The sequence below is a fragment of the Paenibacillus sp. RC334 genome, from assembly GCF_030034735.1.
In the GTDB taxonomy this organism is placed as follows: Bacteria; Bacillota; Bacilli; order Paenibacillales; family Paenibacillaceae; genus Paenibacillus; species Paenibacillus terrae_A.
Map to the genome: position 1 here is coordinate 2,362,335 of NZ_CP125370.1, position 922,746 is coordinate 3,285,080.

709 protein-coding genes, 69 pseudogenes and 3 riboswitches (2 of these 781 running past the window's edge) are annotated in these 922,746 nt (G+C 46.7%); of the genes and pseudogenes, 387 read left to right on the plus strand and 391 right to left on the minus strand.

All coding sequences use genetic code 11. The features are described 5' to 3' along the window. On the plus strand, positions 1-156 hold the 3' portion of the coding sequence (locus QMK20_RS11130; protein ID WP_283655744.1) for a LacI family DNA-binding transcriptional regulator. The gene continues 849 nt to the left of window position 1, outside the view; 156 of the gene's 1,005 nt are visible here — the last part of the coding sequence; its start codon lies beyond the left edge, outside the window; it ends in the stop codon at positions 154-156. A 102-nt stretch (positions 157-258) separates the two neighbouring features. Here the strand turns inward: QMK20_RS11130 and poxB are convergent, their stop codons facing one another. Then, complete coding sequence (gene poxB / locus QMK20_RS11135) at positions 259-1,983, minus strand: ubiquinone-dependent pyruvate dehydrogenase (RefSeq protein WP_283655745.1); 1,725 nt, start codon at positions 1,981-1,983, stop codon at positions 259-261. Between the two features lie 273 nt (positions 1,984-2,256). On the opposite strand from poxB, the gene QMK20_RS11140 reads away from it, so the two are divergent. From QMK20_RS11140 to QMK20_RS11155, 4 genes are all read left to right on the plus strand, one after another. After that, positions 2,257-3,750 carry a tagaturonate reductase gene (locus QMK20_RS11140; protein WP_283655746.1) on the plus strand — a complete coding sequence of 498 codons (1,494 nt, stop codon included), beginning with the start codon at positions 2,257-2,259 and terminating at the stop codon, positions 3,748-3,750. A 17-nt stretch (positions 3,751-3,767) separates the two neighbouring features. Further along, on the plus strand, positions 3,768-5,267 hold the full coding sequence (locus QMK20_RS11145) for a UxaA family hydrolase (RefSeq protein WP_283655747.1): 1,500 nt from the start codon (positions 3,768-3,770) through the stop codon (positions 5,265-5,267). A 130-nt stretch (positions 5,268-5,397) separates the two neighbouring features. Beyond that, on the plus strand, positions 5,398-5,844 hold the full coding sequence (locus QMK20_RS11150) for a GNAT family N-acetyltransferase (protein ID WP_283655748.1): 447 nt from the start codon (positions 5,398-5,400) through the stop codon (positions 5,842-5,844). A 216-nt stretch (positions 5,845-6,060) separates the two neighbouring features. Beyond that, positions 6,061-6,879 (plus strand): DNA-binding protein, encoded by an 819-nt coding sequence (locus tag QMK20_RS11155; protein ID WP_283655749.1) that lies wholly within the window; start codon positions 6,061-6,063, stop codon positions 6,877-6,879. Positions 6,880-7,108: 229 nt separating this feature from the next. On the opposite strand, the gene QMK20_RS11160 is transcribed toward QMK20_RS11155, so the two are convergent. Then, entirely contained in the window at positions 7,109-7,999 is an 891-nt protein-coding gene (locus tag QMK20_RS11160) for a hypothetical protein (protein ID WP_283655750.1), read from the minus strand. A 359-nt stretch (positions 8,000-8,358) separates the two neighbouring features. Here QMK20_RS11160 and QMK20_RS11165 point away from each other — a divergent pair, with 359 nt between their 5' ends. Beyond that, a complete protein-coding gene (locus QMK20_RS11165; protein ID WP_283655751.1) occupies positions 8,359-9,171 on the plus strand; it encodes a DUF3891 family protein in 813 nt (270 codons plus the stop codon). A 114-nt stretch (positions 9,172-9,285) separates the two neighbouring features. Here QMK20_RS11165 and QMK20_RS11170 read toward each other — a convergent pair whose 3' ends face one another. After that, positions 9,286-9,423 (minus strand): hypothetical protein, encoded by a 138-nt coding sequence (locus QMK20_RS11170; RefSeq protein ID WP_200893397.1) that lies wholly within the window; start codon positions 9,421-9,423, stop codon positions 9,286-9,288. A 255-nt stretch (positions 9,424-9,678) separates the two neighbouring features. Here QMK20_RS11170 and QMK20_RS11175 point away from each other — a divergent pair, with 255 nt between their 5' ends. From QMK20_RS11175 to QMK20_RS11200, 6 genes are all read left to right on the plus strand, one after another. Next, entirely contained in the window at positions 9,679-10,824 is a 1,146-nt protein-coding gene (locus QMK20_RS11175) for a glucose-1-phosphate adenylyltransferase (RefSeq protein WP_283655752.1), read from the plus strand. 23 nt (positions 10,825-10,847) lie between these two features. Then, complete coding sequence (gene glgD, locus QMK20_RS11180; RefSeq protein WP_283655753.1) at positions 10,848-11,951, plus strand: glucose-1-phosphate adenylyltransferase subunit GlgD; 1,104 nt, start codon at positions 10,848-10,850, stop codon at positions 11,949-11,951. Positions 11,952-11,997: 46 nt separating this feature from the next. After that, positions 11,998-14,451, plus strand: a complete 2,454-nt coding sequence (locus QMK20_RS11185) for a glycogen/starch/alpha-glucan phosphorylase (protein ID WP_283655754.1) — start codon at positions 11,998-12,000, stop codon at positions 14,449-14,451. 134 nt (positions 14,452-14,585) lie between these two features. Further along, positions 14,586-15,194 (plus strand): DUF2062 domain-containing protein, encoded by a 609-nt coding sequence (locus QMK20_RS11190; RefSeq protein ID WP_283655755.1) that lies wholly within the window; start codon positions 14,586-14,588, stop codon positions 15,192-15,194. A 262-nt stretch (positions 15,195-15,456) separates the two neighbouring features. Continuing rightward, on the plus strand, positions 15,457-18,132 hold the full coding sequence (locus QMK20_RS11195) for a YhgE/Pip domain-containing protein (protein WP_283655756.1): 2,676 nt from the start codon (positions 15,457-15,459) through the stop codon (positions 18,130-18,132). 334 nt (positions 18,133-18,466) lie between these two features. Next, positions 18,467-19,441 (plus strand): aldo/keto reductase, encoded by a 975-nt coding sequence (locus tag QMK20_RS11200; protein WP_283655757.1) that lies wholly within the window; start codon positions 18,467-18,469, stop codon positions 19,439-19,441. Positions 19,442-19,667: 226 nt separating this feature from the next. Here QMK20_RS11200 and QMK20_RS11205 read toward each other — a convergent pair. Next, a pseudogene (locus QMK20_RS11205) lies at positions 19,668-20,171 on the minus strand (multidrug resistance efflux transporter family protein); the annotation flags it as partial. A gap of 194 nt (positions 20,172-20,365) precedes the next feature. On the opposite strand from QMK20_RS11205, the gene QMK20_RS11210 reads away from it, so the two are divergent. Next, entirely contained in the window at positions 20,366-21,559 is a 1,194-nt protein-coding gene (locus tag QMK20_RS11210; RefSeq protein ID WP_044645557.1) for a GTP-binding protein, read from the plus strand. A gap of 50 nt (positions 21,560-21,609) precedes the next feature. Here the strand turns inward: QMK20_RS11210 and QMK20_RS11215 are convergent, their stop codons facing one another. After that, the gene (locus QMK20_RS11215; protein WP_283655758.1) at positions 21,610-22,476 is read right to left on the minus strand and encodes a LysR family transcriptional regulator; all 867 of its coding nucleotides are present in this window, start codon (positions 22,474-22,476) and stop codon (positions 21,610-21,612) included. 155 nt (positions 22,477-22,631) lie between these two features. Here QMK20_RS11215 and QMK20_RS11220 point away from each other — a divergent pair, with 155 nt between their 5' ends. Beyond that, on the plus strand, positions 22,632-22,961 hold the full coding sequence (locus QMK20_RS11220) for an antibiotic biosynthesis monooxygenase family protein (protein ID WP_283655759.1): 330 nt from the start codon (positions 22,632-22,634) through the stop codon (positions 22,959-22,961). Between the two features lie 111 nt (positions 22,962-23,072). On the opposite strand, the gene QMK20_RS11225 is transcribed toward QMK20_RS11220, so the two are convergent. Continuing rightward, complete coding sequence (locus QMK20_RS11225) at positions 23,073-23,942, minus strand: DUF421 domain-containing protein (protein WP_283655760.1); 870 nt, start codon at positions 23,940-23,942, stop codon at positions 23,073-23,075. A 417-nt stretch (positions 23,943-24,359) separates the two neighbouring features. Here QMK20_RS11225 and QMK20_RS11230 point away from each other — a divergent pair, with 417 nt between their 5' ends. The 31 genes and pseudogenes from QMK20_RS11230 (at position 24,360) to QMK20_RS11385 (ending at position 57,229) form a co-directional block, all read left to right on the plus strand. Then, entirely contained in the window at positions 24,360-24,629 is a 270-nt protein-coding gene (locus QMK20_RS11230) for a glutaredoxin family protein (RefSeq protein WP_044645553.1), read from the plus strand. A 132-nt stretch (positions 24,630-24,761) separates the two neighbouring features. After that, positions 24,762-26,102, plus strand: coding sequence for an LLM class flavin-dependent oxidoreductase (locus QMK20_RS11235; RefSeq protein WP_283655761.1), 1,341 nt, complete (start codon positions 24,762-24,764; stop codon positions 26,100-26,102). A gap of 17 nt (positions 26,103-26,119) precedes the next feature. Further along, positions 26,120-26,647, plus strand: a complete 528-nt coding sequence (gene ssuE, locus QMK20_RS11240; protein WP_283655762.1) for an NADPH-dependent FMN reductase — start codon at positions 26,120-26,122, stop codon at positions 26,645-26,647. A gap of 112 nt (positions 26,648-26,759) precedes the next feature. Beyond that, positions 26,760-27,647 (plus strand): LysR family transcriptional regulator, encoded by an 888-nt coding sequence (locus QMK20_RS11245; protein ID WP_283655763.1) that lies wholly within the window; start codon positions 26,760-26,762, stop codon positions 27,645-27,647. Between the two features lie 249 nt (positions 27,648-27,896). After that, positions 27,897-28,757: a transporter substrate-binding domain-containing protein gene (locus QMK20_RS11250; RefSeq protein WP_044645549.1), complete on the plus strand. Its 861-nt coding sequence runs from the start codon at positions 27,897-27,899 to the stop codon at positions 28,755-28,757. A gap of 76 nt (positions 28,758-28,833) precedes the next feature. Beyond that, positions 28,834-29,610, plus strand: a complete 777-nt coding sequence (locus tag QMK20_RS11255; RefSeq protein WP_283655764.1) for an amino acid ABC transporter permease — start codon at positions 28,834-28,836, stop codon at positions 29,608-29,610. After that, positions 29,607-30,317 carry an amino acid ABC transporter permease gene (locus QMK20_RS11260; protein ID WP_283655765.1) on the plus strand — a complete coding sequence of 237 codons (711 nt, stop codon included), beginning with the start codon at positions 29,607-29,609 and terminating at the stop codon, positions 30,315-30,317. Before QMK20_RS11255 ends, QMK20_RS11260 begins: the two co-directional genes overlap by 4 nt. Then, entirely contained in the window at positions 30,314-31,066 is a 753-nt protein-coding gene (locus QMK20_RS11265) for an amino acid ABC transporter ATP-binding protein (RefSeq protein ID WP_283655766.1), read from the plus strand. Before QMK20_RS11260 ends, QMK20_RS11265 begins: the two co-directional genes overlap by 4 nt. 15 nt (positions 31,067-31,081) lie before the next feature. Further along, on the plus strand, positions 31,082-32,098 hold the full coding sequence (locus tag QMK20_RS11270) for an LLM class flavin-dependent oxidoreductase (protein WP_283655767.1): 1,017 nt from the start codon (positions 31,082-31,084) through the stop codon (positions 32,096-32,098). Positions 32,099-32,154: 56 nt separating this feature from the next. After that, positions 32,155-33,312 (plus strand): amidohydrolase, encoded by a 1,158-nt coding sequence (locus QMK20_RS11275; protein ID WP_283655768.1) that lies wholly within the window; start codon positions 32,155-32,157, stop codon positions 33,310-33,312. 245 nt (positions 33,313-33,557) lie between these two features. Beyond that, positions 33,558-34,268 carry a hypothetical protein gene (locus tag QMK20_RS11280; protein WP_283655769.1) on the plus strand — a complete coding sequence of 237 codons (711 nt, stop codon included), beginning with the start codon at positions 33,558-33,560 and terminating at the stop codon, positions 34,266-34,268. Continuing rightward, the gene (locus QMK20_RS11285) at positions 34,247-34,492 is read left to right on the plus strand and encodes a hypothetical protein (protein ID WP_283655770.1); all 246 of its coding nucleotides are present in this window, start codon (positions 34,247-34,249) and stop codon (positions 34,490-34,492) included. Before QMK20_RS11280 ends, QMK20_RS11285 begins: the two co-directional genes overlap by 22 nt. 372 nt (positions 34,493-34,864) lie before the next feature. Next, a pseudogene (locus QMK20_RS27365) lies at positions 34,865-36,271 on the plus strand (discoidin domain-containing protein). Positions 36,272-36,305: 34 nt separating this feature from the next. Beyond that, a pseudogene (locus tag QMK20_RS27370) lies at positions 36,306-37,716 on the plus strand (discoidin domain-containing protein). A 235-nt stretch (positions 37,717-37,951) separates the two neighbouring features. Next, the gene (locus tag QMK20_RS11310; protein ID WP_283655775.1) at positions 37,952-38,887 is read left to right on the plus strand and encodes a winged helix-turn-helix domain-containing protein; all 936 of its coding nucleotides are present in this window, start codon (positions 37,952-37,954) and stop codon (positions 38,885-38,887) included. Positions 38,888-39,123: 236 nt separating this feature from the next. Further along, on the plus strand, positions 39,124-39,570 hold the full coding sequence (locus QMK20_RS11315; RefSeq protein WP_283655776.1) for a carbohydrate ABC transporter permease: 447 nt from the start codon (positions 39,124-39,126) through the stop codon (positions 39,568-39,570). Positions 39,571-39,601: 31 nt separating this feature from the next. After that, positions 39,602-40,909 (plus strand): annotated as a pseudogene (locus tag QMK20_RS11320) (aminotransferase class I/II-fold pyridoxal phosphate-dependent enzyme). Between the two features lie 223 nt (positions 40,910-41,132). After that, positions 41,133-42,855: pseudogene (locus tag QMK20_RS11325) on the plus strand (ABC transporter substrate-binding protein). 84 nt (positions 42,856-42,939) lie between these two features. Further along, on the plus strand, positions 42,940-43,893 hold the full coding sequence (locus tag QMK20_RS11330) for an ABC transporter permease (RefSeq protein ID WP_044645538.1): 954 nt from the start codon (positions 42,940-42,942) through the stop codon (positions 43,891-43,893). A 15-nt stretch (positions 43,894-43,908) separates the two neighbouring features. Continuing rightward, positions 43,909-44,835 (plus strand): oligopeptide ABC transporter permease, encoded by a 927-nt coding sequence (opp4C, locus tag QMK20_RS11335; RefSeq protein WP_283655777.1) that lies wholly within the window; start codon positions 43,909-43,911, stop codon positions 44,833-44,835. 13 nt (positions 44,836-44,848) lie between these two features. Then, entirely contained in the window at positions 44,849-45,832 is a 984-nt protein-coding gene (locus tag QMK20_RS11340; protein ID WP_283655778.1) for an ABC transporter ATP-binding protein, read from the plus strand. Continuing rightward, positions 45,825-46,793 carry an ABC transporter ATP-binding protein gene (locus QMK20_RS11345; RefSeq protein ID WP_283655779.1) on the plus strand — a complete coding sequence of 323 codons (969 nt, stop codon included), beginning with the start codon at positions 45,825-45,827 and terminating at the stop codon, positions 46,791-46,793. The genes QMK20_RS11340 and QMK20_RS11345 overlap by 8 nt, the downstream gene beginning before the upstream one ends. 262 nt (positions 46,794-47,055) lie before the next feature. After that, positions 47,056-47,325 carry a 30S ribosomal protein S14 gene (gene rpsN / locus QMK20_RS11350; protein ID WP_044645534.1) on the plus strand — a complete coding sequence of 90 codons (270 nt, stop codon included), beginning with the start codon at positions 47,056-47,058 and terminating at the stop codon, positions 47,323-47,325. Between the two features lie 235 nt (positions 47,326-47,560). Continuing rightward, positions 47,561-48,553, plus strand: a complete 993-nt coding sequence (locus QMK20_RS11355) for a cation diffusion facilitator family transporter (protein ID WP_283655780.1) — start codon at positions 47,561-47,563, stop codon at positions 48,551-48,553. Between the two features lie 207 nt (positions 48,554-48,760). Then, positions 48,761-50,278, plus strand: a complete 1,518-nt coding sequence (locus QMK20_RS27620) for a hypothetical protein (RefSeq protein ID WP_481857794.1) — start codon at positions 48,761-48,763, stop codon at positions 50,276-50,278. Next, a complete protein-coding gene (locus tag QMK20_RS11360; protein ID WP_481857795.1) occupies positions 50,251-50,682 on the plus strand; it encodes a hypothetical protein in 432 nt (143 codons plus the stop codon). Before QMK20_RS27620 ends, QMK20_RS11360 begins: the two co-directional genes overlap by 28 nt. Before the next feature lie 16 nt (positions 50,683-50,698). Then, positions 50,699-52,621, plus strand: a complete 1,923-nt coding sequence (locus tag QMK20_RS11365; RefSeq protein ID WP_283655781.1) for a glycosyl hydrolase — start codon at positions 50,699-50,701, stop codon at positions 52,619-52,621. Between the two features lie 55 nt (positions 52,622-52,676). Continuing rightward, a complete protein-coding gene (locus QMK20_RS11370; RefSeq protein ID WP_283655782.1) occupies positions 52,677-53,798 on the plus strand; it encodes a glycoside hydrolase family 88 protein in 1,122 nt (373 codons plus the stop codon). A gap of 365 nt (positions 53,799-54,163) precedes the next feature. Further along, a pseudogene (locus QMK20_RS11375) lies at positions 54,164-54,562 on the plus strand (RDD family protein); the annotation flags it as partial. Positions 54,563-54,968: 406 nt separating this feature from the next. Continuing rightward, a complete protein-coding gene (locus QMK20_RS11380) occupies positions 54,969-56,936 on the plus strand; it encodes an ATP-dependent DNA helicase (protein WP_283655783.1) in 1,968 nt (655 codons plus the stop codon). Further along, complete coding sequence (locus QMK20_RS11385) at positions 56,930-57,229, plus strand: DUF6509 family protein (RefSeq protein ID WP_283655784.1); 300 nt, start codon at positions 56,930-56,932, stop codon at positions 57,227-57,229. Before QMK20_RS11380 ends, QMK20_RS11385 begins: the two co-directional genes overlap by 7 nt. Before the next feature lie 113 nt (positions 57,230-57,342). On the opposite strand, the gene QMK20_RS11390 is transcribed toward QMK20_RS11385, so the two are convergent. Then, entirely contained in the window at positions 57,343-57,705 is a 363-nt protein-coding gene (locus QMK20_RS11390) for a hypothetical protein (protein ID WP_283655785.1), read from the minus strand. A 252-nt stretch (positions 57,706-57,957) separates the two neighbouring features. Between QMK20_RS11390 and QMK20_RS11395 the strand changes: the two genes are divergently transcribed. The 3 genes from QMK20_RS11395 (at position 57,958) to QMK20_RS11405 (ending at position 60,488) form a co-directional block, all read left to right on the plus strand. Then, positions 57,958-58,881 (plus strand): PLP-dependent cysteine synthase family protein, encoded by a 924-nt coding sequence (locus QMK20_RS11395; protein WP_283655786.1) that lies wholly within the window; start codon positions 57,958-57,960, stop codon positions 58,879-58,881. Between the two features lies 1 nt (position 58,882). Beyond that, positions 58,883-60,019, plus strand: coding sequence for a bifunctional cystathionine gamma-lyase/homocysteine desulfhydrase (locus QMK20_RS11400; protein ID WP_283655787.1), 1,137 nt, complete (start codon positions 58,883-58,885; stop codon positions 60,017-60,019). A gap of 130 nt (positions 60,020-60,149) precedes the next feature. Then, the gene (locus QMK20_RS11405) at positions 60,150-60,488 is read left to right on the plus strand and encodes a hypothetical protein (RefSeq protein ID WP_283655788.1); all 339 of its coding nucleotides are present in this window, start codon (positions 60,150-60,152) and stop codon (positions 60,486-60,488) included. A gap of 115 nt (positions 60,489-60,603) precedes the next feature. Here the strand turns inward: QMK20_RS11405 and QMK20_RS11410 are convergent, their stop codons facing one another. Beyond that, positions 60,604-60,816: a hypothetical protein gene (locus tag QMK20_RS11410; protein WP_283655789.1), complete on the minus strand. Its 213-nt coding sequence runs from the start codon at positions 60,814-60,816 to the stop codon at positions 60,604-60,606. A 298-nt stretch (positions 60,817-61,114) separates the two neighbouring features. On the opposite strand from QMK20_RS11410, the gene QMK20_RS11415 reads away from it, so the two are divergent. Next, a complete protein-coding gene (locus QMK20_RS11415; RefSeq protein ID WP_283655790.1) occupies positions 61,115-63,865 on the plus strand; it encodes a PHB depolymerase family esterase in 2,751 nt (916 codons plus the stop codon). Between the two features lie 196 nt (positions 63,866-64,061). On the opposite strand, the gene QMK20_RS11420 is transcribed toward QMK20_RS11415, so the two are convergent. Together QMK20_RS11420 and QMK20_RS11425 are read right to left on the minus strand one after the other, a co-directional pair. Next, positions 64,062-64,223 carry a hypothetical protein gene (locus QMK20_RS11420; protein WP_283655791.1) on the minus strand — a complete coding sequence of 54 codons (162 nt, stop codon included), beginning with the start codon at positions 64,221-64,223 and terminating at the stop codon, positions 64,062-64,064. A 172-nt stretch (positions 64,224-64,395) separates the two neighbouring features. Beyond that, positions 64,396-65,313, minus strand: coding sequence for a hypothetical protein (locus QMK20_RS11425; protein WP_283655792.1), 918 nt, complete (start codon positions 65,311-65,313; stop codon positions 64,396-64,398). 445 nt (positions 65,314-65,758) lie between these two features. Between QMK20_RS11425 and QMK20_RS11430 the strand changes: the two genes are divergently transcribed. The 13 genes from QMK20_RS11430 (at position 65,759) to QMK20_RS11490 (ending at position 83,492) form a co-directional block, all read left to right on the plus strand. After that, positions 65,759-67,564 carry a vWA domain-containing protein gene (locus QMK20_RS11430; RefSeq protein WP_283655793.1) on the plus strand — a complete coding sequence of 602 codons (1,806 nt, stop codon included), beginning with the start codon at positions 65,759-65,761 and terminating at the stop codon, positions 67,562-67,564. 24 nt (positions 67,565-67,588) lie between these two features. Continuing rightward, complete coding sequence (locus QMK20_RS11435) at positions 67,589-70,978, plus strand: tubulin-like doman-containing protein (RefSeq protein WP_283655794.1); 3,390 nt, start codon at positions 67,589-67,591, stop codon at positions 70,976-70,978. 3 nt (positions 70,979-70,981) lie between these two features. After that, entirely contained in the window at positions 70,982-73,348 is a 2,367-nt protein-coding gene (locus tag QMK20_RS11440; protein ID WP_283655795.1) for a transcription initiation factor TFIID, read from the plus strand. Between the two features lie 70 nt (positions 73,349-73,418). Further along, positions 73,419-74,708, plus strand: a complete 1,290-nt coding sequence (locus QMK20_RS11445; protein ID WP_283655796.1) for a vWA domain-containing protein — start codon at positions 73,419-73,421, stop codon at positions 74,706-74,708. 18 nt (positions 74,709-74,726) lie between these two features. Continuing rightward, on the plus strand, positions 74,727-75,380 hold the full coding sequence (locus QMK20_RS11450) for a beta-mannanase (protein WP_283655797.1): 654 nt from the start codon (positions 74,727-74,729) through the stop codon (positions 75,378-75,380). Positions 75,381-75,396: 16 nt separating this feature from the next. Then, positions 75,397-76,662, plus strand: a complete 1,266-nt coding sequence (locus QMK20_RS11455; RefSeq protein ID WP_283655798.1) for a TRAFAC clade GTPase domain-containing protein — start codon at positions 75,397-75,399, stop codon at positions 76,660-76,662. Then, positions 76,659-79,670, plus strand: a complete 3,012-nt coding sequence (locus QMK20_RS11460; protein WP_283655799.1) for a GAP1-N2 domain-containing protein — start codon at positions 76,659-76,661, stop codon at positions 79,668-79,670. The genes QMK20_RS11455 and QMK20_RS11460 overlap by 4 nt, the downstream gene beginning before the upstream one ends. Before the next feature lie 185 nt (positions 79,671-79,855). Beyond that, a complete protein-coding gene (locus tag QMK20_RS11465; RefSeq protein ID WP_283655800.1) occupies positions 79,856-80,323 on the plus strand; it encodes a MarR family winged helix-turn-helix transcriptional regulator in 468 nt (155 codons plus the stop codon). A gap of 92 nt (positions 80,324-80,415) precedes the next feature. After that, entirely contained in the window at positions 80,416-81,798 is a 1,383-nt protein-coding gene (locus QMK20_RS11470; RefSeq protein ID WP_283655801.1) for an MFS transporter, read from the plus strand. 80 nt (positions 81,799-81,878) lie between these two features. Next, on the plus strand, positions 81,879-82,448 hold the full coding sequence (locus QMK20_RS11475; protein ID WP_283655802.1) for a hypothetical protein: 570 nt from the start codon (positions 81,879-81,881) through the stop codon (positions 82,446-82,448). Between the two features lie 68 nt (positions 82,449-82,516). Then, the gene (gene rpmG / locus QMK20_RS11480) at positions 82,517-82,666 is read left to right on the plus strand and encodes a 50S ribosomal protein L33 (RefSeq protein ID WP_007430271.1); all 150 of its coding nucleotides are present in this window, start codon (positions 82,517-82,519) and stop codon (positions 82,664-82,666) included. Between the two features lie 93 nt (positions 82,667-82,759). Next, positions 82,760-83,227, plus strand: coding sequence for a hypothetical protein (locus tag QMK20_RS11485; protein ID WP_283655803.1), 468 nt, complete (start codon positions 82,760-82,762; stop codon positions 83,225-83,227). Between the two features lie 22 nt (positions 83,228-83,249). Then, positions 83,250-83,492, plus strand: coding sequence for a type B 50S ribosomal protein L31 (locus tag QMK20_RS11490; protein WP_014281334.1), 243 nt, complete (start codon positions 83,250-83,252; stop codon positions 83,490-83,492). A gap of 112 nt (positions 83,493-83,604) precedes the next feature. Here QMK20_RS11490 and QMK20_RS11495 read toward each other — a convergent pair whose 3' ends face one another. The 3 genes from QMK20_RS11495 to QMK20_RS11505 are packed head-to-tail and all read right to left on the minus strand — an operon-like array spanning position 83,605 to position 86,720. Next, positions 83,605-84,714 (minus strand): CobW family GTP-binding protein, encoded by a 1,110-nt coding sequence (locus QMK20_RS11495; protein WP_283655804.1) that lies wholly within the window; start codon positions 84,712-84,714, stop codon positions 83,605-83,607. 18 nt (positions 84,715-84,732) lie between these two features. Next, complete coding sequence (locus QMK20_RS11500; protein ID WP_283655805.1) at positions 84,733-85,710, minus strand: TIGR03943 family putative permease subunit; 978 nt, start codon at positions 85,708-85,710, stop codon at positions 84,733-84,735. Between the two features lie 8 nt (positions 85,711-85,718). Beyond that, positions 85,719-86,720: a permease gene (locus QMK20_RS11505; protein ID WP_283655806.1), complete on the minus strand. Its 1,002-nt coding sequence runs from the start codon at positions 86,718-86,720 to the stop codon at positions 85,719-85,721. A 257-nt stretch (positions 86,721-86,977) separates the two neighbouring features. On the opposite strand from QMK20_RS11505, the gene QMK20_RS11510 reads away from it, so the two are divergent. The 7 genes from QMK20_RS11510 to QMK20_RS11540 all read left to right on the plus strand — a co-directional run bounded on the left by QMK20_RS11510 (position 86,978) and on the right by QMK20_RS11540 (position 93,780). Continuing rightward, positions 86,978-88,042, plus strand: coding sequence for a CobW family GTP-binding protein (locus tag QMK20_RS11510; protein ID WP_283655807.1), 1,065 nt, complete (start codon positions 86,978-86,980; stop codon positions 88,040-88,042). Then, positions 88,039-89,151, plus strand: a complete 1,113-nt coding sequence (locus tag QMK20_RS11515; protein WP_283655808.1) for a FecCD family ABC transporter permease — start codon at positions 88,039-88,041, stop codon at positions 89,149-89,151. The genes QMK20_RS11510 and QMK20_RS11515 overlap by 4 nt, the downstream gene beginning before the upstream one ends. Further along, positions 89,148-89,936: an ABC transporter ATP-binding protein gene (locus tag QMK20_RS11520; protein ID WP_283655809.1), complete on the plus strand. Its 789-nt coding sequence runs from the start codon at positions 89,148-89,150 to the stop codon at positions 89,934-89,936. Before QMK20_RS11515 ends, QMK20_RS11520 begins: the two co-directional genes overlap by 4 nt. Positions 89,937-89,996: 60 nt before the next feature. Next, entirely contained in the window at positions 89,997-91,016 is a 1,020-nt protein-coding gene (locus QMK20_RS11525; protein ID WP_283655810.1) for an ABC transporter substrate-binding protein, read from the plus strand. A 216-nt stretch (positions 91,017-91,232) separates the two neighbouring features. Further along, positions 91,233-91,940 carry a metal ABC transporter ATP-binding protein gene (locus tag QMK20_RS11530; protein WP_025685519.1) on the plus strand — a complete coding sequence of 236 codons (708 nt, stop codon included), beginning with the start codon at positions 91,233-91,235 and terminating at the stop codon, positions 91,938-91,940. Next, positions 91,886-92,734 carry a metal ABC transporter permease gene (locus QMK20_RS11535; RefSeq protein WP_014281343.1) on the plus strand — a complete coding sequence of 283 codons (849 nt, stop codon included), beginning with the start codon at positions 91,886-91,888 and terminating at the stop codon, positions 92,732-92,734. Before QMK20_RS11530 ends, QMK20_RS11535 begins: the two co-directional genes overlap by 55 nt. Positions 92,735-92,784: 50 nt before the next feature. Continuing rightward, positions 92,785-93,780: a metal ABC transporter substrate-binding protein gene (locus QMK20_RS11540; RefSeq protein WP_283655811.1), complete on the plus strand. Its 996-nt coding sequence runs from the start codon at positions 92,785-92,787 to the stop codon at positions 93,778-93,780. A gap of 421 nt (positions 93,781-94,201) precedes the next feature. Here the strand turns inward: QMK20_RS11540 and QMK20_RS11545 are convergent, their stop codons facing one another. Further along, positions 94,202-94,453, minus strand: coding sequence for a helix-turn-helix domain-containing protein (locus QMK20_RS11545; protein ID WP_283655812.1), 252 nt, complete (start codon positions 94,451-94,453; stop codon positions 94,202-94,204). Positions 94,454-94,691: 238 nt separating this feature from the next. On the opposite strand from QMK20_RS11545, the gene QMK20_RS11550 reads away from it, so the two are divergent. The 3 genes from QMK20_RS11550 to QMK20_RS11560 all read left to right on the plus strand — a co-directional run bounded on the left by QMK20_RS11550 (position 94,692) and on the right by QMK20_RS11560 (position 96,427). Continuing rightward, positions 94,692-94,976 carry a hypothetical protein gene (locus tag QMK20_RS11550; protein ID WP_283655813.1) on the plus strand — a complete coding sequence of 95 codons (285 nt, stop codon included), beginning with the start codon at positions 94,692-94,694 and terminating at the stop codon, positions 94,974-94,976. A gap of 442 nt (positions 94,977-95,418) precedes the next feature. Continuing rightward, positions 95,419-95,781: a response regulator gene (locus QMK20_RS11555; protein ID WP_283655814.1), complete on the plus strand. Its 363-nt coding sequence runs from the start codon at positions 95,419-95,421 to the stop codon at positions 95,779-95,781. Between the two features lie 157 nt (positions 95,782-95,938). After that, a complete protein-coding gene (locus QMK20_RS11560; protein WP_404519304.1) occupies positions 95,939-96,427 on the plus strand; it encodes a hypothetical protein in 489 nt (162 codons plus the stop codon). Positions 96,428-96,702: 275 nt separating this feature from the next. On the opposite strand, the gene QMK20_RS27625 is transcribed toward QMK20_RS11560, so the two are convergent. After that, positions 96,703-97,470 carry a hypothetical protein gene (locus tag QMK20_RS27625; RefSeq protein ID WP_481857802.1) on the minus strand — a complete coding sequence of 256 codons (768 nt, stop codon included), beginning with the start codon at positions 97,468-97,470 and terminating at the stop codon, positions 96,703-96,705. Between the two features lie 412 nt (positions 97,471-97,882). Between QMK20_RS27625 and QMK20_RS11570 the strand changes: the two genes are divergently transcribed. From QMK20_RS11570 to QMK20_RS11660, 19 genes and pseudogenes are all read left to right on the plus strand, one after another. Then, positions 97,883-98,077: a hypothetical protein gene (locus QMK20_RS11570; protein WP_014281351.1), complete on the plus strand. Its 195-nt coding sequence runs from the start codon at positions 97,883-97,885 to the stop codon at positions 98,075-98,077. A gap of 12 nt (positions 98,078-98,089) precedes the next feature. Continuing rightward, a complete protein-coding gene (locus QMK20_RS11575) occupies positions 98,090-98,425 on the plus strand; it encodes a YolD-like family protein (protein WP_283655816.1) in 336 nt (111 codons plus the stop codon). A 37-nt stretch (positions 98,426-98,462) separates the two neighbouring features. Then, the gene (locus QMK20_RS11580) at positions 98,463-98,807 is read left to right on the plus strand and encodes a cupin domain-containing protein (protein ID WP_283655817.1); all 345 of its coding nucleotides are present in this window, start codon (positions 98,463-98,465) and stop codon (positions 98,805-98,807) included. A 138-nt stretch (positions 98,808-98,945) separates the two neighbouring features. Then, positions 98,946-99,215, plus strand: a complete 270-nt coding sequence (locus QMK20_RS11585; RefSeq protein ID WP_283655818.1) for a hypothetical protein — start codon at positions 98,946-98,948, stop codon at positions 99,213-99,215. Further along, positions 99,175-99,276: pseudogene (locus QMK20_RS11590) on the plus strand (GTP cyclohydrolase FolE2); the annotation flags it as partial. The gene QMK20_RS11585 and the pseudogene QMK20_RS11590, both read left to right, overlap by 41 nt. Before the next feature lie 176 nt (positions 99,277-99,452). Beyond that, positions 99,453-100,856, plus strand: coding sequence for a diaminobutyrate--2-oxoglutarate transaminase (locus QMK20_RS11595; RefSeq protein WP_283656252.1), 1,404 nt, complete (start codon positions 99,453-99,455; stop codon positions 100,854-100,856). Between the two features lie 12 nt (positions 100,857-100,868). Next, complete coding sequence (locus QMK20_RS11600; RefSeq protein ID WP_283655819.1) at positions 100,869-102,338, plus strand: MDR family MFS transporter; 1,470 nt, start codon at positions 100,869-100,871, stop codon at positions 102,336-102,338. A 25-nt stretch (positions 102,339-102,363) separates the two neighbouring features. Beyond that, the gene (locus QMK20_RS11605; RefSeq protein WP_283655820.1) at positions 102,364-104,325 is read left to right on the plus strand and encodes an IucA/IucC family protein; all 1,962 of its coding nucleotides are present in this window, start codon (positions 102,364-102,366) and stop codon (positions 104,323-104,325) included. Then, positions 104,316-106,205: an IucA/IucC family protein gene (locus tag QMK20_RS11610; protein ID WP_283655821.1), complete on the plus strand. Its 1,890-nt coding sequence runs from the start codon at positions 104,316-104,318 to the stop codon at positions 106,203-106,205. Before QMK20_RS11605 ends, QMK20_RS11610 begins: the two co-directional genes overlap by 10 nt. Continuing rightward, positions 106,199-106,960, plus strand: coding sequence for an HpcH/HpaI aldolase family protein (locus QMK20_RS11615; protein WP_283655822.1), 762 nt, complete (start codon positions 106,199-106,201; stop codon positions 106,958-106,960). The genes QMK20_RS11610 and QMK20_RS11615 overlap by 7 nt, the downstream gene beginning before the upstream one ends. A 24-nt stretch (positions 106,961-106,984) precedes the next feature. Next, the gene (locus QMK20_RS11620; protein WP_283655823.1) at positions 106,985-108,211 is read left to right on the plus strand and encodes a type III PLP-dependent enzyme; all 1,227 of its coding nucleotides are present in this window, start codon (positions 106,985-106,987) and stop codon (positions 108,209-108,211) included. A gap of 140 nt (positions 108,212-108,351) precedes the next feature. Beyond that, the gene (locus QMK20_RS11625; RefSeq protein WP_283655824.1) at positions 108,352-110,391 is read left to right on the plus strand and encodes an IucA/IucC family protein; all 2,040 of its coding nucleotides are present in this window, start codon (positions 108,352-108,354) and stop codon (positions 110,389-110,391) included. 106 nt (positions 110,392-110,497) lie between these two features. Beyond that, entirely contained in the window at positions 110,498-112,114 is a 1,617-nt protein-coding gene (locus tag QMK20_RS11630) for an AraC family transcriptional regulator (RefSeq protein ID WP_283655825.1), read from the plus strand. A gap of 98 nt (positions 112,115-112,212) precedes the next feature. Next, entirely contained in the window at positions 112,213-113,217 is a 1,005-nt protein-coding gene (locus QMK20_RS11635; RefSeq protein ID WP_283655826.1) for an ABC transporter substrate-binding protein, read from the plus strand. Between the two features lie 110 nt (positions 113,218-113,327). Continuing rightward, on the plus strand, positions 113,328-114,332 hold the full coding sequence (locus QMK20_RS11640) for a FecCD family ABC transporter permease (RefSeq protein WP_283655827.1): 1,005 nt from the start codon (positions 113,328-113,330) through the stop codon (positions 114,330-114,332). Then, complete coding sequence (locus QMK20_RS11645) at positions 114,329-115,420, plus strand: FecCD family ABC transporter permease (protein WP_283655828.1); 1,092 nt, start codon at positions 114,329-114,331, stop codon at positions 115,418-115,420. Before QMK20_RS11640 ends, QMK20_RS11645 begins: the two co-directional genes overlap by 4 nt. Positions 115,421-115,522: 102 nt before the next feature. Next, positions 115,523-116,338: an ABC transporter ATP-binding protein gene (locus QMK20_RS11650; protein ID WP_283655829.1), complete on the plus strand. Its 816-nt coding sequence runs from the start codon at positions 115,523-115,525 to the stop codon at positions 116,336-116,338. After that, entirely contained in the window at positions 116,310-116,747 is a 438-nt protein-coding gene (locus tag QMK20_RS11655) for a (2Fe-2S)-binding protein (RefSeq protein WP_283655830.1), read from the plus strand. The genes QMK20_RS11650 and QMK20_RS11655 overlap by 29 nt, the downstream gene beginning before the upstream one ends. A gap of 122 nt (positions 116,748-116,869) precedes the next feature. Continuing rightward, positions 116,870-117,502: an RraA family protein gene (locus QMK20_RS11660; RefSeq protein ID WP_283655831.1), complete on the plus strand. Its 633-nt coding sequence runs from the start codon at positions 116,870-116,872 to the stop codon at positions 117,500-117,502. Positions 117,503-117,556: 54 nt separating this feature from the next. On the opposite strand, the pseudogene QMK20_RS11665 reads toward QMK20_RS11660, so the two are convergent. Next, a pseudogene (locus QMK20_RS11665) lies at positions 117,557-117,808 on the minus strand (YlxR family protein); the annotation flags it as partial. Between the two features lie 105 nt (positions 117,809-117,913). On the opposite strand from QMK20_RS11665, the gene QMK20_RS11670 reads away from it, so the two are divergent. Next, the gene (locus QMK20_RS11670) at positions 117,914-118,348 is read left to right on the plus strand and encodes an AraC family ligand binding domain-containing protein (RefSeq protein ID WP_283655833.1); all 435 of its coding nucleotides are present in this window, start codon (positions 117,914-117,916) and stop codon (positions 118,346-118,348) included. Between the two features lie 10 nt (positions 118,349-118,358). Then, positions 118,359-118,853, plus strand: coding sequence for a helix-turn-helix transcriptional regulator (locus tag QMK20_RS11675; RefSeq protein ID WP_283655834.1), 495 nt, complete (start codon positions 118,359-118,361; stop codon positions 118,851-118,853). Between the two features lie 168 nt (positions 118,854-119,021). Here the strand turns inward: QMK20_RS11675 and hslO are convergent, their stop codons facing one another. Both hslO and QMK20_RS11685 read right to left on the minus strand, forming a co-directional pair. Continuing rightward, the gene (gene hslO, locus QMK20_RS11680; protein WP_283655835.1) at positions 119,022-119,903 is read right to left on the minus strand and encodes an Hsp33 family molecular chaperone HslO; all 882 of its coding nucleotides are present in this window, start codon (positions 119,901-119,903) and stop codon (positions 119,022-119,024) included. A 31-nt stretch (positions 119,904-119,934) separates the two neighbouring features. Next, positions 119,935-120,417, minus strand: coding sequence for an Rrf2 family transcriptional regulator (locus tag QMK20_RS11685; protein ID WP_283655836.1), 483 nt, complete (start codon positions 120,415-120,417; stop codon positions 119,935-119,937). A gap of 342 nt (positions 120,418-120,759) precedes the next feature. Here QMK20_RS11685 and QMK20_RS11690 point away from each other — a divergent pair, with 342 nt between their 5' ends. Next, complete coding sequence (locus QMK20_RS11690; RefSeq protein ID WP_283655837.1) at positions 120,760-121,773, plus strand: LLM class flavin-dependent oxidoreductase; 1,014 nt, start codon at positions 120,760-120,762, stop codon at positions 121,771-121,773. A gap of 69 nt (positions 121,774-121,842) precedes the next feature. Here QMK20_RS11690 and QMK20_RS11695 read toward each other — a convergent pair whose 3' ends face one another. Continuing rightward, entirely contained in the window at positions 121,843-122,181 is a 339-nt protein-coding gene (locus QMK20_RS11695) for a hypothetical protein (protein WP_283655838.1), read from the minus strand. Between the two features lie 110 nt (positions 122,182-122,291). Between QMK20_RS11695 and QMK20_RS27630 the strand changes: the two are divergent. The 4 genes and pseudogenes from QMK20_RS27630 to QMK20_RS11715 form a co-directional block, all read left to right on the plus strand. Further along, a pseudogene (locus tag QMK20_RS27630) lies at positions 122,292-122,405 on the plus strand (class II aldolase/adducin family protein); the annotation flags it as partial. A gap of 210 nt (positions 122,406-122,615) precedes the next feature. Then, entirely contained in the window at positions 122,616-123,344 is a 729-nt protein-coding gene (locus QMK20_RS11705; protein WP_283655840.1) for a glycosyltransferase family 2 protein, read from the plus strand. A gap of 529 nt (positions 123,345-123,873) precedes the next feature. Next, entirely contained in the window at positions 123,874-124,227 is a 354-nt protein-coding gene (locus QMK20_RS11710) for a hypothetical protein (protein WP_283655841.1), read from the plus strand. A gap of 538 nt (positions 124,228-124,765) precedes the next feature. Continuing rightward, a complete protein-coding gene (locus tag QMK20_RS11715) occupies positions 124,766-128,017 on the plus strand; it encodes a BspA family leucine-rich repeat surface protein (RefSeq protein ID WP_283655842.1) in 3,252 nt (1,083 codons plus the stop codon). A 165-nt stretch (positions 128,018-128,182) separates the two neighbouring features. Here QMK20_RS11715 and QMK20_RS11720 read toward each other — a convergent pair whose 3' ends face one another. Beyond that, the gene (locus QMK20_RS11720; protein ID WP_283655843.1) at positions 128,183-129,712 is read right to left on the minus strand and encodes a glycosyltransferase; all 1,530 of its coding nucleotides are present in this window, start codon (positions 129,710-129,712) and stop codon (positions 128,183-128,185) included. 220 nt (positions 129,713-129,932) lie between these two features. On the opposite strand from QMK20_RS11720, the gene QMK20_RS11725 reads away from it, so the two are divergent. From QMK20_RS11725 to QMK20_RS11735, 3 genes are read left to right on the plus strand one after another with little or no spacing between them, the layout of a single operon-like run. Further along, positions 129,933-130,799, plus strand: a complete 867-nt coding sequence (locus tag QMK20_RS11725; protein ID WP_283655844.1) for a glycosyltransferase family 2 protein — start codon at positions 129,933-129,935, stop codon at positions 130,797-130,799. A gap of 33 nt (positions 130,800-130,832) precedes the next feature. After that, entirely contained in the window at positions 130,833-131,972 is a 1,140-nt protein-coding gene (locus QMK20_RS11730) for a DegT/DnrJ/EryC1/StrS family aminotransferase (protein ID WP_283655845.1), read from the plus strand. Beyond that, on the plus strand, positions 131,969-132,610 hold the full coding sequence (locus QMK20_RS11735) for an acetyltransferase (protein ID WP_283655846.1): 642 nt from the start codon (positions 131,969-131,971) through the stop codon (positions 132,608-132,610). Before QMK20_RS11730 ends, QMK20_RS11735 begins: the two co-directional genes overlap by 4 nt. A 95-nt stretch (positions 132,611-132,705) precedes the next feature. On the opposite strand, the gene QMK20_RS11740 is transcribed toward QMK20_RS11735, so the two are convergent. From QMK20_RS11740 to QMK20_RS27640, 5 genes and pseudogenes are all read right to left on the minus strand, one after another. Beyond that, positions 132,706-133,320 (minus strand): hypothetical protein, encoded by a 615-nt coding sequence (locus QMK20_RS11740; protein WP_283655847.1) that lies wholly within the window; start codon positions 133,318-133,320, stop codon positions 132,706-132,708. Then, a complete protein-coding gene (locus QMK20_RS11745) occupies positions 133,304-133,687 on the minus strand; it encodes a hypothetical protein (protein ID WP_283655848.1) in 384 nt (127 codons plus the stop codon). Before QMK20_RS11745 ends, QMK20_RS11740 begins: the two co-directional genes overlap by 17 nt. A 22-nt stretch (positions 133,688-133,709) precedes the next feature. After that, positions 133,710-134,063, minus strand: a complete 354-nt coding sequence (locus QMK20_RS27635; RefSeq protein ID WP_283655849.1) for an MFS transporter — start codon at positions 134,061-134,063, stop codon at positions 133,710-133,712. Then, the gene (locus tag QMK20_RS11755) at positions 134,021-134,920 is read right to left on the minus strand and encodes a glycoside-pentoside-hexuronide (GPH):cation symporter (protein ID WP_283655850.1); all 900 of its coding nucleotides are present in this window, start codon (positions 134,918-134,920) and stop codon (positions 134,021-134,023) included. The genes QMK20_RS27635 and QMK20_RS11755 overlap by 43 nt, the downstream gene beginning before the upstream one ends. Positions 134,921-135,011: 91 nt before the next feature. Further along, a pseudogene (locus QMK20_RS27640) lies at positions 135,012-135,119 on the minus strand (hypothetical protein); the annotation flags it as partial. 344 nt (positions 135,120-135,463) lie between these two features. Between QMK20_RS27640 and QMK20_RS11760 the strand changes: the two are divergent. The 7 genes from QMK20_RS11760 (at position 135,464) to QMK20_RS11790 (ending at position 144,823) form a co-directional block, all read left to right on the plus strand. Continuing rightward, entirely contained in the window at positions 135,464-137,533 is a 2,070-nt protein-coding gene (locus QMK20_RS11760; protein ID WP_283655851.1) for a bifunctional aldolase/short-chain dehydrogenase, read from the plus strand. A 303-nt stretch (positions 137,534-137,836) separates the two neighbouring features. After that, entirely contained in the window at positions 137,837-139,057 is a 1,221-nt protein-coding gene (gene rhaI, locus QMK20_RS11765; protein ID WP_283655852.1) for an L-rhamnose isomerase, read from the plus strand. Further along, on the plus strand, positions 139,054-140,529 hold the full coding sequence (gene rhaB / locus QMK20_RS11770; RefSeq protein WP_283655853.1) for a rhamnulokinase: 1,476 nt from the start codon (positions 139,054-139,056) through the stop codon (positions 140,527-140,529). The genes rhaI and rhaB overlap by 4 nt, the downstream gene beginning before the upstream one ends. A gap of 20 nt (positions 140,530-140,549) precedes the next feature. Further along, positions 140,550-141,308 (plus strand): DeoR/GlpR family DNA-binding transcription regulator, encoded by a 759-nt coding sequence (locus QMK20_RS11775; protein ID WP_283655854.1) that lies wholly within the window; start codon positions 140,550-140,552, stop codon positions 141,306-141,308. A 521-nt stretch (positions 141,309-141,829) separates the two neighbouring features. Then, the gene (locus QMK20_RS11780; RefSeq protein ID WP_014281384.1) at positions 141,830-142,558 is read left to right on the plus strand and encodes a (Fe-S)-binding protein; all 729 of its coding nucleotides are present in this window, start codon (positions 141,830-141,832) and stop codon (positions 142,556-142,558) included. After that, positions 142,555-144,066, plus strand: a complete 1,512-nt coding sequence (locus QMK20_RS11785) for a LutB/LldF family L-lactate oxidation iron-sulfur protein (protein ID WP_283655855.1) — start codon at positions 142,555-142,557, stop codon at positions 144,064-144,066. The genes QMK20_RS11780 and QMK20_RS11785 overlap by 4 nt, the downstream gene beginning before the upstream one ends. 1 nt (position 144,067) lies before the next feature. After that, positions 144,068-144,823, plus strand: coding sequence for a LutC/YkgG family protein (locus tag QMK20_RS11790; RefSeq protein ID WP_283655856.1), 756 nt, complete (start codon positions 144,068-144,070; stop codon positions 144,821-144,823). 13 nt (positions 144,824-144,836) lie between these two features. Here the strand turns inward: QMK20_RS11790 and QMK20_RS11795 are convergent, their stop codons facing one another. Then, positions 144,837-145,814 (minus strand): LacI family DNA-binding transcriptional regulator, encoded by a 978-nt coding sequence (locus QMK20_RS11795; protein ID WP_283655857.1) that lies wholly within the window; start codon positions 145,812-145,814, stop codon positions 144,837-144,839. Positions 145,815-145,968: 154 nt separating this feature from the next. On the opposite strand from QMK20_RS11795, the gene QMK20_RS11800 reads away from it, so the two are divergent. The 5 genes from QMK20_RS11800 to QMK20_RS11820 all read left to right on the plus strand — a co-directional run bounded on the left by QMK20_RS11800 (position 145,969) and on the right by QMK20_RS11820 (position 152,862). Further along, the gene (locus tag QMK20_RS11800; RefSeq protein WP_283655858.1) at positions 145,969-147,432 is read left to right on the plus strand and encodes a glycoside hydrolase family 1 protein; all 1,464 of its coding nucleotides are present in this window, start codon (positions 145,969-145,971) and stop codon (positions 147,430-147,432) included. A 17-nt stretch (positions 147,433-147,449) separates the two neighbouring features. Continuing rightward, positions 147,450-148,304 carry a DMT family transporter gene (locus QMK20_RS11805; protein WP_283655859.1) on the plus strand — a complete coding sequence of 285 codons (855 nt, stop codon included), beginning with the start codon at positions 147,450-147,452 and terminating at the stop codon, positions 148,302-148,304. Between the two features lie 258 nt (positions 148,305-148,562). Then, positions 148,563-149,405 (plus strand): BglG family transcription antiterminator LicT, encoded by an 843-nt coding sequence (gene licT, locus QMK20_RS11810; RefSeq protein ID WP_283655860.1) that lies wholly within the window; start codon positions 148,563-148,565, stop codon positions 149,403-149,405. Between the two features lie 117 nt (positions 149,406-149,522). Further along, a complete protein-coding gene (locus tag QMK20_RS11815) occupies positions 149,523-151,412 on the plus strand; it encodes a beta-glucoside-specific PTS transporter subunit IIABC (protein ID WP_283655861.1) in 1,890 nt (629 codons plus the stop codon). A gap of 19 nt (positions 151,413-151,431) precedes the next feature. Further along, positions 151,432-152,862: a glycoside hydrolase family 1 protein gene (locus QMK20_RS11820; protein ID WP_283655862.1), complete on the plus strand. Its 1,431-nt coding sequence runs from the start codon at positions 151,432-151,434 to the stop codon at positions 152,860-152,862. 82 nt (positions 152,863-152,944) lie between these two features. Here QMK20_RS11820 and QMK20_RS27645 read toward each other — a convergent pair whose 3' ends face one another. Together QMK20_RS27645 and QMK20_RS11830 are read right to left on the minus strand one after the other, a co-directional pair. After that, entirely contained in the window at positions 152,945-153,142 is a 198-nt protein-coding gene (locus tag QMK20_RS27645) for a hypothetical protein (protein WP_283655863.1), read from the minus strand. A 224-nt stretch (positions 153,143-153,366) separates the two neighbouring features. Continuing rightward, positions 153,367-153,774 carry a CHRD domain-containing protein gene (locus tag QMK20_RS11830; protein ID WP_283655864.1) on the minus strand — a complete coding sequence of 136 codons (408 nt, stop codon included), beginning with the start codon at positions 153,772-153,774 and terminating at the stop codon, positions 153,367-153,369. 169 nt (positions 153,775-153,943) lie between these two features. Here QMK20_RS11830 and QMK20_RS11835 point away from each other — a divergent pair, with 169 nt between their 5' ends. The 3 genes and pseudogenes from QMK20_RS11835 (at position 153,944) to QMK20_RS11845 (ending at position 156,302) form a co-directional block, all read left to right on the plus strand. Beyond that, positions 153,944-154,366 (plus strand): hypothetical protein, encoded by a 423-nt coding sequence (locus QMK20_RS11835; RefSeq protein ID WP_192512965.1) that lies wholly within the window; start codon positions 153,944-153,946, stop codon positions 154,364-154,366. 304 nt (positions 154,367-154,670) lie between these two features. Beyond that, positions 154,671-155,831, plus strand: coding sequence for a rhamnogalacturonan acetylesterase (locus QMK20_RS11840; RefSeq protein ID WP_283655865.1), 1,161 nt, complete (start codon positions 154,671-154,673; stop codon positions 155,829-155,831). A 143-nt stretch (positions 155,832-155,974) separates the two neighbouring features. Then, positions 155,975-156,302: pseudogene (locus tag QMK20_RS11845) on the plus strand (MGMT family protein). 97 nt (positions 156,303-156,399) lie between these two features. Here QMK20_RS11845 and QMK20_RS11850 read toward each other — a convergent pair. Then, positions 156,400-156,588: a hypothetical protein gene (locus QMK20_RS11850; RefSeq protein ID WP_283655866.1), complete on the minus strand. Its 189-nt coding sequence runs from the start codon at positions 156,586-156,588 to the stop codon at positions 156,400-156,402. A 319-nt stretch (positions 156,589-156,907) separates the two neighbouring features. Here QMK20_RS11850 and QMK20_RS11855 point away from each other — a divergent pair, with 319 nt between their 5' ends. The 17 genes and pseudogenes from QMK20_RS11855 to QMK20_RS11930 all read left to right on the plus strand — a co-directional run bounded on the left by QMK20_RS11855 (position 156,908) and on the right by QMK20_RS11930 (position 228,829). Then, positions 156,908-157,987, plus strand: a complete 1,080-nt coding sequence (locus QMK20_RS11855) for a TolC family protein (protein ID WP_283655867.1) — start codon at positions 156,908-156,910, stop codon at positions 157,985-157,987. Positions 157,988-158,097: 110 nt separating this feature from the next. After that, complete coding sequence (locus tag QMK20_RS11860; protein ID WP_283655868.1) at positions 158,098-159,555, plus strand: efflux RND transporter periplasmic adaptor subunit; 1,458 nt, start codon at positions 158,098-158,100, stop codon at positions 159,553-159,555. A gap of 6 nt (positions 159,556-159,561) precedes the next feature. Continuing rightward, a complete protein-coding gene (locus QMK20_RS11865; RefSeq protein WP_283655869.1) occupies positions 159,562-160,281 on the plus strand; it encodes an ABC transporter ATP-binding protein in 720 nt (239 codons plus the stop codon). Beyond that, a complete protein-coding gene (locus QMK20_RS11870; protein WP_283655870.1) occupies positions 160,278-161,489 on the plus strand; it encodes an ABC transporter permease in 1,212 nt (403 codons plus the stop codon). The genes QMK20_RS11865 and QMK20_RS11870 overlap by 4 nt, the downstream gene beginning before the upstream one ends. 236 nt (positions 161,490-161,725) lie before the next feature. Continuing rightward, positions 161,726-162,346 (plus strand): helix-turn-helix transcriptional regulator, encoded by a 621-nt coding sequence (locus QMK20_RS11875; protein WP_014281403.1) that lies wholly within the window; start codon positions 161,726-161,728, stop codon positions 162,344-162,346. 13 nt (positions 162,347-162,359) lie between these two features. After that, a complete protein-coding gene (locus QMK20_RS11880) occupies positions 162,360-163,163 on the plus strand; it encodes a pyruvate, water dikinase regulatory protein (protein WP_283655871.1) in 804 nt (267 codons plus the stop codon). Between the two features lie 143 nt (positions 163,164-163,306). Continuing rightward, positions 163,307-164,283: pseudogene (gene glpX, locus QMK20_RS11885) on the plus strand (class II fructose-bisphosphatase). 808 nt (positions 164,284-165,091) lie between these two features. After that, a complete protein-coding gene (locus QMK20_RS11890) occupies positions 165,092-165,916 on the plus strand; it encodes a thioesterase II family protein (protein ID WP_283655872.1) in 825 nt (274 codons plus the stop codon). Positions 165,917-166,166: 250 nt separating this feature from the next. Then, positions 166,167-168,071 (plus strand): ABC transporter ATP-binding protein, encoded by a 1,905-nt coding sequence (locus QMK20_RS11895; protein ID WP_283655873.1) that lies wholly within the window; start codon positions 166,167-166,169, stop codon positions 168,069-168,071. After that, the gene (locus QMK20_RS11900) at positions 168,046-169,911 is read left to right on the plus strand and encodes an ABC transporter ATP-binding protein (RefSeq protein WP_283655874.1); all 1,866 of its coding nucleotides are present in this window, start codon (positions 168,046-168,048) and stop codon (positions 169,909-169,911) included. The genes QMK20_RS11895 and QMK20_RS11900 overlap by 26 nt, the downstream gene beginning before the upstream one ends. A gap of 50 nt (positions 169,912-169,961) precedes the next feature. Then, positions 169,962-203,936 carry a non-ribosomal peptide synthase/polyketide synthase gene (locus QMK20_RS11905; RefSeq protein WP_283655875.1) on the plus strand — a complete coding sequence of 11,325 codons (33,975 nt, stop codon included), beginning with the start codon at positions 169,962-169,964 and terminating at the stop codon, positions 203,934-203,936. Beyond that, positions 203,821-207,102: pseudogene (locus tag QMK20_RS27650) on the plus strand (amino acid adenylation domain-containing protein); the annotation flags it as partial. The gene QMK20_RS11905 and the pseudogene QMK20_RS27650, both read left to right, overlap by 116 nt. A 186-nt stretch (positions 207,103-207,288) precedes the next feature. After that, a pseudogene (locus QMK20_RS27655) lies at positions 207,289-210,372 on the plus strand (non-ribosomal peptide synthetase); the annotation flags it as partial. 186 nt (positions 210,373-210,558) lie between these two features. Further along, positions 210,559-212,067: pseudogene (locus QMK20_RS27660) on the plus strand (condensation domain-containing protein); the annotation flags it as partial. A 164-nt stretch (positions 212,068-212,231) separates the two neighbouring features. Next, a complete protein-coding gene (locus tag QMK20_RS11920; protein WP_283655876.1) occupies positions 212,232-223,469 on the plus strand; it encodes a non-ribosomal peptide synthetase in 11,238 nt (3,745 codons plus the stop codon). A gap of 263 nt (positions 223,470-223,732) precedes the next feature. Continuing rightward, positions 223,733-225,634, plus strand: a complete 1,902-nt coding sequence (locus QMK20_RS11925) for a serine hydrolase domain-containing protein (protein ID WP_283655877.1) — start codon at positions 223,733-223,735, stop codon at positions 225,632-225,634. A gap of 159 nt (positions 225,635-225,793) precedes the next feature. Next, positions 225,794-228,829, plus strand: a complete 3,036-nt coding sequence (locus QMK20_RS11930; protein WP_283655878.1) for a chitinase N-terminal domain-containing protein — start codon at positions 225,794-225,796, stop codon at positions 228,827-228,829. Between the two features lie 134 nt (positions 228,830-228,963). Here QMK20_RS11930 and QMK20_RS11935 read toward each other — a convergent pair whose 3' ends face one another. Both QMK20_RS11935 and QMK20_RS11940 read right to left on the minus strand, forming a co-directional pair. Continuing rightward, positions 228,964-229,098, minus strand: a complete 135-nt coding sequence (locus tag QMK20_RS11935; RefSeq protein ID WP_283655879.1) for a hypothetical protein — start codon at positions 229,096-229,098, stop codon at positions 228,964-228,966. Between the two features lie 29 nt (positions 229,099-229,127). Then, entirely contained in the window at positions 229,128-229,481 is a 354-nt protein-coding gene (locus tag QMK20_RS11940; RefSeq protein WP_283655880.1) for a hypothetical protein, read from the minus strand. Between the two features lie 275 nt (positions 229,482-229,756). Here QMK20_RS11940 and greA point away from each other — a divergent pair, with 275 nt between their 5' ends. Further along, the gene (gene greA, locus QMK20_RS11945; RefSeq protein WP_283655881.1) at positions 229,757-230,236 is read left to right on the plus strand and encodes a transcription elongation factor GreA; all 480 of its coding nucleotides are present in this window, start codon (positions 229,757-229,759) and stop codon (positions 230,234-230,236) included. A 146-nt stretch (positions 230,237-230,382) separates the two neighbouring features. On the opposite strand, the gene QMK20_RS11950 is transcribed toward greA, so the two are convergent. Both QMK20_RS11950 and QMK20_RS11955 read right to left on the minus strand, forming a co-directional pair. Continuing rightward, on the minus strand, positions 230,383-230,922 hold the full coding sequence (locus QMK20_RS11950; protein ID WP_283655882.1) for a transcription repressor NadR: 540 nt from the start codon (positions 230,920-230,922) through the stop codon (positions 230,383-230,385). Further along, positions 230,919-232,074 (minus strand): annotated as a pseudogene (locus QMK20_RS11955) (IscS subfamily cysteine desulfurase). The gene QMK20_RS11950 and the pseudogene QMK20_RS11955 overlap by 4 nt, the downstream one beginning before the upstream one ends. A 167-nt stretch (positions 232,075-232,241) precedes the next feature. On the opposite strand from QMK20_RS11955, the gene nadA reads away from it, so the two are divergent. Then, positions 232,242-233,348: a quinolinate synthase NadA gene (gene nadA / locus QMK20_RS11960; RefSeq protein ID WP_283655883.1), complete on the plus strand. Its 1,107-nt coding sequence runs from the start codon at positions 232,242-232,244 to the stop codon at positions 233,346-233,348. Between the two features lie 9 nt (positions 233,349-233,357). On the opposite strand, the gene QMK20_RS11965 is transcribed toward nadA, so the two are convergent. Then, positions 233,358-234,716: a PQQ-binding-like beta-propeller repeat protein gene (locus QMK20_RS11965; protein WP_283655884.1), complete on the minus strand. Its 1,359-nt coding sequence runs from the start codon at positions 234,714-234,716 to the stop codon at positions 233,358-233,360. Positions 234,717-234,941: 225 nt separating this feature from the next. On the opposite strand from QMK20_RS11965, the gene QMK20_RS11970 reads away from it, so the two are divergent. The 6 genes from QMK20_RS11970 to QMK20_RS11995 all read left to right on the plus strand — a co-directional run bounded on the left by QMK20_RS11970 (position 234,942) and on the right by QMK20_RS11995 (position 239,685). Further along, positions 234,942-235,271 (plus strand): hypothetical protein, encoded by a 330-nt coding sequence (locus tag QMK20_RS11970; protein ID WP_252361770.1) that lies wholly within the window; start codon positions 234,942-234,944, stop codon positions 235,269-235,271. Next, positions 235,237-236,070 carry a membrane protein insertase YidC gene (gene yidC / locus QMK20_RS11975; RefSeq protein ID WP_283655885.1) on the plus strand — a complete coding sequence of 278 codons (834 nt, stop codon included), beginning with the start codon at positions 235,237-235,239 and terminating at the stop codon, positions 236,068-236,070. The genes QMK20_RS11970 and yidC overlap by 35 nt, the downstream gene beginning before the upstream one ends. Before the next feature lie 104 nt (positions 236,071-236,174). Then, positions 236,175-236,639 carry a GNAT family N-acetyltransferase gene (locus QMK20_RS11980; protein WP_283655886.1) on the plus strand — a complete coding sequence of 155 codons (465 nt, stop codon included), beginning with the start codon at positions 236,175-236,177 and terminating at the stop codon, positions 236,637-236,639. 155 nt (positions 236,640-236,794) lie between these two features. Beyond that, positions 236,795-237,448, plus strand: a complete 654-nt coding sequence (locus QMK20_RS11985; RefSeq protein ID WP_283655887.1) for a phosphatase PAP2 family protein — start codon at positions 236,795-236,797, stop codon at positions 237,446-237,448. A 177-nt stretch (positions 237,449-237,625) separates the two neighbouring features. Continuing rightward, on the plus strand, positions 237,626-238,336 hold the full coding sequence (locus QMK20_RS11990) for a response regulator transcription factor (protein ID WP_283655888.1): 711 nt from the start codon (positions 237,626-237,628) through the stop codon (positions 238,334-238,336). Beyond that, positions 238,333-239,685, plus strand: a complete 1,353-nt coding sequence (locus QMK20_RS11995) for a sensor histidine kinase (RefSeq protein ID WP_283655889.1) — start codon at positions 238,333-238,335, stop codon at positions 239,683-239,685. The genes QMK20_RS11990 and QMK20_RS11995 overlap by 4 nt, the downstream gene beginning before the upstream one ends. 106 nt (positions 239,686-239,791) lie before the next feature. Here the strand turns inward: QMK20_RS11995 and QMK20_RS12000 are convergent. Then, positions 239,792-240,266, minus strand: a pseudogene (locus tag QMK20_RS12000) (C40 family peptidase). Between the two features lie 362 nt (positions 240,267-240,628). On the opposite strand from QMK20_RS12000, the gene QMK20_RS12005 reads away from it, so the two are divergent. After that, positions 240,629-241,654 (plus strand): glycosyltransferase, encoded by a 1,026-nt coding sequence (locus QMK20_RS12005; protein ID WP_283655890.1) that lies wholly within the window; start codon positions 240,629-240,631, stop codon positions 241,652-241,654. A 21-nt stretch (positions 241,655-241,675) separates the two neighbouring features. Further along, positions 241,676-242,398: a succinylglutamate desuccinylase/aspartoacylase family protein gene (locus QMK20_RS12010; protein WP_283655891.1), complete on the plus strand. Its 723-nt coding sequence runs from the start codon at positions 241,676-241,678 to the stop codon at positions 242,396-242,398. Between the two features lie 117 nt (positions 242,399-242,515). Here QMK20_RS12010 and QMK20_RS12015 read toward each other — a convergent pair whose 3' ends face one another. Both QMK20_RS12015 and QMK20_RS12020 read right to left on the minus strand, forming a co-directional pair. Next, positions 242,516-243,859: a sugar phosphate nucleotidyltransferase gene (locus QMK20_RS12015; RefSeq protein ID WP_283655892.1), complete on the minus strand. Its 1,344-nt coding sequence runs from the start codon at positions 243,857-243,859 to the stop codon at positions 242,516-242,518. Between the two features lie 40 nt (positions 243,860-243,899). Then, positions 243,900-244,731 (minus strand): annotated as a pseudogene (locus tag QMK20_RS12020) (DUF6492 family protein). Between the two features lie 211 nt (positions 244,732-244,942). Between QMK20_RS12020 and QMK20_RS12025 the strand changes: the two are divergent. From QMK20_RS12025 to ytfJ, 5 genes and pseudogenes are all read left to right on the plus strand, one after another. Continuing rightward, positions 244,943-245,797, plus strand: coding sequence for a YheC/YheD family protein (locus QMK20_RS12025; RefSeq protein WP_283655893.1), 855 nt, complete (start codon positions 244,943-244,945; stop codon positions 245,795-245,797). A 180-nt stretch (positions 245,798-245,977) separates the two neighbouring features. Beyond that, positions 245,978-246,686, plus strand: a pseudogene (locus QMK20_RS12030) (DUF421 domain-containing protein). 94 nt (positions 246,687-246,780) lie between these two features. Further along, positions 246,781-247,812, plus strand: a complete 1,032-nt coding sequence (locus QMK20_RS12035) for a cupin domain-containing protein (protein ID WP_283655894.1) — start codon at positions 246,781-246,783, stop codon at positions 247,810-247,812. A gap of 228 nt (positions 247,813-248,040) precedes the next feature. After that, complete coding sequence (locus QMK20_RS12040; RefSeq protein ID WP_283655895.1) at positions 248,041-248,820, plus strand: ABC transporter ATP-binding protein; 780 nt, start codon at positions 248,041-248,043, stop codon at positions 248,818-248,820. A gap of 74 nt (positions 248,821-248,894) precedes the next feature. Further along, positions 248,895-249,299 (plus strand): GerW family sporulation protein, encoded by a 405-nt coding sequence (gene ytfJ / locus QMK20_RS12045; RefSeq protein WP_283655896.1) that lies wholly within the window; start codon positions 248,895-248,897, stop codon positions 249,297-249,299. On the opposite strand, the gene ppk1 is transcribed toward ytfJ, so the two are convergent. From ppk1 to QMK20_RS12060, 3 genes are all read right to left on the minus strand, one after another. Further along, on the minus strand, positions 249,293-251,431 hold the full coding sequence (ppk1, locus tag QMK20_RS12050) for a polyphosphate kinase 1 (RefSeq protein ID WP_283655897.1): 2,139 nt from the start codon (positions 251,429-251,431) through the stop codon (positions 249,293-249,295). The genes ytfJ and ppk1 overlap by 7 nt on opposite strands. 194 nt (positions 251,432-251,625) lie before the next feature. Then, the gene (locus QMK20_RS12055; RefSeq protein WP_283655898.1) at positions 251,626-252,018 is read right to left on the minus strand and encodes a hypothetical protein; all 393 of its coding nucleotides are present in this window, start codon (positions 252,016-252,018) and stop codon (positions 251,626-251,628) included. 64 nt (positions 252,019-252,082) lie between these two features. Beyond that, positions 252,083-252,292, minus strand: a complete 210-nt coding sequence (locus QMK20_RS12060) for a hypothetical protein (protein WP_044649175.1) — start codon at positions 252,290-252,292, stop codon at positions 252,083-252,085. A gap of 155 nt (positions 252,293-252,447) precedes the next feature. On the opposite strand from QMK20_RS12060, the gene QMK20_RS12065 reads away from it, so the two are divergent. The 3 genes from QMK20_RS12065 to QMK20_RS12075 are packed head-to-tail and all read left to right on the plus strand — an operon-like array spanning position 252,448 to position 257,661. Next, positions 252,448-257,124: a cation-translocating P-type ATPase gene (locus QMK20_RS12065; protein ID WP_404580088.1), complete on the plus strand. Its 4,677-nt coding sequence runs from the start codon at positions 252,448-252,450 to the stop codon at positions 257,122-257,124. 35 nt (positions 257,125-257,159) lie between these two features. Next, positions 257,160-257,423 (plus strand): DUF5132 domain-containing protein, encoded by a 264-nt coding sequence (locus QMK20_RS12070; RefSeq protein WP_283655900.1) that lies wholly within the window; start codon positions 257,160-257,162, stop codon positions 257,421-257,423. Between the two features lie 13 nt (positions 257,424-257,436). Next, positions 257,437-257,661 carry a hypothetical protein gene (locus tag QMK20_RS12075; protein WP_044646003.1) on the plus strand — a complete coding sequence of 75 codons (225 nt, stop codon included), beginning with the start codon at positions 257,437-257,439 and terminating at the stop codon, positions 257,659-257,661. Between the two features lie 78 nt (positions 257,662-257,739). Here the strand turns inward: QMK20_RS12075 and QMK20_RS12080 are convergent, their stop codons facing one another. Then, on the minus strand, positions 257,740-258,663 hold the full coding sequence (locus QMK20_RS12080) for an AEC family transporter (protein ID WP_283655901.1): 924 nt from the start codon (positions 258,661-258,663) through the stop codon (positions 257,740-257,742). 226 nt (positions 258,664-258,889) lie between these two features. After that, positions 258,890-259,783: an oxygen-dependent tRNA uridine(34) hydroxylase TrhO gene (gene trhO, locus QMK20_RS12085; RefSeq protein ID WP_283655902.1), complete on the minus strand. Its 894-nt coding sequence runs from the start codon at positions 259,781-259,783 to the stop codon at positions 258,890-258,892. 222 nt (positions 259,784-260,005) lie between these two features. Here trhO and QMK20_RS12090 point away from each other — a divergent pair, with 222 nt between their 5' ends. From QMK20_RS12090 to QMK20_RS12110, 5 genes and pseudogenes are all read left to right on the plus strand, one after another. After that, positions 260,006-261,295, plus strand: a complete 1,290-nt coding sequence (locus QMK20_RS12090) for a glycoside hydrolase family 27 protein (protein ID WP_283655903.1) — start codon at positions 260,006-260,008, stop codon at positions 261,293-261,295. Between the two features lie 208 nt (positions 261,296-261,503). After that, positions 261,504-262,548 (plus strand): annotated as a pseudogene (locus QMK20_RS12095) (carbohydrate kinase family protein). Positions 262,549-262,609: 61 nt separating this feature from the next. Beyond that, positions 262,610-263,290, plus strand: coding sequence for a P-loop NTPase family protein (locus QMK20_RS12100; protein WP_283655905.1), 681 nt, complete (start codon positions 262,610-262,612; stop codon positions 263,288-263,290). Between the two features lie 339 nt (positions 263,291-263,629). Continuing rightward, positions 263,630-264,690, plus strand: a pseudogene (gene proS / locus QMK20_RS12105) (proline--tRNA ligase); the annotation flags it as partial. Between the two features lie 26 nt (positions 264,691-264,716). Then, positions 264,717-264,845: a hypothetical protein gene (locus tag QMK20_RS12110; RefSeq protein ID WP_283655906.1), complete on the plus strand. Its 129-nt coding sequence runs from the start codon at positions 264,717-264,719 to the stop codon at positions 264,843-264,845. A 109-nt stretch (positions 264,846-264,954) separates the two neighbouring features. Here the strand turns inward: QMK20_RS12110 and QMK20_RS12115 are convergent, their stop codons facing one another. Both QMK20_RS12115 and QMK20_RS12120 read right to left on the minus strand, forming a co-directional pair. Continuing rightward, on the minus strand, positions 264,955-265,719 hold the full coding sequence (locus QMK20_RS12115) for a spermidine synthase (RefSeq protein ID WP_283656254.1): 765 nt from the start codon (positions 265,717-265,719) through the stop codon (positions 264,955-264,957). 27 nt (positions 265,720-265,746) lie between these two features. Continuing rightward, positions 265,747-266,115 carry an alkaline phosphatase family protein gene (locus QMK20_RS12120; protein ID WP_283655907.1) on the minus strand — a complete coding sequence of 123 codons (369 nt, stop codon included), beginning with the start codon at positions 266,113-266,115 and terminating at the stop codon, positions 265,747-265,749. Between the two features lie 163 nt (positions 266,116-266,278). Between QMK20_RS12120 and QMK20_RS12125 the strand changes: the two genes are divergently transcribed. Continuing rightward, a complete protein-coding gene (locus tag QMK20_RS12125; protein ID WP_283655908.1) occupies positions 266,279-266,950 on the plus strand; it encodes a response regulator transcription factor in 672 nt (223 codons plus the stop codon). Then, a complete protein-coding gene (locus tag QMK20_RS12130; RefSeq protein ID WP_283655909.1) occupies positions 266,947-268,353 on the plus strand; it encodes a HAMP domain-containing sensor histidine kinase in 1,407 nt (468 codons plus the stop codon). The genes QMK20_RS12125 and QMK20_RS12130 overlap by 4 nt, the downstream gene beginning before the upstream one ends. A gap of 62 nt (positions 268,354-268,415) precedes the next feature. On the opposite strand, the gene QMK20_RS12135 is transcribed toward QMK20_RS12130, so the two are convergent. After that, positions 268,416-269,027, minus strand: a complete 612-nt coding sequence (locus tag QMK20_RS12135; RefSeq protein ID WP_283655910.1) for an undecaprenyl-diphosphatase — start codon at positions 269,025-269,027, stop codon at positions 268,416-268,418. A 226-nt stretch (positions 269,028-269,253) separates the two neighbouring features. Here QMK20_RS12135 and QMK20_RS12140 point away from each other — a divergent pair, with 226 nt between their 5' ends. The 4 genes from QMK20_RS12140 to QMK20_RS12155 all read left to right on the plus strand — a co-directional run bounded on the left by QMK20_RS12140 (position 269,254) and on the right by QMK20_RS12155 (position 271,359). Then, positions 269,254-269,973 carry a YebC/PmpR family DNA-binding transcriptional regulator gene (locus tag QMK20_RS12140; protein WP_137063841.1) on the plus strand — a complete coding sequence of 240 codons (720 nt, stop codon included), beginning with the start codon at positions 269,254-269,256 and terminating at the stop codon, positions 269,971-269,973. A gap of 290 nt (positions 269,974-270,263) precedes the next feature. Next, entirely contained in the window at positions 270,264-270,593 is a 330-nt protein-coding gene (locus QMK20_RS12145; RefSeq protein WP_283655911.1) for a hypothetical protein, read from the plus strand. A 146-nt stretch (positions 270,594-270,739) separates the two neighbouring features. Next, complete coding sequence (locus tag QMK20_RS12150; protein WP_283655912.1) at positions 270,740-270,880, plus strand: hypothetical protein; 141 nt, start codon at positions 270,740-270,742, stop codon at positions 270,878-270,880. A gap of 35 nt (positions 270,881-270,915) precedes the next feature. After that, on the plus strand, positions 270,916-271,359 hold the full coding sequence (locus QMK20_RS12155; RefSeq protein WP_481857730.1) for a Rossmann-fold NAD(P)-binding domain-containing protein: 444 nt from the start codon (positions 270,916-270,918) through the stop codon (positions 271,357-271,359). A 74-nt stretch (positions 271,360-271,433) separates the two neighbouring features. On the opposite strand, the gene QMK20_RS12160 is transcribed toward QMK20_RS12155, so the two are convergent. Then, positions 271,434-273,155 (minus strand): hypothetical protein, encoded by a 1,722-nt coding sequence (locus QMK20_RS12160; protein ID WP_283655914.1) that lies wholly within the window; start codon positions 273,153-273,155, stop codon positions 271,434-271,436. 278 nt (positions 273,156-273,433) lie between these two features. Then, a complete protein-coding gene (locus QMK20_RS12165; RefSeq protein WP_283655915.1) occupies positions 273,434-274,270 on the minus strand; it encodes a COG4705 family protein in 837 nt (278 codons plus the stop codon). A gap of 182 nt (positions 274,271-274,452) precedes the next feature. Here QMK20_RS12165 and QMK20_RS12170 point away from each other — a divergent pair. After that, a pseudogene (locus QMK20_RS12170) lies at positions 274,453-274,845 on the plus strand (response regulator transcription factor); the annotation flags it as partial. Between the two features lie 246 nt (positions 274,846-275,091). Here the strand turns inward: QMK20_RS12170 and QMK20_RS12175 are convergent. From QMK20_RS12175 to QMK20_RS12185, 3 genes and pseudogenes are all read right to left on the minus strand, one after another. Continuing rightward, entirely contained in the window at positions 275,092-276,285 is a 1,194-nt protein-coding gene (locus QMK20_RS12175; RefSeq protein ID WP_283656255.1) for an oxalate decarboxylase family bicupin, read from the minus strand. Between the two features lie 169 nt (positions 276,286-276,454). Further along, positions 276,455-276,550, minus strand: a pseudogene (locus QMK20_RS27665) (Cys-tRNA(Pro) deacylase); the annotation flags it as partial. A gap of 45 nt (positions 276,551-276,595) precedes the next feature. Beyond that, entirely contained in the window at positions 276,596-276,952 is a 357-nt protein-coding gene (locus tag QMK20_RS12185; RefSeq protein WP_283655916.1) for a ribosomal protein L7/L12, read from the minus strand. 382 nt (positions 276,953-277,334) lie between these two features. On the opposite strand from QMK20_RS12185, the gene QMK20_RS12190 reads away from it, so the two are divergent. The 3 genes from QMK20_RS12190 to QMK20_RS12200 are packed head-to-tail and all read left to right on the plus strand — an operon-like array spanning position 277,335 to position 279,505. Continuing rightward, positions 277,335-278,243, plus strand: a complete 909-nt coding sequence (locus tag QMK20_RS12190) for an ROK family protein (RefSeq protein WP_283656256.1) — start codon at positions 277,335-277,337, stop codon at positions 278,241-278,243. Between the two features lie 44 nt (positions 278,244-278,287). Next, complete coding sequence (locus tag QMK20_RS12195; protein WP_283655917.1) at positions 278,288-278,887, plus strand: DUF1349 domain-containing protein; 600 nt, start codon at positions 278,288-278,290, stop codon at positions 278,885-278,887. Positions 278,888-278,902: 15 nt separating this feature from the next. Further along, the gene (locus QMK20_RS12200) at positions 278,903-279,505 is read left to right on the plus strand and encodes a sugar O-acetyltransferase (protein WP_283656257.1); all 603 of its coding nucleotides are present in this window, start codon (positions 278,903-278,905) and stop codon (positions 279,503-279,505) included. A 98-nt stretch (positions 279,506-279,603) separates the two neighbouring features. Here QMK20_RS12200 and QMK20_RS12205 read toward each other — a convergent pair whose 3' ends face one another. Continuing rightward, positions 279,604-280,311: a helix-turn-helix domain-containing protein gene (locus QMK20_RS12205; protein ID WP_283655918.1), complete on the minus strand. Its 708-nt coding sequence runs from the start codon at positions 280,309-280,311 to the stop codon at positions 279,604-279,606. A 237-nt stretch (positions 280,312-280,548) separates the two neighbouring features. Between QMK20_RS12205 and QMK20_RS12210 the strand changes: the two genes are divergently transcribed. Next, complete coding sequence (locus QMK20_RS12210; protein WP_283655919.1) at positions 280,549-281,766, plus strand: MalY/PatB family protein; 1,218 nt, start codon at positions 280,549-280,551, stop codon at positions 281,764-281,766. A 155-nt stretch (positions 281,767-281,921) separates the two neighbouring features. On the opposite strand, the gene QMK20_RS12215 is transcribed toward QMK20_RS12210, so the two are convergent. Then, positions 281,922-283,697 (minus strand): sensor histidine kinase, encoded by a 1,776-nt coding sequence (locus QMK20_RS12215; protein WP_283655920.1) that lies wholly within the window; start codon positions 283,695-283,697, stop codon positions 281,922-281,924. After that, the gene (locus tag QMK20_RS12220; RefSeq protein ID WP_283655921.1) at positions 283,694-284,446 is read right to left on the minus strand and encodes a response regulator transcription factor; all 753 of its coding nucleotides are present in this window, start codon (positions 284,444-284,446) and stop codon (positions 283,694-283,696) included. The genes QMK20_RS12215 and QMK20_RS12220 overlap by 4 nt, the downstream gene beginning before the upstream one ends. A 214-nt stretch (positions 284,447-284,660) precedes the next feature. Between QMK20_RS12220 and QMK20_RS12225 the strand changes: the two genes are divergently transcribed. The 12 genes and pseudogenes from QMK20_RS12225 to QMK20_RS12280 all read left to right on the plus strand — a co-directional run bounded on the left by QMK20_RS12225 (position 284,661) and on the right by QMK20_RS12280 (position 302,045). Next, complete coding sequence (locus QMK20_RS12225; protein ID WP_283655922.1) at positions 284,661-285,680, plus strand: peptidoglycan DD-metalloendopeptidase family protein; 1,020 nt, start codon at positions 284,661-284,663, stop codon at positions 285,678-285,680. Positions 285,681-285,909: 229 nt separating this feature from the next. After that, positions 285,910-287,637, plus strand: coding sequence for an alpha,alpha-phosphotrehalase (treC, locus tag QMK20_RS12230; protein WP_283656258.1), 1,728 nt, complete (start codon positions 285,910-285,912; stop codon positions 287,635-287,637). A 97-nt stretch (positions 287,638-287,734) separates the two neighbouring features. Next, positions 287,735-289,774, plus strand: a complete 2,040-nt coding sequence (treP, locus tag QMK20_RS12235; protein ID WP_283655923.1) for a PTS system trehalose-specific EIIBC component — start codon at positions 287,735-287,737, stop codon at positions 289,772-289,774. Between the two features lie 60 nt (positions 289,775-289,834). After that, positions 289,835-290,593, plus strand: coding sequence for a trehalose operon repressor (gene treR, locus QMK20_RS12240; protein WP_283655924.1), 759 nt, complete (start codon positions 289,835-289,837; stop codon positions 290,591-290,593). A gap of 130 nt (positions 290,594-290,723) precedes the next feature. Then, entirely contained in the window at positions 290,724-292,142 is a 1,419-nt protein-coding gene (locus tag QMK20_RS12245) for a glycoside hydrolase family 1 protein (RefSeq protein ID WP_283655925.1), read from the plus strand. 203 nt (positions 292,143-292,345) lie between these two features. Beyond that, positions 292,346-292,897, plus strand: a complete 552-nt coding sequence (gene yfcE, locus QMK20_RS12250; RefSeq protein ID WP_283655926.1) for a phosphodiesterase — start codon at positions 292,346-292,348, stop codon at positions 292,895-292,897. 167 nt (positions 292,898-293,064) lie between these two features. Beyond that, positions 293,065-294,096, plus strand: a complete 1,032-nt coding sequence (locus QMK20_RS12255) for an agmatine deiminase family protein (protein WP_283655927.1) — start codon at positions 293,065-293,067, stop codon at positions 294,094-294,096. A gap of 28 nt (positions 294,097-294,124) precedes the next feature. Continuing rightward, entirely contained in the window at positions 294,125-295,000 is an 876-nt protein-coding gene (gene aguB / locus QMK20_RS12260; RefSeq protein ID WP_283655928.1) for an N-carbamoylputrescine amidase, read from the plus strand. A 471-nt stretch (positions 295,001-295,471) separates the two neighbouring features. Beyond that, complete coding sequence (locus QMK20_RS12265; RefSeq protein ID WP_283655929.1) at positions 295,472-296,686, plus strand: sensor histidine kinase; 1,215 nt, start codon at positions 295,472-295,474, stop codon at positions 296,684-296,686. 12 nt (positions 296,687-296,698) lie between these two features. Continuing rightward, on the plus strand, positions 296,699-297,349 hold the full coding sequence (locus QMK20_RS12270; protein ID WP_283655930.1) for a response regulator: 651 nt from the start codon (positions 296,699-296,701) through the stop codon (positions 297,347-297,349). A 165-nt stretch (positions 297,350-297,514) separates the two neighbouring features. Beyond that, entirely contained in the window at positions 297,515-298,939 is a 1,425-nt protein-coding gene (locus QMK20_RS12275) for an efflux RND transporter periplasmic adaptor subunit (RefSeq protein ID WP_283655931.1), read from the plus strand. Continuing rightward, positions 298,936-302,045: pseudogene (locus QMK20_RS12280) on the plus strand (efflux RND transporter permease subunit). Before QMK20_RS12275 ends, QMK20_RS12280 begins: the two are co-directional and overlap by 4 nt. Positions 302,046-302,712: 667 nt before the next feature. On the opposite strand, the gene QMK20_RS12285 reads toward QMK20_RS12280, so the two are convergent. Beyond that, on the minus strand, positions 302,713-304,992 hold the full coding sequence (locus QMK20_RS12285) for an alpha-galactosidase (protein ID WP_283655932.1): 2,280 nt from the start codon (positions 304,990-304,992) through the stop codon (positions 302,713-302,715). Between the two features lie 86 nt (positions 304,993-305,078). Then, positions 305,079-306,065, minus strand: a complete 987-nt coding sequence (locus QMK20_RS12290; protein ID WP_283655933.1) for a LacI family DNA-binding transcriptional regulator — start codon at positions 306,063-306,065, stop codon at positions 305,079-305,081. 166 nt (positions 306,066-306,231) lie between these two features. Between QMK20_RS12290 and QMK20_RS12295 the strand changes: the two genes are divergently transcribed. The 6 genes and pseudogenes from QMK20_RS12295 (at position 306,232) to QMK20_RS12320 (ending at position 312,477) form a co-directional block, all read left to right on the plus strand. Beyond that, a complete protein-coding gene (locus QMK20_RS12295) occupies positions 306,232-308,025 on the plus strand; it encodes a sensor histidine kinase (RefSeq protein WP_283655934.1) in 1,794 nt (597 codons plus the stop codon). Positions 308,026-308,033: 8 nt separating this feature from the next. Next, positions 308,034-308,738, plus strand: a complete 705-nt coding sequence (locus QMK20_RS12300; protein WP_283655935.1) for a response regulator — start codon at positions 308,034-308,036, stop codon at positions 308,736-308,738. A gap of 18 nt (positions 308,739-308,756) precedes the next feature. Then, the gene (locus QMK20_RS12305; protein WP_283655936.1) at positions 308,757-309,287 is read left to right on the plus strand and encodes a helix-turn-helix transcriptional regulator; all 531 of its coding nucleotides are present in this window, start codon (positions 308,757-308,759) and stop codon (positions 309,285-309,287) included. Positions 309,288-309,332: 45 nt separating this feature from the next. Then, entirely contained in the window at positions 309,333-310,634 is a 1,302-nt protein-coding gene (locus tag QMK20_RS12310) for an ABC transporter substrate-binding protein (RefSeq protein WP_283655937.1), read from the plus strand. A gap of 92 nt (positions 310,635-310,726) precedes the next feature. Beyond that, positions 310,727-311,605: a carbohydrate ABC transporter permease gene (locus QMK20_RS12315; RefSeq protein ID WP_283655938.1), complete on the plus strand. Its 879-nt coding sequence runs from the start codon at positions 310,727-310,729 to the stop codon at positions 311,603-311,605. 28 nt (positions 311,606-311,633) lie between these two features. Further along, positions 311,634-312,477, plus strand: a pseudogene (locus QMK20_RS12320) (carbohydrate ABC transporter permease). 400 nt (positions 312,478-312,877) lie between these two features. Here the strand turns inward: QMK20_RS12320 and QMK20_RS12325 are convergent. Beyond that, on the minus strand, positions 312,878-313,483 hold the full coding sequence (locus QMK20_RS12325) for a biotin transporter BioY (RefSeq protein WP_283655940.1): 606 nt from the start codon (positions 313,481-313,483) through the stop codon (positions 312,878-312,880). A gap of 83 nt (positions 313,484-313,566) precedes the next feature. Between QMK20_RS12325 and QMK20_RS12330 the strand changes: the two genes are divergently transcribed. The 18 genes and pseudogenes from QMK20_RS12330 (at position 313,567) to QMK20_RS12415 (ending at position 329,074) form a co-directional block, all read left to right on the plus strand. Further along, positions 313,567-314,412 (plus strand): ATP-binding cassette domain-containing protein, encoded by an 846-nt coding sequence (locus tag QMK20_RS12330; protein ID WP_283655941.1) that lies wholly within the window; start codon positions 313,567-313,569, stop codon positions 314,410-314,412. 24 nt (positions 314,413-314,436) lie between these two features. Continuing rightward, the gene (locus tag QMK20_RS12335) at positions 314,437-314,814 is read left to right on the plus strand and encodes an ATP-binding cassette domain-containing protein (protein WP_283655942.1); all 378 of its coding nucleotides are present in this window, start codon (positions 314,437-314,439) and stop codon (positions 314,812-314,814) included. Beyond that, entirely contained in the window at positions 314,720-316,222 is a 1,503-nt protein-coding gene (locus QMK20_RS12340; protein ID WP_283655943.1) for a CbiQ family ECF transporter T component, read from the plus strand. The genes QMK20_RS12335 and QMK20_RS12340 overlap by 95 nt, the downstream gene beginning before the upstream one ends. A gap of 140 nt (positions 316,223-316,362) precedes the next feature. Then, positions 316,363-316,656 (plus strand): hypothetical protein, encoded by a 294-nt coding sequence (locus tag QMK20_RS12345; protein WP_283655944.1) that lies wholly within the window; start codon positions 316,363-316,365, stop codon positions 316,654-316,656. A gap of 165 nt (positions 316,657-316,821) precedes the next feature. Then, positions 316,822-317,172: a VOC family protein gene (locus QMK20_RS12350; RefSeq protein WP_283655945.1), complete on the plus strand. Its 351-nt coding sequence runs from the start codon at positions 316,822-316,824 to the stop codon at positions 317,170-317,172. Positions 317,173-317,540: 368 nt separating this feature from the next. Next, on the plus strand, positions 317,541-318,296 hold the full coding sequence (locus tag QMK20_RS12355; RefSeq protein ID WP_283655946.1) for a family 43 glycosylhydrolase: 756 nt from the start codon (positions 317,541-317,543) through the stop codon (positions 318,294-318,296). Between the two features lie 82 nt (positions 318,297-318,378). Continuing rightward, complete coding sequence (locus tag QMK20_RS12360) at positions 318,379-318,843, plus strand: AbfB domain-containing protein (protein WP_283655947.1); 465 nt, start codon at positions 318,379-318,381, stop codon at positions 318,841-318,843. Between the two features lie 97 nt (positions 318,844-318,940). After that, entirely contained in the window at positions 318,941-320,581 is a 1,641-nt protein-coding gene (locus QMK20_RS12365; RefSeq protein ID WP_283655948.1) for a glycoside hydrolase, read from the plus strand. After that, a complete protein-coding gene (locus QMK20_RS12370) occupies positions 320,476-320,778 on the plus strand; it encodes an RICIN domain-containing protein (protein WP_283655949.1) in 303 nt (100 codons plus the stop codon). Before QMK20_RS12365 ends, QMK20_RS12370 begins: the two co-directional genes overlap by 106 nt. A 226-nt stretch (positions 320,779-321,004) precedes the next feature. Continuing rightward, positions 321,005-321,601: a DUF1349 domain-containing protein gene (locus QMK20_RS12375; RefSeq protein ID WP_283655950.1), complete on the plus strand. Its 597-nt coding sequence runs from the start codon at positions 321,005-321,007 to the stop codon at positions 321,599-321,601. 263 nt (positions 321,602-321,864) lie between these two features. After that, on the plus strand, positions 321,865-322,722 hold the full coding sequence (locus QMK20_RS12380; RefSeq protein ID WP_283655951.1) for a Cof-type HAD-IIB family hydrolase: 858 nt from the start codon (positions 321,865-321,867) through the stop codon (positions 322,720-322,722). Positions 322,723-322,990: 268 nt separating this feature from the next. Continuing rightward, positions 322,991-323,162 (plus strand): annotated as a pseudogene (locus QMK20_RS12385) (spore germination protein); the annotation flags it as partial. 313 nt (positions 323,163-323,475) lie between these two features. Continuing rightward, positions 323,476-324,489, plus strand: coding sequence for a cation diffusion facilitator family transporter (locus QMK20_RS12390; RefSeq protein ID WP_283655952.1), 1,014 nt, complete (start codon positions 323,476-323,478; stop codon positions 324,487-324,489). A gap of 23 nt (positions 324,490-324,512) precedes the next feature. Continuing rightward, on the plus strand, positions 324,513-324,767 hold the full coding sequence (locus tag QMK20_RS12395; RefSeq protein WP_283655953.1) for a hypothetical protein: 255 nt from the start codon (positions 324,513-324,515) through the stop codon (positions 324,765-324,767). Between the two features lie 51 nt (positions 324,768-324,818). Next, entirely contained in the window at positions 324,819-325,142 is a 324-nt protein-coding gene (locus QMK20_RS12400; protein ID WP_349361942.1) for a hypothetical protein, read from the plus strand. Positions 325,143-325,486: 344 nt separating this feature from the next. Beyond that, complete coding sequence (locus QMK20_RS12405; RefSeq protein WP_283655954.1) at positions 325,487-327,088, plus strand: alpha-amylase family glycosyl hydrolase; 1,602 nt, start codon at positions 325,487-325,489, stop codon at positions 327,086-327,088. A 317-nt stretch (positions 327,089-327,405) separates the two neighbouring features. Beyond that, the gene (locus QMK20_RS12410) at positions 327,406-328,392 is read left to right on the plus strand and encodes an aldo/keto reductase (protein ID WP_283655955.1); all 987 of its coding nucleotides are present in this window, start codon (positions 327,406-327,408) and stop codon (positions 328,390-328,392) included. A gap of 25 nt (positions 328,393-328,417) precedes the next feature. Next, positions 328,418-329,074 (plus strand): aldo/keto reductase, encoded by a 657-nt coding sequence (locus QMK20_RS12415; RefSeq protein WP_283655956.1) that lies wholly within the window; start codon positions 328,418-328,420, stop codon positions 329,072-329,074. Between the two features lie 150 nt (positions 329,075-329,224). On the opposite strand, the gene QMK20_RS12420 is transcribed toward QMK20_RS12415, so the two are convergent. After that, positions 329,225-330,133 carry an AraC family transcriptional regulator gene (locus QMK20_RS12420; RefSeq protein WP_283655957.1) on the minus strand — a complete coding sequence of 303 codons (909 nt, stop codon included), beginning with the start codon at positions 330,131-330,133 and terminating at the stop codon, positions 329,225-329,227. Positions 330,134-330,343: 210 nt separating this feature from the next. Here QMK20_RS12420 and QMK20_RS12425 point away from each other — a divergent pair, with 210 nt between their 5' ends. After that, positions 330,344-330,472 carry a hypothetical protein gene (locus tag QMK20_RS12425; protein WP_283655958.1) on the plus strand — a complete coding sequence of 43 codons (129 nt, stop codon included), beginning with the start codon at positions 330,344-330,346 and terminating at the stop codon, positions 330,470-330,472. A gap of 283 nt (positions 330,473-330,755) precedes the next feature. On the opposite strand, the gene QMK20_RS12430 is transcribed toward QMK20_RS12425, so the two are convergent. After that, the gene (locus QMK20_RS12430; RefSeq protein ID WP_283655959.1) at positions 330,756-331,943 is read right to left on the minus strand and encodes a helix-turn-helix domain-containing protein; all 1,188 of its coding nucleotides are present in this window, start codon (positions 331,941-331,943) and stop codon (positions 330,756-330,758) included. A gap of 176 nt (positions 331,944-332,119) precedes the next feature. Between QMK20_RS12430 and QMK20_RS12435 the strand changes: the two genes are divergently transcribed. From QMK20_RS12435 to QMK20_RS12485, 11 genes and pseudogenes are all read left to right on the plus strand, one after another. After that, the gene (locus QMK20_RS12435) at positions 332,120-333,511 is read left to right on the plus strand and encodes a glycoside-pentoside-hexuronide (GPH):cation symporter (protein WP_283655960.1); all 1,392 of its coding nucleotides are present in this window, start codon (positions 332,120-332,122) and stop codon (positions 333,509-333,511) included. An 82-nt stretch (positions 333,512-333,593) separates the two neighbouring features. Continuing rightward, positions 333,594-334,496, plus strand: coding sequence for an ROK family protein (locus QMK20_RS12440; protein ID WP_283655961.1), 903 nt, complete (start codon positions 333,594-333,596; stop codon positions 334,494-334,496). 83 nt (positions 334,497-334,579) lie between these two features. Then, positions 334,580-334,746 (plus strand): annotated as a pseudogene (locus tag QMK20_RS12445) (sugar phosphate isomerase/epimerase); the annotation flags it as partial. A gap of 18 nt (positions 334,747-334,764) precedes the next feature. Continuing rightward, positions 334,765-335,829, plus strand: coding sequence for a Gfo/Idh/MocA family protein (locus QMK20_RS12450; protein WP_283655962.1), 1,065 nt, complete (start codon positions 334,765-334,767; stop codon positions 335,827-335,829). A gap of 414 nt (positions 335,830-336,243) precedes the next feature. Further along, a complete protein-coding gene (locus tag QMK20_RS12455) occupies positions 336,244-336,918 on the plus strand; it encodes a response regulator transcription factor (RefSeq protein ID WP_283655963.1) in 675 nt (224 codons plus the stop codon). Beyond that, entirely contained in the window at positions 336,915-338,282 is a 1,368-nt protein-coding gene (locus QMK20_RS12460) for a sensor histidine kinase (RefSeq protein WP_283655964.1), read from the plus strand. The genes QMK20_RS12455 and QMK20_RS12460 overlap by 4 nt, the downstream gene beginning before the upstream one ends. 307 nt (positions 338,283-338,589) lie before the next feature. Continuing rightward, the gene (locus tag QMK20_RS12465; RefSeq protein ID WP_283655965.1) at positions 338,590-339,531 is read left to right on the plus strand and encodes an alpha/beta hydrolase; all 942 of its coding nucleotides are present in this window, start codon (positions 338,590-338,592) and stop codon (positions 339,529-339,531) included. Positions 339,532-339,943: 412 nt separating this feature from the next. Further along, positions 339,944-341,421 (plus strand): annotated as a pseudogene (locus tag QMK20_RS12470) (Lsa family ABC-F type ribosomal protection protein). 208 nt (positions 341,422-341,629) lie between these two features. Then, positions 341,630-341,844: pseudogene (locus tag QMK20_RS12475) on the plus strand (hypothetical protein). Then, the gene (locus tag QMK20_RS12480; RefSeq protein WP_283655966.1) at positions 341,841-342,236 is read left to right on the plus strand and encodes an SRPBCC family protein; all 396 of its coding nucleotides are present in this window, start codon (positions 341,841-341,843) and stop codon (positions 342,234-342,236) included. Before QMK20_RS12475 ends, QMK20_RS12480 begins: the two are co-directional and overlap by 4 nt. A 241-nt stretch (positions 342,237-342,477) precedes the next feature. Then, complete coding sequence (locus QMK20_RS12485; RefSeq protein WP_283655967.1) at positions 342,478-343,107, plus strand: type 1 glutamine amidotransferase family protein; 630 nt, start codon at positions 342,478-342,480, stop codon at positions 343,105-343,107. Positions 343,108-343,182: 75 nt separating this feature from the next. On the opposite strand, the gene QMK20_RS12490 is transcribed toward QMK20_RS12485, so the two are convergent. Both QMK20_RS12490 and QMK20_RS12495 read right to left on the minus strand, forming a co-directional pair. After that, a complete protein-coding gene (locus QMK20_RS12490) occupies positions 343,183-344,226 on the minus strand; it encodes an NAD(P)/FAD-dependent oxidoreductase (protein WP_283655968.1) in 1,044 nt (347 codons plus the stop codon). Positions 344,227-344,261: 35 nt separating this feature from the next. Beyond that, positions 344,262-345,236 (minus strand): ABC transporter substrate-binding protein, encoded by a 975-nt coding sequence (locus QMK20_RS12495; protein WP_283655969.1) that lies wholly within the window; start codon positions 345,234-345,236, stop codon positions 344,262-344,264. A 209-nt stretch (positions 345,237-345,445) separates the two neighbouring features. On the opposite strand from QMK20_RS12495, the gene QMK20_RS12500 reads away from it, so the two are divergent. The 6 genes from QMK20_RS12500 (at position 345,446) to QMK20_RS12525 (ending at position 351,519) form a co-directional block, all read left to right on the plus strand. Beyond that, positions 345,446-347,059, plus strand: a complete 1,614-nt coding sequence (locus QMK20_RS12500) for a helix-turn-helix domain-containing protein (protein ID WP_283655970.1) — start codon at positions 345,446-345,448, stop codon at positions 347,057-347,059. Positions 347,060-347,239: 180 nt separating this feature from the next. Continuing rightward, the gene (locus QMK20_RS12505) at positions 347,240-347,692 is read left to right on the plus strand and encodes a MarR family winged helix-turn-helix transcriptional regulator (RefSeq protein ID WP_283655971.1); all 453 of its coding nucleotides are present in this window, start codon (positions 347,240-347,242) and stop codon (positions 347,690-347,692) included. Between the two features lie 23 nt (positions 347,693-347,715). Further along, complete coding sequence (locus tag QMK20_RS12510) at positions 347,716-348,837, plus strand: alpha/beta hydrolase (protein WP_283655972.1); 1,122 nt, start codon at positions 347,716-347,718, stop codon at positions 348,835-348,837. Between the two features lie 405 nt (positions 348,838-349,242). Next, positions 349,243-349,521 carry a DUF6809 family protein gene (locus QMK20_RS12515; protein ID WP_137063106.1) on the plus strand — a complete coding sequence of 93 codons (279 nt, stop codon included), beginning with the start codon at positions 349,243-349,245 and terminating at the stop codon, positions 349,519-349,521. A gap of 362 nt (positions 349,522-349,883) precedes the next feature. Continuing rightward, positions 349,884-351,062 (plus strand): EndoU domain-containing protein, encoded by a 1,179-nt coding sequence (locus QMK20_RS12520; protein ID WP_283655973.1) that lies wholly within the window; start codon positions 349,884-349,886, stop codon positions 351,060-351,062. Positions 351,063-351,102: 40 nt separating this feature from the next. Next, complete coding sequence (locus QMK20_RS12525; RefSeq protein WP_283655974.1) at positions 351,103-351,519, plus strand: hypothetical protein; 417 nt, start codon at positions 351,103-351,105, stop codon at positions 351,517-351,519. 170 nt (positions 351,520-351,689) lie between these two features. On the opposite strand, the gene QMK20_RS12530 is transcribed toward QMK20_RS12525, so the two are convergent. Together QMK20_RS12530 and QMK20_RS12535 are read right to left on the minus strand one after the other, a co-directional pair. Next, complete coding sequence (locus tag QMK20_RS12530) at positions 351,690-352,355, minus strand: MBL fold metallo-hydrolase (RefSeq protein WP_283655975.1); 666 nt, start codon at positions 352,353-352,355, stop codon at positions 351,690-351,692. Between the two features lie 453 nt (positions 352,356-352,808). Further along, positions 352,809-353,480, minus strand: coding sequence for a DUF1232 domain-containing protein (locus tag QMK20_RS12535; RefSeq protein ID WP_283655976.1), 672 nt, complete (start codon positions 353,478-353,480; stop codon positions 352,809-352,811). 134 nt (positions 353,481-353,614) lie between these two features. Between QMK20_RS12535 and ytaF the strand changes: the two genes are divergently transcribed. After that, entirely contained in the window at positions 353,615-354,262 is a 648-nt protein-coding gene (ytaF, locus tag QMK20_RS12540) for a sporulation membrane protein YtaF (RefSeq protein ID WP_283655977.1), read from the plus strand. Between the two features lie 533 nt (positions 354,263-354,795). Here ytaF and QMK20_RS12545 read toward each other — a convergent pair. Then, positions 354,796-355,966, minus strand: a pseudogene (locus tag QMK20_RS12545) (alpha/beta fold hydrolase). 146 nt (positions 355,967-356,112) lie between these two features. On the opposite strand from QMK20_RS12545, the gene QMK20_RS12550 reads away from it, so the two are divergent. The 3 genes from QMK20_RS12550 (at position 356,113) to QMK20_RS12560 (ending at position 359,589) form a co-directional block, all read left to right on the plus strand. After that, positions 356,113-356,673, plus strand: a complete 561-nt coding sequence (locus QMK20_RS12550; RefSeq protein WP_283655978.1) for a TetR/AcrR family transcriptional regulator — start codon at positions 356,113-356,115, stop codon at positions 356,671-356,673. Between the two features lie 819 nt (positions 356,674-357,492). After that, positions 357,493-358,968, plus strand: coding sequence for a protein adenylyltransferase SelO (locus QMK20_RS12555; protein WP_283655979.1), 1,476 nt, complete (start codon positions 357,493-357,495; stop codon positions 358,966-358,968). Positions 358,969-359,427: 459 nt separating this feature from the next. Continuing rightward, positions 359,428-359,589 (plus strand): DUF255 domain-containing protein, encoded by a 162-nt coding sequence (locus QMK20_RS12560; protein ID WP_082067336.1) that lies wholly within the window; start codon positions 359,428-359,430, stop codon positions 359,587-359,589. Between the two features lie 240 nt (positions 359,590-359,829). Here the strand turns inward: QMK20_RS12560 and QMK20_RS12565 are convergent, their stop codons facing one another. The 4 genes and pseudogenes from QMK20_RS12565 to QMK20_RS12580 form a co-directional block, all read right to left on the minus strand. After that, entirely contained in the window at positions 359,830-360,261 is a 432-nt protein-coding gene (locus QMK20_RS12565; RefSeq protein ID WP_283655980.1) for a universal stress protein, read from the minus strand. A gap of 2 nt (positions 360,262-360,263) precedes the next feature. Then, positions 360,264-361,498 (minus strand): annotated as a pseudogene (locus QMK20_RS12570) (CynX/NimT family MFS transporter). 220 nt (positions 361,499-361,718) lie between these two features. After that, positions 361,719-362,285: a helix-turn-helix domain-containing protein gene (locus tag QMK20_RS12575; protein WP_283655981.1), complete on the minus strand. Its 567-nt coding sequence runs from the start codon at positions 362,283-362,285 to the stop codon at positions 361,719-361,721. A gap of 133 nt (positions 362,286-362,418) precedes the next feature. Continuing rightward, entirely contained in the window at positions 362,419-362,709 is a 291-nt protein-coding gene (locus QMK20_RS12580; RefSeq protein ID WP_283655982.1) for a hypothetical protein, read from the minus strand. Positions 362,710-362,724: 15 nt separating this feature from the next. Between QMK20_RS12580 and QMK20_RS12585 the strand changes: the two are divergent. After that, positions 362,725-363,240 (plus strand): annotated as a pseudogene (locus QMK20_RS12585) (alpha/beta fold hydrolase); the annotation flags it as partial. Positions 363,241-363,566: 326 nt separating this feature from the next. Here the strand turns inward: QMK20_RS12585 and QMK20_RS12590 are convergent. Next, a complete protein-coding gene (locus QMK20_RS12590; protein WP_283655983.1) occupies positions 363,567-364,679 on the minus strand; it encodes an alpha/beta fold hydrolase in 1,113 nt (370 codons plus the stop codon). Between the two features lie 146 nt (positions 364,680-364,825). Between QMK20_RS12590 and QMK20_RS12595 the strand changes: the two genes are divergently transcribed. The 4 genes from QMK20_RS12595 (at position 364,826) to QMK20_RS12610 (ending at position 372,393) form a co-directional block, all read left to right on the plus strand. Continuing rightward, on the plus strand, positions 364,826-365,014 hold the full coding sequence (locus QMK20_RS12595; RefSeq protein WP_283655984.1) for a hypothetical protein: 189 nt from the start codon (positions 364,826-364,828) through the stop codon (positions 365,012-365,014). Between the two features lie 162 nt (positions 365,015-365,176). Beyond that, positions 365,177-367,243, plus strand: a complete 2,067-nt coding sequence (locus QMK20_RS12600) for a thioredoxin domain-containing protein (RefSeq protein ID WP_283655985.1) — start codon at positions 365,177-365,179, stop codon at positions 367,241-367,243. 407 nt (positions 367,244-367,650) lie between these two features. Continuing rightward, positions 367,651-369,651, plus strand: a complete 2,001-nt coding sequence (locus tag QMK20_RS12605; RefSeq protein WP_283655986.1) for a methyl-accepting chemotaxis protein — start codon at positions 367,651-367,653, stop codon at positions 369,649-369,651. Between the two features lie 144 nt (positions 369,652-369,795). Continuing rightward, positions 369,796-372,393 carry a hybrid sensor histidine kinase/response regulator gene (locus QMK20_RS12610; protein ID WP_283655987.1) on the plus strand — a complete coding sequence of 866 codons (2,598 nt, stop codon included), beginning with the start codon at positions 369,796-369,798 and terminating at the stop codon, positions 372,391-372,393. 5 nt (positions 372,394-372,398) lie between these two features. Here the strand turns inward: QMK20_RS12610 and QMK20_RS12615 are convergent, their stop codons facing one another. Then, positions 372,399-373,091: a response regulator transcription factor gene (locus QMK20_RS12615; RefSeq protein WP_283655988.1), complete on the minus strand. Its 693-nt coding sequence runs from the start codon at positions 373,089-373,091 to the stop codon at positions 372,399-372,401. A gap of 595 nt (positions 373,092-373,686) precedes the next feature. On the opposite strand from QMK20_RS12615, the gene ectB reads away from it, so the two are divergent. Both ectB and QMK20_RS12625 read left to right on the plus strand, forming a co-directional pair. Beyond that, complete coding sequence (gene ectB, locus QMK20_RS12620) at positions 373,687-374,949, plus strand: diaminobutyrate--2-oxoglutarate transaminase (RefSeq protein ID WP_283655989.1); 1,263 nt, start codon at positions 373,687-373,689, stop codon at positions 374,947-374,949. 134 nt (positions 374,950-375,083) lie between these two features. Beyond that, the gene (locus tag QMK20_RS12625; RefSeq protein WP_283655990.1) at positions 375,084-376,061 is read left to right on the plus strand and encodes a helix-turn-helix transcriptional regulator; all 978 of its coding nucleotides are present in this window, start codon (positions 375,084-375,086) and stop codon (positions 376,059-376,061) included. 152 nt (positions 376,062-376,213) lie between these two features. Here QMK20_RS12625 and QMK20_RS12630 read toward each other — a convergent pair whose 3' ends face one another. The 3 genes from QMK20_RS12630 to QMK20_RS12640 all read right to left on the minus strand — a co-directional run bounded on the left by QMK20_RS12630 (position 376,214) and on the right by QMK20_RS12640 (position 380,559). After that, a complete protein-coding gene (locus tag QMK20_RS12630; RefSeq protein WP_283655991.1) occupies positions 376,214-376,732 on the minus strand; it encodes an NAD(P)H-dependent oxidoreductase in 519 nt (172 codons plus the stop codon). Between the two features lie 165 nt (positions 376,733-376,897). Next, entirely contained in the window at positions 376,898-378,016 is a 1,119-nt protein-coding gene (locus QMK20_RS12635) for a GGDEF domain-containing protein (protein ID WP_283655992.1), read from the minus strand. A gap of 107 nt (positions 378,017-378,123) precedes the next feature. After that, positions 378,124-380,559: a glycoside hydrolase family 94 protein gene (locus tag QMK20_RS12640; RefSeq protein ID WP_283655993.1), complete on the minus strand. Its 2,436-nt coding sequence runs from the start codon at positions 380,557-380,559 to the stop codon at positions 378,124-378,126. A gap of 223 nt (positions 380,560-380,782) precedes the next feature. On the opposite strand from QMK20_RS12640, the gene QMK20_RS12645 reads away from it, so the two are divergent. Next, complete coding sequence (locus tag QMK20_RS12645; RefSeq protein WP_283655994.1) at positions 380,783-381,517, plus strand: thioesterase II family protein; 735 nt, start codon at positions 380,783-380,785, stop codon at positions 381,515-381,517. Between the two features lie 18 nt (positions 381,518-381,535). After that, positions 381,536-382,390 carry a sugar phosphate isomerase/epimerase family protein gene (locus tag QMK20_RS12650; RefSeq protein WP_283655995.1) on the plus strand — a complete coding sequence of 285 codons (855 nt, stop codon included), beginning with the start codon at positions 381,536-381,538 and terminating at the stop codon, positions 382,388-382,390. Between the two features lie 79 nt (positions 382,391-382,469). Here the strand turns inward: QMK20_RS12650 and QMK20_RS12655 are convergent, their stop codons facing one another. Continuing rightward, positions 382,470-382,838 carry a DUF423 domain-containing protein gene (locus QMK20_RS12655; protein WP_283655996.1) on the minus strand — a complete coding sequence of 123 codons (369 nt, stop codon included), beginning with the start codon at positions 382,836-382,838 and terminating at the stop codon, positions 382,470-382,472. Positions 382,839-383,155: 317 nt separating this feature from the next. Between QMK20_RS12655 and QMK20_RS12660 the strand changes: the two genes are divergently transcribed. The 21 genes and pseudogenes from QMK20_RS12660 to QMK20_RS12760 all read left to right on the plus strand — a co-directional run bounded on the left by QMK20_RS12660 (position 383,156) and on the right by QMK20_RS12760 (position 411,584). Continuing rightward, positions 383,156-386,104, plus strand: a complete 2,949-nt coding sequence (locus QMK20_RS12660) for a glycoside hydrolase family 48 protein (RefSeq protein ID WP_283656259.1) — start codon at positions 383,156-383,158, stop codon at positions 386,102-386,104. 135 nt (positions 386,105-386,239) lie between these two features. Continuing rightward, a complete protein-coding gene (locus QMK20_RS12665; protein WP_283655997.1) occupies positions 386,240-386,743 on the plus strand; it encodes a ferritin in 504 nt (167 codons plus the stop codon). A 188-nt stretch (positions 386,744-386,931) separates the two neighbouring features. Beyond that, positions 386,932-387,853: pseudogene (locus QMK20_RS12670) on the plus strand (NAD(P)/FAD-dependent oxidoreductase). A 136-nt stretch (positions 387,854-387,989) separates the two neighbouring features. Next, the gene (locus QMK20_RS12675) at positions 387,990-388,538 is read left to right on the plus strand and encodes a GNAT family N-acetyltransferase (RefSeq protein ID WP_283655998.1); all 549 of its coding nucleotides are present in this window, start codon (positions 387,990-387,992) and stop codon (positions 388,536-388,538) included. Between the two features lie 57 nt (positions 388,539-388,595). Next, positions 388,596-389,714, plus strand: coding sequence for an LLM class flavin-dependent oxidoreductase (locus QMK20_RS12680; RefSeq protein ID WP_283655999.1), 1,119 nt, complete (start codon positions 388,596-388,598; stop codon positions 389,712-389,714). 210 nt (positions 389,715-389,924) lie between these two features. After that, positions 389,925-391,955, plus strand: a complete 2,031-nt coding sequence (locus tag QMK20_RS12685) for a S9 family peptidase (RefSeq protein WP_481857797.1) — start codon at positions 389,925-389,927, stop codon at positions 391,953-391,955. A 636-nt stretch (positions 391,956-392,591) separates the two neighbouring features. Further along, positions 392,592-393,815, plus strand: a complete 1,224-nt coding sequence (gene fabD / locus QMK20_RS12690; protein WP_283656260.1) for an ACP S-malonyltransferase — start codon at positions 392,592-392,594, stop codon at positions 393,813-393,815. Then, positions 393,790-399,924: an aminotransferase class III-fold pyridoxal phosphate-dependent enzyme gene (locus tag QMK20_RS12695; RefSeq protein WP_283656001.1), complete on the plus strand. Its 6,135-nt coding sequence runs from the start codon at positions 393,790-393,792 to the stop codon at positions 399,922-399,924. Before fabD ends, QMK20_RS12695 begins: the two co-directional genes overlap by 26 nt. 238 nt (positions 399,925-400,162) lie before the next feature. After that, positions 400,163-401,266, plus strand: a complete 1,104-nt coding sequence (locus tag QMK20_RS12700; RefSeq protein ID WP_283656002.1) for a DNA alkylation repair protein — start codon at positions 400,163-400,165, stop codon at positions 401,264-401,266. A gap of 178 nt (positions 401,267-401,444) precedes the next feature. Next, complete coding sequence (locus tag QMK20_RS12705) at positions 401,445-403,034, plus strand: acetate--CoA ligase (protein ID WP_283656003.1); 1,590 nt, start codon at positions 401,445-401,447, stop codon at positions 403,032-403,034. 46 nt (positions 403,035-403,080) lie between these two features. Next, positions 403,081-404,313, plus strand: a complete 1,233-nt coding sequence (locus QMK20_RS12710; protein ID WP_283656004.1) for an aminopeptidase — start codon at positions 403,081-403,083, stop codon at positions 404,311-404,313. 217 nt (positions 404,314-404,530) lie between these two features. Further along, positions 404,531-405,118, plus strand: coding sequence for a TetR/AcrR family transcriptional regulator (locus tag QMK20_RS12715; protein ID WP_283656005.1), 588 nt, complete (start codon positions 404,531-404,533; stop codon positions 405,116-405,118). Between the two features lie 143 nt (positions 405,119-405,261). Then, positions 405,262-405,888, plus strand: coding sequence for an HXXEE domain-containing protein (locus QMK20_RS12720; protein ID WP_283656006.1), 627 nt, complete (start codon positions 405,262-405,264; stop codon positions 405,886-405,888). Positions 405,889-406,008: 120 nt separating this feature from the next. Further along, positions 406,009-406,791: a DUF4309 domain-containing protein gene (locus QMK20_RS12725; RefSeq protein ID WP_283656007.1), complete on the plus strand. Its 783-nt coding sequence runs from the start codon at positions 406,009-406,011 to the stop codon at positions 406,789-406,791. Positions 406,792-406,952: 161 nt separating this feature from the next. Beyond that, complete coding sequence (locus QMK20_RS12730; RefSeq protein WP_044645890.1) at positions 406,953-407,480, plus strand: TetR/AcrR family transcriptional regulator; 528 nt, start codon at positions 406,953-406,955, stop codon at positions 407,478-407,480. Between the two features lie 69 nt (positions 407,481-407,549). Then, positions 407,550-408,506, plus strand: a complete 957-nt coding sequence (locus QMK20_RS12735) for an SDR family NAD(P)-dependent oxidoreductase (RefSeq protein ID WP_283656008.1) — start codon at positions 407,550-407,552, stop codon at positions 408,504-408,506. 170 nt (positions 408,507-408,676) lie between these two features. After that, positions 408,677-409,264: a sulfurtransferase TusA family protein gene (locus tag QMK20_RS12740; protein ID WP_283656009.1), complete on the plus strand. Its 588-nt coding sequence runs from the start codon at positions 408,677-408,679 to the stop codon at positions 409,262-409,264. After that, a pseudogene (locus QMK20_RS12745) lies at positions 409,261-410,164 on the plus strand (rhodanese-like domain-containing protein). Before QMK20_RS12740 ends, QMK20_RS12745 begins: the two are co-directional and overlap by 4 nt. A gap of 63 nt (positions 410,165-410,227) precedes the next feature. Further along, positions 410,228-410,718, plus strand: a pseudogene (locus QMK20_RS12750) (sulfite exporter TauE/SafE family protein). 34 nt (positions 410,719-410,752) lie between these two features. Beyond that, positions 410,753-411,241, plus strand: coding sequence for a DsrE/DsrF/DrsH-like family protein (locus tag QMK20_RS12755; protein WP_283656010.1), 489 nt, complete (start codon positions 410,753-410,755; stop codon positions 411,239-411,241). Between the two features lie 76 nt (positions 411,242-411,317). After that, the gene (locus tag QMK20_RS12760) at positions 411,318-411,584 is read left to right on the plus strand and encodes a metal-sensitive transcriptional regulator (RefSeq protein ID WP_044645886.1); all 267 of its coding nucleotides are present in this window, start codon (positions 411,318-411,320) and stop codon (positions 411,582-411,584) included. Between the two features lie 206 nt (positions 411,585-411,790). Here the strand turns inward: QMK20_RS12760 and QMK20_RS12770 are convergent, their stop codons facing one another. After that, positions 411,791-412,963, minus strand: a complete 1,173-nt coding sequence (locus QMK20_RS12770) for a right-handed parallel beta-helix repeat-containing protein (protein ID WP_283656011.1) — start codon at positions 412,961-412,963, stop codon at positions 411,791-411,793. A gap of 93 nt (positions 412,964-413,056) precedes the next feature. Next, a riboswitch (TPP riboswitch) is annotated at positions 413,057-413,166 on the plus strand. A 63-nt stretch (positions 413,167-413,229) separates the two neighbouring features. Between QMK20_RS12770 and thiM the strand changes: the two genes are divergently transcribed. Then, positions 413,230-414,036 (plus strand): hydroxyethylthiazole kinase, encoded by an 807-nt coding sequence (gene thiM / locus QMK20_RS12775; protein ID WP_152643786.1) that lies wholly within the window; start codon positions 413,230-413,232, stop codon positions 414,034-414,036. A gap of 294 nt (positions 414,037-414,330) precedes the next feature. Beyond that, on the plus strand, positions 414,331-416,199 hold the full coding sequence (locus tag QMK20_RS12780; RefSeq protein WP_283656012.1) for a fibronectin type III domain-containing protein: 1,869 nt from the start codon (positions 414,331-414,333) through the stop codon (positions 416,197-416,199). A gap of 110 nt (positions 416,200-416,309) precedes the next feature. Here the strand turns inward: QMK20_RS12780 and QMK20_RS12785 are convergent, their stop codons facing one another. Beyond that, entirely contained in the window at positions 416,310-417,497 is a 1,188-nt protein-coding gene (locus QMK20_RS12785) for a macrolide family glycosyltransferase (RefSeq protein ID WP_283656013.1), read from the minus strand. Between the two features lie 157 nt (positions 417,498-417,654). Between QMK20_RS12785 and QMK20_RS27670 the strand changes: the two are divergent. From QMK20_RS27670 to QMK20_RS12795, 3 genes and pseudogenes are all read left to right on the plus strand, one after another. Then, positions 417,655-417,883, plus strand: a pseudogene (locus tag QMK20_RS27670) (efflux RND transporter permease subunit); the annotation flags it as partial. Between the two features lie 185 nt (positions 417,884-418,068). Continuing rightward, positions 418,069-418,782, plus strand: a complete 714-nt coding sequence (locus QMK20_RS12790; RefSeq protein WP_283656014.1) for a glycosyltransferase family 2 protein — start codon at positions 418,069-418,071, stop codon at positions 418,780-418,782. Positions 418,783-419,201: 419 nt separating this feature from the next. Then, positions 419,202-419,395: pseudogene (locus tag QMK20_RS12795) on the plus strand (transposase); the annotation flags it as partial. A 395-nt stretch (positions 419,396-419,790) separates the two neighbouring features. On the opposite strand, the gene QMK20_RS12800 reads toward QMK20_RS12795, so the two are convergent. Further along, positions 419,791-420,657, minus strand: coding sequence for a MurR/RpiR family transcriptional regulator (locus QMK20_RS12800; RefSeq protein ID WP_283656015.1), 867 nt, complete (start codon positions 420,655-420,657; stop codon positions 419,791-419,793). A 180-nt stretch (positions 420,658-420,837) separates the two neighbouring features. Between QMK20_RS12800 and QMK20_RS12805 the strand changes: the two genes are divergently transcribed. After that, the gene (locus tag QMK20_RS12805) at positions 420,838-421,857 is read left to right on the plus strand and encodes a Gfo/Idh/MocA family oxidoreductase (protein ID WP_283656016.1); all 1,020 of its coding nucleotides are present in this window, start codon (positions 420,838-420,840) and stop codon (positions 421,855-421,857) included. Position 421,858: 1 nt separating this feature from the next. Continuing rightward, positions 421,859-422,845 carry a Gfo/Idh/MocA family protein gene (locus QMK20_RS12810; protein ID WP_283656017.1) on the plus strand — a complete coding sequence of 329 codons (987 nt, stop codon included), beginning with the start codon at positions 421,859-421,861 and terminating at the stop codon, positions 422,843-422,845. A gap of 503 nt (positions 422,846-423,348) precedes the next feature. Here QMK20_RS12810 and QMK20_RS12815 read toward each other — a convergent pair. After that, entirely contained in the window at positions 423,349-424,320 is a 972-nt protein-coding gene (locus QMK20_RS12815) for a hypothetical protein (protein WP_283656018.1), read from the minus strand. 546 nt (positions 424,321-424,866) lie between these two features. Between QMK20_RS12815 and QMK20_RS12825 the strand changes: the two genes are divergently transcribed. Both QMK20_RS12825 and QMK20_RS12830 read left to right on the plus strand, forming a co-directional pair. Beyond that, positions 424,867-425,232, plus strand: coding sequence for a hypothetical protein (locus QMK20_RS12825; RefSeq protein WP_283656019.1), 366 nt, complete (start codon positions 424,867-424,869; stop codon positions 425,230-425,232). A 45-nt stretch (positions 425,233-425,277) separates the two neighbouring features. Further along, positions 425,278-426,495 (plus strand): sialidase family protein, encoded by a 1,218-nt coding sequence (locus QMK20_RS12830; RefSeq protein WP_283656020.1) that lies wholly within the window; start codon positions 425,278-425,280, stop codon positions 426,493-426,495. Between the two features lie 772 nt (positions 426,496-427,267). On the opposite strand, the pseudogene QMK20_RS12835 reads toward QMK20_RS12830, so the two are convergent. Further along, a pseudogene (locus tag QMK20_RS12835) lies at positions 427,268-428,192 on the minus strand (S66 peptidase family protein). A 540-nt stretch (positions 428,193-428,732) separates the two neighbouring features. Between QMK20_RS12835 and QMK20_RS12840 the strand changes: the two are divergent. The 9 genes and pseudogenes from QMK20_RS12840 to ppsA form a co-directional block, all read left to right on the plus strand. Next, positions 428,733-428,960 (plus strand): annotated as a pseudogene (locus QMK20_RS12840) (MBL fold metallo-hydrolase); the annotation flags it as partial. Positions 428,961-428,997: 37 nt separating this feature from the next. After that, positions 428,998-429,159, plus strand: a complete 162-nt coding sequence (locus QMK20_RS27675) for an ArsR/SmtB family transcription factor (protein WP_283656261.1) — start codon at positions 428,998-429,000, stop codon at positions 429,157-429,159. Positions 429,160-429,491: 332 nt separating this feature from the next. Continuing rightward, positions 429,492-429,968, plus strand: coding sequence for an IucA/IucC family C-terminal-domain containing protein (locus tag QMK20_RS12850; protein ID WP_283656022.1), 477 nt, complete (start codon positions 429,492-429,494; stop codon positions 429,966-429,968). Next, positions 429,904-430,164, plus strand: coding sequence for a ferric iron reductase (locus tag QMK20_RS12855; RefSeq protein WP_283656262.1), 261 nt, complete (start codon positions 429,904-429,906; stop codon positions 430,162-430,164). Before QMK20_RS12850 ends, QMK20_RS12855 begins: the two co-directional genes overlap by 65 nt. Before the next feature lie 115 nt (positions 430,165-430,279). Beyond that, on the plus strand, positions 430,280-431,266 hold the full coding sequence (locus QMK20_RS12860) for an ABC transporter substrate-binding protein (RefSeq protein WP_283656023.1): 987 nt from the start codon (positions 430,280-430,282) through the stop codon (positions 431,264-431,266). A 246-nt stretch (positions 431,267-431,512) separates the two neighbouring features. After that, positions 431,513-432,514, plus strand: a complete 1,002-nt coding sequence (locus QMK20_RS12865) for a FecCD family ABC transporter permease (RefSeq protein ID WP_283656024.1) — start codon at positions 431,513-431,515, stop codon at positions 432,512-432,514. Further along, positions 432,511-433,518 carry a FecCD family ABC transporter permease gene (locus QMK20_RS12870; RefSeq protein WP_283656025.1) on the plus strand — a complete coding sequence of 336 codons (1,008 nt, stop codon included), beginning with the start codon at positions 432,511-432,513 and terminating at the stop codon, positions 433,516-433,518. Before QMK20_RS12865 ends, QMK20_RS12870 begins: the two co-directional genes overlap by 4 nt. Positions 433,519-433,632: 114 nt before the next feature. Beyond that, the gene (locus tag QMK20_RS12875; RefSeq protein ID WP_283656026.1) at positions 433,633-435,147 is read left to right on the plus strand and encodes a helix-turn-helix domain-containing protein; all 1,515 of its coding nucleotides are present in this window, start codon (positions 433,633-433,635) and stop codon (positions 435,145-435,147) included. A 1,161-nt stretch (positions 435,148-436,308) separates the two neighbouring features. Further along, the gene (gene ppsA / locus QMK20_RS12880) at positions 436,309-438,924 is read left to right on the plus strand and encodes a phosphoenolpyruvate synthase (RefSeq protein ID WP_283656027.1); all 2,616 of its coding nucleotides are present in this window, start codon (positions 436,309-436,311) and stop codon (positions 438,922-438,924) included. Positions 438,925-439,488: 564 nt separating this feature from the next. On the opposite strand, the gene QMK20_RS12885 is transcribed toward ppsA, so the two are convergent. The 3 genes from QMK20_RS12885 to QMK20_RS12895 all read right to left on the minus strand — a co-directional run bounded on the left by QMK20_RS12885 (position 439,489) and on the right by QMK20_RS12895 (position 443,975). Further along, positions 439,489-439,887, minus strand: a complete 399-nt coding sequence (locus tag QMK20_RS12885) for a hypothetical protein (RefSeq protein ID WP_404580080.1) — start codon at positions 439,885-439,887, stop codon at positions 439,489-439,491. A 1,145-nt stretch (positions 439,888-441,032) separates the two neighbouring features. Beyond that, complete coding sequence (locus tag QMK20_RS12890) at positions 441,033-443,195, minus strand: amidase (protein ID WP_283656028.1); 2,163 nt, start codon at positions 443,193-443,195, stop codon at positions 441,033-441,035. Between the two features lie 168 nt (positions 443,196-443,363). After that, on the minus strand, positions 443,364-443,975 hold the full coding sequence (locus tag QMK20_RS12895) for a TetR family transcriptional regulator (RefSeq protein ID WP_283656029.1): 612 nt from the start codon (positions 443,973-443,975) through the stop codon (positions 443,364-443,366). A 321-nt stretch (positions 443,976-444,296) separates the two neighbouring features. Between QMK20_RS12895 and QMK20_RS12900 the strand changes: the two genes are divergently transcribed. Then, a complete protein-coding gene (locus QMK20_RS12900) occupies positions 444,297-445,271 on the plus strand; it encodes a nitronate monooxygenase (RefSeq protein WP_283656030.1) in 975 nt (324 codons plus the stop codon). A gap of 513 nt (positions 445,272-445,784) precedes the next feature. Next, complete coding sequence (locus QMK20_RS12905) at positions 445,785-447,479, plus strand: CocE/NonD family hydrolase (RefSeq protein WP_283656031.1); 1,695 nt, start codon at positions 445,785-445,787, stop codon at positions 447,477-447,479. 78 nt (positions 447,480-447,557) lie between these two features. Here QMK20_RS12905 and QMK20_RS12910 read toward each other — a convergent pair whose 3' ends face one another. Further along, complete coding sequence (locus tag QMK20_RS12910) at positions 447,558-448,550, minus strand: carbohydrate kinase family protein (RefSeq protein WP_283656032.1); 993 nt, start codon at positions 448,548-448,550, stop codon at positions 447,558-447,560. A gap of 22 nt (positions 448,551-448,572) precedes the next feature. After that, complete coding sequence (locus tag QMK20_RS12915) at positions 448,573-449,607, minus strand: LacI family DNA-binding transcriptional regulator (protein ID WP_283656033.1); 1,035 nt, start codon at positions 449,605-449,607, stop codon at positions 448,573-448,575. A gap of 506 nt (positions 449,608-450,113) precedes the next feature. On the opposite strand from QMK20_RS12915, the gene QMK20_RS12920 reads away from it, so the two are divergent. From QMK20_RS12920 to QMK20_RS12970, 11 genes and pseudogenes are all read left to right on the plus strand, one after another. After that, a complete protein-coding gene (locus QMK20_RS12920) occupies positions 450,114-450,998 on the plus strand; it encodes an ABC transporter permease (protein ID WP_283656034.1) in 885 nt (294 codons plus the stop codon). A gap of 14 nt (positions 450,999-451,012) precedes the next feature. Next, a complete protein-coding gene (locus tag QMK20_RS12925) occupies positions 451,013-451,894 on the plus strand; it encodes a carbohydrate ABC transporter permease (protein WP_283656035.1) in 882 nt (293 codons plus the stop codon). Positions 451,895-451,912: 18 nt separating this feature from the next. After that, the gene (locus tag QMK20_RS12930; RefSeq protein WP_283656036.1) at positions 451,913-453,532 is read left to right on the plus strand and encodes an ABC transporter substrate-binding protein; all 1,620 of its coding nucleotides are present in this window, start codon (positions 451,913-451,915) and stop codon (positions 453,530-453,532) included. 72 nt (positions 453,533-453,604) lie between these two features. Continuing rightward, on the plus strand, positions 453,605-455,173 hold the full coding sequence (locus tag QMK20_RS12935) for a glycoside hydrolase family 32 protein (protein ID WP_283656263.1): 1,569 nt from the start codon (positions 453,605-453,607) through the stop codon (positions 455,171-455,173). A 544-nt stretch (positions 455,174-455,717) separates the two neighbouring features. Next, a pseudogene (locus QMK20_RS12940) lies at positions 455,718-455,930 on the plus strand (SDR family NAD(P)-dependent oxidoreductase); the annotation flags it as partial. A 568-nt stretch (positions 455,931-456,498) separates the two neighbouring features. Further along, the gene (locus QMK20_RS12945) at positions 456,499-457,083 is read left to right on the plus strand and encodes a TetR/AcrR family transcriptional regulator (RefSeq protein WP_283656037.1); all 585 of its coding nucleotides are present in this window, start codon (positions 456,499-456,501) and stop codon (positions 457,081-457,083) included. A gap of 209 nt (positions 457,084-457,292) precedes the next feature. Beyond that, positions 457,293-457,643, plus strand: coding sequence for an oxidoreductase (locus QMK20_RS12950; protein ID WP_283656038.1), 351 nt, complete (start codon positions 457,293-457,295; stop codon positions 457,641-457,643). Beyond that, complete coding sequence (locus tag QMK20_RS12955; protein WP_283656264.1) at positions 457,613-458,131, plus strand: oxidoreductase; 519 nt, start codon at positions 457,613-457,615, stop codon at positions 458,129-458,131. Before QMK20_RS12950 ends, QMK20_RS12955 begins: the two co-directional genes overlap by 31 nt. After that, the gene (locus QMK20_RS12960) at positions 458,043-459,233 is read left to right on the plus strand and encodes an FAD-dependent oxidoreductase (RefSeq protein WP_283656039.1); all 1,191 of its coding nucleotides are present in this window, start codon (positions 458,043-458,045) and stop codon (positions 459,231-459,233) included. Before QMK20_RS12955 ends, QMK20_RS12960 begins: the two co-directional genes overlap by 89 nt. A 603-nt stretch (positions 459,234-459,836) precedes the next feature. Then, positions 459,837-460,201: pseudogene (locus tag QMK20_RS27680) on the plus strand (SDR family NAD(P)-dependent oxidoreductase). Further along, positions 460,188-460,391: an SDR family oxidoreductase gene (locus QMK20_RS12970; protein ID WP_283656041.1), complete on the plus strand. Its 204-nt coding sequence runs from the start codon at positions 460,188-460,190 to the stop codon at positions 460,389-460,391. Before QMK20_RS27680 ends, QMK20_RS12970 begins: the two are co-directional and overlap by 14 nt. A 260-nt stretch (positions 460,392-460,651) precedes the next feature. Here QMK20_RS12970 and QMK20_RS12975 read toward each other — a convergent pair whose 3' ends face one another. Beyond that, positions 460,652-461,350 (minus strand): TetR/AcrR family transcriptional regulator, encoded by a 699-nt coding sequence (locus QMK20_RS12975; protein ID WP_349362259.1) that lies wholly within the window; start codon positions 461,348-461,350, stop codon positions 460,652-460,654. 546 nt (positions 461,351-461,896) lie between these two features. Here QMK20_RS12975 and QMK20_RS12980 point away from each other — a divergent pair. The 10 genes and pseudogenes from QMK20_RS12980 to QMK20_RS13025 form a co-directional block, all read left to right on the plus strand. Further along, positions 461,897-462,640 (plus strand): annotated as a pseudogene (locus tag QMK20_RS12980) (SDR family NAD(P)-dependent oxidoreductase); the annotation flags it as partial. A gap of 294 nt (positions 462,641-462,934) precedes the next feature. Next, positions 462,935-464,674: a sensor histidine kinase gene (locus QMK20_RS12985; RefSeq protein WP_283656042.1), complete on the plus strand. Its 1,740-nt coding sequence runs from the start codon at positions 462,935-462,937 to the stop codon at positions 464,672-464,674. 19 nt (positions 464,675-464,693) lie between these two features. After that, positions 464,694-466,052, plus strand: a complete 1,359-nt coding sequence (locus tag QMK20_RS12990; protein WP_283656043.1) for a response regulator — start codon at positions 464,694-464,696, stop codon at positions 466,050-466,052. Positions 466,053-466,063: 11 nt separating this feature from the next. Beyond that, complete coding sequence (locus tag QMK20_RS12995) at positions 466,064-466,291, plus strand: helix-turn-helix transcriptional regulator (protein WP_283656044.1); 228 nt, start codon at positions 466,064-466,066, stop codon at positions 466,289-466,291. Between the two features lie 445 nt (positions 466,292-466,736). Beyond that, complete coding sequence (locus QMK20_RS13000; RefSeq protein ID WP_283656045.1) at positions 466,737-469,253, plus strand: glycoside hydrolase family 3 N-terminal domain-containing protein; 2,517 nt, start codon at positions 466,737-466,739, stop codon at positions 469,251-469,253. 53 nt (positions 469,254-469,306) lie between these two features. After that, entirely contained in the window at positions 469,307-470,665 is a 1,359-nt protein-coding gene (locus QMK20_RS13005; RefSeq protein ID WP_283656046.1) for an MFS transporter, read from the plus strand. Between the two features lie 66 nt (positions 470,666-470,731). After that, positions 470,732-473,212: a glycoside hydrolase family 3 N-terminal domain-containing protein gene (locus QMK20_RS13010; protein ID WP_283656047.1), complete on the plus strand. Its 2,481-nt coding sequence runs from the start codon at positions 470,732-470,734 to the stop codon at positions 473,210-473,212. Between the two features lie 192 nt (positions 473,213-473,404). Beyond that, positions 473,405-474,928, plus strand: a complete 1,524-nt coding sequence (locus QMK20_RS13015) for an ABC transporter substrate-binding protein (protein WP_283656048.1) — start codon at positions 473,405-473,407, stop codon at positions 474,926-474,928. A 308-nt stretch (positions 474,929-475,236) separates the two neighbouring features. After that, positions 475,237-477,681, plus strand: a complete 2,445-nt coding sequence (locus QMK20_RS13020) for a glycoside hydrolase family 2 protein (protein ID WP_283656049.1) — start codon at positions 475,237-475,239, stop codon at positions 477,679-477,681. 45 nt (positions 477,682-477,726) lie between these two features. Beyond that, a complete protein-coding gene (locus tag QMK20_RS13025) occupies positions 477,727-480,033 on the plus strand; it encodes a glycoside hydrolase family 3 C-terminal domain-containing protein (protein WP_283656050.1) in 2,307 nt (768 codons plus the stop codon). Between the two features lie 585 nt (positions 480,034-480,618). Here QMK20_RS13025 and QMK20_RS13030 read toward each other — a convergent pair. Beyond that, the gene (locus QMK20_RS13030; protein WP_283656051.1) at positions 480,619-481,923 is read right to left on the minus strand and encodes a pectate lyase family protein; all 1,305 of its coding nucleotides are present in this window, start codon (positions 481,921-481,923) and stop codon (positions 480,619-480,621) included. 555 nt (positions 481,924-482,478) lie between these two features. Here QMK20_RS13030 and QMK20_RS13035 point away from each other — a divergent pair. The 6 genes and pseudogenes from QMK20_RS13035 to QMK20_RS13060 form a co-directional block, all read left to right on the plus strand. After that, positions 482,479-484,344, plus strand: a complete 1,866-nt coding sequence (locus QMK20_RS13035) for a BglG family transcription antiterminator (RefSeq protein WP_404520121.1) — start codon at positions 482,479-482,481, stop codon at positions 484,342-484,344. 15 nt (positions 484,345-484,359) lie between these two features. Beyond that, on the plus strand, positions 484,360-484,698 hold the full coding sequence (locus QMK20_RS13040; protein WP_283656053.1) for a PTS lactose/cellobiose transporter subunit IIA: 339 nt from the start codon (positions 484,360-484,362) through the stop codon (positions 484,696-484,698). 2 nt (positions 484,699-484,700) lie between these two features. Next, positions 484,701-484,991 (plus strand): PTS sugar transporter subunit IIB, encoded by a 291-nt coding sequence (locus QMK20_RS13045; RefSeq protein WP_283656267.1) that lies wholly within the window; start codon positions 484,701-484,703, stop codon positions 484,989-484,991. Positions 484,992-485,008: 17 nt separating this feature from the next. Next, positions 485,009-486,310, plus strand: a complete 1,302-nt coding sequence (locus tag QMK20_RS13050; protein ID WP_283656054.1) for a PTS sugar transporter subunit IIC — start codon at positions 485,009-485,011, stop codon at positions 486,308-486,310. After that, a complete protein-coding gene (locus tag QMK20_RS13055; protein ID WP_283656055.1) occupies positions 486,297-487,790 on the plus strand; it encodes a glycoside hydrolase family 1 protein in 1,494 nt (497 codons plus the stop codon). Before QMK20_RS13050 ends, QMK20_RS13055 begins: the two co-directional genes overlap by 14 nt. 647 nt (positions 487,791-488,437) lie before the next feature. Next, a pseudogene (locus QMK20_RS13060) lies at positions 488,438-488,710 on the plus strand (transposase); the annotation flags it as partial. A 24-nt stretch (positions 488,711-488,734) separates the two neighbouring features. Here the strand turns inward: QMK20_RS13060 and QMK20_RS13065 are convergent. Beyond that, a pseudogene (locus QMK20_RS13065) lies at positions 488,735-489,284 on the minus strand (TetR/AcrR family transcriptional regulator). 332 nt (positions 489,285-489,616) lie between these two features. Here QMK20_RS13065 and QMK20_RS13075 point away from each other — a divergent pair. The 17 genes and pseudogenes from QMK20_RS13075 (at position 489,617) to QMK20_RS27690 (ending at position 503,262) form a co-directional block, all read left to right on the plus strand. After that, positions 489,617-490,856: pseudogene (locus tag QMK20_RS13075) on the plus strand (ISL3 family transposase). 217 nt (positions 490,857-491,073) lie between these two features. Next, positions 491,074-492,132: an NAD(P)-dependent alcohol dehydrogenase gene (locus QMK20_RS13080; RefSeq protein WP_283656059.1), complete on the plus strand. Its 1,059-nt coding sequence runs from the start codon at positions 491,074-491,076 to the stop codon at positions 492,130-492,132. Between the two features lie 85 nt (positions 492,133-492,217). Further along, positions 492,218-492,682, plus strand: coding sequence for an NAD(P)H-binding protein (locus QMK20_RS13085; RefSeq protein WP_283656060.1), 465 nt, complete (start codon positions 492,218-492,220; stop codon positions 492,680-492,682). A gap of 21 nt (positions 492,683-492,703) precedes the next feature. After that, the gene (locus tag QMK20_RS13090; RefSeq protein ID WP_283656061.1) at positions 492,704-493,462 is read left to right on the plus strand and encodes a carboxymuconolactone decarboxylase family protein; all 759 of its coding nucleotides are present in this window, start codon (positions 492,704-492,706) and stop codon (positions 493,460-493,462) included. 87 nt (positions 493,463-493,549) lie between these two features. Then, positions 493,550-494,359, plus strand: a pseudogene (locus QMK20_RS27390) (SDR family oxidoreductase). Between the two features lie 39 nt (positions 494,360-494,398). Further along, entirely contained in the window at positions 494,399-494,806 is a 408-nt protein-coding gene (locus QMK20_RS13105) for a cupin domain-containing protein (protein ID WP_283656268.1), read from the plus strand. A gap of 327 nt (positions 494,807-495,133) precedes the next feature. Next, positions 495,134-495,991 carry an aldo/keto reductase gene (locus QMK20_RS13110; protein ID WP_283656064.1) on the plus strand — a complete coding sequence of 286 codons (858 nt, stop codon included), beginning with the start codon at positions 495,134-495,136 and terminating at the stop codon, positions 495,989-495,991. A gap of 56 nt (positions 495,992-496,047) precedes the next feature. Next, on the plus strand, positions 496,048-497,037 hold the full coding sequence (locus QMK20_RS13115; protein WP_283656065.1) for an aldo/keto reductase: 990 nt from the start codon (positions 496,048-496,050) through the stop codon (positions 497,035-497,037). Between the two features lie 66 nt (positions 497,038-497,103). Beyond that, entirely contained in the window at positions 497,104-498,138 is a 1,035-nt protein-coding gene (locus QMK20_RS13120; RefSeq protein WP_283656066.1) for a zinc-binding dehydrogenase, read from the plus strand. 732 nt (positions 498,139-498,870) lie between these two features. After that, positions 498,871-499,008: pseudogene (locus tag QMK20_RS13125) on the plus strand (aldo/keto reductase); the annotation flags it as partial. Beyond that, positions 499,008-500,084 (plus strand): MFS transporter, encoded by a 1,077-nt coding sequence (locus QMK20_RS13130; RefSeq protein WP_404580072.1) that lies wholly within the window; start codon positions 499,008-499,010, stop codon positions 500,082-500,084. The pseudogene QMK20_RS13125 and the gene QMK20_RS13130, both read left to right, overlap by 1 nt. A gap of 36 nt (positions 500,085-500,120) precedes the next feature. Then, a complete protein-coding gene (locus QMK20_RS13135; RefSeq protein ID WP_283656067.1) occupies positions 500,121-500,309 on the plus strand; it encodes a hypothetical protein in 189 nt (62 codons plus the stop codon). 244 nt (positions 500,310-500,553) lie between these two features. Beyond that, positions 500,554-500,832, plus strand: coding sequence for a flavodoxin (locus QMK20_RS13140; RefSeq protein ID WP_283656068.1), 279 nt, complete (start codon positions 500,554-500,556; stop codon positions 500,830-500,832). A gap of 46 nt (positions 500,833-500,878) precedes the next feature. Beyond that, a complete protein-coding gene (locus tag QMK20_RS13145) occupies positions 500,879-501,139 on the plus strand; it encodes a hypothetical protein (RefSeq protein WP_283656069.1) in 261 nt (86 codons plus the stop codon). Then, a complete protein-coding gene (locus tag QMK20_RS27685; RefSeq protein ID WP_404580062.1) occupies positions 501,097-501,192 on the plus strand; it encodes a stalk domain-containing protein in 96 nt (31 codons plus the stop codon). The genes QMK20_RS13145 and QMK20_RS27685 overlap by 43 nt, the downstream gene beginning before the upstream one ends. Positions 501,193-501,669: 477 nt before the next feature. After that, positions 501,670-502,740: a tyrosine recombinase XerS gene (gene xerS / locus QMK20_RS13150; RefSeq protein ID WP_283656070.1), complete on the plus strand. Its 1,071-nt coding sequence runs from the start codon at positions 501,670-501,672 to the stop codon at positions 502,738-502,740. Positions 502,741-502,815: 75 nt separating this feature from the next. Then, positions 502,816-503,262, plus strand: a complete 447-nt coding sequence (locus tag QMK20_RS27690) for an MFS transporter (protein WP_404520136.1) — start codon at positions 502,816-502,818, stop codon at positions 503,260-503,262. A gap of 394 nt (positions 503,263-503,656) precedes the next feature. On the opposite strand, the gene QMK20_RS13155 is transcribed toward QMK20_RS27690, so the two are convergent. From QMK20_RS13155 to QMK20_RS13180, 6 genes and pseudogenes are all read right to left on the minus strand, one after another. After that, complete coding sequence (locus QMK20_RS13155; RefSeq protein ID WP_283656071.1) at positions 503,657-504,349, minus strand: pseudouridine synthase; 693 nt, start codon at positions 504,347-504,349, stop codon at positions 503,657-503,659. A 90-nt stretch (positions 504,350-504,439) separates the two neighbouring features. Further along, a complete protein-coding gene (locus tag QMK20_RS13160) occupies positions 504,440-504,634 on the minus strand; it encodes a DUF3934 family protein (protein WP_044647596.1) in 195 nt (64 codons plus the stop codon). 383 nt (positions 504,635-505,017) lie between these two features. Then, positions 505,018-506,031, minus strand: coding sequence for a FecCD family ABC transporter permease (locus tag QMK20_RS13165; protein ID WP_283656072.1), 1,014 nt, complete (start codon positions 506,029-506,031; stop codon positions 505,018-505,020). Continuing rightward, entirely contained in the window at positions 506,028-507,053 is a 1,026-nt protein-coding gene (locus tag QMK20_RS13170; RefSeq protein ID WP_283656073.1) for a FecCD family ABC transporter permease, read from the minus strand. Before QMK20_RS13170 ends, QMK20_RS13165 begins: the two co-directional genes overlap by 4 nt. A gap of 34 nt (positions 507,054-507,087) precedes the next feature. Then, on the minus strand, positions 507,088-508,074 hold the full coding sequence (locus tag QMK20_RS13175; protein ID WP_283656074.1) for an ABC transporter substrate-binding protein: 987 nt from the start codon (positions 508,072-508,074) through the stop codon (positions 507,088-507,090). A gap of 271 nt (positions 508,075-508,345) precedes the next feature. Continuing rightward, positions 508,346-508,477 (minus strand): annotated as a pseudogene (locus tag QMK20_RS13180) (FusB/FusC family EF-G-binding protein); the annotation flags it as partial. A gap of 183 nt (positions 508,478-508,660) precedes the next feature. Here QMK20_RS13180 and QMK20_RS13185 point away from each other — a divergent pair. The 3 genes from QMK20_RS13185 to QMK20_RS13195 are packed head-to-tail and all read left to right on the plus strand — an operon-like array spanning position 508,661 to position 509,548. Next, the gene (locus tag QMK20_RS13185; RefSeq protein ID WP_283656075.1) at positions 508,661-509,104 is read left to right on the plus strand and encodes a VOC family protein; all 444 of its coding nucleotides are present in this window, start codon (positions 508,661-508,663) and stop codon (positions 509,102-509,104) included. 14 nt (positions 509,105-509,118) lie between these two features. After that, a complete protein-coding gene (locus tag QMK20_RS13190) occupies positions 509,119-509,310 on the plus strand; it encodes a hypothetical protein (RefSeq protein WP_283656076.1) in 192 nt (63 codons plus the stop codon). A gap of 13 nt (positions 509,311-509,323) precedes the next feature. Beyond that, entirely contained in the window at positions 509,324-509,548 is a 225-nt protein-coding gene (locus QMK20_RS13195) for a hypothetical protein (RefSeq protein WP_283656077.1), read from the plus strand. A gap of 253 nt (positions 509,549-509,801) precedes the next feature. Here the strand turns inward: QMK20_RS13195 and QMK20_RS13200 are convergent, their stop codons facing one another. Together QMK20_RS13200 and QMK20_RS13205 are read right to left on the minus strand one after the other, a co-directional pair. After that, positions 509,802-510,200, minus strand: a complete 399-nt coding sequence (locus QMK20_RS13200; protein WP_283656078.1) for a phosphotransferase — start codon at positions 510,198-510,200, stop codon at positions 509,802-509,804. Positions 510,201-510,378: 178 nt separating this feature from the next. Next, positions 510,379-512,400, minus strand: coding sequence for an NAD(P)/FAD-dependent oxidoreductase (locus tag QMK20_RS13205; RefSeq protein WP_283656079.1), 2,022 nt, complete (start codon positions 512,398-512,400; stop codon positions 510,379-510,381). A 438-nt stretch (positions 512,401-512,838) separates the two neighbouring features. Between QMK20_RS13205 and QMK20_RS13210 the strand changes: the two genes are divergently transcribed. Then, the gene (locus QMK20_RS13210) at positions 512,839-513,168 is read left to right on the plus strand and encodes a DUF3817 domain-containing protein (protein ID WP_283656080.1); all 330 of its coding nucleotides are present in this window, start codon (positions 512,839-512,841) and stop codon (positions 513,166-513,168) included. Positions 513,169-513,358: 190 nt separating this feature from the next. Here the strand turns inward: QMK20_RS13210 and QMK20_RS13215 are convergent, their stop codons facing one another. Together QMK20_RS13215 and QMK20_RS13220 are read right to left on the minus strand one after the other, a co-directional pair. Further along, positions 513,359-513,610 carry a YolD-like family protein gene (locus QMK20_RS13215; protein ID WP_283656081.1) on the minus strand — a complete coding sequence of 84 codons (252 nt, stop codon included), beginning with the start codon at positions 513,608-513,610 and terminating at the stop codon, positions 513,359-513,361. Between the two features lie 182 nt (positions 513,611-513,792). After that, positions 513,793-514,362: a TetR/AcrR family transcriptional regulator gene (locus tag QMK20_RS13220; protein WP_283656082.1), complete on the minus strand. Its 570-nt coding sequence runs from the start codon at positions 514,360-514,362 to the stop codon at positions 513,793-513,795. A gap of 129 nt (positions 514,363-514,491) precedes the next feature. Here QMK20_RS13220 and QMK20_RS13225 point away from each other — a divergent pair, with 129 nt between their 5' ends. From QMK20_RS13225 to QMK20_RS13255, 7 genes and pseudogenes are all read left to right on the plus strand, one after another. After that, positions 514,492-515,955 (plus strand): DHA2 family efflux MFS transporter permease subunit, encoded by a 1,464-nt coding sequence (locus tag QMK20_RS13225; RefSeq protein WP_283656270.1) that lies wholly within the window; start codon positions 514,492-514,494, stop codon positions 515,953-515,955. 206 nt (positions 515,956-516,161) lie between these two features. Then, the gene (gene nikA, locus QMK20_RS13230) at positions 516,162-517,703 is read left to right on the plus strand and encodes a nickel ABC transporter substrate-binding protein (RefSeq protein ID WP_283656083.1); all 1,542 of its coding nucleotides are present in this window, start codon (positions 516,162-516,164) and stop codon (positions 517,701-517,703) included. 1 nt (position 517,704) lies between these two features. After that, a complete protein-coding gene (gene nikB, locus QMK20_RS13235; protein ID WP_283656084.1) occupies positions 517,705-518,649 on the plus strand; it encodes a nickel ABC transporter permease in 945 nt (314 codons plus the stop codon). Continuing rightward, positions 518,646-519,500, plus strand: a complete 855-nt coding sequence (nikC, locus tag QMK20_RS13240; RefSeq protein ID WP_283656085.1) for a nickel transporter permease — start codon at positions 518,646-518,648, stop codon at positions 519,498-519,500. Before nikB ends, nikC begins: the two co-directional genes overlap by 4 nt. A 7-nt stretch (positions 519,501-519,507) precedes the next feature. After that, positions 519,508-520,341: an ABC transporter ATP-binding protein gene (locus tag QMK20_RS13245; protein ID WP_283656086.1), complete on the plus strand. Its 834-nt coding sequence runs from the start codon at positions 519,508-519,510 to the stop codon at positions 520,339-520,341. Next, positions 520,334-521,177, plus strand: a pseudogene (locus QMK20_RS13250) (ABC transporter ATP-binding protein). Before QMK20_RS13245 ends, QMK20_RS13250 begins: the two are co-directional and overlap by 8 nt. Further along, positions 521,144-522,454 (plus strand): MATE family efflux transporter, encoded by a 1,311-nt coding sequence (locus QMK20_RS13255; protein WP_283656087.1) that lies wholly within the window; start codon positions 521,144-521,146, stop codon positions 522,452-522,454. The pseudogene QMK20_RS13250 and the gene QMK20_RS13255 overlap by 34 nt, the downstream one beginning before the upstream one ends. Before the next feature lie 511 nt (positions 522,455-522,965). Here the strand turns inward: QMK20_RS13255 and katA are convergent. From katA to QMK20_RS13310, 11 genes are all read right to left on the minus strand, one after another. Further along, complete coding sequence (gene katA, locus QMK20_RS13260) at positions 522,966-524,423, minus strand: catalase KatA (RefSeq protein WP_283656271.1); 1,458 nt, start codon at positions 524,421-524,423, stop codon at positions 522,966-522,968. A 198-nt stretch (positions 524,424-524,621) separates the two neighbouring features. Continuing rightward, positions 524,622-525,224 (minus strand): adenylyl-sulfate kinase, encoded by a 603-nt coding sequence (gene cysC / locus QMK20_RS13265; RefSeq protein ID WP_283656088.1) that lies wholly within the window; start codon positions 525,222-525,224, stop codon positions 524,622-524,624. Between the two features lie 62 nt (positions 525,225-525,286). Then, on the minus strand, positions 525,287-526,192 hold the full coding sequence (locus tag QMK20_RS13270; protein WP_283656272.1) for a TIGR02452 family protein: 906 nt from the start codon (positions 526,190-526,192) through the stop codon (positions 525,287-525,289). 5 nt (positions 526,193-526,197) lie between these two features. Next, on the minus strand, positions 526,198-526,680 hold the full coding sequence (locus QMK20_RS13275) for a riboflavin biosynthesis intermediates N-glycosidase (RefSeq protein WP_283656089.1): 483 nt from the start codon (positions 526,678-526,680) through the stop codon (positions 526,198-526,200). Between the two features lie 29 nt (positions 526,681-526,709). Next, positions 526,710-527,615 carry an NUDIX hydrolase gene (locus QMK20_RS13280; protein ID WP_283656090.1) on the minus strand — a complete coding sequence of 302 codons (906 nt, stop codon included), beginning with the start codon at positions 527,613-527,615 and terminating at the stop codon, positions 526,710-526,712. Positions 527,616-527,849: 234 nt separating this feature from the next. After that, positions 527,850-528,731: a glycosyltransferase family 17 protein gene (locus QMK20_RS13285; protein WP_283656091.1), complete on the minus strand. Its 882-nt coding sequence runs from the start codon at positions 528,729-528,731 to the stop codon at positions 527,850-527,852. Continuing rightward, positions 528,728-533,053, minus strand: coding sequence for an amino acid adenylation domain-containing protein (locus QMK20_RS13290; protein WP_283656092.1), 4,326 nt, complete (start codon positions 533,051-533,053; stop codon positions 528,728-528,730). Before QMK20_RS13290 ends, QMK20_RS13285 begins: the two co-directional genes overlap by 4 nt. After that, positions 532,945-537,249, minus strand: a complete 4,305-nt coding sequence (locus QMK20_RS13295; RefSeq protein WP_283656093.1) for an amino acid adenylation domain-containing protein — start codon at positions 537,247-537,249, stop codon at positions 532,945-532,947. Before QMK20_RS13295 ends, QMK20_RS13290 begins: the two co-directional genes overlap by 109 nt. Next, positions 537,250-539,433 (minus strand): phosphopantetheine-binding protein, encoded by a 2,184-nt coding sequence (locus tag QMK20_RS13300; RefSeq protein ID WP_283656094.1) that lies wholly within the window; start codon positions 539,431-539,433, stop codon positions 537,250-537,252. Continuing rightward, the gene (locus QMK20_RS13305) at positions 539,414-540,682 is read right to left on the minus strand and encodes a non-ribosomal peptide synthetase (protein WP_283656095.1); all 1,269 of its coding nucleotides are present in this window, start codon (positions 540,680-540,682) and stop codon (positions 539,414-539,416) included. The genes QMK20_RS13300 and QMK20_RS13305 overlap by 20 nt, the downstream gene beginning before the upstream one ends. A 261-nt stretch (positions 540,683-540,943) precedes the next feature. After that, positions 540,944-541,807: a DUF1835 domain-containing protein gene (locus tag QMK20_RS13310; protein WP_283656096.1), complete on the minus strand. Its 864-nt coding sequence runs from the start codon at positions 541,805-541,807 to the stop codon at positions 540,944-540,946. Between the two features lie 137 nt (positions 541,808-541,944). Between QMK20_RS13310 and glsA the strand changes: the two genes are divergently transcribed. Further along, positions 541,945-542,883: a glutaminase A gene (gene glsA, locus QMK20_RS13315; RefSeq protein ID WP_283656097.1), complete on the plus strand. Its 939-nt coding sequence runs from the start codon at positions 541,945-541,947 to the stop codon at positions 542,881-542,883. A gap of 72 nt (positions 542,884-542,955) precedes the next feature. Here the strand turns inward: glsA and QMK20_RS13320 are convergent, their stop codons facing one another. Both QMK20_RS13320 and QMK20_RS13325 read right to left on the minus strand, forming a co-directional pair. Further along, complete coding sequence (locus tag QMK20_RS13320) at positions 542,956-543,825, minus strand: VOC family protein (RefSeq protein ID WP_283656098.1); 870 nt, start codon at positions 543,823-543,825, stop codon at positions 542,956-542,958. Positions 543,826-543,873: 48 nt separating this feature from the next. Further along, positions 543,874-544,287, minus strand: coding sequence for a DoxX family protein (locus QMK20_RS13325; protein ID WP_283656099.1), 414 nt, complete (start codon positions 544,285-544,287; stop codon positions 543,874-543,876). A 272-nt stretch (positions 544,288-544,559) separates the two neighbouring features. Between QMK20_RS13325 and QMK20_RS13330 the strand changes: the two genes are divergently transcribed. Beyond that, positions 544,560-545,099 carry a helix-turn-helix domain-containing protein gene (locus QMK20_RS13330; protein ID WP_134914680.1) on the plus strand — a complete coding sequence of 180 codons (540 nt, stop codon included), beginning with the start codon at positions 544,560-544,562 and terminating at the stop codon, positions 545,097-545,099. A 71-nt stretch (positions 545,100-545,170) separates the two neighbouring features. Here QMK20_RS13330 and QMK20_RS13335 read toward each other — a convergent pair. From QMK20_RS13335 to QMK20_RS13370, 8 genes and pseudogenes are all read right to left on the minus strand, one after another. Then, positions 545,171-546,291: pseudogene (locus QMK20_RS13335) on the minus strand (phosphodiester glycosidase family protein). A gap of 312 nt (positions 546,292-546,603) precedes the next feature. Further along, positions 546,604-548,070 (minus strand): potassium/proton antiporter, encoded by a 1,467-nt coding sequence (locus QMK20_RS13340; RefSeq protein WP_283656100.1) that lies wholly within the window; start codon positions 548,068-548,070, stop codon positions 546,604-546,606. Positions 548,071-548,266: 196 nt separating this feature from the next. After that, a complete protein-coding gene (gene fumC, locus QMK20_RS13345) occupies positions 548,267-549,655 on the minus strand; it encodes a class II fumarate hydratase (RefSeq protein WP_283656101.1) in 1,389 nt (462 codons plus the stop codon). A gap of 160 nt (positions 549,656-549,815) precedes the next feature. Continuing rightward, positions 549,816-551,360: a 2-isopropylmalate synthase gene (locus tag QMK20_RS13350; RefSeq protein ID WP_283656102.1), complete on the minus strand. Its 1,545-nt coding sequence runs from the start codon at positions 551,358-551,360 to the stop codon at positions 549,816-549,818. Positions 551,361-551,460: 100 nt separating this feature from the next. Continuing rightward, complete coding sequence (locus QMK20_RS13355; protein WP_283656103.1) at positions 551,461-552,171, minus strand: FadR/GntR family transcriptional regulator; 711 nt, start codon at positions 552,169-552,171, stop codon at positions 551,461-551,463. Positions 552,172-552,361: 190 nt separating this feature from the next. Next, the gene (locus tag QMK20_RS13360; RefSeq protein ID WP_283656104.1) at positions 552,362-553,381 is read right to left on the minus strand and encodes an aldose 1-epimerase; all 1,020 of its coding nucleotides are present in this window, start codon (positions 553,379-553,381) and stop codon (positions 552,362-552,364) included. Between the two features lie 136 nt (positions 553,382-553,517). Beyond that, the gene (locus QMK20_RS13365) at positions 553,518-554,318 is read right to left on the minus strand and encodes an MBL fold metallo-hydrolase (RefSeq protein ID WP_283656105.1); all 801 of its coding nucleotides are present in this window, start codon (positions 554,316-554,318) and stop codon (positions 553,518-553,520) included. Between the two features lie 134 nt (positions 554,319-554,452). Next, on the minus strand, positions 554,453-554,749 hold the full coding sequence (locus QMK20_RS13370; RefSeq protein ID WP_283656106.1) for a hypothetical protein: 297 nt from the start codon (positions 554,747-554,749) through the stop codon (positions 554,453-554,455). 164 nt (positions 554,750-554,913) lie between these two features. Here QMK20_RS13370 and QMK20_RS13375 point away from each other — a divergent pair, with 164 nt between their 5' ends. Beyond that, positions 554,914-556,146 carry an aminopeptidase gene (locus QMK20_RS13375; protein ID WP_283656107.1) on the plus strand — a complete coding sequence of 411 codons (1,233 nt, stop codon included), beginning with the start codon at positions 554,914-554,916 and terminating at the stop codon, positions 556,144-556,146. A gap of 75 nt (positions 556,147-556,221) precedes the next feature. Here QMK20_RS13375 and QMK20_RS13380 read toward each other — a convergent pair whose 3' ends face one another. From QMK20_RS13380 to bcaP, 11 genes are all read right to left on the minus strand, one after another. Further along, complete coding sequence (locus QMK20_RS13380) at positions 556,222-556,713, minus strand: hypothetical protein (protein ID WP_283656108.1); 492 nt, start codon at positions 556,711-556,713, stop codon at positions 556,222-556,224. A gap of 271 nt (positions 556,714-556,984) precedes the next feature. After that, the gene (locus tag QMK20_RS13385) at positions 556,985-558,103 is read right to left on the minus strand and encodes a glycerol dehydrogenase (protein ID WP_283656109.1); all 1,119 of its coding nucleotides are present in this window, start codon (positions 558,101-558,103) and stop codon (positions 556,985-556,987) included. A 36-nt stretch (positions 558,104-558,139) separates the two neighbouring features. Then, on the minus strand, positions 558,140-559,147 hold the full coding sequence (bioB, locus tag QMK20_RS13390; RefSeq protein WP_283656110.1) for a biotin synthase BioB: 1,008 nt from the start codon (positions 559,145-559,147) through the stop codon (positions 558,140-558,142). Between the two features lie 241 nt (positions 559,148-559,388). Beyond that, a complete protein-coding gene (locus QMK20_RS13395) occupies positions 559,389-560,690 on the minus strand; it encodes a hemolysin family protein (RefSeq protein WP_283656273.1) in 1,302 nt (433 codons plus the stop codon). A 396-nt stretch (positions 560,691-561,086) separates the two neighbouring features. Then, the gene (gene gerQ, locus QMK20_RS13400; RefSeq protein ID WP_283656111.1) at positions 561,087-561,539 is read right to left on the minus strand and encodes a spore coat protein GerQ; all 453 of its coding nucleotides are present in this window, start codon (positions 561,537-561,539) and stop codon (positions 561,087-561,089) included. A 52-nt stretch (positions 561,540-561,591) separates the two neighbouring features. Then, entirely contained in the window at positions 561,592-562,014 is a 423-nt protein-coding gene (locus QMK20_RS13405) for a cell wall hydrolase (protein WP_044647384.1), read from the minus strand. Positions 562,015-562,173: 159 nt separating this feature from the next. Further along, positions 562,174-562,923, minus strand: coding sequence for an SDR family NAD(P)-dependent oxidoreductase (locus tag QMK20_RS13410; RefSeq protein ID WP_283656112.1), 750 nt, complete (start codon positions 562,921-562,923; stop codon positions 562,174-562,176). Positions 562,924-563,055: 132 nt separating this feature from the next. Continuing rightward, positions 563,056-563,451, minus strand: coding sequence for a DUF2500 domain-containing protein (locus QMK20_RS13415; RefSeq protein WP_014281575.1), 396 nt, complete (start codon positions 563,449-563,451; stop codon positions 563,056-563,058). A gap of 188 nt (positions 563,452-563,639) precedes the next feature. Then, complete coding sequence (locus QMK20_RS13420; RefSeq protein ID WP_014281573.1) at positions 563,640-563,822, minus strand: hypothetical protein; 183 nt, start codon at positions 563,820-563,822, stop codon at positions 563,640-563,642. A gap of 201 nt (positions 563,823-564,023) precedes the next feature. Further along, positions 564,024-565,274, minus strand: a complete 1,251-nt coding sequence (locus QMK20_RS13425) for a WD40/YVTN/BNR-like repeat-containing protein (protein ID WP_283656113.1) — start codon at positions 565,272-565,274, stop codon at positions 564,024-564,026. 165 nt (positions 565,275-565,439) lie between these two features. After that, positions 565,440-566,831: a branched-chain amino acid transporter BcaP gene (gene bcaP / locus QMK20_RS13430; protein WP_283656114.1), complete on the minus strand. Its 1,392-nt coding sequence runs from the start codon at positions 566,829-566,831 to the stop codon at positions 565,440-565,442. A gap of 230 nt (positions 566,832-567,061) precedes the next feature. Between bcaP and QMK20_RS13435 the strand changes: the two genes are divergently transcribed. Next, entirely contained in the window at positions 567,062-567,991 is a 930-nt protein-coding gene (locus QMK20_RS13435) for an L-lactate dehydrogenase (RefSeq protein ID WP_283656115.1), read from the plus strand. A 116-nt stretch (positions 567,992-568,107) separates the two neighbouring features. Here QMK20_RS13435 and QMK20_RS13440 read toward each other — a convergent pair whose 3' ends face one another. The 4 genes from QMK20_RS13440 to QMK20_RS13455 all read right to left on the minus strand — a co-directional run bounded on the left by QMK20_RS13440 (position 568,108) and on the right by QMK20_RS13455 (position 574,171). Continuing rightward, positions 568,108-569,211: a DUF3900 domain-containing protein gene (locus tag QMK20_RS13440; protein ID WP_283656116.1), complete on the minus strand. Its 1,104-nt coding sequence runs from the start codon at positions 569,209-569,211 to the stop codon at positions 568,108-568,110. A gap of 266 nt (positions 569,212-569,477) precedes the next feature. After that, positions 569,478-571,202, minus strand: a complete 1,725-nt coding sequence (locus QMK20_RS13445) for an ABC transporter ATP-binding protein (protein ID WP_283656117.1) — start codon at positions 571,200-571,202, stop codon at positions 569,478-569,480. Beyond that, entirely contained in the window at positions 571,199-573,040 is a 1,842-nt protein-coding gene (locus QMK20_RS13450; protein ID WP_283656118.1) for an ABC transporter ATP-binding protein, read from the minus strand. Before QMK20_RS13450 ends, QMK20_RS13445 begins: the two co-directional genes overlap by 4 nt. Before the next feature lie 141 nt (positions 573,041-573,181). Then, positions 573,182-574,171 (minus strand): helix-turn-helix transcriptional regulator, encoded by a 990-nt coding sequence (locus QMK20_RS13455; RefSeq protein ID WP_283656119.1) that lies wholly within the window; start codon positions 574,169-574,171, stop codon positions 573,182-573,184. Positions 574,172-575,101: 930 nt separating this feature from the next. On the opposite strand from QMK20_RS13455, the gene QMK20_RS13460 reads away from it, so the two are divergent. Further along, on the plus strand, positions 575,102-577,027 hold the full coding sequence (locus QMK20_RS13460) for an endonuclease MutS2 (RefSeq protein ID WP_283656120.1): 1,926 nt from the start codon (positions 575,102-575,104) through the stop codon (positions 577,025-577,027). A gap of 361 nt (positions 577,028-577,388) precedes the next feature. Here the strand turns inward: QMK20_RS13460 and QMK20_RS13465 are convergent, their stop codons facing one another. The 5 genes from QMK20_RS13465 to QMK20_RS13485 form a co-directional block, all read right to left on the minus strand. Beyond that, positions 577,389-578,291, minus strand: coding sequence for an ROK family protein (locus tag QMK20_RS13465; protein WP_283656121.1), 903 nt, complete (start codon positions 578,289-578,291; stop codon positions 577,389-577,391). 60 nt (positions 578,292-578,351) lie between these two features. Further along, positions 578,352-579,158: an HAD-IIB family hydrolase gene (locus QMK20_RS13470; RefSeq protein ID WP_283656122.1), complete on the minus strand. Its 807-nt coding sequence runs from the start codon at positions 579,156-579,158 to the stop codon at positions 578,352-578,354. A 403-nt stretch (positions 579,159-579,561) separates the two neighbouring features. Next, on the minus strand, positions 579,562-580,563 hold the full coding sequence (locus QMK20_RS13475) for an ROK family protein (protein ID WP_283656123.1): 1,002 nt from the start codon (positions 580,561-580,563) through the stop codon (positions 579,562-579,564). 810 nt (positions 580,564-581,373) lie between these two features. Continuing rightward, entirely contained in the window at positions 581,374-582,330 is a 957-nt protein-coding gene (locus QMK20_RS13480) for a tyrosine-type recombinase/integrase (RefSeq protein ID WP_283656124.1), read from the minus strand. A gap of 431 nt (positions 582,331-582,761) precedes the next feature. Beyond that, on the minus strand, positions 582,762-583,052 hold the full coding sequence (locus tag QMK20_RS13485) for a hypothetical protein (protein ID WP_283656125.1): 291 nt from the start codon (positions 583,050-583,052) through the stop codon (positions 582,762-582,764). 336 nt (positions 583,053-583,388) lie between these two features. Here QMK20_RS13485 and QMK20_RS13490 point away from each other — a divergent pair, with 336 nt between their 5' ends. Continuing rightward, positions 583,389-583,556: a hypothetical protein gene (locus QMK20_RS13490; RefSeq protein WP_007432475.1), complete on the plus strand. Its 168-nt coding sequence runs from the start codon at positions 583,389-583,391 to the stop codon at positions 583,554-583,556. A 127-nt stretch (positions 583,557-583,683) separates the two neighbouring features. Here the strand turns inward: QMK20_RS13490 and QMK20_RS13495 are convergent, their stop codons facing one another. From QMK20_RS13495 to QMK20_RS13570, 16 genes are all read right to left on the minus strand, one after another. Continuing rightward, on the minus strand, positions 583,684-584,730 hold the full coding sequence (locus QMK20_RS13495) for a FecCD family ABC transporter permease (RefSeq protein ID WP_283656126.1): 1,047 nt from the start codon (positions 584,728-584,730) through the stop codon (positions 583,684-583,686). Position 584,731: 1 nt separating this feature from the next. Then, a complete protein-coding gene (locus tag QMK20_RS13500; protein WP_283656127.1) occupies positions 584,732-585,796 on the minus strand; it encodes a FecCD family ABC transporter permease in 1,065 nt (354 codons plus the stop codon). Between the two features lie 233 nt (positions 585,797-586,029). Beyond that, complete coding sequence (locus QMK20_RS13505; protein WP_404520237.1) at positions 586,030-586,989, minus strand: ABC transporter substrate-binding protein; 960 nt, start codon at positions 586,987-586,989, stop codon at positions 586,030-586,032. Positions 586,990-587,045: 56 nt separating this feature from the next. Further along, positions 587,046-588,761: an ABC transporter ATP-binding protein gene (locus QMK20_RS13510; RefSeq protein ID WP_283656129.1), complete on the minus strand. Its 1,716-nt coding sequence runs from the start codon at positions 588,759-588,761 to the stop codon at positions 587,046-587,048. A gap of 32 nt (positions 588,762-588,793) precedes the next feature. Further along, positions 588,794-589,801 (minus strand): ABC transporter substrate-binding protein, encoded by a 1,008-nt coding sequence (locus tag QMK20_RS13515; protein ID WP_283656130.1) that lies wholly within the window; start codon positions 589,799-589,801, stop codon positions 588,794-588,796. 589 nt (positions 589,802-590,390) lie between these two features. Then, entirely contained in the window at positions 590,391-591,617 is a 1,227-nt protein-coding gene (locus QMK20_RS13520; RefSeq protein WP_283656131.1) for an MFS transporter, read from the minus strand. A gap of 12 nt (positions 591,618-591,629) precedes the next feature. Beyond that, the gene (locus QMK20_RS13525; protein WP_283656132.1) at positions 591,630-592,829 is read right to left on the minus strand and encodes a M24 family metallopeptidase; all 1,200 of its coding nucleotides are present in this window, start codon (positions 592,827-592,829) and stop codon (positions 591,630-591,632) included. A gap of 51 nt (positions 592,830-592,880) precedes the next feature. Next, on the minus strand, positions 592,881-593,711 hold the full coding sequence (locus tag QMK20_RS13530) for an ABC transporter permease (RefSeq protein WP_283656133.1): 831 nt from the start codon (positions 593,709-593,711) through the stop codon (positions 592,881-592,883). Beyond that, a complete protein-coding gene (locus QMK20_RS13535; RefSeq protein ID WP_283656134.1) occupies positions 593,701-594,621 on the minus strand; it encodes an ABC transporter permease in 921 nt (306 codons plus the stop codon). The genes QMK20_RS13530 and QMK20_RS13535 overlap by 11 nt, the downstream gene beginning before the upstream one ends. After that, positions 594,618-595,742 carry an ABC transporter ATP-binding protein gene (locus tag QMK20_RS13540; protein ID WP_283656135.1) on the minus strand — a complete coding sequence of 375 codons (1,125 nt, stop codon included), beginning with the start codon at positions 595,740-595,742 and terminating at the stop codon, positions 594,618-594,620. The genes QMK20_RS13535 and QMK20_RS13540 overlap by 4 nt, the downstream gene beginning before the upstream one ends. A 60-nt stretch (positions 595,743-595,802) precedes the next feature. Beyond that, the gene (locus QMK20_RS13545) at positions 595,803-596,279 is read right to left on the minus strand and encodes an extracellular solute-binding protein (protein WP_283656136.1); all 477 of its coding nucleotides are present in this window, start codon (positions 596,277-596,279) and stop codon (positions 595,803-595,805) included. Further along, entirely contained in the window at positions 596,224-596,931 is a 708-nt protein-coding gene (locus QMK20_RS13550; RefSeq protein WP_283656137.1) for an extracellular solute-binding protein, read from the minus strand. Before QMK20_RS13550 ends, QMK20_RS13545 begins: the two co-directional genes overlap by 56 nt. 58 nt (positions 596,932-596,989) lie before the next feature. Then, entirely contained in the window at positions 596,990-598,984 is a 1,995-nt protein-coding gene (locus QMK20_RS13555) for a hydantoinase B/oxoprolinase family protein (RefSeq protein WP_283656138.1), read from the minus strand. Then, a complete protein-coding gene (locus QMK20_RS13560) occupies positions 598,981-599,874 on the minus strand; it encodes a hydantoinase/oxoprolinase family protein (RefSeq protein ID WP_283656139.1) in 894 nt (297 codons plus the stop codon). The genes QMK20_RS13555 and QMK20_RS13560 overlap by 4 nt, the downstream gene beginning before the upstream one ends. After that, positions 599,774-601,087: a hydantoinase/oxoprolinase family protein gene (locus QMK20_RS13565; RefSeq protein WP_283656140.1), complete on the minus strand. Its 1,314-nt coding sequence runs from the start codon at positions 601,085-601,087 to the stop codon at positions 599,774-599,776. Before QMK20_RS13565 ends, QMK20_RS13560 begins: the two co-directional genes overlap by 101 nt. Positions 601,088-601,215: 128 nt before the next feature. After that, positions 601,216-601,947, minus strand: coding sequence for a FadR/GntR family transcriptional regulator (locus QMK20_RS13570; RefSeq protein WP_283656141.1), 732 nt, complete (start codon positions 601,945-601,947; stop codon positions 601,216-601,218). 425 nt (positions 601,948-602,372) lie between these two features. On the opposite strand from QMK20_RS13570, the pseudogene QMK20_RS13575 reads away from it, so the two are divergent. Then, a pseudogene (locus tag QMK20_RS13575) lies at positions 602,373-602,489 on the plus strand (SRPBCC family protein); the annotation flags it as partial. A gap of 308 nt (positions 602,490-602,797) precedes the next feature. Here QMK20_RS13575 and rbsB read toward each other — a convergent pair. From rbsB to QMK20_RS13605, 6 genes are read right to left on the minus strand one after another with little or no spacing between them, the layout of a single operon-like run. Continuing rightward, entirely contained in the window at positions 602,798-603,718 is a 921-nt protein-coding gene (gene rbsB, locus QMK20_RS13580) for a ribose ABC transporter substrate-binding protein RbsB (protein WP_283656142.1), read from the minus strand. 33 nt (positions 603,719-603,751) lie between these two features. Beyond that, positions 603,752-604,720, minus strand: coding sequence for a ribose ABC transporter permease RbsC (gene rbsC, locus QMK20_RS13585; RefSeq protein ID WP_014281544.1), 969 nt, complete (start codon positions 604,718-604,720; stop codon positions 603,752-603,754). A gap of 1 nt (position 604,721) precedes the next feature. Beyond that, positions 604,722-606,203 carry a sugar ABC transporter ATP-binding protein gene (locus tag QMK20_RS13590; RefSeq protein ID WP_283656143.1) on the minus strand — a complete coding sequence of 494 codons (1,482 nt, stop codon included), beginning with the start codon at positions 606,201-606,203 and terminating at the stop codon, positions 604,722-604,724. A gap of 46 nt (positions 606,204-606,249) precedes the next feature. Next, positions 606,250-606,684, minus strand: a complete 435-nt coding sequence (rbsD, locus tag QMK20_RS13595) for a D-ribose pyranase (protein WP_283656144.1) — start codon at positions 606,682-606,684, stop codon at positions 606,250-606,252. 1 nt (position 606,685) lies between these two features. Further along, complete coding sequence (rbsK, locus tag QMK20_RS13600) at positions 606,686-607,564, minus strand: ribokinase (RefSeq protein ID WP_283656145.1); 879 nt, start codon at positions 607,562-607,564, stop codon at positions 606,686-606,688. Then, positions 607,557-608,603: a LacI family DNA-binding transcriptional regulator gene (locus QMK20_RS13605; RefSeq protein ID WP_283656146.1), complete on the minus strand. Its 1,047-nt coding sequence runs from the start codon at positions 608,601-608,603 to the stop codon at positions 607,557-607,559. The genes rbsK and QMK20_RS13605 overlap by 8 nt, the downstream gene beginning before the upstream one ends. A gap of 212 nt (positions 608,604-608,815) precedes the next feature. Between QMK20_RS13605 and QMK20_RS13610 the strand changes: the two genes are divergently transcribed. Next, positions 608,816-609,544, plus strand: coding sequence for a DsbA family oxidoreductase (locus QMK20_RS13610; protein WP_283656147.1), 729 nt, complete (start codon positions 608,816-608,818; stop codon positions 609,542-609,544). 102 nt (positions 609,545-609,646) lie between these two features. Here QMK20_RS13610 and QMK20_RS13615 read toward each other — a convergent pair whose 3' ends face one another. Beyond that, positions 609,647-610,435: an SDR family oxidoreductase gene (locus QMK20_RS13615; protein WP_283656148.1), complete on the minus strand. Its 789-nt coding sequence runs from the start codon at positions 610,433-610,435 to the stop codon at positions 609,647-609,649. A gap of 181 nt (positions 610,436-610,616) precedes the next feature. Between QMK20_RS13615 and QMK20_RS13620 the strand changes: the two genes are divergently transcribed. Beyond that, positions 610,617-611,534 (plus strand): AEC family transporter, encoded by a 918-nt coding sequence (locus QMK20_RS13620; protein ID WP_283656149.1) that lies wholly within the window; start codon positions 610,617-610,619, stop codon positions 611,532-611,534. Between the two features lie 443 nt (positions 611,535-611,977). On the opposite strand, the gene QMK20_RS13625 is transcribed toward QMK20_RS13620, so the two are convergent. The 7 genes from QMK20_RS13625 to QMK20_RS13655 form a co-directional block, all read right to left on the minus strand. Further along, the gene (locus QMK20_RS13625; RefSeq protein ID WP_283656150.1) at positions 611,978-615,052 is read right to left on the minus strand and encodes a cellulose binding domain-containing protein; all 3,075 of its coding nucleotides are present in this window, start codon (positions 615,050-615,052) and stop codon (positions 611,978-611,980) included. 486 nt (positions 615,053-615,538) lie between these two features. Continuing rightward, entirely contained in the window at positions 615,539-616,711 is a 1,173-nt protein-coding gene (locus QMK20_RS13630) for a M20 metallopeptidase family protein (RefSeq protein WP_283656151.1), read from the minus strand. Positions 616,712-616,822: 111 nt separating this feature from the next. Then, positions 616,823-618,955 carry an ABC transporter ATP-binding protein gene (locus QMK20_RS13635; RefSeq protein WP_283656152.1) on the minus strand — a complete coding sequence of 711 codons (2,133 nt, stop codon included), beginning with the start codon at positions 618,953-618,955 and terminating at the stop codon, positions 616,823-616,825. Positions 618,956-619,000: 45 nt separating this feature from the next. Beyond that, complete coding sequence (locus tag QMK20_RS13640; RefSeq protein WP_283656153.1) at positions 619,001-619,897, minus strand: ABC transporter permease; 897 nt, start codon at positions 619,895-619,897, stop codon at positions 619,001-619,003. Positions 619,898-619,927: 30 nt separating this feature from the next. Then, on the minus strand, positions 619,928-620,854 hold the full coding sequence (locus tag QMK20_RS13645) for an ABC transporter permease (RefSeq protein ID WP_283656154.1): 927 nt from the start codon (positions 620,852-620,854) through the stop codon (positions 619,928-619,930). A 52-nt stretch (positions 620,855-620,906) separates the two neighbouring features. After that, on the minus strand, positions 620,907-622,523 hold the full coding sequence (locus QMK20_RS13650; protein WP_404520239.1) for an ABC transporter substrate-binding protein: 1,617 nt from the start codon (positions 622,521-622,523) through the stop codon (positions 620,907-620,909). A 287-nt stretch (positions 622,524-622,810) separates the two neighbouring features. After that, a complete protein-coding gene (locus QMK20_RS13655) occupies positions 622,811-623,320 on the minus strand; it encodes a GNAT family N-acetyltransferase (protein WP_283656156.1) in 510 nt (169 codons plus the stop codon). Between the two features lie 126 nt (positions 623,321-623,446). On the opposite strand from QMK20_RS13655, the gene xerS (QMK20_RS13660) reads away from it, so the two are divergent. Beyond that, on the plus strand, positions 623,447-624,547 hold the full coding sequence (gene xerS / locus QMK20_RS13660) for a tyrosine recombinase XerS (RefSeq protein ID WP_283656157.1): 1,101 nt from the start codon (positions 623,447-623,449) through the stop codon (positions 624,545-624,547). A gap of 10 nt (positions 624,548-624,557) precedes the next feature. Here the strand turns inward: xerS (QMK20_RS13660) and mobB are convergent, their stop codons facing one another. The 7 genes from mobB to QMK20_RS13695 form a co-directional block, all read right to left on the minus strand. Further along, complete coding sequence (gene mobB, locus QMK20_RS13665) at positions 624,558-625,100, minus strand: molybdopterin-guanine dinucleotide biosynthesis protein B (protein WP_283656158.1); 543 nt, start codon at positions 625,098-625,100, stop codon at positions 624,558-624,560. Next, positions 625,097-626,374 carry a molybdopterin molybdotransferase MoeA gene (locus tag QMK20_RS13670; RefSeq protein ID WP_283656159.1) on the minus strand — a complete coding sequence of 426 codons (1,278 nt, stop codon included), beginning with the start codon at positions 626,372-626,374 and terminating at the stop codon, positions 625,097-625,099. Before QMK20_RS13670 ends, mobB begins: the two co-directional genes overlap by 4 nt. A gap of 193 nt (positions 626,375-626,567) precedes the next feature. After that, positions 626,568-627,326, minus strand: coding sequence for a DUF4247 domain-containing protein (locus tag QMK20_RS13675; protein WP_283656160.1), 759 nt, complete (start codon positions 627,324-627,326; stop codon positions 626,568-626,570). Positions 627,327-627,339: 13 nt separating this feature from the next. Further along, a complete protein-coding gene (locus QMK20_RS13680) occupies positions 627,340-627,846 on the minus strand; it encodes a DUF4178 domain-containing protein (protein ID WP_283656161.1) in 507 nt (168 codons plus the stop codon). Between the two features lie 27 nt (positions 627,847-627,873). Next, positions 627,874-628,281: a DUF350 domain-containing protein gene (locus QMK20_RS13685; protein WP_137063271.1), complete on the minus strand. Its 408-nt coding sequence runs from the start codon at positions 628,279-628,281 to the stop codon at positions 627,874-627,876. Positions 628,282-628,411: 130 nt separating this feature from the next. Beyond that, the gene (locus QMK20_RS13690) at positions 628,412-629,080 is read right to left on the minus strand and encodes a PspA/IM30 family protein (RefSeq protein WP_014281523.1); all 669 of its coding nucleotides are present in this window, start codon (positions 629,078-629,080) and stop codon (positions 628,412-628,414) included. 124 nt (positions 629,081-629,204) lie between these two features. Beyond that, on the minus strand, positions 629,205-630,227 hold the full coding sequence (locus QMK20_RS13695) for an NADH:flavin oxidoreductase/NADH oxidase (protein WP_283652063.1): 1,023 nt from the start codon (positions 630,225-630,227) through the stop codon (positions 629,205-629,207). Between the two features lie 302 nt (positions 630,228-630,529). Here QMK20_RS13695 and QMK20_RS13700 point away from each other — a divergent pair, with 302 nt between their 5' ends. Beyond that, positions 630,530-631,336 (plus strand): polysaccharide deacetylase family protein, encoded by an 807-nt coding sequence (locus tag QMK20_RS13700; RefSeq protein ID WP_349361856.1) that lies wholly within the window; start codon positions 630,530-630,532, stop codon positions 631,334-631,336. A gap of 176 nt (positions 631,337-631,512) precedes the next feature. Here QMK20_RS13700 and QMK20_RS13705 read toward each other — a convergent pair whose 3' ends face one another. The 3 genes from QMK20_RS13705 to QMK20_RS13715 form a co-directional block, all read right to left on the minus strand. Further along, positions 631,513-632,181 (minus strand): 3D domain-containing protein, encoded by a 669-nt coding sequence (locus tag QMK20_RS13705; RefSeq protein WP_283652065.1) that lies wholly within the window; start codon positions 632,179-632,181, stop codon positions 631,513-631,515. 7 nt (positions 632,182-632,188) lie between these two features. Next, positions 632,189-632,364, minus strand: a riboswitch (cyclic di-AMP (ydaO/yuaA leader). Positions 632,365-632,610: 246 nt separating this feature from the next. Then, positions 632,611-633,333: an amino acid ABC transporter ATP-binding protein gene (locus QMK20_RS13710; RefSeq protein ID WP_044648469.1), complete on the minus strand. Its 723-nt coding sequence runs from the start codon at positions 633,331-633,333 to the stop codon at positions 632,611-632,613. Beyond that, positions 633,320-634,783: an ABC transporter substrate-binding protein/permease gene (locus tag QMK20_RS13715; protein ID WP_283652066.1), complete on the minus strand. Its 1,464-nt coding sequence runs from the start codon at positions 634,781-634,783 to the stop codon at positions 633,320-633,322. Before QMK20_RS13715 ends, QMK20_RS13710 begins: the two co-directional genes overlap by 14 nt. Positions 634,784-634,929: 146 nt before the next feature. Here QMK20_RS13715 and QMK20_RS13720 point away from each other — a divergent pair, with 146 nt between their 5' ends. From QMK20_RS13720 to QMK20_RS13730, 3 genes are read left to right on the plus strand one after another with little or no spacing between them, the layout of a single operon-like run. Further along, on the plus strand, positions 634,930-636,108 hold the full coding sequence (locus QMK20_RS13720; RefSeq protein ID WP_283652067.1) for a M20 family metallopeptidase: 1,179 nt from the start codon (positions 634,930-634,932) through the stop codon (positions 636,106-636,108). 57 nt (positions 636,109-636,165) lie between these two features. Further along, on the plus strand, positions 636,166-636,774 hold the full coding sequence (locus QMK20_RS13725) for a glycine-rich domain-containing protein (protein WP_283652068.1): 609 nt from the start codon (positions 636,166-636,168) through the stop codon (positions 636,772-636,774). A gap of 35 nt (positions 636,775-636,809) precedes the next feature. Continuing rightward, positions 636,810-637,238, plus strand: a complete 429-nt coding sequence (locus QMK20_RS13730) for a hypothetical protein (RefSeq protein ID WP_283652069.1) — start codon at positions 636,810-636,812, stop codon at positions 637,236-637,238. A gap of 112 nt (positions 637,239-637,350) precedes the next feature. On the opposite strand, the gene glgA is transcribed toward QMK20_RS13730, so the two are convergent. Then, a complete protein-coding gene (gene glgA / locus QMK20_RS13735) occupies positions 637,351-638,793 on the minus strand; it encodes a glycogen synthase GlgA (RefSeq protein WP_283652070.1) in 1,443 nt (480 codons plus the stop codon). A gap of 53 nt (positions 638,794-638,846) precedes the next feature. Next, on the minus strand, positions 638,847-640,769 hold the full coding sequence (gene glgB, locus QMK20_RS13740; protein ID WP_283652071.1) for a 1,4-alpha-glucan branching protein GlgB: 1,923 nt from the start codon (positions 640,767-640,769) through the stop codon (positions 638,847-638,849). A 238-nt stretch (positions 640,770-641,007) separates the two neighbouring features. On the opposite strand from glgB, the gene QMK20_RS13745 reads away from it, so the two are divergent. Further along, complete coding sequence (locus QMK20_RS13745; protein ID WP_283652072.1) at positions 641,008-642,234, plus strand: glucose-1-phosphate adenylyltransferase; 1,227 nt, start codon at positions 641,008-641,010, stop codon at positions 642,232-642,234. Positions 642,235-642,331: 97 nt separating this feature from the next. Here the strand turns inward: QMK20_RS13745 and QMK20_RS13750 are convergent, their stop codons facing one another. From QMK20_RS13750 to QMK20_RS13770, 5 genes are all read right to left on the minus strand, one after another. Continuing rightward, complete coding sequence (locus tag QMK20_RS13750; RefSeq protein WP_283656274.1) at positions 642,332-643,756, minus strand: HAMP domain-containing sensor histidine kinase; 1,425 nt, start codon at positions 643,754-643,756, stop codon at positions 642,332-642,334. Beyond that, positions 643,753-644,451 (minus strand): response regulator transcription factor, encoded by a 699-nt coding sequence (locus QMK20_RS13755; protein ID WP_014281511.1) that lies wholly within the window; start codon positions 644,449-644,451, stop codon positions 643,753-643,755. Before QMK20_RS13755 ends, QMK20_RS13750 begins: the two co-directional genes overlap by 4 nt. Position 644,452: 1 nt before the next feature. Further along, on the minus strand, positions 644,453-645,787 hold the full coding sequence (locus QMK20_RS13760) for a hypothetical protein (RefSeq protein WP_349362241.1): 1,335 nt from the start codon (positions 645,785-645,787) through the stop codon (positions 644,453-644,455). Continuing rightward, positions 645,784-646,509 carry a phosphonate ABC transporter ATP-binding protein gene (locus tag QMK20_RS13765; RefSeq protein WP_283652073.1) on the minus strand — a complete coding sequence of 242 codons (726 nt, stop codon included), beginning with the start codon at positions 646,507-646,509 and terminating at the stop codon, positions 645,784-645,786. The genes QMK20_RS13760 and QMK20_RS13765 overlap by 4 nt, the downstream gene beginning before the upstream one ends. 82 nt (positions 646,510-646,591) lie before the next feature. Then, entirely contained in the window at positions 646,592-647,749 is a 1,158-nt protein-coding gene (locus tag QMK20_RS13770; protein ID WP_283656276.1) for an MFS transporter, read from the minus strand. Between the two features lie 441 nt (positions 647,750-648,190). On the opposite strand from QMK20_RS13770, the gene QMK20_RS13775 reads away from it, so the two are divergent. Together QMK20_RS13775 and QMK20_RS13780 are read left to right on the plus strand one after the other, a co-directional pair. Next, positions 648,191-649,108 (plus strand): hypothetical protein, encoded by a 918-nt coding sequence (locus QMK20_RS13775; protein WP_044648480.1) that lies wholly within the window; start codon positions 648,191-648,193, stop codon positions 649,106-649,108. A 65-nt stretch (positions 649,109-649,173) separates the two neighbouring features. Beyond that, positions 649,174-649,938: an HAD family hydrolase gene (locus QMK20_RS13780; protein ID WP_283652074.1), complete on the plus strand. Its 765-nt coding sequence runs from the start codon at positions 649,174-649,176 to the stop codon at positions 649,936-649,938. 177 nt (positions 649,939-650,115) lie between these two features. On the opposite strand, the gene QMK20_RS13785 is transcribed toward QMK20_RS13780, so the two are convergent. The 11 genes from QMK20_RS13785 to pdhA all read right to left on the minus strand — a co-directional run bounded on the left by QMK20_RS13785 (position 650,116) and on the right by pdhA (position 674,118). Next, positions 650,116-651,408, minus strand: a complete 1,293-nt coding sequence (locus QMK20_RS13785) for a hypothetical protein (protein ID WP_283652075.1) — start codon at positions 651,406-651,408, stop codon at positions 650,116-650,118. A gap of 28 nt (positions 651,409-651,436) precedes the next feature. Then, positions 651,437-660,358 (minus strand): non-ribosomal peptide synthetase, encoded by an 8,922-nt coding sequence (locus tag QMK20_RS13790; protein ID WP_283652076.1) that lies wholly within the window; start codon positions 660,356-660,358, stop codon positions 651,437-651,439. Between the two features lie 754 nt (positions 660,359-661,112). After that, complete coding sequence (locus QMK20_RS13795) at positions 661,113-662,123, minus strand: aldo/keto reductase (RefSeq protein WP_283652077.1); 1,011 nt, start codon at positions 662,121-662,123, stop codon at positions 661,113-661,115. A 360-nt stretch (positions 662,124-662,483) separates the two neighbouring features. Then, positions 662,484-664,871: a type IA DNA topoisomerase gene (locus tag QMK20_RS13800; protein WP_283652078.1), complete on the minus strand. Its 2,388-nt coding sequence runs from the start codon at positions 664,869-664,871 to the stop codon at positions 662,484-662,486. A 658-nt stretch (positions 664,872-665,529) separates the two neighbouring features. Beyond that, positions 665,530-667,017 carry a glutamate synthase subunit beta gene (locus QMK20_RS13805; protein WP_283652079.1) on the minus strand — a complete coding sequence of 496 codons (1,488 nt, stop codon included), beginning with the start codon at positions 667,015-667,017 and terminating at the stop codon, positions 665,530-665,532. Positions 667,018-667,255: 238 nt separating this feature from the next. After that, positions 667,256-667,744 (minus strand): dihydrofolate reductase, encoded by a 489-nt coding sequence (locus QMK20_RS13810; RefSeq protein ID WP_283652080.1) that lies wholly within the window; start codon positions 667,742-667,744, stop codon positions 667,256-667,258. 19 nt (positions 667,745-667,763) lie between these two features. Beyond that, complete coding sequence (gene thyA, locus QMK20_RS13815; RefSeq protein WP_283652081.1) at positions 667,764-668,558, minus strand: thymidylate synthase; 795 nt, start codon at positions 668,556-668,558, stop codon at positions 667,764-667,766. A 328-nt stretch (positions 668,559-668,886) separates the two neighbouring features. Next, positions 668,887-670,308, minus strand: coding sequence for a dihydrolipoyl dehydrogenase (gene lpdA / locus QMK20_RS13820; protein ID WP_283652082.1), 1,422 nt, complete (start codon positions 670,306-670,308; stop codon positions 668,887-668,889). A gap of 3 nt (positions 670,309-670,311) precedes the next feature. Further along, a complete protein-coding gene (locus QMK20_RS13825; protein WP_283652083.1) occupies positions 670,312-671,925 on the minus strand; it encodes a 2-oxo acid dehydrogenase subunit E2 in 1,614 nt (537 codons plus the stop codon). Between the two features lie 34 nt (positions 671,926-671,959). Then, positions 671,960-672,940, minus strand: a complete 981-nt coding sequence (locus tag QMK20_RS13830; RefSeq protein WP_014281492.1) for an alpha-ketoacid dehydrogenase subunit beta — start codon at positions 672,938-672,940, stop codon at positions 671,960-671,962. Between the two features lie 110 nt (positions 672,941-673,050). Beyond that, complete coding sequence (gene pdhA / locus QMK20_RS13835) at positions 673,051-674,118, minus strand: pyruvate dehydrogenase (acetyl-transferring) E1 component subunit alpha (RefSeq protein ID WP_283652084.1); 1,068 nt, start codon at positions 674,116-674,118, stop codon at positions 673,051-673,053. A gap of 255 nt (positions 674,119-674,373) precedes the next feature. On the opposite strand from pdhA, the gene QMK20_RS13840 reads away from it, so the two are divergent. Next, a complete protein-coding gene (locus tag QMK20_RS13840; protein WP_283652085.1) occupies positions 674,374-675,108 on the plus strand; it encodes an alpha/beta hydrolase in 735 nt (244 codons plus the stop codon). A gap of 156 nt (positions 675,109-675,264) precedes the next feature. Here the strand turns inward: QMK20_RS13840 and QMK20_RS13845 are convergent, their stop codons facing one another. Then, a complete protein-coding gene (locus tag QMK20_RS13845) occupies positions 675,265-675,729 on the minus strand; it encodes a low molecular weight protein-tyrosine-phosphatase (RefSeq protein WP_283652086.1) in 465 nt (154 codons plus the stop codon). A gap of 149 nt (positions 675,730-675,878) precedes the next feature. On the opposite strand from QMK20_RS13845, the gene QMK20_RS13850 reads away from it, so the two are divergent. Further along, positions 675,879-676,520: a thiamine diphosphokinase gene (locus QMK20_RS13850; RefSeq protein ID WP_283652087.1), complete on the plus strand. Its 642-nt coding sequence runs from the start codon at positions 675,879-675,881 to the stop codon at positions 676,518-676,520. 281 nt (positions 676,521-676,801) lie between these two features. Then, positions 676,802-677,302: a C40 family peptidase gene (locus QMK20_RS13855; protein WP_283652088.1), complete on the plus strand. Its 501-nt coding sequence runs from the start codon at positions 676,802-676,804 to the stop codon at positions 677,300-677,302. A 69-nt stretch (positions 677,303-677,371) separates the two neighbouring features. Here the strand turns inward: QMK20_RS13855 and QMK20_RS13860 are convergent, their stop codons facing one another. From QMK20_RS13860 to metH, 26 genes and pseudogenes are all read right to left on the minus strand, one after another. Continuing rightward, complete coding sequence (locus QMK20_RS13860; RefSeq protein ID WP_283652089.1) at positions 677,372-678,067, minus strand: response regulator transcription factor; 696 nt, start codon at positions 678,065-678,067, stop codon at positions 677,372-677,374. 143 nt (positions 678,068-678,210) lie between these two features. After that, positions 678,211-679,269, minus strand: coding sequence for a ThiF family adenylyltransferase (locus QMK20_RS13865; protein ID WP_283652090.1), 1,059 nt, complete (start codon positions 679,267-679,269; stop codon positions 678,211-678,213). Continuing rightward, positions 679,266-680,033, minus strand: coding sequence for a thiazole synthase (locus QMK20_RS13870; protein WP_283652091.1), 768 nt, complete (start codon positions 680,031-680,033; stop codon positions 679,266-679,268). Before QMK20_RS13870 ends, QMK20_RS13865 begins: the two co-directional genes overlap by 4 nt. Positions 680,034-680,035: 2 nt before the next feature. Continuing rightward, positions 680,036-680,239, minus strand: coding sequence for a sulfur carrier protein ThiS (gene thiS, locus QMK20_RS13875; protein ID WP_283652092.1), 204 nt, complete (start codon positions 680,237-680,239; stop codon positions 680,036-680,038). After that, positions 680,236-681,384 (minus strand): glycine oxidase ThiO, encoded by a 1,149-nt coding sequence (gene thiO / locus QMK20_RS13880; RefSeq protein WP_283652093.1) that lies wholly within the window; start codon positions 681,382-681,384, stop codon positions 680,236-680,238. Before thiO ends, thiS begins: the two co-directional genes overlap by 4 nt. A gap of 64 nt (positions 681,385-681,448) precedes the next feature. Continuing rightward, positions 681,449-682,063 carry a thiamine phosphate synthase gene (locus QMK20_RS13885; RefSeq protein ID WP_283652094.1) on the minus strand — a complete coding sequence of 205 codons (615 nt, stop codon included), beginning with the start codon at positions 682,061-682,063 and terminating at the stop codon, positions 681,449-681,451. Between the two features lie 281 nt (positions 682,064-682,344). Beyond that, positions 682,345-682,453: riboswitch (TPP riboswitch) on the minus strand. An 88-nt stretch (positions 682,454-682,541) separates the two neighbouring features. Next, positions 682,542-684,095, minus strand: a complete 1,554-nt coding sequence (locus QMK20_RS13890) for an ABC-F family ATP-binding cassette domain-containing protein (RefSeq protein WP_283652095.1) — start codon at positions 684,093-684,095, stop codon at positions 682,542-682,544. 204 nt (positions 684,096-684,299) lie between these two features. After that, positions 684,300-685,290 (minus strand): annotated as a pseudogene (locus QMK20_RS13895) (hypothetical protein). Beyond that, on the minus strand, positions 685,277-685,831 hold the full coding sequence (locus QMK20_RS13900) for a hypothetical protein (RefSeq protein ID WP_283652096.1): 555 nt from the start codon (positions 685,829-685,831) through the stop codon (positions 685,277-685,279). The pseudogene QMK20_RS13895 and the gene QMK20_RS13900 overlap by 14 nt, the downstream one beginning before the upstream one ends. A 1-nt stretch (position 685,832) precedes the next feature. Beyond that, positions 685,833-686,228, minus strand: coding sequence for a hypothetical protein (locus tag QMK20_RS13905; RefSeq protein WP_283652097.1), 396 nt, complete (start codon positions 686,226-686,228; stop codon positions 685,833-685,835). Positions 686,229-686,269: 41 nt separating this feature from the next. Further along, positions 686,270-686,749 carry a hypothetical protein gene (locus tag QMK20_RS13910; protein ID WP_014281476.1) on the minus strand — a complete coding sequence of 160 codons (480 nt, stop codon included), beginning with the start codon at positions 686,747-686,749 and terminating at the stop codon, positions 686,270-686,272. A gap of 49 nt (positions 686,750-686,798) precedes the next feature. Continuing rightward, positions 686,799-688,884 (minus strand): annotated as a pseudogene (locus tag QMK20_RS13915) (hypothetical protein). Further along, positions 688,874-690,709, minus strand: a complete 1,836-nt coding sequence (locus QMK20_RS13920; RefSeq protein ID WP_283652099.1) for an ATPase, T2SS/T4P/T4SS family — start codon at positions 690,707-690,709, stop codon at positions 688,874-688,876. The pseudogene QMK20_RS13915 and the gene QMK20_RS13920 overlap by 11 nt, the downstream one beginning before the upstream one ends. Further along, entirely contained in the window at positions 690,710-691,567 is an 858-nt protein-coding gene (locus QMK20_RS13925; protein ID WP_283652100.1) for a hypothetical protein, read from the minus strand. Then, entirely contained in the window at positions 691,564-692,277 is a 714-nt protein-coding gene (locus tag QMK20_RS13930; protein WP_283652101.1) for a hypothetical protein, read from the minus strand. Before QMK20_RS13930 ends, QMK20_RS13925 begins: the two co-directional genes overlap by 4 nt. A 22-nt stretch (positions 692,278-692,299) precedes the next feature. Continuing rightward, positions 692,300-693,286 carry an SAF domain-containing protein gene (locus QMK20_RS13935; protein WP_283652102.1) on the minus strand — a complete coding sequence of 329 codons (987 nt, stop codon included), beginning with the start codon at positions 693,284-693,286 and terminating at the stop codon, positions 692,300-692,302. A gap of 38 nt (positions 693,287-693,324) precedes the next feature. Then, positions 693,325-694,818: a serine/threonine protein kinase gene (locus tag QMK20_RS13940; RefSeq protein ID WP_283652103.1), complete on the minus strand. Its 1,494-nt coding sequence runs from the start codon at positions 694,816-694,818 to the stop codon at positions 693,325-693,327. A 187-nt stretch (positions 694,819-695,005) separates the two neighbouring features. Further along, positions 695,006-696,063, minus strand: a pseudogene (locus QMK20_RS13945) (23S rRNA (cytidine(2498)-2'-O)-methyltransferase RlmM). A 22-nt stretch (positions 696,064-696,085) separates the two neighbouring features. After that, positions 696,086-696,859, minus strand: coding sequence for an ABC transporter ATP-binding protein (locus tag QMK20_RS13950; protein WP_283652104.1), 774 nt, complete (start codon positions 696,857-696,859; stop codon positions 696,086-696,088). After that, positions 696,856-697,170, minus strand: a complete 315-nt coding sequence (locus QMK20_RS13955) for a thioredoxin family protein (protein WP_283652105.1) — start codon at positions 697,168-697,170, stop codon at positions 696,856-696,858. The genes QMK20_RS13950 and QMK20_RS13955 overlap by 4 nt, the downstream gene beginning before the upstream one ends. Continuing rightward, the gene (locus tag QMK20_RS13960; protein ID WP_283652106.1) at positions 697,167-697,505 is read right to left on the minus strand and encodes a cyclic-phosphate processing receiver domain-containing protein; all 339 of its coding nucleotides are present in this window, start codon (positions 697,503-697,505) and stop codon (positions 697,167-697,169) included. Before QMK20_RS13960 ends, QMK20_RS13955 begins: the two co-directional genes overlap by 4 nt. Positions 697,506-697,578: 73 nt before the next feature. Then, on the minus strand, positions 697,579-698,427 hold the full coding sequence (locus QMK20_RS13965; RefSeq protein ID WP_283656277.1) for a deoxyribonuclease IV: 849 nt from the start codon (positions 698,425-698,427) through the stop codon (positions 697,579-697,581). Further along, a complete protein-coding gene (locus QMK20_RS13970; RefSeq protein WP_283652107.1) occupies positions 698,417-699,235 on the minus strand; it encodes an Fpg/Nei family DNA glycosylase in 819 nt (272 codons plus the stop codon). The genes QMK20_RS13965 and QMK20_RS13970 overlap by 11 nt, the downstream gene beginning before the upstream one ends. Before the next feature lie 73 nt (positions 699,236-699,308). After that, the gene (locus tag QMK20_RS13975) at positions 699,309-700,097 is read right to left on the minus strand and encodes a TIGR01457 family HAD-type hydrolase (protein WP_283656278.1); all 789 of its coding nucleotides are present in this window, start codon (positions 700,095-700,097) and stop codon (positions 699,309-699,311) included. Between the two features lie 526 nt (positions 700,098-700,623). Beyond that, a pseudogene (rnz, locus tag QMK20_RS13980) lies at positions 700,624-701,557 on the minus strand (ribonuclease Z). A gap of 79 nt (positions 701,558-701,636) precedes the next feature. Further along, positions 701,637-705,078 (minus strand): annotated as a pseudogene (gene metH, locus QMK20_RS13985) (methionine synthase). Positions 705,079-705,373: 295 nt separating this feature from the next. On the opposite strand from metH, the gene QMK20_RS13990 reads away from it, so the two are divergent. Then, on the plus strand, positions 705,374-705,916 hold the full coding sequence (locus QMK20_RS13990; protein WP_044648279.1) for a cupin domain-containing protein: 543 nt from the start codon (positions 705,374-705,376) through the stop codon (positions 705,914-705,916). 111 nt (positions 705,917-706,027) lie between these two features. Here the strand turns inward: QMK20_RS13990 and QMK20_RS13995 are convergent, their stop codons facing one another. The 4 genes from QMK20_RS13995 to QMK20_RS14010 all read right to left on the minus strand — a co-directional run bounded on the left by QMK20_RS13995 (position 706,028) and on the right by QMK20_RS14010 (position 708,333). Further along, entirely contained in the window at positions 706,028-706,822 is a 795-nt protein-coding gene (locus QMK20_RS13995) for an HAD family hydrolase (RefSeq protein WP_283652108.1), read from the minus strand. A gap of 193 nt (positions 706,823-707,015) precedes the next feature. Beyond that, positions 707,016-707,525, minus strand: coding sequence for a hypothetical protein (locus QMK20_RS14000; RefSeq protein ID WP_283652109.1), 510 nt, complete (start codon positions 707,523-707,525; stop codon positions 707,016-707,018). A 127-nt stretch (positions 707,526-707,652) separates the two neighbouring features. Beyond that, positions 707,653-707,859, minus strand: coding sequence for a DUF896 domain-containing protein (locus QMK20_RS14005; RefSeq protein WP_044648282.1), 207 nt, complete (start codon positions 707,857-707,859; stop codon positions 707,653-707,655). A gap of 105 nt (positions 707,860-707,964) precedes the next feature. Further along, the gene (locus tag QMK20_RS14010) at positions 707,965-708,333 is read right to left on the minus strand and encodes a LysM peptidoglycan-binding domain-containing protein (protein ID WP_283656279.1); all 369 of its coding nucleotides are present in this window, start codon (positions 708,331-708,333) and stop codon (positions 707,965-707,967) included. 190 nt (positions 708,334-708,523) lie between these two features. Between QMK20_RS14010 and lexA the strand changes: the two genes are divergently transcribed. The 3 genes from lexA (at position 708,524) to QMK20_RS14025 (ending at position 710,067) form a co-directional block, all read left to right on the plus strand. Further along, positions 708,524-709,150 carry a transcriptional repressor LexA gene (gene lexA / locus QMK20_RS14015; protein ID WP_013310545.1) on the plus strand — a complete coding sequence of 209 codons (627 nt, stop codon included), beginning with the start codon at positions 708,524-708,526 and terminating at the stop codon, positions 709,148-709,150. Positions 709,151-709,713: 563 nt separating this feature from the next. Further along, positions 709,714-709,884 (plus strand): hypothetical protein, encoded by a 171-nt coding sequence (locus QMK20_RS14020; protein ID WP_283652110.1) that lies wholly within the window; start codon positions 709,714-709,716, stop codon positions 709,882-709,884. A 42-nt stretch (positions 709,885-709,926) separates the two neighbouring features. Beyond that, entirely contained in the window at positions 709,927-710,067 is a 141-nt protein-coding gene (locus tag QMK20_RS14025) for a hypothetical protein (protein WP_283652111.1), read from the plus strand. A gap of 515 nt (positions 710,068-710,582) precedes the next feature. Here the strand turns inward: QMK20_RS14025 and QMK20_RS14030 are convergent. From QMK20_RS14030 to QMK20_RS14090, 12 genes and pseudogenes are all read right to left on the minus strand, one after another. Beyond that, complete coding sequence (locus tag QMK20_RS14030) at positions 710,583-710,981, minus strand: LytTR family transcriptional regulator DNA-binding domain-containing protein (protein ID WP_044648284.1); 399 nt, start codon at positions 710,979-710,981, stop codon at positions 710,583-710,585. A 17-nt stretch (positions 710,982-710,998) separates the two neighbouring features. Beyond that, positions 710,999-711,145 (minus strand): cyclic lactone autoinducer peptide, encoded by a 147-nt coding sequence (locus QMK20_RS14035; RefSeq protein WP_014281452.1) that lies wholly within the window; start codon positions 711,143-711,145, stop codon positions 710,999-711,001. Then, positions 711,142-711,678 carry an accessory gene regulator ArgB-like protein gene (locus QMK20_RS14040; RefSeq protein WP_283652112.1) on the minus strand — a complete coding sequence of 179 codons (537 nt, stop codon included), beginning with the start codon at positions 711,676-711,678 and terminating at the stop codon, positions 711,142-711,144. The genes QMK20_RS14035 and QMK20_RS14040 overlap by 4 nt, the downstream gene beginning before the upstream one ends. Continuing rightward, on the minus strand, positions 711,656-712,288 hold the full coding sequence (locus tag QMK20_RS14045) for a hypothetical protein (RefSeq protein WP_283652113.1): 633 nt from the start codon (positions 712,286-712,288) through the stop codon (positions 711,656-711,658). The genes QMK20_RS14040 and QMK20_RS14045 overlap by 23 nt, the downstream gene beginning before the upstream one ends. Before the next feature lie 835 nt (positions 712,289-713,123). Then, a complete protein-coding gene (locus QMK20_RS14055; RefSeq protein WP_283652114.1) occupies positions 713,124-713,810 on the minus strand; it encodes a hypothetical protein in 687 nt (228 codons plus the stop codon). A 3-nt stretch (positions 713,811-713,813) separates the two neighbouring features. Continuing rightward, a complete protein-coding gene (locus tag QMK20_RS14060) occupies positions 713,814-713,960 on the minus strand; it encodes a hypothetical protein (protein WP_200893479.1) in 147 nt (48 codons plus the stop codon). Then, positions 713,933-714,481 carry an accessory gene regulator ArgB-like protein gene (locus QMK20_RS14065; protein WP_283652115.1) on the minus strand — a complete coding sequence of 183 codons (549 nt, stop codon included), beginning with the start codon at positions 714,479-714,481 and terminating at the stop codon, positions 713,933-713,935. Before QMK20_RS14065 ends, QMK20_RS14060 begins: the two co-directional genes overlap by 28 nt. Then, the gene (locus QMK20_RS14070; protein WP_283652116.1) at positions 714,432-715,145 is read right to left on the minus strand and encodes a hypothetical protein; all 714 of its coding nucleotides are present in this window, start codon (positions 715,143-715,145) and stop codon (positions 714,432-714,434) included. The genes QMK20_RS14065 and QMK20_RS14070 overlap by 50 nt, the downstream gene beginning before the upstream one ends. 150 nt (positions 715,146-715,295) lie before the next feature. Further along, a complete protein-coding gene (locus tag QMK20_RS14075) occupies positions 715,296-715,556 on the minus strand; it encodes a group-specific protein (RefSeq protein ID WP_283652117.1) in 261 nt (86 codons plus the stop codon). Positions 715,557-716,247: 691 nt separating this feature from the next. After that, complete coding sequence (locus QMK20_RS14080) at positions 716,248-717,018, minus strand: hypothetical protein (protein ID WP_283652118.1); 771 nt, start codon at positions 717,016-717,018, stop codon at positions 716,248-716,250. A gap of 445 nt (positions 717,019-717,463) precedes the next feature. Next, positions 717,464-717,800 (minus strand): annotated as a pseudogene (locus QMK20_RS14085) (YolD-like family protein). Positions 717,801-717,910: 110 nt separating this feature from the next. After that, entirely contained in the window at positions 717,911-718,183 is a 273-nt protein-coding gene (locus tag QMK20_RS14090) for a hypothetical protein (protein WP_283652119.1), read from the minus strand. 135 nt (positions 718,184-718,318) lie between these two features. On the opposite strand from QMK20_RS14090, the gene QMK20_RS14095 reads away from it, so the two are divergent. Both QMK20_RS14095 and QMK20_RS14100 read left to right on the plus strand, forming a co-directional pair. Further along, complete coding sequence (locus QMK20_RS14095; protein WP_283652120.1) at positions 718,319-718,546, plus strand: type II toxin-antitoxin system HicA family toxin; 228 nt, start codon at positions 718,319-718,321, stop codon at positions 718,544-718,546. A gap of 44 nt (positions 718,547-718,590) precedes the next feature. Further along, positions 718,591-718,953 carry a type II toxin-antitoxin system HicB family antitoxin gene (locus QMK20_RS14100; RefSeq protein WP_283652121.1) on the plus strand — a complete coding sequence of 121 codons (363 nt, stop codon included), beginning with the start codon at positions 718,591-718,593 and terminating at the stop codon, positions 718,951-718,953. A 90-nt stretch (positions 718,954-719,043) separates the two neighbouring features. Here QMK20_RS14100 and QMK20_RS14105 read toward each other — a convergent pair whose 3' ends face one another. After that, on the minus strand, positions 719,044-719,520 hold the full coding sequence (locus tag QMK20_RS14105; RefSeq protein ID WP_283652122.1) for a hypothetical protein: 477 nt from the start codon (positions 719,518-719,520) through the stop codon (positions 719,044-719,046). 120 nt (positions 719,521-719,640) lie between these two features. Between QMK20_RS14105 and QMK20_RS14110 the strand changes: the two genes are divergently transcribed. Further along, positions 719,641-719,862, plus strand: coding sequence for a hypothetical protein (locus QMK20_RS14110; protein ID WP_283652123.1), 222 nt, complete (start codon positions 719,641-719,643; stop codon positions 719,860-719,862). Between the two features lie 20 nt (positions 719,863-719,882). Here the strand turns inward: QMK20_RS14110 and QMK20_RS14115 are convergent, their stop codons facing one another. From QMK20_RS14115 to QMK20_RS14130, 5 genes and pseudogenes are all read right to left on the minus strand, one after another. Next, a complete protein-coding gene (locus QMK20_RS14115) occupies positions 719,883-720,083 on the minus strand; it encodes a hypothetical protein (RefSeq protein WP_283656280.1) in 201 nt (66 codons plus the stop codon). A gap of 119 nt (positions 720,084-720,202) precedes the next feature. Further along, positions 720,203-720,319 carry a sporulation protein YjcZ gene (locus tag QMK20_RS14120; RefSeq protein WP_160789428.1) on the minus strand — a complete coding sequence of 39 codons (117 nt, stop codon included), beginning with the start codon at positions 720,317-720,319 and terminating at the stop codon, positions 720,203-720,205. Between the two features lie 160 nt (positions 720,320-720,479). Further along, the gene (locus QMK20_RS27695; RefSeq protein WP_404520228.1) at positions 720,480-720,614 is read right to left on the minus strand and encodes a YjcZ family sporulation protein; all 135 of its coding nucleotides are present in this window, start codon (positions 720,612-720,614) and stop codon (positions 720,480-720,482) included. A 127-nt stretch (positions 720,615-720,741) separates the two neighbouring features. Beyond that, a complete protein-coding gene (locus tag QMK20_RS14125; protein ID WP_283652124.1) occupies positions 720,742-721,191 on the minus strand; it encodes a NucA/NucB deoxyribonuclease domain-containing protein in 450 nt (149 codons plus the stop codon). Between the two features lie 427 nt (positions 721,192-721,618). Continuing rightward, positions 721,619-722,840, minus strand: a pseudogene (locus QMK20_RS14130) (IS256 family transposase). A gap of 74 nt (positions 722,841-722,914) precedes the next feature. On the opposite strand from QMK20_RS14130, the pseudogene QMK20_RS14135 reads away from it, so the two are divergent. Then, positions 722,915-723,182: pseudogene (locus QMK20_RS14135) on the plus strand (tyrosine-type recombinase/integrase); the annotation flags it as partial. A 111-nt stretch (positions 723,183-723,293) separates the two neighbouring features. Here QMK20_RS14135 and glnA read toward each other — a convergent pair. The 16 genes and pseudogenes from glnA to QMK20_RS14215 all read right to left on the minus strand — a co-directional run bounded on the left by glnA (position 723,294) and on the right by QMK20_RS14215 (position 743,635). Next, positions 723,294-724,622 (minus strand): type I glutamate--ammonia ligase, encoded by a 1,329-nt coding sequence (glnA, locus tag QMK20_RS14140; protein ID WP_044647796.1) that lies wholly within the window; start codon positions 724,620-724,622, stop codon positions 723,294-723,296. A 116-nt stretch (positions 724,623-724,738) separates the two neighbouring features. Next, a complete protein-coding gene (locus QMK20_RS14145; RefSeq protein ID WP_007430683.1) occupies positions 724,739-725,152 on the minus strand; it encodes a MerR family transcriptional regulator in 414 nt (137 codons plus the stop codon). Positions 725,153-725,235: 83 nt separating this feature from the next. Further along, positions 725,236-726,489, minus strand: coding sequence for a methionine gamma-lyase family protein (locus tag QMK20_RS14150; RefSeq protein ID WP_283652125.1), 1,254 nt, complete (start codon positions 726,487-726,489; stop codon positions 725,236-725,238). A 112-nt stretch (positions 726,490-726,601) separates the two neighbouring features. Beyond that, positions 726,602-727,888, minus strand: coding sequence for a GTPase HflX (gene hflX, locus QMK20_RS14155; RefSeq protein WP_283652126.1), 1,287 nt, complete (start codon positions 727,886-727,888; stop codon positions 726,602-726,604). Positions 727,889-728,002: 114 nt separating this feature from the next. After that, positions 728,003-728,986 carry an AAA family ATPase gene (locus tag QMK20_RS14160; protein ID WP_137063337.1) on the minus strand — a complete coding sequence of 328 codons (984 nt, stop codon included), beginning with the start codon at positions 728,984-728,986 and terminating at the stop codon, positions 728,003-728,005. 149 nt (positions 728,987-729,135) lie between these two features. Then, positions 729,136-729,831: a YdcF family protein gene (locus tag QMK20_RS14165; protein WP_283652127.1), complete on the minus strand. Its 696-nt coding sequence runs from the start codon at positions 729,829-729,831 to the stop codon at positions 729,136-729,138. Beyond that, positions 729,828-730,385, minus strand: a complete 558-nt coding sequence (locus QMK20_RS14170; RefSeq protein ID WP_283652128.1) for a ribonuclease FAU-1 family protein — start codon at positions 730,383-730,385, stop codon at positions 729,828-729,830. Before QMK20_RS14170 ends, QMK20_RS14165 begins: the two co-directional genes overlap by 4 nt. A 167-nt stretch (positions 730,386-730,552) precedes the next feature. Continuing rightward, a pseudogene (locus QMK20_RS14175) lies at positions 730,553-733,214 on the minus strand (PBP1A family penicillin-binding protein). A 188-nt stretch (positions 733,215-733,402) separates the two neighbouring features. Beyond that, positions 733,403-733,648 (minus strand): RNA chaperone Hfq, encoded by a 246-nt coding sequence (hfq, locus tag QMK20_RS14180; protein ID WP_283652129.1) that lies wholly within the window; start codon positions 733,646-733,648, stop codon positions 733,403-733,405. Positions 733,649-733,668: 20 nt separating this feature from the next. After that, positions 733,669-734,649, minus strand: a complete 981-nt coding sequence (miaA, locus tag QMK20_RS14185; RefSeq protein WP_283652130.1) for a tRNA (adenosine(37)-N6)-dimethylallyltransferase MiaA — start codon at positions 734,647-734,649, stop codon at positions 733,669-733,671. Then, positions 734,633-735,484 carry a class I SAM-dependent methyltransferase gene (locus tag QMK20_RS14190; RefSeq protein WP_283652131.1) on the minus strand — a complete coding sequence of 284 codons (852 nt, stop codon included), beginning with the start codon at positions 735,482-735,484 and terminating at the stop codon, positions 734,633-734,635. Before QMK20_RS14190 ends, miaA begins: the two co-directional genes overlap by 17 nt. 12 nt (positions 735,485-735,496) lie before the next feature. Next, positions 735,497-737,686, minus strand: coding sequence for a DNA mismatch repair endonuclease MutL (gene mutL, locus QMK20_RS14195; RefSeq protein ID WP_283652132.1), 2,190 nt, complete (start codon positions 737,684-737,686; stop codon positions 735,497-735,499). A gap of 73 nt (positions 737,687-737,759) precedes the next feature. Beyond that, positions 737,760-740,576 (minus strand): DNA mismatch repair protein MutS, encoded by a 2,817-nt coding sequence (gene mutS, locus QMK20_RS14200; protein ID WP_283652133.1) that lies wholly within the window; start codon positions 740,574-740,576, stop codon positions 737,760-737,762. Between the two features lie 108 nt (positions 740,577-740,684). Beyond that, positions 740,685-741,920 (minus strand): putative amidoligase domain-containing protein, encoded by a 1,236-nt coding sequence (locus QMK20_RS14205; protein ID WP_283652134.1) that lies wholly within the window; start codon positions 741,918-741,920, stop codon positions 740,685-740,687. A gap of 134 nt (positions 741,921-742,054) precedes the next feature. After that, entirely contained in the window at positions 742,055-742,612 is a 558-nt protein-coding gene (locus tag QMK20_RS14210; RefSeq protein ID WP_014281435.1) for an outer spore coat protein CotE, read from the minus strand. 126 nt (positions 742,613-742,738) lie between these two features. Then, positions 742,739-743,635 (minus strand): LysR family transcriptional regulator, encoded by an 897-nt coding sequence (locus tag QMK20_RS14215; RefSeq protein WP_044647805.1) that lies wholly within the window; start codon positions 743,633-743,635, stop codon positions 742,739-742,741. A gap of 115 nt (positions 743,636-743,750) precedes the next feature. On the opposite strand from QMK20_RS14215, the gene QMK20_RS14220 reads away from it, so the two are divergent. Next, positions 743,751-745,061: an amino acid permease gene (locus QMK20_RS14220; RefSeq protein WP_283652135.1), complete on the plus strand. Its 1,311-nt coding sequence runs from the start codon at positions 743,751-743,753 to the stop codon at positions 745,059-745,061. Between the two features lie 30 nt (positions 745,062-745,091). On the opposite strand, the gene QMK20_RS14225 is transcribed toward QMK20_RS14220, so the two are convergent. The 5 genes from QMK20_RS14225 to QMK20_RS14245 all read right to left on the minus strand — a co-directional run bounded on the left by QMK20_RS14225 (position 745,092) and on the right by QMK20_RS14245 (position 750,589). Further along, positions 745,092-746,048, minus strand: a complete 957-nt coding sequence (locus QMK20_RS14225) for an aromatic acid exporter family protein (protein ID WP_283652136.1) — start codon at positions 746,046-746,048, stop codon at positions 745,092-745,094. A 136-nt stretch (positions 746,049-746,184) separates the two neighbouring features. Next, positions 746,185-747,018 carry an ABC transporter permease gene (locus QMK20_RS14230; RefSeq protein WP_283656282.1) on the minus strand — a complete coding sequence of 278 codons (834 nt, stop codon included), beginning with the start codon at positions 747,016-747,018 and terminating at the stop codon, positions 746,185-746,187. 8 nt (positions 747,019-747,026) lie between these two features. After that, on the minus strand, positions 747,027-747,839 hold the full coding sequence (locus QMK20_RS14235) for an ABC transporter ATP-binding protein (RefSeq protein WP_283652137.1): 813 nt from the start codon (positions 747,837-747,839) through the stop codon (positions 747,027-747,029). Continuing rightward, positions 747,836-748,924, minus strand: coding sequence for an ABC transporter substrate-binding protein (locus tag QMK20_RS14240; RefSeq protein ID WP_283652138.1), 1,089 nt, complete (start codon positions 748,922-748,924; stop codon positions 747,836-747,838). The genes QMK20_RS14235 and QMK20_RS14240 overlap by 4 nt, the downstream gene beginning before the upstream one ends. Before the next feature lie 147 nt (positions 748,925-749,071). After that, positions 749,072-750,589, minus strand: coding sequence for a carboxypeptidase M32 (locus QMK20_RS14245; RefSeq protein ID WP_283652139.1), 1,518 nt, complete (start codon positions 750,587-750,589; stop codon positions 749,072-749,074). Positions 750,590-750,845: 256 nt separating this feature from the next. Here QMK20_RS14245 and QMK20_RS14250 point away from each other — a divergent pair, with 256 nt between their 5' ends. The 4 genes from QMK20_RS14250 (at position 750,846) to QMK20_RS14265 (ending at position 753,116) form a co-directional block, all read left to right on the plus strand. Next, the gene (locus QMK20_RS14250; protein ID WP_283652140.1) at positions 750,846-751,409 is read left to right on the plus strand and encodes a beta-class carbonic anhydrase; all 564 of its coding nucleotides are present in this window, start codon (positions 750,846-750,848) and stop codon (positions 751,407-751,409) included. Between the two features lie 246 nt (positions 751,410-751,655). After that, a complete protein-coding gene (locus QMK20_RS14255; protein WP_044647777.1) occupies positions 751,656-752,222 on the plus strand; it encodes a PadR family transcriptional regulator in 567 nt (188 codons plus the stop codon). Positions 752,223-752,378: 156 nt separating this feature from the next. Next, entirely contained in the window at positions 752,379-752,834 is a 456-nt protein-coding gene (locus QMK20_RS14260) for a hypothetical protein (protein ID WP_283652141.1), read from the plus strand. Positions 752,835-752,837: 3 nt separating this feature from the next. Next, entirely contained in the window at positions 752,838-753,116 is a 279-nt protein-coding gene (locus QMK20_RS14265) for a YxcD family protein (RefSeq protein WP_134914723.1), read from the plus strand. A gap of 105 nt (positions 753,117-753,221) precedes the next feature. Here the strand turns inward: QMK20_RS14265 and QMK20_RS14270 are convergent, their stop codons facing one another. The 16 genes from QMK20_RS14270 to QMK20_RS14345 form a co-directional block, all read right to left on the minus strand. Beyond that, the gene (locus tag QMK20_RS14270) at positions 753,222-754,100 is read right to left on the minus strand and encodes an STM4011 family radical SAM protein (RefSeq protein WP_283652142.1); all 879 of its coding nucleotides are present in this window, start codon (positions 754,098-754,100) and stop codon (positions 753,222-753,224) included. Next, on the minus strand, positions 754,097-755,521 hold the full coding sequence (locus QMK20_RS14275) for an STM4012 family radical SAM protein (RefSeq protein ID WP_283652143.1): 1,425 nt from the start codon (positions 755,519-755,521) through the stop codon (positions 754,097-754,099). Before QMK20_RS14275 ends, QMK20_RS14270 begins: the two co-directional genes overlap by 4 nt. Before the next feature lie 68 nt (positions 755,522-755,589). After that, positions 755,590-756,372, minus strand: coding sequence for an STM4013/SEN3800 family hydrolase (locus QMK20_RS14280; RefSeq protein WP_283652144.1), 783 nt, complete (start codon positions 756,370-756,372; stop codon positions 755,590-755,592). Further along, on the minus strand, positions 756,369-757,706 hold the full coding sequence (locus QMK20_RS14285; RefSeq protein ID WP_283652145.1) for an STM4014 family protein: 1,338 nt from the start codon (positions 757,704-757,706) through the stop codon (positions 756,369-756,371). Before QMK20_RS14285 ends, QMK20_RS14280 begins: the two co-directional genes overlap by 4 nt. Positions 757,707-757,764: 58 nt before the next feature. After that, positions 757,765-758,607 carry an STM4015 family protein gene (locus QMK20_RS14290; RefSeq protein ID WP_283652146.1) on the minus strand — a complete coding sequence of 281 codons (843 nt, stop codon included), beginning with the start codon at positions 758,605-758,607 and terminating at the stop codon, positions 757,765-757,767. 247 nt (positions 758,608-758,854) lie between these two features. Further along, on the minus strand, positions 758,855-760,321 hold the full coding sequence (locus QMK20_RS14295; RefSeq protein ID WP_283652147.1) for an efflux RND transporter periplasmic adaptor subunit: 1,467 nt from the start codon (positions 760,319-760,321) through the stop codon (positions 758,855-758,857). A gap of 65 nt (positions 760,322-760,386) precedes the next feature. After that, the gene (locus QMK20_RS14300) at positions 760,387-761,907 is read right to left on the minus strand and encodes a DHA2 family efflux MFS transporter permease subunit (protein WP_283652148.1); all 1,521 of its coding nucleotides are present in this window, start codon (positions 761,905-761,907) and stop codon (positions 760,387-760,389) included. Positions 761,908-761,922: 15 nt separating this feature from the next. Then, a complete protein-coding gene (locus QMK20_RS14305; protein WP_283652149.1) occupies positions 761,923-762,576 on the minus strand; it encodes an HlyD family secretion protein in 654 nt (217 codons plus the stop codon). A 362-nt stretch (positions 762,577-762,938) separates the two neighbouring features. Then, positions 762,939-763,757, minus strand: coding sequence for a hypothetical protein (locus QMK20_RS14310; protein ID WP_283652150.1), 819 nt, complete (start codon positions 763,755-763,757; stop codon positions 762,939-762,941). A gap of 20 nt (positions 763,758-763,777) precedes the next feature. Next, on the minus strand, positions 763,778-764,236 hold the full coding sequence (locus tag QMK20_RS14315) for a flavodoxin (RefSeq protein WP_044647765.1): 459 nt from the start codon (positions 764,234-764,236) through the stop codon (positions 763,778-763,780). A gap of 210 nt (positions 764,237-764,446) precedes the next feature. Then, a complete protein-coding gene (araA, locus tag QMK20_RS14320) occupies positions 764,447-765,928 on the minus strand; it encodes an L-arabinose isomerase (RefSeq protein WP_283652151.1) in 1,482 nt (493 codons plus the stop codon). A 381-nt stretch (positions 765,929-766,309) separates the two neighbouring features. Further along, entirely contained in the window at positions 766,310-767,575 is a 1,266-nt protein-coding gene (locus tag QMK20_RS14325; RefSeq protein ID WP_283652152.1) for an MFS transporter, read from the minus strand. A gap of 12 nt (positions 767,576-767,587) precedes the next feature. After that, complete coding sequence (locus QMK20_RS14330) at positions 767,588-776,686, minus strand: non-ribosomal peptide synthetase (RefSeq protein WP_283652153.1); 9,099 nt, start codon at positions 776,684-776,686, stop codon at positions 767,588-767,590. Then, positions 776,686-780,867 carry an amino acid adenylation domain-containing protein gene (locus tag QMK20_RS14335; protein ID WP_283652154.1) on the minus strand — a complete coding sequence of 1,394 codons (4,182 nt, stop codon included), beginning with the start codon at positions 780,865-780,867 and terminating at the stop codon, positions 776,686-776,688. The genes QMK20_RS14330 and QMK20_RS14335 overlap by 1 nt, the downstream gene beginning before the upstream one ends. Continuing rightward, positions 780,833-781,183, minus strand: coding sequence for a condensation domain-containing protein (locus QMK20_RS14340; RefSeq protein ID WP_283652155.1), 351 nt, complete (start codon positions 781,181-781,183; stop codon positions 780,833-780,835). The genes QMK20_RS14335 and QMK20_RS14340 overlap by 35 nt, the downstream gene beginning before the upstream one ends. Before the next feature lie 35 nt (positions 781,184-781,218). Continuing rightward, positions 781,219-783,858: a condensation domain-containing protein gene (locus tag QMK20_RS14345; protein WP_283652156.1), complete on the minus strand. Its 2,640-nt coding sequence runs from the start codon at positions 783,856-783,858 to the stop codon at positions 781,219-781,221. A 1,090-nt stretch (positions 783,859-784,948) separates the two neighbouring features. Here QMK20_RS14345 and QMK20_RS14350 point away from each other — a divergent pair. Further along, positions 784,949-785,812, plus strand: a complete 864-nt coding sequence (locus QMK20_RS14350; RefSeq protein ID WP_014281993.1) for a class I SAM-dependent methyltransferase — start codon at positions 784,949-784,951, stop codon at positions 785,810-785,812. Positions 785,813-785,820: 8 nt separating this feature from the next. After that, entirely contained in the window at positions 785,821-786,567 is a 747-nt protein-coding gene (locus QMK20_RS14355; RefSeq protein ID WP_283652157.1) for an RluA family pseudouridine synthase, read from the plus strand. Positions 786,568-786,662: 95 nt separating this feature from the next. Here QMK20_RS14355 and QMK20_RS14360 read toward each other — a convergent pair whose 3' ends face one another. The 23 genes and pseudogenes from QMK20_RS14360 to leuC all read right to left on the minus strand — a co-directional run bounded on the left by QMK20_RS14360 (position 786,663) and on the right by leuC (position 817,331). Further along, positions 786,663-788,165 carry a DHA2 family efflux MFS transporter permease subunit gene (locus QMK20_RS14360; RefSeq protein WP_283652158.1) on the minus strand — a complete coding sequence of 501 codons (1,503 nt, stop codon included), beginning with the start codon at positions 788,163-788,165 and terminating at the stop codon, positions 786,663-786,665. Then, positions 788,149-788,634, minus strand: a complete 486-nt coding sequence (locus QMK20_RS14365) for a MarR family winged helix-turn-helix transcriptional regulator (protein ID WP_283652159.1) — start codon at positions 788,632-788,634, stop codon at positions 788,149-788,151. The genes QMK20_RS14360 and QMK20_RS14365 overlap by 17 nt, the downstream gene beginning before the upstream one ends. Before the next feature lie 307 nt (positions 788,635-788,941). Beyond that, entirely contained in the window at positions 788,942-789,412 is a 471-nt protein-coding gene (locus QMK20_RS14370; protein WP_283652160.1) for a MarR family winged helix-turn-helix transcriptional regulator, read from the minus strand. A 275-nt stretch (positions 789,413-789,687) separates the two neighbouring features. Next, a pseudogene (gene gyrA, locus QMK20_RS14375) lies at positions 789,688-792,149 on the minus strand (DNA gyrase subunit A). 22 nt (positions 792,150-792,171) lie between these two features. Beyond that, complete coding sequence (parE, locus tag QMK20_RS14380; RefSeq protein ID WP_283652161.1) at positions 792,172-794,151, minus strand: DNA topoisomerase IV subunit B; 1,980 nt, start codon at positions 794,149-794,151, stop codon at positions 792,172-792,174. 98 nt (positions 794,152-794,249) lie between these two features. Continuing rightward, positions 794,250-795,239 (minus strand): ABC transporter permease, encoded by a 990-nt coding sequence (locus QMK20_RS14385; protein WP_283652162.1) that lies wholly within the window; start codon positions 795,237-795,239, stop codon positions 794,250-794,252. Further along, positions 795,232-796,308: an ABC transporter ATP-binding protein gene (locus tag QMK20_RS14390; RefSeq protein ID WP_283652163.1), complete on the minus strand. Its 1,077-nt coding sequence runs from the start codon at positions 796,306-796,308 to the stop codon at positions 795,232-795,234. Before QMK20_RS14390 ends, QMK20_RS14385 begins: the two co-directional genes overlap by 8 nt. Continuing rightward, positions 796,308-797,255 (minus strand): GDSL-type esterase/lipase family protein, encoded by a 948-nt coding sequence (locus QMK20_RS14395; RefSeq protein WP_283652164.1) that lies wholly within the window; start codon positions 797,253-797,255, stop codon positions 796,308-796,310. The genes QMK20_RS14390 and QMK20_RS14395 overlap by 1 nt, the downstream gene beginning before the upstream one ends. A 266-nt stretch (positions 797,256-797,521) precedes the next feature. Then, the gene (locus tag QMK20_RS14400; protein WP_283652165.1) at positions 797,522-798,202 is read right to left on the minus strand and encodes a TIGR00266 family protein; all 681 of its coding nucleotides are present in this window, start codon (positions 798,200-798,202) and stop codon (positions 797,522-797,524) included. A 242-nt stretch (positions 798,203-798,444) separates the two neighbouring features. Next, on the minus strand, positions 798,445-799,182 hold the full coding sequence (locus tag QMK20_RS14405) for a CAP domain-containing protein (RefSeq protein WP_283652166.1): 738 nt from the start codon (positions 799,180-799,182) through the stop codon (positions 798,445-798,447). Between the two features lie 204 nt (positions 799,183-799,386). Further along, positions 799,387-799,848, minus strand: coding sequence for a GNAT family N-acetyltransferase (locus QMK20_RS14410; RefSeq protein WP_283652167.1), 462 nt, complete (start codon positions 799,846-799,848; stop codon positions 799,387-799,389). Then, positions 799,841-801,025, minus strand: a complete 1,185-nt coding sequence (gene purT, locus QMK20_RS14415; RefSeq protein ID WP_283652168.1) for a formate-dependent phosphoribosylglycinamide formyltransferase — start codon at positions 801,023-801,025, stop codon at positions 799,841-799,843. Before purT ends, QMK20_RS14410 begins: the two co-directional genes overlap by 8 nt. Positions 801,026-801,153: 128 nt before the next feature. Next, positions 801,154-802,992: an ABC transporter ATP-binding protein gene (locus tag QMK20_RS14420; protein ID WP_283652169.1), complete on the minus strand. Its 1,839-nt coding sequence runs from the start codon at positions 802,990-802,992 to the stop codon at positions 801,154-801,156. Further along, positions 802,989-804,764, minus strand: a complete 1,776-nt coding sequence (locus tag QMK20_RS14425) for an ABC transporter ATP-binding protein (protein ID WP_283652170.1) — start codon at positions 804,762-804,764, stop codon at positions 802,989-802,991. The genes QMK20_RS14420 and QMK20_RS14425 overlap by 4 nt, the downstream gene beginning before the upstream one ends. A 349-nt stretch (positions 804,765-805,113) precedes the next feature. After that, complete coding sequence (locus tag QMK20_RS14430; RefSeq protein ID WP_283652171.1) at positions 805,114-808,788, minus strand: dynamin family protein; 3,675 nt, start codon at positions 808,786-808,788, stop codon at positions 805,114-805,116. 317 nt (positions 808,789-809,105) lie between these two features. Then, positions 809,106-809,652 (minus strand): annotated as a pseudogene (locus tag QMK20_RS14435) (glutathione peroxidase). 103 nt (positions 809,653-809,755) lie between these two features. Then, a complete protein-coding gene (locus tag QMK20_RS14440) occupies positions 809,756-810,028 on the minus strand; it encodes an NAD/NADP transhydrogenase alpha subunit (RefSeq protein WP_283652172.1) in 273 nt (90 codons plus the stop codon). A gap of 57 nt (positions 810,029-810,085) precedes the next feature. Next, positions 810,086-810,760, minus strand: coding sequence for an endonuclease III (gene nth / locus QMK20_RS14445; protein ID WP_283652173.1), 675 nt, complete (start codon positions 810,758-810,760; stop codon positions 810,086-810,088). A gap of 211 nt (positions 810,761-810,971) precedes the next feature. Beyond that, complete coding sequence (locus tag QMK20_RS14450) at positions 810,972-811,622, minus strand: GerMN domain-containing protein (protein ID WP_283652174.1); 651 nt, start codon at positions 811,620-811,622, stop codon at positions 810,972-810,974. 45 nt (positions 811,623-811,667) lie between these two features. Then, positions 811,668-813,167 (minus strand): N-acetylmuramoyl-L-alanine amidase family protein, encoded by a 1,500-nt coding sequence (locus QMK20_RS14455; RefSeq protein ID WP_283652175.1) that lies wholly within the window; start codon positions 813,165-813,167, stop codon positions 811,668-811,670. A gap of 314 nt (positions 813,168-813,481) precedes the next feature. Further along, positions 813,482-815,056 (minus strand): N-acetylmuramoyl-L-alanine amidase family protein, encoded by a 1,575-nt coding sequence (locus QMK20_RS14460; RefSeq protein WP_283652176.1) that lies wholly within the window; start codon positions 815,054-815,056, stop codon positions 813,482-813,484. A gap of 226 nt (positions 815,057-815,282) precedes the next feature. Beyond that, complete coding sequence (gene leuD, locus QMK20_RS14465) at positions 815,283-815,885, minus strand: 3-isopropylmalate dehydratase small subunit (protein ID WP_283652177.1); 603 nt, start codon at positions 815,883-815,885, stop codon at positions 815,283-815,285. Positions 815,886-815,906: 21 nt separating this feature from the next. Beyond that, positions 815,907-817,331 carry a 3-isopropylmalate dehydratase large subunit gene (leuC, locus tag QMK20_RS14470; protein WP_283656283.1) on the minus strand — a complete coding sequence of 475 codons (1,425 nt, stop codon included), beginning with the start codon at positions 817,329-817,331 and terminating at the stop codon, positions 815,907-815,909. Between the two features lie 343 nt (positions 817,332-817,674). Between leuC and QMK20_RS14475 the strand changes: the two genes are divergently transcribed. From QMK20_RS14475 to hydF, 11 genes are all read left to right on the plus strand, one after another. Next, positions 817,675-818,667, plus strand: a complete 993-nt coding sequence (locus QMK20_RS14475; RefSeq protein WP_283652178.1) for a copper amine oxidase N-terminal domain-containing protein — start codon at positions 817,675-817,677, stop codon at positions 818,665-818,667. Positions 818,668-819,059: 392 nt separating this feature from the next. Further along, positions 819,060-820,040 (plus strand): aldo/keto reductase, encoded by a 981-nt coding sequence (locus tag QMK20_RS14480; protein WP_044647564.1) that lies wholly within the window; start codon positions 819,060-819,062, stop codon positions 820,038-820,040. 98 nt (positions 820,041-820,138) lie between these two features. Beyond that, the gene (locus QMK20_RS14485) at positions 820,139-820,525 is read left to right on the plus strand and encodes a MerR family transcriptional regulator (protein WP_283652179.1); all 387 of its coding nucleotides are present in this window, start codon (positions 820,139-820,141) and stop codon (positions 820,523-820,525) included. 151 nt (positions 820,526-820,676) lie between these two features. Beyond that, entirely contained in the window at positions 820,677-821,057 is a 381-nt protein-coding gene (locus tag QMK20_RS14490) for a VOC family protein (protein ID WP_283652180.1), read from the plus strand. Between the two features lie 223 nt (positions 821,058-821,280). Further along, entirely contained in the window at positions 821,281-821,772 is a 492-nt protein-coding gene (locus QMK20_RS14495; protein ID WP_283652181.1) for a DUF2294 domain-containing protein, read from the plus strand. A 129-nt stretch (positions 821,773-821,901) separates the two neighbouring features. Next, positions 821,902-824,064, plus strand: a complete 2,163-nt coding sequence (fdhF, locus tag QMK20_RS14500) for a formate dehydrogenase subunit alpha (RefSeq protein WP_283652182.1) — start codon at positions 821,902-821,904, stop codon at positions 824,062-824,064. After that, the gene (locus tag QMK20_RS14505; protein ID WP_283652183.1) at positions 824,061-824,690 is read left to right on the plus strand and encodes a 4Fe-4S dicluster domain-containing protein; all 630 of its coding nucleotides are present in this window, start codon (positions 824,061-824,063) and stop codon (positions 824,688-824,690) included. Before fdhF ends, QMK20_RS14505 begins: the two co-directional genes overlap by 4 nt. A gap of 33 nt (positions 824,691-824,723) precedes the next feature. Next, positions 824,724-826,226 carry a [FeFe] hydrogenase, group A gene (locus QMK20_RS14510; RefSeq protein ID WP_283652184.1) on the plus strand — a complete coding sequence of 501 codons (1,503 nt, stop codon included), beginning with the start codon at positions 824,724-824,726 and terminating at the stop codon, positions 826,224-826,226. Positions 826,227-826,409: 183 nt separating this feature from the next. Continuing rightward, positions 826,410-827,000, plus strand: a complete 591-nt coding sequence (locus QMK20_RS14515; protein ID WP_283652185.1) for a 4Fe-4S dicluster domain-containing protein — start codon at positions 826,410-826,412, stop codon at positions 826,998-827,000. A 1-nt stretch (position 827,001) separates the two neighbouring features. Next, positions 827,002-828,450, plus strand: a complete 1,449-nt coding sequence (locus QMK20_RS14520; protein WP_283652186.1) for an aspartate ammonia-lyase — start codon at positions 827,002-827,004, stop codon at positions 828,448-828,450. Next, complete coding sequence (gene hydF, locus QMK20_RS14525) at positions 828,437-829,690, plus strand: [FeFe] hydrogenase H-cluster maturation GTPase HydF (RefSeq protein ID WP_283652187.1); 1,254 nt, start codon at positions 828,437-828,439, stop codon at positions 829,688-829,690. Before QMK20_RS14520 ends, hydF begins: the two co-directional genes overlap by 14 nt. A 112-nt stretch (positions 829,691-829,802) precedes the next feature. Here hydF and hydG read toward each other — a convergent pair whose 3' ends face one another. The 10 genes from hydG to QMK20_RS14575 all read right to left on the minus strand — a co-directional run bounded on the left by hydG (position 829,803) and on the right by QMK20_RS14575 (position 840,446). Continuing rightward, positions 829,803-831,215 (minus strand): [FeFe] hydrogenase H-cluster radical SAM maturase HydG, encoded by a 1,413-nt coding sequence (gene hydG, locus QMK20_RS14530; protein WP_283652188.1) that lies wholly within the window; start codon positions 831,213-831,215, stop codon positions 829,803-829,805. Positions 831,216-831,291: 76 nt separating this feature from the next. Next, positions 831,292-832,335: a [FeFe] hydrogenase H-cluster radical SAM maturase HydE gene (gene hydE, locus QMK20_RS14535; protein WP_283656284.1), complete on the minus strand. Its 1,044-nt coding sequence runs from the start codon at positions 832,333-832,335 to the stop codon at positions 831,292-831,294. A gap of 247 nt (positions 832,336-832,582) precedes the next feature. Continuing rightward, positions 832,583-833,041 carry an alkaline phosphatase gene (locus QMK20_RS14540; protein WP_283652189.1) on the minus strand — a complete coding sequence of 153 codons (459 nt, stop codon included), beginning with the start codon at positions 833,039-833,041 and terminating at the stop codon, positions 832,583-832,585. Positions 833,042-833,255: 214 nt separating this feature from the next. Further along, complete coding sequence (locus QMK20_RS14545; protein ID WP_283652190.1) at positions 833,256-834,395, minus strand: amidohydrolase family protein; 1,140 nt, start codon at positions 834,393-834,395, stop codon at positions 833,256-833,258. After that, positions 834,385-835,455 carry a pyridoxal-phosphate-dependent aminotransferase family protein gene (locus QMK20_RS14550; protein ID WP_283652191.1) on the minus strand — a complete coding sequence of 357 codons (1,071 nt, stop codon included), beginning with the start codon at positions 835,453-835,455 and terminating at the stop codon, positions 834,385-834,387. Before QMK20_RS14550 ends, QMK20_RS14545 begins: the two co-directional genes overlap by 11 nt. After that, the gene (locus tag QMK20_RS14555; RefSeq protein WP_283652192.1) at positions 835,442-836,224 is read right to left on the minus strand and encodes an ABC transporter ATP-binding protein; all 783 of its coding nucleotides are present in this window, start codon (positions 836,222-836,224) and stop codon (positions 835,442-835,444) included. The genes QMK20_RS14550 and QMK20_RS14555 overlap by 14 nt, the downstream gene beginning before the upstream one ends. Continuing rightward, positions 836,224-836,994, minus strand: a complete 771-nt coding sequence (locus tag QMK20_RS14560) for an ABC transporter ATP-binding protein (protein ID WP_283652193.1) — start codon at positions 836,992-836,994, stop codon at positions 836,224-836,226. Before QMK20_RS14560 ends, QMK20_RS14555 begins: the two co-directional genes overlap by 1 nt. Next, positions 836,979-837,845, minus strand: a complete 867-nt coding sequence (locus QMK20_RS14565; RefSeq protein ID WP_283652194.1) for an ABC transporter permease — start codon at positions 837,843-837,845, stop codon at positions 836,979-836,981. The genes QMK20_RS14560 and QMK20_RS14565 overlap by 16 nt, the downstream gene beginning before the upstream one ends. Next, positions 837,842-838,840, minus strand: a complete 999-nt coding sequence (locus tag QMK20_RS14570; protein WP_283652195.1) for an ABC transporter permease — start codon at positions 838,838-838,840, stop codon at positions 837,842-837,844. Before QMK20_RS14570 ends, QMK20_RS14565 begins: the two co-directional genes overlap by 4 nt. A gap of 4 nt (positions 838,841-838,844) precedes the next feature. After that, complete coding sequence (locus QMK20_RS14575) at positions 838,845-840,446, minus strand: ABC transporter substrate-binding protein (protein WP_283652196.1); 1,602 nt, start codon at positions 840,444-840,446, stop codon at positions 838,845-838,847. A gap of 272 nt (positions 840,447-840,718) precedes the next feature. Between QMK20_RS14575 and QMK20_RS14580 the strand changes: the two genes are divergently transcribed. Beyond that, positions 840,719-841,636: a LysR family transcriptional regulator gene (locus QMK20_RS14580; RefSeq protein ID WP_014282033.1), complete on the plus strand. Its 918-nt coding sequence runs from the start codon at positions 840,719-840,721 to the stop codon at positions 841,634-841,636. Between the two features lie 339 nt (positions 841,637-841,975). On the opposite strand, the gene QMK20_RS14585 is transcribed toward QMK20_RS14580, so the two are convergent. From QMK20_RS14585 to QMK20_RS14610, 5 genes and pseudogenes are all read right to left on the minus strand, one after another. Then, a complete protein-coding gene (locus tag QMK20_RS14585) occupies positions 841,976-842,116 on the minus strand; it encodes a hypothetical protein (protein WP_162833909.1) in 141 nt (46 codons plus the stop codon). Positions 842,117-842,230: 114 nt separating this feature from the next. Further along, the gene (locus QMK20_RS14590) at positions 842,231-842,404 is read right to left on the minus strand and encodes a hypothetical protein (protein WP_283652197.1); all 174 of its coding nucleotides are present in this window, start codon (positions 842,402-842,404) and stop codon (positions 842,231-842,233) included. Between the two features lie 38 nt (positions 842,405-842,442). Next, positions 842,443-842,862, minus strand: coding sequence for a hypothetical protein (locus tag QMK20_RS14595; protein ID WP_283652198.1), 420 nt, complete (start codon positions 842,860-842,862; stop codon positions 842,443-842,445). Positions 842,863-843,096: 234 nt separating this feature from the next. Next, a pseudogene (locus QMK20_RS14600) lies at positions 843,097-844,379 on the minus strand (helix-turn-helix domain-containing protein). Between the two features lie 32 nt (positions 844,380-844,411). Beyond that, positions 844,412-845,230 (minus strand): carbon-nitrogen family hydrolase, encoded by an 819-nt coding sequence (locus QMK20_RS14610; protein ID WP_283652201.1) that lies wholly within the window; start codon positions 845,228-845,230, stop codon positions 844,412-844,414. 176 nt (positions 845,231-845,406) lie between these two features. Between QMK20_RS14610 and QMK20_RS14615 the strand changes: the two genes are divergently transcribed. The 7 genes and pseudogenes from QMK20_RS14615 to QMK20_RS14645 all read left to right on the plus strand — a co-directional run bounded on the left by QMK20_RS14615 (position 845,407) and on the right by QMK20_RS14645 (position 852,769). Beyond that, a complete protein-coding gene (locus tag QMK20_RS14615) occupies positions 845,407-846,588 on the plus strand; it encodes a pyridoxal phosphate-dependent aminotransferase (RefSeq protein WP_283656285.1) in 1,182 nt (393 codons plus the stop codon). 331 nt (positions 846,589-846,919) lie between these two features. Beyond that, positions 846,920-848,020 carry a glutamate 5-kinase gene (proB, locus tag QMK20_RS14620; RefSeq protein ID WP_283652202.1) on the plus strand — a complete coding sequence of 367 codons (1,101 nt, stop codon included), beginning with the start codon at positions 846,920-846,922 and terminating at the stop codon, positions 848,018-848,020. An 18-nt stretch (positions 848,021-848,038) separates the two neighbouring features. Next, positions 848,039-849,330 (plus strand): annotated as a pseudogene (locus QMK20_RS14625) (glutamate-5-semialdehyde dehydrogenase). 39 nt (positions 849,331-849,369) lie between these two features. Beyond that, a complete protein-coding gene (gene proC, locus QMK20_RS14630; protein ID WP_283652203.1) occupies positions 849,370-850,236 on the plus strand; it encodes a pyrroline-5-carboxylate reductase in 867 nt (288 codons plus the stop codon). Beyond that, entirely contained in the window at positions 850,233-851,444 is a 1,212-nt protein-coding gene (locus QMK20_RS14635; protein ID WP_283652204.1) for a 2,3-diketo-5-methylthiopentyl-1-phosphate enolase, read from the plus strand. The genes proC and QMK20_RS14635 overlap by 4 nt, the downstream gene beginning before the upstream one ends. Further along, on the plus strand, positions 851,441-852,118 hold the full coding sequence (locus QMK20_RS14640) for a 2-hydroxy-3-keto-5-methylthiopentenyl-1-phosphate phosphatase (RefSeq protein ID WP_283652205.1): 678 nt from the start codon (positions 851,441-851,443) through the stop codon (positions 852,116-852,118). The genes QMK20_RS14635 and QMK20_RS14640 overlap by 4 nt, the downstream gene beginning before the upstream one ends. Next, positions 852,119-852,769: a methylthioribulose 1-phosphate dehydratase gene (locus QMK20_RS14645; protein ID WP_283652206.1), complete on the plus strand. Its 651-nt coding sequence runs from the start codon at positions 852,119-852,121 to the stop codon at positions 852,767-852,769. A 176-nt stretch (positions 852,770-852,945) separates the two neighbouring features. On the opposite strand, the gene thiE is transcribed toward QMK20_RS14645, so the two are convergent. The 30 genes and pseudogenes from thiE to QMK20_RS14795 all read right to left on the minus strand — a co-directional run bounded on the left by thiE (position 852,946) and on the right by QMK20_RS14795 (position 882,840). Further along, positions 852,946-853,596, minus strand: a complete 651-nt coding sequence (thiE, locus tag QMK20_RS14650; RefSeq protein ID WP_283652207.1) for a thiamine phosphate synthase — start codon at positions 853,594-853,596, stop codon at positions 852,946-852,948. After that, entirely contained in the window at positions 853,583-854,452 is an 870-nt protein-coding gene (thiD, locus tag QMK20_RS14655) for a bifunctional hydroxymethylpyrimidine kinase/phosphomethylpyrimidine kinase (RefSeq protein ID WP_283652208.1), read from the minus strand. The genes thiE and thiD overlap by 14 nt, the downstream gene beginning before the upstream one ends. Positions 854,453-854,815: 363 nt before the next feature. Continuing rightward, positions 854,816-855,427: a flavin reductase family protein gene (locus tag QMK20_RS14660; protein WP_283652209.1), complete on the minus strand. Its 612-nt coding sequence runs from the start codon at positions 855,425-855,427 to the stop codon at positions 854,816-854,818. A gap of 12 nt (positions 855,428-855,439) precedes the next feature. After that, a complete protein-coding gene (locus QMK20_RS14665; RefSeq protein WP_283652210.1) occupies positions 855,440-856,222 on the minus strand; it encodes a hypothetical protein in 783 nt (260 codons plus the stop codon). Position 856,223: 1 nt separating this feature from the next. After that, positions 856,224-857,491, minus strand: a pseudogene (locus QMK20_RS14670) (multi-tm2 domain protein). 90 nt (positions 857,492-857,581) lie between these two features. Next, positions 857,582-858,052, minus strand: a complete 471-nt coding sequence (locus QMK20_RS14675) for a hypothetical protein (protein WP_283652211.1) — start codon at positions 858,050-858,052, stop codon at positions 857,582-857,584. Further along, positions 858,049-858,537: an RNA polymerase sigma factor gene (locus tag QMK20_RS14680; protein WP_283652212.1), complete on the minus strand. Its 489-nt coding sequence runs from the start codon at positions 858,535-858,537 to the stop codon at positions 858,049-858,051. Before QMK20_RS14680 ends, QMK20_RS14675 begins: the two co-directional genes overlap by 4 nt. Before the next feature lie 290 nt (positions 858,538-858,827). Beyond that, a pseudogene (locus tag QMK20_RS14685) lies at positions 858,828-859,557 on the minus strand (DnaD domain protein). A gap of 3 nt (positions 859,558-859,560) precedes the next feature. Next, a complete protein-coding gene (gene asnS, locus QMK20_RS14690; protein ID WP_283652213.1) occupies positions 859,561-860,856 on the minus strand; it encodes an asparagine--tRNA ligase in 1,296 nt (431 codons plus the stop codon). 135 nt (positions 860,857-860,991) lie between these two features. Continuing rightward, positions 860,992-862,188, minus strand: a complete 1,197-nt coding sequence (locus QMK20_RS14695; RefSeq protein WP_044648435.1) for an acetate/propionate family kinase — start codon at positions 862,186-862,188, stop codon at positions 860,992-860,994. Next, entirely contained in the window at positions 862,185-863,057 is an 873-nt protein-coding gene (locus QMK20_RS14700) for a 3-hydroxyacyl-CoA dehydrogenase family protein (protein ID WP_044648436.1), read from the minus strand. The genes QMK20_RS14695 and QMK20_RS14700 overlap by 4 nt, the downstream gene beginning before the upstream one ends. Positions 863,058-863,192: 135 nt before the next feature. Further along, positions 863,193-864,695 carry an AAA family ATPase gene (locus tag QMK20_RS14705; protein WP_283652214.1) on the minus strand — a complete coding sequence of 501 codons (1,503 nt, stop codon included), beginning with the start codon at positions 864,693-864,695 and terminating at the stop codon, positions 863,193-863,195. Then, complete coding sequence (locus tag QMK20_RS14710) at positions 864,688-865,221, minus strand: hypothetical protein (protein ID WP_044648438.1); 534 nt, start codon at positions 865,219-865,221, stop codon at positions 864,688-864,690. The genes QMK20_RS14705 and QMK20_RS14710 overlap by 8 nt, the downstream gene beginning before the upstream one ends. Positions 865,222-865,839: 618 nt before the next feature. Next, positions 865,840-866,622 carry a (S)-acetoin forming diacetyl reductase gene (locus QMK20_RS14715; protein WP_283652215.1) on the minus strand — a complete coding sequence of 261 codons (783 nt, stop codon included), beginning with the start codon at positions 866,620-866,622 and terminating at the stop codon, positions 865,840-865,842. 648 nt (positions 866,623-867,270) lie between these two features. Beyond that, a complete protein-coding gene (locus QMK20_RS14720) occupies positions 867,271-867,795 on the minus strand; it encodes a cell wall elongation regulator TseB-like domain-containing protein (RefSeq protein ID WP_283652216.1) in 525 nt (174 codons plus the stop codon). A 37-nt stretch (positions 867,796-867,832) separates the two neighbouring features. Then, a pseudogene (locus tag QMK20_RS14725) lies at positions 867,833-869,135 on the minus strand (amidohydrolase). Then, positions 869,122-869,775 carry a redox-sensing transcriptional repressor Rex gene (locus QMK20_RS14730; RefSeq protein WP_283652217.1) on the minus strand — a complete coding sequence of 218 codons (654 nt, stop codon included), beginning with the start codon at positions 869,773-869,775 and terminating at the stop codon, positions 869,122-869,124. Before QMK20_RS14730 ends, QMK20_RS14725 begins: the two are co-directional and overlap by 14 nt. A 45-nt stretch (positions 869,776-869,820) precedes the next feature. Beyond that, positions 869,821-872,689: pseudogene (dinG, locus tag QMK20_RS14735) on the minus strand (ATP-dependent DNA helicase DinG). A gap of 156 nt (positions 872,690-872,845) precedes the next feature. Continuing rightward, complete coding sequence (locus tag QMK20_RS14740) at positions 872,846-873,493, minus strand: tetratricopeptide repeat protein (RefSeq protein WP_283652218.1); 648 nt, start codon at positions 873,491-873,493, stop codon at positions 872,846-872,848. A gap of 82 nt (positions 873,494-873,575) precedes the next feature. Further along, the gene (gene panD, locus QMK20_RS14745) at positions 873,576-873,959 is read right to left on the minus strand and encodes an aspartate 1-decarboxylase (RefSeq protein WP_007430795.1); all 384 of its coding nucleotides are present in this window, start codon (positions 873,957-873,959) and stop codon (positions 873,576-873,578) included. Then, entirely contained in the window at positions 873,952-874,890 is a 939-nt protein-coding gene (gene panC, locus QMK20_RS14750; RefSeq protein ID WP_283652219.1) for a pantoate--beta-alanine ligase, read from the minus strand. The genes panD and panC overlap by 8 nt, the downstream gene beginning before the upstream one ends. Next, the gene (panB, locus tag QMK20_RS14755; protein ID WP_283652220.1) at positions 874,887-875,801 is read right to left on the minus strand and encodes a 3-methyl-2-oxobutanoate hydroxymethyltransferase; all 915 of its coding nucleotides are present in this window, start codon (positions 875,799-875,801) and stop codon (positions 874,887-874,889) included. Before panB ends, panC begins: the two co-directional genes overlap by 4 nt. A gap of 463 nt (positions 875,802-876,264) precedes the next feature. Next, complete coding sequence (locus QMK20_RS14760) at positions 876,265-877,245, minus strand: biotin--[acetyl-CoA-carboxylase] ligase (RefSeq protein WP_283652221.1); 981 nt, start codon at positions 877,243-877,245, stop codon at positions 876,265-876,267. After that, entirely contained in the window at positions 877,238-878,560 is a 1,323-nt protein-coding gene (locus QMK20_RS14765) for a CCA tRNA nucleotidyltransferase (RefSeq protein WP_283652222.1), read from the minus strand. Before QMK20_RS14765 ends, QMK20_RS14760 begins: the two co-directional genes overlap by 8 nt. 70 nt (positions 878,561-878,630) lie before the next feature. After that, on the minus strand, positions 878,631-879,794 hold the full coding sequence (gene bshA, locus QMK20_RS14770) for an N-acetyl-alpha-D-glucosaminyl L-malate synthase BshA (protein ID WP_283652223.1): 1,164 nt from the start codon (positions 879,792-879,794) through the stop codon (positions 878,631-878,633). 130 nt (positions 879,795-879,924) lie between these two features. After that, entirely contained in the window at positions 879,925-880,617 is a 693-nt protein-coding gene (gene bshB1 / locus QMK20_RS14775) for a bacillithiol biosynthesis deacetylase BshB1 (protein WP_283652224.1), read from the minus strand. Then, positions 880,614-881,051 (minus strand): methylglyoxal synthase, encoded by a 438-nt coding sequence (mgsA, locus tag QMK20_RS14780; RefSeq protein ID WP_137063440.1) that lies wholly within the window; start codon positions 881,049-881,051, stop codon positions 880,614-880,616. The genes bshB1 and mgsA overlap by 4 nt, the downstream gene beginning before the upstream one ends. Before the next feature lie 58 nt (positions 881,052-881,109). Then, a complete protein-coding gene (gene dapB, locus QMK20_RS14785) occupies positions 881,110-881,913 on the minus strand; it encodes a 4-hydroxy-tetrahydrodipicolinate reductase (protein WP_283652225.1) in 804 nt (267 codons plus the stop codon). A gap of 28 nt (positions 881,914-881,941) precedes the next feature. Continuing rightward, entirely contained in the window at positions 881,942-882,460 is a 519-nt protein-coding gene (locus QMK20_RS14790) for a tetratricopeptide repeat protein (RefSeq protein WP_283652226.1), read from the minus strand. A 50-nt stretch (positions 882,461-882,510) separates the two neighbouring features. Then, positions 882,511-882,840, minus strand: coding sequence for a nucleotide pyrophosphohydrolase (locus QMK20_RS14795; RefSeq protein ID WP_044648452.1), 330 nt, complete (start codon positions 882,838-882,840; stop codon positions 882,511-882,513). A gap of 205 nt (positions 882,841-883,045) precedes the next feature. Between QMK20_RS14795 and QMK20_RS14800 the strand changes: the two genes are divergently transcribed. Next, positions 883,046-883,915 (plus strand): YitT family protein, encoded by an 870-nt coding sequence (locus QMK20_RS14800; protein ID WP_283652227.1) that lies wholly within the window; start codon positions 883,046-883,048, stop codon positions 883,913-883,915. 76 nt (positions 883,916-883,991) lie between these two features. Here QMK20_RS14800 and QMK20_RS14805 read toward each other — a convergent pair whose 3' ends face one another. Both QMK20_RS14805 and QMK20_RS14810 read right to left on the minus strand, forming a co-directional pair. Next, complete coding sequence (locus tag QMK20_RS14805; RefSeq protein WP_283652228.1) at positions 883,992-884,837, minus strand: sporulation protein YpjB; 846 nt, start codon at positions 884,835-884,837, stop codon at positions 883,992-883,994. 84 nt (positions 884,838-884,921) lie between these two features. Further along, the gene (locus QMK20_RS14810; RefSeq protein ID WP_283652229.1) at positions 884,922-885,818 is read right to left on the minus strand and encodes a GNAT family N-acetyltransferase; all 897 of its coding nucleotides are present in this window, start codon (positions 885,816-885,818) and stop codon (positions 884,922-884,924) included. A 159-nt stretch (positions 885,819-885,977) separates the two neighbouring features. On the opposite strand from QMK20_RS14810, the gene QMK20_RS14815 reads away from it, so the two are divergent. After that, positions 885,978-887,216 (plus strand): ISL3 family transposase, encoded by a 1,239-nt coding sequence (locus QMK20_RS14815; RefSeq protein ID WP_283652230.1) that lies wholly within the window; start codon positions 885,978-885,980, stop codon positions 887,214-887,216. A 46-nt stretch (positions 887,217-887,262) separates the two neighbouring features. Here QMK20_RS14815 and QMK20_RS14820 read toward each other — a convergent pair whose 3' ends face one another. From QMK20_RS14820 to mtrB, 30 genes and pseudogenes are all read right to left on the minus strand, one after another. Next, positions 887,263-887,922, minus strand: a complete 660-nt coding sequence (locus QMK20_RS14820; protein ID WP_283652231.1) for a DUF1405 domain-containing protein — start codon at positions 887,920-887,922, stop codon at positions 887,263-887,265. A gap of 172 nt (positions 887,923-888,094) precedes the next feature. Then, positions 888,095-888,274, minus strand: a complete 180-nt coding sequence (locus tag QMK20_RS14825) for an IDEAL domain-containing protein (RefSeq protein ID WP_025682222.1) — start codon at positions 888,272-888,274, stop codon at positions 888,095-888,097. 22 nt (positions 888,275-888,296) lie between these two features. Then, a complete protein-coding gene (locus QMK20_RS14830; protein ID WP_014282075.1) occupies positions 888,297-888,803 on the minus strand; it encodes a gamma carbonic anhydrase family protein in 507 nt (168 codons plus the stop codon). A 51-nt stretch (positions 888,804-888,854) separates the two neighbouring features. Continuing rightward, positions 888,855-889,964 carry a hypothetical protein gene (locus QMK20_RS14835; RefSeq protein ID WP_283652232.1) on the minus strand — a complete coding sequence of 370 codons (1,110 nt, stop codon included), beginning with the start codon at positions 889,962-889,964 and terminating at the stop codon, positions 888,855-888,857. A gap of 165 nt (positions 889,965-890,129) precedes the next feature. Beyond that, positions 890,130-890,732 carry a histidine phosphatase family protein gene (locus QMK20_RS14840; RefSeq protein ID WP_283652233.1) on the minus strand — a complete coding sequence of 201 codons (603 nt, stop codon included), beginning with the start codon at positions 890,730-890,732 and terminating at the stop codon, positions 890,130-890,132. Between the two features lie 69 nt (positions 890,733-890,801). Continuing rightward, complete coding sequence (locus QMK20_RS14845) at positions 890,802-891,428, minus strand: hypothetical protein (protein WP_044648459.1); 627 nt, start codon at positions 891,426-891,428, stop codon at positions 890,802-890,804. Beyond that, positions 891,425-892,021 carry an RNA polymerase sigma factor gene (locus QMK20_RS14850; RefSeq protein WP_014282079.1) on the minus strand — a complete coding sequence of 199 codons (597 nt, stop codon included), beginning with the start codon at positions 892,019-892,021 and terminating at the stop codon, positions 891,425-891,427. The genes QMK20_RS14845 and QMK20_RS14850 overlap by 4 nt, the downstream gene beginning before the upstream one ends. Before the next feature lie 660 nt (positions 892,022-892,681). After that, on the minus strand, positions 892,682-893,002 hold the full coding sequence (locus tag QMK20_RS14855; protein WP_283652234.1) for a DUF4183 domain-containing protein: 321 nt from the start codon (positions 893,000-893,002) through the stop codon (positions 892,682-892,684). A 79-nt stretch (positions 893,003-893,081) separates the two neighbouring features. Further along, the gene (locus QMK20_RS14860) at positions 893,082-893,690 is read right to left on the minus strand and encodes a DUF4183 domain-containing protein (RefSeq protein ID WP_283652235.1); all 609 of its coding nucleotides are present in this window, start codon (positions 893,688-893,690) and stop codon (positions 893,082-893,084) included. 256 nt (positions 893,691-893,946) lie between these two features. Further along, positions 893,947-895,035 carry a prephenate dehydrogenase gene (locus QMK20_RS14865; protein WP_283652236.1) on the minus strand — a complete coding sequence of 363 codons (1,089 nt, stop codon included), beginning with the start codon at positions 895,033-895,035 and terminating at the stop codon, positions 893,947-893,949. A 26-nt stretch (positions 895,036-895,061) separates the two neighbouring features. After that, positions 895,062-896,165 carry a histidinol-phosphate transaminase gene (gene hisC / locus QMK20_RS14870; protein WP_283652237.1) on the minus strand — a complete coding sequence of 368 codons (1,104 nt, stop codon included), beginning with the start codon at positions 896,163-896,165 and terminating at the stop codon, positions 895,062-895,064. A 59-nt stretch (positions 896,166-896,224) separates the two neighbouring features. After that, a complete protein-coding gene (gene trpA / locus QMK20_RS14875; protein ID WP_283652238.1) occupies positions 896,225-897,031 on the minus strand; it encodes a tryptophan synthase subunit alpha in 807 nt (268 codons plus the stop codon). Further along, on the minus strand, positions 897,028-898,224 hold the full coding sequence (gene trpB, locus QMK20_RS14880) for a tryptophan synthase subunit beta (RefSeq protein WP_014282083.1): 1,197 nt from the start codon (positions 898,222-898,224) through the stop codon (positions 897,028-897,030). The genes trpA and trpB overlap by 4 nt, the downstream gene beginning before the upstream one ends. Next, the gene (locus QMK20_RS14885; protein ID WP_283652239.1) at positions 898,221-898,907 is read right to left on the minus strand and encodes a phosphoribosylanthranilate isomerase; all 687 of its coding nucleotides are present in this window, start codon (positions 898,905-898,907) and stop codon (positions 898,221-898,223) included. The genes trpB and QMK20_RS14885 overlap by 4 nt, the downstream gene beginning before the upstream one ends. Continuing rightward, positions 898,904-899,698, minus strand: coding sequence for an indole-3-glycerol phosphate synthase TrpC (trpC, locus tag QMK20_RS14890; protein ID WP_283652240.1), 795 nt, complete (start codon positions 899,696-899,698; stop codon positions 898,904-898,906). Before trpC ends, QMK20_RS14885 begins: the two co-directional genes overlap by 4 nt. Further along, entirely contained in the window at positions 899,688-900,734 is a 1,047-nt protein-coding gene (gene trpD, locus QMK20_RS14895) for an anthranilate phosphoribosyltransferase (RefSeq protein ID WP_283652241.1), read from the minus strand. The genes trpC and trpD overlap by 11 nt, the downstream gene beginning before the upstream one ends. Before the next feature lie 34 nt (positions 900,735-900,768). After that, a complete protein-coding gene (trpE, locus tag QMK20_RS14900) occupies positions 900,769-902,319 on the minus strand; it encodes an anthranilate synthase component I (RefSeq protein ID WP_283652242.1) in 1,551 nt (516 codons plus the stop codon). Positions 902,320-902,695: 376 nt separating this feature from the next. Beyond that, positions 902,696-903,070, minus strand: a complete 375-nt coding sequence (gene aroH / locus QMK20_RS14905) for a chorismate mutase (protein WP_283652243.1) — start codon at positions 903,068-903,070, stop codon at positions 902,696-902,698. 2 nt (positions 903,071-903,072) lie between these two features. Next, entirely contained in the window at positions 903,073-904,167 is a 1,095-nt protein-coding gene (gene aroB, locus QMK20_RS14910; protein WP_283652244.1) for a 3-dehydroquinate synthase, read from the minus strand. 1 nt (position 904,168) lies between these two features. Next, the gene (aroC, locus tag QMK20_RS14915) at positions 904,169-905,338 is read right to left on the minus strand and encodes a chorismate synthase (protein ID WP_283652245.1); all 1,170 of its coding nucleotides are present in this window, start codon (positions 905,336-905,338) and stop codon (positions 904,169-904,171) included. 229 nt (positions 905,339-905,567) lie between these two features. Continuing rightward, complete coding sequence (locus QMK20_RS14920) at positions 905,568-906,368, minus strand: CheR family methyltransferase (RefSeq protein ID WP_014282091.1); 801 nt, start codon at positions 906,366-906,368, stop codon at positions 905,568-905,570. Between the two features lie 30 nt (positions 906,369-906,398). Continuing rightward, positions 906,399-906,842 carry a nucleoside-diphosphate kinase gene (gene ndk, locus QMK20_RS14925; protein ID WP_044646773.1) on the minus strand — a complete coding sequence of 148 codons (444 nt, stop codon included), beginning with the start codon at positions 906,840-906,842 and terminating at the stop codon, positions 906,399-906,401. Between the two features lie 110 nt (positions 906,843-906,952). After that, positions 906,953-907,927, minus strand: a complete 975-nt coding sequence (locus QMK20_RS14930; RefSeq protein ID WP_283652246.1) for a polyprenyl synthetase family protein — start codon at positions 907,925-907,927, stop codon at positions 906,953-906,955. Then, positions 907,924-908,790, minus strand: a complete 867-nt coding sequence (locus tag QMK20_RS14935; RefSeq protein WP_283652247.1) for a menaquinone biosynthetic enzyme MqnA/MqnD family protein — start codon at positions 908,788-908,790, stop codon at positions 907,924-907,926. The genes QMK20_RS14930 and QMK20_RS14935 overlap by 4 nt, the downstream gene beginning before the upstream one ends. Next, complete coding sequence (locus QMK20_RS14940; RefSeq protein WP_283652248.1) at positions 908,747-909,409, minus strand: UbiX family flavin prenyltransferase; 663 nt, start codon at positions 909,407-909,409, stop codon at positions 908,747-908,749. The genes QMK20_RS14935 and QMK20_RS14940 overlap by 44 nt, the downstream gene beginning before the upstream one ends. After that, complete coding sequence (locus QMK20_RS14945) at positions 909,406-910,281, minus strand: UbiA-like polyprenyltransferase (protein WP_283652249.1); 876 nt, start codon at positions 910,279-910,281, stop codon at positions 909,406-909,408. Before QMK20_RS14945 ends, QMK20_RS14940 begins: the two co-directional genes overlap by 4 nt. Beyond that, complete coding sequence (locus QMK20_RS14950; RefSeq protein ID WP_283652250.1) at positions 910,274-911,002, minus strand: demethylmenaquinone methyltransferase; 729 nt, start codon at positions 911,000-911,002, stop codon at positions 910,274-910,276. Before QMK20_RS14950 ends, QMK20_RS14945 begins: the two co-directional genes overlap by 8 nt. 9 nt (positions 911,003-911,011) lie before the next feature. Continuing rightward, on the minus strand, positions 911,012-911,881 hold the full coding sequence (locus QMK20_RS14955) for a heptaprenyl diphosphate synthase component 1 (protein WP_283652251.1): 870 nt from the start codon (positions 911,879-911,881) through the stop codon (positions 911,012-911,014). Positions 911,882-911,997: 116 nt separating this feature from the next. After that, positions 911,998-912,549: a hypothetical protein gene (locus QMK20_RS14960; RefSeq protein ID WP_283652252.1), complete on the minus strand. Its 552-nt coding sequence runs from the start codon at positions 912,547-912,549 to the stop codon at positions 911,998-912,000. 96 nt (positions 912,550-912,645) lie between these two features. Continuing rightward, a pseudogene (mtrB, locus tag QMK20_RS14965) lies at positions 912,646-912,877 on the minus strand (trp RNA-binding attenuation protein MtrB). A gap of 156 nt (positions 912,878-913,033) precedes the next feature. Between mtrB and QMK20_RS14970 the strand changes: the two are divergent. After that, positions 913,034-913,207 (plus strand): hypothetical protein, encoded by a 174-nt coding sequence (locus QMK20_RS14970; protein ID WP_283652253.1) that lies wholly within the window; start codon positions 913,034-913,036, stop codon positions 913,205-913,207. Positions 913,208-913,277: 70 nt separating this feature from the next. Here the strand turns inward: QMK20_RS14970 and QMK20_RS14975 are convergent, their stop codons facing one another. The 10 genes from QMK20_RS14975 to plsY form a co-directional block, all read right to left on the minus strand. Further along, positions 913,278-913,550 carry an HU family DNA-binding protein gene (locus tag QMK20_RS14975; protein WP_014282101.1) on the minus strand — a complete coding sequence of 91 codons (273 nt, stop codon included), beginning with the start codon at positions 913,548-913,550 and terminating at the stop codon, positions 913,278-913,280. Between the two features lie 257 nt (positions 913,551-913,807). After that, positions 913,808-914,794, minus strand: a complete 987-nt coding sequence (locus QMK20_RS14980) for an ABC transporter permease (RefSeq protein ID WP_044646782.1) — start codon at positions 914,792-914,794, stop codon at positions 913,808-913,810. Next, entirely contained in the window at positions 914,791-916,308 is a 1,518-nt protein-coding gene (locus QMK20_RS14985; protein WP_283652254.1) for a sugar ABC transporter ATP-binding protein, read from the minus strand. Before QMK20_RS14985 ends, QMK20_RS14980 begins: the two co-directional genes overlap by 4 nt. Before the next feature lie 20 nt (positions 916,309-916,328). Then, on the minus strand, positions 916,329-917,480 hold the full coding sequence (locus QMK20_RS14990) for a sugar ABC transporter substrate-binding protein (RefSeq protein WP_283652255.1): 1,152 nt from the start codon (positions 917,478-917,480) through the stop codon (positions 916,329-916,331). Between the two features lie 211 nt (positions 917,481-917,691). Beyond that, on the minus strand, positions 917,692-919,170 hold the full coding sequence (spoIVA, locus tag QMK20_RS14995) for a stage IV sporulation protein A (RefSeq protein WP_044646785.1): 1,479 nt from the start codon (positions 919,168-919,170) through the stop codon (positions 917,692-917,694). A 486-nt stretch (positions 919,171-919,656) separates the two neighbouring features. Then, positions 919,657-920,007: a 2Fe-2S iron-sulfur cluster-binding protein gene (locus tag QMK20_RS15000; RefSeq protein WP_283652256.1), complete on the minus strand. Its 351-nt coding sequence runs from the start codon at positions 920,005-920,007 to the stop codon at positions 919,657-919,659. A 48-nt stretch (positions 920,008-920,055) separates the two neighbouring features. Then, positions 920,056-920,682 carry a hypothetical protein gene (locus QMK20_RS15005; protein WP_283656286.1) on the minus strand — a complete coding sequence of 209 codons (627 nt, stop codon included), beginning with the start codon at positions 920,680-920,682 and terminating at the stop codon, positions 920,056-920,058. Between the two features lie 186 nt (positions 920,683-920,868). Next, entirely contained in the window at positions 920,869-921,144 is a 276-nt protein-coding gene (locus tag QMK20_RS15010; protein WP_044646789.1) for a stage VI sporulation protein F, read from the minus strand. 171 nt (positions 921,145-921,315) lie between these two features. Beyond that, on the minus strand, positions 921,316-922,356 hold the full coding sequence (locus QMK20_RS15015) for an NAD(P)H-dependent glycerol-3-phosphate dehydrogenase (RefSeq protein ID WP_283652257.1): 1,041 nt from the start codon (positions 922,354-922,356) through the stop codon (positions 921,316-921,318). Then, positions 922,349-922,746, minus strand: partial view of a glycerol-3-phosphate 1-O-acyltransferase PlsY gene (gene plsY / locus QMK20_RS15020; RefSeq protein WP_283652258.1) — the 3' portion only. Its footprint extends 211 nt past the window's final position; only the last 398 of its 609 coding nucleotides appear in the window; its start codon lies off the right edge, out of view; the stop codon is at positions 922,349-922,351. Before plsY ends, QMK20_RS15015 begins: the two co-directional genes overlap by 8 nt.

Sequence of the window (922,746 nt, forward strand, 5' to 3'; positions counted from 1 at the left end):
CCATTAACGACGGTCAAAAGACCGATTGAGCAGATTAGCGCGCGTGGAGCCGCATGTATTTTGGAACGGATCCAGTCACCGTCGAACGAGGGCGAGATTATATTTATGGAAACCGCGCTCATGAAGCGGAAATCAACGGCAAACAGACAGCGTTAAGCTTTTTTTGTTGGAAAAGGGCAAACCATAAAGGGCAGGTTCAGTGCATGACGCGCTGTTCCTGCCCCTTTTTTATTCAAATATGTGCGAGTGTGGCGGCTTTTATCGTAAAAGATTCGTTTTCGCCAGTTCAACAATTTCGTCACCGCGCCCGTTCAGCACAGCTTTCATCATCCACAACGTAAAACCTTCAGCCTGTTTGAGATTAATCTTGGGTGGCATGGATAGCTCCTGACGATTGACCACTACATCCACTACTACAGGGCCATCGTGAGCCAATGCCTGTTGAATCGCGTCCTCCAGCATTGCCGGATCTTCGACTCGAATTCCCTTGAGACCCATGGCTTCCGCCACAGCTCCAAAATCAGGATTCACCAGCGCGGTGCCGTTTTCCAGAAAACCGGCTGCTTTCATTTCCAGCTCAACAAAACCGAGGGCGCCGTTATTGAAAACAATGACTTTTACAGGTAACTGATGCTGTTTCAGGGTAAGCAGATCGCCCATCAGCATCGTCAGACCACCATCGCCAGAGAGGGCAATAACCTGTCGGTCAGGCTCAGTGGTTTGTGCCCCAATCGCTTGCGGCAATGCACTTGCCATCGTTCCATGATTGAAAGAGCCGATAAGTCGGCGTTGGCCGTTCATTTGCAAATAACGTGCTGCCCATACAGTGGGAGTACCGACATCACAGGTGAAAATGGCATTTTCATGCGCGGCGTCACTGACGACCTTGGTGAGATATTGCGGATGAATCGGTATATGGCCCGGTTTACCAACCGCCAGTTCATCCAACTCCTGACGCACCTTGGTATAGTGGGAGACGGTTTTTTCCAAATGCTTGGAATCATGCTCTGTCGTTAAATGAGGAAGCAGCATTTCCAACGTTGCTTTTACATCCCCGCACAGCCCATATGTTAAAGGGGTGCGTCTGCCGAGGTGGGCAGGCTCAATATCCACTTGCAGCACAACTGCATTTTCGGGATAAAACTGTCTGTAAGGAAAGTCTGTTCCGAGCATAAGCAGGACGTCACAATCCATCATCGCATGGTATCCGGAAGAATACCCGATCAGCCCCGTTAAGCCTGCATAATAAGGATTGTTATACTCCAGATATTCCTTGCCCCGAAGGGCAGCAACCATAGGGGATTTCAGCTTGTCGCACAGTTGCATGAGCAATTCGTGGGATTTCGCACAGCCGGAGCCGCATAACAAAGTGATTCGTTTGCCTTTATTCAGGTACTCGGCCAGCCGGGAAATTTCCGAAGCTGACGGATGTACCACAGGTGCAGTGGGATGGTAGACATGTTCAGGAATAGGCGCCTTTTCAGCTGCTAAAGCTGCCACATCCCCGGGAAGAACAATGACGGAGACACCTGAACGTGAAACGGCCTGTTGTATAGCCATCGTAACGGTTCTTGGAATTTGTCGTGGAGTCGTAATGACCTCACAGAAGTGGCTGCATTCCCCGAAAAGATGCTCGGGATGCGTAGCCTGGAAATATTCGCTTCCAATTTCGTCGCTTGGAATGTGGGCCGCAATAGCGAGTACAGGTACCCGATTGCGGTGACAATCATATAATCCGTTAATAAGATGCAGATTTCCGGGACCACTGCTGCCAGCGCACACTGCAATGCTGCCGCTAAGATCAGCATCTGCCCCGGCTGCAAAGGCAGCCACTTCTTCGTGCCGCACATGAATCCATTCAATTTGACCGTCGCTGCGAATGGAATCAACCATATTATTTAAGGAATCTCCAACGATACCATAAATTCGCTTGACCCCTGCATTGACTAAAACTTCTACAATAGTATCTGCAATTGTCTTCATAGATGTTCCTCCTGCCTAGTAAGTAACGTTATCCTGCCCGTGCTATCTTGCATCTATTCTAATTAGCCTTAACCGCCTTGGTTCAGGTGCGAAACAACAGGAAGATAGTCATAGATCCGCGAATGGTTGCATAAGTTTATATGTTAACGTGTTCATATTATTGTCATTAATATTTTAAAAAACCAAAAATGTTGAGAAAACTATTTTGTTAACGTGTGCATTGTGATAAAATGTTGTTGAAATCATTAAGGTAATAATGGGAGGTTACTCCGGATGAAACAAGTAGATGAACTAGACCAACTAAACAGAAAAAACTTTATCGTGACAGAGCCGCATCCTGAGAGGGTGCTGCAATTTGGAGAAGGGAATTTCCTGCGTGCTTTTGTAGATTGGCAATTTGACAAAATGAATAAGCTAGCCGATTGGAATACGGGTGTTGTCATTGTACAGCCGCAGGCAGGAGGTCTCGTAGAGAAGCTTAATGAGCAGGATGGCCTGTACACGGTTATTCTCGAAGGGATGAAAGACGGGCAGGCCGTGAAGGAGCATACCTTGGTGGAGTGCGTCACCCGCGGGCTTAACCCGTATAGCTCAGACTGGTCAGAATATGAGGCGTTGTCCCAAAAACCGGAGCTGCGCTTTGTCGTATCGAACACGACGGAGGCAGGAATTGCTTACGGACCGGAGGATCGGCTGGAAGATCGCCCGCAAAAGAGCTTTCCAGGTAAGCTGGCTGCTTTGCTGTATAAGCGCTTTCAATTTTTCAATGGAGATCCAGGCAAGGGCCTGGTAATCATCCCATGCGAGCTGATCGACCGCAATGGAGATGCGCTCAAGGAAATTGTATTGAAATATGCAGATCAGTGGAAGCTTGGGGCTGAGTTTACATCCTGGCTGGAGGAAGCGAATACGTTCTGCAACAGCCTCGTGGATCGGATTGTGCCGGGTTATCCCAAGGACCGGATCACAGAGATTCAAGCAGAGTTGGGTTATAGGGACAGCCTGGTCGTTGTCGGTGAACAGTATCACCTGTGGGTCATCGAAGGACCACAATGGCTCAAGGAAGAATTACCTGCTCATCTGGCTGGGCTGAACGTACTGATCGTCGACGATATGGCGCCATACCGTACACGCAAGGTGCGTATTTTGAACGGGGCACATACGGCGCTTACGCCTGTCGCTTATTTATATGGCTTGGATACGGTAGGGCAGGCGGTCGAGCATGATGTCGTGGGTGCTTTTATCCAGTCACTCATTCGAGAAGAAGTGATTCCAACGCTGGATTCGCCAGCAGCGGAATTGAATGTATACGCCGATGATGTCATTGAACGGTTTCATAATCCGTATGTGAGTCATTATGTCATGAGCATTGCACTGAATTCGATATCCAAGTTCAAAACACGTAATTTGCCTTCCCTGCTTCAATATGTGGAGCAACATAAGGCATTACCTGTAAAAACGGTATTTTCGCTGGCGTCTTTATTCGTATTTTACCGGGGAAAGAGAGACGGCGAACCGATTGCTTTGGCAGACGAAGCGGAAGTGTTGACCGCGTTTGGCGAGCTGTGGAGCGGGTATGACGGAACACTTGCCGGAGCGAAGCAATTAACGGCACAGATACTGGGCAAGCAGACCTGGTGGGGGCAAGACCTGAACCAGATTGCAGGATTGGCTGAACAGACGGCACAGCATGTCTATGAGATTACAAGCAGGGGAATGAAGGAGACGCTGGATTCTCTAACCGGGAACAGCGTGCCCAGAGCATAAGCAAGGAGGAGACTGGAATGCTGGAATTCATTCAAATTCATGATCAAGATAACGTGGCTGTCGCTTTGCGTGATTACAAGCAGGGTGAGACGTTGGCGTGGGGAGCACATGGAGAACAGCGCGTAGTGCTGGCTGAGGATGTGGCACGTGGGCATAAAATTGCATTGCAGGACATTCCTGAAGGTGGAAATGTGCTGAAATACGGATATCCGATCGGTCATGCCATTCAGCCCATTCAGGCAGGGCAGCATGTGCATACGCATAATACGAAGACGAATCTGACGGGCGTGGAGGAGTACACTTACAAGCCTAAGCCAGCGCCTCATTTATATGAACAGGAGAGTCGTACCTTTCAGGGTTATCGACGAAAGGACGGTCGCGTGGGGATTCGCAATGAGTTGTGGATTGTGCCAACGGTCGGTTGTGTGAACGGGATTGCCGAACTTATTTTAAATCGCTTCAAGCAGGAAGCGGGCGATATTTCGCCTTTTGAAAATGCACTTGTGCTCAAGCATAATTATGGTTGTTCCCAGTTGGGAGACGACCATGCATATACGCGCACGATTTTGATTGATGCGGTTAAGCATTCCAATGCAGGTGGCGTGCTGGTTCTTGGCTTAGGCTGCGAGAACAATGAAATGAAGGAGTTCAAGGAAGCTATTGGGGAATATGACCCGGAACGGGTAAAGTTTTTGCTTTCCCAGGAAGTATCGGATGAAGTGGAGGAAGGGGTACGGCTGCTTCATGAAATTTATGCGGCTGTGCAGGAAGATCGGCGGGAGCCTGTACCTTTAGCTGAGCTGAATATCGGGCTAAAATGCGGCGGCTCTGACGGCCTGTCCGGTATTACCGCCAATCCGCTGCTCGGTCGGCTGTCGGATTATATGGCTGCGCAGGGTGGTACGACGGTACTCACTGAGGTGCCGGAAATGTTCGGTGCGGAGACGATTCTCATGGAACGTGCGGCAGACGAGGAAGTATTCGACAAAATCGTGCATCTGATTAACGATTTCAAGCAATATTTTCTGGATTACAAGCAGCCGGTATACGAAAATCCATCACCGGGTAACAAAGCAGGGGGCATCACGACACTGGAGGATAAATCGTTGGGCTGTACGCAAAAGTCCGGCTCTTCCACGGTCACCGATGTCATTCAGTACGGGGAGCGTCTCAAAACCAAGGGACTCAACCTGCTCAGCGCACCGGGGAACGATCTGGTTGCTTCTTCGGCGCTTGCAGCAGCGGGCTGCCAGCTCGTTATTTTCACAACTGGACGTGGTACGCCTTTCGGTTCCTTCGTTCCGACGATGAAGGTTTCGACCAACTCGCCGCTGTATAAGGCCAAGCCCCATTGGATCGACTATAACGCCGGTTCACTGGTGGAGGAAGTTAGTATGGAGGATGCGCTCCGCAGCTTTGTGGATTACATTGTCGATGTAGCCAGCGGAACCTGGGTGAACAACGAGAAGAACAATTTCAGAGAGCTGGCAATTTTTAAAAACGGTGTTACGTTGTAAAGGATTACAACGAATGGGGAGGCGGAAGAATTCCGTCTCCCTTTTGGTGTTTGTTTGCCTCTTAATAAGTATGCTAGACTTACTGGAAAAGTTAACTTAATGAAATTTTACGAGTACGGGGGGATATGCAGTGCAGAATGAAATTGTTGCTTATCGGGAAGAAAATCATGATCAGCTCGTAGATATTTGGCATCGGGCTGTACGTCAGACTCACACATTTTTGACGGAAGAAGACATTCAATTTTACCATCATATCGTGCGAAATGGTGCACTAAGAGAAGTTGAGATTTGGATGGAATGGAACGAAACCCAAGATCCAATAGGATTTATCGGACTGGACGGGATTAAAATAGAGATGTTATTCGTTGACCCTAAGCGGCACGGACAGGGCACAGGCAGCCGTTTAATCCAGCACGCTGAAAAAATAAAAGGCAAATGCCTCAAAGTGGACGTTAATGAGCAAAACGAACATGCACACGCTTTTTACAAACATTATGGCTTTGTACAAACAGGTCGATCCGCACTGGACGGATCAGGGCGAGCACTCCCTTTACTTCATTTGGAGAAAAACAACTGAACGATTGAAGTTCACCAAATCCGTAAATCCCGTTTACCTCTGCGTAAATGGGATTTTTTCTCATAAAAAGCTTGCGGCATAGTTAGTTTTATGTTATAACTTAATTAAGTTATAATTACGTAATTAAGTTATTTAATAATCGTTATTCAGAAATTCTTTGGTTTGGCGAACTTTCTATTTCGTGAATATGAAAAGTCGGACAAGGAGGTGGGGAGGGTGGATGATCTTGTTCACTCCGACATAACAGATTTAGATGTACTTGTTAATATGATTAAGCTGTCATTTTCGTTTAACGACGGAGCCAATATGATTGCATTATGTGATCATCTGTACGAGCGTGCCAGCCAGAAGTATCAGGAGTTACAGTTCTACAAAGCGCACAAGAAACCCGTACAACCCATACATACCAAACGTCCACTAGTATATTACTATGGATACAGTCATCTGATGAAAGGAATGGCCTTCCAGAAACAGGGCAAATATGATGAAGCCCGAGATTGCATCGAAAAGTATGCGGAATTGGGCTGGTTTAATGGTCTTGATCCTCAAGGGGAAGCGGAAATCGAATATTATCGCCATGCTGCCAAAGCCAATCTGTATGCCCTTGATATTTTGTCAGGATGTTCCGAAGTGTTGCAAGAATACGTTCAATTCCTTCGGGACAATCCGGAAGAACTGTTACCGGGGCTTCTTTCCATTGTGGAGGGGGCATCCAGGCACGACTATTCTTTAGAGGTTGTGCTTGAGCCCTTTGCTGAACAAATTGACGATTTCAAATATCTCGAAGAGCCTGTGAATGTGTCTTATTATTTTCGCTTTTGCTATCAACTGTCTCTCTATTACATCAAGCAGCAGCAGTTCACGGTTGCGCTGGATTATATTCTGCAATCCCTCATGCTGTCAGATACCCTGGGTATGGAACATGAGCATGAGTTCAGGAAGTGTACCGCCATTTTTGAGATTTTCAGATCCCAAGCTACGGCAACACAGCAAGACCAATATATAACTATTTTAAAAAGGAGTGTTAAAGGATGAAAAAATTGATTTCACAGCCTCTGTCGCTCAGTCTGTTTAGCTTGCTGGTGTTTGTTACAAGTCATGACCTCATTTCAGTGTTCTATCATGGAGCAAATCATTAATTGGACAGAAGTAAGCAGAAAAGAAGTTCTCCAGCAAGTAGATATTTGATGTAAAAGTATACCAGATAGCAAGTAAGCTCATTAGGAATCGGGCTTGCTTGCTATTTGGCGTCGTTATATGAAGACTAAGCAGTTGTAGGCTTATGCAGAACACCCTGCTCTGATGGATGCAATGAAATTTTCAACTGCTGGTAGGCTGGGAATGTTTCTTCCAAATGGTACGGAGCACTTTTGAATGCCGCATCCAATGCCCGTAGAAAAGAACCGACGAACTGCTCTGGAGAAAAGTAAATGCTTTGCCCGATCATATGTATGTGAAACTCATTATGATCCCGGTTGCTCACCGAAAGCAATAATCCCTTACCCTGAAAACCCGTTTCGATTGCACGTACTTTATTTATGCTTGAGAGCAGCATTTCTGTTTTCAACGCACGACCCTGTTCCTCTATAAACACGGAAATCAGGCGTTTATCCGTCACGATCATAATTTGGTTCCCCCGAAACGTATGGGTAAGATGCACAAAATCTTTATACACGCCAATCGTCTGCTCATGGGGAGAGATGATCCCCAAACGTACAAACTCAGCCAAGTCGGCGGCATCAGGCTCCTGATGATTTTTAATCCGTTTCTTGATACTGAACTGAAGGGTCAGAATACCAAAGATGGCTACGACAAAAAGGACCATCCCGCCGCTAAGCACGGTGAAATTCAGGGCAATAAAAGCTCCTAGCAAGCATTGCACCCAGGTGATATAACCCAACTTTTGCTGAACGGTACGACGATAGTAGCGGAAGCGTTTTCCCGGTTGATATTCCACAGAAAATTTCGTCATCCCGCGCATAAGCATTAAGCTATAGATACATAAAATAGTAGCTCCAACTGTAATGAGGGCCATGAGCCACTCTTGAGCAGCTATGCCAATTAAGGCGCACAGCCCGCACAGGATGATCCCCGCCCAGCAGGCAACTCTTTTAATGCGAATCTGTTTTTGAATCGAACGAACTAATTCATCCATTTTTCTTAATCCTCCTGATCTAGATGTATAGGTAATGTTTGGAATAACATGTGGTCTTATCGTACCATTGGATAGTCTTTTTCGTAAATCAATAGATTGTAAAAAAATGCTGCACCTGTACTTTAGACACCAAAATCAAAAAAAATCGGTACTACTCATGAACAGCAGGATTAGACGGAAGGGATGACGCCACAGCAGTTTCGAGTGAGGAAGCACATGGGTAATTAGAAGTAAGGAGGCGGAAAACTTCACTGCCTTTTTACCCTTATCCTGATATAATGAAAATAAGTATAACCATGGCCTTCAAACAGAGGTTTTTACACGAATCAGATGAATCGCCGGACGGAAGGGGAGAGCATGTGGTTATTTATGAAACGGACCAAGCTTATATGATGACGACGCAGCATGACCATGCCCATATTTCAGGTGAGTTGGCTTTACAGTGGGAAGAAAGTGCTTTTAAGAATAGACGGCATAAACAGGATTTTGTATATGCAGCACGGGAACATGACCGGGGGTGGATTGAGTTGGACGCCGCTCCTTTCTGGAATGATCAGGTGTCTGCCCCCTATACGTTTATTGATTTTCCACTCAATCCACGTTTTGTGTTTTATCGTCTCGGAATTGATGAAGTCGAGCAAGTGAATTCCTACGCGGCACTGCTGTGCAGCCTGATGTACAAGGAGCTCGTCGGACGGACCGAGCATAAGGATGCTCAGGACAAGCAAGTGACGCGTGCTTATCAGGTGGCGGAGGAACAGCGTCGGCACAGGCTCAAACAGGAGATGTCATTTGGTGTAACCTTTGACCATCAGGTGCGGACGGATGTACGCAGAATGTTGTTCTGCGACGAATTGAGTCTGTTTCTGTGCAGCCGTGAGCCGGGTACACCTGCTGCAGATTATGAATGGTTTGCTAACGGATTGAGCTTTCCGGCGGTTCGCCATGAATGTGGGCGAGTCCGTGCCGAGTGGCTGTCGGATCAGACTGTGGGCCTTTCCTTTTTCCCTTTTACTGGAAAGGTGGAAATAACTCATACCTTCAAAAAGGTAGATAAAGAGCAAATTCGTATAGCAGGTCTTTTACACGCCTACCGATCCTCTGAATGGATGCATCGAACCTTTACCGTCGAACATATTATGGAAGTAGAAGAACATCAGGAGAATGCCTGACCATCTTCAAATACTCCTTCGAACGGGCATTGTGTTCGTGGACGTAGAGGAAGTCAGAGCAAAGCCTCCCTGAATGCCTATTCAGAGAGGCTTTCTTTTTCTTGGATTAAAGCTTTACGATTTTGTAGATGTTCTCGCGCGGTTGATCAGGGTCTGCGCCTTGTTCAATACCTTATTGCGCGCCCCTTTATTTTTCATCAGATACGCAACACCCATTCCCAATGCCGCTATGACCCATTTTTTATTCTTCATGATTCATGCCTCCTTATGCTCATATTGTCATACGCTAACGATTTAAAATCATCCAAAATGTGAAATGATGAACGGGATTTCACGATTTAGTGCTTCATTGCGCCCGTTCCGCATAACTATGATTTTACCCTTTCCATCAAATCTTACCCGTCCTTCGTCCATGAAACGATTACGACTGCCTATTCACGTTTAATGGATATTATCAAGTATCCTGCCGCAATGGCTTCAGATGCACATGACAGGGAGGTCTTTGTTATGAGAAAGAAGGAAGTAGTTGCCATGCTGCTCGCTGGCGGACAAGGCAAAAGACTCAAAGGACTGACCCGTACACTTGCCAAACCGGCTGTATTTTTTGGAGGAACCTACCGCATCATTGATTTTCCCCTCAGCAATTGCACTCATTCCGGTATTGATACTGTAGGCGTGCTGACCCAATATGAACCGCTGGTGCTTCATTCCTATATCGGTGTAGGCAGTGACTGGGATTTGGATCGCCTGGATGGAGGAGTTTTCGTGTTACCTCCCCACGAAAAGGAGAATGGGAACAATTGGTATCGAGGTACGGCGGATGCCATTTATCGGAATTTGCATTTTTTGGATCAGTACGACCCGGAGCATGTACTCATTCTGTCAGGAGATCACATTTATAAAATGGATTACAGTCGCATGCTCGACTATCACAAGGAAAAGGGAGCAGATTGCACCATTTCCGTCATCGACGTCACGATTCAGGAAGCCAAAAGATTCGGGATTCTGAACGCCGATGATGATTTGAAAATATACGACTTTGAGGAGAAGCCGGAGCAGCCGAAAAGCACGCTGGCCTCCATGGGCATTTATTTGTTCAAATGGGAGGTGTTGCGCCGATATCTGCTGGAGAGCGCGAGCGATGCTGAATCCTCGCATGATTTTGGCAAGGATATCATTCCATTGCTGCTCCAGCATGGACGGTCGCTGTATGCGTACCCGTTTGCCGGGTACTGGAAGGATGTAGGCACCATTCAGAGCTTGTGGGAGTCCAACATGGATCTGTTGGCTCAGGACCCGCCGCTGGATCTGAATGACTCTTTCTGGCGCATCTATACCCGTAGTCCTAATCAACCGGCCCAGTATATAACCCAACGGGCTATTCTGAAAAACAGCATTGTGAATGAAGGCTGCGTGGTGGACGGAGAGGTCAGGCATTCTGTGCTTTTTTACGGAGTTGAGGTAGGAGAAGGGAGTGTTATTACCGATTCTGTCATTATGCCAAACGTCAAAATTGGTCGCAATGTTCGCATTCACCGGGCCATCGTGAGCGAAAACATCATTATTGAAGACAACGCGGTCATCGGATCTGAGGGCAGCTCGAATGAAATTGTTTTGTTCGATCAGGAAAGCCAGCTTCATGCACGAATATAACCCGGATAAGGACGGTGTCCGCTATGAGCCGACTCATTGGAGTCATCAACCTGGATCACGAACTGGATCAGTTGAAGGAATTGACCTATTTCCGGTGCGGGGCCGCAGTACCCTTTGCCAGTCGATATCGGCTCATTGATTTTACCTTATCTAATATGATGCATGCAGGGGTGCATGATATTGCACTGTTCATCCGCCGCAAATACCGATCGCTGCTGGATCATCTGGGTGAAGGTCGGCCTTGGGATTTGGACCGCAGACGGGGCGGACTGTTTATTTTGCCACCAGACTGGAATGATCCTACGGATGCATCCCTTGGAGATTTGCAGCATGTACACAACAATCTGGACTTTTTTCATCGCTCATCAGGTCAGACGATTGTTCACGCCGGAACCCAGCATGTCAACAAGGTTGATATTGAGGATGTATACCGTTACCATCGGGAGAAGAACGCGGACGTCACCCTTGTGTACAAACAAATAGATCAGCTCGAATCTGAGCACGCTCCCTGTGTTCGGCTGGAGATTGATGAGGACGGACGGGTGACGGGCATTCATCAGGAGCAGGATCATCATAATATTTATCTGGAAATTTTCGTAATGGACAAAAATCTTTATCTTGATCAGGTGAAGCATTGCATTGCTCATCAGGATAACCATTTTTTTCGGGATGCCATTCAGAAAAATCCAAGCGGTCTGCGCATTTATGCATATCCCTATAAAGGCTATCATGCCGTGATTAATTCCATTGAGAGTTACTATAAAAACAGCATGAAGCTGCTGGATCAGCAGCAGTATCAAGCACTGTTCCAGAACCAGCCGGTGCATACGAAAATCAAATATGAAGCTCCGACCCGATACACAGACAGCGCAGAGGTGGATCATTCGCTTATTGCCAATGGCTGCACGATTGGGGGTAAGGTTGAGAACAGCATCCTTTTTCGCGGGGTACGGGTGGAGGAAGGTGCACGCGTAAGCAACTCGATCATTATGCAAAAATGTGTCATCCGTAAAGGCGCAGTGGTGGAAAATGTGATTTTGGATAAGGATGTGCAGCTTTCACCGGATCGTACCCTGATTGGAAACGCCAGAGTACCCTATGTCATTGCCAAAAATAGCGTGATTTAAAAATATAATTGAGCATTCAAAACGGAAATAACAGGAGGGCACACCTTTGTTCAGCAATAAGGAAGCATTTAAGCAGGCTTTTCAAGAGCAACTGGTCGGAAGGCTGGGCAAGCCGATGCAGGAAGCTCAGGCGGAAGACATATACAAGGTTTTGGGCGGTATGATCCGCGAACAAGTCGGCAAAAATTGGGCGGAAACGAACCAAGCCTATAAAGAAGGACAAGAGAAGCAGGTCTATTACTTTTCACTGGAATTTTTGATAGGCCGTCTGCTGGGCAGCAATTTGCTGAATTTGGGCGTGCTGGATATGGTCCGGCAGGCACTGGGAGAGCTGGGCTGGGATCTGGAAAAGATTGAAGAACAGGAGGCAGACGCGGGGCTGGGCAATGGCGGTCTCGGCCGTCTGGCGGCTTGCTTCATGGATTCGCTGGCATCCCTTGGCTATGCAGGACATGGCTGCGGCATCCGTTACAAGTATGGCCTGTTCGAGCAGCGTATTGTGGATGGAAACCAGGTGGAGCTGCCTGATTACTGGCTGCAAAAAGGGAACGTCTGGGAGGAGCGCCGCCCCGACAAGAAGGTCGAGGTTCAGTTCTGGGGACGTGTGGAAACTCGGGAGGAGAACGGTCGTCTTGTATTCGAGACGCAGGATGCCGAAACGGTCTGGGCAGTTCCGTACGATATTCCGCTTGTGGGCTACGGACATGCGCAGGTGAATACGCTGCGGATCTGGAGTGCGGAATCGGCACTTGATCCTGTCCGAGGGCCGATTCGAGGCGAAGGCGGTTACTACCGCTTTCTTGACTACAATCGTTCGGTAGAATCCATTTCGGCGTTTCTGTACCCGGACGATTCGAATTATGAGGGCAAGCTGCTTCGCTTGAAGCAGCAGTATTTCCTCTGCTCGGCCGGCTTGCAAAGTATTTTGCGGACGTTTGAGAAGCTTCGGTTGCCCTACAGCCAGTTGCCTGACAAAATAGCGCTGCATATTAATGATACACATCCGACGCTCGTAATACCGGAGCTTATGCGTATTTTGATGGACGTCAAGGGCTTGGGCTGGGACGAAGCGTGGGATATTACAACGCGGACGGTTTCATATACGAATCACACGATATTGAGCGAGGCGCTGGAGCAATGGCCTGTCAATATGGTGCGGGAGCTGCTTCCACGTGTTTCCTTGATCATTGAAGAAATTAACAAGCGCTATTGTGCCATGCTGCTGGAGCGTTATCCGGGTCAGGACATTAAAATTGGCGAAATGGCAATTATTCATGGTGAACAAATTCGCATGGCCCATCTGGCGATTGTCGGCAGCTACAGCGTCAACGGGGTGGCTGCGCTGCACACGCAAATTTTGAAGCAGCGGGAAATGAAGCCGTTCCACGAGCTGTACCCCGGCCGTTTTAACAATAAAACGAATGGGATTGCCCATCGCCGCTGGCTCATGCACGCGAATCCCGAGCTGGCAAGCTTGTATGATGAAACGATAGGTACACGCTGGAGAACTCGTCCACGCGAGTTGATCGACCTGCTTCGTTACAGCGGGGACGAGTCGTTCAAGGAACGGATACAGGCGATTAAGCGAAATAATAAAGTCAGGCTCGCCGAGCAGGTTTTTGCTAAACAGAGCGTGCGACTGGATACGTCCTCGATTTTTGATGTACAGGTTAAACGGCTGCATGGATATAAGCGGCAACTGCTTAATATTTTGCATGTGATGCACGTATACAATCAGCTCAAACATAATCCTTCCCTGGATGTGGTGCCGCGTACGTTTATTTTTGGAGCTAAAGCTGCTCCCGGCTATTATCTTGCCAAGCAGACGATTAAGCTCATTAACAACGTAGCGGACACGATCAATCGGGATGTGGATGTCAGGGACAAGCTGAAAGTCGTTTTTCTGGAAAATTACTCGGTTTCACTGGCCGAGCTGATTATTCCTGCGGCTGATGTCAGCGAGCAAATTTCCACGGCAGGCAAGGAAGCTTCAGGCACTGGAAACATGAAATTTATGATGAATGGTGCACTCACCCTGGGTACGCTGGACGGAGCCAATGTAGAAATGCATGAAATGGTAGGCGATGCCAATATGTTCATTTTCGGAATGAAGGTGGATCAGATCGAGGCGTATTACCGGGACGGGCAGTATTCAGCGCGCAAAACAGCCAACAGCGACGAACGGCTGCGTGAAGTGCTGGATCAACTGGTGAATGATGCTCCTTTTACGCGGCATGAACGGGAATTTGAGGCTATTTATCAATCCTTGATTGATCACAATGACGAATACTTTGTGCTCAAGGATTTTGCGGCGTATGTAGATACTCAGGTGCATATCGAGCAGGTGTACCGGAATCCGTCTGAGTGGACGCGGCGTGCTATTGTAAACATGGCACATGCCGGCAAGTTTTCCAGTGATTGCACAATTCAGCAGTACGCGGCCGATATTTGGAACATTGTACCTCTCCAAAACGATGTCAACAAGCGAATCTTGTCCTAATACGGCGAAACAGGCGGAATGGCATTGCTTTTCGAACGCTGAGGGTTATAATGACAGTATAGACATAAGTAAGGATGGGTAGCTGTATAACCTCATTCCTGAACTTGAATTGTACTGTTGAAGGAGTCCTCCTATTGATAAAGCTCAATCCGAACAGGCTCAAATCTAAACAATCGAAGAAGAAATATAATGTGTTTCAAAATATATGGCGGGCGATTCGTCTGAATTTCATCAAGCTGTTGCGTGCGCCGGGTGGAGTGAAGAAAATATCTCTGGGCTTTGCCATCGGCTTCGCTCTGGAGATGATTGTCATCTCCACGGCTTCACTGGTGTATCTCGTGTTTTACCCGGTTGTTCGGTTGTCCGGCGGTTCGCTGCCTGCGGCAATTGTGGGCAACGTTGTAGGTAAGCTGACCTTTTTGCCGATTGTGCTGATGCCGTTCGCCAAGCAATTGGGAGCTTGGATTTATCCGTCCCATTACCCGGTACATGTACGGGGAGGCAGGCTCCATGAACATTCCTTTATGGAGCTGTTTCATGGCAATTGGTCTGTATTTAGAGACTTGCTGCATGGAGGACTGCACATTCTGATTGGCATGTCGATTTTCGGTGTGGTGCTAGGGGTTATCTCGTATTTTGTCATTCAAGTTCTGTATAACCGTTCGCTGCACAAACGGCTGGAAAAGCGGAAATTGCGTCATGGCGCAGCCTTTTCAGCGGCCAGACTGTTGAAAAACGGATAATGTAGCGAGGAAGAAGCTCCTTAAGCCTATGAACTAGGCCTGAGGGGCTTCTTGTTGTTTCTTCGTGGGAGGGGAACTCAAAAAGCGCCTTGCTCTTTAGGGAGAACAAGGCGCTTTTTGAAGTTATCGGCTTATTTTGTTGGAAATTATTGGATCGGTTGAGTTTGTATACAATAATTGGCTTCATTCGCTCGAATCGTTTACAATACGTGTGCATACAACACTGGACGACAGGTTAATGTACATACAAGGAGTGGTGAAGTTGCAGAAGATATGGCAAATCTACTTAACAGACTGGAAAAATGTATTCAAAGTATCAACCGGGACTTTATTAGTCATTGGTATTATTCTTTTGCCTTCCGTCTATGCATGGGTAAATTTGAAAGCAATGTGGGATCCTTATGCGAATACATCTGGTATTAAAATTGCAGTAACGAGTCAGGATCAGGGTGCTGAGGTGAACGGGAAGAAGATTAATATCGGTGACGAGGTTTTGCATAACCTTCAAAATAACAAGAAACTGGGCTGGACCTTTGTCAACGAAGCAGAAGCGAGAAAAGGTGTGCTGAATGGAGATTATTACGCGAGTCTGCTCATTCCAAAGGATTTTTCCGAAAAAATTACGAGCGTGCTCACGGAAAATCCGCAAAAGCCAGAGATTGATTACGCCGTCAATGAAAAAATTAATGCGGTCGCACCGAAAATTACATCTTCGGGAGCAACCGCTCTGACGAATCAGATTAGCCAAAACTTTATTGAAACCGCCAGTCAGGCCGTACTAACCAAGTTAAAGGAAGCTGGGGTGAAGCTGGAGGAGGAGCTGCCAACCATTCGCAACATTGAGAACCGGGTGTTGGAGCTGAACAACCGACTGCCGGATATCGACAGGTTAGGCAAGCAGGCAATCGAGTTGGAGCAGAATTTGCCGAAAATTAAGGCACAGGGACAAAAGATCATCGCATTGAAGGAGAAAATCCCTGAAATTAACCGTGCTGGCGATCTGGTGCTCAAAATTGAAAAAAACTTGCCCGAGCTGGACAAGGTGGCGGCGGTTATTTTAGATATACAAAAAAGGCTGCCGGATATTCAAAAGGCCGGAGATCGGATCGTGGAGCTGGACCAAAATTTCGGTAAGGTAGAAGGCGCATTGGCTACGGCCCTAGAGGATACACAAACGGCGCTCAAGGTCATTAATGCCGCACAAAAAGCATTGCCGGAAGTACAAAAAATTGCGGATACGGGCAAGGATTTTACAAACGGATTGCTTGACTTTCTGGATAAAAATGATGGTGCGCTTGATTCAATCGGAACGGTGGTCAAAGAGGATTTACAGTTGGTACAGCAAATGGCAAATGAAGTTTCGGAGATCACAGGGATCATCCGCGGTGTTGATTTTGATCCTAAAGCAGCACAGGCTGCAGTGAATCGGGTTAGCGGAAGACTGACCACTGCCGTGGGAGTGCTGGATCGTATTTCTCAGTTGCTGTCCCGTGTTAACGGGTATTTGCCGAGTCAGCCGCTGGATTCGCTCATTTCCCGTGTGAGCGGTGTAGAAGGCCGTTTCCGTCGCTTGAATAGCACGGTTACAAGCATCGGGGATGCCATTCAGCGCGGCGAGAAGCCTGCACAAAATCTGCTGGATAACGCTGACCGCCTTGCTGGAGAAATCAGCAAGGGGATTGACAGCATTTTGGGCAACTATGATACGGAATACGCACCAGCCATTCAAAAAGCGTTGGATCAAATAAAGACCGTTGCCCGTAATTCTGCGAATGTGCTGAATACGGCCCAAGAGCAGCTGCCGAATATTGAAAAAATATTAAACGACGCTCAGGCTGCCGCACAATTCGGTCAGGAAGAACTGACCCGTCTCCAACAGGATCTGCCGCAATACCGGCAAAAGCTGCATGAAGCGGCTACGACGATTCAGGGACGCATGGGCGAATTTACGAATGCTGTAAACAAAGCAGCGGACTTCGTGAATAACGATTTGCCAGCAGTTAAAAGTAAGATTCATCAGGCGGCGGATTTTGTGCGCAACGATTTGCCGAAGGCGGAGCAGCAGTTTATCAAAATGGCTGACCTGATTGAGAACAAGTTTCCTGAGGCAGAACATGCGGTGCACCAGGTCGCCAATTTTGTGAGAACGGATCTTCCTGCTGCTGAGGATTCCATACGTCAGGCCGCAGACACGATTCGCAAGCTCAAAGGCGAAAATGCCCTTGGACGGGCCATTGCATTGCTCAAGGGGGATGTGAAAAAGGAGAGCGATTTTCTCGGCAGTCCGGTTTCATTGAAACAGGAGCGTATTTATCCGATTCCGAACTATGGTTCTGCGATGTCGCCTTTTTATACCACATTGTCGATTTGGGTAGGTGCAATGCTGCTGGTGTCGATGTTCAGGGTAGATGTGGAAGACCCGGAAGGTAAATACAAAAGCTACCAAGTGTACTTCGGACGGCTTATGACGTTCTCCACTATCGGTATATTTCAGGCGCTTAGCGTGTCGGTCGGTGACTTGTTCCTGCTCGGGGCATATGTGGATGCCAAAGTTTCATTTGTACTTTCCTCCATACTGATCAGTCTCGTATTCACAGCTATGACCTATACACTGGTTTCGGTGTTTGGCAATATCGGTAAGGGGCTGGCGGTTATCTTGCTGGTGCTTCAGTTCTCCAGCTCAGGGGGCACATTCCCGATTGCGACGAGCACGCCGTTTTTTCAAGCATTGAATCCGTTCGTTCCTTTCACCTATGCGGTTAGTCTGTTACGAGAAACGGTAGGGGGGATGCTGCCTTCGACGGTGACACGTGATGTGGTGATGCTGTTTGTATTTATCGGGGTTTGCTTCCTGTTTGGATTGGTATTTAAGAAGCCGCTCAGCAAGTATACGAAAAAGATGGCTGAGCGAGCGAAAGAGACTAAATTGATTCCTTGATTGTTAAAAAGAGAGAGAGTTACGGTGTGTGGGCGGCTCCGCGAAGGATTTGATCTTACGATCGCTGGCGCTTCTACAGATTCAAATCCTCCGCTTCGCTGGGGCTACCACTGTAAAGTCACTTTCCCTTTAACGGTGGGTGGTAGTATGAGGGGGGATGGCCTCGCGCTTGCTGCTTCGGTAGTGCGTGGGGGTTTTTTGTATGCGCTAAAAAATATATTACCATTTCGGGGTGTTTCAAAGTGGTGTTTTCTGGTTAATGAAATGAGTATGGTTTTTTTTGGCATGGGATTTTTACGGTATTTAAAATTCTTAGGCAAAGGCGGGAGGCAATATGGAGTATTCATACTTGGGAAAGTCAGGCTTAAAGGTTAGTCGGTTGTGTCTGGGCACGATGAATTTTGGGCCGGAAACCGAAGAAAAGGAAGCGTTTAAAATTATGGATGCTGCGCTGGATGCGGGCATTAATTTCTTTGATACAGCCAATGTATATGGTCATGACCGCAAAGGGTGGACGGAGGAAATTATCGGACGCTGGTTTCAGCAGGGTGGCGGAAGACGCGAGAAGGTCGTGCTTGCGACGAAGGTATACGGGGATATGAAAAATGAGAACGACGGGCCGAACGCAGGATCAGGCTTGTCAGCTTACAAAATTCGCCGTCATTTGGATGCTTCTCTGAAACGTTTGCAGACCGATCATATCGAGCTGTATCAGATGCATCATATTGACCGAAACGTGTCATGGGATGAGCTGTGGGGTGTATTCGAGTCGGTTGTGGATCGGGGACAAGTTGATTATATCGGTTCCAGTAACTTTGCGGGCTGGCATATTGCTGTGGCGCAGGCCGAAGCGAAGGCACGCCGTTTTTTGGGGCTTGTATCCGAGCAGCATTTGTATAACCTGAATGAGCGTTCCGCCGAGCTAGAGGTATTACCTGCGGCCCAGGAGCTGGGACTCGGCGTTATTCCATGGAGCCCGCTGGCTGGCGGATTGCTGGGACGTAATGCATTGGCAGGTACAGGCTCGCGTAGCGCACGTTCCAAGGAAAAGATTGAACAAAATCGTGGGAAGCTGGAGCAATTTGCAGCGTTGTCCCGCGAGCTGGGCGAAAAGGAAGACGTGATTGCGCTGGCTTGGGTATTGTCTCATCCGGCCGTAACGGCTCCGATTATCGGCCCACGGACATTGGATCAGCTGGAGGATGCTCTGCGTGTGCCTGAGGTCAAATTGAGCGAGGATGTGCTTAGCAAGCTGAATGAGATTTTCCCTGGCCCCGGCAAACCTGCGCCGGAAGCCTACGCATGGTAATTTAGCATCCTTCCTATTAAAGACAAGAAGTGAATCGCAAAGAAGCAGCAGATCAGGAATATATCCTGGATCTGCTGCTTTTTTTACTAAATGCCCTGTCAAAACCTGAACGATAAGCGATCATGATCAGAATAGCCCTGCGCTAAACGTGATCTGTCTTTTTAGGCCTCATCCGAGGGAGGATTTTTATATCATGTGTACTATAACTATGCAGAATCATGCCGAGCATGATACCGAATAAAAAATCTTGAGCAGAAATGGATTGCGATTGTTCGATTTGCATGAGAATAATGCCGAGTAAAATAACCAAAGACATCATAAGTCCCTGAATGGGGATTTTCCCTCGTACTTTTAAAGGACCGTTCTCCGTTTGCACAATTTCAGAAAATAACGGGACAAGCAAAGAACCGGAAATAATGGTAATTTGCCACGTTCCAGCGATCAGCCAGCCTGGTGAATAAGCTGATGCGAAGCACAATGGAGCATAAAACAATCCAAACCCGACGAAGCTCCATAGAACCCAGGTCCACGCTTGTTCTCTCATGACGTTCCAAAGAGGTTTAAGCTTGTGTTGGGTCAAAACGATGACGAATAAAATGGGGAGCATAAACAGATATCGCAAAGAAGCACTCCATATCCAGCTCCCCCCTGATAGCTCCATTGACCGATTGAGAACAAAAGTAAAAGCAAAAAAGAAAGCAGCCAATACACCTAGCCAGATTGATCGCAAAACATTCACCTTATTCTTTAAGTATCGTTATTATCATATATTAATAACTTTTTATGATTCATTTCAAGGGCTTCTTCGCAGTTGACAAGGCGAAAGAGATCATGTATATTACTGAATGCCTATATTAATAGTAATTATTACGATTTAAAAAAGTATGATGAAGATGAGCATATATTAAAGGGAGCGTACCACCAATGAATAAGAAAGTAATACCGGTAACGGTGCTGAGTGGATATTTGGGGGCAGGGAAAACAACGATTTTGAATCATGTGTTAAACAATCGGGATGGAATGAAAGTGGCCGTGATCGTCAATGACATGAGCGAAGTAAACATTGACGCCGAACTGGTAAAAAAAGAAGGTGGCTTGTCCAGAACAGAAGAGAAACTGGTTGAACTGTCCAACGGCTGTATTTGCTGCACATTGCGTGAAGACCTGCTGCTGGAAGTCAAGAAGCTGGCGGAACAAGGCGAGTTTGATTATATTTTAATCGAATCTACAGGGATCAGCGAACCTGTGCCTATCGCTCAAACCTTTACGTACGCCGATGAAGGGACAGGCATTGATTTGGCTTCCCTGGCAAAGCTCGATTGTATGGTGACTGTGGTCGATGCGAACCGTTTCTGGCATGATTTTGAATCAGGAGAAACGCTGCTGGATCGCAGGCAGGCTACGGGAGAAGACGACACGCGTGATATTTCGGACTTACTGATTGACCAGATTGAAACCTGTGATGTACTGATTCTGAATAAATGCGATTTGGTTCAGCCCGCGGAGCTGGACAAACTTGAGGGCGTGCTGCGCAGATTGCAGCCTGAAGCCAGAATCATTCGTACTTCCAAGGGACAGGTCGCTCCTTCGGACATTTTGAACACGGGATTGTTTAACTTTGACAAGGCCAGCCAATCCGCCGGATGGATTCGTGAGCTGGAGCTAGAGAGCCATACACCGGAAACGGACGAATATGGAATCAATTCCTTTGTATATCGACGCAGAAGACCGTTCCATCCTGCCAGATTGGCTGAATTTATGAGCTACTGGCCGGAGGAGGTCGTTCGCGCCAAAGGTTTGGCCTGGATTGCGACCCCTCAGGACTGGGCAGCCAGTATCAGCCAGGCAGGGCCCTCTATTCAGTTCGGACCGGCAGGAAGCTGGCTTGCGGCGTTGTCCGAGGAAGAACGGCAGGAGATCGTCGCAGCCAACCCTGAAGCTCTGGACAATTGGGACGAGCAATGGGGTGACCGCATGAACGAAATTGTCATGATTGGTATCGGAATGAAGCAATCGGACCTGGAAATAGAACTGGATCAATGTCTACTGAACGATACGGAGATGAACATGGATTGGTCTGACTTTGAAAATCCCTTGCCGTGGTCAGACGGGCAATAATTATTTGTCTTTGAATTAAACAGGATGTATAGCTATTAATGTATTGATTACTAGCGAATCCATTCAGCAATGAAGTTCATACACTTTTTGGCGGCTGGAGCCATGTTCTTCAAAGAAGCAGCAGCAATACCAATGGAACGTGAATATGGCCCATCCAAAGGTCGAATACAAAGTTCATAAGGATTTTGAACTAAAATCATTTCCGGAAGAATACTTACGCCCAGTCCGTTTTGCACCATAGCCATAATGGCATGATCATCTTCTAATTCATATTTGATTTTCGGAGCAAGCTTGTGCTGTGAAAAAATTCTCCGTACATCGGTGTCGCAGCCAGAAGCAGGCATAATGAAGGACTCATCGAGGAGTTGATCCACACGTATGGTTGTTTGCTCCCGAAGCATGTGATTAGATGGCAGTACGCACAGCATTCTTTCTTTTTTTAGCGGCAGTACTTCCAGTACGTCTAAAGCAGGCAGATTAACGAAGCCAAAATCAGCTTCTCCGCTGGCTATCCAATTCTCAATGTTATGGTAGTTACCGTCGAGCAGTTTCAGTTCAATAAGTGGAAAATGCTCATTAAACTTTTGGATAATACCGGGCAACCACTGGATGGATACACTTGAGAACGTACCTATTTTGACGGTTCCGGTCTCCAGTCCTTTGATTAGATCGACCTCTTGATAAAGCCTTTCGTTCATTTGTACGATCTCTCTGAAATGCTTCATCAGACGTTCTCCATTGCTGGTCAATTTGATGCCTGAACGTCCTCTAATCAGAAGAGTCAAGCCCAATTCATGTTCCAAACCGGAAACAGCATGGCTAATGGCGGATTGTGTAAGCTTGAGAAGTTCTCCTGCTTTGGTGAAGCTTCTTGTTTCTACTACGCTAAGAAAGACCTTATATTTAAACAAATTCATGTGTCCTCCTACATTAAATGAAATATATTCATACATAGTATCATATATATTCATTTTTTTTATCTTAGTTTTGTGGTTATAATCGAACTTGAGGATTTTGCAAAATCCAGACTTAAGAAAAAAGCTGATAACCATTTCATTTCTGGGAGGTACCTATGAATTCAATTGCAAAAACGCCACAGCCCCCTTATTATGCTGCTATCTTTACTTCTGAACGTACTGAAGGAGATGGCGGATATGGAAAGATGGGAGACAAAATGGAGGAACTGGCTGCTGAACAACCTGGTTTTCTGGGCATGGAAAGTGTTCGTGACCAAAACGGAGTAGGCATCACGGTTTCTTATTGGGAATCCTTAGACGCTATAAAAAATTGGAAACAGAACGAGCTGCACAAGGTAGCACAGGAGAAAGGGAAAGCTGAATGGTATAAAACGTTTGGTTTAAGAGTGAGCAAGGTAGAACGAGATTATTTTTTTACAATATAAAATAGATGAAATGATTAAAGCCAAAGGGAGCGCCTTTTCAGCCATTTATGGCCTTGAAGACGCTCCCTTTGGGTTAACATGCTCGTATGCATATGTCATAGACTTGTATACTCAGGGTTCAGTTGGATTTATCGGCTTCATTTCCTGAATCGCTTGCTTTAAGCTTTGTGAGCATTGCTCAAAAAGCTGCTTGCTTTGCTGCTCACTGGAGCCCGTTGCCAGCTTTTGCAGTTCAGTCGTGCATTGTTCCAGCAGCGTCAGCACGGCTTGATTAGAGTCCTGTACCTTGGTCATCTGTACGTTATCGCTGTATTGGTCAATGTATAATTCCCCTTGCGGGTCCACCTGCGCGAAAAATACGTCTTTGACCGTCAGGCTCTTTTCTTTCAGCTTTGCATCCATCCATTGCTGAGTAATTCCCATGTATGCCATTTGCTGCTCCATGAGTTGTCCATCCATAATAATGGCTGTTGGTTCCTTCTCCGGTAGTTGCCGCATATTCAGATCCTTAGGCGTTAAGGGCTGCTTTTCTTTGGTTAACAGCACATTGACTTCACCGCTGGTCTCCATAAGGGCAAATTCTACGTCAGATACCTTGAATACATTCTTGCTCCGCAGCTGCTCCATGAGTTCATCCAGGGTGAGCCGTTCTTTTTTCAGATTGTCTTCTAAAATTTTGCCGTCCTTGATCAGGATTGTGGTTTTCCCATCGGCAAAATCTCTGGCCTTCTTGCTTTTAATTTGCAAAAATTCAATGCCCAGTGTCGTCAGAACCCATACCGCTAACGATATAGTGCCCAAGTACCAGGAGGACTCCCGTTCCAAAGGAATAGAAGCAGCCAGGTTACCGATCGTAATTCCCGTTATATATTCAAACAAGGAAAGCTGCGATACCTGACGTTTTCCGAGAATTTTGGTAATTAAAAATAATATAGCGATAGCCATTAATGTGCGCAAAGAAACCTCGGCCCAATCCTGCATATATTCAACCTCATTTCATTTCATTCTGCCGCAAGTGCGCTGATATTCCAAGCATGTCCGCACCAAGGTCCGTTTAAACTCCAATCCCTCTTATTTTAATTAACTCATCTGCCGTTAAACGATTTAAATAAGCATTTTGCAACAATCCCAAGAGCGATTTCAAATCAGCAATAGATAGATCGAAACGGTTTAGTTCGTCTATCTATTGTACTTTCGAGCGTTGGGAATCGAATGATGCAAAATGCTGAAATACTTGCCAGTATACAAAGAAACTACCGCATTAAAATTTTCTATCGTTGCATTATCAATGTCTATTACACAGGCGATTGACGGAAAAGGGTGGGCAGGATACATTATAACTATAATTCTCATTTAATTCATCGGGATTATAAACATTAAGTTCACGGAGGTATGTATATGTCATCCAAACCTAAAGTTGTATTGTGGAGTAAAACAGGCTGTCATTTTTGTGGAGAGATCAAATCGTATCTGGAATCCCAAAATCAGCCTTATGAAAATATTCAGGTGGACGGAAATGATGCCCTGCGTGACGTACTGGAGACTAAATATGGTGTTCGCTTTGTCCCTGTTGTTGAGGTAGGCGGGGATAACAAATATGAGGCGCTGCTCAACCCGGATCTGGAAGAGCTTGGGAAAGTGCTGGAAAGTTACAGTCAAGCGGTATAAGTAACGAAAAAAGGTCTGTAGCTACGCTGCTTTGTACAAAAATAACTTATAAAAGAATGCAGGCATAGCTGCCTTGAAACAAATGATTAGCCGTTGGGTAACAATAATTTTCAAGAGAGGTGTGAACAGTTCATGGCTAAAGACAGACAAATCAAATTTGGTGCCATTATTCACGGTGTTGGAGGTAGCATGACAACTTGGCGTCACCCTGAAGTGCCTGCGGACGCGAGTGTTAATTTTGAATTTTATAAAACACAGGCGCAAAAGGCAGAGGAAGGCAAGTTTGACCTTGTTTTTATCGCAGACGGTTTGTTCATTAACGAGAAATCCATTCCTCACTTTCTGAACCGTTTTGAGCCGATTACGATTTTGTCCGCTTTGGCCGGGGTGACGAAGCATATCGGGCTGGTTGGCACGCTATCGACTTCCTACAGCGAACCGTTTACAGTAGCACGCCAGTTTTCTTCCATTGACCATATCAGCGGAGGGCGTGCAGGCTGGAATGTGGTGACTTCCCCGCTGGAAGGCTCCGCTCTTAACTTTAATAAAGGCGAGCATCCATCGCATCCACAGCGTTACAAAATTGCGGAGGAATATTTGCAGGTAACCAAAGGACTGTGGGATTCGTGGGAAGAGGATGCGTTCGTTCGTGATAAGGAATCCGGCGTGTTCTTTGACCCTGAAAAGCTGCATACTCTGAACCATAAAGGCGAGTTTTTTTCTGTGCAGGGTCCGTTGAACATTGGACGATCCAAGCAGGGGCAGCCGGTTATTTTCCAGGCAGGCTCCTCGGAGGATGGCAAAAATCTGGCCGCCAAGGAAGCAGATGCTGTATTTACGGGACATGAAACGCTGGAGGAAGCGCAGCAGTTTTACCGTGATGTGAAGGAACGGGCGGTACGCTATGGCAGATCCGAAGAGGATATTGTCATCTTGCCGGGCATTTCACCGATTATCGGTAGCACGACGGAAGAAGCAGAGCGTAAGTATGAGGAGATTACCAATTTAGTGACGATTGAGGCTGCGTTAAAATTTTTGGGCCGCTTCTTCGATCATCATGATTTCTCACAGTATCCGTTGGATGAGCCATTCCCAGAGCTTGATGGTATCGGCAGCAATTCCTTCCGTAGCGGCACCGATAAAATCAAACGGACGGCCAAAGAACAAAATCTGACGCTGCGCGAGGTGGCATTACGTTCGGCAACACCTAGAACTGCGTTTATCGGTACAGCTGAACAGGTAGCGGATCGGGTGCAGGAGTGGTTTGAAAGAAAAGGAGCAGATGGATTCATTATCGGTTCTGATGTACCGTCGGGTCTGCATGATTTCGTAAATCTGGTGGTGCCTATCTTGCAGGAGCGCGGCATTTACCGTCAGGATTATGAATTTAGCACATTGCGTGAAAACCTGGGTGTGCCGATTCCTGAGAACCGCTACACAGCAGCTAAATCTAAAGTGAAGATAGACGCATAACAGAAGGAGGGAAAAGCATGTCTAAGGTTGTCATCCTGTCAGGCAGTCCGTCTACACAATCCCGTCTATACGGCTTGATTAACTATACGACCGAGCAATTGCAGCAGGCTGGAGCGGAGGTCATATTGCTGAATGTGGTCGACTTGCCAGCCGAGGATCTGGTGAGGGCTAACTTTAACAGTCCCGATATTACAGCAGCTCTTGCGTTGATTGCAGCAGCAGACGCCATTATCGTGGCTTCTCCCGTGTACAAAGCCGCCTATTCCGGCTTGTTGAAGATATTTTTGGATTTGGTGCCGCAGGAGGGGCTGCGAGGTAAGCCCGTACTTCCTTTATTTATCGGAGGCACGCTGGCTCACCTGCTGGTCATTGATTACGCTTTGAAGCCAGTGCTTAACGCGTTGGGAGGAAGACATATTCTCGGCGGTGTGTATGCGGTAGATCAGTGGGTTGAACGCTTGCCAGATGGAGCATACGGGCTGTCGGAGGAACTGGTTTCACGGCTGGATCGCTCTGTAAAAGAGCTGACGGAGCTATTAAAGTAATAAATATTTTCAATTTTTACATTGACAGGGCGTTCAGTGAGTTTTATGATACAAAAAAACCAAGTTAGCGCATTGGATAAAATGTATTTGAAACTCACTGGGGGACTTGTGTATGAATATCGAGAATATGGAAGCCTTTGTATACGTGAATCATTATGGCAGTTTTAACAAGGCGGCAGATGCGTTGTTCTTATCACAGCCCTCTGTCACAGCCCGGATCCAGACGCTGGAGCGCGAGCTGGAATGCAAGCTGTTCGACCGCCAAAGCAAGCAAACCATTTTGACGGAGGATGGACGAAAGTTTCTTCCTTATGCGGAGCAAATGCTTCAAGTGCTGCAAAAAGGGAAGCAAAAGCTTCAACAGCGCAAAAAAACTCCTCAGCAAATTCGAATCGGCTGCACGATATCGGTGTCGAACTATATCATTCCTGAGATATTAAAGCAGCTCCGCGCTCGTTATCCGGAGATTAACTACAAAATTGTGACGGCTACGACGGATCAACTGGTACATAAGCTGTTGAACCGTGAGGTAGACATTAGTTTTGTCCGTAAAGTGATGCATCCGGCCATTCGTACGCTTGCTTTTTATGAAGATCCCATTTCCCTGTATGTATACGACGGTCATCCGTTTATGAAGACTGGAAAGGCCAGCATACAGGATATTCAGCATGAAACGCTGGTGTTTTTTGAATGCGGATCATTGGACTGGATGAGGATTCATCGGTCTTTTGAATCACTGGAGCAACCGCCGGATATTGCCTTTCAGGTAGATAATGTGGTTACAGCCAAGAAGCTGGTGCTGGAAGAAGCGGGGATTGCCTTTTTGCCGGACGTTTGTGTGAACCGTGAGGTGAAGGATAAAAAACTGTTCCGCATTCATGTACCAGAGGTAGCCGGGGTGTCCATGCAGATTAGCATTGTGGCGACCAAAGAAGACTGTGCGGTGAGCTCGGATTTTGCAGATGCATTGACAGAAGGCTTTCGGGGGGCTGTTTTGTAAACCGTTTTTTGCAAATGTGAGGAGCTTGCAAAAATCCAGAATGTATGAAATGTTCTTTTCAAATATGCTTTTGATTTTTCAATGGTGTTATAGAAATGTTCTATTGCCTGGTGGATTGACGTAAATGAGCGCAGGTGTTAAATTAGTCACATCCTAAAACCGATTAAACTCATAGGAATTATTAATTAATGTGGCAGCTGCCATGTATGTCGCAAACTGCTGATATACAAAGAGACGAGGGGGATTCATATGAAAAAGTGGTTTGCAATGTTATCCGTTATGGCGATTATTCTGGTGTTGGCAGGCTGCGGCTCCTCTGATAATGCGTCTAACGCGTCTGGCGCGTCCGGTTCGAACGGAGACGTGAAAAAAATTATTGTAGGTACAGGCACTCAATTTAAAAATGTATGCTTTATTGACGAAAATGGAAATTTAACAGGCTTTGACGTTGAGCTGATCAAGGAGCTGGACAAGCGCCTGCCTCAATACGAATTTGAATTCAAAACGATGGACTTCGGCAATCTGCTGCTGAGTCTGGATGCCGGTAAAATTGATCTGGTATCGCATCAAATGGAAAAAAACCCGGAGCGTGAAGAGAAGTATCTGTTCAACAAAAATCCGTACAGTATTTTCCTGAACAGAGTCGCTGTAGCGAAGGATAACAATACCATTCAATCGATTGATGATCTGAAAGGCAAAAAGATACTTACCAGTCCGACCAGTAATGCGGCATATGTATTGAAGGAATACAACAAAACACACGGGGATGCCCTGAACATTGTTTATACAAGCGGTGCAGCCAATGATACGGTGCAACAGATTACGAGCGGCCGTATAGATGCTACCATTACGACAGACTTTGCGAACCGCTTTAACACCGATGAAAAAGGAGAAGTAGCCCTGAAAACCGTCGGTGATCCTTTGACTCAATCGGATGTATTGTATGTACTGAACAAAAATGAGCAAGGATTGGCAGATGATCTGGATAAAGCTATTCAGGAAGTGAAGGACGACGGTACATTGTCGAAGCTGAGCATCAAATGGCTTGGAGAAGATTTCACGAAGTCTCTGGATGATGTGAAAAAAGAAGGCACAAGCAGCAAGAAATAGGATAAGCTTGAATATTTCAGCGGTCAGGGTACCCCGTGTATTCTGACCGCTGATGTATAGGAAAGGAGGCAGGCATATGAGCAGAGAGTTTAATATCGATTATGTTTTTAGCTTTATCCCGAAAATGCTGTCTTATTTACACATCACATTGTTTATTGTGGCTAGCTCGCTTTTGTTAGGACTAATCATCGGCCTGCTGGTTGCGCTGCCTCGTATGTATAATATTCCTTTTCTCAAACGTGTCTCTCAGGTGTATGTTTCATTTTTTCGTGGAACACCTATTCTGATCCAGCTCTTTCTGGTGTATTACGGCTTGCCTGAGCTGCTGAAGCTGGTGAATATCAATTCCTCCAGATGGGATGTGTTGTGGTTTGCCGTAGCGACCTATGCGCTAAACAGCGGGGCCTTTATTTCCGAGATTATCCGATCGGGTGTAGAGGCGGTAGATCGGGGACAAATCGAGGCAGCACAGTCCGTCGGCATGTCAGGCTATCAGACTTTTACACGTATCATATTGCCGCAAGCGCTGGCTGTTGTGGTTCCGGTATTTTCCAATCTGGTGATCGCCAATTTGAAGGATACTTCGCTGGCGTTTACCATCGGAGCTATGGAGATGACGGGGAAATCGCAGACACTGGGTGCGGCTACCCAGCATTTTGTTGAAACCTATATCGCGTTGTCTCTTATTTATCTGGTGGTCAGCCTGATTTTGCAAAAACTGTTCAAGGTACTGGAAAATACGCTTCTCAAGCATGAGCATCGGGACACAGTCCAAAGCGAGCCCAAGAAACGAAAAAGTTTTGTGGTGCGTTATCTGAACCCCCGTCTTAGTAAAGGAGGCAAGAGCATATGAGTCTGGATTTTGGATTTATATATACGGCCTTTCTGGGGTTGTTCTCGGCGTTGCCCAACACGTTAATCATTACGGTGGTCTCCGTACTGGCGGGACTGGTCATCGGAATTATAACGGCTCTGGCCCGAATTTATAAGGTGCCTGTGTTGTCCCAGATTTCCCATGGCTACGTTACCTTTATCCGTGGTACGCCGATGCTGATGCATTTGCTGCTTATTTATTTCAGTTTACCTTTGTTCATTGATGCGGGAGCCAGGCATTTTGGCTGGTCGTTTCATTCTAAAGATGTTCCCTATATGGTATTTGCACTCATTTCGTTCTCGATTACAAGTGGCGCGTATATGTCCGAGGTGGTCCGTTCCGGGATTCAATCCGTAAACCGGGGGCAAATCGAAGCAGCCTATGCAGTCGGGATGACGACGTGGCAGGTGCTGCGGCGTATCGTGTTTCCACAGGCGTTCGTGGTCAGTCTGCCGAACCTGACGAATTCTGTTATTGGGATGCTTCATGGCTCTACGCTGGCCTTTACAGTTTCCGTCACGGAAATCCAGGCTCAGGCTGAAATTTTAGCATCTACAAACTGGAAGTACCTGGAGGTTTATATCGCGGCAGCACTGATTTTCTGGGGTTTGACGGTGCTGATTGAACGAATTTCCGGCTTGGTGGAGAAAAAAATCAATGTGTTTAATGGGGGTAGAGCATCATGATCCGTCTGCAAAATATAACGAAATCGTTCGGCAAGCACGAGGTGCTCAAAGGCATTGATTTAACTGTGAATAAGGGAGAGGTCGTTGTCATTCTCGGACCGAGCGGCTCGGGGAAAACGACGTTGCTGCGCTGCATCAATTATCTGGAAAAGCCGAATGACGGGGAGGTCAGCATTGGAGATTTTACGGTAAACTGCAAGCGACCTGCGAAGAAAGATGTTTTGGCTCTACGCCAAAAAACGGCCATGGTCTTCCAGCAATACAATCTGTTCAAGCATAAAACGGCGTTGGAAAACGTGATGGAAGGGCTTGTCGTCGTCCGCAAGGTGAAGCAGGAGGAAGCGAAGAAGATCAGTATCGAAGTGCTCGAAAAGGTCGGTCTGAGCGAAAAACTGAATCATTATCCGAGTCAGCTATCCGGCGGGCAGCAGCAGCGTGTCGGTATTGCGCGTGCATTGGCGCTGAACCCGGAAGTGATTTTGTTCGATGAGCCGACCTCGGCGCTAGATCCTGAACTGGTGGGAGAGGTGCTGTCAGTTATTCGCAAGATCGCGAAGGAAGGCATTACGATGATTGTCGTCACGCATGAGATGGGCTTTGCGCGGGATGTTTCCAATCACGTGGTATTTATGGATGATGGCCACATTATCGAAGAAGGCAGCCCGGACGACATTTTCAATCGTCCCCAAGAGGAACGCACGAAGCAATTTCTGAAACGGATTACACCGGAATATAACTATTCAATTTAGACGGGAGAGGGAGACATGAGTATTAAAATCGGAGTATTGGATCAAAGCCCTATACACGAGGGGGAAACGGCGGCACAGGCGCTTCGAAACACGATTAAGCTGGCGCAGCGTATAGATGAGCTGGGATTTTCACGCTTTTGGGTATCGGAGCATCATGATTCCGAGCAGGTTGCAGGCTCTTCGCCGGAGGTACTCATTTCTCATCTGCTGGCACGCACCGAGCGTATTAAAATCGGTTCTGGCGGAGTTATGCTTCAGCATTATAGTTCTTATAAAGTGGCCGAAAATTTCAATGTACTGGCGTCTCTTGCACCGGGTCGCGTAGATTTGGGCATTGGACGTGCGCCGGGCGGTCTACCGAAATCCACACAGGCGTTACAACGCAACGTGCATGATGCGCCTTCTCTTGAAGAAAAGATTGATGAAGTGAGCAGCTATATTCATAATATTCTGTCCGAAGAGGGACCGCTAGCAGGGCTACAGGCTAATCCGATTCCGGAAACACCAGCGGATATTTACGTTTTGGGTACAAGTACAGACAGTGCTGGAATTGCTGCACGTTCCGGGTTGCCCTACGTCTTCTCGCAATTTATCAACAGTAACGAACAGGTTGCACTGGATGCATTCCGCACGTATCGGGAGTCCTTTGACTATAGTCATGGACGTGAGCCGAAGGCACTTTTTGCGCTGGCGGTCATCGTAGCGGATACTTCCGAGGAAGCTGCGGAGTTGGCAGGTGAGCACAAGCTGTACAAAATTCATCTGGCCAGTGGCAAAACGGCTACGGTGGGCACGCTGGAAAGTGCAGAGGAGTTCGGTAAGCAATCGGGTGAAGAATATACGATTGAAGTTACACAAGCGCAAATTAACAAGGGAAATAAAGAGGAAATCTATGCTACTTTGACGGAAATTCAAGCTAAATATCAGGCTGATGAGCTGATCGTAACGACAGGAATACGGGATATCGGAAAGCGCGTCCGCTCATTTGAGCTGCTGCATGAAGCTTTTGCTGGTCTGCCTGTACAGTCCTAGGTGTTGTTGGCTTGAGAAAGTTGTAACCATTTTGGATTTACGAAGGAGGAATAGGGATGAGTGGATCAACCGGGACGAAGGAGCAGGTTTTGGAGCAGAAGCTGGTAGACATTCGTCGCCATCTTCACCAGAATCCCGAGCTGTCTAACGAGGAGGTTGAAACTACCGCCTATATCCGTCGTCTGTTGGAAGAACAGAACATAACCATTCTTGATGTGCCGCTGCGCACCGGACTGGTGGCGGAAATCGGCGGGCAGCAGGAGGGGCCGATTGTGGCACTTCGCGCGGACATTGATGCGTTGCCGATTCAGGAGGAGACAGGCTTGCCCTATGCTTCACTGCATCCGGGCAAGATGCATGCCTGTGGGCATGATTTTCATACGGCATCCCTCTTCGGAGCTGCCGTATTGTTAAAAGAGCGGGAGCAGGAGTTGAAAGGCACGGTTCGCCTTGTGTTTCAGCCAGCGGAGGAAAAGGCCAAGGGCGCAGCCCAAGTGCTGGACAGCGGTGTGCTGGCAGATGTGCAAGCTATATTCGGCCTGCATAACAAGCCGGACCTGCCTGTAGGGACGGTCGGCATTAAGGAAGGCCCGCTGATGGCGGCGGCAGACGGCTTTTACATCGAGGTAGAGGGCCTGAGCACGCATGCGGCGGTGCCGCAAGCAGGGATTGACCCGATCGTCGTGTCGTCGCACATTATCACGGCGCTGCAATCCATCGTAAGCCGGAGCGTCAACCCGCTGGACAGCGCGGTGATTAGCGTGACGAAGCTGCACAGCGGCAACGCCTGGAACATCATTCCGGACCGTGCCCATCTGGACGGCACGATCCGGACGTTCGACGAGAACGTGCGCGCACAGGTGGCTGAACGCTTCGAGCAGGTCGTAAAGGGCGTGGCCGATGCTTTTGGCACAAAAGCGAATATCCGCTGGATCGAAGGACCGCCACCTGTACTGAATGACGGCAAGCTGGCCGTCATCGCGGAGCAAGCGGCCCAAGCGGCCGGTCTGGAGGTCGTTCGCCCCGTGCCTTCCTCGGCGAGCGAGGATTTCGGGCTTTATCAGAAGAGCATCCCCGGTGTGTTCGTCTTTGTCGGCACTTCGGGGAGTCAGGAATGGCATCATCCAGCCTTCGATCTGGACGAACGCGCGTTGCCGGGAACGGCGAAGCTGCTGGCTTCACTGGCAGAATCGGCATTAGTATCCATAGAGTAGAGGTGTGAGTCTACTCTTTCAATGCTAGACCCCTTCTTATGTAGAGAAGGGGTTTTTAATTTGTCAAACGATCAAAAGAATTACCTTTTTCTAAATTATAAAGGAAAATATTGACGGCATATCATCCTAATGATAATATAAAATTGTAATTTTTTTCAAAACAAAAGAAAGGGGGAGAGATAAGAGATTTCGATTGCTATTTTATGAATACAACAATCAAATAAAATGATATGGAGGTTAAAGAAATGCCGAAGAAAAAAGGAATGATCATGGCTTCTTTTTCATTGGTAGTGGCTGCTTCTTTACTGGTTGGCGGGGCTAATGTTGGTGCAGTAGCCTCTAATTTGGAAAGCACTTCTGAAATAGAGTCCACGAGTGTTAGCTTGGCTGCTACGGATATACCTGCAAAATTTAAGCCATCCGTAGAATGGGTTTGGAAGAATAGAATCGTCAAAGAAGGCTCGACCAACCGTAAAAATTTGATTTTTGATCAAATATATGCAGGAAAAGGGACGCTAAATTATGTGGTGCGCTGGCAATCTACCAAAAATCTCACGCTTCAGCAACGTAAGGATATGGCTTCCATGCTGAGCCGCCAAGTCAATAATTGGAATAAGCAGTTGAAAGGGTATGATGGCTGGCCTTATGACAATATTACAGTAAAAATAGTAGGCTGGGCCGTTGCAAATCCGTCTCAGATTCTTAACAAACAATCAAGTGAAATCGTTTACACTGACACGATTACAGATGATTTAAGCAAAACGAACCCGAATATCCCTGCTAAACTTCCAGTTGCTCCTGATGCGCTTTCCAGATTTGAGCATTTTACAGATCCAAACTATGCTTATCCGGGGGGTTGGACAAGCGGTTTGATATGTATTTATGGGGGACAGCCAATTTTCAAGGTGGAGCCGGTGGTGACTGGGGACAACGCATGCCCGATGATTATATCCTGAGCACCCTGAACTCTGATGAAGTTCATATTACGGAGCATGAGATGGGGCATGGATTCGGCTTGCCTGATTTCTATGAAGAAAATGATCGTCCGCCTGGTGGATTCCCTACACCAACTATTATGTGGGCCGGAAATTCTTCCAAGATAACAGAGTGGGATACCTGGATGTTGCGTTATACCTGGAGCCAGGTCAAGAAGGATACCTCTCGTTTTCCTACCCGATAAAAGATACGTAGAATAGTGCAAAAAAAGCTGATGAATAGGACCGTTTCTTCCAAAATCAAATTCTGTGATGGAATTGATTTTAGTGGAGAAGCGGTTTTTTCATTTCACAAAATACCAGTTTTTTGCACATGAAGGGGCGAATTCGTTCCAATATGATCTCAAAATACCTAATTTAATTCATTAAGGAAAATATTGACGATGCAATAATCCAGTGATAATATGATTTGTGATTATTTACAAAAAACGACAAGGAGGATTGATAGATTATCGTTGATCTCATAGATCAATACATAAACACGAAAAAGAGGTGATTGAATTAATCGTTTCAGGAGAACTACCGTAATTATATTAAAGAGTTATGGAGGTATATGTATGTTGAATAGAAAAGGCATGATGATGGCTTCTTTTTCAGCGGTGATCGCCAGTTCATTGCTGATGGGAAATGCTACGATCATGTCTGCGGCTTCTTCAGAAAATGGGAGTGTAGCGGTTGCAGCAACGGGTGATTCGACATTGGCTGATATGCCTGCTTATCTCAAATCATCTGTGGAATGGGTTTGGAAGAATAGAATGTTGACCGAAGGCTCGACGGCTCGTAACAACACGATTTTTGATCAAATCCATGCGGGAAAGGGTACATTGAATTACGTCGTACGCTGGCAATCTTCTAAACCCGTTACGCTACAACAACGTCAAGATATTGCCAGAATGCTAGGTCGTCAGATGAATCATTGGACGGAGCACCTCAAAGGATATGATGGCTAGCCCTATCAGGATATTAAAGTAAAAGTAGTAGGCTGGGCCGTTGCTGATCCTTCACTATTACTGGACAAGCAACCTGACGAGGTCGTTTATACGGATACGACTACAGACGAGTTAGCTTCCGAAAAACCGGAAATTCCTGCTGTACTCCCGGTTGCGCCTGAAGCTTTGTCCAGATATGAGCATTATTGGGATCCACGCTATTCTTATCCTGGTGGATATGATAAACACTTTGATATGTATTTGTGGGTTACCGAAAATTTTGTAGGAGGAACCGGTCAGGATTGGGGTCAACGTGTGAATGATGATTACCTTTTTAGCACATTGAATTTGGACGAGATCGAAATCACGGAACATGAAATTGGACATGGTTTTGGCTTAACTGATTTTTATGAAGAACACGAGCGTCCACCGGGCGGCTTCCCAACGAACACCATTATGTGGGCTGGTGATTCCGATCATATCACCGACTGGGATATTTGGATGCTGCGGTATACCTGGAGTCAGCTCAAAAAAGATACGTCTCGTTTCCCAAACACGACTAAAGGTGACGAGGGTCCTATCGAAACATCACCCGATGAAATCGTGAACATTGGGCCTGCTGCAACGGACAGCACTTCTTATACTTCACCTTGGGAAAATGTGAGCGCACTCAATGACGGCTTTGATCCAACCAGCTCCAATGACCGAAGTCATGCTGTGTACGGAAACTGGCCTGAGGTGGGAACACAATGGGTTCAATATGATTTTGATCAAGAACATACGGTATCTCAAATGGATATATATTGGTTCAAGGATGGCTCCGGCATCGATGTTCCCAAGTCTTACAAGATTAAGTATTGGAACGGTCAAGGCTGGTCTAATGTCAAGCAGGCCAAAGGATTGGGTACTGCGGCAGATCAATATAATACCACCACTTTTACGCCTGTAAAAACAACGAAATTAAGAATTGAAATGGTATCCAAAGGTTCTGCATCCACGGGAATTTTAGAGTGGAAAGTAGCAGCTAATCAATAAGTAATATTTTGAATTAATTATGGAGGGGAAACGAATGTTGAAGAAAAAAGGAATGATGGCGGCTTCTTTTTCTGTGGTGATTGCTAGTTCATTACTGATGGGAAATGCTAGTTTTGTATCAGCGGATGCGCATATGAATGGGAGTGCCGTGGTTGCGGCAACAAGTAATACGACATTGGCGGACATGCCAGCTTATCTCAAATCATCGGTGGAGTGGGTTTGGAAGAATAGAATGCTGACTGAAGGCTCGACTAACCGCAAAAATTTGATTTTTGATCAAATTTTTGCGGGAAAAGGAACTCTAAATTATGTAGTGCGTTGGCAATCTTCTAAGCCAGTTACGCTTCAACAGCGTCAAGATATTGCTAGAATGCTAGATCGTCAGATGAATCATTGGACGGAGCATCTCCAGGGATATGATGGATGGCCCTATAAGGATATTAAAGTTAAAGTGGTAGGCTGGGCTGTTGCTAATCCTTCACTGCTGCTGGACAAGCAGCCTGATGAGGTTGTTTATACGGATACTATTGCAGATGGATTAGCTTCTGAACAACCAGGAATTCCTGCTGCACTTCCCGTTGCGCCTAATGAAATATCCAGATTTGAGCATTTTTCAGACCCCAACTATTCGTATCCGGGTGGATTGGATAAACGCTTTGATATGTATCTTTGGGCTACAGAAAATTTCGGTGGGGGGAGCCGGCGGCGACTGGGGACAGCGTATGAATGATGAATACGTTCTGAGTACGGTGAACGCTGATGAGATTGAGATTACTGAACATGAGATTGGACATGGCTTTGGATTAAACGATTTCTATGAAGAACACGAGCGTCCACCGGGTGGCTTCCCAACAAACACGATTATGTGGGCTGGAAATTCCGATCATATCACCGACTGGGATGTTTGGATGCTGCGTTATACCTGGAGTCAAATCAAAAAGGATACGTCTCGTTTCCCAACCACGACTAAAGACGACGAGGGTCCAATTGAAACAGATCCTAATGAAATCGTGAACATTGCGCCTGCGGCAACAGCTAGCAGCTCTTATACTTCATCCTGGGAAAATATAAGCGCGCTAAATGATGGATTTGAACCTGCCAATTCCAACGATAGAAGTCATGCCGTGTATGGCAACTGGCCTGAAACGGGAACGCAATGGGTTCAATACGATTTTGATCAAGAACATACGGTATCTCAAACGGATGTCTATTGGTTCAAAGATGGCGCTGGCATTGATGTTCCCAAGTCTTACAAGATTAAGTATTGGAACGGTCAAGGCTGGTCTAATATCAAGCAGGCCAAAGGATTGGGAACTGTGGTAGATCAATATAATACGACCACTTTTACGCCTGTAAAAACAACGAAATTAAGAATTGAAATGGTATCCAAAGGTTCCGCATCTACCGGAATTCTGGAGTGGAAAGTAGCAGCTATCAATAAATAACTCAATAAAGTTCGGCTTATGCTAAATAAGGTTGTCTCTTGCGATATTGCGGGAGACAGCCTTTTTATAATTCATAGCTGGAACAACTGGAGTCTGATCCTATCAGGCTTTTTTTGTATCTTGATTATGGCGCTTGTTTCGTTCATATTTGTATGCAAGGATCACTGGGAATGAACGGATGTACAATAATATGTATAATGAACGTCAGACATGAATGAAAAGAGGACGGAAAGCGATGACCTACGACGTGAAAGCCCCTTACGATGTACATATGGGATTTGGACCGGTGTTTGAACTGCTGAGCAGTTTGCATACCTTTATTTGCCGCAAGGCATACAAGAAGACGGATTTGTCATCCGCGTGGGCCGAGCAGGTGCGTGACAAGCTGTCTCCAGATCTGTCCGGGCTGCTGGGATCTATGGAAATCAATGCAGATTGGAAGGTCATATACGGGATCGTCTGTATGCTTTCCGATGAAGGGGGCATTGACGAGGTTGTAGATCGTCTGGAGAGCCGGACAGCGCTGGAGCTAAATGAACAGGCATTAGCCTACGGTATTCCGTTGCTTGACGATATGGAGAAGCTTCGCAGTCTTGCTTTACGGTTGCTATCTGGTTGGTATGAGGAATACTTTCGCTATGCGGACGCTAACATTCTGATTGGGCTGGGACAGGAAGCCGAGCAGAGAAATAAGGAGAAGGGTACCTATAGCACTATGGAATGGGTGGATCGTATAACCAATGGCTTCCGGTTTGAGCCTTCCGATGGGCTGACGCGGGTACTGCTGGTACCGCAATACCATTTTCAGCCGCTTAATATCATTTATCGGTTTGGATCGCTTCTGTTGTGTCATTATTCGGCGGGAATTTATTTTCAGGAAGACGACTTTTTATCCCCACAGGAATACCGGATGATCCGGAGCTTGGGGGAGAAAAGCAGGCTTAAGATTTTAAAATATTTGTACCAAAGCCAGACACCGCGCACCTTTATTGAAATTGTCCGTCACCTTCAGCTATCGAAGGGCATCACGCACGATCATATTTTCAAGCTTCGTGCCTCTGGTTTCATCCATGCTCATTTTGATGGCGAAACATTGCTCGGTTACAGCGCACGGCTTTCGGCTGTGAATGAAATGCATAGCAGCATCCTTGGCTATATGGAGCGTAATTAAGCTGCGCCAACTGGCAGGACTTTAATACTTTAAACGAATAGACGCCGGTCGCCTGGAGATGGAATCCAGATGATCCGGCGTTTTTTTGATTCAATCCGAAATTCTCCACGCTCGTATTGCTGCCCCTTGCATTTGCATTCGTGTCCTCGTTCCGGCCGCTGGACGATATATTCAAGTTCATCTCTCCAATTACCTGGAGGACGTTTATTCCTACTCATGTTACAGGTGAAGCTTATGTGAGCCTGTTTACCGAAAGAGGGTTTGGGCGAACGCTGTTTAACAGCTTCTTTACCGCAATGGCCGAGATGCTATTCGGGTTACTAGTAGGCTCGATGGCAGCCTTTGCCTTTGCTTTCTTCCAGTTTAGAGGGGAAAATGCAATGTTTGTGCTGGTGCTCATCACGTTTATGATTCCGTTCGAAATGATTGCCATTCCCCTATACAGTCTGGTGGATCAACTGGGCTGGATGGACTCCTATACCGCCATCATCGTACCGGGGATTGAGAACGGATTGGTTATTTTTCTGTACAGGCAGTTTTTTATGGAGCTGTCTCCTTCGCTAACGGAAGCGGCCCGTCTGGATGGAGCCTCCTGGTTCCGCATTTATACGAAGATCATTATGCCGCTCTGCAAGCCTGTCACGCTCAGTGCAGGGCTGTCAGGCAGCGGCTTGAAGGAATGAAGTTGAATATGAATGAGAGAGGATGAACCCGATGAATACAATCGCCCAACAGCTAAATGAAGTGCTGCTTGCTGAAAACAAGCATGTATATGATATGTTGTCCCGTTTGGGAAGACAGATTTACTATGTTAAGGAGGGGATTCTGAGTCAGTCCGGCGAAGCCAAAGCCAAAGCGCATAAATATAACGCCACATTAGGGACAGCCGTCGAAAATGGGCAGCCCATGCATCTCAAAGTCATTCAGGATACACTCAGCCATTATGCGCCCAAGGATATTTATGAATATGCCCCTACGGCGGGCAAACCGGAGCTGCGCAGGCTTTGGCGGGAAAAAATGTTTCGTGAAAACCCGTCGCTGGGGGGCAAAAAGGTCGGGACACCGATTGTGACAACGGGGTTGACGCACGGTCTGAGTATCGTGGCAGATTTGTTCGCCGGAACGGATGATCCTGTCATCGTACCAGATCAAATCTGGGAAAACTACGAGATTACGTTTGGTGTCAGACGAGAAAGCCGCATGGTGGAATATGCCGCTTTCAATGAGCAGCACCAATATAATGTGGAAGGGCTGCGTCAAGCCATTTTACAACAGAAGGATGCGGGGAAGGCCATTGTTGTGCTGAATTTCCCTAACAATCCGACAGGCTACACTTCCGGCATAGAGGAAGGGGAGCAGATTATCGGCGCTCTTCTTGAGGGGGCAGAGGCTGGAATCCATATCGTAGTTCTGGTGGATGATGCTTATTTTGGCTTGTTTTATGGGTCCTCGCTGCGGGAATCGTTATTTGCCCGTCTGGTTGGTGTCCACAGCCGTATTTTGCCCATTCGCATCGATGGAGCCACTAAGGAAGAATACGTTACGGGTCTGCGCGTCGGATTTCTGACCTTTGGTGCGGATAATGAACAGGTGCTGGAGGCACTGGAGCAAAAGGCACTGGGAATGATCCGTTCTACCATTTCGAGCAGTCCGCATCCATCACAGAGCTTTGTTCTGCATGCGCTGCAATCCCCGGATTATGAGGTGCAGAAAAGCGAAAAGACTCAGATCATCAAAGAACGTGCGCATAAGGCTATGGCGGTGCTGGAGAGTGGGAAATATCCATGATGTCTGGGAGCCATACCCGTTTAATTCAGGTTACTTTGTATGTCTCAAGCTCAAAACCGTACATCCGGAATTGCTGCGTGTCCACCTGCTAGATGCCTACGGGGTAGGGACTATTGCGCTAATGATACGGATCTCAGATTAGCTATTCCCTGTATAGAAGCCGACCAATGGGAGGACTTGCTCGCTATGATATACTCAGGTATTCAGGAGCTTCAGCAGCAACATGCACGATAATTCATACTTGGTGGCTTTTGACATCTCTTTAGTCAAGTAAAAGTTAAGGTTTGCGTCGGGTCGATTTTCTTTATGAAAACGATTCGACGCTTTTTTTTGTCTAAAACCAAAAAAAAGCGAGTTCTCCCTTTACAGAACCGTATTAGATTCCTATAATGAGATTTATCTTACTAATTACAACTTGTTTGATCGGAATTTAACTAATTAACGCGGGGGGATTATTTTGAAAAAAGGAATCATTCTACTAAGCAGTTTACTACTATTAAGTTCAACCTTATTAGCGGCTTGCTCTAGCGGTGGATCGGACAGCGCTAACAGCGCCACTCCGCAGGGTAATGATGCTGCACAGACGGCTGCTACTGCGCAGCCTTTGACAAGTCTGGTAGAAGCATCGGATTTGACCAAGCTGCCGGATGTGTCCAAAAAGAGAAACGACACGATAATTGTCGGTCTGACCGACCCGGCAGGGGTGTTCACTCCCTATTTCAACCAAAGTGGCTATGATGGCAACGTGATTTCGCAGTTGTGGACTCCACTGGTTACGGTAGATGAGAGGGGGGCTTCCGCTGCCGAATCTTGCTAAGAGCTGGGATATCTCCAAGGATAATCTGACGTACACGTTTCATTTGGTTCCCGATACGAAATTCAGCGACGGTTCCCCTCTGACGGCAGAGGATGTCGGTTTTACATGGACGCTGATTTATGACAAAGCCTATGCTGGAGATAGTCCAATCCGCAAATTGAATATTAAAGGCGGCAAGGCCTATACCGAGGGCAAATCGAAACAAATTGACGGGATCAAGGTCATTGATCCGCAAACGATCTCGGTAACGCTGGAGAAGCCAAACGCGCTGGCGTTGACAACTCTGGGCTCCGATGTCTTGTCCAAAGCCTACTACGGCAAGGATTATAAGTTTGGACAACTGGATTACTTTAAAAATCTGCATGGTAGTCCTTTGGGTAACGGCGCTTACAAGTTGGAAAAGTTCATTCCGGGGCAAGAGGTCCGTCTGGAAGCCAATGATAACTTCTTCAAAGGCAAACCGAAAACACAGCATTTTATCTACAAAACCGCGGAAGGCGATGCTTGGCAGTTTATTGAGACAGGCGATACCGACTTTGCCCAATTCACCGCGACTCAGGAGAACATTGATAAACTGAAAGGGCTTGGCTTTTTAAACATTTTGCCTTATACCCCAAGCACTTACGGATATATTCAATTAAATCTGGAGAATGAAAAGCTTAAGGATAAGAAGGTTCGTCAGGCGTTGACTTATGGTCTGGATCGCAAAACCATTTATGTAGATGCAGCGCAGGGAGCAGGAGCGGTGGCTAACATTCCGTCTTCTCCAATTTTCTGGTCCTATACGACAGACGGGGTAAACCCGTACAATTATGACCCGGAAAAAGCGAAAAAGCTGCTGGATGAGGCGGGCTGGGTAGCAGGCAGTGACGGTATCCGTGAGAAAAATGGTCAGAAGCTGACCATTCACATGCTGACCTCCAAACGCCCGGAAACAGACACATTTATTGCGCTTGCGGCTGAAAATTACAAGGAGATTGGCGTTGATTTCCAACCAGAAATTTTCGCAGACTTTAATGCGATGGTCGCCAAGGTAGATGGTAAGGATTACGATATGGCTTCCTTCTCCACTCCGATGCTGACTGACCCATCTGATGGAATCGAGCAATTCGTCGATGGGGAAATCAAGGGGTATAACAATCCGAAGGTAAAAGAGCTGTATGAAAAAGGCTTATCCACGACGAATATTGAGGAACGCAAAAAAATATATAAAGAACTGTACTTACTGCTTAACGATGAGCTGCCCGTCATTTTCACGAACTATAAGAAAACAGTATATGCCTACAATGGCCGCATGGAACATGTAAAGGTCAGTCCGTTCATTGGCTTGTCCGGCAATCTGTTTGAATGGTCCCTTAAATAAAGCCATGCTTGCGGGCCCCTTGTGAAGAATCGTCAGTTCCGATCAAGGGGCCTCCCAAATGGGGTGAAATGAAAGGAGTCTGTCATGAGTTCGTTTTTAACGAAAAGACTGACGTATATGATCATTATTTTATTGGCCGCTTCGATGATGATTTTTTTTCTGTACGCCATGACACCGGGGGATTTCATCAGCGGCGATCTCAAGCTGTCGCCAGAGAGGAAGGCGGAGCTGAGGGAAATATACGGACTGAACAAGCCCATTCTGGAACGCTACGGAAGCTGGCTGTGGAATGCGCTGCATGGCAATTTTGGTTATTCACTTGCCCAGCAAAAGCCAGTGCTGACCTTGTTTAATGAATATATCTGGAACTCGTTTTTACTAGCGATTGTATCGACCTTCCTGACGTGGGTGATTGCTGTCATTATTGGTGTGGTTGCTGCTTATAAGCAGTATTCGTGGTTCGATACCCTCGTCATGGTGGTGATTTTTGCCGCGATGTCTGTTCCATCTTTTTTTATCGGGCTGTATCTGATCAAAGTTGCAGCAGTCGATCTCAAATGGCTGCCACCGGGCGGCATGCTCAATACGGGCAGTAACGCTACGGGTATGGAGTATGTGAAGGAGGTCCTTCAGCATATGATCCTGCCAGTGACCGTCATGACGCTGCTGGGACTGGGTTCACTGACCCGTTACTTCCGCAGCAATATGATCGACGTGATCCAGCAGGACTATATCCGTACGGCCCGCGCGAAGGGCTTAAAGGAAAGAAAGGTACTCTTTACGCACGCTTTGAGAAATGCGTTGCTGCCTGCAATTACGTTGATTGGCTTCGAATTGCCTGCATTGTTTGGCGGATCGCTTATTATTGAAAAGATTTTCAACTGGCCGGGAATTGGTCAGCTGTACATGCTATCCTTTTCGCTTCGGGATTACCCTCTGCTCATGGGCTTTACGATGCTGATTGCCATCTTGAGCGTCATTGGGACGCTGCTGTCCGATATTCTGTATCGTATCGCGGACCCGCGTGTGAAGGTGTAAGGAGGGGGCTATGGAATGTCATCCGTTAGCAGTAATTTGAGCAAAAGCAGCGGCAAGCTGCGAATAGCTGCAAAATCTTCAATGTGGCGGCAGGCGCTGCGGCAGCTGTTCAGAAACAAGCTGGCTATGGCCGGGCTGCTCGTCGTTGTATTTATGTTTTTGATCTGTTTTATTGGTCCGTTATTTTCTCCCTATGCTGATAACAAAACGAATATATTGATGATGAACAAGGCACCGAACATCCATCACTGGCTGGGAACAGACAAACTGGGACGGGATGTGCTGACCCGTGTGATGCAGGCAGGCCAAATTTCCCTCACTGTGGGATTGGCATCTATGGTGTTGTCTGTCTTTTTGGGAGCTACGCTGGGCGTTATATCGGCGTATTTTCGCGGGATTGCGGATCAGATCATTATGCGTATCGCTGATTTGTTGCTGACCGTTCCGAGTTTGCCGCTGCTGTTCATTATGGGCGCGCTACTGTCCGACTGGAAGGTTCCCCCGGATCAACGTATGTATATCGTTATGCTGATGCTTAGTCTGGTCAATTGGCTAGGGATCGCGCGGATGGTGAGAGGTCAGATGCTTAGTTTGCGGGAGCGTGAATTTATGCAGGCTGCAACAGTGCTGGGACTGTCGAATCGACGCAAGCTGTTCAAGCATCTATTTCCTAATATTATGCCGTTGCTGATTGTTATCGCCACTTTGAACATTGGCGGAGCTATCCTGAGTGAATCTGTACTTAGTTTCTTCGGCCTTGGCGTGCTACCTACAACACCGACTTGGGGCAACATGATTGATGCGGCCAACAATGTGCTGGATTTTCAGCAGCGTCCGTGGATGTGGATACCGCCTGGCCTTTCCATTTTTGCTACGGTCATCGCCATTAATATTTTTGGTGACGGACTGCGGGACGTACTTGACCCGAAACATAAGAGGTAGGTGATCATACACCATGAACAATGTACTTTCGATTGAGCATTTAAGCACTCATTTTTATACAGAAGAAGGCACGGTCAAGGCGGTGGATGATGTCAGCTTCCGTGTGAAGTTGGGGGAGACGGTATGTATTGTCGGCGAATCAGGCTGTGGCAAAAGCATCACTGCGATGTCAATCATGGGCCTGATCCAGAGCCCCGGCGGTAAAGTGGCAGGCGGAAGCATCCGTTTTGAGGATACCGATCTGCTGGGGCTTAGCAGAAATGAGATGCGCACGATTCGCGGTCATGAGATATCTATGATTTTTCAGGAGCCGATGTCATCGCTGAATCCGGTCATGACCATTGGGGAACAGTTATCCGAGCCGCTAGTCGAGCATTTGAAAATGGGCCGCAAGGAAGCGCACAAGCGGGCGCTGGAGCTAATCGCACAGGTAGGCATTTCCCGACCTGAGCAGATTATGAAAAGCTATCCGCATGAGCTGAGCGGTGGAATGCTACAGCGCATCATGATTGCCATTGCCGTTTCCTGCGGACCCAAGCTACTCATTGCTGATGAGCCGACGACGGCGCTGGACGTAACGATACAGGCGCAAATTCTCGACATGCTGCGTGAATTCAAGGCGCAATCCAATATGTCGCTGATGCTGATCACCCATGATCTGGGCGTTGTTGCGGAAATGGCAGATTACGTCATTGTGATGTACGCAGGCAAGATTGTCGAGGAAGGCGAAGTGGTACAGCTATTTAATCATCCCAAGCATCCTTACACGCAAGGATTGCTAAAATCCAAGCCGGTGCTAAATCAGCGTCAAAAGGAACTGTACTCCATCCCTGGACAAGTGCCTAATCCACTGGAGCTGACAACATCCTGCTATTTTCATGACCGCTGCGGGCATTGCATGGATATCTGCCAAGTGAAGGAGCCTGTATTAAAAGAAGTTTCAGCACAACAAAAGGCATCCTGCTGGTTATATGAGGAGGCGGTTGTTCATGGCTGAGCCATTGCTGGAAATCGACCGCTTAAAAACGTATTTTCCGGTCAAGTCCGGGTTTATGAACCGTACAACGGGGTATGTGCGGGCGGTGGACGATATCAGCTTTACGATCCGTCAGGGGGAAACCTTCGGTCTGGTGGGCGAATCGGGAAGCGGCAAAAGCACGGTAGGCCGCACGATTGTCAGATTGACGGACAAGACGGACGGCACCATTAAATACAAAGGAGTGGACCTGCACAGCCTGTCCGCCAAAGGGATGCAGGAGCTCCGCCCTAAAATCCAGCTGATCTTTCAGGACCCGTACAGTTCACTGAACCCACGTGTGCGCATCGGAGATGCCATTGGGGAGGCGCTGCTGGATCACGGGATAGCGACGAAAGAGCAGGTCCGGCAGATTGTACTGGACGTGCTCAAGCTGTGCGGATTGTCGGAGTATCATATCGACCGTTTTCCGCATGAATTTTCGGGTGGTCAGCGCCAACGGATAGGCATTGCCCGGGCGCTGGCGCTCCAGCCGGATCTGATCATTGCAGATGAGCCGGTGTCGGCGCTGGACGTGTCCATTCAGGCGCAGATTATTAACCTGTTCTCCAAATTGCAGGCCGAGCGGGGGCTGACGTATTTGTTCATCTCGCATGATTTAAGCGTGGTGGAGCATCTGTGTTCCCGCATAGGAGTGATGTATTTAGGCTCCATGGTCGAAACCGCTTCGCGTGACGAGCTGTTCGGGAATCCGCTTCATCCATATACGAAGGCGTTGCTGTCGGCGGTACCGATCCCGGTGCCGAAGCTGAAAAGAGAGCGGATTTTGCTCAAAGGGGATATTCCAAGCCCGGTTAATCCACCTTCCGGCTGCAAATTCCATACTCGCTGTCCCTTTGCTATTGACCGCTGCTCCAAAGAAATTCCACTCTATCGTGAGGCTCGTCCAGATCACTGGGTGGCTTGCCATTTGGCTGAATGAACAGAACTAAGCCAGTAAATTTTGAAGCCGTTGAAACGGCAGACCGTACATCACAATGAATCGGTTCTGTTGTTTCAGCGGCTTTTTAATGTTGTGATCCAAGCCGCTTGGGTTGACAACCCATCTAAAATAGCGCTATATTAAATATTAATCGTAATTATTACTATTTAAATGAAAATCATGTCCATTTCCGTGTTCGTCCATCCAGTGGTAAGGGTGGAGAGCCTTCATGATTGGCATATATAACAAGGAGGAGCTTTACATGGCTAAGAAGTCGAAAGTGGTTAAAGAGAAGAAACGTCAGGAAATCGTAGCTAAATATGCAGATCTGAGACGTGAATTGAAAGCAAAAGGGGACTACGAAGCATTGCAAAAGCTTCCGCGTGATTCTTCCCCGACTCGCCTGAAAAGTCGTTGCGAGCTGACAGGCAGACCGAGAGGATACCTGCGCAAATTCAAGCTGTCCCGTATCGCGTTCCGCGAGCTGGCTCATAAAGGCCAAATCCCAGGCGTTACGAAAGCCAGCTGGTAATCAGGTTATCCGTGTTCTTAACCTGATGCAATGTATCACAGAGGGGTGAACAGGGAATGCTTCGCGTCACAGGATGACGTGGAGCATTCTTTTTTTATGGCATTTAAATCGCTGTTTGTATTGCTTCTCCCCGAATGGTTAGGTAAAATATGGACGGGTTAAAAATAATACATAACAAAAGATTACATAATGTGGCGATATCAGATTATGTATACCTCAGGAGGAAAGCTACAGGATGGATGAGCAGCAGAAAAAAGATTCATTTTGGAGTCTGGTGAAAAAGGGGAACAAGTCCTCAGGCTCGGCAGCACTGGGTAATACCGGTATTGCGATAATTAAGGGGATTGCTTTTGCCTTGACAGGCAGCGGTTCCATGTTTGCCACCATGATGCATTCGATTGCAGATGCGGTGAACCAGGTGTTTGTATTCGCGGGCAGTGTGCTGGCAGAGAAAAAGCCGACAAAACGCTTTCCTACCGGCTTTGGACGGGTAATTAACCTGTTTTGTATGGTCGCGGTTATTGTCGTGACGATCATGGCCTATGAAACTGCATTGGAAGGCATCCATTTGTTGCAGCATCCGGCTGAATCCACACATGGATTTTGGATTAATGTGGTGGTCCTGATTTTGTCTCTGGTGGTTGACGGGTTTGTATGGAGCAAAGCGATGAAGGAAGTGCTGCATGAATCCAGAGTGGAGGCGAAGGGTTTTGGCATTTTCACCTCTGCGTTTCGCCATGTGGGACGTGCTGCACCGCCAACTCGTCTGGTGTTTTATGAGGATTTGGTAGCAACAACGGGTGGTGTGCTTGCTTTGCTGGCGGTTGTGGTTACCTCGTTGACAGATTTTAAGCTGCTGGACGGGATATCGAGTATTCTCATCGGTTGTCTTATGGTAGGCGTTGCGTTTCGGGTTGGCTACGACAATATGGTGGGCTTGATTGGAGTATCTGCTCCCCCTGATATCGAAGAACGCGTGGCATCCATTATTCTTGCAGATACGCATGTGACGGATATTTACCAAATGCGTATTTTGCAGGAGGGACGCTACTATCACGTAGAAGGACTGATTGAGCTCACACCGGGAATGACACTGGCAGATGCGGACGATATCAAATTCAGAGTTGAGGATGCTTTGTTACGTGATCCTAATATCTCAGATGCAGCACTTGGTATTCTGGAGGATGACGGGATTAAAAACTGGAAACCAGAAAAGCCCAAAGCCTAGAAACGATAAATCCAGGCGAATCTGGACAGAACTTGGCAATAGCGTAACAAGAACTTTCGCGACCACAACAACGTGGTGTGGAGGTTCTTTTGCGTTTGACGATATTGTTTTCTACCCCTTTGAATTTAGGCGGATTGTTAGATACAATGAAAGCGTTAACAAAAAAAGAAAGCGAAAACGAATGTGTCTCATGGGGAGGAAATACAAATGAGTCTTCTGAAGGAGGCTTGGCCTGCTTCGCGGCTCGTCACGGTGCTGGCTGGCGGCTCGCAGGATGTAGCAAGGCAACAGTTAAGGCGTGAGTGGACGAAAAGGCTGCGGGTAACTGTCTCTGAGCCGATATATGCCGGGCTTTGGAAGGATATTGAGCGTGTCTGTGAGAATAACCGGGAAACGCCATGGCCGACGCTTTCGTTGTCTCTGTTCCGGCAGTTTGCGAATACTGGGGAGCGCAAGCCGTATGAGGATGTGTATTTTGAACGGCGTGGACGTCTGGTTGCCTTAGTGCTGGCAGCCGTTGCCGAGCCGGAGTCTTGGCGGATCAAAGAGGTGGAAAGAGGTCTCTTGGACATCTGCGGGGAGTATACATGGGCACTTCCTGCACATGTCAGGGAAGAAGATACGGTGACACCGCCCCGGCAGCAGGTGGATTTGTTCGCTTCTGAAACCGCGCAAACGCTGGCTGAAATCATATTGCTGCTTGGTGAGCAACTGAATAGCCATGTGGTCGCTCAGGTGCGTGGTGAGGTAGAACGACGTGTTTTAGAACCTGTATTCTGGGAGCCGCGTCATTTTCAGTGGGAAACAGCGGATCACAACTGGGCGGCTGTATGCGCTTCCGGCTGCGGAATCGCCGTGTTGCTGCTGGCAGAAGACGATCCACGCAAAGCTGCGGCTATCGAGAAAATGCTCGGTTCACTGGACTGCTTCCTGGCAGGCTACAGGGAGGACGGTGGTTGTCCCGAAGGAGTCGGTTATTGGGTGTATGGCTTTGGTTATTTTATCTATTTTGCCGATATGCTACGTGAGTTTACCGAGGGGACTGTGGATATCCTCACCTCGGAAAAGGTTAGGCAAATAGCGGCCTTTGCGGAGCGGGTTCATCTGTCGGAAGGCATTTTCGCCAATTATTCGGACAGCAGTGAAACCGAACGTCTTCCATCCGGACTCATCTCTCGTTTGAATGCTTTGCAGGGGCGACCGTCTACACTGCCTTTCCGCATACCGGGTCTACTGGAGGACCCTTGCCGTCGTTGGGCGCATGTATTGCGCAATCTGGTTTGGACGAATCCTTTGGCCTTTGGGAACAGTGAGGCTGTAGTCGATTATTTGCCACAGCTCGGGTGGCTGATGTGCCGCAGCCACAGCCACAACCACAACCACGGTATATCTGGAACTCCAACAGTTGAACAGGCCGCTATATTTGCCTTTTCAGCTAAGGGGGGCATAACGACGAACCGCACAATCATAATGATCTGGGACATTTTATCCTTCATGGCGGTGGTGAAAATCTGCTGTGTGATCTGGGAGCCGGCTTATATACGAAAGCCTATTTCTCACCGGGGCGAGAGTCGATCACCAACATTTCCTCTGGTGGTCATTCTGTGCCTGTTATTAACGGGATCATGCAGCAATCAGGCGTGGAGGCACAGGCAGTTGTGCTGGATATTGCCTTGGGAGAGCAAGGGGCCGCACAGATGGACACAAGGTTTAAGCTGGATCTGACATCTGCGTATCCCGTAGAAGAATTGGCGCTGTTCACCCGCTCATTTGCATGGAATGTGTTGGAGAGGAACGAGGGGGCGAAGCTTACCGTCACAGATCATTTTGAGTTTGAGACGTCTGACGGGAGCATACAGCCTTGGGATGTGGAAGAGAACTTGATCAGCCGTATTCAGCCTTATACGGGAACAGGCTTTGTGGAATGGAAGGGAGCGAGTGCGGCGGTCAGGCTGGATTATGATGCCAGCGTGCTGCGTCTGGAGGTGGAGGCTGTGCAGCATATGGATCATGACGGGGTACCGTTTGTGTTTTATAAAACATCGTTAGGGCTGGCCTCGGATCGCTGTGGCGGCGCTGCAAGCGTGGATTGCGAGCTGTTTTTTACCATAAATCATTCTTCATTTTGAATGGGAGGCTGACAGAATGAATAAACTGCACACAGGCAGCGTGTATCCTTGGCAGACGGAGCTGGAGGATTTTATAGAACGGTTGGATGAACAGTTGGAAATCGGGCTGAATCGAGTGGAGGACGGCTGGACTCACCAACGTAAGCTTGCTGTGCTGGAAAAGCTGGTTCGTGCTTATACCCCGCATCAGGATGAAAATGGGGCCATCATCGACCCTCATTCTGATAGTGAACGGTACTACTCAACTCCATCCTATGCTTTGGCAGCGGCGGTACTGGTCAAAGAAGGTCGGCATGACTTGCTCGAATCCGCTGCTGCGGCTTTAACACACAGCATAGCGTGTGTGGTGGAGGAAAAGGCCCCGGATCACCATCCGGACTTTTTTCCAATCATGATGATGGGGGCATATCGACTGCTCAAAAACCTGCTGCCAGAGCAGGCCATAGCATGGAAGCAGCGGTTGAGCCAGATTCAACCGGAAGATACCTACATTTTTACGATGAGCAAAATGAAAAATCCGAATCGTATGATCAACTGGAACGCGATTATGATTTCCGGTGAGTTTATGCGTGCGGCAGAAGGAATTGCCGCGGATTCGGAATGGATGGAGGCGTATATCCGTAGTTATCATTTGCCTCGATTTACCGGATTGGGATTGTATCAGGATGGTCCGCTGGACCGGCCCAATAGCCCGTTTGCCTACGATATCGTCACACGCTTTCACCTGGGCGTGATGCTGGAGGCGGGATATGATGGCGGCTGTGCCCCTGAACTGCGCGACCATCTTCACAGAGGGGCGCTCAGCTCGCTACTGGCGTTATCCCCGCAAGGGGAAATTCCACCGCGTGGAAGAAGCGCGCAGCATCAGTGGAACGAAGCTGCGGCGGCCTTCGTCTTTACGACACATGCGCAGCAGGCTTTTGCAGCGGGCGAGTACGGGCTGGCAGGGGCATTCCGGCGGGCAGCGGACCTGTGCTGGCAGGCGATTGGTCGCTGGCAGACCGACGAAGGCAAGCTGCATATCGTCCGCAACCATTATTCGTCCGAGGCTCGGCATGGCTTCGAGGTGTACTCGAACCATACCTGCTACAGTCTGTGGACGGCTGCTGCGCTGGCTTATACACTTCTGCACGGAGCGGATTTGGAGCGCATTTCACCATGCTCAATTCCGGCGGAAATGGGCAGCAGAGTGCTGGAAACGGACGGCTGGTTCCAGACGGTCATTGCGACCGTAGATGGGCAGCAAATGCTTGTGCAGACATCGGTCAATGACCCGTACAATATTCCCGGCATCGTGCGTATTCAGCGTTCCACGCTGCCTCCACTAATCGGTCCGTCCTCGGCAGGGCATGCAGACCGTGGCTTTACAGGCTTTGCGGAAGGGGATATTTTCCCGCTCAGCTATACCCCGGCCTGGCAAACGGAGGATGGGAAATGGCACAGCCTGTCGGAAGGCATTCCCGGCACGCTGGGGTTCGACCGAGATGGAGGTATTGATCCGTTGGACGGTGGGGGATCGGTACAGATGGAGCAAAGCACCACATCTGATAGAGAGACTGATTTTACGTTGTTGTGGAAGGGTCCGTTTCCGGGCGTGTGGGAAATTCGAACGCAATATCGGCAGGTACCCGGCAAAATTGAGGTGACATATGAGCTTCAAGGCAATATTCAGGCTGTGGGGGCACTTATTCCTTTAATGGCGTATGACGGTCAGGAACGCAGTGTCATTCACCATGTCATGTCGGCAGGTGAAGAAAAGGAAAGCATTCGGGTGGAATATGCAGGTGCGAGTCTGGAAGTTATTCCAGCAACGAAAGGAACGAATGTCGTGTGGCCAGAAGAACTGGCTTCTGTGGCCTGTCGGAATGGATTACTCAAGGGAGCACGTCTGGAATGCGAGGGTAGCCATATTTCTTTTATCATTCATTTGCCAGCATAAATAAGGGCCGGAACAATCGATTTTTTAACATGTGGAAAAGGGAGAGTGAAGAGCAATGACTGAAACAGAAGCATGGCTGGAACAATCGTGGGAGCTGGCTTTGGATAAAACGCTTGCCTTGGCGGCAAGACTGGGGAACGCCTTTCCACATGTTGCAGAAGGTGGACGTTATGATCATCGTGAGGAAGAATGGTGGACGGCAGGCTTTTATCCAGGTTTGCTGTGGCTGATAAATCGAGCACGTCCTGCCAGCGGAGCTGCCAGCATTGCACAGCAGTGCGAGGAACGTCTGGAAAAGGTGCTCTACAATAGTGAAGCCGTAGACCATGATCTTGGCTTTATTTGGCTGCCCAGCGGTGTGGCAGCCCATCGGTTGACTGGAGATCCAGAATCCAGAAGACGTGGGCTGTTAGCCGCTAACCTGCTGGCTGCGCGTTTTAACGTGAATGGCCGTTTTATTCGCGCGTGGAATTTCCACGCCAAGGACATGGATACGCGGGGCGTAGCGATTATAGACAGTATGATGAATCTGCCCTTACTCTATTGGGCTTCGCAGGAAAGCGGGGACCCGCGTTTTGCCGCTCTGGCTGTGCAGCATGCCGATACCGTAGCGCGTGAGTTTGTCCGTGCTGACGGTTCGATTGCGCATATGGTCGAGTTCGATCCGGAGATTGGAAAAAAACGCGCCGAGCACGGCGGACAGGGATTTGCACCCGGCTCTGCCTGGGCACGTGGCACATCATGGGCTTTGTACGGTTTTACGCTTTCGTATGGGTACACACGCGATTCGCGTTATTTGAAGGTAGCCGAGAACACGGCAGACTTTTTCCTGTCCCAACTGGGCGATGCTTGCCTGCCTGTGTGGGATTTTAGAGCGGAGGAGGGGCACCGTGAAGCTTGGGATTCGTCTGCTGCGGCGATTGCAGCGAGTGGCCTGCTGGAGCTGGCAAAATATTCGACGCGTGCGGAGCATTTTACGACGGCAGCAGAATCCATTCTTAAGGGCTTGCATGAGACATGTACAGCATGGGAGCAGGATCATGAGGGACTGCTCATGAATGGAACTGTACACTATCCCGAGCAAAAATACATTAACGTTCCCATTATCTACGGCGATTATTTCTTTGTCGAGGCACTGGCAAAACTGCGTGGAGAAGATGGCTTGTTTAGTGTGTAATTCGGGATAGTCGGGGAATCGGGATGCGGAAAATCTACGGCAGGCCGGACTATTATTTGCCTAGGCGCCTTGTAGGGCCGGTGAAGGCAGCGTGTGTGTAATTTTCATTTACATATACGCTGTTCTTTTATAACCGAAATAGCTGATTGCAATTCGATGCTAAAGAACTACTTCTAGCAGGAGAGAGGGGATAGCTTTGTTTAGTTCATACTAAATCTGAGGAAAAATATTGAAGATAAGCTCTTAGCTCTTATAAAATTTTTCATTTTAATGCATGGATATAGGTCCTGTTGCTTGTTTATGAGAATGTATTCGTAAATTGACAAATGGGGTAGGCATCGGCTCTTTTAGTAGGCGGAGTATTTTTCATGATCCCAGTCCCGCTGGACATGGAGGAGGTTGGTTTCATTAAAGCATTACATATGTTGTGGCCGCTGATCTTTTGGCTCATAGTGCCGTGGCTGTATTGTGTGCTTTGGGAGTCGTCAAATGCACAAGCAACGCCGGGCAAGCTTGCGTTTTCTCTAATTGTCGTGAACGAGGAAGGAAGGCGTCTTGGATTCATGCACGCCTCCGGGCGTTATTGGATTAAAGCTATTTCTGGTGTATTTGTTCATATTATTTACATCGTTGTTGCTTTTACTGCAAAAAAACAGGGACTACACGATCTTTGTGCCAAAACCTTGGTTGTGAATAAAAAAGAGCTGCAACGACATGGACAGCATCCGTCTTTATCCCCGGTATCTACGAATATCATAAATTGATGAACAGCGAAATTTGGAAACGATTCCTGGGACAAATTCCGGATTTAATGAAGCAAAATGTTAACAAGAGACCAGCTAGTGCCTGAGAAGCATTAGCCGGTTTCTTTGTTTTTCATTTTGCCAGAAAAACTTTCCCTTGGTTCCTATCTCTTTATTAGATCTCTCCACAAAATTCTAATCTTAAAAAGGTTTAGACAATCCAAGAATCCCAGGGCAGCAGCGATCGTAAGATCAAATCCTACGCGCAGCGCCCTCACACACCCGAACCCCTGCGTCCTTTCTTTTATATAATTTCAGTCGAAATAAAAAAATATGAGCTGTTTGTACAGTTTACATGTTCTTTTTAGGTTGTTTTGCGTTATAATGAAAGGATGCACATTATGAACGAATTGGAGGCACAGCCCGATTGACTACTTATCCTTTTGCCTTTGATCCGTCCAAGCCGTTTATTGAGCAGGCAAGCGACTGGATTGCGGATGTATTTTATGAAGTTTTGCCTGAAGTCGGCTTTGAGGTTCGGGATGAACAAATTTATATGGCATTCCAGTTGGAGCGTGCCTATAAGGAAAAGAAAACGATTTTCGCGGAAGCAGGTGTGGGCACAGGCAAAACGCTGGTGTACCTCCTGTACGCTATTGCATATGCCCGGTACATGAGAAAGCCCGCGATTATCGCCTGTGCGGACGAGTCGCTGATTGAACAACTGGTGAAGCCGGAGGGAGATATCGCCAAGCTGGCCCGGCATTTGAGCCTGACGATTGATGCCCGACTGGGTAAGTCGCCGGATCAGTATATTTGTCTGAATAAGCTGGATAATGTACGAAGCGGATTGGATGATGACGCGGATGTGTTCCGTGATATCTATCAGGACCTGCCGGATTTTGTCCATTTTCCGGATACGCTACAGTCCTTTACCCCTTACGGGAACCGCAAAGAGTATCCCGAGCTAACGGACGGACAGTGGAGCAGACTGGGCTGGGATGTATTTCAAGATTGTCTCGTTTGCCATCAGCGGCATCGTTGTGGACAGACGTTGTCCCGCGATCATTATCGCAAAGCGGCAGATCTGGTTATCTGCTCTCATGACTTTTATATGGAGCATGTATGGACCTATGAAGCGAGAAAGCGTGAGGGCCAGCTGCCATTACTGCCGGAGCACAGCTCTGTCGTCCTTGACGAAGGGCATCTGCTGGAGACAGCGGCGCAGAATGCACTCACTTATAAGCTTAAGCACGCTCAATTTGAGGCCATTATTACCCGTCTGCTGGAGGGAGAAGTGCGAGAATCGCTGGCAATGACGATTGAAGATGCGATATCCCAAAGTGAAGCCTTGTTCGCTGCGCTCGATAAGAACAGTCAGCCTGTACAAGGTTCTAATCGCAAGGAGTTTATCTTGAATGAGTCGCTGATTCGAGAGGTAAACCGCTTTGGCGAACTGATCGGCACGATTGAAGAAGAGCTTGTATTTGAAAGCGGGTTATTTTCTCTGGATGAGTACCAGGTCAAAATCGTGGAAGAGCATCTGGAAATGATTCAGACGGCGTTGGCCTTGTTTAAGCGCCCGGAACTCCTGATTTCGTGGGTAATGGAGGATCAGGATGGATTAACGCTTGTGGTTATGCCCAAGATGGTAAAAGAGATTCTCAAAGAACGGGTATTTGCACAGCATATACCGATTGTATTCTCATCAGCTACACTTTCCGTGGAGAGCTCCTTTGATTATATGGCGCAAAGCCTCGGTATAGAAAATCCGCTCACGTTTTCCGTTGCTTCACCGTATGATTACAACGATCAGATGCAAGCGGCATTATATCCGTTGCAGGCGGGGCATGATCCAATCCAGAGAGCGTTGGCCCTGCTGGAGAAATCGCAAGGTAGAGCGCTTATCCTGTTTCCTTCACAGGAGGAACTGGATGCATTCAGAACGGGTCTCGCAGCTTACCATGAAGCGTCTGCTTTTCGTTTTCTATATGAAGGATCGGCTGAAATCAGCCATCTGATCTCATCTTTCCAGAATGATGAGGAAAGCGTCTTGTGTGCTGTAACGTTATGGGAAGGACTGGATATTCCAGGCCCATCCCTGTCGCACGTCATCATCTGGTCGCTGCCTTTTCCTCCAAATGATCCGGTTTTTACGGCACTGCGCAAGGATGCGACAGATCCGTTTATGGAGATAGATATGCCTCACATGGCGCTCAGACTCAGACAAGGCATCGGGCGATTAATTCGCTCGCGTAATGATCGGGGCTGGATCTCCATCATGGGCCAGGATCTGAACCGCGAAGAAGTACGTACACAGGTTTTACAACTACTGCCTGCGGGTGTAGAATGCACTGTAATCGAAGGAAATCCGGAGGGAATGAAGACATGTTAAATTTTACATCGTACACGGTAGATCAGATTAAAGATGCTTTTGGTATTTTGAGTGGGCAGCGTTATGAATTTATGATTGATGTAGAGGTTGAAGAGGACGACGAGCTCTACACTGAAAACGGACTGTATATCCGTACACTATATTTAGTAGACGAAGAGAAAACAGGAATATTGAAGTATGAGCTGATTGAAAAAGTAACGAACCGTTACATTGAGCTTGAACTGGAAGAGGATGAGTTGCAGGCTGTCGAGCGCTTCTGTAAAGAGCATGTGCAGGACGGAGCCGTAAAGTAACGTAATAGACCGCTTGGCTATGATAGCCACCTTATAACGAAGTATGTAAAGGAGTTCTGATGTATGGATCAGGCTCCTTTTTTTCATGCTCATTCAAGGAATATTCATCTGTCTCAGCGCAGTCTGTCCCACACATTCACCATAAACAGTACAACTCCGGCCGCCAGTAGTACCCACCCCATGATGATCAAAACTCCAATATCAGGCACCCCGTACTTTTTGCCTGCAATCGCTAACACCAGCACCGGCAAGCCGATATTATGCAGCCAAAAATGTACGCGTGCCAGCACAGTAACCGAAAGTGCAGGAAAGGCCACATAGATCAAACCTATCATTCCGAGAGCTGTCCAACCGAGCAAATGAATATAAGACTGAATTCTGGACAGGCTGTAATCGCCCGACACGCCAATGATCACACTAAGCAGCGCACCGAGAGCAAAATACACAGCAGCTATTTTAATGAATTGCTTTCCCATATGAAATCCTCCCTATAATTGTAGGCATTGTGTAACACACCATCTATCATATCGGGGAAGAAGGCTAGGGGTGTGGGTGCTGTGAAGGATGCCATTTGACAAATGATTGAAATAAACATAAAATCTTATTGCACCAATACACACCGTATTACTATGCTTTTTCGGGGGATGACGGCGAGCTTCTCCGGCAATAGGTCGCTATTTTTTGACCATTGGTTTATTAGGATTCGCCATTAAAAGGAGCTTGAAATCATGAATGTATATCATAATACTTTGGGACTAATCGGGCGTACACCGCTAGTAGAACTGAACAGCTATTCTCTGCCGAGGGGAATTCGTCTGTTCGCCAAGCTGGAGTTTATGAACCCCGGCGGCAGCGTGAAGGATCGGGTGGGCAAGGCTCTGATTGAAAAAGCCTTAAAAACAGGTCAGTTGAAGCCGGGTGGAACTTTAATTGAAGCCACAGCAGGCAATGCAGGTATCGGTCTCGCTATGGCAGCGCTTCATTATAATATCTCGGTTATTTTTGCTGTGCCTGAAAAGTTCAGTCAAGAAAAGCAAGATTTAATGAAGGCGCTGGGAGCGCGTATCGTTCATACCCCGACAAGTGAGGGGATGAAGGGAGCCATCGAGAAAACGAAGGAGCTGGCTGCTGAATTTCAAGATGCCTATTTGCCGCGTCAATTCAGCAATCCTGATAATCCAGAGGCTTATTACACGACGATGGGACCGGAAATTTGGAACGATCTGGACGGAAAAGTAGATGTATTTGTAGCAGGAGCAGGTTCGGGGGGAACCTTTATGGGGACCTCGCGTTACCTCAAGGAACAAAATGCATCTATTAAAACCGTAATCGTAGAGCCAGAAGGTTCCATTTTGAACGGCGGAGAATCGGGTTCGCATAAAACGGAAGGGATTGGTATGGAACTGATTCCTGAGTTTGTGGATAAAGGTTATTTTAATGCCATTCATACGATTAGCGACGTCGATGCGTTCGACCGTGTCAAAGAGCTTGCAGCGCGTGAAGGACTTCTTGTCGGCAGTTCTTCCGGGTCGGCATTACATGCCGCTTTACTGGAAGCAGAGAACGCACCGGATGGCGCACATATCGTCACCATTTTCCCGGATAGCAGCGAACGCTATCTGAGCAAAAAAATATATGAAGGCGGGATATAAAATGAAACGTAAAACAAAGCTGATTCACGGCGGCCTCCCTACCGATCCGCATACGGGTGCGGTTAACGTTCCTATTTATCAGGTAAGCACTTATGAGCAAGAGGAAATCGGCGTTCATAAAGGCTACGAATATTCGCGTACAGGCAATCCGACCCGCTTTGCACTGGAGGAGCTGATCAAGGAGCTGGAGGAAGGAAAACGCGGTTTTGCTTTCGGCTCCGGGATGGCGGCGATCCATGCGGTATTTTCACTGTTTAATGCTGGAGATCATATTTTGTTGACCGATGATGTATACGGGGGCACCTACCGTATTGTAAGCAAGGTGCTTAATCGGATAGGCATTGAAGCTACATTTGTGGATACGACTGACCTGGAGGCCATCTCCCAAGCGATCCGACCCAATACGAAGGCACTGTATGTAGAAACGCCTACGAATCCGCTGCTGAAAGTTACGGATATCCGTACGGTTTCGGAGCTGGTGAAAAAGCATGACCTATTGCTGATCGTGGACAATACATTTGCCACTCCATATTGGCAGACACCACTTACGCTTGGAGCAGATATCGTTATTCACTCGGCTACCAAATATTTGGGCGGGCACAGCGATGTTGTAGCCGGTCTGGCTGTTGTGAACAGCGACGAGTTGGGTGAGCAGCTTCATTTTCTGCAAAATGCCATTGGTGCTATTCTCGGCCCGCAGGATTCCTGGTTGTTGATCCGCGGGATCAAAACACTGGGTCTGCGTATGGAAGCCATTGAGCAAAATGCCAAGGAAATTGCGATCTATTTGGAGAAGCATCCGAAGGTTAGCAAAGTGTATTACCCTGGACTGGAAAGCCATTCGCAGCACGAGCTGTCCAAAATTCAGGCCGATGGCTTTGGCGGCATAATTTCCTTTGATGTAGGTAGCGATGCCAACGCGGTCGCACTACTGAAAAAACTGAAATATTTTACGCTGGCTGAGAGCCTGGGAGCGGTTGAAAGTCTGATTAGTGTTCCGGCACGTATGACACATGCCTCCATTCCGGTAGAACGCCGCGCAGAATTGGGCATTACCGAAGGACTGGTACGGATCTCCGTAGGGATTGAAGATCTGGAGGATTTAATCGAAGACTTAGAGTCTGCATTGCAAGGCTAAGAATCGTTTGAAAAGGGGGGGTGGCTGAGGCCGCCTCTTTTTTTCGGAAAATGTGGAACAAAGCATTGCTTTTCCTTAATAACCGAGTATAATACTTGGTAATAGGGTGCATCATAAGGAGAGAGACAATATGCAACTGATAAAAACACATAGCTACCTGCAAGTGGATGACTATTTGGATCTACTTAATTATGCGAAACAACTGAACGATATAGAGTGGCAGCAAGAGCTTAAAGAAGCCTTACAGCATCAATCGCTGGAGAATGGCAGAGAAACTAAAGATTCTGAAATTAATGCGTTATGGCGGCATTTTGACCAGATCAATGATAGATTATTGGAGTTGTTTGATCTTCTACGGAATAGCAATAATTCGGTAGAGAGAAATTCTTGGAGCGAACAGATTTGGGAACTAAAACTGGAACGCATCAAACTGGAAAAGCAAATTCAAGCGAGCTATTCACATTATTGAGGGTTCAGCATACCAATAAATATAACAAAACTAGATAAAAAAAGGCACGCAGCTGCAACTGCAATGCCAAGAATTCGCGAAAATCAGTTAAAAAATAATGCTCAATACAAAAAAATTATTTTGAAGTTTGTTTCATGTCGCGCATCATTTTCATCATCATCGTCAACATTTCGTCGCATTCTTGCATTTTAGTCATCATCACATCCATGTTCATGTCCATCATATTCATATCCGACATTTTTTCCATGCACATATTCATGCTTTTCATTTTAGCCATCATGTCTTCCATACACATCATCATCATCATTTCCATACACATCTTCTCCATTGTTTTTTCCTCCTCCTATTTTGAAAATAGTAACTTCTTCCTTAACATACTATACCCAAGTATGGATAGCAATAATCATGACAGATAAGAATAGGCTTTTATGTATAGAAATTTTCAATAACGAAGTTAAGCACTCTGCTTTCTTCGTTTTTCTGTTTTTTAAGAATAGCCTCTTTTTTTTGGAAGAAGAAAGGAGTACGCAAAGGCGATAACGAATAGCTTTATATAGTTAAAATGAATGTTAACGGAGTATTATCGCGACGTCTCTGAGGAAACAAAAACCTGGAGGGGGAATGTTATGAGGTTCACGCATCTGGAAAAAGCGACAACTGTGCTGTTGGATCATCCGGTTCGTCTGACGTCTGCTTATGCAGTCGGTCCGGTCAAGCTGCCGGAAAATTGCGGTGTGGGTAGGGCATGGTCCGATCATTTTACCCCTGAGGAATGGGATTTGGAAAGGGCCTGTAATGAAGAAGGACTGGAGCTTTCGGCTGGAGGAAAGGCAGCGTGCCGCTTATTAACTGAGCTGGACCCCCGGAACGCGGAATTGAATTTAGGTGTCTTTCCGCCCCTGACTGAGCAAGAAAGGCTTTTGCTGGTTTCGAATCTCCGCTGCGCGGCAGCACAGGAAGTTATTTTCAGACCGTTTGAAGGAACAGGACAAATTTGGGTGGACGGCATATTGGTATATGCGGAATCCGGTCCTTTGCGCTTGTATCTGGACGAAGGTAATCATACGGTGGTGGTCGTTGCAGCCTTTATTCCCGATGAAGCTCGCTCTATTCGGATCAGTGGAACTCAGACGTGTGACAGCGCAGATGTCGCGGAGCTGCATCAGGAATTCGTAGAGCGCAATATACGTTTTCATATGGCATGGCTGGAGGTGGAGAAACCCGCTGGCAGGGAGGGAGAAGACAGTCCGGTCTTGTTTTATTTGCTGCGCAAGGATCGCATAGATCTTCCTGTAGATCAGCCGTTATGGGTCGAGGTAACGAATGATGAGGGAACATTGCTGGACCGGTTTCAGGCGGTTTGGGAGCAGGAGCAGCAATATGCCTGGAATGAGGAAGTTGCCGGGAATACGGGAATGCTGCATTTTACGGTTACATATCAGGACCATGAGGCAAGAGAGCATTATTTTGTGTACTCGATGCTTGTGCGGCCTTTGTCGGCGGTTGTGGAGGGTTTGCAAGAAGAGTACGACCAATATAATCAAGCTTATAATACAGATGCTTTTGGCTCTGCGAGGAAATTACAGGCAGAAGGCTTGCTGGCTGAGCTGAAAAGGTTAACGGCTTTGCCGGAAGATCCTTTTGAAATCTGGGATAATCGCATTGTGCGGGAATATATCAAGCTACTAAAACGAATTTTCACACATGCGTACACGGAACGGCCTCAGCATCCATCTCGGGAAGATAACATCCTTTTGTGCCCTGACGGGATTGGCGAAGGCTTTTTTGTCTCCCGTTTGGACAACAGTCTGCAACGCTACACGATACAGCTTCCCCGAAACTATTCGGCGGATCGGCAGTATCCTCTCATTGTCCTGATGCCGGGCAAACGGTATGAGCTGGGTCTGCCGGATTTTCAGAAACGGGGCTTTGGACAGGGCTGGGAAGAGGAAGCGATATTCGTCACTTTTTCGTGCCGTGGAGTTACGCTGGGCAGTTACATTGGTGAAGCCGCTTTTCTGGAGGCGCTGGATGCTATTCTGCAAGCGTACCGGGTGGATGAAGACCGAATCTATCTGACGGGCTATTCTAACGGCGCATACGCTGCCTGGGCGATGGCACAGGCTTATCCTTCGCGTTTTGCGGCTATTGCCGTCATTGCTGGCGCACCGCATCCGAAGCATCTGATGAACCTGCTGAATATGCCCATATTCAATGTGGTTGGAGATCAGGATTACTTGTTTGCGCAAGCTTATACGGCTCCTGAAACCGACCTTTCATCCGACCATTATAAAGGAGTAGTGGAACGGTGTGCCAACCATTGGGACACGCATGAACTGAGGCTTTTGGACGGTGTACTGAGTTGGCTTATGCAATGGAAGAGAGTGATGGTACCTCAGCGTATTGCCTACCGAACGGAGCGGGGGAGACATAACCGGGCTTATTGGCTGGAATTGACGCAAGTGGATGAAACCGAGGAATACTCCGAACTGTACGGTGAAATGAGCAAAACGGGTGAACTGGATGTTAGAGCCGTCCACGTCGATGAATTTATTATTCACCTCTCACATGAGATCGTACCATTGGAGCTTGTCCATGTCCGTATTGGAGCGCGGGTTTTCGTGTTGGATTTACTAGAATATAACCGCTTTCGCTTTGTTAAAATAGAGTCGCGGAAACGCCCCTCACCTGAATATCGATTGATTGCTGAACGGTGGAGCGAAACAGATGGAATTTCTGGAAAAGAAACGGATGACGAAACAGCAAGGTTCAGGTTAAAAAGCGCAGGTCGGAATCCTTCTGGCCATGGTATGGGAGTGCTGGACGTTTATATGGATCGTCTGCATATTGTCCTTCCATCCAGCTATGCTACACCCGAAGAAGAGCAGGCGGTAAAACGGACGGCAAAGGCTTTGGCCAGCCCTCGCACAGCGACCTGGAATCCGTATATCGGTGTTCATTACCCTGTTGTGGCTTCTCATGAGATTTCCGAGGAAGAACTGGCTGACAGTAACGTGATCTGTATCACCTCAGGCTTGTCCAGACATGAGCTGCTTCAGCGCCATCAAGCCCATTTACAGATCAGCTGTACGGAAAAAGGGTATGTACTGGGCGGTGATTTCACGGCAGGCGAGTATTGTCTTTCGTATATCCAGCCTGCCCCGTGGTCCACACGCAAACAAATGCTTGTTGTGGCGACGAATTCTCCCCGGATGCTAGGTAAAAACCTGTTTATGCGCAAGCTGATTATGCCCGGCTATTTTAACGGTCTGCATCCGTATTTGAATAAAGAGGTTATTGTGTATGACAGCAAGGGTGTGCGTGCTTTCAATTTTACTTCTAATAAATATGCGTTCCACAAGCTGCAAGGTCAATAAAGAAGACAGCTAATTAGACACGATAATCCTAAAATAAAAAAACGTCCGGAGTTGGGGAGGGGGACTGACCCCTGTCAAGTAGACGAATGAAAAAAAGCTAAGCTGCAAGCGCGTGCCGATACTCGATCGGGGCGCTTTTTGAGTTTATCCTGAAACCGCTGAGCTTCGCTCCGTTACCAGAATTGAATATCGCTTTTTAAGTAGTCCACCCCTGAGCTATCAAGTAATCTCGTTCTTCTTTGATACTGGAAAAGGAGGTACGTGTACGCCCCTTCATCGGGCTGGATGAACCCTTGCGCCAATCGAGCGGTTCAGCATTTCGAACCTGCTTCACCCAAACTTTGAGTTGGTTAGCCATACGAAAATCCCCTCCAGGTTCACTCATACCCTCATGGTAACACGCAAGGTTTTTTAAGAGTGTCTACTTGAAGGGGATGATACCAACCAGGCGATCCTGACGGTTTTTTGCTGCTTTATTGCAGTGGTTTGTCATTGTAATGACGTCATATATAGAAGGGCGTTAGGACAGATCAGTTTTTATACTGCTCCATCAGATATACGATCTTGACCTCATCGGCCAAATCGCCAAAGGGTTCATAAGGATTCTCCTGAATGATATGATATAAACGCTGAACTCGTTCCTTCGGCAGTTTGCGCACATATCTGGAAATAAAACCGGAGTGCGTGACCACGTAGCGCTTTTTACGGACAGCCGCACTGGCAACACGGACGAGAATATCCTCGCCTCCTGCCATTTCCAGAATGCGACGTTCATAAAAGGTCACGTAACGGAACGTCCGATCCTTAATTAGCTCGCGATTTAATCTGGCAATCTCTCCGATATATCTGACCATAAGCGGTTCAAAGCTTTTGATCAGGAGAGGGTCGAGCGTTAGCTCCATATCCTTGCGGAGTACAAAAGATTGCAGCAGGGCGACCTGCTGGAGCCTTATCCGGTCATTGTGGATGAGTACGGCAATCTCACGCAGCATTTCATAGGAGACACGCTCGCTGAGCTGTCGCAGGGCAACCGCGTTTTTATGATTGATGTTCAGGCCCTCTTTAATCTGCTCAATGCGGCCTCTGAACAGGCGTATAAGCTGCCTGCGCTGCTCATAGGGACGAATACGCTGCTGTAAAAGCACCAAGGGTAGCAGGAGAAGTGCGCCAACGATACCACACAGGAGCATTTGCTGGGTGGAATGGCCGAAAAAGACGGCGGCGGTCAGCAGCACGATGCCGAAGGCTAGGTCGTTGCGAAAATAAAGCTTGGCTCTGTGGTGGGCATATTGCTCTACAGGAACCAGTGCATCCCGACCGCAAGACGTACATTTATCTTCCCATAGGGCAGTAAACTGTCCGCAACGCTTGCAGATCCGCAGCTTTTGGTACGCATGCTCGGTGTGGATAAACGGACGAAATTGTACAGGCTGTTTGGCACTACTCATTGCGATCACTTCTCAGGTTCAGCAGGGCTAGAAGCTCAGTGTTCATTTGCGTAATCGAGGGAGCGCGTTTTTTATGTATAGAGTAAGTGATTAATTTGATGGCGACAAAAAGAAACAAAATCGCCAAACATCCGTATGAGATCATAGTGTACTTCCTCTTTCTGCTCAGATTTTTACAGCGATAATTTGCAAGAGCGGGTTTCGCTTCTGTCATTTTTGTCGTATAAAGGAGAAGGCTGGTGCCCGATTGCCCTTGTTGGGGTATAATTATATCATTACTGCAGGATATTGGTAAAATCCCGCAGTATAATAGGCTTCTTGGCTGTAATCAGGCTATTCGGGCATCATTTTCAGCTGGCTCTCATGTAAAACTCATTATAATTTAATAGTAGGGGAGTACAACTGTAATTTAGAATGAGAACTAACCGGCAAAGGGGTACAAGCGATGTATAGTAGAGACAGAAAATGGTTTTTAGTCATCGGAATCATATGTGCAATGATCATGACCTCAATTTCGGCATGGCAGCCGCAGACGGCGAATGCCGCTTCAACCTCCGCCTCCAAGGTGGATGCGGTGCTGGTTGTCGATGTGAGTAATTCCATGAATACCAGTGATCCAGGCAAAATTGGCAATGAAGCCATGAAAATGTTCATTGATATGCTGTCGACGCAAAATGACAAGGTCGGCATTGTAGCGTATACGGATGTCGTACAGCGCGAGAAGGCTTTGCTTAATATTACGTCCGAAGCGGACAAGCAGGAACTGAAGTCGTTCATTGACGGGCTGAACCGGGGGGCGTATACTGACACCTCCGTAGGTGTCAAGGAAGCGATCCGCATTTTGCAGGATGGCAAGACAGCGGGACACGCGCCTATGATCGTCATGCTGGCCGATGGTAACAACGATTTAAATAAAACGACGGGCAGAACTGAAAGCCAATCCGATCAGGATATGGCGAAGGCTGTGGCCGAAGCTAAAAATAGTGGCGTTCCCATCTACACCATCGGTTTGAATGCAGATGGAAAACTGAATAAAAACAAGCTCGCAGACATTGCGCAGCAAACGGGCGGTAAATCTTTTATTACAAGCTCGGCGGATGACCTGCCGAACATCTTGAGTGAAATTTTCGCCAGCAATTTGAAGCTGAAGGTTGTTCCCTTGCAGTCCATTACGGCTAACGGCAACTATCAGGACGTTACGGTAACTGTACCGAACGATAGCGTGCTGGAGGCTAACATTTCGATTATGTCCTCCAAGCCGGTGGATGCGAGACTGATAGACCCGTCGGGCAACACCAAGCCGATTCCTTCAAGTGATGTACTGCTGTCCAAGTCGAAAAGCTACTCCCTGATTAAGTTGCTCAAGCCTGTGGCTGGCGACTGGAAGCTCCAGGTCAAGGGAGTCCAGCAGGATCAGATTGATATTAATCTGGTGTTTAACTATGATTTGGAACTGAAACTGGACGCACCGCCTGCCAAAGCTTACAAAAAAGGTGACGCAGTCCAAATTCGTTCCTACCTGACGAGTAACAACCAGCAGCTTCAGGATCAGGAACTGTATGCAAATATGAATGCAGTTTTGAAGGTCAAGGACCTTGATTCCGGTACAACGAATGAGGTTCCATTGAAGAATGAGGGGGACGCCTTTACCGGCTCCTACACGATACCGGATGAGCATGACTATGAACTGACCGTTAGAGCAGAGGAAAAGAGCTTCTACCGTGAAACCCAGCCTGTGACCATCAGTGCCAAGGCTGCGGCGGGCAGTGGCACGAATAACGGTACTACTACGGCGCCGGCAGCACCTGCCGAGAAGTCCAAACTGCTACCCCTCATTCTGTTGGGGCTGGGACTGATCGTTCTGCTGATTGCAGCCTACTTTATCTGGAAGGCTGTCAAAAAAGCCAACCGCGGCTTTGTCGGACAAATCGTTTTGGAGATTCGGGACGAGAATACCGGCGAAAAAACGTATCCGCAATACAAGAAGCTGAACACCTTCCGGGGTAAATTCAATCTGCACCAGTTGCTGCAACTGGCACCGGAATTTGCCGAAACCGATAAGGTGGTGTTCACGCCAGGCAATCAGGACCGTATCATGGTGCGCAGCACTCCGGAGATTGCGATTGAAAAATCCGGACGCGCTGTAGATACAGGCAGTGGTCTTGAACTGAAAAACGGCGATCGCCTGACGATTCCGCTGGCAAGCGTGGACAAAACCATTTTGCTGGAATTCATTTCAGTAAACAGCTAAACGAACCCTTAGGAGGTCAAATCTATGAAACCAGTAGTTAGAGAGCATATCCAGCAATTAGACGTATCACTCGGCGGAGGGATCGTAAGCGATAAAATCAGGGTTGATACCATTGATAATCCCATTTTGATTATCGGACTCGGAGGGACGGGTATTGATGCCCTCCTCCGCTTGAAATATCAAATTAACCGCAGATTCAAGCTGCCAGCAGATCCGGTTTCCAAGAAAAAGAGCGAGAAGCCGGACAACGTGGAATTTCTCGCTTTTGAAACGAATGAGCAGGATCGCAACAAAAAATATAAAGGGATCGGCTTGGACCCAATCAACGAGTTTGTACTGCTGTCCAATGCGGAAATCGGCGGATTGCTGCAAAACCGCAGCATTTTGGAGCCGTACATTACGGATTGGCTGTCACCCGAGCTGAGCATTACCGATGGCATGAACGGGGCGGCAGGGGTGCGTCAGGCTGGACGTTTGCTGCTGTTCACCAAAATCAATCAAGTCGTGCAAAGCATTGACAAGAAAATCAAAACCCTGTCTGAAGGCACCAATAAGAAGCTGATGGTGTTCCTGCTGTCCGGTTTGTCCGGCGGTACGGGGAGCGGCACCTTCCTCGATATCTCGTATATCGTCAGAGGGATTATTGAGCGCGATTACGGCTCCGCAGGTGTAGACCGTGTAAATACATTAGGATATCTGTTTACGCCGGACATTAACCTGGCGAACAAAAGCCTGAGCGAGCATACACGCGAATATATTAAAAAGAACGGCTATGCCGCGCTCAAAGAGCTGGACTACTGGATGAATGTGGACAGCCGCAGTGAACGGTTCAAACAGCAGTATGGCAACATTTTGACCGTGAATTCACCGTTGCCGCCGTTTAATCTGTGTCATCTCATTTCAGCGACGAATACAGAAGGCAAGCTGCTGGAAAATGCCTATGATTACTGCATGAATGTCACCGCCGAGAACATCACCAACTTTATGGCGAGCGAGGAAAAGCAGTCAGGCGAAGAGTTTGCCATTCATGACTATATCAGCAACATTCGTACCAATATTGCACAAATGAACAAGGCATATCCTGCCAACTACGATTACAATATTATCGGGGCTTCCTCGGCGGTACTGCCAATGGAGGAAATGACAACATATCTGGCTTACCGGATGTTCGGCAAAATGTCCAAAATGTTCGAGCAATCACCGAATCAAGAGGATGTCGAGAAGTTTGCCCGCAAGCTGGGCGTCGATCTGGACAGCATGATCAAAAACTTCGAATCTCGTGTTCCTGAACCGCTGCCGGGCTTTGAAAACAGTGAACGATTAAGCTACAACAATGTAGTCAAAATGCAAGTTGTGAATATGGATACCGAGCTGGAGCAGACCTTCCTGACACGTGCGCGTGAGGAATATATCAAGGCGAAGAAGCAGCTTCCGGGTGAAATTACGGGGCAGTTTACCGACCAAATCCGTCGGATGTTCCTGCATCCCGAGCAAGGTCCGTTTTATGTATCCCGTATGATTTATACGGAAAAAGGCTTTAGCTTGCTGAAAATGCTGCTTTCGTACATTGAGACGCTGCGTGAATCACTGCATCGTATCCCTACGGATATTGAATGGGCGCGTGAGCAGGCGGGCGAAAAGCTGGGCGATGCCAAGAGCGCGTTCGTGTCCAAGGATAAAAAGAAAAATGCGTACATTGAAGCGAAAATCAATGAATACTGGCTTCGGGCCGATGTGGAGCGTACAGAGCAGCTTATTGAATTTTATGAAGACCTGTATGATCTGCTGAATAAGGAAAACAGCCGCATTTATAATGTATTTACTGAAATTTTGAATGCACTGAGCGCGATTTTCGAGAAGAATGGCGATCTGCTGATCAACGGCGAAGAACAGTCCGATCACAGAGGCAACAAAACGTACTATTGGAATCTGGTCAGCGTGCCGGATATTTCCGAAGTCGTAACCAAGCTGCTGGATAAGCGTGATGGTGATGATCTGATTCGTGATTTTGCCCAAGAGTTGCTGGAAAATTCGGATCAATGGGTGAAGGATCAGGATATCGACATCATTAGTTCCATCTCCAACTTCCTGACCGACAAGTTCGGTGATCTGATTACCCGTTCGATGGAGGATTTCCTCGTGATGAAATACGGGCAGGATGAGGCCATTGAAAAATTCGTGGAGCGCTATATTGCAAGCAAGCTGGATGAAGAAGCTGTGCCTGTGTTCCATCTGAGCAATAGCTCCGGTAACCTGTATTTCCCGTCATGGGGTTTTGTCTCAGTTCCGGTGCAGTCGCCTAATATTCTGAAAGGCGTTCGCAATTATCAAAATAATGCCATTGGTAAATCACACTTTACCATTAAAGAGAGTGAAGTCCGTAACCGGATTTTCTGGCTCAATACGCGCAATGGTGTGCCGTTGTTTGTTTATACGCCGCTCAAGGTGTATGAAGAAAGCTATGAAAAAACGATTCTCGACCGGGAAGGTATTGGCCGCCATCTGGTGCAAACAGGCCAGAATAACTGGACGAATTTGCCGTCACCGATTCCTGAAAAATCGTGGGGAGAAACGTATGTCAATTCGCGTGTACAAGCTTACAATGCCCGCATCCGTAACGACTTCGACCGTGCCAAGTCACTTGGCGTGATCCGTGAGAAGGATGTTGACCAGAATACGAGCAGCCGCTTTACTGTGCTGCGTTCACGTGCGCTGGATCTGAATGGCCTGCTGGCAGGCTACGATATGCGTTTGCAAGAATCCAAGCCGAATCTGGGTGAGGTGAAGAGAGCGTGGTCTGAGCTGAAACGCCTGCTGGCTGAAGGGCTGGAACAGACGGGAAGCAAGGACATCTTTGGCAGCATCAATGAAGAGATGGCGAAGGAAAACCTGATTCGTTCACCGGAGTTAACGCAGGTGGTTCGTGAAGAACTGGCGAAATATACCCAAATTGAAGCGAAGGCCGCCGAGCTGGAAGCCTTGCTGGGCAAATATCAGGATGAGGAAAAATGGCTGGATCAGTTCATTCAGGCACTCTATACCGACACGATTACGAAGAAAGGCGCTTTATACGTCTATGACCGTGACGAAGAGGAAGAGGCTTGGGAGCCATTTGCCAATGTCATGAAGAGTCGTAATTACGTGGAGTTTGAAGTGTTTACGAATTTCCGTGGTCTGGAAGAGAAAAAATATGCAGCTCTGATGCGTAAGGCGGATCGCCGTGATGCTGTACTGACTTCGTCCGAGGATATTACGCCGCTCTTGGCGAAGCTGGATGAACTGGCTGGAATCTACTTGGAAGCCCGGAATCAATTGGAATATGAAAAGGTGGAGCTGGCTAACGGAGCGGAGCTCTATGCGTTCTACGCTCAAATGTCCGGGAAACTAAACGATATCCGTAGAAAGTTGAAGTAAAGTATGAGAGAGCAGTTGTTACGTTATGCGGCTGACTATGCAGCCGCAGAGGATCAATTCATCGGTAGCGGGGATGGACGCAGCAGCATCCATTTCCCGTCCGTGTTTCTTTTTATCGGTGACCGTATGGGTCCGGCAATCAACACGATTGCAGATATCAACCGGACCAAGTGGGATAACAGTACGGGGGTAACGTACATTCACATCCGGTCGCAGGAGGATCATGCAACTGTAGATCGTCCGGTGGGTGCCATTGTCCATGCGGTAGCAGTACCGGAGGAAAGTAGCCACAAAACCGGACGACGTGATTTGCATCAGGCTTTTTATACACATGAATCGCAGTTGATTGAGCTTAACACCGCGTTGCGCCGGGCTAGTGGGAACTTGGCGGATTACGGTCGTTTGTATTCCTCGTTCGAGCGTGTCCATTTGTCGATCCTGACGACAGCCGACGATCCCATGAATGTATTGGTTCCCGAGATTACGCTGTTGGCGGAATACATTTTTGCGCAGTCCTTTAAGTCGGTACAGATGGATCTGTACGTATTGGTCAGCGAAAGCGATCAGACAGCCCAATTTGGCTATAGCAGCGCAGCATCAGTTGCTTTTATGAGAGAACTGGACTATATCCAAAGTCCGGATTATACGTTCACGGCGCCACTGCATATGACTGAGGACAAACTGACCATTCCAGTATCTCATGCTCCGTCGCCGTTGTTCGATCTCGTCTATGTGCTGTCCGACAAGAACGAACGCGGTGTAACGGTGCCGAATAGCCTGCGAGAGAGCTGTGACATCATTTGCCATATTCAGCTTCTCAAAAACCGTTATCAGGCGGAAGATTCCTATCGTTCACAGGATGGGGGGTATAACAATACGTCGTTTAAAAACAACATTATGACGGAATCCGGGCGGCAGGGCTATGTGTCGGCTGGATTTTCCCGGGTCAAGCGCCCTAATGAGTCGATTGCGCTTACGGTGCTGCATCACTTTTATGTGAAACTGCTGGCGCGTATGAGAATAGAGCAGGAATGGGATATACGCGATAAGCTGGATTATTTCGGTTTGGATGCTGCCGAGCGCAGCCGTACACGAAATGACCTCGTTCCTGGTAATGAGGCCATTATGGACATGAGCGCTTTAATGACCAGCGGAGCCAGCTACGGCTCGTTAAAGCGAATGACACTGCGCGAGGCGGAGGAAGCCTTGTTCGGACAGGGCTGTGAAGCCTTTTTCCGCGATAATTGTGAACGGATCGTACACAAACGGTTGGGGGATTTTCAGGCGGAATTATGTCTGCAAACGGCTGTGAACGAATCGGTCAAGGAGCACCCCAAGATCGGTTTGTTCGAGCTTACGGACTGGACGGATGAGAATAAGACCGGGAATGTGCTTACCGCCATTCGAGGACTGATTCGAGATACGTCCAATGACTTGCAGATCAGCGCTGCTGAGCTGGATGCCCTGTATAGTGGACGAGTGGAAGACCAGCCCTTTCAACGATTGCCGCTGATGGATAAACATAATGTGCGCAGCTTGATCCGTTACCTGACCGAGACGGTCTATGGGCACAAGCTGAACATGCTGTGGATTCAAACGGATCTGGAGCTACTTCGCCGTTATGAGCTGGCTCTTGAAAAATGGCATATGCAGGCGAAGCATATTACCGTACAGCTTGCCAATCTGGAGCGTGATCTGCATCAGGCTGCAACGGACAGCGTCCGTCAGGCTGACAGCTATACAGGTCAAAACCTGTTTGAGTACTATGAGCGTGTGACGGAGGATGTCATGCGTGAGCTGGAGACCAAGCGGGGGAAAGCTGTATTCTTTGATGCCCGGCATATGGGTCCTGTATCCGGTTTGCTGGATGGCGGTCCGTCAAAGCTGGTGGATCGACTCACACAGACTTGCCGCACTCTGATCCTTAGCGCACAGCCGTTTAACCAGACATTCGAGGAAGAATTGCTGCGGCGGGCGAATGTGGCTGCTGCCTATGAAAATCGGCTGGTCGTTCCGAAGGATGAGCTGTTTAAAAAACTGTACCAAAGGCTGGAGGAAAACGGCGGTATTAACGTACGTTTGCTGGATTACACTCATGAGCATCGGTATGAGGAAAAATATTTCTTTGGTGACTACGAAGGCGAATTTCTTCCTTATGCGCTGGATGTGGATATTACCTCGCGCATTTACAAGCTGGGGTTTGTGCATGAGCGTCGCAGCAGCGGGGTAGAAAAGCTTCATTTGATGGGTGGTTTCCATCTGGAGGATCTGATGGTCTACCGCAACGGCAAGACGTATTATGAGACATATATCGCGAATGGTTTCGTGTTTCACGGGATCAACGCGGATCGGCTGCCGGAACTGCGGTAGCAACATGGTAATCCTACGAGGAATTTGCAAATTCCTCCTACTTTAATTATGGAAGGAAGCAACGATTCTTATGAAGCAGCGTAAATTTAATGTTCTCCTGCTGCTGTTCGGCTTGCTGGGCGCCGTAGTGGGCTTCATCATTGGAGAGCTGATTCTTAACAAACTGATAGGCCACTGGCCGCATATCATCGTGATTGGGCTGTATTTTGGCATCATGGCGCTGTGTATTGGCCTGGGATGCCTTATCGGCGAATGGATTTCGCCACAACTGAACGGGCCGTCATGGCGGCAGCGGTACTCCGGGTTGTCCTGGAAGCTGCTGGTCCCTGCTACGCTGGTGATGCTGTTCGTGGCAGGGCTGCTGCTGGAGCTGGGCTACCAGGTAAACCCCGAAGGTCGCAAAAGTGTACAGGATCTCGTGCTCGTCATTGATAATTCCGGGAGTATGCAGCAAACAGATCCCGACAATGAACGTCTGACAGCCGCCAAGAGTCTAATTGGCCAAATGGATGGAGACAAGCGGGTAGCCATCGTTTCCTTTGAGTCCACTGCGCAGTTGGTTCAGCCGTTTACCCCGATTGGCACAGATGCGGAGAAGCAAGCCGTTTATGCCAAGATCGACAGCATGCAGACCTTAATGACAGGCGGCACAGAAATCGGTCTTGCCTTGGATGAAACCATCAAAGAAATCGAAACTCAGGGTAATGCGGAAAAGGGCTCTCTCGTTATTATGCTGTCTGACGGCTTTAGTGATCTGGATAGCCAGACGGCATTGGCTCCTTATATCGCCCGGCAGATTCCGATTAATACAATCGGTCTGAAGCTCGCTGAATCCGATGGTATAGCATTATTGCAAAATATTGCCCAAATGACGGGTGGAACTTACTTCAATGTGGCGAATGCCCAAGGTCTTACTCAGGCGTTCGGTAAAATTTATGACAAAATCGGCGATCGTACTCTGGTAACGGAGCGAACAGGTGAGTATGCGGATAGTCTGTATTTTGCTATTTACCGTGTAACCGCACTGGTGATTATTGGAGTACTGCTGGGATTGGCACTCGGACTGATGTTCGATAACCGTTTTCTGGCGCGGAATTTCGCGATTGGCGGGGTTCCTGCCGGATTGCTGGCTGGCTTTATTTTGGAAAAGGGCCTGTCCGGCTCGCCCATCGGTGATTTGATGATTCGTTTGGTGGCAGCGCTCGTATTGGCGGCTCTAATCGCGGTCTTCTCGCTTGTGCTGCCGATTGCGGAAAATACTCGCCGTTCTTCCGGCGGAGGAAACCCCGGTGTGTCATCAGGTCGCAGGACAAGAGCGCCGGAAGGCCCGCCGCGTAATCGACGCAGCAGTGGATTTTAGAACGGGAGGCTGGAACTTATGCAGTATAGGGATGCACAGCCCGGTGATCCTGTTATTTCGGAGCTGAGCCACAAAATTGACGACAACCGGGTTGTGCTTCGCTGGCAGTGGCCGGAAGGAGTCGCCGTGGTATTTATTGCGAAACAATTAGCCGATCTGGGTGTGAACGGGCAGGAGGATGCCGAAGCGTTGCCGCCTTTTTCAAGCCTTAAGCTCTTCACACGTGAGGAGTACAAGGCTGCTGGCAGCTACCGTGACCGGATCGATGGCATTGGACGCGTGCGGTATACCGTGTATCCGGCTGTGCGGGAGGACGGAGATACTTTTGTGATCCGTCAGCAGGATGGAGCTAATCGGCTGGAATTGAGCACGGGTAAAGCTAAAATCAGATATGCGGTCCACCACAAAAAAGGCTGGTTTCGCAGCCGCAAAACGGTGCAGATTCAGGTGACGGCTGAAGTTCCTGTTCCGCAGGAGGCGCTTTGCTATGTGAAAAAGCGTGGTGGCTATCCGGCGGATCGGGAGGACGGAACCTTGTACCCGTTCACGGCACCATTTCCTGCGGGACGGAATGTGTTGCCCGCTGTGGAAGTGGGCGGAGATGAATATGTGCGGCTGTTTTTTACGGACGGCCAGAAATATGGCACGGTATATGAATTAGTCCCTGAATGAAAGGAGGCCGCAACCGATGAGTTTTCTTAGCAATTTATTCAGAAGAAAGCCGCAGGCAGCACCAAGGCCGTTATTTTATGATATTGTGTGCCCTTATTGCTTTAGTAAGTTTTCCCCGGAGGAAGTTGTATTCCGTGCTTCCCATCACCGTGAGGATGACGAGGATTACGCTTTGGGTGAGGATGAGCTGCTGAACAAATACCGGGAGCGCTTTGGTTTGGACGGTGTGCATGATATGGAGGCCATTCTTCATCCCCTTGATGTTCCTGAGGAACACCGTTTGTACTCGGATCATGTACTGACAGGTCTGACGGATCGCTATGGTGAGCTAACACGTCGCAGATTGTGTCCGCATTGCCATAACGAGCTGCCTGTGACCGCAGGCAAGGTGCCGAGTAATATCATTTCGATTATTGGAGCTTCACAGGCAGGGAAATCCGTCTATATGACCTCCCTGATTCACACGTTGCAGCATGTTACGGCCGATCATTTTGATGCGGCTTGCATGCCGTTGAATGCGGAGATCAGCCGCAAGTTCCGTACGATGTATGAGGAACCGCTGTTTGAGCGAGGGGATCTGCTGACCTCTACACAGAAAGAAAAGATGCAGGAGCCTTTTATCTTCCAGTTTGTGTTTAAGGATGAGGAAAAGCCGCCACTGACGCTGGTGTTTTTTGATGTCGCCGGTGAGGGGATGGTCGATCAGGACTATCTGGGTCTGCACGGACAGCATATTAAAAACTCGGCGGGTATTTTGTTTATGGTTGATCCGCTGCAAATCCGCTCTATTCGGGAGCGTATCAAGATCAACATCGGCGACAAGCCGGGCGAGTTTGTTTCGCAATATGATGAGCCGCGTGATGTCGTACTTACGATGTTCGGTGATTTTATCGCATATCAGGAAAAAGGGAAGACGGACATTCCAACCGCCATTGTCCTGACCAAAAGCGACATGCTCACTGCGCTGGCAGATGAAGAAGGCACGTACATCAAGACGAACAGCAATATTTTTAATCCAATGGAGCACCGGAAGTATATGGATTTGGATGAGTTCGCGAACATTGATGGCGAAGTGCGACGGTTCATTGAAAAGGTGGATAAGCCGTTCAAGGGCACGATGGATGTGTATTTTACAGACACGGCCTATTTTGCGGTTTCCGCCTTGGGCAGCAATCCAGTAGATCAAAAGCTGCAAGGGCTGGTTAGTCCGATCCGTGTGGATGAGCCCTTCATTTGGCTGCTTTACAAGCTGAAGTACATTGAGGGGAGAGAATCACAGTGAGTAATTCTACCTCTCATTTGATACAGCAGCAGATGTATACACGGGAACGGCGTGGTATTTTCCGTTCAACGGAAGGCTTCGATACGGTAGCCAATTCCAAGGGGCTGGACACTTCTTTTATTAAAAAGGTGCTGCATCCCTTGTGTGTGTATGATGCTCCTGCTGCTTTAACAGCGCGTGGTGAGAAGCAGGAGAGCGTCTACCCGGAAGCCATGCATCTGGTACGGACGGAGTCAGGGGATGTGGTGCTGGGACGCAGTATCTACAAGGCAGCGGATTTTACCGGGCTGCGGAGCGCCTTTTTTACGCATAATTATGTGATTCCAGCCGGGCATGGTGAATCTCCGTCTGATTATAAGCAGTGGCTGAACACAACTTTTGTCGATGCTTATGATATTGAGCAAGGAACGGAATTGCCGGAATTGGAGCGTCTGCCGGGTGGGAGCGTATTTCCATCTGTTGACCCGTCTGCGGTGCTGTCTCAATTGCAGCTCGGTGAAGAAATGTTCAAGCAGATTTTATACGCAGTCATGATGTCGGCTACTGGCCGTAAAAAGATATATATAGCACTGAACGTTCCAGTAGAAGCGGTGGCATCTTCAGCCAAGCTGCTGCTGGGTGTGTTGTATGCGGCGCTGCCTTATGCATTTCGCAACAGGCTCGGATTTCTTACATATGCGAAGGAGCCACACAGCAGAAAAGGCATTCATTTGATGTTTGTTGAGCCTTTCAGTTTGCGTCCCGGTGATCGGAATGTGGAAAAGGATTTTGTATTTGACCTGACTAACAGTGGTCGGGTACTCAATGTGGATGCAGAGCAGGTGAGACAGCCGTATTTTGACTGGATTGCCCATACGTTGCTGACTGGCGGGACGCCGGATGATTTTTTCAAATTTGCCGAGCAAATGCTGACTGGCATGGAGGCCGGGCGCGATCTTGCGCTATCCAGCTATCACGAGCTAATTACACTGTACAGAATAGAGCAGGGAGAGCGCGGGCTATATAACGAACGGCGAATTTCCGTGCTGAGAAGCTTGACCGACTATTTATCTTCTCCCGATGCGTTGCCACGTAAAATGCGGCTGAATGACTTGTTTCTGTCGTTTTTTGATCATGAATTTGATCGGGTGAAGGATGGATATATTCCTGACGTGGGTCTGATCGACTGCTTCAAGGATTACTATAAAGTTCACGCGCGTAGCAGCGAGAATCGGTTGGTGGAATATTTGATCCGCTCGCTAAATAACGCCTATACCGCAAGAAATACGGAAGCTGTCACTTATATTTATCATACGATTGAAGAAAATCCTTCATTGGGCAAGTCGTATTTTACGAAGGTGCTGGGTAATCCGGCGCTCACGAAGCTGCTGTTTATTCCCTACATGGATAGCCAGATGAAAAGAACACCGGATGTGAAGGGGTTGCTGGCTGTCGTGTATGAATGGGGCAGTCGATATATTGAAGTATCGGCGAATGCCGATTTTCAGCTTTTGGCTGAGTCCGCATTGATGGGCAAACTGCGTGCTGAAAGAAAGCCGGTAGAGGCTGTGGCTGCTATTCATCAACGGTTGCAACAATGGGAAAGTAGTTCTACGGGGGGCCAACTTTCTCCACTGGAGCAATCCGGGTTAACGGAACGCTTGCAAGAAGCGTCGGATCGGTATTTGCTTACGGAAGTGGAGCTAAAGGAAATCTCACCTGATCAGGTCGTACAGATTCCGTTCTTTACCCGTCCTGATTTGGTGCAGTGGGTCGGGAAACTGCCAGCCCCGCTCAAGGGACAAGCGGTGCGCTTGATTGCAGCTTACGATTGGTTTAGCACGGAGAACCCGGAACCGTCAGTGCTGGAGGGTCTGGAGCCGGGCGAAGTGGAAAAGGTGCAGGACTGGGCTTACAGTTGGCTGCCCCAGCAGCTTGCGGAGGGCCATTTTGCCCGTCTGCTGCCTGCCTTCTATCGTTCCGATGGCACGGGCGAAGGAATACTGGATTTTGCTCGTCTGGTTAGCTCGATTCGCAAATGGGCGAAGGATAACGATACGATGTACCGTTTTATCCGCTGGTCGGAGGGACATGCCGAATTTGCTACGCCACGGGGCGGTTTTGAACCAGCCTACCGACGTGCGTTGCTTTTGTTCTTCCAGAAGGAAGGACGCGAAGGGCTGCATAAAAAAACGCTGTGGCGTGAATATTTTGAGCCTGCCAAGCCTGTCTTTAAAAATTTCTATATGACAGCAAGGCGTGAGACGGATACACCTTTAGTCAAAACGCTTCGTCGCTTCCGCAAGGGTGGGGTGATTTCCGGGATCGTGCTTGTCGTCATTGCAGGCACGCTAGGTGGCCTGAAAGCAGCGGGGGTAATCGGCTCGGAAGCCACGCCAGCACCTGTCACTACACCCAAGCCAGTGCAGCCGCCTGTAGTGGAGCCTACAGTACCCGTAAAGGAAGAGCCTACGGCGATTGTGACTCATGTGCCCAACACCAAGGCGACTACGAAAATGGTCAAGCTGCTGTTTGCTTTTCAAACATCGGCGGAGCAGGCGGCGTTTAAGCCTAAAAAGCTCGTCATTGTCGGTGCGGATCAAAAGGAGTATTCATACGAAAATTTTACGCTTGCTGAACAGAACGACAAGGAAGCAGCCAGTAAAGCTAACACTGGTCAGTCCGGTGACGCGAAAACCGGCAGTGCCACTACAGGAAGCACGCCAGCAGGGAGGGCTACTGGCTCAACGGTTGGTGGGGGTACATCCAGCAGAAACAGCGCTGATCAGGCCGGAACGGTGACAGGCCAATCGGGCGCAGGCACGACATCGGGGACTCCTACAGGTGGGAGCGGCACAGCAACCGATGGAACCGGAACCGACACTGACGCGCCAACCGAGTATGACCTGAAGCAGTATCCTTATCGCTCACTGCTGACCATTTGGCAACGACTGGAGCTAGACGATGCTAGTACAGTTACGGTGGGTGGAGAAGAGTACCCGCTGGTTCAAGTGAAAACCGCTGACTAAATGTTTTTTCATGTACAAGCAAAATGAAATAGAAATGAAGTAAAAGGCGGGCTTCCTTACAGGGCTCGTCTTTTACTGTAATCACTTTTAATTTTCCGAAGGTATTGACACTAGATAGGCGACTGTTTAAGATTAGTTGGAATTCAAACCATTAAAATTCAATGATTGTGGAGGTTAGTAACGAGATGGGAAGTGGAGTATATCCCGTTTGTCTCCCCTGGGAGGAAGAGAGCACGATATATTTAATTAAATGGATTTTTACAACAGTCCGCAGCGAGATTGAGACGGCCTTGCGTCCTTTGGGGCTTACCTCCCCGCAATCGCAGACGCTTTATATACTGGCAATGTCGCCTGGAGTGACCACTACGGATTTGGAAAAGCTGCTGCTTATTGATAAATCAAGCGTCACCAGCCTGGTGAACGGGATCGTTAAGAAAAACTGGGCAGTACGCAAAAGTCACCCGCAAGATGCGCGTATGAAGCAGATTTATTTGACTGAGGAAGGCTTGAAAATTCACAAGGTAGCTGAGCATACAGTTGAGCAGATTAAAAGCTCGGCAGGCGAAATGTTATCTGCGGGGGAGTTAGAGACTCTTCGAGGTCTGTTGAAAAAAATACTTCACAATTACCGTCCTGCGAACGCCCGCGTTTGAATGGATATATAGAGAAATTTGCCCGGATAGGGGTATTCAAAAGCTGAGTTATTGCAGCCTAGATAGATTTTACAGGAGAGGGAAGAGACAGAATGATAAAAGAGCAAACTTATCCCAATGCGGATAAGCTTATGCGTGTGTTGGCCTTCACACTTGTTTTTTCAGTGATGAACGCCTTTATGTTTAATGTAGTTATGCCTGTGATTCGTGAGGAATTTCATATTAGTGCTTCCGATGTGAGCTGGCTGTTGACCGGCTATATGATTGTGTATGCGGTTGGCTCCGTGACTTATGGAAAGCTGGCGGATAAATACCGTCTCAAGGATTTACTGACGTTTGGGATTATATTTTTTGCATTAGGTTCGCTTATTGGTCTGTTTGCCAATCAATTTTGGATGCTGATTGTAGCCCGTCTGCTTCAGGCCGCAGGGGCTGCTGTTATTCCGGCGACAGCTATGATCATTCCTGTCCGCTATTTCTCTGCTGAAAAAAGAGGACGCGCCTTGGGCATTACTGCAATCGGATTGGCACTGGGTACGGCGCTGGCTCCGATTATTTCCGGTTTGATTACAGGCTTTGCAAGCTGGCGCTTTTTGTTCGTTATTTCCATGCTGCCGCTTATCGCCTTGCCATTCTTTCGCAAATATTTGGACGACCAGCGTGGAGAGAATCAAAAATTTGATTTTCTTGGTGGATTGCTGCTGGGCGGAACGGTGGCCTTTTTACTGCTTTCCATTTCGCAAAGCAATATTATATTTTTTCTGGTCGGTATTGTGCTGTTTGCTCTGTTTATATGGCGGATTACTACCGCTAAAGATCCATTCATTCAGCCCAAGCTGTTCAGAAACAAGCAATATTCCTACGGATTGTTTATAGCCTTTTTGGGAGCAGGGGTCAGCTTTGGGCTGCCGTACCTGGCGCCGCAGTTTCTGAACAGTCTCAATCAGCTTACGCCTGCAACAATTGGATTGATTATGTTTCCGGCTGCTATTGCGTCGGCGTTGCTTGGTAAAAGCGGTGGGCGCTTGGCCGATAGCAAAGGAAATTCATTTCTAGTCTATACGGCAGTTACGCTTATGTTTATCTGCTTTGTCAGCTTGTCTACCTTTGTGGGCGCGTCTCCGTATCTCATTTTATTTTTGCTCATTTTCGGCAACGTAGGTCAAACCTTTATGCAGATTGCCATGTCTAACACGATTTCCCGTACCTTGTCGAGGGATCAGATTGGTGTTGGAATGGGGCTGCTGTCTCTGCTGAATTTTATTTCCGGTGCAGTGACGACCAGTATTTTGGGTAAAACGCTAGATACCTCGTCTACCTTTCATCTGAATCCTGTCGTATCCAACGTGCAGGTGTTCAATTTTAGCAATATATTTACGGTTCTTGCGCTGATTGCGCTCGCAACCATGGGACTTTACGCCTTGCAGTTTCGCCGGGGCTCACGCCACAATACGACTGCTGCCCAGCAAGGATAAACATTTTATGCAAACTCATGCCAAAACAAGGGTATAATATAGAAGGAAAAGTTCATCTACGGAAGGATGGAGTGTCCGGCATGACAAGAAACCTTCAATATATGCCCTATGGCTATGAGCCTCCAGTCGAGACGCATAAAGGGACTATGATCTATTATGATACGTTTGAACAGGTTACAGCTCGAGAGCTGGATATTTTTGCTGAAACGGGAGCTGCGTTATCCTTTAAAAAGCTGGTACTGTACCCTTTACATGAGGAAACAGTCAGAAGAATGTGGAAGCAGCCGGTTCGCTCTTATTATAAGCGGGTGGACGACCTTGGGGAGTGGCAGCGGGAGCAGGCTTTGAGTGCTGTCGTAATCGAGAGCTGGGAAGGTAAACGCAAAAAGTATACGCCGATTGAAGCAGCAATCCGTTTTCTGGCAGAAAAATATACTCCCCCGCTTTTTCTGTATATGAGTCCTGAAACTGCAAATTTGTGTGCATCCTATGCATCGTTTGATGAATGGATCAGAAACGTCAGATTGGTGCTTTCGACCGAACCATCAGAACTTCATCCGAAGCTGGCACAGTACCGTAATCGCTGGAATACAGTAGAAGAAGCGATAAACCGTCAGTCAAAGGTTGACAAAGAGCACCATGAATTATAGAATAGAACTAATCGTAAAAATTACTATTGTAATTGAATACCATGTATTCCATTTAAGGAGGAAGAGAAATGCGCGTAATTGTTACCTTGGCATGCACCGAATCTGGTGACCGCAACTATACAACAACCAAGAACAAAAGAAATCATCCGGAGCGTCTTGAAATGAAAAAATACTCTCCGCGTCTGAAAAAGTATACGATTCATCGTGAAACTAGATAATGTAGGTTTGCTACATAGCAGCCTGAATTGTTTTGCGTCCTGAACGAAGCCTGAAATCTAATGAATATAGGGCTTCATGAAAGGAGCCATGGCATGGTCTCTCCACTTCATGATGAAGAAATCGTGTTAAGTTTGCAAAAGCCTGCGTTATGGAACCGGCGAAAACTTGAATTAGTCCAGTGGATAGAGCGTCCAAAGATAAAGCTTACGCCTAAGCGAATAGCTTTTTTTCATGGCTGTACGATAGATGCGGAGCTGCACGGTACGCTTTGCCTTTTGAATCGAAAGCACGTGGCAACCGAGTTCTCCTGTGCTGGTGTCAGCATTTGGGACGAGCCGGAGGACCATTCACTATATGCTTATATAACGATGAAGGCTGACGAAAGATCCGGAGCGTTCATGCAATGGGCGATGCGATATATGCGGCATCGTTTGCTTGTCGTTTACGAACCTGAGCGCAACCGTTACGATCTGTCGTCTTTTTTTCTGGGACATAACCGTTCCTTTTGCCAACTGATGGAGTATTGCGCCAGTACATTTGAGTTTGAACCAATAAAATGATATGAAAGCTTAGGTGAATAATATGAAAAAAGATCTTCATCCAACATTGAACAAAGTTATCTTTTTGGACCCTAGCTGTGGATTCTCTTTCCTGAGTGCTTCCACTAAGTATTCCCAAGAAACGATGGAATGGGAAGACGGCAACACATACCCGGTTATCCGTGTAGATACCAGCTCCGCTTCTCACCCGTTCTTCACTGGTAAACAAAGAAACGTGGATATCGGTGGACGTGTGGATCGCTTTAACAAAAAATATAACCTTTAGAACAAGACGAGCGTTATGTTCACGGATTATACAAATAATTCGTGAACATCGCTTTTAAAAAACACCTCCTGCAGATGCAGGAGGTGTTTTTGTCTTAATCCAGACATGTCATTTAAAGCGAAATGAAGCACTGCTCCCATTGATCAGCAATGGATGCTTTGTCCAGATGCTCCCCAATGAGCGTGACGTACCCCTGACTCACGGGGAGTGCAGTGGGTTGCCACTCCAAATGACTTCCTGAATATTGCAAAAGCATTGTACCTTCGTGTGGAAGCACGCAATAGCCTTTCGCCCGAAGCAGCGAGGAACCGAGCCCGGTCAGGAAGCTTTCCAATCGTTGCTTTTCCAATGGCTGTGGAGAATATTGATGCAGCGTTAAGCTCTCCAGACGGGAAAACGAATGGGGCTGGTTTGGATCGTAGCTGTGGCTATGATTGTGCGCAGAAATAACTTTGAATGCCGTACTTCTGGAGATACTGCCGGGTCGTTCGATACTTTTGGCGGAAATAGGGGCGGACGATGCGGCTGCATCGGTTCGCTGAGCCTGTGCTGATTCAGGTTGAGGTACCTGTACAGGTTTTGCGGCAACGGATACGGAAGCCAGAACAGGCTCCAGCAGTGGTTCAAGGTCAACCCGACTATATTCAGCGGTTTGCAGCTTGGCCGTATCGTTGAGCTTGCGAATACTCTTGATGACCTTCGTTACTTCACGGGTACTAGCCGCATCTGTCTTGTTCACCACAATGAAGTCTGCGTTGCGAAGTTGCCCGTGCAGGGTCCGAACCAGCTCTTTGTCAGCGGTGAAGCGGCTGTTGTATTCATGAAAAAGCTCAGCGTCCACAACACTGATGCTGTGAACCAGATAAAGCCGATCCGCCAGCAGCGGGGAGCGAAGCTCTTCCAGCACTTGCTCAGGGTTGGCTACCCCTGTGGTTTCCATGAAGATCAGATCCGGCTCCTGACTGAGCAGGGTGTGTAGAGCGCCTGCCAGCTCACTTCTTTTGCTGCAACAAATGCAGCCCTCCAGCAGTCCTTCCACCGATACGTCGGGCATTTCTTCAGAAATAATGGCGCCGTCTACATCATATTCACCCATTTCGTTCATTAATACAGCGGGACGGAGCGGAATTTGCCGGGTATGGGCCAGCAGGCGCAGAAGCAGTGTCGTTTTGCCGCTGCCAAGAAAACCGCTGATTAATATCACAGGAACCTTGTTCATCATTATTCCTCCTTGTTAGGGTTAGTGTGTTGCATTCAATCGATCAAAGGTGGCTACCGAATCTGCCTGGGTATAAACATAAGGGGATTCCGGCTGTGCCACAGTGGTTATTTTCTCGGATCGAATTTCGAGTACGGGGGTATTGCCTTTCTGTGTGGCATGTAATGTGCCTTCAATGGTCACCCACGTATCCTTGTCAAAGGACGGGACCTTCTTGGATTGGACGATGATTCCGAATGGCATGGCATCGGCAGTACAGCACATGACAAGGAACCTTCCCACCGCAAATAGACCTTTGCCCGGCAGGCTGCCGTCTTTGTAGACAAAGCCAGTCACCTGCACCTTTTTTCCTTCAAAAGCGTGCTTATACAATTCGATGGCTCCAATGGTTTCGGAAAAAATCTCCGGTTTGATTTGTATGATCGGTTGCTGATATAGACGTTTCGCCAGCTCGGCAAATTCTACGTTGTACTTATCAGGCGGAACGAACAGCTTATCCAGTGTTTCCTGACTCCATTTTCCCCCTGGAGGGGGCGAAGATGGCGCAAGAGAGGTGGTCGATAAAATGGAGGAGGTCGGTGCTTTCGTGGTCTGTATATCTGTTTTGCGCCGGATCTCCGGGTTGGGATACGTGAAGGACATGCCTTTTTTGGCTGCCATATCACTGCCAAGTGCCTGATTGGGCAGCAGCGAACCGAATAGCAGCGGAATGAGCAGCATTCCATATACAAGCGTTTTTTTGAACCAGCTTTGCGGCAACGGATGCTCGCAATCACATAAATCCTCACCTTCTCGCTCTCCGGCTATGCCGTGCCATGCCATGGCCAGAGCGATAAACAGCAGGGGCACGGGACAAAGCAGGAGCAGCTTTTGCATTTGCGGAGCCAAGTAGTAATGAAGGGAATTCGAGCGGCTCAAGGTGATGATATACACAGCCAATCCAAACATGAGCAAGGAGCGCATGCCATACTGCCAGCGGATGCTAAAGGTTGAATTCACGTTCGTATTCACCTCCCCAATAACCATTCAGCAGCCATAGAACCCACCAGGACGAACGAAACAATGAGCAAGCACAGAACGGCGACAAATTTGGTGCGGAAGGTGCTTAGCAGCATAAGCGTACCTTTGAAATCCAGCATCGGGCCGAGTACAAGAAAGGATGCCAGCGGGCCCAGTGTAAAGGTATGCGAAAAAGCAGTAGCCACAAAGGCATCGGAGGTGGAACACAGGGACAGTACGTAGGCAAAACCCATCATAAAGGCGTACGAACCAGCCGTTTCACCGCTTAACGAAAGCATTTCATCCCGTGGGATGAAGGTCTGGATGGAGGCTGTCAGCAACGCGCCGATAATGAGATATTTGCTCATATCCAAAAATTCGTCGCCAGCATGTACAAAAAAGTCCCGCCATGTGCGATTGTGGCGATGAGTCTGGTTGTTCTGCTTTGGCTGGTTAAAAGAGAGCAACGAACGTTTGAGCGGATGCACACGCACAAAGGCATACACGATCAGCCCAATGATCGCGGAAACGACTAAGGCCAGCCCCATTCGAACGGCAGTGACCTCGGGATGGGAAGGGAAAGCCATCATCGTCGCAGCCAGCACCACGGGATTGATAATCGGCCCGCTTAAAATAAAGGTGATGCCCATATAGGCAGGCATTCCTTTGAGCATCAATTGGCGAACGACAGGGATCATGCCGCATTCACAGATGGGAAACAGCAGACCCAGCAAAGAGGCCAGCAGGACACCCGGCACAGGATGCGCAGGCGCTATTTTGCGAATCCATGTTTCCGGTACGAGCCATTGTAAAAGGGATGAGACAAGTACACCGATTAGGAGAAACGGGACAGCTTCCAGAAAGATGCCCATAAATACCGTTTTTAACGGTTGTAGTTGACTCATATCTAACGAACGAAGCCATCGGGGAGATAGCGTAACAAGCACAGGGATGAGAAAGGCAAACGGAATCATAAAAGGCAGCATCTTCAACAGCGTACTGGTTTTCATTCCACGGCTCCTTGGAAATAAGGGTTCTTATCTACATCCTATGCGTGTAATGGGACAAACATGCCCGCTGGTAGCGTCTGGAGTACTCCTTTATGGACAAGTTCAAGCGTGGTCATCTATATAATTGTGTTCTTTAATTGGACAATGTGACTGTGTTAATTAGTAAATATTACGATTAAACTTCAACAAACGATTGCAAGAAGGAAATTTTTACGGTACGATCCTTATTAAAACGTTGTAAAGACAAGGAGGATTTTATGATACCGATTGTTGTTTTATCCGGATTTCTGGGCAGCGGTAAAACAACTCTTCTTCAGCATGCGCTGGCTTACTATAAAGGGCAGGGACTCAAGCCGGCTATTTTGATGAATGAGTTGGGCGATGTTAATTTGGACGGCAGTCTTGTGAACGGCCAGGCTCCCACGAAGGAAATGCTTAGTGGCTGCATATGCTGTACCATTCGCGGAGATTTGGGCGTTGAGCTGATGAACCTTGCCGAGGAATATAACCCGGACGTGATTATTGTAGAATGTACCGGAGTGGCTAATCCGATGGAAATTGTAGATGCCGTGACAGATGCCTCTATCTATTCCTCTATGATCTTACAATCTGTTATTACGGTGGTGGATGCGCGTCAATTTTTGGATTTTGCCTCAGGTCACGAGAGAAACAAGTCGTATCGCCTGATGCAGGATCAGCTTCGATGCGCTTCCAAGCTGATTATTAACAAGACCGATTTATTGGCTGCGGGGGAGTTGCAGAAGGTACAGGCCCTCGTAAAAGAATTAAATCCGTATGCGCTGACGGTGAGCACGCAACGGAGCGACGTGGACGCGGATACTTTTTTCTCCATTCAGGGAGAGGATCGTATGGACGTTTCGCGGCAAAAGGAGTCCATAGCCGATAGCGGAAATGATCATTATCATTCGGAAAATCATCTACACGCTCATGATCATGGAGACCATGCAGACCATCACCATCATGACCATGACCACGAACATGGAGAGCATTATCATTCCTACGACCATGTAGTTGTTCACACGCATTTCTTTGGACAACCTGTGCCACGCTCCGAGTTTGAACAGTTGTTTCGCAGTTTGCCAGCTGAAATTTACCGAGCCAAAGGAATTGTGCGTTTTCTGGAATCAGAGGGTCAGATGATGTTCCAGTTTGCCTACCGGGAGTTGGAAATCATTCCGATTCGCCCGCAGAAGCCGGTGAATGATGTAGCTGTCGTCATGGGCGAAAATTTCTCTGCTTCCGAGATCGAAGAACGGTTGAGAAAGCTGGAAGCGGCCGAAGAACCGTTGACTGGTTTATGACCCCAGGAACTAGCGGCATTTATCCGTCAAAACATAATTCTCGCGCTAACGTAGCTGGAAAGCCTGCTTGGGGATTTACCACGATTTTGCTGCTGCTGACTGGAGGGTTGATGCTGTCGGTCACACTCGCCGTCATGCTTGGTCCCGTAGCAGTTGCACCGGGAACAGTATGGCGAATTGCGCTGTCCCATCTTCCCTGGCTGGATCAATGGATACCCGTGACATGGACGAAGCCGGAGCAATATATCGTTTGGGAAATCCGATTTCCGCGCGTGTTGCTAGGTGTCGTCGTAGGAGCAGGACTTGCTGTTACAGGTGCGGCTATTCAGGCCTTAATTCGTAATTCGTTAGCTGATCCCTATATTTTAGGAGTCTCGTCCGGGGCTTCGGTGACAGCGACGCTGGTGATTGTGTTTGGAGCTTTCGGATTCCTGGGCCGACTTGCGCTGCCTTTATCTGCTTTTATAGGTTCGCTTGCTGCGATGCTCATGGTATTCGCATTGGCTCGTGTGGCTGGACGCATATCGACGACCCGCTTGCTCCTGGCAGGGGTGGCGGTGTCCATGATGCTGTCGGCTGTGACCAACTTTATCGTCACTATGGCCCCGAATGAAAAAGGCATTCGTGACGCGATGTATTGGATGATGGGAAGTCTGGCAGGCGCTCAATGGGATACGCTTCTCATTCCAAGCCTCATTATAGCGGCTGGAACGGTTGTCCTGCTTACCCGATATCGATCGCTGAATGCTTTACTAACGGGTGAAGAGGCCGCCGTAACGCTCGGTGTGAACGTACAGGCGTTTCGTGTATTGCTGGTTGTCGTGGCTTCACTTTTAACCGGGGCAGTCGTATCGGTCAGTGGCTCGATTGGCTTTGTCGGGCTTATGATTCCGCATATCGTCAGGCTGATGGTGGGATCGGATCATCGACGTGTCCTGCCCGTCAGCTTGTTGGCGGGAGCTATCTTTGTCGTGTGGGCAGACGGATGTGCTCGGCTCGTGCTGGCTCCACAGGAACTGCCGATTGGTATTGTGACGGCTGTGTGCGGAGGACCCTTCTTTGTATGGCTGCTGCGGCGCAGTTCTTATTCGTTTGGAGGCGAAAAATGAATATAGAAGTCGAACACGTGACCTTCAGTATTCACGATAAACGGCTGATCGACGGCATCTGCCTCCAGGTAAAAACGGGGGAACTGGTCGGACTGATCGGTCCGAACGGCAGCGGCAAATCGACGTTGCTCAAAAACATGTACCGTGTGCTAAAGCCTGACAGCGGTTTGGTTACGCTGGATGGCCGGGATATGCTAGAGATGAAGTACAAGGAAACGGCCCGGCAAATGGCTGTGGTGAGTCAGGATGCACCGCAAGCGTTTGATTTTTCAGTACGAGACATCGTCCTGATGGGTCGCCATCCACATAAGAAACTGCTGGAAGCAGACACTGCCGTCGATCATGAGCTGGTCGAGCAGGCGCTGGAGCGGGTAGGCATGGATGCTCAGGCGGATCAGGGCTTTGCCACCTTGTCCGGTGGTGAAAAGCAACGGGTACTGATTGCCAGAGCGTTGGCCGGACAGGCCAAATTTCTCATTTTGGATGAGCCGACGAATCATCTGGATATCCGGTATCAGCTGCAAATTCTGGATTTGGTCAAAGCGCTACAGGTAACCACACTGGCTGCGCTGCATGATTTGAATTTGGCGGCATTTTATTGTGACCTAATTTATGTATTAAAAGAGGGCAAGGTGGTAGCCTCTGGCATAACGGATGAGGTGCTTCAGCCCGACCTGCTGCGCGGTGTATTCGGGGTAGAGACAGAAATCTGCATTCATCCGAAAACCGGGAAGCCGAGTATTACCTTTTTACCGGATTCCCTCAGGAGCGGAGACAATCTATGACGTTAACAGAATGCAGCTATTGTCATTTTACCTATGATGAATGAAAAAGGAGCAGAGCATATGAAAAAACATAGAAAATCCGCAATATCGCTTGTCATGCTCGCATTGGCGGTGCTGTTGTTGTCAGCCTGCGGAGCCGGGAATACGGCTCATAAATCCGGTTCATCCGCAACTGAACAGCAGCCTGCTGCATCGCAATCGGCGACAAAGGAAGCATCCGTGGAGCTTGAAAATATGGGTGTTAAAATGGTATTTCCCGAAGCGCCCAAACGTGCGATTACACTAAATCAGCACGCGACGGAGGTTATGCTGGCGCTTGGACTGGAGTCCTCCATGGTGGGCACGGCCTACTTGGACGATAGCATTTTACCGGAATATAAAGCTCAATATGATAAAATCCCGGTGTTGGCCAAGCAGTACCCGTCCAAAGAGGTATTTATGGCTGCTGCGCCGGATTTTGCCTATGCGGGCTGGAAGAGTGCCTTTAACGACAAAAATCTCGGCTCTCGTGAGGAGCTTGCCAAACAGGACGTGACGACCTATGTACAGGAATCATCAAACAAGCCGGGTCCCACATTAGAAGACGTATATCAGGACATACTAAATATTGGACGTATTTTCCGGGTGGAGGATCGTGCGAAAAAGCTGGTAAGCAGTATCCGTGAACAAGTGGAATCCATTCAGACTCAGATCGGTACTGTAGAAAAAGCGCCAAAGGTATTTGTATATGACAGCGGCGAAGATAAGCCCTTTACGGCTGCCAACAACTATTTGACCTCGCTGATTAAAAGTGTGAAAGCTAAAAATATTTTTGATGATGTAGACAAAAGCTTTGCCGAGGTAAGCTGGGAAGAAGTTGTGAAGCGCAATCCTGACGTCATTGTGATTCTGGATTATGGAGATACCTCGCTGGCGGATAAAGAGAAGCTGCTGCTGAGCAAGCCGGCGCTCGCTGGTGTAGAAGCGATCAAAAACAAACGATTTGTAGTGCTGCCTCTGTCCGCAGCAGCTGAAGGCGTGCGTGCGCCGATCGCGCTGAAAACCTTGGCTTCCGGCCTGTACCCGGACAAAGTAAAGTAAACGAGCAAAAGACCTGCAAAACATTGACGAACCTTTCCTAAACTGTTAAACTTGCTAATGCGTAAAGGTTACGTTTATCAAACGCTTGTTTTTTTATTATCTAATCGTAATAATTACGGTAGATGGTTTAATGAGAATAAACGACCTGGAGAATCTGCGCGGAGGCATGTCGTTCAGATGGCTCCAGGCTTTTTAAAGGAAAGGGAGATTTGCGTCATGTTATTAGCCTCACTGGAACAAGTTACATTTGGCTACGGGGACGTTCCTAACCTGGTGGATGCCAATGTTGAAATTTTTTCTGGCGAATTTGTGGCCATTACCGGGCCAAATGGGGCTTCCAAATCGACAATGCTCAAATTGTTGCTCGGTTTGCTTCAACCTTGGAAGGGCAAGGTGTTTATGTCCGACCGCACAGGTGAGGGCAAGAAGCTTGTTGTTGGATTCGTATCGCAGCAAATTGCTGCTTTTAATGGCGGATTTCCAAGCACCATCCTGGAGTTTGTCCGTTCCGGAAGATACACTCATGGCTCATGGTTGCGCCGTATGCGGCCCGAGGATCATGATCTGACAGAGCAAGCGCTTCGTCAGGTAGGCATGTGGGATTTGCGTCATCGTAAAATCGGCGAGCTGTCCGGTGGACAGAAGCAGCGCATCTGTGTGGCACGAGCGCTCGCTCAGGAATCGGATTTGCTCATTTTGGATGAGCCCACGACCGGAATGGATCAGGAAAGCCGCCATCACTTCTACGATCTGATGAATCAGCAGGTTAAGGAATATGGAAGAACCGTAGTCATGGTTACCCATGGACTATCGGAAGTGCAACATTATCTGGATCGTATTATTGAACTTGAGAGGAAGGAAGATGGCGGATGGAAATGCTGCACTACGACTTCATGCAGCGGGCATTTTGTGCCGGTGGGGTAATTGCACTGCTGGCCTCGGTGCTTGGAGTGTACCTGATGCTGCGGCGTCAGGCTCTGATGGCGGACATGCTATCGCATGTATCACTGGCAGGGGTGGCAGCGGGTGCCTATTTGGGCATTAATCCGACAATAACCGGTTTTATTGTAGCTATAATCGGAGCGATTATCGTTGAATACGTCCGCAGGTCTTATAAAACGTACAGCGAGATTTCTGTGGCAATTATTATGGTAGGCGGCCTGTCGACGGCTGTGATTCTAATGAACCTGAATCAGAGTATTAATAAAGGCTTTTCCGCTTATTTGTTCGGTTCAGTGGTGGCGGTCAATCAGACAGAGCTTATGTTGATGATCGCAGTCGCTGTGATCGGGGGTATTTTCTTTTTCGTATTTCGGCGTCCTTTGTATCAGATTACCTTTGATGAAGAAACGGCGAAGACAAACGGCCTTCCTGTCAAATCTATTTCATTTGCGTTTAGCATTTTGACAGGGATGATTGTAGCTGCTGCAATGCCGATTGTCGGTGTGTTGCTTGTCTCCTCACTGATTGTGCTACCGGCTGCATTGGCGATTCGAATTGCACCTAGCTTTGCCGCAGCCATCTGGATATCTATGGTGACCGCATTGATCGGGGTATTTTCGGGTTTAACTGCGTCGTATGAACTGAGTACACCCCCAGGGGGGACGATTGCCATGGTGCTGTTATTATTCCTGATCGTGGGAATCGGTATTCAAAAGCTGGTCCGCAAACTGGGTAAGCAGCAGGCTTCCCGGCAGAAGAATGCAGCACGCCAGTGAATGAAACAGTTCGTTTTCTGAAAAACCAAACAAATAAAGGAGTTATGAACATGAATACATGGTTCAAAAAATCATTCGTATTGTCTGCGGGACTGGCACTTATTTTGTCCGGCTGCGGAGCCAAATCTGATAATACAGCTACCAACACTCCCCAAACCGAGCCGAATCAGGCACAAACGACGGACAGCGGCAAAAAGCTGAAAGTGGTTACCACTTTTTATCCGATGTATGAGTTTACAAAGCAGGTCGCTGGAGATCATGCTGATGTAACCGCGCTGATTCCTGCTGGTGCGGAGCCGCATGACTGGGAGCCAAGCGCCAAAGATATGGCACAGGTGAAGGATGCCGACGTTTTTGTATATAACGGTATCGTCGAAGGCTGGGCAGAGCAGGCTTTGAGCAGTGCGTCTAACGACAAGCGTGTTGTGGTTGAAGCAAGTAAAGGGCTGAACCTGATGGAAGGTACTGCTGAGGAGGAAGAAGGAGAAGCACACGCTGAGGAAGGTCATAGTCACGATCATGTGCTGGATCCTCACGTATGGCTTGATCCGGTATTGGCCCAAAAGGAAGTAGAGTCCATTAAAGCGGGTCTTATCTCTGCAGATTCTGCGAACAAAGCAGATTATGAAAAAAATGCTGATGCTTACATCGCTAAATTGAAAGAGCTGGATACCGAGTTTAAAACAGGTCTGAAAGATGTAAAACGCAAAGACTTTATTACCCAGCATACTGCTTTTGGTTACTTGGCTAAGCAATACGGCCTGACCCAAGTGGCGATTTCCGGACTATCTCCGGAGCAAGAGCCTACACCGGACAAGCTGGCGGGCATTATCAAATTTGCCAAAGAGAATAATGTGAAAACGATTTTCTTTGAAACCCTTGTTGATCCAAAGGTCGCTGAGACCGTAGCTACTGAAATCGGTGCAAAAACCGATGTACTGAACCCACTCGAAGGACTGACGGATGAAGACAAACAGAAGAACCTCGATTACCTTGGCGTTATGAAAAACAACCTGGAGGCTTTGAAAAAGGCCCTGAATGAATAAGACTGTAAACTGACATTGGAACGACTCCAGTGTCAGTTTTTTATGTCTATATAAGCTGAACTCAAAAGTTACCTATCGTGCCACTGCGCATCTGGATGGTGCTTCCCATCGCCACCGCTTCGCTTGTACAGCACCATTCCAGCTACTTCGTTTTAATGTGCATCTTTCGAGTTTAAATTATAAATACACAATAATAAATAAATACACAATAATAAATAAATACCAAATAATGGACTATTACGATTTAATCGCGGAGTTAGCAGCCTGTCTGTATTTTTTACAAGCTTATCTAGACCTTGAATGTACTTTTGACAATCAGAGCCTTAGTAAAATCGTATTTTACAACTTTATTATTATATTTACTTATTACTATAAGCAGTTATCTCTACATGTAGAGCATAAAAAAAACGATCTATCTCCATTAGACAGGAGTGTGATCGTTTTTTTCGTTGCGTGGGATATATTCCAGAACATCGCTCAGGCTATGTCTCTGACCTGTAAGTTCTTCTAATGTGTCGAGAATATGACTTAATGTTTCCAAATCTATGCGTTTTGTCTTACCATCGCACATATCGTAAATTAAGTTCGGTCGAACTTTTGCTTCGCGAGCCAAGGCATTTTTTGTGATTCCTGCTTTGACCAATGTTTCTTCTAACTTTATGCTTATCGCCAAAAATAATCACCTCTTATCAATTATTTTACCCTGTTAGTAAGCATTATGAAATAATCATAATATTTATAAAAAATCTTTTTTTAACAAAAGGAATTATTAATTACATTTGCTCGGTTATAGGTTAAGTTTTGATCTGGTTAAATAAAATTTTTTAGAAAAGAGGAGAAGAACATGTCAGACATTGCTGTGCTTGAGAAGATTGTGATTGTTCATGTATGGGAAGAGGAAGATCTTGATTATGAAACGAGTGAGGCTTCTTATTAAGCCAGGCTATGCTGTGTATGTTCTAACTGGCGCTGTTCATTTGGCAAGAGTGGAGAGAATTTATCAAACGGGTTTGCATCGTTTTTACGTGGAGGATCGTAGCACTGCATCTATTCAATTAGCATCTTGTGTAACAGGAGATATACCTGTAAAGATACAAGAAATTGTTATGAAGCTATTGAGTAAAAATGCATTAGATTGGCTTACTTGTGATGTAATGCATGGTATGATAGGGGGTTTTGAATTTGAAACATTATAATATAGGCTACATATTCCAAAGTTAGAAATCCTAAAGAAATAGAAATTGTCAATCAAAACGGGTTCGTAAATTCACATGAAAAACGGAGTAGGCGGAATGGTGCTGTACAAGTGAAGCACCATCCGTTTGCGGAACGGCACGATAGGTAACTTTTAAGTCCTGCTTATATAGTGCAAAGGTTCCAGTGGATACCTAGTACTTTATGATCTTCACCCTACAGGAATAATTTACGTCATTATGAAAACCTGTTTTGAAAACTAATTCAATAGTATCTAGTTTAAAATTCCGTTTGTAATCCATTGGTAACGTTTTTATTTTTAACAGAATTTTTCTATTAACTTCGGATATTATTTCACCGATATTGAAACTGGATATGCATTTTGTTCAGCAGTCAGCATCTGAATGAAGAAGTATGATATATAAAACGACAGGAGAGATTACCTTGGCAACAATTATAGTCGTCGACGATTCTTTATTTATGCGATCTGTGCTTAAGGATATTTTTTTGGATTTGGGTCACTCTGTTATTGCGGAGGCGGAAAATGGGTATGACGCTGTTTTGAAGTACTCGAACCTTCGTCCAGATTTAATCACCATGGATATCAATATGCCCAAGATGGATGGACTTGAGGCTGTTGAAAAGATTATAGGGCTTGATCCTCATGCTAAAATTTTAATGTGTTCTGCTTTGGGTCAGCAAGAAGCGATTATCAAAGCATTTCAGGCAGGTGCAAAGGATTTCATTGTTAAACCATTTCAAATGGAGAGAGTTGTGAACGCAATCACAAAAATATTTGGTAGTTGATTGATCGGGTTAACCGTACCCATTCATGATGATGGCTGCAATCCATAAGTTGAACAAAAGAGCATCTCTATGACATAAGATTTTAATTTACATAAATATGAAGCACTTTGAAATGAGTAAGAAGGTTGTGATTTAAATGAATGTGGAGATGAATAGGATGAGTAATCGGGTTTTGTCTCAAAAGGTATTTATCGATGAACTGATCACCACGATTAGGAAGGGAGGGCTTGTCCCGGTAAGTTATGAACACCTCATTAGCGAGCAACGAGAAAGAATAGATGCTCTTAACAGTGAACTTACCGCGCGTATAGAGGGGGTGGAAACGGATTTAATTCCTAATGCGACATATTCCATCCCCTTTTCCAATGGTGACATTATTTTTCTTGCTCGTTACATTGTACTCATCGGGGACAACACCGAGGGTTACTTTGTTTTTTACAGAGCTGAAGAATGTGAAAGTCCGGAAGAGTATCATTTTATAACAAGCTCTTACCAGCTTCCGCATTTGTTGCCTGAATTATCTCTTATGCTAAAAGAACATAGCGCTAATGAGCCTGTTGATATCCTGACTTATTGGAATGGCCAAGCCTATCCATTGAAAAGCTTGAATAAAGAGGATATCAAGCTGTCCACCTACGAATTTTAATCCCGCACCAGCGGTTTAATTCTGGAGAAGTAAGGAGCCGTTGCCGCTTTGCGACAATCATTCTGCCCTCTTCGCCATTTTCAGTAAGCCTCATTTGGAGGAAAGACATTCTAGTCAATCTACTCGATTGTGGGTCAATGCACCTGTCAATCGGAACGTTAAATGGCAAGCCCCTTATCACTTGGAGGCTTGCCACTTTTCCAATGTTAAGAACTGTCCAACTTCGAGGGAGTGTTTAAATATTGAATTAGTTGTGGACGTGCTGTGATTCGTTATTATTTAGGTGAATATTCGTTTACTTCGAATGTCAAAATTTTATTGAATATTACATAGTCTTTGCGGTTGTTGAAAGGGCCCTTGTTATTGGTATGTCTATCAATGGCGAAGAAAGAAGCACCCCGTCCGGCATCTTTAGCGTCATACCACTGAATGAAAGAGGCTAGTTCCTTCTTGCTTATATCAAATTCTTTTTCAAGCCCGTTATCCATAGTCACAACCAGAATTGCACGGTCACCACTCGGCTGTGAGGGTTCGGACGGTTCAGAGGGCTCTGACGGTTCAGAAGGTTCAGAAGGTTCAGAAGGTTCAGAAGGTTCAGGAGTTGGCGCTACCTCGACAGGTTTAAAGGGAAGTAACGACCCATCAGTATCAATTGCATATATAAATAAATAGTTGGGTGTATTATTTACAAATTCAACAGAGTGTTCTCCCTGAGGCAAGTTTAATTTTTCGTACATGATTTTACGGGCTGCTACGTCACTTCCAGTCAAAGAAAAGTTATCAACCTTAACACCATCTATAATGACATCAATGCTGCTAGAACCAGACCACCAAGTGGTAGAAATTAATCTTAATTTAGTACCTTTAAAATTAAACTTTAGACTTGTTCCAGATTTTTGCCAGGGAGAAGTCCAGGTTATTGGGCCGGTATTATCACGAAACCAATTACCACCAAGATAGGTGATCTCGGGCGTATTCGCTTCATAACGAGACCATCCTTCTTCCGGTTTATTAAGGACATCCCCCGTAGCCGCGGCATATATGCTGTGGCTAGTACTAAAAAAAGAGAACCATCATCCAAACCATCGTGAATAAAGTTAGCTTTACAAATTTCATAATCATTATACTCCTTTAAATTTTATTTTCTTACCAAGACTACAAAAAATGAAAAGTATTGTCTAAACATTAATGCCTATATTTATAAATAAATGCTTATAAAACCCATATATATTGGAGTTTGGAATATTCTACGTTCCAGGATATAGGCTTCAATGCTATGATGTTCTATTGCATATGGGCTGGAATTACGATTGGGAAGATCCACTTTTTGATGTCAAAGCGTGTTAAATAATCCCCTGAGAGCATCACATTCTCTTAGGGGATTATTTAACATTGATAATCAAACGCATGTTCGCATATAATACAAACAAACGTTCTGATAAGGAGTGAAGGAGCATGCTGGAAAAATACGTGGGACAGATCGTGGAAATCGTGTATATGGACCGGAAGGGCAAGCTGTCTCAGCGGCGCATTGAGGTGCATCGTGTGCGGAATGGTTTGATACGGGCCACCTGTTTACAGACAGGCCAGCCACGCGTTTTTCGATTAGATCAGGTACTGGCATGGCATCCGGTAACCAGAACAGCATAGGAGGCGTTTACGATGGGGAAAAAGCTTGAAGGGAACGGCATATGGGAAAGCTCTCGCATGATCTTGCCTGAGCATCGGGATGCATATTTGCGACTGATGAAGGAGCAGGGGAGACGCGGCAAGCCGACACTGGACGATCAGGAAATGCAGCAGATTGAGCAGGCGATCATCGTTTCCTATAACGAGCGGAAGCCCATTACGCTGCGGGTATTCAATCCATTTGATGACGAGGAGCTGTGCGGGTTTGTGACGGTGATTAACACGAGTCGGCGGGAAGTGAAGCTGTCCCGTGGGGAAGAGGATTTTAGCTGGATTAAGCTGGAGGAAATTATAAAGGCAGATATATGAGCATTATGAATCAGTAATGGTAAAAGGAGGGGTTCAGTTGAAAATAAGTAAAAACAATGCCGAACATTATATATGGGGAGACCAATGTGATGGTTGGCGTTTGGTGAAAAATAAGGATTTGAGTATTATTCATGAGCGTATGCCCGGGAATACACACGAGGTCAGACATTATCACCATCATGCACGCCAATTCTTCTTTATTTTATCAGGTACAGCCATACTTGAAGTGGATGGTGAACGAATCGAATTATGGTCTCAGGAAGGCTGTGAGGTTCCTCCTTTGGTCCCTCATCAAATGTTTAACGAAACGAATGAGGATGTTGAGTTTTTGGTGATCTCTCAGCCTGCGAGCAGCGGTGATCGGGTCCTGACTGAAAAATAATATTTCGGCAGACCTAATCAAGCGAAGTTTGACAAGTATTCATTAGTACCGAAGAAATGCTAACTTTGGCTACACATATTCATGCGAGCAAGGGGCTACGACATTTTATCCATTTGGTTGGGTTCAAAAGCCCTTTTGATGGATGAAAGGCAACAGAGCCCGACGATGATAGAGCTGGGAACGAATATGGCGAAGGAGCTTCGGGTCCATAAACCGTTGGGTTCGATTTCACCCGTTTGGCTATCCAACATACTGGGTACTCCACTTGGTCGAAAGCTGGGTATTCCGAAGGAATCACTCGATTTTATCGTGGACGTGGACTACCCATTAGATGCAACGCGGCGGATTCACCATAAATCCGGACTGACTGGAGGCCGTTCGTGCCTTCGCGGTGGAGTGCCGAAATGAAGAATCTATCCATCTGCACGATGCTATAGCGAAAATCTCATATGAAAAACCGCGCTCCTGATTCTGTCAGGAAGAAATACCAAAGAACTACAGTGAAAATGGTCGAAATGACGATTTTCATTGTGGTTTTTTATTCTATTTTAGGAATTAAAAACAGTTTTTGTCCAAATTCCGGTCTGAAATGTCCATGGAAACAGGATATTTATTCCATATAATAAGGAGGTGAATTAATTGAAAATGATTATCAATATCAAAGGAGCGATAGAGTTGCCAAAAGCTACTACTGCTATCTCGCAAAACACCCGTTATCTGGAGAGTCAGGCTGCACGGGAATCCAATGCCAGATCCTACCCCCGTCGTATCCCCATTGCCATCGCCGAAGCAGAGGGCATCCATGTCAAGGATATGGATGGAAAAATTTATTACGATTGCCTGGCCGGGGCCGTAACTTTAGCACTCGGTCATAATCATCCGGTGGTCATTGAGGCGATCAGGGAGCTGCTGAATCACAAGCGTCCGTTGCATACGCTCGATTTGACTACTCCGGTGAAGGAGCAATTTGTAGAAGAACTGTTCGCCAGTCTGCCTCCTGAATTTGCCCGTCAGGCGAAAATTCAATTTTGTGGCCCGACCGGGGGAGATGCGGTGGAAGCTGCGATCAAGCTGGTCAAAACGGCTACGGGCCGCCGAAGCATTTTTTCCTTTCAGGGAGGTTATCATGGATCAACCCACGCTACGATGAGTCTCAGCGGTACTTTGGGGCAAAAAGAGCGAGTACAGGGCTTGATACCGGATGTTCATTTTATGCCCTATCCCTATGCGTATCGGTGCCCATTCGGAGTAGGTGGAGAGCAGACGCAGGCGCTTAGCAGTCGTTATATCGAAAATCTGCTGGATGATCCCGAGAGCGGGATCCTTACGCCATGTGCTTTTATTCTGGAGGTGGTTCAGGGGGAAGGCGGCTCTATTCCTGCGTCTGTGGAGTGGCTTCGGGAAATTCGCCGTATCACCAGGGAACGGGATATCCCGCTGATCATTGATGAAGTGCAGACCGGGCTTGGACGAACGGGGAAGCTGTTTGCTTTTGAACATGCGGACATTATTCCCGATGTGCTGGTCTTGTCCAAAGCGATCGGCGGCAGTCTGCCGCTGTCGGTTGTGATTTACAACGAAGCGCTGGATGTATGGAATCCCGGCGCGCATATTGGTACTTTTCGTGGCAATCAAATGGCCATGGCTGCCGGGCTTGCCACGCTGAAATATATCAAGGAGCACCGTATACCCGACCATGCTGCAGCCAGAGGCGAACAATTAATGGGACGTCTGAACGCCTTGAAGCAACAAACAGGCTGCATCGGAGATGTACGCGGCCGGGGGCTTATGATCGGGGTGGAAATTGTGGATGAACGACAGCCTGTAGATCAGTTAGGACATCATCCGGCCCATAAGCAGTTGGCCTCTCGAATACAGCAGGAATGCCTGAAACGTGGACTGATTTTGGAGGTGGGGGGAAGGCATTCCGCCGTGATGCGCTTTTTACCGCCGCTGATTGTGACGGAGCGCCAAATCGACGACATTTTCCTCATTTTTAATGAAGCGGTGCAAGTGGCCTATGTCGGGTTGCAGCACGGTCATGGTTAAGCAGGCCGAGGGATGAACATACGTGCTGTGCCCGAGCGACGGAAGGTCGTCATCACGGTGATGCTCGGCACCTTTACGGTTTTGCTGAATAACAGTTCGCTCAACCCGGCGATTCCGTCCTTCATTAAAGTATTTCATACGAACGCTGCTACGGCGAGCTGGCTCATCACTATTTTTCTAATCACGATGGGTATGACGATGCCTTTAACCGGATATCTGGCAGATCGTTTTGGAAAAAAGAAAGTATATCTGAGCGGACTTGCGCTCTTTGTCACAGGTTCCCTGCTCGGCTCGTTATCGTGGGGGCTTACCGCTGTCATCCTCTGTCGGGGACTGCAAGGGATGGCAGGCGGACTGATGATTCCGTTATCGCTGGCGCTGATTTTTGAAGCCTTTCCCAAGGAGGAACGCGGTAAGGTTACGGGAATCTGGGGGATTGCGATTATGGCGGCTCCGATGCTCGGACCTACGGTGGGAGGAATCGTGCTATCTCTAAGCAGCTGGCAGGTGCTTTTCCTCATAAATGTGCCAACCGGACTGCTGGGATTGCTGCTGGGGATGCGTTATTTAACAGCTGCATGTAGCAATCCGTCGCGCACCTTTGACAGCAGCGGATTTATAACGGTCACGTTGGGTGTGGGGTTGATTCTGTTTGCGCTGGGCAGAACAACGACCGCTGCGGATCTGATTGCCCCGCTACATATTCTACTGTTCCTTGCAGGCGCGGCTTTACTGGTTCTGTTTGTGCGAATGGAGCTGGTGAAGGAACAGCCATTGCTGAATGTGCACATTTTCAAAATACCGACCTACAGCTTGAGCGTCATCGTGGCGAGTGTACAGGCGATTGCGATGTTCGGCAGCATTTTTCTGGTTCCGATGCTGGTTCAATATGTGTATGGCTATGACGCCATGATGACAGGACTTGTGTTTTTGCCTTCCGCTATATGTACAGGGTGGTTTGTCACGATAGCAGGCAAGCAATTAGATCGCAAGGGGCCAAAAGGAATGATCAGCACGGGACTTATCATCACATGTGCCGCTACGGCGATGCTCGGTATGCTCCAGATGAATTCACCGCTGTGGATGATCTTCGTCCTCATGATGCTGCGGGGAATTGGGCTGGGTCTGTCGAATATGCCTGCCACAACGGCCGGGCTGAATGCGATTCCCGATGAGCTGGTAGCCCAAGGCTCGGCAATGAACAATGTGATGCGCAGACTGACCTCTTCGCTTGGAATGGTTGTGATTTCGATTTATTTTGAAGTTCGCAAGGCTCAGCTTCTGGCGGGGGGCTATTCGGTGGAAACAGGAACGCTGCAAGCGATCAGGGAGGGTTTTATCGGGATGAGTATATTGATTTTACTCACGATTCCCGCCGCTTTTTTCCTGAAGACGCCTGACTTCCTTCGTAAAAATGGAGCGCGTCGTACATCCAGTGATACCCCAGAAGCGAAAGCTTCTGCGGCTGCACCTAAGGTTTGAACAGGAAGGGAGAGAAAGAGTATACATGCTGATACAATCAACGGAGGTTCCCACTATCGCTGGAGAGCTGTCCAAAAGCAGGATCTGGGCGGAGCAAGCGACACTGCGGGCCTTGGTCAACAGCTATCTGCGGGAAACACAACAATTTGACCCGAGAATGAACACGGAAGCATCGGAAATAAGGGTGATTCTGCCCCAAATCGGGCTGAAAATCATGGGAACTCTACACCATTTCTCTGCAACTGGCCAACATATGTATGGGAGTGCTTGGTACGAGGTGGAAGAAGGAGGGACGTACAGGCCCCTGGAGATGGATGGAGTTATACAAAGGCTGCTGGACGAGATGAGCTATCACGCCAAGCCCGAGCAAAGGGAAGCGGAACAGCAAAAGATGAAGCAGCGTATTCGTAACAGCATGCACAAAATGACGCTCTTTATGGATCACCATACGAAGATCACAGGCGAGAGCAAGCCAAAGTCTTCCTCAAGTACAGAAGCCCACCTGACGTATGTACGCTCAGAGCAGTCTTTGCTGATCGGACACCCTTTTCATCCTTTTCCGAAAAGCACGGAAGGATTTGCTGATTATGAGCTTCCGTTATACAGTCCCGAGATGGGCGCGGCGTTTCCGCTGTATTATTTCGCGGTTCATGAGGATAACGTGCAGGAGGAATGGATTGGTGAAGAGCATCGCAGGGATGCCATTGACCCGTCTGTGCGGCTCCATGCTCGGCGTCAATGGGGAGAGGAGCTGGCGCGGTATCGTATTTTGCCGATGCATCCATGGCAGGCCGAGCAGGTGTTGCGTCAATCCTGTATTCAAGGTTTGATACGTCAGCGGGTGTTGATTCCTTTGGGTGCGCTAGGCCCTGTCGTTTATCCGACTTCTTCGATACGAACAGTATGGGATTTGAAAACCGGAAACGGCTATAAGCTACCGCTGCATGTGCGGATTACCAATCTTGTGCGTGACAATACACAGGAGCAGGCTCGGCGTACTTTGGATGCTGCGAAGGTCATTCATGAGCTTTCAGCCGACTGGTCGTCCCATATCCAATCCGAGTCCTTCAAGGTGCTGACAGAAACGGGATACAGCCGCGTATGCTTCCAGCCGAATGAGGATGCGAAACGGACAGAGAGTCCTGAGTTTACTAAGGGTGCAGGGCTTTCACAGGTCACCACCAGTGATGCAAAGTATGACGCAGGACATGAGTATAGCCCGGCGGCAACAGAACGAGGAGCAGCGACGGCTCAAGAGCTGGAGCAGCTGTCTGACCAGTTTACGGTTCTTTATCGTCCGATGGATTTGAACCCTGAATCCACCTATGTACTGGCTTCCTTGCTGGAGCCGTTGCCGGGTGAACAGGAGCCGCGGCTTATTGGAGTGATTCGGGACAATGCCCCGGGCAAAAACGGAAAACGGCCTGACCTGTTAACTTGGCTGGAACGGTATCTGCACGTATCCATGGTGCCCATGCTGCGTTTGCTTGCGGTGAAGGGTATCGCATTCGAGGCCCATGTACAAAATTCGCTTCTGTCCCTACAGGACGGATGGCCGGAATGCTACTATGTACGGGATTTGGAGGGCGTAAGTATTGTGCGTGAACAGGCCGAGGCAGCCGGGTGGATCAGTTCATTGATTGCTGAGGACAGTCCCGTATTATACGGTGCAGAAGAGCCGTGGATGCGTACCCGTTATTATTTCTTCGTTAACCATTTGGGGGCATTGATTCATGCCCTTGCGGTTCATGAGCAGCACGGTGAGCAGGAGTATTGGAGGGTGGTTCGCAAGGTGCTGGAGCAATTACGGAAACAAGATGCTGGTTCTTGCCCCCGTCTAGCTGCCTATATCCAGGATTTATTGACCGCACCTACACTGCCTGCCAAAGCCAATTTCACAAGCTGCTTTCAATCCAGAGGGGATGCGCCTTCGTTTATCCCGATCCCTAATCCAATTCATTTTCGTGAGGTGACTTCATGTCTGTAACTAATATTTCGGACCATAATTTTTCTACAAGCAGCCTTTCTACAGCTCCCGCCAGCAACGCTTCGACCACTCAACGCTTTATTCAGGCGCTCCGCTCGGATACCTTTACGCAGGTGGAGCAGCGTATCATCCGGCAACTGATTCAGGCATTGCTGTATGAAGAAATTTTGCCCTATGACACGCATAGCGATTCCTTGAATAACGGCGACCCACATTTTATATTGTTCGGCAAAGACATTACAGGTCGCGCCGTCCAATATCGTTCTGTCGGAAAACGGATGAACAGCTTTGGGCGCATTCGGCTCGTTCCTGTGCCGGTCATACGGGTCGGGACAGACGGAAGCGAGACGACAGCTACGCTGACGGATTTTGCAAATGAGGTCCTCAGTGCCGCACAGCAGGGTGAACGGCTTCAGCGCTTTATCGAGGAATTGGAGCAGACCTTACTAAAGGATGTACAGGCGCAAAGCTCTTTTACCGCGCCATTTCTGGCGGATGACCAGCGTCGATATGATGAACTGGAAGGCAATTTGGGGGATGGACATCCCTACCATCCATGCTACAAATCCAGAATCGGCTTTACGCTGGCAGATAATGAACTGTATGGTCCCGAGTTCAAGCAGCCGCTCCGTCCTGTTTGGCTGGCTATTGCCAAAAGCCATAGCCGGGCAGGGCAGTCGCAGGCGATTGAGTATGAAGCATTTATTCGCCAGGAGCTGGGAGAAAGCGAAGTCGCACGCTTCCAAGCCTTGTTAACCAGCTACGGTCAGCAACCGGAGGCCTTTCGCTTCATGCCTGTCCACCCGTGGCAATGGCAGCAGGTCATTTTGCCCCGGTTTCATCAAGAACTGACGGATCAGCGGATCGTATGGCTCGGTGAAGCGAGCGATGTGTATCAGGCGCAGCAGTCGATCCGCACATTGTCCAACCGGACCACACCGGAGCGCTCGTATGTGAAGCTGTCGCTCAGCATTATGAACACCTCCACCAGCCGGATCATGGCTGGGCATACCGTGCTGAACGGAGCGCTCATCACGGACTGGCTGCATGGGTTGCTGGAACACGATGAATACGCTGCGCAACAGGGATTCTTTGTTTTGCGTGAGGTTTTGGGTATCACGTATGACTATGAGCAGCTTCCCGAATACCGTCAGGCGAAAACCTACGGCTCACTGGGGACGGTTTGGCGGGAAAGCATTCACGGGTATTTGCAGCCGGATGAGGATGCGATTCCTTTTAACGGACTATGTTATGTGCAAAAAAATGGAGTGCCCTTCATTGATTCGTGGATACAGCAATTCGGCGTAGAGGAATGGACACGGCGTGTGCTGGAGGCCACGATATCGCCGATTATTCATATGCTGTATGCGCATGGGATTGGTATGGAATCCCACGGCCAGAATATCATTTTGATCCACCGGAACGGGCAACCGACACGGGTGGCGCTTAAGGATTTTCATGATGGTGTCCGGTTTTCTGTGAACCATCTGACAGAGCCGGAGAAATGCCCCGATCTTCATCCTGAGCCGCCAACTCATGCCCGAATTAACCGCAACTCGTTTATTAAAACGAGTAACCCGGACGATGTACGCGACTTTTCTTACGATGCTTTTTTCTTTATTGCAGCCGCCGAGCTGGCGATGTTCCTGGCCGAACATTATCAACTGGCCGAGCAGCGTTTTTGGGAAATGTCCGCACAGGTCATTCATGATTATCAGCGCCAGCATCCTCAGCATAAGAAGCGATTCCGTCTGTTTGATTTGTTTGCCCCGACCGTACAGATTGAAGAATTGATGAAAAGACGTCTGCTTGGGGATGAGGACCTTCATTTCAAGCCGGGAATGAACCCGCTGTATGTGCACCGGGAGCCGACATGTTGACTGTAAATCGGCTTCAGGAGAAGCTGCGGACAGGACAGGAGGTCGTTGGCCTCATCGCTTCCATTCCGGCGGCGCTTACGGTCGAAATGATCGGACATGCCGGATATGATTTTGTGATCATTGATATGGAGCATGTCATGGTCAATCCCGAGACGGTGGAGCATATGATCCGTGCTGCGGAAGCCGCACAAATCACGCCCTTGGTGCGTGTGCCTGAAGTCGATGCGAAGGAAATACTGCGCGTACTGGATAGCGGAGCGCAGGGGATCGTTGTTCCGCATGTGGAGAGCAGGGAGCAGATGGAGATGCTGGTTCAGGCTGCTAAATACAGCCCGGAGGGCAAGCGAAGCCTGAACAGCGGCAGACCTGCCGCATTTGGCAAAGGAAGTCTGGTGGACTACATGAAGCAGGCCAATGAACAGATTATGCTGGTGCCGATGATTGAGAGCGGATTGGGTGTGGAACGCATCGCGGATATTTTGTCTGTACCGGGTATGGGCATGGTGCTGGAGGGAGCAGCGGATTTGTCCCAATCGTACGGAGTGCCGTGGCAGACCGATGCAACGATTGTGCAGGAAGGGCTACAGCGCGTCTTTGAAGCTTCACAGCAAGCAGGTATTCCGTACTGTGCCATTCCACGCAGGGACAGGGAATACGGCGCATGGGTAGAACAAGGGGTTCATGCCTTCGTACTGGGTGATGAGCGGGGAATTGCTTTTCGCGCCTTGCAAAAAAGAAGGTCTGACCTACAGTAGCTCTCAACATAAAGGAGGAAGAACATGAGGCAGCTTGTTACAGCATTATCTGGAGGACAGATCGCTCCGTATGTGGAAAAGCTTATCCAGCAAACACGGGAGCGAGAGCAGCAGCCGATATGCGCATATATATATGACTTGGGCGCACTGAGAGAACGGGCACAACGTTGTGTGAGCAGCTTGCCCGACGATTGCAGTTTGTTTTACGCGGTCAAAGCTAATCCCGATCCTCAATTGATCGCCAGCCTGCTTCCCACCGTAAAGGGCTTTGAAGCTGCATCTATTGGAGAGATTCGGACCATTCGCGAAGTGTCAGCCGACGTGCCGATTATTTTTGGAGGTCCGGGGAAAAAGGACTCCGAAATTGAGGAAGCGCTAGAGCGGAAAGTGATGCTGATTCACGCCGAGAGTTTGCATGAGTTGCAGCGTATCGGCTGGATTGCCGAACGCAGACAACAGCGTGTATCTATTTTGCTGCGTATTAATTTGCGGCGTACCTTGCCGGAGGCGAGCATCACGATGTCTGGTCGGCCCACTCAGTTTGGTATCGACGAAATTCAGGTGCCGGAAGCGATCCGACTGGCCCAAAGCCTGCCGTATGTACAATTGGAGGGCTTCCATATGCACTCTCTGTCCAATAATCTGGATGCCCGGCTGCATGCCCGCATGGTCGCTACGTATTTGCAGTGTGTGCAGGGCTGGATTCAGGAGCATGATCTATCCATCCGCTATCTGAACGCGGGCGGCGGCTTCGGCATTTCGTATACCGATCTGGAGCGCAGGTTCGAATGGGATGATTTCATGGAAGAATTGCATCAAGTGTGGGAGGAATACCGCATTCCCGACATCCAGCTCATTTTTGAGTCCGGGCGCTATATGGTGGCGCACTGCGGGTATTATGCGGCAGAAGTGATCGACCTCAAAACGAATCATGACCAGCATTACGCCATTATTCGTGGGGGAACCCATCACTTTCGATTGCCAGTGTCATGGCAGCATAATCAGCCGTTTGAGGTGGTTGCTGTTGACGATTGGCGTTATCCTTTTCCGCGCACAGAGCGGCGACAAACAGCAGTGACCATCGCGGGTGAGCTTTGTACCCCCAAGGATGTGCTGGCCCATGAAGTGTATGTGGAGCATTTGCGAATTGGGGATGTTCTGCTGTTTCATATTGCGGGAGCCTATGGCTGGACGATTTCCCATCATGATTTTCTCAGCCATCCACATCCACATTTTTACTATATAAACTGAAATGAGAGTTACCTATAGCGCCACTACGCAGACGGATGGTGCTTCCCATCGTCCCCAGCCCCTGGATTTCTAAAATAAAGCCGATGATCAGGGTCGAAATCAGTCAAAGCAGCACTAACATTAAGGAGGAATGAATCCATATGAAATACACAACAAGCACGACCCCGGTGCTTTCATCCGAAGAAACAACGCTTTTGCAGAAGAAAAAGCAGGCTGAAAACCATGTCATGCAGGATCTCATCAATACATTGCTGACGGAAGGATTTTGGGAGCATGCCGATATTGAACTGCTGTCTATTTCGCAATGGCAAAGCTACTATACTACCGTCCATCCTGAATTAGGCGAGCTATTTTCTTTTGCCGATCCTGAAGCTATTGCGGATCCAAAAGGGGAAACCTCTCCAAACGGTCGTTATATAAGCCTTTACCGCTGGTGGGTGGATCGGGAACAGCAGCACAGTCTCATTTTTCCCGTACAAGCTGCAGTGGTTCAACCCTATCGCTATCTACAGTCGAGTGGTGTGTATGAAATTCGGCGGTGGTCAGAGGGTGGCGGGTTTAGTGCAGAATTGCTTCACCCCGTAACGCTGATGCAGCGTGTGATTGAGGGATGCCTGGATGAAGAATACCGTCAACAGGAGGGAGTGGGACGGTTTATCCAGCTACTAGAGCAATCCATTGAACAGACTACATGGTCGCTGGATAGCGGACTGACGGATGAAAATATACTGGAGAAATCGCCCTCAGAGGCTTTTCAACGATTGGAACAGTATTCTTCGCTGCGTGATCGTCCGTTTCACCCCGCATCCAAGGCCAAAACGGGCTTGAACGAGGAGGACTATCGCAAATATATCGCTGAATTTGGGCAAGACATCACGCTGAACTGGGTGGCGCTCCGAAAGGATGCGGTGATGACCGGAGTGGGAATCGCACAAGGGCCTCATTTTACGGACACAGAAACAGTAGCAGATGCAGTCAAATCGGACACACAGCGTCCATACGATGGGCAGCAGCCGGACGACCTTCTTCTGTCCAGCTCCGAGCGTCAGCTAGTAGAGCAGGAGATGCAGGAACGCGGATTAGCTGCGGATTATATTGCAATCCCCGTTCATCCGTGGCAGCTCACGTATATGCTACCCCAGCATTTACATACCGAGCAGGTGGACAAAGTATGGATTCCACTGGAAGTGAAGGCCGGAGCTTTTCAGGCAACCTCGTCTGTGCGCTCCCTGTCTCCCAAGGATGGCGGGCAGAATTATGTCAAGCTGCCGCTGGGCGTGTTTTCATTGGGGGCATCCCGCTATCTCCCTGCGGTAAAGCTGATTAACGGAGATCGCGGACAAGCCATGTTGCAGCAAGCCAAGACGCGTGACCCACAGCTTCAGGAACGCTTATTTTTATGCGATGAAGGCTCCTGGTGGGCCTATATGCCGGAAAATGGCAGCCTGTATGATGATCCACCCCGGCACTTGGCAGCGATGGCGCGGATTTATCCGCACGAATTGATCCATGATCCTGCTGTTCGCCTGATTCCCATGTCTGCGTTGGCCGCAAGTCAGCACCATTTTTTCCAGGAATGGGCGGCTGAGCGCGGACTTCCAGACACGGCAAAATCGGTAAAACAACTGTTCGGTGAAGTGTGCTCGGCATTTTTTGAAATCATGCTGCGCTTGTATCGGATCGGGCTTATGCCTGAAATCCATGGACAAAACTGTGTGCTGGTTTGGAAAAATGGAAAGATCGAGCACATTTTGCTACGTGACCATGACTCGGTACGTCTGCATCTGCCCTGGCTGACAGAGCAGGGAATAGCCGATCCTGAATACCAAATCCGGCCAGGCTATTCCAACAGCCTATATAATGAAACACCGAAGAAATTACTGTTCTACCTGCAAACCCTTGGCATTCAAGTCAATCTGTACGCCATTATAGATACTCTTTCCGATGTTTATGGTATAGACGAGTTCACTTTATGGTCTGTATTAAGGCATCAATTGGAAGAAGCGATTCATCGCGTGCCTTTCAAGGCTGCCGTTCGTCAGGAAATCGAGCATATTTTATTTGAAAAGCCGGACTGGCCACTCAAGCTACTGGTTAAGCCTTTGCTGGAGCAGTCTGGCGTACCCGGCAGCATGCCATCTGGTCAAAGCCGTATACAGAACCCGTTTCATCATTTATAAGCTTGAGCGCAATTCCATTTTGCAAAATCCGACCCAGTCTATATATAATGAAAAGAGTTCTCATAGAATCGAGAATAATTATCGATATATAGAAAGGCTGGGAGCCATGAATACGCAGGATCAATCCTTTACTTCATTTCTTTATAAACTGCAAGATATTCAGCATGTGTGCTCTGGTCGCTCTTCCTCCCGGCAAGAAACGTCTTTTCATACCTTGTTATTATTCAATGAAGGCGAAGGGGATATAGTCATTGATGGAATGACGTATCCTCTTTACCGTCAAAAGGGCTTTATGCTCGCTCCCGGCGCAGCCATGAAGCTCCATATGTTGTCCGGCGCTCCAGCGGATTATTACATCATCCGTTTTCTTGCATTACAGCCGTCCGGGGAGCCGGACCGTTACATACCCGCACCAGCGATTGGACCGCATGAATGGATCATTTCCCACTTTCGTTTTGTGATGGATATGGTCGAGGAGATCAAGAGGAAGCATCATTGTAATAGCGTGTGGGACCAAATGAAGGCCAACATTGTATTTCAGGAAATGCTGATGTCCTTGTTTCAGCATACGAGCCGTGATCAGAAGCCCGATGTGCAGCAGGCGGTGACGCTGACCCATCATTATATGGAGCAGCACTATGCCTCTGATATTACGCGGGACAAGCTGGCGGAGCTGGCAGGGATGAGCGCTGATTATTATTCACGTATGTTCAAAAAATTGATTGGCAAAAGCCCGATGGAATATTTGACGGACATTCGTATCAATCATGCGAAGCAGGCGCTGGTGCTTACCCGTGATTCCTTTCGTTCTATTGCTCACGGTGCCGGTTTTAGCGATGAATTCTATTTTAGCCGCAAATTTAAAGCTGCCACAGGACGCTCCCCCTCAGCCTACGTGAATACAATCCGTTATTCGGATAAAATCGCTTCGCTCAAGCATCTGTTAACCGGACATTTGGTGGCATTGGGCATTGAGCCGTATGCGGCGGTCATCAACAAGGCTTATCCTGTCACCGAGGGCTTCCGCAATACCATTTCGGTGGGTGAGGTTCAGCCCGACCTGGAGAAGCTGATGTCAGCCCGGCCTGATCTGATTTTAACCTGTGAGTTTAGAGATTTTGAGAAGTCGAAAAAGGAAAAAATGTACGAGCAGATTGCGCCCACCGTCACCGTGCCCTTTTTTCAAAACTGGCGCACTCATTTTCAGTCGATTGCCCGTATTGTCGGCAAGGATGCGGAAGCGGTGGAATGGCTGGAACGGTATGAAACGAAGGCTGCGACCATTTCTCGAAAGCTCAGGCAAAAGATCGGCGGGGAGACGGTGCTAATCGTCGGAGTGGGGAACCAGAAAATGTGTGTGTATGGACAGCGGAATGTGGGAACGGTGCTATACGGGGATTTAAAGCTGGCTATGCCTGCGGGAGTGGAGGATATTGCCCATTACCGTGAGGTGACGGTGGACGATCTGGCTGAATATGATGCGGATCGCATCATACTGACGTGTTTCCGCCATTATGGAAATGCCTGTGAAGAACAAACGATTCAGCAGGAATGTCTGGCACTGTGGCGCTCTCCTGAATGGCAGAAGCTAAAGGCGGTGCAAAGCGGAGCCGTACACCATATGTGTGATAGCCGACACCTGTATACATGCTATACTTCGTTGTCCCACGACCTGTTATTGGACAAAACGGTCACGTTGTTATTGTCTGATTCGTCCAAATAAAGGACGCTAACGTCCATGTTCATCATGGCCCCCCCTCCCTATAATTAATAATGAGAATCAATATCATTATTGGCGATCTAAATAGGGGGAATAGAGAAATGCAAGCATCAGGCAAGGGGAGTATATGGATTGCACTCATAGTTGTATTGCTGCTTTTATCAGGCTGTGGCACTGGAGGCGCGGGTAAGAGTGCGGATTCCGGTGGAGCGACTGGAACGGATAAAGGAACGACGGACACGCAGGGAGCGGCTTCAACCGATTCGGTGCGTACCATTGAGCATGTGTTGGGTAAAACCGAGATTAAGGGGACACCCAAGCGGGTCGTAACGCTGTATAACGGAGCCAACGATGTTATGATCGCCTATGGTATAAAGCCTGTGGGGATTGTGGAGTCCCATGGAACGGAGCCCGTGTATGACTATTTAAAAAAGGATCTCGCAGGGATTCCCACGGTCGGGTTGGAAACACAGCCGAGCCTGGAGGAGATTTATAACCTGAAACCGGATGTCATCATTGCAACCCGATTCCGTAACGAGGCGACGTACCAGCAATTATCGGAAATTGCCCCTACCGTGGCCGTCAATGAAGTATATGAGTGGAAGGAAACCGTAAAACTGATCGGACAAGTGTTGAATCAGGAGGATAAAGGAACACAATTACTGGCGGATTGGGATCAGCGTGTAGCGAATTTCAGGACGAAAATGGGTGACCGTCTGCCGATCAAGGCCTCCATTGTTAATTTCCGCGCGGACCATGCACGTATTTATTATATGGGCTATGCCGGGAAAATTCTGAAGGAGTTAGGCTTTACCCGCCCTCCTGCACAAGAAGGGGATCAGTGGGGAGTTAAAGTCAACAGCAAGGAAAGCATACCCGATATGAATGCAGAGACATTGTTCGTATTTAACTCCGGTAAGGATCCGGCTGCGATTGAAAAAAATGTTGAAGCCTGGACCCGTCATCCTCTATGGAAAAACCTTGATGCATACAAGAAAAATAGCATTTTTAAGGTCGACGAAGTGAACTGGAATTTGGCTGGAGGTTATCTGAGCGCGAATCGGATGCTGGATGATCTTTATAAAATGTATGATCTGAAATCATAAACCTACATGACAATAAGAACAACGGAAATATAGCAGAGGGGTGAGGGGTTATATCTCTCATCCTTCTTTTATGTTGTACCAGGCTGTTGGAAGAGTGAGGCTATGCAACGATGCTAACGACAAATTTAAGAAAATGGACTGGACTTGGTGTATGCCTGATTTTGTTGACAGGAGCTTTATTTCTTGGCCTACTGATGGGTAGAACGCTAATTAATCCAAATTTTATGATTTCTTCCTTATTTCATTATGATGCTCAAAATGTAGAGCATGTGCTGATACATACCGAACGTTTGCCGCGCACGGTCATTGCTGCTGTTGTAGGCGCGAGCTTGGCGATGGCAGGAGCCTTCATGCAGGCACTTACCCGCAACCCGTTGGCTTCACCCAGTACGTTCGGTATCAATGCGGGTGCTTTGTTCTTCGTCTCTATCGCAGCGGTCGCGTTTTCGGTCGAGTCCATGATGTCTCTGATGAGTTTTGCCTTGATCGGCGCAGGACTGGCGGCTATTCTGGTGTACGTCATCGGATCATTAGGCAGGGATGGTTTGACGCCAGTCAAGATTGTATTGTCCGGCTCTGCCATTCACGCTTTGTTTATGTCGATGATCCAAATTATTTTGGTGATGAATGAAACGGGAATGCAAAATGTGTTGTTCTGGATGGCAGGCTCTGTCAGCGGACGTTCGCTGGAGATGCTACAGCCTTTATTTCCTTTTATGCTAGCGGCTGGGATCTCGGCGATGTTTATGGGGAGAGCGGTGAATCTGCTCGTGACCGGGGAAGATGTAGCGAAGGGCTTGGGGCAAAATATCTTATGGGTAAAATGCGCGATGGGCCTGATTATTGTGGTGCTGGCTGGATGCTCTGTTGCTATTGCGGGGGCGATTGGCTTTGTCGGTCTGATCATTCCGCATGTGGCGCGTGCTTTGGTTGGTGCGGATTACCGCTGGATTACCCCTTTTTCGGCGGTACTGGGTGCTTTGCTATTGGTGTCGGCGGATACCGCAGCCAGAGTACTGATTTCGCCGCAGGAAATTCCGATTGGCGTCATTACAGCTTTGATAGGGGTTCCCTTTTTCGTCTACATTGCCCGTAAAGGGGTGGCGTGGAAATGAAGCGCGTGAATTTGAAGCATGGGACTGGCAGAGACGGCATGAATGCGAAGCATTATGTGACGCTGCGCAGCAGGAGCGGCAGGTTTCATATCCAACTGGAAAAGAAAGCACTATGGATGATGTGTGGACTGGCTTTGGCGCTACTGATCATTGGCGTGATTAGTGTAGGCTGGGGAGATACGTATGTGCACCCTTGGGAAGTGCTTCGAGCGATATGGGGGCGTGGCTCAGGCGATTATGATTTTATTCTGTACAGGCTGCGGTTTCCGCGAGCGCTTACGGGAGTGCTGGTTGGTGCGGCTCTGGGCATTGCGGGAGCGGTGCTTCAGGGCATTATCCGTAATCCGCTGGCATCCCCGGACATTCTCGGGATTACAGGCGGAGCATCCGTAGCGGCAGTTACGTTCATTGCTTATGGGGGAGCTGTTTTGAGCATTCAATGGCTACCTGTGGCGGCTGTCGCTGGAGCGCTGGTCGTATCGCTGCTTGTGTATATATTGGCCTGGAAGGATGGTGTGACACCAATCCGACTGGTGCTGGTGGGGATAGGTTTGGCTTCTGCTATGAGCTCGATTACGACGCTGATGCTGGTCATGAGCTCGTCCTTTACAGCCGGCAAGGCTTATATTTGGCTGACGGGCAGCGTGTATGGAGCATCGTGGAATAACGTATATACCATGCTGATCGCTGTTGTGATCTGCACACCTTTGGTTCTCTATTTTTCACGCAGCCTCAACACACAGGAGTTGGGGGATGATGTGGCTACCGGCTTGGGAGTGGAGGTGCAGCGGCATCGTGTGATGTTGCTGCTGCTCAGTGTGATTCTTGCTGGAACTGCAGTAGCAGTTGCGGGAGCGATTGGTTTTGTGGGTTTAATCGCGCCGCATATTGCGCGCAGATTGGTAGGCCGCTCTATGGGTAGCCTGACGCTGGTGTCAGCACTGGTAGGGGGATTGCTGGTGTATCTCGCCGACTTGCTGGCCCGTACGGCTTTTTATCCGATTGATATTCCCGCAGGCATTTTTACAGCAGGGGTGGGCGCACCGTTTTTCCTGTATTTGCTGCTCCAGCGCCGAAATCGGCATTAAAGCCGAGCTGGAATTTTTTTGAACACTTATGGGTGTTTTTCTTTTTTTAATGGAATATAGAAGATCTTAAGTTCGCAGTTTATAAAAGGGGAGGGAAGCTGCATGGGTTTAGAGGTAAAGGACCTGATGATTAACTACGGGACAGATCCGGTTATTCAAGAGCTGGACCTGCAAATTCCGGAGGGAAAGATAACGGTACTAGTAGGCAGCAATGGGTGTGGAAAATCGACGATTTTGCGTGCCATGGCGCGGCTATTGAAGCCTGCGGCGGGAGCTGTGCTGCTGGATGGACAGGCCATTGCCCAGTTACCCTCCAAGCAAATTGCCAAAAGGCTATCCATTTTGCCGCAGGGACCGTCAGCGCCGGAAGGACTGACAGTGTATCAGTTGGTCAAGCAGGGCAGATATCCATATCAGAGCTGGCTGAAGCAGTGGTCGGCAGAGGATGAAGCACAGGTACAAAACGCGCTGCAAGCGACGCAATTGGAGGCTTTTGCGGATCGTCCGGTAGATTCCTTATCTGGCGGGCAGCGCCAGCGTGCGTGGATTTCCATGACTTTGGCGCAGGGGACGGATATGATCCTGCTGGATGAGCCGACGACCTATTTGGACATGACGCATCAAATTGAGATTTTGGACCTGCTGTTTGATTTGAATGAACGAGAAGGGCGGACCATTGTCATGGTGCTGCATGATCTGAATCTGGCTTGTCGCTATGCGCACCATATGGTTGCGGTATACGATAAACGTATTTATGCGCAGGGAAAGCCGGAAGAAATCATGACCGCAGAGACGGTGGAAAAGGTATTCCAACTGCGCTGCCAAGTCATTCCTGATCCCTTGTACGGAACACCGATGTTTATTCCTCATGGAAAGGGGAGGAAAATGGGTGCTGTACGCCAAAGGATCTTCGTTTGAGCCTGACGAATGGTCGTATCTGACGGAAAAATTGCGAATAAGCAGCCGTGGTGAACAAGCTCCAAACGGACGGTATGATCTACCTGCGGTCGATTTGCTGGATGCAACTCAATGCGCCATGTATCTGGATCGGCTGGCAGGGCTGCATGATTTTTCTGCACGCAGGGTAACGGCCTCTGTTTTGGCGAAGCGGTACGGTTTTTTGATCGTGTCCCCGGCTCTGTATGCCATGTCGGTATATAACAAGATGCTGGAAGTCAAGATTGCACCTGTAACGGCATCGGTAACCGCTGCGCCCACTGCGGCTGTGAAAGCTGTACGTGTTCGCAAAACCTGCTGCTATTTTTATCAGATGAAGGAAAAGGGCAGCTATTGCCCTACCTGTCCGAAGATACATTGTACGAGCTAAGTATGAGCTACGATGTTTGGGCTATAGTGAGCTGAAAATTTTGCCTAAGCGCCATTCCGCCTGCTTTGATTCCTAGATGTATAGTGTGAGTTTTGGTTAGATCACGAAAGGAGCTGGTTTGTATGTTTCGGATTCAACCTCGGGTTCAGGGGGTAACGACGGACCTGCTGGAGCTTTATCAGCATGTTAGTGCTTCTACCCTTGGGCATTTCACGGATTTTGGATGTATGCAGGGAGCACAGCCGTTGTTCCGTCCCATTCGTTTGTTGGGGAATGCAGTTACGGTCAGGCTTCCCCATCTGGACTCCACCGCTGTGCGTCATGCACTGGAATTGGCACAAGCGGGTGATGTCCTTGTCGTCGATATGTCCGGTGACGATGCCAGAGCCTGTTGGGGAGAATTCAGAGCCTATGTAGCGATGAAAAAACAACTTGCTGGTGTGATTGTTTCCGGTTGTGTCACAGATGTCGGTATCTTGAACCAGCTGCAATTTCCCGTCTTTTCCAAAGGAATTAGCGCCTTGACTACACGTACACTAGAACTGGAGGGAGAGGTGAATACCTCGATTAGCCTATTTGGGGTCAGCGTACATCCAGGTGATCTCATTTTGGGTGATGACGATGGTGTATTTGTAGTGAAGCCGGAGGAAGCGTGGGAATTGGGGGGAAAAGCTGTGGAAAAACAGCGCAAGGAGGAGCTTACGCGCCAGCAGTTCGGATACGATCAGCTTTTGAATGCCCGGCTGGAAAAGTAGACATTGCACGCGCGTCAGGTGTCCGGTATAGTGTGGATAAAGATTTTACCATCCTTATACGCGTGCGTCACCCTCGTTGCAGCATAGTGGATATGATCCATCCTGCCACACTGGATGCTGCTCCAGTGAAGAATAGGTTTCATCGGTGATGTGAACTTGTAAGGCGTTGTCCAGCACCTTTGTTTTTCGAGCTTTATGCAAGCAGTCTGCGTAAGCGCCGACATAAGCGCCACGTCCTGCTTGTTTACCTGTCAGATCCATTTGGATACCCTGATCCTGAGTACGTACAGTCCGCACAAGCTCCTTTTTAGGAGCATTTTTTTACATACAACGCATTGACGCAGAGGGGCTTTTTTTGTTTTATTGTCAATCTCATCGCATGACATCTGGGAGAGAGCAGGAGGGAAAACGATGAACCAACAGCAATTGGATGAATTTCTCAGAAGCCTGGATGCTGTAGAGGAAATACAGATTCGCACCGGGAAAAATGTGAACGATTTAGAACCCCTAGGGTTTCATATTACCGAAAGCGAAATAGGACATGAGATTCTTCGAATGCAGGGCAAATATTTTTTTGATAGCGGTTCCATTTATATGAGTAAGCACCATCGTTTTGCGGACATGCCCTTACACAATCATGATTTTATTGAAATGAATTATATGTATTCCGGGCAATGCAGACAGGTTATTGACGGCAGGGAAATTAGGCTGGAGCAGGGGCAGATATGTATTTTGGATACGAATGTTCCGCACAGCATTTACGCGCTTGGGGAAAATGATATTTTGGTTAATTTGATTATGAAAATGGAAGCGTTCTCAACCACTTTTTTTTGGACGGTTCAGTAATACGGGTATTGTGGCTGATTTTCTGGCTAACGCGGTATCCCGGGACAGACGACACAACCGTTATATTTTATTTCATTCCCAGCAGATGCTAAGTCATTATGTGCCTTTGCTGCTTACCGAGCTGATGCGGGTGTATCAGCTGGATATGAATTTTGAGCTGGATCATAAGCCGGGTAAAGCGAGCATTATTGATATTTTGCAATACATTGAGCAGCATTATCGGGATTGCACGCTACCCCAATTGGGGGCGGCGTTTAGTTTTAACGCTAATTATCTGGGGAATTTGCTTAAAGAGCAGACAGGCAAAACCTTTCGGGAGCTTGTCCAAACCCAACGGATGCTGCACGCGGAGACGCTACTTCGCCATACGAACCACAGCATCAGCGAAATAGCGTATGAGGTGGGATACGAAAGCCTGAGCTTTTTTTATCGGAAATTTAAGGAGTACTCAGGCTATACGCCCAGTCAGTACCGCGAGTGTCAGGGGCGGGTGAATGAAGTTTGAGATTGACAACAAGGTTCGAATAAAAGGAAAAGAGCTGTCCCTTAGTAGCTAAAACTACCTTGGGGACAGCTCTTATTTAGGAGATTTTGCTTAGCAAGGATTAGTCTCTTCCTTGGTTAGCAGCACTGCGAAGCAAGGCACCGATGTTGCAGGATAGACTTGTTGCAATTATGAAGTAGCCGTTTCTAGCATGCCTTCAAGATCTTTTTTGGTCAGATGGTAATGCTCGTTGCAAAAATGGCAATGTGCTTCGGCCTGTCCATCGGTATGGATCATATCTGCGATTTCCTCACTACCTAAGCTGATAATGGCATTAGAAACTCGTTCCTCAGAGCAGGGGCAATGGAATTGCACAGGCATGGTTTCCAATACTTTAATATTGTCTTCTCCCAAAATCTGTCCAAGTATCTGCTCCGGCGTCAGTCCTTGCATGACCATAGAGGAAATACTCGGAATGGCCTCAAGGCGTCTCTCAATAAAACTGATTACCTCTTCCTGCGTACCCGGCATTAGCTGAATAATAAATCCGCCAGCCGCCTGAATGGAGTTGTCAGGATTGACAATCACCCCGGCTCCAACAGAAGAAGGAATTTGTTCGGATTGGACCAGATATGAGGTGAAGTCCTCACCCAGCTCACCTGATATAAGAGGGACTTGTCCGACAAAAGGCTGCTTTAATCCGATATCCTTGGATACAATCAGCGCTCCATCTGTTCCAACTGCTCTGGCGACGTCTAATTTCCCTATATGATTAAGGTCGAAATGGGTTTGCGGATTTTTTACATAACCTCTAACTTCCCCTTTGGCATTGGTATCGACAAGAATAGTGCCAATGGGGCCGCCACCATTAATCCTGATCGTGAGTTTATCCTCATCTTTAAGCATGGCCCCGAACATGACGCCGACCGTCATGGAGCGTCCCAATGCAGCCGATGCCGTGGGCCAGGTATGATGACGCCGTTGTGCTTCACTTACCGTCCCCGTCGTTCTGACGGCGTAAGCCCGGACCTGGTTATTGTAGGCAAGAGCTTTTACTAAATAATCGTTCATGTTCATGATCCTTTCTGCGATTTCAAATTCTTTACAAAACCCTTTTTTCCTGAATCCAGTTCTCCAAAGAAGTAATTTTGGCAGCATAACCCGCTTTATAAAAGTCAGCGGATAATGATGAGATGGTTTCCCTTTTCAGAACTGCCTTCCAGGACGTTTCCGCCTCTTCCATCAAATTTGTCAGCAGGCAACACTGATCTTCTTCCTTTAATTCAAGCATATCGTTGTAAATACCGCTGGAAGAATAGAGTGTCTGTTGTCCTTCGATCGCAAGATAAATATCAAATACCCGAATATCCTCAGGTTTTTTCTTTAATTTAAACCCGCCTTTGACCCCGGGAACAGAAGTAATCAAATCAGAGCTGACCAATTTTCGCAACAGCTTATGAAAATAAGTGGGCGAAGCACCTAATTGTTGGCTGATGGCCTCTCCTGGCAAAACCGCTTTGTCTGGCAGCATCGCGAGTAGCAGGAGGGCGTAGACAGATTGTTCGACGCCTGTTTTCATATGCATTAGCATCACCTCTATACATTCAAAATCTGTAATCAGTCTAATGTGGATAATGATTATCCATATAAGTAAATGATAGAGGAGCTTTTCGTAAAAGTAAACTATTTCTCAAAAAAATTAAAAATTTAATTCATTTGCAATTCATAACGGGACACATTATTATATTTGACATATCAATTGATATATCAAATAATTAAAGCGGTGAGGGGAATCGTAAAACGATACTCTGACAGTGCAGCTATTTTACTGATTATATGTGATGGTGAAGGAAATGGGACAGGCGTTTACTTCATCAGTGATATAGCATTTCACCAGCGATACAAATACAGGGAGGTTCATTGAAAAATGACTATTCGGAACGTTGCACTATCTATACTAGACCTTGCACCCGTCATTGAAGGCGGCACTCCTGCCGATTCCTTCCGCGATACCGTTGCTCTTGCCCAGCATGCCGAGCAATGGGGGTATCATCGGTACTGGCTGGCGGAGCATCATAACATGCAGGCGGTGGCCAGCGCGGCTACTTCACTGGTTATCGGGCACGTAGCTGCGCATACCAACAAGATTCGGGTAGGCTCAGGCGGCATCATGCTGGCCAATCATGCTCCGCTCATGATTGCAGAGCAGTTCGGAACGTTAGAGTCACTGTATCCGGGACGGATTGATCTGGGACTGGGTAGGGCTCCAGGCACAGATCAGCCTGCCATGAGGGCGCTACGGCGAGGGCTGCACAGCACTGGTGAAGATTTCCCGGAGCAATTAAATGAGCTGCGTTCCTATTTCAATTCAGCGCTAAAAGGGGGAGTTCCGGGTGTACGGGCGGTTCCGGGAGAAGGGCTGGATATACCGATCTGGCTGCTGGGATCAAGCGGATTCAGCGCACAGCTGGCAGGTCAGCTCGGGTTGCCGTTCGCGTTTGCCAGTCACTTTGCCCCGGCTCATTTGCTACACGCTCTGGAGCTGTATCATCGCAATTTCCGTCCATCGAAGGCACTGGATAAGCCGTATGTGATGGTCGGCGTCAATGTGGTTGTTGCAGATTCTGATGAGGAAGCACAGTGGCTTTTCACTTCACAAGAACAACAATTTCTCAATGTGATACGCGGGCAGAGCGGGAAACTAAAGCCACCAGTTGATGACATGGAGAAGCTCTGGAGTGAGCAGGAGAGGGAGGCGGTTCGCGGCAATATGTTGGGGTATTCTGCAATCGGTAGCCCTGATACGGTCAAGCAAAAGCTTGATTTTATAATGAATCAGACGAGAGCCAATGAGCTGATTACAACTTCTCATATATATGATCATCAAGCGCGCCTGCGGTCGTATGAGCTGCTTGCCCAAGTGATGCGAACAGACGAGTAGTTAATCAAATAGTAAGGCCGTGCCGAAAAAGGTTCTCACAACCCGATTCTGGCACGGTCTTATTGCATTTTAAAGCGTATACTTACGAATCAAATAGGTTGGGGTGCAGCTCCACGCGTGACAGTAGCTGTTGATTAAATAACTGCCGTAGGGAGAAAAGGCTTTATTATGGGGATCGTACAATTCCCAGAACGTGTCCGCTCCATCCCGTAGCATACCTCCCCAGTAGGACTTGAGATGTTTTACGGCTCCGTCCCGGGTTTGTCCGGCCCACGAAATTTGGCGGTTGGGACCGCTGACGAAGAAGCCTTGCATTTCATCCCATAGCTGGGCCAGTGTTGCGGTCGTAACGTCCTCCAACCGCTGGTTCAGGAACGGAAGCTTGTCAGGATCAATCTGTTCAGCCAATCGAATACCCCGTTTTAACGTGTAAATAAGTATGGCTTGAGAAGGGGTTGCTTATCCAACTGCTCATGCCAGTCGATAAAAGACCACCATTCGTCGGTATGCGGTGGGAGGTGATGATTGCCCAAGGTGTACTCGATCATCCGCAAGCAGAATTGGTATTGATGGAAAAGCATGGTCTGGTTACGTGGGGAGAAACATCCGAGGCAGCCTATGTGAAAACAATTATTGATATTTTGTAATACATTGAGCAGCATTATCGGGATTGCACGCTACCCCAATTGGGGACGGCATTTAATTTTAATGCTAATTATCATCTCTCACATACTCGCTTAACGAAAAGCTCGTCTTCCACGACTTGAACCCTACAAATATAAATTGCATATATTATCAAGCAAGTCGATCCATAAGCTTTGAATGTGAAAGGGGAAGAACACGTGATAATACATGTATATGCTTTATGCTGGAATGAAGAAAAAATGCTCCCGTTTTTTTTTAAGCACTATGATAATATAGCGGATCAATACTATATTTTCGATAATGCCTCAACTGATAATTCTGTATCCATGTTAAAGGAAAATCCCAAAGTTGTTATAGATAGATTCGAAATAGAAGGTAATTCTCTCGTGAAATCAGCACAAGATAAATTCAATCAATTTTGGAAAGGTAGCAGAGGCAAGGCAGACTGGGTTATTGTGTGTGACGCAGATGAACATTTCTATCACCCTAACCTTAGAACATATCTGCAAGAATGCACCTCTAAAGGGATAACATTGATTGTCCCTGATGGTTATGAGATGGTTTCTGATTTTTTTCCGAGTAGCCATCAGCCATTACATGAAACGGTAAGGAATGGTGTAAGAAGTCAAACGTACGATAAGCCTCAAATATTTAATCCAAATGCGATTCAAGAAATAAATTTCAGTCCTGGCAGGCATACTGCTTCACCTACAGGGGACGTCATAAAGCCATCCAATAATGATATTTTATTATTACACTATAAATACTTGGGATTTGACTATCTAAATTCACGTTTCTCGGCTTTAAAACAAGGACTGCGAGAAGGGGATACAGCAAATAGATGGGGATTTCATTATTTATGGGATGAGAAGCAAAGGTTGGAACAATTTGAGAAATTAAAAAATAAATCTGCTAGAGTGTTGTAGCATGAACTGTTGGTGCAAGTGGCATTTGTAAAAAAACTATTATAACTTCACTGTTTCTGTGTAAACGTGATTGCAAGAGAATGGAGTTTATTTGAAATTGATCTACAAGGATAAAGGCGCCTTTTTTTCTGGGGTGCCTTTTTTCCTTTTTATGGTTGGGAATGGTATTGGTATTGATGAATCAGCTTTAATAAGTTACCTAAAGCTCGGTCACTACCTTTAATATCCTCAGAATTTAATAAGGCTTGATTGAATGGATTGAATGAGTAAATATCTATTTTAATTTTAATAGGCAAACAAACAGTCATGTGTAACAAATTATTAATATGATAGATGTAGCTACAGTAATCCCTATTCTGTTCTATATAGATTGAACTGTAAAATAATATAGTGGATTTAAATCTAAATAATCCCATGTTTAGGATCGAATCCAACTACTATAAATTTTTCAAGTTCAATATATATAGTATTTTTTATATGTTTATATGGATTTGTAGTTAATAAATGGTAAAGGGGGGACATCAACTTAATGGCAGTATTATCAACTGGACCTATTGAGAATAGTCCTGTTAGTGGGGCCAGGCCGATCCAACAGGTTACCGTAAAAATAATTAACCAGGATTTAGTCAATTCTTCAACTATTTTAATTCAGGGATACTTTTTAAACAGTTTACGAACATTGTATGTGCTAGAAGAAGTAGTGTTAGCTCCCAATGCAGTTACTACGAAAAATTATGTAGCGAACTTCGACGCATATGAATTTGTTTTTACCACAAGCGGTCCTGCAGAAGAAAGTACTGATATTTCAGTTTGGGGAAGAAACGGGAGTGGTGAAATCATTGATGCTCAGCGCATTGTTGCGGATGAGCAACTAGATTCTTGAAACACAACATATGTACAGAGATAGAACCACAATCGTAACAAATGGTTGAGACATAAAATAGAGGGAACAGGATCTTGAGAAAGATCTCATTGTTCACAAAAAAGCTTGATTTTACTAGAAAGGAGGGAGTATCCAATGGTAGTATTATCTACTGGACCTATTGCAAACGATCCTGTTCTAGGAGTCAGACCCACCCAACTGGTCACAGTAAAAATAGATAACCGAGATTCTGTAAATTCTTCTATCGTTTTGATCGAGGGTTTTATTTTAAACGGTAGCAGAACATTATATGTACAACAATTAGTGGTAGTGGGACCAAATGCGGTTATAACGAGGAATTTCTTTGCAAATGTAGACGCATTTGAATTCGTTTTTACCACTAGCGGACCAGCAGAGAATGAAACTCAAATTTCTGTTTGGGGTAAAGATGCATTGGGGCAATTAGTACCTGCCCATCGGTTAGTATCTGACGAACTTTTAGGAACCGATCGAGGAATCCAAGGACCTCAAGGAGTTCAGGGAGCCCAAGGCGACCAAGGTGACCAAGGACCTCAGGGTGTTCAAGGACCTCAAGGAGTTCAGGGAGCCCAAGGAGACCAAGGAGTTCAAGGCGTACAAGGAGACCAAGGACCTCAAGGAGTCCAAGGCGACCAAGGTGACCAAGGACCTCAAGGAGTTCAAGGAGCGCAAGGTGACCAAGGCCCTCAAGGAGTTCAGGGAGCCCAAGGTGACCAAGGACCTCAAGGCGTTCAGGGAGCGCAAGGTGACCAAGGACCTCAAGGTGATCAAGGACCTCAGGGAGTTCAAGGAGACCAAGGCGATCAAGGACCACAGGGAGTTCAAGGCGTACAAGGTGATCAAGGACCTCAGGGTGTTCAAGGAGACCAAGGCGACCAAGGACCTCAGGGTGTTCAAGGCGTACAAGGTGACCAAGGACCTCAGGGTGTTCAAGGCGTACAAGGTGACCAAGGACCTCAGGGAGTTCAAGGAGACCAAGGCGATCAAGGACCACAGGGAGTTCAAGGCGTACAAGGTGATCAAGGACCTCAGGGTGTTCAAGGAGACCAAGGCGACCAAGGACCTCAGGGTGTTCAAGGCGTACAAGGTGACCAAGGACCTCAGGGTGTTCAAGGCGTACAAGGTGACCAAGGACCTCAGGGTGTTCAAGGCGTACAAGGTGACCAAGGACCTCAAGGAGTTCAGGGAGCCCAAGGTGACCAAGGACCACAGGGAGTTCAAGGCGACCAAGGACCTCAAGGACCTCAAGGAGTTCAAGGTGACCAAGGACCTCAGGGCGTTCAAGGATCCCAAGGTGATCAAGGACCTCAAGGAGTTCAAGGCGTACAAGGACCTCAAGGAGTTCAAGGCGTACAAGGCGACCAAGGACCTCAAGGTGTTCAGGGAGCCCAAGGCGACCAAGGCCCTCAAGGAGTTCAAGGAGTCCAAGGTGACCAAGGACCACAGGGAGTTCAAGGACCGCAAGGTGACCAAGGACCACAGGGAGTTCAGGGAGTCCAAGGCGACCAAGGACCTCAAGGAGTCCAAGGCGACCAAGGTGACCAAGGACCTCAAGGAGTTCAAGGAGCGCAAGGTGACCAAGGCCCTCAAGGAGTTCAGGGAGCCCAAGGTGACCAAGGACCTCAAGGCGTTCAGGGAGCGCAAGGTGACCAAGGACCTCAAGGTGATCAAGGACCTCAGGGAGTTCAAGGAGACCAAGGCGATCAAGGACCACAGGGAGTTCAAGGCGTACAAGGTGATCAAGGACCTCAGGGTGTTCAAGGAGACCAAGGCGACCAAGGACCTCAGGGTGTTCAAGGCGTACAAGGTGACCAAGGACCTCAGGGTGTTCAAGGCGTACAAGGTGACCAAGGACCTCAGGGTGTTCAAGGCGTACAAGGTGACCAAGGACCTCAAGGAGTTCAGGGAGCCCAAGGTGACCAAGGACCACAGGGAGTTCAAGGCGACCAAGGACCTCAAGGACCTCAAGGAGTTCAAGGTGACCAAGGACCTCAGGGCGTTCAAGGATCCCAAGGTGATCAAGGACCTCAAGGAGTTCAAGGCGTACAAGGACCTCAAGGAGTTCAAGGCGTACAAGGCGACCAAGGACCTCAAGGTGTTCAGGGAGCCCAAGGCGACCAAGGCCCTCAAGGAGTTCAAGGAGTCCAAGGTGACCAAGGACCACAGGGAGTTCAAGGACCGCAAGGTGACCAAGGACCACAGGGAGTTCAGGGAGTCCAAGGCGACCAAGGACCTCAAGGTGACCAAGGACCTCAAGGTGACCAAGGACCTCAAGGTGTTCAAGGTGACCAAGGACCTCAAGGAGTTCAGGGAGCCCAAGGCGACCAAGGACCTCAAGGAGTTCAAGGACCGCAAGGTGACCAAGGACCTCAAGGAGTTCAAGGCGTACAAGGTGATCAAGGACCTCAAGGAGTTCAAGGCGTACAAGGTGACCAAGGACCACAGGGTGTTCAAGGCGTACAAGGTGACCAAGGACCTCAAGGTGTTCAAGGAGTCCAAGGTGATCAAGGACCTCAAGGAGTTCAGGGAGCCCAAGGCGACCAAGGACCTCAGGGAGTTCAGGGAGCCCAAGGCGACCAAGGACCTCAGGGAGTTCAGGGAGCCCAAGGTGACCAAGGACCTCAGGGCGTTCAAGGAGTACAAGGTGACCAAGGATCTCAAGGAGTTCAAGGACCGCAAGGTGACCAAGGACCTCAAGGAGTTCAAGGCGTACAAGGTGACCAAGGACCTCAAGGAGTTCAAGGAGTCCAAGGTGACCAAGGACCTCAAGGTGTTCAGGGAGCCCAAGGTGGCCAAGGACCTCAGGGCGTTCAAGGCGACCAAGGTGACCAAGGACCACAGGGTGTTCAAGGATCTCAAGGTGACCAAGGACCACAAGGCGTTCAAGGAGCCCAAGGCGACCAAGGACCACAGGGTGTTCAAGGCGTACAAGGTGACCAAGGCCCTCAAGGAGTTCAAGGAGTTCAAGGTGACCAAGGACCACAGGGAGTTCAAGGTGTTCAAGGACCGCAAGGTGACCAAGGACCACAGGGTGTTCAAGGAGCCCAAGGCGACCAAGGACCACAGGGTGTTCAAGGAGTGCAAGGTGACCAAGGACCGCAAGGCGACCAAGGTGACCAAGGACCTCAAGGTGTTCAGGGAGTCCAAGGCGACCAAGGACCTCAAGGTGTTCAGGGAGTCCAAGGCGACCAAGGACCTCAAGGTGTTCAAGGTGACCAAGGACCACAGGGAGTTCAGGGAGCCCAAGGTGACCAAGGACCTCAGGGAGTTCAAGGTGACCAAGGTGACCAAGGACCTCAAGGAGTTCAAGGTGTACAAGGTGACCAAGGACCTCAAGGTGTTCAGGGAGCCCAAGGTGACCAAGGACCTCAGGGCGTACAAGGCGACCAAGGTGACCAAGGACCACAGGGTGTTCAAGGCGTACAAGGTGATCAAGGACCTCAAGGAGTTCAAGGCGTACAAGGTGACCAAGGACCACAGGGTGTTCAAGGCGTACAAGGTGACCAAGGACCACAGGGTGTTCAAGGCGACCAAGGTGACCAAGGACCTCAAGGCGTACAAGGCGATCAAGGACCTCAGGGTGTTCAAGGACCTCAGGGTGTTCAAGGACCTCAGGGTGTTCAAGGACCTCAAGGCGACCAAGGAGCTCAAGGTGTTCAAGGACCACAAGGTGACCAAGGACCGCAAGGCATTCTGTAAGCTTAAGGTCAAGGTATATTTAGATGACTCAAAAGTTATTATAACTTTTGGGTCTTTTTTTGTCTTAAGTTAATGCTTACGAATTTGTCGGTGAAGGAATCACCGTATTGCTATTAAGAAGTTCTGCTCTAACGAAAAAAACCTTTGTCGAAGTCCTGTGGAAATAAATTCCAAGAGACTTCGACAAAGGTATTGGAAAATAATTGTTGGCTAATATTCTAATCAGCCTTGTTGTAATTTAGGGCAACACAACCACTTTCTCTTTACAGGACGCAACAAATTTTGCATATTGAATACAAGTTTCTAATGAATCATTTGGCTCCATAGGCCACCATCGTATGGCTCCCTTGGGAGCTTTGGAGGCATAGGTTTCAATTTCTGATGGAATTCGACCTACAACCACGATTTGGATCTCCCTAAAGTTGTTTTCAATGCCCTTTTGGAGCGTCTTAATTAATTGGGTATGCTCTATTTTAGGGCAGGAATGGGGGATAGGGAACAATATCGAGAATCTTGAATTATCTTCTTGAATAACATGAGCAGATTTCCGGGCAGGATCATCCGTAGAAGCCTCCCATATACGACGATAAGGCAATTGCTCAGGCAAATCGAGCTCTTTCAATCTCATTTGAATCCTTTGAAAATAGCATCTATTTAGTTCCCCTACAAGAACCTGAATCTGCTTATTTATGAGGAATGTAGTGTTATTTCCATTTTCGTTACGATATTGGATATATATCAAATCAGGGATGTTTACAAATTTAGTACAAAGAAACGTCCGGACCAGCATATCGTAATCATCTGCTACCAGTAGTTCATTGCGATGGCCTCCGATCAGATGATAACAGTCCCTCGTCCACGCACGGGGATGATTGGGTAAACCGACCAAATGACGAATGGTTTTGCCATTAATGGTCGTATGTTTTTGTGCATTTTGCCATCTGTTCATTTCATGCAGCCAGACTCGATAATGAACACTGTAACCAAAGCCACAATCCCAGCCATACCAATGTGCATGATTGCTCTCTGCATACACTTCAGCACAATCCCCATAAACAAAGCCACAGTCAGGATTTTGTTGAAATGCTTTGACGATTTTCTCCAGGCAGTCAGGAGTTAGCTCATCATCATGATCGACTTCTACTAAAATTTCCCCTGTACATAGACCTGCTGCAAACCTTTTGATGGCCCCTATATAGCCATTACGGGAATCCTGGCGATATCTCCGCACACGGTGATCCTCTAAAGGGAGTAAATACTCCTTGTATGTCTCATCTTCATCACCGGAATCATCCACGATTACCCATTCCCAGTTCTTGTAGGTCTGCTTCAATAAAGATTGATAAGGTCGTTGAATTTTTTCTTTTGACCTGTAGCTGGCAGTAAACACGGATATTAAAGGTGTGTTTGAAGAAAAATGTGTTGGAGGAATCGTTCTATTCTCCGGAAGAGGATCTGTTGCCTTGAGCCAGCAGAAAAATAAATGCATAGGTTGAATTTCGTCTGGTGATTGGAAGTGCAACCAGCGTTTTTTTTCGTGACCAGGCAACGCTTTTAGTGCTGAAAATTCTCCCCACTCTTCTCCGAGCGAGACATAAACCCGAGGTTTTTGGAGGCTATTGTCTATAAGTGGTTGATCAGCCTCATACAAGTTTATTGTAATGTGATTTTCTTCCAATCTATCTATCAATTCTTTTACATGATCCTTTAAAACCTTCTTCGATACAAATAAATGAGTTGTCAGTAGCGGAGTGAAATTCAGTGGCATGATCATTCCCCTTTACCAGTTTCGAACACCAACGAGAGGGAGGTGCCGAGTTCAGACGTGAGTTGTTGATATTATTGAAGCATCCATTTTCCTGGCATCATTTTATTTCCCAGTAATATATATGTATGTGTATGTGTTCGGGGATGTGAGGAACAGATCAGCCCATATGACACCAACGAGTAAACCGTCTGAATAAGCATAAAAGAAAGGTGGAGTAAGCGTGGAAAGCCCATTAGTAAGTGTAGTTATACCTGCATATAACCGGCCGCATACACTAAAAATCGCCATCGATAGTGTATTGGAACAAACTTACCCGAACATCGAAATCATTATCTGTGATGACAGTACAACGAATGAAGTACAAGAAATGCTTGATTCTTATTTAGATTCTTTTCCCCAAATTAAATATTATAAAAATGATAAAAATCTTTTTCTCGGAAATTGGCATAAATGTTTCGATTTGGCGTCAGGTGAATATATCAATTACTTGATGGATGACGACATGTTTCATAAAGAAAAAATAGCAAGGATGATCTATTTTTTTGAGAATTTCGAAAGCATCACACTGGTTACCTCGTATCGGCAAACCATTAATGAATCAGGGGCTATTCTCTCACCGCTCTATGCAACGGAAAGGTTGCACGAGGAAACAAGGATAATGGACGGAAGAATGTTGGCAAACGTTGCATTAACTCGTTGTTTAAATGTGATTGGTGAACCTACGACAGTGTTATTTAAAAAAACAGATCTTATCGAACAGTTTGGAGTATATAAAGGAAAACAGTATTCTCTTCTTAATGATTTAGCGTCTTGGTTGAACTTACTATCCAAAGGAAAAGCAGTTTATATTCCTGAAGCGTTAAGCTATTTCCGAATACATCCCAATCAAAATAATCAAACACTTGGTCAAAATGCGTTTACGGAATGGTTAGATATTATGATTGCCTCAAGAGATGATGGATTTCTTGATACTAACGATTTGTTTAAAACTGCACTTCATTCTTATCATGAACGTATAAAGGGTCGTCCACAATTTGATGCAGATATCGAGCGAATTGAAATGATATTAAAAACATTGGAATCCTAGCTTGCTCATCCCATATGCGAAGGAGGCTGGCTCATGTTCGACATTCCCTTCTTACGACCTAATTTAGTAAAAAAGGAACGATTTATTGCCAATTTTGAGAAAATAGAAGAGACCCGGATTTATTCCAATTATGGTCCCTTAAATAACCTGTTTGAAGAGCGGGTCATTGCGCAAATGTTTGATGGAATCGGTTCGGCTGTGACCGTTCATAACGCTACCATCGGGTTGATTTTGGCGATCGCTCAAAGCAAACGACCACAGGGAAAATATGCAGTTATGCCAAGTTTTACTTTTGCTGCTACCCCACTTGCTGCCGAGTGGTGCGGGCTAGAACCTTACTTTCTTGACATTGAACTGGAGAATTGGCAAATGAATAGGGAGCAGTTAGAGCAGGCAGTCAAGCTGCTGGGAGATGAGATTGCGGTAATCGTTCCATATGCCACTTTCGGTACAGCTATTGATTTATCCGTATACAATAAGCTGCAGGAGCAAGGAATTCCGGTAGTCATCGATGCTGCTGCCAGTTTTGGAACTATAACTTTGGAGGAAACCGTACATTTTGGCAAAGGCTTCGGAGGAGCCGTAGTGTTCAGCTTTCATGCCACCAAATCTTTCGGTATTGGAGAGGGTGGATTAGTATATAGTATGGACCAAGATCTCATCAAGCGAATTCGTCAGGCGGGGAATTTCGGTTTCTCCAGCAGCAGGGAGTCTGTCACCCAAGGTCTTAACAGTAAGATATCTGAGTATACCGCTGCTATCGCTTTAGCCACTCTCGACCATTTCAAAGCTGTACGGGAGAATAGAAGGACTATCTACGAATGTTATCTTCAAGAACTGATCCAAGCAGACTTATTAGAACGAGGATGGTCTATACAAAAAACGCAAGGATCGGTTGTTCATCAATTTATACCTATTCTTTGTCCAGATTCTCACAGCAATCAAGAAGTCGTTGAGTTATTAGCCGCTAATTCAATAGAAGCCAGAACCTACTTTTCTCCGGCGTGCCATCAACAGAAGCAGTTTCAAAGTTATCCCCGGTCTACTCTTCATGTTACCGAGCATATTACCAAACATATTGTCAGCCTGCCCTTGTGGGAGGAGTTGGACGAGATTATCGTTCGAAGAATTGTGAACGTTCTAGGGAGCTTGGGAAGAGAGACAACCAGATGAGAAAAATCGTTATTTGGGGATCGGGCGGACATGCCAGGGAAGTCAACTGGTTATGTGAAGAGCTGGGAATTCAAGTGGTAGGTTTTTTAGACGAACGGCCAGAGACGAAAGGGCAGATCGTAAATGGCGTTCCTGTACTGGGGACGTTAACTGACATTGAAGCGTTAAAATATGAGGTAGAGCTGATATGTGCGGGGGTGGGTGACCCGGCATTAAAGAAGCGATTCGCTTATCATACAATTCAATCGGGATTTCGTATCGCAGCCCCGCTAATACATCCACGTGTTCGTTTGTCTCGAAGAAACACCATTGGTGAGGGAAGCATGATCTTTGAGGGGGCTGTCCTGTCGGACAATATTAAGATCGGACATCATGTAATTATCAACCGGAGTGTTAACGTCAGTCATGATGCGGATATTGGTGATTATGTAACCATAGCCCCCGGTGTGAATCTGGCAGGAAATGTAACCCTAGATGAGGGAGCCTATATCGGCATTGGAGCCTCGGTACGGGAGAAACGTCACATCGGTTGTTGGTCTATAATTGGTGGTGGGGCCTTTGTTAAAGATGATATACCCGAATTTACCTTGGCTGCAGGTGTACCAGCAGTCGTTAAAAAACGACTTGATATGCCCTGATCCTACCAGACGAGGGAAATCAAGTGATTTACCTACCAAAAGCCTGTGCTGGAAAAGGTTCTTAAAACCCGATCCCGGCACGGCCTTATTGCATTTTAAAGCGTATACTTACGAATCAAATAGGTTGGGGTGCAGCTCCACGCGTGACAGTAGCTGTTGATTAAATAACTGCCGTAGGGAGAAAAGGCTTTATTATGGGGATCGTACAATTCCCAGAACGTGTCCGCTCCATCCCGTAGCATACCTCCCCAGTAGGACTTGAGATGTTTTACGGCTCCGTCCCGGTCACCTGTGATCAGCAAAGCTTCGACCAAATAGTGATGCATATACGGTGTCGTCAGGCCGATATCCGGTTGCTCGGATAGCAAGCGTTGCATGAGAGCTGCGTTTTGCTCTGCATCCAGCACCTCGGCCAAAGCCATCCAGATTTGTCCGGCCCACGAAATTTGGCGGTTGGGACCGCTGACGAAGAAGCCTTGCATTTCATCCCATAGTTGGGCCAGTGTTGCGGTCGTAACGTCCTCCAACCGCTGGTTCAGGAACGGAAGCTTGTCAGGATCAACCTGTTTAGCCAATCGAATGGCCCGTTTTAACGTGTAAATAAGTATGGCTTGAGAAGGGGCTTGCTTATCCAACTGCTCATGCCAGTCGATAAAAGACCACCATTCGTCGGTATGCGGCGGGAGGTGCTGTTCATTCAGACGCTCCAAAGCCAAAGGGCTCCGCGACTTCGACGGGCATTTCGCCAAAGGTTAGCTTGAGATGAAGTGGCGCATCCGGCGGACTGCCGACTGGACGAACAGAGAAGGAGAGATATCCGACCTGATGCGTGCCAAAGTCGAGAATAAATTCATCTCCTTTGCCGTAATGCTGCTGCGACAGCGTGGAAACGGATTGCATCGGATGTGTTTTCCAGCCATGCATCGCGTCTGCATTATGGACAATCTCGACCATTTGCTGTGGCGGGGCAGTGGACGTATTCAAATGCGGTTGTGCTTGAACCGCCTGGTTAATAAAAGCTTCATTACGTGCAATTTTTATTTTGTCAGCTTGCTGAATAGGAGATGTTTCTGACATGTGAATGCCTCCTTTAGGATAATTAAACCGATTGAGGAAGGATATCTTTATTTCCATGAACATTCGAAGTGTTCTCGCCTTCAGACGCATCCTGCGCTCGATTTCGTTCCTGAATGTCGTTACGGATTTGCGGGAAAATGTGATCCAGACGATAAAAGTACATAATAATCATCGAAATGACCGTTAAAATCAGCGGAATGATGAGATAATTCAGTTGAATGGCGAACAGGCCGGAAGCGCTTTGTGTTTGATTGGGAGCATAATTCCCCCACGTTAAAAATACACCGGAAACAGCACCTGCCAGAGCCATAGCTACCTTTCCGATAAAACCATTCAGTGAAGAAATAAAGCCCGCTGCGCTAATGCCGGATTCCATTCCCCGTAATCAACCGAGTCGGCTTGCATGGAGAAGTAAATTGCTGCCCGAACGCCGTTCCCTAGGGCAGAAATGATAGCACCGACGATTAAACCGAAGATGTTGGTGCCGGAAATAAGCATGATCAGCATACCTGTAACAGTAACTGCGCTTGCAATCTGGAACAAATTACGTTTGTACATACGCCGGGCAAGCATTGGGGTGACAAAGGTACCGATGATCGGAATAAGGGAAACAATTCCTGCGACCAGGCCGAGCAGATCCGGGCGGTTCACATAATACGTGAAATAATAAATCAGACTGCCTTGATGAAAAAACATGCCTCCGAACATAAAGATAATGTTGGCTGCGAAGATGTACCAGGGCGTATTCCCTTTAAGCGCAGAAAAGGTTTGGGCAACCGTCACTTTTTCCTGCCGGAGCTTTACTTTTTCTTCTACATTTTTGAAGGTTACAAAAAACAACATCATACCCACAACCGAGAAAATGACCATCGTCCAAAAGAATCCGTGCGCCTGTGATCTGTTACCTAGCATACGGACCAGCGGCATCGTCAATACACTAACCGCCGTAGCTCCAATGAAAGAAAAGATAATACGGGTCGTCGCCAGCACGGTGCGCTCCTGTCCATCCCGAGTCAGACTCGGCAAAATGGAAGCCATCGGGATATTGACCATCGTATACGCCAGGGATAAGCCCATATAGGTGATATAGGCGTAAATCAGTTTACCGACAGGGCCGATATCCGGCACGTAAAAGGTAAGGATACCCAAGATACCGAACGGAATAGCTCCAAACAGAAAATAAGGCCGTGATTTTCCCCAGCGTGTACGGGTTTTGTCGATAATAATCCCCATAATGGCATCCGCCACACCATCTACAATGCGTGTAACTTAACAGCAACGTACTGACCGCAAGTACCTGTAGCCCCATGACATCCGTATAGAAAAACATTAAATAGAGAGCGATCATTTGCCAAATCAAGTTACACGCAAAATCGGCAACTCCGTAACCGAGACGCTGTTTCCAAATGCCTGCCTTTGTAACCATACTCATCCCTCCGTAGACCCCTATGTTGCCAATACGGCAAGATTAGAGGATAAAATCAGTAATTCAGCTTCCTTGAAGAGGCTGTGCTTTGTTGTAAGTTGAATGAGGCGGCTCCGGATTGCCTTCCATACTCACATTTAATAAAGCGCTTTCTTTTCCGCGTGTCAATTATCGTTTTACAGATCAATGTATCCGTTTTACAGGTTATTCAAAATTAAAATTTATTTTTGATTATTTTTGTATTTCTTATTTTCAAATGAAAACAAAAGTGTTATAGTCTCCATAAACCAAGAATAACCACTGTAATAAAGTAGTTCAAAACTAAAACTGAACTTGGAGGTCTTTTTCCTATGGTACAAAGTCTGTGGAATTCTTCACAAGCATCTGAGCAAAAAAACACGCTGGAACAGCTCGTATATCGTTCTAACCTTATCGGCACAGACAGGAGCGTGTGTAACTGGGGAGGCGGCAATACTTCGGCCAAAACGACGATACAGGATTTTCGCGGGCGTGAAGTAGAAGTAATGTACGTCAAGGGCAGCGGTTCCGATCTTGCTACGATGAAAGCGCATAACTTTACAGGGCTTCGTATGGAGGATATCCGTCCCTTGTTCGAAAGGGAAGATATGTCTGACGAGGATATGGTCGCGTATCTGGCGAATTGTATGATAGATGCCAAGCATCCGCGTGCTTCGATTGAGACACTATTGCACGCTTTTTTACCTTTTAGACATGTGGATCATACCCACCCGGACGCAATTATCAGCTTGTGCTGTGCGCATAACGGCAAGGAAATTGCGAAAGAGATTTTCGGTGACCGTTTTGTATGGGTACCTTATATTCGTCCTGGTTTTAAGCTGTCCAAGATGATTGCTCAAGCTGTACTCGATCATCCGCAAGCAGAATTGGTATTGATGGAAAAGCACGGTCTGGTTACATGGGGAGAAACTTCCGAGGCAGCCTATGCGAAAACCATCGAAATCATTCAAGAAGCAGAAAGCTATATTAAAGCTCGTCAAGAGGAAAAACAGTCGTTTGGAGGCGTAAAATATAAAGCGCTTACTCCTGAGGAACGCCGCAGTATTGCGTCTAGCGTCATGCCATCCGTTCGGGGAGCGGTCAGTGATGAGAAGCAGATGATCCTTACCTTTGATGATGCAGAGGACGTGCTGGAGTTTGTAAATGGTCAGGATTCTGCTGTATTGTCACAGGTCGGGGCAGCGTGCCCGGATCATTTGGTTCATACCAAGGTGGTGCCGTTTTTTGTAGACTGGACACCGGACGTGGAGGATGTCGAGAGTTTAAAAATAAAGCTCGTAGAGGGTATCGCAGCCTATAAGGAGCAATACCAAGCCTATTTTGAACGCAATCGGCATGAAGGAGACGTTATGTTTGAGGCCGCGCCACGTGTGATTTTAATCCCGGGCATCGGCATGATTAACACAGGCAAAAGCTGGAGCAACGCACAGGTGAGTGGCGCTTTGTATCATCGTGCTATCGCGGTGATGCGGGGTGCGACGGCGTTAGGACAGTTTGTTTCGCTCAGTGAAAACGAATCGTATAACGTGGAATACTGGCCCTTGGAGTTGTATAAGCTGTCACTCGCTCCGGCAGAAGCGGAATTTTCACGCAAAATCGCGCTCATTACAGGCGGTGCAGGCGGAATCGGCAGTGCAACCGCACGCCGTTTGGTGGATGAAGGAGCACATGTCGTGCTGGCCGACCTGAATCTGGAAGGCGCGCAAAAGGTGGCCTCCGAGCTGAATGACCACTACGGAGAAAACCGCGCTATTGCAGTTAAAATGGATGTGACGCAGGAGGACCAGATTCAGGATGCCTATGCGGAAACCGCGCTAACCTACGGTGGTGTGGATATCATCGTCAACAATGCGGGGCTGGCCACCTCCAGTCCATTCGACGAAACATCATTAAAGGAATGGAATTTGAACATAAACGTGCTGGGCACAGGTTATTTTTTGGTAGCACGGGAAGCGTTCAAGCTGATGAAGGAGCAGACACTTGGCGGCAGCATGGTGTTCGTCGGCTCGAAAAACTCCGTCTATGCAGGTAAAAATGTAACGGCCTACAGCTCGGTCAAGGCGCTGGAAGCGCATCTCGCCCGTTGTATTGCCGCAGAAGGCGGCGAATACGGCATTCGGGTAAACACGATTTTGCCGGACGCGATTCTGCAAGGCTCCGCCATCTGGAACTCCAACTGGCGCAACGAACGCGCCGCCGCCTACGGCATCGAGCCAGACCAACTGGAAGAACACTATCGCAAGCGGACGACGCTACTGGTAAACATTTACCCGCAGGATATCGCCGAGGGCATTGCCTTTTTCGCCTCATCCAAGGCGGAAAAAACGACAGGCTGCATGCTCACTATCGACGGCGGCGTACCCGCTGCCTTTACACGCTAGAAAATGGGAGAGTATTAAAAACGTAAATAAGTAATAATAACTTATTTACGTTTCGCATTTTGTGTTTTTCCGAAAATGCACACCCAAAACATAAAAAGAGAAGTGACTTTATGGGTAGGCAGCAGCGGAGCGGGCGGAATTGTTCTGAAGAAGCGTAGCGTTCGCCTTTATCCCCGGATTTTTACCTTTATATGTTCTATAAAATAAAAAAATCCGGGGATAACAGCGATCGGAAGAACAATCCGCACGCGAAGCGACTCCCCCACCTCCATAACTCACTTCTTTTTCCAAGGAGGAACCACGATGAGTGACAAAGCGTACGCTTTATTCGAGGAACAGCAGCAACAAAGGGGCATTGACCTGGAACAAGTAAAGTCAAAGCTGAAAGCGCTTAGCATAGAAACCCCATCATGGGGCTATGGCGACTCAGGTACACGGTTTAAAGTTTTTCAAAAAACAGGCGTGCCGCGTGATCCGTTCGAAAAGCTGGAGGATGCCGCACAGGTTCATGCAGTAACCGGATTGTGTCCATCGGTCGCCATTCATATCCCGTGGGATAAGGTGGATAATTACGGCAAGCTCCGCAGTCATGCCGAAAGCCTCGGACTGCGGCTTGGGGCGGTTAATCCGAATCTGTTTCAGGATGAAGATTACATGCTCGGCAGCGTCACCAATGTAGACCCGGCAATCCGCCGCAAGGCAACAAACCACTTGCTGGAATGTGTGGACATTGCGAAGGAAACAGGTTCCAACGATTTTAGCCTGTGGTTTGCAGACGGAACAAACTATCCGGGTCAGGGAGACATCCGCAAGCGGAAAAATTGGATGCTGGAAGCACTCAGCGAAATGTATAAGGCGCTTACACCTGATATGCGCATGCTGATTGAATACAAGGCGTTCGAGCCAGCCTTTTATCATACGGATATTGCCGACTGGGGCATGGCGTACAATTACGCGACCAAGTTGGGACCGCAGGCACAGGTGCTTGTGGATACAGGGCATCATCTGCCAGGAGCTAACGTGGAGCATATTGTCGCGTTTTTAATTGATGAGAAGCGACTGGGCGGCTTTCATTTTAATAGCTACAAATATGCGGATGATGATCTCATCGTGGGCTCCGCGAATCCGTATGAGCTGTTCTTGATTTTTTATCAAATTTTAAATGCAGCTCAGGATGTGGATACGGATATCCGACATACGGTGGACAAAATCGCTTATTTGATCGACCAGTCGCACAATATTGAACAAAAAATCCCGGCGATGATTCGATCAGTGCTGAATGTGCAGACACAATATGCGAAGGCGCTGCTGATCAATCATGCAGAGGTGGAGGAAGCGGCGAGCCGTCAGGATGTGCTGGGTGCGGAGGATGCTGTGCGCAAAGCGTTTGAGTTCGACGTTGCACCATTGCTCAAGGCAATACGTGAGGAGCAAGGGCTACCCGCTGATCCGATGAAAGCCTATTTAGCGTCTGATTATGGCACGCAGATTTTGCAAAGAGGCAAGGGTGGTGCAAGCTGGTGAGCATCCTCGCATATGATCTGGGGGCAAGCAGCGGCAGGGTTCTGCTCGGTCGATTGACGGATTCACGTATAGAGGTGGAGGAAATCCATCGCTTTTCGAATGATCCGGTCAAGGTCGGGGAGCGTCTGCACTGGGATATTTTGCGTCTGTATCACGAGGTTCAGCAAGGACTGCTCAAAGCTAAGCACATGGGAGTGAACCCGTCCAGTCTGGCGATTGATTCCTGGTCGGTCGATTTTGGACTGATTGGAGAAGCCGGAGAATTGCTGGGTAACCCTTATCATTATCGGGATTGGCATACCCACGGGGTGATGGAGGAAGTACAGGGTCAGCTGGGCAAGGAGTTTATTTTTCAGCGCACAGGGATTCAGTTTTTGACCTTTAATACGATGTTTCAGTTGGCTGCTATGCGAAAAGCAAAATCGCCGCTGTTGGAGCAGGCAAAGCATTTCTTGATGATCCCTGATTTGCTGCGGTATTTTCTAACGGGTGAAATGCACAATGAGTTTTCCAATGCGACTAGCACGCAGTTATATAATCCGTTGCAGCAGGCATGGGATCATGAGTTATTGTCTAGTATCGATATTCCCCATTCCTGGTTTGGAAAGGTACTGGAGCCGGGAAGTGCCGCAGGTACGATCCGTTCCTCGGTCATGACTGATCTGGGCATCGGAGCGATTCCTGTTATTGCGGTAGCGGAACATGATACAGGATCGGCTGTAGCTGCGGTGCCTGCGCTGGAACGATCATTTGCGTATTTAAGCTGCGGAACGTGGTCTCTGATGGGAACGGAAACCCCGCAGCCTGTGATCAACGAGGATACGCTTCGATTTAATTTTACGAACGAAGGCGGGGTGGGCCGAACCTACAGGTTGCTTAAAAATATTATGGGCTTGTGGATTTTACAGGAGGCACGCAGAGAGTGGGAGCGTCAAGGAACTTCCTATTCTTTCCCCGAGCTGGTACACATGGCGGAGCAGGCTCCGGCGTTTGCTTCATGGATCGACCCGGACGATGAACTGTTTCTGCATGCCGGAGATATGAGAACACGCATACGCCAATATTGCCGTAATACCGGGCAGCCTTTGCCGGAGACACCGGGGGAGGTCACACGCTGTATTTTGGAAAGTCTGGCGTTGAAGTACCGTTACGTTTTGGAGCTTACGGAACGGGTGTCAGGACAACGGTTTAACGGGCTGCATATGGTCGGTGGGGGAATTCAAAATCGGCTGTTGTGCCAATGGACGGCTAATTCGATTCAAAAACCCGTGTGGGCTGGACCCGCAGAAGCAAGCGCAATCGGCAATCTTGCGGTACAATGGATGGCACAGGGAAAGTTCGCCGATATATGGGAAGCACGCCGGGTCATCGCGGATTCTATTTCCGTAGAGGTATATGAACCTGCCGAGTCGGAAGCGTGGGAGGATGCCTACGGACGATTCCGGCGTGTGGCGGGACTTTTTGTACATTAAAGATGTGGAGTGAGATTGCCATGCTGGTTGCAGAAAGATATGAGATGATCGTACAGCTCGTCAATGAAAAAGGAAGCATCCGTGTGTCGGAGTTGAGTGAGCTGTGCAAAGTAACGGAGGAAACGATCCGCCGCGATCTGGACCGTTTGGAGCAGGCGGGACGGCTACGCCGTTCACATGGTGGAGCAGTCAGCGTCAAAAACGAGCAGCCCGAAACGCCCTATGCGGTACGGGAAATTATGAACGCAGAGGAAAAGCGCCGGATTGCCGAGGAAGCGGTAAAGCAGATTCAGCCGCATGATCGTATTTTGCTGGATGCTAGTACAACGGCTTGGTATATGGCGTCGATTCTGCCGGATATTCCGTTGACGATATTGACGAATTCGATCCGTGTAGCAACAGAGCTGGCGGGTAAGGAAAAAATCGAGGTCATTTCCACCGGAGGACAGTTGCTACAGCGCTCATTGTCATTCGCTGGTCCGCTGGCGGAGCGCTCGTTGGAATCGTATTATGTGGATAAATTGTTTTTCTCCAGCCAGGGGGTCCATCTGGATCGGGGCATTAGTGAATCGAATGAGCTGCAAGCCCGTTTAAAGCAGAAAATGGTCAGCATTGCAGATCGTGTGATTTTACTGGCAGATGCAAGCAAATTTGGGCAGCAGGCATTCACGCATGTCGTGAAGCTGTCGCAGGTGTCCGAGATTATTACCGACTCGCGTTTGCCGAATCCGATTCGCAGTCAATTAGCAGAACTGTCGATTTCGGTTACGGTTGTATAAAGCGGGTAGTTTCCGAAATGAGAATAGAATTTTAAAAGTGCTGAGGGGGAGGGCGCTCCGCGTTTCATTTGATCTTACGATCGCTGTTGCAGTGGGATTCTTTGATGATGTAAAACATGTATAGGTGAGAATCCCACTGCAAGCTTATGCTTATGATGAGAGCTTTCCTTTGGAAAGCTTTTAGGCGAACGCTGACGCTTCTCCAGGTTCAAATGAACCGCTTCGCTAGTATCCTCCATAAGTGGATTTTTTTGTAGTGAGTAGGTAACGGTTCAAACATAGTGACGTCAGACTAACTAAGAGCTCAACAGGAAAAGGTACAACATTTAAGATAATTAGAAAGCGTTTACTTTTCATATAAGCTGAACTCGAAAAATTCATATAAAAACGGAGTAGGCGGAATGGTGCTGTACAAGAGAAGCGATTGCGATGGGAAGCACCATCCGACTGCGCAGTGGCACTAAAGGGAACTTTTCAGTTATAAAGTAATAGCTATTCCATGGACGGAAGGGGTGTCTCGTATGAAGGTATCTTTATTTATTACCTGCCTGAGTGATGCGATTTATCCCAAGGTGGGGGAAGCGATGGCACGCTTGCTTGCCAGATATGGTGTCGAGCTAAATTTTCCAAAGGTGCAGACATGCTGTGGCCAGCCGTCCTATAACAGCGGCTACTGGGATGAAACGAGGGCAGCGGCGAAAACGATTTTGAAAGCGTTTGACGACAGCGACTTTGTCGTATCGCCCTCCGGTTCCTGCACTTATATGATTCATCATTACCCGGAGTTGTTCAAGGATGAGCCGGAATGGCTGGACTCAGCGCGGCGATTGGAGCAAAAGACATATGAATTTACGCAATTTATGGTACAGGTGCTTGGCGTGACCGATGTGGGCGCGTCTTTTCCGCATACGGTAACCTACCATCCGTCTTGCCACGGTACCCGTTTGTTGGGCGTGAAGGAGGAGCCGATGCAGCTACTTGGCAGCGTAAAGGGCTTGCAGCTGGTGCCGCTTCCTTTTGCAGAGGATTGCTGTGGCTTTGGTGGTACTTTTGCGGTAAAAATGTCGGATATTTCGGGAGCCATGGTGACGGAAAAGGTGGATCATATCAGGGAGACGGAGGCCGAGGTGCTGGTTGGACTGGATATGGCCTGCCTGATGAACATTGCGGGAAATCTCCGGTATCGGGAAGAGCCGGTGCGGGTTATGCATCTGGCCGAGCTGCTGTATGAAGGGGTGAAGCACGCATGACCGCTGTACATTCACATTCGATGAGCCAAAAGGTCAAAAAACGCGCCGAGCTGGCCCTGAACGACGATTTTCTGCGGAATGCGGTCCGTTTCACGACGGAGCGTTTGCGCAACGGCAAGCTGGCGGCTTCAGAGCAGCACGGAAATTGGGAGGAATGGCGTGAGCGGGGCCGTCAAATTCGGCTGCATACCATTGCCCATCTGGACTATTATCTGAACCTGTTTGTGAACAATGCCCGAGCCAACGGGGTGCATATTCATTTTGCCGATACAGCCGCAGATGCTGTACGGATTACGCTGGATATTGCTGCCCACAATCAGGCCCGGTCTGTTGTTAAATCCAAGTCGATGGTGTCGGAGGAACTGCACTTGAATCAGGCGCTGGAGGGCGTCGATATCGAGACGATTGAAAGCGATCTTGGTGAGTATATTATTCAGCTTGCAGGCGAGGCTCCATCTCATATCGTCATTCCGGCGATTCACAAAAACCGCTATCAGATTGCCGAACTGCTGTCCAAAGAAGCGGGGGAGGAACTGTCTGCGGATACGACGATTTTGGCTGGTTTTGTCCGTAAAAAATTGCGTGAAAAGTTTCTGGAGGCAGATATCGGAATGACTGGCTGTAATTTTGCCATCGCAGAGACGGGTTCCATGGTACTGTTCGAAAATGAAGGCAATGCGCGGATGGTATCCACTTTGCCCAAAACGCAAATTACGCTGATGGGTATGGAACGGATTATTCCATCATGGACGGATCTGGAGGTAATGGCTACATTGCTGCCACGCTCCGCTACCGGTCAGAAGCTGACGATGTATATGTCCGGTATTTCAGGCCCGCGGCGCAGTCAGGATGCCGATGGACCGGAGGAAATGCACATCATCATCGTAGATAACGGACGCTCGCTACAGCTAGGCAATCCCGAGTTTCAGGAGTTGCTGAATTGCATTCGTTGCGGGGCGTGTCTGAACGCCTGCCCGGTTTATCGCCACATTGGCGGACATGCGTATGGCGGGACCTATAGCGGACCTATCGGTGCGGTACTTACGCCTGCTTTGCATGGCAACATCGAAGAATGGAACGATATTGCAAGTGCGTCCAGTCTGTGTGGTGCGTGCTATGAAGCCTGTCCGGTCAAAATACCGTTGCATGACATGCTGGTCTATTTGCGCAGACGCAAAGTTGAGGCTGGACAAGGAGATAAGCTGGAAGCAGCAGGAATGAAAGGGTTTGCGACCGTTGTTTCCAGCTCGAAACGATTCGCAGCGGCGATTCGACTTGGGCAAATTGCCCAGAAGATGGTCGTCCGTAAGGGAGAAATTACGCTGAAGCTCGGCCCGCTAAAGGGCTGGAATACGTATCGCGTGGCTCCCTCTCTGGCGAAAAAATCCTTCCGTCAGCAATGGAACACCCTCGAACATGAGCTGGAGCAGGAACGTAACGTGATGCAGCCTGACGTTCGCAGCCGAATGGAGACGATTTTGGAAGATAGAAGTAAAGGAGGCAGGTAGCATGAGTGAACAGAATAGACCTTCTGCGCAAGCAAAGGCGGCCCATGAAGCGTGGCTCCATCAAATGGAAGGCGAATCCCGCGCCAAGCAGGTGCGCTTTATGGATAGCATTGCAACGAAGCTCAAGCGTCCGCGACAGACGGAGCGGCCCGTGCAGCCGTTTCGCGGCGCACCTGCATTTTGGCACGAATTCGAATGGAGCGCGGAGCAGCGCATCGAAGAGTTCACCGCCAACTTTACAAGTGTTGGCGGGCATGTCGTGCGTCTGCCGGATCTGGAGCAGACGGCAGACTGGATCGCGCGCAAGGCGCGTGAGCTGGGAGCGGCCTATATCGTCCGGCAGAATGAGCCGGACTTGGATGCGCTCCAGCTGGAAGCGGCGCTGCCGGAAGTCCGTCTATCGGTGTGGAACACCGATCCAGTCGAGGACTGGAAGGCCCGCGCCGCCGAGGCGGATATCGGCATCGTCATTGCCGATGAGGCCGCCGCCTACACCGGATCGGTGGCGGTGCTGTCCTCACCGGAGAAGGGCCGCGCGGTCAGTCTGCTGCCAACCGTGCTGATCATTCTCCTTCCACTGGAGCGTCTGCGGACGCGGCTGGGCGAGATTTTAGGCCGCTTTGACGAAGTAGGACGTGAGCAACTGCCCGCAGGGATTCATTTTATTACCGGACCCAGCCGCTCGTCGGATATTGAAAATGATCTGACCATCGGTGTACACGGACCCGGAATCGTTTATACGTTGTTAATAGGCTAGTTAATAGGGTGAGTTAGCAGGTAGACTGGCGAACCTTCAATTCAAAAGCAAGGGAGGCTGGCTCCAAAGGCTGCCCGTTCAATTGCTGATATAATGTACGGAACATTTCCTGTCCGATTCGCTGCAACGGGTTCGTAATATTGGTCAGTCCCATGGCGTCGGCTACCTGACTTTCGTCGGCTTCAAAGCCGACCACTGCCAAATCCTCTGGAACATTCCAGCCCTTACTGCGGGCGGCTGAGATAATACCGCATGCCACAAAATCATTGGTTGTCATGATGGCATGGGGACGTTCTCTTAATGACTCCAGCTTGGCGAACGCCCGCATTCCGTCCTGTACCGTATGGATACCGCTGAGCAACCATTCCTCATTCACTGGCAGCTTCCTTGCCGCGAGCAGGTCATAATAGGCCTGGAGTCTTCTTTGGCTGTTTACGCTGTTTTTTCTGCCTACGGTGCAGGCGATTTTTTCAAATCCCAGCTCGGCCAAATGCTCTAATCCAATCCGAAATCCTTCATAATGATCGAGATAAATGGATGAAATCTCTTTATTTTTTAATGGCTCACAGGTCACAATCGGCCCATATTGGGTATAACGCCTCACAGCAGACCAGTCCAGCATACGCCGTAAAATGACGAGTCCGTCCACTTTTTTCTGCCTCAATAGCTCTAACGCCGCGCTCTCCAAATCCCGCTTTTCCTCCGTCTGGTAGATGAGAACTTGATAATCCTGCTCTTTACCCGCATTGGATACTCCCTTGATGATTTGCATGTAATAATTATTAATCGTTGGGGTCATGATCCCGATAACCTTGGTACGGCCTACTTTCAACTGCACCGCATTAATATTCGGAATATAATCCAGTTCCCGAATGACTTCCATCACCCTGGTGCGCGTAGCTTCACTGACATAAGGATGATGATTAAGCACCCGAGACACGGTACTTGTCGATACCCCCGCAATTTCAGCAATTCTTTTTATATTATGCATGACTTTCAACTCCAAAAATTTAGTTCTTGACCTGGAATGCATCCCAGATTGTAGCATGAAAGCATAAAGCGTATGCAGCAATCCGGAATGCATTTGAGGGACATGGGTTCCGCATACTTCTTCACAAATTATAACCTACTTGGAGGAATGCAACATGGAACAGGCAAAAGGTTTTCCCAAGGACTTTCTATGGGGCGGGGCAGCCGCTGCCATGCAGATTGAAGGGGCTTACAACGTAGATGGAAGGGGGCTCTCGATTTCTGATGTATTTACCTTTGATCCAACACTCGACAAAAAGCATTGGCTGGATCAGTGGCATATGATGACCCATGCCCAAGTCAATGAAGCATTGGACCCAAACAGCACCAAAAATTATCCCAAACGTCGGGGAAATGATTTCTACCACCGTTATGAAGAAGATATTAATCTGCTGGCCGAGATGGGTTTTAAATGCTTCCGCACTTCCATTTCCTGGACACGTATTTTCCCGAATGGCGACGAGACAGAACCCAATGAGAAAGGGCTGCAATTCTATGACAAGGTTTTTGATGCCCTGCTGGCCAAAGGAATTGAACCTGTCATCTCGCTTACCCATTACGATATGCCTTTGTATCTTGTCACCGAATATGGTGGCTGGAAAAACCGGAAACTGATTGAATTTTTCGTCCGTTTTGCCGAGACTGTATTTACCCGTTACAAGAATAAAGTGAAATACTGGATTACGTTTAACGAAATGAACTGTGTCAAACATCATCCGTTTGTTAGCGCCGGGATCATTGAAGAAAATCACCCGAATCTGGAGCAGGACAAGTATCAATCTGCCCATCACCAGTTTATAGCCAGCGCGCTGGCAGTCAAAGCCTGTCATGAGATTATACCAAACTCCCAGATTGGGTGCATGATCAGCTATCTGTTGCTTTATCCGAATACCTGCAATCCGGATGATGTGCTTGAATGCCAAAAGGAAGAACGAGTATCCTTCTTTTTTAGTGATGTACAAGCCAGGGGGTATTATCCGTCCTATACCGCACGCATGTTCAAGGAAAAAGGCGTTGTCCTGCATAAAGAACCCGGCGATGATGAAATCCTGCGCGATAATCTCGTGGACTTCGTATCCCTGAGCTACTATATGTCCAACAATGCCAGCGCCACTGCCGACCAGCATGCCAAAGCAAGCGGAAATCTAATTGGCGGCGTGAAAAATCCTTATCTGGAGCAGTCCGAATGGGGCTGGCAAATTGATCCTAAAGGATTACGTTATGCGCTGAACAACCTGTATGACCGCTACCAGAAGCCACTGTTCATCTCGGAAAACGGCGTGGGCGCGACAGATCAAATGAGTCCTGACGGTACGATTAACGATGATTACCGTATCGATTATCTGAAAAAACATATCGAGCAAATGAGGGAAGCGATTGAGGATGGAGTAGATCTGTTTGGCTATACCGCCTGGGGCCCAATCGACATGATCAGTGCTTCAACTTCACAGGCATCCAAGAGATACGGCTTTGTCTACGTCGATCAGGATGATCTGGGCAACGGAACACTGAACCGCTACAAGAAAAAAAGCTTTGACTGGTATAAAAAAGTGATTGAATCGGGCGGAGAAGTGCTCTAAACGGAGGCGTATGATGCATGAAAGGCTCGAGCCTGCTCTTATGCCTGATCTGGGGCTTTAATTTTGTCATTATGAAATTGGGAAACGGAGCCTTTGAACCTGTACAATTTGCCGCTTTTCGGTTTCTCACCGGCACGCTGCTCCTGTTCGGAATTCTCATTTGGAAACGGGTCCCCAATCCTGACAGGCACACGATGAAATGGTATATCATCTGCGGAATTCTCCAGACTACCTATTTTAATATTGCTATTCAGATATCCCTGAACTATATTAATGCTGGCTTAACTTCCGTGCTTACGTACAGCATGCCGCTGTTTTTATCCATGATGGCCCATTTTCTTATTCCGGGTGAGCGGCTCAATACACGCAGGACGATTGGGATTGCTACAGGGATGATGGGCCTGTTATTTGCTATGGACATTCATTTGGGCGGCAATTTGTGGGCTATGCTGCTTGGGGTGAGTTCAGCGATTGCTTGGGCACTTTCCAACCTGATTATCAAGCTTAAGCTCCAGCATTGCGATAAAACCCAGTTTACGACCTGGCAGATGGCGTTCGGTGCACTCGGACTGCTATTGTATTCCCTGTTGTTTGAGCGATGGGAGCCGCATTTTAGCGCTGCGTCGATCTTTTATATTTTATTTTCCGGTATTGTGGCGTCGGCTCTGGCATTCCTGCTGTGGACCCATATTCTCACCAGAATGGAAGCAAGTAAAGCTTCTGTTACGCTGTTGCTGGTTCCTATCATCGGTGTTGTGTCCGGCTGGATCTTTCTTCACGAGGAACTCAAAGCGGCTACCTTGCTTGGCATTTTTTTAGTACTGGCGGGCATCTGGATTGTGAACCGTGCAGGGACTCCGAAGCTGCAGTAAACGAATGAAAGGCTTTTTTAATAAAGGGTTGACAGAAAAAAAGAAACTCTATTATAATGAAGCCAAGAAAACGATTACAAAAGTGAATCTCATAATTTTCAGGGTGTTACTATTTTAGGCATAACCTGAATGGAGTTCCGGTAAATGGGCGATAACGTCTATTAAGCGGTATTCTGTTCAGGTTTTTTAGTGTATGCACATTTTTTAACAGAGTCTCTTTAAAAAATGGCCTTCCAGTAAATAAAAGCAGGTGGTCGCATGATTTTGAAGAAAGCGCTTAACAACAATGTAGTATTAGCAGAGGAAGAGGACGCCCAAGAGGTCATTGCAACAGGAAATGGAATCGCATTCAACCTGAAACCGGGGGATACCATCGATGAGCGGAAAATCACGAAGCTGTTTGTAGTCAAAACTCAGGATCTATCCGCGAAGCTGGCGGATTTGCTGAAAGATGTGAAGATGGAATGTATTGAAATCGCGGATGAAATCGTGGAGTATGCCAGACCGAGATTGGCCGGAGAAATTAGTGATTATATTTATCTGGCCTTGATTGACCATATTTCATTTGCTATTGAGCGGCATGATCGGGGAACCCCGATTGAAAATCGGTTTCTATGGGAAATCAAGCGGTTTTATCGCGAAGAATTCGCTATCGGAAAACATGCGCTGGAGATGATCCGTAACAGGATCAACATCACGTTCGATGAGAATGAAGCCGGGTTTATTGCTCTGCATTTCGTCAACGCTCGCCTGGATAACCAGAAGCTTGACCTGACGCTAAAAACGTCAAAAGTCATCAAGGATATTATGGATATTGTAAAATACCACTTCAATGTCGAGATTGATGAAGATTCATGGAATTACAACCGATTTGTAACTCATCTTAAATTTTTTGCCCAGCGGCTTTTTGCCCATGAATCGGCAGACCCGCAGTACATGAATTTGTTCGAAGACCTGAAAATCAAATTTCCAGAAGAGCACAGATGTGTACAAAAAATAGGGGTGTATGTGAATAAGCAGTTTGAGCAGAAATTAACCAATGATGAAATGATGTATCTTATGATTCACATTTCCAGATTGGTCAACAGAACTGAAAACTAACAGGGTGTTACCATTCGTGGGCATTACCTGAGTGATTTCGATACTAAATTGCATTTTGGTATCGGTGATTACTCAGGTTTTTTTTATATCAACCAGAGAGCATTGGAGGCAGGCGTTATGAGCAAACATGATGAATTAGCGAAATTCATTGTAACAAATGTAGGCGGAGAGGAAAATATCCGTGATCTGTACCATTGTATGACCCGTCTGAGATTCACACTCAAGGACAAGCAAAAGGCCAACAAACAGGCTTTGGAAAATTCCGACGGGGTCATTTCCGTGATAGAGAGCGGGGGCCAATATCAGGTGGTCGTCGGCAATCATGTTAGCGAGGTCTATGATGCGATTGCGGGAAATTACAACCTTCAGGTAAAGAGCGGCAACAATGAGAAAGAGGATCATTCAAAAGAAGGTAATTTCATCAGTCGTGCTTTTACCGTCATGAGCTCTATCTTCCAGCCGATTGTACCTGCTTTGGCTGGTGCAGGGATGCTGAAAGCTATCCTGGTTATTCTTACACAGTTAGAGTGGCTGGACAGTGCCTCCAGTACCTATGCTATCCTTGCTGCCGCAGGTAACGGCGTGTTTTTCTTCCTGCCACTGATGTTAGCGTTTTCAGCTTCTAGAACGTTCAAGACCCAGCCTATCGTATCTGCCGCAATTATGGCCGCTTTGCTGGAGCCTAACTTCACCAAGCTGATGGAAAACACGGGGGATATTGCTTCCTTTATCCATATTCCCGTTGTCCTGATGAGTTATACGACATCCATTATTCCAGCGATTTTAGCCATTTGGCTGTATTCATACCTGGAACGATTTCTGAAGCGGGTAGTTCCGAAAAGCATTGAATTATTTATGGTCCCGCTCGTTTCCTTATTAATTATGGTTCCGCTTACCGCCATTGTGATCGGTCCGCTGGGAGTGTACACCGGTAAAGGTATTGCGGATGGTATTGAATTTTTGAGTACGCAAAGCGGCCTGTTGACCGGGGCCATTCTGGGTGGCGGCTGGACCTTCCTGGTGATGTTTGGTTTACACTGGGGGATTGCCCCTGCGATGATCAACAATCTTTCCCTCAAAGGGTTTGATACGATCCGACCCATGATGGCTTCCGCGACCTTCGCCCAATCCGGTGTCGCTCTTGGGGTCTTTCTGAAAGCCAAGGACAAAAAGCTGAAAGCTTACGCGCTGTCATCTATTTTCCCTTCACTGTTCGCTGGTATTACAGAGCCTATCGTTTATGGGTTGTCCGTGAAGCTGAAAAGACCGATGATTGCCGCCGTCATCGGGGGAACGATCGGAGGAGCCATTGCTGGGCATTTCCAGACGACCGTGCTTGCTTATGTGTTCCCGGCCATAACGACTATTCCGGCGTTCTTTACAAATACCATTGCTTTTTATTTAATCAGCATCACCATTTCATTCGTGGTTACTACTGTATTAACTTATATTCTGGGCTTCAATGAAGGTAACGGGGCAACGGTTGCGGAGACAGGAAAAACGGAATCAGAAAAATCCGAGCCTGCCTTACAGACTGAATCTGGACAAACCGTAGTCATCGAGAGTGTCTATGCTCCTATAAATGGCGTAATTGTTCCGTTAAGTGAAGTACCTGATCCGGCATTCTCTACAGAAGCGATGGGTCAAGGAATAGCCATTCTACCGAGTGAAGGAAAGGTATATTCACCAGTGTCCGGGGTTGTCTCGCTCGTATTCCGAACCGGCCATGCGGTAGCCATCACCTCCGACAACCATCTGGACTTGTTAATTCATGTGGGACTCGATACGGTTAAGCTGAAAGGCAATTATTTCACAAAGCATGTGGAGCAAGGGCAACGGATTGAACGGGGTGATTTACTGCTTGAATTTGATATTCCGAAAATCCAGGCAGCCGGTTATGACCTGACCACTCCGATTATTGTTACCAACAGTACTGCTTACCAAAAGGTCACCCAAACACAGCAAAAATCTGTAGATTTGCAAAGTGTTTTGCTCACAATACATTAAATAAAGGAGGAAATAAGTCATGACAGAACAAATAGCCAAAAGTTTTCCTGAGAATTTTCTGTGGGGTGGTGCTATAGCGGCGAATCAGGCCGAAGGGGCATGGAACGAGGACGGTAAAGGACCAGCGATCAGTGATGCATTCCGGGGAGGAATTGTAGGCGGAACGTTTGATGATACGATTGATGAGAACAAGTATTATGCCAGCCATGAAGCGATTGATTTTTACCATCGTTACAAAGAAGATATCGCCCTGTTTGCGGAGATGGGCATGAAATGCTTTCGGACTTCCATTGCATGGTCCCGAATTTTCCCGAATGGGGATGATGCCGAGCCGAATGAAAAAGGGCTGCAATTTTACGATGATCTGTTTGATGAACTATTGAAGTATGGAATTGAGCCGGTCATCACTATTTCTCACTTTGAGCTGCCCCTGAATCTGATTCGCAAATACGAAGGCTGGAAAAGCCGCGAGCTGATTGGATTCTACGTAAAGTATGCGGAAGTTGTCTTCAAACGTTATAAAAACAAAGTGAAATATTGGATGAACTTCAACGAGATCAACCATTTTCACACGATTCCTTTGGCGGCAGGAGGCATTGTTGTCCAAGACGATGAGCACAAGCTTCCGACGATTTATCAGGCCAGTCACCATGTTTTTGTTGCCAGCGCTCTGGCTACTAAACTGTGTCATGAAATTATCCCGGGTGCGATGATGGGCGCTATGTTATCCCTGAGTCCGATCTATCCGAATACCTGCAATCCGGACGATGTGTTTGACGCCTATGAGCTGAGAAGAAGATCTTTATTTTATTCCGATGTACTCCTTAGAGGCTATTATCCAAGCTATGCCAAACGGATCTGGAAAGAGCATAACATCGTGATTCAAATGGAGCCCGGAGATGAACAATTACTGCGAGAGCATACGGCTGATTATTTGGGCTTTAGCTATTATCGAAGTACGACGCATAAAGCAGGTATGCCCATTCTGGGCAATACAGGGGGAATTATGGGACTCGACAATCCCTATTTGGAAAAAACGCCATGGGGATGGCCGATTGACCCGAAAGGCTTTCGCTATGTGTGTAATGAAATGTACGACCGTTACCAGAAGCCTCTATTTGTTGTAGAGAACGGCTACGGCAGTCATGATGAAATTCTGGAAGACGGTTCAATTCATGATCCCGAGCGAGTAGACTATCTGAACAAACATCTGATCCAGCTCCATGAAGCTATTGAAGATGGCTGCGAAGTGCTTGGCTATACCTGGTGGGGCCCAATCGACATTGTCAGCGCGGGAACAGGAGAGATGAAAAAAAGATACGGCTTCATCTATGTGGACAAAAACAACGATGGTTCAGGTACGCTGGAAAGAAGAAAAAAGAACAGCTTCTACTGGTACCAAAAGATTATCGAATCCAACGGGGAAGCATTGTTCGATTCCCAAAAATAAAGGGATACAATCCTTAATTCCATAAAAGTCAGGAACGAACCGGCCAAAGATACGATCTATGGCTGGTTCGTTTGTATATGGACTAGCGAGAATGATAGAGAGGGAAGCGAGTTTCAAAATCCGTCTGTCTGCGGCTGCTTCTAACCGAAATACTGCCATCGTGCAGTTCGGTAATGTAAGAGGTGGCATGTACCATGATGACGGCTAGAATCGCCATGGCTCTAACCAACTGCAACTCGGGAATTCTTTCTTTGGATGTCGGGCTTATAAGGGGCTTCATAAGCTTCATTTCCTTTGGGGTGTGAACTGTCTCTCTATTAAAAAATAAAGTTCTTAACAACCCGGAAGGCAAGGACTTAAGAAACGCTTATGAACTTCTTAACTTTTATTAAGAATTGATGGGGAATAGAAAAAAGAACTTTCAATCCACATGAAAGGTGCATGTAAGCACTTCAAGGTGGCTATGAAAGTTCTTTTTCATATTTAATTTTCTTCATACGGTGGTTACTTGCAACGTCTGATCTGTCCGCGAATGGCTCCATCTGGATGCCGGACGGTATGAACATTAACATAAGCATTGCCTTCTCTGAGCTGGCAAACTAAGTCATAAATGGTTCTGCCTCTGAGTGGACCGACGAGGTCACATGCACGCAGCACACCGCTGACAACGCCTCTTTTGACCGTGATTCCGAATTTGGAAGGGCCGAACAGGACAGCTACGACCGGACCATTTTCACCCTTGCGTCCCAGATGAATATCCGCTCTGGTTACTCGCGAAATGTTGCGCAGGATAAGCTCGAATTTTAATTGCCGACGTTCCTTATGGTAATGAAACTCCGCATTTCCCGTGGCATTTGTTCTGACAGGAGGTACTTCATGACTCCCCCTTAAAGTGGCTTTAAACGTAGACATTACATCGCTCCTTTTCCCATTGTTGGTTTAGTGTATTCATGGGGCCAGGGAAAGGGCTGTACATTCGCCTATAAAGAGAAAGTTGTGTGTTTAGCAAGTTATTTAGTCCAAGCATATAAGTCATCTTTTCATAGACTATGAGTATCTGGTAGAGAAAGGGGGAAAAAACATGGGAACATTTATAGATGGAAGAACATCTCAAAATGCCTCATTTGCAAACTCTATTGCCATTCCGATCACCGTTTTGAATACGCCGCAATTGTTTGGGCAGATCGGATTAAACACACTGGGAATTACAGGCACGCCGCGGGTTCTGCTTAAAGGTACTCTGTCGGTTCAACTGCCACTGGCTTTAGTAGGAATTACGATCACTATTGTAAGAGGTACCTTGCCAACCGATCCACTTGTTTACTCGGCAACGTCTACGTTTAGCCTGAGTATAACGGCTCCTCAGGTCATCGCGTTCTCGGCAGATGACTTTAACCCGCCGATTACGCCACAGTTGGTGTACACCGCTTTTGTTTCTTCAAACCTGCTGGGTACGATACGGGTAGGTCCAGAGAGCTTCGACGGTATTTTGGTTGGAGATTGATGTAAGGATATAAATGAATTGAATTTCAAAAAGGTTCCTTTTGTACGAAGGCCCTGCAGGTGAATATGTGCGGGGCTTATTCACATTGGGATATTTACATAATATACCCATTTATTCTATAATGTTTAAGAGTGCGATTGATTTGAAAGGGAGTGATCAGATGAATAAGCAGGCCTTCGCCTGCATAGGAATCAAATGGGTACAAACCTGTATCCATGAGGTAAAGGAACGAAATTATTGTATGCGCTTACAAAAAATCGAAACGTCCTTAGGGTATTCTACATTTTGAAGGAGGAATGATGATATGAAGTGGATGAAAGGAATGACCAGTATGCTTTTGGTCGCTTTATTATGTAGTACGCCGGGCTTGAATGGGACAACACCTGCGTATGGAGCGGCTGGTGATTACAAATTTGATTTTGGCGCGGGTCCAGTGGAATCAGGCTATACCGGGGTGAGTGCATCCCTGCGATACGATGCGACGCGCGGTTACGGATTTCGTACACCCGAGAACGTACGTAATGTGGGAGCAACGGGTACTGGCGTCGCTAGTGATGCGGTACGGTTTCTGACTACCGGTACGAAAAGCGAGAATACATTTGATGTGGATCTTGCCCCAGGGGTATATGAGGTGTCGGTCACGTTAGGGAATACGACCCGAGCGAGCGTTGCCGCCGAGGGAGTGTATCAGGTCATCAATATGACGGGGGACGGAGCAAAGGACCGTTTTCAAATTCCCGTGACGGACGGACAATTGAATTTGCTGATTACAGAAGGTAAAGAGGGAACCTCTTTTGCAATAAGTGCATTGGAAATCAGGCGATTGTCTAATAACCCCGTTACGAATCGGACGATTTACATCGGCGGCGATTCTACTGTCTGCAATTACTATCCACTGGATAGCAGCGTGCAGGCCGGATGGGGTCAGCTATTGCCGCAATTCGTAAACACCAATACATTCCAGATCCGTAACATGGCCTCAGGGGGGCAAATTGCAAGGGGCTTCCATCAGGACGGTCAGCTAGAGGCTATCATCAAATACATTAAGCCAGGGGATTATTTCATTCTCCAGTTGGGCATTAATGACACCAACCCGAAGCATAACGAAAGCGAAGCGGAGTTTAAGGACTGGATGCGGGATATGATCCGGCAGGTCAAGGCCAAAGGGGCAATCGTAATCCTTTCAACACCGCAGGGGCGAGCCACTGATTTTAACGCGAATCATGTACACACCGCTGAAAATAGATGGTATAGAGGCTCTATTTTAGCGCTGGCTCAAGAGGAACAAACGCCTTTGGTCGATCTGAACGTCCTTAGCTCAGCTTATTTTACTTCCATTGGCCCACAAGCCACACTTGCCCTGTATATGAACGGTGACACGCTGCATCCGAATTATGCGGGAGCAAAGGAACTGGCACGTCTAGTAGCAAAGGATTTAAAAAGGCAGGGTCTAAGCGGATTCTAGCCTTCGCCAACTGAAGACTGTGGGTGCTATAATGATAGAAAAACAGCACGAGAGCCGGAATGGTTTTGTTGTCTGGTGTCAGCATTGTATTGAGACGTGAAGACCACAGTTTACGGCTAGGGGAAAGGAGATCCGACGATAACATGCAGCCTTTTACAGCTCGTGTATTAAAAATAATCCAGCTCATCCCTGAGGGAAAAATCATGACCTACGGACAAATTGCAGCGGAAGCAGGGAGTCCGAGAGGGGGCGCGTCAGGTGGTGCGTATTTTGCATACGCTTAGCAGCAAGCATCGCTTGCCCTGGCACAGGGTTGTAAATCGATTGGGGGAAATCGCGCTACAGGACGATGAAGGAGCTTCTTTACAAAGGCTGCTTTTGGAAGCGGAAGGTATACAGTTTATGGAGAACGGACGAATTTCACTGGAAAAATACTTGCATGATTCTCAAGCAATGATAGAAGACGAATAGATAGAAACAACCTAAAAATGCCGATCACGTACGCATGCAAGCGACGTTGATCGGCTTTTTAGGTTAGAAGTGAGATACATCTCTATTAAAATCATCCCTAGCTGATCAGATGTTGCTGATTCCGTTGGGCAAGGTGGAAAGAAATACTGTTTATAAGCGGTAAATCGTTATTTTTCCGGGCTTCCCGGATCAGTTGCTTCTTTTGCTGTTCGGATTCACGTAAAAATCGGGTCATCCACAAATCAGACGGTTCGTTCGTAGTTGTCATGCGAGATTCTTTTATCATCTATTAACCCTCCCAGTGAGCGGCTGTTATTCTTTCTCTAGTATATGCTCCTAACCTTAATAGATACTGTTGGTTTCCTTAAAATTAGCTGAAATTTAGGTAAATTTCAGGTAAAAACAGATTCGTTTTATATCTGATTTGCAAGAGAACAGCTTGTATTGACAATGTTGAAATAAAGGTTACAAAAATGTATTGGTTTAACACCTTGTACCACCATTCACCTGAAAGTACAATTAGGTGGCGGATAGACTGTGGAAATTTATGTCGAAATCTATGGAAATAATTCGAAAGATTACACCGAAAGGGGAGAGATTCACCTATGAAGTATAAAGCGGCTGCGACGCTGCTCGTATTGACGATGTCGTCAGGCTTGATTTCCACCGTTCAGGCTGACAGTGCAGCAAGAAGCACAACAGGAAATACGTCAGCAAGTATATCAGGAACCTCGTCTGCTGCGGTTACATCGAAGACCGCCTCCATAACGGGTCAGGCTTTACCTCCATTAACGCTCAAGCAGGCAGCGGAATGGGCACAAACGAATAGCTACAACACGCGTACTGCCGAGCGGGACGTGGAGCGTCGAAGAATGGAACTGAAAAATGCGGAAAAGGATCTGGGCAATGCATTCGTCGATTTTATAGATGGTGAATATGTTGGTGATGAGTCATCCTGGAGAAATTATAACTCTTCGACGTTATCCTATCTAGCCAGCAAAAAGCAGGCGCAGTTCGCCAAGGATCAGATTTATTTTAATGTGATGAAAAGCTACCAAAGCGTATTCGTGGCAGAGAATCAGGTGAAAAATGATCTGGAAGCGCTTGAAATTGCTCAAGCGGAGGAAAAGATTGCACTCGCCAAATTTGCGCGCGGCAAGCTGTCTGAGTATGCGAAAAACGAGAGTACACAGGCCAGAAGCCAGGCGGAGCAGACGATCGAGCAGGGGAAAATTGCGCTGCAAAAATCGCGTGACGCTCTGAATTTTCTGATGGGCCAGCCTAATGGAACAGCCTATGAAATGGTGGATCGACCAGTGTACAAGGAACCGAAGAAGCTGGATATCGAAATACATATACAACAGCTGATGGATATGAATCCGAACTTGTGGAAGCTGGAGGATAGCATCAAGACTTCGGAACTCAATGTGAGATATTTCGATTTTAACAGCGGTGCAGGTGCTTACGATCTAGCCAAAATGGACGTGGATACAGCCAAGGAGGAGCTGGACAAGGGAGAAAAGGATTTTGCCGAATCGCTCCGCAATTTATATGCCACGGTCAAGGAAAACCAAAAAAAATACGTTCAGCTGGAAGAAAGTCTGCGCACGGCAAAAGAGGGGCTGGAGCTGTCCCGCAAAAAAGTGGGCCAGAGGCTTAATTATCGAGCTGGAGCTGAAAAATAGCCAGTTGAAGGTGAACCAGATTGAACGGCAAATGGAAGAGCTGGCGATTGAGCTGAGCCAGAATGAATACACGTTGAGCAAGCCATGGAGCACATAGGGAGGAAACGAAGTTGGCAGAAACGGTTTTAAACGACGCCTTATTAAAGTTACGAAGAAAACGGAGAAAAAAGTGGATCTGGACCATGGTTGTGCTGCTAGTAATAGGCGGGGGTGGAACAGCAGTATATTTGAAGCTTCCCAAAGAGCAGGCTGTACCATTGGTTCAGGACGAGACGCTTAAAGTGGAACGCGGGGATGTGAGCGAGAAGCTGGATACGTCTGGTACCGTGCAGGCTTCCAAGGAAGTAAAGCTGAATTTCACAAGTGCAGGCGAAAATAAGCTGGCGGCGCTAAACGTAAAGGCCGGAGACAAGGTGAAAAAAGGACAAGTCCTGGCTCTTCTGGACAGTTCTGAAATTAAGATGCAAATCCAGAGCGCATCCGATAATTTGGAAATATCCAAATCCAAGCTGGCTGAATTGGAGAAGGGGCCGAAGGTGGAGGATATTGAAATTCAGAAGACGAACGTGCTTCGGGCTAAAATGGCTGTCGATACAGCGCAGGAATCATTTGAGCTGGAAGAAGCGGAAAGTCAGAAGAAGGCTTCCAAAAAGCAGTTGGAGCAGGCGCGAAAGGCATATGAAGATCAAAAGTTTTTACATGATGCCGGAGCGGTGTCCAACAGTGAAATGGAGCAGGCAGAGCAAGCGCTGGATAAGGCGCAGACAGATTATGACGGTCTGGATTTACAATTCCGCAAAATCATGTCGCAAAAGCGTCATGCTATCGCAGAGGCTGAAATCGGCTATCGATCGGCTATGGCTGAGCTTCGCAAAACGGAGGTTCCAGCCGATGCCTCCAATATCCAATCCGCACGGATTGAGGTTAGAAGGCTGGCCACCGAGCTGGAGCAGAAAAAAAATGACCTGAACAAGCTTCAGGTCACGGCACCGTGGGATGGAGTCATTTTAAAGGTGAATGGGGATGTCGGAACCAGTCCAACGGCACCTTTTATCGTCATGAATAACTCGGACTCCAACAATCTCAAGATTAGCGCAAAAATCAGTCAGAACGATATTGTAAAGGTGAAAAAAGGACTTTCAGCAGTGTTATCCACCAATGCTTACCCGGGTGAGTCGTTCCCGGGCAAGGTGCAATTCGTCTCACCGGAAGCATCCACAGATGAAGGCATGACGACCTATCTGATGGAGCTGTCCGTTCATGACCCGAAAGGCAAGCTGAAAACCGGTATGATTATGAATGTGTCTGTTATTTTGGGAGTACACAAAAATGTGCTGTTTGTGCCAGCGATTGCGCTGAGATCCGAAGGCGGACAGGACGGCGTCTATCTTGCTTCCAATCCGGCAAATCCAGGGGCGCGCACGTTCAAGCCCGTAGAGCTCGGATTTTACACGCCAGATCGGGTTGAACTCAAGTCAGGTGTGAAGGAGGGCGATACGATTGTTATGCCTGCTCCTGAAGCACCGCCAGACCCTTCCAATATGGGTGGCATGCAAGGAGGCTTTTAAACGGGGATGAGACATGTCATTCAAATTGAGGATATGAAAAAGGTGTACCAGGTTGGGGATCAGGAAATTCATGCCCTGCGTGATGTGCAACTCAACATTGCTGACGGTGATTTTGTGGCAATCATGGGCCCGTCTGGATCAGGCAAGTCCACGATGATGAATGTCATCGGCTGTCTGGATCTGCCTACCTCGGGACAATTTTATTTGGACGGTTATTCCATACTGGAAGCTCGTGAGGATGAGCTGGCTATTATCCGTAATCAGAAAATCGGATTTGTATTTCAAAAATTCCATTTGCTTCCGCGGGCCACAGCTTTGGAGAACGTAGAGCTGCCGATGATTTATGCAGGCGTACCAGCCAAGGAGCGGCGCTTGCGGGCCATTGAGGCGCTGACCAGTGTGGGGCTGGGCGATCGGATGAACAACAAGCCGAATGAGCTGTCAGGCGGTCAGCAGCAACGGGTATCCATAGCGCGCGCACTTGTGAACAATCCGGTGATTCTCTTGGCGGATGAGCCGACAGGCGCACTGGACTCCAAAACGAGCGTTGAAATTATGGAGATTTTCCAACGCCTGAACGATCAGGGTAAAACGGTTGTGCTCGTTACGCATGATCAGGAAATTGCGGAATACGCCAAGCGTCTGATTCATTTTCGCGATGGACGGATTGAAGAGGATCAGCCTGTTGGGAACCGAAGAATGGCGGCAGAGGAAGTGAAGGCATGAAATTTCGGGAAATTATCCGGGTATCGCTCAACAGTTTGCGAACCAATATGCTGCGATCCTTGCTGACCATGCTGGGTATTATTATTGGAGTGGCTGCTGTAATCGCGATTGTTGCCATTGGTAAAGGCTCTACGGCCACGATTACGTCGCAGATTAACAGTATGGGGAATAATTTGCTCATGATTTATCCTTATGCCCCATATGATGGGTCCAGCTCCATGTCGTTCAATCAGACGAAAGGAATATCTCTGGAGGATATCGCTGCGCTAGAGCAGCAAAAAGCCGTAGCCGAGGTAGCTCCAAGTGCCATGACCAATGCGGATATTACGTGGAGCCGCAATAAGGTCAGCGGGCAGATTGAGGGGACTTCGCTGGCTTTCATCCATGTGAGAAAGCTGTCACTCGCTCAGGGCAGGTCTTTTACCCACTATGAAGTGGAAAAGAGACTGAATGTCGTGGTGCTAGGGAGCGATGCAGCCCGTAATATTTTTGGTCCGGATGCCTCCAAGGCGGTGGGGGAAACGATCATGATCAAGCAGCTTCCTTTTAAGGTGGTCGGGGTACTGACGAATTCCAATTCCAATATGAGTAACAGCGGGCAGCAGGTATATGTGCCGATTACAACAGGGATGGAACGGCTGGGGAATATGAGCATTCAGCAGGTGAATGCTTCTGCAACAACGGAGGAGAAGATTGACCAGGCGAGTGCTGAAATCCGACAGGTGCTGCGTGCCCGGCATGAGCTGAAGCCATCAGAGGGCGATGATTTTCAGATCATGACCCAGACGGAGATCCTAAAAACGGTCTCAGGTGTAGACAAGGTTATGAATATGCTGTTGCTCGGCGTTGCTGCGATTGCGCTCGGTGTTGGGGGCATTGGCATCATGAATATTATGCTGGTGTCCGTCACGGAACGGACGAGGGAGATCGGGATTCGCAAGGCGATTGGTGCGCAGCGCAGTGACATTATGCTGCAATTTCTGGCCGAGGCTGTTTTTCTTAGTCTGATGGGCGGACTGGTTGGCGTTATGGCGGGTCTTGGGGGCGCGAAGCTGCTGGAGAAATTTGTCCATATGCCGATTGTGTATACGATGGAACCGGTGCTGTACTCTTTTCTGTGCTGCATGGGGGTTGGTGTACTGTTTGGAGTGTACCCGGCGCGGAAGGCGTCCAAGCTGCGTCCGATCGATGCTTTAAGATACGAATAAAGGAGCGGATACTTCGTCTTACTCGAAAGAGCAGGGTGTGAAGTATCCGCTTTTTTGGTGTGGTATAAGTGCTTTAAACGATAAAAAACCATCAATAACCGCTTTAATTTTATATATGTGATGTTTTATATGCTTTTATAGGTTGATTTATAATTATATATGACGTATTATATTCAATATCAGATAGCAAGGAAAAAAAAGGAGGGGCGTTCATCATCGACCTTACGGCAAGACAAGTGGAAATTTTAAACATCGTACAAAAGCATGCCCCGATTACCGGTGATCAGATTGCGGAAATGCTCAATCTCAGCAAGGCGACCATTCGGACTGACCTATCCAAGCTGGGCATTCTGAATTATATAGATGCGAAGCCCAAGGTTGGTTATTTTGTCGGAAAACGGGGCACGCCGAACCGGGAGGAAAAATTCCGGCTCATGCAAATGAAGGTCGGCGATCTTCACGGGGTTCCAGTCATCGTACGTGAAACAACAACGATTCAGGAAGCTGTGGTTGCTCTTTTTCTGGAGAACGTGAGTAACCTGATCGTTACCGATGAGGAGGGGAATCTGGCAGGAGTAGCTTCCCGCAAGGATCTGCTCAAGGTTACGTTAGGCAATCCGAATGCGGCGACCATCCCTGTCAGTCTCGTCATGACTCGTCAGGCAAATGTCGTCACCGTTTCCCCGGAAGACACTGTATTGGAGGCAGCGCGCAAAATCATTGCCCGTCAAATCGACAGTCTGCCTGTCGTCGTCCCTTCCAACTCCGACAAACCAGGGGAACACTGGAAAGTCGTGGGACGCATTACGAAAACAAATATTATCAAAATGTTGCTCGATATGGTAGCAGAGGATTAATGGGAGGAATCGAATGGTTCAGGCGCGCAGTCATTTTATAGCGATCTGTTCAGACTCGATTGGCGAGACGGCGGAAGCCGTCGTTCAGGCGACCATGCGCCAATTTGAGCTACCGGACACAGAGATCAAGAGATTTATGAATGTAAGAGATGAAGACGAACTGAGCCGGGTGATGGAAGAGGTGGCTGAGCGTAAAGGTTTTGTAGCCTATACGCTGGTACAGCCGGAATTGAGAGAAGCGATGAAAGAGGAGGCTGTCCGGCTGAATGTGCGGGCTGTCGATATCATGGGCCCGATGATGCAGGCGTTTGCTGACACGTTCCATGATGATCCCAAGGAAAAACCCGGCTTGCTGCATCGGATGGACGATAATTATTTTCGTCGTGTGGAAGCCATGGATTTTGCGGTTCAATATGATGATGGCAAAGATGTGAGCGCCATTCTCAAAGCAGATATTGTACTGCTAGGCGTATCTCGTATTTCCAAAACTCCTTTGTCGATGTTTCTGGCGCATAAAGGTTATAAAACAGTCAACATTCCCGTTGTACCGGAGCTGACACCGCCTGCACAGTTGCAGGATGTACAGCATGGTCGGGTGTTTGGGTTAACGATCCAGCCGGAGTTGCTGCTAAAAATACGTAGTGAGCGACTCAAGGTGATGGGACTGCCTAACAATGTGCAATATGCTACATCGAAGCGGGTGGAGGAAGAGATTGCGTATGCGCAATCCCTGTTTACGAAGTTAGGTTGCCCGATCATAGATGTCACCGATAAAGCGATTGAAGAAACAGCGGGTTTGATTATCAGGATGTTATAGAAGCGTAGCTGCTCAATAGATAATAGTTGCTGTAGGATACAGGAGTGTTATAGATAAATAGATAAAAAAGGCAGCATAGCTGCTCTAAAAATAATGATTTGCCATAGGATAACAATTATATATAGGAGAGGTGGAGGGAAGGTATGGAGAGTCAACTGGCATTGGAATTCGTTCGGGTTACAGAGGCGGCAGCGCTGCAATCAGCGCAATGGACAGGACGTGGAGATAAGAACAGCGCGGACGAGGCGGCTACGGTAGCCATCCGGACTCATTTTAACGCGGTATCTATGGACGGTACGGTCGTCATTGGCGAAGGAGAAATGGATGAGGCTCCCATGCTGTATATCGGGGAAAGAGTAGGCAATCGCAGAGGGCCGGCCATAGACATCGCCGTCGACCCGCTGGAGGGAACCGAAACGGTGGCGAACGGATTGAACAACGCCCTATCGGTCATTGCTGCTGCCCCCGCGGAGGTCTGCTCCATGCTCCGGATATGTATATGCAAAAAATGGCCGTAGGCCCGGCACTGGCTGGAAAGCTATCGCTGGATGATCCGATTCCGGCTACCCTGTCAAAGGCCGCACGGATACTGGGTAAATCCTTGTCCGAACTTACCGTGTCCATTCTGGATCGTACACGTCACGCCGGAATTATCAAGCTTCTGCGGGAGAGCGGCGTTCGGATCAAGCTGCTTGGGCATGGAGACGTAATGGGTGCAATTGAAACATGCCTGGATAGCGGTGTTGATCTGCATATCGGCTCCGGTGGAGCGCCTGAAGGTGTGTTGGCTGCTGCGGCGCTGAAATGCATGGGTGGAGAGATTCAAGGTCGTCTGTTGCCTCATGGTGAAGAAGAGATCGAACGGTGCAAACGTATGGGCATTGCTGATCCGGGGGCTTTATTGTCAATGGATGATATGGTCGGACGCCAAGGCGTGATGTTTGTGGCTACGGGTGTGACACCTGGCGAGTGGTTGCAGGGGGTTCGTTCTCTCCCTGGTCATAGAGCGGAAACCCATTCGGTCGTGATGCACTCGGAAACAAAAACGATTCGCTTCGTGCGTAGTATTCACCACACAACAGACGCTTCCGGTACGCTCGCTGCAGCCGCATCCTCTTAAGTCTTCACAGCTACATCAAAGACCAAGTCATAATAAGCTTGAAAACAGCAAGTCTCTTACCACATAGAGACTTGCTGTTTGGTGTTTCAGGTTCGTTTGTCGATTGCAGAAGGGCCAGAACCAAAGATATAAATTCCTGAAAATTGACACTTTTGAAGGAAGATAAAAACGTTTCTATAAAGGTTTGAAAAGAAAATTCTTAGCTCTAGGGGAGAAAAATTCAATCTGAACTAAAATTTTTTGACAGAGAGTCGAAAAAAAATCTGCGAAAATTGGTTCTATAGAACTACAAAATGGCATGATCTATTAAAAAATTAAAGAGTTATTAATTTTGGTTGATCTGAGCTTGATGAAATTTGATTCCATAAAATAGGAGGTCGAAGGCTGTTGCGGAAAAAGGCGGAAATTGTCGGATGATATCAGGACGAATTTGTTACATTTATGTTAATGGCATGTAAAGGTAAAATTGTTGTAGTACAAAGCTTTCTAGCTTTATTGCAAATCATAATAATTTGATTTTACAAAATTCATGAAAATCTGAAAACTCGTTTTGAATCCAATTAATAGATCATGATCAGCAGGAAATTAATGCATAAAGTGAAATTGTTGCTTTTAAAGACTGGGAATAGATAGCATAATATGGATTTTGTTTTATTTTTATGAACTCTATCAATTTAGATCTTTTGTCCCATGTCAAGCGGTTTTAAAGTTTGTATATTTAAAAATAGTTAGAAAGTGTTGGAAGAAAAAAAGAGATATAAGGATTTAATGTAAAATTCTGAACTGTGTAGAGGATGGAGGAATTCATATGACGACTCGGTCACAATCTTGGTTTGCGAGAACCGCGGTTCATCCGGCTGAGAAGCTCCAGCTATTTTGCTTCCCTTATGCTGGTGGCGGTGCTTCCATATTCAGTTCCTGGAAGTCTAGACTTGCGCCTGATATTACTGTGTTGCCTGTACAGCTTCCAGGACGTGAAAGCCGTTCCACAGAAGCCCCAATGGATACCATTCAGGACATCGTGCACTCGCTGCTTCCTGCTATGGCTCCATACGTACATAAGCCGTTTGCTTTCTTTGGACACAGTATGGGAGCATTGATTGCTTTTGAAACAGCACGGCAATTGTATAGCAAAACCGGAAAACTGCCTGTCCATATCATCGTATCCGGTAAATCCGCACCACATCGTCCGTATTCAAAAAAACAACTCCATGATTTAGCAGATCAACCTTTCACCGAAGAGCTTCGTTTGATGCAGGGAACACCCGAAGAAGTACTGCAAAATGCAGATTTAATGCAAATTATTATGCCTCGTCTGCGCGCGGATTTTAAGGTGTGCGAAACGTATGTTTATCAGCAGGGAGGCCCCTTGGCCTGTCCGATGACTATTTTGGGCGGCATGAAGGATCATGAGGTGAGCACTGATTCACTTCATGCCTGGCAGCAGCACACCACATCGCCCATTGATGTGCGAATGTTCGAAGGAAATCACTTTTTCATTCATGAACAAGAGCAAGAAGTTATAAGCACAGTCGTGAATATTTTGTCCGCATCTTCAGCCCTGAACCACGCTGCTGCAGCTCATACATCTTACAGCACCAATACCCTACAACCACGATTCAGGCAGAGTTAAAAGTCCCACACATCATGATACACCACGATACACAAACATGATTAACATCTCGGCAACCACTCGACAATCAACCCACCACCATGATGCAATGCCCAGCATAATTCAAGAATGATTTCATTCCATGTAAATACTCATACATCCAGAGCCAGAGTTTATCTCACCATGTCCATTGCAACTTCAGGATTTTGCAAAATCCTCACTAAAAAAGTTCGCACTGCGAAAGTGTGAGCAACGAAAAAGAGGGATGTCCTTGTTTCGATCAAATTCTGCTTTTCGAAGACTCGCGCGTTATGTAAGACCGTACAATCTATGGGTTTTCATAACGGTGATCGCCTCCTTATGTTTGGCAGCCATAGACATTATTTTGGGTAAGGCCATCGAGCAAATGGTTGCGGGGACCTTCTCCTCCACCCAGAACATGATCTATTTAGTTGTTGGTATGACGCTAGTTGGAATGCCCTGTAAGTTTGTGATGAGGTACGCTTCGGCGCGATTTAGCGTTAGCGCACTGCGCGATTTGAGAGGCGACCTCGTACATAAGTTTTGCGATTTACCAGTTTCCAGAGTGGAGAGGAAGTTTACTGGAGATTTGGTATCCCGGCTTACGAACAATACGGCGATGCTACAGAATTTTTTTATTGAGCAGTTTGCCAATCTGTTTTATTTACCGCTTGTGTTTACGGCATCACTAGTGTTGCTTTTAATGACAAGCTGGAAGCTGGTCTTGGCCAGTCTTGCGCTTTTGCCTGTAGGTATGATCATAACAACACTGATGAGCAGGCCGATTGAAAAATATTCCGAGCAGCTTCAGGAGAAAATGGCTCATTTGAACGCGGTCGGACAGGATGCAATTGGAGGAATTCCTATCGTCAAGGCATTCAATATGCAGGCTGTGCTGTTGAAGAAGTATATGGTGATGATGGAGGAGGTCGTCAGACGCGGCTTGGGGCTGGAAAAGCGCTATGCGTCTATTACTCCGGTAGGTGTGATGATGCTGGCAACACCAATTATTTTGGTGATTGCGTACGGAGGATACCTGATTCAACAAGGAGAGCTGAATGCTGGAGGCATCGTTCTATTTTTATATCTGATTTCGTTCATATTGCAGCCTGTTTCCATGCTGCCGATGATCATCACGCAAATGAAGGAAGCGGGGGGAGCGGCCAAGCATTTGTTTGAGGTATTGGATTGGCGGGATGAACGTCAAGGTGGTGAAATCACCTCAGTCGATGAGAATCGAGGGGGTGAGGGCCTGCATTTTGAGGACGATGCAGACAGGAAAGCCGACCAAGCCAGTAATGCTAGTAAAAGCGAGCCAGACAGAGCAGAAGGCGACGATGACGCTGCTGTGGTCAGGCTTGACCATTTGACCTTTGGCTACGATGAAGGGAACACCGTGCTCAGGGATATCAGCTTCCAGGTAGGACAAGGAGAAACGGTAGCGATTGTCGGCGGCAGCGGTGGCGGCAAAAGCACGATTTTTAAGCTGCTTTGCGGATTTAATGAACCGGGTGAGCATGCTGGAACTGTTCAACTATTTGGAAAGAGTTTGACAGATTGGAATTTAACAAGCCTGCGCAGCCATATTTCGATGGTATCTCAGGAGCCGTCGCTTTTTCCGGCCACGATTGCAGAAAATATCGGATATGGACGTCTGGAGGCGACCCGTGAAGAAATTGTCGAGGCGGCGAAAGCGGCGCATGCACATGATTTTATTGTTCAGCTTCCCGAGGGCTATGAAACCCTTTTGAGCGAGCGGGGAGGCGGATTGTCTGGTGGACAAAAGCAGCGTATTTCCATCGCAAGAGCATTGTTGAAAAATGCTCCGCTGCTTCTACTGGATGAGCCAACTTCAGCGCTCGATAGCCAGTCGGAGGCTCAGGTACAGATCGCGATGAATGCGGCAATGCATAATCGGACGGTATTGGTGATTGCTCATCGACTGTCAACCGTGCGTCAGGCGAACCGGATTATTGTGCTTGATCAGGGGAGCGTGGTGGAATCGGGCACGCATGAGGAATTACTGGGTCGCAACGGTGAATATCGAAAGCTGTATTTGCAAAATTTCGAAGAAGAACCGCATACGATGGAAAACGGCAATCCGATAACAGAGGAAAGGAGTGAGAAACGTGACCTTCAAGCAGGGGTTTTATGAGTTTAAGCAGTTGATGTCCCTGATGAAGCCGCACCGAAAATGGTATTTTATCGGGTTGATTGGCAACAGTCTGACCAATGCGAGCGTCACGATTTTACTTTCCTTTGTGGTGCATTATTTGCTGAATTTTGCGGTTGATGGGAAAGTGGAGGGGCTTTACCAAGCGATTTATTTGGTCAGCGGTACATTTTTGGCACTAAGTCTTATTGCTCCGCTGTGCAGCTACATGTACAAGCGGTGTGTGAAACTGGCGATTGCCAATGTAAGGGTGAGACTATTCGGGCATATCGTCAAGCTATCCTATGAAAAGGTCGAAAAACGCCATTCTGGTGATCTTGTATCCCGCATGACGAACGATGTAAAGACGTTGGAGCAGGCTTACACCGTTCATATTCGCTCGATTATACTTGAAGTTTCGCTTTTCTTTGGTTCGCTGGTCATTATGCTGGCGCTGGATTGGCGGTTTGGGGTTATGGCGGTTTTACTTGGACTGGCTTCAGCTTGGGTAAATTCTCATTTCGCGAAGAAGATGCGACAGACGAGTGAGGAATTACAGGGACGGATGAGCGGATTCACAGAACGATTGAGTGATCTGCTTTCTGGTTTGCAGACAGTGAAGCTGTTTGGATTGCGGACCAAGGTAGGCGGACTTTGTAACGATACAAGCGAGGACATAAACAGCATTAGCATCCAGCAGGGACGTCATATGGGCTTGCAGGATATGTATAATTTTGTAATTGAATTTATTACGCTGGGTGGTGTGCTTGTCACCGGACTGATTCTGGTTTCACAGAAGCAGATGGAGCTGGGAGTCCTGGGACAGATTGTGCAACTGCAAGGCGGCATTTCCGCGGTGTTCTTGCAGCTGGGGGCGGCTGTATCGCTATTGCAAAACTCCTTGGCTGGCTTGGCACGTATCCGCGAAATTCTGGATGAGTCGAAGGAAGAGGAGCATTTTCCAGCGTTGAAACAGGAGGGACCGCAGGCTGGGCTGATCGGTCCGGAGGCGGCAGCTTTATCAGCTCGTGAGCCTGAGGGATCTCATAGTGATGTCGAAACTGCGAGCTCAGGCCACGCCATGGAACAAGTTTCGGCTGCGCTGGAGCTGCATGACATCACCTTCGGTTATCAACCGGACCGTCCAACGCTGCGAAGGCTGAACCTGATCGTGCCGGAAGGGCAGGTCACCGCGCTCGTCGGCCCAAGTGGTGGTGGAAAAAGCACAGTCATGAAGCTATTGCTAGGCTTTTATCCACCGGATGAGGGTGTGCTGCGGGTCCGTGGTCGCTCGGCAGGAGAGCTTCGGTTAGATGAGGTCAGGGATTTGATGGCCTATGTACCACAGGAGGCTACGTTGTTCCACGGTACAGTAGCGGATAATATCCGCTTTGGCTCACCGGATGCCACGGATGAGGAAGTTGAGGCTGCGGCCAAAACAGCCTATGCGAGCGGCTTTATAGCCGAGCTGCCAGAGGGCTACGACACCATTGTCGGTGAACGCGGAGCCAATTTGTCCGGTGGTCAAAGACAGCGGCTCGCGATTGCCCGCGCTTTGCTCAAAAATGCACCGATTTTGCTGCTGGATGAAGCGACCTCGGCGCTGGATTCAGAATCGGAATATGAAGTCCAGCAGGGCTTAAATGAGCTGATGAAGGATCGTACGACATTAGTCATTGCCCACCGATTGTCTACGATTGAGCGGGCGGATACAATCTGTGTTCTTGCCGATGGCGAGCTGAAGGAACAGGGTACCCATGACCAGCTCCTTGCCAAGGACGGTCATTACGCGAAGCTGTATGAGCTTCAGTTTCGAAAGCATCCCGAGGAACAAACCGCATAAATATGCGAGGGTACTTTTTAACAATATCTATTTTGCGAGGAGAGAAACATATGACTCAGCACGATATTCAATTGTTTGCATTAAGCCAGCCACAGCAACGTATTTGGTATACGGAGCTTTTGTATCCCAATCGCAACACGTCCACGCTTATTACAACTGTTAAAATCAAGGGAACTGTTCGCATAGATGCATTGCAGCAGGCGATGAATCAGGTGATTGCACAAAATGATTCCTTTCGCATTAAAATCACTGCTCAGGATGGTATTCCGTATCAATATGTAGAGCCATTTGCTGAACAAAGCATAGAAACGCTCCAGGTTAGCCTGGAGGAAGCCGAGCAACTGGTAAACCGTCTTAATTCCCAGCCCTTTTTATTGCTGGATTCACAGCTCTACCAATTGGTAATTTTGCAGCTGGGGGCAGAAGAAACCTGGTACAATTTCACAATGCACCATATTATTTCAGATGGTGTATCCATGAATCAGGCTATTAATGAAATTACGACGCATTACATGGATATTGTCCATGGTACAGGTCAGGCTACACCGACCAAAGCGAATCCATATCTGGATTTCATTCAGGTGGAGCAAAGCTATGAGCAATCTGACCGTTACCAGAAGGACAAGGCATATTGGACGGAAAAGTTTGCCGATTTGCCAGAGACGACAGGTTTGAAATCATACAATCCGCTAACGCTGAGCACAGCTGCACGCCGGGAGAGCTATACACTGGAGCCTGAATTGTATCGTGGTGTCACGGTTTTTTGCGAGGAGCATAAAATCAGTATTTTTACGTTCTTCCTGGCCGCCCTGTATATTTATTTACATAAAGTGACAGGGGAACAGGATTTAACCGTAGGTACCCTGTACGCTAACCGTACGTCGAAGAAGGAGAAGGATACAGTTGGCATGTTCGTCAGCACCGTGGCTACGCGTCTGCTGGTTGAGCCGGAATCCGAGCTGCTGACCTTCCTGCAAGGTGTGGGCAAGGAGCAGTCGTCCATTTTGCGGCATCAGCGTTACCCGTACAACAAAATTATTCAGGATTTGCGTGAACAGCAAAGCAGTCTGGATATTCAGCGCCTCTTTGGTGTTTCAATTCAGTATCGTACGCTGAGCTTTTCCCGTTTTGATGAAGCCGTTCAGCAGGTGGATACCGATTTCTGTGGAGATACGGTGAATGACTTTGATATTCATATGGTAGAAATGCTGGATGACGATAAGTTTATAATGCATTTGGATTATCGTACCGATCTGTTCAGCGAACAGGAGATTGCCCGAATTATCCGACAATTCCTGAGTGTGGCTGAGCATATGGTGAAGGGTCCGCAGAAGTGTATACAGGAGCTGTCACTGATTAGTGACGAGGAGCGGACGCAAATTGTGGATGTATTCAATGCTACAGCAGTGCCATATCCACATGATGCAGGGATTCATGAACTGTTCGAGCAACAGGCAGAGCATATGCAGGATCAGACTGCCGTTGTGTTTGGAAACCGTCGTCTAACCTATGGGCAGCTGAATGAACAGGCCAACCGACTGGCTCACACGCTGCGCGGTTACGGTGTTACTGTTGAGCGAACGGTAGGCATCGTCGCTGAGCGTTCCACAGATATGATCGTCGGCATGCTGGCAATCCTTAAGGCGGGCGGCGCATATGTGCCAATTGACCCGGATTATCCGGCAGAGCGTGTACGCTACCTGCTGGAGGATTCAGGTGCGAAGCTGCTGCTGGTGCAGCATGCGGAGCAGCAGCCAGAAGACTACAGCGGGATTGTGCTGGATCTGAGCGATGCTACTGTATACGGAGCAGAGGCTGACCAAGGCTTAAATACTGTACAATCGGAGCAAAACGAGGTTAATCATGCGAATTATACCCATTATACAAATCTGAAAAATGAGATTTCACAAACGGGTAAATTCGGGGATCGACTCGCCTATTTGATGTACACTTCGGGAACTACTGGGCAACCCAAAGGGGTTATGGTAGAGCACCGCAATGTCGTACGTCTGGTGAAAAATACAAACTATGCGCAACTGGATACTGATACGCGCATTTTGCAGACCGGGGCTGTTGTCTTCGACGCGTCCACCTTCGAAATTTGGGGTGCGCTATTGAATGGTGGACAGCTGGTGCTGGTGAGTCAGGATGTCATTTTGGACGCGCCGAAGCTCAAGGAAGCTGTTCGCAGCCATGGCATTACCACGATGTGGCTGACAGCGCCGCTCTTTAACCAGCTGTCCCAGCAGGACCTGGAACTGTTTGAGGGGGTACGGGAGCTGCTGGTCGGCGGTGATGTGCTGTCCGTCCCGCATATTAACCGGGTGCTGGAGGCTCATCCTTCCCTGCGGATTGTAAACGGCTATGGCCCGACGGAAAATACAACCTTCTCCACGACGCATGCCATTACCAGCGTGCAATCAGAATCCGTACCGATTGGTCGTCCGATTCACAACTCCACGGCGTATGTCGTAGACCGTTCGATGCGGCTCCAGCCTGTCGGGGCATGGGGAGAGCTGATCGTCGGCGGCGATGGGGTGGCACGTGGATACCGGAATCGCCCGGACCTGACGGCAGAAAAGTTCATCGACAGCCCATACCGCAGCGGAGAACGCTGCTATCGCACAGGCGACCTGGTGCGCTGGAATGCGGACGGGACGCTGGAATACAAGGGGCGGATCGACGCCCAGGTGAAAGTCCGGGGCTATCGGATCGAGCTGGGCGAGGTGGAAGCACAGCTGTTGAAGCTGGAAGCGGTGCGAGAAGCGGTGGTGATTGCACGTGAGGATGAGCAGGGGCAAAAGCAGCTCTGCGCTTATGTGGTGACCCATGAGGATGTAACGGCAAGTGAGTTGCGCAGCGCTTTGAGCCAGGAACTGCCGGGCTACATGGTGCCGTCGTATTTTGTGCAGCTGGAGCAATTGCCACTGACACCCAACGGCAAGGTGGATCGCCGGGCGTTGCCACAGCCGGAGGGAAGTGTGGATTCTGGCGAGGATTATGTAGCAGCGCGAACCGATGTGGAACGGACGTTGGTATCGGTATGGCAATCTGTACTAGGCATCGAGCATATCGGTGTACTGGATAACTTTTTCCATCTGGGAGGCGACTCGATCAAGGCCATTCAGGTGTCTTCAAGATTACTGCAAAACGGCTATAAACTGGAAATGAGGGAACTGTTCCAATATCCGACCATTGCTGAGCTGAATGGACGGGTGCAGCAGGTGAGCCGCGTCTCAGACCAAGGGGAAGTCACGGGTGCGGTAGCGTTGACGCCGATTCAGCATTGGTTTATTGAGCAGCAGCCAGCCAAGCCAGAACACTATAATCAGGCGTTGATGCTGCACCGTGAGGATCGTATGGACGAAACGGCGCTTCGTCAGGCACTGCAACGCATGGTTGAGCATCATGATGCCCTGCGTATCGTATTCCGCCAGAATGCAGATGGCGAGTACGAAGCATGGAACCGTGGCGTACAAGAAGGTGAGCTCTTCATCCTCGAAGTGGTTGATTTTACGAACGAACCTGATTTTGCACATGAGCTGGAAGCAAAAGCCAGCGAAATTCAAGGCAGCATCCGCCTGGATGAAGGCCCTCTGGTAAAGCTGGGTCTGTTCCGTTGCCCTGATGGAGATCATTTGCTAGTGGCGATCCACCATTTTGTGGTGGATGGTGTGTCTTGGCGTATTTTGCTGGAGGATTTGGCAACTGGATATGAGCAGGCTTTACAGGGCGAGTCTGTCCGTTTGCCAAATAAGACGGATTCCTTCCGCCTGTGGGCTGATCAGCTGTCAGCTTATGCGAACAGCACAGCATTGCAGGAGGAACGTGCGTACTGGCAAGAGCTGGAGCAAGCTGGGGCTACTCAAGCAGCTTTGCCCAGGGATTACACTCGCAAATCCGAGGCCAAGCCTCATCTCCGTGATGACCGCACACTCACGGTAGCGTGGACAGTCGAAGAAACAGAGCAATTTTTGAAGCAGGCACATCGTGCCTATAATACGGAAGCGAATGATCTATTGCTGACGGCTCTGGGAACCGCGGTTCACGAGTGGGCAGGCATCAGTCAGGTGCTTGTGAATCTGGAGGGTCACGGACGGGAAGCTATATTGCCAGACGTGGATATTACACGTACGGTCGGTTGGTTTACCAGCCAATTCCCAGTTATTCTGGATATGGGCGAGGATCGGAATGTGGGACGACGTGTCAAGGACGTCAAGGAAGGGCTGCGCCGTTTGCCGCATAAAGGAATTGGATACGGTATTTTGAGATATCTTTCTGCTACTGAAGAAGGGGAATCAGCTTTTGTTGTTGAGCCGGAAATTAGCTTTAACTATCTCGGACAATTCGATCAGGATTTGAAAAATAATGCATTCCGTATGTCTCCTTATTCCCTCGGGGCTTCCATTAGTGACACGTTGACCAAGCGGTATTCCCTTGATATCAACTGCATGATCACGGATGGTGCGCTGGAGCTGACGATCAGCTACAGCAGCAAAACGTTCATGAAAAAATCAATCAAAAGGCTAGCTGATTTGCTTCAGGAATGCTTGCGCCAGGTATTAGCTCATTGCGTGGACAAAGAGCTGCCAGAGCTGACACCAAGCGATCTGTCCTTCCAAGGACTAACGGCTGGAGAACTGGAGCACATTGTAGAGCAAACCGCTGCTGCGGGAGAGCTGGAAAATGTTTATTCGCTAACGCCGATGCAAAAGGGAATCCTGTTCCACGGCTTGATGGAGCCGCAATCCGGGGCGTATTTTGAGCAGGCAACATTTGATCTGCAGGGCAGCTTTCAAGTGGATGCTTTTTCCGAAAGCCTGAATCTGCTGGTGAATCGCCATCAAATTTTCAGAACGAATTTTTATAGCGGCTGGAATGAGCAGCCTTTACAGGTGGTGTATCGTCATAAAGCTGCCGGATTCCGTTTTGAAGACGTGCGTTCGATGGAGCAAGGAGAACTGGACGCGTACATTGCTGATTTTGCTGAGCGAGACAAAGCGGAAGGGTTTCATTTCAGCTCAGGCGAGCTGATGAGAGTTTCTATATTACGTACGGGCGAGGAGTCTTACCGCTTTGTGTGGAGCTTCCACCATATTTTGATGGACGGCTGGTGCTTGTTCCTGGTTGTCGGGGAAGCCTTCAATACGTATTTTGCATTGCTCGAAAACCGAAAGCCAGAGCTTGCCCCGGTAACGCCATATAGCGAATATATTGAATGGCTGGAACGGCAGGACAACGCGGAAGCAGAACGGTTCTGGAGTGACTATTTTGCCGGCTTTGAACAACAGACGGTGTTGCCGCAAGCGAAGCAGCTGGACGGTCGCGCCAAGGGATATGAGGCTGACAAGCTTTCGTTTACACTGAGCCGTGAAGTGACGGAGCGGATGAACAAGCTGGTCAAGCAGCAGCAGGTGACGGTCAATACGCTGCTGCAAGCGGCATGGGGTGTTGTGCTGCAACGATATAACAATAGTCGGGATGTTGTATTTGGTAGTGTTGTATCCGGTAGATCAGCGGATATTCCGGGCATCGATAAAATGATCGGTTTGTTCATTAATACGGTTCCTGTACGGATTCACAGCGGGGAAGATGTTACGTTCGCTGGGCTGATGAAGCAGACACAGGAGCAGGCGCTTGCTTCCCGTGCCTATGAAACCTATCCGTTGTATGAAATTCAGGCCCTGACAGAGCAGAAGCAGGATTTGGTAAACCATATTATGGTGTTTGAAAACTATCCGGTGGAACAGAGCATGGAGCAAATGGGTAGCCATGAAACGAACGGCTTTACCATTGCGAATGCTTCCGTGTCGGAGCAAACGAACTATGATTTCAACATTACCATTGTGCCGGGTGATGAAATCGGTGTTCATTTGGAATACAACGCGCTGGTGTTTGAACGCGCAGCTATGGAGCAAATCCGCGAGCATTTGCTGCATATCGTAGAGGAAGCGATTAACAGACCGAATGCGCTGGTAGATGAGCTTCAGCTGGTGACTGCTGAGGAAAAAGCGAAGATCATCGACGGTTTTGGTTCAGTTGGCGTGTATGCGTGGAGTGATGCGAAGGAAGTCGAATGGTTGTTCCACGCCTATGTGGAAGAACAGGCGCAGTTTGTGCCGGATCACGTGGCGGTTGTGTACGAGGAGAATCAGCTTACGTACCGCGAGCTGAACGAGCGTGCGAACCAGCTGGCTCGCAGACTGCGAAATGAAGGCATTGGACGCGAGTCGATTGTCGGTATCTTGAGCGAACGCTCGGTAGACATGCTGGTCGGCGTACTGGCGGTGTGGAAGGCTGGAGGCGCATATGTGCCGCTGGATGCAGACTATCCGTCAGAACGTATTCGTTTCATGCTGGAGGACAGCGGTGCTACGGTACTGTTGACCCAAACAGGCTTGCAGGAGCGTGCTCAGGTATGGCTGGAGGAAAACAAAGCAACGTCCGAACCAGCAACAGGACTGCGTTTGCAGACCGTACTGGCGTTGGACGATGAGTCGCTGTACACCGGGGATATCGCGGATATCGAGCATATCAACGAGCCGCAGGACCTGGCGTATGTGATCTACACCTCCGGTACAACGGGACGTCCGAAGGGAGTCATGATCGAGCATCGCAGCTTGGTGAATACGGCTGCGGCGTATCGCCGGGATTACCGTCTGAACCAGTTCCCGGTACGGCTGCTGCAATTGGCGAGCTTCTCCTTCGACGTATTCGTCGGGGATATCGCACGGGCGCTCTATAACGGCGGAACAATGGTCATTTGCCCGAAAGATGACCGGATTGATCCAAGCCGTCTGTATAGCTGGATTCGCAATTATCAGGTTACGGTGTTCGAATCGACACCAGCCCTGATCGTACCGTTCATGCAGCATGTGCATGAACAGGGACTGGACATGAGCAGTCTGGAACTGCTCATCACCAGCTCGGATAGCTGCAGCGTGACGGATTACCGGGTGCTGCAAGAACGATTTGGCGCAGATACTCGGATTATTAACAGCTACGGCGTAACGGAAGCGGCGATTGACTCCAGCTTCTATGACGAAGAGCTATCGAAGCTGCCGAGCAGCGGCAGTGTGCCGATTGGTCAGGCGTGGCTGAACGCCCGCTTTTATATCGTGGACAGTCAGCTGAATCCGGTGCCTGTCGGCGTACTGGGCGAGCTATGCATTGGCGGGGCCGGGGTAGCACGTGGATACCTGAACCGTGCCGACCTGACGGCCGAGAAATTCGTGGCGAATCCGTACGTGCCGGGTGAACGATTGTATCGCACCGGAGACCTGGCGCGGTGGATGCCGGACGGGAATGTGGACTTTATCGGCCGGATGGACTATCAAGTCAAAATCCGGGGCTACCGGATCGAGCTGGGCGAGATCGAAACGGCGATCCAGCGGGTGCCGGGTGTGCGTCAAGCGGTCGTGATCGACCGGACAGACGAGCGTGGGCACAAGTATTTGTGCGGCTATATCACAGGAGAAGCGGAGCTGCGGATCGAGGAGGTACAGGCCCAGCTGGAAGCAGGGCTGCCAGCGCACATGGTGCCAGCACGCTTGATGCGTCTGGAGACGATACCGCTGACGAGCAACGGCAAAATCGACCGCAAGGCCTTGCCAGAGCCGGAAGGCAGCATCCATACAGGTGCAGCCTATGTGGCACCGCGTACAACGGTAGAGCAAGTATTGGCTTCGGTATGGGCCGGGGTACTGGGCGTGGAAACGGTAGGCACGCAGGATAACTTCTTCGAGCTGGGCGGCGATTCGATCAAGGCCTTGCAGGTATCGTCCCGATTGCTGCAAGCAGGCTATCGACTGGACATGAAAGACCTGTTCAGCAATCCGACGGTAGCGTCCCTTAGTCCTTTGCTTCGCACAGATGGCAAAATCGCCAGTCAGGAAGAGGTAGTCGGTGAGGTAGAGTTGACACCAATTCAACGGTGGTTCTTTGAGCAGCAGCCGGTTGACCTGCACCACAGCAACCAGGCGATGATGCTGTATCGAGCTGGGCGCTTTGACGTAGATGCGCTGCGCCATACAATGGAACGCATGGTCCAGCATCATGACGCATTGCGTACTGTATTCCGCGAGACGGAGCATGGTTACGTAGCCTGGAACCGCAGTGTGGAGGAAGGCGAGCTATATACACTGGAAATTGTAGATTTCAGTGGGATTGAAGACGAATCCACAGCTGTGGAAGCCAAGGCGAATGAAATTCAAGCTGGCATTCATTTGAGCGAGGGACCGCTTGTGAAGCTTGGTTTGTTCCAATGCGCTCAGGGCGATCATTTGTTAATCGTCATTCACCATTTGGTTGTGGACGGTGTATCGTGGCGCATTCTGCTGGAGGATTTGGCAGCCGCTTATGAGCAGGCTGTTGCAGGTAAAACGGGCAAAGCTATTCGATTGCCGCTTAAAACAGATTCGTTCCAGACATGGGCCGAGCACCAGTCAGCCTATGCGAACAGTGCGACGATGGAGCGGGAGCTTGCTTACTGGCAGCATATTGAACAAGCAGAAGCAAGTCTGGCGAAGCCGTTGCCAAAGGATTATGACAACGATCATGCCTTGCTTGGAGACAGTGAGGTTGTCACCGTCCGCTGGACGAAGCAGGAAACCGATTTGTTGCTCAAGCAGGCTCACCGCGCGTATAGCACGGAAATGAATGACCTGTTGCTGGCTGCACTCGGTAAAGCCGTATATGACTGGTCCGGTTCTGAACGCGTGCTGGTCAACCTGGAGGGTCATGGACGGGAATCCATTTTATCTGATGTGGATATTACGCGCACGGTTGGCTGGTTTACGAGCCAATTCCCGGTTGTACTGGATGGAAGCATGGGACAAGGTGGAAATATCGCCCGTTTGATCAAACAGGTGAAGGAAGGGCTGCACCATATTCCGCAAAAAGGCATTGGCTATGGTATTTTGCGATACCTGTCAAATACGGAGGCTTTCGCGCGAGCAGGCGTACAGCTCCAGTTGACCCCAGAAATCAACTTTAACTATCTGGGCCAGTTTGATCAGGATTATAAAGGCAACGATCTGGAGCCTTCCTCTTATTCTATGGGTGTGCCTGTCAGCACAAACGCGGCTATGGATTTTGCGCTCGATATCAATGGAGTGATCGAGGACGGCGAGCTGATCTTTACTATTCGCTACGGCACAACGCAATTCCGTCATGAGACGATTGCCCGGCTTGGAGAGCTGCTGGCTTCGGGCTTGCGTGAGGTGATCAGCCATTGCGTCGCCCAGGAAAGAACGGTATTGACACCAAGTGATGTCCTGCTAGATAACGTAATGCTGGACGAGCTGGAGCAACTGGTGGAAGATACGCGAGATATGGGTGAACTGGAAAATGTGTATGCCTTAACGCCAATGCAAAAGGGGATGCTCTTCTTCAGCATGATGGACGAGGATTCGGCGGCTTATTTTGAGCAGGCCACCTTTGAGCTGAACGGACGTTTTGATGTGGTCACCTTCGGCAAAAGCCTGGATCTGCTTGTACAACGTCATGAGGCCCTACGGACGAACTTTATCAATTTATGGAAGGATGAGCCTGTACAGGTTGTCTTCCGCAACCGCAGCGGAGCATTGTACTACGAAGACTTGCGCGGACTGGAAAAAGAGGAGCGTGAAGCTCGGGTTGAGGCTTTTGTGCTTGCAGATAAAGCCAAAGGATTCCGTCTGGCAGAGGATGCACTCAATCGTATTTCCATTTTGCAAACGGGGGATGAAACGTACCACTTTGTTTGGAGCTTCCATCACATTTTGATGGATGGCTGGTGCTTGTCCTTTATGATACAGGAGGTATTTGGCAGCTATCAGGCATTTCGTGCGGGTCAGGAGCCGGTGCTTGAGCAGGTCACGCCATTCAGTCGTTTTATTGAATGGCTGGAGCGTCAGGATCGTGAAGCGGCCCTGCAATACTGGAGCGGGTATCTGGCAGACTATGAGCAGCAAATTATGCTTCCGCAGCAAAAAACACAGCCTAAATCCGCACAAGCCGGGGAATATGTCGGCGGAGAACTGGAATGCGAATTCCAGCCGGAACTGGTCGCTCAGATCAAACGGGTGGCGAAGCAAAATCAGGTGACCATCAATACATTGATTCAGACGGTATGGGGCGTGCTGCTGCAAAAATACAACAACAGTCCGGATGTTGTATTCGGTAGTGTTGTATCCGGCCGTCCAGCCGATATCATGGGTGTGGAGCGCATGATTGGGTTGTTCATAAATACGATTCCAGTGCGCATTCTGTCTGAAAAGGGTGAGGCCTTTGTCGAACTGATGAAACGAACACAGCGGCAGGCGCTGGCCTCTAATAGCTACGACGCATTTCCGTTGTATGAGATTCAGGCGCTGACCGGACAGAAGCAGGATTTGATCAACCATATTATGATATTTGAAAATTATCCGGTAGAGCAGCAGGTAGAGCAGTTGGGAAGTGGTGGTCACGATAAATTTACGATTTCGAACGTAGTGACTACAGAGGAAACCAACTATGATCTGAACGTAGCCGTTATGCCGGGAGAAGGTATGAAGATTCGTTTTATGTATAACGCACTCTGCTTTGATCAAATAGGCATTGAGCGTCTGCATGGACATTTTGTCCGTCTGCTGGAGCAAATTTCACTCCATCCGAACGTTCGCGTTGAAGAGCTGGAATTAGTCACAGCGGTGGAAAAACAACAGATTACAGAAGCGTTTAATGACACCGCTGCGGTATATCCGCACAATCAGACAATCCATGAGCTGTTTGAGGAGCAGGTGGAGCGTACGCCGGATCAAGTGGCATTGGTGTTTGAAAATCAGAGTCTGACTTATCGGGAGCTGAATGAACGGGCCAACTCCTTGGCACGAATGCTTCAAGCGCAGGGAGTAGGACCCGACAAGCTGGTTGGCCTGATGGTGGAGCGCTCAGTGGAAATGATCGCAGGGCTCCTTGCTGTTCTAAAAGCAGGCGGTGCTTATGTGCCGATTGATCCCGAATTTCCGTCATTTCGTATTGAATACATGCTGGAAGACAGTAAGGCCACAGTGCTTCTGACCAGTCGTGATCTAGTGGAAGAGCACCATTGCAACGCCAATACAATCTTCCTTGAGGATACAGAATTGTATCAGGGAGAGAGCGGCAATCTGGAGACGATTGCCCGCCCAGAGCATTTGGCTTACGTCATTTATACCTCTGGATCGACTGGAAATCCGAAAGGAGTTATGCTCCAGCATGGCTCGGTACTCAACTTTATTACAGGGATGCGCGAAATAATCGACTTTGAAGCGGGCAAAACCATTTTGTCACTCACGACAATTTCATTCGATATTTTCGTATTGGAAACCATCCTGCCACTGTTGGGTGGAATGACGGTGGTGCTTGGCGACAGCCAGCATCAGGTTGATCCTCAGGCGCTGGGTGAGTTGATCGTTCATCATCATGTTGATATGTTGCAAATGACACCATCCCGGGTGCAAATGCTGCTGGGTCATGAAGCAGGCTCCCATGCGCTGCAAAGTGTGAAGGAAATAATGGTCGGGGGTGAAGCACTTCCGTCCAAGCTGCTGGCAGCACTGCAAGAAATAAACGGTCTTCGCATTTATAACATGTACGGTCCTACAGAAACGACGGTGTGGTCGACAGTACAGGAACTGACTCATGCCAATCAAATTAATATTGGACGTCCTATCGCGAATACGGAAATGTATATCCTGAATGCGAATGATGGATTGCAGCCAATCGGTGTGCCGGGCGAGTTATGTATTGCAGGAGAAGGCTTGGCGCGTGGGTATTGGAATCGTGAAGAACTGACGGCCGAGAAATTTGTGATTAATCCGTTTACAGACGGGAAAGCAGGCTATGATCGGATGTACCGCACGGGCGATTTGGCGAGATGGATGCCGGACGGCAACATCGAATACTTGGGCCGGATTGACCATCAGGTGAAAATCCGGGGGTACCGGATTGAGCTGGGCGAGGTCGAATCGCAATTGCTGAAGGTGGAGTCGGTACGAGAAGCCATAGTCATGGCTCGTGCGGACGAAACAGGCCAATACCAACTGGTGGCATACTATATTGCGGAGCAAGAACTCGAATCCAGCGAGCTGAGAAGTGAACTGGGGCGGGAGCTGCCAAGCTATATGGTGCCTTCATACTTCATTCAGTTGGAGCAGATGCCACTGACACCGAACGGTAAAATCGACCGCAAGGCACTGCCGGCACCAGAAGGCAGCCTGCAAAGCGGAGCGGATTATGTAGAGCCGCGCACCGCGCCGGAACGGGTACTTGTAGCAGTCTGGCAGTCCGTCCTGGGCGTGCAAACCGTCGGTATTTTGGACAATTTCTTTGATCTGGGCGGCGATTCGATCAAGGCGATTCAAATCGTATCCCGTGCGTTCCAGGCAGGCTATAAGCTGAACATGAAGGACTTGTTCAGATATCCAAGCGTGAAGGAGCTGGCTCCGCATCTGCGTTTAGCGGGCAAGAGAACGGCCGAGCAAGGCGAAGTCACAGGGAAAGTGGTGCTGACGCCGATTCAATACTGGTTTGCGGAACAGGAGCAGGTGGACGCGCATCACTTTAATCAGGCGGTTATGCTGCACCGGGAGCAGGGCTTTGACGAATCCGCTCTGCGTCAGGCGCTCATCAAGCTGGCGGAGCACCACGATGCACTACGGATGGTGTTCAGCAAGACAGAGCAAGGCTATGAAGCATGGAACCGCGGATTGCAGGAAGGCGAGCTGTACCACCTGGACGTGCTGGACTTTAGGGATTTGACGGATGAAGCCGTGCTCAGCGCAGCGATTGAGGCGAAAGCCAGTGAAATTCAAAGCAGTATTCAACTGCATGAAGGGCTGCTGTTTAAAGCTGGTTTGTTCCACTGTGCAGATGGGGATCATTTGCTGATGGCGATTCACCATTTGGTGGTGGACGGGGTATCGTGGCGCATTTTGTTTGAGGATTTGGCTACAACCTATGAACAGGCAGTAAATGGAGAAGCACTCCAATTACCTGACAAAACGGATTCCTTCCATTCCTGGTCTGAACGACTGTCCACTTATGCGAATAGCCCGGCAATGGAAAGTGAACGCGCCTACTGGGAGCAATTGAATACATCCGCTTTGGTGGATCAAGCACGGTTGCCTGAGGATCAAGCGCAGGCTGGTCAATTTACCTTGGCTGACACGGATACAGTGGTCATCAAGCTTACGGAAGAAGAGACAGAACGGCTATTGAAGCAGGCGCACCGCGCATATAACACGGAAGTGAACGATCTGCTTCTGGCTGCATTGGGCATGATGCTGTACACATGGACGGGTCATGAACGCAGCCTGATCAATTTGGAGGGGCACGGACGTGAGGACATTTTGCCGGATACGGACATTTCACGTACTGTAGGCTGGTTTACGAGTCAATATCCGGTATTGCTGGACATCGGTCGTGATCATGATTTGTCGGGACGCATCAAACAGGTCAAAGAGAGCCTGCGTCAGATTCCGAATAAAGGAATTGGCTATGGTATTTGGAGACATCTGAGTGAAGCTGGCCAGGCAAATGGTCATCAAGAAGACGCTTTGCCTACGGGTCAAACAGATGGAGGCTACGCCGAGCCGCAAGTGAGCTTTAACTATCTCGGACAGTTTGATCAGGATTTGCAAAACAGCGATATTCGGATGTCTCCTTACCCAATTGGTTTGGCTGTTAGTGACCAGACGAAGATGAAATACGCGCTCGATGTGGGCGGGATCGTCACGAACGGCATACTGGAGCTGGATATTCGGTATAACGGCAAGGCCTTCCGCAAGGACACCATCCAAATGCTGGCTGACCTGCTGAAAGCCAACTTGCTTGAAATGATCGAGCATTGTGTCATACGGGAGCGGTCAGAATTGACTCCAAGCGATGTACTGTTAAAGGGTCTGACGCTGGAGCAATTAGACACGATTGTTGAGCAGACACAGACGGTTGGGGAATTGGAGAATGTGTATCCGTTAACGCCGATGCAAAAGGGTATGCTGTTCCATAGTCTGATGAACGCAGAATCAGGAGTGTATTTTGAACAGGCGACCTTTGATCTTGAGGGCCATTTTGAGCCGACCGTATTCGAGGAAAGCCTGAAGCTGCTGGTTAGCCGACATGCTATATTCCGGACGAATTTCTACAGCGGCTGGTATGGTCAACCGTTACAGGTCGTCTATCGTTATAAAAATCCGGGCTTCCGCTATGAGGATGTCAGAGGTCGTGAAGACGCTGTAGCTGAATTTGTGGCCCTGGATAAAGAGCAAAACTTTGATTTAGGCAAGGACGCGCTTATGCGCGTAATTGTCTTCCGCACGGGGGATAGCTCATACCGCTTTGTATGGAGCTTCCATCATATGGTGATGGACGGCTGGTGCCTGTCACTGGTGACGGACGAAGTGTTTGGTGCATATTTTGCCCTGCTGAAGCACAAACAGCCAGAGCTCGCACCTGTCAAGCCGTATAGTGAGTATATTGAATGGCTGGAACGGCAGGATACGCAGGAAGCGACCCGCTATTGGAGCGACTATTTGGCTGGCTTCGAGCAGCAGACCTTGCTGCCTGGCGAGCATGCACAGGTTTCCCTAATGGCACGGGTTGAAGATAAAGAAGGAAGCGGTACGGCTTCAAATTCCGGTTATGTTTCGGAAAAGCTGTCATTTGTACTAGGTAAAGAACGGAGCGCGGCGTTAAACCGCATTGCCAAGCAGCAGCAGGTAACGATTAATACATTGCTGCAAAGCGTTTGGGGCGTTATTTTACAAAAATACAATAATAATCAGGATGTCGTGTTTGGTAGTGTTGTATCTGGACGTCCGGCAGACATTCCGGGTGTGGAGGACATGATCGGTCTGTTCATCAATACGATTCCGGTTCGTATTAGCAGTGAGCAGAATGCCATGTTTGCTGAAATATTACAACGGACACAGGAGCAGGCTTTGGCGTCCAGTGCGTATGACACCTTCCCGTTGTATGACATGCAGGCGCTGACTGAACAAAAGCAAGACCTGATTAATCATATTATGATCTTTGAAAACTATCCGATCGGGCAGCAAATGAAGCAGGTGGGCAGTTCCAGCGAGACAGGCGATCAGACTGGCTTCTCTATTGCCAATGTGGCACTTGCAGAGCAAACCAACTACGATTTTAACCTGATTGTCGTGCCTGACGAGGATATCTCCATCCTGTTTGAATACAATGCTCTTGTGTATAACCGGTTTGCTATGGAGCGTATCCAAGGTCATATCGACCATGTCATCGGGCAAATCGTGAACAATCCGCATATCCGTGTGAATGAGCTGGAATTGGTAACACCGGAAGAACAAGCGCAGATTGTTCAGGTTTGGGGAGCTACGGCGGCAGCTTATCCGCAGGGTCAGACGTTAAGTGCGCTGTTCGAGGAACAGGCGGCACGAACACCGGATCAGGTGGCGGTGCTGTTTGGAGCAGAGACGTTGACCTACGGTGAACTGAACGAACGAGCCAATCGTCTCGCACGCACCCTACGTGCGGAAGGCGTTGAACCAGATCAGCCGGTGGGCATTCTGGTACACCGCTCGCTGGAAATGATCGTGGGCATCTATGCGATCCTCAAGGCAGGCGGCGCATATGTACCAATTGACCCGGAATATCCGGCGGACCGCATTCGCTTTATGCTGGAGGACTCGGGAGCGAAGCTGGTGCTGACGCAATCGCATTTGGCCGAGCAAGCGTCGCTGAGCTTCGACGGCAAGGTGCTGGTGCTGGATCGTCCGGTGCAGGGTGGCAAGGACATGTACCACGAAGACGGCTCGAATCTGGAGCCACTGGCTGGTCCGCGTCATGTAGCCTATGTCATCTACACCTCCGGCTCGACTGGAAAACCGAAGGGCGTTATGGTTGAACACCATTCCGTGCTGAACCGGATTTTGTGGATGCATGACCGTTACGGCTTGAGTGCGGAGGGTACGATCCTGCAAAAAACAGCCTTTACGTTCGACGTGTCGGTGTGGGAACTGTTCTGGTGGTCGATGGTCGGCTCGAAGGTGAGTCTGTTGTCGGTTGGCGGGGAAAAGAATCCGGAGGACATCGTAGACACGATTGCCCGTGATAGCGTAAGCACGATGCACTTTGTGCCTGCGATGCTGCATGCATTCCTGGAGTATGTGGAGCAGCAGCCGCAGGAAGTAATGCAAGCGAAGCTGGGAACGCTGCGCCATGTATTTGCCAGCGGAGAAGCGTTGCCGCCACAACATGTGGCGCGGTTCCAACGGCTCGTGTCAGGAATCGCTGGAGCGAAGCTGATCAACCTGTATGGCCCAACCGAAGCGACGGTGGACGTATCGTACTTTGATTGCGAGCCGACGGAGGAATATGCCGTTATTCCAATCGGAAAACCGATTCAGAACATCCGTCTGTACATCGTGAAGGAAGGCACGGAGCAATTGCAGCCGATTGGGGTAGCAGGGGAGCTGTGCATCGGCGGTGTAGGTGTAGCACGAGGCTATCTGAACCGTCCGGAGCTGACGGCAGAGAAATTCGTTGCCGATCCGTTTGCGGATGGCGAAGCAGGCTATGAGCGGATGTACCGCACGGGCGATTTGGCGAGATGGATGCCGGACGGCAACATCGAATATTTGGGCCGGATTGACCATCAGGTGAAAATCCGGGGGTACCGGATCGAGCTGGGCGAGGTCGAATCACAGTTGTTGAAGGTGGAATCGGTACGCGAAGCGGTCGTCATGGCCCGTGCAGATGAAACAGGCCAAAAACAAATGGTGGCGTACTACGTTGCCGGGCAAGAGCTCGGAGCCAGCGAGCTGAGAAGTGAGCTGGGCCGGGAGCTGCCAAGCTATATGGTGCCATCGTACTTTGTACAGCTGGAGCAGATGCCGCTGAGTCCGAACGGCAAAATCGACCGCAAGGCACTGCCAGCACCGGAAGGTAGTCTGCAAAGCGGGGCGGATTATGAAGAGCCGCGCACCGCACCGGAACGGGCACTCGTGGCAGTCTGGCAGTCAGTACTGGGCGTGCAAACTGTCGGTATTTTGGACAATTTCTTTGATCTGGGCGGCGATTCAATCAAGGCAATTCAAATCGCATCCCGTTCGTTCCAGGCAGGCTACAAGCTGGACATGAAGTATTTGTTCCAGTATCCAACAGTCGCAACACTGGCACCGCATATGCAAGAGGTGAGCCGTATTGCAGATCAAGGAGAAGTGAGTGGGGAAACCGCTTTGCTTCCGATCCAGCACTGGTTCTTTGCACAGGAGCGCGAGCGTCCGCAGTACTTTAATCAGGCGGTCATGCTCTATAGCGCCGAGGGCTTTGATGAGACGGCGGTTCGCCGGGCAATGGATCATATCGTGAAGCACCATGATGCGTTGCGTACGGTTTTCCGTCAGGTTTCATCCGGTTACACGGCTTGGACACGCGGTGTAGATGAAGGCGCATTGTATACGCTGGAAACGGTGGATTACCGTGAACAGGCAACCTATGCGGAAGCGCTGGAAGCGAAGGCAACTGAAATTCAAAGCAGCATTTATCTGTCCGAAGGACCTCTCGTGCAACTGGGATTGTTCCGCACAGTAGAGGGCGATCATTTGCTCATAGCCATTCACCATTTGGTGATGGACGGGGTGTCGTGGCGGATTCTGTTTGAAGATTTCTCTACAGGCTACGAGCAAGCGCTGAAGGGTGAGTCTGTACGTTTGCCATATAAAACGGATTCCTTCCAAACATGGGCACGGGAGTTGTCGTCTTACGCCAACCGTCCTGAAGCTGCATCGGATGAAGTCTACTGGCAGCAGTTGGAGCAGGCCAAAGCTGATGCTGCGCCGCTGCCTAAGGATTTTGCCTATGAGGGCTCCTTGAATGCAGACAGCGAAGTGCTGACGGTGGAGTGGACCGAAGCTGAAACCCAGCAGCTGTTGAAGCAGGCACATCGCGCCTACAACACCGAGGTCAATGATTTGCTGCTGACCGCGTTAGGATTGGCGATGCATAACTGGACAGGCGCAGGACATGTGCTGGTGAATCTGGAGGGACATGGTCGGGAAGCGATCCTGCCAGAGGTGGATATTACACGTACGGTAGGCTGGTTTACGAGCTTGTATCCGGTGCTGCTGGACACGGGTGCAAATCTGACGCTGGCAGAGCGGATTAAAGACACGAAGGAAGGCCTGCGCCGGATTCCGCATAAAGGGCTGACGTATGGAACGTGGCGCTACTTGTCCCATGCGTCCGCATCGGATGAAGCGCGTGCAATTGCAGCAGAACCGGAAATCAGCTTTAACTATTTGGGTCAGGTCGATCAGGATCTGCAAAACAGCGGAATCACGTTGTCGTCCCACGGTGCAGGTGAGACAGATGATACACATTCACCGTTACTGTACACGCTGGATTTGAACGCGATGATCTCGGAAGGCATGTTGCGATTGACGATCGCTTACAGTCGTAAGCAGTATCGCAAAGAAACGCTGGAGCATGTGGCGGGACTGGTGCAAGCCGCTTTGCAAGAGGTGATTACGCATTGCGTCGCTCAGGAACAGCCGGAGTTGACTCCGAGTGATGTGTCCTTCAAAGGTCTGACGACTGGAGAGCTGGAACAAATTGCGGAACAGGCTTCACGTACAGGTGTGCTGGAAAATGTATACGCACTGACGCCTATGCAGAAGGGTATGCTCTTTTACAATCTTATGGATTCGCAATCGGGAGCTTATTTTGAGCAGGCATCCTTTGATCTGCAAGGACATTTTAATATCGCTGCTTTTGCGGCAAGCCTGGATGTATTGGTACAGCGGCATACGGCATTGCGCACGAACTTCTACAGTGGCTGGAAGGATGAACCGCTTCAGGTCGTGTACCGCAATAAGCGCAGTGAACTATATGTAGAGGACCTGCGCGATGTGGAGGAAGAGAAGCAAAACGAGTACATCCTTGAATTTACGCGTAAAGACAAGCAGAGGGGCTTTGATCTGGCGCAAGATGCTTTGATGCGTGTCGCTGTTTTGCGCACAGGTGAGGATTCGTACCGTTTTGTATGGAGTTTCCATCATATCGTGATGGACGGCTGGTGCCTGTCGCTGGTGACAAATGAAGTATTTGCGAGCTATTTTGCGATACTGGCCCATAAGCAGCCTGAGCTGGCACCTGTAACGCCGTACAGTCAATATATCGAATGGCTGGAGCAGCAGGATCGTCAGGCCGCATCAGGTTACTGGAGCAAGGTTCTGGAAGGGTATGAGGAACAGTCCCGCTTGCCACAGGCTAAAATCCAGGGTAAAACGGGATATCAGGCGAAGCGTCTGGATTTTGACTTGGGCGCAGATCTAACGGCAAGCATTCAGCGAATAGCCAATCGTTATCAGGTAACCATCAATACGTTGATGCAGACCGTTTGGGGTATTTTGCTGCAAAAATATAATGGCACAGATGATGTGGTGTTTGGCAGCGTGGTATCTGGACGTCCGGCAGAAATTCCAAATGTGGAGCACATCATTGGTTTGTTTATCAATACGATTCCTGTACGCATCAGCAGTCATGTGGATAGCTTATTCTCAGACGTGATGAAGCAAACCCAGGAGCAATCGATTGCTTCCCATGCCTATGATACGTACCCGTTGTATGAAATTCAGGGGTTGTCGGAGCTTAAGCAGGATTTGATTAATCATATTCTTATTTTTGAGAACTATCCGGTAGACGAACAAATTGAGCAATTAGGTAACGGTGATGGGTCCAGCTTCAGCATCACAGGCGTTGAGTCTGTCGAGCAGACCAACTATGACTTTAACCTGGTGGTGCTGCCGGGGAACACTATTCACATGAGCTTTGGTTATAATGCACTGGCATTTGAACGTGAAAGTGTAGAACAAATTCGAGGTCATCTGGTGCAGCTGCTGGAGCAAGTGACAGCGAAGCCAGACATTCGGGTGCAAGAGCTGGATATGTTAAGCGAGCTGGAGTACGAGCAAATTCTGGGCGTATGGGGAGATACTGCCGCCGAGTATCCAAGCGAGCAGACGATCCATGGCTTGTTCGAGACACAAACAGCACAGACACCGGAGCAGGCAGCGTTGTTCTTTGAAGGAGAGCAGTTGACCTATCGCGAGCTGAATGAACGCGCGAATCGTCTGGCTCGTACCTTGCGCAGTCAAGGCGTGACGAAGGATCGTCTAGTGGGTCTGATGACTGAGCGTTCGGTAGACATGATTGTGGGCATCTTCGGGATTTTGAAAGCCGGGGGCGCATATGTGCCAATTGATCCGACGTATCCAGAGGAGCGTATCCGCTACATGCTGGATGACTCAGGGGCAGAGCTGTTGTTGACGCAAAGCCATCTGGTGGACAAAGCAGCTTTTGACGGCAACGTGCTGGTGCTGGATGGAGATCAAACGGTGTATCACGAGGATGGTTCCAATCTGGAGCCGTTGTCCGGTCCAAACGATCTGGCGTATGTGATTTATACGTCGGGTACGACGGGGCAGCCGAAGGGCGTTATGCTGGAGCATCACGGGCTGTGCAATCTGAAAACGTATTTTGATCAGACACTTCGGATCAGCACGTCGGATCATGCGTTATTGTTCGCCAGCTATTCGTTTGATGCGGCTTGCTGGGAAATCTTCCAGGCGCTGTTCTGCGGAGCCACGTTGTATGTGCCAACGTCAGAGACGATTTTGAACTACGAGCGGTTTGAGCAATATATGGCGGATCATCACATTACCGTGGCAGCCTTACCGCCGACCTATGCGGTATATCTGGAGCCGGAACGGATGCCAAACCTACGTATTCTGTTCACTGCCGGTTCAGCATCATCAACAGAGCTGGTATACAAGTGGAAGGACCAGGTGGCGTACTACAATGGCTACGGTCCAACGGAAAACTCGGTAGCGACGTCGATCTGGCCAGTATCCGAGGATGAGAGAGCAGGCCAACTGATTTCCATCGGACGCCCTGTGCCGAATCACCGGGTATACATGTTGGATGTGCATGGACATTTGGCTCCGGTAGGCGTAGCGGGTGAGCTGTGCGTGTCCGGTCCGGGTCTGGCCCGTGGTTATCTGGATCGTCCAGAGCTGACGGCTGAGAAATTTGTACCGAATCCGTTTGCGGCTGGCGAAGCGGGCTATGAACGGATGTATCGTACGGGTGACTTGGCGAGATGGATGCCGGATGGCAATATCGAATATTTAGGCCGGATCGACCATCAGGTGAAAATCCGGGGCTACCGGATCGAGCTGGGCGAGGTTGAGGCCCAAATGCTGAAAGTGGAAGATGTGCAAGAGGTCATCGTACTGGCCCAGGCGGACGAGCAGGGGCAAAACCAACTGGTGGCGTACTATGTTGCCGAACGGGACGTGAACGCAGGAGAGCTTCGCAGCTTACTGGGCGAGGAGCTTCCAAATTACATGGTGCCTTCGTATTTCATCCAGTTGGAACAGATGCCACTAACACCGAACGGTAAGATCGACCGCAAGGCACTGCCGGCACCGGAAGGCAGCCTGCAAAGCGGAGCGGATTATATAGAGCCGCGTACAGCGCTGGAGCAGACTTTGGTTTCCATTTGGCAGGCCGTATTAGGGGCAAAGAGAGTCGGGATTTTGGATAATTTCTTTGATCTGGGTGGAGATTCGATCAAAGCGATCCAGGTATCCTCCCGTTTGCTGCAAGCTGGCTACAAGCTGGAAATGAAGGATCTGTTCCAATATCCTTCCGTATCGCTGCTGAGTGGTCATGTCCACAAGGTCAGCCGTACAGCCGATCAGCGTGCGGTTTCGGGAGCGGTCAAGCTGACCCCGATTCAGCAATGGTTCTTTGGACAATTTTTAGCAGAGCCGCATTATTTCAATCAGTCGGTGATGCTGTATAGAGAGCAAGGCTTCGATGAAGCCGCATTGCATCAAACGGTGACCAAGGTGACCGAGCATCATGATGCGCTGCGCATGGTCTTCCGTCAGACCGAACAGGGCTATGAAGCGAGGAATCGTGGCTTGAACGAAGGCAAGTTCTATAGTCTGGACGTTGTTGATTTGACGGGCAACGAAGACGCTGCGGACGTGGTGAAGGCCATTGAAGAGAAAGCGAATGCTATTCAAAGTTCCATTCGTCTGGACGAGGGACCACTGGTCAAGCTGGGGCTGTTCCATTGCACGGACGGAGATCATTTACTGATTGCGATCCACCATTTGGTCGTAGACGGCATTTCATGGCGGATTGTGTTTGAGGATTTTGCCACCGGATATGAGCAGGCGGTTCGGGGAGAAGCGATTCGTCTGCCATATAAAACGGACTCTTTCTCCGCTTGGGCAGAGCGCTTGTCTCAATATGCGAATAGTCCGGCCATCGAAAACGAACGCGAATATTGGCAGCATCTCGCCCAAATGGAATTCGCATCGTTGCCTAAGGATCAAGAGAGCACGGAAGGACAGCATTCTCTGATAAGAGACAGTGAGACTGTGACCGTGGCTTGGAGCGAGCAGGAAACACGACTACTGCTTCAGGAAGCACACCGTGCGTATAACACAGAGGTCAATGATCTGCTGTTAACCGCACTGGGTACAGCGTTATACAACTGGAGCGGTCAGGAGCGTGTGCTGGTCAACCTGGAAGGACATGGCCGGGAAGCCATTATTCCAGATATCGACATCACACGTACAGTGGGCTGGTTTACGAGCCAATATCCGCTGCTGCTCGATGTTGACGGTAAGGCAGAAGTTGGTCAGCGAATCAAACGGGTGAAGGAAGATCTGCGTCATGTGCCACATAAGGGCATTAGCTACGGTATTTTGAAATATATGTCTCAGCATGCTGCCAATCCTTCCTTGACCTTGCAGCCTGAAATTAGCTTTAACTATTTGGGGCAATTTGATCAGGATTTGGAAAATGGTGATATCACTCTGTCTTCACATACAGGTGGAGAGCCGATGAGTGACAATACCGCTCTGGAGCATCCACTGAATGTGAACGGGATGATTACAGCAGGCGTGCTCACGTTGGAAATTCGCTATGACAGCAAGGTATATCATCAACATAACGTGGAAAAATTTGCACAATTGCTGCAGGAGAGCTTGCAGGAAGTGATCGTTCATTGTGCCTCCAAAGAGCGGAGTGAGCTAACACCAAGCGATGTATTGTTCAAGGGCTTGACGTTGGAGCAGCTGGAACAATTGACGGAGCAAATGGCTGCTGTGGGTGAACTGGAAAATGTTTATGCTCTCTCGCCTATGCAGAAGGGGATGCTTTTCCATAGCTTGATGGAGCCGGAATCAGGCGCATACTTCCAGCAAGCGTCGTTTGATCAAAAAGGCAGCTTTGATGTTGCTGTTTTCCGGAAGAGTCTTGATCTACTGACACAGCGTCATGAGGCGCTGCGGACGAATTTCCATATGTTTGAGACAGGGCACAGTGAGGAGCCATTACAGATCGTGTTCCGTCACAAAGATAGCGACCTTTCCTTCAAGGATTTACGTGGAATGCAGGAAGCGGAGCAAAAGGCGTATATCCATGCGTTCAAGCAGGAGGACCAGGCCCGGGGCTTTAATCTCGGTACCGATGCGCTCATGCGCGTACAGGTGTTGCAGACAAATGAAGAAACGTATCATTTGGTGTGGAGCTTCCATCACATTGTCATGGACGGCTGGTGCTTGTCGCTAGTTACAGGTGAAGTGTTCGGTACGTACTTTGCGCTGGTGGAGCAGAAGCAGCCGAAGCTTGCTAATATCACCCCATATGGCCAATATATCGAATGGCTGGAGCGTCAGGATGAACGTGCGGCAAAAGATTATTGGAGCAGCTATTTGGCGGGCTTTGAACAGCAGACTTTGCTACCTGGCTCGGATGCTTCATCAAAAGATCAAGCCGTGGACAGCAGGGAAAATGCTCTATCCACTACAGCTAGTGAAACCAGCGAATATATTTCTGAAAAAATAACGGTGGAGCTGGATCAAACGTGGAGCGAAGCCATGTACCGGATTGCGAAGCAGCAGCAGGTGACGATTAATACGCTGATGCAAAGCGTGTGGGGCCTTATTTTGCAGAAATATAACAACAATGAGGATGTTATTTTCGGTAGTGTCGTATCTGGACGCCCGACAGATATTGCTGGTGTAGAGAATATGATCGGTTTGTTCATTAATACGATACCAGTTCGGATTCAAAGTGAACGGAATGCCACTTTTGTGGAGGTTATGCGGAAAACGCAGGAGCAGGCACTGGCCTCAGGAGTATACGACAGTTTCCCGCTGTATGAGATTCAGGCGCTGACGGAGCAGAAGCAAAATCTGATTAACCACATTATGGTGTTTGAAAACTATCCGGTAGAGCAGCAGGTGGAGCAGCTTGGCGAAGTTCGTCCGTCCGCTTTTGAAATTACGAATGTAGAGGTTGTCGAGCAAACGAATTATGATCTGGACTTGATTGTGATGCCTGATGAAGTCTTCAGCATCATGTTCAGATATAACGCTAATGTGTACGATCGGGCTACCGTGGAGCGTATGCAAGGACATGTATTGCATGTGATTGAGCAAATCGTGAACAATCCGCATATCCGTGTGAATGAGCTGGAATTGGTAACACCGGAAGAACAAGCGCAGATTGTTCAGGTTTGGGGAGCTACGGCGGCAGCTTATCCGCAGGGTCAGACGTTAAGTGCGCTGTTCGAGGAACAGGCGGCACGAACACCGGATCAGGTGGCGGTGCTGTTTGGAGCAGAGACGTTGACCTACGGTGAACTGAACGAGCGGGCCAACCGTCTCGCACGCACCCTGCGTGCGGAAGGCGTTGAACCGGATCAGCCGGTAGGCATTTTAGTACAGCGCTCGCTGGAAATGATCGTAGGCATCTATGCGATCCTCAAGGCAGGTGGAGCCTACGTGCCGATTGATCCGGAATATCCGGCGGACCGTATTCGCTTTATGCTGGAAGACTCGGGAGCGAAGCTGGTATTGACGCAATCGCATTTGGCCGAGCAAGCGTCGCTGAGCTTCGACGGCAAGGTGCTGGTGCTGGATCGTCCGGTGCAGGGTGGCAAGGACATGTACCACGAAGACGGCTCGAATCTGGAGCCACTGGCTGGTCCGCGTCATGTAGCCTATGTCATCTACACCTCCGGCTCGACTGGAAAACCGAAGGGCGTTATGGTTGAGCACCATTCCGTGCTGAACCGGATTTTGTGGATGCATGACCGTTACGGCTTGAGTGCAGAGGATACGATCCTGCAAAAGACTGCCTTCACATTCGACGTGTCGGTGTGGGAGCTGTTCTGGTGGTCGATGGTTGGCTCGAAGGTGAGTCTGCTGTCGGTTGGCGGGGAAAAGAATCCGGAGGACATCGTAGACACGATTGCCCGCGATAGCGTAAGCACGATGCACTTTGTGCCTGCGATGCTGCATGCATTCCTGGAGTATGTGGAGCAGCAGCCGCAGGAAGTAATGCAAGCGAAGCTGGGAACACTACGCCATATATTTGCCAGCGGGGAAGCGTTGCCGCCGCAGCATGTGGCGCGGTTCCAACGACTCGTGTCAGGTATCGCTGGAGCGAAGCTGATCAACCTGTATGGCCCAACCGAAGCGACGGTGGACGTATCGTACTTTGATTGCGAGCCGACGGAGGAATATACCGTCATTCCAATCGGAAAACCGATTCAGAACATCCGTCTGTACATCGTGAAGGAAGGCACGGAGCAATTGCAGCCGATCGGGGTTGCAGGGGAACTGTGCATCGGCGGTGTAGGCGTAGCACGCGGCTATCTGAACCGTCCAGAGCTGACGGCAGAGAAATTCGTTGCCGATCCGTTTGCGGATGGCGAAGCAGGCTATGAGCGGATGTACCGCACGGGCGATTTGGCGAGATGGATGCCGGACGGCAACATCGAGTACTTGGGCCGGATCGACCATCAGGTGAAAATCCGGGGGTACCGGATCGAGCTGGGTGAGGTCGAATCGCAGTTGTTGAAGGTGGAGTCGGTACGCGAAGCCGTAGTCATGGCTCGTGCGGACGAAACAGGCCAAAAACAAATGGTAGCGTACTACGTCGCGGGTCAAGAGCTCGGAGCCAGCGAGCTGAGAAGTGAGCTGGGCCGGGGGCTGCCAAGCTATATGGTGCCATCGTACTTTGTACAACTGGAGCAGATGCCACTGAGTCCGAACGGCAAAATCGACCGCAAGGCACTGCCAGCACCGGAAGGCAGCCTGCAAAACGAAGCGGATTATGTTGCACCGCGGACGTGGGTGGAAGTGAAGCTGGCGCAAATTTGGCAGGATGTGCTGGGCTTGGCGCAGGTCGGCGTGAAGGAAAACTTCTTTGAGATTGGCGGACATTCGCTGCGTGCGACGACACTGGCCTCGAAGATTCACAAGGAGCTGAACAAGCCGCTTCCATTGCGGAGTATTTTTGAAGCACCAACGATTGAACAACTGGCAGCAGTTCTGGAAAGTCTGGATCAAGTGGCGTATGCGTCCATTCCGGTGACGGAAGCCCGTGATTTCTACCCGTTATCCTCGGCGCAAAAACGACTGTATGTGCTGCATCAGTTCGACCCGAATGATGTGAATTACAACATGCCGTCGGTGCTGCAAGTGAGTGGCCCGCTGGACGTGAAACGAGTAGAAGATGTGTTCCGTCAACTGATCGCCCGCCATGCGACCTTGCGTACCCGCTTTGAGCTGATGTACAGTGAGCCGATGCAATGGATTGAGGACACAGTGCCGTTCGAGGTGGAATATGCAAAGATTCAGGCAGAGGATACGACTACTACGGATACAGACACGATGGTCAGCAAGGAAACGAGAGAGCGGGTGCGACGCTTTGTCCGTCCGTTCGATCTGGAAGCTGCGCCGCTGCTGCGGGTAGGCTTGGTGGACCTTGGCGTACAAGGAGTGGAGCAAGAACCGCAGCATTTGCTCATGCTCGACATGCATCATATCGTTTCGGATGGTGTGTCCATGGAGGTACTGACCGATGAATTTGTTCGCTTGTATGACGGTGAAGAGCTGTCGCCATTGCGGATTCAGTACAAGGATTATGCGGTATGGCAGCAAAGCGAAGCCCATCAGGAGTGGATGCAGCGTCAGGAAGCGTACTGGCTCGACACCTTCCGAGGCGAACTGCCTGTGCTGGATCTGGCAACCGACTTTGCCCGTCCGGCGATGCAGAGTACAGCAGGAAATACGATCGAATTCGGACTGGAGCGTGAAGTTAGCGAACGTCTGAAAGAGCTGGCCGCACAAACAGGCGCAACACTGTATATGGTGCTGCTGGCGGCGTACACCGCGCTCTTGCATAAATACACGGGCCAAGAGGACATCGTGGTTGGAACGCCGATTGCCGGAAGACCGCATGCGGAACTGGAGAGCCTGGTAGGTGTATTCATCAACACGTTGGCGATCCGTAATTATCCGTCTGGCGACAAATCATATCTTGATTATCTGCAAGAGGTCAAAGAGCATGCGCTCAGTGCTTATGAGCATCAAGACTATCCTTTTGAAGAGCTGGTTGAGAAGCTGAATTTAACGCGGGATACAAGTCGAAATGCGCTGTTTGACACGATGTTTGAGTTGAAAACATTGGAGCAGCAGGAGTTGCAGTTGGAAGGTCTTACTCTAAATTCGTATCCGATGGAAAATAATACTGCCAAATTTGATTTGACTCTGGATGCAGTGGAGCAGCCGGAAGGTATTCTGTGCAGTCTGGAATACAGCACGGCGCTGTATAAGCCTGAAACCATCGCACGATTGGCCAAGCATTTTACCGAGCTCGTTCGTGCGATTACACTTGATCCGCAGCAGCCACTGGCAGCTTTGGATATGGTAACCGTGGAGGAAAAAGCACAAATCATCTACGGTTTTGGAGATGTGGGGGTATCGGAGGTTGCTGCTGTTGAAGCAGGAGCCCTGTTCCATACCTTTGTGGAAGAACAGGCGCAGCTTGTACCGGATCACGTGGCGGTTGTGTACGAGGAGCAACAACTTACGTACCGCAAACTGAACGAGCGTGCGAACCAATTGGCTCGTAGATTGAGAAATGAAGGCATTGGACGCGAGTCGATTGTCGGCATCTTGAGCGAACGTTCGGTAGACATGCTGGTCGGCGTACTGGCGGTGTGGAAGGCTGGAGGCGCATATGTGCCGCTGGATGCAGACTATCCGTCAGAACGTATTCGTTTCATGCTGGAGGACAGCGGTGCTACGGTACTGTTGACCCAAACAGGCTTGCAGGAGCGTGCGCAGGTATGGCTGGAGGAAAGCCGAGGGGCCTTGGCCGGAGGGAAGTCTGAGGGCCAACTGGAAACGGCGGTTAGCGCTGAGACGGTGGAATCAGATACCCTCCATGGAGACCTGAGTTTAACATTAGACTCGCCATCTGACAGTAAAGCAACATCCGAACCAGCAACTGGACTGTGCTTGCAGACAATGCTGGCGTTGGATGATGAGTCGCTGTACACCGGAGACACCACGGATATCGAACCTATCAATGAACCGCAGGATCTGGCGTATGTGATCTACACCTCCGGAACAACGGGACGTCCGAAGGGAGTCATGATCGAGCATCGCAGCTTGGTGAATACGGCTGCGGCGTATCGCCGGGATTACCGTCTGAACCAGTTCCCGGTACGGCTGCTGCAGCTGGCGAGCTTCTCCTTCGACGTATTCGTCGGGGATATCGCACGGGCGCTCTATAACGGCGGAACGATGGTGATTTGTCCGAAAGACGACCGGATTGATCTCAGCCGTCTGTATGACTGGATTCACGATTATCAGATTACGGTGTTTGAATCGACACCAGCTCTGATCGTACCGTTCATGCAGCATGTGCATGAACAGGGACTGGACATGAGCAGTCTGGAGCTACTCATCACCAGCTCGGATAGCTGCAATGTGGCGGATTACCGAGTGCTGCAAGAGCGGTTTGGCGCAGCTACTCGGATTATTAACAGCTATGGCGTAACGGAAGCGGCGATTGACTCCAGCTTCTACGACGAAGAGCTATCGAAGCTGCCAAGCAGCGGCAGTGTGCCGATTGGTCAGGCGTGGCTGAATGCACGTTTTTATATCGTGGACAGCCAATTGAATCCAGTACCTATCGGCGTACTGGGCGAGCTATGCATTGGCGGAGCTGGGGTAGCGCGTGGGTACCTGAACCGTGCGGATCTGACGGCCGAGAAATTCGTCGCGAATCCGTATGTGCCGGGTGAACGATTGTACCGCACAGGCGATTTGGCGCGGTGGATGCCGGACGGAAATGTGGACTTTATCGGCCGGATGGACTATCAAGTCAAAATCCGGGGCTACCGGATTGAACTGGGCGAGGTGGAAGCGCAGCTGCTGACCGTGGATGGTATTGAAAAAGCGATGGTCACCGCCTGGGAAAACGAAGATGGCAACAAGGACCTGTGTGCGTATCTCGTAGCCTCAGAGGCATTGAGCTTGCCGGAGCTACGCAATGCGCTGCAGCCAAAGCTGCCGGGCTATATGATCCCGACGTATGTCGTACAACTGGATCATTTCCCGCTGACACCTAACGGAAAAATCGACCGCAAAGCGTTGCCTGCGCCGGAAGCACGCTTGGGAGGTACGGAGTACGCTGCACCGCGGACATTGCTGGAAGAGCAACTGGTACGTATCTGGCAAAGTGTGCTGAATCATTCGCAGATAGGCATTAAGGATAACTTCTTTGAAGTGGGAGGACATTCTCTGCGTGCTACAACACTGGTGGCGAAAATTCATCAGGAGCTGCATCACAAGCTGGCGCTGCGAGATATTTTCCAATATCCGACGATTGAGCAACTGGTACAGGTGATGGGTGAACATCAGACACAGCACACGTATGTATCCATACCTGTTGTGGAGGAGCGCGCATATTATCCAGTTTCCTCGGCGCAAAAACGGATGTATGTTTTGAGTCATCTGGAAGGTGGAGAGGTTAGCTACAACATGCCGGAAGCTTTGATTATTGAAGGTTCCCTGGATAAAACGCGACTGGAGCAAGCCTTCCGTCAGCTGATTGCCCGTCATGAAACCCTGCGAACCAGATTCGATATGGTGGATGGCGAGGTTGTTCAACGTATTGAACCAAATGTCGAATTCAACGTCGAGCATGTGCGTGCAAGCGAAGAAGAGACACAGCAGTATGCACTGGACTTTGTACGTGCATTTGATCTCGCGCAAGCACCGTTGCTGCGGGTTCAGTTGGTAGAAAACGGACCGCAACGTCACGTTATGCTCTATGACATGCACCATATTATTTCGGATGGCGTTACTGAGGGAATTATCGTGCAGGAGCTTTCTCAATTGTATGCAGGCAAGGAGCTGCTGCCGCTTCGCATCCAGTACAAGGACTATGCCGTTTGGCAGCATGCAGATATGCAAAGTGAACGTCTTCATGAGCAAGAAAGCTATTGGCTGAAAACCATGGCTGGTGAAATTCCGGCGCTGGATATGCCAACAGATTTTGCAAGACCAGCCGTACAGCGTCTGGAAGGAACTCGATTGGATTTTGCCATCAGCATGGAGGACAGCGAGCAGTTGAAGCAGCTGGCCGCTCAAACCGGATCAACCTTGTACATGGTGTTGCTTGCAGCGTATAGCACGCTCTTGCATAAATATTCGGGGCAGGAGGACATTATCGTCGGAACGCCGATTGCGGGAAGACCACATGCGGAGTTGGGGGGCCTGATAGGCGTATTCCTTAACACGCTGGCGATCCGCAATTATCCATCTGGCGAGAAAACGTTCCTTGATCATCTGCGAGAGGTCAAAGAGCATGCGCTCAGTGCCTATGAGCATCAAGACTATCCTTTTGAAGAGCTGGTTGAAAAGCTGAATTTGACACGGGATACGAGCCGAAATGCGCTGTTTGACACGATGTTTGAGTTGAAAACATTTGAGCAGCAGGAGTTGGAGCTGGAAGGTCTGACCTTAAAGCCGTATCCGACGGAAAATAATACTGCCAAATTTGATTTGACTCTGGATGCAGTGGAGCAGCCGGAAGGTATCCTGTGCAGTCTGGAATACAGCACGGCGCTGTACAAGCCTGAAACCATCGCGCGATTGGCCAAGCATTTTACCGAACTTGTTCGTGCCATTACACTTCATCCACAGCAGCCACTGGCAGCTTTGGATATGGTAACCGTCGAGGAAAAAGCACAAATCATCTACGGTTTTGGAGATGTGGGGGTATCGGATGTTGCTGCCGTTGAAGCAGGAGCCCTGTTCCATACCTTTGTGGAGGAACAGGCGCAGCTTGTACCGGATCACGTGGCGGTTGTGTACGAGGAGCAACAGCTTACGTACCGCAAACTGAACGAGCGTGCGAACCAGTTGGCTCGTAGATTGCGAAATGAAGGCATTGAACGCGAGTCGATTGTCGGCATCTTGAGCGAACGCTCGGTGGATATGCTGGTCGGCGTACTGGCGGTATGGAAGGCAGGAGGCGCGTATGTGCCGCTGGATGCCGATTATCCGTCAGAACGTATTCGTTTCATGCTGGAGGACAGCGGTGCGACGGTACTCTTGACTCAAACAGGCTTGCAGGAGCGTGCGCAGGGATGGCTGGAGGAAAACAAAGCAACATCCGAACCAGCAACAGGACTGCGTCTGCATACCGTACTGGCGTTGGACGATGAGTCGCTGTACACCGGGGATACTGCGGATATCGAGCATATCAACGAGCCGCAGGATCTGGCGTATGTGATCTACACCTCCGGAACAACGGGACGTCCGAAGGGAGTCATGATTGAGCATCGGAGCTTGGTGAATACGGCTGCGGCGTATCGGCGGGATTACCGTCTGAACCAATTCCCGGTACGATTGCTGCAACTGGCAAGCTTCTCCTTTGACGTATTCGTCGGGGATATCGCACGGGCGCTCTATAACGGCGGAACAATGGTCATCTGCCCGAAAGACGACCGGATTGATCCGAGCCGTCTATACAGCTGGATTCGTGACTATCAGGTTACGGTGTTCGAATCGACACCGGCCTTGATCGTACCATTCATGCAGCATGTGCATGAACACGGACTGGACATGAGCAGTCTGGAGCTGCTGATCACCAGCTCGGATAGCTGTAGCGTGACAGATTACCGGGTGCTACAAGAACGATTTGGTGCAGATATTCGCATCATTAACAGCTACGGCGTAACGGAAGCAGCGATTGACTCCAGCTTCTATGACGAAGAGCTATCGAAGCTGCCAAGCAGCGGCAGTGTGCCGATTGGTCAGGCGTGGCTGAATGCACGTTTTTATATCGTGGACAGCCAATTGAATCCGGTACCTATCGGCGTACTGGGCGAGCTATGCATTGGCGGAGCCGGGGTAGCACGCGGGTACCTGAACCGTGCCGACCTGACGGCCGAGAAATTCGTGGCGAATCCGTACGTGCCGGGTGAACGATTGTATCGCACAGGTGACCTGGCACGGTGGATGCCGGACGGGAACGTGGACTTTATCGGCCGGATGGACTATCAGGTCAAAATCCGGGGCTACCGGATTGAGCTGGGCGAGATCGAAACCGTGATCCAGCGGGTGCCGGGTGTGCGTCAAGCGGTCGTGATCGACCGGACAGATGAGCGTGGGCACAAGTATTTGTGCGGCTATATCACGGGAGAAGCGGAGCTGCGGATCGAGGAGGTACAGGCTGAGCTGGAAGCAGGACTGCCGACACACATGGTGCCAGCACGCTTGATGCGACTGGAGACGATCCCGCTGACGAGCAACGGCAAAATCGACCGTAAGGCGTTGCCGGATCCGGAAGGCAGCATCCATACAGGTGCAGCCTATGTGGCACCGCGTACAACGGTCGAGCAGGTACTGGCTTCGGTATGGGCAGGGGTGCTCGGCGTGGAAGCGGTAGGCACGCAGGATAACTTCTTCGAGCTGGGCGGCGATTCGATCAAGGCCCTGCAGGTATCGTCCCGATTGCTGCAAGCAGGCTATCGACTGGACATGAAAGACCTGTTCAGCAATCCAACGGTGTCTGCATTGGCGCTGAAAGTCCAATCTGTGACAAGATTGGCAGATCAGAGCGAAGTGGTGGGCGCTGTGAAGCTGACACCAGTTCAACAATGGTTCTTTGAGCAAAACCTGACGGATGCTCATCACCATAACCAGTCCATCATGCTGCATAGCAAGGACGGTTTTGATGAAACGGCATTGCGTACAGCGATGGAGCAAATGGTTAGCCATCACGACGCGCTGCGTACCATTTTCCGTCCTACCGATCACGGATACGAAGCATGGAGCCGTGCGATTGGTGAGGGTAAGCTGTACACGCTGGAGCAGACGGACTTCCGCAATGAGACTGAGGTGTCTGCGGCCATTGAGGCCAAAGCGAATGAAATTCAAGCTGGAATTGATTTGAGTGAAGGACCGCTGGTGAAGCTGGGGCTGTTCCATTGCCCAGATGGAGACCATTTGCTGATTGCGATTCATCACTTAGTGGTGGACACCGTATCCTGGCGCATTTTGTTCGAGGATATTACAACAGCCTATGAGCAGGCATTGAACGGACAAGCGATTCGTCTTCCGTACAAAACGGATTCGTTCCGCACCTGGGCTGATGGACAATCTCAATATGCGAACGGTCCGGAAATTGCAGCGGAACTCACATTCTGGCAAGAAATTGAACAGGGAATGTATGAGCCGCTTCCAAAAGACCAGCCACAGTCCTATTCCTTAAATAGAGACAGCGATATCGTTACTGCCACGTGGACAGCTCAGGAAACGGAGCAGCTGTTAAAACAGGCGCATCGTGCCTACAACACGGATATGAATGATTTGCTGCTTACAGCATTAGGAATGACGATTCATCGCTGGGCTGGCATTGGACGAGTGCTCGTCAACCTGGAAGGTCATGGACGGGGAGTCCATTTTGCCAGAGCTGGATATTACTCGCACCGTCGGCTGGTTCACGACTCAATTCCCGGTTGTGCTGGATATGAGCGTGGGACAAGACCTTTCACAGTGCATCAAACATGTGAAGGAAGGGCTGCGTCGCATTCCGCAAAAGGGTATCGGCTACGGTATTTTGAGATACCTGTCCGCCGCACGTGAGCAAGAGCGTTTTGTAACCGAGCCTGAAATCAGCTTTAACTATTTGGGACAATTTGATCAAGATATGCAAAATCAATCCATTGACGTATCTCCTTACTCCAGCGGTGAAGAGCTTGGCGCACATGCAGCCAGATCGCACACGCTAGACATGAATGGAATGATTTCGGAAGGCGAACTGCAATTGACGATCAGCTACAGCAATCAGGAATATCGCCGAGAAACGATGGAGCAGCTAGCCGAGGAGTTCAGAACCAGCTTGCGGGAAATCATTGCGCATTGCGCAGGCCGCAAACAACAGGAGCTGACTCCAAGCGATGTAATGCTTAAAAATGTAACCATGGCTGAGCTGGATCAATTGGTAGAGCGGACTCGTGACATTGGCGAACTGGAAAATGTATATGCGTTAACGCCGATGCAAAAAGGTATGCTGTTCCATAATCTGATGGATGCAAAGTCAGGTGCTTATTTTGAACAAACGACATTTGATTTGCGCGGACGCTTCCAAGCGGATATTTTCCAAGATAGCTTGAATCATTTGGCGCAGCGGCATGAGATTTTTAGAGCTAATTTCTACAGTGGTTGGCAGGATGAGCCGGTGCAGGTCATTTTCCGCCGCAAGGATATTGGTTTCAAATATGAGGATCTGCGTCATTTGGCTAAGCAGGAGCGTGACGCGTACGTGAAGGAATTTATTCGCAAAGACAAGGCAGCCGGATTCGATTTGTCCCAGGATGCATTGATGCGCGTGGCGATTTTACGAACAGGTGATGAGGATTATTATTTTGTGTGGAGCTCTCATCACATCTTGATGGATGGCTGGTGTGTGGCGTTGGTAACGGATGAGGTGTTTGAGGCTTATTTTGCAGCCGTCGAGCATAGAGAACCGAAGCTTGCCCCAGTTACTCCGTACAGTCAATATATTGAGTGGCTTGAAGCACAGGATGTAGAGGCTGCATCTTCATACTGGAAGGATTATTTGCTCGACTATGATCAGCAAACTTCGATTCCGACCGGAAAAGTAGGCGTGAAAGCGGAAGGTGCACAATTTGAGCATGTGCTGTGCGATCTGGGCAAGGATTTGACAGGCCGCATTGAAATGGTTGCCAAGGAGCACCACGTGACCACGAATACATTACTGCAAACGGCATGGGGCTTGCTGCTTCAAAAGTACAACGGTAGTGATGACGCTGTTTTTGGCGGTGTAGTGTCGGGTCGTCCGGCTGATATTTCGGGTATTGAAAATATGGTGGGCTTGTTCATTAACACCATTCCAGTACGTATCCGTAGTGGAGCTGAGGATACATTTGCCGACATGATCAGAGCGAATCAGAAGCAGGCGCTGGCTTCTCAAGCTTATGAAACGTATCCGCTATATGAAATTCAAGCCTTAAGCGAGCAAAAGCAAGACTTGATCAACCACATTATCGTGTTCGAAAACTATCCGGTGGAGGAGCAGGTCGAGCAACTTGGCGAAGGTGCAGAATCGGATTTTGAAATTAGCAACGCAGGTATGATTGAACAAACCAACTATGATTTCAATTTGCTCGTCATTCCGCTGGAAGCGATGAAAATCCGATTTGAATACAATGCGAAGCTCTATGATCGTGAAGCCGTTGAACGGACTCAGAGCCATCTGGTGCAGCTGCTGGAGCAAGTGACAGCGAAGCCAGACATTCAAGTGCATGAGTTGGATGTTTTAAGTGAGCAGGAGCGCGAGCAAATTCTGGGCGTATGGGGAGATACAGCCGTCAAGTATCCAAGGGAGCAAACGATCCATGGCTTGTTCGAAACACAAGCAGCGCAGACACCGGAGCAGGCAGCGTTGTTCTTCGAAGGAGAGCAGTTGACCTATCGCGAGCTGAATGAACGCGCGACTCGTCTGGCTCGTACTCTGCGCAATCAAGGCGTGACGAAGGATCGCCTGGTGGGACTGATGACCGAGCGTTCGGTAGACTTGATCGTGGGTATCTTAGGCATTTTGAAAGCCGGGGGTGCATATGTTCCGATCGATCCGACGTATCCAGAGGAGCGTATCCGCTACATGCTGAATGACTCGGGGGCAGAGCTGTTGTTGACGCAAAGCCATCTGCTGGACAAAGCTGCTTTTAATGGCAACGTGCTGGTGTTGGATGGGGCACAGGGTGTGTACCACGAGGATGGCTCCCATCTAGAGCCGTTGTCTGGTCCGAACGACCTTGCGTATGTGATTTATACGTCGGGTACGACGGGCCAGCCAAAGGGCGTCATGGTAGAACACCGTAATGTTGTACGTTTGGTGAAAAATACTAACTATGCGCAGTTGGATGCCGACACGCGCATTTTGCAGACTGGGGCTATTGTCTTCGACGCATCCACCTTTGAAATTTGGGGTGCGCTATTGAATGGTGGACAGCTGGTGCTGGTAAGTCAGGATGTCATTTTGGACGGGCCTAAGCTTAAGGAAGCTGTTCGCAATCATGGCATTACCACGATGTGGCTGACCGCGCCGCTCTTTAACCAGCTGTCCCAGCAGGATCTTGATCTGTTTGAGGGGGTACGGGAGCTGTTGGTCGGTGGTGATGTGCTGTCTGTACCGCATATTAACCGGGTAATGATAGCCCATCCGAACCTGCAGATTATTAACGGCTACGGCCCGACCGAAAATACGACCTTCTCCACAACACATACGATTACTGGCGTGCAATCAGGATCGGTACCAATTGGCAGACCGATCCATAACTCGACGGCGTATGTCGTGGACCGTTCGATGCGGCTCCAGCCTATCGGGGTATGGGGAGAACTGATCGTGGGCGGTGACGGGGTGGCACGTGGATACCTCAACCGTCCGGATCTGACGGCCGAAAAGTTCATCGACAGCCCGTTCCGCAGCGGAGAACGCTGCTATCGCACAGGCGACCTAGTACGCTTGAATGTGGACGGGACCCTGGAATATAAGGGACGGATCGACGCACAGGTGAAAATTCGCGGCTACCGGATCGAGCTGGGCGAGGTAGAAACCCAGCTGCTGAAGCTGGAGGCGGTGCGAGAAGCTGTGGTCATCGCACGAGAAGATGAGCAAGGGCAGAAGCAGCTCTGCGCTTATGTGGTCACCGATGAGGAAGTTGTGGCAAGTGAGCTACGCAGCGCTTTAAGCCAGGAGCTGCCAGGCTACATGATGCCGTCATATTTCATCCACTTGGAGCAGGTGCCGCTGACACCAAACGGTAAAATCGACCGCAAAGCACTACCGGCACCAGAGGTCAGTCTGCAAAGCGGAGCGGATTATGTTGCACCGCGGACATGGGTGGAAGTGAAGTTGGCCCAAATTTGGCAAAATGTACTTGGATTGGCACAGGTTGGAGTGAAGGAAAACTTCTTTGAGATTGGCGGACATTCACTGCGGGCGACAACCCTGGCCTCGAAGATTCACAAGGAACTGAATAAGCCGCTTCCATTGCGCAGTATTTTTGAAGCACCAACGATTGAACAACTGGCAGCCGTTTTGGAACAGCTGGATCAAGTGAACTATGCGTCCATTCCGGTGACAGAAGCCCGTGGCTTCTACCCGTTATCCTCGGCGCAAAAACGACTGTATGTGCTGCATCAGTTCGACCCGAATGATGTGAACTACAACATGCCGTCGGTGCTGCAAGTGAGTGGTCCGCTCGATGTGAAACGAGTAGAAGACGCGTTCCGGCAACTGATCGCCCGCCATGCAACCTTGCGTACCCGCTTTGAACTAGTGGACAGTGAGCCGATGCAATGGATTGAGGAGATCGTGCCGTTCGAGGTGGAATATGCAAAGGTACAGGCAGAGGGTGCGACTACGGATACGGACATGATGGTCAGCAAGGAAACGCAAGAACTGGTACGGCGCTTTGTCCGTCCGTTCGTTCTGCAAGCAGCGCCGCTGCTGCGGGTAGGCTTGGTGGACCTGGGCGTACAAGGAGTGGAACAAGAACAACAGCATTTGCTTATGCTCGATATGCACCATATCGTCTCGGATGGTGTGTCCATGGGCGTACTGACTGATGAATTTGTCCGCTTGTATGAGGGTGAAGAGCTGTCGCCATTGCGGATTCAGTACAAGGATTATGCGGTATGGCAGCAAAGCGAAGCCCATCAGGAGTGGATGCAGCGTCAGGAAGCGTACTGGCTCGACACCTTCCGGGGTGAGTTGCCTGTACTGGATGTACCTACGGACTTTGCCCGTCCGGCGGTACGCAGTACGGCAGGGGATACGGTCGTGTTCGGACTGGAGCATGAAGTTAGCGAACGCCTGAAAGAACTGGCGGCGCACACAGGCTCTACATTGTACATGGTGCTGCTGGCTGCGTACACCGCACTCTTGCACCAATACAGCGGCCAAGAGGACATGGTAGTCGGCACGCCGATTGCAGGACGACCGCATGCAGATCTGGAGTCGATCCTTGGGATGTTCGTTGGTACGTTGGCATTGCGAAACTATCCGACGGCAGAGCATACCTTCCGCAGCTACGTGGAAGAAGTGAAAGATCGTGCCCTGCAAGCATACGAACATCAGGACTATCCATTTGAGGAACTGGTGGAAAAGCTGAACGTGAAGCGGGATATGAGCCGCCATCCGCTGTTCGATACGATGTTTACGCTGCAAACCACTGAGGAAAGCGAATTGCAGCTGGCAGACCTAAGCTTCCGTCCATACGGCTTGGAACAAACGCCAGTCAAGTTTGATTTGATGCTGGAAGCCAGGGAGGAAGGGGTAGGCATCCAGTTTGGATTGCAGTATGCAACCGCGTTGTATCAACGGGAAACCGTAGAACGGATGACACGTCACTTCATTCGTTTGGCCGAAGCCGTGGCAGCGAACCCGGATGCGAAGTTGGGCGAGCTGGAGCTGATTACAGCGGAAGAAACCGAGCGGATTCTGAAGGTGTTCAATGACCCGAACGCGCATAGCGTGCGTGAAACAGAACAAGGTCGCTCGCTCAGCGAACGATTTGAAGAGCAAGCGAAGCGCAGCCCTGATCGGGTAGCGGTCGTGTCTGGGGGCACGACGCTGACCTACGCCGAGCTGAACGAGCGTGCGAACCGATTGGCCCGTGTGTTACGAGCGGAAGGAATCGATGCAGATCAACCGGTAGGCGTGTTACTGGAACGTTCTGCCGATATCCTGGTGAGCATTCTAGGAGTACTTAAGGCCGGAGGCGCGTATGTGCCGATGGATACCATGTATCCGCAGGAACGTATCGACTACATGCTCCAAGACAGCGGGGCAAAGGTCGTGATTACAAGCAGAGTCGCCAATCTCTCACTCAGCTTGCCATCCACAGTTCGAGCAGTAGTTCTTGACGATGAGAACGTTCAAGCTCAACTGGGAGCACAGGATGCGAGCAACCTGATCCCTGTGGCCCGCCCGCATAACCTGGCCTATATGATTTACACGTCAGGCACAACCGGTCAGCCGAAAGGTGTCATGATCGAGCAGGGCAGTGTCAGCAATCTGGTAGATGCTTTATTTGAGCGAGTATACAGCCGTTATGAACAGCCGCTTCATGTCGCATGGCTGTCGGCATTTGTATTTGACGCTTCGGTGAAGCAAATCTTTGCCAGCTTGTTATTAGGCCACACCTTGCATGTGGTATCCCGTGACGTCAGCCTGAGCGGGGAGCATTTGATCGCCTACTACCGAACGCACCGAATTGATCTGTCGGACGGCACACCTGCGCATCTGCATATTTTGAACGAAAGCGTCAGTGTGACGGAAGCGCCAGAAGTGAAGCATTACCTGATCGGCGGTGAAGCATTATCTGTACAACTGGTCAATGTGTTCCTGCACAAGTGGTCCGGGTACCGCCCGGTAATTACTAATGTGTATGGTCCGACCGAAACGACGGTAGATGCAACAGCTTATACGATTGAAGATGTAGAAGCCCTGAACGTGCTGCTGGAAAAAGGTGAACACACCGTATCCATCGGAACGCCGATAGCGAACCAGTCTGTGTACATCCTGAACAGCCAGCAGCAACTGGTGCCGATCGGTATCGCAGGTGAGCTCTATATTGGAGGTGCAGGTGTAGGAAGAGGATACCTGAACCTGCCGGAACTGACGGCAGAGAAGTTCATACCGAATCCGTTTGCCTCAGCTTCAGTGGAAGCTGAACAAGCTCCAGATGCCCACATCCACCGGATGTATCGGACGGGCGACCTGGCCCGATGGCTGCCAGATGGAAGCATCGAGTATTTAGGCCGGATCGACCACCAGGTGAAAATCCGGGGGTACCGGATCGAGCTGGGCGAGGTGGAAGCACAGCTGCTGACCGTAGACGGCATTCAGAAAGCCGTGGTCACGGCATGGGAAAGCGAAGACGGACATAAGGACCTGTGTGCCTACATCGTAGCCACAGCACCGCTGAGTCTGCCGGAGCTGCGCAATGCGCTGCAGCCGAAGCTGCCGGATTACATGATCCCGATATATGTTGTACAACTGGATCGTTTCCAGCTGACCCCAAGCGGAAAAATTGACCGCAAGGCGTTGCCAGCGCCGGAAACGCGCCTCGAAGGTGGCATGGAATACGTTGCGCCGCGGACGCCGCTCGAAGCCAAGCTTGCTCAAATTTGGCAGGATGTGTTGAAGCTGTCCAGCGTTGGAGTCACCGACTCATTCTTCGACATGGGTGGACACTCCCTGCGAGCAACAACGCTGGTGACCAAAATCCATCAGGAACTGGACAGCCGGATTACACTGCGTGAGGTGTTCCAGCACATTACGATTGAGCAGCAAGCCCAGCTCATAGCTACGCACGGCACAGACACCTATACGGTGATCCCTGCGGCGGCGAAACAGGCCTACTACCCGGTTTCCTCGGCTCAAAAACGTCTGTACATTTTGAGCCATCTGGAAGGTGGGGATGTCAGCTACAACATGCCGGATGTGCTAACGGTGGAAGGACCGCTTCAGGCAGATCGACTGGAGGAAGCATTCCGTCAGTTAATAGCCCGCCATGAAACGTTGCGGACTTCCTTTGAAATGGTGGAAGGCGAGGTTGTTCAGCGGGTTTACGATCAGGTTGAGTTTGCAGTAGAGCGCCTGCAGGTTAGTGAATCTGAAGCCGAAGCGTATATCGAATCCTTTGTACGCAGCTTTGATCTTCGGCAGGCACCACTGCTGCGTGTCCGGATCATTCAAACCGGACCAGAGCGCCATTTCCTGATGTACGACATGCACCATATTATTTCAGACGGTGTATCGTCTAACAATATCGTGCAGGAACTGGTACAGCTGTACGAGGAGCAGGAATTGGAGCCGCTGCCGATTCAGTACAAGGACTATGCCGTGTGGCAGCAGCAGGAAATGCAGCGTGAGTCATATCAACGCCGGGAACACTTCTGGCTGGAGCATTTAGCCGGAGAATTGCCGGTACTGGATTTGCCGATTGCTTATCCAAGACCTGCTGTTCGCAGCTTCGAGGGTGTGCTGTATGAATTTACAGTTGACCCGAATGTATCCGAACAACTGCACCGAATGGCGGCACAGACCGGAAGTACGTTGTACATGGTGCTATTGAGCGCCTACACCGTTCTGCTGTCCAAATACAGCGGTCAGGACGATTTGATCATCGGTACTCCGGTAGCAGGCCGCTTGTTGCCTGAGTTGGAGCCACTGATCGGAATGTTCGTCAATACGCTAGCCATCCGGCATCAGCCGAAGGGCAACCAAACGTTCCACAACTACTTGCTGGAAGCCAGAGATCGTACGCTGCAAGCCTTCGAGCATCAGGATTATCCACTGGAAGAGTTAGTGGAAAAGCTGGATGTAGCACGGGATACAAGCCGTAACCCATTGTTTGACACCATGTTTGCACTGGAAAATACGGAGTCGCAGGAAGCGAAGCTTGAGACCCTGTCCTTCAGTCCGTATGTTCGGGAGCATCGTATCTCCAAATTTGATTTGACCTTGTCCATGAGCGATGAAGACGGGGTGATCAAGGGTTCCTTTGAATATTGCACGAAGCTGTTTGGGGCAGAGGCGATTGAACGATTAACGGAAGATTTGATAGCGATTCTGTCACAGGTTGGGGCAAACCCGGATCTGCTGTTAAGCGAAATTCAGGTGAACTCGGGCGAGCAGCCGGAAGGCTTCTCACCGGATTCCATCGACTTTGTTTTCTAAATCATTTTCTAAAATGCAATGATTTCACTTTGCATGTGCAGAGGGCGGCGATTTGTCCGCCTGCCCTTGCCTGCAAAGTATTATTTTTCCGACACAACGCTCATCTACGTAACAACGCACCATTCCAACCGGGGTACAGACCCCATAAAGCAGGAGGGATGTCATTGAAAGCCTTATTTGAGAAGGAAAAAAATTACTGGAGTCATAAGCTGGAATCCGAGGATCATATCATCTGCCTTCCATACACCAACAACATGTCCAAGGATGCAATTGTAACGAATTTAAATTCCCTTACGTACACGCTCACTTTTCCATCTGAAATTTCCGGGCGAATATTGTCTATAACAGGTGGCGCTCCATGGGCAGTGTTTATGGTTCTGCTTGCTGGAGTAGAAAGTCTGTTACATAAGTACACAGGTGAGGAACGTGTGCTGCTGGGCATTCCGGTAGCCAAGTCTGGCAACGGTGCTACAAAGCCGATCAATCATCTGCTTATACTGAAAAACACACTGGATTCCACAACGACCTTCAAAGCCTTGCTGTCTCAAATCAAAACCTCTGTCAGCGAAGCGATTGAGCACCAAAATATACCTTTTTGGAACTATACCGAGGGGCTTGAAATTCCACGTAACGAGGATGAAAAGCCTCTGATTTACACCACGGCGTCTATGCAAAATATTCATATTCCTGATTTTTTGAATTATGTACAATCTGAGCTTGATTTGCAATTTCAGTGGGAAAATGCAGCGGTTTCTCTGAACGTGAAGTACAGTAGCGACCGTTATAACGAGGCGACGATTGAACGCTTTGTTGAGCAACTGTTGCGCTTGTACAGCGTTGTTCTGCATCAGCCAGAACTGGAGATTTCCGCAGCACAACTGCTGTCAGAGCAAGAAGTGGAGCAGCTGCTTCATACCTTCAACGATACAGCTGTGGATTATCCACGTCATGCGTCCATTCATGAATTGTTCCAGAAACAGGTGAAGCAGGTCCCACAGCAGGTGGCGGTAGTGTTCGGAAAAGATAGCCTAACCTATGGAGAATTGAATGAAAAGGCCAACCGTCTAGCTCATACATTACGTAAGCAAGGGATCTGCACCGAGCAGACTGTCGGCATTGTGGCTGAACGCTCGATTGAGATGATCGTCGGTATGCTTGCAATTCTCAAGGCAGGCGGAGCATATGTCCCGATTGACTCCGAATACCCGAATGAGCGCGTACGCTATTTGCTGGAGGATTCTGGTGCTAACATACTGCTCGTACAGCGAATGGAGCATCGGCCCGTTGATTTTAAGGGAACTGTGCTCGACCTGAGCGATTCCGCAATTTATGGAACGGATGATGCTGATCGTTTCGATCCGGTTTTGCGGAACGACAACGAGACGTATGCTGACGTAACTGGCATCGGATATGTAGATTGCTTAAACCCGCTCTACTCCATTTCCGCTAGTCCTGAGCTTGCTTCTACTACAACCACACAACCAGAAATTATACAACCAGAAGTTACGCAATCAGAACAAGTGGAGGCAACCGCTGCTGATCGCTTGGCCTATATCATGTACACCTCTGGAACAACTGGCCAGCCGAAAGGGGTTATGGTGGAACACCGCAATGTCGTCCGTCTAGTGAAAAATACAAACTACGCGCAATTGAATGCCGATACGCGTATTTTGCAGACCGGGGCCGTTGTCTTTGACGCGTCCACCTTTGAAATTTGGGGTGCGCTATTGAACGGTGGACAGCTGGTGCTGGTGAGTCAGGATGTCATTCTGGACGCGCCGAAGCTCAAGGAAGCGGTCCGCAGCCACGGCATTACCACGATGTTTCTGACCACACCGCTCTTTAACCAGTTGTCCCAGCAGGATCTGGCGCTGTTCGAGGGGATACGGGAGCTGCTGGTCGGCGGGGATGTGATGTCCGTTCCGCATATGAACCGGGTGCTGGAGGCTCATCCTTCCCTGCGGATCAGTAACATCTATGGCCCAACCGAAAATACGACCTTCTCCACCATGCATGCGATCGCCGGTGTGCAATCCGAATCGGTGCCAATTGGCCGCCCAATCACTAACTCAACGGCGTATGTCGTGGATCGCTCGATGCAGCTCCAGCCTGTCGGGGCGTGGGGTGAGCTGATCGTCGGCGGTGACGGGGTAGCACGTGGCTACCGCAACCGTCCGGACCTGACGGCTGAAAAGTTCATCGACAGTCCGTTCCGCAGCGGAGAACGCTGCTATCGCACAGGCGACCTGGTACGCTGGAAGGCGGACGGGGCGCTGGAATACAAGGGACGGATCGACGCCCAGGTGAAAATTCGGGGCTACCGGATCGAGCTGGGCGAGGTGGAAGCGCAGCTGTTGAAGCTGGAGGCGGTGCAAGAATCCGTCGTTATTGCACATGAGGATGAGCAGGGGCAAAAGCAGCTCTGCGCTTATGTGGTGACCCATGAGGAAGTAACAGCAAGTGAGTTGCGCAGCGCTTTGAGCCAAGAATTACCGGGCTACATGGTGCCGTCATATTTTGTACAGCTGGAGCAATTGCCACTGACACCGAACGGCAAGGTGGATCGCCGGGCGTTGCCGCAGCCGGAGGGAAGTATAAGCTCAGGCGCAGAATATGTAGCTCCTCAAAATCAATTACAAGTACAACTGGCGAGTATCTGGAAAGATGTGCTGGAGCTTGAGCGCATTGGGATTAAGGATAACTTTTTTGAAGCAGGAGGGCACTCCCTGCGAGCGACACATGTTATATCACTTATTCATAAGGAATTGCATAAAAATGTGCAGCTAAAGGACCTGTTTCAGCACCCGACGATTGAACAGCTTGCGCAGGTGATTGAAGCGCTGGAGCAAACCGCCTATGAATCCATACCTGTTACGGAGAATAAGCCATTTTATGCGGTGTCCTCGGCACAAAAACGGATGTATATCCTCAATCAGCTTGATGGAGCGGGAATTAGCTATAACATTCCTGGCGCTCTGACACTGACAGGTTCATTTGATCATAATGCACTGGACAATGCGTTCCGCCAGCTTATTGACCGCCATGAAATATTGCGTACCAGCTTTGAGACCATGAACGGTGAACCTGTCCAGCGAGTACATGACGAAGTTTCTTTTCGTATGGAGTTGATTCATGCCCATGGAGCTGACCCAAAGGAGACGGACGAACTAGTACGCGACTTTGTCCAGCCGTTCGATCTTGGACAGGCTCCGCTTTTCCGAGTCGGTTTGATTGAAACAGATCCAGAGCATCATATTTTACTACTGGATATGCATCACATCATTTCGGACGGTACCTCTATAAATGTGATGATTCAGGACTTCATCCATTTATATACAGGTGACACACTGCCACCATTGCGCATTCAGTATAAGGACTACGCTGCTTGGCAACAGGAGCAGCAGCAAAGTGAACGCTATCGGCAGCAGGAAAGCTACTGGCTGAATACCTTCGCAGGAGAGCTGCCTGTGCTGGATATACCAACCGATTATCCACGTCCGGCGACGAGAAGCTTTGAAGGAGATTTGCTGGAATTTACGCTCGATCAACGGCAGAGCGAAGGTTTAAAAAGCATTGCGGTACAGACGGAATCGACATTATATATGGTGCTATTGGCAGCTTATACGTCTTTGCTTAGCCACTACAGCGGGCAGGAGGATATTATTGTCGGTTCGCCGATTGCGGGGCGGCCCCATGCTGATCTTGGTAGCCTGATCGGGATGTTTGTGAATACGCTGGCAATTCGCAATTATCCGGAAGGTGGTAAGACCTTCCGCGATTATGTATTAGAGGTCAAGGAAAACGCATTGAAAGCTTTTGAACATCAGGATTATCCGTTTGAAGAGCTGGTGGACAAGCTGGACGTGGATCGAGATTTAAGCCGTAATCCGTTATTTGATACCATGTTTGCTCTACAAAATTTGGAGCAAAAGGATCAGCAACTGGAAGGTTTGCAATTGGCACCCTATCCGAGTGAACAAAATACCGCGAAATTTGATTTGAGTCTGTTCGCGATGGAGGATGGGGAGCAAATTGTCTTCGGTCTTCAATACGGAACCCGGCTGTACAAACGGGAAACCATCGAACGACTGGCTGTACATTTGCAGCAGCTTATCCATGCGGTGATAGAACAGCCGGATATCGCTCTTTCGGCTATTGAAATGGTTTCGTACCAAGAAAAAGAGCAGATTGTAATGCAATTCAACGATACAGTAGCAGACTATCCGTATCCACGTGATCAAGTGCTGCATGTGCTGTTCGAGGAACAGGCCGCACAATCACCGGATCGGCTGGCTGTCACCTTTGCGGACACACAGCTCACCTACCACGAACTGAAAGAACGCTCCGACCGTCTGGCACGTATACTCGCTTCTCATGGGATACGGCGCGGCTCCGAGCCAGAGATACAGCGAGTAGGGATTATGGCGGAGCGCTCCATTGAAATGATCGTGGGTATGCTGGCGATTTTGAAGGCCGGAGGGGCTTACGTTCCCATTGATCCCGAATATCCTGAGGAGCGTATCCGTTATTTACTGGAGGATTCCAGTACTCGGCTGTTACTTTCACAGCGACGTGAGCAGGTTCCTTTTGAACCAGGTATTCCGATCATAGATTTGAGTGATGAACAACGATGGAGTAGCGAATCTGAACTTTACGCTCATGTGGATGAATCTGCTGCTGTTCCAATGGAGGGATCTTCCTCGGATCTTGCGTATGTGATCTACACCTCTGGTACGACAGGCAAGCCGAAGGGCGTGATGATCGATCACCGTAATGTCGTGCGTTTGGTGAAAAACAAAAGCTATGCCACGCTTGACGAAAATACGCGTATGCTGCAAATGGGTGCCGTGGTGTTCGATGCCTCCACGTTTGAAATCTGGGGAACGCTGCTGAACGGAGGTCAACTGTATGTGGTAAGTCATGACACTATTTTGGACGCCGCCAAGCTCAAACAGGCGATTGACAAGTATCGTATTAACACCATGTTCATGACCACGGCTTTATTCAATCAGCATTCACAGCAAGCTATTGGAGTGTTTTCCTCCCTGAAGGAATTGCTTGTGGGTGGTGATGTGTTATCCATACCACACGTCAATCGTGTGCTGAAGGAGCACCCGCAGCTTCGTTTGGCCAATATTTATGGGCCGACGGAAAACGCCACCTTTTCCACCATCTATGACATTACAGAACCGCAAACCCAAGCTATTCCCATTGGGCGTCCGATTGATCATTCGACCGCGTATGTGGTCAATCGTTCGTTGAAGCTGCAGCCGATCGGAGCCTGGGGGGAACTGATCGTCGGTGGTGACGGTGTGGGACGTGGATATCTGAATCGGCCGGAGCTCACGGCGGAAAAGTTTATAGAAAGTCCGTTCCGGCCCGGGGAGCATTGCTATCGTACAGGGGATTTAGTGCGTTGGCGTGCAGATGGCGTGTTGGAGTACAAGGGAAGAATGGATGAGCAGGTCAAAATTCGCGGCTACCGCATTGAGCTGGGTGAAATAGAAACCCGTTTGTCCACGATTGCAGGAGTGAAGGAATCGATTGTTACCGTACGGCAGGATGATAACGGGCAAAAACAGTTGTGTGCTTATTTTGTAACAGACAGCGAATTGAGCGCCAGTGACTTACGTAACGTTTTGTCGCAGGATCTGCCTGGCTATATGGTGCCTTCCTATTTTGTGCAACTTTCCAGACTGCCTTTGACGCTGAATGGTAAAGTAGACCGCAGGGCTCTGCCTGCACCGGAGCAAAACGTCGATACAGGCATGGATTATGTAGCACCCGAGACGGATGTTCAGCAAGCACTGGCTACCGCCTGGGGGGCAATTCTTGGGATTCAGCGAGTGGGCATACAGGATAACTTTTTCCATCTGGGTGGCGACTCCATCAAGGCCATTCAAGTGTCGTCCCGATTGTTTCAGGCTGGATACAAGCTGGAGATGAAGGACTTGTTCAAATACCCGACGATTGCGGGACTAAGCAAATTTATTCAGCCTGTTAACCGAATAGCAGAGCAGGGAGAGGTTACGGGATCTGTTTTGCTTACACCGATTCAGCGCTGGTTTTTTGAACAGCCAACGGCAGAGCCGCACTATTTTAACCAATCTGTCATGCTCTATCGACAAGAAGGCTACGATGAACAGGCACTTCGGCAGGCGCTCCATCAGATTACAGCGCACCATGATGCATTGCGTATGGTTTTTCGTTCGTCGGAGAATGGGTATACGGCATGGAATCGTGGTATAGAGGAAGGCGAACCATACCATCTGGAAATCTTTGATTATAGGGACAGCAAAGTAAACGAGGGCGATTTGGCGAAGATGGTTGAAGCCAATTGCAATGAAATTCAATCCAGCATTTCCCTAAGCGAAGGGCCGCTCATGAGGCTGGGGCTGTTCCGTTGCCCGGATGGAGATCATCTGCTGGTCGCGATTCACCATTTGGTGGTGGACGGGGTATCCTGGCGCATTTTATTCGAGGATTTGGCAACTGCTTATGATCAGGCCTCCAAGGGGGAACCGGTGATTCAGTTACCTCATAAAACGGATTCGTTCCAAACGTGGGCCCAGCAGCTGTACGCTTATGCCAATAGCCCAGCCATGGAACGTGAGCGCTCGTACTGGGAGGAGCTTGCACAAGCCGAGCTGGCTCCCTTGCCGCAGGATTACGGGCATCATGAGCACAAAAATCCGTTGATTGGTGACAGTGAGTCGGTTACCGCTGTATGGACTAGTGCGGAGACAGAGCAACTGCTCAAACAGGCCAATCGTGCCTACCACACGGAGGTTAACGATCTGCTGCTGACAGCGGTAGGGATGGCATTGCAAGCGTGGAGCGGAAATGAGCGTTTCCTGATAAATCTGGAGGGGCATGGACGCGAAGCTATTTTACCTGAGGTAGACATTACCCGAACAATTGGGTGGTTTACAAGCCAATATCCTGTTTTGCTTAATATGCCGCAAGAAATTACTCTTTCGCAACGGATTAAGCATGTGAAGGAAGGACTGCGCGGCATCCCGAAAAAAGGGATTGGCTACGGTGTACTGAAATATGTAGCTGATCACCAGGAGCAGGTAACATCTCCAGCCTTATTTGAGGCAGATCCAGAAATAAGCTTTAACTATTTGGGACAATTCGATCAGGATATGAAAGGAAATGATCTGGAGTCATCCCCTTACAGTGGGGGCATGCCACTAAGCCCGACCATGGCTCGGACGTATACGCTGGATTTTGGCGGCATCATTTCGGGAGGTCAGCTGGGTCTGACGATTAGCTATAGCCGTACCAGCTATCGACCAGAGACGATAGAGCGGTTGGCGAAATTACTGGAATCGAGCCTGCGTGAAATTTTGACGCATTGCATTCATAAAGAACAGCCGGAGCTGACCCCAAGTGATATTTCCTATAAAGGAATGAGTGTGGAGGGCTTGGACAGCCTGTTATCTGAAATGGGTGCTGCGGGTGAGGTTGACAATGTATATGCACTGACCCCGATGCAAAAAGGAATGCTGTTTCACAGCCAACTGGATAGTCAAGCAGCCGCGAATGACGCGTATTTTGAGCAGGTTTCTTATGATATGCGAGGTCGGATGGACATTCGGGCTTTTGCAGAAAGCCTGAATATTCTGGTTCGGCGACATGAGGCGCTGCGTACACATTTTTATTTTGGCCGGGATACGGAGCCGTTGCAGGTGGTGTATCGAAGTCGGGATTGCGGCTTTCAATATGAGGATTTACACAAGCTGGATGTGGGTACAAGAGATACCTGGGTGAAAAACTTCGAGTTGGAGGATAGAGCACGGGGCTTTGATCTGCGTCGAGATGTCCTGCTGCGTGTAGCGATTTTACGTACCGGAGAAGACAGCTATCATTTTGTATGGAGCTTCCATCATATCGTCATGGACGGCTGGTGTCTGTCCCTTATAAATAAAGAAGTGTTTGAAAGCTATGCAGCACTTCAGGAGGGCAGAGTGCCAGAGCTGGCACCGGCAGTGCCGTACAGCAGCTTTATTGAATGGCTGGAAGCACAGGATGGCAAGGCGGCAGCCGACTACTGGAGCAGCTATTTATCCGGGTATGAGCAGCAAACAGCACTACCAGCTATAAAATCCGGTCGAAAGAGTGAAGGCTACAAGGCCAGCGATTGGGCGACGGATTTGGAGCGTGAGCTGACCCTCCGGGTGGAGGAGACGGCTAAGCGGTATCAGGTGACCATGAATACGTTATTACAAACCGCATGGGGGATTGTGCTGCAAAAATATAACAACCACAGTGATGTCGTATTTGGCAGTGTTGTCTCAGGTCGTCCATCGGATATTATCGGGGTCGAGGATATTATCGGCTTGTTCATTAATACCATTCCCGTTCGCATCCGCTGCGAGGCAGGGGAATCTTTTGCAGAAGTTATGAAGAAAATGCAAGAGCAGGCGCTGGCTTCTCATGCATATGATACGTATCCACTGTTTGAAATTCAGGCATTGACCGACCAGAAGCAGGATTTAATTAACCATATTATGGTGTTTGAAAATTATCCGGTGGAGGAGCAGGTCGAGGAACTGGGAATTGACGGGCAGGAACCATTCCCGATTTCCAACGTGGTGGCTGCAGAGCAGACCAACTACGAACTGAACCTCGTCGTTATGCCGGGAGAATGCATAAAGATTCGTTTTATGTATAACGCGTTAAGCTTTGATCAAACAGACATTGAGCGTCTGCATGGACATTTTGTGAACCTGTTGGAGCAAGTTTTGCTTAACCCGAATGTTTGCGTAGAAGAGCTGGAACTGGTTACAGCGGCGGAAAAACAACAAATTACAGGAGAGTTTAATGACACTGCCTCTGCATATCCAAGCAATCACACGATCCAAAAACTGTTTGAGGAGCAGGCAGAGCGCACGCCGGATCATATTGCTGTAGCTTTGGGTCATCAATCATTGACCTATCGAGAACTCAATGAGACGGCCAACCGTCTTGCACGTACCCTGCGTGCGGAAGGCGTTGAACCGGATCAGCCGGTAGGCATTTTAGTACACCGCTCGCTGGAAATGATCGTGGGCATCTATGCGATCCTCAAGGCAGGCGGGGCTTACGTGCCGATCGATCCGGAATATCCGACGGACCGTATCCGCTTTATGCTGGAGGACTCGGGAGCGAAGCTGGTGCTGACGCAATCGCATTTGGCCGCGCAAGCGTCGCTGAGCTTCGACGGCAAGGTGCTGGTGCTGGACAGCGAAGAAATTTACCAAGAAGACGGCTCGAATTTGGCACCGCTGGCTGGTCCGCACCATGTAGCCTATGTCATCTACACCTCCGGCTCCACTGGAAAACCGAAGGGCGTTATGGTCGAACACCATTCCGTGCTGAACCGGATTTTGTGGATGCATGACCGTTACGGCTTGAGTGCGGAGGATACGATCCTGCAAAAGACCGCCTTCACCTTCGACGTGTCGGTGTGGGAACTGTTCTGGTGGTCGATGGTTGGCTCGAAGGTGAGTCTGTTGTCGGTTGGCGGGGAAAAGAATCCAGAGGACATCGTCGAAACGATTGCCCGCGATAGCGTAAGCACGATGCACTTTGTGCCTGCGATGCTGCATGCATTCCTGGAGTATGTGGAGCAGCAGCCGCAGGAAGTAATGCAAGCGAAGCTGGGAACGCTGCGTCATGTATTTGCCAGTGGGGAAGCGTTGCCTCCGCAGCATGTGGCACGTTTCCAACGGCTCGTGTCAGGAATCGCTGGAGCGAAGCTGATCAACCTGTACGGACCGACGGAAGCCACGGTGGACGTATCGTATTTCGATTGCGAGCCGACGGAGGAATATGCCGTTATTCCAATCGGAAAACCGATTCAGAACATCCGTCTGTACATCGTGAAGGAAGGGACGGAGCAAATGCAGCCGATTGGGGTAGCAGGGGAGCTGTGCATCGGCGGTGTAGGCGTAGCGCGAGGCTATCTGAACCGTCCAGAACTGACGGCAGAGAAATTCGTTGCTGATCCGTTTGCCGGTGGCGAAGCAGGCGATGAGCGGATGTACCGCACGGGCGATTTGGCGAGATGGATGCCGGACGGCAACATCGAATATTTGGGCCGGATCGACCATCAGGTGAAAATCCGGGGGTACCGGATCGAGCTGGGCGAGGTCGAATCGCAGTTGTTGAAGGTGGAGTCGGTACGAGAAGCGGTCGTCATGGCCCGTGCAGATGAAACAGGCCAGCAGCAATTATGTGCTTACTTCACTTCCGATGAACAGCTGACCATCCGTGAGATTCGAGCTGTGATGTCGGCCAGTCTGCCGAACTATATGATTCCATCCGCATTCGTACAGCTGGATCGGTTACCGCTGACGACAAACGGCAAAATCGACCGCAAAGCTTTACCTGTGCCGGACAAAGCGCTGCACACGGGCATAGAATATGTCGCACCGCGAACCGATGTGGAGCAGTTGCTGGCAGCCATTTGGCAGGAAGTGCTCGAAATCCCGCAAGTGGGTATCCACGATGACTTTTTCACGTTGGGGGGACATTCCTTGAAAGTGCTGGAGCTTGTACGCAAAGTCCACCTTGCCACAGACATCGAGCTTCCAATCCGCAGTGTTCTGGAGTTCCCGACCATCGAAGAGCAGGCGCTCGCATTATTGAAATCGGATTTGCAATCTAAGGCAGATAGTCCAATCATTCGATTGAATGAACACGGTCCTGTCTCCATCTTCTGCTTTCCGCCCATGCTTGGATACGGGCTGTCGTTCGCGGAGCTTGCGAAACAACTGGATCAGGATGCAGTCGTGTATGGATTGGAGTTCGTAGATGATGCAGCGGATGAGCAGGAAATGCTGGCACGGTATGTTGATTTGATCGTCAGCACGCAAGCGCAAGGTCCGTATGTGCTGCTTGGTTATTCCATAGGCGGTAACCTGGCGCATAAGGTTGCCGACACACTGGAGCGTCAAGGTCATGCTGTATCCGACATTTTGATGCTCGATTCGGTCAAAAGGAAGGAAGCCCTGCCCTTCACAGTCGAAGAAACAGAGCACGAAATTCATGCCATGCTGGAACAGGTTCCCGAATCCTACCGTGAGCTGTTGAATGAAACATACCAGCGTAAAATGATCGCTTACGCGGTGTATGGCAACCAGCTTGTGAATACAGAGAGCGTTCAGGCGAATATTCACGGCTTTGTCGCCGTTGGATCGGAAACGGTCAAGGGTACAGGAGACAATCGACTTTTATGGAAAGACGCTACACAAGGAAGCTATGAAGAGCATAGCTTGATTGGCAATCATTATGAACTGCTGGAACCCGGATTTATCGAGGAAAATGTAAAAAGTATCCGTGCCGCAATACAAAACATAATCCGGAACATGGACAAAGACATGGCACAAGATCTGGCACATCATAATTCTTGAAAAACTACGGTCGATGATTTGACTGGAGTTCACTAATTTTTAATCTGTAACCCATGAATCCTGATCGAACATGTAAGAAGCCTGCTGCTTACGTGATTCGCTCAGGATTCGCTCTATCATCTGCACTCTCTCTATGGGAAGTGCGATGATTCCATAGCGCCATGCTGATGGCTCCGAATCCGAGTGAAAACATCTGCTCCGCTATGCAATCACCGCACCGTTCAATCAAGAAGCCAACTTCATACGTAAGGATGGTACTTCACATGAAGAATAGAGGCATTTGTTGCCTATCCGCATTCATTGCATCGTTGTTTCTCTGGAATCTGCTCATTGCTCCGGCAGGGGCAGCAGGCAACATAACGCCGAATTCATTGGAAAAAGCAGTGGATCACATCATGAACACAAAATTGGACAAATGGCATATTCCGGGGGCTGCCGTCGTCGTGACCCAGGGAGATCAAATACTTTTTAGCAAAGGGTATGGATATGCAGACCTGGAGAGAAAAACAGCCTTCGACCCGGCAAAGACCATTGTTCGTGTCGGCTCTCTAACCAAATCTTATAGTGCAAGCGCCGCTATGCAGATGGTCGAGCGAAACAAGCTTGATCTGAATGAAGACGTGAACAGCTATCTCTACAGCTATAAAGCTTCTCAATACCAGAATCAGCCTTTTAATCTGCATCAGCTTTTGACACATACCTCGGGATTGGACGAAGCGCTGTACGGCATTAACAGCTCGACCAAGGCAGGCTCATTGCCTACAGAGCAGTATCTCAGCACTTATTTTCAAAATCAGCCGCCCATTCGCGAGCCCGGAGTTCAGTTTGATTACAGTAATGTCGCCTACGGTCTGGTCGGTAATATTGTGGAGCAAGTAAGCGGTCAGGGACTGAATGATTACCTCCGTACACATCTGTTCCAGCCGATGGATATGCCTGGCGCGACACTAGATTTGCCGCTGAATAATCCGGCACTGGCTCAATCGTATCGGTGGAAACATGGAGCGTATTTGAAACAGCCTTTTTCGTATATTAATCTGCCGGGAGCAGGAGCGTTGAGCATCACACCCAACGAATTTTCACATTATCTAATCACTCATTTAAACGAAGGCAGATATGAGGGGAGGGCGGTACTCCAGCCCCAAACGGTAAAAGCCATGCATACACAGCAATTTGCAGCAGATCCACGCCTGGATGGTGTGGGCTACGGATTTTTCCGTGGCCAACTGGAGACAGGAGTACCCATGCTGTGGGCTACCGGGGAAATTGATGATTTTATTTCCGAAATGGTACTGATTCCGTCTCAAAAGATTGGTATTTTTGTGACCATCAATACGGCTGACACGGACACTCTGCTTCATGGAGAAGTCATAAATGCGATAGCCCAAATGCTGCCCGCAGAGCCGCAGGCCGATTCACAGTCACTGGCTCCTTCTGCTACCCAAGTGAAGCTTCCGCCAGAGATCGAGGGCGTATATCAGGTGAATGTGAACCCCGTTCATGGGTGGGGGAAATGGATTCGGATGCTGGGAAGCATTAAATACACCGTTCAGATTCAAGATGATCATACGCTAATTGTTAACGGTGTGTACCCGAATGAAAATGAAGCAACGAACAAAGTTTTTCAAGCAGCAGGCGATGGGCTGTTTGTGGAAAAGGGAGGGCAGCTTAAAATTTTGCTGTATCCGCAAAACGGTACATGGATGATGGTCGCTCCGGATAGCAAGACCATGAAGCAGACGGCACTTTGGCACCGTACCTGGACGCTGCTTGTCAACTATGCTGCTGCCTCCTTGTTTTTCATCACAACCCTGCTGATTTGGGTCGTAAGGTATGCAATAAGATCTATCCGCAAAGATAAAACCCACATTTCTTCAACCCTTGCATTCATCGCGTTACTGAATACGATTTTTCTCGGCGTACAGTTTATTTATGGAAATAGTCAGATTGTATATGGCTATCCAGCCTGGTATGTCTGGGGGATTTGTACGCTCCCAATGATTTCAGCGCTCATTGCTGTATGGGTATTGATCGTGAATGGTGCAAAGCTGATTACGGGGGAAAGGAGAGGTAGAGCCACAGGCAAAATCCTGTTTGCGGTGCTCACATTGCTGCATACTGTATATCTTTTTTATTGGAATTTTCTTCCTGTTCATTATTCGTAAACAATCAAAGCATTTTGCATGAATCCAAGAGCTAGTTTCCATATAGAGATGGAAACTAATTTACAAAACTTTGCATGTCCGAACATAAATGAATGCTAAAATTTATACTTGGTTCCCCATCAACCGGGGACGCAAACTAACAAACAGGAGGAATAAGAATTGGGAATCATTCGTCTTTTTGCATCCCGCAGCTTCAAATACGCAACTGCAATGGTGTTCACTTTGTCGTTGTACGCTGGTGCTGTGAGCAGCATACAACCGGCATCGGCAGAAGGTCCGGCTGATCCGGCCCCTTTTATCGCCGCCAAGGTGGTTAATGAAAACGCTGGCAAAAAAGTGTTGTTCGATAATACACACGGACAGACAGCCGGTGCGGCAGACTGGGTGATTGATGGCGGATTTTCAGACTTTGGCCAAGCCCTTGCAAGCAACGGCTATGATGTGCATGAGCTTCGCAAATCTACGCCCATTACTTACAATGATCTGAAGGATTATGATGTATTTGTGACGGCAGAGCCGAATATACCTTTCAAACAAAGCGAACAGGCTGTGATGGAGCAGTATGTCAAAGCAGGCAACAGCATTTTCTTCATTGGAGATCATTATAATGCGGACCGCAACAAGAACCGTTGGGACGGATCAGAGAGTATTAATGGTTACCGTCGCGGAGCATGGGAAGATCCTGCCAAGGGAATGAACGCGGAAGAAAGAAGCTCGGCGGCGATGCAGGGCGTAGTCAGCTCGGATTGGCTGGGTAGCCAGTTTGGTGTGCGTTTTCGCTACAATGCATTAGGCGATATTACCGCCAATCAGATTGTCGAGCCAGCGCAGGCGTTCGGCATTACAGCTGGGGTGAGCAATGTCGCAATGCATGCAGGATCAACACTGGCGATTATCGACCCGGCGAAAGCCAAGGGGATCGTATATCTCCCTAAAACCAATCAGGCTTGGGGCAACGCGGTAGATCAGGGCGTCTATAACGGAGGCGGCATACCAGAAGGACCCTATGCAGCCGTATCCAAAGTAGGACTCGGTAAAGCTGCCTTTCTGGGGGACTCATCTCCTGTTGAAGATGCGACGCCAAAATATCTGCGCGAAGAGACAGGAACCAAGAAGACGACGTATGACGGCTTTAAGGAGCAGGATGATGCCGTGTTGCTGGTTAATATCGTCGATTGGTTATCCAAGAAGGAGAACTACACCAGCCTGACGGATGTGAAAAGCTTGCAGCTTGATCAGCCGACAGCACTGCTGCCTTTTGAGGAGCCGCAGGCTTCGACGGAGCCACAAGCCGAGCCTTGGTCTGCTCCTGCAGCAGGTTACAAATGGTGGGATCAGCAAACTTTTAAAGCCGGAGCCTATGGCGGACCTACTGCCAGTGCGCAGCCTGCGTACAGCATCGTTCGTCAGGATCAGCTGCCGAATGCAGAGCCTTTTCAAATTCGAATTACTGCGGACCAACTGGCTCCGAATACCACGATTAGTGGATTCAGCACAGGCATTTATGTAGCGGGCGGCAATCAGGTTGCCCAGATTCAAAACCAGGATGGCACCTGGCCGACCTCGTACGGCTATAGCGGAGCATTCAGTCTGGAGTCCGACAGCAAGGGACATGCCTACAAAGACCTCACCGTACGGATTAAGCCGGGAACCAGCGGTTCGGCCAGTCTTAGGCTGAGACAAAACGGCAGCAACCTGTTGACCCAATCGGTCGTGCTGGCAGATGTTCCGGCCCAGCCGTTGCCCGAGGAAGGGAATACTGTTCCGGCTCGTATCCGTGTTGCAGAAGCACGGAGCCTCCCGGCTGGCAAAGTGGTTACACTGGCAGGTACGGTGACGACCGAGCCGGGTGCATATGGCGGTCAAGCCTTTTATATGCAGGATGAAAGCGGCGGTATTTATGTATATCAAAACCAAAGCGGTTTTCACCAAGGCGATCAGGTGAAGATTACGGCAACCTTGGCGCTGTATAACAGCGAGCTGGAGCTGACCGATCCGGTGGCTATTGAAAAAACAGGAGAAGGACAGCTTCCGGAAGCTCTACAGATCACCGAACTAAGCGATGCTAACCAAGGGCAGTTGGTCGAGCTTCCACAGGCCATCATTCGTAATGTAGCAGACGCGACTCCCATCGGTTCGTTTGAATTTGATGCGGTGTCCGGCGAAGTAAGCCACCATGTGCGTGTGGATGCACGTACAGGCGTAACACGGACCTCTTTTCCATATCAAGAAGGACAGCAAGTGAGGATTAAGGGAATTTCAGCGATTTTCAAAGGGAATTACCAGTTAAAGCCTCGTGGTCTTGCTGATTTTACAGCTCAGGCAGGGGCGGCATTGCAAGAAGTGAAGCTTTCGCTGGATCAAACAACCCTTAATGTTGGGGATACAGCAGTAACACATCTCAGTGGTACGCTCACAGATGGCAGCAAAGCGGATTTAAGTCATGCTTCCGTTCAGTATGCCAGCAGTCATGAGTCTGTTACCCTCGATACGTATGGACAAATTAAGGCAGAAAAAGAGGGGAGCGCCGAAATTACGGCCAGCGTAACCCTGGACGGTAAAACCGTCGTATCCAATCCAGTAACCGTTACAGTCCGGAAAGCTGCTGCAGGCGAAGTGCCGGGCAAACCTGTATTGTCCCATGATAACGGGCAGAATACCGGATTGAAGGACGGCGATTATAATATCACTATGAATCTATGGTGGGGTACGAACGGTGATGAACTCAAGCTGTATGAAAACGGCGAGCTGATCGGGACTCAACCGTTGAAATCCGCCTCCCCCGGGGCACAGAAAGCAGTCATCCCGGTAACGGGCAAGGCAAATGGCACTTATACGTACAACGCCGAGCTGATCAACGCTTCCGGTAAAACGGTTAGTGATCCGTTAACCGTCGAAGTGACCGATGCTTCGCCCGGCATTCCGGTGCTGTCTCACAACAACTGGGATGGTGACGGCAATTACACCGTTGCTGTGAACATGTGGTGGGGCACGAATGCGACCCAATACAATTTATATGAAAATGGCGAGCTGATCGACACGCAAGAGCTGCCGAACCAAACGCCGCAGGCTCAAAGTGCAGTCACAGATATCCAAGGCCGCAAATCGGGCACTTATGAGTATCGGGCCGAGCTGGTCAATGCCTCAGGAGAAACTTTTGGCAAAACGATAATCGTCGAAGTGAAGGACCGTTAAATCGTAAGAGCATCTATGGACTTTACAGAGTCAATAGATGCTCTTTTTTATTTATTCATGCTGTTGCTCTTATGTCTGACCATCGCTTCTCATATTGATTACAAAAAAGCCCCCGGAAACGGGGACCTGCCCATTTAAGATTGGGTTGGTTGAGCCGAGAGATTCTCTATATTGGTGGAGCCAAAGAAGAATAAAACAATCAGAATTGTAATAATAACAAACTCTGCAAAATGCTCTCCATCAAACTCACTTGGCGCAAGCTCACTCACCACAAAAAACCCCTTTCGTAATCGGCATATTACTTTTGCATTTTCTTTTGAAAGGCTTGTATCACTTGATCCAGCGTCATATTCCCGTTATCATTTAAAAATTTCACCATGTTATCAACGTTGGAAGGGTCTGCTGCTAATGTTTTGTATTTTCCCGTTAATCCCACAAGCAGCGTTGCTTGTCTGTATAAAGTAACGGAATCGACATGTAGCTTTCCTGTTAATAACAGGGCTGCTACGATGACCTCCACATTTTTTCCATGCAGGGCGGAGAAGATAGCCGAGTTACTATTTAACCCATTTTTCTTTTGTCCGTTGGGGTTAGGGGATGATTTGGATTTTTGATTGCGATTTTGGTTTCCATTCTTTCCTAAGGAAGTCATTGAATCTTCCTCCCGCCATATGTTGTCCTTGCCATTGCGGGCAAGGACAACGGAACTGCACGTGCTCATTCAAAATGCCGTTATATTCATATGATATGCGAACCAGAGAGCGTTGGTTACTGTAAGAATAACCCTGTCTGGGTAAACCCGATTCCTATCACCCTGTAATTTCTTTTCGCATGTTGGCTCAATATAGAGTAAACTACAATAAAGAAAGCCAAATGCGTTGGTAATCGAATGATGCAAAATGCTGAAATAGGAGTTGTAGATAAAATATGTCGAATGAAGAAGTTTTGTTGACTAAAGAGGGATTGGCCAAGCTGGAGGATGAGCTTAAGGAACTAAAGACCGTAAAACGCAAGGAACTCGCCGAACGGCTTAAGCTGGCTATCAGCTACGGCGATTTGAAAGAAAATAGTGAGTATCACTCAGCCAAGGACGACCAAGCGTTTATGGAAACCCGGATTCTCATATTGGAGAAGATGCTGACCAAAGCTCGGGTCGTGGATGAGAGCAGTTTGGATCTTAGAACCGTTAGTATCGGATCCACAGTCATTCTGAATGACATCGAATTTTCTGAGAAGATGGAGTACAAAATTGTAAGTCCTGCTGAGGCAGACGTGCTGGATAATAAAATTTCCTATGAAAGCCCTCTGGGAAAGGAACTTTTAGGTAAAGAAGTAGGCAGTATCGTTCATGTAAATGCACCCATGGCTGTCATCAAATACGAACTGCTCGAAATTAAGCTGACGTAATTCATTCCCGATTCCCTTTTATGAGGGGGCCGGGACTTTTACTTTTTAATGAGCACATTTTTAAGCCTATAGCCGTCCCACCGGAGCGCAGGGTGCGCTCCACATGCGAGACAGGGGTTACATAGTATCTGCTATAACACTGCAAGCTAGTCCGTCATTAGAAAACCGGCGTTCTCCAATGCGGCACAGGCTTCATTTATTTTAGCTTCATCAGGGGCATGCAAGGTATGAAGGTGAATACCTCCGGTCAGCTGGGACAGATAAGTCGCTTGGGTGGAGCTGATTTTGCGGATAAAATCGTCCACTTCCTTGCGGGTTCCGACCCGAATCGGAGCAGTCAGATCACCGTATACGGGATGCTCCACAATAACATCCTGTACACTTACGCCATAGTCGACGATCAGCTTTAGTTCTTCTTCTGTCTGTTCAGGTCGGTGCTTGCACACGATAATACGTGAGGCTGGGGGAGCGGCCTCACCCGCAGGCTCCATATAAATATATCCTTGGCTCGTCGCAAGAATAGGCTCTTGGCTAGCTTTTAACAGGGAAATATCCTGTACGATTACTTGTCTGGAGACGGAAGCCCTGCGTGCCAGCTCGCTCCCGGTCAGCGGGGACTCGCTCTTAAGCCACAGCAGTAGCTGTTCACGGCGTTCCGTGCCCATCCGTTTTAAAGGTTCAGTCAACGGGATAAGCTCCTTTCTTGTCTGCTTGTCAGGTCTGTTAAAATATCCACCAATACATCCAGATCCCCGGTGGTTGTTGCTTTCCCGAAGGAAATACGGATAAATTGCAATGCTTCACGATCGGATGCTCCAAGCGCCTTGAGAGCAGGCGAGGGCTCGTGATGTCCGGCAGAACAGGCGCTTCCGGTGGATATACAGACACCGCTACGGTTACATTCCAGCATAACATATTGTCCCTCATAACCGTGAAAAAAACATCCCAGTATATGACTGAGTCTCTCAATCTTATTGTTTTCCTGAGCGGCCCAAACGCAATGGAATTGATCTTTCCTGAATTTTGGTGAAAAAATACTGTCTCAGCGCGGCATATCGTTCCTGATGCAGCTCCATTTGTTCTGTCATCATTTCCGCTGCCGCAACAAACGCAGCAATCCCGGGAACATTAACCGTTCCGGGACGAAATCCGTTTTCATGCAGTGTATCAGGGTACACGGGACGCCACGGGGTTCCCGGTTTGAGATATACAGCACCGACACCTTTCGGACCATACACTTTATGGCTTGATACGGAGAGGGCATCCACCCCCATGGCTGCTACATCAATGGGAATGTTGCCAAAGGTTTGCACCGCATCGCTATGCAGCAGAATCCCTCGTTCGCGTAGCAGGGGAGACAAGGCAGCAAGATCCTGAATAAGCCCGGTTTCCGAGTTGGCGTGCTGTACGGATACAAGCCCGGTGTTTTCTCTGAGATGAGGTAAGAGAATATCACGGGTGATTCGTCCTGCCTTGTCCGGCTGTACAATGGTCAGCTCATAGCCCTGCCGCTCCAGCAAAGCAGCCAGATTGTACATCGAATGGTGCTCCAGAGCGCTCATGATCCAGTGCTTTTTATGCTGTGGCAGGCCGTTCAGGATGGACTGTACAGCCAGCATGTTAGACTCCGTTCCCCCTGTTGTAAAATAAACTCCTTCCTTTTGGCCTCCAGTCATGTCTGCGATCCGTTGTCTGCTTAAATCCAGTGCATAAGCCGCTTGACCGCCTGCATCATGGAGGCTGCTGGCATTTCCGAACATTTCCTTATTTAATGTGTTATACATATTCAAAGCTTCGTCACACATCGGTGTAGAAGCGGCGTAGTCCAGATAAATCATGGCGAATCTCCCCCTGCTAAAAATAATTCCATCCAAAAAGCCTTGAGATTATTGTAGGCATGTGTAAATATAAGTGTCAAGACACTTGTAAACATATATGAACACACAACGCTTGTCTGTTACTGGGAAGACGGGCAGACAGCCGCAGAGATAATGGAGGGATTCAAATGTCTATGCTTGACGTTTTACAAGGAAATCGTGGACTCATGCCAGAGTACTACAAGACACTGGCGATTGCTGATATGGAGCAGCGTGTTGCCCAACTAAAGCAAAAATGGGGGCAAAAGCTGCTAATTCCGGGCCATCACTATCAGAAGGATGAGGTTATTCAGTTTGCAGATATGACAGGGGATTCCCTTCAGCTTGCCCAAATGGCGGCACAAAATCAGGAAGCAGAATTTATTGTGTTTTGTGGAGTACATTTTATGGCAGAAACAGCGGATATGCTGACTACGGATCGGCAAACGGTCGTGCTGCCGGATATGCGCGCAGGATGCTCGATGGCAGATATGGCCAATATGGAGCAGACAGAGCGGGCCTGGAAGCATTTGCAGGAGATGGTGGGCGACACGATCATCCCACTGACCTATGTGAATTCCACGGCAGAAATTAAAGCTTTTGTGGGGAGACATGGCGGGGCTACGGTGACCTCTTCGAATGCCAAGCAAGTGCTGGACTGGGCGCTGAAGCAGAAGGAACGCATTTTGTTTTTGCCGGATCAGCACCTGGGCCGCAACACAGCTTATGATCTTGGAGTTCCGCTGAATGAAATGGCGGTGTGGAATCCAATGACCGATCAACTGGAGACGGACCGTGACCCGGCAGAAGTAAAAATTATTTTATGGAAAGGGCATTGCTCTGTTCATGAAAAATTTACAGTCGAAAATATCCATCGTATCCGTGAGCGTGACGAGAGCATCCGGGTCATCGTTCACCCCGAATGCTCCTATGAGGTTGTTCAGCTTGCAGATTGCGCAGGCTCCACGAAATTCATCATCGACACGATCCATGCGGCAGAGCCGGGGACAAAATGGGCCGTTGGCACGGAAATGAATCTCGTGCAGCGTATCCGGCAGCAGTACCCCGAACAGCAAATTGAATCGCTCAATCCCGATATGTGTCCCTGCCTGACGATGAACCGGATTGATCTTCCCCATCTGCTGTGGGCGATGGAGCAGATTGACCGTGGAGAGCCTGTGGGTGTGATTCGTGTTAACGATCAGATTAGGCAGGATGCTGTGCTGGCCCTGAACCGTATGCTTGCTATTCGTTAAGGTTTGAAATTATTTTAAAGAAGCAGGGAGCTTGACAGCATGCAGACGGTTGCCGCTTTGAATAAATATCATTCCGCCGGATTTGAGCGTTGGACCGAAGGAGCGTGATCCAATGTTGACGGTAAACACGGGTTTCAAGGTCATCAGGTCATAACCATGAAACACGCCATCTGATTGTCCAACATAGACCCCTTTGCCGAATACGTCAGCCTGAATGGTTGGATTATCACCGTAATCATAATGGATGAATTGCCCGGAAGCCAGCTTCATGGCAATCAGTCCGCCCGTACTAAAATCCTGGTAGAACATGCGACCTTCATGAATGGACCATAAAGGAACAAGCTGCTCATAGCCATTTTGCGACCACTTGCGAGCAGGTTTGCTGTCTGGCTTGTAGTTCCAGAAGTCATAGGAAGCCAGTGCCTTTCCCTGAAAAACATAAAGGTCTTTGCCGTCCAGAAAAGCAGAGCCATAAATGCCCCCGGATCGGAAGATACCGTCTTTATTCTCAGGGTCAGTCCAGCGGTATTGACGCTCTCCTTTGGATTCTCCTGTCTTGAGATTATACTGTGCTATCGTAATCTTTCTGTTTACCGGGTCGTCATCAATCATAAACGTGTTGACAACAGAGTAGACGACCCCGTCTTTAACGGTTAGTGGAAAGGATGTTCTGAAGCTTTCCCAAAGCTTTTTGCCAGTTTTAGCGTCATATGCATTGATCTGTTCATAGGTTAGGCTGCCCTGTACGTTATAATTGCGGATAAGGACACCATTAGTTTCCATTAGCTCGTTCAGACCGTGGTACGAGTCCTTATCCTCACTGATTTTCCATTTGAGCTTGCCGCTGGCAGCATCAACGGCAGCCGTTTGCTCCGACTGTGTAATGTATACTGTAGAGTCGATTCTATAAATATGATCTGCCTTAGTAAATCCTAACGAAGTGGTCCATGCTTTCTTGCCTGATTCTGTAACGGCATAGATGGAGCCACTTTGTGTCATTCCGTAGATGGAGCCGTTGCTATAAATCAAAACAGGGGTAAGCTGATCGCCATATTGCCACAATTTCCGGCCCGAAGTACCTTCAAGGGCAACTAGTCTGTGGTTAGAATCCACTGCGAATACCTTACCGTTTTCCGCAACCGCAACCGCCTGTTCCGAAACCTGATTTCTATCGATTGGGATAACGGGAAAAGACCAGGAAGGTTTAATCACAGGCGCTTGGATTGGAGAACTATAAGCCCCGTTGCTCATAGAGACTGTCGATTGCTCTGCATTTGCTGTTAAGGCAAAACCACCGCCAGTCAAAGGCAGCCCGATGCTGACTATCGCCAATCCTGTTAGCAATGAGCTATGTACCGTTTTTTTCATACATGCTTGCTCCTTTAATAGTTAATTGGTGAGTAAGGCTTTTGGTAAACTTCTCTTTGATTAGACTGTAAAAAAACCAAAAGTTTCATAATCCATTTCATTTCAGTTTTTTTCGAGTAAGAGGGATGCTTCAATTCAGTAGTACGCCAACCCGTTGAACCTCTTTCTAATGTAATAGTCGCTTGCCTAGTTTCGTGCTATAATCGTAGCAACGAATCGAAGGAGGTGAATCCCTTGTTTGAGCTTCAGGACCTGCTCCCCTACTTATTTACGATCGGCTTGCTGTGTACGGTAACCTACGCATATCTCGCTCATTTGCACGGCAATGTGCCCGAGTGCTGGATAGAAGGCGGGGCCGTGCGGTCGCATGCTTCTCCGCTGATGCCGTTAACTGCCCGCGGGCAGGACATGCCTGTCCGGCTGGCACGTCATATCCGGCGGAAGGAAGCGCCGGATGAAGACGCGTCAGATTGTTCTCCCTCGTTGAACGATGGCACAGCCAATCAACGAGGAGGAACATATGAAACGATTCAAGGGATTCACCTTTTGGGGTAAAAAAGAACGGATATTCGGAATTATGGTAGCGCTGGCGGTGGTTATGCTACTTTCCGGCTGCGGCGCGAATGCTGCGGAGATTAATGCACAGACACCCGGATTTTTTAATCATTATGTGGTGTTCCCGTTATCCTGGCTCATTCAGCAACTAGCGCAATGGTTTGGCGGAAGCTTTGGACTGGCGATCATGTCATTGACGTTAATCGTCCGTCTGGCGTTACTACCTCTTATGATGCGCCAAACACGTGCTCAACAGGGGATGAAGCGCAAAATGAGCGCTATGCAGCCCGACTTAGACCGAATTAAGAAGAAGTACGAAAATAAGAAGGATGCTGCCAGCCAGCAGAGTATGCAGCAGGAGATGATGTCACTTTACAAAGAGCATCAATTTAATCCGCTGAATATCGGCTGTCTGCCTATTCTCATTCAGCTACCCATATTGAGCGGTATGTACACAGCCATCCGGCTTACCCCGGAATTGGCGTCTCATTCGTTCCTATGGTTCCGACTCGGGCAGCCGGACTGGATTTTGGCAATCTTCGTCGCAGTCGTTTACTTGGCACAGGCCAAGCTATCCCAGCTTCAAATGACGGCTGACCAGCGCAAGCAGTTTGCGATCATGGGATATCTTTCGCCCATTATGGTGGCTGTTTTTTCTTTTAATGCGCCTGCTGCCATGCCGTTATACTGGACGGTAAGTGGTACCTTTTTGCTGCTCCAGTCGCTATGGTTCCGTAGACGCTATCCAACGGAGGAAGCAGAGGATAAGGTTAAGCTTGGAGAAGTTACGCCAACCTAAAATAACAGGATGCCATTCGAGCCGTTATAAGGCTTGAGAGGCATCCTTTTTTCTATGCTTATGTGGACAATTCGCTTGCGTTATTTTAGTCATTATGAAGGAGTTTGCAAAAATCCAATAAGCCAGCAGGATTTATCGAGTATGCGCCGGGTGAACAGGCATGGAGAGCCGTTCATGCGGACGGATATTTTGTGATTCATTGTGTATGGATTGGCATAACGGGTTTGGGGCTAGGCTCGCAGCTCATTCGACGTTGTATCGAGGATGCCGTCACGTTGGGTAAAAAGGGAGTCGCTGTGGTTACCAACATGGATACATCGTGGGCGCCCGGTCCCGACATTTTTCTGAAAAATGGATTTCAGCATGTGGAAGACGCACCTTATTCTTTTCAGTTGTATGTATACAAGCTTAATAGGGACCACTCTGATCTTTATTTTCCAAATAACTGGGTACAGCGGCTGGTGCGCTTTAGTGAAGGCTTGACCATCTTGCGAACTCATCAATGCCCCTATTTGGAGATTACCACGCAAAACGTAATTGAAGCGGCTGAGAAGGCAGGCATACTGTAACGGAGAGTTGATTTCATATCACAGGCTGACTCCGCATTCTTTTGCCAAAAAGCTGAGCATGCTTTACGCTAAAAGCTAATTCTTTTAGTGAAATTATAAAAGAAATGTGGGTAAAGTAAAGACACGAAACGAACCTCATGGAGGACCAACAAGACATGAAACAAACACCAACAAAGCTACCCATCTCCTTAGCCCTGCTTACATGTGTAGTATGTGCGCTCGGTTTCGGTTTAATCGCATTATGGGTTAGCGACCATCAAGTACAGCATTTTGACCAGAAAATTATTGCGAATATTCAACAGTTGGAGTCGCCTTCCATGACCCGTCTAATGAAATTTTTCACTATGATCGGCAGCGGAATTCCGGTTGTGATTATTATTTTAATCGCCATGTTTGTGCTGCACAGAGTATTGGGACATCGCAGAGAACTGCTATTTTTGGCGATTGCTGTGCTGGGATCAGCGCTGCTGAATACGGTTTTAAAATGGCTATTTCAGCGTGCGAGACCCGAAATTAACCGTATTATTGAAGCGAATGGATACAGCTTTCCGAGCGGACATTCCATGACCGCTTTTAGTATGTATGCGGCGTTGACGTTTTTAGTGTGGAAACATGTTCCTTCCAGGCCAGGCCGTATCCTTCTGATTGTGCTCAGTAGCCTGCTGATTATAGCGATAGGGACAAGCCGCATTTATTTGGGCGTGCACTATCCGAGCGACGTTGTGGGTGGCTATTTTATGAGTGGCTGCTGGATGGCGGCCTGTATTTGGTTTTATCAGCGTATATTAGCCAGTTCATTGACCCAGTGAAATAAAACATAGTCTACATTAATTAACATGAATAAATTTCTCCTTAACATCAAAAAATTGAATTACAAAGTTATTTTATAGAGCGACTGCACGGATAAGAGCTTAAAATCAAATAAAAAAATGCATGTCTTCTCCATAACTCAATTTGTTTTTCTATAGAAATCAGGTGGTTTTGCGGTGAAAAAATCGGTACTGGTCATTGATGATGAAGAGAAAATATCCAGATTACTCCAATTGGAGTTATCCCACGAAGGATATGCAGTTGAAATTGCTCAAACGGGTAAAGAAGGATTAGAAAAAGCTTTGGCACACACATGGAATATCATCATTTTGGATGTGATGCTGCCGGAAATCAACGGGGTCGAGGTGCTAAAGCAGATTCGAAAAGTGGACAAGCATACGCCCGTAATTATGGTCACTGCACGTAACGCAACTACGGATAAGGTTTCTGGTCTGGATGAAGGTGCAAATGATTACATTACGAAGCCTTTTGAAATCGAGGAATTATTAGCACGGATGCGGGCCAGTATGAGACATCAATTGGAGTCCAAAGCTACCTCTTCACAAGAAGAGGACAAGCCGCCGTATCTTCAGGTCGATAGCTTGATGCTGGAACCCAAGACACGTTCTGTGGTGCGAGAAGGAAAGCGAATCGAACTGACGCCCAAAGAATTTGATCTGCTTCATTACCTCATGGAGCACAAAAATCAAGTATTGCAGCGAGATCAAATGATTCAGGACGTATGGGGGTTTGATTTTGTCGGCGATACGAATGTAGTCGATGTGTATATCCGATATGTTCGTAAAAAAATCGACCATGGCTACAAAAAAAAGCTGATTAAAACCGTGCGTGGCGTAGGGTATTGCATCAGGGAGGAAGACCATTGAAGCTGCGGACCAAAATTACTCTGCTCAGCTCGGTTCTGGTGATGACCATTCTCCTGTTTGTGGACGTCACCGTTCATCTGTTATTTGTCAAAATCGCCACTCGCAATGAAAGAGAAGTGCTGCAAAATAAGTGGACTGAAATCATTGCCGAAACCGGTTCCGCGATGATTCTGAAAAATGCATGGGGACCCGAGTTGAAAGATGAGCTTTCAGGAGACACAATCCTGAGGGTTTTTGACCAGCAATCCCGTCTTCTGTATGAAGTAAGTCGTCAGTCCCGCTTTAAGCTGGGCGATATACGTTTTAACCCTTCTCAAAGCTCACAGCTGACAGATGTACAGGGTCATAAAATTTTAGTAATTCATCTCCCAGTGCTTTCACCGGAAGGCAATCAGGAGGGAACGCTGGAGATCGTAGAAAAATGGGATGCGCTTGAAAATAATCTCGATATTTTAGATACGATTTTGGTCACCTCAACTACAGGCGCTATGCTGCTTAGTCTGGTAGGCAGCACGATTTTAGCGAATGCGATATTGCTACCGATTTCGAGCAGTATACAGACAATGCAGGAAATTGAAAGAAGCCTTAAATTCAAAAAAATCCCGGCTCGCACTCACAATCAAGATGAATTGTCTCAAATGACCGCGACCTTTAATCGAATGATGGACAGATTGGAAGAGAGCTTTCAAAGCCAGCAACAATTCGTCTCAGATGCTTCGCATGAGCTGAATACGACATTAATGATCATTGAGGGCTATGCTAACATGCTGCGGCGGTGGGGCACGCGTGACGAGGACATCTATAAGGAATCCATTGAATCCATCTATGAAGAAACTCAGCGCATGCGAACGATGACACAGCAATTACTGACTTTGGCTTCCTCACAGCAAAAAGAACCCGAGCCGTATGAACGGATAGAGCTGATCGGTTGCTGTCAACAGGTAATAGCGCATTTCAAGCCTGTACATGATCGTCAAATAACTATTTTTACAGATGAAAAAGAAATCTGGCTTGATGCCAACCTTGCAAAAATCAACCAGCTACTAGTTATCTTGCTTGATAATGCTTTAAAGTATAGCTCGGCTCCAATCGAAATATTGCTGTCTACAGATGAAAAGGATGTGTACATCCGGGTCAAGGATTATGGAATCGGGATACCAGTGGGCGAGGTCAAGCGAGTCTTTGAACGATTTTATCGGGTAGACAGCTCTCGACATCGTAAAACCGGAGGAACCGGGCTTGGGCTGCCGATTGCCAAGGCTATTACAGACATCCATCAGGGGACAATAGGTATGGAAAGCGTGGAAGGAGAAGGAACGGAGGTGACCGTCACACTGCCTCGAATATAACAGGAAGGGCTGTCCATCCAGTAGACATATCTACTCGCGGAACAGCCCTTATTTGTTGATATTTTGTAAGGGATTACAGATGATTGAGAATGCATCTACATTTGTCCTAGAGGACACGACGTGCTGTAGTGTAATGGGAATTCCACCAGCCTGAATTAAGGTCCGTAATCGTTACGCCGCCTTTACCGAATGTGTGTAAAATTTTGCCGTCCCCCATATAAATCGCTACATGGTGAATTGGCGCATAGAAAAAGACCAGATCGCCTTTTTTGCAGCTGACTACGTGGTACAAAAGTGCCGACGGTCGATTGCTGTCTGGAAGAGCGCGGCAGATTGATAGCGTTTTGTCCAAAAACATATTGAGTAAATGAAGAGCAATCAAAAGAGCTTGTGTTCCCTGCTGGTGCTCCATGCTGATAGCGTACACCCATAAACTGTGAACCAGTGGAAATAATCTGATCAGCTTTGCTCACAGAAGCGGCATGTGTGGTGTCAGGTCCAACAACGAAACTCCCGGCGCCGAATGCCAAAGTCATCGTAAAGCAAATGCCCATCCATAGTTTTTTTGAAGTGTGTGTCATATAACATTCCTCCATTATTTCGTATTTTGTATCTTGCTGTGATGTCTTGAGATGACAATAACACAAATAAAATATCCTGAATTTACCACTCAAGGTTACAGTCCTGTAACCTCAATGCTTTTCCCCCTATTATTAGAAAACGATGAGAATTTTCACCTTAATTTTGGATTGACAAAATATGCAGTTCCTCCTTATCACTGGGTACCTATGACAAAAAATGACCTAAAGATGATTCGCACAAGCAATCACGAAAAATATACATACATATATACTACAGTTTATAACTTGTACGGGAGTAAGCTAAGGTTCCCGTTCATACCGTGAAGATCACACCGTATTTCTGTTCAGGAAGGGGAATTCATATGGCTTCAAAGCAGATTAAAATGCCCAAAGGCCGACCTCTAACCATTGTTCAGATCATCTCCAACTATCCCAATGCACAGCCGGTACCCTCCATCAAGGGTGGAACGGAAAAGGTCGTGTATGAATTAACGGAGGAACTGGTAAGACGAGGACATCATGTATCTTTGTTTGCCGCCCGCGGCAGCAGGAGCAGTGCAAGGCTGATTGCTTATCCCAAGGGATTAAAGCACGAGCAGATCCATCAGTACGTCCTTCAGCACATGCCTACTGGCACACAAATCATTCACGATCATACCTTTCGCTCTGCTCTGGGACGCAGGCAACTGCCTTGTCCATCGGTATGCACAGTTCATCTTCCCGTGAAGAGACACGGTAAAAACCCGGTATTTGTCAGTAAACGGGCACGCCAGCTTATGGGCGGGGGCAAAGGATTTTATGTCTATAATGGTATCAACACACATGAATACGAGTTCAGCAGCGAGAAGCGCGGCTATTTGCTGTTCATGGGCAGGATTATACGTAATAAAGGCGTATTGCAAGCTATTCAGGTTGCAGAACGAACAGGAAAAAGACTGCTCATTGCCGGCCCTATCAAAGCTCCGGTATTTTTTCGTCAGGAGATTCAGAAACGAATTCAGCGTAATCCCAATATCCGCTATGTGGGAGCCGTGGGAGGCAAACAAAAGCAGGAATTGCTCAAATACGCGGAATGTCTGTTGTTTCCGACCTTGTGGGAAGAGCCATTCGGACTTGTGATGGTGGAGGCGATGGCTTCTGGAACACCCGTACTGGCTCTGAAAAATGGCTCGGTTCCCGAGGTGCTCTCAGGCTTTCCACAGCTTATTTGCAAGTCGATTGAGCAAATGGCGCGAAAGGTGCAGCAAAAAAACTACCCACCACCAGCCAAGCTTCGCCTGTATGTGACGCAAAGATTTACCAACAAACAGATGACCGATAAATATGAGAATCTATACCGTGAAATTATCCGCCGACAGGCAGAGGGGAAAAGGGCATCGAAAGCCTGAGCCTAGACGGAGGTGAAGGGAATGAAGGTAACAAAGCTTATGCTTGGAAAGGGTTATTCTTGGGCGACTCCTTATTATATAGCCACTGGGGAACAGGGCGGTCCGCATGTGATGGTGGTCGCGGGCATCCACGGCAAGGAAATCGCAAGCATCCGCGCGGCTGAGAAGCTGGTGGAGCTGTTGAAGCAGCAGAAGCTGCAAATTAGCCAAGGCAAGCTGATTATCGTACCGATCGTGAACCAGGCGGCTTACCGCAAACGAATCAGGGGCGTACCTGATCTCAACCGAACCTTTCCACGCACAAAAAAGCAGGCGGCATCCAATCCACTTTCCGCTGCGGTATTCCAATTAACACAAAGGCATCAACCCGAGTGGTATCTTGACCTGCATGAAGCCAACGGATTGTCACAAAAGGATGCCAAGGTGCTGGGTCAAACGCTAATTTCCAATAAGGACAATCCGGCAGTCCCTGCGGTGCGTCGAACTATAAAACGAATGAACCGTTCCATCAAGAATAAAGACCGACATTTTAACCTTCGGCTGCATGAGCTTCCAGGTTCCTCCCGTACGGCGGCAGCCCGTATCCTGGGCGCACGCGCGGTCACCGTAGAAACAGGCTGGAGTTTGCCCAAGAATGTACGTATCAAGTATCAGTTGGAGATCGTGCGGCATTTTTTAAGAGAAGCCGGGATGATCAAGGCCAACGAGGTATATTTATCTGCCAAGGTTAGAGCTGTTACCTAGGGCGTGTATTAATGAAAATGTATTACAAAATAAAAATCGCTTCTGAAGCAAGGGATTCTCCTTTCCCATACTCAAAAGCGATTTTTTTATTTGCCATTCATGTGACATATCTATGCGTCAGGATTCGGATTTATAGAAGGCGGTGACCAAGCTTTCCCCCAGACGAACCTCGATCAGCTCCAATGGTTTATCCAGATCGGCACGGATCGTGTGATACATATCAACCGGAATACGAAAGACTGAACCGCTTGCCGCCGTAAAGCGTTCTCCGTTCAGCATGACCTCACCCCGGCCAGAAACGATCGTCCAAACTTTCAGCCCACTGCCATGACAATGGCCGTTTAAGCGATGATCTGGCAGAACTGTCAAGCGTATGGCAAGAATATCGTTCAAACTCCGATGATCAAATTCGTCCAGCACCCGGTAGCTGCCCCAAGCGGTTTCACCATGCATAGGGCGTAGCGGAAGAGTCCCCAGCTTCTCCTTGATCGCGTGGGCATGACTCTTGGCGGCAATGAGGATGCCGTCGGGGCTGGCAGCAGCAATAATATCCTCCACGCCAATGACATGAAGTGGATAGGGCAGCTCATTGACGATATGCGTACCATGAGCGGGGCCACTGATCTGTCCGCGTCCAATCACTCGGTTGCCGAGCTGCTCCGTTAATGCTTGCCAGCTGCCGATGTCACGCCATTCACCCTCGTAGGGTAGGACGACAGCACGTTTGGCACGCTCCGCAATCTCCTCGTCGAAGCTGCGAACAGGGAGGCAGTCATACATCGCGCATAATGCCTTGTCGTTCAGCGGCAAATCACTACGCTCCATGCAGGCCAGCATATACCGCAGCTTAAAAGCGTAAATGCCGCAGTTCCAGAGCGCACCCTGGCTGATAAGCTGTTGCGCCCCCAGGCGATCCGGCTTTTCTGTGAAGCGGGCAACTGACGCATAGGAGATGTTCCCTTTCCTTATCCCTCCCTGATCTGGAACGATATAGCCGTATTGGTCGGAGGGATGAGTGGGCCTTGTCCCAAGCATGGCCAGATCGGCTCCACTATCCAGCAACAGACTGGAGAGTGCCGATACACTGTGGAAGAAATCCTCCCCCGCAAACATATCCGCTGGAGCGATACAAACAATTTCGTCCAGTCCTACGCCTCTGGCGTGAAAATGAGCAGCTGCCAGTGCAGCTGCGGTGAAGGTTCCCCGTTTGGCCGGTTCGCCTAGAACGGGCAGACGACCTTCCGTATGGCGAAATGCTAAATTTACCTGGCTCCGATGAGCCAGCAGCAGGGCAGAGGAATCCAGTCCGGCTATAGTAAGCTGTCGAACCACCCGACTAAGCATAGATTCCTGTTGCCCGTCAGGGGCAGGCAGCAGTCGGAGAAACAGCTTCGAGCGGATATCGTTGGACAATGGCCACAGCCGTTTTCCAGCACCACCGCATAACAATACGATGTGCACAGGCACTTCCTCCTTTGATACAGATTCATTGTGAAACGAATCATTTTGCGGAATTTTGTTGCTTTTTAACGATCTGATATACCTTACGTTGATGAAAGGATAAAGAACGATGGCTTTTAGCGAAGGCATCCAATTGTTTTTGCGAGAGGGAAGAAGCCCGACTATGAAGCGCTTTATTAAGTGACTTGCGCAAAATCATCCGAGAGGGCTGCTTGCTGTACAGATCGTTGGCATACGTCTCATATTCGGAAAAACCAAACTGCTTTTTCCGGTCTATACTTTGGATAATCGCGTTATACCAAGGTTTTCCATGACGGGCCTCAATAACCTGCTTGAGGCGGGTGAGCTGCGCTTTTTCAAACAGCATATAGTGAGTAACAAAGGACTTCGGCGAGGGAGCCTTCACGCCCATCAGCTTGCGGTAGGTGCGGAAATACTCAGGCTGGCTCCAGCTCCGATAGTAAAATATCGTTTTGCCGTCCTTCCGAAACACATGTGGACGAATCAAAATCGTATCCGCATCAATGACGAGAAAGAAAGGAGCTTTACTAATTTTATCACCGTTCATTTTGAGCAATTGCTGATATAGCCAGCCTGAGCGGTCCCAGCGCGCTGTACCGTAACGAATATGTTTTTTTGTTATGGGCAGCACCGTCTTTTTCGTCTACAAATGTACAGCTTTTGCTGGCACACAGTCGACGAATTCCAGTGCTTTGCGGTGAAACGATATAAATCGTTCCAATTCGGTGCTGTACGTGACGGCGCAGACTGTCTATCACCAGCGGTAATGTGGCAATATCTTTATCAATTGCAGGAATCAGAACATCGATTGTAAGGGAACCCTTCCGTGGCCCATCTGATTGCGCTGACATGCTATTCACTCCCTATATATGCAAATGTACGCGTCTGGCGTCTTACATTATCGTATGCCTGGACAGGCAACTTCGACCGGGCAAGGCCAGTCGTCTATTTCTAAGCAGCACAGGGCTGATGTAGCTTTCGGATGGGGAGTTGGTGCATACGATGGATTGATCTTTTTTTAACAGGAGCGTTCTACCCTGAGATTAGAGAGGAGAGGAGCAAGTGAAATCTTCACAAGCACAGGCTTTGCGCAGCAAGTGGCATAAGACCAAATTGCTGCTCCCGCATCGTGGCATCAAGCCGTTTGTGCCGGATACCCGGAGATATACCAAAGCCAATTTGAAGTCAATGCTGGAGAAGTACGGTATGGTCTATGTAAAACCCGACCGAGGTACATTCGGTAAAGGTGTAATGAGAGTAGAGCAGGAAGGTCAGCGTTTTGCCTATCAACATGAGGAAAAGCGTTTGGAGTTCAAAAATGTAGAGGCACTATATACCAGCCTGTCGAAGAAAACGGGGAAGAAAAGCTATCTCATTCAAAAGGGAATCCATTTACTGCGCCATCAGAAGCGTTATTTTGATATCCGGGTCATGGTGCAGCGCAATGCAAAAGGTCCATGGGAATCTACCGGAATTATTGGCCGGCTAGGTCATCCTCGTAAAATTGTAACCAATTATCATAGCGGCGGTAAGCCGATGGCACTGGCAGAGCTGCTAAAGACCCATTTATCTCAAAGCAAGCAGGCTGAGCTGATAAAGAAGCTGAATGCCCTGGGCATTACCATTGCCACACAACTGCAAAAAACATATCCGAATTTCCGTCAAATTGGAGTGGACATTGGAATGGAGCGCACCTTTACCCCATGGATTATTGAGGTGAATACGAAGCCTGATCCGTATATTTTTAATCAATTAAAGGATAAGTCGATGTACCGCAAAGTTTTAAGCTATTGGCGACTGGCCAATGAAAAGAGAAAGGCTACAGTTCCAAGCAAAGATAAAAATAAGGATAAAGATAAAAATAAGAATGAGGATAAGGCTAAAAAAATAGACTCTAAAAAAGCAAAAAATTCATGAGCGAGGAATTACTTCGGTGACTGTAGCTCTGAATGGAGAAATAAAAGGATGAATGCCTTGTCGATTCATCCTTTTTACATACTCGATTTTCCTGTTTTATTGCTGATCGAAAATGAATGTAATGAGAAAAGTGGAATTGGAAAAGCTATATTAAAACAATGAGAACTGAGGTCTTGATATATGGAACTATGGGAAACCCTGTTAAGGTCAATATCCGCATTTACCCTAATGATGCTTATAGCACGTATATTGGGCAAATCGACTATTGCGCAAATGACCTACCATGATTTTGTGGCTGCCATTACATTGGGGGCCATTACCGCGAATCTTGCCTTTAATAACACAATAAGTATAAGGATTTTACTAACATCCCTGCTTGTATTTACCGGAATTTCTTACTTGCTGATGTTTTTTGCCATGAAGAACCGGAAACTGAGGGACTGGCTTTCGGGAAAACCAACCGTGTTGATTCAGGAAGGAAAAAATTTTGGAGAGCAATATGAGAAAGCTTAAGATTACACTGGATACACTGAATCAGGAGCTAAGAAGTAAAAATATTTTTAATATTCAAGACGTTCACTATGCCGTACTCGAAATGAATGGAGCCATTTCCGTATTACCCAAGTGGGAAAGTAAACCTGTAACCAGAAAAGATTTGCATTTGGACGATCGTTCCGAGCATATTTTTCCTATTGAATTGATTATGGATGGGAGCATTATTGAAGCTAATTTGAAGGACAATGACATTACAACAGAGTGGCTACATTCCCAGATAAAAAAGAAGGGGCTTTCGATTGAAAACATCAATTATGCTGTAATCAGTTCTAATGGAAGTATATATTTTGATGAATATAAGGATCGAATCAAACATCCTGTTGATAAAGAATGAATGAATTTGATTTCATTAACATTAAAGGTATATAATAGATATGTTATAATAAGTAAATATAGACATATAAAATGATTTGGAGGAGGAATCGGCTATGAAATCATTTAAGTATGCTTTGGAGAAAAAGGAACCCAGAACCGGACCGGGAGGTATCACACGTGGGGCTTCGGTCCATGATTTTCCTGTATCGGAAGGAATAGCAGGGGTTTCTATGCGTTTGGAGCCGGGTGGAATGCGTGAGCTTCACTGGCATGCTAATGCGGCTGAATGGGCCTATGTGATTAGCGGCTCCTGTCGGACAACGGTTATCCATCCGGACGGTTCTTCATATGTCGATATTTTCAATCCCGGTGATGTCTGGTATTTTCCTCGTGGTTATGGTCATTCAATTCAAGGTCTTGGTCCTGGTGAGTGTCATTTTATACTGATTTTTGATAATGGAGATTTTTCGGAGGACCACACGTTCAGCATAACGGATTTCATCGCTCAGACTCCTGCGGAGGTTGTCATGCAGAATCTGGGACTTGCAGCCGACGAACTGGCTCTTTTGCCAGATAAGGAAGCCTATTTTGTAAAAGGACCTGTACCTTCTAACGATTCTCATAATGCATATCCTCGCGTTTCTTCCGATCTGATCACTAAACATCGGTATCCTTTAATGGCCAAACAGCCCAGATTGGCACCGGGCGGAGGGACACAGCGGACGGTTACGGTAGAAGATTTTCCGATTTCTTCGACTATGGCAGGATCTGTGATTGAGCTGGAGCCGGGCGGATTGCGAGAAATGCACTGGCATCCCAATGCGGATGAATGGCAATATTATTTGGATGGTAATGCAGAAATGACTGTATTTCTCGCTGAAGGGAATGCAGTGACAGAGCAGTTTGAAGCCGGAGATGTGGGGTATGTACCCATGGGAGCCGGACATTATATTAAAAATATAGGTTCGGAGGTATGCCGCATTTTGATTGGCTTTAACAGCGGTCATTACGAAGCCATTGATTTGAGTGAGTGGCTGGCTGGGAACCCTGTTGATGTATTAGCAACGAATCTGGGCCTTCCTAGAGAAATAGCGAATAAACTGCCTCATAAATCGGTCTTTATCGCTTCAAAATCCAAATCATAAAACAACGAAACAGCCCGCTTTTTGCTCCCGTATGTATGGGGGAGCAGAAAGTGGGCTATTAGTCATGGTTTCGTTTCTGTTACGATTAAAAATTTTATACAGTGAATTTAGAATTGAACAACCTGCAACCCTGTGCTATTCTAATACGAAAGTGAGGATTAACGTAGTAAAAGTGATTTTTTACTATGCTCATAAACATCAGATGATATGATCAATAGGAGGATAAACATGAATTCTGTCATTGAACTTAACAATGTAAGCTGGAAAAGGGACAATCGCACCATACTGGATCAAATTAACTGGCAAGTAGCCGAAGGAGAGCATTGGGCTGTACTCGGATTGAATGGATCAGGCAAAACAACGATGCTTAACATAATTAATGGTTACATATGGCCAACTACAGGCAGTGTCGGTGTGCTGGGTCATACCTTCGGGGATGTGGATCTGAGGGAACTGCGCAAATCCATCGGTTGGGTCAGTTCCTCTTTACAGGAAAGAATCAATGGCAGTCAGCGCACGCAGGATGTTGTCATTAGCGGCAAATTTGCCTCCATTGGACTTTATGATCAAACAACGGATACAGATTATGAGCAGGCCGTACAACTCATGACCCAACTGGGCTGTGCTCACCTCGTGGACCGATTGTATCAGGGGTGCTCACAGGGGGAAAAGCAAAAAGTGCTTATTGCCCGTGCGCTGATGGCCTCGCCCAAGCTGCTGATTTTGGACGAGGCGTGTAACGGACTGGACTTCTTTTCCAGGGAAGCTTTACTAACTAGTATCCGTCAGTTGTCCGAGTCGCCGGGTGCGCCGAATTTGCTGTATGTTACACATCATATAGAAGAAATTCTACCCATGTACACGCATACCATTCTGATTCACCGGGGTACCGTTTTTGCCAAAGGCAAAACGACTGATATTCTGAGCAGTGAAACGCTTAGCGATTTTTTTGAAACACCGGTGCAGGTGGAGTGGAGACAGGATCGTGCATGGCTCTCTATGGTGTAGAGAGTCAATGCAGTTTATTCTTTTTCATTCCTGACTACAATGACATAAGAGAACCATTGTAGAGAGGTGAATGAATGTCAGAGCATCCATTACAATCTTTTGTAAAAACGGCGAAAGATCACTTAGAGGACATGATGAACGTCAATACGACCCTTGGAGAACCGGTTACGGTGTCTGACGGCACCATTATCATACCGGTTTGTAAAGTGAGCTATGGCTTTGCGGCAGGTGGAAGCGATTGGGAAAGGCGCAATCAGCAAGCCGCAAGGGTGACGCCGTCATTCGGCGGAGGTATGGGCGGAGGTGTGTCCGTAACACCTCTCGCAATTTTAATAATCGGCAAAATGGGCGTTCAAACAATCTACCTGGATAACTCTCCTACTGTATACGACAAGATTTTGGATATGGCGCCACATCTTTTGGATAAATTGAACAATCTTATTAAGCAATACCAAACAGGAGATGATAACAGTCAGTGAATCAGGTCTGACTCGTTTGGGTATGCAGAGGCTGCCAACGGGGTTATGCAGTCGTTTTGAATAGGAAAAGAGTTGTTTTTCCTTACTACCAGATTTTTGGCCTCTGACTGGCTACGGCAGGGGGGCTGTTCATTGTGCGCCATAACATATTGTCCATCGGGAAGCAGCTGTCGGGCTTTAATATTATCGTTCAGCAACAGCAATAAATATTGGATGACGACAGATTGATGTTCTTCATTCAATAGCGGGCACATTAATTCAATCCGCTTGTCCATATTTCTGGTCATCCAGTCCGCACTGGATAGCCACAATTGGGGCGTGCCGGCATTCTCAAAATAAAAAATTCGGGAATGCTCCAAAAATCGGCCGACAATACTGCGAACGGTAATATTGTCGCTCAGTCCGGGAATTCCTGGACGCAAGCAGCAGATGCCACGAACGATCAGATCAATTCGAACGCCTGCCTGGGAAGCGGAATATAGTTCGTCGACCAACTGTTTATTCGATAGCGAGTTCATTTTGGCTATAATCCTTGCAGGTTTGCCGCTCAAGGCATTTTCCACTTCGCGCTGAATGCAGCCCAACAACCGTTGTTTCAAATGCGCCGGAGCTACACTGAGGTAATGCCACTGGCTCGGGGCGGAAAATCCCGTAATTTTGTTGAATAAGCTGGAGACATCTTCGCCGATCTCCGGATAGGAAGAGAACAGTCCGATATCTGTAAATATTTGCGCCGATACTTCATTGTAATTTCCGGTGGCAACATGAATGTAACGTCTAAGAGAATCCGCTTCCTTACGTACAACCAAAATCATTTTGGCATGAATTTTTAACCCGGGCAGGCCGTAAACGACATGGCAACCTGCTTTTTCCAATTCTTTTGCCCATTCGATATTTCGGGCTTCATCGAACCGTGCTTTCAATTCGACGACTACAGTGACCTGCTTTCCTGCTTCGGCAGCTCGATTCAAAGATCGGATAATCCGTGAATTACCGTTTACGCGATACAAGGTCATTTTAATAGCCATAACGGATGGATCGGCAGCAGAATGTTCGACAAAATCGTTAACAACGTCAAACGATTCATACGGATGAAATAAGAGAACATCTCTTTTCCGCAGCACTGAAAAAAAATCGTCTGTCTTCGTAAACTCTCGCGGATAAAGAGGATCAAATCTCGAATGCTTGAGATGCTCATAACCCTCGATCGAATTGGCGAATGACATGAAGTAGCTTAAGTCAATAGGTCCATCATTCGTAATTAAAAACTGGCTTTCAATTTCCAGTTCTTTTTCTAGTAATTCCAGTGCAAATGGATCAAATCCCTTTTCTATTTCCAAACGAATCGGAGTGCCCCATTTTCTTGCGCGCAATACTTTCTCCACTTCATCAAGGATATCTTCAGCCTCTTCCTCGTTTAGATCAAGGTCTGCATTTCGAGTTAAACGGAATGTATGGAAAGTAACAGGCGTATACGTAGTAAACAAAGTGTGAATATGCTGCTTAATCAAATCTTCGAGCAAAATAAACTGCCAATCATCATGATCTGATAGAGACGGAACTTTAATATAGCGAGGCAGATTGGACGGAATTTCAACCAAGGCAATATAACAGTCCTTGCCCGATGCATCGGAAGGCGGCTTCAAACCGACGGCCAAATATACACTTTTCGAACGAATCAGAGGAAAAGGGCGGCTTTTATCGATAGCTAGAGGAGTTAGCACGGGAAATACTTTTTCAAGATAATAGGTTTCCATTTCTTTCTGCTGAGCAGGATTAAGCTCGCAATAAGCAGTAAAAACAAGGCGCTCTGCCTTTAGCAGTTGAATAATCCGTGCATGGGTTGCATACTGATCTGCTACTAATTGCTCAATCATGGCGATTACTTTATTTTGTAACTGTTGCGGGGTAAAGCCAGTGAAATCGATCTCTTGATTGCCCGCTCTAATTTTATCCATGAGTCCTGCGACCCTGACACTGACAAACTCATCCAGATTGGTGGAAACAATCGATATGAACTTTGTTCGCTCCAGCAGAGGAGTGCTTTCGTCTTGCGCTTCCTCAAGAACACGTCTGTTAAATTGAAGCCAGCTTATTTCACGATTAATATAGTTCACAGCGTATGCCTCCATCTGCTTATTCTTTTTTTCTAAATAATAAATACCGTATTTTTTGGAACAATTGCCATGTGGCGCTAAGGCGAATCGTGATCGTGTCGGGAATATTCTCATGTTCGTTTTTAGTCATAATTGTTAGGTTCCTCTCGTTTTTAAAATGGGGAAAACTCGCTAAACGAAGTTAGCGAGTTATATGGATATTTTGTTATTTATTCGTGAGATGCTGTCGTCTGCATTGCATCCACGACCGGGCTCGTTATGGACTCGGTTACTTTCGATGCGTACTGTGTCATGTTGCTGACCAAACGATTGTTAAGAAGCACATTGCCTGCTTGCATTCCAACTGTTTGGCCCATACTGTTCCCTAACAACCCACCAACAACGGAACCAAGGACTGTCCCTACTCCTGGCAGCAACGAAGTTCCAAGGATAGCCCCATACTCAATACCGGCCATGACGCCGAGTGCTCCTGTCAAATTCCCCGACGTATGAACCATATAATCTTTGTTATCCATTTGTCCTTTCGTCAAGCTAATGGTATTCTGCAGTTGGGTTATACCTCCGGAGATAAGACCTCCCCATAATGAACCGCCTTGAAGCATGCTGATCACTCCTTTAGTTTGATTTTTTGTTACTCCCGAATATTAGTTCCCCATTATGCGTTTTTTAATTATTTTCATTTGTATTCTTTTCTTCGATTTGTACTGCTTCTGCGGACTGTAGCTCTCTAGTGCTGTCTTTGACTTGATCCGCGAGCTCAAGCACAATTCCAGCTCCTTTAACGGCAAGTTTGCGTGCGGCTTTTCGGGCTTCGGGGGACACAGCAAGTGCTACGGCCGCAGCAGCGAAAATAATACCGAGCGGTGATTTAACCACAATACACTCTCCTTAAAAAGTTGTTAGTAAAATAATTCCTTTAAATAAGAATTTTATACTAGATTACATTTAGAAAATAAAATGCATATTTTGCTAACTATTGTTAACCATAAGCAAAGTTGATTTTGGCTTTTGATATGGAAGAGGGGTTAAATATGGTATTGCTGCGAAACAAAAACAGGTTTCTTCATGTCCTTCCTGGCAGGATACGGATGGAAATTTACGGTTTGCAGGGAAGCAAAGCTGGCGCAGAGCTTTTATCCAAAAGTCTGTCCGCTTGTAGTGGAATTTCCAGAGCGGAACCCTGTACTGTGACGGGCAGAGTGCTGCTTCTTTACGATGTAAAGCTTGTTTCTGAGCAGCACATTTTCCATATACTCCGTGAAACAGAAGATCGGATTTGTACGGCCAATCTAACAGCCCGCCCGGATATCCAAAACGAGGCTACCGGGTCGAAGAAAGCGGAGCGGGAAGCTGCCGCTACCCAGATTGAATTGGATATTCCTTGTGATCTGCCGATGATCCCTACGACACCTAAGACCAATACGGGCGAGCCAAGAGGAAAAATCCCCATTGCATTGGCTATTTCCATGAGCGGTTTAGCCGTGCTGGGAATCAAGCAGGTCTTTTTCGGACGTTCAGCCCTGGCAAGAAGCCCGGCGCCGTTCTTTTTATCGGCGCTCGTACCTGTCGTAACCGGCTACCCTTTTCTCAAAAGAGGAATTCAGACCTATTCGGAAAAGAAAAAAATAAACTCGGATCTCATTTTAGGTACAAGCGCTCTCGCTCTCGCGCTTATGCGCGAAAATCTTGTAGTGCTTGCCGGACTCAGCATTTTGCAATATGTGAACTGGAAGCGAAACTGCACTGCATTAAATGGACAGCAAGAGGTTTCTTTGTCACCGGAAATTCAAACATATAGCGATAAAGCAGGCAGATTAGGTTTTATTGCAGCCGGAATGACGTGGGCCGTTACCCGGAATCCGCTTCGTGCAATCGCTGTGCTTCTGGCAGCAAATCCGCGGGTGATGACCGTACCTGCTGAGCATGCCTGGAAACAGGCCGAGCTTGTTTCAGGAGAAAGAAAATACGTGATTCCGGAAAAAGGATCATTATCCCAACTCGCTCGAACGAAAACGATTTTATTCGAAGATGCATCACTCCTGTTTAACCGTACAGAGATTGAAGAAATTCAATGCATGGTGGAGAAGGAGCAAGATGCGGATAAAGCGATTTGTTTGGCAGCTTCATTAATGGAGAAAACAGAACATCCTTGGAAAGAAGAGGTGTTCAGCAAGGCGAAACGGACTTGCCGGACGATCCGCACAGCTTTTCATGTGAAAGAAGAGCCACAGGGTATAAAAGGAAAAGTCAATGATAGACAGGTTATCATTGGCAGCTACAAATACATGGAGGAACACGGTATTGATTGCAGTTTCTATGAGCTTAAATCAAAGAGGCTTGCCAGAAAAGAATACGACGTTCTTTTGGTCGGAAGCCAGGGGGATGCCAAAGGCGAATGTCTTGGGTTAATTGCCAGACATCGGCTATCACCGGTCAATGAATATGGCTCTGCCGCCTTTTCACTCAGCGAAAAAGGCTGGCGGCTTGGTCTGTTGCATAACAGCCTTCATATCAGTACTGACGAGCTTTCCCAATACCGAATGGATACAAGCTGGTCATCTTTTGAACAAGGCGAAGTGATTGAACGGATTGCTGAGCTCAAGCAGCATGGCGAAGAGGTTTTATTTGTCACCGGTCTGGAGCAAAATCCGCTCAATGAGTTTTATAAAAAAGCAGGAATCCAGACGATTTCCATTCATGAGCTGCAACATATACAGGAAAGTGCTATGTACGCCGAGAAAACAGAGCAAATCGTAAACGAGCATGCTTCAATTGCTAAAAAATGGAATATTATAGGGTCCGTTTTTGCTACATTAGGCATGATCAGTGCTCCAGTGATCAATTTGATCGGAGATGCTTTATCGCTTGTGTTTATATCCAGAACGAAAAACAGGAGTGAAGCCTTGCCATCTCCACCGGAAATGGCGTATAAGAACGAGGCTGCGGTCGCCTCCGAAGCTTTTGCCTGGTATCAACTACCTAACGAACAAATCATCGCGAAGTTACAAACCAACCTGCAAAGCGGGTTGACCTCTGATCAGGTTCTTTCTATAAGAAACCAATATGGTTCAAATCGGCTTGAGAGTAAAAAACCTACTCCTTGGCTCATTTCATATTTAGGCCAATTCAAGGAATTCACAACGCTGATCCTCCTTGGTACAAGTGCATTGGCCTTTCTTACGGGGGGAGTATTCGATGGACTCGCAATGGGGGCAATCCTGCTCGCGAATGCTGCTATTGGAACGATTCAGGAACGCAAAGCGGAAAAAGTTGTGGACAAGCTGAATCAATTTCAACCCCCAGTATGTAAGGCCATCAGACAAGGCCAGCACGTAGAGCTAAATGCTGTGGAATTGGTGCCCGGCGATATCGTTTCCCTGGAAGCAGGGGACCGCGTTCCAGCGGATATCCGGTTAATTAACTCATGGAACATGCGAGCCAACGAGTCGACCCTCACCGGGGAATCTCTTCCCGTCGAAAAGAATGAGTCCTCTTTGCCAGAGGATTGTGCTTTATCTGAGAGAACCAACATGCTCTTCATGGGAACCGACGTGTGCGGAGGCAAGGGAATTGGTATTGTTGTACAAACCGGGATGAGTACCGAGATGGGGCATTTAATGTCGCTTTTGAAGCAGCAGGAAAAAGAAGTAACCCCTTTACAGGAAAAAGTAACGTCAATTAGCAAAAAATTTGTGAAAGGCGCTCTTATCGTTGGAGGGATCGTATTCGCAATTGGTATGCTCCGTGGCATCCCTTTTCCACAAATGATTTCGACTTCGATCACACTGGCGGCTTCTGCCATCCCTGAAGGGCTTCCGGTTACCATCACTATTGCCCTCAGCGCAGGCATCTTCCGTATGGCGAAGAAAAACGCGCTGATCCGAAAGCTCTCCTCACTGGAAACATTAGGAAGGACTACGGTTATTTGCACAGACAAGACAGGCACGTTAACTAAAAATGAAATGACGGTAAAAGCGCTCTCTACCGCGGATCGCGCGTGGACTGTAACAGGCGATGGTTACGAACCGACGGGAGCATTGGAGGAGCTTGCTCCAGAGGCTGCCGCTGCAGCGGCAGGGCTCAAAAATGTAGGAAGTTACGAAAACCCTTCAGCCCATCCTGATTTGACTCGCTTGCTGCAAATCTGCTTGCTATGCAACAACAGCAAGCTTGAGCAGCAGGAAGGACAGTGGATGACCAAAGGGGATCCGACTGAGGGCGCGCTTTTGACCCTTGCAGCCAAAAACGGACTGTGGCTTAACGATATGACCCATTGGCATCGCGGGCATGAAATTCCATTTGATTCTAAAACCGCGAAAATGAGCGTGGTTTGCAAGGATGTTCAGGCGGAACGGGAATGCTATCTCTTTTCCAAAGGGGCTGTTGAGACGATTCTCCGCCATTGCAATCGATACCAAAAGAACGGAGAAATATTGCCTCTATCCGAAGAACAGAAGCAGCACATTATACAGCAAAATGAAAAGTTTTCAGCGGCAGCGTTGCGTGTGCTTGCTTTCGCGTATCGACCTTTGGATGAGAGTATCGATAATGAGTCCATTGATGACGAGCGTGAATTAATTTATGTCGGCATGACCGGCATGATGGATCCTCCCAAACCTGAAGTAGAACAAAATATTCAGGAAGCTTTTGCACTTGGGCTAAAACCTGTGATGATCACAGGCGATCACCCGATTACCGCCATTGCCATCGCGAAGCAACTCGGAATTTACAGTGATGCGCGGAGTGTTGTAACTGGGCATGAGCTTGACCGTTTATCAGACGAAGAGTTGAGCCAAATTGTGGACCAGGTATCCATTTTTGCCCGGGTCACGCCTGAGCATAAGCTTCGTATTGTAACAGCGCTGCAAAAAGGAGGACAAATCGTTGCCATGACTGGCGATGGCGTCAACGATACGCCTGCTATCAAACAAGCCAACGTTGGTATCGCAATGGGAAGAACAGGAACGGAAGTGACGAAGGAAACTGCGGATATGGTGCTAACAGAAGATCATTTCGGCACGATTCTAGAGGGGGTCAAAGAAGGCCGAACCATTATCGGCAATATTCGTAAGGCACTCGGCTGTTTATTAACCGGAAATCTGGCTGAGATCATCGTCACCAGCGTTGCCGTGATGGTTGGATTGCCGATCCCTCTGGTTCCTATTCAAATTCTGCTGATGAATTTGTTGACCGATGCTTTGCCAGCAATGGTTCTAGCTGTAAATCCAGGGCAGAAAACGAAGCAGCAGAAACGAACCGATTTCATCGATAAAGACCTGTACCAGAAAGTGATTACAAGAGGGGTTTTGCTGGGATTGGGATCGCTCGGCTTATTTGCTGCAAGCCTTGCAGTCGGTACGCCAATGCCTATCGCTCAGAGCGTTGCTTTTGCAACATTGGTCGCAGGGCAGTTGATCCAAACCTTTTCGTGGCGACAGGAAGGCTCTGAAGAAACAGTGCGCGATTGGACGAAAGATCGCTTTTTGATCGGGGCTCTCTGCGTTTCTTGGCTGGCTTTGCTAGGAGCACTGTATATCCCGCCATTGGCCGGATTTTTCCATACCGCCAGTCTGCCGCTGAAATATTGGATTCCCATCCTTGGCGTAGCCGGATCGGTATCTCTTTTGTCCAAACCGATTTTGGCTCTAATTTCAAAAAAGCAAGCAATCAGCGCTTTGCCTGCAAACCAAACCTATGCTGCGGCTTAACGCCGCAGTAATACTTAATTACCAGGAGGATCACAATGCTGCAAAATAACATGGATAAAATTGTAATTGGCACTGCGCTCGCTTTTGCCGCTTCTGCTTTGCTTCCTATTGCTAAAACTACTTTCCGCCCTCTTGCCGAAGCTGGTATGCAAGGTGGAGCCAACTTGATCAATCGGAGCAAATCTTTCATTGAATTAGCCCGGCAAGAAGTGGAAGATATCGTTGCCGAAGCCCAATTTGAAAGAATGAAAAAGCAGCTTGACCAAGAAATCTCATTGCTTGACAATACCCAAAAGTGAGGAGAACGGATAAATGAACGAACAAAGTATAGATAATCATTTACGCGAAGCCTTATCGCACTTGGAATCTGCCTTAAACCAGAGTGTAAGATGCGTGCTTGAAAACGATAGCGCGAAAAAAGAAATAGGTTTAAAGTGGGAACGATTTCTTGGAGAATTTATGGGACAAATCCGGGAAAAGGGAAAAAAATCAAGATTAAATCTGCTGGGCTGGATCAGTTTTCCACGAATACGCTAATCAATTGTATGCAGCCTAAGTCGACAGCAGGCTGCATACTGGATTCACTACACCCTAGAGAGTCTTTTTTTCTAGTTATCATGCTACGATCATAATGAGGATAGGCAAAATCAGGAATGAGGCTAAAGTGCTCCACAGGATACAGGTGGACACGAGTTTGGGCGATGCATTGAATTTTTCTGCCAAGATGACAGCATTCACGGCAACAGGCATGGAAGCCAGAATAAAGAGCACGGAGAACAAAAGGCCTGATATCCCCAGTATCAGCATGGCAAGACAGGCCGCAAGCGGAGAGAGCAGAAGCCGGATGATGAGTCCTGCGTAGCTGGCTTTTTTAATAGACGGCTCCAGCTTGAATATTTTTACATAAGCCATCTGGGTTCCAAGGATTGCCAGCACGACTGGTGAATAGGCGGCAGCAATCATCGAAACGCCCGCTTGTATGCCTGAGGGCAGATGCCAATCTAGCATTCGAAGCCCCAGGGCGAGTAAAGCTGCATAGATCGCAGGCAGCGAGAATACTGACTTAACGGCGCTTTGAACGGAAAACTCAGAGCGGGCTGCAAAGTAAACTCCAAGGGTATTGACCAGAATTATCTGGATGACAACATATACAGAGGCTTTATCCAATCCAAGCTGCCCAAAGGCAAGTAAAATAAGGGGCAGGCCATAATTTGCGCTATTGGTCAGCGTGGAGATTAAGGTGAGTCCGGCCGTTTCAGGGGCGCTTAGCTTAAACATTTTCCCTGCAATCTGCGCAATTCCCCATAACAGCAGCAGATTCAAGATCGAAAAGGCGGCAGTTTGCGCCACATCATGCAAAGAAAGCTGTGCCTTGAGCAGCGTGTCCAGAATCATCGCGGGACTTAAAAAATATAAGTATAAAGTCGAGAGCGGTTTCGTTTCCAGCTTCATGAATTTGCCGAGTAAAAACCCGGCGATCACCGGAATGGACAGTGGAACGATAACGGATAGAAGGGTTGAAAGTACGATTTGAATCATGAAATCCACCAATCCTTTCTTGTAATGACATTTTTCATTATAAGGCGCAGCTTTTGAGCCCGTCCAAGATGAAAATACGATCAAGGTCATAGGCAAATACTATGAAGCTTGTGGTAGTTATTCTATGTAATGCACCGAGGTGTACAACAAAAGGGATGTCCACAGCCATGTTGAAAGGCTAATAGGAACATCCCTTTTTTACAATAAAAGCAATTATCTTGCTGATTTATGCAGAAGCAACGGTTTCCGCTTTGGTCCGGCACTCATCAGAGCAATAATGTTGATGCTGCTCTTCACAGTCCGGACATACGATATGCTGGAGATTGCACACCGGACAGTTGATATAGTGATCGTTTGGTGATTCACAATGGAAGCACGTGCCGACAATAACGTCCTCGTCGGTATGGTTGATCGGGATCGAGATGCGTTCATCAAACACATAACATTTACCGTCAAACAAACGACCTTGGACCTCCGGGTCCTTGCTGTAGGTTACAATGCCGCCATCCAGCTGGCCCACATCATCAAAGCCTTCTTTGATCAGAAGACCGGACAGCTTTTCGCACCGGATTCCGCCAGTACAATACGTCAGTATTTTCTTGTCCTTGAACTGACTCATATTGTCGCGAATCCACTGTGGAAACTCACGGAAAGATTCGACTTCCGGACGAATGGAGCCACGGAAATGACCGATGTCATATTCATAGTCGTTACGTCCGTCCAGCACAACCACATCTTCACCTTGAAGCTGCTCATAAAACTCCTTCGGTGACAAACGCTTGCCACTGATTTCGTTAGGGTCCAGCTCATCCTCATGACGTAGCGTAACCAACTCCTGACGATGGCGTACAAATATTTTCTTGAACGCATGACCGTCAGACTCATCTATTTTAATAACCATATCGTGGAATTTCGGATTGGCGCGCAAATCACGGATGTATTGCTCGGTTTGCTCTACCGTACCAGACAGTGTTCCGTTAATTCCTTCCTGAGCAATCAAAATTCTTCCCTTGACGCCCAGCTCCTTGCAGTAAGCCAGATGCTCTGCTGTAAAGGTGGCAGGATCTTCAATATTGACATATTTGTAAAACAACAAAATTCTGTAAGCATGCTCGCACACGTAAAATCACCCTCTGATTCAAGTCAAAGTTTTTTTACAACCAATTTTAAATGTACCACATTCTTTAAGTTAGTCAACTAATTTGTATGAAAAGGGGGACTGGAAAATAAAGAGGCAGGTGACGAGCGACAAAAGTAAGGGTTTACATTATAATAATACCGTAGTGACGAGGTGGATTTTGGCAGCAGGATGAGTATTCTTATGATGAAAGGATGAATTGGAATGAAGCATCATTTGGTAGCGCATACATCACCTATGGGGTGGAATAGCTGGGATTGCTACGGCGCAGCGGTGCGTGAGGAAGAAGTACGGGGAAATGCGCAGTATATGGCAGAGCACTTGAAGGAATACGGTTGGGAATATGTCGTGGTAGATATTCAGTGGTATGAGCCGGGAGCTGTTTCTTCACAATATCGCTCATTTGTTCCGCTGGAAATGGATTCATTTTCACGTCTCATTCCAGCGGTAAATCGTTTTCCTTCCGCAGCGGATGGACGTGGCTTCCAGGCTCTTGCGGAATATGTACACAGTCTGGGCTTGAAATTCGGTATACATATTATGAGAGGCATTCCGAGACAGGCGGTACATCAGGATACGCCGATTTTGGGAACCCAGGCAACTGCGAGACAGATTGCACATCCCAACTCCATTTGTCCCTGGAATACAGATATGTATGGGGTAGATGCTACCAAGGAAGGCGCACAGGAATATTATAATTCGCTGTTTGACCTCTATGCGGAATGGGGTGTTGATTTTGTAAAGGTGGATGACATCGCAGCTTCACGACTCTATGATACTCATTTGGCGGAAATTGAACTGATTAGGCAGGCCATCGCCCAATGCGGACGTCCGATGGTTTTGAGTCTGTCGCCAGGTCCGGCACCGCTGGAGCATGCATCCGAATTAATCGCCAACGCCAATATGTGGCGCATGACCGACGATTTCTGGGATGTATGGCCTTTGCTGCACGGCATGTTTGAGCGCTGCGAGAAGTGGGCAGAGCACGTGGGCCCGGGCCATTGGCCGGATTGCGACATGCTGCCACTGGGTCATTTGGGTATTCGCTCGGTCGATTCTGTAGATTCCGGTAGCCATGACCGCTGGACACGCTTTACGAAGGATGAACAACTGACGATGATGACCTTGTGGAGTATTTTCCGATCCCCTCTAATGTTTGGGGGAGAACTGCGGGATAACGATGCGTGGACGCTTTCTCTGCTGACCAATGAAGAGGTGCTGGATGCTCACCGCAACGGTTTGGATGCCCGGCAGGTGTACAGAAAGGATGAACATATCGTCTGGACTTCACATAACGTGGAAGGTCATGTATATGCGGCTTTGTTTAATGCTGGAGACGAAGCTTCGCGGGTCTGTGTATCGCTGCAAGACCTGGACATTGAAGGACAGACAAGTGGCAGAGACTTATGGAATCGTGTGAATCTGGGCACTTTAGAGCAAGAGCTGTCCGCAGAGGTACCTTCTCATGGAGCTGCTCTATTTATTTTGAAATAGCATATCGTAACGAAGGATTTAGGCTGTATTTTTAATCAAATCACCTATTCGTAAAATGGCTGGTATTTTTACGAATAGGTGATTTTTTAATGCAATCGACATTATTCTTGAGAATTTGACATTTGGAACATGTTAATTTTATATAGTGCTTATTTCTGTACAAATTTAAAACATCCAATGCCAATAGACTTGCGAAAGGAGTCAAATGATGAAATTAAAACAGATTCACAAAAATGAACTGGACGAGCCTTGGCCTTCTAGACAAAAAATACTATGTATCGGGGGGGGCCAATCTTGACCGTAAAATTATGCTTAAAGGTACATTTCAGCTTCACACCTCCAACCCGAGCAGCACCAGGCAGCAATCTTGCGGTGGGGTGGCTCGCAATGTTGCCGAAAATTTGGGGAGGCTAAGCCAACAGGTCAGCCTGTTAACCGCAGTTGGGGATGATGCGGAAGGTGAATTTATAGTCGAGCAGTCTAGACATTATATGAAAGTGGTTCCTCTGCAAGTCAAAGGTGAACCGTCAACCGGGGTTTACACTGCTTTGCTGGACGAACGTGGGGAGCTGATTGTAGCGACAGCAGAAATGGAGATTTATGATCAGATCCGTCCTTCAGTAATCTTTGAAAATACTCCTTTGATCGCCTCGTCCCGACTTGTGCTGTTGGACACGAATTTCTCTATGAACGTAATTGCATCCACCATACGGCTATGCCATGAACATCGGATTCCGCTCGTCGTTTCTTCAGTGTCCGCCTCCAAAATGAGAAGGCTTCCTCGAAATTTGAATGGGGTGGGTTGGCTGGTATGTAACCAGGTAGAAGCTGAATCCTATTTGGGAATAGAACTTAAGGATGATCAGCAAATGCTGGATGCAACCCGGATTTTTCATCAACTCGGGGTTCAAAATGTAATTCTTATTCGGGGAGCAGACAGTGTTTTGTTTGCCTCGCAGGATGGATCTCATGGACAAATTTTTATGCACCCAGTTCCGGAAGTTATGGATGTCACGGGCGCAGATGATGCATTTATTGCCGGAATGATATATGGAATTATCCAAGGATACCCTATGGAGCAAGTGTGTCAATTCGGAATCAGCTGTGTGGCCTTGACCATTCAAACGGATCGGACGGTTTCAGAGACCATTTCTCTAAATAATCTTCATTCCATGTTCAAGGAGCTGTACGGCATGCATCCGCAAAATTTTGTGTTTTTTAAGGGTATGTATTTTAAGGAGAAAGATACATAAATAAAGAAGAGAATCTAACCTACTTTTTGTTGCTGAAATTGTAAAAGGAGCAGGTCGCTTGATGAACAGTGTAAAATACGCTATCGTTTTTTTGCCGCTGTTCCTCCTGTATATGTTTTTAAAGGGAGGTTCTTTCGTGGTAGGTTCGCTTTATCGACTGATTTATGCAATGCTGCCCTTACATCGAAGGGTGAATGACGAAATTTTTGCTGTGCAGCACGCCAAACGTATTATCGTGATCGGTTCGCCGGGGAGCGGCAAAACCTTTTTTGCCAAACGTCTATCCAAGTGGACTCATTTGCCGTACATCTCTCTGGATGATTTGTATTGGGGACCCGAGTGGAAGCGGAGCACGGATAAACAATTTTTCAAACAGCTGGGCGAAGTGCTCGAAAAGGAAGAATGGATCATCGAAGGGAATTATCATGATTATTATTTTACGGAGCGGCTCCAGCGCTCTGATACGATCATTGTGATGGATGTCAGCACGATTGAAGCGATAACAGGAGTTATTACACGATCGCTTAACCGCTTTCTTTTCTCCAATGAGTTGCCCAAAGGAGTAAAGCAGGAAGCGATTCGTATTTGGGACATTTCGCCTCGGTTTGTCCGCTTTGTTTTGGGTTTTCGCAGGCGTATACGTCCTAAAATTTGGCCATTCCTTATGCAATATGGAAAACAACGAAGTTTAATTATTTTGAAATCAAAATATCGTTCATGTCTCTGGATGAATTCCAGATAGATAATTATCTCCTTGACCACGGTTTCCGTTTCGTGTAAGGTAATGAAAATTGTAATATACAGGAATAGTGTAGACCAAGGATCAAAGGTTCAACAATCGCCGTACAGAGAAGAAATCCATGGGCTGAAAGGTTTCTCCGCCGCGAATGAACGTTTCCCTGCCTTGCGAGCTGTAGCGGAGTGTATTTTAGAGCGTTACCGGCTAGACGCCGTTATCTGATGAAGGGCTGTTCCATGCTATGGATATGGTCAAATTAAGGGTGGTACCAGACACATTCGTCCCTGACGGATGTGTCTTTTTTGCGTATATTTTATCGTTCATACAAGGAGGCAGTCACACATGCGCCAAAGTCGATTATTACTGACAACATTACGTGAATCGCCCGCAGAAGCCGAAGTGGTCAGCCATCAGCTTATGCTGCGTGCAGGGTTTATCCGGCAACTTGCAGCTGGAATGTATACCTACATGCCACTCGGCAGACGTGTTCTCCGAAAAGTGGAGCAAATCGTACGGGATGAAATGGACCGTGCAGGGGCTGGGGAGTTGTTAATGCCTGCATTGCAGCCTGCTGAGCTGTGGCAAGAGTCAGGGAGATACGAGGTGTACGGTCCAGAGCTGATGCGTATTCAAGACCGACATGATCGGGAGTTTGCTTTGGGTCCTACCCATGAAGAGGTCATTACGTCATTAGTACGGAATGAGGTGAATTCATATGGAAAATTACCTGTAATGCTGTATCAAATTCAAACCAAGTTTCGGGATGAACGACGTCCACGATTTGGCTTGCTCCGCAGCAGAGAATTTTTGATGAAGGATGCCTATTCGTTTGATGCGAGCTGGGAAGGGCTGGATCAAGCTTATCGGACCATGTTTAAGGCCTATCATCGTATTTTTACCCGTTGTGGTCTGAACTTTCGCGCAGTTGAAGCAGATGCGGGTGCTATTGGCGGCAAAGGCGGAACACATGAATTTATGGCGCTGGCTGACATTGGAGAGGATACGATAGCCGCTTGTACCTGCTGTGACTATGCTGCTAATCTTGAAAAAGCTGAGCCACGGAGAATGGAAAAATCAGACACCAACCCTTCTCTCAATACAGACAAAATGGAAAAGTTTCATACTCCAGGTCTGCGCACGATAGATCAACTGGTTGAATCGCTGCAAATACAGCCACAAGATATGATCAAAACATTGATTTATATGGCTGACGATCAACCCATTGCTGTAGTCGTCAGGGGAGATCATGAGGTCAACGAAGTAAAAGTTAAACATATTTTAGGTAGTGAAAAATTCGAAATAGCAAGTTCAGATGCCGTGTCAAAGGCGACTGGAACCCCCTCGTGGAAGGGGACCCATGTCCTCACTGTGACAAAGGGAAATTGAAGCTCCATCGTGGGATTGAGATTGGACTTTAGTGGGTATTCCCGTGCGCATTGTTGTTGGCAAAGATGCTGAACACGGGAAAATAGAGTTAGTGGAGCGAAGATCCAGCAGCAAAGAGACGATTCATATCCAAGATGTAGAGCGACGGATATTGGAACTTATTCAACAATAGCCACACAGCTTATTAATTTACAAGCCTGTACCATATCCGGTTCTACAATCCAATACGCCCGGACTACAATCGTTTGGGCGTATCTTTACCAACAATTACTGTACAAGCATTACGTATCTGTGTCCTGTAGAATGTGACCTTCTCCAAGTGCAATCTCATTAAAGCCTGCCATATGGCGTGCCTGAAACCGGATTGGCTTGTCCCGGCCTATCACAATAATATTTTGAATGTCGGCAGCTCCTTCCGAGGGGAGGGAGAAAGCTGTGACATAAGCGAATACCTCACGCAACGTTGTATGAATGGCATTCATCAGATGATCGTGCTCACTTTTGCCCATTACATTCATAATCATGGAGCCTTCGGAATCCAGCTTTTCTTTGACCATCCTGAAAAATTCCAGGGATATTAAATGCGGCGGCGTTCCCTGATCTGTGAAGGCGTCCAAAATAATATAATCATAAGCATCCGACGCTTCCTTCTCCAACATGCGACGTCCATCACCAACGGTCACATTGTCCTTATCGTATCCAAAGAATGTTCGACTGAACTCCACGACTTGTGCATCCAGCTCGGCAATCTTAAAGCGTTTATCTGTAAAATGACCCGCAATCGTACCTATGCCATGCCCAATCACAAACACGTCTTCAAATGACGGATCGTTCAGCTCCATCAGATGGATGATGGCTCTCGGATATTCGAACAGAATGCGTTGCGGATGATTCAAATCCACCGCGCCTTGTACGGCTGCATTTGAAAACTGCATCACCCGGAATAATCCCTTTTCACCATACAGCTCTGTGGTGTCGTATATCGTTATTTCATGATTATTGCTCAGCTTTTTGTATAGTACCTCCAAATGATCTATCCCCTTCAAGTCATACTCCACCATCATATTAGACATTTATGAGCCTGTTGTCCATATATTAAGCGGCGGTGCCGTTCTGCTCTTGCCGAGCAGCTCCAATCCATATAATTGTTCGATCATGCGCAGCACGGAGAAATGAGTGCTTTTCCCGTTGTAAGGGCCGTTTTTCAAATGAGGACCTATAATCATAGTCGGGATTTTGTTGTTACTGCTCATGTCATCTTCGTCCCATGTTACGATTAAAAGACTGTTATGCTGCGGTGCCCAGCGGGCATAAGCAGATAAATGGGCTTGCAGCCATTGATCTGCTTCCCGGATCGTGCCGTCGTGCATATCGTGGTTCAGGTTGGGAACAGAGAGACACCGTTTTTCATCAGGTAATTCATAAAGGGGGCGGATGAGCACAGAGCTGTGTTCATAGATTCATGATTAAACTTACTCAGGACACATTAAAATATCATGAGAAAAATAAAGTGAAAAGATCATTATTTTTTAATGTACATAGAGTAAACTGGTTTCTAAAACAAGCATACTAGGAGAAGTCGCCCCGAGCATAGAAAGGATAGCTATGAAGAAGATACTGCTGATCGAGGATGAGAAAAATTTGGCCCGTTTCATTGAACTGGAACTAAAGCATGAATCTTACGAGGTAACTGTTAATTATGAAGGGCGGAAGGGGCTGGAGTCTGCATTAAGCAAGGAATGGGATATCATCCTGCTGGATTTAATGCTCCCAGGCCTCAACGGAATCGAAGTATGCCGACGGATTCGCAAAACGAAACAAACTCCAATCATTATGCTGACCGCCAGAGACGGTGTGATGGACAAAGTGATGGGGCTGGACAGCGGGGCAGATGATTATATCCCTAAGCCTTTTGCTATTGAAGAGTTGCTGGCACGGATGCGTTCTTTGCTGCGACGCAGTGGCTCTGTGGAAGATACCAATCAAATTATCTACAATGGACTGGTACTGGACAGCGAGGCCCGCATTTTGACCAAAGACCAGCAGATTATTGAATTGACGAAGCGTGAATTTGATCTGCTGTCCATATTAATGCAGAATATTGGGCGCGTCATGACCCGGGAGAGGCTAATGGAACTCATATGGGGCTATGATTCAGAGGTGGAAACGAATGTCGTAGATGTGTATATTCGTTACCTGCGAAGCAAAATCGACGAGCCTGGGGAACCGAGCTTTATTCAGACACTACGCGGATTGGGGTATGTGATCCGAAAATGACAACGTTAAAATCCATATTCTCCCGGCTGCCCATTCGTTGGAAAATGGCGGTGTGGTCTTCGTTGCTGCTATGTATTTTGTTTGTTTTGTACAACGGTGTCCAATACTTTACGATTAACCAATGGATGGTCAGTGAGGGAGAAGTGAGCATCCGCAAGAGTATGAATGAAATCCAAAGTTTTTTTCAGGTAAAACAAATGTCCGCACAGGAAATCGTGAACAGTCGACGATTTATTGAGGATATGAATGATCCGCATCAAATGATTCGTATTTTGAACGAGCAAGGAACCCCGCTATTGAGCGTCAGCGACGAGATGCCTGAGGATTGGTTTCCGCCGCAAACGGCGCAAAGCACCCGTATTATGACTGCTTGGCATCTGGAGGATCAGGTTTTGATCATGCGAAGTCCGCTGAATTCAGGTGGTTTTACGGGAACAATTGAAATTATCAATAATATGGAAAATTTAGAGAAGGTGAGTGACAAAATAAAAGGTGTCATGATTGTGGGCGGTATAGGTGCTATTGTTTTAAGCGCCCTAGGAGGAATTTTTCTTTCACGCCAGTTAATTCGGCCGATTCAGTCCATGACGGATACGATGACAAGAATACGGAAAAAAGGGCTGCATGAGGAACGTGTCCAAGTATCCGATAACAATGACGAGCTGTCAAATCTGGGAAGAGTGTTTAATGGGCTGATTGATCAGTTGGAGCGTTCTTTCCTACAGCAAAAGCAGTTTGTTGAGGATGCCTCCCATGAATTACGTACACCCATTTCGATTATTGAAGGCCATATCTCCTTATTAAACCGTTGGGGCAAACACGATCCGGCTATATTGGATGAGTCGCTCAGTGTGTCCGTTCAGGAGCTTGAACGTTTGAAAGGGATTGTAAACGATCTTCTGGAGTTGACGCGGGCCGAATCGGGAACTTCTGAACAGAATGTGCCTGCAATAGATATCCGTCACACCGTTCAGTATACGCTCACCAATTTTGCCATGCTGCATCCTGATATGATATTCCGAGAGGAACTGACTCCCCTCGAAAAGGTGCAGATTCACATCACGCCTCAGCATCTGGAACAACTGTTACTGATCGTGCTGGATAACGCCGTTAAATATTCTGGCTCTTCGAAAGAAATCCTTGTAACGGGGACGCTGGAACGAAATGAGGTTTATATTCATATTACCGATTACGGAATCGGAATTCCGGCGGAGGACTTGCCATATTTATTCGACCGATTTTATCGGGTGGATAAGGCCAGAAGCCGCGAGCAGGGCGGGACAGGTTTGGGCCTTGCGATAGCCAAGCAGCTGGTCAAGCGATATAACGGTGACATCAGAGTAAGCAGTATTGAACATATAGGGGCAACTGTAACGCTTTGTTTTCGGGCGTACAGGGTCTGAACATATTGGATAAATTAAAGAAGCCCATAAACCATATCGATGGTTTATGGGCTTAATCACACTCAAGCATCCTCAGATTGAGGTTTTGTCGTTTTGTTCCAAATTTTATATTCTATTTTTTCGTACAGTTTCAGGCACGAGTCTGCCAGTTGCTGAGGACGTTTGAAACGCAGGAGCAGATATTGGGTACTAACTGCACACAAGGTGCCAATCAGTGCACCAGCCGCAATATCTGACGGGTAATGAACGCCAGCCCAGATACGGGAAAAACCGATAAGTAAAGCTGCGGCGAGCCACAACAATCTAAACCTCTTACCGTACAGCCAAAACGTGGCCGCCAGCGCAAAAGCTCCAATGGCATGGTCGCTCGGGAAGGAGGCATTGGCCGGGTGCTTGATTAGCTGAATGACGGCGTGGGCGACGAAGGGACGATCCCGGTACACAAGATGTCCGATAATAAAGCTGATCCCCATGCCCAGACATACGGATACCACAGCCGATATGATCATTTTCCGGTTGAGTTTATTTCTTGAAAACCAGTACAGGAGCAAGCCCAAGGCGAATACATATTGGGCATCTTCGGCGAAAAAACGCATCAGCCCATTCAAAACAGAAAAGCTATTCGCTTGTTCATTAATGAAGTGGAGAATCTGATAGTCCAGGTTAGATAACATATTAGAGATTACTCCTTTTCTTATATGATTCAAAAGTTGAAAGTAATATGATCATAACTCTTGAACATGGGAGCACCTTTAGATGAAAATTAGAATTTCATGAGAAAAGGAGATATTTTTATCACTAAATCCTTTGAACTTGTTCAAGCGTCCTTTAGGAGATATAATATACAAGGATATAATGAATACCGTTGTGTATATTCATATAGAAAGAGAGCGGGATATTATGGGACGTAAGTGGAACAATATTAAAGAAAAAAAGGCATCCAAGGATGCTAATACGAGTCGTATATATGCTAAATTTGGCGTAGAAATCTATGTAGCAGCCAAACAGGGCGAGCCTGATCCTGAATCCAATCGGGTTTTAAGAGTCGTACTAGAACGTGCAAAAACGTACAATGTACCGAAAGCCATCATTGACCGGGCTATTGAAAAAGCAAAAGGTGCCGGGGATGAAAACTATGTTGAGCTTCGCTATGAAGGCTTCGGACCGAATGGTTCCATGGTCATTGTAGATGCACTCACCAATAACGTAAACCGTACGGCATCTGATGTGCGCTCTGCTTTTACTAAAAATGGCGGCAGTCTGGGTGTAAGCGGATCTGTAGCCTATATGTTTGATTCAACGGCGGTTATTGGTCTGGTAGGTAAAACCGCAGATGAAGTGTTGGAGCTGTTGATGGAGGCAGATGTAGAGGTACGTGACATCATCGAAGAAGATGAAGCAGTTATCGTATACGCAGAGCCTGACCAATTCCATGCTGTACAGGAAGCTTTCAAGCAGGCGGGAGTTACAGAATTTACAGTGGCCGAACTTACCATGCTTGCCCAAAATGATATTACACTTCCAGAAGATGCACAGCTTCAATTTGACAAATTGATTGATGCATTAGAAGATTTGGAGGATGTTCAGCAGGTTTACCACAACGTAGACTCTGAGGAATAATTACTTCAGGATTTTGCAAAATCCTCACTTATAAGTAACATAAACATCGTATTCCGATACGGTGTTTTTTGCGTAAATACAGCTATTTCTGTGTAATTGGGCAACGGGCCTATGTTTGGATAAAAAAATATTTTTTCTTGACTGATTAGTCTGATAAAAATATGATCATAGGCACCTACGGAACGAAATATGATTTGTTCTTTTCGGCTATTCAGCTCTATATAGGTGACAAAACCGAAGCCGTAGTTCATCTTCTAAGTCAACCAGGGAGCATTAAGGAAGCCATAACGATGATTTTTAATGAATCTGTCAGGGTTTTGACGGATCCCAAGCTATCCAAGGAATGCTTTATTATGAACAGTGCTATTGAACAGGTTCCGCATCATCATGAAATCAAAGTTTTTATATCTGCGAATACAGAAAGGCTTGAGCTTGCTTTCTACAACGCCTTGGTCCGCGCTCAAAAAGAGGGAGAGCTTCATTCTACGGAGTCTGAGCTATTGTCAATCGCCAGATTTCTAAATCATGCCCGGCTATCGTTGACATTTACCGCCAAGACAGCCGCAAGCCCTGAGGTGCTTAAAGATGTCGTGCGTACGACGCTGTCGATTTTGGATTGATTTTTATGAACGCTTTATAGCGTTTATTTTTTAATCATTTTAGACTGATTAGTCAAAATTTTTTTGAATATTCTAGACTGTTTAGTCTGAAAAATTCGTTTTCGATAAGGAGAAATGTAGATAAAGTTTATTTGGTTGTGCCTGTAATGGACATAAATCCTGCCAAGGTCATGATTCCTTTTATTGAAAAAGCCATTCATGAAGGCGTGAAAAGGTTCGTGCTTCTGGGTAGCGCATCTGTCCCTGCGGATGACCCGGTATTCGGGCCAGTGCATCAAGCCCTTTAGCTCCTGAGTGGACAGTATTACAGCCATCCTATTTTATGCAGAACTTTACCGAAGGTCAGCATGTAAGCACCATCAAAAACATCGGTACGATTTATAGTGCGACAGGGGATGGGAGAGTGGGTTTCGTCAGCGCAGATGACATTGCAGAAGTGGGGGTAAGAGCCCTGATTGACGATAAGCCTCATAACACAGCTCATGTGATCACTGGGCCTCATTCGTTGACATATGGTGAAGTTGCCCAGTTGATCAGCCATGTTATAGGAAAAACGATTCAGCATATCTCGCTGTCTGACGAAGAACTGAAAGTTGGCATGATTCAGGCAGGTATACCTGCGAACTACGCTGCCATGCTGGCGGGATTGGATAGAAGGATACGTGAAAACGGAAGTGAAGACCAAGTGTCCGATATCGTGGAGCGTGTCACTGGGCGCAGCCCGATCTCATTTGATCAGTTTGTGCAAACCCACGTAGGCACCTGAAAGTAAATGTAGGGGCGTCTCAAACAGATTTGATAGCCTGGTTGAGACGCCCTTGTCAGTTGGCGACAGACACTTTACATAATGCTTGATGTTACCTTCCAGTTATTGAAATCATAGGTCCGCCTCTCTCTATCATGAACCAAATCGAGTTTATTTCCATTATAATTCTGATGCATCCACGGATCATCCAGCAGAGGCCAATTAGCATAATTGACTTCTGCACCCTGAATTTTACGTGAGGTGGCATATACGATTTCCATCTCTTTACCTGTTAATCCTTTGTAATAGACCCGGGGATTGGTATCGTTAACACCGCTGAAATCCACTACGGTTTTCGTCAGCACAGCCTCAGCAAAGCAGTCAAGCTCTCTAATGCAAGAACCGCCTGCGTAGTCCATAAGAGGTGCTGTTTCAACGATGACCGCATTTTTTGCCCCGTCACTCCGCAACGCTCTCTGATAACCTCCGTATTTCCACGATTCCGTGTCATAAGGCCAATCGTAAGGTTGTGCCGTCCTGACAGCCATCAGCATTTTACCTGTATGGAAGAATATCCAGCCGTTCCTATTGAATGGGTCCTGTTCGATCGTTGCTTTGATTCCGTTATATGAAACAGGGCCGTCGATCCATGTATTTGAATTTGTGATATTGTATACCGTAATGAGTGCACCGTCGTCCTGAAGCACTTCCTCCATATTCGTTCCGCCAATCCAATATTCCGAGTTGGACGGATTCAAGTTAATCGACTCACTGAAGTGTTGCTTCATGAAGAACGTATTTGGTTCGTCACTGTATGTATCTCCCACCCATTTGATGCCCCAACGATGAAGCTGGTTTTGTGCGAGCCGATTGTCCTTTTGACTGAATACGGCGTAATCCGGGGTGATGTAGCTTGTCTTATACGGTTTGTTACTGTTTCTAGGCATCCGTTCCTTATGTGTGTAAGTTGTAGAACGGGCTGTCGCTATACTCTTGAAAATGTCTGGTAACTCGTAGTTTGCAACCGTAAATGGAATCGTGGTAAATTTCAGATTGGTTTCATTGCCGAGATATATCGGCTTACGACTGTCTCCAAACAACATCCACAGTAGCACTGCACTCTCATCAAGTGTATATCCCGGCTCTTGCTGCGCATTATATGTTCTGGCCTGACTGGTCACCCAGTACCCATGCAGCCACTCCCCTACGATACTGGCAAAATACCACTCCAACGTCAGTTTGGCCATATTCCGCAATGTCGCATCTTTCAAGTGTTCGGTAATGAACAATAGCGGTCCTACATGATGGATAAAATATGTTGGGGAGTCGTATTCAAAGTACCCCTGTTTTGTAATTGTGGGAAGTTCGGACAGCAGATAACTTCTGGCGATGGTAGCATAATTCACCGGATAATCTGGCCATTCTTCCGCTCCGACAACCCCGACTGCCGCATACATGAGCCGTTGATTTTCTGTATTTCCCGACAGAGCCGTCCCATCGGCATTCAAAATGTTAAAACTGAGCATTTTTGCTTTTACTTTATCCTTTAATGCGGGTGTGTAATACTCTTTATACTTCATATAAGCTTCCATTACGTTAATTCCCCAGAACATGTCTTTGTTCCGATCCAGATGAATGTTGACGTAGGCAAGTCCAGTGCTGATATCTCCTTTGGAAAATTGCGCCATAGCCGCATAACCACCGACCTTTCGCCCCTGATCATACTCACTGTAAGGGTAGCCCAATGCTGCTACATCGTCGATTACGATCTGTTTACGCTCCTGTAGTGAGCCTGTTAAAATCTCATTTTTAAACATAATTACAGCCACTCTCCTGATAATGGAATAATAACGCAAAAATAGTATAAATTTAACGATGTGAGAGAAAGAAAAACCTGAACATAAATTTGGTTGGGATTTGCGGATTATAATTGTTAGGAGATATTATTTGTTGTAATTATAAGGCATTTGGTTATTAATTTCAATATTTTTACTATATTTTCATTGTGAAAATATAGCATTAGAGTCAAGATGCAATCTACCCGGGATTATTCCGGCTACGTCCCGGGTACGTTTTCTTCTATGCTTTTAGCTGATTATGATGATGGTTGGGTTTGATCTATTCCGGATTTCGCCAGATAGATCACCAAGGTTAGAATAGTTACGAGAAAAATCACACTGGTTCCAGCCGTGCCGAGGCCGAGCCCGCCATCAGCATGAGATTGTGACAGATAATCCCCAAGTGAAGCGCCGAGAGGCCGGGTCACAATGTACGCCATCCAGAAGGACCACACGGCATTGAATTTAAACCGATAGCCGGCAATCGTTACGATACCAATCAGTGAAGCAAACATAAGCGCTGACCTCCAGTAACCTAAGTCAAGGCCCTCTGATATAAGATCACCAGCTGCTGTACCCAAGGCAAAGGTAAAGAATATCGTTGCCCAGTAGAATATTTCACGCTTGGTCGTGTAAATAGAATGAATGGATAATGTTTTCTCGCTCCCATACCAAAGTGTAAAAGTCACCAGGAGAGCAAGGGCAAAGACAGTCGTGGTAACTTGCAGCGAGATCCCTATGTAATCCACAAGGTTATCTGAGACAAGCGTGCCCACAACACTGATGAGAGTCACCACGAGCCAGTAGATTCCAGGTATATATTTGCGCGACCTAAACTGAAATAGAAGTGTGACGAGTAAGAGAACAACCATGACCACAGTTGTACGAGTCAAGCCCCAATGCAAATTAAAGTTAAGAAAGTCGGCAGCGGTTTCTCCCACGGTCGTCGTCATAATCTTAATAATCCAAAAGAAAATGGTGACCTCCGGCACCTTGTTTAGCATTTTCCGGATTATGGATATGTTCGTCGTCTCCTCCGTGGAAATGGAGAGACTTTCGATTTTCATGTTCTGATCCTGTTCCTCTTTTTTCATTCATAATCCTCCTCATGTTCTGGGGAACCTATTTAGATACTTGTCCCTCCTGAACAATGTACATAAAGAACATGAAACGATAGTGAGAAATACATGTGAAAAAACATAGAACATTTAAGCTTAGATTAGAAACTGATTAGGAATGAGGAATTTCAATGTATTCAATGCTCCATCTAGGGGGAGGAATTGAAGCAACCCGTGACATCATAGACGCTATACCGGATTGCAAGGTTGTCATTCTGACCATATTCGATCAGGAGGATTATGTGTATGATGGCATCCGTGCGGGAGCAATCGGGTATTTACTAAAGGACGCGGCACCTGATGAACTTGTAGATGCGGTTCGGGCACCAGATCAGATATCAGTTACTATGCCGCCTGAACCTTTTACAGATAGGGAACTGGAAGTTTTGCAACAGATGGCTTACGGATTACGTAACGAAGAGATCGCCGCCAGGCTTTATATCGGTGAGAGCACGGTTAAGACACATGTTCATCGAATTCTTCAAAAATGCGCGGTCGAAGACCGCACGCAAGCGGTTGTATTTGCCATTCGTAACGGAATTGTAAAGTAGATAAACACGGGATGAGTTTGATTTTATACAGTATATGATTAGGGGAGGGATTAGTCAGCCCCAGTCATAATGCTACAAAGATATAGGCTGCCGGCTAAAGTCGGAGCCTATATCTTTGTATGCTAAATAGCTATGGATAACGAATAACGGTACAGGGATTATATTCACATCAGATAGCAGTAAGAAATGCATGAGGATATGCTTTTTTTCTGAGAGCACAGACAAGATGCACGTTCACCGGATTCTTCAGAGTTCATCCTTTGGATAAAAAGAATAACCGGGATACTTGACGACAGGCCATTTTGCCTTCCGCAATTTAGAGGTCACATCGGCACCAACATTTAAATTGCTCTGAATGAGCTCTGTGGGGGTAAGAGCCATCCATTGGTTCAGGGAAACATCAGCGAAACGGTCACTTTTAAACATTTCAAGAAACCATAGCGTGCTCGAGCCTGTATTTTGGATGTAATGACCGTAAGCAAAAGGCACATATCCAACATCCCCGGCTCTGAAATCAAATGTACGCGCCGCGCCATTTCCGCCAAAAACAGTCATTCGGCCTTGCCCGGTAAGATAGTATTGCCATTCGTCATTATTGGGATGCCAGTGCATTTCCCGCATGGCTCCAGGCTCAATCTCAACCAGAGCAGCTGCGATCGTTTGGGATATCGGAAAATTGGAAGAATCGACGATTCGTACGCTTCCACCCGGCGTTTTGATGGGGGGCTGAGCGAGTAATTCATGCTTAAAGGATTGAGGTATCGTACCATAGGGAGAGGAAACCGCTTGGCTTTGAAGAGAGCCGGGAACGGCATCCTGATAAATGTATACTTGTTCTTGAGGAATGGACGAAAAATCAGCTTCAGGAACGCCGAAATTGGCAGACAGTACATCTTTTGGAGTATGTGCAAACCAATCGGAGATGGATAATGTGTTCAGATCAGAAAAGCTGCCGTCATCAAAAACCAGCAAAAATTCGCAGCCTTCCTCAAGACCTTGTATAGAGTGTGGAATGCCAGGTGGGAAATACCAGAGATCACCAGGACCCACATCAGCAATAAAATTCCGACCATTTTGGTCGACGGCTGTAATACGGGCACTCCCCAACAGCATATAAGACCATTCCGCCTGCTGGTGCCAATGAAGTTCGCGTACGCCGCCCGGTGTCAAACTCATGTTCACGCCGGCAAGGGTTGTGGCAATGGGGAGCTCCCTTGCGGTAACTTCTCTTGACCATCCACCGTGATTCAACTGCATATGGGCATCTGAAAAAGAAAACCTCATGTTCGGAATGAGTCCATTATCTGTTACGGGTGGAACCAGCATGTCGGGATTTTGCAAATCCCTCATCACATCCCGGGGACCCTTGTCGATGCCTCCAGCACCGTCACTTCTGATGGGCTGGGGCACTCTGGCATTTTTCGAGCAATCATTATGCATCATTTGATCTTCCTCTCCAAGTTGAAGCTTCATCAATCTTAGAATAAGAGAAAATCCGCATAAAGATTTTATGAACTCTTGGAGGGTTTTATGCTTTCTGAGTCAGATTCGTAAACTGGGTATCCATGAGCTGAGCTAAATCCTGCGGACTTAATTCCAGTTGGGTTCCAATTTTCCCGACTACGTTCATACCATCTATTTTTACATCCTGATGATCATAACTCAGGATTTTGTAGTTTACATTCTGTCCATCCAATATTCGCATCGCATTTGTTGCAAATATACCTCGGCGGAATCATTCTACTCTCACTTAGAGCCGTTCCAGGTCATCTACATAGTCCTTTGCTTCCTTTAAAGAGAGGTCTCTAGCTACTCTTAGCTCTTTTATCGCCTGAATCTTTTTGCCTTCTCTAATCAGCAGGAGCAGCCTTTCATTGATATCCTCCGAAACTGCTGCGTTTAGCACATGTGGTGGCGCGGTAGCGGTTGTGCCTGACAGCGATATTCCCGACATTCCAGAACGATTCTCCGACATTCCAGAACGATTCTCAAGACGCTCTACATCGGATTTCAAGTCATTAAGCCGAGCTTGCAAGCTATAGACTTTGATCAAAAGTATGACGGAGATGATCAGCGCGATCAATGCTATAAATTCCATAGTTTCCACTAAAGTTCCCCCTTTTTCACTTGATTTTATCCCAGAGATGCCACACTGGAATCTGCTCAATATAAATAGTATAGCATGATGATTTACGTTATATTATCTGGAATCGCTGAATTTACGTGAGTACGGAGTGGGGAATATTCTTGAACCCGTTGCTACTCCCAATCCATGGAAGGCTACGAATTGACTTTTTACAGACAGAGCGTTATATTACAGCTTATTGTAATGCTTTTAATAAGTGCCGGAAAAGGAGAGGATTCAAATACTGCCAGTCTCCAATAATGCAATCCGAGTCAAACAAATTAATGTGGAGTTAGTCAAAAATACATTGAAGTCTCTTGAATATGCCACCAAATCGTCCATAGCGAGCATAACAGGACTCAGTGTGGCTACCTGCGGTAATATTCTGAAAGAGCTTCTTCAAACCGGGGAAGTGTTAGAGACAGAGCTGGAGGAATCCAACGGTGGACGCCCGGCAAGGCGGTATAGATATAACGCCGATTATTCCTATATTCTCTGTTTACATGTGAAAACAGAAGGCGGAGTGCATACTCTCACTTATGCGGTTGCCAATTTGCTGGGCGAAATCATTGTAGAGAAGACCTCGATTGTGCCTTATATTGATTATGAGGTCATAGAGAACCAAATTGGAGAACTCATTAACATCTATGGAAATGTCAAAGCGGTTGGCATTGGTATTCCCGGGGTTGTACATCAAGGGGTTATCGGTGTGTGTGATATCGATCCGCTCATAGGAATTCCTCTGGGTCCGCAGCTTCACAATAAATACGGACTGGAAATCACCATTGAAAATGATATGCATTTAACAGTCTATGGATTTTATAAAATGCAAAATTATGATGAGGACAAAACCTTTGCCATTGTTGCTTTTCCCAAGGATAACTTTCCGGGAGCCGGCTTTATTGTCGATGGACACTTATTAAAAGGAAATACTAAATTTGCAGGCGAAGTTTCCTTTTTACCCTTTGATATGACAAGAGAAGAACAGCTCAAGCAGATAAAAAGTGCTCAGGGATTCGTTCCACTGGCTATAAAGACGATCACTTCCATTATTGCTGTTATTGATCCTGTAGCTATCGCTTTGACCGGAGAATTATCCAAGCCTGCTGTATTGAACGATATTTATACTGGCTGTCTTAAGGATATACCAGCAGAGCATATGCCTGAGATTTTTGTGAAAAACGATACGTATGATGAATACATGAACGGGTTGATTTCGGTGACTCTTGAAAGTCTGACATACAATTTGAAATTGGTAGAAAAAAGAAAATAGAGAGATGATATACATCTATAATTCCGGAGAGGATGATATCTATTATGAAAAAAACATTATTATGGGAAACGGGAACATGGACCAATGCTCCATTGTCAACTTGTCAAGATGGCGACACCCTCAAGGTGACAGCCAAAGAGGGAAGTGACTTCTGGAAAAACACATTATACGGATTTGATCGCAGCAGCGGACATGCTTTATTGGCAAATTGGGAAGATTCTGAGGCCATAGAGGTCACATTTCAGCTTGCATCCTTTAATGAACTCTATGACCAGGCTGGAATTATGCTGTATCAAGGACCTGAGCAATGGATTAAAGCGGGGATTGAAATCAATGACAATATTCCCCAATTGGCTGTCGTGGTAACTAACGGTTATTCAGATTGGTCATTGTCCGCTGTGCCGGATTGGGTCGGTGAGGAAGTGACCTTGCGCGCTTCGCGGATGAACGATGCAGTGATTATCCGTGCCCGGACAGAAGCCCACGGCTGGCGCACAGTGCGTGTGGCGCCTTTTCCTTATAAATCTGCAAAACAAGCTGGTCCTTTTTTATGTTCGCCAACTCGTGTCGGCTTTGAGGTTACCTTTACACGCTGGGTAACTACAATGCCGGATGCCGATCTTCATATAGATCCACCTATGTAAAGGAACATTCTTATGATGAAAAATCAGAGTGAAAAAGAAAAAATGTTGGCGGGTAAGCCCTATAAAGGGATGAGCGAGGAGCTTCTGAATGATCGGCAATACGCTAAGGAAGTATTGTTTGACTTCAATACTCTGCGTCCTAGAGAAATAGAAAAACGCAACGAACTGCTGAAGCAGATATTAGGTAAAACGGGCGAGACCTTTTTTATTGAACCTCCATTTCGTTGTGATTATGGATACAATATTACGTTGGGTGAGAATTTCTACTCCAATTATAATTTTACAGTATTGGACTGTGCTCCAATTACGTTTGGAGATCATGTATTGCTCGGGCCAAATGTCAGCATCTATGCAGTGAACCATCCCACACATCATGAATTGAGAGTTCAAGAGTATGAATATGCACTCCCGGTAACCATCGGAAACAATGTATGGATTGGTGGAGGCGCAATTATTAATATGGGAGTAAGTATTGGAGACAATACCATTATAGGTTCTGGAAGTGTGGTAACTAAGGATATACCAGCCAATGTAATAGCCGTTGGAAATCCATGTAGAGTACTGCGTGAAATTACAGATAAGGATAAGAAGCAATTTGCTCATTTGGACTACAACTAGATTTCATAACAACTATCAGCTCACCTAAAGGAGGCTGTCCCGTTCGCCATTTTTGTGGCCTTTGGGATAGCCTTTTTTTATATTTCAGGATTTTGCAATCAGGTCACAGCGAGCATATTGTATATTTTCATGGTTCGCACATCATCTTTGGAAATTTTAAGCTCATGAATTAGCTCGGGAGTTTCTGGTATGGGTGTTCTCGAAAAAAGCATTTTTAAAGCAATCGGCATAAAGGGACGGAAGGAAACGCCGGACATGAGACCCCACTTCTGCTCAGATTCCAGGAAAGAAGCCAGAATATTGATGGTCAGATTTTCGAGAGGGGTAGCCTGATTTTTGAGCATAAGGGTGGTCAGTGTGTCATAGTGCTCCGTATGCCCCCAATATGTATTTTCGCATTCCTGATAATGTTCAAAATTTTTAACATTCATATATAACATCGTCTTATAACGATTGTCATCCGGCTGCGCCAGCATGTCCACTACACATCTTACCAGCTTATTAATTCGTCCATCATAAAAATAAGAATAAAACCGGGTGGAATTCTTGAAAAAAGTGGAGGGAAGTGTGTTAATCAACGTGGAGGGCTGTCTCGGTTCGATATAGAGAAGCTGCTCTACCTGAACGTTTAACGCTTTTGCAATGCTGTACAAGATGACGAGATCAATGGTAATATCGCCACTCTCATATTTGGATAACGTAGCTTTACTTTTGTAAATCATGTCTGCCAGTTGTTGAACGGTCAATCCCTTAATTTTGCGGAAGCTTCTGATTTTTTTACCCACTTCTTGATTGATAGTATGCATTGTTCACTCTCCCAATATGTTTCCTGAGAATATTACAAATGATGATTTTGTATACGTTTCGCTATATTCATAATAATTATACCATTTCATAAGCAATTTTAGTATTCTGACGAAACAAAAATGATGATTTGTTTCATATGAATAGATTTTATTGTGTTTGAGTCAATGGAGAGCTGTATGCCATAATGAATCCATTCATGAGAAGCAGGGACGGAAACAGGAAGGGGAACAAAAAGCGTGAAGTATGATTTTGATGAGGTTATTGACCGTAGAGGAACCAACGCCATGAACACTGACGGCTTCCGGGAGTATATTTTTAAGGCGGAGGGTGATATGGTCTTTCCTTATAAGGATGATGAATTTATTCGCATGTGGATCGCTGACATGGAGTTTGCCACACCTCCTGAGATTATTGAAGCCATCAAGGAACGGCTGGATAAACGAATTTTTGGCTATAGCCAGGTGTTTGATCCTAACTATTACCTTGCTGTGGTCGGCTGGACGCAGCGGTATTATAACTGGACTTTTTCAGAGGAGCAGCTGGTTACTTCACCAGGGATCATTCCTGCTCTCTATGAGCTGGCTGAATACATTTGCAAGTCGGATGAAAAAGTACTGATCCTTACCCCATCCTATGCCTTCTTCAAGGCTGCGGCGGATTATAACGGCTTGGAACTGGTGTGTTCAGAACTAATCAATCAAGAGGGGCATTATACGATTAATTATGAAGACCTGGAAGCGAAAGCTAGAGATGAAAAGGTGTCTGTATGCATTTTCTGTAATCCGCATAATCCATCTGGCCGTGTATGGACCAAGGAAGAGTTACAGAGAGTAGGGAAGATTTGTCTTGAAAATGAGGTCTGGATTATATCGGATGAAATACACTGCGATTTGTTGAGGAACGGGCAAGTTCACACCCCGATGGCCAAACTTTTCCCGGACTCAGATCGGATTATCACTTGTATGGCTCCTAGTAAAACCTTTAATATGGCCGGGCTGATGTTTTCGAATGTCATCATTCCCAATGAAACGCTCAGGGGAACCTGGAAAGCGCGTCATTACGGCTTTAAAAATCCGCTTAGTATTGTCGCAACACAAGCTGCATACCTGCATGGAGATGAGTGGCTGCGGCAATTAAAAAATTATTTGGACGAGAATTTTATATTTACCAAGCAATATTTGAACCGTTACTTGCCAGAAGCTATATTCCATATTCCAGAGGCGACTTATCTGGCATGGGTTGATATCAGCGCCTATGTACCAAAAGAAGAGAATTTACCTTTGTTTTTTGCCAATCATGCCGGAGTTTTGTTGGAAGACGGGAAGATGTTTGTTGCCAACGCTGAGGGATACATTCGTCTGAATCTGGCTTGTCCGAGGTCCATGCTGGAAGAGGGCCTAAGAAGAATATGCAAGGTGTTAACAGAAAATCCATTAATACTTAATCTCACCTAATTCCTTATTAATATATAGATATGTATGGATCATTCCAAAATATTCGATCCCCATAGAAACGATAAAATCGTATCCATGAAAAGAGCCGTCCTCAAATCGATCGAGGGCGGCCTTTATACGTGTACATCATAAATAGTTCTTCATTTCCTGCCCAATCAGCTTTCACTGTTAGCCATAACGTCATGCCAAATAAGGCGAATGACCGTGCCTTTCCCTAAAGCCGTGTCGACCGTAATTTGCCCTCCCATGGCTTCAATCAGCCCTTTGGATACAGCCATACCAAGACCTGTCCCATTCGGCGTAGTTGAGGTATTGGTTCCTCGGTAATAACGCTCAAATAATCGGCTTACCGTATTTTCATCCATTCCTCTCCCGTTATCAGCAAATTCAATCGTGAACCCTTTACCACCTTCGCTGGATATAACCGAGACGGTAAGTGTCGTTTCAGGCGGATTATGAAGCAGAGCATTGGCAGTCAAATTGTTAATGACCCTTTCTAGCCAAGGCGTATATAGCTTAACGAAGATGTCGACAGGAGCAGGCCGGAACAAAATGGCTTCTTCCTTATAAAAAGGGTCGGTACCCACCCGCTCTAACGTTTCCCGTAGCCAGCTATTCAACTCAATTTCCTCAGATTCCGGGGGACGGGCACCGCTTTTTAAGCGATAACTCATGGCAAGATCATTAATCAACATATCCATGTGCGCGGATTTTTCCAGCATTGTACCCGAAAATTTACGAACTTCTTCTGCGGTCCAATCATATTGCGGCTCAGCCAGTAAGTGAGCGTAACCTTTGATGGAAACGAGCGGTGTTTTCAGATCATGGGTGATCCCGGCAATCCATTCCTCTCTGAGACTATCGGTTTGCTGACGCAGTACCTGATCTCTTTGCAGCGTACCTGAGAGCTTATCAATAGAATCCATCACATCCGCAAAAATGAGGTAACGTCGCTTCCATTTGCCTGAACCCAACCGGCTGCGTTGAATGCCTCTATGATCAACAGGCTCTTGATATACGGATTTACCGAGTGCATCGAGCCAGGAGAGCATATGAAGTAACGGGACTCCGAAGCGATGCGCCTGCCACAGTGAGAGAAGCAGGAATAAGAGAAAAATAGCTGAGAACATGGCGACTATGGACTTTAGTATCGTTCTTTCTTCCTCAGGAGGAAGCCAGCTATTGCCTGTAGCAACACCGCCAGCATTTGGAAGACTAATGACCCATGTACGACCCGTTTCTTCCATATATTCGGAGGAAAGGTGGAAGCCGTATCTTTCACTGTACATGGTGCGAAGGGAAAGCTCCTGAAGAGTATAGGCTGTCGGTGCAGATGTTGGACGATTGTAGGAAGCAAGCTCCGACCCGGTTGCATCCAGTAACTGTATGTAGCCACCAAGCTGCTTGAGACGGGCAGTGACTTCATGGGGCAATATCAGCTTTCCATTCGAAGACAATGTTCCCTGACTGCTTACTGTTTTTAATAGGGTTCCCATAGGATTAGGCTGACCATATAGCAGTGTGAAAGTTCGACCATCTTTCTCCTGAACCCAAAGAGAAAGCCCATAGGGGAAGGAGCGGGTACCTGTCCAATAAGAGACGAACTCGCCGGGTGCATATTTCTTCGGTACATCTTGCGGTGTATTGTAGGACTGATTCACCTGCCCGTTTTCGTCAAGACTTTGCAGCCAGCCGCCGTTTTTCTTGACCTGCTCTAGCAAAAGTGGATCAAAGTGTATGCCGTCCTTGCCTATTTCGGAGGACGCTACAAGCTGTTCTAATCCAGTAGAGGCAAAATCATTGGAGAGGCGGATATCGACTAAGCGTTGATACGCCCAAAAGAACGTAACAGCAGCAATCAGGAACGCAAAAGCTTCAGCGGTAGCCAACTGTAGCACGAATCGCATCATTAGCTTGCGTTTAATATTCATAATCGTTGGGAACTCCCTATTTTCGCTTGTACGAGCTTATAGCCAAGTCCTCTAACATTTACGATAAAGCTTGGATTGGCAGGATCAGGTTCAATTCGTTCCCGGATGCGATGAATATGTACCATGACGGTATTGTCATCGCTTAATGCTTCTTCTCCCCAGACGGCTTCATATAGCTCGCTTTTGCTGAAAATTCGATTGGGGTTTTTGCATAAGAAAAGCAATAATTGGAAGACTAGCGCAGGACAGGCTACGACTGTTTGCTCAACACGAAGCTCACCGGCTGTTTCATCGATCTGAAAATGTCCATAGTCATAAATGGCGTTCATTTTGCTGGAGGGCTGTGCAGATCCAGATTCTTTGGTTGTATTATTAACGGTCAAGTAACGCCGTAGTTGTGAACGTATGCGTGCGACAACCTCTAACGGATTAAACGGTTTGGTAATGTAATCATCGCCGCCAACAGCGAACCCAGTCAGCTTATCAAAATCAGATTCCCGAGCGGTTAAAAATAAGATGGGAGCATCCGTCGTTTGACGGAGAAACGGACATATTTCGATTCCACTGCGTCCTGGCAACATGACATCTAATATGATCAAATCGTAGATTTTTCCTTCACAGGCAGTAATGGCCGCTTCACCTGTCATCACTGTATCGACATTCGTGTAGCCTTCCTTATATAGGACGGTCAGCATGAGTTCAAGAATGGATTGCTCGTCGTCGACAAGTAAAATTGCCGCATTGTTCATGCTTTCATTCCTTTCTTCTCTATCTTTATTCCTTCCATAATATCATGATTCCTCAGGGATGAACGAAGCGTTGTCTTAACGGAAGCTTAATTGTGCTCTGCAGATCTGAAAAAGAGTTAAGGCTTAGTTAAAGTGATGTTACACGGGATCTAAGACCGTCTTGTTAGAATGGGTTAGATAAAATAATAATATACACAAAAACGGGGGTGCAGCAGTGAAGAAGGCAACTAGAAAGAACAGGATAGAAATCTTCCACTATGGCAAAATGGTACTGGTGGCAAGTGCGTTTGCTGCTTTTATAACGGCATGCGGAGGAGGAGGGGGGAACTCGGAAGTGGCCAAAGATATACCGAATGAAACAACAAATACAAAGGACCACACGGTGAAGCCAGAGGAGGTACCGGAAAAACTGCTTGAGGGCAAGTATGCGGAGGTTTATGACCAATTCAGCAATGAGTTTAAACAACAACTGAGCGAAGCCGATTTTGTAAAAATGGCTCCTGATTCTCTAAAAGGTGTTGATTCATTTAAGCAGGCGTCAGTCATGAAACTCAATGGCAGCGAACAACGTTCATGGATAAGCGACTCAGGGAAAATAGGCCTGATCACTGTTTTTGATGAGAAGGGAACTATATTGGGGCTTCAGGCCAAGAAACTTTCCCCTTCGCCGGAAACAGACAATCGCCTGACCAAAATCAAATACGATTGGCCATTGAAGGGGGAATGGTTTGTTACCTGGGGTGGAACCAATGCGCTTGTGAATTACCACTATGAATATGAAAGCCAGCGATATGCCTATGACCTTATACAGAAAAAAGATGGCTATTCCTATAAAGGTGATCCGCTGAAAAATACAAGCTATTATGCTTTCGGCCAACCGATTCTTGCGCCGACAAGCGGAACCGTGGTCTCGGTTGTAAATAACATTCCTGATAACGAACCTGTCGGCGTGATGAACGAGAAGGTGCCTGCCGGGAATGAAGTTGTGATTGACCATGGCGGGGAATATAGCGTGCTAGCTCATATGAAGAAAGGTTCTGTTAAAGTGAAGGTAGGGGATAAGGTGAAGAGTGGCGATGAAATCGGGCTACTTGGTAATTCAGGCAATTCCAGCGAAGCCCATCTTCATTTTCAGGTGTCAGACGGTGCAGATTTATTCAAGTCTCGTTCGATCAACATCAATTGGAAGAACCGAATTACTCCTGTGCAGGGAGAGACAATAACAGCCGAGTAATTTCAAAAAAATTCAAACTCTCAGACAAAGGTTGATCTTCAGTTTTATGATGATCAACCTTTGTTTTTTTGTTATCCGACAACAAGTTATTGAAAAATATCGTCCTCATTACAAATCAGAATGCGATTTTAAATCTGTTGACAACTTGTATATACATGATATATTTTTGTATATACAAGAAAGATGAAAGCGTTATAATGTTTAATTTAGGGAGAAAGGAACGAGTATGATGCAAGCGATAAACAAAGCTTTGATTCATCAAGATACGGACTGGTGGCGCAAATCGGTGGTCTATCAGGTTTATCCCAAAAGCTTTAGTGATACAACGGGTAATGGAACAGGTGATATACGAGGATTAACACAAAAGCTGGATTATTTATATGAACTGGGTGTTGATATTATCTGGTTACAGCCGGTTTATGTCTCCCCGCAGCGTGATAACGGGTATGATGTAGCCGATTATTGCAGGATCAACCCCGATTTTGGGACTATGAAGGACTTTGAGGAATTGAGTCAGGAGATCCAAGCGCGTGGAATGCGTCTGATGATAGATATTGTAGTAAATCATTCTTCGACAGAACATGTCTGGTTTCAGGAGGCACGACAATCAAGGGATAATGCATACAGGGACTATTACATTTGGCGTGATCCTGCACCCGATGGCGGGCCCCCTAACAACTGGAAGTCTAAATTCGGTGGACCCGCTTGGCAGTATGATCAAACAACAGATCAATATTTTCTAACCCTGTTTGACAAGACTCAGGCAGATCTAAACTGGGAAAATCCGAAAGTACGTCAGGAAGTCGTAAATCTACTGGAGTTTTGGGCTGAAAAGGGAGTCAGCGGATTTCGGCTGGATGTGATTAATTTAATTTCCAAAGATCAGCGATTCCTGAGTGATGATCGCAGCACTGCTCCTGGCGACGGACGCAAGTACTATACGGATGGTCCGCGCGTACATGAGTACATTCACGAATTATATGAAAAAGTATTTCAAAAGTATAATAACGTGACTGTGGGTGAGATGTCCTCTACGTCGCTGAAGCACTGCATCCGTTACTCCAATCCAGAGAAAAAAGAATTGTCCATGACCTTCAATTTTCATCATTTGAAAGTAGATTATCCGAAGGGTCAAAAGTGGGAACTGATGCCCTATGATTTTGAAATGCTGAAAAGCCTATTCTCGGAATGGCAGATTGGCATCCAACAGGGTGGCGGCTGGAGTGCATTATTCTTTAACAACCATGATCAGCCACGAGCGATCTCCCGTTTTCTAGATGATGGCGTATACCATGCCGAAAGCGCTAAGCTACTGGCGACCACACTACACGGACTTCAAGGAACGCCCTATATATTCCAAGGCGAAGAAATTGGTATGGCCAATCCGAAATGGTCAGATATCGAAGAATTTCGAGATGTAGAATCTCTAAATATGTATCGTATTCTGCAAGAACAGGGTAAGAGTGCTGAAGAAGCATTAAATATGATCCGGGAGCGATCCCGTGATAATTCGAGGACGCCGATGCAATGGGATGATAGTCCAAATGCGGGGTTCACTTCAGGTACTCCTTGGATCAAGGTAGATGAGCGTTATCCACAAATTAATGTGCAGGCCCAGTTAAAGGATCCGAACTCCATCTACCATCATTACCAAAAGCTGATCAGACTGCGCAAGACGGTGCAAGTCATTACTGATGGGAATTATCAGCGACTGGACGAGGCCCATCCTCAGATATATGCCTACCAACGCAGCAATGAAAAGGAGACTATGATCGTCATCTCTAATTTTAGCGGGCAGGAGGCCAAATTCCATATACCTGATTCATGCTACTTACAACTAAAAGATCAGGCATTGGTTTCTGCTGAACTGTTAATTGGCAATACCGAGCAAGTGCCGGAATTAAAGCAGTCTATCACATTGTCCCCATATGCTTCCTATATGTGGCTACTTCGTTAGACGCAGTTTATAGTGTGGCAACAACCAATAGCCCCGGGTTCCTTACTGTCATGGCGACCGGGGCTGCTACTTCATTAAAATTAAGGGAGTGAGTTAAATGCCGATTGAAAGAGCACAGGTGGAACGAATTATAGAAGCCGTTGGCGGCAAAGATAATATTGAGGCTGCTACCCATTGTGTAACCCGTCTGAGGTTTGCCCTCTATGATGACAAACTGGTCGATAAAAATGCATTGGATCAAAATGATTTGGTCAAAGGCCAATTTTCTTCACAAGGACAGTATCAGGTCGTCATTGGGCCAGGTCTGGTTGATAAGGTGTATGACGAAATGATTGCAATTACAGGCGGCAACCGGGCTTCCAAAGATGATGTTAAAAATGCGGCCAGCAAGAAACAGAATCCGATTCAGCGTGCCATCAAGACACTGGCAGATATTTTTATTCCTATCTTGCCCGCGATTGTGACCGCAGGCCTGCTGCTTGGAATTAACAATATTCTGACGGGTCAGGGAATTTTCTTCGAGGGAATGTCTCTGGTTCAGGTCTATCCTCAATGGACTGATTTTGCTGCTATTATTAATACCATCGCCAGCACAGCTTTTACGTTCTTGCCCGCCTTGATCGGATGGTCGGCAGTTATCCGATTTGGTGGCAGCCCATTACTCGGGATTGTACTTGGTCTGATTCTGGTTCATCCAGACCTGCTGAGTGCTTACAATTATGCAGATGCAGTGACTAAGGGAACGGTTCCGGTATGGAATCTGTTTGGCTGGGAAGTGAACAAGATTGGCTATCAAGGACAGGTTCTGCCGGTTCTTGTATCCGCTTACGTGTTGGCACAAATTGAAAAATTCTTGAACAACAGAATAGCTGATTCATTTAAGCTGTTATTGGTCGCGCCGATTACATTATTAATTACGGGATTTCTTGCATTTACGGTTATCGGACCGGTTACTTTTATGATCGGCAATGCGATTACGGGCGGTCTTGTATACGTTTTCTCTCTGGCTCCTGCGCTGGGAGGGCTGATTTATGGAGGTCTTTACGCGCTGCTCGTCATTACGGGAATGCACCATACTTTCTTGGCCGTAGACGTACAATTAATTGGAACACAGGGCGGGACATTTCTATGGCCAATGCTGGCGCTTTCCAACATTGCTCAAGGTGCTGGTGCATTGGCTATGATGCTGGTATTAAAGGATCAGAAGGGCAAAGGGCTGGCCTTTACTTCATCCGTGTCTGCTTTTCTGGGTGTCACGGAACCGGCGATCTTTGGGGTAAACATCCGTTATAAATATCCATTTGTGTTCGGAATGATTGGTTCAGGTATTGCGGGTGTCTTGCTGACGGTGAATCATGTTATGGCTTCTTCAATCGGTGTTGGGGGTATTCCAGGCTTCCTGTCTATTTTCCCTATGAACTGGGGCGTGTTCTTCATTGGAATGGCGATCGTGTTAATTCTGCCGTTCAGCTTAACTTTAGCGTATGGAAAATTATTAAATAAGCGCCAGCAACAATCAGATCTTACTAAGGAAGAGTTGCCAAATGCTAATCATTCAACTTCTTCATTCACAAATCAGAACAGTCCAGCTAACATACCTGCCGAGACAAAAGGAACTGACCATAAGACTTCCGCGCTCGATGTACTTGAAGTCATGACTCCGGTTCGGGGACGTATTGTGCCTCTGGAACAGGTTCCTGATCCGGCTTTTGCCGATCGTCAGATGGGACAGGGAATTGCGGTGCAACCGGAGGAGGGTAAAATTTTTGCCCCTTTCAGCGGAAAGGTCATCCATATTATGATGAAGAGCAAGCATGCCCTGATTCTGGAACATGCGTCAGGTGTACAGATTCTGGTGCATGTGGGCGTTAATACCGTGTCACTGAAGGGCGAAGGTTTCACTATGCATGTGAAGACAGGCCAAACAGTTGAACAGGGACAATTGCTGATGGAATTCGACCGTGATCTAATCCAGGAATCCGGATACCCGGTTATTACACCAGTAATTGTTCCGGATGGTCAGGAAATGATTGAGTCCGTTGAAGAACTGCCAGGTGAGGCGAACGCTTTGCAATATATCTCTATGAAAATTCACTTAAAGCCTTTATCTGTAGACAAGAATAAACCACAAACTTAAAAAGCATACAGGTCGCCAAATTAAAGTGAAAGAATGCTACAATAAACGTGGTGATGATAATTGACAACGAATATTTTTCTGCAAATTTATCAGGATTATTTGGAACGAATCCGGGCAGGTGAATTAGCCTCAGGCACGAAGATGCCCTCTGAAAATGAGCTGGCCAGGGAATATAATACTTCCCGTGAGACCGTACGTAAGGCACTTCACTTGCTTGCGCAAAATGGGTATATCCATAAAATAAAAGCTAAAGGCTCCTTTGTACTGGATATCGGGCGTATGGATTTTCCAGTTGGCGGATTGGTCAGCTTCAAAGAGATGTCCGAACGAATCGGGCGTAAATCACGTACGATTGTGCATGAGAATCGCCTGATTCCGGCTTCAGACGAGATAGCCGGTCATCTTGAGCTCGACAAGCATAGGCATCTTGTCTGGGAAGTGATTCGCGCGCGTGAGATTGAAGACGAATCCGTTATTCTGGATAAAGATTATTTTCGATCAGACATTGTGCCTGTGCTTACCAAGGAGATTAGTAGCGGATCCATTTATGAATATCTGGAGAATGAGCTTCATCTTCAAATCAGTTATGCTAAAAAAGTAGTATCCGTAGAAGATGCAAGTGAAGAGGATCATAAGTTGATGGATCTCAACGACTATATTCACGTGGTAGTAGTGCGTAATTATGTCTATCTGGAAGAGACCACCTTGTTCCAGTACACCGAGTCAAGGCATCGGCTGGACAAATTCCAATTTGTCAACTTTGCCAGACGTGCTCACGGGGAAGAGAAAAAGTCGGATCTATCCAGAAACCCTGTTTAAAAAAACACTTGACATGAAACGCGTTACAAAACTTAGAATCTAAGATAGAAACACTTTATAACACATTAGCATAAGGGGACAAGGTCCTTCCCTGGTTAATGAAAAAACATAAGTAAAGGCGGAGAGAACAATGAGTATACAATTTCCAAAAGATTTCCTGTGGGGCGGCGCAGTTGCTGCTAATCAGCTGGAAGGCGCTTATCAAGAAGATGGAAAAGGCTGGTCTATTCAGGATGTAACCCCTCGTGGTGGTTGGGGACCCATTACGGATGTGCCAACAGAAGATAATATGAAGTTGATTGGTATTGATTTTTATCACCATTATAAAGAAGATATTAAACTTTTTGCAGAAATGGGTTTCAAGGTGTTCCGGACCTCTATCGCATGGTCGCGTATTTTTCCTAAAGGGGACGAGCTGGAGCCTAACGAAAAAGGACTGCAATTTTATGATGATTTGTTTGATGAACTTCATAAATATGGAATTGAACCGCTCGTTACATTATCTCATTATGAAACACCGCTACATTTGTCCAGAGAATACGATGGTTGGGTAAACCGCAAGCTTGTTGATTTTTATGAGCGCTATGCTACAACGGTATTTAACCGTTACAAAAATAAAGTAAAATACTGGTTGACATTTAATGAAATCAACTCCATTCTTGAAGCTCCATTCATGAGTGGCGGGATTAGCACACCAAAAGATCAGCTTACTAAGCAAGATCTTTATCAAGCCATTCACCATGAGCTTGTGGCGAGTGCAAGAGCGGTAAAAATCGGTCACCAGATCAATCCTGATTTCAAAATCGGATGTATGGTGCTGAGTATGCCTACTTATCCGCTGACACCTAATCCAGACGATGTGATCGCTGCGATGGAGTTTGATCACAGAAATATGGCCTTTGCAGATATTCATGCCAGAGGTCAATACCCAGGTTACATGAAACGTTTCTTTAGAGAAAACGGAATCTCTATTCATTTTGAACCAGGAGATGCCGAAGATTTGAAGCATACCGTTGATTTTATCTCGTTCAGCTATTACATGAGCACTTGTGAAACGGCTGACGAAGCCAAGAAAGCGAAAGGTGAAGGCAACATCCTCGGTGGTGTCAGCAATCCGCATCTTGAGGCAAGCGAGTGGGGCTGGCAAATTGATCCGCAAGGCTTGCGTTATGTACTGAACACATTCTATGACCGCTTCCAAAAACCACTATTCATAGTTGAAAATGGTTTGGGCGCCGTTGACGAGCTTATCACCAATGAAAAAGGCGAAAAAACCGTTGAAGATGACTATCGGATCAACTATCTGAATGATCATCTGGTTCAAGTTGGCGAAGCTATTGACGACGGAGTAGAAATTATGGGCTATACGTCTTGGGGTTGCATCGACGTTGTTAGTGCATCGACAGCTCAGCTTAAAAAACGTTATGGCTACATTTATGTAGATCGTCATGATGATGGAAGCGGCACACTTGAAAGATATCGGAAGAAATCGTTCCATTGGTACAAAGATATTATTTCGACCAATGGTGCAAGCTTGCGACGGAAATAAGATGCTGCTTGCTTGATCAAGGCAGCAATTCAACGAAAAAGGATTTTATACAGCGACCGCTTCCTGCTATTGTACAGGGAAGCGGTCGCTTAGTTTTGTTTGCATCACGATCAGGCACTTAGCTGATAATTTTATTACTGACGAGCGATTGTCAGAAAGGCTATGATACGGTGAGAAGCATATCCAGAAAGGAATGAACCATTATGAAGCTTATGTTTGTATCGGATATTCACGGCTCGCTGCACTGGTTGCAGCTGACACTGGAAAAGTTCAGGGAGGAAAAAGCAGACCGTCTTGTCCTGCTCGGAGACTATATGTACCATGGACCGCGTAATCGGCTACCGGAAGGGTACAATCCGGCGGAAGTGGCCGCTGTGCTGAATCAGTACAAGTCTCATATTGCAGTGGCTGTACGCGGTAACTGCGATGCAGAAGTGGATCAGATGCTGCTGGAGTTCCCGATGATGGGCGATTATGCTTTATTGTACCATGAAGGTCGGCGCATCTATGTCACGCACGGACATGGTTTCAGCATTGGGAACTTACCACCACTGGAAACGGGGGATGTGTTCATCCAGGGACATACCCATATTCCGGTAGCGGATGTGGAAAAGGGCGTCTTTGTGCTGAACCCCGGTTCGATAGCGTTGCCGAAGGAAAACTATCCTCCATCCTATGGGATATTGGAGGGAGTGCAATTCACGGTTAAGGATTTTGATGGCGACACGATTAAAACGATCATATTTTCAATGTAATTCATTTTAGCTTGAACGGGATTCGATCAAAACTTTTTCGATCTGATTGAGACAAAGATCATATTATTGTATGATAGGAACGGAGTCTGTCCGTCTTGTTTATTAGACAACGTTTTCCAGTTACAGAAAAGACTTAACATTATGATGAAGAAAGAGAGCTTCAATACATGCAAATTAAGGATTCACATTATAAGATGCCGCCTGAATGGGCGCCGCATGAACGTACGTATATTTCCTGGCCTGTACAGTCTTCCATGGTTTACCCGGATATGCATGCCGATGTATGCATGGGCTACGCTGGAATTGTACGTGCCATGGCTGAGTTTGAACCAGTTACCGTGGTCGTAAATCCAGATGATCTGGAGAGCGTCCAGGCACTTGAGCTCGGGGAACGGGTGGAGCTGCTTCCAATAGAGCATAGTGATGCGTGGCTGCGCGACAACGGTCCTACTTTTCTAACGAATGAGCATGGACAGTTGGCAGGTGTGAACTGGAAGTTTAATGCCTGGGGCGGCAAATACGCTCCGTGGGACCTGGATGATCAGGTAGCGCCGCAAATTTTGGACAAGCTTGGATTACCGAGGCTTGATGCACCGCTTGTGATGGAAGGCGGCTCGCTGCACGTAGACGGCGAAGGCACATTAATTACAACAGAAGAGTGTTTGCTGAATCCGAACCGCAACCCGGAATTAAGCAGGGAAGAAATCGAACGGTATGTGTGCGAATATACAGGCGTTGAGAAGATTATCTGGCTGAAACGTGGACTTAGTGGCGACGAAACGGATGGGCATGTGGACAATATTGCTTGCTTTGCTGCTCCTGGCAAGGTCATTATGCAAGTATGCGATGATCCTATGGATGAAAATTACCAAATCACGCAGGAAAATCTGCGCATTCTGGAGCAGGCAACGGATGCAAAAGGCCGCAAGCTGGAAGTGATCCAAGTCGGGCAACCTCCGCGCGTGGATTTTGACGACAGTCGGTTGACGCTGAGCTATATCAACTTCTATTTTGTGAACGGCGGCATTATTTTGCCCGTGTTTGGCGGCACTGCTACTGAAAGCGACCGCGCAGCCGAGCAGGTGCTGGCAAATGTATTTCCTGAACGTACCATTCGTACCGTGGACGGCATGGCGGTCATCCGTGAAGGCGGTAACGTACACTGCACTACCCAGCAGATGCCCGCTGTAAATAATTGATCTATATAAATCCAAGAGGAGGACTGACGTGAGAAAAGTAAAAGTGGCAGCAACCCAAATGAGCTGCTCTACCAACATTGATGAAAATATAAGCAAAGCTGAGAAGCTGGTACGTGAAGCGGCTGCGCAAGGCGCGCAGATTATTTTACTTCAGGAATTGTTCGAGACTCCGTACTTCTGCCAGAAGGAAAAGTCCGATTATTTTGCATATGCAACCGAACTGGAGCATAACAAGGCGGTTAACCATTTTAAGAAGATTGCCAAGGAATTGCAGGTTGTGCTGCCAATCAGCTTTTATGAGAAAAAAAACTACGCCCGCTACAACAGCCTTGCTGTGATTGATGCGGACGGTGAAGTGCTGGGTAAATACCGCAAGAGCCACATCCCGGACGGTCCCGGGTATGAGGAAAAGTTTTATTTTAATCCGGGCGATACCGGTTTTAAAGTGTGGAATACACGATATGCCAAAATTGGAATAGGCGTATGTTGGGATCAGTGGTATCCTGAAGCTGCCCGTTGTATGGCGCTGATGGGTGCAGAAATTTTGTTCTATCCGACAGCGATTGGTTCGGAACCGCAGGATTCTTCCATTGACTCCAAGGATCACTGGCAGACTTGCATGCTCGGTCATGCTGCTTCCAATCTGATGCCAGTTGTTGCTTCTAATCGCATTGGAATGGAGACAGATGAGGACTCCAGTATCACATTCTACGGTTCATCCTTTATTGCTGGGCCACAGGGTAACAAAATTGCAGAAGCTGGTCGTACGGATCAGGAAGTGCTTACTGCCGAATTTGATCTGGATGAGCTGGAAGTGGGGCGGATTGAATGGGGCATTTTCCGTGACCGCCGCCCGGAACTATATAAAATGATTGCTACCTATGATGGTGATTTAAAAGTATAGCCTTTATACGAATATAGACAAAGTTCCCCTTGCTGATAAGCCTAGGCGTTCCCCACATTCGGATTCGCCCGGCTTTTCGGGAAGGGGTTTTTTTGAATGCTTGAACGAATATGACTAAAGATAAAATAAAGATTCTCCGAGCACTTTGCAAAGTTACAAAAAAATAATTTGCCCTATCGTACATGAGATTTATACCCTTAAGTACGATTTTTTTATTTGGTATTCGATTTAAGATAAATATGAGAAATCAAAGTAAATTAGCAGGATGTTAATGATGCGAATTTTCTTTTTATGATATGAAGGGTTAACTCCATTATTTTGTAAAATAGCTTGAGAAAGTCTGACTTACTTTTAACTAAGCTACAAAGTGATAAAATATAAATATAATGTTTTTTTGTAAGCATATAAGTTAGTTGTATGACTTTTCATTTCAGTTATTTTAGTTGGACCAAAGGAATAAAGAGGTGGATTATGGGCAACGAATCCAAGGAACAAGGACAAAATGTAGACTTAAAAATAAACGATGGAGAAAGTGATCGAATTAGTACATCCAGAGTTCCTATTATAATATGGGTCATTTTGATTCATAGTGAAGGGCTTATTTTTCAGAATAAATATACACTACTGCCGTTTCAGAGTTTTTTGTTCTCCCTGGCCCTGATTGTGCATGTACTTTTGTACTGGCATGTTCGTAAAGTTCTACACTACTGTTCATGGTTTTATTTTATTATTCAAGGAGCCCTCATCTTTTCAAGCGCTTTTCTTCTGCCTAAAAGCTTTTCAATTGTGCTGGTTGGATTAATCCCGGTATTACTCGGTCAAAGCCTAGGTGTTTATTATCAAGCGAAAAAAGTTGTATTGGTGTTTTTTAGTTTCTATCTTCTTTTTTGTTCTTACTTTATATGGAGCTACGATAGCGATAGCTCCGTGTTATTTATTTCAATGCTCATTCTGCTAACCATTATCGTAGCTGCCTACGCTAATCTTTTCTACAGGCAGGTTAATGCTCGGATTCGTACCCAAAACTTTCTTGCTGAGCTGGAGCTTGCACATCAAAAAGTGGAAGAGCTTACGCTAGCCAATGAACGGCAACGTATGGCACGGGATTTGCATGATACACTGGCTCAAGGTCTTGCTGGGCTTATTATGCAGTTGGAAGCCATAGATGCCCATCTGACAAAAGGCAGCTCACAGAGAGCACATGAGATCGTTCAGCAGTCCATGTCCCAGGCACGCAAAGCGTTGGCTGACTCACGCCGGGCTATAGACAACCTGCGTTCAAAATCGGCCTCGGAAGTCGACTTTGCTGATGCAGTCCGGGAAGAAGCGCAGCGCTTTACGATGGCTACCGGAATCCGAACAGCGCTGGACATCAAGATCAAATCCTCAGTATCCAGGCTGTTGATTGAACATGGGCTGCACATCATAAGTGAATGTCTAACGAACATAGCCAAGCATTCGCATGCCAAGAACGTATGGATCAATATTTTGGATAGTCAAGGTATAATTTCTATAGAGGTCCGTGATGATGGGAAAGGATTTAACCCAGATATCATTGCCAGACAAGCAGGACACTATGGATTAATAGGCATTCATGAGCGTGTGCGTCTGCTGGGCGGAACAATAAATATCAACAGCACAGTGAGAGAAGGGACGTCTATAAAAGTAGAGGCCCCCCCTTACTAAAGGAGACGTATCATGAAATTTAAAATATTAATTGTAGATGATCATTGGGTGGTTAGAGAAGGGCTAAAGCTTGTTCTAGAGACAAATGACAGCTACGAAGTGGTTGGTGAAGCGGAAGAAGGGGCAACAGCTCTTACCCTGATTGAGGAACTTCAGCCGGATGTCATACTAATGGATCTATATATGCCCCAAATGAGCGGCTTGGAAACGATGAAAGCTTTAAAAGAGCGACAAAATGAAACACCGGTTATTATCCTGACTACCTATAACGAGGATGATTTAATGATACAGGGACTGTCCTTGGGAGCGAAAGGATATTTATTAAAGGATACCAGTCGAGAGAATCTATTTCGGACTATTGAATCAGCATTAAGGGGAGAGACACTTCTTCAGCCGGAAATTACAGCAAGAGTTTTTGCTAAAACAAGTGAGAGAGAGGTCAAGAGCGAGCAGCATGAAGATACTTCTATCTTGACCGAGAAAGAAAGGATTATATTACAGTCCGTTGCACGGGGGCTTAGGAGCAAAGAAATTGCGTTCGACATGGGGATTTCGGAGCGGACCGTGAAAGCGCATTTAACAAACATTTACAATAAACTCGGTGTAGATTCCCGATCTGAAGCGGTAGCCGTGTCTCTGGAACGAGGCATTCTGCATCTTTAAAATTGGTAATAAAAACATATATTCATTTTGAATTTGCCCTATCGTACATGAGGTGCTTGCCCTTATGTACGATTTTTTTGTTTATAAACCGTTGTACTCTTAAAAGAGAATAAATGCAGTTTAATATTATGGATTGCTGAAACTGCTTAGAGGAAGTCGAGGAGGATGAAATTGTTGAATAGGACACGAATCAAAATGCTAGTCACGGGAATAACTTTCGCTATGGTGGTTTCCGGTTGCTCAAGTGCTTCGGAGGATACCGCTGTAAAATCCGGTCAACCGGTACACATTCAAAAAGTAGCGATGAAGCCTTTAACTAATGAATTTAATCTGGCGGGAACATTGCAGGCCAGCAATCAAACCGCAGTTTCCCTTGAAGCGAATGGACGTATTTTAAATACGACGGTTGAAGTGGGAGATCAGGTACAGAAAGGGGCAGTCCTCGCGAAATTGGACACAACCACTTATCAGCTGCAGCTTGCACAGGCCAAGGCAACTTTGGAAAAGGCCAAAGCCGGTGTCAGCCAAGCGGACGCTTCTGTTCAATCGGCACAGGCAAGCATTCATAATGCACAATCCCAGATTAATTCAGCCCAATCCAAATTGCAGGAATTGAACAATGGAGCCAAAAAACAGGAAATTGCACAGTCTCAAAATGCGGTTACTGCGGCAACCAATATGTACAACAAGAAAAAGGCAGATGCCGCCCGGACCCAAAGTCTATTCCAGGCAGGTGCAGTATCCTTAACAGAAAATGAAAATGCGCAGCTGGAAGTAACGAACGCACAAAAAAGTTTAAGTGATGCGCAAGAGAAATTGTCCCTTTTGCTTGCAGGGGCTTCCCAGGAACAGCGTACACAAGCTTCGGCTGGCGTCGATCAGGCCAGGGCAGGGCTGGAATCGGCTATGGCTACTCAGCAACAAGGTCTAGCCAGTAAAGCTCAGGCACAGGCTTCCTACGAGGATGCGGTAGCTGCTTATGAACAAACGGCTTTAGCTCTTAAGAAAGCTACTTTAACATCCCCCATATCTGGTGTTGTGATTGAGAAAAAGGTATCTGATGGTCAACTGGGCTCCAGCGGGAGTGAAGCGTTTATTGTCGGAAATATTAGTACTTTAAAAGTGCTCCTGCCTGTACCGGACAGTGAAATCTTATCGTGGAAGAAAGATCAAAAAGTAAATATATCTCTCTATAATGAAATTAGAACAGGGACCGTTACCCAGATCTATCCATCGACTAATTCCAAAACGGGAAGCATCAATGTGGAGGTCAGCATTCCTAATCCTGAGCTAAATTGGAAGCCTGGTCAAGTCATCAGCGCATCTAAAAGGATGAATCAATCTGAAGCATTGTTAGTGCCAGTAGAGGCTGTAATTAGCACCGGAGATGATCCTTATGTCTTTAAAGCTGTAAATGGCAAGGCCGTTAAAACAGCGATTAAAGTTGGAAAAGTGACTAATAATCAGTTCGAAGTTGTCTCTGGACTACAAGCAGGCGATCAAATTGTTACCCAAGGAGCAGGAACTTTATTTAATGGCGATTTACTTGGGAATGATGTACTTGGGAAATCGGAGGAATCGTCTAAATGATTAAATACATCGTTAAAAAGCAGAAAATTACACTTATTTTCTTTGGTATGTGTATTCTGCTAGGACTCTACAATTTTACATCGCTACCTAAACAGGAGCAGCCTGATGTTATTCCCTTGTCAGCCAGTGTTACAACCGTCTATCCGGGCGCCTCTCCTGAAAGAATCGAGCAAACCATTACTAAGGTAATGGAACAGAAAATTAAAGCAGTACAAGGTGTCAAAACGATTTCTTCCACTTCATCTAAAGGCCAATCCAGTATAATGATAGAAGCTTTTGAAGATGCGGACCCGACAAAGGTGTGGGCTGATCTTCGTACAAAGGTACAAGATGCACAGTCCGAGCTTCCAGATGATGCGATGCAGCCCATTATCAATGATAGCATGACAAGCTCTTTCATCGGTTCATATGCGATTACTTCTGATAAAGTTGAGAATTTATACTCGTTGAATGAATTGATGAACAAATGGAAAGATCAATTAAAAACGGTTTCGGGTGTTTCGCAAGTTAATATTCAAGGAATACCGGATCAAGAAGTACGAATCAGTTTAGACACACAAAAGATGCAACAATATAACATCTCCTGGGAGCAGGTTGTTCAAGCGATCAAAAATGAGAATGACAGAGTTCCTACAGGAAGTATGGATTTCAATGAGCGTACTTATCAGCTGACGGTAAATGCCTCAACTGATCCATCTATTCTAAATAACGTCCAGATTTCAAGCAATGACGATGGATTCCCGATATCTCTGAAAGATGTAGGTACAGCCTCACTTGTATTTAAAAAAGCGGCTAGTTATACGTATATGAATAACAAGCCTGCTATTTCGATCAGTGTGAGTGGAGATACAGGCACAGACGTGCCAACGGTATCTAAAGCGGCAGCAGCCAAAATTAATGAACTTGCGAGCAGTTTGCCGAAGAATGTTCATTTTGAGCTGCTTTTTGCGCAAAATGATCGAGTAAGTGAAATGTTTGGTAATCTCACCAAAGAGATGCTCATCGCTATTATATCGGTCATTGTTATATGTACATTAGGTTTGAATTTGCTGACTTCTGCATTTGTGGCCTTGGCAATTCCTGTTTCCATCGCCATCGGCTTTATTTTCTTGCCCACAACAGGAACCACACTGAATCAAATTTCAGTCATCGGATTAATCATCGTGCTAGGGATATTGGTTGATGATGCCGTCGTGGTAAATGACAACATTGAACGCCGACGCTCTGAATTTGGGGAAGATGCTACGGAGGCGGCAATTAAAGGAACGAAAGAGGTATCCTTATCGATCATTACAGCTACGTTAGCTACGGTTGCGGCATTTGCCCCGCTTTTATTCCTGCCGGGCACTATTGGAGACTTTATTAAACCGATACCTACCGTTATTTCGTTAACGATGCTGGCTTCCATGATTATGTCGCTAACGATCATTCCTATTTTCCGTCAATGGTATGATAGCCGCCGTAAGGGTAAAGAACGTAGCAAAACGACCAAGCCACCTGGGCTTCTTGGTAATCAAATACAGTCTCTCTCCAATGTGTACTCTAAAAACTGGATGCCAAGAATACTGCGACGTCCACTTTTAACAGCGCTTATTGGTCTTATGATTGGTACAGCAGCTTATGGACTACTTGCTATTGTTCCCATTGAATTATTTCCGGATTCCGATCAAGCGGATGCCACGATCAGCGTAACGATGCCAGAAGGAACGTCGTTGCAGGCAACCAATCAGGTTGTAAAGGAGATTGGGAACTGGGTCAAAAAACAGCCGGAAACAGAGCGGCTGGCGGCAACGGCAGGTGGAGGAGCGCCTCAGCTGTACAGCGATGTTGCAGGTGGTCACGGCTCTGGGGGAGCGGTAAACGGTCAACTTGCTGTCGTTGGAAAAGACGGGCTATTTGATCTTAAAAAAACAGTGGATAATTGGACCCATACGCTACAAGCTAAATATCCATCTGCATTGATAAGCATTCGCGTTCCTCAATTAGGTATTCCGGTCGGCAGTGCGGTGTCTATCCGTATTAAAGGAGAAGACATCGGAAAACTGCAAAATATGACAACTAAAGTAAAAGAAATCGTTGCGGGGACCCCCGGAGCTGTAGATGTGACCGATAATATGGGTATGCAAAGCTATAATCTGAATTTCCAAATCAATCAGCAAGCCTTGGATAAATATCGGGTTAGCTATTCCGATTTAACGCGTACTTTGCTATTAATGGGTGACGGGGTGAATGTAACGGATTTTGATACGGGTAAGGAATTACTTGATGTAAATGTATATATGAACAAACCAAACAATGATCCTGAGGTATTATTCCAACAATTAAGTGTGAACAATTCAGCAAGGGAGCAAATCCCCTTATCCCAGTTAGCCACGATGAAACCGGACTTTTCCATCCAGCAAATCCACCGCTATGATTTGGAACGGACTGTAACGATCTCAGCCAATGCAAATGGGCGTACGGCTACAGAACTCACTCAGGACATCCGTAGCAAACTTACAAATACACAGTTTGAACCAGGCTACACCTGGGAGATGGGGGGGAAACATCCGCGCAGTCCGATATGTTTAAGGATTTGGGCAAATTAGCTGTTATTGTTATTTTTCTTATTCTCCTTTTAATCACAATGCAGTTTTACTCGGTTTCCACACCGCTAATTATTATGACCACTGTTTATCTGGCAGCGGCAGGGGGAATCCTTGGAAGCTTTATTTCAGGTATGCCAATTGGATTTATGAGTATTATGGGTATCATTTCACTTGCTGGTATCGTCGTGCGTAACGGTATCGTATTGATAGAGTTTATTGAAGATGCGCGGCGTGAAGGAGCTAATTTAACAGACGCGATTCTAATGGCATGCTCTGCCCGTTTCCGTCCGATCTTGCTTACTTCGTTAACTGCGATTGTCGGTATGATCCCCATTGCCACAATAGGGGAGATCTTGTTCAAACCGTTGGCAACGACCATTATATTCGGACTAATCTTTTCAACCATTTTAACTTTGTTTGTAGTGCCTACTCTTTATATGGTCGTAGCTAATCTGAAGCTGAAACGGAAGCAGAAGAAGGAAATGCATACAAATAACGATAGCTCATTGTCTTTGTAACTGATACAAAAGACAGATAGGTCATAGCTTTGCTTGAGCATCTACCCGATCGTACATTAGGCTGTTTGCTTCGGCATTGAAAACTCCCGGAATATCAGCAACAGTTTGCTGATCAAAACAGTATAATAACTGTACATTTGTCGGAGGACAATAATACAAATTAACATTAATTAAATGCGGCGAAGTAGGGTACTCGATTAGGGTTTGCCAATTCTTATACGGTTAAAATGAAAGTCGAGCTGTTATTCCAGCCCGGTTTTGTAAAATTTAAAACTGTATTTCTGATCGCCTTACGTTATATTGGCTTGCAGGTGTTTAATCAGGAACCGGGTGAACGGAAGGAGTTTGGTAAAACTCCGCTTCGCAGGAATAGGATCAGTGACATGCTGCAACAAAGCACAGTGAACAGACTGACGGAAATAATACCACCTGTGTGCGCATACAGAATCCCCCGAAGTGAAAGAGCCAACGGTCGTTCAGAAATACATCGAGAAGTTGGCAAGTGATGAGATGGTTTCACGCACTGTGGCAGACAGGGTTTGAAGCAAACGAAAGTGAATGAATATACCTAAATTATCGGATTAATGATGAAACAAGGCAGACCAGAGAATCGGACTGCCTTGTTTTAATTTTTTTATCGTCCTATTATCGTCACTGGCTGCATCGTTTATCCGCGGGGGACAGCCTTAAGGCGGAAGGTGGAGCTGACAAAATCTCCTGACAGATCCGAGACAACAAGCCCAATTTTCATTAAGCGGTCACCTCCAAAGATTTCGCCGCCGAACGCTTCGTGGAAGGGGGAACCAGCGTCTTCCCCCAAGGTATTACCCGTATGGTCAGTAGTATTGCCTGCTGCGCCGGTTTCGATCTTATACTTTTTCTCTGGGTTAAGTCCTTTTAAAGTTAATCGCAGGATTGGACCATTGGGCTCAGCCAGTACGCGGAAATAAGCAACAAACGCTTCCGACTGGTCCTCGCTAACGAACATCCAAGCCGTATCGCCTCGGCCTTCAAACGGGCTAAGAAGCCGATACATATTCCCCTGCTGTACAAGGGAGCGAATCTCCTTATACTGGGCGATTTGTTTGGCAGCGAGCTCTTTTTCTTCCTTTGTAAATGCAGTAAGGTCAAGCTCGTAGCCAAAGTTGCCACTCATTGCCACGTCACCACGTATGGCGAGGGAGGTCATTCGTCCCACCTGGTGGTTCGGTACGCTCGATACGTGTGCTCCCATGGTGCTGGCTGGATACACGATGCTTGTTCCGTACTGGATAGCCAATCTTTCAATTGCATCGGTATCGTCGCTGGTCCATGTTTGCGGCATATAGTAGAGCATTCCGGGATCAAATCGTCCGCCTCCTCCGGAGCAGCTTTCGAACAAGATGTCCGGAAACCGGGAGGTCAGGCGTTCCAGCAGATCGTAAAGTCCGAGCATATAACGGTGTGCGGTTTCCTTTTGCCGTTCGCTAGAAGCTGTAGCCGAAGCAATCTCCGTCATATTACGGTTCATGTCCCACTTGACATAAGTAATTGGAGCGATCGAAAAAACGGAGCTGAGCGTATCGTACAAATAGTCGCATACTTCCTTGCGGGAGAGATCGAGCACCAATTGGGATCGGCCTTCCGTCCGCCGCCGACCCTCAGCATGCAGGCACCAGTCGGGATGCTTGCGGTACAATTCACTATCAGGAGACACCATTTCCGGCTCTACCCACAAGCCAAACTGTAAACCTTGTTCATTAACCCTTTTGGCTAGGTCGGCAAGACCGCCAGGCAGCTTACGGTGATCCTCAAACCAGTCTCCAAGCGAACTATCGTCGTTGTCGCGTTTGCCAAACCAACCGTCATCCAGAACAAAGAGCTCAATACCGAGGGGCCCGGCTTCCTTAGCAATCGCTTCGATTTTATCGGCGTCGAAGTTGAAATAAGTAGCTTCCCAATTGTTTACGAGAATAGGGCGCTCTTTGTCACGGTAAGCCCCCCGGCACAGACGAGTGCGGTAGAGACGATGATAGGTGCGCGACATGCCTCCAAGACCTTCTTCGGAAAAGACCAGAACGGCTTCAGGGGTCTGGAATGACTGACCCGGTTCAAGTCGCCAGGAGAAGTCAAAGGGATTGATTCCGATACTTACACGGGTCTGGTTGAATTGCTCTACTTCTGCCTGTGCAACGAAGTTGCTGCTGTAGACCAGACTGAAGCCGTATACATCTCCGTGATCTTCAGTTGCATCAGGACGAAGCAGTGCCAGAAAGGGATTCATCTGATGGCTGCTGGAGCCCCGACGGCTCTCTAACCGAATGGCACCGGGTCCGAGGTCGCGGCGCTGGATATGTCTTTCCCGCACCCACGCTCCGGACAGGTAGAGAGCCTGGTAGTTGGAATCGGCGAAATCGACAGAGGCGCTCATTGCATGCTCAATATTCATGACAGCGCTTCCCTTATGCTCAAAAAGAGTAGACCGGGCAATAGCGCTGTGATTCGCAAATACGGTATAGAGCAGTGTAGTCTTAAGACCCGAGTATTTGTCCTCAAGGGTTAGAAAGAGGGTTGCCGCTTCATCATCCGATTCGGTATAGACGGCAGGAAGTCCTTCGAGCTGTGGTTTACCCGCTACAATACGGTAACCACTATATTTTAGCTCCGTAATCCGGGTTCCGTCCGCAAGTGCAGCCTGGTAAGCAGGCTGACGAAAGTCGCTTGTTCCATACTGAGGATATTCCTGGGGAAGCGTATCCAGGGAAATTGTACGATTGGAAGGAACAGGATTGGGAGAAAAGGAGCACCGCTCCCTAAGCTCCAGTATACTTGCCAGACTTTTGTCATGATGAAGTCGGGCTCCCCAATAAACATGTGCGGGATATCCTTCTACAAGCTGGATAATATAGCTGCAATCCTTGGACTGCAGATGGAACAAACCAAGCGTCTCGTCTACATGAATGTTCATGGTATTCACTCCTTGAGGGTTCATCATATTAATTTGTTTTCACGTAAGGATTTTATCAAAAACATTGAGAATTTCACTTGCTGATTTTAGCCGTTTCTGCACGAGCTCTCCCGTATGACAAGCCTAGTCCCGATTACGCTGTGCGAAGGTGGTTCACGTCCCTCAAATCGTTCAGAGAGCAGTTGAACGGCAGCCTTTCCCATCTCTTCGGGGTAGGCACGTACGGTGGTGAGCGGAGGCTGTACGAAGGCCGCCATCTCAATGTCGTCGAAGCCGACGACAGCCATATCCTCGGGCACCCGTATTCCATGTCCATGCAGGGCGCGAAGGGCTCCAATGGCCAGCGGGTCGCTTGCAACGAAGCAAGCCGTCGGTCTTTCCTGTTCGGTAAGGAGATTGTTCATCATCAGATATCCATCCGCGGTACTCCATGCGCCTACACGGACGAATTGAGGATTGTACAATCCCTGTTCCCGCATGAACCGTTCAAAATAATGCGCACGTCGCTCTCCGTCGCTTTTGCCGCCGATAAACCCGATTTGTTGGTGGCCAAGCTCGATTAGATGTCCGAGTGCCTGATCAACAGCTTGACGGAAGTGGAGGCGTACAGAATCGTACTCCAGCTGTTCATGATACTGGTCCACAAGGACAATGGAGTTCTTGTCGGGATGCAGCTTGATCACCTCTTCTGGATCGACGCCGCCCACAACAATCAGACCGTCTGTCTTCTGCAAGGTGGAGATGGAAGAGCGGCCCCGCAGAGTCTGTCCCAACGTCAGGCCAAGCTCTTCACAGCGCAGCTCGATTCCACGACGGATCGAGGCGTAATACGGATCGTCCCGTTCTTCTTCAATGGAACACCACAACAGGAGGGAGACCGTCTTTCCAGCACGTTCCGTGTTCTGTTTTAATTGTCTCAGCCGGGAAGGTTTATATCCAAGCTGTTTGGCAATCGAAAAAATTCTGTTTCTGGTGTCCGGGCTCACAGCCAGAGACTGATCGTTATTTAAAACCCTTGAAACTGTTGCGGCAGACACTCCCGCTTCGTGGGCAATGTCTTTTATTGTTGCCAAAGAGCTCACACCTTTTTAGTTAATAATTTTACTAAAAATCAACTTCATCCTAACACATCCCCTTTATACTTTCAAGATGGCTGTTGAATTTACTTTTAATCTACTACTGTGCAGATTAGTTGTGTTAACATGATGAATATTCTCTTGATGACGGAGGGGTTTCAAATTGAATATTCTGTCACTAGCTCGAAAATGGTTTGGTCGGCTTCGATTCAAAAGCAAGGTTATTACGGTATTTCTTCCGCTAATCATTGTTTCTCTCCTCATTCTTGGACTGTTATCTAACCAACTCTTCAGTCGTTCTTTGATAGACCGAACCACCAGCAACGTGGTGGACGAGTCTCAGCTTATCCTGTCTCGGACCGATTACATATTCAGCAGTGTGGAAACGGCGGCCAATATTATGGTTACGAATATTAACCGGATGTATGATTCATACGGTGCCAAACCTGATACTGCCATGGAGCGTATTCAGTTTGGAAACCTGATGCAGAGCCGCCTATCCATTGACTTGTCAATCTTTCGTGAGGTGGATGCCGCTGTATTCATTGATAATAAAGGGACAATTTTCGCCTCTTACACCCAGAGTGGGGATGAGAGCAAAGCTTATAGCATGATTAAGCAGGTAAGGGAATCCAAAAGTTATGGACAGGCACTCTGGTTTGATATGGAGAGGAGAGATTTCCTAACACCAGATCCGAACCTCCCGGTTTTGACGCTGGGGAAGACGGTCATTAATATAGACACCGGCGAACCGTATGGAACGCTTTTTCTGCTAGTGAAGGAAGAAGGTCTGTCCGCTTTTTTTCGTTCCAGTGATCCGGATGTGCCCAAATCCTATTATTTTTTGAATAACGGAACTCGCGTGGTCGTGGCAAAAGACAATGAGAGGCTGATGAATCCGGTGAATCCACATCTGGCTGAGGCCATTCAACGTTGCACGCCTGATATGTCCCAAGAAACGTGCTCTTTTGAGGATGAGGGCAATCTGGTAACGGTCATTGATTATGACCGGATGGATTGGAAGCTGGTCAATATTGTATCTCTCAGCCTGCTTACGGCTGATGTCCGGCAAAATGTTAGGCTGTCGCTTTTAATCGGCGTATTATGCCTTGTTTTTTCCTGGCTGGGCGCCAGCTTTCTGTCCAGAATGGTTGTTAGTCCTCTCGAACAACTGACTAAGGCAATGCGAAAAGTAGTAACCGGTGATTTGCAACCGGTTGCGACAGTCCGCACTGAGGATGAAATCGGTACCATTGCTGAAGCGTTTAACTTTATGGTAAGACGGGTCCGGGAGCTACTGGATGAGGTGAGGCAGGAACAGAACCGTAAGCGTGAATATGAGCTTGCACTGATGAGCGCCCAAATTAAACCGCATTTTCTGTACAACACTTTGGATACCATTTACGCGCTCAATGAGTTGGACCGTAATGATGAGGCTAGAGATACTACAAAGGCGCTGGCAGATTTTTATCGTATGGTGCTGAATAAGGGACGGGAGCTCATTATTCTAGAGAAGGAAGCTCAGATTACTGATGATTACCTGACGATTCTGCAAATCCGTTATCCCGATGTGTTTCGCTATGAGGTGGATATTCCACCAGAACTTGCGGGTACACCGATTCCGAAGCTCTCGCTCCAGCCGCTTGTCGAGAATTCGATTTACCATGGTCTTAAGAAGAAAGAAACCAAAGGTTTTATCCGCATTTATGCCTTTAAACAGGGCGATAAGGTGGTCGTTCGAGTGGAGGATAACGGTGTGGGGATGGACGAAATCCAGGTTCAGACCATTATGTCCAGACATTTACCGGAAGAAGGAATACGGTCAATTGGCACCTACAGCGTTCAGCAGCGACTGAGTCTGTACTTCGGTGAGGAGTATGGGATATCGGTGCAGAGTGTTCCCGGAGAAGGAACCATTGTTGACCTTTCGCTGCCCACGCTGCCAAAAGGGGAGTGAGCACAAAGATGTATAAAGTGATGATTGTCGATGATGAGCCGCTGTTCCGGGACTTTCTGCGAATTAAGATAGACTGGAAAAGTCACGGATTTCGGGTTTGCTGTGAGGCAAGGAATGGGCGGGAAGCGCTTCAGGAAGCCGAGCGGCACCAGCCTCATCTCGCCCTCGTTGATATCAATATGCCCTTCATTGACGGAATAGAGTTAGCCGAGAGGTTGAAAGTCAAGTTCGAACGCATCGTTATTGTATTCATTTCCGGACATAACGAATTTGAATATCTACAGAAGGCGGTTCGAACCGGAGTGCAGGATTATTTGCTGAAGCCGTTCAATGCAGAAGAAATGATCTTGATGCTGGATCGTATCAAGCCGAAATTACCGGAGCTTCCGCGGGAAAGCGAAACCGGAGAGTGGAGGGATCATAGTGGTGAAGCGTTGCATAGTAGAGCATGTATGCCTGATTTGGGCCACCTGCGCGATGCGGTCGTGCTTGACCTCCGTATGAAAGACAGTGAAACGTTAGAGGAGGTCCGCAAGGCAATCCGTCAGCTAAGCGTATGCAAGTGGGGAGATGAGTACGCCGATGCCATGCTTATGGGGATTGTATCTCTTGCACTTTCCTTTGCAAGTGAACGCGGCATTTCTTATGATCGATTATGGGAGAACGGAGGAGACAAATCTCCTTACGACCGACTGCGGGAGTTAGATTCCTAGGAGGCTGCTGAAGGGTGGATGCTCACCCTCTACCGCAGGCTGATCCAGTTGATGGAGGATATGCGCCCTACGAAGGCTTCCAATCTCTTTGCTGCGGCGATCGCCTATATCGAGGAACATTATGCAGGCACAGAACTGTCCGCTGAGCAGGTTTCGGGCGGGGTATTCGTCGATCCCAGCTATTTGCGGCGCATCTTCCGCAAAGAGTCCGGCTTCTCCATAGTGGATCATATTACACACATCCGGATGAAGAAGGCCAAGGAACTCTTGCTGAACGGAAATCGGAAGCTGTCGGAAATCGCTGAAAGTGTCGGATACAGCGACCCCAATTATTTCAGCAAGTGCTTCAAAAAACGCTTTGGCATGACGCCGACTGAATATGAGCAACTCAAAAAAGGTAGCTGCCCTGCGAGGCAGGACAATCCAATTTACAGACAAGCGGTTCTCCTTATGGGAGGGCCGCTCGCTCTTTTGTCCCGTTTTTTACTGATAAGGCCCGTTTTATTCCTTAAAGAAGAGAAGAGGCAGGAGTATACTTTAGCCATGTAAATGAAAGCGCAATCAACAAGAAACACATGAGGGGGATATAAACAAATGAAAAAAACTTACAAACGTTGGAGTGCAGCATTGCTAGTGCTTACCATGTCCGTTGGATTGGCCGCTTGTGGCGGGGATAACTCAAGCTCCTCTGAGACGAAGGCGGGAGACGGAACGATCAAATTGAAGGTATATGCGCAGCATTTCGACGCCGATACCACCAAGCCGTTCGATTATGCAGTGGAAGAGCTCAAAAAGGAAATGCCAAACGTCGAGATTGAACTGGATTCTGCTGTTCAGGATGGATACCAGAAGCTGAAGACTTATGCGGCGACGGGAAACATGCCGGATATCTATTTCACGGATTGGCCGACCCTGCAAACTTTGGCGAAATCGAAAAATGTCGAGGTGCTGGACAAATATGACACAACGGCCCGATTCAAGGAGAATCTTAACCCGGGTGTTGAATCGCGTTTAGTAGCTCCAGACAATCATGTGTATGCTTATCCGGATACCGGTATTGAATTCCAGCTTCTCTATTACAATAAGTCGATTTTCGAGAAGGTCGGAATCAAAACGCCAATTAAGACGATAGAGCAGATGGCCGAAGCATCGAAAAAGTTGGAAGCTGCTGGTTATGTGCCCATGTCGATCTTTGCCAAGGAGAAGTGGATTACGACCGCTTTTTATAATGGGTTGGTCACAAGAGAGCAGCCACAAGGATTCGGAGCACTTGATCAGGAAGGTGTAAAAGCCTTGCCGGAAGCGTACGTAACAGCGGCACAACAGATGAAGCAATTGCAGGAAGCCGGATTGTTCGACGCGAACGCCACGAATACCAATTATGACCAGGCATCGTCCCTGTTCTATCAGGGCAAAGCTGCCATGTTCGTGAACGGACAATGGGAAATTTACAGCTCACAGGAAAAGCTGGGCGACCAGGTTGACTGGATGTATTGGCCTGCAAAGGATGAAGAAACCTACGAGAAGTCCAAATACTTCATCGATGGCGCGGGGGCGCCGCAGGGTTATGCAGTATCGCCGAGTAGCAAGAGTAAGGAAACGGCCGTAAAGGTAGCAGCATTCCTTGCAACAAAATCAGCCGAGTACAGATATACCCAACTCGGAAGTCCCATCATTTCGCCTAAGGTCGATAAGCAAATCGCCTCCAATGTTCCAGCAATGATGCAGCGGGTCGCCAAAGAGTTGCTGCCAAACGCCCAGAAATATGCTCAGCTTCTGAGTAATACTAAAATTCAGAACGTAATCAATGACAATACCCAGAATCTGTTAGTGAACGACTTCTCGGCAGAGGATTTTGTGAACAATTTGAACAGTACATTGGAGAAAGAAAACTGAGGAGAAAGAAAACTGATAATCCAGGGACAAGCAACCCTTGGCGGCATAAGTCGCTAGGGGGCTGTTCCGAAGATAAGGGGTGGAAGCAAGACATGAATAAATATTTGGGGAACAAACCGGCGCTGGCACTGTTTCTGCTCCCTGCTTTGATCCTGTACAGTGTGATCCTGATTTATCCGGTTCTGCAGACCGTTCTTCGTAGCTTTTATGATTGGGATGGCCTTAGTACGCCGACCTTTTCGGGATTGAGTAATTACCGGGAGCTGTTCTCCGATCCTCTACTTGCCAATTCGCTTAAGAACGGATTGATCTTTGCAATTGTGCTGGCGGTCTTTCAGATCGGATTGGGAACTCTATTGGCGCTGATCTGTGCGGACCCGCGTACGCGCGGGCGGAAAATACTGAAAACGGCTTATTTTATCCCGGTGGTTCTATCTGTAACCGTGGTATGCCAGCTGTGGATCGCAATCTACGACCCGACCCACGGTCTGATCAACCGGCTGTTCGATCTCTTGAATATCCCATATCAGCAAAATTGGCTGAGCTCTCCGACAACATCGATCATTGCCATCGCCTTCGTTAACGCCTGGCAGTTTATGGGGTATCAATTCTCCCTGCTATATGCAGGGGTAAAATCAGTACCCGAGGACTACTTTGAAGCCGCGACGATTGACGGTTGCAGCAAATGGAGGGCGCACCTGCATGTCACGCTTCCTTTAATGAGGGAAACGTACAAATTCTGCTTCATTATTGCGATTACCTCCGGAATAGGTGCCTTTGTGCAAATGCTAATTATGACAAACGGAGGACCTGGTACTACAAACTATACATTGACATTCATGATTTACCGCTATGCCTTTATGGAGAGCAATTATGGCTATGCATGTGCTGTATCCGTGTTGCTTGTGCTGATCTCGCTGCTGGCAACTGTAGTTATCAATAAGGTGTTCAACCGCGGACAAACCGCCTGATAAGGCGTGTATTGAAAAGGAGAACGAAATGAGTAAAACCGCTTTGGGCAAGTTCAGACAAGCTGTCCTGCAGATACCGCTGTGGCTGTATCTGATTGTTTCCGTCTATCCGTTGTTCTGGATGGTTTCCTACTCGTTGAAGAACAATGATGAGATTTTCGTCACCAACCCATTCGGACTACCAATGCATTTTCGTTACGAAAATTATATCAATGCCTGGACGCAATTTAATGTTCCCCGTTACTTTCTGAACAGTCTTGTCGTATCGATGATCTCGACTCTGTTCATCCTTTTGCTGGCTCTGATGTTTGCCTTTGCAGTTGCTCGCATGAGGTGGAGGTTTCGTTCTGCCGTACGGACTTATATGATCATAGGAATGTTTATGCCGCTGCAGGTTATCATGATACCACTGGCCATTCTGGTTCGCGATTTTCACCTTACGAATACGTATGGAGCTCTTATTCTTCCCTATATCGCAATTGGACTTCCTTTCTCGTCAATGGTTTTCTTTGGTTTTCTTGTAGGAATCCCTAAGGAGATCGAAGAGGCGGCATGCATAGATGGAGCTAGTATTTATAGCCTGTTCCTGAAGATCATTTTGCCGCTTGCCTTGCCTGCAATTGCGACTGTAGCCATTTTTCAGTTCTTGAACAACTGGAATGAGTTCACTTTGGCCTATATTCTGATTTCTGATGAGAACATGAAGACCTTGCCGCTAGGCTTGCTTTTCTTCCAGGGCTCCTACAGCACGGATTGGGGGGGCCATGGGGGCTGTTATGACTATAGCTTCCCTGCCGATGGTACTTGTCTATCTATTCTTGAGTGAACAAGTGGAGCGGGCGATGACAGTAGGTTCCGCTGTGAAAGGATAAAAGGAATTTGTGCGCAGACTGCCTGGGCTTGAGGATCAGAAAAAGATTATGATGAAAATGTACATGTGATCGTGGGCGATCAATAAAAACTTATATCATTAGCGGAAAAGGACAAGAATTGTATTCATAGCCCATTAGAAGGATTAACTAAAAAAAGAATCATGGATGTGCTAAAGACCAAACACTTGTTGTTTGGTCTTTAGCACACCCACCAATGAGCGGACCTAAGCGGAAGCGGATCCGGCCCATACTGCGCAAGCAAAGACGCCGTTCGTATGCTGACCAAGGCGCGGAAGGTCGATTCCCCGGATAGACATACTGATTGGTCAACATTTAGCCTTCAATATGTTTTTTGGCGGCTTATTTTTGCATACTCGGATCATTGTATATCCGAAATGGATCAGGTTGAAAGCCTTAGGAATCCGCTTGTACAACCGACGAATTCGTGTGGCCTGTCAGTCGTTGTGGGAGGGAAAACCGTTCGCACTGGTGCAATGATAATAGCAGCGAACAAGACTTTGACCAGATCCCCGATAATATAAGGATAGAAACCCTGAATCATGGCTTCGGAGAACGACATTTTATAGGCAAAGGCAAGCCAGGGCACACCTGAAACATAGATCAGCATTGAACCGAACAGCTCAAATACGATAAATGCCAGGAAGTAACCGAAGAAGCTTTTCAGTTTGATTCGAGCGAGTAGCCATCCAATCAGGAGAGCGGATATAGGCCACATCATGACGTATCCTCCTGTAGGACCCAGAAGAACGGCCAGCCCTCCGGTTCCATGCAGAAGAGGGAAGCCAAGTGCAGTCAAAATAACGACCAGAGCAATGCTTAGAAAACCGTACAATGGGCCCAGCAATCCTCCAGCCAGCATCACGGCAAGAGTCTGCAATGTAATCGGGACAGGTGAGAAACCGATCGGAATGCTTATGTAACCGAAAAGGACAAGTATGGCTGCCATGAGTGCGCTAAATACAATACCTCGCAAAGATAATTTCATGTTTGAACATTCCTTTCGATTTTGGTAGTCTTATTGTTAACCAAATAAATATAATTAGGTTAACGATTTGGATCGTACCACAAATGAATCAAAAGGGAAAGGACCCATTTGCGATGCAAGACGTTATACCATTAATCACGCTGGAGAATGCTCGTGTTCATTATGAGTCAGAGTCTGGACGTATTCGTAAGGCGGTTGATGGAGTTTCCCTGAGACTGCATGCAGGAGAATGGATCAGTGTTGTAGGAGCCAATGGAAGTGGCAAAAGTACGCTGGCCGGGCTGTTGATTGGGTTCACTCCGTTATCCGGTGGAGCAAGGCAGGCTTCCTCAGAACTTGTCGTTCGTGGAGTCCTGCAGCAGCCTGATGCGCAGGTGCTCGGTGACACCATTGAAGAGGAATTTCATTTCGCCTTATCGCCATTGCTTGGATCCGTAGACGAACAATTACGGCGTAGAGAACACGCATTACATACCGTAGGGCTTGACTTCCCGCCGGGAGCGGCAATCTCACAGCTTTCTGGAGGGCAAAAACAATTGCTCAACATTGCGGTAGCGCTGGCAGCCAAACCGGACGTACTCATTCTGGACGAACCAACAGCCATGCTGGATCCCGGAGCGAGAGAACGAATGGAAGCCATTGTGCATGCCGTTGTCCGCAAGGGGACGGCGGTAATCTGGATTACGCATCATCTGGAAGAAGCCACCTTGTGTGATCGAATCATTGCTATGGAACGAGGACGTTGTGTGTATGACGGAGTGCCTTCGTCCTTCTTTTATGGACGTGAGAAGGAGGTGATCGCTGCCAAAGAAGATGAGCAGCGATCACCTTGTGAGCGACTTGGGCTTGATCCACCTTTCACTGTGCAAACGGCGCTCCTGCTGAAGCAGCAAGGCATGCTTCGGCATGCCACCCCCACTGCGACCTGAGCAGCTGGTTAAGGAGGTAGCCTGTTGCATATCGAATTGAATCATTTAAGTGTAGCAGCGCCGGAACCCCATAAACGTGCACTGCTTCAAGATGTGTCCGTTACAATGAACAGTGGGGAAATCACCCTGCTGCTGGGTTGCACAGGGTCGGGAAAAACTACGCTGCTGCAAACGATAGCTGGCCTAAAACCACCAAATGAAGGGAGTATTCTGCTGGATGATGAGCCCTTCTGGCAAAACGAAAAAGTGCCGCAGTCTATTCTTTTGCGGATGGGGCTGGTATTTCAATTCCCGGAGCAACAACTGTTTGCCCGCAGCGTTCAGCGTGAATTCGCGTATTCTCTGCGTCCATATCGAATTACCGAGGAGCAAAAAAAAACGCCAAATTGCCAGTACCCTTGAACAGTGGGACCCGCCAGCAGGCAAAGAGTCGGAGCGGCGGTTCAATCTGGACAGATCGCCATTTGCACTGAGCGGAGGAGAACGGAGAAAACTTGGTCTTGCATTGGGAACCGCTGTCGAGCCGCATTGGCTGCTTCTGGATGAACCCAGCGCCGGATTGGAAGCGCAAAGTGTAGTGCTTCTGCTCAAAGCGCTGGATCAGCATCGGTATGCAGGTGGGGGAGCCGTTGTGGCTACGCACGACTTGGATACTTTTTTGCCGCGTGCGGATCGGGTTCTTTTGCTTCGGGAAGGGTGTCTGATCGCTGATCTGACGCCCAAAGAAATCCATTCACGGCCAGACCTGCTGGAGCAGGCTGGGCTTGGACTGCCACCTTCCATGCGATTGGCACAGCAATTCGCTGCGGCAGGTATTGAGCTGCCTTTTACCGCATTGACGCCGGAGGAGATGGCTGAACATATCGTTTTTTCCAGGTTACATGGATGGGATGTGGTGCAGGAGGTCAAGTCGGATGATGAGCTGCATGCAGCAGAAAAGATGGAACGGGAAAAGGTGCACACCCATGAATCGGCAACTTCTGCACTGGCTCAAGGTAATGAAGCCGCAGAAATTACTAATCTGGCATCCGCGGACAGCCAGGCAGTTTCAAGCATCGGATTGTACGGTGCCATGGACCCGCGTCTCAAATGGATTTTGTATATTTTGCTCGTGACTGCGTCGATGCTTCAACATCGCTGGCTGGGCCTGTCACTCACATTGGTGCCGGTAGCGCTGGCACTAGCTGCTCTGCCTCGACAAGCTCTGGCTGGCTGCGTGAAGTTAATGAAGCCTCTATTGTTGTTTTTTCTCATATCCACCGCTTTGTCAGGAACAACACTTTCAACAGAAAGGGACGGTCTCCAGTTCGGTTTCTCCCTGATGCAGGCGGAAGCTACTTTGCTGAATGTGTACCGTTTGTTTATTGTCACCTTGGCCAGTCTCTGGTTTTCGCTGACTACGCCTTATGGACGCATGGTGGAAGGATTGAATTGGGTGCTTGGTGTTGGCAAAAAATTGAGGCTTCCCGTTACCTCGTTTGCACTTGCCGTATCATTAATCTTTCGGTTCATCCCGATGATCTGGAGTGAATGGCAGCGATTCTCGCTGATTGTCCGGGCACGCGGCAAAGCTGCGCTACGACCGAACACGGTGCGGGTGCGGGATCTTGGACCGATGGTGATTCCCTTGCTGTTGTCGCTGTTTCAGCGTGCGGAAGACATGACGATTGCGATGGAAATGCGGAAAGTTAGAGAGCATTCCCTGCTTGGAGCACGTTCCGCCTTGCTGGTATGGTCCAAGCGGGATACGATGATCTGTATCATAGGCTTTATTGTTTTTGCGTTATTTATATCAATTCGGAACCTCTAAAGTGGAAAATTATTGAAACAGAACCAAACCTGAATCAGAGCCTGAAACGCAGTGTTTTTCAAACATCATGCATACATGAATTCGTTTTCGCTCAAAATAAGCTTGCTTTGATCGTCTCAAAGCGGATAGGAGGGGCAACGATGAAGGATAAATTTTTGCAGGAAGAAAGGCAAGAGTATACCGATGTATCTACGGTGGAGTCACAGCGAAATGATCTGGTTCTCGAAGAGTTCCCTGAAGGTCCTTACGGTTCAGCTCTGATGTCTGAATCTCTTGGAAAAAGCTCGCCGTGGCGAGTGGATCAGAGAACCGCGCATCGTTTTGATTATGAAAATCATGAGTTGCATGAGGAGGAAGTTCGGGATTATCCCGGCCAGGACGCTTATGACGAATCTGTTCCCAATAACGTGACCAAACCTCAATACCCAGAATGATTATGTCATGATATGATGTTATAAAATAGATGAAAGCCTCCGGCAGGAAAATCTTGCCGGGGGTATTTTTAGTTATGCTGTTCAAAAACAAACTTATGCAAATTCCACAATATGGGCTATCATAAGCGTAACCAAAGACGAGTTTATCGAAAAGGAGGGAATTGCATGAATCCCATTTTAAATCAAATTGGTACTGTGTTTATCCCTGTCAGTGACATTGAAAAAGCGCGCGATTGGTACTGCGAGATATTGGGGTTGCCTGCGGATGGAGAGATTTTATTTGGACATTTGTACATTGTTCCGATGAATGGAACACGTATTGTGCTGGACAGCAAGATCTATGCCGACAATCATACGTTTAAAACGCCGGCATTTCATTTTGATACTCATAATATTGAAGAAGCCTATGCATTTATGCAATCTAAAAATGTAAATATAACGACAAGCATAGAGCATGACCAATGGTTTAACTTTCAGGACCCTGACGGAAATCTGTTGATGGTATGCAAGTGTTAAATGAATAAATGGTAAGCCCTTGATTATGTTAGCCAGTCAGAGTCTCCAAACTTTCTTGCCGACCTACTATCAAACAGATCTTCATATGACTGCAAGAAAATCAGATGCAATCACCAGCTTAATTTCCTTAGCTTCCGTTGCGACAGCAAATTCAGTCATCTTGGATAGTATGAACCAGACAGAAGCCTAATAACAATATTAATGCAATCGCTTACATTTTATAAACATCCGTTCTGTAAAAGGAGGGTATGTCATATGATCACATGTTAGAACCTCAGGAAGTGAAGCGTTGGAAACCAAAGCTGGCCATCATCTAGCGTAAAGGAGAGAGCTCTATGTTAACTGTTATGAAAGAACGTACATGGTTATTGAAAACATGCGAGTCAGTATTCATCGTATTTCTTACAGCAATGATTCTGTGCGGCATTCTAAGCCCAAATACAGCGAGTGCAGCAACAAGTGTTTATACCATCTCGGCTTTTACCAATAGCAGCGAGTCCAATCTGTATATCTACCAATCCTATAATGCCACGAATTATGGCCTCCTTAAAAGCTCTGCATACACCCCGCCGGAGGACCTAATCCGCGATCCCAGCATCATAAAGCACACGGATGGCCTGTATTACGTGGTCTACACCACGAATTGGTCCGGCAATACGATCGGCATAGCGTCAAGCCCGGATAAGGTGAACTGGAATTTTGTCCGCAACATCCCATTATCCTTGCCTAGCGGAATCGCCCACACCTGGGCTCCCGAATGGTTCGTGGACAGTAATGGCAACTTGAATGTCATCGTGTCCCTATCGCCGGGCAACTATGAAAACTTCAGACCTTATGCCATTACGGCAGCAAACAGCAATCTTGCTTCTACGGCCTGGTCGGCTCCGGTCGAGCTTGCAGGCATTGCCCCAAATTACATCGACACTTTCATCGTTAAGACCGGATCAACTTATCATGCGTTTACAAAGAACGAAACAACCAAATACATCGAATATGCCATAGCGCCCTCTCTAACTGGCCCTTATACTTTCCAGGGCACCGGAGACTGGGCAAACTGGGGGGGCTTGGGTAGAAGATCCTGCACTGGTCCAGCTAGACAACGGAACATGGCGTATCTATTTTGACGGTTATTCCACGCAAAAATATTACTACAGCGACTCTTCTGATGGGTTCAAGACATGGACCGTGAAAAAGGAGCTCCCAGGTTTGACCGGATTAGTCCGACACATGACCGTGTTGAAAGAAACCGGGCAGCCGGGTGACGTCCGAGCGCTGGAGTCTTACAATATGCAGGGCAATTATATCCGACATTACAACTATCAGGCACGGAACGATAAGAACGTCAGCCCTGTGGAAGATTCGAAATTAAGAATTGTTCCAGGCCTTGCGGATGCTTCTGCCATCTCATTCGAATCTGTCAATTTCCCAGGATATTATCTACGCCATAAAAACGATCTGATCTACCTAGAAAAAAATGATGGCAGCTCAGCCTTCACAACGGATGCCACGTTTCGACGCAAGGACGGGCTTGCTAATGCGGCCTGGACGTCGTACGCATCATACAATTATACTGACCGCTACTTGAGACATTACAATAACCTGCTTCGCTTGGACCCGATCGTTACGACGATTGACAAATCGGACGCTACTTTCAAGGAGGATGCGAAATAATATTGAATGAACATTTTTGCAAACCATTTGATCTGTAAGAGGATCATGTACCCCATTTACTTTATACCAAATTCAAATTCATAAAGGAGTGAACGCAATGAATTGGTTCAAGCGAATGATTGCCTTGCTGATGGCAGGCAGTCTGGTTCTGAGCATCCTCGGAACGAAAACGTCCGCCGCAGGTTCTTATACAGCCGTGGCTGAACCCTCACAGCAGTATCAGACCATTGAAGGCTGGGGGACTTCGCTTGCGTGGTGGGGGAAGGTGGTTGGCTCATATTCCAATCGGGATGAGTATGCGGAAAAAATGTTCAGCCCAACGAATGGACTCGGCTTGAACGTCATCCGTTATAACATTGGAGGGGGGGAAAACCCGTCATCCAAATACCTGGAGTACCGAAAGGCCGTTCCGGGCTATCAGCCTTCGCAAGGGGTCTATGACTGGAATGCAGATGCCAATCAAAGATACATGCTTCAGGCAGCCAAATCCTACGGGGTCAACGTCTTCGAAGCGTTTGCGAACTCGGCTCCCTATTGGATGACGATCAGCGGCAGTGTATCGGGAGCTGCGAATGGCGTTAACAATCTCAAGCCGGAATATTATGATGATTTTGCCGATTACCTCACAGAGGTCGTCAAGCACTTTCGCGACGAATGGGGTATATCTTTTGACACAGTGACTCCGCTTAATGAGCCGGTCTCGACATGGTGGAAGCTCGGTAACGATCAGGAGGGAATGCACTTTGATCGAGCGGAGCAGAACACTATACTGGGACAAGTGCAATCTTCTCTCACGGCCAAAGGGTTATCTACCAGGCTGAGCGCACCGGAGGAATACAATTTGGAGGATTCAACCACTTCCTTCGCCGGATACAGCCCGGCTGTGAAGTCGGCCATCGCGCAGATCAATACCCATACGTATGGGGGGAACAATCGAACGGCGCTTCGCAATGCGGCCACCTCGGACAACAAACATCTATGGACTTCCGAGTATGGGGACGGGGACGCCAGTGGATTGACGATGTCACGGACGATCCTAAAGGACATACGCAATATGGGCGCAAGTGCCTGGGTTTACTGGCAGGCAGTTGACAGTGCTGAGGGATGGGGATTTTTCAAGAACATACTTAATGACACACAGACGACCAGCTACACTGTGAATCAGAAATATTATGTGATGGGCAATTACAGTAAGTTCATTCGCCCGGGGTACAAAATCATCGGTATGACTGACGCCAATACGCTTGCTGCTTACGATGCATCTTCAGGCAAACTTGTTTTGGTAATCACCAATTCAGAACCTACAGATACGACCGTTACGTATGATCTGAGCCGCTTTACTTCGACAGGTGCGTCTGCCCAGGTGTTCCGGACATCCTCTAGCGAGAATCTCAAGACACTGGCGAACATCGCGGTACAGGACAAAAAGTTAACAGTAACAGCAAAAGCGGGTTCGGTCACGACCTACGTCATATCCGGCATGTCTTACATGGACAGCATCGGATACGATTCCAATGCCATCTATAAGCTGATCAACCGCAAGAGTGGTCTCGCATTGGATGTGAACGGAGCATCGACCACGGGCGGTGCTTCGATTGTTCAGTGGAATGATAACGGAGGAACCAACCAGCAATGGAAGCTGGAAGCGACAGGAAAAGGTTTTTACAAGCTTCGGAACGTCGGCAGTGGCTTGCTGCTGGATGTAAATCAAAGCTCCATTCAAGGGGGGCCTCCCTGATCCAGTGGCAGGATAATGGAAATAATAACCAGCAGGGGCTGCCGGTAGACGTCGGGGGCTACCTTGTTCTGGTTAACCGCAATAGTGGCCTGACGATGGATGTTAATCAGGGGGCTGTAACCGCAGGTGCGGCAGTCAATCAATGGGCCGATAATGGGGGCTCCAATCAGCAATGGAATCTCGTGAAAATAAATTAGGCTAAGTTGAGCCCACAAGTAGGTAAGCCAATACAATACTTCAAGTTCAAAAAGAAAAGCAAAACTCCTTCCTCAATAATTAAGTTATTACGAACTAATAAATGGTCCCTTTCATTTCCTTATTATTATATGAGCCAGCACTTATTTTATATTTATAAGCGAAATGGATGTAAGTATAATGGGATTATATTTATACAGATTAATTCAAATGGGGGAATGCATTCATATGAGTTATAATTTGTTTCAGCCTGAGATAAGAGAAAATTTGAAGTGGATGAATGAACCCGAGCACTGGGAATACACCAAAGAAGATGGATTGATCATTGATGCACCGGCTAAAGTTGATTTTTTCAAGGATCCTGGAGGAAAGCATGTAGCCCATTCGGCTCCTTTCCTACATCTCCAGGTTGATACGTCATTTCAGCTTACGACACAGCTTCAGGTAGACATGCGTCATCTTTATGATTCAGGGTGCTTAATGTTGATGGCGGACGAGAACAATTGGGCTAAACTATGTTATGAATTTAACGGTGATTATGCTACGATTGTGTCTGTTGTAACAAAGAATGGCTCCTCCGATGATTGTAATTCTGAGCGCGTTGTGGTTGAAAACCCACATTTAAGAATCACGAAAATTGGGAGCATTATTTCATTTTACTATTCGCCCGATGGTGAGGATTGGAAGTTAGTCCGCTACTTTGGAATGGAAATTGCTGATCAGTTTATAGCAGGTGCACTGGCCCAGTCACCAATGGGATCAGGTTGCCGGGTCAATTTTAAATATTTAAACTTAACGATTCCCAATGAGGATAGCAGGTTTTAGGCATAAAAGAAGTCGCCATTTTGGCGGCTTTTTTGTTTTAACGATATAAGTTTCTTCTCCGAGTCTCAGGAAAGAGCTTCATTTACTAGAAGTTGTCGAGCAGCCAGGTTTAAAGTACCAAAGAACATAATGATGATCCCGTTCGGCAGATCAAAAAAAGATTTGACATGTAATGCGTTACACAAATTACAGTGTAATTGTAGAACATAACGACAATCATCTCATAAAACATCATTCGTTTAAACAAGGGAGACAGCATACTAATGGATAGAGATACTCAAAAAATTGTATTTATCGACATTGATGGAACACTTGTCGGTGATGACGGTATGGTGCCTGAATCGGCACAAAAAGCCTGCAAAATAGCACGCGAGAATGGTCATCTGCTTTATCTGTGTACAGGTCGTTCGAAAGCTGAAATCTACGACGCTATTTGGAATATCGGATTTGATGGTCTCATTGGAGCAGGAGGGGGATATGTAGAATCCGGAGATGAGATTCTTTATCATAAAAAAGTCACGCCTGAGGATGTTCGGCAAATGGTGGATTTCTTTAATACACATGGAATTGATTTTTATCTGGAGTCCAATTCGGCGCTCTATGCTAGCCAGAAATTAAGACCTCATCTGGAGAGGCGGATCTATGGAGATGTTGAGAACGACCCTGCAGCCAGAGAAAAAATGGAGCGTTCCCCCCACCCATTTATCGCGGGTTTGACATATGGAGAGACTGATTTGTATAAAGACGATGTCAATAAGGTTTGCTTTCTGGAAAGTGATGTACCCTTTGAACGCATCAAGGAGGAATTCCAGGGGAAATTTGAGGTCATCCAGTGCACCGTTCCGATCTTTGGTAAGGACAGTGGGGAAATGATGATTCCTGGTATTCACAAGGCAATCGCCATTGCTGATTTGCTGAATCATTTGGGCCTGCCCCAGGAACAGACGATTGCCATTGGAGATGGAATGAACGATGCCGAGATGCTCGAATATTGCGCCCTAGGCATTGCTATGGGTAATGCAAAGCCGGGTTTGATGGAAATTGCAGATGATATTACTGACAACGTTGAGGAAGATGGATTGTATAAAAGCTTTGTAAAATACGGTTTGATATTTGAATAATAACCGTGTTTGCCTCTTTGCAAGCGAAGATTATGCAAATTTGGGACATGGACAGGCGCCTATACTCTATAATTGCTGGTCATTTATGTACAATCGAAATGTGGAAGAGAATGGTATAGTTGGTGTATGTCGATCAGACCCTTCATAAAAAGGAGGAGTTAGCCCATGATCAAAAACATAATGAATTGGGAGACAGGCAAGTGGATTAGGAATTAAGCGCATATTTTGTTCCATGAAGCTTGAGGACTTGTCCTCAAGCTTTTTTTAGTATCCTCCTCTTCCTCAGGTGCGCTACACCGAACGGCCAGATACCGCTGTGACTGCTCTGCTGGATGGAAAGATTATCGTAATGGTAAATGGAACCTCCAACAATATTGATATGTCCGGGAATTTTTTTTGAATTTCTCGCGTCCAGTGAGAACTACTATCAGCAAACAATCATCATGATATTTATATTGACAAATTTATTTTCGTGATTTTTTAAAGTGAAAAATTACCGTATTTTAACCTTTCCCATAGCATATATCTGCTTACTTCTCTCGGTTACCATGTACCACGATCAAGCGTCCTTTAACAAAGACAAGCCCGTGAGTTCAATAATAAAACGAGACATGGAGATCAAAAAATACAACTGTTTACATTTCATATTATTCTTGCAGACTACATTTGTATTACTTATAATATATGAATAAGTGCTCATATATTAATTTCGATTGTAAATCATCAAAATTTTATAGAGGAGAGGGCAGGTAGATGAGTAAGAAAAGTCACACACACGACCGTAATACGGCATACGAACATGACTGCAACCAACATCATCAACATAATCATTCTAAAGGCAGTGAGCATTCACATGCTCACGGGCATGGGCATTCCCATAGCCACGGGCATTCTCATGGACATGGAGCGAACAAAAATGCTCTAAAGTTATCATTCTTTTTAATTGCTGGTTATATGATCATTGAATTTATTGGTGGAGTGCTGACGAACAGCCTGGCACTATTATCTGATGCGGGGCATATGTTGAGTGATGCGGGTGCATTGGGGTTAAGTTATCTCGCGATGACCTGGGGACAACGGCAAGCGAGCATGTCAAAGACGTTTGGATACAAACGATTTGAAGTACTGGCCGCTTTTATTAATGGCTTAGCACTTGCCCTGATATCGATTTATATTTTCTGGGAAGCTTTCAAACGGCTTTCTGACCCGCCTGGAATCATGACTTCAGGAATGCTGATCATCGCAGTGCTTGGCTTGCTCGTCAATATAGCTGCTGCTTTTATCCTTACGAGGGGAGATACATCTGAAAATCTCAATATTCGCAGTGCCTTTCTACATGTAATAGGGGATTTGTTAGGTTCTGTAGGTGCGATTGTGGCGGCATTGCTGATTATGTTCTTCGGCTGGAATTTGGCTGATCCGATCGCCAGTATTTTGGTGGCGGTTCTGGTGATTATCAGTGCTTATCGGGTAACTCGGGATTCTATTCATATTCTGATGGAAGGTACGCCGCTAAATATGAACACAGATCAAATTAAGCAATCCCTGCTTGATCTTGAGTATGTTGTAGAAGTGCACGACCTTCATGTATGGGCGTTATCATCAGATGTTCCGTTGCTGAGTTGCCATATCATCATTCAAGATCCAAAGTACAGTATTGTTGTGCTGGAGCGGGCACAGAGGTTGTTGAAAGAACGATACGAGATCAAGCATATTACAATACAGATTGATAGACCGGGAATCCCGTGTCATATTGAACATCATTAGCAAGAAACTCAGAAGAGATCTACGTGATGTGGGTCTCTTCTGCTGTTTCCAGTCTGGGAAATAAATACAGACTAGAACAAGCTACGTTTAGTAGTAAGAAGCAAATGATCGAACTGCTGATTACGAGCGGCGAGGAACCTATGCGCAAAATGATAATGCGGGAGATCCCTGTGCGCCACGCGTGGATCATCTGCACATCATTCATGCAGTGGAAGGCACTGCTTACTGTTCCGAATGCTGTGGCAGTGAAGATTCACGATTTGATTATTTGTAGATAACATATATCTGCAAAGTCTTTATAATATTCATGTAAAAAGGAGACTGAGACAATGTACAGCGAACCCTTTACCAATCAATGGAACTCGGGAACGTATGATGATAAGCTGAATTTAGTAGCTGAGCTGGGAGCAGGCCGGCTTCCGTGTCACGTTGGCTTAGCACTTCGACAGACCCACTTCGCTCAGGACAGATACTGGGGTTCGGGGCTGGCTGGACAAGTTCGCCGATTATTTCTTCTTGGACGTCACCCCGCAGACAAAGCATCCATCTACCGCGCCATTGAGGCAAAGGTCAAGCCATCCATAGACCTGGGAGGTCAATGGATGGCCGACACCAGCCGATTGCGCATCGTAGCCATCAAGGAACTCGCTTAAGTAGGACATATATGGATGTACTTGATTTACCTTGAAAGGGAAGCACCCCACTACAGCAGAAATGCTGTAGGGGTGTTTTTTTATGGTTTATCGCCAATTCAGTCTTCTCATAGCACTCTATAGTGATTCTGATTATGACGATAAGTAGTCTAAAAGTAGCGTTCTGTGAAGGATATCTCCTTGTATGGCTCCGAAATGCCACCTCATCACTTGCAGTTGAATACAGAGATAAAACAAGAAGAGCGATATTTTCCACCAAAATAGATAATAATATACCCCCTTTCTTGGATTTTTTATCTTTATAATGAAGACGCATCCATAACAATCAAAGGAGTTGATATGTTTTGACACGTAACAAATGCTTAAGAAGATTGTCCACCGCCATGTTAACGGTGCCTATGCTCACGATGTTCGCTTCAGGTGCAATGGCCGAGCAGGAAATGAACGGACATAAGCCTCCGGTTTCTACTGGAAGCGGCGTGTTTTATGAAATTTATATTAATTCTTTTTATGATTCGAATGGAGATGGACATGGTGATTTGAAAGGAATTACACAAAAGCTTGATTACTTAAACGACGGCAACCCCCGTTCGGGCAAGGATCTGCAGATCAGCGGCCTCTGGCTCATGCCCCTAAATCCGTCTCCAAGCTACCATAAATACGATGTAACCGACTACTATCAGGTCGATCCGCAGTATGGTAATCTGAATGATTTCCGCACCTTGATGAAAGAAGCGGACCGAAAGGGCATCAAGGTGATTATGGACCTTGTTATTAATCATTCGAGCAGTGAGCACCCTTGGTTCAAAGAAGGTAGCGTCAACCCGCAAAGCAAATACCACGACTATTACGTATGGGCAGATAAGAACACAGATCTGGATGAAAAAGGCTCGTGGGGACAACAGGTATGGCATAAGAATCCGAATGGTGAAGGGTATTTCTACGGCACGTTCTGGTCGGGAATGCCGGATTTGAACTTCGACAATCTCGAAGTTCGCAAAGAAATGATCAAGGTTGGCAAGTATTGGCTACAGCAAGGTGCAGACGGGTTCCGGCTTGACGCGGCGATGCACATTTTTAAAGGACAGACGAAGGAGGGTGCCGATAAAAACATCGCCTGGTGGAATGAGTTCCGTTCCGAGATGGAGAAGGTAAATCCAAATGTATATCTAGCGGGGGAGGTATGGGACAAACCGGAGACAATAGCTCCTTACTACGGACCACTTCACTCCCTGTTTAATTTTGACCTGGGCGGAACGATTTTGAACTCTATAAAAAATGGTCAGGATCAGGGTATTGCGACATTCGCCGAGAAAACGCTGAAATTGTATAAATCGTACAATAAGGCGGCACTCGATGCTCCATTCCTGAGTAACCATGACCAGACCCGTGTCATGAGTGAGCTGGGCGGGGATGTGCGAAAAGCCAAGCTGGCCGCTTCGATTCTTTTGACGTTGCCAGGGCAGCCGTTCCTTTATTACGGGGAAGAAATCGGCATGAAGGGAGAGAAGCCCGATGAGTATCTACGGGAGCCTATGCGCTGGTACAAAGGAGATGGCCCCGGTCAAACGACGTGGGAGGAACCCAAATACAACACAGGCGAAGTATCGGTCGAAGCGCAGCTACGCGACGATGATTCCCTGCTGGAAAGCTACCGCTCGCTCATCCGTCTGAGGGAAGAACATGAAGCCCTCCGCAGCGACAGTTTGGAACCGATCCAAGCAGGTTCTGCCAGCGTAACTGCATTTAAACGCACTTCAGGCAAAGAAACATTGTATGTATATCATAACCTGTCCGGAGAGCCGGTTACCCTGCAGATCAAAGATTGGGATAAGGGCAAGTGGAAAGTGGTCTTCTCCACCTCGAAGGATATGAAGGTGAAGAAAGGAACGGTCGTGATTCCAGCCTACGGTTCTCTGATTACCAAAGAAGACAGAAAGAGCTGAACATACGTAAACTAACCGTTCAAATGAAGCGGGATATATACCGATGAATTCGTGTTGGGGTGTTTCAGGAATAGGGCATCTACATTATTTATTCATTTTGTATAAATAAAAATGAACCAGAAACGAACGATCACATCCTCATCTAACCCCTGATTCCTGAAGTTCTAAGAGAATTAGGCAATCATTTAAGACAAATGATATAACGATCTACAGTACAGTTACTGCATAATTGATTTACACCCTATCAAATTAACTGATATATGGCATTGGTTTGAAACTAAGTTGGTCAATTCGTTCATTGGAAAGGAAGAGGAATAATGCAAAAACGAACGCTTGGGAAAAGCGATCTGAACGTATCCTCAATCGGTCTCGGCTGTATGGGAATGAGCTATGGTTATGGACCTGCTCTGGATAAGCAGGAAATGATCTCCGTTATTCGAGATGCCGTTGAACGTGGTGTTACTTTTTTTGATACCGCTGAAGTATACGGACCATATACCAATGAGGAGCTTGTCGGGGAAGCACTACTTCCTGTTCGGGATCAGATAGTCATTGCAACCAAGTTTGGCTTTAACATTCAGGATGGCAAACAGGCAGGGATGAACAGCCGGCCTGAGCATATTAAGAAGGTTGCCGAGGAATCCTTAAAACGTCTCAATACCGACGTGATTGATCTCTACTATCAACATCGTGTTGATCCCGATGTGCCAATCGAGGAAGTAGCAGGAGCAGTGCAGGATCTGATCCGGGAAGGAAAAGTTAAGCATTGGGGTCTATCCGAGGCTGGTGTGAAGACGATCCGCCGGGCACATGCAGTTCAGCCGCTCACTGCAGTGCAGAGCGAATACTCTCTGTGGTGGAGACGTCCTGAAGAAGAGCTTTTGCCAACTCTGGAGGAGTTGGGTATAGGTTTTGTTCCGTTCAGTCCTCTAGGTAAGGGATACTTAACGGGGAGCTTCGATGCCAATACCTCCTTTTCGGAGGGAGATTTTCGCAATACTCTTCCGCGCTTTACGCAGGAGGCGCTTGAGGCCAACCAGGCACTCGTAGATCTGCTAAAAGAAGTAGCGGAGCAGAAAAATGCGACACCTGCCCAAATTGCACTGGCCTGGCTGCTCTCTCAAAAACCGTGGATTGTTCCGATTCCTGGTACACGTAAATTAAGCCGCCTGAAAGAAAACTTGGGAGCGGCTAATATAGAACTTACCTCGGAAGATTTGATGAAAATCGATTCTGTTGCATCAAAAATCATACTGATGGGTGACCGATATCCAGAGGAATTGGAAAGAAGAACAGGCCTCTGAGTGCTCAACGACAGGAGGAGTTCGTATGAACAAAGTAATTCTGAACAATGGTGTTGAAATGCCAATACTTGGTTTTGGTGTTTATCAAATTAAAGATGCGAATGAGTGTGAACAATCTGTTTACGATGCTATTATGGCAGGCTACCGTCACCAACCATTCGGAGATGTATATGGTTCCTGGCGTGCGATGGAGGAATTGTATCGCGAGGGAAAAATCAAAGCCATTGGCGTGAGTAACTTCCAGATGGACCGTCTGGTTGACTTGATTGTCCATAATGAAGTCACGCCTGCAGTAAACCAGGTCGAAACGCATCCTTTCTGTCAGCAAATCCATAGTGCTGAACTTATGCAAGAGTACAATGTTCAGATTGAGTCCTGGGGACCCTTTGCAGAAGGAAGAAACAACATGTTTCAGAATGACGTTTTAACATCACTGGCTCAAAAGTACAACAAATCTGTTGCGCAGGTCATTTTACGCTGGTTGACGCAAAGAGAAGTTGTGGTAATTCCAAAATCGGTTCACAAAGAAAGAATTATTGAAAACTTCAATATCTTTGACTTTGAATTAAGTCAGGAAGATATGGAGAAGATGGCAATGTTAGATACAAAACAAAGCAGCTTCTTCTCGCATAATGATCCAGAAATGGTCAAAGCGCTTGGAAACAGAAGATTTGAGGATTAGTAGCTTCATCTCTATAACACGAAGTGCATTCACTACGCTTCACCTGAAGAAGAGAAGAAGTATACTTTTTCTCAAAATGTCGAGAATTCCCGTCTTTTTGAGACATGGGTTTCTCGACATTTTGAAGCCTCAACAAAGAGAATTAAGCGTTCAGTATCTATAATATTTTTCCTTAAGATATTTGATGTCTGCCCTAGGAGGAGAACCAAACATTCGAGAATATTCACGGCTAAATTGAGACGCGCTTTCATAGCCCACTCGAAAAGCGACATCAGCGGCATCTGCTGACTCAGATAATAGGAGACGGCGTGCCTCTTGCAAACGCAGTTGCTTTTGAAATTGAAGAGGGCTCATAGCGGTTACTTCCTTAAAGTTCCGGTGAAATGAGGAAACGCTCATACTGGCTAATTCGGCAAGCTCCTCGACCCGCAAAGATTTATCATAATGATGAATAATTTGTTCAATAGCCTCCCTGATTCGGTACGAGCTGCTTCCCTCCAACGCAATCTGTCCCAGTGTAACCCCATATTGGCCCTGTAGGAGCCGATATAGTATTTCTCTGATAAACATAGGAGCTAAAAACGGTATATGCTTCGGATTGTCCAGCAGACGGGCTAACCTAAGGATTGCATCCATCAGATCCGACTCCATCTGGCCGACAAATAAAGCCCGCTTCAAATTTCCCTTAGGCATTGGCTGAATTTCCAAGTCGTTTAAAATCTCTAAAATCTGGTTCTGTGTAAATTCAAGCTTAAAACTTAAGTAAGGGTCATCAGGCGAAGCTCTAATCACCTGGCCAACCACCGGCAGATTCATGGATGCAATCAGGTAATTGGCAGGGTTATATGTAAAACGTTCCTGTGCCAGAAATATTTCTTTCGAACCTTTAGTTATAAAACAGAAGCTCGGCTTGTACACCCCGTAGTCTGGTTCAGTTGTGTTGGAATAGCGGATAAAAAATAAAGAAGGGATCGCCGTCTTCTGAACTCCCTCCCCAAGGCAGTGACGCTGAATCAGCCTGGCAAGTTCATTTTGCTGACTACTTATTACCTGAGACATGAAGTACCTCCTTATTCGTTGATCATGTTCATTATAAGCCATCAGTATCTATTATAAGAATAGCCGTAAGAGAATCAGGCAATCATTCAAGATAAATGTGATAACGGTTTTAGTGAATAAACCTGAACACAGTGGATGAAAAATCATTTTTATTAAAATGACTGATTGAAAATATGTGAACAAAACCCTTTAGCATCGGAGTTGAATACGATGGAAAAATTAATCCAGTGGTATGAAAAAAGCCTGATTAAAAGGCTGGAAGTGCTCATTGATTTGGAAAAAGATGCTACTTTTAAAGAGATGTATCTGGAATACTTGAATCAACTTCAGTCCAAATAAAGTGGAATCCGATAAATTACAAAGTATGCAGAGGACATAGAGGAACTAAAAGGTCTATACGTCTGAAAAATGAAAATAAAAGCAGATAACAACGTATAAATAATCTATATTTTGACGAAATACGCTCTTTTGTTATTGAGAACAGATTATAATGTTTTAAATCATAAGCTAAAGTAGGGAACTTCGTGCCAATGAAAGATACGGTCGAGTAAAACCGAAATTCTATATGAAGAACGGGTGTAATATCGGTTGTCAGCTTTTGCGTGGTTTCGTTCTCTTTTATTCAACTCTGCTGAATAATCAAATTATTCTTATACTGCTTGGGAGTCAGGCCCGTGATTTTTTTGAATACCTTGGTGAAATAGCTTTGATCGTGAAAGTTGAGCAGGGAATAGATTTCGCTAATCGATAGGTCAGAGTAGACGATGAGATTCTTGGCCTCTTCGATTTTTTGGCGCTGGATATAGGCTTTTAGGGTCTCCCCCGTCTCTTCCTTAAACTTGTTGGACAGATAGGAGGGGCTGATGCGCAGCTGCTTGGCCAAGGATTCCAGCGTCAAGTGTTCATGCAGGTGGTTGAAGATATAGTCCTGGCATAGCAGGATCGTCTTCGAGAAGCTGGAGCGGTTGGCTTTGGTGACCCGTTCGGCAAAATCGGGCAAAATCTCTTCCAGCATCTTAGTGATGGAATCGATCTTCTTTAGCTCTTCGATATGCTGGATATAGGCATCGCTCAGGTTATAGGCGATTTCTGGGTAGAGTCCGCCCTCGATGGCCGCTCGGGTCGCCAGGGTGACTGCCGTAATCAGAAGATTTTTCTTGTTCCGCAAGGAGTCTCTTTTGGACAAGGTTCCGTAACTGCCTTCCTGGGAATGCAGCTTCATGTAATACAGCATTTTTTCAATATTCCCGGTTTTAAGATGTTCCCAGATCTTCCTCTCGGCCAGAAAGGAGCTGTGGTAATCACTGTTCTCCCGCTGCTCGATAATTTTGAGTTCAATCACTTCAGAGATTAGGGAAGGATTCAGGTTCTCGTTATCCTGTTTGACCTTATTTAAGGACAAGGTTTCGTTGTAGAACAGATGATGCAGCAGGATCGCGGTATTAAACAGCTGGTTCGTATCAAAAGCATCTTGCTGTTCAGACGGCTCAATCAAGGTGTTTGTCGAGACATATTTTTCGGAGTGCGGCCACAGAATGATCCGTTCATTCTCATGCTCTGGATGGGGGAGCATGGCAATAATGTCCTCATGGTTATTGATATAAACCATCTGTACCGGCTTGCTCAAATTCAGGGAGAATAAGTGGTCAATCAATGTCTGGGGCAGCATCTCCCGGATCATCAGAGAAGAATAGTTATTGCTGAAGGTCTGGGATCTTTCCCAGCCTTTTTTTATAAAGAAGATCGGAATATGGATCGCGTTATAGACGAGCTTGCAGAGGGTTTCTAGGTCTCTTTGAGATGGGTTCATGGTGTTCCTCTCCATAAAAAAAATTATAAAATTACAACTTTTCCTTAAATAATACCATAAATCATGAACAAATATATTTAAACTGTAAACAAATAAAACGCTTTCCGAGTTGGGGCAAGGTTCTAATCAAGCTCTAATGTTAAGAAGATTTGAAAACGCTTTTAGGGGGAAGTAAAATGGCAGTGGTAGAAGCAGACTTGAAGAAGGGTAAGCAGGCTGTAAGCTCAAATCAGAAATTGTCTTTGTTGGAGAAAGTAAGTTACGGTTTGGGGGATGCGGGTTCCAACTTGATTTACACAGTTATTACGACCTACTTGACCTTTTACTTTACGGACGTGTATGGACTCGGGGCGGCTGCGGTCGGTACGCTGATGCTGATCGCCAGATTCGTCGACATGATCGACAGCCCGATCTTCGGGGTACTGATTGACAGGACCAATACAAAATGGGGGAAATCAAGACCCTGGATTCTCTGGTCCAGCTTTCCTTTTGCAATCGTTTCCATATTGCTCTTTATGGGGCCAGAATTAAGCGCTTCCGGCAAACTTGCATACGCTTACATTTTTTACATCGCGGCGAACGTGCTGTATGCGGCCGTCAATAATCCACTGACGACGATGTTGCCAAGCATGTCGAGCGATGTCCAGGAGAGAACCGTGGCCAATACGTTCCGTATGATTGGTGGACAGGTTGGCGGCTTGATCGTTAACCTCACGCTGCTGCCGCTGGTCGCCTACTTTGGTGCTGGGAATCAGCAAAAAGGCTTCTTCTATACGATGACGCTCTTCGCTATTATGGGATTGATCCTGTTCATCGTCACATTCCTGAACACCAGAGAGCGTGTGCAGAACATCGCCGGACAGGACCAAAGCCTTTCTGTGAAGGAAAGTCTGAAAGCGATCAAAGGAAATCGTCCGTGGATGGCCGTTTCTCTGCTCGGTATCGTCTTTTTCCTGATGTATATCATGAAGCTCTCCGCAGGCATTTATTACATGACATACACCTTGGAGAAACCTGAAATCGTTTCCTTGGTAAATACGCTGTCGATGGTAACGGTGATCGGAATGCTGGCAGTTCCTTTCTTGTCCAAACGGTTCAGTAAAAAATCGCTGATTATCACAGGTATTGGCATCAATATTATCGGGCAGCTCATTATCTATGTGGGTGGACACAATGTCGCCATGATTATCTTGGGAACGATCGTCGGCGGTATCGGTTTGGGACTCCCGGGCGGATTGCTGTTTGCCCTTATGGCAGATACGGTTGATTATGGCGAATGGAAATCGGGTATCCGCGCCCAAGGTATTCTTGTCTCGGCTGCCGGTATCGGGATCAAGCTTGGCTCCGGTCTGGGCAGCGCCATTCCGGCCTGGCTGCTTGCAGCCGGCGGGTATGTCGCCAAGCAAAAGCAAACCGATTCTGCATTGCAGATGATTACGCTTAACTACATCTGGCTGCCGATTGTCTTCAGTGTATTGTCGATTCTGATCATGGTCTTTATCTACAAGTGGGATAAGCCTCATGATGAAATCGTGGCCGAATTGGAGGCTAGAAGAGCTCAAGTGTAAAAATACTGGTATAAGAGATGGAGTAGCTCCCCGGAGGAAGATGCCCCATCTCTTGTAAAGATAACAGGATAGGAGAATGCTTATGTATCTTGCAATCGATATAGGAGGCACCTTTATAAAATATGCGCTGATGGATTCAGCTGGAACGATCGTGACTAAAGGCAAGCAATCAACACCTAGAGTACATTTAGCAGGATTTATGGATAAATTGTATTCCATTATAGAGGGGCATGATTTGTCTGCGGTTAAGGGAATCGCCCTTAGCTGCCCGGGAACGGTCGATGCGGCCCGGGGCGTCATCTACCATGGCGGTTCTTTGCCTTTTCTGCACGAGGTCAATTTAAAACAGGAAATTGAACGAAGATACGGAATAGACGCTTTCGTCGAAAATGACGGAAAGAGCGCGGCTCTGGCCGAACTCTGGCTTGGAAGCGTGAAAAACGCCAAAGATTCCGTGGTGTTAATTCTCGGAAGCGGGATCGGCGGCGGTATTATCATTGACGGTAAGCTTCACCGCGGGGTCAATCTCTCCGCCGGAGAAGTCAGCTATATCATGCATCAATTCAATCCCGAAACTAAGACGGGACAGTACTTTGGACTGGATTGCTCTGCGGTCAACATGATCCGCCGTATTGCCGAAATCAAGAAAGTCGATTCCGCTGACGGAGAAGTGATATTTGAATATATTATGCAAGGGGACGCAGAGGCCAATGCGATTTTTGATGAATATTGCCTGTACCTGGCCATTCAAATATTAAATCTGCAGTACATTCTGGACCCCGAAGTTATCGCGATCGGGGGCGGAATCAGCGCGCAGCCCGTTCTGATTGAACGGATTCAGCGGGCGATCGCCGACGTGAAAGAGGCCAATCCTCTGCATATCGCAAATCCCAAGGTGGTAGCCTGCCAATTCCGCAACGACGCCAACCTGTACGGGGCGCTGTATCATTATTTTGTCAGTAAAGAAAAGCTCGTCAATTCTTAAAGTCAGGTCTGGAAGTAAAATGCATTGAACAAGTCCGCAAGGAGAGTTACGATGACATTATGAATTGGGATTATTGGTTGTAGAAATGGTCCGACATAATCAGCGTTTTGCGGATTTATGTGTATAATATGTAATAAGCCTCAAACACGAAGATCCTTTGATGTCCGTCGAAGAAGGGTTTAATCGTGTAGTAACCAATCTGCAATCGATTTTGACCCGTGAGCAACCGCTTGATATGTGGTGGGCTTAAATCAGGAGTGAAAGGAAAATGAAAATGGGCAATCGGATATATAATGTAGTCATTATCGGTTATGGAGGCATGGGAAGCTACCATGTTCAATTAATCGAACCTATTCAGCAGCTTGCCATTGGCGGTGTATATGATATTGTCGATTACCGAATGGAACTGGCTGCCGCTGGCGGCTATAAAACCTACGAAAGTCTGGAGGCCGTTCTGGCCGATCAGGCCGTGGATATTGTTTTGATAGCAACGCCTAATGACGTTCATAAAGAAATAGCGATCCAGGCACTGCAAGCCGGAAAACATGTCATTTGCGAAAAGCCGGTTACGATAACGAGCACGGATTTCTTGGATATTGTCGAGGTGGCGAAGAAAGAAAACCGCGTATTTACGGTACATCAGAACCGCCGATGGGATGAAGACTTCCGAATTATCAAAGATATGATCGGCAAGAAGACCGTGGGCGAGCTTTTCCAAGTGGAATCGCGGGTTCAGGGGGCTAACGGCATTCCGGGTGACTGGCGGCAACTGAAGGCGTACGGTGGAGGAATGCTACTGGATTGGGGAGTGCATCTGTTGGACCAGCTGCTTCAGATTACGGACAGCCAAATAGAAAGCGTAGCTGCTAAGTTAAGCTATATTTTGGGAACTGAAGTGGATGACGGCTTTACCAGCTTTATTGAGTTCAAGGACGGCCTGACAGCGGTCATTGAAGTGGGTACGACCAATTATGTAAAGCTGCCGCGTTGGTATATTAAAGGAACCGAGGGTACCGCAGTGATCCGGGATTGGGACTTGAGCGGAGAGATCGTCACCCGAAATCCGGATGTTGCTCATGTGGAACCAAAACCGATTCAAGCAGGCCAAGGATTGACGAAAACGATGGCGCCACCGTCAGAGGAATCCACCCTGAATTTTCCAATTGAAAAAATACCTGCGGTAGCAGAAAGCTTTTATGAAAATTTTGTCTCTGCCATCGAAGGAAAAGCGGAGCTTGCGATCAAAAGCGAAGAAGTGCATCGTGTGCTGGTACTGATTGAGACGATTTTTGAGGCGGCAGCAACCAAAAGCGTGATTCGAAGAACGATTTAAATCAGCTCTATTTTCCATTCGCCATAAGTGAGATATATAGGATCCTATATTTTGAGAACCTGGACCGGTTGAGGATTTTTCCGGAGCCATGGGGCACGCGCATGCCATTTTGATTGATGACAGCGGCTTTCGGATCGGCGGCACGGACCCCCGCTGCGATGGAGCGGCCATCGGCTGGTGATCCAGGAACGGGGCATGGCCCTAACAGTACACATTAAAAACACCCTGATCGGGGAGGAACTGTTTTCTTTCCTTCATCAGGGTGTTTTTTGCTGTCACTTTGCCGCCTGAGGCCCGCGGATACCAGGAGGAATAACACTGTAAGATTATAGGAAGAATAGGGGGGAATTCAATTTTATTTATAGTATAATGGTTACTTCAATATGGGATGGAAAACAGGGAAAGAGGGAACGGATGCCTACTATACTGGTTGCTGACGATGATGCGAACATTCGCGAACTCGTCTGTTTATTTCTACGCAACGACGGATTCGAAACAGCCGAAGCCGCGGACGGCAAGCAAGCACTGACCGTCTACGACTCAACGCATGTCGATCTCGTCGTGCTCGATATTATGATGCCGATTATGGATGGTTGGACGTTATGCAAGGAACTCAGAAGAGCCAATCCTGATCTTCCGTTACTTATGCTGACTGCGAGAGGCGAAACATGGGAGAAAGTGAAAGGGTTCGAACTTGGAACGGACGATTATTTGACGAAACCATTCGATCCGTTGGAGTTGACGGCTCGTGTCAGGGCATTATTGAAACGATACCGGATTGGCTCCACACAGACGATTCAGTTCGGCAACGTCATCCTTGATCGGCAGACCTATAAGGTGATGAGAGGGACGGAGTCGCTCACGTTGCCGCTCAAGGAGTTCGAATTGCTGTATAAGCTCGCTGGAACACCCGGACAAGTCTATACGCGTGAGCAGTTGATTGATCAAATCTGGGGGATTGATTACGCTGGAGATGATCGAACGATAGACGTACATATTAAACGCCTGCGAGAACGTTTCGCCACTACAACCGATTTTCGGATCGAAACAGTGCGCGGGCTTGGCTACCGGCTTGAGGTTTACGAATGATCAGATCCTTATATATACGTGTTGTCCTAACATTTCTGGTCTCCGTCATCGTGGGCATAATCATTGCTTTTTTAATTACATTTTGGGTGTTTGAGGAAAAATTGAACGAAAATTTGCAAACCACCTTACTTAACTTTGGTCAGGACATCGTCCGGGTTTACGAAACCATTCCGTTACGTGAAGCGAACTTGTTCGTAAGTGGAATGAAACAACTCGATTCCTATCATATTCGAATTTTCGATGAAACGGGTCAGTTCCAGTCTTACGGAACGCTTAACGGACAAAATCCTGCGACTGTGACGATGGATCAAGTAAAGAAGGTATTGGGTGGAGAAGTTGTTCAAGTCAATCCGAGTACTGTTGCAACGAACCTCTTGGGACTGCCATTAAAAACGGAAATGGGAACGAAAGCGATGTTTGTGGAGCCGCTCACGTCTCCTTCCTCCACTTTTGCCGTAAAATGGTTACTTACTTTTTTGACCTATTCGTTGATCGCAGGAAGCTTATTGATCCTGGTTGCCGCCATATTCCTGATCAGGCCGATCAAAAAGCTGACAACAGCGACCAAGCGAATAGCAGCGGGAGATTTCAACGTAAAGCTGAATATTAAGCAAAAGGGTGAGCTAGGTACCTTGGCTCGCAGCTTCGAAGAAATGATGCACGATCTGCAGCAACTTGAACAGATGCGTAAGGAATTTGTATCGAACGTGTCGCACGAAGTTCAGTCGCCGCTCACCTCGATATCCGGTTATGCTTTGGCGCTCAAACAAGTGGATATTGCAGATCACGAGCGAAGCCGTTATCTCGATATTATCATCGCTGAAGCAGGTCGAATGTCCAAGATGAGCGATAGCCTGCTCAAGCTAAGTTTGCTTGAATCACAGTCCCGGCAACTGCGGCTCATCACCTTCAGCCTTGATGAACAGATCAGACGAGTCATCGTGGCGATCCAGCCGCAATGGTCGGCTCGCAACATCCGTTTCGACCTCAATTTGAAAGCCGTTCAATTAATGGCTGATCACGATCTATTAAACCAGGTATGGACGAACATCATTGGCAATAGCATCAAATTTTCCATGGATGGCGGCATTATTAACGTCAGCATCAAACAAGATATCAAAAATGTGACAGTCCGAATATCCGATACGGGCATTGGTATTTCCCCCGAGGACCAGAAGCGTATATTCGAACGGTTTTTTAAGGCCGATCGTTCCCACAGTCGCAAGTATGGCGGTAGCGGTATGGGACTTGCCATCGTTAAACAGATCGTATCGCTTCATCAAGGCGACATCCGAGTGGAAAGCGAGCCCGGCCGAGGAACGACCGTCATTGTCACCTTGCCAATCATAGCGCCGACAGATTAGTTAGATTCATATGGCACCATTCGGATGGTCTAAACTGCATTCTCCATGCTACGGCATCATGTGTAAGCTTCCTTGCATGTGACGTCGCAGCATTTTTTGCTTGTTCATACTCCGTTCATATTGTCGTCATAGGGAGTACATCTTCGTCGTATAAGCTATCCTTAACAGCACATATTAAAGTAGCCGAATAAACAGATGAGGTCAGGAGAAGATGAGAGTGGAACACAGAGAGGCCATAAAAAGGAGGGTAGGCACGAGTACAGGTAGATAACGAGCTTCAAAGGTCGCTCAAACCCCTCGTGCATAAATGATGAAAAAAATACTTACCATTATACTTAAATCCATAGGAGTTATAGCAATAGCCATAGTGCTTTTTCTAGCCATTGTTTTTATCGTTAATATGATCTCGAACAAATCGGAGCAAGGAAAAATAGAACCCTATGGCCAGTTAGTACCTGTAGATGGGAAACATATGAATGTTACCATTCAAGGAGAGGGCGAAGAAACAGTCGTGCTCCTGCCTGGTTATGGAACAGCAGCACCAGCTCTTGATTTTAAGCTGCTAGTAGATGAACTATCTCCATTTTACAAAGTTGTCGTGATTGAGCCTTTCGGTTATGGATTAAGTGATGAAACCGAAAAAGAGCGAAGCACTGAGAATATTGTAAGTGAAATTCATGAAGCTTTACAGCAGCTTAATATTGACCGTTACACGCTAATGGGCCATTCCATTGCGGGCATTTACGGACTGGATTATGTGAACAAATATCCAAACGAAGTGAGTGCATTTGTCGGAATCGATAGCAGTGTTCCAACACAAGGTGGGATGGATGTTAAATTCCCAATAAAAACGTTTGAATTTCTTAAAAAATCAGGTCTCTTAAGAATGATCAAGAATCTAAGTGGTGATCCATATGCTTCATTATCATTTGATGATCAAACCAAAGAACAAATGAGAATGATTTCGAATAAAAACGGCAATAATGCCACGACCTTGAATGAAATGGAGCATATTTCTTCTAATTTTAAAGCAGCTGAAAATTTAACATTCCCAAAAAATCTTCCCGTTATATTCTTTTTACAAGCGAATAATACAGATATTAAAGGATGGTTACCACTGCATGAAGAGCAAGTCAAAAATTCTGTACATGGAAAAGTGATGACATTTGAAGGAGGACATTATTTGCACCATACCAGGTCAAAGGAAATCGCTGAAAACTTCAGGGGATTTATGGAAGGAATAAAATAAGTGCGATGAAAAAGGCACCTTCACTATTTTGTACAAATGTATAAGTGATATAAAAACCGTCCTTTGGTAATATCCCCTTCAAGTAGACACTCAAAAAAGTCCACATGGTATCATGTTGAGGAGTTGTGTTTAATAAAACGGTATGATAATATACATTTACTTTAATGATTGGGGTTGAGAAGAATAATGTAGGATTTTCTTGCTGATCTATAAACTAATAAAACATTTAGTGCGATTGGTTTCGCATGTTTTATTGCTTTATAAGCAAGAAAGTTACATTTTCTTTTCACTCAAACATTAGGTCCTTAATCATCTGCCTTCCATTGGGAGGCTGGTTTTTCTGTATCTATTTGAGCTGCGAGAAATTAACTTTCTTGCGGCTTTTATTTTTTTTATACAGGAGGACAACTTGATGTCATTAATTAATGTTACCAACCTGACGTTTGCCTATGAGGGCAGCTACGATAACATATTCGAAAACGTGAATTTTCAGATCGACACCGATTGGAAGCTGGGGTTTACGGGAAGGAACGGAAGAGGGAAGACCACATTTCTTCAGTTACTGCTCGGCAAACATGAATACAGTGGAGCTATCTCTGCTAATGTCAATTTTGAATACTTTCCGTATCCTGTGCCAAACAAGAATGATCATACGCTGGATGTAATCAACGAAATCTTTCCGGACTATGTTCACTGGCAATTCATGCGTGAGCTCTCGTTGCTGAAGGTTGATGAAGACGTTCTATATCGTCCATTTGCTTCTTTGTCAAACGGTGAGCAGACGAAAGTGCTCCTGGCCGCCTTGTTTATTAAGGAAAACAGTTTTCTGTTGATCGATGAGCCTACGAATCATCTGGACATGAATGCTAGAAAATGGGTCAGTAATTATCTGAATACCAAAAGCGGATATATTCTGGTATCTCACGACAGATCCTTTCTGGATAACTGTGTGGATCACATCCTGTCCATCAACAAAACCAACATTGAGATTCAAAAAGGTGATTTTTCCAGCTGGTGGGAGAATAAGAAGAGACAGGATAACTTTGAATTTGCACAGAACGAGAAGCTTAGAAAAGACATTAAGCGCCTATCGGATTCTTCCAAGCGTACGGGGAACTGGTCTCACGAAGTGAAAAAACCAAAAACGGAACCAGAAATTCCGGCTCCAAGGTAGATAAAGGCTATATTGGCCATAAGGCTGCCAAGATGATGAAACGTTCTAAATCCATTGAGCAAAGACAGCAATTGGCGATTACCGAAAAGTCCAAACTGCTGAAAAATATAGAAAGCTCGGACACCCTGGAAATCTCACAGCTTGCTTATCATAAAAATGTGCTTGCTGAGCTTGAACAGGTCACTATATTTTATGGAGAAAAGCAGGTTTGTGCAGACGTGAGTTTTACGATTGAACAGGGGGAGCGAATCGCGCTTTCGGGTAAAAATGGCTCCGGAAAATCAAGTATCCTCAAACTCATCTGCGGCGTGGATATAGACTACACTGGCAGCTTCACAAGGGACAGTCAGCTAAAAATATCCTACGTGTCCCAAGATACCTCGCATTTGCAGGGCAGTCTGACAGATTACGCCCGGGACAACGGGATTGACGAGAGCCTTTTCAAATCTATTCTGAGAAAGCTTGATTTCTCCAGAGTGCAATTCGAGAAGGATCTATCCGCTTATAGCGGCGGCCAGAAGAAGAAGGTACTGATTGCCAAAAGCCTGAGCGAGCAGGTTCATCTGCATATCTGGGATGAGCCGCTGAATTTCATCGATGTCATTTCCCGTATGCAAATTGAAGAACTGCTACTGGAGTATTCGCCAACGATACTTTTTGTGGAACATGACAGCGAGTTCTGCAACAATGTCGCAACAAAGATGGTTGAGCTTTGACCAGGGATAGAGACGCAGGGAGGTCGGGAGCCAATGAGCGTGATTGAAGCCTATATCACCAATCTTGGCCGCTACAACAAGGGCCATTTGGACGGGGAGTATTTAAGGAGTTCTCGACTCGTGGGCGCTACGTACGAAGGGCCACATCCTTTAAAGGAAGTGTGAATTAACGGCTGTCCCTTGGTAATAATATTTAGGAGAGTGTGTTGTGAGCGAGAACAACCAGTTGCGGGATGTGTTTGACGCGATTGCAGATCCAACTAGGCGCCGACTGATTCGTCTGTTAGCAGAGGCATAGAAACGAGATTCAGGCTAAACGCCTCTCCACTCAGAGAAATTCAAGATTGAGTGGCTGTCTACAGCAAGTTCTGGAGTACGAATATGTTGCGCTTGAACCAACTATTAGAGGAGGAAGCAGAATGAGTTTAACATTATCCTTGGATTTTCAGTTCACGACATCGATCAAGAAAGTTTGGTCCGCCTTAACCGATTCAAGCAAGCTTGCCAAGTGGGTCATGGAAAATGATTTTAAGCCCTTCGTTGGACACCGTTTTCAGTTTCGCACGCAGCCGACCGAATGGTGGAATGGAATTATTGACGGCGAAGTGCTTATCGTGGACGCACCAAACCGGTTGTCCTATACTTGGGAAAGCGGAGAGAAGCACACGGTTACCTGGAAGCTACAGGATTTAGGGGACGGAAAGGTTAACCTTCATCTCGAACAAACCGGAATCTCAAATGATCAAGCACTCGCAGGTGCTAAGTATGGTTGGAGTAATTGGTTCGGCGAGTTTGAAAAGGTGTTGGAACAATAATCGCATTGGGTACTAAAACATCTCCTTCCCCAATGCTAAATTAATGGGTACGATAGTGAAATAGCCCAACATCATAAAACAGATCACTTAATGGTATCTATATGCCCATCAAGTGATTTGTTTTTACATGATGAGTTAATTAATTATTTTCAAGTTTAAAAACTTTACTGACGGAAGATGTCAGTAAAGTTTTTTTATAATAGGGTATATCGATTAATTAATTACAAAAGGAGTGTGTATTATGCATACAAAAAAAGTATATCTTTATGTATTTGATACGATGTCAGACTGGGAGGTAGGTTATTTAATTGCTGAACTAAACTCGGGAAGGTATTTTAAAAAAGAATTAGCGCCTTTAGAGGTGGTTGCAGTAGGCGTTGATAAAAATCCTGTTACTACAATGGGAGGATTGAAAATACTACCTAGTATTTCTATTGATGAGTGTATTTTGGAAAGTACTGATGTTTTAGTTCTTCCAGGCGGTAATACTTGGATAGAAGCAATTCACGAACCTATATTGAAAAAAGTTTCTAAATCTTTAAAAGAAGGTACTGTTGTTGCGGCGATTTGTGGTGCAACAGTGGGACTTGCAAAGATGGGATTGCTAGACTCAAGAAGGCATACAAGCAACAATCTGGAATATATGAAAATGATTTGTCCTAATTATATTGGAGACAAATATTATGAAATGGAGCCAGCAGTAACTGATGGGAATTTAGTTACTGCATCAGGAATAGCTCCGTTGGAATTTGCGATGCATGTATTGAAGGTGCTAGATGTATTTGCACCAGAAACATTACATTCATGGTTCAATCTTTATCAGACTCATGAACCAAAATACTTCTTCGAGTTAATGAATTCTATCAAATAGCTGATAAGTAAACCAAAATACAATTGATAGTAGTAGTGATTAAGACTTTATTTTCGAATGTCGGGCCTGGTTGTTTTACGCTTCTTCCTCAATGACTCCCAAAGCGCGGTTCTTCTCTTTAAATCGCTCATTGTGGGAGGATACATACGCCATAATAGGCGCTTCCGGGTCCATATACAGCTTGGCACTGTTCAGGGCCAGAATGCCACTGGTGAAGGTGCCTGCGATCAGTTCAACCTTGTTGTCGTAAGCTACAAAGTCTCCTGCGGCGAAGACCCCAGGGATGTTCGTCGTCATTCCCTCTCCAACCTGCAAGTTCCATTCACCAAGGTCCAGGCCCCATTCCCGTATCGAACCGTAATCGCATTTCATCCCATGATTGACGATCACAGCGTCGACCTCTAGCTGCTCACGCTCATTGGTCTCCGTATGAGACAGGGTTACGCTGTCAATGCTGGTCCCGTTGCTGCTATGGAGCGCTTCAACCGTATAAGGCGTGCAGACCCGAACGGAGGAATTTTTCATCGTCGTGACACTTCGTTCCAAACCGCCGAAGCTATCTCGTCGGTGCACGATGGTCACGCTCTCGGCTATTGGCTCCAGCTCATTGGCCCAATCCACCGCAGAATCGCCCCCGCCCGAAATCAGTACCCGTTGTCCGCGGAAATGTTCCAGCTCCTGCACAGTGTAGTACAGGTTGGTTACTTCGTAGCGGTCGGCACCATCCAGCTCCAGCTTGACCGTTTGGCGAGCGCCATAGCCGATGGCGAGAATGACCGTTCTGGTCAGATGTTGTTCACCGCTCTGAGTCGTGAGGAGGATGGTGCCATTCACCTGTGGATCAAAGCCCGTCACACGCTGACCAAGCACAATCACAGGATCAAACGTACGTGCCTGTCCGATGAGCTGCGCAATGAGTTGCTCGCCGCGAATGGGCGGCATGGCCCCGACATCCCATATCATTTTCTCCGGATAGGTCAGAACCCGTCCGCCCAGCTCTGGCTGAGCTTCTATAATCTTCGTTTTCAGTTCTCGCATTCCGCTGTAAAAAGCAGTATATAGTCCGGCGGGTCCGCCGCCAATAATGGTTACATCAAATAATTCAAGAGATTCTGTCATCGTTAGCCTCCAAACTGAATCGGATCGTTATAAAATTACTTCTTTAAAATGACGGGAAGCTCTTTAATCAGCTCTTCCCTTGCAAGCGGGTCTGTTGTAATGCCTAGTCCGCCATGGATGAAATACACTTTATCGGCTTTGATTGCGGGCAGACTGCTCCAAATAGGTCCTTTAATCATATTTTTGACTTCCGCCAGCTCGGCATCATCAAAGTACACAATAAAGATTCGGTCACCGGAAATCTTGGGAAGCAGCTCGGCAGAAATATTGGCATAGCCGTAATCATCCGGGTTTTCGATCATTTTCTGAATGGCAGGAGTAGGCTGGAAGCCTTCCTTGTGGTAGACAAAAGTCGTCAGATAGCTGGTGGTGTAGACGCTCAGTCTTTTCTGGCCGACCATATACTGGTACACGGAAGCCGTTTCGCCTTTCTTGATCGTTCCATCCAGCTGCATCGCTTTCCACATATTGACAATATCCGCGTTATGACGGGTGAGGAAATCTTCAGCTTGCTTTTCATAGCCGAACCAGTCGCCAATCCGCTTAATACGGACGGGCATCGGGTCCCATTCATTCGTCAGGATGACGGGAGCGATCTTGGATAACGTCGCGTTATACTTCTCGTCCGTGGTAGAGGTGATGATTAGATCCGGCTTCAGCTCAATGAGCTTTTCCATGTTGGGTGGCCAACTGATATCTGCGATATCCTTCACTTCATCCTTATACACGGAATATTGCAGACCCCCCTGAACCAAACCGACAGGCTTGATGCCGAACAGCAGCAGGTCACCAACCGTATTATCCGTGTAAACGATCCGCTTGGGCGATTTCGGAATTTCTACCTGTTTGCCGTAAGCGTCGGTTACGATATGGGTTCCTGTTTCCTCCGTTTGGCCTGCTGTAGCGCTTTTCTTCTCTGACGGTGCAGACGGACTGCTGCAAGCTGTTGTGACTAAAATAAGTAGGCATAAGATGAAAAAGGTTGTCGACTTGCCTGTGTTGCGAAACATTGCAATCCCCCTGTATGTAAATGCAGTCATTGATAATCATTATCAATAAACCAAGTGTAATACCGGACAGGGCTGTAATCAATGGAAGAATGGGACGTTTTTTTTGTAGGATCAGGCTGTTAAGAACAGAAGCAGTCATTGAAATTCATAGGTGTATTAGGTATGATGAATCCAAATGATAATCATTCTCAAATAAGGAGCGTTAAGTTTTGGATCTAAATCACATCAGAGCCGATTATTCTATTCCCAGTACCTATTTCGAGCTTCATGGACTAGTTCACAGAACATTTTCCGGTAGGGATAGAATTCCGCTTCAAAATATAGATACGGGTTTGCTAGTCGTTGTTGAAGAAGGGGAAGGGACACTCGACTGCAATGGCAGTGAGCACCCATTGCACTATGGAGTTCCATATGCCATAAATTCGGGACACACGGTGAAAATCACAGCAAACGACGATACAGTATTGTCATTGTGGCTGATTGCTTTTTCTCCGCATGGCCCTACGGGAAGCTCGCTTGAACCCCTTATGGAAACACGGGAGCAGAGCGTACCAGATTACAGATCCATACTGCAAAAAATAAAAGCCATCGAAAAACGCCGCCATGCGCAGGCCACGAAGGAACAGATTGTGGTACACATTCAATTCCAAAAACTGATGGGGATGATTGCAGAAGAAACAAGCGCTCTTGAGCAGGATACCGCAAGCCACAATACCAAAGCGAATGTATTGGAGATTATTGCCCAGTTGCAGAGACGCTATGCCGAAGAGATTACCGTGGATGAGCTTGCGGCCCAGGCGCGGATCAGCAAGCGGAGGTTCACCCACTGGTTTAGGCAGCTGACGGGAACAAATCTGTCCGGTTACATGACAACCTTGAGGATGGAGCATGCCAAGCGTATGCTGCTGCGCGGAGAGCGCATGAAGGAGGTGGCGGCGCTGGTCGGCTACGGGGACGAGTTCTATTTCAATCGGCGGTTTAAGCAGATGGAGGGCGTCTCCCCGGGACAGTTCATTCTGAACCATAGAAAGAAGCCGATCAATATTTGTGCGATGAGCTGTCTGGGTCATTTGCTCGCGCTTGGTATACGTCCGGCTGCGGTTGCTAAAAATTTATCGAATGATCATTACCTACGGAAATTGAGTGCGGATATTCACAAGGTTAACAGCGTGCCGCTGGACCCGCAGGAAATTGCTTATTTGCAGCCGGAGTTTATTCTGGTCGGGAGTCAGGAGGAATACGACGCATTGTCGACGATTGCGCCCACTCAGATTTTTTCGCAAAATGATCATAAGCCGTTCGAATTGCTTCGCAAGCTGGCAGAGACTTTCGGTAAAGGTCCCGAAGCGGAACGGGTTATTCGATCGTACAATCGTAAGGTACAGCGCCTAAGGCCCAAATTAAACGGTATTGTTCAGAGCACGGATACATTTGCGACGATGGAAATTCGAGACGACTCGGTCTATGTATTCGGTAATTACTGGTGCAGGGGAGCTTATAATCTGTATGACGGGCTTGGGTTACATGCGCCGGATATCATTCAGAAGGAATTGATTGATCGACAGGCTTACCGACTTATTACTGAGGAGCAAATACAATCCTACGCAGGGAATCATCTGTTCGTGACGGTAGTTGATCCCGAGCGTTATGAGCGTCTATGCAGTATGAAGTGGTGGCAGGAAATGCCTGCGGTGAAGCAAAATCAGGTTTACATTACCGACTACTCTGAGTTTGCTGTGACGGACCCCATTTCGATGCCCTACCAATTGGATATTCAGATGAAATTGTTGCTGGAGCGGAAGAATTTACTCAAGCTCCCTTAAGGCTCCATCGACTGCCGATCTCCCTTTGCCAGCCGTACTTACTACTATTAATTGGGGTGAGCTACAGGTCGCAAGAGATAATGAACGCAAGCATTCAAAAAATACATGTTGAAAATAGTACCATATCGTACTATAATTTTAGTACGATATGGTACTATTTTCGAGAAAATGGAGGTGCAAATGGGAATTATAAAAGGAAGATCTGTTTTTTTATCAGCATCAATAGATGCATTGCTGGCTAGAATAGTTTCAAGAAAACACAGGGAATCTGAGGTTGATACTTTAACAGCAACACAAGCAAGGATTTTGTTTTATCTTTGGACAAAAGACGAAATACCTATACATGAAATCTCAAGGATTACCAATCTTCAAAAGTCAACTTTAACGAGTATATTAACTAAGTTGGAAAAAGCAGGACATATCAGTTTTATGCCTTGTCAAACAGACAAACGGAAAACAATAGTTAAAGTAGTGAATAGAAATGAAAATCTAGTGGAATTGAACAAAAAGATTATTGATGAAGTCGGAGAGACTTTTTACAAGGGATTTAGCGAGGATGAAATAGCATTGTATCAAAGTTTCTTAATAAGAACTTTAGATAATCTGATAGAATGCGAGAATGAAAAAAAATGAGAATCTATTCAAGGAGAGAGAGTATGAATAAAAAACTAAGAATGGTATCCTTCGCACTTTTAGCAACATTGGCTTTTGCCACACAAAAGGAAAGTTTCGCAGCAGCTGAAAGTCCTCCTACAGATGTTATTAGTATGGCTCCTACCTATAAAGATGTGGTGTATGCAACCGTAACTAATGACGATGGAAAGAAAAAAGAGTTAAAAATGAACATCTTCAAGCCGGAGGGTGTAACCGAAGCAACTCCTGTCTTGGTGTATGTTCATGGAGGAGGATGGCTTATAGGGGACTATCAGGGCGATGATGCTCCTAAAGATGCAAAAAAGGAAACAGCCACACTACCAAATCGACCAGTACAAATGACAGGTAGAGCCACAGATCAAGTGGCTACAGATTCAGCATACCAAGTTTTCAAAAAAGTATTAGAGAATAAAATTACTTTCGTTTCCATAGATTATCGGCTAAGTGGCGAAGCTATTTTCCCGGCTCCAATTTATGATGTTAAGGGCAGTATCAGATATCTGCGTGCACATGCCAAGGAATACGGTATTGATCCAGAAAAAATTGCAGTAGCAGGAAATTCTGCAGGTGGACATCTGGCTACCGAACTCGCTGTTACCAGTGATATAAAAGAGCTTGAAGGTGATGTTGGGGGCAATCTTGAGTATTCAAGCAAAGTAATGGCTGCAGTTGATTTTTACGGTCCAACAGATATGTTTACCATGGGACCTGAGATGGACCCAACCCTGCAATCTCCTGAGGAGGCAGCCGAAACACATGACTCTCCACAAGCAGCTGAAGCCAAACTTCTTGGATTTGATAAAGAAGGACAGGGTGTGGCAGTCCTGAGAGATATTCGGGATAAAAAACAAACCAATTCTCCTTATTGGGAAAAAGTAAAGCTGGCAGAATTGGCAAGTCCTATAAATTATGTATCTTCAGATGATCCACCCATGTTTATTGCACATGGAGGACGTGACAGTTTAGTATCTATTCAACAAAGTTGGAGACTTAGAGATACTCTTAACCATGCAGGAGTAGAAAATATTTTTATGTCTAACTCTAAAGCTCCCCACGGTGGCCAGGGTGAAGATGTCAATAATGCAGCTATAACTTGGGTAACAAAAAAATTGCTTAATAACTAAGCTATTCTAAATATTCATGTTATTTTATTAAAAAAAAGGGAGCCCCATTTATGGCGGTTCCCTTACCCATTGGATATCAAGATGAAATTGTTGGTTGAACGGAAGATGCCGACCGAACAATAGGATCAGATAATTTTGTAGCGGAAAATGCTCATATGTGAGATGTCATGATGATTTTAGAACTCTATCCTGAGGGGTAGGGCTTCTTTTGGTTTGTTCTATTTAATAAATAGTCTGTGCTTGTTTGGTGGAAATTGGCCAGTAGTCCTTCAATTATTTTCTAGTGAAATATTCGCTAAAATTCAATATTGATATTTCCAATAGGATATTCTTATTTTGGGGAACAAAATGCATCTACGAATTCGAAATTTACAGAAAGCTTATATCAAGAAGGAGAAGATGAATATGAGTATCTTGGAGGATTTATATTACGGCGAATGGTATCCAAGTGAACGAATCAGGACGAAAAACCCTGAGCTTGAACTAACCCATCAGAAAATATCCGCTTCTATGGAGAATCTAAAAGCAAGATTACCAGAACACGACTATAAATTAATTGAGGAACTATCGGATTTAAATGATGTTCTAATTTCTATATTATCTGCTTCTGATTATATTTCTGGGTACAAAACGGGAGCTTTGATGATGTTAGAAATATTTGATGGGAGAAATTATCGAAACTAAGGTACAACTTTGTAAAGTAAAAAGAAAGGCCGGACGCAATAGCGTACCGGCTTATTTATGTGAGGCTGTTGTTTCAAACTCATCATGTACTTGCGAATCAAATATATTGCAAGAGATTGATTCGTCTTATAATTTTATGATCATATAACTGAAATAAGATATATTTTCACGAATATTTAGATGAATATGACGAGTTATAGAGGTACTTTTTTATAATTAAGAGGGAGCTGTATTTGATAAATATAAGTCATAGGTCATAGGGAATAAGACTTCTTATTCTTATAACAATTAGGAGTAGAGAGGGTTTTCCATAAATTTGAATCATGCTATTATGTCCTAACGAACCTAATCCGAGGTAAATTATGACAACAATTAAAGTGACACCTGAACTACTTATATCCGTATCTAAGCAATTTGAGCTTGCGCAGCAAACGGCTATTCAAATGAATGGTCAGTTATTACGGCAAATCTCGTTTATGGAACGATTTTGGGATGGCATAACGAAGGAGCAATTCTACTACAGCTTTCACATTTCACAGAAGAATATGGATGACTTTGTTACACTTACAGACTCCATTGCGAAAGAACTTCGTCATCATGCGGATAAATTTAGTTTGGCAGACGCTGAACAGGGAAATATGATCGGAGTTACTGGTAGTTTTCCTGCACTTGCGGCGTCCATGGGAATGATGAATACCAAGGGAGTAGAACAACGTAAGCCAGCTTATGATTATGATGAATATGACAAAAAATTTGTAGGGAATATGTGGATTCTCAGCAAAAATGGTGTTACTGATCAAGAAGCAGCCAAAGCAACTCTGGCCTATAATGAAGCACTTAAAAAAGGAGACATTAAACTAGATAACGAATCAGAAGATGTGGATATTAACTTGGTGCAAATTGAAGCATTCAAACAAGGGTATAATCCTTGGACGGGAGAAAAACTATCTGAATGGCACGCGAAATCTCTTATTGTCAGTAGTGTATTTTCTAGTTTTATGGGGATTAGAAATCTTAGTGGTGGTCGTGTTAAAATCAATAAAGGTTTTAAGATCAAGTCTGGATCAAATAGAATTTCAAAGGCTGATTTTAAAAATGGCAGCACTAGTTATGTAAAGAATATTACTATTATAGATGATGCTATGAAGGAAAAGATATTATTTGGACAGAGAAAGTTCTCAAATAAGAATGATATTATAGGTGGTCACTCTCCAAAGATAAACAACGGAAATCCTAACTATGCAGTTGAAGAAATGGTAGTTAATACTGATGGCACAAGAAGGGTTAAATACACAACGCAATTTCCAGATGGAAATCTGTCAAAAATTAAAACAAGCACATTATTTCCAAATACATGGTCTGATGATGCTATTATTAATGCTATAAAAAAAGTTGCAGATAGCCCAAGTATTGGAACACGAGATGGGATAACTCTTCACAGAAGTACAATAAATGGGATCGAAATAGAGGTAATGAAAGATGGAAATAAAGTAATCTCAGGTTTTTCTACAGGTGGTGTTCACACACCAGGTTTTAACTAAATAATATGGTTCATTAATTAATTTAATGGAGGAAACTAAATTGTATACAGATTTAGATGAATTTATAACAGAATACCAGCATACTACTGATTTTTGGTATGATGTAGGGTGCGTTATGGCATCTGAAAAGCTATCAAAGTTCAGTTCAAAAGATTGGCAGGAGCTATCAATTATTGTGCATAATAGACCGCTAGAATGGCAGAAAAAACTTGCTTATTGTTTGGATACTTCTTGCAACAAGTATGAACTGGAAATTCTATTATCATTGCTAAGTACTGAAGATGAGGAACTATTTGAGATATGTATAGATACTCTAAGAAGCTTTACAACCCAAGAAAGCAAACAAATGATACTAGACAAACCGTCCATATTGAATCGTATAAATGATTTGCTTCCAAAAGCGGGTATTGTCTCTAAGAAGATGCTAGAGGATTTTCTAACGAGATTAAATTCATAGTGAGCCACATGATTTTAAAGACTTTTCAAAAGAAGAATGGATCAACAGTTATAAACGTTATTATAGACTTCTCCATTGAGTAACGGGTAAAACGAATGAACTAAACCGACACCATAATTGGAGTCGGTTTTTACTTGCTGATTGGATAACCAACGCTTGAAACCTGAACTTTATAATTCCTGGCTAAGTTCTAATATCTGATCATTAACATTTACATTACTTAACCCCCCGTGATAACAAACCACGGATGCAATGTCGAGATCTAAATACTTTTTCAATGAGAGACGAGCTACATTCATATCCGGTGTGGTCGGGACATGAATTCCCCCGAGAATCCCGTTTACACTGTACATCGAATCCCCGGCAATGAGAGTCTTACTTTGCCTTAAATAAAGGCTGATATGACCAGGAGTATGCCCAGGAGTATGGATGACGCAAATCCTGCCGCAAAACGGCAGTTCCTGACCATCTATTAAGGTATCGTCCACTTTGCCCTTCGGGGGATTCTCAAGGTGACTATCTTTTAAAAGAGGTATCTCCCCCTGAATATACGGCTTATCCAGTTCGTGTGCATATACTTTAATATTATGGCCACACTCCTGCAAAATCTCGGGAAGACTGCCTATGTGATCCACATCCTGATGTGTCAAAATCACAGCTTTTAGTTTGTCTAACGACACGCCTACCTTTTCCATGGCCACGCGTAAATCTTCAATTTGCCCTGGGAATCCTGTGTCTATTAAAACAGCCATTTCTCGATCCCATAAAAGAATGGGGTGAATAATATTCCCATGAAAATCTAGATGAAGCATTTCTACTCCCTTTGAAATTTCCATAATATCGAGCCTCCGTAAAATGAAATTTATACATACAGCATTTTGCATCATTCGATTCCTAAACCATTTTTTTATACCCCTACTTTCCTGTTTTCAGTTCATTTCTCCTTGTAAACGTACTGAGACCGTAAAAAGATACGGAGGTTTCAATGAAAAAACTATTTGCGTAAATGGTGTAACTTTTACAACCACTTGTTCGTTTACATTGGAGGTAGCAAAAGACCTGCTTGACAGTGTTGTTCACCGCCCGTTTCTTTGGTAAATACTGTGGTTGTAATGGAAGTCGCATTGATTAATTCTTGTTGAATTTGTGCTAGTCGGCTACAAAGAGGAACACAAAGAAAAAGAGGCTGTCCCCTGTGCAGAGTTCTTTCTGCACAGGGAGACAGCTTCTTTTTGCCGAGCCATGACAACATAAGCTCTTGCACTATCAAACATTCTAGCAATCAAAGGTCACGGCTGGGGCTTGTTGTTCCTCATATCCTGGAGGCGATCCAGTACGATTTGCACGGCAATCGCATCATCCAGATAACCTAGTGGAAATACATAATCGGGGATGATATCTGTGGCGGAGACGAAGTACAATAAGCCGCTGCCGAGGATCGAGCGCTCCTCCAGGGTGATGTTATCGCTACTGTAGAGCTGATACATTCTCTTGAGCTCCTCAATGAACGGTCCCGCGCCGTTGACACTTTTTACTTTACCGTGAAAGTCATTGTGGATAATCCGCGCCCCTTCTTCGGTTAGGACATAGGGTTCGTATTTGCTCAGTTCTTTCTGAACCAGCTCGGCATTAAACTGGTGGTCAATGAGGTTGGAGGCTTGAAGAATTTCTTTAATGCTGTTGATGGAGGAGTAGATATCGTTCGGCTGGTTCTGATGAGTAGGGGGGGCGGGGGCACCATAACCAGCAGCTTGGAAGAGTGGAGCGGAAGGAACATCAAGATGAAGGGCAAAAGCTTCCAGATGTTCAGGCTTGGCTCTTTGCTTCCCGTTAACGATCCGCGATATCGTGGCCGTGTCAATGCCGGTAGCGGCGCTTAGCTTGCGCATAGACAAAGAACGTTCCTTCAGCAAGGAGACCAGTGTCTCGCCCAGTGTGACATTTCTCTTCTCATCGGACATTTGCAGTTCACCTCACCTTGTGTTGGTGTTGATCAAATGTTGAGGGGATCTCAACATTTTTAGAAATGATGAGCACCTTTTTGCAATATGCTCAATAGTATGACTGTAAATTGACAACAAGGAGTGAGAACCCGATGGTTGCTTGGCTTTTAATTTTTGGCTTTGCCATATCATCCAGTCTGGATAATTTGGGTGTTGGAATATCTTATGGGATTCGGGGGATCCGTATTAACTATTTATCAAATTTAATCATTGCGGTCATCTGTTTCATCCTTAGCATGACAGGGATCATATCCGGTCAGTGGCTGGCTAAGGTTCTTCCGGGCATATTCCCCGTCCTGATTGGAGCGTTATTGCTGTTCATTGTCGGTGCCCGCATCATTCTGCTGGCTGTACCGCGTAAGAAGCAGGAATCCAGTCAGGACAGTGAAGAAGCTGGGGAGGCTGTGTCAGGCGGATCACTCAAAGGAATTCTGCAAAATCCCGAAACCGTGGATAAAGACAAATCAGGATCTATTGGATACCTTGAGGCAGCGGTGCTGGGGGTTGCACTTGCCGCTAATGCCGTTACCAATGGGATCGGTGCAGGTCTGATAGGACTGTCACCGCTCGCGATCTCTCTGACTGCGGCAATTGGCAGTTATATCACGGTCTGGCTAGGTCTGATCCTGGGACAAAAATTGTCGGCGATTCGCATCGGTTCTTTCACATTAGGTCAGTTCAGCACGGTCTTAAGCGGAGTTATCATTATTTTGATTGCTTGCAATTCTTTCTTTGGGTAAGTAAGCGCACCGCTAATTCAAAGCATCCTTCCACTGTTGCAGTGGAGAGATGGCTTTTTCTTTGTGCGTTGTTCAGGTCCGGAAGGCAAGAGGCAAATTTCTGAGCTGGCCCTTTGACGAAGCCGTTGCAGAATGTGGAGGTGGCGCTCGCTTTGCGCTCACTACTCAACAGCCAGGTTCGCGCTGTCAACCGTCACATTCATCAGGATCATTTCTTTTTTCAAATTGCTCACACACGATGTCGATGCTAGTGCGTTCTTCATTGAACACCCAAATATCCCTGATCAAAAAATGCTAGTGAAAACAGCTTGTTGCCTGGCTTATTGCTTGGATCGTGAATTTGGTTACTGTTACGCATGTCCGCGATTAAAAGAAAAGGATCGGGCATTAATGAGAGCCAGAAACTAGAAAATAAAAAGAATGAACTGTCCATAGAACACTTAGCGTATCTAAAGCAATTTGAGCCGCATGATTAAACCGACCCCATAGTTGGAGTCGGTTTTTACTTGCCGATTGGATAACAACGATTGAAGCTATGGAACTACGATTTTGATGGGTATGTTGCGTATGAAAAATATATATTTACAGTTGTTATAGGAATTTTTTATTTCATTAAATGCTAACTCCCTGTGACCTGCTTGGCAGTGTTGCTCACCCCCCGTTTCTTTAGTAAATACTTTGGTTGTAATGGAAGCCGCATTTATTAATTCTTGTTGAATTTGTGGTAGTCGGCTAATAGGTACATATTGATCATCTTCTCCAGCTAATAAGAGAACATCTTGATTAATGAATGCTCCAATGCCTTGCATCGTGTGTTTTTCGAAATTTTTAATGAGACCAAAAGGAGTTGATTCACCGGTGTTTTCCATCCCTTTGGTAATCTTCCAATGTAAATCAATATTGTGAGTCATCATCTTTTCAAGTAAAGAATTCACTTGATCTACTTCATTATGATCGACTAGCTGCATCATACTCTGATACGTTTCTTCTGGCATACCCATTTTTAAGGCATCTAAACCACAATAGAAGATGTTAAAGGCAACTACTTTATCGATTCTCTTTTCGAAAGCTGCAGCACGCATAGCCAGATACCCTCCCCAAGAAGCACCTATGAGGCTTACACGATCTAATTTGAAATAATCAATCACCGTTGATATGGGCTTTTCCCAGTTATGAATGAATTTTAGACCGTTTTTTAATGCAGTTCCTTGGCCTGGACCATCGAATACAATAATATTGTAATCAATTCCTTTCATGAATTTCATCATTTTAAGCAACTCTTCCATGTAAGAGTCATAACCACCAAAGACAAGTAATGTTTTTTTAGCTCCAGGTGTCATTAATTTGACAGCAGGGAGATAGGAGTCCTCATAAGGAATTTTGTAGGATTCATAATCAAAATCATGAAAGCCTTTATAGAAGGTTTCTCTATATTTGTGATACATTTTTTTCTTTATTGGGATCTATGGGTGCAAGATAAAATTCTGCAGCTTGATAGTAGACTGAGGCTAAATCATAGTCCTTGCTATCTTCACGTTTCTTTGCAAAATCCAGCCAGGCTTCATACCAGCTGTGGGTATCGATTAATTTCGGAATGATTATTTCTAAATCAGCTCCGGCTCGATCATCTTCTTGGTAATAATCATTGATAAAACGATTGATTTGAAGATTAAATTGTTCGTTATTTACATATTGCTTAAACATATATTTTCCTCCTTCGATTGGGGTATGTGCTTACTATAGAGCATAGTTACTACTTAAAACATAATTAATATCGTATCATCTGTAGGATATCTTACATGTTATACATGAAGTGTTCGAAAACTTACACAAAAGGAGCAAGTGGTTAAATGAATGAAGATATCAGAATTTACAAAACAAAAATCGCTATTGAACGAGCTCTCATTGAATTACTCCAACAAAATGATTTTAAAGATATTACGATCAAAAAAATTTGTGATCAATCTCTTATCGGACGTTCTACTTTTTATAGTCATTTTTTGGATAAGTACGACTTGCTAGAAAAAATAGTTAAACAGTATGCTTCTGATTTTAAAATTGAGATTGAACAGCGTTTTGTTTCAATGGAAGATGGCAAAGTGGCCAATGCCATAGAACTTGTAACCGATAAAATGATTAAAAATAAGCTCGAGATTTCAACATTATTGGCCGTTCATGAGGTAACAGCTGATCTACGTAAGGAATTTGAACAAATTTTGTTTAGGACTTGCTTAGCTTATTTAAAGCAACAGATGTCTTCAAGTTCGATCGCATTGGAGTATTTAGCTGAACTATATGCTGCTAACTCCATGATGTCTATTCATTGGGTTTTGAAAAATGGCAAAGATGCTAACATCATTCTTTTTTTAGATCAAATGCAGGAATATATTTTTAACCAGTTACGATCCTAATTACTATGTCAAGTTCAGTGATTCCAATTCATGTACTATTGGAGAAGCATTTAATAAAACTTTACCTAAGATTCATGAATTAATAAGAAATACAAATCAACCTTTACAAGAAATGGATAAGTTCATTAGAGCGTTAGCTTTTTGGAATAAGAACAAGAATAGGTTTGAGGTAAATCTATAAGAAGTAAGTGGCAGGCAGACAAACTTGCAAGGCTAAGTCTGGCGAGTCTGCACTATAAGAACGTTATGCCTTTCGAATGTAAGAAGGGGGCGAGATCAATTATATACACTTCACTAAAATTACCAATGTGGGAATATGGGTGTTTATTCCAATTGAAGGTGGACCAGTGATGGATAAGTATACAAACCCAAACTTCACAAGGTGTGCTGTTATAACAATTGATACTCAAAATGACTTTAGCTTGCCCGGTGCCATCGCCGAAATAAAAGGAACCCATGAAGTAATTCCTCGGGTGAAGACAATCTTGGAGGTCTTGCAGAACGAATCAGGTTCCAATTGTACATGTTATTCGTTTGTATAAAAAGGATGGTTCAAATGTAGACCTATGCCGCAGAGGAATGATTGAATCCGGTGTTGATATAGTTACACCCGGATCAACGGGGGCAGATCTTGTGGAGGCAATTAAGCCAGCAAATGCAGAAGACTTGGAATATGAAGCCCTATTAAATGGAATTATTCAATTACTGGGAAATTCGGAATGGGTTATTTATAAACCCAGAATGGATAGGCGATAATAAATGGGCAGAAGTATACACTAGAAGGACAACTAAGATACGATAAAAGTAAAAGGAGATATTATGACGGAGAAAAAAGAAATAGAAGATACAGGGTGGAACTTCGACAACAGTTATATTCATCTGCCGGAAACATTGTATACAAGGCTCAAGCCAACTCCTGTACGCTTACCGAAACGGGTCATTCTTAATGACCCATTGGCAAAATCTCTTGGGTTGAACGGCGCAGCGCTGCGAAGCAATGATAGCGCTGCGGTTCTTGCAGGCAACGAGGTTCCCGAAGGTGCAGTACCTCTTGCTCAAGCTTATGCAGGACATCAATTCGGGCATTTTAACATGTTAGGAGACGGCCGGGCAGTGCTGCTTGGCGAACAGATTACTCCCCTGGGCGAGCGGGTGGATATTCAGCTTAAGGGTTCAGGCAGAACTCCATACTCCCGCAGGGGCGATGGCCGGGCGGGACTTGGGCCGATGCTGCGCGAATATATCATCAGTGAAGCTATGCATGCGCTTGGCATTGCTACCACCCGCAGCTTGGCGGTGGTTACAACCGGTGAGTCATTAATCCGGGAAACCGAGCAGCCGGGTGCCGTTCTGACTCGTGTGGCGGCCAGTCATCTGCGCGTCGGAACCTTTCAATACGTCGCAGCATTGGGCAATACCCAGGATCTCCGGGCCCTGGCAGATTACACATTGCAAAGACATTATCCGGAGGCTTACGGTGATGAGAACCGTTATCTTTTCTTGCTACAAGAAGTGATCAAACGTCAGGCAGGGCTGATTGCCAAATGGCAGCTCGTCGGCTTTATTCACGGGGTGATGAACACCGACAATATGGCCCTCAGCGGAGAAACGATTGATTATGGTCCTTGCGCCTTCCTGGATACCTATGATCCTGAGACGGTATTCAGTTCCATTGACGTTCAGGGCCGTTATGCCTATGGCAATCAGCCCAGTATTGCCGCTTGGAATCTGGCGAGATTTGCTGAGACCCTCCTGCCGCTGCTGCATGACAACGAGGCGCAGGCTATAAAACTGGCCGAGGATGCAATTGCAGATTTTACCGAGATGTATCACCGTAATTGGCTCATGGGAATGAGGGCGAAGCTGGGTATTTTTAATGAAGAGTTGCAGGATCTATCTATTATTGAAGGCCTTCTCAGTATCATGCAAAAGTATCGTGCGGACTACACCAATACCTTCCGTGCCTTAACTTTGGACAAGCTTGAAGATGCAGTCCTGTATGGCACTGAGGAATTTGCCCAGTGGCATGAACAGTGGCAGGCAAGACTGGGTAGACAGCAGGAAACGAAAGCCTCTTCGCAACAACTGATGCGCAGCAGTAATCCTGCGTTAATCCCACGCAACCACCGGGTAGAAGAAGCACTGGAAGCGGCGGTTAAACAAGAAGACTACAGTGTGATGGAGCGGCTTCTTGGAGTTCTTGCGAATCCTTACGCGTACTCTCCCGAACAGGCTGATTACTCAACACTGCCTGAGGTATCCACCCTTCCTTATCGAACCTTTTGCGGTACCTGATTTGGAAACTTTAAAAGGGCATGTACTTAAGCCCTTTTTTCTTTTGGGTATTTTTAAAGGGTATCGAGAACTCGAAGAATTTAAAGGCGATAGGGCCATCTCCTCCATCCATTTTTGACCTTGATTCTTCCCATTCAGCCAACTGTACACATGTTCAATCTCAGATGCCTTTGAAAACGAAGGACTGGGTCATTTTCAAGATGATATTCAAATAGAAGTTGAAAATAAAAAACAAGTGGTTAATGCTTCTCTGAACCCGGCGAATTCGGATACATACTTCCATGAGAGCCCTATAAGGCAGTAAAGAACTACTGGGGACCTGATTCTGTTCACATGGTTTGGTTTTGCAAAGTGAGTGATTATATAGTGAGTGATTATATAGTTTGAAGCTCGTGAGCTAACTCAGAGATTGACCAAGCATATCTTTACCCAAATCCAACCGAAAAGAGGTGATGCCCCATGACAACGAACAGCAAGCCCAATAGATTAATCGCTGAGAAATCGCCTTATTTGCTCCAACACGCTCATAATCCAGTGAACTGGTATGCGTGGAGTGAAGAAGCGTTTGATACAGCGAGACGAGAAAATAAACCTATTTTCTTATCTGTTGGGTATTCGTAGTGTGGCTTTAATCAACTTGTCATTGGTGTCATGTCCCCAAAATACACCTACTTAAACAAGGCTTCTACTTGCGGAACATCGCCATTGTTGTAGAAAAAAAATAAAGTACTAGACTGGCCCCAGCTATAAAAACAGCGGCAGCCGTGGACGAGTAAATAAAGTCCTAGACTGTCGCTGTTTTATTGAACTAAAGTTCTCCGTTAGTATAACAATGCATCATCTCTGCAGTTCCCGAAGGAGTTAATGCACAATGAGGACTGGGCAACTTGATAGCTGTGAAACCTTGTGGCTGACACTTCCAAGCATCATTTCTTTTATGCCACTTAGCCCACGGCTTCCAATAATAATGAGTTGCTGCTCGGAATCTCTTGCATAATTTAATATTTCATGTGCAGGATCTCCCTTAAGATGAAGTGTTTCCGGGTTAATCCCCGCAGATTCTAATTTGGATTTGGCTTGTTGCAACTGTTCCAAACTCGCTTTCTCCATTTCGTTCAATATTTCTTCCAAGAAATTCTCTGGTAAATATGTCATGCCATTCGATACATATCCCTGGCTGACATTAACCAAGGTAACTTGAGTTTGTTTGTTTCGGACTATTTCAACAGTTGCATCGAGGAGTTTGTTCGTTATTTCAGCTTTATCAATTGCCACAATAATTTTGTCAAACATATTTATCGTCCTTTCCGTGGCAGCTCGTAACTATTTCGGCTACCTACAAAACGGTTTCTTGCTGCTCCTATACCGACTAAAAAGAGTAAGACCGAAGCGCCAAGGAGAATGAAAAGTGGCAGATTCCAACTATTTGTCGCATCATGCAGAAATCCTATAAGGGCAGGACCGATTGCGGCAAGAAGATATCCGATCGATTGCGCCATGCCAGACAGTTCCGCTGCTTGATGCGCATTTTCAGTACGTAAACCGAAAAACATCATGGACAAACTAAAGGCGCAGCCTCCACCAATTCCGAGTATTATAATCCACAACAGAATGATATTGGAGCTTCCGTATAAAAGTCCGAGCGTTCCCGTCAAAAGCAAAATGATTGTGATGACCACTAACAAACGTTGGCTAGACATGCGCCCAGCAATAACGGGGACAATAAAGGTAAATGGAAGCAGAGCTAACTGCATTATCGAGAGGTACCATCCTGATTGGTTTGAGTCAATTCCTTGCTGCTTTAAAATTTCAGGCAACCATGCGATCAACACATAGAAAACCATGGACTGTATACCCATAAACAAGGTTACTTGCCAGGCAAGAGGGATCGCCAAACATTCACATCGTTGCTGGCCATCTGTTGACTCGTCGTGGTTGTTTGCTTCGTTTGATTTCTTAATTGGGGTAACCAACAGAGAATCGATACAAAGCTTAGAATCCCCCATATTCCTAATGCTCCCTGCCATTTTAGACCTGCGTTCACGGCTAGCGGTACACTGATTCCCGATGCGATTGCTCCAAATAAACTCATTGAAATTGAGTAAACACCTGTCATGGAGCCAATTTTATTTGGGAAATCCCTTTTGATTAAACTTGGCAATAATACATTACATACGGCAATTGCGAATCCAAGAATTGCTGTCCCAATATACAGATTAGCTGCGCCAGATAAAGAACGTATTACAATGCCAACAGTCAGAAAGATTAGGGCAATCAAAATGATACGTTCAACCCCATACCTTCGTCCTAATTTTGGTACTAGAGGCGATAATAAAGCAAAGGCGAGCAAAGGTACCGTTGTTATCAGGCCTGCTAATGTATTTGAAATACGAACGTCATCCCTTATGAGACTCACTAAAGGACCGACTGAGGTTAGAGGAGCACGTAAATTAGCTGCAATAACAATAATGCCGAGAATTATCAGTCCTATAGAGGATGGTACGGCTTTTTTATGTTGTTTGTTCGACATTCTTCATTTCTCCTTACTGAATTCATACGTAAAATTTGTTTCCTGCTGATTGAAAAACTATGAAATAACATCCGCGCGAACAATAAAAGTATAGTATAGTATATTATTTTTAACAAGAAGTATTTTATAACACACCTGAACTCATCTAAAAACAAAAATACAACTCTGAATTCCCGTCATGGAATTCGGAGTTGTATTTAATAAGTGGAATTTTCGACTTTTAGAAACCATACTTTAAGGATATATGGAGCACTGTTTCGCTATTCGTATGATTGGTATAAGAGTGAGGAAAATCTGCACGAAAACTGATCGTATCATATTGATTCAATGTGTAAATCTCTCCATTGACTTGAATTTCAATGGAACCAGTCATTACTGTCGCAATTTCAGTTGTATTCACATGATGACCTTCAGGGTGATACGAGCTATTCGGCTGTAAGTAAGCCCGACACATTTCAATATCGTTGCTTGCGTTTTTAAAGACTGGTTCAATGATCCAATTTTTTTGATCATTAGAAAACCGCAGTCCTTCGCCTGCTCGATACAAACTAACAGGGTCTTCTGATTTCAACAAAGCCAATAGCGGTAAAGATATGCCTTTTGAAATTTTCCATATAATCGCCAAAGTTGGATTTGTATCGCCACGTTCGATATTCCCCAGAGTAAGTTTGCTTACACCCGTTAATTCCGCTAAGTCGTCTAAGCTCATGTTTTTTTCTTTTCTGTACTTTTTCAAGACACCGCCGATTTGTAATACAATTTGTTTTGATTCATCGATTCCATCCATTTGATATTCACCTCAACAAAAAACAATTATAGCTAGTATACTGTTTATCTAGACTCTTTTCCATACAATTAGTATTGGATGGTGGACTACACTCCTATGCAAAATTCTGACGTATATGTAACTAATCTGCCAGTTAGCTTAATGAAGCATCGTCAGTTTGACAATTGTTATTCTTAATATATATAACCTTCTCAATGATTTCTTTTAGCAGACCATTTTTGGTTTCTATTTCAACAGAAGTGCTATCAAGTATAGATATTACATCCTCAAACTTTTTGGCTTTTTGGTCATTAGTAAGATCGGATTGTTTTCGAAGTAATAATTGATAATCGTCAATTTCCGCTTCTAGCTTATTGATATCTGCTTTTCTTTTATTTAGTCTGTCCAAGTATTCTTCTTTGTCGTAATCACCTTCTTCATACATATCTTTGATGCGACAGCACTTATGAATAGTGGAGTAAGTAAAATTACACAAATTCCTTCTGATGGACTGAACTTTATTACAAATCGAAAGTTTTCAAATATTTCATCAAAAAAATTATGGGAGAAGATTGGTTTAAGGAGACGAGTGTAATGAAATTTTTCCCAGCCGTAGTAGCGGATCTGGATTATCGCATGATGTATCAAAATGACCAACATTAATCATATATTTGAACGAACATTAATCGATAGCACTACCATTTATCAATTACAAGGAGAAGGGAAACCGTTTATTTTATTACATGGTTTGTTGAGTGATGGAGAGGGTTTGTTTCCTTTCGGACAAGAGCTTTATGAAAAAACTGGTCAACCTGTATAGATCCTGGATCTTCCAGGATTAGGACGTTCCCCTTTTAAACGAGAGGAAAATCTTCTCAATCTGTATTTGAATATACTGAAAAAGTTATTGGGGGAAGCTACTAATGGTGCGCATTTGATTGGCCATTCCTTCGGTGCGGTCATTCTTCTAGAAGCATCTGATGGAAACGATAGATCGCCTGCTTGTCAGGTTATAATCTTAATTGCGGTTTATATAGAAAGTGATTGTAAATGAAATTAAAAGAGAAAAACCATAGATAAATATATAAAAGGTACAAGGAGAAGTAACAAATTGATATCTCTCCATTGGGTAAATTAAGACTAGGCATGTTTAGGGCAATACTTACGCTAAAAAGACGGTTCCCCCTTTTGGGGAAACCATACGTTATACATAATTCCTTTAAATATTTATGAAATATCCGCATTAACCATACTCTGAATTTTTTATGTGAGAAATTGTGATTGGGTATTTATCTCTCTGTGTTATAGGAACTTCTTCATTTCATTAAATGCTAACTCCCTGTGACCTGCTTGGCAGTGTTGCTCACCCCCCGTTTCTTTAGTAAATACTTTGGTTGTAATGGAAGCCGCATTTATTAATTCTTGTTGAATTTGTGGTAGTCGGCTAATAGGTACATATTGATCATCTTCTCCAGCTAATAAAAGAACATCTTGATTAATGAATGCTCCAATGCCTTGCATCGTGTGTTTTTCGAAATTTTTAATGAGACCAAAAGGAGTTGATTCACCGGTGTTTTCCATCCCTTTGGTAATCTTCCAATGTAAATCAATATTGTGAGTCATCATCTTTTCAAGTAAAGAATCCACTTGATCTACTTCATTATGATCGACTAGCTGCATCATACTCTGATACGTTTCTTCTGGCATACCCATTTTTAAGGCATCTAAACCACAATAGAAAATGTTAAAAGCAACTACTTTATCGATTCTCTTTTCGAAAGCTGCTGCCCGCATTGCCAAATATCCTCCCCAAGAAGCGCCTACGAGGCTTACACGATCTAATTTGAAATAATCAATCACCGTTGATATGGGCTTTTCCCAGTTATGAATGAATTTTAGACCGTTTTTTAATGCAGTTCCTTGGCCAGGACCATCAAATACAATAATATTGTAATGAATTCCCTTCATAAATTTCATCATTTTAAGCAACTCTTCCATGTAAGAATCATACCCACCAAAGACAAGTAATGTTTTCGTAGCTCCAGGTGTCATTAATTTGACAGCAGGAAGATAGGAGTCTTCATAGGGAATCTTGTAGGATTCATAATCAAAATCATGAAAGCCTTTATAGAAGGTTTCTGTATATTTGTGATACATTTTTTCTTTATTGGGATCTGTGGGTGCAAGATAAAATTCTGCTGCTTGATAGTAGACTGAGGCTAAGTCATAGTCCTTGCTATCTTCGCGTTTCTTTGCTGAATCCAGCCAAGCTTCATACCAGCTATGGGTATCGTTTAATTTCGGAATCATTTTTTCCAAATCTGCTTCTGTGCGATCATCTTCTTGATAATAATCATTGATAAAACGATTAATTTGGAGATTAAATTGTTCGTTATTTACATATTGCTTAAACATATATTTTCCTCCTTCGATTGGGGTATGTGCTTACTATAGAGCATAGTTACTACTTAAAACATAATTAATATCGTATCATCTGTAGGATATCTTACATGTTATACATGAAGTGTTCGAAAACTTACACATAAGGAGCAAGTGGCTAAATGAATGAAGATATCAGAATTTACAAAACAAAAATCGCTATTGAGCGAGCTTTCATTGAATTACTCCAACAAAATGATTTTAAAGATATTACGATCTTTGGAGAGCCCTATAAGGCAGTAAAGAACTACTGGGGACCTGATTCTGTTCACATGGTTTGGTTTTGCAAAGTGAGTGATTATATAGTTTGAAGCTCGTGAGCTAACTCAGTGATTGAGTATGCGCTGAAACTAAAGATAAAAGATATGAGGAGAACTGTTAAGGTAATCCGAAATTGATGATTGCGACTCATTTGGGTAAACTAACACTAAGCATATCTTTACCCAAATCCAACCGAAAAGAGGTGATGCCCCATGACAACGAACAGCAAGCCCAATAGATTAATCGCTGAGAAATCGCCTTATTTGCTCCAACACGCTCATAATCCAGTGAACTGGTATGCGTGGAGTGAAGAAGCGTTTGATACAGCGAGACGAGAAAATAAACCTATTTTCTTATCTGTCGGCTATTCCACTTGTCATTGGTGTCATGTTATGGAGAGAGAGTCGTTCGAGGATGAAGAGGTTGCGGATTTGTTAAACCGGGACTACGTATCCATTAAGGTGGATCGGGAGGAACGTCCGGATGTGGATCATATTTATATGTCCATCTGTCAGACGATGACGGGGCATGGGGGCTGGCCGCTTACGATTTTGATGACGCCGGATCACAAGCCTTTTTTTGCGGGAACGTATTTGCCCAAAGAGCAGAAATTTGGCCGTGTGGGTCTAATGGAGCTGTTGGACAAGGTGGCTGCCCGTTGGAAGGAACAACCTGACGAATTGGTGGAACTGGGCGAACAGGTGCTTACCGAGCATGAACGCCACGACAAGCTTGCCAGTTATCGGGGCGAACTGGACGAGCATAGTCTGAACAAAGCCTTTCATCAATTCAGCTATGCCTTTGATAAGGACTATGGCGGCTTTGGGGAAGCTCCCAAGTTTCCTTCTCCGCATAACTTGTCTTTTTTGCTGCGATATGCACAGCACACTGGAAATCAGCAGGCACTGGAAATGGCAGAGAAGACGCTGGATGCGATGTATCGGGGTGGAATTTACGACCATGTGGGCATGGGATTTTCACGCTATGCGGTGGATGAGAAGTGGCTGGTGCCTCATTTTGAAAAAATGCTATATGATAACGCTCTGCTGGCCATTGCTTATACGGAGGCTTGGCAAGTCACTGGCAAGGAGCTGTATCGACGGATTGCGGAACAAATCTTTACATATATCGCAAGGGACATGACAGATGTTGGAGGAGCCTTTTATTCAGCGGAGGATGCGGATTCCGAAGGAGAAGAGGGCAAATTCTATGTTTGGGACGAGTCTGAGGTAAGGGCTATACTGGGCGATAAGGATGCCGCCTTTTTTAACGATTTGTACGGGATTACACCTTACGGCAATTTCGAAGGACATAACATTCCGAACCTGATTGATATAAATCTGGAAGCCTACGGGATCAAGCATGACTTGACTGAACAGGAATTGGAGCAACGGGCCAGTGAGCTGCGAGCTAAGCTGTTTACTGCCAGAGAGCAACGGGTTCATCCTCACAAGGATGACAAGATTTTGACCTCGTGGAACGGGTTGATGATCGCTGCTTTAGCGAAGGCGGGACAGGCATTTGGAGAGGCTAAATATACCGAACTGGCACAGAGGGCAGAGACGTTCTTGTGGAACCATCTGAGACGGGACGACGGACGGCTGTTGGCGCGTTATCGGGACAGGGATGCAGCTTATCCCGGCTATGTAGATGACTATGCTTTTTATGTGTGGGGCTTGATTGAGCTGTACCAGGCGAGCTTTGATGTACAATATCTGCAACGGGCGTTAACGCTTAATCAGGATATGATCGACTTGTTCTGGGATGAGGAACGGGGCGGACTGTTCTTTTACGGATCAGATGGTGAGCAATTGATCGCCAAGCCCAAAGAGGTATATGATGGAGCGATTCCATCCGGTAACAGCATTGCGGCCCATAATTGGATGCGACTGGCACGGTTGACGGGGGAATCTCGGTTGGAGGACTATTCAGCCAAGCAATTCAAGGTTTTTGGTGGCTTGGTTGTTCAATACCCAACGGGTTACTCGGCGCTGCTTAGCTCGCTATTGTATGCGTCGGGAACGACGAAGGAAATTGTTATTGTGGGGCATAGGGATGATCCGCAGACCGACCAGTTTATTCGAGCGGTTCAAGCCGGATTCAGGCCGAATACAGTTGTTATTTTGAAGGATGAGGGGCAGTCCGCAATCGCAGACATCGTCCATTATATCCGTGATTACACGCTCGTCGATGGCAAACCGGCTGTGTATGTGTGCGAGCATTTCGCCTGCCAGGCACCTGTCACCCGTCTCGATGATCTTAAGGCTTTACTGAATTGATTAACCTAAAATAAAAAACAAATTTGATCCCCTTGGGGTAACAAGCATATGGTGATTTTCGAAAAATGACCTTATGTATGCCAACCTCAAGGGGATTATTTCATGTTTAGAGGTAGGTATAGTGAGTTAAAACTAACATTTCCTTAACATGTTCTGTGCATTTTTTTTAATAGTTTTTAGGTATATTATATTAAGGAATCGGTTCCAAGGAGCCTTGCTTCATTCAAAAATAAGTACATATACCTATTCGTTGTCGTGTTTATATCTTTTTTGTGTCGAAGTGTTTTAGAGGGAGATGATGAAGAACGGAAAAGAGGAAGTGAATTTGTCGAGTGAATAATCATTGGCAAAGCGAAGCGGTTCACAATATGCAAGCAATCCAGATGATGAATTGGAGATGTTGACTAATGAAGAAGTTTGCAGGAAAACCATGGCACGTGGGAAGGATGCTCAGCAATAATTTTAAAACGAAGCTGATGGTCGCTTTTATTGCTTTTTTGATCATACCATCTATGATTGTTGGGGCTCTATCATTTGTGAGCGCCAGACAGGAGATTCTAAACCAGATTGAAGATAGCGCCGAGCAGGTCATCACCCGCACTAATTTTATTATTGATAGCGCCATTTCACCCAAGGTGCATGATGCAGAATATTTCGCTGAAAGGCTAAAAGGCAACCTGGTGGAGACGGAGGAACAAGCGGCGAATTTGGAAGAATTCTTTAAGCAATATATTGCACTTCATCCTGAAACAGAATCCATTTATTATGGAACGAAAGGTGGTAAATTTACAACCTATCCACAGAAGGAATTACCGGATAATTATGATCCCCGAGTCAGATCCTGGTATGAGCAGTCCATAAAGGAACAAGCAAAAACAGCGATTAGTGCGCCCTATCTCTCCGCATCCTCCAAGCAAATGACGGTTACGGTGTCCAGAGCCACGACGGATGGTTCGGGTGTTATTGGCATCGATCTGAAAGTTAGCGGTATTAAGGAGACACTGAACAATATTAAAGTAGGTCGTGAAGGTTATGCCATATTGCTGGACAGCGAGCGCACTTACATTGTTCATCCGACGAAGGCACCAGGCACCAAAATAGCAGATATTGAATCACGCATGTATGAGAGCGACGCTGGTGAATACGAGTATCAGTATGAAGGTCAGTCCAAATATATGAACTATGCGACCAACAAGCTGACAGGCTGGAAGATAGGCGGAACGCTGTATTTATCTGAAGTGGATGAAGCAGCACAGCCGATTTTGATCAGCACCTTGCTTACGGTCGTCGGGTGTCTTGTGGTGGGTATAATCATTGTCTATTTCCTGATTCGTTCCATCATCAAACCTATTTTAAAATTGAAGGAACAAGCGGTTAATGTGAGCGCAGGGGATCTGACGCAGGACATTCAAGTGAAGAGCGAGGATGAGATTGGTCAATTGGGACTGGCTTTCCGAAACATGCAGGATAACTTGCGATCTGTCATTCAGAACGTAGGGGAAAGTGCAGATCATGTCGCTAGATCCTCGAACGAGCTAACGGTAAGCGCAGAACAAACCAGTGCTGCAAGTGAGCAGGTATCACAGGCTGTTCAGGAAATTGCCAGTGGAGCAGAGAAGCAGACTACAGGCCTGGAAAATAACTCAGTAGCCCTTGATGAAATTGCACAGGGAGTCACACAAATTGCGGAACGCTCAATCTCGGTAGCCGATTTGGCCAGACGATCCTCTTTACAAGCAGAGGAAGGACGGAAATCCGTTGAGCAAACAGGCGAACAAATGAATTCGATTCACCATTCGGTAGAGCAATCTAACCGAATGATTCAAGCCTTGCAAGCCCGCTCACAGGAAATCGGTGAAATTACCAAGGTTATTGGTGAACTATCCAATCAGACGAACCTACTGGCCTTGAATGCAGCGATTGAGGCGGCTAGAGCAGGTGATCATGGCAAGGGCTTTGCCATCGTTGCAGATGAGGTGCGCAAGCTGGCAGAGCAATCGCAGGCATCTGCAACACAGATTGCCACATTGATTGCCGAAATTCAGCATGAAACGGAAACCACGGTTCAGACGATGAACCGTGTTACGACTGAGGTTCAGAATGGGCTGCAGATTTCTAAAGAAACCATTGTCAAGCTGGGAGACGCGATGGAAGGCATTCGGGAGACCACACCTCAGGTGGAGGAGGTTGCTGCGATTGCACAACAGATATCAGCGAGTGTACAAGAGATTGCAGCGACAGCCAACGAGCTGGCGACGATTGCAACCGGTAATGCTGCTACTTCTGAGGAAGTTGCCGCTTCCTCAGAAGAGCAGCTGGCTTCCATGGAGGAAATATCAGCCTCTGCTCAGCTGCTATCAACAATGGCTGCTGAGTTGAGGTCTATGATTAGTCGTTTCAAGTATTAAAACGAACTTGAACCCTATGGAATCTATAGTACAATGAATGCTCGGGACAGTTCTTTAAGCCTTATGGCATAAGGAATCTGTCCTGAGTTTTTTTATATTTCCAATATAGCTTACAAAGTAGGGAGATTACAGGAGGGAGAACACTTGGTTCGAGACTTGGTGCTTTATGTTATCGTGATATTATTAATTGTTTTGACTTTTCAGCCGCCTATTACATTTGCGCGCCGCAATCTGATTTCTCAGCTCATTCGGCAGACGATCACGCGTGTTTTTTATGGAGTGACAGGAATTCTATTCTTATATTTTGGCATAAGTGATAGAGCTCTGATGACTTGTGTGCTGGAGCTAGGGATTGGTCTGATGTTCATCGCTTTGTTTGTACGCGTTTGGATCATTAAACATACATATGAACAACGTTTACTGGGCCAAAACCGTGATCTCCTAAATGTGCTTCGGGTTCAACCCGGTTTTACCTTCAGGCTGGAGAAAAGCGGCGACGAATTTTATTATAGGCTGCTCGAAGGAGGCTTGCTGGAGCGCATGGGTATGGATCTGCAAGTCAGCTATAATCGAAGGGAGCATGTTAAGCGACTCGGGGATATTTTCGAGCTTTCCTCTGAAACGCTAGAGCAGCTTAGCGAATACTACAAACAGGCATGGTTCGGTGACCGGACGGTATTTGAGCTGGAGTTTTGGGAATACTCGGCTTTAATTACCTTACATCCGGTCAGGGAGGACGGGATCACCAAGCATGTCATCGGTCACGTAATGGATATTACGGAGTATAAAGCTTCCGAGCAGAAAAGAAAGGAGGTAGACGAGGCTAACCATGCCAAAAGCGTTTTTTTGGCTCATATGAGCCACGAAATTCGCACGCCGCTGAATGGGATCATCGGTCTGTCCAAGCTGTTGAACAAGACGGAACTGACTGCTGTCCAAAAAGACTACCTTGACAAGCTGCTCGCCTCCTCGGGTACCCTCTCGTCCATGCTCAATAACGTACTGGACTTTTCCAAGATGGAAGCAGGCAGTTTGGAATTGGAAAGACAGGAGTTTGAGCTGGAAAAAATGCTTAGGCATCTTGCAGATACGGTGGGTACTTTGCTGGAACACAAAGAAATAGAGATCATTTTTATAACGGACCCCAAATTACCCAAAAGTGTTAAAGGTGATCCATTGCGGATGGAACAGGTGCTTTTAAACCTTCTGACTAATGCCGTCAAATTTACGGATCAGGGACATGTATTGTTAGAGGTGAAAATGCTAAGCCAGCAGAACGGACGGGTAGTGTTGTCCTTTATGGTGGAGGATACGGGTATAGGTATTTCCGAGGTGGGTGTGAACAAGCTGTTTGTCCCTTTTACCCAAGCGAATACATCAACCAGCCGCCGATATGGGGGCTCCGGGCTGGGTTTGGCCATTAGCAAGCATTTGGCTGAAGCCATGGGCGGGAATGTAGAGGTTGAAAGCCGATTGGGAGAATACAGTCGGTTTTACTTTAATGTCGAACTGAATATCGGGGATCTACATCCGGAAGGCGCACAGATAGAAAAACAAATAAGCGGCAAAGCCTTAATTGTTGTGCGGCATGAGCTGTTGAGATTTAGTCTGAACGAATTACTACAAAGCATAGGATTAGAAACATACACCATTTCATCCTTTCAGGAATGTGTGGAAGCTTTTCAAAATGGCGAATATTTTGATTTGGTTATGGTCGACATGGGGATGAATGGCTTTAGAGAGCTGGATACACGGAGACAATGGCTTCAATTGCTAAATAGACAGATGACTCAGGTCATTGGACTTACAACAGTGTTCCAGATGGAAGGGATAGCAGTTGGGGACGAGGATAGCAGGGTGGATGCCTTTTTGTCCAAGCCCGTGACTCGAAACGCTGTATTGGAGGTTATTCGCTGGAGGCTGGAAAAGGAAAAGACAGTGTCTGTAGATGTTAATACTCTGGATACATATACGATAATGAGCCCTCGTTATGAAAGAGAGATTACAACACAGAAGTATCAAATTCTCATAGCGGAGGACAATGAGATTAACCAGGTGGTAATTACCGAGTTCCTGGCAGAGCGCGGTTTTGAAGTAACCATGGTTGCAAATGGAAGAGAACTGTTAGAGTCACTGGAACTGCGTTCCTGGGATATGGTAATGCTTGATCTGCATATGCCAGAGATGGATGGCTTTGAGACGGCCAGACATATTCGCAGCAAGAAAGCTTTTAACAGACTTCCAATTATCGCCTTTACGGCCGATGCTGCGCAGCATGAACAGGAGGTTTGCCTTCGTTCAGGCATTAATGCTGTGCTGCTCAAGCCTGTCCATGAACCGAATGCTGTAAGAGTGTTAAACAGCTGGATTCATTTAGCATGGCTGCAAGAATTACATGGTGTTCACGCGGAACAGGCGATAGCCGGCATGGATGGAAAGGTATATATTTTTCAATTTGCCCTTTACAAATGGATTCAGGAATACCAGCATCTCGATAAAAGATTGACGAGGAAAATGGACAACGGACAGTTATCTGCCGCTCTCCGATTAATCCACTCGCTTAAGGGAGGGGCAGGAAACCTGTTTGCGTCCGGGCTGCTGGCAAAAGTCATAGAGCTGGAAAAGGGATTGAAACGTAGCCATGAAACCTCACCAGGGAAGATGTATCCAGACTGGCGAGAGCAATTGAGCTTGGTTCAAAAGGAGATTAACCAAATCAAGTCATCGGTTCCCTGGAGCTGATCGTGCTATTGCACAAATTTATAACCAATTCCCCAGATGGTCCTGATTAATTTCGGCTTTTTAGGGTCTTTTTCGATTTTCCTGCGCAAATGGTTGATATGTACGTCTACAGCCCTCTCATTAATAAAGGAGTCTGTGCCACGAAGAGCTTGAATCAAGGCATATCGGCTGAATACAATTCCCCGGTTCAAATAAAAAAGCTTCATAAGCTCAAATTCCGAAAATGTCGTCTCCACAATCTGCCCATCAACGGTAATCATTCTTCGCGCCAGATCCAAAACAATGTCTGTTTCAGGCTCGGCTTCAGGCGCAAGGCCTCTTGCCTGTAACCGTGTGATTTCAATACGACGGAAAAGAGCCTCGATTCGCGCCTTTAGCTCCTGCATACTGAAAGGCTTGCAAATATAATCGTCTGCTCCCAACGTAAGTGTACGGATGCGCTCTGAGATATTGTTTTCTGAAGAAATCACGATGATTGGCACATCCGTATGCTTGCGTACCAGTGGGCAGGGATTGACACCATCCAAATCTGGAAGCAGTAGATCTAGCAAAATAATATCAGGCTGCACCATACCCAGCCGGGCAATTCCCTCAGCCGCCTGTTCCACCCGGGTAACGTTGTAGCCTTCTCCAGTCAAATACAAGGAAAGGGTATCTCCCAGCATATTGTCATCTTCAATAATCAAAACATTAGACATAATGATATTTCCTTATCTTTCTATCAAATTCGAGTCAAATGGTTAGGATAGGTTCAATGCATTCAAAAAGTTTTTGGCAAGTTCTTTTGATAGAGTAACCCCCTTTGGACAGTCTGTCAAAAGATCAGGGGGATCGGGCAAACCAATAGCCGGGCAGAACGGATTTATACTTTTTTGATATGGAAATGCTCTATTTATAAGATTTTCAGCTCTATTCCGACATTTTTCGTGGAGAATTAACAAAATGCAACAAGTCCTCAACACTCGATTACAAAAATTTAACAAAACACATCAGAAGCATGCATTGACTTTAAAAAAAATTATGGTATTTTATTACATAGGAGTGACATCCACTGATAGGCCCCTTAGAACCCCCCACCATTTAATCTTCTGGAATTTAATTTACACTCCATAGACTATTTTGCATTTATTTTCCGTACTCTAATCGTTCCTGTGATCGTACTCATGATTTTTTGGTGTGGCTACCCCATTGAGATTCGGACTGTCTTCTCTTTTTAGCTTACATATTTACACTTTTTTTGCTTTCCATGCTTGTATTTTTTCCAAATCAGGTCAGCGGGAGGACGAGAAATCAATGAACACATTCGAAGCACTGGAGTCCAATGTAAGATCCTATTGCAGAAACTTTCCGGTTGTTTTCAACAAAGCGAAAAACGATGTGCTGTACACGGAGGCAGGAGAGGGATATATCGACTTTTTTGCCGGAGCAGGGGCCTTGAACTACGGACATAACAACGATTTTATGAAAAATCGGATTTTGGATTACTTAACCTCTGATCGGATCATGCACGGTCTGGATATGTACACAACGGCGAAACAGGAGTTTATTGAGTCTTTCTCCGAGCGTATTCTCCAGCCCAAGGGCTTGAATTATAAGCTGCAATTTTGCGGACCAACGGGAACCAATGCGGTAGAGGCAGCGCTGAAGCTTGCACGCAAAGTCAAAAAAAGAAATGGGATTTTTGCTTTTATGGGCGCATTTCACGGTATGTCTCTAGGAAGTTTGTCCGTTACCAGTAACAACTCCATGAGAGAGAGTGCTGGTGTATCCCTGAATAACGTTACCTTCATCCCCTTTAACAGTACGTTTAACGGCTTGGATACCATTTTGTATATGGAGCAGCTTTTAACAGATACCCATTCCGGGGTGGAAAAGCCAGCGGCTATCATTCTGGAAACGGTACAGGCTGAAGGTGGTATTAACATTGCCGATACTGAATGGCTGCGTGATTTGCGGCAACTGTGCGATGATCATGATATTTTGCTGATTGTTGACGATATTCAGGTCGGCTGCGGTCGGGTCGGTTCGTTCTTCTCGTTTGAGCGCGCGGGTATCGTTCCTGATATGGTCGTTTTGTCTAAGTCGATCAGTGGTTATGGTTTGCCGATGTCACTGCTACTGCTCAAGCCGGAGTTGGATATTTGGAGACCTGGCGAGCACAATGGTACCTTCCGGGGGAACCAGCTTGCTTTTGTAGCCGCCAAGGCTGCGCTGGAGTTCAGGGATACGGTAGGGCTGGAAGCACAGGTAAAAGAGAAAGAAGCTTTTGTTCAGCAATTTTTGTATGAACATATTCAAACGATTGACCCTCTCATTGACATTCGCGGCTTGGGACTGATCTGGGGAATTGATGTGTCTCCTCTGGGAGAAGCCTTTGCCAAAGAAGTAGCTGCTCTTTGCTTTAGCAGGGGCCTCATTATTGAGCGGGCCGGACGTAACGATACGGTGATTAAAATTATGCCTGCGCTAACGATCAGCTTGGAAAACCTGCGTGAAGGCTGCAACATCATTAAAGAGAGCATGGTTCAGGTGTCCAGCACACTGGTTACTTTGTAAATCTTCATATTTTAACAGATTGACGGGAACCTCCATCGCTGCTATTTTCTAGCGGCAGGAGGTTCTTTGTCAAATCACCATTAATCCGGTATGATGAGAATAATTATCAATGAACAATACTGGAGTGAAACGCTGTGCAGGAAGCTACTTTTCATCATAATTTTAATCTGTTTCTTGAAAAATTGGAGCTGAATTTTGACGTTACAGGCGATAAAGCTCCGTTGGAACTTATACAAACCGTAGGGAAGGGTACTATTTGCCGTTGCTCCCCGCGTCTGGATATGGAGCTTGTGGTTTCCGATTATACCTTTCATCAAAGCCGAACGATTGATTTTGTGGCTTCTGTGCCTATGGTGGAGCTTACCTGCTGTTTCCGCGGCGGACGGGAGGTTCAGGCGTCGGGAGTACGGCATGAAATTGTGCCGGGGCATTTTTCGTTACAGCTCCTGAAGCCGGGCGAAGCTCGCTTTGAATTTACGGCGAATGAGCAATTTACGATGCTGGGCATCGGGATTCCGGTATCGACGTTTCATTATTTTATGGAAGAGGCGGACGGAAGAAGGAGTGTTGATTTTGCGGATTTACTCGGACCCCATTCATTTCGCGCTTTTCAGGCTCGTATGAGTCCAGTTGCCGTCTCCAAATGGACTCAGCTAATGCAGGGAATTCAATCCGGCTCGATGCGCAATATAGAAATGGAATGTGCCGTATTGGATTTGTGGATGCTGGCTTTACGCACCTTTTTCGAGAATGGGCATGATCCATCCGTCTCCTTGAACCGGGATGAAATCTCCAAAATTAAGAGGGCGCGTCAAATTATGCTGGAGCACATGGCGGAGCCGCCGTCTCTCTTGCAGCTTTCACGTATGATCGGCATGAACGATTACAAATTAAAAATGGGCTACAAGGAAATGTACGGAACAACCGTCTTTGGAGATCTGCGCGAACAACGGCTGGAGCAGGCACTTCATTTGCTGCAAGTCGGAGGAAATAGTGTTACGGAAGTTTCTTTTGCGGTGGGCTATTCCAATCCAAGCTACTTTGCAGAGGCGTTCCGTAAAAAATACGGCTGCAATCCGGGTACACTCGTCCGAAATCGTTTATTCAGCTAATTAACCCATTCCTGCAAACCAGCAAAAGAACGCAGTTCTTTATCATTCCTGATTTGAAAAATCAAAATCAAAAAATCCCCTTAGTCGGTAGACTGCCACGCTCTGCTTCACAGCAGGTGGCAGCTCCAACCAAGGGGATTCTTGCAATTCAATTAAGAAGTAACGGCTTGCGCGTATTTTTGTGCGGATTGCTCAAGCTGCTCGTCGGTCAGAACCCCAGCACCATATTGTACGAAATAAGGGAGCAATTTGACACCAATCAAGTGGCTTGTAGCTTCGAGAGGTCTCAACAGTTCTTCGATTGTGTATCTGTTCCGTCCGTCATGTTGATAGTTTTCCTCTACACTAGCGGCAGACAGAGCAATCAGTAACTCTTTGCCCTCCAATTTGCCACCTTCGCTTCCATAAGCCCAACCGTAAGTCAGAACCACATCTTGCCATTTTTTCAGCAGGGAAGGGGTGCTATACCAGTAAAAAGGAAATTGCAGTACAATACGGTCATGCTGCTCCAGCAGTTCCTGCTCTTGAGCTACATTGATTTTCTCATCCGGGTATACTTCATACAGGTTATGAACGGTTACACCCGATTGCTGTTTGAGCTCCTGGACCCATCTTTTGTTAACGCGGGACTCCGCAAGATTAGGGTGGGTTACAATAACAAGTGTTGACATATGAAAAACATCTCCTTTAACTTATTTTATGTAAGTAAATTACGTTATAACTTGTAACTATTATAGTTTCAACTCATATTCTTGTCAAATGGATTGTCTCTTAAAAAAGAAATCCCCGGCAAGCGAGTGCCGGAGAATTCATCCTGCGAAGTATTCTCTGTCGAATTAAGCGATATGATTGAGCGAAACTATCTTATTCTTGCCAGAACGCTTGGCTTGATATAGATAGTCGTCCGCTTCCTGAAAGAACGAATCTTTGTTCATTTCTTCTGTATAGCTTTTCAGTCCAATGCTTACGGTCACGGAAATGTTTTGCTTTTTTTCATGAAAGATCATCTTTTCCACTGCATGCCGGATGTTTTCGGCGATTTGATAAGCTTCTTCGAAAGTATGCTCGAACATTAGGATGGCGAATTCCTCACCACCATAGCGGGCCGCAATATCATTAGCTGTAATCTGTTCTGTAATGATTAGCGAAATGCTCTCCAAAATTTTATCTCCGAACTGGTGCCCGTAATTGTCGTTAATTTTCTTGAAATTATCAATATCAAGTAATGCGAGATGGATAATGGCGCCTTGTTCAGCATATTCGAGTGCTTTTTCATAGAAGTTCTGAAAGGACAAATGATTATAGAGCTTGGTTAACCCGTCGGTCATCGACATTTTGCTAATAATCGCATTACTAATCATTAATTCCTGGTGAGCACGCTGTGTTTTATACAAATCCAACAGCAGGTCACGGCCGCTTGCCTGAATAATAATGGCAATAAAAGTGGACATAATCAAAAAGATCAGAATCGCTACAATATCAAAGAACGACAAGTAGGTACGGAACGAACCATCCACTGCCAGCAAAAGTAAAAAGACTCCAACTTGCAAGACAAAGGAAAACCATATTAGGCGACGATTGAAGAACAGGATGGATGAGAAAATAGGCAACAAGCACAACGCCGGGATAATCCGAACATCGTAGTTTAAACGAATGATGGTCCAGCAAATGACCGTGCTTGCCATAAATAGGATCACAAATGAATATCTGTTGTATTTATAATGAACCAGCTCTGCAAGCAGATTGGAACCACACATAATCAGTGTCGGAACAATGAGAACTCCAACGTAAAATTCATAAGACGAAGCGTGGTATTCGAGAAATAAATAACAACCAAGCTGCGCAATAAAATGTACGGCTATAATCATCCAGTATAATAAAAACATTCTCCGTACCCAGCGAGCTTCCTTTAATTTATAATCGGTTGTTTGAGTAAGTCGTGTTGTCTTATTCATGATGTCACCACACTTAATGTATCTTTAGCCATTCTCGTATTATAAGATACTATGTGACGAAGTTGAAGCTAATTTTTTAGGGGTCGATTTAGGGGTTAATGTACTTGTCAGCCCAGTAACACTTTAACCTGATGGATAGCACCATCTCCTGCAACTGGCAGAACATTGTCCGTGAGGATAGTACCATCTAGTGTGACTGTTGCTACACCCTTGGATATATGTTGTGGATTCGTGATTTGGATCACGTAGGTATCGCCACGGAAGACGCGAGTGATTGTAAATTCGTCCCAAGCGGCAGGGATACACGGATCAATACGCAGACCATCCCATTCCGGCTGAATACCAAGAATAGACTGGGTAATGGCTACAAAGTTCCACGCCGCTGTGCCGGTCAACCAGGAATTTTTGGCTTCGCCTTCACGAACGGCATCCTTACCCGCAATCATTTGCGCATATACATAAGGCTCGGTGCGGTGGATGTCGCTGATGTCCTCCAGATAGGCTGGAGCAATTTTGCTATACAGTTCAAATGCACGATCTCCACGGCCAATCACGGCCTCCGCCATCATAATCCACGGGTTATTGTGACAGAAGATGCCCGCATTTTCCTTGTACCCTGGAGGATAAGAGGATATTTCACCCAGATTGATGTAATAGCGGGAATAAGGCGGATTTTGTAGCACAATGCCATAGGGGGTTTCCAGCCGATCCCGTGTAGAGTCGAGAGCTCTTTGAGCCTGACCTTCCTCAACTCCGATCCTGGCCATCACGCAAAAACCCTGCGGCTCAATGAAAATTTGGCCTTCCTCACAATCCTTGCTGCCGACTTTGTTCCCATAGTGGTCGTAGGCACGCAGAAACCATTCACCATCGAAGCCATGCTCTAGCGTGGCTGTCCGCATCCGATCCACATGGGCTTGGGCCGTAGCTGCTTCCTCATCTAATCCTCTGCGCTTGCACAGCTCGATAAAATCTGGTCCTGTATATACGAAGAGTCCGGCGATGAATACCGATTCCGCTGTGCGGCCCTCCAAATTTTGTGTGGTCTGATAGGACTCATCTGGTGTGGCGGAAAAACAGTTCAGATTCAAACAGTCGTTCCAATCTGCCCGGCCAATCAGTGGAAGACCGTGCGGGCCGAGATTGTTAACCACATGATAAAAGGATCGCTTCAAATGCTCAAAAAGGGTAGCGGTGTGCTCTGCATTTCCGTCGAAAGGCACCTGTTCGTCCAATATGGCGAAGTCTCCCGTTTCTTTGATATACGCAGCGGTGCCGACAATTAGCCACAGCGGATCATCGTTGAAACCGCCACCGACCTCGTGGTTTCCTTTTTTGGTTAAAGGCTGGTACTGATGATAAGCCCCGCCGTTATCAAATTGTGTGGAGGCGATGTCGATAATCCGTTCCCGCGCCCGCTCCGGTATTTGGTGGACAAAACCAAGCAAATCCTGATTCGAATCCCGGAAACCCATTCCACGCCCGATGCCGGATTCGAAATACGAAGCGGAACGCGACATATTGAACGTAACCATACATTGATACGGGTTCCATATATTCACCATCCGGTTCAGCTTATCGTCGTGGCTCTGAATGGTGTACTTGGAGAGCAGAGTGTTCCAATAGGCTCGCAGTTCACTCAAGGCTCGTTCAACATCGGCTTCATCCGCGAATTGAGCAATCATGGCATGAGCCTGCTTTTTATTAATCACACCGGGAGATTCCCATTTTTCATCCTCCGGATTTTCCACATAACCAAGTACAAAGTTAAGCCTCGTTTCTTCACCTGGCTCCAAGGTTACTTCGATGCAATGCGACCCTACAGGCGACCACCCGCTGGCCACAGAGTTCGAGGCTTGCCCGGCGGTGACGGTTTGCGGCTGATCCAGCCCGTTGTATAGTCCCAGAAAAGCTTCACGGTCTGTATCGAATCCTGCCAGCGGGCGATTGACAGAGAAGAATGCATAGTGGTTGCGACGCTCACGATATTCCGTTTTGTGATAGATGACGGAGTCCTGTATTTCGACCTCGCCCGTGTTCAGGTTGCGTTGAAAATTGGTCATATCGTCATAGGCGTTCCACAGACAAAATTCCACAAAAGAAAAGAGCTTGATCTTTTTAGTCTGAGCAGAAGTATTCTGAAGCTTGACCTGATGTACTTCGCCATCAAAGGACAACGGTACAAAAGCCAACTGCGTCGCCCGGATACCGTTACGTTCACCCATAATTGAAGTATAGCCAAGCCCATGTCGGCACTCATACCGATCCAGCTCCCGTTTGACTGGCATCCAGCCCGGTGTCCAGTAATCCCCGTCATCATGAATATAAAAATAGCGGCCGCCGTTATCGACAGGAATATTGTTGTATCGGTATCGTGTTAGGCGACGTAAGCGCGCATCCCGGTAAAATGCATAGCCGCCGCCTGTATTGGAGATCAGTCCAAAAAATCGTTCGTTGCCTAAATAATTGATCCAGGGATATGGGGTTTGAGGGGTGTGTATGACATATTCTTGTTTAGCATCATCGAAGAAACCGTACTTCATGGCGTAGAACTCCTCTCGAATTTAAAGAAATAAAACCAAACACATTATTATATTCAAACATGAAGCTGTTCTTCCTAAAAGAAGCGGTTTCCTGCCTGATGCAAAAGATGCTTGATTTCCCCGACCTTGTTTCTTGAATTTGCAAAATATTTGAAATGGGTAAATATACCTTTTTATGCTAAAATGAAAGAGTTAAGACTCAACATGGCAGGAGGTTGCAAGGATGGCACCCATCACATTGTTTTTCATTCCATATGCAGGTGGATCGGCATCGGTCAGCTTCAAATGGAAAAAGCTGCTGCTTCCGCAGATTAAGCTTGTCCCGCTGGAGCTGGCGGGCAGAGGTATTCGTTCCGGAGAGCCGTTAAAAGACAGCATCGAGGAAATGAGCGAGGATTTACTGCTCAAGATCAGTCAAGAGATAGCCCCCGGCGATCCTTATGCTATATACGGTCACAGCATGGGAACGATGATCGCATTCGAGCTGTATTACAAGCTGGTGGCTGGTGGTTATGGCAAGCCAGCTCATCTGTTCGTATCTGGGGGACGGGCACCGCATGTCCCGAGAGATTTCCCGTGGGCCCATGATCTGCCCGCAGAGCAGTTCAGAACGCATTTGCAGCGATATGGTCAGCTTTCGGAGGCCATTTTTGACAATCGCGAATTGTACGACTATTTTATCCCGGTGCTAAGAGCGGACTTCAAAGCCGTTGAGACGTATAAGTATACGCCCCGAACGGTACCTTTGAATTGTTCGGTCACTGCCTTGACAGGGCTGGCCGATAACACGATGACCTTGCAGGATGCGGAAGCGTGGGAGCAGCATACGAATCAGAATTTTCAAATTTTCACCTTTGACGGGGGGCACTTTTTTATTCATGATGAGGTGGAAGGGATTACGCAAATCATTAATGAGACTTTGGAAAGCAGTGCTGTGACAAGCAGGACGCAACATTAAAAAGAAGAGGTGATTTCAGTGACAGTAGGCGTATTGGCGCATTTGTTTGGCAAGTTGCCTTATCGCGAGTTGGCTGCAAAGGTAGGCGCAGCGGGCTTTACTCATGTTCAACTGGCTCCGTGGAGAGCGATCAGTGATGTGGACTTTAACAAACCGGGCAAGTTCAGCCCGGGATTGGCGCTGTCTATCGCGGAGGAATTCCGCAAGCACGGAGTATCCATATCGGTTCTTGGATGCTATTTGCATTTTTTTGAACAGGATGAGGAGCTGCTGCGTGAAAATGTAGAACGCTTTAAAGAGCTGATCCGATATGCGAGCCTGTTAGGGGCACCGATGGTGGCTGCCGAAGTCGGACGTAATGAAGATGGCAGCGCATATACGGAACGAGACTGGAAGGTTGTAAAGGAAGTCGTGCGTGAATTAGCCGATGAGGCGGGAAAATGGGGCGTATTCGTAGGATTGGAGGCCGCTAACGATCATTTGGTCGGAACGGCGGTAGAACTGGCTACCTTGCTGGAGGAAGTACCGTCATCCCAGATCGGTGTAGTGATTGATCCGGGCAATTTGCTGAAAACGGAAAATCTGGCACGGCAGGATGAGGTTATCCGCGAAGCGTTCCAATTACTAGGACCTCGAATTATCGCGGCACATGCCAAAGACCGGCGTTTGTCATCGACAGGTGAGATCGAGACCGTACCGCCGGGTTTTGGTGACATGAATTACGGCCTATACATGGAACTGCTGGAACAGTACAAGCCGGGGGTTCACATCATTATGGAAGCCGCGCAGGAACACCAGATGGCTGAATCCAAACGTTACATCGAGGGTCATCGCTTAGCGGCTCAGAAGGTGCAAGGAGTACAGACGAAATAATAATATTCTTTCATATTCGGGAATTGCTCAGGAGACTTGGAAGCGTCTACTTTTCCAAGTCTCTTTTCTTTAGCTATGTTTAATCTTGTACAACCGCCACAATCACAAGCACCCAGCTCACCAAAAAAGCCACCCCGCCAATCGGGGTAATCGCTCCGAGCTTTTTCACGCCGGACAAGCTAAGAGCATACAGACTGCCGGAGAACAGGAGAATACCGATAAGCATAATCCAGCCTGCGGTTACGACCAGAGAAGAATGGACCAGATTTCCTGCAACTGCTCCGAGCAGAACCAGGCCCAAGCCGTGGGCAATATGATATTGGATGCCCGTCTGGAATATACTCATCATGTCTGCGGAAAGTCTTTTTTTCAAAGCATGTGCCCCGAACGCTCCCAGGGCTACGGCTAAAAACATCATCGTACAACCAAGTACCAGTAAAATTTTCATTTTGTAACGCCTCCTTGTGAAATCGTAGCGATTTCATGCAATTTCGTCAATTTTCATTATTAAACTCTAAACATATTGATTTTTTCGACTCTCATTTCGCGGCGGGTGTGGTATATTTTTTCCAGGGCCAATGTGAAGCATTTGGAGCTATTGGACAGCGTGTCCTCCACCTTTTTTATGGGAAAGTGAGGTGATGGTGCTGTCTTTTTGTGCTGTTGTTTTTCAAAATAAAATCTTGTGTAAAGCCAAAATTGATAATGGAGAGGATGAATGCAAAAGTGATCAGCAGAAAATCCGTGTTCAGGAAATCTGTCTCTATGGTCATGTCAGCCATTTTGGTGCTTCCGCTAACTTTGGGCATATTTCAAGCCGAACCCGACCGTGCTTCAGCCGCAACACCGGAATCCACACGCTTTCTTCAATTGTACAAACAACTGAAGGACCCGGCCAGCGGATATTTTTCCAAGGAAGGTATACCTTACCATTCGGTTGAAACCCTGATGAGCGAGGCCCCGGACTACGGACACTTAACGACCTCGGAAGCCTATAGCTACTGGATGTGGCTGGAAGTGCTGTATGGTCATTATACCGGGGATTGGGGGAAGCTGGAATCCGCTTGGGACAACATGGAGAAATACATCATTCCTGTTAATGAAGGAGATGGCAAGGAAGAACAGCCTACTATGAGTAACTACAACCCCAACAGCCCAGCCACCTATGCAGCAGAGTATCCGCAGCCGGATCAATATCCAAGCCGTCTGAGTGGTCAGTATAGTGGTGGCAAGGACCCGCTGGATGCAGAGCTGAAAGCAACCTATGGCAATAATCAGACCTATCTGATGCATTGGCTGCTGGACGTGGATAATTGGTACGGTTTTGGCAATCTGCTGAATCCGTCTCATACAGCGGCCTATGTGAACACCTTCCAACGCGGGGAGCAGGAATCGGTTTGGGAAGCCGTCCCGCATCCATCGCAGGATAATCAAAAATTTGGTAAAGCAAATGAAGGCTTTATGAGCCTGTTTACCAAGGAAAATAATGCTCCTGCACAGCAATGGCGCTACACGAATGCCACCGATGCGGACGCACGGGCGGTTCAAGCCATGTACTGGGCGAAAGAACTGGGATATGACAACTCGGTATATTTGGATAAAGCGAAAAAGATGGGAGACTACTTACGTTACGGTATGTACGATAAATACTTCCAAAAAATAGGAAGCGCTTCCAATGGGACTCCGACCGCTGGTTCCGGCAAGGATGCCAGCCACTATCTGATGGCATGGTATACGGCATGGGGTGGCGGACTGGGTCAAAGCGGAAACTGGGCTTGGCGGATTGGCGCCAGCCACGCGCATCAGGGCTACCAAAATGTCGTTGCGGCTTACGCGTTATCCGATCAGGATGGCGGATTAATACCAAATTCACCAACGGCGGGACAGGATTGGGCTACCTCGCTGAAGCGCCAACTGGAATTTTATACGTGGCTGCAATCCGATGAGGGAGCCATTGCAGGTGGAGCAACGAATAGCTGGGATGGTGCCTACAAGGCGTATCCGTCTGGCACAAGCACCTTCTATGGAATGGCTTATACAGGCGCTCCTGTATACCAAGATCCACCGTCCAACAATTGGTTCGGAATGCAGGCTTGGCCTGTCGAGCGGGTTGCCGAGCTGTACTACATTTTAGCCAAGAAGGGTGATACTTCTTCCGAGCAGTTTAAAATGGCTAAGCAAGTGACGGAAAACTGGGTAGCATGGTCCAAGAGCTATGCATTTGCCAACGAACGTCCTGTGACAGACGCGCAGGGATACTATTTGGACGCTCAAGGCAAGCGCATTCTGGGTGGTAAAAATCCGAAGGTTGCCACTACAGCAGCTAAAGGCGAGTTCTGGGTGCCAGGTAATCTGGAATGGAGCGGGAAGCCAGAAACCTGGACCGGATTTGCCAATCATAAGGGGAATGCCAATCTGCATGTAGTAACGAAGAATCCAGGGCAAGATGCGGGAGTGCTGGGCAGTTATGTTAAAGCGCTTACTTTTTTTGCTGCCGGAACGAAGGCCGAAAAAGGAGATTACACCGCATTAGGCAAGGAAGCCAAGGATCTGTCCAAAGCTTTGCTCGATGCTGCATGGGGTTACAACGACGGCGTGGGCATTACCACGAAGGAAGCACGTGAGGATTATTATCGTTATTTTACGAAAGAAGCGTATATCCCGAACGGATGGAGTGGTAAAACGGGGCAAGGTAACACCATTCCTGGCGCAGACGCTACCGCCTCTGATCCGTCCAAGGGTGGTAATGGTACGTATTCCAGCTACACCGATATCCGGCCTAACATCACCAAAGATCCTCAGTGGTCTTATCTCAAGGACAAATACACAACTTCATGGAATAATCAAACGAAAAAATGGGATAAAGGCGCTCCGGAATTTACGTATCACCGTTTTTGGTCCCAAGTCGATATGGCGACAGCTTATGCCGAATATGACCGTCTCATCAACAATAGTGGAACAACTGAGCCGACAGCTCCCAAAGCTCCGGCAAATGTGAAAGCAAGTGCCGGGGATGCTCAGGTTACACTGAGCTGGAGCAAAGCGACGGGGGCCGACAGCTATACCGTCAAGCGCTCCACAACCAGTGGAGGACCTTATACCACGGTAGCAACGGTAACGGATAGCACTTACAAGGATACAGGAGTGGTGAATGAAACCACTTATTATTATGTAGCAAGTGCAACTAATTCTTTAGGAACCAGCCCGGATTCTGCCGAGGTCAGCGCCAAGCCGACAGCAGCGCCGATTCCGGCAACGGGAGATGTAATTGCCCAATACCGCGTGGGCGACACGAACCCGGGAGATAATCAGATTCGTCCGCTTTTCCGTGTTGTAAACAAGGGGAAAGAGGCTGTTGATCTAAAGACTGTCAAGCTGCGGTATTACTTTACAGTGGATGGCGATAAACCGCAGGAATTCCATTGTGACTATGCACAGCTCGGTAGCGGCAACGTTCAGGGACGCTTTGTGAAACTGGATAAGGCGGTTACGGGCGCAGATTACTATCTGGAAATCTCCTTTGGAGCTGGTGCGGGAAGTCTGGCAGCAGGAGCCAACACGGGGGATATTCAGGTTCGCTTGAACAAGACGGACTGGAGCAATTATAACGAAAGTGATGATTTTTCCTATGATGCGACCAAGACGTCTTATGCAGATTGGAACAAAACGCCTCTGTATGTGAACGACCAGCGTGTATGGGGGCTGGAGCCTTGAATGTAAAATAATCTTGGATGATGCGGGCGCAATGCGAGGGTGTTTAAAACTCACATTGCGCTCGTTTTTATGATTGGTTTCGTGGTACACTAAGATCGCTACATCATTACATACATGACCGAGGTGACCTGATACATGAAAGACAATTTGGCACAGGCTCTAAATGAGCAAATGAATTTTGAGTTTTACTCCGCTCACGTATATCTGGCGATGGCTGCTTATTGCTCTGGCGAAAGTCTGGATGGGTTCGCAAACTTTTTCCTGGTACAAGCTGAAGAGGAACGTTTTCATGCGATGAAGCTATACAAATATATTAATGACCGCAGAGGGCGAGCTACTTTGGCAGCATTACCGGAGCCTAAAAATAGCTACGATTCCATGTTGGACGTATTTGAGCACGGCTACAAGCATGAGCAGCAAAATACGCAGAAATTTTATCATTTGGCTGACTTGGCTCTGGACGGACGTGAGCATGCGACGATCCATTTCCTGAAATGGTTTATTGATGAACAAGTCGAAGAGGAAGCTCTGTTCGACAATGTGATCCAGAAGCTCAAGCGTATTGAAAGAGATAGCAACGCTTTTTATATGCTGGACAGTGAATTTGCCCAACGCAGCTTTACAGCCCCTGCGGAATAAAGCAACATGCACATTTCGTCTGAATGCTAAGGATATGGCTGGCATGGTATGAGACGAGGAATTAGAAAAGCCCGGTTTTCGGGCTTTTTTTCGTTTTTTATGATCAGGTGCAGCTTGACACATTAGCGAATTCGAGAATATTATAGATATAATAAGTCTTTAATATCTATTTAAAGGAGATGAGCATCATGATTTACGATTGTGCTATTATTGGCGGAGGACCCGCCGGATTGAATGCAGCCCTTGTGCTTGGCCGGGCAAGACGAAGTATGGCTTTGATCGACAACAACCAGCCCAGAAATGCCGTTACGCATACATCGCACGGCTTTATTACAAGAGACGGCGTAACGCCGGCCGAGTTCCGTCGCGTTGCTTATGAGGAAGTACTGCGCTATCCGTCTGTCGATCATCTGCAAACCGAGGTTGTTTCGATTGAAAAAACTGAATCCGGATTTGAGGTGCTTGATTCGTCAGGCCTTCGCGTTCAAGCGCGAAAACTGATTTTGGCGACGGGCGTAAAGGAGATATTTCCCGAGATCGAAGGCTTTTATCCACTATACGGAAAAAGCTTGTTTAATTGCCCCTATTGCGACGGCTGGGAGCTACGGGATCAACCGCTTGTCGTTGTGTCCGAATCTCCGGGCATCTATCATACGGCCAAATTACTCCTTAATTGGAGCAAGGATGTGGTCGTCTGCACGAACGGCCACGATACCCTGTCAGACGAGCAAAAAAAAATGGCTTCAATCAAAGGGAATTGTTGTGATGGAGCAGCCTGTTGCGGCTTTCATCGGCCACAATGGACAGCTTGAGCATGTTCGCTTTACGGATGGAACTCAAGTCTCGAGGGCTGGTGGTTTCATCGCTCCCAAATTTGTGCAAAGTACACCGTTTGGAGAACGTTTGGGCTGTGAAAAGCTGGAGTCGGGCGGGATCAAGACGGATGAATCAGGAAGAACCTCTATACCTGGGGTATACGCCGCCGGAGATTCTTCATACTTCATGCTTTCCCAATTGATTTTTGCCGCAGCCGACGGCAGCCGAACCGGTATGTGCGTTAACATGGATTTGACGGAGGAGGATTTTGCAATTCGGGGTCACTTTCGCTAGGTTATCGTTATTTTAAATATGCTTATAGAAAAAATTAATTTGTCGCTGGATTGTGAGCATGCTACAGTTATTTTATCTTTTATTCCTGATTAAGTAGATAGGATTAATAATTTTTATAAAGGAGAGGCGGGTTAACATGAGCGAAATCTATCGTTTGGCACAACGGGAAGATGCGGAGAGATTGCAGTACGTGACTTATGAGGCGTACGAAACAATTCGGCAGTTGGAGCTTAAATGGCCTGCCGCTCAGGCAGATATTCCTATCATTCAGGAAAACATTAAAAATAATGACTGCTACGTGCTGGAAGTCGATGGTGTAATTCAGGCTACAGTTAGTCATCTCAAAAATAGAGCTCTTAATTTTATAACGGATCTACCATTTGTCATGTGGTTTGCCGTCAATCCGGCTGCTCAGGGCAAAGGTTACGGTCGCAAGCTGCTGAACTGGGTAGAGCAGACTATAATCCGTGATCAGGTGGGAGCTCCTGCCGTTACGCTGGCAACAGCCGAAAAGCATCCCTATCTGCTGTCTATGTATGAGCGTTGGGGATATGAGCGTATTCATGCGTTTGACCATGGAACAGGAGATGGAACGATGCATGTGCTGCGTAAAGTTGTGAATCCCGAATTATTTGAAACGTATATTCGTGAAAAAAACGAAGCCGAGACCGCTAACCGCAATTAGGGCCGATACCTGGGAAAGGACGAAGCCGACTCATTCTCCGAAAGGGGCTTTCTTGAAATGAAGTTTGTGTTATTCAGTCTGATGGCTAATCTGCCTAATGCGATTACCGGGGAAACCTGGAGCTCGCAGCAAAAATTCCAAAATGTAATCAATCAGGCTGTTCTCGCAGAGGAGCTTGGTTTTGATGCATACGGTGTGGGGGAGCGGCACGGTGCGCCTTTTCTGTCATCCTCACCCCCGCTCGTGCTGACCGCTATTGCGGCGAGAACCGAACGGATTCGTCTGCTGACTATGGTGACGGTGCTTAGCGTGCTGGACCCGGTGCGCGTGGCAGAAGACTATGCGACGTTGGATCATTTATCGGGTGGAAGATTAGAGATTATTATTGGGAAAGGCAATGATCCGCGCCATTATCCGTTATTTGGAATTACAGAGGAAGAACAGTGGGACTCGCTTGCTGAGCGCTATCGTCTGCTCAAACGGCTGTGGAGCGAAGAAGAGGTGACGTGGGAAGGAAGCTATCGTCCACCGTTGCATCAAGTCACGACACAGCCACGGCCGTATCAGCAGCAGATTCCCATCTGGCATGGCAGTGCTTCCAGTACACGATCGACCGAGCTGGCTGCGCAATACGGGGAGCCGATATTTTCCTCGAATTCTTTCCACCCGCAGGCCAAGTATAAAGCGCTCATTGATCATTACCGGGAACGGCTGGCTTATTACGGGCATGATCCGTCTCAGGCTGTGATTGGTGCCGGAGCAGGGAGTCTGTATCTGGCAGATACGGATGAGGAAGCGATTCGACGGTATCGTCCTTATTATGATGCCTACCACTCGACAGTGGCAGCTCAGCACAATCAGTCGCCCTTCACGAGTCTGGAGGATAATATTCGTAACGGTCCTGTTCTGATCGGCTCTGCGGAGAGCGTTCTTGAAAAAATACGGAACTATCATACCGCGTTTGGTCACCAGGTACTCAGCATCAGCGTGGACGGGCTGGGTGAGCAGGAGCAGCTCGAACAGCTACATCGGTTTAGCGAGAATATCATACCGGTGCTGCGGCAGGAAATTCCGAGCACGATTTGGCAGCATGGGCCGAATCTGGATGACGGAAGCAGGTCGATTATCCCTGTAAAAAATGATGCGCCACCCATATCTCCTATTTTTCAACTATAGATGTGACTGTTCAATCACCTTATCTCATAAAAAGCCTCCGATTTAGGAGGCTTTCAGGTCTGTGGCGACCAGAGAGATAGGGTTTTTGTATTGGAAATACATGAAAAAGTAAATTGACAGAGACAAGTAGAAAGAGTAACGTGATTTTAATACCATTTAAAACTTACAAATTTCATCGGATTAATATATTTCGAATCTTATAGAGATCTGATGATTGGAGGAGGAATTGTTTTGAGCGACCCGCAATCCAGTATAGCTAAACGCCATATAACAGCAGAGGATTTATATCAACTTCGGTGGATCAGCGATCCTGCTGTCCATCCAGGTAACGGTGCAGTCGCTTACGTAGAGCAGTATATTAATGAAGATCGGATAGACTATAATTCTGACATTTGGCTTTTGCCATCAGAAAACTCCGAGCCGTTGCCCTTCACATATGGGCCGAAAGACGAATCACCTGTCTGGTCACCTGACGGATCACAGCTTGCTTTTCTCCGTACGCTGGAAGGTAAGCGTCAGGTATGGATCATTCCAGCTAGCGGAGGAGAGGCTCGGCAGCTTACATGGGCAGAGAAAGGCGTTCATTCATTGGCTTGGTCACCGGACGGATTCTACATATCCTTTGTCGCAAAAACCACAGAGAGTCTGTCATCCCCGACATCAGTGCAGCCGAAAGGACAGGTCGTTAACCGAACAAAAGCCAAGTCAGATGGCTACGGGCTATGGGATGATACACGTAATCACTTATATGTGACTGATGTAAATTCAGGGGACACCGTCCAACTGACGTTCGGCGCGTATGACGTCGCGGAACCTGTCTGGTCGCCGGATGGCAAACTTATTTTATTCGTGGCCAGAATAGCGGAGCATTCAGAAGAGGATACGGATTTACGCAAGCAAAATGATTTGTTTACGATAGCTCCTGCTATTTCAAAAGGAAATGCGGAAGCACCGCGGAAGCTAACCTGCTCCGAGCTGCAAATCGAGAGTGCTGAATACTCTCCCGATGGTTCAACGATTGCCTTTTACGGACATGATCGACATGCTAAAGGCGCGACCCAGACCCGATTATACATCCTCCCTTCGAGTGGTGGCTCGGCAGTATGCATTAGTGAAACGCTGGACGCACACCTCGGTAACGCGGGTATGAGCGATATGCGCTCACACCTTCATGTAGGGCCACCACGTTTTAGTATGGACGGTCAATCCCTGTATACGCTTGTAACCCGTGAAGGAAATGTGCATGTATATCAGTTTGCACTTGATGGAAGCTTTACAGTTTTGACGCAGGGAGACAGAGAAATTTATCAGTTCACGCTCACCCCGGATGAGCAGCATATCATTGCAGCTTCAACTCACGTGACATTGCCAGGCGATTTGTTTCGAATTGCGATCTCTTCCGGGACAGAGGAACGACTGACGCAGGTGAATGACTTGCTGCTGGAAGAGATCAGGTTAAGTGTGCCTGAGAGCTTCTGGACTGAGGTCGAGGATGGTCGGAGGGTCCAGGGATGGGTGATGAAGCCAGTCGGTTTTGCGAAGGGAGTTACCTATCCCGCCATTTTGGAAATCCATGGCGGTCCCCATGCGATGTATTCCCACTCTTTTTTTCATGAGTTTCAGTTGCTAGCAGCGCAGGGATATGCGGTCATTTACACAAATCCGGGGGGAAGCAGAGGGTATGGCCAGTCTTTTACCAATGTCGTTCTTGGCGAGTACGGCGGACGAGATTACACGGACTTGCTGAGTGCGGTCGATGAGGCCATTCGACAGTTTCCATTCATTCATCCAGAACGACTAGGTGTTACGGGGGGGAGCTACGGAGGCTTTATGACTAACTGGATTGTCGGTCACACAGACCGTTTCCGTGCAGCCGTGACCCAGCGCTCCATATCCAACTGGCTATCCATGTATGGCGTGAGCGACATTGGCTACTCATTTACAGAAGACGAGGTCGGCGGCAATCCTTGGGACGATTTCGAGGTCTTATGGAGACAATCTCCACTGGCATATGTTAAGCAAATAAATACACCACTGCTTATTTTGCACGGGGAGCAGGATCTTCGTTGTCCCATTGAGCAGGGAGAGCAGCTATTTACAGCACTACGGCGATTGGGTAAATCCACGCAATTTGTTCGTTTTCCAGGCTCAAGCCATGAGCTTTCACGAAAAGGGCATCCGCAGCTTCGTGTGGAACGACTGCAACGCATTACAAATTGGTTTGTCAAGCACCAGATATAACACGTCATCTGTTTCTTGCACTTACGACACAGAAATTTTTACGAAAATTCATCAAAAAATTACAAACAATGCCTGATTTTCATACAAAAGAGGGTATTGTTTGTATGTATAATATACTTACACATTATAAATTCATACTTTAATTTACTTTTGTGTTTATAAAACCATATTAATCTCTGTTTATTTATTTTTTTCCATTAAAGGAATTTGAAAAAATATTGACTTTTTTCGAGTCCATATTTATTATATAATTAAAATATTTCACAATTAATACTTGCTTTTGGAATGAAATTGCGTTGTTTTCGGTATTTTTTCGACACATTCATCTATGATACTAGATTCTTAGGTCCCAACCTAAGTCTTTAGTCCACTCCGAGCTTTTCACACTTCCAAGCTTTTCACACACACCTGAATTTATTTCCAATAATACCACGATTGGCAATTCAATCACCAAATTAAATCTTAAATTGTCGCTTATTGCTTTTTTTGTCAACCTTACAACTTTGCTTTGTTATGGTTTGCTGTATCCATCTCCATATTTTCATATCTCCATACATATATACATTAACACCTGAATCGTAAAAACATTTTTGTTTTGCCACATCTTTGTGGGGAGGAAAGGGGTTTGGTATGAATTTGAATCGAATGGCTTTGGTTTTTCCGGGACAAGGATCTCAGTATGCAGGAATGGGAGTCGCATGGCATAGCGATTTTACAGAAGCGGATCACTTGTTTGAAGAGGCTGCTGATATTTTGGGATATGATCTGAAAGCTTTATGCATGGCAGGTCCGATCACACAATTATCCAAGACATTCTATACTCAGCCCGCACTTCTTACAATCAGCGTCATTGCATTCCGACGTTATATGCACGAAATCGGGATTATTCCGAAATTTTCAGCAGGTCATAGCCTGGGTGAATATTCAGCTCTGGTAAGTAGCGGTGTTCTATCCTTTGGCGACGCTTTACGACTGGTACAAGAGCGGGGACGCTTCATGGAAGCAGCCGCAGAGGCCGGTCTGGGCAGCATGATTGCCATTCGCGGAGCTGAATTGAACGTCGTGGAAGAATTCTGTCGTCTGCACTCCACAGTCGATCAGCCTGCTGTCATTGCCTGTTACAATTCGCCCAATCAGTATGTCGTCTCTGGTCATCATACGTCGGTAGCTGTGGTAGCTGGCAAGTTAGAACAGCGGGGGGCCCAAATTACTCGCTTGCAGGTCAGCGGTCCTTTTCATAGTCTGCTTATGCAGCATGCTGCGGACAGGCTGACCATCGAGCTGCAAAAATACACTTTCCATGAACCGCAGTGGCCCGTGATCTCCAATGTGACCGCTCAGCCATACCCTGATGTAGACAGCATCCGTCAAGGATTGATTTTGCAAATGACTCATCCGGTTCGATGGATACAAACCATGCAGTATATGGCGAATCATGGCGTGAAGCAGAACATCGAGTTAGGTCCGCGAACGGTGTTGAAAAATTTAGCGAAGGAAATAAACACTACCATCGAAGTGCTGTCTCTGGACAGAGACTTGGATCGCGTTGAACTGGAACGCCGTTTCTCGATCCGTGATTGGGTTGCCCGTTCCCTGTCACTGGCGGTGTCTACCCCCAATGCCAATTGGAATGAAGATGAGTATCTAAAGGGTGTTATTTTACCTGTTCGGAGACTGGAAGAATTATTGCGAAACTCAGAATCAGGCAGCAGTCCACCACCTGCTTCTGAGCAAAGACAGGAAATACTGGGGTGTATTCGCCTGGTGTTGCAAACCAAACGGGTCTCCGAAGGAGAGCAGAAAGTAATGCTAGAGCAATTAAGGAGGGATCAGGATGGAGCAGTTTCAAACTTTAATTGAAATCATTCAAGACCGTGCAAGCCGGGATGAGAACGGGATCACCTTTATTTCCGGTGATAAGCAAGAGGAATATGTGTCCTACAGTAAACTTCTGGAGCAAGCATCGCAGGTGCTTCATGCATTACAGGAAAAAGGGATACAACCTGGCGATGAGCTGATCATACAGATCGACGACAATCATACCTTTGTGAATGTATTTTGGGGCTGCCTGCTCGGTGGAATCGTTCCGGTTCCTGTAAGTATCGGGAATAATGATGAACATAAAATGAAACTGTTTAAAATCTGGAATACGCTCTCCCGCCCTTATATGGTTGCAGATGATAAGGTTTTGGAACAACTGGAAAAGTACGCGCATCAGCACGAACTGCTGGATTCCTTTGAGCCTGTTAAAAAAGCAACTTTTTCAAGCCATACATTCGACTATTCCGGTCTGAATAAAGGTGTAGTTCATGTATCCAAACCGGAGGATTTGGCTTTTATCCAATTTTCCTCAGGCTCTACAGGTGATCCTAAAGGGGTCATGCTGACACATGAAAATCTGGTTTACAATATTCGGGATGTCGCAAATCAAACGGGCATGAGCTCCAAGGATGCTTATTTGGGTTGGATGCCGCTTACGCATGATCTGGGATTGATCGCCTTTCATTTAACCTGTGTGGTCGCTAATGCCAAGCAGCTGATTATGCCGACGGCACTTTTTATCCGACGCCCGTCTTTATGGCTAAAAAAAGTATCGGAGCATAAGGTGACTCAAATATGCTCTCCCAATTTCGGATATAAATTTTTTCTCGATCAGTACAAACCTGAAACAGCGGATAACTGGGATTTGTCAAGTGTACGTATGATTTTAAATGGGGCTGAGCCGATATCTGTAGAGCTTTGCCATGTGTTTATGGATGCGATGAGTGTTCACGGCTTGAATAAAAATGCGATGTTTCCTGTCTATGGATTGGCAGAGGCGAGCGTGGGTGTTTCCACTCCCCCTCTGGACAAAGATACCTTTATTCCGCTTTATTTGAATCGGCAGCAGTTACACGTAGGTGAACCCATTGAAGAAGTAGACAAGTCCGACAAGCGGTGTCTTACTTTTGTGGATTTAGGGTATCCGATGGCCAGTACCTCTGTCCGCATTTGCGATGAACAAAATCGGGCGTTGGAAGATGGTGTGATTGGACACACACAGATCCGCGGCAAAAATGTGACAGCTGGATACTACAACAATCCCGAGGCTACCGCGAAGGTTAAAACAGAGGATGGCTGGCTCATCACCGGAGATTTAGGGTTTATGAGAAATGGCCGCCTGGTTATTACTGGTAGAGCCAAGGATATCATTTTCGTGAACGGACAGAACGTTTATCCTCATGACATCGAGAGAACTGCCGAGGAGCTGGATGGCGTGGATCTCGGAAAAGTAGCGGTGTGTGGTGTCCATGATGCGCAAACCAGGCAGGATCGTATTGTTGTTTTTGTGATGCACACGAAAAAGATAGAGCATTTTGTGCCGCTAGTTCAAAAGCTGAAAAGCCATCTGAATTACCGGGGAGGCTGGCATATTCAGGATGTAGTTCCGATTCGACGTATCCCTAAAACAACCAGCGGGAAGGTTCAGCGCTTCATATTAGCCCAGAATTATGAACAGGGTGAATTTGATGAAATATTGACATCACTGGCCGAGGCTACTCAAATCGCGCAAGCAGCTGAGCGTATAGTCCTGCCTCAAGGCGAAATAGAACAAAAGCTGATTGGAATCTGCCAGGATATTTTAAATGTAAAGTCGATTGGAACGGATGACAGCTACTTTGATATCGGAGTGACTTCCTTGCAGCTCGTTCAAATTGTGGACCAGTTGGAGGACCAATTAGGGATTCATATTGAGGTGACGGACTTCTTTTCCTATCCGACCATCGCCAAGCTGGCTTCGTATATCTCCAGTCAAAGCCTAAGCAGCGACGCGACTGCAACAACACAGCCCGAGGCCAAGGAGGAAGCGAATGACCGGGATATCGCCATCATCGGCATGTCCGGCAAGTTTCCTCAAGCGGATACACTAGAGCAGTTTTGGGCGAATGTGTCATCAGGGGCAGACAATATCGGTCCGTACAACGATGAAAGAAGAAAAGATGCCGAAGCTTTCATTTCCCGTCTGAATACGGAAGGACGGAATATGCAAATCGCAGAAGGTGGCTATTTGGACGAAGTAGACAAGTTCGATTACTCCTTCTTTAAGCTGACACCACGGGAAGCCTCGCTAATGGACCCGAATCAACGGTTATTTCTACAAACCGCCTGGAGCACGATTGAGGATGCGGGGTATGGTGGCAAGCAGCTGGCAGGCCAAAAGGTTGGCGTGTATGTTGGCTTCTCCAAAACCAGCTTCGAATATGAGCGTTTGTTGTCCGAGGTGGAACCGGGCGCGCTGCCGAACTTTGCCATTGGTAATTTATCGTCCATTATTTCCAGTCGGATTGCATATTTGCTCGATCTAAAAGGCCCGGCGCTAACGATTGATACAGCATGCTCTTCCTCACTCGTGGCGGTGCATCTGGCCTGCAAGTCCATCCTCAATGGAGACTGCGATATGGCACTGGCAGGTGGAGTGAAGACGATTTTGCTGCCGCTGAAAGCGGGTATAGGCATGGAATCCTCCGATGATCGGGCACGAGCCTTCGATGACCAGTCGGACGGAACGGGCTGGGGAGAAGGAGTTGGAGCCGTTTTCCTGAAGTCTCTGCGCAAAGCGGAGCAAGATGGCGACAACATTTTAGCCGTGATCAAGGGAAGTGCAATCAATCAGGATGGCAGTACGATTGGTATTTCAGCGCCGAATGCGCTGGCTCAAGCGGAAGTGATTTCGCAGGCGTGGCGTGATGCACAGATTGATCCCGAAACGGTGAGCTATATCGAAGCGCATGGCACCGGGACCAAGCTGGGTGATCCGGTCGAGATTGACGGCATTACCAAGGCTTTCCGCAAGCGTACACAGCGCAAGCAATTTGTGGCGATCAGCACAGTCAAAACGAATATTGGCCATTTATACGAAGCCGCCGGAATTGCGGGCTTGATCAAATCCGTACTGTCCATGAAGCATCAACAGATTGCGCCGCTCGTTCATTTTCGCACGCCAAACCAGAAGATCCATTTCGAGGAATCTCCGGTATATGCCAATACGAAGCTGAGGGAATGGAAGACGGACGGCTTCCCGAGAAGAAGCGGGCTGAGTTCCTTTGGATTCAGCGGGACAAACTGCCATGTGGTGCTGGAGGAATATATAGCAAAGACGGAATCGGATAAATCCTCCACGGGCAGCAACAATGGATCATCACCGCTGCTGCTGACCCTGTCAGCGCGGAGTGAATCCGCTTTGCGCGAGCTAGTCGGGCGGTACGCAGAACGGTTCAGACGGCCGGAAGAACTCGTGATGAAGGATGTATGCTATACGGCTAACACTGGCAGAAGCCACCTGAATCACCGGATTGCGGTGACTGCCGCAGGAGCGGATGCGCTGAAAGCAAAGGTGCTTCAGTTGCACGAACAAGGCAGAGCCGTCGAAGGTGTATACACCGGGAAAGCGGATAGCACAGGTGGCGCAGAGACGGTCACTGGAAGCTTGGACACGTTGCAATCACTGGAGCAACTGGCTGCCAAGTATGTGCAAGGAGCGCAGATCAATTGGAGTGCCCTATATGCAGGTAAGCACTACAAAAAGGTTTCTCTGCCTACGTATCCATTCGAACGGAAAAGATGCTGGATTAACGTGCCCGAACAGGTTCGAACGGAACAGAAGGCACCCATTCATGAAAACTCAACAGTAAGGGAGACTGGAATTATGGGGAACGAGTATTCGGTGTCAGCATCGGCTACCGATCAGTACAAATCATCTATCCTTCAAAAGTTAGCGAAAATGATCGGTAACGTGTCCCAGCTCAGTCTGGAGGAACTGGAGCCACAAACACATTTTCTGGAGCTTGGGCTGGATTCCATTAATTTGTCCCAGGTTCGCCATAGCATCAAGGATACCTTCGGACTGGACGTTCCGATGAACGAATTTTTCGAATCGTTGACCACGCTGGAGCTGTTAGCCAGCTACGTAGCCGAACGGGTGAGCATTTCCACTTCTGCTGAAGCCCCGATTCAGTCTGTGGAAAATCATTCGGAAACAACTCTGAATCAGGCTGTTCATGCAGCTTCCCCGTTAACCCAACTGTCTCATGAATCCGGCGTTCCGGCTGCCGCATCCGTTTATGGTATAGATACGGCTGGGCAAACACGGGCTCAAAGTTTCCCAATCGCTACAGCTCCTGCGGGTGTAGAGCGAATTTTGGAGCAACAGCTACATCTGATGTCACAGCAGCTTGATGTTCTCCGGCATCAGCCATCTGCATCCGTAATAGCTTCCGAGCCATTTAGCCCGGAATCCGGCGTTTTGCCATCAGCAAGTAGAGGAGGCACGGAGATTATCCGTACCGAATCCAAGCAGGAAGTCGCGGCCACATTAGCACCCGCTCCATCAGTACAGGCTATTCCCAAGAAGACATGCAATGAAGCCAAGCCGTTTGTGCCTTATAAAAAGCTGGATGTCAAAGCACGTGAATTGCTTTCGCTCCGTCAGGAACAACATCTGCAAGAGCTGATTGAACGCTACACGGCCCGTACGCGTAGCACTAAACAGTACACCCAGCAGTATCGCTCCGTTTACGCCAATAACCGTAATGTGGCTGGTTTCCGGCCTGTTTTGAAGGAAATGGTGTATCAAATCGTATCTCAGCATGCAGACGGGTCTAAAATTTGGGATCTGGATGGTAATGAATATGTCGATTTGACGATGGGCTTTGGCGTGAATCTGTTCGGACACAATCCAGCCTTTATTCGTGAAAAAATGGAGGAAGAGCTGAAGAACGGCATGTGTGTCGGCCCGATGTCCAACATGGCTGGACAGGTCGCCGAGAAAATTTGCAAGATGACCGGCGTGGAACGGATTGCGCTGTACAATTCCGGCACGGAGGCTGTCATGGTCGCGCTCCGTTTGGCACGTGCTGCCACGGGACGGGCTAAAGTCGTCATTTTTGCTGGCTCGTATCACGGTACATTTGACGGGGTGCTGGCGCTGGGGAGCGCGAGTGACAACAAGGAGCATTCGACACCTCTCGCTCCAGGTATCCTGCAGCATATGGTGGACGATATCGTCGTGCTTCATTATGGAGCGGACGAATCCCTGGATTACATCCGCACCCATGTGCATGAGCTGGCAGCGGTTGTCGTGGAGCCGGTGCAAAGCCGCCGGCCAGATTTTCAGCCTCAAGCCTTTTTGCAGGACATTCGCCAGATGACGGAGCAGTCAGGTACTGCCTTCATTTTTGATGAGGTAATTACAGGCTTCCGGATTCAGCCGGGAGGGGCACAAGCCTGGTTTGGTGTGCAAGCCGACCTTGTGACATACGGTAAAATCATTGGCGGAGGGATGCCGATCGGCATCGTAGCCGGGAAAGCCGCCTTTATGAACGGGATCGACGGAGGTACGTGGAGCTTCGGGGACGATTCCTATCCACAACATGAGCAACAGCGAACCTTTGTCGCGGGAACCTTCTGCCATCATCCGCTGGCAATGGCTGCATCCTTAGCGGTGCTGGATCATTTGGAGAGCAACGGCGAGCAGCTGCAAAATCGCCTGAACAGCCGCACCTCGGCGTTAGCAGCGGAGCTAAACAGCTATTTCACGGACGAACACGTACCTATGAAGGTCGTTCACTTTGGCTCCCTGTTCCGCTTTGTGCTCAAAGGCGATCTGGAATTGTTCTTTTATCACATGCTGGAAAAAGGCATCTATATCTGGGAGGGACGAAACTGTTTCTTGTCCACTGCCCATACGGAGGAAGATATTGCGCAAATCGTACAAGCGGTCAAGGATAGCGTGAACGAGCTGCGCAAAGGGGGATTTTTACCGGACCCACCCCCGAATGGAAACGGCCCGGGTCCGGGCAAGCAACCTTTACCTGTAACCGTACCTCCAGAGGCTGAAGCAGTGGGCGTTTCAGAAACCGTTATTGCGCTGACTCCGGATCAAAAGCAGCTCTGGTTTGCCTCTGTCTCGGAACGAAGTGACTCTCATTGAATAAGATCACCAAAGAACTGAATGAGAAACTTTTCACCCTGGGAGTGCTTCCCCGCAATTTATAAGCCACGCATACAAAATGTCAGGTCCTCATCATGGGGCCTGGCATTTTTAGTATGTCTGGCTTCTCCACGTCGAGACAGATCATTTTGGTGCTGGTGTTGGAGCGCTGTTTATGGTTATCATAGACGAAGGTATGAATCTATCGTTTACATTCGGATACAAAAGGAGATACAAGATGGCTGAACCTTTAAAAAATATATACACAGAGGATTTTCTTCGCCTTTTCGGTGAAAGAGTACAAACGGCGTATAGCTCGTTTGATACCCAGGGATTTATCCATCAGGTCATGGACGAATCGTGGAATGAGCTGGAGCTAAAAGCACGGATGCGGCGAATTTCACTAACATTGGGGACGTTCTTGCCCAGTCGTTATGAAGAAGCCTTGGCTGTCCTTTTTGCTATAGACGAGCATTGCAGTGGTTTCCCGTACTTATTTTTTCCTGACTTTGTGGAGGTGTATGGGCAGGGAGAGGAGCATTGGACGCTCTCTATGGAAGCGCTGGAGCGTTTCACACAGAAGTCATCTGCGGAGTTTGCCGTGAGACCCTTCCTGCTGCGCGAACCGGAACGGATGATGCGCCAGATGACGGTCTGGGCGGTTCATCCGAGCGAGCACGTCCGCCGTCTTTCCAGCGAAGGCTGTCGTCCACGGCTGCCGTGGGGGCAGGCGTTGCCCATATTTAAGCGCGATCCCGCTCCTGTATTGGCCTTGCTGGAACTGTTGAAAGCCGATCCCTCACTGTATGTACGTAAAAGTGTAGCCAACAACCTGAACGACATCGCTAAGGACCATCCCGAAGCAGTCATTGCAACAGCTCAACGATGGAAAGGTACGCATCCCGACACCGACTGGATTGTACGCCACGGCTGCCGCACCCTGATTCGCAAGTCCAGCCCCGAGGCGATGGCGCTGTTTGGTTATGCCGAAGAAACGAACGGATCCCCGTTAGTTACGGAAGCGTCTTTTACCGCCGATCCGGCTGTGTTAAAGCTCGGTGATAGCTGTGAGCTAAGCTATGCGCTTCAACTTAGGGAAGGTGAACCAGTGCGAGTTCGCATCGAATACGGCATCGACTTTGTGAAGGCAAGAGGACAAGTCTCGCGTAAATTATTTTTGCTTTCCGACAAAAACGTACCCGGAGGAACCCGTCTTACAGGTACGCGAACACACCGTTTCGCAGACCTGACGACCCGCCGCCATTATCCAGGCGCACACCGTATTACACTGCTTGTGAACGGACAGGAAGCTGCATCTTCGGAAGTGGAACTCCAGTTTTAAAAGCTTTATAGCAGCAGAGAGAAAGAGTCTGAAACCTGGCTCTTTCTTTTTGTCGTTCGCTTCTACGGACTTTATTTTTTTCAAAAAAATGAGTCTGGTATTAGAACCTGGTACTAAGACGTGTTATAATAAGTTTAGATCGTGGCTCTCATCTTATGTATAAAGGGGAATGTACAATTTGACAAATCAACAGCAATGGCTTGCGCCTGAATATTACAATATGACTTCGGAAATGGAGCACCATGACGCTAGCAAAACAGCACTCAAGTGGTTAAGCGAAACAGGAGACTACGAGGAAATCACCTATGGGGAGCTGCTGAAAAAAGCTAATCGACTCGCTGGAGGACTCGCAGGACTGGGATTTAACAAAGGAGACAGGGTTCTGGTCGTAGTACCACGTCGCATTATTGCGTATGTGATTTACCTAGCATGCTTAAAGCTGGGACTTGCCGTTATTCCTTCTTCCGAAATGCTTCGGGCCAAGGATATTGCCTATCGACTTCGCCATTCGGAAGCGCGCGGAGTGATTGCCTGGACCGGAGTAACAGGTGAAGTGGACAAAGTAGACGGGGATTTGCCTTCTCTGGATTACCGTATCTCGGTTTCCAGCGACGACACCGTAGCTGAACCCGGCTGGCTGGAGCTGAATGAGCTGATGGTTGGACAGGAAGATACCTTTGAAGCTGTGAAAACGCACCGGGATGACATGGCAATTCTGGCCTATACCTCCGGTACCACGGGAAATCCTAAAGGTGTCGTACATAGCCACGGCTGGGGATTTGCCCATCTGCGGATTACATCCCCTTGGCTGGATATCCAGGCCTCGGATACGGTATGGGCTACAGCTGCGCCAGGATGGCAAAAATGGATTTGGAGTCCGTTTCTATCCGTATTGGGAAATGGAGCCACCGGATTCGTATATAATGGTTCGTTTCGTCCGGGTCGATATTTACAGCTCATGCAGCAGCACGGAATTCAAGTGTTGTGCTGTACCCCAACGGAATACCGGATTATGGCGAAGACGGATGGTCTGGATCAATATGATCTGTCCCAATTGCGCAGCGCAGTTTCTGCGGGAGAGCCACTTAATCAGGAGGTCATTAACAAGTTTCAGGAGCAGTTCAACATTACTATTCGTGACGGTTACGGCCAGACAGAAAGCACTTTGATTATCGGTAATTTGAAGGACGCGCCATTGCGCACAGGTTCAATGGGGAAATCCATTGCGCCGGGACTGGTTGAGATCGTAGACGAGGACGGTGTTCCACTGGCTCCGGGTCAAGTGGGCGATATTGCAGTGCGTGCTGATCTGCCGGCATTATTCCATACGTATTACCTTGATCCAGAGCGCAAAGGTGTCAGTGTCCATGGAGACTATTTTGTTACAGGAGACCGGGCGCGCAAGGACGAGGATGGATACTTCTGGTTTGAAGGACGCGGTGACGATATCATTATTAGCTCCGGTTATACCATCGGTCCCTTCGAAGTGGAGGAAGCGCTCATGAAGCATGACTCTGTACAGGAGTGTGCTGCCGTAGCCAGTCCTGACGAAATCCGGGGACATATTGTAAAAGCCTACGTTGTACTCAAAGCCGGAGTAGAAGGATCACCTGAGTTGGTGAAGGAACTGCAACATCATGTGAAAGCATCGACAGCACCTTACAAGTATCCAAGAAAAATAGAGTTTATTCAGGAGCTTCCCAAAACCAGTTCGGGTAAAATAAGAAGAGTGGAGCTGCGTGAACTGGAGAAGCAGTCTGTACTGTAATTGTAGATTGTAAATATCATGAAATGCGGAACAGGAGCGTGGGGAAATGAGTTCATTTGAAGCATTGCTGGAGCAATATGCAGAACTGGTCGTAAAAGTAGGTGTCAACATCCAGCCCGGACAGGTGTTTTTGGTCACTGCACCACTGGAAACCGTGGAATTTACGCGGCTGATTGTTAACAAAGCCTATGAAGCAGGAGCCAAATATGTGCAGGTGGAGTTCGAGGACGATCAGATTACGCGCAGCCGTTTTGAGCATGGTGACGAAGCCAGCTTTGATTACTACCCGGCCTGGAAGGCAGAAATGCTGGAAAAACTCGCCGAGGAGGGTGGAGCCACGCTAACAATCAAGGTGCCGAACCCGGATCTGTATCAAGGCATTGATCCGCAAAAAGTATCGCGTGCAACGAAGGCGGCGGTAACGGCGAGAGAAGGCTTTTCCCAATATACCCGAAATCATAAAATCAGCTGGTGTCTGATCAAAGCACCCACGAAGGCTTGGGCGGATAAAGTGTTTGCTGATGTGGCGGAAGAGGACCGTATTCGTGTCATGTGGGAAACGATTTTCCAAATGAACCGTGTGGATGGCTCCGATCCCGTTCAGAATTGGCAGAATCATCTGAAAAACCTCGAACAGCTGCAAGACAAGCTGAATCATAAAAAGTATAAAAGCCTGCACTACCGCGCGCCCGGAACAGATTTAAAAATCGAACTGGCCGACGGACATATTTGGCGCAGCGGTGGTGCTGAAAACGAGCGTGGAGACTACTTTGTGGCGAATATGCCGACAGAAGAAGTATTCACAATGCCTAAACGTACAGGTGTAAATGGTTATGTCACCAGCACGATGCCGTTAAATTTGAACGGACAGCTGGTGGATCGCATCACATTTACCTTTAAGGATGGCAAAGTTACCAAATATACAGCGGAATCCGGCGAGCAACATCTGACTCATTTACTGGCTACGGATGAAGGGGCCAGCTATTTGGGTGAAGTCGCGCTGGTGCCGCACGATTCGCCGATTTCCAATCTCAATCGCATCTTTTACAATACAGGGATTGATGAAAATGCCTCCTGTCACTTGGCGCTCGGCAGTGCGTATCCGTTTAACCTCGAAAAAGGAACACAAATGAACCGGGAAGAGCTGCTCCAGAACGGTGCCAATGTCAGCCTGACCCATGTTGACTTTATGATCGGCTCGGCTGAGCTGGATATTGACGGCGAGCTGCAGGACGGAAGTACAGAGGCTGTGTTCCGCAAAGGAAATTGGGCGATTTAAACCTTTTCTCAATCTCGATTAAAGCAACCCGCAAGCGATCTTATTCGTTTGCGGGTTTTTGTATATGCTAAATATCAAACTGTGCTTGTATTGCGAAATATAAAGTGCTAAACTGAGTTCAAACATAAATTTAAACATTGTTTTAAATTATGTTTGATTTATAGAATTCTGGTCTATTCAATCCGCTCTGATTGGACCAGGTAAGAGGAGGAGAAGTATGAATCACGTAGACAAAAAACAGCAAACCAAAGAAAAAATATTACACGCTGCGCTTGAATTCATTAAAAAGGAAGGTTTCGAGGCCGTTACAATCAGGAAAATTGCCGACCTGTCGACCACCAATATTTCTCTGGTTAATTACTATTTTGGCTCTAAGGAAAATCTGCTCAGTGAAGCCATTGAAGTGATATTGACTGGCTTTCAGCACACTTTTTCTATTTTGGACGATACAGCAATCCCACCCCAAGATCGACTGAAACAATTTTTGTTTGATTATTTACAGGTCATTCGGCAATACCCGGAGCTGCTCTCACGAGTCATTGTCATGGGCAGCACGCCCTTCACATCCCAACAGGAATACGGAAGGTTTTTAAACATGATGGGATTCCCCAAAGTGCAAAGTACGATCAAGGAGCTGACAGGTGAGCAACGGCCAGAGCGATTGTTAGCAATGATGCTGCAAATATTTGGGGCTATTTTTCTTCCCGCATTGATGAGCCCGATTCTTGAATCCGGAGCGGCTGTGGAAATGCCTTCAATCGAGGAACAATTAAACCTGTTGTTTGATAGATATTTTGATAAATGAGCATTTTGCAACAATCCCAAGAGCGATTTCAAATTAGCAATATATAGATCAAAACGGTCTAGTTTGTCTATATATTCTAATTTTAAGCGTTGGGAATCGAATGATGCAAAATGCTGAAATCATAAATGACTGGAGTGAATACTATGAATTTTCTGAGAAAATACTGGCAGGACGCAGGGGCTATCATTGGTGTGATCGTATGTATTGGTTTACTTATGAACAGGGCCATCTTTTCGGATATAACGGGAATTTTATGGTTAAGCTTTGTAGCCATCCTTTTTCATCAATTTGAGGAGTATCGCTGGCCTGGATATTTTGCCGGTCTATTTAACAACGTCATGTTTAAAAGTGAAACCCCGGATCGCTACCCCTTAAACACCCAATCAGCCATGATTATTAATGTGTTGATTGCCTATGTGTTTTATTTACTCCCGATATTATTTCCACGCGTGGTATGGCTTGGACTCGCACCTGTTTTTATGGGCTTCTTCCAGGTAGTCTGGCATGGCATTGTTGTGAATATAAAAGCAAAAACCTTATATAATCCTGGTTTATTGACGGCAGTGCTCGTGCATGTTCCGGTCGGAATCTGGTACATTCATGATATTGTGGAGTACAATGCACCGGCCCTAACAGACTGGATCTGGGGGACAATCTACTTTGCTTTTGCTGTATATATCTTCATCATAAAAGGGAATATGTGGTTGAAAAACAGCAATTCTCCCTATCCTTTTTCTCAACAACAGTTAGGATCGTACTATCGTAAATAGTGTATGTTGGATGATCTTCAATGTCCTTGTTTACAAGTTGGAAACAAGTAGAGGTATTCTGGAAATGTGGTTAGGTTACACTTGGTTTGTACCTCATTGAAACAAGGAAAGAGTGATCTCATGATAAAACATTCACATCAACCACATGAATCAAAAAAGCTACCCTATAAGCTAATAACGGCTACTGCTTTGATGGCTATCAGTTTCGTTGTCATCACCGGATGCGGCAATAGCGGAGAAGCAAAATCAACTGCTCCAATTACGGAAGGCGCGGTTGCACCATCTACCGATTCTACGGTTCAGCAAACGGGCAACAATAGTAAGAGTGCAGATGCGAACAAGCAAGGTTCGGACACAGACCAGCAAAGTCCGAGTCCAGCAGGTTCCCAGGATACCGGAAAGGTGTCTGAGCAAGGCTCAACCTCGGCCCGTCAGTCACCTGCCAGCAGTGCAGCGCCATCTAATAACACACACGGTTATCCAGCAAGCATACTCAGCGCAGCCAAGCAGGGGACACTTCCGAATTTGCCCAAGGGTCTTGGTTTGGGAACGGGCAGCGATCTTTTGTTCGAGCTGTGGGGAAAATCCGAGTCAGGCTCTACCGGTCATCTGCGGAGCTACGCCAAGCATCATACGGATATCGTACTGGATGGAAGCGATAAAGTTACAGAGATTACATCATCCGATCCATCTTATAAAAAGCTGGTTATCAACGAAGTCATTAAGGAACTGGGTAAGCCGACCGAAAGGAACGACACCTCCAAAGACGTACCGGATACAGCAGAAGTCAGTTATACCATCAAAAATACTTCCGGGCTTGATCAGTATTTAGTATTTTCCTATCAGACAAAAACACAAAAGGTCAACTATGTCAGATTGTATTTTAACTCCATGACTCCATAATCTGAGACACAATAAAAGAGTCGCTTCCGTAGCCATCCCGGAGGCGACTTATTTTTTCTGAGCGATTGCTATTGCATTTTCGTGTAGTGTCATTTATATTGGATTTAGTAATTGATCAATCACTAATCTGAATCTGTGTTGAACAAAAGGATGGAGATTTCATGACCAAAGCTACGTCAACATCAATAAATCGCCAAAAGGAAATCATATCCGCCGCCATTGAAGTATTTGCAGAGATGGGCTACTATCGTGCGACAACAGCCAAAGTGGCTGAACGGGCCAACATTTCTCAGCCGTATGTTTTCCGTTTTTTCGCTACCAAGGAAGCTTTGCTGATTGAAGCGCTGAAGGTTTCATTTGCACGCATCATCGACTCTTTTCACCGAGTTATTCATTCGGTTTCGTCTGAACGGCTAGAGCAGGAGCTTATTGCAGCATATTCGCAAATTATGGTGGAATACCGCAATGAGATTCTTTTGCAAATGCAGGCGCAGACAATCCACGAGGACGTGGTTGTGAACGTGATGCAGCAGGGATTTCGTGAAATTCATGCGGCGGTATATGATGCCTTCCGCCAGGCAGGTATTGAACAGGCATTGGAAAGAACGATGCTTTTTCTGGCCAGAGGCATGCTTTGTAATATCTCAATGTCGCTGGATTTGCCGGAGTTGATGAAAATAAACGATTAACCTCGTTTATTTTAATGTTATGTAATTGATCAATCACTAAATAATTATTCTATTTAAGGAGTGTTCACAATGAAAAAAGCAATCGTATTAGGTGCAACCGGAGGAACTGGGTTGGCAATTCTACATGAACTTCTCAACAGAGGCATTGAAACCATCGCCTTCGGACGTTCTTCCGACAGGCTCCAGCAATTACAAGCATCATTAGGTCAGCCAAAGCATCTGTCTGTTTATAAAGGCGATGTATTCGATCCGCATCAGGTTAGTGCTGCGGTTAAGGATGCAGATGTCATTTTCCAATGTGCGGCTGTTCCATACCACGAAATGGAGGCACGCCAGCTTCCTTTGGGGGAATCCGTCATGGAGGCAGTCAACCGTTTAGGGAAGAAAATAGTCATCATAGACGGAATTTATCCGTACGGCAAGGCATTGACCCCTTTAGTGAATGAGGAACATCCCAAAAACCCTCATACCCGCAAGGGAAAAGTCAAGCTGGAATTTGAAAATCTTATATTCAGTTCCCGCTGGGATCATGCACGGCCTATGATTGCAAGATTGCCTGATTATTACGGACCTACCGCCAACAAATCCTCTTATTTAGGATTGACTATGGAGGCTGTGGCTGCTGGAAAACCGGCTATTTTCATAGGAGGCTTAAATGTCCCACGCGAATATGTGTATCTGCCCGATGCAGCAGTGATGATCGTGGAATTAGCCAGCCTGGAAGAAGCTTACGGTCAAAATTGGAACATACCGGGAGCGGGTGTGATTTCCGGCAAAAAGCTTGTTCAGATTGCACAAAAAGCGAGTGGTAAAATTAAACCTGTCTTTCCGCTGCGAAAAACCGCACTTCGTCTGATCGGATTATTTAATCCGGTGATTCGTGAAATCGTAGAGATGCTATATCTGACCCAAACACCTGTAGTGCTGGATGGTAGCAAATACGAGCGTGTTGTAGGGGCTATACCCAAGACACCTTTTGAAACAGGTATAACGGATACCATACTCGCATTGAAAAAATGTCAATAATATCTATGATGAGGCTATATCAAGGGGACTCATTCGTGCAACTGTGAACGCCAACTGCCAAATAGGTTGACAAAGAGAGTGCGATTCGTTATTTTTATACCCATAGGGGTATATGTATAATGAAAATTTTAGATTACATTCCCCTCAAAAAATAAGCGGAGGTATGTACAATGTCATCAACTAACATCCAAGCAGATCAAATTCTGGATTGCATAGGACTTGCTTGTCCCATGCCCATTGTCAAAACGAAAAAAGCCATGAATGAACTCAATGCCGGGCAGGTTATCGAAATTCAAGCCACGGACAAAGGTTCACTAGCCGATTTACAGAGCTGGGCCCAAAACACCGGACATCAATATTTAGGCACTCTTCAATCGGGAGATGTGATGCAGCATTATTTACGTAAATCCAATCCCGATGAAACGAAGGAAGAACAGACCTTTCCATGGACGATAAGCCATGAAGAATTACAGACGAAACTATCCGCAAACGAGAAAATAACGTTGCTCGATGTCCGTGAGCCCGCAGAATTTGCTTTCAAACGCATCCCCGGCTCAAAATCTATTCCTCTCGGAGAGCTGGAAAGCAGACTCGATGAGCTAAATGTAGATGAAGAAATCGTAGTGATTTGCCGCACCGGAGTCCGTAGTGACCTGGCCTGCCAGCAATTAGCAGCCAAAGGCGCCCAAAACGTCAAAAATGTGCCTTTAGGCATATCCGCCTGGACAGGTGCGACTGAGGGGAGCGAATCCTTATGAATACCACAACAAAAATCAACGCCATGACAGCGCAGGAATTGACCAAAATTATTTTGAATCAAGAACGTCTCTTTATTGTAGATGTCCGCAACGAGAGTGATTTTAACAATTGGAAGGTGGAAGGCGAACAGATTGAGATTATCAACCTTCCGTATTTCGATTTGCTGGATGGCGTTGGCCATGTACTGGAGCAAATTCCCGATAATGAACCCGTGTTAGTCATCTGCGCCAAGGAAGGGTCTTCTATATTTGTCGCGGAACAGTTGGTTGCAGCTGGGCGGGCCCAACTATTTTACCTTCAAGGAGGGATGAAAAGCTGGCGGAGAGCGTAGGGGCAACCTATTGGCTGCCATCCAAAGACGCTGAAGAGCTGACCTTTGATTATGCCAAGCTGGAAGATGGTCATGCCATTACGGTTGGTAACACAACGATTAACATCCAGCCGATTTACTCTCCTGGTCACACCATCGGCAGCACATCCCTAATTGTGGATCAGCAATATCTGCTGACCGGAGACATTTTGTTCATTCAATCCATTGGCCGTCCAGATTTGGCGGGGAAAGTGGAGGATTGGGTTGGCGACCTGCACACCACACTTTATACCCGTTACAAGGATTTGCCGGAAGATTGATCGTACTTCTTGCGCATTTTGGCAGCATCACGAAGCTGGGTAAAGGGGGTAAAGTTTCGGCACGATTAGCAGACATTTACCAGACGAATCCGGGTTTAAGCCTGCAAAGTGAGACTGAATTTAGAAATAGAGTGACTGCTAACTTACCAGAACACCCTAATGCCTATCAAGAAATTCGGCAGACCAACATGGGAAAAAAAGCACCAACGGAAGAAGAACAGCGAGACATGGAAATAGGACCTAACCGCTGTGCCATACATGACAACTAAAGTGGGTGCATGATGGATATTCTTCTGTATGGAATTATGGTGCTCCTGGGTCTGATCGGCGGAATGGTATCTCATTTTCTGGACGAACAAGTGATCAATATCATTTACGGGATGCTGGCGATGATCGCCGTCGTGCTGATGTTTATACCAAATAAAGGGAAACTCGAACAATCCACAAGCGAAATTACGTTTAACAAATGGATTGCGGTGGGGTCTGCCTTTTTGGTCGGTATCATATCAGGCGTCGTAGGTGCAGGAGGGGCATTCATTTTATTCCCATTATGTTAACCGTGCTCAAGATTCCTACCCGAACGACCATTGCATCCTCACTCGCTATTGTGTTCATTTCCGCCATTGGCGGTGTGATTGGTAAAATATCAACGGGCCATATTCCGATTATCGTAACTGCTTTTACGATATTGGGGAGTTTGATCGGCGCATCTCTGGGATCCAAATGGAGTGCGAAAATCAATCCAGTTATTTTGCGATACAGTTTAGTGGTATTGATCCTTCTTACTGCCATTAAAATTTGGAGTTCCATATTAGGAGTTTAAATAAGAAAGTTGTAGTGAAAAAGGAGCTTACAGGATGAATCAGGAATATACTCAGCAAAAAACAACCATCGTATTATTTAGCGGGGAGCTGGATAAGGCTATCGCTGCATTTATTATCGCGAATGGTGCGGCAGCTTACGACCATGAAGTGACCATCTTCTTTACGTTTTGGGGGCTAAACACGCTGCGTAAGGAGGAACTCGTACGCACAAATAAGGGGCTACTCGAAAAAGCCTTTGGCTGGATGATGCCGCGTGGACCCCAAAAGCTTGCATTGTCCAAAATGAATTTTGCAGGACTCGGCCCGCAGATAATCAAGCATGTCATGAAAAAGCATAATGCGCTTTCCCTTCCGCAGCTTATTGAGCTGGCACAAGAGCAGGGAATCAAGCTGGTGGCCTGCACCATGACCATGGATCTGCTAGGGCTGCAACAGGAAGAGATGATGGACGGTTTGGAATATGCCGGAGTAGCTGCCTACCTGGGGGATGCTTCGCAAGGCAAGGTAAATCTATTCATTTAGGGTGTCCTAATTATTTTTTTGGTTTATAATATACCTATACATGTATATGATTAAATCAAAAAGGAGTCTATACCTTATGGATTACAATTATAGTGATGAACTGAAAACGCGCCTGAGAAGAATTGAGGGTCAGGTGCGTGGGGTACTTCGTTTAATGGATGAAGGACAGTCCTGCAAGGACGTAGTAAGCCAGTTATCTGCCGTACGCAACGCATCAGATAAAGCGATTGCCCAAATCGTAGCAGAGAATCTGCAACGTTGTATATTGGAAGAGCAAGAAGCTGGTGGAGATACAGATAAACTTGTTAAGGAAGCGATTCAGCTTCTAGTAAAAAGCCGTTAAGGAGGTCATTTTCGGTCAATTGCTGGAAAGACAACACGAGCTTGATCCGAAGTAAGAAAAGATTATGGTATGCAGAAGCGGAAACCGCAGCGGGCTGGCATGTGAATTACTTGGCGAAAAAGGTTTTCATGCGGTTAATATGATCGGTGGCATGAATGAGTGGACAGATACAACGGTATAAGCATAAAATTTTTCTTAGGGCAATATTATTTCAAAAAATTATTGCCCTCTATACATAAGGAATACTGAACATAAGTGCCTAAATTTTGATTGAAATAAACACGATTTTGAGAAGTTTCCTTCGTAACCCGAATGCCAAAATCCCCATTTCCATTGGATATGATTTCATTTAAATGAATGCTGGATTGTTGAACATCCGTTTCCAGATAAATACCGTTCGAATCACTCGTCCAATCACGAATTTTACCACGCCCTTTCCATGCTCCAAAATTAGAAATGTTATTACTGGAAATATTGATTTTAGAACATCGCAAAACCTGGATGCCCGAGAAATCAGGATGATCAATCGTGTTGAACATCACGTTAATACCGCCAGAGAGCTGATCCAGTTCAATGCCAAAAAAGCGAGTGTCCAAGATAATATTATAAACAATCTCTAATCCATGGTATCGACTGCTTAATGAAATAGGGTGCTCTAAATTGCGGGAAACACGAATACCTGAATTGATCGAACGAAGGATGATGTTCCTTTCAATGCGATTGTTATAAGCGGGCAATGAGTAAGAGATACCGGAGAGAGGAGAATCCTTAATGAGATTGCCCAATACTTCGGAATCACGGCACATATAAAAAGAGATCGAGGAGCCAAATACATTGTTATAGCGCACTTTACCATTTTTCTGAAGAGAAAAGGATATGCCATCCCCTATAAAATCAGAATATACGGTGTTATTTTCAAACACATTTTCATTATCGAGATGATTTTCTTCTACTGCTGCAATCGTTTCTGCGCCTGCTGCCACCTTTGGACCAGCAAAGTATACGGCAAAAATACTTGCAGTACCTAAAATTTTATTTCCTTCAATGCGGGTACGGTTAGAGGATGCAATAACAAGAGCTGCTTGAGCAGAGTGAGTTAATGAATCTAGGGTTAAACGGGTAATTGAAACATCATTGGCGTTAATTGTAATTAAGTCCTTTGAAGGATCGGTTTGACGGAGTATCGTATGTTCAACGGATTCACCCTGTATTTTTGTAGCATGATTTTGAATCAGCACAGTAGAAGAAACATTGTAAATACCGTTTTTCACAAAAATATTTGTTTCATTGGATGCTAAGGCTTCAATTAGAGAAAGGTAGTCACCCGATCCATCAGCGGCTACAACAGCAGACGGGGAGGAGGCGATAGATTTGTCCAAAAAGTAAACCTCCAAACGTTTTCTACATATTGCGATCCATGTCTTTATGGCAATTACCTGTTGATTTTTGTACGACGAACCCGTAACATTAGAAAAAAATATAACGGGAGCCTGTGGAAGCAAGCTGAGAGTACGACTAAGCCGTCGTAGACCGTGTGAACCTGTTGGATAATGCCAGCGTAGGGATATAAGTGTATACATATGTATAAGCCAACAGCCTTTCACAGGTTCCTGAAGAAAGAAGGTTGTTTTTTGTGTTAGATAATATGGCTTTGTTGCTACAAAATATGCGGGATACGAATCCGCTCATTCACAATATAACCAATGTGGTCGTCACCAATTTCACGGCGAACGGACTGCTCGCGCTCGGCGCTTCACCAGTTATGGCATACGCCAAAGAGGAAGTCGCAGATATGGCCCGAATTGCAGGGGCGCTTGTACTTAACATCGGTACGTTAAATGAAGAACTCGTAGAGTCTATGATTGTGGCTGGTTTATCGGCTAATGAACATGGGGTACCCGTGCTGTTAGATCCCGTGGGTGCGGGAGCGACTCCATTCCGCACAGCCTCCGCCCTCCGTATTCTGGATCGGGTCAAGGTGGATATTGTTCGTGGTAACGCTGCTGAAGTTGCACAAATCATTGGCGAAGACATGCAGATTAAAGGTGTCGATGCTGGAGAAACAGGTGATTTGAATATTTCACAACTTGCAGTCAAAGCAGCCCATCAACTGAATACCATTGTTGCAATCACCGGCAAAGAAGACGTCATTACCGACGGCCGTATAGGGTGGATCATTGAAAATGGCCATAGCCTGCTTACCAAAGTTACCGGGGCTGGTTGCCTATTAACTTCGGTACTGGGCGCTTTCACTGCTGTCGAAAACGACAGGCTTACTGCTGGTATGGCAGCGCTTGCTGTATATGGTGTTGCTGCTGAAATGGCAGCGGAACGAAAAGGCACGGAAGGACCAGGAAGCTTTCAGATCGAGCTGCTTAATATGCTGTTCGCTATAACGCCGGACGATGTACGCCAGTACGGTAGGGTGCGCCCGCTAGATCGGATATTCTGAAATCAAGCATAAATCATACGATTATCTTTGGTATCCGCGCTGGGCGCGGTTTTTTATGTATGCAAGTCCTTGTTCTTCTATTGGGGCAAGAGCTTGTACTGATAGTCTGGGAACGGAAGTACAACTCAATGGAGTCGATCAGTCTAAACATTTCCTATAAATATTCCGATAACTATTAAATGGGCACCTACTGCTCATGCCAAATATTGCCAATTATGTATTGCAGCAGTGGATTTTTGTAAGCTTGCTTACTGGTTAGACAAATACATATTGTTATCAAGGAGAGCATAGATCATGAATAAGAAGCGCTTGCGCCAATGGATGGCTCCGTTCGCAACGGCTACACTGATTTTAAATACGGGATATGGTATCTGGGGAGGGACGGATGCGGTGGCGAGCCAATCCGCTGCTCTGAGTATTGCACCAGCAGAGGTGAGCAATCTGACAGCGGTTCCGTTAGATACAACAAGGGTGAATTTGTCTTGGACCAACCCGTCGGACATCAATTTTGACCATGTAAAGGTGATCGGTGTCAGCACCGACGTGTATGTAGATAACATCCTAAGTAACTCTTATACGCTGAGCGGCTTACAGCCGAATACGACATATACCTTCCGAGTGAAGACGGTGGGTAAGAGTGGTAATGAATCTCAAGGTACTACAGTACAGACTAAAACAGCTTCCGTTGATGCTCCTGTAGATAAGACACCACCAGGAGAGGTAAGCGGGCTGACAGCGACGAATGTGGGTTACAACGCTTTTACTGTGAATTATATATTGCCGAAGGATGCTGACCTGAACCAAGCCATTATCTATTTAAATGACAAAGAGGTGCAGCGAACTACAGGGACGTCCTATACGTTCAGTGGATTGATTGCTTCGACAAACTATAAGGTAACAGTTAAGACAGTGGACAAATCCGGCAACATATCTGGAGGGGTCAATATTCCGGTTACGACAACAGCGCTCACCGTCGATACAGTGCCAGAAGTAACAGGAGCTTCAGTGACATCAGTTAATAACTATAGCGTTACTGTTTCCTGGACGAGGCCCAGCGGAATTAGTACGGTCAGTCTGTATAAGGACGGACAACTGGTAACCGATTCAACAGGAACATCCTATACATTCAACAATCTGTCGGCAAGCCAGACATACACGTTTATGATCAGGTCCAAGCGAAGCACAGGTGCATTGTCCTCCGGTGTGAGGCTGACTGCCACAACGAACAGCACGTCCTCCAATTCGTCGGAAGTATCCAATCTTGAAGTAGATAGCAAGAGTGATACCTGGATCAAAATTACTTACGATATGCCGAGTCAGGCCGAAAAAGTGAAAATATATGTTGATGGTGATTATAGGGGCACTACATCCTCTGAATCCTACAAAATTACGGATTTACGTGAAGGACGCTGGTATGAGATTAAGGTCACAAGCGTAAATAGCAGTGGAAGGGAATCTAGCGGTGTAAAGATCTCAGAACGTGCAGATAGTTATAGCTATTCCTCGTCTTCATCTAGTTCATCCAACTATGAGAAAGCAAGAGATTTGATGCGAATTGCGGAAAACAGTTTGAACGCCTCCGACTGGCGGTCTGCCAGAGACGCAATCAGTGATCTGCCGAGCGGGACACGTAAAAGCGACCTTCTGGATCGGCTGGAAGCTATTCGCAATAGAGCGATTGGTACCAGTAGCTCATCGACCGGGACAAGCTCAGCTACATCGACTTCTGGCACAGCGTCTTCATACTCTAACAATGCGTTTTCCTCATATTCAACTTCATTCACCCTGACACCAGGATCTACATCAGCTTATGTCGATGGGCGTACTACGACGATGGCTCAGGCACCACGAGTGATAAATGGGGTAACGATGGTCCCGCTGCGCTTTATCGGTGAACGTGTGGGCTACCAAGTGAACTATGATAAAGCGACCAAAAAGATTATCATGAATCGCCTTACCGATGGCAAACAAGTGGTGCTTCAAGTCAAGAATTCGACCCTTGCAGTGTACGAGTTAAACAATTCTCGGAATTACTCGACGAACATCACAGCTCCGGTTATTATTAACGGGCACACGCTGGTTCCATTACGAGTCATTAGTGAGCTTTCGGGCTATCAGGTGAACTATAACGCTGTATCCAAACAAATCACGATTACAAAATAACTGCTTCTGTAAAAACAATTTCAAAGTAATAGTTTGGAACTCAGCTTGTCGAGAAACCCGGTCATTTCCATGACGTAGGGTTTCTCTTTTTTTGTATGAAAGCCCGCGATTTACGCGAGTTCTTTTTCAAGATAAGCATCAATTTTTGCGAGGGCTTTTTCTGTCCCGCCGGATTGCTGGAAGCTATCATTTATTTTTTGTATTCCTTTTTTATACGCTGCGTTCGATATCACTTCATGTACAGCCTCTCTTAACGAATGTGCATTGATATGCTCTTTGGTTATTCGATAGCCAGCTTGAAGTTCCGTTAACCGCTGCGCGACCATCGGCTGATCCTTGTCCTGGGGCAGTACGACCAAGGGAACATTGAAGTGAATCCCTTCATTCACGCTGTTCATTCCACCATGAGTAATAAATACATCTGCATGACGTAATACCTCCAATTGGGGAACATAAGGAGAAATAATAAAGTGCTCAGGGGCCGGATTGATTTTCGTAAAGTCAGCCTTCTCACCAGCTGCAATCACAACCATGCCTTCAAAATCGGAAAAAGCTTCAATACAGGTGTTAAAAAAGTCTTCAACATGATCCAAAACTGTTCCCATCGAAATATACAGAACCTTGTTATTTTGTAATACATCCAAAGGAAAAGAATGTTCCCCTTTGCGCTCAGGGAAGCTCGGACCGATAAAAAGGTTCTCCTCACCAAAACGGTCACCGTCCGGTTGGAAATATCGGCTGGTATATACCACATTCAGCTCCCCTGAATTGTTCATAAACTGAACCATATCCTCAGGAGCAACCCCGAATCTTTCTTTCATGAGATGCAGTGAAGCCGTGGCATGTTCATCAAGCTGAAATGGCACTTTTGCTTCGGAGCTAAAGAGATTGCTAGCCATCCGATTATTTGAAATTAAAAAGGATGGTGATGAAGCAATACCTGGGATATTCAAATAATCTCTAACTAACTCACCAGCTCCGAATCTATCATAGAATACAAAGTCAAAATCAATATTTTCGGATAACTTCTGAGTAATTGCCAATATGTCCAGCGAAGTCTGAATATGAATGTTCAAAAATGCGTTCAATCCGGCCGGAGATGCAGTGTTGATGGAAGCAGTCCTGATCAGATCGGGGTGCAGGTGAACCGTTGCTCCAACTGCTTCGAGTCTGTCCTTGTATTTCTCAGTTGTAATGTAATGTACCTGATCTCCCCGTGCTGCAAAGGCCTGCGTAATCCCTATCGTAGGGTTCACATGTCCTTCTGCCGGAAAGTTAACCATTAATATGTGTAGCATTCATCATCACTCCTTTACGCATCGTTAGAGACCTCAGTTTTCACTGAATCTCTCTATCTATAATAACAATAATATTTATATTTTCAAATGATATCCTTTCAATATTCCTCTTAAGGTCTCTCAGCATACCGTAAGAAGCCATCTATACTGTTGCGAACTTAGCAGCAGCTCTGCCCGTTTCCGTCCGATTTTGCTTACCTCGAACTGCGATTGTCGGGATGATCCCCCATTGCTACGTTGGGAGAAATTCTATTCAAACTGTTGGGCAGCGACTATTATATTCGGCCTGATCTTTTCAACCATTCTAACACTTTTTGTGGTACCTACTCTTTTATATGGTTGTAGCTAATCTGAAGCTGAAACGGAAGCATAAGAAGGAAATGTAAACAAATAACGATACAACGAATAGTAAGAGTAGTCTTATTCATCAAAAGCAGTATAAACAGATTTTAGATGGTACCAAAGGAGAGAATTGTATAGGTGTTGTTTTTTATACTTCTCTATTAGCCTACACCCTATTCTATTCTTGTTCATATGATGAAAGACAAACAAGTAGAAAAGAGGGCGACCCTTGAATAAAAAAGAGACCAGAAATGGTGTTTCCATTATTGCATGTACCAATCGTCCGCAATTTTTTGACAACATTCTGCAAAATTACAGAAGACAGCGTTATAAAAGTAAAGAGCTTATTATCATTCTGAATAATGACAGCATGAACCTGCAGTTATACCGAAACCGCGTTAGGGGCTCTGCCCATGTTACCGTATATCAAGTTCCTGAAAACATATCATTAGGGCAATGTTTAAATGCTGGAATGACGAGGGCCCGACTCTCGTTGGTCGCTAAATTTGATGATGATGACTACTACTCGCCGTTTTACTTGAAAGAGCAGGTTAAAGAGCTGAAGCGCACCAAGAGTGATATTGTGGGCAAGCATTCTTGTCTTGTTTATTTGAGTGCTTCCAAGAAGCTTTTGATCAGATCACCTAAAGAAGCGAATAAACATGTAGAATTTGTACAAGGTGGTACCATTCTATTTAAAAAGGAAGTATTAAAAAAGGTTCGTTTCACCGACCGCTCAATCGGGGAGGATGTAACCTTTTTGAGGCAATGCAGAAAAAAGGGATTCAAAACGTATGCTACATCTCCTTTCAATTATGTATACCAGCGGAGACAGAACAAAAAGAGCCATACGTGGAGAGCGGGAGACGATTTTTATATAGAAGGGAGCCGATTGGTAGTGATAACGGATCATTACCGTTCGATCGCAGACAAAGAGGTTTAAAGAAGAGATAGCAAAACACTTCAAGTACCGATGGCCTGCTCATTCTACTGGATAAAGGTGCAGGTTACTTACGGGGAGATATCCGATACGTCAAAAAGTTATCCATATTTGCATCCTTGGCCAAGAAAATGGGGAGAGGGCTGCAAATGGCTTAAGCGGTTTATAGGAAGTTACATTTTCGTCTTTCGTAAAAAATTTGAATGCCGGAAATTATATTTAACCACTAATGTCACTCGGCCTTAAGCTAAGAAGACAAGGGACAAGAAGGGATGGTATGTTCTGTCACGATATGGAGAAGGCCCAAAGAGTTATCATAGTGGCATCTAAGCGTTCAAATTCCTTAGAAATAAAGAGGTCTGAGCAAATATTAGTTAAATTTTAGAATTCAATAAGAGTGTATTCTAACAAATTTGTTACCCGACTTCGAAAGTGTAAGGATTGATGCGACCATTGTTCGTGTCCATCAGCACGGAGCCGGAGCAAAAGGGGGCCGTATTTTCAGGCTATAGGAAGGTCCCGAGGCGGACTGATCACTAAAATTCACGCCGTTGTGGATGCTTTAGGTAATCCGCTGCGCTTAGAGTTGACGGCGGGACAGCGTCACGACTCCGTCATGGGCTACGAAATGCTAATCGCTTTGATAAATTGACATGTACCTTCAAGGCTTTTTTGACGTTGGCTTCGATTATGATCTGGCTTGCTTAGGTTTGAATACACGCCCTAAACGTAACGCTAGTACGGGCATTATATTGACAATGGATTTAACCATTGATACACACAGTCGCCACATTGGCGGCTTTCTTGTTTTAAGGTTCTCGGTTTTTGCATGAAAACACTGGTGATCATCGCTCATTCAAAATTACATCGTTAGCAGATATCTTTTTAAGCCATTTGTAGTAGCCTTCGCGTGAAAACCTCTGCAGTCTTAGGATCCGTTCTAATGGTTACGTCAGCCTCCTTTTAGCCACTTCTTTATCTATGAAGACGAAGGAGAGGATTCAATTCATTCTATACATCATTCATCATGTCATTGGCATAGAACTTTTTAAACGATTCTGTTGCGGTTTGCATGTTTTTCAAGTAGTCGATTTTATAGATACAGGAGTATATAACGTTTAACACGTAGTCAAAGGCGATTTGCGAAGAAAATGTACCAATCTTGGCAAGTTTCACTTCGTCATTAGGAACCTGTATACAGATCGTACTGAGATTTGCCAATTCACTTTGATTGGTCGCTGTGATCGTTATAAAAGGGATGTTCTCGCGTCTGAAATGTTGAGCAACTTTTATATAACTCGGCGACTTTCCATGGTAGGTTAAGAAAATGGCGCAATCTCGTGGTGTAAGATTGATGGTATGGTGAGCCCATTCGGATAGCTCGGTGGCAATGACTACATATTTGTTGATTTTAAACAATTTATTCTGAAAACTTTTCGCTCGGATTTGTGAATCGCCTAAGGCATAGATGAAAATTCTTTCTGCTCGATCCAGCAACTGAGCTGTTTGTGACAGCAAGTCATCATCCATAAATGCAAAGTTTTTTTCAATGGTTTCCTTCATTAATTCCGCAATCTCTTTTGCCACCTGAAGTGAAGACTCACCCAAACTGAAAGGGTAATTGGGGTCCACATTGGAAATGTTCTGGGTGTTTTGCTGGAATTCCAGAGCAAGTTTGATAATGAACTCCTTGAAGCCAGATAGTCCAAGTTTATGAGTTAAACGGTTAATCGCGGAATGCGAGGTATACGTAACTTTCGCAAGTTCTTGAACAGTTAAGTGAAGGATACGTTCCTTATGAGTCAAAATATAGGAAGCGATGCTTTTTTCATTTGGTGTAAAGTTATGCATGTCTGATAATTGCGTCAGTATTTTCAACAGGTTCACCCCAGCTTAATTGAAATAACGTGGATCAAGAACATCAAATAAACATTTTGTTTAAAAATAAACCGTCATTGATACAAATCATTGGTCGAATGTACCGTTATGGCGGCAAATCCTTTACGCACGACTTTCTTCTTCTATAATAAATGAAAAAGAGCCTGAGGGGGAATGAATATGTTGACCATCGGATACATTGGGAATGGCAAAAGCACCAACCGTTATCATCTTCCTTTTTCATTGAACCGAGATCACTTGAAAGTAAAGACGATATACGCCCGTAATCCAGATAAAGCGGAGTGGGAGAAAACGCCTGGCGTTCTTTACACAGATGATATTGCAGCCTTAATGAATGATAAGGAGATTCAGTTGATTGTTGTCTGTACACATACAGAGTCCCATTATTCTTATGCGAAAATGGCGCTCGACCACGGAAAGAATGTGCTTGTTGAGAAACCTTTCATGTTAACAAAAGATGAAGCGGTGTCCATCTTCCAATACGCCAAAGAGAAAAATTTGGTCATCCAATGCTATCAGAACAGACGATATGATTCGGATTTCCTCACTACAAAGAAAGTGATTGAATCAGGAAAACTTGGAGATCTGCTGGAGATGGAAATGCATTACGATTATTATCGACCGGAGATCCCGAACGCCACCTCCCATTTTTCCAAATATAACAGTTATTTATATGGGCATGGAGTTCACACCATTGACCAAGTGCTATCCTATTTCGGGAAGCCTGACACGATTCATTACGATGTTCGTCAATTGCTGGGCTCCGGGAGAATGAATGATTACTTTGATCTAGACTTTTATTATCCTTCACTCAAAGTATCCATCAAATCGAGCTTTTTCCGCTTAAAAGCGCGGCCAAGTTTTGTTGTATATGGTAAAAAGGGTGTTTTCGTGAAACAAACCGAGGACCGCCAGGAGGAACACCTAAAATTATTTTACCTTCCCAAGGGGCACGCCGATTTTGGTATTGATTTACCTCAGCATTATGGAATTCTAACGTACCTGGATGATGAAGGCAAGTATCATGAAGATAAAGTGGTCTCTGAAAAGGGCGATTATGCTCGAGTGTATGACGATATCTATCAAGCAATCGTACATGGCAAAGAAAAAGTGATTAAAGACGAAGAAACAATAACTGCTATGGAAATACTTGAAAAAGGCATAGAGGAGTGCAGCTAAAATGAAATTGGGAATCGTTGGAGCAGGAATGATTGTGGGAGATTTATTAAGCTTTATTCAGGAAATCCCTACAATTACCTTACAGGCAATCAGCTCAAGACCTAGTGACCAGGAAAAATTGCTGTCTCTGCAGAAAAAGTATGGGATTTCCCAGATCTATTCGGATTACAACAAAATGTTTGAGAATGATGATGTAGATACAATCTACATCGGGCTGCCAAATCATCTTCATTATTCATATGCCAAAGAAGCATTAATGAGCGGAAAGCATGTCATTTGTGAGAAGCCGTTCACTTCCAATTTACAAGAATTCATAGAGCTTAAAGAGATTGCTCAACAAAAAGAACTGGTATTAGTGGAAGCCATTACAACTCAATATCTAAAAAACTATTTGTCCATGAAGGAGTATCTGCCTAAGCTGGGTGAGATCAAAATAGTGGAATGTAATTATTCCCAATATTCATCACGATATGCAGCTTTCAAAGCGGGAGAAATCCTACCTGCCTTTAACCCGGAAATGTCTGGTGGAGCCTTGATGGATATTAATTTATATAATATTCATTTGGTTGTTGGTTTCTTCGGGAGCCCTGAGAAGGTGGAGTATTGGGCAAATATGGAACGTGGTATTGATACTTCAGGTATGTTGCTGCTGGATTACGGTGATTTTAAGTGTGTCTGCATAGGTTCCAAGGACAGTACAGCCCCCAATGCAGTGAACATTCAAGGCAATAAAGGATATATACACATGGCAAGTTCAGCGAATGTCATCGAATGCTTTGATTATGTCCTCAATAAGGAAAAGTCAATTCGGGTAGATCTGAAAGAGCATCCGCATCGCATGTATGACGAATTCGTTGAATTTGACCGTATCATCAAAGAACATGATTTGGAAAAAGTCGCAGTCATGCTTGAGCATAGCGAGAAGGTTATGAACGTTATTGAGATGGCCAAGCAATCCGCAAATCTTGTATTCGGACCTGATAAATAATACTTTCTGGATTTCTTGAATATCATTCGTATTTTTTTATGCACTGATCTGATGGAAAGCTCATTCAGATCAGTGTTTTTTTGTAACACGTTAAACAGAGAGTTCAAAAACGAGCAGAGGAAAAATTTAAACTTTGGTATAAGTGATAGAGCACGGATGACTTGATGTTCATCGCTTTGTTGGTACGCGTTTGGATGATTAAATAAAAATACATATATTTAATTATAGGGCCTCAGCAGAAGACCTTCTGGAGCCGGTCCAAGGCATGTTAACCGATAAATTCGGTGTCATGTTCCATACCAACTGTGGATACACGTCAAAACCTCCAAACCCTTTACCGGCTGGAGGTTTTCTCATGTTATTCCGTAATCAGAAAATTATCGGCTTCAGGCTGTGAATAGCCGTTCATCCTTTAGTACGCCTACTGAGTCCACTTTGGCATTGACCCTTAAGGTGCTGACTTTTCCTATCTTCATAGCCATGTTCAGATGGCAGGAACTTGATCAAGCATTTTTCTGGATCTTCGAAGGGTTGTTAATCTTAATAGCGACTGGGTGCTTGGCAAGTTTTTTCTTGATCATTTTAGCCTCGAAAGTGAGGGTGTCGCCTATTTCCAGCTCCTGCTTCTTCATTGTGGTGCTGTGGCTTGACCAGGCCTCGCCTACCACCAGCACATCCGGTTCCAAGATGGATACCGCTTCATAGATAATCACTTCGTCATCACTATCTGCAAAATGGTTCGGTACTGTCGTGAACTCTTTCACAACAGCAGTCATTTTCACCTTGCCTTCCGGCAGCTCCAGCTTGGCCGCCTTGGCCCGGGTGGTTTTGGCTGGAGGTGCGGCTTCCAGAAGCGGCTTGCTGCTAGGGCCGACATATTCTTCCACCAGACCATCTGGGTCACCCTTGAAACCGGAACCAGAACGCTCGGCACCAGTCTCTATGCCGTCATCCATACTGTCTTCCATGTCACCTGCGTTTGCGCCCAAGAACGGGTCCACGCCGTCGGTTTCACTCGCAACTTGCTGGTCCAATTCGGGTGCTTCTCCATCCATAGCTGCCGAATATGTATCCATTCCCGCCTTGTCCATGGAACCAGCATCTGCAGGGGAGGCAGTGCCAGCTTCGCTTGTATTCGTCGCAGCTGCCGTGGATAGGAATACTGAATCGTCGCTCTTGTCTGTTCCGGCAGCGCTGGTATTGCGTACCCCGAAGCTGGAAGCCTGCATCTCTTTCAGATAGGAGGGATGAATGCAGTGCTTCTGGCCGTTGTCGAACTCAATAACCGTAGTCATGTAATCAACACACCCCACTATGGTGCAGGGGACGTTCAGGTCGTTGCCTTTATAATAAAAAGTCTTGATCTTGGTCGCCTTCTCCGATAGAAGGCCCCATGTCCTGCACTGCTCAATTAGCACATCCTCGTTGTGAAATGCTGTATATGTCTTCGGTTCAATTATAAATGTATATGTCATTGACGAATTCCGCCTTTCTTACCACTTCTCAGGAGATTCTAATCCAAGTCGAAATTAACACTAGTGTATCATAAAATTGCTATCCCTTCATTAATCCGATTGCCACACACGACTACCGAGCCGACTGGTCCGACATAAAGCAGCAGAAGGGAGGATGGGGAGGTGTGCAGAATCGAGAACCAGATGAACTTCTGACGGCCGAACCGGTCCGCCAGCGCTTCGCCCAGGAGTGTGACAAAACTTTCAGTTCATTAACTATATTCCCTATTTCATCCAGACCAGAAGTGGAAAAGTATACTTGAGCAAGCAACATTTCCAGCCTTCTATTCAATTGTACAGGTACAGATTTTGGTTGTATGACTCGGCTAAAGTTCAAGACTCAATTAGAGTAGTGTATCTGCTCAATATAGCTTTTGTAAATGGATTGCTCGTAGCATCAATGGAAACCTTAACAGATAAAAAAGGTAGAAAGCCCTGTAACATTGTCCACACACTTGGACCCGGAGTTCATATGGTAATAAAAACGGATTGAAAGGTAGTGATTTCATGGCTTTAACAACTGGAATAATTACAAATACGGGAACGACCCCTGCATCGAACCTTGTAATCAACATTAGTAATGATAATCTTAGTTTTTCATCTAACGTTGTTTATCACATCTACGTATGGAATAGCTTGGTGAGTAAATCACTGGTTTATTCCAATTCCCTGACGATCAATGCGAATACTAATCAAATTCTTAGTTTCAACATCGCAGGTAATACTTCTTACGAAGTTCAATTTCTTGTTACAGGCACTGTTCCAACAGATACTGTCATCACTGTATTCGGAACGGATTCATCCGGAAACGTAATTCCTCATCAAAAAGTGCTGCAAGAAGAACTCACTCAAATTGCCCAACTTAACCCATAAATTAAAGTAACCGCAGTTTCATTAATATAGAAGGGGAGAGTAACTATGGTAAACGTCCAAATCTCGCCAAGTACTAGCGCTCAGTTTGAGCCAACCATCGCGGTAAACTGGCTAAATCCCTCCGTTATGGTGGCGGTGGCTGTAGATCTCAGTGCAGGACCGCCGAATATTGGCTTATACAAGTCAATTGATGCAGGCGCAACATGGAGCACGACGTTACTCCCTTTACCGACCGGGTTTGCTGGCATAGAGGCGCCTCATATTGATTATTTTTTCCCCAATTCGTTCGTAGTGGCAGCTCACGCCTTTGATTCGGACGGTCTCAGTGGAACGATTGTGTCCTATGCCTCTAACGACAATGCAACTTCGTTCGGACCGCCAGTTATTGTGAACCAGGGATTTGGACAGTTTGTCAATGACGATCAGGTGGTTGTTATCGCCGATAAGGCAGGGTCCAGCCCGTTTTTCGGAAATATTTACACGGGTTATACTCACGATTACAACACGCAATTTATACCGGGAAATACAATATTCTTCAATCGTTCCCTAGATGGGGGAAACACTTACTCTAGCCCAAGCCTCATATCTTCAATTACCGAGTTTGAAGAATTTCCGGGAATCGCAATCACATTAGATGGAATTCTTATCGTAGGTTGGATTACCCAACCTCCAGGCAATTCCGAATTTAATACGCGTACATCACTAGACGGAGGAACAACATTCAAGACGGAAACCATGGTTGCTCCGGTGGTTGTTCCACCTTCGCCACTACCGGGATACCAATTCAGGTGCTTAACGTATCCCTCCTTGTCAGCGGACATTTCAAACGCACCAACGTCCCAAGGAAATGTTTATGCAGTGTGGCAAGACTTTCGGCAAGGTTATTCCGATATATTTATAACAACTTCCACAAACTTTGGCGTAGATTGGGGTGCGCCGACGCCTATTACAAACAGTCCGGTAGGGTCCCAGAGCTTTTTCCCGGCCATCACCGTCTCCCCAACGGATGGAGCGGTGTTCGTTTCCTATTATACCAATCGATTAAATCCGCCTGATATTGACGTTTTTCTTGCTACATCGAGGGACGGTGGAATAACGTTTACAAATACCCGTATCACGACGACTTCGTTTAGCGTCGCAGGCCTTCCCCTAATCGGAGACTACATTGGTAATGCCATTGTCCCTCAAACAGGCCGTCTTGTTACCGTTTGGACAGACACACGGACAGGAACTGAAAACATTTGGTTTGGCGATAACCAATAACGAAAAAGTGATCCACACAGAAAATCAGGAATCGAAATGAATAGCCTACGTTCTAATGACGTGTTAAGGAATACGAAAAAATGTACAAAGAGACTTGTAAGCAACGTAAGTTGGTGATTCAGATGACACAGAGAATATACGTTAGTGACTCCCATTTCTCTAGTTGGACCGAAGCGGCGGTCGAACTAGAGCTACCGGTCTAACAGGTACCACCAGCCCTAGTTTTGTTCCTGGGCTGCGTTCTTTCACGAATTGAAGCAGAGTCCGCCATATCCCTTGCCATGTTGGCAAAGGGGAACAAACAACTTCGCTATCCCTACATTTAACACGGATTACCTTCTTGTCAATTACCTTTTTCATCCACTGAGCGATTGAAATGGGATGGCAAGAAGCGATGGTTAGCCCCTTAGTGGTTCTATTAAGATAAAGAAGCCTTTCTTCAGGGGATCATGCTGTTTTCCCCGGAGATTGCAAGTTTGCCGGAAGGCGGGATGACGTCGGAAAATCGGGGGCTGCAGTGCATTGCTTGATTGCAAATGAACGGCAAACAAACAGGTAAAGCTCAATTCAGAGGTTTATGTAAAAACGGGTAAAAGAATGTATCTGCGGGTTTGATTGAAGACCTTTTCGAATGATTGGTCTCCCGAATTCAAATACAATTTTAACGCCGTTAATAGACTATTTCTTTTGCTGTTATCTCGTTAGTACAGTTGCTAATATTGGCAATATTAACGTATTGTGAAGCAGTTCGTCTGCCCCTATGAATCGATGGTTATACACTGACGGTGGGTCCAACCACAGTTATTGAATTATTGACTGTATTGAGATTAACCGTTGCGCCAATCGGCAAAGCCGCTTTATAAAGACCATGACCTGTTGCAAGGTTCGTTATCAGGGGCTTACCAAGAGGTATAACGAATTCTTTTATTAAATCCTCATAGGATGTGCCGTATGCCGCCTGACAACCTGTGCATTCCCCCATAATAATGCCGATGCAGTCACGAAATTTTCCGGCCAGCTTCAAATCATTCAAGTACCTGTAGACGGTATTGGTAGGTTCATGTGTTTCTTCAAGAACCAGAATTTTACCCCGTGTATCGATTTCGAAAGGCGTACCCAACGTATCGACAAACGATGTCAGATTACCGCCCACAAGCGGACCCGTAACGTTGCCCGGAACCCGGCTTATCAGCGGAATTCCCGGAGGATTCAGGATCGGCCGGGTTAATGAATATAAGGTTGTAGCGGAAAAAAAACTGGTCGAAATTATAGGCGGGCGTTTCGGATTTGAAGTCAATAAGCAGCAGACTATGGAATGTTATTAAATCCACATATTGATGCAGTACGTTTAACATTACCGTTATGTCACTGTAGCCTGTAACAATTTTTGGATTATTCCGGATCACATTATAATCAAGATATGGAAGAATTCCTGCCACTCCTGTACCGCCTCTGGTGGGAAGTATCATTTTAACCTGCTTGTTTTGAAACATCATCATCAAATCGGATGCCCGCTGCTCGTCTGTGCCGGCTAGAAACCCGTTTTGCGTATATACATATTGACCCAATACGACATTGAACTCCATTCCTCTCAAAGATTCGATCCGTGCATTAATTATATTTGCATCCAGCGGGCTACCCAAGGTAACGATTCCAACGGTATCACCTCTCTGCAATATTGGCGGACGTATCGGCATATACTTATCTTCCTTTCCTGAAAATAAAGAAGCCATCGTGATATTATGTCTTTAGATTATATTAGCAAAGCCGGCTGCACAGTACTGAAAAGGAGCTAACGGTTATATTAAGTCACTTTGGGATAAAAGTAATATTAATAATTAGATGGGGGAATATGGGGATTAAGGTCGAATGACTCAAAATCCCCTACATATCTTTAACACCAAAAGCCCTTAATAGCAGGTTTTTTATTTTTCAATGTAGGTAAATTTTTGTCACGTAAAAAATGAACAAATGTTCCTACATCATGAGTTATTGACATAAATATCACCACATAACGTCAGGTAAGAGGAATAGTACAGCATACGCAATAAAAAACACTTCATTTGGAGATGAGTTCGAAAGGAGCAGTAGAGGGACAAAAACCTTAAGGAACAATATACACAAATCAGAAGGCTCTAAACGCATGGTAGAAAAATTTAGCGATTGTACGAAAGCCTAACAGCATTGGGAGTGAAACACGTCAATCCATCTCTATTGCCTTAAAGGAGAGACGCAAGATGTCCGATTCGATTAAGGTTCACATATTACATTGCGGACAAGTACAGGTTGATATCGCGGTTCCATTCAGGCAGAAACCATGGAACCCTCTCGCAGCCACAGGCATTTTCCGCTTAAAAAAACACCAAATCACACTTCCAGTTTCTTGCTATTTGATTGAACATCCCAAAGGGCTTGTTCTAATTGATACAGGCTGGCATACCGCTTTACGTGGAGATCAGATTAAATATATGGGCAGATGAAGTTATCAGGTGAACTTAAAACCTGGCGAACTTACAAAAAACCAACTTATCTCGTCCAGTTGTATCTCACCATGTAAAGGTTTTGAAAGATGCAAACATGATTGAAGTTGTAAAAGAGGGAACGAAAAATTACTATTTCATAAATGTGATGAAAAGCGATATTCAAGGTTATAAAGCTATTTGAAAATATCGATTTATTTATAACGGAATCTCAGGAAGCTCCAGATAGTTCAGAAGAGTAGACTTGTCGCTAGGAACCCTTTTAGAATCGCATCATCGTGGTGTGGCTTGCTTGAGTTTGAAGACATGCTGTAGGTGAGTTATAACAAAAGCCATCAATAAATTCTTGATGGCTTTACTGTTACGTAACACTTAGAACTCAAAACTCGTATAAGCGAAAGTGCCATGCTCGTAACCTTTATAAAGTAGCTTCGGTTGGTTATCTTTATTAGCCATATACCCGGTGTTTTAAAACATCTCTCGCATGGTGTGTTTTCCTGTATCTAGAGGAAAAGTATGTATCCTCTGCTTGAACCTGACGAGTCGGCGATTCCTTTCAATGCGCTGGTTACGCTGGACCATGATGGACACCCGGTGGTGATTGATCCTTGGGTGAAAAAGTATGGAACTGATGAATGGCTGTCTGATCTGCTACAGACCTCTGTACAACCGCTGATTCACTGGTTGTTCGCTCAAGGTATTGCACTGGAGTCGCATGCACAAAATATGCTGCTCATTCACAGGAAAGGCAAGCCCTCACGCATTGCCCTCAAGGATTTTCACGATGACATCCGGTTTATGAAAAAGTCACTTGCGGATCCGGATTCTTGTCCAATCCTTGTTGAAGTACTGGAATATCACCGTCGTTTGAACCGCAATTCATTCCTTGAGACGGATAAACCGGTAGAAGTACAAGATTTTATACATGATGCAAGAGCATTATCAGGTCACAGAACATCACTTCTGGAACAGGGTTCGCGGGATCATTGGTGACTATCAGCTGCGATTCCTTGAATATAACGAACGGTACGAGCTGTATTCCTTGTTTGATCCAAAGATCGGGGTAGAGCAATTGACGAAGCGCCGTTTGTTTCCAGATGATGAATTGCGCATTCATCAGATTCCGAATCCATTAGTACATACGTTTATGTATAAATATGGATTGAATAAGGATGAATTTAAAAAATAGTATATGAGATCAAAAGAATATTGCATGGACAGAAACTGGAATTATGAGATATTGTTTTAATAATGATAATCATTATTAATTGGGTTATTAAATAGAATCAAGGGGTTGAATTGCAATGCAAGCAGAGAGACAGGAAATGGGGATTAAACCGTGGGTCCATTCGGTTATGCTGGCTGTACTTATGCTGCTACTCGCGGGCTGCGGAAATTTCGGTTCGGGTACTGCGGCGGAAACGGCACCGACGGACACCAAACAGGAAGAAACAGTAGCCAATACTGGTGATACACGTACGATTAAGGATGCTTATGGGGATGTTCAGGTCCCTGCGAAAGCCAGTCGAATTGTTGTACTGGACATTGGAGCTCTGGATAATCTGCTGGAAATGGGCATCAAGCCTGTAGGCGCACCTTCAATCTTGACGGCAGGAGATCCTTACCCGGTATATCTAAAAGGTACTGATGGCATCGAGAACATCGGATCTGTGAATGAACCGAACCTGGAAGCCATTGATGCACTGAAGCCAGATTTGATCATTGGTAATAAAGATACACATGATGCCATCCATGACCAGTTAAAACAAATCGCCCCTACCGTGTTTGTTGAGACATTGGGTGTAACGTGGAAGGAAAATCTGCAGCTTCATGCCGATGCTGTAAACAAGCTGGAGGACGGTAAGAAACTGTTGGATACATATCAGCATCGCATTAAGGAATTGAAGTCCGCACTTGCGGGCAAGGATGTCAAGGAAGTATCGTTGTTCCGTCCACGTGAAGACAAAATTCAGGTCTATCTGAAAGAAACCTTTGCAGGTACAATTATGGAAGACGTCGGAATTGTTCGTCCCGCAGTACAGCAGGATGCAGGCTTCTCCAAAGATATCACTGAAGAACAGATTGCCGATCTTGATGGTGACGTCATCTTCTGGTTCAACCGTGAGCCTGATGCCTTCGCCAAGCTGGAGAAAAGTCCGCTGTGGGCAACATTGAAAGGGGTTCAGAATCAAGCTGTGCACCCTGTTGACTGGGAGTACTGGATGAGCGGACTGGGTATTCAAGCCGTGAACAAAGTAGTCGATGACTTGAATACGTTTGTGGCCAATTAAGAGCTAAGCGTTCTGAGACACTTCTTAAAAATGAATTTCTGAAGCAGCACGTTATCCCTTCGCTCATGCTTTAACATGGTCATAGGTTAACCGTAGAATTGGGTCGTCGAATGTGACGATCCAATTTTTCTGCATACTGCTCGTCTCTCATTATACTCATCTCCTATTATAATAGAGGGAAAAAATTTACGTATCCGTTTTTTTATAACTACATAATCAAGCAACAAGCAGGGTGGAGGCCGAACAATGAACACGAACACCGGTATTAAATTCACTGGTTTAGCGACTATAATCTTGTTAACACTTCTCACGTTTCTATTCAGCATCATGTTCGGCATCGTACAGATTCCATTGCGTGCTGTCGTTGATGCATTCTATTCGTTCGATGGTTCCCGTGAACACCTAATCATTCGAACCGTTAGGCTGCCAAGAGCAATTATCGCTGCAGGGGTTGGCAGCTCACTGGCTGTAGCTGGATGTTTAATGCAGGCGATCAGCCGCAACGCCCTGGCAGGACCTGAACTGTTCGGTATCAATTATGGCGCAGCACTTACCGCGGTACTTGCTTCCTTTTGGCTGGGAACCACATCCCTGCAATTATTTGCATGGTCTGCTCTGTTGGGAGCAGCGGTTGCAGGAATACTGGTATTCCTTCTCAGTTCCACGGGCAGACAACCCTTAACTTCAGTAAAGCTGGTACTGGCGGGAGCTACGTTGAATTTACTTTTTGCTTCATTGACCCAGGGTATTCTCATACTGAATGAGCAATCCCTGGATACGATGCGATTTTGGTTGGCAGGTTCGTTGACAGGCAGGGGTCTGGATCTATTCATTCAGGTACTGCCTTATCTGATCATTGGAATGATCTGTGCGTTTGCACTAAGCAGCCAGTTGAACATTTTGGGTCTGGGAGATGAAGTTGCCCAAGGATTGGGGCAGCAGATGATGATGATCAGAATGATCTGTATTATCGCCATTGTTCTGCTGGCTGGAAGTGCAGTGGCACTTGCAGGACCGATTGGATTTGTTGGGTTGGCCGTTCCACACATTGCAAGGCTGATAACGGGCAGTAACTATCGTTGGGTAATGCCTTACTCCGCTGTTCTGGGGGCGTTGTTGCTGCTCACGGCTGATATTGGGGCGCGATTTGTACTGCCTGGGCAGGAAATTCCCGTTGGAGTGGTCACAGCCTTCTTCGGTGCTCCTTTCCTCATTTATCTAGCCCAAAGAAAGGAAAGATCGATGTGATTTCTTCTATTATAAAGCGACGCGCAATCGCAATCATTCTGATTCTGATTCTGTTGAATGCAGGAACACTTGTTCTTAATGTTATTTTAGGAGATCGTTCTATCCCTTCGGGAGAAGTATTGCGGAGCTTGATGGGTAGGGGAGATCAGGAATATCACTTCACTATTCATCAGTTAAGACTCCCCCGGGTGCTCACTGGTTTCCTGGTTGGGTGCAGTCTCGCAATGGCGGGAACGATCTTGCAGGTGATTACGAGGAACCCGCTCGCTTCACCGGGAGTTATCGGACTGAATTCGGGTGCAGCAGCGGCGGTAGTTGCCATCATGGTACTGGTTCCTTCTTTTCCGATGCGTGATATGCCTTGGATCGCCTTCACTGGAGCCTTTCTTGCTGCCGCTGTAATCTACGGATTGTCATGGAGAAAAGGAGAGGCGAGTTCTACTGTTCGCATGCTGCTAATTGGTGTAGGCATATCCGCGATGGCGGGTGCGTTAATCACTTATTTGCTGACCGTGGGCAAAATATTTCGGGTCTCCCAGGCCTCTGTGTGGATGGCAGGCAGTCTATATGGACGAACGTGGGAACACTTCTGGCCTTTGTTACCCTGGTTACTCATTCTGTTACTTCTATTAATATGGATGTGCAGAGTTCTGGATATGTTTCTGCTGGATGTGCAGTCGGCCGCAGGGTTGGGTCTTCGGGTGGAAATGATGCGAGTTCTATTCATTCTAATAAGTGTAGGACTGGCCGGATCTGCGGTGTCGATGGCAGGAACCATTGGATTTGTTGGATTAATGGCACCACACATGGCGAAGCATATGGTAGGCAGCCGTAGTTTGATCCGCTTGCCGGTAGCAGCGTTGCTGGGCGGGCTGATCGTAATGCTTGCAGATCTCGCAGGACGAAAATTGTTCGCTCCGTATGAGATTCCAGCCGGATTAATTACTGCTTTCATCGGAGCACCTTATATGATCTATTTGCTGTTACGGCGCAGAGCTATATAATGAAGAAAAGGATTCAGAATGTAAGAAAGGCTGGTGCATCTTTTAATGCCGTCCTATGTGAACGAAGCCAATCTAATCTATCTTTTATCTTCAGTACGTAAAAGGAAGTTTCCAATGACCCGAAAAGCCAAACATGTTCGGGTTTCTGTATTCATATTATGCTTCATTACAGAGGGCGAAGGTGTTATTGTGCTTGATGGTACACTACAGAAGGTTCGTCCCCTTCAGTTATACTTGCTCGTACCAGGTATGATCGTGGAATTCCCTGAACAAGGCAGTACGTATGAATATTATGGAATTTGGTTTGAACCAATCAGGCTTACGAAGACCAAAGGAAGATATGATGCCATACCTTCCTTATCATTATCCGGTGCACTCTCGCCAGGGTATATTGCAGTGCATCACCCTCAACAGATCCTTCAGCAGATCGTTCAGCTGTATCAACACAGCAGGCAGGAACGAAGCCGGGATTCCTTGGGGCAGAGGATTCAGTTGGAGGAATTGATCCAAGATATCGTGCAGAATGAACCGGAACAGCTTGCTACTTTAATGGATGAACGGGTTGAACGGAGCATCCTTTATATGGAGCAGCACTATACGGACAAAGTAAGCATTGAACAGCTGGCTAAAGCAGCAGGTGGTATGCCGCGGGTTGCTTTTTCACGTTTGTTCCGAAACGAAACAGGATTGCCCCCAGTCGAGTATCTGAGCAATGTGCGTATGACCCGGGCGAAGCAGATGCTTAATGTGAAGAACAGTCGGGTGAAGGAAGTGGCGGCTGCGGTCGGTTTTCGTAGTGAATTTTATTTCAGTCGCATGTTTCAGCGCATGGTGGGAGTGTCACCAACATTATATATGAAGCGGGGCAGATTAAAGGTTGCTGTAGCTTCCTCGCTGGGATTCGACGACCATCTGAAATCGGTTGGAATAGAGCCTGTCTGTGTGGTGGATCTCTTCCAGTATCCAGGTCAGAGCAATGAACAGTATGCAGAACGATTGCATAGCCAGCTGCTGGAATTGGAGCAGTCCAATCCAGATATGATCATTGCCGACCATTACCACACAGAGTTCAGGGAGCAGTTCAAACAAACGGCTGCACCAGTATTTCTGGATTTCTCTGTATGGGACTGGAAACGTAACTTCGAGAAAATTGTTGAGTTGGTCAACCGGGAACGGGAGGCCTCTGAGATGCTGACACGTCTGGATGTGCAGATTGAGACAACAGGACAGACGCTGCGCCGTGTTTTGGGCCAGGAGCGCATCACTATTATGCAAGTCAGCCACCGGACGATTGGAATTCAGGGGAGGGTAAACCACCCGCTGAATGAGCTGGTATACGGGGAACTCGGCCTGCGCCCAGGCAACCAGGCTCCTGCAGAACTGTGGCGAATGGAGCTGCAACCGAAATCTATGCCTGTATTGGAGACAGAGCATCTTTTTATCCATCAACATCATGTTCTTGCTGGCAGCGAAAAACTCTATCACGAGTTGACGAGAACGTCCGTGTGGCCACAGATTCCGGCGGTGAGGCATGAAAAAGTACAGCGTATTCCCAATTGGTTCGTGATGAGCTGGACACCTTTAGGCAGACAACGCATTATGAATGAATTGCTAGATAAGCTTCAGTAACGTATTGAATTCTATAATAAGTCAGTGCAAATGGACGACGCTAACTATAGCATTTCATTCGCATCTCAGAGGATAGCGATGTTCGTACTTTATAATCCAACTACTGAATAAAAACTGATTCAAAAGCATGTTGAGGAATATGTAAAAAATTAAATTTCTAAGCCGCCAATCCGAGCGATACCCTTGGAAGAATGTAAACGTTACTTCGCATCCAAACCCGATTTTATGTACTCGCAGGTTTTGACAGTAAAAGGAGCTGAAAGCACTGTAACCATCGATGGAGATTTCTTTATCTGGTATATCGCATAGAAGTCGCCACGATGGCGGCTTTTCGTATTATCAGGTTAGCCAGAATCTTGTACTCTAAGGTTTTAGAAAACCATTAAAGTTAACGTCGCTGTTATGCTATAACAATAATATGATATTTACTAGAAGCATTGGAAATAGGATTAATGACTATAAGACTGCTAAGGATGGTTCAATAAATTTATTATGCCATCGGAAAAACAAAGATCCGAGTATTTCGGGCTTAGTTGTGGTGCCTCCGTAAGGGGACACTTTTTTAGTGTCTTTATAATGTTATAAGAAACTCGCGAAAGAGCAGCGGACTCGTGACCAAGCAGGAGCATCCAGTAGGCCGATATCCTGCTTGTTTCCCGAAGTCCAAGAGTTGTCGGGTGATAAGAACATTATCTCATTCCCGACGGATTTTTATGAAGTGAAAATGGAGATATAAGAAATCGTAGGTGCTCAGGATGAGTTTGAAAAGTTCCAATAAATGAAGAACTGTAGGAGAAAAATTCAGTGAGGTAGCCGCGCTTCGTTCGCTGAACTAACGGGCAGGTTAGCTCAATAAGAACCCGACGCAACTTCAGGATTTCCTTAGGTTGCATAGGACCGCTAGGGAACTATGCAGTGACTGAGTTCGGCTCGAACCATGGTTTTTGATGTGACTAATGATAGCAGGAAACCAAAAAAGAACCTGGATAGTTTTATCAGGTTCTTTTATATTGCATATAAAACAGACACGATGATATAATCGGATTACGACTTTTATAATTTTCATGGACATAATTAATACATCTTATATTTCAACTTTACCATGCCGGTAAACTCTTGTCAAATGATTTTTCTCAATTTAATGGTTAGGAGAAATGCTGAATGAGTTCTTTGGTTCTCGGTTTTCAAGAAATGGAAAAAACGCAGCTTTTTCTCGTTGGCGGAAAAGGGTTAAATTTAGGGGAGTTATCAAAAATTGAAGGAGTACAAGTACCAGAAGGTTTTTGTATTACAACAGTGGGTTATCAAAAAGCCATTGAACAAAACGAAACATATCATGCTTTGTTGGATCGACTAACAATACTAAAAGTAGAAGATCGAGATCAAATTGGTGAAATCAGTAGGAAGATTCGACAAATCATTATGAAAGTGGAAATTTCTTCCGATGTTGTGAAAGCAGTTACTCACTATCTCTCCCAGTTTGGCGAGGAACATGCTTATGCAGTGCGTTCAAGTGCGACTGCTGAAGATTTGCCACATGCCTCTTTTGCTGGTCAACAAGACACCTATTTAAATATCATCGGCAAAGAAGCAATCTTGCAGCATATCAGCAAATGTTGGGCTTCCCTATTTACGGATCGCGCGGTTATCTACCGTATGCAAAATGGATTTGACCACAGTCAAGTTTATTTATCCGTTATCGTTCAAAGGATGGTTTTCCCACAGGCTTCAGGAATTTTATTTACCGCTGATCCGATTACATCCAACCGGAAGCTGCTATCAATCGATGCCAGTTTTGGACTTGGAGAAGCACTGGTCTCTGGCTTGGTATCTGCCGATTGTTATAAAGTACAGGAAGGGGAAATCGTCGATAAGAGGATAGCAACCAAAAAATTGGCTATCTATGGACGGAAAGAGGGCGGAACAGAGACACAACAGATCGATCCTGATCAGCAAAAGACTCAAACACTTACTGAACAACAAATTTTACAACTGGCACGCATCGGAAGACAGATCGAAGCTTATTTTGGTTGCCTACAAGATATCGAATGGTGTTTGGTTGATGATACTTTTTATATTGTCCAGAGTCGTCCAATCACGACTTTATACCCGATCCCTGAAGCGAAAGATCAAGAAAATCACGTTTACGTATCTGTCGGTCACCAACAAATGATGACGGATCCCATGAAACCACTAGGATTGTCTTTTTACCTGTTAACGACCCCAGCACCCATGCGAAAAGCTGGCGGGAGGTTGTTTGTTGATGTTACACAAAATCTGGCTTCGCCTGTCAGCAGAAAAATGGTAATAGATTCCTTGGGGAAATCCGATCCGCTCATAAAAGACGCACTTATGACCATAATAGAGCGAGGAGATTTTATAAAGACGTTACCACATAACAAAAAAGAACTGAGTCCCAGTAAAAGCAATAAAGGGTTGCCGTCTGCGGGTTTTCAAGCACAAACCGAAAACAATCCGACAATCGTTTCTGATTTGATTAAGAGTAGTCAAACATCGATAGCAGAGTTAAAACAAAACATCCAAACGAAATCAGGATCAGATTTATTTGATTTTATTCTAGAGGATATCCAGCAATTAAAGAAGATTTTATTTGACCCTCAGAGTTTGGGTGTGACTATGGCTGCTATGGATGCTTCAACATGGATCAATGAAAAGATGAACATGTGGTTAGGTGAAAAAAACGTAGCAGACACGCTTTCTCAATCTGTACCAAACAATATTACTTCGGAAATGGGTCTGGCGCTATTGGATGTCGCAGATGTGATTCGTCCTTATCCAGAAGTGATTGATTATTTACAACATGTAAAAGATGGTAACTTTTTGGATGAACTGGTTAAGTTTGATGGTGGACAGGAAACTCAAGACGCTATCTATGCTTATCTCAATAAATACGGAATGCGATGCAGCGGAGAAATCGATCTTACTAAAACCCGCTGGAGTGAAAAGCTAACTACACTGGTCCCCATGATTCTCAGTAATATCAAAAACTTTGAGCCTAATGCCAGCCATCGGAAATTTGAGCAAGGGCGACAGGAAGCCATGAAAAAAGAACAAGAATTATTAGATAGATTGAAGCAATTACCGGATGGTGAACAAAAAACCAAAGAAACCAAACGAATGATCGACTTAATCCGGAATTTCAGCGGTTATCGGGAATATCCAAAATACGGCATGATTAATCGCTACTTTGTTTATAAGCAGGCTTTACTGAAAGAAGCTGGACAACTCGTACAAGCGGACATTATTCATGAAAAAGAAGATATATACTATCTCACTTTTGAAGAACTTCGCGAAGTCGTACGCACAAATAAACTGGATTACCAGATCATCAGCAAACGAAAAGACGAATACAAGTTTTATGAAAAACTAACTCCACCACGTGTTATCACGTCAGATGGTGAAATCATTACAGGTGAGTACAAACGAGAAAATCTCCCAGTCGAAGCTATTGTAGGTCTACCTGTTTCTTCCGGAGTTATAGAGGGACGAGCACGTGTCATCTTAAACATGGAAGATGCTGATCTGGAAGATGGAGATATCTTAGTCACCTCCTTTACTGACCCTAGCTGGACAACATTGTTTGTATCCATAAAAGGCCTAGTCACCGAAGTTGGTGGACTGATGACCCATGGAGCCGTTATCGCACGTGAATATGGCTTACCAGCAGTTGTCGGAGTGGAGAATGCTACCAAACTGATAAAAGATGGGCAACGAATTCGCGTGCATGGAACAGAAGGGTATATCGAAATATTGTAATGGCTGAATACGTCAAGTAATAGCCTCTGTCATAATGGACAGCATTAAATGCAACCTGTCATGGATAAAAGGGCGGTTACCCTGTTCGTCCTTTTATCTACCCATCTTAGTTGGGTAATTGGCAGTAAATCTATTGCAGTAATGGAGGTGTTAGTTCAATGACGCAGACCACCACGTCGAAAGCAATTATGACACAAAGCACCCCAAAAAAATCAAATGATTTTAATTTTGGGGGTGTACTTTAAGAACTTATTTATTTGATGATCGAAAAAACACATTATTTAATGTGTAACAATAATCAGGAGCCTTTAGGAGTTATGAAAGGAAGATTAACGGTTATGGAATGTATTCTGGGTTTGATCCTTTGATGGACTCTTTAATTACTATTCGACGGTTTCCCTTGCTGCGATTCTATGTTGTTCATTGAAGCATAATAATATTATTCTCAAAACAACACAATGATTTATACATAGCTGATCCGATCTAAATCTCTTGTCCTTTACGGCAATAGGTACAAGTTCTTGTCCCTCGACAGTATCAGGTGTTAAATACCCAAATGTGCCCTCAGAGTCGAACCTGCATATTCGCTTCTGAACCGCCCGGAAGAGCTATAAATCGGTCAATAGCCCCAGCCTCAAACCGCTCAATAATATCGTTCAATACGTCCTCAACCGTTCCAACGGAAACCCAATGAGCAGATCCGACGACCTCGGGCCTTGCCAACACATCTTCCACTGTAGGCTGATGGTTTATAATATACTGGCGCAAAAGCTCAGCATGTGTCCGGCTGCGGACTGGCTGATTCGGATCGGGAAGCATATCGGCAGTTACGCGATGATCCAAAGCAAAGCTGCTTAAATCAAGGCTAAGCACTGACTTGAGCAGTGCATGTCTGCGCTCCATACTCAAATGCGCATGTGCTGACTTATGTAATTCATGCGCTTCCTCGCGAGTTTCAGCCAAGAAAAAATATAATCCAGGCAAAACTTTGATGGCGTTCGGAGTTAGATGATAGTAAAGTCTATGAATTAATCAGTTTCCTTGGCCAGTAGCCAATGCTATGTCATCATTAATAAACTCAGTCGGACTATTGATTTAATAAGGAGAGCCATCAACAAAGCTGCATAGGAAGGATTGGAAGCCTATTTTCCCGTACAAAACAGGCCTATATTTTCGTTTCAAAATGTCTTAAAATTTTCTTGTGGCGGGAGACAGCTCATTAAATTTCGTATGCTGGGTGTGGAAAATGTTCTTATCATTATCTGTTACTGGTCTTTCAAATCTTGACTGTACCTAGAGATTTGGGCCAAGTTCAATGGGAGGTCATCTGGCTGTCGGCAGCCTTTCTTGTTCCTATGTTTTTTTGGTTTCCGCAATGGCAGATGAACAAAACGTGGTTTTGTATTGCTGAGATTTTACTCGGCGGGTCATATTATGTGAATTTGGTTATCCATCCCGAACTCATGTCCAAGCCGATTACTTGCTTCCCAGTCTTATGATGGGTTATTTATTGACCAGGCAGACATTTTGGATTATTCCCGTGGTGTCTTTGATGCCGCTCATCTTCCAAGCCTACGAAGGATACGCCATGAAACAGAGCTGGAGTATGGGGATGGACAACCTGTTATTTTGTTTTATCGGGATATGGGTAAGCTTCGTAGCGAATGCCTATCATCAGAAAAAAACTGCATGATACATTGGGTCACTCCTTTATTTCCCTGATTATGAGATTGGATGCGGCCGTTAATCGTTAATCTGTCGTTACGCCCCTTTTCTTGAGATAGAAGCGTATTTCCTACGATATTTGCGGTAAATGCAAGGCTGTATGAAGTTAGTCACTAATACATGAATATTCTTTTTGATTAAAAATATCCAAATAGTGATTGAGCTATCGAGAAACGATAGTTCGATGAACAAGACAGCAAGGCTACAGCATGCCAAGTTGCATTAGAATTTAAAGAGCTGGAAGTTACAGCTTCATCTGACCAACCTCCAGCCCGCCAAGCTCAACTATCCCGTCGCTCAGACCAGCTGCAGCGATAGCTTCCCTAATGAGAACCTCACGGTCAGGGAACCCACAATTATAGTGAGTTCTATGATGTCCTTTGTCATTGGGATAAAGTGACAGACTTGACTTGAGCAGAGGTATTTCCGTAAATATCCTTGGCCAGCACGAGAATATGCAGCGTATCGGCTTGGGAGGCACCACCCTGTTTGTATTTAGTAGTTGGAAGCGTTGCTGACCAATTGGATTTATCTTCTGTAATAACAACACGAATGCCATTGACATAAACTTTAAGCTGCGCAATATCGCTTTGATCTGTGACTGAACCTTCCAAAGAGAGAACATCGTCCTTGATCGAAGCACTCAACTTAAGTGCAGGGGCTCCTGTTTCCTTGCGTTTAGAGGGTGGGAGAGCAGTTTGCGGATTATAGGAAAAGGTTTCATCCTCAAGCGCTGGCGTGCGTGCTGCAATAGGACGGTTTTTGGTCGCCTGCTCATAGGAATAAGCGTAACGAAGCAGGTCATTATCGCTGTATGCGGCACCTGCCATCGTCAGATTAACGGGCATACCGGTATCCTTCATAGCGCCCATACTCACAGACACACTTGGGATCCCGTACTCGCGTAGAATGAAGTTCGTATTGGAGAAATAGTTGCCATTCTCCCAAGCCTCCTCATAGGACGTTTCATTCACATCGGAGTCAGCTTTGCCGATATTCGAATTTGCCGGGAATGCAATAAAATCAAGGTTGTTTTGCTTCATCCAATTTTCAAAATCAATCTTTCGTACATTTTCAAGCCCCCGTAGCCCTTCATGAAACTGAGGAATTTGTTCGTAAGGGGTGACGCCTTTCTTTATGGTTTCAATGAATACGTCATAGTGGCCAAGGTCTCTGCCACGTTTGGCATCTACCGAACCGGGCGGATTCGGGAAGACGGTTGCAGGGTCGATATTAGCCCATGACGGGAAATTCGGATCGCCCACACTTTTAAGGAATTCCTCAGCTGCATAAGGATTAAGCAGCCCGAATTCCTTTTCAACCCACTTTGCCGGCATCAAACCACGTTCTTCAGGTGTTTTCGCTGTTGCCCGGTCCTTCTCGCTGTTCGCCTGCAAGGGGAAGTCAACTTCCACAACCTCTGCTCCAAGAGCAGTGAAATCCTTTACAGCTTTTTCCCATAATGCCTGTATCGAAGGTCTGAATTTGATCGGAGTTGAGGTTTCATGGTCCTTACCGATATAGATTTTCGGAACGCCAATGCGTTTGCCTTTCAAAGCTTGAATGTCTCGCAGCTCTAAATAGGATTTGGGACGGACACTATTGACAGAAGGGAGCCGAACGGCTTTCTGTTCTCGCCAGAAATCGCCCTTGGTGATCTTATCCTCTACAACGATCACGTCAAGCAAGCGGAGCATGTCCTCAACAGTCCTCGTATGTGGGACAACGACATCCCGTATAGGGAAGAGCGGCCAATTCCCTCGAATGGAGATTAGGCCCCGCGATGGCGTATAGGCAATTAAACCATTGTTAGATGCTGGTGATCTTCCAGAGGATACCGTTTCTTCCCCCATACCGAAGGCAGCGAGGTTGGCGGCTGTTGATACGCCAGATCCGTTAGAGGAGCCAGAGTACCAGGCTGCAGCCAAATAATCTGGATTGTACGGACTTTCAGCACGGCCATAAATGCCTCTTTGCATTCCCCCTGCTGCCATTGGCGGCATGTTGGTTTTACCAATTAGCACCCCACCGGATTTGCGTATCTTCTCTACTGTAAAGGCATCGTCCTTTGCCATCAGGTTTTTGAAAGCCGGAGATCCAGAAGCGACAGTGAGTCCCTTAACCTTGTAGCTGTCTTTAACCGTGTAGGGGATGCCTTGCAGAGGCCCGGTTTTAATACCCTGTGCCCTTAGTTGATCAGCCTGAGCGGCTTCTTTTAGTACATCGGGGTTCAGAACAGGGATGGAATTCAGCCGAATGCCACTAGAATCATAGGCATATACACGGTTAAGGTACAGGGCGGTGAGCTCGACACTTGACAGTGCGCCTGACTTCATCGCTTCCTGCATTTGAGCAATCGTAGCCTCTTGCAATTGAAATGTAACTAGGGAGGAGGCGGGTTCACTAGTTTTACTTGAGGATGAGGGTGAAGGAGCGGCGGATGCAAGCGGGCATCCCGTGAAAGTTAAAATCATACCAACTGCGATCCATTTGCAATAGTTACCGATTACATTCCTTGTACTCGCTTTTAGCGTTCGTGCGCACATAGCATTTTCACTCCTTAAATTAGGTAGGATCAGGAATTTGAATAGATGGGAATGAGAAAAGCCTCTTTTACAGTATAAATGTTTCTAATTATATTACTTATTTTCATGTAAAATGTCAATTTTTGTTATGTAGAAAGCGAGGAAGTTCGGCTAACGATTATTAACAGTTCATGGAACTTGAAAAAAAGTATGATGCATTCCAAATTTGATATTATCCATAATAATATTTGCTACATCCTTTGGAGTCATATTGGGCGAATATTCAAACCACCATTTAACCGTTGTCATTGCAGATGATGCAAACAAGCGAGTTAATAACTCCTGCTTTTCTGAAAGTTCCTTCTTCGTAATTTCTGTTCCATTGCTATTTTTACGAAGACATTCCCTGGTTCTCCTTTCAAATGTGTGTGCCATATCTTCAAAGATATATAACTCAATATTTTTATTCCACAATATAAGGTACCAATCTTTATTATCATACATAAATTGGAGTTGTTTTCTTAAAGCATCCAAAGATTCATTCATTCTATTCTTCTCAAAATTAAAAGATGCTAGATTGATATTATTTGAAAGTTCTTCTAATGTTGATTTGACTAGTGATTCTCTTAGTTGGTATTTATTCTCATAATATTTGTAGAATGTAGAACGATTAATTCTTGCCGCTGTAGTAATATCTTTTATGGAAATAGATGAAAAGGTTTTTTGACTAATGCATTTAGCAAACCCATGTTTTATATTTTCAAGTGTTTTCACAACACGTAAATCCGTTATCTCATTCAATATATGTCACTCTCCAATTCATAACTTTACATAGTATTAATTTGATTTTTTTAAAAAACAACACAAGCTATCAAAACTGTTGTTTAAGCAACAGTTAGGGGGAAACTTACTGATATTCTGGATCTTTTTTCTTTATTATAATCTTAATATAAACAAATATTTGTTTAAAATCATAAAACGGTTGGAGTGTTGGGGCAAGACTGATACCTTATTTAACGACTGACATTGAGTTTTTTTGTATGTATCAATTCTAATTACAAGCTACTATCGACATTCTAACCCCATAAAAGAAAACATAAGTATGAAAAAGGAGAATTTTTTATGTCTAACAATCGGTTATGTGAAGTTTTGGGGATTGAAAAACCAATTATCCAAGGACCTATGGCTTGGGTTTCAACAGCACCATTAGTTGCAGCGGTTTCTGAAAGTGGAGGTCTTGGTGTATTAGGAGTGGGATTTGCTCCTTTAGATTTTATAAAGGAACAGATTATTGCTACAAGAAATATGACGAGTAAACCCTTTGGTATCAATGTAATTATGACTTCTGAATTATTAGATCATGTAACAAAAGTTGCATCAGAGGAAAAACCGCCAGTGATTTATGCTGATACACTATTGGACCTTGATCTAGAGTTATCCCAAAAATACTTTTCTATATGGCATGAATTAGGAATAAAAGTAATCGTAAAAGCAAGTACAATTCAAGATGCAATTACTGCGGAGAAAGCCGGTGCAGATGCAGTTATTGTAAAAGGTTGGGAAGGTGGCGGACATACTACCTATGAAGCAACAACGGTTCTTGTTCCACAAGCAGCAGACTGCTTATCTATACCTGTTGTAGCGTCTGGTGGAATTGCAGATGGAAGAGGAATGGCAGCTGCTATTGCCCTTGGTGCTGATGGTATTGAAATGGGAACCATATTTATGTGCGCAGATGAAACAGTAGTACATGCAAATGTAAAAGATGCCATGTTAAAAGCTGGTGATATGGAGACAGTGATAACAGGATATTCTACTGATGAGCCATGCAGACAATTGAAGAACAAGCTTTCAGAGGAAATGACTCAAATTGAAAACAATTACAGCAAAAAAGAGGCAGCAGAAAAACTAAAAGAAGTTTCTGAGAGTTCTTTAAAAAGGGCAATGATCGAAGGTGATGTTAAAGAGAAGGGCGCTATTATGGTGGGGCAAATAGTACCATTAATAACCGAGATTAAGAGTGTAAAAGATATTATAAATGATGTATTAGAAGGATACTATGAAACAATATCTAAGATAACTAAGTTTGTAGTTTGATGTTTATATATTTAAATTCAAAGGTGAAATTTAGAAACAGAAGTTAATGGAATTACACTATCTTAACTATAAAACCAGACGACATGGTCATACCATTGTCACCTAGACAAAACTAAAAAGAATCTATTAATTAGCAACCGTTCCTCAGAATTCTGTAGGGGACGGTTGCCTTAATTTTTCTAAAAGCTATGAAACAAATAATATAGCGGTAAACCATTTCTATATTCGAAACGAATTATTCATTCCCTGTTCAAAACACTGATTGATCAACAATACAACTGGAAAACTCATCTATTATGCGATTCCCGAGCTTGTCTAGAAGATCATACTTATCTTGAAAATGTAAATAAAAGGTCGAAAGATTAATCATCGCCTTATACGCTATATATTGACAGTGGAAAAGGAGCTCATGATTAGTAATTCTACAAAACCACATTCAATTTATACATCTATTTTTAAGATTAAAATTAGTAATGCTAAAAGAAATCACACGTATAAATGGAGGTTTATGAAATGTTTTACAAAGAGAATAGTAATGTCGAAATTATATATCGGCAATCAAAACCAGTTTCACAGTCAGAATATCCCGGGTTTGAACCAAGCGCTAGTATTATAAAGAAAGGAACCGTGCATCGTACAGATGGACAGCCTATTCCATGCGATATTCTCTGTGAACGTGATGTTGCGGTGAAATTAAGGGATGGTACGACTATTTATACTGATATATTTCGTCCTGTAGATGAAAAGAATGTACCGACGCTTGTCGTATGGAGCCCTTATGGGAAGAGAGGCAGTGTCTTATCCCTCGATTTATTTCCGGGGCGTATGGATGTTGCTCCCGAAGAGGAAGATGGTCTTAATAAATTTGAAGGTCCTAATCCGGGATATTGGGTAAACCATGGATATGCCATCGTTCATCCTGATCCACGTGGCGTATTTAACTCAGAAGGGAACATTCATGCTTGGGGCAAACAGGAGGCTGAGGATGAATACGATGTAATCGAGTGGGTTGCAGAACGTGAGTGGAGCAATGGTAAGGTAGGATTAACGGGAAATTCGTGGCTAGCCATTTCACAATGGAATGTTGCTTCTTACCGTCCGCCTCATCTTTCGGCTATTGCCCCCTGGGAAGGCGCTTGTGATATATTTAGGGAGACCTGCTTCAAAGGCGGGGTACCCGACTTCTCTTTTACTGAAACGATTTTTAGCTCCTTTACCGGAAATACAAGTTATGAAGATATCCCTGCCATGATGCGGAAATATCCGCTAATGAATGAATACTGGGAAGATAAAGCACCAACCTTGGAAAACATAGAGGTGCCTGCCTATATTGTTGCTAGCTATACGAACCTTCTACACACTTATGGTACCTTCGAGGGCTGGCAACGAATATCATCTAAGGAAAAGTGGCTTCGGATTCATAACACTTTCGAATGGCCCGATTACTACAATCCACAACATGTCGAAGATCTAAGAAAATTCTTTGGTTATTATCTCAAGGGTGAGCAGAATGGCTGGAACAACACCCCCAAGGTCCGTTTAGCTGTGCTCAATCCAGGTCACCAAGATATTTTGAATCGGGTGGAGGAGGACTTCCCACTAGAACGACAACAATTAATGAAACTATACTTGGATGCCAGTTTCGGCACGTTAAGCCAAGATACTGCAGGGAAAAAGGCCCAATTAAAGTATACTGCTGATGAGAAAGGGGTATCGTTTAAGGTATCCTTTGAACAGGATATAGAAATTGTTGGGTACATGAAGCTGCATTTATGGGTATCCACAGAAGATTCTAATGATATGGATGTGTTCGCTTTTGTAAGGAAGCTAGATGCAAGTGGTAAGGAACTCCCAATCAAAATGGTTAACGACAGTTATTATGCCGGTGCTAGCGGGCGGATGAGAGTATCTCTTCGCCAACTTGATGCAACGAAATCAACACTGGAAAAGCCAGTACAAAGCTTTAAAACGCAAGAAAAACTTAAACCCGGAGAGATTATTCCTGTAGAAATTGGATTCTGGCCAATGGGGATGAAATGGCATGCCGGGGAACAACTAGAATTGCTTATCACCGGAGTCGAACTTTTAAAGCGCCCCGAATTTCCTGAAATGTCAAGTGGCCCCTATATTAATCAGGGAACGCACACCATATATACTGGGGAGGAATACGACTCTTACTTAATAATTCCCGTTATTCCTTCCGTTTGAACGTTGTACAACAGCAATGGATCTCTACATAAAAAGGTGTCCAGCGACCTTAGGATCGTCGGACACCTTTTGCTGTTCTTACGCTTCAATCCTTGATTCACCCTGCTCTACGAAACGCTTAACTTCTTCCATCGACGGCAAGGCTGCAATCGCTCCAACTTTGGTGCACACGATGGCGCCGACTTGATTGGCAAGTGTTACAAATTCCTGCTGCTGCTTCCGGTTGGTGGTAAATGCCTTAGGCTGACTCAGCTGACTGATTTGATACAGCATAGCTCCGACGAAGGCATCGCCGGCACCGGTAGAGTCGATTGATTTGACAGCAATACTGCCGATTAGCGAACGGGAGACACCGCTTGAGATGAGGGTTCCTTCTTTCCCCAAGGTAACTGCCACCGTCTTGGCTCCGAACCCATGCAAAAGATCCAATGAAGCATTGCGGTCAGCCAGCCCTGTAATGATGTTTAATTCCTCTTCGCTTACCTTTACCAAATCCGCATTGTGTATTCCTCTTCTGGACAGTGCGATAAATTCCTCCAGCCTGTCTTTCCAGAGGTCCCCCCGGTAATTGGGATCAAAGGAGGTGAATTGCCCATTGGCCTTCGCCTCGTCCAATAAAGATAAATACGCTTCCCGGAAAGGATCGGCGAGCAAGGCCGTTGCCGAGCCAAAATGCAGAATGGCAGCCTGTCGGGTCCATTCCCTATCAATGTCCTGCAGAGACAACTGACGGTCAGCTCCACGGTTGAACACGAAATCCCGTTCGCCGTTAGCGGCAAGGGAAACAAAGGCCAGTGTAGTCGGCGTTGCCGGATCAAAAAGGAGCATGGATGTATCCACGTGCTGCTCATCCAGAGTTTGCTTCAGGTACATGCCGAACGGATCGGCTCCGACTTTTCCCAAGAATGACGCTTTTCCTCCGAGCTTGGCTACGGCTGCGCTCACATTTGCCGGAGCACCGCCGGCCTGCTTGGAGAAATGCTGACCCTTGGCAAGATTGACATCAATATCCGTACAGAAAAAATCAATGAGCAGCTCGCCCACACATAGAACTGTTCCGACATTTTTCACTTTGATTCACCTCTTGGCAGATTTAGTTTAAAACAGGCGTCGAGTCCCGGTATACGATATCCGTTGCAACATGGGTTACTCGGTACGGCATGGTATTATCTTTGATTCTGGATAATAACATTTCGGCTGAAATAATACCCATCTGACTACTGTAAATATGTACGGTAGTCAGATGGGGCTCGACTACCCGGGATTCTGAAGCATCATCGAACCCGCAGACAGCAACATCTTCCGGGACTTTAATCCCCTTGTTTTTCAAAGATTTTATCACGCTGATGGCAATAAAATCATTGGCGCAAATAAAGACGGAGGGGCACTCCCTCAGGGCATCCAATTGCTGCTCCATCCAGTTCTCCTCTATAAAGAAATTGCGGTCCGGCGCTACAATGCTATGGGCAGGGTCCAAGGTGATTCCGGCTTCTGCCAGGGCCTTATTGAATCCCGTCCAGCGTTCATTGAAGCTTTTGCAGTGATTGTAATCGCCTACAAAACCGAAGCTTTCGTAGCCATGATCTATTAATTTCCGGGTAACACAGTATGTGCTGTGCTCATTTTCCATCAATACCAGATCTGCCTTCAATTCCGGATACACCATATCTGCAGCACAATCAATAAAAATGGTTGGGATGCCAAGATCCGTGATCAGCTTGCTGTATTCCTTGCTGAACATTTCGATGCAGAAGATGCCAGCCACATTCGAAGGCTCGAAATTACCGGGTAGGGTCATCGTATTGATATCGTTCTCACGGACAAAATAAATGGATAAAGTATAGCCCTGGTTGCTGATTTCCTTCTCCAGCCCGCTGATCAGCTGCGATCCAAAGTGTGAGCTATTGGGAAGATTACAGGTCAAAAGTGCGATATTGCCCTGTTTTTCAGAGGCTGTTTCCATATAAGAAAATTGTTTGTATTTAAGCTCCACTGCTTTTTTGATCACCTTGTCCCTCGTTACGGCAGGAATATTCTCTACTCCATTAAGCGCCTTGGATGCAGTGTTTCTGGAAATTCCCAGGGCATCAGCGATGTCTTGAATAGTAACCTTTGACTTTCTCGTCATATTGTTCCACCTTATTCTCCCGAATTAAGATTCTTCATATTTCTAAATATATAGTATTTTCATGCTTTTAACAATGAAATTATTCAAATGAACAAAATAAGTTTACATTTGTATGTTTATTTGATGCATTTTTAAGGGAATTGGTGCTAAAAATATTATATTCCTCTTGAATCATGTGTTTTTAATGAATTTAGTTGCCGAAATGTATTGACTTATTCAATGTGCACCTGTTAAATTGTAATAGAAAAAATGTTCAAATGTAAAATGTAAACCCATTCATCTTGGGGAAGTGTAAATTTCTAGTCATGTTGGAGGTGGGTGAATTACCAGTAAGGCATTTGCAAAACATCTTGCGTAATTATGTCAGAGAGATGACGTAACATGGCTTAGAACTGTCTTTAATAACAAGCCGTGAACAGTAGGGGGAAAAGATTGGCAAACTCGATCGCTCAAAAAAGGGGAGTTAAGGCTTCAGAAACAAAAAAAGAAACCATTGGCTAAGTTACATGGTTCGAAATTATATATTGTATTTGTTTCTGCTTCCGTCCATAGTTCTTACCGTCATTTTCAAGTATGTTCCCATGTACGGCTCGATCATTGCGTTTAAAAATTTCAGTCCAAGAAAAGGCATCATGGGCAGCGAATGGGTTGGATTTGAACATTTTCAGCGGTTTCTTTCATCACCAAATTTTTATGACATTTTAATGAATACGCTTAAATTAAGCGCTTACGGTCTTATTCTCGGTTTCCCAGTACCCATCATTCTGGCCTTAATGCTAAATCTGATCAGAGGAGCGAAGCTCAAGAAGAATATTCAGCTTATTGTTTACGCACCTAACTTCATCTCGGTTGTTGTTGTTGCCGGTATGCTGTTTGTTTTTCTATCGCCGACTGGAATAGTGAACGCTTTGGTAACAACCTTCACCGGCAAGCCGATTTCTTTTATGACTGATCCCGCCTATTTCCGAACGGTATATATATTGTCCGGTATATGGCAAACAGCGGGCTGGTCCTCTATCATTTATGTGGCCACCTTAGCTAACGTGGACCCGCAGCTACATGACGCTGCAACAATTGATGGCGCTTCTTTGATGAAGAGAATCTTCCACATTGATCTGCCAGCTCTCAAACCCGTCATGGCCGTCCTATTCATTCTCGCTGCAGGAGGCATCATGTCGATCGGCTATGAAAAGGCTTACCTGATGCAGACGGCTCTGAACACGCCAACCTCGGAAATCATCGCGACTTATGTATACAAGGTGGGGTTGCAATCTGGCGATTATGCTTATTCTACGGCAATCGGGTTATTCAATTCCGTGATTAATGTGGTCCTGCTGATTTTCGTAAATACCGTCGTCAAGAAGCTGAACGAAGGGGAAGGGCTGTATTAAAGAAGGAGGTATTTATGGATATTCATTACACCGGGAAGGACCGGATTCTGATCATCATCAATTATATTCTGCTTGGTTTGTTTGTTCTCGCTATTCTGTTACCGCTGGTTTATGTGGTGCTTTCGTCCTTTTTGACTCCCAATACCCTGATTAGCAAAGGGTTTGCCATTACATCATCCGACTGGACACTCACGGGATATGCCAAAATCCTAAGCAACGGTGCCATGATCCGCGGTTTTTTTAATGCCATTTTTTATTCAGCAGCCTTTGCGTTCGCAACCGTATTGTTTTCCGTCTTCGCGGCTTACCCGCTTGCGATTGAAGGGCTGGCAGGGAAACGGTCCATTATGATCTTTTTCCTGATAACGATGTTTTTCGGTGGCGGTCTGATTCCAACCTATCTGGTGATTAAGGATTTAGGCATGTTAAATACGGTGTGGGCCATTATTCTGCCCGGCTCGATCAGCGTATTCAATATTATTCTGGCAAAGACTTATTTCCAAGGGCTTCCCAAAGAGCTGTTTCAGGCGGCGAGCATAGACGGAGCTTCCGAGCTCAGTATTTTCTTTAAAATCGTCCTGCCGTTGTCGAAGCCTATTATTTTTGTTCTAGCTTTATACGCTTTTGTCGGACAATGGAATTCTTATTTCGACGCCATGATTTATCTGGATGATCCGAAGCTGTTTCCGCTTCAACTGGTGTTGCGCTCCATTTTGATACAGAATCAGGTTCAGCCCGGTATGATTGCCGATGCGCTGGCGCAAGCGGAGCTTAAGAAATTGTCCGAAATGATTAAATACTCTGCCATTGTCATATCAAGTTTGCCTTTGATTGTCATGTATCCATTCTTCCAGAAGTATTTTGAAAAAGGTGTCATGGTAGGTTCGATCAAATAACAAACCGGGGGAATAGAGATGAACAAAACATTACTAACCTTGTCTGTGCTGGTACTTTCCACTTCACTGCTTGCCGGATGTGGCGGTTCAGGCAATAATTCTGCGGCATCCGAAGATTACAAGCTGGAAAATGTCACTCTGCCGCTTAAAGAGAAAGTTACCTTGCATTTTATGACTCAAAGCTCGCCACTGGCACCTTCCGATCCAAATGAAAAGCTGATTTATAAAAGGCTGGAAGAAAAAACAGGTGTGCATATCGATTTTACCAACTTCACCTCTGATTCCTTCATTGAAAAAAGAAACCTGGCTGTTGCCAGTGGAGATCTTCCAGATGCCATACTGGATGCCGGATATTCCGACTATGATTTGTTGAACCTCGGACAGGATGAAACCATTATCCCTCTGGAGGATTTGATTCAAAAATATATGCCAAATCTGCAAAAGGTATTGAAGGAAGCACCTGAGTACAAATCCATGATAACCGCACAGGACGGGCATATTTATGCTTTTCCCTGGATTGAGGAGCTGGGGGCCGGGAAGGAGAGCATTCATTCTGTAAACGACATGCCATGGATCAATGTGGAGTGGCTGAAAAAACTGGGTCTTAAAATGCCGAAAACTACTGAGGATTTAAAAAATGTGCTGCTCGCATTTAAAAATGGCGACCCTAACGGAAATGGCCAAGCGGATGAAATCCCGCTGTCTTTTATACTCAATAACGGCAATGAGGACCTGAATTTTCTGTTCGGATCATTCGGTCTTGGGGACAATGGTGATCATACTGTAGTGACCAATGAGGGGAAAGTGGTCTTCACTGCCGATCAGGACGGTTATAAAGAGGGGATCAAATATCTTAATGAGCTGTATAAGCTGAACCTGATCGACGAAGAGTCATTCGAGCAGGATTACAATACGTATCTGGCCAAAGGCCAGAATGAAAAATACGGTCTCTACTTTCAATGGGATAAGGCGAATATTTCAGGAGACAACGATAAATATGAATTGATGAATCCGCTCGCGGGGCCAAGCGGTAAAGTCAATGTGACCCGCACGAACAATCTCGGCTTTGACCGGGGGAGAATGGTGATTACCAGTGACAACAAAAATCTTGAGCTTACGGCAAAATGGATTGACCAACTGTATGATCCTATCCAGTCCGTACAGGACAACTGGGGCACCTACGGCGACAAAACTCAGCAGAACATTTTTGAATACGATGAAGCGAGTCATATGCTGAAGCATCTTCCGCTTAAGGGAACGGCTCCTGTCGAGCTGCGGCAAAAAACGAATATCGGTGGTCCATTGGCAATTCTTGACGAGTATTACGGAAAAGTAACGACCAAGCCCGATGATGCAGTAGGGCGGCTCAAGCTCATGAAAGAAAGACTTGTTCCTTATATGAAGGCTGACCACAATTTCCCGAAAGTCTTCTTCTCGCTGGAGGATCAGAAGCAGATCTCTACCTTGGAAACAGACTTATTTGCCTACGTTAACCGCAAACGGGCGGAATGGATCAAAACAGGCAAAGTGGAAGAAGAATGGGCGGATTATAAAGCCGAGCTTTCCAGACTGGGACTGGACAAATGGCTGGAAATCAAACAGAAAGGCTATGACAGATATCTTAAAGATCAAGGCTGAAACATATAAAAGGTGGTTGGGGCTGTTAACACCTTATCAACAATCAATAGGAGAGTGGATACCATTAAAGACATGCACCTAACGGACGACAGTAGCAGCAGAAAAGGATCACGAAACAGTAATTATAAGGAGACATACAGGCCTCAATTTCATTATTCACCGGAGAAAAATTGGATGAACGATCCCAACGGCTTGGTTTACTATGAGGGAGAGTACCACCTGTTCTACCAGCATACGCCCCATGATACGCGTCCTGACTTTGGTCGCATGCATTGGGGACATGCGGTAAGCAAGGATCTGGTGAATTGGGAAGAACTCCCACCGGCAATTCCGCCTGGAGAGGACGGAGCGATCTTCTCGGGAAGTGCGGTGGTGGATAAGAACAATACCAGCGGATTTTTCGACGAGGAAGGATCAGGCTTGATTGCCATTTATACGAATGAGGGCAACAAGGCTCAGCCCGGCAAGCCGCAGGTGCAAAGCATTGCTTACAGCAAGGACAAAGGTCGAACCTGGATAAAATATGAAGGTAACCCGGTTTTATTCCCAACGGAAACGCTAGACTTTCGTGACCCGAAGGTGTTTTGGCATGATGAATCGTCAATGTGGATCATGGTTCTTGCCGTAAGAGAACGTGTAGAATTTTACACATCTCCAAACCTCAAAGAATGGTCGTTTGCAAGCGAGTTCGGTTCCGACATTCCGTGTATACACCGAGGGATATTTGAATGTCCTGATGTATTTCGAATCCGAGTAGATGGGGATGAGAATACCACGAAGTGGATACTAATGCTAAGTGTGGGGGATAGAAATGGTGTGAATCCAGACGATCCGGAACCACCGGCAGGGGGTTCTGGCATGATGTATTTCATTGGCAACTTTGACGGTAAGACATTTACTCTGGATGAAGCGCTGGAAACTTTCGATGCTATTAAATGGGTAGACTACGGATCAGACTTTTACGCGGCCGTGACCTGGAATGGCATTCCAAACGAGGACGGACGAAAGATTTGGGTCGGCTGGATGAACAATTGGCGTTATGCTACCACGCTACCTTCAGAGGAATGGCGTGGCAAGATGTCAATTCCCCGTGAGCTACAGCTTAGGACTTGTCCGGAAGGACTTCACTTAATCCAAGCACCCATAAGTGAATTAAGTCAGCTAAGAGAACCGATTTTGTCTCTGCAAGACTTGACGATTAAGCCAGGTATGAACGTGTTGTCTGATATTTCTGCTGCAAAGGCAGAAATTATTGCAGAATTTGAAATCAGTACGGCCGTGGAATTCGGGTTCAAAGTGCGGAAGTCTTCCAATCAGGAGACGATCATCGGATATAATATCTCGAATGGGGAGTTGTCCGTCGATCGGACGAAGTCGAGCGCCATTGATTTTCATTCCGATTTCACAGCGATACACAAGGCCCCTATGAAGCCAGAGCATGAACGGATACAGTTGAGCATTTATGTGGATTGGTCAAGTGTCGAGGTCTTCGGAAATCATGGAAAAACAATCATTTCAGACATGATTTTCCCTGATTCGGAAAGTAGAGGGCTAGAGCTCTATACCATTGACGGAGACCTAAGGGTCGTATCGCTTCAAATCAATGATCTAGTAAGCATTTGGGGAAATGAGACTGTTTAGACTTTAGTTACCGTTATCATTCAAATTAAAATTATCTCACGACAGAACTCGTTGAGTAGCATTTTTCTACCAAGACACATAACACCCGATCGGTTCACAACCGTATCGGGTGTTTTCGTATCATTGGAAAATTAGTGGAACTCAAAAGACGACCACGGAGCAATCTCATTAAAAGTGAGTAAGAGCTATTGCTTTGCAGTGTTGAAAGGCGTAAGAATCTGCCCGTGCATGCCCAGTTCAAACATCCGCAATTATAATTTCCATAAGAGAGAAGAGGTTATGGCTGCTGGTCTTGAGTTCTTTAAAGTTAATTTGAAATAAACTCTAGCTGATGGGGCGTACGATCTATTACTACAAAGACAAATGATAAAGGTATAACAACTATTTACATTCATATTGAACACGTTTTACAGGTTGATTCCGCTTCGATACAGCTCTTAACTACGATGTCTAGTAGATACTTTTTCTATTATAGTGAATTAATATCATTTGCAAAGATACACGGAACGGATTTGCAATACAAAATGTTGACGAGTATACTAAAAACTCCATCCATCCCGGATATATTGAAAAGCCGATGATGGTCGATTTGTTCAAGGACGAGAATATGAATCAATGGTTCCTATCGCAGACGCCGCTTCCACGTTTGGGTAAGCCGGAGGATATCGCCAACGGCGTCCTATTCTTGGCGTCGGACGAGTTTTCCTACATTACAGGCGTGGAACTGCCAATCGACGGCGGCTATTCCGCGAAATAATCGTCGGATCTTCGCGGACTGCATTCTTTGCCTCAGCCGGGGAGCAGTGCGGTGATGACGATATCGCCGTCACCGCAATATCGAACATCTGGGTTAGATGCAGTTAAAGGTAGTCCTTTGCTACTCCAAAAACACCAGAAAATGAAAGAACTTTTACATACTTTGAACAACCTTCATATGAGGATAATCTTACTCTACTTATCTCATGAATCTCCCAAAGTTTACTTAAAATATATTTACGTTAATTTAACTGTCGACCGCTATTGGACCGTGAGAGAAGAAAAGGCGACTGAATTCGGTTTAAAAGATGTAGCATTCGAAAATCTAGCGACATTTGCACACAGCTTCATGCTGAAAGCTTACTTCAAATATGAATTGTAGAGAAGAAGATGCTGCAAAAAATGAATATCTTAAACTGCTGATCAATCAGCAGCTTTTTTGTTTGAAACGGAGAGGAAATGTTTTTGGATAGCATCATTAATACTTCGCTTTAATTTTGTTGTTCCATTGTTAATATTAGCTGATTTGATATAATACGTTAAAGATTAACAATTTACAGAGGTGGCAAATGAGAAAGCTTAAGAGCATAGAAGAACGGATTCTCGATCGGGCTCTATACCTAATGGGAATTAACAAAACCTGCGATATACCCATTAGGACTATAGCTAAGGAAGCTAATGTAAACGTCAGTGCGATTAACTATTATTTTCGGTCAAAAGAAGAAATGCTGAGGTTGGTCAAGGAGTTTTACATTGAGAACACCTTGACCGTTTTAGCTATATTGAACAACAAGAATTATAAGGTAGAAGAAATGTTGGTGTTGACGGCCAATGAAATCATGGAATATTCGTTGAGATTCCCAGGAAATATGGTAATTTTGAGAGATTCAAAAAAGCGTGCCGACATCGACGAGGTCTCAAGAAAAATTATCGACATATCTGCGGAAATAGAGAAACGGTTGAAAGAGCTAATTCGCCAGCTTATTCTGGGTGATGAAACATACTTGAATTATAAATACTTAATTTTTACCGCTTCTATTAATTATCCGACTGAGTATGATGGCAATGAGGACTTGGGAGGAACGCTATTAGTCGAAAGAAAGGATAGAATGACATATCTCAAGCTGCTGATCAGGACTCTGATATCAACTTAAGGAGTGCAGGAAGCGTGAGACCAATAGACTATGCTGGGATAGTCTATTTTTTATGAAAAAAATTCAAACAAAATGTTCTAAACGCATTGATTTAATTATCTGTTCAGCTTATATTTAAATTGTGAATTACAAGTTGGTATGTTTATAAACAAAGTTGTGAAAAACATCACAAACTAAAGGTTTTAGTAGTATCGAGGAGGAGAATTTATATGGTATACGACACTCTTTTTAGTCCTATCAAAATTAAAGGGTTGGAACTAAAGAATCGGGTTATGTTTCCGGCAATGGGAACAAAGATGGCAAGCGAGGACCGTTTTGTAACGCAGCAGTTGATTGATTATCATGTAGCAAGGGTTGAAGGTGGCTGCGGTTTAAATATTACAGAAGTATGCTCTGTCTACAAGCTTGCTTCCCCGAAGAAATATCTTGCGATTTCGGAGGACAAATACATTCCTGGTTTGAAGAAACTTACGGATGCGATTCACGAAGCGGGGGGGGGAAGGCAGGAGCTCAACTCTGGCTCGGAGGCCTGGCTGTCGGAAGCGATCCTGAGCAAATGATCATCATTCCAAGTCCCATACTGGTGCCGGGAACAGAGCACACCATCCCCGGAGCAAGCCTAGAGACTATTCAAGAAGTGGTCAAAGCATTTGGAGAAGCTTCCAAAAGGGCAGTAGAAGCTGGCTTCGACACCATCGAATTTCACGCTGGTCATAATTACACTCCTCATTCCTTTCTCAGCTCCCATTTTAATCGGAGAACGGATGAATACGGTGGGGATTTGGATCATCGGGCAAGGTTCCTGATTGAATGCATTGAGGCTATTCGTCAGAATATGCCCGCTGACATGCCGCTGTTCATGCGAATTGACGCGCATGACGATTATTTGGAAGACGGCCTGACCATTGAAGAGGTTATCCAATTTTGCAAGCTGGCCCAAGCAAGCCGGAGTAGACATATTGGATGTATCCAGAGGCAACTTTTCCTCTTCGGGCATTATTTACGAGGTTCCTCCCATCGATCTGCCCAGAGGCTTCAACGTCGATAATGCGGCCAGAATCAGGAAGGATACTGGCATGATTACTGTAGCTGTAGGCCGAATTAATGATCCTGCTCAGGCGGATGAGATTCTTTCAAGTGATAAGGCGGATATGGTTGTAATTGGGCGTGCTCAGCTTGCCGATCCTGAATTCTGCAATAAGGCACAAGCGGGAAAAGCAGAGGGTATTGTCCGGTGTGTCGGATGCAATCAAGGTTGCTATGACGGATTTGTCTCAACGGAAATACCATTTATCACTTGCTTGAGAAATCCGGCACTGGGCAGAGAAATCGAATACAAGTTAACGACTACCGAGTACCCCAAAAAAGTTTTGGTTGCGGGCGGCGGGATAGCAGGTCTTGAGGCAGCTATAATTTTGAAGCGCAGAGGCCATCATCCGATAGTATGCGAAGCTTCTGACGCGTTAGGCGGACAGTTTGCACTTGCCGGCGAAGCACCGAGAAAAGAAGAGATGAAGACAGCAGCTTTGGCTATGGGGGAGCAGGCCATCAGAGAAGGTGTAGATGTGAAGCTTGGAACGCCTGTTACCGCTTCTCTTATTGCGGAGCTTCAGCCCGACGAAGTGATCATTGCCGTTGGTTCTACTCCGATGGAATTGAAAGTTCCCGGCAGCCACTTGCCATTGGTAACAAACTCTCATGATGTTCTTGCTGGCAAGCTGACGATTTCCGGCAAGGTTGTCGTTGTCGGGGGCGGCCTGGTGGGCTTAGAGGTGGCTGAATATTTACACGATCAAGCCTCCGAAATAACAGTGGTAGAAATGATGGATCAAGTAGCCAAGGATTTGGGGCAGCTGCGTTCGATATGCGTCATGGAAAATCTTTATGCTTCTGGAGTGAAAACCTTAACGGATGCCAAATGTGTGGAAATTAAGGACAACGCAGTTGTAATTGAAAGCAAGGGACAGCTTCAAGAATATCCATGTGATTCGGTTGTGGTTGCTATTGGTGCCAAATCACGAAATTTTGAGAATATAAATGCGTTTTGCAGAGAGCATCACATTCCATGTCATGTTATCGGAGATGCGGTTCAAGCTCGCAGAGCGCTGAATGCCGTAGCCGAGGCAAACGAAATTGCACGGGCGATTTAGGCGAGAAAAGGAGCAATGGAAATTGGAGTAAAAGCATTGGTAGCACAAAGCAAAGATGCTACTGCAAAGTCATGCTGGAGAGATTTGTCAGCTCCCAGCATGACCATATGAACACGTGGAAGGTTTGAGTAGACACCGAATGAAGAAATGGTTGGTTCGATTGCATTATTGTTTAATACCCTCTCCAATATTTCTCCCATCTCATGGCTGGATTCTATTGCACCGCTTTGCAACCAATTGATCAAGATATTAAAAATAGCATCTGCATAGTATTTATTGTAATAAATGTTTACAAACGTTGAAATACTGCTTACTATCAGTCTTCTTGTGCAGTCTTAATAGCGAGGCAAATTCCTCTGTCGAATATTCCGTATAGCTTTCCAATATGTCATCCTTATTATAAAGCTATCTATAATATGTCGTTCTGGAGAAACCTGCTTTTATTGTGATCTGGGTAATCGTTATTTCTTGATCCGAAGCGTTCTTCATCAAATTCAGCAAAGCATTTACTATCCATTCTTTGACTATCATTTTTTCACTATAGCTTTTTATGATGTAACTTTTATCAAAACGAATGTAGCGGATGAAAAAAGCGTTAAGTCTATGGTTGAAGAAACCGTCTCAAAGTATGGGACAATTGATATATTAATCAATAACGCTCAAGCAACAGATAAAAGTGCATTACCGACATTGGTTGAAGATACTACTGTTGAACTAATGAAATTGTGTTGGACTACTGGGGCGCTAGGCACTTTCTTCTGTACAAAATACATAGTCCCTACATGAAGAAACAAAAATATGGCAGGATCGTAAATACTGCGAGTGCAACCGGCGTTAAAGGTATGGAGACTTTTGCTGCTTATGGTTCTCAAAAAGAAGCTATTCGTGGATTGACACGTGTATGTGCCACTGAACTAGGGGCATTTGGAATAACGTGTAATGTGATCTGTCCAGGTGCATTTAACTGAGGCATCCAAGATGTGGAAAGAGGCTTTCCCTGATGAATATGCCGCAGCAGTGGCACCTCAACCGATTAAACGATTAGGTGATCCCAAAAAAGATATTGCTCCTGTAGTCATGTTCTTGGTATCTGACGATGCACAGTTTGTTACAGGACAAACCATTGGCGTTGATGGCGGAACTACTATGCTCTCTTAATAGGCGTGAGGAAAAAATTTAATTTTACTTCATGAGGTTAGCTAGTATGAATACTGGCTGGCCTTTTTCGCATGAGTTGGGAAGGACCTGGAGCGATCAATACACCATCAGACAAATGAGGCCGATCAGCAGCTCGGTCGCACAAAAATGAACTCAAAAGGAGAAAGTACACTTGTCCTGTTCAATATGTGCTCACATCGGTCCTCATAATCTGGGAATCCGCGATATCCTGAAGCCAATCTAAAGCCCAAAGGCGATGTTTACGCTCTTAATTGGTCCAGGAACAATTTCTTCAGGATCTTGAACTGTTTTGCCTCTTCTACCTGGGTATGAAATGCCGCAATGCCATTCAGCATAGCCATTTTCTTGGAAAAATTCCCAAAAACGTTCATCATGGTAATGATGGTATCGGTAGTCATATGGTCCGTCCTTACGGAGCCGTCTTGCTCTCCAAGTAAGGCAAGCTCGCTGAAAAGCGCGATCAGTTTGTTGTATTGTGCCTGATAGATTTCTATATCTTCCAGAGGTTCTTTTGACATCGCAACGTAACATTCAAATGCTTCAATAAGTTTAGAGTTTCGTTGATGCTCTGTGTTCTGAAAAAAGATGAGCACACCGAAAATTCTGTCCAGCTTGTCGTAACAGTTGCCTTTGCCCCTAACAATTTCCGATAACACCTCAAATTCGGATTGGACAATCCTGGAAGCTACGGACACAATCAATTGCTCCTTTTTAGGGAAATAACGGAAGATGGTAGCTACGCCCAAACTCGCCTCCTTGGCGATTTCCTGCATCGTAGCTTGTTCAAACCCTTTATTGGTAAAAACGATCTGGGCTGCTTCAATAATATTTCTGCGTCGCGTTAATCTCAGATTGCTGCGCTCATGTTCAAGTCTTTGACTAGGTTGAATGAGGAAGACCTCCTTACAGGATTCAGCTTCAATTATGCTAGCAAAGATGCCTCTTGCTTGTCAATGAACATGCTTGTTAAACATAGCGAAGCACACAGATTAACTTTTACCTGGCTCACGAAGCAAAGTTGGACCTGCAGCAAGATACGAAGCTTTTCCAATCTAAGTATCTCTTCAATATGGAAGTGTTCTGCGTGGCCATAACTTTGGGTATAGTTGCACCCACATTCTCAAAATGATATCATTACTATCATGATGATAGCTATAATATCATTTAAAAAAACATATTAACTTTACTGGAGGATGAGCCCAATGGCATACAATGAAAATATTAAAATTGGTAATTTATTAAACCATGAGGAAGCGTTTGCTGTACTGCAAAAACATTTGCCTGAATTTGTAAAAGAACCAACATTTAAGATGGCTTCCAATTTCACTTTGGATCAGCTGGTGGCCCTTCCTCAAGTGAACATTCCCCTTTCTACACTAGAAGCAATTAAGAATGATTTGGCTCCAATTGTGTTTGTAGCAGAAGAAACTCCACAAACCCACGCTGCTCCTTCTTCCAGAAAAAACGATGCTACGCTTGAGGGTAAAGTCATCACCATCACAGGTGCAGGAAGCGGAATTGGCCGGGCAAGCGCAGTGCTGATGGCATCAAGAAAGGCCAAGCTGGTGCTGGTTGACTTCAATACTGCTACAGGAGAAGAAACGCTGGAGCTTGTTCGTAAAAATGGTGGGGAGGCCGTTTTTGTTCAAGCTGACGTATCCCGAAGTGAGGATGTTCAGAACTATATACAGAAAGCAATTGAAACTTATGGAAAAATTGATGTGGCATTTAACAATGCTGGTATTTTGCAAAAATTCCAACCCTTTCATGAAATCTCAGAAGAAGAATTTTCGCGGGTGATTGGTGTTAATCTGAAAGGGATATTCTTTGGAATGAAGTATGCCCTGCAAGTGATGGAGAAACAAGGCTACGGTCATATCATCAATACCGCATCTACGACTGCAATACGTGCCGAGCACAGTTTGGCTGCCTACACTGCAAGCAAGCACGGAGTTGCAGGTTTAACAAAAGCAGCTGCAATCGAGTATGTGAGAAAAGGAATTCGCATAAATGCCATCTGTCCTGGGGGAGTGGCTACAACCTTAACAGCGGCTGTTCCTCAATCACTGCAAGAAAGCGGTTATGTACCAGAAGAATTCCCGAATATGCGGATTGGGCGTTATGCAGAGCCTGAAGAACTGGCTGAACTGGTTGCTTTCATGGCCTCGGATGGCTCAAGTTATATGACGGGGTCCATCATAGTGGCCGACGGCGGTCTTACGCTCTGATTCGAGATAGCAACAAAATAAAATAGATGTCGCATGTTTCACACTTGAGTGGATTTATGTCGGTTGTAAGGCTTCAGCAGAGGCACATCGCAGCAAGCGATGTGCCTCTGGTTTTTTTTATGTGACGGATTGTACATCAACCACAGACCACGAAAATGTTTGGGATGGAAGACTGCTCACGAATCTTTTTCAGAAGAACTGTCGCACTTGGCTTGACATTCCGTCATATAAAAAAAATAATAACTATAATAAATAGAATTGACTGGCGTTTTTCACATTACAGGAGGACTTCATATGGGCGTACGATTCCCACATATTTCTTGGAACTCTATTCGTTTAAAGCTGGTTGTAGGATTATTTGTCGTTACAGTACCACTTCTAGCACTGCTTATATACAACCATCATTACAGTATAAATGTTGTGCATAACCAAGTGGCAATTTCCAATAAAAACTTGATTTCTTTGTATATGGGGGAGATTGACACTCGATTGGAAGTTGTGGAGAAAAATATACTCGGTCTGGCTACAACCAATTATGATATTCAGTCCATGGGTATGCCTAACTCTGAAGATGAGTATCAGCTTGCGAAATACAATGTTTCATTGTATTTATCAAACAATATTCTTTTTAATAAATCAATTGATGCTTTTTTTGTATTTAATCATGATCGCCAAGATTTGCTTGATGTCTTCCAGTCTTCTGTTGCCTACTCAGAAAGAATGCAGGTTGAAAAAAATCTCGTTCAGCATTTAAATCAGCTTGCAAATTCATCTGAGCAGGCATCTCATGATTGGTATGTTAAAAAAATTGGGAACACGAACTATATTCTTCGTACCATAAAATCAGGTAACCTCTATATAGGAACTTGGGTAAATGCGCAGACCCTCCTAGGTCCTATGAATTTGATTAATTTAGGAGCTGATGGTCATGCACTGCTCGTTGATTCTCAAGGGAACCCTTTGGTTAATGCCAATTTCCTTCAGAATAATCAGGTTGACCTTTCAAGAGGATTTCAACAATATTATTTAACCGGAAGCAAGAATAATTGGTTGGTTGTGGGTAAACCTTCTCAGGTGGGTAAATTTAGTCTGGTCGCCATTATTCCAAATGAGCAGATTCTGCAAAACTTGCCAAAGATAACTCAATTGATAGAATGGATATCATTTGCATCCATAGCTTTATTACCACTTAGTTTATTATTTCTGCATCGTGAATTATTAGTGCCACTTAAACGTTTGGTTTCAGTCATGAACAAAATTAATAAAGGGCATGTTAATGTTAGAATAGATGACTACAATGCTGCAGATGAGTTTGTCATGGTAAATCAAACCTTTGATAAAATGATATCGCAAATAGAGGAATTGAAAATCAATGTCTATGAAGAACAATTGAGCAAGCAGAAGGCGGAGCTGCAGCACCTTCAACTTCAGGTTAATCCTCATTTTTTTATGAATTCATTAAACATATTGTTTAACCTGGCACAAGTGAGGAATTATGAGCTTATTCAAGAAATGACTTTGTGTTTAGTTAATTATTTCCGTTTCATGTTTCGCAGCAACCTTTCCTTTGTTACTTTGCAGGAAGAATTACAGCATGTGATAAATTACATTCGGATTCAGGAAATGCGATTTCCTGATCAGTTGACATGTAGAATAGATTGTCCAGACTTTTTGAAAAGTTTACAGATCCCTCCGTTGTTGATTCAAACCTTTCTTGAAAATTCGATTAAACATAGTGTTACATTAGAGGAACCTTTGCATTTATCTGTAAGTCTGGACTTAAAGGAAACGGGTTTAAGTCCTTATGTCGAAATCATTATTCGCGATACAGGGAAAGGATTTTCAAATGATGTATTAGCTGAGATTCGCTCGGGAAATCGAGTGATAGACGAGAAAGGAGAACATATCGGGATCTGGAATGTTAAGAAGAGATTGTTACTTTTATACGGTGAGGAAGCTTCAATATCGTGTTATAACGGATACCCGAACGGAGCAGTAGTGGAAATCAAGCTTCCTTATGAGGAGGAAGGTTAGAAAGTGGGTCAAGTGACTTATGTATCAAATATTAATTGTGGATGATGAAATCCATGCAGTAGAAGGAATTCGTTCAGGCATTGATTGGGATAAATTAGGAATTACAGCTGTCTTCACTGCTTATACCGTCAAACAAGCAAAGGAACTGTTTGAGAGAGAGCACATTGATATTATGCTCTGTGATATTGAAATGCCACAGGCATCAGGACTTGAGTTGACAGAGTGGGTAAGAGAACGATATCCGAAAACAGAAACGATTTTCCTGACTTGTCATGCCGATTTTAAATACGCTAAGCAAGCCCTTCAGTTAGGAAGTCTAGATTATATTCTAAAGCCAGTGCCTTTTGAGGAGCTTGAAAAAGTGATAGAAAAAGCGAAAAGTAAGATCAATAAGGAGTCAGAAATTGCTCAATACAGCCAGTTCGGACGAGTTTGGTTTCAGCATCAACCGATGCTAATCGAACGTTTCTGGCAGGATATACTGAATCAAACAGTTCCATCAAATTCGAAATCCGTAAGAAGCGCTGCGACAGATCGAAATATTCCTTATATTGAAGAGAAGCTTCTTATACCGATTCTTATAAGCATTCAAAGATGGCACAAGCCTTTAAGTCAGCGAGAGGAAAAAATACTGGAGTATGGACTCAGAAATTCTGCGGAAGAAATCCTGCTTGGACCTAGCCATGATGGTTTGATCATTGAGTTGAATAACAGAAGGATGCTTGCCATATTATCAGCGGAAGCCAAGCCAAATCATTTATTGGATGTGGAAGAAGCAGGCCAGCATTATATTGAGGAATGCAGGCAATATTTTTATTGTGATATTTCCTGTTATGTTGGAGATAAAGTTTATGGTCATGAGATGTTAGAAATGGTAAATAAACTCAATGAAATGGAAAAAAACAATGTTGCATACAACAATAAAGTTTTCTTGCTCTCAAGCCCTCAAGCCCATCCCTCCATTTATAAGTCTGCCAATATAGATCTGTGGTCGGTTATGTTAATGGAGGGCGCGTTTGATGAAGTGCTGATTGAAGCATTGCAGTATATAAACGGATTCGAGAAGGAAAGTTTAAATGCTGATCTTTTGAATCGATTATATTTGGATTTTCAACAGATGTTGCATTTTGTCCTTCATTCAAAAGGAATCCAAGCGCATCAACTTTTTGTAGATTCCCACTCTCAGGAGTTAGCTACAAATGCATCCCGCTCCGTGACCAATTTGCTTGAATGGTTGAAACATATAGTAAATATGGCAAAGGAATATGTACGTTCTCTTGAGCAGAGCCAGAGCGTGGTGCAAAAAGTAATTCAATTCATCAAGCTTCATATCTCAGAGGATCTCTCCGTGAAGAGATTGCCAATCATGTTTTTCTAAATCCTGATTATTTGACCCGAGTTTTTAAAAAGGAAACTGGAATGTCCGTATCGGAATATATGTTTCAAGAACGGATGAGTCTTGCTCAAAAGCTTCTCACAAAGACCGATATGCCTATAAGCGTCGTTGCATCCCATATCGGTTACTCTAATTTTTCCCATTTCTCGCGAATGTTCAAAAAACATACGAATTTAAATCCCAATGAATTTCGTCATTTGTATCATCAAACCTCGGAATAAGCCAAGCCATTAAATGAATAGCCAATAATGTGTGAAAATTAAAGAAAGCTTAAAACTTCATCTTTGTGCTGAGCAAAACAACTAGCTGAAATGAGCGAAAAAGTCTATAGCTGATGTATAAAACCGGTCAAGATAATTGGACCGGTTTTATAATTGGCAAAGGAGAAGATGTGGTCGGTAATGTGCAACTCCAAAGTCGGCGAAACAGTAGAGGCAACAACTCCATACTACTAAAATAAGATTATATTATGATTTACATGGCTAGAGGTGGAAGGGGAATATTTATAATTCTCTGGCAAACCTGAATTGTGTTTTAGTGAGATGTGGCGAGATGTTCCGTTTAATTTATGTATATTTTGATAACGCTTACACAAAGCTGTGTATTTCGTTAAGGTACAACACTCGGCTTGATTAAAAGCTAATTCGTAAAAAAAGGATGATTGACATGATTGGTACTTGGCATTTTTTACTCAAAACACCAGAAGCAAAATTGAAAATGCAGTTTATTATTGAGAAGCAGCCGACCTATAAATTATCTGTAGTAGTGGAGCCTGTTCCACTGCCGATTGAAATTAATACAATTACAGTCAAAGAAAACGTTCTAACAGCTAATGGTACTTCCCCTCTTGTACCTGATGAACCCATTGAATTTGAACTTACCTTCGAAGATCAGGAGTTCTACGGCAAAATCAAACTTCCCTATCAGGAGGCATTCTCCATAAAAGGAGCTAAAGGACCGGGTCCCTCCCTTGCGGACGATCTAATTGCCGAGTTGGCTACTTATCGTAAGCAGGGTGTGAAGCAACGGAATGATGCCGAGATACGTCAGGCTGTAGAGGAGCTTCTTGGCAAAATGTCTGTCACTGAAAAAATCGGTCAGATGAGCCAATGTATGGCCTCCAATATTTCCTTGGGGTCTGAGATTGAATCCGATCCACCGGAAAAATTGATTACAGATGGTCGAGTTGGCTCTGTGCTTGGAGCTCTGGGAAGCAGTCGTGCGTTTGATCTGCAAAAAATCGCCGTAGAGCAATCCCCGAATGGGATACCATTGTTTTTTAACTTTGATGTAATACACGGGTTTCAGACTATCTTTCCAGTGCCACTTGCCTGGTCTTGCAGTTGGAATATGGAAGCTATAAGAGGAGCCTGTGCCATCAGTGCCAAAGAAGCTAGTGCCAGTGGTATTAACTACAATCACGGTCCTATGGTGGACGTTACGAGAGACCCACGATGGGGTCGGGTCGTAGAAGGCGCAGGGGAGGACCCTTACCTGGGGAAATTGATTGCACAAGCACAAGTTGAAGGCTATCAAGGGAACGATTTATCTGATCCAGACACAATTATCGCTTGTTTAAAGCATTTCATCGCTTACGGAGCTGCTGAGGCAGGACGGGATTACAATACGGTAGACATTTCGGAAGGAACCTTGCGTAACGTCTATTTACCTCCGTTCCAAGCAGGGATAGAAGCCGGAGCCGGATCAGTGATGAATTCCTTTAATATTTATCAAGGCGTTCCCGTAGCTGGAAACCGCTACCTCCTTAATGATCTGCTTCGCAAAGAGCTTGGTTTTGAAGGCGTATTACTTTCCGACTATGGTGCCATTGACGAGATTGTCGCACATGGTAACGCTAAGGACAGTAAAGAAGCGGCGAAGAAAGCTCTTGATGCTTCATTGGATATTGAGATGGTAACTCGTTCTTATGACCAGTTGGCGGATTTAATTGAACAGAATGTCGTTTTAGAAGAACAATTGAATGAGGCGGTACGACGTATCCTGACCTTGAAGTATAAGATTGGAATTATGGATAACCCGTTTGGCTACATTCGTCCAGAGAAGGAACAGGAATATCACTTTAGTGCGAAGCATTTGGAAGAAAGTCGGCGTTTGGCAGAGCAATCCATCGTATTGTTAAAAAATAACGATGTTCTCCCGATTGCAAGCACAGATCAGAAGGTAGCCATAATTGGTCCTTTCGGTGATACTTCAGACCTGCTTGGACCGTGGCAGTATTCACGCTACACAGAAGAGACTGTTACACTTCGTCAAGGAATCGAACAACAAGGAATCTCCGGGTCTAATCTGCTGATTGAAGCAGGATGCTATGTAGAAGAAGCGATGGATGGAGGATTGGAGCGGGCCATTACAGCCGCAGAACAAGCAGACATCGTTATCCTTGCACTTGGCGAGAGTAGTGAAATGTCCGGTGAAGCCGCGTCTCGCATGGACATATCATTGCCGAAGGTGCAGCAAGAGCTGGCAGAGGCTATTGTGCGGATAGGTAAGCCCACCGTACTTGTGTTGACTAACGGGCGTCCCCTTGTGCTGGATTGGTTCGAGCGTCATATGGATGCCATTGTCGAAACTTGGTTCCTGGGTTCTCAAGCCGGGCATGCAATCGCCGATGTACTCTTTGGGAAATACAATCCATCCGGCAAATTGACGATGAGCTTTCCAACTCATTTAGGGCAAGTCCCGATGTACTACAACCATTTTAGTACAGGAAGACCTGTCACAGAAAAAAATAAAAGTGACAAGTTTTTTTCAAGATATATTGATGGTTCCAATGAACCTCTTTACCCTTTTGGCTATGGTCTAAGCTATACAACATTTGAGTATTCTGAGATTCGCTTATCCCAAAAGCAGATGACTACTTTGGAGACGATTGTCGCCAGTGTTAAGGTCACAAATACTGGAGCGGTATCAGGTGAGGAAATCGTCCAGATGTACATTCAGGATGTATACGGTAGCGTGGTTCGTCCTGTAAAAGAACTCAAGGGGTTTAAGAAGGTGACCTTAGCAGCAGGGGAAACACAAGAAATTCACTTCCATATTACTGAAGCAGATTTGGCGTATTGGAACGTGGACAAGGAGCTTGCAGCTGAACCAGGGGATTTCAAGGTTTATATCGGATCGAATTCCCGTGACGTGAAACAAGCCGATTTTGAACTCTCTTGATCTCAAGGCTTTTACAATAAACCAGGCATCTAAGCAGAAAGGCTGAATAACAAATGGAACGAGAGCTAACAACCAGACAGTTGATTGGAGATGCTTTAGGACAATTTTCATTAAATGCTGTGACGATGTTGATGTCATTATTGATGTTCTTTTACACGGAAGTTGTAGGTGTTTCGGCAGGTCTTATCGGGACAATACTGTTATTAACCAAGGTCATTGACTCCGCAGCCGATATCGGTATGGGTTACATCGTGGACAGAACTCGCTCCAAGCATGGTCAAGCACGTCCTTGGCTATTATGGATGACCATTCCGATGTTCGTATTGACTGTACTGGTGTTCATTGTACCTAATATAAGCGACGGCGGGAAAATAGCATACATCGTTATAACGAATCTATTATTCTATATTTGTGTGATTACTCCGACTTCAATCCCTTATGCAAGTTTAATGGCATTAACAACGAGAAGCAATGAGGATCGCTCTATAATGGGCTTATTTCGGGCCGTCGCCTCATTTGTTTCGGGTGGTGTTGTCACAATTGCCTTTATTCCTGTAGTTAATATGTTAGGTGGAGGGCAAAAAGAATGGATCTTTTTAGCTTCGGTAATAGCATTAATTTCATCTGTCGGAATTTTTATTGCCTATAAATCTACGAGGGAAAAATATAACACGGAACAATTAAAGGAAGAAGGGGAGATCAAGAAGACCCTTTCTCTACTGACAGGTGCAAAATTACTTTTTTCAAACAAATATTGGCTGGTCACTTTTTTGGTAGGATTCTTCACTAATATCTCATTTGGCATGGCTAGCTCATCTGGTATGTACTATGCCAAATACATCTGGGGTAATGTGAATTTAGTGGGAATCCTGGGTGCAATAACGCTTCTCCTAAATCTTTTTGTGTTTGCCATTTCCGTCCCTATTATTAAACGTTGGGGTCAACGGAATACAGCTGTCGTCGGATTAATTGTAGGTATTGTAGGTAGCGTAGTTCGTATCATTGATCCACACAGCATTACGATTGGTGTCATTGGATCTGCGTTGCAATCGTTCGCCATGATTCCCTTGATGGTCGTCATGATGCCGCTTATAACCAGTACGATTGAATATGGAGAATGGAAGCATGGTCAACGGATCGTTGGATTAACCAATAGTATTAATTCTCTGGGCAATAAGGTAGGTACGGCCCTTGGAACTGCGCTTATCGGCTGGCTTCTAGCCTGGGGACATTTTCAAGAAGGAGCAGCTGTGCAAACGGAGTCAGCAAATTCTATAATTATAGTTATGGGTATCTATGTTCCGCTTGTATTGTATATAATTATGGCCGTTTTGCTTTGCTTTTATTCCTTGGAGAAGCAATATACGCGAATATTAGATGATTTATCCAAAAGACGGAGTCCAATAGAGTAATTATGGTGTTGCTGAATTAACGAATGTACATCAATCGAATGTTAGAATATAGTAGGAGGCTTTTAAATGATCTATAAAGATGCAAGTAAGTCGATTCATGACAGGGTCACCAACTTACTTGAAAGGATGACATTAGAGGAAAAAGTAGCCCAGTTATTTTGTGCAACTGTAGAAGATGGAGAGGACAGTCTGGCTAAGCTGAAAGAAAGTATGAAGGACGGAATCGGCACTCTAAGCTGTCTTAACGTCTCCTTAACTGGCGATAATAAGAAAGATATTAATAAACTAAGAAGCATACAAAAATATCTTATGGAAGAAACAAGATTAGGCATTCCAGTGCTCATTCATAATGAGGGGATAGCAGGAGCCCAGATACCGGGAGCGACGACTTTTCCGCAATCTCTTAATCTGGCTTCAACTTGGGAGCCTGAATTGGCTCGGAAAATGGGTGAGGTCGTAAAAAGGCAGCTGCTGTCCTATGGTTTTAGGGCCGTACACTCTCCTCTTTTTGACTTGGGTAGAGATCCAAGGTGGGGAAGAATCGGCGAAACCTATGGAGAAGATCCTTATCTAGTTGCTCAAATGGGGGTGGGCTTTGTTAGCGGCATCCAAGGAGACAATGAAGTGATGTCTGCAGCCAAACACTTTGTCGGTTATGGAAATGCCGAAGGTGGCAGGAACGGTGGAGAACAGCAAATCGCAGAAAGAAGACTGCTGGACACGTATTGTTTCCCGTTTGAAGCGGCAATACATGAATCCAATCTGATGGGTGTCATGAATAGTTATGGCATCTTGAATGACCAAGCAGTGTCTACGTCAAAATGGTTGCTGACAGACGTCCTCAGAGATAAATTAGGATTTAATGGACTAGTTGTTGCGGATTATGGCAGTATCAGTCATGCTAATTCACGGTATCGGGTGGCACAAAGCCCGAAAGATACAGCTATTCTGGCGCTTCAGGCTGGAATGGACGTGGAACAGCCTAATAACTATTGTTATAAGCACTTAGTTGAAGCGGTGAACTCAGGAGAAATTGAAGAGTCTTATGTTGATCGTTCCGTAAGAAGGGTTCTTGAAACCAAATTTAAGCTAGGCCTTTTCGAAAATCCTTATGCAGTTGGAGACTTCTTTGAAGAGATTAACAAGGTAGAGAATGAGGCTTTATCTCAAGAAATAGCGAAGAAATCCATTGTAATGGTCAAAAATGAAGATCATATTTTGCCATTAAAAAAGGAATTGAAAATCGCAGTTATTGGCCCGTCTTCAGACAACAAAACAAACTTTTTCGGAGGATATTCGTCGGTGGGTTCTGCAAGTACCCAAAGTAGTGATTTCGATAAATCCGAAGAAGATCACTATTTAAAAATAGCTTATGCTGGCGCCATTACTGAACATAAAGATGCGTTCAAACCGTTGGGAATCGAATTTGAAGATCAACCCACACCGGAACAAAAAGAAATTATCATGAATTTAATAAAGCAAGGTCGAAGAGAGCATACTCCATCCAATAAAGTGTATGAAACGACGGAAGAATTCACGCAAATATTCTATCCGAATTGTAAATCCGTTAAAGACTTTTTGGAAGAAGAGTTTGGAAAAGATAATGTACTACATGCACAAGGGTGTAATATTCTCCAACCTATTGATGGTGGGATAAATAAAGTTAAAGAAGCTGTCCTACAGGCGGATATTGTGATTGCTGTATTAGGTGGAAAAGAAAGTATGATTGATCCTGAGGCGACCTGTGGAGAAAATAAAGATAATAGCAATATTCATCTTGAGAAACCACAGTTGGAAATGATGAAAGAAGTATTCAAGCTAAATAAACCGGTTATATCCATTATTATTGATGGCAGACCATTAGCAACCCCTTCTATAAGCGAACAAAGTAAAGCAGTATTGTATTCATGGCTTCCTTCACAGTCCGGGGCAGAAGCAATCATCAACATTCTGACAGGAAAAAGCAATCCTAGCGGAAAGTTGCCCGTAACTATTGTAAAAGAAACAAGTCAAATTCCGATGTATAACAGCAGATTGCCGTTCTATGTCGAAATAGATGACTGGGCTGAATTTATTGATCACAGCAAAAACACACCGCTATACCCATTTGGTCATGGATTAAGCTACACACAGTTTGAATATAGTGATTTGAGTCTGGACAGTACGGTTCAGTCCGATGGAGAATTGAGCCTGAGATTTAAGGTGAAAAATGTAGGAACATTTAGTGGTGATGAAGTTGTACAGGTGTATATGAGGGATTCTGTCAGCAGTGTTGTAAGGCCTGTTAAGCAACTTGTCGGGTTTACTCGTGTTAGCCTGGATGTTCAAGAAACAAAAGAAGTTACTTTTAAGGTAAATATGAAACAACTGGCCTTCCATGATTTAAACATGGATCAGATCGTGGAACCCGGGAAGATAGAAGTGTTTATTGGAGCTTCATCTCAGGATATTCGATTAAAAGGTGACTTTTGTATTGTTGGTGAGAAAATGATTATAAAAAGAAAGGTGTTTTCATCAAAGGTAACAGTAAACAAAACAGTGGAGTGATAAAAACTTTTAGTTAGTTATGATGTGTAAGTGATGCTAGACTAAAAAGTGGACACCTAGAAAGAATACGAGAACAAAATCGGATTCATTCTAGGTGTCCACATGAGTAAAAATATGACAAAAAATTAAGAATAAAACCAATGTAAACTGTACATACCTACATTGAATACCGCATGTTAAGATGGCGCTTTCATGAAGTGGAAAAAAACATTGTGGGGGATAACAATGAAAAAAAGAATGAGCTTAGTAAGTGCTCTTCTTGTCTTAATGCTGATATTATCCGCTTGTAGCGGTAATGATGTTGAAAAGGCAAAATCAGCCGATACTAAGGCAGATGGAACAGTGGAGTTAACTGTCGCATTTCCAATTTTCGGTGCTGCACCGAAGGATATCTCTCTCGTTCAAGATGCCATCAACAAAATCGCCCAGAAGAAAATTAATGTTACGGTTAAACTATTGCCGATCGGCTTTGGGGATTGGCAGCAGCAAACGAATTTGATGTTTTCCAGTAATGAAAAGCTTGATTTAATTCCCACAATTTACAACTACAGTTCATTAGTATCAAAAGGTCAACTTATTCCTCTAGATGAACTTCTGACAAAACAGGGAAAAGGAATTACCCAAGTGTTGGATCCAATCTATTTGGATGCTACAAAAGTTAAGGGCTCTATTTATGGCGTTCCTACCTTACGTGACATGGTCACCACTTATGGTATTGCGATGCGAAAGGACTTAGTTGATAAGTATAAAATTGATGGTGCAGGAATTCGGACTATACAGGATATAGAGAGTGTATTAAAAACGGTTAAAGCTGGTGAACCGGATATTGCTCCATTGGTTCCGGGAGCTATAGGTGCTTCTATACTCGCAACCTATCAGACGTATGACTCTCTTGCTGACCAAATTGGTGTTTTGCCTGGTTATGATAATAATTTGAAGCTGGTTAATCTTTACGAAACAGAAGAATATGCCAGTCAGCTTCAAATGGTTAGAAAATGGTATGAAGAAGGATTAATCCTTAAGGATGCCGCAACTAATAGAACGCCCAAATATGATTTAATCAGATCAAAACAGGCTTTTGCATACTTGCTCCGTGTCCAACCTCAAACATATGAAGGTGAAACGCAAACCAGCAGCGTTCCTATGGAAGTCGTAGCATTCTCACATCCAGTATCCACAACATCAACGATAACCAATGTAATGTGGGGAATCCCGGTTAACTCGAAAACTCCTGAGAAAGCAATGGAATTCCTTAATCTAATGTACACAGATAAAGAGATTGCAAACTTGTTGATTTGGGGAATTGAGGGAAGACATTATGTAGTCAAATCCGAAAAGGTCATTGATTTTCCCAAAGGTGTAAACAGTCAAAATTCAGGTTATTATTTAAATACAGGATGGTTGTTCGGTAACCAATTTTTATCTTATGTTTTTAATGGGCAAGACCCTGACTCATGGGAAAAAATCAAAGAATTTAACAAGTCGGCATATAAATCCAAAGCGCTTGGTTTCTCCTTCGACTCTACTCCTGTTAAGACCGAGTTTGCATCTGTGGGGAATGTTATCTCCCAATATGCTGTTCCACTTGAAACAGGGAGCGTTGAACCTGATAGAGTTCTGCCGGAGTTTATTGCAAAGTTGAAATCGGCGGGAATGGACAAAGTCATCGCAGAGAAGCAAAGACAACTCAACGAATGGGCAAAGGCACGTAAATAACATTTATATTGTATCTTATTCGGGCATGCAATTGCGTGCCCGTTTTTTTAATAGGATGGTCGGCAAAGTGCTAATCGGAAGTCGGTGAAATGGTAGAGGATATAGTGGCAGATCCAATAAAATGGGCTTAGAATTGATAGTTTTACCGATGATACAACGAACCAAAGTATTCATATGAACCTTAGGCTTATTCAGTACGACGAACGTCAATACGTGCACGTTCCAGGTACTTATGCGGTTCGGTGATACTATTATTTCATAAAGGACATACAATTAAAAATTTTTAAGAAAAGATGGTGACACACTTTATGATTAGAACATCATTTAATGCCGACTGGACGGTTGGACCGAGAACGACTTATTTTTCCGAGCTTGCCAAAGACCAATCATCCACAAAATTGGTTACGCTTCCACATGATGCCATGTGGGGAAATGAAAGATTGAAAGACGGTAGTAGCAATATTGCTTGTTATCCTGACGGGGAATACGAATACAAGAAACGTTTTTTCGTTCCCTCCGAGTATCGTAGCAAACGGGTTGCGATTGAATTTGAAGGCGTATACAACCAAGCGATGGTGTACATTAACGGGGACTTTGCTTGCCAGCAACCGTTTGGTTATAGCCATTTTTATGTAAAGGCCGACCGTTTCCTCAAGTACGGGACAGAGAATGAAATCAAGGTTATTGCCACGACACATAAAGATTCCCGCTGGTACTCGGGTGCCGGCATCTATCGCAATACCAAGCTGATTGTTGGTAATCTGGTTCACATTGCCTTTGACGGTGTGAAAATTGATACACCTGATATCCATGATGATCGTGCTGTAGTAAGCGTAGCAACCGTAATTGAAAATGAAGGTTTACACACCGTAACTACGCATATATTAAGCGAAATTGTCGATGCGAATGGCACTGTAGTTGCGTCCGATCGGTCGCCAATTACGACTTTTGCAGGAGAATCGGCCACACTCCATCAGCGTATGCTTGTGAGGGATGCAAAGCTCTGGAGCGTGGATCAACCGAATTTGTATATGTGCAGAACAACAGTAACAGCCGGAGATGAGTTGTTGGATGAAGAGACGACGTCCTTCGGGATTCGTTCGCTTACACTGGATTCTGAGCGAGGGCTATGCATCAACGGAGATACCATCAAGCTGCGCGGAGCTTGCATCCATCATGATAACGGTGTAATCGGTGCAGTGACGATCGACAGGGCGGAAGAGAGACGGGTCGAAATTCTGAAAAAAGCAGGCTTTAATGCACTGCGCAGTTCGCATCATCCCATGAGTAAATCCCTTCTTTATGCATGTGACCGTCTTGGTATGCTGGTTATGGACGAGAGCTTCGATATGTGGACCAGTTCCAAATCCGAGAACGATTACGCATTGCATTTCCCTGTTTGGTGGGAAAAAGACATCGAAGCCATGGTTAATAAGGACTATAATCACCCAAGCGTCATCATGTATTCGATTGGTAACGAAATTCCGGAGATCGGTAGCCCGATCGGTTCGATATGGGGCCGTAAGCTGTCGGAGAAAATTCGATCCTTGGACTCTACGCGATTTGTAACGAATTCTGTGAATTTTATGCTTGCTGTAATGAGCGATTTGGCTCAGCAGAAGGAATTAATGGAACCCGAAGCCGACGAAGCTGGTGGCATTAACACGATGATGAATGATTTAGGTGATCTTATGGCGAATATCGTAGCCAGTGAATTATGTACAACGAAAACAGCCGAGGCTTTCGCCAGCGTGGATATTGCAGGCTACAATTATGGAGATGCAAGATATCTAATGGATAAGGATTTATTCCCTAATCGTATTATCGTTGGAAGTGAAACTTTTTCAAACAGGATTGATAAGAGCTGGAATCTTATAAAGAAGAATAACCATCTGATCGGCGACTTTGCCTGGGCGGGATGGGATTACTTGGGTGAAGCCGGCGTCGGAAGAGTTCAGTATGATATGGAAGAAGTTACACACTATATTCAAAGCACGTATCCTTGGATTACAGCTTGGGTCGGTGACATTGATATTATCGGTAATCGGAGATCGGTATCGTATTACCGCGAAATCGTGTTTGGTCTTCGTAAGGCCCCATACATCGCAGTTCAGAGACCTCAGCATTATTTCAAAAAGGCTACTCTGTCGAGTTGGGGCTGGAGTGATTCCATTTCTAGCTGGTCGTGGAACGGATACGAGGGTAAACCGATCAAAGTGGAAGTGTATGCCGATGCCGAAGAAGTCGAACTGCTGGTCAATGGCAAATCGGTAGGGAAAGCTGTTACAGGTGAAGCGAACCGCTTCAAAGCAGAATTTGATACCGTCTATGAGCCGGGAGACGTTACAGCGGTAGCCTACATTGGTGGACAAGAAATTGGGCGGATGACGCTTCATTCGGCAAGTGGTGGCGTCATGTTGGAAGCAGACGCTGACCGAACGGAAATTACAGCTTCCGACAGCGATCTGGCTTTCGTGATGATCAGCCTTGTAGACGACTATGGGAACCTGTATAACACCGCCGATCGCAAGGTTAAGGTCAAGGTTAACGGACCAGGCTTGCTTCAGGGATTGGGCAGCGCAAACCCAGCTTCTGAGGAAGATTTTTTCGATGATGAGCATACAACTTTTGACGGCAAGGTATTAGCAGTTGTGCGTCCGACCGCAAAAGGTACAATCACCGTAACGATCACTGCTGAAGGCTGTACTCCGCATACTGTTCGCATCAACAGCGGAGCTGATGGATGTGAATAAGGGAGATAGGCTCGCAACGTATGATTTGTAAGAGGAGGATTTATCTTGGAAAAGAAAAAAATAAAAGAGATCGTATCCCGAATGACGCTTGAGGAAAAAGCGGCACTTACTTCGGGCTTGGACAATTGGTTCACGAAAGGAGTTGACCGTCTCGGCGTACCGAAACTTCAATTAGCCGACGGTCCTCATGGTTTAAGGATCGAGCCTATAAAGAGTGAGGATACGAATCTATTTAACTCTAAACCCGCAATTTGCTTTCCAACAGGTTCCCTTCTCGCTTCAAGTTTTGACACTACATTAGCTGAAGAGGTAGGGGAAGGACTTGCAGATGAGTGTCTGGCAGAAGACGTTGACATTATTCTCGGTCCTTCGCTTAATACCAAAAGGTCTCCGCTTTGCGGTAGGAATTTTGAATACATGTCAGAGGACCCGCTACTGGCCGGAGAGATGGGAGCAGCTTATATAAACGGCGTTCAAAGTAAGGGAGTAGGAACGAGCGTAAAACACTTTTTCGCTAATTCACAGGAACACAGACGTGTGACCTCGTCCTCGAACGTTGATGAACGCACTCTACGAGAGTTATACCTAACTAATTTTGAAATCGCCATTAAAAAGTCTCAGCCTTGGACCGTCATGACTTCATTCAACAAAATTAACGGTACTTTTGCTGCAGAGCATACCAAGTATATTGAGGATATGCTATATAAGGAATGGGAATTTAATGGTTTTGTTGTTTCGGATTGGGGGGCTGTTCACAACCGGATTGAAGCAGCCAAGGGAGGAACTGCACTTACGATGCCCGCAGACTCCAAAAATGATTATAAGCTAGTAGAAGCAGTCAAGTCTGGCGATCTCGATGAAAAGCAGCTTGATAATCTCTGTGAGCGTATTATTGAGGTCACGTACCGTGCTAAAGAGGGGAAAGTGAAGCAAGAACGCGACTTGGAAACAAGTCTTGCCCGAGCTCAAAAAGCAGCGGAGCAGTCTATTGTACTGTTGAAAAATGAAGGTGTACTACCTATTTCCAAAGAAAGCAAGGTTGCATTTATTGGGAAATTTTCTAAATTCCCTCGCTATCAAGGGGGAGGTTCTTCACATATCAATTCATACAAAATCATATCGGCACTTGATGCTGTTACAGAAATAACAGAGGTCACCTATGCCCAAGGTTATGAAGATAATCAGGAACGGACAAACGAAGTCCTTCAAGCGGAAGCTGTTGAAGCGGCGAAAAGTGCTGACATAGCAGTTGTGTTTGCAGGCCTCCCAGAATCCTTTGAATCAGAAGGCTATGATCGTAATCATATGAGAATGCCGACTTGTCAAAATGAGCTCATCGAAGCGGTTGCGGCGGTTAATCCCAATACCATTGTAGTTCTTCAAAACGGATCACCTGTAGAAATGCCATGGGCAGATCAAGTGAAGGGAATCGTGGAAACCTATCTTGGCGGCGATGCTGTAGGTGCCGCTACAGTTAATATCTTATATGGTAAAGTCAATCCTTCAGGTAGATTAGCAGAGACGTTTCCTAAGAAGCTGGAAGATAATCCGTCCTTTCTGTTCTATTTCGGTGAAAATGATAATGTAGAATATCGTGAAGGTGTGTTTGTTGGATACCGTTATTATGAGACCAAAAAGTGCGATGTGCTGTTCCCGTTCGGTTACGGATTGTCCTATACCACATTTGAGTACTCCAATCTTAAGCTGAGTCATACTACACTGGATTCCGAAACGGAGACACTTACTGTTAGTGTGGACGTGACCAACACAGGTAAAGTTGAAGGCAAGGAAGTTGTACAGCTATATGTTGCGCCTCACAAGGGGGTCATCATCCGCCCGGTGAAAGAGCTTAAGGGGTTTGCCAAAATAAGCTTAAACCCAGGGGAGACTAAAACCACTACCTTTGTTCTGGATAAACGTTCTTTTGCATATTGGAATATCCAATTAAACGGATGGCATGTCGAAAGTGGAAAGTATGATATCGTAATAGGCAAAAATGCGCGTGACGAAGTACTCAAACAAACTACAGTCGTAAATGGCGTGAAATTATTTTCTGGAAAGCTGACCGAACTATCTACGATTGGAGAATTAATAGCGACACCAAAGGGTGCTGCATACTGGGAGGAAATTCAACCACGTTTTATTGAGGGCGCGATTAAGTCAGGTTTTGCCAAAGATTCGGATGTGGAACAAGCAGACTCTAGTTTGTCAGGAGAAGAACCAGACAGCAATATTCAAGTACTGTTATCGCTGGCTCTAAACACTCTATGTCTCGTTATATCTGATTACACCGATGAAGATCTTCTTGCTGTATTAGAAGAAATAAATAAGGAGGATTGGAGGACCTACTAGGGGACATTTTCAACTTTGCGGACTGTCGGTAGCAGCAGGGCGATCACACGATTTAATAGGCTTTTGGAGTTGGGATGCTTGATGGAAAGTTTTAGAGACATTAGGAAATAATCTTCTAATATATCTAAAATAAGTGAATGAATAAAAGTATGTATCGAGGCTTGGAAGATCACGACGGCCAAGATGATATTTGTAAATACTGCTTAAAGGAAGGGTAGCACGGGAATAGTAGATAAAGTTGAAAAGGCGTGAAAGAACAAGACCAAAATCGTTTATGGGCAGAAAGAAGTAGTACAGGCCATAGTGCTTATAAACATAAAACTGTGGGAATAAAAACATACTATTTTTTTGATTCAGCCATAATATGATCAACTGAACTAAACGAAAATGAAATTTTCAGAGAAGCACACGGATGTAGGTATAGCATCCGTGTGCTTTTTTTATTTAAAAGTGTAGTCATGCAAGTCGTTATTGCCGAAAGAGTGGATTGTCAACACTAAACTAGAACTGGGTGATAAATCGATTGACATCAGAGTTATGTCTTAATTACTTTTACGAAATGTCTTAAAATAGCAGCATTAAGGACTACTCCAACTCAACTGAAAATTGATACAACCATTCATCAATGCTGTTGTCAGGTACATTTAAAGCACGGTAGGTAGCTGGAACATCCGGGTATCCCCCTACGTCTTCCTGACTATCAATTATCTTTCCTCGACCAGTCAGAAAATCGGAGATAATTCGTTGATCTGTAGCATCCCGGTCCTCCGGTCTTGCTCCTGCATGCTCAGTGACCTCCTTTACTACTGCCGAGGCTGCTAGTGCTTCAAGTCCTTCAACCCAAACAGGTGGATTGTCAAGTTCCTTAATTCCGCCAAAAGTCAGTGGGACTGACTTGCCATTACGGTCATAAGCAAGATTATCTTTGAGATAAGCCCAGCCGCTTTTACTGTTCGTTCCGACAATTCCTAGCCCTTTAATCGTATCTACTCCATGCCGCATGTAATTACCGACGATACTGACTCTAGGGCCTTCCGGTTTGATCCCCGTATCCGCCCATTCATTCTCCACAAATCCGAGCCGAATAGCCCATTTTCCCGGATTATAAATGGCATTGTTAACAATTACGCCCGTCGAGAATGCTTTGAACCACGGATTACGTTCCATGTTATGGGCATAAAGGTTTCCGATGACTGCCACGTCCTGCACGTAATCATGAACGAGCGTACCCATGGAATGAGGACCCTTCTCATGAACGGAATTATACAGGCCCTCGGCGATAATACTATTGCTGAGTGTTACACGGTGAGTAGTCGCCTTGGTTCCACTGGTACGAGGGCCTGAGAAGGACATGTTCTCATCCACTCCCCAAGAAAAGGAGCAATGGTCAATGACAATGTTATAAGCGGAGGCTCCGTAAGTGGATACATCTGGTTCAAATCCTGCACCTTTAGTGCTGTCACCGTTGCCCATCCGAAACCGGACATGCTGCATTAACACATCATGCGTTCTGATCTGCAAACCTCCCCGGATGAATGTAATGCCAGGGGAGGGGGCTGTCTGACCTGCGATGGTCACGTAGGGCTCTCTCAGCTCAAGACGCTCCTTTTCTAGATTTATGACACCACCGACTTCAAATACAATAATCCGCGGTCCCTTGGTTTCTAATGCCGCACGAAATGAGCCTGGGCCGTCATTGTTCAGATTGGTCACCTTGATTACCTTTCCGCCCCGGCCTGCTGGAGTGTCAGTCCCGTATCCCACGGCTCCCGGGAACACCGCTTGGGCTTCGGCTTGACCAACTGTTACAGCACCCATCATCCATACCCACAACAACAACATACATAAGCCCGCCTTCCATCCTTGTTGCAAACAGCTTCGTACATCCATCTAGGATATTCCTCCTTTTTTTCTCATACTAAAGATAATATATATATCCTAATATAACTTTTTTTGAGAGTAGTTCCAACTATTTTAGAGCAAAAAGATTGTGAATCAGCAACTATTGTCGATTTTGAGTTTTCTATAAAACAAAAAATACCCTATCAACTAAAAGTGGAAACAGCCGCCTTTGCTACATCTTCTGGGGATAGCGATTCCGTATCTGTTCGTTTGGTTTTACCTGGGTTAAATTTCTCACAGGTTAATTGTACTGCCGATTTAATTTCATCCGAGCTCACCTGTATTCCAGACGTTCCCGATGAAGTGATAATATCACAATTAAAATTATTTTAACTATATAGAAGGGGAGATCATCAGTGGGCACCTGTTTCTTTTTGCCGTTTCAAATAGCAAAATATAACCTGTTCTTTAGATAGCGCTTCCAAGTATCATGTATTCATAACCAGCTGAGTTGCTTGACCGATACTAGTATCAAAAATGAGGGATCGCATGCGAGAATACACAATTCTAAATATTTTATTCACCAAGAAGCTTCCTGTAAAAATGAGTGAATTAGTTGCTGAAGTTGAGTTGTCCGAAAGAACCGTAAGGGGAGTTGTTCGCTCTTTGGAGAAAGCGGGGGAGAAGCAAGGCTTCTGTATCCGGATGATCCGTAATCAAGGATATCTGCTTGAAACCGAAGATGAATCACGATTTTTGGCCTATATGGAACATTTATCTTTGAAACGGGATATTGTAGGTTCGGATAATATAGCTGCCAGACAGCAACATCTCATTTACTATTTGCTGCAAAGCGATACGTTCCGGCCTATAGATGAGCTAGCGGATGAACTAGGGATCAGCCGCTCGACTCTGATTTCTGATATGAAGGAAGTGGAGTTGCAATTTAAAGCGTTCCAGCTCAAATTACAGCGCCGCTCCCACTATGGGGTGAAGATTGAAGGTGACGAGAAAAATATCCGCCAGGCCTTCTCCCACTACATTTTACAGAACAGTCAGGTTGTTGAGCATAGCAAGGATTTCAATACCTTCCGGCGCGAGCTGGATGCCGGGAAGCTGAAGGCTTATCTGCTGCAGGTGCTCAAAGAGAAGGAGCTCAAGATCTCGGATGTCTTTTTAGACAACATTGTCACGCATTTATTCATCCTTCTGTACCGGATATCCAAAAGCAATTTCATTGTAAGTGGCCAAGCGATGTTAAAGACACCGGAGCCATTATACTATGACATTGCATGGAGGATTGCTGAATGGGTCGAAGAGCATTACCAAATCTCGCTGCCTCCCGATGAGGTTGATTACCTGGCGCTTCATATTTCAGGGAAAACAATTGTCGAGAATATCACTACAGAAATGAAATCACAATTGCGTGAAGGAATAAGCGCGATATTGCAGCGTCTGGATAAGGAATTCCTAACCAGCTTTAATCAGGATGAGGAATTGCGGGAATCGCTCCTGCTGCATATGTTTCCTCTGCTCAATCGTCTCTATTACAATCTTCAGCTCGATAATCCGTTAGTGGAGGATGTCTACAGCGAGTATGCCAACGTGTTCGTGATTTCTTTCCGCTTTGCCGAGATTATAGAAGAGCAGTATGGGTTTAAAATGTCCCGGGATGAAGCCGGTTATGTAGCGCTCCATTTTGCGACACATCTGGAACGGAAGAGGCAGCATAATCTGGAGCAATTCAAGCGGATTGCCGTCATTTGTTCCACCGGAGCGGGAAGCGCCCATCTGATTCGACTTAAATTGGAAGCCGTATTTCCTAAAGCCTCGGTTATTACCGCCTCCATCTCCGAGCTTGAAGAGATCAGCACAAGGCCGGTAGATTTAATCCTAACTACCGTACCGCTCGGGATCGAAATACAGGATAAGCCGGTTATACACATCAAGAAGCTGCTGGATGACCAGGAAGTGCAGCGGATCAGGGAGTCGATCTCCTTGCAAATGGATCACTTCCGGCCCTCTTATAAGCTTATGGATTTCAAGGAATTATTTCATGAGGAGCTCTTTCACCTGAGCGGACCTGAGGATTACACCGAACTGCTGAAAGAGCGCTGCCGCGAAGTTGTGCGCAAAGGGTATGCGCTGGAGGATTTTCCGGAACAGGTCCTGCTACGAGAAGCTAAATTTACGACCATCTATAAAAATGGCGTTGCCGGTCCGCATCCCATGAGAATGAGTGCTCTGAAAGACTGCATCAGCATTACATTATTAAAGAAACCAACTGTGTATACAGGAAAACCGGTGCAGCTCATTTTTATTATCAACTTGCGTGCAGGCCAGTTATTTCTTCATAAAGAAATAAGCAAGCTTCTGCTGACCCTGATGGAGAGAGACGACAGCCGCAGCAGACTGCTCGCGGTCAACAGCTACAACCAATTTATAAAAGAAATAGAGAATCTATTATAGGAGCGGAGAATCAATATGGATTACGAACAAACCATTATGCAAATTATTGCCAGCAGTGGAGAGGCGAGAAGCCTTAGCTTAAAAGCAGTGAGAACCGCCAGACAAGGAAAGCTGGACGAAGCAAGTGATCTGATCAAGCAAGCGAAGGAAAGTCTGACCAAGGCGCATAAGGTCCAAACTCAGTTGATTCAGGCGGAGGGCCGGGGAGAGAAAACGGAAATTACGATTCTTTTGATTCACGCTCAGGATCATTTGATGAATGCTCTGACAGTCAGAGAATTAATTGTCGAACTGATTGAAGAGATTAAGGAGCGTAAAGCATTGGAACAACAATTGAAAGGATCGGTGAGCTAATGTTGAAAAAAATATTGCTGGTATGTTCGTCGGGTATGTCTACAAGTATGCTGGTTGAAAAGATGAAGGAGTCAGCGATCTCCCAAGGCATAGAGGTTCTCATTGATGCAACGGCTGAAAGTGAGGTAGAGAAATTTGGTGATGTGGATATCGTCCTATTAGGACCACAAATCGGGCATATGGAGGATGAGTTAAGAGCAATTCTTCCGATGCCGGTACTGACCATTAATATGATGGATTACGGCATGATGGATGGAGAAAAAGTGTTAAATACGGCCTTGAGTAATATTTAAATAAGGAGGCTTACTCTGTGGGCTTAAACGTAGAAGTGATAAAAAAGAAGGTCATTTCAACAGCAAGTAAAATAAGTAAAAATAAATATCTTTCTTCAATATCCGAAGCATTAACCTCTGTCATGCCCGTTTTGATGCTGGGCTCGTTTGCTACGTTATTTGCTAATCTTAATATTGATAGTTACCAAAACTTTATTCAACGTACAGGTCTGAAACAGGTTTTTCAAATCCCTGGCAGTGTATTAATCACGCTTTTGTCCATTTATGCAGTGTTTTTTATCGCTTATCGGTTGGTCAGTAATTTGAATCCCAAGGCGGATAATGCAGGTGCAGGTCTCATCGGGTTGATGTCCTTTTTCATTTTGACACCGATTACTAAAGTAGATGAGGTCAATGCGTTCACCTTCAATTATTTGGGAGCACAAGGCTTATTTGTAGCAATTATAGTAGGACTTGTTGTAGGTAAATTATATGTCATGATTATCAATAGAAACTTGATTATTAAAATGCCTAAAGGGGTACCACCGACTGTAGCCAAAACGTTCGCCAACCTCATTCCAGGTACGATAATAGTTATTGTTTTTACAATGATCAGCTATCTGTCTTCCTTAACGGATTTTGGGAGTTTACATCAGATGATTTACACTTCCATACAGGCACCACTGCAGAATATTGGCGGAGGTTACTGGTCGCTTGTGATCTTTGTATTTGTTGTTCAGCTATTGTGGTTTTTCGGGATTCATGGATTTATGGTTGTCAGCCCGATATTTTACAGTGTATGGTTGCCGTTGGGATTGGCCAACCTTGATGCGATCAGTAGAGGAGAAGCACATACCAATATTCTTAGCGGAGGTTTTTACAACTCGTTTGTAGTCATCGGCGGATCAGGTGCTACGCTTGGATTAGCCATTTTACTGGCCTTCTTTGCGAAAAGCAAAAGATACAAGACTCTGGGGCGGCTTGCTTTTCCGGCATCCATCTTTAGTATTAATGAACCTATAATTTTCGGGATTCCGCTGGTACTCAACCCATTCATGTTCATACCGTTTGTGTTTGGACCAATTATCGTATCAAGCTTTGCTTACTGGTCGATGAACTTAGGTATTTTCCCAATAGCGAACGGGACTCATTTCCCGGCTGGAACGCCGATTATCTTGAATTCATTTGTCAATGGCGGTATTAGGTTAGTTGTACTTCAATTAATGTGTATTGCATTGCAGGTGATCATTTACTATCCTTTCTTCAGAATTATCGACAAAAAATCAATTGAAGACGAACAAAACGCGATTACTCAGGGGGCTGACAATGTCACAGTATAATTCAGGGCATCAAGGATTTCCGGTGAATTTTTTGTGGGGAGGGGCAATTGCAGCTTGTCAGGCCGAGGGTGGTTTTGGTGAGGATCATAAAGGCATGTCTGTATCCGATATATCATTTTATGATCCTCACTCCGACCGTGTAGATTTGTCAAAGCACAGCAATATCACTTCGGAATTGATAGAACAGGCGCTTAATGCTGACAGTACGAAAGGTTATCCTAAAAGAGACGGTGTAGATTTCTATCATCGGTATGCAGAAGATATTGCTTTATGTGCGGAAATGGGCTTTAAAGTGTTCCGCTTCTCCATTGCTTGGAGTCGGATCTTCCCTAACGGAGATGAACAAGAGCCGAATCTGAAAGGGCTAGAGTTCTATGACCGGGTGTTCGATGAGCTGGAGAAGCATCATATAGAGCCGCTGGTTACACTCTCCCATTTTGAGCTTCCGCTTCATATTGTCAATCAGTATGGAGGCTGGAAGGATCGTAAAGTCATTGAGATGTTCACCAACTTTGCTGCTGTTCTTTTTAACCGTTACAAACATCGGGTTCGCTACTGGATAACATTTAATGAGATTAATGCGGGCAGATTTGCTACCTTTAAATCCACCGGAATCGTGGAGGATCGAACGGAGAATTACTTACAGGATATCTATCAGGCCGTTCACCATCAATTTGTAGCGAGTGCTCTGGCGGTAAAGTTATGTCATGACATTGCTCCGGAGAGCAAGATTGGCTGTATGATTGCCCGTCTGACGACATATCCTGCCACCTGTCATCCCGACGATATTATGCAGGCTACCTTGGATGACCAATATGGAAACTTCTTCTATATGGATGTGATGGTTAGAGGTTATTATCCTTCATATATGAACCGTTATTTCCTGGAGAACAGTATTGAGATTATTAAAGGCGAAGAAGATGATGCGATTCTAAGAAATAATATCGTGGATTTCATCAGCTTGAGCTATTATGTATCATCGATTACTACGAATGATAAGGAAAGATTGAAGAGCTTGCAGCAAACAGAGGGGAATCTGACCAGAGGATTAAAAAATCCTTATCTGATAGCTTCTGATTGGGGATGGCAGATTGACCCTGTAGGGCTTAGATATTCTTTAAATACGATCTATGATCGTTATCAGAAGCCATTGTTTATTGTAGAGAATGGGTTGGGTGCCGAGGATATTCTGGAAGATGATCACAAGATTCATGATGCGTACCGCATAAGCTACTTGAAAGAGCACATCAAGCAAATGAAAGAAGCTATTATCGATGGTGTGGAGCTAATTGGATATACGCCTTGGTCTGCTCTGGATATTATTTCATCCGGGACTTCCGAAATGTCCAAACGATACGGTTTTATTTATGTGGACAAAGATGATGAGGGCAAAGGAACACTAAATCGTTATCCAAAAGACAGCTTTTATTGGTACAAACAGATTATTGAAAGCAACGGTGCAGATTTGCACAACTGGTAACTCAAGGCTGGATCTTCCTTAGGGAGGGCTCCGGCTTTTTTTCTACAGATGTCTAATCAACTAACAAATTTATTTTCTACCTGTTTCAGATAGGCGACAGGGTCTCGACGGAAACATCTGCGTTTCGTAGATTCTGCGAGCCGTGTAAGATTGAGTATGAAGTCCAACGGCAAACAACTCATCTGGAGAAGGAGGGACATATAAGTTATCCTCTCATAAGACTTTGTCATAAATCATGATAACGTCTATTTTGGGATCTGCCGCAGGACAATGAAGTATACGCATGAAAAGCAGCGATATTCTCAGCTTTTTTGTTTTAACGGGACCTGACATGTGAAGATGTCGAAGGACAAGAACTTGTATTCACATATGATTAGATAATCATCTAATTATAGTGTAACTGGACAATTGCTCATGAAGAATTGGTATTTACCGAAACGGAGGTCATTCCCGAGAACGTAAGCCTTCGTATTCCTTCGTCTTTTGTAGAAATGCCGGAGTCCTTTGCCTCAATGAAATATCCTTTTGAGCGTCGGACCAAGCTTATTTTCACCGATGATTCCTTATCCATCAATATTAACGTGAACCCGACGGAAAACCGGATGTTTAACGATGAGATGGAGAAATTCCAAGCCGAACTGTTAGGGATGTTTGCAGATATGAAAGAAAAGCATGGCATGCGGTGGGCCACCTTGCGAGGGCTAGAGAAGGTGACCATGCAGGCGATGCTCGTTTTCGCTTGCATGAATCTCAAAAAACTAGCCACCTGGCTATGGCGCCCAGGTGGTTCAAAGCAAGGATTTTCCATTTTACAGCATTTCATAGCCCAAATAACAAGACAAACCCCGGAGTTCCGTTCGGAACAAAGGAGGTTTGTCTGCAATCTGAAGCCACCTAGTAAAGGTGGCTTTTCATTATAAAAATTGAAGTTATAAGTTTAATCCCTACTCACAAACTCTTTCCAACAAAGCTCCCAACTGTTCTGCTAATTCTAGATGGGTTACAGGTCGGTCGTTCGTAAACCACCATTCGACTACTCCAACATACGAAGAAGCCAGAAAATAAACAACAAGATCTTTATTTAACCCTTCGTTTATTCCCTTAGTATTATCCACTTCATCCTGAAACTCTTCAATAAGAAATTTCAAGAATCGATTGCGGAAAAAAAGGTGCTCCTTTACTTGCCAGCATCATGGAGAAAAATGCGTAATTACGCTCAAAATATTCTGTCCAAATCACGGACCCTGTAACAAAATCCAAATCGGCAGCTGCTTCACATCTTTCCCGGAGTTCATTAATATGAGTTTCAATTAGTTTATCCAGCAAATCGTATTTATCCATGTAGTGAAGATAAATCGTTCCGCGGCTGACATTTGCTTGATCTGAGAGATCTTGAATGGTAATATCATCAAAATTTTTCTCAGTCATTAGTTCAATTACTGCTGTTTTTAATGCTTCCTGTGTTTTAAGGATTCTTCTATCGACTTTAGACATTTGGCTCACCGAACTTTCTTTTATTATCTAAATATAATAAGGGTTCGTAAATTAACACGCTCATAACAACGGATAACGATTTATTTTCTGAACTTTTTTTTAATTATAAACAGATGTTTATTATTTTATCAACACAATGTATAAACGAAATGGAGTCAAACCGACTTAACTAGAGGCTAATATCCGGAAAACGCAATAGATAATGAACGTTTTTTGGCTCTACACAAAACATAGTGCTTGAAAAAACATAGAAATTATGCTGGAAAAATAGAAAAACATCTGAACATTCCGTAAGATGGTTGTGCGACCAATCCAACTTCGAGGAATGACAGATGCACAATCAGTATACCGATCTTTTGCTTGACTTGCCAGAGGTGAAAACAGAAAAAGTCTTGGAAGTGGGTGAGCAAACGCTTCATGTGGAGGTCTCTCCAGTTGCTCATAAGCAAGCTTGTCCACAATGCCGATCACTTGATTTTGTGATTCGGAAAGGGAGCAATCCAGCGCGTACCATTCGCCATGGTGAGGCTTTTGGTAAATCCATTTATGTACGGGTTCCTGCGATCCGACTGTTTTGTAAGCAGTGTCAGTGTGGATTCGTCTGGCAATACACCTTCGTCGATTCGGGGGAAACGTTACAGCCACGCCTTTGAAAAGCAAGCGATTCGTACGGCAACCGCAGCTACGGTTAAGCACAGTGCCGATCTGCATGCCATGCCCGCCAGTACGCTCCAAACGAAGTACCAACACTGGTTAGCGTTGGCAAGCGAACGCCTTCAGGAACGCGTGTGGCAAGACGCTGCTTGTACTTCCAAGCTTGTGCTGGGTGTAGACGATTTTGCCATCCGAAAAGGCCATACCTACAACACGGGCATTCATAACTTGAGGGGCGAAGCGTTACTAGATATTCTTCCTGGCCGAAAATTGGAGGAACTTCGAGCCTATGCGAAGCAGCATTCATTCTTTTTGGAGCTTCGTCCCATTGCGGTGGTGATGGATCTGGCTCCGTATTACCATACCTGGATTCAGGAATGCTTTCCGAAGGCGATTCGTATTGCGGATCGCTTTCATGTTCATCGGTATGTGATCGAGGCGCTTCAAGCCGTCCGAAAAACGACCCAAACGACGCTTTCTTCTCGAGCGAAAGCGAATTTGAAAGCCAAGCATCGGTTGCTAAACCCCAAAGAGGAGTCCTTGTCCGTTGAAAGGCATAAAGAACTGAAAGAGATTTTAGATTACTCGTCCTTGCTTGGGCAAGCCCATGCCTGGAAAGAATCGTTCAATGAATGGTACGACTGTTCGCCGGATGTCAACACCGCGAATCGTTGGCTTGAGACCTGGTTTGTTCAAGGGGAGCAAATGCAGCATCCGGCTATTGACGCCTGCGTAAAGACCATTCGAAACTGGCGGACAGAGGTCGTCAACTACCACCGTTGCCGATGGACGAATGCAGCGGTTGATGGCAGAAACAACCGAATGAAGGCTTTTCAACGGCGGCATTATTTCACTCGCAACAGAAAACGTTACGTACAAGGACTTCTTGTTGAATGTAACCAATCTCGCTATGGTTAGTGTAAGTCAAGCACTAACTTTAGTGTAGAGCCCGTTTTTTATATTTCTATTCATTAATGTACAAATCGCTTCAAATTAACAATAGGAAATAATTTTAAGAAGATTATAATAATAGACATATGCACAATAAAGTAATTGTGCATATTAATTTTCAAATAGGATGAGACTAAAATCGTATCCGAATCATTCACTCTATAGGAAAGGGATGTTGTATAACATGTGTAACCATCATAAAAACATAACTACTCAAGTGCTAAGTGTTCCAAGTGCGAAAGCACCATTTGAACAAACTACCATAGAACGGAGAGATTTGCGGCCAGATGATGTCTTAATCGACATTAAATATTGCGGTATCTGCCATTCTGATATTCACAATGCTCATAATGATTTTGGCAGCGGAGTTTTTCCGATGGTTCCAGGGCATGAAATTGCAGGTGTTGTTACCGCTGTAGGCAGGGATGTGACAACATTCGCTGTTGGTGATCGTGTCGGCGTAGGCTGCTTTGTTGACTCATGCGGTGAATGTGACTTCTGCCGTAGAGGTGAAGAGCAGTTTTGTCGGAAAGGTGTGGTCGTCGTATTTAACTCAATTGGTTACGACGGGGACCTAACATACGGTGGATATAGCCAGAAAATCGTTGTAAAGGATAAGTTTGTTGTACGTATTCCGGACGGCTTGGAACTGGATGTAGCAAGCCCGCTGTTGTGTGCAGGTATTACGACATACTCGCCTCTGAAACACTGGAACGCCGGACCAGGTAAGAAGGTAGCTATTTTGGGAATGGGGGGACTTGGTCATCTGGCTGTTCAGTTTGCCCATACGATGGGTGCTGAAGTAACTGTCCTGAGCCAAAGTATGAACAAAAAAGATGAAGCTCTTGCGTTTGGCGCGAATCACTACTATGTAACCACTGATCCCACCACGTTCACTGAGTTGGCTGGTCAATTTGATCTGATTTTAAACACAGTGTCTGCAAATATCGACGTTGATGCCTTTCTATCCATCCTTAATGTGGACGGGGCACTAGTAAATCTTGGTCTGCCAAACAAGCCAGATCAATATAATGTTTTCTCCTTATTTGCTGGGCGTCGGAGTATTACGGCATCCAACGTTGGCGGTATCAGAGAAACACAAGAGATGCTCGACTTTTCGGCTGAGCACAGTATCGCTCCTATGATCGAGGTCATTCGGGCTGACCAAGTTGACGAGGCATATGAACGTGTCCTCAGCAGTGATGTGCGTTATCGGTTTGTCATCGATATGTCAACATTGTAATCGTTTATTTTGATGAAGGAATACATCTACTTAGATACTCTTTAGCACTTATGGTGTTATTTAACCATTTTTAAAAGTGCTCCTTTTGCATAATCATTACCGTCAGGATCAAGATGTTGTATATGCTAACTTGGGTGGCTCTGATATTGTTCAGAAAACTCAGAACATGATCGAGGCGATGAACGCCTTGAAGGTTAAAAGAGGAATATTTATCAATATTCTAGGAATTTATGATGAAGTGCCTGGAAAATTTGGAGAATGGAATAAGCGGATGGTGGGTAGCGGCATGGATGCTTGGCGGAAATCAGCAAGATTGATTGAAGAATCCGATCTTGATTATACGATATTAAGATGTACCTGGTTCACCAACAAAAATGAAGTTGACTACGAGTTAACCGAAAAGGGGGAACCTTTGAAAGGTACGGAGATTTCTCGGAAAAGTATTGCTGCCTTGGTTGTTAAATTAGCGGAATCAAAAGAGTGGGGGATTCGTCGCAGTTGGGGGGTTAGCAAACCAAATACAGCACGCGATAAACCAGCTTTTTATTAGATGCAATAGGAGGAGTAAACCATGAGAATTACGGAAGCAGCACAAAAGTATCATGAAAGAATGTTTCCAGGCTATGAATCTAAGTTTTTGGAAACAGATCCGGAGTTTATTGAATTATTCGATAACTTTGCGTTTGATGAAGTAGTGAATCAGGACGATTTGGATGATCGGACACGTATGATGGCGATTTTGTCCGTTTTAATTGGATGTCAAGGAATTGACGAGTTTAAAGCAATGCTTCCAGCAGCACTGAATTTTGGCGTTACGCCTGTGGAAGCAAAGGAAATTGTCTATCAGTCCGTACCTTATCTTGGCATTGGAAGGGTATTTCCTTTTCTGCATGCAGTGAATGAAGTATTGACTTCACGAGGTGTTGAACTACCTTTACCGAGCCAGGCAACTACAACCACGGATACCCGTTTGGAAGCAGGGATTCAAGCGCAGGTGAACATTTTTGGAGAAAGCATGCGGGATTTTTGGAAATCAGGACCGGAAGAGAGCCGGCACATCAATCACTGGCTGGCAGATAACTGCTTTGGGGATTACTATACCCGAAAAGGGCTCGACTACAAACAAAGAGAGATGATTACCTTCTGTTTTCTTTTGGCCCAGGGTGGATGTGAACCTCAGTTGACCAGCCATGCTTCCGCCAATATGAGGCTTGGAAATGATAAGTTGTTTCTGATTAAGGTTATCTCTCAATGCCTGCCTTTCATAGGTTATCCGCGCAGCCTGAATGCTCTCCGGTGTGTGAATGAAGCCGCGGCCAAATCGGAATAAAAAAGCGATCTAATTATTCTTATACGCGAATACGCGAACAACGCGCTCCTGCACATTAAACCAATATACTTTTTGGAGGAATTTATGATGAGTAATCGTACATGGCTTATTACAGGTGTCAGTAGTGGCTTTGGTTATGAGATGACCAAACAGCTACTTGAGAAGGGGGACAAGGTTATCGGCACAGTACGTAACAAAAACAAAGTCGCCGAGCTCCTTGAGAAGTATCCAGTTACCTTCATTTGCGAAATTCTGGATGTAACTGATGTTCCCGCTATTCATAAGCTGGTTGACGGCTCTTTTGAGCAATTTGGACGGATCGACGTTATTGTAAGCAACGCTGGCTATGGCCTTTTTGGGGCCGCCGAGGAACTCTCTGACGCCGAGGTTGGTCACATCATCGCTACGAATCTAACAGGATCTATCCAGCTTATCCGGTCATCTCTGCCGCATCTGCGAAAGCAGGGTGGTGGCCGCATTATTCAGATATCCTCCTAGTACCATGCCACCAAGTTTGGCATGGAGGGATTTTGTGAGTCGGTCGCTCAGGAGGTCGCACCTTTTAACATCGGTATTACATTGGTGGAGCCGGGCGGTGCTCGTACCGAGTTCCGCTATGGCAGTGCACAGGTAGCGAATCTAATGTCAGAGTACGACGGTAATCCGGCGCATGGCTTTTTGAAAATGCTGGACGCTTCTAATGGACTAGCTCCAGGTGACCCTGTACGTATGGCGTCCCGAATCATAGAGAGTGTCGAACAAGAACCAGCGCCGATGCGAATGGTACTCGGCTCTCAAGCGCTGACAAATACCATTTCGACCCTTAAAGCCCGCGTTGCCGACTACGAGACGCAGACTGAACTGGCAGCTTCTACTGATTTTCCTGTGGGAGAATAAAAGGTTCTAGACTCTTTGAACAGAAAGAAGGAATCGATGATGGAAAATAGACAACTTAGCAACAGTACCATTTTTCCGTTAGGAGAAAAGGTACAAGCAAACTTTATGGGTGACGCCTACCTGCAAATGGTGTTTACAGATCCGGCGCCTCTTAATACGGCGATCGGAAATGTTACCTTTGCTCCAGGGGCCCGCAATAACTGGCACGCTCATCAGGTTGGGCAAGTTCTGTTAGTTACCGGCGGCAAAGGCTGGTATCAGGAAGAAGGCAAACTTGCCCGATTACTCAAAACGGGTGATGTGGTCAATATTCCACCTAACGTGAAACATTGGCATGGTGCGACTAAAGACAGTTGGTTTGTACATCTGGCCATGGCTCCAGGAGAAACCGAATGGTTTGAAGCGGTCGCTGATGATTACTATACAAAACAAATCAATCTTAATTAACCATTGAATCCCTAATCATTTAAAGAGTGCTTGAATTCGGTATTAATTTTTCCATTTTTCTCAAACGCAGTTTTGACTGCAAATGTCCCTAACAACGGACTGTTTGTTTTTTGAGTAAGGGATGAATAATAGAATATTCATCTGAGTTTGTTCATTATTATACAAATTATGTATTTTTGACAATTTCATATTTTATGAATTAGGATATAATTTTTATCAGTGGAATATTAATGGAATGAAATCCATTAATTTTGACTTTTGATGAATAGAGGTGGCATCTTTCCAATATTGGAGATCTGCTGCAGTTAAAAATGAGGAGGAATTGAAATGGAATATGTAACTTTAAATAACGGAGTAAAGATGCCTATTTTAGGCTATGGCGTTTACCAAATTTCCGATCAAGATGAATGCGAAAGATGCGTACTTGATGCTATAAATACAGGCTATCGTTCCATCGATACTGCACAGGCTTACCAAAATGAAGAAGCTGTAGGTCGTGCCATCAAGAAAAGTGGAGTAGCCAGAGAAGAGTTATTCATCACTACTAAAGTTTGGATTTCCAATGCAGGATATGAAAAAGCCAAAGCCTCTATTGAGGAATCACTGAGAAAACTTCAACTGGATTATCTGGATTTACTTCTCATCCATCAGCCATTTAATGATTATTATGGTACGTATCGTGCAATGGAAGAACTCTATAAGGTAGGTAAAATCAAAGCGATCGGGGTAAGCAACTTCTACCCGGACAGATATATCGACCTTGTTCAGTTTAGTGAAGTGGTTCCGGCTGTCAACCAAGTGGAAACACATGTCTTCAACCAGCAGGTAAAAGCACATGAAATTATGCAGAAATATAACACGCAGATCGAATCCTGGGGTCCATTTGCAGAAGGAAAAAACGATTTGTTTTCCAACGCAACCTTACAGGAAGTGGGCGATCAATATAACAAATCTATTGCCCAAGTTGCTTTACGTTTCTTGATTCAGAGAGGCGTGGTGGTGATTCCAAAAACGGTGAATAAAAATAGAATGGAAGAAAACTTCAACGTATTTGATTTTAAACTGACGGCAGAGGATATGGAAAAAATAGCTGTACTGGATACAGGAGAAAGTGCATTTTTCTCCCACTATGATCCGCAAACTGTAGAGTTTTTAACCGATTACGGAAAAAAAGGTTTGGAATAAGTATAAGGTTTCATAACCGAAAGAAGGCTGTTTCAGGAAGAGAGGAGGAACTTGGCATGAAAAAAAGAATTCTTGGTAAAGACTTGGAGGTTTCAGCCATCGGCCTCGGCTGCATGGGTATGAGTCACGCTTACGGTCCGGCAGCTGATAAAACCGAAATGATCAAACTGATTCACCAAGCTTTGGATCTCGGTATCACATTTTTCGATACCGCAGAAGTGTATGGTCCCTATGAAAATGAGGAACTGGTGGGTGAAGCATTAAAAGAGGTTCAGAATGAAGTATTGATTGCCACCAAGTTTGGAGTTCACTTTGAACATGGCCAGAGTGGTGCACTCTTAACGGACAGCAGACCAGCTACCATCCGCAAAGCAGTGGAAGGTTCCCTCAGACGGTTGAGAACAGATCATATTGATCTGTACTACCAGCATCGTGTTGATAAAAAAGTACCTGTGGAGGAAGTTTCAGGTATAATGGATGAGCTCATTAAGGAAGGAAAAATTACACATTGGGGAATGTCGGAGGCGAATTCCGATGAAATTAGAAAAGCCCATGCTGTATGCCCGGTAACCGCTGTTCAAAGCAGATATTCCATGATGAGCCGCCAGAAGGAAGAGGATACTTTCCCGACGGTAGAAGAACTGGGAATTGGCTTTGTTGCTTTTAGCCCATTGGCAAACGGTTATTTGTCCGGAAAATATGATAAGAACTCTCGTTTTGAAAGCAGCGAAGAGAAAGGGCTCGACTATAGAAGTTTCTTACCGCAGTTTAAACCAGAGAACATGGATGCAAATCAAGCTCTGATCGATTTGATTAATCGCTTTGCGAAGGAAAAGGAAGCAACCGCAGCACAAATCTCGCTAGCATGGATGCTTGCTCAAAAGCCGTACCTTGTGCCGATTCCAGGGACCCGAAAACCGGAACGCTTGGTCGAGAACGCGGGTGCAGCGGAAGTCGTCCTTTCTGCAGAGGAATTAAACAGAATAAATGGGGCATTATCTCAACTCACGATAACTGGTGAATACCTTGGCGGGCGCACTAAATAAACAAGCTATTACGAAATAGAAAAGATCGCTGTAAAGCAATTTTTTAATAAAAGGTGGAGAATTGGTATGAAAGCAAATATTATGTACGCTGCAGGTGATGTGCGCGTAGAAGAATTGCCCGTTCCGAGATTGCAAGAACAAACGGATGTCATTTTGAAGGTGGTCGCTGCCTGCGTTTGCGGAAGCGATCTGCATCCTTATCGCAGCATGCATCCTCATGAGCATGGCGAAGGTGAAGCAATGGGGCATGAAGTGATTGGAAAAATTGAAGAAATGGGTTCAGACGTTTCTGGTTTCAAGAAAGGCGATTTGGTCGTCGTTCCTTTTGCTTATGGAGATAACACATGTCCGTTTTGTCAAGAAGGATTGATGACTTCTTGTGAGCATGGGGGCTTTATGACTGGCTGCCAAGCGGAATTTGTTCGAGTTCCTCAAGCACAAGGAAGCATGTTCAAGTTGCCTGACGAAATTGATGAAGACTCCCCTTTATTGCCATCCCTGTTAACATTATCTGACGTCTACGGCACTGGTTATCATGCGGCGGTAATGGGTCGCGTGAATGAGAATACGACTGTAACAGTTATTGGTGATGGAGCTGTTGGCCTTCTTGCTATTCTGTCAGCAAAGAAACTCGGCGCGAAGAAAATCATTCTTATGGGCCGTCATAAAGAGCGGACAGATCTAGGTATTGAATTCGGCGCCACAGATGTTATTTCTGAACGCGGAGAAGAAGGCGTAACGAAAGTCCGAGACCTGACAAATGGTGAAGGAACACATGTCGTTCTTGAATGTGTCGGGCTAAAGCCTGCTTACGATATGAGTGTTGGCATTGTCCGGGCCGGCGGAGTTATCAGTCGTGTTGGGGTTCCGCAGTATGATGAAGCTGCCGTTGGTTTTGAAAGTCTTTTCGGGCGTAATATTACGCTTACGGGAGGTCCTGCGCCAACACGTGCATATATGGAAGAATTATTACCGGACATTCTTGACGGAGCAGTTAAACCTGGCCGTGTATTTGACGTAACGGTTGATCTGGACGGTGTTCCGGAGGGTTATCGCGCCATGAACAACCGTGAAGCACTCAAAGTATTAATTAGACCTTAATAAATACTTCGAGACAAGATCGCAAGCGAGCTTAATTTGTACTGATTTATAAATTTAGCGGCTTTTATGTTGTAAGGGCTCAAGTTCTTATCCCGAATTGAGGAAAAGAACTTGAGCCCTTTGTTGCAAAGGACATGAACATAGTACTATGCCGATTTGAAGCATTAGGTCTGAATAATGTGGACTTCAAGCAAAATGCAAAAATAGGGCAGACAAGTGCCAGTATGGGACATTAACGATCAAATGCAACGTGCTTAAGAGAAATAGGCAATAAATTAGCACAATTGAGATATTACATCTGACTCCATCTATAAGATAATCTTAAATATAAACTACCTGTTCCTAATAATTAACTTATGATTGGATAAGATATGATGTCAAATTAAAATCAAAGAGTTTCATACATGAACCTAAAATCCACAGGTATGTCCGATTAGACATTGTAAAGAACACCAAAATTTTCAGAAAAATAATTAACACTTTAAAATAATTGGTTTACTAATGAACATATCTCATCCTTTTAACAATTGCATGTATCCTGTTTTCACTTATAATTATAAACAAATGTTCAATAGCGTATTAATGTTTAATTATAGTTAACGTGGAGAAGCATGATAAAATTCGCTAGGTTGGAAAAGCAGAATTATAGGTAACGATTTGTATTTGTGAACTATGACTTTCGGTAACCGGTAAAAGGTACCGACCACTAACAAAAAAGGAGTGCGTTGAATAATGGACTATGTCAAACTTGGACGTACCGGCTTGGAAGTTTCAAGATTATGCCTTGGCTGTATGAGTTATGGGGTACCCGAACGCGGAATCGCTCCATGGTCGCTGAATGAAGAGGAAAGCAGACCATTCTTGATAAAATAGCGTCATCAGCCGGAGTATCCGTATCGACTGCAGGTCAGCTGATCACTGTATTCGCGCTCGGGAATGCAATAGGAACACCTATCGTAATGATAGCTACAGCGAAGATGAACCAGCGCAAGCAATTATTAATGGCGCTTATAATCATCTTGCTCGGAATCGCTTCAACCCTTTCTCTTTCAGGTTTTTTTTTATTGATAGCATCTCGTGTTGTCCTTGGACTCGGGACCGGAATTTTCGTAGTTACAGCGTATTCGCTGGCCTCAAAGCTGGCTTCTCCCGGACAACAGGGCTCTGCGATGTCCAATGTGGCTATGGGATTCAGCTCCTCACTTGTGTTTGGAGTTCCAATCGGCCGTATCATCGCAGCCTCCTTTGATTGGAAGACCATATTCTGGGGCATAGGCTTATTATGCCTGGTGGCGGTCTTTTTAGTGGCAAAATTTATTCCGGCGATGGAAGGAGAAGCTTCTGTGCCGTTATCGCGGAGGCTCTCTTTCCTGAAGCAGCCGCGGATTGCCATCACACTGGGTGTGACTTTCTTTGTATTTGTTGGCTTTTCAGTGGTAGATACCTATATTACACCTTTTCTCGCTGCAGTGATGCCAACGATGGAAAGTAAGATGAGTGTCATCCTGCTAACCTTAGGGATAGGAAGCTTAATGGGATCCAGATTAGGCGGCTTCCTGGCGGATCGCATTGGCATTATTCGTACGCTTTTCTGTTCGATGGCGGTACAGGCTCTTGCCTTGGTGCTGCAATCCGCCTTCTCTGGATGGATAATCGCAACCATAGTGTTCCTTATGGTTTGGGAAATCGCCGTCTGGACGTTCGGCCCAACCCAGAATTTCAATCTCGTATTGCTTGCTCCTGAGGCTTCCAGTATTGTTCTAAGTTTAAACAGCTCGTTCGTACAGCTGGGCTTTGCTGCAGGAGCGGGAATAGGCGGTATAGCAATTGGAAGCTTTTCAATATTGAATATCCCTTGGATCAGTGCCATTTCGGTAGTAATTGCTGCCGCTATCGCAGTTCTATCGCTAAGCCGGGGCCGTTCATTTGTAAAATCGCAAGGATAATTTCCCAAAGAGAAAACAGTGAAGGAAGCGACCGATTTGACAAAATGCAGAACGATTTCCTTACTTTTGGTTCTTGCGTTATCGATGACACTGCTTGCAGCATGTACTGACAACAGCGCCGAAGAACTGCCGAATATTGCATCCAGCCAAAGCCACTCCCTGTTCCAACAGAAAGCAAGTTTGCTGAGGGACAGGCTGACAGTGGACACGGTAAAGCTCTCGTAGTTTATTTCACTAAAGTAGGAACTATCTCCTCAACTGAAGATGCAGATGCGGTATCCTCGGCAAGTCTGAGAGTCGGTGATTCAAGTACAGCTGGAACTACAGAAGTGATTGCTGGTATGGTGCAGGCAGCAGTGGACGGCGATCTTTTCCGGATTGAGACAGTAACGCCTTATCCAGAAGATTATGAAGCAACGGTGAAAGAACGGCAGGGTACAAGCCGCCGCTAAAAACCAAAGTGGAAAATATGGATGACTACGATGTCGTGTACCTGGGACATCCCATCTGGGGAATGAGCCTCCCTGCGCCAATTGTTTCTTTCTTATCGGAATATGATTTTTCGGGCAAAACCATCATCCCCTTTTGCACGCATGCGGGGTATGGGCCGGGGCAGACTGTTTCAGCCATAAGAGCGCTTGTTCCTGGGGCAACTGTTCTTGATGGCTTTGATATAGAGCGCACTGAAGTCTCAAACGCAGAAGAAGCTGTATCCGCGTGGCTGCGTGAAATCGGGATGGATGTGTGAACTAATCCGGAGCACTCCGGTAAATAATAATCGAAAGGCGGGATAGATGATGCGTGAAAATTGGAGACCTTATGTAGTTACAATTCTATTGCTGGCTTCTCCATTAACCTTCGGATGGAATCATGTGGAAGCAGAGGGTGCTGACCAGAAGGAGATCGTTCTGCGGGCTGGCGATCCTTCGGTTAAGATCAATGGCACAGAAATCGTGCTGGCTACAGCACCTAAATCAATAGGCAACAACCGCTCCGGTTTATTGGAACCCAGTTGGGAGCTGACGTTCAGTGGCTGCAGCAGGAGAAATCCGTGAAATATGAGACATCAGAAATGAATATCCAGCTGTGGATAGACCAAAAAAGGTAGTTGTGAACGGAAAAGAAATTTTCAGGTGGCCATTGGACTTCAACGACTTGAATGGATAGAGCAAAATATTGTTGGCAAATTCATTGCAACCAAACAGTACGATATAAAAAATCAGCAAAGGTAGCCAATCTTAAATGGAACAGACTAAGTGAGTCAGAGAAATTAGCACTCCAGGAATTTTATTTGGCTGGCATCAAGGCATACTTAAGTTTTAGTCCAAACAGAGTTAATCGTAACCAAAGAGAAGAGGATCTCCTTTTTGTTGCTTCCACTGATCTAAGAGCGCGTATATGTCATTGTTGACGATGTTCTTTCTGTAAGCACTGAGATGATCTATTCTACCTGATTGAGAAATGTTTAAATTGTAAGAACATATTCCTGTTATCCTACGAAATTGGATATAATAATTACGTAAAATAATAATTTGACGAATAAATAATAATGAGATATATTGGATTCACGGAGGTTCGTACATATATGGATAAACAGATGAAAATTCACTACATGCAACGAATTGATGAGAAACTGTCTGATTTACCTTGGTATGTTACAGAATATATAGATAGCAAAAAACGCAAATTATCTCCAACGACACTTCTTAATTATTGCCATGATTACATTATCTTTTTTGATTGGCTTATCGCTGAGAATATAACTTCATCAATTCGGAAAGAAATACACTTAGAAACACTGGAGCGATTAACCATTCGTGAAGCGGAAAACTTTTTGTCATTCCTGGATTATCAGCTTGGAAACAAGAAGCTTACGATTAATCGTAAATTATCCTCGCTAAAATCTTTGTTTGATTACCTTCAGAACAAGGCTGAAACCAGTGACCTGAAGCCTTATATTCAACGAAATGTTATGGCCAAAATGGATTTGAATGCCGTAAAAGAAAGCCAAGAAACCATTGCAAACCGTATTGAAGGAAAGATCCTTAGAGATGATGATTTTGAATTGTTCAGACAATTTGTAGCCTATGATTTTGGCGAAAAGCATAAAGACAATAAACGGATCTTTACGTTTCATCAATTTAACCGTGAACGTGACACTGCGATTGTTTCGTTGATATTGGGTTCTGGGCTTAGATTATCCGAGGTTGCAGGCATTAATATGGATGACCTAGATATGAATAAAGCTTTAGTCCGAGTGATACGCAAAGGTGATAAAGAACAATACGTGTACTTTAGCAAACAAGCTTTAATGGATCTGGAAAGTTATTTGCAGGTCAGAGAATCAAGATATATACCAGAAAAACACGAAAACTATTTATTCATTGCAGCTCCTGTAGGCCGTAAAGGAAAAAGCCGGCGTTTAACACAACGCTCAATTGAAAAGCTGATTGAAAAATATGCGACTGGGTTTGGAAAACCCTCTTTAACAGTGCATTCGCTTAGACACTCCTTTGCAACTCGATATCATCTCGAAAATAACGATGTACCAAGATTAAAGAATCAATTAGGACATTCATCTATTCAAACAACAATGATTTATACTCACTTAACAGACGAAGAGATGCGTAATGCTGTAAATAACATGGATCGATAAACCCGCGGTACTATGCGGTTTTTCTTAGACATATGCACAAAATCCGTATTTTAATCAAATGTCTGTAATAGAACTTTGAACTTTCTCCTGTTTAGCGTCATCCTTGGCTGTAAACAGATAGGTCAAGTTGGACTCTCCATTCGTAAGAGGTATAATGAGCATATTTTATTTTATCCGGGCATGATCTTCTTTGCACTTGGATTATTTCTGTTAAGTCAGGCCCATACGGGCTCTTGGGTCATGATTGCAAGTGTTTTCTCCGGTATAGGATATGGAGCGCTGTTTTCTTGCCTACAAGCTACTATACTAAAGCTATCTCCATCTGATCGCACAGGGGTTGCAAACGGTACATTCTTTTTGCTATTTGATCTTGGGTATGGCGTGGGCACCTATGTTATGGGGATCATCGCTTCTTACTCAAGCTACAGTTTAATGTATATGTCTGCTGCTGGTATTGCGATCGTTTCTCTTATTCTGTACTATGTTCTACATCATCGCCAAGTACAATATGACGTCATGTAGACAATTAGGAAGAATGTTCTGTTCAACTGCAGTAAGCTGCAAAACTCCTCTTTTTGTTTATTGGGAAAATGGGAAAACATATGTGCCGTACCTTACAAATACAAATGAGACAGACCGTGTTGAATTTTGAAATAAGAAGAGCCTACAAAACCACTCACATGTGATTTTGTAGGCTTTTCTGGATTGATCCAGGCGATTTTGCAAAGAACCCTGAATGTGTTTGGGTTGCTCTACGAGTATCTCAAGTAGTACCTCAAGTTTGGGCGGTTCCTCATTCCAATCAGCGGCTTTAGTCCCTTTGTAAATAATCGGTCAAAATTTTCAGGGAGTTGCATAGCCTCACCGATAAATTGAACGCAAACTTCTCCTGATATTCCTTCCACAGCATTGATTGTTATCTCAACGTAGAAAGAAGCACCTTTAGCTCCTCCCCATCCAGATGTCTCCATTCTCCCCGTTCCAGCTCGTTCAAGGAAATATTCATGATCCGGATACGCTCCAGCTTCAGCACCCTGAACCCCAAAGCCTTGCACATTCTGCGGATTTGCAGATTCAGGCCCTGGGTCAAAATAATGCGAAACTCATATTCACCTTGCTGGTAAACGTCACATGGTTTAGTGATGACGTTTAATATTTCAACACCGCGGGACATAGCCTGCGTAAACTCGCTTGTAACAGGTTTGTCCACGGTCACCACATATTCTTTCTCATGACCATGCTCAGAACGCATCATTTTATTAACGATATCTCCGTCATTCGTTAGTAAAATCAACCCCTCCGATGCCTTATCCAGCCTGCCAATGGCAAAAATCCGTGAAGGGAAGTTTACATAACTAATAATATTGCCAGCAACCTGTTCCGCCGCCGTACACACAATGCCGATGGGCTTATTCAGGGCCAAATATACAGGCTCGCTATTATTAACCGGAATCGTTTCCCCATCAATCAGTACGGAATCCTGCGGCTCTACATTCGCTCCAGCTTCGCAAACCGTGCCATTAATCGTGATTCGCCCGGCTGCAATCAATCTATTCGTTTCCCTGCGTGAGCAGAACCCCGTTCCGCTTATGTACTTATTAATTCGCACTATTCACCTGCTTACTTCGAATTAAAAACACCTGATTGCTTTTGCCAAATCAGGTGTTCACCTTTTTGAACTACGATATACTTGCCCGGCTTACTTACTTCTGCCGCCGCTTTTATTACCACTTGGTTTGGTACTGCCGCCTTTTGCGCTGCCTGCGGCTTTACTTCCCGGCGCACCTGTAGAAGCGTTTTTTACCCTTGTGGGCTTCGCTGTTTTGTTCCAACGTGTCCAGCCCTTACTACCTGTACCTCTGCCGGTTCCGCCGCCCTTACTTTTTGCACCCATGTGATCACTCCAATAGTAGTCGTTCAGATTTAACTAAGCTATCATACCATTACTTCGGATATAATGCCTGCTTGTTTTTTAAAATATATCTCTGTGAATCAAAAAAGTTCTAGCAAAACCGGCGTTAATAATATCAGCATGTTGCATCATTCGATTCCCAACGCTTGGAAGTACAATAGATAGACGAGCTAAACCGTTTCGATCTATATATTGCTGATTTGAAATCGCTCTTGGGATTGTTGCAAAATGCTCAAATAAATATGTCATCTTAGCAGCATATGTATTCCCGATATTTCACTATTCTATCATTCAAATTAAAAAGGCGTTAACTCGAAGCAAGCTCACAGCTCATATCGGTTAACGCCCTTTGGGTTATATATGGATCAGCTGGCCTTCGACAACAAATAAAGGAAATAAGGAGTCACCAGGATCGTGATAATGATGCCTGTCGGGATATCTGCTCCAAAACTGATCGTGCGGGTGATCGTATCCGCGATCAGAATGACCAGCGCCCCTACCAATGCCGTGGTAGGCAGCAATAGCTTATGATTAGGCCCTACCAGCTTGCGCGCCAGATGTGGACTAACCATCCCTACAAAAAAGAAGTTCCCGCCAAGGGCTACGCTACCAGAGGCGAGTGCCACCGCAGCAATAGTAAGACCAATAAATTCCCCTTTGATCGCTACACCGAGTCCCGATGCTGTCTGGTTCCCCAAGTTCAACGCATTAAGAGTGTACGACTTATAAAAGACGTAAAAACTAATGATGAGCACCCAAGGAAGCAGTACCATAATGTAGCTCCAGTCATCTCCCCACAGGCTTCCAGCCTGCCAGCGCAAAGCAAAATCATATTGCTTCTCGTCCAGCTTCAGTGTAATCATTAATGACAATGCGGAGTAACCACTGCCCATAGCAACGCCTGTTAAAATCAAGCCGGTTGGCGAAATTTCTTTCCTCCGCCTATAGGCGAACAAGAAAATAAGAATCGCGGCTACAATGCCCCCTGCAAAGGCCAGTCCCGGCAGGACGATGGGCGAAAACAATCCCTCACTGGCGAATACAGTAACATACAAAAGTACGAACAAGCCAGAGCCGGAACTGATTCCCAGCGTACCAGGACTGGCCATGTCGTTTTTAAGTAAGCTTTGCATAATACAACCCGAAATAGCCATACCAATGCCGACCAATATACCTAGAACGATACGCGGCAGGCGAAAATCAAATACAATCAGATTCTGCTTGCGAGTCCCTTCACCAATGATAACCTTGAATACTTCCATAGGGGACAGATTCATCTTGCCCACATTCATACTGAGTACCGCCACCAGGATCGTCAGCACAACTAACAATACAATAATCCCTATACTTCTGGCAGTTGCATTGCGAGGCTGGTTCAACTAAACTCCCTCCTTTGCTTACGCACAAGGTAGAGAAAATAAGGTACACCCACCAATGCAAAGATAATACCCAGCGGTGTTTCATGGGGGCGGTTAATAAGTCTTCCCAGCAAATCCGCTGCTACTAAAAAAACTCCACCGTACAGTGCTGAAGCCGGAATGATATACCGATAATCCGTTCCGATCAGATGACGCATGATGTGCGGTACAATCAGACCCACAAAACCAATGGGACCCACCACAATGACAGAAAGCCCTGTGAGCACCAAGACAATTAAGGTCGAAAAGCCTTTGATTCTATTGGCATGAATACCCAAGCCTGATGCTACATCCTCTCCGAAGCTTAAGATCGTGATGGAGGGAGAAAGAATAATGGCACAGATCACACCCAATATGAATAAGGGCGCAATGATAGCCAATTCGTTCCACTGGGCACTGGCTGTACCACCTGCCGTCCAATAATCAAGTGCTTGGCCGATCTTATATTTAATAGCAATAAAAGAACTAAACGCACCAAAAAGCATGGAGATGGACATTCCAGCTAACACCAGACGCTGAGGGGTCATCCCCCGTTTACCTATAGATGCAATATAATACGTAATTCCAGTAGTCACTGCCGCACCCAGACAGGAATACAGCATCGTTTCTGCATAGGTGCGACCGGGTAAAAAGGCCATACATAACGCGATAGCAAATGTCGATCCTGAGCTAATACCAATGAGCCCAGAGTCTGCCAGCGGGTTACGGGTAGTTCCCTGCATAATGGCCCCGCAAACCGCCAGACTGCACCCTACAATGATGTCAGCCACCGTACGCGGGAAACGCAGAGTGTGAATAATCTGATGCTCTGTAATACCAGGATCAAACTGAAACACAGCGCCCCATGCTAATTTCAGGCTCATTTCCGCGGCTCCAAAGGTAATAGAAGCTGCGGTTACCAGCAGCAGTAGGATCAGACCTAAGATCATGTATCCTATAAAATGAAGTGTTCCTTTTTTGTTTTGCTCTTTGTGAGTAGACATATATTACATCCTTAATGGGTCAATTATGCTCTGCTTACTTCGTCTTTTCCAGCAATCTGTTTGTGATATAGTCCAATTGCCCCGTCATGCTCAAAACGTCAGAGTAGTAAAACAGGCCTGCATAATCCGCTGGAATCTCGATGATATTCCCATTTTTTACGGCCGGGATACTGCTCCATATTTTCGTTTTGGCAAACTGAGATTCCTTGCCTTCCTGCTTGAACCAGAGGACATAGTCGCCAAAATATTCAGCAGCCACTTCATAGGATAAAGATCCTCTGCTCTCTCCTGAATCTTTTACTAACTTTTCGAGTTTTTTCGGTTTGTGAAGTCCGATATAGTCATACAGCAACGTTCCGCCGCGTGAGCCTGTTTCATAATATACTCCGTAGGAGTCGCTACCCCAATCCTCGAATATACTAAAGGTTTTGTCTTTGAAAATGTCGGATTTTAATTTTTCCTTAGCGTCATTGAGCTTGCTTTCAAAGGTAGCAATCGCCTTGTCAGCTTCTGCCTCATGACCTGTGGCCTGTCCCAAAAATTTGACCCGTTCAAGTGCTGTCATTTTATTTTCAGGCATTACCAAGACGGGCGCAATTTTGGACAGCTTGTCATAATCCTTTGTGTCATATGTAATGATCAAGTCAGGATCATACTTCATGATTTCCTCGGATTCCCACTTTTCAATATTTGGAACTCCATTTAGCTTATCGAAAAAAGGCATGGTTTTTTGCGACCAGCCTGATACCGCAGCCGGTGTCAGGCCCAATGTAAATACGTCCCCAATATACCAGTTGACCACCACACGTTGAGGATTGGCAGGTACCTCAACATCTCCCATGACTGTGGATACGGTACGGGTACCAGAGTCCGTGCTTGCCTCCTTTTTCGTGTCGGTCGCAGACTGCTTGGTAGAGGACTCGGAGGTACCTCCAACGTTGCCGCAGCCCGAAAGAACCAAGATCCAAACAGTAAATACACATAAAAACATGTAAAACCTCTTGTTCATCTTGCTATTCATTCTTTAAAACCCCTTTAGTATATAGTCATTGTAGCTTTACTTAAAATTAGTGATATTGATAATCATTATCACTAATATAAAATTGTAAATTTCTCCTTGCTACTTGTCAACCCTTTCTTCGAATTTGTTACTTTTGTATCACAAAATACATATGTCCTGTTTTTGATCATCCAATAAACATATCTGCCGTTTCTTGCATAAGTTTGCTCAACATTTGAACGTAAAGCAGAACAAAACAGGCTACCTTTTAAGGGCAACGTGTTTTCTAAGTACCCTTTTTTTGGGTCAGCGTGATTCTTCCCTCTATGCCGATGCACTGTCCTTCGAACGGATATACAATGAATAATTTATTCGTAGCAATATCTACCCAGGTCAGATACTTCATATATCGAAAATCGATGGATAGATTCCGCCGATCTCACGAAACGCATTATCCATGATAGATACCAATTCCATTCGGATACTTTTCGTATATTTTAGATGTTGTTCCTTATTATCGAAGTTAGTATTTTTGTTTATGTACAGGTAAATAATAAATGTTGAAACCATAGTCTGTTCAACTAATTAACCCGAAGGAGTGATTCGTATGTCCATTGATGTTTACCTTAATTTTAATGGGAACTGCCGTGAAGCAGCGGAATTTTACGCAGAAGTATTTGAAACGGATAAACCAGAAATCATGACCTTTGGTCAAACGCCGCCTAACCCTGAATATCAGCTGCCAGAAGAAGCAAAAGATTTAGTCATGCATACACGCCTTGATATCGATGGGAGTAATGTTATGTTTTCTGATGTTTTTCCTGGCATGCCTTTTGTTGTCGGGAACAATATAAGCCTCTCCTTCGTCAATAAGGACATTGATAAAATTAAATCACTATTTGATAAACTGAAAAAAGGTGGAGAAGTAGGCATGGAGCTTCAAGAAACATTTTGGAGTAAATGCTATGGCAGTCTTAAAGACAAATTCGGAATTGAGTGGCAGTTGAATTGTGAAAGTGAAGAAACAGACGAGGAAGCTCCTGAAAAATAGTTTGGAACAGGAGATTGAATAGAGTATGGACGAAAGCATCGGCTATTCTATTGGTAGTGGTATCCCTGTTATTCAACGGAACGTACGCGCTCGCAGCTTCAGCATCAACTTATGTAGTTACGTTCCAGCAAGCAACCTTGGTATCGAATGACCATGTAGGCAACGATTGGGCCATTGCAGCCGAGGTAGGGGGGCAAATCAGTTGATGAAGGCAGCAGCGTGAAGGTTAAGGTCAGCCCGAGCGGCAGCATTAAGCTGTACGCTTATGCCGATGAGCCGGATAAAATCCCTGACGAAGGCGAAGCCAGCAAAAATGTAAAAGTCTCCACCATTTCCGCCAAAGGTTCTACTGTCAGACTAAGAGTCATCGTAACCGAAAACCGCGGACGCTATTCGGGTAATCAGGCGGTTTGGGAATTCACGTACAAGATCAAAAAGCAATAATAGAATTAAAAACAGACCGTCACTCTAAGAGCGGCGGTCTTAGCTTTTACAAAGAACCTGTAATCTTTATTAGTCAACGCATAACTTTATTCAGTCAGGCCGTAATGTTCTTCAATCTGTCTTATGGATAAGGGATTTTATATCAATAGCTTCTTTAAGTCATTGGGGGTAGCTGGAAAAGTACCATTTGGGTATGTACGTTTGAAATTCATCATAGGCATCCAACACCACCTCAGCGCGATGCACCATATCGTCAACCTCTTCCTGACCAAATGGAATGGCCCAGTGAATGGATTTCACCTGCCTGGACACCGAATTGATACTGATCGTTAGCATTTAAGGCGGGAATAATCTTCTCTGCATCTTCTCCCTCAATCCAGGTAAATAAGGAATATACAGACTCGCCATGATTGCAAATCCCGAAATCAAGCGGTCGGGACATTAAAATGCCCTTTAGATAGTCCAGTTTTTTAACAGATTCATACTCCCATTTTTTCTTTTCATATTGGGATACATCCGACACTCGAAGTAGTAGCTCCCTGTTATCTTTTGTTTTGATATCGTATTTTTTATCTTTGGACCAGCCTTTAAGGACTTCTTCTACTGTATTCCATGTATAGGCATCCGGTATTTCGCTAAACATGTTAATCATTTCGTTACACCACCTGTGGGACAATAGGCTCTTGAAGCAATAGGGTTATAGTATGTATGATTTTGCCCTTATAGTTTACTAATCTTTCCCTGATAATGCCACTAAAAAAAGAAAATCCCCCTCTGCTACGCTGATAGGCTTATTTCAAGCCCAAGTCAGTAGCAAAGGAGGTCAATACTTAGTAAGAATAAGAAAACTCATTTTTGAATTCATCCACCCGTTGGATGATATGCAGAATATTCCGGCCTTCGCGGGTACCATCAATAATACGACGAGCTTGTTTACTGTCCCCGATATTCACGACTTCCACTTGATGTTCCTTACCGTATTCGAGCAAGCTGTCCATAAGCGGACTGAATGAGCGCATTCCCAAGCATACGAAACCGAGATCAAAAGGAATCTCAAACTCCTGTTCTCCGTGTTTTACTTTGAAACGGTCGCTGCATACTTCTGTCAAAGCAGTTTCCGTATGAACGTTCACTTCCCGCTCCTCAACCATTTTCATCATGGAAATACGAGTAATCATATCCAGGTCTTTGCCCAGTAACGGCATCATTTCAATAATGGAAACTTCTTGAGCACCACGTTCTGCGTAATATTCGACAACGTCCAATCCCACGGCTCCGCCACCTACTACAGCAATACGTTTGCCTTCAAACTCTTGGAAGTTCTCCATATTGTGCAAAAGATCAAAGATAGAGAATACTTTGGCACCCGGTTTACCCAATTGATCATGCAATCCCGCAATCGGCGGAAGCAGTGGTTTGGCACCTGTTGCATTTACAATAATATCGGGATTTAAAGCCGTAATCATCGGCAGATCCGCTTGGGTTCCTGTGATAATATCCAGATTGGTCAGTTGTTTGGTGCGTTGAATCAGATAATCTGGGAAATCATTAATACGCGTTTTGTCCGGCAATCGTGCAATATCACGAGCCAAGCCACCCAATTCTGGTTTTTCTTCAAAAAGGGTTACTTTGCAGCCTACTTCTGCCGCTGTACATGCCGCTTCTAGCCCTGCGGTACCCCCACCAATCACAACAACTTGAACGTTATTCTTAACGTGTTGTTTCCGGTATTCAGCTTCTCTGAACAGGTCAGGATTTACCGTACAGCAAATCGGTTTGCTCTTGGAAATACGGTGATCGGCACAGCCGATGTTGCAAGAAATACATTTTCTAAGCAATTCTTCATGGCCATTCTGCACTTTAAGTACCCAGTTCGGTTCTGCGATCAGTCCTCTTCCCATAGCCAGAAGATCAGCGTCGCCTCTCTCCAAAATATCCTGCGCAGCTTGCGGACTCCGAATATTACCTGAGGTCATGGTGACCTTACCGAATTTGTCTTTTACCGCTTTGGCCATATAAGAGCGCCAGCCATCCGGCAGGTTCATTCCATCAATCTGGAACTGGATGGAATCATTCAGAGCAGCAGACACGTTCAGAATATCTACCTCATCATTCAAATACTCCAGCAATACCAAGGTATCTTCCAGTGTGTTGCCGCCTTCTGTGAACTCTTCCGCACTAAAGCGTAAGCAGATCGGGAAGAATGGGCCAACCACCGAACGAATTTCATCAATCACCAATCTGGCAAAGCGTGTGCGGTTTTCTGCGCTGCCACCAAATTCATCCGTACGTTTATTATACATAGGGGACAGGAACTGACTCAGCAAGTAGGAATGACCCGCATGTATTTCCACGCAGTCAAAGCCGGCCCGTTGCGCTCTTCCCGCTGCCTCTCCGTATTTGCGTACAATGGCGTAAATTTCTTCTTTTTGCAAAGGTCTTGGAATCGCTCCACCCTTTTTAGAAGGAATATTCGAAGAAGATACAGGCTGAACTCCATTCAATCTCCCAGCATAAGCGGAAGCACCTGCGTGGTTAATTTGGACAGAGACGCAAGCTCCATAAGAGTGCAGGGCTTCTGTTAATCTAAACAATCCGGGAATAAATTGATCATTATCCATACGCAACTGGGTCGTTCCGTTCGTACCCATTGGGAAATCCAGACAAACATTTTCTACGGTTATCAGGCCGGTACCACCTTTGGCCCGTTGCACGTAATAGTCAATATGATCCTGAACGAAGCTTCCATCCATAGCCGCAAAGTTAGTGCCCATCGGCGGCATAACAATCCGGTTTTTTAACGTCATACGACGTATTGTCAGAGGTTCAAAAATAGCAGGATAGTGGTTCATTGTTCTTCCTCCTTGCGAGTTTGCAGATTTCATGTTCAAGTTTTCATCAAAGCATTCTCATATGTGATTTTTTTCACTTTTAGGAACGTGGAGGTACTTTTGAGTACGACCGTTCCTTATGACTTGATTTTATATCATCTGATCTATAAATTCTAATGCTATTTTATGTTCTGAATCATAGTTTCATTCTATGGATCGAGTCATGTTTTTATTCCAGTGCCTGCCTCCCGGCCTGTTCTTTTGAAGCCGAAGTGTACACGCTCAATCCGTCCTTCGCTCACATCCCTGTCGAACAGCTTGCACATTTGATCAAGTCCTTTTCCTTAAAAACGAAGAAAAAGCTGTAATATTCAATAAATCGTAACTTTCTACCGTTTAACAAAATCATTTTATAGGCTATATTAAATTTTAAGTAATAGTAACAAGGGAGGTTTATTCATGTTCAAAAATGCTTTTAAGACATTTGGCGTCATTGGTAATATTGAAGCGATTTCATATCTGTTGCTCGTATGTATCGCTATGCCGCTTAAATACGCAGCCGGGATGCCGCAAATGGTAAGATGGGTCGGTATGATCCATGGTATACTGTTCGTGATTTATGTAGTTGCGATTGTGGTCATGCTGATTTTGCGAAAGCTTTCGGTACTGCAAGGGCTTGTGGCCCTGATTGCCTCATTGCTGCCATTCGGGCCTTTCATTTTTGACCGTAAGGTACTGAAGAAAGCCGAAGCGCGCGATAATGGTGCTACTCCGGTAAAAGCTACATAGGGAAGTCAAAGAAAAGACTCTGTTGACATAAGGATTCTATAGCACAAAAAACACGGCTTTTTCGAGGTTACATAACCCCGGAACGGCCGTGTTTTTGCTCACGTTAACAAACAAAGAAGCAGCGCCAATAATATATCGCTTCAGACAATTTCATTGCTTCCTATTATGTAAAATGGTATATAAACCCTGCTTAATCTCTTGGGTAATTCACACTCATGATATCCATAAAAGGAACTTTGTCCGTTTCACCATTACTCTCTACATGCACCCTGCCCGTTCTCGGGTCCATTTTAACGATCTGCCCGCGGGTTGTCTCCTGGCGCCCCCATACGGTCAACACAACTTCGGATTGCTCTTGCTGCGCTTCTGCAAGCTGGTTCCCAATTTCCTCCAGCACAAGTTCATCCCGGGTAGGCCGTTTGGCCACCTTCGCCTTTGCCACTTGCTTTCACCCTTCCTTTACTGCAAAATCAAATTCATTCCATTTTACCATACTTTTCATCATTTGGTGCTGGTAATCTGAGTTAATTCGTGGCACTTGCGTATAAAAAAAGAGCCGATTTCTCACGAACAATAAAATCGGCTCTCAAAGCTGGTCAGCCAGGAAGCAATTCCATATCCTTTTTATTTGATCAGCTGTGGAATGTAATCCGCTACATTATAAATAGGTGCGCTGCTCTGCTGAGTAAGAGCTAGAATTAAGGCACCTTCCAGCATTGAAATAATAAGTACCGCCAGACTATGTGCCTTTTCCTCTGTCCATCCCGCTGTCTGAAGACGTTCCATATAGATATGTTGCCAATCTGTAAACGTATTCACGCAGGCACGCCGCAAAGATTCGCTGATGCAGGAAGTTTCCGCAGCAGCCCAAAATCCCATAGGCATAAAGCCATTAAAGTTCGTTTGGTCCGCTTCCTCAGCTGCATTGCGGATGAAATCCTGTATGGCGAGCACAGGGTCCTCTTTCCCTGATAGCGTTTCTTTCAACTTTTTCTTAATAAACTCATTCCCTCTTCTGATGCACTCCAAAGCCAATTCCTCTTTGCCACGCGGAAAATAATAATAAAGCGAGCCCTTCGGTGAGCCACTCTCCGCAAGAATCTGATTTAGTCCGGTAGCATGGTAGCCCTGATGAAAAAAGAGCTTAGAAGCGGTTTGTACAATATTTTCATATGATTCGGGTTTAGCAGCCATATACAGCATCCTTATAATATTTAAATTTTTTTTGACAAAAAAATAACTTCACGTTTATTATATATAGACCGATCACTATAATTCAATACCCATCAATTTTATTGGAGGAACAAAAACAACATGAGTACAATGAGTCAAACAAGCCCTCCGTCTGATCCCAAGACGTTCAAGGTGCTGCCTATTATGATTGCCCTGCTGCTTAGCGGCTTTATCGGAATGTTCAGTGAAACGGCGTTGAACATTGCGCTGAATGATTTGATGCAGATTTTGCACATTACAACAGCAACAGCCCAATGGCTGACCACGGCCTTTCTGCTGACACTCGGTATTTTGGTACCTGTATCGGGTTTGCTGCTTCAAACCTTTACGACAAGACAGCTTTTCGTCACATCACTGCTGTTCTCTATTGCAGGCTGTCTCGTTGCTGCGTTAGCACCAACCTTTTCAATGCTATTGATCGCACGCATTCTTCAAGCCGTCGGTACGGCGCTGTTATTACCGTTGATGTTTAACACCATCTTGATCATCTTCCCGGCTGAAAAGAGAGGCGCAGCTATGGGGATCATCGGATTGGTTATTATGTTTGCTCCTGCGGTGGGACCTACGATTGCGGGTCTGGTGCTGCAAAATCTGTCCTGGCACTGGATTTTCTGGATTTCCCTTCCGTTTCTGATTCTTTCGCTGATTTGCGGTATCCTGTTTATGCAAAATGTTTCGGAGATTACAAAGCCGAAAATTGACATTCCATCTATCCTGTTATCTTCCATTGGCTTCGGTGGTGTTGTGTTCGGTTTCAGTAAATCCGGAGAAGGCGGCGAAGGCTGGGCTAGCCCGGTTGTTTTGCTCCCTCTGATCATCGGATTGGTATCTTTGATTCTGTTCTCTGTACGCCAGTTAAAAATGAAGCAGCCTATGTTGAATTTGCGCGTCTTTAAATATCCGATGTTTGTTATCGGAGTTGTGATGGTCTTCCTGTGTATGATGACGATCCTTTCTACAATGCTGATTCTCCCACTCTTTTTGCAAAAAGGGCTGGCCCTGTCCGCGCTGTCCGCAGGATTGGTGCTTCTGCCCGGCGGAATTATCAATGGTCTGTTGTCACCCATCATGGGTTCCCTGTTCGATAAATTCGGTCCAAAATGGCTCGTTATTCCGGGACTTGTGATCGTTGCCGCTGTCTTGTTTTTCCTATCCGGCATTACGACGACATCAGCTATCGTACTCATTATTGTGCTGCATAGCTGCCTGATGATCGGCATTTCCATGATCATGATGCCTGCTCAGACGAACGGTCTGAATCAGTTGCCGATGGATCTGTACCCGGATGGTACAGCCATTATGAGTACGCTCCAGCAAGTTGCCGGTGCAATCGGTACAGCCGTGGCGGTCAGCATTCTCTCCAAGGGCATGGAAAGCTATTTGAGTCAATCCAGCATGCCGAAATCTGTAGAAGAATTGGCGAATGCTATGGCGTTTGGATCACAGAATTCTTTCTTCTTTGCCATGATCGTCAGTGTAATTGGATTAATTCTTGCGTTCTTCATTCGCAGAGTTCATGTAGAAAAAGGGGCTGCTCAAGCTCCCATGCATTAATAGATAATTTTATAGCTATCTATGTTCAAAAATATCCTAAAAGTGAAAAGGCTGCTGACCTATCTCCATGGTCAAGCAGCTTTTTCTTTATAATCCTATATACATATTTATATAATTACATATTTACAAACCTTCCTCATTTGGTTACGATATGCTTCATGAGCTAAAGTGTAAAAATTACGATTACGATCAAGGAGGAATATCTGTTGTTTAAGAATCAGTATTTTAAACTCTTCATACTGTCAGTACTGGCAGGGATGATGGCAGCGTGCTCTTCAGCACCATCAGCTTCACTCTCTTCATCTGTTGCAAATGCACCAGTAGATAAAAGTGTTACCCTATTGTTCAATGTGCAAAGCCCTTCTGTAGATCCTCATACGGATGTGAATTACACAGCCGTTCGTGCGGGAGTGAGTGAAACGCTTGTCAAGGTGAGCAAGGATCTCAAGCTGGAGGCTTGGCTTGCAGAGAAATGGGACAGTAAGGACGGACAACACTGGACCTTCAACATCCGTTCAGGCGTGACCTTCCATAGCGGTAAAGCTGTCGATGCCGCTGCTGTCAAAGACTCTCTGGAAAGAGCACAAAAACTCAATCCATCGGTTAAAAATGCGCTGCATATCCGTGATATTCAAGCAGATGGTCAGATTTTAAACATCACGACAAACAAGCCTTTTCCGGAATTTGTATCTGAGCTGGTTCATCCGAATACGGCGGTGATAGATACCACTTCTACAGGTGATCTTCCATCAGGGACAGGCCCGTTCAAGGCCGCCAGCTTCCGCGCCGGAAGTGAACTGAATCTGGATCGTAATGAGCAATACTGGAATGGCGAAGTGAAGCTGAAGCATGCCAAATTCATGTTTAACGAAGACGCCAATGCACGTCAGCTTGCCTTTCAAGCCAAGGATGCCGATATTGTGTACCGCCCGCCGATTGAAAGTCTTGATTTGCTGAAAGCCGATCCCACCGTTAAGGTTGACTCTCTTCCCAGCCTGCGGACGCATCAGCTCATTTACAATATGAATAACAACGATCTGAAAAAAACGGCGGTGCGTAAAGCATTCGATAGCCTGATTAATCGGGATGAGATTGCCAGCGGTATTATGTCCAGTCAAGGAACCCCTGCTCAAGGTCCATTCTTGTCTGACTTTCCTTTTTCACCAAAGTATACTAAGAAAAAGTTTGATTTGACTGCTGCGCGAGAAGGCTTCAAGCAGGCTGGATACAAAGTGCAGGATGGTAAAGTTACAACGCCCGAGGGCAAGTCGCTTCATCTTACATTACTGACTTACCAGTCGAGAGCAGAACTCCCACTCATTTCACAGCTGATTCAGGCTAACGCCAAGGAGCTGGGCATAACGATTGATATCCGCCAGGTTGATAATATCGACGAATACCTTGCGGCTAATCAGGATTGGGATTTGGCGACTTATAGCAGTATTACAGCCCCGCGTGGCGATGCAAGTTACTTCCTGAATGCGACTTACATGCCTGAGGGCGCGTTGAATTATGGACGTGTGCATTTACCGGAAATGGAAGCTCTGATCACGAAGCTGAACATGACGGTGAACGAGGAACAACGTAACAAGCTAGCGCTGGAAGCCGTTGTACTAATTGATCAAGAAAACCTGCAATCCTTCCTTGTTCATCCGAATAACGTAGTGGCCTATCGAAATTACGTACATAACTGGGTGACAAGTCAAAGTGAATACTATCTGCTGACTCAGGATCTGGATGTGAACTAAGATGCTCAAATCCATTGGCAAAAAGCTTTTCGAACTTGTATTGTTCTTTCTTATTCTCTCCTTTGTCAGCTTCTGTCTGCTCAAGCTTGTTCCGGGCGATCCCGTCCGGAGTATTCTCCGGGTAGATGATGTCGCGGTGTCCAATCAGCAAATTGCGGATATGCGCAGTCAACTGGGACTGGATCAACCGTTACCTGTGCAATATGGCAAGTGGCTGATTCAATTACTTCAGTTTGATTTTGGACAGTCTTATTTAACCCATCGTCCGGTATTCACAGAGTTCATGGAAAAGCTGCCTTATACACTCCTCCTTACCGGAGCCTCCCTGTTCATCATGCTGCTGATTGCTCTTCCATTGGGAACCCTGTCGGCGTTGTATCGAAATCGCTGGTTTGACAGCGTCAGTCGCGTATTTGCCTTAATCGGCTCCTCGATCCCCAGCTTCTGGATGGGTCTCTTGTTTATGGAGTGGTTTGCGGTTAAACTGCGAATTTTACCGTCCATGGGAGAGGGAACCGTTTTTCATCTGGTGCTCCCTTCCCTTACCTTGGGGTTGGCAATGTCTGCTGTCTATGTACGGATGATTCGTGCTAGTCTGATCGAAAGCTCGGGACAGGACTTTATTAAGGCGGCACAAGCACGTGGAATCGGTCCGGTGCGCATCTTTTTCAGGCATATGTTCCGTCACAGTCTTGTGCCACTCATTACGGTGTTCAGTGAGAGCATAGGCAGCCTAATGGGAGGTACTGTGGTGATTGAGGTGCTGTTTGCCTATCCGGGGCTGGGCAAATGGATTGTCGATGCCATTGCTGCGAGGGATTACCCGATTATTCAGGGCTATACGCTATTTATGGCTGTGTTTATCGTATGCATCAATATTTTGGTAGAACTGTCCTACCGTTGGGTTAATCCTGAAATTGCTTTGAAGGAGAAACGATTATCATGATAAAATCCATACATGCCGAAAACAGGCAGCTCATCAAGATGCGACTGTCCAAACCGTGGAGCGTAACGCTCTCCATCCTGTTCATTCTTGCAGCAATTGTAGTGCTTCCCCTTCTTGCCCCGCAAGATCCGTACCGTGTCCAGATGGGGAATCGACTCCAACCGATCAGTGCTATGCATTGGCTGGGAACTGACCATTTAGGCAGAGATATGCTGTCAAGGGTGATGTCAGGACTTCGGACGACTGTCGGAACCAGTTTATTAATATTGACCGTTTCACTGGTTGTTGGGGTTCCACTCGGACTACTGTCCGGGTTTGTTGGAGGCTGGATTGATCGCGTGTTCAAGCGGGTGGTTGATGCTTTTATGACATTACCTGATTATATCTTTGCCATTGTACTGAGTGGCCTGCTCGGGCCGGGCTTAATGAATCTTATTTTCGCTGTGACCGCAGTAAAATGGGTTAGTTATGCACGGCTCGTTCGCAGTATCGTTCTGGCTGAGAAGCAAAAGGATTACATTTCATTATCTATACTGGCGGGTACATCCTCCCTGCGAATTGTCATGCGACATATTCTGCCCCACACGATCGGGAATGTACTGGTACTGGCTACGCTGGATATTGGCAAAATCATTTTGATGATTGCCTCTCTGTCCTTTTTGGGCTTGGGTCCACAGCCACCGATTCCCGAATGGGGCGCAATGCTGAATGAAGGGCGAGCATATTTTCAAATAGCTCCCCACCTGATGCTAGTTCCCGGGGTTGCTGTCTCACTTACGGTACTCCTGGCGAATGTCCTGGGAGACAAGCTTCGTGACCAATATGATGTCAAAACCCGGACGGAGGTGTGAACCGGTTATGCTGTCTATTAAAGACCTAACGATTCAGACCAAAGCAAAAACGATCGTAAACCGGCTTGAGCTTGCCGTTCGTCCGGGGGAATGGTTTGCTCTCGCCGGAGAAAGTGGTAGCGGAAAAAGCATGACCGCGTCTGCCATCGGCGGTCTTCTTCCCTCTTCCGTTACAGCCAAAGGGATCATTGCGTGGAAGGAGAATAATTTACTTGCCCTATCAGCCAAACAAATGCGTTCCTTGCTAGGCAATGAAATCTCTTATATTTTTCAAGACTATCACGGGGCATTCACCCCCTTCCTTCGTATTGGAAGCCAGTTGGACGAGCTGATACGTGCCCATGGCAGACAGGATCGTAAAGCGCGCAAACAACGCTGTATGGAGGTGCTGGAGCGGGTACAGCTTCCTGCGGAGCGTGTGTATCGCAGTTATCCGTTCCAGCTCAGCGGCGGACAGTTGCAACGAGCCGCTATTGCTGCTGCACTGCTGCTGGAACCAAAGCTGCTTATTGCCGACGAGCCAACAACCGCGCTCGATACACTGACAGCCCACCGGGTTCTCCAACTCATCAACCGGATACGGATGGAAACAGGGATTTCCGTATTGTGGATCACTCACGACCTACGGCATGTCCGCAAGTATGCGGACCGAATCGCGGTGATGCGTACAGGTTCACTTGTGGAGACTGGAGAGACGCAAGCCGTGCTGGATCATCCTTCGCATCCGTATACACGTCGGTTGCTGGCGGCCATTCCGCCATTGTCTCCAGGCGCTCCCGCACGTTTGCCCTACAGCACCGAAGAACAGACCACACCAGATAGGAGCGGATCACTTGGATAATGAAGCATTACCTCCTCAGCGGCTTGGCATTTCCAAGCCTGTTGTCACTGTTTCTGGTTTGACGAAGGCTTACGCAGGGGGCAAAACTGTGCTGCAAGATATCTCTCTGTCGATTTCCACCGGAGAATGTCTGGGTGTCGTCGGGGAAAGCGGCAGCGGAAAAAGTACGCTCGCTCGCTGTATTTTGACGCTGGACCCGTTGGATCAAGGCGAGCTGGTGCTAGATGGGCGTGCAGTCCGGGGATTAAAGCGAAGTGAATTAAAGCGTATTCGTAGCAGACTTGGCGCCGTGTTTCAGCATCCCGCTGCGGCTTTGAACTCCAGACTGACCATCCTGCAATCGTTGATGGAACCGCTGGATCAGCTCAAAGGCTATGTTCCCTCCTATATGACGGGTATGCCTTCGGGACGTAGGGACATTGCCGAGCACTTGCTCGGTATGGTGAAGCTTCCCTCCAGCTATCTGGATAAGTATCCCCATCAGCTCAGCGGCGGGGAAAAGCAACGCGTAACCATTGCGCGTGCCATCAGCACCGAGCCGGATTTTATCGTGCTGGATGAGCCGACGGGCCAGTCTGGATGTGACCACACAGGCCACCGTTTTAAATCTGCTAAAGGATTTGCAGGATAAACTGGGATTGGCATATCTATTTATTTCCCATGACCTGGCAGCCGTTCACTTTATGAGTGATCGGATCATGGTTATGAAAGATGGCAGTGTCCTTGAGCATTTTTCCAAGGAAGCTTTATTTCACTCAGATCGCCATTCCTATACACAATCGCTACTGGAGGTTTTTTCAACATGTTGCCTTCCCACCGAGCCTATCTTGCTTTAGCCATTCCTTTAATTATCTCGACGATTACAACCCCGCTACTCGGTGCGGTGGATACAGCGGTAATCGGTCATTTGAGCCACTCTGCCTATTTGGGCGGTGTGGCAGTAGGCACTCTTATTTTTAATACTTTATATTGGCTGTTCGGCTTTCTGCGAGTCAGCACATCGGCTTTTACGGCACAGGCGGCCGGGGCTAAAAATAACGACCAGGGTATAGCCGCCCTCATGCGTCCGATGGGGATTGCTTTGGTGATCGGTGCGTTGTTCATTCTGCTGCAAAAGCCGATCCTGCTAGCCTCCCTCCAGCTTATCCATCCTGCTGAGGATGTGGCGGCGCAGGCATCGATTTATTTTAACATTCGTATTTGGGGAGCTCCCCTCACGCTGGTGAACTATGTACTGCTCGGCTGGCTAATGGGATTGTCTCGCGTAAAGGCTACATTGTTTTTGCAAATTTCCATGAATGTTATCAATATGGTGCTGGCTATTGTATTCACACAAATCATGCAATGGGATGTAGCTGGTGTGGCTGGCGCTACTCTGATTGCTGAGGTCCTCGCATGTGTGCTTGGTTTTGTGCTAGTGCTTCGTTCGTCGGTCTGGAGGGAATGGAAGCGCAGTGGACCGAGGGATTGGCGGGGATGGTTTGGAGCTGCGGAGCTGAAAAGCGTCATGGCAACGAACCTTGACCTTATGATTCGGACAGCCTGTCTGCTGACGATGTTTAATCTGTTTACATCGAACAGCGCGAGTTTTGGAACCGATCAACTGGCAGCAAACGCTATTTTGCTGCAAATCCACTACCTTATGGCTTACTTTTTTGACGGTTTTGCCAACGCCAGCAGTATCATGACGGGTCAAGCCCGAGGTGCAAGGGATCCAAAAATGCTGCAAAGAGTTATTCATTTATCCTGGTTCTGGACGATTGTAACCAGCGTGCTGACGGGTGGGCTGTATTTTGCACTGAAGGAGCCGCTTATCCGTCTGTTTACCGATAACGCTACCGTGATCAGCCTTACGGATCCATATAACGCTTGGCTAGTCGCCTTTCCACTGGCCGCTGGACTGGGTCTGGTCTTCTACGGTGTATTTACAGGCATGACGGTGACGTACCCAATCCGTAATTCAATGCTCATTTCACTGGTCTTCTTTTTGATTGCGCTGTTCTGGTGCGTTCCCCACTATAGGAATCATGGGCTTTGGCTCTCGTTCATCGTATTTGCTTTAGGGCGGTCGCTGTTTCTTGTGATCTATTTGCCTCGGTTGCAGAAGATATAGCAATTTATAGTGCTGGAGGATGTGTACATTCGTGGATCTATGACCGCTACGAGAACGGATCATTCTTACGATCGCTGGCGCTTCTACAGAACGATTCCGTCCTCTCCGCTGGCTTTATGCTGCTTGCATCAATTATATTTTCAAACACAAAACACACCTAAATAAGTCACAAAACCTCGTGATTATTGAAGGCTTGCGACTTTTCTGATTTTTGATTCTTGTCCTTCGGCTTATAAACTGGCCACACTAAAAGCAGCGGAGAGGATGGAACGATTGCGGAAAAGCGGCAGCGGTCGCCTTTGTCTCCAGATTTACACCGCTGAGTGTAATTCAATAAATCTGGAGACAACAGCGTTTGGAGCAACGTTCCGTTCGCGGAGCGTCCACCACAAACACCCGCTTTACATCGTACTCAAAAGCAAAGGATGTCCCATCAACCATCTATATGATGGCGTTGGGACATCCTTTTTAATTAATTAAGGTTATTTGTGTGTGGGAGTTGCGGACACCTCTACTCGCCTTGAGGAACGGTCAAGCCCAAACCTTCGGCTACACGGCGTCCGTACTCAGGATCAGCCTTGTAGAAATGTCCAATCTGACGCAGCTTGATTTCATCACTTTCCACCGGCTTCATCGCACCCACGATGTTTTGTACCAGACGCGCCCGTTCTTCTTCGCTGAGTAAGCGGTACAGATCGCCCGGTTGAGTATAGTGATCATGATGATCATAACCCACACTTTGTGCTTCTCCACTCACTTCAAAAGGAGCGATATTGTGCGCTGGTGACTCTTTGGGTCCACCAAGGCTATTGGGCTCATAATAGACCGATCCACCACCATTGTCGTCACTACGCAATGCACCATCACGTTGATAGTTGTGTACTTCCGCATGTGGTCGATTGATCGGTAATGAATTGTGATTTGCACCTACGCGGTAGCGATGTGCGTCTCCGTAGGCAAACAGGCGTCCTTGCAGCATTTTATCCGGAGATGCTTCAATACCTGGAACGAACGAACCCGGAGAGAACGTTGCTTGCTCTACTTCTGCAAAATAGTTCTCAGGATTGCGATTTAATACCATGCGTCCCAGCTCGATCAGCGGGTAATCCTTTTGCGACCATACTTTCGTCACATCAAATGGATCAAAGCGGTATGTGTCCGCATCCTCCACAGGCATAATTTGCACATGAAGCCTCCATGCAGGGAAATCACCCTTGTCAATGGCATTAAACAGATCTTCGGTATGATAATCCGGGTGTTCACCGGCAATTTTGGCAGCCAGTTCTACATCGAGATTTTGAACGCCTTGCTCTGTTTTAAAATGATATTTCACCCATACCGCCTGCCCTTCGGCATTGACCCACTTGAACGTGTGGCTACCGAATCCATGCATATGTCTGAGTGTAGCGGGAATGCCGCGATCGGACATCAGAATACTTACTTGATGCAGCGATTCAGGAGATAAGGACCAGAAATCCCAAACAGCATTAGGGTTTTTCAGATGCGTTTGCGGGTGACGTTTTTGCGTATGAATAAAGTCCGGAAATTTGATAGCATCCCGGATGAAAAATACGGGTGTGTTGTTACCTACGAGATCGTAGTTGCCTTCCTCGGTATAAAACTTCACCGCAAAACCACGCGGGTCGCGTACCGTATCAGACGAGCCTTGCTCACCGGCAACCGTAGAAAAACGGATAAACATCGGTGTGCGCTTGCCTACCTCAGATAAAAAGCTTGCTTTTGTATAGGCAGATAAATCCTTAGTGACTTCAAAATAGCCGTGCGCTCCTGCGCCCTTGGCATGAACCACACGCTCTGGCACACGTTCCCGGTTAAAATGCGCAAGCTTTTCCAGTAGATGCACATCCTGAATCAATATAGGTCCGCGTGATCCAGCCGTTATAGAATTTTGATTATCACCGACAGGAGCGCCCCAGCTGGTAGTCAGGTTGGTTGGTTGTTTATTCATCATTGAAATCACCTCTTGAATGAATTGGTTGGTTATGTGCTGTAAACAAAAAACCTCCCGCCTCTAGCGCCGAACATCTGAAAAAACTAGGGGGAAATTTCAGACGGCTTCAAGATCGAGAGGTCTATTCTATTTAAACATGAATTCCATTTTAGATAATGAAGATTTCAGGAAGATTTGAAAAAGGTTTGGCGAAGATTAGAGCAACAATGATTCCCTATCGAGAAAATCCAGTATATCCTGAACCGACTGGCCAATCTCCCGGCCTTCAGTGGATACGATGAGCTCAGGCTCCAAAGGTGCCTCGTAAGGCGCATCAATACCAGTAAAATGGCGTATTTCTCCGGCTCTTGCCTTCTTGTACATGCCTTTGGGATCACGTCGCTCGCATTCCTCCAAACTGCACTGGATATAGATTTCATAACAGCCTTCCTGCTGCAAGATATCCTTTACCATTTCACGATCCTCACGATAAGGAGAGATCGTAGCACAAATCGTCAGCACTCCCGCATGTGACATCAGCTTCGCTACTTCAGCAATACGACGAATGTTTTCTTTGCGGTCAGCGGGCAGGAAACCCAGATTGCGATTTAGACCATGCCGAACATTATCCCCATCCAAAATAAACGTGTGTATGCCTCGTGCAAATAGTGCTTTTTCCAGTGTGGAGGATACCGTTGATTTTCCCGAGCCAGACAGCCCCGTAAACCAAAGTACCGGGCTTTTATGCCCATTCAGAAGCTGGCGCGCTTGCTTGTCAACGTCTGACGCATGCCAGGTGACGTTCTCATTTGGATTCATTCAGCACTCTCCTTTTTCATAACTTATCACTGTATATGGTTTTTGAAACACGTCCCCCAGTTTTAGGAAAGGCCGTATTTAAAGGCGTTCAAGGTACGCTGTCCTGCTGTATGATCCAGCACCGCAAAAACAATCCGGTCAAACAACAATCCATATCCTTCATCTACAAGCACTTGCTTGAACCAGACGGCAACCTCTTCTGGCTTATTGCGGAATACCCCACAGCCATAGGCTCCCAGTACAAGATGCTCTACCCCGTTTTGCGCAGCCAAACTGAGTATGTAACGAATTCGCTCCAGCATCACTTCGCCAATCCGATTTACCTGCTCTGGCTCCCGTTCTCGCACGACTCCAGCATTAACAGCAGGTGCGGTCAGAAAAGCGACTAGGTACGGCTTCTCCAGCTGCATTCCCTGATCATCCCGAAATACCGGCACATCAGGCGAATAAATCATATAATCCGAATAAAAACAGCTTCGCAGCTTCCGATTGTGCTGGTACATTTCTTCCATTTGTAAAATACAAGGATACAATGCTGACGATCGAGCCAGGCTTTCCTCTTGTTCCTGACTGCCTCCGAGAAATCCGCCACCCGGATTTTTGGCTGATGCAAAATTCAGACACGCCACGTGCTCCAGCTTCTCCGAAACCTGGAGCCTATACGCCGCCTCCAATGTGCTTTCTCCCGTAACTTCCATCTTCTCATGAATCGTCTGTTGCGTCAGCCGAGAAGACTCTAATGCGCCTTTTAATAGAAAAATCTTTTCCTCCGCCTCCTGTTTTACAGCCACAAGCTGGGACGGTGCATATAGCTTCGAACCTGTGATGGCGTTGCTTACCTCTTGTGCAATATTCACTTGTGCCTGTTTGGTATTCGTATAATATCCATTCTCCAAAATAGATAACGTTTCCTGCGCCATATGTGATCGAATATCCCGGTTGCTCCGGGGGTTCATGGTATGTTTCATCATGGCTATTCCTCCTTTTGCAGTACATCCTCACGTAGTTTCGTCAATATTTCTCCAAGCCAATTGGTGCCTCGCCATGATTTGCGGTTCCGTATGCGGGCATCATTTTCAGCCAATCCTACACCCCAAATCGTGTCCGTCGGGCTGGCCTCGACCAGTGTAGTTCCTTTCGTTTTGAGCAGATGCTTAAGTAAATTCGGATTTTGTGTAAATTTGGCGTAGTTACCGTCATACACAAATTGTCGGCAATTCGCCTCCCACAAGGATTGATCAAATCCGCGCACACTACGGCCACGTGCTTTTTGCTCCCGAGGGGTAGGGGCTTGCATAATTTTACTGCCCGCCTCTTCATCTCCAAAAAGCTCAGCTTTTTTAAACATCATATATTGCTCCGCACAGTTGAATTCCAATCCATCCACGATAAACACAGAGGGGTACCATTGTGAAAATGGCGACTGACTGCGATAAAAAAATGTAAACTTTTCCACGTTAATTCCTCATTTCATATTACTTCATGCTACATAAAACGCGACCGGGGCTTGAAGCGGTATAACTTGGACGGACGATGTCCGGCCGCCTTTCTATATTCATTCGTCTCTTCCACAAGTTCAGCTATTTTGCGACGGAAGGCTGCCGCCAACAGTTCCTTACCCAGAATTATTTCATATACCTGTTGAAGCTCACTCAATGTAAACAGGGATGGCATCAGGTGAAAAGCAATATCTGTATATTCTATTTTGCTGCGCAAACGCTCGATGCCGTACACAATAATTTGGGCATGGTCAAAAGCAATCCCCTGTGATTCCAGCACTTCTCGCTTGACCTCAATGGTCTTTCCCTTGAGAATTTCAGTCACTTTTACTTTGGCTGACAGGTGAATGTCCCCATGCTTCAATGTAATGTCAATGTTTTGTTCCCATCTGTAACCGTCCGGCTGATTCGTCCGTGTCTCCTGAGCCACACTGTAGTCCAGCTCAAACCATTGGGCATCCGCAGCATCATCTCCGGCGTGTATCTCCAGTGAATCATGATCTACCAGTGCCATGTAAGCGCAGCTGATGACCCGCGTTCGTGGATCACGTGCCACATCTCCCCATGTATATAGCTGCTCCATATAAATCCGGTCTACATTCGTTTCAGTCTTAAGCTCACGTCGTGCAGCCTCTTCCAGGCTTTCATCCATCCCTACAAAGCCGCCTGGCAATGCCCATTGACCCAGAAACGGATGCTCTCCCCTCTGGATCAGAAGTAGCTGGAGTGTCTTCTCCGGCAGCTTGCGGTAATTGTGCTGGAGCTGATCCATCACGGTAAAAAGCAGCATATCCACCGTTACCGATGGACGCTCATACTGATTGGCATCATATACAGCCAAAAATTGTTCCTCCGTCAAACCGTCATGATTGTGCTTCGATGTATTTGTCACTTGCGTCACCTACCTGTTCATATATGGGTAATAGTTGCTTTCTAAATCAAGCAGCGAAAACAGCTTATGTAACATTCTTTTATTTTAACTCAATGATAAAAACAAAATGTTAATATCAATACAGTAATATATAATTCCAGCTTCGTCAACAGCAATCCTATGTCTCAAAAAACCAAAAGAGAAACCCTTGTCTTGAATAGACTGGGTTTCTCGACAAGCTAAGTAAAGCCTTCTTTATTCATACCAAAGATCATTCGTTTCAACTTCTTGAAGACTGCTCAAAAACGATTTTGAGTTGTCAACATAAAGTTCAGTGTCGATATAGTACAGTTTTTTATCGTTTAAGCATTGATCAATATAATCTGCATTCAATATACTTTTATCCTCTACATTGGCGGCAAATGCCTGCAACTTGGGAAGCGCGGTTTTCTGATATTCAAGCCATGAATGATGGAATCCGGCTGGTTCGTCCAAGCAATAGATGTCATGATACAGGGCTTCGGCAATTCCCTTCTTCCTGAGATAGTCCGATGAGAAAGGCATACTTTTGAAGTAACGACCCGTCATCGCGAACACACGATAGCTCCAATGAGGAGCACCGTGATTAGATTGGCAAAAAAGGTTCAGAAAGAATACGGAATAGTGTATTTTAATTGTAATAATCTGGTGTTTCTTCACTTCCGAAACAATCCGATCCGCCATCCGACTATCAATGATCTCATCGAAGTCAGCCAGAATGATCACATCATCATCCTCGACCCTATCCCGCAAGATAGAGGTACTCCTGTTTCTTTGACAAGCCTCATTATGAAATGCGCTGTTGTAGCTGAGCAGACGCCAATACCAGCGGTCAAAGTGATCCGCACCACAGGTAGCCACATCAAAATACAATTGATGCTTCACGGGTTCACGAAACAGATCATCAGCATGAAATGGATGATGAATCACCTTCGGGCCAAGATAATTTGAATTGAAGTTGCGTGGCTTATCTAAATAACTGAAAGTCTTGTTAGCTTCGACCACATGCAGCTCGTCAATCCAGCGGTCATTTTCTCTTATTTTAATATCTGCAATCCGATTTTCATTAAAAAAAGGACAAAATTCGTATATTTTCATAACCGGAAGCTCCCCTCTACTATCGTAGTGTACGGATGAACATTGATGCTGCGACAAAGATGCCCGGAAATTAAACGTACAAGCTCGGCGATGGTCTGGTCTTCATAGTGCAGTGAACTGTAATAGCAGGTTAAACTTAATCTGTCGTGTTTTAAGCTTGCCGTCATATTTAACCAGTAGGCGGAGGGATTGTCGGCCGCATTGGTATTTCCGAAGGGAATAGCCAAAGGCTCATAAAAATCGTCGGCTAGCCCATTTATTTCCTCTGATTGGTAATGGAAAAGCATGTGTATTTCGTCTTTTAGTGGCTCCATATTGGGATAAGTATCCTGTATCATATATCGTAAAATAAAGTAATCCAGTCCTTCAGATGGAATATACTGCAACGTGTGTTTGACATGTTCAGGAAGTATTTCCCAATTCTTTGACGACTCCTCTTCGGGAATCTGGATTAGAATGGGATAAGCTCCGGCAAAAAAACCAATCGTACGATCAATCACAACCCCCGATAAAAAAGACTCGCGTTGATAAGACATCACATGCAGCAGCAAATCGGATTGCTTTTTCAATTGGTAGCAAGCCTGTGACAATGCTGTTAGTATCATGCTAAGCGGTGTAGTATGCTGCTTCACAGCCAATTCTTTTAAAAGACTAATATGTTCCTCTCCTTCAAGCAAATCTTGCGTTATTGTTGTCATGTGGCGGTGGAGAGGCTGGATCTCCGAATCCCTGTCGACCTGAAAAGACTCACCACCTTCTACAACCTTTCTCCAGTAGATTGATGCTTTAGAAGAAACGTCTTTCGCCGCATATTGTGTCAACGCCATGCACCAATCCCGATAACTGCTTTCCTCCTCACCATGTAACGCCAAATCACTCCCCATTCCCGGCAAGAGAAGATGCTTCAAATCCTCTAAAAAAATGTTTATGGATATGCCGTCAAAAATTAAATGATGGAACAGGAGCAATATCACCTGCCGTCTCTCTTCGCAATAGTGATCAAACAGCACGACCTTCCATAAAGGGCCCTCCTCGATATCAAATTCATGCTGAACCTTCGCGCAGTATTCCGAAATGTAGGTATCATGTGACCCTGGGATCGCTTGCAACTGCACGTAAGAAACAACCTGTTCCACACTCATTTTTTGCTCATACTGGTACCATTCATCATGATCCAGTTGAGCAAATGACAGCCGTAGGGCCGCATGTTTGTTCAATAGTACCTCCAGCGAAGCATTCAGCAATTCTCTGGGAATATATTTCTTGAGCAGAGCCAGGTAAGGCACATTAAACATGTTGCGATTCGCCAGATCTCTTTGAAAAAAACGTTTTTGTACGGCAGACAGCGGAAATCCATCATCCGGGTATACTTTTGTTGTAGACTGAATAGTTGGGATATCCATATTCGGACTAAGAACAGTGGCTGTATCCGTCACTCCCCTGCTCAATGAAAGGGCCAAGCGTTCGATGGTCTGCTCGCGAAATATCTGGTTGACTGTAACCGGATAACCATTTTTTTGCAGTAGACTCGCTATACGCAGCGCAGAAAGCGAATGTCCTCCCAACGCGTGAAAGTCTTCATCCTTGCGGATGTGATCAAGCTTCAGAACCCTGCCCCAAATCTCTTCTATTATTTGTTCCAATTCAGTTTTTGGTCCAGAATTTGATTCTTTATCGCCCCTATGGATTTCTGGCAAAGGAAGCTTTTTACGATCGATTTTCCCGTTGACCGTTAATGGGAACGTCTTCAGCCAAACGTAACGAGAGGGTAGCATATAAGATGGAAGACCGTCAGCCATAAAAGTATGAAGCTGTTCCTCCCGCTCTTCCTCTTCCGCTGTATAGTAAGCGATCAGCCGCATATCCCCGTAAATCTCGCGGGCAACGACCAGACAATCTTTTACGACAGGGTAGCCGCCAAGACGGAACTCGACTTCTCCGGGTTCGATTCGATAGCCGCGAAGCTTCACCTGATCGTCAACCCGTCCAATATATTCGATATTACCGTCCGGCAACCATCTCGCCCGATCTCCTGTGCGGTAGAGAACTGGATTTACTCCTCTTTCGCGATCTTTGGCAGAAGTATATGGATTTGGAGTAAACGCTTGCTGTGTCAGCTGGTTTTGCAGCCAATATCCCCTTGCAACCCCGTCTCCTCCCACATATAATTCCCCGACTGCTCCGACAGGCTGGACACAGCCCCGTTTGTCCAGAATATAACAAGTTGAATTACTAATGGGCCTGCCAATGGGTATATCCTGCTCAAAAGGCTCTTCGATCCGGTAGCTCGTCGAAAACGTGGTGTTCTCCGTTGGACCATATACATTGAGAATCGAAAGCTCTGGATAGGCAAGCCGGATACGGTTTATATGTTTAACCGATAAAGCTTCCCCACCTACAGCCAGCCATTTGAGCCCAGCAAACATCTTTTCATTTTCTTCAATCCATTGATTGCACAATGCGGAACTTAGCCATAGTGTATTAATTTTCCACTCCTTCATTCGATGCTCCAGCATATAGATATTTAGAAGATCATCTTTTGAAACTACATACAGATGGCCTCCATTCAGCAATGTTCCCCAAATTTCAAACGTAGAAGCGTCAAAAACAGGCGAACCCGTATAGAGCAACCTGATGTCAGAGGAAAACGGGAAGTAGCTGGTGTTTTTGACCAAGCGGACGACATTGCGATGTTCTACCATCACGCCTTTGGGTTTTCCCGTCGAGCCTGATGTATACATCAGGTAAGCAAGGTCGCTTGGAGCATTCATGTTCTCCTTCTCTTCTTGTGGTACAACTCCAGACTGGTCAATATGCTCCGTATAAATCAGTTTTAAACGGATTCCCTTACAGGCTTCCGAGATACTTTCTGCCCCTTTCTGTGAGGTGATGATGGTGTCCAGTCTGGCATCCTTGATCAATTCGCGCGTTCTTTCTGCCGGAAAATCGAGATCTATGGGAACATAGGCACATCCCGCTTTCATGATCGCCAGGATGGAGACAATGAATTCGAGAGAGCGCGGCAAGTAAACCCCGATAAACTTCCCATGACTGTCGGTATCATCCGTTAGCTTATTGGCCATGTACTGGGACATTTGGTTGAGGGCGTGGTAAGACATTACCTGGTTGTGCTCAATTACAGCGGGCTGTGAAGGCCGTAGCTTCGCTTGTTCATGGAACAAGTCAACAATGGAACTCTCCCTAGGGTACTCTGTATACGTATTGTTCCAATCGTAGACGACTCGATCATATTCGTTCTTATCTATTAAACAAACGTCTCCAACCGCGCGATCCGGATATTGCAGTGCATATTGCAATGTATTTAGCAGATGCTCAGCTAGGCGACAAACCGTTGCTTGCTTCAAGCGATCTGCATCGTAAATCAACTTGAGAGTGATCTGTTCCCCGTCATTGGCAATGGTGATAGTCATCGGGTAATTGGTTTTCTCTCGTTCCTTCATAGCTGACATCTCCAACCCATGTTCAGGCTGACGGTAGTCGTTCATATAATTCTCGAAGGCCACGATGCTGTGAAAAAATGTATGTCCTTGGATGGCACTCCAGCCCTTCAGTTCGTTCAGGCTCACATAGCAGTAATCGTTCAGCTTTTGAATCGTTTGGTGAAGCTCCTTAACATATTCGGTAATGGTCTGTTCCACATTCCAATGCATAACCAGAGGAAGCGTATTGATCAACAGGCCCGTGATGTGGTCCGCTTTTGACAGATCGGATCCTCTACCGGACACGATCATGCCGAATACGGTTACATCTGCATCATGATAGACTTGCAGCACTTTCCCCCAAGCGAACTGCACCAAGGTGTTTAGTGAAATTTGCGCTTGTTGTACAAATGCCGCCATGCGCTTGGTCATGCTTGAATCGATATGAATGGTCTCAATCTGTTGCTTCTCAATCGGTTGATGCACATCAGAAAGCATGCCTCTCTTCCCCATCGGCAGGAGGGTCGGCTCCGTTAGGTCGGACAAATAATCTTTCCAGAATGACTCAGCTTCTGTTCGATCTTTATTGTTCAGCCAACGAATGTAAGTCTCAAAAGAGCGGGACAGGCTATGCTGCGGCACCATGCCTTTTAAGCTGCAAGCATAGATTTCATGAACCCGATTCAGCAGCAGCGGCAGGCTCCAACCGTCCAGCAAAATATGGTGGTAACTCCAGATCATTGTCCATTCCTCTGGGGTAGTCTGAATCAGTGTTATACGGTACGCAGGCTGATGCAGATCGAAACGCCGATTACGATCCGACGTTGCCCATTGTTCGATATACTTCTGTTGCCGATCTGGAGACTCTGTTCTAAAATCCAAAAAGTCCAATCCAATTCTACTTTTCGAAGGACACATTGTATGGGCTTGTCCAATTCATCCCAAACGTAACATGTCCGCAAGCAATCATTTTCAGCAATGACGTGGCTCCATGCTTCCTGGTAACGATTTACCTCCAGCCTGCCGTGATATTTCCAGCTAACCTGTACGAAGTATTGATCGGAAGATGGATGATCTAAATAATGGAATAGCAGACCTTCCTGCAACGGACTTAAATGCATCATTTTATTGAGACCATATTGCTTAGAATAGGTCTTTACGATCTGATCCAGCGAATGCTGCTCCAGTGACACCGATTGAAAATCACTTGGTGTAAACTCTTCGTAATTAGCTTGGCTGCAATGCTCGATGATAGAAAGCAAACGTGATATGAAAGTATTTATCAACTGAGTAATGGTCGTTTCTTCATAGTGGCGTTTGCTATATTTCATGAACAAATGCAGTTGTCCATGAACGATGGAACAGTTAAGTTCCAACAGGCTTGTTCCATGATTAAGCGGTGAGCTATGGTCCTGTGCTGCGTCACGTGTAAAACTTAACCACTGGTCTAGCCCGCTCGTAGTTGTCTGATCGAATTGACCCAAATAATTGAATAGAGCCTGAGGCTCGGAAGTTGTTAGCTCGGAACGGACTTCTTCGTTCGGATGGCAGTATCTCAAAGCACCGTATGACATGCCGCGATGAGGAATAGAACGTAACTGCTCTTTAACGGATTTGATCGTAACTCCCAAGGAGTGAGTGTCCGTAACCCGGATGCATACCGGAAACATCGAGGTGAACCAACCGATGGTTCTTGTCAGATCCATATCGGATACAGAGTGTTCACGTCCATGCCCCTCCAGCCGAAACACAACCGTCTCCTGTCCGGACCAAACGGAGAGCGCCAGCGACCAGGCCGTAAGCAGCAGGTCGTTGATCTCGGTATGATATGCCTGGGAGCAATGGTACAAGAGTAGCTGCGTATCGTTGGTAGTAAGCATTGTAACCAATTCCGAAGACTCACTGCTCATTTTATAATCCGCGTAATGGTCTACCGGCAGCACAAATGCTGCATTTTGGAGCTGCACTTTTTTCCAGTAATCTATATGACTTAAAGTAACTTCATTTTTGGCATAATTCATCATTACGGACTGCCACTTTTTGTACGGATTTGAAACAGGAGACAACTCGGTACCTTGATACAATTGATCCAATTCCTGAACCAATATTCTCCAGGACACGCCATCAATAACCAAATGATGAATCGTTATAAATAAGCGGACTTGACCGTCAGGGTGACCCTGGATTACGCCTGCATAAACCATCTGGCCTGTCGCGTAATTCAGTTGTCTGTTCCATGCATCACATATGCTTGAAATTTCAGATTCGGGATCAGCGATTTGCTGAATGGTATGACTGGCAAGTTGAATGGTGGTATCCGTTCGGTAGCGCTGCGAATATCCATGCTTGCCAGCTACGAGCTGCATCGAGAGCTCTGGATGAAGTCTGATCAATTGTTGGATGGCCGTTTCCAGCTTTACGGGATCACAATCACGGAGTAGAAACAGCTGGGATTGATTGAAATAATGCGGTTCTTTGAACTGCTGCTCGAAAAACCAGTGCTGGATCGGCGTCAGACCAAATTCGCCTGTCAAATCAACCATACTATCTTCCTTCTTCTCACGTTCTGTCCAAGTAACCACAGCAGCTAATTCCTTGATAGTTGGATGCTCTGCAACTTGTCTTGGGGTCAGCATCATACCGTGATCTCTGGCCATAGAGACGACCTGAATGGCCAGGATTGAATCTCCCCCGGCCGCGTAAAAATGATCGTTTACACCGATATCGCCTCTTTTTAAAATTTGTCGCCAAATGCAAAGCAGTCGCTTTTCGAAACTGCCCTCTCCTGCTTCCACAGCATTGTCAGCAGAGACAAATAATGTGGTCGGATCGGGAAGAGCTTGACGATCAACTTTCCCGTTTGTATTTACGGGGATTGAATCCAACTGACAAAAATAAGCAGGAACCATATAAGCAGGTAAAATAGAGCCTGCATACTGGGCCAATTCAGCCTCAGTCAGCCTTTTTAAGGCAGTATAGTAAGCCACCAGTTTATGGAAGGACTCATCCTTCCAGGCTCGAACGACACATTGACGGATGTCAGGGTGCTGGCGAAGCTGATGCTCTATTTCACCCAGTTCGATACGGTAGCCTCTGATTTTAATCTGTTCATCACTACGGCCGATAAATACCAGTTCACCATCTGGCGTCCATTTCACGACGTCTCCGGTTCGATATAACCGCTCTCGCTGTCCGATGATCATCTCTTTGTGAACGAAACGCTCCTGGGTCAGCTCCTCACGATTCAGGTATCCTCTGGCAAGCCCTACGCCACCCACCCATAATTCACCGGGAACACCGACCGGCACAGAATTACCAAATGGATTGAATACAAACAATCGTTTGTTATAGGTGGGTTTGCCAATCGTGATTTCTGCCTCTGGTTTGCATACCGAGGTGGAACATAAAATCGTCACTTCGGTCGGTCCGTAAGCGTTCACAAACAGTCGTCCTCTTCCCCAATAATTCACAATATCAGGCGTACAGGGTTCTCCCGCGGATACGATTGTATGCAGTTCAGGCAGTTCTCTTGGTTTCATGGTTCGCAGCACAGACGGCGTCAGCATGGCAATGTGGATATTTTTCTCTTCGAGTACATCTGAAATATCCGCATAAGGAGGCAGCTCCTCATTCGACAGCACAACAAGTGTCCCGCCTACTGTTAACGTTCCGATCCATTCGTAGACCGAAGCGTCGAAACTGATGGAAGCGAATTGCATAACTCTGGAGCCAGGGGTAATACGAAACTTTTCAACAAGGTAAGGGATTAACGTAACCAGTCCGGCGTGCTCAATAAGCGTCCCCTTCGGATTTCCAGTGGAGCCGGATGTGTAGATGACATAGGCCAGGTCGTTCTGTTTAACCTGAATATTCAAATTCTCGTCGGGATGATCATACTGCTGCACCAGGCATTCATCTACACAAATAAGCGAATGCGCTTTCATATTCATTTGATTCATAGATGGATTTAGCTTATTTACCAGTTGGCTGTGCGTGATAATCATTTTGGCCTGAGCATCTTCTAAAATAAATCGAACCCGTTCTCCAGGATATTGGGGATCGACCGGAAGATAAGCGGCCCCTGCCTTCATAACTCCTAGCATTGCCGGGATTACATCTGCGCTTCTGTCCATAAAGATGGCAATCAGCGTGCCGGGTTGTAAAGCGCCATCCTCTCCTGTGGAAACCGACTCTAGAATCACGCGGCCGATTTGATTAGCCCGCTGATTTAACTGCGAATAGGTCAGCTTCTGCCCTTCAAACTCCAATGCGATTGCATCGGGAGTTCTGGCAGCCTGCTCCTCAATCAATTGAACCACGGTTTTATCCAAAGGATATGCTTGTTCCGTATCATTCCATTGTTGTATCTGCTCGTATTCTTTCGTTGTCAGTATGGGGTGAAGGAGTACCGCTTTCTCCGGAAGATGGAGTGCATTAGCCAGCAGTATCTGAAAGTGGCCTGCGAGATTAGCGATCTGCTTTTTACCAAAATGCCTGCTATCATAGTGTATTGCGCACTCTAATCTTTCCGAACCATGACGGTAGCAGAGCGCAATCTCAGGCTGATTTATACCGCATAGAGAAGCCAATGCTTTTGTGCTCGAACTTGAATGCGAGAGATCACCACAAGTCTCTACGATGCCCACATTGAAAAAATCTCCATCTATTTCTGGTGGGGAATCCACTTTCATGTACTGCGAAAGATCCTCACTCCACTCACTGCTGCTATCTCGCTTATCCCATTTTGCCTTTATTCTTTGCATCAAGGAGAGAAGATGATCTTCCTTCTGAATATGGATAAAAAGCGGATAGTCCTGACGACGTTGTGTCCCCTCTCTGTCTGATAACATGGAATATAAAACAGGTACTGTATATTGATTGGCGTAATGGGATAAAAGCACAGACCATATGGCTGCGATAAAAGAAGGCATACCCAACTGATGCTGCTGTACAAACTCCATGATCGTTTTGACCTGTCTTGTTTCCAAACGAATATGGTAAAGGACTTGATCTTTGTCTTCAGTCTGTCCGGCATCCCCTCTGCGATGGGAAAATAAAGGCAAGTAAGGTTGGATCACTTATTGAACCTCCCCTTTCTGAGATGCTATACTGGCAGCCTGATAAAAAGCAGCCCTGACTTCCTCAACCCCAATCTCGTAACTGCACCGCATTGAAAAAATAAGACCGTCTGTGTAGGAGGAAGCGATGCAGTTGAACAGCGAATAGATCGGCAGCGGATTCGGTTGCTTTATGACAGTATCATCGTAAAATTGGCTACACTTCAACCCTTCCTTTGCGCTATTGGCCAAATAGTTAAACATGAATACATCTAGCTGCTCATACTGCTTCCCAAACTGTACAAGTGTTCTGGCGCGTTCCCACCTGTTTTTGTAGGCAGGTCCTGTAAGCAGGTTCATAAAATTAATCGTGTGGCGTTTTAATAAATCTAGCCTGCTTCTGACAGACAGCAGCATTTCATCCGGGTTCTGCTTCATATCCATCAGCATAGGCACAAAATCAATAAACTCACCGACCGTGTTATAATACGTCGCCTCATCGTACCTTCTTCCATCATATAAAAATAACAATGGCAACTGGTCCATACCTAAATAGATTTGCAAGCCCCTTGTAAAGACAGAGAGCGCAAATTCCAAGGATGGGTTTTCAGCCGGGATGCTCACGCTAAACAGATAGGCTTCTGTGCTCGTTCTTAGCTTCGGAGTTTGTAACAGGTCCTGCTTGCTTTGCTGGAACGCTTCCAGATGAAAGTCGGATATCAATGCCTGTTCAGTGATTCCGCTGGGTCCGCTTTGGATTTGTTCTACATAATCCATATAGGGCTTCACTTTATCCGTAGGAAGGGAGTGGTTTTGAAGCAGATTTCTATAGGAAGCAAGCACCTGTCGTTCTGCCACTTCAGAGGTCACCCGATCGCATATCGCATGATGGTAAAGCGTTATAACAACATGCTCGCGCAGATTTCGTTTTAGCACAAACATCTGAAACAAAGTACGCTCTCCCGTGTATCGGGTATTTGTCATGTAATCGTTTATCATTTCCATAAAGGGGCCATATGGATTGCAGTCCGTTACGTCGAGGATGGTGAGTGTTGGCAAATCGGCGTCGGGAAGTACGTATTCCCTCCAATACGTCCATTCATCTCTTTGCACAGGAATGCTTCTCAGTAATCCTTGACTTTGTACAAATTGAGCATAAGCCTGATTCAAGAAATCATAATTCACATACTCGTCCAGCCTAAATAGGCCAATACTCGGCGGTGTATGAAATGAAATTTGCATTTGTTGAATTCCACTTAGCGGATATTCTTGTGCCACTTGCCCCGTTTTAACCCACTGATCTCTTTTTAAATAATCGTCTTCCAGTTGCTCGCGTAACCTCGCCGCCTGATCCGTGTCCATAGTTTTCAAGCCCAGACGCTGGACAAACTCCTCTTCATCGATGACCTGGTATTGATTATCCATTTTTACTTTTTGATGCAGTGGTACAATATAATGCGGCTGCAGTTCTTTAGCGACTTTCCCGTTCATGATCCGCATGACAGGATTAACGTCGTCCACAGAGTTGAAGTAAAGTACTCGAGTATCTCTCACTTCGTGAAGAAAATCCCGCACTTGATACTTCACCAGCTCATACACACCATCTGTTTCTTGGTGCAGCCAGGAAATCAACTCTTGCTTGGTTTCTATGGTGCCCTGCTGCTTCAAGGCTCTTTCACTATCTTGAGCCGATTGAAGATAAGCAGCGAGCGCACGGATCGTCTTATAGTGGTAAATATCTGTCAAAGTGGTATGATATCCAGCCACCTCCATCCGTGACATTAACGTAAGCGCATGAATAGAATGTCCGCCAAGGTCGAAGAAGCTGTCTACAACACTGAACTGCTGAATCCCTAATACATCCTGCCAGATTTCCATCAGCCTGGCTTCCAGCCCTGACTCAGGGGATACGTATGCTGCTGCCACGGTATGTCCATTGTCTTCAAAGGACAACAGTATCTTGCGATCCAGCTTTCCATTCCGTGTCAGTGGCATCTGCTCTAATTGCATAAAAAAAGAGGGAATCATGTAATTCGGCAGCTTTGCAGAAAGCGTGTTTTTAATTTCATCTGTCGTCAGCCTTTGGCTTGCCCTAAAGTACGCTCCCAGCTGCTTCTGTCCGTTCCCAGCTTCACGCACGATAACAACGGCTGCTTGTATATCCTTTATTTTCAATAGCTGTGCCTCAATTTCCCCCTGGCTCAATTCGGTAGCCCCGTATTTTCACTTGATCGTCAATCCGGCCGATATATTCAATGTTTCCGTCCGCTTGCTCTTTTACCCAATCTCCGGTTCGGTACAACCTGCCCCCCGGTACCCCTGGAAACGGAATAAACCTTTCCTCTGTCAGCTCTGGACGGTTCAAATAACCTTTCACTAATCCATCGCCGGCGATGTACAGTTCACCTGCAACTCCTTGTGGCAAAGGATGCTGGTCATGATCCATGATGTAAACCGATGTATTGCTGATGGGTTTACCGATCGGTACGGTATTTGCAGCTTCATCCAAATGATCAATCCGGTAAAACGTTGCAAATACCGTACTCTCTGTCGGTCCGTAGACATGAATTAAATGGCCAGAGCCCAGACGGGCAAATGCTTTGCGCACATGGCTGACCGACACCTTTTCACCACCGAATAGCAAGGTTTCAAGTGTGGCAAAGCAATCCGGATCAATATCCACCAATGCATTAAAAAGTGCTGTCGTGATGAAGCATTTTGTAATCTGTTGTGTGCGCAGTACACTCGATAGCTCACGTGCATTCATGATTTGGGCTTGTGGGGTCAAAACGAGGGTGGCTCCGTTGAGCAGTGCCCCGAAAATGCCAAATGTAGAACCATCGAACGAAAAACTGGCCAATTGCAAGATTCGATCTTTTGCCGCGAATCGGATGTAATTTGTCTCTTTGACAACACGTGTAATATTGTAGTGCATCGTCAGGTTTCCCTTCGGTTCGCCCGTAGAGCCTGACGTATACATAATGCAGGCTAGTGCATCTGAGCCATGAATGGAGGTGAGATTCCCTGTTTCTTCCCTGTTATTTCGCTTGTCCGACAAATCCAGTACAGGAACGTTGAGCTCCACTTGTTGCTCAATTGGTAACCGGGTTAGCAGGAGCTTTGCGCCAGAATCTTTCAGCATATAGCGTATACGTTCCTTGGGGTATTCCGGGTCAATCGGCACATAGGCTCCCCCGGCTTTTAAAATTCCGAAAATACCGACGATCATTTCCAATGAGCATTCGGCCATAATCCCGACGGGGTCGCCTTTATTTACGCCTTTGTTCCGCAGAACCCGGGCAAGCTGATTAGCCTGTTTGTTTAGATCAGCATACGTCAAGTGCTTGTCTCCCAATACAACGGCCACTTGCTCCGGTGTGCGCTCAGCCTCCCCCTCAAACAACTGATGAATCGTTGTATCCCGCGGGTAATCCGCTAACGTACTGTTTAACATGCTCTGCCTCATCTCCTTCTCCCATTAACGTTCATACGATTTAAGGTTTGCTCTACAAGCATCTTTTTCGAAGCTACCTGATAGGGAATGCAGCGAAAAATTAGAAGATTTTGTATAAGCTTATACCAAAAAAAGAGTATGTATGGAACGTAGAAGTCGTTTATGGATAAACTATAATCACAACTTTACATTAAAATGGGAATTTAGCTGGAGATGAATAAATGACATCAGGTTACAGAATAGTATACTTTTCCCTTCATTTTACGCCTTTAGTTTCACAGCATAGCGATATTGCATTCCCGACATTTCCGGCATTTCCAGAAATTCAAGTCTGTCATGAGCAATTAAATATTGAATCCGATACTCTAAAAAGGTGTCGCTTCTCAGCTGTGGCCATTGTGTTAAAGCCTCACCTATTATTTTTCCCGCGTGTACATATTGCCGATTATCCTCTACCCTCAGTTGACCGATCAAATCCAGTAAAGCCTGATCAAAGTAATCTTCTGGCACATGATCGATATGGTCATTTTCCCATAATCTCAGCACACTTTCCTGTTCACTAAGCTCCAGCCAATCTTGTTCATGTCGCTGTCGATCTTCCATGCTTAAAGCATGAATTTTATCTTTATTTTGCGTTATGAACCGTGCAATTTCTTTCGAATACACCACGTTCATGGATAGAGGAAACTTACTTTCCATGAATAGAGGATCACTCGGTTCCCGTTCCATGGAATCTGTTACATTTACGACCCCGATAGGAGCAGTTCTGTTCCGCAAAAGGTATAATGCAAAACGTAATCCGATCTGCTCGTGAGCATTAGAGCCGCACCAGATCGTGATCGACTTATCATCAGAAATTGCAGTAAGAGTAGCCGTCATCTGTTCAATGCGGTGCTCCCAATTTGCGTAATGGAAAAATTCATAATCCACGATCCGTTCAGCCAACCAGTTGTGACGGTTCTCTTGTCCTTCTGGTGTTTCCAGCTTCCACAACGGCCCTATGGAAAATAGGTCATTAAAAGACAGTACTTCACTCTCATAACGCAATCCTGCTCCCGAAAGGCCTACCTTCATCGAGCCAGCAGCGGACTGAGAGAACAGCAGGTGTACATTGTTAGATGACAAGTCAACTGCCTCCTTTCACTGTGTTCAATAATATCTTGTCTTTCGACCAGAAATATCTTTAGAATAGGCGTATAGCTATCACATCTTGCTCCACAATAACAATACCACAGGATGGTTACTCGACTGGAGGAAAAGAAATGACATCGGAGTGGCAGAGAATACAGACCAAACTGCCGGAATGGGTGGAACAAAGCCGTCATCAGTATATCCATGGCAAGGTGGCAGCGTATATTCCCGAATTGTCCAAAGCCCCTGCCGACGCGCTGGGTGTTGTTGTGATGAACGGAACCGGCGAGACCGTGGTAGCCGGAGATACCGAAATAAGCTTTACGATGCAAAGCATCTCGAAGGTATTCACGCTTATTTTGGCCTTGATGGATAATGGTGAGGATGTTGTCTTCTCCAAGGTCGGTATGGAGCCTACCGGAGACCGTTTTAATTCCATGCTGAAGCTGGAGCTGGTCGAGCCGGGCATCCCGTTTAACCCGCTTATTAATGCCGGAGCCATCGCCGTGTCCTCTTTGATTCGCGGAAACAGTCCTGAAGAGAAGTTTGCCCGTGTCCTGCAATTTTTCCGTCTGCTTACCCGTAATGACAAGCTGGAATATGACCAGGATGTCTACGATTCGGAATCTGCTACAGGCCATTTGAACCGTTCCCTTGCCTATTTCTTGATGGAAAAGGGAATTCTGCGCGGACATGTTGAGGATGTGCTGGAGGTTTACTTCAGGCATTGCGCTGTAAAATTGAACTGTACGGATTTGGCGCGTATGGGGCTCGTATTAGCCTATAATGGACGTGATCCGGTCACGGGTGTACCACTGATTCCCCGCCGCTATGTACAGATCGCCAAAACCTTTATGACCACATGCGGCATGTATGACGCATCCGGAGAATTTGCCATTCAGGTCGGGCTGCCCGCCAAGAGTGGCGTGTCTGGCAGCATTATGACGATGGTGCCCGGACGATATGGCATTGGACTGGTCGGGCCTTCTCTGAACCGTATGGGCAACAGTACAGCGGGTGTACACTTGCTGGAGACCATGTCGCGGGATTTGGATTGGAGCTTGTTTTAGTTAACGAATAAAAGGGTACTCCCAGCCTATGTGGCTTACGGGAATACCCTCTTCCTTTACTTTCCTGATATGTTAAACGGTTTGGCCGTCGGTAACCAGTTTGATATGAATGCGGAACGGATCAGCTACGTATTTGGCACCATCGCGTTCCTCCACTCCATATCCTGCCGCAGTCAAACGGACGACAACGGCCTCCAGTTCCTTTTGATTCGGCACAATCAGTTCAAAATAATCCAGGCCTGCAGCATGCTCGGGAGCTGGGAGCGCCCCTTCCCCTGCCCATATATTCAAGCCCATGTGGTGATGGTAACCACCTGCGGATACGAACAAAGCAGACGAGCCATAGCGACATGTAATATCAAAACCGAGCACATCGCAATAAAATTGCTGCGCCTTGAGCAAATTAGACACATGGAAGTGAACATGCCCAATTACCGTTCCTTCGGGCAACCCTTGCCAAGGTAGGTTCTCGGAAATAGCGACCAAGCCTTCTGCATCCACAGGATCTGTTCCCATAATGTAATATCCGTTAGCATCTTTCTTCCACTGATCACGAAGACGATCCGCATAGATCTCTATCCCGTTATTATCCGGATCATGGATATACAGAGCTTCACTTACATCATGGTCCCCCTGTCCGATTTCAATCTCATGAGCAAGCAGATTACGCAGTGACAGGCCCAGAGCCACTCGGTTCGGTACAAGAATAGCAAAGTGATACAATCCGGCTGCGGATTGGCGTGGAAGAATAACTGCATTTTCAATAAACTTAAGGGTTAGCAGCGGTTGCTTTCCATCGACTGTCAATTCAGCGGTATCCGCCGTTTGACGCAGCAGTTGAAAACCAACGACCTCGGTATAAAATTGAATAGAGCGCTCCAAATTACTAACCTTTAATGAAACCTGCCCGATTCTGGTGTTGTCATGAATATGTGCTGTCATGAGATTTCCCTCTTTCTACATGGATTGGAGGACTACGCTAATTATAAATTACTCTTCAATTGAAGTACGACGTCTAAACAAAGAATCCAGAGACAAACGAGTCGTCGGCGCAAATACCAAATGCAATGCTACCAGAATAAAGGCAATATCCAGCTCATACCCTGCTCCCTGACCATTACCCATCAAACCACCGGACAATTTTGCTGTGAAAATCGCTCCGATTAATACAATAACAAAAAGTCCAGAGACATAACGGGTAAGCAATCCAAGAATTAAAGCAATTCCTCCGACTAACTCAATTACTGCAACGGCATAACCTAAAAATCCCGGAACACCAATACTGGAAAACCAGCCAGCTACATTACCCAGCCCCATTTGAAATTTAGCAATTCCGTGCGCCAAAAACAAGATACCCAACGCCACCCGCATAATTGTTGAAATGTTTCTGCTTGCTGAACTCATATTTATCTCTCCATTCTGAATATTTTTTTGCACTCGTATGAGCACATAATAATAATTATTTTATATTACTAATAATTTGGTTAAAAAAATAAAATGATCTTGCTCTAAGTTGTAACTTATATAAGTACGAGTCAAACTCAAATTATTAGTAATAGGAATAATTATTTTGTAATGTGAATTTATCATAAGAAACTATAGTCTGTCAACAAAATATTTGGTATAATAAATAATAAATTAGTATACATTATATTTCCTTGAAGGAGGAACACTCCATGGGTATAGGATGCAACATACGCGCCGCGCGTAAACGTAAAAATTTATCCATCCAGCAAATATGCGAACGAACCGGATTATCTCAAGGCTTTATGAGTCAAGTGGAAAACAATAAAACCTCCCCTTCCATTGCTACACTGGACAGCATCGCTAATGCACTTAAGGTGCCCCTCGCTTTTCTGCTGCTCAAAGAAGAGGAACGAATGCAAGTGATTCGAAAGGACGAGCGCCGCAAAACGGTTTATGGCAAAAATAAGCTTCAGGTGGACCATTTGGGGGGCCAAGGTAACGTCAAAATGATGCTGGTGGACATGCCGCCAGGCTCATCCACGGAAGAAGAGCATGCTCATGCGGGCGATGAGATTCATTTTGTTATGGAAGGCACAGTATATGTGGAGCAAGGCGAGGATTCGGCTACCCTCGAAGCAGGAGATTCCTTTAGCTGGAGAGCAGCCATTCCGCATTATGCCAAAAACATTGGAGAAAACAATGCACGTATTCTGATCTCCGTATTTCTCGAAGCAGAGAATGACGCTTAATAGAATCAAAAAAAGCGCGTACCGGGAAGTCATTTTTCACTTCCGCGGTACGCGCTTTTTATATTCCAACTCTATCTTTTCTTGGCTGCGTCAATGTCTCCAGGATTCATACCTTCCCAAATGTTAGGGATACTTATGTTCTCTGGATGCTCAAATACGAGGAATGCTGTCGGTAAATACCGCTCCCCGTATTCAGAAGAAGGTTTATTTACAATGGCACGATCCTTGACGAGCACGGTCGATGATCCACCATCCAGATTAGCACCGATAACCGCTCCGTGTTTAAGTAAAATGTTTTGCATATCATACAAATTGGCACCGATGCTGTAACCCGGCTGACGACCGTCGATGGTCACAAAAATAATCGCGCCGTCTGCTCTTTGCCCCATTGCCGTACGGGGAGCAATTCCCCATCCTTCGCTTGCATTGCGAATAAGACCTTTACCATTCACGATCAAGCGTGGCTGGAAGGTAACCGCTTCTTGCACGTTCATTTTGGATAACTCGGACAGTGAATAATGCCCGGCCACCATTTTCCCCTGCTTATCAATCCCTACGATTTGGGCAGAAGCGTTTTTCCCCATATCATTGTAGTATAGCTGACCCTGTGAAATAACAACGCCGATCGGCTTAAATCCATTCCCATTCCAGTTGGGATCGGCAAAGCCGCCGCCATTTACGCCTGCAACAGCTCCCAGACGCTCTACCATACTGGATACTCTTTCTCCTTTGCCTACCTTGGCAGGAATACCGAGTCTGATTTTAGTTGGGTCATGCACCGTCATCACATAGCCGTGATAATTACGACCGGATACCTCTTCTACCTCAACCAGCGGCGTTTGCTGCACCTTGGTCGGTGTCAGATCAGGCAGCTTGATCGTATGTCTGTCCTTCTCCTCGCCCATCTGCTCGAAACGGGCCGAATATTCGGCCACTCGCTTCTGCGCCTCCGCCTCACCAATAAAATATTTTGCCCAGTGACGATGTTGTGTTGTGATCAGCGTATCCGCCGCCAAGTAGCGCAAGTCCTTGCCAGATGGCGTTAAAAACAGCCACGCACCGCCCCCGACTCCTGCTAGCAGTAGTACAATAAAAAGCCGCGCCATAAAGCGACCGAATTTTCCTTTTCGTTTCTTTTTTTGTTATTCTGCCTGCGGGCTGTTGCACGCTGTGGCAAGACTTCCGGTTTCATTCGTCATCTCTCCTGTATGCTGACTTCTGTCTTGAATATAACCCCGTTCTCTATGAGGCTGATAGGGTTTGTTGTTCAGGACAGCCATGCTGCTGATTCTGATCCTCAGAGGGTAACATATCGGCAGCGACATCTAACGACAATATCATAAACTAATTTTGTAGAATGATAGTGTCAATTTTTTAACAGATTCATCATACCGAAAAAGAACACAATAAAACAGCCCTCAACATTAATGTGAAGGACTGCTTGGAAAATTACGTTAAATTTCACGCTTGCTCGGAACCCGTTTAGTTGCCGTTGCAATCCCTTTTACGGTGCGGCCTCCGGTTCAAGCAGCATGAACAGTTCTTTCATTTGCTGGCGCTTGAGCTTCGGACTAAGCACATACAAGGTATCCCCCGGCTTAATCACCGTCGTGCCTCTCGGAGCTATAATCTGCTCCTCTCGAATAATAGCGGTGAACAAAATGTCATCGGGAAGCTGCATATCCTGAATCGCTTTGTCCACAATAGACATCCCCTCCTGCACCTGAATGTGATTGATCTCCGAGGTGGTTTTCCCTAGAGATACCAATTCCAAAAGCGAGGGTGATGACGTTTCGTTAGGGTCCATTAAGCCGAGTTTCACCGCCAGCCACGAAATGGTCGTACCTTGTATAATGGCCGAGGTAAGCACGACGAAGAATACGACATTGAAAAACAGCGGCCCCACATCCATTTCATCCAGCAGTGGATAGGTAGCCAGTACAATCGGTACCGCTCCCCTTAATCCTGCCCAGGATAACAGTGTCTTTTCGCGTATAGAGTACCTGGAAAAAAGCAGGCTCAGGAACACGCCAATCGGACGGGCTACGAGCATCAGGATGAAGGAAAGCGCCAAGCTTTGCCACACAATGCCGAGCAGCTGATCGGGAAAAACCAACAGTCCGAGCAGGACGAACATCATGATCTGCACCATCCAGGCGAAGCCGTTGTTAAAATGAATAATAGACCGCTTGTAGGTCAGGTCCGAATTACCCAGCACGATGGCCATGACATATACCGCCAGCAAGCCGCTTGCCTCCAGTAAGGATGCGGCCGCATACGTTAAGACCGCAAATGCCAGCGCCATCACAGGATACAGACCGGATGAATCAAAATTCATTTTATTAATGGCAAATACAGCTATGCGTCCGAGCACAAAACCAACGACCAGACCAAAACCCATTTCCCATAAAAAAAGCAAAATATGTACCCAAATGGATTGCTCAGGATGATGTATCAGCTCAATCAACGTTACTGTGAGAAAAACGGCCATCGGATCATTACTTCCAGATTCCGCTTCCAGCGTGGACGTAATTCGTTTCTTGATATTTTTACCACCTAAAACGGAAAACACTGCTGCCGCATCCGTCGATCCTACAATAGCTCCGAACAGCATGGATTCCATCCAACTCACGCCTAAAATAAACTTGGCGCAAACGCCAATGACCACAGTTGTAATAATGACGCCAAGCGTCGATAGTGACATCGCAGGCCGAATGACAGGCTTAACATCTGCAAATTTCGTTTGCATCCCGCCTTCAAACAAAATAACGATGAGCGCGAGAATGCCCACCAACTGCGTAATAAACGCATTATCAAAATAAATAAACTGACTGAGCACCATGCCGACGGCAATAAACAATACGAGCGCAGGCATGCCGAAACGACTGGAAAATTTGGTAGTCAGTACGCCAACCAGTAGCAAGCCAGACAGCAAAAGCACAATAAAATTAATAACAGTTGTCTGTTCCATACGACGGCTTCTCCTATCTTGAAAATAGATGTTCATTTTTTCGCCTTTTATCTATATACCCTCAAATCACACAGAATACTAATCTTAGGTAAAAAAAATATATATAATCAAAAAAACCAGCTCATGAACTGTGCTAATCGGCACTCCATGAGCTGGTTTTTTGATTATATAGCTTGGGCTGCGAAAGCTCCGCGCTTTATGCTTTGGGCTGAATCATATTCGCCGGTACGACATATTGGTCGAACTGCTCTTCAGTCAGCAGTCCGCTACGGAGAGCCGCTTCTTTAAGAGACAGCCCTTCGGCATGCGCGAGTTTGGCGATTTTAGCCGCATTTTCATATCCGATATACGGATTTAATGCTGTCACCAGCATCAGCGAATTGTTCAAATTATGCTCAATTTTAGTGAGATCCGGCTCAATGCCGACCGCACAGTTGTCATTAAAGGCTACAATTGAATCCGCTAGCAGATTCACGGATTGCAGGAAATTATAAATAATGACCGGCTTGAACACGTTCAGCTCAAAATTGCCCTGGCTCGCAGCAAAGCCGATAGCTGCATCATTACCCATGACCTGCGTAACGACCATTGTAAGTGCCTCGCTCTGGGTCGGGTTGACCTTACCCGGCATGATCGAGCTGCCCGGCTCGTTAGCAGGAATCGTGATTTCACCCAAGCCGCTACGCGGGCCACTTGCCAGCCAGCGAACATCATTGGCGATTTTCATCAAATCAGCAGCAAGCGCTTTAACGGCTCCGTGTACGGCAACCACTTCATCATGACTCGTCAGCGCATGGAATTTGTTTGGTGCGGACGTGAACGTTTTATCAGTGAAGCTGGAAATTTCCGCAGAGGTTCGGTCACCGAACTCCGGATGAGCGTTAATACCCGTACCCACGGCTGTACCGCCAATCGCAAGCTCCTTCATATATTGCACCGTGTCGATGATGATTCGCTTGCTTTTTTCCAGCATGGCATACCAGCCGCTGATTTCCTGACCCAGTGTAAGCGGCGTGGCATCCTGTAAGTGGGTACGTCCAATTTTAATAATATCCTTAAATTGCTCTGACTTCTGCTGGAAGGTTTCTTTCAGCTTATCAATAGCAGGCAGCAAGTGATCCTCCACTGCAATGACACCCGCTACATGAAGCGCCGTCGGAAATGTATCATTCGAGCTTTGCGACATGTTCACATCGTCATTGGGATGCAGCTTTGCATCCTGTCCCTGCTCTTGCAGCCATTGACTTCCGAGATGAGCAATCACTTCGTTCACATTCATATTGGATTGCGTACCGCTTCCTGTCTGCCATACGACCAATGGGAAATGGTCATCGACCCGTCCAGCAAGAATTTCGTCCGCCGCATAAATAATGGCGTCCTGCTTCTCCTGTGACAGCTTGCCCAACTTATAATTGCTGATCGCTGCACTCTTCTTGAGCACGGCGAAAGCCTGAATAACCTCTAATGGCATTTTCTCCGAGCCAATAGGGAAATTTTCCTTGCTGCGCTGTGTTTGCGCTCCCCACAGACGATCTGCCGGTACTTTGATTTCACCCAACGTATCTTTTTCGATGCGGTAGTTCAATTCATTTCCTCCTCTTGGCCTATGTAATTCAGACAAAATATGGTGACTTCCTTGCCTATTATACATTAAATTTCAAAGGTTATCATATATATTGCAAGCGCTTTTTTACGATTAGGCCGCAGGAGGAATGTATCGTCAGCTACAAACCGGGGAGGTCGGTTCAGCTAATGGTGATATTGCCTTTAGTGCGAACTTCTTTTCTGCCGAGTAGTTTATTCAGCGCGTCGATGTAAGCTTTGGCGCTGGCTTCCAAAATATCTGTACTCGCGCCTCTTCCGCGGGCGGTGTACTCTCCTTGTCTCAGAACAGCATGCACTTCACCCAGTGCATCCTTACCGTACGTTACAGATTGGATCGAATAATCCTCCAATTCCACTTCTTCACTACTGGCCTTGTCTATAGCATGAAAAATTGCATCGATGGAGCCGTTTCCCATCGCCACTTCATCAATAGCTGTTCCACCCTGTTTAATCAGTCGAATAGACGCTACCGGAACCGACTGATTGCCATAGGATACCTGGATGGAATCCAGCGTGTAAATTTGAGGCAAGGCACTGCGACTCTCATCCATCAGGACGAGCAGATCTTCATCCAGCACCTGTTTTTTCTTGTCCGTCAAGGCTTTGAATTTTCGGAACGCCTCCTGAAGCTGCTCCTCTGTCAAAGCATCAAACCCCATGTCCGCCAGCTTTTCCTTGAACGCATGCCGACCCGAATGCTTGCCAAGTACAAGCTTACTTGTCTTCAAGCCGATGCGCTCGGGGAGCACGATCTCATACGTTGTACGCTCCTTTAGCATCCCGTCCTGGTGTATACCGGACTCGTGGGCAAAAGCATTGGCTCCAACTATAGCCTTGTTCCCCGGTACTGGCATCCCTGTGCGTTTGCTCACCAAGCGACTGGTGGCATACAATTCCTCCAGAACCAGACTGGTTTGCGCATCATAAAGCTCGGTTCTGGTATCAAGAGCCAACGCGACCTCCTCCACTGGTGTATTTCCGGCACGTTCCCCGATGCCATTGATTGTGCCTTCAAATTGGTCTACACCATTACGGATGGCCGCGAGTGTGTTAGCTGTTGCCATGCCGAGATCATCATGACAGTGGGTGCTGAGCTGTATTTTTTCGATGCCGGGCACTTGGGCTTTTACGATTCTGAACATTTCACCGAACTGATCCGGCGAAGCATAACCCACTGTGTCCGGCAGATTGACGACTGTTGCTCCAGCGCGGATCGCCATATCCACGACCTCGCAAATAAAGTCCAGCTCGGTACGGCTGGCATCCTCTGCCGAAAATTCTACCTTGTCAAAATACTTGCGCCCATAACGAATAGCTGCGGCTGCGGTCTCCAGTACCTTCGTCTTGTCCATTCGCAGCTTGTGCTGGCGGTGAATGGGTGAGGTAGCCAGAAAAAGATGAAGACAAGCGTCCTCCGCTCCCCTCAGCGCATCTCTAACCGCATCTATATCCTGCTCTTTCGACCGAGCAAAACCAACCAAGGTTGAATTAGTAACCTGTTTGGCAATCTCCTGCATGCTGAATATCTCACCTGGCGAGGTAGCCGGAAAACCAGTTTCAATCCGATCTACGCCCAATTTTTGCAGTTGAAGGGCAATTTCCACCTTTTCTGTGCTGGTCAGGCTTACTCCTGGTGCTTGTTCTCCATCTCTTAACGTTGTGTCCAACACCCATATTTTGCGCATACAGAACCCACCTTTGGTTTTATTTTAGGAGATGCTCGATATAAAAGATTTACGAATCATTTTATTCATATGATCATCTGATGTTTGAGATTAAAAAAAATTATGAATTTCCCATGTGCTTTTGCAGCTCCAGCTTGGTGCCATCCAAATGCTGAATACTGTACAGCTCGGCAGCTTTGGCATCCTGATCCCGGATCGCTTCATATATTTTCTCATGCTGAAGTGTAAAAGGATTTTGCATCGCCGGGTCGGTTACGAGATTTTTCAGCGCCTTCCGAATCGCCTCTACAAAGCTGCGATACACATCTGTAAGCACTTTATTACGTGTAGCCCCTGCAACAGCCAAGTGAAAAGTGATATCCGCATCCAGATACCTGTTCAAATCTCCAGCGGCCAATGTCACGGCACGACGGTCCAGTGCCTCGCGCATCAAGCGTAAATCTTCATCCTTACGTCGTAAAGCAGCCAGTCTGGCAATTTCCAGCTCCAACACACTCCGCACCTCATAGACTTCAATTATTTCAGCGCGACTCAGTCGGTAATCCAGAGGCTCCTGGGAAGTCGTCGGTTGGCAGACAAAGGTTCCGTGTCCTTGTTTTTTCTCTAATAGACCGGCATGTACGAGAACGCTGACCGCTTCACGCACCGTGGAACGCCCTACTCCAAAAAGCTTCATCAGCTCAGGCTCTGTCGGAATTTTTGTACCCACATCCCATTCATTAGTAGCTATTTTTCGTTGCAGCTGTTCAGCCACTTCATCGGCGATTTGCTTGCGTTTGACGGCTTGAAAAGGCACCATTTCCTGATTCATCTGATCATCTCCTGTTTCGTATCATACTATAGCGGCTTGCCATCCTGCAACCTGTTTTTCATATGTTCCCTTCCTCACCTCATTAGGCTTCTGCCTGTAATACTTGTCTTCTCCACCTCTCCTATCAACAAAATAAAGCCCGCACCGTTGGACACGATACAGGCTTATTCCGATAAAATATAGACTAAGACTAGGATTTCGATTGTGCAGGTATGACACAATATAAACGGCTGGTTGCTTCAAAAATATGGCCTGGAGCAAGTGCAATCAACCCGATCTCCTCTGCAGGCAAGTCCGGACGATTCGGTGCATTGATCATGTTCATTTGCGGCTCAGGACAGATGAATTCCTTGTTCGCTTTGTTATTCCAGATCATCCAATGCTTATAGGCCGTGCCTACATCGTATACGAGAGTAGCGCCTGTCTTACTGTGTGTCAGTTCCATATAGTTGCGTCCATTTTGCGGAGCTGCCGTGTAATGATTATCCATGGAGGCAAAATAAGGACTTACTCCCGTTGTCTTCAGCAGTTCCTCTTCCGGCGACAATGGCTGGAACTGTCCTGTGGCTAACAACCGCTCTGTCAGCTCCCTACGCTCACCGATAGTAACCTTAATTTTGTAGTCTTCCGGCGAACTATCCGGTACGAACGGAACCCGAATAGCCGTGTGAAAGGCAAACAGGTTTGGAATCGGCTGATCACCCTCGTTGTGGATCACATAACGCTGATGCAGTCCAAATTCGTCCAGGCTGTACGTCAGCTTGATGGTAAAGGTGAACGGCAAATAGCGGAACATGGGATGTCCTTCCCTCACATGCTGATTCATTACTACATAGCTGCCCTGTTCTCCAGATCCGTAGTCCTCAACCTCCCACCGGACGGTGTGTAAAAAACCGTGCAAATGGTTGTGGGTGGCCGTTTCATTGATGGGCAGTTCATATGTAACTCCATTCCACAGGAATTTGCCATCCTCATACCGATTCGGAGGATACAGGAAAGGAATCCCATAGACTGACGGACTTTGTTTAAAAGCCTCTATGCTGTCAGCTTCCGGCTCACGAAGAAAAGAATATCCCGTCTCATTGTCACGAAAAGAAATCAGATTTGCGCCGTTTCCCGGCAGGGCTACCGCTTCATAACGCCCGAATTTAAGGCGAATCGCTGGTATTCCATAATAAAGGTCACCAATTGCAGCATGCTGATGTGTCATCAAAAATCCTCCTTGATGAATGACGATGATAAATGAAAGCGTTTAGCTTTTGGCTTGACTATACCATGCTGAGCAAAAAAATTCCATGCCAACACAAAAAAACGATACCCCGTAAGGCATCGTCCTTTCCAGATCGCTACACATAGCGCCCCTGATTGGGTACTGCCGTGTGCTCAAAATCCTCCACAAGTCGTTCCAACTGGCTCGTCAGCTCATTTCCCTGCATGTAGTGACCGTGTCCCGTAACGGCGATCTCCGGCTTTAAACCGGACAGCAGTTCTACTGACCGCTGCGCAGCCTGCCAATCTGTCGTAAAATATGCAGGCGGACCGTGTATTTCTTTTTCCTGTAAAATAACCGCCAGCGCCGATTCCTGTTTTACGGTAATAAAAGCATCTCCGGCTACCAGCAGCCGTCTGCGTTCATGAAAAAGCGATATGTGACCCGGCGTATGTCCAGGGGTATGCAGCCACTTCCAGCCGGGCGCACCGGGCACACTGCCATCCTCTGGCAGACGGGTGATGCGATCATCCAGATCAATGGCATCATTGGGATATAGAAAGGAAACGCTCGACAGCAGACCTCCCACACTGGGATCAGGTTGTTGGTAATCCTTCATCCCTGTCAAGTAAGGAAGCTCCAGCGGGTGCGCATACACAGGGGTACCCCAATGCTGAACCAGCTCAATGACCGATCCCACATGATCAAAATGCCCATGAGTGAGCACAATAGCAACGGGAGGGCCAGCGAACCGTTCCTCAGCCAAGCGAATAATCGAGTCTGTAAACCCCGCCATCCCCGTATCCACCAGTACCCAGGATCGACTTCCCGGCTCCCCTATAAAACACACATTTACAAACAGCGTCCGTAAGCTCAGAAGATCGGGAGCAGCCTCTTCATTTGCCGTCATTCCTTCGGTGAACAGATGATTTGCCAAACTGTCATCCTCCCCATTCACATGGAATTTGCTGTCATTATCGACCTATAGGCTTCCCCCATGTCGGCAGATTATGCATTATGCGGACACTGCTAAATATAATCCGCTTGTCACGAAAATAGACCATGTTTACATTACTCGGGTAATTTACTCCATGCCGCATCAAGCAAATAATCAAACAAATCATCATTCTCTTCAATCCAGGCATCCATACGCAGCATCTCTTCCTCTACGCGTGGCTCGCCTGCAAAATGAAGACTGTAATCCCACTCCTTGCCCCTTTTGCTATGGAACGTAATTTCGTATACAGAAGTCTGTCCATCTACTCCAAACACGACCTGACCCAAGTATGCACCATTCTCATCTCTAGTCATTTGTGCCTGTTGAATATGTACTTCCTTTACATCCTGAGATGCATTTTGATCAGTCATTTATCTATCCGCCCTTTCATTTTCGCCAAAATGTACCAAAACTAATTTGTGAACCTCTTCGTTACATTGTACAATATATAAGCCGTGTGTGGAATTTGCAAGAAAACTGCGCAGGCAACCCCAAGCCCTGTAAAGGGCCTTTTCGTGAAATGGAGGAAAGTTACATGTCAGATTTTCAACAAAAATTGCAAAAATATGCCGATTTAGCCGTTCGGGTGGGGGCTAATGTCCAGCCCGGGCAAACACTCATCATTCATGCTCCCATCCTGTCCGCTGAACTTGTGCGGCTAATTGTCAAATCCGCGTATACCGTCGGAGCCAAGCTGGTTAAGGTAAAATGGAGCGACGAAACCATTACTCGCCTACAGTATGAACTGGCTCCTGATGAGACTTTTAATATTCCTCCCAAATGGTATGCGGCCGAAATGACCGAAGAGGTCGAGAACGGCGCAGCAGTACTGCATATCTTAGCAGAAAATCCGGATTTGCTTCAAGGTATCCCGTCCAGCCGCATTACTGCGGCTCAGCGTGTGCGTTCACATGAATTACTCCAATACCGTGAACTTCAAATGGCCGACAAATTCAGTTGGGCTCTGATTGCTTACCCTTCTGAAGAGTGGGCTGCCAAAGTATTCCCGAATCTGCCAGCTTCTGAACAAATGGATAAGCTGTGGGAGGCCATTTTCAACACCGTACGTGTGGATCTCGACAACCCGGTAGAAGCATGGAAAGAGCATTTGAAGACACTCTCCAGCAAATCAGACATTTTGAATGGCAAACGTTATAAAAAGCTGCATTATCTGGCTCCAGGCACCGATCTGACCATCGAATTGGCAAAAGAACACCTGTGGGTTGCAGCCGAAAGCGTCAATCAGCAGGGACATTCCTTCGTAGCCAATATGCCTACCGAGGAAGTGTTTACTGCCCCGCTCAAAACCGGAGTGAACGGCAAAGTAAGCAGCACCAAGCCGCTCAGCTACAGCGGAAATATTATCGACAACTTTACATTGACCTTTGAAAACGGGCGCATTGTAGATGTGCAGGCTGAAACAGGCTTGGAGACTCTTCAGCATCTCGTTGAAATGGATGAAGGCTCCCACTACTTGGGTGAAGTGGCTCTTGTGCCTCACCAGTCCCCCATTTCGGATAAGAACATTTTGTTCTATAATACGTTGTTTGATGAAAATGCCTCCAACCATTTGGCGATTGGCAATGCCTATGCATTTAACCTCAAAGGCGGCAAGGACATGACTCAGGAGCAGTTGGCTGCCAACGGCCTGAATTCCAGTCTGACGCACGTCGATTTTATGATCGGCTCAGGTGAAATGGACATTAACGGCGTCACCGAGGACGGTACTGAGGAGCCCATCTTCCGCAAAGGAAATTGGGCGATCTAAATGACAAAAAAGGCTCTCGCCGCTTTCATGCGGAGGAGCCTTTTTTCTTCATTCACGGGTTATGTCACAGATATTTTACAAATTACGAAGCCACTGATTTACTGTAATTCCAAAAATAATTTGTACCACGCTGATGATTAAAAAGACAATAAGGCAGCTTACGATTCTTCTATTCGTGGATTGGTGCATGGATAATGAAGATTTTACATAAAACATGCTGCCCAATATCCCAAAACACAAACCAAAGATACCTGCAAACAGCCAGCCTATGACCAAGCTCACCACTACAAAAGCCCAACTCCAGCCGGGAACTTTAGCCACAGGCACGTAAGGCTGATTGGAACCCAGATATACGCCATCCACGGCCAGATCCGCTTTGTTGCCAATGACGACAACATTTACAGCTTTATTCGTCAATCTGATGGGGAAATCGACCAAATTCAAAAAAGCATTCTGGCTTTTAACCTTCTGTACGCTTCCATTCACAATAATTTTCCCGCCGCCGAGGCTACGCTTGTACTCAATTTCATACTGAGTCCCATTATCTTCTACATTCCATTTTGCCATTGCTCTACTCCTCTCAAGTTTTAGGCTAGCCGTAGATATACTTTCGACATTTCCTAATTCAGCATTTTGCATCATTCGATTCCCAACGCTTGAAAGTACAATAATAGACGAACTAAACCGTTTCGATCTATTGCTGATTTGAAATCGCTCTTGGGATTGTTGCAAAATGCTCATTTATGTACTGTAAAAATCATAACATAGGCTGCAAGTTAAATAATGGAAAAAGGCCGCTTATTAGCGACCTCTTCGTGTATTTCATATTGTATTGGTGTTAATTCTTATGCCCAATTTTAGCTTTGTAAGCAAGGGAATACTGGTCAGCTGCCAAAATCGCATCCAGCACATCGTCCGCCGTTACTGCAAATGGCAGGTTGTGAGCGGTTTCTCCTTCTTTCGTCGCTGCCTGAGCTACCCGGTACAAATCCTCGCGGGAGGCTTCCTGGAGCTTTACGTCCTCCAGTGTGACGGGCAGATCCAGCTTCAGATAAAAATCGATATACCGTTCCACCTCAGCCAAAGATCTTTTTTCCAACGCAAGCTGTACCAAGGTACCAAAAGCGACCTTCTGACCATGCGTCAGATGATGAATATCCCCTTCCAGCACGGTAAAACCGTTGTGTATCGCATGTGCGCCTGCCAAGCCACCACTTTCGAATCCCAGGCCACTCAGCAGCGTATTAGCTTCCACCACTGCTTCAAGCGCAGGTGTAACCACTTTGCGCTTCACGGATTCATAAGCTTGCAGTCCGTAATCGAATAGAACCTCTTCGCACTTGGCCGCAATCGCTTCGGCTGCCAAGGTTGGCAAGCCACCAGCCATCGTTGTAGCCCGAGCCTCGATAACCGCACGAGCTTCAATCCATGTTGCCATCGCATCCGCAATGCCAGAAGAGAGGAACAATGGCGGTGCTTGGGAAATAACCTTCGTGTCGACCAGGATCAAGCTTGGATTTTTACTGAAAAAAGAATACGTATCAAATGCACCCTCATCCGTGTACAAGACAGATAGCGCACTGGTCGGAGCATCCGTAGAGGCTGTCGTTGGAATAATCACAACCGAGGAACCTAGCACCTCATTAACCGCCTTGGCGGTATCCAGCGTCTTGCCGCCGCCTACACCAATGACAATATCGACATGCCCGCTTCGTCCCTGATCAGCAATACGGTTCACTTCATTTTTGGACGCTTCTCCTTGAAACTCCACCTTTACCGAAGCAAGCCCCGCTTGTTCCAGACTTTTCACTACCCGGTCGGCTGCGATACCCCATACCAGCTTGTCGGCAATAACCAGAGCAGTATGACCTAATGGCTTGACATATTCACCCGTTTTATCAATCACATTTTTCCCTTGCACATATTTACCCGGACTAACAAATACCTTTTCACTCATCGTTCAACTCTCCCTTCCAAGTTTGTACAATTCCTATTATACGGCTGAAAGGGCACACATCTCAATTTCAAACCCCAGATCTTCAATCATTTGATGATCGGCTGTGACTTCTTGTCCATCTGTCGTTAAATAATCTCCTACGAAAATCGAATTGGCTGCATACAGGGATAAGGGTTGCAGTGTCCCCAAATTCAGCTCCCGACCGCCTGCGACACGAATTTCCTTGGATGGACAAATGAACCGCAACAGCGCCAGCACCTTTAATGCTCTGATCGGAGATGTGCGCTTTGTTCCTTCCAGCGGGGTTCCGGGGATCGGATTCAGGAAGTTAACCGGAATGGAGTCGGCACCGAGTTCTCGTAAAGCATAACCCATTTGGACAATTTCCTCATTCGTTTCCCCCATTCCGATAATCACGCCGGAGCAGGGTGACATCCCGTGAGATTGAGCCATTTTAACCGTTTCGACACGTTGATCGTATGTATGTGTGGTTGTAATGGACGGATAGTTGGCCTTGCTCGTATTTAAATTGTGATTGTAACGATGGACTCCCGCCTCTGCCAACCGGCGAGCCTGATCTCCTTTGAGAATCCCCAGGCACGCACAAATTTTAAGTGGCATTGTACTGGTAATTTCCTGTACTGCCTCAATTACCTGATCCAGCTCTCGATTCGTTGGGCCCTTGCCGGAAGCCACGATACAATATGTACCTGCTTTCCTTGCTAACGCTTCACGGGCTCCGGCCAGCAGAGACTCCTTGTCCAGCATACTGTATTTGCTGACAGGTGCCGTGGATACAATAGATTGTGAACAATAGCCGCAATCCTCCGGACACAGGCCGCTTTTGGCATTCATAATCATGTTGAGCTTTACCTTTTTACCGTAAAAATGATGACGCACATGAAATGCAGCTTGCATAATCGGTAAGATTTCCTCATTGTCCGCTTCCAGCACCGCCAATCCTTCTTCCAGCGTCAAATTGCTGCCGTGGATCGCTTTTTCTGCCAGCGAGTACCAATCCGTAACCTCATTGGACCATTTCATACTCTGTACCTCCCTAATTTAAATGAGCATGTAAACAGATAAGTTTCTCAGGATAAATTACCTTCTTAATTGTCAACCATATAAATTTATAATAGGTTTACAATTGTACAGACATCATATCAATTCATGTTCTATGTGTAAAGAAGCTAAAATCAAAAAAAGCGACCCTTTATCGTTCAAGGGTCGCTTCAAGGATTATTCAATTATAGAATGTCTACTCTTTTGTCTGGTGAATCCTGATTTACGAGACTCCAGCTTCCTCCATAAGGATTGGCTGCTTCAACAGCCGAATACGTGAAATCCGCTTGTTCTCGATTTCTTCTACAACGAACTGACAACCTTCAAATTCTACAGACTGACCCGGCTGTGGCGGGATGACCTCAACATGCGAGTACAGCCAGCCCCCTACTGTATCATAATCCTCATGATCCAGATTCAGTCCAAAGCGATCATTCACTTCATCAATTAACAGCATACCGTCAATGGAAAATTCCTCGTCATTAATCTGCTCATAACCCGGACGCTCCTGATCGAACTCATCCTGAATTTCACCAACGATCTCTTCCATAATATCCTCCAGCGTCACCATACCCGAGGTACCACCGTATTCATCAATCAGAATCGCAATTTGTGTCTTGCTACGCTGCATGCGTTTGAGCAAATCGCTAATTTGCGTAGATTCAGGAACGGCAAGAATCGGGCGGATCATCATACGGGTATCCAGTTTGTTTGCCCGCAGAAGATCCTTAATATGGATAAAGCCGATAATATGGTCCTTGTCCTCGGCACAGATTGGATAACGCGTTCTCATGCTTTCCGTCGCAATCGCGAGATTTTCCTCTGTGGACTCATTGCTGTACAAACAGATCATCTCGGTACGCGGAATCATGATTTCCCTGGCGGTCGTGTCGGTAAAATCAAATATATTATCAACAAGCGCCAATTCCGTATTATCAATTAGTCCGCTCTTATTGCTTTCTTTCATCAGAATGCGTATTTCATCCCCCGTATGCGCGGAATCGTCATATTCAGATACCGGCTCCAGACGGAATAAACGCAGCAGGCTGTTCGCCATGCCATTCAACGCCCATATGAATGGATACATCAGCTTGTAAAACCAAGTCATCAGCATGGCCGAATACAGCGTAATGGTTTCAGATTTACGAATGGCTATCGTTTTGGGCGCCAATTCCCCCAGCACAATATGCAGAATCGTAATCACAATAAATGCAATGACCACGGCAGTACCGTGTACATATACCGGTCCTAGCCCGGCGGCGGTAAATACAGGTTCGATCAAATGTGCAATGGCCGGCTCTCCGATCCACCCCAGTCCCAGCGAAGCCAGTGTAATGCCCAACTGGCAGGCAGACAGATAAGCGTCCAAATTGTGTAACATATTCGCGGCATATACGGCTTTTTTGTTACCCGCCTCTACCAATGCTTCAATACGGCTGCTTCTGACTTTCACCATTGCAAATTCTGCAGATACAAAAAAACCGTTTAATAATACTAATGCAAAAACAATAAATAAGTTGAACATACTCGGTAAAGGGTCACTCAATATGCTCCCCGTCAGCCGTCATTACGGCAGACAGGCGCACCTCCTTCGGATAGTTTCATCATAGACAGAACGATAACACATCATAAGCAGCGTCAACTTCCCAACACATTCACTCCTTCCGGCTTTTACAAGCCATATTTTCGCATGAATGACGAAGCCATTCATCAGCTTATATTCAATTATATAGCTATACACTACACAGTCAATCCGCAAGGTATGTCAGAAAAATCGGCTAACGCGGTCATTATGACCGAAAATCGCCATTTTCCGCCTCTTACCACAAGGGAAGCTACTATATTTGAGAAAGAATATAAATAAAATAAATCCCCCGCCGTAAGGCAGAGGATTGGGGGATAAACTATATATATGAAGACATCAGCGAACCGGGGACGAGCCCGGATTACCCATGACGCCAGGATATTGGTACAACAGCGGCTCATCAAAAGTCGCATAGTCCAGATTCACCATCAACAGAATGGTGCGTCTTCCAGTAGAAGGATCACTGATAATAATGTGGTCACGACCCGCCGCTTCCAAAATGCCCTTGAAAATTTTCGCGTTCCATTCCCGGTTATTTTCATAGGTCATATAAAAAGTACCCGTTTTGCCCAGATTCAGACGCAAAATATTTTCAATATAAGATTGCTCATATTGTGGAGTCTGAGTCTGTACCACTGTGCCAGTCGGTGTCATTGCGCTACCACTATTGACTTGAGGGGGAAAGCCGCTCATGGGCTGCATGGTTCCCATTGGGGCCAACCTAGGCCATTCGGGAAACCCGCCGCCAGCAGGATAAGAGACAGGACGGTAAGCTTGCTGTGAAATCATTTTAATTCCTCCTAAAATGGTTTTAAATCATCCACACTCATGTTGTTACGCGTTAATAGACGGCAGGGCAATCCTGTGCAGTTGGACTAAAGAAGCAATGGGCCTTGTAACGGCCGGTGTTAGTCTGGTTATACCAGGTATCCGGACAGTCCCCGGAAGGTCTGAAAAACCACAATGCATTCGAAGCCGGGCGAATCTTTTCCCCATTAATGACACGCCGGGCAAGACGAATGTCACGGTCACGGGCTCTTTGGTAAAAGTACCCCTTTTGGGTAGCTTCAAATCCGCCGGGACTTTGAAACACCATGTCATTCATGAGGCGAATTCCCTGAAAATCCAGACAATTGGCCAAAATCCGATTAACACCGACATTGCCGACCATGAGCATTCCCTGCTCCCCTTCTCCTTCGGCCTCTGCTCGCATAAGCCGGGCCAGTGTCCTTACATCCTCTGAGTTGACATTAATAACAGCCAACGTCTCCCCTCCTTACTGCTCAATCATATATCGTATCGTATGGTACAAATGCCCAATGGGTGACAGCGACAACGAAAAAAATAGCCCCGAAATTCGGGACTATCCTGCAGTAACGTATCCTTATATAAAAATTAAGTTCGCCCATGTTCAGCCTAATTTTCAGGGCCCATAAATCATTTTTCGCGTCATGCCGCCATCTACAACCAGATTCGTGCCTGTAACAAAGTCGTTGCCGGACTGGGTCAAATACAGACACGCCCGCGCGATGTCGGCAGGAATTCCCACTCGACCGGATGGATGCTGCTGATGGTCTTCGGGGCGTAGTTGCCCGTAATCCCCTGTCTCAATCCAACCCGGACTAATACAGTTGACCCGGATTCCATCCTTTCCTAGCGATATGGCCATCGCGTGTGTAAGGGCTGCAATGGCTCCTTTGGACGCCGCATAGGCTTCTGTATCCGGTTCTGACATAAAAGCCCGTGTTGAAGTCATATTGACCACAGAGCCCCCTTCCGGATTACGTTTCATCACCTTAGCCGCTTCTCGTGTCGCAATAAAGCAGCTACGTACATTTGTATTCAAAATGTCATCCCACTCCGCAACCGTTAACTCATATGGAGATTTCCATTTGGACACGCCCGCATTGTTAATCAGCGTATGAATGGTGCCATATTCCTCTTCCGTAGCACGGATCAGCGCAACAATATCTTCTTCCTTACGCACATCACAGGGAACAAAGATCGCCTGATGTCCTTCATTCCGTGCCGCAGCCGCAACAGCAGCCCCTTTTTCCTCATTGTGATCGGCAAATACGACCTTGGCACCTTTGCCAGCGTAGGCCAAAGCGACCTCTCTTCCGATTCCATGTGCCGCTCCTGTTACGATAACAACTTGTCCCTCAAATGACATGGCTTATTCCTCCTCTATACACTTCCCTAGTATATATGTACCAAAATGTGCTGCACAAGAAACAAGAACAGCCCCCTGGCCTGTTTCACCGCAGGAGGCTGCCCATGAATGAATGGGAGAATAAGCTGCTGTCTACATTTTTACCTGTTCCAAGCTATAGCGATTGAGACGCTGGAACCCGATGTACCGTGTACCCTGAAAGGTAAGCCGCCCCTCATCTCCCTCGGCACATTGACCATATTCTTCCCCGCTCACCTTAAACTCCATCCGGTCGCCACTCTCCACCTCGAAGGTTACATAATAGAAAGTATAGGTACGAGTCCCTTGTTCCTCCTGCCGCCTCTGTTGGAGATGTGTCCTTCTGGCCGTAATTCGGGAACCGACCGTCAATACAGGCTGCCTTTTATTCCGGCTCCATTCCATGACTTCCTTGCCCGCAGACAGTACGACAATACCCAACACGACTACGAAAAATACGGGCAGTACCGTACCCAGCCAATCGAACATCCATAATGACTCAAATCCCATGCACCGCACTCCTCTCCGCCAGGCATTCCACAGGGAAACGGCCGGGCATCCTCACATGATCTAAGCTTTCTGTAATAGTATATGTACGTTCCTGCCCAAATTTGATAGCAACCCTCAAGAACGCCAAGAGCCTCCACGGAATGATCCGGGAGGCTCAACATATGGCGATATCAGAATGATGCATCTGTTTATACATGTACAAGCTGGAGATAACGTTGTGTCTCATCCAGAACTTCATTTTCTTCTGTTTCGGCGTAACGTTCTGCACACTGCTTACAATCCTCTTCAGTCGTGCAACCGTAGGCATCTTGGCAAGTGTAACAAAATTGAAGGTAGTATTGGGTTAACATATGATCCTGATTCGCTCTCATGATTATCACTCCTATCGTTGTTTACAGGTTCAGTATAACAGCGGCTCATCCGATAGATTGTGATTTTTTTCACATATTGTCGTATAAAATTTAAGTTTTTTAAAAATAAAACGCCCTGTGCCTCTTCCCTGTATCTGCATGGCCTTTTGAGGACGTGCAAAATGAGGGGGAAAAGCACAGGGCAATCGCTCTGATGAAAGGTTATAGGATCCTCCAGCTGGCACCGCCATCCGTCGTTTTAAGTAACAGTGATTTCTTGTCGTCCAATCGTTCCAGAAGCAGCCACGCTACCGTAGAAGAAGCGAAACGGAGCTTGACCGATCGCGGGTAATCCTTAAGCTTCGATGGCAATACTTTGCTGCCAGTAAGGGTTGTCCATGTCTTGCCCCCGTCCATCGTTCGCTTCATTCTGGTTGGGGTTACGATCCACCCTTCCTTATCATTTAGAAAAGTGCGGCCGGGAATAACGGAGTTTCTTTTACTGGTCAGCCCCAAAGACACATGGTTCCATTGCATGCCTGCATCAGCAGTAAACAGTCCGCTATACTTTGTACCGCTGTCTAAATAACAGAGAACAGGAATCCAATACGAGGAACTATTTCCTTTAAAAGACTGCGGAGCTTCGGCTTCGGCTTGAGGACAACCCTGCATCTTGCTGGCTACCGGCGTCCAAGTCTTCCCTTGATTCGAAGTCTTATAAAGCTTAACACTGCTATCCAAATTAATCGCAACAAAACCCTGCTTGTTGCCATCAAAGCTCATTCCCGCCATGCTGCCCTGATCGGGCAGGCCCGAGCTTGACTCATTGGATGACATGCCAGAACTTTGCGCAACCTTCTTCCATGTAGCCCCTCCATCAGTGGTATGATACAACAACTTTTGTTGATCCTGCTCATTCAGGTTTGTAGACGCCATAATCCATCCGGTAGACGGATTTACATATTGTATCGCGCTCACATGCTCCCCGCTTGGGAGCGCTGAAATATCCCAGCTTTGTCCCCCATCAGCGGTTCTGAGGATGACGGTTGCGGTTTTGTCCAGATTTTGACGGACAACCCATCCATGCCGGGAATCGGTAAAGCTAATATCCTTCCCATATTCAAGCTTGTCTTGAAATTGAACGTTTTCGGAAGGAGAAATATTATTCCAGGTATTTCCACCATCATGCGTATAATAGAGCCGAAGCTCATTACGAGTAACTCCCCAAACGAAACCTTTTGTATTATCAATCAGATGGAAATCAGCTATTCGTGTCTGAACTACATATTTGGCATCGGGATCGCCCACCTTCGGCGTCAATGGTGGATTAATAGTTATCGTTTGTCCCTGGTCATCCGGTTCCTCAACCGGAGGTTTGGTTACGGTTTCTGCGGGTTCGGAAGAACAGCCAGCCAGCAGGATACCTGTCAGCAGCAATACTCCCCCCAGGAGCGCACGCCAGCGCAGTTTCATATAAAGATCCTCCCTAGATGGCATGCGGTAATCCCGTGCCACAAGCTTATCTGAAACAGAATTATACCATAAACGACCTTATGTGACACTTTTCGCGCACTCATACAAAAAAACCGGCACCCTCCACATAAGTGCAGGATGCCGGCTTTTTAACATTCAGACAAATTAGGATTTACGGTTTAACAAACTTTTGTGATATCCATAGAAGAAATAAATCAGTAGACCCAGCAGAAGCCAAACGATAAATCCAATCCACGTGCTGATATGAAGCTGAAGCATCAAACCGACGCAAACCAGGGCACTCAAAAGCGGGAGTAACGGGACCCAAGGAACGGTAAAGCCTCTTTTCAGATCGGGACGTTTCTTACGCAGAACGATCACCCCAACCGATACAACGGCAAAAGCGAACAGGGTTCCGATACTCGTCAGGTTCGTCAGAGCATGTAATGGAAAAAATCCACTAGCCGATGCGATGATGCTTCCGACCAGCCAAGTGCTTCGGATTGGTGTTTGAGTTTTGGGATTGATTTTAGATAAAAATACCGGTAACAAACCGTCACGCGACATCGAGAAAATTAACCGTGTTTGACCATACAACAGTACGAGTAAAACCGTGGTCATCCCGGCAATCGCACCGACAGAAATCAATCCTGCCGCAAAATCCTGATGGATAAAGCGCAAAGCAAACGCAACAGGATCATTTACCCCTAACTGCGTATAAGGCACCATTCCGGTAAGTACAACCGAAACCGCTATATACAGCACCGTACAAATCGCAAGCGAGGAAATAATACCAATTGGCATATTTCGCTGCGGATTACGTACCTCCTCTGCTGCCGTTGAAATGGCATCGAAACCCAAGTAAGCAAAAAATACGATTGCCGCGGCACTCAAAACACCGGAAAAACCATAGGGGAGAAACGGTGTCCAGTTCGCAGGCTTAACATAAAAAATTCCGATTCCGATAAACAGCAGCACAACGCCCACTTTGACACAAACCATAATGAAATTAAATCGGACCGTTTCCTTGGCTCCGAGACTCAGCAACAGTGTGATCAACATAATAATACACACAGCAGGCAGGTCAATAATGGTTCCCTTGGCTGAATCAAAGGCTGCGGTTAAAGCCAGTGGTAAATGTATATCGAAGCCGGCCAGCAAGCCTTGAAAATAAGCAGACCAGCCACTGCTCACTGAGGCGGCCGCCACCCCGTATTCCAGAATTAAGTCCCAACCCAGCACCCAGGCCAGAATTTCCCCAAACACAATATAGCTATACGCATAAGCGCTGCCGGCAGCGGGAACCGTAGATGAAAGCTCTGCATAGCACAAGGCTGCCAGCACGCAGGCAATTCCTGCAATAACAAAGGAGATCATCAGGCCAGGACCCGCATTTTCCGCTGCTGCCTTGCCTGTGATCACAAAAATCCCGGTACCGATGATACATCCTACACCCAGCATAGTCAGATCGAAGGCGCCCATCGTTCTCTTCAAATGACCCGTCGTTCCGTTTTCCCCATGCGGGAGCATCCCTGTCTTTTTTCGAAATAAGTCCATAATCATAATCCTCTTTCCATAATGTCCTACGCCAATATTGCTACTGCAACGCTTTAGTGTGTGTTTCTGTCATTCGATTAATTATTGGCGAGTCCCTGTTTGAAGTCAAGGAGAAATGTCATATTTCTTTGCAGTGGAGGGCACATATACGGTAAACTAAGTAGGAAAGATAAATTTTGTATTATTAAAAAATGAAAAGGTATTCAACCCGAAAAGGAGATGAGGATTTTATGAGCTTAAAACCTTACAAACGAAGCAGAGTGGCCATTGTCGGCATGGGAGCGGTCGGTACAACGACCGGTTACACCCTCCTGCTACGCCAACGCATGTCAGAACTTGTCTTTATTGATGTTAATGTCAAAAAGGCGCAGGGGGAAATGCTCGACATGAATCACGGGCTTCCCTTTCTCGGCGGTGTCAAAGTGTGGGCGGGTGATTATGAAGACTGCCGTGATGCGGATATCATCATTGTTACAGCGGGCGCATCACAAAAACCGGGAGAAACACGCATTGATCTGCTCAAGCGTAATGCCGAAATTTTTGAAAGCATTATTGATAATATCGTCAAGGTAAACACACACGGCATTTTGCTGATCGCAACCAATCCAGTGGACATTCTCTCCTACATCTCCTGGAAACGTAGTGGCTGGCCTTCGAGCAGAGTTATCGGTTCGGGTACGCTGCTGGACAGCGCACGCTTCCGTTATTTGATCGGTAAGCAAAAGGGCATTGATCCTCGCAGCATCCACGCCCATATTATTGGAGAACATGGCGATTCCGAGCTGCCTGTATGGAGCACGGCCAACATCGCAGGAACTCCATTGGAGCTGGGCGAAGAAACGAAAAATGAGATTTTTGAAAGTACCAAAAATGCAGCCTATGAAATTATAGATGCCAAAGGCGCGACCTCTTACGCCATCGGGCTGGCTCTCGACCGGATCGTAGCAGCCATTCTGGGGGACGAAGGGTCGGTACTTAATGTGTCCACTTTGCTGGAAGATTATAACGGAGTGTCTGACGTTTATCTGGGTGTCCCGAGTATCGTAGATCACAACGGGGTACGCGAAATTTTAGATCTTCCACTGAATGACAAGGAACGTCAAGGGCTGCATCAATCTGCGAACAAGCTGAAAGATCAAATCAGTAAACTCAACTTGTAGATGAACAAACTGAAATTGTAGACAAAAAGGGCCTCCACAGCGGCGAAAATACCGTTGAGAGGCCCTTTGATTATTTTATATAAGGAGTTCGGCTTATCGTAAACAGTTTATTCAGATTACCAAGGCGGTGTATCGCCATCGGCAAACTCGTCTTCTTGCTGGCGTTTCTCTTTCAAGCGCTCAGCCACCGTTTCGAACGATTCAGGTTGAAGCAGCTCAATCGGTGAAAAACCTTTTTCAAACGTAAATGCGTCGCCTTCAATGATAAGCGCGTATCTATCATGCAGCTTCGTAATATGCAGCTTGGCCCCAAAGTCGGACAGCAGTCCACGCACAGCCGTATCATCCAGCTTGAAGCGAACTTCAATTTCCGGTTTTAGCTCAACAATATGCTGTGCAGCCTCTACGACCTGAAGGGGTTCCCATTTTCCTTGCAAATCCCGTTTTTCACTGGCCGCCCACAGCTCCAGATCACGTTCCTCTTGCTGTCTTTCCTCATTGGAAGCATCTGGCCATTTCGTCTCTACATAGTTCTGGACGAAGCCCATGACATGCTCATTAACGATTTCTGGCATGGATTGCTCGTAGGTCACAAATTTCAGAAAATCCTCAAAATACCGGGCATGCGAGGACTGGTGAATTTTAAGCTCCCACTCATCGTTCATCCCCTCCTCCAGCATGTAAGGATACATGATGGATTTCATATTACGGGCTGAAATGGCCATTTCGACCTCACTGACCAGACTGCTTTCGGTAATCCGAGCAATTTTAGGTTCAAAATCACATTTGAGCACAAAAATAAACGGATCATCGGAGTGTGTATTCAAGGTAGCCTGTACAATGATCAACGCTCCGCCGCGTACCGCGCTCGTATCCAGATACATCCGCACCAGATCGTCGCAGGCATTTTTAAAATCTTCCTTATCCTCTGCTCCCCGCAGCCGGGCGAACATATTGAAATTCGGATTACTGCTCAGTTCATGCTCCGGTTCAACGATAAAGCGGCCAATTTTGGTCGGTGCCTGCTCTGTGCTCGGATTTTTCTCGACCTTCCGCTTGCTAATGCGGGCAAATTCCCCATCCAGAAATTTTTTAACATCGCTTTCGTCATAATCATAGTCATCCATCGTAGCGTAATGCTTGTAGGACTTACCACCCTGTCCTTCTTTTCCGTCTACCTGAATTACAAAAAAAGATAAAAAGTCCACTTGAAAGTTCATTTGTGTTCCATACGCTCCTTTTCAGGCATGTACGCGTAATTATATCACTATGGATTTAAAACGTACATCGGATACAAATCCTCATCGTTCAGATATACATTTTAGTTAACATAATATTTATTATGTAATATTTTGTGCAAGCTGTTTTATCCGGGGAATCTAAATAACGCAAAAAACCGATCCTTATTGGAATGGAGGTGTATCCTGCCATCCGCTAAGGATCAGTTTTTTTATGATCTCATCATTATTTCATAATTTCATGCGTCCTAAGACTCTCTTCCTTCATGCTGTCTTTTCCACAATCGTGCATACAGACCGTTGTCATCCAGCAGTTCATCATGTCGTCCCTGCTCTACAACCCTGCCTTTGTCCAGTACAACGATGCGGTCCGCATTTCGTACTGTTTTGAGTCGATGAGCAATCGCGATAACGGTTCGGCCTTGTACAAGGCGATCAATCGCCTGCTGAATATCCTTTTCATTCTCAGGATCAAGCGAAGAGGTGGCCTCATCCAGCAATACGATCGGCGAATCCTTGAGAATAGCACGGGCGATAGAAATTCGTTGCTTTTCCCCACCCGACAATGTACTGCCGCCCTCGCCTACCCAGGTGTCATACCCGTTCGGCAGCTTGGAGATAAAATCGTGACAGCAAGCTTGACGAGCGGCAGCTTCGATCTCTGCCTGCGTCGCATCACTTTTACCGAATCGAATATTGTTCCCAATGCTATCCTGAAACAGATACACGTCCTGAAACACCATAGATACCTTGCGCAGCAGCGCCTCAGGGTCCATCTGCCGCATATCATCGCCACCCAGCAGTACACTGCCCTGATTCGGGTCATAAAAACGTGCGATCATACGCAATACCGTACTTTTCCCGCTACCAGAAGGCCCTACGAGCGCCGTAAAGGAACGGAACGGCATAGACATACTTACATCCTCAAGTACGGGTTGCTCACCATAGCGGAAGCTTACGTGTCTCAACTCGATATCATGCCTTTGCGAAGGTATCTGATCCCCGGGCATGACAGGCTCGTTCAGCAACTGGACAATACGCTCCCCTGCCTGCTCGTGATAACGAAACTCGGCGAAATTAACAAGCGCAGTGGTCAGAGGGTCATAAATACGTGTTCCTACGATTAAAAAGGAGACAAAAGCGATCACATCCAACTGCCCAGCCAATAATAGATATACCCCGATCATAACCATCCACGTCAAGCCAGAGCGTATAAAAGCAATAGCAGCTAATACAATCGGCCCCAACAGCCCTTCAATTCGGATACTGTGACACATCAGCTCCTTGAACGCAAACTCCAGACGCACAAAGCGCTCTCCGGTTAGCTGATAAGCCTTAATTACCCGAATACCGTTCAAATACTCCTGTAGGCGATTAGCCGCGTTAATTTTAGCCCGCATGTGATTAGCTCCCAGCCGCCGCTGTATACGGGAAGTGAGCAATACCAGCAAAATCGCTACCGGAAAAGCGGCGAACAGTGCCAGCGCCATGCGCCAATCCAAAAAGGATAAGCCAATCAACGCCAGCAGCGGCATCGTCACCGCCCCGATCATTTGCGGGACCAAATGGGAAATCCCATGCTCCACCATTGTGAAATCACCCATCATCATATTCGCCAAATCACCCGGATCACGCTTGTTCAGAAAACCGAGCGACAGCTTGCGCAAATGCTCAGCCAAACGCGATCTCCCGGTTACCGAAGCGTCATAGGCTCCCCGGTACTGGGAACGATAAGCCGGAACTTCACACAGGTAGAGCAGGATCAACGATATTAGCAGCCCTCCACTTATCCACCACAAGCCAGCCGATTGGAGCGAAGCTCCCGGATGAATGAAAGGCTCGAAAATAAGACGGGCCGCCCCTACCAGCAACGCAAATGGAATCAGCCCCGCAACATTAGCCAGAGTTGTGTACAATACCGGCTTTAACAGTACCCGCGGATTACCCGCCGTTATATTTTGCAGCATACTCATCGTTTAGCCGCCTCCTCTCCCGGCGCCCCAATCTGCCATTGTCCCGCATCCGTATACGCTTGCCACAAGCGGGCATACAGACCATCTGCACGAAGTAGCTCTCTATGCTGTCCCCGCTCAGCAATATGACCTTCCTGAAGCACCAGAATTTGATTTGCATGCTGAATAGTGGACAACCGGTGTGCGATAACGATCACCGTCTTATTCTTCATCAGCTCCATCAAGGCTAGCTGCATCTCGTATTCATTTTCAGGGTCAGCAAATGCCGTGGCTTCATCCAGCACCAGAATAGGCGCATTTTTGAGAATGGCGCGTGCTACCGCAAGCCGCTGCTCTTCACCACCCGATAAATACACTCCGCCTTCCCCGATGAGCGTATCATACCCGTTCGGCAGTTTGGAGATGAACTCATGGCACTGCGTCGCCTTTGCCGCCGCAATAACCTGCTCCATGGAAGCACCTGTATCGCCAACTGCAATATTGTTGAACACAGAGTCAAAGAACAAAAAGGTTTCCTGAAATACAAAAGCGACCGTATCCATCAGGTTGGACGTACTCATCTGTCGGATATCTGCGCCACCAATGCGAATCGCCCCCTCCTGCACATCCCAAAAGCGTGGCACCAGATTGGCGATCGTGGATTTCCCAGAGCCGGAAGGTCCCACTAATGCGGTCATTTCCCCCTGTCTTGCAGTAAAAGAAATATCGAACAATACGCGAGTCGGTTGAGCGTCCCCGCCGTCTTGAGGCTCCTTAACCTCTTCTGTGCTGCCATAGGAAAAGGAAACCTGCTCAAACTGCACATCATAGGTAGTCGGCTTCTGCGGATGTGCAGGCTCCTGCATTGCAGGCTCATTAAAAATACGATCGATCCGATCAACACCTTCATTAATATCTCGCATGGACGACATGAGGTGCATAATTTTAAACATCGGAGCTGAAACCCCGGGAGCCATCACCAGGAAAAACAGCAGAACCGAGGCAAAAGCAACATTCCCCGGATTACCACTCAGCAAATAAACACCCACAGGCAGTACAAAAGCGGCGAATGAGCTAATAATTACCTTAAACACGAGAAAGCCGGTTTGGAATTGATCAGTGAATTTCACGCAATACTCGCGGTAATGCACCATATCGGAGTAAAACTTACGGAACGAATGCACCGTCTGACCGAATATCTTGATCGCAGGCATCCCCCGTACATATTGCACAGCCGATCCGTTCAGACGCTCCAGTGAATTGTAATACTCTCTGACGTTATCCCACGTCTTGGAGCCGCCTATCAGCGTCATCTGGACGGTAAAAGCGAGTAAAATGGGCACAACACAAGCAAGTGCCAGCCACACGTTCAAGCTAAACATAGCGACAATCATCACCACCGCCGTCACGATGACCTGCACCAGATCCGGCAGCTGGTGAGCGACAAATGTCTCTACTTTTTCCACGTTCTGCTCCAGTGTCTTTTTAACCGCACCCGTGGAAGTACCATTAAGCCAGCCCAATGGAAGCTTACCAATATGAGCTGACAGCTTGACACGCAGACCGTATAAAATACGGAAGGCTGCGATATGGGAGATGAGTCCACCGATGTACATCGTAATGAGGCTGGCCAATAAACCTGCGAGCGCGATCAGCCCCCAGCGAATCATAAACGGCCCATCCGCTGTTGTCGGCTGTGCAGCGTGTTCGAGCAGCTCCTTGAGCACAAAATACACAGATGCATAAGGCACCAGCATCAGAATGGCGCTTAAACCGGAAAAAAACGTAGAGAAAGCTAATAGTCCACGCTTTTCCCCGGCGATTTGCACTAATCGGGCAATGCCCGCCTTTTGTTGCATGAATCATTTCTCCTTTCAAATCACGACAGTTGCAGAATGCTTTGAGCCTGGTTCTATTGTACGGCTCTCGTCCTGCTTTCCGCCGCCGATTCCCGGAGAATCACCAACACTGGAGGGAGAAGTTTTTTAAAATGGAGGATTTTATAACGAAGACAAATTGTTATTTTTTCGGTAGGCACTCGGGTTATAGCCATATGTTTTACGGAATAATGCGGCAAAATGACTAAAGTTGCTATAACCCACCATCGCTGACGCTTCACTGACAGTGATCTGCTCCTTTTCCAGCAGTTGCTTCGCTCTTTCCAATCTTTGTTCGCGTACAAAGCCAAATACCGTCGTGCCGAATAGCTCTTTAAAGCCGTTTTTGAGCTTTTGTTCATTAATATGTACCATCTGTGCCAGCCGAATCAGACTCGGAGGCTGAACCAGTGTACGCAGCAAAATATCTTTCGCCTCGTGAATACACTGTACATCATTGGGTTTGATCGTCATGGTTGATTTAGGCTTTGGGTTGCGTATTTCTTGCAGAAAAAGTGCCATTAGCTCCAGCGCCTTGCTCTCCAAAAAAAGCTGTCGGGTCATGCCCTGATAAGGATGAAACAACAGTTCCTGAGCGATCGCTCGCATACCGGGCGTAATCACTGTCTCCATACAAGCAAACGGTTGCTCCAGACGGATACCCAACTCCTGTAACAGCTCGCCCCACAGCGAAGGATTAAAACGCAGCTCCATATGATTCATCGCTTTACTTCCCGGCATTTCCGCATGGATCTTCACTTCGTTCATATAAATGAGCTGCACATGCCCTCCATGCTCACGCTCTGAACGGAAACCATCTACGGACCAGGTAGCCGAATAGTTGAGGTTCAACGCCAGCTCCAGATAAGGAGTGTCAAACCTTCTTGCAATTTGGACTGGCTCATGAAATAGCATGTTACTATGGGAAAGCTCGAAGCCTTGGCGCAAAAAATGCGTATGATGCACTCCCTCTCCCCACTGCTCAGGTATATGATAAATCTGCTCATGCTTCGCGGACGCCTGAATGGGATCTTTTTCATAGCTCATAAAGTTTGCATCGGCTATTTCATTGTAGTAATCATTAAAAGTAGACGTAGAGGTATGTATTTTCATCTTGTTATAGCTTCCCCCTTTAGCTGGATTCGCAGTGCATGCGTGTTTTATTCTTAATCACAAGTATAATGATTATCATTCTCATTTGAAAGACAAAAAAATGCCCTCTATTTCAAAGTGGTCTTGCGTAGCCAACTTCGGACCACCTTTTTGATTCCTTTCCATACTTCGATTATATAGATGGCTCCAATCCAGTTAAAATTCCATATGATTACATTCACTCACTAGGAGATGTTATGGTTAACATAATATATATTACGTAATCTATATATCCTCTTTTTAAGTAACACGATTTATTTCTTCCAAGTGGCTCACATTCCACATTTTCTTATTATCACTGCTGTACCAGAATTAAGAAGCCCCATGATGTCCGTTTATCTTTTGTCCGCTTTGAAGATTTCGAGTGATCTTGGCTTGACTTCGGTGCTGACTGATCGTATAGTGTGGATATATCTGTAATCAAGGGAGAGATTTTGATGTCGGTGAACGTTCTTAACTAAGCAACTTCATATTCAGGGAAGACCATTCAGGCGCTTGCGCCCTCCGGGGACAGGTTTGTTTGCTACTATGTTTTTACCCTGACATTAGTTAAGAACATGCGGATATCATAAATCGCCTCAGGGATTATTTTCTTCTAGGCCTTATTCCGTGCTGTGTTCAGCGCGGTTTTTTTGTTTTCAGATTTTGTGAACTTCCTTTATACACCTCCTATTCATGGGCTAATTAGCTTACAAATTGGTTTACTCATGGATGATTTGGGGACGCATAAATTGGAGCTGCAAAAGCTGGATTATAGGCTTATTTGACGATAAATTCCCTCTTTCCTTCAGGGCGGAGAATGAACGATTTGTTCATTCTCCGCTCTTTTTTTGTTTTACAGAAAAGGTTCAAAAAATCCTGGCACTATACAAATAAAGGAGAGATTTATTCATGAATGAAACCACAATGCAGCGTTTGGAATATGACCGGATCAAAACAAGAGTTTCCGAATGTGCTTTTTCTTACCTTGGTAAGCGCCATGCCGCTTCCATGCAACCAATTACAGATATCCGTACGATCAGGATCCGCCTTGACGAAGCGACCGAAGCCTTGCAGCTCATTCGCCACGGTGCAAGTGTTCCTATCCCCTCGCTGGAAGGGATGGAACACATTCTTCACTTGCTGGGAACCGGATATTTGTTCAGCGAGCGCGATTTTTCTCACATTGCCCAATTTATCAGAAGTTGCGGTCAACTGATAAAATATATGGGTTCCAAGTCGAATGCCGCTTCAAGCGTCAGTGCCTATGCTTCTTCCATGTATGGTATGGAACCCCTTCTGTCTGAAATTGAAAGATGTATTTATTCAGGAAAAGTTACGGACACCGCCAGTAAAGAACTGGCTAAAATCCGCAAAAAAATAGCGGTCACGGAAGAGCGGATCAAAAGGAAACTTGATTCTCTCACCAGCCGTCACCGATCCATCATGCAGGAAAATATGATTAGTCAGCGTGGTGGACGTTATGTGCTTCCAATCAAAAAAGAGTTCCGAAAACAGGTGAAAGGCAATGTGCTGGATGAATCGGGCAGCGGTCAAACGGTTTACATCGAGCCTGCCGAGATCGTAAGTCTGCAATTCGATCAGAGTGCGAACATGGCGGAAGAATCCAAAGAAGAAATGAAAGTGCTGGGAGACCTGACGGCACTCACTGAGTCATACAACCGGGAGCTGAGCATCAACACAGAGACGGTAGGTATACTCGACTTTTTATTAGCAAAAGCCAAATATGCCATGACTATAGATGCTGTCCCTGTGGAGCTTAACCTTAACGGGATTATAGACATCCGAGGTGCACGTCACCCGTTGATGGCAAATTCCATGGTTCCACTTGATTTCTCAATCGGTGAAGTCTACTCCTCGCTCATCATTACTGGACCCAATACAGGTGGAAAAACGATGGCCCTCAAAAGTGTCGGCCTGTTAACCCTGATGATGCAATCCGGACTACTGGTACCCGTTTTGAAAGGCAGCCGAATGGCTGTATTTGAGGGAATTGAGGTGGACATCGGGGACGGACAAAGCATTGAGCATGCCTTGAGCACCTTTTCTGCACATATCCGCAACATGATCGGCATTTTGGAAACAGCAGGAAACTCCACTCTGATCCTGATTGATGAAATGGCATCTGGAACCGATCCGGGCGAAGGCGTGGGCCTCTCTATCGCTCTGCTGGAAGAATTCCACCGCCGCCAGACAACCGTTGTAGCTACCACACACTTTAGTGAGATTAAGCATTTTGCCGAAAATACGCCAGGATTCCAGAATGCTCGAATGGAATTTGATACTGAAACACTGCAACCATTATACCGTCTCCGAATTGGTGAGGCAGGAGAAAGCTATGCATACGCCATCGCCTTGAAGCTGGGGATGTGGAATCGTATTATCGAGCGTTCTCAGGCCATTTCTGCAAGCAGAGCATCTCGGAATACACAGGATTCATTTGTTATCCCCCCTGCTCTTTATGATGAAAAGCCTGTTGCTGCAAGTAAAACTTCCCCCAAAAGAGCAGTTTTAGACCCTTCAGTGACGCCGTTTGCCCTTGGCGATAGTGTTTATGTAGGCTACCTGAATCGGACTGGAATTATATATAAAACCGAGGATGAACGCGGGGATGTGGGGATTTTGATCCAAGGCCAAAGGCTGACCATGAACAAAAAGAGGCTCGTCCTTCACATAGCTGCTACTGAATTGTATCCTGACGACTATGATCTGGATATTGTTTTAGAAACCAAGGAAAACCGCAAAAAACGGAAGCTTATGGGACGCAAGCATATCCAAGGTCTGATCATTGAATCTCCTCCAGAAAAAGAAATGTAGACGCACATGCATTATCTCAATCGAAAAATAAGCTTTTTTTGAATGTCAGTGAAACTTTAATCTGCAAGCGGACACTTTGATAAGAGTGATCCACTTGCAGATTCTACTTGTTGTCATTTGAATGCATTAATAGGACTCATAAATCTAGTTTATTAACGTAATATATATTATGTAATCCTGTTGATTTCTCCACTCCAAATTTCCTATATATTCCAAAACCATGTTTTTCATATAAACCTCCTATATCAAACGTCTGTAATGCAAAAAAAGGCGTGTCCAAAGTTAAAGGCACGCTCTTTTGTTGGTATTTTATTGGTTTGTATTACTCAATCCCGCACTCGTCGAAATATAACTTGTGTCATCATTCAAGATGATACGATTGTTTGTAGTTATATATAGCACCTAGCAAATTCGCTTCATTGCCTAATTTACTTTGTTCAATATCTGCACGCACAAAATTATAGATAGAATCCATATAAAGCTTCTCTAACTCTTCCCTAATCGTAATTACCAGTAAAGGATTTTCAGATATGCCTCCCCCAATAACAAACTTTTCAGGGTCAAGAATTGATTGCAAATTAATGATTTGTGTTGCGATGTTCCTACAGTATTCTTGAAAAATCGTTTGGACCGTGCGATCACCTTCTTCAATAAACTTGAATACTTTTTCACCTGTTATAGAATCTGCAGGAAGTCCTTTAGCTTTCGCAACGGTTTTAGTTAAAACAAAACTGCTCCCTTGCATACCAAGCAGATAATCATTATTGTCTGCATACTCGTTGTTAGTTCTGATGAAGGAGAATTCTCCAGCCGATAAATGGTGGCCTTTCAGCAATTTCCCTTGAGAGATGATTCCACCACCCATCCCTGTTCCAACTACCAGAACAACACCATCGGTAATTCCTTGTAATGAACCACGCCATGCTTCTCCAAGAGCAGCACACTTTCCATCATTTTCAATCGCTACGGGTTTGTGAAACGATTTTTTAAAAACTTCTATCATATTTATATCATTTATATATCTTAATGAACCACCATGCACCATATGGCCGCTTGCTGAATTCACAATGCCTGGCATGCTGACGGCTATACCTTCACAATCATCTATAAACTGATTATGAATTTGCTTTAAAGCTACAAGCAGATTCTCAAGTGAGTCCAATGGAGTTTTAACTTTCCCCTTGCTGATAAATTCACCTTGAAAATACAAACTGAATTTTATAAAAGAGCCGCCAATATCAAAAACCAGTATTTTCTTTTTCATACTACTATAGTCCTTTCATTGAGCAGTTTTGAGTAGTTCTCTCAATAACGATAATTAATTTTATTGGTTTTGTAAATCCATCATTTTCTTTATCGTTAGTAAGACACCGTTCTCTTCGTTGGATTTGGTGATAAAGCTAGCTGCATTTTTAGTGTTCTCACAAGCATTTTTTACAGCAAAACTGTATTTTGCTATACTCATAAGTTCCACGTCATTTTCTCCATCTCCAAAAGACATGGTTTCATCCTCAGTAACACCCAATATCTCCTGGAGTTTTCTTACCGTCTCCCCTTTATGGGTATGAAGTGCTGTAATATCCAGCCAATTCGCTTCAGAATCAACAATATAAATTTGATCCAGCAGAGTCTTTTCAACATGCTTTCTTAATAAGGAACTTCTTCCAGATGGATCATAAACGGTTATTTTAAGAAAGCTGCTGTTTATTTGATCAAATGAGTCAATTTTAATAACTTCCTTATAGGATCCTTTTACAATTTTATAATATTCCTCTTGAATATGAGAATGGACAAATGCTGCTTCCGTTGTACATGCTATGATAATGAAATCATTGGAAAAACCTTCAATTTCTCTTATCGCTTGTAATGCTAAATTGTGTTCAAACGTAAACTCTTTGACGACGACTCCATCCTTTTTAATACGAGTAGCACTGTCCCCTAAGATCCAGATCCCTTTTCCATGCTCACCAAATAATTCTTCTACTCTTTCACACTGTTTACCTGTACAAGCAACAAAGGAAATATTATTTTTTTGCATTTCTCCATAAACCTGATTAAATAATTCGACATCGAAAGTGCTACTATTATTCAGAAAAGTACCATCTAGATCACTTACCACCAGTTTAAACATAAATAAATCCTCCCTTTATATATAAAAATCTTTAGCTGTCAAGTTTAATTTATGTCTTTTTATTTTCTTTCCATGGATCAACATCAAAGTCTCTATTAAAATCTTCTATTAAATCATTTAATTAAACATATTAATAAAGCGAGTAAAAAAAGTTCCTTTATTAAGTGGATATACAAAGTCATTCAAAAAAATCATCAAAGGAGCGGTAAGGTTTTACTTCCATAGGCTGCCCGGATAATACTAAGCACGAATAAGTACCACCCCATATAACTGAGCAAAGTATAATCAGTGAGATCATAGAGTGCCCTCGCTTTCTCTTTTAGGTTATACATGTACTTTAGCTGATGAAACGCGTTTCAGGTCAAGTTATAATTTATAGAAAAGCAGGTTACACCTATATACATTATTTAAAGACAATAATCGGGCGTTCTAATTCTTTTAGTGTTAACCCTCTCAACCCTGTTTTAAAATCTTCATAAAATAAATCCGAGAGAATAATTTCAGGATACAAAGGCATCGTATGCTTAGATTTGTAGGATTCTAAAAAATGAAAGAAAGACTCTTCTTCTATGTTCTCTCTATAGACTACAATCTGATCAGGATCAAATACGGATTGTAATATTTGAATAATTTCACATATACTATTGAAAAAAACTTCTGTTCCTTTGCTTTCATCCCAAACTATAGACGGAAGGAATTTGATTTCACCAGCCAATCCATGTTTGCCCTTTAAAACCCCATCCCGTAAATAAATCCCCATCCCTGGGGGGGAATTCTCAGGAAAATAAATAGCCAGCACACATTGATCTTCATCTATCTGTTCTCTATAGACGTATCCACATACTGCGGCATTTACGTCATTCTCCAGAATAACCGGCAAACCAAATTTGCTTTGCACATCCTCTGCCAATCGAATTCCATTTAACCTTTCATAGCTGCTAACTGTAATTTCTCCATCTACAGATTGTCCCGGGATTCCAATACCAATAACTTTAATGGAAGGATAGAGAGAAATGATGTCTTGAATCGTGGAATAAAATTGTGTAGCATTAAAAATTTGAAAGGGATGCTCTTCTTTCATCAGAACGTCCTCATTTAAATTAACTACCGTGGTACACACTACATCCATCCCTTGTTTTTCATTAATATGTATAACCAGTGCCAGACTAAACTCATAATTAAAACGATAGGTTAACGCATGTCTGCCTCCGTTTGAAGGGACGATTTCATCTTCAAAAATCTCTCCATTATTAAGCAATTCCTGCATAAGAGTATTGATAGTTACCACACTTAAATCAGTCAATGCGGCTAGTTGGGGTTTTGTTGCCTTGCCGATCTGCTTCAATACTTTGCGAACCAGGTTCAGATTTATTTCTTTAATTAAATTTGTATTAGCTTTTTCCATACATAGCACCTTCCTTTTATAAAATCATGAAACCACTTCATAAACCATATTTATAAAGTGGTTTCACTAATTTTGCAGCAAAATATTACTTTTGTCAAGGCAATACCTTACTGGCTTTTAATTCACCATTGCTTTCCAACTTATTCTGAATTATTCTAAGGTTTATCATATGACAATCGCTAAAATAAGGAGGCTCAACTATTAAGAATGCTGTTGAAGAACTCGCCAGGCTCATCGAGGATCATGAAAAAGAATTCTTTTCGATCTCAGAACATGAATTTAATGCCAAACCTTTTCCAGAAAAATGGTCTAAAAAAGAAATACTAGGGCATCTGTGCGACTCTGCTTCTAATAATCATCGAAGATTTATAATGATTAAGCATTCAAGATCCCCAGTTAAAATTGAAGCATATGCGCAAAATGATTGGGTTGCAGCTAATCAGTATCAGGAAGCGTTCTCCCAAGTGGATGTCATTCATCTATGGAAACTATTAAATAAGCAAATCATAAATGTGTTAAACTCATGTACATCACTCGATTTTGAGAAAAAAATTTCAAAAAGATGACCAGTCTACCGAAACATTATAGTGGCTAGTTGACGATTATACTCAGCATTTGCAACATCATTTGGAGCAAATCAATCAAAAACAAGACTAAGCACTATGATAAAGGATACAATGTTCACAATATTGATGATACAAAGTCGTTGATGCGATTTCCAAGTCAGGGTGCAATTCCTTTTTTAGTTTACATAATAATTATTATGTAAACTAAACGTATTTATTTTCAAAATGAACCCGTGATATATACTTACAATCCCGTTATTGGTATCTGAATATCCAGCTTATCCATCGCTTTTTCTTTTTCTCGATCGGTGACATGCGTATATACAGTGGTCGTCTGGATGGATGAGTGTCCTAGCAGTTCCTGCACAGTACGCAGATCAGCCCCCTTACGTAAAAGCATCGTTGCAAACGTATGCCGCAGCTTATGGCTGGAGTAAGATACCCGACGTTCCGCATTCTTATCCTGCTGGAATCGCTCGAATGTTTCCGTAGCAATCTGCTGAATAGAGCGCACCGCCAAACGGCGGCCTTTTTGCGACACGAACATCGCGTCCTCCTTCCCCCTCCACGGGGTTAATCTTTCCTCCAACGCACGTTCCACAATATCACACACACCCTCCGGCACCGGAAGCGTACGCCACTTGCGTCCTTTACCGAACACATCTAAGGTGCGTCGCTCCCGGCTGTAATCCGAGACATTCAAAGAATGAACCTCTCCCACCCGCAATCCCATATATACCATGAGCAGAAAAATAGTCATGTTGCGATTGGCATATTTCCCCTCTATTGCGAGCAAAAACGGCTGAATTTCCTTTTCATCCAAATAGACGGGCATACGATTCTTCTCGGTCTTTGCTTTTTTAATTCCAGATGCCGGATTTGTGCTGCACAATTCAAATTCCTGCAACGCTTTGTAAAAGCTACTTACCGCCGCATGCTTCCGGTTCCGCGTACTATCTCCGGCCCCACTTTCCCGCGCTTTAGACAGATACGACATCACATGAATTTTCTTCACCTGATCAAGTGGCTTTTCACGCAGCGTACGTAAGAACTGCTTCACATCCCCTGTATAGTTTTTTTGCGTATGTATCGTATAACCTGCATCTTTCATCCAGATCAAAAAAGCTTCCAGCTCCTCAGCATACACTTCATCAATATCATCTATCATATCCGGCTCCATTTGCCGTACCCCTTTTTTCATCCCGCTTACCTCCGCTCCGATTCATCTTCCCAATATACTGTAAAACGTCCATTTTCGCCTACTTTTTATCGACAATTCGATCGACATCTTGTGCGTGAGGGCTAATGAAAGTCGATTTAAACCTAAACTGCGTATAATTTATATTATACGCAGTTATTTTAGGCACTTTTCAAGTATAAATAAAGCCCTTAGCCTTGTCTAGCGCGCAATTCAAAATTCTATATCTTCAAATAAAAGAACCGCATTTTTGCGGTTCTTTTTTGCGACATATCCTGTCCGCCAGCAACAGGAAGGACGCCACATGTAGAACTGCAAAATTTGGTAACCTGAGCACGCTGATATGGAATAAACCAATTATTGCATTGAATACACCTTTGTAAATCCAGTGGGCCTCTCTCCATAGCTTCAAGCAAACTTATGAGTGATTCCATTTACATTCGCCTTAACTGGTGTGGTTCATGTATAAACTCTGTATGTAACAAAATGTGCTGGTCTTCTGAAACAAAACCAACTTTTAACCGCATGGATTGATATTCTTTGAATACACGATTGATTCTTTGTATTAACTTGGTGTTAAGAACTAGCTTGTTCTGAACAGCCTGAGCGGTATCCAATATAAGTTCTTGCAGTTGCTGCTCCAGACTTCCTATTTTAACTTGATGTTGATCCAATTGATTGATAACACTTAAGAAATAATTCTCCCGGGACAATAAGGGACTCATGTATAGACGCTCCTTACGGATCAATATTTTAAATGGGTTAACGTATTTAATCCGTTCATATCAAAAAAATAATAGGCAGTCAAATTCTATTCGTTTAGCTAATTACGCCTAAGCACCTGTTATCACCAGCATTAGGAAGCATATCTAAGAACCCATGGGGTGAGTAGCCGTCGGCGGGACATGGGTGATGTGAAAAAGAATTTTGCTGTCTCGCTCCATTTTCCCTTCATCTTTCAGCACGATATACTTAAAGAAGTCGAAAGGCAAACTTATTTTCAGCTTATGTTCATTTCAAAAATGTAAGTTATTCATGACAAAGGGAGTGTTCATTTATTTATGAGTACCGAAATGCTGGAACGTCGAAGTGAAATTCTAAAACGGAACATCCATCAGTTGCTGGTTCAGGAAAATCAACACGGCGTGACGCGTCAAGAAAATTACACTTTGCACAAAATGATCAGAGAGCTTCATCAAACTTCTCACGCCTTGAATACTTCCCGTTGATATGAAAAAATACGAATGCTTAAATTTTTAAATGCAAAATAACCTTCAGCCCCACTTCCTTAGTGGTGTTGAAGGTTATTTTGTCGTGTATAGCTTTTAATGAATAAGTTATGTTTTCTTTGCGATGTTATCCCTTGGAGCGACTCAGCAGATACAGGAAGTATGGAGCACCAATGATCGCCACGATCAAACCTGTCGGGATTTCTTTCTGTAAAGGTAAGGATCGTGTAATTGTATCCGCCACAAGCACTAACAGTGCCCCAACCAATGCACAGGCCACTAACAGCATCTTATGCTTTGGCCCCACCAGTTTTCTTGCCAAATGCGGAGCAACTAAACCGACGAAGCCGATTCCACCGCTAACCGATACGCTGGAACTGGCCAATCCAACCGCAGCAGCGAGCAGAAGGATGCGTTCCTTTTCAATAGATGTACCTAACCCGGATGCCGTCTGATCTCCCAAATTAAGCACATTCATCACATTGGCCTTGTAGTATGCGAAAGGCAGCAACACCACAAGCCAAGGTAACAGTGCCATTACAAATTTCCAGTTGGACCCCCATATACTTCCTGCCAACCAACTGGCAACAAACGTATAACTTTCAGGCGTAAGCTTGAGAGTCAAGATGATCATCGCAGCACTGACCCCCGCCGCTACACCAATCCCGCTTAGCAGTAACCTTGTCGGAGAAATCCCTTCACCCTTTTTGTAAGAAAGCGCGTAGATCAGAATAGCAGCCGCTCCTGATCCAATCAGTGCAAGGCCAGGTAGTAAAAACAATGAATTCGTTGTTTGCATCGTTGGGAAAAGCAATACAAACAGCATAACCATCAGCCCGGCTCCGGCATTAATCCCCAAAATACCAGGGTCCGCCAAACCATTACGTGAAACTCCCTGCATGATACAGCCAGAAACCGCCAGACCTGCACCAATCAAAATGGAAATAACCATTCGTGGCAATCGGAATTCAAACAAGATTAATTCCTGCTGTGGAGTCCCTTGCCCAAATAAGGTTCTAAAAAGCTCCATTGGCGAAAGTCGAATGGTTCCTGTATTCGCACTAATGGTGAATGCAACAATGAGCAGAATGAGCAGAACGATAACAACGATCCAATCATGGATTTTTTTACGGTGACCTGCTTTGGCAATAGCTCCAGTCGTGATGTTATTCATCTTACAGTGCTCTCCTTTCTTTACGAGCCAGATAAAGGAAGAATGGCACCCCAATCAGGGCAATAAGCACGCCTACTGGTGTTTCCTCCGGTGCATTAATCATGCGAGCCGCCAGATCGGCAAACACGATGAGTAAAGCCCCCATAATGGCCGAGCAAGGAATGATCCAGCGATAATCGACACCTACCAGCTTGCGGGTCATATGAGGAATAATCAGCCCTACAAAGCCGATAGATCCTACCAGCGACACTGCCGCCCCCGCCAGAATAAGTACCAGGATCATCCCAAGCACCTTTACAATGCCAGTGCGCTGACCGAGACTGAGCGCAATTTCATCCCCGAGGCTGAGCAACGTAATAGACCGTGATAGCATAAGCGCGCCGATAAAGGCTGCCACAACCCAAGGCAAGACAATCCCCAGTTGCACCCACTTGGTTCCGCTAAGTCCCCCTGCATACCAGAAGGCCAGATCCTGTCCGACATTAAAATACAAGCTGATCGCGTCACCCAAGGCAGACAGCAATGCCGTTACAGCTGCACCCGCCAATACAAGGCGTACTGGCGTAAGTCCACCCTTGGATATGGAGCTTGTACCATATACCATCACAACAGCTAAGGCCGCGCCAACAAAGGAGTACAGCATCAGTTGTAAAAAGGATGACCCGGGAAAAAGAGCAAAACAAATCGCCATCGCCAAACTGGCTCCCGAATTCAATCCAAGCAAACCCGAGTCAGCAAGCGGATTGCGGGTCATCCCCTGCATAATTGCCCCCGCCACAGCGAAGCAGACTCCGATCAACACACCACCCAAAATCCGTGGTAGTCTGATTTCCCAAATAATTTGATGATTTTGTATTTCAGGATTAAAATGAAAGACTGCATTCCATACCTCAAACAGCCTAATAGGAGCTGCACCAAAAGATAGGGATAAAGCGATACCGAACGCCAAAAGGGCTAGTCCGGCTGTTAAGATGAGTGAAGCCGCCCATGGCCGTGAGTGGAATGAAATCGGCGGCTGGCTATGGTTACTCTGGGCGGGACTCTCCGATGATTCTGATAATTTCATGACTATTTTTCACCCTTACTTGTTGAATAGTATGTAGGCTATCACACAAACCTGTGCTCATGAAGGCATTTGATAATGAGAATTATTATCATGCAATCTTTACTATTGTAAATTAATGCGACAATGGCTTCAATAGTAAATTTCGACGAACCCGTGAAGCCCTGCAATTTTGTGAAAAAATAAAGCCCTTTGGCATAAAATATACCAAAGGGCTGCCAGCAACACCGGAGTAACTACTTCTGTGAAGCCTTCTCTTTATTCCGCTCGACGAGCATGTCTGCGATTTCTTCTGCTTGTCCTACAATGGCAATCGGGTCAAAGTACCAATAGCGATCCTCCTGTAACTCAAAGACCCTGTCATTTCGAACGGCATCCAGTGACTTCCATATACTGTCCCCTGTATAACCGGCGGTTTCCTTGTTAACCGTCAGAAAAATATAAGAGCCAGCATACTGATTAATAACTTCTTTCGATACCGATTTCCATTGAGTATCACCTAATAGTTCTTTTTGGACAAAAGGTGGAGGCGTCAAACCCAGTCCTCTGTATACCGCCTGTCCTCCTCTGCCAAAGTTATCGCCATATACATAATATTCCTTCGTTGAAGCCTCCATGACAGTGAAGGTATCCTCAGGTTGAATGATTCCCTTTAACTTGTCGCGTGCTGCCTGCATCCGCTGATCGTATTGGGCTAGCCACGCTTTAGCCTCCTGCTCTTTACCAAGAAGCTCTCCAAAAGCAGTTAATTCCTCATGCACATCCTTATACGTGCCATAAGGAATAGCGACGGTCGGGGCAATCTTACTGTAATTCTCATATTGAGAAGCATCTTTGGAACCAATCAGAATCAAATCCGGCTCCAGAGTAAGTACCTTTTCAAAGGACACGCTATCGCGGTCTCCAATGCTTGTAATGCCCTGTACAAGATCCTTGGAAAACGGATTGTCCAAATAATACTTAACACTCCCCACGGGTTGAATACCGAGAGCTAATAAGTCATTCTGGTACAAATCTACTACGATCCGTTGAGGATGAGTTGGGATCGTAACATCACCATGAATTGTTTTGACTGTTTTCGTTGCTAGCTTCTGCTCGGCAGAAGTTTGATTCTGCTTTCCGTCAGCCTGCCCCGTATTTCCTCCACAAGCGGTCAGAGCCAGGATGAATGTCAGCAGCAGCATTGCAATCCACATTTCCTTTTTCAAAAAAAATTCATTCCTCTCTCTACTTACATTTCATACTATTTCATTTAGGTACCGTACTGGGCTTGATGCAGACGGCTATATGGACCTTTTACCGCCAGCAATTCTTCATGCCTACCTTGCTCGGCGATTCCCTGATCGGCAACCACGATAATGCGGTCGGCGTTTTTAATCGTTGCCAGACGATGCGCAATAACGAGCGTTGTGCGTCCTTGCGACAACTCTGTCAAAGCCTGCTGAATCGCAGCTTCTGTCTCTGTATCCAGTGCTGATGTTGCTTCATCCAAAATGAGAATAGGTGGATTTTTGAGGAACATCCGGGCAATAGACAAGCGTTGCTTTTGACCCCCCGACAGCTTCACGCCCCGTTCACCAATCATCGTATCCAACCCTTCCGGATAGGAACGAACGAGGTCTTCAATCTGAGCCCGTCGGGCGGCATCCCAAATTTCTTCTTCCGAAGCACCTAGCTTGCCATATGCAATATTTTCACGAACCGTTCCATCAAACAGGAACACATCCTGCTGTACGATCCCAATCATGGAGCGCAACGATTCCAGCTTCATTTCACGGATATCCATACCATCAATGGTAATGCTGCCTTCCTCCACATCATAGAAGCGTGGCAACAAACTGCAAAGCGTCGTTTTACCTGCTCCTGAAGGGCCGACCAGTGCTACAGTCTCTCCCGCATGGATGGATAGGTCCACTTTACGCAATACTTTGTCTTTGTTTTCATAGCCAAATGTTACACCTGCAAATTGGATTTCTCCATTGAGATGGGTAACGGTCTTGGCCCCTGGCAGATCTTCTACATCCGATTCACTTTCCAACAAATCCAGGTATCGACGGAAGCCGGCAATGCCTTTGGGATACGTTTCAATAACGGAGTTAATCTGCTTGATTGGTGCGAGAAATACGTTGGACAGCATCACAAATGCGATAAATTCCCCGTACGTCATTTGCCCTTCAATCACAAACCATGTACCGCACACGAGTACAAACAGCGAAACCAGTTTCATCAGAACAAAACTAATCGAAGAATTCCAAGCCATAATACGGTAAGCAATTAGCTTGGTTTTACGGAATCGTCCGTTGTTTTCAGCAAAACGTTCCATTTCATGCTCTTCGTTCGAAAATGCTTGTACGACGCGGATACCACTGACGTTATTTTCGATGCGTGCGTTGTAATCTGCGATATCCGAAAACATGCGATGGAAAGCAGCATTCATTTTACGGCTAAAATACAAGGACAAGTAAATCATAAGCGGCACAATAATGAACGTCAGCACTGCCAGCTTCCAGTTAATGCCGAGCATGATACCGAAGGCCCCTCCCAGTGTCATCAACGCGATAAACAAATCTTCAGGTCCGTGGTGGGCGATTTCCCCGATATCCATCAGATCGTTGGTCATACGGGAGACGAGATGCCCTGTTTTGTTATTGTCAAAAAAACGGAAGGATTGCTTTTGAATTCGATCAAACAGTTTTTTACGCATGTCCGATTCGATGTTAATCCCCAGCTTATGGCCCCAATAGGTAACCACGTAATTTAATCCGGCACTGACTACATAAATACCAAGCAGTCCTAGACAAGCATATAAAATCCACTTCCAGTTCCCGCTAGGCAGCAAATCATCGACCACCCGGTTGACGGCAAGTGGGAAAGCCAACTCCAGCAGTGCAGCCAGCAAGGCGCAAGAGAAATCAATAATAAACAAAGTCCGGTAAGGACGGTAATATTCAAAAAAACGTTTTAACATGTATATGACTTCTCCTTTCTTATTTCAAGTGATTATTTAGGATCGAAGGAAAGCATGTTAACCGCTTCATCCAGCGATTTGTCAATCGCAAGCGGTGAGTACGTAAACCATGGGTCAGCTTTGATGAAATATACTTTGTGGTTTTTAACCGCAGGAAGATTTCTCCACAGTGCGCTTTGCTCGATTTCCTTGAGGATTCCATCCTTGGTCTCTTCATCATAAACCAGCATAATAATTCGGTCCCCTGACAGTTCAGGCAGCTTTTCCATCGAAATGCTATCGTAAACGAAATTAAAGTTCGGGTCCTTCGCCAGCTTTTGGCGTATGTACTCAGGAGGATTCAATTCCAGTGAACGGTAAATGGCATGTCCTACATTCCGCGCCCCGTACACTCTTAGCACATCCTTACCGTAAGTCATGTAAATCGTGACCGTTTCACCTTTCTTAAATTTTCCAGCCAGCTTCTTCCGGCCTTCAGCAGCCTTTTTATCCAGGTTAGCAATCCACTGCTCAGCTTCCTTGTCCTTACCGAGTACAGCGGAAACATCCCGAAATTGCTTGAACACATCCCCTGCTCCAAAAGAAACGACTACGGTTGGAGCAATTTTCTCCAGCTGCTCCTTCACTTCGGGAGTGGTATCTTCTGTTGTTATGATCAGGTCTGGCTGTAGCTCCAGCACCTTTTCTACATTCGTCGGGTTCCCAATATCTGCAATTCCGTCAATCTTACCTTTTAAATATTCGCCCTCCAACAAATGGGAAGCAGCACCTACCGGCTTAACTCCCAAGGCCAGTATGGCATCCAAATATTGCGTCGTAATAACTCGTTGCGGATTTACAGGGATATTGATCTTGTTGCCAGTGGCATCTGTATATTCACGCATGGCAACCGTTTGGGATTGCCCGTTAGAGTTGTTAATACTGGTCTTTCCATTGTTCTGATTGCCAGTATCTGCGTTTCCACAAGCCCCCAGTACAACCGTCAGTAGAACCACGAGACACAGTGTGGTGCCCCATTTTATCCTGTTACTTTGTTGCACGATGATGTCCTCCTTAAGTATATATATCTAAAAATGATAGTGATTCTCATTATCATACATTTGTTATTCTATCTTTTACCACCACTTCTTACAACACTAAAATTAAAAACTTCCATATTATACGAAGCAATGATTCCTGTCTCAGCAGAATCGCGCTCAAAATAGAGCATTGTTGCATAGAACCTTTGACAAAGTGAACCAGAGAAGGCAGCCATTCGGATTGCTCAAGGTCTGACCTTACGTGAGGGCGCAGCGGATCACTTGTCTTTTGCAGTTACCGCTGAACAAGTCGCCGCTGCCATTATCCGTGCTGATGCCATCGGGCATGCTGTCCAGCAATACCAAAAAACTTTCATTGAAAAGGTGAGCTCATCATGAAAAAAAGCCTACGCGACGTTTCCCCTGGGTAGGACAAACATGGTATTGCCCATGAGGACATCCCTGATGCCATCTAGCGGGTCAAGCTGCCGATCAGCCTGACCCTTGAAATCCATTTTGAACCCAGGCCTTGATGTCAGGAGTCTTCCCTTCTCATATATAAAATGATATAAAACAAAAGCTGCCTTCGACAGGCAGCCTTTGTTCATTTTTATATTGTATGCCTAGCATCGGTCTGTTTACCTGTTGTATTTCTGGATGCTCCCCGGCGTTTTAAAACAACATTCAGTATCAAACCAACCGTCATATATCCCGTAATCATCAGAATAACACCGTTCCATCCGAAACTTGCATAAAATATACCGCCCAAGGTACCGCTAATACTGGAACCGGCATAATAAAAAAACAGATAGAGCGCAGACGACTGCGCCCTGTGCTCAACCGCCAGAAGGCCTACCCAACTGCTTGCAATCGAGTGTCCCCCGAAAAAACCAAACGTAAACAACGCAATACCGATAGTCATCACCCACAGACTGCCCGATAATGTCAGCAAGGCACCCAACAGCAGAATTCCAATAGCAACCCCCATAACCGCATATCTGCCGTATCTGTCAGCCTGTCTCCCCATCCAGGTGGAGCTGACCGTTCCCATGATGTACACAACAAAAATCCAGCCAATCAGGCCGGAGCCAAGCAGATAAGGAGGTGCAGTAAGACGATATCCAATGTAGTTAAACAGCGTAACAAAGCTGCCCATAAACACAAAGCCCAGCCCATACAGACACAGTAGCGCCGGGTCTTTACAGGGAACAAAAAGTGTACGAATGGTATCTGAAAAACGGACCTTTCGACGCTTGAAGTTACGCGAAGCCGGAAGCCATTGCCAAAACAGTACCGAGGATACGATGCTAAGCAAGGCCAATATTCCCAAAGCAGTTCTCCAGTTCACCAAATCCGTTAAGGTGCTGGTCAGAATTCGTCCGCCCATCCCGCCAATGGAATTCCCGCTGATGTACAATCCCATAGCATAGCCCAGATGGGCAGGATCTATTTCCTCACTGAGGTAGGTCATGGCGATGGCGGGAAGACCCGCGAGAATCATGCCTTGGATCATCCGCAGAATAAGCAGCGTTAGAAAGCCCGGACTAATCGCTAACAGCAACCCCACAGCAGATGCTCCGACTAAGGAGCAGCACATGATGATTTTCCGTCCTTTTTGATCCGATAAAACACCAACGAACAGCATCGTTATCGCCATGGCGATAGTTGACATGGACAGCGACAAACTGGCGGTGGCGGGGGAAATACCAAAATCTTTGGAAAACTCGGGCATCAGCGGCTGCATGCAATATAACAAGGCAAATGTGCTGAATCCTCCCGCGAACATAGCCAAGCTCGTTTTGTGAAACGAACGGGACCCTTTTTGAATATATGTCATAAGAATCCCTCTTTATTGCCGATATAGTTTCCGTTCCATATGAGTTAAAAATTCATACCCGTCCTTGGTTACAACTACCGTATCTTCGATTTGAAAACCACCTGCTCCTAGCTCATAATAAGGCACCTCAACACAAAATACCATGCCTTCCTCCATCGTTCGGTGATCTCCGGGAGCCAATACAATATCATCATACAGCTCCAAACCGATGGCATGTCCCACATGCTGACGACGATAGTGCGGAATACCTTCTTGTTGGACGGCTTGAACCGCAGCCTGGAAAATATCCGATGCTTTGGCTCCGGGACGTACCCGTTCCAACGCTCGCTCCCAACCGCTATGAATAGCTGAAAAATGACGCTTCTGCCAGTCTGTCGGTTCTCCCAGCACAGTTGTGCGCCCGGTATCCGCCCAATAGCCGTCCAGGTGACAGCATAGATCAAACCGTACCTGCTCTCCAGGCTGTACGCGGTGAAAGTAACGTTCTATTAATGGCAACGCGCTGCGTGGACCAGCTCCCACAGCAACCATCGCCGGAATCGCACCCGCTTTTACCGTCTCCAAACGATAATAGTCGGCCAGTTCCTCTTCATGCACATTTTCGGCGATTTTGCGGATCATTTCAAGCTCAACACGCTCGTTCAGCTCAGCTACCCGGCGTAGCCGTCTGATTTCTTCTGCTGTTTTCACTTGCCGAACCTCTCTGAACAGCGCATAGGCCGGCTTGATCACCCCATTTGGCAGTTCTTCCTTCAAACGTGCATAAAGCGCTGGTGCAATACGCATTTCATCCACTCCCAACGGGCCTTGGGAAATGTCCAGATCATGCAAAGCTGCCTGTAGCGCTTCAATAGGCCCTGCATAAGTCTGTGTACGACCGAGAAGATTGTAAAATAGATCAATGTCAGGGGTCGAAGCTTTGCCTTCCGGTGATCCTTCCAGAAAAAAATCACTGTACAGGTATAAATCCGCATCTGGCAAGCCCATTTGGGCGATCACACCCAGTCGGTTGGTCGGCAAAATAAGACGTGCCCGGGCGGACGTCTGTTGTGGTAAAACAGCATAAATTTGCATAGTCCAATTGGTGGTTCGCAGTTGGGAGCCGATTACGTAGGAGATATTTTCAGGGGTGGTAGCCACGAGGGCTTGTAAACCTTCCCGCTTCATAATCTGCTGGGCCCGTTCACGGTTGACCGTGTTCGTGTGGGTCATCGTTTTTCCTCCTTTGGAATTCATTTTAGATATGAATAATACGTCTGTTACTCAATTTTCTTTCCGTTCCAGCACCCGCTGTACCTCAGGCACAGAGCGCAGAATTAGCTTTAAGCCAAAAAACAGCGCCAGCGCAATTAACAGCATGAGGGTTGAAACAACCGCGATGGTTGGGTCCTGCCATTTTTCCATGTAGAGGAAGAGTTCAATGGGCAAGGTATTATTTTCAGGTCGCAAAATGAGCAGTGCCGTCTCTACCTGATCAAATGTAAATATAAAAGCGATAGCCCCACTCATTAGCAGCCCTAGTCGTATTTGTGGCAAGGTTACCGTAAAAAATACGCGCAGCGGACCCGCGCCCAAATCTGAGGCAGCCTCCTCATGCTCCCGGCGTACATTAGCCAGCGTGCTGCCTATGATACTCAATACAAATGGCATAATCGTGACCGCTTCTCCTAAAATAAGGGCAAACAAGCCGCCTGCAATCCGAAGCTTTGAAAACAAAATCAAGTAGGCAACGCCCAGCGCGATTTTAGGCACTACCATCGGCGACATGAATAAGGCCCGCAACAGATTGCGTCCGGGAAACTCAAAGCGCTGAATGGCCAGAGCAGCCAGCGTACCCGCTACTAAGGCAAGCAATGTGGCGCAAGCGGAAGAAAAAACACTATTACCGAACGCACGAAGAAACTGGGGCTGCGAGAGCAAATTTTCATACCAACGCAACGACAAGCCTTTGGGCGGAAAAGCGCTGTAGGCAGTAGAATTGAGTGAAGTAATCACCACAATGACGAGCGGTAGCACGAGAAACAGGCAAACGATCATTGCAACGACGAACAGAATCAGATGATATCCGCGTGAGGATAAACCTTTAAGGCGCATCCGCAGCACCTCCTTTTCCGGAGCGTTGAAACGTAAGAAAGTCTCCGAGCCGATTCAGCAGCCATACAACCAAAGTCGAAGCGATAATCAGAAACAGACTTGCTACTGCGGCAATCGGCCAATTAGTATCCAGCGTCCGCTGATAAATAAAGGTAGGCAAGGTCATTACTCTCCCGCCTCCAATTAGTGCCGGCGTCGTAAAAGCGGTCAGACACAACGTAAATACGATCTGCACACCGGATACGATTCCACGTACCGACAAAGGTAGCGTAATCGTCAGGAATGTGCGCAAGCTTCCAGCGCCAAGATCATGAGCTGCTGCCTTGAGCATACTATCCTGTTGCACCAGCACACTCAAAATCGGTATAACCATAAAAGGAAGAAAAATATGAACGAGCGCAATGATGACGCCTGTCTCATTAAAGGTCATTTCCAGCCCTGTTTCTGTAATGCCTGTCCGTATCAGCAACCAGTTCAAAAGCCCTTGTCTGGACAAAAGAACAAGCCACGCATAAGACTTGACCACCGCACTGACCAGCAGGGGAAGGAACATAATCATTAGCACAGTTTGCCTCCAGGCACTACTGCGAATACGTGCTGTATAATACGCCAGCGGATATGCAAGCAGCAGGCTTATGAGTGTCACCCTGATCGTCAACCAAAAGGTGTCCCTGATGACCTTCCAATAGTAAGGATCGGTTAAAAATGTGCGATACGCTGTCCATTGAAAAGCGGATTGCAACCGCCCACCTTCAAATGAATCCAGGCTGTAGCGGGCAAATATAAGTAACGAGCCGATAAATATGAATCCCATCAGCAGGAGGGACGGCAGCAGTAGCAATAGGGGTGTGACCCATGATTTGCCCTTGGGCGAAATCCAGTCGACTACACGGTGAGCCAGTCGGTTCACACGCCTCCCTCCCCCCGGTCAGATAAAAAGACAGCGTCCTGCGGCTCCCACCCGATAGTTACCGTTTCACCGGGAGAAAATCGTGGTTTTCCCGGAAAATGAGGGACATGCGCTGTTAATTGCGGGAATTCGCTCACACCGTCCGGCTCTATAGTGTAGCGCAGCATCGTGCCGCCATAACGCACATCCCGAATCACGCCTGTAAGCCGATTGCGCAGACCCTCAGCCTCTGAACCAATCCGCACATATTCATAGCGGATCGAGATATGGCCCTGGTCGCGTAACGACGACGGTTGTTGACCCTGCCCGATGTGGACGGTAATGGCTTCCCCTGCCGTTTCAACAATCGTCAGGTCTCCTTCATGCCCCAGCACACGGGACGGCAACAAATTGGTATCACCGATAAATTTAGCGACAAATCGGTCAGCGGGGCGCTCATAAATCTCGTCCGGCGTGCCATATTGCAGCATGACCCCGTCACGCATAACACCGATCCGGTCCGATACGTTCATGGCTTCCTCCTGATCGTGGGTCACGAATATAAAGGTGGTCCCTGACTCCCGCTGAATCCGCTTTAGCTCCCGTTGCATGTCCAGTCGTAGCTGCGCATCCAGCGCAGACAGAGGCTCGTCCAGCAGCAGCACTTGGGGCTGGTTGATCAAGGCGCGTGCAATCGCTATACGCTGGGCCTGCCCCCCGGACAGTTGTGAAACCTTGCGGGTGCCGAAGCCGGGAAGCTGAACTAATTCCAGAACTCGCTCCACACTTTTCCGAATTTCACCTTTTGATGTTCCTTTCATTTTCAAGCCGTAGGCAATGTTTTTATATACGTCCATATGCGGAAACAGTGCAAGCTGCTGAAAAATCATGTTCGTATTTCGTCCATACGCCGGAATTCGGGTCACATCTGCTCCAGAGAGAAGAATAGTACCCTGATCGGGCATCTCAAGTCCTCCCAACATCCGCAACAACGTTGTTTTCCCGCAGCCGCTGGGACCGAGCAAAGAAATGAACTCCCCCTGTCTCACACGAAAGGATACCTGATTGACGGCCGCATGATCGCCGAACCTCTTCACGACATCCCGTACTTCAATCGCAATCTGGTGTTCAACTCCGGACATGGATAGATTCCCTCCTAGTGGGTTAGCCACAAATAGCCTCCCTATAACTATGGCCTGATATTATTGCAGTTTTGTTTTGACCAGACGATCCCACAGGTCTTTCCACTCCGAAGCTCCTTGGGCCATGGCTGACCAATCCGGATTCAAGCCTTTTTTCTGCTCAGCTACAGAGAAAGATGGATCATTTTTATATTTATCAGGTACTTGAGCAGCAGTGCTTGTTACCGGAGTACCTGTTGCCTCAGCATATTTGGTCAAATTTTCAGGTTTCAACAGCTCATTAATGATCTCGTTAGCGACACGTGTCTGTTCCGGCGTCGAGCCCTTGACCACTTGCAAGGAATACGGGAAGGAAACGAAACCTTCCTTCGGAATAGCTACTGCTAGTGGAGCGCCTTCATCATTAATCCACGTCTGAGCCGTCTGCGAACTGAATGGTGCTACCAGCGCCTCGCCGGAAATAAGCAAGTTTTTCAATTGGTCATTGGAGGTTACGAGCGTGCGTACCTGATCCGTATGCTTCCCCCCAGAAATCAAAGGCAGCCTCTGGCTTATCATAGGTTGCACCCAGTTCCTTGCCCTTCAATTCGATGACTGGAGCAATGTAGGAATAGAACATGTAATCCCAAAGAGCCACTTTGTCCTTAAATTGCGGATTATCCCAAAGATCGCTCCAGCTTGTCGGCGGAGTTTTAACCAAATCCTTGTTATATACGAGTGCAAAATTTGTTACTCCCCATACGATGCCGCGATTGTCCTTGGTATGGTATTGCTCGGGAATATCCTTCATATGGGTTACGATGGACGGGTCCAGCGGCTCCCACATATCATCGTTCAGCCCCTTGGCGGAAGCGTCTGCATTAAAGTAACCGAAGTTGACAACCGGATTGTTGGGATCGGCTTTTTGCCCTGCCACCATTTTAGGGTACATAACAGAATTGGATGATTCCACAAAATCAACCTGAACGTTCGGGTGTTTCTTCACATAATCCGCAACTACTTCTTTGGGAACCACGTCCTGATTGGCACCCGCCCATATAAACATGCTGAGCTTGATTTTTTGTTCTCCATCCGAATTTCCATTGGTGGCCTGTGAAGTGGATGACGAGCTGCCACACGCTGTCAGCAGCAACATAGACGCAGCTAAAATAACAGATACGGAACCTAACGTTTTTGAAAATCGTTTCATTTGATTAAACCTCCCGGTAAAGTATGTTTATTAACTGTAAAAAACGCTGCTCTCCTGCTTAGAGAGCAGCAATCGTACGATGGATGGCTGCCATAATCTCTGCCACTTCAATAGCCTGTACCTGTTCGCCTTTGTGGAATCGCTCATCTATATCTTTCATTGCACATCGTTTGAGGTAATCCCGAAGTGCCAGCGGATACACCGTTAACGCCGCCCCGATAGCCAACTGCATTTCATCACTCCAGGTGGACTCAAATTGTTCACGAGCCGAGCCAAAATGAAAAGATTGCTGTTCATCCATTGAACTGTGAACGGCACTGCGTCTTTTTTGGGTAGCGTCCAAATCTACCTGTCTTTCATTGAATACGACTCCATACTGCTCATAAGCGGCATCCTTGGATACTAATCCGTTGCGTACGTCCCGTGCGACGGCCTCGGGAGCTCTTTTATAAGGGCTCCCATACCCGCCTCCGCCTTGGGAAAAGAACGCCACCGTGTCCCCCGGCTGTAATAAAAGCTCGTCGATTCGCCCGGTATGTTCCTCGGATGGCTGTCCCAAATTTTTAACAGCTGTTCCATAGGCACCAGCTTTCCCCCCAAGTCTCCCCCACGGCTGAAATTCCATCCGCTCCATATTACGGGCAGTCAGCACCGTATCGGGACTGAGTACCTTCAACTGCAAATCAATTCCACAGCCTCCCCGGTAGGTTCCCGCCCCAGCCGAATCGGGCAGCAACCCGTACCGTTCGATCAGGATAGGCATATCGGCTTCAACCGTTTCCGCAGGAATATTGCGCAGATGACCGACCGCAAAGTCCATCCCGTCAATGCCGTCCTTCATCGGTCTGGCTCCCGAGCCTCCACAAATCGGCTGCACCACGCCTACTTTCCGCCCACCCGTGACTGGATCAGTCATAGCCAGCATGACGATCGCCGCTTGTCCGGCACCAGCAGCGGGCAGCTTGTTCTCCTGGGCTTGACTCAGCGTACCTGTCAGCACATCCATCAGCCTGATAAATGTAGCCGCACGCGCTCCGATCGCAGCCGGAGCTTCCGGATTCAACAGAGTACCCGACGGAGCATCATTCGTAATCATCCGCACCATCCCCGAATTCCATGGAATCGAGGGGTCCAGTGTCCTGAAATATCGAATGAGTGCTGGCACCAGATAGTAATGCCCCTGTTTGTTAAGGGTCGGAATATTAAAGGATGCTCTCACCTGCGGGTCTGTCCCCTTAAAATCCAAAAATATTCCATCGTCCCGGACCACCATTTTACAGCGCAGTCGAACCGGATACCCCCCCGGACCCTTCTCAATATAATCCCAGAACTCGTATTCTCCGTCCGGAATATCCTGAATCATCTGACGAACCCGTGTCTCGGCGTAAACAAGCACATCTTCGATGCCATTCTCTACTCGGGATATCCCATAGCGCTCTACCAGCTCTTTAAGCCGTCGTTCTCCGCGGTTCAGTGCAGCCATCAAAGCTCTCAGATCGCCCCAGTTTTGGTCAGGAATCCGGCAATTATCAAGAAAAATACGCAAAATGGCTTCGTTCAACACACCGGCCTCGTACAGCTTCACTGGCGCAAGGCGCAGCCCCTCCTGATAAATATCGTATGAGCTGGGCGACACACTGCCCGGTACCTTGCCCCCCACGTCAGAAGAGTGAATGAAGCACAGCCCGAAGGCCATAATTTGCTCCTCATGGAAAAAGGGCTTCAGCAGATAGACATCCGGCAGATGTGTCGCCATACCGCCCGTCGAATACGGATCGTTACAAATGACAATATCGCCTTTATTCCATTGTCCGATGGATGAAATCACATCCCCCGCAGGGATACCTAACGACAGGCTGTAACCTGTATCGAGTGGACATCCAAAGGTTTCGCCCTGGGGTGAAAGCAGGTACGTGCCGAAATCACCTGTTTCTTTGACAAAAGCGGTAAATCCGGTGCGCAAAACAACATTAGCCATTTCCTCGACGATAGCCTGCACCCTGTTTTTAAAAATCTCCAGAAATACGCGGTCCGTCTTCAGCTCGCTGTTCATCCTTCCACCTCCCCGATTATATTCCCCAGGCTGTCAATCTTTACGGTGTAACCTGGTGGAACAAAGACAGTCGTATCATACTCTTCAATAATGACTGGACCAGGCCAAGCTTCTGTAGTGGGCAGACCTGAACGCCGAACAATGTGCGCCTTCATTTCCCCGCCATCAAAATATATGGTTCTGGTTTCCTGAGCTGCTGAATGACTAGGCTGTTGGAACAAATCATCATGGTCGGGGATTTGCATCGTATCCGCCTTGCGGGTTACGCCAACAATCGTTGCCCTCAGATTGATAAAGGAGACGGGAGACTCCGGCTGGCTTACTCCAAAAATGGTCTCATACTGGCGATGAAAACGCGTCACTGCCTCTTGAACAAACTGGACTGCGCCATCCGTTGTAGTCTCTGAAACAGATCCAGCTTCCAGATTTTCACTTGGAATGGACACTTCAATATCGAAAGCCTGTCCTTCGTAGCGCATATCCGCGCTGTACAGCATATAGGTGGACTCCAGTTCTATTCCTCGGCTGCTTTCTGTCTCCAGCCAATGATGTCCCTGCTCGGCAAGATCCTTAAAAATACGTTTAAGCTCGCCCTCCTGAAGCTGCTGTCCAGTTTTGTACAAAGTATATACAAAATCATTACGCAGATCGGCCACGACACATCCTGTTGCGCAAAGCGTGCCTGGAGACGGTGGCACGAGCACCCGCCGTATACCGACCTCCCGCGCCAGCAGGAACGCATGCGTCGGGCCAGCTCCGCCGTATGCCAGCAACGTAAAATCACGGGGATCAATTCCTTTTCGCGCCATCAGGGGTGTGAATTGTGCGTACATATTGGCGGTCGCCACATCCAGAATCGCCTGAGCCGCTTTTTTTGGAATCCAGCCCAATCCTTGCTCCCAAACGCTCCAGCGCCGTTGCCGCCAGTTCCTCGTTCAGCGACATACGGCCCCCAAGAAAGCGATCTGGACGAATAATACCCAGATGCACATAGGCATCGGTGGTCGTCGGATTCATCCCTCCTTTGTCATAACAAGCTGGCCCCGGATCTGCTCCTGCACTGCGCGGTCCAACCTTGAGCACGCCTACACCGTCAACCCAGGCGATAGATCCGCCGCCTGCGCCGATGGCGGTTACGTCCACCGCCGGAATAATGACAGGAAAATCGCCAATCTGATTTTCACTTGAATAGGCCGGTTCACCATCAATGACAGCCACGTCTACGCTGGTGCCGCCCATATCAAAGGTGACGACTTTGTTGATCGCAGCCAATCTCGCTACATGGGTCGCGCCGATCACGCCCGATGCCGGACCAGACAACAACGTTTTAACTGGCTCCTCAGCCGCCCGCTGCGCTGTCATAATACCTCCATTGGACATCGTGGAAAGCACTTGGGCATGCAAGCCTCGCTCCTTCGCCCCAACTTCTAGTTTGCGGAAATATCCATTCATCCGGGAACCAATATACGCATTCATAACCGTTACCAGAGTACGTTCATACTCTCGTTGCTGTGGCCACACCTCACTGCTGGAGCAGACAAAAACATCGGGAAATTCCCTGCGAATCAGTTCCACGGCCTGCCGCTCATGCTCCGGGTTATGGTAAGCATGCAGAAAGGATACGGCAATCGCCGTAACACCTTCGGCAAGCAGCTCCTGTACAGACTGACGCAGATCATCGGCTGGAAGAGGTCGATAGATCCGTCCGTCAGCCAAGCAGCGCTCATCAATTTCCTTTACAAGATGGCGCGGAATAAGTGGATCAGGCTTGTCACCGTAAAGATTCGTCGTATTTTCCAGACGGAGTCTGCGAATTTCCAGAACATCCCGAAATCCGCGAGTGACGAGAAGCCCTGTCGTCGCTCCGTTGCGTTCAATAAGCGTGTTCACACCCAGCGTTGTCCCGTGCACAAACAATTCAACGGCCCCAATATCAATCGGGATGGACTTCAATTGTTCAATCGCATTTAAAATAGCCTGCTCCGGCGCGGAGGGGACGGACGGTGTTTTCAATGTTGCGGTTACCCTCCCGTTATTATCCGTTAGCATTACATCCGTAAACGTTCCACCGATGTCAATACCGAGTCGGTATGTAACTGTCATATTGACCACCTCCTGTATTGAATAACCTGTATCCTGTAAAAACAACATCCTACCTCAAGATTTTAAATCAGGCGTTAATCAGAGTTTTGGTAAGCACTGCTATATCATGGGTCATTAATGACGTTCTTTTATGCTTTACTTTTATCAAAATAAATGCGCACATCCTCAATCAATTGATTGATGTGAGTTACCATCGCAGATGCCGCTTCATCAGGCTCATGATGGGCTATACACTCCACAATCTGCCGATGGTCTACCACAAGCTCGCTGCCAACGGCTTTCCTAATCAGCGCGGTTGCTGGAAGATGAGCCCCTTCTCCCCATACAAGACGTAAAGCATGCAGTAGCACGCGGTTGCCAGATGCCACAGCGATCCGTTCATGAAACTCCCGGTCCTCCTCAATCGGAACACGCCCATCTGCAATGGCCTCATCCTGTGCTTCAATTGAATGCCATAGCTCTTGAATCGTCTGTTCACTGGCCTTCGATGCTGCCAGCCAAGCTGTTTCTCGCTCCAGCGCACGTCTTGCGATTAGCATATCAAGCAGTGATTCCTCATCAGAAACATTGAGCGCATCCAGCAAGTTCGACTGATCACGCCACTGAGTAAGCTGACGCTCGATATCTGCCAAGCGGTCTTTTCCCGGCGGAGCAAGCAACCTGCCCTTTCGCCCTTTGCTCTCCGTATAGCCCAAGGTATCGAACTCCATCAGCTTTCGTCCAATGGAAGCCTGACTTAATCCAAACTCCTTGCCTAAAACCAGTACCAGCGTCGTGGCACCTACAGGATTATCGTACTTCCCCAAGTAAGAGAGAAGCTTGTGTTCCATTCTTAACTGTTCCATTTCCTTTGCTCTCATTCGTTTCTCCTTTGTGGTATCGTTCGAATGCTCATCTGTGTTCTCGTTTTCCTAATCATAAGAGCTATTTTCATTGTTAATAATCAACGATGATTAACGTAAAAGTTAAAAAAAGTATTGCTTATGTTGCCATTTAACTCGTTAATGAACTTTGAATTTAGGTCATTATAATCCCGCTTTTTTTATTTGTCAATTAAACTCATGAGATAACTAGGAATAAATCAAACTAAAAAGGGACGTATCCTCAAGTCTTGTTGACCCTATGACATAAAATCAATAGTTGGCACACATAGCTGACTGCTAGTCATTTGGAAAGTTTGGAACCTGAATAAGTTTCACTTGAAAACAATTATGAGGAGGAAACAACCCAACTTAGTTTTGGAATCCTAGCTCCCGCCTCGTGGGCGCTACGTCCGAAGAGCCACATAAAGGTTAACCTTCATCTCGAACAAACCGGAATCTCAAATGCTCAAGGAGTCGAAGGCGCTAAGTATGGCTGGGGTAAATGGTGCGGCGAGCTTGAAAAGGTATTGGAACAATAATCGCATTCGGTACTAAAACATCTCCTTCCCCAATGCTAAATTAATTGGGTACGATAGTGAAATAGCCCAACATCATAAAACAGATCACTTAATGGTATCTATTGCCCATCAAGTGATCTGTTTTTACACGTATGTCGGCTGTATCTGATTTCGGGATTGGAAACACCACTATATTCCATCTATTTTGCGGGTGGTAACAGCTTCGCTGGTACTACCCCTTATTGGAATCGTCCCTATTGACCAGGCTGGCATTAATTCCATGATCGCATCAGCCCGAAATCTTAAATCTATGGGGGCATACACCCGTTTTATTTCTTCTGATCCACTAGCTCCAGCTTGGCAGGAATTGATTTTTTCACGGTTTTACCCTGGAGTACATCCTGTGCCGCCCGAACTGCCAATTGTCCAATCAGTTCAGGTTGCTGAGCCACGGTTGCCGTGAGCTTGCCTTCCTTAATTGATTTCAACGCATCCTCATTACCGTCAAAGCCGATCACCGGAATATTTTTACCCGAGCTTTGAATGGCTTCAATCGCCCCAAGCGCCATTTCATCATTATGGGCAAATACCGCCTGAACATCCGGGTTGCCTTGCAGCAGGTTTTCCATGACATTCAAACCTTTGGTCCGGTCAAAATCGGCCGACTGTTTGGCAATAACGTTCAGTTCCTTATCCGCTACTTCGTGGAAGCCTTTGCCCCGTTCTCGGGTAGCCGATGCACCTGGTACGCCTTCCAACTCAATGACCTTGGCACCTTTTCCGACTTGATCAATCACGTATCTGGCAGCCATGCGTCCACCCTCTACATTGTCCGAAGCGACAAGCGCTTTTACATCTCCTTTGTCAGCAGAACGATCCAGCGTAATGACCGGGATGTTCAAAGCGTTCGCGGATTGAACGACCGTGGAGATAGCCGACGAATCTGTCGGGTTAATTAACAACGCATTTACGCCTTGCTGGATCAGATCGTCCACATCATTGCTTTGCTTCGCCGAATCATTTTGCGCATCAACGACAATGACCTGTAATCCTTGTTTTTTGGCCTCTGCAACGACTCCATCTTTGAGAGAGACGAAAAATGGATTATTCAGCGTGGAGATAGACAAGCCTATTTTAATGTCCTTCAAGTTCGCGGCTGATTTAGGTTTCGCCCATTCCGGCGGTTCCAAAGAACAGCCTGTCATGAGCAGGAGCAGCAAGGCTGTCATAATTAATGTAAGCTTTTTCATATATGTGGTCTCCTTATATACAGATTAGGTGGTTTATGCAGATTTCTTACGGTCAATCAATACAGCGATGGCGATTACAATCCCTTTGACCACCATTTGATAAAAAGAGTTCACACCCAGCAAATTCAAGCCATTGTTCAGCGTCCCGATGATGAGTACACCGATTAACGTACCTACGATTCGCCCCCGTCCGCCTGACAGGCTTGTTCCGCCCAGTACGACAGCCGCAATGGCATCCAGTTCATAAGAAGTACCTGCTGTCGGCTGCGCCGAGTTCAAACGTGAGGTCAAAATAGCACCCGCCAAAGCAGAGAGCATTCCAGCCAGAGAGTAAATCCAAATTTTCACGCGCGGTACTTTAATACCGGATACAATCGAAGCCTTCTCGTTACCACCGATGGCATACGTTTTGCGTCCAAACGGCGTTTTATGCAAAATGATCCACAGTACGGCAAAGGTAATAAGCATCGTAATCGCCGGAACCGGAATGCCAAACTGGTAGCCGCGGCCGAACAACTGAAATACCAGGCTGTCTCCGAGTCCTGTAATTGGATTACCGTTGGTATAGACCAGCGTCAATCCTCTAAAAATAGTCATGGTCGCCAATGTGGCAATAAAAGGAGCCATTTTACCTTTGGTAATCATCAAGCCATTAATCATCCCCATGACGCCACCCAGCGCACAGCCAATGATAATCGCCAAAATCGGATCGAACCCGGCCAGCATCATATTCGCGACAAATGCACTGGATAGAGCTAGGATCGAGCCAACAGACAAATCAATCCCGCCTGTGAGAATCACGAAGGTCATACCAAACGCAATCAGCGCATTAATAGATACTTGGCGCAACAGATTTAGAATATTAAGGGGTTCCAAAAAGCTGGGATTCAAGACTGATACGATGATGACCAAAATAATGAGTCCCAGTAACGGGCCGAGCTTTTGCGTGATTTGCGACATTTGAAACCCTTTGCCACCTTTAGTTTCATTCATAGTTGTCATATTACTGTCCCCCTGTAGCTAACGTCATAATGTGTTCTTGTGTGGCTTCTTCCCTGCTCAGTTCCCCGGTGATTTTCCCCTCATGAACCACAATAATACGATCACTCATGCCGAGCACCTCGGGAAGTTCTGAGGATACCATGATGATCGCTACTCCGCGCTCGGTCAGCTCGTTCATCAACTGGTAGATTTCCCGTTTGGCACCTACATCCACGCCTCTCGTTGGTTCGTCAAGAATAAGTACGCTTGGGCCAATGCCCACCCATTTGGCAATAACCACCTTTTGCTGATTGCCACCTGACAAACTGCGTACCGTCGTTTCGCCTGATTGAGTTTTTATTTGTAAGCGCTTAATTAATGTATTAACAAAATCCAGCTCTTTTTTGCCTGAAATAAATCCTTTCGACGTAAAGCTGAACAGATTGGGCAGCACCATGTTTTCCCGGATCGAAAAATCCAGCACCAATCCCTCATCCTTGCGGTCCTCTGTAATAAAGCCGATTCCCAGCTTAACCGCGTCATCCGGCTTGCGGATAGCTACCTTTTTTCCCCGCACATGGATTTCACCGCTATCCAAAGCATCCAATCCAAAAAGCGCTCGCATAATTTCTGTCCGCCCCGAACCCATCAAGCCCGAAAAGCCTACAATTTCCCCGGATCGCACGGTAAAATTCACATTTTTAAATAAACCTTTGTGCGAGGCATTTTTGACCTCCAGCACCACTTCTCCCAAAGCAGGTATTCTCGCCGGATAGCGCTCAGTTAGCTCCCTGCCGACCATTTTCCGCACAACCTCATCAAAATCGGTATCAGGAATCGCTTGGGTATCCACTGTTTTTCCATCACGCATGACGGTAATCCGGTCGCAGATTGCGAATATTTCCTCCATCCGGTGTGAAATATACACTATGGAAACGCCTTCTTTTTTCAAGGAAGTAATAACCTCAAATAGCTTTTGAATTTCCCGTTCAGTTAGCGCGGCTGTCGGCTCATCCATTACGATTACTTTGGCATCCGTCATCAATGCTTTAGCTATTTCAATCATCTGCTGTTGACCTACGGAACATTCGCCTGCTTCCCCATTCAAAGGCAGATTCACTGCAAGCTTAGCGAATTGTTCATTTGCTAGCGCTTTCATTTTGGTGCTATCCAGCAATCCCCACTTGGATGTCATTTCCTTGCCGATAAACAGATTTTCCAGCACCGTCATTTCCGGCCACACATTCAGCTCCTGGTGGATAAAAGCAATTCCCTTATGCTCCGCCTCTTTAGGGTTAGCAAAATAGGTTTCCTGACCATCAATGATGATTGTCCCTTCATCACGGCGATGCAGCCCAATTAAAATATTCATTAGTGTTGATTTGCCTGCACCATTTTCACCCATGAGTGCATGAACCTCTCCTTCACGGAGATCAAAATCAACACCACTCAGCACCTGATTGGTTCCAAAGGCTTTGTGAATTCCCTTCATTTGAATCTGCATGCTGTCCCCTCCTTTATATCTAAAATGAACTTATCCAAAATAGACTTTATCCAAAATAAACCCCGGCCTGCAGAATACAATTGGCAAACGGTTTATTTTCTCCTGTGCGTATGACCACCTTGGCATAACGGGTCAACTCTTTGAATTGCTCATGCGAACAAAACTCAATGGCGGCGGTTTGCGCCGTGGTCTGCGAATTTTCTGACTGTTTCCCTGCAAATGTGCGGCTAATATACCGTAAAGCTTCCTTATTCCCCTGTTTAATTTCTTCAGCCAACGTTACCTTTTCGACCACCATGTCTGCTGCGATTACATCAACGACATCCTGAAAGGACGGTACGCCCAATTTGAGAGCCAAATCAATTTTGGTAACGCCTTCAGGAATGGGTAAGCCCGCATCGGCCACGACAATATAGTCCGTGTGACCGAGATCCGACAGTACCTTGGATATATGACTGTTCAGGATTCCATGTTTTTTCATATTATAATTGTTCCTCCACTTCACGCCGCGTTGGCATACCACCCTGTGCCCCAAATTTGGTAACGGACAGCGATGCAGCACGATTGGCGAATTTCACACTGTCTGCCAGCGATTTCCCCTCAGCCAGCGCCACCGCAAATGCAGCGTTAAATGTATCCCCTGCACCTGTCGTATCCACGGCTTCTACTTTATAAGTAGGGACAACGATCTCCTGTTCTCCGTCGAAAAACCGTACACCATTGCTGCCTTCTGTAACAAACAACTTGTTCGGATATTGACGTAGAGCCTCTTGAAGGCTTTGGCCCTTGAACATAATAGCGGCTTCATGCTCATTTGGCGTAATGTATGTCGCGTTCTCAATCACACTTGCTTCCACCTCACGAGCCGGAGCAGGATTCAGCAACAGCGGCACCTCATACTTGGCGCAAATTTTGCTCACGTATACGACCGTTTCCTCCGGTATTTCCTGTTGAATGAGCACCATATCCGAATTTCGGATCACATCGATCGCTTCCGCTACATAGGCTGGAGTTATTTCATTATTCGCTGCTTTTACAACGACAATACTGTTATCTCCTTCAGCCAGTACGATATGTGCTGTACCGCTTTCCATATGTGTAACCGGTTTCACATAGCCGACATGAACATGATTTTCTTCAAAGTTCCGTAAAATCTGTTGGCCGAAATGATCATCCCCTACGCGTCCAATCATCGTAACGTCCGCTCCGAGACGGGCTGCGGCTACTGCCTGATTGGCTCCTTTCCCTCCGGGCACGGTTGTAAAGCTTTCACCCAGTACCGTTTCTCCTGCGCCGGGGCGCTTGGATGAAGTCACTACAAGATCCATAGAGCTGCTTCCGATAATCGTGATTTTAGCCATGATAATCCACCTTTCTGGTCGTTTCCCGTTCAATGAATTTGACGGGCAATTGTATGCTTGAATGAGTAAGTATGCTTGAATGAGTAAGTATGCTCGAATGAAGATTAGGTACGCTTGACTTCGTTGCTTGCGACTGCTCAATCAGTTGAATTAGCAGACCTGCTGCTTCCCATCCCATTTCATAAGCAGGCTGCCGAATGGTTGACAATGGCGGGAATAACAAGCTGCTTAACGGTATATCATCAAACCCGATAATCTGAACATCATCCGGGATTTTCTTTCCTAATCGATGTGCCTCGTGCATCACCGCTGTAGCCACAATATCGTTACTCGCAATGACTCCGTCTGTATCAGGATGCTTGTTGAAAAGCTCTCTGGCCCACAACTCGGCTTCCTTGAACGAAAAGGACGTCGTCTTGACGACATGATAAGTAATACTCGATTGCTGAAGTTCTTCAACCGCACCGCGAAAACGATCCTGCGCCGGACGAATATGTGCCGGACCCTGCATGACCGTAATTTGTTTGCTGCCACGGGCCACGATTTCCTGCGCTGCAAGTCGACCGCCATGAGCACCATCGGCGTATACGGAGGGGCTATCATTGGAAGTCCGATCGAGAAAAACGACAGGGATTTTCAGCTTGGCGTAGCAATCAGCATTGGGATCATTTGTAGATGAAATGACGCCAACGACATTATTTTGAATAAAGGTATCCATGTAATCCAGTTCTTTTTGCCGATCCTCATCACTATTACCAAAAATAATTCGAAAATCATTTTCCTGCATTCGATCCTCCACCCCACGAGCTAGCAAAGGAAAGTAAGGATTCGTAATATCCGGCAGAAGCAGACCGATTAATTTGGATTTCTTTTTATACAGAGAACGAGCAACTTCGTTGGGTTTGTAATTTAGTTGCTTAACAGCGGCCTCAACCTTGCGGCGTGTATCCTCATGCACATATCCTGTTTCATTAATAACTCTGGATACAGTCGCTACGGAAACGCCTGCAAAGCTGGCGACCTGTTTAATTGTTGTCATTGTGTAGTTTCAACTCCAATGTGTAACCGGTTACACATATAAAATATCACAGCATTTATTTTTTGACAAGTATTAAATATTTGCACGCAGGAGGCTTTGGCCTTATAATTCTAATGTAACTTATTGAGTTTCACCTTTGATAAAAAATCTAAACGTGAACTTACTCACTCCCGGTTACTCGATAAAATACGTATACATGGAGGCTTTTCCTTATGAATATCGAAGTTTGGTCTGATTATATGTGTCCGTTCTGTTATATCGGCAAACGCCGTTTGGAACAAGTAGTGAAGCAATTCCCGCACCACGATGAGGTGCAGTTGACATTTAAGAGCTTTGAGCTGAACCCGGATGCTGTAAAAGATAGTGGTAAAACGATCAATGAAGAGCTATCAGCCAAATATGGCGTCAGTCTGCAAGAGGCTCAGGCCATGAATGATCGTATGAACGAAAACGCACGCACGGCGGGTCTGCAGTACAATATTCATGCGATGGTGCCAACCAATTCTCTGGATGCTCACCGCTTAACGCTGTGGGCTCAAACACAAGGCAAAATGCTGGAGCTGAGCGAGCGCTTATTCCAGGCTGTGTTCATAGAAGGCAAGCATACAGGTGACCCTGAAGTGCTGACGGCGCTGGCTGCCGAGGTTGGTCTGGATCGAGACGAAGCCGCTGCTGTGCTGGCCAGTGATCGCTATACGGATGAAGTTAGAGCCGATGAAGCCGAGGGTGCTGAGTTGGGTGTTCGTGGTGTGCCATTCTTTGTTTTTGATCGTAAATTTGCTGTTTCGGGTGCTCAGCCGGACGAGGTATTCCATGATGCCCTGCAAAAAGCATGGGACGAACGCTCTCCGTTCACGATGGTAAGCGCAAGCTCCTCGGCAGACGATGCAGGGGGTGTATGCACAGACGACGGTTGTGAGCTTCCACGCCACGAGAACTGATTGGCCGGTGAAAGCGATTCACAGCTTCTTAACTCCCCCTCCTAAAAAGCGTGCTAACATCTGATTCATTCTGATGCTGGCACGCTTTTTTTTTAATATTTGTTACAATGATTTGATCATCCCACCATCGACAAGAATGGTGCTGCCTGTCAAATAGGACGAGGCTTCAGATGCCAGAAAGGCAATCACCCTCCCGAACTCTTCCGGCTCCCCATATCTTCCCAACGGAATACCCTCTTCTGCTTGCTTGCGAACCTGATCCAAAGTTTGCTGAGTCTTCTCGGCCCGATGCTCGTCCAAGCTTCGCACACGATCGGTTGCGATTCTTCCCGGCGCTACGGTATGTACCAGGATATTGTAAGGAGCTAATTCCAGAGACAGTGTTTTCGCCAATCCAGAGACACCCGTACGTAGTGTATTCGAGATAATAAGACCCGGAATCGGCTGCTTAACCGACGAGGATGCAATATTTAAAATTCGGCCGCTTTGTTGTTTTTTCATATAAGGTAGAGCTTCACGAATTAACCGGATATGACTAAGCAAATTTTGCTCAAAGGCTTGCAGCCAAACTTCATCCGTAAAATCATCAAAGGTTCCCGCAGGAGGCCCGCCCGCATTGTTAACTAAAATATCGACGGTGCCGAACAAATCTGCTGTACGACGGATAGCTTCGGAAATATGTTCAGGTTTCGTTACATCGCAAACCACATATTCGACGCGCCCGCTGGCCGTTTCCTGGAGTTCAGCCTGTGTATGTTGAAGCTCCGCTTCGTCCCGTCCCGAAATCACGACATTCGCACCTTCACGTGCCAACTCCCTCGCGCTTGCCTTGCCAAGTCCTTTACTGGAGCCTGCAACAAAGGCAGCTTTTCCCGTTAATCCTAAATCCATCTATGCCACTCCCTTTTCTCTGTGTTCTCTATTTAATTGTACACATGAACAGCACATAATGCGAGTAGCCCCTCTTGGGTTATATAAAATTTCATTATACGCCCAGCCTATTTCCACAGTATAATGGACAATGCACATGCATTTTTAAGAAATCGCACAATAGAAAGAAGATGAACCAGATATGTTCGGCACCATTCTTTTAGACGTGGTTTTACCTATTTTTGTACTCATCGGTTTTGGTTGTATCATGCAATATTATTTTCGACTGGATTTGTATACCTTAGCTAAGATCAATTTTTACTATATTACCCCTGCGGTTGTGTTTACCGGTCTTTATAACTCGGAAATTTCGTTAATGCTCATGGGCGAGGTTTCTCTTTTTTACGCCTTGTACATAGCCATTCTGTACGTCATCAGTACAACTGTTGCCAGATCTCTGAAGTATAGCCCCGGAATGCGGGGAGCTTTTACAAACAGTGTCATGCTTGATAATTCTGGAAATTACGGCCTGCCGATCAATCAGTTAGTATTCAAAGGTGATCCGCTGGCTACGTCCGTTCAAGCACTGATTATGACCTTTCAAAGCTTTGTCACCTTTACATACGGTACCTTTGTTGTACAGAACGGCAAGGCCGACACTCGAAAAATTCTGATTAATTTTTTGAAAATGCCGGTTCCTTATGCCCTCGTACTGGGCTTGCTGCTAAACCTGTTACATAGTCCATTGCCCAATTTACTGGCAGAGCCGTTGAATTATATCAGCCAGTCGATGGTTGCCGTTGCTCTGCTTACCTTGGGAGCGCAAATTGTGCAATATCCCTTTCGTCTGCGGCGTACAGCCGTGTATATCAGTATGGTGCTGCGTCTGATTGCCGGTCCTGCGGTCGGTTTTCTGCTCGTACTCCTGCTTGGGCTTAAAGGGATTCCAGCACAAGCCCTGCTGATTGCATCCGGTATGCCTACCGGTGTTAATACAAGTATTTTAGCGGAGGAATATAAAAATGAACCCGATTTCGCAGCTCAAACGGTACTGCTCTCAACCATTGTGAACGTCATTACGATGACGCTATTGATTTCAGCATCCCGGTACCTTGTTTGATTTGATTGGATTATACAAGCCGAATAGTGCTTCCCATCGCCAACACTTTGCTTGTACAGCACTATTCCGCATACTCCGTTTTTAACGTTCATTTTTTCGTGTTCGACTTATATGGAACCGCTTTTGTCTGAGGACAAGAGCATTTTTTTCTCAAAAAAAGAACATACGTTCGGGATGATTTGCCTTTTTCCTGATTAAAGTGGTACGTGTGTTTTGTGGAGATCGTGTGCGAGAAAGAATTGTTTATCTATTATGAACTTTTCATATAGTGAAATAATTATATTGGTGTGTTAATGAGAATCAACAATGCCAACAAAAATAAAGCCAGCTCGCTCATCAGGAGTGGCTGGCTTTAGGATTATTCTTATGCTAAATGCTGCAAAGCAGTTTAGCCATTTTAGCAAAAGTCCCCTTTCGTTCGGATTTAGCTTACTTATCAGGGTTTACGGCTCTATCCCCCATTGCTTGCTTCCAGACAAGTAAGCAGTTACCCTAGTGGAATCTTTTAAACTGGTTGCTGTGGCGTCAAAGGAATAATCATCGGTTTGGGTGTAATTGCTCCAATCCGCTTTGGATATCCGTGTTTGTAGCTCCACACTTTGACCGGGATCTAAAGAACCCGCACCTGGCTTAAAGCCAATTTCCACATAAGAATCTGCTCCCGGTTTTGGATTGGACAGCGTTTTGAATCTGGCGATCACATTCTCAGGACCAACACTTGACCAATCTGCGAAGAAATTTTGGGACTTCTCCCCATTTATAGTGTAATAATAACGCATCGTCACATCGGCAAGGGAAACGGACGAGCTTCCTGTATTCGTAATTTTAAACTTGGAGCTGATCGTATTACTTGTTTCGGATACATTCCCATTGAAGGTCTGTACCTTGAGAACACCCTGTTCTGTTCCCGGCTCGCTAGATGTATTTTCTTTTACTGTCACCGTGAACAGCACATCGCTACCTGCATTAAAATGAAACGTTAGCGCTGTGTCTCCTTTAGGGAGTTTGGACAAATACCTATTGGAGAAGGTGACCGTTTCGCCATTGAGCGTATAATCTTCACCTTTATTCAGCACTACGCTGCCCTGCTGGATGGCGTCTAACGTATTTCCGCTAAGTGTAAGCTTGACGGAAATATCAACATTGGTATTATCCGGTCCATAGGTTGCAGTCGTCGGCGTAATGCTAGACTGACCCGCAGATGGTTGATCACCGTTCACTCGATCCGCCACCAGAATACCGCGGCCATTTGTTCCCAGATAAGCACGTCCATAAACTCGTGGGTCACCGATAATGGTGGTCACCCGAGCATATTGATGCTTGTCGTCATTAATGCGTACCCAGTTTGCGCCAGCATCGTCCGAACGGTAAAATCCGCGTGTACCGTCGATTTTACCAACGATGAATACAGCTGCATTGGTACGATTCGGTGCTGCTTTACCAAAGCCTACAAAGTCTGCCTCCTGCACATTAGCGAGCTTGGTGAACGTAACACCGGAATCCTTGGAATGCCACAAGCCGTATGGCCCTCCATCCTCAGAACCCCCAGCGAACCACACATCCCCTTCTACTCCACGTACTGCATCAATATCGGCATTACCTACGGTTGGCAAGCCAGATACCGCCGAGGCTGTGAACGATACGCCTCCATTGGTGCTGACATATATTTTTCCGGCCGCGAACGCATAGTATTTGTTAGGATTCACCCGGTCTGAGGCAATCTTCGCATTCGCTGGAATCCCTGTACTTGCGGTCCATGAGTTGCCGCCTGTTTTGGAGTAAAATACGCCTTTGTCCGATGTACTCCAGAGCAAGCCATTACCATCGGCCGCAACGGCTATGCTTCCCCCTCCTGCTGTACCGGAAGGCTCACTGTTCGCTTTATACCAGTTTGCTCCGCCATCATTGGAGAAGCCGATGGATTTGGCATTCGGATCTTTTTGGTAATCTGCTTTGCCTACCCGCGCCATAAAAGCTGGATTCAGCTCAGCATAATCGATACTTTCACTGCTTGTAAAAGTGGGATTATCCAGCATTTTAGCTGGAGCCTTGAACAGATCGTCATGTCTGAAACCGGAGACATCCCCTACTGCGCTCACCAAAGGTGCACCGGTTGGAGGGCTTAGAAGATCCAAAATCGCAGTTTCCTCTACCCCCTTAGCTGCTACCGAAATGTCCAGCTTACCGCCCTTGTCCCAGTTGGTCACATTTTTGGAGCCGTAAATCGTAGCTCCTGTGCCGTATAACATATGGTCTGAATTAAATGGATCAATCTCCAGATCCCCGATCATCCAGCCCAGCTTGGGCGATACTTCCGGCGGAGCAGGGTTGGCATTGAAAGTCAGCCAAGGTGCAGCTGTTATATCCAAATTGTATTTCAGCTTGCGAGTTGGATAACCATCGAATTCCCAAATGGGGCTCCAGGTTGCCCCACTGTCGGTGCTGCGATAAATCGTTGCATCCGGCCACCAGGAATTCAGCGTAGCCACCATCAGAGTACCCGGCTTCTGAGCGTCTACTGTCAGTCCAGCATATCCAAAATAATTATCCGTGCTGCTACTGGCAACAGGACTTATATTGGTCCATTGACCGCTGGCTGTATTCAATTTCCACACATCACCCTTTGTCCCGTCATATGGACCTGCTCCATCGCTATAAGAGATATACAGGTTGCCGTCCGATGACAACACGCCATGATGCGGTAAATAGCCCTTAGGTTGCCCTGCTACAGCAGACCAGGTTGTCCCGCCATCTGTACTGCGATAGACACTTTGATTCTTATCAGCTACCCCCACATAAATCGTCTGTGTAGCTTTGCTGGAAGAGCCCGTCTTTTTGTCAAACGTAATCCAGGCTAAACCGACGATATCACTGGTGTACTCATTGGAAGGGTCCTGAACATACGTGCCCGGATTTGGGAAGCTGCTTACCTTGCTCCAGGTTGCCCCGTAATCCGAGCTTTTCCATAGTCCATTACCACTCCGTGCCCCGAAGAACAAAATATTGTTCTTATTGGGATCAATCGTCAGCCTCTCCCCCATCGATCGGCCTGGCATATTGCCTCCCACCTTAAAAGGAAGCTTCGTTGTCTGCCACGTATTGCCCCGGTCGGTCGACCGCATAATCTGCCCGTTTTGCTTGTCCCAGGAATTGGTATACGTACCTGTAGCTATATATACACGATTCGGATCAACAGGATCGGTCGCCAACGCATCTACGCCATTTTTGTTCCAATCTTCCCAACCCACAGAATCCGTCAACGGAATCCAGCTCTCGTCAGCGGGATTCCAGCGGTAAGCACCTCCGATATCCGTACGGGCATAGATCAGATTTTTTTCCTTCTCATTAAAAATGATACCAGGCACAAAACCGCCACCGCCACCCGTGACCACACTCTTCCAGGTGTACTCATCACTTGGAGCGGCAGCATGTGACTGCGTTATCAACCCTGTCCAGGAAGCACCCGCTACCACAAGCGCCAAACACGCGATCCTAAACCTGCTTTTTGCCTTAGTCAATGAATTCAACCTCCTTCTCTATATTCATTTGAATATGCGAGTCATTTCCAGATGAAAGAAATCAGTCGATTCCAGATTCGTTCCTAATCATTGTCTTTCCAACAACCAACATAGTCTGATAAAAGCTTCTCTCGGCCTCACCCCCAGTCGTTATCAATGAAATACAACAGGAATCACATTTTATAAAGCGCTTACATTTGTCTCGCTCAATAGATTCGTCATCCTTTTCTCATTTCCTTGTGTAAAAAATCAAGATTATGTTAATATCATTACTTACTCCACAGCTTACAGTATGGGTTTGATCCTTTACTTGGACATTGATACCTTTTACGTATTTCTATTATGAATTTTTCATGTATTGAAATAATTACTTCATTTCTCATTCTTTAATATCTGTCAAAATACTTTGATATACGCCAAAAAACCGCGCTATGCGCGGTTCCGGTTTACGTGAATGCCATCGATAAACTTTAAATATATCCTTTATTATTGCAAATATTCAAGCGCCAGTGCCAAAAATATGTGACCTGACACAAGCAATGCACGTTCATCAAAATCAAAATGAGGATGGTGGTGAGCATAATGTGTTCGTTCATCCTCATTACGCGCACCCACATGAATGAAAGCTCCCGGCCGTTTCTCCAAATAATAAGCAAAATCCTCTGCTCCCATGACCGGCTTCAGATCCAGAAAAGCGTCTGCTCCATACAGCCTGCCGACAAGCTCGCGAACACGTTCGGTTTCGGCTTCAGCATTCACCAGTGAAGGATAGCCATTCAGATAGTCAATTTCATATCCTGCATGATAAGCCTCAGTCAACCCCTTGACGATACTGCGAATTTCATTCTCGACTTCCTTGCGCACTTCTTTATTAAACGTACGCACCGTTCCTTCGATTTTAGCCTTATCCGCAATGACATTGAAGGCGGTTCCTGCCTGAAAAACACCAATGGTCAACACTGCTGATTCAATAGGGTCCACCCTGCGGCTGACCACCTGCTGTAATCCATTCACAATTTGGCTACCGATGACAATAGAGTCTACCGTCTGATGCGGTCGCGCGCCATGCCCGCCTTTGCCATTGATCTGAATCGTAAATGCATCGACAGCCGCCATGGCGGGCCCACTCTTTAATCCAATTTTACCAAGTGGAATTTCAGATGCGAGGTGAATACCGTATACCGCCTCCACCCCATCCAGACAGCCATCCTCAATCATGAATTTGGCTCCGCCAGGCGGTTTTTCTTCCGCATGTTGAAAAATAAACACAAGCTTTCCCTTCAGCGTCTCACGGTTATGGCTCAACACGCGTGCCACTCCTAGTAGCGCAGCCGTATGACCATCATGTCCGCAAGCATGCATAACACCAGGAACGGTCGATTTATAAGGCACATCCTTTTCATCCTGAATGGGAAGCGCATCAAAATCAGCACGAAACGCAATCGTTCTGCCCGGCTGGACGCCTTCTAAAAACCCGAGCACACCGTTTCCACCCACATTCGTTCTTACCTCAATACCAAAAGAGCGCAATTGATCGGCGATAAATGCAGACGTATTCGTTTCTTCAAAAGAAAGCTCGGGATGCTGATGCAGATGTCTTCTCCACGCAATCAGGTCTTGCTCACCATCTTTTAATTCCTGAACCCATTTCTCTAGCATAATACCCTCTTTTCCTATTGAATTTATATACTTCTATCCTTATCTTACCATGAATTTACTGTAGAATCTCCTATGCTGTCGATATCAAGCCAAAGAAGATATGTCTTTGATTTAGGCAGGGTAGTGACAAGCGGCATAATGTCCTGTGCCAATCGCTGTCAGTTCCGGCGCTTCCTCACGGCAACGCGAGGTCGCCAGCGGACAGCGGGTATGAAAACGACAGCCGGACGGTGGCTTCGCAGGCGAAGAAATCTCACCTTGTATCGTAATCAGCTCCCGCCGGTTTTTCGGATTCAGATTGGGGATGGAAGCAACAAGCCCTCGGGTATAGGGATGCGCCGGATGTCGGAAAAGCTCCTCGCTTGGCGCAATTTCTACGAGCTTACCCAAGTACATAACCCCAATCCGATCCGATATATGCCGGACGATGTGCAATCCGTGCGCGATAAACAAATAGGTCGTATCCAGCTTACGCTGTAAATCCTGAAGCAGATTAACAATTTGCGCCTGAACGGAAACATCCAAAGCCGACACTGCCTCATCCGCCAAAATAAACTGCGGTTGCAGCGCAATTGCACGGGCAATCCCGATCCGCTGGCGCTGTCCTCCCGAAAATTCATGCGGAAATCGTGTGATCAGCGAAGGCGACAATCCGACTGAACTTAGCAGTTCCTCAACCCGTTCCCGTTTGGCCTTGCCACTCAGCCCTTCATGAACCGCAAGCGGTTCACCGATAATATCCCCCACATTCCAACGCGGATCAAGTGATCCGTAAGGGTCTTGAAAAATCATCTGCATATCACAGCGTGCAGCTCGTAATTCGGAATTCCCTAACTTTGTCAGCTCCCGATCCCGAAACCATACCTGCCCTGAGGTTGGGCGTTCCAACTGCATCAGAAGACGGCCTAAGGTAGATTTACCGCTGCCGGATTCACCGACCAGTCCAAAGGTTTCACCCTGCCGGATTGAAAATGATACATCATCCACCGCCCGGATGGAAGCACCTGCCCGACCGGGAAAGCTTCTTTTCACCGGATAATACTTGCGAAGTCCATCCACCCGAAACAAATCCTGCTTGTTCTGCCCGGTGTCCGTGACAGTTACATTGGATATTACAGATTCCTTTACCTGTACGCCATCACTGCTCACCTCGACCGCATCAACAGCAGATACGTACGTCACTTCTTTCTTTACTTCTGCCGCTTCTTCAACAGCATCTGCCGAGATTCGCCCTTCCACCGATAGCTCTGAAATGCGCCAATCACCGGACGCAGCCAACTGCTCCGAATGCCAGCAAGCTACCTCGCGTCCATCCTTGGCAGCTAACGGAGGCGCTTCGTTTTTACATTGATCCGTCGCATGCGGGCAACGCGGGTGAAACAAGCAGCCGGACGGCAACGCACTCAGGCTGGGGATGGCCCCCGGGATCGAAAACAGCTTGCTGCTGCGATCTGTATCCAGCGTTGCCACCGAACGAAGTAAACCTCTTGTGTACGGGTGCAGCGGCAGCTCGAACAGTTCTTCCGTTGCGGCCTGCTCCACGACTCGCCCGGCATACATCACGACAATTCGATCCGCAACCTCCGCCGCAATACCCAAATCATGCGTAATCAACAGAATCGACATGTTGAATTCCGCCTTTAATTCCTGAAGCAACTGCAAAATTTGGGATTGAATCGTTACATCCAGCGCCGTCGTCGGTTCATCCGCAATCAGCAGTTCAGGGCCACATGACAGCGCCATCGCAATCATCGCCCGTTGCAGCATCCCGCCAGACAGCTCTCCGGGATACTGCTTCATACGGATTTCTGGCTCGGGAATCCCTACTCTGTTTAGCAAATGAACCGCATGAGCCCATGCCTGCTTCCGTGTCTTCCGATCATGCTCCATAATGATTTCCATCAGCTGATATCCAATAGTGTACACCGGATCAAACGCAGCCATCGGCTCCTGAAATACCATCGCCATCTTTTTACCGCGAAGTGAGCGTAATTCCTGCTGCGACAAAACAGTCAAATCTATGCCCTTCAACCGTATTTGTCCTTGGGCAATTCGTCCGTTTTCATAATCGATCAGCCGCATAATCGCCTTGGAGGTAATCGTTTTTCCGCTACCAGATTCACCAACGAGGCAGACCGTTTCCCCCGCCCCAATCGTCAGCGATACGTTGTCGAGTGCTTGCAGCAAACCTTTTTTAGTGTGAAAATCGACCGACAAATGTTCAATCTCCAGCAATGATGACAAACGAACTCCCTCCTTCTATAGCACTAACGAATAGGCTGCCTGATGCTAGTTTGCGTTCTTTTTCGGGTCCAGCTCATCTCTCAGCTTGTCGCCCAAAATATTGACCGACAGCACGAACAACGTAATGGCTAGACCAGGAAAGGTGCATATCCACCAAGCCACTGTCAAATACCCGCGTCCCTGAGACAATACCGTTCCCCAGTCCGGAATTTCTTTTACCGTGCCAAGCCCCAGAAAGCTTAATCCCGATCCGGCCAAAATAGCGCTGCCGATTCCAAGCGTCGCCATCACAAGCAAAGGTGACAGGGAATTAGGAAGCACATGTCGCCAAAAGATGCCGAAAGGTGTAACTCCGATGGAGCGTGAAGCCGTAACGTAAGAACGTCCTTTTATACTCATTATCTGTCCCCGCATGACCCTTGCGTAACCCGGAACAGCAGATATGGCTACCGCCAGTACGATATTAAACAAACTCGGTCCAAGAGCTGCCGCAATCGCTAAAGCCAACAGAATGCCGGGAATGGTCATCAAAATATCAATCAATCGCATCAGCACTGTGTCCACGATGCCACCGATGTAGCCTGACAGTGCTCCGATGATTCCACCAGCCAGACCACCGACGAGCACCGACATAAAGCCGATAAACAGGGAATCCCTACTTCCATGAACAACCAAACTGAATATATCCCGTCCAAAATAATCCGTTCCGAACCAGTGAGCAGCGCTTGGACTCTGTAAAATCTGGTCGCTTAACATTTCTGTTGGCTCATAGGAAGCAATCCATTGCGGAAACGCCGCACAGGCGATCACGAATACAATAATCAGTCCTGCCGCATATATGAACCCATCCGACACTCCCCCAAACCGCAATCTTCCAGTTTTCCAAGCTACCCGCTGCTTTCTTTCCTTCCAGACTGTTTTGGCCGCCATCGTTTCTCTCAACTGTCTTCCTCCTCCCTGATTCCTGCCGACTTACGCCGAGCGTCTAACCCTTGGATCAATAAATGTATAAGATATATCCACCAATAGATTTACGATCACGTACATGATGGCAGAGAACAACACAACTCCCTGCACAACTGGTAAATCCTTAGCCATTATCGCATCCGCAATTAAACGTCCAATACCTTGTCGCGAAAATACCGTCTCACTCACAACTGCTCCGGCCAGCATTTCTCCCATCAGCATCCCAATCATCGTTATCGCCGGAATCAACGCATTACGCAGTGCATGGCGATACATAATGACCTTCTCCGATAAGCCTTTGGAACGGAGTGTAACGATGAACTGCTCATTAATGACCTCCAGCATACTGTTGCGTACCATTCTGACAATAAACCCTGCACCGACAATGCCCAAAGTGAGAGACGGAAGCACAAGTGTTTTCCAGCCGTTCGAGCCCATTGCAGGCAGCCACCCCAAATGAATGGAGAAAATAAGCAACAGCAAAATTCCCGACCAGAATGTGGGCATGGAAATGCCGAACAATCCGACGATTCGCGCGATGATATCAATTGGCTTATTCCGATGAATGGCCGACAGTACTCCAAGCAGGACACCGATGATGACCGAAATGGCAGAACCGACAAGCGTCAACGCCAATGTAGGCGGGAAATTAACCCATATCTTAGGCAACACCGGATCAGCATTCAGCAGTGATTTTCCAAAATCGCCTTGCAGCAGCTTTCCAAAATAGTTTAAAAATTGCACATGGAAAGGCTGATCCACTCCTAGCTGATGACGCAAATTGGCGATCATTTCTGGCGTGGCCGTCGAAGGGTCCAAAATCGAATCTACCGGGTCTCCCGGAAGCAGATACAAAATGCTGAACACCAGAATACAAGATCCCAGAATAACCAACAGAGAGGTAACAAATCGATCTACAACTGCTCTGACCATGACGTACATGCTCCTTTCTGTTTGGAATGTTCTCAGAGCTCATTTACAAAGCCTATTTTTGAATACGCACATCGTTAAACAGCGGATAACCCACTAAATCAAATTTAAGCCCTTGTACGGACTTGGCGGCTCCAACGGTATAAGGGAATACATAAATCGGAATGATAACGGCTTGATCACGGATCAATTGTTGTACCTTTTTGTAAATTCCCTCCCGCTTGGCATCATCCTTTTCAATCGCTCCCTGCTCCAGAAGCTTGTCGACCTCCGGATTGGAGAAGTTAGGCAGCGTAGGCCGCTGATTCGGAGCCGCTGTGTGGTAAAAAGCATATAACGCGTTCGGGTCCACATTGACCTGACTATTCCCGTAGAAATCATAGTTTCCGTTCGTATATACAACCGTTGCAACATCCTTGGTAATTTCTATCTTCACATCAACACCGATTTTCTTTAGCTGTTGCTGGATAATCGCTGCAATGTCGTTGCGCTTTTCACGATTCGGCGTACCATCTACATAATGCAGCGTCAGACGTTTTCCATCCTTCACTCGAAAACCATCCGCACCTTTAACCCATCCCAGCTCATCCAGAAGCTGATTGGCCTTGTTAACATCCGGCTGTAAGCCGTTTTCCAGTGATTTATCATATGCGAAAATGCCCGGAGTAAGCGATGACCATGCCTGCTCGTAGGTGCCCAGGTAAAGGGTTTTGACAATCGTTCCCACATCAATACCGTATTGTAACGCCTGTCTGGCCTTCAATTCATTCCACGGCGCCTTCTTCTGGTTAATGAACAGCGTGTACGGTAAGCCTAGGGTATTGACCTGCAACAATTGAAAATTTGGGTCACTCTTAAGCGTTAAAATGTTTTGTGGAGGAACTGTTTCTGCGGCCAAAGCCTGCCCACTCTGCACGCTACCGATCCGTGTCGCTTCCTCCGGCACGATTTTAAAGGTCACGCTATCTAAATACGGTGCTCCCTTGTTCTCAATGGTTTCCGGTGCCCATTTGTAATCCGGGTTACGCTCAATTTTGATTTCCGCATTTTCGTCCCATTTTACAAACTTGAAGGGGCCTGTGCCCACCGGATGCTTGCCGAATTGATCTCCATATTTCTTGACTCCTGCAGGAGAAACAATAGCTACTGCCGGGATCGTTAAATTGCTCAAAAATGCCTGTGATGGTCGTTTCAGATTCAGCTTAATCGTGTATTCGTCTATCACTTGTGAGGATTCATACGGGGCCAGCAAGTTAGCAGCATTACCAACTACCGCTTGCGGATCAATAATCCGGTCATAGCTGAATTTGACTGCTTCCGCATTAAACGGAGTTCCGTCATGGAACTTGACGTCCTTGCGCAGCTTGAACGTATAGCTTTTGCCATCCTCGGAAACGCTCCATTCGGTGGCCAGCCAAGGCTTAATCGTATTGTCCGGCAGCTTTACAACCAAATTGTCGAATATCCCCCGATACACCCGGGATGCTACGGCCAACCCACTCTTATGAGGGTCCAGTGAATCCGGCGATGTTGCCAGCGCATAGGTCAGGTCCCCACCTTCTGCGGCTTGCCCGCCTCCCGCTACATTTGCCCCGGTATTCGTAGAATTGGCTCCTCCATTACCTGAGCATGCCGATAATATCAGCACCAGCGACAGAGTTAGAGCTAACATTTTCGCATATCGACTTGTTCGTTTCACTTGTAAAACACTCTCCGTTCTCGTGGGTAATTTTATGAATGCATTGCATATTTGAGGCCGATGTTACATTGTTGATAATTCCAATAAGTTATATATGAATTATACAAAATAACTGTATACCCGTGTTTTTATAGTGTCAATGCAAGTTCTAATTGGAATGATCTATGGATGGATAGAAGACTTAAATTGACAACGCAAAAAAGAGCCGACAGGATGCTCTCCCCGACTCATTTTTGTAGCTAATCACAGTTTTGAATTTTTCAGGTATTGAAAAACTGACTTATATTCCCTCGTACCGGATGAGTCTGCTCCCTGTAGTCCCCATCCGTATAACTGCCAATCACCTTCCGCCAAAAGGACTGCGCTGGCCTGTTCGTGCTCATCTGCGTTACCTTCCAACGCCCGGCAAAACATCCAAACAGCTCATGAGCCGCCCAAGTACCGACCCCATTATGCCGATAAGGACGAAGCACAAAGAACTCAGCCATGTAGTAGTCAGCCTCCCGATTGCTGGACATTCGGTCAACCAATGCGAAACCTACTGGAACGTCCTGTCTCCAGATTAGAAAAGGCAGCTTCTGTTCACCGCTTGTCCAGTATTGATACAAGTCCGGGTAAGCCGGGAATGTGCCGTTTTCAGTAACATCAATTCGAAGATAGGCTGTAAAATCATATAAATAAAATTGCATGAGCTGCACAATAATGCCCTTCTGCGACTCCGGTGCACTTTTTATGGACAGCTTCAATTCCGACTGGATATCATACCCCATATTTTCACCTCTCTTGGCGGATCAGTTCGTTGTTTACTTCGATTTGCATCCCATCTACATTCCATCCGGTGCTGTTCAAAATATGCTAAAATACATATATATTATGACCGGACGAGGTGGAGCCCAATGAATATACAAAAGATCATCGACCGGCGCAAACTGGATGAAAAAATGCCGGGATTACCATGGTACGTGCAGCAATTTATGGATTACAAGCTACCCGACCTGTCCCCTTCCACATTGCTGGAATATGTGCGGGATTATGAAGCTTTTTTTACATGGCTTCGCTCAGAGGGCTTGTCTGCCGGAGAGACGAACGCCCAAGTTACGCTGGAAGAATTGGAGACGCTCCATATGGATAGTATTACAGGCTATCGTTTGTTTCTATCGACTAAGCGTGAAGGCTCCAATTCCCGCATTACGATTTCACGTAAGCTTTCGTCCCTGCGTTCCCTCTTTCATTATTTGAGCCAGATCGCTGAGGATGAAAACTTTTATCCTTTGCTCAAACGCAACATTATGGCCAAGGTCGAAATCAAGCGCATACATAAACCCAAGGACACGGCGGCCAAGCTCAAAGGTAAAATACTGGAGGAGGAAGAGCTGCTTGAATTTATCGGCTATATTTATGAAGGCTATGGACAAGATTTGGCCGGTAACAAGCAGGCACTGTACTCTTATGAGCTGAACAAGGAACGGGACGCCTGCATTGCCAGTCTCATTCTGAACTCGGGCCTGCGCGTATCTGAAATCGTCAATCTGAATCTGGACGATCTGGATGTAAACAATAAATTACTATATGTGTACCGTAAAGGCAACAACGACGAGACCTTTAAAACGCCAGTATATTTCCGCGAGCAGTCCAAAGATGATCTGGCGCTCTATTTATCCCTGCGGCATACCCGTTATCGCGCGCCCAAAAAGGAAAAATCACTTTTCGTCGCACGTCCCAACGGCAGTACAGAAGGCAAACGGATGACCAAAAGAGCGATTCAGGCGATGATTATCAAGTATGCCAAACGGTTCGGCAAGCCTTACCTGACCGTTCACAAGCTCCGTCATTCCTTTGCCACCGACTACTATCTGCAAAACGATATTTACAAAACGAAGGAACAACTCGGTCATGCTTCCACGGAAACGACAGAAGTCTATGCCCATCTGACCGACAAGACCATGTCCCAAGCGATTGAACGGCGGGTGGAGACTCAAACCGACTCAGCCGATTGATGTCTCAGCCCTACTCATCCCGGACTTCTTCTCTTTGCTTCTGAATCTGTCCAAGTAACCAGCGGCCTACCGGGCCGTTGGCGTCGGCGGGAAATATCTGCATCGTTTTATCCGAAAAATGGCTCTGTGCCCAGCCCGTTTGATCCTCCCAAACCGCTACTCCCTGTACATTGGTCAGCTCTGTGGTAAGCTTGGCATTTGATTGTTCCCGTACCATGACCAGCTTCGGATAATGCTCCTGCTTGAAGCCTTCCAGCAACACGCAGTCGTATGCCTGAAAATGCCGGATCAGTCCGGCAACAGGCCGACTATGCTCCTCTAAAATGGCTGTTCTTCCACCTGAAACAATGGCTACGCCTTCGGCTCCCGCTAGTCGGTGCTTGTACGTATCTGTTCCCACATGATCCATCTCAAACTCATGTCCATCATGCTTGATCACAGCTACGCGTAGCCCGGACTCCCGCAAATAACGAATCAACCCTCCGAGGAAGGTCGTTTTCCCCGAATTTTTGAATCCGACGACCTGACATACATACGGATTCGTCGTATTCACGTCACCTGTCCGCCTTGAAGTACCAGCACACGCACCTCTTCCCCTGCACGCAAGCCTTCTGTTGTTGGAGGAACCACGATCAGACAGTCGGTGTCCTTAATCGTCACCATGACGCTGGATTCATCTACTCGCGCAGGAATTGCGTATACTTGCCCGCTGCGTATTTCCAGGGAGCTGCGTACAAAACGGGTAAAATTATTCACCTTCGTATAATCTGCTCCCAACCGCGCCGTCCAGGTTTGCAAATACGGCTGCTCTGAAGACAGCATCATTTGGATGGTGGGTCGCACAAACAACTCACAGCCTACAAAGCACGCACCGGGATTGCCAGAAAGCGCAAATAGTAGCTTGCCGTCAATCACCGCGGCTGTGGTCACACTGCCTGGACGCATTGTGACCTTGTTGAACAGCATATCCACATCCTCCTGTCGTACCAGATCGCCCATAATATCAAAATCCCCCACCGATACTCCGCCACTCGTAACGACGATATCGTAGGCAGCTATCGCTTCACGTACAGAAGCACGGGCGAGAGCCAAATCATCATGAATGGCTTGCAGGATGAACGGCTCCCCCCCTGCCTCCCTGATTTGTGAAGCCAGCATATATGTATTGCTGTTCCGAATTTTCCCCGGCTGCAACGGCTCATCCACGGCAAGCAATTCCGAACCTGTGGAAAAAACGGCCACCCGTGGCTTCCTGTAGACGGGTACCCGATGTACACCAAAGGTAGCCAGCACCGAGATGTGCCCTGCCCCCAGACAGGTTCCTTTACTAAGTAAAAGCTGACCTTCCTGAATCTCATGGCCGATTGTCGTCACATTTTTACCGATTCCCATGCGCTTCTTCAAGCCGACATATACCTGTCCATCTTCTTCACGTAGCTGTGTCGCTTCCAGCATAACAACCGTATCGGCCCCTTCAGGTAATTGTGCTCCTGTCATGATGCGGGCCGCCAATCCCGTCTCCACCCGCTTGTCCGATACGGTGCCGCATGGGATTTCATCAATCACGCGTAGCCAGATTTCCTGACCGGACGAACAGACTTCAGTGTCCGAACCAAGGATGGCGTATCCATCCATGCCTGAACGACGGAAGCTGGGATACGGGTGTGGTGCGGTCAAATCCATCGCCAAATAACGTCCATGCGCCTGCTCCAGTCCTACATCCTCCCGCTCTCCCTGTTTAACATGAGCAGCTATTCTGCTTTGCGCTTCTTCCACTTGAACCGCTTTGCGCTGAAATTTGTTCGAATTGAATTGTGCCTGATTCATATCTTCACTCCGTTCTTCTGAAAATGCCCTCTTTCTGTTATAACGCTAAAACCGTTATCTGGCAAATCCGAGCCATGTTTATTGAGTAGCGACAAGTCTCTATACGCAAAAAAAACAGCCCGGGATCACATTCCCGGACTGTTTTGCAGATTCTACTTTAAAAGTTTGCTTGTCATTACACACCTTAACCCCATCATCGTCGACTTCGTCGGCTGATTTTACCTGAGCCGCTGCGTGTTTTAGGCTTACTATAAGATTTGCGCGGCGAATCAAAAATGCTGGAACCGCCGCTGCTGCCCCGGTCACGTGAAATCGAGCCTCTACTCGGCGAACTGCTGCTGGAGCCTCTGTCGAACAGACTTCCGCTGGAACCGACACTGGAATCAGACCCCTTACCCCTGCGGGTAACGGAACCCTTCCGCTCCACTGTAATTGGCGGGATTGCTTTCTTCTCCTTCACCGTAGGTGCACGGTACTGGCCTTGAGAAGGCCGATATACATCTCTGCTTGAATACCCCCGGTAAGAGCCTGATCCGCGCAACGAATCAAACAGAGCATCCAGTACGGTTGCCGTTAAGTATCCTTTTAGAAAGCTGGAACTGTAATTTTGCTCGACATACTTTTTGCTGTCGATCTCAATTAATGTGTCTTCCTTCTTGGCTGGATCTTGCTGTAAATGGTACCATTCATCGCTGTACACCAGAAACATCCGCTCATTGCTCTGCGGCGACATTTGTTCCGGTTCACGCTGTTCTTTCAGTTCCTCCGCCACTTCCGAAACCGTTTTGCCTGCGGCCCGGTACACGTACGAGGTCGAGTTACCGCTGCCACTGACTGATTCCAGCGGGTACGTATCTTTCACATTTGGCGCACCGCAGCCGCTTAGCACGGATACGAACAAGCTCAGCGCCACAATGACCTTTAATGCATACTGCCAGGTGCGTTTGCCCATGTGTCACCCTCTCCTAGCTTGCCCGAATAACCTTGACGTCTCCGGTAATTACTTCTTCTCCTTCATAAAGCATAAAGCGGCCGTCCTGCCACTCTACACGCAGCAGATGATAATCATCCGACTGATACTGCCAAACATGCTGCTCTCCACCCTGTCGAAAAGGAGCACGGCCCATAACCGTAACATGCCCAAAATACTGCTCTTCCAAATGATATGTTGTATCATCCAGCTCCAGAATCGTTGGCACTTCCTCCGGGTTGTCCAGTCTGCCGTCGATGGCCTGGTACAGTCCGAATTGCAGCGTTTCCCGTTCCTCAATGTGAAGGTAGCTGACTTGATTACCATCCTGAAGCGTCAAAACAACGGCATTCCGAGCGCGATTATGTACTCGGCCTACCACTTCATATGTGACAAGCGACACTTCACAGATATCGCCCGGATTTAAATGAAGCATGCTTTTTTCCGCTTTCGGCAGCTCCGGCTTGGCAAACAGATTCGAAATTCGTTTCCATACACCCATGATAATTCCCCCCTGCCCTTCTTTAGCCTAGAAACATGCCGCAATGATCAAAGCCCCGACCAGATGCAGCGTACCTGAAAACAGACCAAAGCCAATTTTGCCTTCCTGTGTACCTTTATCCAGATCAAGCTGTGCCCAGTACCGAAGCAACAGACGTACGACAACTTCCAAAACAAACAGAATGACAAAGGCGATCACAGAATACACAAGCGCCTCCAGCAAATTGTTAGCTGTAGCAATGGAGCTTGACAAAATATACCCCTGTGCAAACAGCTTCATAATTAACCGAACTGTTACGGCCATATTACCGGCTTTCACTTCTGCAAAATCCTTATACTTCGTAAATAAAGAATCAATGTACATCAATACGAACAACAAAACGGCACCCGCGCCAGTCCATACAAGCATCGCTTTCATCGTTTCTAAAAAATGCATTTCATACCATCCTCCACATCTTCTTGACCTTCATATATGTTGATTTACGCCTCCGGGCAGGGAAAAGCGAAGGAGAAAACGGTTCCCCTTCGCTTCCTTAGCAGCCACGCAGGCGGCAGTGCTTATAACCTTATTTATTGTCGTATTGCTTCAACAGAGCGGCAAGCTCATCGTCCACGGCACTTTTCTTATCAAGCTCCTTGAACTCCTCATCCAGCGATTTTTCCTTAGAGGACATTTCGTTGCTTGCTTCAGCACGCGCCTCTGCTTGCAGCATTTTTTCTTCCATTCGTTTCAGCCCGGCAGTTGCCGTATCGGAGCTAAAACCGTTCATTGCTTTGTTAATTTCCGTTTGTGCTTTAGCTGCATTATAACGGGCAACCAGCGTTTCACGCTTGTTCTTCATTTCCGTCAGTTGTCTGCGCATTTCATCCAGCTTACCGCGCAGGTTATCGGCTGCCGCTTTGTTCTGCTCGTAGCCAGCCTTGAACTCGGTCATTTTTTGCTCAGCAGATTTCTTTTCTTCCAACGCGCGGCGAGCCAGATCCACATTTTGCGCTTTTGCTGCTGTATGGGCCTGCTCTTCACGTTTTTTTACCAAAGCAGCCTGCTCTTCGTATTGCTGTTTGAATCTCTTCTCAATGGCAATCTGAGCGGCTACCGCTTTCTCTGCATCCTCCAGATCCTCTTGCATATCACGAATGTATTGATCTGTCATTTTAACTGGATCTTCGGCTTTGTCAATAATGGAGTTGATATTGGACATGGTAAGATCTCTTAAACGTTTGAAAATAGACATGTGAAGTTCCTCCTAGTGTTGAATGCTTAAATTTTAAGCTCTGTACACATGTTTACGCAAGCTTTGCAAATAGAGTTTCAAAAATATTATCCGACAAAGTGTATTCTAAAAAATAAAGTGCATTCTAAAAACCACGCAAGTAAGGCTCCGGGATATCCGCCTGTACTTTCAGCTCCCGCGACGCATGCAGCGCCCAATACGGATCGCGCAGCATGGCGCGTCCTATCGCTACCAGATCAGCTTCTTTTTGCTGAATCACCCGCCGCGCATCCTCATAATCGTCCAGTAGACCGACAGCGATTACAGGCACATTAAGCTTTTCACGTATATCACGTGCCAAATCCACCTGATATCCCGCACGCGCAGATGGACCGCCATTGGAACCAATCGGCCCCTCGCCACCAGAGGAGATGTGAAAAATATCCACACCTGCATCACGATATCGTTCCCCTATGCCCGCTATGTATTCCACATTATATCCGTTTTCAACATACTCTTTGGCGGATATCCGCATCAACACAGGCATATCAGACGGAAGCACCTCTTTAACAGCCTGAATCACTTCAACACCGAACAGCGATAAATCCTGTCCATACTCATCTTCTCTTGTGTTCGTTAAAGGGGAATGAAATTGATGAATTAGATAACCATGAGCGCCATGAATTTCTACTGTATCAAAACCGGCTTCCACCGCGCGGCGTGCGCCTTCCTTATAAGCCTGAACCAGCTCCCTGGCTTCGGCTGTCGTCAAAGCGTGCGGCTCCTTAAAACGTTCGCTAAAAGCAATCGAGGACGGTGCGACAGGCAAATCAGCATCTTCAGCCTTGCGTCCGGCATGACCTAATTGAATTCCGATTTTGGCACCGTACTTGTGGACTTCCTCCACTATTTTACGGTATGCAGGAATATGCTCGTCACTCCAAATACCCAGATCATAATCTGTAATGCGTCCATCCGGGTGGACCGCTGTCATTTCCACAATAATCAGCCCGGTGCCACCTACTGCCCGGCTAACGTAATGGACGTGATGCCAATCATTGGGATTTCCATCTTTGGCCTCCACGCTATATTGGCACATTGGTGGCATTACAATCCGGTTTTTTAAAGAGAGTCCCTTTAATTGATAAGGAGTAAACAAGTCGGTCACATTGATCCATCCTTCCTTTAATTCCATGTCTCTACAATATGAATTGCAACCCCATTATACACCAGCTATCACTGGATACCGAATCCATTAAAAGGCTAAAAGTTGCGAAAATGCTGCTGTTTCGCTCAGGTTTAATAGAATATGTGCGTTTAGCTTCGTGATCTTCACTTACATCCGTTACACAGGGCATTTCCACTCAACCACTCAATAGTCTAACCTGTTCAGCAGCATAATTTCAACATGTCAGGTACATAATAAATGAAAGCAACAGAAGGTACCACTGCACGGAAAGGGGGATACATATGCCGTACAGGGGAATATTTCCAATGATGGCACTGTTACTAGCATTTTCGAGTTTTCCCGTTCACGCGGACGCGCCTCCCGATATCGGAACGACTCATTCCAAGGAAGCGACTGTTGTTTCTTCAGCACATAAGAGCAGAGAACGAGCCACTCCCACATTAGCCATGCTTCGGAAAAAACATGCGGATATTTTTAAAATGTGCGGCCCGCATACGCAGCAAATTGCCCTGACTTTTGATGACGTGCCCGATTCCCGGTATACGCCGCAGGTTCTGGACATTTTGCACGCGAATGGGATCAAAGCCACCTTCTTTATTGTCGGTCACCGTGCGGAAAAACACCCGGGCATGATTCGCCGTATCGTACGTGAAGGCCATGCCTTGGGCAACCATTCCTATACCCATCCGGATTTTAGGAAGGCTTCACCGGAACGCTTTCGCAACCAGATTAAGAAAACAGAACATATTTTGGAGGCCACTGTCGGCTTTCGACCCAAGCTGATCCGCCCGCCCTATGGTGAAATTACGGAGCCTCAGATCCAGTGGGCGCGTCGACACGGCTACATGATTGTCAATTGGAACGTAGACTCCCTCGATTGGAAGGGACTCAGTAAAACACAAATTCAGCGTAATGTGATCCCGGCTACCGGACCAGGCTCCATCATTTTAATGCACGCAGGTGGAGGTCAAAGTTCCAATCTGAAAGGCACTGTTCAATCCCTGCCGGGTCTCATTCAGTCGCTGAAAGCCAAGGGCTACAAATTTGTCACGGTTCCCCGGCTACTTCACACCTCGGAGCGGAAATAACAGTAAAAAGGGCTGTCTTACCAGCAGATGCATTCTGCTCGTCAAGACAGCCCTTTATTAATCGACAAGACCCATATATGAATCTGAACCTGCGATTAAGCTATTTGATTATAGATCACAGATTATAGTTTACATAATATATATTATGTTCACTTAATTCATTTGCTTACATAAGTCTATTTATCAATGACATACAGCTTCACATTCTGAAAACCAAAGTCACTCACAAAAGATGGGCTGCCTGGAATGAAAATATCAATCCGTTTACCCGTGATGGCGCTGCCCTTATCGCGTGCTACCGCTACAAAAGATTGATCGGGCAGCCCCGGGTGGGAATAGCCTGTAACCAACACTTTCGTACCCAACGGAATTACGTTGGGGTCTACCGCAATCGTACCGAGCTTAAGCGGATTTCCGAAATAGTCCACCGCTCCCCATTTTCCATTTTCACTGGCTGCTGCGGAATACGCTGTGGCCTTCACGTCAACTACTTTGCTGTAGTTAAATGTTTTGCCCCATGCTTCAACCTGTTGACCGTCACCTGCTGGCGCTTTCTCGGAAAGAAGCTGAGGCTTCGAATCCGAAGCGGCCTTTAACTTGTTCTCGTCCGGCACCTTAATTTGCACTCCTGCATATATATTGCTGGCGGCAACATCCGGGTTCTCCTTTTGCAGATCTTCTACAGATACCCCGTAACGTTGAGCAAGTAAAAAGAAGGTATCACCTTCCTTGGCGGTATGAAGCGAAGCGGCGTCGGCTACCCCGGCTGTCTGCGCCAATCCTGCAATGGCTGCTGCCAGCACCGCAAATTTCATTGTTTTTCCAATACGTTTCAGATGTTTCAAAAGATATGTACCTCCTCTGTTATGCCTGCGAAGTTAGCTGTCGGATTCGGACTCAGGAGAAGCCCTATGCTTTTGTGCAATTCACCCCTAGGCAACCTTCCATCCATTCGTATGAAGACGGATCAGAAGTTACTGCCGTTGTTACGTCCCCCGCACTTCCCATGGTTTTGGGTCCCGCATTCAGCGTCTGTCGTAGCTGTCTGCTGCCCCGGTAAGTTTTGGCTCACTGCATAATATCACAATTTTGTAACCTTATCTGCATGAAAATGTTGGGAACCCTGAACATCATACTACATCTGTTACAATTTTGTCATCATGAAATCGAAATCAGTTACAAAAATCTGAACGAGGATGACAAAAAAAGAAAAAGCCCTCCCGTCAAACTTCCACCGCGGAGGGCTTACTTCATAGCCTTTATAAGCTCATTTCTTACAAAACCTTGGCAAGAAAATCCCGGGTACGATCATGGCTTGGAGTGCCAAAAACTTGCTCCGGTGTACCTTGCTCCACAATTTGACCGTTATCCATAAAGATAATGCGGTCTCCTACCTCGCGGGCAAAGCCCATTTCATGTGTCACGATGACCATCGTCATGCCACCCTCAGCCAGCTTCTTCATCACGTCCAGCACCTCCCCGACCATTTCAGGGTCCAAAGCGGAAGTCGGCTCATCGAAGAGCATCACATGCGGCTGCATCGCCAAGGCGCGTGCAATCGCAATCCGCTGCTTCTGTCCACCGGATAGCTGATTGGGATAGGTGTCCTTTTTGTCTTCAAGTCCAACGGTGCGCAGTAGCTCTAGCGCAATTTTCTCCGCTTCCTTCACGGACTGGCCTCTAACCTGAGTCGGCGCAAGCGTCAAATTTTGCAGCACCGTTTTGTGCGGGAACAGGTTGAAATGCTGGAACACCATCCCCATTTTCTCACGAGTCGCATTAATATTATGACCACGGGCTGTAATCGGCTCGCCCTCAAACAAAATCTCCCCGTCGGTCGGCTGCTCCAGCAGATTCATACAACGTAAAAATGTACTTTTCCCCGAACCACTCGGGCCAATGACGACAACAACCTCGCCTTTGGCAATATCTATATCAATGCCTTTTAAAATTTCATTTTTGCCGAACGATTTACGCAGTTGTTTAACGGTGATCACTGGCTCTCAACTTCCTTTCCCATAAACCCAACAGCTTCGACAAGCTGAATGTCATTACAAAATAAATAGCAGCCGCGATGACGAACGGACTTAATCCTTCGTAGGTGATGTTCTTAATGACTTGGGCCTGATACATAATATCCACCATACCGATGGTAGAAATGATGGAGGACTCTTTAATAATCGTAATAAACTCATTGCCGATCGCAGGCAGTACAGACTTGAACGCTTGCGGTAAAATGACGTGACGCATAGCTTTGCCTCGTCCCATACCGAGTGAACGGGCTGCTTCCATCTGACCACGGTCCACTGCCTGGATACCTGCACGGAAAATTTCAGCCAGATATGCCGAGCTATTCAGAGATAACGTAATAATACCGGACTGAAGTGGCGTAAAATTGACGCCCAGCGTCAAAGCAACTCCATAATGGATGATCATAAGCTGTACCAGCATAGGTGTACCACGTAGTACCTCTACGTAGGCCGTACCCAACCATTCAATGATACGCACACCACTCATCCGCAGCAGAGAGATGATCAGACCAATGATAAATCCGAACAGTACCCCGAGCGCAGACAGCAACAACGTGTAGCCGATACCCGTAACGTAAAAGCTGCGATATTTCCAAAATATATCCACGATGTTATTGGATGAAACCTGTCGATCGGCAGAGAGTGCACTCGCTTCCGTGGAAAACTTTTCAATAGACCCGTCTGCTTTCAGGCGAGCCAACGTTTTATTTACAGATGCCAGCAGTTCAGCATTTCCTTTTCGAATACCTACAGCTGTTTCTGCTCCCTCATCCTCAGGTACCGCCTTGGCGAGCGTTACAGTACCGTCCAACGTGTATCCTTTAGCAACTGTATCTTCAATTACGACAGCGTTAATACGCTGTGTCCGAAGCTGGAGCACCAGGTCGGAGATTTTATCCAGCGAAGTTACAGAGGCATTGGGCACTTTTTGAGCAATCTCTTCCTGAATACTGCCCTTTTGTGCGCCGATCTTCTCGCCTTTCAAAGCAGCCATCGTCGGATATTTGTCCTTATCCTCCGGACGTACCATAATGACTTGCTTGGAGTGGTAGTATACATCCGAAAAATCAATGCTCTTTCTGCGTTCATCCGTTGGTGTCATACCAGACAGTACCAGGTCTACACGACCACTTTGCAGGGCAGGCAGTAAGGAGTCAAAGCTCATGTCCTCAATAACCAGCTCCGCGCCAAGATCCTTGGCAATTTCATTTGCAATATCAACGTCAAAGCCTACAATGGTATCCTTACCGTTAATGTCTTTATGAAACTCATACGGCGGAAAATCGGCACTCATGCCGAGTACAAGTTTTGGCTGTGTCTTCGCTTCCGTCCCGTATGCAGTAAGCATCGGAAGACCAGCCAACAGCAAGATAACCGCCGTCAGAATCAGGGCGGTAAAACGATATGCCTTTTTCAATCTTTTTTCTCTCCTTAAATTCTTTATAATAAATAAGATTGTGTCATTATAAATGAATATGCATGATTATGCAATGAATGTTATAGTACAATTTCAGCATACCTGACGTAATACCTACATTACAGCTTTTACAAAGGAGTTTTTCCATGAATAACAAAAATACGATCCAACGTACCATTGAGCAGCATGCCCAACGTTTTAAGGACATTTCTTTATATATTGGCGCAAACCCGGAGCTGGGGAATGAGGAATTTTTGGCGGCTGCCCGTCTAAAAGAGGAATTGGCTTTTCACGAATTTGAAGTTCAGGCCCCTGTACTGGGTATCGAAACGGCTTTCATTGCGACTTATAAAGCAGCCAAACCCGGTCCGGTCATTGCTTTTCTGGCAGAATATGACGCCCTGAAAGGTCTGGGACACGCATGCGGACACCATTTGATCTGTATGATGAGCACAGGAGCGGCTGTCGGTCTCAAATCGGTCATTGACGAGATCGGTGGAGAAGTACGAGTATACGGCACACCTGCCGAGGAAACACGCGGAGCCAAGGTTCCCATGGCGGCTGCCGGGTTATTTGATGATTGCGATATAGCGCTCATGACGCATCCTTATTACCGTTATGAAAAATCGGGCAAATCGCTGGCGATTGATGCCGTACAATTCGAATTCTTTGGGCAATCCGCTCACGCCGCTGCCAGTCCCCACGAAGGTATTAACGCGCTGGACGCGGTGATTCAAACGTTCAACGGCATTAATGCGTTCCGCCAGCAGGTGAAGAGTACGGTACGTATTCACGGCATTATTAATCAAGGAGGCCAGGCAGCGAACATCATTCCTGATTATGCCTCTGCCCAATTTTATGTACGGGCTGCTACACGGCATGAACTGAATTCATTGACTCGCCGCGTTATTCAAATTGCCGAAGGAGCGGCCTTACAAGCCGGGTGTCGTCTGAAAACCTCAAATTATGAGACGTCTTATGATGAAATGGTGACCAATCGTGCGCTTTCCGATGCCTTTACCGCAAACCTGGTGCTGACAGGCATTCCGCAGGAGGACATCACGGAGGGCGAAGATCACGGCTCCATGGATATTGGAAATGTGTCGTTGCACTGTCCCGCCATTCATCCGTACATTCAAGTTATTGACGAGAAGCATACCTTGCATACACCTGAATTCCGCGATTTGGCGATGCAGGACCGGGCGCTGGAAGGAATGTTGTTAGCCGCCAGAACTTTGGCCTGGACCGCATGTGATGTAATCACGAATCCTGAGTTGCTGACACAGATTAAGGAAGAATTCGCTCTGCTGAAAAGCAAAATTTAAATTTTTAATTTCGCCAAATTTTTAATTTCGTCTTCTTTCCAGAAAGGAGCAGTCATTATGAATCATATGAGCAGCTTTTGGGCGTTGTTTATTGTGGTCGACATCATTATTTTGTGGTTCTTTTTTCGAGCATTATACCGAAGGAACAGGGAAAATCGAAAGACACGCCGCCGTAATGCATTTTTCCTTAGCTCCCCGTCTCCCTCTTCCCTTGAACAGGGGCGGCATAAGGAGATTATAGAACTCATGCAGCTTCTGGAACGATCTATTCCAGCCTCCTACGCTCATAGTGTAAGGCGGCGTGTGATGGATTCTCATCCTCACCTGACGGAACAGGAATACGATTGGCGCTGGAATGAGCTCAAACGCTATTTTATGCTATGTGCAATTATGAACCGAGTGCCAATGTTCAGTCCAGATGTGGATGAACTGTGGCACGAAATGCTGATGTTTACGCGGGAATACCAGCAATTCTCGGAAGCCTTCTTTGGTCGCATGCTGCACCACGCCCCTCACGCTGGCTCACAGCCGATGCCAGATGAACGGGCATGGTTCGACTGGCTGTATGTGGAATGCTTTGGCTGGAACCGCTATAGTGCGAGCTTATGGGGGACTTTTTCAATCATCCATTACCGAATAACGAGCTTTCACACTATTACAAGCTGACAGCTTCCGGGCAGCCAGCAGGCGACCGTTGGAATATGCAGGAGGGCATCGGCATCTCTCAGCAGGCACAGCAAGCGGTTCAGAGGATTATGGACCATCTGCGTAATCGGGTGAATGAAGCAGTGGATGATCCAGATGGCAAGCGGCTGCCGAAGGTCAACTATTTGCAAATAGATTATCTGCTGCTGGCCGTCGTATGGTATTCCTGGTATCAACCCCATCAGTTTGCGTTGCACATGCATCCTGATGCTACAGGAAGTGCGGCATTAGCAAGCTCATCAGGCTGTAGTTCAGCAAGTGGTTGCTCGAACTGGGATACGAACCACTCGCATCCTCACTCTTCCCACGATAGCTCCTATGATGGAGGCTCATCTCACCACGATTCAGGTGATTCCGGCGGCAGCCATTCCTCGTGCAGCAGTTCCTCATGCGGAAGCAGCTGTGGTGGAGGCGGAGGCGACTGATCACAGCAAAAAGGGCATTCCTCAGCCATTATTGGCTTCTGAGGGATGTCCTTTTTCCATTGTACTATGTCAGTTCTACCTTGTTCAGACACTCCTGCTTGGTCGACTTAGTTCATTCGTTCCCTGTCAGTGAACGATAAATATCCAGATACGCTCCCGCCGACACATCCCAGCTGTACTCTCCTGCAAAAGCAGTGTGCGTAAGCTTGGACCAATGCTCAGGCTGGCGATAAAAATCAACCGCACGACGAATCGTATGCAGCATATCATGCGCATTGTAATTTTTGAAGCTAAAGCCGTTCCCTTCGCTTGTAGACTCGTTGTAAGCATGTACGGTATCGTTCAGACCACCCGTTTCCCGCACAATCGGGATGCTTCCATAGCGAAGCGCTAGCAACTGGCTGATCCCGCAAGGCTCAAACCTCGACGGCATAAGGTATATATCGCTTGCAGCATAAATTTTACGGGACAAAGGTTCACTAAAAGCGAGCTGCGCCGACATTTTCAAGGGATAACGTCCAGCCGCTTCCCGGAACCAGTGCTCAAAGGCTGGATCTCCCGTGCCCAGCACAACAAACTGAATATCATCATAATACATGATCTCATCAAGCACCCTGGTTACCAGGTTCAGTCCCTTCATATCCACAAGTCGGGTTACCATCGCAATTAAAGGCACATCCGGTCGTACCGGCAAACCCAGCTCCTTTTGCAGACCTATTTTGTTTTCCTTTTTCTTGACCAGACTGGTGCGGTACTTCGTATAAATACGATTGTCCGTAGCAGGATTGTAGCTTTTGGTATCAATTCCGTTCACAATACCCGACAAACGCCCCTGCTCTCCCAGCTTACGCAGCAGCCCTTCCAGCCCATATCCGTAAAATTCCGTCTGAATCTCCTCTGCGTAGGTAGGACTTACAGTGGTGACATGATCCGAGTAGGTCAGCCCACCCTTCATAAAGTTCAGTCTGCCATGATACTCCACACCCTCAGGGGTAAAATAGCTCCCGTCAAGATTCAATAGTTCCGTTAAGACCTCATATGGAAAATCCCCCTGATACAGCAGGTTATGTATCGTAAACACGGTGCGAATATCACTGTAAAAGGGCAAATGACGGTAATTGGCATTCAATAGCAACGGCGCCATCGCGGTATGCCAGTCATGACAATGCAAAATATCAGGCTGAAAATTCAAATCAGGCAGTACTTCCAAAATCGCCCGGTTGAAAAAGGAAAAACGCTCGCCATCATCCATATAGCCGTAAATTCCGTCACGACCAAAGTAATATTCATTATCTATAAAATAAACCTTGATCCCGTCCAGCGTCAGTTCCTCTACTCCACAATACTGATCACGCCAGCCTACGGCGACATGCTTGACTGTTACCGGACGCAGAGACTCCTTATAAGTATCGGGAATCCCCGCATATTTAGGCAAGATGATTCGGACGTCGCACCCCGCCTGACGAAGTGCCTTCGGCAGTGCACCAATGACATCCGCCAACCCGCCTGTTTTAATAAATGGATGTGCTTCTGCTGCCGCAAATAAAATGTTCATATGTGCTTCCTCCTTATGACCTCAACCCTATTTTAAACCAGTTGTAACATGGATTAATCTGCTTTTTTAGCTTTTCGGGGCGCTTTCTTCAGTATAACGACACTCAGCGGCGGAATGGTCAGCTCCAAGCTGTGGAGTTGTCCGTGGCAAGGGATCTTGGCTGTGCGCAACACTTCGGTGTTCAACTGGCCACTACCGCCAAAGTCCGAATGATCGCTGTTCAGCAGTTCAATATAGCTCCCCGCCTTTTCCAGACCAATTCGGTAGTTATCTCTTGACACAGGCTGAAAGTTAATAAGCACGACCAGTGTATCTCCCGGCTTTTTCCCTTTACGCAAATACGTAATTACGCTCTGTCCACGGTCCTCCGCCTCAATCCACTGATAGCCATCCCACGAATGGTCCAGCTCCCATAATGCTTTTTCCTGTATATACAAATGATTCAGCGCTTTCGTAAAAGCGTGCAGCGAACGGTGACTGTCATAATCCAGCAGAAACCAGTCAAGCTGCTCCTGATCCTTCCATTCGATGAATTGGCCGAATTCCCCTCCCATAAATAACAGCTTTTTGCCCGGTGAGGTGATTTGGTAACCAAGAAGCGCTCGAAGTCCGGCAAATTTTTGCTCATAGCTACCCGGCATTTTATCAAGCAGCGACTTTTTACCATGAACGACCTCATCGTGCGACAACGGCAGTGTAAAATTCTCGCTGTATGCATAGGCTATGGGGAACGTCAGCAAATTATGGCGCTCAGGCCTCTGATCAAAATCCGTTTCAATATAATCAAGCGTATCGTTCATCCAGCCCATATTCCATTTGTAATTAAAGCCGAGTCCTCCATCGCTTACCGGGGAGGTAACCATCGGCCAGGCACTGGACTCCTCTGCCATCATCAGCGCATACGGATAATAGCGGAATACGGTCTCATTCAGTTGTTGAAGGAAGGCAATAGCCTCCTCATTTTCAATGCCTCCCTTGGAATTAAAACGATATTGACCGTCCTGCTTTTCAAAATCCAGCCGCAGCATACTCGTCACAGCATCTACACGCAGGCCGTCAATGTGGTACACATCCATCCAGAACAGCGCATTGGATATAAGGAAAGAACGCACCTCCGGCTTGCTGTAATCGAACGTCAGCGTCCCCCAACCGGGCTTTTCTGCAATCAGCGGATCCTCGTATTCGAACAGAGGCGATCCATCAAACAGTCTCAAACCATGAGCATCCTTGGCAAAATGAGCCGGAACCCAATCCATAAGCACCCCAATGCTTGCCTGATGACAACGATCCACCAAATACATAAAATCATGCGGTTCCCCATAACGGCTTGTCAGTGCAAAATATCCGGTGAGCTGGTATCCCCAGGAAAGATCATACGGATGCTCACTGAGTGGCATAAGCTCAATATGCGTGTAACCCATTTCCGTTACATAGGGCACAAGAAGCTCAGCCATTTCCCTGTATGTATAAAACGTACCGTCTTCTTTTTGTTTCCAGGTGCCCAAATGTAGCTCATATATATGAAGAGGCTTTCCATAAGGCTCTCTCCGTTTACGCCGCCAAGCCGCGTCGTTCCAAACATAACCCTCCAGTGAAGCGACCACGGAAGCCGTTGCCGGCCTTAATTCTGCGCGTACCGCGTAAGGGTCTGCTTTTAGAAAACGTTCACCGTTTGCACCCGTAATATCATATTTGTAAAAAGTTCCTTGGGATATACCCGAAAAAAAACGACTCCAAAAGCCAGATTCGGGAACTCTATATAAGGAATCCTGTTCCCCATTCCAGTTGTTACGATCTGTAGCAAGCCCGACATGGAGAGCATGAGGAGCCCAGACCGTAAAACGGACGCCCTGTTCTCCGTTCTCCACAGTAAGGCGGGAACCCAAAGATCGGTAGCTGTGATAAAGCGTTCCTTCGTGAAACAAATAAATATCTTCCGGCGATACAGCCTGTTGCGGGAGAGTTTGGTCTGTCATCACGTCACCACCTTTATATGTTTGTTTCGTACAAAATGTATGATTCGGAAATGCATTTACTTTCCGGTCAAAGCTGACTTGAGTTATTACCCCATTCTAGCCACAATGAACAGAAAAATGACTATGAAAAAAATAAACCTTAAATTTTGGGGGATCTTACACACCTGATGGTTTCAAGAGCACCCCATACCGTTTATGTATGTACTACAACAGACAACTAAACCGGGAGGGAAAGGAAATGTTTAATAAAGAATGCATTGCCATGCTGCTGGCAGGCGGAGAGGGACGCCGTCTTGCTCCCCTTACTTCAACGATTGCAAAACCCGCCGTACCCTTTGGCGGTCATTACCGAATTATCGATTTTCCTCTCAGCAACTGTGTTAATTCAGACATCGATACTGTAGGTGTGCTGACGCAATATGAGGCGGAATCCTTGCACGAGCATATTGGAGATGGGACTCCCTGGGGTCTTACCAAAACGAACGACAAGGGAGTTACCTTACTTCCATCTTATAATACAGACAACGCTGAATATTTGGGAACGGCAGACGCCATTCATAAAAATATCGAATATATAGACAGTCAAAACCCGGAACACGTGCTTATTTTATCCGGTGATCATATTTACTATATGAATTATCGTGAAATGCTGAACTATCATAAGGAAAAAGTTGCTGCGGCTACGATTTCCGTTATGGAAGTACCTTGGGATGAAGCCCACCGCTTTGGCGTCATGAGTGCCGATGAGGAGCTGCGTGTCACCGAATTTGCTGAAAAGCCGGAGAAACCTGAAAGTAATCTGGCCTCTATGGGGATTTACCTGTTTAAGTGGGATTATTTAAGAAAGTATTTGGTGGAGGACGCCGAGGATGAGCAATCCAGCCATGATTTCGGTAAAGACATCATTCCTAAAATGCTGACGGATCAAGAATCCTTGTATGTTTACGAATTTCAAGGCTACTGGAAGGACGTAGGTACCGTTAAAAGCTTGTGGGATTCACATATGGATCTGCTGCAGGAGGATTGCGCTATTGACCTGCAACGGACAGACTGGCCTATGTATACGCGTGAACGCCGTACAAGGTTGAGCGCACATAAGCTATCTAACCGCAAAACGGAGCCATTGGACAGCCTCCTGCATGATTCTTGCCAAGTAGAAGGTCAAATTGAACGTTCCGTCGTATTTAGCGGTGTCGAGGTAGGTAAAGGCTCGGCTATTAAGGAAAGTATCGTTATGCCTGACACCCGTATCGGTCGTAATGTGCATATTGAGCACGCAATTATCGGTGAAGGTGCTGTAATTCGTGACGGTGCAGTCATCAAGGGCAACCCGAGTGAAATTATGGTTATCGGGCCGAATGAAACGGTATTCGGTAAAATGGCGGTACGCCCACAAACAGCCCGCATGTTGAAAGAAGCTTATGAGCGCAACACACGCCTGCGCGCTGAAGGTTTTACTTCATAATGGAACGAAATATGTCAAACAGCCAGCCCTTCACTATAATGAGGACTGGCTGTTTTTCTAATTTACATCTATTTAAAACTAACTTTCGGTTACATAACTAGCCTTCAGTGAGTTGCGGTGGCTCTACGGGTTGCTCGGCTTGCAAAGCAGGCAATGAAACTGTAATCGTGGTGCCTGCTCCCAATTCACTCTTGATGAGCATTTGCCCTTGATGGCGCTCCACAAACTGCTGCGAGATTGCCAGTCCCAAGCCCGTACCACCATTCTGATGGTCTACCTGGAAGAATCGTTCTCTTACTCTCGCAAGATTCTCCGCGCTAATCCCGATTCCTGTGTCTTGCACAGACACCTCGATGTTGTCCCCGATCTTTTGCAGTGACAGAAAAATAATAGAACTTTCATGCGAGAACTTGATGGCATTGTCCGCAATGTTTAAAAACACCTGTTTCAGACGGTTGCCGTCTCCATGAACCAGATATGCCGTTTCCTCCGAGTCCAGCTGAAGTTTAATTTGCTTCATTTCCGCTTTGGCCCATACGTTCAGCATAATCTCCTGCAAAAGCTCGCGCAGATCAACCGTTCCCATGACAAGCTTCATTGCGTCTTGTTCCAGCTTGGAGAAATCAAGAATCTCCTCGACCAAACCAATCAGCCTATCCGTCTCCTTGGAAATAATCTGCATCCCGATCTTCGTCTCCTCTGGATCATAGCCGCCGGAATTTAGCGTTTCACTCCATCCCTTAATAGAAGTCAGCGGCGTACGCAGCTCATGGGAAATGGACGAGATAAAATCATCCTTGATTTGATTCGTTCTAGCAATTTCCTGGGCCATGTAGTTTAGTGTCGAAGCCAGCTCACCCAACTCAAAGCGATAATCTCCTTTAATTCGTGCATCAAATCGCCCTTGCGCCATCTGAGCTGATACATCACGGATATTATTAATCGGCCTAACGATGGAATTAGCGAGTCCTGTACTGACCACGAATACAATAACCAGTACAGCTACCATGATGCCCACGGAGAAGAGCGTAATGGTAAATAGCTTGTCGTTGACCTTTTCCAGCGAGGTCGTATACCGAACAATATACACCTGATCTCCGACGATATTATCCAGTTTTTTGGATACCGCCATAACTTGCTGACCCGTACCAGGTTGCTTCCCAATCCAGCTCCCCGTATCCCCCGCTAATGCTTGCGTCACATCACTGGTTTGTACACTTGTTTCTGCCGCAAAGTTCGTGGAATTATCTATTACATTCCCCTTCTCATCGAGCAATTGCAGTTCCGTATCCCCTAATGAAAACGTATTAAGCAGATACGACTGTAAAGACTGTCCCGGCTCCTTGAATTTGGGTGCAAACTCACTTACCGATTGGATGCGACTTTCCACGTGCTTATAAATCGTGTCGTAATAGTATGCACGGATTACAATCATGAAAATGACTTCTACCAACAGAAGCGCCAAGAACACCACAAAAAAATAGTGAAGCACAATCTGTCTGCCAATCCCTTTTTTGATCATTGAGCCTGACCTTTCCATTTATACCCATGCCCCCATACCGTTTGCAAAAAGGCAGGTTCGGAAGGATTGTTTTCAATTTTTTGCCGCAACCGCCGGATGTTCACATCCACAATTTTGGGATCGCCCATATATTCCTTGCCCCACACATGGTCAAGCAAAACATCCCGGCTGAGCGGTGTATTTTCTTTTTCCAGAAAAAATTGAATCAGGGAAAACTCTGTTGGCGTCAGCTCAATCAACTGCCCGTTTTTCTTAAATTGCTTGGCAATCAGATCCAGCGTGAACGGACCAGACTGGAAGGATACTTTAGCCGCTGTCTCGCGGTGTACATTCACCCTACGCAGCAGCGACTGAATACGGGCAATGAGCTCCGTCGGGCTGAAGGGCTTGCTCACATGATCATCAGCCCCTACAGACAAGGCATACACCTTATCCTGCTCCTGTACCTTCGCCGTGAGAAAGATAATACCAATTCGCTCATTCGTTTCCCGAATTCTTCGACAGACCTCGAAACCGTCCATACCGGGCACCATTACGTCGAGCAACGCGATATCAATATCCCGCACCGTGTTCAAAATATTAAGAGCCTCATGCCCATCCGCTGCCTCCAGCACCTCGAAACCGTTTCGTTTCAAGTTTATGACGATAAAGCTGCGAATGGATTCCTCGTCTTCCATGATCAAAACTTTACTCACTCTATTCTACCTGCCTTTCCCCCAACTTGTTTTTAATGGTTTTACGTGGTTCCAGCTCACTGGATCGCTTGATACCAATCACCTGTGCATTGGTTCGCCATAGCTGGCTGTATCCTTCATTGTTTCGCTCCCATTGCGACAATGAGAAATATTTAATTTCTGCAATCGTTTTGTCTGTATTGTCCAAAATGAACCGCAAATAGCTGTCCTTCTTTGATGCTTTCGGATCAATAGTCACTTTGCCATGCAGTTCCTTTGGCAGCCTGAAATAGACCTGATCATTGGAATCACGATACTGCTGCTGCTTGAAAATCGTTCCCTTGGCCCCATCCCACTGATAGAACGAAACAAAATACGGAACCTCATCCAGTGGCCTGTTGGACCAGCCTTTCGGCTTCTCCAAATTGCCAAATTCCAGAATGCCATCACCATCTACATCACCGCTAGTAATGGTAGCATCCTTAAAGGTCACATCCATGAGATCAAGCTTTTTGAGCTTGCTGTGGTCCATCACAATGACATTGGACACCGTAGTCGTCTGAGCAATCTTGGTATCTATAATGATCCCCTGCCTACCCTCGGCTACCTTACCAGCGACCACATTGTAGATACTAAGAGCCTGACTGTCCAAATCCAGCGATCCGATTTCCTTAAAGGTTCCCCCGCTGAATTGGAATGTTTTGACTGTGAAAAATTCATTGCGACGCAGCAGGATAATCGTCAAGTCATTCAAATTGTCCCCGTTCAGGTCCATCTTGTTATGATTAAAATCGTCTACGACGAAGTCCGTATAACCTGTAGCATATATTTTCTCCAAAGTTCCTCCGGTATAGGAATACACGATAAGTCCCTTCTGATCGCCACCATCACTGCTATCCCCGCTGGAAAAGCCCGCTACAATATCGAGCGTGCCATCATTCGTTACGTCGACCAGCTTGAACGATTCCAGCACAGTACCTTCCCCGTCAAACGTCAGCTTCTTTACCCACGTTCCGTTCTGATCCTCGAACAAGGCCCCGTGTATTTTTACACTTTCATCTGGCGTTTCGTAAAAAAGCACTGCTTCGTCCGTACCATCATTGTTCAGATCGCCTGTCCGAATGGGCGTGGGGTCATCGGGGTCATTGGGTCGCAGAGGCTGTACCATTCCAAGCTGAGTAACCACTGCACCATTTAGCTGCTGTTTCTCATCAGACATCATCGGTGCCTGCATCAGCGAAATTGGATCGCTAATGACATTACAGCCGCTTAAAAATCCAACAAGAAGCAGTGATGCGCAGCAGCCGGTTAACATTCTCAACAACATCATTTTCACTTCTCTTGCCGTCCCCTTCACAATTTGTTCTTTTCCACCTGTGTCAGTCGTCTGCCCTGAATATCAAATACGAGTTCGCCGCCGTTCAATCCCCATATACGGGAAGCAAAGCGTTCAGCCATCTCCAGCGGCAATACGGTGATTACCGTCACCCGTTCGTCAGAGCAAAGCTTGCGGAAAGTATCCATCACATGAGCTGCTGAAGTGGGGTCAAGTCCATTTACAGGCTCATCAGCCAAAATGACCTTGGCCCCGTGAACGAGCGCACGCGCAGTCGCTACCCGTTGCCGCTCACCACCGCTAAGTTTGTCGCATTTGTCATGCGCCTTATCCAGCAGACCCAGATCCTCCAATACGTCCATTGCTCCCATATAATCGTCAGAACGCACCATCCCGGTCACCATTCTCCATAATGGAGTCTGACCCGATCTGCCGATCAGCACATTTTTGAGAGCGGTCCGATTCATATTTAAATGCGGATTTTGCTCCAGATATGCCCATTCCCGCTTTATTTTCATTTTGTTCGTCCATCCGGATTTCAGCACATCCTGGCCGTCCACTATCAGACTGCCTTCCTCCCATGGCTCCTGCAAAGCAAGACAGCGCAGCAGCGTCGTTTTGCCGCTTCCGCTCGGTCCCACTACGGCAATCAGTTCGCCCGGGTGAATTTCAGCATCAATCCCCCGAAGTAACAAGGTCCGTTCAGGCCCTACTTGCTTGGTCAGCTTCTGTATTCTAATCATCTTTGTGATTCCCCTTTGCCCGCCATCAATACTGTCTATAGTTTATAGTAAATGTAAAACAAATACCATGCAAACCGTAGTTTTATGCTGTCGATATTGTTTTTCGGAAGAACAATCCCAACAACCCGAAAATGACGTAGCTGCCTCCAAGAACCAGAAACATGCTGCCTTGGGTTCCATAGTCCAGTAGCGCCCCGCTAATGTTAGGTCCGATCACACTTCCCAGATTAAAATGAAAGGATGCCAGCACATTGGCGGCGGCCAATAATGATTTGGGCAGCAGATCGGCCGCATAAGCCAGCCCCAAGGAGAAAAAGGAGCCTACCAAACCACCCGCCACCGCCAATAATACCAGTGTCAGCATAAAATGATTGCCGCTCCATGGCATCAACATAAAGATCAATCCACCCGTTATGCCTACGCTTATAAGCACCTTTTTACGGCCCCAACGATCACTCCATATACCTAGCGGCAACTGGAGAACTAATCCGCCCAAGCTGACAAAGGGGAGTAGCGCGGCAATCTCATCCGTATGAAAGCCAATGCGCAGGCCATATACCGGAAAGTTGCTGTTCAGGCTGGCTTCCATATAACCGTACAAAAATGCAGGCAACAGCGCGTACCATGCCCAGCTATAGCTGCGCCGGAATCTTTGTGCTGGGCGCGCCTCTCTTTCCAGCTTTTCCGGTCTGGAATCCGGAAGCTTCATGAGCACCAGCACCAGAACGAGCAAGCACAACAAAGCCAGCGCTGCAAACGGAACCAGCATTCCATAATCAAGCAACCACAATCCAAGCGGACCCAGTGCAAACCCCAGCCCATAGGACATGCCGTAAAAAGAAATGTTACGCCCACGATTCTCTGCCGGAGTCACTAGCAGTATCCACAGTTGGGCGGAATAATGCAGTGCACTGTCTCCGATTCCGACCAGCAGTCGCAATACGAACCACACTCGGATATCTGGAACTAGCGGGAACAGTAGTAGCGTAAAGAGCACAAGCACAAGTCCTCCGGCCATCAGCTTTTTGAAGCCCAACCATCCCAATGTCCGTTCAGCCACCAGCGTCATAGCAAATGAACCAATATACAAAGCAGCGGCATTCATTCCATTCAGTGAAGAAGAAACACCCATCTGTTCCAGAGAGATGGACAAAATCGGCAACAGTAGCCCTTGACACAAACCGGCCACAACAATAACCATAATTAAAATAAAATAATGCAACCGCATTGACGACGACATCATGGTTCCTCCTGATATAACATATAAAAATAGCACTATCTTAAAATGAATGTTAAGGAATGATTTGCATTTGATTCCATAATCAATAGATATCCTTATTACCATATATAGCGGTCATGCAAACACAGCCAGAATACATGCAAATTTCGGTATTTTTAGTGCATAAAAGAAAAGATGAAAAAAATCGCCATCTGAGATGACGATTTTACGGAAAGTCTGTCTGATATGTAACCGACTCCGCATCGTTAGGGAGTCTTGTATGTTCAATCCGAACCCAATCACGTCACAGCGCACTATTTTATATTATAGTGGACAATGCCCAGCAGAACAAGCCATAATAAATAAGTGAGCAATTTCTAAATGCTCATGTTTTGCTTATGGACGGGCTTAATTACGTTCACCGCTCTGGGCTCGAAGACAGAATAGGAGGCATTTGATTCCATGAGTTATCAAATTAAAATAGACACTTCTCCAATTTACGAATTACTCGGCAGCTTTATGGCCTATGTAACCAAAAAATGGGTACATGACATGGACCTGGGCCATGAGTGGATCGATAAAGTGGATGCACGGCTACAAAACGAAGTTCGCACCGAGCTGGCTACAGCGCAGGATTGCCCTTTTAGCGATTATGACGCGCTTTATGTTTGGGCTTTGCTTCGACCGGAATCGGATGAAATATCCGATTATATCGCTTATCTGGACCACGGCCCGGATGAAGATATGTTCGAGCTGATTGTTCCGCATGTTCCTTTTTTAACCTTTGAAGAATCTTTGCGCATTCGCAAGGTGTACGCCCCTCTCCTCAAATTATGGGACCGGGACTACTTCCGGGCAATGGAAAGCGAACTGCGTGTGCTGGCAGAGGAAGACGCTGCAGAAAAACGTATGCTTCTGAACAAAATGGAACCGGAAGCATTGGTTGAATACGCCACAGCCGGACTGATCGTGCCTCATATGGAAGATTTGGATACAGTTGTTCTGTTTCCAGTCGTCCATAACCGTCCGATCAATTCGTACTGTTTTTATACCCGTATGCTGCTGATCCAGTATCCGGTAGACGTTCCCGAAGAAAGCGAGGAAGAACCGCCTACACTCCTGCTTCGGCTGACTCGGGCGGTAAATGACCCGCAACGTCTGCGGATTCTGCGTTACGTGGCTCAAGGCCCTAAATCTCTCGAAGATATGCGTCATGATTTGAGCCGATTGGAAGACACGCTCATGTCTGATATGATGATTTTGCGAGTAGCTGGCCTGCTCCGTATCCATATTGGACGTTATCACAAAGAAAAATTCAGCATTCGCCCCGACGGAGCGGCTGATTTACAGGTATTTTTGGAATCCTATATCGGACTGTAATTTGAACTGTGCCCTCCGTTATAACCGAATATCGTTAAAGCATTGGCTTGGAAGGAGTATGCAACATGTCGTATCCGAAGCAGCACATATTATTCGATCTTGATGACACTTTGGTCCACTGCAACAAGTATTTCGATCTTATTCTCAACCACTTTTTCGATTTGCTTCAGGAATGGTTTGCAGCCCGTAACCTGACGAAAAATACAATTCGTGAAAAACAAATCGAAATTGATGTGGCTGGTGTTCATCAGGTGGGATTTGCCAGTGAGCATTTTCCACAGTCCTTGATTGATACGTACCACTTTTTCTCGGAGCAATTCGGACGCCGTACAGATCCTAGGGAAGAGCAGGAGCTTCGCTCGCTTGGCCGAAGTGTGTACGAGCAGGAAATTGAACCGTATCCCGGGATGGTCGAAACGTTAAACTCCCTCCAAAAAGCCGGGCATGCCCTGCACCTCTACACCGGCGGTGAGCAGGTCATTCAGGAAAAGAAGATTGAACAGATGAAGCTGGCTAACTATTTTGATGATCGCATCTACATTCGCCAGCATAAAAATGTCGAGGCACTGGAGGAAATTATTCAGATGAACCGCTTTGACCGAAGCATCACCTGGATGATTGGAAACTCCCTGCGCACCGATGTATCTCCCGCCCTTGCTGCAGGCATTCATGCCGTGTATCTCAAGCAGCCCAAGGAATGGGTTTACAACATGGTTGAGCTGCAAAAAAACGTTAACTCCGTGATGTATACGATACAGAAGCTAACAGAAGTACCCCGAGTGATACACGAAAGCATTCAATTGCATCAACAAAAAAGGACTCTCGGCTAGATTGCACCTGTTAATATCCCCTTCAAGTAGACACTCAAAAAAGTCCACATGGTATCATGAGGCTAGAGAGAACTTGGAGGGGATATTTTTTTACTTTTATAACTGCCAACGAGTTCAGTCAAATTCAAACAGCGCGCGTCGATTAAGTATCGGCACGCGCTGGCTGCTTAGTCTGTTTTATTTATCTACTTGACAGGGGGATAGTTCCACGGATAAAATCCGGTCAAAAAGACCAAAGACTTCTTCTGAATCGTAAAGATTCTCCAATACGCTGACCTCCATCATTAAACGTCCCGAAAGTGTAGCCGTTGTGAGCAATAACGACTGGTTTTTGATGGAAAAATAGATGGTGTCCACCCATTCTTCTATAATCGGATACGATATGATTCCCAGATTGGACAAGGTGATGGTAAAATTCCACAGGGGGGATCTTTCAGGCATTGTTTTCATAACCAATTCAAGACACTGTTGTTTATATTTCCGATATGAATTGGAAAACGAAGCAAAAAAGAGCGACAACGCATAGGGAACCCCCCTTTTGAACCATTTGAACGCGGATTTCATCTGTTTTTCCAAATTTCCATCCCGAAAAAATTGCATTGGAAGGCTTGCGACGTAATTACCGTGCATAGTTTCCGGCGAGTAGTTATGCAGAAAACTCAAATCCATAGGCATGGAGACAAACACGCGTTGCTTGCCGGGAGCATGCTGCAGTAGTCCATCAGTCATTCGATAACAGATGTATTCGGTTAATGTCATTTTTAGGCTTCGGCATCGTCTTAAAATCTCACTAGTCTCCTCTTTGCTGAATCTATACGATTTTTTGACATAACCACCGCCTTGCTCCGGCCTTCTGCCGTAACTTAAATCAACGGTTTCGCCAGCGCCTGTCCCTTTTCCCCTAACCCTGGACATAAAACCTGCAACAAAAACCGGCATCCACATAAAAGCGGAAAATCTTCTTTTCATACGCAACAGCCTGTCTTTGGAGACGTCGCCCTTTGCCGCCTTATTTTCCGGCTCGGAATCTGGTTCGCCTGAGTAATATTCCAGCCATCTCTTGATCCAGAAAACCAAGCTCAGCCCATTAGCCACCGCATGGTTCATCGCAAATATCATTGTATATTCATTTATAGGGTAAATACGAAACGGAAGTCTGGCATTGGTCGGGCTGTACTGAGCCAGTACCTCTTCCTCCGTAAAATATTGGGAAAGCTTCACCTTTTCAGCCTCCAGAAAATGTTCCAGCTCTTCCTGAGAAAAACGCCCCCATACAAACGTGTCTTTTTCGAATTGTTCCACCCTTTTGGCTTGCAGCAAAGGATTGTCCATGATGAGCGAGCGGTAGCTGGAAAACAATTTTTCAGCGTCGATTCTTCTTTTAAAAGTAACCGTTGCGATCATGCTGTTGGATAAAATATAATCTTCAGTTCCAAAAAAGTAAGTGCTTGCCAATTTAATGGCATCCATTTTTCCCCGCTCCTTCCCTTCTATTCTTTTACATAAACTCTACTTTTTTGACATGATCCATCATCAGCTTCACTTTTTGACTGTCCAGCCTGGACCACTCAAACCCCAGCTCCTGCAAAATACCGTCAGTCTTCTTGTTCATCGTCATGAACAACGTTTTGCTTGCTCCCTCAAAGAAGACGTTGGAATGAACAAGAATCCTGGCAACCTCCTGCGCTGTCTCCGGTTCATCGTATTTTTCAAACATGTATTCGGTAAAATCCTCCACTGGCATCGGCTTTACATTTATATCCGCCTGCTTCAAAAGCTTGGCAAAAGATATCATGCTAACCTGATGGCTGTTAAACAGATGATAGGTTTCGTTGATTAGATTTTTCCGGTCGAATAGGAGTACAACTGCCTTGGCCACCTCATCCACAAAGGAGAAGTTCATGGTTTTATCTTGAATTGCGGGTAATCGGCCAAGTTTGATCATCGACTTTACCAACGAATAAAATGCATTATCCGAAATATTTTCCTGGAAGATCCCCGAATTGGAATCAAACACGAGGTTCCCGACCCTGAACACATTGGAATCAAGCCCTTCTTCCCTTGCTCTTACAATCTCTTTCTCGGCTTCGAGCTTTGTCATAACGTAATAGTTATCAGAGCTTTGCTCGACATTGCAATCATATTCAGTGAACATGATGCTGCTCTGGTCTTCTATCCAGCCGCTACCTACGCTGGTGGTGGAAACGAAATTGTAGGTCTTTTTCTTCCCTGTGCCAGCAAATTTGATCAGTCTTTCGTTCCCTTCCACATTGACCGCCTGAAATTCCGAGTAATGCCCAAAATGCTTCACATTTGCCGCCGAGTTAATGATCGCATCAATGCTTCCGGCCAAATCCTCATAGCGCTCCCGGCTCAGTCCAAAGTAGTCCTGGGTTAAGTCTCCACAAAACACGCACACTCTGTCTTCCCAGGCCTTCTCCCCATCAAGCTCAAGGCCAAAATGGAACTTCAGCTTCGCCCACAGTCTTTCCAGCGCCTCATCGTCACTCGTTCCCCGAACAGGTACATACACCTTATATTCCGTATTTTGCAGCAATTGGAACAAAATATGGATTCCCAGATACCCTGTTCCTCCTACCAGCAGAACATTACGGTAGTCAGCCCGTTCAGAAAGATCGATGTTTTCATAACCCTGATTTTTCTTCCGGTATTCTTTGAGACTCTCGCGCATTTTCCAGACAACACCAGGTACGCCGTTTTCTCCGGAAGCTGCCACTTCCCGTAAGGCGTACACGAATTGTTTTAATCTGTCTTTGGAATACTTAATGTTATCCGCCAAGGCCCGAATCGTCGGATATTGAAAGATGTCGTTAATGCCCACTTCAAAATCCAGCGCCAGCCTCGAAACCACCTGAATCGCCTTGATCGAATTGCCACCCAGTCTAAAGAAATGCTCATCAATTCCGATCGACTCTATGCCGAGAATCTCCTGCCATACCTTCTGGATTTTCAAATCAACGTCATTTCTTGGGCTGCTGACTGTGTGGTCGCTTCCCTGCCATTCAGGCTCGGGCAATGCCTTCCTGTCAATTTTCCCGCTCGGAGTCATCGGCATGTCATCCAGCTGCATAAAGCTGGACGGCACCATATAATCAGGCAACTCCTGCATAAGCTGTTCCCGCAGCTCTTCCACTCCCGGTTCGCCCTCTGCTGTAAAATACGCCGCCAGATATTTCTCGCCTTGCTTGTCTTCCCTCGCGATCACCGCTACCTCCCGGACAAGCGGATGCTTCATTAGCTGCGCTTCGATTTCACCCAGCTCAATGCGGAAGCCCCGAATTTTCACCTGATCGTCGATTCTTCCCAAAAATTCGATATTCCCGTCCGGCAGCCAACGCACCAGATCGCCTGTCCGGTACAGCTTCTCTCCAGCTTCGTAAGGATTCGCCACAAACTTCTCCGCCGTTAGCTCTGGCCGGTGCAGATATCCCCTGGCCAATCCGTCTCCCGCAATGCACATTTCCCCGGCTGCTCCCAGCGGTAGCAGCTTTTGATGTGTGTCCATAATGTAAATTCGAGTATTGGCAATCGGTTTGCCAATCGGTACCGATGGATACCCCATATCCTCTTCCCGGTACCTCCACGCGGTTGCAATTACACTTGATTCGCTCGGACCATAGGCATTCATATACTTCACGCTGTCCTTCCACCGCGTAACCAGCCCTTTGGTAATCGCTGATCCGCCTGTCACCAGTTTTTTCAGCGTCGGCAGTCTGTCCGGCTCAATCCCTGCCAGATAAGTAGGCGGAAGCAGTGCAATCGTAATTTGGTTTTCATTCATGAAGCGTGCAAATTCGTTCAGATTATTAATAATATCCCGCGAAACCAGATACAGCGTTCCGCCTCCCAGCAAAATCGTGAACACTTCCCAGACCGAGGCATCAAACGAGCTGCTGGCAAACTGCAGCATCCGGTCCGATCCGTCCACGCCCCATTGTTCCTGGAAGAAATGCTGGAGGTTGATGATTCCCCGGTGTTCTACCATGACCCCTTTGGGTTTCCCCGTAGATCCCGAGGTATAAATGATATAAGCCAAATCCTCCGGCTTGTTAACAGGCTCCAGATTGGCACGGTCTAGCTCTTTATGCTTCAGGCTTTCGTCATCCAAATCCATGACTGTCCCGTGATAGGTGAGCTTGTCCCGGAGATGCTTTTGCGTCAGTAAAATGGACGCGCCGCTGTCCTCCAGCATATAGTGAATCCGTTCCTCCGGATAATTCGGATCTATCGGCAGGTAGGCTCCGCCCGCTTTGAGTGTTCCCAGGATGCCGATGACCATTTCCATGGAACGCTCCGCCATGATGGCAACGATATCATCCGGCTTCACTCCCCGCTCTCTCAAGACTGTAGCCAGCCGATTCGCCTGCTCGTTCAGCTCCCGGTAGGTCAGCGTTTGCTCTCCCCAGACCAAAGCCGGATGATCTGCTCTTTGCTCCGCTCGTTCCTCAAACAGTCCCTGAATCGTGTGATCCTTTGGATATTCCGCCTCCGTGCGGTTAAAATCACGGAGCTGCACGCTGCTCTCTTCCTCCGGTACGATCTCGATATCTTCGATCCTCATCTTTGGACAACGGATGATTTCACGGATGATCATTTTAATCTGCCCGGCTACCCGCTCCATAAAGCTTCTGTCATAGGCCAAGCTATTGTAGCGGAATTTGATCTGCAGATCGTTCTCAGGCACAACAATGAAATTAAAATCAAAATTTGTCTGTTCGGAAACCTTCGTGGACAGTACCCTCAAATCTGTTCCGTGGTCGCCCTGTCCTTTGACAGCTTCCTCTATCGGATAGTTTTCAAAGGCCAGCAGGTTTTGCACCAATCCGCCTCCATAGGCGGTCCTCGACTGAATTTCCGCCAGCGGATAATAGTGATGCCGCTCCGATGCCCATGCCTCCTGCTGAAGTTTGGCAACCAGGGCTGAAAAGCTTTCTTCCTTTTCTGCCCGGACTCTGACAGGAATCGTATTGATAAACAGTCCTACCATCTGTTCAACGCCTTGAATTTCTGCCGGTCTTCCCGAGACAACCGTTCCGAACACCACATCCTGGGTATTGTTGTACCGTTGCAGCAGGATTCCCCATACGGCCTGTATCACCGTACTTAACGTGGCGCCACTTTCTCTTGCGATTCCCTCCAAACTCTCCTTCATTTCCCTATTTATCGTAAAATCGTATTCTTCCTGAATGTATCCCGGATGAGCTATACCACTTTTGATTTTAGGCAACAGCGCTGGCTGTTCGTACTCTGTCAGATAATTCTCCCAGTAAGCCCCCGTCTCCCGGTCATCCCTTTGTTCCAGCCACTGGATATATTGACGATAAGGATACACTGTGCCTAATTGCGGTATGCTTCCTTTATGAAGAGCACTGTGAATTTCCAGCAGCTCTTTAAATACAATGCCAAGACACCATCCATCTATAATGATATGATGAAAACTCAAAATGAAACGATAGCTGTCGGCATTAATTCTAATCAAGGCAAATCTGATCAGCGGCTCCCGGGTGAGGTCAAAGCTCTTTTCTCTATCCTTGTCCAAATAGGCTTGGAGATAGTTTTCTTTCTCTTCCTCTGTTAAGAAGGAGATATACTCGAAAAACATTTCAGCTGGTCTGTCCTCTAAAACGACCTGAACCGGTTTTTCCACCTTCTCATAAACAAAGGCAGTCCGCAAAATATCATGTCTTTGAATCACCTGCTGGAAAGCACGTTCAAACAAGCTTCTATCGATTTCGCCCTTCAGACTGATCACTGCTTGTTCAAAATACGCGTGCGAGTTTTGCTCCCTGAGGAAGTGGTAGAGCATTCCCGACTGCATAGGGGTCAGTGTATAAATATCCGCGATATTGGGCTTAGAGTCCCCCATCGCGCGATATACCTCTTCTACCTCCGCCGTCGTAATGTTGCTGGAACTTACATCACTGGCTGTCAGTTCCGTATATTCCTGTGATGAGCAATGCTCGATAATTTGCTCCAGATTTCGCTTAAAGCCTTCCGCCACTGTGATCAGCGTGGCCTTTTCATATTCGTGCTTGTGATAGGCGAAACTCATCCTTAGTTTTCCATCAGCCACCCTTCCGTTAATGTCCAAGCAGTAAGGTCTTTGCATGTCGGGTGAAACCGTCTCATCGGTAAGAACATCGGAGATGGTAAATATGTCGGTATCGATATCCTGGTCAAACTGCCCCAGGTAGTTGAAGCTGATCTCAGGGTGCAAATTAAACCTTAAGATTTCCTCGTCCCGAGGGAACGTCTGGTATTTTAAAATGCCGTAGCCGATGCCTTTTTGCGGAATGCGCCGGAGGCTTTCTTTGACGGCTTTAAGCCGGGAAGACACGTCCTTGACACCTGCCATATCCAAAATCACAGGGTATTGGGCGGTAAACCAGCCTACGGTTCTGCTGATATCCATATCCTGAATGATTTCTTCACGTCCGTGCCCTTCCAGGTTAACAAGCACCTTGTCTTCTCCTGTCCATTCCCGAATAGCCTCTCCCAATGCCGTCAAAAGAACATCGTTGATTTCAGTATTGTAAGCCTTATTCACTTCTCTAAGCAGTTTGGCGGTTTGGACTTCATCCAGCACGATTTCGATATGATCGCTATCCATATATGTTCTGCCATGAACGAGATGATCCTTGGGAATAGGCTTGATTTCATTCTGTTCCAGCGCGGACCAGTATGTGATTTCTTGGAGAAGCTCCCCGCTGCCGGCATACGTATAAAGTTGTTCAGACCATGCCAGGAAAGAGTCCGTTTTCCCTCTGAATGTGACTTCTTCCCCCTTCTCCGCCTGTCGGTATCCTGTAGAAATATCCTCAAAAAGAATCCGCCAAGAAATCCCGTCAACCACCAGGTGGTGAATACTTACGCACAGATAGTCACCGTCTTTCGTTTTGAACAAGCCTGCTTGCATCAGAGGTCCACATTCTAAATCCATGCGGGACTGAAGCAGGGCGGCTTCTTCCTTTACGGAGCTATCATATATATCATCATTTGTAAAATCCTTTACCTCCAGCGAATATAGTTCGCCTTCCGTGCCCCGGTTGAACAGAACCACCTGTCCCGCCTTCTCACGCACTACAATACGCAAAGCATCATGGTGTTCCACCAAACGATCGAACACCTTTCTTAACATCCTTTCGTCAAACCCCTGTTTCCTATGTAACAGAACGGACTGGTTGAAGTGATGTTTTGCTGCAAAAGACTGCTCAAAAAACCAGCTTTGGATGGGCGTGAGCATGATTTCCCCTGTTACCATTCCTTGAAAAGCAGTATGTTCGACAGATTGTACATAGGCTCTCAATTGTTCAATCACAGGATGGTCAAATAGATCCTTCAGTTGCAGCTTTAGCTTATAATCGTGAAGCTTGGACACGATCTGGATGGCTTTAATAGAATCTCCCCCCAGATTCAGAAAATGATCCTTAATGCCTACCCGTTCGACTTTCAGGACTTTTTCCCATATTTCAGCCAATATCTCCTCTATTTTGTCTCTCGGAGCTGCATATTCCTCCGTTGCATTCACGGTCAGATCGGGCTCGGGCAATGCTTTTCGGTCATTCTTTCCACTCGGAGTCATCGGCATGTCATCCAGCTGCATAAAGCTGGACGGCACCATATAATCAGGCAGCTCCTGCATAAGCTGTTCCCGCAGCTCTTCCACTCCCGGTTCGCCCTCTGCTGTAAAATACGCCGCCAGATACTTCTCGCCTTGCTTGTCTTCCCTCGCGATCACCGCTATCTCCCGGACAAGCGGATGCTTCATTAGCTGCGCTTCGATTTCACCCAGCTCAATGCGGAAGCCCCGAATTTTCACCTGATCGTCGATTCTTCCCAAAAATTCGATATTCCCGTCCGGCAGCCAACGCACCAGATCGCCTGTCCGGTACAGCTTCTCTCCAGCTTCGTAAGGATTCGCCACAAACTTCTCCGCCGTCAGCTCCGGCCGGTGCAGATATCCCCTGGCCAATCCGTCTCCTGCAATGCACATTTCCCCGGCTGCTCCCAGCGGTAGCAGCTTTTGATGTGTGTCCATAATGTAAATTCGAGTATTGGCAATCGGTTTGCCAATCGGTACCGATGGATACCCCATATCCTCTTCCCGGTACGTCCACGCGGTTGCAATTACGCTCGATTCGCTCGGACCATAGGCGTTCATATATTCCACGCTGTCCTTCCACCGCATAACCAGCTCTTTGGTAATCGATGATCCGCCTGTCACCAGTTTTTTCAGCGTCGGCAGCCTGTCCGGCTCAATCCCTGCCAGATAGGTAGGCGGAAGCAGTGCAATCGTAATTTGGTTTTCATTCATGAAGCGTGCAAATTCGTTCAGATTATTAATAATATCCCGCGAAACCAGATACAACGTTCCGCCTCCCAGCAAAATCGTGAACATTTCCCAGACCGAGGCATCAAACGAGCTGCTGGCAAACTGCAGCATCCGGTCCGATCCGTCCACGCCCCATTGTTCCTGGAAAAATTGCCGGAGGTTGATGATTCCCCGGTGTTCTACCATGACCCCTTTGGGTTTCCCCGTGGAACCCGAGGTATAGATGATATAAGCCAAATCCGTCGGCTTGTTAACAGGCTCCAGATTGGCACGGTCTAGTTCTATATGCCTTAGGCTTTCGCCATCCAAATCCATGATCGGTCCGTGATAGGTGAGCTTGTCCCGGAGATGCTTTTGCGTCAGTAAAATGGACGCTCCGCTGTCCTCCAGCATATAGTGAATCCGTTCCTCCGGATAATTCGGATCTATCGGCAGGTAGGCTCCGCCCGCTTTGAGTGTTCCCAGGATGCCGATGACCATTTCCATGGAACGCTCCGCCATGATGGCGATGATATCATCTGGCTTCACTCCCCGCTCTCTCAAGACTGTAGCCAGCTGATTCGCCTGCTCGTTCAGCTCCCAGTAGGTCAGCGTTTGCTCTCCCCAGACTAAAGCCGGGTGATCTGCTCTTTGCTCCGCTCGTTTCTCAAACAACCCGTGGATCGTTTGATCCTTCGGATATTCCGCCTCCGTATGGTTAAAACCGCGAACTAGCGTACTCCTTTCTTCCTCTGGCACGATTTCGATTTGCGAAATAAGAGTTTCACTTTGCTCCATGACTTGAGCAAATAAATATTCAAAGTGGGAGATAACGTTCTCAATGGGGATGAATCTTTCAAAAGCCTGTATCTGATAGTCAAAATTAACGGCTACATCCGCTTCACCTTCTTGTCCCCATATCAGGAGATTGAGTGCATTTCTTTCATGATGATGCGGCATACTTACAATCCGGCTTGCTGCGCCGATCAATGCTTCTCTCGTTTCCTGTTCTTCGAAAGAAAGCGATATATCAAACAGTTTGCCTTTCTCATTGCTATTCTCGTAAACCGCCCGGTAAATTTCACCGAAAGACATTTTCTGATGTCGATAGCATTGCATAAGCTCACGTTTGATGCTCTTAATCAGTTCTTTGAAGCTTATATCTTTCTCGGGGCTGATCCGCAGCGGCAGCACGTTGGCGAAATGTCCCATAGTCTGCTTATATTTCGCTTTGCTCCGATTAAAAACCGGGACGCCGATCACCATTTCGGTCCGATTGCAAATCTTGCTGAAATACAGGAACAGTATGCCTAAAAAATAGTGGAACGACGAGCATCCTTCCTCTTTGCAAAATTCAATCATTTGATTGTATAACGCCTTGTTTATAGTTAAGGTTCGCCGAGCACTCCAAACGGAATCACCGTCACCATCATCGATATCCATGCCTCTGCTAAACAGAGGCTCGGGAATGGTCAGATATTTGTTCTGCCAGAACGCCCTGTCTTTTAAAAAGGCCGGAGAATTCAGATAATTCTGATTATCGGAAATAAAATCAGCATAGGAATAGACCGTTCTGTTCATTTCGCCAATTCCTTGCACCAATTTATTGTAATTGTCAAACATTTGACTGATTAAGAGAGCAAATCCCCATCCGTCGATCACCAAATGATGAACTTTAAGTAAAATGAAGTATGTGTTCGGGGCACCTTTCAACAAAACAAATTGAAAATAGCAGTCCTCTGGTTGAAAAGGTTTTAAAAACTCATTTTTCATCCAGTTGATGCAAAAAGAGTTTGGGTTTTCCTTCACCGAGAAATCATGAAACGGAACTTCATAGTCAGCTTCCGGCAGAAATGTTAAATAAGGCTCTCCCTTTTTATCAATAAAACGGGCACTCAGAGAATCATTTTGTCTGATTAACAACTGCATGGACTGGCTAATGATAGCGGTATTCAGGTTTCCTTTAACCTCAACATACCCACCAATATTGTAAATGGGCTTCCCAGGGTACATGCACTGTTCGAACCATATATCTTTCTGATAGGAACTTAACGGATACTCCTTGACACTTATTACGCTCGTTTGCATAAAATTCCCTCCTGTTGTTAATCATTTCATGCGTTCTACTCCGTATGCCCAGTCATTTCCCGCTACAAATAAAAGAAGCCTGTTCCCATATAAAAGCACAGGAACAGACAGCAGACTTCACCCGGTTGTGCCAAAAAAAGTAAGTATGATCTGTCGCTGTATCCACACCTTTAGGTTCCTTAGCACCAAAATGCAGCAAGCTTTGTTATCAGTTCGGTTGAATTTTCGAAACGTTTTATTTTTATAAATATTCACAATACGTTGTTAGATGCTGATTAAAACATTATATCGAGCCACTAAATTCCTCTCATCCCCCCTCCCAAGATTCAGAGATACCAACCTGCACAACTTTAGCGGCTTAGCTTTTCTAAATGATGGATATGTGATCCGCCTAGTATACACCCTAATATTGATACATATATCAAATTAATTGTACAATATGAAAAATATCTCATTTTGTCAATTAGTTCTAAGTATTTAATATCTGTGTTTTCACAAGCGACATTCTATGAGGTTACGACAAAAATGACGTTCCAAAGCTTCTCTCGCATTCGACGTTTCGCCGAAATATAGCGACGTGAGTGTACACGGGGAGTGACTGACAGTTGGAGTGTAACTTCGGAAGAGTAAAACGTGCCTTTTCCAACATTTTTAGGAGAAAGCCAAAATCAAACCAGGAAAACAAAAGGGACCCCTCCACAACTGATTAAGAACAGGTAAGCTTACTGCGGAGGATATATCCAAGGGCTAACGATTACTTCGATCTCAGCACCTGGTTGGAAACGTGGCTGACCATCTCAATCTCACCGGCTGTCAAGGTAAACTGCATCGCCTTCACATTTTCCTCGGCATGATGTACTTTTGAAGCCCCAGGTATCGCAAATACGTTCTCTCCATGAGCGTTAATCAGCCAATTCAGGGCAATCTGCGTTGGCGTCACATTATATTGTTGAGCCAGCTGTTCCAATGTTTCAATCAGCGGCTTCGATCTCCGCAGCCCCGAATCCCGGAATGCCGCTGTCCACTTGCGCGGGCCCTTGATCGACTTGACCAGAGAAGGATTTTTATGGAATTTTCCACTTAAGATCCCCTGCATTAACGGAGAGTATGCGATGATTGCCACGCCGAGCTCTTTGGCCGTATCCAGAATTCCGTTCTGTTCGATTCTCCGGTCGAGTAGGCTGTATTTCACTTGATTCGAAACTAGGCGAAGGCCGTGCTCACGCAGCACACGATCAGATTCACGTATTTGTTGCGCGGAAAAGTTGCTTACGCCCACATATTTAATCTTTCCTTGCCCAACCAGTTTAGCCATCGCATTCATCACGGCGCCAACCGAAGCAAAGGAGTAAGGCGAATGCACCTGGTAGAGGTGAATTGTCCGTTGATCCAAATGGCGAATACGTTCATCAATCGTTGCTGTGATACTGCCTGCGGTGCGAAAGGCCGGCCACCATTTCGTAGCGATATTCGCCTGTTCTGCGAGCGGTCCTCCGATCTCATTCAGCGTGCCCGCCAGTAGCTGTTCAGACTGTCCGCCACCGTATGCTTCAGCGGTATCAAACCAATTAATTCCACCTTCTAAACTGGTCTGTACGATTTGCCGTATATCCTCCCGCCGCAGCACCGGCCAGAATTTCCCGACTATCCCTTTTCCATTGCTGAACTGCCAGCACCCAAGCCCAAGCGGTGACAGCTTTAAATCCGAGTTGCCCAGCTTGCGTAATTGCAGTGAGCCTGCTACATTTACCGTTTTCTCTTCCACGATCCTTCCATCATCTCCTTTAAAAAAGTTTTCATGTGAAGCGATCGCGTTCACGTTTTAAACACATAACACAACTTTACTTCCTGATTTGCACAGTCCGCTAAGGGAAGTTTTTTGAACGCTATGCATAGAGTTCGCTTTATAAACTACCTAGAAAAAATACTTTTGCATAACCCTTATTTGTTTTATCGGTTGGAAGCTTACAAATGTTTAATAAAATGTTATACAAGCATCTGTTATGGGGAATTTTGGGGTACGGAACATAAAAAAAGATGACTCCTGATGAATTCAGAAATCATCTGATGACAGCTAAAAAGGCCTTCTTTTTCAATCTGTCGAAAATCATACTCTGTACCTGTATCAGTTTTCCTCACGAACGCTAAGCTGCCCTGTACCTGGTTCATTCAGAACAATTCTTGCTTTGACGGTCGATTCATCTTTACGCTTAAAAGATAGCAGCTGTGTCTGCCCCTTCGTCAACAGAGACTTGAGCATCGTTTCCGTAATCTGCTTGCCAGCATATTCCTTCCAGACGACAAAGCCGCAGCCCTGCTTGTAGTTGCTGCATCCATATCCTTTGCGGCCTTCGATAATGCTCCCGCCACAATTCGACCGCGGGCAGCTGCCTAAAGCCTGCCTTTGGCCCGGCGAAGTGCCCGACGGCTCGGCGGACGAAGCTCGCGCTGCTCTCGCGCTTGAACTACTCCCAGCTGAACCCGATGCAGCCGCAGTACGCCCTCCTGCGCCCGATGGCACTTGCTCCAGTGACGATGCTCCGCCCGAGTTGTTGGTACGCCGTGACGGAGCGCGTGCAGCCCTTTGGGTGGTGATGCTTCCGCTTGCGCCTCCACTACGGGTGGCTCCCTTACTACCCGTACGCTTGCCCCTCGCTTCCTCGCCAAAAGCGTTTGCTGGAGCCGGTGGTTGCTGCCTCACCTTGTCAATAATGGATAACGTAAACTTTTTAACGTTATCCATAAACTTTTCCTGGGCAGCTTCTCCCTTGGAAATTTGATGCAGACGGCGTTCCCATTGTCCTGTCATCTCCGGCGAAGCTAGCAGGTCGACCCCCGCGTTGCGGATCAGGTCAATTGCCATTTTCCCCTTATCCGTAATGAGAATCTTTTTGCCTTTCATTTCAATGTAGCCGACCTTCTTCAAACGTTCAATGGTGGCGGCACGTGTCGCAGGTGTACCTAATCCAGCATCCTTCATGACCTCACGTAATTCCTCGTTCTCCATCTGCTTGCCTGCGCTCTCCATTGCTTTTAGCAATGTGCCCTCTGTGTAGCTTTTAGGCGGCTGTGTCACCTTTTCTTTCATCTCGGCGCGAATACAATCCACCGGACGGCCTGCATCAATCTCAAACTTTTTGTCCGTCCATTCGTCTGTTTCCTCTTCTTCCTCTTTCTTCGGTGCTTTGCTCTTTTTGCCTTTATCCTGATCAGCCTTGCTCAAAACTACTTTCCAGCCCAAGGACAGAAGCTCCTTAATGCTTGTTTTGAACAAATGCTTGTCCACTTGGGTCATCACAGTATGCATTTTATATTCGGCAGGCGGGAAGAAATGTGACAAAAACCTGCGGATTATCAGGTCATATACATTTTGTTCCTCCTTGCTGAGCGTTCCCGGTCTTTTCAGCGTAGGCAATATAGCATGGTGATCCTCAACACGGGCTGGATTGCAGACAGCTTTATTCTGTTTATGGACCAAATTGGGGTTCGCTTGCTGTACCAGATCAGCATAAGGACCTGTGCCCAGCATACGAAGCGCCTTGTGCATGCCGTCTATATTTTGCTCCGTTACATAGTTGGAATTGGTACGCGGATAGGAAATGACCTTATGCCGCTCATAGAGCGCTTGTGCAACATCCAGCGTTTTTTTGGCTGAATAACTATACTTGGCATTCGCCTCACGTTGAAGCAGTGTCAAATCGTACAGCTTGAAAGGATATTCCTTCGTCTGCTTCACATCATATTTTGTGATTTCACCTGTTTTTCCGCGAACTGCCGCTGCTATCGCCTCAGCTTCTTCCGGCTTGGTCAGCCGATCTCCTTGCCACGCACCTTTATACTTGGTTTGATCTTGCTTAAACTCTGCCCACACGTCATAAAAGGTTTGAGACTGAAACGCCTCAATTTCCTTTTCCCGGTCATGAATCAATGCCAGTACAGGAGTCTGCACCCGTCCGACCGACAGTAACGCGTTATGCCGTGTTGTAAAGGCTCTGGAAGCATTCATACCGATCAACCAGTCTGCTTCACTTCGTGCCCGCGCAGCCTGAGTTAGAAACTCAAACTCCGATGCATCTCGCAAGCGTTCAAAGCCTACTGCAATACTCTCCGCCGTTAAATCTGAGATCCATAGTCGCTTGACCGGCTGACGCAGCTTTAACTGCTGTTGAATCAAGGCAAAAATATATTGCCCCTCTCGCCCCGCATCACAAGCATTCACGATTGCATTACAGCGTTTGGCCAGCTCACCAATTATTTTCAGCTGATCTTTTGTTTTCGGATTCGGTACAATTTTAAACTGCTCGGGGATAATGGGAAGATCTTTAATATTCCAGCGTTTGTACTTGGCATCGTATGCATCCGGCTCAGCGAGACCCAGCAAATGACCGATCGCCCAAGTTACAATGTATTTCTCCCCCTCCAGATAGGTACGGTTATTTTTGGCCCTCGGCTCCATAACAGCCGCAATAGTGCGTCCCATATCCGGTTTTTCAGCAATAATTAACGTCTTCATTCATATTCCATTCCTTCCTGACGGCCTTCTGCTTCCCTTCCCTGACTCACACGTAATAAACGAAAGGTAAATGAAATACAGGCAGGGCCTCATGCAAAAGGAGCCTTCTCCCGGCGAAAGCTCCTTTGTCCATTCACTTGGTCTAGCGCTCCAACAATATACGTGTATTATACCATAGATACCATCATTCTCTCAGGTGATGATTTACGAAACCTTGTAACGTTAATAGTTACTGTCATTATCTATAAGGTCTATGTAAGAGCTATAAAGGATGATGTTTTAAATGAATTTTCATCTAAAATCACTCCCCACATAACCACGAGAGTTATGTTTATGTGATTATATATAACACATAAAACGTTTTTTTGATTATTTCCGCAAAATAATTTCATTGTTCAATAAAAAAGCTACACTTCATTCCTGTTATATGTTATGATCGCTGTATAAAACAGACTTAGAGATTTGGAAAATATTTTATAAGTCATATTATATAACATTAAATTCACATTCCTTTACATACAATGATAACAAATAATGTTTTAGAAAAATCTCGTAATTCAATGGTTATCCATTCGCATTTTACAAACCTGAGCACGCTAGTCCTTTAAACGCAACAAAGCCCCATCCGAGGATGGAGCTTTGACTGGATAACTTATATTTACACCAAAACGGTAGCGCCCATCAGGTATTTATCGACCTCACGTGCGGCTTCCCGACCTTCATTAATGGCCCACACAACAAGGCTTTGCCCGCGGCGCATATCACCAGCAGCAAAAACCTTATCTACATTCGTAACATATTTCCCGTAACGTGCTTTAACATTGGAACGACGATCAGTTTCCAAACCAATTTGCTCAACAATCGTTTGCTCAGGACCGTCGAATCCAATAGCAATGAGAGCAATCTGTGCCGGGAATACACGCTCCGTACCCGGAACCGGCTGATAGATTTTACGCCCCGTTTCATCGACAATACGCTGAATTTGAATCGTGTGTAGCTCTTTCAAATTACCGTTCTCATCACCTACAAACTTCGTTGTCATGATGGAGAACTCACGCGGATCTTCCCCGAATATCGCCTTCGCTTCCTGCTGTGCATAATCGAGAGAGTACACGTTTGGAAATTGTGGCCAAGGATTGGCAATTGGGTCACGTTCCAAAGGAGCTTTGGCATGTGTGCCAAATTGAGTGACGCTTCGACAGCCATGACGTAAAGAAGTAGCTACACAATCCGAACCTGTGTCACCACCACCGATCACAATAACATCCTTACCTTGAGAGGACAAATAGTTGCCATCTTCCAGATTGGAATCCAGGTAGCTCTTGATGGTACCATTCAAATAATCCATCGCATAATGAACGCCATTCAAATCGCTACCTTCAATATTGAATTCTCTCGGCTTCGTAGAGCCACCGCACAGTACAACCGCATCATACTCAGCAATCAGCTGATCGGTAGGAATATCCTTTCCGATCTCTGTATTCGTAATGAACTGAATGCCCTCCGCCTCCAGTAAATCCACACGACGCTGAACAACCTTTTTGTCCAGCTTCATGGAAGGGATGCCATACATCAGCAGCCCGCCAACACGATCCGCACGCTCATACACGGTTACGCTGTGTCCTGCTTTGTTAAGCTGCGCAGCAGCAGCCAGTCCTGCGGGACCCGAGCCGACAATAGCTACCCGTCTGCCTGTACGCTTTTCAGGCGGATTAGGGACAACCCAGCCTTCCTCAAAGCCTTTTTCGATAATAGCTTCCTCAATTGTCTTAATCGTAACAGATTGCCCGATCAGGCCGACCGTACAGGAGCCTTCACAAGGAGCAGGACAGACACGCCCAGTAAATTCCGGGAAATTATTTGTTTTGTGTAGCCGATCCAGTGCTTCCTTCCACAAACCGCGATATACGAGATTGTTCCATTCTGGAATAAGATTATGAACCGGGCAGCCCAAAGTCGCCCCCATAATGTCCATTCCCGTATGACAATAAGGAGTTCCGCAGTCCATACAACGTGCCCCTTGGGTACGCAGCTCTTCTTCGGACATATGCTTATGGAATTCTTCCCAATCCTTAATACGCTCTGCCGGATCCCGATCTGTAGGAAGCTGTCGTGTGTATTCCATAAATCCAGTTGGTGTAGACATGTTACGTTCCCCCATCTCTTCGCTTATGAACCCCGTTCATCCATTCAGAATTTGAGCTAAATTCGAATTTGTCTGTTTGTATCATGAAAGGGTCTATTCTCGTTGAATTTGATTTATTGTATCACAATACAGCACAAAAGTAATGAAAACTTATGCAACTTTCTGCATCAACAGCCAAAAGGATTTTTTATATGGTTCATTAATTTTTCAAATGAGCGAGGTCAAATATACCCCAATCTTACTTCGTCCTCTCGTAAACGACAAAACGGTAGTCGTACGGGTTTCTTTCATCCTTGACACCGGGAGTTTCACTGACTACATTCCAGCCGTTCCAATCCAGCTCAGGAAAAGTCGTATCTCCCTCGAAATTCTCATCAATCCTGGTAATGATTAGCCGATCAGCATGTGTCCAGAACAGTGAATAAATCTCTGCGCCGCCGATGATCATCAGTTCTCCCTGCGCCGCCAATTGGAGACCTGCTTCCAGAGAATGGATCACTTCTGCGCCCTCCGCCAGATAGCTCTGATCGCGGGTCAAAATAACGTTACGCCGCATAGGCAGGCTTTTTCCACCAAAGGATTCCCATGTCTTGCGCCCCATGAGTACGGTTTTACCGATGGTCTGCTCCTTGAAAAATGTCATATCTCTCGGCAGGCGCCAAGGAAGACTGTTATCCCGGCCAATGACGCCGTTTTGTGCCATAGCCCATATCATCGAAATGCTCATAACTCACAGCTCCCCCAAATCAGATAGCGACAGGCGCCTTGATACCCGGATGATATTCATAGTTCTCAAAAGCAAAGTCCTCGTACGTATAATCAAATATCGAATCCGGTTTACGAAGGATTTTGAGCTGAGGCAATGGATAAGGATCACGCTCTAGCTGCGTATGCACTTGTTGCATATGATTTGAATAAATATGCACATCGCCGCCTGACCAAATGAATTCGCCTGGCTCCAAACCACACTGCTGTGCAACCATATGCGTTAGCAATGCATAACTGGCGATATTGAAAGGAAGGCCAAGGAAGGTATCGACTGAGCGCATGGTCAGCATGCAGGAAAGCTTCCCTCCGGCCACATAAAACTGAAATACGAAATGGCATGGCGGGAGCTTCATTGAATCGATTTCAGCCACATTCCAGGCACTGACGATATGTCGTCGGGAATCCGGGTTGTTTTTAATCGCTTCAATGACATTTGTAATCTGGTCGATATGTTGTCCGTCTGTTGTTTCCCACGCACGCCATTGTGAGCCATACACAGGGCCCAGATTCCCCTGCTCATCTGCCCATTCGTCCCAAATGGTAACCCCGTTCTCTTTGAGGTAAGAAATGTTAGTATCTCCCCGCAAGAACCACAGCAACTCATGGATAACGGATTTCAAATGTACTCTTTTAGTTGTCATCAAGGGAAAGCCCTTGGCCAGATCAAAGCGGAGCTGTCTTCCGAAAACAGAAAGTGTTCCCGTCCCTGTACGGTCCTCTTTTTTCACTCCATTCTCCAATATATCCTCCAGCAGTTCCAAGTAATTGCGCACTTTATTTCTCTCCTTTAAGCATGAATAAACACCAGTATTCATAAAATCTGGACGTAACTGAACGTAAAACCGTTTCACGTTAACGAACAGCATCCAGTATTCCAAAGCCCGCAGCGTCAAATTCTAATCTAGAAAAGACCTGCTATTCTGCACCCATATCTATATTTAGTTTATCATGGACTACGCATTATTGACTATCCACTGTGTGAATTTTCATCGTCGTCCTGAAAATCCTAAAATATGAAAAAAAGAGGCAAAGAACGCAGATATAGCGCTCCTTGCCTCTCTTTCCATGTATGAAAATCAAAAACAAGATAATGAATTGGGATTAGCGACGTGGTGCCAATGCATGGATCGGATGACCCAGCACGACTTCCGCTGCTTCCATAACGATTTCGCCCAATGTAGGGTGAGCATGAATAGTCAAGGAGATATCTTCGAGTGTAGCCCCCATTTCAATCGCCAGACCCAGCTCAGCAATAAGGTTGGAAGCTTCCAGACCTACGATTTGCGTACCCAGTACCAGACCTGTGTCTGCGTCAGCTACGATTTTAACAAAGCCTTCAGTAGCGTTCAGGGAAACGGCACGACCGTTTGCTCCATAAGAGAACTTGCCAACTTTGACATTGTGGCCTTTTTCTTTGGCTTGTGTCTCAGTGTAGCCTACGCTGGAGCATTCTGGATCTGTGAAAACAACAGCCGGAATACATTTGTAGTCTACTACAGACGGTTCGCCTGCGATCGCTTCAGCAGCCACTTTACCTTCGTAAGAAGCTTTGTGAGCCAGAGCAAGACCAGCAACGATATCGCCGATTGCAAAGATATGAGGAATGCTAGTGCGTCCTTGGTGGTCAACTTTCACCATTCCACGCTCATCCAGTTCTACACCGATCAGATCCAGACCCAGTTCACCGTCTGTGTTTGGACGACGTCCAACGGTCACAAGCAGGTAATCAGCAGTTACTTCTTTGCTTTCGCCGTTAACGGAGAATTTCACCGTTACGTCTTTATCTGTTTGCTCTGCACTTTCCGCTTTAGCGCCAGTGAAGATTTCAATACCAGTTTTCTTCATGCTCTTCGCAACGATCGAAGTCATATCCTTGTCGAAGCCAGGAAGAACGGTATCCATACCTTCAATAATTGTTACTTTGGAACCGAATTTGGAGTACATTTGTCCAAGCTCTGCACCAATGTATCCACCGCCGATTACGATCAGGCTTTTCGGAATTTCAGGCAGGTTCAACGCTTCTGTAGAAGACAGAATACGTCCGCCAAACGGGAATGGTTTCAATTCAATTGGACGGGAACCTGTGGCGATAATCGCATTTTTAAAACGGTAGCGTGGTGATTCATGTTCGTTGAATACACGCGCTTCGTTTTCGTTGATGAACATGCACTCACCATTGAAAACTTCAACTTTGTTGCCTTTGAGCAGACCGCTTACGCCGCCAGTCATTTTCTTAACAACACTGTTTTTGAATTCTTGTGTTTTAGCAAAGTCAACTTTTACGTTCTCAGCAGTAATACCGAAAGACTCGCCGTGTTGAGCAGCTTCATATTGATGAGCTGCAGAGATCAAAGCTTTGGAAGGAATACATCCACGGTTCAGACAGACACCGCCCAGCTCCGATTGGTCAACGATCAATACGTTTTGTCCCAATTGTGCAGCACGGATAGCAGCTACATAGCCGCCAGGACCCGCACCGATAACCAATGTGTCAATATCCAGAGAAGCGTCTCCTACTACCATTGATTACACCTCCATAACAAGCAACTCAGGGTTAGCGAGCAGCTGTTTGATATAGTTCATGAAGTTTTGAGCAGTTGCACCGTCAATAATACGGTGGTCAAAGCTCAAGGAAAGAGCCATTACAGGAGCGGCAACAATTTCACCGTTTTTCACGACTGCTTTTTCACTGATACGGCCAGTTCCCAAGATCGCAACTTCAGGGAAGTTGATGATTGGAGTAAAGAACATACCGCCTGCGGAACCGATGTTAGAGATAGAAATTGTGCTTCCTCTCATCTCATTGGCAGCCAGTTTACCATCACGACCGCGTACAGCCAGATCACGAATGGAATCAGCGATCATCCAGATGCTTTTACGGTCAGCATCTTTAATTACAGGAACGATCAGACCATTGTCTGTATCTGTAGCGATACCGATGTTGTAGTATTTTTTGTAGACGATTTCGTTTGCTTCTTCGTCGATCGAGGCATTCAGAGCCGGGAATTGACGGGAAGCTGCAACCAATGCTTTTACGATGAATGGTAGGTATGTTACTTTCGTGCCTTTCTTCTCAGCTATTGGTTTCATACGAGTACGGAAAGCAACCAGCTCGGTTACGTCCACTTCGTCCATAATCGTAACGTGTGGAGCTGTGTAAGCCGATTTAACCATAGCGTTGGAAATTGCTTTGCGGATACCTTTAAATGGTACGCGCTCTTCCTCAACACGCGGATCTGCTGCTGGTGCGGATGGCGCTGCAGCTTTCGCTTCTTTTTTAGCTGGCTCTTGTGCTTTTGCAGTTTCTTTCGCTGCTGGTGCAGCCGCTTGGCCTCCACCATTTTTGAAAGCTTCTACATCTTCTTTAGTGATTTTACCATTTTTGCCGGAGCCACTCACTTGAGCGATGTTTACACCTTGCTCACGTGCAAATTTGCGTACGCTAGGAGTAGCCAGCACGTCTTTGTTTGTTGCAGCAGGAGTTGCAGCTGGTTTTGTGTTAGCTCCGCCTTGTGCAGCATCCTGTTCTTGTTTAGCGGCAGCCGGTGTTTCTTCTTGTTCAGGAAGCTCACCCTCTGCAGCAATTATTGCCACAACTTGACCTACGTTAAAGATGTCTCCGTCTTTGGCAAATACTTCTTGAACTGTACCATTGACTGGACATGGAACTTCAACTACAGCCTTGTCGTTTTGTACTTCCATAATGATATCTTCATCTGTTACTTTATCGCCGGGCTTGATGTGTATCTTGATGATTTCGCCTTCGTGAAGACCTTCGCCCAGCTCTGGGAATTTATATTCAAATCTAGCTGTACCTGCAGCTCCGCCTTGTGCAGCAGCACTTGGCTCAGAGCTAGCAGCTGGTGCTTCCGGTGCTTCTTCTTGTTCAGGAAGTTCACCTTCCGCATCGATTACAGCTACGACTTGACCTATGTTAAAGATGTCTCCGTCTTTGGCAAATACTTCTTGAACCGTACCATTGACCGGACATGGAACTTCAACTACAGCCTTGTCGTTTTGTACTTCCATAATGATATCTTCATCTGTTACTTTATCGCCGGGCTTGATGTGCATCTTGATGATTTCGCCTTCGTGAAGACCTTCACCCAGCTCCGGGAATTTATATTCAAATTTAGCCACGTTTAAAACCTCCCAAATTTACGGTGTGCTTTAATTAAAATTCCAGTACTTTATTAACCGCATCAATGATACGTGTTGGCGTTGGCAACCAAGTATCTTCAATTTGAGCAAAAGGATAAACGGTATCTGGACCTGCCACACGCAGAACTGGTGCTTCCAGATGCAGAATTGCTTTTTCGTTAATTTGTGCAATCACTTCAGCAGCTACGCCAGAGCTCTTTTGCGCTTCTTGAACAACGATGGCACGATTTGTTTTTTGAATGGAAGCCACGATTGTATCAATGTCAATTGGGCTAACGGTACGCAGGTCAATAATTTCGACTTTAATACCTTTTGTTTTTTCCAGTTCATCAGCAGCTTTGACAGAAGTGTGTACCATCAAACCATAAGTGATGATTGTAACATCGGAACCTTCACGAACTACGTTCGCTTTACCCAGCTCAACTGTGTAATCATCCTCAGGAACTTCAGCGCGGAATGCATGGTACAAGTTCAAATGCTCCATGAAAAATACTGGATCGTTATCGCGAATAGCCGCGATCATCAGACCTTTTGCATCGTAAGGATTGGAAGGGACAACAACCTTGATACCCGGTGTTTGAGCCAGAAGTCCTTCCAGGGAATCTGTATGCAGCTCAGCAGCTTTAACCCCGCCGCCAAAAGGCGTACGGAATACGATTGGAGAATTGTAACGCCCACCGGAACGATAGCGCATACGGGATGCTTGAATCGCCATTTGGTCGAGTGCTTCAAAGATAAAGCCTACGAACTGGATTTCAGCTACAGGGCGGAATCCTTGGACACCCAGACCCACAGCAAGACCCCCGATTGCGGATTCCGCCAACGGAGTATCAAATACACGTTCTTCGCCAAACTCTTTTTGCAGACCTTCTGTTGCGCGGAATACACCGCCTACATGACCTACATCTTCACCGAAAAGCAGGACGTTAGGGTCGCGTTTCAACTCTACGCGCAGTGCGTCACGAATCGCTTCTTTCATGTTCATTTGTGCCATTTGCTTCATTTCCTCCTTAAACATTGACAGATCAGTTTCAGTTCAGGTCCAATTGAAAGAGAGACCGGATCGGGATCCCACCCGGTCTCTCTTATTTATTTCAAGCTCAATTATTTAAAATCAGCTTTTTGTTCTTCCAGATGCTTAGGCGTAGATTCGAACATGCTGTCGATCAGGCCAGAAATGGTCATTTTTTCTGTTTTCTCGGCTTTTTTGATCTCTTCGTTCACTTTCGCTTTAGCTTCTTCTTTTACGCGTGCTGTATCTTCTTCAGTCCAAAGACCTTTTTTCTCAAGATATTTCGCAAAACGGGCAATCGGATCTTTCGCATTCCATTCGCCTTCTTCTTCTTTCGAACGATACTTACTTGCATCGTCAGACAGGGAATGTGGACGGAAACGGTAAGTTACAGCTTCGATCAACGTCGCGCCTTCGCCGTTACGTCCGCGTTCAGCAGCTTCTTGAACAGCCTTGATAACTGCGAGTACGTCCATTCCGTCGATTTTCACGCCTTTGATACCGGCAGCAATCGCTTTGTGAGCGATCGAAAGAGCAGCCGTTTGCTTCGCAAATGGAGTTGTGATTGCGTAGCCATTGTTTTGCACAAAGAAAATAACTGGCAGCTTATATACACCAGCATAGTTCAGGCCTTCGTAGAAGTCACCTTCGGAAGAACCGCCGTCACCTGTATATGTAATGGCGACTTGTTTTTGTTTTTTCAGTTTGTATCCCATTGCAATACCCATAGCGTGCAAAATTTGCGCGCCGATGATGATTTGCGGCATCAATACATTAACACCGTCCGGCACTTGGCCACCATGTTGATGACCACGGGAATACAGGAATGCTTGATATAATGGCAGGCCATGCCAAACGATTTGCGGAATATCGCGGTAGCCTGGGGCAATAAAGTCTTCTTTTTGGAGTGCATATTCACTACCAATCATTGTTGCTTCTTGTCCGGATACCGGAGCGTAGAAGCCGAGACGTCCTTGACGACCCAAGTTAACGGCACGATCATCCCAAGTACGTGTAAATACCATGCGATACATAATTTCTTTCAACTGATCATCTGTAAGTTCAGGCAATTTATCTTTATTGATAATTTCACCATCCGGAGAAAGCACGGACAGAGCCTCAACTTCCTCTGTGTACACTTCATAAGGAACCTTGCTCATTTTCTTCACCTCAACAAAAAAATTTGAATATCAAGTTCCGCTGTTATAGGATTATTATACACCTGTTATATCGCTTGCGTCAAAGATTTAGTTATTTTTTTTGAGTTCGCCACATTTTTGTGTGTGTAACAGGTAACACTTTTTACTATAACAGCTTAGTACATGATTGAAATTTTAAACATCTATTGCAATCAGGGTAATCTTAACTTATTGTGATCCCGAATGCAAAATTATACCCCAGAAAGGTGACAAATAATGACGGATTCCCGGTATTTGAAACGAACCATCCTAAAAGACGAAATAAACAGCCGCTTTCTTGGCGAAACCAGAACACTCCGTATTTATTTACCGCCCGGCTATAATGAAATTTTGAGCTATCCGGTTGTGTACTGTCAGGACGGAGAGGAATTTTTCAATTTTGGCCGTATAGCAACACAGGCAAACCGTCTCATTCTGGACGAAGGCGTTGAGCCTTTCATCATCGTCGGCGTTGAAGTCAACACGAAAATCAGAACTCAGGAGTATGCTCCCTTCGGCAATCGCTTTGAGGCGTATACCGCCTGTTTTGCAGAAGAGATTATTCCCTATGTGGAACAGAAGTATCCTATAAGAAGAGATGCATCGTCCCGGATTCTGGCTGGAGATTCACTAGGGGGCAGTGTGTCTCTGCATTTAGCCTTGCTATATCCCCAACTGTTCAATCGTATTATCAGCCTGTCCGGTGCTTACTATGAAGCTTCACAAGAAATTATCGCTCGTGAGCGTGATCTGTCCCATCTGCGGGTGTGGATGACGGTTGGTCTTCAAGAAGATGCGTTTGAGAGCGACACCGGCATTTACAATTTTGTAGAACTTAACCGCCAATGCGCAGATTTGCTACGCGAACGGAACGCCGAGGTTTCCTATCGAGAAAAGGATGGCAAGCATTTATGGGGCTTTTGGCAAAATGAGCTGCCTGACGCGCTAATGTATTTTTTAGATCGCTCCTGAGTGAAGCTTTTCCAAAGCTACAGAGATTACCGGGGATTGAGCATTTGTTGACCAGATTAGGTCGTTATGCTCTTTCCTCTTTTTTCTCCGCATGTTGGATACGCTTTCAAAATTGTAACGAAAAACGGCATTTTTTGCCGTCTTCTGTCGTTCACATTATAGCTTTTCTTCTATGATTTTGTCCAGCAAGGCATTGCAACCCGCGTCCATCAATCGGTATGTTTCTTCAAAATTTCCGGTAAAATACGGGTCCGGCACCTCTCTCAGCTTTTCTTGTGGCAGCAGGTCCATGAATTTTAAAATGTCAGCCTCCGCTCCGCCCGCGAGTTTGCGCATGTTTCGCTCATTGGAATCATCCATACACACGATATAATCAAACGCTTCAAAATCATGGCCTTTCATCTGTCGCGCCTGTATACCTTGTTCACTAATTCCGTGCAGCTTGAGTTGCTTTAGCGTTCCCTCATGCGGGGGATTTCCGATATGCCAGTCTCCTGTTCCTGCCGAGTCTACCCGAATTTTCGCATCTAGTCCCCGTTCCTGCGCTTTATGTCTCAGTACCGCCTCCCCCATAGGGGAACGGCAAATATTACCCAAACACACAAACAAAACGTTAATCATTTCGCTCTCCTTCCTAATTACACATTACAATTCCTTTTTCCTGTTCCATTGTAGCTATGCCCTCCAAAATTGTGCAAGCTATATTTAACGCGTTATACTTAAAAGCTGATGAGCTATGTAGACGTATGGCAGAAGAAAGGATGTTGGATATGACGAAGAAGCGCGCAATTGTATTTTCCGGCGGTCGTCTTGGCGAGGAAGAGCTACAACAAATACAACCCGGGGATTTCATTATTGGTGCAGATAAAGGCGCCCTTTTCCTGATCGAACACGGCATTACGCCACACGTATCTGTAGGAGACTTTGATTCAGTAACACCTGAGGAAAAGTCACGGGTTGAATCTGCAAGTAAACGTATGCTTTCGTGCGATCCGGTACTCAAGGACCTGACAGATACAGAGCTTGCTCTGGAAATTGCCATGGATGAGCAGGCAGAGCATGTGCTTATGCTTGGCGTTACGGGTACGCGGATGGATCATACTCTGGCTAATGTTCAAATATTGGTACGTGCGATGCAACATCATATAGGCTGTGCCATTATGGACGCCCATAACTATATTGAACTCACTGGATCAACGCTGGAGATTGAGCCTATGGGCTATACATATACATCGCTAATTCCTATGACTGCCGAAGTAACCGGTATAGAACTGGATGGATTCATGTACCCACTGCATAATGCCACACTTAAAATGGGACAATCGCGCGGTGTCAGCAACCAGCTGATCGCTCCAAAAGGAACGATTTCCATCGAAAGTGGACTGCTGCTTGTGATCCAAAGCAAAGATTAATTATTACATTATTGTAACCTTTGAAAAAGAACTTTTTTCGTTTGAAACCCTTGATAATCAAGAGTTTTTATCATGTATTCCGATTTTTGAGATTCGATATTTTTTACAAATTGTAATTTTTAATCGTTTTTTAATAATTGGCTTGTAAGCCTTGTCCCTCAAGCATTTGAGCGTGCTTTTCCAACTATTAGGCGACTTTAAAGCTGTTATACTCAACGCTGTAAGTTAGTTAGCAACTCAGCAAAATATTGCACAAATCAATTTCTGGAGGTACTTACAACATGAACATGCATAAAATCATAAAAAAGGCAATTATCACAGGAATGGCAGCTACTATCGGCTTTGGAACGTTTGCATTAGAGGGAACAAATACGGCTCAAGCTGCCACCGCTACTACTTCTGTAGGTCAAAAAATAATTAACTACGGTGAAAACTATATGGGGACTCCTTACAAATTTGGAGCTTCCACAAGCACTACACGCAATTTTGATTGCTCTTCCTTCATGAAGCACATATTTCAGAAATACGGCGTTGACTTGCCTCGCACCTCTGTTGCACAATCGAATGTTGGACATGCCGTATCCAAGTCCAATCTGAAAAAGGGTGACCTTGTGTTCTTTTCGAGCGGTAGTCGCGCCACAGGTCGCAACATTACACATGTAGCGGTCTATGCAGGCGGAGGTAAAATTTTACACACATACGGTAAACCGGGCGTTACACTCTCCGATTTGAATTCCGGCAACTGGAAAAGAACATACATCAAAGCACGCCGCGTGCTGTAGCATTCATTTGATTAACGTATTCAAGCCGGGACACAGGGTCTCGGCTTTTTTATATTTTCCAATACTATACTACTCTGCTTCCGGGGGTGTTCTGAGTGAATAGCCGATACCTCGTTGCGTGCGAATCATTTTGAATCTTTGCCCTTTGTCTACCTTGACTCTCAAATGCCTGATATACACGTCCACTACGTTCGTATCTACAATATAATCATGCTTCCAAACATCCTTCAAAATTTGCTGCCTGCTGCAAACCTGATTAAGATGTATAGCCAGGTGAAGCAAAAGATCAAATTCCTTCGGAGTTAATTCCAGCTTCTGCCCGCCTCTGTTTACCAGTCTGCTTCCACTATCAATATGTAAATCACCCGCCTGTATCGGCCTTTTCACAACACGTGCAGCACCAAAAATCCGCAATAAATTAGCCACTCTGGCTTGAAACACTCTAGGGGAAAAGGGTTGGACAATCACATCGTGTGCTCCCTGCTCAAAACAGGAAACAATATGGTTCTCATCATCTGATGAGGTCATTACGAATATTGGAACAGTGGGATCATTTTGTTGCATGGTACGGATCAAGCCTTGTGTATCAGGCTGCTCATTATCCATATTCAGAAGCAGCAAATTCACAGAATTATCGTCTAAATAAGACTTTCCCTCCGCTATATTGCGGGCGTTAACCACCTGATAGCTTTCCTGCTCCAACTGACGTGTATACGTAGTAGCAGATGCTTCATTCCCATCCACGAGTAAAATTAACGGGTTCATTCTTCTCACCCACCTGTGTTTGGACATAGGACTGCAATATGGATACAGACGTATTTGATACAAACGATTCGAACCTATTTATTATATTGTAACAAAAAAGCAGTGAAATCATTCCACGAAGGAAGACTTCCTGCTTTTACGGTTTAGCCTAAATAGCGGTGATAGATTTTCCTTGCTTCTGTGACGTCTTTTGTTCCGTGTATTAATACTCTCCCATCTGCAAAAATAACTAAACGGTGCGTCCCTACACTAAAAGAAACCAGAAACGGATTTTGCTCCACTGTTCCCTCTTCCAAAGAAGCCAGCCTGTCTGCTGTTTCTTTAAGATTCACCTGTATCGGCTCTGCTGGTCTGATTTGAACGGTATCCCTGCCGCACAGCACATCTGTTTTCTGGCGATGGGCTGCCGACAAATACGGGTAGGTAGGATGAGTGCCACAAGAAGGGCAATTCGCTTTTTTGACGCTGTCCACTGTAATCGCTACGTACTCATTTTGCCATAGATCAAACGAAAGCAGCTTTCCCCTGAGATCATCAGGATATCCGCCGAGTAGCTTGAAAGCTTCCGTGGTCTGGTTGGCCGTAACCATCTGCACCGCCTGTGGAATGATCCCTACGGTATCACAGGTTTCACCGCCGAACGGTACAGCTCCAAGCAGACAATGAAGACAAGGTGTTTTCCCTGGTAAAATAGTATACGTTACCCCATAGCTGCCAACACATCCCCCATAAATCCAGGGAATGCGATGCTTTTGTGCCATATCGTTCATAAGTAGCCGGGTATCAAAGTTGTCGGTGGCATCCATAATGAGGTCTACTCCCTGAATCAGCTCCTCCAATTCCTCTACTCCAACATCCAGTACATGTGCGTGTATGATCGTTTCCGAACTGATTTCCTTTAGTCTTCGCTGGGCAGCTACTGCTTTGGGACACCTCTCTGCGGCGTCACTCTCCTGAAAAAGCTGCTGGCGCTGCAAGTTACTCCACTCCACATAATCCCGGTCTGCGATGGTCACAGTGCCTACGCCTCCGCGAACGAGCGTTTCCGCAATTCCGGTACCCAGCGCTCCAGCGCCTATGATCAGTACGTGGGACGAAGCTAGTCGGCGTTGTCCTTCCGGCCCGAAAGGGGCGAATCTTTCCTGTCTGGAATAGCGATCACTTGGTTGTACTTGTACACCAGCTTTTTCAGTCGCCTTCATGCCTGAACCAAGCCTTCTGTCGGGCTACTTGCAGATGCATAACGTTTTACAGGAATCAGGCCCGCCTCAAAGCCGTATCTGCCCGCGCGAACAGCCAGTTTCATCGCCTCAGCCATTTTCACAGGGTCCTGAGCTCCTGATACAGCTGTATTCAACAGCACGGCATCTGCCCCCAGTTGCATCGCCATTGCTGCATCTCCAGGTGAGCGAATGCCGGCATCGACGATAACCGGAACCTCCGCTTGTTCAATAATGAGTTCCAATGAGAATGGGTTTAGCAGGCCGCGTCCTGTACCAATGGGTGAAGCTCCAGGCATAACAGCATGTACGCCAAGCTTTTGCAGCCTTTTGGCTAGAATCACATCATCCGATATGTAGGGCAGCACGATAAAACCTTCCTCCAGCAGTTTTTCACTGGCCTTGAGTGTTTCAAAAGGATCAGGCAGCAATGTCTTGCTATCCCCAATGACCTCCACCTTAATCATGTCGCACAGACCTGAGGCTCTCGCCAGCTTAGCGATACGCACTGCCTCATCCGCCGTTGTCGCTCCTGCCGTATTGGGAAGCAGCGCATAACGACTCAAATCCAGTGTATCCAGAAAATGTTGCTTATCCCGTTCCTCCAAATTTAATCTTCGCACGGCAAATGTTAATATTTCGGTCTCCGCAGCTTCCACAGCTTTGGATTGAATATCCAGATCAGGGAATTTTCCTGTACCCAATAACAGCCTTGACGTAAAAGATGCTTTACCAATCGTTAACATGATTAACCGCCTCCCACAAAATGTACAATTTCCAAGCTGTCTCCATCCTTCAGTACCGCTTCATCATGATCTTCACGAGTCAATATATGATGATTCAGCTCCACCACTACAGTTTTCACTTTCAAATCCAGCTCTTTCAGCAGTTGATCCACATGAATGATCCGATTGGAAAAGGTCATGTTCTGACCGTTAATCGTCAGCTTCATTCGCTCGCCTCCTTTATACGTTCAGGAGAAAAGCCGCTTATTCCAAGCTCAGCCACACTAGCCCCTTTTAACAGAGCTGCTATCGCACGCCCGGTAGCTTCACTCAGCAACACACCGTTCCGGTAATGCCCGACCGCGGCATATACTCCTTCTACGCCGGGAACAGGCCCAATACAAGGACGCCCCGCCACTGCCTGCGGACGCAAGCCCGCCCAAGTGCATATAAAAGAAGCTTCACGGACGCGAGGCAACCAGGCAGAAGCACGGGCCAGCAGCCCCTCCAGGCTTCCAATGCTCACCTCTTTGTCAAACTGATGCGGCAGACTCGTCGCTCCAATCCAAAGCTCGTTGTTCCGCTTGGGCACTAAGTAAATATCATCGGCGTAAAGGGTATATTCCAACGGATGTTCCTTCAAGGAGACTGAAACAGCCTCACCCTTGACCGGATAAAGCGGATATTCAAAACCGACCTGCTCCAGCAGTCTCATACTATCCAAGCCTCCAGCAATAATGACCTGATCACAGGAAAAAAAGCCACTGTCTGTTTGTACGCCGCAAACTCGCCCATGCTGTACTACAAGTTGCTCCGCCTGTGTACCAGAGCATATTGTTGCTCCCAGTACGACAGCTGCCCCCGTATAAGCACGACAAAGCTGGGCAGGAGAAATCTGTGTCTCCTTTGATCGGTATATAGCCCCGATCACTTGACCATCCAAACCTGGAATTCGGCGAGCCAATTCTCTGGCATCCCACCACACAGGATGATCAACCTCTTGCGCAATAGCCGCATTCCAGCGTTTTTGCCCCTCTGCTTCCGAACGGAAGGGAGTCACAAATCCTTCTGTACGGAATTCCACCGAAACACCAGACAAACGCTCTAGGTCACGAACCAGCTCGGGAAATGCATCCCGGCTTGTGCGAGCGAACTGTGCCAATTCAGGGTCGGTGAATTCTTCACTCTCTGCTGCCAGCATCCCAACCGCAGCCCCTGAGGCTCCCCCGCCCGGAATGAATCGTTCCACCAATATCGTACTGCGACCCTCCTTGGCCACATGATAAGCAATGGAACTACCGATGACACCTCCACCAATCACCAAGCATTCAGCGTGTCCAATAGCTTGTACCTCTGTTTTTATCTCTGGCATATGTTCCATCTCTCCTCTCCACTAACGATTCTGCTTGCAGCGATCTCCTACTTTCATTTCACCACTACATGCTGTGCACTACCCGATCCACCATTCGCTTGTACGCCATCGCAGCCGCAACGGGGGACTCAGCCTCCCAGATGCCGGACATCACCGCAATTCCGCTTGCACCCGCAGTATACAGCTCGTGAATATGGCGTGGTTGTATGCCGCCTAGAGCAATCACAGGAATGTTCAGCAGCCTGCATATGCGCTCAAGCTGTGCTATACCTCGCGGAGTAACACCAGGCTTGCAGTGAGTCTCATACACATGGCCATAGAGTACATAATGCGCTCCTGCCCGTTCGGCAGCCTGTGCCTCCTCCAAGGAATGCACCGACACCCCACAGCGCATATCCTCTGAAAGTAAGCTTTTGACAGCTGCAACAGGTAATCCGTTAGCCGGTAGCTGGATAGCTCCAACGGAGGTAAGCAAAGCAACATCCACCCGGTCATTTACTGCAATTTGCTGTAAAGGAACTCCTCGATTCACCATACTGCGGGTTAAAGCAAGCAATTCAGATGCGCCCTTCTGCTTCAAGCGCACGTGTACATAATGAACATACGGATGAATAGCTGCAGCCACTTGGGCAGTATGTGCATGTGCACTAAAATCGCCTTCCATCGTAATTACGTGCAATTCGATCTTATTCTCACCTCACAATGGACTAAATGGTTGTAAGCTGACCCTGTATCTTTACAGTCTCATATCGTGCTATACGTTATGGACTAACCACGTTTACCAGCAAAAAAATGAAGGGGTACGGTATATGAATACGAATATATGAACAAGAACGAAAACGCAAAAAAACCACTTCCCGAAGGAAGTGGTTTAACGTACGTCCAATAACCAAACGGATCATTATATCCGTATACGTATATCGTCCCACATACAAACAAAGTAATAAATTCGTTACCTCGTTTGTACGGCGCTCACTTCCCTACGCTGGCATAACCCAGATCAGGTGCAAAGGGTCCGAAATCCGTTTATTCCGTCTCAGCCGCATGGGCGGCTCCCCTAGTGTAACTATTTTATTGTATCAGCTAAAGATAGCTTAGCATAATTTCCTAATCCTGCAAACCCTGCTTCTTGTGAAGCTTGGTACAGAACTGGATATTTAGTTGACTTTACTTGTCCATTCTTCCACATTCCACGTTTTGGTTACCCAATCCTCATAAAAGTCCGGTTCGTGAGATACGAGCAGCACCGTTCCTTTGTATTCCTTCAAGGCACGTTTCAACTCATCCTTTGCTTTGATGTCCAAGTGATTGGTAGGCTCATCGAAAAGCACCCAATTGCTTTCCCGCATTAGCAGTTTGCATAGGCGGACTTTGGCCTGCTCACCACCACTGAGCGCGGATAGCGGACGGGTGATATGCTCATTTTTCAAACCGCAACGCGCCAAATGCGCCCGTACTTCATGCTGGTTCAAGTGCGGGAATTCATTCCACACATCCTCAATCGGTGTAACTTTCTCTGCTCGTACCTCTTGCTCAAAATAAGCTGGCTGCAAGAAATCCCCTTGATAGGTCTTGCCGCTGATCGGCGGAATTTTTCCCAGAATGGTTTTGAGCAATGTCGATTTACCGACACCATTGTAGCCCACAATCGCAATTTTATCGCCGCGTTCAATCGTCATGGACATTTTAGGCAACAGGGCATGGGTGTAGCCAATTTCAAAATCAATACCCTCAAACACCGTTTTCCCACTCGCACGTGCTTCTTTAAATTGGAATGTTGGTTTAGCCGCTTCTTCCGGTTTATCGATGCGCTCGATTCGATCAAGCTGCTTCTCACGACTCTTCGCTCGACCTGACGTAGAGGCGCGCGCCTTATTGCGTTGAATGAAATCTTCCTGTTTCTTAATAAAATCCTGCTGCTTCTCATAAGCTTCAATATGCTGGCTTTTGTTCAGGTCTGCCATTTCAAGGAACTTTTCATAGTTGGCTGAATAACGGGTCAGCTTGGCAAATTCAAGATGATAGATGACATTAACGACCTGATTCATAAACTCAGTATCATGAGAAATAAGAATAAACGCATATGGATAATCCTTCAGATAACGTGTAAGCCATTCAATATGCTCTACATCCAAATAGTTGGTAGGCTCATCCAGTAGCAACACATTCGGCTTTTCCAATAGCAGCTTGGCAAGTAGGACCTTCGTCCGTTGTCCACCGCTAAGTGCGGAAACATCCCGCTCCAGTCCTATTGCGGAAAGGCCCAATCCATTCGCCATTTCTTCAACCTTCACATCGATGAGATAAAAATCCCCCATATCCAGTTGTTCCTGAATTTCACCCATCTGTTCCAGCAGCACTTCCAGTTCTTCAGGAGAAGCTTCCCCCATCTTGTCAGTGATCTGCATCATTTCCTTTTCCAATTCCAACAATGGGAGAAAGGCGTCCTTCAGTACATCCCGCACCGTTTTACCAGGTGTCAGCTTGGTGTGCTGATCCAAATACCCATAACGTACACGTGGAGTCCATTCCACTTTGCCTTCATCCTTAAGCAATTTTCCGGTCAGGATGTTCATCAGTGTCGATTTACCAACACCATTGGCTCCCACCAAACCTACACGTTCCCCTCCAAGCAATCGGAAGGATACATTTTTAAACAATGCGCGGTCCCCAAAGTTATGGGATACATTTTCTACAGTCAATAAACTCATAAGCTGTTTTTGGCTCCTTATTGTCATCGGCAATGCCGACTGTTCTTATTTCATATGCATTTCTTTCAAAGCCTTATTGTAGCACATCCAGTAGCCTTATCGGAATATTGAAAATGGGTGAATTTGAAGGATTTTGATATTGTCTGCTTATAAAAAAAGAAAAACCACTCGTAGGAGTGATTTATTTAAAGATTGTTTAAAGATTTATTTATATTCATTATAACATTTATATTCAAAATACCCTGCGGCCGCCGCAGATTTTTCATCCGTAAAACGCTCTGTCGCTTTAAATGGAGCTGGACAAGAATCTCTGTAAAAATATTTCATTCCGGTATCCGGCTCTACGCCGCCGATCATGGCTTGCTTCCTCACGACTCTTCCGCCACCAAACCCATAGTTATTATAGTACCTATCTCCAACCGGAATTCCCTGGATAAACGCCATCAGCCCCACATCATCTACCGTGTTATACCATTCCTCTTGTGAGATAAGCGGTAGCGTGAATGTATAGGATATACCATTATGTGCTGCCTTTTCGTTATGGAGATTAATGAGTCGGCCCAGATCCTCCTGAATGCTGTGGACAATAGTGGAACGTCGTACTTGCTCAAAAGCTTCCGGGTCATTAAGCAACGAGATCGTTGTCTGTCCCTGAAGCTCCTTCTGAAAGCCCTCTATCCACCTGTGATTCCTCGCATCATAGGCATGTACATAATTATCCAAAGTAAACCCTACACTGTTACCTGCTGAATCAACGTAGGCATAAGGTTTTTTTTTCACTCCATTTGGGTCCTTGGACAGCTTGTCCATGCTTATCTGTGTAAGTTACGGAAGCGAACACATAATAGCCGTCATAGTCCAGAATCATAAGTGCAGGCATATAATCCAATAATGCGCGTTGTGCCACTGTATCCCCATCAATTCCCATATTAAGAAAAAGGGTATGCAGGAACGTGTGCAGCGCTTCTTCTTTATCTACACGAAAAAACTTGTCCGATCCATACCCAGCCTCTCGTTCCTGACGCTCATTCTGTGAAAGCACGACACCTGCATCCTGAACTGCGGTACGGAGGGCCGAGGTATATTTCATTTCCAATTGCTGTACTTCGCGCTGATTCTGCACCCGCAGGTCACTAACTACGCCAAAGGGCAAAAACAGCAGGATAAATATAATTGCAAAATCAGTAATCTTCATTCAGAACCATGCCCCCGTAAGAAGCTGTAACCGCCGGTTTGCCGCTATCTGCCCCACCAAGAAGCCATGATTTGTACAAGTCCGCAGGAGTGCGATTCGTATTGTGCACCCGCACTGTAAAATAATCTCCTGACATTATGGTATACCGACGTGTTTGATCTGACTTTGGCTGCTGATTGTCTGGAAACAGTACAGGCAAGATTTGCGGGTTATAGTAACCGTCATATACGGAGGAATAGTAGCCGAGAAAGCTATCCGGCCTCGCCGCATCTGCATAGTCCGGTACATATTTTTTGTGCATATGCTCCAATTCAACCTCATACGTATTACCCGTCAGCTCTAGCTCACGCATAAAATCGTTATACATCGTCGGTGTAATATATCCCTTGGTTCTCACCATATCAACAAAACGTACTGTTGAATGATACGTATTTAACCCGGATATATCGTCCTGTCGTTCAGCGGCTTGAGCTGCGGGCACTATGTACAAGAGCAATACAGCGAGCAGTGCCCCCAACAGCTTGGATATAGATTGAACCACTTCAGTCCTCCCCCAATTTCTCAAAACGTATGGATTGTATATCTCCATACTGATCACGCTGTGGATGCATGGAATATAAAGAGGAAGCATCGAGGGCTGATACATCGGGCTCGAACCGTTCAGAATACATATCGTACACTGTACCATCGACTTGAACAGGAATGCCTTCCTGCAAGTTCATACGAATTGCCTGCATAACTTGAGTTCCTTTGACCCGTTCTGGCATACTCACCTCTAAAGTACGATTGATACGCCCCTCGGAATGTTCCTCCTGCTGCGATCTTAATTTCAGTGTAGTGCCCATCTGACTGGACAACTCTGCTGCCGCTGCACATGCGGTTATAAACAGCGTAACTGACACACCAAGCCGCAGCATACTTGAAGCGTGATCAGACATGCTACCCATCTCCCTTACAATTGATATCCTTACTGTGGTGCTTAGGATTGGGTGAACAATAGCCCGCGTACAACATTCGATTTATCCTTGACGATTTCCGCCTTGAATTTACCACTTGGATTTACGTATTCGTTTTCTTTCTCATTCAGTGTATTCGTTATTTTTCCTGTCTTATCACTTCCACCATTCACCGCTCCATACTGTTCACTGTCTGGGCTAATGTTCAGAGCATTACCATACCACTGACCCGTCATGTTTTTTCCGGTTTTAATCTGAATTCCGAATTGGTCCTTACCTTGAAACTTCCGCAGCGCATTGGTCACTTGGGACCCACTGATCGTTGTACCGTCATATACCGTAAAAGAGGCTTGAGACAACTCGGTCTGGATATCGGCAAAATTGTTTTGTGCCGTTTTGGTTGCCTCCTGTGCCGAAATAAACAAAATAACTACAATTGTGATCAGTGCAATGGTCAAAAATATGCCAGCAGCTACTTTTAAGGCTGTTGATGCGTTATTCATTATTTTTCTCTCCTTAGCTGTGATATCGTAATAGTCGAAATAGAACTACTTACTGAATTTTTTGTATTTGCTCGTAATAGCTATCCATTTGGACAAAGCTCATACCGATCAAAGGGATGACCAAATATAAAAAGATAAGACCGTACATCGGAGCAAAACCGATCATCCTTCCCCAGATGGCCTTGCTGTCTATAATTTTTTTCATACTCCTGTTTTCTTTGTTCAAAATAGTAAGACATATGGGAATCCAAATCGTCGAAGGCCTCGCGAATCGTAATTTTGCCCAAAGACAGATGCAGCTTGTCCACCAAGCGTTGAAATTCGGGGAGTGGCGCTTCTTCTTTCAACAAGTCAAGTGCTGCCTCAGGCCCGTGCTCATAATGAAGCAAGCATTTTTGTAAAGGTCTTTTGAAAATAACCGAAAATCGGTTCAGCCATTCCAATATTTCCTCAACAGACATTCGTTCCATGGCTCGCAAAATTGAAATGACCGTCTGAAACTGGTAAACCTCATGCCTCATATCCAAGCGCCGCATTTTTCGCTGCAAATACAACAAGAGCATAGGCATCTGATAGGCTACATACCCGGCAACCAAACTAATCAGCACTTCCCACCACTTGATGTATTCCGCGTTCCACGCTCCCAGCTTTTGCAGAATACGACGCGTATTTTCTGAAAGCTGCTCCGGAGTTTTTCTGCCACCATAAACGTGCTCCAGCGCTGCGTACGTCTGCTCATAGGTGCTGTCCGCCCTCATATTTAGCGCATGCATCATTTTGCGGTCAATCTCACTCTGCTTTAAAGCTTCTTTTTCCTCCACCGGACTCAAACGTCCAAACATTTGGCCCGATTGAACCGGAGCGTGAAGAATATGTGTTTTCTCAGCTTCATGTAATATAAATACCGTACTAATGCTGAGCACCAAGCCTGCGATAAAAAGAGTGATTCTGCGTATGTACAGCCACTCCAGCTTGACCTCTGCACCGCTTTCCTTTAGCAGCCGGGTCAGTTGGAAATAAGAGGGCATATGCTGCTGCGGAATTAAAGCATCCACCACATTACGAATAATGGGCAAACGGTACAGCTTTTGCTCCCAGACCCGCCGTCCTTTGCCCGCACGATATCCAGTCTCGTCAGTCTGTTGCAGCTTTTGTAGCAGGAAGTAAGATACAATAATTACAATATAGACGGACAATTTTGTGATAAAGCCCCATTTCCCCTGATAAAACTCATCCATAGATGGAAAGCTGGACCTTGCCCATCTTTCGATTGGCATTGTAAAAAAAACAGGTGCAAGTGCGATCACATTTAAACTTTTGAGCAGGTAGTCCAGTTTATTTCTCCGCAGCAGTTCCAGTTGGATTTCGCGCGCAAGACTGCCAAGTCCCTTTAAATAAATGGAGCCTCCCTCTTCAATCCGGTCACCAAACTCCATTACCATATATGAAATACCGGCAAATGCTTTTAAAAACCGATTAGGAGCGGACTCATAGTATCTTTCCAGCGCTTCGTGCGGATCAGCGTCCGTCAGCGCCTCATGAATAAGTCGCGCATGCCTTCCAGCCTCAGCCCCTGCCAAATCGGCCGCCTCGGATATTGCCTCTTCCACCATGCCGTGCTGATGATAATGATGGCGTACATTGGCGAACAATTCGATCATCTGTGCAAGCAGTCTTTTTTCCATCCGGCTAATCGCCATATCCAAAATGAGACTGTTAATCACCACTCCGCATAACAGAGCCAGTACGGCAAACTCTAGCCCCGGTTTCATCATAAGCAACACAACGCCGCTACAAGCAAAAGCCACCCAGATGAACAGCGTCATTTTCATCGTCTCAAGGCGAAGCTTATATTCATCGTAAGCGTGCAAACCGGATAATCGCTTGCGTACACTCGTGATATACCCGGATGTAACAGGGAATCTCATGCCTAGTGTATACAACTTGTGCATTCCAGATTGCATTTGCCGTTGCAGCACTGCTTTTCCCTTCCGTCCCACTCGCACAGAATGAATTCGCCCTCCGCGGATTGCATGACCATTGCGCTTACGCAGCCACCACAAAGCCACATAGAGGAGCGCAAAGCATCCACCCGAAATGAGCAAAACCCACAGTAACATTACTTTAAGACTCATAGGCTTCCTCCCAATAGCGAGTCAGGAATCTGTGAAAATCTCCGGCATCCTTGACGTTCATCTGTTCACACATTTCTTCTGTGCTTTTGACAGTCAGGGGCTCCATCGCGATGTATCTCCCATTCCGATATTCCATAACATGACGATAGCTATAACTCGACGCAGAGTTGGAGCCTGAATCTATATGATCGGAATCGTGCGGCACACATTCCGTAATCCGTTCAATATATCGCCGTCCCTCAGCATCACGCTTGAGATGCACATCAAAGTTAATGACATGAACGACCTGTTCCTCAGCAATACCTTCATGCTGAAACACTCCTGTTTTAAGCAGTGAATTACGAAGAGAGAACACAAGATCGCGAAAGGTTTTGGCATGATGGGTAAAAATGGTGAACAGACTGGCAACCTGCGACATTTGAATCATCCATGCGGCTACTTCGTCACTCGCTACTTCACCAAGGATATTGACGGTTCCATCTGTCTTTTTCTGCAAATCGAGCCCTTGTTGCCCTGAAATATGATCCGTTTCCCGAAAGGTCAGAATGTTACGGCGGCTGTAAATGCTACGCAGATGCAGTTCAAAGGCCATTTCCTGCACACGAAGCGTATACGAAGCGTAAATATGCTTGACCATCGCCATCAGAAGCGTCGTTTTACCTGAACCTTGCGCTCCGGTGATTGCTGTGATCCGGCTGCCTTTCATTAAATAAGAAAGTAACTGTATCGGAAACTCAGCATTTTCTCCCTTAATTAATTGCTCAAGCGATGCGCTTTGAATATCAAATTTACGAACAAAGAAAGCCCACGATTCTGAAAAAGGAGGTCGTACCACAACAACCCGTGACCCATCCTTCATTTCGTTCACCTTATACCCATTTGCTTCGGAAAGCTGTCCGGGGTAGTTGTATTTGTAAATATTTTGGCACACCCTTTTAAGCTCCCGCTCTGAACCGAAGGAAAGGAACGAAAGGTGAATGGTCTTGCCTTTATAAAAAATCCACACGCTCTCATAGCCATTTGCTATCGGTTCAAATGTTTGTTCGGATGTATAGTGATCAGAAGGCCACTCCGCCGATACAGGCATTCCGCCTTCCGGTACACCGCTAACGCCCCCACTGACACCGTCGATCCGCTGGTCACGAATATCATCAATGACGGAAAAGCCTTTATATTGCTGATAAATCCGCTGTACAATAATATCTACCTTCTCCAGAAAGGAGAGAGGGCGATGCTCACAGTAATAGATATAGCGAATATCCTCCGCTGTAATATGATAGCTTCCATCCTCTTCACCTTGCTGCGAATATCTCATTTCCGCCAAATCATAAGTATCGAGTAAGCGTGAAAGAGCATCAACACCAAACTTTTGCTGATATTGGTAAAATACAATTTCGAATTGATCCTGTACGCTAAACAGCTCCGGTCTGGAGAATGGCATAACACTATCGACGATCTTTTCGTTCAAGCCGTAACCGTTAATCAGCAGCTCAGCCATCAAATTTTTAACAAAACGTTTGTCTCCACTACTGCCATTGGCACAGTCCTTTAACGCCCTGCGCAGTTCGGCCCTTTGATGGATACGTCGCCTGTATTCCTCTTCATGTAATCCAGCATCCGCCATCTGGCTATGACTTAGCTCATGCAGCGCATTTTTGATATACTCCATCAGCGTCTCCAATGTGACATCTTCACTCTCTGGAGCTACTCGAATAGTTGAATACCGCAAGCGAAGGCTCCCTCGGTATTTAACGATAACCAGTATGATACACAACAGAATGATGCATGTAAGAATTAGCCCGTTGATCATTTGAGGGGACAGCATTTAAGCGCCCCTCTCCAAAGCCTTGAGCCGAAGATCGGACTCTGCCGCCTCCAGAATAGCCTTGCTAATCTGCCGTATGCTCTGTGCCCATCCCACTGGCATAAAAAGCTTACGGTCCTTCTCTTTCCCGCTTCGTACATCCCGCTGCACATGACCTATCACGTCTCTGCGGTTCCACGCATCCATAAATTCGGTGCTATAAGGAACAGTATGGAGTGCACCCTTGTAGCCATACCTCCTGCGAATATTCGTCACATTTGCTTGAGAATGCACATCATATTTCCCAAGCACGATCAATAGCGGCAATTCCGAGTAAGTAGATAATGGAGACACAGATTCAAAGTAGGCATCCAGCTCCCTCATATTTTGAGTTAGCGAAAGAACCGCCAGCTTGGATCGCACACATGCTTCATGCTGTACAGCTCCCCATCCTGCTCCACTCCCTGCATCAACCAGCGTCAAATCATAATATTGATCCGCCGTATCCATCACTGCTCTTACAAGAGCAGAGGATAACAGGGGCGGAGCGGCTCCAATGCTTGAGGTTCCCTCAAGCACATCGAGAGTCTGCTCCAGTACAGGCGTCGTATAATTACGAATATTTTCTCTGGACAATGTCCCTCGCAGAGCTAATCGTGCAAGAGCATCCCAACCTCCCTCCTGAAGCCGTAAGCTTGGATCGTCCATACGATGTTCTTGTATAGGAAATCCCGACTCTATACCGGTATGTCTGCGCCCCAAATGGGTCAGCAGCAGTCGTCCTCTATAAAGATTACCTATGGTGACGGCTATGGCAGCCGCCATGGAACTGCTTCCACTTGCTCCCTTAACCGGACTCCAAAACAAAATGGTACTCATGCTTTCCTCCTCTCCGCATGCTTTAACGCACGACGGCTCTCTTTGGGTTCCCAACCCATTAATTCTCCAATACAACGACTCAGCTCTTTCTTGTACACTCTGGACAATGGCTTAAGCTTGAGCTGTTGTTTGTGCTCATTTTCCAGTTTCAGGGCAAGATGCCCTTCATCCCATGGCAGTATATACGGCTCCTGCTGCCAAGAGGCCGGAAAGCGGTTCATGTATTCCCACAAATACGGCTCCTCCACGCCACAATCTACAGCCTGTATAAATAACTTGTGAAATACAAGATTCTTCGGAAATTCAGGTTGACTAAACAAATGCTCAAGCCACACCTGTCCGTTGTCCATTAGCATCCGGCTATAGTCACTGACCCAAACCCGCTGTTCTGCCTCTTGCCAAACAGATACGGGGCAGAAATCAGGTGACTCTACATCCAGAATAACAATGTCATAAGTCAAACCTGCTTTCCGATCAGCCATCATAGCGATATGCAGATCATCCCAAGATGTAAAACCCGTGGCGACATCAAAATCGCCAAACTGCACAATGGGAAGTGGTTTGTCGAGCATCCCTATGCTGTATCGATACTGTCCTCGCAGCGTTGCATCCACAATTAATACCTGTTGACCGGATGCTGCCAATATACTGCTGATGTATAACAAGGTATCGCTTTTATCACATAGCCCGGCAAATATCCAAGTTTTCATACGTTTGTCCCTTTTCTTTGATTTATTTACCATATGGATCAGAGCTTCCGCTCTGCGTCAAGATGTCTGATTGTTCTTTGGCATCCTGTCCATTTTCATATCCGTCCCCTGTACCTGTGTTCTCATTAAAAGCTCCACCTGAATTCGCTCCCGCATGCTGTGCCGCAACTTCCTCACTCAGGCTCCTTTCTATAGGTGTCGATATAACATTGTTTGACGCACTAAGTGCATTTTCAAGAGAACCACGCAACTGCTTGGACAGCTTTTGTTCAGCAACGCGGATCAAATTAGAATCACTGTTCATTAACTCTAACACCTTCAAATTGGGTGGATAGGTCGGGATCGCCTTCGGCTGGAACTGCGGATCGACATACGTTAATGCATAGATAGATGCTTTATGCAGATAGGCATCAACAATTCCGCTCGAAAGCGATAATATCTCCTGCTCATTCAAAGTAACCCAGATGATCGGACCTTCCAGTTTGGAAATTCGCTTTTTGGATAGCAAAATATAATCCTGACCCGTTGGAAATTGAATGCGGATATCCACTTCGTCTCCTGCTTTCAGGCTATTTGGGAGGACCACCACCTTCAGCTCCCGGTTACGCAGGTCTTTAGGAGTGGGTTCATCGGCGGTAATCATAGCTGATGTAAGTACGGACCCTTTTTTCAGTTCAATTTTAGCCGTGGCGCCGGAAGCTTCATTCTTACCCGCAACCAAATTGGCTGGAGCCTGAGAGCCAGGAACCGTGATTCCCTTCAGATCACTAGGTGTAATCTGTTCACCCGGAGAAATGTCACGAACAACAACCCACCCCTTTTTCGCGGTTCGTTGTTCTTGCTCATAACCTTTCCATTTTTGTGCTGCCTCTGCTTCGGCCTGTTTCCTGACATCATTTAATTGATGGGTGTTAATTATAAGGTAGCTCGCGAAGACAACGCCAACAATACCCGCACCAATATAACCGGCGTAAAGCTTTTGCTTACTGCTTTTTCTTAGTTTGGACACACAACTTCTCCCCTGCCTTTTTGATATAAACCTTTTATCTAGCGGTGACTGCGTTTGAGGAATCCGAAGCGTTTCTTTCGGGTATCGGGAATGGCTCCACGAAACATCTCATCCAGCACCTGATCCATCTCTTCTTCCTGCTCAAATGGATCGGAATGGAACGGTAAAGCAAATACTTGATCGTGATCTAATTCCTTACGTAGCCTGCGCACAGCCTCCGATGCTGCCAGCGGCAAGCAGTAATTCCATTTATGCTGTGGGTGGCGCTGAAGTGAGCGGGACAGCCCGACTATATCCTGAATTCTCCACTCGGCTCCAGAACCGACCACTAGCGGGTAATCCGCTCTCAAAAATTCTTCCAGCCGCTCATTGTCCTGCCCACTCCCCAAATCAAGCACGATAAATTGGTAAGAGCCACCCAGTAACGCAATGACATCCGCACGGGATGTTTGTCGCCAATAATGTACTCCATCTACCTCAAAGCGCCGACTTGAACTCGCTCGCCCAACGGGTACTCCGTCTACCACTTCTTGAAGCCGGGCAAATGCTTTGGCTGTACTATGCAGTTCGACCAAAGCCACTGAACGGGACCTTCGTGCCAGATAGTGGCTCACCGCAATCGCTGTGTGCGTTGCACCGGAACCAGAAGACACGCCCAGCACAGCTACAACCCTTGTACCTCCATATTCGATAGAAGCATCGCCAACGGACACTCCTTGTTGAGCAGACTGAAAATCTGCACTGCGTCGAAGCTCCCCAATCACCTCTCCGGCAGACTGAAATCGCTCCCCTGGATGATGACGCAGCAGCTTACGAATCACCGGGATCAAATGACGAGGTAATTCTCCACGAATATATCCTTCTACTCCGGCCGTCCACTCGCTAAATTTGCCACCTGTACAGAGATACAACAACAACGCTCCCAAACTGTACAAGTCTGAGCGGGCATCCGTTTGGCCTGCTCCATATTGCTCCGGGGCTGCGAAGCCCACTGTGCCCAGCTTTACCGTATCCTGATTCATCTCAGCCTTATAGCTCCGCGCTATGCCAAAATCAATCAGCTTAAATTCCATTTCCGGTGTCAGCATAATATTCGTTGGTTTCAGATCCCGGTAGATGACAGGGGACTGGCGAGTGTGCAAGTAATCCAGCACATCCAGCAACTGCAAAGCTAATGGAACAATTTGCTCCTGCGGAATATGGCCTTGGTAACCCTTCATATAAGCTTCCAGCGTAATTCCTTCAATATAGTCCATAACCAGATATACCGCCCCAGATGGCGGATGCTCGAAGAAGTCAACAATTCCTGGTAATCGTGGGTGGCTCAGCGAAATCAGCATCTCAGCCTCCGCGCGTACAAGCTTCATCATTTGCGGGTCGGCAACGGACTCCTTCACAGCCCATTGCTTACCTGGCAGCTTCAGATCCTCTGCCATAAACACGCTACTCATCCCTCCCGTACCCAACGTGCGGACAATCCGGTAACGCTCACCCACAACCGAACCGTATTCCAAATGCGATTGTTTTTTCATCTCTCTTGCCTCCTTTCTATAAGCAAACAACACAAAAAAAGGGAAAGCCTACCGCAAAAACACAATCTTCATGTCACCATGAAAACGATGTTCGCGGGATGCTTTCCCTTTATTTAAACGTGGTTATTATATTTTTAAGGAACAATTTGGGTTTATTATATAGCACACCTATACCGATTGTAAAGCATTATTTTCCATACTTGATCATATACAATGTAATCTCATCCCGGTTATGGAATAGCTGCTTGGCCCGCTGGATCTGCATGCCGGACTGCTCGAACGAAGCGATCACATCATGAATAAGCGCCAGAGGCTTTTTATGCATTAGCTTGACCGTTACGATGGCAGTACCTCCACTGCGTAAACTATACAGCAAATCAGTGACAAGCCTTGCCATCTGCTTTGGACTCCAACTCATATCACAGACCAGCAGATCAAATGTATTTTCTTTGAATTTGACCTCACTCGCATTTTTACGCAAAAAAGTCAGATTGGCATACTTCATCAACGAAGGCTCCATCTTTGCCGGATCAACCGCCGTTACTTTGAGTCCACGCTCCAGCAAAAAGGAAGTCCACCCCCCGGCGCCGCCCCGATATCCAGTCCTTGATGAAAAGCGCTAAAATCAATGCCAAACGTCGCTTCTGCTTCCAGCAGCTTGAATTTAGCACGAGAGATTTGCCCGTCCTCTTTTTGAAAACGAACTGCGCCTCCGCTCCAATCCGATAGATTATCCTGAGGATGCGACACACCTGCATACCATGTATCCGTATCCGCAAAAACGGACACAATAACCTCTGCTCCCTGCACTGTAAGCTCCATAGGAAGATCACTTAATTGCTCACTTAAAGCCTGCTTGAGCGCACCTGCGCTTTCAGCCCAACTACTGTCAGCTCCTTTGCGCACCTGCAAAGAAACGCGCTGATCTATCAGTTCTCGGCGGTTACGGATAAAAGAAACCAAACGTTCCAGCACCTGAGCCAAGTTCGTTCCTTCCTCCTGAAAATGCACAGGAAATAAGTGACGCAAAAACATTGGCGGCTGACCCGTAATCGTTCCCACAGCCTCACTTGCATCCGCAGGTAATGTAGCCAGAAAAATTTCACCAGGTAAAAGTATTGTGCTTTTCACCGAGCCAAACATTCTTCTAAGCTCTTCCTGGGCATAAGGTGCAAACCCATGGTTAGCCGTGCAAACAAATCTTGATGATGACAAAGCGGTTCCACCCTGTTCATCTGTACTCATATATATTTCCTCCAAAATAACGTTACCCTCCAGTGCACACCCGAATCCAGGGACGTTCGCCATCCCAATCCAGCTCAACTGGAACTTCATAGGTATGCATAATCAATTCTTTCGTTAAAACCTCTTTTTTCGGTCCGGCTGCTGCCACCTTGCCATCACGGATAAGTGCCACATGGGTAAAGAGGGGAACTATCTCCTCAATATGGTGGGTTACATAGACCACTGACAAATCCCGCTTGCGAAGCCGATCAATTTCAACCAGCATTTTTTCCCGCTCAAATAGATCCAGCCCGGCGCAAGGCTCATCCATAATCAGCAAACGAGGCTCCGCCATCAACGAACGAGCGAGCATTACCTTTTTGCGTTCCCCCTGAGATAAAGTACCCAACGGATGATTCATCAGCGCACCTAAATTCATCCCCTCCAGCAGAGATACGGCTTTTTCCTTTGTCTCTGTCGGAATCTCCTGATAAAAACGTAAAAAAGCATACGCTCCAGTAGCAACTACTTCCCATACCGGATCTTTTAAAGCCAATTTTTCCATTAACGTCTGGCTGATATATCCAATCTGCTTGCGTACTTCCCGTATGTCACATTGACCATATGTTTGCCCAAGCACTTTGACCATTCCACGACTCGGAAACATATACCCGGTCATCATTTCCAGCAATGTTGTTTTACCAGAGCCGTTACGCCCCAGGATGACCCAGTGCTCATTTTCCCGTATTTCAAGATTCACATCGTCTAATATTCGTCTATCTTCCCGCTGCAATGTGATGTTCTTCATAGATATCATTCCACCACGCTCCTTATCCTGCTCAGCAAGTGTTCCACAGATTCCATTTTGTAGATGATTTCAGGACTTCCGTTCTCACCGTTATATAAAAGAAGCGCAGGAACACTGGAAATCCGGTGCTCCTGTACCAGTTCTTGAATATAGTTAATGTTGCTTTGCACCACGACTCCTTCGGGGAGCAAATGCTCTGCCACTTCCAGCATCCGCCGGGCAGCCGCGCAGGTTCCACACATGGGAGTGTACACAAACAATGCCAGCTTGCATCCCTCCCATATGGCGCGACGCACCTCCTTTTGTCCCAACTCCTTCATCGTTCCGACTCTTTTTGGATCTCGCGCATGCGTTCCTCCGGCATCGGCCCGTTATGCACGGTGACTCCTTCCGGCTTATTGGCATACAGCAGCTCATACATGGCTCGTCGGCCCTCCGCACTAGAGGAATGCAAATAAATTTCACGCGGATACAACTGCTTCCCTGCAATGGCAGCAGCCACATCTTTCCCCGTTGGCTGACCCGGCCCCAAATCATAATCCAGCGATAACACCGAAATCGGGTATTCATGAAGCAATAACAAACACTCCTCCGCATCCCTTGCCAGCTTAAAGCCCGGAGGACAAGGCCGATAATCGTCCATAAACAAATGCATTAACGTCTCCTCCTTTTTCCCAAGGATGCAAGCTTCCTAAGCCTTAAAGATGAAGAACATCCGCCAAACTGTATTACTGCCAGCTTAGGATTAATTGAATATCTTCGCGATGGGTCCCATCATGTCCCGTTTCACTTTCCAAAACGACTGGAATGCCCCTTACAGGCTCCTGTTCCGTCATCCAACGCATACCCTCCAGACCAATACATCCCTGCGCAACACGCGCATGTCTGTCTTTTCTTGAGCCATACGGGTATTTGGAATCGTTCAAATGAACTCCGCACAGGGCTGGCCAATAGCCCAGACGATCCCCTTTTTCGATCAACGCCTCATCACGTCCACCGTTCCACAATCCTGCTGCATACGCATGACAGGTATCCAGACAAAAGCCAATGCTATCAGGATATTGACACAACTGGCGAATTTGCACCATTTCCTCCAACGTGGTTCCCATCGGGCCGTGATCCCCTGCCTGATTTTCAATCAGTATTTTAGCCTTTCCCAGCCATCCTTCCAGTACATCATCAAGACAACCAATGATATTTCGATAGCCCTCCAGCGGATCAGACGCATGGGTATGCCCAAAATGAACGACAGTCCCCTTTGAGCCACAGGCTTCAGCGATATCCAGATCGTTTCGCAATGAAGCAACTGTCAGCTCATAAAGCTCCTGCCCGCGTTCGCGCCCGTGAGCTGGATTAACAGGATATGGCGAGTGGCCAATAGATTGGATTTCATGCTTTTCACAGTAAGCTTTGCAAACAGCCGCATCAGCAGCATTCCATTCCTTCAGCCTAAGACTACGCGGGTTTTTCGGAAAATATTGAAAAGAACGTCCACCCTGCTCTCGTGCACGTACAGCGGCTTTGGAAAAACCACCTCGCGTACTAACATGAGAGCCGATCAGCAGTTTAGGCATCATGCTGCTGTACCGGGCAATAAAATGCTTTTTTTCCCGCCAGCTCAACCCTCACAATTTTCCCGCCATTTGGAGATTCTTCTCCCTCACGGTCATACACCCGACACTGATGATCAAAGCCGCCCGTTAGCGTATCCCCCTCCATCAGAGGCATTTCCATATAACCGCCTTCCGCAGTAGCTTCACGAAGCACGGATTGCGTAGCATGATACAGCTTTTCCACTTTTTCTGGCGATTGTACGATGTTTTGTACTTTGGAACCTGGTGTAAATCCGGCGATATAAGCAATTTCGTCCGAATAACAATTGCCGATACCGGAAAAAACATGCTGATTCACCAGCGTTGTTTTCAAAATACCCCGACGTCCCTTTAGACGTGCTGTGAACTTTTCTAATGTCATACGACGATCCAGCGGATCAGGTCCGAGGTCAGACATCGCCTCTTCTGTTTCTTTAGCCGTCAGCAAGTGCAGGTAACCCAAGCGCAGACCGATAAAATAAAGCTTTACTCCACTAAAATCCAGTTCAATTTGAACCGTGCGATCAGGACGCTGCTCCTCCGTTCCCAGATACAACAGTCCTCCCAGCATCAGATGCAGCACTAGCCGCCCGCCCGTGTTCAGATGAAAAATCAAGTGCTTGCCTCGACGCTCCATATATACAACGGTAGTTCCCAGCAATTGCTTCTCAAACGTTTCCACATCGGTATTAATGGATTTCACACGGTTAACCGTCACTCCGGTAATCGGAATGTCCAAAATTTGTTTTGACAATAGCGTTCTGTAGTTCTCCATCTCAGGAAGTTCCGGCATGTCAACATCTTTCCTTTCGTAGCTGCAAATCACTTTTGATTCTTGCAGATTTTTTTAAAATGTATATTTACTATTACTTAAACTCTTCCTGGAGCCAATCCTGCAATTCATCCAGATTGTCGAAAATCAGGTCAGGTTTTACTCCAACGGCACGCATATGTCCGTCCATATTAGCGCGGGTCGAAACACCCGATAGAATCAGAGCTGTTTTGCAACCTGCCGCCGCACCTGCCGCAATATCGGTAAGCATATTATCGCCCACAACCAGAGCTTCATCCGCTCTAATGTTCAAGCGATCCAGCGCATAGTTCATTAACACGCTTGAAGGCTTGCCGATGACGACGGGCTTTACCTGTGATGCCGCCTCAATCGCAGCTCCAATCGTTCCTGCCCCCGGCGTAAGTCCATCTTGTGAAGGTAATTGGAGATCCGGGTTTGTCAAAATAAAAGTGGCTCCTTCCCGAATCCATCGCATGGCAGCAACCAGCTTATCATATGTAAATTGGCGATCTATCCCCTGCACCACATAATCAGGGTGATCCTCCACAAGCTGCAATCCGGCATCGGTAAGCGCCTGATGTAATCCCGTTTCACCAATACAATATACACGTGCTCCAGGGCTTTGCTGTGCAACATATTGTGCAGCCGCCAGCGCCGAAGTACATACTTCATCGCTAACTGCATCAATTCCCATACCGACCAAATGCTCCGCCACCGACTCAGGTGTGCGTGAAGCATTATTCGTAACATAAGCATAAGGTATCTGGTTCGTGCGCAATTGGGATATGAGCATATCCGCACCCTTGATCATCCGGTTCCCATGGTACAATGTTCCATCCAGATCAATTAGTAACGATTTTATCGTAATTCCCTCCCGCGCTTCAAATCAATTCATCATAACATTGAAATTATAATTCATCCCATGAATGATGTTCACCCTCTTATTTAATCACCTTAATCATTCAGGTCATAAAATAAGTTGGCCTCCCCATTTCATCTTATCTATCTTAAGTCAAAAATACGTATGAAAGTCCATGAATTGCTGATAAACCGTTCAAAATAATGCCATTCCTCGCTAAAAGCCGTCGCTTTCCCAGGGAATAAGCTTGCATCTCCGTCGAAATCCATCGAAGATGCCTAGTCTTCAAAGGAAATTTCCTGTATTTCCTGAGCCTGCTCAAAATACAAACCCTTTAAAATTCGATATATAGAAAACCGAATATGACATGTCTCCATATGTGGTAGTACAAATTCATCCGACCCCACCCATATGTCGTCCTCATCTCTTGTCGCATCCTGCGCTTTCCCGGAAAATAATTTCACAGGAAAAACAAAGGCGCCGGAGCAAGCCCCGACACCCATACACGTTTATCTTCTATAACTACCGTTTAAGAACCGATATCGGGCACTGGTAACAACACATGCTGCTCCGCCAGCAATGAATTGGGGAATATACTCCGCGCTTCCTCCAGCAACGGCTGAAGCTGCTCCTGATCTTTATATCTGGAACTAAAATGCGTCATGATTAATTGGCCCGCACCTGCCGCTTTTGCTGCTTCCGCTGCCTGGAGCGCTGTACTGTGATGATATTCATACGCCGTTTCCGCAAGCTCATGCAGAAAAGTAGCTTCATGAACGACAACCGTTGCATCTTGAGCCAATACTACGGTATTCGGGCAAGGTCGCGTGTCACCAAGAATGGTGATGATACGTCCTTTTTTCGGTGCACCCAATACATCCTGGGGATGAAGCATGACTCCCCCCCTCCACCTCTACGCTTTCTCCACGTTTCAGCTTACCATACACCGGGCCGGGCTTGATTCCGTATCGCTCCAGCAGCTCCTGATTGAGCTTGCCGGGCTTATCCATCTCTACAATACGATAACCGTAGCTGTCAATACGATGATCCAGCAGAGCCGACTCGACACGGAATTGCCCGTCATCAAACAATAGTCCTCCCGTATGCTCCACAATATGTAGTTGGTAGTTGATACGGGATTGGCTGATTCCCAGCGATAATTCGATGTACTGCTTGAGGCCAGGCGGCCCGTATACCGTCAGCGGTGTCGTACCTCCCTGATACGCCCTGCTCGACAGCAGGCCTGGCAGACCAAAGAGATGGTCTCCATGCAAATGGGTAATGAATATTTTTTCAAGCCTGCTTAGCTTAAGCGGCGAACGTAGTACCTCCTGCTGAGTTCCTTCGCCGCAATCAAACAACCACATGCTTCTTCGTTCCTCCAGCAAACGGAGTGCGATGGACGTCACGTTTCGCTGGATCGTAGGCACACCTGCATTCGTGCCGAGAAAATAAAATTCCATGACTTTAACCTTCTTCCTGCTGACCAGCAAAAAACCTCCGAAGCTCGGAGGGTCTTTGCTATCCCATCTGATAAAGGTGTTACACCTTTTCGACGTTAAAATACTGCGCCTGAGGGTGACTGAACACCATGGCTGATACAGAAGCCTCCGGTTCCATCATAAACCCTTCCGTCAGCTCAACGCCAATATCCTCAGGTTTCAACAGCTGGAACAATGGCCCCTGATCCTCCAGATCAGGACATGCTGGATAGCCAAAAGATACCCGTATGCCCTGATATCTAGCCCCATGCCGCTGTTTCATCGTCATGTCTGCCGAGTCCGGGAAGCCCCAGCTGTCCCTTATAATATGATGAAGTCGCTCGGCGAGTCCTTCTGCCACTTCCAGCGCTACCGACTGAAGTGCATGAGAGCGTAAGTAATCCCCTTTTTCTTTCCATTGCGTGGAAAGCTGCTGAATACCGTGACCCGCCGTAACGACCATAAAACCTACATAATCCATAACTCCAGATTCCACCGATTTCAAGTAGTCAGCCAGACATAAATAAGGCTCTACTTGTTGACGCGGAAACGTAAATGTGTGCAGTACCCTGTTCACATCTGATGGATCATAAACCAAAATCTGATCTCCCTGTGACTGCGCCGGGAAGAAACGGTATACAGCATGTGCCTGAATAATTCCATCCGTAACGGCTTCAAACATGATGCTATCTACGGTTTCCTTCAACTGAGTCGCTTTCGGATTCCCCGAAGCCAGCAATTGCTCTACATTTCCTTTTAATCCAAGATGGTGCCCCATCAGCATCTGCATATTCACATAAGGCAAAATATAATTGAGCGGATAGTTACGCAGTACATGACGATCCGTATCCGGCGGAATATAGACGGGCAAATCCTGAGCGATTTTAGAGCGAACAGCCCGGGTAAGTTTAGGCAACGGCTTGGCTTCCACGACCGTTGCGGCTTCCGCTTCCCGTTCAGCCTCCATTTCCTCAGCCATTTTCTTGCGGGACTCAGGATTCATCAGCTTGTTAGCTATGTCCAAACCATCCATTGCATCCTTCGCATAGACAACCATTCCGTCATACTCGGGACGGATACGGTTTTTCGTAAACTTACGCGTCAAAGCAGCTCCGCCAACCATAATCGGGATATCAATATTCGCATTTTTTAAATCCTGTGCAGTCAACACCATCTGTTGAGCCGATTTAACAAGCAAACCGGATAAGCCAATCGCGTCGGCCTTTTCTTCACGGTAAGCCTCAATAATGCGTTCTGGTGGTACTTTTATACCCAGATTTACAATATGGTAACCATTGTTGGATAGAATAATCTCCACCAGGTTTTTACCAATGTCATGCACATCACCTTTGACCGTAGCCAGCAAAATCTTTCCTTTTACCGAGGATTCATTTTTTTCCATATACGGTTCCAAGAAAGCGACCGACGCCTTCATGACTTCAGCGCTTTGCAGCACCTCTGCAACGATCAATTCGTTGTTGTTAAAGAGACGTCCTACCTCTTCCATCCCCTTCATCAGCGGTCCATTAATAATCTCCAGCGAAGAATATTTGGCAAGCGCTTGCTCCAGATCCGGAATCAGTCCCTCCTTACTACCCTCTACTACATAGGAAGCCAGCCGCTCTTCGAGCGAGAGATTGGACACCTTCTCTTTTTTCTCCACTTTCTTATTACGGAAAGCAGCCACAAAAGCGGATAAAGTATCGTCGTTCGTTTTATAAATCAGGTCTTCGGCGAGCTTCCGTTCATGCTCGGGTATCGAAGCATAACGTTCGAGCTTCTCCGTATTTACAATCGCATAGTCCAAGCCTGCTTTGGTACATTCGTATAGATAAACGGAATTGAGCACTTCACGCCCCGCCTCCGGCAAACCAAAGGACACGTTACTGATACCCAAAATGGTGTGAACTCCTGGAAGTGCTTCTTTAATAATCCGAATACCCTCAATCGTTTCCTTGGCCGAACCGATGTATTGCTCATCACCTGTTCCTACGGGAAATACGAGCGTATCAAAAATAAGATCCTCGGGTGCCAGACCGTAACGGTTCACCAGCAGATCATAAGAGCGTTTGGGCCACTTCAAGCTTATCCTCACGTGAAATAGCCTGACCACGTTCATCAATGGTTCCAACAACAACAGCCGCGCCGTATTTATGAATAAGAGGTGCCATTTTCTCAAATTTCTCTTCGCCATCCTCCAAATTAATGGAGTTAATGATCGCCTTCCCTTGCGAATATTGCAAGGCGGTATCAATGACCTGAATATCCGTGGTATCAATCACGAGAGGAACCTTTACCTTATTCACGACCAGCTTCAAAAAGGCTTCCATATCCGTCATTTCATCGCGGTCCGGGTCCTGTACACAAATATCAATGACATGTGCCCCACTCTTTACCTGAGCACGGGCAATTTCAGATGCCTCTTCATATTTGCCTTCCACGATCAAACGCTTGAATTTGCGGGAGCCGAGAACATTTGTTCGTTCACCAACCATATAGGGACGATTTTCCTGTTCAATATATACAGGCTCAATACCCGATACAGCCGGTGGGTGATGGCCTTCCAGCGGGCGCGGCTCAAACTGCGCCATACGTTCACTCATAACCCGGATATGCTCAGGTGTAGTACCACAGCAACCTCCTGCAATATTCAGCCAACCTTTTTCGGCGAAAGCGGCCATTTTACGGGCTAATGAATCAGGTGATTCATGATATTGACCGTTTTCATCAGGCAAACCTGCATTCGGATAACAGCTAATTGCTGCTGAGGACATATCAGAGAGAGAGCGAATGTGATCCCGCATAAACTCCGGTCCTGTAGCACAGTTCAGCCCAATCGACACCGGATGCAAATGTTCCAGCGATATGCAGAAAGACTCAATATTCTGACCTGCCAGAGTCGTTCCCATTGGTTCAATCGTTCCCGAAATCATTATGGGAAGCTCCGTACCCGTCTTCTCAAAAGCCTGCCGAATTCCAATACTTCCGGCTTTGACGTTAAGCGTATCCTGCGAGGTCTCCAAAAGCAAGGCATCCACGCCGCCTTCAATTAGCGCCAAGGCTTGCTCTTCATAGCTCTCGATCAGCTCCGCAAACGTAACACCACCTGTCACGGATAATGTTTTCGTCGTCGGTCCCATAGCTCCTACAACAAAACGAGGCTTGTCCGCAGTACTATACTTATCTGCCGCGTTACGCGCCAGTTTAGCTGCAACCAGATTAATTTCACGGGCGCGCTCCGGTATATCGTAATCCGCCAAAACGACGGATGTCGCTCCAAAAGTGTTCGTTTCAATCAGGTCTGATCCGGCCTCCAAGTATGCTTCATGTATCCCTTGAATGACATCCGGTCTGGTTAAGACCAACATCTCGTTGCAGCCCTCCAGCTCTTCCCCGCCAAAATCGTCGGGGGAAAGATCCTCTTGCTGGATCATGGTGCCCATGGCCCCGTCAAGAATGAGTATTCTTCGTTGTAATGCATTCTGTAAGCTAACTTTATCCAAAATCTCTTCACCCCCGCAAAACGTTAAATCCTAGTTTAGCAGAAACCGTATCATTTAGATAGATTGAAGTAAAAACATACGTTTTATACGGCTTCTTCTGCACAAAAACAACTCTCGATATTCATTTTTACAGTTTGCTGCATAATGAGACGCACTTAGGCCAGGGTTCTTTTTATATTGGAATAGGACGAACCGTCATTTGCAACATAAAATGTTTCAGACCTATATTGTACAACGATTCAAGACATGATATTCTGTATACAACATTAAACCAAGTGGAAAAGAGGGATAATCTATGGCTGAAATCTTAATACGCAATACGAATGTACGAATTAGCGATGAAGACAAGGTACGTGAATTTTTGGAGAGTCAAGAGGTATTGTACGAGCATTGGGATGATTCCAAGCTGTCCGGGGAGCTGCAAGAAAACTTCACCCTGACAGATGAGCAAAAAGTGGCTGTTCTAAGCACTTTTGAAGCCGAAATCAAGGACTTAGCCGCCCGCCGTGGGTATAAAATATGGGACGTTATCACCTTGTCCGAAGCAACGCCGAATTTGGACGAGCTACTTGCCAAGTTTGAGCAAATTCATACCCATACCGAAGATGAAATCCGTGCTATTGTAGCAGGCAAAGGCATTTTCATCATTAAAGGTCCTGAAGAAATCGGATATTTTAATGTTGAGCTTTCACCTGGTGACGTTATTTCCGTACCAGAAAATATTCCTCACTTCTTTACCTTAATGGAAAATCAGAAGATCGTCGCAGTACGTTTGTTCATCGAAGAAAATGGGTGGATTGCCGAACCGTTTGAAGATCCATCGTTTATTAAGGCATAATACTATAATACGAATCCATCCTAATGTGGATAAAGCAACTCCCTCTGCTCTGAGATGCCTGAGCGGAGGGAGTTTTTTGGGCTTGTTACTATAATAAGAGCCGAAAAGCACTTACTTAAACGATTGAATAATTCCATCCAATTCGGACAGATGCTTAATTTCGAACTTTGGCTTGATTTCTGTAGTATTGGTTTTGGCGTTGCGGTTCACCCACACGGAGTGCACACCTGCCGCCAGAGCCCCTTGAATATCAGTCGTCAGCTTATCCCCCACCATTAAAGCATGTTCAGGCTCAATACCGAGAAGCCCCAAAGCATGCTGAAAAATAGACGGGTCCGGCTTACCTTTACCAAACGAACCTGAAATAACAACGTGATCAAAAAATGGAGCTAACTGCGGAACCCCATCCAACTTCTCCTGCTGTAGATCAGGGGAGCCGTTTGTCAACAAAAGAAGCTTATACTGCCCTTTCAACTGCTCCAGAATCTCAAACGTTTCTTCATAAACATGGGGACGGGTGCGTCTTTCCAAGGCAAATTGGGTTGCCAGCTTTTGCGCTAACTCTTCATTATCTATCCCCAACTGTTGGAGACCTCTACGCCAAGATTCCTTTCGATAAGCAGGGGCCAGCTGTTCCAATTGCCGGAACTCTGGCTGCTCTCCTGCCGTAAAATTCGCCCACAATCCCTCAAACGGATTAATGCCAATCAATTGAGTAAAACTAAAGGTTTCATAAGACTCATACAAAGCACGCGCTTCCTTGCGGACTGCTTCTTCCAAAGCTTTCGGATCAACGCCTGCTTCCAGGGAACCTGTCTGGCACGTTGCGTCAAATGCCTCTTCTACACTGCGCTCATCCCACAGAAGTGTATCATCAAGATCGAACATTACCGCTTGAATCGTCATCTGTATTATCCACTCTCTTTCCACTTTATATGTACGCTTGTTCTGCCTTGTTGCGTCTACAAGCATTCCAATCGTTATGTGCCCATATTAATCAAGAGGCCGCAATGTGTTATATGAAATAACATCATGCGACCTTATTTACAGAGGCTACAGGCCCACGGACAATTTAAACGATTCGAACCAACAGAAGTCGTTATTTTTTGTCTACTTGAACCTGATTAGATAGCGCAAACTTCTCAAGCCGCTCTGCAATGGCATCCGTATCATAACGGCCCAGTGATTTTGTAAAAATAAAGTTGCCACCCTTACCTTTTCTTTCAACCGTTACGTAACCCTTTTCAATCTTGATGGCTTTCATATCCTCTGCCGTCATTGGACGCTCTCTGCCACCCTTCAACATATACAGCGTGCTCTTTCCAACCTTCAAATAAGGACGGCGGATGAAAAAGATAACAGCCAGCATCAAATACAAGCCGAATACAAGCCAGTCCATGCCGCGCATACCAGTCTTAGTCAAAAAATAACTCATGAGCATATACAGAACTGCAAGTCCAGCCAACATGATTGGCACGGTAATATTACGTCCACGGAAAATATCCATTGCAGAACCGGCGCCACTAATGGTTTGGATGCCTTGCTTTTTGCGCGATTTATTCAAATGCGCTGTGTTTTTGCGAACTTTTCTTTCAAATGACCGGGCCATCTCTCAATTCCCTTCCCAAATATATTGCTTAAAACAATTGCTACCAATCCTAATCTATATAGATACCAAAAATAGATACCTTAAAAAACGAAAAGCAAATTACGCGGGCTAAGCCGCTTTAGCGACATTAATGCGTCAGCCCACCATTTCCCTTCGACGTATCTTCGTCCACAATTTCAATCGTATCAAGTTGCTGCCGGAAATTACGGCGAATGTTATCCAAATAAATTTCCCGAAGATTGGCGCGCTCTGTTGTTTCCTCTTCCGTCAATCCTTCGGCTTTTGCTTTGCGAGCCAATTCATTGATGCGCTGTACCAAGCTGTCTATATCCAAATTCTGTCCCCTCCATATAAGCAAAGATATAATACACTTTGACATGTAGAAAAGAGCTTGTCAAGGTTCCCGTATCACGTTCCCTGACAGCTCTAATGTGACTGATCAGAAGTGCGGAAGCTTTAAAAGCTGGCCTGCCTGCACTCCTCGATCTTCCATTCCGTTAATCCGAACAATTCCTTCTATATATACCCGTGTATCCATTCGTTCCGGTTTATGAGTGGAGGCAATCCGCCACAATGTATCCCCAGGTTGCACAATAAGTTTGGTCACCTCTTCATTCGAAACCGAAGGAGCCGCGAATACCGTCAGTACACCTGCACCCGCAATCCAGGCAACGATAACCAGAATAAGAAGTTTGGGCAGGAGACTGTTGGAAATGGTCCGTACAAGCTGCGCCCTTCTCTCATTCCGGACATTTTGAATCTTTTCTAAATTCATTGGAAAAATACTTTGATATGTGCTATATTTCATCATTTGTCGCGTCCTCCAAACGTTTGTTCCTATGTTTTTTCACAATATAACACGAACATTTGTTTTGTTCAATAGAAAAGAGAACAAAAGTTCGTGATTATTTTTTAGGATTATTTAGAACTTACGTTTGTACGAACGGAGGTTCTATGCTATAATTTTCCCAAACGTTACTAAATGGGGTTGATACGGTATGTCTAAGATTTCAAGCCGCCAGCAGGCCATTCTTGAATTTATCCGCAATGAAGTGCGTCTAAAGGGTTATCCCCCTTCTGTACGCGAAATAGGTGAGGCTGTCGGATTGGCCTCCAGTTCTACGGTTCACGGTCATTTGGATCGTCTGGAGAAAAAGGGACTGATTCGTCGTGATCCAACGAAACCGCGGGCCATCGAGTTACTCGGCCAAGACGAATCGGATAACAGCAACTTGATTAATTACTCAATTAGTCGTGTTCCGGTCGTCGGCAAAGTTACAGCTGGTCTGCCTATTACAGCAACAGAAAATATTGAAGATTACTTTCCTCTTCCCCAACATTTTGTTGGTGAGGATAAAATATTCATGTTATCTGTTGTAGGAGAAAGCATGATTGAAGCTGGTATTGCCAACGGAGATTATGTCATCGTACGTCAACAGCAGACAGCCGATAACGGCGATATTGTCGTGGCCATGACAGACGAGGACGAGGCTACTGTTAAAACTTTTTACAAGGAAAAAGATCATATTCGACTTCAACCGGAAAATCCGGCCTTTGAACCGCTTCGTCTGACGCACGTCAGTATTTTGGGCAAGGTTGTAGGACTCTTCCGGGACTTCCACTGATTTTTCATTTTTCAGCCCCGTTATTCTTCCCGCTACAACAAAACCGGCTGCCCATGGCAAGCCGGTTTTGTGTTGATTTTATGTACACAAAATGTTCCTCACAGCTATTCTTTTTCCTTTGATAGCCCATAGATTAAACGGTTTATACCTGCAATTACTGTTCTGTATATTGGTGGATCAAAAGAATTATATCATTATTTTAGATAAATATGGTATATTATCTGAACAACTGAATAATCGTATTCTTAACCAGGAAGCGTATTACGAGAAAAAACTTAAAACCCTTTATAATAAGTAATATTTCTTTTACCAGCTTCTTATCTTCATTCTTTACTATTCTACTTATGCTAATCTGCTGTAACTTTCTCCTACAACGTAAAGTGGGAAAGGATACGGCAGGTAAGCATAAGTTTTTTTACGTTCCGTATCTCCATACTTTATTAGTTTCTGAATATTAGGATCATAGGTGATAGCTTCTTTTTGCTTTTAATAGATTTATGCTGATACATTGCTAGCGCTACTGACATATGAATAAAGTAGACCTTAGCAAAGGAGATAAGAAGATGATCAAAAATCGAGTCAAAACGTATAAGCACCGTATCGGCAAGAACAAATTTCTGGTCGTAAAAGTCTTTCAGGCCGCAGCCGCCGAAACAAGAAGCGGTAACGCACTAGCCACCAATGCATTGAACATCAAAATTTCCAAACGTAACCGTAAGCATAAACACTTCTAAAATTCATCCGTACCTTCATTTCTTGTGAAGGGAGGTGATATCATGTGTAAAAGACATTTCAAACGTCACGTGAGAAGAAGAGGATTATCGATCCGTTCAAATCAGAGAGCGATTGCACGTGCTAGAGGTAACGCACTGGCTGTTAATCTGTTTAGTGTAAATGATAGACAACGCAGACGTTAATGATTGTTTTTAAGCGAAAAGCGGGAAGGATTTCTTCCCGCTTTTTTGTGCCGCATTATAGTGTAAAACGGATATTGAACCAATATTAAGGGGCCCTTTAGCAGTCGGTAGGACTTTATCATTTTCAACAGAATTTTAACATTTGAAGTAAGTGAATACTGATAAAAATTTCGTATTCTCTTCATCTAAATCCCAGTCCTGAGAAAATTCAAAAAAATGCTTTTTCATGTCTATTCTCCCCTGTGAACTATTGTGTCTTTATCTTTACTGTATGATCATTTATCCTATGTACTCTGAACGAAATGCTTTTCCTCGTTTCATAAACATAAGGAGCGAAAATGTTAACTCAACACAACCCATTACCTTCTCCCATTCTTTTTCCCTTGATTATGAAATTCGAAACTCTTACCTATATCAATTCCTAAAATTAGGGACATATGAACAAAAATCAGGGTGCTGAATGTCTCTTATGATTCGACAATATAAGCCGAGTATTTTTGACAAAAAAAGAGCCGCTATCTAGTAGCAACTCCAGTGAAGATTATGTTCGAATTAATGAAACCCATTTCCTCTATAACCTCGTCAAATCGGTGATAAGAGATCGGACACCTCTTCGATGTTTTTGTTATCTCACATTCAAAGTAAGCGTCTTTGAAAATGCCATTAACAATTTTCACCTTTTCCACATTCAGAGTATTGCTTCTGTCTACATTCAAGAAATGGAACCCATTATTATTTAGGAAGCTTTCCCAATGCCTTAGGGTGCCGATCATGTAATATGTTTTTTCGAATGTGTGAACTAGAATCTGATCCCTCTTACGTCCTTTAGATATGAAAAGAACCTTGTCCACTGGTATGTTTTCGCCCTTGTTAATACCTCGAGAATCATCAGCTGAGACGGTTAAGTTTAGCATTTCATATATCTCCCACTTTATTTCAACAGTTCTTCAGGTGGTTCGGGACTGTGAATCCAAGACAAACTCGCTGTACTCACTGATACAACTGCAAGTGAAGTTAGTAATATGGCAGCATTGTAGTACATACCAATCTTAAATTTACTAAATTTAGGACTTTTCATTTTTCGCACCTCCTCTCTATTAACGTTAAGCTTTGAACAAAAAAACTAGCAGCTACCACCGGAAAAGCCAGCCACAAATTAAGTGTTATTATTGCAACCCCGCAAATTTTTAACAATGGGTAGTGCCGTTTAGGTATACGAGTCTTCCCGTCTATTCTAGACGGAGCATAAACCAAGACAAGTATTATACTTAATATCGAAGTAATAACTATCCAATTATAGTTTAAATTCACAAAGGACAGGGCGGTAAGTAAAGCTGTAGATACAACAATGCATACTATATTGCTCTTTAAATGTATTCCTCCTACAACTTGACGCAGTATAGAAAAAGATATCATCGCCAGTACAGTTTCCTGCACCTTACCCGTAATAAATGAAATACCAATAGTTAACAAAATGATTGAAACTGTATTAATCACAACGGCTATTCCATGTTTTAAAACCGCAATAGAAGCTGGATGACCCGGTACAACTGTTTTGATATGAGTTGCAATATCAAGAGCGATAGAATCAAGATTTTTTATAATAATCACGCTCCGTTTTTAGCGCATAGTACAGAAACATTCCAGATGCCAAAGCTATAAATAAAATACTCAAAGGAAAATTATTGACGTAGAACATAAATGTACTAGCTGCTAGTACCCCAATTATTAAAATAACAACAAGTACATGTTCCCACCTAAAACGCAAGCTTTCATAATCTGCTGTAAAGCCTATTTTGAATTTAAATAGTAACCATGATATAGCTAACACCCATGCACTGGTTACAGCTTGAGCTAACGATCCCTCTGGAGAGGTCTGCATGTCTGATGTCAATGTACCAAAGAGCATTACTATGATTATTGCTTGAAACAGCGTATACAAAAACGTACCTGTAATGGATATGATAGCTGCCCAAATAATGGGCATCCTTACAACAGTAGTTATCAATAATGTGAATAATATAATGTTTATAGTCGGAGCAAAAAAAGACAACGACATTTCTTCTCTCAACACCATACTTTGCAAGTTCATGATCAGGCCGATAAACAAGGCAGGCCAGACAAAATCTAAAGCTCGGATTCTAAAAATAGTAAGCATTAAAACAAACGCCGCAAATGTTTCAACATTAGAAAATAGCAAGAACCGTATAGGCTCCCACATAACACATATCCCCTTCACTCAGTTGTAACCAACACTATAATTCTATATTTGCTATAACAGCGTGGCAATACAATTATCTGTTTATTTGGAATATTTTATGTATTATTTTAGGTAAATATTTTTCGATCGTTTCCTTATAATGTGTTTATTGCTCTAAGAGCCATATTTCAAAAAAGCTCATTTCACGAGCTGGGAAATACCATTTATCACCAATTTTTCCTTTCGAAAACCTGGGATCATGGAACGTGTCCAATATCGTGCCCCAACTCATACAAGTTCTCTTCTTTGATTATTTAGGATGATACAAACGATCCAAAAAATCATCAAATACAATCAGCCAAAAGAGACAAGACAACATGGCATTAATACACCGATGTTCTTGCTTACGGACTTCGATCCAATTCACAAACTCTTCCTTTGCAATTCTTTTCCCTTAATGTAATTCTTTCATTGGCTAGCATGAAGAAATATGAGTCTTTTACTGAAAAGTATTTTGAAAATAAAAAGTTTGGGGGCATTTTGAGGGCAACTATATATCGGATTTATAATTTTTACTCACTGTCCCCAAACTAAAAATCCCTCAACGCTCAGAGCGCCAAGGGATTCCACATTTTAGTAAAGCGTCAGATATTGATCACGTTCCCATTGATGCACTTGGGTCCGGTTTAAGTTCCATGGATTTCTAAATTATCATGTGGTACTTAAACACCGATAATTAAATAATAAAAGATAATTAATTTTTCCAAAGTAGCATAACGTATATACTATTTGTGGGTAATTTGTGGGTGTTTTTGTGGGCAGACTCAATGCGATTTATAGGCGCATTGAGTCTTTTTTATTCATTAATAACAAATGTGAAGTGAACTGAACCTCCGAATATATCTGTTTCAATTTTGCTAACTAAGCTGAGATTAATTAGGGTATCCTTATAGGCCGGATATAAGTAAGGAAAAGCTTCCTTACAAGCTTGCACTGTTAACCCGATTCCATACGATTTATCACCAGAATTGAAACGTGGGACATAATAATTTTTCTTTTGTTCCCACATATCTACACTGATCATATCTGAAATTTTAAAAAAACCATTTTCTGCTGACTTACCCGTTTTTAAAATTTCTGCTCCGAAAATGTAGCGCAGTTCCCGTTCAGCGCTGATTGCATCTTTGTAAATTTGTTTCCAACGAGACAAATTAGACGCGTTTATACTTTCTTTATTGTTCTTGTTTTTGAAGGTAACCTGTCCGCCCGTATAATCTCCCGTGATTATTTTGTCTACAAGGCTAATATTGACTAAATTAGAACCATCCAAATTAGCAAAAGTGGGCAGACCAGATAAACATTCGTGGAGAGTGGTGGGAACGGTGAATTTTCCATACAACGTATGAAAAAGTGGGATATGATAATTGCTTTTGGGTTTCCACAATTCAATCACCACCAGGTGATTTTCGCGAAAAAAAGAACATTCCCCTAATGCGTTGTCACTCAACAATTTGGTGGCAAGAATCCGCTTTCCATCTTCCATATATCAATTCGTTTCTTTACTCTTCTGATCTTTTTTCTTCAGCTCTTCTGGTATTGGTTTAGCGCCAAATACTGTTTTTTCATTTTTGGTAGATTCGTCAGCGTATTTCCCCAGTTTTACATTTAAAGCTCTTGCCAATCTCTTGTCCATTTCCGTTCCCCTCCTTTCCATAAAGGAAGAATGCTGAAAGCTTGTATAGCTAAAGATAAGCATATTATGTGTGATTGTATAAAGAAATTCAATGCACAAAACAAAATACATACCGCTTTATAATATTTATGTTTAGTAGTTTTGTTAATATAAATAAAATGATTAGGCGCATAAATGACAAACACTAATAATGAACAAGCACTAATAATAAAAATCGTTGGCACATTCAAAGCGATGAAAGGTATAGTTACACATATTGCCGTTGTAAAACAGACACATAACGTAAGATTGCGGAAGTGTGCCCCTCCTGAAAATCTCCTCATAAACATAATAGTACCCAGTGCTAATAACGCTCCTAAAAAGTGCCCTGCCATCCAGCCTACTACTGCTACTAGGAATACCGCAGAAACTTCAGTGATTTTTATACCAAGCGCATATTCCATCACTTCTACACTTGTCGGACCATCGGGGTCAGCTTTTTTTATTTCTGTTGCGATGTGCCTCGATAGCGCTTCTAGCATCCTCGTAATCCCCCCGATCTGAAAAGAAATAGGACAATCCGAAAGTAAACAATGAAATGGAAAGTAATCCTATTGTATTAGAGTTATAAAGCATATATAAAGTAATAGAGATAGTGACCGCTGATATTAGCGCACCTATAATTAACATCTTATTTAGGGATGAGAAATAATTTTCACCTCTTAAAAAATCGTGTGGAGGCTGAATTATAAACGAGAATCCTAAGTTATATTTCCCCATAACAAAAGAAATCAAATATGCAATAATGATAGAAGATACCTGAATAAAGTAAACAGAAAACCCAGAAGTGTAATTGATAACACCCGGTTGTGCTACTCCGAAAAAATTCGCAAATAGATATACAAATAGCTGTAGGTTAATGTAGGCTGTTAGACCAGAACCTGCAGAAAAAGCCGCAAGATGTGTTTTGATCCCTAAACCGAATCTAAAAAAGATAACCATAAACAAATATTGAAACGGCAAATCTAATTTAGGCACACCTATAACTACCCTCATTAGAAAAGAAAACAAAGCTATGCCAATTGTGTAAAATAGTATTTTTCTACGATATTCCCAGACGGGAAGCATATAAAGCTTTAAGACCAAAGTAACAACGGCCAAAGCATCGAATACCCCAAGTAAAATATACAAAAAAGCAGATAACACAGATACACCATCCTCCTATTTAGCCTGCTGTAATTGTATATTTTACTCGGGTTAGTAGCAATGCAATAACCTAGTAAACTGGTAATTTTTGTCCTCATGTAAGGTATATTTTTGGGGTTGTGTTAATTAATCCGTTTACGAGTAATTGATTCATTGCTCTAAAATCCATTGCTCCAAGAATGTTCTCGTTTCACGAGCTGGATAATACCATTTACCGCCGATTTTTCTTTTTGGAAATCTAGGATCATAGAAAAATGTTCCCAGTATCGTATTCCAACTCATACAAGTCTTTTTCTTTAATTCATTTGTATCCCAAAATACATATTCAGCATCAACTACTTTCACCAACTCCGAAATTTTCTTCAATATAATTTTTTTCGCTTCCTTTTCATCTACACTAATCTCAATCAAAATCCTCGTCCCTTTTTTGTAGAATGCAAAACTAATTAATGAACGCAAAAAAAATTCTCGGATATGTGCCGAGGAATCGTTTTAACAAAAATTATCTTTCACATGCCACTCCATCACGATTCAGCTTCATACTCAACTAAACCGCATGTTAACTTAAACCTTTGTGAACAAATTAAAGCTCCCTGGTAACCACATTTGCTTATGATAACCTCTATTTTTCCATTAATTTATTGAATATCTCTCTATCTTTGGAAGTAAAGTCGGAAATCCGTTTCTTTTGCTCGTATGTGTTGGTACTTGAATCCAATTTAATGAAGCTATTTTCACCGACCAAATACACAATATTTTTTTTATCTTATATGACACAATATTATCAACAGCTTTTCCCAGTGGATCAGCAAGATGATTATAAAGTATTAAAGGGTAGTGCGGCCCCCCTCTAAAAATTTGAAAAGTCCCGTCACCAAAATATTCTACGGTATCTTTGCCTGATGGGTATTTATACTTCGTATTATCCCCAGAATTCACCAGGAAAATTAGAGTAGTAGTTGTAACTAGTATAGCAATCAAGATAATGATGTATCTACGCTTCATCTGCGATTTATTCCTCACTTCCAAGCTTTTCTTGTATCAGTTACTGTTACATGAGACGTATACTCATTTAGTGTTCCCCATGATTCCATTAAATTTGTTAGGTTTGCTGCAGCCCAACCAAGTTTGTTGTCCCCAGTAAACATTTGTTTAAAATTATACTCAAATTATAGACATCAGAATACGTTGTAGTAATTTTCCATTGCCCGTCAACGTAATTTCCATTTATTTTATAATACATGTTGTGAAAAGCATTATATAAATCTCTATCACTTTCTAATCCCTCAGATCCATTATATGAAAAACTTTTAATTTTATTAGCGTTAGCTTTTTTGACTGCGGCATTAACTATTGCGATGTGCTCTTTAGATTTTTTAACTTGCTGCGCCTCATATGACCATTCGTTAAAGTATAAATTTCCTGGTTTGTAATCAAGTGAATGTTGAAGTAAATTGGCTGTGATGTCTCCGTACTTCTTTCTAGCTATAGGAACAGCTACTAATGTAAATGCTTTACGATCAGGATAATGTATTACAGTGTCTGTCGAATCTTTTACCTGTTCTACACCTCGCACCCAAGCCTTTTCTAGTTCTACAAGAGGATTTTCAAACGGAAAAGTATTATTTCCTGCATACACTAACATATTCTTACTATATGCGCCTTCCAGTACTTTTTGCGAGACATCAGACTGATCCTTTTCCCTTGTTTCCTTAGGTTCTAACTGAGGACTGTATTGAATTTTTCCCAATTGATCTTCTTTTTGTTTTAAAACAAGTTCAAACTCAAGTATCTCTTTGCTGGTATCAATCTGTTCTTGATACTTATCTACATAAGCGTGTGTAAACGTAATATCTCGGATCGTCGTTTTCATTTCTCACGACTTGGATATTACATTTTCGATAGTAGTCCTCACTATCAGGTTTATATTCTGTGTTTGCCCATGTATACAGCATGTTGGAATTATCCGCATTGTCTATAACTGAAGGAAGCGAATGAAGCTGAATTTTGCTTCGAATATGTAGTGAATGTGCCAAATCTGAAGACTTAGCTAAAAGGTTTTGGGACTATTGTTCATATAAGTAAAGCTAGTGATTTCACCTTTTACAAACTCGATTGGCTCACTACCGGATTTGCGTTCTATTCTTAATGAAATGCACATTGAAGTAATCTCCTCTGTTAATTTAATCTAGTTTTATAGGAAAAATTTATGAAAATACTAATTTCCAAATATTAATATATACGAAAAATATTAAATAGTAAACAAATTTTCAGCTTGGTAAAGGACGTAAAAAAAGCCCCGGTTACCTGGGAACCTTTTATGTACTTGCAGAAATAATATCCTCCAACTTAACCCAACTAAAATCATCTTCGTATTTGGACAGCTTCACTTCCCGTCTGGCTGTGTTTATAGACGTAACGACACCCGTCATAACCGTATCATCGAACGGGCTAAATACAGTCAACGTGACAGTCGTACGTAAGTTGTAGGAGTCTATAAGCGTCTGCTCTATTAGCTGTAACCTCTTGGTCGTCCAACTCCGGCTTGCCGCGCCGCTGACGGTCTTTCATTAGCTTCAAATATGCTTCCTTGTGCTCGGGGATAATTATCCTAGAGCTTTCCCATATTCCATTGCCTTCAAGTTTCTTTCCCATGTATGTAGCCTCCTGTTGTGTAATGTACAAATTATATATCGAACATACGTTCTGTACAAGGGATTATTTTTACCAACGAACAAAAAAATAAACCTCGGATTGCTCCTGGCTTAGTATTCGGTAAAATATCTATTCGCATTTCCGGGTGGCATGATGATCTTCTGGTCCCTGTCCCATCCTTCGATAATGACGATATCCCGCAATGAGGACTTATCCGCCCACGTAATATAGTTATTCTTCTCAAGAACCAGCAGCCCCGCCTTTATGTCCGCTACACTTCTGCCTGTCTTGATCTCCAGTTCCTTCATTGTGGGCATCCTACGGCGGCCTGCTGAAAAGTTGTAGAGTATCCGTAGTAGCTTGCGTTCGATATCAGGTAACAAAGCAACCAACTCCTTCACTAGTCATTATATACAAACATGCGTTCTTATAAAACAAAGAATACTATTCCAAAATAAATGTCTCATTCTCTTGCTTTATGGTACTATATATGGTACCATATATGCAGGAGGTGAGACATGGCTAGGATAAATAAATTGATCCAGAAAATGAAAGACCGCCCAAACGGGATTCGATTTGAAGAGGTCGAAAAGGTACTTGAACATTACGGATACATAAAGGCAAGGCACGATGGAACGTCACATTGCCAATTCCGAAATGATAAAGGCGACCTAATCACCGTCAAAAAGAAAAACCCATTAAAGGCGGCGTGCGTCAAAGACGTACTGGGTCGGATCGGGGAGTGAGCGCTCCCCTTTCCTTATCCTCAATATATCCTAGCCGATATATAATGGCAAATAATCAACAAAAGGATTTAGCGTATTACATGTCGCTCCCGTACACTATACAGATTCGACCAATGAACGACGAAAGCGGACACTACTTTTACTCAACAGTAGCGGAATTAGACGGTTGCCAAAGTGACGGAGAGACCTTTGCTGAAGCTTATGAAAGTGTTCTTGAAGCCATGAAAGGCTATTTGTCTGTTAAGTTGGAACATGGCGACCCTATACCTGAACCTGTAGGAGAGAATGAATACAGCGGCAAGTTTAATTTACGTGTACCCAAAAGTCTGCACCAGCAGTTAGCAGAACGGGCAGCAGCCGAAAATGTTTCACTTAACCAATACTGCCTATACAAACTTAGCAAATAAAAAAAGCTCTGCCGACCAATTAAGGTTAGCAGAGCTTTTTTTTGCTTAGAGTATTCAAAATCTACACCATTCATCTTATTGTGGAATATCCTATAAAAGTAACATTAAAGCTTTAGTAACCCACCAGGCAGCAGTTTCATTCCCAGTCACTTGCAAAGCTCCTGCATATATTGCATCTTCAATAGCTCCAGTGAAGTTGTCAACAACACCTAGGATCTGTAAGAAACCCTCAACTCCAATAAAAGCTTTCACTGAGGCCGGAAGTTTATCAAATCCTGCTTTTAAAGCTTTTACTGCCCAACTCAATTTCCCTTGTGTTTGATACTCTCCACGGTCTTCTTTATTTTGGATGGCTTTAATAAAATCATTTTTTTCCTGCTCAGACAAATTGAAATATTCGGAAATACCTTCGATATCTTGTAATTCTGATTCACTAAGAGAATCCTTAGCACTACTAGAAACACTACTAGAGTCTGTAGAAGGCAATGCGTACATTGAGGCTGGTACCGCAATCACACCTGTTAGTAAAGTTGCGGCCATAAGTGAGGTTATCCAAACTTTTTTCATCACTTCAACTCCTCATTGTTTTTTATATTCATTTACCATTTATGTAATCGTTACACTATTTATGGTAAACTATAGTTAGTTTTATATCAACTTCTATTTTTGATTTAAAGGAGGTATTTGGTGAAAAATATTTGGAGATTTATCATCGCACTGCTCATCGGCAACATTATCGGGAATCTAACTTACGGAAGGCTAGAATTTTTTCAATACAACACAGGAACTGGATTTTTCACATTAGAAAATCTCATTAAGTTCATTATTGACTACGGCCTGGCTGTGATTATTGCATTAATCATATATGTCTTGATTGGAAAACTTTTCATAAGAAGTGATGAGAAATAAACCAAAAGGACTCCTATGGGCTAAATACCAGTGGAGTCCTTCTTTACATCTACTCTAAATTCAAACTGATTCCTCATGAAATATTTTCCGTTAATCTTGATCGACTCAGGCGAAAATTTTTCTACTGGACCACCGTAATCCTCAAACGTCACCCGTAATTCTTCGTCCACGGACACAACATATGCTCTTACCTGGCTTAATGCTGATGCAAACAGTTCGATATCTGATTTTTACACTTTATATGTATGGTTCATGCTGATCACCTCGATAATTCATTCGGTGAATGGTATTCAATAAAAAAGACTCTGCCAGCATTACGCCAGCAGAGCCCCCAGTCCAATCATACCCAAAATGCTTTTGAGATAATTACCAACAGGATAAACAATACCAAGATTGCACCTATAGAATGAAATCCGCCGTATCCACCATAACCTGCTCCACCTTCATATCCACTCATGGCTTGAACCTCCTTTATTTGTAGTACAACATAATATATGCACAAAGACTTCAGAGTACAGGGTATACAGGTAATAATTACAAAAGCTCATCGATCACATATCAATAGAGCCTTTTTACCTAAACAATGATTGGGCATTACCGTGACATTGCTTTAGAAATTAAATCCAAAATGCTTTAGTGATGATAACCAACAGAATAAAGAGTACCAAAATTGCACCCGTCGATGTGAAAGGACAAAAACATTTTTCCCTACGCTCTTCCTTGCGCTCAACTCCTCCAACACATTCACTCACATGAACTCCTCCTTTCATTTAGACACCATACACCGTATGTGTCACTCAATAAATTTGGAAAGGCTAAGTGGAAATGACTTCAACGAAAAAAATCCCCGCCGACCAGTTAAGGGTTAGCGGGGATTTCTCATTTAACGATAAATTCAACTTTTGTGCCATCCGCATATTCGTCCAACTTGTGACCTACCCATGATCCAGCTCCACGATTATCCTTCGGGCTTATGTACTTAATATCCGCCCCCTCCCCACCTTCGGAACACATCGCCATAGGCCATTCATCACGATCCTTGCCCTTCTTGGTCGGTACGCCTTTGAGGGACAAATCACGGTTATGCTCGGCTCCATCGCGGTCAATTGTACATACTTGTGACTTTCCGGCTGCTATGGCCTCTCGGATATGCTGCGCTGTCTCGGGATAACGATCGGACGGAAACTCTAGCTTAACCTTGTCGGCAGACACCTGTGTTACTGGATTAGCTACAGGCTCTGTTTTGCTGGGTCTAGTTGCTTCCTGCTGTTGCACGTTGCAGCCAGCTAATAGGACTGTAATAAGTATGGTAAATATCCACCTAAACATATGTATTCCTCCCCCTAAACGTAATAACACCCCACCAGCTTGGCCAGTAGGGTGTTACCGATGCTTTCGGATTTATATATCACGATAATATTTTTGATTGATTTTAAATGTTTTTTTATAGGGTTCATATTGATCCATCGAAATAAACATTATGTAATGAAAGCTCAATAACCCAACTTTCCAATATAAGCTAAGTTATTGAACTCACGCTGGGATTCTAATAAAGCTAAAGAAGTTTTTCATTTCTTATTTTCGTTTTCTTTCAGGTAATACCAGTAGTTTAAAATAAAAAATCTTAGACTGGTACCCATCAGCATAATGCATATAATAATTGTGAAGTAGCTAAAATAACTAATTATAAGGGTCTGTCAATAATTTTGTGTAAACTCTTTTAAGCATAGATTCGCCCGAGGGGGAAAACGCGAATCTAACGCAAGTGTTGACCGACCCGATCGGGGGAAAAGACCGAAAGCTGTAGTAGCATTTGCCCCCAGTTTTGGACACGGCCTGTCCATTTTAGAGTGACATCGACGGTGGCCAAATAGAGCATTTTAAGTAGGGCTTCATCGGTAGGGAAAATGCTCTTTCCCTTCGTCACTTTACGAAGCTGACGGTGGTAACTCTCGATCATATTGGTGGTGTAGAATGAGTTTGCGGATTTCAGGTGGGTACTTGAAAAAGGTAGCAAGTTCGTCCCAATGGGTCCGCCAAGAACGGATAATCAGGGGATATTTGGCTCCCCAAACTTCCTCGAAGCGGTCGAGTTCAAGTAAGGCACTTTCCTCGGTAACTGCCTTGTAAATGGGCTTTAAGTCGGCTGTTACTTTCTTAATGTCCTTGTATGACACGTAACGGGTGGAGCTGCGGATTTGGTGAATAATACACTTCTGAATTTCGGTTTGGGGATAACAGGCTGCAATCGCCTGAGAAAATCCAGACAGGTTATCCACACAGATAATGAGGATGTCTTGAACCCCGCGATTCTTGAGTTCATTCAGCACGCTGAGCCAGAACTTAGAGGACTCATTCTCACCAATCCACATGCCGAGCACGTCTTTGTTTCCGTCCAGATCGATGCCAATGACCATGTAGGCTGCCTTGTTGATAATGGCCCCGTCTTGTTTGACCTTGAAGTGGATTGCATCCAAATAGACGATGGCGTAGACGCCTTGCAGAGGCCGATTCTGCCACTCTTTAATGAGAGGTACAATCTTGTTCGTGACATTGGAAATGAGCGTAGGAGAAACCTCAATGCCATACATTTGTCCCAGGTGATCCTGGATTTCCCTGGTGCTGATCCCTTTGGCGTATAAGGCGATAATTTGCTCTTCGATGCCGGTTACGTTTGATTGATGCTTCTTGACGACCAGGGGCTCAAACTCACCTAGGCGGTCCCGAGGGATGGTGATTTCCTGTTCGCCGTACTCGCTGACTACCGTTTTACGGCTCTTTCCGTTCCGACTGTTTGGCGTAAGTTTCGCCTTCACTTCATGCTTTCCATAGCCCAAGTGGGTATCCATTTCGGCTTCCAGCATCTCCTGAATCGTCTCTGCAAATAGATCCTTTAACGCATTCTGTGCATCTTGCGCGGTTACCAGATTGTTCTCTTTAATGAATTCCCGAAGTTGCTGTTTTGACCAAAGTCCCATGTGTTCTTCCCAACCTTTCTCTTACTTCCATTTTAATGGGTTTGAGAGTTTACACAATATATTTTACAGACTCTGGAAACCCGATTCCAAAATCATCTTTATTCAATGCTTTTTCGCGCATCTTAAAGCGCGCTGGTTTACCCCCCTTACCTATTCATTCTCTACGTCATACTCATGCGGTCTTGCTTTTAGAGACAGGTGTCCAAATGAAGTATGTACAGGAACGGCTTGGACACGGAAGCATGAGAATTACCGCCGGTGTTTATGCCCATATATCTAAAAAAAATCGAATCTGACAGTATGGACAAATACGAATCGTTCACTCAAAAAATATTTCAATAATAAATTTTTGTGGGTGATTTGTGGGTGATATCAACTATCATAAAAATCACATTAGATTCCCCACATAACTAAAAATCCCTCAACGCTTAGAGCGCCAAGGGATTCCACATTTTAGTAAAGCGTCAGATATTGATCACGTTCCCATTGATGCACTTGGGTCCGGTACATATCCCATTCAATTTCCTTAAGCTCGTAGAAGTAAGCCAGCGCATGGTCACCCAGAGCGTCAGAGATAACTTCGCTTCGAATAAGCTCGGACAAGGCTTCTTTCAAGTCTGCAGGCAGGCTTGGAATCCCTTCCTCAATCCGCTCTTCCTCAGACATAACATAGATGTTACGATCAATCGGAGCTGGCAGAGCCATTTGACGTTTGATACCGTCCAAACCGGCTCTCAGCATCACAGCCAGTGCCAAATAAGGATTGGCAGCCGGGTCAGGATTACGAACTTCGACGCGGGTACTCAAACCACGAGATGCCGGAATTCGAATCATCGGACTACGGTTACTGGCAGACCAGGCAACATAACAAGGAGCTTCATAACCCGGTACAAGACGTTTGTATGAATTCACTGTTGGATTCGTGATTGCTGCCATCGCACGTGCATGCTTGAGAATACCAGCCATATAATGGCGGGCCGTCTGGCTCAATCCGAGTTCGTCTGATTCATCATAAAATACGTTTTCATTGTCCTTGAACAACGATTGGTTACAGTGCATACCGGAGCCATTCACGCCAAACAAAGGTTTTGGCATAAAGGTGGCGTGCAGACCATGCTGACGTGCAATCGTCTTAACAACGAGCTTGAACGTTTGGATCTGATCGGCAGCTTTGATTGCATCCGCATATTTAAAGTCAATCTCATGCTGTCCAGGTGCAACTTCATGATGAGACGCTTCAATTTCAAAGCCCATCTCTTCAAGCTTAAGAACAATTTCCCGACGGCAGTTTTCACCCAGATCCATCGGTGCCAAGTCAAAATATCCACCTTGGTCATTCAATTCTGTAGTCGGTTCACCTTTTTCATCGGTTTTGAACAGAAAGAATTCAGGCTCAGGTCCGACATTCATCGAAGTATAACCCATTTCTTCTGCTTCCTTGAGTACACGTTTCAAGATACCGCGCGGGTCGCCGGCAAATGGAACTCCGTCCGGCTTATAAATATCGCAGATCAGACGAGCTACACGATCCGAGGTTACCCAAGGGAAAACTACCCATGTATCCAGATCAGGATATAAGTACATGTCAGATTCTTCAATGCGCACATAACCTTCAATGGAAGAACCGTCAAACATCATTTTGTTATCCAGCGCTTTTGGCAGTTGACTAACCGGAATTTCTACGTTCTTGATCGTACCAAGCAAATCTGTAAACTGCAAACGAATAAAACGAACATTTTCTTCTTCTGCAATCCGAAGAATATCTTCTCTGGTATAACTCACACTAACCTCTCCCTTTCTGTAACGACTATATACAAATCAGCTGTTCCATAATCCTTTTAAATAATGAGGCCTGGTCTGCAAGTAAAGCGGTAGTATGCCAAAATGCAGGCTATACATTATCTCTTATTGAAAAAACGTGATAATTCACCTTGGATCAGGGATACCTGTCCTGGTCTTTTACCTGCCACAAGCTGTTGTTTCAGCAAGCGGTGAAGCTGGGTATCGGACATTTCACGACGTTTGACTTCCGTATCTGCAGTAATAACTGTAGCTTCTTCCGATTCCTTCGTGACCGGATTCATGACTTGTTTAATACCCGCAATGTTAACACCCTTCTCAATCAACGCCTTGATTTCAAGCAAACGCTCTACATCATTAAAAGAAAAAAGACGTTGGTTACCCGACGTACGGGCAGGAACTATCAAGTTATGCTGTTCATAATAACGAATCTGACGTGCTGACAAGTCCGTTAGCTTCATGACAATACCTATTGGAAATAAGGCCATGTTTCTGCGAATTTCGTCGCCCATTTGTCATCAACCTTCCAGTGATCTATTATTCACCTTATTGTACATTTAGCTGATGCAAAGTGTCAATGACATGTTAGAAAAACTCACAATAATTTACGTTCTTTCATTGTTTGCAGGGCCATCAGCACTCCATATTTCACATGAGAGTAGGTTAAGCCCCCTTGCATGTAACCAATATAAGGTTCACGAATCGGAGCATCTGCAGATAATTCCAGACTTCCTCCTTGTATAAAAGTGCCTGCAGCCATAATAACCGGATGCTCGTAGCCCGGCATATCCCACGGCTCCGGTACCACATGACTATCCACAGCGGCAGCACGCTGAATTCCTTGAACAAAAGCAATTAAATGCTCCGGTCCGCTAAAAGAAATGGCCTGAATCAAATCGGTGCGTTTCTCATGCCAGGCAGGTTTCGTTTCAAATCCCATGTCTTCAAAGACCGCAGCTGCGAATATACTTCCTTTAACCGCTTGCCCAACCAGTGTTGGAGCAAGAAATAAGCCCTGAAAGATACCTCTCGTGGTACCTAACATGGCCCCTACCTCACCTCCGATTCCAGGTGCAGTTAAGCGGTAGGCTGCCAGCTCTACATACTCCTGTTTACCGCAAATGTATCCTCCCGTTTCGGCAATGCCGCCGCCAGGATTTTTAATCAGTGAACCTGCCATCAAATCGACACCGACCTGAGTAGGCTCCAGCTTTTCGGTAAATTCACCATAACAATTGTCCACAAAGACAATAACGTCAGGTTTAATCGCCTTTACACGGGCTGTCATTTCCTCGATATCTGCCACACTAAAGGAAGCTCTCCAATCATAGCCGCGTGAACGCTGGATGCCGATCACCTTCGTATTGGCATGGATTGCAGCCTCCACTGCTTTCCAATCTATTTTACCTTCTGCTGTCAGCGCCGTTTCTTCATAAATAATGCCAAAATCCTGCAATGACCCGGTCCCATCGCCGGGCTTGCCGATCACTTTGTGAAGCGTATCATACGGTTGCCCCGTAATATACAACAGCTCATCACCTGGACGCAGAACGCCGAATAAAGCAGTGGAAATCGTATGAGTTCCCGAGGCAAAATGAGGGCGGACCAATGCCGCCTCCGCACCGAACACATCGGCGTAGACCTCCTCCAGTACCTCACGCCCTCGGTCATTGTACGCATATCCCGTAGAGCCGGCAAAATGAAAATCGCTCACTTGCTTCCGCTGGAATGCCTGAATAACCTTCCACTGATTTGCATCTACAATATGATCTATGCGCTGTAGCCGTTCCTGTATTTTGCGTTCTGCTGTTTCCTGTATTTGTTGGATTTCTGGACTAAAAACTACCATTTTACCTTCATGACCCTCTCTCTTTACGCAGCCTTAGGCTATTGTTGTTATAACATCATTTCCTCGGATAATGTGCATTATCATTGAATTGACCTAAAAACGTCATCAGATGTTAGCCTTCTGTGAAGTCCTTGAGGGCATGACCATATTTTTCATACTCGCCTCGTTGAACTTCTACCTCATAAATGACATCATTGCCATCATATTCAGTCAGAAGTACATCCCCGATCCGATAAAGCACCGATGTCAGATCCCCACGTTCTGCCGGTATGCGGAATCTCAGCGTATCTCCGCTCAGATGCTCCTGAATCAGCTCACGAAGACGCAGCAGATCACTTTCGTCGAATGAGCTGATTTTCAAATAGCCCTCGCCGGAAGGAAGCATTTCCAGTTGCTCAGGAGTACAAGCATCTTTTTTATTAAACAATACGATCTGTGGCTTGTCCGCTGCTCCCAGTTGCTCCAAAATCGTTTCCACGACCTTCATCTGTTCGTCACGCATATCCGAAGAAGCGTCTACCACATGCAAAATAAGATGAGCCTCATTAGCTTCCTCCAGAGTAGCGCGGAAAGAAGCTACCAAATCATGAGGAAGATTTTGAATAAAACCAACGGTATCTGTAAGAATAATCTCTTTGCCGCTCGGTAACTCCATCGTTCTTGAGGTAGGGTCCAGCGTCGCAAACAGTTGGTTCTCAATATATACATCAGCCGCCGTTAGTTGCTTTAACAGCGTTGATTTACCCGCATTGGTGTAACCGACAAGCGCTACCTGCACAATACCACTCTTTTGTCTGCGCTCTCTATGTAAATACCGATGACGGGTGACCTCCTCCAACTGACGTTTCAAATCGCTGATACGATCACGGATGTGACGACGATCTGTCTCCAACTTGCTTTCACCGGGACCACGTGTTCCGATACCTCCGCCGAGTCGTGACAGATTTTTGCCGTGTCCAGACAAACGGGGCAACAAATAGGACAGCTGCGCCAGCTCAACCTGAATAATACCTTCTCGTGTTTTCGCTCGCTGGGCAAAGATGTCCAGAATAAGCTGCGTACGGTCGATAATTTTGAGATCCAGACTTTCTTCCAGATTTCGCACCTGAGCCCCCGACAGCTCCTGATCAAAAATAGCCGTATTCGCTCCCAATTCCTCGGCAGCTGCGCGCAGTTCCTCTACCTTACCTTTGCCAATAAACCATTTGGAGTCCTTTGCTTCCTTGTTCTGGGTCAAAACGCTAAGCACTTCAACACCAGCCGTCTCGGCCAGCTTCACAAGTTCATTCAGAGAGTATTCTGTATTGATGCCAGAACGCTTGACTTCATCCGTAATCAGACTGACCAGTACCGCCTTATCCTGCATTTCGGTTTGTGTATCGTAAGTGGAGTTCGCCATATTGTTTGCTCCTTTATTTTCCATATTAACTCTCGCACAGAGACCGACCTGATATTCAGGCCGGCCCCCGTTTGATGTTATGCAATTCGATGTGATTCAGATTTCTATTATCGCCTATCTTTTGTCCATTTTCAAATCCTCAGGACGCAGCGTCATCAGTTCCTGCTTTCCCGGCTGCCCGCTTCTGTACTGATTGAGCAACCTGACAGCCTGATGCCGAATCGCTTTTTCGATCACATTGCGGACATAACGCGCGTTGCTAAATGCATGAAGACTGTCGTTGCGTTCATTCAACAGATGCTCTTTCATTTTGAGTATGGACTGAGGCATGAGAATATAATCCCGTTCTTTGGCCATCATTTCGGAAATTTGGATAAGCTGATCCACGGTATAGTCCGGAAAATCAAGCTGGATGGGAAAACGGGAAGGCAAGCCTGGATTTGTACGCAAAAAGAAGTCCATCTCACCCGAGTATCCGGCAAGGATCAAAATAAATTGATTTTTCTGATCCTCCATGGATTTTACTAAGGTATCAATAGCTTCCTTCCCAAAATCCTTTTCCCCTCCCCGCGCCAAACTGTATGCCTCATCAATAAACAGCACCCCACCCAGAGACTTCTTGACCAGATCCCGCGTTTTTTGCGCTGTATGTCCGATATACTCGCCTACCAAATCAGCCCTCTCCACCTCAATCAGATGGCCCTTGCTCAGTACCCCCATTTTTTGCAGCATTTTAGCGATAATGCGGGCCACCGTCGTTTTCCCTGTACCCGGATTTCCTTTGAAAATCATGTGATATACGTGCGCGTTACTCAACAGCCCCGCATCAGTACGCATATGGGCAATTTGCAAAAAAGCATATACTTCAAATACCAGGTCTTTGATGTTATCCAAGCCGACGAGATGATCGAGTTCCTTCTGAATTTCCTGATAGAGACTAAGATACTGCGGTAACGCCTGCGACTTGGTCGAAGTTGCTGCATCCGTCTCATCAACATTTACTGAAGCTATCGGCTCCGGGCTACGCAGCACGACATTGATTTGTCTGGAAGGTCTCTCCTCCGTCCGCTTGCCCGCGGCGATTCCCCGTCCGTTCATGCATCCATCACCTCAACATTTCTTCAGGCACAGCTTACCCTATTAATGTATTCGGCCCGGCATGTCCTTATTAGCATAAAAGCAACAGGAGCTTGTGCAAAGCATTTTGTTTATAGAGAAGATGCCTTTATGAGAAAACTTTGTACGTTTCAGGACACCCAGGTTTGGGCACTGAGCCACCACTTTTGCAGCGTCCATTTGGCGTAAGCCAGTACTTCTCTCGATTGATGAAGCGGCATATTCAGTACTTTAGATTCTGCCAGAGCCATCTGGGGATGCTCCAAATTCAAAAATCGGGCAATCTCCAGCGCCCGTGGGCCATGATAACTATGTGTGATAATCACAGTCGAGGTCCAACCATACTCCTGCATGATACGCTGGCTATACAGCAGATTTTCGTAGGTGCTGGTCGCATGGTTTTCCAACACAATATGCTGCGCTGGAATACCTCTGTCAACCAAATAGCGTTGCATCCCCTCAGCCTCTGTATACGGGTAAGTTGGTTTGTCCAGCCCTCCGCTTACAATCAGACGCTTTACTGTACCGTTGCGGTATAGCTGCAGGGCCTCGTTCAGCCTCTCCTTTAGCCCCGGACTTGGCTCTGCTCCCCACATGGAAGCCCCTAGTACAATTCCTACCTGTGCTTGCTGAAGCGGAGTGGTAGAGGCAGCGTTATTCATATTCCAAAATCGAATACCTCCCCATACCAAACCGATCATAATGATAACCAGCAGACAAAGCACAAGACGCTTGGCTGCTGAAAACTTTTTCTCTGGGCCGCTCAGCCTGCTTTTTGATTCAGAATCTTTTGGCCCAGTGCTTCTAATCCTCTGCAAAACCTTCACCGATCCCTCTTAAAGTCACCGTTGTGAAACCATTCTGCCCGGTGTTTCAGCGACATTTTAAAATAGGGGAATATATGGGCATCTATCCGTCGTAAAACCTCAGCCGCTGTACGGTTAGCCAGTTCTGCCTCCTGTGTCGAGATATGCCCGCGCTGTAACGCATCCTCCAGCTCATCCTCATCCACCAAAAAGATTTCGCCATTTTTAAGTACGACAACATCCAAATACAAATCGTCAAACCAGGGCACACCCTGATCGGTCACTCCCTGATTTCGGCAGGTATCAATATACCATTCCACAATCTGCTCCCGATTGTCGAACATAGCAGTTACTACATAATGCGCACCCTTCGGATAATATTGCAACCAGGAATACCCTTTATCCGCTATGCAAAACGTATGACCGCCGTAACTTTTCCATAACGGCTCCTTGAGACTCAAAATGGTATACAAGGTCACATATCCTGTAAACACGTCACTTTCCACATACCGGCAAGCAAACTTGCGGTTCGTTATTCTGCGCCAGTTGGCCCGGTCTCCGAATTTGCGCTTCATAAATGATGTTCCTCTCCAACATTGGTAAAACCAGCTTACCATATTTAAACTGTACACTCAAAAATAACACCCTTTACCACAACAAAAAAAGGTATTCCCAGACCATAATATGGTCCGAAAATACCTTTAGTATAAAACAAATTCAAATCACACACAGCATACGTCTTCTATTCTCGGTTGCGATGTCCACGATTGGAGCTCGACTGACCGTTGGAGTTGGTTTCCTGACTTCCATCCGGTGTAGTCCCTGTGGTAGATGGATCCGTGGTAACTGGATTTACCGTGGTATCACTATTGAAGGTACCTGCATCAGGTGTTGTTGTCTCGCCATTCCCCTGATTCGTGTCACTGCCGGTGCCAGAGCTGCCACTGTGATTGCCTGTACTGCCAGTGCCATTTCCGCTAGTGTCTCCAGGAATCGTCGGAACCTGCCCTGGGATGGTGCTATTATCGGTACCTCCAGGGACTGTATTCCCCTGATCGGTGCCGTTCTGACCGTCTGTAGTCCCGCTGTTATCCGGTAATGTTCCATCCTGATTCGGATCAGTTCCCTGCTGTGGATCTACCGGAGTAGTCTCTGCCGGAATTTCCACACGGATTGTATTGGATGGATCAGATTCCTTACCATCCGCTCCATAAGCCGTTACATAATATTCATACGCGGCTCCGGCTAATGGAGACGTATCTTCACCACTCGTGCCTTTCATCGCCTCCATAATCACCGTAAAGCCCCCTTCGGAAGCCTCTTTGCGATACACACGGTATTGCACATTATCTCCCGCCGCCGCAGTCCAGGTCAACGATACAATTTGGGTATCCTGACTATAAGACCCGCTCAGTCCGCTTGGAGCGGTAACCTGAACCGGCACGTCTGGCTTCTGCTCAACTGGTGGTTCATATCCTTTTGGCTGGCTGAATTGCGTAACCGGGTGCCCCTTGAGGGCTTCACCCATGACCCTTCCGAAAAAGGCTGCCGACTGCCCACTGTAGTTTCTCAGCATATGTTTGCTGTCCGGCTTGTCATAGCCCATCCATACTGCACCAGTATATTCCGGCGTATAACCAACAAACCAGATATCACGGTTGCCACTGTTCCCGCTAATTCCACTCTGGGTTGTACCCGTTTTACCCGCTACAGGCCAATTAATACGGGCTTTGCGGCCCGTACCGCTATTGACTACATTTTGCATCATTTGCGTCATTTCATAAGCTGTTTTCTCGCTCATTACGGTTTTAAATTCTTCTTTGTGAGTGTAAACCGTTTTGTCATCACTATCGTTAATTTGCTTGATGGAGTAAGCTTTTTGGAACTGTCCATTATTGGCAAAAGCACTGTATGCCTGTGCCATTTCAAGCGTGTTCGTTCCTTTACTTAGTCCACCCAATGCGATAGCGAGCGAGTGATCATTTTTGTCCATCGGGATGCCTACGCTTTCCGCGAATTGGACCCCTCTTTCCACACCGATCTGGTTGAGTAACCATACTGGCGGGATATTTTCAGACTTTGTAATCGCATCGGTCATACTGATGGTCGAAGAGTAACCGTGCAAGTTTTTCGGGCTATACCCGTTAAAACTCTGTCGCTCATTACTCAAAGGTGTATCCATTGTAACTTTGCCGGATTCGAGAGCCGGCGCATACGCCGCAATAGGTTTAAAGGCCGAACCTGGCTGCCTGCGGCTTTGCGTCGCGCGGTTAAAGGTTCCCTTTTTGTAATCCCGTCCGGGTGCCATCGCGGCAATTCCGCCCGTCTGGTTATTAATAATGACCATGGAGCCTTGAACAGGCTGATCGTCCGGGCTCTTTTCGAACATACTATCATCTGCCATCGCCTGATCCAGCGCATTTTGGGCCTGAGCATCCATCGTCGTATGAATTTTGTAGCCGCCAACGATCAGATCGTTTCCGCTGACTCCCGGCAAAGCATCCTCCGCCTCATTCATCACATACTCCATAAAATTTTGATACTTTTGAACTTTTTCCGGCTGCTTGTAATCATAATCTACAGCCTTGGCCTCTTCCATTTCCTGCTTGCCAATCATTCCCTGCTCAAACATCAGCTGGAGAACCACAGCACGTCGTTCCTTTGAGTTTTCCGGATTACTAATTGGATTATATTTGGAAGGTCCTTTTGGAATAGCTGCTAACGTGGCGATCTGCCATAGCTTTAATTCTTTTAAGTTCGATTGCCCAAAGTACCCCACCGAAGCTGCCTTGATTCCTGAATATGAACGTCCAAACCAAATTCGGTTCAAATACAACGTAATAATCTCATCTTTAGTCAAATTCCGTTCTAGCGCCATTGCAATAGATACCTCGGTCGCTTTACGGAAAAAGGTCTTGTCACGCGACAAAAACAGGTTTTTGGCCCAACTGTTGGGTCAGCGTACTGCCGCCCTCCACTGCCGAACGGGCTACGATATCTTTTACGGCCGCCCGACCGATAGACCAAATATCAACCCCCTGGTGCTCCATAAATCGCTTATCCTCTGTTGCTATAAAAGCTTTTTTGAGCAATGGCGGAATTTCTTCACTTTTGACGGGATCGCTTTTTTGTACGGACAGCTCGCCCATAAGCACACCGTTACGATCGTAAACCTTTGATGTCTCGTTCACTGTAATTTTATCCTTGTTGGCTTTGTAAATTTGTTCGCCATTTACCATGACAAACAAATATCCACCAAGTGCGCAGAATATAGCTAACGCCGCCGTAATAAACAGTGTCCATCCAATTTGCTTACCTGTAATTTTCTTTTTCTTGCCCTTCGGCTTCTCTTTAGGTGTGTTTCTATTGCGATTGCCGGATCTGGACAATGAATCGTTTGGCATTCCCCTGACTCCCTTTCGCGATTAATCACATGTTGCCGAACGTATATATAGCTTGCTGTTGGCAGCATGAAAGCAAACGGAATGAAAAGAACAACCCTGTTCAGGTTGCTCCGGGTCTCATTCCTATACGGTTAGACGAGACGGTCGCTTAAAAAGTTTCATCAACCCGGGCGACCGTCAAGCCGTAATCAGTTATCGCTGGCGTTCTCCTGTTGCTGTACAAGCGACACATTGCGTTGCGGTGTAAAGGTGGAAATAGCATGCTTGTAGATCAGCTGCTGCTTTCCATCCGAGTCGATAACAATTGTGAAGTTGTCAAATGCTTTAATGGTTCCCCGCACCTGAAATCCATTGATCAGGTATACCGTTACCGGTATAGAATCCTTGCGCAATTGATTCAGAAACGTATCTTGGATATTAATGGACTTGTTCATTTTAGCCGTACCCCCAATAATCATTTGGATTGTTTTGAAGTATATTCAAGGTCTGTCCGGAACTTTCCTGCTATAATTTCGTGTATTCGGGCTGCATGAGCAGAAAAATTTCCGAAATCGGTGACATCTACCCACTGGATATCCTTCATATGGCGAAACCACGAGAGCTGCCGCTTCGCAAAATGACGCGTATCCCGTTTCAGCCAAGTCACCGCCTCTTCCAAAGACACCTCTCCTCGCAGGTAGGAGGATATCTCTTTATAGCCTAGACCTTGCATGGAGATGGCATCGCTTCGCACTCCCCGTTCCATTAAGGAGGTTACCTCAGCAACAAGCCCTTGATCGAGCATCCCGTCAATTCGGTCTTCAATACGTTTATATAGCATTTGCCTATCCATTGTCAAACCTACGATGCAAAGCTGATAGGGAGATTCCTTTTTTTGACTGGCCAATTGCGAGCTGAGCGTCGTTCCGCTAACATGATAAATTTCCAACGCTCGAACGACTCGGCGCCGGTCATTGGGATGCAGACGACGTGCACTTTCGGGATCAACCGCCTGGAGTCGCGCATGAAGCGCCTCGGCTCCAAATTGTTCGGCATAATCAAGCTGTTCCTGACGAAAAGCTTCATCAGCTCCCACCTCGGAAAACTGGTATTCATAGCAGACAGACTCCACATATAAACCTGTCCCACCTACGATAAACGGCAGTTTCCCTCTGGCATGAATATCCGGTATGAGACGACGGCAATCTTCCTGAAATGCAGCTACCGAATATGGGTATTCCGGCTCATGAATATCAATCAAATGGTGCTTGATTCCTTCCATTTCCTGTTCGGAAATTTTGGCAGTTCCAATATCCATATGACGGTACACCTGCATGGAATCTCCGGAAATAATTTCCCCGCCAAATTGCCGTGCCATCTCGATGCTTAATTTCGTCTTGCCGACCGCAGTCGGGCCGACAAGAACAAGTAGTTTAGGCTTAGATGCCGCTATCAATATCAATCACTCCGTACACTGTTTTCGTTGTGCCCCGTTGCTCCACATGGAAGCCAAGGCGGGCAAATTCCCTGCTGCCCCGTTTTTCCTTCAATACAATTGTTTTCCTTGCAATACGTTTTGCCTGAACAATACTTTCCTCATCCAGAGCATCCGGGTTAGCCAATCCTCTCAATGGACCGATTGCACTAGAATCGAGCAACGGATCACGGAACATCGGGTCAAAATAGATAATATCCACACTGCGATCCGGCAAGCTACGCAAATAATCCAAATGATGACCAAAGCGGACGTCAATGCCGGAAAATGCCTCATCTACCGCAGCGTTGCCGGAACGGTAATGCCTCATTCCATCCTTGATTAAAGCATAGACAGGAAAAGAACTTTCCACAGCAGTTACTTGTCCAGAACTTCCTGTTCCAATTGAAAACAGGAGGGAATCCGTTCCGAGTCCTGCGGTACAATCCAGCACGGTGTCCCCCGGAACGAGCCGAGCGGCGGTCAGCATCGGATCAGGCTCGCTCTTCAACACCCGCTTGGCGCGGATGAAGCCCATGCTCGGGTGAAAAGTCATCGGTGGTTGCTCCGGGCTAATCAGCCTCACCCCACCCTGTACGAGCACCAACGCCTGACGAACTCTATGAGCAACAGTCAGCCTTGCTACCGATATACCACGACGGGGGGCATACAGCACCCCCAGCTCGGCTGCAAGCAGTTCCGCCCGCTGCACGACCTCAGCGGAGGGAGAATCCCCTGTCGTCACCAATAAATGGGCTTGTTCCTCCCGAAGCCTTGCCTGCTTTTCTTCTTCACGGTTTTCCCGATCCTGCAACATATATAAACTCCCTTACATTACTCTCTTAAACAGCTTCTCCAAATCATATATGGAAAAGGACACAACGATGGGCCGCCCATGCGGGCAGGTGTACGGCTGTCTGCACGCCGCCAAACGCTCCAGCAGTACGACAGCCTGTCGGTCAGTCAGCTTCTGGTTCGCTTTAATCGAAGCCCGGCAGGAGCACATGATCGAGGCTGCTTCCCGCAGCTTTGCAAGATCAATTGCTTTTTCATCCAGTACCCATCCTGCCATTTCCTCAATAACATCCGCTTCTTGCCCTTGAGGAAGCCAGTAAGGATAAGAGCTAACACGGAAGGTTTGACCACCAAAATGCTCCAAATACACTCCCGCCTGCTCAAACCAGTGCAGCCTTGTTTTCAGCTTTTCCGTCTCCGAGGGCGTAAATTCTAATGTAATCGGCAGGAGTAGCTCCTGAGATACCGCCTCGGGACTGCCGAATTTTTCATAATAAAATTCGTAGTTAACCCGTTCATGCGCAGCATGCTGGTCAATTAAATACAGCCCCTGATCGTTCTGCGCAATCAAATAGGTTCCATGGTGCTGACCAATCAAATTTAGCTCAGGAAAAGCGGGAATCTCGGGAGCCTCACCCGACACCACCGCCAACTGCTCTGCATTCAGTCGTGACTGACGTTTCTTCTGATCCAAGAAATATCGGGAATCCACAGCGTTTCCTGCATCCGGTGAAGCAGAAGGCCGATAAGCCACAGAAGCAGCCGCTTCCTGTACTCTGCCGCTGTACAAAGGGGATGAACCGGATTCGCTTTTATTCCCTTGAATTTCTTGAGTAGCGAACGCCTGCCCGGAAGCACTATCAGGCACCGGATCGTTCCCTCTAACGCCATTCCCATCGTTTCCATCCACAAAATCTGCATCCAGTTCCTCGTCACTGACACGTTGCCCAGAAGACGTTTTCCCCCGACCAGAGACAAGGAGTCTCTCCCTATTCTGGCGTTGCTCACGCTCCGTGCCAAGCCTGTGTTCCTCCTCATTTCCGTCCAAACGAATAGATTGGCGCGGGTCACGGCCCTCCGGGAAAGGTCCGGCAAGCGGTTGTGCCTCCCCTCGGCTCTCGCCAGCAGAAGAGTTTCCTTCCATACCGCTTCCCTTCGAGAAATGGAACTGCTCCTGCACGAACGAGCCGCTATCCTTGCCGCCGATTTCGCGCTTGACTGCCTTCGGAATCAGCACCTGCTGCCCTAGAACAGCTTTTACCGAATCCTCAACCAATTGAAACAGCTCGGCTTCTTTGCTGAAACGTACCTCCAACTTGGCAGGATGAACGTTAACATCCACCAGTGAAGGATGCATTTCCAGCTGGATCACAGCTAGTGGAAAACGATTGATCGGCAGCAAGGTATGATACGCCTTAAGCAGTGCCTGATTCAGCCCGTAGCTACGCACAAAACGTCCGTTCACCACCGTCGAGATGGCATTCCGATTCGATCTGGTCCACTCCGGGCGGCTGACATAGCCGCTAATACGGTAATCCAGACTCTCTCCTTCCAGCAGCAGCATGGATTTCGCTGCCGAGGTTCCATAAACAGCGGCAATCACTTGAAGCAAATCACCATTACCCAGCGTTTGAAGCAGTGTATTCCCGTTATGCCGCAATGTGAAGGCAACTTCGGGGTGTGAAAGCGCCATTCGGTAAAGTACATCCGAAATGTGCCCCAGCTCCGTCTGGATCGTTTTCATATATTTCAGCCTTGCAGGCGTGTTATAAAACAGCTCCCGGACGGTAAAATCCGTCCCTTGCCGAGCGGCTGCATCCTCATGCAGCACCAGCTTGCCGCCCTCAATAACCAATTTGCGGGCACGTCCGTCATCTCCGGCTGCTGTCAGCAGCTCCACTTTCGATACAGCCGCAATACTCGGCAGCGCTTCTCCCCGGAAGCCCAGGCTCGTGATCTGGAACAGATCGCGTCCATGCCCGATTTTGCTGGTCGCATGCCGATAGAACGCCGTTTCGACATCTTCAGGCTCGATGCCACTACCGTTATCCGTCACCCGGATGCTTTGCAGTCCGCCTTCCTCTACCCATACGTCGACACGCGTACCGCCCGCATCAATCGCATTTTCCACCAGCTCCTTCACGACGGAGGCTGGACGTTCTACAACCTCACCGGCAGCAATCTGGTTGGCAATATGCTCATCCAGTACCCGAATTTTAGACATCCTTTTAACCTCCCCCTAACTTCAAAGTGTGATGAAAATAAAAATATAATATCGTTAACTACAGATATCGGTGCTACAGGCCGTTGGCCTTGTTTTTCAGTTCATTTAACAACTGCATCGCCTGCAAAGGTGTCATATTCATGACATCAGCGTTTTTCACCTTGCGTAAAATCTGGCGCACAATCGGATTAACCTCGGCCGTCTCCAGCTGCGGCTTGGCAGGAGCAAGCTCTTGCTCTCCGAAAATGGACAGCTGTACGACTCCGGTAGCCGTATGGTCCAGTACACTGGAGTCTTCCACCACCTGCTGAGTGTTTTCTTTTACAACGTTGGCTTGCTGTGACATAAGTGGAGCCTGCAACGCCACTTCCCTGCTTTCCCGTAGCGTCTGGTCTGAATGGGTGCCGTCCGAAGAAGAAGCTCCAGCTCCTGAAACTGTGCGGTGAACAACATTTTCCTTCGCTACTGCAACAGCCTCGGTGCCTGCCGTCACTTGGGCAGCCGCGTGCTCAAAGCCATGCAACAGCCCGTTCGCACGTTCAATGATATTATCCGGCAAACCCGCAAGACGGGCACAATAGATACCGTAACTGCTACTGGCCGCGCCCGGTATGAGCTTACGCAGGAAATTCACCTTGTCGCCGCTTTCCTGTACCGCCATGGAGTAGTTCCGCAGCGAGGACAGGCTTTGCTCCAAATGAGCCAGCTCATGAAAATGCGTAGACACCAGCGCCTTACAGCCGATCGTGTCATGGACAAATTCAATCACAGCTTGAGCAATCGCCATCCCCTCACTGGTGGACGTACCGCGTCCCAACTCGTCAATAATGATCAGGCTTCGCGGAGTCGCTTTGTCTGTCATGACCTGAATATCAGCCATTTCCACCATGAACGTACTCTGCCCGCCGATCAGGTCATCCGCCGCACCGATGCGCGTGAAAATGCGATCCAGCATCGGCACTTTCGCATGTGCAGCCGGAACGAAGCAACCGATCTGCGCCATAATTGCGATCAGCGCAACCTGACGCATATACGTACTTTTCCCGGCCATATTCGGACCGGTGATTAGCAAAATATGCGCATCTGCTTCCTCCAGCGCCGTACCATTGGCGATAAAGCTGCCATCCTTCATCACAGCTTCCACAACGGGATGCCGCCCCTGCTCCACCACGAGATCATATCCCGTTGTCAGCTCAGGCTTCACGAAGCCACGCTCTGCGCTGACCGATGCCAGGGACTGGTACACATCAATTTCTGCCACCCGCTCTGCCAGCTTTTGCAGGCGTGGAATTTCAGTATTTAGTTTACTGCGAAGCTCAGAGAAGAGAGAGTACTCCAGATCTACCATCTTATCCTCGGCTTCCAAAATCAGAGATTCCTTTTCCTTCAGCTCCGGTGTAATATATCGTTCCGCATTCGCCAGCGTTTGCTTGCGTTCATATCGTCCTTCCGGCAATGAAGCCAGATTGGATTTGGTTACCTCGATATAATAACCAAATACTTTGTTGTACCCGATTTTGAGCGACCGAATACCAGTCGCTACACGTTCCTTGGCCTCCAGCTCGGCGATCCAGCGCTTGCCGTTCACACTCGCCTCCCGCAGTTCGTCCAGACGCTGATGGTAGCCTTCCTTAATGAGACCCCCGTCCCTTACAGAAATAGGCGGCTCGTCCGCTACGGCTTCCTCAATCAACGCACACAAGTCTGTACAGCTATCCAGCGTCTGGGCAACTCGGCGCAGTGTCTCCGATTCCGATTCTGCGCATAGCTCACGCAAAGCCGGAATTCGGGTTAATGACAGCTTGAGTGCAATCAGGTCGCGTGCATTGGCGCTGCCAAAGGCAATTCGCCCAACCAAGCGCTCCAGGTCGTAAATTTCTTTAAGCTGTGCACGCACATCCTCACGAAAAATAAACTGGTGGTACAGCTTATCAACCGCCTCCAGCCGTTCCTCGATCAGATGGCTGCTAAGCAGCGGCTTGTCGATCCAGCGTCGCAGCAACCGCGCTCCCATCGACGTCTCCGTCCGATCCAGCAACCACAGCAACGATCCCTTCTTGGAGCGCTCACGAACCGTCTCCACCAGTTCCAGATTACGGCGGGTAAATGGATCAAGAATCATAAAATGGTTTGGCTCATAAACGGAAATCTGGGTCAACTGGCCTAACGATCTTTTTTGCGTTTCATTCAAATAAGCAATCAGACGCGATACACACTGCCTACGTTCCTCGTTGAGCCTTGCCCACGTTGCTTCACCAAATTGACCACGCACAAGATCATCCTTAGACTTGTCCCAGGCTGTGTAGACAACACGACGCCCAACGGGTGACATTCGGGAGGTTACGAAATCGAGCAGATGACCATCCCCCAGCATTTCTGACGGCTCATAAATATTAATTTCATCCAACAGCCATTCTTTCGAATCAGGTACAGAGGTCACATACAGCTCACCTGTTGACAAATCGCAGGCCGCCAGTGCCAGCATCCCGTCCGTCTCGGTGACACATACCATGTAGTTGTTGGATTTGTCACCCAGCACCTTGCCTTCCATCACCGTACCCGGAGTGACGACACGGACAATATCTCGCCGTACCATCCCCTTCGTAGCCGAGGCTTCCTCCATCTGTTCGCAGATGGCAACCTTATAACCCTTTTCAATAAGGCGCTGTATGTAATTTTCCGCCGAATGATAAGGCACGCCGCACATTGGAATTTTTTCCGTGCCGCCACCCTCGCGTCCGGTAAGTGTAATCTCCAGCTCCTTCGATGCAAGAATCGCATCATCAAAAAACATCTCGTAAAAATCCCCTAGGCGGAAAAACAAAAACGCATCCTGCGCCTGGTCTTTTATGGATAAATATTGCTCAATCATCGGTGTATATTTGGCCATACCGTTTACTAACCCCCACACATTGTTCCGTTTAAACTTACATTACCTTTCATTATAGCAAAAATGACAGTCGATAACATGCAAGCATCGCAAACAACATCACAGATTTTACGAAAGCTTCCAAAACGGACGTAAATCCCGCGATTCATCCCATTGTTTCCCCTGACGCAGGCTGTCCAGCAAAGGCCCTACATAAGCTTTATATTGCGGATATACATCCAGTGAAACGATATCCAAAATAAGAGGCTCCATATATTCCCCCAGCACAATCCGATTTCCTTCATAAAAAGCTCTATGGGCCTCTTCCTCATCCAGTGGCCTACGCTCCAAGCGCGGATATTGAGACGCGATGAGAAAGGTCAATCCAATCACGCCTTTCGCGAGCTGCGGCGAAACAAGAAAGCTGGGTAGTGTACGGTATTCAAAACCTCCGTACGGTTGGCGGCGAAAATCGCCCAAATTGCCGTAATGCGGTCTGCGCCGGGCTGCGCGTTTGTCTTCTAACAACGCCAAAGGCAGCGCTAAATAATTGTCCAGCGCACGTAGCAGAGACCCGTTCAGCGGAATTCCGCTAAAATGCAGATGCCCTCCCAGCGGAAAACCGGACTGCGGCATCCCGCCTGCTTGCCAAATTAGCGTACGATCGGCAATGCGCCGGGCTGCTGCCGCAAAGGCACGGCGTAAATGGGTCAGCAAAAGAGCCGGATCGCCACTTGGTGCGGGTCGAAGCTCAGCGACCGGGTACAACGTCCGCCCCCGGCGCGTAACCGCATCGCATCCCGCCACGCCAAGGCGGCCCAAATATCGCGAAGCCGGTACAACCCGTCCTTCCGGCATGCGGACCAGTACAAATTCAGGGTCCATTCCGATTAGCAGCTGTTTATCCCCTTGTACCGCTGGAAGGCCCTGCTCCTGAACATCCACTTCGCGAGCTGCGGCTTCATATAGCGTGTCTAGGCGTCTATCATTAAGCCATGGCTGGGCCACGACTTCACGCACCTGACAGCTGCGCTCGCCCAGCAGTGTCAGCGTCACCTCGCCACTGTCGAGGCCAAGTGTGTACAAAGTACGTACAGCCAGTCGCTCCATTCGGACGGACAGCTGAGAGCTGCTATCCAACGCAGACGGATCATAAGCGCGGACTTTGGAGTGTCCTTCAATCGTACGTCTTCGAATTTCCAGCATTCGTAGCTGATGGATCTGCACCGCATAGCCTACCGCAAAATCTGCTGCGTTGTCGTCAATCCAGCGAACCGATATGCCGGAGCGTTCCAGCCTGCGCTGCTTTTCATCATCCGACATCTGTCTGAAGCGTCTGAGCGCCTGTCCCGCCTGCTGCATCATCTTCCCCTCCCTACCAGATTACGGACGATTGAACGACTTCCCTTCCCTACAACAACAAAAAGGAGGGCCTTTCCCCCCTGCGCAGTCTCAGCCGGCGCAAAAGAGTAAAGCGGCCCTCTTTTTGGTTACTTCCGTCAGAGCTCGTCGTCAATGAGGTCGGGGTCGAGCTCCTCATAGTCCCCTTCTTCCGCTCCAAAATCATAGTCCTTGTCAAAATCGTCACTGCTGCCATTCGGGAATACTTCTACAACAATCTTCGTTTCTGCCACCAGTTCCACCGCAAATTCCCGCTCGACCCGGATAATTACGCTGCCGCCCCCTGAAGACACACTGGCCTCAACGCAGCTTGGCTCCTGTGTCGCCTCGGCGGATACTTCCACTGTAGACGCCCGGTGTTTCGGATCAAGATACGAGAGCGGCACGTTTTCCACGTACGACACCGTTTCCTTAGCCACATCGGTCTGCGAGTTTTTATCGTATGAGTACCAGATATTGATATCATACGTCCCCACGACCTCAATGCCGTCTCCAGCCGCCACAGCCTCATACTGGTGGTTAATAATCCACGCCCCCAAAATGCTGGTCGGATTATTAGGCGGAGTTACGGTATGGGTTACGGTAGAGAATTTGCGACCTTTACCGCAGATCGCTTTTGTAATAATCTCTCTACGATTTTTATGACTTAATGCCATACTTGAACCTCCTCCATACAATCAATCATTCCATACATATGTATGCAGGTTGTGGGCGAATGTTGAGTGAATAGGCGAAAAGGAAAAAATATTATTTGTATAAGCTTATGCCCTAATGGCTTGAACTCATGCACGCCAATGTGTTACATGCTGCTCGACAATCCGTAAAAATTCGCTGAGCGCCGGGGATTTCCACTTTTTCGTGTGATAGGCGACCTGGGTAGCCACCTGCTGTTCGCTGTCATCCCAGCTTAAACGCGCCATCTTCCCTTCACGCAACTCATTTTGCACCGTAACCAGCGGAAGCAGCGCAACGCCCAATCCGGCCATGACACATTGCTTGATCGCTTCAATACTCCAAAACTCCAGACTCGGGTCTGCAAAAATACCGTGTCTGTTCAAATACTGCTCAAAAAGGATACGATAGGTGCAGCCCGCCTCCGTGTGCAAAATGGTTTCGTCCTTCAAGTCAGCTGGCTCCACCTTATTATAGGAAGCCAGTGGATGCCCCAGTGGCGCAACCAATGCCATCGGCTCATGAATGAGCGTAGTGACATGCAGTTCTCTATCCTCTGTTTCCGGCTGAAGCAAAAAAGCCAAATCCAGCTCACCTGAACGGGTCATATCACGCAATTCCCAGCATTCACCGGGTTTAAGCACGATTTTTACCTTCGGATACCGCTCCCTGTACTCACGGATCAGGCTCGGCAGGCGGAAAGCCGCCAGCGACTCTGGCGCTCCGATTTTGAGCGTACCCGTCAGCACCGTTTCTGAACGTAGCGCATCCTTAGCAAGGGCGTGCATCTTGGAAATCTCCTGCGCATAGGGCAGCAGGCGTCGTCCGGCATCTGTGAGCATGATTTTCTTACCTATGCGGTCAAAAAGAGGTGTGCCCAGCTCTGTCTCCAGCGTCTGAATTTGAGCAGTTATACTTGATTGTGCATAGTCCAGTATACGCGCCGCCCGGGTAAAACTGCCTGCCTCAACCACATTTAAAAACGTAAACAAATGCCGTGATTCCATAAGTTGCTCCTTCAATCGTTTTTTTCGATGCAAGCCATCGTTATATTCCGTTTTTCCGATAGATTGATTATCTGATAAACTGAAGGAAATGACAAGAGAAAGAAGGCTTACCTGCATGACAAATGAACATAAACTACAATCCACCATTGGTCTTCCACAGGCCATTGCGCTATATATCGGGGCGGTGCTGGGTTCGGGGATATTGATTGTACCCGGTCTTGCCGCCGAAATGGCGGGTCCGGCATCACTACTGGCGTGGGGCTTTATGACCCTGCTCATTTTGCCAATGGCCCTGTCCATGGGACTGCTGTCCGCCAAATTCCCGAACGCTGGAGGGGTATCGCATTTTGTTACGCTGGCTTTTTCACCGCGTGCAGGCTCTTATATCGGGTGGTTTTTTCTGATGTCAGTTCCGATTGGGGCACCTGTTGCCGCACTCACCGGAGCTGGCTATATGACCGCCGCCATGGGCTGGGGAGAGGGATGCCGCATGGGATTGGCCGCCGCCATGCTGGCGGTTGGACTGATCATTAACTGGATCGGTATGAAGGTTGCGGGACGTATCCAGATCGCCGTTGTCATTGCTATCGTTGCTGTCCTTATCTTCGCCATTGTCGCAGCGCTGCCACAAATGAAATCGATACACTTCACACCGTTTGCTCCGCACGGTTGGCTTCCTGTCGGTCAGGCAGCCGCGATTCTGTTCTGGTGCTTCATCGGCTGGGAAGCCGTCTCTCATTTGTCGGAGGAATTCACCAATCCTCAGCGGGCGGCTGTTAAGGGTGTCACCGTTGCAGCCATCATCGTTGGCCTGCTTTATTTTCTTACTGCACTGGCTACAGTCGGGACACAAAGCTACCTTGCAGGTGGATCAGACGCTTCGCTCGTATGGGTGATTAGCCGGGCTATTGGTCCGTGGGGTGCAGTGATTGCCGGCTTGACAGGCATCTTTATATGTACAGCTACGATTATTGCTTATGTGGGTGCTGCTTCACGCGTCGCGTATGCTTTATCCCGGCAAGGCCATGCCTTCCGCTGGATGGGTCTCTTGTCCCGGCGCTTTCATACGCCAATTGGGGGTATCGCGTTTCTCTTCCTTTGTTTCGTCGTCATTATGTCCCTTTACGGTAGCGGTACTGTTTCACTCACCAACCTGATTCAGTTCCCCAATGCCACTTTTATCCTGACCTATCTGGGCGGGTGTGCTGCGGGTATCAAGCTGCTACGAGGTAATCGCTGGGGTGTAGCCATCAGTTGGGTGTCGTTCATCTCGACTGCGGTGGTGTTTCCTTTTGTCGGCTGGGCCATGCTTTATCCTTGCTTGATCACCGTTGCCTTATGGATCGCAGGTCGAATTCGGCACAAACGACCCCTTCCTGCTGCGTCCGTCATCACTGAACAAGAAAAAGCTACTGTCCATCGTTAGACAGTAGCTTTTTAGTTTGGGCCTTCGACTCTAAGCTTTGACTGGAGTGGGGGCCTTGTCCTTTTTGGCGATTTTCAAATACTGATGTAATTCATGTGTAAGCTGTAACAATGCCGAACGAATTTCGAATTCCTCCCGGGTTGAGGGGAGCTCCATTTTTTTGAATTCCTCACGTACCTGCTCCAGCAACTTCTCCGTCTGTCCCGTATAATGTCCGGCCAGAACGTCATTGCTGAGCTGATCGAATAGCTCGGCCAAAAGTTTGGCCTGCGGCATATGCTGGTACATCTGCGAGATCAGCTGCATCATATTTTGAATAGAATCCAGCTGTTCCCTGCGCATATAAAAATACACATTCCAGCCTTCTTGCGGACGAAGCATCTGATTTTCCAATGAACGCCCTGCCTCGGTCACCCCTCTGGCTATGACGCTGTTCGCTTCTATAACTTCCTTGCCATCCCATATGTATGCCGGACTGCGTAATGTATTGGCCATATTTCTGAATATAATGGAAAACGTCCGGTCTACTTCCTGCCGGATTTGCTGCATGGTGTTATCGGAGCGCGGCATGTAGGCCAAATTGACGACCATCGCGGACCCCAGTCCGATGACCAGCAGACACAGCTGGGTCAGCAGCACTTGCATATCAATCACACCACCGCTGAACACGCGGAAAACCACAACCGAACCCGTGACGATTCCTTCCTTAAAGCCCACCCGTACAATGACCGGAAACGCCGATAAAATATATAATGCCAGTACCCAATCATGGAATCCGAATACAACAAACAAAACGCAAGCAAAAAGAAGCCCCACAACGGATGCAAAAAATCTCGCCGAAATGGTACGGAGGCTTCTCTTGCGCGTGACATCGACCCCCAAAATAGCCAAAAGCCCTGCCGAGGTGGCTCCATGAATACCAAAACCATCCGCAATGAGTACGGCCATTAATGCAGCAATAGCCGTTTTAATCGTACGAAAGCCCATGAAAAAATTCTGTCCTCTCTGGATGAAATCTGTTTTCGTAAACTTTGAATCATTTTCATTTTCATGGTACTTTATTTTCACATTTTACACAAATGAGGAATTTGAAAAAATCCAGAAATGTATAGAAGTTTGATTCTTATCGCTGAGGACGATCAGACAGCAACAGTCGCTCCACATACACGACCGCCTGATACATCAGTGTCGCTACGACCGCAATGATAAGTAAACTGGACATCACCAGCGTGAAATTGAACACCTGAAAGCCGTAGATGATCAAGTAGCCCAACCCGTTTTTAGCTACCAGAAATTCACCGACGATCACGCCAACCCAGGCCATGCCGACATTCACCTTTAGTGTAGAGACGATAGCCGGAAAGGACGCAGGCAAAATCACCTTGCTAAACGTATCGCGCCGCGATCCACCAAATGTGCGAACCACCTTGATCAGATTCGAATCCACTTCCTGAAAGCTGTTATACACGACTAACGTCGTAATAATGACCGTAATCGAGAGGGTCGTCATTAGAATAGCGGTAAATCCGGCTCCGAACATGACGATAAAAATGGGCCCCAGCGCCACCTTGGGCATACTGTTGAAGACAACCATATAGGGATCCAGTACCTTCGACAGAAACGGCGACCACCAGATTAGCACAGCCAGTAATGTTCCCAGCAGCGTTCCCAGTAAAAAACCCGCCAACGTCTCTCCAACCGTGACACAGACATGCCCCCACAGCTCACCGCTGACCGCATCCTTGCCAATTTGGGTAAATATTTTGCTTGGATAGCTAAACAGTAGTACATCAATCCATTTCATCCGACCCGCAATTTCCCACAACACGAATAAAAACACTAAAATAGCTGTCTGTACACCCGTTACCAACCGCCGCTCCGAACGCCTTCTGCGTCGGTACTCCTGATACAGCCCTTGAATCCAGTGTTGTCCAAGCCGATCCGCTTCGCCCTTCATCCTTTGACTCACTCCTTTGCTCCCGAAGCCTCCAGTTCACCCCATATTTCATGAAAAAGCTCATTAAAGCCCGGCTGCTCGCGCGCATAAAAAGGCTGAACTTCCCGGATCGCATCCGGAATTGCAAAGGTACGCCGGATGTGGCCCGGATTTCGGCCCAGCACAATAATCCGGTCACTGACCGCAATCGCCTCGGCCAAATCGTGTGTGACCAAAATAGCCGTCTTCCCCCGCTCACGCAAGGTTTCGGCAATCAGGTCTTCCAGTTGGAGCTTGGTCTGATAATCCAGCGCGGAGAACGGCTCATCCAGCAGCAGCAGCCCTGGATTAGTCGCCAGCGTCCGTACCAGCGCCACACGTTGGCGCATCCCCCCGGATAACTGGGACGGATGCAGATGCTCCTTCCCTCCCAGCCCCATGCCTTCCAGCAGCAGTCGGGTCCGTTCACGCGAGGCTTCATCTACCCGATTGCCCAGTTCCAGACCCAATAACGCATTATCCATGATCGTACGCCACGGAAACAGATAATCCTGCTGCAACATGTAGCCGACCTCGGGACTCGGACCGTTTACGGGCTGACCTTGCAGCAGCACCTGGCCCTTCGCCGGGCGCAATAACCCGGCGATCATGGACAGGATTGTCGTTTTGCCGCAGCCGCTTGGGCCAACCAAACTGATAAATTCTCCTGTCCCTACAGCGAAGTCGATATCCTCAACCGCCAGTGAGGCCTCCCGGTCTGTTACATACACATGCGTCACTTGCTTCAGCGCCACCACCGGGACCGTTGCATCCGAAATAAGACAACTCCGTTCTTCTGTCATGGCGAGCCTCCGGCGTCTACACCTGTATCAGCGGCTCCATTTGTTCCCGCTTTTGCAGGCTGGTCGGCATTCCCCGATGAGCCTGCTGCAATCGCCTTCTCTGCAAAGCTTCGGTTCAACAGTTGATCCAGCGCAACCGGACTTTTCAGCTCGCCCGCCGAAGTCATAACATCCTGCAAATTCTTCCATTCTTTTTCCTCAATTATTGGATTCAAGGCATAGGTGCCTTGTTCCTTATACCGCTTGACACTACTGGTCAGAACCGCCAGATCTGTGTCCTTGAAATAGGGCATAATGGCTTCGGCAATCTGCTCAGGTGAATGCGTCGCAATCCACTGCTGTGCCCGGTATACAGCCTTCGTAAATTTTTGTACGGCCTCGCCATTTTCGTTCAGATAGCTTCGTTTAGCCATATATACGGTATAAGGCAGCTCGCCGCTCTCCACACCAATGGAGGCCACTACCCGTCCCCGGCCTTCTTTTTCGAAAATAGATGCCTGCGGCTCGAATAACTGCACATAATCCCCTGTACCGGAACCGAAAGCAGAGGCAACATTGGCAAAATCAATATTTTGAATCAGCTTCAAATCCTTGTGTGGATCAATGCCGTGTTTGCGCAGTGCAAATTCCAACGACATTTGTGGCATTCCGCCCTTGCGCTGTCCAAGAAAATTTTGCCCTTTCAGCTTTTCCCAGTCAAAGCTACCCTGCGTTTGCCGGGCAAATAGAAAGGTTCCGTCCGTCTGCGTCAGTTGGGCAAAATTAATGATGGGGTCCTCTGCCCCTTGCTGATACACATAAATAGATGTTTCTGCACCGATAAGCGCGATATCCGCCTGATTGGACAGCAACGCCGTCATCGTCTTGTCGCCACCGGGAATCGTCGCCAGTTGGACATTCAGTCCCTCCTGAGCAAACATCCCCTGGCTCAAGGCTACATACTGTGGCGCATAAAAGACCGTTCGAGCTACTTCGCCCAGTCTAATCTCAATCGTCTGCTCCCCTTTGGGTGCGCACCCGCCGAGCAGCAGCAACCCGAGCAGTGCCGCAGCCGCCACAGCTTTGAAACGAGCGCCGATGTTCATCCCTGTTCCCTCCCCCACCTTTTTGCATTATAGACTTCATATATTGTTATGCGGCTGCCTACTCAATGGTTAATCGCACACAAAAACCCCACGTTCGCCCAGGGAACGCGGGGTAGATGCACAAATGATGATATGACAGCTAGTAAATCACAGCTTGTATATGGAGGTATATTTTTCTTCCAGATAATCAGCCAGATAGTCCGGGTTCAGATCCTCACCTGTAATGGCTACAATCAGCTCGGACGGCGTCCGGCTCTTACCGTAACGGTAGATTCGTTCAGTCAACCATTGCTTGATCGGCTCCAGCTCCCCAGCAGAAATCAGCTCATCCAGATTTGGCAACTCCTTGCGCAGTGTCGCCAAAATTTGCGCTGCATACATATTGCCAAGCGAGTAAGAGGCAAAATAACCAAAATCACCACCGGACCAGTGAACATCCTGTAGAACGCCATGCCCGTCATCCGGCGGGAGAAGTCCCAGATATTCCTTATATTTCGCGTTCCATACTTCTGGAAGGCGCTTCACATCCAGTTTTTCATTAAACAGCATTTTTTCAATTTCATAGCGGATAATGATATGTAAGTTATATGTCAGCTCATCCGCTTCAATACGAATCAGTGAATTTTCCACACGATTAACGGCCAGGTAGAACTGTTCCGCCGTGACCTTTGCCAGACGGTCTGGAAAATGCTTTTGCAAGTCAGCATAATATCGATCCCAAAAAGCACGGCTGCGCCCAATCATATTTTCCCACAAGCGAGACTGAGATTCATGTATCCCCATAGAGGTTCCTTCAGAAAGCAGCGATCCTGCCAGCTCAGGCGCAATATTTTGCTCATACAGCGCATGACCACCTTCATGCAATGAGCTGAAAATCGCGCTAGTCACATCATCTTGCAAATAATGTGTTGTTATGCGCACATCACCCGGATTTAATCCTGTCGCAAAAGGATGCACGCTCTCATCCAAACGACCTGCGTCGAAGTCATAACCCATCTGTCTCAAAATGAATAGGCCGAACTTCTCTTGCTGCTTCACATCAAACACACCATCCAGAAAGCTCTTGTCCGGCTGGTTTGGTGAAGCCTGAATTTTAGACAACAGCGGCACAAGGCGCTTTTTGAGACGATCAAACACAGCATCCAGCTTCTCTACCGTCATATCCGGTTCATATTGATCCAAAAGCGTGTCGTATTCCGTGTTCTTGATTCCCCAATAACCGATAAACTCACGCTTCATCTCTACGATTTTAGACAAATAAGGCTCGAATCCGGCAAAATCGCTATGTTCCTTGGCATCCTCCCACTTGCTCTCCGCCTGAGCAGCGAGTACGCTGTATTCCCGATAACGGTCAGCCGGAACCGAACGGTTCAGCTCATAATTTTTGCGACTTTCCTCCACCAGTCTGCGATCATTGTCCTCCAGTTGCTCCAGTTTGTCTTCTGCGGTAAAAAATTGCAGCAATTGTCCCATTTCATCCGAAATAATCAGCTTGAACATCTCAGTGGACAACATACCCAACGTTTCCGAACGAATATCAACGCCCTTGCGCGGAGCACCTGTCCGTAAGTCCCAGTGCATCAAGCCCACGGCCTCGCCATAACTTTTGATTTTGTGTGCTAATTCTTTTAAAGCTGCCAATTGATCCAACGTCTGTTGCGCCATAATTGAGGTCACCTCTTTATCTAAAAATGGATAAAACTTTATACTTCTTATACTTGATGATACTTATATTAAAAAGTATAATCAACACACAACATTTGCGACCAGCTCCTGAAGGCTTTGAAAAACCGTCAGATAGTACATATTTGTAAAGGGGTAAAGCCTGATTTCCGGCCTGCTAAAACCTGGATTAGGCTTTTCCATGCTGGTCTGCTGCAAAAAATAGTTCAACATTAAATAGCATACGGAGGGAACAATCGTGGATCACATCAAAGAGATTTTGGAATACAACCGCGTTTTCGTGGAAAACAAAGAATACGAAGCCTATCGTACAGGCAAGTTCCCTAATAAAAAAATGGTCATCATTACCTGTATGGATACGCGTCTGACCGAACTGCTACCCAAAGCCATGAACCTGCGCAATGGTGATGTCAAAATTATTAAAAATGCGGGTGCGATTATCTCCCAGCCTTTTGGAAGCGTTATGCGAAGCGTACTCGTTGCCCTGTATGAGCTGGGAGCGGATGAAGTGCTCGTCATAGGCCATTACGAATGCGGTATGGCCGCGCTGAATGCCGACCACATGGTCAATGAAATGCTGGAGCGCGGGATTTCACAAGAGGTACTAAGCACTTTGGAAAATTCAGGGATTAAACTAAACAAATGGCTGAAAGGTTTTGACAACATCGAGGAAGGGGTTAGAAGTACCGTAAAGCTTATTAAGAATCACCCCTTGCTCCCGCCTAATGCGCCTGTTCACGGTATGGTCATCCATCCAGACACCGGGGAGCTAACGCTGGTTGTTGATGGAAATAAGCAGTAAAATCATAATTAACGTTAAAAAGGGTATCTTTGGGTCATAAAATACGACCTAAAGATACCCTCTTTTTTATGAAAATAAGCACATATGAGTGTATGGTGATCGGAGTTAATTTTGGCTAACCTGTGAACGGCCTATCTGAAAGTTGTCAAACCATACAGTTTCAGTGTACACTTTTCATGAAGCGGCAGAACACCTGCCGTAGAGCCGTTATAACCGTTACTAAGATGGATGAAGGAGATAAAATCTATGAATTTACTATCTTATGGTCTGCTGGGCCTTCTCGCCAGAGAAGAATCCTCCGGCTATGATCTGATGCTGCGTATCCAGCCTTTTTGGCAGGCCAAGCACAGCCAGATCTATCCACTGCTAGCGCGTATGGAAAGCAAGGAATTGCTTGCTTCCCGCTGGATTCAGCAGTCCGACAAACCTGATAAAAAAATGTATACCATTACAGACAAGGGAATTCATATGCTTCAGCAATGGTCCCAGGAATCACTGGCCGCTCCGGTCACACGGGACGAATTAAGCCTGCGGCTGTTCTGTCTCTGGCTGACGGACAAAAGCAGTGCCAACCGTATGCTGGAGGAACGCAAGCGTCATTTTATTCAGCGAATACGGCACCTTGAGGATATTCTGAACGACATTCCTGACGAGGATCTGCATTTTGGCAGCAAAAACTTCGGTGATTACATTCTCGTGCAAAAAGGGCTTATGAATGCCAAAGCGGGTCTGGAGTGGTGCCAAATGGTACTGCGTATGCTGCTCGCCGGAGATGTAAGAGCGGACACTAATCCATTTTCACTTAAACCGTAAGACAGAATGCTTTAGTCCATTCAGGCATAGGATTTATATATCAATAAAATTTGAATGTTTTAATTTTTTTGAAACCCTTTTCTATCCGTTTCGTATTACTGGTAAGCGGCTGTTTGACCTATATCAAACCAACATACCAAGGGGGATATATTTAACATGAAAAAAACTTTTACTTTGAAAAATATGATGATGCTGATGATGGCTTTTACCCTGCTGATTGTTATGGTCGCACCATCTACAGCTGACGCGAGGCGAGGCGGCGGATTTAAATCCGGGCAAAAAACGTACCAATCTACACCGAGCAAGGCCACTAACAGCAACGGCGTCAATAAGTCTGATAGCGGAACCAAATCCAGTGCAACTGCGGGTAATGCAAGCAGAACGGGTGGGTTCCTTGGCGGTGGCGGCGGGTTCCTGAAAGGAATGATGCTGGGTGGTTTGGCAGGTATGCTCTTCGGCGGACTGTTCGGTAATATGGGCGCACTGGGCAGCTTGCTTGGCCTTGCGGTCAACGTTCTCGCTATATACGTCCTGATCATGGTCGGAGTAGGTATCTACCGTGCTATTAAAAATCGTCGCAGACCTGATGATTCCCGTGGAGGACGTTACTAAGTTATGATTTTAAGTATGGATGAAATTGTAAATGCCATCTGTCTGCATATGGCTGAACGCAAAGGCGTCCAGCCCACTGATGTGACTGTAGAATTAAGCTGGGAAGAGGATACAGGATATTCGGCAGAAGTCCATGTACAAGGCCGCAGCCAGTATCTGGTGGAAGCCAACATGATTGAGGCCATCCTGAGATACCTGCATTCCGAGTACAATATCCGTGCCTATCGCGAGCAGGTCAGACTGGATCTGGACGAAGAAATTACGGCCATTGTCCAGACTTGATGGAATAACGCATAGAGTCACCTAACAGAATAAGCATTGAAACGGAAGAACCGACCTTCGCTTGATGCAAGGGTCGGTTCTTTTTTGCGTTCTATAGGACATTAGCTAAATGTGTGGAACTGACGATACCGTAACCTGGGGCGCCCTTTCGAGCAGACCACTGCCGTACATTTCCCGAAACGGTTGCTCCTCCATATGAATGTACCCGATATAACAGCCGCATTCCTTCATACGGCACGGACGCTTGGCACTTAGTCCTTCAAGGCCATCTCTGTACAAGTGACCAAGCACTCGCCGATCCTGGTAGCAATGTTTTACACGTCCGTCACCCTGTACGTAAAATACATCCTCCCCAGCACGACACGCCCGCCCCTGACTGCTGTAATCCTGCAAATTCCATTGGAAATAGGGATCTATAGCCGTTAATTCATCAATCTCGGCATCGGTATAATAATGTGGTCGATCCTTGTAAGCGTTGACCCACAAATAAACATCCTTCGGAAGCTGTGATCGCAAGGAATGAATAGCGGGAAAAGCCTGTCTCAGTCCCACGGTGCCGACACTGTAGGAAATACCAAGTTCATATAGCTTCATACCTTGAGATATAAAAGCCGGCTCCTTCGTCTCTCCCGGATGATACGTCGCCCACAGCGCAGCCGTCCTCGGGTTCAGTTCCCTGGCCCAATCCAGCTTAGTGGACAGATTCGTCTGTACAGCCACTTTATCCACATGCGTCATATGGGAAAACTCAATCATGGCCTTGCGGTACCAGGAATGAATGAGAGCTTCTCCATACGGATTAAAAAATATGGATAGTCGATGCCCCAAAGTTCCCTGTTCCCGTACCCAATCAGCAAAACGATCCAGCTGCGCCCGATCCTTGTTCAATGTTTCACGGCTATCCACGTTTTTGCTGAACGGGCAGTAAGGGCAAGCATAGTTGCACGAAGTCAACGAGCCACGATAATATAGGGTTGCTCTCATGCGCCTACGTAGCCTTCCATCCGCTCCCGTACTGCCGTAGATATCATCCAGTCGCCAATCGCATCGGAATAAGCCATTCCTTCCTCGGTCAGTCGCAGTGTGTCGTCTACAACCACCGCCATACCAGATTCCAATAACAAGGACATTCCTGCAAAATCATCCGCCAGAGACGCATCGAAGCGCGCGGTGTAAGCAGATAGCTCCAGACCTTCACGATGGAGAAGTGCCTTCAGAATAAAACGCCGCTTGCTCTCCTCCACATTTAAAATAAAGCCGTAATCAGCCAGATCATGACGCTCGGCGGCGACATAATCAGCAATAATACCGCGCGTTGCGGCTGCACTAACACCGTATCGGCTGGCATAGTGGACATTACGCGTATAGGAGCGCGCACCGCAGCCCAGACCGGCCATGCCTTCCTCCTGACAGCTGTATGGCAGCAGCTCCTTGCCGGGTGCATCATCATTTTTGGCAAAACGGCGCATGGAATATTGTACATATCCCGCCTGTTTGAGTCTTTCACGTGCTACTTCGTACAAGCTGAGACGAATATCATGATCCAGCCCAGTATAGCCCGGCTTTAAAATCGTATTTTCCCGAATGTATAATGGGTAAATAAAAATTTCACCCGGTGCGTAAGATAATGCCTCTTCCAGAGAATACAGCCACGTTTCCGCCGTTTGACCGGGGAGACCATAGATCAGATCTACGTTCAACAGCGGAAAATCGTACTCCACCAGCCGCGCAAGCGCTTCACGCACAAGCTTGGGCTTCTGAGGGCGGTATATGGCCGCACTCTCCGACTCCACAAAGCTCTGAATCCCCATGCTGACACGGTCCGTTCGGCGGCGCTTGAGCACCTCCAGCCGATCTTCGGTTACCGTATCCGGCGACGTTTCCACCGAAATGGAAGCATGTTCAGGGTCTAAACCCATCAGATTTTCCGCAATGTCAAACAATCGTTCGACCAAAGGAGCCTCCAGCAAGGTTGGCGTACCGCCGCCGATGGCAAAGCGTGAAAACGGCCGACCACCCATGATTGGCGCCCATTGTCGGGCTTGTCTTTCAAGCGCATCCACATACTCCTTATGCACATCCAGCCGCTTGTCGGGCAAAGTGAACAGGTTACAGAATCCACAACGAGCCGCGCAAAACGGAATATGCATATACAAAAAATAGCTCTCCAGCTCCTCCTTCTCCCACAACTCTTGCAGTGAGAGCGGTGTATCAAAAGGCCGATAGGCCGTTTTATGCGGGTAAGAGTACAAATAGGAGCGGTAGGGAGCTTCACGGATCGTGCGTGCCCATTCAACAGGGTTCTCAGGCCATAGAGACCTTGATGTTGAGCCTGTGTCCAGCCCCGCAGGGGGATTGGCTCCTGCTCCCGTTAGAAGCGAGTGATTCAGATTCATGGCTTTCATTTCTGCTCCCTCCTCGCGCTGGATTGATTCTTTACATTTTACCAGTGCAATCTAAAATTTCTTGTACCCTACAACACAAATTCGCGGTAAGGCACATTCCATACTACCTCATGAGCTAGGCGATGCCCTTCGTAGCCATCTTCCCCATAAGCCGTACCATGATCGGAAAAGGCCATGCAAAATGTCTTCCCCCGGTTTCGTAAAGCGTCGAACAAACGCCCAAGCTGCCCATCCACATAACGCAAGGCTGCACGTTGGGACTCCACCGAATCCTTGGCTGAGCCCTCCAGAAAATAGTGATTAGGGCCATGAATAGCTGACACATTCAGGAACAAAAACAGCCGCTGCGCCGGGTCTGCCTTCTCCAGCAGCTTTAGGGCATGATTCACCTGATGCTCGGTTGAACGGGGATTCGTAACGCCGAAGGTCATACGCCAGTAGCTTTCCTGAAAATACCCCGGCAGCACCTTGGCAAGCTTGTTTTTTTTCGTGAAAAAAATAACACCGCCGATGCAAATAGTCCGGTAACCTTCACACGCCAGCCCGGATACAATATCCGGTGCATCAAACAGCCACGTATGCGGATGTGTACGCAGTCCCGTATCTTTAGTATGAAACAGCCGTATGTGAGAAGCCTTATCCGTATTAGCCGGTGTAGGCAAGAATCCGCCAAAAAACGCATGATGTGCAGCATAGGTAAAGCTGCCCGGCGTATGGCGTTTTTCCCACGGCCCGGAGCCACACAGGTTCGGACAGTTTTCTTCCTCCAGCTTGGCTACATCGTAACGCAGCGTGTCAAGCGTAATCATGACAATATCATGAGAACCGACAATCTGGTTCATATCGGTCATAATAAGCCTTTCCTTTCCAAAGTTGCAGTCCCATTGGCGAGATGCAGCATTTCCCATTCATATGGATTCCACCCCTGATGTTTCACCCGGTATAACAGATCGCCGAACGGATTTACATCCAGCACGTAGGGACGACCACCATGTGCAGGAACCAGCACATCCAGCCCGGCAACCATAGAGGCCGGAAAAGCGCTCATCGCGGCTTCCGCAATTTGCCGAACCGATTCTACCGTATCCTGCAGCAACCCGGCGTCCTCCAGCAACAGCCGTTCATTGCGCAAATGCAGATTCGTAATTGGGCTTCGGCTTAAACGTAAAACGGCATGACAAGCCTCTGATTCGCAAACAAGCTGGCGTACATCGTAAACACGTCCGTTCAGACTCGCTTTAGGTATCCAGCGTTCCACATGCACCCCTTCCGAGCATAGCCAGCCCAGGATGGCATGAATGTCCTGCTTGTCCGTATAACGGCGCAAGCGTCCGGCATTGTAATACACACGCTGTCCGTGTACGATTTCCGTTCCAATGGTGGTTACTGCCAGCTCTGCCCGTGTCCGCGGATGCATCTGATAGGCTATTACACCAGAAGCACCGGACCCGCAAAATATTTTCACAAACAGACGGTGAACCCCGCTCTCCTTCATCGCTGTGTGTAGATCAGCAACATCACGAAAGGTACCGTCTGGTGGTGCAAGCACAGGCGGAACCCTTATGCCCGCCTTGTCCAATACGGCGCTGCAACGCCGTTTGTCGAACATCACAGCCACTTCCGCCGGATCATTCATCCAGCGCGACGAGGGCCATAGCAGGGCTGCTTCTTGCCGTAGCCACGCCAGCAGACGGCAATAGCCCCGGAACCATTGTGCCGGGTGCCAAATACGACCGTGCTGCTCCAGCAGGCCTCGCGCTTCTGCCGCCAATATACCTGGGCCATGTGCTAATTCCGCCCACGGCAACAAAGAATCGTCTCCCTCCGTATCCGGGGCTCCCAAAGCAATCAATTCACGTTCTACCTCAAAGCGTTCACCCGGTGCATCCAGACGAAGCAGCGGACTAATGTCCGCCCGCCCCGTCTGTAACTGACGGATGCTCTCTTGCACATAAACACTAGCATTTACGCTGTCTGGCGCAGCCTGTGCAGCTATTCGGGCCAATAACTCCCCCAGACTTTGCTTCTCCCGGATGGCTTCCAGCACATTTTTATAGGAAATCTCAACAGCGGGCGGCAGCTTCAATCTGCTTCGCGCCTCCTGTAGTCCTGTGGTCCGCCGATTCCCCGGATTGCCGAACAAAATAAACGGCTCGCTGATATTGCTGTCTGATATCCCAACCATAAAGCCGCCTCACTTTAATTTTTGAATAAACTTGATCGTAAAGGATCTTTTTTATGGATTACTCGGTCAACGATGGATAACGCCAATCATCTTCCTCGTCCGCTTGCTGCTGATCTTCTACATTCACAGACAGTCCGAAGTTTTTCCAACGTTTTACCATTTCATCCGACATATAATGATAGCTCAAATCCAGATGCTTCAGCCCTTTGATACTTTCACTAGCGAGCAGTGCCTCAGCCCCTTTATCGGACAACGTGCCTTGAGACAGATCCAGTACCTCCAGTTGTCCAATCACAGGTGCGTTTGCCGCAGCAATCGCGATTTCATCCTGTATTTCACTATCCTTCAGCCCCAAATAGGTCAGCTTTGGAAAAAGATTGTCGTTCAGGAACGGTAATACATCCTTTAGGCCACCATCAAAGCCGTATTGATCCACGCCCAAATACAACTCCAGCTTGCGCAGCTCAGGCAGCTCGGCATTACGAATTTCCTGAAGGACACTCGCAGGCAAACCCCCGCAAATAATAACCAATTCCTGAAGGTTTTTATGCCGTAACGGCTCCAGGCTCAGGTCCTGACTTCCTTTGACATAAAAGGATTCCAAAGCTGGAAACGCCTCCAACAGCGGAGACAGATTCGTCTGGTTAATCCACGAAACCTCACACTCATCATATTCCATATCCCCGATAAACAGCTTACGCAGCTTCGGAAATTGATCTTTGTGCTTCACCAGCACCGGTATAAAATCCTCCGGCGATTGTTCATAGGCTCCGCCCCAGTCTCCAATAATCAAATCCGTTATTTCTGCGCTCTCTGGCTTGACTGCCAGTTCTTCAATAGAATTAGCCATCGTTTGACCCTTCTCATAAGCTTCATAATCCACAACCAGCTTTACTTCCATCTCGTAATACCTCCGATCACTGATCTGAAAATGTAATAAATCCCTATCTCGTAAACTATCTATTTCCAGTTTAGTCTATCCTATCATACCAATGTTCGTCAAAAATAGACCCCTGACGACATCAATCCTATGTAAAATGTAAGCGATGAAATTAAACAAGGCAGCCCGGTAAACTGCTCCGGTCTGCCCTGCGCTTATACTCCCTAATAAATCTCTACTATATAATACAAGAGATTTTGAAGCCGAATTATTGGCTAATGGTGATCGGTGAGTTATCAGACAGCAACGCCAGATTATTTACGATTACATTCTCTTCGTTGCTCAAGCCACTGGTAACCAGTGTTTGTGAGCCTGTCGTCTGAACCGTCTTCACTTCCTTGCGTTTCGCATGGTCACCATTCACAACGTATACATATTGCTTACCTTGATCCTTTTGAATCGCTGCGGTAGGAACGACAATACCTTCTTGTGCATTCGCAGCGACAAAGCTGATATCAGCCAGCATACCGGATTTCAGTTTCACGTCCGGATTAGCCACCGAAATTTTCACAGGATATCCTTTTCCACTTGCGTCCAACGGGCTTACATTTTTAACTGTACCTGTTGTCACAATATTCGAAGCTGCTACACGTACCTGTACCTTGTCGCCTGCTTTTACATTGTTGATCTGCTCAGCCGGTACATAGATCAGTGTATTAACTGTACTCAGGTTGGCAATGACTAGCGCAGGAGCCTGAGCGGATACCATTTCGCCTACTTCTGCATTTTTCGTACCTACAATACCGTTAATCGGTGATGTAATCACTGTATCGTCGAGTGCGTCCTGAGCGATGCTCACATTTAGCTGAGCCTGCTTGAGAGACTGTTGGCTGGACTCGATAACGGCTGTATTTTGAGATACCTTCAGTTGATTTTGCGCATTGCTGTAGCCGCTGTTGGCATTACTGTAGCTGTTTTTTGCTGAATCGTAGCTGTTACGGGCCGTAGTGAGCGCCTTCTGAGCAGCCACCAGTTGGTCCTGGGCATTAGCCTGTGCGTTCTGCGCATTGTTGTATGCCGCTTCTGCGTTCACAACGGCTGTTTTTGCTTGTTCCAGTTGTGCTTGAGTACTCGCACCCGCATCAAACAGGCTTTGAGTACGCGTTACATTTTTCTGAGCATCCGCCAGCGCTTGCTGCGTTTGCTTCACCGTATTGGCCGCCGAGGAGACGCCGTGTGTCGCCTGTTCTACGGCTGTAGTAGCCTGATTAATGGCTCCCTGCGCCTGATTGATTGCGCTTTGGGACTGAATCACGCCGCTTTTGGATTGTACTACGCCCGAGTTGGCTTGAACCATCGTCGATTCATGGGATGCCTGAGCAGAACTCACTCCTGCTGCTGCCGCACCTGCTGCGGCGCGGGCCTTCGCTACATTATTCCGCATGTCCTTGTCATCAAGCTTGAACAGCACTTGACCTTTTTTGACCTCTGAGCCAATATCCACAGGCAGTTCAACTACTTTACCGCCCACTTTTGGAACGATATTCACTGTCTCCGAAGGAGTTACCGTTCCTGTATAAATGTTCCCTTGCCCAATGATACCCTGCTGCGCTTGGCTGATCTTGACAGGAACGACCATATCCTGCGCCGCTCCACTATTACTGGAGCAGCCTGCCAGCACTGCGCCGCCGAGCACTAAGACCGCTAATGTACTTTCTACTCTCAATATTTTCATGATAATTTCCTTTCTTTCTGTCCGTGGAAATAATGTAAGCCATCCAGTCGATATTTTGTAGTTCTTTATAAAGCTTCCGGCTGTGTCTTTGCTTTCTTCCTCTGAATAAACAAAAAGATTAGTGGAATCGTGCAAAACAGCGGTATGGATGAAATGAGGAAGGTATCCGCAATTCCTCTTGATGTGGCATCCAGCGTGATTAAACCACTTATAGATGACACCCAAGAGCTGCCCAACGTCGCTTGCAGCGCATGAGCCGCGTCCGGTGTAACAGTCTCCGAAATTTGTTGGGCATGAGCTGCCGAACGGCTTTGCATAATCGCTGTCAACACTGCTATGGCCATAGATGCTGCAACGGTACGCACCAGATTGGATGCTGTAGACGCATTCGCTACCTTGCTCGGATGAACAGCGTTCATACCAACGGTAGACAATGGCATCATACAAATACCAATTCCCAGGCCCCGAAATGCCATTACGGTTTCCAGCCAAATATGCGGTGTGTCTGGCGTAAGTTGATGCAAATGATATGTCATGAAGCTGGTCAGCGTCAGGCCAACAAGTCCCAGGGGCACAATGCCGAATTTATCAAATAACCGCCCGGCAATCGGCATCATAGCCGCCATTGCAATCGCCTGTGGAATGAGGATGATTCCGGTATCAATCGGTGACACATGCTGAATATTTTGCAAAAATAACGGTGTCAAAAACGTTCCTCCATACATCCCCATCATGACCAGACTGGAGGCAATGACACTAATCGTATATTTTGAGTTTTTAAATAATGAAATTTCAATTACAGCATTGTCTTTTCCGCTTTCCACATAAATAAGAAAGACAAGCGCCCAGAAGGCGACGAACAGTAGAGATATAATTTTAAAAGAAGTCCAGCCATCATGCTGACCGTTTGTCAGTGCGTACAAGAGTGTTCCTGCGCAAGTTGCGGCCAGCAAAAAACCTGGCAAATCAAACGGCTTTGGTGTTGCTTTAGGCGGTTCCTTGATCAGAAGAATAACCATTAAAATTGCAAATAAAGCTACCGGCACACTGACAATAAACAAGAAACGCCAGTTAAACCATTCAATCAAGTACCCACTCAGTGTAGGTCCAACGGCTGGAGCCGCCATTGCGGCGATCCCCCATATCCCGAGGGACATACCGATTTGTTCACGCGGCATGATTTTGTAAATAATCGTCATACTCAGCGGCATAATGACACCGCCTCCCAGTCCAGCCAGTACCCGTGCTGCGATCAGGGAAGAATCACTCCATGCAAAAATACATATTCCCGTTCCCAGCGAGAACACGCTGAGCGCAAGTATTAAAAACTTTTTGTATCCAATGCGCTGCTCCATATATCCGGTAATCGGGACGATTACACCAGATGCAAGCGTGTAACCTGTAATAACCCACTGAATACGTGTCGTCGTTGATCCTAAGTCCGTCGTCAATCGAGGAATGGCGACATTGATCAGACTGTTGTTCAGAATGGCGACAAAGGCGCCTAAAACGATGGCAAAAAAAGCAAGCCAGCGTTCTTTGGAAGAATCTGTCGAAGGAGCAGCAGCAGTTTCATTGGCAGCCACATGGACCCCTCCTTTTTAAGGTGTATGGATTTTAACTTCCACGTTCGTTCCTGGAATGAGCTTCATATCCTTCGGCTTGTTAACAGCTATTTCTACAGGCACACGCTGGGTCACCTTGTTAAAGTTACCGCTTGTGTTTACCGCAGGAATGAGCGAGAACACCGCATTTGAGGCTTCGCCCACTTTGCGAACTTTGCCTTGAATCGTCTTGTCACCTGCTGCATCAAGCGTAATGTCAACAAGCTGTCCCGGTTTAATGCGGTCAATATCGGTTTCTTCAATATTCGTGGAGACATACAGACTGTTCATATCAACCATGGTCGCAACAGCACTGCCCGGAGAACCGATTTCATGCTCTTTCGAATAAATCTTAATAACGGTACCATTGATCGGCGCACGCAGTACGGACTTGCTGATCATGCTGGAATCCAGCCCCGATACATCCTGCTCTGCAATCGGTTCATTGCGCTGAAGAACATCGCCTTCCTCCACATCAATGTGTGTAATCTCTCCGGAAATTTGCGGCATTACCTTATATTGATCCGCTTGAATACGCGCATCGTCACTCTTAACAAAGTGTGTTGCCTGATACCAATAATAGTAGCCAATGGTTCCGCCGCTCAGAATGAGCAGTATGATGAGAATTGGCAGTACGGTTTTCTTACTCACTTCTTCCACCCCTGTTGTCCAAAAAATTTTATTATTCAACGCTAATATTTTAATTTTGAAATATTAGGCCATCAAACCAAACCGTGAACGTAAAATAAGCACATAGCAGGATACCATGCATAAAGAAAGAACATTATCTATGTACGTAGGTAATCCTTGTCTATGCTCACACACATCGTCTCCTTTTATATTTAAATATTTTCATATAAATATCGTACATTGAAGTATTATAGTTATATTTATCTATTCAGGCAATATAAATTTTCAGTTTTTCAAAAAAAATTTCATAAAAAAGAGCCTTGTTTTCCAAGGCTTCTTCAACGAAAAGGGATTATTCACATTTAAAGGGTTTAAAAAATGTACTAAGAGAAAAGCAAAGGTCCCAATAACCGTTCTTTACGGTTTTTGGCCTCCTGCTGTTCTTTTTTGTTCTTATCCATCCTGTTGCTATTGCCCTGTGATCGTTGTTCCCCTATGCAGGCTCCACAACGACATCGTTCTGTTGTCGCGTGTACATCCTCTCTGGAGTCCCGCAATAACCGAACGTAATCCAGAGATTGCTGTAAAGAAGCAGGACCCGGGATAAAGCGGACTTTTTTGCCTTCCAGCAAACAGTAGACCTCAGTAAGCTGCGGAAGAGCGCCAAATGCATAATAACAAAAAACATTCGTCAAATGTTGAAATGTATGAATAACGTTGGGATTATAATCCACGATGTACTTCTGAATCAGTAAGGAATCGGCTCCAGCTGACAGTTGCCAGGCAGCCTGCACAATAAGCGAAATGTCGACCTCAAGCTCAGGGACCGGCGTGCAAAATTGCTCGTACAACATCACTGGCACTGACAAGTCCCTATTTAACGCACAAATTTTAGACAGCTCGCCTGACACTTTATTTTTGACATCCCAGTAATGGAACAACGATTCGAAGCCGGTTGGCTGTGTGGGCCACCATTTCTCCAGCACATACTGGACGGGGATTTCCCGCCGCACCTCTACTTCCATTCCAAAGTATTCATTTAGCGCATGCCCTACCGCATATTGAACCCGTTGCCTCCAATTCCAGCCTTCACGCCCGCGTTTTCCCTGCGATTGACGGGTAGACTGCGGAGTTCTCCACATCTCCTCAAGCTGATAGTCGTGCAGAAGAGGAAAGCCGCTTAAGCTATCGCTGTTGCGCATACCTATCCCTCGCTCTCTTCTCAGGACACCCCAATACCAGCCTGTGCAAATTGTCTTCCGTAAGCCCGGCAATTTTCCTTCTCATCGTCCAGTGGGTTGAATTCGATCTTCAAGCTCTCCTGAATAACAGTTGCGCCACGTTCTTTGACTTTTTCCTCTACCAGGTCAACCGCGCCGCAGAATAGTGTATAGGATGTATCTCCGCTGCCAAATACAGCGGTCTTTTTACCGGATAGATCAAGCTCATCCAGTTCCTCGTAAAAATCTAAAAATTCATCAGGAAGCTCACCATCTCCCCATGTATATACACCCAACAGGAACCCGTCATAACCGAGCAGTTCCTGCGCGCTGCAATCATACGAAGCCTTCAACTCCGCCTCATGTCCTGCCTGGCGGACGCCTTCGGCGATCAATTCTGCGATTTCCTCTGTATTACCAGTCATACTGGCATAAGCAATCATGATTTTACCCAAGTTCATCCCTCACTTTTGTTTGACATATGGAATGCATTCATTCCCTATTACTCAAATAATATTTGATAATGATTCTCATTGTCAAATATTAATTTAAAATAAGTGTTTTACACATGGTGCAACATACGCAAAACAGCCGCATAGCATGCGGCTGTTCGCTGATAAACCCTATGAGTAAGCTGCTTCAACAAGCAACTTGTTTATTTATTGCATCCATTATTTATTACGCCAGTACAGTTCATTCCATTGCAGCTCCTGACGGAACTGACGGATGTTCGTGTTGTTGTCAATGACGACGGCTTCTATGCCTGTCAGCTCTGCGTAATCCAGCAATTGCTCAGTGGTTACAGCATAGGACAACACCGTATGATGCGCTCCACCCGCATGAATCCATGCTTCTGCGGACACTTCCAGCGAAGGCTCTGGTTTCCACAAAACGCTGGCTACAGGCAGTTTCGGCATTTGGTTTTTATTTTCCACAGCATGGATTTGGTTAATGATCAGACGGTAACGTCCTCCCAGCTCAATGATGGATGCTACGAGCGCCTTACCCGGTTTGCCTTCAAAAATAAGACGAGCCGGATCGGCTTTGCCGCCAATACCCAACGGTTGAACATCAATACGCGGTTTGTTCACAGCAATTGTCGGACATACCTCCAGCATATGAGAACCCAAATTCAGTTCATTGCCCGGCTCCAAATGATATGTGTAATCTTCCATAAAGGAGGTATCCACATTATTCGCCATCAGCTTCATCAGGCGCGTCAACGCTGCCGTTTTCCAGTCACCCTCGCCGCCGAATCCGTAACCTTGGGCCATCAAACGCTGCACCGCCAAACCAGGCAGTTGTTTCAGACCATGCAGGTCTTCAAACGTTGTCGTAAAGGCTCCAAATTCTCCGTCCTGCAAAAACTTTTTCAAGCCCAGCTCAATACGAGCCTGCTCCAAAATAGAATCACGTACTGCACCCGGTTGCTTGGCTTCTGCGGACAACTCATACAGGTCGTGATACTCCTCGAACAGAGAGTTGATATCCCCCTCTGACACGCTATTAACGACCTCAACCAGATCACCCACACCATAGCCGTTGATGGACCAGCCCAACTGGGCCTGAGCAGATACTTTGTTGCCGTCGGTTACAGCTACTTCACGCATATTGTCACCAAAACGGGCTACTTTGAGATTTTGGCTTTCGCTATAAGCAGCAGCCGTGGACATCCAGCCTCCGATGCGTTTCTGAACGCCTTCTTCCTCCCAATAGCCTACGACGACTTTGCGAGTTACACCCAGACGGGCACCGATAAAGCCAAATTCACGGTCACCATGCGCGGATTGGTTCAGGTTCATAAAGTCCATATCAATACTATCCCAAGGGATATCACGGTTAAATTGAGTATGCAGGTGCAACAAAGGCTTTGCCAAACGCGTCAAGCCAGCAATCCACATTTTCGCCGGAGAAAATGTATGCATCCAGGTAATAATCCCTGCACACAGGTCATCTCCGTTCGCATCAATAATGAGACGACGAATCGCGTCGGAATTTGTCAGAACCGGCTTGAGTACCACTTCAAACGGTAAATGACCACTACGGTTCAATCCCTCTACAATTTGACGAGAATGCTCTTGTACCTGATCGAGCGTCTCGGGTCCATACAAATGCTGACTTCCTGTAGCAAACCAAAATTTAAACGGTTTCATAATTAAAAATTCCTCCTGTCAGGAAATAAGTATAGTTGCAGCTGTATTCTTAGATAAACTATTATGTACGTACAATATAATATTTTTATCAATATTATGATGAAAAATGATTAGTTGTACGTACAAGTGGGATTGACTTCATTTTAATATGGAAGCGCTCTAATTACAAGTGTATTCGGCAAAAAAATATTTTTTATCTGGAAACTGAGCACTTCTCCTAGGTTAATGTCCTAAGCATCTTAGTAAACAAGCACGTAAGCCCTAATAGTCATGACATATCAAACAATGCCAAGCCCTATAATTAGGACTTGGCATTGTTGTGAGAAAATTCCCACACAAAGTTGATCATCTATTTTACATGAAAAACAGACATTAAAACTTTTAACTTACTTCATTTGTTGCATGAGGATGCCCCAACCCACCTGCCTTCTCTAATGGAATTTCAAACTGACGAACTGTCTTGATAAAGAACATGATTAGTCCAGACAATACGGTAATCAGGGCGCTGAAAAACAAGACCTCAGGCAGTGAGAATCGCAAAGCTAACGCGCCGCCAATCAGAGCTCCCAGCGGAAGGGCCGCATTCGAGAGGGTATTCGTAAAGGCGATCACACGTCCTAACAGCGGTAAGGGAGTAATAATTTGGATCAAAGACATTTGCAATACATTAATTATACCTGTAAAAGCACCTATTAGGAGAGCCGCCAGTAGTTTCATCCACATCTGGGGCATCACAGAAAACAGGAAAATGGCAAGTCCTGTAGCTACCCATGCAGCTGCAATGGTAAGACCGTTCCTTTTAAGCACATTTACCAGAAAAGAACCTACAAAAATGCCGATGAAATAAGAAATATACAGCAAACTGTAATAGATTGGCGAACCGTAATCGACAGCAATGGAGGGCATAGTAATAATCAGAAAAGCCATTGAAAAGTTGGCAAGAGCAAAGAATGGCAACATAATTCGCAAAAAGGTGTGGCGTTTTACAAAGGTATATCCTTCTTTCAGTTCTCTCCAATAGTGCCCTAATGTTAGCGAGCCCTCGCTATGTGTCCCTTCCGTTGAATGAGTGTCGAGCTGTTTGCTGAGTCTAATATATACGACACCTGCAAGGAACAGCATACCGCTGGCCAGTAAAAAGGTGTTTTGCATACCCATAGCGATAATGAGCGAAGCTCCAGCCAAATAACCAACGATATTAATGATCTGGTCCGACGATGAAATCATAGAGTTCGCCCTAATAATTAAATCTGGTACACGAACAAGTTGAGGCAGCATTTTACTGTTAGCAGGATAGAACAGCATGGAGAAGCAAGACGCTATAAAAACGATCGCGAGGATAATTATCAAATTGGTCATCCCGTCTCGAATAAGAAACGGGACAATCGAAATTAGAATCGCCTGCGCAAACAAAGCAATGCTGGCCAAGCGTGCGGGTGAATAGCGATCTACGAGTGGGCCAACAAAAAAGCTGAAAATAGATGCTGTAGATACCGCCGCATACGTGAAGCTGGTAAATGCCACTGACTGCGTCGATTGCTGAACAAAATATAACAACACAATGGAATAAATGCTATCCGCTATATTTGCCACCGTACGTGAAGCAAAAAAGCGGACAAACCGATTGTCTTTGAATAAATGATTCACGTTTTCAGCTCCCTACTGCCGTATGGCTAGGTCAGAAATAATCTTATCGTTAGCAGCTTGCAATATTCGATAGATATCCTCATGTTTCTCTTCATATGGTAGGCGCAGGAATATTTGAAGTACTGCTCCAGTATGGGCAGCTTCAAAGAAAATCACTTCTTCTCCGTCAACTAAGGTTGTACTTCTGTTTAAGGTGCTCAACATCTTCGAGGCCTCTTGCATTTCTCCCAGGTAATTGAACACGATTGGTAATTGTCCAAGTCCCTTTTTTAGCATACTGCTTGCTTGCGGATAGATAGGCTCCATTTCTTCATTAAAAATTAAATTAAAGAAGTTTAAATGATGATTTGCAGCAACGCTTAATTGTTTTTTGATCACCGCATGATAAGATGGCATTTCTTCCTTATGGAGTAACACGGGAATATGATCAATGTATTCTCCCACGGATTCAAAGTAATTCCGATCCCCATACTGTCTTCCATACTGCGTTAACCATAACGGAATTTCTGATTTTTGGAAATAAATACTAAAAAATCGGAATGCCATTTGGAGCGAAATCTCCCATAGGTTTACAGAATCATTCTGCATTGAAATACTCGGTAGTGTTATATCCCATTGATACGTTGTCATTTGTCCATATTTGAATTCCCGGGTCAGCTTATAAATTTGACTTGTATTCTCAACAAATGACTGGAGCTTATATTGCTCAACAATTTGCTGATCACTCATCCCCTGTGGTCCTTGACGGATATGTTTGACATAGTCCATATAATGGAATACCTCTGCTGTATGCTCCAGTTGTGGATCCTCATATTCTTCAAGTAACTGACTCTCCAAAATCATGCTACTCGTGCCATCGAAAATAATGTGTGAGCACGGCAGAAGCAATAAGTGTTCCCGCAAATTCAAGCGAATCAACGCAATTCGGTATTGCAAAGATTTCGTCTGCTCATACGGTTCAAAATAAAGATGCGACATGATAGACGAAAGGAGCTTGCGCTGGGTTGGTATCGGATATGCCGATAGATCCACCATAGGTAAAGATAAGTTCTCCGGGATTGATCGGACTTCCCAAGCCCAACCCCCATCCGATTGAATCAATACGCTACGCAGTAATTCATGCCTGCGCATGAGCTGCTGAACAGCTGTGGACAGACGTTGCTTATCTACATAGTGATTCAGATGAATCACCGTGCCAGAAGAAGCAGGATGCTGCAAATGATAATGTTGAGCAGGTGCCGGTGGAAACTGTCCGATCGCCTCTGAGCTTAGCAAACTACCATTCCAAGTTGCATTCATTTCATCAATTATTGAAATAAATTCCATTGATTGAGAGTGAAGAACGTCTTCCTGTTCATCATCTGTTATTGTAATCATCGTGAGCAGAGCTTCAATCGACTGGCCTGCATCCTCTCCACCCATAGGCACAATGTAATGCGGATGCAGGTCAGGATGTACATGAGACGGAATGAAAGCAACGATCTTATCAACCTGATCTGCTCGAAATGGATGTACTTGTAGAAACAGATAGTCTTGCTCATCAACCGACACAAATTGAAGCAAAGCTTGTACATCAAAAGTGTTGCTAATCCACTGTTCAGCTTCCGTGATACTGGAAATCCATGATGTGTTATGGTGTGTGTCACAACGTTCAGCTTGCAACAAATCAGACAAACCACGAATAGTTTGATGTTGTAATACCTGATGGATTCCTAGATAGATACCTTTTTCCTGTGCTTTAGAGACAAGCAGTATAGCCTTTAGAGATTGACCTCCGAGTTCAAAAAAGTTATTGTCAATGCCTACCTTTTCCGCACCAAGCACCGTTTGCCAAAGCTCAACAAGTTGTTGTTCTAATGCATTTCTCGGGGCAACGTATTCTTCATTCCAACTACCTGTCCCTTTCGGTAAGGGTAGCGCTTTGCGGTCGATTTTCCCATTTGGGGTCAGGGGCATATACTGCAACTGCATAAGGTATGAAGGAACCATGTAATTGGGTAAATTTTTCAGCAACGTGTTGCGCAGTTCGCTTACACTTACTTCACGTTCTGCCACATAGTATGCGACCAGTTGGTCTGGCCCCTGTTCATCCGTACTTGCCAGCACAATGACCTCTTGTACAGACTCCATTTTCAAAATTTGCGCCTCGACCTCGCCCAATTCAATTCGATACCCTCGGATTTTTACCTGATGGTCGATCCGGCCCAAATACTCAATGTTGCCATCCGGCATCCATCTTGCCAAGTCACCCGTTCGGTACATCCGTTCATAACTTGCTTCTCCGCTACTAAACGGATTTTTCACGAATTTTTCAGCAGTCAACTCCGGACGATCCAGATAACCCCGCGCTAACCCCGGACCGGATACGCACAGTTCACCTGGTACACCCACCGGCGCTAGACGACCATGCGCATCCACCATGTACACGCGATGATTCGGTATAGGACGCCCGATTGTAATCAGATCCTCAGCTCGCGGATCTTCAGACACGGACCATACCGATGTCGCGACCGAGTTTTCTGTTGGACCGTAAGCATTGTAATACGCCACTTTCTCCTTCCACTTAAGCACCAGCTCTATTGAGGCTGCTGAGCCTGCTGTGACCAAAATGCGTAAGTCTGGCATACGTGCTGGTTCCAGATACACCGTATAGGTAGGTGGGAGTGTGGCCACTGTAATTCGATGTTCCGACATGTACTTCTCAAACCACTCATAATTCAAAATCGTCTCTTGTGTCGGTACGTACAATGTCGCTCCACTGAATAGCCCCTGGAAGATTTCCCAGCAGGATGCATCAAACGAATAGCTGGCGAATAACAACACATGATCTGATGAGATAATCTGTAGCGTTTGATCAAAATACGTTTTCAGATTGGACAATCCTCGGTGTTCCAGCATAACTCCTTTCGGCTGTCCCGTGGTTCCCGATGTATAAATAACATACGCGAGGTTATTTGAACCACTTACCGAATCTAGGTTTGAACCATCCTTGTGATATATGGATGTTTTCCCATTCAGGACCAGCACCTGACCCTCAAACATCCCTTTTTCCACCAGATGACTTTGCGTCAACAGCAGTTTTGTTCCGGAATCTTCCAGCATGTATTGGATTCGCTCCTGCGGATACGTCGGATCAATTGGCACATAAGCCCCACCAGCCTTGAGCACTGCCAATATGCTTACGATCATCTCAATAGAACGTTCAACAAGTAAACCAATTCGCTGATCTGACTGCACTCCATAAGATCGCAGCGTTCTTGCCAATTGATTGGCGCGCTTATTCAGCTCACGGTAGGTCAACTGCTCTCCTTCGAAATACAAGGCGATCTGCTCTGGCGTCTGCAACACTTGCGCTTCAAACAAACCGTGAATCGTCTGCTCGTGCGCGTACTCTGCTGCCGTATCTCCCCAAATCGCCAGAATTTGTTCGCGCTCCTGCTCCGTCACAATGTCCAACTCGCGCACTCGAATGTCCGGTTTCGCCACCACTTGCTCCAGCAGCTGTACTAGATGGCCCTGAATTTGTTCTACACTCGTACGGTCAAACACCAATGCATTGTAGCTAAAGCTCATTTGGATCGTTTTTCCTGGCAACACCGCCAGATTAAAGTCGTCGGTCGTTGACTTGGCTACCTTTGCTGTCCATAGGCTGAGGTCGAATTCTTCACCATCACTCATATGCTCCACTTCTTCCTCGACCAGAACATCTGCAAAAATCACGCTATGATTGATCCAATCCTGAATGAGCTCAGATAGCCCCTGATTCTCATGGGGTGGATATGTGGCATGCACACGTGCATACTTGAGTAACTTTTCGTTTTGCTTCATTAATTCTGTGAACAAACTGTTTTCTCCGCCTTGGATACGCACAGGCATCGTGTTTATAAATGCCCCCGTCACTGCTTCTGTATTTGCCATATCAGCCGCCTGACCTACTAAATGTACGCTGCCGAACACAACGTCCTCAGTTCCGTTATATCTTTGCAGTAAAATCCCCCATGCCGCCTGTAGTAACGTACTGACCGATACCTCTTCCTGCTCGGCGATTCGTCGTATTCCGGCGGTCAGCTCCATACCCAGATCCAGGTTTACATACTCCGCCTGATATGTTGTCTGATTCTGCTTTTTAGCCTGCGGTAAATGGGCTTGTTCCTCGTACCCGGCCAGATAGTTGCTCCAGTAGCGTAATGCTTTTTGGCGTTCTTGATGCTCTTTCAGAACAGGCACCGTTTCTTCCGTTGTGACCCATTCCAGCTCTCCAAGTGATAGATCCGGGTTCACCACAACAGTCTCCACCAATCGTACAAAGTGGCGCGTCATCTGCTCTACTGTTTCCCGCTGATATAGCGATGTCGCATACTCTAATCCGAACTGAATACCCGCTTCTCCCTCACTGGCTTCCAGCGTCAAATCAAACTTTGCCGGGGCTTGCTCCATCCCATATGGACGGAAGCTCAGGTCAGCCAGCTTCAACTCGTTTTGCTCCGTGTTTTGCAACACAAACATCGTATCAAACAGCGGATTGCGGCTCATGTCACGCTTCACCTTCAGCTTGTCCACCAGTTCCTCAAATGGATAGTCTTGATGCTCATACGCCTTCAATGCATGTTTCTTCACATTCTCCACATAGCTACGGAATGTTTGCCCTGCGGTTGGGTAATTACGCATAGCCAGCGTCCCAACGAACATTCCAATGACTGGCTCCAGATCCGCATGCGGTCGGCCGGCTATCGGGCTACCTACAATAATATCCTCCTGCCCGGTGTACTGATGCAGCAATGCTGTATAGGCTGCCAACAGCACCATGTACAGCGTCGAGCCTGTTTCGGCCGCCAGCTCTTTCAGGCGCTGGCTGACCTTCCCGTCCAATTCGAATTCCACTGTAGCCCCTGCTGTACTTCGCACCTCTGGACGAGCAAAATCAGTCGCCAGGTTCAAGACGGGTAACTCACCATCAAAGGTGTCTAGCCAATACGCTTCCTGACGTTTTATCCACGCTTGCTGCGCTTCATTCTGCTGCCATACAGCATAATCCTTGTATTGAATTCGTAGCGGAGACAGCTCCTCACCGCTGTACAGACGTACAAACTCGTCGGTCAGCCCCCCTGCTGATACACCGTCCGAAATAATATGATGCATATCCAGCATTAAGAAATGCTGAGCTTCTTGCTTTGTTCCATGTTCCCCAAGGTCCAATAAAGCCACCCTCAGCAGCGGAGCCGTTTCTAAGTTGAATGAGCGCACAAAAGCTTGAATCCGCTCTTGGACTTTCTGGTTTACAGCCTGCGCGTGTGCTACATCGCGGGGGTCACCTTCTACCCGTATTTTCGCATATTCTACTTCGAACGACACCCCGTCCTCAATAAGCTGTACAGGCTCGTTCCCTATCATTTCAAAGCGGGTACGCAAGGATGCATGTCGTTCAATTAATTGACAAAACACCTCTTCCACACGCTCCACATTAAGCGGTCCACTTACCTGAAGCACAGCCGGCATATTATAGTTCACATTGTTCGATTCCAATTGTTGGAGCACATACATCCGTTTCTGTGCCGAGGACAGCGGATAGAACGAGCGCTCTTCTGCCAACGGAATGGACGCGTATGCCAGCTGATCCAAACCGTCCATCACTTCCGCCAACTGCTCAATTGTTGGAGCTTCAAAAATGCTGCGCAGTGGAAGCGACTTATTCAGTTCTTTATGAATTTTCGAAACCAGCGTCGTCGCTCGCAGAGAATGCCCACCTATTTCAAAGAAGTTATCTTTCACACTGACCTGCGCTAGATCTAAAATTTCCTTCCAGATCATCGCTAACTTCGATTCTACCCACGTCCTAGGTGCAATATGTTCTATTCCATCTTGCAATTTGCCCTCTGGTGCTGGCAGTGCCTTCCGATCAATTTTGCCGTTCGGGGTCAGCGGGATGTGCTCTAGTTGTACAAAGTACGTAGGCACCATGTAGTTTGGAAGCTCTTTAGCCAGCAAGCTACGTAATTCACTTGAGCTGACTTCCCGCTCCGCCACATAATAGGCGACCAGTTGGTTTTCTCCCTGCTTGTCCTCATGAGCCAGCACGACGGCCTTTTGCACATCTTCCATTTTCAAGATTTGTGATTCAACCTCGCCAAGCTCAATTCTGAACCCGCGAACCTTCACCTGATGATCAATACGTCCAATAAATTCCAGACTACCATCTGGATTCCAGCGAGCAAGATCCCCCGTTCTGTACATTCGTGTCCCCGGTGAAAACGGGTTGTTCACAAACTTCTCCGCTGTCAGATCCTCCCGATTCCAATACCCACGCGCGAGGCCTTCCCCTCCGATACATAATTCGCCAGGAATACCAACCGGCTGCAATCGACCCTGCGTATTAATGATGTATATTTGCGTGTTAGCGATGGGACGTCCAATATCAATCCGGTTCGCAGTCGTCAATTCTTGCACTGTCGACCAAACCGTCGTTTCCGTCGGACCATACATGTTATAAATACGCAGTCCGTTAATAGATTGCAGTCTGTTTAGAAGCTTCGGAGAAATTGCCTCTCCCCCGACTAAAACCTCCTGTACACCTTGTAGCGCATGAGCGCCTTCATCATGATCAAGTAGCATTTGCAGCCGGGACGGCGTCATTTGCAGCATATCGATATGATGAGTGGCGATCAACTCCCCAAGCTCCTGTGGGTCTGTCTGATGACGACGGTCACCAATTACAACTGTCATCCCACTAAGCAATGGCAGGATTGTTTCCAGCACGAAGATATCAAAGGAAATCGTCGTTAGCGATAAAATTGTTTTGTCTGCTGCGATGTCAAAGACTCCTTGCATCCCTGTTATAAAGTTCAGAACCGACCGATGCTGAAGCATGACCCCTTTCGGATTACCAGTCGAGCCTGACGTATAGATTACGTAAGCTAGGTGATCTGGCTGAGCGATTACTTCCAGATTCGTTGTTTCCCCTTGGTACAACTCTTCATCTTCAACAAAATAAGTGTTAGCACTATAGCTATGTCCTTCAACCAGATCACGGGAAGTTAAAAGTACAGTAGCTCCACTGTCTCCAAGCACATATTCAATTCTAGCTGACGGATATTCAGGATCAATCGGCACATAAGCACCGCCTGCTTTAAGTACAGCCAGCAGACCGATCATCATCTCTGCCGAGCGCTGTACCATCAAGCCTACCAATTTGTCGGGTCCCACCCCTTGCGTTCGAAGCACCCGTGCCAGCGAGTTGGCGCGCTCGTTCAGCTCGCGGTAGGTCAACTGCTCTCCTTCGAAATACAAGGCTACCTTCTCTGGCGTCTGTAGCACTTGCACTTCGAACAAATCGTGAACCGTCTGCTCGCGCGGAAACTCCATTGCCGTATTTCCCCATACCCTCAGGATTTGCTCGCGTTCCTGGGACGTCACGATATCCAGCTCATTGATCTGAATATTTGGGTTCGTCACCACTTGCTCAAGCAGTTGTACCAAGTGGCCTTGAATTTGCTTTACACTCGCGCGATCAAACGCCAGTGCATTGTATCCAAAGCTCATTTGGATCGTTTTACCTGATAACACCGCCAGATTAAAGTTGTCGTTCGTTGACTTGGCTACCTTTGCTGTCCATAGGCTGAGATCGAATTCTTCACCATCACTCATATGCTCCACTTCTTCCTCGACCAGAACATCTGCAAAAATGACGCTATGGTTGATCCAATCCTGAATGAGCTCAGATAGCCCCTGAATCTCATGGGATGGATACGTGGCATGCAAACGTGCATACTTGAGTAACTTTTCGTTTTGCTTCATTAATTCTGCGAACAAACTGTTTTCTCCGCCTTGGATACGCACAGGCATCGTGTTTATGAATGCCCCTGTCACTGCTTCTGTATTTGCCATATCAGCCGCCTGACCTACTAAATGTACGCTGCCGAACACGACGTCCTCAGTTCCGTTATATCTTTGCAGTAAAATCCCCCATGCCGTCTGTAGTAACGTACTGACCGATACCTCTTCCTGCTCGGCGATTCGTCGTATTCCGGCGGTCAGCTCCATACCCAGATCCAGGTTTACATACTCCGCCTGATATGTTGTCTGATTCTGCTTTTTAGCCTGCGGTAAATGGGCTTGTTCCTCGTACCCGGCCAGATAGTTGCTCCAGTAGCGTAATGCTTTTTGGCGTTCTTGATGCTCTTTCAGAACAGGCACCGTTTCTTCCGTTGTGACCCATTCCAGCTCTCCAAGTGATAGATCCGGGTTCACCACAACAGTCTCCACCAATCGTACAAAGTGGCGCGTCATCTGCTCTACTGTTTCCCGCTGATATAGCGATGTCGCATACTCTAATCCGAACTGAATACCCGCTTCTCCCTCACTGGCTTCCAGCGTCAAATCAAACTTTGCCGGGGCTTGCTCCATCCCATATGGACGGAAGCTCAGGTCAGCCAGCTTCAACTCGTTTTGCTCCGTGTTTTGCAACACAAACATCGTATCAAACAGCGGATTGCGGCTCATGTCACGCTTCACCTTCAGCTTGTCCACCAGTTCCTCAAATGGATAGTCTTGATGCTCATACGCCTTCAATGCATGTTTCTTCACATTCTCCACATAGCTACGGAATGTTTGCCCTGCGGTTGGGTAATTACGCATAGCCAGCGTCCCAACGAACATTCCAATGACTGGCTCCAGATCCGCATGCGGTCGGCCGGCTATCGGGCTACCTACAATAATATCCTCCTGCCCGGTGTACTGATGCAGCAATGCTGTATAGGCTGCCAACAGCACCATGTACAGCGTCGAGCCTGTTTCGGCCGCCAGCTCTTTCAGGCGCTGGCTGACCTTCCCGTCCAATTCGAATTCCACTGTAGCCCCTGCTGTACTTCGCACCTCTGGACGAGCAAAATCAGTCGCTAGGTTCAAAACGGGTATCTCACCATCAAAGGTGTTCAGCCAATACGCTTCCTGTTGCTTTAACCAGCCCTGCTGCACTCCATTTTGCTGCCATACGGCATAGTCTCTATATTGTATCCGTAATGGAGATAACTTTTCATCGTTGTACAAGCGGACTAATTCATTGGCCAAAATATTGGTTGATACGCCATCCGAAATAATATGGTGCATGTCCAGCATCAACAGATACTGCGGTACTTTTTTTCTCCTTGTACGCCCAAATCCAATAATCCCACTCGTAGCAGCGGAGCGGATTGTAAATCAAACGGACGCACAAAAGAACGAATACGTTTTTTTATGTTCGCACCTACAGCAAGCAAATCCTTTAAGGCACGATTTTCTAGTAATTTGCTATATTCGACCTCGAACAATACAGTATCGTGAATCCGCTGCATCGGCTTGTTGTCCACCATTTCAAAACTAGTACGGAGGGTGGCATGACGTGAGATCAACTGATGAAACACTTCTTCTAACCTTTTAACATTGAGGGGTCCACTCACCTGGAACGCAGCGTACATATTGTAATTCACATCGTTAGGATCAAGTTGTTGCAGCACATACATCCGTTTTTGTGCCGAGGACAACGGATAAAAGTCACGTTCTTCCGTTACCGAAACCGACACATACGCCACCTGATTGAGATCTTTAAGCACTACCGCCAGTTGTTCAATTGTCGGCGCTTCAAAAATAACTCGTAATGAGATAGATTTGTTAAGTTCTTTGTGAATCTTTGAAACCAGCGTCATCGCACGTAGAGAATGTCCGCCGATCTCAAAAAAGTTATCTTTAACACCAATTTTATCCAATCCAAGCACATATTGCCATATTTTTACCAACTTCGATTCCGCCTCCGTACGCGGCTCAGCATAATCTGCTCCGCTTTGCAGGCTGTCTTCCGGTGCTGGCAGTGACTTCCGATCAATTTTTCCGTTCGAGGTCAGCGGAATATGCTCCAACTGTACGAAGTATGCAGGCACCATATAATTTGGAAGTTCCTTAGCTAGCAAGCTGCGCAATTCACCCGCATCCACATCTTGTTCAGCTACATAATAGGCAACCAGTTGGTTTTGTCCTTGATTGTCTTCATGGACTAATACGACGACCTCTTGCACATCAGCCACCTTCATCAGGTTGGTCTCAACTTCACCCAATTCAATCCGATAACCCCGAATTTTCACCTGATGATCAACCCGGCCCAAATACTCTATATTCCCATCTGGTAGCCAGCGTGCTAAATCGCCCGTCCGATACATCCGTTCATAGTTCGCTTCACCACCAGCAAACGGATTTGGCACAAATTTTTCAACCGTCAGCTCTGGTCGGTTCAGATACCCTCGGGCTACGCCAACACCGCTGATACATAGCTCACCGAGTACCCCTATTGGTTGAAGCTTCCCATGCTCGTTCAGAATATATGCGCGCGTATTGTGAATAGGTTTACCCAAATTTACTGCTATTTCTGGTTCACACACGGAAGCCAGTACATCAATGGTTGTTTCCGTCGGTCCATAATGATTATTCAGAATGTATCCTTTGCTCACTATTTTTTCCTTTAATGAATCTTCCAACCGTTCTCCACCGCAGATTAACGTATCTAAGCAAGGTATTTTGGCATCTTCAGATAAAAATGCTCTCATCAGAGCCGGTGGAATGTCTAGTACCCTGATATTATGAGTCTTAATATATTCGGTCAGTAGCTGCTTACTCAGCAGCGTTGCACGCCGGATACAATGCAGCTTGCCCCCATGCAGCAACGTCCCAAAGATCTGCTCAATACTTGGATCAAATGTATATTCTGCCGTCAGGATCATATCAAGTCCACCACTTATTGCGTAACGTTCCGAAAACCAGCTCACCGTATTAATTGCACTACGATGGTTGACCATGACCCCTTTCGGCTGTCCAGTCGTTCCTGAGGTATATAGTACGTATATCAGATGATCCACCCTGTCTGTGGACATCATCAAATTAGAGCCATCTGCACAATATATTCTGGAATCATCCAGTTCAAGAGTAATCCCGTTAAATGATATTCGTTCAGTAAATGCCCGTTGTGTCAGTACAATCTGCGCATCGAAGTCCTCCAACATATAATGGATACGTTCTGCTGGATATTCCGGGTCTATCGGTACATAAGCACCACCTGCTTTGAGAACTGCCAGTATACCAACGATCATCTCAATAGATCGTTCCACAAGTAGTCCAATTCGCTGCTCTGGCTGTACACCATAAGAACGGAGTGTTCTTGCCAATTGATTGGCGCGCTCATTCAACTCACGGTATGTCAGTTGTTCACCCTCAAAAAATAAGGCTACCTGTTCTGGCGTTTGCAAGACTTGCGCTTCGAACAAACCTTGAATTGTTTGCTCGCTTGGATATTCCACCGCCGTATTTCCCCAAACATCCAAAATTTGCTCGCGCTCCTGTTCCGTCACAATATCCAGTTCATTCACCAGGATATCCGGGTTTAGCACCACTTGCTTCAGCAGTTGCATCAAATGTCCCTGAATTTGCTCCATATGTTCGTGATCAAATACCAGGGCGTTATAAATAGCTCTCATTTGTATCGTTTTTCCCGGCACTACAACCAGATTAAAGTCATAATTTGTCTGCTTTATCCAATCGATTTCGTCAATACAATAGCGATCCTCATCGCTATCACCCAGTTGCTGAATTTCTTTCTCTACTGATACACGATCAAAAATAAGGATGTGATTAATTAAATCGTGATTTTGCTCTGACATCGCCTCAATTTCTTCGAGTGAATACACTTTATGGGCAAGGTTGGCCATAAAAAGCATTTGTTGTTGCTTGATCTCTTCCAAAAATCGACTATTATGACTAGTTCTAATGCGCACAGGTACAGTATTTATTTGCAGATCGAGGGCTTGCTCTTCATTCCGTACCACAGATGTGCTTTCTAAAGCCACACTACCAAACACTACATCATCCGTACTGTTATATTTTTGCAGCAGAAGTCCCCACACCGTTTGCACCAGTATTTGGATGGTTACCTCATATTCCTGAGCAATCCGTTGCAGCCCGCCCATCATGTCTGCATCCAAATGAAAGTCATGATGTTCGGTCTGACGACTCCATGTCTTATTCATTCGAGCCTGCGGTAAGCGAGATTGACCCTCGTACTCCTTCAAATACGCTCTCCAGTAATTCAAAGCGGCATTATGATCTTTGTAATCTGAATAATCAATATGTCTACTTTTGGCAAGTGTATTAAGTGTAGACATTTCATTTAACCTTGATAAAATCAACTGTTCTTCATTATCAGACAAAATATTCATGTCAGCCAGTCGTAATCTACTATCCTGGGTGATTGTCTCCAAAATCTTTATATAATGCTCTGCCAACTTCCTGATTGTCTCTGGCTTAAATAACTTAGTAGCATATTCCCAAACAAGGGTCACTCGATCTTGTTCTTCAGTCACAAGCAATGAAAAATCGACCTGGGCTACGCCAACATTATATTCCTCCGGTTTAAATTGGACCCCCTCGACCTCCAAAGTGTTCATCCCGACATTTTGCAAACTGAACATCGTATCGAACACAGGATTTCGGCTGACATCACGAACCAGTTCAAGTTGATCTACCAGTTCATCAAATGGATATTCCTGATGCTCCAGTGCCAACAATGTGCTTTGCTTGACCTCCTGTAAAAAGGACTGGAACGTCAGTGTCGAATGCGGGTAATTGCGGAGCGCCAGTGTATTGACGAACATCCCGATCATCGCTTGCGTATCCACATGTTCTCTTCCAGCCACAGGCGAACCTACAATGATATCTTCTTGACCCGAATACTTGGCCAGCAACACGTTATACGCTGCTAAAAGCACCATGAAAAGCGTTGATTCGGTATTTTGGGCTAGTTGGTATAAGGATTTTGCCAACTTTCCATCCAATGTGACCGTCAAACTATCCCCTTCAAAACTTTGTGTCTGCGGTCGCGAAAAGTCTGTAGGCATTTGCAGAACGGGAAGCTCTCCATTCAAAGCCCCTAACCAATAGGGTCTATGCTCCTTCCATTTACTGCTAGTGATTTGCTGCTGCTTCCAAGCCACAAAGTCCTTGTAATGAAGCTGAATGTCAGCAAGCTCTCTGCCCTGATAACGCCGGATGATCTCATCCATCATAATGGTCATAGAAAAACCGTCCGCAATGATGTGATGCATATCCATCAGGAGCATAAAACCGCCCTGAATAAATTCGAACAGTTTAATGCGGAGCAAAGGAGCTTTATCCAAGTAAAAGGGCCGAATAAACGAGATTCGGGCCTGCGCTGCCTCTTCTTGCGGAATCCGTGAGAACGGTATTTCAAACGTCATCGTGTCCCGGATTTTTTTGTACAATCTCCCCAGCCTGCAGTTCAAAATATGTCCGGAAGGACTCATGTCTTAAAATAACTTCCCTAGCAGCTTCAATAAACTTTGAAACTACCAAGTCTCCTTCTATGAGGAGCTGACCTGAAATATGGTAGGCTGTTCCGCCACCCAATTGATCCAGTGCGTACATCCTTTTTTGGGCTGAAGACACCGGGTAAAAAGGCTCGGAAGTCACAGGAACAATCGATTCATATGTTTGCTGCTGCCCTCCGACAATAAATGCAGAAAGTTCGGCAATCGTTTGCAAATCGAAAATGCGGCTGAGCGGGATATGTACACCCAACTCCTTGTTCACTTTGGACAAGATGACGGTCGCTTTTAATGAATCCCCCCCAATTGGAAAAAGGATTCATGACGGTTAACTTCGGACACATTCAAAACGTCCTTCCAAATAGTCGTCAGCTTCTCCTCAGCGGCATGTACCTCAGAACCAACATCCTTTGCTGCATTAACACTTGCATCTCCCACTTCTAGCAGCGCCTGCAGATCCGGCTCTCCATTTGCTAAGAGAGGAATACGATCCATCTTAATGCACCAACGAGGCCGCGTATAATCCGGAAGGAGTCTATTCACAGCTTGCTTCAGCTCGGATTCTTCCCAAGGCTTTGAAGCGGCTGCCACAACATAGGCGGTTAAATGCAATACTTCACCGGCTTCATTCGTTTGCGGGGTAATCAAGCAATCACTTAGTTGGAAAGTTTGCAGCAAGTGTTTCTCCAGTTGTTCCAAATTCACTTGATGTCCGCGGATGCAGATGCTTCGGTCCAAATGACCGATATGTAAAAGCTTCGCTCCACCTTCCACGTAAGCCCATTCCCGGGTCGTTCCCAAAATTCCGTTGACTGCCGATGCCTGATAGACCTCCCCTGCTGTTCCGACAGGTGCTGGTTGCTTGTATGCATCAAGCACGCAAGGATAAATACCGTTAGAATCGACGTAATCAGTCCATGTAGCCCGAAGCCGCTCCTGTCCCACAACATCAAGTAAAGAAATCGAGGATACACGAATTTCCTCATTCTCCACAATTAAATGCAGCAGGTGAAGGAAGTATTCTGACCACGTTTTAACGATATTTTCTTGAAAAATATCTGTATTATAGTCAAAGTCAAGACGCAACTGCTTCTGTATCTCCGTAACGTTCAAAAACAGCTCGTATTTACTGAAAGATATTTCGTTTTCAAGCACTTCTACATCCAATTGGTGGAAGTAAAAACGAGGAATCGGCCGATCCATATTAAACACAACGTTCATTACTGGCAAATATTTTAATCCTAATGGGGCCAGTCCGGCAAAGCTGTATTTCTGGTAGGCTTCCAACTCATTCATCCGGTGTTTGACCGTTTGGGCAAATGAATTAAATGAAACGTCAGAACACACTTCGCTAATGACCGGAAGCATATTCACACAGTTACCAATCAGCGAAAAAGCATCCATTTGCGCTTGTCCTGCTGTCGGTACGCTTACCATCACTTCTTTTTGGCCTGTCAGGCGATGCAGAAAAAGCTGAAATGCAGATAAAAGGGTGATGAATAAACTGTTTCCAAGTTTGATACTTACGTTTCTCAGCCGTTGAACTAACGGTGCCTCCAGAACCAAAGTATGTCTGCTTCCTTGGGAAGATGGCATCTGCAGCCCACGCACCGGAGAAGGTAAATCTAGCACAGGCAGAGACCTCTTTAGTACAGCCGACCAAAACGTAACAGCCTCCTCTCCTCCAGACCTCAACTGATCATGCTGCCAAACAGCATAGTTCCGAAATGATACCGGATCGGGTAGAGTAACAGCTTCATTGCGGACTAACGCGGAATAGATGTGCTCTAACTCCCGCATGAACACTCCCATCGACCAGCCGTCCGCAATCAAATGGTGGAAGGTAAATACACCAATGTGCTCTACGACTGATATTTTCAGCAATTGAACACGGAATAATGGCGTATAAGGTATTAATGGGAACGGAATTGTGCTATCCTTGGCCAGCCAATTTCGGACGTGATGTTCCTGTTCATCTGGCGAGTAGTCGCTAAAATCATGCAATGGAACGCTAATCTTCATTGCAGATGTAATCACTTGTGTCTCTCCATCATCATTCATAAAGGTACGCAAAGCTTCGTGGCGGTTCACGATGGTATGAACTGCCTCGGTAAAAGCTTCAGGCTGAAGCGGGCCACAAAAACGTAGCAAAGCGGTTTCATGTAAAGATTGTGAGTCATTTCGTTCTGAAACCGTAGCGAACCAAAGCTGCTTTTGATCCGGGGTCAGTGCAATAACAGTTTCCTGAGCGCCCAATGTCTCCGTTTCCGGAGGCATGGATACAGCTAAAGCTTGCTTTTCCAGACCTGGGCCGCTTCCGTTCGACGGCAGGTCGGGTAGGAAGGCTCCTTTACGAAGGTCACTTACGCTGTCCTTAACTGCTTGTACGATCTTTGCACTGTCTTCCTCGGGGTGATATACAGTGGTAGTGTTCACATGTGCTATGGTATGATCCCGCATCACCTCAAGCTGATGTGACATTAAATGAAGCTGTTGCTCCAAAATGCGTTCTAAGCCCACAGGCGCAGACATCGAAAGGTTCTGTTTTTCATACGTTTGTAACACATAAGGGGCCGTATGTTCTATCTCATTACCTGGGATCTCCACAGGACTTTCTACCACCTTCTGATTCGTAGACTCAATGGGGATAACTACTCTTTCTCCCACATGATTTGTCAACAATTCCAACGTAGTTAGCGTATCAAAAAACTCATTCATAGGTATGTCAAATCCAAACGCATCCTTGATGCTATGACGGACTTGAGATAGAGTAATGGAATCCAGCCCTAGCTCTAAAAAATGCGTTTGTGGCTCTATTTCATCTTCGTTAAGTTGGGTCACATTTCCAATTATCTTGACTAGTTTTTGTCTAACATGGGCTTTGTGCTGGTTAAGGGCTGATTCTGTCGCGGAATACTTGTTCGCCATATTTATATACTCCTTTATCGCTGAGTTTTTAGAAGCTCGTCTGGCATCTCGTAAATAAATGAGACAATCTTGTATGCTCAATTGGACGTAAAAAATTTCATATCGCGAATTTTTTCCCCCTATTCAAAGCATCCTACATACCTTCGATAAAATTCAGTAACACACCCGATCCGGCTTTCTGACAAGAAACACCCGTATTCGAAGCTTGCGCCTTGGAGAGTCCGATATATACGCCAACCTTCCAAATTGTGAACGTTCATCGGTCTATGAACACATGATAAAGCTCTGGCTAATTGAGCTCACCTCCATCCGAAATTATACGAACACTTGACAATTCATGGTTAGCTGCTGCTTAGAATTTAAAATATTCGAAAAAAATTTGTTAGACGAAGCGACCTCACTTTTTTACCAACCCCAAATACAACGGTCGTTCAAAGACTCCCCACGCCTGTTCAACTGTTATGAATGTTTTTTCTTTATCAAACACCTTTCATTCGACAAGAAGGTGGCAAAACAAAAATATTTTCACAATTCGAGCGTTAACGTGGATATGTACGGAAATCGTTATTACTGACAGTAGAAGAATCATTTTAATAAAAAACAAGCTTTAAAAAGGAATAGAATGATGGAATAGCATTTCGTGGTGTGAGTAAAATATTGTGTGATCTTGGAAGTGGGTAAAACTGGAAGTATAGTGAAACCTTATATTTACAGCTAAAGATTTCAGTATCATAGATAAAATTGATAACATAACGTCGAGGTAGGACAGGATGTTTTGTTTAATAAATAAACGTAACATATAACTATTTATTTACATGATAAAATATAAATTCGAAAAATGTCAATGATTTTTAAATTCCTTCAACATAAATAATTTGGAAAATAAACAATTCTGCTTCATAACACTTTTCGCATCTCAAAAGTCGCCATAAAGCGACAAAAAATGCTAGGATCTATAACGCTCAATGCCAACGTCTCCATGGAATCATTCGATTGTTGCTAAGGTTTGTTGTACAATAGACTCCATATGGGGATTTTTGCGCAGAGGACTGCCGGAATCCTGAATTGACTGCTGAAGGATGGATTGTACATGTATGTAGCACAAGAATGGAAAGATTATGAAGTAGTAGATACAGGCGGCGGTGAAAAGCTGGAGCGTTGGGGCGATATTGTCCTGCGGCGGCCTGATCCGCAAATTATATGGCCGTTGTCCCAGGAAACAGCCGAGTGGCGCGATGTTCATGGACATTACCACCGCAGTTCCTCTGGGGGCGGTAGCTGGGATATGAAAAAGCCTACTCCCGAGCGTTGGACGATCAGCTACGGGCCGCTTAAATTCCACATTAAACCGACCAGCTTCAAGCATACTGGTCTTTTTCCGGAGCAAGCAGCGAACTGGAGCTGGATGATGGATAAAATTAAAGGCGCTGGCAGACCGATTTCGGTACTGAACCTGTTCGCCTACACTGGGGGAGCCACTACTGCCGCTGCGTATGCCGGGGCCAGTGTAGTTCACGTGGACGCCGCCAAGGGCATGGTACAGTGGGCGAAGGAGAACGTGCAATTGTCCGGCTTGGCCGACCGTCCGGTACGCTTCATTACGGACGATGTGTTCAAATTCGTGCAACGTGAACAACGCCGGGGAAACCGATATGATGCGATCATTATGGACCCTCCTTCCTACGGGCGCGGACCAAACGGTGAAACGTGGAAGCTGGAAGAAAGCCTGTATCCGTTTCTGGAATCCTGCATGAGCATCATTTCCGATCAACCATTGTTCATGCTAATTAACTCCTATACCACAGGGATTTCGCCTACCGTACTGCGCAACATGCTGAGTATGACGATGCAACAAAAGTACGGCGGTCAAATCAGCGCTGGTGAAATCGGATTGCCGATTACCCGCTCGGGGCTGAATCTGCCTTGTGGTATTCTCGGACGCTGGGAGGCTTAATTCCCCCTATGACTCCAGATGAACTTACCCAGCACGGGCATGCCCAGCCGAATATCCCTGTTCTATATGAGGACAACCATGTTCTGGCTGTTGTAAAGCCTGTCAACGTTCCGACCCAAGAGGACGCCAGCGGTGATCCTGATCTGCTGTCTTTACTCAAGGAAGACCTCAAAATCAGACACGATAAGCCTGGTAATGTCTTTTTAGGACTGGTTCACAGACTGGATCGGCCTGTAGGCGGTGCCATGATCTTTGCCAAGACGTCCAAAGCTGCTTCCCGGCTGTCTGAGTCGGTTCGAGGTCGTAGTTTCCGCAAGATGTATGTAGCGGTTCTAAACGGTGTCCCCACGGCCTTACAAGGCCGTCTGACCCATCACCTGCTAAAGGACAGCCGCACTAACACTGTTCAGGTGGTTCGTCCCGGCACAGCTGGCTCCAAGGAGGCTATTTTGGAGTACCGCGTGCTTGGACAAGCAGATGGGCTCAGTCTTGTACAAATTGAGCTACACACCGGACGCTCGCATCAGATTCGTGTACAAATGCAGGCTATCAGCTGTCCTCTATACGGGGATCAAAAATACGGTGGCAGCCTGAGCCGCCCAGGTCAACAATTGGCGCTCTGGTCCCTGCTTGCCGGAGCACCGCATCCGGTTAGCAAGGAGAACATGAGCTTCCACTCGTTCCCTCCAGCCCAATTCCCATGGAGTGAGTGGCCTAAATCGCTTTATGAAAGCATGATCGAAGCTGAGAATTGAGCAGGCATATACAAAAAGAACCCGTAACGCATGTAATCAAACAAACATGCATTACGGGCTTTTTTTTGTTAAAAATCTGAAAGTCCTCCCGTCCCTTATGACGAGGAGACCACAGACTGCCCTTTCTTACTGTTCACCAACTGCTGACGGGGCCGAGCGTTTTGAGCATTCGTATTCTTGATGAAAAACGCCAAAATCAGGGCCGTCACACTCAACAGCGTCGCAATGATAAAGGCTGAGTTGATACCGTAAATCGTAGCCTGATTGCCTGCTGCCAGCATCTCTGCTTTATCTGTAACAGATAATCCCTCAGATGCAACAATATTCGTCAGACGGTTGCTGCTTTGAGTCGACATCACCGTCACCAGAATTGCCGTCCCGATTGAACCGGAAATCATACGCAGTGTATTACTCATTGCCGTACCATGCGCATTCAATCGTTGTGGAAGCTGGTTCAACCCGGCCGTTTGGATCGGCATCATCAGCAATGACATCCCGAACATCCGAACCGTATAATTAGCCAGCAGTGTCATATAGGTCGTTGTTTCGGTCAAGCGTGTGAACTCCCAAGTGGTCACAGCCATGATCAACAATCCAATCACAGACAACCAGCGCGCTCCGATCCGGTCAAAAATAGCCCCGGTTACAGGAGACATGAACCCCATCAGAATTGCCCCCGGCAACATCAGCATACCGGACTCAATCGGTGAAAAGCCGCGAATATTTTGCAAATAAATCGGCAGTAATATCATACCGGCGTACAAAGCCATCGTCACAATGACATTAATGATTGTCGTCAAGCTATACACATCATATTTGAAGATACGGAACTCCAGCATAGGTTCATCAACCTTCAGCTGGCGAACAATAAACAGAATCAGCGCGATCGTCCCAACAATAAGCGTAGACAGGACCGGAATACTTCCCCAGCCCGATGTTCCTGCATCACTAAAGCCATATAACAGACCACCGAAACCAAGCGTAGACAAAATGATGCCGGGAATGTCCAACTTAGGCTTGGACTGCTCCGTTACATTTTTCAGAAAAATAAATCCGATCGCAATCGAAATCACTGAAATCGGCAGGATGATCCAGAACAGTACCCGCCAGTCGTAATGCTGGACTATATAACCGGATAAGGTTGGTCCAATGGCTGGAGCAAAACCCATCGCAATCCCCAGTGTTCCCATTGCGCGGCCACGACGCTCAATTGGGTAGATGTTCAAGATAACGACCATCATTAAAGGCATCATAATCCCCGCACCCGCGGCCTGAATGAGACGTCCGATCAGCAATATGCTAAAACTCGGCGCAATAGCGCACAACAGCGTGCCGATTGAAAAGATAATCATTGCACTAATAAACAATTTACGAGTGGAAAAACGCGCAATCAAAAATGCGGTCACCGGGATCAATACCCCGTTCACGAGCATAAAGCCCGTACTAAGCCACTGAGCCACATTGGTATCTACATTCAGATCATTCATCATTTTCGGTAAAGCCACACTTATCAACGTCTGGTTTAAAATCGCAACAAACGCGCCAATCAACAGAGCGGCCACAATGGGTGCTCTGCGTACATTACCTGGTAGTGTCATTTGAGGACTGCTCAAGTTGATTCATTCCCTTCGGTGTCAATTTCATTATCATTTGTTTATGGATATCCAGGACCATGTCCAGATGCTCCTTCGGGATGTCCAGAATGGGCAAGACGCGCTCCATCCACATGGCGTCTACTTTTTGCATGATGTCTTTTCCTTCCGGCGTAAGCGTCAGCACTAAGGATCTGCGATCATGCTCATGCCGTCCACGAGCGATATATCCTGCCTTGGTCAAGCGGTCAACCACCCCGCTCATGGAGCTACACCCCATATGGGCTATGTCTGCCAGCTCAGTTAACCCGATATTGGGTCGTTTATTCAGAATCGCCAAAGCCATATGCTGAACGGCTGTCAGATCCAAATGCTGCTCCTCATTCCAGAAGGCATAAAATATCGTTTTGTTAACCTCCCTTATCGACTGAATAATCCGGTACACCTCAAGTTTGTCTTCCTCTCTGTCACTCACTGGAGCCATCCTTCTTCCCATTACCCAATTCACATTCCATATACATAATCAAGCAACTATTCGCATACGAAATGTTATTTATGTATAACTAATTTTATCATGTTATATGTAAATGTCAACATTAACCCCTGTAACAGATATTAGGTATTGAAAAGGGCAGCTGAAACTTGCAGGATACAACAAGTCATTTAAAAAGGTGACAACAGCTACAGTATGTGTTTTTTCAGCACAAAAAACGCGGACATGTGTGGCCCTTTTGGGCAGCATTATCCGCGCATTTTTATTTAGAATATGAAAGAGGAGATGCTTACTCCGCTCGCTCTATTTGTTCCTTTACTCCCTTTGCCTCGTTTGCCGATGCAGAAGTTTTCGTTTTTGTGGTGATTTTACCTAACAAATAAACCAGCAGATTTTGATTATGCTGCGAAATGCGGTTTAGTGCAGAGCCCAGAAAATCATCCCTTATTTGCAATCCCCGTTCCGCTTCTTCTCTTCCTTGATCCGAAATGACAATCCATACGATTCTGCGATCCTTTACGTCTCTAAAGCGGGTGACCAGGCGATTCCGCTCCATCCGGTCTAGCAGCATCGTAACCGCCGCAGGTGTGGTTGCGAGATACGGGATCAGTTGAGACGGTTTCATGCGGCCGTATTCGTTCAGAACCTCCAGCACCGTAAGCTGGGCCTCAGTCAATGATGGAGCCAACTGCTGCTCCATATGAACCTTGTAATCCTTAGCCATTCTGGACCAGATTTTCGCAAATTCGGTCGTTTGCATTTTGCCTCACTCCTTTGAATAACAGGGTCAGTAAAAGCATCAAAGTTACCGTATGGGCCACCGTCCGGATTGTATTTCATCACATTAAATTTTCGCCATTCAGCCCCGGTTTCCTGCCGTTTTTGGAGCATCAATTGAAAAGGGGAAGGAAGTCTCACTTCGGTTTTGGAGGCTGGTCAAGGTTCGACAGCATGACGGCAAAAAGGTCCTCATTCGTGCCGGAATGGCACGAGAAGACCTCTCTTTTTCGAGCTAAAAAGCGCTTGACTTTCCTGTTATTCTATGGACTGGGAAGCCTGCGGCTCACTACGCGGCAGCACATTCACAATTTCGTCCTTCTTCTCCACAGGAGCCAGCAGCTTGCCTGTATCCTTGCGGTCGGTCAAAGGAGCTTTTTCCGAAAGGAAGGACATCGTCTGTCCATCTGCAGTGATCGCAAACAATTGAATAGCTTCACGGCAATAGAAGGCAGCCACAATCCGAGTTCCGTTCGAACGTACCCGTTTGCCTTCCTTGAATTCGAAGGTGGTGATTCCTTTACCGCCTCGTCCCTGAGCAGGATAATCCAGCAGAAGCGTACGCTTACCATAACCGGATTCGGTCAGCACCAGCACTTCTCCTTCATCCTCTTCCACCCACAGCGCTGCAACAATTTCATCGCCTTCCGCCAGCTGTATACCTTTGACACCAGCCGAGACGCGACCCATCGCATTAACCTCTTGCTCCTTGAAGCGTATGCTCATCCCAGCACGGGTAATCAACATAATATCCCGGGTGCCATCGCTTAGCGTTACCGATAATACTTCATCATCCCCTGCTACCTTGCAGGCTGCTACGGCACTGGAACGTTTCGTAGCATAGTCTTTCAGCTCTGTTCGCTTCACTTGACCCTTCTTCGTTACAAACACCAGACTTTTGCCGATTTCCTCCATGTTTTTGATAGGAATGACACTCACGATCCGATCATCCTTGGTTAGAGGAATGACGTTAACAATCGGAGTTCCTGGCTCTTTCCACTTATACTCTGGCACCTGATGCACAGGCAATAAGAAATATTGTCCGCGCTGAGTGAAGACGAGCAACACATCAAGTGTGTTGACATCAAGCAACTGAGTGACATAATCTCCTTCCTTAACGCCAGAAGCTGAGCGCGCCCCACCGGAACGGGTGAAGGACAGCATACCTGTACGCTTCACATAGCCGTCTTTGGAAAGAGTCAGCAATACATCCTCTGCCCCAACCATGACTTCCAGATTTACTTTAATCTCTTCAACCTCACCCTGTATGTCCGAACGGCGATCAATGCCGTACTTTTCACGAATTTCCAGCAGTTCCTTGCGAATCAAACTGATCAGCTTGCGATCACTTTCCAAAATAGAACGGTACTGTGTAATTTTTTTCTGGATTTCACTTAATTCCTTTTCCAGCGTAGTAATTTCCAAATTCGTGAGACGGTACAGCTGCAAGGTCAAAATAGAATCGGCCTGACGTTCGCTAAAGCCAAACATCCATTGCAAATTATTTTGCGCGTCCTGGCGGTTTTTGGAAGCTTTAATGGCCGCAATGACCTCATCCAGAATGTTCAGCGCCTTGACCAAACCTTCCAGCACATGGGCGCGATCCTCCGCCTTTTCCAGCTCAAACTGGATACGGTGTGTGACAACTTCACGTTGATGGGCGATATATGCTTCCAAAATGGACTTCAATCCAAGCTGATGCGGCGCTTTGTTCACAATGGCTACCATGTTGAAGTTGTATGCCACCTGAAGGTCGGTTTTTTCAGCAAATAGGCCAAAATCCCTTCCGCATCGGCTTCCTTCTTCAGTTCCACCACAATTCGCAGACCGTTCCGACCACTCTCGTCACGAACCTCGGCAATCCCTTCCACTTTTTTCTCCAGACGGATATTCTCCATGGCGGTTACGAGCCTTGATTTAACAATCTGGTATGGAATCTCCGTAATGACCAGTTGCTGCTTACCTCCGCGCAAAGACTGAATTTCCGTTTTGGAACGGATATAAATACGCCCTTTACCTGTGCGATAAGCGTCTTTAATGCCTTCGCCACCCATAATTAGTCCGCCAGTCGGGAAATCAGGACCTTTAATAAAGGTCATAATCTCTTCCAGCTCAATATCCGGCTTTTCCATCACAGCAATGCTGGCGTCAATGACCTCGCGTAAGCTGTGCGTCGGAATTTCAGTCGCAAATCCGGCCGAAATTCCGCTGGAGCCGTTTACTAGCAGATTCGGATAGCGGGAAGGTAGCACAACCGGCTCCTTTGCCGAGTTATCAAAGTTATCCTTGAACATAACCGTGCGTTTTTCGATATCACGCAGCATTTCCATCGCGATAGGAGACAGACGTGCCTCCGTGTACCGCATAGCGGCTGCCGGGTCATCGTCCTGGGAACCCCAGTTGCCGTGACCGTCCACCAGTACGTGACTCATTTTCCAAGGCTGCGCCATCCGCACCATACCATCGTAAATCGACGAGTCACCGTGGGGGTGATAATTACCCATCACATCCCCGACGGTTTTGGCAGATTTCCGATAAGCCTTATCCGGTGTGTTGCCGGAATCGTACATGGAGTACAGAATCCGGCGCTGTACTGGCTTTAACCCATCCCGCACATCGGGTATTGCCCGATCCTGAATAATATATTTGGAATATCGGCCAAAGCGGTCACCGACCACTTCCTCCAGAAAAGCTGGCAAAAATTGCTCCGATAAGCTCATGTATACACCTCATTTGATAGCACTACTCTACATACTCCGTAAAATCTACGTTTTCCACAATCCAGCGCTTGCGAGGATCAACCTTGTCGCCCATCAACGTGGACACACGGCGTTCAGCCTTGGCTGCATCCTCAATCTGGACGCGCAGCAAGGTACGTGACTCGGGATTCATCGTTGTTTCCCATAACTGATCAGGGTTCATCTCCCCGAGTCCTTTATAGCGTTGAAGCTCAAAATTCCGTCCAAACTCCTTTAAGTAATTGTCAAGCTGCTCGTCAGTCCAGGCATAACGTACCGTTTCGAGCTTACCTGACTTACGGGTTATTTTATACAATGGCGGTTGAGCGATAAATATGCGTCCCGCATCAATCAGCTCTTTCATATACCGATAAAAGAACGTCAGCAGCAACACTTGAATGTGCGCGCCGTCTGTATCCGCATCCGTCATAATGATGATTTTGGAATAATTGCTGTCTTCCAGCGTAAATTCTGTTCCTACCCCTGCCCCGATTGCTGCTGTAATCGCGCGGTACTCATCATTTTTCATAACATCCGCCAGCTTGGATTTCTCCGGGTTCATCGGCTTGCCCTTCAATGGCAAAATAGCCTGAATTTTGGAATCCCGTCCCTGCTTCGCCGATCCTCCAGCCGAATCACCTTCCACGATAAACAGCTCGTTTCGTGTAAAATCCTTGGACTGCGCAGGCGATAGCTTGCCATTCAGATTAGAGCTTTCACTGCGTTTCTTGCCGGAACGCATTTCGTCACGAGCCTTACGTGCTGCTTCACGCGCTCTGGACGCCTGAACTGCCTTTTTGATTAACGTTTGCGCGACCTGCGGATTTTCCTCCAGAAAACGCTGCATCTGCTCCGATACAATTGCATCCACCGTACTGCGTGCGGAAGCGCTACCCAGCTGATCCTTCGTCTGACCGACGAATTCAACCTCGGCCATCTTGACACTGATTACGGCCATCATTCCCTCACGTAAATCATTGCCTTCCAGATTCTTATCCTTTTCCTTCAGCATTACCGTGCGTCGCGCATAGTCGTTCATGACACGGGTGTAAGCGGTTTTGAAGCCCGTTTCATGCGTACCCCCGCCGCGTGTCGGAATGGAGTTGACAAACGAAGCAATCGTTTCGGTATAACCTGCGTTGTACTGAATGGCAATTTCCACCTCAACGTCTTCCTTCTCCGCGTTGAAGTGAATGACGTCATGCAGCACGTCCTTGCCTTCATTCAGAAAAGCGACAAACTGACTTGCTCCGCCCTCATAAAAATACTCATCCGACTTCCCGCTGCGTTCATCTTTAAGTTGGATACGAAGACCCGAGTTCAGAAAAGCAATTTCCTGAAGCCGTTCGGCCAGCGTATCGTAGTTGAAATGAATGCCTGCCTGGAATACGCGAATATCCGGTTTAAAAGTAATTTTGGTGCCCGTCTTGTTGGTATTGCCCAGCACTTCAAGGCCTGTGGTCGGTTCCCCAACATGCTCCACGCCCTTCTTGTCCTGCCAATATTCAAACCGCTGACGGTGAATCTTGCCGTCCCGGTAAATTTCCACTTCAAGCCATTCCGAAAGAGCGTTCGTTACGGACGCGCCCACACCGTGTAGACCCCCGGACTTTTTATATCCCGAACCGCCGAACTTACCTCCGGCGTGCAAAATGGTAAATACTACCTGCGGTGTAGGAATTCCCGTTTTGTGCATTCCCGTAGGAATACCACGTCCGTTGTCTGTTACTGTAACGGAACCGTCCTTATGCATTGCAATGTCAATGCGGGAGCAAAACTTGGCAAGATGCTCATCCACCGCGTTGTCCACAATTTCCCATACCAAATGATGTAGTCCCGAAGAACTGGTGCTCCCAATATACATGCCCGGCCGTTTGCGAACTGCCACAAGCCCTTCGAGCACTTGAATGTCGTCCACGCCATATTCCGAAGCTCCGTTCTGAGTGCCGGTCGCTCCCGCAGACAAGTCGATTTTGTCGACCATTCATGCTCCCCCTTTGTCTAATCGTAACCGTGTTTTGCCTTATTCTTGATGATTTTCACCAAAAATGCAAACAGATGTTTTCTTTTACCTTGTCCATTTTAATTCAATATATCCCGTTTCGTAAAGACGGCGAATGAAACAATCAGCGCCGCAGCCCCCCAAATGCCCAATACAGCTAAAGAAAACGGCAAGGTCATCCCCTCAATCGGGGCGGGGCTTCCTGATAAATAATCGGTCAATTCGAGGTTAACCATAAATAAATATTTGGCGCTCTGCCAGGATGAGGCCATGTTCGTTAAAATTGTGCCCGAAATGAGCGCAGCCATCATCACCACAATGCTTGCCGCCGTACTACGTACCAGCACCGAAACCATAAAGGCAAGCGAAGCCACCACGAGGCTGACGAACCAGATCAACCCGGCTTGCAGCATCAGATAGTGCCATTGCGGGATCGCATGTACCGCTGACACATCCACCGTGGAGCCAACAATTTGGAAGCCCGTAAATACCGGAACGTTAAAGCCTTTAAAACCAAAAAACAGTCCCGATATAAGATAACTGATCACAAACACAGCCAAAATGATGAGCGAAACGAACATATACAGCGTTAGCAGCTTGCTCAGCAGCACCTTCCACCGCCTGACAGGACGAGTCAGCAGCATTTTTATCGTACCCGTCGTCCGTTCTCCTGAAACCAGATCGGAGGCAATCGCCATAATGAGCAATGGAACGAACAAATTAATGGAATTGTCCATAAACTCTCTGGTAAAGGTTACACCACTTGGTTCATTCGGGTTCACGTCATTTTCCAGATAATATTGCATTTGTTGAACAAATACTCGCCTGTAGGTCTTCCATTCCTCCGGAACCCGGTCGCTTCCCAGCGAATTTTGGTTATCCGTAATGGCCTGACGCAACTCCTGCCGCCAGTCATTGCCGAATTTTTCGCGGTTATTTTCCGCCACCTTCATCTGAGCGTACGTAAAAATCGGCACAAGCACAAGCAAAACAAGTAAAATGACATAAAATCGTTTCTTCTTGATGATTTTGAGTGTTTCATTTTGTACGAGCGGTAAAATGTTATTCAAGAATCTCACCTTCCGTCATTTTCAGGAATAGCTGCTCCAGTGTAGGGTTGATTTTGGTTACACCTTTAACGGAAATGCCGGAAGCCGTCATTTGTACGACCAGCTCCGCGATATGCTCTTCGTCCATTTCTGTAAAAATAGCATCCGCTCCGCTGCCTGCAACAATGCTGTCATCAATCAGTTCATCGGCGTTCGTAATGATTTGTACATGCGGAGAGCCTTCTAACAGGGCAAGACCCTGATCATGGGGCTCCAGTTGCCATACGGCCATACGCGAATGTGTTTCAACCAATTCCCTCACACCGCCAACAGCAAGCACTCGTCCTCGACTGATAATAGCGACACGATCACACAGCAACTGGATTTCACTAAGCAAATGACTGGAAACAAATACAGCCATACCCTCTGCCGCTAACAGACGGATAAAAGCTCTCATTTCCTTGATCCCTTTGGGGTCCAGCCCGTTCGTTGGTTCATCCAGAATAAGCAGCTTGGGTTTGCCAAGCAAGGCCTGGGCAATACCGAGACGCTGGCGCATCCCGAGAGAATACGTACTTACTTTATCATGAATACGGCGATCCAGCCGCACCAGCTCCACCACTTCACGAATACGCTGTTCATCCACACCCGGCTGCATCCGGGCAAAATGCTCCAGATTTTCCCACCCTGTCAGATAGCTGTATACCTCCGGATTTTCCACAATAGAACCGATATGCTGCAATGCCTGCTCCGGATCACGGTTTACATTATGACCACATACGGTAATGGTGCCCTCGGTAGGCTTGATCAGATCGACCAGCATACGGATGGTCGTTGTTTTTCCAGCTCCATTGGGACCAAGAAAGCCAAAAATTTCGCCCGCACGCACATCGAATGTTACATCGTGAATGATCATTTTTCGTCCGATACGCTTTTTGACGTGCTGAACAGAGAGAACGGTTTCGTTGTTGCTTCTGCTTCCGTCTGCACTGCCGAACTGATTGTCGGAATGATAGCCGGATGCTCCATCTGTGGTTGTCGAAGTCCTTGCTACATCGGTCTCGGTCTTGTCAGCAGATTGGATACCCATCACTTGTTCCCTCCCTTCTTCACATCAGCAGGTTGGCTGCTCGTGGACTTTTGTCCATCCTCCGTATTGTCGCCTTCCTTGGCCGCTACTACCGCAAACCCTTGAGCGATACGCTCAGCAATTGCCTGATAGCCCTGTCCGTTAGGATGAAAATGATCAGAGGATAAATAAACCGACAAATTTTGCTGAAATAAATCGAAGGTTGGAATCAGCGTCATATTACTGTTTTGATTGGTAATCGCCATAGCAGCCAGATTCCATTCCGTCACGACGAGATTTCCCGGAATTTTCATTTCCGGCAGGTCACTGAATGGATTATATAGTCCAACGTATATAATTTTAGCCTTCGGATTGATTTTTCCGACTTTTATCAGCACTTTTTGCAAACGCTTGGCTGCATCAGGCAGAGCCTTGCGCAAGCCATTAAGCGTAGGTGGCTCTTTGCCGGTTTGGGCAGCTTGTGCCCCCTGAAACAAATCATTTCCGCCAATGGACACAATAATAACATTGGCCTTTTTCAACACATAGGCCACGCCAGGCTCATCCAGTTTGGTCAAAAGTCCCTGAGTCGTCAGCCCGTTAATGCCCAGATTGTTAATGAGCTGAGCCTTATGGCCTTCCTGATCATTTAACAAGGTCACCGACCGTCGTACAAAACCGCTGCCTGAGTCATCGCCAGTTCCTTTCGCCAGCGAATCTCCAATGGCAGCTACCCGAAACTCCCCCGTCTGAGTTGCAGCGGATGGCGCATTTTGTATCTGCGATGAACCCGAATTTACAGGTTTGGTGCTAACGAGCGGCTCTGGAGCCGTAATGCTTCGTACTGCGGTAATAAATCCGTACAATAATAGCAGTGTGGCGGCGATGGACACGGAACCGACAGACCGCCAGATCCATTTTGATGAATTCACTCGTGTTCCCTCCTGATAACTTGGTGAAATAAACATAAAGCTTCTCATATCATTTTGCAAATAAACCGTTCTGAGTGTTATGAAGCATACATAGCATTTTGCAACAATCCCAAGAGCGATTTCAAATCAGCAATATAGAGATCGAAACGGTTTAGTTCGTCTATTTATTGTACTTTCGAGCGTTGGGAATCGAATGATGCAAAATGCTGAAGTATGCTAAAAAGGATGGCATATCGCCATCCTTTTTATTACGACTTTTTGGTTCGTACAGCTCATCCTTTACCTCTGCATAGATGAAAACCTCACTTGCTATCGGGTATAAAGCTTTTGATCCATTGTCCGAAGCTGCCCGGATTTCTGGTTTGGATCAATACCGTCCCCTCGCCGCGAAAACGGCATACAAGTGCTTCTCCGCTCGTTACACTGGACAACCAGCCTTTGGACGCTTTTTCAATTTTGTAATCCATATAGTCTGGCCATGCCACCAGATGAGCGTTATCAATAATACGCTCCTCTCCGGGTGCAACATAAATCGGATGAATGGCTCCGTAAGAGGATAAAAACACTGTTCCGCGACCGCTGATTTCAACGATAAAAAAACCTTCGCCCGAGAACAATCCTTTCATCAGATTCTGCATTTTAGTGCTGACCTCAATGCCCTCCGTACACGCCAAGAAGCCATCCTTTTGCACCAAAAGTCTATACGTACCGTCCAATTCTACTGCTTGTACATCGCCTATACTTGCCGGAGCAAGCAGCACTTCAGCTGGCCCTCGAGATGCTCTCAGCTCCTGAAAAAAGAATTTCTCCCCGCTCAGCATCCGGCCTAAACCGCGCAACAATCCACCATCCACAGTCCCCTTTATATCCACGCTGGAAGACATGGAAACCATAGCTCCCATCTCCGCTTTAATCGTTTCTCCGGGGTTCATCTGTACCTTGAGCATAGCAAAAGCACCTTCATGCACAATTTCGTAGCTCATTCGTTCACCTGACTTTCCCATAAGTTATTAGTTATCAATATAGCTTTGTGTTATCATACTATACTTGCCGTACTTATGCCTGTTCTTGCATATAAGTAAAAGTGATAGATAAGCACACCCGTAGAGGGGCAAACAGCGTAAAAAGCCCGCTGAACGTGTCAGCAGGCCTTGAATTTAGCGTTAGGTTGTCAGTATAATGTCATAACATAATGACGTTTGAAACGCTTTTTTATGATCGACTTTTAGTTACGTGTAAATTCCTGTACCCAGTATCCATTATAGTAAGCTACACCGATTTGTGTATATTCTGCCTTCAAAATATTTTCACGGTGTCCCTGACTGTTCATCCAGGCTTTCATAACTTCTTGCGGCGTTTGTTGTCCCATCGCAATATTTTCACCCGCATACGTATAAGTTACGCCGAATTTCTTCATCATATCAAATGGTGAGCCGTAAGTCGGTGATGTATGGGAAAAGTAATTATTTGTACTCATATCCTTCGCCTTGGCCAAAGCTACTTCGGTAAGCTTCGCGTTAGAAGCGAGTGGGCTCAAACCTTTTTGGCTACGCTCGTTATTCACCAGTTTTACTACTTCTGCTGCAAATTGAGACTTACTGAGCTGTGCATCCGAACCGGCGGACTGACCTGCTCCTGAATTCGTATTTTGAGCTTTCGACTGTTTGTTGGTAGCAGGCTGTGAACCTTTTTGGTTAGCCGGCTTTGCCACTTGCTTGTCGGAAGAAGGATTCGTCGTCTTTGTTTTCGCTTGATCCTGTCCGGACAAATCCTGAATTACGGTCTTCGTAATCGTAGTCGTTCCATTAGAGGTATTCACCGTAAATCCGTTATCCTTGAACCATTGTTGTAATTGGGCAGACAAATCGTCAGCTGGTGAAGCTGATGCCGGAACGATGAATCCTGCGGATAACATAGCGGTTAAACTTCCCATCACCAGTGTTTTTTTCAACATATTCTTCATTTCGTCATCTCCTTGTTGTATAGTGCCTTGTTGTGAACCTGCCTGGTTACAACTTTGTAATCTTTACTCTAGCAGTATAACATGTTTCATAGCAGGATCAATGGTATAAAAGTTGGAAAAAAATAGCCCCGCTCGGCAATGGCCTAAACGGGACTGATCTATGGTAATGAGGCTCTGAATATAATCCGGGCTTGTACAGGGCTGTTATTTAAGCTTTTTGCTAAAACGGTAGCCTTGCTTTTCAAAGCCGATTCGGTTGTAGAAAGCTTGGGCCTCTATTTGTTTGATGCGGTTATTCGCTCCGGTAATGAACAAATGAAAGCTTCCTTGTGCACGTCCCCACTCCTCACCGCAGGCCACCAAGCGCTTGCCGATGCCCTCGCCGCGATACTCCTTGCTCACGACCAGCATGGTGATTTGTACGGCAGGATCAGGATAAGCCAGGCTTTGAGCCGTATGCATGCCGATTACGCCGACAACACGACCATCCATTTCTGCGACCATCATATTTGCTTGGCAGTCCTCCTGCGTAGTTCCCATAACTTCTTTCATCACACCACAAGTCATCGGATATCCGACTTCTCTTAGCAGTCCTGTTACGGCTTCGCAATCGCCAAGCTCTACGGAACGAATTGTCAGTACTGGAAACATCACATTGTTAGACATGATTTACCTCCACTTTCAGCATATTGGCAGCTTCTTTGGCCGTCTTCCGTGCTGTTTCCACATCTCCCGCAGCGCTAAGCGCTACAGCCATCCGGCGTCCCGGCTTGGTTTCAGGCTTCCCGAACACTCGCACCTGTGTCCGGGGTAGCAATAATGCATCATACAGACCACCGATTACAAAATCCCGCGTAGCTTGTTTTGCCTTCAAGGTAGCCGAAGCCCCAGGGGTTAGCAGTGTAACCGACAGTATCGGGAATCCGAGAATGGCCCGTACGTGAAGCGCAAATTCCGACAAATCCTGCGTAATCATCGTTACCATTCCCGTATCATGCGGACGGGGGGATACTTCACTGAATACGACGCCATCAGCCGTTAAAAACAGCTCTACGCCAAACAATCCGTAACCACCCAGTTCATCCGTAATCGTACGGGCAATGTCCTCCGCGTCCGAAAGTTGCTTGTCCGTCATGCCATGAGGTTGCCAAGATTCGACATAATCCCCATCCTTTTGAATGTGGCCAATCGGTGGGCAAAAAGTCGTACCCGATACCGATCTGACAGTCAATAACGTAATTTCACTTTCAAACGGAACAAAAGCTTCAACAATGACACGTGTTGTTTTGGCACGTGCGCCTTCCAACGCCGTATTCCAGCAGGATTCCGCTTCCTCGGGTGTCCGGCATACAGACTGCCCTTTACCCGACGAACTCATCAAGGGCTTGACCACGCATGGCGTGCCCAGCTCATGAACCGCTGACCGCAACTGCTCAAAATGATCTGCAAAGCGGTAGGCGGCGGTCGGAAGTTGCAACTTCTCGGCAGCAAGCCTGCGAATGCCCTCCCGGTCCATCGTAAGACGGGCGGCCCGGGCCGTTGGAACTACGTAAAATCCCTCTTGCTCCAATTCTTCCAAAGCACCCGTAGCAATAGCTTCGATTTCAGGTACAATTATGTCGGGCTTTTCCTTGCGAATCAGTGCCTTCAATGCCTCAGCATCCTGCATATCCAAACAATAAGAACGATGAGCCACCTGCATTGCTGGAGCCAGTTCATAGCGGTCTACAGCAATACATTCCACGCCAAGCCGCTGAGCTTCAATAATGACTTCTTTTCCCAATTCGCCGCTACCCAGCAGCAGCATCTTTTTAGCCCCAGCAGAAAAAGGAGCACCCCACATCTTGAACTCTTCCCCCTCTGAAGATATTGCTCTGATCTCTTTTCATCTTTATTTTCAGGGTTTAGCTCCAAGAATGCAATAGCGCTCCGCATTTAAATTTACAAAAATCGCGATTTTTTGATCTTTTTTTACAAAAATCTGAACTGTGCTTCCACCAGCCCCCGATAAATTCCATGTTTTTTCATCAATTGTTCATGATTCCCACTTTCTTGGATCTGCCCATGATCCAGCACGACGATATGATCGGCATTCCGAATGGTGGACAAACGATGAGCAACCATGAAGGAGGTTCTGCCTTCCAGCAGCACCTGAAGAGCCTCCTGAATTTTCAGTTCTGTTTCCGTATCTATACTGGCTGTGGCTTCATCCAATATGAGAATTCGTGGATTAGCCAGTAAAGCGCGGGCAAAAGATAGCAGCTGGCGCTGGCCCATGGACAGCATACCGCCCCGCTCCTCTACCTCTGTTTCATAGCCGCCCGGCAAATGAACGATGAATTCATGAGCATTGACTGCCTTCGCAGCCGCTTCAATTTCCTCATCCGTTGCATCCAGTCGACCGAATCGAATATTATCGCGAATCGTACCTGAAAAAATAAATGTATCCTGAAGTACGATGCTAATTTGGCTACGCAAGCTCTCCACCGTTACATCACGCACATCATGGCCGTCAATCATAAGTCGCCCTGATGTAATGTCATAAAACCGGCTGAGCAGGTTAATGATTGTGCTTTTACCAGATCCGGTATGCCCGACAAGCGCAATGGACTGACCCGCCTCGACAGAGAGATTAATGCCTTTAAGCGCCTGACGTCCCTTTTCATATTCAAAAACAACTTCTTCAAAATGGATATCGCCGCGAATGGACGGTAGGTCTTTGGCTCCCGGCTTATTCGCAATATTCGGCTGTTCATCCATAAACTCAAAAATTCTTTCAGACGAAGCCATCGCAACCAGCAACTGGTTGTACATTTGGCCCAGTCGATTAATCGGGTCCCAAAAGTTCCCCACATAGTTGGCAAACGCAACCAGCAGACCTACCGTAAGCTGATCCGTCTGAATCAGATGTGCCCCGAACCAGAACAGCACAAGCGTACCCAAGCCTCCGGTAATATCAATGAGCGGGCCGAAGATCTGATTCATGGCCGATGCTTTATCCCAAGATCGTTTGCTGGAGCTGTTCATGTTATCGAAATAAGCCATGTTTTCCTGCTCCTGCGTGTACGCCTGCGTCACACGGATACCCTGAATGGATTCATTCAGATGAGAGTTGATACGGGAATTCTTCATGCGTACTTCCTGCCAGGCACGGCGGATGCGCACACGCAGCTTGGTAGAGATTAAAAACATGATCGGAACAGTCACGATGACCGCCAGACCAAGCTTCCAGTTAATCAGCAGCAAAATGACGATGATTCCAGTGAGCTGTACACAGTCAATCAGGACATTCACCGCACCATTCGTAAATAGATCCTGAAGCGAGTTGATGTCATTCGTAACGCGTACCAATACAGATCCAGCCGGTCTTTTATCAAAAAAGTTGAAGGAAAGCTTCTGAATATGCTTGAACAGATCCTCACGCAGATCGTAAATGACACGTTGACCGATAATATTTGTGAATTTAATGCGGTACGTACTGGCTGCCCATTGAATTAAATATAGCAACAGCACTGCTCCAGTTATAAGCAGCAGCAATTTTACACTCGGCAGTGCAGGCCCTACGGGAGCAATCGCCTTGTCAATGGCCAGACTGATCAGATAGGGAACGGTCAACTTGGTGATGGTACCAAGAATCATCATGACCAGTAGTATCGGCAGGATCTGCCGGGCGTAAGGCTTCATGTATGCGAGCAACCGTTTGAATTCGGACCAGTTAAACGGTTTGTCGATGATATCATCATCCTGGTACACAAATCGCTCATTCATTGGTTTTTGAAGCGTTTTGGCTTTTTCAGCGGGTACATTCATGGTCTCACCTGCCTTTCGGATGCACCGTCAGGAGTCTGGGCTATGTAGTCAGCGTATTGAATATGATACACATCCTGATACGGACCTGGAGTAGCAATGAGCTGTTCATGCGTTCCTCGCTGGGCTATCTGCCCTTCCTCCAGCACTACAATTTCATCAGCATGACGAAGTGAAGAAATACGGTGAGCAATAATAAAGGTCGTCCGTCCTCGCATAACCTCTTGAAAACCGGTCTGGATTTCATGCTCCGTCTCCATATCGACCGCGCTGGTCGCATCATCAAGCACCAAAATTTTCGGATTTTTGAGTAGTGCGCGTGCGATGGCAATCCGTTGCTTTTGCCCACCAGACAGCCCCAGTCCCCGTTCACCGACAACTGTGTCATAGCCCAATGGCAGCTCGGTAATAAATTCATGCGCCTGAGCCAGCTTGGATACGCGTATAATGTCATCCATACTGACATGGCTTAGTCCATAAGCAATGTTGTTACGGATGGAAGATGAGAACAGGAACGTCTCCTGGAACACGGAAGATATTTGAGCACGTAAATCACGGATTTTCAAATGGCGTATTTCCGTTCCATCCAGCTTGATGCTGCCTGCGTTCACATTGTAAGCTCGCATAAGCAGTTGAATAATGGTGGATTTACCTGATCCGGTTCCGCCCAAAATACCGATGACTGATCCCGGGGGCGCATCCAGGTTGATGTCAACCACAGCGGGTAGCTTATTCCCGTAAGCAAAAGTGACATGCTCAAATGTGACATGGCCCTCCACCTCGTCAGCATCGAGCGACAGAGCATCAGCTTCATCGGTAACATCCACCGATTGATTCAATAGCTCCAAGACCCGTTCACCAGAAGCTTTGGACTGGGTATAGTTATTGATATGGAAGCCAATGTTCCAGATGGGGCCGATAATATACCAAATTAAGCTAAAAAAGGCGACAAGCTGACCCAGGGTCAGCGACTTTTCAATAACCAGATAGCCCCCCATGCCCAGCAGAAGAACCACACTGACAGAAGCAATCAGCTCCATGGCGGGGAAGAAACGGCTCCACAGGGAAGCAGCTTGAATTTGATTACTTTTGTATTGCTCATTTCGCACTGAAAATTTTTCAACCTCATATGATTCGCGGGCAAATGATTTGACGGTGCGCACGCCTGTTATATTTTCCTGCACCGCTGTCGTCAAGGCGCTGAGCGCAATCCGCATTTCCTGAAAGGTGGGGTGAATTCGGGATTCGAACTTAAACGTGACGAAGAGCAGCAAAGGCATGCTGATCATCGTAAAGAGGGTGAGTTGCCAGTTGATATACAGCATCATCATAGATCCGAATACGACCATCAGTACCACATTGAGGATTTGGGCAAAACCAAACCCGATAAAGTTGCGAATCGCCTCCAGATCACCCGTCAAACGGGACATGAGATCGCCAGTTTTGGCAGTGTCATAATATCTGAAGGACAAAAATTGCAGCTTTTCATAACAAGCATTGCGGAGTCGGTAGGCCAGATAGTTACCCAGCCGTCCACCAAAAAATCCGTGTAAAAATTGCATAAAACCTTTGACGATCACGACTCCCAGCACAGTTAGAGCCAGTGCCGGAACTTTCCCGAAGTCACCGGGGATGATAGCGTTATCAATTAGCCTTTGGAGCAGGTTTGGATACACCAGTCCCAGGGCCGTCGCTATCGCAAGGCATAGAATAGAAAGAAACAGATAATGTCTCCTCTCACGAAAAAAGCCCTGCAATTGCCTGAGCACTTCCATGTCAATGTCCCTCCATTAGTTGCACGACGTTGTTATATGGCTTAGTGAAGTTTACCATTCGCATTCCAAGGGGGCAAAGAGGATAACTGGCCGTTTTCAGGCAGGTTCGCAATTGGCGGGTGATTAGACAAATTAAATCGCTTTCTTATCATTGAATATGGCTAATTACTCGTTATTGCTGTCTTTTTGAAGCATGCTTAAAACACCGGGTTGTCCCGCAACCCGGTGTCCTGATGAAAGATATGCTTGTCCATGAAGCGACGGTAGCCCGCAATCTATGGATGGAATGCTTATTAGGCGGCTGATTAGGTTATTTGAAAAAATGAACTTAGGCAATGTGTGGCAAGAATTACGTTAGCGATTCTTCCTGCTCCAAGGCGACAATCCGACTGGCAAGCTCTTCCCAAACCTGTGGCTGCTCACCACCCGTAAGTGCATGCTCCATACCGCGAATCGTCTCCAGCATCTGCTCCCGAAGCTGAGTCGTCTGCCACATTTGTTCCTCCTGTACCAGCATAATGTAAAAAGAGGACATTCGTTCTCGCTGTTGCTCTACAGCTTCCCCGATTCTCTCGCGCAGCACTGGCTCCAGTTTGGTTTGCAGACCCGCACGGCCAGATCCTTCAAAAAATAGCTTTGGATTTTTAAAGCTGCCCCAATATTCTTTCCAATGGACGGACTCCTGTAAGGAAATTTCAATCAGTTCGGGAACAGCCCATTCTCTGGGTTCAGGAACCGTGCAATCCAGTCCTTCCAGCTGATGGTTCATGTCCTCTACACACCGCTGTATAGCCTTGCGTACCAAGCTTTGTCCCGTTTTTTCCAGCCTCAGCGTGGTTGCCAGCAATTCTTGTGACAGTTCCAGTTCGATCAGGCGCATCAGCTCACGGCCACAGGAAGCAAATGCTGAACGAAGATCGCCCACACCTTCCCGCAGGACAGACGGATGAAACGCCTCCGCGATAAACTCTCCAGTCCGATAAGCCAGCCGTTGACGTACGTGAAACAGCAGTTCATCGGTTTCCCCAGACAACACGGCTGCACCACTGCTATCAGACAGGCTCAGTAGTGTTTGCTCCAGTCCCTCGCGGATATGGTTTATTCGCTCCAACCGCCCTTCGCGTTCCTCCACGCTATATCTGGCATCTGCGGCGTGTTGCACTATCCGGCTTCGCAACCGCCCCAGCTCCTGCATGGCGGAAGCAATGGACAATCCGGCCAGCTCTTCGGCTGCAAATGCTGAAAAATCATCTTCAAACGCATCAAAACCTGAAGCCGCACGCAGCGAAGCCTCTCCTTGCTCGGCTGCTTCCAGCGCCAGCATACTGGACAGCGGATAAATACGCGGCTTACGAATCCCGTTCGCTTGCAGTTGCTCATGCACATGCCGGGTTACGGATTGTAGCTCTTCTTCGGACGAAGCGAGGTCCGCTGCATTGACGATGAAAAAGGTCTGATCCAGCGCCAACGTCTCTTTCACCCGGCCCAATTGATTCAAAAATTGACGGTCTCCTTGAGTGAACGCATGATTATAGTACGTGACAAATACAAGAGCGTCCGCATGCTTCATATAATTGAAGGTCACACCTGTGTGACGCGCATTGACTGAATCCGCTCCAGGCGTATCCACAAGCACGATCCCCTGACGGGTCAGAGGGCAGTCATAATAAAGGTCAATATGCTCCACAAAGCATGACTTATGCTCGGATGCAACAAAATCCCGATATTGCTCCAGATTTACTTGAAGCTGCTGGCCCAGCAAACTTTCAGCTTCTTCCCATCCAGCGGCGGCAGCCTTCAAAAAGCTGTAATGGGGCCGCCCGGCAGGGTGAATGCCTTCGGGGGATAACGCATGTACGGTATCCTGCCATCCCTCTGCACCCGGTTCTCCCAGCCCTAACAGCCGAAACGAGTATTTAAGGTCTTCCCGCAAAGCGTCCACTGATTTCATATGGACGTCTGCGGTAGCATGGCGCTCCTTGCTTGCGGGCGCCATAATCCGGTTAATCGCCGCTGTCGTCGGATGCGGCGATACAGGCAACACCGCTTCGCCCAGCAAAGCGTTGGCGAAGCTGGACTTCCCGGCGCTGAACGCTCCGAACAGCGCCAGCGTGAACCGCCCGCCTTCCAGCGCAGCGGCGCGGGCGTGCAAATCCCGTACTGCAGCTTGCATGGCAGGGTACGGGCTCAACAATGCAGCGGCGGCCTCCAATCGGGACGCTGCTGCATCCAGCCGCGTGCGGCGGCCTCCGGCGGCGGGCTGTGCTGCCGTCGTGCCTGCAAGCGGCTGCGCCGCTGCGGCGTGTGCGCCAGCGGCGGCAGTACGCGCAGCGCCCGCTGGCGCGGCCGAAGCCGCAGCGGTGGTTTCCGCCGCAGGCGCTGGCGCGGCCGCCTGGGGCAACGCGTCAGGCGCGGCTGCTTGCGGAAGCAGGCTGCGCAGCACGGTGGCGTGCGCAGCCGAGGCGCTTAGGCGGGCGCGATAACGGCCTGCCGCGTCCGCCTGCGCCAGCAGCTCGGTGCGCGCGGACGCAAGCGCCGCGCGGCGTGCTTCGGCCTGCGCAGCTAGCTGCGCCAGCATGCGATCTGCCAGCGCCAGCGCCTTGCAGCGGCAATCTGCCGTAACGGCGCTGCGCAGATCCTTGCAATAGTTCAGCGTATACTCCGACGACAACGCGGTTTCCTTCACCGTCTGCTCAATCAGTCTCCGATCCGTCACAGGACGAATTTCGTCCAGCTCCTGCTCCATCGCAGCCGACCACAAACCATGCCCATCCCCCCAGGAACGCAGCAGCTCTCGAACATGAGGAAGCAACTGCCCCTCCACCTGATCAGCCAGCATACCAGTCAGTCGTTCTAAACGGTTTTCCTTCTCCCGCTCCGTCTTTCCCCCGGCAAACCATAGCCCGGCCTTGAAGCCCGGCTTGCGGCTCTCCAAATATTCGCCCGCCGCCTCACGCAGCTCCGCAGGTGTCAAATGGGCATGCTCCAGTACATGATCCAACTCTTGCCGCAGCCGTTTATGCTCCTGCTCCGCCAGCATCAGCCAGCGTTCATCCTCTTGCTGCAAAACTTCCAGCTCCATATCCAGACGCGAAATGGCTTCCTCCCCGCCTGCCTCTTCCAGCAACGTGTTCAGTTCCTCTTCCTCCGCAGCCTGTACAGCCTCCACATGTTGATCCGCCAAATGGCGCATGGAGGAAACCAAACTGTACGACAATAGCTCTGTTTTTCGCTCCAACAGTGCTTTGATTAGCAACGGCAGCTCTTTCCATTGGTTCCAAGGATGGTTTTGCTCTTTCAAGGAGGTGAACAGTATATCCGTGTAATGAACCTGCCAAGCATGAAAGCTAGCCTCCACCTCACTACGATAACGTGTAAATGAAAGCTCTCGCTCTCGATGCTTATCTATTTGGTTAATAATCAAATATAACGGCTTGCCCCAATCCGACAGACTTTTGGCAAAGGACAAGTTATTTTCCGATTGAATATGGTTATAATCCATCACATAAAAAACAATATCCGCCCAGTGCAAAGCAGAATGTGTCGCCAGCGCATGGCCGTGGTCCGTAGAATCGACACCAGGTGTATCCAGCAGTACCCCTCCGCCAGCTAACATCGGGACATCCTCCCATACCTGAACCGATTCGTAAGCTCCGCCATTTTTACAATATTCAGCCAGCTCGGACAGAGAGGTTTCCAGCACCTCCGGCTCCGGGTTTTCTGATGTTTTGGCCGGATGAATTAGCGCTCTCGAACGTCCGTAACGGATGGACACCACATTAGCGCTCGTAGGAACCGGCCCGGAAGGCAGCACTGTTTTGCCGCACAGACTGTTGATCAAGCTCGATTTCCCAGCGGAAAAATGCCCGCAAAATGCAATGGTCAGTTCCTCTGCATCCGCCTTCTCCAGCAAGTCAGCTACGGCTTTCGCTCCTTCCTCATCCCCGGCTGTGCGCAAAAAATTCCGTAACTGTTCTATCGTATTCATTTCTTCCCGAGCATTCCCTGTAATCGTTTGCATCATAAGCTATAGTTCCACTCCTTGTCCCTTAACTACCTCAAATAGCTTTATTGTAGCATTCCTTAGGCGCTGTGAGAATCATCACAGTTCAGGTTTTTGCAAAAATCCACAAAGCGACGTGTAACCAGCAATATATAGATCGAAAATGATTTTATTCGTCTATATATTGCACCTTGGAGCGACTGGAATCGAATTTTGCAAAATCCTGAATTAAAAAAGATGTTAAAAAAAGGCGCTCCCCGCCATGTACATGACTTTGGGAAACCGCCTTTTTATCAATAGTACCAATAAGTTCATCTCATTCTGTCCAAAACTGATCTTTACAGCAAAGCTTCAATATCCTCTTCCATATCCAGGGGATCCGTCGTCGCCTCAAAGCGTTTGACCACTTTCCCGTTCCGATCAATCAGGAATTTTGTAAAATTCCATTTGATCGAATCTCCAGCTAAGTATTCAGGATGACGCTCATGAATTAAAGGAATAAGTATTTTGGCAACCGAATGCGTTTCATCAAAGCCCTCAAAGGGGCAACGACGAAGAAAGATATGTAAACAACGGGTGAGCCTGCTTATCACGTACATCCACCTTTTGGAACATGGGGAACGCAACGCCATAATTCAGGGTACAAAATGCATGCACGCTGTCATTGGAATCCGGCTCCTGATCGGCAAACTGATTACACGGAAAGCCGAGAATCACCAAACCTCTATCCTTATAGTGATCATACAAACGCTGCAAATCCTGATATTGAAATGTAAAACCGCACTGGCTGGCTGTATTTACAATTAATACCACTTTATCTTTAAAATCACTAAGGGAGATTTCCTTACCGTTCATTGCAACGGCTGAATAATCATAAATGCTCATTTAAGAATAACTCCTCTGTAAGTTATACACCATGCGCCCCGAGGCTGGTTAGACCAGCCGAGCCGCTTACGGCGGAGCATGCAAGCATGTCCGCTAATTGAACTTAATTTGTTGCCGTCTCAAGCACTGGCAGCAAAATTTCGAATACTTGACCATGCTGCAAAATTGTAATTCCGCGGGATTTGTCCTTCATTACGACTACTTCCGGCTTTTGAGACATACGCTCCAGATAATACTCAGGTACATCACCAGAATGGCTAACTGTGATTCCTTCAAGCTCGCGCTCTTCGTTTTCAGCAAACTCCGATGTTACGATTTGCTCAAAAATATCGGAAAAAGCCTCAAAATTGTCTGTATATACCGAAATGCATTTCATACTCTTCATCCTTTTCTACACTTAAATGGTTAAACCCTCGTAATCTCTGCGGGGTCTTTAAGCTCTACGTTCCTTATCTTTCCTGATCAGGGACGTTTTCATACGTTTCTTGCCTTCCCTGCATACATCGAGCAACGGACATACCTGACATTGAGGGTTTTGCGCTTTGCAGTGATAGCGGCCGAAAAAAATGAGCCTGTGATGGGTCAAGGACCATTCGTCCCTAGGTACCCTTTTCATCAGCTTTTTTTCCACCTCTAGCACTGAATCGTCCCATCCCGCAAAGCCCAGTCGTTTGGAAACACGCTCTACATGCGTATCTACCGCAATAGCTGGTACATTAAAAGCGGTGGACACAACGACATTAGCCGTCTTGCGCCCAACACCGGGAAGCTTGACCAACTCATCATGCTCAGACGGTATTTCTCCGCCGTACTGGTCTATCAATAAACGGCACAGGTTTTGAATATGCTTAGCCTTGTTCCGGTACAAGCCGATTCTGCGGATATCCTGCTCCAGTTCTTCAATGGGAACAGCCAAATAATCCTCGGGTGTCTTGTATTTTTGAAACAGGTCTGCCGTTACTTTATTCACCATCTGATCGGAGCATTGAGCAGACAATAACACAGCAATCGTTAATTCAAAAGCATTGTCATGGTTCAACTCACAATGGGCATCCGGAAACATCGTACCGATGGTGTCCAATATATGACGTGCGGTTGCTGCATTCACGGAATCCTACCTCCTACCAAAAAAAACGTCTTGATACGGGATAGCCCGCATCAAGACGGTCACTCTAAATAATCATCCGAAAAGAAACGAATACTATTTGTGCATGACTGCCTGCATAGGCGAGAAATACACTCCTATATTAACATTAACTGTCACAGATTGCACGAGAAAAGTGTGTAATTCCCAAGAAATTTTCATACAGTCTGATCTGTTAACGGTTCATCGGATGATCCAGGTCTACATGTCCCATTAAGGATTCCAGGGATTGACCATCTACGAGCAAATCCAGCGTTTTGACTTCCTTGAACTGGAACATCGTTTTCTTCAAAGCGTCAATAGCCAATTCCTCGCCGCCTGCACCCAGACGAGCCTCGTCCGGCAGGGAAATATCAAACGTCAATGCTCCATTGTCCAATTTGATTTTATGCACGGAAATTTTCTCGGACCATAACGGTATCAGAGTAGAATTCCCACTCTTTTGCAGAGCTTCAAACGCCTTTTGGAATTTTTCCAGCTCGCTTGGGTAGGTAATTTCCTTTTTCTGTTCCTTCAAACCTGTCTCTTGTGTATCGGTGTAGTACACCGTGATCTGTTGAGTTTGGCGGTCTCCTGATTTTACCGTATCCGTCTTGGTGTTTGTAGGCTCGGTTGACGAGGATGCAGGTGTTTGACTCGCTCCGTTATTTTCAGCAGACTGAGTCGATGAATCAGGGATCGTTTGTTCTAATGTGCTATTTTGCGCCGCAGACGTTTTTGTTTCCTGAGATGGAGCAGCAGGAGCGGCTGTCTCCTTGGAGGCGCAGCCTGCACCTGCAATAGCAAACAGTGCCAGCAGACCTGCGATTACGATTTTCTTGTTCATATGTCCCCCTCCTTGCTTGACGTTGGCAAGCGATTTGTTGAAGATTTATTTTACACCAAGATACTCTGTGATGCCATCTGCAATCCCTTGAGCTACCCGGTTTTGGAAATCTTCATCAAACAGTGTGGCTTCCTCTTTCGCATTACTGAGATATCCTACCTCAAGCAAAACAGCAGGCATCGTCGTTTCCCGAATGACATGGAAATTGCCATAACGAATGCCCCGGTCTGTTAAACCTGTCGCTGGTGCAAAGTACTTATGCATGACGTCCGCGAACGCTTTGCTTGCACTACGCTGGTAATACGTCTCTGTACCGTTGGAAGCCGAGCTGCCGCTGCTGTTGGCGTGAATGGACACGAATACGTTGGCATTGAGATTTTCAGCCACTTTTACGCGTTGTTTAAGCTCCAAAAACGTATCATCGCTGCGTGTCAACACAACCTCAAGATTAGGGTTCTGCTTCAAAATGCTTTCTACCTTCAGAGCCATAGCCAAGTTGAAGGTCTTTTCGTAATTTTTTCTAGAAATCCCAACGGCTCCGGAATCCTTCGCTCCATGACCGGCATCAATAACAACGACTTTTTTGCCATTGCTGTTAACTGGTGAGGTCTGTGTACCATCCGGCTGTGAACCATCTGGTAAGGTAGCGTCAGGTGTTGTATTCACTGAATCCTTCGATGCCAGATCGACGATAACACGACTCGAGCCGTCATTGTATGCGGTATAATTCATGACATGCTTCAGATCAATAACAACACGAACCGTTGAAGGTTCCTTTTGGAATAAAGCATAACGGATACCGGATACATCCGCTTCATCCTGAATATCCAGTGAACCATTCTGGCTGCTGTCCAGCTTTTGCTGGGCCCCAAAGTTGTCAGCAAAAGCCGTAGCCGGCAAATCCACAACTACTCGATCAGGGGCAGTCATTGTAAATGCTTTTGGCTTCACTGCACCCGTAGTCGTAATGGTTAAGCGGTTTTGACTGAAACTGATTCCCTGTACCTGCATTACACCTGAACTGGCATTATTCGTTGGTAAAGTTACACTTCCAGTATCTGTGCTGCTATTCCCGGATTTAGGAGGAGTAAATTCCCCGTTTCCCGACCCGCTGCTGCGGGTATATAATTTTACGGACTTGGAGCTACTGTCCCATTTTACGTCCAGTCCCATTTGCTCGCCGATAAAGCGAAGCGGTACAAGGGCATAATTGGAACGCAGCAGAGGCGAAGCATCCAGACTAATGTCGCTTCCATTGACAGTCGCCGTCTTGCTTCCGATTATCATTCGGATCGAGGTACTGTCCTTCTCAATCGTTATGGTTCGCGCCTGCTGCTTCCATGTCACGTCATAACCTAAATTTTCAGAAATTACGCGTAGCGGAACCATTGTACTTCCACCAATCACTTGTGCCTTAGCACCGCTCGGGACACTTAACTGTTGATCGTCGAGATAGATTTGTGTTCCACTCGAAGCCGCATGTCCATAACCCGGAACCGCCCACATGAAGACAAATAATAACAACAAAAAACCAAATTTCTTCATTCGTCACCCTTCCATTCATAATTTTTTTGCCACATGCTCCGGTGCGGCGACCTGATATACGCGCTTATGTAATATCAGACAACCTTTTAGACGTTATTCCACACCAAAAGTTGCGAATATATTCCATCATAACAGAAATATACGTGCCAAAGAACTAGTTTTGTCGAATTTTAGCTAAAAATATAGTTCATTCGCTTTGCGGCTAAGGTCATTGATCGGATTACAAAAAAAAGCTGCTTTCTCCCTAAACATGGATAGGGATAAAAAGCAGCTTTGGGATGAGTTTCATACGATCTCATTTAAAATTTTCAAAATTATGAGTTGATAGAATCACTCGTGTCGTTGACCGTCACAGTCCCCAGATATTCCTTTAGACCGTCCACAATCCCTTCCGCAATCCTTTCCTGTGTTTCTTCCGAGAACATGGCTGCTTCATCAGACAGATTGCTAAGGTAGCCACATTCCAGCAACACGGCTGGCATTTGGGCCTTTCTCGTCACGATATGATTCGCCACCTTAATCCCGTTATCCTTAAATCCGGTTGCTGCCACAAGATGCTTATGCATCGTCGTTGCTAGCCCCAGACTTCCCTGACGTGCATAGTAGGTTTCAGAACCGTTGGCTTTTCCTTTATTGGAGGGGAGCATACTGTTTCCATGGATCGAAACAAATACGCTTGCATTCTGATCGTTTGCAAGCTGGGGGCGTTCATCCAGTGTAGGATACGTATCTCCATCCCGGGTCATGACTACCTGAATATCAGGATCGTTTTGCAAGAGCTGCTTGACCTTTAACCCTACAGCCAGTGCAAACTCCTTTTCATGTCTTCCAGTGATACTGCCTGCTCCGGGATCTCTGCCACCATGCCCTGGATCAATGACGACTATTTTCCGTCCGCCGCTGTTGGTTGGTGTCACAGCCTGATCAACACTGCGTTCACGCAAGAGTGTGATTTCACCTGTGCCGTTAGTTGAAAGCTCGTAATCACGTACCTGGTTTAAAGCAATTACAATGCGGACGCCGCCCTTTTGTCCATCGGCGGGAGCAAACCTGACTTCCTGCACATCCTCGCTGTCAATATTCGTCAGCACTCGTAATCCATCGCTACGAAGCGGAAACTGCTGAGAAATTTCCGACGTAAGCACAGCTTCTGCCAGATCTACAACAATGCGATCAGGTCCCGTCATCTTGGTCACTTTGGGCGTTACATCCCTGTTCAATGAAATCTGTAATGCCTCATCTTGAAAGGTAATGTTTTGTACTAGTAGTGTATTTGCTTGTAGCTGTTCTGTATCCTGCTGCTTGGATGATGCGAGTTCGTCCTGTGTAAGCTTGTCTGATCCAGTCAGCTTTGTAGTCGTTGTTGTTGACGAAGACGTTTTTTGTGTACTCGTGATCTGTGTCTGCGTTTGTGATGTTTTTTGGGATGGAGACTGTTTTTCTGTCTGCTGGTCTGTCACCTTTTGACTGAGATTTACGGATTTATTTTTATTATTCCAATCTACCTTCAGCCCCATTTGCTCCCCGACAAAACGTAACGGAACCATGGTGGAGTTGCCACGCAGCACAGGAGGTGCGTCCAAATTGACCGTTTGTCCATTCACATCAGCCGATGTACGGCCCACATACATGGACATATCCGTGCTGTTTTTTTGGATTGAGATTTTATAGGCTTGTGGTTCCCATTTAAATTGATATCCAAGTTGTTCACCAACCACTCGAAGCGGAACCATGACTTTTCCATTGACCATCTCAGGCTTGGCATCTGCGGGCGCTTCTATCCTTTTTCCATCTAAAAACAACTCTGCTCCAGCCGCATTCACATGAGAGGAGGACGGCCACAACCAAATTAAGATAGCCGCCAGTATCAACCAACTATATTTCTTCATCCTCATTCCCCTAACTTAGATATGTATTTTTTTGTGCTACTGCATAGGCATAGTCCTTCAGGCATTTTACATTTACCATACCATGCTGAGTCGAACCGTCAACCCCTTATTTACCAATTTATCTTATGAACATGACAAAAGCCCGCAGGCAAAAGGATTGCCAGTACGGGCTTTTTGTCCAACAAACCAGTTCACTTTATCGCTACAAACTCATACTGAGCTGGAATTATGCGCCTTGCTTCGCAGCACGCTTCTGTTCATAAGCCAGAATTTCAGCCTCATGCTGGAGCGTCAAGCCAATGTCATCCAAACCTTGCAGCAAAAATTGACGGCGATGCTCATCCAGATCAAAATCAATATGCAGACCATAATCGTCGGTAATTGTTTTTTCGTTCAGGTCTACGTTCAATTGGTAGTTATCATGCTTCGCTGTGCGTTGAAACAAATCCTCTACTTGCTCCTCAGACAACTTGATCGGTAAAATAGCATTTTTAAAACAGTTATTATAGAAGATATCCGCATAAGACGGTGCAATTACGCAGCGAAATCCATAGTCCATGATCGCCCACGGCGCATGCTCACGGGAGGAGCCGCAGCCAAAGTTGGCACGAGAGATCAGAACAGATGCTCCTGCATAGCGAGGTTTATTCGGTTCAAAATCAGGATTTATATTTCCTTCCTCATCAAAACGCCACTCGTAAAACAGAAACTGTCCAAAACCTGTGCGCTCGATTCGTTTCAAAAACTGCTTGGGGATAATAGCATCTGTATCTACGTTCACCCGATCCACAGGTGCTACAATCCCTTTTAAAGTTGTGAATGCTTCCATTGTAAATTCCTCCTCCGTATCCTAGTGGACTACTGCTTCCTGCTTGAACTTCCAGTCCCGTACATCGACAAAATGTCCATGAATCGCCGCAGCGGCTGCCATTGCCGGAGATACGAGGTGAGTACGCCCTCCACGTCCTTGACGACCTTCAAAGTTACGGTTAGAAGTCGACGCACAGCGCTGTCCCGGTTGAAGTACATCCGGATTCATGGCAAGACACATACTGCATCCCGCTTCACGCCACTCAAATCCTGCTTCCTTGAAAATGACGTCCAGTCCTTCTTCCTCGGCCTGAATTTTCACACGTCCTGAGCCCGGTACGACGATTGCCGTTACTTTGTCAGATACCTGGTAGCCCTTGGCAACCTCGGCAGCAGCGCGCAAGTCTTCAATCCGCCCGTTTGTGCATGAACCGATAAACACATAATCAATCGCAATATCCGTGATCGGTGTGCCTGGCTTCAAATCCATATATTCAAGCGCTTTTTCAGCAGCTTTACGTTCGTTTTCTGTCGGCAATTCTGCCGGAATCGGTACTGTGGCAGAGATATCTGTACCCATGCCCGGGCTAGTCCCCCAGGTTACTTGTGGAATCAAAGCATCCACATCAAACTCTAGCACGACATCAAACTCAGCGCCTTCATCTGTAACAAGCTCTTTCCACTCAGCAACCGCCTGCTCGAAAGCAGCTCCTTGCGCTACATGTTGACGTCCACGCAAGTAGTTAAAGGTTGTTTCATCCGGCGCAATCATACCCGCTCTGGCTCCGCCTTCAATGGACATGTTGCACACGGTCATGCGCTCTTCCATGCTCAATTTGCGGATGGATTCACCTGTATACTCAATAACATAACCGGTAGCGAAATCCGTGCCGTATTTGGCGATGACACCCAAAATCATATCCTTTGCTGTCACACCCGGCTTGCGGCGGCCCACAAAGCGGACTTCCATTGTTTTTGCTTTAGCTTGCTGGAGACATTGCGTTGCCATTACGTGCTCTACTTCGCTGGTTCCGATACCAAAAGCGAGCGCTCCGAACGCGCCATGTGTGGAGGTGTGACTGTCACCACAAACAATTGTTTTACCCGGGTGAGTCAGACCGAGCTCCGGCCCCATAACGTGAACGACACCTTGATCAATCGTATCCAGATCATACAGTGTGACACCGAAATCACGGCAATTTTGAGTCAAAGTATCAATCTGCTGCTTGGAAATCGGGTCCGTAATATTGTAACGATCCTTCGTCGGTACGTTATGATCCATCGTCGCAAACGTAAGCTCTGGACGACGCACCTTGCGTCCGCTCAGACGAAGCCCCTCAAACGCCTGCGGCGAGGTCACCTCATGTACTAGATGAAGGTCAATGTACAAAATACTCGGCTTTCCCTCTTCCTGATAGATGACATGGTTATCCCAAATTTTCTCGAACATGGTCTTTTTGCTCATCATAATTCACCCCTGTGTTTTTCGAACCTATTGTAGAGAAGTCTGTACGGCTTTCTCTTGGATGTCAACAATATACCACGGCATGCTTGATTGATCCAAGATATGATATCTATAGAAGTGATAGGTTAAGGCTATAAGGCGGGTTAAGGCAACATGGGATAGATATTGGTATAAATACGCCATGAACATTTCCCAACGAGACAGCTTTACTTCACATCTGCTCTGCTTGTGTTTATTGAGGTAACAACGTGTACAAATCATAAACAGAACATATGTTCTGTTCAAGAAATTTACAGATAGAAAAATATTCCTAGGTCTGATAGACTACTTGTAAAATGGGAGTTTGCAAAATCCTGAAATATTAAAAGAGGAGATTATTATGAAGCGCCTTCTTACTTTATTGTTAATTTTTGTTGTCTATTTTGGAACGATTCCAACAATACATGCGAATCCGTCGAATTATCGTATTTTTTTGGATGGAAAGATTGTGACACTTCAATCTGCCCCTCGCATTGAAAGTAACACCCTTATGGTTCCAGTTGTCCCGTTGTTAAAAAAATTAGGCTATACAGCTGCTGTAGATCCCGATATTCCTGATCGTGTAAAAATAACAAATTCGAATAATTCGATTACCTTTGTGATTGGTGCTAAAAATATTTATATCAACGGAAAAGAAATTCGTATGCCTATTAGCTCTAAATCATACAATGGAGTAACTTACCTTCCTATGCGCGCAATTTCGCAAGCGCTCAGGAAACCATTTGGCAGTAACCCTACAGAACAGTACGCCTGGATTGGAGCTGCACCTAGTAAAAACCAAAACATTCCCCCAGAATTGCAAGGGAAAGATTTTAGAAATGCTGTATGGGGTATGACAGTTCAGCAAATTAAAAGGTCCGAGACACTGCCTCTCATCAATGCTGTCACTGAATTGGATGATTACGGCATGAGTAATATGTACTATACTTATTTGGACTACAAAGGTGAATACAACGGGTACAAAGCAGTTTACACTTATATCCTATCCGGGAAGAATAAAAACAGCACTAAACTGATTGACGGACAGATTTTATTTCCTGAAAAATTTAGTAACATGCAAAACTATATAGATCGTTTCTTTAAAATTAGTTCTAAAATGCAATTGGCATACGGTGCACCCGTTGAAACGGAGCGACCACGAGGAAGAGATCAGAGTAAATGGGCGGAAGACCTGTCTTTAGGTAATCTCTCATTAACCGATTACTACAATGTCGGTCGAAATTCTTATTATATCCGATTGTACAAAAGTATGAATTCTGAATATCCTCAATTGGATATTTTGGTGTCTCAAAGATAATATTAAATTTTTTTCTGAGAATCAGTACGACAGTGTAATTGATTTTATCAAATACTTCGAAGATCGCTATAGAACTGACTAAACAAAAAGCTCTGCCGACCCATTAAGGTCAGCAGAGCTTTTACTATTTCACTATAAACCTTACCTTTTTTCCATCAGCATAATAACTTGTACCGAGAAAATAGTTGCCAGCAAAAATACGATGTTAACTTCTGGGTTCGTAGACCATTTCGTCAACAGATCGGCCGATTTTCAATGCACTGCGTAGTAAAAAAATCGCTTGACTTGGAGTTAACTCCAAATGTAATAATATCGGATGTAAGTAGGTGAAGAGTAATCGGAGTAAGCTACATTTGAAGGAAACAATACCTAGGAAAGTGAGGAACAATCAAATGGAATATGTGAAACTTGGAAATACCGGCTTGGATGTATCCCGGCTTTGTCTTGGCTGTATGGGCTTTGGTGTTGCAGAGCGGTGGATTCATCCTTGGATACTTGATGAAGAACGCAGTCGTCCAATTATAAAAAAAGCCCTGGAGCTTGGTATCAATTTTTTTGATACTGCGAATGTATATTCAGACGGAACAAGCGAGGAAATTGTTGGGCGGGCTTTAAAGGATTATGCGAATCGAGATGAAATTGTCCTCGCGACGAAGGTTCATTTCCGTATGCATCAAGGTCCAAACGGTGCGGGACTTTCCCGAAAGGCAATCATGAGTGAAATAGATAAAAGCCTTAAGAGACTGGGAACAGATTATGTGGATCTGTACCAAATTCACCGCTGGGATTATAATACTCCCATCGAAGAGACGATGGAAGCATTACATGATGTTGTGAAGGCCGGGAAGGCAAGATATATTGGTGCTTCTGCCATGTACGCATGGCAATTTCTGAAGGCGTTACATGTAGCTGAGAAAAATGGATGGACCCGGTTTGTATCGATGCAGAATCATTTAAACCTCTTATATCGTGAAGAGGAGCGGGAGATGCTGCCGCTTTGTAAGGAAGAAAAAATCGGTGTGGTTCCATACAGCCCTCTTGCAGGAGGAAGATTGACGCGTGATGCGCAGGAAACAACACATCGTTCCGAAACCGATCAAGTTGCGAAATCTAAATATGATGCGACTGCACATACCGATCGATTGATCGTGGATCAGGTTGCGGCAATCGCAGAACAACGTGGAGTTCCCCGTGTCCAAATCGCACTTGCCTGGTTGCTGCAGAAAGAACCGGTAACAGCTCCCATTATCGGTGCTACGAAAACGTCTCATCTCGAAGATGCGGTAGCTGCGCTCTCGATTACGTTAACACCTGAAGAAATTGCGTTGCTGGAAGAGCCGTATGTTCCTCATCCGGTAATTGGAGCCCAGTAAATTTTGATGCGATGACAGTTTTGATATAAGAAACGACAAGAACGCCCTATCCATTTACTTGGGGCGTTCTTGTGCTAAAATCGGGAGGTGAAATCTGCATGTTGATAGCAGAAGTAAGTAAAAAATTTGATCTATCACAGGATACACTCCGCTATTATGAACGCATCGGACTTATTCCACGTGTGAACCGCAATAAAAGCGGAATCAGGGATTATACGGAAGAAGACTGCAGGTGGGTTGAATACATCAAATGTATGCGAGCCGTAGGTCTTCCAGTTGAAATTTTGATTGAGTATGTTGGGTTGTTTCAACAGGGTGATGAAACCATGGATGCTAGAAAAGAACTCCTAATCGAGCAACGTAAGCAGCTCATAACAAGAATGGAAGACATGAAGAACGTGTTGGAACGCATGGATTATAAAATTGCAAGATATGAACAGACAATATTTGAAAAAGAAAAAACACTAAATAGACCACAAGATTAGTTTTGTGAATGACAATGGGGGAATCATACCACAAGTCAGCTCTGTCTATAGTAGTAATATTGGCGTCTGGTTCAGTAAAGAAACTTGTGCCTATAGTAAGGATTAGGATCATCGAGTTGGGTAATTACTTATACAAAGGAGTGAAAAATCAATGATTAGTAAAGTCGGTCAAATTATGTTGTATGTAAATAACCAAGATGAGTCACTGGATTTTTGGACAGGAAAAGTAGGATTTAATGTAATTTCAGAAGAAAATAATGGTCAAGGAATGAGATGGATTGAAATTGCTCCTGAAAAGGGTGAAGAAACAAGTATCATTCTCCATAATAAGGAATTCGTTGCTAAAATGTCACCTGAATTAAATCTCGGTACACCTTCTTTAATGTTTTTTTCGGAAAATCTCGATCAATTACATGGCGACTTATCCAATAAAAATGTCAAAGTCGGAGAAATTGTAAATATGCCTTCCGGCAGAGTATTTAACTTTGCAGACAATGAAGAAAATTACTTTGCTGTAATGGAAAAAAAGTAAATTACGATAAAAATGGGATAACGATCAGTCATCCCACCTTTATAAAAGAGTAAAAGCCCTCCGTTTAAGAGGGCTTTTTCATATATGCTGGCCGCAAACTAAAGTCATTCGATTGACCTCACTAACCTCCAATCAAGTCCACTCCAACCTCATCTATGTAAAATTATGGCTTAGTGTAATGAATTTCACATCTTTCCGGGTCAACCTGTTCTACCATAGAAGAGTGATACGCCGTGCTGGGCAGACCACTTTGGGCGGGACGGGTGCGTTCTGCTGTAAATCAGCTACACAGGCTGTCTGGCATGTGCGGCAAGCACGCTTTTATTTTGATTCGAAGCGGAGTGTCCAGATGTTGAATATCGAATGGGAATACCGTGAGCGCATCAGGAAGCTGGCCGTATGCATTGTCAAGCATTACCGAGGAAAAGGACCGGACAATGTCAAGGTTTCACTGGATTCGCCGCTCCGGATTACGGTAGAAATTTGGGGCACCTTGTCCAATCTCTCCGAAATTTTGGTTCATGAAGGGGCTGGCGAAAAGGTCAAAGAATATTGGAACGTCCTTCGTCCTTATCTGGAAAAGGAATTTATGAGCGAAGCTGAAAAAACACTTGGCAGTCCCTTCACTTACACTTGGGAAGTCTACCCCTCCGTCCATGGAGACGGACATATTATCATTACTCTTGAATTACAACACATACACCGGTTGGATTAGCGGGAAGGAGCTTGTCTCCTCGCCTGCGGATAAGCCAGTACAGGATGCAGCGTGAAGCGGCATTTTTGTATTGGCTTTTTTTCATGTTACGAGCTTCATCTATTTCATATAAAAAGAGGTGCTGCACACATGGCAGACAAGGTATTGACCGTATGTCCCTACTGCGGAAGCGGTTGTCAGCTTCATTTGCTGGTGGACAAGGGACAGGTAATTGGCGCAGAGCCGGCTGGTGGTCGTACAAACGAAGGAACATTGTGTCTGAAAGGACATTATGGATGGGATTTTCTGAATGACCCGCAAATTCTAACCGCACGCTTGCGCAAGCCCCTGATTCGAAAAAATGGAGTCATGGAGGAAGTGGAGTGGGAAGAAGCCATCCAGTATACCGCTGAACGCCTTTTAGCAATCAAGGAAAAATACGGACCAGATTCCATTATGGGAACAGGCTCCGCACGTGGTCCGGGAAACGAAGCGAATTATGTCATGCAAAAGTTCATGCGGGCGGTCATTGGCACGAACAATATTGACCATTGCGCTCGTGTATGCCATGGCCCTTCTGTGGCTGGTTTGACATACTCACTCGGGGACGGAGCCATGTCCAACTCAATTCCAGAAATTGAACACTCTGATCTTATTTTCGTGTTTGGGTATAATGCACCCGAAACACATCCGATCGTCGCAAGACGCATTGTAGCTGCCAAGCAAAAAGGTGCCAAAATTATTGTATGCGATCCGCGCATGACTGAAACTGGACGCATTTCAGATATGTGGCTACCTCTAAAAGGCGGTTCGAACATGGCTTTGGTGAATGCTTTTGGTCATGTGCTTGTACATGAAGGACTGTACGACAAACGATATGTGGAAGCAAACACAGAAGGCTTTGCCGAATACGTAGAAAGCATTAAAAAATATACGCCTGAATATGCAGAAGGCATTACGGGGGTCAAGGCGGCTGACATTCGAGCAGCTATGAGGGAATATGCAAAGGCCCCTACCGCTACAATTCTGTATGGAATGGGCGTATGTCAATTTTCACAGGCCGTTGACGTGGTAAAGGGACTCGCTTCTCTTGCACTGTTGACCGGAAATCTGGGCAAGCCGAATGTGGGGATTGGGCCTGTGCGGGGGCAAAACAATGTCCAGGGCTCCTGCGACATGGGCGCATTGCCGAATGTATATCCTGGTTATCAGGAAGTAACGGATAGCACGGTTCGCAAAAAGTTTGAAAAAGCATACGGTGTTGAGCTGCCGCGTAAAAAAGGATATCCCCTTACGGAGGTGCCACACCTCATCCTGAAGGAGAACAAGCTGAAAGCTTATTATATTTTCGGCGAGGACCCTGTACAAAGCGATCCGAACGCCGCCGAGTTACGTGAAGCGCTAGACCAATTGGAATTTGTCGTGGTGCAGGATATTTTCATGAATAAAACGGCGCTGCACGCCGATGTCATCCTCCCTTCTACCTCCTGGGGCGAACATGATGGTGTGTATTCCTCGGCAGACCGCGGCTTTCAGCGCATTCGCAAAGCGGTCGAGCCACAAGGTGACGTAAAGCCGGACTGGGCCATTATTAGCGAAGTTTCTACCGCCATGGGCTACCCTATGTCCTATGCAAACACAGAGGAAATTTGGGATGAAATGCGTAGCCTCTGCCCGTTATTCGCTGGTGCCAGCTACCAAAAAATGGAGGAACAAGGTGGCGTACAGTGGCCCTGCCCTACAGAGGATCATCCAGGCACACCGTATTTGTACAAAGGTAATCAATTTTCCACTCCTAATGGCAAAGGCCGATTATTTGCCTGCGAATGGCGTCCGCCGCAAGAACAGCCGGATGCGAAATTCCCGCTTGTCTTATCTACAGTCCGTGAAGTGGGGCATTATTCCGTACGCACCATGACCGGTAACTGCCGTGCGCTGCGCCAGTTAGCTGATGAACCGGGCTTTATACAAATTAGTCCGGAAGATGGAATCGATCTGAATATTCTCGATGGCGAAATTGTCGCCATATCCTCCCGTCGTGGACGCATTATGGCACGAGCGCAGATTAGTGACCGTGTGCAACAAGGCGCGACCTATATGACCTATCACTGGTGGGTTGGAGCATGTAACGAGCTGACCGCTGATTTTCTCGATCCGGTATCTAAGACCCCGGAATTAAAATACTGCGCCATTCGGCTGGAACGGATCGCCGACCAAACACAGGCCGAGCGTGATGTACATGAATCGTACCAACGGATTCGCAGACAGATGAACGTCCAGGAAGCTGTTTTGGCGGATAAGGTGACGAGATGAGCGGGACACGAAACGCGCTGAGTCGTCCGATGAGTAGAATGGGAGCAGCCGATAGAACAAGCGCTGTCGCCTCTTCCTTTGTGGTCGCAGATGCCGGGCACTGTATCGGCTGCAAAGCCTGCGAGCTGGCGTGCTTCGCCGTTCACAGTCAAACTAACGGCATAGGCGCTTCGGTCGGAACCGTCAGCGTGCCTGTCGTACCTAAGGTGTATGTTGTACGCGCCGGGGATACGTATGTGCCTGTGCAATGCCGGCATTGTGAGAATGCGCCCTGCGCACATGCCTGTCCGGTTCAGGCCATTCGACAGGAGAACGGTGTGGTTATGATTGATGAGGAGCTGTGCATCAGCTGTACCTCTTGTGTTTTGGCCTGTCCCTTCGGGGCCATTGAGGTATCTACCGTCTACCGGGAAGGACGCGTCATGACGCAGCCCGGCTTGACTGATCGTGCCGCTCACAAGGCTCTCCCCCGGACTGCCGCAGGCAAATGCGACCTCTGCGCAGACACAAACGGAGGACAGCCTGCCTGTGTAGAAGCCTGTCCAAACGATGTACTACGGCTGGCTATAGTCGAGTCCGATCCGCTTCCCGAGCGTCGGCGGGAAGTCTTCTTCCCTCGCCTGTAAGGCCAAAATCAGCCGCAGAAAGGTAGAAAAAAGATGTCCATAACAACTAACAATGCCTCTTCGGCTCCTTGTATGGAGACGACGGATTACACCAACCCCATTATTCATATTGATCCCAGTATGTGTACCGGGTGCAGACGCTGTGCAGGGGTTTGTCCGGTAGATGCCATAGAAGGACAGCCCGGAGAGCCGCAAACCGTGAACGCAGACCGCTGCGTGATCTGTGGCCAATGTGTACAAATATGCAGCGTATACGCATCCGATTGGGCAGGTTCATCCCCACAGGAAGCCGCCAGCAGACGACAGGAGCGCTTGCGTGAGCGCGATATGCCTGCTGACATCGGAGAACCGCTATTCGCTGCCTATTATAGCGGTAGCCTGAATAAGGTAACCGACATGATGACGAAACCGGGACAGTTTCGGATCGTCCAATGTGCTCCAGCCATTCGCGTTTCAATCGCAGAGGAATTTGGTATGCCATTTGGCACGCTCACACCAGGTAAAATGGCTGCGGCCCTGCGCCGTCTTGGCTTTGATCGGGTATATGACACCAACTTTGGAGCTGATGTCACCATTATGGAGGAAGGCACCGAGCTGATTCGTCGTGTAACCGAAGGTGGGCCGCTACCGATGTTTACCTCCTGCTGTCCGGCATGGGTTCGATTCGCCGAGATTGAATATCCCGATCTTTTGGACCATCTATCCAGCTGCAAATCCCCTATGCAAATGCTAGGCTCGCTGGTCAAAACCTATGGTGCCCAACTGGACGAGGTGGAACCTGCGAACATTTATAGCGTCGCAATCATGCCTTGTACCTGCAAGCAATTCGAATGTGATCGTCCTGAAATGGAATCCGACGGGTACCGTGACGTGGATGAGGTACTGACAACGCGTGAACTGGCATACTGGATCAAGAAAAGCGGCATTGATTTTATGAATCTGCCAGATGAAGAATTCGATTCACCGCTAGGACGTTATTCAGGAGCAGGGTCCATTTTTGGTGTAACCGGAGGCGTTATGGAAGCCGCCATCCGTACAGGCTACGAGCTGCTGACGAATGAAAAGCTACCGAAGCTCCAACTGGATTTTGTACGCGGTGAGGAAGGCATTCGAGTCGCTGAGGTTCAGGTGGGTGAGCTGGAACTCAAGGTAGCGGTCGTCGCGGGGCTGCAACATGCCTATGGGCTGCTGGATCGTGTGCAGGCAGGCGAATGTGATTATCATTTTATTGAGGTAATGGGCTGTCCTGCCGGATGTATTAGCGGAGGCGGTCAACCCAAGCTCATGCTGGAAAAACACCGGATTGAAGCTTACCGGGCACGCAAATCCTCTATTTATGGACATGATGCGGGGCTTCAGGTGCGAAAATCACATGAAAACCCTCACATTATTAAGCTGTACGATGAATTTTTAGGTGAGCCGCTTGGTCATGTTTCGCATCATCTGCTGCACACGACCTTCCAAAAGCGCGGACCAGGCAAGCAAAGTCGTAGCTGTGATGCTCCCGCTAAAGAGACAGGTAGCTCCATTCATTAGCACGTTAAGTTAAAAGGGTGAACCATTGCGGCATCCTGCCTCTCCATGCTTAAAAAGAAGCTGCTGAGTCTTATCTGTGTTCATCCTATGCTCATCATGTTCTGCACCAACAAATTGCATTTTTAAACTTTTTCATACTGTACCCATTGTATTTTGTCGTTAGTTAGAAAGGAGTCGAGTTGTATGAACCGCTTTGTTTTAGCTGATCCCGATCAGTGTATCGGTTGTCGTACCTGTGAAATCGCATGTGTCATCGCACATTCAGCAGGTAACCCTTTTATCTCGCCGGATGATGAGTTTCATTTTCATCCGCGTCTAAAGGTCATCAAATCTATTGGGGTCACTGCCCCTGTCCAATGCCGTCACTGTGAGGATGCCCCCTGCGCCAACGCTTGTCCGAACGGTTCCATTACGAACGCGGACGGCTGCATTCTCATTAACAGCGAGAGCTGCATAGGCTGTAAAACCTGTATGATCGCCTGCCCATACGGCGCTATTACCATGGTACCTGAATATCGGGACGGGCGGCCTGTAGTACAGGATGGACTGTACAGCAATGTGTCAGGACGTTTGCAACCCAAAGAGCGAATGATTGCCAGCAAATGTGATCTGTGTGAAGGTGTAGAGGGTGGTCCCGCCTGCATTGGAAAATGCCCAACACGTGCCCTCAAGCTGGTTGAGCCTGATCTGGTTCACGCCCGTATTGAGGAAAAACGTGCTGCGAGCGCACGCCAATTACTGCATATGACGCGCATTCCGGCAACGGGTCTATGACATGACTGAAGCCTTTCCTCTGCAAAAGGATACGCGAACCGAGCGGGATGCGCTAGGGGAAATGGAGATTCCCGCCAATGCCTGTTACGGCATTCATACCGCACGTGCAATGAACAACTTTGCGGTCAGCGGCAGACCTGTAAATCAAAAACTGATTCACGCGCTAGTACTGGTGAAGAAAGCAGCCGCTCAGGTGAACTGTGAGCAAAATCGACTCCCTCCCCACCAGGCGGCTGTAATTATAGACGCCTGCGATGAATTGCTCGCCGGGCGGCTTCTGGATATGTTCACAGTCGATGCCCTGCAAGGCGGTGCAGGTACCAGCACCAACATGAACGTCAACGAGGTCATTGCTAATTTGGCGATTATGCGGCTTGGTGGAAAACCCGGACAGTATGAGCTAGTACATCCTCTGGATGATGTGAACTGCTGTCAGTCCACGAACGATGTTTATCCGACAGCATTACGAATTGCTGCCATTCGACTGCTTCGTCCTTTATGTGACGCGATGGCTTCGTTACAAGAGTCTTTACAGCACAAAGAAACGGAATATGCCGATCTGCTCAAGCTAGGTCGCACACAGCTAATGGATGCCCTGCCCATGATGGCGGGGCAAGGCTTTGGTGCTTACGCAAAGGCCGTGGCACGTGACCGCTGGCGTCTCTACAAAGCCGAGGAACGGCTGCGGGAAATCCCTATTGGTGGTACGGCGATCGGCACAGGCATGAATGCGCCTCGTGCTTACAGCTATCGGATGGTTGAGAAACTGGCGGACGAGACTGGCTTTGGGCTATGCCGAAGTGACCACCCGATGGACCCGATTCAGAATATGGATGTCTTTGTGGAGGTATCTGGTCTGCTCAAATCCGCTGCTGTGAACCTGTTCAAAATATCAGGCGATTTTCGCCTGCTGGCCTCTGGTCCTCTCGGCGGTATTGGCGAGTTCACTCTACCTCCAGTTCAGGCCGGATCATCCATTATGCCTGGCAAGGTTAATCCGGTGATGGCTGAACTGGCCGGACTAACGGCGTTGCGCGTGATAGCCGAAGATGCAGCGATTACTATGGCGGCTGCCTCCGGGCAGCTAGAGCTAAACGCGTTCCTGCCGCTGATTGCCGAATCGCTGCTGGCATCGCTACATATTCTGGACGGCGCGGTTCGGCTGTTCGATGAACGATGTGTACGCGGTCTGATCGTATGCGAGGACCGCTGTTCAGCTAATCTGCGTAACTCCGCTGTGATGGCTTCTGCGCTGGTCGCGGAGCTTGGCTATGATGAAGCTGCCTCCATTGCCTCAGCAGCCATTGCGCAGGGCCGCACACCGGAGGATATTACCGAAGAACGCGATTTGCTGACACGCTCGCGCATTGAGCAATTGTGCCATCCCTATACAGTAACCAAGCCCGGTATTCCGGGGCAGGAAGAAGGAATTCACGATGGGAATGAATGATACTCCCCGTAGCAACCGACCGCACATCACCCTGCTCGGTCGCCGTAACGCTGGCAAATCCAGCATTCTGAACACCCTGACCGGCCAGCCCGCCGCCGTGGTATCTCCCGTAGGAGGAACGACCACGGACCCCGTTTTCAAGCCGATGGAGCTGCTCCCTGTTGGCCCCATTGTTCTGGTGGATACCGCCGGACTGGACGATGAGGGTGAGATCGGAGCACTGCGCCGCAACAAAACGCTAGAAATATTAAATAGCACGGATCTGGCGCTGCTAATCATCGATGCTACTACTGGGGTTAGCGCATTCGAACATGGATTACTCGAAAAGCTGCGTGCCAAGAAGATTCCCGTCATTGGTGTATTAAACAAGACGGACATCCTTGCAGAAACAGAGAAAATAACCGCAACGCTGGGGGCTGAACTGGATTTATCCCTGATTCCTTTCAGTGCCTCTAAGCAATGGGGAGACGCGGAAGTGAAAAAGGCCATCATGGATGCCCTTCCGCAAAACGAGGATCGTTTCCGTATCGTCGGTGACCTGCTATCGCCCGGCGATTTTGTCGTGCTGGTCGTTCCAATCGACAAAGCTGCGCCAAAGGGCCGACTGATTCTGCCACAGCAGCAGACGATCCGCGATACATTGGAGAGCGATGCCATTGCCGTAGTGACTAAAGAGCATGAGCTACGGCTGACGTTGGAGCGCCTGGGGCGCAAGCCCCGCTTGGTCATTACCGATTCACAGGCTTTTATGAAGGTTGCCGCAGATACTCCCAAGGATGTGCCCCTGACCTCCTTTTCCATCCTGTTCGCCCGTCATAAAGGTGACCTTGATGAACTCGTACGAGGTGCAAGAGCCATTGACCGTCTCAAGGATGGCGACCGCGTACTCATTGCCGAAGCCTGTACGCATCAATGTCAGTCTGACGATATCGGTCGTGTGAAAATCCCCCGTTGGCTCCGTCAAACGATAGGCAAACGTCTCATCATCGAGCATGCATCCGGTTCCAGCTTTCCTGATGATCTAAGCGAATATGCGCTGGTTATTCACTGCGGGGCATGCATGCTCAATCGACGTACCATGCTGCACCGGATGGCAGAAACGGAAGCCGCCGGGGTACCCATTGTGAACTATGGTATTTTCATCGCCTTCGTGCAGGGGGTCTTCCCCCGTGCCATCGAATGCTTCCCATCCGCTATGCTGGCATGGGAGCAAGCCGTTGGTGCTGGCAGCCATTCCTGAATGAGACGAATCATTGAAGCAACCAATTCCGCCCCATACACGCAAAAGCAGCCGCGCTGACTCTCACGCGGCTGCTTTTTATTTGCCAAATTCCAAAGAAAAGATCGATATTCTAAAAATACAAATCCCGCTCGCCCGCTTCCAAGCGTTCCAGCTTTCCCAGTGTCAAACGACGTGACGATTCATGCGGAATACGCTCCAAATTATCACGCAGGGCGGCAGCTCCCAGCTCACGTGCCTCTTCATCTCCATAATCCAACAGGTACTCCTGAAAGGTCAGCAGCGAATTGGGCTGGCATACGTTGTGAATCTGGCCTGATTTGGCCAGCTCCATGAACCGATCTCCGGTTCTTCCTTCGCGATAGCAGGCTGTGCAATAGCTTGGCATATATCCGCCACGACACAGACTTTTGATGATTTCCACCGGCGAACGATGATCCCCGACCTCGAACTGGGGTTTATCTTCCGTATCCTGTTTTGCATAAGCCCCTACACCCGTAGCTGAACCTGCACTAATTTGTGACACACCCAGACCAATAACACGGTCTCTGTATTCCGGTTCTTCACGTGTAGACAAAATCATACCTGCATAAGGCACAGCCAGTCGGAGAACGGACACAATTTTCATAAAATCCTCGTCGTTGACCAAATACGGATAGCGCTCCAGATCCACATTTTCAGCCGGACGTAACCGTGGAACCGAAACCGTGTGAGGACCACAGCCAAACACTTCCTCCAGATGCTCAGCATGCTTAAGCATAGCTATCGTCTCATAACGGAAATCGTATAAACCATACAGCACACCAATACCCACATCGTCTATCCCTGCTCGCATAGCGCGGTCCATGGCAGTCGTGTGCCAGTCATAATTCCGTTTTGGCCCTTGAAGATGATATTTGCGGTAGCTTTCGCGATGATACGTTTCCTGGAACAAAATATACGTACCAATTCCTACCTCTGCCAGCTTCCGATAGTCTTCTTCGGTTGTGGAAGCAATATTGACGTTGATTCGGCGTATGCTGCCATTGTCCACTTTAACCTCATAAATCTGACGCAGACAATCTACGATATAATCAATCGGACAATTGAGCGGATCTTCCCCCGCTTCCAGTACGAGGCGCTTATGCCCCAACTCCTGAAGCACTCTGACCTCCTCGACCAGTTCCTCCGGTGTCAAACGGCTGCGGGTAAAGCTGTCATTGGTATGCTTATAGCCGCAGTATTCGCAGTTATTGACACAGTGGTTACTTACATATAGGGGGGCAAACAGTACAATCCGATTGCCGTAAATCTGCTCTTTCACCGCCCGTGAGGATCTAAACATTTCCTCCAGCAGTTCAGGATCATCCACATGCAAAAGAGCCGCCGCTTCAGTCGCACTCAATCCCCGGCAAGCTCTTCCCTTCTCCAAAATGTCTAAAATACGGTTTCGATCTGTTGCTTCCTGCTTTCCCTGCTCCACCGCTGCCATAATCTCTGCCTCATTAATGAAATCCGCCGACACTTTCTCCCGTACTTCACTCACGTAGATCCATCTCCCTTATTTTGGTGAGGATTTCGCAAAATCCTATGGTTACCTACTATTTTTTAGTTCAGCCCCATCATTGACTTAGGAGCTGTCGCTGCACCCTCAAACTATCACCACGCCCCATATCGACTTCAAACCCCGCTCCACGGATGCGCAGCTCCAGGCAATGTCGACATTGGGCAGATTCATCACCCAAGCATATTTTATTTTCATAAATGGCATACTTCGGCCTCACTGCAAGTGGCGACAAATTGGGCATAACTACATTCGCTCCCGCCTGTAGCGCCTTCTCCCGACCTTGGGGATGGATCGTTCCCATCGCTGTCGAAGCAGGAATAAGCGCATCTGGAACGACCAACCGGGACAACGAAACAATATCCAGCGCCTTTTCCATGCTTCCCTGACTGGCATCCCGGAGCGGCGTGTTGCTATGCGGTAAAAACGGTCCAATCCCGATCATATCCGGCGACAAGCTGTGCAAATAGACCAAATCGTCTGCCAAATCACTGTTCGTTTGTCCCGGTAAACCAACCATACATCCAGCCCCGATCTGAAATCCGATTCGCTGCAAGGCCAGCAGACGACTGCGCCTGCTTTCTATCGTCATCGTCGGATGCAGCTTGGCGTACAAACGCGGTGAAGCCGTCTCATGCCGCAGCAAAAAGCGGTCCGCCCCCGCCTCGTATAATAGCGCATAGGTTTCATCATCCCGCTCACCAATGGACAGTGTAACGGCCACATCGGTAAAACGGCTTTTGATCTCCCGAATCAGTTTCGCCAGCCGGGCTGCTGTGAACCAGTAATCTTCGCCGCTTTGCAGGACAAAGGTCCGATATCCCAGCTCATACCCTTCCGCGCAACAGGCCAAAATTTCTTCCGGTTGCAAACGGTAGCGATCCGCCTGCTTATTCGAGGCCCGTAGCCCGCAATACATGCAGTCCTGACGACATATGCTGGAGAACTCAATTAATCCACGTAAAAAAACACCTTTACCGTAACGCTCCATTTTGATGCGAGCTGCCAGTTTTCGTAACTGTGTCCGCACCGTCGGTTCTTCCTCCAGACATACCAGCAGCTCCGTCATTTCCGTATGCGTCCATTCCTTGCCGTCAGCCAGACGCAGTAATAATTCGTCCGTGACTCATCCCTTCTTCCCTCGTCCATCTGGACTCCACGTCGTCAGCAGCTTGTACCGTACATGTATTATTCTAGCAACATCAGAGGGAATAGAACGTGACTAGCTTCACAAAAAATCCCATTTTCTGAATATAAACTCCAGCTTCTGCCTCAAAAAATACATATTTACCGCAACAAAAAAAGCTGTTTCTCCTTTATATGGAAGAAACAGCTTCTGATCAAGCTTATTATTGAATTAAATCAACCGCCTGCTGTTCCAGTCCGAGTACACGTGTCATGTATTTATTGACATCCGTGTTGTCGATCACGCCGGACGGACGATCTCCGTTCGGCGTATAAGTGTACAGCACAACATCACCACCCGTATGACCACCTGTAGTCCAGCCAATATTTGCGCCTTTGCTAATGATCGGTCCGACTGCATAGTTCACGCTGCCTTCTTTGGCATCTTTGATCGTTTTTACTTCCTCATCCGTCAGATCCGTAATACCAAAATACGTGGACAGCACTTCTTTAATGTTGCTGCGATCTGCATCCAGCTTGGCTTCCAAGCCTTCACCTGCTGGAGCGGAATCTGCAATCGGAGCATCCGCAGAATGCGTGCGCACCATACCACTTGCCATGCTGTCTAACGTTAAGGAAGAACCTTTATACCATCTAGCCAGTGCAGTGGCATCATTAGCCATACCGTCTGGAATGAGAATAATTACATACTGCTAACATCATGGTTGCTACGAGTGCAGCCACCGATTTTTTCGTATGTATCCCCCAACACTTTAACATTCAATTTCCCCCCAGACACTTTATTGTACAATCAGAACTAAGTTTAATCATACTTTGTCAGGAGAATGTTAAGGGGATTGTCTAACTATATTAAAGATGCTCTCTGGAGTATTGGTCTCACTCAAATTCCCCCTGAATTACCGATACGATACTTTCACGCAGTGCTTTGGCGTTTTGTGACTTATATGGATCAGCATTAAAAAGGATTGTATCTGCTGTGTAGTTTTCTTTTATACGTCCCAATCTGTCCCCATATCCCAAAATTTCAGCGGCGAATTCCGTGGCAGCCTGCCAGGCCTCTTTTCGAGTTAATCCACAGTCTATGAGTGTATCTAATTCCTCAAGGTTGCGTCCATGTAACGAAGGTGTGGCAAAATCTGTACCGAACGCAATTCGTACGCCTGCTCTTTTGGCATAGCTGACAGCTTTAGGATGGGCTTCGGCGGCGCGGGCGGCGCGATCACAAATTTCCCTGTCGAGTGAAAGAACTCCAGACGGGTCTGCAGCAATACGATAGATGGAAGCAGTAGGCACAAAGGCTGTCCTGGATTGCGCAAGCCGGTTGGCTTGATCCTCGGTCAAATACATTCCATGCTCTATAGATTCCACGCCAGCGTCGATAGACCAGTCCACAGTAGGTCCGCCCCAGGTATGAACCATGACTTTTATGTTACGTGCACGGGCGCTACGGACAATATAAGAGAATTCTTCCTCAGAAAAAATCGGGTTCAGCACTGTATCTGGCGACGATCCTAGCCCCCCCGTTGCAAGAATTTTAATCCAGCTTGCCCCGGAATCAATCATTTCTGTTACCCGCCGTTCCAAATGCTTAAGACCCCGTGCATCTCCGGCTCCAAGCATATCACCACAGGTATAAACCCTTAAAGCCTGGCTGTAATGCTGACCTATATGCTTCACCGTACTTGGCAAAAGCCCACCTGCATCACGCACCGAAGTCACTCCAGCCCGGAAAGTAGCCTCAAAGGCTTGCGCCTGCATCACTTCGATCTCCAGTTCATCGCGCTTCTCCTGGTCAGTATGATTAAAATCCGTCCATGCCAAATGCGTATGAAGGTCAATTACGCCGGGGCTAATCCATAAGTCGCCATCTGGACTATTTTGTTGCGCGTACGGAGATACGGACTCTGCAATGGACGAAAAACGACCATTGCTGATCGTAATATCGAATCGTTTCCCATCAATCCCCGCCACAAATATATTATGATATGTTAGCTCTTTTTGAATGTTATTTCCCATCTTTATTCCCCCAGATTGACCTTTGGGCCGTCAGCGCATGATCAGGATCTTGATGCATAAGCTCTGCAAGCGTCAGGATGGCTTCTTCAACGCTTTGCTGATTTGCCTTCGCTCCAAAATGGTTAATTCGTAAGAGTTTATGATGCAATTCTCCGTCCCCGGGAGCGACAATACCTATGGGCTGTTCGATATTGAAATGGCTGCCTTGAGGAATCCGAACCGTTGTAGTCAACGTTGAGTAGCTGTCTTTGTTCCGCTGCCACGGCTCAAGGCCCAAGGCTGTAATGCCGGCAATTGCAGCGGATGTAGTTAAGCAATGGCGGCGGTTGACCGCTTCCAGTCCTTCTTCTTCAATAAGCTTTAATGCCTCTATCAGCGCCCGGGCTTCCAAAACAGGGATGTTGGCAGGAACTCGCACGGGCGTCACATGATTAGGGGAGCGCTTTAAGTCAAGCAAAGACAGAATGGAATTGCGCGGCGCATTTTCGTTGGAGGCCAGAAACTCCCAACCACGGGGAGAAATCCCCACAGCGCTGATCCCGTTAGGGCCGGCTAATGCTTTTTGCGCGCCCACAGCTACAAAATCGATTCCCCACTCGTCCATAAGCACCGGTTCGCCCCCGATTGCCGAAACTGAATCTATCACGGTTATAATATTTGACCGACGCGCAAGCTCCAATATTTCCCTTGTTGGATTGGAGCCTCCTGTGACCACTTCTGCCTGCACGAAAGAAAGCGCACATGGGTTATATCGCTCAATCGCTGCGGCGACTTCATCTACAGTTACCACTTCATCAAAAGATGTTTTGAGCTCGATGACTTCTGCTCCGCCGCGCGCAAGCCAGTTCCCGAAGATCGTTCCATAGGGACCTGTCACAATGTTTAGAATTGTACGGTCGGGCGCAGCTATGCCTGCTGCTATGGCTTCAATTCCCAGGATCGCCTCGCCCGGTATGATTACCGGAGATTCCTGGGTGGACAGGAGTTTGGAGAGCAAGTTAGTTAGCGTATCAAACTCCGATATTGTAAGAGGTACAAATCCTTTATTATTTTGACTCATAAATACCTCCTGCAGAATGGGATATTGGCATTTTGGGAACAGCGGACAAAAGCTCACGGCTATAAGGCGTTTCAGGACGAGAAAAGAATTTCTCCTTGGGGTTGATCTCAACCAGCTTCCCCTGCCGCATTACAGCAACAATATCGCTTATGGCATTTATAACTCCCAGGTCATGAGAGATAAAAAGCATCGTAAGATTAAGCTCCGATTTGAGTGTGCTCAACAGTTCAAGCATACTCCGTTGTACCGAAACATCCAGTGCGCTCGTTGGTTCATCTGCGATAAGTATGCTTGGCTCAACGCTCAATGCGCGGGCAATTGCTATCCGCTGACGCTGACCGCCGGAAAATTCGTGAGGGAATCTGCCAAGGGCGCTTTCATCGATGTGAACACGTGTAAGCAGTTCCCTACATCTCTTGTCCACTTGAGCGCGGTCAACAATCTTGTGAAAAAGCAAGGCTTCGGCAAGGATTTGCCTGATCGTATGCTTTGGATTTAGCGAGGAATCCGGGTTTTGGAAAACCATTTGTATTCTTTTATGCTGCTCCCGGCTCCGTCGCTTGCCCAGTACCTGAGAACCCAGCATGATCTGGCCCTCATCCGGGGCGATCAGCCCGGCTATTACCCGCGCGAGGGTAGACTTTCCTGAACCCGATTCTCCCACAAGACCAAGCGTGGTACGCTCCTGCAGCTCCAGGCTTACTTGATCAAGTGCGGTGAACTTACCATAAGCAACCGTTATATTTTCTATCCGCAAGGCTGTTTTCATCAATCGGCGCTCCTTTCAAGATCCGGGAGAGGAAGCACTGAGCTTATCAGCAACTGTGTATACGGATTTTGCGGGTTTTGTAAAAGGGGCAAAGTGTCTCCCCGCTCTATGATTCTTCCCTCTTTCATAACGCAAAGCTTTGAGCACATCGAAGCAGCTACGGCAAGATTGTGCGTAACAAACACCATGGCAAAACCCAACTCCTTTTGAAGACGTGAAATAACGTCAAGTATTTGCCGTTGAACCGTTACGTCAAGCGCCGTTGTTGGCTCATCACAAAGAAGGATGCCCGGCTTGCACGCCAAAGCCATCGCAATAACAATACGTTGACACTGGCCGCCTGAAAGCTGGCGGGGGTAACGGTCAGTATGCTTTAAGGAATCGGGAAGACCGAGCATTTCAAGCAGTTCCAAAGCTATTGTACGCGCCACCTTCCGGCTCACCTTCTGCCTGTAGTACACAACCTCGGCAAGCTGCCGGGCCACCGGGCAGAGAGGGTCAAGTGCCCTTATCGGGTCTTGAAAAATCATTGCGCATCTGCCATGGCTCCTGATATTCCCGCCAACCTGTTCAATCCCGGAGGGAAGCAACCCTATGATGGAGCGCAGCGTGAGCGATTTTCCAGATCCGGATTCCCCCACCAGTCCTATGCTTTCGCCCGCTTCAACTTTAAGACTCACATCGGTGACCAATTTATGATTCGATCGCGTCGCGAGCGACAAATTTTCCACTTCTAAAATTGGATTCATAGCATTCATTTTCTTCTCCATATATCTGCTAGCCCATCGCCCACAAGGGATAAGGCTATTCCCGTATATACCACCGCAAAGCCCGGGATTGCTGAAAGCCACCACTTTGTAGATATAAAGGGCTGCCCATCAGAAATCATCGTTCCCCAATCCGGAGTTGGCGGCGCAATGCCGATACCGAGATAGCCTAGCGTAACAATGGCCACAAGCAGAACAGCCATATCCGTCATAAGCACTACCACTGCTTGCGGTAGCACATTCGGCAGGAGATGGCGCAGTATGATTTTAATATTCGGGATTCCCAGTGTCTTGGCTGCGGCTATCCATTCCTGCTTGCGAAAGGATGCGCTAAGACCCTTGACCACACGAGCGTATACGATCCAGCCAACGAGAGCAAACGTAATATATATCCCCTGTTCACCCGTACCGCTTGCAAACGCCACTATAATGACAATCAAATAAAAAGGGAACGCAATCAACGTATCGGTCAAAAGCGTGATAACCGTGTCTACCCATTTACCATAATACCCGGCAAGCATTCCCAGAAACACCCCCATACAAAAAGGGATGATCTCCGCCAGCACCATAATCTTCAAATCAGTCCGTGCGGCATAGATCAGCCGTGTAAACAAATCACGCCCCAGTTGATCGGTTCCCAGCCAGTGTTCGAAGGACGGGGGTTGTAAAGTTGCCGAAATATTTTGATCAGAAGGCTGGTAGGGGCTAATAACCGGTGCGAACACTGCAATACCTATGAGTAACGCAAACATAATACTGCCCCATAAAAGAGATGGAGTATTTAGTATTTTTCCCCAAGAGCGGTTGCTATGACCCGCCTTCTGATTCTGAATATCTAATTGCGTGCGTTTCATTGTTCTCCTTTCGTCCTGGGATCAAGATACCCAGAAGCAACCTCAATCACGAAGCCGATGATGACCACAGATAGCGCACAATAAAGAGCAATCCCCTGTATAACAGGAAAATCCCGGTTTGAAATGGCTGAAAATAACAGGCTTCCGATACCCTTTAGACCAAAAACCTGTTCAATTACCAACGTGCCGCCCATCAGGTAGGCAATGTTTACGCCAAGCAGCATAAGCGCGGGAAGAGCGGAATTGCGCAGGACATGCTTTATCAGTATAACCCGGCCGGGGATTCCCGCTGCCTTCAAGGTTACAACAAAATCAGATTCCAGCACTTCCAGCATCTGCGCTCTTAAAGAACGAACGAGCGAAGGAATTTGCGACAATCCGACAGTTATCGCAGGAAGGGCGAGACTGTACAAGATTCCAAGCCAGCCCTCGCCGACTCCCCCAACGGGAAACCAGCGAAGCCGAACGCTAAATACCAGAATCAGTAGCAGTCCAACCCAAAAAATCGGCATACCGAGCGTTACAGCAGGCAAGATGCGTATCATATGGTCAAGCAGTCCGTCTTTATGTGTTGCCGCAAGGGTGGCCAGCACCAGCGAAACAATGATGGCAAAAAGACAGGTCATTGCAATGAGCAGCAGCGTCACGGGGGCCCGCTCTGCAATCAATTCTCTTGAAGAAGTCTCAAAAACAATCGAAACGCCGGTATCACCGTGTGTAAAGAAATTGTGCACAAAGCCTATAAACTGCTCCCAAAGAGAACGATCCAGCCCCAACCTATGACGCATACTCTCAATAGCCTCAGCTGTGGCGTATTCCCCCAGAATCATTTTGGCGGGGTCTCCCGGCACCAGCCTTATGATGAAGAAGACTGCCACCACCACACAGATGACTACTGATGCCGCTCTTATCATAGCGCGTACGAGCCATTTGTGTGGGGAAGTAGGATTTGCACGTAATCCGGCAGACTTTTTAAATAAATTGTGGGCCGTCAAGGATCTAATTACCTTTCACACGTACATCTTCAAAACGAACGCTGTTATTAGGAAGCACGATCAGGCCATCAATGGAAGAACGAACACCTTTCAGAATATCCGGATAATAGAGCGGGATGTAAGGCACCTCATCTGCAAGGATTTGTTGAAGCTTGGCGTAAATTCCCGCACGTTCTTCCCCATCAGGTGTTTTTTGCCCCTCGTGCAGGAGCTTGGTAACTTCATTGTTCGTGTAATGAGTCCAATACGACTTGCTAAAGCCTTCCGGGTCTGTCTGGAAAGCGAGGATCGAGTTGGCTTCTGGAGAATCCGCCTGTCCGCTGTTGATCATTGCCGAAAAATCATAGGCAAAGAAACGCTCGCGGAATGAGGCCAACTCAACAGATTCGATTTGAATGTCTATGCCGATCGTTTTGGCGGCCGCCTGAATAATCTGTGCCTCCTGAGTTCTTGAGTTGTTTCCAGAGGCAATAAGCAATTTTGTAGAAAACCCATTAGGGAACTTTGATTTTGCAAGCTCTGCTTTGGCAGCGTTCGTATCAAAGCTGAGCGCTTTAATCGTATCGTTCGTGTTGTAGGGAATGGCTGGCGGCAAAAGCGAATTGGCTGGCTTTGCGAAACCAAAGGTAACCGCATTGGTCAATCCATTACGGTCAAGTGCCAACGCCAGCGCACGGCGAACGTGCACATCCGAAAAATGTTTGTCCAGGGTATTGAAGAACAATTGCTCTGTCACCCAGCTTCCATTGGTCGCCACCTTGGTATCCGTACCTTGTTTTAATTCATTTACATTTTCAAGAGCTACAGACTCAATAGCATCAATCGCGCCAGCCTTCAGCTGGTTAATCGCTTGGCTGTCATCTTCAATGAGCTTGTAGACAAGCTCATCGATATATGGCTTGCCTTTCTGCCAATAGTATTTATTTTTGCTGAAAGTAAGATCACCGGCAGAATCCCATTTCTTAACGACGAAGGGACCGGTACCGACCGGATTCTTGAAGAATTCTTTTTCCGAGACGCCGCCGAAACCCTTTGGAAGGATACCATTGGAAAAGTTTGAGAGTTCAGAAATAAACGGCGTATACGGCGCTTTAAGCTTAATTACGAGTGTTTTTTCATCTTTAGCCGAAAGCGAAGCCACCTTTGCAGCTATTGCAAGAGGACCTCCTACATTCAAATGACGCTGAATTGAAAAAACTGCGTCCTTGGCAGTAACTCCGGTTCCGTTTGAAAACTTCAAGCCATCGCGCAAAACAAAAGTATAGGTTAAACCATCTGCGCTTATACTGTGCGACTCTGCAAGCCAATCCACAATCTTTCCATCACTGTTAAAGGCGACCAGCGGCTCAAATACTTTGTCGATAGCAAAAGCATTATTTGATGTAATCTGATTGTGCAAATCAAACGAGGTTACGGAAGCCGGGCGACCATATGTAAAGGTTCCCCCTTCTGCGGGTTGATCAGCGGTTGTGCTTGGGTTAGTTGCGTTTGTATTTTTACCTGCATCATTTTTGGAGCCAGAGCATCCTGCCACGAGAATCAGTAAAAGAAATACTAAAGATCCAACCAAAAACGGCTTCCTAAAAGATACAATAAGTTTGGACATCTCATTTTCCCCTTTTCCCCAATAAAACATATTGTTTTAATATGAATAGTATTATGGATGAACCCATTTGCCATGTCAAACAGAATTAAATACCATAATTTAAAAAATCAAAGATAAAAGTAAACATAGGGATTTTTCAGCTTGTGAACACATGGAGTTCATTTGGGATTGGGATTTTGATCTAAATATTGTATAATAAGCACATGGTGTAATAGATAAATCTTATAAGCCGACAACCATTATAAAAGTGTATAAAAGGGGTCTATAACTCGATGGAATTCAGACAGCTTCAATACACCCTGCAAATTGCAGCGGAAAAAAACTTCTCACGCGCAGCGGAAAAGCTGCACATTGCCCAGCCTTCCCTGAGCCAGCAATTGTCCAAACTGGAAAAAGAGCTTGGGGTGCTGTTATTTCAACGCAATACAAGTGCGGTGGAATTAACGCATGCAGGAGCAAGCTTTGTGGAAAAAGCGAAAAAGATCGTCGACGCCGTTGAGCAACTCCGACAGGAAATGGACGATATTTCTCAGTTGCGTAAAGGGAAGGTTGTCGTTGGCAGTATGCCTATCACGGGTTCCCATTTGCTGCCGCATGTGCTGCCTGTGTTTAAGAAAGCTCACCCTGACATTGAAATTGTTTTGGTCGAGGATTCATCCATGAATCTGGAGAAAAAAACAGCCAGCGGCGATACCGACCTCAGCCTGCTTTCTCTCCCATTGGTAGAACCGACACTTTCCTATGTGCCCATCGGTGAAGAATGGATTGATCTTGCTGTTCCCCCGGGTCACCCGCTGGCTCTGCGCAAAAACGGCGACCAGCCGCAGCCTGTGCATCTGGAAGAGCTGAAAGACGAACCTTTTGTCGTCCTGAAAAAAGGGCAAGGCTTCCGCAAGCTGACGATGGACTTGTGCCATCAAGCGGGCTTTGAGCCGAATGTGGTGTTTGAAAGCACCAATATGGAAACCCTCCAATCGCTCGTAGCAACAGGGATGGGGGTAACACTCGTACCTCGTTTTATCGCCCGGGCTGCCAGTAGCGAATTTGTTCCGGCATTGCTGCCACTGGCTGAACCGACGCCAAGCCGCACGCTGGCTATTGCATATCGGAATGGACGTTATTTGTCCAAAGCCGCCGAGGCTTTTATTGAAACTTTCCGTGAAACGGTCAAACAGCTTTCCGAAAAGTAGTCTCACGTAAAAAGACCGTCTTCCTCCCCAGCCAAAGCCAGAGAAGAAGACGGTCCTGGGGCTACACCCCTATACATTCCAAATTTAATGTTCAGTTCCATTAGGTTCGATTACAATGTTGCTATGCTGCTCCACCTGGTTTCAACGAACCTTATTTCAAGTTCACTTGAATTCCATGTCAGCCTCGCCTGATTACCTTACACTTGCTCGGAAACTCCACTTTATCCACCCCGCATCACTTCTTTCCTTAAGGTCTCATGCCCTGGTTTCCCAAGAATGTCCTACCTCAGTTCCAATGTGCTGTGTGATCCCAAAGTGTCTGTCCTCGCCTTGTAGTGATCAGGGTCGCCCTGAATCTGGTGGACTTTTATCCTGATCATAGCCCATTTCGTGATTATTGCCGACAACCTGCCTATTTAAGCCTCTCGGCCGTGACAGGCCATCCCTATTCGCCAGTTCGGATCTACTTTGGTTATCCATCGTTATCAACCTCCTGGTGTCGGGATACTATTATAATACACCTATGGGCTGTATCTGAAACAGGAACGCTAATATTTTTTTATCAGGAAGAACCAAACGCTTGCTGTACGTCCGCTATAATGTTTCCTGCTGTAACTTGGAGAGTTGGGAAGAGAAAACATCCTTTTGTATGGTTACCTTAAACGTGTCGCCATTGCTTTTCGTTACACTCGAATAGTCGGCCAAGAAGGGCGAGAACCCTACACCAAATACCAGCAGTACCCCGATTGTAGTCAAAAATCCTTTCATCGTTCATAGCCCCTTTTTTATCATCTATGTTCAATGGGTCAGGCTGTGATCAAACCCATATAGATCAGCTCGGATGGATTAGCCGGATTGCTGCCCAGGCCGACCGTATCACCTGTACGTGGAATTTGCAGCTTGGATACGAGCGTTTCCAGTGTCTTTTGGTATCTGTTGCCGTTGGCTTCCGTCACGTCCAGCATGAGTACCACAATCGGGTCAAAATTCACGAGCTTCCCGGTATCTGTCACGGAAATGACAACCGCAGTCGCCGCCATCGCCAAGCCTCCGTTAGCTGCGATTTGAGCCTGCTTTGCCGAGTTTAGACTTTGATGGATCTGCTCACGATGCTCTTTGGGTACAAAACCCTTCATAAACAATCCCGACAAGCCTTTATTCATCAATTGATCTGCTTGCTCCAAAGCATCCTTTTGTTTTTTCTTTTTACCGAAAAAGTTCATCATGTGGTTGCACCTCGTTTTTTGTATTGTCGATCCTTATGTATTCAGTATATGAGGCCCTATCCGGCATCACAATACGTTTTGGCGCATACAAACAAACCGGAAAAACAGGAGCTTTAACCTGTATTTTTCCGGTTGATTTTTGAACAATGGACGTTTTACACAAAACTTTGCGCGATTTGAAGCATTCTTTCGCTCGATCAGCCAACTGTTTTGTGAAAAATGAGTGATTTCAGACTATTTTTTGCGTAGAAGATAGACCAATTTCCGATAATACGCCGAGGATTCCTTATAGCGACGACTGTCCTCGGATACGACTGCGAGCGTTTCATACAATTGTTCAAGCCGACCCGGATGCTGTAAAGCTTCAAAATAAGGCAAGCATTGCAGCGCATGCGTCCAAAAAGCGTCCCGATCTCCTTTCGCAAGCGCCAACTGACTTTCATAAAAATAAAGCCCCATCTGCTGATCCGTCGTCAGGCTTGTTTGGAGCAGTTGATCCAAATGCTGTGACAGCAGTCCCCAGTTTTTACGGGTAAACGCAATTTCGCAGCGATACACCAGCGTCACGGGCCGCATCAGTTGCTGCATTTCCTCCCGTTCCCGGCTAACCAGCGCTTCAAAACGCGCCACTTCCTCTAAGGCCTTATCCAGCTCGTTAATCGACGTCAGCATAATAATCCGGTTGTTCAAAATGGTTGTAAGCATATCTGCCGCATTTTCCAAATAGGCCAGATTGGCTTCCGCCATAGACAGCGTTAACAACGCTTCCTGTACGGAACCCATAGCAAAACAATACCCGCTGTAAGCCACATATAGGCCCGTCAAACGGTGAAAAAGACGATCATCATACACCCTTCTCATCGTCTGCTCGAATACCTGCTTCGCCTGATCAAATTGTTTGACCTGAATGCAGGCTTCCATCGTTATATTTTGTGCGTTCAGCCAGTTTTCCGTGCCCTCTTCTACCAGAAGACTCAGCTGTGTAACGTTATTAAGTACATCATGATAATGATTTTTGGATCGGAAATACTGGATTTTATAAAATAAAATTGCTTTTTTCAGCGGCGCTGGCAGCTCCACCTCATCCGAACGCCCAAACTTCTCCAAATAAAAATTCAAATAGGACTGGTGCAAATATTCATAAGCCGTCGGATCATTTAACTGCTGAAAATAGACTGCCTTCATCAAGTAGGCTGTCATCTCCACCACAAGCGAGTCGTTGCGATATCCTCCAACTGATCCACAAAGCTTTCCGTAGCGGGATTAGCCAGCTTGGACAACTCCGTAAAAATCATATCCGCTGTAGCCAGCGTCTGCTCATCCTCTGCGGCTGCACGCAACAGGTAGGACGGTCTTACTCCCAGACGCTCAGCAATTTGCTCCGCCAAATCCTCTGCCAACGGATAACGATCTGCCAAAATATTCGCAAAATGTGCCGGGGTCACCAGCCCGTCCACCAGCTCCTTGCGGGACAAGTTTTTCTTTTTACACAAAAATTCAATTCGTTCCTTGAGCATGGACGTTTCCTTTCTGATTAAAGGTTGCCAAATTACAGATCATACAGAGAAGGACGACGGTCCTCGAATACTGGAATACGCCCACGTACGTCCTGCACCAAGGCTGACTCAATCGTTCCTGTGATGATGCCCTCCTGCTCCCCGCCCTCGGCAATAATTTCCCCCCACGGATCAATAATGAGGGAATGCCCGAAGAAATCCGAATCCCCGCTGCGACCTACCCGGTTACAGGCGATGACGTACATTTGATTTTCAATAGCCCGTGCAGTCAGCAACGTGCGCCAGTGATGAAGACGGGGATGTGGCCATTCCGCAGGTACGATAAGCAGATTTGCGCCAGACAGGGCCAGACTGCGCGCTAGCTCGGGAAAGCGGATGTCGTAGCAGATCGACGCACCCGCCTGAATCCCTCCATCCAGCGTGAATAAAACCTTTTCCTCGCCAGGCTGCAAATATTTTTCTTCATCCATAAGGCGGAACAAATGAATCTTGGAATATGAAGCAACCTCTGCGCCTGTCCGATCAAAAACGAGCATCGTATTGTACACATGACCGTCGCTTTTCTTCTCCGCTATAGATCCGGCTACCACGTTCACCTGATGAGTAGCAGCGAATGCCGATATCCATTCCCGGGTTTCCGCTCCTTCCTGATCCGCCAGCTCATGAATGCGATCCAGCGCATACCCCGTGTTCCACATTTCCGGCAGTACAATCAGGTCCGGCTTCAATTTGGCTGTCACCGCTTGTTCCATTAACGAACGAATATGACTGCGGTTTTCCGGTGGATTGCCCAGCTCAATATGAGCTTGTATGAGTGCAACATTGAACGGCTGAGCTTCATGATATGTCAAAATCGTTCATCCTCCCTGTGAACCGGAGCTTCCGGTGAGCGCTTGTCCGGCATTTTCTCCCATCATAGCCCGACCAGCCTCTACCACGCAACCGCATAGGTTTAATCCCCTCTATACAACTTGGTTAAATCGTGATAAATTAATCCTCAAACTATTCCAAAAGGTCGTGTGAAATGATGAGTAATTTTTCCATTCCCTCCGCTGATGTGATGAAGCAGTTACCGACTCAATTTTTTGCCTCACTCGTACAAAATGTAAATCGTGAAATTGCGGAAGGGCATGATGTCATTAATCTTGGACAGGGGAACCCGGATACACCTACCCCACCTCATATTGTAAAAGCCTTGCAGGAATCAGCGGATAACCCGCTGTATCATAAATATTCGCCTTTTCGCGGTTACGGCTTTCTCAAGGAAGCCGTTGCCCAGCGCTATCAGGAGGATTACGGCGTAACACTTGACCCGGAAACCGAGGTCGCCATCCTGTTTGGCGGAAAAACAGGCTTGGTGCAGCTACCGCAAGTCTTACTCAATCCCGGTGATGTGTGTCTCGTTCCAGATCCCGGCTACCCGGATTACTGGTCTGGCGTAGCCCTGGCTAAAGCGGAAATGTCCTTTCTCCCATTAAAGGAAGAGAACCGTTTTCTGCCCGATTATGAGGCTATTTCCGAGGAAGGCCGCCGTCGCGCCAAGCTGATGTTCCTCAATTATCCGAATAATCCGACCTCGGCCACCGCGCCTCTTTCCTTCTATGAGGAAACGGTTGAATTTGCGAAGCGTAACGGCATTGTGGTGGCCAGTGATTTTGCCTATGGCGCTATCGGCTTTGACGGCGAACGTCCGGTGAGCTTCCTTCAGGCCGAGGGGGCCAAGGACGTAGGGATTGAGTTTTATACCCTGTCCAAAACGTACAATATGGCGGGCTGGCGCGTCGGTTTCGCGCTCGGTAATGCCGAAATCATCTCGATGATTAATCTGCTTCAGGATCATATTTATGTAAGCCTGTTTGGCGGCATTCAGGCAGCGGCGGCCACTGCTCTCACGTCCTCGCAGGACTGCGTGGGCGAGCTGGTTGCACGCTATGAATCGCGCCGCAACGCTTTTTATGATGCGCTTGGGCAAATTGGCTGGAAGGCGACGCGTCCAAGCGGCTCCTTTTTTAGCTGGTTGCCCGTGCCGCAGGGCTATACCTCAGCTTCCTTTGCCGATCTGCTGCTGCGGGAAGCCAAGGTGGCTGTCGCTCCAGGGATCGGCTTCGGTAACGGCGGCGAAGGATATGTGCGGGCGGGGCTGTTAAGCTCGGAAGCTCGACTGACCGAGGCGGTTGAACGAATTGGCAAGCTGAACCTGTTTGGTTAAGCCGTATTTTCCAGCTACAACTTCTTTGCCAAACCCGACCTTTTCATGGTATTCTGTTACCAATATCATTAAGCGCGTTGAAGGGACTATTAAGAGAGAATCGTCCTGTTCAGAGAGTAAATTCCGATAGGCTGCAAGAATTTACCTGGACCCTCTCCCAACTCCTATCCCCGAGCGCCCTGCGCAGTCAGGCGGTTCCTGCCGTTAACAGGTTTCAAGTGGGATGATCATGAATCATCAATGAAGGTGGTACCGCGGAAGCACAAACTTTCGTCCTTTGTATACAAAGGATGAAAGTTTTTTTGTATATTAAATTAAGGAAGTGGACGTCTTGTCAACACGAATAGTCATTAAAATCGGAAGCAGCTCCTTAACCGGAGTCGAGGGGGGCTTGAATCGGGAAGCCATTGCTTATTTTGCCCGCGAAATCGCTGGACTTCGTTCGAAAGGCCATGAAGTGCTGCTGGTCACATCAGGGGCAGTCGCCGCCGGGTTTCGGGAGATCGGGTACCCGTTTCGCCCCAAGCTGCTGCATGAGAAACAAGCGGCAGCAGCCGTAGGTCAGGCGCTGCTTATGCAAGCCTATCAACAGGCTTTTAGGGATTTTGGCTTGGTGAGCGCGCAGATCCTGCTGACACGCAGTGACTTTTTGAGCCGCAAACGGATGAACAATGCTGGAATGACCGTAGAAGAACTGCTGCGCCAGCAGGTCATTCCGATTTTTAACGAAAATGATACTGTGTCGATTGACGAATTGAAATTTGGTGATAACGATATGCTGTCTGCACTGGTCGCCAATCTGGTCAAAGCACAGCATTTGATCATTATCACAGATACCGATGGCGTATATACGGCAGACCCGCGCAAGCATCCGAACGCCGTACGTTTTGAACGCATCGACGAGATTACCGAGGAAATTTATGCATTGGCTGGAGGTTCCGGGTCAGCCGTAGGGACTGGCGGCATGCGATCCAAGATCGAAGCAGCCAAAGTCGCCACACGCGGTGGTGTACCTGTGTTTGTGGGACGCGTCAACGCAGACGGCGATCTGGATGCCGCCGTGGAGGGACATGGGCCGGGGACTTATTTTGACACCCACCTCTCTTCCCTGCCGATGAAAAAACAATGGCTTGGCTTCATGTCGACGCCGCTCGGTACGGTGCATGTAGATCAGGGAGCCGAGGAAGCGCTGGTGAACGGTGGTCATAGCCTGCTTCCCGTTGGCGTACGGCGTGTGGAAGGCAGCTTTCATGCCGGAGATGTCGTTGAGGTGCTGGGGCCGGAACATAAGGTGCTGGGGCGCGGCGTTGTCAATTATGACGATGGACAGCTTCGAAGCGTACAAGGATTACCAAGCGGCGAGATTGTGGGCAAGATCGGCCCCATTCACCGCCTTGAGGTGATTCACAGGGATGAATGGATTACATTATAAATGCGGGGAGGCCGTAACATGAGTGAATTAACGACGAACACAGCCACAACAGATGAAAGCCAGTTCAGTGAAGTACGCACCAAAGCGACTCTGGCCAAAAAAAGCGCCGGGGTCATGAACCGACTGACGGCAGTACAAAAAATGAAGCGCTGCTCGCCATGGCTGAAGCACTGGTAAATCATACGGAAGAGCTGATTGCAGCGAACAAAAACGACTTGAAGCGCGGACGGGAACTGGGAACGTCGGAATCACTGCTCGACCGCCTCAAGCTGACCGAGGACCGTATCGGGGCCATCGCCGAAGGCTTACGCCAAATTGTGGAGCTGCCTGATCCGGTCGGTGACATGCTGGAGCATATCGAACGTCCAAACGGTCTGCGTATTGAGAAAATACGTGTGCCGCTAGGTGTCATCGGCATCATCTATGAAGCGCGTCCTAATGTGACGGTAGATGCTGCGGGCCTGTGTCTGAAAACAGGAAATCCGGTTGTGCTTCGTGGTGGCTCGGCTGCCCTGTTTTCCAACCGCAAAATCATTGAAGTTCTCCAACAGGCGTTGGACACAACTGCTGTACCGCGCGATGCGCTTCAGCTCATTGAAGATTCAGATCGTGCCTCTGTCAACGAAATGCTCACGCTGAACGGTTTGCTGGATGTGATCATTCCACGCGGCGGGCGCTCGCTTATTCAAAATGTTGTTCAAAATTCCACTGTGCCTGTTATTGAAACCGGAGCTGGCGTGTGCCACACCTATTTGGATGCTACGGCAGATACACAGATGGCTGAGGCGATTACGCTGAACGCCAAGGTGCAAAGACCGTCGGTATGTAACTCCATGGAAACACTGCTCGTTCACTCGGATTATGCACAAGCACACTTGACGAGTTTGGCAGAACGTTTTCGTGAGGCCGGGGTTGAGCTGCGCGGCTGCGCACGGACACGGGAACTGGCTCCCTGGGCTGTTCCAGCCACGGAAGAGGATTATGGCACCGAGTATAATGATTACATTATGAACATCAAGGTAGTAGACAATTTGGACGAAGTGCTGGAGCATATTGCCCGGTACGGTACGATGCACTCGGAGTGTATTGTGACCACAGATAAAGCCCATGCCGAACGTTTTCTGCAAGAAGTGGACGCGGCAGCCGTGTATCACAATGCCTCCACCCGCTTCACGGATGGCTTTGAGTTTGGATTTGGTGCCGAGATCGGGATCAGTACACAAAAATTACATGCCCGCGGTCCAATGGGACTGCCTGCGCTGACTTCAACCAAATATCGTGTGTACGGTACTGGACAAATCAGGGAATAATATCATTTATCAATCCGTATCCTTGGAGGTTATGAAACCATGTGTGAATCACAAACAAAGGCTTTAATTCAAGAGCAAATTACGTTTTTCGGAGCAGGCTCGATGGCAGAGGCTATTATCCGCGGGATGATGGCCCGTTCCGTTGTCAAACGTGGCGGGATTACGGTCATCAACCGCAGCAATCAGGCACGCCTGGAGGAACTTCAACAGCAATATGGGGTGTTGTTCCAAACCGAGGATGCCGCCAAAATCGATCTGCTGCGCCGTTCTCCCGTGATTGTGCTTGCCATGAAGCCCAAGGATGCTGCACAAGCCCTTGGACAGCTCGGTCCGCTCCTGTCAGATGGGCAGTTGATCATTTCGGTGATCGCTGGACTATCCATTCGTACGATGCAGACGTTGCTTGGCCGCAAGCAGCCCATCGCCCGGACGATGCCGAACACATCCAGTTCGATTGGACTGGGAGCAACAGGCATCAGCTTTTCCAAGGAGATTAGTGAAGACCAGCGTAAAAACGTACTTACGATATTCGAATCTGTAGGTACGGTAACGGTCATAGAAGAAGAGAAAATGGATGTTTTGACCGGGATTTCCGGAAGCGGCCCTGCCTATGTCTACTACTTGATGGAAGCCATGATTGCTGGGGGAATCCGTGGTGGCTTGACTCCTGAGCAAGCGCACGAACTGACAGTGCAAACGGCACTTGGAGCGGCACGCATGGTACAACAAACCGGGGAGGAGCCTTCTGCCCTGCGCCACAAAATCATGTCGCCCAACGGCTCGACGGTAGCCGCGTTGGAAAGGCTGGACAAAGGCGATTTCTACGAAACGGTCATTGCGGCGGTACAACGTTGTGCTGAACGATCCCGTGAGATGGGAGCTGTACTAAAGGAGGGAATTGAATGAGCTATTGCTTGGCGACCTACCGGGTATACGATGACAAAGCCGACTTTAACACAAAGGCCCAATCCATTGCCATCGGCATGACGGTGGGCAGCTGGACCGAGCTTCCCCAAGCCAAGCGGGACGCAATGCAAAAGCATCTCGGCTCAGTTCAAGCTGTGGACGTTCACGATGGAGGGCCTGGTGAACGATATGCCGACCTGACCATTGCTTACCCGGATGTGAATTTCAGCCGGGACATTCCTGCACTGCTGGTGACGGTCTTCGGCAAAATTTCGATGGACGGCCGTATCAAGCTGACGAAGCTGGGCTTCTCGGAAGCATTCCGTTCTGCTTTTCCGGGGCCGAAATTTGGCATCAGCGGCTTGCGTGAGCAGCTCGGGGTATATGACCGTCCACTATTAATGAGCATTTTCAAGTCGGTGATTGGCCTTAATCTGGACGAGCTGAGAGAGCAGTTTACCCGACAAGCCCTGGGCGGCGTCGATCTGATCAAGGACGACGAGATTTTGTTTGAAAATGCGCTGACGCCGATTGAAAAACGCGTCGAAGCCTGCATCAAAGCCGCCGAAGCGGCTGAGCGTGAAACCGGTAAAAAGCTGCTATATGCAGCTAATTTAACTGGACCAACCTCGCAGCTCAAAGCGCAAGCCCTCAAGGCCATCGACGCAGGCGCAAATGCCCTGCTGTTCAACGTGCTGGCCTATGGCTATGATGTGCTGCATGAACTAAGCAGCGATCCCGCTATCTCGGTGCCGATTGCAGCCCACCCTTCGTTGGCGGGTGCTGCTTATCCGTCACCGCATTATGGTATTTCGGCGTCGGTGCTGCTCGGTCAGCTCATGCGACTGGCAGGAGCCGACCTCGTGCTCTTCCCTTCTCCTTACGGCTCGGTTACGATGCCGCGTGAGGAAAACATGGCGATCCGCGATGAGCTGATCACCCCTGAGCTGCCGCTAAAGGCCAGCATGCCTGTGCCATCCGCAGGGATTCACCCCGGCCTGGTGCCGTTAATTGTGCGTGATTTTGGCACAGATGTTGTCGTTAACGCCGGGGGCGGCATTCACGGCCATCCGCTCGGCACCGAAGCAGGCGGACGCGCCTTTGTGCAGGCGATTGAAGCTGTGCATCAGGCTGTGCCGCTGGCGGAATACGCCCGCACGCACCCCGAACTGCAATCCGCGCTCGACACGTGGGGAGGTGAACGATGAGTACAGCGAAGAAGCCCGTCATTTTTTGCGATTTTGACGGGACGATTACGAACAGCGACAATATTGTCGCCATTATGAAGCATTTTCAGCCTGCGGGCTGTGAGGCCATCATGCATGATATCGTGAACGGACAGACGTCCATTCGTGAAGGCGTGGGTGCGATGTTCGCTCTGATGCCCTCGACGCAAAAAGATGAAATCATCTCTTATGTACTTGGACAAGCTGGTATACGCGAGGGCTTTGCCCGTTTTTTGGACTATGTACGGGAACAGGATATTGAATTTTTTGTCACCAGCGGTGGTATTGATTTCTTTATTGATCCACTGCTGAAGCCTTTCGACATTCCACAGGATCACGTTTACTGCAATGGAGCCGATTTTTCCGGCGATCATATTGAAATTACGTGGCCTCATCCCTGTCAGGAGTCGTGTACAAACGATTGCGGTATGTGCAAAACAACTGTAATTCGTCAGTACCCTGCCGAACAGTACGAACGAATTTTGATCGGGGACAGCCTGACGGATTTTGAAGGAGCCAAAATTGCTGACCTCGTGTACTCCCGTTCGCACCTGACTTTAAAGTGTCAGGAGCTGGGCGTACCACATGTGCCCTTTGAAACATTTGACGACATTATTAAGGATTTAAAGCAAAAACAGGAGCAAGGGGTGCTGTAAATGAGCTATAGCTTGGCAGACATTACGTTGGAAGAAAAACGCCGCGCACTGGAAGAACTCGCTGATGTCAAGGAGCTATTCGCATCTCGCAACTGGTTCCCCGGCACGAGCGGCAATTTGTCGATACGGATCGGGGATTTTCATCCTGAACAATTTTATTTTGCAGTTACTGCCAGCGGCAAGGATAAAACCAAGCGGACACCGGAAGATTTTCTGTTCGTGGACCAGCACGGAAAAGCGGCAGAAGCCACAAGCCTCAAGCCGAGCGCCGAAACGCTGATTCATTGCGAAATTTACCGTCTGACAGGCTGCGGAGCCGTTTTCCATGTGCATACGGTGTTCAACAATCTGATTTCCGAATATTACGGGGAACAAGGCTCTGTACCTGTGCAAGGCATTGAACTCATTAAGGCTTTTAACATTTGGGAGGAAAATGCTTCGATTGACATTCCTGTGCTGCCGAATTACGCGGATATTGCTTCGATTGCCAAGCTGGTGCCGGGTGTGCTGAATGATCAGGTGCCGGGAATTTTGCTGCGTAACCACGGCATTTATGCGTGGGGGCGTGATGTGTTTGAGGCTAAAAAGCATCTGGAGGCGTTTGAATTTTTGTTTGAAGCGACGTACCGCTCCTTGCTGCTAAGACCTTAGTTATGAAGAGCGACTTGCTACATGCGCGCCTGCTTTAATTATAAAGTGTAAATTGAATGCGGAGAACGTAGCCCCAGCGAAAGCAGGGGAGCGTTCTCTTTTTTAAATACAAAGGCAGCCTTGGACGTGTATATAACGTCCCGGACTGCCTTTGTATCATTATTGAACCCATTTGATCATTTCAGGATGCTTCTCAGACTTTGTGCAGCCTCACGGGGGGCTTCTGCCCATGAGATGGCTGAAATGACCGCTATGCCATCTGCTCCTGCCTGTAGGACGTTTGTTGCGTTGTCCACCGTAATGCCGCCAATGCCAACCAACGGAAGGCTTGCACCACCGGTACGTAGCCTGCGGACCAGCTCCGGTCCCTGCACAGGATGTGCATCCGGCTTGGAACGAGTCGGGAACATCGGCCCTGCACCCGCATAATCAGCGCCAGCGCGTACCGCCTGCTCCGCTTCCGTTAGGCTGTGTACCGATACGCCGATGATTTTGTTGCCCATTCGAGAGCGCACGCGGTCTGCAGGCTCGTCTTCTTGTCCAAGATGGACGCCATCTGCATTCACAGCCAAGGCAAGCTCGACATCATCATTGACGAGAAATGGAACGTCATACTGATGGCACAGCCTCCGGGCGGCTTGAGCGAACTCATGCAAGCGACTTCCCGTTAGACAGTCCGCACCCTTTTCACGCAATTGAAAAAGGGTCACACCTCCCTGCAACGCTTCCTCCAAAACCACCAGCGGGTCACGGCCGCAATTCACACTCCCCATGACCAAATAAAGATGCAGATGCTCCCGCATACGCCCTATTTCAATTCTTGGCATCGCTTCGCTCCTCCCTCATTGCCCTGCTCCACACAGACGCTTCCTCTCCTGTCCAGCGTGCGTTCCATGCCCAATGGTTCGTCGGTCCATGCCCACTGCCGATACCCAAGCCCTGCTCAATCGCCGCCTGTATAAAAGCCTTGGCCGTCTGTGCCGCCTGGGGTACACTTCGTCCTGCCGCCAATCCAGCCGCCAGCGCTGCCGAAAAGGTACAGCCCGTTCCATGGGTATGCGGGGTATGAATTCTTGGTCCGTCCAGTTCGATAAAATCGCGCCCGTCGAACAACAAATCCACGGACCGTTCCTCTTCCGCGCTATGCCCTCCCTTGATGATTACGTAGCTGGTTCCCAAATCAGCCAGCATTCGAGCCGCTTCCTTCGCATCCTCACGACTGGAGAGGGTTAAGCCTGTCAACGCCTCTGTTTCCGGGAAATTCGGGGTGACTACCTTCGCCAACGGCAACAAATACGATTTTAGCGTTTCCACTGCCTCATCTTGAAGTAGAGAAGTTCCGCCCTTAGCGATCATTACCGGGTCTACGACAACATTAGGCCATCGGAACTGGCGAATTTGCGCGGCTACCTGACGAATGACCTCAGCCCCTACGAGCATACCCGTTTTAACGGCATCAGGCGATAAATCCGTACCTATGGACTGTAATTGAGCCTCTACCATGGCAACAGGGACAGGATGAACAGCTTGTACACCGCGTGTATTTTGAGCAGTAACTCCCGTCAGGGCAGACATGCCGTACACGCCCAGCTCCTGAAAGGTTTTTAAATCAGCCTGTATGCCTGCACCCCCTCCGCTGTCCGAGCCTGCAATGGTCAATGCTTTGTACACCGTATGGGTCATAGTTGTGGCCCCCTGACAACGTCTTGCCGCTTCCAATTCTGCCGCTCATCCTGAATCTGATTTTTGGTATAAAGTAAAATGAATTTCAATATCAAGCGAACCCTGCTCCTTTGATGACAGGAGCCTGCGCTTCTTTCCAGCCGAGAGCTATGGTTTTCAGCATGCACATGCTCAAGTGTATAAAACAACAAAAAAAACACTATGCAAAAGCAGAGTGTTCCTACACTAAGGTCCCTGCGCTGGCATTATCCAACAGGTTCATACGGTCTACGACAGATTAGTCGTACTCTCAGCTTGCTTCCGCAGGCTCCCGTGCTATTTTTTTATAATCGTAACCCTTTATGCTGTAAAAAGCAACGTCCCCTATTGGGGACGCTCCAGCCTGAATTGCTCTCCCAGCTTTGCATAATCATTTCCGGCCAAACGACTCACCGGACGCAGCTCCTTGGCGATTATGTATGTATTTTGATACGCTTCCTCGGACAAATGATACTGCACCAAGCGCCCGATCAGCAGATCGCAGGCAGGTGCGCCCTCTGTGCCCCCCAGCGGTATCGCCTGCTCCAGGACACATTCCATGCGTATTTTCGCTTCAGCCACACCGGGAACCGCGATTTTTGTACTTTTCACCGACGTAAGTCCGGCCAGTGTGATTTCACTTTCCTCCGGCGACAGACGGGAAGCCGTCACATTCACCGCACCCACATTGTCCTCATCCGTTATATGTACGACAAAGGCTTTTTGCTCCATCGCATTACGTGCTGTATCCTTGGACACCCCATCGACACGTTGTACAGACACAGACAACAGCGGCGGCTCGGAAGCTACGATGGAAAAATAACTGAACGGCGCACCATTAAGTACCCCTTCACTGCTCAGTGTCGTCACAAAGGCTACTGGTCTTGGGATAATGCTTCCGGTTAACAGCTTATAATTTTCACGCCCTGTAAGTGTATCAGGATTTAGTGATATCATTGTTTTCCCCTCCTATTTTTCAATTACATTTCCCTGATTATCGCGCAAGGTAACCGTAATCCCTTCGGGTACAGCAATCGTAACGTCGAGCTGATGCTGGGGCTGCATATAACGTGTCGGGATTTGGCTCAGTAGCACATACAGCGTATCTCCGATATGCTTTGTCTGATACAGCTCCTGTCCTTTTGATTCATCCTCGTTGCCTGTATAGACATAACTTCCGAACACATGCACCTCTGGTGAGGTAGTTGCGTCAATTTTGACCGCATAGGGATTCTCACCCTGCACGATCACCTTGGTCACTCCGGCAGGCAATTTTTCATGCCAATCAGGAAGGACCCTTGTTTCCTGAACCGAGCTCATCATATCCCTGACTTGCGAAGTAAGTCCCAGTGAACTGACCAAAGCAAATCCGATACAACAAAAAACCAGGACTGCTGTAATAAACATACTGAACAAATCATAACGGATGCGCTCACGTGTCCCTTTCCACGCCGTATACATTAAAATTTCGAGTCCCAGCAAAACAAAAACGACAGGCCACCACGTCAACGCCTGATCCAATATGCCCGCTCCCCAAAACTTGGAGGCAAACGTTACTCCTCCCAACAAGACCAGAAAAAGTCCCATCGACAGTCTTCCGACCTTCCAAACCCCTGCCGGGGCGTTTGGTGTTTTGGAGGAGCTGCTATTGTTGGTTGATGTACCCAATATACCTGTAGAGCCTCCTGTATCGCTATGAGGATGATGGACTCCCTTAAAGGGAGCCTCACTCTTTGAAAACTCAGTATCCATCCTATTGTTTCTCCTTTACCCGTTTAGATTTGGAATTACCGATCATCATCCAAATACCACCGCCAATCAACAATAAGGATACGATAATCGTCCGTAGATACATGTCAACCAAATTATAAATCTCTCCGTTCGGAAACAGACGATCCAGAGTAGGAACAAGTACGTTGATCAAGATGTAATAGGCACCCAGCAATAGCAACCCCAAACCTACCCAGCGGTCATATTGTGCAAACATACCGATCACAGGCTTGTCAATCAACGGTTCCCGTCCATAACGGCTTACTTGCTGCAATGCATCAAAAAAGCTGTAAAACCAGACCACCGGGATCAGGAACAAAAAGAGGGACAAATACAGTACATCCAGCATGTAAATGCCGCCTAAGAACAGAAGCATGAGCTGAAGACCCCGTTTTTGCAGACCGATATACATATGTCCCGCCCCGGGAAATACCGATAGAATGGTAGCCAGCATTTTGCTACGCCGCCCCTCGACTCTTCCATGCTCCAGTTCTTCAAATAAAGTCCGATCCTGAAGAATTTCTCCCGCTTGTTTACGATGTACATGCTGCACCGCATCAAACATACAATACAGCCATATGATCGGCAGCACGCCCGCAAACGCCAAAAATCCGGATTCGTTTGTAATGCTTGAAATAAAAACGAGAATCGCTCCAAAGCCAAAGAAGGACATCAGGAAAGACAAACCACGCTGCATCAGCCCCAAATGAAGGTGTCCCAACCCTGGGATGAACGACAGCAATATGGTGAAAAAACGTTCATTGTCCGATCCTTTTTGAAAAGCAGGCGATCCTGCCACACCGTAGTGTCCTTGTTCATAATAGTTATAGCCTGCACCATAACCCATCTCTGCTCTCGGTGCATCCGTATCTGCGTCTTTTGCACCCTCCGGTACCTCTCCCGTTAAACCTGCATCTCCATAAGGCCTACTTTGAGAGTAAAAGCCATATGGATTGGGGCCTGCATGAGGGGGATATGGAGCAGCGACTGCACGAGGATCATAACGCAACAAGCTAATAATGATATGCAGCATACTGAGCCCCCCAAAAAAGAGCGGCAACAAACATACTGGCCCAATAAAGGCATTTCGTCGCTTGAAACCACCGAAAAAAATATTCCTCCCGCCAGACATCCGAAAAACAAAATGGTGTATACAAACGCATTGGCTTTTCTGGTCCAGTAATAGTGTCCCACACCGGGAATGATGTTCAACAGAAATGCCAGAAGCTTGCTTCGTTCCGTATAAGGCACCGATACACTTCCTCTCTAATCTTGGGATTTTGATTAAATCCTCATCTGAAGGTTTGAATTAAACCTTTTTATCTGTCACTTTAATTTATTTTAGGGCTTTAATTTGTCCAGCCAGCTTGTCGTAGCCCGCATGACCTCTTCACTGTAAGAGACGCGTTCTTTCGGAGGAACGGGCTTACCACCGGTTTGCGGCATCATTTTGTCAAAAGCACCACTGGACAGCAGAATTAGCGTCAAGCTTGCTGCAATTACATAGTGAAACACAGGTTTTTCAAACCAGCGGCGTTTATTGAGGGTAGCTTGACTTGCTTCTGCTTCCTTATCGGGAAGAGCAGCCATTACCTGATCTGTGAAGCGTTCCGTATCCAACCAGGCAAAACAATCTTCCAATGTCGACTCCAGCTGCTCCATTGCAACAAGATATAAGGCCAGCGCCTGCTCATCTTCCAGCAGAAGCTTTTCCAGCCGTTCAGATTCCTCTGTCGTGCAAGTTCCTGTAATATAAGCGTGCCAGTCATTCATCTGCCCTTTAGTCCACAGTTTATCATGTTGGTCAGTCATTGCCATTCCTCCTCCTTCCAGTGATTTCGAATCCACTGCCGTGCCCGGTAGAGTCTGGACTCTACTGTTTTTAAGGCTACTTGCGTCTCTTCTGCAATTTGATCGTAGGTTTTGCCCTGCATATAATAGTCTTGGATAATATCCCGATGCTGCTGGGGCAGCTGGGCGATTTTTTGCGATAGTTCCACATTTCGTTCCTCGCGGATCAGACGGACCAGCACATCCTCATCCCGGGAAGGGAGTTGAACGAGGGTTTCTGCCACATCTATCAGCTCTGCGGGCCGCCTGTCCTGTTTGCGCTTGATATCCAGCGCTTTGTGGAGCGCAATTCGGGTCAGCCACGTTTTAAAACCTTCGTTCCGGTACTGGGGGAGAGACTTATACACCTGAACGAACGCTTCCTGCGCGGCATCTTCCGCTTCTTTGCTATCATGCAGCACCGAATAGGCCACATGATACACATGCTTGCTATACAGCTCTACCATCTCACGGAACGCCTGCCGGTCACCAGACCGTATTCGTTCAATGATTCTCTCTATATCAATGACGCTCTCCCCCTTCCCAATACTATAGACGCCGGAGAATTTACTCCCCCTGCATATTTCGAAAAAAAATATTTAAAAAAGGACACACCCTCCTCACGGAGTAGCGTGTCCTCTATCGCTAAGCTGCTGTTTGCTCAAATATTTTACTTGTATTCATTTAACTTTTTAGTCACTTTAAGCAAGCATTTAATGTAAGCCTTGCTGCTGCCTGAAAACCTCAGTCTATCGCTTTAGCTGCGTCCGCTCCCACGGAAACGCTGAGCGTATTCCTTTGCATCCTGTGCATTACGGACACGGTTTCGGCTCCATTCCAGCAAAATGCGGTCAATATACCGGAAATGCACCTTCCCTGCAAACACCGCTTCCTTCAAGGCCAGCAAAATCAGCTCCTCAAGATACCGATCCTGATCCACCCAACTGGTGATCGTCTCGTATTCCATCGGTGACAACGGTCGGCCGAATTCCTTCTCGAAAATCGTAAACAAATTCCGTTCCTCCAAAGGCGGAGACTCTGATATCCCATTCAGCACATCCGGTTTTCCAGCAAACAAAATATCATCATCATCGCTTTGCTCCGTGCGCTCGGGTATCATACATTCCGCCAGCTTACGGTACAGCCCCGTTAGATTGTAGCGTTCAAATTGCACGGACGAGTTGCGGTCTTCCACAGTATCAATCCGCAGAAAACCCTCCTTCATCAGCTTGCTGAAATAGAGCCCGATTTCGTTCGCTGTACATCCGATACGGGCCTGCAATTGCTCCCCAGGTTGGAAATTCATTACGTTCGGCTTGTTTAAAAGCAAGCAACTGCATAAGCAGAAGCATTTCGCCATCTGTCAGCCGAAGCGTCCGGTAATGCTTGAGCAGGGAGTAGGGAATCTGGACCATTCCGGCTTCCATAGCAAAGGCTACTCCCTCCGCCCACTCTGCCGCTGATGTCTTGTCGAATGATCCGGTCATCGGTTACGGATACAAACGATACAGCATACGTGGGAACGGAATCGTTTCACGCACATGATCTAGTCCACAAATCCATGCTACCGTACGCTCCAGTCCCAGTCCAAAGCCGGAATGCGGAACGGTGCCGTAGGTGCGCAGATCCATGTACCATTGGTAAGCTTCACGCGCCAGGTTATGCTCGTTAAAACGTTCTTCCATCAAGGCCGGATCATCAATCCGTTGGGAACCCCCGATAATTTCGCCGTAGCCTTCTGGAGCGATCATATCAGCGCACAGGACAACCTCCGGACGAGTTGGATCAGGCTTCATATAAAATGCCTTAATGTGAGTCGGCCAATGTGTAATGAACACTGGCTTGTTGTATCTCTCAGCAATAGCCGTTTCATGCGGAGCGCCAAAGTCCTCGCCCCAAGGGATATCGAATCCTTCTCCTTGAAGGAAAGCAATCGCCTCATCATACGTAATGCGCGGGAATTCTCCCTGAATTGGCTCCAGCTTCGAAACATCGCGTCCGATCGTTTCAAGCTCTTTTGCACAATTTTTCAGCACTGATTGTACGATATGACTCACAAACTGCTCCTGTACGCGCAAAGATTCCTCATGATCTACAAAAACCATCTCCGGCTCGATCATCCAGAACTCAATCAGGTGACGACGTGTTTTAGACTTTTCCGCACGGAAGGTTGGACCAAACGAGTATACCTTGCCAAGCGCCATGGCTGCCGCTTCCATATACAACTGTCCGCTTTGTGTCAGATAAGCATCCTCGTCAAAATATTTGATATGGAACAGCTCTGTTGTGCCTTCTGCGGAAGAAGGAGTCAAAATTGGCGGGTCCACCTTTGTAAAGCCATTGCCGTTAAAAAATTCCTGTACCGCACGGATAATTTCCGCCCGTACGATCAGAACCGCGCGTTGCTTGGCGGAACGCAACCACAGGTGACGGTGATCCATCAGGAAATCTACACCGTGTTCTTTTGGCGTGATCGGGTAGTTTTCTGTCAAATGAATGATTTCAATGCCCGTTACCGTTAATTCAAAGCCGGATTGGCTACGCGGTTCTTCGCGCACAACTCCGGTAACATACAAAGAGCTTTCTTGTGTCAAGGATTTGGCATCATTCCAAATGTCCTCGGACACCTCGCTTTTCACGATAACCCCTTGAATATATCCGGTACCATCGCGCAGTTGCAGGAACTGGATTTTACCACTAGATCGTTTGTTATTTACCCAAGCGCCGATTGTAACCGTTTCCCCTACATGGCGGCCCACTAGGGCAATCGTACTTTTATTCGTCATGACCGTCTCTCTCCTCTTAACCGAAAATCAAACAGCCCTTCCCCCTGGGTCAGGCTGTTTGCTCTCGCTGTTTGGTACATACGGAACCTATTTAAGTGATAGCCCGTATGCATAAAGTTTAAACTTCGGGTCGAACTACTGAACCAGACGGTACGTGTCGCGGGCAATAACCAGCTCTTCGTTCGTCGGAACGATCAATACATCAACCTTCGAATTTGCTGTTGTAATCCGGCGAGGCTCGCCAGAACGAATAGCGTTCAACGATTCATCCAGCTCGATACCGAGGAATGTCAGTTGCTCCAACACTCTCTTACGCAGAACGACGGAGTTTTCGCCTACACCTGCCGTGAATACGATCACGTCTACCCCATTCATTGCCGCGGCATACGAACCAATGTATTTGCGCAGACGGTATTCATACATTTCAAATGCCAATGTAGAATTAGCTTCGCCTTTTTCCATACCTTCCGTGATTTCACGCATATCACTGCTGATACCGGAGATAGCCAAAAGTCCACTGTGCTTGTTCAGCATGGAGTTGACTTCATTGACGGTCAATTCTTGCTTGTTCATCACATAAGGCACGATTGCCGGGTCCAAATCACCACTACGTGTCCCCATCATAAGTCCTTCCAGTGGAGTCATACCCATGGAAGTATCTACGGACAAACCGCCTTGAACCGCTGTTACACTACCGCCGTTACCGATATGACAAGTGATGATTTTCAACTCTTCCAAAGGACGACCGACGAATTTGGCGGCTTCCTTGCTTACATAATCATGGGAAGTACCGTGTGCGCCGTAGCGACGGACCTTGTACTTATTGTACAACACTCTTGGAATGGCGTACATATAAGCTTTTTCAGGCATCGTTTGATGGAATGAGGTATCAAATACAACAACCTGCGGTACATCCGGCATATTCAATTCAGCCGCTTTAATACCCATCATGGAAGCCGGGTTATGCAATGGCGCAAGGTCGAACAAGCGGCGGATTTCACTCTTCGCTTCAGGCGTTACAACCGCTGACTGCTTGAAGATTTCGCCTCCATGAACAACGCGGTGTCCCACAGCCTCAATTTCGCTAGTGCTGGAGATTACACCATGTTCCGCATCTGTGAGTGCATTCAGCACTTTACGGATCGCTGTAGTATGCTCCAGAATTTCGCTAACCTCAGTGTATTCTTCTTTGTTGGTTGGCTTATGCGTCAGGATGGATGAATCCATACCGATGCGCTCGACCAATCCTTTTGCCAGAACGGACTCGTCCGACATATCATACAGCTGGTATTTCAGGGAAGAACTCCCTGCATTAATTACGAGAATTTTCATACCCGGTCACCATCCTTGTCGTACTTAAAGAAGCCTTCTCCTGATTTCACGCCCAGATTACCTGCACGCACCATTTTCTTCAGGACGATGGACGGACGATATTTCAATTCACCGAATTCACGGAACATGCGCTCCAGAGCAGCCAAAACGGAATCCAGACCAAAGCGGTCAGCCATTTCCAAAGGACCGCTTTGGAAGCTGTAGCCGATTCGCATAGCATCGTCGATATCTTCAGCGGAAGCTACGCCCTCTTGAAGAACGTGAGCTGCTTCATTAATCAGCAGGCAAATGATACGGCTTGTTACAAAGCCCGGGGATTCATAAATCATAACCCCTTTTTTCTCCACTACTTCTTCAACAAACATTTTTGTGTTTTCAAACGTATCGTCCGAAGTTTTCAAGCCACGAATAATTTCCACAAGATCAATGCGGGATACTGGATAGATAAAGTGCATACCAATAACACGCTCAGGATACTTGGTCGAGCTGGCAAGCTCGGTCAGGCTCAGCGTGGATGTATTACTTGCAAGAATAATGTTGTTTGGACACACATAGTCCAGTTCTTGGAAAACAGCTTTCTTCTCGTCCAGATTTTCTGTAATGGTTTCAATGACCATGTCACAGCTTCCAAGCTCAGCCAAATGAGAAACTTTCTGGATGCGGGATAAAATCAATTTTTTCTCCGCTTGTGTGATTGCCCATTTTTCCAGTTGCTTGTCCAGACTCGTTTCAATCATATTGTAGGCGTAGTCTAGTTTCTCTGGTGTCTGCTCTACCAACAGCACATCAATTCCTTTGGACGCGAGCATTTCAGAGATACCCTGTCCCATGGTGCCGCCGCCGATGACGCCGATTTTTTTAAATTGCATGGTTCTTTACTCCACCCTTTCCTGGTCACTCTCTTATATTGTATCCTTCTTTGTCGAAAAATACATGTTTATGTCCCAATAGCTAATAATATCTTAGCACGGACTAAAAGTAAAAAAAATAACCAGCATAAAAAATTATGCTGGTAATAGAGCATTTTCACTAAATTGACATCTAAATTGATCCCCGGACAGGGTTTCTTCCTTCATAAGGATGTCAAGAGAGTTGTCGAACACTGGACGATGCTTTTCGAGCAGCTCCAAAGTACGGTTATGAAGGTCGTCCATAATCTCACCATTTTCGCGCATGAGCTCTTCTTTCGTTACCATTTCCATGTTAATAATGCCAAGTGAAGTCAAACCGGAAGTCATCATCGTATGAACAATGTTCAGCGCCTGCTCAAAATCGTTGCTAGAGCCTGTACTGCGACCGCCATAGTACATTTCTTCCGCCGTAGCTCCTGCGAGCGAGATCATGATCTGCTCCTCCAGGAACTGCTTAGTATACAAATAATGCTCTTGCTGTGGATTGTGCCGCACATAGCCGAGCGCTTTCCCACGCGGGCTGAGCGCTACCTGGCTGACACTGCCCGGACGAACGATTTCAGCCATAATAGCATGTCCCAGTTCATGAATCGCTACACGTTTTTTCTCTTCCAACGTTGATTCACGATCCGTTTTCTCACCCATCATCACCTTGTCAATCGCCATCGACAGATGCTTTTGCGCAATCGTTTCCTGTTCCTGTCTCATCGCATAGATTGCCGCTTCGTTCATGACACTTTCCAGCTGTGCACCGGAAAACCCGTAGGATTCCTCAGCAATTTTGTCCAGATTCGCCTCTTCCTGAATCGGTTTGTTTTTGGCATGGATTTTAAGAATATGAAGACGGCCCTTCTTATCAGGCAAGTCCACTTGAATATGACGGTCAAAACGCCCCGGACGCGTTAAGGCGCTGTCCAGCATTTCTTTACGGTTTGTAGCCGCAATGATCAAAATGCGCGGAGTATCTGCTGAATAGATGCCATCCATTTCAGTCAGCAACTGATTCAAGGTTTGGTCATATTCACGTTGCTGTCCACCCTCACGCTTGCCGCCAATCACGTCGATCTCGTCAATAAAAATAATAGCATTTTCCTTCTTTTCCTTGGCTGCACGAGTGCGGGCCTCCCGAAACAGCTCGCGGACACGGCCTGCACCAACACCTACGTACATTTCAACAAACTCACTGCCTGAAGCGGCAACAAATATAGAATTGGTATAGTGCGCAGCTGCCTTCGCCATCAGTGTTTTCCCGGTTCCCGGAGGGCCTGTAAGCAAAACACCTTTTAATGGACGAATGCCAAACTTGGAAATTTCATCATGCCGATTCAAAAAATCCAGCGCTTCACGCAGCTCCTGCTTGGCGCTTTCTTGCCCGCCGATTTCCTCAAAAGTCAGCTTGTCCGGGCCATTCTTTTTACGTTTACGTTCTTGCCCGGCCCCTACAGCCAAACCTCCACGTGCATGCATGAGCATTAACAAGCCGCTGAGCATCAAACCTGCGATAAGAAAAGGGATAATATTCACCCCGATAAAAATGAGAAATATAATGGTCACCGGCACAATGCCGATTAGTGCTTCCTTGATCCATCTAGGCATTAGGCCATACCCCCATTTGCTGAGATTGACGTGGCAAAACGATAAACTTGGTCGCTTTGCCTTCGCTGAGTCGGATATAGACGTTGTTTGAATCCATATCGGTATCGGCCTCGATACCGGTTTTTTTCTTTTTCATCTGCTCGACGGTAGATGAAATTTGGGTGTATTTTTTATTTTCCATCGCTTCCGCTACCGGAAACATGGCCTCAGACCACCACTGGTTCAACGCTGGATTGGAATGATCCGCAATTTCCAGCTTAACTGTACGGCTGCCAATGATGGACTGTCCTTTTTGCTTAACTACATTGACCAATCCGGCGACATCTGCCTGCGGTTTGAGATCCAGATTCAAAACAACCTGATCCGGTTTAATATCTATTTGAGCGCTTGTGACGCCGGGATATTGGGAAACCAGTTTTTCCAGAGGACTCTGCATTGTAAACTGACGGTAAATAAACCATCCTCCAAACAACAGCGATGCTGCCAGAACCGCCGCAACAACGATAGGAACTGCACGTAATTTCAAATAACATCCTCCTCTCAAAATGTAAAACACAGAAGAAACGGGACGAATGTCAACACATAAACCAGACTGCATGATCTACAGTGATCAGCAGGTCTTTTTCTATCATTTTTGTCTATCACTTATAAATTATAGTATATCATAACGTATATCTAATATCGAAGGCAATGTGTGGGGGAGTTGCGATAAGGCAAAATCATTGGTTATGGTGGTGGGGAGGGGAGGCGCTATGTGGAGGATTTGATCTTACGATCGCTGTTGCCGCCGGATTTTTTTCGATTAGATTTTTATGGGGAAAATCCGGCGGCAAAGGCGAACGCTATCGCTTCTCCAGATTCAAATCCTCCACTCCGCTACTGCACAGCCATAAAGATGAATTTGCCTTAGGAGAGAAGTTGGGTAGATAAAGATGCTTTGCTGGCTTTCAGCCAAGCTTCGCGGAGTGAGTTAAAAAGACGTAAATACGAATTTTATCGTATTTACGTCTTTTTTTGTTGTGATGTCTACTTCTTTTTATGTGTAAGAAAAGATTCTCATACAGCATTTTAGCTCTCATATTGCAACCTTACACTATATCTAAAAAGGATTCATAATTGCGTCATAATACAACCTTTAAATCTTTTAAAGGAACATCATGCCACCGTCGATCAGTGGGGATTGTCCTGTCATGTAATCGGAATCAGGGCCTGCCAGGAAGGATACGAAGGCAGATACGTCTTCCGGTGTAGAAAGACGGCCCAGGGCAATTTTACTGCCGAATTCCTTGGTCGCATCGCCAGTAGCTTCACCTTTGGATGCCGTAATTTCTTTATCAATGCCACTCCACATTGGCGTTTGTACAATGCCGGGGCAGTAGGCGTTAGCTGTAATACCGTATTGGGCATATTCCTGAGCGGCGGTTTGTGTTAGGGCACGAACTGCAAATTTGGTGGCGGAGTAAATACCCAGGTTGGCATTACCGACATGGCCTGCCTGAGAAGAGGCATTGATGATTTTACCACCATGACCCAGTTCCTTGAACTTGGCGGCTGCTGCCTGAATGCCCCATAATACACTGGTCACATTGATGTGGAACAGCTTGTCAAAATCAGCCAGCGTGACATCCTCCAATAGCTTGGCGGGAGCAATCCCCGCGTTATTTACAATGACATCAAAGCCACCGAGTTTTTCAGATGCTTCCTTTACAGCCGCAAAAACCTGATCCCGGTTGGAAACATCGACTTTAAGCGCAAGCGAGCGCCCTCCTGCCTTTGTAATCTCACCAGCAACACTTTGGGCCGTTTCTTCATTCAAATCCACGATTGCCACTGCGAAGCCATCTTGACTGAGGCGTAAAGCAATAGCCCGTCCAATCCCTTGACCTCCACCCGTTACTAATGCAACTTTCCCATTCACTTTACCCATGTTCATGAATCTCCTTTTTGTATAAGTAGTCATGATAACATAGCCACAAAATTATGGGTTACGTTAGTCTGCACCTATAATTAAACCATTTTAAGGAAAAAAATATTATGATATATGTAATAGACTTCATGTTTAACCTGTTTAAGGGAAATTCAAGTGATACTATAATAAACACTTACCCAAACAAAAAAACTAAAAGACGCAAATGCGAGAAATATCGCTTTACGTCTTTTTAGTCTTCAATGATTCAAAACTACACATTCTTTTATAAGACAATGTCTTCTAATTTCACATATCTTTTTTAGTAAAAACGATTTTCCAGTTCGTACAGAATTAGTTTGGTGTAAAACCCAAAACGGAGACAAGCGCAGCGGCGTCCGTGCCCCCTACCCCCCAACTCCCATAGAAAGAGTGGTGTTTGGAGTAACTCCATCGCGATCAGCCAGCGGAGTGGGCCATTTGAATCTGAAGAAGCGAAGCGTTCGCCTGAAAGCTTTCTGAAAGAAAGCTCGGTTCGGAAGCATATGCTTGCCGACGGATTTTCCCCATAAGAATCTAATCGAAAAAAAATCCGTCGGCAACAGCGATCGTAAGCTCAAATGGACCACGCAGCGCTCTCACACCACCATCAGCCACTCTTCACCCAGCTCAATTATTAGGCAAAGTATACTTTACCCCCATCGATCCCCCATCCGAGAAGCGATAAAAGGTATAGTAATGATGACTGCCGTCATCGTAAAACAACTGCCACACATATTGACCGTTAAACACACTCGGCTCAAGCCTTACAATATCTATACCCGGAAGCTGCTGCTGGATCATGGCTGTCATTTTTTGCTCGTCGACTCCGTTTTTAAGTAGCTCGGTATGAACACCACTATTATCTGCCACAGGCACATTAGGTTGACCCTCCACCTTTTGAAAAGGGACCCACACCATAATATTTTCATTCTGAGCATTTTTCCCTTGTACCACCCAGTATACCTGATCCCACACCGACTTCCACGTCTGAGTCGTGGTAACCAGACCACCCGATTGCTTGGCCTTTACGATAGCGGCATTTCTCTCAGTCACCTGATCTTGAGTAACATAGGAATAATACCAGAAAATGCTGACCAGGACCAGTATGACGGCCAGAATGGCGACCACTATCCATTTTTTCTTATTTTTCAAACCTGTGCTTCCTCTCTAAGGGGATGTGACACCTGAATTAGCGCGACAGCAGCCCTTCAAAGGCGGCTTGTGCCTCATGCTTGATACGTTCCTCATCCATAGTCAGGCACTCACCGTTTTTCACAACCTGACGACCGTCAACCCATACATGGGCCACGTCTTTGGCGCTTGCAGAGTATACGGCATGAGAAATGAGATCCGTATGCGGCAAGAAATGAGCCTGATTGAGATCGAGCGCGATAAAGTCAGCCTTGTTGCCTGCTGCCAGCGCCCCTACCTCATTCAAGCCAATCGACTTCGCTCCGTACTCCGTTGCCAGACGCAACGCCTCACCCGCAGGAACTGCGGTTGGGTCCCCCAGATACTCCCTTGTGAATGAGTGCAGCCAGACGCATTTCCTCAAACATATCCAGGTTATTGTTACTGGCGGGACCGTCTGTTCCGAGAGAGACGGTAACGCCTGCACGGAGCAGATCAGGCACTCTTGCCACACCGCTCGCCAGCTTCAAGTTGCTACCCGGATTATGCGAAACCGCTACACCACGTTCAGCCAGCAAAGCTATTTCTTCGTCATTCAAATGAACAGCATGGGCAACAAGCGATGGACGGGAGAAAAAGCCGAGCTTATCCAAATGCGCAACCGGGCGCAAGCCGTAGTCGCGTACGTTTTGCTCTACTTCGGCAATGGTTTCGGACATATGCGTATGCAACGGTAAGTCCAGATCATGCGCAGCCTGCACGAATTTTTCGATAAACGCAGGCGGACACGTATACGGCGCATGTGGAGACATCATAGTCGTAATGCGACCGTCTGCTTTTCCATGCCAATTACGCGCAAAATTCACAGCCTCAGCCAGCTTGATCCGCTGCTCTTCCTCCGAACATAATCCAATCGCTCCACGCATCAGACTGGCACGGATGCCGGACTCTTCAGCTACACGAGCCACCTCGTCCATATGATCATACATGTCCAAAAAGGTGGTTGTACCGCCTTTCAGCATTTCCAGCACGGACAAGGACGTACCCCAGTACACATCCGTAGACGTAAACTTGGCTTCCATCGGCCACATTTTTTCCTGAAGCCATACTTGAAGAGCCAGATCGTCCCCATACCCGCGCAGCAGGGACATCGCCGCATGACCATGTGTATTAATCAGGCCAGGTAAAAACAGCAGCCCGTTACCATCAATCGCTTCCGTCTCTTCCTCACCCGCTGGCAAAGTCTCGCCAATATAGGCAATGCGGCTGTCCTCCACGATCATATAGCCGTGGATTACCCCCGCTTCCGATCTGTTCACGGCAAAAGAGCCGTTTTTAATCATCCATTTATTCACCGTCATGTTGCATATCTTCCTTTCCGTCTTCCAAATAATAAGCGAGGCTTAACAAATCTGTTGTAAAATCTGTGGCATGTATTCGAATATTTGCTGGTGCCTTGAGAGTGGTCGGCGCAAAGTTCAAAATCGCTCCAATCCCGCTATTTATGAGCCTGTCAGCCACGTTCTGCGCTTCAAAATCCGGTACGGTAATAATCCCGATCCGAATGTTTTGTTCCTTCACGGTCGCTTCCAGTTCATCCATTGGCTGTACGACCAGCGTATTGATCCTGGTTCCGACCTTATCTGGCACAGCATCAAATACTGCTACAATTTTCATATTGTCTTTTAAATAAGCATTATAATTCGAAAGGGCTTGCCCCAGATTACCTGCTCCGACCAATACCACGTTAATTTGCTGGTCGATTTTCAGGATATGGCGTATTTTCTCGATAAGATAAGTAACATCATAGCCGATACCCTTACGGCCAAAATCTCCAAAATACGCGAGATCCTTACGAATTTGAGCCGGATTCAAATCCAGTCTTTGTCCTAACTCCTGGGAAGAGACCGTAGCCACCTCCCGTTTGTGCAGTGCATTCAGATAACGTAAATATACGGGTAACCTCCGTACGACAGCCTCTGAAATTTTATCTGATTTCATACATGCTCCCCCTAATTGTAACGGACATGTTAAGATGTCCGTCCGTTATGCCTCTGTCTCCGGGGCGGATTGGAGCCACTCGGCGATACGGGGCACCATTTGCTCCGTCGGCATATGCTCCATTTTTGGTCCCGGTAACGAGTACAAAAAGTGCTTCCCGTAATAGGATTCAATCACACGCGTATCGTAAACGATAACAACCCCGTGGTCGCTCGCGGTACGTACTAGACGTCCAAATCCCTGTTTGAAGCGAATGACAGCCTGTGGAACAGACAGCTTCATAAAAGGATTTTTCTTCTGCTGCTGGAGCAGCTCACTTTTAGCCTCCAGCAGCGGGTGATTGGGCGGTTGGAACGGCAAGCGGACGATAGCCAGACACGTCAGCGCCTTGCCCGGAATATCGACGCCTTCCCAAAAGCTGCTGGTTCCCAGCAACACAGAAGCTTTGGCTTCCTGAAAACGTCGGGTCAGCTTGCTGCGGCTCCCACTGTCCACGCCCTGCCCCAGCACGGTGATGTCGCTGGATGCTAACGCCTCCTTAAGCGGCTCATACACCTGCCGGAGCATGCGATAGGAGGTAAAGAGAACGAGCATTCTCCCCCGCGTCGCTTGGGCAGTCGAACCTAGCGAGCTGACGAGCATATCTACAAAATGCTCATCTCCTACACTGCCCTTCACGCTCGGAAAATCCCTTGGAATGACTAGCAACACCTGATCCCTGTAGTTAAAGGGTGAAGGGAGCTGCGTAGTCATCAGCCGCCCTTGATCTGCGGCCTCCTGCAAGCCGAGCTGATCGGTCATGTACTGAAACGACTTATCCACCGACAAGGTAGCAGACGTCAGAATAATGCTCCTTTTTTTGTCAAAAAACATTTCTTTCAGCTGGCGGCTCACATCGACGGGCACCGCATAAAATTGTAGCGACTTGCTGCGGAATTGCCCGCTCGCTTCGAGCCAATATACGGTCGTCTCATCATCCATCCGCATGAAAAAGCGCAAGCTTTCCCTAATGCCTGCCAAATCCTTAAGCAGCCCCGTAATATCTGTAATGAGGCTGTCAGCCGCATAATCGTCATGTTCTTCTTTCACGTCGAGCATCAGCTTGTCGCCCTTGCGCAAAATTTCGCTCAACGTTACATAAACCTGATTTTCCAGCGCAGCAGCCTGATCCCACTTGGCAGGCTTGGCCGACGGCTTGAGACGGGAAGAAAACTGCCCTGTTTCGCCCGGTGTCGCATCACTTCGCTCCGGCAGCATACCAAACAGCTTGTCGCTCAGCAGATCCCAAGTCTCCTTGACCTCCAGCACGAGTGGATATATCTGGTCGATGGTAGAAGCCCAATCCGTCGATTTCTCATGCCCCGACTTTGCCAACTGCTGACGCAGCGAAGGCAATTGTCCGTTCTTGCTGTCCTTGAACAACCGGGTCAGCGTATGCACGAGTGTGAAATATTTCATATGCATTCCCAGGTGCTTACCAGCGACTTCCTCCAGATGATGCGCTTCATCAATCACCAGATGCTCATAGCTCGGCAACAGCTGATGACTCGCTTTTACGTCCGTGAACAGCTTCGAATGATTCGTAATGACCACATCGGCTATTCCCGCCTCGTGGCGCGCACGATGATAAAAGCATTTGCGGAACCATGGACAAGAACGCCCAAGACAGGACTCCGAATCACTGGCCACCGTTTCCCAAAAATCTCCGCCACGATTGCTCAGATTCAGTTCTTCATCATCACCGGTTTCCGTCAATGTCAGCCAGACGATCATCTGGGCCGCTGTAATTAAATCTTCCTTCGGCGTTGCGAAGTCTCTTCTGTTTATTTTATGTTCAAACTTACGCAGACACAAATAATGTCCCCGGCCCTTAAAAATGGCAGCCCGGAACGGGAACGGGATCACCTTGGTCAGCATCGGAATATCACGCTCGCGTAATTGCTCCTGTAGGTTGATCGTATGCGTACTAACCATGACTCGCTGTCCATTTTTCACACTGTGATATAGCGAAGGGAGCAAATAACCGAGGGACTTGCCTGTCCCCGTACCCGCCTCGATCAACAGGTGCTTGTCCTCACTCAGCGCCTGATTGACACCCTCAATCATTTGCGTCTGCGCTTCGCGTTCCTCATATTGGCTCAAGGATGAACGTAAATTGTCTCGCACATCATCCATGTATTCCTCAAAGGAAACGCCTGCCAGCGGATTGGGGTCGTCCTCTCTGCGAGGGGCATTTAGCTCCGTCCAATCCTCTACCTTCAGCGCAAGCTGACGAAAAAAACTGATGACCCTCCAAATCCTGAATAGGATCATGCTCTTTGTCTTCACGCACCCCGTCCAAAAACCATCCGAGGTCACTGTCTTCCTCCGCGAACAAATCGCTGAGCCGCTGTATCGTAATCAAAGGCAGCGCGTGAAGCTCATCCAGACATTTTAAAAACACCTCAGCCGTAGCCAACGCGTCGCTGTCTGCCTGATGAGGTCGGTCATGCGCCAGCCCGAACTCAGAAGAAACAAAACCCAGCTGATAGGAAGATAGCGATGGAAACATGATTTTCAGAAAATCCATCGTATCCAAAATTCTGCCAGTAAACGGCAAGTACCCGCACCGATCCAAAGCGTTTTGCAAAAAATTAAAATCAAACGCCACATTATGACCGACCAGCACGACATCGTCCAGCATAGGCACTAGCTCCATCATCATCTCTTCGAGGGCAGGAGCATCCTTGACGTCATCGTCTGTAATCCCGGTCAACCCGGTAATAAAAGGCGGAATGGATCTGCCAGGGTTCACATAAGAACCGTAAATACGGGAAATGCTGTTATCATGATCTATAATTGCAAGTCCGACTTGAATGATGTCATCCGCGGACTGGGTGCCTGTCGTTTCAAAATCCAATACCGCAAATTTCATTCAACTTAATCCTTTCTTTTGACACATACAAAAATAATAACTCTGTATAACAGCATAGCAGAAGATCGCCTGTTTGGAAATTAAGACAGCCAAAAAAGACGATGCACACACCGCCTGGGAAGGTGGGCATGCCTCGTCTCGATCGGTGTCTGACAACTATAGCCAGGTCATCATGGAGCTGTCGTACCGAAGCATTTCGGCACCGGACAAACAGGCTTCCATATTGTGCAGCGGCTCGGGTAACGCAGGATCGAACTGATGCGCGAGAGCAAAACATTTTTGCGCCTCCTCTACATCAGCCTGCTTCGCCATAAGACAGCCCAAAGCATTATAGATGACCGCTTTCAGCCCGGTCTGCTCTGTCAGGTGCAGCACCTTCTGAAAATGGCTCACAGCCTCCGCTGTATCCTCCAGTTGAAAATACGCCATCCCCATATACATACGGCTCTGCCAGCTGTTTGGAAAATGCTGTAGCACCTGTTCAAACTGACGGATGGCCTCAGGATACATAAGCAGTCGGTAATACCCTTGACCCCGATTAAAGGCTGGCAACTCCTTTTCAGGCAGTTCCTTTTCAGATAGCTCCGTGTCAGACATACCGGACTCAGCGGAAAAACCAGCAGTCCGCAGTCGAACCATTTTTTCCTCAAAGGCCAGCCATTCATCCATAATTCCGTCACTCATTCTCCGCAGCAAACTCCAGTGCTGTAGCAACTCCTGCCTGCGGGAGCCCTGGGCTGATGGGTAATGCTTCACGATATCATCTAACATGCTGTTCATTTCTGCGAATACATGCTGGAACATGTGCATCCCGCCCTTACGAAAGATGGATTAATACACTCACATTTTTCGCTTAAAGGGCGGGTTTCATCCGCACTCCCATTCATTACATGATCGTGGCGTGTACTTCCTTGTTGGCCGTTTGGGCCGGTTTATTATGTTCATCGACGAATACAACGGTCGGTTTGTATGTTTTGGCCTCTTCATTCGACATAGAAGCGTAGGAAATAATAATGACTGTATCCCCAGGCTGCACCAGACGCGCTGCTGCGCCGTTGAGACAAATTACGCCGCTACCACGCGGTCCGGGAATAACGTAAGTTTCCAGTCGAGCTCCATTGTTATTGTTCACAATTTGAACCTTTTCATTCTCCAGCAGATCAGAGGTCTCCATCAAATCCTCATCAATGGTAATACTACCCACATAGTTAAGGTTGGCTTCAGTAACCGTCGCCCGGTGAATTTTGGATTTCATCATCGTTCTAAACATGGGAAAGCACCTCCGCCTTCTGTATTCTCATATTATCAATCAGTCGGGTTTTCCCAAACTTTACAGCCAGCGCTACAATGATGTCTTCTTCAACATCGCTTAGCCGCTGCTTGGGAGGAAGGGGATCCAGACCGGGAAAGGTTAAGATTTCAATGTAGTCAATGTCTGCCAAAGGTGAAGAAGTAATGGTGGACTCCACCATCTGGTATAACTGAAGGATCGTAAACGTGTTCTGCACAACATCTTCGCTCACTTCACGCACCTTACGCAGTGAATGTGACAGTACCAACGCCTGCTCCCGCTGTTCCGCGCTCAAATACACATTACGCGAGCTGAGGGCCAAACCGTCGGCCTCTCTGACGATGGGGCAAGGAACGATGGTGACATTCATATTGAGGTCGGTCACCATCTGCTGGAGCACCGCTACCTGCTGCGCGTCCTTCATGCCGAAGAAGGCCAGATCAGGACCTACCATATTAAAAAGCTTGGCAACCACGGTGGTCACACCGTCAAAATGCCCTGGACGTGAAGCACCACATAACCGATCCGTTAAAGAGGATACGCGAATTTTCGTACGGGTTGGCTGCGGATACATTTCTGCTACAGTTGGCAAAAATACGATATCCACACCTTCACGCCGCGCCACCTCCAAATCACGCTCTTCATCGCGGGGGTAGCTGTCGAGATCTTCATTAGGCCCGAATTGAATCGGGTTTACAAAAATGCTGAGTACCACCGTATCTGCCATTTCACGCGCTTTGTGCATTAGACTCGCATGGCCTTCATGCAAATACCCCATCGTCGGCACAAAGCCGACTTTATGTTGCTGTGTAGTAGCAGAACCGTATTCCGCTTTTTCTCCGTTTGCACCAAGCTGCCGACGTTCAGCAACTGCCTGTCGAAGCTGAGCCACTTCTCTTACGATAATCATGACCGAGATTCCACCTTTTCCTTAGCCTGTTCCTCTTGTTCCTGCACCTTTGCCTGCTCTTTCTTGTGTCCGTAGAGAGCCTCTACAACGCTGTCGTCGGCGCTGAACACATGCTCTTTAGCCGGGAAGGCTCGTCCCTTTACATCGCTCACATACTGCTCAATGCTGCTACGAATCAAGCCGCCGACATCGGCATAGGTTTTGACAAAACGTTTGTTGTAATAAGGCGAAGCATATTGAATCAGATCGTGATAAACAAGCACCTGACCGTCACATCCGCGTCCTGCACCAATTCCGATGGTCGGAATAGACAGTTCTTTGGAAATAGCCGCTGCCACTTCCTCAGTCACCAGCTCCAGCACGATGCCAAAGGCACCCGCCTGCTCCAGCGCCTTGGCGTCTGCCATCAGCCGCCGTGCGTCCGCTTCGTCCTTGCCTTGAATGCGGTAGCCGCCAAGCTGATTGACCGACTGTGGTGTAAGACCGATATGACCAAGTACAGGTACGCCTGCCTGAACAGTCGCTTTTACGACGTCGGCAATCTCTGCACCGCCCTCCAATTTGACAGCATGCGCGTGTCCTTCCTGCATCAGCCGGCGGATCCCCTGAAGGCTTTCCGATACGCTGCTGTGATATGTCATAAACGGCATATCCGCTACGATAAACGTATGCTCCGCGCCTCTGGCTACCGCTCGGGAATGATATACGATGTCATCCAGTGTTACGGGAATGGTCGAATCATAGCCGAGAACGACGTTGCCCAGCGAGTCGCCCACGAGAATCATGTCAATTCCCGCCTCTTCGGCTATTTTAGCCGAGGGATAATCATAGGCGGTCAGCATACTGAGCGGAATGCCCTCCTGCTTCATTTTTTTCACTTTCACAATATTCAGTGCTTGCTTGCCTGCCATGGTATATGGCTCCCTTCCATCTTTTTTTGGCACAAAAAATAACCTTTTATGAACGCCTGTACAATTGCGTCATCAAAAGGTCCGAACAGCCAAAAAAGACACTCATTTTGAGATCGTCCCTTCTGTCTCGGTCCTGTTCGGCTCAGAGCAGAATCCAACGTAACCTTCAAATGAAGTTATGATGGTCTAACTTGCTTGCAATGGTGGAGCACATGCCCCGGAGTGCAGCTCGGACCGTCCGATGCCGCCTCCTGCACAGTATAACAAAAAACATCCGCTTTTTCACGTGAAGTTTTGCATAGGAGCATTTTGCAACAATCCCAAGAGCGATTTCAAATCAGCAATATATAGATCGAAAACGGTTTAGTTCGTCTATCTATTGTACTTTCGAGCGTTGGGAATCGAATGATGCAAAATGCTGATAGAAATAAAGAACAATTGCAGGTGCTATTCACAGCTAGGGTTACACCTGCAATTGTATATCACCGGAAACGACCTGAATTCGCTCTCCTTGCTCCGTTTCAACCACCAGCGCTCCCGAAGGGTCCAAACCGACGACTGTACCTTCCACCGCTTTTCCTTGTCCGGTATGCGCCCGCACGAAGCGATTCATCGTCACGGATAGCGCCTCCCACAGCATAGCTACAGGCTGAAAGCCCTGATCCGCATATAACGCACATAGCTGCTCCATCTCTTCCAGCACGGCGGCAATCAATGCAGTACGATCGATTTCGCGACCAGCCTCTATTTTCAGGGATGTCCCCAACCGTGACAGCTCTTCCGGGTAATCCTCTGTATTTAAATTAACATCAATGCCGATACCTGCAATACAGTAGCGGACCCGTTGATCCTCTGTTGCAGATTCCAGCAGAATACCGCACACTTTGCGACCATGAACAAGCAGATCATTCGGCCACTTGATGCCAGCTTCCACACCCGTCAACCGACGAATGGCTCTGCATACCGCTACGCCTGTAAGCAGCGTTAACTGTGGAGTGAAGGCCAAGGGCTGGCTTGGTCGCAACACAATGCTCATCCAGATGCCTTTGCCCCGAGGTGAAAACCACTTTCGGCCCAAACGTCCCCGGCCCGCCGTCTGTTCCTCCGCCAGAACTACCGTCCCCTGCTGTGCACCCTCTTCTGCCAGACGCATCGCATCCTGCTGGGTAGAGACCGTCGAGTCCAGCACAACTATACGTTGTCCGAACGATTGGGTATTTAGCATATATGCCAGTTTAGAGACTTCCAGTCGATCAGGGCGGGACACAATCCGATAACCCCTACGCGAGGAAGCTTCAATGTTGTAGCCCAGCTCACGCAGCTTGTTGATCTGCTTCCATACGGCTGTACGGCTCACCGAGAGGCGGCGGCTGATTTCCTCCCCGGATACATAATCTGATGTATTTTCCTCCAGTATGCCTAACAGTCTTTCATGATTATTCACTACTCATCACCCGTTTCGCTTCTTGAAGCAAAGCTTCTGTTTCATTTGGAATATCTCCGCAGGCGGTAGCCAGCAAAATTCGTTCCATCGTCTGACCCAGCCAAGGACCACCCGGTCGATTCATCGCCTGAACCAGTTCATTTCCTGTAATATTTAAATCTTTGATACGAACGACTGCGGTTTGCTTCGTCCACGCTTCTGCCAGTTCAGCCATTCTCGCTACATGCTTTTCTGCCTGTGGCGGTAATTCGCGGAACGAAGCAGGCAGTGTCTTGTAAAGCTCAAGCCAGTCTGACGAGGTATCCCGTCCCCACTTAATTAACAGTCGAATCCAACTACGGCGTAGCGCTTCATCGTTGATTCCTTCACCTTCCACTGAAGTGGAACTGTCTGCTATCCCAACAGCACTGTCCGTTAGCTCACGCTCCCATTCTAACAGATGTACCAGCCGCAAACGTACAGCGTTGGAGAAAGTCCATGCCCTTAGCAGCTCGTCCGTTGCCTCCGAGGTAAGTCTGCAAGACAGCAGCAGCAAACCCCATCGCAGTTCTTCCGGCAGTTCTACCATCCCGCTGAGCGCCTGTGCTTCACATTGTTCCCAGGGAACGGGAACCTTCGTACGAGCGAGCAAGCCGCTGCGACCCAGCATTTCCAGTCCACGCAACGGGTCCGGTCCTGCCAGCATCTTTTCCAGCTCAGCCCGCACACGTTCCATCGCAATGTAACGAAGTCCCTCTTTACGACGGATCATGCCTTTCCATGTGTTGTAGGCTATACGGAACCGGAATACGGAGGCAAAACGAATGCAACGCAGCATTCGCAGTCCGTCCTCTTCGAAACGTTCCTCGGCTCGTCCCACACAACGAACAATAGCGGCGCGTAAATCGGCTTCCCCTCCGAACGGATCCACCCTTTTCCCATGCTCATCCATTGCAATCGCGTTCATCGTGAAATCCCGCCGCATCAGATCTTCACGGATATCCTTCACGAAAGCGACTTCTGTCGGACGGCGATGATCGGTATAACCGCTCTCTGTTCGAAAAGTGGTCACCTCGAACGGATGCCCACCCTGCATCACCGTAACCGTCCCATGCTGAATTCCAGTCGGAATGACATGGGGGAACAGTGCTATGACCTGTTCCGGTTCAGCCGATGTGGTCATATCCATATCATGAATAGCGCGTCCTAATAGTTCATCCCGCACACAACCGCCGACCCAGTAAGCCTCGTAGCCAGCTGTGGTTAGTGTATGAATGACTTCCTTTCCATGAATAGCCATTTCCGGGTCAGCATATTGCCAAGTGTTTATTTTCACAGGGTTTCCCCCTTTGCTTATAAAGTTTTCAAATGACTTATCATAAAAAAACGGACGCAAGTCCGCCTTCTTAAACGCTGATCGGTTTAAGATCCGGCACCTCGCGTCCCAACACACGGAAATATATTTCTTCATATTGACGGGTAATCAGCGTATCACAGAATACGGTACGAGCCCGCACCAGACAGGCTTCACGAAAACGCTCTGCCATCGCTTCGTCCGATAACAGCTGCACCGCATATTCCGCCATCCTCTCGGTATTGCCGATTTCAGCAAGATAACCTGTACTTCCGTGAACAACCAGCTCAGGCACTCCTCCTGCCTCGGAACCAATCGTTGGTACTCCACAAGCCATCGCTTCCAGTGCAACCAGTCCAAAGCTTTCTTTTTCCGATGGAAGCAGCAGCACATCCGCCATGGAAATCACTTCAGCAATCTGATCCTGCTTGCCCAAAAAGAAAACCTTATCCTGCAAGCCCAAGCTTTCGATTTTGCAGCGAATTTTTGGAAGGTCGGGTCCTTCCCCAACCAGCAGCAGCTTTGCAGGTACTTTTCGTTGCACTCTTTCAAATATATCCAGCACGTCTCCCACTCTTTTGACCGGACGGAAGTTTGAAATGTGCATCATAATCTTTTCATTAGGCTGGGCAAAATCTCTCCGTAGCGCAGCTGCATCCCGCGGATAATACACTCGTTTATCCACAAAATTGTAGGTCAAATCAATAGGGCGTGTAATCTCCAGCGCATCTATCGTCTCCCGAATCAAATCTTTCGAAACCGCTGTTACCGCGTCACTTTTGTTGATCGCTAGCCGGATTAGATCCTTCAACGATTCATCCTGCGCCAACACCGTAATGTCCGTGCCGTGAAGCGTGGTTACCACTTTGAGATGGTCGCCCACCATTTCTTTGGCCAAATAAGCACATACCGCATGCGGTACGGCATAGTGAACATGAAGTACATCCAAATTTTTCATTTGTGCGACCTGAGCCATTTTGGTCGCCAGCGACAGATCATAAGGCGGATATCTGAATACGTAATAGTCGTTAACCTCAACCTCATGATAAAAAATATTTTTTTGGAATTCCCCGCCTAATCTAAACGGAATACTGTTGGCAATAAAATGGACCTCATGCCCTTTTTCGGCAAGCAGCTTGCCCAGCTCTGTAGCCACTACGCCGGAACCGCCCAACGACGGATAGCAGGTAATTCCGATTTTCAATTTGTCATTCAAGTTAAGCTGCCTCCTTCCGTCCACCGGTGATGACTTTTCAATGTTGGTGCCACACCAATCAGTGCGCATATATAACCGCTACACGAACGGATTCTATTTATTGTTTATGTGTCTGGATTTTTATAATCCCTTATGTGAATAGCTTAACCAGATGAGGCGTTTTGGACGCAAAGCCCTCTGCATACGAAATCAGCTTACGCTGACCCAACAGCGAATCCCGGGCTTTTACACGCTCAACATACCCCTGGTTTAATGGCGTGGATACCGTGTCTTTACCCGTTGCAGCCTGAAATTGGGAAGCATAGCTTAGTAATGCCTGCTCCTTGGCTTCAACATGCTCCGTGATGTCCACAATCAGATCCGTTCTGCCGATATCATTAATGAAATAAAAATATAACTGCTCGACCAGTACCGCAGGCTGTTCCGGATTAAATCGACGTAACTTGGCGTTAAACACCGCTTCTTCTACCAGCTTGCTGCACATGACATGATCCGGGTGTCGATCCTCCCAGTAGGGAGCAAATACGATTTTCGGCGCATGACGCCGAATTTCCGCGGTCACTGCGGCTACATTCTCAGGTGTCACGTACAAACCTCGATCAGGCAGTCCCAGATTCGTCCGCCCAGCAAGGCCCAGCACTTTTGAAGCCTCCTCGGCTTCTGCCATGCGGGTATCTACATCGCCATTGGATGACATTTCCGCACGCGTCAAATCACATACGCCCACCCTTATACCAGCGGCTGTATGCTTGGCAATCGTGCCTCCCATACCAATTTCAGCATCATCAGCATGAGCTCCAAAAATCAATATGTCCAGTGTCATTTTATATCATCCTGCTGATCAATGCCCGGTTTATATTTATGTACCAGCTCACGCCAAGCAAAATCGCCCCGATCCAGCGCCTTGACCAATATTTCAGCAGTCGCAACATTGGTCGCCAAAGGAATACCCTGCACGTCACACAGACGCAGCAGTGCACTAATATCCGGCTCATGCGGCTGTGCCATTAGCGGATCACGCAGGAAGATGATCAGATCCATATCATTTTGCGCGACCATGGCCCCGATTTGCTGGTCCCCTCCGAGCGGTCCTGACATGTAACGGTGAATTTGAAGCTTCGTTTGCTCCATAATGCGCAGACCCGTTGTACCTGTTGAATACAATTGATGTCCTGTAAAAACATGCTCATACGCGGTTATAAAGTTAACCATTTCATCTTTTTTGCGGTCATGCGCTATAAATGCAATCTTGAACATTCGAAATTCCCCCTGCCTCATTCTGTAATCACCGTTCGTCCATTCATTCGCGTTATTCTTAATCAATGTAATGCTCAAATCCATATACAAGTCCAGGTTGCTCCATTACCTTTTGAATACCGATCTTGACTCCGGGCATGTAGCCTGCCCGTTCGTAGGAGTCCTGACGAATTTTGAGGGATTGTCCAAATCCTCCGAAAATAACTTCCTGTTGTGCGAATACACCCGGAAGACGGACACTGTGGATACGGAACCCTTGGTAGTAGCCGCCGCGTGATCCTTCGAGTGTTTCCTCCTCCTCCGGGCTCCCTTGACGCAACTCCTGCCGCTGCTCAGCGATCAGTTCTGCGGTCTTAATTGCCGTTCCCGATGGCGCGTCCAATTTCTGATCGCCGTGATATTCGATAATCTCCAAATGAGGGAAGTATTTAGCAGCTTGAGCCGCAAACCGCATCATCAAAATAACGCCTATTGAAAAGTTAGGCGCAATCAGACCGCCAATTTGCTGTTCCCGACACTGCTTGTCCAGTTCATCAATTTGCTCCGGTGTAAATCCCGTTGTCCCGATAACAGGACGAACGCCATGCTTGATGGCAAGCGCTGTATGTGCGTACGCAAAACGAGGACCTGTAAAATCGACCATGACATCCGGACGACTATCCAGCAAAGCCTGCTCCACATCCTCCATAATAGCGACGCCCGCTTCCGGAAGTCCGACGAGAAGGCCGGCATCACTGCCGGCATGCGTTCTGTTTACTGCAGCTACCAGCCGAAGTTCTTCATCCTGGAGAACCAATTTTATAACCTCACGGCCCATACGACCGGCTGCTCCAACGACAGCCACTTTTATTTGCTCTGGCATTTTACAACTCCTTATGCATCAATTCATGCTAGATCTGTTCATTCATTTGCTGGCATAACTTCTTCATGAGATTGGCAAGCTGTTCATTGTGAGGAAACAACGCAGCCGCCTCACGAGCAGCCTGCACGGCCAGCTTATATTCGTTCATTTCATCATAAACCAATGCAAGTAGCATAAAAGCGTCACCACATAGCGGATCAAGGGCAATCGCCCGTTCAAGCAGCAGGATTGCATCTCTGCGCACCTGTGGCGTAGCTCTGTCGACATCCAGCATTTTTCTGGCTTTCTCCGTCTGCTGTCTGGCCTCCAGCGTATGCAAATGCAACACATATTCATCCTGCTGCGGAGCCAGACGAACTGCATCGCCCGCATAAGCAAGCGCTTGCTCTATCCGCCCACTGCGGGCGTAGGTGACCGAACAGCGGAAATAATGCTCCGCATGATCAGGCTGGGCGGAAATCGCTTTTTCAAACCATTCCACGGCCTGCTCAAAATCGTTCTGTAAAATACACTGATAAGCTTTCTGAACGTATTCCTCCGCCTTCATGACACTGCACCTCCGGGTAACCGGTTTGGTACAGCATATGTACAAAACGCCTAAACGGTGTCCTTTTTGGTCCAGCGATTTGCATCACGTGTGTTAAATTTATGCATGACCTTATCATGTGCATCGGTCAAATTAATACCAAGCGAGTTTGCAAAGCAGACCGTGATGAACAAAATGTCTCCCAATTCCAGCTCAATCGAATTGTCGGCCTCATCCGTTTTTTTCGGTTTCTCGCCAAAGGAATGATTGACTTCTCTGGCCAGCTCCCCGACTTCCTCGGACATCCGGGCCAGCATTGCCAGCGGGCTGAAATATCCTTCTTTGAATTGTGAAATATATTGGTCTACCTCACGTTGAATTTCATCAAGCGATTTTTCCATGAAACACAATCCCCTCTAATGTGCAGGTTTATTCATATGTTATCGTAAAGCACATTTGAAAACAAATATTTTTTAATGTGAATTTACTCACATCATGCAATCGTCAGTATTTTAAAGCTACTGTAAAAAGGTATACTAAACTTAAGGATCTACGATCTATCCATATCAAGTCGTTCATCACCAATTTGCTACTGCGAGGGATTATATGAAAACATCCAAGTCTATTGAACAGCTTAAAATCATTTTACCCATTGTGCTCGGCACTGCTATTTATGCATTCGGCCTGCTTTATTTCATTATACCCAGCAAACTGATGGAAGGCGGCATCACAGGCATCACCCTCCTGCTGAACTATGCTTTCTCGATATCTCCATCCCTCTCCACATTGCTCCTGAACATTCCTCTATTTTTAATTGGATGGAAAATGCTTGGCGGCAAGCAAATTATTTATACCGGAGTCGGTATCGGGGCGCTCACTTTTTTTCTGTGGTTGTTTGAAAAAATGATTCACCTCGGGTGGATGGGCACATTTCAGACTGAGCACGATTTTATACTTTCTTCATTATATGCCGGGGTTACGCTCGGGGCAGGATTGGGCATCGTATTCCGGTTTGGCGGTACCACCGGCGGGTCGGACATTATTGCCCGTATTTTAAACCGGAAGTTTGGCTGGAGTATGGGAAGAATTTTGCTGGTAATTGATATCGTCATTATCGGCGCATCGCTGCTGTACATACCCAAGGAAAAAATCCTGTATACGCTGGTCGCTGTGTTTATCGCGTCCAAGATTATTGATTTTATACAGGAAGGAGCCTATTCAGCCAGAGCCTTCATGATTATCAGTGACCATACGATGGATATTGCGGATATCATTACACAGGATATGGATCGCGGTGTTACTATCATTCCGGCTATAGGGGCATTTTCCAGGCAGACCAAGCATGTTGCATACTGTGTCGTGTCCCGTCAGGAAATACGGCGTTTGCATCAAATTGTGAAGTCGGTTGATCCACGAGCGTTCATCATCATTCAGGATGTGCATGATGTACACGGGGAGGGCTTCAAAGAGGAATAGCCCGGAATTCCGGGCAAGTGGTCAGGCGTATATTCATTGGATCAATGACAGCGAAGTTCGTTGCAGCATTTCAGTCTTAACTGGAGAAACCGGATCGATATTTACGGTAACCCACATAAGCAAGTGTCAGCAGGATCATCAGGCCGATTGCCAGTTCTGCTCGTCGCTCGCTTTCATATGGGATGAATGGAGCCAGCGCGGTAGCGTCTTTTTCACGTCCAAACAAGGCATTAAACGTCGGGTTTCCCTGCTCTAGTGCCCCTCTAATCGCTGAAGCATCCACATTTTGCTGATTTCCCAATCCTTTAACGTAAGAAATCCATGAATCTGCTCGAACAACCTCTGTTGTTTTACCGCTGATCAACGCCGCCGTCCGGATCGTCTCGTAATGATCCTCCAGCACTGTTGCTCCAGCAGCGAAACCTTTCATATTTCCTTTAGCAAACTGGCTATTTAAGCCGCTGATATCTTCTTTTAAAATTTTATAATACTGCTGCCATAAAGGCTGGCGCGGATGTGCAATCGCATCTGCCGCAAGTCGCAAATTGGCAGCGGCCTTCACCCATTCATCCGGCGATGCTTGCACGGATTGTGTAGCTTGCTGTACCTCAAGAATGCTGCCGGATAAAACATGAATGGCCTCCACAGACAGTGCAGCCTGTACCTGACCCGTGCTGAACCATCGGCTTACCTCCGCTACATCGGCGCGTGCTTTTTCAATATTCCCATCCATTACATCCCGGTACAACATCGCAGCCGCACGATCCAGTTCCTCTATTTCCTTTGCATTACTGGTGGACTTGGGCTGATCCCGCGCTTCCGCAATGCCCGGAGGGAAACAAACGGAAATCGACAAGACCATAGATAACACAACTCCCGAAACGACACGCAGCACACCACGAAACGCCTGACTCCAAACCATGGGACATCCCTCCTCACCTTACTGTATGGCAGGGTTACAGGGACTAGAACTTGGCTTTAGCGTGCTGCTATCTGCCAGGGCAGGTTATGCCCGTGACAAAATAGGAAACATCAGTTTATTTTCTGTACATATACTTTCATTATTAGATCTATAAAATAGTGTGGTATCTTCTTGATTCAGAAGAGAAATTTCGCAACCGTCCATCGGCTCTGGCGTAAAGCCGAAAACAATTTTCTTCGTTTCTTTTTCCATGACTACAGATAAAATCAATTCTATAGGAATATCCCCCGTTCCAAAAATATCGTAACAATTCATGATATTTTCTTCAAAATCCATAATGACAATCGTGTCATACAGAGGGATATAGAACACCTTATCTTTAAAAAAAGAGGTGCAATAGAACAAAATCAACCATTCACTGCTTTCCATAGAAAAATATGAATAAGGATTTAAAGAGGAACATTTTCTTTTCAATAGCTGTAAATCTGACGTCGCCTCCATGTTCAATTTTTTAACTGGAGCGTCCATGCTTTTAATTGGTGCTTTCCGGGTACATTGATACTCTTGTGCAGCAGCAAAACCAAATTTAGGATAAAACTCCTTCACATCATCATTCGCAAAAAGATACATTGCATCACAATTCCCATGCCAATCCTGTAGCACACGTCCTATCAAAAAGCGACTCAGCCCTTGATTCCTATAGTTAGGATCTGTCATTACGGTTCCAATTTGAATAAATTTCTTCTGTTCACCTGACAAACTAAAATCCATCAGACTCACAGATACATTAGCCACCACGCAATCCCCATCTAACAGTACATAAGGAATATATTTTTCATCCCAGAATCCTAATTGATGCCAAACTTCAAAATTCAGATCAAAACTTTGTTTTGCTAATTGGTTAAAGCTCTTTCTTATTTTAAGATCATCACGAATTCCCTTTTTTAATCTATATTCTTTTTTATTTATAACGATATCCATCAATAATTCTCCAATTCGTAAAAATTAAATCATAAAATTAATGGCTCTACACAAAACATAGTGCTTGAAAAAACATAGAAATTATGCTGGAAAAATAGAAAAACATCTGAACATTCCGTAAGATGGTTGTGCGACCAATCCAACTTCGAGGAATGACAGATGCACAATCAGTATACCGATCTTTTGCTTGACTTGCCAGAGGTGAAAACAGAAAAAGTCTTGGAAGTGGGTGAGCAAACGCTTCATGTGGAGGTCTCTCCAGTTGCTCATAAGCAAGCTTGTCCACAATGCCGATCACTTGATTTTGTGATTCGGAAAGGGAGCAATCCAGCGCGTACCATTCGCCATGGTGAGGCTTTTGGTAAATCCATTTATGTACGGGTTCCTGCGATCCGACTGTTTTGTAAGCAGTGTCAGTGTGGATTCGTCTGGCAATACACCTTCGTCGATTCGGGGAAACGTTACAGCCACGCCTTTGAAAAGCAAGCGATTCGTACGGCAACCGCAGCTACGGTTAAGCACAGTGCCGATCTGCATGCCATGCCCGCCAGTACGCTCCAAACGAAGTACCAACACTGGTTAGCGTTGGCAAGCGAACGCCTTCAGGAACGCGTGTGGCAAGACGCTGCTTGTACTTCCAAGCTTGTGCTGGGTGTAGACGATTTTGCCATCCGAAAAGGCCATACCTACAACACGGGCATTCATAACTTGAGGGGCGAAGCGTTACTAGATATTCTTCCTGGCCGAAAATTGGAGGAACTTCGAGCCTATGCGAAGCAGCATTCATTCTTTTTGGAGCTTCGTCCCATTGCGGTGGTGATGGATCTGGCTCCGTATTACCATACCTGGATTCAGGAATGCTTTCCGAAGGCGATTCGTATTGCGGATCGCTTTCATGTTCATCGGTATGTGATCGAGGCGCTTCAAGCCGTCCGAAAAACGACCCAAACGACGCTTTCTTCTCGAGCGAAAGCGAATTTGAAAGCCAAGCATCGGTTGCTAAACCCCAAAGAGGAGTCCTTGTCCGTTGAAAGGCATAAAGAACTGAAAGAGATTTTAGATTACTCGTCCTTGCTTGGGCAAGCCCATGCCTGGAAAGAATCGTTCAATGAATGGTACGACTGTTCGCCGGATGTCAACACCGCGAATCGTTGGCTTGAGACCTGGTTTGTTCAAGGGGAGCAAATGCAGCATCCGGCTATTGACGCCTGCGTAAAGACCATTCGAAACTGGCGGACAGAGGTCGTCAACTACCACCGTTGCCGATGGACGAATGCAGCGGTTGATGGCAGAAACAACCGAATGAAGGCTTTTCAACGGCGGCATTATTTCACTCGCAACAGAAAACGTTACGTACAAGGACTTCTTGTTGAATGTAACCAATCTCGCTATGGTTAGTGTAAGTCAAGCACTAACTTTAGTGTAGAGCCAAATTAATATTAGACTATTCCAATGATTTGGCCTTATTATGTGAGGAAGCCATTCGATCACGCACGTACATGGCAAGCCATGAGGCTGCGATACTGAAAAGGGTCAGCATATAGGTAAAAGTACGCACTTGTGGTACATCATCCGTTAGCGTCCTCGGAAGATACGGATATATGCCGAATGTATAATCGACCGTATCATTTAACAGTGTCCACAAAGCTGCTACGCACAGAGCCGTCCATTTGCAGGTGAAAAAACGAACGAACAGTAAGGATTCGACTGCCATTGCCGTATGAGATGCTACCAGCATCCAATCCTGCCATATCATATGCCCTCCCTGCGCGACACCCAAAAAAATAATAGCTGAGGCCCAAATGCCATATTTTACACTCGTAACCACAGCTAACGCCTCCATCAGCTGGCGAATGACCTTCAAGCCCTTCAGGCGCGGTGGATAAAGCAGGAAAAATACAGAAATCGTAAAAAACAGGCTGGCCGTCGGACTATCAGGCACAAATACAATCTGCCATATCGGGTGATAGCTTAGCGTATATTCTAATTGCCCTCCATACCATATGTACCCATACACGGTTCCGATCAGGTTACACCAGAACAGCAACCATAAAAAAGGCCGGCTCGTCAAGAACGACCGACTCCATAAATAAGACAACAACACGTCCTCATCCTCCGTTCATACGATAGATGCCCCATACAGGCTCCATCCTACAAAGACTATATCATATAAAGGCGTATCAAAAAAACCTGGCCGCTGCTACGGTCAGGCTTGATGATTATGGTCTTGTATTGCCAATTAGTCTGTTACCCAAGGCCAGATCTCCTGAAACGGCTCAATTGATCGCTTTCAGTTCATCCGTAAGATGACGAAAAGCTACTTCATCTCCGGAGGCCAGCGCCTCATCAATATCCTTGTAGAGCTTTTCACTCCGGTGTTTACGTAATGCCTCGTCCAAAACCATTTCAGCAGACAGGCCCAACATTACTTCATAAGTAACCTTCATTTTATCCATAGGATGCACCTCCAACATGAGTTTAAGAGATCCTATATTCTTTTCCTTTCGCCACATAGCTGAGTGCCGTCCGTGACATCCGCTGCAAATCTGCGTCTGTCAATTCTCGCACCACTTTGGCAGGTGTACCGAGAGAAAGAGTATAGGGTGGTATTTTGGTATTTTCCGTAACGACCGACCCTGCTCCTATTAAAGCATATTCACCAAGCTCAGCTCCGTTGAGTACAATGGCCCCCATACCGATTAAAGTGCCTTTGCCTACCGTACAACCATGGATAATCGCAGCATGTCCCACCGAAATATCATCCGCAAGCACCAGGGGCTGGTCCGTGTTCACATGTCCCACGACACCGTCCTGGATATTGCAGCGTTCACCGATGATGACAGGCGCCATATCCCCGCGCAGTACGGCATTGAACCAAACTGAGGAATCTTGGCCGATCGTTACCTTTCCGACAATTTTTGCTCCTTCTGCCACATAGACAGATGAATGGAGCTGTGGCATGTTCCCGTTATAGTGAATCAGCATCAACTTCACCCTCTCATTTTGGGTGAATTCTATCAACATGTATGCTGCTTGTCAATGGAGCCGCATACCCGGGTCGTTCCGCCCAATGCGGTACTCCCCTGCCAGCTTCAGCCCCCAGGCGGTCATCTGTACAGATGGCCCCGTCGAATGCTCACCCAGACGAAGCATACCCAAGTGGAGCATCATTCGTATAATTCTCTGATCAAAGACCGAACGGGGCGTATCATAATAAAACGGTCTGATCAGCGGGCCGATATGTACAAAAAGTGACTCCGAGGACGTCCAGGGCCTGGCACATTCTCCTATCCAGTAGACCAGAGAAAGTAGATTGGGAACGGCTCCTTTATACAATCTTAACCAAAACCTGAATAGCTGCATCATCTCATCCTCGATCGCGTGCTCCCTGCGTGCCTCCCCCTTTGCCGTCAGCACAACACGATCCCCCTTCTCCTCAATAAACCTGGAGTGACGGGCATAATCATATAGCAATGCCATTCGGTCGGGATAAAACTTAAAGGAGGAGCCATATCCAAAACGCCAGCCCCCTTTGCCCAAAAGCGGCTCCGCAATATGCAAATGCTCCATCAACTGCTGCTGATTGCGACGATACCATGCCCCCTCCGGGTTAAGCGGAACTTCATGCTGCTCCATGTACTGAAGGAAAAGTCGTAAATCCTCCGCCAAAAGATGTCCCTCATCCCGGTATGACGTTGGCTCACTTACCCGGATCATTCCGTTTTGCAAGTCTTGCACCATGACACGGCGGAAACGCTCCTTCATGTCCAACGGAATTTGATACAAATACCGCGTATTGTGCGTCGAACCGTTGAACAGCCAGCCACTGTTGCGTAAACGGGCCACAATGTCGCGCGGTCGCTCACCGGAATCCCCATCCTCCTCGGCAGATTGTTTAGCAATCGCAATCAATTCCTCCATACTGAAATAAGGCCGGTCATCGAATAGCAGTGCGTTCAAAAACCTTACCTCTGACAACTTCAGCTCCCTGACCTGCATCTCAAAAAAACTGCTGCTGCCGAGCTTTGTCAAAATGCCCTGGATCAGCTCATGTTTGGAATTGGGCTTACAGTCACATTCGTAATACACCGCGATTCTGTTCAAATGCACAATATCCGCAAATGTCAGCATATCCGCCAGATTCATCGTTCCATCGCCTCGTCACTGGACTGTCATCCGGAATTGATTCTTACCTGTTGTACCCACAGCTTTGACGGAATGTTCAGACTCTAAACCTCTTTTTTACAAAGCTATAATTAAAAAATAAAAAGACCACGGCTTCTACGCTGAGTAGAAATTCGTGGTCTTTCGTCAACCTTTTGAGTTACAATCGCTTTTTTCCTGTAAATGTCTGGTGCAATTATACAACAGCGGCGTCCAATCCGTATCCTCACGCTGGAGAACACTCAGTGACAGATTGCCAATTCGTTCCGTAAACTTTTCCTGATACAAAGCCTTATACAAATTAGCCAAAAAACCGCCATGAGAAACGACCAGCAGGTTCTTGTCCCGGTTTTCCGACCAAATGGCCTCCATAAAAGCCAATCCGCGGAGTTGAAGAGCTTCATCGCTCTCCTGTCCCAGATCCAGCAGATGCCAGTCGCTCCCCCACTTCTTCTCACGCTCGACCTGCGTCATGCCCTCGACCTGACCATAAGCACGTTCTCTCAGCCGATCGTCTGGCTCCAGCAAAGGAAGATGAAGAGCAGATGCAATAATCTCTCCCGTCTCCTTGGCTCTCGAAAGGCTGCTTGTAATAAGTCCATCCCAATGATAGGGCTCATCTTTTAAACGTTCTGCCAACAAGCGTGCCTGCTGGCGCCCTTCCTCATTCAACGGAATATCACTGTGGCCCTGGATTTTACCTACCGCATTCCAATCCGTTAATCCATGTCTGATCAAGCCAATAAGCATCCTGTTGTTTCCTCCGCTATTTAGTTATTCAGGCATTGTTATGAATCCGTATTGGACCCAGCTGTGCTGCTAATTTCTAACCCGTCTCGCACGATGAATCCAGCCCAGAGAAAATAAGGCAAGCGCAAGTGCCAACACAGACAGCAACATCCAATATTGCGGGTAAGTAGGAACAATGCTTGCAACCAGCGGGTCCATAATGCCACTATTCACATCTTTAATGTGGTATTGATATTGTGGAGATGTACTTGTAGTTTCTAGCAAGCCTGTCGGTAAAATACCCGTATCCATGACAGGTGCCGCTTGAGGAGGGTTTTCTTGAGAGGAGCTTCCATTCCAGTTCAAAAACAAAAAGCTACACAAAAATACCGCCAAAAATCCGGCGATCCACACGGACATATACTTACGAGATGCCGGGTTCACACGCGCACGCCGATGCTCGCCGGGAACAAGCCACGGTGACTCTTCATAAATCCGATCCATGACCCTGCGATTCATTGCTTCCGCCTGCTCATCTGTTATCTCAAAGGAAATATCGCGAATAGCGGATCCACTTTCTTTTGACAAATTCCACTCATTTTCTTTCGAACCATGCTCCCATCCGGCAGACGAGCTTTTGGCCCGTCTGTGCTCCGAGTCTTGTTTCGATACATTTTTGCCTGTAGCGAACAAATCCTCAGCGTCCCTGGATTTCATTGGCTGCTCATCCCTTCGTTTTCCTCATAGAGAGGCTCAAAAAAATAAGGCTCCAACTGCGTCTTCACACTGGTTCTGGCCCGGAAAAGCAACGATTTCACCGCACTGACCGTCTGCCCCAAAATCGTAGCAATCTCCTGATAGTCCAATTGCTCGTATTCGCGCAAAATCAGCGCAGACCGCTGCTTCTCTGGCAATCTGTTGATCGCTTCACGAACCATCTCTACCTTCTCGCCGCGAAGGACGGCCTGCTCTGGAATCACATCCAATGGAGCAACCGGCACATAACCGCTCTCCTCCAATGGAACCTGACCGCTACGATGCTTGCGAAGCTCGCTCAGCACCGTATTACGTGCAATCGTATATAACCATGTGGAGAACGATGCATCTACCTCGCGAAAAGAGTGAAGGCTCCGGTACGCTTTATAAAACGTCTCCGAGCATAAGTCCTCAGCAATCATTTCCAGGTTCGAACTTTTTAGCATATGATAAACAAAAGCTAAAATTTTACGTTGGTGCCGCCTCATTAATTCTGAATAAACCTCAACATTTCCTTGTTTGATTTCCTGAATCATCTGGGAATCTGTCATCATCCGAGTGAGACCCTCCTCGCCCATACATGTGCTGTTCTCCCATCCGATTCTGTCTATATATACCGAACAGGCCAAAAAAAGTTGCGCACTCTGCGCAAATGGATGAAACAGCATCATGGAACATTTGTTTTTTTCTTACCCTATGTAGTGCCAACAATAACGGTGCTATCCCAACATTTCTCAACATCCACAATGGACTTACCCATTGTACCACAAAATAGTCGTCAGTAAAAAAGTCCAAAATCCCCGTGATTTCCATCACGAGCTACATAACGCTAGCAACCGTTTACGATATGCGGCATTTCCAACCTATTTTAAGTTTTTCAAGATAAAGTCACATAACCTTGAATCTGTCCCTTTTGAATACGCTGGTAAGAATAATTACCCAAAAGAAAACGCTTTAAAAAATCATTGACAAAATGAAAACGTATACATATAATAAAAGTACAGTATGGTTTCTCTCCACTCCTATCCTACTCAGCTACTCCATAAGAGCAGCTACCACCCGGGGCTTTACCCGGGTGGTTTTTTTTTGCTTTCAAGAAAACATAAGCCGTGAAGGTTGTAAGGTTCCCGCCTCTTTGCATTCAGCCTTGAAACCTGAACTAAAAACTAAAAATCCCCTTGCTCCGATGCAAGGGGATTATTTGTCCTACTGGATTATAACTGTGCCAAATTAACAGCTTCAATAATGAAAGGAGTATTTGCAGATATTGGTCCTGCGCTTCCGGTATTGATGGTCAGAGCTGATGTTGAAACCGAAAATGTGCCTTGTTCTTGCAGCACGCCATTGATGTAAAAATTGTAATAACCATTCGGTACTGTCGGGAACGCAGTTGCCGCTGTACCTGTATCATCTACAAAACTAGTTGCGGGAGTGTTTAGTCCCGGCGAAATCGGAGTTGTCGTCGGCCAAGTGTAGAAAAATCTGCTTGAAGTAACAGCCGCACTAATAACAACATTGAAAATAGAAAGAGCCATATTACTTTCACCTCCTTCCTATAATTTCAGTAAATGCATGAAATTATAGAAAGGAAGTGCCATAGTCTACGGTAACAAATTAGTTGGCCGAATACTGCGCAACGAAGCCCACTGATTCTATAATTATAGGAGTACCAGATATAATCGTTTGCCCTGTAGGTTGGATGGTCAAATTTTGGGGGCTAATGTTATATAGCTCTCCTTCTTGTAAGACGGCATTAATAAATAGATTAGTGTATCCGCTTGCTCCAAAGCTGATGAGCTCGTTAGCGGATTCACCAGCATCGTTTACAAATTGATGAGCTTGAATAACTAGCTCGCTCTCCAATTTGATATTAGAGTCGGCTACCCAAAAAAACCGTTTCACTGTTGGTAAAATGGTGATTGGCGAGCGTAAAAGCTTTTTGTTTTCAGGAGATGCCGTTTTTGGAATTAGCATGCGAAATTTTAAGGGACGACGTTTATAATTGCGTTTAGAGTAATTAGCTGTACTCCATTTTTTAAGACACAAACGGAATATCCGTCTCTTACCGATTGCGATTTTTTTCTTCGAACGGAATGCCCGACAAGCAGACAATGAACCCAAACTTGTTTTTCTATATGGATGATGTCTATGTTTTCTTTTAGGATAATAGGCGACCTTAATGCTGTCACGGCTCAATTTAACTTTCGTTTTCAGATTAACCATGTGAATCGCCTCCTGTTTATAAATACTATGCTATTTATGAACAGGAGAATGGACTTATAACCAAACAAAACTTAGACAATGGTCTATTTTCACCCAAATTTAGGCCAATTCACCACCATATATTGTTCTGTGGAAGATGATCTATACACTAATTCGGTCAATTTAGGAATATATATTTTATTATGCAAAAGGCGAATGAAGATGTTCTCCATTCGCCTGCCAAATCATTTTTTTAAATTTCCAATAAAGGAGATGGTCATACCACCACTTTATAACTCATCGAATCCAGCAACGCCTTCGCCCGCTCCCAATCCTGCTCCTGACGGAAGGAAAGCCGCATAATACCGGGAACATCCTCCCGGCTTTCGATGATTTGCATATTGCTCAGGTTAATGCTGTTGTCCCCCAGCTCTGTTGCAATTCGACCGATAATCCCCGGGGTATCCGGTACATCAATATACAGATCAAACGTTGAGACGATGACACCTTTGCGGCGTTCCGGCAGCTCACTGCGGAAATGTCCCGCCGTCAAAAACTCGTCAGCAATTCCCTCTCCGTCTTGTATTCTCAGTAAATGGGTAAAACGCTCAATCTGCCCGTTCCACTCTTCCAGCAGACCTAGCAAAACATCACGATTGCTCAGCAAAATGTCCCGCCACACAATAGGATCACTGGAAGCAATTCGCGTAATATCGCGAAATCCGCCAGCAGCCAGCGTACGGTACAACGGATTTTCGTCATTGTGCTTGCGCACCTGATTCACCAGCGCCGCTGCAATAATATGCGGAAGATGGCTGATCGCCCCGACAATGTCATCGTGCATATCAGGCTGGACACGCACAACCTGAGCTCCTGTATATTTCAACAGACGCTCCAGCGAACTGTATGCTTCCTCAGGCACACCTTCTGCGGGGGAAAGTACATAGTAGGCATTCTCAAACAGTAACGCAGAAGCAGCCTTCACACCGGAACGCTCCGAGCCGGCCATCGGATGGCCACCAATAAAATAAGCATGACGCAAAGAGATTTCCGACGCTTTATTGGCAATCGACGATTTTGTACTGCCTACATCGGTAATAATACAACCCTCTTTAAGCGGCAACCTGCTTAACAGCTCCAGATAATGCTCCAGTAAGCCGACAGGTACGCATAAAAAAATAAAATCGGCATCCTCTGCCGCCTCTTCAACCGAAAGAGTCGCAGTGTCCACGACACCACGGCTCAACATCGGCTCCATGAGCTCGGGGAGATGAGCATGACCAACAACGGTAATGCCCGGCTTCCCTTTAAAACAAAGCGCAAGGGACCCACCGATCAGTCCCACGCCGAAAATGGCAATCTTCATCAATTATCAAATCCCATCTGCGGAAATTATAGACGCGCTTTCGCCGCTTCCGCCCCCAGGACCTGTTCCAGCGCACGGATAAACCACTCATTTTGCGGCTGTGATCCAACCGACACCCTAATGTATGTCGGATATTTGTGATGACCAGCGCGAATAATCACGCCTTTACGAAGCAGCTCCTGAAATACCTCACCCGACGGGCGACGTACATCCAGCATAATGAAATTACCATGTGCCGGAAAATATTCCAGTCCAAGGCGCTTTAATTCATTTTGCAAATAGGCTCTGCCCTCTGCGTTGCGGTCACGGCATTCCTGCACAAAATCCTGATCTTCCAACGCCGCAACCGCCGCAGCCTGTGCTACCCGCGAAGTATTGAACGGCTCACGAACCTGATTAATCAGGCGAATCGTTGCCACAGCTCCCATACCGTATCCGATGCGAAGCGATGCCAGACCGTAGATTTTGGAGAAAGTGCGCAATACAACCAGATTTTCATAGGCTGGCAATAAACGAATACCGTCTGGATAAGTGCTATCCGTCACAAACTCGAAATACGCCTCATCCAGCACAACCATAACATGCTTCGGCACCCGATCCAAAAATGCGATCAATTCTGCTTCAGGTACAATCGTGCCTGTCGGGTTGTTCGGATTACAGATCCAGATCATTTTCGTACGGTCGTTAATCTGAGACAACATGGCTTCCAGATCATGCACCCCGTCACGCAAAGGCACCTCAACAGCAACCGCTCCCTCAATTTCCACATTGCTCTTGTATACGGAGAAGGTCTGATCGGCCATGATACTTTCTTCTCCGGGAAGAAGAAAAGCGCGCGTAATCAACGCAATAATCTCGTCAGAGCCACAGCCATAAATAAACTGATCCTCTTTCAAGCCCGTATGTTTAGACAGCGCCTGTGTTAAAGCTACCGCGCTGCCGTCAGGATATACACTAATATTCGCAAATTCCTCCTGAATGGCCTGCAATACTTTAGGAGAGCTGCCATACGGATTTTCATTCGAGGCGAGCTTGATCACTTCATCAAGTCCCAGCTCACGCTTCACATCTTCAATCGGTTTACCGGGCTGATATACCGGCAAATGTACAATATGCGGTTTAGGTTGCATGCCCCTACCTCCTCTAATCCATTCAGAACTAAATTTGCTGCTTTCTATATTGATGCCAGCTACTGCTTTAATTGTGCCACAAAATTACGAATTTGCAAAAGTCCTTCTTCTCTGCGCGCAGAATCGTCCAGCAGCGGGATCGCTTCCTCCACCTGACGCACAATAGCACTTCCGACGACAACTCCATCACAGATGTCTGAAAAACGGGCTACCTGCTCCCTAGTAGAGATACCGAACCCAACCGCCACCGGAATATCCGTATGCCGCTTGACCTGCGTGATGAAGCCCTCTATACCCTCAAAAAAGGAAGCTCTTTCTCCGGTCACCCCAAGAGAGGATACACAGTATACAAATCCGCGTGCTTGACGGACAATTCGCTCAATCCGTTGTTCAGAAGTTGGAGCCACCAACGGAATCAGATGTACACCAACCTCTGCCGCCCGTCCTCCCAGCTCTTCTGCTTCCTCAAGCGGAAGGTCGGGAATAATCAGGCCACTGATGCCATGCTCCTGCATGCCTGCAAAGAAAGCATCCATGCCCATCTGCAACAAAGGATTATAATATGTGAACAAAATAAAAGGCAGGCTTGATCCCGCCGCCCGGGCCAAAGAAGCCGTCTCCATACACGTGCGGATCGAGATCTGCCGTTTCAACGCACGCTCAGACGCACGCTGAATGACAGGTCCGTCAGCCAGCGGGTCCGAATATGGAACCCCCAGCTCTAATATATCGGCTCCAGCCAACTCCAGTTGCCGAATGATTTCTACCGTCGTGTCCACATCCGGATCGCCTACCGTCAGGAAAGGAATTAATGCTGTTTTGCCTTCATTTTTGAGACGTCCAAACACCTGATCAATTAAATTCATGACGGATTTCCTCCCAAATGCTTAATAATGGAGTCCACATCTTTGTCACCGCGACCCGACAAACAGATAACAATAATATCATCCGCCGTCAAGGTAGGTGCCAGTTTAACGACCTGTGCAACTGCATGTGCCGACTCCAACGCCGGAAGAATACCTTCCGTACGGCATAACAATTGGAGGGCATCCAGGGCTTCCTGATCGGAAATCGGAACATACTTGGCCCGCTCAATATCCTTCAAATACGAATGCTCCGGCCCAACCCCCGGATAGTCCAATCCCGCCGAGATGGAATGCGCTGGCTGTACCTGTCCGTATTCATCCTGAAGCAGATAACTCATAGAGCCTTGGAAGACACCTTGCGTTCCCTTGCTCATCGTTGCTGCATGAAATTCCGTTTCCACGCCTTTTCCAGCCGCCTCGACGCCAAGCAAAGCTACCTCGTGATCCTCGATAAAAGGATAGAACATACCGATGGCATTACTTCCTCCACCGATCGCCGCTACCACGACATCTGGAAGTCTGCCTTCTTTTTCGAGAATTTGACGGCGGGTTTCATCGCCAATGACACGCTGGAAGTTGCGCACCATCATTGGATACGGATGTGGTCCGACCGCCGAGCCCAAAATATAGAACGTATCATGGACATGGCTCACCCAATACCGCAAAGCTTCATTCCCTGCATCCTTGAGTGTACGTGTGCCCGATGTAACCGGAATGACCTCTGCACCCAATAGTTGCATACGGAATACATTTAGTTGCTGGCGTACGGTATCCTCTTCCCCCATAAACACCTTGCACTCCAGTCCGAGCAATGCCGCGACGGTCGCCGTCGCAACACCATGCTGGCCTGCGCCTGTTTCGGCAATGACCTTCTGCTTGCCCATACGCTTCGCCAGCAGTCCCTGCGCCAGCGCATTATTAATTTTGTGGGCTCCGGTATGGTTCAGATCTTCGCGTTTCAAGTAAATTTTAGCCTTGCCCAAATGCTGACTCAGACGCTCCGCATAATAGAGCGGCGTTTCCCGGCCCGAATAATCCTTTAGCAGTCCGTTCAGCTCTGCGTTAAAATCAGGATCATCCGCATACTTCCGGTAGGATTCCTCCAATTCAATCAGTGCGTTCATCAACGTTTCCGGTACAAAACGTCCGCCAAATGTTCCAAAACGTCCGTTATTATCAGGTAATTGTGTCATGCCTGCTTCACCCTTTCTACGAATGCTGTGATTTTTGCAATGTCCTTGACTCCATCCGTCTCTACACCGCTGGACACATCCAGCCCTTCGGGATGATACTCGGTAACCAGCTTTTCCGCATTATCGGCAGTCAGCCCGCCGGCTACAAACAAAGGAATTTCATTTTGTTGGGTCCAAGCTTGATAGGTAGGAATCCGATCCCACGCAAACGTTTTGCCGGAGCCGCCACCATATAGGGGATCATATGTATCCAGCAGTAAAGCGTCAATCGTTCCGGCATAGGCATCCAATTCGTCCGTCAGGCATTCTGTCTGACCCTTCACCGTCTGTCCTTTACTGTCCACAGACCATGCCTTGAATACCTGTACACCAAAATGCTCCCTGATCTCCCGGCAGCGCTGCGGACTCTCCTGCCCGTGCAGTTGAATGACATCCAATGGTGCTTTTTCCATGACATCATTTAACAGTGCGTCATCAGGGTTCACAAATACGCCCACGCTGCGCGGTCTGCTGCCTGGGGTCCATTCATCCAATACGCGAAGCAGCTCTCCAGCCTGTGCGCCGTCAATCCGGCGCTTGCTGTCGGCAAACACAAAACCTATATAATCGACCGGTAAGTTTACCATAGATTTTAGCACTTCAACGCTTTGAAGTCCACAAATTTTTATGCCCGTTTTGTTCATGCTTTAACCCCGTCCATCAAATCGGCTACAGCCTGTCCTACATCATCCTTGCGCATCAGATGCTCCCCTACCAGGATGCCGTGTGCGCCTACTGAATGTAAATACTTCACATCTTCGGGTCCGGCAATGCCGCTTTCGCTGATAAACGTAACTCCTTTAGGAATCAGTAAGATCAGCTCCTCTGTCGTCTGGAGGCGGGTCTCAAATGTCCGCAGATTTCGGTTGTTCACGCCAATCAAGGTAGCTGTCCCCAGATCCAGCACAGCTTTAAGCTCCTCACTGTCATGCACCTCTACCAATGCGTCCAGCCCCAGGTCCTTGGCAATTTGTAAAAACGACCCCAAAACACGTGGCTCCAGTATAGCCGCAATCAACAGCACTGCATCCGCTCCCAGCAGACGAGCTTCATAAATTTGCCGTTCATCAATGATAAAATCCTTGCGCAGCAACGGAATTTTTACCTGTTCACGAATTTGGTGCAAATATTCAGGACTCCCCTGAAAGTACGTCACATCCGTCAGGACAGAAATGCAATCAGCTCCAGCTCCCTCATATGCCCGTGCAATGTCCACCGGATGAAAATCCGGTCGGATCAACCCCTTGGAGGGGGAAGCCTTCTTCACTTCGGCAATCAGTCCGAGCGGACGATTACGGCGCAGAGCTATAGCATCCTCGAATCCTCTCGTCGCAGGTAAATCGGCAACCAATCGTTCGGCTTTACTGATTTGAAAATGCTCCTTAAGCTGCTCTACTTCCTGTCGCTTCGTCACTACAATTCGATCAAGATACATATTGATATTCCCCCGTTGCCTGTATTAATTGATCCAGCTTGGACAGCGCCAGCCCCGAGTCAATAGCTTCAGCCGCCCGCGCTACTCCATCTGTCAAGGTAGCTACTGCGCCCGATACATAGATGCACGCACCGGCATTCGCTAACACGACATCACGATAAGCTCCGCGCTCCCCGTTCAAAATCCGACCTATAATGTCGGCGTTAACCTGCGCGTCTCCACCCAGCACTTCATCGAGACGGTGCGTCTGCAAACCCAGATCCGACGGGTTAAGTTCAAACGTATGAACCTGACCATCCTTCAGCTCAGATACCCGTGTCGGTGCCGAAATGCTGATTTCATCCAATCCGTCCAGACTGCTGACGACCATGGCCCGCTTGGAACCGAGTCGATTCAGCACCTCAGCGATCACTTCCGTTTTTCCCGCATCATAAATGCCCAGCAACTGCCGATCCGCACCTGCTGGATTCGTCAAGGGACCGAGCATATTAAACACCGTTCGTACTCCAAGCTCCCGGCGTGGAGCGGCAGCATGCTTCATAGATGGATGATACAACTGCGCAAATAAAAAGCAGATGCCGATACGATCCAGACATGACCGCGCCTGATCACTCGTCAAATGGATATTGACCCCTAGGGCCTCCAGCACATCGGCGCTCCCGGCACGTCCGCTTGCAGAGCGATTGCCATGCTTCGCTACCCGTACAGATACCGAAGCCGCAATAATAGCGGATATCGTGGAAATATTAAACTTGTGAATACCCGAACCCCCGGTTCCGCATGTGTCCAGCAAATGGGTATCACCTTCTCCGGTTTGCACCGGACTGGCATAGCTGCGCATAGCTTCGGCAAATCCGGTGATTTCCTCCACTGTCTCCCCCTTGATGCGCAGAGCCGTCAGCAGCCCGCCAATTTGCGCCTGCGTGGCACTCCCACTCATAATCTGTTCCATCACGCCGCGGGCCTCCGTACGTGAAAGATGCTGTCCCTCAATGACCCGGCTTAACCCCACTTGCATAATGTCATGTCGTTCCATCGTCGTCTCCTCCTCAAAATCAGATTTTTGTATGTTACGGAGTGTACAAATAATCCTGGTTGATGACGCTGTTGTAGGGCTGTACCGTCGCCGGGAACATCGCTTCAGCCGTGCGGATCGCTTTCAGCATCGCCTTGGCCTTGTTCACCGTTTCCTGATACTCGCTTTCTGGAACCGAGTCCCACACAATCCCTGCACCCGCCTGAACATAGGCCCGGTTCTTTTTAAACACAATCGTACGAATCGTGATGCAAGCATCCATATTGCCCGAGAAGCCTAAATATCCGATGGCTCCTGCATACGGCCCACGCGCTTCCCGCTCCAGCTCGGCAATAATCTCCATCGCCCGCAGCTTCGGAGCCCCTGATACCGTGCCCGCTGGCAAGCAGGACAGGAAAGCATCGAAGAAATCTTTATCCTCCCGTAGCTCCCCCGATACATTGGAAACAATGTGCATCACGTGGGAATAGCGTTCAATTTCCATAAACGTATCGCATTGGACCGTACCAAACTGAGATACACGTCCCAGATCATTTCTTCCCAAATCGACCAGCATCAGATGCTCGGCACGTTCTTTTTCATCCTTCAGCAGTTCTTCAGCGAGCGCTATATCTTCTGCTTCCGTCACGCCACGCGGCCTCGTTCCGGCAATAGGACGGGTTTCCACCCGACCGTTTTCCACCTTGACGAGTGCCTCCGGCGAAGTGCCTACGATGATCTCGTCATCCATTTTCAAATAATACATATAAGGAGACGGGTTCATCGTGCGCAACACGCGGTATACCTGTAAAGGAGAGGCATCTGTGTCAATGTGAAAGCGCTGGGACAGCACGACCTGAAAAATATCACCTGAGCGAATATATTCCTTCGCCTGCTCCACGTTTGAAATAAACTGCTCCTTCGTTACATTCGACTGAATCTCACCCAACTCCACATCGTCAGGAATAGAGGCTGCTCCCATCGTCTCTGGCGGTGTCTGCTTACGCAGGTACTGCGCCGTTGCTTCCAGCTTCCGTTCCACCTCGGCATAAGCAGCGCGGATGTCCTCATCGCGGAAGCCTTCGCCTACATGAACATTGCCGACCAGCAAAATTTGCTGTTTCACATGATCAAAGACAATAACTTGATCGCAGAACATAAAACGAATATCATCCATATTCAAATCATCTACTGAATGCTCTGGCAGTTTTTCATAGTATTGCAGCAGATCATATCCAAAAAATCCGATAGCCCCGCCTGTAAATGGAGGCATTTCTTTCAGCTTCGGGCTACGGTACTTGCGAAGCAACGCCTTGAGCTCTTCAAGCGGCTTGTCGTTTAATATTTGTCGCTTACCATGCTGCTCCAGGATCAAACGGCCTTTTTTGCCGGAAACCATCAGGAACGGGTCCGTCCCGATGAATGAATGTCGCGCCCACTGCTCGCCTCCTTCTACACTCTCCAGCAGAAAGGCCCGGTCCCGCTCAGCGTACCGACGGAAAATCCGGATCGGCGTCTCCATATCGGCCAGCACTTTTTTGTACACAGGAATCAGGTTAAATTCATTCGCCATTGTTATCACTTGCTCCACATGCGGCGTTAACATGAGATCACTTCCTTTCCAAATTGGCGCAGAACCCAAAGGAGAGAATATAAAAAAGCCTCCACCCGGAAGGTAGAGGCTGTCAGTTATTGAAATTATAAGAATGCTACCATATACAAAACGACTACAGCAAATATACAAAGTATACACTCATCCCTTTGTATAACCTGGGTTACTTTAAATAAGCACTTCCCCCAGAAACATTCTCCGTGGACAAAGGCTTACCCGCTACCGCTGGTCTCTGTAATCTTCATATGGAATTGGCTCAACTGCACTCTTCTCATCTCAACTGGCTCTGGCTAACTCTACTCAACTCTGCTACACACACTATATCTCATACGATGTTACTTTGGCAACCATCAACTTTAAAAACAGGCGATTACTTTCCTTGGGAAGCCAAATCCGGTCTTAGCGCCTGCGCTCCGTTCAAATAAACATGTTTGATTTCCCGCTGTGTTTTAACGGTATTCACCTGTACCATCAAACGGATGCATTTTGGCAAGCTGCCCTCTACGGGAATTTCCAACGAACACATAAGCGGAACCATATCCCAGCCGTCAAGCTGGCGGATCGCCTTTGCCGGGAAAGTAGCATTCAGATCATGGGTCACTGTAATCCATACGTTGCTAATATCCTCCGGCTGCACTTCATTGTAGGACACAATTTCCGCTAACAGTAGGCATGTGGCTTCCAAAATTTCGTTTTCTTCATTGTTCGCTACGGTCGTCGCCCCACGAATTCCACGATTGTACATCGTTACGCCTCCTCTTTTAGCTGTTCAATTACTTGTCGGATGTAAGAGACGGAAATATCCTTCACTACCTCCACACGCCCGATGCTGCGTGGGACGACAAAAGTAATACTGCCTTCCTTAAACTTTTTGTCATGCATCATCGCATCCAGCAGACGATCCGTTTCGAGATGAGCGGGAAGAGAAGTTGGTAGACGAAGCGAAGCCAGCATATCCCTCGTTTCTGTTACCAAAGAAGGATCTGCCCCCAGCTTCACACCCAGAAGTGCAGAGCCAACCATACCAATAGAAATCGCTTCCCCGTGTAAAAACTCACCATACCCCGCAATCGCCTCTATCGCATGACCAATAGTGTGACCGAGGTTTAGAATAGCACGTAAATCGTTTTCACGTTCATCGCGCGACACCACTTCGGCTTTCACGGAGCATCCCTTTTCCAGACCGTACTCCAGAGCTGCCGCATCCAAAGCCAGCAAGTCAGGCGCATGATCGCGGCACCAGTGGGCAAAATCAGCATCCCAGATCAAGCCATGCTTGATCATTTCAGCAAGCCCGGCGGATACCTCTCGCGGAGGTAATGTAGACAACGTATCCACGTCATACAATACCAATTCCGGCTGATGGAAAGCTCCAATCATATTTTTAGCCAAAGGATGATTGATGCCGACCTTGCCGCCCACGCTACTGTCATGCGCAAGGATTGTAGTTGGAATCTGTACGAACTTGACGCCTCTCATAAAAGAAGCCGCCACAAATCCTGCCAGATCGCCCACTACACCACCACCAAGTGCGATAACAGCTGAATTGCGGTCCAAACCGCCCTCGATAGCTGCTGTAATCACCTGCTCATACACAGCAAGCGATTTGGACTTTTCACCCGGTTTGACGACGTTGGAAACCGTCTTGTACCCTGCTGCCTGAAGGTTGCTCTCCAGTGTCGCTAAATAGAATCGCGCTGTGTGTTCGTCAGAAACAATCAACAGCGGACTTTTTTGTGCAATTCCTCGTTCGCTCAACAACTCTCCTGCCCGATGTAACAGTCCACGTCCGATATGAATGGGATAGGAACGTTCCCCAAGCTGTACCGTCAGCGTACTCATCTTAGTACCGTCCCAGTTGTTCTTCATAGGATGTAATGTTCGCACGGATTTCTTCAATGGAATCCCCGCCGAATTTTTCAAGCAAAGCCTTGGCAATCTCCCATGCTACAACATGCTCCATAACCACACTTGCCGCTGGTACGGCACATGCATCCGAACGCTCAACCTGAGCGGTGAACGCTTCCTTCGTATCAATATCGACGCTTTGCAGCGGCTTGTACAGCGTCGGGATCGGCTTCATCACGCCGCGAACCACGACAGGCATTCCGTTGGTCATGCCACCCTCAAAACCGCCCAAACGATTGGTACGGCGGTGATATCCACGTTCGTCATCATGCAAAATCTCATCATGCACCTGCGAACCACGCAGTTCTCCAGCTTCAAAGCCAATACCGATTTCCACGCCTTTGAACGCATTAATGGACATGACTCCTTGGGCAATGCGTGCATCCAGCTTCCGATCATACTGAACATGACTGCCCAGACCGATTGGAACACCTTCCACAATACATTCCACTACGCCACCAACGGAATCGCCTTCTTGCTTGATTTGATCAATGTAGGCTTCCATTTTCTTTTCGGTTTCCGGATCGGTTACTCTCACTGAAGAAGCTTCTGTCACGGCAATCAGCTCGTCAATCGGCAATTCGCGGTGAGGTGCCTCGATTTCTCCAATGCGGATAACCTGACCAGCGACCTTGATTCCAAACTCTTCCAGCAATTGACGGGCCAAACCGCCGCAGGCAACACGAATTGCCGTCTCACGGGCACTGGAACGTTCCAGCACGTTGCGCAGATCCTTCAGATTGTATTTCAATCCGCCGTTCAAATCTGCATGACCCGGACGCGGACGGTGAACCCGGCGCTTTTCCTCGTCACTGCCTTCGATGGGCTCAATATTCATAATGTTCTGCCAATGCTTCCAATCGTTGTTTTCCACAATCAGAGCAATCGGTGCACCTGTGGTATACCCGTGACGAACGCCTCCGGCAATGTTGGCCGTATCCTTTTCAATCTGCATACGCCGACCCCGTCCATACCCCTTCTGACGACGGTGTAGCTGAAAATTCAATTCTTCAAAATCCAATTTTAAATTGCTCGGCATGCCCTCTACAATCGCAGTAAGCTGGGGACCATGCGTTTCCCCCGCGGTTAAGTAACGTAAACTCATGACGCGTTCCCCCTTTAAACTGTTAAACTGTGCATCGCTAAAATCTTTAACTGTGCTTCATTATAGTATACGCACCTTTCTTTGACAAGAAAAGCCACGAGAGTGCAGATAAACAAAAAAACACGCCCTTTGGTCAAAGCCAAAGGACGTGCGCTTCTGATAAGACAACAGCCAACGTACTCGTTGTTAGGCACAGCTAGCTACAAAACAATGGACTATATGTCCAGGCTTATGCTTTTTTACGATAAAAAAAGGTTTCCGTTGATTCCAGACCATATTGGTTTGGAGAAAAAATTTGCTCTGTACTGCCGACAAACAGCACACCGCCGGGACGAAGACTGGCAGCAAACTTCTGGTACAGCTTATGCTTGGCCTCTTCCGTAAAATAAATCATGACATTACGGCAGATAATGAGATCGTAGCCGTCCTCAAACCGATCCAGAAGTAAATTTTGCTTTTGAAATTTCACAGCCTGCTTCAAACGGTCGTCAATTCGATACATCGCACCATCCGGCTTGAAATACTTACTAGCTACCTGTTCAGGCACATCCTTGAGCGAACGCTCCAAATATCTGCCTTCCTTGGCTTTAGCCAGTGCGCCGTCATCAATGTCAGAGGCCGTAATGGAGCAATTCCCCAAAATTCCCTTGCCGTCCAGTACCATAGCCAAGCTGTACGGCTCCTCGCCAGTCGAGCAGGCCGCACTCCACAGCTTGAGCTTCTGCTTACCTGCAAGCAGCTGTGGCAAAATCGTATCCCGCAGTACTTCCCACCGATTGGGATTACGCCAAAACTCTGAAACATTGATCGTCATCCGATCCAGAAATTCATAGAACAGGGGCTTTTCTTTCATCATGGCATCATAAAAAGAAACAAAACTGGGAAACCCGTTTTTGTTGCGAAGCGTCGTTAACCGCCTTTTCATCTGTGCTTCCTTGTATTGTGCAAGATCAATACCTGTGCTGTCCTTGATTTTGCGGATAAACGCTGTGTAATCGGGGTCCGTCTGACCCAGTTCCATATCCGTCATGCTACCATCCTTCTTCATTCGAAATTAAACTTACACCCAGGTCGCCACACTTTTTTCATACCGAACGGTTTCCTCCGGCGTGAAAAAATTCGCAATCTCGCGCTCCGCGCTCTCCGGTGAATCTGAACCGTGAATGAGGTTAAACGGTGTATGTGCAGCAAAGTCTCCCCGGATTGTGCCCGGAAGAGCCTCTGTCACTTGTGTTTTACCAATCAGCAGGCGGGACAGGGTAACGATGTTATCCCCTTCCCAAACCATGGCGAATACAGGGCCAGAAGTGATAAAGCCTACAAGCTCTTCAAAAAAGGGCTTGCCCACATGCTCCGCATAATGCCGTTCCGCCTGTTCTCTAGATACCTGCACAAGTTTACCAGCCGTCATTTTGAAGCCTTTGTCTTCCAGACGACTAATAATACGTCCAATTAGTCCGCGTTGTACTCCATCCGGTTTAACCATCAAAAACGTACGATCCATCGACTCACTCCCAATCCAATCTAATGTATTTATACAGTACTAATCTGTATTATAACAGAAAGCTTGGAAACGGTTAAAGTATTTTGTCACAGCAGTTCCAAAACACAACTTTAGTAGGAGCGGCGGGTAACAAAATGAGCAATATCGCGCAGCGTCTTTTTCGTTTTGACATCTGGCAGTAAGTCCAGCGCGTGTAGCGCTTTTTTTATATATCGGTCGGCGAGAATTTCTGCTTTAGCGATTCCTTCACTTTTTTTAATCATATCCACCGCTTTGCGAGCATCTCCCTGCCCGTCCCCAGCCTGAATACGACCGATTTCAGCCAATAGATCGTCACGCAGCTCAGGCTGTCCTAGCGCATAAATAACCGGAAGCGTAATATTCCCCTGCCTCATATCACTGCCCGGCGGCTTGCCAATCTTTTTTTCCGTGCCACACAGATCGAGCAAATCATCCTGAATTTGAAAAGCCATACCTACATTGTAGCCATAGGTATACAAGAGAGAATTTACTCTTTCCCTCGCACCCGCAGCCATAGCTCCCAATTGGCAGCTGACCGCAATCAACAATGCCGTTTTGCGACGTATGCGAAGCAAGTAATTACGTACACTCTGATCCACATTAAAAAAATCGCGGATTTGTTCCATTTCACCGATGGACATTTGCACCAGCGCCTTGGACAGCACCCGATGAATGTCCGGATTCGGCAGGCCCGCGACTATCGAAAGCGCACGCGCATATATGTAGTCTCCGGTGTACATGGCCACCCGATTGTCCCATTTGGACTTCACAGTTGGCTGGCCGCGCCTCATCTCCGCATCGTCAATCACATCATCGTGAACAAGGGAAGCAGAATGAATCAGTTCCAGCGGTACCGCTATGCGTTTGAGCTTGTCCAGATCGTATTCCCCAAACTTGCCTCCCAGCAGTACAAATACCGGCCGCAAACGCTTGCCTCCCGCTTTGAGCAGATGAAGCGACGTATCATTAATCAACGGCTCTGTGCTGTCGATGCTGCGGTACAGCTCTTCTTCTATGAAGTTCATATCCTTCTTTAATAAACCGAACAAATCCAATCGTTTCATTCTTTCACCCGTGTCAGCGTATTGTCACTCCAGAGAAGCGGCTTCACTCGTCGGTCAAGCAGCCCCAGTTCATGCGCATACTGAAAATAAAGCTCTAAACCCTTTTGTTCCTTCTCTCCAAAATCATAACACAGATTAGTAAAGTAGCGCTCCCAATAATCCCGCAGGCCTCCAATTTCCTTGCAGGCTTCGGAAATAACAGACGTCAGATCAGACAGGCTGCGCTGCTTGCTTGCACGAAATGCATTCGCTACTTCAGTCACCGCATCAGGATTCTGTGTAGCAAAAACACGGCGTACTGCCCATACGGCAAAGGTCATACTGTACCCCGTCCAGCGTTTCCACTCTTCTCCGAGGTCCGTAACGTACAGACCATCACGCCGCCAAGATGCCTTGATCGCGTGATCTCCAATCAACAGCCCCGCATCCGCCTGCTCCAGCATCAAATCCAAATCCGGCTCGCAGTCGAAATAGGAAGGTTGGCCTTCCCATGCCTTCTGCATCAAAATTTTCAACAAATTCACGGATGTAGCAGACGTATTCGTCAACGCAATTGTTCCGTTTTTAATCTCATCCAGCGGCTTGCGTGAGAACAGCAAAATGGATTGCACAGGACCGTCTGCGCTGACAGACAGATCCGGCAACAGCAGCATATCCTCGGCACCGGATGCATAAGCAAAGGAGGACATCGCGCTGATGTCCAGATTTCCTTTCAGCATACTGCGGTTCAATTCAGCCGGGACTCTGGAAACCAGCTCCGCCGGATGGAGGAGGTGTGAAGGATTAAAATAATGAAAAATGGGCCAAGCATTTGTATATTTAATTTTTCCGATTGTGATTGTCTTGGTGTCCGGTGTCGGCATCGGAATCCCCCCATCTCGTAAACAGTTGATGTTCGATACGCAAGCTGTCCAATACTTTGCCTACGAGGAACAGTACGATATCATCCAGCGTCTTCGGATGAAAGTAAAAAGCCGGCATAGCAGGAATCATTTTGACCCCGAGCCTTGCAAGCTTAAGCATATTTTCCAAATGAATAGCATGCAGCGGCGTCTCACGCGGCACTAGAATTAGTGGACGGCCTTCCTTCAACATCACGTCTGCTGCACGCGCCATGAGATTATCGGACGAGCCATGCGCCACTGCAGACAATGTTCCCATCGAGCAGGGCATGATAACCATCGCGTCCACCAAATAAGAGCCACTCGCAATCGAAGCGCCAATATCCGTGAACGGATGGTATACAAGAGAACCGGGACGGCCTCCGAATTTGTCATTCAGAGCCCCTTCCCGGTCAGTCACGTTCCAGCCTGATTCCTCTTTGAGTACCCGCCAGCCAGCATTGGAAACAATCAGGTGAACTGTGTATTGCAAATCCAGCAGTATCTCTACCAGCCGTATCCCATAAATGCTTCCGCTCGCGCCTGTAATGCCAATAACGATTCGTTTGCCTTGATGGTTGCTCACCTGATTATGATTCATAAGTATTGACGCACCACCAAATCAACCAGTGTAAAAGCAAATACGACAATGCTAAGCACACTGTTCATCGTAAAGAACGCTGTCTGCAAACGACTCAGGTCCTTCGGAGTTACGATATAATGCTGATAAAATAACATCATATAAGAAATAATCATGCCCGCCAGATACCACCAGCTTAAATCAGCAATAAAGAACATCACAATAAACCCGATCGCCGTAATCACATGAAATGCACGAGCAATTTTAAGCGCACCTGCTATACCAAAACGGGCAGGAATGGAGTAAACCCCCTCGTTCTGGTCAAAATCAATATCCTGACAAGCATAAATAATATCAAAGCCAGCCGTCCAGAATGCAACAGTGAGATAAAAAACAATAGCCGTCATATCTATTTGCCCAGTCACAGCTACCCAGCTACCCAGTGGCGCCAAGCCAATCGTCAAGCCAAGCACAATATGGCAGAGCCAGGTGAAACGTTTGGTATAGGAATAAAAAACAAGCATAAAAAAGGCCAGTGGAAACAGCTTGAACGCCAGTGCACTTAAATTGAACGATGCCCAAAATAGTAGCGCCAAGCTAACAATAATAAAAAGAACCACTTCGCTGGACTTGAGCAGCCCCGCCGGGATGGCACGTCCTGCCGTACGCGGATTTTTCCCATCAATAACACGGTCGATCATACGATTGAAACCGAAAGCCGCGCTACGTGCGCCGACCATAGCCAGCAAGATCCATCCGATCTGTGACCACGAAGGAAGCGTGCCTGTCACGACAACTGACCCCAATACAGCCCCCATAAATGCAAATGGGAGCGCAAATAACGTATGTTCAATTTTAATCATTTCCAAAAAAATAGCAATTTTCTTAAACATGCTGACTCTCCTTGATTCCAATATGCAATGCCGCAATGCCTCCAGTGAGAGAATGAGCCTGTACATCCTTTAATCCGACTTCACGGAAGATGCCAGCCAGCTCATCCCTTCCCGGAAAAAGCGCCAACGAATCAGGGAGCCATTTGTATTGCTCATAACGTTTGGCGAACAATTTGCCGAGCATGGGCAAGATGTGTTTAAAGTATGCATAGTAAATTCCCTTGAACGGCTGCCATGTAGGCTTGGATAGTTCCAGACATACGACCTGCCCGCCAGGTTTGACGACACGCTGCATTTCCTGTAATACGCGGCGCAAATCAGGCACATTACGCAGACCAAAGCCAATCGTTGCGTAGTCAAAAGAATTGTCTTCAAAAGGCAGCTCCATCGCGTTGCCCTGAACAAGCTTGATCTGCTTTTCACGGGCTTCTGATGTAATCTTGCGCTCGCCTACATTCAGCATGTTCTGGCTAAAATCCAGTCCTACGATGTGACCACTTTCACTTGCACGCGCCATCGCGAGCGTCCAGTCACACGTACCACAGCAAAGGTCGATTGCCGTATCCCCGTGGTGCATGTTCATTTTTTTCATCGTAAATTTACGCCAAGCCTTATGTCTGCGAAAGCTCAGTATATCGTTCATCAAATCGTATTTACCCGCGATGCTTTCAAACACGCCATGAACGAATTGCTCTTTCGGCTTGGTGTCGCTTGATCCCATGACGTTCACCTAACCTTCCCTCACAACCGGGTGTGGACTATTCAGCAGCTTCAGGAAAGGCTCCAGCATGCGTTCGAATTCCTCGATCCCCGTATTTTGATCATCTGACAGGATCTGCCGGATGTGTGTAACAGTCGTCTGGAGTTTGTTCAGTATCGCGTCCTCGGCTTTGTACTTCAGAACAAGCTTGTACCATACATCAGTGTCTGAACCACTCTCAGACAGCAGTTCCCGTTCGTTCTGGTCAGCATTACTATAAACATGCCAGAACATATATCCGAAACGGGACTTGTCCGATTCTGTACGCTTGTGCCATTCCTCTGCCAGCGTATCACAGAGGGCAAATTCGTTGAGAAGCGGCTCCCAGACTTCCCGATCCTGCTCTGCCACAAGGGAAGTAAAGGATAGAAAAAGCTCCTTTTTAAAACGAACCACCTGAGTTAAATACTGTGCCGCATTCAGACGGAGATGCTTCATCTCCCAATACAGGCTCATTTTACCAGCGTTTACTTCACATACAGCATCACTCAGCTTCGAAATGGTCGTGATGTGGCCTGCCAGTGCAAGCAGCTGATAAAAGCGGCTGCTAAAATAGTCCCCGGCCAACACTTTCAACTGTCTGGAACGCATTTCCTCCGGACTTCGTATACCGGATAAAGTATCAATCATATCATGCGTATCCAGCCCCATCTGCAAAAGCGAGGTGACCAATGCGTATAGCTCTTCCTCGCTGGCATGTAGCTCCTGCGCATTCCGGTTCAAAAACATAAACAACAGGCGGGTACGACTGTCAGGAAAAGCCGGCATTTCCGTATGTTGTTGAATCATGTCGTATTCCACATATTTCCTTGCTAATTGGGGTACGCGATACGGTTTCATCCTAAGCCTCCGAGCCATGACTTTCTGGTGTACTCAAATAATTGCAATGCCTTATATTATATCACAATTTAAAATGATTCGCGACTAAAGTACTGTAGGTCCAACGACAGAAACATCTAATCTGTATATACACCGTTAAACCTGCTTTGCCACATTGGAGTTACCGTAATACGGAAGCGGGCTTTCAGTTCCTCCGGCAAGTCCGCACCTTCCCGGCTTCTCAGCTGATCCAGTGCTTCAATCGTCCATTCGTTCCGGCGTATATCGGATGCCAGCAGAAGACGCCGTTCTCCTGACCATTCGTCCTGCGTCACTACCCGAAGCAGTAATTGCCGTACGTTCGTTGTTCCATAAAAACTAAAGGCGGCAATCTCCGCCATATTTTGATAGATTTCAAGCGGGGCGGTTTCTTCCTTGGAAAGCTTTACATCCAGAGTCAGGACTGAATGTTCCCAGCTTACGCTGGCAATTGGTGTCGTCAAAGAAAGCTCCTTCAGCGTATCCACCAGATTGTCATCGGTCAGCAGCACCCGCTGCTGCGACGATATCGTCGCCTGTGTCTCACGAACAGCTGCGGTTCCCGAATCCAGCGCCTGTAAGGATGGTAGCAGTACAGCAGCAGCGGTGGTTATGAGAATCGAGCCGCATAGCACAATCCAAGGTTTCATCAGAGCCTCCCCTGACCCCTACCCTGTTATGGGTTTGCTACGGTAAAGGTCCTCACTCTCATTGTACAACAAAAAAAAGCAGGCTATGCCTGCATTTTAATCCTCTGTATCCACGACCCCGTGCTTGGTCATCACAACGGCCTTGCCGCGAATTTTAATAGCAGAGGTATGATCGGTAAATTGGACGATCAGCACCTCACCCTTGTCCAATTTTTTCTGAATGATGCAGGCGTGTATCCTGGCCTCTTGTTAAACCAAAAACCTGACATCCGTTGCTTTTTGCTTTAATCACAACGTACTCATTACTACCCGTCACGTTATCTTCCATATCCATTTCCCCCCTGAGAGCCGAAGCTATACTTTTTATGATGGAGATTCGAGCTTGTTTTGTCAACCATATGCTTCGGCGCTAACTGCAACAATTGCTGCGTCCCGAGCCATACTATCTATGCAGCCCCATCTGCTAACGAAAGGAGCGAATTGGATGAAAAACTATCGTCCCGCTAATCTGAGTCCTGCCCAAGTAGAGCGGCTTCAGCAGCTGGAGCATGAATTTGCCGAGCTGACGGGTGAACCATTGGTGCTGATCGCCTATGCCTCACGGGATGACAGAAGCGCTTCCCCTTCTTCGTCCCGCATCGCATCTGCTACGGAATAACAGGACAAAAAGAAAAGGCCGTGAATCAAATTCACGGTCTTTCCAGCGCAATGGGAATATGTAAGAAATCTTATTTAATTCCGTCCTTGAGCGCTTTACCCGGTTTAAATGCCGGAATTTTGCTCGCAGGGATTTCGATTTCTTCTCCTGTTTGCGGGTTACGTCCTTTACGTGCAGAACGTTCACGAACCTCAAAGTTCCCGAAACCTACCAGTTGCACCTTGTCTCCGTTTTGCAGCGCTCCGGAGATCGCTTCGAATACAGCGTCAACGGCTTTAGTTACGTCCTTTTTGGACAATTCAGTGCTTTCGGAAACCTGATTGATCAAATCCGTTTTATTCATAATATTCACCTCCCAATTCAAGTGTAGTCCAGCATTAAGGTTATCGGCGTTGTAGAACCGATATAAAGTCGCCTGTATAAAATAACCCGGGCGGCATATGCCTTCCATAATGTTATCATCTGTTTCCGTTTCGCCGTTAAATATACATAGAATATACCTAACCTCCGCAATATAGAGACAATATCGCCGAAACTGGCGTTTTATGGCACCCTTCTTGCGTGGAACAAGGTTTATAGTAATACAGTCCACAGACAATTTCAAGTACGGCGACGGTTTAGCACATAAAAAGTGATGGCCAGCGCGAGCACCAGCACAACTCCCTTGACGATATCATGAGCAAAATACTGCACGTTCATCATCGTCAGACCGTTCACCAATACCCCGATCAAAACCGCACCGATAAACGTGCCAATGACATTCGGTTTACCCGCTCCAAAGACCGAAAAGCCGACAAAAACCGCAGCTACCGCTTCCATCAGCAAGGGAGATCCTGCATCAATTTGGCCCGATCCTACTCGCGAAGCATACAAAATACCAGCAATGGCCGCAAATACGCCTGAAGCGACATAGGCCAGTGTGCGGACTTTTTTTACCCGTATGCCTGACAGACGAGCTGCTTCCTCATTTCCTCCGGTCACATACATTTGACGCCCATGCTTGGTGTAGGTTAAGAAAATATGCACTGCCGCTACCGCTAGCAGCAGCAAAATAACCGAAATCGGGATACCCAGCCATTTGCCTTGTCCCAAAATAAGAAAAGCAGGAGATATCTCTCCTGGCGCCTTGCTGCCATCAGGAAACTGCATATGATTATAGATGGTGTAGCCTTGAGCGTACGTTTTATGAATCCCGCTTACAATATACATCATCGCAAGGGTTGCCAGCAAATCGGGAATACGAAGCTTAACGATCAACAATGAGTTAAATAGTCCCACCACCGCACCGACAACCAAAGATACAATAATGACCACCGCAACAGGCTGTTCATACCAGACCATCAACGAAGCTGAAACAATAGTGGTCAGAGACACCGTAGCTCCCACCGAAAGATCAAAACCGTCCACGATGAGAGACAACGTCACACCAATTGCGACGAAAGTCACAATCGCAATTGAGCCAAGAATATCCATCAAATTATCATACGTCCAGAAATAGGGCAATGTGGCTGAAAAAAACGCCAGCACACCCATAATTACGACTACAGCCCCATAACGAAAGGAGACGTTTAACCATTTTTCCTTCATGAATGCACCTCTTCACCGCCGCTGGCATACAACAGAAGCTGTTCCTGCTCCACTTCGCCCCGCGTAAATTCCTTTATTATTTTTCCGTCATACATCACCGCAATCCGATCACCAATACCGATGCCCTCAGCAAATTCACAAGTTAGATAGATGACCGCTTTTCCCTGGGCCGCCAATTCACCAATGATACGGAAAATATCACTTTTCGCCCCGATATCCACACCCTTGGTCGGCTCGTCAAAAACAAACACATCTGCCCCGGAATGCAGCCATTTTCCTATCGCAACCTTTTGCTGATTCCCGCCACTCAAATATTTAACATTCTGGCGCAGAGATGGCGTCTTAATGCCCAGGGAAGCAACGACTTCGTTACCGTTCGTACGTTCTTTGCGACGACTGATAAAACCAAGTACACTCAACTTGCCCAATAGCGGAAGACTAAGGTTTCGTTCTACCGTCTCTTCGATGAATACACCCTGCTTGCGCCGTTCCTCAGGTATGGACACAATCCCCTGAACTATCGCGTCCGCAGGCTCTCTCAGACGAATAGAGCGACCTTTGAAGACCAGTTCCCCCTTATCGGGCTTATTGGCGCCTGTAAGAAGCCGGGACAGCTCCGTTTTGCCCGCACCGACCAAACCTACGATAGACAAGATTTCCCCGCGTCTGACCTGCAAATCGACACCGTGAACCCGTAATCCCCTGTGAAGCCCTTGGGCTTCCAGCACCGTTTCACCGACAGGAGCATCCGTTTTCGGAAATTCCTCCTCAAATGTTTTACCAAGCATATGCGTAACGATGTCGCCTACACTCAAATCAGAGGATGGACCCGTGAATACTTGCTCCCCATCACGCATCACCGTAACGCGGTCGCTGTGTTCGATGACCTCTGGCAATCGGTGCGTGATAAGAATACATGCAACGCCCTCCGCCTTGAGCGTATGGATGGTGCGGAACAAGCGCCGCGTTTCTTCTTCGCTGAGCGGCGCTGTAGGCTCATCGAAAATGATTGTATTTGCTTGCTGTGTCAAAATACGCGCAATGAGTACAAGCTGCTTTTCTGCCAACGTCAACTCAGAAACGTATTGCCGTACATCAATATCGGCCTCCAGCCGTCCCAACGCCTCGCGCGCGCGTTTACGCATGGAACCCGGCGCAGCCCACCAGCGTCCTTCAGGTGCAGATAAATCGTCCAGTACAATGTTCTCCGCGACGCTCAGCTGCGGCACAAGCGCCGAATCGACCTCCTGATAGACACAGTGAATCCCCGCTCTCTTCGCCTCCCACGGCGAACCAATACTCAGCTCCTTGCCACCTGCTACAATGCTTCCCTGATCGGAACGATACGCGCCGGATAAAATTTTCATCAGCGTACTTTTACCTGCTCCGTTTGCGCCCAGCAGAGCGTGAATTTCGCCGCCATGCACCGTAAAATCCACGGACCGCAGCGCATCCACACCAGCAAACTGTTTGCTTATTTTCTTCATTTCCAGTGTATACACTTGTGAACTCATGGTACCTCCCTCACGCCTGCTTATGATAAAAGCGCGCCGAAGCGCGCCTTATGTTTTATCCTAAAGTTTATTTGGGCCGTTTCATATTCTTTCATCCAATCCTTGTAGCCTTGCTCGCTTTTGCCCCATCCCTTTACATATTGAGACAGCTCGGATGTGGAAATTTGCTTATCCGGCAATGCTTCGCGCTGCACATAGACCGCCTTCAATACCACTTGCTCCTCCGGGTTGTCCCCGTGCAGCTTCTGATATGCATAGCGCACTTGTACACGTCCGATATCTGTAGGATCTACAGCCGCAGAAGCTACCCAAGGATTTTTCGGGTCCTGAATCATTTGCAGATCCTCGTCACTCATATCAATGCCGTAGACTTTAATTTCCGTGCGTCCAGCTTGCTGGATGGCGCGTGCTGCACCTTTGGCAAATTCATCCCAGGCAGCCCAGACCGCTGTAATTTCACCCTTTGGATATTGTTTCAACACAGCCTCCATTTTGGATTGGGTATCCAGAGCTGGATTTTGAGCTGAGCCAAAAGTTGCAATTTCTTTAATATCCGGATTAGCTTTGGAAAACTTATCGTAAGCAACTTGACGACGCTCCATCGGTGCAAAGCCGGCAACCCACACTTTTACGATGTTCCCTTTGCCGCCGATATCCTTTTTCATTTGCTCCAGCGTCAGCTCGGCCATGCTTTGGTCATCCTGTGAAAGTACGACAGCCCCCGGAACGTTGACCGCAGCATCGAATACGATAACCGGGATATTGCGGGAAATCGCTTTTTTCAATCCTGTTTCCAGCAACGCATCACCATGATCCGTCAAAATGACATCAAACTGCTGGTTAATCGCGCTATCGAGCAAGGAGGCCATTTTTGCTTTATCGTTGTCTGCCACAAACTTGGTCAGCGTACCGCCAAATTTCTTAACTTCCTCTTCCACGCCCTGAACATACTGCTGCGAGAACGTGCCTGTGTTAAACTCCATAATTAATGCAACCCGTTTGCCTTTTAAATTTAAACTGTCTGTTTTTGCATCTGTTGTGTTCGATCCTGTACTGCTTGTCCCTTGAGCACCGCTCTCTGTTTTCGGCGCGCCACATGCAGTGACCAGCAAAACCAGCACCAGCAGCATCATAGCCCCTAGTCCTAGCTTTTTGTTTTTTTGGATATTCATGCTTCGTTTCCCCCTCGTTCATTCAACAAAATGATTCAAATTTGATACTTAATATATCGCGTTAAACCAAGTATGTAAATAGGTTTTATGAATACAGAAAAATATTTTACGATCATATATGACAAAATACGACAATTGCATATCAAAATAACGCAAAGAGCGGATAGCTCTCTGCGTTATTGTTTCTTACACGATTTTCATTTACTTACGCTTAAAGAATGATGGCAATCAGACCACCGGAGCCTTCGTTAATAATGCGGCCCAACGTTTCCTGAAGTTTGTAGCGTGCATTGTCTGGCATCATTGCGATCTTGCCCTGAATGCCTTCACGCACAATGGAATGCAGCGAGCGTCCGAAAATGTCCGATTCCCAAATTTTGATCGGATCATTTTCAAAATCCTGCATCAGATAGCGCATAAGCTCCTCACTTTGCTTCTCTGTTCCGATAATCGGAGCAAATTCCGATTCCACATCGACACGGATCATGTGTATGGAAGGTGCTGTTGCCTTGAGCCGCACACCAAACCTTGTACCCTGACGAATCAACTGCGGATCGTCTAGTGCCATCTCGGACAACGACGGCGCAGCAATGCCATATCCCGTTGTCTTGACCATTTCCAGCGCCTCGGCGAAGCGGTCGTATTCCCGCTTGGCATGGGCAAAATCTTGCATCATTTGCAGAAGATGATCCTTGCCGCGGATCTCTACCCCAACCACCTCGACCAAAATCTGATCGTACAGCTCATCCGGTGCGAACAGATCAATTTCCGCCACACCCTGGCCCATATTCATCCCGCTCAGACCGGCCCTGTCGATGAATTCATACTCCATAAACTGGCCGACCACCCGGTCTACATCACGCAGGCGTCGAATGTCTTTTACCGTATCGCGGACGGAATTCTCATAATTGCTGCGCAGCCAGTGATCTTCATTCAGTACCATAACCCAGCTCGGCAAATTCACATTCACCTCATGCACTGGGAATTCATATAATACTTCACGAAGCACGCCTGTAACATCATCTTCTGTCATCGTTGCTGCACTGAGCGTCATGACAGGAATATCATACTTGGCTGCCAACTCACTGCGAAGTTGAAGTGTTTCATCGCTGCGCGGATGCGTGGAATTGATGACCAGCACAAACGGCTTGCCTACCTCTTTCAACTCCTCAATGACTCGCTCTTCCGACTCTACATAAGAGCTACGCGGAATTTCCGCAATCGTGCCGTCTGTCGTGACGACAACACCGAGCGTCGAATGCTCCTGAATGACCTTGCGCGTGCCAATCTCCGCCGCTTCCTGAAACGGAATCGGTTCTTCAAACCATGGCGTGGAGATCATCCGCGGACCATTTTCATCCTCGTAGCCCTTCGCACCCTCTACTGCGTATCCTACACAGTCGACCAGACGGACATTCACATCCAGTCCTTCCGTTACTTTGATCTGGACAGCATTATTCGGTACGAATTTAGGCTCCGTCGTCATGATCGTTTTCCCTGCCGCACTTTGTGGCAGCTCATCTACGGCGCGGGCACGGTCCGCCTCACTTGTAATGTTCGGCAGAACAATCGTCTCCATAAACCGCTTGATAAAAGTTGATTTACCTGTTCGGACTGCGCCGACGACCCCAAGATAAATATCTCCTCCGGTGCGTTCGGCAATGTCTTTAAAAATGTCCACTTTCTCCAATGAAATCCCCTCCTCAAAAGTCTCCGAAGGAAAAATGCTTAATGAGCATCCGCTTCGTGTTCAACCAACTGCTTGATCCCAGATGCGGCAGAACAGCCTTTAAAATGCCCGGAAGTCGTCCGCCGCCGAGGTTCAGGAGACTGATGGAATCGGCGAAACGGCGTAAACTCGTACATGCATTTGGACTGATACCATCATATGTATCCCCTCCGTAAAATATGTTCAGTTTTTCGAAAAAATAGAGTACGTCACAGAGATCACTGCAAAACGATATTTTACGTTTGGGTCCACTCACCTAATATATGCGTGACGGGGTTTCCCCATGACTTCGATACTAGATTTATAATAAAAAAAGGATGTCTCTCTGACTTTCTAAGCAAACTCGCACCCATATTAAGAACACTTTTTTGAGCGTTCACTTTAGGGGTATAAGTTTCATAGTCGTCGGATAACATCCTTTGTTTCTTATTCTTTTGAGTTTAAGCTTTACCATAGTTCGTCTTCCTGTGCCTGACGCTCAAGCTGTCGCCGAACAGCCGCCTTGAGCTTATCCTCTGGTATCATCACCTCAACATTACTCTGAGCGCGAGCCTGACAGGACAAGCGGATGCCTTCATCCAGCAGAGATCCCAGCTTGCGGCGCTCTGCATCACTTGGCTGGCCTGCGTGTACAGCCCATTCCTGTGAAATATGCACCTTGCACATGAGACAGGCCGCTTTTCCATCACAACGGGTTGGAATATACACGTTCGCTTTACGTGCGGCCTGGAGCAATGTCGTGCCTTGACCGACCTGTACGCGCCTCCCTGATGGCTTAAACGTAATATGCACATCCATGAACGGCCCTCCATTCTTTTAGCGACCACGAACCTGCCAATTACAGCCTCAGCTTCTGGAATGCAACTCGGGCCAAGGCAAAAGCTCTTGCAGCTTAGCCAGTTGGCCATCTGTCCAAATGTTGCTGATCAGCAGTTGGTTCAGTACCGCTATATGTCGCTGTGGATCACGCTTTATGGCGTCTGCAATCGCCTCATATCGGTCGGGGCGGTTTCGTAATAGATTAAATAGTAACTCATGACTGAGTGGCATCAGACGCAGTGAAGAGCGCCCCAGGTCAAGCCGGATTCCAGCCGTCCATAGCAGCCGCTCGACCTCCAAACGATATAAAGCTCCATCACACAGCACCTCAAAACCACCCACAAGCTCAACTGGAAATCCCTCCAGCTCATAGTGGCTCAGTAATGAAACGTATGAACCACTACGATCTACCTGCTGTCGATCGATCATTATACCCGGTGCTTTCGCATGGAGCTCCTTCGCTGCGTGAATATCTGCGTAAATATCAATATCTCGGGGCAGTCGATCCAGCTCAACCCCCTGTAAAAGCAGCGAACAGCTTCCTCCCAGCATCCACGGAACAGCAACAGATTCCCAGCCGTCCGCCAAGCTGCTCAACGCAGCCGTCAGCTCGTGAGGCAGCTTGTTCAATCGCACCGAAGGTATAGCCTCCATCACATTGTTTCCTCCCTTTCAATCCATCATCCCGTTTCTGTTGGGCACCATTATAACATGTTATGTATGGCAGTTCGACATTTTATGCATAAGAGAGCAGACGAGAATCTGCTGGAATATATAAAAAAAACCGTGAACCTGTCTGGTTCACGGAGAATGGAACCCGCCAGTACACGGCCGGAATTTTTATTTTTTCATCATCATTTTCATCAACCCTTCCATATTGGAAGGACTCATTCCGCTCTTTTTGACGGCACCGACAATATCCCTTACTGTATCTTCCGACACCGGAATGTTGGCCATCGCAGATACCTGCTTTATCAGCTGACGCAGCTGTGCTTCACTTTGAAGCGTGTCCGCCTTCACGGTGCTTGCCAGCTTTTTCACCGCATTTTCAGATATGTTTTTGCCGCCTTTTTTGTTAATGGCCTTCAACGCATCTTTCGGAAAGTTTTTACTCACATTCTCCCCTCCTCCGCCATTGCTCAACTCAGTGTATGAATGGTGGAATCCAAAGGTGATTAAGCTTACGAAAGACATGCCATACGCCTAACTGAAAAAAAGCTGTCTCAACCGTAGATAAAATCCACTTGCGAGACAGCCTTTTGTATGTTTTTATGTGCAGCTAAACCTTTATGAATGCCATTGTTCCCATGTTTGCAGAGGCATGACTTCCATTTCGGTTTTCGGGTCGCGCCCCATGAGCGCCTCGACGGCCTTGCGGACGTCACGTCCTTCAAATAGTACCCCGTACAGCACTTCCGTAATAGGCATCTGAACGCCCAGCTTTTGCGAGATCGCATAGGCTGCCTTTGTCGTCCGAATGCCTTCTACCACCATGCCCATGGATTCTAGCACATCATCAAGCTTTTGTCCCTGCCCAAGCAGTGAGCCTGCACGCCAGTTACGGCTGTGACGGCTCGTTGCGGTGACGACCAGATCGCCTATACCCGCAAGCCCGGAAAAGGTCAACGGATTGGCTCCCATTTCTACTCCGGCACGGGTAATCTCTGCCAAACCACGAGTCAACAAAGCGGCTTTTGCATTATCCCCGAAGCCTAATCCGTCCGACATCCCCGCGCCCAGAGCGATAATGTTCTTCAACGCTCCGGATAGCTCCACACCCAACAAATCCCGGTTCGTATACACACGGAAATAGGAGTTCATGAACAGCTCCTGTGCAGCCTGTGCAGCCTTCTCATTAGACGAGGCTACGACAACCGTCGTAGGGCATTTCCGCACTACTTCTTCCGCATGGCTCGGACCGGACAGCACGGCAATATCACCCTCCGCGACTTCCAGCTCTTCTGAAATCACCGTGGACATACGTTTGAGTGTTTCCGTTTCAAAACCTTTAATGGCATGCACAATCAGCATATCCTTGGTAAAGAATGCTTTCAGACTACGCGCCACCTGACGCGCAGCAGCGGAAGGAGCTACGATTATAACTGCTTTGGCACCGGACACCGCAGCTTCCATATCAGTTGTAGCCGTAATCCGTTCAGTCAGGACAGAACCAGGTAAATAATGCTCATTTGTATGCTTCTCATTGATTTCAGCAGCTTGCTGTTCGTTTCTCGTCCAGACAGAGACATCGTTGTTATTGGCCGCAAGGACGGAAGCCAGAGCTGTTCCCCAACTGCCCGCGACCAGCACAGCTATTTTCTCAGACAAGACGATCTCCTCCTTTGGAGCCAAGCTTGTTTTCTTTCCCCCGTACCAGCTTGGCAATGTTAGTGCGGTGTCTCCACACAGCAAACACACAAATGACCAGAGCCGTCCAGAAGAGCGGCCATGCATAACCAAGTACCAGTAAAATCCAAGGTGTCAAAATGACAAAAATCAGCGAGCCAAGGGATACATAGCGCGTAATTACGATTGCAAGAATCGCAATAATTCCGGCATACAATGCGGGGAGTAAGGCAATCGAGACCAATACACCAATAGCGGTAGCAATACCTTTTCCTCCGCGAAAGTGGAAATATACCGGCCAGTTATGGCCTGCAATCGCCGCAATGCCACACAAACCCGGTAACCAGGATGAATTTCCGCCAAGCCAATGCC

What these genes read in the sequence shown, in the direction of transcription:
- poxB (WP_283655745.1), bottom strand. Translation starts at nt 1,983, where the DNA reads ATGAAGACAATTGCAGATACTATTGTAGAAGTTTTAGTCAATGCAGGG.
- QMK20_RS11140 (WP_283655746.1), top strand. Translation starts at nt 2,257, where the DNA reads ATGAAACAAGTAGATGAACTAGACCAACTAAACAGAAAAAACTTTATC.
- QMK20_RS11145 (WP_283655747.1), top strand. Translation starts at nt 3,768, where the DNA reads ATGCTGGAATTCATTCAAATTCATGATCAAGATAACGTGGCTGTCGCT.
- QMK20_RS11160 (WP_283655750.1), bottom strand. Translation starts at nt 7,999, where the DNA reads ATGGATGAATTAGTTCGTTCGATTCAAAAACAGATTCGCATTAAAAGA.
- QMK20_RS11170 (WP_200893397.1), bottom strand. Translation starts at nt 9,423, where the DNA reads ATGAAGAATAAAAAATGGGTCATAGCGGCATTGGGAATGGGTGTTGCG.
- QMK20_RS11175 (WP_283655752.1), top strand. Translation starts at nt 9,679, where the DNA reads ATGAGAAAGAAGGAAGTAGTTGCCATGCTGCTCGCTGGCGGACAAGGC.
- glgD (WP_283655753.1), top strand. Translation starts at nt 10,848, where the DNA reads ATGAGCCGACTCATTGGAGTCATCAACCTGGATCACGAACTGGATCAG.
- QMK20_RS11200 (WP_283655757.1), top strand. Translation starts at nt 18,467, where the DNA reads ATGGAGTATTCATACTTGGGAAAGTCAGGCTTAAAGGTTAGTCGGTTG.
- QMK20_RS11210 (WP_044645557.1), top strand. Translation starts at nt 20,366, where the DNA reads ATGAATAAGAAAGTAATACCGGTAACGGTGCTGAGTGGATATTTGGGG.
- QMK20_RS11215 (WP_283655758.1), bottom strand. Translation starts at nt 22,476, where the DNA reads ATGAATTTGTTTAAATATAAGGTCTTTCTTAGCGTAGTAGAAACAAGA.
- QMK20_RS11220 (WP_283655759.1), top strand. Translation starts at nt 22,632, where the DNA reads ATGAATTCAATTGCAAAAACGCCACAGCCCCCTTATTATGCTGCTATC.
- QMK20_RS11225 (WP_283655760.1), bottom strand. Translation starts at nt 23,942, where the DNA reads ATGCAGGATTGGGCCGAGGTTTCTTTGCGCACATTAATGGCTATCGCT.
- QMK20_RS11230 (WP_044645553.1), top strand. Translation starts at nt 24,360, where the DNA reads ATGTCATCCAAACCTAAAGTTGTATTGTGGAGTAAAACAGGCTGTCAT.
- QMK20_RS11235 (WP_283655761.1), top strand. Translation starts at nt 24,762, where the DNA reads ATGGCTAAAGACAGACAAATCAAATTTGGTGCCATTATTCACGGTGTT.
- ssuE (WP_283655762.1), top strand. Translation starts at nt 26,120, where the DNA reads ATGTCTAAGGTTGTCATCCTGTCAGGCAGTCCGTCTACACAATCCCGT.
- QMK20_RS11245 (WP_283655763.1), top strand. Translation starts at nt 26,760, where the DNA reads ATGAATATCGAGAATATGGAAGCCTTTGTATACGTGAATCATTATGGC.
- QMK20_RS11250 (WP_044645549.1), top strand. Translation starts at nt 27,897, where the DNA reads ATGAAAAAGTGGTTTGCAATGTTATCCGTTATGGCGATTATTCTGGTG.
- QMK20_RS11255 (WP_283655764.1), top strand. Translation starts at nt 28,834, where the DNA reads ATGAGCAGAGAGTTTAATATCGATTATGTTTTTAGCTTTATCCCGAAA.
- QMK20_RS11260 (WP_283655765.1), top strand. Translation starts at nt 29,607, where the DNA reads ATGAGTCTGGATTTTGGATTTATATATACGGCCTTTCTGGGGTTGTTC.
- QMK20_RS11265 (WP_283655766.1), top strand. Translation starts at nt 30,314, where the DNA reads ATGATCCGTCTGCAAAATATAACGAAATCGTTCGGCAAGCACGAGGTG.
- QMK20_RS11270 (WP_283655767.1), top strand. Translation starts at nt 31,082, where the DNA reads ATGAGTATTAAAATCGGAGTATTGGATCAAAGCCCTATACACGAGGGG.
- QMK20_RS11275 (WP_283655768.1), top strand. Translation starts at nt 32,155, where the DNA reads ATGAGTGGATCAACCGGGACGAAGGAGCAGGTTTTGGAGCAGAAGCTG.
- QMK20_RS11280 (WP_283655769.1), top strand. Translation starts at nt 33,558, where the DNA reads ATGCCGAAGAAAAAAGGAATGATCATGGCTTCTTTTTCATTGGTAGTG.
- QMK20_RS11285 (WP_283655770.1), top strand. Translation starts at nt 34,247, where the DNA reads ATGCCCGATGATTATATCCTGAGCACCCTGAACTCTGATGAAGTTCAT.
- QMK20_RS11310 (WP_283655775.1), top strand. Translation starts at nt 37,952, where the DNA reads ATGACCTACGACGTGAAAGCCCCTTACGATGTACATATGGGATTTGGA.
- QMK20_RS11330 (WP_044645538.1), top strand. Translation starts at nt 42,940, where the DNA reads ATGAGTTCGTTTTTAACGAAAAGACTGACGTATATGATCATTATTTTA.
- opp4C (WP_283655777.1), top strand. Translation starts at nt 43,909, where the DNA reads ATGTCATCCGTTAGCAGTAATTTGAGCAAAAGCAGCGGCAAGCTGCGA.
- QMK20_RS11340 (WP_283655778.1), top strand. Translation starts at nt 44,849, where the DNA reads ATGAACAATGTACTTTCGATTGAGCATTTAAGCACTCATTTTTATACA.
- QMK20_RS11345 (WP_283655779.1), top strand. Translation starts at nt 45,825, where the DNA reads ATGGCTGAGCCATTGCTGGAAATCGACCGCTTAAAAACGTATTTTCCG.
- rpsN (WP_044645534.1), top strand. Translation starts at nt 47,056, where the DNA reads ATGGCTAAGAAGTCGAAAGTGGTTAAAGAGAAGAAACGTCAGGAAATC.
- QMK20_RS11355 (WP_283655780.1), top strand. Translation starts at nt 47,561, where the DNA reads ATGGATGAGCAGCAGAAAAAAGATTCATTTTGGAGTCTGGTGAAAAAG.
- QMK20_RS27620 (WP_481857794.1), top strand. Translation starts at nt 48,761, where the DNA reads ATGAGTCTTCTGAAGGAGGCTTGGCCTGCTTCGCGGCTCGTCACGGTG.
- QMK20_RS11360 (WP_481857795.1), top strand. Translation starts at nt 50,251, where the DNA reads ATGGACACAAGGTTTAAGCTGGATCTGACATCTGCGTATCCCGTAGAA.
- QMK20_RS11365 (WP_283655781.1), top strand. Translation starts at nt 50,699, where the DNA reads ATGAATAAACTGCACACAGGCAGCGTGTATCCTTGGCAGACGGAGCTG.
- QMK20_RS11370 (WP_283655782.1), top strand. Translation starts at nt 52,677, where the DNA reads ATGACTGAAACAGAAGCATGGCTGGAACAATCGTGGGAGCTGGCTTTG.
- QMK20_RS11385 (WP_283655784.1), top strand. Translation starts at nt 56,930, where the DNA reads ATGTTAAATTTTACATCGTACACGGTAGATCAGATTAAAGATGCTTTT.
- QMK20_RS11390 (WP_283655785.1), bottom strand. Translation starts at nt 57,705, where the DNA reads ATGGGAAAGCAATTCATTAAAATAGCTGCTGTGTATTTTGCTCTCGGT.
- QMK20_RS11395 (WP_283655786.1), top strand. Translation starts at nt 57,958, where the DNA reads ATGAATGTATATCATAATACTTTGGGACTAATCGGGCGTACACCGCTA.
- QMK20_RS11400 (WP_283655787.1), top strand. Translation starts at nt 58,883, where the DNA reads ATGAAACGTAAAACAAAGCTGATTCACGGCGGCCTCCCTACCGATCCG.
- QMK20_RS11405 (WP_283655788.1), top strand. Translation starts at nt 60,150, where the DNA reads ATGCAACTGATAAAAACACATAGCTACCTGCAAGTGGATGACTATTTG.
- QMK20_RS11410 (WP_283655789.1), bottom strand. Translation starts at nt 60,816, where the DNA reads ATGGAGAAGATGTGTATGGAAATGATGATGATGATGTGTATGGAAGAC.
- QMK20_RS11415 (WP_283655790.1), top strand. Translation starts at nt 61,115, where the DNA reads ATGAGGTTCACGCATCTGGAAAAAGCGACAACTGTGCTGTTGGATCAT.
- QMK20_RS11420 (WP_283655791.1), bottom strand. Translation starts at nt 64,223, where the DNA reads ATGGCTAACCAACTCAAAGTTTGGGTGAAGCAGGTTCGAAATGCTGAA.
- QMK20_RS11425 (WP_283655792.1), bottom strand. Translation starts at nt 65,313, where the DNA reads ATGAGTAGTGCCAAACAGCCTGTACAATTTCGTCCGTTTATCCACACC.
- QMK20_RS11430 (WP_283655793.1), top strand. Translation starts at nt 65,759, where the DNA reads ATGTATAGTAGAGACAGAAAATGGTTTTTAGTCATCGGAATCATATGT.
- QMK20_RS11435 (WP_283655794.1), top strand. Translation starts at nt 67,589, where the DNA reads ATGAAACCAGTAGTTAGAGAGCATATCCAGCAATTAGACGTATCACTC.
- QMK20_RS11440 (WP_283655795.1), top strand. Translation starts at nt 70,982, where the DNA reads ATGAGAGAGCAGTTGTTACGTTATGCGGCTGACTATGCAGCCGCAGAG.
- QMK20_RS11445 (WP_283655796.1), top strand. Translation starts at nt 73,419, where the DNA reads ATGAAGCAGCGTAAATTTAATGTTCTCCTGCTGCTGTTCGGCTTGCTG.
- QMK20_RS11450 (WP_283655797.1), top strand. Translation starts at nt 74,727, where the DNA reads ATGCAGTATAGGGATGCACAGCCCGGTGATCCTGTTATTTCGGAGCTG.
- QMK20_RS11455 (WP_283655798.1), top strand. Translation starts at nt 75,397, where the DNA reads ATGAGTTTTCTTAGCAATTTATTCAGAAGAAAGCCGCAGGCAGCACCA.
- QMK20_RS11465 (WP_283655800.1), top strand. Translation starts at nt 79,856, where the DNA reads ATGGGAAGTGGAGTATATCCCGTTTGTCTCCCCTGGGAGGAAGAGAGC.
- QMK20_RS11470 (WP_283655801.1), top strand. Translation starts at nt 80,416, where the DNA reads ATGATAAAAGAGCAAACTTATCCCAATGCGGATAAGCTTATGCGTGTG.
- QMK20_RS11475 (WP_283655802.1), top strand. Translation starts at nt 81,879, where the DNA reads ATGACAAGAAACCTTCAATATATGCCCTATGGCTATGAGCCTCCAGTC.
- rpmG (WP_007430271.1), top strand. Translation starts at nt 82,517, where the DNA reads ATGCGCGTAATTGTTACCTTGGCATGCACCGAATCTGGTGACCGCAAC.
- QMK20_RS11485 (WP_283655803.1), top strand. Translation starts at nt 82,760, where the DNA reads ATGGTCTCTCCACTTCATGATGAAGAAATCGTGTTAAGTTTGCAAAAG.
- QMK20_RS11490 (WP_014281334.1), top strand. Translation starts at nt 83,250, where the DNA reads ATGAAAAAAGATCTTCATCCAACATTGAACAAAGTTATCTTTTTGGAC.
- QMK20_RS11495 (WP_283655804.1), bottom strand. Translation starts at nt 84,714, where the DNA reads ATGATGAACAAGGTTCCTGTGATATTAATCAGCGGTTTTCTTGGCAGC.
- QMK20_RS11505 (WP_283655806.1), bottom strand. Translation starts at nt 86,720, where the DNA reads ATGAAAACCAGTACGCTGTTGAAGATGCTGCCTTTTATGATTCCGTTT.
- QMK20_RS11510 (WP_283655807.1), top strand. Translation starts at nt 86,978, where the DNA reads ATGATACCGATTGTTGTTTTATCCGGATTTCTGGGCAGCGGTAAAACA.
- QMK20_RS11515 (WP_283655808.1), top strand. Translation starts at nt 88,039, where the DNA reads ATGACCCCAGGAACTAGCGGCATTTATCCGTCAAAACATAATTCTCGC.
- QMK20_RS11520 (WP_283655809.1), top strand. Translation starts at nt 89,148, where the DNA reads ATGAATATAGAAGTCGAACACGTGACCTTCAGTATTCACGATAAACGG.
- QMK20_RS11525 (WP_283655810.1), top strand. Translation starts at nt 89,997, where the DNA reads ATGAAAAAACATAGAAAATCCGCAATATCGCTTGTCATGCTCGCATTG.
- QMK20_RS11530 (WP_025685519.1), top strand. Translation starts at nt 91,233, where the DNA reads ATGTTATTAGCCTCACTGGAACAAGTTACATTTGGCTACGGGGACGTT.
- QMK20_RS11535 (WP_014281343.1), top strand. Translation starts at nt 91,886, where the DNA reads ATGGAAATGCTGCACTACGACTTCATGCAGCGGGCATTTTGTGCCGGT.
- QMK20_RS11540 (WP_283655811.1), top strand. Translation starts at nt 92,785, where the DNA reads ATGAATACATGGTTCAAAAAATCATTCGTATTGTCTGCGGGACTGGCA.
- QMK20_RS11550 (WP_283655813.1), top strand. Translation starts at nt 94,692, where the DNA reads ATGAAACGAGTGAGGCTTCTTATTAAGCCAGGCTATGCTGTGTATGTT.
- QMK20_RS11560 (WP_404519304.1), top strand. Translation starts at nt 95,939, where the DNA reads ATGAGTAATCGGGTTTTGTCTCAAAAGGTATTTATCGATGAACTGATC.
- QMK20_RS11570 (WP_014281351.1), top strand. Translation starts at nt 97,883, where the DNA reads ATGCTGGAAAAATACGTGGGACAGATCGTGGAAATCGTGTATATGGAC.
- QMK20_RS11575 (WP_283655816.1), top strand. Translation starts at nt 98,090, where the DNA reads ATGGGGAAAAAGCTTGAAGGGAACGGCATATGGGAAAGCTCTCGCATG.
- QMK20_RS11585 (WP_283655818.1), top strand. Translation starts at nt 98,946, where the DNA reads ATGGATGAAAGGCAACAGAGCCCGACGATGATAGAGCTGGGAACGAAT.
- QMK20_RS11595 (WP_283656252.1), top strand. Translation starts at nt 99,453, where the DNA reads ATGATTATCAATATCAAAGGAGCGATAGAGTTGCCAAAAGCTACTACT.
- QMK20_RS11600 (WP_283655819.1), top strand. Translation starts at nt 100,869, where the DNA reads ATGAACATACGTGCTGTGCCCGAGCGACGGAAGGTCGTCATCACGGTG.
- QMK20_RS11605 (WP_283655820.1), top strand. Translation starts at nt 102,364, where the DNA reads ATGCTGATACAATCAACGGAGGTTCCCACTATCGCTGGAGAGCTGTCC.
- QMK20_RS11610 (WP_283655821.1), top strand. Translation starts at nt 104,316, where the DNA reads ATGTCTGTAACTAATATTTCGGACCATAATTTTTCTACAAGCAGCCTT.
- QMK20_RS11615 (WP_283655822.1), top strand. Translation starts at nt 106,199, where the DNA reads ATGTTGACTGTAAATCGGCTTCAGGAGAAGCTGCGGACAGGACAGGAG.
- QMK20_RS11620 (WP_283655823.1), top strand. Translation starts at nt 106,985, where the DNA reads ATGAGGCAGCTTGTTACAGCATTATCTGGAGGACAGATCGCTCCGTAT.
- QMK20_RS11625 (WP_283655824.1), top strand. Translation starts at nt 108,352, where the DNA reads ATGAAATACACAACAAGCACGACCCCGGTGCTTTCATCCGAAGAAACA.
- QMK20_RS11630 (WP_283655825.1), top strand. Translation starts at nt 110,498, where the DNA reads ATGAATACGCAGGATCAATCCTTTACTTCATTTCTTTATAAACTGCAA.
- QMK20_RS11635 (WP_283655826.1), top strand. Translation starts at nt 112,213, where the DNA reads ATGCAAGCATCAGGCAAGGGGAGTATATGGATTGCACTCATAGTTGTA.
- QMK20_RS11640 (WP_283655827.1), top strand. Translation starts at nt 113,328, where the DNA reads ATGCTAACGACAAATTTAAGAAAATGGACTGGACTTGGTGTATGCCTG.
- QMK20_RS11645 (WP_283655828.1), top strand. Translation starts at nt 114,329, where the DNA reads ATGAAGCGCGTGAATTTGAAGCATGGGACTGGCAGAGACGGCATGAAT.
- QMK20_RS11650 (WP_283655829.1), top strand. Translation starts at nt 115,523, where the DNA reads ATGGGTTTAGAGGTAAAGGACCTGATGATTAACTACGGGACAGATCCG.
- QMK20_RS11660 (WP_283655831.1), top strand. Translation starts at nt 116,870, where the DNA reads ATGTTTCGGATTCAACCTCGGGTTCAGGGGGTAACGACGGACCTGCTG.
- QMK20_RS11670 (WP_283655833.1), top strand. Translation starts at nt 117,914, where the DNA reads ATGAACCAACAGCAATTGGATGAATTTCTCAGAAGCCTGGATGCTGTA.
- hslO (WP_283655835.1), bottom strand. Translation starts at nt 119,903, where the DNA reads ATGAACGATTATTTAGTAAAAGCTCTTGCCTACAATAACCAGGTCCGG.
- QMK20_RS11685 (WP_283655836.1), bottom strand. Translation starts at nt 120,417, where the DNA reads ATGCATATGAAAACAGGCGTCGAACAATCTGTCTACGCCCTCCTGCTA.
- QMK20_RS11690 (WP_283655837.1), top strand. Translation starts at nt 120,760, where the DNA reads ATGACTATTCGGAACGTTGCACTATCTATACTAGACCTTGCACCCGTC.
- QMK20_RS11710 (WP_283655841.1), top strand. Translation starts at nt 123,874, where the DNA reads ATGGCAGTATTATCAACTGGACCTATTGAGAATAGTCCTGTTAGTGGG.
- QMK20_RS11720 (WP_283655843.1), bottom strand. Translation starts at nt 129,712, where the DNA reads ATGCCACTGAATTTCACTCCGCTACTGACAACTCATTTATTTGTATCG.
- QMK20_RS11730 (WP_283655845.1), top strand. Translation starts at nt 130,833, where the DNA reads ATGTTCGACATTCCCTTCTTACGACCTAATTTAGTAAAAAAGGAACGA.
- QMK20_RS11735 (WP_283655846.1), top strand. Translation starts at nt 131,969, where the DNA reads ATGAGAAAAATCGTTATTTGGGGATCGGGCGGACATGCCAGGGAAGTC.
- QMK20_RS11745 (WP_283655848.1), bottom strand. Translation starts at nt 133,687, where the DNA reads ATGTCAGAAACATCTCCTATTCAGCAAGCTGACAAAATAAAAATTGCA.
- QMK20_RS27635 (WP_283655849.1), bottom strand. Translation starts at nt 134,063, where the DNA reads ATGGAATCCGGCATTAGCGCAGCGGGCTTTATTTCTTCACTGAATGGT.
- QMK20_RS11755 (WP_283655850.1), bottom strand. Translation starts at nt 134,920, where the DNA reads ATGGGGATTATTATCGACAAAACCCGTACACGCTGGGGAAAATCACGG.
- QMK20_RS11760 (WP_283655851.1), top strand. Translation starts at nt 135,464, where the DNA reads ATGGTACAAAGTCTGTGGAATTCTTCACAAGCATCTGAGCAAAAAAAC.
- rhaI (WP_283655852.1), top strand. Translation starts at nt 137,837, where the DNA reads ATGAGTGACAAAGCGTACGCTTTATTCGAGGAACAGCAGCAACAAAGG.
- QMK20_RS11775 (WP_283655854.1), top strand. Translation starts at nt 140,550, where the DNA reads ATGCTGGTTGCAGAAAGATATGAGATGATCGTACAGCTCGTCAATGAA.
- QMK20_RS11780 (WP_014281384.1), top strand. Translation starts at nt 141,830, where the DNA reads ATGAAGGTATCTTTATTTATTACCTGCCTGAGTGATGCGATTTATCCC.
- QMK20_RS11785 (WP_283655855.1), top strand. Translation starts at nt 142,555, where the DNA reads ATGACCGCTGTACATTCACATTCGATGAGCCAAAAGGTCAAAAAACGC.
- QMK20_RS11790 (WP_283655856.1), top strand. Translation starts at nt 144,068, where the DNA reads ATGAGTGAACAGAATAGACCTTCTGCGCAAGCAAAGGCGGCCCATGAA.
- QMK20_RS11795 (WP_283655857.1), bottom strand. Translation starts at nt 145,814, where the DNA reads ATGCATAATATAAAAAGAATTGCTGAAATTGCGGGGGTATCGACAAGT.
- QMK20_RS11800 (WP_283655858.1), top strand. Translation starts at nt 145,969, where the DNA reads ATGGAACAGGCAAAAGGTTTTCCCAAGGACTTTCTATGGGGCGGGGCA.
- QMK20_RS11805 (WP_283655859.1), top strand. Translation starts at nt 147,450, where the DNA reads ATGAAAGGCTCGAGCCTGCTCTTATGCCTGATCTGGGGCTTTAATTTT.
- licT (WP_283655860.1), top strand. Translation starts at nt 148,563, where the DNA reads ATGATTTTGAAGAAAGCGCTTAACAACAATGTAGTATTAGCAGAGGAA.
- QMK20_RS11815 (WP_283655861.1), top strand. Translation starts at nt 149,523, where the DNA reads ATGAGCAAACATGATGAATTAGCGAAATTCATTGTAACAAATGTAGGC.
- QMK20_RS11820 (WP_283655862.1), top strand. Translation starts at nt 151,432, where the DNA reads ATGACAGAACAAATAGCCAAAAGTTTTCCTGAGAATTTTCTGTGGGGT.
- QMK20_RS27645 (WP_283655863.1), bottom strand. Translation starts at nt 153,142, where the DNA reads ATGAAGCCCCTTATAAGCCCGACATCCAAAGAAAGAATTCCCGAGTTG.
- QMK20_RS11830 (WP_283655864.1), bottom strand. Translation starts at nt 153,774, where the DNA reads ATGTCTACGTTTAAAGCCACTTTAAGGGGGAGTCATGAAGTACCTCCT.
- QMK20_RS11835 (WP_192512965.1), top strand. Translation starts at nt 153,944, where the DNA reads ATGGGAACATTTATAGATGGAAGAACATCTCAAAATGCCTCATTTGCA.
- QMK20_RS11840 (WP_283655865.1), top strand. Translation starts at nt 154,671, where the DNA reads ATGAAGTGGATGAAAGGAATGACCAGTATGCTTTTGGTCGCTTTATTA.
- QMK20_RS11850 (WP_283655866.1), bottom strand. Translation starts at nt 156,588, where the DNA reads ATGATAAAAGAATCTCGCATGACAACTACGAACGAACCGTCTGATTTG.
- QMK20_RS11855 (WP_283655867.1), top strand. Translation starts at nt 156,908, where the DNA reads ATGAAGTATAAAGCGGCTGCGACGCTGCTCGTATTGACGATGTCGTCA.
- QMK20_RS11865 (WP_283655869.1), top strand. Translation starts at nt 159,562, where the DNA reads ATGAGACATGTCATTCAAATTGAGGATATGAAAAAGGTGTACCAGGTT.
- QMK20_RS11870 (WP_283655870.1), top strand. Translation starts at nt 160,278, where the DNA reads ATGAAATTTCGGGAAATTATCCGGGTATCGCTCAACAGTTTGCGAACC.
- QMK20_RS11880 (WP_283655871.1), top strand. Translation starts at nt 162,360, where the DNA reads ATGGTTCAGGCGCGCAGTCATTTTATAGCGATCTGTTCAGACTCGATT.
- QMK20_RS11890 (WP_283655872.1), top strand. Translation starts at nt 165,092, where the DNA reads ATGACGACTCGGTCACAATCTTGGTTTGCGAGAACCGCGGTTCATCCG.
- QMK20_RS11905 (WP_283655875.1), top strand. Translation starts at nt 169,962, where the DNA reads ATGACTCAGCACGATATTCAATTGTTTGCATTAAGCCAGCCACAGCAA.
- QMK20_RS11925 (WP_283655877.1), top strand. Translation starts at nt 223,733, where the DNA reads ATGAAGAATAGAGGCATTTGTTGCCTATCCGCATTCATTGCATCGTTG.
- QMK20_RS11940 (WP_283655880.1), bottom strand. Translation starts at nt 229,481, where the DNA reads ATGACTTCCTTAGGAAAGAATGGAAACCAAAATCGCAATCAAAAATCC.
- greA (WP_283655881.1), top strand. Translation starts at nt 229,757, where the DNA reads ATGTCGAATGAAGAAGTTTTGTTGACTAAAGAGGGATTGGCCAAGCTG.
- nadA (WP_283655883.1), top strand. Translation starts at nt 232,242, where the DNA reads ATGTCTATGCTTGACGTTTTACAAGGAAATCGTGGACTCATGCCAGAG.
- QMK20_RS11965 (WP_283655884.1), bottom strand. Translation starts at nt 234,716, where the DNA reads ATGAAAAAAACGGTACATAGCTCATTGCTAACAGGATTGGCGATAGTC.
- yidC (WP_283655885.1), top strand. Translation starts at nt 235,237, where the DNA reads ATGAAACGATTCAAGGGATTCACCTTTTGGGGTAAAAAAGAACGGATA.
- QMK20_RS11985 (WP_283655887.1), top strand. Translation starts at nt 236,795, where the DNA reads ATGAAACAAACACCAACAAAGCTACCCATCTCCTTAGCCCTGCTTACA.
- QMK20_RS12005 (WP_283655890.1), top strand. Translation starts at nt 240,629, where the DNA reads ATGGCTTCAAAGCAGATTAAAATGCCCAAAGGCCGACCTCTAACCATT.
- QMK20_RS12010 (WP_283655891.1), top strand. Translation starts at nt 241,676, where the DNA reads ATGAAGGTAACAAAGCTTATGCTTGGAAAGGGTTATTCTTGGGCGACT.
- QMK20_RS12035 (WP_283655894.1), top strand. Translation starts at nt 246,781, where the DNA reads ATGAAATCATTTAAGTATGCTTTGGAGAAAAAGGAACCCAGAACCGGA.
- QMK20_RS12040 (WP_283655895.1), top strand. Translation starts at nt 248,041, where the DNA reads ATGAATTCTGTCATTGAACTTAACAATGTAAGCTGGAAAAGGGACAAT.
- ytfJ (WP_283655896.1), top strand. Translation starts at nt 248,895, where the DNA reads ATGTCAGAGCATCCATTACAATCTTTTGTAAAAACGGCGAAAGATCAC.
- ppk1 (WP_283655897.1), bottom strand. Translation starts at nt 251,431, where the DNA reads ATGGAGGCATACGCTGTGAACTATATTAATCGTGAAATAAGCTGGCTT.
- QMK20_RS12055 (WP_283655898.1), bottom strand. Translation starts at nt 252,018, where the DNA reads ATGCTTCAAGGCGGTTCATTATGGGGAGGTCTTATCTCCGGAGGTATA.
- QMK20_RS12065 (WP_404580088.1), top strand. Translation starts at nt 252,448, where the DNA reads ATGGTATTGCTGCGAAACAAAAACAGGTTTCTTCATGTCCTTCCTGGC.
- QMK20_RS12070 (WP_283655900.1), top strand. Translation starts at nt 257,160, where the DNA reads ATGCTGCAAAATAACATGGATAAAATTGTAATTGGCACTGCGCTCGCT.
- QMK20_RS12075 (WP_044646003.1), top strand. Translation starts at nt 257,437, where the DNA reads ATGAACGAACAAAGTATAGATAATCATTTACGCGAAGCCTTATCGCAC.
- QMK20_RS12080 (WP_283655901.1), bottom strand. Translation starts at nt 258,663, where the DNA reads ATGATTCAAATCGTACTTTCAACCCTTCTATCCGTTATCGTTCCACTG.
- QMK20_RS12090 (WP_283655903.1), top strand. Translation starts at nt 260,006, where the DNA reads ATGAAGCATCATTTGGTAGCGCATACATCACCTATGGGGTGGAATAGC.
- QMK20_RS12100 (WP_283655905.1), top strand. Translation starts at nt 262,610, where the DNA reads ATGAACAGTGTAAAATACGCTATCGTTTTTTTGCCGCTGTTCCTCCTG.
- QMK20_RS12125 (WP_283655908.1), top strand. Translation starts at nt 266,279, where the DNA reads ATGAAGAAGATACTGCTGATCGAGGATGAGAAAAATTTGGCCCGTTTC.
- QMK20_RS12130 (WP_283655909.1), top strand. Translation starts at nt 266,947, where the DNA reads ATGACAACGTTAAAATCCATATTCTCCCGGCTGCCCATTCGTTGGAAA.
- QMK20_RS12135 (WP_283655910.1), bottom strand. Translation starts at nt 269,027, where the DNA reads ATGTTATCTAACCTGGACTATCAGATTCTCCACTTCATTAATGAACAA.
- QMK20_RS12140 (WP_137063841.1), top strand. Translation starts at nt 269,254, where the DNA reads ATGGGACGTAAGTGGAACAATATTAAAGAAAAAAAGGCATCCAAGGAT.
- QMK20_RS12145 (WP_283655911.1), top strand. Translation starts at nt 270,264, where the DNA reads ATGATTTTTAATGAATCTGTCAGGGTTTTGACGGATCCCAAGCTATCC.
- QMK20_RS12150 (WP_283655912.1), top strand. Translation starts at nt 270,740, where the DNA reads ATGGACATAAATCCTGCCAAGGTCATGATTCCTTTTATTGAAAAAGCC.
- QMK20_RS12155 (WP_481857730.1), top strand. Translation starts at nt 270,916, where the DNA reads ATGCAGAACTTTACCGAAGGTCAGCATGTAAGCACCATCAAAAACATC.
- QMK20_RS12160 (WP_283655914.1), bottom strand. Translation starts at nt 273,155, where the DNA reads ATGTTTAAAAATGAGATTTTAACAGGCTCACTACAGGAGCGTAAACAG.
- QMK20_RS12165 (WP_283655915.1), bottom strand. Translation starts at nt 274,270, where the DNA reads ATGAAAAAAGAGGAACAGGATCAGAACATGAAAATCGAAAGTCTCTCC.
- QMK20_RS12175 (WP_283656255.1), bottom strand. Translation starts at nt 276,285, where the DNA reads ATGCATAATGATTGCTCGAAAAATGCCAGAGTGCCCCAGCCCATCAGA.
- QMK20_RS12195 (WP_283655917.1), top strand. Translation starts at nt 278,288, where the DNA reads ATGAAAAAAACATTATTATGGGAAACGGGAACATGGACCAATGCTCCA.
- QMK20_RS12200 (WP_283656257.1), top strand. Translation starts at nt 278,903, where the DNA reads ATGAAAAATCAGAGTGAAAAAGAAAAAATGTTGGCGGGTAAGCCCTAT.
- QMK20_RS12205 (WP_283655918.1), bottom strand. Translation starts at nt 280,311, where the DNA reads ATGCATACTATCAATCAAGAAGTGGGTAAAAAAATCAGAAGCTTCCGC.
- QMK20_RS12215 (WP_283655920.1), bottom strand. Translation starts at nt 283,697, where the DNA reads ATGAATATTAAACGCAAGCTAATGATGCGATTCGTGCTACAGTTGGCT.
- QMK20_RS12220 (WP_283655921.1), bottom strand. Translation starts at nt 284,446, where the DNA reads ATGAACAATGCGGCAATTTTACTTGTCGACGACGAGCAATCCATTCTT.
- treC (WP_283656258.1), top strand. Translation starts at nt 285,910, where the DNA reads ATGCAAGCGATAAACAAAGCTTTGATTCATCAAGATACGGACTGGTGG.
- treP (WP_283655923.1), top strand. Translation starts at nt 287,735, where the DNA reads ATGCCGATTGAAAGAGCACAGGTGGAACGAATTATAGAAGCCGTTGGC.
- QMK20_RS12245 (WP_283655925.1), top strand. Translation starts at nt 290,724, where the DNA reads ATGAGTATACAATTTCCAAAAGATTTCCTGTGGGGCGGCGCAGTTGCT.
- yfcE (WP_283655926.1), top strand. Translation starts at nt 292,346, where the DNA reads ATGAAGCTTATGTTTGTATCGGATATTCACGGCTCGCTGCACTGGTTG.
- QMK20_RS12255 (WP_283655927.1), top strand. Translation starts at nt 293,065, where the DNA reads ATGCAAATTAAGGATTCACATTATAAGATGCCGCCTGAATGGGCGCCG.
- QMK20_RS12265 (WP_283655929.1), top strand. Translation starts at nt 295,472, where the DNA reads ATGGGCAACGAATCCAAGGAACAAGGACAAAATGTAGACTTAAAAATA.
- QMK20_RS12270 (WP_283655930.1), top strand. Translation starts at nt 296,699, where the DNA reads ATGAAATTTAAAATATTAATTGTAGATGATCATTGGGTGGTTAGAGAA.
- QMK20_RS12275 (WP_283655931.1), top strand. Translation starts at nt 297,515, where the DNA reads ATGAAATTGTTGAATAGGACACGAATCAAAATGCTAGTCACGGGAATA.
- QMK20_RS12285 (WP_283655932.1), bottom strand. Translation starts at nt 304,992, where the DNA reads ATGAACATTCATGTAGACGAGACGCTTGGTTTGTTCCATCTGCAGTCC.
- QMK20_RS12300 (WP_283655935.1), top strand. Translation starts at nt 308,034, where the DNA reads ATGTATAAAGTGATGATTGTCGATGATGAGCCGCTGTTCCGGGACTTT.
- QMK20_RS12305 (WP_283655936.1), top strand. Translation starts at nt 308,757, where the DNA reads ATGCTCACCCTCTACCGCAGGCTGATCCAGTTGATGGAGGATATGCGC.
- QMK20_RS12310 (WP_283655937.1), top strand. Translation starts at nt 309,333, where the DNA reads ATGAAAAAAACTTACAAACGTTGGAGTGCAGCATTGCTAGTGCTTACC.
- QMK20_RS12315 (WP_283655938.1), top strand. Translation starts at nt 310,727, where the DNA reads ATGAATAAATATTTGGGGAACAAACCGGCGCTGGCACTGTTTCTGCTC.
- QMK20_RS12325 (WP_283655940.1), bottom strand. Translation starts at nt 313,483, where the DNA reads ATGAAATTATCTTTGCGAGGTATTGTATTTAGCGCACTCATGGCAGCC.
- QMK20_RS12330 (WP_283655941.1), top strand. Translation starts at nt 313,567, where the DNA reads ATGAATCAAAAGGGAAAGGACCCATTTGCGATGCAAGACGTTATACCA.
- QMK20_RS12345 (WP_283655944.1), top strand. Translation starts at nt 316,363, where the DNA reads ATGAAGGATAAATTTTTGCAGGAAGAAAGGCAAGAGTATACCGATGTA.
- QMK20_RS12350 (WP_283655945.1), top strand. Translation starts at nt 316,822, where the DNA reads ATGAATCCCATTTTAAATCAAATTGGTACTGTGTTTATCCCTGTCAGT.
- QMK20_RS12365 (WP_283655948.1), top strand. Translation starts at nt 318,941, where the DNA reads ATGAATTGGTTCAAGCGAATGATTGCCTTGCTGATGGCAGGCAGTCTG.
- QMK20_RS12370 (WP_283655949.1), top strand. Translation starts at nt 320,476, where the DNA reads ATGGAAGCTGGAAGCGACAGGAAAAGGTTTTTACAAGCTTCGGAACGT.
- QMK20_RS12375 (WP_283655950.1), top strand. Translation starts at nt 321,005, where the DNA reads ATGAGTTATAATTTGTTTCAGCCTGAGATAAGAGAAAATTTGAAGTGG.
- QMK20_RS12380 (WP_283655951.1), top strand. Translation starts at nt 321,865, where the DNA reads ATGGATAGAGATACTCAAAAAATTGTATTTATCGACATTGATGGAACA.
- QMK20_RS12390 (WP_283655952.1), top strand. Translation starts at nt 323,476, where the DNA reads ATGAGTAAGAAAAGTCACACACACGACCGTAATACGGCATACGAACAT.
- QMK20_RS12400 (WP_349361942.1), top strand. Translation starts at nt 324,819, where the DNA reads ATGTACAGCGAACCCTTTACCAATCAATGGAACTCGGGAACGTATGAT.
- QMK20_RS12410 (WP_283655955.1), top strand. Translation starts at nt 327,406, where the DNA reads ATGCAAAAACGAACGCTTGGGAAAAGCGATCTGAACGTATCCTCAATC.
- QMK20_RS12415 (WP_283655956.1), top strand. Translation starts at nt 328,418, where the DNA reads ATGAACAAAGTAATTCTGAACAATGGTGTTGAAATGCCAATACTTGGT.
- QMK20_RS12420 (WP_283655957.1), bottom strand. Translation starts at nt 330,133, where the DNA reads ATGTCTCAGGTAATAAGTAGTCAGCAAAATGAACTTGCCAGGCTGATT.
- QMK20_RS12425 (WP_283655958.1), top strand. Translation starts at nt 330,344, where the DNA reads ATGGAAAAATTAATCCAGTGGTATGAAAAAAGCCTGATTAAAAGGCTG.
- QMK20_RS12430 (WP_283655959.1), bottom strand. Translation starts at nt 331,943, where the DNA reads ATGAACCCATCTCAAAGAGACCTAGAAACCCTCTGCAAGCTCGTCTAT.
- QMK20_RS12435 (WP_283655960.1), top strand. Translation starts at nt 332,120, where the DNA reads ATGGCAGTGGTAGAAGCAGACTTGAAGAAGGGTAAGCAGGCTGTAAGC.
- QMK20_RS12440 (WP_283655961.1), top strand. Translation starts at nt 333,594, where the DNA reads ATGTATCTTGCAATCGATATAGGAGGCACCTTTATAAAATATGCGCTG.
- QMK20_RS12450 (WP_283655962.1), top strand. Translation starts at nt 334,765, where the DNA reads ATGAAAATGGGCAATCGGATATATAATGTAGTCATTATCGGTTATGGA.
- QMK20_RS12455 (WP_283655963.1), top strand. Translation starts at nt 336,244, where the DNA reads ATGCCTACTATACTGGTTGCTGACGATGATGCGAACATTCGCGAACTC.
- QMK20_RS12460 (WP_283655964.1), top strand. Translation starts at nt 336,915, where the DNA reads ATGATCAGATCCTTATATATACGTGTTGTCCTAACATTTCTGGTCTCC.
- QMK20_RS12465 (WP_283655965.1), top strand. Translation starts at nt 338,590, where the DNA reads ATGATGAAAAAAATACTTACCATTATACTTAAATCCATAGGAGTTATA.
- QMK20_RS12480 (WP_283655966.1), top strand. Translation starts at nt 341,841, where the DNA reads ATGAGTTTAACATTATCCTTGGATTTTCAGTTCACGACATCGATCAAG.
- QMK20_RS12485 (WP_283655967.1), top strand. Translation starts at nt 342,478, where the DNA reads ATGCATACAAAAAAAGTATATCTTTATGTATTTGATACGATGTCAGAC.
- QMK20_RS12490 (WP_283655968.1), bottom strand. Translation starts at nt 344,226, where the DNA reads ATGACAGAATCTCTTGAATTATTTGATGTAACCATTATTGGCGGCGGA.
- QMK20_RS12495 (WP_283655969.1), bottom strand. Translation starts at nt 345,236, where the DNA reads ATGTTTCGCAACACAGGCAAGTCGACAACCTTTTTCATCTTATGCCTA.
- QMK20_RS12505 (WP_283655971.1), top strand. Translation starts at nt 347,240, where the DNA reads ATGGGAATTATAAAAGGAAGATCTGTTTTTTTATCAGCATCAATAGAT.
- QMK20_RS12510 (WP_283655972.1), top strand. Translation starts at nt 347,716, where the DNA reads ATGAATAAAAAACTAAGAATGGTATCCTTCGCACTTTTAGCAACATTG.
- QMK20_RS12515 (WP_137063106.1), top strand. Translation starts at nt 349,243, where the DNA reads ATGAGTATCTTGGAGGATTTATATTACGGCGAATGGTATCCAAGTGAA.
- QMK20_RS12520 (WP_283655973.1), top strand. Translation starts at nt 349,884, where the DNA reads ATGACAACAATTAAAGTGACACCTGAACTACTTATATCCGTATCTAAG.
- QMK20_RS12530 (WP_283655975.1), bottom strand. Translation starts at nt 352,355, where the DNA reads ATGGAAATTTCAAAGGGAGTAGAAATGCTTCATCTAGATTTTCATGGG.
- QMK20_RS12535 (WP_283655976.1), bottom strand. Translation starts at nt 353,480, where the DNA reads ATGTCCGATGAGAAGAGAAATGTCACACTGGGCGAGACACTGGTCTCC.
- ytaF (WP_283655977.1), top strand. Translation starts at nt 353,615, where the DNA reads ATGGTTGCTTGGCTTTTAATTTTTGGCTTTGCCATATCATCCAGTCTG.
- QMK20_RS12550 (WP_283655978.1), top strand. Translation starts at nt 356,113, where the DNA reads ATGAATGAAGATATCAGAATTTACAAAACAAAAATCGCTATTGAACGA.
- QMK20_RS12555 (WP_283655979.1), top strand. Translation starts at nt 357,493, where the DNA reads ATGACGGAGAAAAAAGAAATAGAAGATACAGGGTGGAACTTCGACAAC.
- QMK20_RS12560 (WP_082067336.1), top strand. Translation starts at nt 359,428, where the DNA reads ATGACAACGAACAGCAAGCCCAATAGATTAATCGCTGAGAAATCGCCT.
- QMK20_RS12565 (WP_283655980.1), bottom strand. Translation starts at nt 360,261, where the DNA reads ATGTTTGACAAAATTATTGTGGCAATTGATAAAGCTGAAATAACGAAC.
- QMK20_RS12575 (WP_283655981.1), bottom strand. Translation starts at nt 362,285, where the DNA reads ATGGATGGAATCGATGAATCAAAACAAATTGTATTACAAATCGGCGGT.
- QMK20_RS12580 (WP_283655982.1), bottom strand. Translation starts at nt 362,709, where the DNA reads ATGTATGAAGAAGGTGATTACGACAAAGAAGAATACTTGGACAGACTA.
- QMK20_RS12590 (WP_283655983.1), bottom strand. Translation starts at nt 364,679, where the DNA reads ATGTTTAAGCAATATGTAAATAACGAACAATTTAATCTCCAAATTAAT.
- QMK20_RS12595 (WP_283655984.1), top strand. Translation starts at nt 364,826, where the DNA reads ATGAATGAAGATATCAGAATTTACAAAACAAAAATCGCTATTGAGCGA.
- QMK20_RS12600 (WP_283655985.1), top strand. Translation starts at nt 365,177, where the DNA reads ATGACAACGAACAGCAAGCCCAATAGATTAATCGCTGAGAAATCGCCT.
- QMK20_RS12605 (WP_283655986.1), top strand. Translation starts at nt 367,651, where the DNA reads ATGAAGAAGTTTGCAGGAAAACCATGGCACGTGGGAAGGATGCTCAGC.
- QMK20_RS12615 (WP_283655988.1), bottom strand. Translation starts at nt 373,091, where the DNA reads ATGTCTAATGTTTTGATTATTGAAGATGACAATATGCTGGGAGATACC.
- ectB (WP_283655989.1), top strand. Translation starts at nt 373,687, where the DNA reads ATGAACACATTCGAAGCACTGGAGTCCAATGTAAGATCCTATTGCAGA.
- QMK20_RS12630 (WP_283655991.1), bottom strand. Translation starts at nt 376,732, where the DNA reads ATGTCAACACTTGTTATTGTAACCCACCCTAATCTTGCGGAGTCCCGC.
- QMK20_RS12635 (WP_283655992.1), bottom strand. Translation starts at nt 378,016, where the DNA reads ATGAATAAGACAACACGACTTACTCAAACAACCGATTATAAATTAAAG.
- QMK20_RS12640 (WP_283655993.1), bottom strand. Translation starts at nt 380,559, where the DNA reads ATGAAGTACGGTTTCTTCGATGATGCTAAACAAGAATATGTCATACAC.
- QMK20_RS12645 (WP_283655994.1), top strand. Translation starts at nt 380,783, where the DNA reads ATGGCACCCATCACATTGTTTTTCATTCCATATGCAGGTGGATCGGCA.
- QMK20_RS12655 (WP_283655996.1), bottom strand. Translation starts at nt 382,838, where the DNA reads ATGAAAATTTTACTGGTACTTGGTTGTACGATGATGTTTTTAGCCGTA.
- QMK20_RS12660 (WP_283656259.1), top strand. Translation starts at nt 383,156, where the DNA reads ATGGTCATGTCAGCCATTTTGGTGCTTCCGCTAACTTTGGGCATATTT.
- QMK20_RS12665 (WP_283655997.1), top strand. Translation starts at nt 386,240, where the DNA reads ATGAAAGACAATTTGGCACAGGCTCTAAATGAGCAAATGAATTTTGAG.
- QMK20_RS12675 (WP_283655998.1), top strand. Translation starts at nt 387,990, where the DNA reads ATGAGCGAAATCTATCGTTTGGCACAACGGGAAGATGCGGAGAGATTG.
- QMK20_RS12680 (WP_283655999.1), top strand. Translation starts at nt 388,596, where the DNA reads ATGAAGTTTGTGTTATTCAGTCTGATGGCTAATCTGCCTAATGCGATT.
- QMK20_RS12685 (WP_481857797.1), top strand. Translation starts at nt 389,925, where the DNA reads ATGATTGGAGGAGGAATTGTTTTGAGCGACCCGCAATCCAGTATAGCT.
- QMK20_RS12695 (WP_283656001.1), top strand. Translation starts at nt 393,790, where the DNA reads ATGGAGCAGTTTCAAACTTTAATTGAAATCATTCAAGACCGTGCAAGC.
- QMK20_RS12700 (WP_283656002.1), top strand. Translation starts at nt 400,163, where the DNA reads ATGGCTGAACCTTTAAAAAATATATACACAGAGGATTTTCTTCGCCTT.
- QMK20_RS12710 (WP_283656004.1), top strand. Translation starts at nt 403,081, where the DNA reads ATGAGTTCATTTGAAGCATTGCTGGAGCAATATGCAGAACTGGTCGTA.
- QMK20_RS12715 (WP_283656005.1), top strand. Translation starts at nt 404,531, where the DNA reads ATGAATCACGTAGACAAAAAACAGCAAACCAAAGAAAAAATATTACAC.
- QMK20_RS12720 (WP_283656006.1), top strand. Translation starts at nt 405,262, where the DNA reads ATGAATTTTCTGAGAAAATACTGGCAGGACGCAGGGGCTATCATTGGT.
- QMK20_RS12725 (WP_283656007.1), top strand. Translation starts at nt 406,009, where the DNA reads ATGATAAAACATTCACATCAACCACATGAATCAAAAAAGCTACCCTAT.
- QMK20_RS12730 (WP_044645890.1), top strand. Translation starts at nt 406,953, where the DNA reads ATGACCAAAGCTACGTCAACATCAATAAATCGCCAAAAGGAAATCATA.
- QMK20_RS12735 (WP_283656008.1), top strand. Translation starts at nt 407,550, where the DNA reads ATGAAAAAAGCAATCGTATTAGGTGCAACCGGAGGAACTGGGTTGGCA.
- QMK20_RS12740 (WP_283656009.1), top strand. Translation starts at nt 408,677, where the DNA reads ATGTCATCAACTAACATCCAAGCAGATCAAATTCTGGATTGCATAGGA.
- QMK20_RS12755 (WP_283656010.1), top strand. Translation starts at nt 410,753, where the DNA reads ATGAATCAGGAATATACTCAGCAAAAAACAACCATCGTATTATTTAGC.
- QMK20_RS12760 (WP_044645886.1), top strand. Translation starts at nt 411,318, where the DNA reads ATGGATTACAATTATAGTGATGAACTGAAAACGCGCCTGAGAAGAATT.
- thiM (WP_152643786.1), top strand. Translation starts at nt 413,230, where the DNA reads ATGGCTTTGTTGCTACAAAATATGCGGGATACGAATCCGCTCATTCAC.
- QMK20_RS12780 (WP_283656012.1), top strand. Translation starts at nt 414,331, where the DNA reads ATGAATAAGAAGCGCTTGCGCCAATGGATGGCTCCGTTCGCAACGGCT.
- QMK20_RS12785 (WP_283656013.1), bottom strand. Translation starts at nt 417,497, where the DNA reads ATGCTACACATATTAATGGTTAACTTTCCGGCAGAAGGACATGTGAAC.
- QMK20_RS12805 (WP_283656016.1), top strand. Translation starts at nt 420,838, where the DNA reads ATGTTGACCATCGGATACATTGGGAATGGCAAAAGCACCAACCGTTAT.
- QMK20_RS12810 (WP_283656017.1), top strand. Translation starts at nt 421,859, where the DNA reads ATGAAATTGGGAATCGTTGGAGCAGGAATGATTGTGGGAGATTTATTA.
- QMK20_RS12815 (WP_283656018.1), bottom strand. Translation starts at nt 424,320, where the DNA reads ATGACATATACATTTATAATTGAACCGAAGACATATACAGCATTTCAC.
- QMK20_RS12825 (WP_283656019.1), top strand. Translation starts at nt 424,867, where the DNA reads ATGGCTTTAACAACTGGAATAATTACAAATACGGGAACGACCCCTGCA.
- QMK20_RS12830 (WP_283656020.1), top strand. Translation starts at nt 425,278, where the DNA reads ATGGTAAACGTCCAAATCTCGCCAAGTACTAGCGCTCAGTTTGAGCCA.
- QMK20_RS12850 (WP_283656022.1), top strand. Translation starts at nt 429,492, where the DNA reads ATGTATCCTCTGCTTGAACCTGACGAGTCGGCGATTCCTTTCAATGCG.
- QMK20_RS12855 (WP_283656262.1), top strand. Translation starts at nt 429,904, where the DNA reads ATGCAAGAGCATTATCAGGTCACAGAACATCACTTCTGGAACAGGGTT.
- QMK20_RS12860 (WP_283656023.1), top strand. Translation starts at nt 430,280, where the DNA reads ATGCAAGCAGAGAGACAGGAAATGGGGATTAAACCGTGGGTCCATTCG.
- QMK20_RS12865 (WP_283656024.1), top strand. Translation starts at nt 431,513, where the DNA reads ATGAACACGAACACCGGTATTAAATTCACTGGTTTAGCGACTATAATC.
- QMK20_RS12875 (WP_283656026.1), top strand. Translation starts at nt 433,633, where the DNA reads ATGACCCGAAAAGCCAAACATGTTCGGGTTTCTGTATTCATATTATGC.
- ppsA (WP_283656027.1), top strand. Translation starts at nt 436,309, where the DNA reads ATGAGTTCTTTGGTTCTCGGTTTTCAAGAAATGGAAAAAACGCAGCTT.
- QMK20_RS12890 (WP_283656028.1), bottom strand. Translation starts at nt 443,195, where the DNA reads ATGTGCGCACGAACGCTAAAAGCGAGTACAAGGAATGTAATCGGTAAC.
- QMK20_RS12900 (WP_283656030.1), top strand. Translation starts at nt 444,297, where the DNA reads ATGTCTAACAATCGGTTATGTGAAGTTTTGGGGATTGAAAAACCAATT.
- QMK20_RS12905 (WP_283656031.1), top strand. Translation starts at nt 445,785, where the DNA reads ATGTTTTACAAAGAGAATAGTAATGTCGAAATTATATATCGGCAATCA.
- QMK20_RS12915 (WP_283656033.1), bottom strand. Translation starts at nt 449,607, where the DNA reads ATGACGAGAAAGTCAAAGGTTACTATTCAAGACATCGCTGATGCCCTG.
- QMK20_RS12920 (WP_283656034.1), top strand. Translation starts at nt 450,114, where the DNA reads ATGGTTCGAAATTATATATTGTATTTGTTTCTGCTTCCGTCCATAGTT.
- QMK20_RS12925 (WP_283656035.1), top strand. Translation starts at nt 451,013, where the DNA reads ATGGATATTCATTACACCGGGAAGGACCGGATTCTGATCATCATCAAT.
- QMK20_RS12930 (WP_283656036.1), top strand. Translation starts at nt 451,913, where the DNA reads ATGAACAAAACATTACTAACCTTGTCTGTGCTGGTACTTTCCACTTCA.
- QMK20_RS12935 (WP_283656263.1), top strand. Translation starts at nt 453,605, where the DNA reads ATGCACCTAACGGACGACAGTAGCAGCAGAAAAGGATCACGAAACAGT.
- QMK20_RS12945 (WP_283656037.1), top strand. Translation starts at nt 456,499, where the DNA reads ATGAGAAAGCTTAAGAGCATAGAAGAACGGATTCTCGATCGGGCTCTA.
- QMK20_RS12950 (WP_283656038.1), top strand. Translation starts at nt 457,293, where the DNA reads ATGGTATACGACACTCTTTTTAGTCCTATCAAAATTAAAGGGTTGGAA.
- QMK20_RS12985 (WP_283656042.1), top strand. Translation starts at nt 462,935, where the DNA reads ATGGGCGTACGATTCCCACATATTTCTTGGAACTCTATTCGTTTAAAG.
- QMK20_RS12990 (WP_283656043.1), top strand. Translation starts at nt 464,694, where the DNA reads ATGTATCAAATATTAATTGTGGATGATGAAATCCATGCAGTAGAAGGA.
- QMK20_RS13000 (WP_283656045.1), top strand. Translation starts at nt 466,737, where the DNA reads ATGATTGGTACTTGGCATTTTTTACTCAAAACACCAGAAGCAAAATTG.
- QMK20_RS13005 (WP_283656046.1), top strand. Translation starts at nt 469,307, where the DNA reads ATGGAACGAGAGCTAACAACCAGACAGTTGATTGGAGATGCTTTAGGA.
- QMK20_RS13010 (WP_283656047.1), top strand. Translation starts at nt 470,732, where the DNA reads ATGATCTATAAAGATGCAAGTAAGTCGATTCATGACAGGGTCACCAAC.
- QMK20_RS13015 (WP_283656048.1), top strand. Translation starts at nt 473,405, where the DNA reads ATGAAGTGGAAAAAAACATTGTGGGGGATAACAATGAAAAAAAGAATG.
- QMK20_RS13020 (WP_283656049.1), top strand. Translation starts at nt 475,237, where the DNA reads ATGATTAGAACATCATTTAATGCCGACTGGACGGTTGGACCGAGAACG.
- QMK20_RS13030 (WP_283656051.1), bottom strand. Translation starts at nt 481,923, where the DNA reads ATGGATGTACGAAGCTGTTTGCAACAAGGATGGAAGGCGGGCTTATGT.
- QMK20_RS13035 (WP_404520121.1), top strand. Translation starts at nt 482,479, where the DNA reads ATGAGTGAATTAGTTGCTGAAGTTGAGTTGTCCGAAAGAACCGTAAGG.
- QMK20_RS13040 (WP_283656053.1), top strand. Translation starts at nt 484,360, where the DNA reads ATGGATTACGAACAAACCATTATGCAAATTATTGCCAGCAGTGGAGAG.
- QMK20_RS13055 (WP_283656055.1), top strand. Translation starts at nt 486,297, where the DNA reads ATGTCACAGTATAATTCAGGGCATCAAGGATTTCCGGTGAATTTTTTG.
- QMK20_RS13080 (WP_283656059.1), top strand. Translation starts at nt 491,074, where the DNA reads ATGTGTAACCATCATAAAAACATAACTACTCAAGTGCTAAGTGTTCCA.
- QMK20_RS13090 (WP_283656061.1), top strand. Translation starts at nt 492,704, where the DNA reads ATGAGAATTACGGAAGCAGCACAAAAGTATCATGAAAGAATGTTTCCA.
- QMK20_RS13105 (WP_283656268.1), top strand. Translation starts at nt 494,399, where the DNA reads ATGGAAAATAGACAACTTAGCAACAGTACCATTTTTCCGTTAGGAGAA.
- QMK20_RS13110 (WP_283656064.1), top strand. Translation starts at nt 495,134, where the DNA reads ATGGAATATGTAACTTTAAATAACGGAGTAAAGATGCCTATTTTAGGC.
- QMK20_RS13115 (WP_283656065.1), top strand. Translation starts at nt 496,048, where the DNA reads ATGAAAAAAAGAATTCTTGGTAAAGACTTGGAGGTTTCAGCCATCGGC.
- QMK20_RS13120 (WP_283656066.1), top strand. Translation starts at nt 497,104, where the DNA reads ATGAAAGCAAATATTATGTACGCTGCAGGTGATGTGCGCGTAGAAGAA.
- QMK20_RS13140 (WP_283656068.1), top strand. Translation starts at nt 500,554, where the DNA reads ATGGATGACTACGATGTCGTGTACCTGGGACATCCCATCTGGGGAATG.
- QMK20_RS13145 (WP_283656069.1), top strand. Translation starts at nt 500,879, where the DNA reads ATGATGCGTGAAAATTGGAGACCTTATGTAGTTACAATTCTATTGCTG.
- xerS (WP_283656070.1), top strand. Translation starts at nt 501,670, where the DNA reads ATGGATAAACAGATGAAAATTCACTACATGCAACGAATTGATGAGAAA.
- QMK20_RS13160 (WP_044647596.1), bottom strand. Translation starts at nt 504,634, where the DNA reads ATGGGTGCAAAAAGTAAGGGCGGCGGAACCGGCAGAGGTACAGGTAGT.
- QMK20_RS13170 (WP_283656073.1), bottom strand. Translation starts at nt 507,053, where the DNA reads ATGTCTACTCACAAAGAGCAAAACAAAAAAGGAACACTTCATTTTATA.
- QMK20_RS13175 (WP_283656074.1), bottom strand. Translation starts at nt 508,074, where the DNA reads ATGAATAGCAAGATGAACAAGAGGTTTTACATGTTTTTATGTGTATTT.
- QMK20_RS13185 (WP_283656075.1), top strand. Translation starts at nt 508,661, where the DNA reads ATGTCCATTGATGTTTACCTTAATTTTAATGGGAACTGCCGTGAAGCA.
- QMK20_RS13200 (WP_283656078.1), bottom strand. Translation starts at nt 510,200, where the DNA reads ATGATTAACATGTTTAGCGAAATACCGGATGCCTATACATGGAATACA.
- QMK20_RS13205 (WP_283656079.1), bottom strand. Translation starts at nt 512,400, where the DNA reads ATGAACCACTATCCTGCTATTTTTGAACCTCTGACAATACGTCGTATG.
- QMK20_RS13210 (WP_283656080.1), top strand. Translation starts at nt 512,839, where the DNA reads ATGTTCAAAAATGCTTTTAAGACATTTGGCGTCATTGGTAATATTGAA.
- QMK20_RS13220 (WP_283656082.1), bottom strand. Translation starts at nt 514,362, where the DNA reads ATGGCTGCTAAACCCGAATCATATGAAAATATTGTACAAACCGCTTCT.
- QMK20_RS13225 (WP_283656270.1), top strand. Translation starts at nt 514,492, where the DNA reads ATGAGTCAAACAAGCCCTCCGTCTGATCCCAAGACGTTCAAGGTGCTG.
- nikB (WP_283656084.1), top strand. Translation starts at nt 517,705, where the DNA reads ATGCTCAAATCCATTGGCAAAAAGCTTTTCGAACTTGTATTGTTCTTT.
- nikC (WP_283656085.1), top strand. Translation starts at nt 518,646, where the DNA reads ATGATAAAATCCATACATGCCGAAAACAGGCAGCTCATCAAGATGCGA.
- QMK20_RS13245 (WP_283656086.1), top strand. Translation starts at nt 519,508, where the DNA reads ATGCTGTCTATTAAAGACCTAACGATTCAGACCAAAGCAAAAACGATC.
- QMK20_RS13255 (WP_283656087.1), top strand. Translation starts at nt 521,144, where the DNA reads ATGTTGCCTTCCCACCGAGCCTATCTTGCTTTAGCCATTCCTTTAATT.
- katA (WP_283656271.1), bottom strand. Translation starts at nt 524,423, where the DNA reads ATGAATAAACAACCAACCAACCTGACTACCAGCTGGGGCGCTCCTGTC.
- cysC (WP_283656088.1), bottom strand. Translation starts at nt 525,224, where the DNA reads ATGAATCCAAATGAGAACGTCACCTGGCATGCGTCAGACGTTGACAAG.
- QMK20_RS13270 (WP_283656272.1), bottom strand. Translation starts at nt 526,192, where the DNA reads ATGAAACATACCATGAACCCCCGGAGCAACCGGGATATTCGATCACAT.
- QMK20_RS13285 (WP_283656091.1), bottom strand. Translation starts at nt 528,731, where the DNA reads ATGAAAATATACGAATTTTGTCCTTTTTTTAATGAAAATCGGATTGCA.
- QMK20_RS13305 (WP_283656095.1), bottom strand. Translation starts at nt 540,682, where the DNA reads ATGTTAAACAGTACGTTAGCGGATTACCCGCGGGATACAACGATTCAT.
- glsA (WP_283656097.1), top strand. Translation starts at nt 541,945, where the DNA reads ATGACATCGGAGTGGCAGAGAATACAGACCAAACTGCCGGAATGGGTG.
- QMK20_RS13320 (WP_283656098.1), bottom strand. Translation starts at nt 543,825, where the DNA reads ATGACAGCACATATTCATGACAACACCAGAATCGGGCAGGTTTCATTA.
- QMK20_RS13325 (WP_283656099.1), bottom strand. Translation starts at nt 544,287, where the DNA reads ATGAGTTCAGCAAGCAGAAACATTTCAACAATTATGCGGGTGGCGTTG.
- QMK20_RS13330 (WP_134914680.1), top strand. Translation starts at nt 544,560, where the DNA reads ATGGGTATAGGATGCAACATACGCGCCGCGCGTAAACGTAAAAATTTA.
- QMK20_RS13340 (WP_283656100.1), bottom strand. Translation starts at nt 548,070, where the DNA reads ATGGAACAGACAACTGTTATTAATTTTATTGTGCTTTTGCTGTCTGGC.
- QMK20_RS13350 (WP_283656102.1), bottom strand. Translation starts at nt 551,360, where the DNA reads ATGCGCAAAATATGGGTGTTGGACACAACGTTAAGAGATGGAGAACAA.
- QMK20_RS13355 (WP_283656103.1), bottom strand. Translation starts at nt 552,171, where the DNA reads ATGAATCAGGAAATGGTGCCTTTTCAAGCCGTCAAACGCAAGCAAATC.
- QMK20_RS13360 (WP_283656104.1), bottom strand. Translation starts at nt 553,381, where the DNA reads ATGACACATCAGCATGCTGCAATTGGTGACCTTTATTATGGAATACCA.
- QMK20_RS13370 (WP_283656106.1), bottom strand. Translation starts at nt 554,749, where the DNA reads ATGACTGATCAAAATGCATCTCAGGATGTAAAGGAAGTACATATTCAA.
- QMK20_RS13375 (WP_283656107.1), top strand. Translation starts at nt 554,914, where the DNA reads ATGTCAGATTTTCAACAAAAATTGCAAAAATATGCCGATTTAGCCGTT.
- QMK20_RS13380 (WP_283656108.1), bottom strand. Translation starts at nt 556,713, where the DNA reads ATGGCAAAATGGAATGTAGAAGATAATGGGACTCAGTATGAAATTGAG.
- QMK20_RS13385 (WP_283656109.1), bottom strand. Translation starts at nt 558,103, where the DNA reads ATGAGTGAAAAGGTATTTGTTAGTCCGGGTAAATATGTGCAAGGGAAA.
- bioB (WP_283656110.1), bottom strand. Translation starts at nt 559,147, where the DNA reads ATGAAATGGTCCAATGAGGTTACGGATTGGTACTCGCTGGCAGAAAAA.
- QMK20_RS13395 (WP_283656273.1), bottom strand. Translation starts at nt 560,690, where the DNA reads ATGTTCAACTTATTTATTGTTTTTGCATTAGTATTATTAAACGGTTTT.
- gerQ (WP_283656111.1), bottom strand. Translation starts at nt 561,539, where the DNA reads ATGATTTCACAGCAAGCTTACCGTCCTGTCTCTTATCCTGCTGGCGGC.
- QMK20_RS13410 (WP_283656112.1), bottom strand. Translation starts at nt 562,923, where the DNA reads ATGTCATTTGAGGGACAAGTTGTTATCGTAACAGGAGCGGCACATGGA.
- QMK20_RS13415 (WP_014281575.1), bottom strand. Translation starts at nt 563,451, where the DNA reads ATGGGATTTGAGTCATTATGGATGTTCGATTGGCTGGGTACGGTACTG.
- QMK20_RS13420 (WP_014281573.1), bottom strand. Translation starts at nt 563,822, where the DNA reads ATGAGAGCGAATCAGGATCATATGTTAACCCAATACTACCTTCAATTT.
- QMK20_RS13425 (WP_283656113.1), bottom strand. Translation starts at nt 565,274, where the DNA reads ATGAAACTGCGCTGGCGTGCGCTCCTGGGGGGAGTATTGCTGCTGACA.
- bcaP (WP_283656114.1), bottom strand. Translation starts at nt 566,831, where the DNA reads ATGGACTTATTTCGAAAAAAGACAGGGATGCTCCCGCATGGGGAAAAC.
- QMK20_RS13435 (WP_283656115.1), top strand. Translation starts at nt 567,062, where the DNA reads ATGAGCTTAAAACCTTACAAACGAAGCAGAGTGGCCATTGTCGGCATG.
- QMK20_RS13440 (WP_283656116.1), bottom strand. Translation starts at nt 569,211, where the DNA reads ATGAACTTTCAAGTGGACTTTTTATCTTTTTTTGTAATTCAGGTAGAC.
- QMK20_RS13445 (WP_283656117.1), bottom strand. Translation starts at nt 571,202, where the DNA reads ATGAGTATGCTGCAAAATATAACGGCGGGTAATCCGCGGGTACTGTTA.
- QMK20_RS13450 (WP_283656118.1), bottom strand. Translation starts at nt 573,040, where the DNA reads ATGCAACAAAAGGCGGGCATTGCCCGATTAGTGCAAATCGCCGGGGAA.
- QMK20_RS13455 (WP_283656119.1), bottom strand. Translation starts at nt 574,171, where the DNA reads ATGAAAATACATACCTCTACGTCTACTTTTAATGATTACTACAATGAA.
- QMK20_RS13460 (WP_283656120.1), top strand. Translation starts at nt 575,102, where the DNA reads ATGAATGAAACCACAATGCAGCGTTTGGAATATGACCGGATCAAAACA.
- QMK20_RS13465 (WP_283656121.1), bottom strand. Translation starts at nt 578,291, where the DNA reads ATGAAAAAGAAAATACTGGTTTTTGATATTGGCGGCTCTTTTATAAAA.
- QMK20_RS13470 (WP_283656122.1), bottom strand. Translation starts at nt 579,158, where the DNA reads ATGTTTAAACTGGTGGTAAGTGATCTAGATGGTACTTTTCTGAATAAT.
- QMK20_RS13475 (WP_283656123.1), bottom strand. Translation starts at nt 580,563, where the DNA reads ATGGAAAAAGCTAATACAAATTTAATTAAAGAAATAAATCTGAACCTG.
- QMK20_RS13480 (WP_283656124.1), bottom strand. Translation starts at nt 582,330, where the DNA reads ATGAAAAAAGGGGTACGGCAAATGGAGCCGGATATGATAGATGATATT.
- QMK20_RS13485 (WP_283656125.1), bottom strand. Translation starts at nt 583,052, where the DNA reads ATGAGTCCCTTATTGTCCCGGGAGAATTATTTCTTAAGTGTTATCAAT.
- QMK20_RS13490 (WP_007432475.1), top strand. Translation starts at nt 583,389, where the DNA reads ATGAGTACCGAAATGCTGGAACGTCGAAGTGAAATTCTAAAACGGAAC.
- QMK20_RS13495 (WP_283656126.1), bottom strand. Translation starts at nt 584,730, where the DNA reads ATGAATAACATCACGACTGGAGCTATTGCCAAAGCAGGTCACCGTAAA.
- QMK20_RS13500 (WP_283656127.1), bottom strand. Translation starts at nt 585,796, where the DNA reads ATGAAATTATCAGAATCATCGGAGAGTCCCGCCCAGAGTAACCATAGC.
- QMK20_RS13505 (WP_404520237.1), bottom strand. Translation starts at nt 586,989, where the DNA reads ATGTGGATTGCAATGCTGCTGCTGACATTCATCCTGGCTCTGACCGCT.
- QMK20_RS13510 (WP_283656129.1), bottom strand. Translation starts at nt 588,761, where the DNA reads ATGTTAAAACGTTTTTTTGAATATTACCGTCCTTACCGGACTTTGTTT.
- QMK20_RS13520 (WP_283656131.1), bottom strand. Translation starts at nt 591,617, where the DNA reads ATGACATATATTCAAAAAGGGTCCCGTTCGTTTCACAAAACGAGCTTG.
- QMK20_RS13525 (WP_283656132.1), bottom strand. Translation starts at nt 592,829, where the DNA reads ATGACCCACACGAACACGGTCAACCGTGAACGGGCCCAGCAGATTATG.
- QMK20_RS13530 (WP_283656133.1), bottom strand. Translation starts at nt 593,711, where the DNA reads ATGCGCCTTAAAGGTTTATCCTCACGCGGATATCATCTGATTCTGTTC.
- QMK20_RS13540 (WP_283656135.1), bottom strand. Translation starts at nt 595,742, where the DNA reads ATGTCCGGAGTTGAACACCAGATTGCGATTGAAGTACGGGATGTCGTG.
- QMK20_RS13550 (WP_283656137.1), bottom strand. Translation starts at nt 596,931, where the DNA reads ATGAAACGATTTTCAAAAACGTTAGGTTCCGTATCTGTTATTTTAGCT.
- QMK20_RS13555 (WP_283656138.1), bottom strand. Translation starts at nt 598,984, where the DNA reads ATGAACAGCGAGCTGAAGACGGACCGCGTATTTCTGGAGATTTTTAAA.
- QMK20_RS13565 (WP_283656140.1), bottom strand. Translation starts at nt 601,087, where the DNA reads ATGACAGTTACATACCGACTCGGTATTGACATCGGTGGAACGTTTACG.
- QMK20_RS13570 (WP_283656141.1), bottom strand. Translation starts at nt 601,947, where the DNA reads ATGAGAGCAAAGGAAATGGAACAGTTAAGAATGGAACACAAGCTTCTC.
- rbsB (WP_283656142.1), bottom strand. Translation starts at nt 603,718, where the DNA reads ATGAAAAAGCTTACATTAATTATGACAGCCTTGCTGCTCCTGCTCATG.
- rbsC (WP_014281544.1), bottom strand. Translation starts at nt 604,720, where the DNA reads ATGACAACTATGAATGAAACTAAAGGTGGCAAAGGGTTTCAAATGTCG.
- QMK20_RS13590 (WP_283656143.1), bottom strand. Translation starts at nt 606,203, where the DNA reads ATGCAGATTCAAATGAAGGGAATTCACAAAGCCTTTGGAACCAATCAG.
- rbsD (WP_283656144.1), bottom strand. Translation starts at nt 606,684, where the DNA reads ATGAAAAAACATGGAATCCTGAACAGTCATATATCCAAGGTACTGTCG.
- rbsK (WP_283656145.1), bottom strand. Translation starts at nt 607,564, where the DNA reads ATGGCTAAAATCACGATTATCGGAAGCAGCTCTATGGATCTTGTAGTG.
- QMK20_RS13605 (WP_283656146.1), bottom strand. Translation starts at nt 608,603, where the DNA reads ATGACAACAATTAAACAGGTCGCCAGCTTTGCAGGCGTTTCCGTAGCG.
- QMK20_RS13610 (WP_283656147.1), top strand. Translation starts at nt 608,816, where the DNA reads ATGAATATCGAAGTTTGGTCTGATTATATGTGTCCGTTCTGTTATATC.
- QMK20_RS13615 (WP_283656148.1), bottom strand. Translation starts at nt 610,435, where the DNA reads ATGGATTTAGGATTAACGGGAAAAGCTGCCTTTGTTGCAGGCTCCAGT.
- QMK20_RS13620 (WP_283656149.1), top strand. Translation starts at nt 610,617, where the DNA reads ATGTTCGGCACCATTCTTTTAGACGTGGTTTTACCTATTTTTGTACTC.
- QMK20_RS13630 (WP_283656151.1), bottom strand. Translation starts at nt 616,711, where the DNA reads ATGCTAGAGAAATGGGTTCAGGAATTAAAAGATGGTGAGCAAGACCTG.
- QMK20_RS13645 (WP_283656154.1), bottom strand. Translation starts at nt 620,854, where the DNA reads ATGGTCAGAGCAGTTGTAGATCGATTTGTTACCTCTCTGTTGGTTATT.
- QMK20_RS13650 (WP_404520239.1), bottom strand. Translation starts at nt 622,523, where the DNA reads ATGTTAGCTCTAACTCTGTCGCTGGTGCTGATATTATCGGCATGCTCA.
- QMK20_RS13655 (WP_283656156.1), bottom strand. Translation starts at nt 623,320, where the DNA reads ATGGGGTATGATATCCAGTCGGAATTGAAGCTGTCCATAAAAAGTGCA.
- xerS (WP_283656157.1), top strand. Translation starts at nt 623,447, where the DNA reads ATGAATATACAAAAGATCATCGACCGGCGCAAACTGGATGAAAAAATG.
- QMK20_RS13670 (WP_283656159.1), bottom strand. Translation starts at nt 626,374, where the DNA reads ATGAATCAGGCACAATTCAATTCGAACAAATTTCAGCGCAAAGCGGTT.
- QMK20_RS13675 (WP_283656160.1), bottom strand. Translation starts at nt 627,326, where the DNA reads ATGGGCAAACGCACCTGGCAGTATGCATTAAAGGTCATTGTGGCGCTG.
- QMK20_RS13680 (WP_283656161.1), bottom strand. Translation starts at nt 627,846, where the DNA reads ATGGGTGTATGGAAACGAATTTCGAATCTGTTTGCCAAGCCGGAGCTG.
- QMK20_RS13685 (WP_137063271.1), bottom strand. Translation starts at nt 628,281, where the DNA reads ATGCATTTTTTAGAAACGATGAAAGCGATGCTTGTATGGACTGGCGCG.
- QMK20_RS13690 (WP_014281523.1), bottom strand. Translation starts at nt 629,080, where the DNA reads ATGTCTATTTTCAAACGTTTAAGAGATCTTACCATGTCCAATATCAAC.
- QMK20_RS13700 (WP_349361856.1), top strand. Translation starts at nt 630,530, where the DNA reads ATGCCGTACAGGGGAATATTTCCAATGATGGCACTGTTACTAGCATTT.
- QMK20_RS13720 (WP_283652067.1), top strand. Translation starts at nt 634,930, where the DNA reads ATGAATAACAAAAATACGATCCAACGTACCATTGAGCAGCATGCCCAA.
- QMK20_RS13725 (WP_283652068.1), top strand. Translation starts at nt 636,166, where the DNA reads ATGAATCATATGAGCAGCTTTTGGGCGTTGTTTATTGTGGTCGACATC.
- QMK20_RS13730 (WP_283652069.1), top strand. Translation starts at nt 636,810, where the DNA reads ATGCAGGAGGGCATCGGCATCTCTCAGCAGGCACAGCAAGCGGTTCAG.
- glgA (WP_283652070.1), bottom strand. Translation starts at nt 638,793, where the DNA reads ATGAACATTTTATTTGCGGCAGCAGAAGCACATCCATTTATTAAAACA.
- glgB (WP_283652071.1), bottom strand. Translation starts at nt 640,769, where the DNA reads ATGACAGACCAAACTCTCCCGCAACAGGCTGTATCGCCGGAAGATATT.
- QMK20_RS13745 (WP_283652072.1), top strand. Translation starts at nt 641,008, where the DNA reads ATGTTTAATAAAGAATGCATTGCCATGCTGCTGGCAGGCGGAGAGGGA.
- QMK20_RS13750 (WP_283656274.1), bottom strand. Translation starts at nt 643,756, where the DNA reads ATGATCAAAAAAGGGATTGGCAGACAGATTGTGCTTCACTATTTTTTT.
- QMK20_RS13765 (WP_283652073.1), bottom strand. Translation starts at nt 646,509, where the DNA reads ATGATTAGAATACAGAAGCTGACCAAGCAAGTAGGGCCTGAACGGACC.
- QMK20_RS13770 (WP_283656276.1), bottom strand. Translation starts at nt 647,749, where the DNA reads ATGTCGTCGTCAATGCGGTTGCATTATTTTATTTTAATTATGGTTATT.
- QMK20_RS13775 (WP_044648480.1), top strand. Translation starts at nt 648,191, where the DNA reads ATGAGTTATCAAATTAAAATAGACACTTCTCCAATTTACGAATTACTC.
- QMK20_RS13780 (WP_283652074.1), top strand. Translation starts at nt 649,174, where the DNA reads ATGTCGTATCCGAAGCAGCACATATTATTCGATCTTGATGACACTTTG.
- QMK20_RS13785 (WP_283652075.1), bottom strand. Translation starts at nt 651,408, where the DNA reads ATGGATGCCATTAAATTGGCAAGCACTTACTTTTTTGGAACTGAAGAT.
- QMK20_RS13790 (WP_283652076.1), bottom strand. Translation starts at nt 660,358, where the DNA reads ATGCAAACGAGCGTAATAAGTGTCAAGGAGTATCCGTTAAGTTCCTAT.
- QMK20_RS13800 (WP_283652078.1), bottom strand. Translation starts at nt 664,871, where the DNA reads ATGAAGACGTTAATTATTGCTGAAAAACCGGATATGGGACGCACTATT.
- QMK20_RS13805 (WP_283652079.1), bottom strand. Translation starts at nt 667,017, where the DNA reads ATGTCTACACCAACTGGATTTATGGAATACACACGACAGCTTCCTACA.
- QMK20_RS13810 (WP_283652080.1), bottom strand. Translation starts at nt 667,744, where the DNA reads ATGAGCATTTCGATGATATGGGCTATGGCACAAAACGGCGTCATTGGC.
- lpdA (WP_283652082.1), bottom strand. Translation starts at nt 670,308, where the DNA reads ATGGTAGTAGGAGACGCTTCTCTGGATATTGACACATTGGTTATCGGT.
- QMK20_RS13830 (WP_014281492.1), bottom strand. Translation starts at nt 672,940, where the DNA reads ATGGCACAAATGAACATGAAAGAAGCGATTCGTGACGCACTGCGCGTA.
- pdhA (WP_283652084.1), bottom strand. Translation starts at nt 674,118, where the DNA reads ATGAGCAAGGTTCCTTATGAAGTGTACACAGAGGAAGTTGAGGCTCTG.
- QMK20_RS13840 (WP_283652085.1), top strand. Translation starts at nt 674,374, where the DNA reads ATGACGGATTCCCGGTATTTGAAACGAACCATCCTAAAAGACGAAATA.
- QMK20_RS13845 (WP_283652086.1), bottom strand. Translation starts at nt 675,729, where the DNA reads ATGATTAACGTTTTGTTTGTGTGTTTGGGTAATATTTGCCGTTCCCCT.
- QMK20_RS13850 (WP_283652087.1), top strand. Translation starts at nt 675,879, where the DNA reads ATGACGAAGAAGCGCGCAATTGTATTTTCCGGCGGTCGTCTTGGCGAG.
- QMK20_RS13855 (WP_283652088.1), top strand. Translation starts at nt 676,802, where the DNA reads ATGAACATGCATAAAATCATAAAAAAGGCAATTATCACAGGAATGGCA.
- QMK20_RS13860 (WP_283652089.1), bottom strand. Translation starts at nt 678,067, where the DNA reads ATGAACCCGTTAATTTTACTCGTGGATGGGAATGAAGCATCTGCTACT.
- QMK20_RS13865 (WP_283652090.1), bottom strand. Translation starts at nt 679,269, where the DNA reads ATGAAGGCGACTGAAAAAGCTGGTGTACAAGTACAACCAAGTGATCGC.
- QMK20_RS13870 (WP_283652091.1), bottom strand. Translation starts at nt 680,033, where the DNA reads ATGTTAACGATTGGTAAAGCATCTTTTACGTCAAGGCTGTTATTGGGT.
- thiS (WP_283652092.1), bottom strand. Translation starts at nt 680,239, where the DNA reads ATGAAGCTGACGATTAACGGTCAGAACATGACCTTTTCCAATCGGATC.
- thiO (WP_283652093.1), bottom strand. Translation starts at nt 681,384, where the DNA reads ATGCCAGAGATAAAAACAGAGGTACAAGCTATTGGACACGCTGAATGC.
- QMK20_RS13890 (WP_283652095.1), bottom strand. Translation starts at nt 684,095, where the DNA reads ATGAGTTTATTGACTGTAGAAAATGTATCCCATAACTTTGGGGACCGC.
- QMK20_RS13905 (WP_283652097.1), bottom strand. Translation starts at nt 686,228, where the DNA reads ATGTCTGATCACGCTTCAAGTATGCTGCGGCTTGGTGTGTCAGTTACG.
- QMK20_RS13910 (WP_014281476.1), bottom strand. Translation starts at nt 686,749, where the DNA reads ATGAATAACGCATCAACAGCCTTAAAAGTAGCTGCTGGCATATTTTTG.
- QMK20_RS13920 (WP_283652099.1), bottom strand. Translation starts at nt 690,709, where the DNA reads ATGCTGTCCCCTCAAATGATCAACGGGCTAATTCTTACATGCATCATT.
- QMK20_RS13925 (WP_283652100.1), bottom strand. Translation starts at nt 691,567, where the DNA reads ATGAGTACCATTTTGTTTTGGAGTCCGGTTAAGGGAGCAAGTGGAAGC.
- QMK20_RS13930 (WP_283652101.1), bottom strand. Translation starts at nt 692,277, where the DNA reads ATGAAAACTTGGATATTTGCCGGGCTATGTGATAAAAGCGATACCTTG.
- QMK20_RS13940 (WP_283652103.1), bottom strand. Translation starts at nt 694,818, where the DNA reads ATGAAAAAACAATCGCATTTGGAATACGGTTCGGTTGTGGGTGAGCGT.
- QMK20_RS13950 (WP_283652104.1), bottom strand. Translation starts at nt 696,859, where the DNA reads ATGATATCTATGAAGAACATCACATTGCAGCGGGAAGATAGACGAATA.
- QMK20_RS13955 (WP_283652105.1), bottom strand. Translation starts at nt 697,170, where the DNA reads ATGAAGGAGTTGGGACAAAAGGAGGTGCGTCGCGCCATATGGGAGGGA.
- QMK20_RS13960 (WP_283652106.1), bottom strand. Translation starts at nt 697,505, where the DNA reads ATGCATTTGTTTATGGACGATTATCGGCCTTGTCCTCCGGGCTTTAAG.
- QMK20_RS13965 (WP_283656277.1), bottom strand. Translation starts at nt 698,427, where the DNA reads ATGATGCCTAAACTGCTGATCGGCTCTCATGTTAGTACGCGAGGTGGT.
- QMK20_RS13970 (WP_283652107.1), bottom strand. Translation starts at nt 699,235, where the DNA reads ATGCCGGAACTTCCTGAGATGGAGAACTACAGAACGCTATTGTCAAAA.
- QMK20_RS13990 (WP_044648279.1), top strand. Translation starts at nt 705,374, where the DNA reads ATGGCTGAAATCTTAATACGCAATACGAATGTACGAATTAGCGATGAA.
- QMK20_RS13995 (WP_283652108.1), bottom strand. Translation starts at nt 706,822, where the DNA reads ATGACGATTCAAGCGGTAATGTTCGATCTTGATGATACACTTCTGTGG.
- QMK20_RS14000 (WP_283652109.1), bottom strand. Translation starts at nt 707,525, where the DNA reads ATGGCCCGGTCATTTGAAAGAAAAGTTCGCAAAAACACAGCGCATTTG.
- QMK20_RS14010 (WP_283656279.1), bottom strand. Translation starts at nt 708,333, where the DNA reads ATGAAATATAGCACATATCAAAGTATTTTTCCAATGAATTTAGAAAAG.
- lexA (WP_013310545.1), top strand. Translation starts at nt 708,524, where the DNA reads ATGTCTAAGATTTCAAGCCGCCAGCAGGCCATTCTTGAATTTATCCGC.
- QMK20_RS14020 (WP_283652110.1), top strand. Translation starts at nt 709,714, where the DNA reads ATGATCAAAAATCGAGTCAAAACGTATAAGCACCGTATCGGCAAGAAC.
- QMK20_RS14025 (WP_283652111.1), top strand. Translation starts at nt 709,927, where the DNA reads ATGTGTAAAAGACATTTCAAACGTCACGTGAGAAGAAGAGGATTATCG.
- QMK20_RS14030 (WP_044648284.1), bottom strand. Translation starts at nt 710,981, where the DNA reads ATGCTAAACTTAACCGTCTCAGCTGATGATTCTCGAGGTATTAACAAG.
- QMK20_RS14035 (WP_014281452.1), bottom strand. Translation starts at nt 711,145, where the DNA reads ATGAAAAGTCCTAAATTTAGTAAATTTAAGATTGGTATGTACTACAAT.
- QMK20_RS14045 (WP_283652113.1), bottom strand. Translation starts at nt 712,288, where the DNA reads ATGTGGGAGCCTATACGGTTCTTGCTATTTTCTAATGTTGAAACATTT.
- QMK20_RS14055 (WP_283652114.1), bottom strand. Translation starts at nt 713,810, where the DNA reads ATGGAAGATGGAAAGCGGATTCTTGCCACCAAATTGTTGAGTGACAAC.
- QMK20_RS14060 (WP_200893479.1), bottom strand. Translation starts at nt 713,960, where the DNA reads ATGGACAAGAGATTGGCAAGAGCTTTAAATGTAAAACTGGGGAAATAC.
- QMK20_RS14065 (WP_283652115.1), bottom strand. Translation starts at nt 714,481, where the DNA reads ATGCTAGAAGCGCTATCGAGGCACATCGCAACAGAAATAAAAAAAGCT.
- QMK20_RS14080 (WP_283652118.1), bottom strand. Translation starts at nt 717,018, where the DNA reads ATGAAAACGACGATCCGAGATATTACGTTTACACACGCTTATGTAGAT.
- QMK20_RS14095 (WP_283652120.1), top strand. Translation starts at nt 718,319, where the DNA reads ATGGCTAGGATAAATAAATTGATCCAGAAAATGAAAGACCGCCCAAAC.
- QMK20_RS14100 (WP_283652121.1), top strand. Translation starts at nt 718,591, where the DNA reads ATGGCAAATAATCAACAAAAGGATTTAGCGTATTACATGTCGCTCCCG.
- QMK20_RS14105 (WP_283652122.1), bottom strand. Translation starts at nt 719,520, where the DNA reads ATGAAAAAAGTTTGGATAACCTCACTTATGGCCGCAACTTTACTAACA.
- QMK20_RS14120 (WP_160789428.1), bottom strand. Translation starts at nt 720,319, where the DNA reads ATGAGTGGATATGAAGGTGGAGCAGGTTATGGTGGATACGGCGGATTT.
- QMK20_RS14125 (WP_283652124.1), bottom strand. Translation starts at nt 721,191, where the DNA reads ATGTTTAGGTGGATATTTACCATACTTATTACAGTCCTATTAGCTGGC.
- QMK20_RS14145 (WP_007430683.1), bottom strand. Translation starts at nt 725,152, where the DNA reads ATGGGCGACGAAATTCGCAGAAACATGGCCTTATTTCCAATAGGTATT.
- QMK20_RS14150 (WP_283652125.1), bottom strand. Translation starts at nt 726,489, where the DNA reads ATGGTAGTTTTTAGTCCAGAAATCCAACAAATACAGGAAACAGCAGAA.
- hflX (WP_283652126.1), bottom strand. Translation starts at nt 727,888, where the DNA reads ATGGCGAACTCCACTTACGATACACAAACCGAAATGCAGGATAAGGCG.
- QMK20_RS14160 (WP_137063337.1), bottom strand. Translation starts at nt 728,986, where the DNA reads ATGAACGGACGGGGAATCGCCGCGGGCAAGCGGACGGAGGAGAGACCT.
- QMK20_RS14170 (WP_283652128.1), bottom strand. Translation starts at nt 730,385, where the DNA reads ATGAAGCGCAAATTCGGAGACCGGGCCAACTGGCGCAGAATAACGAAC.
- hfq (WP_283652129.1), bottom strand. Translation starts at nt 733,648, where the DNA reads ATGAACAAGTCCATTAATATCCAAGATACGTTTCTGAATCAATTGCGC.
- QMK20_RS14190 (WP_283652131.1), bottom strand. Translation starts at nt 735,484, where the DNA reads ATGTTGCAGGATCGGGAAAACCGTGAAGAAGAAAAGCAGGCAAGGCTT.
- mutL (WP_283652132.1), bottom strand. Translation starts at nt 737,686, where the DNA reads ATGTCTAAAATTCGGGTACTGGATGAGCATATTGCCAACCAGATTGCT.
- mutS (WP_283652133.1), bottom strand. Translation starts at nt 740,576, where the DNA reads ATGGCCAAATATACACCGATGATTGAGCAATATTTATCCATAAAAGAC.
- QMK20_RS14205 (WP_283652134.1), bottom strand. Translation starts at nt 741,920, where the DNA reads ATGATGCAGCAGGCGGGACAGGCGCTCAGACGCTTCAGACAGATGTCG.
- QMK20_RS14210 (WP_014281435.1), bottom strand. Translation starts at nt 742,612, where the DNA reads ATGGCATTAAGTCATAAAAATCGTAGAGAGATTATTACAAAAGCGATC.
- QMK20_RS14215 (WP_044647805.1), bottom strand. Translation starts at nt 743,635, where the DNA reads ATGGAATCACGGCATTTGTTTACGTTTTTAAATGTGGTTGAGGCAGGC.
- QMK20_RS14220 (WP_283652135.1), top strand. Translation starts at nt 743,751, where the DNA reads ATGACAAATGAACATAAACTACAATCCACCATTGGTCTTCCACAGGCC.
- QMK20_RS14225 (WP_283652136.1), bottom strand. Translation starts at nt 746,048, where the DNA reads ATGGGCTTTCGTACGATTAAAACGGCTATTGCTGCATTAATGGCCGTA.
- QMK20_RS14230 (WP_283656282.1), bottom strand. Translation starts at nt 747,018, where the DNA reads ATGAAGGGCGAAGCGGATCGGCTTGGACAACACTGGATTCAAGGGCTG.
- QMK20_RS14235 (WP_283652137.1), bottom strand. Translation starts at nt 747,839, where the DNA reads ATGACAGAAGAACGGAGTTGTCTTATTTCGGATGCAACGGTCCCGGTG.
- QMK20_RS14240 (WP_283652138.1), bottom strand. Translation starts at nt 748,924, where the DNA reads ATGAACATCGGCGCTCGTTTCAAAGCTGTGGCGGCTGCGGCACTGCTC.
- QMK20_RS14245 (WP_283652139.1), bottom strand. Translation starts at nt 750,589, where the DNA reads ATGGCGCAACAGACGTTGGATCAATTGGCAGCTTTAAAAGAATTAGCA.
- QMK20_RS14255 (WP_044647777.1), top strand. Translation starts at nt 751,656, where the DNA reads ATGAATTTACTATCTTATGGTCTGCTGGGCCTTCTCGCCAGAGAAGAA.
- QMK20_RS14260 (WP_283652141.1), top strand. Translation starts at nt 752,379, where the DNA reads ATGAAAAAAACTTTTACTTTGAAAAATATGATGATGCTGATGATGGCT.
- QMK20_RS14265 (WP_134914723.1), top strand. Translation starts at nt 752,838, where the DNA reads ATGATTTTAAGTATGGATGAAATTGTAAATGCCATCTGTCTGCATATG.
- QMK20_RS14270 (WP_283652142.1), bottom strand. Translation starts at nt 754,100, where the DNA reads ATGAGAGCAACCCTATATTATCGTGGCTCGTTGACTTCGTGCAACTAT.
- QMK20_RS14275 (WP_283652143.1), bottom strand. Translation starts at nt 755,521, where the DNA reads ATGAAAGCCATGAATCTGAATCACTCGCTTCTAACGGGAGCAGGAGCC.
- QMK20_RS14280 (WP_283652144.1), bottom strand. Translation starts at nt 756,372, where the DNA reads ATGACCGATATGAACCAGATTGTCGGTTCTCATGATATTGTCATGATT.
- QMK20_RS14285 (WP_283652145.1), bottom strand. Translation starts at nt 757,706, where the DNA reads ATGGTTGGGATATCAGACAGCAATATCAGCGAGCCGTTTATTTTGTTC.
- QMK20_RS14290 (WP_283652146.1), bottom strand. Translation starts at nt 758,607, where the DNA reads ATGGAAGTAAAGCTGGTTGTGGATTATGAAGCTTATGAGAAGGGTCAA.
- QMK20_RS14295 (WP_283652147.1), bottom strand. Translation starts at nt 760,321, where the DNA reads ATGAAAATATTGAGAGTAGAAAGTACATTAGCGGTCTTAGTGCTCGGC.
- QMK20_RS14310 (WP_283652150.1), bottom strand. Translation starts at nt 763,757, where the DNA reads ATGCGCAACAGCGATAGCTTAAGCGGCTTTCCTCTTCTGCACGACTAT.
- QMK20_RS14315 (WP_044647765.1), bottom strand. Translation starts at nt 764,236, where the DNA reads ATGAACTTGGGTAAAATCATGATTGCTTATGCCAGTATGACTGGTAAT.
- araA (WP_283652151.1), bottom strand. Translation starts at nt 765,928, where the DNA reads ATGAAACCGTTTAAATTTTGGTTTGCTACAGGAAGTCAGCATTTGTAT.
- QMK20_RS14330 (WP_283652153.1), bottom strand. Translation starts at nt 776,686, where the DNA reads ATGCTGGACATGCACCATATTATTTCGGATGGCGTATCAACCAATATT.
- QMK20_RS14345 (WP_283652156.1), bottom strand. Translation starts at nt 783,858, where the DNA reads ATGGCGAACAAGTATTCCGCGACAGAATCAGCCCTTAACCAGCACAAA.
- QMK20_RS14350 (WP_014281993.1), top strand. Translation starts at nt 784,949, where the DNA reads ATGTATGTAGCACAAGAATGGAAAGATTATGAAGTAGTAGATACAGGC.
- QMK20_RS14355 (WP_283652157.1), top strand. Translation starts at nt 785,821, where the DNA reads ATGACTCCAGATGAACTTACCCAGCACGGGCATGCCCAGCCGAATATC.
- QMK20_RS14360 (WP_283652158.1), bottom strand. Translation starts at nt 788,165, where the DNA reads ATGACACTACCAGGTAATGTACGCAGAGCACCCATTGTGGCCGCTCTG.
- QMK20_RS14370 (WP_283652160.1), bottom strand. Translation starts at nt 789,412, where the DNA reads ATGCAAACGACCGAATTTGCGAAAATCTGGTCCAGAATGGCTAAGGAT.
- parE (WP_283652161.1), bottom strand. Translation starts at nt 794,151, where the DNA reads ATGGTCGACAAAATCGACTTGTCTGCGGGAGCGACCGGCACTCAGAAC.
- QMK20_RS14390 (WP_283652163.1), bottom strand. Translation starts at nt 796,308, where the DNA reads ATGGGTATCCAATCTGCTGACAAGACCGAGACCGATGTAGCAAGGACT.
- QMK20_RS14395 (WP_283652164.1), bottom strand. Translation starts at nt 797,255, where the DNA reads ATGTTTATTTCACCAAGTTATCAGGAGGGAACACGAGTGAATTCATCA.
- QMK20_RS14400 (WP_283652165.1), bottom strand. Translation starts at nt 798,202, where the DNA reads ATGAGCTACGAAATTGTGCATGAAGGTGCTTTTGCTATGCTCAAGGTA.
- QMK20_RS14405 (WP_283652166.1), bottom strand. Translation starts at nt 799,182, where the DNA reads ATGAAGAATATGTTGAAAAAAACACTGGTGATGGGAAGTTTAACCGCT.
- QMK20_RS14410 (WP_283652167.1), bottom strand. Translation starts at nt 799,848, where the DNA reads ATGTCTAACAATGTGATGTTTCCAGTACTGACAATTCGTTCCGTAGAG.
- purT (WP_283652168.1), bottom strand. Translation starts at nt 801,025, where the DNA reads ATGTGGGGTGCTCCTTTTTCTGCTGGGGCTAAAAAGATGCTGCTGCTG.
- QMK20_RS14420 (WP_283652169.1), bottom strand. Translation starts at nt 802,992, where the DNA reads ATGAATGTACCCGCTGAAAAAGCCAAAACGCTTCAAAAACCAATGAAT.
- QMK20_RS14425 (WP_283652170.1), bottom strand. Translation starts at nt 804,764, where the DNA reads ATGGAAGTGCTCAGGCAATTGCAGGGCTTTTTTCGTGAGAGGAGACAT.
- QMK20_RS14430 (WP_283652171.1), bottom strand. Translation starts at nt 808,788, where the DNA reads ATGATGCAAACGATTACAGGGAATGCTCGGGAAGAAATGAATACGATA.
- QMK20_RS14440 (WP_283652172.1), bottom strand. Translation starts at nt 810,028, where the DNA reads ATGAAATGCATTTCGGTATATACAGACAATTTTGAGGCTTTTTCCGAT.
- QMK20_RS14450 (WP_283652174.1), bottom strand. Translation starts at nt 811,622, where the DNA reads ATGAACAAGAAAATCGTAATCGCAGGTCTGCTGGCACTGTTTGCTATT.
- QMK20_RS14455 (WP_283652175.1), bottom strand. Translation starts at nt 813,167, where the DNA reads ATGAAGAAATTTGGTTTTTTGTTGTTATTATTTGTCTTCATGTGGGCG.
- QMK20_RS14460 (WP_283652176.1), bottom strand. Translation starts at nt 815,056, where the DNA reads ATGAAGAAATATAGTTGGTTGATACTGGCGGCTATCTTAATTTGGTTG.
- leuD (WP_283652177.1), bottom strand. Translation starts at nt 815,885, where the DNA reads ATGGAAGCATTCACAACTTTAAAAGGGATTGTAGCACCTGTGGATCGG.
- leuC (WP_283656283.1), bottom strand. Translation starts at nt 817,331, where the DNA reads ATGAGCAAAAAGACCATGTTCGAGAAAATTTGGGATAACCATGTCATC.
- QMK20_RS14480 (WP_044647564.1), top strand. Translation starts at nt 819,060, where the DNA reads ATGGAATATGTGAAACTTGGAAATACCGGCTTGGATGTATCCCGGCTT.
- QMK20_RS14485 (WP_283652179.1), top strand. Translation starts at nt 820,139, where the DNA reads ATGTTGATAGCAGAAGTAAGTAAAAAATTTGATCTATCACAGGATACA.
- QMK20_RS14490 (WP_283652180.1), top strand. Translation starts at nt 820,677, where the DNA reads ATGATTAGTAAAGTCGGTCAAATTATGTTGTATGTAAATAACCAAGAT.
- fdhF (WP_283652182.1), top strand. Translation starts at nt 821,902, where the DNA reads ATGGCAGACAAGGTATTGACCGTATGTCCCTACTGCGGAAGCGGTTGT.
- QMK20_RS14505 (WP_283652183.1), top strand. Translation starts at nt 824,061, where the DNA reads ATGAGCGGGACACGAAACGCGCTGAGTCGTCCGATGAGTAGAATGGGA.
- QMK20_RS14510 (WP_283652184.1), top strand. Translation starts at nt 824,724, where the DNA reads ATGTCCATAACAACTAACAATGCCTCTTCGGCTCCTTGTATGGAGACG.
- QMK20_RS14515 (WP_283652185.1), top strand. Translation starts at nt 826,410, where the DNA reads ATGAACCGCTTTGTTTTAGCTGATCCCGATCAGTGTATCGGTTGTCGT.
- QMK20_RS14520 (WP_283652186.1), top strand. Translation starts at nt 827,002, where the DNA reads ATGACTGAAGCCTTTCCTCTGCAAAAGGATACGCGAACCGAGCGGGAT.
- hydF (WP_283652187.1), top strand. Translation starts at nt 828,437, where the DNA reads ATGGGAATGAATGATACTCCCCGTAGCAACCGACCGCACATCACCCTG.
- QMK20_RS14540 (WP_283652189.1), bottom strand. Translation starts at nt 833,041, where the DNA reads ATGGCTAATGATGCCACTGCACTGGCTAGATGGTATAAAGGTTCTTCC.
- QMK20_RS14545 (WP_283652190.1), bottom strand. Translation starts at nt 834,395, where the DNA reads ATGGGAAATAACATTCAAAAAGAGCTAACATATCATAATATATTTGTG.
- QMK20_RS14550 (WP_283652191.1), bottom strand. Translation starts at nt 835,455, where the DNA reads ATGAGTCAAAATAATAAAGGATTTGTACCTCTTACAATATCGGAGTTT.
- QMK20_RS14555 (WP_283652192.1), bottom strand. Translation starts at nt 836,224, where the DNA reads ATGAAAACAGCCTTGCGGATAGAAAATATAACGGTTGCTTATGGTAAG.
- QMK20_RS14560 (WP_283652193.1), bottom strand. Translation starts at nt 836,994, where the DNA reads ATGGAGAAGAAAATGAATGCTATGAATCCAATTTTAGAAGTGGAAAAT.
- QMK20_RS14565 (WP_283652194.1), bottom strand. Translation starts at nt 837,845, where the DNA reads ATGAAACGCACGCAATTAGATATTCAGAATCAGAAGGCGGGTCATAGC.
- QMK20_RS14575 (WP_283652196.1), bottom strand. Translation starts at nt 840,446, where the DNA reads ATGTCCAAACTTATTGTATCTTTTAGGAAGCCGTTTTTGGTTGGATCT.
- QMK20_RS14580 (WP_014282033.1), top strand. Translation starts at nt 840,719, where the DNA reads ATGGAATTCAGACAGCTTCAATACACCCTGCAAATTGCAGCGGAAAAA.
- QMK20_RS14585 (WP_162833909.1), bottom strand. Translation starts at nt 842,116, where the DNA reads ATGGATAACCAAAGTAGATCCGAACTGGCGAATAGGGATGGCCTGTCA.
- QMK20_RS14590 (WP_283652197.1), bottom strand. Translation starts at nt 842,404, where the DNA reads ATGAAAGGATTTTTGACTACAATCGGGGTACTGCTGGTATTTGGTGTA.
- QMK20_RS14595 (WP_283652198.1), bottom strand. Translation starts at nt 842,862, where the DNA reads ATGATGAACTTTTTCGGTAAAAAGAAAAAACAAAAGGATGCTTTGGAG.
- QMK20_RS14615 (WP_283656285.1), top strand. Translation starts at nt 845,407, where the DNA reads ATGAGTAATTTTTCCATTCCCTCCGCTGATGTGATGAAGCAGTTACCG.
- proC (WP_283652203.1), top strand. Translation starts at nt 849,370, where the DNA reads ATGTGTGAATCACAAACAAAGGCTTTAATTCAAGAGCAAATTACGTTT.
- QMK20_RS14635 (WP_283652204.1), top strand. Translation starts at nt 850,233, where the DNA reads ATGAGCTATTGCTTGGCGACCTACCGGGTATACGATGACAAAGCCGAC.
- QMK20_RS14640 (WP_283652205.1), top strand. Translation starts at nt 851,441, where the DNA reads ATGAGTACAGCGAAGAAGCCCGTCATTTTTTGCGATTTTGACGGGACG.
- QMK20_RS14645 (WP_283652206.1), top strand. Translation starts at nt 852,119, where the DNA reads ATGAGCTATAGCTTGGCAGACATTACGTTGGAAGAAAAACGCCGCGCA.
- thiE (WP_283652207.1), bottom strand. Translation starts at nt 853,596, where the DNA reads ATGCCAAGAATTGAAATAGGGCGTATGCGGGAGCATCTGCATCTTTAT.
- thiD (WP_283652208.1), bottom strand. Translation starts at nt 854,452, where the DNA reads ATGACCCATACGGTGTACAAAGCATTGACCATTGCAGGCTCGGACAGC.
- QMK20_RS14660 (WP_283652209.1), bottom strand. Translation starts at nt 855,427, where the DNA reads ATGATATCACTAAATCCTGATACACTTACAGGGCGTGAAAATTATAAG.
- QMK20_RS14665 (WP_283652210.1), bottom strand. Translation starts at nt 856,222, where the DNA reads ATGGATACTGAGTTTTCAAAGAGTGAGGCTCCCTTTAAGGGAGTCCAT.
- QMK20_RS14675 (WP_283652211.1), bottom strand. Translation starts at nt 858,052, where the DNA reads ATGACTGACCAACATGATAAACTGTGGACTAAAGGGCAGATGAATGAC.
- QMK20_RS14680 (WP_283652212.1), bottom strand. Translation starts at nt 858,537, where the DNA reads ATGGTAGAGCTGTATAGCAAGCATGTGTATCATGTGGCCTATTCGGTG.
- asnS (WP_283652213.1), bottom strand. Translation starts at nt 860,856, where the DNA reads ATGACGAATAAAAGTACGATTGCCCTAGTGGGCCGCCATGTAGGGGAA.
- QMK20_RS14695 (WP_044648435.1), bottom strand. Translation starts at nt 862,188, where the DNA reads ATGAAAATTCTCGTAATTAATGCAGGGAGTTCTTCCCTGAAATACCAG.
- QMK20_RS14700 (WP_044648436.1), bottom strand. Translation starts at nt 863,057, where the DNA reads ATGCAATTTAAAAAAATCGGCGTCATCGGCGGCGGCACCATGGGACAG.
- QMK20_RS14705 (WP_283652214.1), bottom strand. Translation starts at nt 864,695, where the DNA reads ATGCCTAGATGGATCAAGGAAGCACTAATCGGCATTGTGCCGGTGACC.
- QMK20_RS14715 (WP_283652215.1), bottom strand. Translation starts at nt 866,622, where the DNA reads ATGGGTAAAGTGAATGGGAAAGTTGCATTAGTAACGGGTGGAGGTCAA.
- QMK20_RS14730 (WP_283652217.1), bottom strand. Translation starts at nt 869,775, where the DNA reads ATGAAATCAGATAAAATTTCAGAGGCTGTCGTACGGAGGTTACCCGTA.
- QMK20_RS14740 (WP_283652218.1), bottom strand. Translation starts at nt 873,493, where the DNA reads ATGTTCCAGCATGTATTCGCAGAAATGAACAGCATGTTAGATGATATC.
- panD (WP_007430795.1), bottom strand. Translation starts at nt 873,959, where the DNA reads ATGTTTAGAACGATGATGAAATCCAAAATTCACCGGGCGACGGTTACT.
- panC (WP_283652219.1), bottom strand. Translation starts at nt 874,890, where the DNA reads ATGATTATCGTAAGAGAAGTGGCTCAGCTTCGACAGGCAGTTGCTGAA.
- panB (WP_283652220.1), bottom strand. Translation starts at nt 875,801, where the DNA reads ATGGCAGGCAAGCAAGCACTGAATATTGTGAAAGTGAAAAAAATGAAG.
- bshB1 (WP_283652224.1), bottom strand. Translation starts at nt 880,617, where the DNA reads ATGACACTGGACATATTGATTTTTGGAGCTCATGCTGATGATGCTGAA.
- mgsA (WP_137063440.1), bottom strand. Translation starts at nt 881,051, where the DNA reads ATGTTCAAGATTGCATTTATAGCGCATGACCGCAAAAAAGATGAAATG.
- dapB (WP_283652225.1), bottom strand. Translation starts at nt 881,913, where the DNA reads ATGCCAGAGCAAATAAAAGTGGCTGTCGTTGGAGCAGCCGGTCGTATG.
- QMK20_RS14790 (WP_283652226.1), bottom strand. Translation starts at nt 882,460, where the DNA reads ATGAAGGCGGAGGAATACGTTCAGAAAGCTTATCAGTGTATTTTACAG.
- QMK20_RS14795 (WP_044648452.1), bottom strand. Translation starts at nt 882,840, where the DNA reads ATGGAAAAATCGCTTGATGAAATTCAACGTGAGGTAGACCAATATATT.
- QMK20_RS14800 (WP_283652227.1), top strand. Translation starts at nt 883,046, where the DNA reads ATGAAAACATCCAAGTCTATTGAACAGCTTAAAATCATTTTACCCATT.
- QMK20_RS14805 (WP_283652228.1), bottom strand. Translation starts at nt 884,837, where the DNA reads ATGGTTTGGAGTCAGGCGTTTCGTGGTGTGCTGCGTGTCGTTTCGGGA.
- QMK20_RS14810 (WP_283652229.1), bottom strand. Translation starts at nt 885,818, where the DNA reads ATGGATATCGTTATAAATAAAAAAGAATATAGATTAAAAAAGGGAATT.
- QMK20_RS14815 (WP_283652230.1), top strand. Translation starts at nt 885,978, where the DNA reads ATGCACAATCAGTATACCGATCTTTTGCTTGACTTGCCAGAGGTGAAA.
- QMK20_RS14825 (WP_025682222.1), bottom strand. Translation starts at nt 888,274, where the DNA reads ATGGATAAAATGAAGGTTACTTATGAAGTAATGTTGGGCCTGTCTGCT.
- QMK20_RS14830 (WP_014282075.1), bottom strand. Translation starts at nt 888,803, where the DNA reads ATGCTGATTCACTATAACGGGAACATGCCACAGCTCCATTCATCTGTC.
- QMK20_RS14835 (WP_283652232.1), bottom strand. Translation starts at nt 889,964, where the DNA reads ATGAATCTGGCGGATATGCTGACATTTGCGGATATTGTGCATTTGAAC.
- QMK20_RS14840 (WP_283652233.1), bottom strand. Translation starts at nt 890,732, where the DNA reads ATGCTTATTGGCTTGATCAGACATGGATTAACGGATTGGAATGCGGTA.
- QMK20_RS14845 (WP_044648459.1), bottom strand. Translation starts at nt 891,428, where the DNA reads ATGAAATCCAGGGACGCTGAGGATTTGTTCGCTACAGGCAAAAATGTA.
- QMK20_RS14850 (WP_014282079.1), bottom strand. Translation starts at nt 892,021, where the DNA reads ATGATGACAGATTCCCAGATGATTCAGGAAATCAAACAAGGAAATGTT.
- QMK20_RS14855 (WP_283652234.1), bottom strand. Translation starts at nt 893,002, where the DNA reads ATGGCTCTTTCTATTTTCAATGTTGTTATTAGTGCGGCTGTTACTTCA.
- QMK20_RS14860 (WP_283652235.1), bottom strand. Translation starts at nt 893,690, where the DNA reads ATGGTTAATCTGAAAACGAAAGTTAAATTGAGCCGTGACAGCATTAAG.
- QMK20_RS14865 (WP_283652236.1), bottom strand. Translation starts at nt 895,035, where the DNA reads ATGAAGATTGCCATTTTCGGCGTGGGACTGATCGGTGGGTCCCTTGCG.
- hisC (WP_283652237.1), bottom strand. Translation starts at nt 896,165, where the DNA reads ATGCAACCTAAACCGCATATTGTACATTTGCCGGTATATCAGCCCGGT.
- trpA (WP_283652238.1), bottom strand. Translation starts at nt 897,031, where the DNA reads ATGAATTTAATTGATCAGGTGTTTGGACGTCTCAAAAATGAAGGCAAA.
- trpB (WP_014282083.1), bottom strand. Translation starts at nt 898,224, where the DNA reads ATGACACAATTACCTGATAATAACGGACGTTTTGGAACATTTGGCGGA.
- QMK20_RS14885 (WP_283652239.1), bottom strand. Translation starts at nt 898,907, where the DNA reads ATGAACAAAACGGGCATAAAAATTTGTGGACTTCAAAGCGTTGAAGTG.
- trpC (WP_283652240.1), bottom strand. Translation starts at nt 899,698, where the DNA reads ATGTATCTTGATCGAATTGTAGTGACGAAGCGACAGGAAGTAGAGCAG.
- trpD (WP_283652241.1), bottom strand. Translation starts at nt 900,734, where the DNA reads ATGGAACGACATGACATTATGCAAGTGGGGTTAAGCCGGGTCATTGAG.
- trpE (WP_283652242.1), bottom strand. Translation starts at nt 902,319, where the DNA reads ATGTTAACGCCGCATGTGGAGCAAGTGATAACAATGGCGAATGAATTT.
- aroH (WP_283652243.1), bottom strand. Translation starts at nt 903,070, where the DNA reads ATGTACAATCGTGGAATTCGTGGGGCGACGACCGTAGCGAACAATGAA.
- aroB (WP_283652244.1), bottom strand. Translation starts at nt 904,167, where the DNA reads ATGAGTACGCTGACGGTACAGCTTGGGGAACGTTCCTATCCCATTCAT.
- aroC (WP_283652245.1), bottom strand. Translation starts at nt 905,338, where the DNA reads ATGAGTTTACGTTACTTAACCGCGGGGGAAACGCATGGTCCCCAGCTT.
- QMK20_RS14920 (WP_014282091.1), bottom strand. Translation starts at nt 906,368, where the DNA reads ATGACGGATATGGAACTGGGTCAGACGGACCCCGATTACACAGCGTTT.
- ndk (WP_044646773.1), bottom strand. Translation starts at nt 906,842, where the DNA reads ATGGATCGTACGTTTTTGATGGTTAAACCGGATGGAGTACAACGCGGA.
- QMK20_RS14930 (WP_283652246.1), bottom strand. Translation starts at nt 907,927, where the DNA reads ATGAAACGATTGGATTTGTTCGGTTTATTAAAGAAGGATATGAACTTC.
- QMK20_RS14935 (WP_283652247.1), bottom strand. Translation starts at nt 908,790, where the DNA reads ATGCCGACACCGGACACCAAGACAATCACAATCGGAAAAATTAAATAT.
- QMK20_RS14940 (WP_283652248.1), bottom strand. Translation starts at nt 909,409, where the DNA reads ATGAATCATAATCAGGTGAGCAACCATCAAGGCAAACGAATCGTTATT.
- QMK20_RS14945 (WP_283652249.1), bottom strand. Translation starts at nt 910,281, where the DNA reads ATGTTTAAGAAAATTGCTATTTTTTTGGAAATGATTAAAATTGAACAT.
- QMK20_RS14950 (WP_283652250.1), bottom strand. Translation starts at nt 911,002, where the DNA reads ATGGGATCAAGCGACACCAAGCCGAAAGAGCAATTCGTTCATGGCGTG.
- QMK20_RS14955 (WP_283652251.1), bottom strand. Translation starts at nt 911,881, where the DNA reads ATGAAACCGTATCGCGTACCCCAATTAGCAAGGAAATATGTGGAATAC.
- QMK20_RS14960 (WP_283652252.1), bottom strand. Translation starts at nt 912,549, where the DNA reads ATGAAACCTTGGATTGTGCTATGCGGCTCGATTCTCATAACCACCGCT.
- QMK20_RS14970 (WP_283652253.1), top strand. Translation starts at nt 913,034, where the DNA reads ATGAAAAACTATCGTCCCGCTAATCTGAGTCCTGCCCAAGTAGAGCGG.
- QMK20_RS14975 (WP_014282101.1), bottom strand. Translation starts at nt 913,550, where the DNA reads ATGAATAAAACGGATTTGATCAATCAGGTTTCCGAAAGCACTGAATTG.
- QMK20_RS14980 (WP_044646782.1), bottom strand. Translation starts at nt 914,794, where the DNA reads ATGAAGGAAAAATGGTTAAACGTCTCCTTTCGTTATGGGGCTGTAGTC.
- QMK20_RS14985 (WP_283652254.1), bottom strand. Translation starts at nt 916,308, where the DNA reads ATGAGTTCACAAGTGTATACACTGGAAATGAAGAAAATAAGCAAACAG.
- QMK20_RS14990 (WP_283652255.1), bottom strand. Translation starts at nt 917,480, where the DNA reads ATGAATATCCAAAAAAACAAAAAGCTAGGACTAGGGGCTATGATGCTG.
- QMK20_RS15000 (WP_283652256.1), bottom strand. Translation starts at nt 920,007, where the DNA reads ATGGATGTGCATATTACGTTTAAGCCATCAGGGAGGCGCGTACAGGTC.
- QMK20_RS15005 (WP_283656286.1), bottom strand. Translation starts at nt 920,682, where the DNA reads ATGGAGGCTATACCTTCGGTGCGATTGAACAAGCTGCCTCACGAGCTG.